Below are 922746 nucleotides of genomic sequence, written 5' to 3'. Positions count from 1 at the left end.
AGGGCAGCAGCGCCTACCAGGTCAAGGCGGTGACGTCAAGCGCCGACCCGTCGCGCAGCACCCTTGCCTACGACCGTGGCACCGGCACCCCCAGCGAAATTGATGAAAAAAGTCTGACCACCGGCAGCGTCGGCGGTTTGCTCAGCTTCCGCTCCGGCGCCCTGGACGATGCCCGCAACCGGCTCGGCCAGATTGCCCTGGGACTGGCCGGCAGCTTTAATGAGACGCATAAACTCGGTGTTGATCTTAACGGCGATGCCGGTGAGGATTTTTTCAGCTTCAGCGACCCTACCGTCAGCGCCAACAGCAAAAATACCGGCACCGCGGTGATGACCGTCACCTACAGCGATACCAGCGCGGTCAAGGCCAGCGATTATAATGTCAAATATTCCGGCGGCGCCTGGCAGGTAACGCGCGCCAGCGACGGTGCTGCCGTCGCCCTCACGCCCGCGCCCGTCACCGACGCCGCGGGCAATACCACCATGAGTTTCGACGGGCTTAGCGTCGCCATCAGCAGCGGGGCGGCGAGCAACGATAAATACACTATCAATACCGTCAGCAATGTCATCAACAGCCTGAACGTGGCGATTACCGACCCGGCCAAGATTGCCGCCGGTCTCGACGACAGCGCCGGCGGTGAAAGCGACAACCGCAACGCGAAGGCGCTGCTGGCGCTGCAAACCACCAAAGTGATCGGCGGAACGGCGACGATCAGCACGGCCTACGCGACGCTTGTGAGCAATATCGGTACTAGTACCAGCAACGCCGACGTGACCAGCACCGCGCAATCCAATATCGTCGATCAACTGACCGAGCGGCAACAATCCATCTCGGGCGTTAACCTGGATGAGGAGTATATCGACCTCACGCGTTATCAGCAGTATTACCAGGCCAATGCCAAAGTGCTCAATACCGCCAGCGATGTGTTTAATTCGCTGTTGTCGGCGCTCAGTTAAACGGCCCGCGGGCCACTCATTTACGTCTAAGCGGAAAGGATAAACACCATGCGTTTAAGTACCAGCATGATTTATCAGCAGAATCTGAACAGCATTACCAACGCCTACGGCAAATGGCAGGCCACCGGCACCCAGTTGGCCACCGGCAACCGGGTGAATTCCCCGGCCGACGATCCCATCGCCGCATCGCAGGCGGTGGCCGTCAACCAGATGCAGGCGCAGGGTGCGCAATATTCCGCGGCGCGCAGCACATCCGAGGCCAGCCTGTCGCTGGAGAGCACCGTGCTCGATCAGGTGACCACCGCGATCCAGGGTATCCAGACGCTGCTGGTGCAGGCCGGGGACGGTACCCAGGGCGATTCGGACCGGCAGTCGCTGGCGACCAAGCTGCAATCCTATAAGGATCAGCTGCTGACGCTGGCCAATACCCAAGATTCCAACGGCAACTATATGTTCGCCGGCTACAAGACCGAGACCGCGCCATTTGTGCAAGATGCCGACGGCAACGTCACCTACGTCGGCGGCACCGAGCCGGTCAGCCAGGACGTGGATTCGAGCCGCACCATGACTATCGGCGATACCGGCAAGACGGTTTTTGACAGTCTGGCCGCCGGTTATACCGTCGAACCGGACAGTACTGCCAGTGAAACCAACGTATTCAATTCCATCAACCTGGCGCTGAACGCGTTGAACACGCCCCAGGACGACGCGGATGACGCCACCCGCGCCCAGTACACCGCCGATATGGCCAAGGCCCAGCGCGGCATGGCCAACTCGCTGGATAACGTCTTGTCGGTGCAGTCGTCGACAGGCAGCAAACTCAATGAACTGGACACGCTCGATACCATCGGCACCGATCGGACCACTATCTATACCACCCGGCTTAACGATTTGATTGGCGCGGACCCCTACCAGGTGATTTCCGATTACAGCAAACAGCAGGTGGCGCTGCAGGCGTCCTACGCCACGTTTAACGCCATGCAGAAGCTGTCGCTGTTCCAGACCAATCAATAACCAGGCACCAAACCCGTCCGGTGGCTCTGGCGGGTAATTTTGGGCGGGTAATCATGTGTGCCGGCCCTGTTGGTATGCCATTCGGGTAACGACGGATGGCATACCTTTTTTTATCCCTTGGGCATTTCCGCCAGGATATCCGCCAGCAAATCGAAGGTTTCCCCCATCAGTTTTTCACTGTAGGGCGCCAGCAGCGGCAGCAGCAGGCCGAAGGTGAGGATGCCGATGGTCAGGGTGAGCGGAAAACCCACCACAAACACGGTCAGCTGCGGCGAAACGCGGTTCAGCAGGCCGAGCGCGATATTCAGCGTCAGCAGCAGCGTAATCATCGGCAGGGCCAGCATCAGGCCGTTGATAAAAATCATGCCGGCGGCGCGGCATAACGCCATAAACGCGTTGGCGTTCAGCGGCAGGCCGGATACCGGCAGGGAATGGAAGCTGTCCGCCAGCAGTGAAAGCATCCACAGATGGCCGTTCAGGCTGGTGAACACCAGCAGGGAGAGCAGATTAAGCAATTGCGCCAGCACCGGCATATTCAGGCCGCTGGCCGGGTTGAAAAAGGTGGCGAAGGACAGCCCCATCTGCAGACCTATCACTTCGCCGGCCATGCGGATGGCGGCAAAAGCAAACTGCATGGTCAGCCCCAGCGCGGTGCCAATCAGGATTTGCTCCGTCGCCAGCCAAAACCCGGCGATGGAAAACAACGGCGTGTTGATGGGCGGCAGGCCGGGCGACAGCACCAGGGTCACCATCAGGCCCAGGCCAAGCTTGACGCGCGCAGGAATGATTTTTTCGCTAAACAGCGGCGCGGTGCCGATAAGCGCCAGGATACGCACCAGCGGCCAGAAATACTGGCCGATCCAGAACGCGAGCTGCGTGGTATCCAGTTGCAGCATCGTCAGCCGGCGAGCGCGGGCAGGCTGGTGAACAGCGTGCGCATATAGTCCAGGATCAGGTTGAGCATCCAGGGACCGGCAATCACGATGGTGGCCACCACCGCCAGTATTTTGGGGATAAACGATAACGTCATTTCATTGATCTGGGTGGCGGCCTGCAGCAGGCTGATGATAAGGCCGCTGAACAGGGCGGCCATCAGCAGCGGGGCGGCCAGCGCCAGCGCCACTAAAATTGCCTCGTGGCCCAGAGCCATTACCGATTCCGGCGTCATAATCTTGCCTGTCTTGTTAAGGGTTAAGTATAGAAACTCTGCGCCAGAGAACTCAGCAGCAGCTGCCAGCCGTCCACCAGCACAAATAACATGAGTTTAAAGGGCAGGGAGATGGTGGCGGGCGGCACCATCATCATGCCCAGCGCCATCAGTACGCTGGCGACCACCAAATCGATAATCAGGAAGGGAATAAAAATGGTAAACCCGATCTGAAAGGCGGTTTTCAACTCGCTGGTGACATAAGCCGGCAGCAGGATGCGCATGGGCACCGCTTCCGGGCCATCGAGCGGCGGCGCCTTGGCCAGCCGGGCAAACAGGGCCAGATCCGCTTCGCGCGTCTGGCGCAGCATAAAGGCGCGCAGCGGCTGCGCCCCTTTTTCCAGCGCGGCCTGCATGCTGATTTTGTTTTCGCTTAACGGCAAGTAGGCTTCGTCGTAAATGGTATTGAATACCGGCGCCATAATAAAAAAAGTCAGGAACAGCCCCAGCCCCAGCAAAACCTGGTTGGGGGGCGCGGAAGGCGTGCCGATGGCGCTGCGCAGCAAGCCCAGCACGATAATGATGCGCGTAAAGCAGGTCATCATCAGCAGCGCGGCCGGGATAAAGGTCAGCGAGGTAAGGAATACCAGCGTCTGCACCGGCAGCGACCAGTTTTGCCCGCCGCCCGCCAGCGGCTGGCTGATAATGCCGGGCAGTTGCGCCCAACCGCACGGGGCGACGGCCAGCAGCGCCAGCCCAAGAACGATAAGCCGGCCGTTTCCGGGCCGGCAGAGACACAACCTGTTCATCGGGCGTTCCCAGTCCTTTGCATCACCTGGCGCAGCCGCTGGCGAAAGTCCGGCGGCGCAACGCCGTTGTCCGTGGCGTCGGGCGGCGCGGGCAGGGTATGCAGCGGTGTAATCTGCTGCGCGGTAACCCCCAGCACCAGCCAGGTGCCCTCGACCTCCACCATCACCACGCGCTCACGCTGGCCCAGGGAGCAGCTGGCCAGTATTTTCAGCCGTTGCGATTGCCTTGCCGCGGGCGCCAGGCCCAGCTTACGCACCACCCAGGCGCCGAGGAGGATAACCAGCAGGATGGCGCCCAAGGCGCCCGCTACCTGGGTAAGGGCGCCCGCGCCGTTAAATTCATGGGCGGCGGGAGGCGAGGCGTGGGCCGTGACGAGGGGCTGGGCGGCGGTCATTTAGCGGCTCAACCGGCGCATGCGTTCGGAGGGCGTAATGATATCGGTAATGCGCACGCCGTATTTATCCGCCACCACCACGACCTCGCCCTGGGCAATCAGATAGCCGTTGATCAAAATATCCAGCGGCTCGCCGGCCAGGCCGTCCAGCGCCACCACCGAGCCCTGCGACAGCCGCAGCAGTTCCTTGATGGTCATTTTGGTCCGTCCCAGCTCAACGGTAAGCTTGACCGGGATATCCATAATCATATCGATATCCTGCAAGGGGCCGGCATTATCCTCGGCGGTCAACTGGTGGAAAATACCGTCGGTGGATGCCGGTGATTCCTTGCCGGCGGACTGCTGCTCGTCGAATGCCTCCGCCCACAGATCGTCGGCGGACGGCGTATCTGCGCCGGACGGATTCTTAGGGTCACTCATCGGGCTGTTCCTCATTAAGGGAGTTCAATACGGGGTTAATAAGTTGTTTTACGCTGAGCGCGTACTGACCGTTCAGGGTGCCGTAGGTACTGGTCAGCACCGGCACGCCGTCCACATGGGAAATCAGGTAATCGGGTTTGTCGATTGGCAGCACGTCGCCGGGCGCCAGTTTGAGGATTTCCGACAACCGCAGCGAGACCTCGGCAAAATTCGCCACCAGCTCCAACTGCGTATGCTGGACCTGCTTCACCAGGTTTTCCCGCCATCCCTGGTCTTCCACCCGGGAATATTCGAGCGGCGGATTGGTCAGCAGTTCCCGTAACGGTTCAATCATGGAAAACGGAATGCAGATATAGAATTCGCCCACCATCGAGCCGATTTCCACATGAAACGGCGTGGTGACCACGATATCGTTAGGCGAGGTGGTGATATTGGTGAATTTCACCTGCATTTCGGCGCGCACGTATTCCACATGCAGCTTATAGATGGCGTTCCAGGCGTCTTCATAGCCGTCCAGCGCCAGTTTCAGCATGCGGCGGATCACCCGCTGCTCGGTATGGGTGAATTCCCGGCCCTCGACCTTGATGGGAAAACGGCCGTCGCCGCCGAACAGGTTATCGACCGCGATAAACACCAGGCTGGGCGAAAACACCAGCAGGGCGGTGCCGCGCAGCGGTTTGAGGTGGATAAGGTTCAGATTGGTGGGCACCGGCAGGTTACGGGCGAAATCATGATAAGGCTGGATCTTGATGGCGCCGACGGTAATATCCGGGCTGCGCCGCAACAAGTTAAATAATCCCATGCGAAACGAACGCGCAAAACGTTCGTTGATGATTTCCAGCGCCTGCAGCCGTTCGCGCACCACCCGCCGCTGGGTATTGGGATTATAGGGTTTGACATCGTTTTCAATACCCGCGCTGACCGGCTGCTGTTCACCGTCGTCGCCATTGAGCAGCGCATCGATTTCGGCCTGGGATAATATGCTATCGCCCATGATGTTCAGCGCAGGATAAAGGCAGTGAAAAGGACATCATTCACAACGGGCCGAGGCTGGCCCGCCACCAAGGGTTCACTCAAAGTCAATTTAATCTGCTCGACCAACTGCTGTTTACCCTTATCATTTGCCAGCGCCTCCGCGTCCTGGCGGGACAGCAGCAGCAGCATGCGGCTGCGTACCGTCGGCATAAAATCAATCATCGCCTTGCGTGTGGGTTCGTCGGGCAGGCGCAGCGTCAGGCCGATGTAGAGCACGCGATCGGGATCGTTGGCCGGATTGACCAGGTTAACGGTGAACGTGTCCAGCGATAAAAATATCGGTATCGGCGCCACGGGCGCCGGGGCCTCCAAAGCTGTCTGACCGGGCAGGCGATGCTGCCACCAAAGGTAACCCGCCGCGCTGCCAGCAGCCAGGGCAATGACCACCAGGGCCATCAGCCATTTTGATTTTTTCCGAGCCGAAGGAAGCACATTTTGTGACATAACGATTAGGTATTCCTGTAAGCGTGACGGCATTTTTCCATGGCGACTGCCGTAAAATGCCGGTTATTGACGGTAATTATCCCGTCTCCCGCGTAATTCAATAGCGCGAATAGGCGCGGTAATTTGCCTTAACTTGCCCGTTTGCAGCATCAGGCGAAGGTATCTATGCCGGCGGCGCGACGGCCGGTGGTCTCGGGCGCAACAACGCCGCTGGCGTTCCCGGCGACGGCGTCAATGGTGAATCCCGATGCCGCGCGGGCATTGCCTGCGGCCTCTTGCCCGGCGCCGCCCCAATTGGGCGTGGCATCGCTGCCGACGCTGCTCTGGCCCAGATGGATACCGCTTTCAGCCAGGGAGGCGCGCAGCTGCGGCAGGGCGTCTTCCAGGGCGGAACGCACCTGGCTATGTCCCGAGGCCAGATGGATTTGCGCCTGGTTGTTGCCGTCCATGCGCAGGCTGATCTGCAGGGCGCCCAGATTGTCCGGGTGTAAACGCAGCTCGGCGTTCTGCTGGCCGTTGCGCAACTGCATTAATACCTGCTGGCCGATGGCCTGGCGCCATTCGTCGCTGCCAAGCTGGGCGCTGATAAGCGCGGGGGCAGGTGCTGCGGGGGTGGTGACGGCCGCATCGGCGGCGCTCAGCGTAGGTGTGACCGGCGCCGTGGCGCCAGGCATGGAAACGTCGGACAGGACGCCGGTGGTTTTTTTCAGGAGCAGGGCAGTGACGGCCGCCGGGTCGGTCCCTTCGTTAGCGCTATCGGTGCCGGCGGCGATCGCCGGATTGACCGGCGAGCCGGTCGCGGCGGTGGCGGCCGGCGGCGGTAATCCCGCATCGGCGACGGGCGATGGCTTGCCCTTGGTCGCCGTGGCGGCGGGGACGGTTTTCAACTCAGGCGCCGTGGCGTCGACGGTCTTGGCGGAAACGAAACCCGCCACCAGGGCTGCCGGCGACGTCAACGGCGGCGTCGCGGCGGCGTCGTCCGGGGTGATAACGGTATTCTGCGCGTTGTCCGCCGTGGCGGCGGCGTTATTCGTCCCGACGCTCGGGGCGGCGGCGTTTTCGGCCTGGGCCAGTGGCACCGTCGCCACGGCCATGTCGCTGTTCTGGGCGGCAGCGGCGCTCAAGGCGGCAGCGGCGCTATCGGTATTAGCGGTGACGCCGGCGGCGGCCACGGACGTGTCAGCAACCGTCGGGCGGGTCAATGCCAGCAACGCCATCAGGGCGGCGGCGTCGCTGTTCAGGACCGGGTCCGCTTCCTGTGCCGTCGCCGCCGGCATGGCGGCTGGCGCGGTGGCGGTATCGCCGGCGGATGGCGGCAACGTCTCGTTCACGGCGCCGGCCGGGACATCGCCGGTCAGCTTGGCCGCCAGCTTTTCCGCCAGCAGGTCGGGACGTGCCGGTTCGGCCGTGGTCGCGACGGGAGCGTCCTCTGCGGCGTCGGCCTGGGCGCTGCCGGCGTCGGCTGCCGGCGCCGGCCGCTGGCGGTCGTTAACCTTGCCGCTCAGCATGGCGCTGAAATCCGGGGCGGCGTTGCCGGTGTTTTTAGCGCCGTTGCCGCCGGCCGTATCCTGCATGGAAGCAATGTCACTGACTGCGACTATCATGAGTGTTTCCTCGCGCACGCCCGTTGGGCGAACTCATCCATTCGTTTTTGATCCTGGCGGTTATCATGCGCCAGCTGAAGCTGTTGATGACGCGTATGCAACGTCACCAATGCGTTAAGGCGCTGATGTTTGTTCTGCCAGACCTGAACCGCCTGCTGCAGCCGCAGGCTCCATTGTTCCAGCAGGGTGCGGTGCTGTTCGATGGCGGTTTCCAGCGTGATGATAAACTGCTGATAGTTGTACCAGCTGGCCGAAGCCATGCCTTCGGTCATGCCGCGCTGTAGTTTCTGCCGGTATTCCCGTTCATATTCCTGTAGCTGCTCCAGCTGTTTACGGGCCAGTTGATGGGATTGGCGGATTTGCCCCAGGCGGATCGCCGCCTTGTCCAGTTCTTCTTTTGCCCGTTCGCGCAAAACGTCCAGCGGTGCATTACTTTTCATTGATCCTCGTTAACCGGCTTAACTGAATAATCCCTGCAATTGCTCGCAGGCCGACAGATATTCGCAACGCTGATGCATGTCCTGCTGTAAAAAAGCCTCGATGGCCGGATAAAGCGCGATGGCGCGATCGAGCTGCACGTCGCTGCCGGCGGCGTAGGCGCCGACGCTGATTAAATCCCGGTTGCGCTGGTAACGCGACAGCAGTTGCTTAAACTGCCTGACCAGCGTTTCCTGCGCCGCGGGCACGATGGCGGTCATGGCGCGGCTAATGGAGGCCTCGATGTCGATGGCCGGATAATGGCCGGCCTCGGCCAGCTGGCGCGATAGCACGATATGGCCGTCAAGTATGGCGCGCGCGGCGTCGGCGATGGGATCCTGCTGGTCGTCGCCCTCGGTCAGCACGGTATAGAAGGCGGTAATGGAGCCGCCGCCGCTGATACCGTTGCCGGCGCGCTCCACCAGCGCGGGCAGGCGCGCGAACACCGACGGGGGATACCCTTTGGTGGCCGGCGGCTCGCCGACCGCGAGGGCGATTTCACGCTGCGCCATGGCGTAGCGGGTCAGGGAATCCATGATCAGCAGGACATGGCTGCCGCGATCGCGGAAATCCTCGGCGATGCGGGTGGCGTAGGAGGCGCCCTGCATGCGCAGCAGGGGCGACACGTCCGCCGGGGCGGCGATAACCACCGAGCGCGCCAGGCCCTCCCGGCCCAGGATATTGTCGATAAAATCCTTCACTTCGCGTCCGCGCTCGCCGATAAGCCCCACCACGATCACATCGGCCTGGGTATAACGCGCCATCATGCCCAGCAGTACGCTTTTACCTACGCCGGAGCCGGCAAAAAGCCCCATACGCTGACCGCGCCCGACGGTAAGCAGGGCATTGATGGTGCGCACGCCGACGTCGAGCACATCGTAAATCGGCGTGCGCTGCAGCGGATTGACCGGCGCAGTGTTCAATGACGCGCGGTAGCCGGTATCCGGCAGCGGCAATCCGTCCAGCGGCTTGCCGCTGCCGTCCAGCACGCGGCCAAGCAGGGCGGTGCCGAGCGGCAGCTGCTTGCCGTTCTGGCCGTCTGCGCGCCGGCGCGCATAGACGCGCGCGCCCGGCACAATGCCTTCCACTTCCTCAAGCGGCATCAGGAACAGCTTATCGCCGTTGAAGCCAACGACCTCGCAGTCGATTTCCTCGACCATGCCGGCGTCGCCCTGGCGCTCAATCAGGCAGGGCGCGCCCAGAGGCAACTGCAGGCCGGTGGCTTCCATAATCAGGCCGGTAGCGCGGGTCAGCCTGCCGTAATGCCTGATCTGCGGCGTGGCGGACAAACGTTGCTCCAGCGTATCCATGGCGTCCAACCAGCGGCCCAGACGGGTGGCCATTAGACGTCTCCCGGCGCGGCCAGGCGGCATAGTTCATGCCAGCGGGTGGCGAGACTGGCGTCGATATCGCCCTCCGGCGAGGTGACTTTACAGCCGCCGGGATGCAGTTCGTCGTCGGGGATCAGCCGCCAGCCGTGCAGTTTCAGTGTCGCGCCCAGATGCTGTTCCACCAGCGCCACCTGTGCCGGATGCACGCGCAGCTGCGGTTTGCCGCTCAGGAGCGGCTCCTGCTGCAGTAAACGCTGGATAAGGCGCAGCATGGCGTCGCCGCCGCCGGCCGGCTCCTGGCCCAACACCTGGCGGGCGGCGGTCAGCGCCAGCTGTGCGAGCCGTTCGGCCACCACGGTGTCAAGGGAGTCAAGGGAATGCTGGAACTCGTTGACCAGCATTTGCATTTGCGCGACGGCGGGCTGCTGGTCGCGCTGTATCTGCAGCAGGCCCTCCTCTTGCCCGGCGCGCAGCCCGGCCTGGTAACCTTCCTGCTGCCCCTGTTTAACGCCTTCCGCGTAACCGCTGCGGTGCGCTTCCTGTTTGGCCTGGTTGCGCAGGGCGTTGATTGCCGCCTGCTGGATCTGCGTATCGTCCGCCTGGGCGTCCAGTGCGATCGGCAGCATGTCCGCCGGCACCGGACTTGCCAGGTCGTTTAATGCCCAAGGGCGCCAGGGTAAGTGGTTAAATGCATCAGACATACGTATCCTCTCCGCCACCGATCGCCATTTCGCCGCTTTCCGCCAGGCGGCGGACAATCAGCAAAATCGCCTTTTGTTCGTTCTCTACCTGCGACATACGTACCGGGCCGCGGGTGGCCAGATCGTCGCGCAGGATCTCGGCCGAGCGCTGCGGCATATTGCGCAGGAACTTCTCGCGCAACGGCGGCTGGGCATTTTTCAGGGCAATCAGCAGGGACTCCGATTCCACTTCTTGCAACAACCGCTGGATGCTGCGGTCGTCCACGTCCACCAGATTTTCGAACAGGAACATTTCGTCGATGATTTTTTGCGCCAGTTCGTGGTCGTAGCCGCGTACCGCTTCTATGACGGATTCTTCCTGCTGCGTTTTCATCAGGTTGATAATCTCGGCCGCGGTGCGCACGCCGCCCATTTTGCTGCGTTTCAGGTTCTGGCCGTCCAGCAGGCCGTTCAGTACCTCGGTCAACTCCGCCAGCGCGGCCGGCTGCACGCCGCCGAAGGTGGCGATACGCAGCATGACGTCGTTGCGCAGTTTTTCGTCAAACAACGCCAGGATATCGGCGGCCTGCGAGCGCCGCAGGTGGACCAGAATGGTGGCGATAATCTGTGGATGCTCTTCATGGATTAAATCCGCCGCATTCTGCGGCTCCATAAAGTTGAGGGTTTCCATGCCGGTGGTGGTTTCGCGGGTTTCGAGGATATCCTCCAGCAGGCTGGAGGCGCGTTCCTCGCCGAGCGCCTTGATAAGCACAGTGCGCAAGAAATCGCCGGCATTCACGCTGAGCGCGGCATACTGCTCGGACTCGGCTTCGAACTCTTTCAGCACCTCCAGCAGTTCCTGATGTGAGGTCTGGTGCATATTGGCCATGGCGCTGCTCAACTGCTGCACTTCCCGGGCCGACAGATGTTTGAAAACCTCCGCCGCCCGGTCTTCGCCCAGGGTCATCAATAACACGGCGCTTTTTTCGGTTCCGGTCATGCTCATTGTTCGCTGCTCATCCATTGGCGGATAACTAACGCCACGATACGGGGATCCTGATCCGTCATATCGCGGATTCGTTGGGTACGCGCCTCGGTGTTTTCCCGCTGCTGCGCCCGTTTCTGATCTTCTTGCTGATCGCGGCTGAGCCTGACCACCACATCCTCGGCGGCGGGGGCTGCCGACGCCGTCGCGCCTGCGCCCGCCGCCTTCACCGGCGCCTCGGGTTTAACCCGAAGCAGCGGTTTAACCAGCTTACGCCATAGGATCCATGCCACCAGCAGCACCAGCAGCCAGCGTCCCGCGGTCAACAGGCTGTCGAAGAAGGACGCCTGCTGCCAGAACGGCAGCACGCCGCCATTGTCTTCGGTGGTGACAAACGGCGTATTCACCACGTTAAGACTATCGCCGCGATCGGCGGAGAACCCCATCGCCTCGCGGGTTAAATCCTCAATCTGCTTGATCTGGTCCGGCGTAAGCGGCGTGCCGGGCTTACCGGCCTCGCCGGGCAGGTAGTTGACCACCACCGCCACTGATAGACGCTGCAAGTTACCCTCGCTGCGTTTTACATGCACTACCTTATGATCCAGCTCATAATTGATGGTTTCATCATGCCGGGTATTGGACGGTGTGGCGGTGGCCTTGGACTGGGCGGCGTTTTGCCCGCTGACGCCGGCGCGGGCGCCAGGCGCGGTAGTCTGGCCGTTAGTATTGGCCACCGGCGGCTTATCAATGGGGGCCACGGCGGTGGGGGCCGGTTGGTTGGATAACGCGCCGGGCACGCCGCCCAACGGCGAACCGCCCAATTGCTCGCTTTGCGCCACCTGTTTGGAGCGAATGGCCGAGTTATCGTCGCGCCCGTTCGGCTGATACTGTTCCTCGGTCTGTTCGTGGCTGTCGAAATCGATTTGCGCCGTCACCTGGGCATGCACGTTGGCGCTGCCCACCACCGGCGCCAGAATGGTTTCGATGCGGCGCTGGTAGCGGTTTTCCAGCTCATTGTTGAATTTCAGCTGGGTCGCGTTCAGCGCGCGGCCGTTGGCGTCGGCTTGGGTCAACAGATGCCCCTGCTGATCCAATACCGTGACGCTTGCCGGCGGCAAACCGGCCACGCTGCTGGAGATCATATAGACGATGGCGTTAACCTGGCCGTCATCCAGCGCGCGGCCCGGCTGCAGGTTCAGGGTCACCGACGCGGAGGGGTTTTTCTGTTCACGCACAAACAGCGACGGCTTAGGCAGCGCCAAATGCACCCGCGCCGACTGTACCGGTCCCAGGGTTTCGATGGTGCGCGCCAGCTCGCCTTCCAGCGCCCGCTGGTAATTGATCTGCTCGCTGAACTGGCTGATGCCGAATTTTTCCTGATCAAGCAGCTCGAAGCCCACCGAGCCGCCCTTCGGCAGGCCGAGGCTGGCCAGTTTCAGGCGGGTTTCATGCACCGACTCGCTCGGCACCAGCACGGCGGTGCCCTGTTCGGTAAAACGGTAGGGGATATTCATCTGCGTCAGCTGCGCGACGATATCGCCGCCGTCGCGATCGCCGAGATTACTGTACAGCACCCGATAATCGGGGCTTTTTGCCCATAGTGCCAGTACCACCACAACCGCTATCATCGCGGCGGCGGCAATTGCCGCGGATATTTTAGGATGGCTGCGCAGCCGCTCCAGCATCGGCATGAACGGATTCTTGCCCTGTCCGGTAGAACCGTTTTTAACCGTACTCATCGCATCATTCCGCCATGAGTTGAACGGTATTGCTTAATCGCTGATAACAAATCACTCTCCCTGCGGTGCTTAACGGGCATAGCCGGCGGTCATCATATAAATGTGGATGCCATTATTTGCCTTTAGCAACACAATCGATGGCTGAAATAACCGGGTGTTTTAGCGTTATTTAGCGCCTTAGGCCGCCAAGGGTTCTGCTAAGGTAGCAGCCAACGTTAAAATTGAGGAAACGTCATGGCTATTCAGGGGATTGAATCAGCGGTTCAACAACTGCAGCAGGCCGCCAGGGCTGCGGGCGGCGTTAGCGAAGCCCCCGAGTCCGGCGGCGGTTTTGCCGGCATGCTCAGCGCTGCGCTGGATAAAACCAGCGATACGCAAAACCAGGTTCGCGTCCAGTCGGAAGCCTTCGCCACCGGCAATTCGGCTTTAGGACTCAATGATGTGATGGTGGATATGCAAAAATCTTCCATTTCGTTGCAAACCGCCGTCCAGGTGAGAAATAAAATGGTGGCGGCCTATCAGGACATCATGAACATGTCCGTGTAGGGGCACTGACGTACTGATAGTAATGTCCATTCCCTCACGCTGTTTCTCCATGGGGCATGGGTGGGGCAAAGAACGATAATGTCAGATGACGTGTTGTCCCGCGCGTGTATGGCGGTCAATGGGGGTGAATACAACAGGCAATGCGGGTTCAACGAACTAAAGAACCCGGATAAATTCATCCCTCAAAAGAGGGCCTGGCGGTTTCCTGCTCTCAGGTCATGGCGTTAGGGTTGCCCCGAATATAACGGTTAGCCACGCAGCCGGTTATTTTGGAATACGCAAAACCTGACCGGGGTAGATTTTATCGGGGTGGGAGAGCATAGGTTTATTGGCTGCGAAAATTTTGTTGTACTCGTTGGGAGTCCCGTAAACCTGCTTTGAGATGGCGCTTAATGTGTCGCCTTTCTTGACGGTATAGAGTTCCGATTGGGGGACGTTATCGACCGCGGTAACGTTGTCTTCCACTTTCGTGATCCCGGCAACATTGCCAGCAGCGATAAGAATTTTTTCTTTAAGCTCTTGTGAAATCCCGGCACCGGTAGCTGTAACCGTATCACCGTTGACTTTGACCTCAACTTTATCACTGCCTGGCAATCCCAGCTTGCTGATGTGTTCTTGCAGTTTCTTGTTCGCATCATCACTATTACTGACGGCATCCCATAATTTTTCGCCTGCTTCTTTGACAAAACTGAAAAGGCTCATGATTAACTCCTTTGCTTGTGTTGAAAACTGATATTGCCCCTTGGAATATTAATATTAGTTTAAATATCCGATTTTGCATCCTAAAGCCCAGCGCCCGGACATTGGACAATCATCTATCGCCGCGCCGTCAGGCGTTCCTCAGTTAAAAGGGCGCCGAGGTGTGAGCGTGCTGATTGATAGTGGCAGCACGGTCGAGGATTCAGACAAACTGAGTGCTAATGTGCCTATACCCTATGACCGCAGTGTCATAGCCGGGGTAACTGTTGCGGTAAATGATGCTTATTTTATTATCCGTTGCAACGCCCTAGAGGGCCAATGCGGCATGATTGCATCTGCCCAGCCGCTCTGCCCGTTCCATGCCGATGAGGAAATTAATAACATTGATCCACTCCTTACAATATTACATTGAAACGTCGCCCCAGGGCGGCTGAATCAGGTATCACAACTTGATGACAATTTTCCCACTCATTTTATTTATCTTCACGCGCTTAGCTCTGAAAATAAATGTGATGTAGGGAATCACAACTTTCCGCCATAGCGGTGTCTTTCTGTAGGATATTGAAAGTATTGAAATATGTTCTTGAGTGACGATTTTTTGAATGATATCTGTTCCACGCTGATCAAGGAGATGCGACTCAAAAGAAACAGTCTCATAACCGTCGGCCTTGAGCTTTTTTAAAATACTACGCAAAGAGCTATAAATCGCTGCTGATTTAGCGCGATTCCTTGGCGTCTTGCAAGGAATTAAATGCAAACCAACATCTTTTTTGCGCTTATTCGTGTATCTGAAACGGCCGTAACTCCCGATGGTCAACCAAGACCAAACATAACAACACCCAAGTAAACCCAGCAAAGTAATAAATACGTAATTCATATATTTCCCCTTATTCGTTTAATAGCTTATCGGCAACCAGAATAAAAAGGTTACGAGAATAACTGGCTAAACCAGATTGGGAGGCCATTACGTCGGTTTACCGGGGGATTGTTGTCTTTAAGATAAATAGGCTCTGTTCATGGCGTCAATGCAGGCACTCTGCGTTCTACGCGCGCATGCGCATGTCAATGACGGCCCAGGCGGTCGCTCCGTGGGTTAACGTTGTATTGGTGGTAATGATTCCTGCATGGAAGAGAAGGGGCAATATGCCTTTCGTAGCACGTTGAAGGGAGCTGCTACGAAAACGATTAAAGCGATCGGCATAGATTTTGTTAAGAAATTTTGCTGAAAAAACGTACTTATACGCAGACAGGCCAAAAAACGGATTTTATCCATCATGACTCTATTCGCCTGGCGCCGTTGTGTGCCGTCATATCCCCTGCGCCGTTATTCATTCTCTGTTCATTTTTCTGCAACATTACGCCGGCAAAATGATAAAGAGAAAATAGGAGACGGCGATGACAATACCCGCAGAGGCGTTGCGGCACACCCATGATACGGTAAGTCTGTTGATAGGCCAGGCCAGCCTGGCGCTCCACCGGCGCGGCGCCAAGATTCATCCGGCCGCCATCATGGCGTACCTGGCCGCCGAGCAGGAGCGGGAAAGCGACGAAACCCGGCGTTTTTTTATCGGCGTGGCGATAGGGTTGCTCGCGGTATAGCGCGGGCGAATTTCTCAATAGGGCAAAGCCTATTTGTCTTTCGGCAGAAAATAGTGACCGCATTTGGGACAAACTAACGTGATGTTTTTGCGTACTTTTTGGGCGGGTTGCTGGGTTGCGTTGCCGCATTCCGGGCACGTGACTTTAACTGAAGTACTGCCGAACGCCTTAAGCGCATCAAGGATAGACATAATAATCGCCGCGGCTATAAAGAGACGATGATGATAACACTTCGCCACCCGTATAGCTCTTGCTGCTTTTACAACCGCGGGCTTACCGCGACACCGGGCAACCGCATGTGGGACACGCCGTCGCCCGGCGCCAACCGGGCAGAATCAATGACGGCGATGGCCTAAAATTTTAGCCAGCAGGAAACCCACGCCGCTGGCAATCAGCAGCGCCGGAATCGGATCATTGACGGTTTTTTCTTTAATCTGATCAATACAGTCGTTCACGCTGTAAGACGCCTGCGCGGCGCGTTTACGCAGTTTCCCTTCCAGATGGAGCGCGTTGTCCCCGGTAGCACGGCCGAATTCTTCCTGGCCCTTGCCCGCAATTTCTTCCGCTTTATCTTTGGCTCTATCAAACATTGTTATCATCCTTATTGAGTGTTCACCCTGTAAATATAGGCGAAAATGACAATTTTGCCTCCCACGTGGGCCTGGACGCATTTTTTAGGATGATTCCCGCCTGATATCGTCGCAGGCGGTTATTTTTTTATCTCACCCGGCAGCATCGACGCCCGATCGGAAAACTTATGGTAGGCCGAGTTAATGGATTGCTGACGGTTTGACTGGCCGATGAGCTCTTTCAACTGATCAAGGCGTGATTGAAGCAATTGATTTACTTCATGTTCATTTTTCAGCAACTGCTGTAATACCAAGGCAATATTATCCTGGATAACGGTGGAAAGTGGATTTTCCAACAAAGAATTCAGTTCGGCGATCTTGGCCACCGCCTGAACATATTTTTCTTCAATATAGACCAAGGCATCCCATTCTGACTGACGGGCCATCGACAACATATTTTCGCTTAGCGCAAGAATTTGCTGATAATGGGCTAAAAGAGAAGGGCAAGCATCCATTATGGCTATCCTAGTAGGTATCGGACATATAAATTGGGTTAATTCTGCTCATTTCCTAGCTATTTTTATCACACACCCTGACGTGTCGGGATAACCATTATTAGAAACGAAACATGAATCTGATAATCAGAATATTCCTCATTAAGGTTGCGGGCCGCCCGGGGAAATATGCTTCCAGGCATCGGCGATCCCGGTGAGCATCAGACGGATTTCCTGCAGCAGGTCGCGATCGTTATGCAGATTGACCTGGATAAGCTGTCGGCAGAAGTAATCATACAGACCGGCCAGGTTATGGCTCAGTTCGCCGCCGTTTTCCATATCCAGACCCATTTTCAGTCCGTTATCAATAATCTCAATCGCTTTGGACAGTGCATTGCCTTTGGCGGCGATATTGCCCTGCGCCATGAAGATGTCCGCTTTCGCCAGGGCGCTGAGCGCCCCGTCAAATAACAAGGTGATAAGCTTATGCGGGCTGGCGCTCATGACGCTGCTCTGCAAGCCCACGACGGCATACGCATGTGAACCGTACATTGTTACTATCCTTCTCCCAGAAATTTACGCCCGCGGCAATCAGTTGCTGCTGGATGATATGTTAGAAATGGCATCAAACTGCTGGGTTAAATACGTCGCGGTATTGTTCAGCGACGAAACCAGCACGTCCAGTTGGGTAAACTGTTTTTTATAGCGGGCAATATTATTGGTGATGCTGGTCTGAACCTGGGTGTACTGCTTGTTCAGTCCGGTCAGCACGTCGGCCAGGCTGTCCTTGGTATCACTGATGGTGCCGCTGTCCTCGGTGAACGAGGTGACAATGGACGACATTTGGGTCGCCATTCCGGTGGTTTTGCCGTCGCCGGCGAAAAAGCCCGCCACCTGCGATGGATTGTCCGCCAGGTTTTTGACCAGTTTGGCCTCATCGGTGGCCAGGGTGCCGTCTTTATTCAGCGTGATGCCGACCTGGCTTAACGCCTTGATGCCGTCGTTGCTCTGGCCCGCGCCCAGCACGCTGCGCAGCTGATTTTTTACCGACGTCAAAACACTGTCGCTTAACAGAACCCCATTGCTGGCGTCCGGCGCAGTGCCGGCCGTTACGGGGGTATATTTTGTTAGCGTGGTAAAGGTGGTTTGCAGGGTGTTATACGCCGAGACCCAATCCTCGACGGCTTTGGTTGAATCGGTGGCGCTCTGGCGCACTATCAGGTTCTGTGCGGTGGTATTTTCCGCCGTCAGGGTCAGGGTAACGCCCTGGGGCACGTCGGTAATGGTGTTGCTGCTGCGTTCGACGGCGATACCGTTCAGCGTTAGCTTGGCGTTCTGAGCCGTCACGGCGGCATTCATGCCGGCGGCGGTTTTATCGGCGTCGGTGCCGTTGCTGTCGTAGCCCAGGATGCCGTTCAGGGTAGCGTCGCCGGTGACGCTCATGGTGACATTGGATGAGGTACCGGTGGTGTTGGACGTGACGACCAGCTGGTAACCGCTGTCCCCGGACTGGACGATACTGGCGGTGACGCCGGCGTTGGCCTTATTAATGGCGTCGCGCACTCCGCCGAGTGTGGTTTGCGCGTCGGTCAGGGGAATGGCCACGGCCTTGCCGCTGCCCACCTGAATGCTGAGGCTACGGGTGGTGCTGCTGGCGCCGATAAGCGAGGTGGTATCGGTAAACACTTGTTTGGTGGCCAGCGACTGCGCCGTCGCCAGTTGGGTAACCTTAATGCTATAGCTGCCGCTGGCCGCCGTGTCGCCCGCCGTCGAGGTAAACCCATCGGTGGTGCTGGTCACTTTTTTAGTATAAAGCGTGTTATCGGACAGGGCCTTGGTGGCGGTATTAAAGGTTTCCAGCGCGGTTTGCAGCGTACTGTAGGCCGCCACTTTGGCATTGATATTGGTCTGCTTGTTGGTTATCGGTGTTAACCGCTTGTTTTCGTCGGTGGTTAACGTATCCAGCAGGGTGCTTAGGTCCAGGTTGGACCCGACGCCGAGTGAACTGATGTTGGTCATGTTGCTCTCCTGATAATTACGCGGTAGGCGAAGCGGTTATCGGCACCGGCGGCAAGAAGTTTACCGCGATTTTTGCAGCGTCATGGGGGGTAGAGGAGAAAAGAAGGGGGTTAATTCCGGCTATTAAGGTCTTGCGGGGAATGGTAGGGCGAAATTTGCATTTTTCATTAAAGGTTACCGACGGCTCGCCGATACCTTGTGGGACGGCCATTAACACTTACTCGTATTGATGCCCGAATTAATTACTCAGTCCTGATGCATGATTTCAAAGGAATATACCATGGCTCAAGTTATCAATACTAACAGCATTTCCCTGCTGGCTCAGAACAACCTGAACAAGTCTCAGTCCAAACTGAGTACCGCTATCGAACGTCTGTCATCAGGCCTGCGCATCAACAGCGCTAAAGATGATGCCGCCGGTCAGGCGATCTCCAACCGTTTCACTTCCAATATCAACGGCCTGACCCAGGCGTCGCGTAATGCCAATGACGGTATCTCCCTGGCGCAGACCACTGAAGGCGCGCTGGACGAAATCAATACCAACCTGCAGGCCATTCGTACCCTGACCGTGCAGTCGCAAACCGGCACCAACTCCGCCAGCGACCTGCAGTCCATCCAGGACGAAGTCACGCAGCGCCTCTCTGAAGTCGACCGTATATCCCAGCAAACCGACTTCAACGGCGTGAAAGTGTTGAGCCAGAATAAAACCCTGTCAATCCAGGTGGGTTCCAACGATGGTGAAGTGATCAATATCGATCTGCAAAAAATTGATTCCACCACGCTGACACTGAATACCTTTAATGTTAACGGCCCGAACGGCACCACGTCCGCCGCCGCCTTGTCAACCGGTACCGCTGTTGCTGCCACGGGCACCGTCGCACTTACTGCGACCGCCGCTGATGCGACCGGTGCTGATGCACCTGTCAAGGCAGCCATCGGCGCCAGCACCAAGGTAATTTCCGACGGTACCGATTATTATATCGAAGGTGATGACGGCAAGGCTTATAAAGCCACCACCACAATTGATAAAACCGGTAAATTAACGGCTACCGTAGGCGCCGGTGTGACTAACACCGACTTGACCGGTAAAACCGTCAATACCGTAACCGCCGGCAGCACCGCTGCCTACACCTCACTGGCTGCCACCGTGGATGCCGCCGGTAACGCCGACGCGACCAATATCGGTGCCGGTACCCTGGTTGCAGACGCCAAGGGCAATTACTCCGTCGTGACTTCCGCAGGTAAAAGTTATGCCGCCACCGTTTCTGTCGACGGCTCTGGCGTATTAACCGCGAAGGTTGAAGCTGCGACTACCGCTGCAGTTTCCGTTGCCACCGATACCAATAAAGACTCGAAAATTGATTCGGCCAATGTCAGTATTGTTCAAGATAAAAATAACCATTACTTTATCAAAGATACGACAGACGGCACCACGGCTGATAAAGTTAAGTATTACGCCGCTGACGTCACTACTGATGATGACGGCAAGATTACCAGCGCCGCTTACGATTCAAGCAAATCGCTGGCCGTCGCCACCACCGATCCGTTGAAAGCCCTGGACAGCGCGCTGTCCACCGTTGATACCCTGCGCTCCAAGCTGGGTGCGGTGGAAAACCGTTTTGACTCCACTATCAACAACCTGGCCAGCACCAACAGCAACCTGAGCGAAGCGCAATCCCGTATCCAGGATGCCGACTACGCGACGGAAGTGTCCAACATGAGCAAGGCGCAGATCCTGCAACAGGCCGGTACCTCGGTTCTGGCCCAGGCTAACCAGGTTCCGCAGACCGTGCTGAAACTGCTGCAATAATTTGTTCATCGCATTGTAATGCGTAAAAACCCCGCCCAGGCGGGGTTTTTTTTCGCTATATCATGGCCAATGTGAAATAAATACCGCCGCGGACGAAGATAAGCCACTGTTTATATAAAGTAAATTGCGTTCGATCCGGCAGGATATAAATAGAGGGGTATTTAAGCGACTATTCAGCCGATTGATCGTGCCGGCTAACCGGATAATAACATCGATAAGAGGATCAATGTAGGATAGTCATGGTGAGCGATCTGTATACTGCCACGGGCGTAATAGATAAACAGTCCCTATGGCAACGCTATATTCCGTTGGTCCGTCACGAGGCCTTGCGTCTGCAGGTGCGGCTGCCGGCAAGCGTGGAACTCGACGATCTGCTGCAGGCGGGGGGGATAGGCCTGTTGAGCGCGGTGGAACGGTACGACTGCCTGCAGGGCACGACCTTTACCACCTACGCGGTGCAGCGCATTCGCGGCGCCATGCTTGATGAGCTGCGCAGCAGGGACTGGGTGCCCAGGAGCGTGCGGCGCCATGCGCGGGAGGTGGCGCAGGCCATTCATCAGGCCGAACAGCAGCTGGGCCGGGTTGCCACTGAACAGGAAGTCGCCCAGACGCTCAATATTACGCTTGGGGAATACCGGCAGATATTGCTCGACACCAACAACAGTCAGCTCTTTTCTTATGACGAATGGTGTGAAGATCACGGCGACAGTGCCGATAATCTAATGCCGGGACACGAAGACGCTAATCCGCTCCAGATATTAATGGAGAACAATTTGCGTGAAAGGGTCATTGAGGCCATCGACGGTTTGCCGGAAAGGGAAAAAATGGTCCTGGTGCTGTATTACCAGGAGGAATTGAACCTGAAGGAAATTGGCGCGGTGCTGGAGGTGGGTGAATCACGGGTAAGTCAATTGCATAGCCAGGCGATTAAACGTTTGCGCGCGCGCCTGAATAACGATCATTAGCGGCCGGGTAGGGGAATAATAAATTCCCCGTTGTTAAGCACGCTGATAGAGATATTAAAACATATTAATTAGCTTTCCATAGCGCAAGTCCAATGCGCTATTGAAAGCCCTATTCTTAGCACTAGGGAAAACGACATGTTAGCCAAAGTGGGTAAAAAACGGCCCTTGAGCCGTTACCTGAAAGATTTCAAGCACTGTCAAACCCATTGCTGCCAGTGCGGCAAGCCGTTGGATCGTATGACATTGGTGTTTCGCGGGCAGATTATCAATAAAGAAGCCATCGCCGGTATGGACCAGCTTATCGACGATCTCGTCTGGCAAAGCCTGAATAAAGAGCTGACGGCGCTGTGCCGGTTTTGCAGCGTAATTTCTTGCAATAGTGAAGCCAACTATTTCGATATCAAAGCGTTCAAGCAGTATTTATTTGAACAGACGGCGATGAGTCACAGTACTATTCGTGAATATGTGGTACGCCTGCGGCGCCTTGATGAAATATTGGCGGCCAGGAATTATCCCCATGATAAATTCGAGCGCCCCAGTGGCCCGCAAATGCTTATTGAGGACGTTCCGGACGCAGGGCAAAGCAATTACCGCATCGCCCTGCGTAAATACGATCAGTACCTCAATTGGCAGCGTAATTTTTAAAAGCCAGGCCGGTTGCCCGTCCACGCCATGTCTATACCATGGCGGCGGACGGGGGATAAAGGTTTAGCCGATGGTCATCAGGCTGGCGTTGCCGCCCGCGGCGGCGGTATTAATGCTGACCGTCCGTTCCACTAATAAGCGCTCCAGTAAAATCGCCGTCTCGCCGCGCGCGTAGCCATGCACCTGGATAATGGGGCCGGGCCGCCGCGCGAGCGTGCCGCAGAGCGCCAGCAGCCGGTCCGAGTCGCCATGGAACAGCACGGCGTCAAACGGATCCGCCGCCTTGAGCCAATCATCGTGCAGGACAATGCGCGCCTGCGCCGCCTCCGGCAGACCGTCATACAGCACGCGGGTCTCCGGCCCGTCCTGCCACAGTGCCTGGGACCCGACGCTTAACACCGCCGCCAGTTGCGTTAGCCGGTCATTATTGTCTTCGGCCAGGCACAATACGCGTGCGCGCGGCAATAAGCGGTAGCTGTTCTGCTCGCCGGTCGGGCCTGTGAGCATCCTGACCGTGCCGGCCAATGACAGCTCGCCAAAGCGCCTGAGCGCGCGCACCTTCTCCGCCGGCATATTCTCCCCGGCCCATATCATCAGGGCGTCATAAGCCGGCCGCGGCGCGCACGGGCTGCCGGTCGCGTCCCCGGCGCGCAGCGCGTCGGGCCGTGCCTCGGGCAGCCGTTGGGATAACAGGCGATAAAGATACAGCGGGCCGCCGGCTTTGGGCCCGGTGCCGGAGAGTCCTTCTCCGCCGAAGGGCTGCACGCCGACCACGGCGCCGACCATATTGCGGTTGACATAACAGTTACCTACCCGCGCCTGTTCCATTATCCGGTTTATGGTTTCATCAATGCGGGTATGCAGGCCCAGGGTCAGGCCATACCCGCCGGCGTTAATCTGCTCAAGCAAGGTGTTCAGGTCGCGGCTGCGGTAGCGGACCACGTGCAGGACCGGACCGAACACTTCCTTATCCAGCTGCGCCACGCTGTCCAGCTCAATCAGCGTGGGCATGACAAAGGTACCGGCGCCCAGGGATTGCCGTCCGGCGCCGTCGTTATGGGCGCCCTGCCATACCGGGTGGCCGGCTTCGCGCATGGCGGCGATATGTTCCTCTATAGCCTGCCGGGCCTGGGCGTCAATCACCGGACCGATGTCGGTGGCAAGCCATTGCGGATCGCCGACGCTGCACTGCGCCATGGCGCCGCGCAGCATGCGCAGAGTGCGTTCGGCCACCTCTTCCTGAATACATAATAAACGCAGCGCCGAACACCGTTGCCCGGCGCTGTCGAACGCGGAGGCGATGACATCGTTCACCACCTGTTCCGTTAAAGCGGAAGAGTCAACGATCATGGCGTTAATCCCGCCGGTTTCCGCCACCAGCGGCACCGGACGTCCCAGCGGGTCCAGCCGTTGGGCGAGCGTCGCCTGTATCAGTCGGGCGACGGCGGTGGACCCGGTAAACATCACGCCGCGCACCCGATGGTCGCCCACCAGCCGCGCGCCGACGGTCTCGCCGTCGCCCGGCAGGAAATGCAGTACGCCGGGCGGCACGCCCGCTTCCAGCAGGATGCCGACGGCCTGCGCGGCCACCAGCGGCGTTTGTTCGGCGGGCTTTGCCAGCACGCTGTTGCCTGCGGCCAGCGCCGCCGCCACCTGGCCGGTAAAGATGGCCAAGGGGAAGTTCCAGGGGCTGATACAGGCCACCGGCCCCAGCGGACGGCAGCCGTCGCGATCGAATTCCCGGATCTGGCCGGCATAGTAGCGCAGGAAATCGACGGCCTCGCGCACTTCGGCGATGGCGTTGGCAAAGCTTTTACCGGCCTCGCGTATCAGCAGGCCGATAAGGGTGGGCATACGCTGTTCCAACAGATCCGCGGCATGGTTTAAAACCGCGGTTCGTTCGGCGCAGGGCGTGGCCGACCATATCGCGCCGTGGTGATCCGCGCAGGCAATGGCCCGCTCGACGTCGTCTTCGGTGGCGTCGCGGCATTCCCCGACATTATCGCGCGCGTCGGCCGGGTTAAGCACCGCATGCCATAACTCGCCGTCGCGTGACGTGCTATCGCCGGCGTGGGCGCGCCAGTGCAGGTTGGCGCTGTTGAGCAAGGCGCTGGAGAGCGAGGCGAGACGATGTTCATTGGCCAGATCGATCCCGGCCGAATTAAGCCGTAACGGACCGTACAGCCGACGGGGCAGGGGAATCAGCGGGTGCGGCAGGCCAACGCCGCCTTCCCGTTCGCCGATGGCCAGCGCCTCGTCCACCGGATCGGCAATCAGGTGATCCAGGGATAGGGCGCTGTCGGCAATACGGTTAACAAATGAGGTATTGGCGCCGTTTTCCAGCAACCGGCGCACCAGATAAGCCAGCAGGGTTTCATGGGTACCCACCGGGGCATAGATGCGGCAAGGGCGGTTCAGCCTGCCGTCGGCCACCGGTCCCACCACCTGGTCATACAGCGGCTCGCCCATACCGTGCAGACATTGAAATTCGTATTGGCCAGGATAATAGTTCTGCCCGGCGAAATGATAGATGGCCGCCAGCGTCTGGGCGTTATGGGTGGCGAACTGCGGGTAAATATGATGCGGCACCGCCAGCAGCTTGCGCGCGCAGGCAAGGTAGGCGACGTCGGTATATACCTTACGGGTATAGACCGGATACCCTTCCAGTCCCTCCACCTGGGCGCGTTTGATTTCGCTGTCCCAATACGCCCCTTTCACCAAACGGATCATCAGGCGCCGTTGGCTGCGCTGCGCCAGGTCTATCAGCTCGTCGATAACAAACGGGCAGCGTTTTTGGTAAGCCTGGATGACAAAACCAATGCCGTTCCAGCCGGCGAGCACCGGTTCAAAACACAGTCGGGTCAATAAATCCAGGGATAGCTCCAGGCGGTCCGACTCTTCGGCATCGATATTAATGCCGATATCATATTGGCGCGCCAGCAGGGTTAACGCCAGCAGCCGGGGATAGAGTTCGTCCATCACCCGCGCGTATTGAGAACGGGCATAGCGCGGATGCAGGGCGGAAAGCTTAATGGAAATGCCCGGTCCTTCATAGATGCCGCGGCCGTTGGAGGCCTTGCCGATGGCATGGATGGCCTGCTGATAAGAAAGCAGGTAGGCCTGGGCATCATCCTCGGTCAGGGCGGCTTCGCCCAGCATATCGTAGGAATAGCGGTAACCGCGCTGTTCCAGCCGGCGGGCATTGGCCAGCGCCTGGCCGATATTCTCGCCGGTGACGAATTGTTCGCCCATCAGGCGCATGGCCATATCCACGCCTTTGCGGATCAACGGCTCGCCGCTTTTACCGATAATACGGTTCAGGGAGCGCGACAGGCTGCCCTCGTTATGGGTGGCCACCAGACGGCCGGTAAACAGCAGTCCCCAGGTGGCGGCATTGACAAATACCGACCGGCTGCGGCCAATATGGGGCTGCCAATTGCCGCGGCTGATTTTATCGCGGATCAGCGCATCGCGGGTGGCCTTATCCGGCACGCGCAGCAGCGCCTCCGCCAGGCACATTAACGCCACCCCTTCTTGCGACGACAGGGAAAATTCCTGCAGAAATCCTTGCACCATGCCGGCGCGGCCGCCGGCGCTGTGCTGCTGGCGCAGCGTTTCGGTCAGGCGGCGGGCTAATTGGCTTATCTGCGCCGCGGCGGCGGGATGGCGCGCCTGTTCAATCAGCAACGGCACGGCTTCGGTTTCCGGACGTCGCCCTGCGGCGGTGACGGCGGCGCGCAATACCGATTGCGGCAATACCTGTTCGGCGAACTCCAGAAATGGCTGGCGCGTTTCTATTGCCGGCGGCTCCGCCGGGTCGTTGTCCCCGGGCATGGACGCGGCGTCTTGCCCAGGGGCATGACCCTTATCCAGCTCATCCAGGTAATGGAAGATAGCTTGCTTAATCAACCAATGCGGAGTGCGATCAATCAGCCGCGCCGCGTTCTTAATCCTTTCCCTGGCGGCATCGTCAAGCTTTACCCCCATCGTAGTGGTTACCATCGCTGTATCCCCGGCGAGCATGTGAGATATCACTATCGCCAATGTTGCAACTAAGTGCAACCGGGTTAATAAACAATTAACTTATAGTTAATAAGGTTGCAATCGTGGCGCGGGCGACGCCTGGACGCCGTAAACCGCACCGGCATGATGGCGCAAGAACGGCGTGACGGGGGTTATTTGATTAAATTTGTAATAATTGATGTTTTACGTAAGCCGCGGGTTTTTACCAGCGCAGCGGGAAAAAGCGTTCTGTGGGGCGATATATCAGCGGGCGATAAAGTCGGGGGGCGCTATTGGGTTAAGGTCATCCAGTTCAAGCGTAACGGCTATTGCTTATTATTTGGTCGAATGCTAAAAAAAATATTGCAATCCCAGCGCAAAGTGATGCAATGTCATTATACTCAAGACATCAAGCTAGTTTAGAAAGTTGTTCAGATGCGAAATTCATAACCTCACTGCGGGGATCGCTAATGACAGTGTCCTTTTATGGGCTGATGGCAATACCAGGTTCTGCACCAATCGCCTCCGGAACAGTCGGCGGTTGTAATTTCAACGCTTCGTTTCCAACTTCGTTTTTGCCGACCGGCAATGTAATTGTTCCCTTGTGTTCTCAACTCCGTTGCTTTTTTCCAACTGATGCGCACTCCGGTACGTCCGTATTGTCCATGCGGATGCAACGGGCCGTGTCATCTTATCTCATGGCTATTATTGGCTTTAAAGGAAGCCACAACCTCATCTGAATGTGAAGCGTAATCACCAGGCCTATGCCTGTGTGAATGGTGAAACAAACTGTAAGGTGCCACTTATGGGAAGACAAAAAGTAGTGATCAAAGCTCGTCGCGAAGCTAAACGCGTTATCCGGCGTGAATCACGCAATCACAAAATGCGTGAAGAGGACTCGGTCACTTCTCTTGTTCATATGAGCGGGATTGAATCGATAGGCATGGCGCGCGACAGTCGCGACACCAGGTTAATAGAGGCACGTAATGAAGTTCAGGAAGCTTATTTAACAGCCATTGAGACCAAACAGTTAATTTTCGCAACCGGCGAGGCAGGGTGTGGTAAAACCTTCCTTAGCGCCGCTAAGGCCGCCGATGCATTAATCCACAAAGAGGTTGACCGTATTATCGTTACCAGGCCTGTATTACAGGCCGACGAAGACCTGGGTTTCCTGCCGGGGGATATTGCTGAAAAATTCGCCCCTTATTTCCGACCGGTTTATGATATTTTGCTGCGCCGGCTGGGGTCGTCCTTTATGCAATATTGCCTGCGCCCTGAAATCGGCAAGGTGGAAATCGCTCCTTTTGCGTATATGCGCGGACGTACCTTTGAAAATGCGGTGGTTATTCTGGATGAAGCGCAGAATGTTACCGTCAACCAAATGAAGATGTTTTTAACCCGTCTGGGAGAAAATGTCACGGTTATTGTCAACGGTGATATTACGCAATGTGATTTGCCCAGAGGGGTAAAATCCGGACTGGCTGATGCTCTGGAGCGGTTTAACGAGGAGGACGAAATGATCGGTGTGGTGCGTTTCGGCAAACAGGATTGCGTTCGCTCCGCGCTGTGCCAGCGTACGCTGAATGCCTATCGCTGACGGTCGCTACGCATGCGTCGTCAGTATGGCGCCTTATCATTGAGTTAAAAAAAGCCCGGATAATCATCCGGGCTTTTTATTACCGCCAGGCCAGGCTGTTAACAACAGCTTGACCCTAATAATTTTGGCGGTGAGGGAGGGGTTCGAACCCTCGATACGATTTCTCGTATACACACTTTCCAGGCGTGCTCCTTCAGCCACTCGGACACCTCACCACGCTGTTAACCAAGGGTCAACGGGGCGGTACTATAGGGATTCGTCCCATTCCGGTCAAGTATAATTTATCAGGGATGCGTTGTTTGCTCAGGGTTTGAGCGTATCGCTTGTCTGGCGGCGGTGGCGATGCCATCGGGCCTGCCGTCAGGGGTGAATAATGTGCGGCGCGGGGGAGGGCAGGGGGGTATTTCGCGCGGCAAGCCTCAGTATTATGCCGCCGGCAACGCCCAGCCGAAAAAGCTGGGAATAGCCCGCCCGTTCATGTGTGCAGACGGTGCTATTCCCGGTTCGCCTCTCAGCGATATCGGTGCAGTAAAATACCATTTAATGACATCTTATATTTATTATCATTTCTACCACGGGCCCCGGCGTTACTCGGTAAAAAAACTGCCCCATTGGTGCTGCACCCCTTCCGGATACATTTTGCACAGGCCACCGCCCGGCGTAAAGGTCAGCTCACCAAAATAGACATTGCCGTCGGCTTCATAAAAATCCACCCTGACATAATTAAAATCCGCCGCCAGACGTTTTGCCAGCGTCACCATTTCCGGTAAATTCTTAGGCGCGGGCATAGGGACAGGGTTGTTCGGCAAGCCCATCCTGATATCGGTCTTGTGCCATTCAGTATCAAATACGTCGCGGCGATGCAGGCCATAACGGTCGTAGTCAACCTGGATAAAAATATGCATCTCACCCTGCTGGTTAAAGCAGTGGAACTTGATATCGTTGGGTATATGGCCCTCGTCCTGCAGCAGGTGCTCCACCAGGATGCGGGGCTGGATTTTTTTATAATGTTTTTCTCGATTGGTTTTGTAATAATTGGTTTTAGTCCAATAACGGGTTAACGCACTGAGTTGGGCGAAGGTGGTATCCGCTTTATCGTGCACGACTAAGTTAAAACCACATCCATGGTTGGCCTTGATAACGAAGGTTTGCGGAAGAGCCGCATAAATTTCTTCCGTGAGTACATCGAACACTGCGTGCAGCGGGATGAGATATTTTTCGCCTATGGTGTTAGCAATATAATCTCGAACTTTGTATTTATCTGCTAAGTTTGTGTAAATCTGCTTAGGCCGAAAATTACGTATAGTGATTTTCTCGCTAAAGGTCGTTGGCTGGGCCATGTTCGGCCATTTTTTGAATACACGCGCATATTTTAATTGATGATACAAGAAATCTGGCAACATTTTAAACGCTTGCCTGACGAGTGGATTTAACATAGTTTTGCACCTCAATTATAAATTTTGGAATACTTTTATAGGCACTGAGCAACTGATAAGTGACTAACCCTTTTTTGAACAACGCATTGAGCACGAACAGAGATATGGCCTCGGATAATAAGGTTGATAGCGCCGCGCCCTTTATGCCGAATAGCGGAATAAAGTGATAATTGAGGGCTATGTTCAGTAAGGCGATAACCGGCATCTTTAATGCGACAAAATGATAGCCGGAATGCATCAATATTATCCGGTACGAAATGGTGCCCAATACGCTGCAAAGGGATGTCAATGCACATATCAACAGGATGGACGCCGAGTCTTTATAGGCGGCACCATAAATTAACTGTATGATATCGTGACTAAAAAATCCTATGATGATTATCACCGGCGCGCACACTACCAGGGTGACCATATACAGCATGCGCACACGGTCCGCGGCCCTTTTGGCATCGCGCTCGCTGGCGATGGTGCTCATAAACGAGGTAATCAGCGCCATGGGAACCAGCATCCAGCCACCGCTTATCGCCAGTGCCGCGCTATAAATACCCACCGCATGATAACCAATGAATTTCGCCAGCATTATCTGATCAATACGGGTATAGATCACTATCGCCAGGCTGGATATAGCCAGTGGCAACCCCACCTTCAGTAAATAGATATTATAAAAGCGGCTGTATTTGGCCTTCAGCTTTCTTTTATAATGAATCCCTTTAGCCTGTTGATGGCGATAAAATAGAACCCTGCGCACAATATAAGGAACAAAGCTTCTGCCCGCCAGGGAAACCGCAAACCATATCAAGCTTAGCTGCAACCAGGCAAACAGCAGGTTGGCTAGCACAAATATAACCAATACCGTGTTGTTGATAATCAGGTTAACCTTGGACGCCAGAGTCGCGTCGTAATACAGTTTGTAAATATCCCTTAAGGTAAAAAACGTTCCCAGTAATAAAATCATTAAAATATAAAAGTGTTGCCGTGGGACAGCATAATATGCCCAGAGGAGCAGTCCCGCGCTGAAAATGATAAACAGCAGGAACTTTATCCGCAACGAGGCTGCCATCAGGTTCATGCCACTGTGCGGGTTTTTTGCTATGCGATTGAATAAGACATTGTCGCTGCCCAATTGTATAAAAGGCAATATCAATGCGATAATCGAAACTAAATAACTCAGCGTACCGAAATTTTCAGGTCCAAGATAACGGGCTATATACATTGCTGAAATGATGCCTGCGCCTGCAAAGCATAACTTCTCAAGTATGATCCACAATGAATTATAAATGATAGCTCTCATGTTCCTCTTCGGGTAAAAATGTCTCAAATTCCGATGTCAATAGAGCTGTTAAAGATTGCTTAACAAGGTAGCTACAGGCACGTATCCGAAATATAACTTTCTCGAATAATTGAAAAATATAGCTTTATGCTTACTTAGGCAAATAAAAAAAAGTAAAATAATTTTTAGAAAAATAATTTTAGTTTCATGGAATATAAGAATTGACTGAAAAAAGGATGATTTCACCTGAATTTCATTTCACTTAACGGCAGGAGAAATTTCATTAGCCGATAAAAAAGCCCGAATATCTATTCGGGCTTTTTTATGAAAATAACGAGGGCGTCAGGGAGTGAAACGCTACTTTTCACCTAACACCTGGCAATCGAAAGCAACGCCGTCGAATTTGACCGTTAGGCTTTTGCAGGAAAATGCGTCACTGGAAGAACTATTATAACCTAACGGGCACGTCAGGGTCACCGCGTTGACTTTATTGAACCGCGCCAGTTCCAACGCATAAGAAGCGAAAGGGATTTTAATTGTTGAAAAGGAATACATTATCAAAGGAGATAAAATAAAAAAAGCCATTGATCCCAATATGATTTTACTTTTTGTTTGCTGAATCCTGGCCGCAAAAGCGGAAGAAACATCTTTTAACGGATTCGATCTATTTACTGTCGGTCTGGTAATGGTTTTTGTAATTCTCGAAGGCGGCGGCAATGCCCAGGTGGGCTGGTCAAAAGACGCGTCTTCCATGGTGGCCGTTTCCTGGATATCTGGCTCGCAAGTCATGCGGGCCGCCGTAGCCGCCGTAGCTGCTGTGGCCTGCGCGGGTTCCGGTCTTAAGGGCTCAGGTACGTATTCATCGACGGATTGGGGGTTAAAGAAAATATTAACCATTTGTTTTTCTTCAATGATATAGCCTATGCGCGGTATGGTTTTAATTATGTCATGGTTCTCATCCCCCAGCTTTTGGCGAATGGATTTTATCGTTTGGTTGATGGTCGAGTCCGAACAATAGGTTCCTTTCCAAATCTGATTAACCAGCTCGGCACGCGTCACCGCCGCTGGTGAATTCTGGATTAATAAATTTAGTATCTGGTACTCTTTCCAGCGCAGACGACTATGGATATTGGGCGCAATTGTTACATCAAGATGATTGATCGTGATGGGTTGTGTAAGTTTCATCTCAAAATACCTCAATAGTATTTTTTTTCTTATCATATCGCTGATCCGCAAGCTACACGCGATCATAAAATTTTCAAGAGTTATAAGGGGTAACTGTCTGATATTTTATTTTTTTCATCACTCATTTACCTGCTCATAGTTTTCTCCAATACCTGATAGTTCGGTTGTACGATTTGAGTCCTTATAAACAATAGTCGAGACCGGGGAAGTCGCGACGGTAATAAATCTGAATTTAAAAACATCAAATCGTACCTTTTTGCGCAAGTGAAATTACAAAACCTAATAGTTTATGGGGTTAATCACGCTTTTTTATAAAATTTCATTGTTTTATTTCCTTCTTCAGAGGAATAGATAAACGTTAATTTTAAACTTTTAGTTGTAAATGCCCGACTGGATAAGGGAGCCTACATTCAGGGCATGCAGGCCCTGATATCAGATTTTTGCGGTGGCGGGCTAAACACGCATGCAGCCGCCAGTCGTCCTACTATTGTCGTAAGATCATAATGTTGATTCGTATCATGACGCTATACCCTAAACGGTTCGGAATAATTATTCATGTCCAAGTCCATACAAAAAATGCGAAAAATAATATCGGCCAGTGAGTAATTTTTTTTTCGCTTATTCTTTTTCACAAGCAAATACCGCCCGATGTTTATTCCGCATTCAACCCAGCGCATGCATAAGATAATTCTTAATGATTTCACTTTTTGTCACTTAAATTTAGCTTTTTTATGTTATGGCGCCTGCATCAGCCGTCACAGGGCCAGGCAATAAGGCACAAAATGTTAACTGCTGGTAAAAAATGACTATATGCGCCAGCCTGAGTATTAGCGATTGCGATTTTTAGCATGGGCAACCGCTGTGGTTACCTGTCATACCGTTTGGCAAGATTGTGCTTTACCCAGGCTAACGGTATGTTAAATGGTGAAAAAAAGCTGGGATGGAAGGCGTTTTATTATGAGGATCATTTTTTATCACCCGACGGACAACGCGGCGGTGTGGATCGACGGCTTGCGGCAACGATTTCCTGACGCTGATATCAGATTGTGGCGAGAGGACGTAGACCTGCCGGCCGATTATGCCGTGGTCTGGCATCCTCCCCGTGCGATGCTGGCCGGCCGGCCCGGCCTTAAAGGCGTGTTTGCCCTCGGCGCGGGAGTGGACGCCTTAATGGATCAGGTGCGCCTGCACCCGGATATGCTGCCGGCGAATGTACCGCTGATGCGGCTTGAAGATACCGGCATGGCGCAGCAGATGATTGAGTATACTGTCGCCGCGGTGCTGCGCTATTACCGGCGCCTGGATGAATATGCCCTGCAGCAAAGCCTGAGAGAATGGCGCGAGCTGGCGCTGCCCGCCAGGGAAACCTTTCTTGTCGGCATCGCCGGCGCGGGGGTGCTGGGCGGTAAAACGGCAATGGCGGTGCGTGCCATGGGTTTTCCGGTGCGCTGCTGGACCCGCCGCGCGAAGGTTATCCCGGGAGTGGCCAGCTTTGCCGGCCGGGAAGGCCTGGACGCGTTTCTCAACGGCGTACAGGTACTCGTGAATCTGCTGCCGAACACGCCGCAGACGACAGGCATCCTGAACGCCGCGCTGTTTGCGCGCCTCAATCGCGGCGCGTATATCATCAATATTGCCCGTGGTGCGCATATGGTGGAAGACGACCTGCTTGCCGCTCTGGCGCAGGGGCAGATTGCCGCGGCAACGCTGGATGTCTGCCGGCAGGAGCCGCCGCCGCGCGATCATCCTTTCTGGACGGCGCCGCGCATTACGCTTACCCCGCATATTGCCGCCACGACACTGCCGTCGCAGGCCATGGACAGCATTGCCGATAACATACGTCGTATCGAGACCGGACAGACGCCGCTTGGCTTGGTTGATCGCCTGCGTGGGTATTAACACCATTGCGTCAGGGGACGTTTTATGACAAGGTCGGCGCCGGTTTTACTTTGCTTACTAAAACGGATAACACGATGAATGATTTTTCCATGGTCTGCCGGGTGCTGGGAACGTTATTTTACCGCCAGCCGCAGGATGCCATGCTGGCGCCGCTGATGACGCTTATCAGCGAGGGTAAGCTGACGGCCCATTGGCCCCTGGAGCAAGACGCTCTGCTGGCCCGCCTGCAGCAAAGCTGCGAACCGCAGGCCCTGGCCGCGCAATACGCTTTGCTATTTACCGGCGACGAAGCAAAAGTCCCGCCACTGCGCTCGGCGTGGCTGGCGGCGGATGAGGGCGAGGTCGGGGCCTTCCTGCAACAGCTCGGCATGCCGGCCGGAGACGGCCCGGCAGATCATTTCGGCGCGCTGCTTCTTGCCGGCTCGTGGCTGGAAGATCATGCGCGATTGGATGAAACCCAGGCCCAATGCCAGCTGTTCGATCTGTATTTGCTGCCCTGGAGCGATCGCTTTTTGGGTAAAGTGGAGGCTTGCGCCACCGGGGACTTTTATCGGGTACTGGCGATAATCTGCCGTGAAGCCCTTGAGGCGCTGCGCGAAGAACTGGACGAAACCCCTGCTGAATAATAGGGCGATCACCCATGCCGCATAAAGCCTGTTGAAGGGAGAGCATGCCGATGGGGTCGAATCGGGCGTGGTTTTTCCGCCCGGCCGAGGCCCCATGGCATGCCAGGCCCGCCAACGCCGGACTCAAGGCAGACGTGTTCAAGGGAGCGCGTGCCGATGGGGCTCACCCAAACGGGATAACCAGTTTGCCCGGTTTAACCTCCAATCCCTGCGCCAGCTTTTTCACCAACGCCTCATCTTTATTGCGATTGGCGTCCAGCACATACGCCGGCGTATTATCGAAATAGGATTTCAGCGCATGGTCGAGATAAGGCGACAAAGCGCGAAAGGTGGTGTCGACATCAGCCGGTTGAACCTGATAATCCACCAGGCGCATATCTTTCAGAAACACCGCGCCCTGCGACTTATCATAATACGGCTGCGCCTGCAGGGTCAGCGTCGCCTCGGCCTGCTGCGACCCGAACAGGGTATCGACATTGACCGTGGCGTTACCGGATAACCGCACCTTATCGGGCTCGGCGCGGCCGATCTCGCTGGCCAGATGGGTGACGACGATATGGGCGTTGGCCAGTCCGGGAACGCCGATATTTTTACTGAAATCGTTATGCTTTTGCAGATAAGCGTTTATTTCCTGCTCACTGATGCTGTACTGCGTCAAATTATTGCAGCCGCTTAATAAACTGCCGGCCAGCACGCAGCTGAAAAGCAGCTTAATCCATGCAACGAAACGATTTTTCATGCTGTCCTCTACCCTCAATACCGTGGCGTCTGCTCATTACAGGATAACCGTCTCGCCCCGGCGGATGGCGCGCCGGATCATGCCGCACGCACCGGAAAAAACTCACTATGCCTCAGGAACGCCCCGCGCCCGGCGTACCGCGGCCAGGCGCGGGCAAGCAGGTTATTGCGCTACGCTGGTAAGCAGATTAACCTGAGTCTGCTTGGCCATATTATCGCGATATTCAGCCACCCGCGTCGGCCATTCCAGCCCCGCAACGATGGTCAGGGAACGCAGACGGGCAAACAAATGGAAATCATCGTCGGACAGCTCGCCGTTACAAGCGTTGGACTGCTGGATCAACGGTTCAAGCTCGCGCAAGTGCTGGCTGACTTTTTTTACCAGCCCCGGGGTATGGGCCAGAAGTTCCTCAAAGCTGCCGCTGGCCGCTTCTTTTTTCCTGATAAAGTAATGGCGCGCCTCAGGAGTGGCAAACTCTGCAAACTTGCCGTTAACGTTACGCGGCAACACCAGCGGATAGGCGGCCGGATGGTTTGCTTCCAGCCATTTGCCGATAGCGGGATTGACGGGCCCCGTCACCAAAGGGCTACCATAATGGGTGTCGATATAATGGACGATATCCATGCTCTCCGGCATATAGCCACCGTCCTCCTTCTGCAGGATCGGCGCCACTTTTTTCCCCACCATGCCGATAGGTGTCGCCTCGTCGTCGTTCATCAATACCTGGAGACTGATAGGAATATTTTTCAGGCCGAATATCATCCGCGCTTTGACGCAAAACGGGCAGTGCTCATAAATGTAGAGTTTCATAATGAAGCATGTTCTCCTGGTTAAATGCGTGCGGCGCGCCATACCGCCGCGCGCCGGACAGGGTAATAATCATTATGGGACAACATGGGCCGGGCCACCAATCCTCAGCGACCGCTCAGCATGGCCGGTTCAATCCGGCGCTGATGGAATTGACGGTACAGCCCGAACAGGGTTGCGCACCCGATAAGGCCCAGCATTATCCAGGGCAGATCGGGAACGTCCAGCCGGTGCCCGACGTCATATAACCAACCGCCGCCGCTATAGCCGATGGCGCCGCCCAGGGCCAGGCCAAGCCGGCTGAAACCCAGGTAGCTGCCCCTGGCCCGGCTGTCCGCCAGCGACGCGCTCAGGGTTTCCCTGGCCGGTTCGGCAATAATGGAACCCAGGTAAAACATGCCGATCAGGCAGAACAACGTCTGCAGGCTGTCGGTCATGCCGATGGGGAACAGGCTCAGCGTCATGATCATCAAACCCGCCATCAGCCGCAATTCGAGGCTAAAGCGCTTTTCGCTCCAGCGGGCGATGGGGTAAAGCAGCGTCAGGGATAATACCGCCTCGATGGCGTACATCCATTTTACCGCGGCGGGCTGGCCGGCCACTTCGTTAACGCGGATCGGCAGCATCAGCATGACCTGCACCGCCAGCATATAATAGCCGGTCAGCGTCAGCACGTAGGTGACGAAACGCCGATCCCTGAATACCCGCCGCATGCCGTCGCGCATGGGCGCGCGCACCGATGAGATGCGATATGCCGGCAGCCACCAGGCGTTGAACATCGCCGCCAGGATAAACATCAGCGCTCCCGCCCAGCACACCAGATGGAAATCGTACTTTAATAACCAACTGCCGATCAGCGCCCCGACCACCGAACAGGCGCTGTCCTGCATCATCAACAGCGAAAAGAAGCGGCCGCGCTCGTGGGGCCGGGTCAGCTTGACCACCAGCGCGGTGCGCGGCGGATCAAACAGCGTACCGCCAAGGCCCGACAGCAGGCAGGAAAGCCAAAGTATCCAGGGTTGATCGGCGACGGCCATCAGCGCAAAGCCCAGTGCGCGCAGCAGCATGCCGGTAATAATCATCGGCTTGGCGCCCAGGCGATCGGCGATGGCGCCGCCAAAAATACCCAGGCCCTGCTGGATGAGCTGACGCAGCCCAAGCGCAATACCGACCAGAAGCGCCGCCCAGCCCAACTGATCGACAAACCTGATGGAAATCAGCGGAAACACGACAAAAAAGCCCAGGACCACCAACATATTATCCATAAGCAGAAAATATTTACCCAAGCTCCGAGCTTGCGACACCGAGGACATGCTTCACCACAAACCAAAAAGAAATTTTACGAGAACACTTATTCTGAACGTAATGCGTCCATAACGATAGCCCGGCAAAGAGGATAATTTTTTATCGAAAATTATTAATAGAAACGCTAATTTATGAGAGGGATCATCTTCTCGCGCGTTAACAGGATAACATCGGCGCCGGGAGATTGTATGATGGTGACATACGCCGGGTTGTATCATCGCCGCGCATCACGCCGGTACCCAGACCCTAAGGTAAACATGATTCAATAATCGCCCGGACTGCGGAGGGAAGATGTTTGGCTATCGACAGGCGTCGCCAAAAGTGCGACTGGTTACCGCCAGACTGGTGGTGCGTTTGGTCCACGAACGCGATGCTTACCGCCTGGCGGAGTATTATGCCGGCAACCAGGCGTACCTGAAACCCTGGGAACCGGTGCGCGATGAAAGCCACTGTTTTCCGTCGGGCTGGCAGGCCCGGCTGGGGATGATCACCGAAATGCACCGGCAGGGCACCGCCTACTATTTTATCCTGCTCGATCCCGGGGAAAACGAAGTCTACGGCGTGGCCAATTTCAGCAATGTGCTGCGCGGCTCCTTCCATGCCTGTTTTCTCGGGTACTCGCTGGGCGAAAAATGGCAAGGGCAGGGGCTTATGTTCGAAGCGCTGCAGGCCGCCATCCGCTATATGCAGCGCCATCAGCAAATGCACCGTATCATGGCTAACTATATGCCGCACAACCAGCGCAGCGGTAATCTACTGGCCCGCCTGGGGTTCGAGCGGGAAGGATATGCCAAGGATTACCTGCTGATCGACGGGCAATGGCGCGACCATATATTGACGGCACTGACCTATGCCGCCTGGAAGCCCGGGCGGTAAGCGTTTTTTAGGGGCATTGACATTATGACATTACGTATCGGGATTGTCGGACTCGGCGGCATCGCGCAAAAGGTTTACCTGCCGCTGTTGTGCCAGGCGGGGGACTGGGAGGTGGCCGGGGCGTTTTCCCCCAACCAGGCCAAGGCGCGCACGCTGTGCGCGGCTTACCGCATCGAAAGCTTTCCCAGCCTGGACGCCCTGGCGCAGCGCTGCGACGCGGCGTTCGTGCATACCAGCACCGCCAGCCATTTTGCCGTGGTTAGCCATTTACTGGAACGGGGCCTGCACGTCTATGTGGATAAGCCGCTGGCCGCAACGCTTGAGCAGGCGGAACGGCTGGTCGCCCTGGCGGCCAGGAAACAACGGGCGCTGATGGTAGGATTTAACCGCCGTTTCGCGCCGCTCTACCTCAGGCTGAAACAACAGATGCAGCAGCCCGCCTCCCTCCGCATGGATAAACACCGTCTGGACAACGTCGGTCCCGAAGCGATGGGCTTCACGCTGCTGGACGATTATCTGCACGTGGTGGATACCGCGCTCTGGCTTGCCGACGGCGCGCGGGATCACGCCGCTGCGGCCAATGACGCCGCCGGCGGGCCCCGACTGACCGGCGGCATTCTGCGGGATAACGCCGCCGGACAGATGTTGTACGCCGAGCATCATTTTATGCACCGGGGCTGCGCCGTCACCACCAGTATGCATCGCCAGGCCGGCAGCCAGAGCGAAACGGTGATCGCGGTGACCGCCGGCGCGGTGTACCGCGTCGAGGAGATGCGCGCGTGGCGCAGCGAAAGCCAGGGCGTCATCAGCGAACTGCCGGTGCCCGCCTGGCAATCGATCCTGACCCAGCGTGGTTTTACCGGGGCGGTGGCGCATTTTATCGCGGCGGTGTCCCATCAAACCCAGCCTGAAACCAGCGGCGAACAGGCGCTGATGGCTCAGGCCTGGATAGAGCGCCTGCCGGCCGGTTAAACCCTCGTTCCCGCCGGTCCGTCCGAACCCCTTCCGGGACGGGACATAGCGTCATAGCCTGTTTGCAACGATTGTCATGACGGCCCAGGCATAATTGCATCAGGTTATTGGCGCAAATGACCTTTATGGTCCATAGTCAGAGAACCCGATATCGGCGCGCTGCAATGCGGCGGGCCGGGGGGCGTTAAGCGCCTCCCAATAAGTTCCTACATACCTATTTAGCCTTAAGGGCGTCTCATTCCAGGCGCGACGCATAGCGCCTCTTTCCAGGGTTTGTATCGCCGCCATGGCAAGGTGGATTTCGCCGTGTCATGGATAACGGCAACGAGTTGGCGCGCTGGCGATATAACGCCGTATTTGGCACCGATAACATTTTCGTAATGCCTGTGGCATGAAGCCGCAGGTTAAGGCTGCTATGAAAAATTTGCTTGCTGGGATCTACCGTTTTCGTGAAGCCTCGTCACCGTGGAACGATCCTGCCCCGGTCAGGAAAGAATTATTTGGTGTTGAACGCCTTGAGCAGCACGCGGAAAGCCTGGCGGCCGCCCAGGCGATCGCCGACCGCCCGCCGACCGTCTCGCCGCTGCGCCAGCGCCTTAATGATAATGCCGCGGTGTTGCTGGCGGCCTACCGCGCCAGCGCGCTGGAACTGGAAAAAGGCCATACCGTGGTGCCGGCCGCCGAGTGGCTGCTGGATAACTATCATCTGGTCGAGGCTCAGATCCGTGAAATCCGCGAAGATCTGCCGCCGAGTTTCTACCGGCTGCTGCCAAAGCTGGCGCAGGGGCCGTTTGCCGGTTACCCGCGGGTCTTCGGCGTGGCATGGGCGTTTATCGCCCATACCGACAGTCATTTCGATCCGGAAAACCTCAAGCGTTTTATCGCCGCCTACCAGCGGGTACAGCCGCTCACCATCGGTGAACTCTGGGCGGTGGCCATCACCCTGCGCATCGTGCTTATCGAGAACCTGCGGCGGCTGGCGGATCAGATGAGCGAGGGGCGCCAGGCCCGGCAGGAGGCCGAGGACCTGGCCAATAAGCTGCTGGCCAAAGGCAATGCCCAGGCGGCGATGGAGGCGGCGCATTTATCCGCCTATACCTTGCCGCTTAATGAGCATTTTGCCGCGCAGCTGGCGAAACGCCTGCGCAACCAGGATCCCCGCACCACCCCGTCCCTGGCCTGGCTGGAAGAAAAGCTTCACCAGCAGGACAGCTCCATCGAATCGATTGTGCAAAACGCCCAGCAGCGCCTGGGCGCCTCCAACGTCACGGTGCGCAATATCATCACCAGCATGCGCCTGATCTCGGATATCGACTGGGCGACGCTGTTTGAAAGCATCAGCCTGGTGGATGAACGTTTACGCCGGCACAGCGCCTTTGACGAGATGAATTTTACCACCCGCAATCTTTACCGCAGCGCCATCGAGCAGTTGTCGCGCGGATCGTCCTACAGTGAGCTGGATATCGCGGATAAGGTCCTGGCGGCCGCTCATGAAGCCGCGGCCAGCCAGAACGATCCTCTCGAGGCCGCCCGCGTCGGCGATCCCGGTTATCACCTGATTGCCGGCGGACGCAGACGCTTTGAGCAGTCTATCGATTTTAAACCGCCATGGCGCTTACGCATCAGCCGTATGGCCATTGAACCTGGCATCGCCGGCTACGGCGGGGCGATTATCCTGTTAAGCCTGCTGCTGGCCGCATGGGCGGGGAGCAAGCTCTTGGCTGCCGGCCTCGGCGCTGGCGCCCTGGCGGTCTTTATTATCCTGGCGCTGCCGGCCCTGAGCGATGCCGCCAGCGCGCTGGTCAACCGGCTGGTCAACTGGCGCCTCGGCGCGTCGCCCCTGGCCGGCCTGGCGTTAACCGACGGGGTGCCGACGGCGTTGCGCACCATGATCGTCGTGCCGGTGCTGCTGACCGACCAGGAGGACATCACCGAGCAAATCGAGCGGCTGGAAGTCCACTACCTGGCCAGCGGCGAAGGCGATCTCACTTTTGCGCTGCTCTCCGATAGCCTGGATGCCCCGCTGGAAACGCTGCCCGGGGACGCGGAGCTTATCGCCTGCGCCCGGGAAGGCATCGAGCGGCTGAACCAACGTCATGGCCCTGGTCCCGCCGGCGCGCGTTTCTTGCTGTTGCACCGTCGCCGCCTGTATAACGAACGCGAATCCTGCTGGATGGGATGGGAACGTAAACGCGGCAAACTGCACGAACTGAACCGTCTGCTGCGCGGCGCGCGTGATACCAGCTTCCTGCCGGGCAGCCAGGTGCCGGAAGGGGTGCGCTATGTGATCACCCTGGACGCCGATACCCGGCTGCCGCGTGAAACCGCGCTGCTGCTGGTGGGGAAAATGGCTCACCCGCTGAACCGACCGAAATTCGATGCCGGCAAAAAGCGCATCGTCAGCGGCTATGGCATCCTGCAGCCGCGCATTACGCCGTCCCTGCCGCTAGGCAACGACGGCTCTATCTACCAGCGCGTCTTCTCGGGGCCGGGCGGCATGGATCCCTATGCCTCGGCGGTCTCGGATGTCTATCAGGATTTGTTCGGCGAGGGATCTTATACCGGCAAGGGCATTTACGACGTCGATGCGTTCGACGCCGCGCTTGACGCGCGCATTCCGGAAAATACCCTGCTTAGCCACGATCTGTTTGAGGGTATCTATGCCCGCGCCGGCCTGGCCTCGGATGTGGAACTGGTGGAAGACTCGCCGGCGCGCTACGACGTGGTGGCGAAAAGACAGCACCGCTGGACGCGTGGCGACTGGCAGTTATTGCCCTGGATCATGAACGGGCGCAACGGCATCAGCCCGGTGCCCGCCGTCGGCCGCTGGAAGATGATCGACAACCTGCGCCGTTCGCTGCTGGCGCCGTTCAGCCTGCTGGCCCTGGGTTGGTGCTGGCTGCTGCCGCCGGCCGCGGCCGCGCTGGGCGTACTGACGCTGATTGCTGCCTTCGCCGTGCCATCGCTATTGCCGATTTTCTGCGATCTGCTGCCGCGCCGGCGACGTATCCCGCTGCACAAGCATTTACATAACGTCGCCATCGATTTGCGCTATGCGCTGCTGCGCATCCTGATGCAGATCGTGTTTTTAGCCGACAACGCCTGGCATATGCTGGACGCCATTGTGCGTTCATTATCACGGGTATTTTTCAGCCATCGCAAGCTGCTGGAATGGACCACGTCGGCCCAGACCGGCGGCAGCCCGCGCCTGGGGTTGGGCGGGTTTTGCCGGCAAATGTCCGCCGGCATCCTGCTGGGACTGCTGATGGCGGCCCTGGCGCTGGCGCTGGCGCCGTGGAACTGGCCGCTTGTCGCCGTGTTCGCCCTTTTATGGCTGTTGTCGCCCGTCATGGCGTTATGGGCCAGCCGGGAGCCGGTGATTGCGCCGCAAGTGGCGTTGAACGATAAGGAAATTCAGACGCTGCGCCTGATTGGCCGCCGGACCTGGCGCTTTTTTGAAACCTTCGTTACCCCGGTGGATAATATGCTGCCGCCGGATAATTTCCAGGAAGAACCCAGGCCGGTGGTGGCCCATCGTACCTCGCCCACCAATATCGGGCTGTATTTGCTGTCCACGGTGTCGGCCCGCGATTTCGGCTGGGCGTCCACCGGGGCGACGCTTGATCGGCTGGAAGAAACCTTCGCGTCGCTGGATAAGCTGCAGCGTTATCGCGGCCACTTTTTTAACTGGTATGAGACCCGCAATCTCGAGGCGCTGGCCCCGGCATACGTATCGTCGGTGGATAGCGGCAACCTGGCCGGTCACCTGATCGCCCTGGCCAACGCCTGCGAAGAATGGCGCTGCGCGCCGGTGGCGCCGGGCTGGCGCGCCGGCGCCATGGATCATCTGTTGTTAATCCGCAGGGCGTTAAAAAAAGCGCCTGAAATCGACGGCTTGCCGCTCGACGCCCTGCTGGATGAAATCGCCGCCCAGCTGGCGCGGCAGCAGCCCGATAATACCTTGCTGCCCACGCTCGCCACGCTTAGCGAGGAGGCCTGCGGTTTAATGAGCGATCTGGCCGTATCCCCCGAGGCGGAACCGACTGATGACGCCTCGCACGACGACGCGCCGGAACCGGGGCTGATGTTCTGGCTGGAGGCGATGAGAACCAGCATCGCCGGACTTAACGCCGATCGCCTGTTGGCGGCGGACAGCTATAACGAACGCCTGCAGCAGTTGGCGGATCGCGCCAGGGCGCTGGCGCTGGGCATGGATTTCCGCTTTTTGGTGGATGACGAGCGCAAACTGCTCTCCATCGGTTACTCCTTCACCGATAACCAGCTCGACAGCAGCTGTTATGATTTACTGGCGTCCGAAGCCCGCCTGGCCAGCCTGTTCGCCATCGCCAAGGGCGACATTCCCACGCGCCACTGGTTCCGCCTCAGCCGCGCCGCCATTCAGTCCGGTAAAGGCGCGGCGCTGATCTCCTGGTCCGGGTCGATGTTTGAATATTTGATGCCGTCCCTGGTGATGCGCGCCGCCGCCGGCACGTTGCTGGAGCAGACCAACCGGGTGGTGGTGGCCCATCAGCAGGCCTATGGCCGCATGCTGAAAATTCCCTGGGGCGTCTCGGAATCCGCCTACAACGCGCGCGATTTGGATTTAACCTATCAATATTCCAACTTTGGCGTGCCGGGGCTGGGGCTGCAGCGCGGCCTGGCGCAAAACCAGGTTATCGCCCCCTATGCCACCGGCCTGGCGTCGATGGTGGATGCGCGCGGCGCACTGCTTAATTACCGGCGGCTGGCGAAGATCGGGGCGCGCGGCGATTATGGCTTTTACGAAGCGCTGGACTTTACCGCCGCCAGGCTGCCTGATAACCAGAAAGTGGCTATCGTGCGCAGCTATATGGCCCATCATCAGGGCATGACTATCGTGGCGCTGGATAACGCCCTGCTTGACGGCGCCATGCGCGCGCGTTTCCATCGCGAGCCGATGATCCAGGCCAGCGAGCTGCTGTTGCAAGAACGCATGCCAAGGGAAGTGGCCCTGACCAAACCGCATGCCGAAGAAGTGAAAAAAGCGGTGGTCAAATCCGGCCACGAGTATCTTACGCAGCGCCGGTATTCCGCGTTGCCCGCCGGCGCGCCGGTGACCCATCTGGTCTCCAACGGTCATTACGCCGTTATGCTGACCGTCTCCGGCGGCGGCTACAGCCGCTGGGGCAATATCGCCATTACCCGCTGGCGCGAGGATGTCACCCGCGACGACAGCCGTTCATTTATTCGTTTCCGCGATCTGCGCAGCGGCAAGATCTGGTCGGCCGGTCTGCAAATCCAGGGAACGGATTCGCTGAGCGAACGCCGCGTGCGGGCGTTGAAAGGGAAGTCTTTCAACCAGGTGATCTTCAGCGAGGACGACGCCACCTTTATCCACCATGACCGCACGTTGACCACCACGCTTAACGTGCTGGTGTCCGGCGAGGATGACGGCGAGGTGCGTCGTGTCATGCTGACCAACAGCGGCCGCCGTACCCGCGAAGTTGAATTGACCTCGTATGCGGAGATTGTGCTGGCGCCGGCGAATGTCGATACCGCCCATCCGGCGTTTGCCAAAATGTTTGTGCAGACGCGCTATCTGCCGGAATTTACCGCCCTGGTCGCCACGCGCAGGACCCGAACCCCGCAGGAACCCCACGTCTGGGCGGCGCATCTGGCTATTGTGGAGGGCGAAAGCCTGTCCGACGCACAGTATGAAACCGACCGGGCTCGGTTTATCGGCAAGGGTTCGTCGCCCACCTATGCCGACGCGGTGCTGGGACGGCAGCCGTTGTCCAATACGGTCGGCACGGTGCTGGATCCGATTTTCTCCCTGCGGCGACAGGTCCGTATTCCGGCGGGCACCTCGGTGAGGGTAACCTACTGGACGCTGGTGGCCTCTTCTGAAGAAGAGCTGATGAAGCTCATTGATAAGCACCACGACCGCAGCGCTTACAAACGGGCGAAAACGCTGGCCTGGACCCAGGCGCAGGTACAGCTGCGCCATCTGGATATCAACGCCGAGGAAGCGGCGGACTTCCAGCGCCTGGCCGCGCCGTTGCTGTATGCCGATTCGCGTTTCCGCGCGCCTTCCGCCTCGATTATCCGCGGTTCCGGCGTCCAGTCGGGCCTGTGGCCCTTGTCCATTTCCGGCGATCTCCCCATCGTCTTGCTACGCATCGACGATATCCAGGATATCGCCCAGGTTAAGCAACTGCTGCGCGCCCATGAATATTGGCATATGAAGTTGCTCAGCGTCGACGTGGTGATTATTAATGAACACGCCTCGTCCTATTTGCAGGATCTGCAAATCGCCATTGAGACGGCGGTGCGCAGCAGCCAGTCCCACCCGCGTTATACCGGCGATGCCTCGCGCGGCGGCGTCTATACCCTGCGCGCGGATCTGATAAGCCAGGAAGCGCGTATGCTGCTGCAGTCCGTCGCCCGGGTGGCGCTGCTGGCGCGGCGCGGCAGCATCGGCTCGCAGCTGGCTTCGCTGGAGCTGCCGCAGGTCTCCCTGCTGCCGCAGCGCAAGATGCGCCTGCCGACGCCCGGCGCGTTGCCCGTGCCCGCGGACCTGGCGTTCTTCAACGGCACCGGCGGGTTCGCCAGGCAGGGGCGTGAATATGTCACTGTGATTGACGCGCAAACCTGCCCGCCGGCGCCCTGGATCAATGTGATTGCCAATCCGGACTTCGGATTCCAGGTGTCGGCCCGGGGCAGCGGTTATACCTGGGCGCAAAACAGCCGCGAAAACCAGCTTACGCCCTGGCTGAACGATGCGGTGGCGGACAGCGGCGGCGAGGCCATCTATATCCGCAACGAGGTCACCGGCGCCTTATGGAGTCCCACGGCGCATCCCATCAATGATGGCGGTCGCTATCTCGCCCACCACGGTTTCGGCTACTCCCGCTTCGAACACAATACCCTCGAGGCGGCGGTAACGCTGCTTCAGTATGTGCCGCTGGAGGATTCCATCAAGATCTCCCGGCTGACCATTCGCAACCTGAGCGATCAAACGCTGCACCTGTCCGTCTCCGCCTATGTGGAATGGGTACTGGGCACTTCGCGCAGCGCGTCCGGGCCGTTTATCATCAGCGAGCATGACGAAAGCACCGGCGCGGTGCTGGTGCGTAATTCATGGAGCACCGCCTTCCAGAACCGGGTGGCGTTTGCCGACCTCGACGGCCGTCAGGACGCGTTCAGCGCGGACCGTACCGAGTTTCTCGGCCGCAACGGCGCCATGGCGGCGCCCGCCGCGCTGGTCAACGGTGGTCGCCTGAGCGGCGCCTGCGGCGCGGGCTTTGATCCCTGCACGGTATTGCAAACCCATATCGAGGTTGGGGTAGATCAAAGCATAGAGGTGGTCTGGTTTATCGGCCAGAGCGACTCGGCCGAAAGCGCCCGCCGCTTAATCGAACGCTATCGCGCCGCCGATCTGGACGCGGTGCTGGCGGAAGTGACCGGCCACTGGCAACAGCGGCTGGGATCGATACAGGTGACCACGCCCGATCCGGCCATGGATATCATGCTTAACGGCTGGCTGCTGTACCAAACCCAGGCCTGCCGTATCCAGGCCCGCTCCGGCTTTTATCAGGCCAGCGGGGCCTATGGTTTCCGCGATCAGCTGCAGGACGGCATGGCGCTGACCTTCGCGCAGCCGCAACAAACGCGCGGACATTTACTGCGCGCCGCCGGCCGGCAATTTATGGAAGGCGATGTACAGCACTGGTGGCTGCCTCACTCCGGCCAGGGCGTGCGTACCCGCATTTCCGATGACCGGGTATGGCTGTCGTTCGCCGTCGCCACTTATATCAACTGCAGCCGCGACGAAGCGGTGCTGGACGAAGTGCTGCCCTATCTTGAGGGGCCACTCCTGGCGGAGGGCGAACACGACGCCTTCTTCCAGCCGATGGTGGCCGCCGAGAGCGCGACGCTCTACCGGCATTGCGTACAGGCCATGGAGCAGTGCCTGGAACTTACCGGCGCGCACGGTCTGCCCCTGATGGGCACCGGCGACTGGAACGACGGCATGAACCGGGTCGGCGAAGGGGGCAAAGGGGAAAGCGTCTGGCTGGGCTGGCTGCTGATCCGCACCCTGACTTTGTTCATGCCATGGGTTGCGGCCCGCGAGCCTGAACGCGCGGCGCGCTGGCAGGCGCACAAGGAATCCGTGCGCCAGTCGATCGAGCGCGACGCCTGGGACGGCGAGTGGTATCGGCGGGCAACCTTTGACGACGGCACCTGGCTCGGCAGCAAGGATAACGATGAATGCCGCATTGACTCCATCGCCCAGACCTGGTCCGTGCTTTCAGGGGAAGCGGACCCCACGCGCGCGGCGACGGCCATGGCCGCGCTGGATCGTTTGTTGATCCGTCGCGAGGATAAGCTGGCGCTGCTGTTTACGCCGCCGTTCGATAAGACCACCCACGACCCGGGTTATATCAAGGGCTACCCGCCGGGATTGCGTGAAAATGGCGGCCAATATACCCATGCCGCCATGTGGGCCATCCTGGCGTTCGCCGGGTTGGAGCAGGGCGATAAGGCGCATGAGCTGTTTGCCTTGCTCAATCCCATCAATCATGCCCGCACGCCGCAACAGGTGGCGCGTTACAAAGTCGAGCCTTATGTTATCGCCGCCGATGTCTACTCCGTGGCGCCCCATGTCGGCCGCGGCGGCTGGACCTGGTATACCGGCTCGGCCGGCTGGATGTACCGTGCCGGCGTGGAAGGCATTCTCGGTATTCGCCGGGAAGGCGACGTATTGATTATCAATCCGTGCCTGCCTTCCGGCTGGCCGGGCTTCGACGCCGAGGTGCTGGTGCTGGACACCCGTTTCACCATCGAAGTCACCAATAGCGGCCTGCATCCGCGCGGGGTGAGCGAGGCGATACTTAACGACGCGCCTCTGGCGCTTAGCGATCGTCAGGCGCGCGCGCCGCTCGATGGGGGCGTCCATCACCTGGTGCTGAAGTTATAACGCGGTCTTGCCCCGGGAACGGGGAATATCTGCCGTCCGCGCCGGTCCGGGGTTCCGGGTTGCCGCGGGCGGACTTACGCCGCGTAACAACTCGCAGTAGCGATTTCCTGAAGTCAGGGTAGACTAGGCGCACTTATAAAAGGATCAGGGCGCCGGCGGGGGCGATGTTGTTCCCTTCACTCCGGCATCCGGACGCTGTAGAAAAATAACCCCATGAATTTATTGAAATCACTGGCTGCTGTCAGTTCCATGACCATGTTCTCGCGGGTGCTGGGTTTTGCCCGCGATGCGATCGTCGCCCGCATTTTCGGCGCCGGTATGGCGACGGATGCGTTTTTTGTCGCCTTTAAGCTGCCCAACCTGCTGCGGCGTATTTTCGCCGAGGGGGCCTTTTCCCAGGCGTTCGTGCCGATACTGGCGGAATATAAAACCCAGCAGGGCGAGGAAGCCACCCGTACTTTTATTGCTTATATCGCCGGCCTGCTGACCCTGGCGCTGGCCTTGGTGACGCTGGCCGGCATGCTGGCCGCACCCTGGGTTATCATGGTCACCGCGCCGGGATTCACCGATTCGCCGGATAAATTTATCCTGACCTCGTCCCTGCTGCGCATTACCTTCCCTTATATCCTGCTGATTTCGCTGGCGTCGCTGGTGGGCGCCATCCTCAATACCTGGAACCGTTTCTCGGTGCCGGCGTTTGCCCCGACGCTGCTTAACGTCAGCATGATCGGTTTTGCGCTCTTCGCCGCTCCGCACTTCCATCCGCCGGTGCTGGCCCTGGCCTGGGCGGTGGTGGTGGGCGGCGTGCTGCAGCTCGGCTATCAGCTGCCGCACCTGAAAAAAATCGGCATGCTGGTGATGCCGCGCATCCAGTTTAAGGATGCGGGGGTCTGGCGGGTGCTGCGCCTGATGGGGCCGGCGATCCTCGGGGTATCCGTTAGCCAGATTTCATTGATTATCAATACTATTTTCGCTTCCTTCCTGGTCTCCGGCTCGGTCTCCTGGATGTATTACGCCGATCGGCTGATGGAATTCCCATCCGGCGTGCTGGGCGTGGCGCTGGGAACCATTTTGCTGCCTTCGCTGGCGCGCAGTTTTTCCAGCGGTAACCATGACGAATATTCCCGCCTGATGGACTGGGGGCTGCGGCTGTGTTTTGTGCTGGCGCTGCCCAGCGCCGTGGCGCTCGGGATCCTGGCGAAAGCGCTTACCGTATCGTTGTTCCAGTACGGACGCTTCTCGGCTTTCGACGCCGCCATGACGCAACGGGCGCTGATGGCGTACGCGGTGGGGCTTATCGGCCTTATCATGGTGAAGGTACTGGCGCCGGGGTTTTATTCGCGCCAGGATATCAAGACGCCGGTCAAGGTGGCGATCGTGACGTTAATCATGACACAGCTGATGAACCTGGTGTTTATCGGCCCGCTCAAGCATGCCGGGCTGTCGCTGTCCATCGGCCTGGCCGCCTGCCTGAACGCCGGTTTGCTGTACTGGCAATTGCGCAAGAAAGACATGTTCCAGCCCCAGCCGGGCTGGTTGCCGTTTCTGGTGCGCCTGATCATCGCGGTGGTGGTGATGGCGGCAGCGCTGCTGGGCATGCTGTGGGTGATGCCCGACTGGGCGCAGGGTACGATGCTGGCCAGGCTGCTGCGTCTGGCGTTGGTGGTGGCGGTGGGCGTGGTGGCGTATTTCGCCACCCTGGCGGCGCTGGGGTTTCGTATCAGGGATTTTGCCCGCTCGGTCAGCTGACTCCAGCTTGCGCTGAGATCCTGGGTGTTTAACGCTGTTCACAGGGGCGTGGCTCACATCCCTGTGAGCCACGCCAAGTACGCCGGCGGCGGCGTCGCGATTGCCGATGATGCCCGCCGCGCGGCGTGGGTTCGCCCGCGGCTACATCCGCTCGACGGTCTGGATGCCCAGCATCTCCAAGCCCTGCTTCAGGGTGCGTGACGTCAGCAGCGCCAGCTTCAGGCGACTTTGCATAACGCCGCCATTATCGGCGTTCAGGATTGGGCAATGCTCGTAGAAACTGGAGAACAATCCGGCCAGATCGTAAAGATAGGTGCACATGACATGAGGCGTGCCGTCGCGGGCCAAGACGGTGATGGCTTCCTCGAACTGCAGCAGGCGCGCCGCCAGCAGCGTTTCCTCTTCTTGCTCCAGCCGGACCGGCGACGTCAGCTGGCTTTCATCCAGTCCGCTGCGTTTGAATACCGACGCCACCCGCGTATAGGCATATTGCATATAGGGCGCGGTGTTGCCCTCGAAGGCCAGCATATTGTCCCAGTCGAAGATATAGTCGGTCGTGCGGCTCTTGGACAAATCGGCGTATTTTACCGCGCCAATGCCCACCACCCGCGCCAGGGTTTCCAGCTCGTCCGGCGACATGGCCGGATTTTTCTCGGCAATCAGCCGGCGGGCGCGTTCCAGCGCTTCATCCAGTAAATCGGCAAGCTTAATGGTGCCGCCGGCGCGGGTCTTAAACGGTTTGCCGTCCTTGCCGAGCATCATGCCGAACATATGGTGTTCCAACGGAACCGACGGGGGCACATAACCGGCTTTGCGCACGATGGCCCAGGCCTGCATCAAATGCTGGTGCTGGCGGGAATCGATATAATACAGCACCCGCTCGGCCTTCAGCGTTTCGTAACGGTATTTGGCGCAGGCGATATCGGTGGTGGTATAGAGGTAGGCGCCGTCCTTCTTCTGGATGATGACCCCCATCGGCTCGCCTTCCTTGGTCCTGAACTCTTCCAGATAGACCACGGTGGCGCCGTCGCTTTCCACCGCCAGCCCCTTGGCTTTCAGGTCGGCGACAATGCCCGGCAGCATGTCGTTATACAGGCTCTCGCCCATGACGTCCTTGCGGGTAAGGGTCACGTTCAGGCGATCGTAGACCTGCTGGTTTTGCGCCATGGTGATATCCACCAGCTTGCGCCACATTTGCCGGCAGTATTCATCGCCGCCCTGCAGTTTGACCACGTAACCGCGGGCGCGCTCGGCGAAATCGGCGTCTTCGTCATAGGTTTTTTTCGCCGCGCGGTAAAATTCTTCCAGGCTGGATAACTGCATCTCCGGCTCGCCGCGCGACTGTATCCTTTCCAGATAGGCTATCAACATGCCGAACTGAGTACCCCAGTCGCCCACGTGATTGGCGCGGATCACCCTATGGCCGAGAAACTCCAGCGTGCGCACCGCCGCATCGCCGATAATGGTGGAACGCAGATGGCCGACATGCATTTCCTTGGCCACGTTCGGCGCGGAATAATCCACCACGATGGTTTGGGGTTGCACGGGGGTAATATTAAGCCGCGGGGAATCCAGCGCGGCCTCGACCTGGCGCGCGAGCCATTCCCGGTCCAGGAAAATATTGATAAAGCCGGGGCCCGCGATGTCGATCTTCGCCGCAATGCCGCCAAGATCCAGCAGCGAAACCACCTTTTCCGCCAGCTGGCGCGGCGGCATGCCGAGGGCTTTGGCGACCGACATCACGCCGTTGGCCTGATAATCGCCGAACTGCGCCTTGGCGGACTGGCGCACCTGCGCTTCGCTTGCCGCGGGCGCGCCGGCCGCCGTCAACGCCTGACTGACTTTGTCTGAAAGAAGAGCCTGAATATTCACCGTATTACCTTTCTTACTAACGCTGGACGCGGGGGGAACGCCTCCCCGTGTTTCCGGCTACCTGATAAGCCGACCGCGCGCCGCGGCGGGGGGCTAACCGCCGGGCGCGTGTCGAAAAGTAAAAGAAACACCGCTTATACCATAAACGGCGCGTCGCGTCAGTATGACCGGCCTGGTCAGTGTCAAGTTAACGTGGGGCGGGGGCTGGATAGAAGGTCAGCAACAAGGCGATTCACCCCGCGGTGGGGCAAGCGGGGGCTAACGATTGCGTGATTTTCTGGATGCGCCTAACTGATTGCGATTCCGGGTGCGTAAATGTTGAAGTATTGAAAATACCGCAATAACAACAAGTATTATGCACAATGTTAATAACATCATAATTATATACTCAGAATAATACCGATCTCGAAAATAACGTAATTACCTGGCGTATACAATCCATCAAAAGCGCTTTAAGATAATACTGAGCATTTAAAGTTCATTGCTAATAAATGACATCAGCGGCGCTTACGCATGCCGTCAAGCGGGTAAGTTAATATAAAAAAGTGTTTTTGGTAAACATCATTAAAGAAACATTAAGTTATGTATCAAAATAAGATATTTCTTAGCCTGCGTTATTTTGGTGCGTTAATTTTAGTCCTACTTTAATTAAGGGAATGAGGATGCATTGGACCGCCGTGCCGCAATTAGCGGATCTTGTCACTGATTTGACCTATTTTGAACAGCGGCTGTCGGCGCTGGCCGCGCGCCTTCATCTGGAATTGGCCGACCATTATGTCGATCATATCGCGCTGCGTTGCCATGAGGACGCCACGGCGCAGCGCTGGTTCGACGGCTGGCGGCAGTGCGGCCAGTGCCTGAAAAAAAACGACGTCAATGGTCGCGCCATCGCGCTGCTGGCGCTGCCGTCGCCCCTCGCCGTCGGGCCGCTGCGCATCGGCTGCGTGGAACTGCCCTGGCCGGGGCCGCGCCGTTATCCCCATGAAGGCTGGGAGCATATCGAAATTGTCCTGCCCGGACCGCCGGAAACGCTGGCGCGGCGGGCGCTGGCGCTGCTGGCCGATTCCGCCCTGGGGGCGCCCGACATCAGCCTGAAACACAGCGCGCCGGCGGGGGCGGGAGAACGGTTGCCCAATCCGACGCTGGCGGTCACCGATGGGCAGGTCACGATTAAGTTCCACCCCTACAGCCTGCGCGCCATCGTGAGCGATGAGGCGGACGGGCGCCGTTAGCCAAGCGCCTGCACCGCCCGTGCCATGCGTTCCACTGCCTGCACCAGCAGAGCGCGGGGGCAGCCGAAATTCAGCCGGACAAACCGGGGATCGCCAAAATCCGCGCCGGGGGAAAGACCGACGCCCGCCTGCTCGAAAAACCGCTGGGGATTGTCCACCCCAAGCCGGCCGGCATCGATCCAGGCCAGATAGGTGGCTTCCGGCGCCGCCATGCTTAACCCCGGCAGGGTATTGATGCGCGCGGCCAGCCAATCGCGGTTACCGCGCAGGTAGTCGAGCTGTTCCTCCAGCCAGGGTTGGCCGTCGCGCCAGGCGGCGGTGGCGGCGACATATGCCAGCACATCCACATTCGGCACAATGCCGCTGCGCTGGGCGATAAATTTCATACGCAGCCGCGCATTGGGGATAATGGCCAGCGAGGCGCCGAGGCCGGCGATATTAAACGACTTGGATGGCGACATCAGGGTGATGGAGCGCTGTTCGGCATCCTCGCCGAGCGATCCGAACGGGATATGCGCCACGCCCGGTTCCAACAGCAGATCGCAGTGAATCTCGTCGGAACACACCAGGAGATCGTGGCGCTGCGCAAACGCCAGGTGCTGCGCCAGCTCCTCGCGCCGGTAGACGGTGCCGCCCGGATTATGCGGATTGCATAACATCAGCAATTGCTCCGATCCATCCATCTCCGGTTCGATCGCCGCCAGATCCACCCGCCAGCGTTCCTCCGCCAGGACCATCGGCGCCAGGCGCTGTCCCCGTTCCGCGCCGCGCGCCGCCGCGCGGAACGGCGGATATATCGGCGCGGGAATCACCACGCTGCTATCCGCCTGCGTCAGCGCGCGTACCGCCAGGTTAAGGCCGCTTACCAATCCCGGCAAAAAAACCAACCATTCGGGTTTGACGCGCCATTGATAACGCGTGAGCATGCGCTCGACAAACAGCGCGGCAAGCTCCGCGGGAGGTGCGCCGTAACCAAATACGCCGTGCTCGACGCGCGCGTGCAATGCTTCGATAATACAAGGTGGCGAACGAAAGTCGGTGTCCGCTACCCACAGGGGGATCACGTCCCGATCGCGATACTTTTGCCATTTATAACTGTCGCTGTGACGTCGGTCGATACTTTCGTCAAAGTTGAATGCCATAGTTATTTCCTTGGGTGATAAATAAGAAATTATCGCGACTGCCATAGGCCCGTGTTTTAAATGCCTGTTATCCTGGGGCGTCTATAAGGAGTATACAATGCCTAAACTGGAAGTCTGCTGCTATAGCCTTGAGTGCGCAATAACGGCGGAGCAAGCGGGAGCGGACAGAATCGAGCTGTGCTCGGCCCCGAAAGAAGGGGGGCTGACGCCGTCGCACGGCACGCTCCGGCTGGCGAGGGAGCGGCTGGCGCTGCCCGTTCATCCCATGGTGAGGCCGCGGGGCGGGGATTTTTGCTACAGCGAAATTGAGTTTGACAGCATGCTTAACGATTTAGCGGCCATACGCGCCATGGGATTTCCCGGCGTGGTGGTCGGCGTGCTGGACGAGGAGGGGCATATTGATTTGCCGCGCATGCGGCGCATCATGGCGCAATGTACCGGCGTGGCGGTGACCTTTCACCGCGCTTTCGATATGTGTATCAACCCCTACCAGGCCCTGCAGCAGTTAACCGATCTCGGGGTGGCGCGCATCCTGACCTCCGGCCAGCAGCAGAGCGCCGAAACAGGTTTAGCATTATTAAGGGAACTGAACGCCCAAAGCCGTGGTCCAATCATTATGGCAGGCGCTGGCGTGCGATTGACCAATTTGCATAAGTTCCAGCAAATCGGCATCCGTGAACTGCACAGTTCCGCAAGACAGGTGGTTGCTTCCGGGATGCGTTACCGCAAAGCGGGTGTAAGCATGAGCGTCGACAATGAAACGGATGAATTTACCCGCTATTGCGTCGACGGCGATATGGTGGCGGCGATGAAGCATGCGCTGTCAACACCTTCATCCGCGCACCGGCCGGCCTGACCGCTGATTTTGCCGCGCACACGAACTAACCCACGTGATGCTTGCAAGTACCAAGCCCCGGACTCTTTCTTGGGGCTTTTTTTTATCCGCGGCGCGGCAACGTCAGGGCTTGCGGGCAATCACCACGGCGCGCAGCGGGGCGGGGTAGCCTTCGACCGTCAGCCTGGGGTCGTCGGGATGCAGGAAATCGGCCAGCGATTCGCTGGTCATCCAGGCGGTGCGCCGCTGTTCGTTGGTGGTGGTCAGCGACATATCCGCCAGCCGTACCTGTTCAAAGCCGCATTTTTCCAGCCATAACATCAGCGCGCCGGGGGAAGGAATAAAAAAGACGTTGCGCATCTGGGCGTAACGTTCCCCCGGCACCAGTACCTGCCTGTCGTCGCCTTCGACCACCAGGGTTTCCAATACCAGCTCGCCGCCGCTGACCAATTGGTTCTTAAGCTGCAGCAGATGATCCAGCGGCGAGCGCCGGTGGTACAGCACCCCCATGGAAAATACCGTGTCGAAGGCCGCCAGATCGGGTAATTGCTCGATCCCCAGCGGCAGCAGATGGGCGCGCTGATCCCCGCCCAGCAGTTTACGCACCGCCTCGAACTGGCAGAGGAACAGCTGCATCGGGTCAATGCCCACCGCCAGCTGCGCCCCCGCGCCGACCGCGCGCCACAGGTGATAACCGCTGCCGCAGCCCACATCCAGGATAACGCGTCCGGCCAGCGGGCTGATATGCGGCGCGACCCGTTCCCATTTCCAGTCCGAACGCCATTCGGTATCGATCTCGATATCGTAAAGGGAAAAGGGACCTTTACGCCAGGGCATCAACTGGCGCAATAAGGACTCGACGCCCTCTTTTTGCCCCGGGGGCAGCGGCGCTTCGCCCTGCGCCGTCACGCCGCGCAGCAGGTCCAGGCGCCGGGGCGTCAGCAGGGGCAGGCGCTCGACGGCGTTAAACCACTGGCGGAACTTGCCGTGCAGCGCGTCATGCTGCCAGGCGCTCAGCTGCGCGGGCAGGGTATTCAGCCAATGGCTCAGCGGGCCTTTGGCAATCAGCTGATAAAAATCACCAAAATCCGTCACGCCGCGTTCTCCGGTTTCACGGCGATCAAAGAACCGAAATTAAAGCACTGGAACCAGACCTCGGCATGGCCGAAACCGGCCTGGCGCAGCCTTTCCTTATGGGTTTCCACCGTGTCGGTGAGCATGACGTTTTCCAGCATGCTGCGCTTTTGACTGATTTCCAGTTCGCTGTAGCCGTTGGCCCGCTTAAAGTCATGATGCATGTTGAACAGCAGTTCGCCGATGCCCGCGTCGGTAAAACTTAACTTTTCGGACAGCACCACGGCGCCGCCGGGGTTAAGCCCGGCAAACACGTGGTCGAGCACCCGTTGGCGATCCGCCGGCTCAAGGAATTGCAGCGTGAAGTTCAGCACCACCAGCGACGCGTTGGTAATCGGCACGTCGCGGATATCGGCTTCGATAACCGTGACCGCCGTCGCGGCGCGAAACGACTCGATATGCCGGCGGCAGCGCTCCACCATGGCGGCGGAATTATCCACGGCGATAATACGGCAATCGTCGGCGGTGATGTTGCGGCGCATGGACAGGGTGGCGGCGCCCAGCGCGCAGCCGAGGTCATACACCTGCGACCCGGGGGTGGCGAATCGTCCGGCCAGCATGCCGATCATGGCAATAATGTTGGAGTAGCCGGGGACCGAGCGCTGGATCATATCCGGGAAAACCTCGGCTACCCGCTCGTCAAAGGTCCAGTCGCCCAATTTGGCAATGGGCGCGCAGAAAAGATTATCGTGGTTTGTCATCGGAATATCGGGGTTGTTCAGGGTAAGCCGTTATTCTAACAGATTAGCGGCACAAAGCATGCGTCTGCGCGCCCTATGCCGCCGGCGGTTTAACGCCAACTGAAAACCAGCTCCCAGGGCAGATACCAGAGGTTGAGCAACACCATCATGATAAGCGACGCATAAGTGGCGCTCATGCCGGTGCGGCGCCAGCTGAATTCCCGCTGGCGCAGGCCCAGAGAGTGCATGATTCTGCCTGCCATCAGCATCAGCCCGCACAGATGCAGGGTCCAGTTCGGCGTACCGTTCATTTCCATGATCACCAGCAGCACCAGACCGATGGGGATATATTCCACCGCATTGCCGTGCACGCGGATCGCCGTCTGCAGTTCATAAAATCCACCGTCGCCGTAGGCCACGCGATATAACGTTCGCAGTTTAACGACATCCAATGATAATTTAATCAATAACATGGCGCCGAAAACCACGTAAAGCGCACTCACCATCTCTAACTCCATTTCCCAGAAAACGAGCAGCGGGCAAATAATATCCCGCCCGTGCAGCGCTGTCGTTAAAATCCTGCTTAAAATAACGGTTTTGCCAAGGTTAAAACAACGCGTCCTGCTGCGGCCAGGGAGGGATCGGCCCGAGTCCGCCGATCCTGGCCGCCAGGGACGGCCACACTTGTTGGGCCAGGCGCGGCGCGTGGCCGATGTCCGGCGTATGGATAAACAGAAAAGGGGTGCGGCTTTGCGACCATAACGCCAGTTTATCCAGCCAGGGTTGAAACAGCCGCGCGCTGTCGTCGATATCGTCGTTGCCGATAAACCGCACCAGCGGCCGATCGCCGGTCAGCACGGCATGTACCGGCACCTTGGGCTTTTGCCGCCGCGCCGCCAGCATTGCGGGCGAGGTGCCGGCGCCCTGATGCACCGGGCGGCTGTCGAGGATCACCCGGCTGACGCCGCGCTGTTGCAATCCCCGGTTAAGGCGCCGCTCGTCGTCGCCCTTGGCGAAAAACAGCGGGTGGCGCACTTCCACGCCATAGCTGAACGCGCCGGATAAGGCATCGAGAAATGCCCACAGGTCGCCGAGTTGCGCCGGGCCGAAGGCGGCAGGCAACTGCAGCCAATACTGGCCGATGCGCCCGGCCAAGGGATCCAGTACCTGGTAAAATTGCGCCAGCGGCGCGCGGAAATCGCGCAAGCCGCCCTGGTGGCTGATAGCCGCGGGAAACTTGAAGCAAAAGCGAAAACCGTCGGTGGTCATGGCGTGCCAGTCATAAACCCGCGCCGGATCGGGCAGGGCATACAGCGTGGTATTACCCTCGACGCAGTTAAAATAACGGGCATACTCCGCCAGGCCGGTAATGCCGATGGCGTTCCACGCGCTATGTTGCCATTGCGGCAAGCCGATAAACATGAGAGTTAATCATCCTTAGCGTAAGCGGTTGATAAAATATCTTAGCATACTAATAATAACAGATGAATGCTATAGCTGCACGGTGCCCCGTATTTATGCTGCCCGCGCGCCGGGGACGGGCTAATACCGTGCGCAGCGAGGCTGCTATTTTTACCATGGCCGTTAATACAACACTACTGCATAATAAAAATAAACACGACATAATGGATTGTCCGATGAAAATTAAATCTCTTTTTTAAGAAATTTTAAATGCTTTGAATTATTGGAATTGCAACTTGAGGAGCGCCTCAATGTTATTATTGGCGATAACGCCACGGGTAAAACCCGTATTCCCTTCGCCATCGCGTTTGCCATGAACACTTTTTTATCGGCATCAGAAAAGTCACCGGCGCCAGCGCCCTGGCAATACGTACGCTGCGACAGCAGGAAAACAGGAACGTCCGGACAGGGAACCCGTTGCATGAGCAACTGCCGTTTAACGTGGCGCCCAGCCATACCCGGCAAGAACATGTTGTCGCTGGGTTTACGGATTATAGAGAAAAATCGAATTTATGGATAATCCTGTCCCGGCCTATTTATTAACCACGGAGAGAAAAAAAGATGATAATGCGACCGCTTAATACCGCGTGTTCACCGCTGGGAAAAGGGAATATATCCCCTATGGCCAAGCCATCGGCAATTACTGTAGCTATTGCGAGCGCCGCAGCTACGCCTGCGGTATTGATGTGCCACATCTCCGGCACAAAAAAAGCCAATATATAAAAAGGCTACATTTAGAGTCCATTTTTTGCTGGCCTGTAAAAATCGCAACGCGGTAACAGGCGTCAATGTCGTAAGCGGCCAGTTTTCCCCCCCGTCAGCAATACGTTCCCTATTTTCGCCTATCAGGGGGATGGCCCGGCCATCCCCCTGATAGCCTGAAAGATAAACGCTGGAGCGGGCACCGGGCCGTCCTGGCGCCAGCCTGCGCCGGTGTACCGGCGCGGTATCCCCGCACAGGCTAGAAGGCGGCCAGAACGTCGTCGGTGGAGCGCACCCGGCTAATGCGCGGGAAAATGTTTTGCATGCTGCCGTCGTGCTGCTCCTGGTTATGGGCGCTGCAGGCATCCTCCACCAGCACCAGCTCGTAGCCCATTTCCCAGGCATTGCGCGCGGTGGATTCCACGCCGATATTAGTGGCGATGCCCCCCAGCACCACGGTGCCGATGCCGCGCCGGCGCAGCTGCAAATCCAAATCCGTGCCGTAGAATGCGCCCCACTGGCGTTTTTGGATGCGGATATCGCTGTCCTGCACGCCCAACTGTTCGGGGAATTCCCACCAGTCTTCCGGCAGGCTTCTTGCCCCCGTGGGCGCATCCACCGTTTGTTTCGGCGCATCGCCAAAATCCGGCGACCAGCCGACACGCACCAGGAACACCGGCGCGCCGGCGGCGCGAAAGCGCGCGGCCAGGGAGGCGGCTTTCGCCACCACCTGTTCACCGCTGTATGGACCGCCGGCAAACGGCAGGATCCCTTGCTGCAGATCAATCAGTACCAGCGCGGTGCGCGCGGGGTCGAGTTTAAGCATAAAATATCTCCGGTTGATAACAATACCCTCGATCCAGGCCGCAGCCTGTTCATATCGCCACCGCAAGAGGGTATGTTATCCGGGTGGGGGGATGACAGCGCCCAAGGGTGAATTTTTGTTAATAAATATGTTAATGAATAATTATTTAGCCAGCCGGGGCGCGCAGGGTGCTGACGGGCTTATCCTGCGGGTGAATTTCCTTTATAATGGCCGCCTTTCGAACGCCGGCAAAATACCGATGCATCGCCGCCACTTTCGTCATTAATGAATAACAGCCCTGGCCCGCTTTACCGAGCGGGACGGCACGGGCTGAAAATCAAGGATATCGTTATGCGTACTGTATATTGCGGACAGATCAATTTGTCCCATGTAGGCCAGGAAGTGACATTGTGCGGCTGGGTTAACCGCCGCCGGGACCTCGGCGGTCTGATTTTTATCGACATGCGGGATCGCGAGGGGCTGGCGCAGGTTTTTTTCGACCCCGATCGCCAGGAGGCGTTCAGCCGCGCGGCCGAATTGCGCAACGAATTTTGCATCCAGCTGACCGGCATCGTACGGGCGCGTCCCGACAGCCAGATTAATAAAGAGATGGCCACCGGCGCGGTGGAAGTGCTGGCGACGCAGCTTACCATCATCAACCGCTCCGAACCCCTGCCTCTCGATTCAAATCAAACCAATACCGAAGAGCAGCGGCTGAAATATCGCTACCTGGACCTGCGCCGTCCGGAAATGGCGCAGCGCCTGAAGGCGCGCGCGCGTATCACCAGCGTCGTGCGGCGTTTTATGGACGGCGAGGGCTTCCTGGATATCGAAACCCCGATGCTGACCAAGGCCACGCCGGAAGGCGCGCGCGACTACCTGGTGCCCAGCCGGGTGCACAAAGGCAAGTTTTATGCGCTGCCGCAGTCGCCGCAGCTGTTCAAGCAGTTATTGATGATGTCCGGTTTTGATCGCTATTACCAAATCGTGAAATGCTTTCGCGATGAAGATTTGCGCGCCGACCGCCAGCCCGAATTTACCCAGATCGATGTGGAAACCTCCTTCATGAGCGCCGGACAGGTGCGCGAGGTCATGGAGCGTCTGGTGTGCACCCTGTGGCAGGAAATCAAAGGCGTCGATCTGGGCGCGTTCCCGGTGATGACCTATGCCGAGGCGATGCGCCGCTTTGGGTCCGATAAACCCGATCTGCGCAACCCCATGGAAATCGTCGACGTCGCCGACCTGGTGAAAGACCTTGAGTTCAAGGTATTCTCCGGCCCCGCCAACGACAGCAAAGGCCGGGTGGCGGCGCTGCGCGTTCCCGGCGGCGGCCAGCTGAGCCGCAAGCAGATCGACGAATACGGCAAGTTTATTGAAATCTACGGCGCCCGCGGCCTGGCCTACATCAAGGTCAATAAGCGCGACCAGGGTCTCGACGGAATACAGAGCCCGGTGGCCAAATTCCTCGACGCCGCCGTGCTTGAATCCCTCCTCGCCCGCACCGGCGCGCAGGACGGCGATATCCTGTTCTTCGGCGCGGATCGTTATAAAATCACCACCGACGCGCTGGGCGCGCTGCGCCTGAAGCTGGGCCGCGACCTGCAACTGACCGACGAGACGCGCTGGGCGCCGCTGTGGGTGATCGATTTCCCAATGTTCGAAGAAGACGACGAGGGCGGCCTGGCGGCCATGCACCATCCCTTTACCGCGCCGCTGGCCATGGATCCCGACGCGCTTGCGGCCGCGCCGCTGGACGCCGTCGCCAACGCCTACGACATGGTGTTGAACGGCTATGAGGTCGGCGGCGGCTCGGTGCGTATCCATCGCAGCGAAATGCAGCAGACGGTGTTCGGCATTCTCGGCATCACCGAGCATGAACAGCGGGAAAAATTCGGTTTCCTGCTCGATGCGCTGAAATACGGCACGCCGCCCCATGCCGGCCTGGCCTTCGGCCTTGATCGCCTGGTGATGCTGCTGACCGGCACCGACAATATCCGTGACGTTATCGCTTTTCCCAAGACCACCGCGGCCGCCGATCCGATGACCGACGCGCCGAGCTTCGGCAACCCCGCCGCCCTGGCGGAATTGTCTATTGCCGTCATTGGCAAGGGCAAGGAAGCGGCGGAACGCGGGCAGCAATAATGGTCTGGAAACGCCCGGTATCGGTGCTGATCGTTATTTACGCCGGCGACAGCGGCCGGGTATTGATGTTGCAGCGGCGGGATGACCCGCAGTTCTGGCAGTCGGTGACCGGCAGCCTTGAGGACGGTGAATCGCCGGCCGCCGCCGCCAGGCGCGAGGTCAGGGAAGAGACCGGCATCGATATCGACGCCGAGCATCTTGAACTGCGGGACTGCGAGCGTTGTATCGAATTTGAAATTTTCAGTCATTTGCGCCACCGATATGCGCCGGGAGTGACGCGCAATACAGAATATTGGTTCAGTTTAACGTTACCCTCTGAACGGGTACCCGCAATCAGCGAACATCTGGCTTACCGCTGGCTGCCGGCCGCCGAGGCGGCCTTACTGACCAAATCCTGGAGCAATCGGCAGGCGATTGAAGAATTTGTTATTTATCCGGCCTGAGAAGGCTTATTTCGGAGAGAGTTATGGCAGGTCATAGTAAGTGGGCCAACACCAAGCATCGTAAAGCGGCTCAGGACAGTAAACGTGGCAAGATTTTTACCAAAATCATTCGCGAGCTGGTGACCGCCGCGCGCCTGGGCGGCGGCGACGTGGGATCCAACCCGCGCCTGCGCGCCGCGGTGGATAAGGCGCTGGCGAATAATATGACGCGCGACACGCTTAACCGCGCCATCGCGCGCGGCGTCGGCGGCGACGACGATACGCAAATGGAAACCATTGTGTACGAAGGTTACGGTCCCGGCGGTACGGCGGTCATGGTGGAGTGCCTGAGCGACAACCGTAATCGCACCGTGGCCGAGGTCCGCCACGCGTTTACCAAGACCGGCGGCAATCTGGGCACCGACGGGTCGGTCTCCTACCTGTTCACCAAAAAAGGCGTGATTTCCTATGCCCCGGGCCTGACGGAAGATCAGGTGATGGACGCGGCGCTGGAAGCCGGCGCGGAAGATGTGGTGACCTACGACGACGGCGCTATCGATGTCTACACCACGCCGGAAGATTTCGGCCGGGTCAAGGACGCCCTGGAGGCCGCCGGATTACACGCCGATTCTTCCGAGGTGGGGTTAATCCCTTCCACCAAGGCCGATTTGGACGAGGAAACCGCGCCCAAGCTGCTCAGGCTGATTGACCTGCTGGAAGACTCCGACGACGTCCAGGAAGTCTACCATAACGGCGAAATCTCCGACGAGGTGGCGGCAACGCTGTGACGGACTTCCGGTGTGACGGCAGCCTGGGCGGTGCCCGGATATGACGATTATCCTCGGTATCGACCCGGGTTCCCGCATCACCGGTTACGGCATTTTACGCCAGCAGGGACGGGTGCTCACCTATCTTGGCAGCGGGTGTATCCGCACCAAGGTGGATGACCTGCCCACCCGGCTAAAGCTCATTTATGCCGGCGTCAGCGAAATCATCACCCAGTTCCAGCCGGATTTTTTCGCCATCGAACAGGTGTTTATGGCGAAAAACGCCGACTCGGCGCTCAAGCTCGGCCAGGCGCGCGGCGTCGCCATCGTGGCGGCGATGAACCATGAGCTGCCGGTGTTTGAATACGCCGCGCGCCAGGTGAAACAAACGGTGGTCGGCACCGGCTCGGCGGACAAAAGCCAGGTACAGCATATGGTGCGCGTATTGCTCAAATTATCCGCCAGCCCCCAGGCGGATGCCGCCGACGCCCTGGCGATTGCCATTACTCACTGCCATGTCAACCAGAACGCGCTGCGCTTAGGCAACAGCCGCCTTAATCTTTCCCGGGGCCGCCTGGGGTAAAGCCGCCCCCGGCCCGAACCGGCTGGATATTCATCCAGCCTTTATTATGTTATAAACATGCCATCGCCATATGACAAATAAGCCCTGAAAGGAAGGTTACTGTGATCGGACGTCTTAGAGGCATCATCCTGGAAAAACAACCACCGCTGGTGCTGCTTGAGATCCACGGCGTGGGTTATGAAATCCATATGCCCATGACCTGTTTTTATGCGCTGCCCGAAACCGGCGTGGAAGCGATCATTTATACGCATTTTATCGTGCGGGAAGATGCCCAACTGCTGTTTGGCTTCACCAACAAACAGGAACGCGCGTTGTTTCGCGAGCTGATCAAAGTGAACGGCGTCGGCCCCAAGCTGGCGCTGGCCATCCTTTCCGGCATGTCGGCCCAGCAGTTCGTCAACACCGTTGAACGGCAGGAAATCAACGCGCTGGTCAAATTACCCGGCGTCGGCACCAAAACCGCCGAACGGCTGGTGGTGGAAATGAAAGATCGCTTTAAGGGCATGAACGGCGAACTGTTTGCCCTGGGCGGCGGCAGCGATATGCCGCTTACCGCGCCGGCCAGCGGCAAGCCGGATACCGATCCGGAAGCGGAAGCGGTTGCGGCATTGGTTTCCCTGGGTTATAAGCCTCAGGAGGCCAGCCGCATGGTCAGTAAAGTGGCCCGGCCGGATGCCGATTGCGAATCGATGATCCGCGACGCCCTGCGCGCCGCGCTGTGAGGTAGAGGATGATTGAAGCAGACCGTTTGATTTCCGCCGGCGTGGTGATAGAAGAAGAGATTATCGACCGGGCCATCCGGCCGAAAACCCTGGAAGATTATATCGGGCAGCCCCACGTGCGCGAGCAGATGGAAATCTTTATCCAGGCGGCCAAAATGCGCGGCGACGCGCTTGATCATCTACTGATTTTTGGTCCGCCGGGATTGGGGAAGACCACCCTGGCGCATATCGTCGCCAACGAGATGGGCGTTAACCTGCGCACTACCTCCGGCCCGGTACTGGAAAAACCGGGCGACCTGGCGGCCATGCTCACCAATCTTGAGCCGCATGATGTCCTGTTTATCGATGAGATTCATCGCCTGTCGCCGGTGGTGGAAGAGGTACTCTACCCGGCGATGGAAGATTACCAGCTGGATATCATGATAGGCGACGGGCCTGCCGCCCGATCGATTAAAATCGAGCTGCCGCCCTTTACCCTGGTGGGCGCCACCACCCGCGCCGGTTCCCTCACATCCCCGCTGCGCGATCGCTTCGGCATTGTCCAGCGTCTGGAATTTTACCAGGTGGCGGATTTGCAGCATATCGTCAAACGCAGCGCCCAATGCCTGGAGCTTAGCATCACGGAGGCCGGGTCCCATGAAATTGCCAAACGCGCCCGCGGCACGCCCCGTATCGCCAATCGCCTGCTGCGGCGGGTAAGGGATTTTGCCGAGGTTCGCGCCGAGGGCAATATTACCGATGATGTGGCGGTCAACGCCCTGAATTTGCTCAATGTCGATACCGAAGGTTTCGATTTTATGGACCGTAAGCTGCTGCTGGCGATTATTGATAAGTTTATCGGCGGCCCGGTGGGGCTGGATAACCTGGCGGCGGCTATCGGCGAGGAGCGGGAAACCATCGAGGATGTGATCGAGCCGTTTTTGATCCAGCAGGGGTTTATCCAGCGCACGCCGCGGGGGAGAATTGCGACGGCGTTTGCGTATAAGCATTTTGGCATAGTGCGCGGGGAGCTTTAGAGAGGCATTAATCGTCGACGGTACAGGCGGCGTTGCTTTGCTTGTTGTGTGGGTCGGCGCCTTTTGAACGCTGAGTAAGTTTCGCTTCCGGTGTGGGGCACATGTTTTTAATGACGGCTGGGTGAGTTTCTCTTGCCGTGTGGGGCACATGCTTTTTCGACAGTGAGGAAAGTTTCGCTTGCCACACGTCGCGGTGTTATATATTGCCCCGTGCGGGCAATCGACGATGGGCCGGCAGTCGCCCCGGCCCCCTCGACCCCCGGGCTTCCGGCAGGTCGCGCGCCGCTGCGCGGTGCCTTCCGTCCCGGTTCACGCCCTTTGGACCACAAGGCACGCGCTCCCGGCGCGGGCCTTAGCTCTCGCCGCATCCCTGCGGCTCGTCCGGTCGTGCACCGTGCCGTCAGCGCGCTTGATGCCGGTCTAAGGTCAAAAGCACGTTCAAGGTCAGAAGCAAAATCAATATCAACGACTAAGCAACGGCTTAATAAGCAATTTTATGCTGCGTGCTGACTTCTGCTCTCAGTCCTATAACCGGCTGCTTTATAAGGAGAATGACGCATATCGCATGGAATCGGCTATGGGCGTGAGCACGCAAAATGAAAGCAGACGCACCCAATTCACGGACTCAAACGGAAATATGATGGCTAACCAGGGTACCGTTTACCCAGCGATGGATCATGAGCGCGGGCGGGTCGTTAGCCGGTGGGACGGTTTTCGCGCCAAACCACATAGGATTTGCGGGACAAATGGGTCCGCAGATATAGGCGGGTATTCCCGCCAGTGTACCCGCGACAGGTCGATGAACATGACCTGTCGCTATCGCGACGGGGCGTCGCGGTTGTCTTCGCAAAAACTCACCCAATGCCACCGACCCGTGGCACATGATTTGATCCATAGGCGGGATGCCGCTCGCAAATACATGATGGTGCAAAAACAACATTGACGTTGCCGGCCCCTCAGATAATAGCGTTTTTTCCAACCAGGGAAGATGTTCATCCACGCTTCCCGCTGACGTTCCCTTAGCCGTTGAGTCAAGGCCGATAAGGCGAACACCCTCGATATCCGCCACAAAATGCAGTGCGCCAGCGGCATCGTCGGCCCAGCAAGCACAGCCGAAAATGGCCCGCATCGAGGTGCGGTTATCGGAATTACCCGGCAGGATAAATGCAGGATAGGCCCGATTACCCAGACGGGCGGCAATCGCGGTGTAGCCGTCGATCCAGTCATCATCAACCAGGTCGCCAGTGAGGACCAAACCGTCGGGTTTGATCAAGTCCAGCCATGCAAGGGCGCGGTCAAGCCGGGACAGGTTATCATTGTCCTGGGCCGCATGAATGTCTGTTACCTGGGCGATAATCACGTGTATCTCCTATCGTTAAGCAACATCCATGGACAACGCTCAGTTTACCGTATGGGTTGTTTGATTGCCGCCGCCGCTGGCACCTATTTGCTATTAATCAGCCGTTGGTTGGCGCTACACCCTCTGCCGACTAAACAAGCTCAACCCAAACAATACCGACGCGCACAACACCACCGATGGCCCCGCCGGCGTGTCATACCACGCCGATAGCGTCAATCCGCCGGTCACCGCAATCATGCCGGCCACTACCGCCAGTAACGCCATCTGTTCCGGCGTGCGGGAAAAACGGCGCGCGGCGGCGGCCGGGATAATCAACAGCGAGGTGATGATCAGCGCGCCGACAAACTTCATCGCCAGGCCGATAGTCAGGGCGGTGACCAGCATCAGTAAGAGTTTTACCCGCGGCAGGGAAATCCCATCCACATGGGCCAGTTCCGGACTGATGGTTACCGACAGCAGCGCCCGCCACTGCCAGGCCAGGAGTATCAGCACCACCGCCACGCCGGCGGCAATCAGTAAAATATCGGACAGGGTGACCGACAGCAGATCGCCGAACAGATAGGCCATCAGGTCCACTCGTACATTCGACATCAGGCTTACCACCACCAGCCCCAGTGACAGGGCGCTGTGGGCCATGATGCCCAGCACAGTGTCGATGGCCAGCTGCGGATAACGCTCAAGCCATACCAGTATCAGCGCCAGCACCAGCGTCACGGCGATGACGGCGTAGAAAGGATTGATATTCAGCAGCAGGCCGAAGGCGACACCAAGCAGCGACGCATGGGCCAGCGTGTCGCCAAAATAGGACATCTTGCGCCAGACGACAAACGACCCCAGGGGACCGGCCGCCATGGCCAGCAATACGCCAGCCAGCCAGCCGGGCAGCAGCAGTTCAATCATAACGGGCCGTCCTCACGCCGGCGCACCACCTGGCCCTGCAGATCGTGGGCATGATTATGGTGATGCCGGTAAACGGCCAGCTGTTCGACGCCGTGATAACCGAACATGGCGATAAATTCCGGATGGGCGGAGACCGTTTCCGGCGAGCCGGAGCAGCAAATATGCTGGTTCAGGCATAAGACCTCGTCGGTCTTCGCCATGACCAGATGTAAATCATGGGAGACCATCAGCACTCCGCAGCCAAACCTGTGGCGAATTTGGTCGATCAAATCGTATAACGCCACCTGGCCGCTCACGTCCACGCCCTGGGTCGGTTCATCCAACACCAGCAACTGCGGTTTATTGAGCAGCGCGCGCGCCAGCAGCACCCGCTGCATTTCCCCGCCGGATAATTTCTGCATCGGCTGTTCCAGCAAATGAGCGGCCTGGACCTGCGCCAGCGCGGGTAGCACATCGTCTTTGCCGACCCCGGGCCGCAGGCGCATAAAGCGGCCGACCGTCAGCGGCAGCGTGACGTCAAGATGGATTTTTTGCGGCACATAACCGATGCGCAGGCGGGCCGTACGCGACAAGATGCCCGCCGTGGGCGCGATCAGACCGAGCACTACCCGCACCAGCGTGGATTTTCCGGCGCCGTTCGGACCCATTAAGGTCAGGATCCGGCCGGCGCGCAGCGTTAAAGAGATGTGACTCAAGACGTGTTTTTGCCCGAAGGAGACGGAAATACCGTCAAGCGTTACCAGATTGGTCATGTGAATTACAGTTGCGAAACAGCCAAAATGTTATAATATCACACCCCTAACCGTTGCCGAAGAGAATTATCGCTATGAATTCCCGCAGTAAAAAATTCCCACGCCTGCTGCTGGCCGGCGTATTGACGCTTGCCGCGACCAGTGTCCCGGCCTGGGCTAATATCGTCGCCTCCATCAGGCCGCTGGGATTTATAGCCTCCGCCATCGGCGACGGCGTGATGCCGACCGATGTCCTGTTGCCTGATGGCGCGTCGCCTCATGACTATGCGCTGCGGCCCTCCGACATCAAACGTATCCAGAACGCCTCCCTGCTGGTCTGGGTCGGTCCGGAACTGGAAGCCTTTATGAGCAAGCCGGCGGCGGCCTTGCCGGCGGACAAAAACCTGATGCTGTCCACGCTGCCGTCTGTCCGCCCGCTGCTGATAAAAGGTGCGGAGCACGACGACCCGGCGGATTCGGCCCACGCGGACGACCACCATCACGGCGAATATAATATGCATCTGTGGATGTCGCCGGAGATTGCCAAACAGGCCGCTTTCGCCATCCACGACCAATTATTGCGGCTGATGCCCGAAAAAAAATCACAATTGGACGCGAATCTGCTGTTTTTCACCGCGGCATTGACAAAAAATGACAAAAATATCGCTACAATGCTAGCGCCGGTAAGCGGAAAAGGGTATTTCGTATTTCACGATGCCTATGGCTATTTCGAACAACACTATGGCCTGACCCCTTTGGGGTATTTCACCGTTAATCCCGAAATCCAACCGGGCGCCCAGGCATTACACCATATTCGAACACAGTTGGTTGAGCAAAAAGCCGTGTGCATATTTGCTGAGCCACAATTCAGGCCAGCCGTTATCAACGCTGTGGCCCAGGGAACGAGCGTGCGTATCGGCACCCTCGACCCGCTGGGGACTGGTATCGCATTGGGCAAGGCAAGCTACATTGACTTCCTGCTGCAATTGACGAACCAGTACGTGAGCTGCCTGGAGAAGAACTCATGAGGATAGTAATAAGTGCAGCAGATACTTCGCTCTATCACGCTGGCGTATAATAATCTGCCCCGACCCCACCGCGTCATGCTGGGGTCGCTCACCGTGGTTACCCTGGCCGTGGCGGTATGGCGGCCATACGTCTATTCCCCTGTTATGGAACCCACCGTCAGCCGGCCCGCGCCGGCGGTCGACGCGCCGGCCCGCGCTCTGGCCCCCGAGGCCAGCGAGCCTATCGATCAATCCGCCGCCGATAACGACGACGACGTGCCGCCGGAAGATGAACTGGACGAGAAGGTGACGGATGAAACGGGCGTCCATGAATATGTGGTGTCCACCGGCGATACCCTGGGCAGTATTTTGACGCAGTATGGCATCGATATGTCCGATATCGGCCAACTGGCCCAGCAGTTTCCCGATCTGCGTAATCTGAAGATCGGCCAGCAAATTTCCTGGACCCTGAACGACGCCGGCGAACTGCAGCGCCTGACCTGGGAAATGTCGCGCCGGGAAACCCGCACCTATGACCGTATTGACGGCGGTTTTAAACAAAGCGTGGCCAATCTGGCAGGCGAGTGGAAAAATATAGCGCTGACAGGCCAGCTCAACGGCAGCTTTGTCAACAGCGCCCGCGCCTCTGGATTGTCAAACGCCGAAGTCAGCGCGGTCATTAAGGCTATGCAGTGGCAGCTCGATTTTCGCAAGCTGCAAAAAGGCGATAAGTTCGCCGTGCTGACCTCCCGGGAAATGCTCGACGGGCGCAGCGAGCAAAGCGAACTGGTGGCCGTGCGCATCAACACCGGCGGCAAGGATTATTATTCCTTCCGCGCCGAGGACGGTAAATTTTACAACAACGACGGCGCCGGACTGGCGCGCGGTTTTATGCGTTTTCCCACCATGAAGCAGTTCCGCGTATCCTCTAACTTCAATCCCCGGCGCCTGAATCCCGTCACCGGGCATATCGCTCCGCACCGCGGCGTGGATTTCGCCATGCCGGTGGGCACGCCGGTGCTGGCGGTGGGCGACGGCGAGGTGGTGGTCAGCAAAAACGGCGACGGCGCCGGCAATTACGTGGCCATACGGCACGGGCGTCAATATACCACCCGCTATATGCATTTAAAGAAATTGTTGGTGAAGCCGGGCCAGAAGGTGAAACGTGGCGATCGCATTGCGCTCTCCGGCAATACCGGGCGTTCCACCGGGCCGCATCTGCATTATGAAATCTGGGTCAACCAGCAGGCGGTCAATCCGCTGACCGCCAAGCTGCCGGTTACCGAAGGCCTGAGCGGCAAAGAGCGCCTGGACTATCTGGCGCAGGTCAGGCAAGCCATGCCGCAGCTTCAATTCGACTGATATGTTATCTTAACGGCAGCCGATAGATGATCGGCTGCCGTTTTATGTTTATGATTACCGCTACATTATGCCAAGAAGGGACATAGAGCCCGCCTCATCAATCGACAGCACGGGTTTTCGACCGTCAGGGCGATTGAAAGCAAAGAGAGTTGCATGGAAAACGATAACAAGATCACCGCCGTTGAATTCATTCCGCAATTTAAAACCGAGTTCTATCACCCGCGCTACTGGGGCGTCTGGTGCGGTATCGGCTTAATCGCCGGCGCGACCTTTATCCCGCCGCGTTTACGCGATCCGGTATTGGGCGGCATCGGCCGGATGGTGGGTAAACTCGCCAAAGGCGCGCGCCATCGCGCCCGGGCCAATTTACTGTACTGCCTGCCCGAGCTGAGCGAACCGGCGCGGGAAAAAATCATTGACGATATGTTCGCCACGGTACCGCAATCCACGGTGCTGATGGCCGAGCTGGCTTGCCGCAATCCCGACAGGTTGTCAAGCCGGGTTCATTGGCACCACGAGGAGATCATTGCGCAGGCTACGGCGCAGCAGCGCAATATTATTTTCCTGGTGCCGCACGGCTGGGCGGTGGATGTGCCGGCCATGCTGATGTCGGCGCGCGGGCAGAAGGTCGCCGGTATGTTCCATAACCAGCGCAACGAACTGGTGGACTATATGTGGAATCGGGTGCGGCGCCGTTTCGGCGGGCGGCTGCATGCGCGCAACGACGGGGTTAAGCCTTTTGTCAGCTCGGTGCGGCAGGGGTGGTGGGGGTATTACCTGCCGGACCAGGATCATGGGCCTGAGCATAGCGAGTTCGTGGATTTTTTCGCCACTTATAAAGCGACGCTGCCGGCAATCGGCCGTTTGATGAAAATCTGTCGGGCGGCGGTAATCCCGCTATTTCCGGTGTACAACAGTAAGACCAGCCAGCTGGATATTTATGTTCGTCCGCCAATGGACGATATTGCCGGCCAGGACGATCGCTATATTGCCCGGCGGATGAACGAGGAAGTGGAAAACCTGGTGGGGCCGAATCCGGAGCAATATACCTGGATCCTTAAACTACTGAAAACGCGCAAGCCCGGCGATAAAGATCCCTATAAGCGTTAATTGCCCAGAACAGGCAAGAAAAAAGACCCCATAGGCACGTTCTCCCTTAAACACGACTGCTGTAAGCGCGGTGTTGGCGGGCCTACCGCACCATGGGGCGCTCGGTCGGGCGGGAATACCACGCCCGATTCGACCCCATTGGCACGCTCTCCCTTAACCCGTCTGCGTCGAGCTCGGGGTTGGCGGGCACAGCATGCCATGGGCGGCTGGTATTACTCCACCAGCAGGATGCGGCTGGTATTGGTGGTGCCCACCATGCTCATCACATCACCCTGGGTGATGATGACCAGATCGCCCGACATCAGGAAGCCTTTATCCCGCAGCAGGTTGGCGGCATGGGTGGCCGCGGCCACGCCGTCGCCGTCGCTGTCAAAATATACCGGCGTGACGCCGCGATAGAGCGCGGTAAGATTGAGCGTATGCTCGTGCCGGGACAGGGCAAAAATAGGCAGGCCTGAGCTGATGCGCGACATCATCAGGGGCGTGCGGCCGGATTCGGTCATGGTGATAATGGCGCTGACCCCCTTGAGATGATTGGCCGCGTACATGCTGGACATGGCAATCGCTTCTTCAATATTATCAAACTGCACGTCCAGGCGATGTTTGGACACATTGATACTGGGGATTTTTTCGGCGCCCAGGCACACCCGCGCCATGGCCGCCACCGTTTCCGCCGGATACTGCCCGGCCGCGGTTTCGGCGGAGAGCATTACCGCATCGGTGCCGTCCAGCACCGCGTTGGCCACGTCCATCACTTCGGCGCGGGTCGGCATCGGGTTGGTGATCATCGATTCCATCATCTGGGTGGCGGTAATCACCGCGCGATTGAGCTTGCGGGCGCGCCGGATCAATTTTTTCTGGATGCCGACCAGTTCCGGATCGCCGATTTCCACCCCCAGATCACCGCGTGCCACCATCACCACGTCGGAGGCGAGGATAATATCATCCATGGCCTCGTCGCTTGCCACCGCCTCGGCGCGCTCTACCTTGGAGACGATCTTGGCATTGCAGCCGGCGTCGCGGGCCAGGCGGCGCGCATAGTTCAAATCCTCGCCGGTGCGCGGGAAGGAGACCGCCAGGTAATCCACGCCGATTTTAGCGGCGGTGATGATGTCGGCCTTGTCTTTTTCGGTCAGTGCCGGCGCCGAGAGGCCGCCGCCCATTTTATTGATGCCCTTGTTATTGGACAACGGACCGCCGACGGTCACCTCGGTAAAGACCTTCATGCCCTGGACTTCACGCACCTTTAGCTGTACGCGGCCATCGTCGAGCAGCAGGACATCGCCGGGCACCACGTCACCGGGCAGGCCTTTATAATCGATGCCTACGCTTTCCCGATCGCCTTCGCCGATGCCCAAGTTGGCATCAAGGAGAAACTTATCGCCCACGCTCAGGAACACCTTGCCTTCCCTGAACGTCGATACGCGAATCTTAGGCCCCTGCAAATCGCCGAGTATGGCCACGTGTCGTCCCAGCTTGGCGGCGATTTCACGTACTTTGTTGGCCCGATTGAAATGATCTTCCGCCGTACCGTGGGAAAAATTAAGGCGAACCACATTGGCGCCGGCGGCAATAATTTTTTCCAGATTATTGTCGCGGTCAGTGGCTGGCCCCAGGGTGGTTACAATCTTGGTTCTTCTGAGCCGTCTGGACATGGATAACTCCGTTGACTTGGGCATTATTGGTGTAGCGAAAACATCGAAACCGGCGGTACTATCAGGCAGCGGTTGGATATCGCCGCCCGTTGCCGCCAGTCCGGCTGTGTTGAGACGTTCCCCATCTTTGAACCGGCCCGGTGTAGCCTGGGCTGCCATGAGGGGTTATTGTTCATATCTTACGATATTAATCAAATTTATACGCTGCTGAATCGGCTTTATCAAAGCGCGATTCCCGTAAAGCTTCCTTGACCCGCTTCAAGTTATCCCTGAATTTCGCACCCCGGCGCAAGGTAAACCCGGTGGCCAGGACATCTATCAGGGTTAATTGGGCAATACGCGATATCATGGGCATAAAGACATCGGTATCCTCCGGCACATCAAGGGCCAGGGTTAGCGTGGCTTCATGGGCCAGGGGCGAGTATTCGGAGGTGATGGCGATAACGGTAGCGTCATTCTCCCGCGCCAGCCGCGCCAGGTCCACCAGCATTTTTGTCCGGCCGGTATGGGATATCAGCACCACGACATCGCCTTCGCTGGAATTCATGCAGCTCATGCGCTGCATGACGATATCCTCGGAATACACGATGGGAATATTAAAGCGGAAAAATTTATTCATGGCGTCATGGGCGACCGCCGCGGACGCGCCCAGGCCAAAGAAGGAAATCTTTTTCGCCTGGGTCAGCAAATCCACCGCCCGGTTGACGGCGCTGATGTCCAGACGGGTTTTGACCTGTTCCAGGCTGGCCATGGTGGATTCAAAAATTTTTACAGTATAGGAATCGACCCCGTCGTTCTCATCGACATTACGGTTTACATAAGGTGTACCATTAGCCAGACTCTGGGCGAGATGTAATTTAAAATCAGGATAGCCTTTGGTATCCAGGCGGCGGCAAAAACGATTGACGGTAGGCTCGCTGACGTCGGCCATCCTGGCCAGTATGGCAATGCTGGAATGGATGGCGGTCTGGGGCGAGGCCAGGATCACGTCCGCCACTTTACGCTCGGATTTACTCAGCAATTCCATATGGCTGTTAATTTTTTCCAGCATGTTCATAAGTTAATAGCTCATGGGTTTAACCGATTTCACACAAAGGAGAAATCATTACCGATTTGATGAAATATACTACGACGCGCGGTGCAAAGGCAGTTAATCTGACCGGCACGGCAGGTTTTTTGCCAGACTATGAGCTGTGTCTAACTTTCAGAAGTGTAATGTATTGACAAAACTGTTAATAAATTACATTTTCATGGCGGACATGGTGTGATTAATGGTGAAAAAAAGCGTTTACACGCGGTTTTTTTGGCATTCTTTTGGCCGGCATCAAAATAAAACCATTTAAAATGTAATAAAATTACAAACATCCTGTACGAGGAGAGGAACATGGCGGTAACATCCATAGCCCAGGCATGCGATCTGGTGATTTTCGGCACCAAAGGCGATCTGGCACGGCGCAAACTGCTGCCCTCGCTATATCAGCTGGAGAAAGCCGGCTCCATTCATCCGGAGACGCGCATTATCGGCGTTGGCCGTGCTGACTGGGACGTGAAAGCCTATACCAAGGTGGTACGCGAAGCGTTGGAAACCTTCATGAAGGAAACCATCGACGAGAAGCTCTGGAAAACGCTCAGCGGCCGCCTGGATTTCTGTAACCTTGACGTTAACGAGACCAAGCACTTCAACCGGCTGGGTGAAAAACTCGACCAGCAGGCCCGGGTGACCATTAACTATTTTGCCATGCCGCCCAATACCTTTGGCGCCATCTGCCAGGGCCTGGGCCAGGCCGGCCTGAATAAAGAGCCGAGCCGGGTGGTGATGGAAAAACCGCTGGGTACCGATCTGGCCTCTTCGCGCGTGATTAACGATCAGGTGGCGGAATATTTCAAAGAGTGCCAGGTTTACCGCATCGACCATTATCTCGGTAAAGAAACGGTGCTCAACCTGCTGGCGCTGCGGTTTGCCAATTCCCTGTTCGCCAGCAATTGGGACAACCGGACTATCGACCATGTCCAGATCACCGTGGCGGAAGAAGTGGGCATCGAGGGTCGCTGGGGCTATTTCGATAAAGCCGGCCAGATGCGCGACATGATCCAAAGCCATCTGCTGCAGATCCTGACCATGATCGCCATGTCGCCGCCATCCGATCTGACCACCGATCGCATCCGCGACGAAAAAGTGAAGGTATTGCGTTCCCTGCGGCCTATCGATCACACCAATGTGCGCGATACCACGGTGCGCGGCCAGTATACCGCAGGGTTTGTACAGGGCAAGAAAGTGCCGGGCTACCTGGAGGAGGAGGGCGCCAACAAGGCCAGCCATACCGAGACCTTTGTGTCTATCCGGGTGGATATCGACAACTGGCGCTGGGCGGGCGTGCCGTTCTATTTGCGCACCGGCAAGCGTTTGCCGACCAAATGTTCCGAAGTGGTGGTGTATTTCAAGAACCCGGCGCTGAATCTGTTCCGCGACTCCTACCAGGAATTGCCGCAGAACAAGCTGACCATCCGCCTGCAACCGGACGAGGGCATGGATATCCAAATCCTCAATAAGGTGCCGGGGCTGGATCATAAGCATCGCCTGCAAACCACCAAGCTGGATTTGAGTTTCAGTGAAACCTTTAACCAGGAACATCTGGCGGATGCCTACGAACGGCTGCTGCTGGAAACCATGCGCGGCATCCAGGCGCTGTTTGTGCGCCGCGACGAAGTGGAAGAGGCCTGGACCTGGGTGGATTCCATTATGGAAGCCTGGGCGTCCGACAATGACGCGCCCAAGCCTTACCAGGCGGGCACCTGGGGGCCGGTGGCCTCGGTAGCCATGATTACCCGGGACGGCCGTTCCTGGAACGAGTTTGAATAACACCGCATTCCCCACCGGTGCCGGGTTGATCCCGCGCCGGTAATTTTTAGCCCGGTGTTTTGGCGTGCCACGCCTTAAACACGCGGTGATGATGTTCATACGGAGACAGCAAGTCATGAAGCATTGGAAAACAAGCGCGGAAACTATCCTGACCTCAGGCCCGGTAGTACCCGTTATCGTTATCAATAAGCTGGAACACGCGGTTCCTTTAGCCAAAGCGCTGGTCGCCGGCGGTGTGCGCGTACTGGAAGTCACGTTGCGCACCCCCTGCGCGATGGACGCCATCCGCGCCATCGCCAAAGAAGTGCCCGAGGCCATCGTCGGCGCGGGCACCGTGACCAATGTCGAGCAGTTGGCGGAAGTGACCGCTGCCGGCGCGCAGTTCGCCATCAGCCCTGGCCTGACCGAACCCTTGCTGAAAGCGGCCGTCGCGGGCACCATTCCGCTGATCCCGGGTATCGCCACTGTTTCCGAACTGATGCTCGGTATGGATTACGGCCTGCGCGAGTTCAAATTTTTCCCGGCCGAGGCCAACGGCGGCGTCAAGGCGCTGCAAGCGATTGCCGGTCCGTTCTCGCAGGTGCGTTTCTGCCCCACCGGCGGCATTTCACCGAAGAACTACCGTGATTACCTGGCGCTGAAAAGCGTGCTGTGTATCGGCGGTTCCTGGCTGGTGCCTAACGATGCGCTGGAAGCGGGCGATTATGCGCGCATCACCGAACTGGCTAAAGAAGCGGTGGCCGGCGCCAAGCTTTAAGCCGGCGCGCATCCGCTCCCGCCATTCAGGCAGGTAATAAGGGCTCCTTCGCAAGAGGAGCTTTTTTTTGGTTCAGGCCTGGCGCATCAGCCGCTGACCTTGACCGCCGCGGCACAGGCTTTGGCATCCTTTACCGCCTCTTCCACCGTCTGCGCCATGGCCAGGGCCACGCCAAGACGGCGCTTGCCGCCGATTTCCGGCTTGCCGAACAGCCTGATCTGCGTTTGCGCTTTCAGCGCCTGCTCCAGGCCGCTGAAACGCACATCGCTGCTGGTCAGCTCCGGCAGGATAACCGCCGACGCCGCCGGGCCGTACTGGCGGATCGCGCCGACGGGCAGGCCGAGGAAGGCGCGCACATGCAGGGCGAATTCGGACAGATCCTGGGAGATAAGGGTCACCATGCCGGTATCATGCGGACGCGGCGACACTTCGCTGAATATCACCTCGTCGCCGCGCACAAACAGCTCAACGCCGAACAATCCGCGGCCGCCCAGGGCGGTCACGACCTGTTGTGCGATATCCCGCGCCCGTTGCAACGCCACCGCGCTCATGTGCTGCGGCTGCCAGGATTCCCGGTAATCGCCGTCCTCCTGGCGATGACCGATGGGATCGCAGAAATGGATACCATCGACGGCGCTGACGGTAAGCAGGGTAATTTCAAAATCAAAGGGGACCAGGCCCTCGACAATCACCTTGCCGCCGCCGGCGCGGCCGCCCTGCTGCGCATAGTTCCAGGCCGCGTCCAGGCCGGCGGCCGCGCGTACCAGGCTCTGGCCTTTACCCGACGAACTCATCACCGGTTTGATAATCAAAGGATATCCGATTGCCGATACCGCCTGGTCCAGCCCGGCGCGGTCGGCGGCAAAACGGTAGGCGGAAGTGGGCAGGCCCAGCGTTTCCGCCGCCAGGCGGCGGATGCCCTCGCGGTTCATGGTCAGGCGCGTGGCCTGCGCGCAGGGCACCACATGATGGCCCTCATGTTCAAGGGCTACCAGCATGTCGGTGGCGATGGCTTCGATTTCCGGCACGATAAAATCGGGCCGTTCCAGTTCAATCACCGCCCTGAGCGCATCGCCGTCCAGCATATTGATGACGTGCGCGCGATGGGCGACATGCATCGCCGGGGCGTTCGCATAACGATCGACGGCAATCACCTCGACGCCAAGCCGTTGACACTCAATCGCCACCTCTTTGCCCAGTTCACCGCTGCCCAGCAGCATGACCCGCGTGGCGCCGGGACGTAACGCCGTGCCTATGATTAACATCCGCTTTCCCCTGACCTGATAAAAATTGCGCGCAGTATAAACGAAAACGATTGCGCGTGCAGCAGCGTTGGTACGATGAGGGGAGAGCAGGACGTGGGAATCGGCCTGGACGCCGCCAAAAACGCCCGGCTTTTGTTATAGTTCGTATAATTCCCGTTCTCAACGTAATTTTAACCGGCTATTATCATTCAATACCTTGAGAACGGATAATCAGAACAAGTGGAGGTTTTATGCATAAAACGGGAATCGGCCTGTTAGGCGTCATCGTCATCGGCATGTTGCTGCCGTCACTCGCGGCCGCGGAAGATCAAACACCGCAGGCGGCTGGGCAGGCCGCCGCCTCGCAAACGTCCACGGAAGGCGCGTCCACCACTCAGCAGCCCGCCGGACAGACGCAGAATACCCAACCGGGCACCGCCGCCCCGGCGCCGGCGAATAACGCCGCTCCGGCACAGACACCGCCGGCTAATGACGCCGCGCCGGCCCCGGCAACGCCGCCGGCCGCCGCCCCGGTTAAAAAACAGCCGGAGGAGCCCCCGGCCGCCGATAAACCGGCGCCGGCTAAAAAGGCCCCGGCGGAGAAGGCCAAGGCGGAAGCCGCGCCGGCCGCCGCCGATAATAAAACGCCGGCGGCGAAGGAACCGGCCAAAAAAAGCCAGCCCGGGAAAACCTATAAGGTTGCGGCCTGTCCCGATCTCAACGCCCCCCAGGTGGCGGAACTGATTAAACAGGACTACACCCAGAATCGCTTTCCCCACACCGACGACGATAAAAAGGCCCTGGGCGGCGACACCATTGTCGCGCAGGTCAACCCCGAGGATATCACCGGCAACGGCGACAACTGGCAGGCGCCGCTGAAAATTCGCGGGCAAACCGCCGATCGCGCCTATGCTGTGAACCTTGATTGTGAAAAAGGTGAAATAAGTTATTCCCTCCAGCAATAACACTCCCTGCCGGACGCGCGGCGTGAAATGCGCGTCCGGACATCGGCGGCCCCGCTATCTTTGCAAACCCTTTTAACAACTTGACACAAAATCCGCTAGGTTAGGACATGTGGCGCCGGGCACCGTCCGGCATACACCACCTAAAGGGGAACGGCAATGAATCAGTGGCTGCAGAAAATCCAGACCCTGGTCCAGCAAAAGGGCGGGCCGGGGGATCAGGGCGGCAACCTGGCGGGCCTGCTGGCGCCCGGAGCGCTTGGCGGGCTGGCCGGCCTGCTGGTGGCCAATAAATCGTCACGCAAGATGATGGGCGCGGTGGGCAAGAACGCCCTGTTTATCGGCGGCGGCGCCGCGATAGGCGCGGTGCTGTGGGACCAATATAAAAAACGCGTGCGCGAAACCCATCAGCACGATGCGCAGTTTACCCAGCCTCCTACTCCCATCGACCGTCGCACGCAGCGGCTGGTGACGGCCCTGGTCTTTGCCGCCAAGGCCGACGGCCACATCGACGACCATGAGCAACGGGCCATTCGGGACAACCTGCAGCAGTTGGGACTGGGCGAGGATGTGGAGCATCTGGTCCAGGACGCCATCGCCCAGCCGCTGGACCCGGCGCGCCTGGCGCAGGATATTCACGGCGAGGACGAGGCCCTGGAGATCTATTACCTCAGCTGCGCGGTGGTCGACGTCGATCATTTTATGGAAAGAAGCTATATGGATGCGCTGGCGCTGGCGCTGAAAATTCCTGATGACGTAAAAACCGGCCTCGAACAACAGCTTAAAGCCCAGATAACCGCCGTCCCGCCACGCTGACCCCCCGTTGCCGGCGCAGGCGATAAAATCGGCTGCGCTTGGCAACCCGGCATATTCGTGCCACTCTGTTTCTTATGAGAAATAAGGAAGGGTGCGTATGAGATTTCCCCCAATAGCTGAAAAAAGACCGCATAACCTGACCGTGCATGGTGAGACACGCGTCGATGATTATTACTGGCTGCGCGACGACAAACGTGAAGACCCCGCCGTGCTGGACTACCTGGCCCAAGAGAATACCTATGGCGAAGCCATGATGGAGGGCCATGAGGAGCTGCGCCACAGCTTATTTACCGAAATGGTGGAGCGCATACCGCCGCAGGATCGCTCGGTACCCTACGTCCGGCGCGGTTATCGTTACCAAAGCCGCTATGAGCAAGGCAATGAGTACGCCATCTATACCCGCCAGCGCGCCGATCTGCCCGAAACGGCCGAATGGGAGATCCTGCTTGACGGCAACAAGCGCGCGGCGCAAAGCGAGTTCTATACCATGGGGGCGCTTGAGATCAGTCCGGATAACGCCATCATGGCGGCGGCGGAGGATTTTCTGTCACGGCGCCTGTACGGCATTCGTTTCAAGAACCTGGCCCGCGATTCGTGGTATCCGGAAGTGCTCGAGGATGCCTCGTCGGGTTTTGAATGGACCAGCGATTCACAAATCCTCTACTACGTGCGCAAGCATAAAAAAACGCTGCTGCCCTACCAGGTCTACCGTCACCGGGTCGGCACCTCGCCGGCGCAGGATGAGCTGGTGTATGAGGAAAAAGACGACACATTTTATGTCAGCGTGCATAAAACCACGTCGGAACGTTATATTATTATTGCGCTGGGCAGCACCACGTCGGGCGAGATCCTGCTGCTGGACGCCGACGATCCCCAGGCCAGCCCGCAGGTATTCCTGACCCGCCGCCATGACCATGAGTATTCGCTGGATCACTTCCAGGGCCATTTTTACGTCCGCTCCAACCGCGAAGGCAAGAATTTTGCCCTTTACCGCTGCGAAACGGGCGATGAGAAATTGTGGCAAACGGTGATCCCGGCCAGGGACGATGTGGTATTGGAAAACTTTACCTTATTCAGCGATTGGCTGGTGGTGGAGGAACGTCACCAGGGCCTGACCAGCCTGCGGCAGATCCATTGGCAGACCGGGGAGGAGAAGGGCATCGCCTTTGACGACCCCACCTATGTTACCTGGCTGGCCTACAATCCCGATCCGCACAGCGCGTGGCTGCGCTATGGTTATTCCTCCATGACCACGCCGACCACGCTGTTTGAGCTGAATATGGATACCGGGGAGCGCAGGCTGCTGAAACAGTCGCAGGTGAAAAATTTTGACGCCGAGCACTACCGCAGCGAGCGGCTATGGGTTCCCGCCCGCGACGGCGTCGAGGTGCCGGTGTCGCTGGTCTATCGCAAGGATCTGTTCCAGCGCGGGCAAAATCCGCTGCTGGTCTACGGCTATGGTTCCTACGGCAGCAGCATGGATCCCGATTTCAGCGCCAGCCGGCTGAGCCTGCTTGACCGCGGATTCGTCTTCGCCCTGGCGCATATCCGCGGCGGCGGTGAATTAGGCCAGCAGTGGTATGAAGACGGCAAGCTCTTCAACAAGCTCAATACCTTTAACGACTTTATCGACGTCAGCCGGCATCTGCTGGCTAACGGCTATGGGGACGAAAAACAAGCCTTTGCCATGGGCGGCAGCGCCGGTGGCCTGCTGATGGGCGCGGTGATCAATATGGCGCCGGATTTGTTTAAAGGCGTGGTGGCCCAGGTGCCCTTCGTGGATGTCGTGACCACCATGCTTGATGACAGCATACCGCTGACCACCGGAGAATATGACGAGTGGGGCAATCCGCAGGAAAAAGACTACTACGACTATATCAAGCGCTACAGTCCCTATGATCGGGTCAGCGCCCAGCCTTACCCGCATCTGCTGGTCACCACCGGTTTACATGACTCCCAGGTGCAGTATTGGGAGCCGGCGAAATGGGTGGCGAAGCTCCGGGCGATGAAGACTAACGATAATCTGCTGCTGCTGTGTACCGACATGGACTCCGGACACGGCGGCAAATCCGGGCGTTTCAAGGGCTACGAAGGTATTGCCATGGAGTATACCTTTATCCTGTCCCTGACGGACAAGGCGCCGCCGGCGGCATAATACGGCGGCGAAAGCCTCTCAGGCGGCGCATTTCATTTATTGATGCGCTGCGTCTGAGGACTGCTTCAGGTAATGGTTAATGCTGTAACGCATATCCGCCGACAGGTCCTTGAGGTTGTTGAGCATCCATTTCAAATAGCCGGGGTCCTCGCGCGCGATCCGTTCCATCGGCTGGCCCCGGTATTTGCCGAATTTTAACGTCGTAAGCAGGGTGGTTTCATTGCTTAAGGCCGCCATTTGCTCGGCGCTCCAGCCGGAATCCCCGATGATTTTCACCAGCAGGGCCGCGGTGACGTAACAATCATACAGGGCGCGATGGGGATAGAGACCCTCCGGCACGGCGACCTCGAGACCCAGCGCATAGCGCAGGTACTGGTTGCTGTATTTCAAACCCGGGTAGAGCTTGCGCGCAAGCTTGACCGTGCAGATCCATTGACCATGCATTTCCGGCAACATGCGCCGGTCGAATGCGGCGTTATGCGCCACGTAATACGGGCTGCCGTGATAGCGGCCAATCACCTTGGCGATACGCGGCTTATCCTCGACCATGGCCTCGGTGATATGGTGGATGGCCATGGCCTCGTAGCCGATGGGCCGGTCGGGGTTGACCAGATCGCTCATGGCATTGCATAACCGGCCGTCAACGACGTCCACCGAGGCGACTTCCACGACGCCGCCGTCCAGTCCGCAGGTTTCGGTATCGATAACACGAAAAGACATGACGTTACCTGTCCAAGGCTAAATAAAAAAGCCATTATGCCCTGAATAGCGCCGACAAAAAACCCGCATCAGATGCGGGTTTAATATGGGTTAGCCTTACACGATATCAGGCTGGGTCTTTCTGTTACGCTTGTCGGCGCGTTTTTCTTCCGGCGATTTCAGCGGTTTCTTTTTGGTGTCTTTCTTACGATCCATTCCCTTACTCATATTTACCTCTCTGTAAAAGAACCGGAAATGTAGAAATGATTAACTGCCTGTTGGCACTGATAATCAAGTCATTTTGTGCTATTTTGCCGCACGGCGGACAGCGCCGCGCGGGCCGGCAAGCCATGCACCGCGGGCGCGGCGCCTGCTTGCCTTCCGGCCGTTGGTTCAGGCACGTGCCGGGGCATTGCCAGTCCAGTATAGGCCATTGGCGGATTATTTTCGTGGCTCATATGGCAAACGGGAAAAATTCAGCGACGCCTGGCGATAAAAGGCCACCCGCTCGCGAAAATAAGCGCGCAAAGGCTCCGGCTGTTCCCGTTCCACATGCTCGGCGACCACCGGCATATTGTACCGCTCCTTGAACGCCACGCCGGACGCGGCCAGATCGACATTGATCTTGTCCATCGCCTCGCTGCCCAGTGTGGCCAGATTATATTGCATACCGCCTCCTGCCGCTTGTAAGGTCAATGCTGCTAAAAATAGGGTACTGCGCGGCAAAACGCAAGGGTCGGCGGGACAGCGATACAAATAATAATCGTTTGTATTAACAGCCGACGCAATAATATGGCTATCATTGTCCGAAATAATGGCCTGGGTTATTCATAATACAAATAAGAATACCTATCACTACCATTAATAAATAATAATTTTATAGAAAAAATCTCATTATGAAAATAAATAACCATATGAATTTAATACATAAAAAATATTAAATTACTCATTGGTTAAATTATAGTGTAATTTTTGTTAGCATTTGGGCATAATGTTTATATTCGTATTGGCGTAATCATCATAAGGAAGCCTGCCCATGCTAAAACAAGAAATGGCAATAAAGCTTAACGAGCAACTCAATCTGGAATTTTTTTCCGCCAATCTTTACCTGCAAATGAGCGCCTGGTGCAGTGATAAGGGCTACGAAGGCGCATCGGCCTTTCTCAAGACCCAATCTCTGGAAGAGATGGACCATATGCGCCGCCTGTTCGACTATCTCAACGATACCGGCACCATGCCGGTGCTGGGCGCAATCGAGGCGCCGCCAACCGGTTTTACCTCATTGGCCGAGCTTTTTAAGCGCACCTATGAACATGAGCAGATGATCACGGTGAAAATCAACGAACTGGTCCATGCGGCGATGATCTCCCAGGACTATTCGACGTTTAATTTCCTGCAGTGGTACGTCTCCGAACAGCACGAAGAAGAAAAATTGTTTAAATCCATCCTCGACAAGCTGGCGCTGGTGGATACCAATAACAGCGGACTGTTCTTTATCGATCAGGATTTGAAAAAAATGAACGGTGGCGACAATACGGCCGCGCCGATGTAAATCCCCGCGCGGACAGTGGTTTGCTCGACTTCAGCCCCGGCTGCCGTTATCATCAGTTTGCGTCCAGGCAAACCGGTAGCAGCGCCGGGTTTTTTGTTTCCCAAGAATAAACGAATAACCGGCAATGCTCCCGCGGTGGACCGCCAAGCGTCGGTTTAACCGACAGGATACCCGTTCAGTCTTAGGAAACGACATCGATGTCAAGCCAACCTTTTACCGCGCCCCTGTTGACGCTGTTAGTCACTGCCCTGACTTTGTTGGGATCGCAACAGGCCCAGGCGCATGCGCACCTGAAAACGCAATATCCGGCGGCCAACGCCACCATGACCGCCGCGCCGCAGGCATTAACGCTCACCTTCAGCGAGGGCATCGAGCCTGGCTTCAGCGGCCTGACCCTAACCGGCCCCGGCAACGCCGTCATCCCCACCGGCGCCATCAAGGTCGACCCCGCCAACCCTAAGCAGGTCATCGTGCCCATTGAAAAGCCCCTGGCCGCCGGCGAGTATCAAGTGCAATGGCATGTGGTATCGGTGGACAGTCATAAAACCCAAGGCAATTATCACTTCAGCGTTAAATAGATGCTAAGCCTGGCGGAGTGCTATTCCGCCTGCCGCTATCTCCATATCGCGGCGGTGATGCAGGCGTTCGGTACCGCCCTGTTTTGCGAGTACCTGGCGCCGCCCGCGCTGCGCGCCGGCCTGCGCGCATCCCTGGGCGCGCCCTTGCGCGTTCTGGCCTGGGTCGCCCTGGCGTCGGCGGTCGTCCTGCTGGGGCTGCAAGCCGGGCAAATGGGGGACGGCTGGACGCAAACCCTTTCCCCCGCCATCTGGGCGGCGGTGCTCGGCACCGCCTTCGGCACTGTCTGGCTGTGGCATATGGCTATCGCGCTGGCGGCGGTGTTGGCCGCGGGCCATGGGCCGATGACCGCCATCAGGCAGCGGGCATTGCTCGCCGCCATGGCCGGCCTGCTGGCAAGCCTGGCGCTGGTAGGCCACACGGCGATGAGCGAGGGACTGCGCGGCGTCATGCAGCGGCTCAATCAAATGGTGCATCTGTTTTCCGCCGCCTGGTGGCTGGGCGGGCTGCTGCCGCTGCTGTTTTGTCTGCCGCTGCTACGCGAGACGGCGCGTCCGGACGCGCTGCGCGCGCTGATTCGTTTTTCGCGCAGCGGACATGCTGCGGTGGCGCTGGTCATTTTCACCGGTATCGTCAATACCGCGCTGGTTCTGGGCCATTGGCCGCTCGATGGGTCGGCGCCGTACCAGCGGCTGCTGCTGATAAAAATAGCCGTGGTGGCGGTGATGGTGATCCTGGCGGTAATCAATCGTTATGCCGTGGTTCCCGCCATGGCGCGCCACCATCCCGCGGCTATTCGTATCTTGACCTTGCTGACGCTTGCGGAGATGATTCTTGGTAATCTGGTACTGATTTTGGTGAGTATTTTCGCCACGCTTGAACCCTGATCACATCCTGGCGCCGCCCAGGCGTCAGGTCCAATAGTAGGATAAAACATGAAAACCCGGAGTATCGCGTTATTGCTGTTAGCCTTTACCGCCCAGGCGGTCAGCGCGGCGCAAATTATCACCGTCAGCAAGTTTCAGTTCGGCAAGCAATGGGCCTTTACCAAAGAAGAGGTGCAATTGCTCTGCCGCCCGGACGGCTCGCTGTTTGCTCTGAATATGAGCACCCTGATGCAGTATCCCCTCAATGAACCGGCCACCCGTGCCATGGCCAGCGGCCAGGTCAACGCGACGCCCATTGATGCCATCCTGCTGGACGACCCTGCTAATCCGGGGCACAAGATGAGCATCGCGCCGTTTGTCGAGCGTGCCGGCCAATTGTGCAACGCACCGGGCTGAGATGCCGGGATAGGACCCTCTTGCCGGCTGCGGGGCAGGGATATGTATAGTGAGCTTATAGTTTAATATGTTAATAATTATAAGTGTGCTTGATATCACAAAGTTATCATTTGGTGAAACAATAGCGCCGGTAATGCGAGGCCGGCGATGGAAAAATCCCTGTGCGTCTCTATACTCATCAAGTGTAAGGCTAAACAGCTTACATTAATGCCAACTTTTAGCGCACGGCTCTCTCCCAAGAGCCATTTCCCTAGACCGAATATAGGAATCGTATTCGGTCTTTTTTTATAAGGGTAGGGTAATCATCCACTTACCTAATAAATCAGTCACTTAATCCCATCCTGTTCTACCGTATTCTACCCACTATGACGCCCTGTAGACACTTTGTAGTCATTCAAACCAGCTAATGGGTTGAGATGGATCGCGTCTTCCAGATGGTCGGGGGTCGTGGCCATTCCGTTTTAAGCGTGGCAACACGCCTCGATATCACCACACACAGTCTTTATGCGTGGATAAAGAAGTACGGCCCAGATTCTTCGGTAAATCAAGACCAGTCTGATGCTCAGGTTGAGATCCGACGGCTCCAGAAAGAACTGAAACGGGTTACTGATGAACGAGATATATTAAAAAAAGCCGCGGCGTACTTCGCAAAGCTGTCCGACTGAGGTACGTCTTTATTCGTGACAACAGTCGTGACTTTCCGGTCCGTTTGCTCTGCCGCGTTCTGGATGTTCATCCGAGTGGTTTTTATGCTTGGCTTCAGCAACCACATTCACGGCGATACCACACAGACCAGAAGCTGACCGGGCTGATTAAGCAGTTTTGGCTTGAATCTGGATGTGTATATGGCTATCGCAAGATCCACCTAGATCTGCGCGATACGGGTGAGCGGTGTGGTGCAAACCGGGTCTGGCGTTTGATGCACGCGCTGGAATAAAAGCTCAGGTCGGTTATCGCAGTCCAAGATCGTACAAGGGCGAAGCAAGCATTGTGACGCCTAACAGACTCCAGCGGCAATTTAATCCGATGGCACCGGATGAGCGCTGGGTGACAGATATTACGTATATCAGGACGCATGAAGGCTGGTTGTATCTTGCAGTGATCGTCGATCTGTTCTCCCGCAAAATCATTGGCTGGTCGATGCAATCCCGAATGACGAAAGATATCGTTCTGAATGCTTTGCTGATGGCACTGTGGCGCCGTAGTCCACGAAAACAGGTACTGGTACATTCTGACCAAGGCAGTCAGTATACAAGCCATGAGTGGCAGTCATTCCTGAAGTCACATGGTCTGGAAGGCAGCATGGGCCGACGCGGCAACTGCCACGACAATGCAGTTGCAGAAAGTTTTTTCCAGCTTTTAAAGCGTGAGCGGATAAAGAAAAAGATCTATGGAACGCGGGAAGAAGCCCGCAGCGATATTTTTGATTACATCGAAATGTTTTATAACAGTGGCGTCGGCATGGTTCAAGCGATCAAATGTCGCCGAATGAATATGAACAGCAGTATCATCAACGGCTCGGAAGTGTCTAGATTACCCGTAGCGATTCAGAAATCCAGCATATCGCGGCCTCAGCCAAGCCAAGCGCAGCCTGTGTCTTACGCCGATAAAGAGATAAGTCCGAACGTTAAAGACTTGAAAGAACCGCTGGCAACAAAACGCAGAAAATTCACCAAATCACCGAACGCGCCGACTCGCAAGCATTCGCAATCATTAATCGACGAAGATATTGCGCAAATTGCTTTCAACTATACAAACTCAAAAGGTGAATATAGTTTTCGTGAAGTGGATGTTAAAAAATTTGATGGCTATTACTTGGAAGGTTATTGTCACAAAGCTCGACGTTTTCGAACCTTCATCATCGATTCGATTGAAGATGAAGTGATCATTAGAAGTACTGGTGAAGCGATGAGTACTGATGAATGGGCGGAAAGGATGACGTTGGCCGTCGCGTGAATCTTATGGAATGGCTACCAGCTATTTTCAGATATAAAAATCCCTGAGAGATTGTGTAGCCATTTTGTAGGCACTTAATTATTTAGTTATGTCAAGTCATGATTTTTAAGTACTTTATTGGATAATAATAGTATTCGGTAATTTGTTAGCGGAGAAGACTTACCTTTGCAGCGTTTCTTTAATCTGCACTATATTATTAGCCATAACACCAGTGAAACTACTCAGCATAGTTATCAATATTCTCTTCCAATAATTCGTTCATATAATTAGACAGCAAACGTAAAGCAAAGGTAGTTTCCTCTATATTGGCTTGATCCATAGCGGCGAAAAGAGTCAGCTTCACCAGATAAAGTGATTCATTTAATTCAATGCCATTCATCAACAGAAATACGGATGTCGCCTGGAACGCAGTTCTTTTATTAGCATCATTAAAGGCATGCGCTTTAGCAATGCTGATCAGATACATTGCTGCCAATTTAAATACGTCATCGCAATTTTCATAATAATGTAAAGTCTCGACGCGGTTTAACGCCCCGGCAAGTTTATTGATATCCGGTTGGCCTGATTGCGGCAGCGTCAAAAATTGGATTTCAATCACTTGTTCTTGCGTCAGAAAATCAAAATCCATTATTTATCACCCAGAATCTTTATGGTATTAGCATGCCGGGTTCTTGTGGTCTCAAGCGCATCCTTAAACGATAATTTTTTATTGTCTCTAACTCTGCCTGAATTAGACGAAAGAGCAATGTCTTTGCTTCGGCCAGAGTTTGCGTCATTAGCAGAAGGTTTAACAGCTTTTTGCGCTGCCTGCTTGACCGATAATTCTCCGCCATCGCGTAAATAGGCCAGCCAGTAGGGAAGGTTTTGCTGAAATTCTTCATAGGATATTGATTTCATGGGCACCTCCTTTATCGTATAGCGCAATGATAGCATATAGCCTATCAAGTGAAAATGCGGCTATGGGGTAGGGTACTGGAACATAATTCCACATCACCATTAATCATATTTTTATCAATAAGATAAGGTGAGCATGCGTTGCCATAGCCTTACTTGGGGAGGATGACCGCTGTGTATCCAAAGCCCAGCCTTAGCTGCGTTAACCAACCGAGCCAAGGATATTGACGGTGCCATCAAGTGAGCCTATCTATCTCACTGCTGTTAACCGCGACATTTGACCGCCTAGTTGCTGATTTGCCGTTGAGTGTAGGCAAGGCGGCCACCGTCATAGTTTACCGTAGCCATTTTGTAGAGACTTTTTGATATAATCTATTTAACTTATCGTATTTATTGTATTTTTATCAACCTGAACAGTATTCGGTCTTTTTTTATGTAATTGATTTATATGAATAAGATTTGAACATCCGAAGTTGCCCGACATTTGTCCGAAAACTGATATCCGGTCTAAACTGACCCTACCCAGATTTGACGGACACGCTGTTAAGTGGGGTAAACTCATTGACGGAGGTGATCCATGACGAAATCGACAGCTGTTAAAAATAAGCCACGTAATTAATACACGCCCGAATTTCGCAAGCAAGCGTTGCCACTGGCCGATACCGTCGGCACAGTGCCAATGGTTGGCTAAGCCCGGAACAATAGGAACGAAAGAATCTCGCTTAGGGCTGTGTCCGTTATTGCTGGGTAGGATAACTGTTGCCCTACGCTGAAAACAGCTTCACGTAATCCGGGTGGGTAACCTGCGGCATCCTGCCGGCCCGTCACTCGCTGATGGAAGAACACCGCAAACGGAACCTGCCTGGGTGTCAAAAAATAGCCGGACCCGACGGCCCGGCCGACAAGATTAGCCTGCAAAAACAACCCGCTAATAATGCAAAAAGAGAAACATGTGTGAGGCTGTATAATGACAGAGCGTGCCTCAATGGTTCCATAACGGTTCCCTATATTGCCAAATCAGTATGATGGGCACGGCAGTCAGTATCGTCAGGTCAATGTCGAACGGCAAGGCGAGTTCGTCATCCGCTTACCTATGAATCATCATGTAAAGAGCATGTTACGGGAGGGGAGTTACTAGGTTCGGCAAGTTAGTTTGGGAGAAGCGTGTCATAGATAATAATTCGTACCGTCCGCCTGAACAACCTTGGCATCCTCAATAATGTTGAGTATAGGCAAGGCGGCCATCGTCATGATTTACGGTAGCCATTTTGTAGACACCTTTTCAAATGATCTATTTAACTTACTGTATTTATAGTTTTTTTAACAGCGTGAAGAGTGTTCGATCTTTTTTTATAGAAAGAAGCGACGTGGTTTATCAGTTTCAGTCGTCTTCAGCAATCAAACGGAACCGGAGGCTGGATATTGATGACAAACTGGGATCGGTAAAGGGGGGCGAGACGGCTTGGCAAACGGGTATGGATTGCTGTAAACGGCAGTGAATGAAAGGGTGCATGAGGCCGATGCAGGAGATATGCACCCATAATGTAAATAGCCTGGTGTTTTAAGCCTGATAGACGCGGAATCTTCTGCAACCAATCCTGAAAATTCACATGGCGTCAATATCAACGGCATTTGATGGCTTAATATCTATAACAATGGCCGGGAGCGAAATGACCGGCCTGTTTGATTTTATGAAGAGAAGGAAAAGGCCATTTAAAATAGCCTTTATGCTTCTCATTAAGAATGATTGAATGTGACGATTTGGCACGCATTTAGTACTGTACCATCGGCAAGGCCGAAATGCTTTGCCGTTTTCTTACCGCACGCGACGGTGGTTGACAAAAGCTGCAGACAAATCCATGAATTGGATGATGGGCATAGGTAATAAATTTGCCATGGCAATGATTACACGACGTTAATTGCAGCATGCCGCTATTCATAAATCGCACCAAAATCCAGGCTCGGGTTATGCTCAGAAGCGGTGGTTCATTATCCAACAGCGGGCATTGTTCAAGATATAAACCGTAAGCCTGGATAATTGTCACGAGATCGCCGGCGTCACCGTTTTTCTTTAATACCTGAAATATATTATAAAATGTGGATGAGTGCATATTCTGCTCCCATGTCATATACCAGTCGGTAGAAAATGGCAGCATCCCTTTGGGCGGCGAGTTACCGCGCAACTCTTTATATAAGTTGACTAATCTTGCGCGGCTTATCTGCGTTTCACATTCGAGCATTTGTAGCCTGGCGCCCAGGGTAATAAGTGCTATGGCTATCTGGATATCTTTTGCTTCCTGGACAATGCTTTTGCTCATTATGGATGTACTTTTTTATGGGGCAACGGTATTATTTTTGCGCTTGTATGTTTTATTAACGACCCAGACAGTAAAATACCTGTATGAAGTTGTTGCAGGTCGTCCACCCGAGAATCCCATGTTAACAATCTGATGGTTTGAGGCTCATCGAAACGAAACAAGCATAACAGCTGGCTGGCTTCCGATAATTTGGTCATCTGGGAGGGCAGCAAATTTTTCAGCGTATCAGCCATGGCGTCATCAATACCCAGGCGGAACATTGCCAGGGCCTTGTCCTGATTTATCAGGAGTTGCGCCAGGTATAAATAAGAGAAGTTAAAATCATGAATATGTTTACAAATTTCTTTGCTATCCATTCTGTTGTCTCCTTAAAATCACAATGATCCTATTTATCAGCAACAACTGTTTGTATAATACACGCCAGCGCTTGGCGTAGCACAGGGCCATGGCGTTATTGAGGGTTGTTTCATTCTTCGTAAAACAACGCTTACCGCATAACTCAGCTCTCACGCAGGTGTCCGTGGCGCGAGCTGACAGGTGACCGTTTTAGTAGTATGACGATTTAGCGCAATGATGGTGTTTTAGCGTTCAAGATTCCTTTTCGTCATCCCATATGAAGTTCATATGTAAAGTGAGTAATGATTATGTTTCTTAATGTTTTAAGTATAGCCCTATTGCGAGGGGAAATTTGCATTAAAATTAATTTCCCCTATAAAATCGTGTAATTATAATTTTTTTTTCGTATAATTATCATACAAATCAGATGCTAACCCTTCCGATTTATATTTCTATTTTTTATTAAAAATTAAAGTCACACATAGCCCTTGTAAATTAAAATTTTTTGTCGGATTTTTATTTTGAGTGCATAGTAATTCATTAAATAATTTTATTAGTGGCAAATATGCGACTTAAGGGAAATATTTATACTTTATGTATAAAAAATAGTCAGGTCTTACGGGATGTTGTTTTGCGGCAGGCAGCCTGCGACCAAAATATTAATACACCGAATCAACCCGCGGCATAGTAAAACAGTGTTGCCCATGTTGGCATAGTGGGGCCGCTCGAATTTATTTTGTTTGCGGGATAAACCGTGCGGCTCGCCAAACTGCCTTGAGGGTTCTGGCATTCAACCCTCTCTAGGCAGCGACGGCGTTGACTTTTTTTCACCACAGCCGCGCTTGATCATGGGCAGCGCAGGGAGTCAGGCACGGTTGGGTCAAAGGACCTGGCGCTGCCAGTATTGCTCGTAGCCGCGTTGTCGTCTTCCGCGCGATGATAGTGAATAAGACGCAATAAACAACGTCGCTATGAAATCTGTAACCATGTTTTTAAATGATCCGTAATTCATGTGAATATTAACGGAATTATTGATGAAGGACATTAACCGGGAAAATATAAAAATTCGGTTTATTCATCAATGCTTCTGAAACGGGTTTGTAGAAAAATACATTTAGGGATGTATCTGCCACGGCCATTAAGTACATTGGAACTAAATCCGATAATTGCAGCAGTCAAATGGAGGTGATGATGCGTATATCAGGGTCCGTTGGTCATGGGGGGGTGAATAATCCGGCAGAAGTGGCGGCAGTGCAAACTCTGCTGCAAGCCAACGGGTTTTCAATCAGGAATGATGGCGCTTGCAATCATGAAACCATCCGGGCGATGAAGCGTTTTCAGACCACGTCTCCCCCTCATCCTGACGGGATGATCACTTCAACCGGCAAAACGCTAAAAGAATTATCCGCGGGTCGTTCACCTGACTCGCCAACAGCGACAGGCCAGGAAAGCGGACATGCTGATTCTGGGCGCCTGACGGTCAGCGCCGGGCAGGTGACATTTGACGCCGAAGGCAATGATGATCCCTCCAGTCTTTATTTTAGCCGGCAGCTGCATTGGCCCCAGGGTGTTTCCGGTGTGACCCTGGGCCGCGGCTACGATATGGGCGGCCGCAACAAGAAAACGATTTTTGCAGAGTTAATCCGTGCGGGCATTCCCGCCGACCGGGCAGAAATAATCTCGCGTGCTAACTTGCTTCAGGGGGTGTCCGCGCAGCAATTTGTACTCAAACATAAAAAAGAATGCGGCGTTATTAGCCGCGAGGCGCAGGCTCGCTTGTTCGAGATAGTATACCCGGCATATGTTTTGCGGGCCAAAGCGATTTATGAATATAAAACGGCGCGCTTCCCCGCAAGAACCGCCTGGGAGGCGCTGAAACCGGCTATCAGAGACATCGCCGTCGATTTTGTCTATCAGGGCCTGGGCTTCGAAAGAACAATGAAAGCCTGTATGGGTAATGATATTAAAGCTTTAATTCATTTCATTGAAACTAACGATCAGCTAAAGGTTTATGAAAAGGGTCGCCAGCGCGCGAATTACCTCAGGAAATATCAGTAATATCGAGGTTGAAATGGAACGAAAATGTGTAATGGGAACGATCGTTTGTTTCACATGCTTAAGCGGGGCAGCGCATGCGGCGGCTGATTGTTCGAAGAAAAACAGCGATTCTGAGGTATATATCTGTGCGTTGGATAATCGTGTGGCCGCCGAGAAAGCGCTTAACCGAGAATATGCCGCAGCGAAAAAACGCATCCGCGGCGTTTTCGCCAACGAAGCGCAGGTAAAAAAAGAATACCAGGCCGTATTTTTAGCGGCGCAGCGGAATTGGCTAAATTACCGGGAGAATCACTGCAAGCTGGTGGCCCATGTTGCCGAGAAAAACAGTAATCCGTATAAGGTTTTTACTAATGAATGCGTCACTAAACTTAACGAGGAGAGAGTGAAGGAATTAAAGCAAATCCCCTATGATTGAACCAGAGGGAATGGCGCTGGCCGATGTTTGCGGCCAGTCTGCATAAGTAGGCCCCTTTTTGATGCGCATTTCCGCCTGACGTGATCCGCATCATCTGTCAGCCTGGGGGGCGGCGGTTACATTCCCTGCGGCTGTATCGGCCCCAATCGGCTGAGCTGCTGATAAGCATAATCCCAAAACGCACGGACTTTTGGCGGCATGCGCTGCACATTATTCGCCACCAACTGGACCGGCAGCGGCAAAGGTTCATATCCAGCCAGCAACCGGACCAGGGTACCGGCAGCCAGGTCGTCCGCCACCTGGTAAGACAGCAGCCGGGTAATGCCCTTACCGGCGCGCGCCGCCAGCAGCTGTGTTTCTATATCATTGAGCAGCAGGCGCGGCGCTAACCTTACCCGGTCGCTATTTTCATGCGGGCCGAAGCGCCATTCACGCAAAACGGGGCGTAGGGTGCCGACGATAGTGTCGTGATCGGCCAACTGCCCAGGTTCCCGTGGCTCCCCGCACCGGGCCAGATACGCCGGGCTGGCTACAATCACCCGTGTGACTTCGCCCAGCCTGCGCGCGACTTTGGATGAATCCTGCAAATGGCCGATGCGTATCGCCACATCAAGCCCTTCATCGATCATATCGAGATTACGGTCGTTCAGCAGCATCTCAATCTGGATATGCGGATAACGTTCAAGAAAGGACAGTACCACCGGCGCCACATGCCGGCGGCCGAACTGTACCGGAGAGGTGATGCGCAGCAAACCGGTGAGCTGAATTTCCGCGGTATCCATTACTGCGTCCTGGTAATCGTTCAACAGCGCGCGGGCGCGCTCTGCCAGCCGCAGGCCGGCCTCGGTCGGCGCCAGCCGCCGCGTGGTGCGCTCCACCAATCTGGCGCCGAACCGTTGCTCCAGCGCGGCAATGGCACGGGTTATCGCCGGAGCGGAGCGGTGCAGCTTACGGGCCGCGCCGGCCAGACTGCCGTGCTGGATTACCGCCACAAAAATAGTCAGTTCATCTAACCGGTCCATAAATTATTCCGATAAATGAAATTATCAATTGCCATATTCCCGCATTCTTTCTACATAACGCAAGAGTATTCTGGAGAGACCACATCAGGAGGTATTTATGCCAACGTTGCAACTTTACGCTACCCCGCATTCCGGGCACTGCCATCGCGTGGCCTTGCTGCTAGGTATGCTTAACCTTACTTATGATGTTATCGACGCCCCGGCCGCCCTACGGCGCACCGCCGATTTCCAGCGCCTGAATCCGGTTGGCCAGATTCCGGTATTGATTGATGGGGATAAGATCCTGACAGACAGCAATGCCATTATGGTGTACCTGGTAAAACGCTACGCGCCGGGCAGCCACTGGTTGCCCGAGGAGGCCCTGGCGGCGGCGCAGGTGCAGGTATGGTTGTCCAGGGCCGCCGGGGAAGTACGCTACGGTCCCGGCTCCAGCCGGATGGTGGTGCAATTTGCCGCGCCTGAGGATTATCCGGCGGCGCTGGCTATCAGCGGGCGTTTTCTGCCGCAGATGGAACGACATCTGGCTAAACGGGCGTTTTTGGCCACCGACCAGCCCACTATCGGCGATTTGGCCTGCTACAGCTACGTGGCCGCGGCGCCGGAAGGCGGCATTTCGCTGGCGCCCTATCCGGCAATCCGACGTTGGATCACCCGCATCGCCGCGTTGCCAGGTTTCTTCGCCATGCCGTCGCTGCCGCTGCCGCAAACCGCCCAGGAGGAGTGAGCATGTTTCATCCCGACGAATTGCGCGCCCAGGCGCTGGCCGGCTTTGCCGCCGTCAGCGGCGGCATTTATTCCACCATGCCCGAGCAACACCGCGAATTTTTTGCCGCGCTGCCATACCTGTTTGTCGCGACGCTTGATGATCATGACTGGCCGGTTGCCACGGTATTTAGCGGTCCGAAAGGGTTCGTGCGCGCGCCGGACGCTACGCATTTGCGTATCAGTTCACAGCGCCGGTTGGACGATCCCGCCCAGGCCGCGCTGCAAACCGGCCGCCCAGTCGGCGCGCTTGGGCTGGATTTCAGCAACCGCCGCCGCAATCGAGTTAACGGTTTCGTCGGGCGCACGGATAAAAACCGCATTGAGATTATTGCGCGCCAGAGCTTCGGCAATTGCCCGCAATATATCCAGCGACGCGAGCTGTACCCTGCGCCCGCGCGCCTTTTACCCCTCGAGCGCCTCGGCGCTCTGGACCAGGATGCCAGAACCCTTATCGCGCAGGCCGATACCTGCTTTGTCGCCAGCGCCGCACACGTTGAGCTGGCGGAGGGCGGGGTGGACATCTCACATCGCGGCGGCAAGCCGGGATTTATTTATCTGGACGACGAAACGCTGTGGATCCCGGATTTTCGCGGCAACCGTTATATGAACACGCTGGGTAATTTACTGGCGCAACCGCGCGCGGCGCTGGTATTTATCGATTTTGCCCAGGGGGATATTTTGCATCTGCAGGGAGAAACCCGGATCGTCTGGCAGTTGGCAAGCGGCGAGAATGTACAGGGCGCGGAGCGCTACTGGTGTTTTAAGCTGGTCAGCGCCTGGCGTATGCGACAGGCATTGCCCTGGCGCGGGCGCAATGTGGAGTTTTCTGCGGCGACATTACGCACCGGCATATGGCATGATGATGACCGTCCGTAAGGATTGACCCGCTTCATTACCCGGTTTTAAACGGGCGCGCCGCATCCCTTAACGACCGTTCCCGGCGCTGCCGTTGAGCCGTTGGGTGAATGTAAGACGGGAACCTGTGCGGTATTACCAAACAGCGGTGCTATAATGGGCAAGACAAAATAACGCGACTTAGGATAAAACAGTGGAATTTACCACCGAGAAAACCAGTAACGGTGAGTTATTAACCATAACTCTGATAAGCAAAATCGGCGCCGAAAATTACCGCGCACAGGAGAGCATACCGGTCATGTATGCCGACGCCGATGAAATCCGGCGTGCCAAAACGCGATTGCTCTCGCACTTTAACCAGCGTAACGAAGCTGCTGACTAAAACACCGCGCTATGCCAGGCGAAACACCTCCTGCGCGGACTTAAGCGGCCTGCCACAATCTACCGCTAGCCGCCCGCGATCGGTACTTAATTCCTATTGCGCCGTGATGCCCGGCGCGCGGTTAATTTGCCACGTCATCCCTATTAAGCCTGCTAAGGCGGACAGGCGGCGTGCTTGTGGTTGATCGCAATTTCCCCGGCTCAGGCACGCCTGGACAACGGAATAAAGTGAAGGGTTAATTCCCAGGGTGCTGATGCAATTTGTTTGATGAGTATATAATTATTAAAATAAACTGAGTGATTATAAAAATAGACAAAATGGCTTTATGTCTCGGTGAATAACTATTGTAATACTGGCTTGTGTGATATTTCTAATGAGCGCCAATAGTTATGTGATAATGGCCATTCTTCTATTTTTCCTCATTATTCAGGATTAATATGTATATATCTAATAACGCCGAAACAATTACATCGTTAAATGAATTGCTAAAAAATGAAACCACCAATGAAGGTATTGTAGAAACTAAGAAATTATTCAGCGCCATCAAATCTTTGAATAATACCGACCCAGTACCGGCCCACCAGTTCATCCGACCCAGCAAATCCAAATCCACGCTGGGGCATAACCTGCTGCGTTATTTGTACTTGTCTCACTCTATGCTGCCTGATACCCCTAGGGTTGATGGTAACGTCTCTAACACATCTCGGTTTATCGCCGTGCCGGGAGTCTATCATGACGCCTTATCGCGTCCGGACAGGATGAACAGCACTGCTCATTATCCTGCGGATGCCAATGCAATGTCTGTTACAACCTTAGCCGTCCCCGCCCGCACAGACACCGGCGCGGTATCTTTTCCTGGCGGCAAATGCCAGCCGGCGGGCCGTAAAGCCGCACACAGGCCGTCGCTGGCGAAACAAAATGAAAATGTCGCCAATTATTTGCAGGTCGTCTCCCGGCAGGGAAAGGACGATGGCGCGCAAATAGAATCACTGATAAACCGGGTGATCGATTGCCTGCCACTGCCCGGAGAATGCTTAGCGGGATTAACCCGGGTATTATTGCGTAATACCGGTGAGTTTGGCGCCCAACCGGGGGAAAATCTCAGCGTTGACTATCAATTGAGGCAGGTAAAAAGCTGGGTTGCCGGCAATGTGCTCAACGGTACGGTGGATAATTTTATCGCGCAGATTATTCTTAATTCCGGGGCGGGGAAATATGGCGAAAAACCCCGTCTTGCGATTGATATTGCTGGATTAAACCGTAAGATTGATCAGCATTTTGCGATGTTTAAAACCCTGACGGTGGCCTCGGTCAAGTATATTTTCAGCCACATCATCGTGCCTGTTATGCCCACGCTTGACTTGCCGGCGGATAATGCCGCCGGAAAGATGAATGATATCGGGGATATTGATTGGGTCTACCTGCACGCAGGCACGCAATTTGCTCAGGAAATGCATCTTGACGTGGGGCAATGGTCTAGACAGGCGCTGTCATCCTTAGGCTTAGCCCTGGAGGCCATGCTGCTTTCCGATACGGTTTCGCCCGGCCTGATCCGCTTTTTCATCCGTCCCGCCTGCATTTATTTCCTGGTAAATAAAACTGTTGACGGCAAACCGGTAAACGATAGGTATGTTATGGACGACCCCGCCGTCAGGCGGCTGGCGGTGGAGCAGTTCTTCGACGATAGCCGGTTGCTAAAGGAACGTAATAATCCATTCAACCAATTCAGCGAGGCCATGCGGGGTTATCGCACCCGTACCCAATTAGCCGAAGATATTTTACATCAGCGCTGCGCGCCTGAGGCTACCGGTCATTACGCCGTTGATGTGGAGAGCTATAAAAATAATCACGATGAGTATAGCTGTTTAAAAAATAGCGCGGGTGCTAATCCTCTCATTGAGTTATTGCCTGATATTAATGAGCTGTTTCGTAAACAAAATCAACATATCGTCGACTGTTTCCGCGCGGTGGACGTGCTGACGCTGGCGGAAGCCTTTGCCACGCTGTCCCCAACGGATTTGCAACTGCTTAAAAATAACACCGTTAAGGTGGCTAGCGCGCATTTTTCCGCTTATGACCAATATCGAGGCGTGTTGGGAGCGCATACCATTCCACGTAGTACTTATATCATTCCCTTATCGGCAAGCGCGGTATTGTTCTCCACTACTGGCGCTGATGAACACATTTTTGCGCTTGACCGACGCGATACTTCCTACGGCTTAAAACGCATCGACCGCGACCCGCGTCATTATTATGCGTTACTGGATGACATCACGCCGCGTAAAGACCAGGATTATGTCCTGAAAATCATCGCGGGCGCCAGCGAGGCCGCGACATTAAAAAAAACAGGGCAACAACTGGATGATTTAATTCTGAGTTTGTCCAGGCTGGCGCAGGATGATCTGCGACTGCAACTGGATAAAGGCGGTTACGACGCCACCACTCAGGAAAAGGTGCTGCAGGGGATAACGTCTTTAGTACCGTTGCATGATTGTATTTCCGGAATTATCGCCCAGTCGAGGGAAGCGGTAGTTCCCTGCCTGTTTGATGTTTTCAGCCTGATGCCATTACTGGGTAAGGCGGGCTCGTTGGTTTCCCGTATGGCCCTGAAGGGCGGCATAGGGACCGCCGGAGCGGTGCGTATCAGCCTGGCCAGTTATGCGGCCAGGATGTCCCTGACCGAAGCGTTAACCGCCGGTGCCCGACATTTTGTCCGCCACGCCATGGTGCCCGCCGCCGGCGAACTGAGCCAAAAGGCGCTTATCAGCCTGGCGGTGGACTTAGTCCGCTTTGCCGATCCCGCCATGGTGGAGGTCATGTTCCATGCCGGGGCGGCAGTGAACCGGCGGCTTGTTGCCGCGTTAAAAACCGTCGCCGGGTTTATGCCAGACATTGCGCCCATCCTGCCAAAACTAGACGTGCTCGCACATGCCGGCGGTAACGCGGTAAAGCCCGTTGTTTATAAAACCGCACGGTTGAAAGGAACCCAGCGCTATTTCCCCATCATCCCGTTAAACGGCGATACTTACCGGCGCAAAACCATTTATCTCCTGGTTGATTCCCGGTCGGGGGAGGCGAGCGGCATAAAATATACGCTGACGCGCAAGAATGAACTGGTTAGGGTACCGAAAAAAGCGGCGGTGAACCTTAAAAATATATTGCAGGAAGGGCTAGGCGGTAAAGGGAGCGGCAGGGCGGCAAGAGTGTGGAATACGCAGCTCAGCTATGATGATTTAATCGTGATGCCATTGCCGCAGTATCCTAATCCGCAATATCTTCAAATTGAAAGCTATGGCTCCCGCGAGGCTGAGACCATCCTGTTTCCCGAGCATGGCATCCCATTGCAGCAAACGCCGTTGGAACGCAAGGCCTATATCGAGATGTTTAACGCCCTGCCTAACAACCAAAAACTGGCCATGCGGGTATGGAGCATGATAGAAGGCGATAAAACCCGTTATCACGATGGACAAAAAAATCTGGCGCAAATAGGGCTGTCCCCGATCAACGCCGAAATCAATGTTCATCTGCATCAAAACCATCCGGTATCACGCTGGGATCATGCGGAGAAAATGGTATTTATGGGCTTGCTGGACGCGATTGCCAGCCCGCTGCCTCGCCAGGCCGGTGAATATTTGCGCGTGGCTGAGTACCAAGCCAATCAGGTTAATCCCTGGGGCGACAGTCTGGGGCCGGGCGAAGTTGTGACTAATTTTCCGGCATTGATGAGTGTCTCCTCGCAGGATACCTATGCACGCTTGTTTACCGAACAGACCGCCGAAGAAGCGGCGGAAAATCAGGTACAGACATTGATTTATTATAAAATCAAAGACGGTGCCACGTGCCTTCCGCTGCCTTATCCCATAGCCAGTACCGTCGTCACCGAGCAGGAATATCTCTATGCGCCGCGGTCGTTTTTCCGCGTAGAAAGTGTTAGCAGCGTAACATTGGTCGGTGGTGAGATGTATCCGGCCAAACGTGTGGCGGTAGTGTTGCGAGAAATTAGCCAGCCAGTGGCCGCCGCCAAAAATCTTTTTACCGGCCAAGCCATTCATTTTGACCTGCCTGGCGCGCCTTAACCCCGAGCCGAACAGGCTTAACGCTATTTTACGTTTATTGTAACCAATGTTTAAAGGGGTCGGCTTAATGTCAGGTATTTCCCATAACCCAGCGCTAGCGATACGGCGACTTATCGCACCGGCGAGCACGTAATGCACAATATTACATTCTAGATAAATCACTTGTTAATAACTTCATAAGGCATGCTGTTTATTTAATAAGGAAATCGAATGGGATTATTCACAGTTCATCGACAAGCAAATCAGCCGGCTATTAATCAATTATTATTGTCCAATGACATCACCTCCCGCCAGCGGCAAAGTGCCGAAATGCTTTTCGGCGTATTAGATTTCGCGCGTAATGATTCCAGCTTATGGGTCGCGCCGCCCGCAGCGTACGCAAATAACTCTGTGAAAAACATCGGCGCGAGACTGCTTTATGCCTATGGTTTTCTGGCGCGCCCGCATCAATCATCCGGCGCGCCGCCGGGGGATGCCGCGGGGAAAAACGCGCTGGCGGGGTATAAAATGCCCCAGGCAACCGATGTGTCGCCGGAATATACCGAAACCAGGGTGCGGCGTGATTTACCTCTGACCGGAGAAGGGCCGGATCCTCATACTGCGGAGGATATCCGTGCGGCACGGTATATTGAACAGCGTAATAAGGGCTGGTCGAATAATAAACCTATCATCGACTTGAGGCGGCAAAATGAAAATATAGCCAGGTTACTGGATAAGCTTTCAGGGCATGCCATGGCTACCGGCAACCCTCAACTCCCTCCGGCAATGAATCTCGTGGCCCAAACGGCGCGTTTTCTTATCGCCACACCCGATGGAAGGGCCAGGATCGCCTATGTTTTGTTGCTGGATTCCGGTCTCTACGGCGCTTCTCCGGGTGAAAGGCTGACCAGAAACGCCATGAGCAAGGTGGTGAGTGACTGGATGGCGGAAAATATATTCGGGGCGGATATCGAAAGCTTCATGGCCCGGAAGATGCTGGGTCTCCTGGCGTCCGGGGCACGGGATCCGGCCTTTGGTTCAGCAGGTTTAAATATGGAGGCCGGTCGCGGCGTCATTAAGAGCATGCTTGCCTTATTCAATGGCGACGGGGCGGCTTCGGCCGGTTCGGCGGCAACCGGTGAATCACCCTGTTATCGTTACCTTATCGATCATATTGTCGCGCCGGTCCTGCCGACATTATTTTTTTTCCGGGAGGATATCCCCCCGCAGGCGCTTGTATTCGGCACGCTGGACTGGTGTTATCTGCATATCGGACTTACTTTTGCCGCTAAAAGCACGGTGGACATCGGCGATATGGCGGCGGCCGAAGTCATCGAAATCGGCTGCACATTATCGGCGCTGATGATGATGGGATCGCTGTCCGCCGGTCTGATTGATCTTTTTACGTTCCCCGCGCTGATGCACTATCTGAGCGCCAGGCTGGATGAAGACAGGGATGCCGCCCGTAGGATTGATGTGCGCGCGGCTGCTACCCAACAAGATGCGCTGATGCTTTTTTTTTCATCCGGCAAAGCCAGGGAAAAAGCGGTTAATCCGTTTAAACAGTTCGGCGACGCTATAAGTGGATATAAGTCGCGCACGGAGCTGGCCGGGGATCTCTTAACAAAACATTGTGGCGGCCTGCCGAAGGATGAATCTGCGCGCAGGGTGGCCGTTTACAAAAGCTATCCCGGCGGCTACGCCTGTCCGCCCGGGGCCGCCAGCCGCCAGAGCGCTAAGTCTTCGGAGAATCTTCCTGACCTTAATAAGATTTTCGCGGCGCAAAACCAGGATATTGCCGATAAATTCGCCATTATCGACCGTTTGCTGATCCTGGATGCCGTCACGTCGCTGCCGGCGCCGGAGCTGCAATTTTTCACCATGTCGACAATCCGCCGGGCGGGAGCGGATTTTTCCGAGCTTAATCCCCAGACCGGCCTGCCGGTAGAATATTTTATCGTCGGGGCGAAACCTGCTGTGCCGCTTTTGCCGGGCATCGAACTTTTGCTGGCCGTCAGCAACGGCGAGGAACGGATTTTTGCGTTGGGGCGCGATGAATCGGGCTATTGGATCAGACGCATCGATCGTGATAAGCAGAATTATTATTCTTTGATGAAAAAAAATCTGGCCGGGGCGGATAAAAATTATCGGCTTAATATCTACGCCGGTGAAAATGCGCAAGGCCTCTATAAAACCCCTGAAGAAACGTTGGCCGCGGTTAGCGAAAGACTGGTGAAGCAGCATAGAAAAAAACTGGCCGCACAGCTCTATACCCGGGGATATGAGGAAACCACGCATGAAGCATTCAGACGTTTCCTGCTGTCGTTTATTCCATTTTATCATTGTGTCGAATGGAACCCGCACCGGCAGGAGGAGGCCCTAATCTCCTGCGTTGTGGACGGCCTGAATTTCATCCCACTGGCGGGGCAATCCGCAGCGTTGTCATCACGGATACTGACAAAAGCGGGGATGGGCGGCCTGGCCTCAATGCGTGTGGGGATGGCCGGCTTCGCAGGTGGAAATAGCCTGAAAATCGCCATGGGCGCGGGGTTGCGATCCTTTGCCAACGTGGCCATGGCCACCTTGGCCGAAGAGCTTGACCGCAAGGCATTGACCAGCATGCTGCTGGCTTTGGCCCGGTCTTTAGACCCCGGTATTGAAATGGCGGGCATGCTGGGTAAAGCGTCAGTGCTGCAGGTACGTCTTGCCGCCAAATTACTGCGCGGCCATAGCCCGACCATGGAAAAGCTGATGCTGAAATTGGACGGCAGCGCGCTGAGCGACGCGCTGCCCGCCGGTATCGAACATTTTGAAACCGGGCGCCTGGCGGGATTCGAGCGTGATATCCCGATCGTCAGACTGGGTGGTGATCGTTATCTTGGCCAGCCGGTCTATGTCAGGATCAATCCGCAAACCGGCGACCGCTTCGGGATAAAATATATTCTGGCGCAAGGTAACAGGTTGGAGGCTGTGCCCGTAGCGGCGGCAGCGCGCTTAAAAAATATTCTGCATACCGGTCTGAGCGGCCGTGGCGCGGGCCGGGCGGCAAGACTCTGGAACCAACAGGCCAGCGTCGATACCCTGGTGACTCATTCTCTTTATGGCGTGGAGTGTACGGCGCATATCTCGCGTTATGGCGATCCGGGAAGCGAAGCGCTATTGTTCCCTGAAATGGGTATTCCCCTTACCCAGGCTCCCCTGGATTACGCGCAATATCAGGCTGTCTATCAAACCCTGTCGGTAAGCCAGACCATCGCATTGCATTTGTGGTCGTTGGAGGCCAATGGCATAAAAATATATAAATACAATAACCTGCTGTTGGATCTGACGGGTTTTTCGCGCGCCAAAAGCAGCATCAATGAAAATCTGTGGCATCAGGTACCGCTGGAGAGGTGGGCGCAGACGGACCGGTTACTTTACGAGGATTTAACCGGTGCCCTGCAACACCCTTTTCCCAGGCAAGAGGGAAGCTATCTGGCGGTGGGACAGTATCCGGCAACCGAGAGCATTCCCTGGGCGGATATCATCGCCCCAGGGGATATAGTCACCAATTATCCTACCTTTCTGACCGTCGCGCCCGGGGATAATTTTGCCAGGTTAATAACCGCCAGCGCCGATCGGCAAGGATTGGCGGGCGACCAACGCAGGCAGGCCATTGTGTATTATAAAATTGAAAACGCCCGGCAGGCGATACCCTTGGTAATCAGAGGCGATAATAATCAGATGGTGGGTCTCGAGCATATCTACCAGCCCGATCGTTTTTTCCGGGTTAAAAGTATCTCAACCGCCTATTTGATAGAGGGACAAATCCACCCTTCGCGTCGCATAGGTGTGGTTCTCGATGAATTGATTGGACCGGTAAACGAGGCGAAGAGCATGTTTACCGGTGAAAATGTGCCCGTCGCCAGCATGGAGTGGGCAAATATCGTAAAACGTTACCATAAGCCATTACTGTCTATCTGAGCCCGGTCCGGCGACACGGGTATTGACCCGTGTGATAAAATCCGCCTTTTCCACGGGCTGCGTCTCCAGCACCTGTTTCAATACCTCATAGCAATCCTCAATATGGGCGTTGCCGAGGACTTTCATGGCGCTGAAACTCAATCCCGCGGCGGCGGCCTGGCCGATAATCGGCACATAACGGGCCACCGACTTGGTGGCCACCCGCACACCCACTCGTTTAAGCACCATTTTTACCAGCTCACGGGTGACGGTGCTGCCGATAAGCCGGCTGCCAATACCGGTGATCGCCACCAGGGTGTATTTTTTGCGGTTGGGATGCAATTGCTCAATCTGCGTGGGCGACAGGCCGAATTTCTCGTTAATGGCCGGCAGCAGCGCCATCAGCAGCGACACATCGGTGCCGATATCGAGACCTGGGATGGGGATAACCGCGGCTCCGGCGGATAAACCGGCGCGGCGGGTGACCATTTTTTTACATTCCCTGCGCACCTGTTCCAATTCAGCCAAACTGTTGATCATAACGTATTCCTGTAGCGCTGATAAAACATACCCATAAGCAGCCGTTCGTGGCGCCCGCGGCTATCGTAGCGATAGGTTGCCGCGTTGGCCGGGATCGGTAGAATAGCACTCAACCCTCAGTAACATATTCCCTGACTGTCTTTAGTCGTCAGCCTTCGGGCTGACTTTTTTTTTGCCGCTTAAAAATCGGCATATTCACTGGCCGGCAGCCAGATGCCGTCAATAAACCGTTCGATGGGATAACACCCGCCGTAACGCAACCGCTGTTCCCGCATGATCGACAAACATTGCGTCTCGCTGCGATAGGCGCCAATGAAGACTTCCTCACAATCCTGTCCCAGGTAACAGATAAAAATCATTAATGCATACATGACGGGTAGCCCTTTACACAATGCCATCCGGCCTGTTGCCGGTTTATCTCTGGTAAGCGTGAAGTATAGCCCAGCTGCGGCAGATAATGGGGCGCGCATCTACGCCCTGGGTGTGCAGCGGGGGCACAACAATAGCGAAGGAGGGATAGTGGTCGGCAAAGGGGTATAACCCTGGCGACGGTGTATCCCGGCGGGAATAGCCCGCCCGTGCAGCGGGGTTGAATCTATTATTCCAGGCGCATAATCCAGGCATCATTATCATGATCGTAATGTTGCCGGAACAGCACCTGTTCTTTTCCGTCGAGGATCGCGGGGATGCTGGTATGTTCATCCCAACCGTCAAGCTGTTTGCAGAGATCGGGGTCGGATTTACAGGGAATACGCAGGAGATTTTGGACATTGCGATCCGCTCCGGCGGAGAGTTCGGCGTCGTCGACTTCGAAACTTCCTATTTTGACAGTAGTCTTGGTCATATTTTTAGCCCTTCTACGCTGTCTCGCCAGGGTCATTCCTGAGGCAAGCTACGTATTAAGCATAGCCAAGATCGCACAAAACGCTAAAAGCGCGCGCCCGATGGGAAGAGGGCAAACCAGCAAGCGCGGGTATCACGGGAAAATCGTAAAGGCGCCTTTAGCCTTATTACCCATCACACCCGTTCCGGTCTCTTGCGCACGCTTACCGTTATTCCAAGCGCAACCGGCGCTGTTTAACCCTGCGGAGGAATGGCGGTGCCCCATTCATGCCATTCTTTAGGCTCTTCCTCGCTGAGGACGAAATGCTTACCGGTGGCGGCTTTTGGCGCCAGCGGCGTCGTCGGCGGGGTGGCGAAGGCAATGCCGCCGCGAATAAACTGCTGGAAGGTGCCGCTTTTTACCGAGCCGCCGGTGAGACCGAATTTAAGATCATATCCGGATGCCAGCCAAAATACCGAATTATTGCGCACCAGATGCTGGTATTGCTTACTGATCCGCAGGGCGACATAAACCCGATCCGCCAGCGAACCCAGCGACAGATTGGTTACGGTGCCCACCTCGATGCCGCGGTATAATACCGGGGTGCCGATTTGCAATGAGCCGGCCTCGGGGGTGTCGACCACGACATTTAAGCCGTCCAGGTAACGTGAGTCGGTAATCGTGGCCTGCTGCAGCTCGAAATTACGCGTCGCCTGGCCGCGGCCGGGCTCGACGTTGATATAGGGCTGCAGCAGCGTTTCCAGATGATTGACGCCGGCGGCGGAAATCTCCGGGGTGACCACGGAAAAATGCGTTCCCACCCGGGCGAAGGTTTGCACATATTCCGGATAAAGCACGGCCTGGGCCATAACCTCGCTGTTTTCGGTGGACAGTTTTAACGTTTCCAACTGGCCGATATCGATCCCCAGATAACGGATGGGCATGCCCGGGGACAGCTTACTGGCATCATAGGTGCGCAGGACGATCTGGCTGCCTACCGCGCGGGCGGCGTTCTCCGAACCATACAGTTTACGCGGCGCGCCTTTCGCCAGCACCGCTCCGTCCAGGTTATCGAAGCTGATGGCGCCTTTCAGCGCACGGTCGAGCGGCGAAGCCTGCACGGTAATGCCGCTGCCGTTAATCTGCATGCGCGCGCCGCCCTCGGCCCAAAAAATACTATTGGGCGTCAGTAATTTGCGATACTGGGGATGGATATAGACATCGACATCGAAGCTTTTCGCCGTCGGGCGTACGTCGATGATTTCACCCACCTGGAACTTGCGGTACATCACAATGGAGCCGGTCTGGATATCGGGCAGGCTATCGGCGGTGAGTGTCAGCGTCGGGGCGGGCTTGTCGCCCTGAATACCCTGTTCCGCCATTTCCCGGTTGCCATAAAGGGGATACTGGTCCAGCGGCGCCCCCTGGTTGCCCGGAATAACCACGATGCCGCCGTCCAGCCATTCCTGGGCGCTGGTGCCAAGCACCCGCACGCCGTCCAGTCCGAACTTCACATCGACCCGGCTGTTAACGATAAATTTGGTGTTTTTATGCAATAGATCCGCATAGTCGGGTTTGATCGCCGCCTCGAACACGACCTGATTGTCGACCAGCTTGCGGCTCACCACTTTACCGACCGGGATGCCGTGCAGTGTCAGCGGCTGGCCGCTGTCGATGCCGTAACTTTGCGGCGCGGTCAGGCTAAAGGTGCGCACGCCGGGTTCCTGCAATAGCATATGATTGCTGTCGAGCAGGGTAAAATGCTGCTGCGGCTCGCCGCCGCCCGGCACCAGTTCCAGCGTTACGCCGCTAAGCAGGCTGCTGAGATTGGTGTTGTTCAACGACAGCTGCGGCGTATGCATTTCGATACGAGTGCCGCTGCGCATTAAATCGACAATGGACGGATTGATGGTCAGTTCGCCGGTGACTTTTTTATCTTTCCCCAGCGTCAGTTTGGTCAGGGTCCCCACCTCCAGCCCTTGGTATAGCAGCGGGGTATGGCCCTCGCTGAGATTCTGTCCATCAGGCAGGTCGAGGGTGATTATCACGCCGCGCTGGCTGTGGGACAGGTCGGGATAGAGGATATAATTGTCGTCGGACCGGGCCTGTTCGCCCTGGGCGGGGGAGTCAAAGGCGATGGCGCCGTTCACCAGCGCCGCCACGCTTTCCATCTCCAGTTTGGCGCCATGGAAATCCACATCGGCCTTCAGGCCGGAAACGTTCCAGAAGCGGCTCTCCTTTTTCACCAGATCGGTAAAGCGCCTGTCAATCAATACATCGATATTGACGCCGCCTTGGTCGCGGGAAACATCGTAGTCATAGACTTTTCCCACCGGCAGCTTGCGGTAATACACCAGCGAGCCGGTATTAAGCGAACCCAGGTTATCCGCATGCAGATGCACCAGCAGTTCCCCGGTATTCACCCGGTACTTGGGCTGGGTATCGAGGGCGATAAAATGATTTTCCTCTTCGCCTTTGCCCGGCATCATGCCGATATAATTACCGCCGACCAGCGCATCCAGTCCCGAAATCCCTGCCAGCGACGCCTTTGGGGTCACCAGCCAAAACTGGGTGCCTTTGCGCAACGCGTCGCGCATATCGCGCTTGATGCTGACCTCGACCCGGATGCTTTTCAAATCGTCGCTCAGCTTGATATTTTGCACGGTGCCGACTTCCACGCCCTGATAGCGTACCGGGGTGCGGCCGGCGACAATACCGTCGGCGGACACAAAATCAATGGTCACGGTGGAGCCGCGTTCCTGGATGGTGCTGTAGACCAGCCAGCCGGCAATCAGCAGGGCGATGAAAGGCAGCAGCCAGAACGGCGATATGCGGCGTTTATTCCTGACGGCCGCGCTAGTCGGTGTAGTCGGCGTTTGTTGCATGTGCATCCCATATCAAACGGCTGTCTAACCACTCGACAGCAAGAATTGTCAAAATAACGGCGGCGCCAAAATAAAACGCCGCCGGTCCCATGGTAAAGGCCAATAACTGATCGCGATCCACCAGCGACATGGTGATGGAGATAACGAATAAATCCAGCATTGACCAGCGCCCGATCCAGGTCACGAAACGTAATAACCGAATACGTGTTTTCAAGCCGTGCCGGACATTGAAATGAATCGTGATTAATAAGGTCAGCAGCACCACGACTTTAATGAACGGCACCAGGATACTGGCGATAAACACCACGGCCGCCACCGGGATATTGTCCGCCGCCAGCGAAATGATACCGGCCATGATGGTGCTTTCATTGCGGCTGCCGTTAATATAGATAATCGAAATCGGCAGCAGGTTGGCGGGAATAAGCAGCACCATCGCCGCAATCAGCGCCGACCAGGATTTTTGCAGGCTGTGGCGCCGCCTCGCGCGCAAGGGCACGTGACAGCGCGGACAGCGCCCGCGCACATCGGCTAAGCCGGTAAAATTACAGGCCAGGCAAACCCTGAGGGCCGCGGTATTGGTACGAAACGCCAGCCGCGCCGGCTGCGGATAAAACCGTTCCCATAACTGGCCGATATTCAAATGCGTCAGCGTCATGATACTTAACAGCGTCAGCGCGATAAACGCCGGCAGCGCCAGGCCGGTGGTCACGGCGGCATAATCCTTGACCTTAATGGCCGCCACCCCCATGCCTATCAGGTAAATATCCAGCATCACCCATTCTTTAAGCCGGTTGAGCATCAGCAGCACCGGGCGCAGGTTCATGCCCAGCCGTTGGCCGAAATACAGATACAGCAGGGAAAACACCAGCGTGCAAGGCGCGCCGATGGTGCAGAAGGCCACCATGCTGGCGGTGATGGGATCCCCCTGCATCGCCATCTGCCAGATGCCGTGCAGCAGGTTGGCGCTGATGGCGGTTCCCAGCAGGCGCACACGAATCAGTGCATCGGCGTAGGCAAACGGCATCAGCAGCAGCATGGTCGCCGCCATGGCCGCCAGCCGGTTAATGGCCCACTCGTTGCCCACCGCCACCTTTGCCCGGCAGCGCGGGCAGAACGCATCCTGATATTGGCTTAATTCCGGCAGGATGAATAACGCGTCGCATTGGGCGCAGCGCTGATCGCGGCCCTGGGGGAGAGCGCAATGGATGTGCTGTATTTTCATATTCCGGGACGCTTCGCGGGGTTACGCGCCATCATGCCTGCCTTTCTTATTCCATCAAACGGCAATCGCCACCGGCATGATAGTGCCGGATAGGTTTGCGCAAACATACCTGCGGATACTGGCTTTGTGAAGTCATAACGGGTTAATCTTGTGGCCGTGGGCATTTATTGCTTAAGGTATTGCGACCGGTCCTGACGGCCGGCATTTGAAAGATTAGCTCATTTATTGGTTTTAATATGAAAAAACAACAATGCTATGCTGAATTACTACAAAATATGTCGTCGCTGATCGAGGGCGAGACGCATTTTATCGCGGCGATGGCCAACTGCAGCGCATTGCTCTTCGAACATCTTGATGGCGTTAATTGGGCGGGTTTTTATCTGCTTGACGGTGATACACTGGTGCTGGGCCCTTTTCAGGGTAAAGTGGCCTGTGTGCGCATACCGGTGGGCAAGGGCGTCTGCGGCACCGCGGCGGCGCAAAACAGGATCCAGCGGGTAGATGACGTACACGCCTTCCCCGGACATATCGCCTGCGACGCCGCCAGTAATGCCGAAATCGTGTTGCCGATTACCCTCGACGGCCGCGTGGTTGGGGTACTGGACATCGATAGCACGATTTACCATCGCTTCGACCAGGACGACGAGGATGGGCTGAAAGCCTTGGTGGAACGGCTTTGTCAGCAGTTGGAGCACACCGATCTGCGACGTTTTATCAATAATACTTTATATTGATAGACAGATAACGTGGCATTTGCCGATGGCGTCATTATAATGACGCCTGTTCATGCCTGCGCTGGTTGGCAAACCCGTTGTAATCAGGAAAATTCATGGAAAATCAACCCAAGTTGAACAGTAATAAAGAAGTCATCGCCTTTCTGGCCGAGCGGTTTCCGCTTTGTTTCACCGCCGAGGGCGAGGCACGGCCATTGAAGATTGGTATTTTTGCCGATCTGGTCGCGCGCATCCAGGGGGAGGACAGCCTGAGCAAGACGCAGTTGCGTTCCGCTTTACGGCTTTATACATCAAGCTGGCGTTACCTGTACGGCATCAAACTCGGTGCCCAGCGTGTCGATCTTGACGGTAATCCCTGTGGCGAATTGGAAGCGCAGCATGTAGAACATGCCCGCAAACAGCTTGAGGAAGCCAAGGCACGGGTCCAGCAGCAACGTGCCGCCCAGCAGGCGAAAAAACGCGAAAATGGCGAAGCGCCGGCACCGCGCCGCGCCGCGCCGGCCAACGAGGCCGCCGTAGCCAAAAAAGGCCAGGACGCCGCCGCGCCACGCAGGCCGCGCCCAGCCAATCGTCCCAAGAGCGATGCCAAGACCGACGCTAAGAACGTCCGGGCATCACAACCGGTTAAACAGGCCGCTCCGGCGCGCCAGGTACCGGTTACCGATATATCAAAATTGCATATCGGCCAGGCAATCAAAGTCAAGGTGGGCAAAGATCCCATGGAAGCAACGGTTATGGAAATTGCCAAAGAAGGGGTACGTGTGCAGCTTTCTTCCGGGATGGCTTTGATTGTGCGCGCAGAACACCTGCAGTTCTGATACGGAGGCCGACCAGGGCATGAACAAATTTGTCAGAGTAACTGCAATTGCAGGGTTGTTACTGGCGGGATCGGCATCGGCGAATGATAATAAAATCACCCGCGCCGACCAGATTCCCCAGCTTCACGAAGAAGCGCAACAAGAGACCGTCAGCGAACGCGTCACCGCACGTTTCACCCGATCCCATTATCGCCAGTTTGATCTGGATGATGCGTTTTCGGCCAAAATTTTCGACCGCTACCTCAACATGCTGGATTACAGCCATAATGTCTTGCTGGCCTCCGACATCGCGCAGTTCGCGGATAAGAAAAACCAGCTGGATGATGAACTGAAAAGCGGTAAGCTGGACGTGCCGTACGCACTCTACAACCTGGCGCAGAAGCGGCGTTTTGAACGCTATGAATATGCCCTGGCCCAGCTGGCCAAACCGATGGATTTCACCGGCAACGATACCATAGAGCTCGATCGCAGCAAGGCGCCCTGGCCGCAAAACGAAGCGGAGCTAAATAAGCTCTGGGACGCCAAGGTTAAATACGATCAGCTGAGCCTTAAGCTCACCGGCAAGGATGATAACGAAATCCGCGATGTGCTGACCAAACGTTATCAATTCGCCATCCGCCGCCTGGCGCAGAGCAACAGTGAAGACGTGTTCCAACTGGTCATGAACGCCTTCGCCCATGAAATCGATCCTCATACCAATTATCTTTCGCCGCGCAATACCGAACAGTTCAACACCGAGATGAGCCTGTCCCTGGAGGGCATTGGCGCGGTGCTGCAAATGGACGACGATTACACGGTGATTAATTCGCTGGTGCCGGGCGGGCCGGCGGCGAAGAGTAAAACCATCACCGTCGGCGATCGCGTGGTGGGCGTCGGCCAGACCGGCAAGCCGATGGTGGATGTCATAGGCTGGCGGCTCGACGACGTGGTGTCCCTGATCAAAGGTCCGAAGGGCAGCAAGGTCCGTCTGGAAATACTGCCGGCGGGCAAGGGCACCAAGACCCGCATCGTCACCGTCACCCGCGAGCGTATCCGTCTTGAGGACCGCGCGGTGAAACTCACCATCAAAGAGGTGGGCGGTCAAAAAGTCGGCGTACTGGATATACCCGGTTTTTATGTCGGCCTGACCGACGACGTCAAGGTACAGCTGCAGAAACTGCAAAAACAGAACGTCAGCAGCGTCATCATCGATTTGCGTACCAACGGCGGCGGCGCCCTGACCGAGGCCGTCTCCCTGTCCGGGCTGTTTATTCCCAGCGGCCCGGTGGTGCAGGTGCGCGACAATAACGGCAAAATCCGCGAGGACAGCGACAACGACGGCATTGTTTATTACAAAGGCCCCCTGGTGGTGCTGGTCGATCGTTTCAGCGCGTCGGCATCGGAAATCTTTGCCGCCGCCATGCAGGATTACGGCCGGGCGCTGATCGTCGGCGAGCCGACGTTCGGCAAGGGCACGGTACAGCAATACCGCTCCCTTAACCGGATCTACGATCAGATGCTGCGCCCGGACTGGCCGGCGCTGGGCTCCATCCAGTACACCATCCAGAAGTTCTACCGGGTTAACGGCGGTAGCACCCAGCGTAAAGGGGTGGTGCCGGACATCATCATGCCCACCGGCGACGAGACCATTGAAACCGGTGAAAAATTTGAAGATAACGCGTTGCCCTGGGACAGCATCAAGGCGGCCACGTTCACCAAGACCGGTGACCTGAAACCTTTCTCCTCCGAGCTGTTGAAAGCGCATCAGGAAAGGATTGCCGCCGATCCTGAATTCCAGTATATCGCTCAGGACATCGCCCGTTTCCACGCCTTGAAGGATAAGCGCAATATCGTCTCCCTTAATCTGGTACAGCGTGAGAAAGAAAATCACGAGGACGATGCCATACGGTTGCAGCGCACCAACGAACGCCTGGTGCGGCAGGGTAAAAAACCGGTGAAGACGCTGGACGCTATCCCTAAGGATTACCACGAACCCGATCCCTACCTGGACGAGTCCGTGCATATCGCATTGGATCTGGCTAAGGCCGAAAGCGCACAACCGGCAACGCAGCCGGCTGCCGTCAAGTAACGTAACATAGAGTCGATTATCAAGGCGCCTTAACGGCGCCTTTTTTATGACCGGCATACGGGCGGGAAAAAGCTTAACAAAATGTAAAGTTATGTCTTTTTAGGCACTTAATGCCACGCAATGCTTGAAAACGCCAGGGAAGCCCATACCATCAAGGCTAACGCAATGGGCGTTATTTTCAAGGAATCACCTTCTTATGATGCGTATCGCTCTCTTTCTACTCACCAACCTGGCTGTGATGCTGGTATTCGGTCTGGTACTGAGCCTGACGGGGATACAATCTTCCAGCGTGACCGGGTTAATGATCATGGCGGGTTTATTCGGTTTTGGCGGCGCGCTGGTTTCGCTGCTGATGTCGAAATGGATGGCGCTGCGGTCAGTCGGCGGGGAGGTTATTGAACAGCCCCGCAACGAGACCGAACGCTGGCTGCTGGAGATGGTCCGGCGGCAGTCGCAACAGGCCGGCATCGCCATGCCGCAGGTGGCTATCTACCCGGCGCCGGACATCAACGCCTTTGCTACCGGCGCCCGGCGTGATGCCTCGCTGGTGGCGGTCAGTACCGGCCTGCTGCAAAATATGAGCCGCGACGAGGCAGAGGCGGTCATCGCCCATGAAATCAGCCACGTGGCCAACGGCGACATGGTGACCATGACGCTTATCCAGGGCGTGGTGAATACCTTCGTGATCTTTGTCTCGCGCATCCTGGCCCAATTGGCGGCGGGCTTCCTGTCGTCCAATCGTGATGAAGGCGAAAGCAGCAACGGCAACCCGATGATTTATTTTGCCGTCTCCATGGTGCTGGAACTGGTGTTCGGCGTACTGGCGAGCATTATCACCCTGTGGTTCTCCCGCCATCGCGAGTTCCATGCCGACGCCGGTTCGGCAAGACTGGTCGGGCGCGAGAAAATGATTGCCGCGCTGCAGCGCTTAAAAACCAGCTATGAGCCCCAGGAGGAAAGCAGCATGCTGGCGTTTTGCATCAATGGCAAAACCAAATCGTTCAGCGAGCTGTTTATGTCCCACCCGCCGCTGGATAAGCGTATCGAGGCGCTGCGGGCCGGTACCTATCTCAAATAACGGCGGGGCGGACTAGTCGGCGCCGGAGAAGCTGTCGTCTTCCTGGCGCTGAGGGTTGCCCTGCTTAATGCGCAGCGCGCTCACCAGCGCCGCCGCCGTCGCAAAGCACCCGGCCAGCACCAGCGCCGCGTGAGTGCCGGTGGCGCCGAACAGATTAAACATCAGCGCCACCAGCGCCGCGCCGGAGGTTTGGCCGAACAGCCGGGCGGTGCCGAGCATGCCGCTGGCCCCGCCGCTGCGATTGCGCGGCGCCGAGGTGATGATGGTATGGTTATTGGGCGACTGGAATAAACCAAAACCGGCGCCGCACAGCATCATCCGCCAGATGATTTCCCCATCCCCGGGCATGGCGGGCAACCAGGCCAGCGAAAACAGGCCCAGGGCAAAGGCGCCCAGGCCGATGGCCCCCAGCAGACCCGAATGTACGCGGCCTATCAGCCTTCCGGCCACCAGGGCCAGCAGCATGGTGGCCAGCGGCCAGGGCGTCAGCAGCAGCCCGGTCGCCACTTCGCTGCGGTTCAACACGCTTTGCAGATAAAAGGGCAGGGACACCATAGCCAGCATTTGGGCGCAAAAAGAACAAATAGAGGTTCCCATCGACAGCGCGAACAACGGGATCCGAAACAGGTCCACCGGCAGCAGCGGCCAAGGCTGCCGCAGCTGGTGCCGGACAAAAAACACGCCGATGACGGCCGCCAGGGCCAGCTCGAGCAGTATCCATTGGCCGCCGACGCGTTGTGAAAATCCCCCGAGCGCCGAGAGCAGCAGTCCGAAGGTCAGGGCGTTCAACAGGGCGCTGAACCAGTTAAACCGCTGTCCGCGGTTTTTCAGCGCGTTGACCGGCAGGAACCGCCGGCCCAGGTAAAACGCCAGCAGGCCGATAGGCACGTTAATGGCGAACAGCCATTGCCAGGAGGCGATGGATAACACCCCGGCGGCCACGGTCGGACCGGCGGCGGTGGATACCGCCACCACCAGCGTATTAATGGCCATGCCGCGCCCCAACAGGCGCGAGGGATAAATTATGCGTATCAAGGCGGTATTGATGCTCATCAGCGCCGCGGCGCCCAGTCCTTGCAGCACGCGGGCGCCAATCAGCATCCAGAGATTGTCCGACAGGGCGCAGACCATCGACATCAGGGTAAATACCGCCAGCCCGCATTGATAGACCCGCCGGTAGCCGTAAATATCCCCCAGGGTAGCGAAGGACAGCAGCGTCATGATGATGGACAACTGGTAGGCGTTAATCACCCAAATCGACGCGGCGGGGCTGGCGTGCAGTTCACGGGCAATGGTCGGCAGGGCCACGTTGGCGATGGCGCCGTCCAGGACGGCAAGGCTGATGCTGATGATGATGGTTAATATTGCGCCGTAACGTTGTGGGACAGGCAGGCCGTCGGCAGAGTTCTGGGTCATGAAGGATTAACATCCCGTTAAAAGCATTATCCTAGCATTAAACAGGGGATCGGCGACCGCCGCGCACTCGGATAAATGTAATAAAACGTTCATGCCCGGTTAAAAACATCCTGCAAAGACAATGGTGATTGCGTTAATTGCAGCCTTGCCTTTATAATAAAAATCATGTTCTATTTTTTTTAAAACAAAACAATTATCAGGACTTTTATCACCATGGCGATAGCAGATTTAGACAGACAGCCCGACTCCGTATCGTCTGTATTAAAGGTATTTGGCATTTTACAAGCCTTGGGCGAGGAACGGGAAATCGGTATTACCGAGCTTTCACAGCGCGTCATGATGTCCAAAAGCACGGTCTATCGTTTTTTGCAGACGATGAAGTCCCTCGGCTACGTGTCGCAGGAAGGCGAGTCGGAAAAATATTCTCTGACCCTTAAGCTGTTTGAGCTGGGCGCCAAGGCCTTGCAGAATGTGGATTTGATTCGCATTGCCGATATCCAGATGCGCGTGCTGTCCAACTTAACCCGCGAAACCATTCACCTGGGTTCGCTGGATGAGGACAGCATTGTCTATATCCACAAAATCGACTCCATGTATAACCTGCGCATGTACTCCCGGGTCGGTCGCCGCAATCCGCTTTACAGTACCGCTATCGGCAAAGTGCTGCTGGCCTGGCGCGACCGGGACGAGGCGCGGGAAATTCTTTCCGGCGTGGTGTTTAATCGCAGCACCCAGCGTACCGCCGCCAATGCCGCGGCTTTGCTGCCGGAATTGGATCTGGTGCGCGAACAGGGCTTCGGCGAGGATAATGAAGAGCAGGAAGAGGGGCTGCGCTGTATTGCGGTGCCTATCTTTGATCGCTTCGGCGTGGTGATTGCCGGCTTGAGTATATCCTTCCCGACCATCCGCTTCTCGGAAGAGAGTAAAAGCGATTATGTGAAGATGCTGCACGATGCGGCGCGGAATATCTCCCAGCAAATCGGCTATCAACACTATCCGTTTTAACCGGCGGTCCAGCGCAGAGAGGCGTAATCATGTCCCAACCCTTTTCGGAAAACCAGGAACTGGTCTCCGATTTAGTTGCCTGCCAGTTGGTTATCAAGCAGATACTGGATGTTATCGATGTCATCGCACCCGTTGAGATCCGGGAAAAGATGTCGGGCCAATTGAAAAATATTGATTTTGCCACCCACCCGGGCGCGCAGGATCCGGTGACCCGCCGGGCTATCGAAAAGGCGATCGCGCTTATCGATCTGAAGTTTGACCGGACGGCGCGTCCGTAATCTGATGCGGGTCTGCCGGGGTACATCCTTGGCACCCTATTTTCTTCCACCCATATCATCCGCTTTATAAATCATTATTCTGATAATGAAATCCCTGTGGTTATCATTCGTTTAAGTTTTGCTGGCTAGAATATTTGTATTGCGACGGTACAGGACGTGGGTTTTGAAAAAAAACACTTCAATATCAATACTGGTCATTTTACTGCTTTGCCTGCTGCTGTGGTTATCGGCCCTCAACAGTTTTTGCGATCAGGGCGGTGATTTTTTCAGCGGCATATGCCTGGTGACCAAGTGGATGCCCTGGTAAGCGGGGCAAAGAGGGCGGCAATTTTGACTTGCGGGGTACAATGAAGGCCGCGGAGTGATAAGATAGCTTCTGGTTTTTTCAGTGGCAAGGTCACTTTATGAATGTATTTGGATTTGATAGCATTAATATCGCCTCGATGGCGATTGCATTGGTTTTTTTTATTATTTGCCTGGTGGTCTGGTTTTACCTTAATCGCGCAAGCGTCAGGGCCAACGAACAGATCGCGCTGCTCAATGAATTGCTTGAACAGCAGAAAAAACAGACCGAACTGCTGCTGCGCCTGGGTCAGGCGGGTAATTCCGACAACGGCGCCAAGGCGCTGCCGGCAGGCGAACCCATTCTATTTAAAGATTTTATCGCCGAACGCTAATTTTTGCCTATTCTATGCCATCCTGCCCGGCGCAGCGGTGGCGGCCATCACATAATCCGGTAATCTGCGCATTTTTGCCGTTGGCTTGCATCCAATGGGAGAATCGAGAACACGATGACGAAGAAAAATCCCTGGTATGACGCCGCAAAACCCCACCACACCCCGGAAGGTTTCCGTAATATCGAACCGGGGACCAGAACCCCCGGCGCCTACAGGAAGTGGCAGGACGAGAGAAAAAAACAAGGCCTGCCCAAACCCCCCAGGGACGGCTATCCGGGGTTTATCGCGCGCTGGTGGCAACCTGCCGATTTCAGCGGCAAAGAGGACGCCGTATGGTGGCTGGGACATGCCTGCCTGATGGTGCGCGCGGCGGGCCGCTATTTGCTTATCGATCCGGCCCTGGGCAATCGCGCCTCGCCGCTGCCCTTTATCGGACCCCGCCGGAGAACACCGGCGCCGGTGGACATTGCCGGCTTACCGCCCATTGAGATGATCCTCTATTCTCATAACCATTATGATCATCTCGATAAAGGCACCCTAAAAAAGCTGCTCAAGCGTTTTCCGGCGATACAGGTCATGGCGCCGCTGGGCATGGGCGACTGGTTGCGTAAACGCGGCGTGCGCACGGTGAAACAGTGCGACTGGTGGGACAGCGTCGATAGCCATGGCATCCGCTTGCACAGCGTTCCCGCGCGGCACTGGAGCCAGCGTACCCTGAAAGATCACAATCGCAGCCTGTGGTGCGGCTGGGTAGTGGAAACCAAAGACTGGCGTTTTTATTTTTCCGGCGACAGCGGCTACAGTCCGGGCCTGGCTGAAATCGGCGCGCGGCTCGGACCCTTTAGCGTCGCCGCCTTGCCGATCGGCGCCTATGCACCAGAATGGTTCATGGGCGAGAGCCATATGAGTCCCGCCGGCGCGGTAGACGTCTATCAGCAATTGCACTGTCCGCGGGTGATCCCCATCCACTGGGGAGTATTTGAACTGGCGGACGAAGCGCTGGATGAACCGCCGCTGGAGCTGGAGCAGGCTTTATTAAACGCGGGCATTAAAGACCCGCATTTCCGTCCGCTGAAAATCGGTGGGAAAATAGCGCTGTAACAATGCCCTAGCCGCCGGGATATAATCCCGGCGCTAAACGCCCGGGGAAAATAGCCGCGACCGCCGGGCGGCGGTGGATATCACCGGACGTCCGCGCCCGGGTTAACACCCGTCCCGGATCCACATTATCCTGTTATTTATTTCATTATAATGACGCTAGTCATATAAAATATATTAAAAAAAGTATGGTTAAACCCTTTTCCTATATTAATAAGTTTCTATTTGCGGCCGAGTTAACCGATTTACCTGTTTGCCGTCATGGCGATAAATTAACCCTGGCGCGCTCGCGGCAATGGCGGGTTAAACGCCGGCGTGATTGCGCCCCGGCGGCGCTGCACAATATTGGGGATCACTGATGGCGCATCGTTTCCGCCATGGTCGCCGCGCCGCAGCCCGGCGGGCATGTTGCGGATCCCGTTTCGGTAAAACCCGCAGTGTAAATTTTATTCCATGGATAGCAGATTAGGGTATAAGCAAATCTGAAAAAATGTGAGCCATGCCTCTTGTTTTCTTTTCTAAGTAAATGAATAGTTATTCTTGAATATTGCATTGGACGTTGACAAGTGTTTGCGCTAAGGTTATCGATAAATGGTACAGAAATCATCGCGGTGGTTAACCTCGTAATCGAATGGGCGAAATTTTCAACTATTGGATGCGCTGATAACCTTCCCAATGCTACTGAACGATTTAATTATGTGCGACATATCCGGCCCTGCTCAAAAATGGCTTGCCATTGATAACAGAGTATGTGATAACGCATTTGGGTAAAACGAGGTACAGTTCTGTATATGAATGGCATTTTCAGTAAAGAAGTTTTGCGTAAAGACGATATCGTTGCATACCGCTTCTCTGCCGATCCTAATCTTAGTGCCTCAAGCAGTAACGACTCCAGTTTGTCTCTGTCTCGCCTCAGGGCGATTTAAACACTCCAAAGGAAATATGCAAGATGGCAAAGATCAAAGGTCAAGTGAAGTGGTTCAACGAGTCTAAAGGTTTTGGTTTTATCACTCCGGCCGATGGTAGCAAAGATGTGTTTGTTCACTTCTCCGCTATTCAGGGTAACGGCTTCAAAACTCTGGCCGAAGGCCAGAACGTAGAATTCGAAATCCAGGATGGTCAGAAAGGCCCTTCAGCAGTTAATGTAACTGCTCTGTAATCCACGCCGCTTCGGCAGCAATTGGCCATTTGGCCGATGGATAACATGTAATTCCCCCTGCCAGTGCCCCACTGGCAGGGTGTTTCATTCTTGCCCGACATCTTCCCCGCACTTCCCTCTGTTCCTGTTTTCCGTACCTGTGCCGCCCCGCGACGCTGGCTGTCGGGTGCCGAAGAATGAATCACGTCTTCAACCGGGCAAAATCACCAATCCCGAATGCTGATTGCGGCCGCTGATGGTCGGATAGGCGGGGTCGATGGCGCGCTTTACGCTGTTGCGACGAAAACTGGTATACGCGAAGCGCGTGCCTGCCTGCGTCATTCCGTCCCCGTTCGCGCACGTGGCGCAAATCGTGCAATGCCCGATATCGTCCACCGCCTGGAATCCCGCCGCCATAAGCTTATACCGGGCGATAGCGGCCAAATCCAGACGCCGGTACGCCGGCGTCACGATAGCGCCGGGTATCGGCAGGCGCGCTAAAAAATCCGCCACCAGGCTCTCGCCGACCTCGTAGCAGCACGGGCGGGCCGACGGACCGATGGCCGCCACCCACTCCGCCGGATTATCGTCCCTGGCCAGCAGCATGGCGGCGAATTGTTCAATGATGCCCGCCACCAGCCCGCGCCAGCCGGCGTGCAGCGCGCCGATCTTTTTGCCGTCGCGGCGGACGAACAGCAGCGGCAGGCAATCGGCGGTCAGTACACTCAGCAGTACGCCGGGAGTGGAGGTCACCACGCCGTCCGCCTCGCCGCACTGCTCGCCCGGTCCCGTAACCTCGCGGATTTGAATACCATGCACCTGTTTTTTTACCGCCAGGGTATCCTGCCAGGGCAGCAACCTTTCCGGCATCAGATGGGCTTTATCGCCAAAACCATGTTTTACGCCGGCGATGCCGTCAATGAGGGGAGAATAAGCTGTCATAATGTCCTGCGATAATGTCCCGCGCTGAAAACATAGAGTAGCGTAATTTTATCCGTTCCTGGCGCCGGTGTTTGTAACAAAGCAACAATCGGTGGCTGGCGAGAGGGAAATTTGCGCTTTGTTGCAAATTAGCAAGCCTTGTAGCATTGTTTTTGCGCGCATGCTCCGGCGAATAGGTTTTAATGCGTCTGATAATAAAAATAGCCGTATAAGAGAGCAGTGTGAAAACGAAGCCGGGTCAGGGTAAGCAGAATTTTATTCAATGGCGGTTTGGTCTGATGTGTATCGGTATTTCGGCCATACTGGCCGTGTTGCTGATGCGCATCGGCTGGCTGCAGGTGATCAAACCGGACAATCTGGTGGCGCAGCAGAACATGCGCTCGCTGCGCGTGGAGCAGACGCCGATACCCAGGGGGATGATAACCGATCGCAACGGCCAGCCGCTGGCGGTCAGCGTACCCGTTGACGCCATCTGGGCCGACCCGAACGAAGTGGCGCAAAAGGGCGGGGTGACGGCGTCCTCCCGCTGGCAGGCGCTGGCGCAGACGGTTAACCTGCCTTTCAACGAGATGTCCGCCCGGATCAATCACGATCCCCATATGCGCTTTATCTACCTGGCGCGTCAGATCGAACCCAACGTCGCCGATTATATCAAGCAACTAAAGCTGCCCGGCATCTATTGCAAAGAAGAGTCCAGACGCTTTTATCCGGCGGGAGAGACGGCGGCCAATCTGGTGGGTTTTACCAATATCGACGATCAGGGGATCGAGGGTATCGAAAAAAGTTTCAACCGCCTGCTGACCGGCGTGGCCGGACAGCGGGTGGTGCGCAAGGACCGGTTTGGCCGCGTGGTGGAAACCCTTTCCTCCACCGACAGCTCGCCCGCGCATAACGTGGCGCTGAGCATCGACCTGCGGCTGCAGCGTGAAACCGAGGAGGCGTTAAGCAACGCGGTGGCTTTCAATAAGGCGGATTCCGGCGCCTCGGTGCTGGTGGATGTCAATACCGGCGAAATCCTGGCCATGGCCAGCTATCCCACCTTTAATCCCAATAACCGCGCCGGGGCCGGCGAAGACGATTTTCGCAATCGCGCCATCAGCGATATTTTCGAACCGGGATCGACGGTAAAGCCGATGGTGGTGATGACGGCGCTCAAGCAGGGCATCGTCAAGCCAGACACGCTGCTCGATACCCATCCCTATACGCTTGACGGCCATCTGATCCGGGATGTGGCGTTTTATCCGCAGTTAACCCTGACCGGCATCCTGCAAAAATCCAGCGATGTCGGCGTTTCGCGCATGGCGCTGGCAATGCCGGTTACCGCCTTGCTCAATACCTATCGCGCTTTCGGCCTGGGCCAGCCCACCGAGCTCGGCCTGACCGGTGAAAGCGCCGGCCTGATGCCGCATCGTATGCGTTGGGGCGAACTGGATCGGGCGACGTTCTCGTTTGGCTATGGCCTGATGGTCACCCCGGTGCAACTGGCGCGGGTCTACGCCACCATCGCCAGCGACGGCGTTTACCGGCCCTTGTCCATTACCCGTATCGACCCGCCGGTGGTCGGCCAGCGCGTCATGGACCCGGCGTTGGTGCATGAGGTGAAACATATGATGGAAAGCGTTGCCCTGCCGGGCGGCGGCGGCGTTAAAGCCGCCGTCAGGGGATACCGGGTGGCGGTGAAGACCGGCACCGCTAAAAAAATCGGCCCCGACGGCCGTTATATTGATAAGTATATCGCCTATACCGCCGGGATCGCGCCGGCCAGCCGCCCGCGTTTCGCGCTGGTGGTGGTGATCAATAATCCCCAGGCGGGTAAGTATTATGGCGGCGCGGTGTCGGCGCCCGTCTTCAGCACCATTATGGCTGAGGTGCTGCGCATCATGAATGTGGAGCCCGACGCCTTGCCGGAAGACAACAATCGCCTGGTGACCGCATCGAGGCCGGGCTCCGGCGCCTCCTGAGGCGCCGGCATGACATTCCCGCTGCCGGCGCGCCGGATTTACGGTAAGATGCGCACCTGATTGCGTTTACGTCCGGAACCGGTTATGCCCTGCTATCAATGCCCCCTTTGCCACCTGCCGCTCACGCGCGCCGATAATTACTGGTCCTGCGCGCAGCGGCACCGCTATGACTGCGCCCGCGAAGGCTATGTCAATCTGCTGCCGGTGCAGTTCAAGCGCAGCAAGGCGCCGGGTGATAACCAGGAGATGATGCAGTCGCGCCGCGCGTTTCTTGATGCCGGTTATTACCAGCCGATGCGCGATCGGGTTATGGCGCTGGTCGACGAACTGCCGTGGGCGCCGGGCGGCGACTGGCTGGATATCGGCTGTGGCGAAGGCTATTATACGCAGGCGCTTGCGGCGACGCTGGCGCAACGTCCGGGAGGCGGGCGGGTGTATGGGCTGGATATCGCTAAAACGGCGGTGCGCCTGGCGGCGAAGCGTTACCCGCAGGCGCGGTTTTGCGTTGCGTCCACCCAGCGCCTGCCGTTTATCGACGGTTCGCTCGGCGGCATATTGCGTATTTACGCGCCCTGCAATCCCGCTGAAATGTATCGCGTCATAAAGCCCGGCGGGCTGGTGGTCACCGTCGCGCCCGGACCCCGGCATCTTTATCAGCTTAAAGCCTGCATCTATCCCCAGGTCATGCTGCATCCGTTAAAGGATGAGCATTTCGCCGGCTTCACCGCGCTTGCGACGCACCGCCTGAGCTATGATATGGAGATGACCGGCGAGGCCGCAGCCAGTTTGCTGCAAATGACCCCGTTTGCCTGGCGCGCCACGCCCGAGGTCATGACGCGCTTAGCCGGACTGGGGCGGTTTGCCTGCGAAACCGATTTTATCATCCGCGCCTGGCGGCGGGAGGATTGAGACCTGCCCCTACAGGCCGGGCAGGGCGGCCTGGGCGTAATGGGCATACAGGATATTGCAGCCGATGCCGATCAGGATGGCGCCGCCGATAATTTCCGCTTTTTTGCCGAGCCATGGGCCGATAAAGCGGCCAAGCAGCATGCCCAGGGTGGCCATGATCATGGTGGCCAGGCCGATAATCATCGCGGTATGCAGGATATTGACTTCCAGGAAGGCCAGCCCCACGCCCACCGCCATGGCGTCCAGGCTGGTGGCGAAAGCGGTGGTCGCCAGCACCCTCAGGCTATGCTGGCCCAGGCGCGGCGCGGTCTCTGTTTGACGGCGCCAACCGCCGGCCACCATGCGCATGCCCAGGCAGCCCAGCAGGATAAACGCCACCCAATGATCCCACGCCAGAATATAGCGGCTGGCCATCAGCCCCAGCGACCAGCCGATCAGCGGCGTAACGGTTTCGATAGCGCCGAAAATCAGTCCGGTGCGCAACGCTTCACGCAGGGGGGGATTATGCAGGGCGGCCCCTTTGCCGATGGAGGCGGCAAAGGCATCCATGGACATGCCGAATGCAAGGATCAGGGTCGCGGACAGGTTCATCATAATCAGGCCTCGGCTGGGAGCCAATATACACGCTTCCCCATCATCCCAACCCCACGATGGTTCGTCGTGTCTATAGTCTCGCCGACCGTCCTGGTCGCCCGCACCACGTTTACGCCGGATGAGCGGCGTATAACGAGTATGTTGATACGGGCATTTCCGCCTGCTATGGTGGAAACCGGCTACTCCCTAATGACCGCAAAACCATAACATCGTATTTACCGTATAACAACCACAAAAATAAAATAGCATTTTTGCATACGCTTATTTATCGCATACCTATAAAAACATCAACCTTGGGGTTATTTAATAGCATACATTGTAAGGTTAAAAATTTCGCCATGGCCCATCGCAGTAAGGCCATCGGCGGTGATAACCTTATATTATAGGTTGTTATTACGTTAATTATTTTCCATGAATTGATTATAAATCCTTTCAAGATCATCAAGATGCTGAACCTGGATCAATAACCTTCTTTTCTCCAAATCTATAGCCAGAAAACCATCTTCGGATAAGTTCATATTTTTAATCCGGTCATAGCGGATAAAAACATTGGCATAATAAAAACCCGCGGTTTTGAAAATGAGTTTTGGCCGGCGGATATAGGCAAGATAGGTCGCCATAAATGCCAGGATTAATAATAAAGTGGTGGTAAAAACCGTACCTTTATTAGTGATGTTCTGGTACACCAGAATCAGCACCAGGCCGATAAATATCAGTCCATCGATACGGCTTTGGCGCTTAAGCCCGATTTTCAGCCGGGTTTTGCCCTTAAGCATGCCGGCTACGACAAACTCGTCGTAAAGGGCGAACGCCAATGCCAGCGTGATGATAACCAGCAGGACAATATCGGTAACAGACATCCTGACTCCTTGCGAAAAATAAAAAAACCGGGGGATGGCCCCCGGTTGCGCATTACCACGTGTGCATCACTACGATTACAGTCCCAGCAGGCCTATCCAGTAGCCGAAGATACCGATGGCGAAGAAGCCGACGATAATCCACAGCGCATTGACCTTGCGGCGCAGCAGCCACATACACCCGAAGGTCAGCAGCAGCGGCACCAGGCCCGGCATCAGCTGATTGAGGATGCTTTGCACGGTGGTCACCGTGGTCTGGCCGTCCGGACCGGTGATACGCGACACCACCATGGGAATATTCACATGGGTCCACTTATTCACCAGCGCCCCCATGACAAACAGCCCCAGTATCGAGGCGCCCTCCGTCAGCTTCTGCAGGAAACCGCCGCCCATATCGTTAACGATATCCACGCCTTTTTTGTAGCCGTAGGCCACGCCGTAATAACGGGTTGCCAGACGCACGGCGTTAAACAGGATAAAGAACAGGAGGGGGCCAAGCAGACTGCCGCTCATGGCGATGCCGGCACCCAGCGCGGCGAACACCGGACGTACGGTACCCCAGAAGATGGGGTCGCCCACGCCCGCCAGCGGTCCCATCAGGCCCACTTTCAGGCCGTTGATGGCCGCATCGTCGATGGGAGCGCCGTTGGCGCGCTGTTCTTCCATTGCCATGGTTACGCCTAATACCGGCGCCGCCACGTACGGATGGGTGTTAAAGAATTCCAGGTGACGTTTAATCGCCTGTTTGCGATCGTCATTGTTCTCAGGATACAGGCGACGGATTACCGGCACCATCGAGAAGCAAAAACCCAGCGCCTGCATACGTTCAAAGTTCCATGATCCCTGGAAAAGGTTCGAGCGAATAAAGACAGCACGCACATCGCCGGGAGTCAGTTTCTTTGGAGCAGTTGTTATATCGACCATTTCGCTCACCTATTAATCAAGTTCATTATCAAGATCGTTAACGCCCCTGGCGCCGCCGCCGTTTCCGCCGTTGGTCTGGTTATATTTCGGACTCAACTGGATATACAGGACAGCCATGACCACGCCAATCACACCCAGGGAAACCAGGTTGAAGTTGGTGAAAGCCGCGGTGACGAAACCAAGATAGAAGAAAGGCATCAGGTAGCCGGCACGCATCATGTTGATGACCATCGCGTAACCTACTACCACGATCATGCCGCCGGCGATGTTCAGGCCGTTGGTCACGACTTCCGGGATGGAACTGAGCATGGCGTGGACGGCGTCGGTACCGACGGAAACACCGACGATCACGGCCGGAATGGCGATACGCATGGCCTGCAACAGCAACGCGCCGACGTGGATCCAGCTCAGGGCGCTGAGGTTGCCGTTTTCCGCGGCTTTGTCAGCGGCATGCTGGAAGGCCACGGTAATGGTACGTACGATAATGGTCAGTACCTGGCCGGCGGCAGCCAGCGGGATAGCCAGCGCGATGCCGGCACCCACGCTTTGATTGCCGGCAATGACCAGGATGGTGGAAATAATGGAGGCCAGCGCGGCATCGGGCGCCACGGCGGCACCGATGTTCATCCAACCCAGGGCAATCATCTCCAGCGTACCGCCGATGATGATACCGGTCTTCATATCACCCAGCACGAGGCCGATTAACGTACATGCCACCAGCGGACGGTGGAACTGAAACTCATCGAGTATTGAACCCATGCCTGCGATACAGGCCACTATAAAAATCAGCACAATCTGAAGCGTGGTGATCTCCATTGTACTTCTCCTCTGACAAACGTAAGAGAGCGGTAAATCTTTTTTTCAGGAAAGTGATACGCTCGTAGGTGTTAGTTTTTCCGGCGAATTTATTTACCGAGTTTATTTATCAAATCCATCATCTTCAGCGGCGAATCCGATGAGACCTTACGCACTTCAAGCTCAATTCCCCGATCGTTTAACTTACGAAACGCGGCGATATCTTTCTCATCAACCGATACGGCATTGTTAACCTGGGTTTTACCCTGGCGAAACGCCATGCCGCCGATATTTACCGTGGTGATTTTGACGCCGCCTTCCACGACGCGCTCAACGTCGGTGGGGTTGGTAAACAACAACATCACGCGATCCTTGGCATAAGCCGGGTTGTTGTAAACGCGGATGGCCTTGTCCACGTCCACCACATGCGCGGTGACGCCTGGAGGAGCGACCTGGGTCAATAACGTTTTGCGCACGGTATCGGCGGCAACTTCATCGCTGACCACGATAATGCGTTTAACGTTAGTTTCCTTGGTCCAGCGGGTGGCGACCTGGCCATGGATCAGACGATCATCGATGCGCGCCAGACCGATGGTCATATGACCGCCGGCATTGGGATGCGGTTTGGCGGCAGGGGTTGGCGCGGCAACCGGCGCGGGGGTGGCCGCCGTCTGCGGTTCGGGCGCTTTGAGGGCCTTGACGCCGGCGCGTCCGGTTTCGACGGCGATGTTCACCAGCGCGGCAAAACCCGGCTTGTCATCACGCGCCATAAAGGTTTCCGCCAACATGGGAATATTAACGCCGGTGACGACTTCGTAATTCTCCTTATCGACCACAATGCGGCTGGCGGCGTTGAACGGGCTGCCACCCCAGGTATCAACCAGAAATAACACACCTTCCTGGGTATCAAGTTGCGCAAGGCGCGCGGTATATTTTTCAATCAGTGTTTCAGCATTCTCCCCGGGAACAAAATCTATCCAGGCGACGTTTTCTTGCGCGCCCAATATCATTTCAGCCGTTTTAAGCAACTGCTCGGCTGCTGACCCGTGAGTGCCAATTATGATAGCAATACTCACTGATACCTCCTCTGTTAACTAATTGGGTTAAGCAGTCAGACCGCCTGGCGTGTTTGCTACCAGTGAGCACGGGCGGTTTTAACTTCTTAGCCAGGGTATTTTTATTCGCCACCCTGTTTGATGTCCGCTGTGTGTGTTGAAACGATTCATGTGAAGATGTGAATCAATAGCGGTTAAACGCGATTTATTTTAGTGTGTAAAAAAATAAAAATTGTGACGGCGCTCAGTTATTTGTGCATGAGGAAAACAATGAGCTCACAAATCAGTGTAGAAGACATGCATGACAACTTGCAGACAAAAATAGTTTTATGCGTCCGCAAAGTTACCTGATAGAGTTGAATGTCTTACTTATCGATAAGGAGCGATGGGCCACAGCCCCCCCTATGGACTGTCACCGAAAAAACGTCACCCCTGATGTATGGTTTTCTCCTTTACCCGTCCAGGCTCCGCCGGCATGTTGCGCCAGCCGCGGGTCGCACCTTCCCGCACCGCCGGGAATCCAACCCGTCATCTCTGTGTCCTCTCTGTGGGAAAACGCCGCGCGTTCTACGGTCTTTGCGGACGTGACGCCGCTTGCCCACGCGTGCTGCCGCGGTGTTTTATTGCGCCGTTTTAATGGACTGTCGATCTGGAGCGCCCAATGGAATTCTTAATGGACCCGACGCTGTGGGTGGGTCTGCTGACGTTGATACTGCTGGAAATTGTGCTGGGTATCGATAACCTGGTATTTATCGCTATCCTGGCCGAGAAGGTCGCGCCGAAAAAGCGGGACAAAGCCCGGGTTATCGGCCTGGCGCTGGCGTTGCTGATGCGTTTGGGGCTGCTGTCGTTGATCTCGTGGATGGTTACGCTGACCAGACCGTTGCTGAACGTGGGCATGTTCAGCTTTTCAGGCCGGGATTTGATTTTGCTGCTGGGCGGATTGTTTTTACTGTTCAAAGCCACCACTGAGCTGCATGAACGGCTGGAGAACCAGGATGTGCAGCATGACGCCAACCGCGGTTACGCCAGTTTCTGGGCGGTGGTGGTGCAAATTGTTATCCTGGACGCGGTATTTTCCCTGGATGCGGTGATCACCGCGGTCGGTATGGTCAACAACCTGCCGGTGATGATGACCGCCGTGGTTATCGCCATGGGCATTATGCTGCTGGCGTCCAAGGCCTTGACCCGTTTTGTAAATGCCCATCCTACCGTCGTGGTGCTGTGCCTGAGTTTTTTGCTGATGATAGGCCTGAGCCTGATAGCCGAGGGCTTTGGCTTCCACATCCCCAAAGGTTATTTGTACGCGGCCATCGGTTTCTCGGTGCTTATTGAGCTGTTTAATCAGATAGCCCGGCGCAATTTTGTTAAAAACCAGGCGCGCGGGCCGATTCGCCAGCGCACCGCCGAAGCCATTTTACGTTTGATGGGCGGGCCCAGGCTGCGCGAGGAGGGGGCGCAGGAGATGCCAAACGAACCTAAGGCGGAGTTTGCCGACGAGGAGCGTTATATGATTACCGGCGTGCTGTCCCTGGCGTCGCGTTCGTTGCGCAGCGTGATGACGCCGCGCAACGAAATCTCCTGGGTGGATTGCCGGCGTCCGGTGGAGGAGCTGCGCGCTACGCTTTTGGCCACGCCGCACAGTATGTTTCCCGTGTGCGACGGCGAGCTGGACCAGTTGATCGGCGTGGTCCGCGCCAAGGACCTGATGGTGGCGTTGGATAAAGGCGAAGATGTGCAGGAGTATGCCGCGCAGAATCCGGCCATCGTGGTGCCGGAAACTCTGGATGTGCTGAACCTGCTGGGGGTATTGCGCCGGGCGCGGGGTAGCCTGGTGGTGGTGTCGAATGAATTTGGCGTGATCCAGGGGCTGGTAACGCCGCTGGATGTGCTGGAAGCCATTGCCGGCGAGTTTCCGGATGAGGACGAAACGCCGGATATTGTGGCGCAGGAGGACGCCTGGCTGGTAAAGGGTGGTACTGATTTGCACGCTTTGGGTCAGGCGTTGGACGATAATGAACTCACCCGCGGTCACGAGAATGTCGCTTCACTGGCGGGATTGCTGCTGGCCGAGCGGGATCAGCTGCCGGTGGTGGGTGAGGTTATCGAGCTGGGCCAGTGGCGGTTTACGATTTTGCAGATGCTGGAATACCGTATCGAGCTGGTGCGTATCGAACGGATAGCGCCGCCGGTGGAGGATGAGGAACAGTAAACACGTGACCCGCTCTCCCTTGAACACGGCTGTCTTGAGTTCGGTGTTGGCGGGCCTAGCATGCCATGGGGCCTCGGTCGGGCGGGAAAACCACGCCCGATTCGACCCCATTGGCACGCTCTCCCTTGAACACGTCTGCCTTGAGTCCGGCGTTGGCGGGCCTGGCATGCCATGGGGCCTCGGTCGGGCGGAAATCGACGCCCGATTCGACCCCATTGGCACGCTCTCCCTTGAACACGTCTGCCTTGAGTCCGGCGTTGGCGGGCCTGGCATGCCATGGGGCCTCGGTCGGGCGGGAAAACCACGCCCGATTCGACCCCATTGGCACGCTCTCCCTTGAACACGTCTGCCTTGAGTCCGGCGTTGGCGGGCCTGGCATGCCATGGGGCCTCGGTCGGGCGGGAAAACCACGCCCGATTCAACCCCATCGGCATGCTCTCCCTTTAACACGTCTGCCTTGAGTCCGGCGTTGGCGGGCCTGGCATGCCATGGGGCCTCGGTCGGGCGGGAAAACCACGCCCGATTCGACCCCATTGGCACGCTCTCCCTTGAACACGTCTGCCTTGAGTCCGGCGTTAGCGGGCCTGGCATGCCATGGGGCCTCGGCCGGGCGGAAAAACCACGCCCGATTCGACCCCATCGGCATGCTCTCCCTTTAACACGTCTGCCTTGAGTCCGGCGTTGGCGGGCCTACATGCTATGGGGTGCTCGGTCGGGCGAAAAGACCATGCCCGATTCGACCTCATTGGCACGTTTTTCCTTGAACACGTCTGCTTTACGTTCCGCGTTAGCGGGCCAGCAGGGTGTGGGTGATGCGATCAATCGCACTGGACCTTGATGGCCAGGCCGCCGCGCGAGGTTTCGCGGTATTTGGCGTTCATGTCCTTGCCGGTTTCGTACATGGTTTCAATCACCTTATCCAGCGACACCCGCGGCGCGCTGGTGCGCCGCAGCGCCATGCGCGAGGCGTTGATGGCCTTGACCGAAGCGATGGCGTTGCGTTCGATGCAGGGGACCTGTACCTGGCCGGCCACCGGATCGCAGGTCAGCCCCAGATTATGTTCCATGCCGATTTCCGCCGCCACGCAGACCTGCTCGGGACTGCCGCCCATCAATTCCGTCAGTCCCGCCGCCGCCATGGAGCAGGCGACGCCCACTTCACCCTGGCAGCCGACCTCGGCGCCGGAAATGGAGGCGTTCAGCTTATAAAGAATGCCGATGGCGCCGCAGGACAGGAAATAACGCAGGTAGACCTCGGGCGTGACCGGATCGATAAAATGATCGTAATAAGCCAGCACCGCCGGCACGATGCCGCAGGCGCCGTTGGTCGGCGCGGTGACCACCCTTCCGCCGGCGGCGTTTTCCTCATTGACCGCCAGCGCAAACATATTCACCCAGTCAATCGCCACCATCGGATCGCTGGAGAGTTTATCCGTGGAGACCAGCATGCGCCTGAGCGCCGATGCGCGCCTGGGCACCCGCAGCGGGCCGGGCAATACGCCTTCGGTATTCAGCCCGCGATCGATGCAGGCGCGCATGGTCTGCCAAATATCGGCGAAGTAACTGTCGATATCGGCGCGGCTATGCAGCGCCAGTTCATTAAGCATCACCAGCCCCGACAGCGACAGACCGGTCTGTTTGCACTGGTCGAGCAGTTGCTGGGCGCTGGCGAAAGGGTGGGGCACGGCGATCTGGTCGATAACCGGCTGGCCGAAATGCGCCTCATCAACGATAAAACCGCCGCCGACGGAATAATACGTCTGGCTGTAGATGACCTGTTCGCCGGCGAAGGCGTGAATGCGCATGGCGTTTTCATGCAGTGACAGGTAGGACGCGTGGAACACCATGCCGCCTTCGCGGGGAAAATCCACTTCGTGCGGCCCGCCGGCCAGCATCAGGCGCTGGCGTTGCTCAACGTCGCGGATAAAGGCCGGCGCGGCGTCGATATCCACCGTATCGGGACGGTTGCCCGCCAAGCCCAGGATAATGGCGATGTCGGTATGGTGTCCCTTGCCCGTCAGCGATAACGAACCGTAAACATCCACGGCGATGCGCGTGACATCATTGAGCAGCCGTTTATCGACGAGATCGTCCACGAACTGTTTACCGGCTTTCATTGGACCCACGGTATGGGAACTGGACGGGCCGATGCCGATTTTAAACATATCGAAAACGCTTATCACGTTGACTCTCCTCAGAACTGATAAAATACGCATACCCGTGGGTAATGCAGTTAATTGTAATGACTCATGCCGGGTTAGGCTTGCGCTTTCGCATGATAAAAACTAATCCAAAAAAGCGCTTCCTTTGCGTTTGACGACCGATACGAAGCGGTCCTCTACCCCGGGGCGGCCTGGCGTCATGCTGGTTATGGCTAATCTGAAAGCAAGCCGTTGCCCGTGGATCATCTCCTTTCACGTGCGTGCCGGAGACGGTTTTTTGTCGTCAGAAATAATGAGATATACAACCTATATAAATGACTATGTTTAATTATTAATATGGAGTTATATTTCGCAAATATGGCAAAGATAGGAGATTGTAACGGTTTTCATCGCGTTGGGAAGTCTTTTATTGCCGGGACGCGATGACCATCACGGCGCGGGTTGGTAGGGATAGCGGCGGCCCAACCGGCGGCCGGGAACGAAGGGACGTGCGTTAAAGATGGATGTGTTGGCCCAGCCGATACAAAATCTGCGCGGTCATGCCCCAGACCATATGGCTTTGATACCAGGAAAAATAAACCTGCAGGTTTTTGGCGCGGCGCTGTATTTGCAGGGGAGTATAGCTGGCCAGGGATAACGCCTGGTGCAGGGGCATTTCAAACATGTCCGCCACCTCGTCGCGGCTGGCCCGGAAACGGGTGCCGGCCGCCAGCAGGCCGACGATGGGCGTGACCTGGAAACCGCTGCTGCTGTCCACCGGCGGCAGTTGCCCCAGGACCCTGACCGACGAGGCCGGGATGGCCACTTCTTCGTGGGCCTCGCGCAGCGCGGTGGCGATTAAGGACGTGTCTTCCTTATCCGCCGCCCCGCCGGGGAAGGCCACCTGGCCGGCATGCTTGCGCAGTGTCGCCGATCGGCGCGTCAACAGCACCGTCGGCTGGTGATGGCAGATGATGGGTATCAATACCGCCGCCCGGCGCTGGTTGCGCGCCGGCTCGCTGGGTTGCGGCAACTGCAGTTGGAAACGGGTGATGAAATCCGTAAGCGTCAGGGTGTTGTCAGTGCTGTTCATGGGCGATTTAGCTCCAGCAGCAGCGGCAGTATCTTGGCGACCTTGTCCAGGGTTTCCTGGTATTCCGCTTCCTCGCAACTGTCGGCGACGATGCCGCCGCCCGCCCAGCAATAGATGCGCCCTTGTTCCGTGAGCAGCGTGCGGATGGCGATATTGGTGTCCAGGGTGGCGCAGCGGCTCAGGTAGCCGATGCTGCCGCACCAGGCATTACGGCGCTGCGGTTCGAGCTGGTCGATTAACGTCATGGCCTTGATTTTGGGGGCGCCGGTGATGGACCCGCCGGGAAAACAGGCGCGCACCAGATCGCACGGCGTACGATGGGGGGGCAGCCGCGCGGTAATGGTGCTGACCATATGATGGACTGCCGGAAAGGCCTCGATTTTAAACAGTTCCGGCACCCGGACGCTGCCGGGGACGGCGACCCGTCCGATATCGTTGCGCAGCAAATCCACGATCATCAGGTTTTCCGCCCGGTCTTTTGGCGATGCCGCCAGTTTTTGCCCTTGCAGCCGATCTTGCTCCGCATCCGCCAGGCGCGGCAGCGTGCCCTTGATGGGCCGCGTTTGGATCTGTCCCGCGTTTACCCGCAGGAACCGCTCCGGCGACAGGCTCAGCACCGCCTGGCCGGGCAGGCGCAAAAAAGCGGAAAACGGCGCGGCGTTATGCTCCAGCAGATGACGGAACGCCTGCCATTCATCGCCCGCGAACGCCGCGCTGAAGCGTTGTGCCAGACAGACCTGGTAACAATCACCCGCCAAAAGATGTTCCTGGATGCGGCGGAATTTTTCGCCATACTCGCCCCGGGTCATATTGGCCTGCCAGCCGCTGTTTAAACGAAAGGGCCGGTCGGGTTCGGGTGCCGGCGGCGCCAGCAAATCCCGCTTCAGCGCCTCCGGATCGCGGTAGCTCACCAGGGTCAGGCGGCCAAGGCGATGGTCGGCAATCACCGCCCAGTCATACAGGCCGACGGCCATATCCGGCAGCGTTAAATCCTGTTGGGCATGGACAGGCAGAGTTTCAATGCGCCGGCCGAGATCGTAGCCGAACAGGCCCAGCGCGCCGCCCAGGAAAGGGAGATCGTCCCGGGCTTCCGGACGCATCCCCATACTGTCCACCTGCTGTTGCACCAGCATAAACGGGTCGTCGCCGCTCATATGCGATTGGCCGTCGCGGGAAATCACCGTAACGGCGCCGCGGGTGGTCAGCGTCGCCACCGGGTCGGCGACCATGATATCGAAGCGGCTGTCCGGATGGTCGGCATGGCCCGAGTGCAGCAGCATCGACCAGGGCCGGGCGGCGCGGGGGGCGAACAGGGCGGTAATGGCGTCGCGGTGATAGGGTAAGGCAGTCAACTGTGGCAACATATCGACACTATGATCCAGGTAATCCAGTCCAGTCTGCCGGCAATAAGCGCCTGGCAGGTGCGAACAGCATGATATCGGCTTCATGGCTGAACATAAAGCGCATTGATTGGCATCGCGGGCGGCGGCGTGAGATAATAACGCATCGACCCGCCCCTCTGGAGAACACGCATGCTGACCGATATGCCAGCGTTAAATCACGAACAGCAGCAGCAGGCCGTTGAGCGCATCCAGGCCCTGATGGCCGACGGCATGAGCAGCGGCGAGGCCATCCGGCTGGTATCCAATGAAATCCGCGCCACCCATACAGGTGAACGGGTATCAATTCGCTGGGATGACGACGAAGACGACGATCGTTCCTATGCCGAGCGCAACGCCGATGAACGCGACGCCCGCAACGCCGCCCTGGAACAGGACGACGACGACGAGGACGGGGCGCTGTAAACGTCCCCGCCGGCCGCACGGGTACCGGCGCGCCGGTCAGATCGCCGCGATGACCTTGATTTCCACTTTGTAGCGCGGGTTCATCAGCCGCGCCTCGACGGTACAGCGCACCGGCGCGCTCCCCGGCACCACCCAGGCGTTCCAGGCGGCGTTCATGGCGGCGAAATCATCGCCGTCGGCCAGGAACACGGTCACATCCAGCAGCCGCGTTTTATTGGAACCCACCCGCTTTAGCAGCCGGTCGATAATCGCCAGCGCCTCGGCGGTTTGCGCGGTGGCGTCGCCATCCAGGTTTTCCGGCACGCTGGTGTAATATACCGTCTGGTTGTGGACAACCGCTTCGGACATGCGCGCGCCGGGATCGATTCGTTCAATGGTCATACTGTTCGCCTTAAAGCCATCATGTAAACCGCCAGCATAACATAGTGTCGTTTTAAGCAAAGAAGGTGGTGGACAACCGCCGGCCTTGGCATAATCCGACAGCAACCGAATGACAGAGAGACAGCGTGACAGATGATTTTGCGCCGCAGGGCGCGTTGGCCAAGGCCATCACCGGATTTAAACCGCGCGAGTCGCAACGCCTGATGGCCGAGGCGATAGCGCAGGCCATCGACACAAAACAGCCGCTGGTGGTGGAGGCCGGCACCGGGACCGGCAAGACGTATGCGTATTTGGTGCCGGCGCTGCGTTCAAAACGCAAGGTTATCATCTCCACCGGCTCCAAGGCGCTGCAGGATCAGCTGTATGCCCGCGACCTGCCCAAAGTGGCGGCGGCGCTGGCGTACCAGGGTCAGGTCGCCCTGCTGAAGGGACGCTCCAACTATTTGTGCCTTGAGCGCATGGAGCAGCAGCTCGCCGGCGGGGTCGGCATGGCGCCGGAAACCCTGGCGGAGCTGGCGGGCGTACGCAACTGGTCGTCGCAGACGGTGGATGGCGACGTGGCCAACTGCGGCGGCATCGCCGAAGACAGCCCGGTATGGCCGCTGGTCACCAGCACCAACGACAACTGCCTGGGCGGCGATTGCCCGCTCTACAAAGAGTGTTTTGTGGTCAAGGCGCGCCGTAAAGCCATGGAGGCCGACGTGATCGTGGTAAACCATCACCTGTTCCTGGCGGATATGGTGGTTAAGGAAGGCGGTTTCGGCGAGCTTATCCCCACCGGCGAGGTGATGATTTTCGACGAAGCGCACCAGATGCCGGATATCGCCAGCCAGTATTTCGGCCAGCAGCTCACCAGCCGTCAACTCATGGATCTGGCGCGCGACATGACGCTTGCCTACCGCACCGACGTGCGCGATATGGCCCAATTGCAAAAGAGCGCCGATCAGCTTACCTTCCGCACCCAGGATTTCCGGCTGGCGCTGGGCGAACCGGGTTTTCGCGGCAACCTGCGCGACGTGCTGACCCAGCCTTCGCTGCAGCGCGCGCTGCTGTTGCTCGATGACGCACTGGAATTATGCCACGACGTGGCGAAGCTGGCGCTGGGACGGTCGGCGCTGCTTGATGCCGCTTTTGAACGCGCCAGCCTGTACCGCGCGCGGCTCAAGCGTCTGAAGAATACCCAGGAACCGGGTTTCAGCTATTGGTATGAATGCAATGCCCGGCACTTTGTGCTGGCGTTGACGCCGTTATCGGTTTCGACCCGCTTTCGTGAGGTGATGAGCGAAAAAGAGGGCACCTGGATCTTTACCTCCGCCACCCTGTCGGTCAACGATCGCCTGGAGCATTTTACCCGGCGGATCGGCCTGGAAGACGCAAAAACCTTGCTGCTGCCCAGCCCGTTTGATTACGCGACCCAGGCGCTGCTGTGCGTGCCGCGCTTCCTGCCGGAGCCGAACCAGCGCGGGGCGGCGGTGCAGCTGGCGCGGATGCTGGCGCCGGTGATTATCGCCAATCGGGGGCGTTGCTTTTTCCTGTGCACCTCTCACCAGATGATGCGGGATCTGGCGGCGGAGTTTCGCGCCACGCTGACCCTGCCGGTGCTATTGCAGGGCGAGACCGGCAAACGCCAGCTGCTGCAGCAGTTTGTTACCGCCGGCAACGCGCTGCTGGTGGCGACCAACAGTTTTTGGGAAGGGGTGGACGTGCGCGGCGATACGCTGTCTTGCGTGATTATCGACAAGTTGCCCTTTACCGCCCCGGATGACCCGTTGCTCAAGGCGCGCACCGAGGATTGCCAGCTGCGCGGCGGCGATCCCTTTGCCGAGGTGCAGATCCCCGAGGCGGTCATCGCCCTAAAGCAGGGGGTGGGCAGGCTTATCCGCGACAGCGACGACCGGGGCGTGCTGATCATCTGCGATCAGCGGCTGGTGACCCGGCCCTATGGCCAGATTTTCCTCAACAGCCTGCCGCCGGCGCCGCGCACCCGCTCGCTGCAGCGCGCCATCGACTTTTTGCAACACCGCTGACCGGTGGCGTATATTGCCCCTCGCCCCCGCAGGCATCCCGTATCCCTTTGCCCCAGCGGGTATGCTACAATACCCGCCCGGTCCGGCACCACTCTTTTACACCCGCCTGAGGTTTGGCATGTCTACGCGAATTTTAGCTCTCGATACCGCAACTGAAGCCTGTTCCGCGGCGCTTTGGATCAACGGTGAAATCAGCGAACGTTTTGAAATTTCCCCCCGCGAGCACACCCGGCGCATTCTGCCGATGGTCGACAGCCTGCTGGCCGAGGCCGGCATCGAGCTGGCGCAGCTTGATGCCCTGGCTTATGGGCGCGGCCCCGGCAGCTTTACCGGCGTGCGCATCGGCATCGGCATCGCCCAGGGCCTGGCGCTTGGCGCCGGGCTGCCGATGATCGGCGTGTCGACCCTGGCGGCGCTGGCGCAGGGCGCCTGGCGCCGGTGCGGCATCAGCCGCGTGCTGTGCGCCATCGATGCCCGCATGGGCGAGGTCTACTGGGCGCAGTACCAGCGCGGCGACAGCGGCGCATGGTTGGGCGAAGCGGGCGAAAAAGTGGTTAAACCCGATCAGCTGGCGCCGCAAGCCGCCGAACTGGCCGGCCAGTGGGCAACGGCCGGCACCGGCTGGCAAACCTATCCCGGACTTATCGCGCCGCCGGCCGTGCAGCTCGTGGACGGCCAGACCCTGCTGCCGTCGGCCGTGGATATGTTGCCGCTGGCGGTGCTACGCTTAAGCCAGGGCGAGGCCTTGGCGGTGGAATTGCAGGCGCCGACCTATCTGCGCAATGAAGTGACGTGGAAAAAGCTGCCGGGACGCGAATAAAGAGCAACTTATGCCGCCGCCACGGGTCAAAGTAATAACCCATGTATACCGTTAAAGGTATGAGGAATCTAGCGCAAGATGTTTAAGCAAACTACTGTCCGCAGCGCGCAGCGCCGTCGTTTTACCTGGCCGGCCCTGGCCGTGGTCATGATGCTGTCCGGCTGCGCCACGGTGCCGGACGCCGTGCGCGGCACCTCGCCCACCCCCCAGCAGGATCTGGTGCGCGTGCTTAACGCGCCGTCCCTGTATGTCGGTCAGGAAGCCCGTTTCGGCGGCAAAGTGGTTAAAGTCACCAATCTCAACGGACGCACCCGGCTGGAAATAGCCTCTGTGCCGCTGGATGATTCGGCGCGGCCCAGGCTGCACCAAGTCTCTACCGGCAGGGTGGTGGCCTATATCAACGGCTTCTTGGAACCGATGGACTTTAATCACCAGTGGGTCACCGTGGTCGGCCCAATCACCGGCACGGAAAAGGGCGCCGTCGACAAGGCGGAGTATACCTTTGTAGTGGTGCGCGCGGACGGATATAAACGCTGGCAGCTGACGCAACAGGTGGTGGCGCCGATGGGGCCGCCGATGTCCCCCTGGGGCTGGGGCGGCCGCTACGGCCGCGGCTGGGGGCCGGAGTGGGGCGTCGGCTACGGCTACGGTTACGGCAATGCCCAGGTTGAAACCGTACTGACCGAATAGTGACGAAACGCTCAATCCTGATATCGATTTCCACCCGATTGCCCAGTTCCATTACCATTACAGATAAGAATCCAGGCAATATGGGGCGGCGATGAGCACATCGGCTATTGATAATACAGGGCAGGGCATGGCGCGGATATGGACCGGGCGTTACCCTGCCGATGTCCCGACGGATATCGATCCCGATCATTACCGATCTATCGCCGTTCTGTTCGCCAACGCGGCGCGCCGTTTTGCCGATTTGCCGGCATTTATCAACCTGGGGGAGACCCTGACATTTCGCCAGCTCGACGCGCTCAGCCTGGCGTTTGCCGCTTACCTGCAGCGGGTCATTGGCCTGCAGCCAGGGGATCGCGTAGCCCTGATGATGCCCAACCTCCTGCAATACCCGGTGGCGCTGTTCGGCGTCCTGCGCGCCGGCATGGTGGTGGTGAACGTCAATCCGCTTTACACCCCGGACGAACTGCGTCACCAGCTTAACGATAGCGGCGCGGCGGCCATCGTTATCGTGGACAATTTCGCCCATACCCTGGAGAAGGTGCTGGCGGAGGTTGCCATTCGCCATGTGATACTCACGCGCCTGGGCGATCATTTCCCGCTGTTGAAGCGCACGCTGGTCAACGCGGCGGTAAAACACCTTAAGCGCAAAGTGCCGCCATACCGCCTGCCGCAGGCGGTTTCCTATCGCCGCGCCCTGGCGCAGGGGCATCGGCTGGAGTTCAGCCCGCCCATTATCAACGGCGACTCGCTGGCCTTCCTGCAATACACCGGCGGCACCACCGGCGCGTCGAAAGGCGCCATGCTCACCCACCGCAATATACTCGCCAACCTCGAGCAGGCGAAAGCCGCCTACGGGCCTATTTTGACCCTGGGGCGCGAAATGATGGTCACCGCCCTGCCGCTGTACCATATCTTCGCCCTGATGATAAATTGCCTGCTGTTTGTGGAAATGGGCGGCTGTAACCTGCTGATTACCGACCCGCGCGATATCGCCTCCCTGGTCGACGCCATGCGGCGTCACCATTTTACGGCGATTTCCGGGGTGAATACGTTGTTCAACGCCCTGTTGCATAACGCGGCGTTCCGTCGCCTGGATTTTGCCTCGCTGCATTTGTCGGTGGGCGGGGGGATGGCGCTGCAGCAACCGGTGGCGGATGACTGGCATGCGCTGACCGGTAAGCACCTGCTGGAGGGGTATGGCTTGACCGAATGCTCGCCGCTGGTGACCGGCAATCCCTATGATTTGAACCGTTTCAGCGGCAGCATCGGCCTGCCGGTGCCCTCCACCGATATCCGCCTGGTGGATGGGGCCGGCAATAACGTGCCGCCCGGCGCGCCCGGGGAGCTGCTGATCAAGGGACCGCAGGTCATGGCGGGCTATTGGCGCCAGCCGCAAGCCACCGCCGAGACGCTGAAAGACGGCTGGCTTTCTACCGGCGATATCGTTACAGTGGATCAACAAGGCTTCGTGCGCATCGTGGATCGCAAGAAGGATATGATCCTGGTGTCCGGCTTCAATGTCTACCCCAATGAAATAGAGGATGTGGTGGTCCGGCATCCGAAAGTGCTTGAGGCGGCGGCGATAGGCGTGCCCAGCGATGACACCGGCGAAGCGGTAAAAATTTTCGTGGTGAAAAAAGAGCCTTCCCTGACCCGCGAGGAACTCATTGCCCACTGCCGTTTGTACCTGACCGGCTATAAGGTGCCAAAACTGGTGGAATTCCGCGCTGAGTTACCCAAATCCAATGTAGGCAAAATTCTGCGCAAGCAATTACGCGTCGAGCACGGATAAACGCTTTTTGCCGCCATGACTGACAGTAAGAGAACTCTGTGTCCAATTACCAATTAATTACCCGCGATGAAGATTTACAAAGGATATGCGCGCTTGCCCGCCAGCACGATCGGGTGGCGCTGGATACCGAATTTGTCCGCACCCGCACCTACTATCCGCAGTTGGGTTTAATCCAGCTATTTGATGGTGACACGTTATCGCTCATCGACCCCCTGGCTATTTCGCAATGGCAACCGTTCCGGGAACTGCTGGCCGACCGGGGGGTGGTGAAAATTCTGCATGCCTGCAGCGAGGACCTGGAAGTTTTCCTGCATTCCTTTGATCAGATGCCGGTGCCCATGCTTGATACCCAGGTGCTGGCCGCGTTCAACGGCCGCCCGCTGTCCTGCGGCTTTGCCGCGCTGGTGGCGGATTACCAGCAGGTGGTGCTGGATAAAAGCGAATCCCGCACCGACTGGCTGGCGCGGCCGCTAAGCGCCAGGCAATGCGATTACGCCGCGGCCGATGTGTTCTGGCTATTGCCGATGGCCGATCAGCTGATCCGGGAAACCGAAGCGGCGGGCTGGACCGACGCGGCCAGGCAGGAGTGCGACGCCTTATGCCAGCGGCGCCAGGAAATCGTCGATCCGGAACTGGCTTATCGCGATATCGGCAATGCCTGGCAGTTGCGCACCCGGCAACTGGCGTGCCTGCAAAAATTGGCCTCCTGGCGCCTGCGCAAAGCGCGCGAGCGGGATATGGCGGTGAACTTCGTCGTACGGGAAGAAAATTTATGGCAGGTGGCGCGTTATATGCCGGGATCGCTGGGCGAACTGGACAAACTGGGGTTAAGCGGGCCGGAAATCCGTTATCACGGCAAAATGCTCCTCGCCCTGGTGGAGGAGGCGGCGGCCATGACGGAAGATCAGCTGCCGGAGCCGGTGGTTAATCTCATCGATAAACCCGGCTATCGCGCGCTGTTTAAAACCATTAAGGAACATATCGCCATTGCCAGCGCGGAATCCGGATTAAGCGTGGAACTGCTGGCGTCGCGCAGGCAAATCAATCAATTACTCACCTGGCATTGGCGGCTGACCCCGGGGCAGCGCACGCCGGAATTGCTCAGCGGCTGGCGGGAAACGCTGTTTGGCGCGCGGTTACGCGCAATACTCGACGGTGAGGCGGCAACCACCGACCTGCCCGCGGCATTATAAATCCCAAGGCGCTCTTTTCCCCCTGCACCGGCAGGGGGATTATTGGCTGGTGATCATTTCGGCGTTTCTTCCGCTTCCGGCAGCGTTACGTTCAGCTCGAGGATGGAAATATCGCCTTCCCGCTGCTCAAGCTGCACGGAGACCATTTCCGGATCGATCTGCACATATCGGCAAATGACCTCGAGAATATCGCGTTTCAACTGCGGCAAATAATGAGGCTCGCTATCGCCCCGCCGGCGTTCCGCAACGATAATCTGCAGCCGTTCCTTGGCTATATTGGCTGTCGTTTTTTTACGGGAGAGAAAAAAATCGAGTAATGCCATGGTTTATCCCCCAAACAGGCGTTTTAAGAAACCCTTCTTCTCTTCTTCAATGAAGCGGAAGGGACGTTCTTCTCCTAACAGGCGGTCAACCGTGTCTGAATAGGCTTGGCCGGCATCAGATTCAGCATCGAGTATTACCGGCTCACCCTGATTGGAGGCCCGTAATACGGACTGATCCTCGGGGATGACGCCCAGCAGGGGAATGCGCAGTATTTCAATCACATCTTCCATGCTCAGCATATCGCCACGGTTTACGCGACCGGGGTTATAGCGGGTCAGCAGCAGATGTTCCTTAATCGGGTCCTGGCCATTCTCAGCGCGCCGGGACTTTGACGACAGTATCCCCAGGATACGGTCCGAGTCGCGCACCGACGACACTTCCGGGTTGGTGGTGATAATGGCCTCATCGGCGAAATACAGCGCCATTAACGCGCCGGTTTCGATGCCGGCCGGCGAATCGCAGACCACAAAATCAAAATTCATTTCGCCGAGGTCGTTGAGGATCTTTTCCACGCCCTCGCGCGTCAGCGCATCTTTATCCCGGGTTTGCGACGCCGGCAGGATATACAGGTTATCGGTGCGCTTATCTTTGATCAGCGCCTGGTTCAGCGTGGCGTCGCCCTGGATGACATTAACAAAATCATACACCACGCGCCGCTCGCAGCCCATGATAAGGTCCAGGTTGCGTAAACCGATATCAAAATCGATCACCACGGTTTTTTTACCTTTCCGGGCCAATCCGGTAGCAATGGCCGCGCTTGATGTGGTTTTGCCAACGCCCCCTTTGCCCGAAGTAACAACTATAATGCGTGCCATAATGGATTCCTTGTCAAGGGCTTAATTTAAAGGTTGAATGGTAAGCGTATTATCTTGCAGGCTGAGACGGGCGGCTTTACCCGCGTATTCAGCCGGGATCTGATCGCTTAACCAATACTGACCGGCAATGGAAACAAGTTCCGGGGAGAGGTGGGTGCAGAAAATCTGGCACTGCGCATCTCCCGACGCACCCGCTAACGCCCTGCCTCGCATCATGCCATAAATATGGATATTGCCGTCGGCAATAAGTTCGGCGCCGGCGCTGACGCTGCTGGTGACGATCAAATCGCAATCGCGCGCATAAATCTGTTGACCGGAACGCACCGGGCTATCGATGCGCCGGGTCTTCAAGGCCGTCGCCGGTAGGGCAGGCGCCGCCTTTTCGGCGCGTTTGGGCGCCTTGCCCTCGTTCAACAGCGGCAAGCCGCTACGCACAATGGCTTTTTTCAGCCGGTCATCCTTGCATCCGCTGACGCCGACCACATGCAGGCCGGTGGACAGGATGGTCTGGCGCAACGCTTCCCAGTCGGTGTCCCGCGTCAGGGTGGAAACATTGATTACCACCGGCGCATCCTTCAAAAAAGCAGGTGCCTGTTCGATTTTTTCCTGTAATGCCTGACGAATATCCTCAGGTTGGGCGTCATGAACATGAATTACCGATAAGGTAAAACTACTGCCTTTTAACTCAATGGGCGTCTGTGACATCTATCCTGACTCAGTCTTGACTCATGTATTTTCCCGGTAAGCTACCGGTAAGCGATATTCCGAAGCACTGCATGCATGTTATAGTTACTGCTATATACAGGCAAGACACTAAACCATGTTAACCAGGTAAAAAATATGTTTTGTGTGATCTACAGAAGTACCAAACAAGATCAAACTTATCTTTATATCGAAAAAAAAGATGACTTTTCCCGGGTGCCGCCCGACCTCATGGCCCGATTCGGTAAACCGGTGCTATCAATGTTATTCCCGCTAAATGGTAGCAAAAAACTGGTCGCGGCGGATATAAATAAAGTCAAACAAAGCCTGGTCGATCAGGGTTTTTATCTGCAATTACCCCCGCCTGTTGAAAATTTACTGGCGCAGCATCATAACGCCCGCGCAAAATAACTGTTCATTGATCCACTATTTAATGGCGAATGCGCCATGATGGCATTATAACGTTCCTGTAATATCTCGGCTGCGCGGGCGGCCCCGCGTAAAAATATCGCGCTAAGGAAATAGCCTTATGAAATTATCCGCCATCCCTCTCCTGGTTAGCAGCCTTATGCTGGCCGGTTGCAGTCATCATCCCCATGCCGCCAACGCCGGGCAGGCGGCCGTGGCGCCACAGTCGGCGGCAAAGCCCGCGGCCGACGCCCAGGGCGGCAAAACCCTGCTCTCGCAACAGAGCCGCGATCCGGCCGAGTTTCCCGCCTATCTGGAGCAGTTAAAAACCGAGGCGCTGGCCCAGGGCATTAATGCCGGCGTCGTGAACCAGGCCTTTGCGCAAACGCACTTTGTCGATCGGGTCATCAGCTCCGATCGGAACCAACTGGAAAATAAAGTCACTCTGGATGAGTACCTGCAGCGCGTGCTGCCGGCCTGGAAGATAGAACAGGCGCGGACCCAATACCGGGACTACCAGCCGCAGCTGGCGACCATCAGCGCCCGTTACGGCGTGCCGGCGCGCTTTATCGTGGCGTTGTGGGGCATGGAAAGCGGCTTCGGCAAGATCCAGGGACGTGAGGATGTCGTCTCCGCCCTGTCTACCCTGGCGTTTGAAGGCCGGCGTGAAAAGTTCTTTAAAAGTGAATTGTTCGCCGCACTGCGTATCCTGGAGCAAAACGACATCGGCGTCGGTGAGCTGAAAGGCTCGTGGGCCGGCGCCATGGGGCAGAGCCAGTTTATGCCCAGTTCCTACCTGCGCTATGGCGCCGACGGCGACGGCGACGGCAAAATAGATATATAGATATCTGGAATAATGTGATGGACGTGTTTGCCTCCACCGCCAATTATCTGGCCACGGAAGGATGGAAGCCGGGGCAGGGATGGGGGCAAGAGGTCCGCCTGCCGGCGGGGTTCCCGGCGCAGGCTGCCGGCCTGAAGGACACGCAGGCGCAAACGGTGGACGCCTGGAGCGGGCAGGGCATACGCCTGGCCGACGGCAGTTCCCTGCCGGCTTCGGCGCAGCGCGCCTGGGTGATTATCCCGGACGACACTCAAAGCCGGGCGTTCCTGGTCTATGATAATTTCCGCACCCTGATGCGCTGGAACCGCTCTTATTATTTTGCCCTCAGTATCGGCACGCTGGCGGATGCCCTGGGTCAATAACGACCGCCGTGAAGGTTTGCGGCGACTGGGGTATGATAATAGCGGAAACTACTATGTAATCGACTCATCATTTACCGGCAGGAGACTGTGGACATGTATCAACATCGCGATTGGCAAGGCGCGTTACTGGATTTTCCGGTGAGTAAGGTGGTCTGCGTCGGCAGCAACTATTCCGACCATATCAAGGAGATGGGCAGCGCCACGCCCACCGAGCCGGTGCTGTTTATCAAACCCGAGACCGCCTTGTGCGATATCCACCAACCCATCGCCATTCCCGCCGATTGGGGGGAAGTGCACCATGAGGTGGAACTCGCGGTCCTGATCGGCATGCCGCTCAAGCACGCCGATGAGGCCCATGTGGCCCGCGCCATCGCCGGCTATGGTGTGGCGCTCGACCTGACGCTCAGGGAGCTGCAGGCCAAATTCAAGAAAGCCGGGCAACCCTGGGAAAAAGCCAAAGGTTTTGACGGTTCCTGCCCGATTTCCGGCTTTATCCCGGTGGCGGAGTTTGGCGATGCGCAGCAGGCTACGCTGACGCTTAAGGTGAATGACGACGTGCGCCAGCAGGGCAACACGCGGGATATGATCACGCCCATACTGCCGCTTATCGCCTATATGAGCCGTTTTTTTACCCTGCGCCCCGGCGATATTATCCTGACCGGCACGCCGCAGGGCGTGGCAAAGCTGCAGTCCGGCGACCGGCTTACCGTGACGCTTAACGAGCTGGCCCTGGAAACCCGGGTTATCTGAATCTGATTTCATCGCCGCCTTGCGTCACGGCAAGCCGGCATCTAAAATAGCTGCCCGTCGTTTAACCGGATACCATTATGACAAGCCGCCCCTTTTGGCAAGAAAAAACCCTGGCCGAGATGACCGACGATGAATGGGAATCGTTATGCGACGGTTGCGGCCGGTGCTGCCTGCATAAGCTGATTGACGATGACACCGAGGAAGTCTATTTCACCAACGTGGCCTGCAACCAGCTGAATATCAAGACCTGCCAGTGCCGTCATTACGACACGCGCTTTGAATATGAACCGGATTGCATCAAGCTGACGCGCGAAAATCTCCTCACCTTTGACTGGCTGCCGCCCACCTGCGCCTATCGGCTGCAGGAGGAAGGCAAGCCCCTGCCGCAGTGGCATCCGCTGATCACCGGCTCCAAGGCCGCCATGCACGGCGAACGCATTTCGGTGCGTTATATCGCGGTGCGGGAAAGCGAGGTTACCGACTGGCAGGACCATATCCTGAACAAACCGGCCTGGGCGCGTTAAGCGGCCGCCCGGCGCGGGCTTAGCCCAGGGCCTTTTCCGCGCGCATCAGCGACGGGTATTGGAACAGTACGCGTCCGACGCCGCGGTTAAGCGCCCACCAGATGCCGATCGCGCCCGCGGTGCATAACGCGGTTGCCGCCAGCGGATACGCCGCCAGCCAAAACAGCGAGAACAGGCGATGGTCAAACGCGTGGTAACGCGCCAGCGCGCCCAGCATGGGTACGGCCAGCAGCTCGGTCAGCAGTTTATGCAGCACATAGATCTGCAGCGTATTTTTGCCTATCCAGTTAAGCATCCGCAACGCTTCGTTATGCCATGACCAGTTACGGTTCACCCACTGGCAGCACAGTATGGCGATACACACCGCCAGCGCGCTGGTAAACAGGCTCTTATCCATGGCAAGCACCGCGTGAATCAGCGCCAAGACGGCAAGGGATGCCAACAGTATCCGCCGCGAGCGGCTCTCGGCCAGCAGGGCGACGATGCGTGCGCCCAGGAAACAGCCGGTAAAAAAGAAAATCCCGTTTTGCGCCACGCTTGCCGGCCCCCACCACGGCACCATCCCCAGGACGCAGGCGTAATTCAGCAGCGCGCCCAGGATAAGCAGCGCCAGCCAGTGACGTCGCCACAGTTTGCAGACGACAAAATACATGGCCAGGGCGTACAGATACCAGGGGCTGGACATCGCGGTCGCCACATACAGCAGAAATTGGCCGGTGGAGGCCGCGTAGGCGGCGTTATGCGCCATCAGCCGCCAGTCGTCAAACGCCAGCTCGCGGTTGATGAAACTCACGCATAACCACTGTACGGCGCACCATAGCAGGTAAAGATAAAAGAGATTGACCGCTTTCTTGGTCGCCACCTCATGCCAGGAGCGGTTGATCACGCTGTCAGCGGCCAGCAGGCCGGAAATAAAGAAAAACGCCGGCATGCGCAGCGGCACCAGATAATGGTTAACCGCCACCCAGGCGCGGGTGAGAAATAGGTGCGCGTCAATCAGCGCGAGCGAGGGAATATAGCTGGTGGTAATGACATGATTTAATACCACCAGCAGGATGCAGATCCCCTTAAGGGAATTAATCCACTGAATTTTTTTGGCTGTATCGGGCATGAGCGACTCCCCGCGGGGCGATATGGGCGAACCTGGAGGGAGAGTAGCGGGCGAGGGGGTCGGACACGAGTGAAATCGCTGTGTTTTTGTACGATTTCACTTTTACTTATTTCGTTCCCCCTCTCAGGTTTACGTAACAACAGCCATCGCCGGCATGGCGCAGCTCATAAAACACCGCCGCACGTCCCTGCGCGCCATCGGGCGATGCTCAGGGCGTCTTTGTCATGGCGCCCTCTACGTGATTATTGAGGCCTCTTCACCGTTTTGCCTGAAGAGCTGAAGGCGCGGCGGTCGATTTCCGGTTAACGGTTAAACAGGTCGCGTTTTTTGGGGCGAAACGGCTGGGCGATCAGGACCAGCACGCCGACCAGGAGATAAGCGCCAAAAATCACGATCATCCACTGCGGCATCTCCAGGGACATAAAATGCCATTGTCTGACCGCGCAATCACCGGTGGCGCTGAATACGGACGGCAGCCATTTATCCAAGGGCAGCCAGGAGGGGAAGCTGACAAAAAAATCACAGGTGACAAACGGCGAGGGATTAAGCTGAATATCCGTATGCTTCATCGCCAGCATTAGGCCTTCCCAGGCGCTGTAGAGCCAAATAATTAGCGCACCGTAGCGCAGGGGCGTCGACGGCGCGACGGCGCCGACGATGCCGGCACCCATAATGCCGAACAGCGCGCAGCGCTGGTAAATGCACAGTACACAGGGTTTTAATAACATGACATGCTGAAAATAAAGCGCCACCAGCTCCAGGGCGAAGGCGGTAAGCGCCAGCAATACCCAGGCACCACGCCCTCTTGAGCAGCGGTTAAAGAATTGCAACATACATTATTATCCAGGCCGGTTGGTTGCTTTTAAACAGGCAGTTTAAATCAATTAAAGCCAGAAGCCAGCCTCTTTTTTAGGAATATGCCACTTGATATCATACTTGTTTCCCTTTTATTCAATCTGATGGTGTTCTGCTTTTTCCGCTGCTATTTTGTCGTGCCGCCTGCGCGGGAATCGCCGCAGCGGAATCATGCCGAATAAGGCCGTTATGCGCAGTGGGAGGAAAACCCCGCCGGTAATGCGGCGGACATGACATTTTATTGCCGGATATGGCAGGGTTTTGCTGTTACTATCCCTTAACGCTGTATATCGGGTTCACGCGTTCTGATATCATTAGGCCGTTTTTAGCTCACATACGCATGCTGCTACGGAACATAACATTATGGTCATTAAGGCGCAGAGTCCTGCCGGTTTTGCGGAGGAGTATCTGATTGAGAGTATTTGGAACAATCATTTCCCGCCAGGTTCAATCCTGCCCGCGGAGCGCGAACTGTCCGATGTGATAGGCGTTACGCGCACCACCCTGCGGGAAGTGCTGCAGCGGCTGGCGCGTGACGGCTGGCTGACAATCCAGCACGGCAAGCCCACCCGGGTGAATAATGTCTGGGAAACCTCCGGGTTGAATATCCTGGAAACCCTGGCCCGCCTGGACCATGACAGCGTGCCGCAGCTGATTGATAATTTATTGTCGGTGCGCACCAATATCGCTTCGATCTTTATCCGCATGGCGATACGCTTTTATCCGGATAAGGCGCAGAACGTGCTGGCCCAGGCGAAAGACCTGGAGGATCAGGCGGATGCCTTCACCGAAATGGATTACCGTATTTTCCACGAGCTGGCCTATGCGTCGGGCAATCCTATATATGGCCTGATCCTGAACGGCCTGAAAGGCATGTACCTGCGGGTGGGACGTTATTATTTCTCCAATCCCCAGGCCCGCGAGCTGGCGCGTAACTTTTACACGCATCTGGCGGCGCTGTGCCGCGACGGCCTGTACGATCAGGTTATCGATCTGGTCCGCCATTACGGTAATGAAAGCGGCATCATCTGGAGCAGCATGCAGTCCGCCATTCCGCGCGATATCGCCGAATTCAGGCGTTAACCTCAACGCCTGACAGGCCCGCAGAACCGTTTCCGGCCGGCGCGCACGCGTCGGTATGCGTTTGGAATGTTATGGGAAAAGAATACAGACGATAAAGCGTAGCCGCGCTATTGGAAACGCGGCGCCTCTACAAGACGGCGCCCATGCCATCACAGCGGTATAGACCGCGGCGGACAGCGTTCAATCAACTCAATATTGCCATCGTCATTGACCTGTTCCATATAGACATCAAAACTCCACAGCCGATGAATATGCTTCATCACTTCGCGCCGGCTTTTAGCCAGCGGCGCGCGGTTTTGCGGCGTATAGCGCAGTGTCAACGAGCGGTCGCCGCGCAGATCGACATTCCAAATCTGGATATCCGGCTCCAGGTTACTCAGGTTATATTGCGATGAAAGCTCCTGGCGTATGGCCCGGTAGCCCTCCTCGTTATGAATGGCGGCAATTTCCAGATAATTATTGTGGTCGTCATCCAATACCGTAAACAAACGGAAATCGCGCATGATTTTCGGCGACAGGAACTGGCTGATAAAACTCTCATCCTTGAAATTATGCATGGCGAAATGCAAGGTCTCCAGCCAGTCGCTGCCGGCGATATCCGGGAACCAGTGCTTATCTTCGTCCGTCGGCGACTGGCAGATGCGTTTGATATCCTGGAACATGGCGAACCCTAACGCATAAGGGTTGATGCCGCTGTAATACGGACTGTTATAGGGCGGCTGGTAGACGACGTTGGTGTGGCTGTGCAGGAACTCCAGCATAAAACGATCGGTGACTTTTTTCTCATCATAGAGATGGTTAAGAATGGTGTAGTGCCAGAAGGTGGCCCAGCCTTCGTTCATTACCTGGGTTTGTTTCTGCGGATAAAAATATTGGCTGACCTTGCGCACGATGCGCAGGATCTCACGCTGCCAGGGCTCGAGCAGCGGGGCGTTTTTCTCCATAAAGTACAGCAGGTTTTCCTGCGGCTCATGGGGATAGCGGCTGGCCTGGGCCGGCAACTCTTCTTTTTCGCGCCGGGGCAGGGTGCGCCACAGTTCGTTAACCTGGCTTTGCAAATATTCCTCGCGGCTCTTTTGCCGCGATTTTTCTTCCTGCAGCGAGATTTTCTGCGGACGTTTATAACGATCGACGCCGTGGTTCATCAGCGCATGGCAGGAATCGAGCAGTTGCTCCACCTGCTCGACGCCGTAGCGTTCCTCGCATTTGGTAATATAGCCGCGGGCGAAGATGAGATAATCGACGATGGAGCTGGCATCGGTCCAACTGCGGAATAAATAGTTATTTTTGAAAAAAGAATTATGGCCGTAACACGCATGCGCCATGACCAGCGCCTGCATGGTCATGGTGTTTTCTTCCATCAAATAGGCAATACAAGGGTTGGAGTTAATGACAATTTCATACGCCAGCCCTTGCTGGCCCTGCTTGTAACGTTGTTCAGTCTCGATAAATTTTTTGCCGAACGACCAATGGGTATAATTAATCGGCATGCCGACGCTGGAATAGGCGTCCATCATTTGCTCGGAGGTGATCACTTCTATCTGGTGGGGGTAGGTGTCCAGCCGATAAAGCTTCGCCACCCGGTCGATCTCGTCCAGATAATCCTGCAGCAGCTCAAATGTCCAGTCGGGTCCATCGCTAAGACAAGTGGTATCCTTAAAACTTTCGTCAAGAGAAATCGTCATCAGCGCACCTCATCGTTACAGACAGCACTTCATCATGCTGGCTTATAATTAATCCTAGTGCAAGATGAAAATGACGCAGGCGCCGCGCCAAATTTAATCCCGGCGCGATTATCCCCGGTTAATGGCGTATTGCCCTTGAAATAACCCCACGGCTGAGTATTTTAGGATGGGCTAACAGCAATGTCGCGGCTTGCGCCGGCCAAGGAAACGCTGGCCGGTTAACCGTTTTTTCTCCCCTACTACATTATTATTGTGCTGCGCAATGGGCGCCATAGGATTGGATAATCATGCGGGTCATCATTCTGGGTAGTGGCGTTATCGGCGTGGCAAGCGCGTGGTATCTTGCCCGGGCGGGGCATGAAGTGCGGGTGCTTGACCGGCAGCCCGGACCGGCGCAGGAAACCAGCGCCGGCAACGCCGGACAGATTTCCCCCGGTTATGCCGCGCCATGGGCCGCGCCGGGCGTACCGTTAAAGGCTATAAAATGGATGTTTCAGCGCCATGCGCCGCTGGCTATCCGGCTGAAAGCCAGCGATCACCAGTTGCGCTGGATGTGGCAAATGCTGCGTAACTGCGACAGCCACCATTATTATATTAATAAAAGCCGCATGGTGCGCCTGGCGGAATACAGCCGTGATTGCCTCAAGGCGCTGCGCGACGAAACCGGTATTGCCTATGAAGGCCGCCAGGGCGGCACGCTGCAGCTGTTTCGCACCGACCAGCAGTATGCCGCCGCCGCCAGGGATATCGCCGTGCTGCGCGATGAAGGCGTCCCTTTCGCCCTGCTGGAAGCCCATCAGCTGGCCGGCGTCGAACCGGCGCTGGCGGGCGTGGCCCATAAGCTTAGCGGCGGGCTGCGGTTGCCTAACGATGAAACCGGCGATTGCCAGCTGTTTACCCAGCGTCTGGCCGCCATGGCCGCCGCGCAGGGCGTTGAATTTCAGTATAATTGCACTATTACCGGCCTGATGCGCACCGGCAACCTGGTGGCCGGGGTCGTCTGCGACGGCGAGCTGCTGCAGGCCGATGCGTATGTGATGGCGCTGGGTTCGTATTCCACCGCCATGCTGCGCGATCTGATCGACATACCCGTCTATCCGCTGAAGGGCTATTCGCTGACCATCCCCCTGGCCGATGAACAGGGCGCGCCGGTATCCACGGTCCTGGATGAAACCTATAAAATAGCCGTCACCCGCTTTGATCGGCGTATCCGGGTGGGCGGCATGGCGGAAATCGTCGGTTTCAACACCGGCCTGGAAAAAGCCCGGCGCGATACGCTGGAAATGGTGGTGCGCGATCTTTTTCCGTTCGGCGGCCATATCGAGCAGGCCACATTCTGGACCGGACTGCGCCCGATGACGCCGGACGGCACGCCCATCGTCGGGGCCACGCCGGTGAAAAACCTGTATCTCAACACCGGACACGGCACGCTCGGCTGGACCATGGCCTGCGGGTCGGGGCGGCTGCTGGCGGATATCATCAGCGGCGCGCGGCCGGAGATTCCCTATGACGATTTATCGGTCGCCCGCTATGACGGCAATTTCAGGGCGGGCGTGGAGCCGAAAATGGCCTGACGAGCGCGCGGCGGGGCCGCCGCCGCCGGTGCTATTGCGGCAATGACGTCAGCCTCCCCGACAAGCGCCGGGTATGCAGGCGGGCGATGCCGGCAAATACCGCGCCCAATAACATCACCAACGACAGCGACAGGCGCGGCGGCAGCGGCAGGGCGATAAACGCCAGGCTGATGGCGGCCGCGCCCGCCATCTGGACAAAGCCGTTCAGCGCGGCCGCCACGCCCGCCTGGTCGGGATACGGCTCCAGCGCGTAGCTGGCGGCGGGGCCCAACAGAAAGGCCAGTCCGGAACAGGCTATCGCCACCGGCAGCATATAGCTCAGCCAGTGGGTTTGCCATATCAGCGGCGTCCAGGCGACGCTGGTCAGTAACGTCAGGCTGCCCAGACCCATCAGCAGGGTACCGATGGTCAGGCAGGCGGGGCGGCCCGCTTTGCGGATCACCCGGTTGGCGATGACGCTGACCAGCATAATCCAGCCCCCATTGGCGCCGAAGGCCAGCGAAAACTGCAGCGGCGTCAAGTGGGCCACCCCCATCAGCACCTGGGATGAAAGCGACACATAGGTCAGCGCCATCGCCATGGCGCCGGTATTGACCAGGGAAAACACCCGAAACCGCCGCTGACCGAGGATCGCCAGATAGGCGTTCACCGGCAGGCCCAGGCGGCGCAGGGTATTGCCCGGGCGCGTTTCCGGCAATCCCCGGGCAATCAGCGCCAGCACCACCAGGGCATAAGCAGTCAGCGCCCAGAAGGGCGCGCGCCAGCCGAACCACTCGGCCAGCAGCCCGCCGGCCAGCGGGGCCAGCGCCGGCACGATATTCAGCGTGCCGTTCAGGAAGCTGAAGGCGCGGGCCGCGTCGTCGCCGTTGAGCCGGTCGCGCACGCAGCTGAACAAGGCGACGGTGGTACAGCATACCGCCAGGCCCTGCAACACCCGCGAGCACAGGAACACCGCGGGCAGTTGGGCCAGGGCCGCCATGGCGGCCCCCAGGCCGTACAGCGCCACGCCCGCCAGCGCCATGGGCCGGCGGCCGAAATAATCCACCAGGGGGCCGGTAAGCAGCTGACCGACGCCCATGACCAGGATAAACAGCGGGATAGTGGACTGGATCAGGGACTCCGGAGTACCCAGTCCTTTGGCGATGCCCGGGATCACGGGCAAATAGAGATCGATACCCAGCGGACCCAGCAATACTAATGACAGCAACAGCAGCAGAAATTTTCGCATCTATAACCACATATTAAGAACGAGCTTAAGAATAGGGGCAGCCGGCGGGCAAGGAAAGAGGAAAAATGGTCATCCAGGCTAATATATGATAATTTTTGTCACATTGTTTCTGATGTTGTTACCCGCCTTTATGAAAACGGAATATAAAAGTTTTTCCAAATTGTTGCATTTGACTTCCAGGGCATTGCGCATGGCGATTGACCGGCGTTTGAAATATCTCGGGCTCAGCCAGGCCAGCTGGGTGGCGGTGGCGGCGATAGCCGGCGCGCAGTCGCCGCTGTCGCAAAGCGAACTGGCGCTGATCCTCGGCGTCGAAGGCGCCACTATCGTCTCCATGATAGACCGCCTGGTGAAGCTGGATTTGGTTCAGCGCATTCCCACCGCCCAGGACCGGCGCAAGAAATTGCTGGTGGTCACCGCCGAAGGCAAGGCATTGTACGAAAAAGTGCGCATGGAAGCCGATGCCATCGGTAAGGAGATCCTGGAAAACGTGACCGAACAGGATATCCAGGTTGCCATGCAGGTGCTGACCAAAATCTACGCCGCCACCGAATCCCTGGATTGACGCCCCCCGTCCGCCGTGCCGACGGCGCTGGCACCGGCCCATCCGGGCAGATGGCGACGTTTTTGCGTTGCCGCGGCGCCGTTAAACCTGCTCTTCGGCGATTTTAATACCGATTTTACTCACTTTCTGATCGTCTTTTTCGGCGATGGTCCACACCAATCCTTCCGAGACGACGTTATCGCCCACCACCGGTTCGCCGCCGCCCAATAATTGCATCACAAAGGCGCCCAGCGTCAGCTCATGTTCCACTTTCTCATGCAGATCGAGGCCATAGATGGCCGCCACGTCTTCCAGCCTGGCATTGGCCTCGAGAATAAAATCGCCGAAAAAACGCTGATCCAACGCCACCGGCGGCGACTGGCTGAACAGCCTGCCCAGCGCCGGCAAATCCCGTTCCCGGCCGATAACGCACAGTACATCGCCCTCTTTCAACCGGGTGTTGCCGGTGGGGTGCAACATCACGTTATCGCGAAACAACGCGGCGATACGGGTGTGCTTGGGCATTTTCATATCGCGCAGCGCGGCGCCGACACACCAGTTATCCTCATTAAGCTGGTAAATAAACTGTTCCCAGGGATTTTCGGGATGGATATCCATGCCCACCCGGTTGATAGGCTTGGCGGTGGGCGGCACCACCACCTTAGCCAGCCTGGCGGCAAAACCCAGCGACGTTCCCTGCAGCAAAAGTGAAATCAATACGATAAAAAACGCGACGTTAAAATACAGGCGCGCGTGGTCCAGGCCGGCCATCATCGGGAATACCGCCAGGATGATCGGTACGGCGCCGCGCAGGCCCACCCAGGAGAGAAATACCCGCTCCCGGGCGGTAAAGTTGCGAAAGGGCAGCAACCCGACCCAAATGGATAACGGACGGGCGACCAGCATCAGCCAGAGCGACAAGATCAGCGCCGGCACCGCAATCATCCACAAATCGCTGGGCGTCACCAACAACCCCAGCACCAAAAACATGCCGATCTGGCTTAACCAGGCCATGCCGTCGAAGGTTTGCAAAATACCGTGTCGGTTGCGGATCGGCCGGTTGCCTAATAAAAAGCCGCAGAGATAGACCGCCAGGATGCCGCTGCCTTCCAGCGCCGTGGTCAGGGAGAAAATCATGATGCCGCCGCTTACCGCCAGCAGCGGATACAGTCCCGGGGCCAGGGAAATTCGGTTAATGGTTTGCAGCAGCAGCCAGCCGCCGCCCAGGCCGAACAACATCCCCAGGCCGAACTGCTGGATCAAATGCACCAGGAACATCCAGCTTAAATGGGATTCATGTCCCTGGATCATCGAGATAAGCGTAATGGTCAAAAACACCGCCATGGGATCATTGCTGCCGGACTCAATTTCAAGCGTGGCGTTGACGCGCTCGTTCAGGCCTTTGTCGCCCAGCAGCGAGAATACCGCGGCGGCGTCGGTGGAACCGACGATGGCGCCGAGCAACAACCCTTCTATCAGGTTGAGGTGAAATAGCCAGGCCGCCACCATGCCGGTCAGTCCGGCGGTAATCAGTACGCCCACAGTCGCCAGCGACAGCGCGGGCCACAGCGCCACGCGAAACGAGGTGGCGCGGGTGCGCATGCCGCCGTCGAGTAATATCACCGCCAGCGCCAGGTTGCTGATGAGGTAGGCGACCGGATAATTATCGAAACCGATGCCGCCGATACCGTCCACCCCGGCCAACATGCCGATGGCCAGGAAAATAACCAGGATTGGAATACCCAAACGGGAAGAGAGGGAACTCAGCAGGATGCTGCCGCCCACTAAAATAGAGCCAATAATAAATAAACTGATGATGGTGCTGCTGTCCAACCTAACTCTCCTTTATTGTTTTCGCCGGCTCCCGCTCATCCTGAACGGAAATAAGAGGCTACTGTTCCAGACAATATTGCCGGGCGGTGATGGGTGCCGCTGTTTATGCATGGAGGGGGCTTTCAAACTACCTCCTTTCACGCCAACCACAAAGCCGTTTTTTGCCAAAAGGCTGTTTTTAGGCATTTCACGTCCAATACGCGGGATAATGGCTAAAAATCGACGCAAAGGGTTTTATGCCATGGCCGTGCCGGGATAATCATCGACATCGGCCGGCGGCTGGACAATGGGGTCTGAATGGAGCGCCCATGCTATGGCGCATGCCTGGGTTTTTCATTCATGTTACTATAAATTACCGCTGATAATGAATTACTGAATAAAAATTCCGATGAAATTTGACGGGCAATATTACGACATGCTGATCGTGAAGGAATGGCAGGATTTGATTGCCATCACCAGCGAGGCCGCACATAAGCTATTAATTTCATTGAAAAATGAAGATATTGATTTATTGGTGGACGATTTTTACGATTATATGCTGGGGGATGATAGCGCCCGGCTATTTCTTTCCAGCCAGCAGGTCAAGGATCGTCTGCATGCCACGCTGGTTCAATGGCTAAAGGCGGTATTGAGCAGTTCCGCCGCCGATCTGCCGGCATTGATCAGCGTCCAGCGTAAGGTCGGCGACGTGCATGCCCGCATCGGCATCCCCATTGATCTGGTGGCGCGCGGCGCCCGCCGTGCCAAAAGATCCCTTTATATCCTTCTGCGGCGCGATATTACCGATTTGGCCTTATGTTACGACGCCATGCGCTTTTCATCCCTGGCTATGGATATGGCTATCGAAGTCATGACCACGGCGTATTCCCGGTCCCATGAAAATACCACCAAGGACAAGGAGAATTTCCGCTTATTCTCCATTCTCGACAACGTCCATGTCGAACGGGAGCGCCAGCTTGCGGCGTTGCTGAACTGGGAAAACCAGTTTATCTACAACATCGCCACCGGTCTTCCCCTGGCGGAGATCGTGCCGCTGGCAGACGCGGAATTCGGGCTGTGGTTTCAGCACAAAGGACGGCACGTGTTTGAATCCGTTGACGAAGTCGCCGCCATCGAGGGATTGTTGGCCGGCGCCGACGCGTTTATTGCCTCCTACAGCGCCGATCGGGTGGCGGTAGCGGAACTGCGCCACCAGCTGCTGCGCACCGTGCGTAACCAGGTAAAGCAGATCAGCACGCTGCTGGCGACGCTGTTCGACGAGCTGGCGAAATTTGAAAATGGCAAAGATCCCCTGACCAATCTGCTGAACCGGCGCTTTATTCCCACCATACTGCGCCGGGAAATCGCCCTGGCGATGCGCTCCGGCACGCCGTTTGTCATCGCCATACTGGATGTCGACTATTTCAAAAGCATTAACGACAGCTTTGGTCATGATGCCGGGGATGCGGCGCTGAAAAAAATTGCCGTGACCCTCTATGAGAGCGTACGCAGCAGCGATTATGTTTTTCGTTACGGCGGGGAGGAATTTATGCTGCTGTTTGTGGAAACGTCCGAAAGCCAGGCGGTTTCCATACTGAACACCATTCGCAACCGCATCGCGGAGCGGCCGGTCCAGCCGGCGGACGGTGGCAATATCACCCTGACGGTGAGCGTCGGCCTGTGCATATTCGACGGCCATCCCGATTATGAGCGCTTAATTAAAAAAGCCGACAACGCGTTATATCTGGCGAAACAAAACGGCCGGGATCGCATCGAAATCTACCGCGAAGGGCATCACTGAGGCGGGAGCTACACCTGGCAACGGGCGTTGTGGCAACGGGGCGGGGCAAAACCTAAATCAGCCAGAATAAAACCGCAGTCTGGCTGATTTACCTACAGTTGCGTTTATCTTTCGTTAACCTGTTTATGGAACAATTCCCTGAATACCGGATAGATATCTTCCTGATCGCGGATATGCTGCATGGCAAAATTGTCATATTTGGCCTGCAGATCTTCATATTCCCGCCACAGGGTTTGATGCGCCCGGCGGGTGATCTCGATATAGCTATAATACCGCACCATCGGCAATAGCTTGCCGGCCAGCAGTTCGTGGCACAGCGGCGAATCGTCCGCCCAGTTATCGCCGTCGGAGGCCTGCGCGGCGTAGATATTCCACTGCGCGGGGTCATAACGTTCCTTCACCACCTCTTCCATCAGCTTCAGCGCGCTGGAGACAATGGTGCCGCCGGTTTCCTGGGAGTAGAAAAACTCATGCTCATCCACTTCCTTGGCCTGGGTGTGATGACGGATGTAGACCACGTCGACGTTTTTATAGGTCCGGCTGAGAAACAGATACAGCAGGATATAAAACCGCTTCGCCATATCCTTGGTGGCCTGATCCATCGAACCCGACACATCCATCAGACAGAACATGACCGCCTGGCTTGACGGTTCGGCGCGCCTTTCGAAATTTTTATAACGCAAATCAAAAGTATCGATAAACGGTACCCGGGCGATTTTCTGCCGCAGCTCCGCTATCTCCTTATGGATCCGCTCCTCCTCCAGCAATTGGGCCGGCTCGCTGTTGGCGAGCATGGCCAGCTCCTCCTCGAGCTCCCGGATGCTGCGGCGTTTGCCGGCGGTCATGGCGGTGCGCCGCACTAAGGAGTTTTGCAGCGAACGCACCACGCTGATATTGGCCGGCACGCCGGTGGACGTATAGCCGGAACGGTGCGTCTTGTACTCATTCAGCTGCTTATGCTGGTTTTTTTGCAGATTGGGCAGCGCCAGGTCCTCAAACAGCAGGTCGAGGTATTCGTCTTTCGAGATTTGAAAGACGAATTCATCCTCGCCTTCGCCGTCCTGGCTGGCATTGCCCTGGCCGCTGCCGCCGCCCCCGCCCGCGGGCGGACGCTCAATGCGGTCGTTCTGGATAAAGTGATCGTTGCCGGGATGCACCCGATGGCGCATGCCCCCACGTCCCTGATGGAAAATAGGCTCATTGATATCAGTATTGGGAATCGACACCGATTCCCCGCTTTCTATATCGGTAACCGAACGCTTGTTGATGGCCCCGGCAATCGACTGTTTGATTTGCGACTTATAGCGGCGTAAAAAGCGCTGGCGGTTCACCATGCTTTTGTTCTTGCCGTTAAGTCGTCGGTCAATAAAGTAGGCCATATATTTCCTCCGGGCGACATTGTCCACCAGCTTTACTTATGCCGAAATCCTCGACAATAAGCCACTACGGCCAGCCACGCCGCAGCACAAATGCGGCGGCGTGACGACAATGTCGGCTACTGCGATCAAGACGATTTCCTCACCCGCAGATACCATTCACATAACAGGCGCACCTGTTTGCGGGTATAACCCTTTTCCATCATGCGATCCACAAAGTCGTCATGTTTTTTCTGCTCATCGGTAGATGTTTTCGCATTAAATGAAATAACAGGCAACAACTCTTCGGTGTTGGAGAACATTTTTTTCTCAATAACGGTGCGCAATTTTTCATAACTGGTCCAGTTAGGATTACGTCCGTTATTGTTGGCGCGGGCCCGCAGCACGAAGTTGACGATTTCGTTACGGAAATCTTTCGGGTTGCTGATGCCCGCCGGTTTTTCAATTTTTTCCAATTCCGCATTCAGTGCTTCCCGATCGAATAACTGGCCGGTATCTGGATCGCGGTATTCCTGGTCCTGGATCCAGAAATCGGCATAGGACACGTACCGGTCAAATATATTTTGACCATATTCGGAATAGGATTCGAGATAAGCGGTTTGAATCTCCTTACCGATAAACTCGGCATATTTAGGAATCAAATAACCCTTGAGATGTTCGAGATATTTTTCGGCAATATCCTGCGGAAACTGCTCGCGTTCAATTTGCTGTTCCAGGATATAAAATAAGTGTACCGGGTTAGCCGCTACCTCGCCGTGATCAAAGTTGAATACCCGCGACAAGATTTTAAAGGCGAAGCGGGTGGATAAGCCGTTCATGCCTTCGTCGACCCCCGCGTAATCACGGTATTCCTGATAGGATTTTGCCTTCGGGTCGGTATCTTTCAGGCTCTCGCCGTCATAGATGCGCATTTTGGAGTAGATACTGGAGTTTTCCGGTTCTTTCAGCCGTGAAAGGATGGAGAAACGGGCCAGCGTTTCCAGCGTGCCCGGCGCGCAGGGCGACTCCGACAGCTCACTATTGACCAACAGTTTTTCGTAGATCTTGATTTCCTGCGAAACCCGCAGGCAATAAGGCACTTTGACGATGTAGACACGGTCAAGGAACGCCTCGTTGTTTTTATTGTTGCGGAACTGCACCCATTCCGATTCGTTGGAGTGGGCGAGAATGATGCCGTTGAACGGCAGCGCGGCGATACCTTCGGTACCGTTATAGTTCCCTTCCTGGGTGGCGGTCAGCAGGGGATGCAGCACCTTGATCGGCGCCTTGAACATTTCGACGAATTCCATGATGCCCTGGTTGGAGCGGCAAAGGGCGCCGGAATAGCCATAGGCGTCGGGATCGTTCTGGGCGTGGTCCTCCAGTTTGCGGATATCGACTTTACCGACCAGGGCGGAGATGTCCTGATTGTTCTCATCGCCCGGCTCGGTCTTGGCGATGGCTATCTGCTCTAGAATGGACGGCCAGACCTTGACCACTTTAAAACGGGTGATATCACCGCCGAACTCGTGCAGGCGTTTGGCCGCCCACGGCGACATGATGGTGCCGAGATAGCGGCGCGGCACGCTATACTCTTTTTCGAGGATGTTGGCGTCTTCCTGCGGGTTGAACAGGCATAACGGATGATCGTTGACCGGGCTGCGCTCGCCGTTGGCGCTCAGGATGTAGATGGGCACCCGCTGCATCAGCGCCTTGAGACGCTCGGCCAGGGAAGATTTACCGCCGCCAACCGGTCCGAGCAGGTACAGGATCTGTTTCTTTTCTTCCAGTCCCTGGGCCGCGTGCCTGAGATATGACACGATTTGCTCAATAGCCTCTTCCATGCCGTAAAATTCTTCAAAGGCGGGGTAGCGTGCTATAACGCGGTTGGAAAACAGTCGGGAAAGCGGTGGCTCCTGGGCGGTGTCGACCATGACCGGCTCACCGATGGCCATTAACAGTCTTTCCGCCGCGTTGGCGAATGCGCTGCGATCCTGGCGGCAGATGGTAAGGAATTCCTGCAGTGTGAACTCTTCGTCCTTGGCAGCTTCGTAGCGCTGACGATACTGGTCAAATATGTTCATAGCGATGCCCGTCCTTCGTTATTAGCACAGGTTAAAAAGGAGCTAGGATAAGTATTTAGTGCTCCTGAAAAAATCGATCTCTCCTAAGTACAGCAACCACTATGCCAACTTTGTTTGCACTTTATTGTTACCGCTCTCAGGAAAAACCTTTCTCTATAATAAAGTTTAGTTGGCATCTGGCAAATGTCATTTATGTGTTACCGCTTTTTTTAAGATATATCAATGACTCAGTTAACGTTTTTTTACCAAAGCCCTGTGTGGCGCGGCCTGTAGGGCTGTGGACCGATTTTGGCATAGTGTATATAAAATTAGGATATAATTTAGACGTTAATTGTTCTTTTCTGTAAATAATCGGCAAACGGCGTTGGTTTACTTTACACTTCACGTTTATATTGCGGTTTGTTCGTTTTTTTAACACTACGGGAAGCATCCATTGTGAAAACTCACCCATTATCCTTACTGAGTCTCGCGGTAGCCCTGGGCCTCTGCGCCCCGGTGGCAATGGCCGGCACCTGGTCCGTGGGCGCATCCGCGCTGCACGCCACCAGCCCTTATAAAGGCGCCGACGACAGAACAATCCCGTTTCCCATCATTAACTATGACGGGGACAGCGTCTACCTGCAAGGCCTGAGCGCCGGCTATTATCTGTGGAAGGATGCGCAGAACCAGCTGTCGCTGACGGCCGAATATTCGCCGTTCGGCTTCAAGCCCAGCGACAATGATTACGGCTATATGAAGCAGTTGGATAAGCGGCGCGGAACCGCCATGGCGGGGCTGCGCTATAAGTATACGGCGCAATGGGGCATAGTTCGCGCATCCTATCTGGGCGATATCCTGGATAACAGCGATGGATTTACCGCCGATCTCGCTTATCTTTATCCTTTTACATTCGACCGGTTGACCCTGTTGCCCGGCATCGGCGCCAACTGGGCCAGCGATAACCAGAACGATTACTATTATGGCGTCAGCCGGCATGAATCCAGGCGCAGCGGCTTGGCGGAATACCAGGCCGACGACGGATGGTCGCCGTACCTGGAGCTGACGGCGGTTTACGCGTTGAACGAAAACTGGAATGCCTCGCTGATGGCGCGCTATACCCGGTTGAGCGATGAAGTGAAAGATAGTCCGATGGTGAATGCCAGCGCGACGACGCTTATCGGGGTAGGGATGACCTACCGCTTTTAAATGGTGCGCACCATGCTTCATTGGGGTGCATTTATGCGCGGGCGCACCAATCAGGTGCGCCCGCGGTGTTTTATACAACAGGAGGAACTATGGCCAGTAAACAGGTGATTTTTCCCGATGGGCATACCCTGCCCGCGATAGGTCAGGGCACCTGGTATATGGGCGAACGGTCCAGCGATATCCAGGCTGAGACGCGCGCGTTGCAGTATGGACTCGACCTGGGGCTGAGCCTGATTGATACCGCCGAAATGTACGCCGACGGCGGCGCGGAGCGCGTGGTGGGCCGGGCGATACATGGCCGGCGCGAAGAGGTGTTCCTGGTGTCGAAGGTCTATCCGCAGAATGCCGGTGGCGCCAAGGCGCAGGCGGCATGCGAAAACAGCCTGCGCCGTCTGCAAACCGATTATCTTGATCTGTATTTATTGCACTGGCGCGGCGGCATTCCGTTGTCCGATACCATCGCCGCCATGGAGACGCTGCGCCAGGCGGGAAAGATCAAACGTTGGGGCGTGTCGAACCTGGACGTGGCGGATATGGAGGAACTGTGGTCGCTGCCGGGCGGCGATGCCTGTATGACGGATCAGGTGTTGTACCATCTGGCCTCGCGCGGTATTGAGTACGATCTGCTGCCGTGGTGCCAGGAACGGGGAATGCCGGTGATGGCATACTGTCCGCTGGCGCAGGCCGGCAAGCTGCGTAACGGGTTGATGGACAATCAGGCGGTACAGCGTATCGCCGGCGAACTGGCGCTTACGCCGGCCCAGGTGTTACTGGCATGGGTGATACGGCGTCCGGGGGTGATTGCTATTCCCAAGGCGGGAAGCCGGGCGCATGTGAAGGAGAATGCCAGGGCGCTGGAGGTGGTATTGAGCGCGGCGCACCTTGATGAATTGGATCGCGCGTTTCCCGCGCCCCAGCGCAAAACCCATCTGGATATCGTCTGATCTTAGCGACGACCCGAGAGGACCGGCCCGGCCCCACCGGCACGCTTTCCCGGTAACAGGTTCGCTGCAGTTTAGCGTGGGCGGCCCTGGCCGCCATGGGGCCGTAAGCCGCGGTCAGGCTTTACGTAGGCTGATAACCGTCGCCAGGCGCGCGGGGGCGGCCGGCGTGGCTACCAGCGGTTTATTGACGCGAGCGGTTTCCACGCAAACATAGGTTTTATAGCCCTCGTCCGTGATATCGCTGATTTTTTTCGCCAATTCCGCGCCGGGATTCCAGGCTACCACGTCGCTGTAGTGGTGATGATGGATTTCGATGACGCGTTTATTGCCCCGGTCGTTAATCAGGCTGATGTCCTGCGGGTGGGTATATACCCGATCCACTTCGCCGCTGAACGTGACGTCGCCCTGCTGTTGCGCGGTAACGCCGCCGTTCACCTTGTCGATATAGCTGTTGCCCAGTCCGCTTACGCTGACGTCGTTAATATCCTTGATATTAAAATAGCTGTGCAGGGCGGCGGTGTTCTGGAAATCGCCTTTGGCTTCCAGTTCGATGCTGCAGGTGCGGCCCAGGACAAATGTCGCGGTCAGGGTAAAGGGTTTCGGCCAGTATTGCTCGGTAACGGCGCTGTCGTGCAGGCTGAGGGACAGAGTGACCTGCTGATCGTTTTCCTGATGGACGTCGAGATGCCAGGGCAGGATACGCGCAAAACCATGGTTGGGACTGGCTACCTTGCCGAACCAGGGCCAGCAGACGGGCACGCCACCGCGAATGGCCACGCCATCCTTGAATTCGCTGCTGTCGCTTAACCACAGCACCGGTTCTTCGCCTGCGGGCTGCCAGGCCACCAAATGGGCGCCCTGCAGGGTAACCGCCGCCTTGACGCGCGGATGATCGATGACGATAACCGGCAGTTCATCCATCTGACGCAAGCTGATGGAGGATGAGAGCTGCTCTTTGACGGGTAACGCAAAAACAGAGTTATGCATACATGAGCCTTGTGAAGTTAAGCATTGGAATCAAATAAAAAGGGCGACATTGCTGTCGCCCCATAAGCCGTTCTTTATCGACAATGATTACTTGGCGATATGGGAAATCAGATCCAGTACTTTATTGGAATAACCCGTTTCGTTATCGTACCAGGCTACCAATTTTACAAAATTCTTGTTCAGCGCGATGCCGGCTTTGGCGTCAAATACCGACGTCAGTTTTTCGCCGTTGAAATCGGTGGAAACCACGTCTTCATCGGTGTAGCCCATTACGCCTTTCAGTTCGCCTTCGGACGCTGCTTTCATCGCTGCGCAGATTTCTTCATACGTTGCGCTTTTTTCAATGCGCGCGGTTAAATCGACAACGGAAACGTTCGGGGTCGGAACACGGAAGGACATGCCGGTCAGTTTACCGTTCAGCTCGGGGATAACTTTACCCACGGCCTTGGCGGCGCCGGTTGAGGACGGAATGATGTTCTGGGACGCGCCGCGGCCGCCGCGCCAGTCTTTATGGGACGGGCCGTCGACGGTTTTCTGCGTTGCGGTGGTGGCGTGTACGGTGGTCATCAGCGCTTCAACGATACCGAATTTATCGTTAAGGACTTTGGCCAGCGGCGCCAGGCAGTTGGTGGTACAGGAAGCGTTGGACACGATATCCTGGCCATCATAGGATTTATGGTTCACGCCCATGACGAACATCGGGGTATTGTCCTTGGAAGGGCCCGTCAGGACCACTTTCTTAGCGCCGGCGGTGATGTGCTTGCGGGCGGTTTCGTCGGTCAGGAAGATGCCGGTGGCTTCTGCAACCACGTCAACGCCAACGTCACCCCATTTCAGGTTAGCCGGATCTCTCTCAGCGGTAACACGGATGGTTTTGCCGTTTACAACCAGATGGCCGTCTTTCACTTCCACGGTACCGTCGAAACGACCGTGAGTTGAATCATACTTCAGCATGTAAGCCATATAGTCGGCGTCTAACAGGTCATTGATGGCGACGATTTCGACATCGTCACGTTCCTGCGCAGCACGGAAAACAATACGGCCGATACGGCCAAAACCGTTGATACCTACTTTGATAGTCATATATTCCACCAGCTAATTATTAGTGAATAAAAGGTTACTTGTAAACTTACAAAAACCTCGCGCAGCGTCAAGCGGAATCGTGTCAATTATTGCTGCAAATCAAACGTAATCACACCATTTGAACGTAAATTGTCCGTTCCGCCGCCCGCACAGCTACGAATAAGATGGGGGCCGTAGCCCGCCATTTAAACTGCACCTGGCAGCTAAATGTGACATGCATCACACTTACCGCTCACGTCGTTTCTCGCCCTCTAGTTTAAGCTAAAAATCATCCCGGTGTTGTTAATTATTTGTTATAATAAGCCGGTTCAAAACCCTTATCATTCATTCACCGCCTGAGAATCGCACGTATGGCTAAAAATGATCCCGATCGCATCGTCCCCGACCATCTGACCGATATGCAGCGCCACGTCACGCAGGAGCGGGGCACCGAGCCGCCTTATAGCGGTAAGTTGCTGGAAAATAAGCGCACCGGCCAGTACCACTGCCTGTGCTGCAACGCGCCGCTGTTTTTTTCTGCAACCAAATATGACTCCGGCTGCGGCTGGCCGAGTTTTTACGAGCCGGTTAACGAGTCCGCCATCCGTTATCTGGACGACAACTCCCATGGTATGCATCGCGTGGAGATCCGCTGCGGCAATTGCGATGCCCATCTTGGGCACGTATTCCCGGACGGGCCGCAGCCCGGCGGCGCCCGTTTTTGCGTTAACTCCGCTTCGCTGCGTTTTAAGGACCAGGAAAATGGCGAAGAAATCGACGGCTGATTCGCACGTAACACACCCGCGCGTATCGCTGCCGGCGGAGGCAAGCTTTATCGATTCAGCTAATTATTCTTATGATAAGGAATAAATCGTGGACGTTGATGCGCTACTGGCTAACCTGACGCCTGACATCTACCAGCGCCTGAAAACGGCGGTGGAACTGGGCAAATGGCCCGACGGCGTTCCCCTGACCGCCGAACAAAAGGATAACTGCCTGCAAATGGTGATGCTGTGGCAGGCCCGTCATAATCATCAGCCGGAGCATATGAGCATCGGCACCGACGGGCAAATCGTGATGAAAAGCAAGCGCGAGCTGCTTGAGGAACTGACCGGGCGACCGGTGGCGCGTATCAAGCCCGAATAGCGCGGCCACCCCGGCAGGCGCTGCCGCGTCACCATGCCGGGAAACGCCTATCCTTCGCCGGCGCCGCTTCGCGCTCAGACGCCGCGCATCATCTCATCCAGGGTCACCAGCCTGGCGCCGTGGCGGCGCATTTCCTCCAGCGCCCTTTGGCTGTCGCCGGCGTCCAGGTTGACGCCGCGGCATCCTTCGGTGAGCACGTCGGTGCGATAGCCCAGCGACAGCGCGTCAAGCACGGTGAACTTTACGCAATAGTCGGTCGCCAGCCCCATCACCGTCAGATGGGTGATATCCAGCGCGCGCAGCCAGTCATCCAGCTCGGTCTGCTGGCGATGGCCGTTATCAAAAAACGCGCTGTAGCTGTCTATCTCGGGCTGGCGGCCCTTGAGGATCTTCTTATCAATCCATTGCTGATGCAACTGCGGGTGCAACTGCGCCCCGGGGGTATCCTGTACGCAGTGCACCGGCCACCATACCTGGCTGAGACCGTCCAGCATGCCGGTATCGCCCACCCGGGCGCCGGCGTTGACCGCAAAACTGCCGTGCTGGCGTGGATGCCAGTCCAGCGAGGCCGCCACCGGGAAACCCGACCGGCGGCAAAAGGCCATCGCCTGGTTGGCGACGCTTATCACCGCGTCTCCCTCGGCGACCGCCAGCGCGCCGCCCGGGCAAAAATCATTTTGTAAATCGATCAACAGTAAGGCGCTGTTCATAGATCTCTCCCGTTCACTCTTTAACGGTTAACTCCCCGCGCAGGTTTTGCTGCATCAGACGGCAAATATCGGCGGCCGGCAGCGACTGGCTCAATAAAAAGTGCAGTTTGGTCAGGGTGGCCTCGACGGTCATATCAAATCCGCTGATAACGCCGGCCCGCGCCAGGGCGTTGCCGGTAGCGTAGCCGCCCATATCGACCCGGCCGGAAAAACATTGGGTCAGGTTGACCACGATGCTTCCGCGCGCCACCGCCTGGCGCAATTCATCCAGCAGCGCCGGGTGCTGCGGGGCGTTGCCCACGCCGTAGGAGCGCAGGATCAGCGCTTTCACCGGCTGGCGTAAAAAATTGCCCACCACATCGGCGGAAATGCCGGGATAAAGCGTGACCACCCCGACCGGCTGCGGCGTGATCGGATGACTGATAAGCACGCCGTCGCCCCCGGGCGGCAGCGGGGAGGCCATGCGGCGTATATGGATGCCCGCTTCCAGCAGCGGCGGCAAATTGGGTGAGGCAAACGCGTCGAAACCGTCGGCGTGGGCTTTGGTGGCGCGGTTGCCGCGAAACATCTTATTGTTAAAAAACAGGCTGACTTCATTCACGGGATAGTTGGCCGCCAGGTACAGCGCGTTGAGCAGATTGGTCTGGCCGTCGGATCGCAGTTCCTCCAGCGGGATCTGCGATCCGGTGACGATCACCGGCTTATTCAGGTTTTCCAGCATAAACGACAGCGCGGAGGCGGTGAACGCCATGGTGTCCGTGCCGTGTAAAATAACAAACCCATCATAGCGATGATAATTTTCCGCGACATCCTGGGCGATATGTTGCCAATCGTCGGGCGTCATATCGGAGGAGTCGATCAGCGGCGTGTATTCATGCACGGTGAAATCGGGCATTTCCGGGCGATAGAATTCCGGCATCAGGGCCAGCTGACGCTGCAGATGCCCCGAGACCGGGATATAACCGTTTTCGGAACGTTGCATACCAATGGTGCCGCCGGTATACGCAACATAAATGGATTTTTTTGACATGAAGGGACAGGCGTTGACGGGATAATACGCTAATTATACGTCCTGCAGGCAATAACACCAGCCCCGGACGGGGCTGGTATCGGTTGGGGCGGCCAGGTTATTGGACGTCACCGCAGGTAAGGCAATAGGCGTAACGGTTCTGGGGGTCGTTCAATTTCGGAAACGCGTTGGCCTGGGTGGAAAACAGGGCGGAAACCTGCGCGGCCGGCGCCGGCAGGAACGCCTGGATCATGACGGGCAGATGCGCATAAACCGCGGCGCTGGTTTGCGACATGACCATATCAAGCAGGCTCGGCTCATCCAGATACCAGTTCAGGTAGTATTGCTGTAATTTCGCCAGTTCGGCCGCTTTCGCCACCGCGTCGTCAAAATCCCCCAACTGATCGACCAGGCCGTTGGTCTTGGCATCGCTGCCGACCCAGACATGACCCTGGGCAATCTTATCGACCTCCTCGGGAGATTTGTTCCGCGCCTTGCCCACAAGCGTAATAAAGTTCTTGTAGCCGTTCTCGATGTTGAGCTGCATCATCTGCGAAAATTCCGGCGGCAGCGCCTTGGTCATCGACAGATCGGCCAATGGCGAGGTGGCGACGCCATCGGTATGGACGCCTATGCTGCCCAGGGAATCCTCGAAGGTGTTGATAACGCCGAAAATACCGATCGAGCCGGTGAGGGTGCTGGGACTGGCGATGATGTAGTTGGCCGGGGTGGAAATCCAGTAACCGCCGGATGCGGCCATGCCGCCCATGGAAACCACCACCGGTTTACCCGCGCCGCGCGCCGCCTCGAGCTCGGAACGGATCATCTCGGAGGCGCTGACGCTACCGCCGGGACTGTTAACCCGCAAGACGATGGCCTTGACATCGGGATCCAGCCTGGCGTCGCGGATCTGGCCGGCGGTCGTGTCGCCGCCGACCGACCCCGGGGTTTCCGGGCCGTCGATAATGGCGCCGTTGGCGAAAATCACCGCAATCTGGCCGCCTTTTTGCGGTTGCCGCGGCGTCTGGTAATCATAAATACTGACGGCGTTAAACGCGTTTTTTTGCTTGTTCCAGCCAAAGGCCTTGGTCATTTCCGCTTCGATGCCGCCACACGGGAGGCCACGGTATCGACCCACTTATTCGCCAGCGCGAACTGCGCCGTATCGCCGTCGACGGACCGCAGGCCGGCCACCATCGCCTGGGCGCCGGGGAACAGCTGATCAGACGTGATCTGGCGGTTTGCGGCCACGGTATCTACATAGTGCTGCCATAACTGGCCGAGCCAGCGGCTGTCGGCGTCACGGGCGGCGGGGGACATATCATCGCGCAGGAACGGCTCCACGGCGGATTTATAGGTGCCGACCCGGAAAATATGGGTATTGACCTTCAATTTATCCAGCAGTGATTTGTAATACAGATTATTGGTGGCCAGACCATGAAGATCCACCGCGCCCTGGGGCGTAAGGTAGATTTTATTGGCGAAGCTGGCCAGGTAGTACTGCGCCTGGTTGTAGCTGTCGCCGGCGGCATAGATCGGCTTGCCGGAGTCGCGGAATTCGCGCAGCGCCTTACCGATATACTGCAGCGAGGCCTGGTCCGCGCCGGCGAAATCCTTCAGCGAAAGCACCAGGCCGGTAATGTTGCCATCGGATTTTGCCTGGCGCAGCATATCCACCACGTCAAACAATGAGTTTTCCTGCAAACGGTTACTGGATGCGCCCAGTAATTCACGGCCGATTTGCCGTAATTTATTATTGACCGACGGCTTTTCGACCACCACCCCGGTAAGATCCACCAGTAGGGCGCCTTTGCCCGGCTCCGGCGCCGACCGGTGCAATTGCAGGTAAATACCTACGCAGACGACAATAATGAAAATAAGAAACAGGTTCAGGATAAATTCGCGGATGAAATTTAACAAACGCCAGCACCATCTGAAGGGGCCGGATATTATTCGCCACAATGTGCGCATGTGTGCTCCATAAAAACTACGTGTGCAGGAATCATAATCTAAAATCAACTCAGCAACGTTTAACCATCAACGTTACGATGGCTGAATAGTCGTCACAATGCCGATGAGAGTGTGTTGTCAGGTATCCTAAAGATCCCCCCGCTAAAAGTCAGCATTAAAGATAAGAAAAAATCCGCTTAAAAAGCGTCATACTGTTTCCAACCAAGGGCATATGTTACCGTAGCGGTCGTGCCCACCATCAGGAGTAAGGTAATGGATGCATTAGAACTTTTGTTAAACCGGCGTTCGGCGTCACGACTTGCCGAGCCGGCGCCCGCCGGCGACGTCCTGGATAATATTATCCGCGCCGGCATGCGCGCCCCGGATCATGGCGCGCTGCAGCCGTGGCGCTTTGTCATCATCGACGGGGAAGGGCGTACGCGTTTTAGCGAACTGCTGCACCAGTCGGCACTTGAGGCCGGGCTGGACGAAAAGGGCGTGGAAAAAGCCCGGCAGGCGCCGTTCAGGGCGCCGATGATTATCGCCGTACTGGCCTGGTGCGATACCCAGACCAAAGTTCCACGATGGGAGCAGGTCATTTCGGCGGGATGCGCAGTGCAGGCGATGCAGATGGCCGCCCTGGCGCAAGGCTTCAACGGCATCTGGCGCACCGGCCTGTGGGCGACGGCGCCGGCCGTGAAACAGGCGTTCGGCTGCCGTGAACAGGATGAGATCGTCGGCTTTTTGTATTTGGGTACCCCGCAGTTGAAAGCCTCCACCACTATCCTGGCGCCGGATACGGAGCCGTTCGTGCGTCACTTCTAGCCGTTCCCGGCGGGCCGGCGTTGCGCGATGTGCCCGCGCCGCGCGCCGGCGGCGCGTGGCGCGGCCTGGCCAACAGTGGTATCCTGATGCCCGTAGATCCGGCCCTGGCGGCCTGTGTAAGAGTAAAATAGAGGGTGCGCGATGCAGCTTTTTATTGCTGAAAAACCCAGCCTGGCCCGGGCGATTGCCGATGTCCTGCCGCAGCCCCACCGCCGGGGAGACGGCTATATAGCCTGCGGACCGGACCATGTGGTGACCTGGTGTATCGGTCATCTGCTTGAGCAGGCGCAGCCCGACGCGTATGACAGCCGCTATGCCCGCTGGTCGCTGGCCGATTTACCTATCGTGCCGCAAAAATGGCGGCTGCAGCCGCGGCCATCGGTGCAAAAACAGCTAAATGTGGTGAAAAAGCTGCTGGCCGACGCCGCGGAAGTGATCCACGCCGGCGATCCGGACCGCGAGGGCCAACTGCTGGTGGATGAGGTGCTGGATTATCTGGCGCTGAGCGGGGATAAACGTCGCAATGCCAAACGCTGTCTGGTCAACGATCTCAATCCGCAGGCGGTCAGCAAGGCTATTTCCCGTCTGCGCGAAAACCGCGAATTTATTCCGCTGTGCGTTTCCGCGCTGGCGCGCGCCCGCGCCGATTGGCTTTACGGCATCAATATGACCCGCGCTTATACCCTCCTGGGCCGCAACGCCGGCTATCAAGGCGTATTATCCGTGGGTCGCGTGCAGACGCCGGTGCTGGGGCTGGTGGTCAAGCGCGATGAGGAAATCGAGAACTTTGTGCCGAAAACCTTTTTTGAGGTTAAGGCGCATATTGTGACACCGTCACAAGAACGCTTTGTCGCCCTGTGGGTGCCCAGCGAGGCCTGCGAATCCTATCAGGACGAGGAAGGACGCCTGCTGCATCGCGCCCTGGCCGATCATGTGGTTACCCGTATCGCCGGCCAGCCGGCGCGCGTAACCCTGTATCAGGATAAGCGGGAAGCCGAGGCGCCGCCGCTGCCGTTCTCGTTGTCAACCCTGCAAATCGAGGCGGCCAGGCGCTATGGACTTAGCGCCCAGCAGGTGTTGGATGTCTGCCAGCGCCTGTACGAGACCCATAAGCTGATTACCTATCCCCGTTCGGACTGCCGTTACCTGCCGGAAGAACATTTTGCCGGGCGCCAGGCGGTGCTTAACGCCATCCAGGCCCACCAGCCGGACCTCATGACGCAGGCAACACTGGATAAAGACCAGAAAAACCGCGCCTGGGATGATAAAAAGGTGGACGCGCATCATGCCATCATTCCCACCGCCCGCGGTGGCAAAACGACGCTCACCGAGAACGAGCATAAGGTGTATGCGCTGGTGGCCCGGCAATATTTGATGCAGTTTTGCGCCGATGCGATGTTTCGCCGCTGCGTGATCAATCTGGATATTGCCGGCGGCAAGTTTGTCGCCAAAGCGCGCTTTCTGGCGGAAGCAGGATGGCGCACGCTGCTGGGCGGCAAGGAGCGCGACGAGGAAAATGACGGCACGCCGCTGCCGGTGGTGGCGAAAGGGGATGAACTGCTGTGCGAGTCGGGGGAAGTGGTGTCCCGCGAGACCCAGCCGCCGAGGCCGTTCAACGATGCGACGCTGTTGTCCGCCATGACCGGTATCGCGCGGTTTGTGCAGGATAAGGAATTGAAAAAAATCCTGCGGGCCACCGACGGGCTGGGCACCGAGGCCACCCGCGCCGGCATTATCGAGCTGCTGTTTACCCGCGGGTTTTTAGTGAAAAAAGGGCGAAATATCCTCTCGACCCCCACGGGACGCGGCCTGATCCATGCCCTGCCGCCCAGCGCCGCCAGCCCGGATATGACCGCGCATTGGGAGGCGACCCTGACCAAAATCAGCGAAAAACAGTGCCGCTATGAGGATTTTATGCAGCCCCTGACCGCTACCCTGCAAAGTCTTATCCAGCAGGCGCGACAGCAGCCGGCGCCGCCGTCACTGCGCGGCCTGCCGCCTGCCGCTGCTAAGGGAAATACGGGCACGACCGGCAAAAAAACCTTCCGGCGCGCGCCCCGCGGTACGCCAAAACCCCAGGCGGGCGCCGCCTGAGGTATTTTGTGACGCCGTCACATTTTTTCTGCCGGCATGGCCATAAAAAATACCTGTGCCCGGCGTTGGCCGCGCGCCTTATTGCCTGCGTATACGTATAAAAGCCTGTAACAGCGGCCCATCCGCGGGCGCCAGCGCATAGGTGGCGGCAACCGCCGGTGGAAGCCAGGCAATTTCACTGTGACAGTGTAACGATATCCTGCCGCTAAAAGCCGTCACGTGCCAGGCGTGCAGCTGGATATGGCGGTCGGGCAGCGTAAGGCGTTCGCTGCCGATATACGCGCCGATTAGGGCGTCGATAGACAACTCCTCTTGTAACTCGCGCCGCAGCGCCTGCTGCTGGCTTTCCCCCGCCTCCTGTTTGCCGCCGGGAAATTCCCACAGGCCCGGCTGATCGCGTCGGGCATCCCGCCGCGCCACCAAAATGCGGCCGTCGCGCTCGATAATGGCCGCCACCACCTCAATGACCGGGGACGGCGCAATCACAGCGTGAAATCCGCCCAGACCGGCGCATGATCGGACGGTTTTTCCATGGCGCGGATAGCATAGTCGATGCCGGTGGCCGTGCAGGTCTGCGCCAGCAACGGCGACGCCAGCAGCAGGTCGATGCGCAGTCCGCGATTTTCATCAAAGCCGCGCGAGCGGTAATCGAACCAGGAGAACCGGTCGGCGCTGTCGGGAAATTGCTGGCGGAAGGTATCAACCAGGCCCCAGGTCTGCAGACGTCCCAGCCATTCCCGCTCTTCGGGCAAAAATGAGCATTTGCCGGTGCGCAGCCAGCGTTTACGGCTTTCCTCGCCGATGCCGATATCCAGGTCGGTGGGACTGATATTCAGATCGCCCATGATCAGCAACAGGGATTGCGCATTGTGGTGTTGTTCAACGTAGTGTTGCAGATCCTGGTAGAAACGCTGCTTGGCGGGAAACTTAACCGGATGATCGCGGCTTTCCCCTTGGGGGAAGTAGCCGTTGACCAGCGTCAGGATGCCTTTCGGGGTAGCGAAATCGGCCATGATAATGCGGCGCTGGGCGTCGGCCTCGTCCGTCGCGAACCCGCGGCGCAGCGCCAGCGGCTGTTCGCGGCACAGCAGCGCCACGCCGTAGTGGCCTTTTTGGCCATGGTAATAGACGTGGTAGCCGTGGCGGGAGACCTCTTCCAGCGGGAACATATCGTCATGCACTTTGGTTTCCTGCAAGCCGATAACGTCGGGCTGATGCTGCTCGATAATGGCCTCGAGCTGATGGGGCCTGGCCCGTAGCCCGTTGATGTTAAAGGAGACAAACTTCATTTTGTGCGCCATCAAGGAAGTGATACGTGATGGTAGCAGAAAAAAAAACGGTTATAAACGATGGCGAACCTGGCGAAGGTTTCATCCTCCCCCCAACGGGAAGTCGGTAATCCTGGGTGCTGTGGGAATGTATGCGGCGTATGCAGATGGTGGTGGGGGAAGGAATATTCGTCGCTGCGCTCCTCACCCTGCGGGCCGATGCTGGCGCATCGTTGTCTCGCTGCGCTCGGCTCGAACCTTGGTCGAAGGTTCTCATCCTCCCCCCAACGGGAAGTCTGTAATCCTGGGTGCTGTGGGAATGTATGCGGTGTATGCAGATGGTGGTGGGGGAAGGATGATTCGTTGCTGCGCTCCTCACCCTGCGGGCCGATGCTGGCGCATCGTTGTCTCGCTGCGCTCGGCTCGAACCTTGGTCGAAGGTTCTCATCCTCCCCCCAACGGGAAGTCTGTAATCCTGGGTGCTTTGGGAAATAATGAGGCGTATACAAGATGGTGGTGGGGGAAGGATTCGAACCTTCGAAGTCAGTGACGGCAGATTTACAGTCTGCTCCCTTTGGCCGCTCGGGAACCCCACCTGGCTCAGAAATGAATATCTGGTCAAGCGGGGCGCATCATATCAAATAAGACGGCACTGTAAAGAACAAACTTGCGTTAAATGATTCACTTGCCGTTTTTTTCGGCACAAGGCGGCAAAACCGCCCTGGAACCCCTCACAAGATAATGGTGCGGTTACCGTAAACAAAGACCCGCTGCGCCAACACCCGGTACAATGCCCGGCTCAGGACGTTTTTCTCGACGTCGCGGCCGGCGCGCATCATATCCTCCGCGGTATAGGTATGATCGACGTTAATCACGTCCTGGCTGATAATAGGCCCCTCGTCCAGATTATCGTTCACGTAATGGGCGGTGGCGCCAATGATCTTTACGCCGCGCTCGTAAGCCTGGTGATAGGGCCGCGCGCCGATAAAGGCGGGCAGGAACGAATGGTGAATATTGATAAGCTGGTTGGGATAGCGGCGCACAAACGTAGGCGTCAGCACGCGCATATACTTGGCCAGGACCACATAATCAGGGTGGTAGCCATCGATCTGCTCCGCCATGCGCGCATCGTGCTCTTCGCGGGTAAACCCTTCGTGGCTGACCAGATGAAAGGGGATTTCAAACCGCTCCACCAGCGTGCGCAGCGTCTCGTGATTACCGATCACCGCGGCGATGTCCACATCCAGCCCGCCGTAGGTGCTTTTCATCAGCAAATCGCCCAGGCAGTGCGCCTCCTTGGTCACCAGGACCACGATGCGGCGGCGCCCGGCCTGGTTCAGCTCGCGCACCGTGCCGGCCGGTAAAACCCGATCTAGGTCGGCCAGCAGCCGCGCGTCGTCAAATACGCCTTCCAGCTCGGTGCGCATAAAAAAACGCCCGCTGCGATGATCAACATATTCGTTATTTTGCACGATGTTTAAATGATGGCTGAAACAAATACTGGTGATTTGCGCGATCAGGCCTTTTTCATCCGGGCAAATGGTGCGTAAAATTTTTCTTTGTATAGTTTGCGACTGCATTAACTTGCTGATCCTGTCGAAGCCGATGATATGTCATGAAAAGCATACCGGAACGAACCGGCCGGGTCAGCGTCCACAACACTTCTTGTATTTGTTACCCGAGCCGCAGGGGCAGGGCTCGTTTCTGGCGGGCTGCTTATGCAGGCCGTCGACATAATACCAGCGATCGTCCATGCGGACAAAGCGTGAACGTTCATGGATAAAGCCCGGCCGCTGCCGCTGCTCATCAAAAAAGCGGGCGATGAATTCAACATAGCCTTCCTGCGCGTCCCGGCCGGCGGATTCCGCCTTGACCAGAAGCCCGCGCCATTGCGTTACCGCGCATTGGGCGGTTAATTCAGCGCGCCAGCGCGCCGCTTCGCAGTCCGGATGCCAGGTGGCAATCAGGTAATCGACGTTACGTTGCGTGAACGCGGTATAACGCGATCGCATTAACTGGCCCGGCGTCCGGGGCGGGCGGGCGCCGCTGATAAACGCAGCGCAACACTGGTCCGGAGGCAGGCCGCTATCGCATGGGCAAAGAATATCCACAACACCTCTTGTCACGACGGCAAAGCCGCCTTGTATTACCATTGCTACCGGTCAGATCCGGCGCCGGGTACGGCGCGCGGACTGTAAAGACGCTATTTTATGCCATACCTCAAGCCAAGGCAAAAAATCAATGATTTTGAACAAAAAAGCATATGGTTTTACAACGAAAAGGCTATTTATCCTTGTCAAAATATGCCGAAACCGCCATCATTTTGCCCGGAAAGGGTGCATTTTTACCTAATGACTACTACGCTCCTTACTTAAGCAACATCATTTTAACGCCGTCGAGAAGGTTATCCGGCTTGTTGAATGGGGTATCAGGGGATAGGTCGGTAACCAATGTAGCCGATTGCTGTTCAAACGCAGGAACGCATAAATTATAAGCAACACACTAATCAGCCCCTGAGATTTCTTAAAAGTAAAAGTGGTCTGCTTGAGCCGCTGTTAAGCTGATTGGAAAAAGAGGTTTTTGATGGCGAAGCCGTTAGTAAACAAACAAATTTTAGTTGTTGAGGACGAGGCTGTTTTTCGCTCCGTACTGACGCAATTTCTTCAATCGCTGGGGGCCGTTGTTCATGAAGCATCCCATGGCGGCGAAGCGCTGAGCATGCTGCCTATCACTAAACCGGACCTGGTAATCTGCGATCTTGAAATGGCCGAAATGAACGGCCTGACGTTTGTGGAGCGTTTCCGCTCGGTGGATGCCGCCACGCCGGTATTGGTGGTTTCCGGTACCGATCAGATGACCGATATCGCCAAGGTCCTGCGGCTTGGGGTGCAGGATGTGCTGCTCAAGCCCCTTGATGATTTTGTCCGTCTGCGGGAAACCGTGCTTGGCTGCCTTTACCCCGATATGTTTACCTCGCAGGTGGACGAAGAAGAGCAACTGTTCCAGGACTGGGACGCCTTAAGCCAGCACCCCGGCGCCGCCGCTAAGCTGCTCAAGCAATTGCAGCCGCCGGTGCAGCAGAATATTGCCCGCTGCCGGGTGACCTACCGGCAGCTTACCATGGCCGAGCAGCCTGGACTGGTGCTGGATATCGCCGCCTTATCCGAGCACGATTTGGCCTTCTATTGCCTGGATGTGACACGGGCGGAGGAAAAAGGCGTTTTGGCCGCCTTGCTGCTGCGCGCCTTGTTTAACGGGCTGCTGCAGGCGCATCTGGCCAATCGCGCCCATCGCCTGCCGGAGCTTACCACCCTGTTGAAACAGGTGAACCAACTGCTGCGCAAGGCCAACCTGGACGGACAGTTTCCCCTGCTGGTGGGGTACTACCACCGCGGCCTGAATAACCTGATTCTGGTATCGGCGGGGTTGAACGCCACCCTCAGCGCCAATGAGCAGCAAATCCAGCTCAATAGCGGGGTGCCGCTGGGCACGATGAGCGGCGCCTATTTAAACCAGGTGAGCCAGCATTGCGACGCCTGGCAGTGCCAGGTCTGGGGCGCGGGCGGCAGATTACGGTTAATGCTGTCCACGGAATAATCGCATCCTGCGGCATGCGTTGCAGGTTGCCGTTTATTTGACCAGCCAAGTTATTAATTTATAACCCGTTCTAAAATGGGTAATTGTCCTAATTTCTTCACAAACCCCTCCTTTCATCAGGCACCTTCTTCGTAAACTGATATACTTGATAGGTTTAAAATTAGATAAAAAATTTATTATCTTGATGATAAGAGAGAGGTGGTTGATGTCTGCAATTAATACCAAAGTAAGAAAAGCGGTGATTCCTGTGGCCGGTTTGGGAACGCGTATGTTGCCGGCGACCAAGGCTATACCGAAAGAAATGCTACCTTTAGTCGATAAGCCCCTGATTCAATATGTTGTCAACGAATGTATCGCTGCCGGCATTAACGAAATTATCCTGGTCACCCATTCTTCTAAAAATTCCATCGAAAACCATTTTGATACCAGCTTTGAGCTGGAAGCCATGCTGGAAAAACGCGTTAAGCGCCAGCTGCTGGCTGAAATCCAGGCCATCTGCCCGCCCCACGTCACCATCATGCAAGTGCGCCAGGGCCTGGCGAAAGGGCTGGGACATGCGGTTATGTGCGCCCATCCGCTGGTGGGCGACGAACCGGTGGCGGTTATCCTGCCGGACGTCATTATCGACGAATACGAATCCAACCTGAAAACCGAAAATCTCAGCGAAATGCTGGCGCGCTTCGCCGAAACGGGCCGCAGCCAGATCATGGTTGAACCGGTGGAAGACGTAACCAACTACGGCGTGGTGGATATCCAGGGCAAAGAATTGAAACCCGGCGAAAGCGCGCCGATGGTCAACGTGGTGGAAAAACCCGCCGCCGAGGACGCGCCGTCCAACCTGTCGGTGGTGGGCCGTTATGTGTTGTCCGCCGATATCTGGCCGCTGCTGGCTAAAACGCCTCCGGGAGCCGGCAATGAAATCCAGCTCACCGACGCCATCGCCATGCTGATGGAAAAAGAAACGGTGGAAGCCTATCACCTGAAGGGGCTGAGCCACGACTGCGGCAATAAACTGGGTTACATGGAAGCCTTCGTCGAATATGGCATTCGTCATGAAAGCCTGGGCAAAGAATTTACCCAATGGCTAAAAGAAACCATCGTGGATTGATTTTTTTTTGAGCGCATTTTTTTACCAGGAATTTCAACATGAAAGTGACTGTGTTTGGTATCGGTTATGTTGGTTTGGTGCAAGCGGCGGTACTGGCTGAAGTGGGTCACGACGTGCTTTGCGTCGATGTCGACGCGCGTAGAGTCGAGAATCTGAAAAACGGCAACATCCCCATCTATGAACCAGGGCTGACCCCGCTGGTGCAGCAGAACTACGAATCAGGCCGGCTGCAGTTCACCACCGACGCCAAGGCCGGCGTTAGCCACGGCATCATGCAGTTTATCGCGGTGGGCACCCCTCCCGACGAGGACGGCTCGGCGGATCTGCAATACGTCACCGCGGTGGCCCGGACCATTGCCCAGTATATGGACGATCATAAAGTGGTGCTGGACAAGTCCACCGTACCTGTCGGCACGGCGGATAAAGTTCGCGCCGTTATGCAGGAAACCCTACAGGCGCGCGGCAGCAAGCTGACTTTCGACGTGGTCTCCAATCCCGAGTTCCTTAAGGAAGGCGCCGCGGTGGCCGACTGTATGCGTCCCGAGCGTATCGTGGTCGGTACCGATAACGATGACGTGGTTGAACTGCTGCGTGAACTTTACGAACCGTTCAACCGCAATCATGACCGTATGATCCTGATGGATATCCGCAGTGCGGAATTAACCAAATATGCGGCTAACTGCATGCTGGCCACCAAGATCAGCTTTATGAACGAGATCTCCAACCTGGCGGAGCTGCTGGGCGCGGATATCGAGAAAGTGCGCCAGGGCATTGGCTCGGATCCGCGTATCGGCTATCACTTTATCTACCCTGGGTGCGGCTACGGCGGTTCGTGCTTCCCTAAAGACGTGCAGGCGCTGATCCGCACCGCCGAGCATATCGGCTACCAGCCCAAACTGCTGCAGGCGGTGGAAGACGTTAACTACCAGCAAAAGGATAAGCTGCCGCAGTTTATCAAGCGTCATTTCGGCGACAATCTCGAGGGCAAAACGTTTGCCTTGTGGGGCCTCTCCTTCAAGCCCAACACCGACGATATGCGCGAAGCCTCCAGCCGGGTATTAATGGAAGCGCTATGGCAGGCCGGGGCGCAGGTACAGGCTTTTGACCCGGAAGCGATGGACGAAACCCAGCGCATCTACGGCCACCGTGCCGACCTGAAGCTAATGGGCACCAAGGAAGCCGCGCTGCAGGGAGCTGATGCCCTGGTTATCTGTACCGAATGGCAAAATTTCCGCGCGCCTGACTTTGATATGCTGAAATCGGCGTTAAAGCAGCCGGTCATTTTCGATGGACGCAACCTGTACGATCCGGAACGCCTGGCCAGCCGTGGTTTCACGTATTACGCCATAGGTCGTGGGGCTTCGCTCGCGTCTTATAAGTAAGAGGGGCCTCATGAAATTTTTGGTCACCGGCGCCGCGGGTTTTATTGGTTATCACGTCAGCAGGCGCCTGCTTGCTGACGGCCATCAGGTCATCGGCATTGATAACCTGAACGACTATTACGACGTCCGCCTTAAGCAATCGCGGCTGCTGCAATTGCAGGGCGACACCGCCTTTACCTTTCATCGGCTGGATTTAGCCGACCGCCAGGGAATGGCGTCCCTATTCGCCGGGGAAGGGTTCGAACGCGTGATCCATTTGGGCGCGCAGGCGGGAGTGCGTTATTCGCTGGAAAACCCCCTGGCGTACGCGGACTCCAACCTTATCGGCCATCTGAATATACTGGAAGGGTGCCGTCACAATGGCGTCGGGCATTTGCTTTATGCCTCATCCAGCTCGGTATATGGCCTGAATCGTAAAATGCCGTTTTCCACTGACGATACGGTGGATCATCCGGTGTCATTGTACGCGGCGACGAAAAAAGCCAATGAGTTAATGTCTCATACTTATTCACATCTTTATCAACTGCCAACCACGGGTCTGCGTTTTTTTACCGTATACGGCCCCTGGGGCCGGCCGGATATGGCATTGTTTAAATTTACCGAAGCCATGCTTGCCGGCAGACCTATCGATGTGTATAACCGCGGCGAGATGCGGCGTGATTTCACTTATATAGACGATATCGCGGAAGCCATTATCCGTTTGCAGGATGTCATTCCCACGGCGGACAGCCAATGGACGGTGGAAACCGGGTCTCCCGCCACCAGTTCCGCGCCGTATCGCGTATATAATATCGGCAATAGTCAACCGGTCCAATTGATGGAATACATCAAGGCGCTGGAAAATGCGCTGGGCATTAAGGCCGAGATGAATTTATTGCCGATGCAGCCCGGCGATGTGCTTGAAACCAGCGCGGATACCGCGGCGTTGTACGCAGCCATTGGTTTTAAACCGCAGACGGAGGTAGCGGAAGGAATACAACATTTTGTCAATTGGTATCGTGATTATTATCACCAATGACTTTAGGGGGATGTTGCGATTAATGTCAAAAAGGCGACCTTCAGGTCGCCTTTTTGTGAGCGCTGCCCGCTAACGGTTAATCACTCCACCGGCGGCGGCAGTAAAGGACAAATTGCCTGGCACCCGGATCGAACGCCAAATGTTTCTTATGCTAATAATGCTGCTCATAATTTATGCACATTATGAGCTGAGGTTTGCTTACCGGTAAAAAAAACACCCGCTGAGTATTCAAACGGGTATTTATAATAGCGGTAATTTGGATTAAAGCAGGAAATCGTCCAGCGTCTTGCCTTCATCTTCAATAGACTTCTTGATGACGGCAGGCGTACGGCCTTGGCCGGTCCAGGTTTTGATTTCACCGTTTTCATCGGTGTACTGATATTTAGCCGGACGTGCCGCACGCTTGGTTTTACCCGTTGCTTTAGAAGCGCTCATGGTTTGCAGCAATTCATTCGGATCGATACCGTCGGCAATCAGCATTTCACGATATTGCTGTAATTTGCGGGTGCGTTCTTCGATTTCAGCCTGTGCTTGGCTGTCTTCCTCACGGCGTTCGTTGACAACGACCTCAAGTTTCTCCAGCATTTCTTCCAGAGTCTCCAGGGTACATTCTCTCGCTTGCGCACGCAGAGTTCGGATGTTGTTAAGAATTTTAAGTGCTTCGCTCATTGTCCTAATCTCGAATAATATAAATGGGGCGTCGGGGTAATAATAGAGCGGTAGTTTCTTTTCTGCAATAGCTAGTTTGTAAGTAAAGTAAAAAATAATCTTTTTTTTAAACCACCGCAGCCAAACGACAGTAAATATAAGGCTTGGGGCGAGTAACGACAAATTGATTCGCCATGTTGCGTTTTTCCCCTACTGCACTTTATGGAGCGCATATTGCACAAGACGTTTCATTATGAGCCATGTTTATATCAGGGGGAAATAGCAGGGTTATAAGCCCCCCATTAACCTCCGCCGGTTAATGAAGGTCCGACCTGGCGCCGGGGTAAGCGCGCCTGGCAAATGACCGGAGGGTGAATGGTAAAGTAGCCTGTAAATGATTCAATAAAATTACACTATTTTTATTCATTGCGGCGGGGGTGCCTTATTAGACCCAGCCCGGCTAACCGCCGCGCAGGGCGGGGGGAGTGAATCCGACGCGGGGCGGGGTGGGCCTTTGTGTTAAAGAATATGATACACTTATGGTCATATTAATTATGTCATGATTTTTCACCGGGGTATGGGGCTGATGGCTCAACTATATTTTTATTATTCTGCGATGAATGCGGGTAAATCGACGGCGCTGCTGCAATCTTCCTATAATTATCAGGAACGGGGCATGCGTACGCTGGTATTTACCGCGGAAATAGATAATCGCTTCGCGCGCGGGCAGGTCCGTTCCCGTATCGGCCTTTCCTCGCCGGCCGAGCTATACCGCCCCGATACCGATTTACTGGCCGTCATCACGCAGGCGCATCAGCTTGAGCCGTTGCACTGCGTGTTAGTCGACGAAAGCCAGTTTTTAACCCGGGAACAGGTTAACGGGTTGTCCGATGTCGTGGACCAGCTCGATATTCCGGTGCTCTGCTACGGCTTAAGAACGGATTTTCGCGCGGAATTGTTTCCCGGCAGTCAATATCTTCTTGCCTGGGCGGATAAATTGATTGAACTGAAAACTATCTGCTATTGCGGTCGCAAGGCGAACCGGGTATTGCGGCTAAATGACGAGGGTAAGCCCGTGCATGATGGGCAACAAGTGGTTATCGGCGGGGATGAGCGTTATGTCTCCGTTTGCCGCAAACATTACAAACAGGCGCTGGAACAGGATGTGTCCGTGCCAGGTTACACGCGCCTGACGCCGTCGGCTTAGGTTCACGCCGGTCCCGACCGGCGGCGAACCCGCCAGGCAGGCAGCCCGCGCGCTTAAACCGCCCAGGCGGCGCGCAGCGGCTGCCAATGGCCGGGCCTGGGCGTCGGCCGCGCCCAGGCCCGGGAATCCCGTGTCGGGGCCTTTAGGGGCCTTCAGCGGTCTTTGTCTACGAGTGGCGGCGTTGCCGGCGAAAGCCGGGAACGGTATTGAGGACTGGGCGGTGGGACGCGCCGGGGACGGCAAAAGGCAGGCAAGGGCACCCGGAGTTATGAATACCCCGTACGGCGCTGGCGTTGCGATAGCGCGTTAAACGGCCCAGGCGGGCCGTAGCGCGCATCCCCAGGCGGGGGCGCAGTGATAGCGCTGCGGACACAAAAAAGCCCCTTACGGGGCTTTTTGGCGTTTCCCCCGCCGGAACGGGGGACTAACAGGCATCAGCAGTATCAGCTGGTGACTTTCTTGCCTTTCTTCTCGGATTTCACGACGTCATTTATCGTCGCTTTGATATTACCGACAGGGGCGGGCGCATTGGCCGCCGCGACGGCGTTTTCAAAGGGTTCGACGAATTTACGGCCATAGTAGGTATCCATCAGGATTTGCTTGAGTTCGGCAATCAGCGGATAACGCGGGTTGGCGCCGGTACATTGGTCATCGAACGCATCTTCCGACAGCTTGTCGACTTTTGCCAGGAAGTCTGCTTCCAGCACGCCGGCTTCGCGAATAGAGGTCGGGATGCCCAGGTCTGCCTTGATTTCGTCAAGCCAGGCGAGCAGATTCTCGATCTTCTGCGCGGTACGGTCGCCCGGTTTGCTCAGGCCCAGATGGTCCGCCACTTCGGCGTAGCGACGGCGTGCCTGCGGACGGTCGTACTGACTGAACGCGGCCTGCTTGGTCGGGTTGTCGTTGGCGTTGTAGCGGATCACGTTGGAGATCAGCATAGCATTGGCCAGGCCATGGGGAATGTGGAATTCCGACCCCAGTTTATGGGCCATGGAGTGACATACGCCGAGGAAGGCGTTGGCAAACGCGATACCGGCGATGGTGGCGGCGTTATGCACGCGTTCACGGGCCACCGGGTTCTTGGCGCCTTCATGATAGCTGGCCGGCAGGTATTCTTTAAGCAGCTTAATGGCCTGCAGCGCCTGGCCATCGGAAAACTCGGTGGCCATAATGGACACATAGGCTTCCAGCGCATGGGTTACCGCATCCAGGCCGCCGAAGGCGCACAGGGATTTAGGCATGTTCATCACCAGGTTGGCGTCGACAATCGCCATATCCGGCACCAGGGCATAATCCGCCAGCGGGTATTTCTGGCCGGTGGCGTCATCGGTGACCACGGCGAACGGTGTAACTTCCGAACCGGTGCCCGAGGTGGTGGTAACCGCAATCATCCTGGCTTTTACGCCCATTTTCGGGAACTTGTAGATACGTTTACGGATATCCATAAAGCGCAGCGCCAGCTCTTCGAACGGGGTGCCCGGATGTTCGTACATCACCCACATGATCTTGGCGGCATCCATCGGCGAGCCGCCGCCGAGGGCAATGATGACATCGGGTTTAAACGACATCATCTGCTCGGCGCCCTTGCGCACGATGCTCAGGGTCGGATCGGCCTCAACCTCGAAGAACACTTCGGTTTCAATGCCGTGGTTTTTCAGCACCGAGGTAATCTGGTCGGCATAGCCGTTGTTGAACAGATAGCGGTCGGTGACGATAAAGGCGCGTTTTGCGCCGTCGCTGGCCACTTCGTCCAGGGCGATCGGCAATGAACCACGACGGAAATAGATGGATTTAGGAAGCTTATGCCACATCATATTTTCAGCTCGCTTGGCCACGGTTTTCTTGTTGATGAGATGCTTGACCCCGACATTCTCGGAGATCGAGTTCCCGCCCCAGGAACCACAACCCAGCGTCAGGGATGGCGCCAGCTTGAAGTTATAGAGGTCGCCGATACCCCCTTGGGAGGCCGGGGTGTTGATCAGGATGCGCGCGGTCTTCATCTTGTCGCCGAAAAAATTCACGCGTTCAGGCTGGTTATCCTGGTCGGTGTACAGACAAGAGGTATGGCCGATGCCGCCCATCTCCACCAATTTTTCCGCTTTGATCACGGCGTCTTCGAAATTCTTGGCGCGGTACATGGCCAGCATCGGCGACAGTTTTTCATGGGCGAAGGGTTCTGAGTCGTCCACGACGGTCACTTCACCGATCAGCACCTTGGTGTTGCCCGGCACTTTGATGCCGGCCATATCGGCAATCTTCGATGCCGCCTGGCCGACAATGGCCGCGTTAAGCGCGCCGTTTTTCAGGATGATGCCCTGAACGGCCTTCAGTTCCTCGCCGCGCAGCATATAGCCGCCATGGCTGGCGAAACGTTCGCGTACGGCGTCATAGATTTCGTCGACCACGATAACCGACTGTTCGGAGGCGCAGATGACGCCGTTATCGAAGGTCTTCGACATCAGGATGGACGCTACCACGCGTTTGATGTCCGCGGTTTCATCCACCACGACCGGGGTGTTGCCGGCGCCGACGCCGATGGCAGGCTTGCCGGAGCTGTAGGCGGCCTTGACCATGCCCGGACCACCGGTGGCGAGGATCAGGTTGACCAGCGGATGATGCATAAGCTGGTTGGATAATTCCACGGTCGGCTCGTCTATCCAGCCGATGATGTCTTTCGGCGCACCGGCGGCGACAGCGGCCTTAAGCACGATTTCCGCCGCGCGGTTGGTGGCGTTCTTGGCGCGCGGATGCGGCGAGAAAATGATGCCGTTGCGGGTCTTCAGACAGATTAACGCCTTGAAGATAGCCGTCGATGTCGGGTTGGTGGTAGGCACGATACCGCAGATGATACCGATGGGTTCGGCGATGGTGATAGTGCCGAACGTATCGTCCTGGGCCAGGATGCCGCAGGTTTTTTCATCTTTATAGGCGTTGTAAATATATTCGGAGGCAAAATGGTTTTTAATCACTTTATCTTCGACGATGCCCATACCGGATTCGGCTACGGCCATCTTGGCGAGGGGGATGCGCGCATCGGCGGCGGCCAGGGCGGCGGCGCGGAAAATTTTATCCACCTGCTCCTGGGTAAAATTGGCATATTCGCGCTGGGCTTTTTTGACGCGTTCTACCAGCGTATTAAGTTCAGCGACATTAGTAACAGCCATAATGCTCTCCTAATAAATGTTAAAATTTTGGGTTAGATTGTTAAACTCTTTAAGTAAAAAGCCTGCCCGCCTCGCCCACAAAGATATATATGACTAATATTATATCAGTTAGTCTATCTGCCCAATCAGGGATATGCATTGGCACAATGAGCTTTTTACTTAATGAGTTTCTTCAATCACCTACTTTAACAAAAAATTCAGTTAAATTGCCGCTTTTTTATGCTTACCCGGCTTTGCGTTAAAGGGATCTTAAAGAGTATTACCGCAGTTATATGTGATACATATCACAAATTATGCATGCTGACTCCATTCAGCAGGGAGGGGTAGCCGCAAAAGTTACACAGGTGCCTTAATTACGTTAACCGATGAAATGTCGGGATAAATACGATTACAATTAATTAACAAACTGGCTGCAAAATTCGCCCCAAATAGCGATTTACCGCCGGGGGAGAAAGCAAAACGGCAGGCCGCCAGAAAAATCCACCTTAACATTGCCTGCCTAACCCCGCGCAGCGATGCTCATAACGGTCAGCATCAAAATAGGACAAAACATGCACGGAATTGGCCAAAATGCACCATAAAGCATCAGCGTATATTAACTGCGCAATGGGATTTTGTCGGCATAATGGGAAATTAATCGTGCTTTATTTCAAAACGATAGCGGGTTTTATCGGAATTTTCCGGATTTTTTTTCAGCCTAAGCGGCAAAGGGTCTTGTCACAATGCTACTCAGATGTTATTAGTGTTTATTCACGCATCATTAGGCGTTTATTCTCTTTACAGGCCATAAATTGACCTTATGTGTTTTTATGTAACAAATGATTAAATAATAATTATTTTTCCATGTAAGGCTGATATTTTTTGATGCCATGATAACTGTAAATAACTTCTTGCCAGGCCTGTGTCCCACCCGATTGCTGTTTTTGCCGGCGCCGCGCCGGCTTGTTTCCTTTATAGCCTTCACCAATAAGGAATACCGCTTCTTTGCCTTGTGGTTTCGTTCACCATAATTGGCGTGGGAGTTGTCATACCCGTTTAACGGGAACCTGCGTGCCGCAAAGCCGGGGCCACGCAATAATAAAAACTGGAGTGCACTGATAATGACCAACATCACGAAAAAGACACTGCTGGCGGCGGGCATCATTGCCGCACTGGGCGTCGTGTCGGTAGGATCCTCTTTCGCCGCGGACGTTCCCGCCGGCGTGCAGCTTAGCGACAAACAGGAATTGGTGCGCGGCAACGGCGCCGAAATACAGTCCCTCGATCCCCATAAGATAGAAGGGGTGCCGGAATCCAATATCAACCGCGATGTGCTGGAAGGGCTGACCATTAACGACCTGTACGGCCATACGCAGCCGGGCGCCGCCGAAAGCTGGGAGACCAAGGACTCGAAAGTCTGGATCTTCCATCTGCGCAAAGACGCCAAATGGTCCAACGGCGATCCGGTGACGGCGCAGGATTTTGTCTATAGCTGGCGTCGCCTGGCCGACCCGCAGACCGCGTCGCCGTATGAAAGCTATCCGCAGTACGCCCATATCGTGAATATCGATGAAATCATTGCCGGCAAAATGAAACCCGATACCCTGGGCGTTAAGGCCGTGGACGATAAGACGCTGGAAGTGACCCTGAGCCAGCCGGTGCCTTATTTTCCTAAATTACTGAGCAACCCCGCCATGTCGCCGGTGCCGCAAAAGGTGGTGGAGCAGTTTGGTGAAAAATGGACCCAGCCCGCCAATTGGGTCGGCAACGGCGCGTATAAAGTAAAGGATTGGGTCGTCAACGAGCGTCTGGTGCTGGAGCGTAGCCCGTCCTATTGGAATAATGCCAAGACGGTGATCAACCAGGTGACCTACCTGCCGATTTCCTCGGAAGTAACCGACGTGAACCGCTATCGCGCCGGCGAATCCGATATGACCTATAACAATCTGCCGATCGAATTATTCCAGAAGCTGAAACGCGAAATCCCGAAAGAAGTGCATGTCGATCCGTATCTGTGTACCTATTATTATGAAATCAATAACCAAAAGGCGCCCTTTACCGATGTGCGCGTGCGCACCGCGCTGAAACTGGCGCTGGATCGCGATATTATCGTTAACAAGGTCAAAGCCCAGGGCGACTTGCCCGCCTTTGGTTTTACGCCTCCGTATACCGACGGCGCCAAGCTGACCCCGCCGGAGTGGTTTGGCTGGAGCCAGGACAAACGTAATGCCGAAGCGCGTAAGCTGCTGGAGCAGGCCGGCTACACCAAGGATAAGCCGCTGACCTTCGATTTATTGTACAATACCTCCGATCTGCATAAGAAACTGGCGATTGCCGTTGCGTCGATATGGAAAAAGAACCTGGGCGTGGAAGTCAAGTTGGTAAACCAGGAATGGAAAACCTTCCTCGATACCCGTCACCAGGGGACCTTTGATGTATCCCGCGCCGGCTGGTGTGCCGATTACAACGAACCCACCACCTTCCTGAACATTATGCTGACCAATGGTTCGAGCAATACCGCCCATTACTCCAGCCCGGCCTTTGATAAGCTGATTGCCGACGCCGTCGACGCCAAGAGCGATGATGCGCGCACAACCTTGTATCAGCAGGCTGAACAGCAACTGGATAAGGATTCCGCCATCGTTCCGGTGTATTACTATGTGAACGCCCGGCTGGTGAAACCTTATGTTGGTGGATATACCGGTAAAGATCCGCTGGATAATGTGTATGTAAAAGACCTTTACATCATCAAACATTAACCAGGCGTAATGGATGACAACAGGGCAGGGTCTTCACGGGCCGTGCCCTGTTTTTCCTGTTCAAGTGAACGATTTGAATAAATGCACGTTATAGGTATTGGGCATGTTAAAGTTTATTATCCGCCGGTTGCTTGAAGCGATTCCGACGCTATTCATATTGATCACCATTTCATTTTTCATGATGCGGCTGGCGCCCGGGAGTCCGTTTACCGGCGAGCGCGGCCTGCCGCCGGAAGTGATGGCCAACATCGAAGCCAGGTACCATCTCAACGATCCGATGATAAAGCAGTACGGCGCGTATCTGGTCCAACTGGCGCACGGTGATTTCGGCCCGTCGTTCAAATATAAAGACTATTCGGTTAACGATTTGGTGGCCAATTCTTTTCCCGTCTCGGCCAAGCTAGGCCTGGCGGCGTTTATACTGGCGATGGTGGTGGGGGTATTCGCCGGCGTCATGGCGGCGCTGCGGCAAAATACCAAATGGGATTACCTGGCCATGGGTTTTGCCATGACCGGCGTCGTCATACCCAGCTTTGTGGTGGCGCCGCTGCTGGTGCTTATCTTCGCCATTACGCTTAAATGGCTGCCGGGCGGCGGCTGGAACGGCGGCGCGCCCAGGTTTGTGCTGCTGCCGATGATTGCCCTGTCGCTGGCCTATATCGCCAGCATCGCCCGTATCACCCGTGGCTCGATGATTGAGGTGCTGCACTCCAACTTTATCCGCACCGCCCGGGCCAAGGGACTGCCCATGCGGCGCATTATTTTCAGCCACGCCCTCAAACCCGCGCTGCTGCCGGTCATTTCTTATATGGGACCGGCGTTTGTCGGCATCATTACCGGCTCCATGGTAATAGAAACCATCTTCGGACTGCCGGGGATCGGCCAGCTGTTTGTCAACGGCGCGCTGAACCGTGATTATTCGCTGGTGTTAAGCCTGACCATCCTGGTCGGGGCGCTGACGATTTTATTTAATGCGATTGTCGATGTGCTGTACGCGGTTATCGACCCGAAAATACGTTATTAAGCTGGAGCACGCACATGATGATTGGTAACAAAAATAGCGAGGCTCTGGAGAAACTCAGCGAAACGCTGCAAGTGGAAGGCCGTAGCCTTTGGCAGGACGCCCGCCGGCGTTTTATCCATAACAAGGCCGCGCTAACCAGCCTTATCGTTCTGGCGCTGATCGTGGTGTTTGTCGCCCTGGCGCCTTCCCTGGCGCAATTCAGTTACGACGATACCGACTTTGCCATGATGTCGGCCGCGCCGAGTATGGAATCCGCGCATTATTTCGGCACCGATTCCTCCGGCCGCGATCTGCTGGTGCGCGTGGCCATCGGCGGACGGATTTCCTTGATGGTCGGCGTCGCCGCCGCGCTGGTGGCGGTGATCCTGGGCACGCTTTACGGTGCGCTGTCCGGCTATCTCGGCGGTAAAACCGACTCTGTGATGATGCGCCTGCTGGAAATCCTCAACTCTTTTCCGTTTATGTTTTTCGTTATCCTGCTGGTGACTTTTTTCGGCCGCAATATCTTTTTGATCTTTATCGCCATCGGCATGGTGTCCTGGCTGGATATGGCGCGTATCGTGCGCGGCCAGACCCTGGGGCTGAAACGCAAGGAGTTCATCGAGGCCGCGGTGGTCAGCGGAGTGCGTACCCGCAATATTATCCTGCGCCATATCGTCCCCAACGTGCTGGGCGTGGTGGTGGTTTATGCGTCCCTGCTGGTGCCGAGCATGATCCTGTTCGAGTCGTTCCTCAGTTTCCTGGGGCTGGGCACGCAGGAGCCGCTGAGCAGCTGGGGCGCCTTGTTAAGCGACGGCGCCAATTCCATGGAAGTGTCGCCCTGGCTGCTGATGTTTCCCGCCTTTTTCCTGGTGGTGACGCTGTTTTGTTTTAATTTTATCGGCGATGGCCTGCGTGATGCCCTCGACCCGAAAGATCGTTAAGGAGTGCCGTGATGAGCATAATCGACCCAAAAACGCCGACGCCCTCCCTGGCGTCGGCAGCGTCCGCGCCGGCATTGCTGACCGTTAAGGATTTGCGCGTGACCTTCGCCACCGCCGACGGCGATGTGACCGCGGTTAACGACCTGAACTTTACCCTGCGGGCCGGGGAAACGCTGGGTATTGTCGGCGAGTCCGGCTCGGGTAAGTCTCAGACCGCGTTTGCCCTGATGGGACTGCTGGCCGCCAACGGGCGTATTGAGGGCTCCGCCGCCTTTAATGGCCGTGAAATTCTCAACCTGCCGGAGAAGCAGCTGAACAAACTACGCGCCTCGGAAATCTCGATGATTTTCCAGGATCCGATGACGTCGCTTAATCCTTATATGCGGGTGGGCGAACAGCTGATTGAAGTACTGTTGATGCATAAAAAAATCAGCAAGCATGAGGCGTTTGAAGAGTCGGTGCGTATGCTCGACGCGGTAAAAATGCCCGAGGCGCGCAAGCGGATGCGGATGTATCCCCATGAGTTTTCCGGCGGCATGCGTCAGCGGGTGATGATCGCCATGGCGCTGCTGTGCCGGCCGAAACTGCTGATAGCCGATGAGCCCACCACCGCGCTGGATGTCACCGTCCAGGCGCAGATCATGACCTTGCTAAACGATCTGAAACGCGAGTTTAACACCGCCATCATTATGATTACCCACGATTTGGGTGTGGTGGCCGGCATCTGCGATCGCGTGCTGGTGATGTACGCGGGCCGTACCATGGAATACGGTACGGCGCGCGATATTTTTTACCAGCCCAGCCATCCTTATTCCATCGGCCTGCTGTCGGCGGTGCCACGGCTGGATGCCGACGGTTCCACCATGATGGTGACCATTCCCGGCAATCCGCCCAATCTGCTGCGTTTGCCGGAGGGCTGTCCGTTCCAGCCGCGCTGTCCTTACGCCATGGATATCTGCGTCAACATGCCGCCCCTTGAGCGGTTCGCCACGGAGCGTCTGCGCGCCTGCTATAAGCCCCTGGAGGAATTGGTATGAATGCCATGGACGAACATAAAAAGGTGCTGCTGGATGTCGAAAACCTGAAAGTGTATTTCGAGGTGAAAGGCGATAAACAGTGGTTCTGGCAACCGGCCAAGAGCCTAAAGGCGGTCGACGGCGTGTCCCTGCGGCTGTACGAGGGAGAAACGCTGGGGGTGGTGGGCGAGTCGGGCTGTGGCAAATCGACCTTTGCCCGGGCGCTGATTGGCCTGGTGAAATCCACCAGCGGGCGTATCGCCTGGCTGGGCAAGGAATTGCAGGGGATGAGCAGCGATGAGTGGCGCGAGACGCGTAACGATATCCAGATGATTTTCCAGGACCCGCTGGCCTCGCTTAATCCGCGCATGACCATCGGCGATATCATCGCCGAGCCGTTGCATACCTATCATCCGAAGATGCCGCGCCAGTTGGTGAAAGACAAGGTGCGCAACATGATGCTGAAGGTGGGGCTGTTGCCGAATCTTATCAATCGGTATCCGCATGAGTTTTCCGGCGGGCAGTGTCAGCGTATCGGCATCGCCCGCGCGCTGATACTTGAACCCAAGCTGGTGATTTGCGACGAGCCGGTGTCGGCGCTGGACGTGTCGATCCAGGCGCAGGTGGTGAATTTATTGCAGCAGCTGCAGCGTGAGATGGGGCTGTCGCTGATCTTTATCGCCCACGATCTGGCGGTGGTGAAGCATATTTCCGATCGGGTGCTGGTGATGTACCTGGGCCACGCGGTGGAGTTGGGTACGTATGATCAGGTGTATCATAATCCTCAGCATCCCTACACCAAGGCGTTGATGTCGGCGGTGCCGATACCGGATCCGGATAAGGAACGTAATAAGGCCATTCAACTGCTGGAAGGGGATTTGCCGTCGCCGATCAATCCGCCGTCGGGGTGTGTGTTCCGTACCCGGTGCCCGATTGCCGGCGAGGCGTGCGCGGTGACGCGGCCGATACTGCAGGGCAGTTTTCGGCATGCGTGCTCCTGCATTAAGGTGGATGTGAGCCAACTGGCGCAATAATCGGGAATAAAACCCACTTTTCGCCAGCAGGGTGCCAGCGGGCGTACCAATGATATGGTCTGGTGATTTTGGAGCGCCGGATGGATGTCGCCACGTTTATGTCGCCGCGGAGAGGATTTCGCCGGCGGTTTGCGTCGCCTTGGCGGAGGTTTTGCTGGCGTTTGTGGGAGAGACTTATGCCGCTGCGGCGAGGGTTTCGCTGGTGGTTGGGGGGAGACTTATGCCGCTGCGGCGAGGGTTTCGCTGGTGGTTGGGGGAGACTTATGCCGCTGCGGCGAGGGTTTCGCTGGTGGTTGGGGGAGACTTATGCCGCTGCGGCGAGGGTTTCGCTGGTGGTTGGGGGAGACTTATACCGCTGCGGCGAGGGTTTCGCTTGCCGTGCGTTAGGTTGTTTTATGTCTTGCCCGGTGCCGGCAAGCGACAAGAAGGGTGGTTCGCGCCACCCTTCTTGACTTCCGCGCGTCCGGCAGACCGTGCGCCGCTGCGCGGTTCCCGGCATCACCCATCCCGTCTTTTGGACCGCACGGGACGCGCTCCCGGCGCGCCCTTTGCTTTCGCCGCTCCCGGCGGCTCATCCAGCCGCGATGCGCGCCGCCGGCGCACTCTATGCCGGCACCACGTCAACACCATCGTCTGTGAGTAAATTAATGTTTTAGGGTTCTCAGCGGTATGCGTTTACCGGGAAAAATATCAGCATCCAATTTGGGCTAAAGTCTACAATCTAATGGCTAATGGCTAATGGCTAATGGCTAATGGCTAATGGCTAATGGCTAATGGCTTATGCTTACTATTAAAACTTAAAACTGAATGATGAATGCCTTACTGCCTTATTACATGACGGCTCTCACGCCTTACTGCATGACTCCATGTCTGTATGACCTGCTTTTCGCTGTGCCAGCTGCTTTTTTCCATACGCGTTGCATCCCATAACCGTCAATCCTATCCCGACGCCAAACTCTATCCAAGCAAAAGCGCCGCTATCGCTTCAGAAAATACATTGCCAACAGCGACATATGTCCCGGCATAAAGCGCGCTGACGGCGCCAGTGCCCCCGGCATGAGCCGCCGGGAGCGGCGAAAGGCCCGGTGGCGCCGGGAGCGCTAACCGGGCCGGTGCATCACGGGGGCATGGGCGGCGGAAGGCATCGCGCAGCGACGCGCGACCTGCCGGGCGCGCGGAGGTCAAGGAGGCCGTCGCGGTACGGCCTCTTTGTCGCTTGCCGGCACCCGGCACTGCATATAACCACCGAACGCACGGCAAGCGAAACCTCCGCCACGGCAACATAAACCTTATCGCAGCGGCATAACCTCCGCCACGGCAACATAAACCCTATCGCAGCGGCATAACCTCCGCCACGGCAACATAAACCCTATCGCAGCGGCATAACCTCCGCCACGGCAACATAAACCCTATCGCGGCGGCATAACCTCCGCCACGGCAACATAAACCCTATCGCAGCGGCATAACCCCCGCCACGGCAACAGAAATCCCCCAGCCTAGAACGGACCTGGCATGTCATGCGGCACTTGTGAAGTTATTCTTTCCAGAGGATATGGCAGATTTTTTCCGCTTTATCGCGGCAGATCAGCATGCGCGCAAAAACGTCGTTGACCTCCTGTCCGTCTTCATCCGCCAGGCCGATAACCACTTCAGCGAAAAAATCCGGATTGAGGTCAAAATCCACCTGCTCGTGCCATTCTTCCGACGGGTCAAACAGCTCAGCCGCGCCGCGTTGTTCAAACTGCAGATTAAAAAGAATCAGATCGGCCTGATCAAGGTTATCCGGCGCCAGTTCAAGAAAAATATCATAAGCCTGCTCCAGCGTTTCATCATCTGTCAGGCGATTGTCCAAATCCATAACCGGGGTCCTGTGTGGGTATCACGGAGGCATCAAGGGCGTTGCATGGCGCTATTACATCATGGCCTTCGCTAAATTTACAGCAATGGACTGAAAAAGTAGAACAGGCGCTCGACAATGCGTTGCCAGTAGGGGCGTTTGGCCCAGACCTGCGGGTCGATAAGCCGGGAGCGGGCGATATAATCCTCCTGGACCCGCGCCAGGTCGCTGCCGAAGTCATCATCGTCAATCACCAGGGTAATTTCAAAATTGAGCCACAGGCTGCGCATGTCGAGATTGACGGTGCCGACCAGGCTGAGCTGGCCGTCCACCAGTACGCTTTTGGTATGCAGCAGGCCACCCTCGAACTGATGGATATTGACGCCCGCTTCCAGCAGTTCGGCGAAAAAGGCCCGGCTGGCCCAGCCGACCAGCAGGGAGTCGTTATCGCGCGGCACCACGATATGCACGTCCACGCCGCGCTGGGCCGCGGTGCAAATGGCGTGCAGCAGATCGTCGCTCGGCACCAGATAGGGCGTGGTCATGATTAACTGCTGCCGCGAGGAATAAATTGAGGTCAGCAGGGCCTGGTGGATCATGCCTTCCGGGAAACCGGGGCCGGAGGCAATGACCTGGATAGTATGTCCCGTCGCCTGTTCAAACGGCATGATATTGACATCGGGCGGCGGTGGGAGCACCCGCTCACCGGTCTCGATTTCCCAGTCGCAGGAATAGATAATGCCCATGGCGGTCGTCACCGGGCCTTCCATCCTGGCCATCAGGTCGATCCATTGCCCGACGCCGGCATCCTGCTTGAAATAGCGCGGATCGACCATGTTCATGCTGCCGGTGTACGAAATATAATTATCAATCAGCACCATCTTGCGGTGCTGACGCAAATCCATGCGCCGCAGAAAGACACGCAGCAGGCTGACGTGCAGCGTTTCCACCACCTCGACGCCGGCGTTACGCATCATGGCCGGGTAGGGGGTGCGGAAAAACGCGACGCTGCCGGCGGAATCGAGCATCACACGGCAGCGCACGCCGCGCCTGGCGGCCGCCATCAGCGCCTCCGCCACCTGGTCCACCTGGCCGCCGGCCTGCCAGATATAAAACACCATCTCGATATTAGTCTGCGCCAGTCCGATATCCCTGATCAAGGCTTTAAGGGTGGCGTCGGTACCGGTAAGCAGCTGCAGCTGGTTGCCTTTCAGTCCGCCCATACCCTGGCGTAACTCGCACAGCTTGAACAGGGAGCGGGCGACTTCGCTGTTTTCGGTGGCGAAAATCCGCGTGCACTGCTTGAGGTCATGCATCCACTTGGCCGTGGACGGCCACATGGCCTTGGCCCGTTCCGCGCGGCGCTTGCCCAGGTTGAGTTCACCGAACAGCAGGTAGGTGATGATGCCCACCAGGGGAAGGATATAGATAACCAATAACCAGGCCATTGCGGAGGGGACCGCGCGCCGCTTCATTAACACCCGCAGGGTGACACCTGCGATCAGCAACCAATAGCCGAATACTATTAGCCAGTTGATTACAGTATAAAAAGTTGTCATAGAGGCGAAAAATCCTGTTCGCAAGGCGTTAAGCATGAGTGTACGCATACGGGGCGAAAAGAGGAAATTTTTTCGCCCCGCGCGCGCCCTTTACCAGTCCGCCGCGCCGGCGTTACAGCCTTGGCAGTCCGGGAAAATGGTTTATAATGGCGCCCTTATTATCCGGTAAGAGTCCGTTCGTGCCATGAAAAGAAGCAGAAATGAAGTCAGCCGCTGGCGCATGTTAAGGCAGGCGCAGCGCCGGCGTAGCCAGTGGGTGGAAGCACAGTCCCGCACCTATCGGCATCTGACGCGTTTGCGGCATCTTCAGTTGAAACAGCAGCGCCGTTCGTTGCTCTTTTCCGTAACGTCTTATGGTCTGTGATCCGCGCTAAATAACAGCGATAAAAAAACCGGCTTTTGGCCGGTTTACCGTATTTGAGTTCCTTATTACGGTTTTAATCAGGATTATCCCTTTCCTTATGATGTCTCTGTCACTGTGTGGCGGTGGTCGTTGATGTCGACGTCGACGTAGACGTCCCAGTGCCTTCCGGGTCGCTGGCGGATGCCATGGCGGCCACCGAGCCGGAAACCAATCCCGGATCGGTGACCGTCGCGGCACCGGAAGCGCTTTGCGTAGCCGCTTCCGTGGTTCCCGCGGCGCCGGCTGCAAAAGCAGTACCGGTGCCGGCGGCGGACATAACAAGTAGTGCCATAAAGATTTTCTTCAACATACTTACCTCCGGTTGTTAACTTCTTAACGGGGAGTACAGCAATTCCAAAGTATTAGAAATTGCCGGCGCCTACAAACCGGATATTGGCGCCCTGGCGCGTATTAACTGAATATTTATGCTGTCTTGGCCGGTAAGAGTCTGATTAAATGTTGGTTATTTTTTATACTAAGATAATTCCTAAATGATAATGATATGCCGGGACGATCACGGTAATTTCTATCAATTTTAAGGGGTTAATAGCCGTTACGTTGATTAATTGCCGTTAAGTATTAGTCGGCGTTAAGTAACAAGCAAAATAATAATGAGGCGACCAAAATAGGCGGCAGAAAAAAAATAGCATTAAGGGAAAAGCAAATTCACCGAAGGCAGGGGTTGGCACGCATTATATATAGCCCCGGCGATATCCAGGTCTGGCCAACAAAGAAAATAATGGCGTTGTTTGCCGGTAAATCCGTTGGCGCAGCCTCCTTAATAGAGAGGATAAATGATAAGCTTAGATAATGATTGATGGGTTTTACCGGCGGGTACATTAACCTAGCGGGCAATCAGCCGTTATTTCACGCCCGGGCCGCGTGGCGGCGCCGGGATGCAATAGGGTAATAATCAGAAGGTTTTACGGTAGGGTTTAACCTGCACCTGCTTATAAACACCCGCGGCGACATACGGGTCGGCATCCGCCCATGCCTGCGCCGCTTCCAGGGAATCAAATTCAGCAATAATGGTGGAGCCACTGAATCCCGCCGCCCCGGGTTCGTTACTGTCTATCGCCGGCAGCGCGCCCGCCGTCAGTAAACGACCCTCATCGCGTAGCAGTTGCAGCCGGGCGACATGAGTGGCGCGTACGGATTGGCGTTTTTCCAGGGATCCGGGCACGTCTTCAGCATAGATAACATAGAGCAAGGGCATTACTCCCAAAGGAATGGATTCATTTCAAGTAATTTACGTTAAGACATTGAACCCCGCGGCGCAATGAAAAAATTTTCCTGGCCGCTGACGGTTGTTCAGACAGGGATAATTGCCGGTTTATCCTGTTAACCTGGCAAGAGTTTGTTTTGAGTTATTGAATATGATTGCTATTTGCATTTAAACTTCACCTTTACTGAAACTTTTGTTGATATGGCGTTGATAATTTTGAAACCGACCCGTCGATTTTCGTGGCCGTTTGTCTTGTCCGCAGGGCTGCATACCTCGCTGGTGGCGGGATTGCTGTATGCGTCGGTAAACCAGATAACCGCGCCGACCGCGGTGGAGCAGCCGATGAGCGTTACGCTGGTGGCGCCGGAGCCTGAGCCGGTGGCCGCGCCGCCGCAGCCGCCGGTGGCACCGCCCGAGGTTGAGCCGACGGCTGCGCCCGAACCCGCCCCGGAGCCTGTGCGCGAACCGGATCCCGTTCCCGCGCCTGAGCCTCCCGCGCCGGTACAGCAGCCGAAACCCCTGCCCAAGCCCAAGCCGGTGCATAAAGAAGCGGCTAAACCCAGGCCCAAGGTGACCGAGCCGCGTGCCGAACCGACACCGCTCGCCGCTCCGCCCCGTGAGGCGCCCGTACGTGCCGCTCCGGCGCCCGCGCCGGCGCCGTCCGCACCGGTGGCCGATACCGGCCCGAAAGCCATCAGCCGCCCGGAACCGGGCTACCCTGAGCGCGCCAGGGCATTGGGCATCGAGGGAACGGTGAAGATCCAGTTTGATGTCGATGATAGCGGCCAGGTGGAAAACCTGCGTATCATTTCCGCCACGCCGCGCAATATGTTCGAGCGCGAAATTCGCCAGGTGGCCCGGCGCTGGCGCTACCAGAGCGGCAAACCGGGCAAAAACCTCACCACGACCATCGAGTTTAAGCTGTCGGGCGTCAGCAGCAGCTAGGCCGGGCCGCGGTGTGCGGCGCAAGGCCCAGCATGGGCCGCCGCCTGGGGAAAACGGGCGGCTAAGCGCCGCCGGGTGCGAAGTGGCGCTTGCCGTCGGGCAGGGGACGCGCCTTGCCCGCGTCGTCCACCGCGACGTAGGTGAAGGCCGCTTCGGTGGCGCGGTAGCGCTGGCCGATGGGGGCGGAAGAGACTTTTTTGATCCAGACTTCCACGTTAATGCTCAGCGAACTGTTGCCCGTGCCGGTACAGCGGGCGTAACAACAGACCACGTCCCCCACCGCCACCGGTTTCAAAAACGTCATGCCGTCGACGCGCACCGTGACCACTCGGCCCTCGGCTATTTCCTTGGCGAGGATAGCGCCGCCCATATCCATTTGCGACATCAGCCAGCCGCCAAAAATATCACCGTTGGCATTGGTGTCGGCGGGCATGGCCAGCGTGCGCAGCACCAGCTCGCCGGAAGGTAAAAAAGGATTGTCGCTCATCAGGAGTTCCGCTTGGTTTGACATCGGTCCGCCCCGCGGCGGACCGGGGGGATCAACGGGAGTTTTTCTGGTCTTCCGTCATATGACGATAGACATACACTCCGCTTAACAGGGTGAATACCAGCGTCAGGCCGGTCAGGCCGAACACCTTGAAATTCACCCAAACGTTTTGCGGCAGCCAGAAGGCGATATAGATATTCGCCGCGCCGCAGCCCAGGAAAAACAGCGCCCAGGCAATATTAAGATTGTTCCAGACGCGCTCGGGCAGGGTCAGTTCCTTGCCAAGCATGCGCTGAATCAGCGGCTTGCCGAGCATAAACTGGCTGACCAGCAGCGCAATGGCGAACAGGCCGTAAATGACCGTGACCTTCCATTTGATGAATTCGGCGTTATGGTAATACATCGTCAGTGAGCCGAAGATGGCAACCATGATAAACGTCAGCAAGGTGACTTTTTCCACTTTCCGGTAGCGGATCCAGGTATAAATCAGCACCAGCGCCGACGCGGCAATCAGCGCGCCGGAGGCAATATAAATGTCGTACAGCTTATAAAAGACAAAGAACACCACTAACGGCAGAAAATCCAGAAACTGCTTCATAAAAAAATCCGTGGTTGGTTAAGTGACGCCGGCTTGGTTTCAGGCCTGGCGCAGCAACATATACAGGCGATACAGGTAAATCAGCAACAGTGCGGAAATAATATTACTTAAGCCGTTAAGCAGCACCGCGGCCACCAGCGACGACACCTGGGTAAACTGTGCCGCCAGCAATAATACCGCCGCCTTGGCCAGCAGCCATACCAGCACCGCCGGGGCAACCAGCCGTACATTGGCGAAAGCCAGTTTACTACTCAGGCGCATCGACTTGAATACGCCCAGATTGTCGCTGGCGGCAATCACCGGCGCCATGCTGAACGCTATGGCAATCAGGATCCCCGGTATCACAATCAATAATAGCCCGAGTTGCACCAGCAGCGTGGTAATAAATACCAATAACAGCAGGCGGGGCAGGATGGGCGCGGACAGCCCTATGGCGCGCAGCACGCTGACCGGCTGCCGGTCGGATACCAGGCGAATCATGGTCAACAGCGCCCCGGCCAGGATGACGTTGCCCACCAGACCGGCGAAAGTGCCCGCCGCAGAGGCTTTCAGCAGCACTTTTTGCTGTTCAGGCGTCATTTGCTGCACCAGTTCCTGCAGGCTGAGGCTGGATGAGTCGGCCATGTCGGGACCGTCGGCGCTCAGGATGACCAGCTGATCGCTACTGGGCGATAAGGCATGGCCGAGCACCACGCTAATCAGCGCCGCCAGCAGGGCCAGCAGGATGATGCTGGTAAACTGGTTACGGGTAAAATTCAACATGTCGCGATACAGGGTACTTGCCATAATTGGCATGTAGAGCTCCTTGGCAGAACGTTCTAAATTATCAGCCCGGTATTCTACCCTGTTAATGCCCCGGAGGGCACCCCGCGACATGATGATGCTGATTTTCCACCCTAATAAGCGTCTGCGCGGGCGCTGCGAGCGGCGGCAGGCCGTAATGCGCCCTGGCGCGATCGCAGGCGTCGTTGGGCCGCCCGCCGTCGCCGGCCATGGCAAACTCCCGGCAGGGCGAGGGACGACCGGCATAAATGGTGCAACGGACCGCTTTACCCACCTCGCCCGCCAGGGCATGGCAACGCGGCGTCCGCTCGTTGGTGCCGCGCATGCAACGTAAGAAAGGGGTAAGGGGTTCAGTTAAGGCATGGGGCACCGGGCCGCCGCCGTCATCGCCCTCGGCCCAATAAAAGGATACGCGGAACCACGCGCAACACGCGCCGCAGCTCATGCAGGGATTACTGTTATCGCTCATCGTGTCACCCGCCGACTCCACGGCGCCGAATCAGATTTGCCTGTCTGTTAACTTACGCCCGGTGCGCGGGAAAGCAACTGCCCGGGCCAAAGTATTTTTTTTGTCCTGTTTCGGTCCTGGTTGATTTGGATCAATCTCAATCAAGTCAATCCCTTGGTATAAAACATGATAAACAAGGTTCAGCTCAAATTTACCCTACGATGTGCCAAAGTAACATTTGTGAACTGAATCAACTTTGCGTGGCAAAGGCATTATCTCAACAAGGAGCGGGACATGAACAAGTGTGTTATGGGCTTGGCGGCGGCGGCCGCGCTGCTGTCGGCAACGGCGCAGGCGCATCAGGCGGGTGATATTATTGTTCGCGCGGGCAGCGCCACGGTACGGCCGAGTGAAAGTTCGGATAACGTGCTGGGGATGGGCGAGTTTAACGTGGATAACAACACCCAGCTCGGCCTGACGTTCAGTTATCTGGTTACCGACAATATCGGCGTGGAACTGCTGGCGGCAACGCCCTTCAAGCACCATGTCGGGCTGAAAAGCACCGGCGACATCGCCTCGGTTAAACAACTGCCGCCAAGCCTGATGGCGCAGTATTATTTTGGCGACGCCCCGGATAAACTGCGGCCATACCTCGGGGTGGGCATCAACTATACCACCTTCTACGACGCGCACTTTAACCAAACCGGGCAGGACGCCGGACTGAGCGATTTAAGCGTCAAGCACTCCTGGGGCATCGCCGGCCAGGCTGGGCTGGATTATAACGTCAATGACAACTGGCTGGTGAATATGTCGGTATGGTATATGGATATCGACACCGACGTGCGTTTCAAGGCCGGCGGCCAGCAGCAATCAGTGCATACGCAAATCGATCCCTGGGTATTTATGTTCGGCGTCGGCTATCGCTTCTAAAACGAGGGTGCGGATCTGAAACCGTGCCGGCGACGCGTGCGCGCCGCCGGCAACGGGATTATTTGATACTGATGTCGTTTTCCACCGAACGCACGCCCTTGACGCCGCGGGTAATGGTCACGGCGCGGTTGGCGTCGGCCATCGAGCTGGCGAAACCGCTTAACTGCACCCGGCCCTTAAAGGTTTCGACGTTGATTTCGGTGCCCTTTAAATGGTCATCGGCAAGCAACTGCGTTTTCACTTTGGTCGTGATCACGGTGTCGTCAATATACCCGCCGGTGCCTTCGGTCTTGGCGGTCGGCGCGCAGCCGGCCAGCACGGCCGCGACGATTGCGGTTGCTGCAAGTGTCGTAAGGGATTTCCAGTTTTTCATTTTTTCTCCTTGGATTTGAATTATTTATTATAATATATCACCCGCATCTTACAGGATGGCGGCGTAATTGATACGCCGCCATTAGAGTGTTGTGGATAAAATGATTTTTTTCAAATCAACCGCGCGTGGCGGCCTTCATTTTACTGACGAAGGTGCTTAACTGCGTCAGCATGGCCGCCGGGTCTTCCAGGTTGCGCTCGATAATCTTGACGATGGCCGAGCCGGAAATGGCCCCGGCCGCGCCCGCCGCCAGCGCGTCGCGCACCTGCGACGGCTCGGAAATACCGAAACCCTGCAGCGCGGGCGCGGCATGGAACTCGGTAAGCGTCGTCACCAGATGGGCCAGCGGCACATGGCCCTGGTTTTCACTGCCGGTTACGCCTGCGCGGGATAATAAATAGGTGTAAGCCCGGCCGTGGGAGGCGATTTCACGCAGCAGGTCTTTATCGGCGTTAGGCGGGCAGATAAAGATAGGCGCCACGCCGTGGCGCATGGCGGCGGTACGGAACGGCAGGCTCTCTTCCAGCGGCACGTCGGCCACCAGCACCGAATCCACGCCAACCTCGGCGCAGCGGGCATAAAACGCATCGATACCTTTGTTAAACACCAGGTTGGCGTACATCAGCAGGCCGATGGGCATGGCTGGGTATTTCTGCCGGACAGTGGCCAGCAGTTCGAAACACTGATCAGGCGTCACCCCGGCGGCAAATGCCCGCAGGGTGGCGTTCTGGATGGTCGGGCCGTCCGCCAGCGGGTCGGAAAACGGGATGCCCAGTTCCAGGGCGTCGGCCCCGGCCTCGATTAAGGTATCGATAATTTTCAGCGACAGGCCGGGATTAGGATCGCCCAGCGTGACGAAGGGCACGAAGGCGCCTTCTTTACGGCTGTGCAGCGTGGTAAACAGTTGCTGATAGCGTTCCATTACATTTCTCCTCGCGCTTTTAATATATCGTACACGGTAAAAATATCCTTATCGCCGCGGCCCGAGAGATTGACCACCAGGATCTGCTCCTTGTCCGGCTCCGCCTTGATCATTTTCAGCGCGTGCGCCAGCGCGTGTGAGGATTCCAGCGCCGGGATGATGCCTTCATGGCGCGACAGGGCCTTGAACGCATCCAGGGCCTCCTCATCGGTCGCCGAGACGTATTCCGCGCGGCCGATACTGTCCAGATAGGCATGCTGCGGACCCACGGAAGGGAAATCCAGGCCGGCGGAAATGGAATAGGATTCCTCTATCTGCCCGTCGGAGGATTGCATCATCGGCGACTTCATGCCGAAATAGATGCCGATGCGGCCGTGTTTGAGCGACGCGCCGTGCTGGCCGGTCTCGATGCCCAGGCCGCCCGGCTCGACGCCGATCAGACGTACCGACGGCTCATCGATAAAATCGGCGAACATGCCGATGGCGTTGGACCCGCCGCCGACGCAGGCCAGCACCGCGTCAGGCAGGCAATGTTCCCGTTCCTGCATCTGCGCCTTGGTTTCCTCGCCAATCATGCGCTGGAATTCGCGCACGATGGTGGGGAACGGATGCGGACCGGCGGCGGTGCCCAGCATATAGTGGGCGCGCTCATAGCTGCCGGACCAGTCGCGCAGCGCTTCGTTGCAGGCATCCTTTAGCGTTGAGGAACCGCTGTGCACCGGGATCACTTCCGCACCCATCAGACGCATGCGGAACACGTTGGGCTCCTGGCGCTGAATATCCTTGGCGCCCATATAAATGCGGCATTTCAGCCCCAGCAACGCGGAGGCCAGCGCCGAAGCCACGCCATGCTGGCCGGCGCCGGTTTCGGCGATGATTTCGGTTTTTCCCATGCGCTTGGCGAGCAGGGCCTGGCCGAGCACCTGGTTGGTTTTGTGCGCGCCGCCGTGCAGCAGATCCTCGCGCTTAAGATACAGTTTGGTCTTGGTGCCGGCGGTCAGGTTACGGCACAGGGTCAACGGCGTGGGGCGGCCGGCATAATTAGTTAACAAATCGCTGAATTCCGCCTGGAATGCCGGGTCGCTTTGCGCGCTGACAAAGGCGTCCTCCAGTTGCAGCAGCGCCGGTACCAGGATCTGCGGCACATACATGCCGCCGAATTCGCCGAAATAGGGATTTAATAGTGTCATGCGTTCCTGTCTCTTGTTGATCTGGGCAATCGATTAATAGGCGCGCAGCGTCTGAAATACCGTAGCCAGTTTATGGTGATCTTTAATACCCGGGGCGCTTTCAACGCCGGAGTTGAAGTCCAGCCCAACGCAGCCTAATTGCGCGGCGGCCACGCAGTTATCCGCCGCCAGCCCGCCGGCGAGCATGACGTTATCCAGACGCAGTCCGTCCAGCAGCGACCAGTCAAAGGGTTTACCGCTGCCGCCGCCATTATCGAACAGATAACGATCCACCGCGCTAAAATCCCGCGCCGGCGCATGGGTCCGCATATCCAGGGCTTTCCAGATACGGCAGGCGGAAGGCAGCGCCAGACGCAGGGCGCTTATATAGGCCTGGTCCTCGTCGCCGTGCAGCTGTACGGCATGCAGCGCCAGCGCGGCGGCGCTGCCTGCCACCTCCTCGATGGGGGCGTCGCGGAATACGCCGACGTAGCGCAGCGGCGCGCCGGCCATCACCGCGCGGGCGCGGGGGATATCCACACGCCTTGGCGACGAGGCGGCAAAAATCAGGCCGCCATAGAGCGCGCCGGCGTCATATGCCGCCCTGGCATCCTCGGGACGCGTCAGTCCGCAGACCTTATTCTCGCCGAGCAATACCCGGCGCACCGCGCCGTCCAGATCCGGTTCCGCCATCAACGCGCTGCCGATCAGGAAGCCGTTGGCGAAATGGCTCAGTTCCCTGACGTGGCGATAGGCGGTAATGCCGGATTCGCTTATCACCGTCACTCCCGGCAGCAGGGGCGCCAGGCGGCGGGTACGGTTTAAATCGATGGATAAATCGCGCAGATCGCGATTGTTAATGCCCACCACCCGGGCGCCGAGCGCCTGGGCGCGCCGGCACTCCTCTTCGGTTATCGCCTCGGTGAGCACGCCCATTTCCAGGCTGTGCGCCAGGGCGGCCAACTGACGGTAGGTGTCGTCGTCCAGCACCGACAGCATCAGCAGAATAGCGTCCGCCTGATGATGACGCGCCAGGTAAACCTGGTAGGGATCGATGATGAAATCCTTGCACAGCACCGGCTGGGGTACTACTTGGCTAATCTGGCGCAGGAAATCAAAGCTGCCCTGGAAGTATTTTTCGTCGGTCAGGCAGGAGATGGCGGCGGCATAGTGTTTATACACGCCGGCGATGGCGGCCGGGTCAAAATCCTCGCGGATCAGGCCTTTGGACGGCGATGCTTTTTTGCACTCGAGGATAAACACGGTGCGCGAACCCTGGAGGGCATGATAGAAGCTGCGCGTGCTGGGGCGCACGTCGTCGATGAACCCGTCCAGCGGCTGGCGTTGCTTACGCTCGGCCAGCCATACTTTTTTATCAGCGACAATGTTTGTCAGTACCGTATCCTGCATGTCTTATCCTCTGGCCGCCAACGCGACAACACGTTCATAGGCGCCGCCGCCGCGGATGGCCGCCAGCGCCTGTTGGGTATTTTCGCGCAGATTCTCCTGGCCGAATAGTTTTAATAACAAGGCGACATTGGCGGCAACGGCGAATTCATGGGCATGTTCGCCTTTACCTTGTAACAACCGCGCCAAAATGTCACGATTTTCTTCCGGCGAGCCGCCCAGCAGGGCGTCCATTGACTGTTCCCGCAGGCCGAAATCCTCCGGCGTCAATTGATAGCTGGCGATCTCGCCCTCATTGAGTTCGGCCACCTGCGTCGGCGCGTGCAGCGCCACTTCATCCATGCCGCCGCCATGGACTACCGCTGCGCGCTGATAGCCCAGCACCCGCAGCGTTTGGGCGATGGGCAGCACCAGCTCCGGGCTGTAGACCCCGATCAGCGCCAGCGGGGGACGGGCGGGGTTAATCAGCGGCCCGAGCACGTTAAACAGCGTGCGGGTTTTCAACTGCTGGCGCACCGGCATGGCATGGCGAAAACCGGTGTGGTACTGGGGCGCGTACAAAAAGCATACTCCCAGCTCGTCAAGCGCCTGGCGCGACGCTTGCGCCGGCATATCCAGCCGGATGCCGAAGGCCGCCAGCAGGTCCGAGGAACCCGAACGGCTGGACACGCTGCGGTTGCCGTGCTTGGCCACCCGGGCGCCGCAAGCGGCGGCGACAAAGGCGCTGGCGGTGGAAATATTGATGCTGTTGCTGCCGTCGCCGCCGGTGCCGACGATATCGGCAAAAGGATAATCAGGGCGCGGGAACGGCAGGGCGTCCGCCAGCAGGGCGGTGGCCGCGCCGGCAATTTCATCCGGATGCTCGCCGCGGATTTTCATGCTGATCAGCGCCGCCGCCAGCTGCGACGGTTCCAGCCCGCCCTGGATAATCTGGCTAAAAAGCTGTTCACTTTCCTGGCGACTGATGCGCTCGGCGCGGTAAAGTTTTTCCAATATCTGTTGCATGATCAGGTTCCTATCGTTCAGGCCAGCGCCCAGTCCAGGGTTTGGTTAAGCAACCGCGCGCCCTGGGTGGTCAGGATGGATTCGGGATGAAATTGAAAACCGCAGACGCGATCGGCGTCATGACGCACCGCCATCACCATCTCGTTAAAGTGCGCATTGACCGTCAGTCCCGCCGGGATTTCGCTGCCCACCAGCGAGTGGTAGCGCGCCACCGGCAGCGGGTTCGGCATGCCGGCGAACATGCCGGCGCCATCATGGGTGATAAGGGACGCCTTGCCGTGCAGGATTTCCCCGGCCTGGCCGACGTAGCCGCCGTAGGCTTCCACAATCGCCTGGTGGCCGAGGCAGATGCCGATAATCGGCATCTGTCCGCGCAGCCGCGTAAGCAACTGCGGCATGCAGCCGGCGGCGGCGGGGGTGCCGGGACCGGGGGAAAGCATCAGTATGGGATTATCCATGGCCATCAGATGCCCAATGATGGTCTGCGCCGGCAGTTGGTTGCGGTACACCATCACCCTGTGGCCGGTGGCGCGCAGCTGATCCACCAGGTTGTAGGTAAAGGAGTCGATATTATCGAGTAACAGGATATCAGCCATCAGAACACCTCCCTGGCATGATGTGCGGTGGCGATGGCGCGCAGCACCGCGCGCGCTTTATTGCGGCTTTCGTCGGCTTCCGCCTGCGGCACCGAGTCCAGCACCACGCCGGCGCCGGCCTGTACGGTGGCGATGCCGTCCTCGACATAGGCCGAACGGATAACGATACAGGTATCCAGCAGGCCGCTGCCGGTAAAATAGCCGATGGCGCCGCCGTAGCTGCCGCGCCGCGTGCCTTCGGCCTTGGCAATCAACTGCATGGCGCGCACTTTGGGCGCGCCGCTCAGCGTGCCCATGTTCATACAGGCGCGGTAGGCGTGCAGCGCGTCAAGATCGGCGCGCAGGGTGCCGACCACCCGCGAAACCAGGTGCATGATAAAGGAGTAGCGATCGACCTTGGTCAAATCGGCGACATAGCGGCTGCCGGGTTCGCAGATGCGCGCCAGATCATTGCGCGCCAGGTCGACCAGCATCAGGTGTTCGGCCAGTTCTTTATGATCGGTGCGCATTTCAAGCTCGATACGGCTGTCCAGATCGCGATCCAGCGTGCCGTCCGGCCTGCGCCCGCGCGGACGGGAACCTGCAATGGGATAAATTTCTATCTGCCGGTTGGCGGCATCGTATTTCAGCGAACTTTCCGGCGAGGCGCCGAACAGGGTAAAATCGTTATCCTGCATAAAGAACATATAGGGACTGGGATTGCTCTCTTTCAGAGTATGGTAGGCGGCCAGCGGCGACGGGCAGGGCAGCGAAAAACGCCGTGAAGGCACCACCTGGAAGATTTCCCCCGCGCGGATCGCCTGCTGCATGCTGGTCACGATGCGGCCGAACTCCTCGTCGCTGCGATCGGTTTCCAGGGTCATGCTGTCGATCACCTGGTGGGGGATCGGCCCCGGCGCCTGCTGCAACTGATGCTGCAACTGCTCGATGCGCGCCTGTAGACGGCGTTTTTCGCCGGCCAGAGGAGTGAACAGGCTGCCCTGCAGCCGGCAGGTGCGCTGCTGATGATCAAGTACCAGCAGGGTTTCCGCCAGGTAGAAGCAAAAATCCGGACAGCGCTGCCCCTGGCTGACCGCGGGCAGCGTTTCAAAACCCGCCACCAGGTCATAGGCGAACAGGCCGCCGAGGAACAGGGCATCCGGCTGATCCGCCGGCGCCGGCACCAGGGTCAGCAGCAGGCGCAGGCAATCGAATACCGACAGGCCGCGCAGCCGCGCATCCTCATCCATGTCGTTGCCGACGGATGGAAACACCAGCTCGCGGCCGCTGGGATGGGCGTTCACCTCAACCCCGGCCGGCAGCGCGGCGTCCAGCAGCGGCAGCAGCGCCGCGCCGTTGGCGGTCAGCGCCTGCAGCGTAACCCGCTGGCCGAGGGCGGTAATGCGCATGGCGCTGTCAAGCACCATCAGGCTTTGCAGGTTTTGCTTATTATCGATTTCGGCCGATTCCAGCAGCAAGGTGGCCGGTCGGGCGCCGCAAAGCTGGTTGAACATCGCGGTAGGATCGTCGCGATAAGTGGCGGTGGCCTGCAGCAGTTCTAATTGAGGTTGTGTGGCTTGCATAGTGTGTTCCCTGATTATCGCCCATAAAAAAACCCGCTTGAAAGGCGGGTTAGTAGGGATCTTGCTCTGTCCGACGACAGCGACGCATGATAACACCACCCGCTAAAGGGAAGTGCGCCACCAGCGAAGCGTTACCACGGTTAAGGTTATCATCGTCAGATTCTCATTGGTTGTCTTAATGTGTACTAGTAAACTAGTTCAGCAATGAAATGTCAACAGTCACCGCTTAAAAACAGTTAAATATTTAACAGGTTCGATTCACGGGCATTTGACGTTATGATAGGAACATTCATTTTGGAAGGTAGCCTATCGTTGACTGAGATCTACGTTAAATCATCGTTGCTGACCCTATACGATCTGCACAGCCATACCACCGCCTCCGACGGCCAGCTTTCGCCGGCGGATCTGGTGGCGCGCGCCGTGGCCATGGGCGTCGACGTGCTGGCCGTGACCGATCACGATACCGTGGCCGGCCTCGCCGGGGCGCGGCAGGCGATCGACGACGGCGCGCTGCCCCTCACGCTGGTGGCCGGAGTGGAAGTCTCCACCCAGTGGCAAAACCATGAGATCCATATTGTCGGCCTCGGTATCGATGACGCGCATCCGGCCATGGACGGGCTTCTGCGCGCCCAGCGGGAAAGGCGCCTGGCCCGGGCCCATGCCATCGCCGAGCGGCTGGAACGCGCCGGTATTCACGACGCCTGGCTGGGTGCCAGCCGTTTGGCCCAGGATGAACTGGTCACGCGCGGCCATTTCGCCCGTTACCTGGTCAGCATCGGCGCCGCCGATAACGTGACCAAGGTATTCAAAAAATACCTGTCCAAGGGTAAAACCGGCTATGTGCCGCCGCAGTGGTGTACAATCGAGGAAGCGGTCGGCGCCATCCACCAGGCGGGCGGACAGGCGGTGCTGGCCCATCCCGGCCGCTACCAGCTGTCGACCAAATGGCTTAAACGCCTGCTGGACCATGTTACCGACGCGGGCGGCGACGGTATCGAAGTGGCCATGTGCCAGCAGTCGCCGCAGGAAAAAACCGCGCTGGCGGGGTATGCGCGCGAGCGCGGGCTGCTGGCCTCCCAGGGATCCGATTTTCACCAGCCCTGCGCCTGGATCGAGCTTGGCCGTAAACTTTGGCTGCCGGGCGGCGTGGAGCCGATATGGCGCGATTGGCCGGTCGGCCGGTCGGCGGTAGCAGAAGGCTTGTCAGAAGGATAATCGCGGTATGCCGGGGGTGTTCTCCCGCCAGACTATATAAGGAGTCACAATGAGTCAGTTTTTTACCATTCATCCGGAAAACCCGCAGCCGCGGTTAATTAACCAAACCGTCGATCTGCTGCGCAAGGGCGCGGTTATTGTCTACCCCACCGATTCCGGCTACGCCCTCGGCTGCCGTCTGGAGGATAAAACCGCCATGGAGCGCATCTGCCGCATCCGGCAGCTGGACGGCAACCATAATTTTACCCTGGTCTGCCGCGACCTGTCCGAACTGTCCACCTATGCCCATGTGGATAACCAGGCGTTCCGTCTGATGAAAAACAATACGCCGGGCAAATATACCTTTATTCTCAAAGCCACCAAGGAAGTCCCCCGGCGGCTGATGAACGACAAGCGCAAGACCATCGGTCTGCGCGTGCCGAGCAACCCCATTGCCCTGGCGTTGCTCGAAACCATGGACGAGCCGATGATGTCCACCACACTGATGCTGCCCGGCAACGATTTTGCGGAATCGGACCCGGAAATGATCAAGGATCATCTGGGCAAACAGGTGGATCTGGTGATTCACGGCGGTTTTCTCGGCCAGCAGCCGACGACGGTAATCGATTTGACCGACGACACGCCGGTGGTGGTGCGTGAAGGCGTCGGGGATGTTTCCCCCTTCCTTTAACGGCCGGCCGGCGGCGTTTTTACACCGCCGCCCCCGTCACCGTAAACTATGGATTGTGATCCGCGGGACCATAGTGTAAAATAGCCCCCTATCTTTCAGTTAAGTTACTGATAAGCTTACTAAATTATGGCGAAAGCCACCATTCGACGCCTGTGAAGGCGACAGCCGAGGTTGCTCAATGAGCGAAAAGCTGCAAAAAGTCCTGGCCCGCGCCGGGCATGGTTCCCGCCGTGAAGTTGAATCCCTGATTGAACAAGGCCGCGTCAGCGTTGACGGCAAAATCGCCACGCTGGGCGATCGGGTCGACGCCGTGAGTTCCATGAAAATCCGCGTCGATGGCCGGGTGGTTTCCATCACCGCGTCAGAAGAGGCGGTGTGCCGGATTCTGGCCTATTACAAACCCGAAGGCGAACTTTGCACCCGGCGGGATCCCGACGGCCGGCCGACGGTATTCGACCGTTTGCCTAAACTCAACGGCTCGCGCTGGATAGCGGTTGGGCGTCTGGATATCAATACTTCCGGCCTGCTGTTATTCACCACCGACGGGGAGCTGGCCAATCGCCTGATGCACCCGAGCCGGGAAGTGGAGCGCGAATACGCGGTACGGGTCTTCGGCCAGGTGGACGACGAAAAACTGCGGCTGCTGACCAAAGGCGTCACCCTGGAAGACGGCACGGGCGCGTTCCGTACCCTGAGCTTCCAGGGCGGGGAAGGGCTGAACCAGTGGTACAACGTGACCCTGACCGAAGGGCGCAACCGCGAAGTGCGGCGTTTATGGGAAGCGGTGGGCGTGCAGGTCAGCCGGCTGATTCGCACCCGCTACGGCGCCATTCCCCTGCCCAAAGGCTTGCCGCGCGGCGGCTGGACTGAACTGCCGCTGGGTGAAATCAACTATCTGCGCGAACTGGTGGAACTGGCGCCGGAAACCGTCACCAAAGTGCCGGTGGAGAAAGAGCGCCGCCGTATGAAGGCCAACCAAATCCGCCGGGCGGTGAAACGCCACAGCACGGTCACGCCTACCCGGCGCGGCGGCCAAAGCAGCAAGCGCAACTCCGGCACCAAATAAGCCCGTCCAGGCGCCCGCGCCAAACGCCGGCTTGGCCGGCCGCGGCGCGCAATGCATCTTCCCGGTCGCCATCCCGCCGCGGCCTGGCCCCGTCTGATTGACCGGGCCAGCCCGCAGCCGCCTCACCAGTCCACGCCCTGTTGCGCCTTGATGCCCGCGTCGAACGCATGTTTCACCGGGCGCAGCTCGCTGACCGTATCCGCCAGCTCCAGCAGTTCGCGGTGGCAGGCGCGGCCGGTGATGATCACCGTCTGCCGCGGCGGGCGATGGTTCAGTGCCGCTATCACTTCGGGTAAATCCACATAATCGTACGTGATCATATAGGTCAGCTCGTCGAGCAGCACCAGATCCAGGCTGTCGTCCGCCAGCATGCGCAGGCCGTGGCGCCAGACCTCTTGGGCCGCGGCCCGATCGGTGACCCGGTTCTGGGTATTCCAGGTAAAACCGGTGGCCATTACCTGGAATTCAACCCCATGCTGCTCAAGCAGGTTTCTTTCGCCGTTCGGCCACTGCCCCTTGATAAACTGGATCACGCCGGCGCGCATGCCGTGGCCTATCGCCCGGGTCACGGTGCCGAAGCCGGCGGTGGTCTTGCCTTTGCCGTTGCCGGTAAACACAATGACGATGCCGCGCTGCTCCGTGGCCGCGGCAATACGGGCATCCACCTGTTCTTTTAAACGCTGCTGGCGCTGCTGGTGCCTGTCTTCACTCATTTGCTGGTCCTGTATGATTACGCCGGGCCCGGTGTACGGTCCGGCTGGGCATCGAAACTGATCCCGGTTTTGCGGCGGCTGTCATCCCCCATTAAATAAAGGTAGATGGGCATAATCTCGGCGGGGGTCTTGAGGCGATCGGCATTTTCATCCGGAAAGGCGCTGGCGCGCATACCGGTACGGGTGCCGCCGGGGTTGATGCAGTTAACCCGCAGGGTAGCCGCGGGATATTCGTCCGCCAGCACCTGCATCATGCCTTCGGTGGCGAATTTGGAGACAGCGTACACTCCCCAGTTGGCCCGTCCCTGGCGCCCGACGCTGGAACTGCTGAATATCAGGGATGGCCGGGACGCCTGCAATAACAGCGGCAGCATCGCCTGGGTCAGCATAAAGGCGGCGTTCACGTTGACCGCCATCACCTGCTGCCAGCTGGCGGGGGACTGCTGCGCCATCGGCACGATTTCGCCTAACAGGCCGGCATTGTTCAGCAGGCCGTCCAGGCGCGGAAAGTCGGCCGCGAGCCGCTGGCCCAGCAAGGCGTAATCCTCCGCTCCGGCCACCGCCAGGTCAAAGGGGATAACCCGCGCCGGCTGGCCGCCTTCACCGGCAATCAATCCCGCCACCGCCGCCAGCTTGGCTTCGGTGCGCCCCAGCAGCAATAGCCTGGCGCCGTGGCGGGCGTAAGTCAGCGCCGCCTCGCGGCCGATGCCGTCGCCGGCCCCGGTCACCATAATGATGCGGCCGGCCAATAAGTCATGTTTGGGCTGGTAGTACAAGGGACGCTCCTTTGCTAACCCGTCACCCTGGAGGTGATATTAGCGCTCTTTTTACCCGACGGTCTCTCATTTTATGCCTGAAACCTGACCTCATTTCAATCGTTAACGGTTTACCGACTTAATATACGTAAACCTACGTAATATTCTGATTTTCCCGGCGACGTATACCCGCGCCTTAGCTAGAATAGACCGCAACGGAAAACACATTCAGCAAGGCGACAGCGTGGAATTTATTACTCTTTATGGACTCTTCCTGGCAAAAACCCTCACCGTGGTGCTGGCCTTCGGCGCGATTTTGCTGCTGGTCATGGGATTGCGTCAGCGGCAGCGCCGGCGCAAGGGCGAAATCCAGATAACGGATCTGGGTAAACAGTATCGTGAGATGCAGCGCGAAATGCAGCTGGCGCGCATGGGCGAGGCCGAACAGCGTATCTGGCACAAGCGGCATAAGAAGCAGGAAAAAGGCGAGGCGAAACTGGCGCGCGCGCGCGCAAAGCATGGCGAAAAAACGCCGCAGAAATCCTGTTTGTACGTACTGGATTTCAAAGGCAGCATGGATGCCGGCGAGGTCGCTTCGCTGCGCGAGGAAGTGTCCGCGGTGCTGGCGGTGGCGAAACCGGAAGATGAGGTGCTGCTGCGCCTCGAAAGCCCCGGCGGGGTGGTGCATGGCTACGGCCTGGCCGCCTCGCAGCTGCAGCGCCTGCGCGATCGCGGCATCCGCCTGACGGTAGCGGTGGATAAGGTGGCCGCCAGCGGCGGTTATATGATGGCCTGCGTCGCCGATCGCATTATCGCCGCGCCTTTCGCCATTGTCGGTTCCATAGGCGTCGTGGCCCAGATTCCTAACTTCAACCGGCTGCTCAAGCGCAATGATATCGACATGGAACTGCACACCGCCGGGGCCTATAAGCGGACCCTGACCCTGTTTGGTGAAAACTCGCCGGAAGGACGGGAAAAGTTCCAGCAGGATCTGAACGAAACGCATCAGCTCTTCAAGCAGTTTGTCCATGACATGCGCCCCACGCTTGATATTGAAGCGGTGGCGACCGGCGAGCACTGGTACGGCACCCAGGCGCGGGAAAATGGTCTGGTTGACGGCATCGGCACCAGCGATGATCTGCTGATTGCCGAAATGGCCAACCATGAGGTCATTAGCGTGCGTTTCACGCGGCGTAAACGTTTGCTTGCGCGTTTTACCGACAGTGCGGCGTTAAGTATCGAGCAGCGCCTGTTGCATTTATGGCAACGGGGCCAAAAACCCCTGCTGTGACGGCTCCCCGCCCCGAGGGCGGGTATGTCCGGCGGTTTGCGCCCGCCCGGGAACGGGAAACCGGCCCGGGCGTGGGTCATTTATTCCTCCAGGTGATACTTTTCTGACAACACCACGGCGAGATGTTTAAACATATTGAACACTGCCGTGGTTTTACGGGTGGGTAATCCATCCTGATCGAAAAAGAATTCACCGCGGAAAATCAGCACGCCGCCTTTCTGTTCTACCTCGGTGGCCTCCATGCCGTGCATATATTCATCATGCGCGCGAATAATCCGGTTAGCCTCAATAAGCAGGCTGTTGCGATCAATGGGGGTGGTGTTAGCGTACATACCTATTACTCCTTAGATGTCTTCCGGCCTATTGTAATCCCCGGTTGTGTTTGGCTGCAAACAGACTAAGGTTTATTCGTCGAACGGGCTTTTTAAACGCTTTTGCCGCCCGGGAAATTTTTTGCGCCGCTAATAAGTTGCACCAACTTTTTTATCATGTAGAGTGTGGGCCTTCATCAACTGGCGGGGATAACCGCATCCCAATCAATAGTTGATTTATCAATATTCAATGAAAGTATTGATAAATTAATTTTATTTTTCAATAGGTTAATCTCATGGCAAAGGCGAAAAAGCAGACTGGCTGAACAGAGGTTGATTTTTGACGGCGCTGCCGCAATATAAAATTAGTAAATGCCCAGCCAGGGTCTGGCGCACAAAATGCTTCTTAATTACAGAAGAAATCATTCAGGTAAAGGTAAACATGGGTAAAGCTCTCGTTATCGTTGAATCACCGGCTAAAGCCAAAACGATTAATAAATATTTAGGCAATGACTACGTCGTTAAATCGAGCGTCGGTCACATCCGTGATTTGCCCACCAGCGGTTCCGCCACTAAAAAAAGCGCCGACGCCACCAAAACGAAAAAAGTGAAAAGCGACGCGCAAACCGCACTGGTCAATCGCATGGGCATTGATCCTTACCACGGCTGGAAAGCGCATTACGAGATCCTCCCCGGCAAAGAAAAAGTGGTCAACGAGCTCAAAGCGCTGGCGCAAAACGCCGACCATATCTATCTCGCAACCGACCTTGACCGCGAAGGGGAAGCCATCGCCTGGCACCTGCGGGAAGTGATCGGCGGCGATGACAAGCGTTTTAGCCGGGTGGTATTTAATGAAATCACCCGCAATGCCATTACGGCGGCGTTTAAAAAACCCGGCGAGCTGAATATTGATCGGGTCAACGCCCAGCAGGCCAGGCGTTTTATGGACCGCGTGGTGGGCTACATGGTCTCGCCGCTGCTGTGGAAAAAACTGGCCCGCGGCCTGTCCGCCGGACGCGTGCAGTCGGTCGCGGTACGCCTGGTGGTCGAACGCGAACGCGAGATAAAAGCCTTCGTGCCGGAAGAGTATTGGGAACTGCACGCCGACCTCAAGGTGTCGGACAAGGCGCAACTGCAGATGCAGGTCACCCATCATGGCGACAAGCCCTTTAAGCCGGTCAACCAGGCGCAGACCCAAGCCGCCGTCAAGCAGTTGGAAAACGCGCAGTATGTTATCGCCGACCGTGAGGACAAGCCCACCAGCAGCAAGGCCGGCGCGCCCTTTACCACCTCGACATTGCAACAAGCCGCCAGCACCCGCCTGGGTTACGGCGTCAAAAAAACCATGATGCTGGCCCAGCGCCTGTACGAAGCGGGGCATATTACCTATATGCGTACCGACTCCACCAACCTGAGCCAGGACGCGCTGGCCATGGCGCGCGATTACATCGGCGCACAGTTCGGCGCCAAATATCTGCCTAAGCAGGCCAATGAATACGCCAGCAAGGAAAATTCCCAGGAAGCGCATGAAGCGATCCGTCCTTCCGATGTCAATAATCTGGCCGAGCAGCTAAAAGATATGGAAGTGGACGCGCAAAAGCTGTATCAGCTGATCTGGCGCCAATTTGTCGCCTGCCAGATGATGCCGGCGCAGTACGATTCCACCACCCTGACGGTCAAAGCGGCGGACTACCAACTGCGCGCCAAGGGCCGCATTCTGCGCTTCGACGGCTGGACCAAGGTCATGCCCGCGCTGCGCAAAGGGGATGAAGATCGCACCCTGCCGCCGGTTAGCGTGGGCCAGACGCTCGGGCTGGAAAAATTACTGCCCAGCCAGCACTTCACCAAGCCGCCCGCGCGCTACAGCGAAGCGTCCCTGGTCAAGGAACTGGAAAAACGCGGCATCGGCCGGCCGTCGACCTATGTGTCCATCATCTCCACCATCCAGGATCGCGGGTATGTACAGGTAGAAAACCGCCGTTTCTACGCCGAAAAAATGGGCGAAATCGTCACCGACCGCCTGGAAGAAAATTTCCGGGAACTGATGAACTACGACTTTACCGCCCGCATGGAAGACAAGCTCGACCAGGTGGCCAATAACGAAGCCGAGTGGAAAGCCGTGCTGGACTCATTCTTCAGGGAGTTCAGCGAACAGCTCGAAAAGGCGGAAAAAGATCCGGAAGAGGGCGGCATGCGTCTCAACCAAATGGTGATGACCAGCATCGATTGTCCCACCTGCGGGCGCAAAATGGGCATCCGCACCGCCAGTACCGGCGTGTTCTTGGGATGTTCGGGGTATTCACTGCCGCCGAAAGAACGCTGCAAGACTACCATTAATCTGATCCCGGAATCGGAAACCCTCAATCTGCTGGAAGGCGAGGATGCCGAAACCAACGCTCTGCGCGCCCGTCGCCGCTGCCCTAAATGCGGCATGGCCATGGACAGCTACCTGATTGACAACGGCCGCAAGCTGCACGTCTGCGGCAACAATCCGCTTTGCGACGGCTATGAAATCGAGCAAGGCGAATTCAGGATCAAGGGCTACGACGGCCCGGTGGTCGAGTGTGAAAAATGCGGCTCCGATATGCATTTAAAACTGGGACGCTTCGGCAAATACATGGCCTGTACCAACGAGGAATGCAAAAACACCCGCAAAATCCTGCGCAACGGCGATGTTGCGCCGCCAAAAGAAGATCCGGTGCCGCTGCCTGAGCTGCAGTGTGAAAAATCGGACGCTTATTTTGTCCTGCGTGACGGCGCGGCTGGCGTATTCCTTGCGGCCAACACGTTCCCGAAATCACGTGAAACCCGGGCACCGCTGGTGGAGGAACTGGCGCGCTTCAAAGATCGCCTGCCGGAAAAACTGCGCTACCTGGCCGACGCGCCGGCAAAAGACCCCGAGGGCAACAAAGCCATGGTGCGCTTTAGCCGCAAGACCAAACAACAGTACGTTTCTTCCGAAAAAGACGGCAAGGCCACCGGCTGGACGGCGTTCTACATCGACGGCAAATGGCAGGTCACCAAAAAGTAGCCATGCGCCAGGCCCGCCAACACCGGGCTCAAAGCAGACGTGTTCAAGGGAGAGCGTGCCAATGGGGTCGAATCGGGCGTGGTTTTCCCGCCCGACCGAGCGCCCCATGGCGCGGTAGGCCCGCCAACACCGGACTCAATGCAGACGTGTTAAAGGGAGAGCGTGCCAATGGGGTCGAGTCGGGCGTGGTGTTCCCGCCAAACCGAGCCCCATGGCGCTGGCGCGGTATGCCCGCCAACACCGGGCTCAAAGCAGACGTGTTAAAGGGAGACCGTGCCAATGGGGCCGAATCGGGCGTGGTGTTCCCGCCAAACCGAGCCCCATGGCATGGTAGGCCCGCCAACACCGGGCTCAAAGCAGACGTGTTCAAGGGAGACCGTGCCAATGGGGTCGAATCGGGCGTGGTGTCCCCGCCAAACCGAGCCCCATGGCGCGGTAGGCCCGCCAACACTGCGCTTAAAGCAGACGTGTTCAAGGGAGACCGTGCCAATGGGGCCGAATCGGGCGTGGTGTTCCCGCCCGACCGAGCGCCCCATGGCGCGGTAGGCCCGCCAACACTGCGCTTAATGCAGGCGTGTTCAAGGGAGAGCGTGCCAGTGGGGCCGAATCGGGCCGGCAATCATCAACCAACCTACGGGTTGGTTTTTTTATGTCTTATAAATAAGTTATATATAGCGATTTTTTATGATTAAATAGTATTAATTGCAAGATTAGCTTTCCCGCTGACGCCGGGGAAAAAAACCGCCCCCAGGCCGCGCCGCTGACAAGTAACTCTTGCGCCAAATTTATGCCAGGATGACAAAAATGAAATTGCAGCAACTTCGCTATATTGTTGAAGTCGTGAACCACAACCTTAATGTCTCCTCCACCGCCGAGGGGCTGTACACCTCCCAGCCCGGCATCAGCAAACAGGTACGGATGCTGGAAGACGAACTCGGGGTACAGATCTTCGCCCGCAGCGGCAAACACCTCACCCAGGTTACGCCGGCCGGACAGGAAATCATCCGCATTGCCCGCGAAGTCCTCTCCAAGGTCGACGCCATCAAGGCGGTGGCGGGCGAACATACGTATCCGGATAAAGGCTCGCTCTATGTCGCCACCACCCACACGCAGGCGCGCTACGCGCTTCCGGATGTGATCAAAGGGTTCATCGAACGCTACCCCCGCGTTTCCCTGCACATGCATCAAGGCTCGCCGACGCAAATCGCCGAAGCGGTCTCCAAAGGCATCGCGGATTTCGCCATCGCCACCGAAGCGCTCCACCTCTACGACGACCTGGTCATGCTGCCCTGCTACCATTGGAACCGCGCCATCGTGGTACTGCCCACCCATCCGCTGGCGGGCAAAGACCAGATCACCATTGAAGAACTGGCCGCGTTCCCCCTGGTCACCTACACCTTTGGGTTTACCGGCCGCTCGGAACTGGATACCGCCTTCAACCGCGCCGGGCTCACGCCGCGCATCGTCTTTACCGCCACCGATGCCGACGTGATTAAAACCTACGTCCGCATGGGCCTGGGCGTCGGCGTCATCGCCAACATGGCGGTCAGCAGCGAGGCCGACCCCGATCTGGTAAAAATCAACGCCGACGCCATGTTTGCCCTCAGCACCACCAAAATCGGCTTTCGCCGCAGCACCTTCCTGCGCAGCTACATGTATGATTTTATCCAGCGCTTCGCGCCGCATCTCACCCGAGACGTCGTGGATACGGCGGTGGCCCTGCGCTCCAATGAAGAAATCGAAGCGATGTTCAAGGATATTAAATTACCGGTAAAGTGACGCGCCGGTGCCGGCACCGGCATGACCGCATCGGTGAACACACTTTATGTTATGAAAAAGTTGCGTAATTCTTGTAAATTGTTTACTGCAATGCCTCAACCTGGATAGGGTTATGACTATAATGAAGTAAAAGTCTGGAGGAGAGCTATGTCGACAACGATTCGAGAAGCCAGTAAGGATCAACTGGTCATACGTGATAAAACCTACCGCTATTACAGCCTGCCGCGCGCCGCCCAACAGCTGGGCAACCTCGACCGGCTGCCCAAATCCATGAAGGTCCTGCTGGAAAACCTGCTGCGCAACCAGGATGACGACATCGTCACCGAAGCGGATCTGCGCGCCCTGGCGGGCTGGCTTGAGCACGCGCACGCGGACGGTGAAATCGCCTACCGCCCGGCGCGGGTGCTGATGCAGGATTTTACCGGCGTTCCGGCGGTGGTAGACCTCGCGGCTATGCGCGAAGCGGTAAAGCGCCTTGGCGGCGACGTCGATAAGGTCAATCCGCTCTCGCCGGTGGATCTGGTTATCGACCACTCGGTCACCGTCGACAGCTATGGCGACGATCGCGCCTTTGCCGAAAATAACCAATTGGAAATGGAACGCAACCTCGAGCGCTATAAATTCCTGCGCTGGGGACAACAGGCGTTCAGCCGTTTTCGCGTGGTGCCGCCTGAAAACGGCATCTGCCACCAGGTCAACCTGGAATATTTGGCGCTCACCGTCTGGCATGAAGAGCAGGATGGCGAGGCGGTGGCGTTTCCCGACACCCTGGTCGGCACCGACTCGCACACCACCATGGTCAACGGCCTGGGCGTGCTGGGCTGGGGCGTAGGCGGCATTGAGGCGGAGGCGGCCATGCTGGGCCAGCCGGTCTCGATGCTGATCCCCGATGTGGTCGGGTTTAAACTTATCGGCAAACTCAATGAAGGCATTACCGCCACCGACCTGGTGCTTACCGTCACCCAAATGCTGCGCAAACACGGCGTGGTGGGCAAATTCGTTGAATTCTACGGCGACGGGCTGGACGTACTGCCGCTGGCGGACCGGGCCACCATCGCCAACATGGCGCCGGAATACGGCGCCACCTGCGGTTTCTTCCCTGTGGATGCCATTACCCTGGATTACCTGCGCCTGACCGGCCGCTCCGAGGAGCAAATCGCCCTGGTGGAAGCCTACAGCAAGCAGCAGGGATTATGGCGCCACCACGGCGACGAACCCCGCTTTACCAGCACCCTGACGCTTGATATGGGAAGCGTAGTGGCAAGCCTTGCCGGACCGAAGCGTCCGCAGGACCGGGTGGCGCTGCCGGGCGTGCCCGCCGCGTTTCGCGCCAGCGACGAGCTGGATTTTACCCGGCGCACCCACCATCCTGATTTCCAGACCTTTGAACTGGATGGACAACAGCATGAACTGCACCAGGGCGCGGTGGTGATTGCCGCCATTACCTCCTGCACCAATACGTCCAACGCCAATATCCTGATGGCCGCCGGCCTGCTGGCCCGCAACGCGGTCAACAAGGGATTGCGGACCAAGCCCTGGGTCAAGACGTCCCTGGCCCCCGGTTCCAAAGTGGTGACCGATTACCTCGCCGCCGCCGGCCTGACGCCTTATCTGGATCGCCTGGGCTTCAACCTGGTGGGCTACGGGTGCACCACCTGTATCGGCAATTCCGGCCCGTTAAAGGAATCCATCGAGGCGGCGATTAAATCCGGCGACCTGACGGTGGGAGCGGTGCTTTCCGGCAACCGCAACTTCGAGGGGCGCATCCATCCGCTGGTGAAAACCAACTGGCTGGCTTCACCGCCGCTGGTGGTGGCCTATGCCCTGGCCGGCAACATGCAGGTGAACCTGAGCGAAGATCCGCTCGGCACCGACCCGCAGGGACAACCGGTATATCTCAAGGATATCTGGCCCAGCTCGGCGGAAATCGCCGATGCGGTGGCGCTGGTCAACAGCGCCATGTTCCACAAGGAATACAGCGCGGTCTTTAACGGCAACGCGCAATGGCAAAATATTGAGGTCAACCGCACGCCGACCTACGACTGGCAGCCGGATTCCACCTATATCCGCCTGACGCCGTTTTTTGACGATATGCAGCATCAGCCGAAGCCCGTGGAAAATATCACCCATGCCAGAATCTTGGCCATGCTGGGCGATTCCGTGACCACCGATCATATATCGCCCGCGGGCAATATCAAGGTGGACAGCCCGGCCGGCCTGTACCTGCGCGAGAACGGCGTCGAAGCCGGTAACTTTAATTCCTACGGCTCCCGGCGTGGTAATTACGAAGTGATGGCGCGCGGCACCTTCGCCAATATCCGCATCCGCAATGAGATGGTGCCGGGCGTAGAAGGGGGGATTACCCGCCATATCCCGTCAGGCGAGGAGCTGGCGATTTACGATGCCGCCATGCGTTACCAGCAGGAACAGGTGCCGCTGGCGATTATCGCCGGGAAAGAGTACGGCTCCGGCTCCAGCCGCGACTGGGCCGCCAAGGGGCCCCGGCTGTTGGGTATACGGGTGGTGCTTGCCGAGTCGTTCGAGCGTATCCACCGCTCCAACCTGATCGGCATGGGCATTTTACCGCTTGAATTCCCGGCGGGGGTCACCCGGAAAACGCTGGGCCTGACCGGCGACGAAAGCATCAGCATCAGCGGACTGGACGAACTCGCGCCGGGCCAAACGGTACCGGTGCGCATTACCTATGCCGACGGGCGTATTGAAGTGGTGCCGGCACGTTGCCGCATCGATACCGGCAATGAGCTGACCTACTTCCGCCATGACGGCATTTTAAACTACGTGATCCGCAAAATGTTGTAATCTTCCGGCGCTTCCCGCCACTCGCCAGGGCGGCGGGAAGCGCGCTGGACAGGACGCGATGCGAATAAACGACAGAATCTGCGTGACATTGGCGATGCCGGGTATATTATTTCCCCAGCATATTTATTTTTCTCGCCAGACTTAATTATTTTATTCATTGGCCTGACAAGGTTATTCTGTTATTATGTTGGCATATAAAGTATCAAATTAGCACCCTTACAGCGCACCGGTGATAAAGTATTAATATTGACATTTTAATTTAAATACCGTTTTTTATCCTCTCAATTAATACCTGCAATTTTGTGATCCCTACAGGGTTATTATTAATTCCATTTGATATAGAATGCCGCCACTGAAAGATAGCGCCTGCGGATGAAAATAAAAATCTATTTTCATGAGTGGTTATTTTTAACCTTAGCGCAATATCTTTAACATATTCGCGGCATTTTTATTTCATCGTTCCCTGAGGAGAACACTATAATGAATAGCATCACGGAAAGCGCATCGGTGCTGGAGGCGTCCTCCGCCTCCAGCTGGCGCAGAAGCGACACCATGTGGATGTTGGGCCTGTACGGCACGGCCATCGGCGCGGGCGTGCTGTTTTTACCTATTAATGCGGGCATCGGCGGGCTGTTGCCGCTCATTATTATGGCGATTCTCGCCTTTCCCATGACCTTTTATGCCCATCGCGGATTATGCCGCTTTGTATTATCAGGTAAAAATGGCGGCGAGGATATAACTGAAGTTGTTGAAGAACATTTTGGCGTGGGTGCGGGTAAATTAATCACCTTGCTGTATTTTTTTGCAATATATCCTATTTGTCTGGTGTATGGCGTCGCCATCACCAATACCGTTAACAGCTTTATTACCCACCAGCTCCATTTGGTGGCGCCGCCGCGGGCGATATTATCGCTGATATTAATTGTCGGGCTGATGACCATTGTGCGCTTCGGCAAAGACATGATCGTCAAAGCGATGAGTATCCTGGTTTTCCCTTTTGTCGCGGCATTGATGTTGCTGGCGCTTTATCTTATTCCCAACTGGAGCGCCGCCATATTCGATAACGCGTTCGTTGCCGGCGCCGCCACCGGCCATGGTCTGATGACCACGTTATGGCTGGCGATCCCAGTCATGGTCTTCTCGTTTAACCATTCGCCGATTATCTCCTCGTTTGCGGTAGCCAAGCGTCAGGAATATGGCGTGGGCGCGGAGAAAAAATGTTCCCGCATCCTGGCCTGCAGCCATGTGATGATGGTAGTAACGGTGATGTTTTTTGTGTTTAGCTGCGCGCTCAGCCTGTCCACCGCCGATCTGATGGAAGCCAAAGCGCAGAATATTTCCATCCTGTCCTACCTGGCCAATCATTTTAACAACCCGCTGATTGCATGGATGGCGCCGATTATCGCCACGGTCGCTATCAGCAAATCCTTTCTTGGCCACTACCTCGGCGCCCGCGAAGGCTTCAACGGCATGATGATCAAAGCATTACGCAGCCGTGGCAAAACCGCCTCCGAAGAAAAGCTTAACCGCATCACCGGCATCTTTATGCTGCTGACCACCTGGCTGGTGGCGACGCTTAACCCCAGCATCCTCGGCATGATTGAAACCCTTGGCGGTCCGGTTATCGCCATGCTGTTGTTCTTGATGCCGATGTACGCCATCCAGAAAGTACCGGCGATGAAAAAATACAGCGGCCACTTCAGCAACGTATTTGTGGTGTTTATGGGCCTGATCGCCATGTCGGCGATTATCTACAGCCTGATGGGCTGATGGCCAAGCCGGGTCCTTCGGGCCCGGTCCGCTTTTCGCGCCGAGGATGTCGATGGAAAACCTTCGGCGCCGCATAATAAGGACAGGGTTATGGTTAGCATTTTTGATATTTTCAAGATAGGCATCGGTCCTTCCAGTTCGCACACCGTCGGCCCGATGAAAGCCGGGAAAATGTTTACCGATGATTTGCAGGCGCAGGGGCTGCTTTCCTCGATCGACCGCCTCGGCGCGGACGTCTATGGTTCCCTGTCATTAACCGGCCGGGGACATCATACTGATATCGCCATCATCATGGGCCTGGCCGGCAAGGCGCCCGATACGGTTGACGTGGATGCCATCCCGCAGTTTATCCAGCAAGTGCGGCAGCGTGGGCGGCTGCCCCTGGCGGACGGCCACGAAGTGGATTTTGCCGTGGCCTCGGCCATTGTGTTTCGCGATGAGAACCTGCCGTTGCATGAAAACGGCATGATGTTCAATGCCTACCGGCAAAATGCGCTGGTTTACAGCAAAACCTATTATTCCATCGGCGGCGGGTTTGTGGTCGATCGGGAAAACTTCGGCAAAAAGATCCCATCCGAGCAGGCGGTGCCGTTTCCTTTCTTTTCGGCGCAGAACCTGTTGCGCCACTGTCGCGATAATTGCCTGTCGCTCTCGGCGGTGGTGATGAAGAACGAACTGGCCCTGCATACCCGGGAGGAGATCGAACACTATTTCGGCGCGGTATGGCTCACCATGCAAAACGCCATGCAGCGCGGCATGAATACCGAGGGCGTGCTGCCGGGGCCGATCCGGGTGCCGCGCCGCGCCTCCAGCCTGCACCGGCTGCTGTTTACCAATGATCGTTTCTCCAGCGATCCGATGAACGCCATGGACTGGGTCAATATGTTCGCCATGGCGGTGGCCGAGGAAAACGCCGCCGGCGGGCGGGTGGTTACCGCGCCGACCAATGGCGCCTGCGGCATTATCCCGGCGGTGCTGGCCTATTATGATCATTTTATCCAGCCGGTGACCCCGGAGGCGTACCTGCGCTATTTCCTGGCCTCCGGCGTGGTCGGCGCGCTGTATAAAATGAACGCGTCCATTTCCGGCGCCGAAGTAGGGTGCCAGGGTGAAATCGGGGTGGCCTGCTCGATGGCGGCGGCGGGGCTGGCGGAGCTGCTGGGCGGCAGTCCGGAACAGGTGTGCATCGCGGCGGAAATCGGCATGGAGCATAACCTCGGCCTGACGTGCGATCCGGTGGCGGGCCAGGTGCAGGTACCCTGTATCGAGCGTAACGCCATTGTGGCGATGAAGGCGATTAACGCCGCGCGCATGGCGGTGCGGCGCACCACGGAACCGCGCGTGTCGCTGGATAAGGTTATCGAGACCATGTATGAAACCGGCAAGGACATGAACGCCAAATACCGCGAAACATCGCGCGGCGGACTGGCGATCAAGGTTGTGTTATGTGAATAGCGCGGGGCATGAAATCAGCTGAACCCGGCGGCAAGGATGGCCGCGTCCGGGTCCGCCACGGGCATTGCGGCCTCAGGGCCGGGGAAGGCGGCGATGACCGCCGCGATAGGTGCTCCCGCCGCCGGGAGGGCCGGGGTTCACCACAGGATATTGTTTTCGGCGGCGGAGATATACCAGTCGACGGCAGAGGCATCCGCGCTTTTTTCCACCAGGGGTTTGTCCGCTTCATCCACGGTTGCGGCTTTTTTGCGGATCCGCAGCGGCGTGTTCGCTTTTTCGCCGCTGACCTGGGCGTTAAAGGCGCGCACTTCGGTGTCGAACAGCACCCCTTCCAGCTGATGCAGGCGATTGAGGCCGCGCAGAATGCAGATAAGCGTGCTGAGCGTGACCGAACCGCCCATTTCGGCGCGTTTGATGGTGGCGATGCCCAACCCGGAACGCTCCGCCAGATCAATTTGCGACAGGCGCTGCTCAATGCGCGCATCCTTAATCCGGCAGCAGAGATCGGCAATGATTTCGCTGTCGTTCATGGTACTGAACTTCATGGTTTATAACCCTGTATTTAAAGAGAGTAATATACCTTAATCATGGGCCCGGATTCGGGTGGCCGATCTCATAATCAGGCTCCAGGGGCGCGCCGGATGGCGCGGCCCCATCATCCGCGGGGCGTTATTTAATATCCAGCAAATGGCCCATTTTGGTCGCTTTGGTGTTCAGGTAGCGTTCATTTTCCGGGTTGCGCCCGACGATAAGCGGCACGCGCTCGGTAATGTTAATGCCCGCCTCCGTAAGGATTTCCACCTTTTGCGGATTGTTGGTCAGCAAACGTACCGATTCCACGCCCAGCAGTTTGAACATATCGGCGCACAGGGTGAAATCCCGCTCGTCGGCGGCAAAGCCCAACTGGTGATTGGCCTCAACGGTATCGGCGCCTTTATCCTGGAGCGCATAGGCGCGTATTTTATTCAGTAAGCCGATGTTACGGCCTTCCTGGCGGTGATAGAGCAAAATGCCGCGGCCTTCCTCGGCAATGTGGGTTAACGCGGCCTCGAGCTGAAAGCCGCAGTCGCAGCGCAGGCTAAACAAGGCGTCGCCGGTGAGGCACTCGGAGTGCACCCGCGCCAGCACCGGTTCCACGCCGGTAATATCACCGAAAACCAATGCCAGGTGATCGTGTCCGGTCGCTAATTCCTCGAATCCCACCATCAGGAAATCGCCCCAGGGTGTCGGCAGTTTGGCTTCTGCCACACGTTTAAGCTGCATGTTGCTCTCCAAAACTTCTTTATCGTCGCTCATCTCACTCTCGATGATGCCGTCTGACCAAGCATGGTGCGGTCGAGTGCGCGAAGATTCATTAATAGTGCATTTTGCCATAAATTTACCGAAAACTGACGGTTGAAAATCCTGTTTGCTGGCAAAATAGTCATTAGATTGTCACAATTGCTTACCGACCGATCGTTCTTATTAGGAAAATTGCCGCCGCCCTGACGTTAAACTGTTCAGCGGTAAGACATTTAACGGAAAATTATCTTTATGTTTGAAATAGCGAAACGCACCGGCCTGGGCGCGGTAATACTTATGATAATACCACTTTTGGTCTGGGTCAGTGGCTGGCAGTGGCATCCCGGCAATGAGGCCGGCTGGTGGCGGGGTATGTTCTGGATAACCCAAACCGTCAGCGCGCCGTGGGGCATGGTTACCAGCGCGCTGCTGCTGGGCTGGTTTCTCTGGTGCCTGCGCTTTCGCTTAAAGCCCGCCCTCGCACTGGCCTGTATCCTGGGCGTGACGATTTTAGCGGGCCAGGGCCTGAAAACGGTTATCAAGGAGCGGGTGCAGGAGCCGCGGCCCTATGTGCTGTGGCTGGAGAACGCCTTCGCCATCGACGATCGGGCGTTTTATTCGCTCCCGCCTAAAGCGCGCGCGCAATGGGTGAAAAAGGAGCTGCAGAACGAGGAGCAGATCCCGCCGTGGCTGCGTAAGCACTGGCAGCATGATACCGGTTTTGCCTTCCCTTCCGGGCATACGATTTTCGCCGCCAGCTGGGCGCTGCTGGCGCTGGGGCTGCTGTGGCCGCGCCGGCATTTCGCCTCGGTGGCGATTATCATGATCTGGGCGGTGGCGGTCATGTGCAGCCGGCTGATCCTGGGGATGCATTGGCCGCGGGATTTGGTCATGGGAACCGTGCTGAGCTGGCTGATGATAACGCTAGCCTGCTGGCTGGTGCAGCGCTGGATTGGCCCGCTGACGCCGAAAATCGACGAGGCGCGGGATATTAAATCCCGCGCCTAGCCGGCTGCCGCCCCAGCGGCGCGTTCTCGCAAACGCACCCTTGCCGGGAAAAACATAAGCCTCATCGCATGCCGTCCCGTGCCGGCCAGCCTGGCGCGCCACGAGGTCGCGGGCGGGCGGGGGAACCACGCCCGATTCGACCCCAGCGGCATGTTTTCATTTCCCCGCATCCGATGTAATCATCTTGTTGCTTTTTGTGACAGCACTCGCTATTCCCAACAATCGTAATGGACATTATCGCGGGGACTTGCCACACTCCAGTTGAATATAAAATCAAAAGTGAATATATATTCACGTGTATTCATCCAGGAGAACAACAATGAACACCTTCCTACTGAAACCCTGCGTTGCCGCCGTCCTCTTGTCATTATCCATGGCGTCCTTCGCCGCGGATAAAGGCCTGATTGCCATCATTACCCCGTCCCATGATAACCCGTTCTTCAAGGCGGAAGCCGATGCCGCCTCGGCCAAGGCCACCGAGCTGGGATATACCACGCTGGTGGCGTCCCATGACGATGACGTCAGCAAGCAGAACCAGCTGATTGAAACCGCCATCGCCCGTAAGGCCAAGGCAATCGTGCTGGATAACGCCGGGTCAGACGCCACTATCGGGCCGTTGAAAAAGGCCAAGGCGGCCGGTATTCCCGCCTTCCTGATCGATCGTGAAATCAATGCCACCGGCGTGGCGGTGGCGCAGATCGTGTCCAATAACTACCAGGGCGCGCAGCTGGGCGCGGAGAAGTTCGTCAAGCTGATGAACGGCAAAGGCAAGTATGTGGAACTGCTGGGCAAGGAATCCGATACCAATGCCCACGTGCGTTCGCAGGGCTACCACGATGTGATTGACGAATATACCGGGCTGAAGATGGTGGCGCAGCAAACCGCCAACTGGAGCCAGACCGAGGCTTTCAGCCGGATGGAATCCATTTTGCAGGCCAATCCGGATATTACCGGCGTGATCTCCGGCAACGATACCATGGCATTGGGCGCCGAAGCCGCGCTGAAGGCCGCCGGGCGCAAGGACGTGATCCTGGTGGGTTTTGACGGCAGCGATTATGTACGCGACTCGATAATCGCCAAGGGCAATATCAAGGCCACGGTGCTGCAGCCGGCCGCGGCGCAGGCCGAAATGGCGGTGGAACAGGCGGATGTGTACCTGAAGACCGGCAAAGCCGGTAAAGAAGAGAAGCAACTGATGGATTGCGTGCTGATCGACGAGACCAACGCCAAAAACCTGAAGACCTTTAGCCTGAAAAACTAATCACCTGTGGCAAGGGGCCGGACGGCCCCTTGATTGGGAGACGACATGCAGCTCAACGCATTACGCAAGACGGGAATAGGATGTGTGATCCTGCTGCTGCTGACGGCCTGTGACGTGGTCGGTCTGGACAGTAACGGCAAACCTGTTATCCCCGCCGATCCGTCGGCCGGGCCGGATTATTCCAACCAGACGCCGGCGCAAATCGCGCAGGCCTTCTGGGCGCCGAAGGTGCTGCCGGCCGCGCACGCCCAGGCGCTTGACTGGACGGCGCTCAAGCAGGCCCAGGGGCAGGTGAAGGGCGTCGACGGCAAGAGCGTCTATACCCGGTTTAGCGGCAAGGTGACCGCGGTGGATGCCGACGGCCTGGAACGCAAGCTGACGCTTAGCGTTAACAACGAGCCGGTTACCCTGCAGTTGGGACCGATTATCAGGGGCAACGCCGTACGCGATGCCGCCGGTTTTCTTCGTTTTGAGGATTTTAAAAACCAGGTGCAGTTTGCCCAGGTGGCCAAGGCGCTCAATAAGCAGGCGTTAAGCGGCCTGCCGGCGGTGGATGGCGGCTGGGTCGGGCAGCAGGTGGACGTGCTGGCGGCGGTGACACTGCGCGCGGACAGTATTGATGACGCCGTGGCGCTGGAGCTTAAACGGGGGACGGCACAATGAGCGAGACACCGGACATTATCCTGCGCGCCAAGGGCATCTCCATGCTTTATCCCGGCACGCTGGCGCTGGATAACGTGGACTACAACGTCTATCGCGGCAAGGTGAATGTGATTATCGGCGAAAACGGCGCCGGTAAATCAACCCTGATGAACGTACTGGCCGGCGTGCAGCAGCCTACCTCCGGCCAGATGCTGCTTAACGGCGAGCCGGTAAGCTTCGGTAATACCCGGGACGCGGCGGCCAAGGGGATCGGCATGGTGCATCAGGAGCTGAACCTCTCGGAAAACCTGAACGTGGCGGAGAATATTTTTCTCGGACGCGAGCATCAGAAGGGATTATGGCCGATCGATCAGGCCGGGCAGGAGCGCATTGCCGCCGAGCTGATGAATCGGCTGGATCAACCGATCTCGCCGCGCGAACTGGTGGCCAACCTGAAGGTCGGCCAGCAGCAAATGGTGGAGATTGCCAAGGCGCTGGCGGAACAGGCGGATATTCTGATCCTTGACGAACCCACTTCGGCGTTAAGCAAAACCGAAGTCAACGTGCTGTTCCGGGTGATCCGCGAGCTGACGCGCCAGGGAGTGACGATTATCTATATCTCCCACCGCCTGGAAGAGCTGATGACCATCGGCGATTACATCACCATTCTGCGCGACGGGCGTTTCCAGGCCGAGGCGCGGGTCAGCGAAATCGACGTGCCCTGGATCGTGCGGGAAATGCTGGGAGGTGACCCTGTCACAACATTTCTCAAGCCGGGCCGCACTTTTGGCCTGCCGGTGTTGCAGGTCGATCATATTACCAGCGTTAACGATGCCGGGCATCCCGTGGTCAACGACGTGTCCTTTAGCGTGCGCGCCGGCGAAATCGTCGGCATTTACGGTCTGATGGGCGCCGGCCGCACCGAGCTGTTTGAATGCCTGCTCGGCACGGAAAAAAACTATCTGGGCAAAATCTGGCTGGGGGATTTGCCGGTGTCGACGCGTATGCCCACCGCCAACCGTATCAAGCTCGGCATGAGCCTGGTGCCGGAAGATCGCAAAAAAACCGGCATTTTCCCGGCCTCGAGCGTCGCGGTCAACCTGACCATTGCCAGCCTGTGGCGCCGCTTGCAGCACGGTTTCAGCATCATGCGCCAGCAGGAGCAGCAGGCGGTGGCCACCACCATCGGCAATCTGTCGATCAAGGTCTCGTCGCCGGATGTGGAGATCCAGGCGCTGAGCGGCGGCAATCAGCAAAAGGTGGTGATCGGACGCTCGCTTTTGACCAACCCGAAACTGCTGCTGCTGGACGAACCCACCCGCGGCATCGACGTGGGCGCCAAGGCGGATGTGTTCGAGATGATGGTGGCGTTGTCGGAGAAGGGCATCGGCATTTTGTTCTCCACCTCGGATTTGAAAGAAATCATGGCGGTCTCCGACCGTATTCTGGTGATGTCGAACGGTAAATTGACGGCCAATGTCGAGCGTCAATCGGCCCAGGAATCGGCATTGGTCTCGGCGAGTGCAAAAGGGTTTTGATATGAAAGCAACCAACACCGCGACATTAGCGCCCCTGACGGGCACCCGGCGTTTTCGCTCGCGCGAAAATATGCTGCTGCTGCTGCTTAAATTGCGCACTTTTATCGCGTTATTCCTGATCCTGGGGTTTTTTACCACCACGGTGCCCGGATTTCTCGAGACCGGCAGCATCATCATCATGATGAAACACATCTCGATTAACGCCTTTTTGGCGCTCGGCATCACGTTTGTCATCATCACCGCCGGCATTGATCTGTCCATCGGCGCCACCCTCGGCCTGTGCGGCATGTTCGCCGGCTGGATGCTGACCCAGGGCATCGTATTGCCGATGTTCGGCATCGCCATATTTCCCAGCGTCTGGGTGATCGTCCCGGCGGTACTGCTCCTGGGGGGCCTTATCGGCGCCATTAACGGCTGGATTATCACCCGCTATAACGTCGCGCCCTTTATCTGCACCCTGGGCACCATGTACATCGTGCGCGGCGCGGCGATGCTGCTCTCCAACGGCGAAACCTTTCCGGGACTTGACGGCAACCCGCGCCTGGGCAACACCGGATTTGATCTTATCGGCGCGGGAACGCTGTTCGGCGTGCCCTACAGCATCTGGATGATGTTTGTGCTGGCGCTGGCGATTGCCTATATCGCCCGCCGCCTGCCGTTCGGCCGCCATGTGTACGCCATCGGCGATAACGAGCGCGCCGCCGAGCTGTCCGGCATCAAGGTCAAGCAGGTCAAGGTCTGGGTGTACACCATCTCGGGGCTGTGCGCCGCCGTGGCGGGGATCGTGGTGTCCTCGCAGCTGGTGGCCAGCCATCCCGCCACCGGCACCGCGTTTGAAATGAACGCCATCGCGGCGGTGGTCCTGGGCGGCACATCCCTGGCCGGCGGGCGCGGCACCATCGTGGGCACCCTGATCGGCGCCTTTGTCATCGGCATCCTGGCGGACGGCCTGGTGATGATGGGCGTCAGTGAATTCTGGCAAATGGTCATCAAGGGCATGGTCATTATCGTGGCGGTGATTATCGATCAGATGCAAAACCGCATGCAGCGCAAGGCGGCCATTGTCTCGCAAAAAATCATTAAAGAGGGCGCGCCTGAATAACGCTACGCCCGCATCGCGGCGGGTAGCGTTTTTTTTGGCTTATTCGAATAAATATTCTTTTATGCGTAAAAATTCGCTTCAAGCGAAAGAGAGGTAACGTGATGAACCCCTATTCATTATCAGTCGATGAACTGGTCAAGAAGGCGCGTCAGATTCGCCGCCGCATCGTAGCGTTGAACGCCGGAAGCCCGGCCGGCGGCCATACCGGCGCCGACCTCTCCGAGGTGGAAATCCTGACGGCGCTTTATTTCCGCGTGCTGAACTGCGCGCCCGACAGGCTGGACGATCCCGCGCGGGATATCTATATCCAGTCAAAGGGCCACGGCGTCGGCGGTTATTACTGCACGTTGGCCGAAGCCGGCTATTTCCCCATCGATTGGCTGCCGACCTATCAGCATGCCAATTCCCATTTGCCCGGCCACCCGGTGCGCCATAAGACGCCCGGCATCGAACTCAATACCGGCGCGCTCGGCCACGGCCTGCCGGTGGCCGTGGGCATCGCCCTGGCGGCCAAACGCGACCATAGCGCCAGGAAAGTGTTCGCGCTGACCGGCGACGGCGAACTGGCCGAGGGCAGCAACTGGGAAGCGGCGCTGGTGGCCGCCCATTACGGCCTGGATAACCTGGTCATTATCAACGATAAAAACAAACTGCAGCTGGCGGGTCTGACGTGCTCGATCATGAATACCGATCCCCTGGCCGACAAGTGGCTGGCCTTCGGCCTGAACGTGACCGAATGCGCCGGCAACGATATGCAATCAGTCGTGGATACGCTGGAAAACCTGCCGGCCAACGGCAAGCCTAACGTGGTGATCGCCAATACCGAAAAGGGCGCGGGTATCTCTTTTACGCAGGGACGGGCCGAATGGCATCACCGCGTATTCAAAGGGGATGAAATCACTCAGGCGTTGGAGGAATTAAAAGATGAGTAATGCAGAACATTTGGCAAGCGTGATGGTGGAGCAGCTAATCAAGGCGGTAGACAATGGCATGGACGTGGTGCCGGTGCTGGCGGATTCCACCTCCACGGCCAAGATCGGCCCGTTTATCGCGCGGTTCCCGGATCGCATCGTCAACGTCGGCATCGCCGAGCAAACCATGGTGGGCACCGCGGTGGGGCTGTCCATCGGCGGCAAGATTGCCGTGACCTGCAACGCCGCGCCGTTCCTGATTTCCCGCGCCAACGAGCAGGTCAAAATCGATGTCTGCTATAACAACTGCAACGTCAAGCTGTTCGGGCTTAACGCCGGCGCCAGCTATGGGCCGCTGGCCAGCACCCATCATAGTATCGATGATATCGCGGTGCTGCGCGGTTTCGGCAATATCCAGATCTTTGCGCCGTCGTCCCCTGAGGAATGCCGCCAGATTATCGATTATGCCCTGTCTTACGTCGGGCCGGTCTATATCCGTCTTGACGGCAAAGCGCTGCCCGCGCTGCACGATGCCGGTTACCGTTTTAAACCGGGACAAATCGACATGCTGCAACACGGCGGCGACGTGGCGCTGGTGGCCATGGGCTCGACGGTGCACGAGGCGGTGGAGGCCGCCGGTCTGCTGGCGGAGCAGGGCATTTCTGCCGCGGTCGTCAACGTATCCTCTATTCGCCCGTGCGATACTCGCCAACTCCTGGCGCTGTTAAAAGAGAGTCAACGGGTGATTACGCTTGAAGAGCACAATATCAACGGCGGCCTCGGCAGCCTGGTGGCAGAGGTGCTGGCCGAGGCGGGCTGCGCCATTCCGCTGGTGCGCCTGGGCATTGGCGACGGCGAGTACGCCATCGCGGCGGACCGGGCGGCGATGCGCGCCCATCACGGTTTTGACGCCGCGGGCGTGGTGCGCACCGCCCTGCGCGTGTGCCGGGGGGCCTGACGATGACGACGCCCATCATCCTCGCCATTGACGAGGGCACCACCAACGCCAAGGCGATTGCCGTCGATCGCGCGGGGGCGATCCTCGCTAAGGCGGCGGTTCCCCTGGTTCTTTACCATCCCCGGCCGGGCTGGGCCGAACAGGATCCCATGGCCATCTGGCAGGCGGTCTGCCAGGCGGTGGCCGCTTGCCTGGCGCAGGTCCCCGACGCGCTGGTAAGCGCGGTGGCCGTCAGCAATCAGCGCGAGTCGGTGATGATTTGGGAGCGGGCCTCCGGCGAGCCCCTGACGCCGGTCGTCAGCTGGCAGTGCCGGCGCTCGCAGGATTTTTGCCGCGAGCTGGCCGCAAGCGAACACGCATCGCTGATTTACCAGCTCACCGGGTTGCCCATCGACCCGCTGTTCCCCGCCGCGAAAATCCGCGGCATGCTGGCCGCGCTGCCGCAAGGCGTGGAACGCGCCGCCCGCGGAGAACTGTGCGTCGGCACGGTGGATGCCTGGCTGAACTGGCAACTGACCGGCGGCCTGGCGTTCAGCACTGATTACGCCAACGCTTCCCGCACCCAATTATTCAATATCCACGAGCGCCGCTGGGATGAAAGGCTGCTGGCGATTTTTTCGATACCCGCCGCCTGCCTGCCGGCGGTTAAACCTTCGGCGGCGGTGCACGGCCATACCCGCGCCGGACAGGTACCCGGACTGGCGCAAGGCATTCCCGTCGCCGCCCTGATCGGCGATTCCCACGCCGCGCTCTATGGCCAGGGCGGCAACCAGGCCGGCGACGTCAAGGCCACCTATGGCACCGGCTCATCCCTGATGCTGGCGGTGGACGCCGTCGGCGCCGGTGGGGAAGGGTTAAGCGCCACCGTGGCCTGGCATGACGGCGAAATCCGGTATGCGCTCGAAGGCAATATTACCCACACCGGCGCCGGGCTTTCCTGGGTGGCGCAACTGCTCGGCGTGACGTCGCTGACGCGGCTGTCCGAGATGGCCTTAAGCCCGGCGGGCAACCAGGGCGTGTTTTTTGTCCCGGCGCTGTCCGGCCTGGGCGCGCCCTACTGGGACAGCCGGGCGCGCGGCCTGATCTGCGGGCTGACCGATGCCGCCACGCCGGACGTCCTGGCGCGGGCCGGGCTGGAATCCATCGCCTATCAGGTCGCCGATGTGTTTTTTGCCATGGAACGGGCCGCCGGAAGACGGCTGCCGGCCTTGCGGGTGGACGGCGGCGCCACGCAAAACCGCTGGCTGATGCAGTTCCAGGCCGATTTATTGCAGCGCCGGCTGATCCGCAATCTGAACGCCGAGGTATCGGCGCTGGGCGCCGCCTACCTGGCGGGCAGGACGCTGGGCTGGTGGCCTGATAACCAACATATCGCGGCGTTGCCCCGAGAAGTGGAATACATCGAACCGCGCGCCGAGACCGCGGAGATGCGCGAGAACTATATCCTCTGGCAAACGGCCGTCGCGCGCGCCCGTTATCAGCCGGACTAACCCTATCTGGAGTAAAGCAATGTCGACAAAAATAATTGAAAATCTGACCCTGGCCGTGATCGTCGGCAATCGGGGATTTTTTCCCAGCTATCTGGTGACGGAGGCGCGTCGCGACGCGGCGGCGGTATTCGAGCGCTTGGGCATCAATATCGTCTGGCTGGACGAAACCCAAAGCAAACTGGGCGGAGTGGAAACCTGGCAGGACGCCAAGGCCTGCGCGCAGCTGTTTCGCCAGCGACGCGACGACATTCACGGCGTGGTGGTGCTGCTGCCCAACTTCGGCGACGAAAAAGCGGTGGCGGACGCGATTCGCCTGTCGGGGCTGACCGTGCCGGTGCTGATCCAGGCCGAGCAGGACAGTCTGGATAAAATGGGGCTGGCAACCCGGCGCGACAGTTTCTGCGGCAAGATTTCGCTGTGCAACAATCTGCGCCAGTGCGGCATTCCGTTTACCCTGACCCAACGCCATGTCTGTACCGTGGCGGGCGACGCGTTTGCCCAGGACCTGCGTCAGTTTACCCAGCTTTGCCGGCTGGTACACGCCATGAAAGGCGTGCGTATCGGCGCCATCGGCGCGCGTCCCGCCGCCTTCAACACCGTGCGCTACAGTGAAAAATTGCTGGAGCGCATGAACGTCTCGGTGGAAACGCTGGATTTATCCGAAATTTTTACCCGCGTCGGCAACCTGGCCGATAACGACCTGCGGGTGGGAGAAAAGCTGGCGCTGTTAAAAGACAACGCGGATACCGGCGCCATTCCCCCGGAAAAACTGCATACCATGGCGAAGCTGTTCGTGGTGATAAGCGAATGGGTGCAGGCGAATGATATCGACACCACCGCCATCCAGTGCTGGACGTCGTTGCAGGAAAATCTCGGCATCAACGTGTGCTCCATCATGAGCGTCATGTCGGGGCAGTTGATGCCCAGCGCCTGCGAAGTGGACGTGATGGGGGCGCTGTCGATGTACGCGCTGGCCAGCTGTTCGCTGTCGCCCGCCTCCATCGCCGACTGGAATAATAACTTCGGCGATGAGCAGGACAAATGCGTGCTGTTCCACTGCGGCAACTTCCCCAGTGAAAGCCTGGAAAACCCGGCCATGGGCACGGCGGACATTATCGGCACAACCGTCGGCTGCGAAAATACCTGCGGCGCGGTGCATGGGCGCATGAAGGCCGGCCCCTTGACCTATTTCCGTCTGTCGTCGGATGATTTTACCGGTAAGGTCCGGGCTTACGTCGGTGAAGGCTCGGTGGTGAACGATCCGCTTGATACCGTCGGCTGTCGCGCGGTGGTACAAATCCCGGCCATGGAACCGTTGCTGCGCCATATTTGCGAGCAGGGCTTCGAGCACCATGTGGCCATGAACCATTCGGCCACCGCGGCGGTGCTGCATGAAGCCTTTACCAAGTATTTGGGCATAGAGTGTTACTGGCATGCCAGACCCTAACTCACCACCGGCTGGGCAGGGAGGCCCGGCGATGGCCGGACGTTAGGAAAGGGTAATAAAATAATCATAATTCACGACCTCGATCGTGTTCCGGGGCGCCCTGATACCGAACTTCATAATATAACTGCGGCACAATTCATCACCGCAGGGTCATTAATGATGTTCATCAGAGGGTTTCTTTTATTGTCTGCTTTGCTGTTGTGTATACAGGTGCAAGCAGCCCCGGGCTTTCGTCAGCTACCGTTGTCGGACCAGAAGGGGGACGCGCTGAATGTGGCGGTGTGGTATCCGGTTTCTTCCGCGGGAATAACGGAATCGGCCGGGGATAATCCCGCTTTCATCGGCGTTGCCGTCATCCGCAATGCGCCGCCCGCGCCAGGCGCACACCCTCTCCTGGTTATTTCACACGGTTACAATGGCAACTGGCGGAATTTGTCCTGGATTGCCGCGGCCATGGCGGCGCAGGGATATATTGTCGCCGCCCCGGATCATCCGGGGACCACCACCTTTAATCAGAATCCTGCAGACGCTAAACAGCTGTGGCGGCGTCCGCGCGATCTCACTGCGGTTATCGACGCTGTCATTCACTCTCCCGGACTGTTCGGGGCAACGGACAAAGACCGGATTGCCGCGTTGGGGCATTCCCTGGGAGGATGGACCGTCATGTCGCTGGCGGGGGCACGCTTTGACCCTGCCCGGTTTTTGCACGACTGCCGGCAACACCCACAACGGGGCGACTGCCGGTTAACGGACAAGCTGGGCATCGATGAAGCGTTGTCGCAGGAAAAATTATCTGCAGATCACCGGGATGCAAGAATCAGAGCCGTCGTGTCTCTCGATCTCGGACTGGCCCCCGGGTTTACCCCCCGCAGTCTGCATGATATTAGCCTGCCTGTCCTGATCCTCGCGGCCCAGATGGACCAGCTGGCGGCGTTGCCAGCCGAAGAGGAATCAGGGTACCTTGCCGCCGCAATGCGTCCGCAATGGAGACAATTCGACATCATTGATGGGGCTACCCATTTCAGTTTTATGTCGTTGTGCAAGCCCGGCGCTGAAACGCTTATCAATGAAGAATCCCCTGGCGATGGCATCGTCTGCCGGGACGGTAGCGGAGCAAGCAGGTCTGGTATTCATCAGGCGCTGGTGGGTAAGATCAGTGCATTTCTCAATGCGTCGCTTGATTATCATGCGCCCGCTGGCGAAACACCGTAGGAGACACGCCGGAAACCCGCTGAAATTCGCGGTTAAAATTAGATTTAGTCATAAATCCTGACTCCAGCATGATATCCGTAACGGGCATCGGGGTGCTTAGCAGCAGTTCCTTTGCCCGTTCAACCCTGAAACCGTTGATCCACTGCGATACGTTGCACTGACTTATCGCATTTACCGCACCTGAAAGCTGCCGCGCGGGCACACCTGTTTTCCTGGCCAGAAGACTGAGTGTGAGATCGGGATTGAGGTAGATTTGCGATTCACGCACCTGTTTCTCCAGCAGGCGATATAGTCCCGCCAGTTCTCCCGCGGGTAGCACGGCGCGTGCGGGTGGCGTTGCTTCCCGGGCAGCCGATCCGGATAGCGCCGCCGTACTTCTCGCACTGACAATGGCAGCCCCGATAAGCGGCAGCAGCATGACCTGAAAAATAACAACCATAACAGGAGCCTGTTTGCCGCCGGTGATGCTGAAGTCAAATGACACCGCAAGATCTGTCAGCGCGGATAGGCACAGGAAGCAGCCGGCGAAAAAAGCCATCCTTGTGGTATGCGATGACTCGCCCAGTCGGCTCAGCGTGAAGTTATGCTCTCCCTGCCATGCCATACGCAACAAGCTGCATCCGTAGCCGGCAAATAGCATAAACAAGATAAAATCTGTCGCTGCCGGCCAGAATATCCTGATAAAAAAGGCGAGGGTAGCAGGGACGAACAGCAGTAGCCAATGACGTTGCCTGTTGATTTCAGTCATTGAGATGAAGCTGTGCCAGGCGACAGGCGGCAAAAGCAGCGCCAGCCCCGACTGGATATTCCTCAGCATGGCGGAATGATATTCCCAGCGCAGCGTACTTACAGACAGGAGGACTATGCAGGCAACCAGGAAACGTAGCGTACCGCCGTGGCGTTGTTTTTTAGGAAACAGCGCCAGTGCCAGTAAGAAAAGCAGCGCGGATACAGTAATGACGGGAAAGGGAATAGAAAGCATGGCGGCGGCACCACAACAGAAAGTTACCGGGAATATTTACACACATCGGGCCACGGGGCAATGACGCGCCCGCGGGCTATACCAGCTGTTCCGCCACCAGGCGATCCGTTATCAGCACATCGATATACCGTCCTTCCAGCGCGCCCTTAATCGCGGCGACCTTTTCCTGTCCGCCGGCCAGCGCCACCACCCGCGAGCATTGCCGCACCTGCGGCAGCGGCATGCCGATGACAGGATCCTCGTCGTCCTCGAGCACCGCCTCGCCCCGGGCGTTGAAATAATGCAGGCAGATATCGCCCACCGCGCCGCGCTCCGCCAGCAGGCGCAGCATCTTTTCGTGATAATAGTTGCCGGAATTCATCAACAGCTGCGACGGCTCCAGGGCGCCGATGCCGACCAGCGCCACGTCCACCTCGCCGAACTTGGCCACTACATCCGCCACCTCGCTACTGTTGACCAGCCGCATACGGTCCTCCACCGAGCGCTCGATACTTTGCGCCGGCAAAAGATAGGCCTTGCAGTTGAGCTGATCGGCCAACAGCTGGGTGAGCAGGGTGGCCTGAACGTTGCCGTTGGGGCCGACACCGCCCAGCAGTTGGATAACGCCGCTCGCCTTGACCGCCAGAGGATGAAGGTTGTCCACCATTTCCCGCAGCGTGCTGCTCCACGACGAAATGCCCACCAGGTCGTCCGGCCGGATGCTGGTCTGCATATAATGCGCCGCGGCGGAACCGATGGCCTGCTTGATTTGCTGCGCCCCGGCGTTATCGGGCACATCCACCACGATGGCCTGGTCGATGCCGTAGCGCTGCTGAATGGCCGACTCCAGGCCCATAAACATATTCGGCGGTTGCACCACGCTGATTTTCACCACGCCGTCCTTGATGCAGCGGGTGATGGCGCGGGAAACGAAGGATTGCGACAAATGCAGGGCGGCGGCGATATCCGCCTGTTTTTTATTTTCCGTGTAATATAACGTCGCAATTTTAACCAATAAACGCTGTTCGTCTTGTCTGGACATGCGGCGTTCTCCAACGGGTCCCTTTCATGCTTACATTTTTATGCATAACTGAATAAATAACAAGCTGTGCATGATCTTGCGGTTGGGTTTTCTGCCGGCGGCACCTATAGTTTTAAGACCGGCTTCATGAATCGGGCAGGCGCAGACGGTTTCCAGGAAGGTCGGCAACAGATAATGCCGTTATGTTGTCTACAGCATTTCCTTCGTAACGCGGGAAATGCTAATTTATACCATCTTGGCGCCGGTTTATGGACGCGGCCCATCCGAATAACGTGGTTTGCGGGAAAAAATGTGAAATATGCTCTGATATTTTTGCTGGTTCTGGTGATTTTTATTATTTCTTTCACCTTTGGAGCCCATAACGATCAGGTCGTTACCTTTAATTATTTACTGGCCCAGGGGCAATACCGGGTATCTACGTTGCTGACGGTCCTGTTTGCGATGGGATTTATCCTCGGCTGGGTGATCTGCGGCCTGTTTTACCTGCGCGTGCGTCTGGCCTTGTTGCGCGCCGATCGCAAAATCAAGCGTCTGGAGCAGCGGCCGGCGGCCGGCGCCGACATCGCCACGACCGTACCCACAGCCGCGAAGGAATAACCGGTTATGCTAGAGCTGCTGTTTCTGTTGTTGCCCGTGGCGGCCGCATACGGCTGGTACATGGGGCGCAGGAGCGCGCAGCAGGATAAACAACAGGATGCCAACCGCCTGTCGCGCGAATATGTCGCCGGGGTCAATTTCCTGCTGTCCAACCAGCAGGATAAGGCGGTGGACCTGTTCCTGGATATGCTCAAGGAAGACAGTAACGCCGTGGAGGCCCATCTGACGCTGGGCAATCTCTTCCGCTCGCGCGGCGAAGTGGATCGCGCCATCCGTATTCACCAGGCGTTGATGGAAAGCACCGCCCTGAGTTTTGAACAGCGCCTGCTGGCCATCCAGCAACTGGGCCGGGATTACATGGCGGCGGGTTTTTACGATCGCGCCGAGGAAATGTTCAACCAGCTTATCGAGGAAGAAGATTTCCGCACCGGCGCCTTGCAGCAACTACTGCAAATTTACCAGGCCACCAGCGAATGGACCAAAGCCATAGAAACGGCCGAAAAGCTGGTCAAGCTGGGTAAGGATCACCGGCGCATCGAAGTTGCCCATTTTTATTGCGAACTGGCCCTGCAGGCCATGGGCAGCGACGATCTGGATAAAGCCATGGCGTTGCTGAAAAAAGGCGCGGCGGCCGATAAAAACTGCGCGCGGGTGTCCATCATGATGGCGCGTATTTTTATGGCGCGGGAGGATTACCCGGCGGCGGTGGCCGTATTGCAACGGGTGCTGGATCAGGATAAAGAGATGGTCAGCGAAACCCTGCCGATCCTCCAGACCTGCTACCAGCATCTGGATCAGCCGCAGGCCTGGGCCGATTACCTGCGGCGCTGCGTCGAGCTCAATACCGGCGCGGCGGCTGAGCTGCTGCTGGCCGACGTCATTGAGCAAAACGATGGCACCGAGGTCACCCAGATCTATATCAACCAACAGCTGCGCCAGCATCCCACCATGCGCATGTTCCACCGCTTGATGGATTTCCATCTTAACGAGGCGGAAGACGGCCGGGCCAAGGAGAGCCTGCAGGTGCTGCGCGATATGGTCGGCGAGCAAATCCGCACCAAACCCCGCTATCGCTGCATAAAATGCGGTTTTACCTCCCACAGCCTTTACTGGCATTGCCCTTCCTGTAAATCCTGGGCCTCCATCAAGCCGATTCGCGGCCTCGACGAGCAATAAGCCGGCCTTGACGGCTAGGCATTTGCCCCGGCGGCAGGTAACATATCGCCATAAATCAAGGCTGCCCCGCTAAGGCATTACATTATTAAAGGTTCTCGTCATGACAAGCGATCTTATATCAACCCCCTCGCCGGTGATCGTCGCCCTGGATTATGCCGACCGCGGGCAGGCGCTCTCCTTTGCCGACCAGGTTTCCCCCCGCGAGTGCCGCCTGAAAATCGGCAAGGAAATGTTTACCCGGTTTGGCCCCGAGCTGGTGCGCGAACTGCGGCGCCGGGGATTTGATGTTTTTCTCGACCTGAAATTCCATGACATCCCCAATACCGTGGCCAAGGCAGTGGCGGCGGCGGCGGAGCTCGGCGTGTGGATGGTAAATGTCCATGCCTGCGGCGGCGAGCGTATGATGAGCGCGGCCAAAGAGGCGCTTGCGCCCTATGGCGACCAGGCGCCGCTGCTTATCGCCGTCACCGTGCTGACCAGCATGGCCGATGCGGATCTGGCCGGCCTGGGCATTCCTTATACCGCCGCCGACTATGCCGGGCGCCTGGCCGAGCTGACGCAACGCTGCCATCTGGACGGCGTGGTCTGTTCGGCCATGGAGGCGGCGGCGTTTAAAGCCCGTTTCGGCCGCGATTTTCGCCTGGTGACGCCGGGCATACGCCCGCAGGGCAGCGACGCCTCCGATCAGCGGCGCATCATGACGCCACTGCAGGCCCGGCGCGCCGGGGTGGATTATATGGTCATCGGCCGCCCCATAACCCAAGCCGCCGATCCGGCCGCCGCGCTGCAGGCCATTTTACGCCAATTGCAAACGGGAGAAGCCTGATGGACGACAACAGCCGGTTGGTTTATTCCACCGACCGCGGGCGCATCGACGACCCGCCACAGACCGCTCCGCGCCCCGCCGGGGACGGTATCGTACGTATCCAGCGCCAGACCAGCGGCAGGAAAGGCAAGGGGGTATGCCTGATCACCGGGCTTGCGGGGGACGATAACGCCCTGGCCCTGCTTGCCGCCGAGCTGAAGAAAAAATGCGGCTGCGGCGGCGCGGTTAAACAAGGGGTTATCGAAATCCAGGGCGATAAACGGGAGTTATTAAAACAATTGCTGGAAGCGAAGGGACTGAAGGTAAAACTGGCCGGAGGCTAGCATCGGCGGATGACGGTGATGCGCGGCGGCAGGCTATGCCGGCGGCTGGCGAGGATTACGCCAAAAACGCGCGCCTGACTACGGCGGTCATACCGGCGCCGACGGCGCCGGGAACGCGTCCCTCAATGGGGGATGAAGCTTTACCCGTCCGTGAGGGTATTAATGAACCTGATGGCCGATAATACCGCCGACCGCGGCGCCGCCTACCGTGCCCAGTCCGCTGCCATTGGTGAGCACCGCGCCGCCCAGGGCGCCGGCGCCCGCGCCGATGGCGGTGTTACGGTCACGTTTTGACCAGTTTGAGCAGGAACTTAGCGACAAGGCGAGGGTGACCGCTAATACTGCGGCGGCAATACGTTTTGTTGAATTATTCGTCATCGTCAACTTCTCCATAGGTGTCAATAATAAGTATTTATTATAGTACCGACTCGGTTGTTTAGCTTGTATTGCTATAAATAAAGTCATTCGCTATGACGGGGCCGAAAGCGGACCGGTCAGGGCACGCTAAAACGGGGCAATAGCAGAAGACAACCGGATCTTCAGCCGTTTTGACCATACCGGTGGCGTCCGGCTGCCGGGACAATGTCCTCATGGCGTTTCTGAGGACAACACAATGCTTAACGAATTAAAAGAACAGGTTCTGGCGGCCAATCTGGCTTTGCCGCGCCATCATCTGGTGACCTTCACCTGGGGCAATGTCAGCGCGGTCGATCGCGGGCAGGGGCTAATGGTGATCAAACCCTCCGGCGTCGGTTATGAAGCCATGACCCGCGACGATATGGTGGTGGTGGAGCTGGAGACCGGGCGCGTGGTCGAAGGCGGCAAAAAGCCGTCATCGGACACCGATACCCACCGGGTGCTTTATCTTGAGTTCGCCGGCATCGGCGGCATTGTCCATACCCACTCCCGCCATGCCACCATCTGGGCCCAGTCCGGCCTGGATATCCCCGCCTGGGGCACCACCCATGCGGATTATTTTTATGGCGCCATCCCCTGCACCCGTTTGATGACGGAGGCGGAAATCCAGGGACGTTATGAATGGGAAACCGGCCGCGTGATTGTCGAAACGTTTAAAACGCGCGCCATCGAACCCACCGCCATCCCGGCCGTGCTGGTCAACTCCCACGGTCCGTTCGCCTGGGGCAAAGATGCTGATACGGCGGTGCATAACGCCGTGGTGTTGGAGGAGGTGGCCTATATGGGTATTTTCTCGCGTCAGTTGACGCCGCAACTGCCGGCCATGCAGCCGGAATTACTGGATAAGCATTATCTGCGTAAACATGGCAAGAATGCCTATTACGGTCAATAGCCCTGCTTTACGACACCCGCTTGGTCCCTGGTGATTAATTAACCATTGGCGGAGTGGGTGTTATCATTATTGTATTTAAATTAATTAATATAATAATTATTGTTTTATATACGTATATAATCCGCATTATTTTTCACTTCGGCTAAATACTCTCCTCAGGCTTTTTGTCAAGCGCCATGCTTTCCCCTCCCTGGTGTTATTGATGCGCAGCGCCGCGCCGCGCCGTTGTCTACACTTAGCCCGGAAAACCCGCGCCAGCCGGCGCGACGCCTTGCCGCGCCGGCTGGCAGATAGTTATCTTTACCAGAACGATGGCGGAAACGTGATCTTCATCTCATTTTGAAACCTTATATCCATTCAATTAAAATGATCTTCTTTTAAAAAAGAAACATTGTTTCATTTTATGCTCCAGATCACTGTATTACAGGATGTAACCGGTTACTTTAACGCTCAACTGACCCCGTCAATGAATGGGGCATGGCCACGGAACGGCGCCCTACGACTCATGGGAATACTTCGAACTTAGGTGGAATCACGATGCAAATCAAACGTGCAATTGACAAAATCCCTGGTGGTATGATGCTCGTGCCGTTATTTATCGGCGCGTTATGTCATACTTTTGCCCCGGACGCGGGTAAATATTTCGGATCATTTACCAACGGCCTGATCTCCGGCACCGTGCCTATTCTGGCGGTGTGGTTTTTCTGCATGGGAGCGTCAATTAAACTCAGCGCCACCGGCACCGTTTTGCGTAAATCCGGTACGCTGGTGGTAACCAAAATCGCCGTTGCCTGGGTGGTCGCCGCGGTAGCGTCACGTTTACTGCCGGCCAACGGCGTGGAAATCGGCTTCTTTGCCGGCTTATCCACCCTGGCGCTGGTCGCCTCCATGGATATGACCAATGGCGGGCTGTACGCCTCCATAATGCAGCAATACGGCACTAAGGAAGAGTCGGGGGCATTTGTCCTGATGTCGCTGGAATCCGGCCCGTTGATGACCATGATTATTTTGGGCACCGCCGGTATCGCTTCTTTCGAGCCGCATGTGTTCGTCGGCGCGGTGCTGCCGTTCCTGATTGGGTTTGCCCTGGGCAACCTGGACCCGGAGCTGCGGGATTTCTTCAGCAAAGCGGTGCAGACGCTGATCCCGTTCTTCGCCTTCGCACTCGGCAATACCATTAACCTGAACGTCATCGCGCAAACCGGCCTGCTGGGCGTGCTGCTGGGCGTTTCGGTGATTATCATCACCGGTATTCCGCTGATCCTGGCCGATAAGTTTATCGGCGGCGGCGACGGTACCGCGGGTATTGCCGCCTCCAGTTCCGCCGGGGCCGCGGTGGCCACGCCGGTGCTGATTGCCGAAATGGTGCCGGCCTTTAAGCCGATGGCGCCGGCGGCAACCGCGCTGGTGGCCACCTCGGTGATTGTTACCTCAATACTCGTGCCGATTATCACCGCGCTGTATTCCAAACGCGTGAGAAAAGGCCATGTCAGCCTGATGGATGAAGAACTGGCCGCGCAGGCCGCGCTGAAATCCAATGCCGCCGAAAGATAACGCTGACGATGAGCAGTAGCAAATAAAAATCCCCGCTGGTGAAGTGAACCCCGAAAGTTGGACACCCAACGAGTAGGGGTTTTTGCTTATGGGGCAAAATAAAATGCCGGAGATACGACAACGTTTTTTCCGGTGTTAGCCGTATACAGGCGCAGGCGAGTCGCCCACATTCCGTTTAGCCGGGTGGTGCGAGTGTCGGTTTGAGAATAAAACCCAGGTACTTAAATCCACCTTGTTTATATTATATTGAAATATTCGTGATGGATTTTGTTATTATCTGCCGGATTTTAAATCTACTGCGCAAGTATAGTAAGAGTAACATTATTTATTACCTGCATTCTTTTATCATAAACAGAAAGCCGATTTTTAATGGACTTTTTTCTTTTTATTTTTTTATGGATAAAAAAGTTGATTACCTTATCATATATCTCCAATGAATTATTTCCATTACGGCATGAAAGCACTGATTTTGGCGAGAAGGGCGATTATTATCAGGCACTGAACCTGTGGAAAAGTGAAGCCCGGAACGGCTTTGGGGAACGTCGCGATATAGCGGCTGACATAATAAAAAACTGCATCGAGACGGGCAGCGTGACGTTGAATTTAAGCGGTCTTAACTTAACCAGTCTGCCGGTTTTACCACCGCATATCGAAGAGCTCAATGTTGGTAATAATGTACTGAAAACATTGCCTTCTTTTCCAGATACATTGAAGATACTCAAAGCCAGCCAAAACAGGCTTATGACGTTTCCCGCAATTGCGTCGGGATCATCATTGGAAGAGTTATATTTAGCGGATAACTTCATTAAAATAAAACCACAATCCGCAGGTTCGCTGCAACATCTTGACCTTAGCAACAATCCACTCTGTTTTGTTATCCCAAAAATTATCCATCATATTTGGTTGGGTGACGCACCTTTTCCTTATGAAGCGATGATAAATCTTGTACGAAATGTAGACTTAAATCCTGATTATGTCATTAAGCTATGGGTTGATAATCCTAAGCGCACGCACTCGGAACTGATGACCGTCGGATTAACATCAGCGATCTTTGCTCGTGTTGAGATTTTGAGGTACTCGGCACCCTATGAACTTGAAGCTATAATTTTAAGAGAATGCGCGGATACCCCCTATAAGAATTACGCAGCGGCGTCTGATGTTTTGCGCTTGTCCGTACTCAGGGATTTTGGCGGTATCTATATGGATGTTGACATTGCTTTGAGCGAATCTTTGGGCGACATATTAATTGATAATCAGTTTGGGCAACCTGCGGTAGATTCACTCTTCAAATATGATAGTGTGACTACGTCTGATGACGATTTTAAGGTGGGTGTAATCAACGGTGTTATTGCTGCCCTTAAAGACGCCAAGGATATCGATTTTCTCTTGGAAGCAATAAAAGCTGTTTACACAGGCAAAGAGTTTACATTGGGACCTAATAAAACAAAATTAATGGATTTTTTTAAGCATTTTTGGAGTGGTTATTCTGGCGACAACAGTCTAACCGCACAAATAAAAGTTAGGGAAATTTTACGTACGCAAGAAAAATTGAATGGATCAGCCAAGTTAGAAGCATTAAATCTGTTAGATGAAACAGAGAAAAATAAACGACTGGAAGCATTGAGTAATTATAATAGAAATTTATTCAGCGATGATGCCGATTTTGCGAATATCACATGGGGCCTTAAGCGGGAACGAGCGCTGGTGAGATATACAGGTACTTTAATTTTTACGGGACCCCTATTACTTTTCCTATATCTGAACAATGAAAAACCGGGTGATCTTATACCTGCTAATTTACAGCAAGACCCCAAAAATGGTTTTCACAGTGTTAGGAAATTCATTAAGACTGATATTTTTGGGAAAATAGAGGACCCGTTTGGTAAATGGATTGCAGATGAAAATGGTAAGGGTGGCCGCGTGGAACATCCTATGGGTAGATGGACGCAAAAAAATAACGACACGGGTGACTGGATCGCTCCCGCCATGCATGGCTGGATCACTGACATCTAACGGCAAATACTGCCCGTCCCATCTGTTTATCAAACCAACCGGGGAGGCGTAAGCCTCCCTGAATTATTACGCCATCAAACCGGGCGGGCTATCACCGAACGGGTTTCCTGGCGCACTTCCGCCACGGTCACCTCAATGGTGTCTCCCTGGCGGTAGCGCTCCTCGCCCTTCACCTGCACGGTGCCGGTTTCCTGGCTGCACACCAGTTCATCGCGCACGCTGTGGATAAAGGGCGCCGGGATAAACGCCACCGCGCCGTTCTCAATAAGCCGCACGCGCATGCCGCCGCGCGAGACATCGATGATTTCAGCGCTATAGCGGGTATCGCTGCCGGCTTTACCCGCCAGGTAACGGGCATAGAGCCAGTCGCCCACATCACGTTCCGCCATGCGGTTTAGGCGGCGGCGTTCGGACATCTGCACGGTAATCTCTTCCGACGGCCGCACGGCGCTGCCCTGGCTTATCAACGCCTTTAGCAGGCGGTGGTTGATCATATCGCCGTATTTACGGATAGGCGACGTCCAGGTGGCATAGGCGTCCAGCCCCAGGCCGAAATGCGGGCCGGGTTCGGTGCTGATTTCCGCGTAGGTCTGGAAACGGCGCACGCGGCTGTCAAGGTAGGAAGTCGGCATGGCGTCCAGCCGGCGGCGCAGGGCGCAAAAGCCCGGCAGCGTCAGCAGGGTGGCGGCGTCGGCCTCGACATCATTGGCGGCGAGGATCGCCACCGCCTGATCCACCAGGGTCTCGTCAAAGCCGTTATGCACGTTGTACACGCCATAACCCAGGCCATCGCGCAGCACGCGCGCGGCGCAGACGTTGGCCGCGATCATCGCTTCCTCGACCATGCGGTTGGCGATGCGCCGCGGTTCAATCTGTATGGACAATACGTCGCCTTTATCATCGAGGACAAAACGATAGTCGGGACGATCCTTGAAGACCAGCGCATGGGCCTGGCGCCAGGCGGCGCGGGCCAGACAGGCGCGCTGCAGCAACCGGATCTGTCCGGCGATGGCCGGATTGCCGGGCTGCCATGCGCTGTTGCCTTCCGCCTCCAGCCAGTCGGAGACATCGTCATAGGCCAGCTTGGCTTTCGATTCTATCCAGGCGGCAAAAAAGCGCGGTTCGTCGCCAAGGGAGCCATCGCCGTTAATGACGACGCGGCAGGCCAGCGCGGGACGGCGTTCGTTGGGACGCAGCGAACACACATTATCGGACAGATCGCGCGGCAGCATCGGGATATTGAATCCCGGCAGATAATTGGTGAACGCGCGTTCCCGGGCAATCAGGTCAAGCTTGCTATCGGCCTTGACATAGGCCGTCGGATCGGCGATGGCGATAGTCATCACCAGCGCGTCGCCTTCGCCCGCCTCGACATACAGCGCGTCATCCATATCTTCGGTGCTGGCGCTGTCGATGGTGATAAAATCCAGCGCGGTTAAATCTTCGCGCGGCAGGTTGTCGTCGTCCAGCACCAGCCCTGCGGGCATCGGGGGCGCCTCGCGCTCCAGGTTATGCCGGGCGAGGGTGACCCACCAGGGGGCGAAATGGTCGTCGCCGACGGTCACCAGTTGGGTGATCTCGGCATAAAATTGCCGGTCGCCCTTAAGCGGGTGGCGGCGCATTTCCGCCACCGCCCAATCGCCGGTCTGGAACGCATGCTCCACGCCGCGCACCGGGCGGCAGGGGATGACTTCACGGATCAGCGGATGGTTCGGCACGATGGACAGGCGGTCGTCCTTGAGCTGTACGCGGCCGACAAAGCGCGACAGGAACGGCTCCACCAGTTCTTCCGGCTCGACAATTTCCCGGTCTTTTTCAGAGCGCACAGTGGCGGTGATCCGATCGCCGTGCATGACTTTTTTCATGAACGGCGGCGGAATGAAATAGCTTTTTTGAGCATCGACTTCAAGGAAGCCAAACCCTTTCTCAGTGCCTTTGACCACGCCTTCGACACGCGGCGTCTGAGAGTGAAGTTGCTGTTTTAGCTGTGCGAGCAGCGGGTTATCTTGAAACATAATGTCCAGAAATAAGAAGGTAAAAAGGCTTCAATAACGGCAGACAGTTTTACGCGAATCGGCCGGCGGCGGCAAGTATAACCACCCGCTTGCCGATGAAAAAAGCCGCCCGCGCGGACGGCGGGCGGGTTGAGCGGCGAAAACAGGATTAAATAATGCGCGCGTCGGCGGCCACCGGGCTGCGTACCAAACGCACCGGCACCGATTTGGAGGTCGGGGTATGGGTGCCGTCGCCAAAACTCGACAGCGGCACCAGCGGATTGGTTTCGGGATAATAGGCGGCGAGGTTGCCGCGCGGGATATCGTAGCTTATCGCCTTGAATCCGCAGACTTTACGGTCGACGCCGTCGTGCCATAGCGTTTCGATATCCACCCGGTCGCCGTCGACCAGTCCCAGCGTCGCCAGATCCTCCGGATTGACAAACACCACGTCCCGCTGGCCGTAAACGCCGCGATAACGATCGTCCATACCGTAAATGGTGGTGTTGTACTGGTCGTGCGAACGCAGGGTCTGTAAGGTAAAAGGCGCCGTCCGTGCGCCGATTTGCGGGAACAGCGTGTCCGGCAGTGCGGCGGCGCTGAAATGCGCCTTGCCGTCGGGAGTGTTGAAACGCAGTTCGGCGGCGGCGTTGCCCAGGTAAAAGCCCCCCGGTTGTTCGCAGCGGCGGTTAAAATCGGCAAACCCGGGCAGGGTGGCCTCGATATGATCGCGGATCAGATTATAATCGCCCGCCAGCCGCGGCCAGTCGAGTTTTTCGCCGCCGAGTACCGCGTGGGCGATGCCGGCGACAATGGCGGTTTCCGAGCGCTGCAGCCCGGAGATCGGCGGGTTTACCCCTTCCGAGGCATGCACCATGCTAAAGGAATCTTCCACCGTGACGTACTGGCTGCCGGTGGCCTGCATATCCCGTTCGGTACGGCCCAGGGTTGGCAGGATCAGCGCGTCGGCGCCGGTAATCAGATGGCTGCGGTTGAGTTTGGTGGCGATATGCACCGTCAGGGCGCAGCGCCGGATCGCCTGCTCGGTGCGCGCGCTATCGGGCGCCGCCGCCGCCAGGTTGCCGCCGAGCGCAATCAGCACCCTAATTTCGCCGCGCAGCATGGCTTCCAGCGCCTCGACGGTGCTGTGGCCGGGCGCGCGCGGCGGCGTGAAGTCAAAATGCGCCGCCAGGCTGTCGAGCATGGCGGCGGAGGGCTTTTCATCAATGCCCATGGTGCGGTTGCCCTGCACATTGCTGTGGCCGCGTACCGGGCACAGGCCGGCACCCGGCTTGCCCAACTGGCCGAACAACAGCTGCAGGTTGACGATTTCCCGTACCGTGGCCACCGAATGTTTATGCTGGGTCACGCCCATCGCCCAGGTGCAGATCACCCGTTCGGCCCGGCGGTAGATGTCCGCCGCTTCCCGCAACTGCTGTTCACTCAGGCCGGACTGGCGGGTAATGTGCTCCCACGTGGTGGCGTCCACCGCCGCCAGGTAGGCTTCTACACCCTGGGTATGCGCCTGGATAAAGTCAGCGGCAAACAGCCCCGGCTGGTTGTCCGCCAGGCGCCGGCGATGGGTTTCCAGCAATGCCTTGACCATGCCGCGCACCGCCGCCATATCACCGCCCAGGTTGGGCTGGAAATAGCGCGAGCTGATGCGTCCTGATTTGGGCGTCAGCAGTTCCAACGGGTTTTGCGGGTCGGCAAAGCGTTCCAGGCCGCGTTCGCGCAGGGTATTGAACGTGACGATACTGGCGCCGCGGTCGGCGGCGTGGCGCAGGCTGTGCAGCATGCGCGGATGGTTGGTGCCCGGATTCTGGCCAAAGACAAAAATGGCGTCCGCCTGCTCGAAGTCATTGAGGTGGATGGTGCCCTTGCCGACGCCGATACTGTGTTTCAGGCCGGTGCCGCTGGCCTCGTGGCACATATTGGAGCAGTCGGGAAAATTGTTGGTGCCGAACATGCGGCCGAACAGCTGGTAAAGATAGGAGGCTTCATTACTGGCGCGCCCGGAGGTGTAAAGCTCCAGCTGATTGGGATGGTCCAGTGCGCGCAGATGCTGCGCTATCAGGGCAAACGCGTCTTCCCAGCTTACCGGCGCGTAACGATCGGTCTGGGCATCGTAACGCAGCGGCTGGGTCAGCCGGCCCTGGTATTCGAGGAAATAATCGCTTTGCCGATACAGGGCGCTGACACTGTGTTGGGCAAAAAAAGCCGCGTCCAGCCCTTTGCGCGTGGCTTCCCAACTGACCGCCTTGGCGCCGTTTTCACAAAAACTGAAGGTACTGGTATTGTCGTCGCCCCAGGCGCAGCCGGGACAGTCGAACCCTTTGGATTTATTGACCCGCAACAGGTTACGGATATTTTTAAAGGCTTGTTTACTGTCGAAGACATAACGGGTGGTGGCTTCCAGGGAGCCCCAGCCGCCCGCGGCGCCGGTATAGGGTTTTATCGCAGGTTTAAATTTCATTATGGGTATTCGCAGGTGAATGATACGGGCTGAATGTTAAATAATCTTTAACGCCTTGCTCTTATGAAGTTAAGTTTAAGCGGTTCGGTATGTTGCGTCTAATCGAATGCGGTTATCGCAGCATAGAGCGGAACTATGGCGATCGCGGGGGCGGTCAGGGGGTGGTTATTTGTGATCCCGCTCTAAATTCCGCTCATCGGGCCGCGTTGCGGGCTGACGGCGGCGCAGGTTGACGCATAATTAACCTCTTGATGACACAACGAGATTACCCCGTATGAAAGACCTAGCCAGCCAAATCCACGGATTTGGCAAAGCGTTAATGATGCCGATTTCGGTTATCGCCGCCGCCGGTATTTTCCTCGGGCTGGCGGCGGCAATGCAGAATCCGGCGGTTACCGGCGAGGCGTTCGCCAATCTGCATTATCCGCAACTGGTTATCGGGTTTATCCGCCAGGTGGCGGGCGCCGTGTTCGCCAATCTGCCGCTGTTTTTCGCCGTGGCCAGCGCCATTGGCCTTGCCAAGGCGGAAAAACCCACCGCGGCTTTCGCCGCCGTGATCGGGTTTATCGCCATGCATGTCGGCGTCAGCGCCAGCCTGGCGGCGCAGGGCCTGACCGCCGCCACCACAACGGTGCCGGCCTTGACCGCGCACGGCATGGCCCAGAATGCGGCGTTGGTCTATTCCGCCGAATTTATTCCGATGCTGGGTATTTTTACCTATAACATGAGCGTGTTGGGCGGGGTGATCGCCGGGCTTATCACCGTGGCGCTGCATAATCGTTTTTATACCCAGGTATTGCCGACGGCGATCGGTTTTTTCGGCGGCCGACGGTTTGTACCTATCGTGACAGTGGTGGTGTTGCCGCTGGTGGGGCTCGGCCTGTCGTTTATCTGGCCCACCGTGGGCGCGGGCATTGCCTGGGTCGGCCAGCTGATTGGCAAAAGCGGCCAGTACGGTATGTTTTTATATGGCTTCGGCGAACGCCTGCTGATCCCGACCGGCCTGCATCATATTCTTAACGAGACCGTGCGTTTTACCCCCATCGGCGGCATGACGACGGTGGATAACCAGACCATCGTCGGCGCGCTGAATATCTTTAATACCGCGCTGACCCATCCCGGGCTGCTGAGCGATCAGGTGGTGCGCGACGCCACCCGTTTCCTGGCGCAGGGCAAGATCCCGGTAATGATGTTCGGCCTGCCCGGCGCGGCCCTGGCGATGTATCACTGCGCACGTCCCGAACATAAAAAACGCGTCAAGGCGCTGATGATGGCGGGCATGCTGGCGTCGTTCACCACCGGCATTACCGAACCGCTGGAGTTTTGCTTTATCTTCGTGTCGCCGGTGCTGTACTTGCTGCACGCCGCGCTGAGCGGCCTGTCGTTTATGCTGATGGATATACTGCAGGTGATGATCGGCAACGTGCAGGGCGGCGCCATCGATCTGGTGGTTTTCGGCATTCTGGGCGGGGCGAAAACCCACTGGTGGTATCCGGTGATGCTGGGGGTAATCTACTTTCCTCTTTATTATTATATTTTCCGGCTGGTCATCATCCGCATGCGGGTGGAAACGCCGGGACGCGAGGCCGAGGAAGTGGAGGAACCGGCGCGTAAGGCGGTGAGCGCCGATGAGCGCGCCGGGAATATTATCACCGGTTTGGGCGGCCAGCCGAATATCGCTGACGTCGATTGTTGTTTTACCCGTCTGCGGGTGCGGGTGAAGGATATGCGCCTGGTGATCGACCGCACGCTGATGCTGACCGGCGCCAGCGGCGTGAAGCGCGTCAGCGCTAACGATGTCCAGGTTATTTATGGGCCGCAGGTGGAAAAAATCGCCCAGGACGTCAAGACCTCGCTGGGCGTGAATACCTGAGGGCCGTCCGGTGCTATTGCCGGAGGCGGGCCGCCGGCGCGGCCTGTTCCGGCATGGCATCGGGCGCGATGATGTTATACTGTTTTCCTGCGCCCCCGCCAGTCAGAATCTATGGATATTAAACAGCTTATCTATTTATGTAACCTTGAGCGTGAACGCCATTTCGGCCGCGCCGCCGAGGCCAGTTTTGTCAGCCAGCCCACGCTGTCCGCCCGTCTGAAAAATCTGGAGCGTGAATTGGGCGTGGCCCTGATCCACCGCGGCAACAGTTTTCAGGGCTTTACCGCCGAGGGGGAGCGGGTGCTGACATGGGCGCGGGAAATCGTGTCGGTGTACCAGGGGCTGAAGCTGGACGTGGAGTCTCTTAAGCAGGGGCTGGAGGGGACGTTGCGTATCGGTATCGTGCCGCAGTGCGGTATTCCGCTGGCGCAGCTGCTGTATGATGCGCGTCTGAAGTATCCCGCGCTGGAGTTCCAGGTGACGGTGCTGAGCGCCGATCCGTTGCTGGAGGCGCTGACCAATCATAGCGTGGATATTGGGATCGGTTTTTTTGAACTGGGGCTGCTGGCCGAGCTGCATTATCAGGTGGCCGCCATTGCCGATCGCGGCGTTGAGCTGGTATTCCATCCACGGCATTTTCCGCAGTTGGCCGAGGGGCGTACCCTGACGCTTGCGGAGGTGGCGGCGTTGCCATTGTGTTTGGCCGAGCCGAGTCGTTATTTCCGGCGTTATCTTGACGAGCATTTTCGCGCCGGCGGGCTGCGGCCGCATATCCGGCTGGAGAGCGCGTCGATTTTCCAGTTGTTGCAGGGGGTGTTCGCCGGCTTGGGCTGCGGGATGATGCCGCGCGGGCATTTGTTGCCGGGGATGACGCCTGAGTTGCGTTCGGCCCTGATAAGCCTGCCGGCGATGAAGCGCCAGAGCGCGATTGTGATTACGGAGGCCGGGCGGGCGACGCCGCTGGCGAGGACGTTGTTTGAATTTGCGCGGGAATGGCTGGCGCAACGCAATTAGGGCACGGTGGTGGGGGTGTCGCTGGCGGCTTACGGCCGGGCTTTATGGTAGTCAGGGGAGGATTTCGCTTGCCATGCGTTCGGTTGATCTATATATCGCCGGGTGCCGGCAAGCGACAAAAAGGGTGGTGCGCGCCACCCTTTTTGATTTCCCCGCGTCCGGCAGATCGTGCGCCGCTGCGCGGTCCCCGGCAGCGCCGTATCCCGGCTATTGGACCGCCCGGTAGCGCTCCCGGCGCAACCGGGCTTTCGCCGCTCCCGGCGGCTTATCCAGCCGAGATGTGCGCTGTCGGCGCACTCTATGCCGGCACAACGTCAACACCATCGCCTGTTGGCAAAATAGCGCTTTGAGGTTATATGGGTTATGCACCTACCGGGAAAAAACAGTTCTGATTTTACCCAATCGCCATGGGCAGGATATTAATTCCCAACGGCTAAATGCCAATATCCAACAGCTAAGAACTAAGAACTAAGAGGTGGGTGCTGAGTGCTATGAGGTGAATATTTATGTCTCACTTGTGGGCCTGATATTTCGCTATGCCAATGGCCTTTCATAATAGTTAACCGTATCTTGACGCCCGATCCGATCCTAAGCAACAGCGCTGCTATCGCTTCTTAATGTGCATTGCCAACAGCGACGCAGGTCCCGGCATAAAGCGCGCTGACGTTGCCTATGACCCCGGCATGAGCCGCCGGGAGCGGCGAAAGGCCCGGTTGCGCTGGGAGCGCAAACCGGGCCGGTGCATAACGGGGGCATGGGTGACGGAAGGCATCGCGCAGCGACGCGCGACCTACCGGGCGCGCGGAGGTCAAGGAGGCCGTCGCGAAACGGCCGCCTTGTCGCTTGCCGGCACCCGGCGTTACATATACAGCTCAACGCATGGCAAGCGAAACCCTCGCCGGGGCGACATAAACCTTACAAGCACGCCGTCCGCGAAACCCTCGCCGGGGCGACATAAACCTTACAAGCACGCCGTCCGCGAAACCCTCGCCGGGGCGACATAAACCTTACAAGCACGCCGTCCGCGAAACCCTCGCCGGGGCGACATAAACCTTACAAGCACGCCGTCCGCGAAACCCTCGCCGGGGCGACATAAACCTTACAAGCACGCCGCCCGCGAAACCCTCGCCGGGGCGACATAAACCTTACAAGCACGCCGCCCGCGACCCCTCGCACGAGGCGACACAAACCTTACGGCATGCCATGCCATAGAATGGGCCTGGTTTTATTCGGCGTCGAGTTCGCCCATGGCGGCGATGCTGAAACCGCCGTCCACGTGGATCACTTCACCGGTGATGCCTGAGGAGAGATCGGAGCACAGGAACGCGGCGGTATTGCCCACGTCCTCAATGGTGACCACGCGGCGGATCGGCGTGACCGATTCGCAGTGGGCCAGCATTTTCTTGAAGTTTTTAATGCCGGATGCCGCGAGGGTGCGGATGGGGCCGGCGGATATGGCGTTGACGCGGATGCCCTGCGGGCCCATGGCATTGGCCATATAACGGGTGTTGGCTTCCAGGGATGCCTTGGCCAGTCCCATGACGTTATAGTTAGGAATGGCGCGTTCGGCACCCAGGTAGGTGAGGGTCACCAGCGCGGAATTCGGGTTCAGCATAGGGCGGCAGGCTTTCGCCATGGCGACAAAGCTGTAGGAACTGATATCGTGGGCAATGGCGAAGCCTTCGCGGGTGACGGCGTTGACATAGTCGCCGTCCAGCTGGTCGCCGGGGGCAAAGGCGATGGCGTGCACAAAACCGTCAAAATTTGGCCATACGTTGGCCAGCTCGGCAAACAGCGCCTCGATGCTGGCGTCTTCGGCCACGTCGCAGGGCAGTACGATGCTGGAGCCGAGTTCGGCGGCAAAACCTTCCACCCGCGACTTCAGCTTGTCGTTCTGGTAAGTGAACGCCAGTTCGGCGCCTTCACGGTGCATCGCCTGAGCGATACCGAATGCGATAGAACGGGTGCTGGCCACGCCAGTGACCAGAATGCGCTTACCGGTAAGAAAACCCATAGCATTAATCCTTGTGATCATTATTACATGCGCGCGCCGCGTCTGTATGGCATGACGCCGGCGACGCTGCGTTTCGACGTTGATAAACCGGCGAAGTGTAACATATATCGCCGGGGGAGGTGTAGACCCCGCCGGTGCCAGCGTGACGTGACGCGCCCCGGCGTGCGCAGGCCAGGTGCGCGATCAGGCGATAACCCCGTCGCGCCGCCAGGCGTCGGCGGTCAGCGCTTCGCCGAAATGGCTGGTTATCAGGCGTTTGGTCAGGTCATGGAGCGGCGCGGCCAAAACATCGGCGGTATTGCCGCGTTCCACCACCTCGCCGTTTTGCATCACCATAATCTGGTCGCTGATATGCTTCATCATACCCAGATGCTGGGTAACATAAATATAGGCGATGCCGTGTTTGGCCTGCAGTTCCAGCATCAGGTTGATGATTTGCGAGCGCATCGACATATCAAGCGAAGCCAGGGCCTCGTCCGCCACGATAACCTTAGGCTGCAGGATCAGCGCCCGCGCCAGGCCAACGCGCTGTTTTTGCCCCGGCGCCAGCATATGCGGGTAATAAAACGCGTGATCGGGACGCAGACCAACCTGGCGCAGGGTTTTGTCTATGGCGCGCTCGCGCTCGGACGCGGGCAGATCGGTATTCAGCCGCAGCGGCACGTCAAGCAGTTGCCCGATGCGCTGCCGGGGGTTGAGGGCGTTGCTGGCGTCCTGGAAAATCATACGGATGCGTTGGCTGCGGTAGCGGTAATCGCCGAAGGTCAGGGGGTGATCGTCGATAAACAGCTCGCCGGCGGTGGGCGCCAGCGTGCCGGCCAGCATTTTGGCAAGCGTCGATTTTCCGGAGCCGTTTTCGCCGATAATCGCCAGCGTCTGGCCCTCGCGCAGGATAAAGCTGATGGGTTTAACCGCCTCGACCTGATGGCGGGTAAAGAGTCCGGTGCGATAGCGGAAGGTTTTAGTCAGGTTGCGCGCTTCCAGCAGGGTTTCCATGCTTATTGCCCCTCCATGTTGAGCGGAAAATGGCAGGCGAACCAATGGTTTTTCACCGGCACCAGGGGTGGCATCTGGATACAGGTTTTCTGGGCGTAGGGACAGCGCGGCCCCAGGCGGCAGCCGATGGGCAGGTTTTCCAGGGACGGTATGCCGCCGGGCAGGGTGTTCAGCCGGCTTTTAGGCGGCATGGAGCGGCCGAAATCGGGGATGGCGCGCATCAGCGCCTGGGTATAGGGATGATGCGGCGCGGCGATCAGCTCCTCGCAGGTGGCGCTTTCCACCGTCTGGCCGCAGTACAGCACGTTGATCCGGTTGGCCCATTTGCTCATCATCTGAATATCATGGCTTATCAGCAGGATGGTGGTGTTGTTATTCTGGTTCAGCCCCGCCAGCAGGCGGAATATCTGCGCCTGGGTGGTGGGCTCCATGGCGTTGGTCGGTTCGTCGGCAATCAGCAGCCTGGGCTGGTTGGCCAGGGCGATGGCAATCATGACCTTCTGGCATTCCCCCTCCGTCAGCTCGTAGGGGTAGCTGCCCATGATATCCTTGTGATCCTTGATGCCGACCCGGTGCAGCAGCTCGATGGCGCGGCGTTTGCGCCAGCCGGGCCGTCGCCACCAGGTGCCTTTATAGGTCCAGCCCGGCACGGCCTGGCTCAGCTGGCGGCCGATGGTTTCCGAGGGGTCGAGACAGGACTGCGGCTCCTGGAAAATCATCGAGACGTTATGTCCGACCAGCCGCCGGCGCTGGCGCGGCGTCAACTGCAGCAGGTCGATATCGTCAAAACGGAACCGGTCCGCCGTGACGCGCCAGTTATCCTTGGTGACGCCGCAGATGGCTTTGGCAATCAGGCTCTTGCCGGAGCCGGACTCGCCCACCAGGCCGCGCACCTCGCCCTCCGTCAGGGTAAAACTCACCCGGTCGACGGCTTTGACCGGCCCTTCGGCGGTCATGAATTCAATGGTTAAATTACGGATATCCAGTAACGGCATTATTCCACCCCCGAGATCATGGCGCGGCGCAGACCGTCGCCCACGATATTGACGATCAGCACGCTGGCCATGATGGCGCCGCCCGGCAGCATCACCGTCCAGGGGGCGACATAGACCAGTTCCAGGGTATCGCCCATCATCGCGCCCCATTCCGGGGAGGGCAGTTGGGCGCCGAGGTCGAGAAATCCCAGCGCGGCGATATCGAGTATCGCCATCGACAGGCAGCGGGTAAATTCAGATACCAGGACGCTGGCGATATTCGGCAGCACCGCGTAGCGCAGGATATGCATCATCGACGCGCCGTCGATGCGCACCGCCAGCACGTACTCCTTGTCCAGTTCGTCATGCACCGCGTCATAGACCGTGCGCACGACGCGCGGCAACAGGGCCAGCCATACCGCCAGCATCGCATGCTCCAGCCTGGGGCCGAGAAACGCCACCACCACGATGGCCAGCAGCAGCGAAGGAATCGACAGCAGGGTGTCCAGCACATGATTGAGCACCGCCGAGCGCAGGCCGCGGGTGATGCCCGCCAGCACGCCGAGCGTGACGCCAAATACCGAGGCGGCGATGGTCACCACCAGCGCCGAGCCGAAGGTGGGCGCGGTGCCGGTCAGCAGACGGCTTAGCACGTCGCGCCCCAGGTCATCGGTGCCGAGGAAAAACGACACATCGCCATAACGCGACCAGGACGGCGGCAGCAGTTGGTAGCCGAGAAACTGCTGATCGAGCGCGTAGGGCGCCGCCACCGTACCAAACAGGCATAATAACAGCAGGGCGAGAAACCCATAGAAGCCGATCATCGACAGGGCGTCATGATAAAATATGCGCCAGATATGGCGCAGCGGGCTGGGCATGCGTTTTTCGCGGTAAATATTATCTGAGAGCATACCATTCCTTATGGCGCAGCGGGTTCGCCAGCGCGCCTACCACGTCGGCCAGCACATTGACGCAGATAACCAGCGTCCCCACCACCATCACCCCGGCCGAGATGGCGGCGTAATCCTGCTGGCGGATGGCGTTGACCAGCCAGCGCCCAAGACCCGGCCAGCTGAATACCACCTCGGTTATCATCGCCAGGGTCAGCATGGTGGAAAACTGCAGGCCCAGCTTGGGAATAATCGGCGGCAGCGCGTTATGCAGGACGTGGCGGCGAATAATGGTGAACAGGGTCAGCCCGCGGGTCGCCGCCGCTTTGACATAATTGCTGCCGAACACGTCGGCGGTGCTGACCCGCATCAGCCGGATGACCTCGGTGGTGGGCGCCACCGCCAGGGCGGTGATAGGCAAGACCATGTGCCGCAGGGCGCTGGTCAGCATTTCATGGCGGTAGGGGGAATCGGACAGCCACGCGTCGAGCAGGGCGAAACCGGTGACCGGCCTGACCTGGTAAAGCAGGTCGTAACGCCCGGAAACCGGCAGCCAGCCAAGGTGCAGGGCAAAAAACAGCGTCAGCAGCAGGGCCAGCCAGAACACCGGCATCGACAGACCCAGGAGCGCGAAAACGCTGATGCCCGCATCCTGCCATTTATTACGCGTTACGCCGGCGATAATGCCGAGCGGAATACCCACCATCAGCGCCAGGATAAACGCCAGGATGCACAGCTCAAGCGTCGCCGGGAACACGTCGCGCAGCTGTTCGCCGATGGGCTGGCCGTTAATGCTCGACACGCCGAAATTCCCGTGCAGCAGGCTGTTGAAATAATAGAGGTAGGCGTCGGTCAGCGCCGCGCCGCCGAGCGGCGCGTGCGGGGTAAAATAGCTCAGGCTGAAGGCGACCAGCGTCAGCAGGATCAGGGTGATCAGCAGCAGCACCAGCCGGCGCAGGGTAAAGATAATCATGGTTTCTTTTCCTCGTTATCTTCCCGGTATACGCCGGCAAAGGAAGCGTTGCCGAAGGGGCTGAGCACCAGTCCCTTGATATCATAGCGATAAGCCTGCAGGCGTAGTGAAGACGCCAGCGGCAGCACCGGCAGCTCCTGCTCCAGCATTTTCTGCACGTTGCGATAGGTGTCCATCCGTCCCGACAGTTGCTGCGACAGCAGCGCCGCGCGCAGCAAATTATCAAACTGCGGCTGGCACCAGTGCGCGTAGTTGGTTTGGGAGCGAATGGCGGCGCAACTGAGCAGCGGTCGGAAGAAACTGTCCGGATCGTTACTGTCGGTAGACCAGCCGGCCAGGGTCAGGTCATGATTGTTGGCCATCAGCCGCGCTTCCTGGAACCGGCCCTCCACCGGCACGATGGTAAGCGTAATGCCTACCTGCGCCAAATCGGCCTGGATCAGCTCGGCGGTTTTCAGCGGACTGGGGTTATAGGACTGCGAGGCGGTCGGCACCCATAAACTCATCTCCAGGCGCTCTTTGCCCAGGGAGCGCAGGATCGCGCGCGCCTTATCCGGGTCATATTCAGTCACCTTGGCATCGTTGTCGTAAGCCCAGGAGGCGCGGGGCAAAATCGAGGCCGCGGTCTCCGCGGTGCCGTAATAAATCGATTGCATCAGGCGCTGGTTGTTGATGGACAGCGCGATGGCATGGCGCACCCGCGCATCGTCCAGCGGCGGTTTGGCGGTGTTGAACGCCAGGTAGGCGATATTCATCCCCGGGCGCAGCGTCAGGCGCAGGCGCGGATCGTCGCGCAGGATGGTCAGCTGGCTGGCGGCCGGATACGCCAGCACGTCGCATTCGCCGGTTAACAGTTTAGACAACCGGCCGATGCCGCCGGCCCCCAGGTCGATGACCACCTGCGCCATGCGCGGCAGCCCTTTCCAATAATGGTCGTTGCGTACCAGGCGGATATACTGGCCCGCCCGGTATTCGTTCAGCATAAAAGGACCGGTGCCCACCGGCTGGCGGTCGATTTGCTCCTGGCGGCCGGCTTTGCTCAGCTGTTCGGCGTACTCCTGTGACAGCACCGGGGCGTAGTGGGTGGCGATATGCCACAGAAACGAGGCGTCCGGCGCGTTCAGGCGGAACTCCACCGTATCGTTATCCAGCTTCACCACGCTGTGCACCGAGTCGGGGAACTGCAGGCTGTCGAAGTAGGGATAAGCGCCGCCGTTGATGTCATGATAAGGATGGCGCTGGTCGAACATGCGCGCAAAGCTGAATACCACGTCGTCGGCGTTCAGCACGCGGGTCGGGGTAAACCAGGCGGTATGCTGGAAGGGCACGTTTTTGCGCAGGTGGAAGCGATAGGTGGCGCCGTTATCCAGCACTTCCCAGCTTTGCGCCAGCTCCGGTATCAGCCGGTAGGTGTAGGGGTCCACGGCCAGCAGGCGATCGTAGAGCTGGGCGGAAAGGGTATCCACCGTTAATCCGCTGCTGGCCATCTGGGGATTAAAGGTGTTCAGCAGTCCGTTGACGCAATAAACAAAACCGCTCTGACGTATATCCGGCGGCGCCGCCGCGGCGAACTGGCCGCCCAGCGTCAATAAGAGCGCCCACGGCAGTAACCGCAGGGACACCCTATGCCGGCGCCACGCGCGCCGCCATGCCGGCACAAAACACGCCTGCCAGGAAAACCATTTAATTCGCATATACGACTTACATCTCATGGGGCAATGATCCCAGTTTACCTTACTCTGCCTTGACACCCAATTCATGGCGCGAATATAGCTGACGCAACGGGTTAAAAAGCGCCAAGGCGGCGAAAAGAACCCCAATAATAGTATGGTAATGAGAATAATTATCAACAAAATGCTTTACAGACGATAGTGATAACTATTATCATCGTTTTGCTGTCAACCGACAGGCCTCGTTTGCCGGTTGTCAGCACGACATTGCTCACATTGCTTCCAGTATTATTTTAGCCAGCTTGGGTGCTGGCTTTTTTTTTGCCTGATCGTTACTCCCCGCCGCCCACCCTGATACCGTGTTTTTTCATCATGCCGCGCAGCTGGTGATAGGTCAGCGCCAGCAGGTCCGCTGCCTGGCGCTGGTTATAACGGGCTTGCGCCAGGGCGCGCTCCACCCATAGTCGCTCCTGCTGATCCAGGGTGCGCTTCAAATCCAGCGGCAGGGACGCCGGTTCGTCCGCCGCCGGGACGGCCGTCTCCGCCGGCGGCGTTACCGACGCAAACGGATCCAGCAGGATGGCGTCCAGCGGCCGTTCGGTGGTGTCATGGCGGTAAATAGATCGCTCGACGACGTTTTTCAGTTCGCGCACATTGCCCGGCCAGCCATAATCCAGCAGGGTGCGGCGCGCACGGGCGGTAAAGCCGGGGAACAGGGGCAGCCCTATTTCCCGGCACATCTGGATGGCGAAATGCTCGGCCATCACCATGATATCCTGCGGCCGTTCGCGCAGCGGGGGCAGCGCCACCACGTCGAACGCCAGCCTGTCCAGCAGATCGGCGCGAAAGCCGCCCGTTTTCGCCAGGCGGGGCAGGTCGGCGTTGGTGGCGCAGACCAGCCGCACATCCACCTGCAGCGGCCGGCTGCCGCCGACGCGTTCCAGCTCGCCGTATTCAATCACCCGCAGCAATTTTTCCTGCACCATCATGGGCGCGGTGGCCAGTTCATCAAGAAACAGGGTACCGCCGTCGGCGCGTTCAAAACGCCCCTGGTGACGTTTTTGCGCGCCGGTAAACGCCCCGGCTTCATGGCCGAATAATTCCGAATCCAGCAGGTTTTCATTGAGCGCGGCGCAGTTCAGGGAGATAAACGGGCCTTGCCAGCGCGGCGACAGGTAGTGCAGCCGCCGGGCAATCAGCTCTTTGCCGGTGCCCCGTTCGCCTATCACCAGCACCGGCTTGGTCAGGCGCGCCAAGCGGGACACCTGCTCCAGCACCTCGAGGAAATTATTGGATTGCCCCAGCAGATTATCATGGGTCTCGGTCATGGTTAATTTCGCCAATAATTGGTAATAATATTCACTATAACTGACGCATCGGCGCCGTCAATTTTAAAAGTTATTTTAAATCAATAAATTAAATTATCAGCGCTCTTGGCACGGTAATTGTAATGATAGGGTGGTGAAGGATGACGACATCTTTCGGCCATGACTGTTTATAGAGGATCAAGCTATGGGTATTTTTTCTCGTTTTACCGATATTGTGAATGCCAACATCAACGCACTGTTGGATAAAGCGGAAGATCCGGAAAAACTGGTGCGCCTGATGATCCAGGAAATGGAAGACACCCTGGTCGAGGTACGCACCACTTCCGCTCAGGCGCTGGCGGAAAAGAAACAATTGCTGCGGCGCATCGACCAGGCTGAAACCCAGCAGGCCGACTGGCAGGGCAAAGCCGAGCTTGCGCTGGCCAAAGACAAAGAAGATCTGGCGCGCGCCGCGCTGATGGAAAAACAGCGCCTGACGACCATTATCGACACCCTGCGCCAGGATGTTGCGGTTATCGAGGAAACCCTCGATCGCATGAAACGCGAAATCGGCGAGCTGGAAAATAAGCTCGCGGAAACCCGCGCCCGCCAGAAAACCCTGACCCTGCGCCACCAGGCCGCGGCCTCGTCGCGCGATATCCGCCGCCAGCTGGACAGCGGCAAGATTGATGAGGCCATGGCCCGCTTCGAGCAGTTTGAGCGGCGCATCGATCATATGGAAGCGGAAGCGGAAAGCGTCGGTTTCGGCAAGCAGAAATCGCTGGACCAACAGTTCGCCGAATTGCGGGCGGATGATGAAATCAGCGCCCAGCTGGCGGCGCTGAAGGCCAAAATGAACCAAAGCGAATAATAAAAGCCACTTAAAGGAGCCATCATGGAAGCCGTGTCGATTGTGCTTGCCATTCCGCTGACCATTTTCATCCTGTTCGTGGCGCCGATATGGCTGTGGCTGCATTACAACAGCCGCCGCAGGCAGGGTTCGGCATTGCAGGCGCAGGACAGCCGCCGCCTGGCCGAACTCAACGCACAGGCGGCGCGCATGCAGGCGCGCATCCGGGCGCTGGAAGATATACTGGATGCCGAACACCCCAACTGGAGGCAATGATATGGCTCAACCTTTTAAACAGCCGCTTTACCTCAGGCCGGAAGAAGGCATGTTCAAAGGCGTCTGCGCCGGGGTGGCGCATTATCTGGACGTACCGGTGAAACTGGTGCGTATTATCGTGGTGCTGTCGATGTTCTTCGGCCTGTTTTTGCTGACCCTCGCCGCCTATGCCATCCTGGCCTACTGGCTCGAGCCGGCGCCGGCTGACGAAGCGCCGGCCGGCCGCTCGCGCATGCCGCCGGCCCAGCAGATCGAACTGCTGGAATTGCAGTTGCAGGACAGCGAGCAGCAACTGCGCGAGGTAGAGCGTTACGTCACCTCCGACACCTTCGGCGTGCGCAATCGCTTTCGCCAGCTGTAACGCCTTGCCGGCACTGTATGTCATGCCAAGGCGCGTAAGGGATGGCGTGCCGGGGGATACCGCGATCCTGTTACTCTTTATACTAGGATAAAGCCACTACTTTTATCGCCCGGACTTTAGGAGAATACTTGCTGCACGACCACACAGGAGGTATTTCATGCGCGTATTTCTCACTGGCGCGACCGGCTTTATCGGCGCGCGCATTGTACCCGAACTGCTGGCGGCCGGACATCATGTCCTCGGCTTGACAAGATCCGACGCCGGCGCCCAAGCCCTGGAGGCGGCCGGCGCGCAAGCCCATCGCGGCGCCCTGGAAGATCTCGACAGCCTGCGCGCCGGGGCAGCCGCGGCCGACGCCGTTATCCATACCGCATTCGATCATGATTTCGCCCACTTCGCGGCGAACTGCGAAAAGGACCGGCGTGCCATCGCCGCCTTGGGCTCCGCGCTTAAAGGCACCGATCGCCCCCTTATCATTACCTCCGGTACCGGCATGGGCGATGCCGGCCACGGCCAGCCCGCGACGGAGGATGTCTTTAACGCCAACCATCCCAATCCGCGCGTGGCGTCCGAGCTGGCGGGCCATGCGCTGCTCGAGGATGGGATAGACGTGCGCGTGGTGCGGCTTCCTCAGGTCCACGACACCGTTAAACAGGGGCTGATTACGCCCTTTATCGCCATCTCGCGTGAAAAGGGCGTGGCGGCCTATGTCGGCGACGGCGCCAACTGCTGGCCGGCGGCCCATGTGCTTGATGTGGCGAAGCTCTATGTGCTCGTCCTGGACAAGGGCAGCAGGGGCGCGCGTTATCATGCCGTGGCCGAGGAAGGGATACCGGCGCGCGACATCGCGCAATGCGTCGGCGCGGGGCTTGGCGTGCCGGTGGTTTCGCTGTCGGGCGGGGACGCGGCACCGCATTTCGGCTGGTTCGCCATGTTCGCCGGCATGGATCTGCGGGCTTCAGGCGTTTGGACGCGCCGGCAGCTCGGGTGGGAGCCGACCGGCCCGTCGCTTATGGCGGATTTGCAGCACATGGACTACTCGGTTGGCGCGGCGCCGGCCCGGGGGTGAGCTCGCCCGTCCGGCATCGGCGGCGGAAATTTGTTTGTTAGGCCATTGGGCGACATAATAGACTTCTTTCAACCAGGAGGAATATATGTTCGCTCAGGCCACGGTGCGGTTTTTTTGCTTTTTTTATGCCCCTTACCCATTGAAAGCGTTATGAGCCGGCTGCAAAACGATCTCGGCGCGTTGCTGAACCGCGGCATGGACCGCCATTTGCGCCTGGCGGTTACCGGACTGAGCCGCAGCGGCAAAACCGCGTTTATCACCTCCTTTGTCAATCAATTGCTGATGGTCAATAACGGCGCGCGCCTGCCGATGTTTTCGGCCGTGCGCGACGGCCGTTTGCTCGGGGCCAAGCGGGTGCCCCAGCGCCATTTGGGCATTTCGCGCTTTGCCTATGACGAGGGCATCGCCGCGTTGTACGGCACGCCGCCCGCCTGGCCGGTGCCGACGCGCGGCGTAAGCGAAATGCGCCTGGCGCTGCGCTATCGTTCACGCGATTCCCTCTGGCGCCATATCAAGGATACCGGCACGCTGTATCTGGAAATTGTCGATTACCCCGGCGAATGGCTGCTGGATTTGCCGATGCTGGAGCAGGACTTCCTGTCCTGGTCGCGGCAGATGCACGGCCTGCTGCAGGGCGATAGGGCGCAATGGGCGGCGCCGTGGCTGGCGAAGTGCGCCGCGCTTGACCCACTGGCGCCGGCCGATGAGCGCGCGCTGGCGGATATCGCCGGCGCCTATACCGATTACCTGCTGCACTGCAAGCGCCAGGGCCTGCACTTTATCCAGCCCGGGCGTTTTGTCCTGCCGGGCGATATGGCCGGCGCGCCGGCGCTGCAGTTTTTTCCCTGGCCCGATGTGACGGACGACGGCGAGGCACGGCTGGCACAGGCGGCAAAAACGTCCAATCTCGGCATGCTGCGCGCGCGATATCACTATTACTGCCAGGAAGTGGTCAAGGGCTTTTATAAGCAGCACTTTACCGGGTTCGATCGGCAAATCGTGCTGGTCGACTGCCTGCAGCCGCTAAACAGCGGCCCCCATGCCTTTAACGATATGCGCCTGGCCCTGACCCAATTGATGAGAAGCTTTCATTACGGCAAGCGCAGCCTGTACCGCCGTCTGTTTTCGCCTTGTATCGACAGGCTGATGTTTGCCGCCAGCAAGGCCGATCACGTCACCACCGATCAGCAGGCCAACCTGGTGTCGCTATTGCAGCAACTGGTACAGGACGCCTGGCAAAATGCCGCGTTCGAAGGCATCACCATGGACTGTGTGGGACTGGCCTCGGTGCAGGCCACGCAAAACGGCCTGGTCGATCATCAGGGCGGCGCCATTCCCGCCCTGAACGGACATCGTCTGGAGGACAACCAGCCGCTGACCTTTTATCCGGGCGACGTGCCGGCCCGTTTGCCGGGCGCCGCCTTCTGGCGCGAACAGGGATTCGCCTTCGAAAATTTCCGTCCGCGCGCCATGGACCCCGACCGGCCGCTGCCGCACATCCGCCTGGATGCGGTGATGGAGTTTTTATTGGGAGATAAACTACGATGAACGATCCCGTAAAGCCCCGTATCGATTTTCCACCACAGCCGGACAAGCCGCTGGCGCCGCCGGCGGAGCCCGCGCTGCGCACCAAGCTCACCTTTGAGCAATTACAGGATGCGCAGTTTCATCCGCTGACGCCGCCGGAGCAGGAGCAGGATGAGGAAGGGCGGGCGGAGCAACTGCTGGTCAACGCCCTGCGGCCGAAACGCAGTATCTGGCGCCGCATGGTCATTGCCGGCACCGGGCTGCTGGTCGTCAGCGCGGGGGCGCAGGGGGCGCTGTGGGCCGCGCGCGCCTGGCAGCAGCACGACTGGCTGGCGCTGGGCGGGCTGGGCGCCGGCGCCCTGTTTGTCCTGGCGGGCGCCGGGTCGCTGGCCACCGAATGGCGGCGGTTATATCGCCTGCGCCAACGGGCCGGGGAACGCGACCGGGCCGGGGAGCTGCTGCGCAGCCACGCGCTGGGCCAGGGTCGCGCGTTCTGCCTGCGCCTGGCCAGCCAGGCCGGAATTGACGATGCCCATCCTGCATTGCGGCGCTGGCAGGCGATGCTGCACGATACCCACAGCGATCGTGAAGTGGTTATGCTGTACGCCAAAATAGTGCAGCCGGTCATCGATGGCCGGGTGCGGGCGGAAATCAGCCGTTCCGCGGCCGAGTCCGCGCTGATGATCGCGGTCAGTCCGCTGGCCATCGTAGACATGGGGTTTATCGCCTGGCGCAATCTGCGGCTTATCAACCGGGTGGCGGCGCTGTATGGCATTGAAGTGGGGTATTTCAGCCGCATCCGGTTATTCCGGCTGGTATTGCTGAACATCGCCTTTGCCGGCGTCAGCGAATGGGTGCGCGAAGTGGGACTGGACTGGATGTCGCAGGACCTGACCGCGCGCCTCTCCGCCCGTGTTGCCCAGGGCATGGGCGCGGGCCTGCTGACCGCGCGCCTGGGCATCAAGGCCATGGAACTGTGTCGTCCGCTGCCCTGGATAGAGGGCGACAAACCGCGCCTGGGGGACTATAGGCGGGAAATTATCGGCCAGTTGAAAAGCCTGATGGAGCGTAAACCCGCCCCCTGATGCTCCCGTCCGCTGCGCCGTGGCCCGCGCCGGGCGGAAAATTTTCCATCCTGGCAACTTTTTGTGACAGATGACTTCATCCCGGACGCGTCGCCACGTATTATGTAGCCAATATTGTCATCACGGGTAAGAGGCGTACATGCGTTTGGAAGTTATTTGTCAGGACCGCCTCGGTCTGGCCAGGGAATTGCTGGATTTACTGGTAGCGCGCGGTATCGATTTGCGCGGTATTGAAATCGACCCCAGCGGGCGGATCCATCTTAATCTGACTACGCTTGAAATCGACACCTTTCGGGCGCTGATGGCGGAAATCCGCCGCATCCCCGGCGTCTGCGACGTGCATACCGTCGCGTTTATGCCCTCCGAGCGCGAGCACCGCGCGCTGGAAGCCATCCTGGCCGCCATGCCGGAGCCGGTGTTGTCCATCGACCTCAAAGGCCGGGTGGAACTGGCTAACCCGGCCACGCTGGCCCTGTTCGGCCAACGCGCCGATCAACTGCACCAACAGCCGGTAAACCAGCTGATCGGCGGTTTTAACGTCGTGCGCTGGCTTGAGAGCGGCCGGCAGGCCGCCGAAAGCCTGCGGGTGGTGATCCAGGGCCAGGACTATCTGCTGGAAATCACCCCCGTTCAGCTGACCGGCGAAGACGGACAGCCCGCCACGGTGGGCGGGGTGATATTGCTGAAATCCGCCGTGCGCATGGGACGCCAACTGCAGGAACACGCGCCGAACGATGATAGCGAATTCAGCCATATCATCGCCGTCAGCCAGGCCATGCGCCAAACCCTCGATCGCGCCAGACGGCTGGCGATGCTGGATGCGCCGCTGTTGATTACCGGCGAGACCGGCACCGGCAAGGATTTGCTGGCCCATGCCTGCCACCTGCGCAGCCGGCGCGGCAAACACCCGTTCCTGGCGCTGAACTGCGCCGCGTTGCCGGATGATGTGGCGGAGAGCGAATTATTCGGCCACGCCGCCGGCGCCTATCCCAACGCCCTTGAGGGCAAAAAAGGCTTTTTTGAACAGGCCGGCGGCGGCTCGGTCTTGCTCGACGAAATTGGCGAGATGTCGCCGAGCATGCAAAACAAACTGCTGCGCTTTCTTAATGACGGCACGTTCCGCCGCGTGGGCGAGGATCGTGAAATGCACGTGGATGTGCGCGTCTACTGCGCCACCCAGAAAAACCTGCTGGAACTGGTCCATAAAGGACAGTTTCGCGAAGATCTTTATTATCGCCTGAACGTGCTGACGCTCAGCCTGCCGCCGCTGCGCGACCGGCCGGACGATATCATGCCGCTGGCCGCGCTGTTTATCGCCCAGTTCTGCGATGAGCAGGGCATCCCCCGCCCGCGGGTCGCGCCCGACCTGGCCGCTATGCTTAACCGCTACGCCTGGCCGGGCAATGTACGCCAGCTGAAAAATGTTTTAACCCGCGCCATGGCCCAGCTGGACGGGGACGAACTGCGCGTCGCCGATATTGATCTGCCGGATTTCGACCTGACGCAGCCCATGGCGGAGGAAATCCTCGACGGGTCCCTGGATGAGATCAGCAAACGCTTCGAACGTTCCGTGCTGACCCGCCTTTACCGAACCTATCCCAGCACGCGCAAACTGGCCAAACGCCTGGGCGTTTCCCATACCGCCATTGCCAATAAGCTGCGCGAATACGGCCTTAGCGCCAAAAAATCCGGCGAAGAGGGCGAAGGCTGACGCCCGCGCCGCGCCGCGTAAATATCTTCATGACCTTGTGTTTGCCGGCAGGGTTGTTTAGTTTTGATTTATTATTGCTTATCTAAGGGGTCACAATGAGAGTAATGCGTTTCTATCCGGAGGCATGGCCGCTGCATACGCCGTTTGTTATTGCGCGCGGCAGCCGTACCGAAGCCCGGGTAGTGGTGGTGGAGATAGAACAGGACGGCGTCCGGGGCATTGGCGAATGCACGCCTTATCCCCGCTATGGCGAAACTGAGCAGTCGGTCATGGAACAGCTCGCCGCCGTGGTTCATCCGGTGGAACAGGATATCACCCGCGACGTATTACAGCAGCTGTTACCGGCCGGCGCGGCGCGCAACGCCGTCGATTGCGCGCTCTGGGACCTGGAACGCCAGCTGGCCGGCCAAACCCTGGCGCAAAGGGCGGGCGTGGCGCTGCCGGCAACCATCGCCATGGCGCAAACGCTGAGCATCAACGATCCGGAGCGCATGGCCGAGGCGGCGCTGGGTTACTGGCAGGCGGGGGCGCGGCTGCTGAAAATCAAACTTGACGACCGGCTTATCACCGAGCGCATGGTGGCCATCCGCGCCGCAGTGCCGGACGCCACGCTGATTGTTGACGCCAACGAAGCCTGGCAACCGGAAGGGCTGGCGTCCCGCTGCCAGCTGCTGGCGGATTTGGGCGTGGCCATGCTTGAACAGCCGCTGCCCGCAGAGCAGGATGCCGCGCTGCAGCATTTTATCCATCCGCTGCCCATCTGCGCCGACGAAAGCTGCCACACCCGCCAGCAGTTGCCCGCATTACGGGATAATTACGAGATGATCAATATCAAGCTGGATAAAACCGGCGGCCTTACTGAAGCCCTGCTGCTGGCGCAACAGGCACGGGAACAGGGTTTCGGCATTATGCTCGGCTGCATGCTGTGCACCTCGCGCGCTATCGCCGCCGCGCTGCCGCTGACGCCCGGGGCGCGGTTTATCGATCTCGACGGTCCGACCTGGCTGGCGCTGGATGCCGAACCGCACCTCAATTTCGGCTGCGGCTCCATCACCCTGGACTAAAATGGCTTCGTCTGCCGTCCGCCGCTTTTTTCGCCATAATTTGTAAGTGACCTCGCCAATCGTGGCGGGGGCGCTGGCGGCTGGCGGGGAGGCTTATTTTGTCGCGGCGGGGGCGCATTTGCGGATGGCAAAATGGCTTATGTGGCCGCGGCGGGGGTTTCATTTGCGGATGGCAAAATGGCCTATGTTGCCGCGGTGGGGGTTTCATATGCGGATGGCAAAACGGCTTATGTGGCCGCGGCAGGGGTTTCATTTGCGGATGGCAAAATGGCTTATGTGGCCGCGGTGGGGGGGGCATTTGCGGATGGCGAAATGGCTTATGTTGCCCCAGTGGGGGTTTCGCTTGCCGTGCGTGAGGTGTTCATATGTAGTGCCGGGCGCCGGCAAGCGACAAAGAGGCCGTACCGCGACGGCCTCCTTGACCTCCGCGCGTCCGGCAGATCGTGCGCCGCTGCGCGGTGCCCGGCATCACCCATCCCGGCTTGTGGACCGCCCGGTATGCGCTCCCGGCGCAAACCGGACTTTCGTCGCTCCCGGCGGCTCATCCAGCCGTGATGCGCGCTGCCGGCGCACTCTATGCCGGCACCACGTCAACACCATCGCCTGTGAGAATAACAGCGTTTTGGGGTTCCTAGCGGTATGCGATTACCGGAAAAATATCAGTATTGATTTTGCGCTAAAGTGTACAGCCTGATGGCTAATGGTTGAAAGCGTAATGCTTACTGTTAAAACTTAAGCTTAAAGTTGAATGATGACTGCAAGACTGCAAGACTGCAAGACTGCAAGACTGCAAGACTGCAAGACTGCAAGACTGCAAGACTGCAAGACTGCAAGACTGCAAGACTGCAAGACTGCAAGACTGCAAGACTGCAAGACTGCAAGACTGCATGACTGCATGACTGCATGACTGCATGACTGCATGACTGCATGTCCAACATTTCGTTGTGTCAGCTGCATTCCACAGCAATTGCATCCCATGATGGTCAATCCTATCCCGACGCCAATCCCTATCCTAAGCAACAGCGCCGCAGTCACTTCATAAAACGCATGGCCAACAGCGACATGTGGACCGGCATAAAGCGCGCTGACGGCGCCTGTGACCCCGGCATGAGCCGCCGGGAGCGCGGAGGTCAAGGAGGCCGTCGCGGTACGGCCTCTTTGTCGCTTGCCGGCGCCCGGCAATACATATGAACACCTCACGCACAGCAAGCGAAACCTTCGCCAAAGTGACATATACCCTGGCGCACCCTCACGCACGGCAAGCGAAACCTTCGCCAAAGCGACATATGCCCTAGCGCACCCTCACGCACGGCAAGCGAAACCCCCGCCGCAGCGACATCACCATGGCGACATTCATCTTCACGTAAGCCCAATATTACCAGGACGGCGATCGCCAAACCTACACAAGACGTGTTAAAGGGACACCGTGCCGATGGGGTCGAATCGGGCGTGGTTTTCCCATCCGCCCGAACGCCCATGGCAGGGTATGGCCGCCGATACCACCGGACTTAAAACCGGCTGGTTAAAGGATGAGCGTCTCTCACCCGGCATTCCCATCGTAGATCAGCAGCTCAACCAGCGCCGCCAGGTAACGATCGGTGGCGGCGTCGGCCGACACGGCGGGAAGCTCGGCGGTAATACAGGACAGACCACGATCTGAGCACCAACTCCCGAACGAACCCGGCGTCTCGTAGCCCACGCTTGTCACCAAGGGCAGCGCCAGCCGCGCCGCCAGCCAGGCGCCCAAAGGCGATGGCACGGCCTCTTCCACGCAGGCCAGCGGCTCATGAAAAGACGCCACCCAGGCGGGGGCGAGTCGCGCCACCAATCGGCATAACGCCGCCGTTTCCGGCTCCGAGCCCGGTCCGGCGCCGGTGGACAGCAAGACATCCCGCTCCGCCGCGCTGCTGGTCCAACGGTACACCGTCTCCTCCGGCCGCCAGTTGGCGGCGGGAAAATTGCGGTTCAGGTCCACGCCGTTAGCATTAGCCCGCAATCCCAATTGGCAGCCGTCCGGATTTACCGCCAGGATCACATGATGACGCGCAGGATGGCCAAGCGTGCGCAGCGCGCACGACAGCGCCACCACGCTTGCGGTTTCGTCGCCATGGGTACCGGCGATAATCAACCCGGTATCCGGGGCCGGGGCGGCGGCCGGGAAAAAAAGCAACGGCGCGCCCAGCACCGACCGGCCGTAGGGCTCGCCCAGGGAAGGCAGCTTTCCCCGCCGCGCGCGTGGTTGAAATAACTCCATACTGTTTCCTGACCGAAAATAATACGTTACATTGATTCATCTACTTTAGCGCAAAACGTCCGGCGTTATTATCCCTGGCAGGAAAAACACCGGGAAAGCGCCGGGCCGCTCTGCACCGGTTACGATAACAAGGATAATGCCATGCCGCGTTTCAACCCTACCTTATGTGCGTCGTTTATTATCGCCCTGAGCGGCAATCTCTGGGCCGCCACGGTACCCGAAGGCACGCAGCTGGCCGAACAGCAGCACATCGTGCGCCATATCAAAGATGAACCGGCTTCCCTCGATCCGATCAAAGTGGTCGGCCTGCCCGAAGCCCAAGTGGTGCGCGATCTGTTTGAAGGACTGGTCAATGAGGACGCCAAGGGCAATCTTATCCCGGGGGTGGCGACCCGCTGGCAAACCAACGATAACCGCACGTTTATTTTCCACCTGCGCCACGACGCGCGCTGGTCAAACGGTGACCCTGTCACGGCAAATGATTTTGTCTACAGCTGGCGGCGTCTCGCCGACCCGAAAAACCTGTCCTCCTTCGCCTGGTTCGCCGAACTGGCCGGCCTGGAAAACGCAGCAGACATCACCGCCGGGAAACTTCCCGCAGAACGGCTTGGGGTCAGCGCGCCGGATGATTACACCCTAAAGGTGCAACTCAGCAAACCGGTGCCGTATTTTGCCAGCCTGACCGCCAATTTCAGCCTGTTCCCGGTGCATCGCGCCACGGTGGAAAAATACGGCAACGACTGGACCAAGGTCGGCAACCTGGTGGGCAACGGCGCCTTCGCCCTGCACGAGAGGGTCGTAAATGAAAAAATCGTCCTCACGCCCAATGAACATTACTGGGATCATCAGCATACGGTATTGACCCAGGTAACCTTTATTCCGCTCAATCAGGAATCGTCCGCCCTGAATCGCTACCTGGCCAACGATATTGATATCACCGAATCCTTCCCCAAAAACCGCTACCAGCAGTTGCTAAAGGATATTCCCGGCCAGGTTTATACCCCGGACCAGTTGGGCACCTACTATTACGCGTTCAACACCCGGCGCGCGCCCACCGACGATGTGCGGGTGCGCAAGGCGCTGTCCTATGCCATTGATCGTAAAATTATCGCCGAAAAAGTGGTCGGCACCGGCGAAAAACCCGCCTGGCATTTTACCCCGGATGTCACCGCGGGTTTCACGCCGCAGCAGAATTTCCTGCAGCGGCATTCCCAGGAAGAGCTGGACGCCGAGGCAAAAGTGCTGATGAAAGCGGCGGGCTACGGCCCGGAGAAACCGCTGACCCTGAGCCTGCTGTATAACACGTCGGAAAGTCACGAAAAAATCGCTATCGCCGTGGCCTCGATGTGGAAGAAAAAGCTGGGGGTAAACGTCAAGCTGGAGAACCAGGAATGGAAAACCTATATCGACAGCCGCAATACCGGTAACTTTGACGTGGTGCGCGCTTCCTGGGTAGGGGATTACAACGAGCCTTCCACCTTCCTGTCATTATTGACCGCCACCCATAGCGGCAATATCGCCAAGTTTAATGATCCCGCCTATGATCGCCTGCTCGCCGAGGCCAGCCGGCAAACCAATCCGCAGCGCCTCAGCGCGGATTACAATAAAGCGGAAGATATGATAGCCGAGCAAGCGCCGATTGCGCCCATTTACCAATATACCAACGGCCGTTTGATCAAACCCTGGGTGCAGGGATATCCGATAACCAATCCGGAAGATGTGGCTTATAGCCAGACGATGTATATCCTCAGGCACTAAGTCCGCGCCGTTGCTTTATCACTGTCCGCCGCTTGGCGCATAGCCCTGTTAACCCGCTGAAGTTCTGCGGGTTATTGCTCTTCGTCGCGCTATATTATTTTGCTGGACGGCATCTGCCGTCGCCGTCAACGCCTTTCTGAGGCAAAGACGCGGACGGTATTTCTGACGGGTTTTGCGGACTCCGCTTGTCGCGCATGGCCTGGAAATTCCGCGGTCTATTCCTCCGGCTTGGCCGGGTGGGGTTATTAATTGCAAATTACATTAATTAGTTTAATACTTAACTGAAATTCCCTGCCTCCTGCGCATAACAGCACGCCGTCGCAGCTGATGTAAAACCCGTAAAATCAAGGAATAGATGGATTATTCGCCGAATGGTGCCTTACGCCTGCTGCATAAGGTCGTCAATCATGCTTCGCTGCTGATCCATGCCGCTATTTTTATTGTGGTGGTGGCCTGCGCCATTATTTTCCTTGATACCTGGCAAATCTGGAATGCGCATGGGCGCGATCTGGTGAATGCCGAACAAGATTCCGCCAATCTGTCGCGCGCCCTTTCCCAGCATGCGGAAGACACCTTTTTGCAGGTGGATATTACGCTGCAGGATTTGATGGAACGCCTGGACACGGACGGCCTGTCGCAGGCGCGGCTGCCGCGCCTGCAAAAAGTCATGAGTGAGCAGCTTAAACACCTGCCGCAGCTGCACGGCGGGTTTATTTATGACTCACAGGGGCACTGGCTGGTGACGGCTTCGGGTATTATTCCGCCTCATGCCAATAATGCGGATCGCGAATATTTCAAATATCACCAAGCCCATAATGACAATCGCTTATATATAGGCAAGGTGATCCGCAGCCGATCCACCGGCGATCTGGTCATTCCGGTGTCGCACCGGATAAATAACCAGGACGGCAGCTTCGGCGGCGTGGCGCTGGCGACGGTCTATGTCAGCTATTTCCAGGAGTATTACAATCATTTCGCCATCGACAATGACACCGCCCTGGTATTAATGCTGGCCGATGGCACCATTTTATATCGCCGGCCTTATGAGGAAAGCGCCATCGGCCGGAGCATGGCCAAAAGCACGCTGTTTACCGATGTGTTGCCGCGGGCCAAATCCGGCAATGCAACGATTATTTCTTATTACGATAAGGTGGAACGCATCTTCGGCTATTCCAAGCTGGATCAGTATCCGCTGGTCATCGCGGCGGGTTTGTCTAAAAAGGAAGTTTTGCGCGGCTGGCGTACCGACAGTATTATTTTTGCGGCGGGCGGGGCGGGGATCCTGATCATTTTAACCCTGCTGGCATGGGCGCTGCTGCGGCAAATTAACTTCAGCCTGCGCTCGGAAAAAGACCTGCTTATCGCCCGGGACTTATTGACGGAATTAAATCAAAAGCTGGCTGTTCAGGCCCTGCATGACGGTCTTACCGGCCTCGCCAATAGGCGCCAGTTTGATATCGTGCTGCAAAATGAGATGCAGCGCGCCTGTCGCGACCTGACGCCGTTGGGGCTGATCCTGCTCGATATCGACTTATTTAAAAAATATAACGATATCTACGGCCATGTCTCGGGGGATGAATGTTTGCAGCGGGTAGGACAAACGCTGCTGGCGCTGCCGCGCCGGGTGAACGATCTGGTGGCGCGTTACGGCGGGGAAGAGTTCGCCGTTATTCTGCCCGGCACGGATCTCGCCGGCGCGCGTACGTTTGCCGAGACGGTGGTCAGGGCGGTGCATGAATTGCAAATCCCCCATGACGCCAGCCCCTTTGGCGTGGTGACAATCAGCGCCGGCGCCCACGCCGCCATGCCGGTGAGGCCGGAAGATACGCCCGCCGTATTTATCCGCAGCGCCGATGCCGCGCTGTACGCGGCCAAAAGCCGGGGCAAAAACCGCGTTTGCGACGTCCGTCCGCGCGCATAGCGAGGGTGCCGGCATCACGTGCTGTAACCTCGAGGTTTTATAATTCTTTATATCTTCCCGTTTGGCGCTAGACTTGACATCAATCCGTGCCGAATCGTGCCGAATAAGGAAAAAAAGTTGGAAGTGCTCGATCGTGAAGCCTTGCATATCAACGGCGTGGTCTACGCCGGACAATTAGACGGCCAGGGCGGCATTACGCCTATCGAGGCCTCGGACATTGCGCATTGCCTCCATCCCTGTTGGCTGCACCTGGATACGGAACATCAGGCCAGCATGGAATGGCTGGCCACATCGCCGCTGATACCCGATCCGGTGCGCGAGTCGCTGGCCGGCAACAGCACGCGGCCGCGAGTTAACCGCATTCCCGAAGGCGCGCTGATAATTTTGCGCAGCATTAACTTCAATACCGAGGAATACCCGGAAGAGCTGATTGTCCTGCGTATCTATATCACGGAAAAACTGATCGTCACCACCCGTAACCAGCCGATCCAGGCGGTGGAGGAGATGCTTGACGAATTGCAGAAAAAACAGGGGCCGGTGGACAGCGGCAACTGGCTGGTGGATATGTGCGATACCCTGACCGATCACACCAGCGAGTTTATTGAAGATATGCATGACCGCATCATCGTATTGGAAAACGATCTGCTGGACCAGCAGATCCCGCCGCGCGGCCAGCTGTCGAAACTGCGCAAGCAGCTGATTGTCCTGCGGCGCTATATGGCGCCGCAGCGCGATGTCTTCGCCCGCCTGGCCAGCGAGCATTTGCCCTGGATGGGGGATGACGACCGCAGGCGCATGCAGGATATCGCCGATCGCCTGGGGCGCGGCATCGACGATATCGACGGCGGCATTGCCCGCACGGCGGTGATTGCCGATGAAATTAACTGGATTACCGCCGAGTCGATAAACCGCCGCGGTTATACCATGTCGCTGATGGCCATGGTTTTCCTGCCGACCACCTTTCTTACCGGTTTGTTTGGCGTCAACCTGGGCGGCATCCCCGGCGGCAATATGCGTTATGGTTTCAGTATCTTCTGCCTGGCGTTAATTATCTTGGTGCTTTGTGTGGCGCTATGGTTAAAACGGCGTAAATGGTTATAGCCATATGCATAGCGTGGCGGCGATGCGCGGCAAAATTTACGCAAAAAACGCAAAAAAGCCGGCTAATATTGAGCAATATCAAAAAGCAGGGGCGCGGGATGGGGCACTATCGATCCCGCAGGTGAATGCAACGTCAAGCGATGGGCGTTGCGCTCCATATTGTCTTACTTCCTTTTTTGAATTATTGCATAGCATATTTAATTCATACGATGCCGGGTTTATTAACCTGGCATTTTTTTTTGGTTTTTCCCCGGCGGGCATATTAACCGGGCGGCAGGGCGGGGATTTGTCCTTACCCCAATTGCCCACTATCCTTAACGTGAGTCCGCAGCAAACGCGCTGCTTTGATAAGACCCTTTAAAGAGGTGGACAGTATGCCTATGACTATGACACCCCGGGTGCGCCAGGCACCGGTTCCGTATCGAATGAGCATTCCAGGCGATCCGATACCGGAAGAACCCATCCCGACCGATCCGCCGCCGATCCCGAACCCACTGCCGGATCCGCCCCTGGAGCCGCCCTATAATCCCGACCCCAAGCCGATACAGGACCCGCCGCCGCATATGTGGTAGCTCGCGCTATTTTATTTCCACGACGTCGAGGCGCGCGCCGACAGGCGGCAGGGCATCAACGTCATCATCCGCCAGCCAGCCCGCGGGCTGCGCCGGCAGTTCCAGCGGGTCAAACGCCATATCGCCGCCGTCGATGATGTCGCCGCCGGCATGCAATTGCCTGAAATCAAATAACCCGCCGTCGGCGAGATGGGACGGCACCACGTTTTGCATCGCGCGGAACATGGTCTCCAGGCGCCCCGGGTAGTGTTTATCCCAGTCCCTGAGCATATTGCCTATCACCTGCCGCTGCAGGTTGGGCTGCGAACCGCACAGGTTGCAGGGGATAATGGGAAAGGCGCGCGCCTCGGCAAAGCGCTCGATATCCTTTTCGCGGCAATAGGCCAGCGGGCGGATGACGATATGTTTACCGTCGTCGCTCATCAATTTCGGCGGCATGCCTTTTAACTTGCCGCCGTAGAACATATTCAGGAATAGTGTCTGCAGGATATCGTCGCGATGATGCCCCAGGGCAATTTTATTGGCGCCAAGCTCGGTGGCGGTACGGTATAAAATGCCGCGCCGCAGGCGCGAACACAGGGAGCAGGTGGTTTTACCCTCGGGGATCTTATCTTTGACGATACCGTAGGTATTTTCCTCAACGATTTTATACTCGGCGCCCAAGGCATCGAGATAGGCGGGCAGGATATCGGCGGGAAAGCCCGGCTGCTTTTGATCCAGGTTGACCGCCACCAGCGAGAAGCTGATCGGCGCGCTTTGCTGTAGATTGCGCAGGATTTCCAGCATGGTGTAGCTGTCCTTGCCGCCGGAGAGGCATACCATGATGCGATCGCCGTCTTCGATCATATTAAAATCGGCAATGGCCTGCCCGACGTTGCGGCGCAGGCGTTTTTGTAACTTGTTCAGGTTGTACTGCTCTTTTTGGTCGACCACGGTGGTTATGCCTTTGACTGTTACCGGCGCGCCGCCAAGCCCGCGGGGCCGCGATGTGAGGACTCTTGTCGGGGATTGTACGCGATTATGGCGGCGACGTTGAACACTTTCAGTTGGGGAAATCCTGCATCAGCTTTTGGTTGATGACCGCCGCCGCCTGGTTGCCGCGCTTGATGTGGGTTACCAGGATTTCGTTCGATTGGGTAAAGCGGTGGCCGACGCGGACCCGGTACGACTTGGTCAGCCAGCTGAAAAACCCGGTGTCAAACGTGGCCTCGTCAATATCGCGCCATTTGACGCCGCCGACGCCTTTTTTCCACGGCAATAGGCCGCGGAACACCCAGACGCCGTCATCATCATAATAAAATACGAAACGCCTGCGCCAGGCAAAATCGTAGATTACCTTGATAATAGCCACAAACAGGATACCGTAGCCCACCAGGATGTAATTGGCGTCGCGCGCAGACTGCGACACGATAAGGCCGATGGCGCCCATTACCAGAAACAGCACCACGGGGCGAATATAGGCCACCCATGAGAGATAAAAAACGTCCTGCGCCGGCTGTTGCACCGCGAAGGTCACGTCGCCCTGATCCATTGCGTACCTGAATAATCGCTAAATTATGCTTAATAATAACCCCTGGGGCGGCGACTGGAAAGTCCATGCCGCCTCATGGCGTCGATATTCGCCGCCTGCCGGCCCGCAGCGTTGATAACGTAACGCCGGCGGTCGGCTATTCCGCCGCGTCGGTTTTACCCGCCATGCGGGCCAGGAAGTCATATTTCGCCTTCAGGTCTTTTTCCGCCGCCTGGTATAGGGCCGCGGCCACCTCCGGCTGCTGGGTATTCAGCCGCCGGAAGCGCTGCTCGTTAAGCAGTGTGGTGCTCAAATCGCTGCTGGGCGGGCGCGAGTCCAGCGCCAGCGGCAATTTGCCTTCGTCGCCGCGGCGGGGGTCGAACCGGTACAGCGGCCAAAAGCCCGTGGCGGTGAGCTGGCGCATCTGATCGTGGCTTAGCGCCAGATCATACCCATGCTCCTCGCACGGGCTATAGGCGATGATCAGCGACGGGCCCGGATAGGCTTCCGCTTCCTGGATGGCTTTCACCGTCTGGTTAAGCTGGGCGCCGAGTGAAATCTGCGCCACGTAGACATGGCCGTACATCATCATGCTGACGCCCAGATCCTTGCGGGTTTTGCGTTTGCCCTGTTCACCGAATTTGGTCACCGCGCCCAGCGGTGTGGCCTTCGACTGCTGGCCGCCGGTATTGGAATAACATTGGGTATCCAGCACCAGTATATTGACGTTTTCCGTCAGGCTCATGACGTGATCCAGCCCGCCGAAACCAATATCATAGGCCCAGCCGTCGCCGCCGATAAGCCAGATGGATTTATCCACCAGGTAATCGGCGTCTTGCGCCAGCTGGCGCAGGCCGGCGTCGACGCTCTGCGTTTGCAGCAGCGGGCGCAGTTCGGCGCGAAGCCGCGTTATCTGCCCGCGCCGCGTTTCCACCGCCACGCCGTCCGCCCGCAGTTCGCCGACCAGATCCGCCGGCAACAGCGACGCGTGCTCTTCAAGCAAACGCAGCACGCGCCGGCGATGGTGATCCACCGTCAGGCGAAAGCCCAGGCCGAACTCGGCGTTATCCTCGAATAACGAATTGGCCCACGCCGGACCGCGGCCTTCCGCATTGGTGGTGTAGGGGGTGGACGGCAGGTTGCCGCCGTAAATGGAGGAACAGCCGGTGGCGTTGGCGATTAACAGCCGGTCGCCGTACAGTTGGGTCAGCAGCTTGATATAGGGGGTTTCGCCGCATCCGGAACAGGCGCCGGAGTATTCGAACAGCGGTGTAATCAGCTGCGAGGTGCGGATATCGATGCGTTCCAGCTGGGACACGGCCATCTCGGGCAGATCCAGGAAAAAGTCATAATGGATTTTTTCCTCCTCCACATGCTCCAGCCGCGAGGCCATGTTAATGGCCTTGATGGCGGGATCCTGCCGATCCTTGGCCGGGCACACTTCGACGCACAGGTTACAGCCGGTACAGTCCTCGGGCGCCACCTGCAGCACATATTTCTGGCCGCGCATATCACGGGATTTCACGTCCAGCGAAGCCAGGCCGGCGGGGGCGGCGGCCATGGCCTGCGGGGCCACGACCTTGGCGCGGATGGCGGCATGGGGACAGGCGGCGACGCAATGGTTGCACTGGGTACACAAATCCGGCTTCCAGAGCGGGATTTGTTCGGCGATATTGCGTTTCTCCCAGCGGGTGGTGCCGACCGGCCAGGTGCCGTCGGGCGGCAGCGCGGAGACCGGCAAGGCGTCCCCCAGGCCCGCCAGCATGGCGGCGGTCACGGTTTTGACAAAGTCCGGCGCGGCGTCGGAGACCACCGGCGGACGCATGGGGCTACGATCGTTAACGTCTTCCAGCGGCACGGCGAACAGGGCTTCGCGCGTGGCGGCCAGCGCCTGCCAGTTACGCTCCACCAGTTCCTGGCCTTTGCTGCGGTAGCTGCGGGCAATGGCCGACTGCAGCTCCGCCAGCGCGCTGTCCGCGGGTAGAATCGCGGCCAGCTGGAAGAACGCCATTTGCATTACGGTATTGATGCGCGCGCCCAGTTGGCATTCGCGGGCAATCTGCGCCGCGTTGATGATATAAAACCGCGCCTGGCGCGCCTTCAGCAGCGCCTGCACTTCTTGCGGCAGGCGCGCCCAGATCTCATCGGCGCCATAGGGGGTATTCAGCAGGAAGATACCGCCGGGGCGCAGCCGCTCCACCATCTGGTATTTATCGATAAACTGCGACTGGTGGCAGCCGATAAAGTCGGCGTGGCTGATAAGGTAGGCGGAGTTAATCGGTTTTTCGCTGACCCGCAGGTGGGAAACCGTCAGGCCGCCCGCTTTTTTCGAGTCATACACAAAATAGCCCTGGGCGAACAGCGGGGTGCTGTTGCCGATAATTTTAATATTATTTTTGGTGGCGGACACCGTGCCGTCGCTGCCGAGTCCGTAGAACAGCGCCTCCAGCTTTGCCAGGCGCGGCAAATCCGCTTGCGGCAGGGGGAGGGACAGGTTGGTGACGTCGTCATAGATGCCCACGGTAAAGCGCGGCTTGGGCCGCGGCAGGGACAGCTCGTTGAAAATCGCCAGCACGCAGGCCGGATCGAACTCTTTCGACGACAGGCCGTAGCGACCGCCTATGGTACGCGGCAGGCTATCCCGCTGTCCCTGGCTGTAGGCTTCCGCCAGCGCGGTCATCACGTCCAGGTAAAGCGGTTCGGCCAGCGCCCCCGGTTCCTTGGTGCGGTCGAGTACCGCGACGGCCTTGACGCCCGGCGGGATCTCGGCCAGCAACGCATCGGCGCGAAACGGGCGATAGAGCCGCACCTTGACGATGCCGACCTTTTCACCCCGGGCGAGCAGGGTATCAATAACTTCTTCACAGGTGCCGATGGCCGACCCCATCAGGATAATCACGCGCTCGGCCTCGGGATGGCCGTAATATTCAAAAGGACGATACTGGCGGCCGGTGGCGCCGGCGAAGGCGTCCATGGCCTGGCGCACATGGTCGTAAGCCTGGTGGTACCAGGGGTTGGTGGCTTCGCGCGACTGGAAATAGGTATCCGGATTGGCCGAAGTGCCGCGAATCACCGGGCGATCCGGCGTCAGCGCGCGGGCGCGATGGGCGTCGATGGCCTCCTGCGGCAGCAGGCTTTTCAGCGTCGCGTCCGCCAGCGGCGCGATTTTATTGATTTCATGCGAGGTGCGGAAACCGTCGAAGAAATGGATAAACGGCAGCCGGCTATTGAGACTGGCGATCTGTGATATCAGGGCGAAATCCTGCGCTTCCTGTACGCTGGCGGCGCAGAGCATCGCGCAGCCGGTCTGGCGTACCGCCATCACGTCCGAATGGTCGCCGAAAATCGACAGCGCGTGGGTGGCCACGGTACGGGCCGCCACATGCAGGACAAACGGCGTCAGCTGACCCGCCAGTTTATACAGCGTCGGGATCATCAGCAGCAAACCCTGCGACGAGGTAAAGGACGTGGATAATGCGCCGGTCTGCAGCGCGCCGTGCACCGTGGCGATGGCGCCGCCTTCGGACTGCATCTCCACGACGCGGGGAACATCGCCCCAGATATTGGCGGTGCCCGCCTCGGACCAGGCATCGGCCTGCTCCGCCATGGTGGAACTGGGCGTAATCGGATAAATGGCGATAACTTCATTAATGCGATAGGCCACCGAAGCGACTGCGTTATTCCCGTCTGTGGTGATCATGCTGTACCTTTTCTGTTCACGGTTGATAACCCATAAATCATTGGGTTACCCCTTATGGGCGCCAGTATACCAGTAGCAACCCTAGGGGATTTTTGCTTTTGTGCGATGAAGCGCGCGGATAATTGTAAAACCGGCCCCGCAAGACTCGACGTCAAGACGCTGTGCGACTAGAATGCAAGCTTCAGACTATTCCTAGTACAATTATTACGGAGCTGATTAATGACGTTTTCACGGTGGTTGATGGCAACATCCGCGCTATTATTAGTCGCCTGCAGCAGTTCCAATAATGACGAGCCCGAGCAGATGGGCCAGCAGGCTACCACCGCCAGCCTGCCGCAGCGCGTGGACGTGCCCAATACCCCCCGCTGCATGAACGCGGGCGGCACCATGACCCTGGCGCGCCAGCTTGACGGCACCACGGTGGGCATGTGCCAACTGGCCAACGGCAAGCGTTTTTAAGCATCCCGCTCCCATCCCCAGCCAGGCAATACGTTCTTGCCTGAACCCTCGGGCAACGCCGGTCCGATAGCGTTACGGGGAGCCCCCTGATGGCATAACATCGTGGTCCTGCTGGCAACTGCCGTTGACAGGGGCCAGGATCGCTACCCGTCCATCAAGGATAAAACGCTATTATGAACCCATTTCTGAATAAACTCTCCCCTCCCGCCATGCCTGATGCCGCCGGTTTATCCCCGGCGGGAGATGATGCTGCCCGGCGGCGGGCGCCTTGGCCGCTGGCCGTCAGCCACGCGCCCGCCGACATCAGCCTCGCGCCTGCCGGCATCGGCCGGCAGCGCAAGCGCGACGCCGCTGTCGCCGGGCAAGACGCCGGCGCTGTCGTGCCGGTAAAAATCAGGTGCTGCGAACCGGGCGCCGCCTTGGCTGCCGGGAGCTCATGGTCTGCCAGCCATTTTCTTGCCGCATGCGGCGCGTTTGGCGAAAGTATCGAGGCGCTATGCCGGGATGTGCAGGCCCTGCTACAGGATATCAATGCCGGCGCGAGGGAGGATGGGGGCGCGGCACAGATCAACTGCCCGAGGCAGTTCGACCGTCTGATGGACGTAATGGGCCGATATGTGCAATGGCTGCGGGAACTGAATAATGACGCTTATCCGCTGGAGGCAATAAGAGCCGAGGTACAGGAGAATTTGACCCGGCTGGGTCCTTATATCGATAAAATGAGCCTGCTAATCGAGAGAATGGGCTTAATCACTGACGCCAGGTAACCCCCAGCCACGTTTAGGCCGGCCCCGCGTATCATCAGGCGAGGCCGGCCGGGTATCAGGCGGTAACCAGATTCGGGCAGTGCTCGCCCTGGCTTAGCTGGCGCAGGTTTTCCAGCGTAACCTCGCCGATGCTGGTCAGCGCTTCTTCGGTCAGGAACGCCTGGTGGCCGGTGAACAGCACGTTGTGACAGGCGGAGAGGCGGCGGAACACATCATCCTGGATTACGTCGTTGGAGTTATCCTCAAAAAACAGATCGCGCTCATTTTCATAAACGTCCATGCCCAACGCGCCGATTTTCTGCAGCTTCAGCGCTTCTATGGCCGCCTGCGAATCGATCAGGCCGCCGCGGCTGGTGTTGATAATCATCACGCCGTCCTTCATTTGCGCGAAGGCTTCCCGGTCAAGCAGATGGTGGTTTTCCGGCGTCAGCGGGCAGTGCAGGGTGATCACATCCGATTGCGCGAACAGGGTCTTTAAATCCACATATTCGGCGCCCAGCGCCAGGGCCTGGGCGCTGGGGTAGGGATCAAACGCCAGCAGGCGCATGCCGAAGCCTTTCAGGATGCGCATGGTGGCGACACCGATTTTACCGGTGCCGATCACCCCGGCGGTGCGGTTGTGCATATTAAAGCCGATTAAGCCCTCAAGGGAAAAATTGGCGTCGCGGGTGCGCTGGTAGGCGCGGTGAATGCGCCGGTTCAGGCACATCATCAGGCCGATGGCATGTTCCGCCACCGCTTCGGGCGAATAGGCGGGTACCCGCGCCACCTGAATGCCAAGCTCTTTGGCCGCCGCCAGATCGACATTGTCGAAGCCGGCGCAGCGCAGCGCCAGCAGCTTTACGCCCATTTCGGCCAAGGCCTCCAGTACGTCGCGCCCGCCGTCGTCATTGACAAAAATACACACCGCATCGCAGCCTTCAGCGGTCTTGGCCGTACGCGGCGTCAATTGAAATTCGAAAAATTCTATTTCAAAGCCAACATGTTCATTTACCTGTGACAAAAATTTATGATCGTAATTTTTAGTGCTGTAGACGGCTAGTTTCATCAGTCCTACTCCATAAGATCGGCCGGCAGGTGGCGCGGTATCATTCAATGTATCCTTCTCAGACGGATAAAAGTACGCGTTTGTGCCGTATCACCTAAAATGTTGCGTGGAATATAATTATGGTATCTTGCAGGCTTAGGGACAATAAGGAATGTCATGACCGACGCATCAGGCGCATACAGGCGCACAGGCCTTTTTCTACGCCGTTCCGGAGCGGTTGCCCTGTTGCTGCTGGCGCTTCTTGGGCTGTCGGTGGCAGTGGGGTGGTTTTTTTTACCGCTCTGGCTGCCGGTGGCGGCGCGGTTGGTGCTGCCCGCCGATGTCGATATTACCCTGACCGGCCGGCCGCGCTGGCATCAGGGGACGGTGATTTTGCCCGGCTTTGCGTTAAACCGTCCGTCCTGCGTCTGGATAACCGGCCAGAATATCAGCGCCCGGCGCCAGGACGGCGCATGGCGCATCCTCGCCGGCCAGGTAACGGTGGACAGCACCTGTAATGCGCCCCGCGCGCGTGAAGAAAGCGGCGAGCCGCTGACCTGGGCGGCCGTCGAGCAGGTTCTGCCGCGCTTTACGCTCGGCATCGGCCGCCTGACGGTGGCGCCCTGGCAGGCCTATGCCGGCGGACTGGAACTGGAGCATCTTGCCGCCGGCACCCGGGCATATTACCACAATGAACATCTGCGCCTGGCCTTGTCGTTGCGCGACCGTCAACTGTCGATAAGCGAATTGACGTTTACCGGCGCGCAGCCGCAGCCCCCGCGGGCCTTACCGGCGCTGCCGGTCTTCAACGCGCCCTTCGGCTTACAGAACCCCGCGCCGGCGTCGTTAGCCGGGCCGCCCCAGCCGGCACCGCTATTTCCCGCGCGACCGACGGTATTATCCGGGGCGCTGCGCATCGGGTTAACCGGGGACATGACGTTGTCGCCCCAGGTGATGATGCCGCCGGAACAGGGTGAACTGACCGCCGGCCTGGTATTGGCCGACGGCAGGCCGGTGAACGCCGATATCAGCTGGCGGCAGCGGCAGGGGGAGTTATTGGTGACCGACGGTCAAACCGATATCAGGCTGGCGCGCTTGCCCTGGCGCATCGCCGGCGATGACCTGCAGATTACCGACGGCGAGTGGCGCTGGCCCTATGCCACCCAGCCCCTGTCGGGCAATATCGCCCTGACCCTGGCGCATTGGCTGGACGGTCCCGACGCGCTGGGATTAACGGCGCGCATGAATATGCTGACCCAGGGCCTGCGCGGCAAGGCCAATGCCGTATTGACCGTCGGCCCCGGCCCGCTGCGCCTGAGTGACAATGCGCTGGATTTCCGTTTTACCGGCACGGCCAACCAGGGGGGGCTCTCGTTAAGCGCGTCGATTCCCGGCCAGTTGCGCGGATTGCTCACCGATCCGACCCTGGCGCTGCTGCCCGGGGCGTTATTGCGCGTCACCGGACTGATTTCCGAGGCGCTGAGCATTAACAGCGCGCGCCTGCCGCTGGCCGGCGTGCAAGTGTCATCCCGGGGCCTCAGCGGGCGATTGCAGGCCATCTTACAGGCTAACGTGCCGGATTACGGGCACTTCACCCTGCATATGGACGGCCGCGCGCTGGATTTCCTGCCCGATAAGGGCGAGTGGCGCTGGCGTTATTGGGGCGGGGGCAACCTGACGCCGTTCGAGGCGCGGTGGGATATCGCGGGACGCGGATCCTGGCTGGCGGACCAGATTGAACTGACGGAGTTGTCCAGCGGCCTCGATCAAATCCACTACGGTCTGGTCAGCGTTGCCGTCCCGCGCCTGGCGCTTACGGCGCCGCTGCGCTGGCGCCGTGGGGAGCATAATCCGGCCTTCAGCGGCGCGCTGCGGGTCAATGCCCGCCGGATCGATATTGCCCGCGGCGGCTATTTGCCCCGGCCGGTGATGACGCTGCGTTTCACCGGCACCACGCCGCAGGATTTTCTGTGGCAAGGCCAGCTTCAGGCCGGCGTTACCGGGCCGGTGCGCCTGAACGGCCGCTGGGACGGCAACCGACTGCGCGGGCAGGCCTGGTGGCCGAAACAGCCGCTGAAGGTCTTTCAGACCTTACTGGCGCCGGATTTGCGCATTACCCTGCGCGACGGGCAATTCAACGCGCAAAGCGCGTTTTCCGCCGCTATCGGCCAAGGCTTCCTGGCCGGCGGACATGCCACCGTCGGCCAGGGAGAGGTGTGGGTGGGCGAAAATCATCTGTCGGGCGTTGCGCTCGGGCTTTCTTATCGTTTGCAGGACCAGCGCTGGCAACTGGGCGTAAAACAGCCGGTCAGCCTGCGTGTCGCGACGATTATCACCCCGGTGACGCTGAATAACCTGGCGATAGGACTACAGGGGTATTACCCTTATGATGAACGTCGTCCGCTGACGCTCACCGGCGTGGATGTGGACGCGCTGGGCGGCAAGATCCACCTTACGCCGCTAAGCCTGCCTCAGCGCGACGCCGCGGTGCTCAGCGTCAAATCCATTGAGATGAGCGAACTGATTACCGCGCTTAAACCTAAGCAGTTTGCCCTCTCCGGCCGTGTCAGCGGCGAGCTGCCGCTGCATTTTAGCGATCGGGCGGGGTATATCCGCGGCGGCTGGGTCGCCGGCGACAACCGGATGGCTTTGCGACTGGATAAACAATTCGCCGACGCCATCGGCAGCCGCAACCTGGCCACAGGCGCGGCCATCAACTGGCTGCGTTATATGGAAATCAGCCGTCTGCGGGCGGATGTCAACGTGAACCGCGACGGCGAGCTGGATTTACTGGCGCATTTTATCGGCACCAATCCGCAAATCAATGCCCAGCGCGAGGTCAGGTTGAATTACCATCATCAGGAAAATATTTTCATGCTGTGGCGCAGCCTGCGCTTTGGCACCAACGTGGAGCAGGCCCTGGAAAAACAGGCCGGCACCGTCCCCGCCGGGGCAGCAAGGAGAGAGAGATGAACACAGGATATAAGCTGGCCGGCCTGCTGTTGACGCTGGGCGCCGCCGCCTGCGTGCCGCGCATTGAGCTGGCGATGCCCAGCGAACCAATTACCATTAACATGAACGTGAAAATCGAACACGACATTACCATCAAGGCGGACAAACAGAGCGTGGCGCTGCTGCAGCCGACGCTGTGCCAGGACTCGCAGACGCAGCCTTGCGTGCCGGCCAAATAAAAAAGCGCATCCGGGATGCGCTTTTGCACTCTGTAAGCGTGCAGCGTCACTGATGGCCAGGGCGCCGCGCGCGGATTGTATTCCAGGGACGTCGGGATGCAGGGTGTCTTGAAGACCTTACCCATCATGGCCGCCGTCACGGCATCAGGCGGCGATAAACTGGCTGATGGCGGCTTTAGCGTCTTCCTGGGCTTTGCCCGCCACTTCCGGACCGTAGGCCACGCCTTCGGCAAACACGAATTCCACGTCGGTGATGCCGAGGAAGCCCAGCATCAGGCGCAGATAGGACGTCACCAGATCGCTGGGGGTGTCTTTATGGATACCGCCGCGGGTGGTCAGCACCACCGCTTTTTTGTTTTTTACCAGGCCTTCAGGGCCTTGTTCGCTGTAGCGAAAGGTCACGCCGGCGCGCGCAATCAGGTCAATATAATTCTTTAACTGGGTAGGGATGTTGAAGTTGTACATCGGCGCGGCAATGACGATCACGTCGTTGGCCTGCAGCTCATTGATCAATTCATCGGATAAATCCAACGCTTCCTGCTGGCGGGGCGTCAGGGTCGCGTCGGCCGGGCGCAGGGCGCCGACCAGCTCGCCGTCCAGTACGGGTACCGGCTGCGCGGCCAGGTCGCGTACCGTAATCTCGTCGCCGCTGTGGTTTTTTTGCCATTGTTCGATAAAGAAGTCGGCCAGCTGGTTGGACTGGGAAAACGTGGCAAGAATACTCGATTTAAGAATTAATACTTTGCTCATCAGATGTTCCTTATAATTCAATAGGTCATTAACCCTTAGGCGTTGAGAAACACTCTATTGATTATCCTCCCGCAGTGATAGCGCAATATTTCGAGCTGTTTGTTCGAATTTCCTGAACGATGGGAAAGGCGGCTAAAGCCGGCGCCGGGGATATGGTAAACTAACGGCATAAGCACATTCTATTCGGGCCGGAACAGCGCCTGTATCCGGTCGCAGTATAAGGAAAGGTATCGTGAAGTCATCGCTGGCGGCACTGTCCGCTTCGCTGGAGTCGGTTATGCTCCGCGATAAAACAGTTTTACGTCGCCGTCTGCAGGGGGCGCAAAAAGTCACCCGGCCCGAGGCGCAGACCGCTATCGCCGAGCAAATCGCCGCCGATATCCAGGCGTCCGCGCAACGCGCGGCAAACCGCCTGGCCGCCCGCCCGGCCATAACCTATCCGGAAAATCTGCCGGTCAGCCAGAAACGCCAGGATATTCTCCAGGCCATCCGCGATAACCAGGTGGTGATTGTCGCCGGTGAAACCGGCTCCGGCAAGACCACCCAGATCCCCAAGATCTGCCTGGAGCTGGGGCGCGGCATCACCGGTCTCATCGGCCATACCCAGCCCCGGCGCCTGGCGGCGCGCAGCGTGGCCGATCGCATCGCCCAGGAGCTGGCGGTGCCGTTGGGCGGGGCGGTGGGGTATAAGGTGCGTTTTAACGATCAGATAAGCGACAACACGCTGGTCAAGCTGATGACCGACGGTATCCTGCTGGCGGAAATACAGCAGGATCGGCAACTGCTGCAGTACGACACCCTGATTATCGACGAAGCGCATGAACGCAGCCTGAATATCGATTTTATCCTCGGGTATCTGCATCAGCTATTGCCGAAACGTCCGGACTTAAAGGTGATTATCACATCCGCGACCATCGACCCGCAGCGCTTTTCGCGCCATTTTAACAACGCGCCGATTATCGAGGTTTCCGGACGCACTTATCCGGTGGAGGTGCGCTATCGTCCGGTGGTGGAGAGCGAGGAGGACGGCGACCGTGACGTGTCCCAGGCCATTTTCGACGCGGTGGATGAACTCAGCCACGAGGCGCCGGGGGATATTCTGATCTTTATGAGCGGCGAGCGTGAAATTCGCGACACCGCCGATGGCCTGAACAAGCTCAACCTGCCCCATACCGAGGTGCTGCCGCTGTACGCCCGCCTGTCCAATAGCGAACAGAACCGGGTATTCCAGTCCCACAGCGGCCGGCGTATCGTGCTGGCGACCAATGTGGCGGAAACCTCGTTGACCGTGCCCGGCATTAAATATGTTATCGACCCCGGCACCGCGCGCATCAGCCGCTACAGTTTCCGCACCAAGGTGCAACGGCTGCCCATCGAGGCGGTGTCGCAGGCCTCCGCCAACCAGCGCAAAGGGCGCTGCGGCCGCATATCCGACGGTATCTGCATCCGGTTGTATTCAGAACAGGATTTTCTCTCCCGGCCGGAATTTACCGATCCTGAAATCCTGCGCACCCATCTGGCCTCGGTCATCCTGCAGATGACCGCGCTCGGCCTTGGCGATATCGCCGCCTTCCCGTTTGTGGAAGCGCCGGACAAGCGGCAAATCCAGGACGGCGTGCGGTTATTGGAGGAGCTGGGGGCGCTGGAGGCAGAATCCGCGCGCGGCTACCGGCTTAGCCCGCTGGGCCGCCAGCTGGCGCAGCTGCCGCTCGACCCCAGGCTGGCCAGGATGGTGCTTGAAGCGCGTAATAATGCCTGCGTGCGCGAGGTGATGGTGATCGCCGCCGCGTTGTCCATCCAGGATCCGCGCGAGCGGCCGATGGATAAAAAACAGGCCGCCGACGAAAAACACCGCCGTTTCGCCGATAAAGAATCGGATTTTATCGCCTTCGTCAAATTGTGGGATTATGTGCAGGAACAGCAGAAGACGCTGTCCTCCAGCCAGTTCCGCCGTCAGTGCCGGGTCGATTTCCTCAGCTACCTGCGGGTACGCGAATGGCAGGATGTCTATACCCAGCTGCGACAGACGGTAAAAACCCTCGGGCTGCCGGTGAATACGCAGCCCGCGGATTATCGCGGCCTGCACTGCGCCCTGTTGTCGGGCCTGCTGTCCCATATCGGGCAAAAGGACGCTGAAAAACAAGAATACACCGGCGCGCGCAACGCCCGTTTTGCCATTTACCCCGGTTCGGGGCTGTTTAAAAAACCGCCTAAATGGACCATGGTGGCCGAACTGGTGGAGACCACCCGGCTGTGGGGGCGCATTGCCGCGCGCATCGACCCGGAATGGATTGAGCCGTTGGCCCCGCATCTGGTTAAAAGCAGCTACAGCGAGCCGCATTGGGAAAAGGCGGCGGGGTCGGTGATGGCGGTGGAGAAAGTCACCTTGCTGGGGTTGCCCATCGTGGCCGGCCGCAAGGTCAATTACAGCGCGATAGATCCGGCGCTGTGCCGTGAACTGTTTATTCGTTTCGCCCTGGTGGCCGGCGAGTGGCAGACCCGGCACGCATTTTTCCATGCCAACCGCAAGCTATTGACGGAAGTGGAGGAGCTGGAGCATAAATCACGCCGCCGCGATATCCTGGTGGATGACGAGGCGCTGTTTGCCTTTTACGATCGGCGCATCGGCGCGGAGGTGGTCTCGGCGCGGCATTTTGACAGCTGGTGGCGAGAGGCGGCCAAACAGGACCCCGATCTGCTTAACTTTGAAAAAAGCATGCTGATCAATCCGGGCGCGGATGCAATAAGCGCCCTGGATTACCCCAACGTTTGGCACCAGGGCAATCTGAAATTAAAACTCAGCTATCAGTTCGAACCCGGCGCGGACGCGGACGGGGTCACGGTGCATATCCCGCTGCCGGTACTTAACCAGGTCACCGCCGCCGGTTTTGACTGGCAGATCCCGGGCGTGCGGCGGGAGCTTATCATTGCGCTGATTAAATCGCTGCCTAAGCCGTTACGGCGTAACTTTGTGCCGGCGCCCAATTACGCCGAAGCCTTTCTCGGCAGGGCCACGCCCGCCGACGGGCCGCTGCTCGATACGCTGGAGCGCGAGCTCAAGCGCATGACCGGGGTGGGCATCGACCGCGACGCCTGGCAGTGGGATCAGGTGCCGGATCATCTGAAAATCTCGTTCCGGGTGGTGGATGATAAACATAAGACGCTGGCAGAAAGCCGGGATCTCGACGCGCTGAAGCTGCAGCTAAAAGACAATGTGCAGCAAACCCTTTCCGCCGTGGCCGACGACGGCCTGGAGCAGCGTGATTTACATCTGTGGAGCTTTGGCGATTTACCCGAGCGCTATGAGCAAAAAAGAGGCGGTTATTCGCTCAAGGCATATCCGGCGCTGGTGGATGAAAAAGACAGCGTGGCTATCCGCCTGTTTGAAACCGAGCACGATCAGCGCCGGGCGATGTGGCAGGGCATCCGGCGCCTGTTGCTGATTAATATCCCCTCGCCGATAAAATACCTGCATGAAAAATTGCCTAACAAAGCCAAGCTGGGGCTGTATTTCAATCCATTCGGCAAGGTGATGGAGCTGATTGACGACTGCATTACCTGCGGCGTCGACAAGCTTATCGAGCAGCGCGGCGGCCTGGTCTGGCGCGAGGAGCAGTTTGCCGAACTGCAGGAATACGTGCGCGCCAACCTGAACCCGACGGTGGTGGAGATTGCCGGGCAGGTGGAGCAAATCCTGACGGCGGTGTTCGCCATCAATAAACGCCTGAAAGGACGGGTGGATATCAGTCTGGCCCTGGCGCTGTCGGACATCAAGGCGCAGCTGGGCGGCCTGGTTTATCGCGGTTTCGTCACCGGCAACGGCTGGCGACGGCTGCCCGATACGCTGCGTTATCTGCAGGCCCTGGAACGCCGCCTGGAAAAACTGCCCAACGATGTGCATCGCGATCGCGCCCAGATGTTGAAAGTCGAGCAGGTGCAGCAAGCCTGGCGCCAGTGGCTGGACAAGCTGCCGCCGCTGCGGCGCGAAGATGAGGATGTCAGGGAAATCCGCTGGATGATTGAGGAACTGCGGGTCAGCTATTTTGCCCAGCAGCTCGGCACGCCTTATCCCGTCTCGGAAAAACGCATCTTGCAGGCGATGGAACAGATAGCGGGTTAATCGGGAAATGTAACGGGCTACGCTGAAAATCCTTCACTTCGCCAAGGCTTTCCCCGGTTTGTCGGCCAATGCCGACAGGCCATCCTGAATGGCGGTCACCGCCAGCGCGCGGTTATCCGCCCGATAACGGTCCTTGCCCAGCGGGGCGGAACTCTGGATTGCGATTAAACGCCAGCCGGTAAGGGTATACAGCATTAACGGCGAACCGCTGTCGCCCGGCAGGGTGTTGCAGCGATGGGATAACACCTCCGACTGCGCCCAGCCGGTCACCAGGCAATCCTGATGACGATAGAGCGTATCCAGGTGATCCTCGGGATATCCGGCCTGGGTGACCTGGTGATTGGCCTGCTTTAGCTGCAGGGTCAGTTCCTGATGGTCGCCCTGCCACAGCGGCAGTGGTTTGATTTTTTTAAATGTTTTGGTCAGGCGGATAAGGGCGAAATCCAATGCGGCCGCATCGGGCGGCACGATCCAGCCGTCGCCGGAGGGTTTCAGGCGTTGACCCAGCTGTTTGTCGACCAACGTATCAATGGCGCTGGTCTGATAACGCCAGAGCTGGTTTTCCGCCACGAAACGCAACATCACCGCTTTATCAATAACGCCGCCCGCGGTCAGCACGCAATGACCGGCTGTCAGCGCCAGGTGCGGAGAAATCAGAGTGGCGGTGCAGAGATTGCCGCTGGCGGTCTCCACCTGCCCGATGGCCTGCCACGGCCATTCATCCGGCTGGGTGATGGCCTGGCGGTGGTCATGGCCGAAAAACAGCGCCTTCTGTTCTTTACTCAGTCCGGCCGATGCGGCGTTAAAGGTAGCGAGAGGCAACAAACACCACAGCAACAGCGGAACAATACGCATATACAAGCTTGCCTTATGATAAGTGCTGATATCATCCATGAAAAAATATTATCTCAATATAGCTTATAAATAGGGGAATACAGAGAAAAATCGTTGTGTTTCAGCACGCTAAAACAGATCGCCGTTAAGGCGGAAAATACGCAGGCGCTGGGCAAGGGAAGGGACTTAAATAAAAAAGAAGGTGCTGACAACGGCGCAAATAATCAGGCAACCCAGGATGATTTCATACCTATATCGGCGCAGCATAGACGAAGCCTTAAGAAACCGACACCCGGCGAACCGGGTGTCGGTGAGTCAATAATAATGCGCTAAAATGACTATTTCATCAGCTCTGACAGCCATGATATTCCGACTCCGGCCTGAACGGCGTTAAACCAGGTTCAGGCGCGGCGCATCTTATGATGCAGGGGTCGTGGTGGCAGCGGCAGCGGCCGGAGCGGCTTTCTTCACTTTTTTCACGTGTTTTTTAGCGGCCTGGGCAGTCTGCGCCGGAGCGGCTTTCTTCACTTTCTTCACGTGTTTTTTAGCGGCCTGGGCAGTTTGCGCAGGGGCTGCTTTTTTCACTTTCTTCACGTGTTTCTTGTGAGTAGTCGTGGTGGTTTTAGCCGGTGCAGCGGTAGTCGTGGTGGTGGTCGTCGCGGCAGGAGCGGTAGTCGTAGTGGTATCGGCGGCAAACGCAGCGGTGGACAATCCCATGGCGGCAGCAATAACCAGTGCAAGTACTTTCTTCATTGTCAAATCCTCAGAATTGCGGTTTCTATTTACAACCCCGATTCGGGGCCGGTGAAGACACAATAAGGATTTAACGCCGCGTTGTCCGTGAGTGTTTGGTTTCGGCGTGTAACCGAATGTACAGGCGGAGAAACAAAGAGGTACCACCCTCGCCGCTGTATTTTAGTTACAACATACAATTCCGTGTATCCATCCACCACCTCGGCCACGGATATCTTCTGACATCCCGCAGCCACGCAGGTTACAGCGGGCTTTTCAGCGCCAGCGGGTCGCGCGCGCCCTGGTTTACCGGCCAGCGGTATAAAAAGCTGGCCCCGCCGAGCGGGCTCTCGTTCACCGCCACCTGGCCTTCATGCGCCAGGGCGATGGAGCGTACGATCGCCAGACCCAGCCCGCAGCCGCCGGTGCTGCGGTCGCGGCTGGGGTCGAGACGGACGAAAGGCTCGAACACGCGCAGGCGCTCATCCTGGGGAATGCCCGGCCCGTCGTCGTCAACCTGCAGGAAGCCGTAACCTCGCTCGATGCCGAGCCGGACCATAACGGCTTCCCGGCTGTAGCGCAGCGCATTATTCACCAGATTATCCAGCACCCGTTCCATTAGCCGCGCATCGACCTGGCCGAAATCGCCGGAGGCGGTGATTTCCTGGCCGATAATACGTTCCGGATGCAATAACCTGATGTCCTTGAGTTTTTCCGTAAGCCAGGCGGGCAGGTTCATGGGAGCCAGGTTAAGCGTGACCTGGGGCCGGTCGAGCCGGGCGAAGGTTAACAGCTCATCGATCAAGCCTTCCAGCTGGCTGACATCATGATTCAGCCGTTCCTGCTCCGCGGTGGACAGCCCTTCGCTCATGGCCAATCGATAGCGTAGCCGCACCAGCGGAGTGCGCAACTCGTGGGCGATATTATCGATAAGCTGTTTTTTACTGGCGATCAGGGTATTAACATTATCCGCCATCTGGTTGAAGGCTACGCCGAGACGCAGCAGGCTTGATGCGCTGTCGAAATGGATGCGTTCTTCCAGGAACCCTGCGCCCAGGCGCTGCGCCGCCGTTTCTAACCGCAGCATGTCCTGCCAGTGCGGCCGCATCCAGATAAATACCGGAAACGCCAGGGAGAGTCCGATAAAGACCAGCAGCGCCAAATCCAGTAACCGCATTTCATGAATAAAAAACAGATAGGGTATGGGGCCGACCGCCAGCACATAATTACTGCGCGGTATGCGCTGGATAAAAGTGTATTCATCGTCCAGGGCGACGATTTCGCCACGTCTAAGGCGCAGATCATCATGGGGATTCAACTGGTACTTTTTCAGCGGTTCAATATGCAATTGAAACGACAGGTTAAGATCCAGCTTATTGATGGTTTTATTCCAATCGCGCGGCGGCGTGGCGCGCAGCTCGTTGCGCAGCAGATAAATCGAGCTTTTCATCAGGTCGTCCATTGATTTCCTGCCGGCGCGTTCGGCCGTCACCTTATACACCAGCCCGACCAGTAAGGTCATGACCAGAAAACAGACGAACAGCAGCAGATAAAATTGAATGAACAGTTTCCTCATGACCCGGCGTTCTCCCACGCATTCGGTGCGAACAGGTAGCCTTTATTACGCACGGTTTTAATCCGGAACGGCTCCAGCGCGTTGTCATGAAGTTTTTTCCGCAATCGGGAAATAGCCACGTCGATGCTGCGGTCCAAACCGTCATAGCTGACGCCGCGCAGGTTTTTGAGCAAAGCCTCGCGGTCCATAATATGGCCGGCGTGGGTGGCCAACTCCCATAGCAACTCGAAATCCGAGGTCGAGAGCAGGATGGTTTCGGTCCCTAAAATCACCTCGCGATTAATCAGATCGATGCTCAACTGGCCGAAGTGCAGCACGCTGCCGGTCGTGGCCGGCGTCTGCGCGGCGGGGCGCGGGATAAGCGTATTCTGCCGCAGGTGCAGGCGCAGGCGCGCCAGCAGTACCGCCGGCGGCGTCGTTTTAAGGATATAGTCGTTGGCGCCCATCTCCAGCGCCAGAATATGATTCATATCGCTGTCCAGGGAGGTCAGCAGCACGATCGGACCTTCGTATACCGGGCGTAGATCGCGGCAGATGGTCATGCCGTCCTTGCCCGGCAACAGGATATCCAGTAGCACCAGGTCGGGGTTAAGCCGGGTTATCACCTCCTGCGCCCGGTCGCCGCGGGGTTCTATGGTTACCTCGAAGTCATGTTTGCCTAGCCACGCGGCAATCAGGTTGCCGACCTCGGTATCATCTTCAACAAAAACGATCGTGTTCATAACGCCAGTAATCTGCTCAAAATAGGTGAAGGTTATCGGTAGCCGCCATGAGCATACCGCCTGTATTGATGTTGCGCCATCGGATAAGCGTTAATGGTTTTTACCGGTGCGATTTACCGGCGGCCGAACCGCGGCGGCGATAAGGGAGGGCCGGCGGCACAAAATTTTACCATTAAGTGATGGGGGCATCTGGCGCTGATTCGCCTATTATTGATCGCGATATGCTATAATAACCGCCACTTTTTCGAACACGGGCATTCAACTTCGGTTGGTCACGAGAGGAACGGGCTAGATGGCTAATCATCTGCGTGCGACGGCCGGTCAAGGCGAAAAACTCTGCTTTGATTATACGAATTATCTTTCGGCTAGTTGCAAAAAACGCTGGAGTTTCATCGACGCGATTTATGGCGTAATGCCCATCTTCGGCATTGTCACTAAAACCCCGCAGAAACATGTCCAAACCCGGCAGGAGCAGTTGAAGGCCCTGGCGCTGCAAGTCCTGTCCACCCAGGTCAATGATGAAACCAATGTCATCAGGCTGATTGCCCTGGCGCAGCAGCAGGGTATCGGACGCTTTGATATCAAGCTGCCGTATTCCTTGGATCGCGCGCAGCTCGGCGCAATCCAGCAGGAATTTGGCGAGCAGCTGTTGCTTAACCAGCATGACGAGCGATTGTCCGTGGTGCTGCCGCTGGTAAGCGAAAATCCCGCCGCCTGACGGCAGCCAATAAAAATGGGCAAGTTTCCTTGCCCATCGCGCTGCGCGTCATTCTCATTGTCCTGCATTCCGGCCTGCCAACGACACGCCGGACGGCGGATTCGCTATTTAAACAAATCGGCGCTGACGGTCAGGTTGCCGCCGCTCTGGTTTTGTTCCCATTGCCGGGTAATATGATAATATTTGGCGCCTTTTTTCGCGCCGAGCCGGGCGACTTCATGCGCCACGTCGGTTGAACTGTTGTAATGCCCGGTGAAGGTCACGGAATCGAAAGGCACCATTTGCGCCGCGGTGATTTTATTGACTTCCTGCACTTTGGTGCCGTCGGGTAGCGTTACAGTGTAACGACCGCCGGTGGTGGATTGCGTTTCATAGAACCGGCCGACGGTACGACTCGGTGACTCGGACGAAGCCACCCCGGGAATTTCGACCTTGGCGGCGGCGGCGCCGCCGGCGGCCAGCGCGGCTTTACCCGCCTGCGAATCGGCGGGGATGGCGTCCGGGCTTTGCACTACGCGCTTGGCGGCGTCGGCTTTGTACACGTAGGCGGTAACAAACTGATTGCCGCCTTCGTTGGCGTCAATTTGGCGCACGATAAAGAATGAGGCCGCGCCCTTGGCCTGGGCGGCTTTGGAAATGGCGTCGTTGATATCAGGCTGGCTATGGAAAAAGCCTTTTACGCTGACGGTGTCATACGGTTCCAGCAGGTTGGCTTCCTGGCGCGGCAGTTCTTTTACGCCGTTAAAATAGCGGTATTGGGTTTCCTGCGAGGCGGCGGGGGCGTCCTTATGATACAGGTCCGCGGTGACGCGCCAGTTGCCGCTGTTGTTGGCGTCGTTAATGCCCTGGATATAATAGGCGTAGGCGCCTTTGGCATCGGCGCGGCGCGAAATCTCATCGTTGGCGTCGCCAATGGCGTTAAACCGCCCGGTAATCGTAATCCGGTCAAACGGCTGCAGACTGGCGGCTTTTTCCGGCGTCAGCTCTTGGGCTGCCTGCGCGGATAACGCCGTCAAAGTGAGTAACGCAGAGACCAAAAATGTGTTCTTCAGCTTCATAAAAAATCCTTTCGACAAACGCTTTCAGGCTAAACATGCTGAACTGTTGATGTATAACAGATTAGCTGGCGATTATGGCATGTAATAATGGTGAGTGTCTCAGCAATTTATGTCACTGTGAATAACAATTGCTTGAGCAGGGGCAAACAGTACGCCCATTTTAGGGGAAAATGCTGTTTGTCCGCACAAAATATAGACCGCTGAAACTATTTTCAGTAGGTTATTGTGTGGCTCTTGTAGGGTGATCCCAGGGTCTACCGTATGACACATTTGACTTTTGGGTCAGGATGACGGTTATCTTTAAAAAAAACGGTTAAAAAAGGGAAAGCTATGCGTATTGGTGTACCAAAAGAACGCCTGGCCAATGAGGCCCGCGTTGCCGCAACGCCCAAAACGGTAGAGCAGTTGCTCAAACTCGGCTTTACCGTGGCGATTGAAAGCGGCGCAGGCAAACTGGCCAGTTTTGAAGACGCGGCCTTTCTGGCGGCCGGCGCCTCTGTTACAGATACCGCCGATGTCTGGCAATCCGATATCATCCTCAAGGTCAATGCGCCGCTGGATGATGAAATTCCGCTCATCAAACCGGGCAGCACACTGGTCAGTTTTATCTGGCCGGCGCAGAATCCTGCGCTGCTGGAAAAACTCAGCGCCAGCAAGATCACCGCGATGGCGATGGATTCGGTGCCGCGCATTTCCCGCGCGCAGTCCCTGGACGCCCTGAGCTCCATGGCCAATATCGCCGGTTACCGCGCCATAGTGGAAGCCGCCCATGAATTCGGCCGTTTTTTCACCGGCCAGATTACGGCGGCGGGTAAAGTACCGCCGGCCAAAGTGATGATTATCGGCGCGGGCGTCGCCGGGCTTGCCGCCATCGGCGCGGCGGGCAGCATGGGCGCCATAGTGCGCGCCTTCGATACCCGTCCCGAAGTCAAGGAGCAGGTCCAGAGCATGGGCGCGGAATTCCTTGAGCTGGATTTTGAAGAAGAGGCGGGCAGCGGCGACGGTTATGCCAAAGTGATGTCTGAGGCGTTTATCAAGGCCGAAATGGCGTTGTTCGCCGCCCAGGCGCAGGATGTGGATATCATTGTCACCACCGCGCTGATCCCCGGCCGGCCGGCGCCGAAGCTTATCACCAAAGAGATGGTCGCCTCGATGAAACCGGGCAGCGTGATTGTCGACCTGGCCGCGCAAACCGGCGGCAACTGCGAGCTGACCGTGGCCGATACCATCACCGTTACCGATAACGGCGTGCGGATTATCGGTTATACCGATCTGCCGAGCCGTTTGCCGACCCAGTCCTCCCAGCTCTACGGCACCAACCTGGTCAACCTGCTGAAACTGCTGTGCAAAGAAAAAAACGGCGAGATCCTGGTGGACTTCGACGATACGGTCATTCGCGGCGTCACGGTAGTCAAAGACGGCGAACTGACCTGGCCGGCTCCACCGATCCAGGTTTCCGCCCAGCCGCAGAAGCCGACCGCCGCTCCGCTGCCGAAACCGGTTGCCAAACCCAGTTCGCCGGCCCTGAAATATGGCCTGATTGCGCTGGCGATTATTTTATTCGGCTGGCTGGCCAACGTGGCGCCGCGTGATTTCCTGTCGCATTTCACCGTGTTTGCCCTGGCCTGTATCGTGGGTTATTACGTTGTTTGGAACGTGAGTCACGCGTTGCACACGCCGCTGATGTCGGTAACCAACGCTATTTCCGGGATAATTGTTGTTGGTGCGCTGCTGCAAATCGGCCATGGCGGATGGGTGTCTTTCCTTTCCTTTATCGCCGTGCTGATTGCCAGTATCAATATTTTCGGTGGCTTCACCGTGACTCAGCGCATGCTGAAAATGTTCCGTAAAAATTAAGGGGTAAACCCATGTCTGAAGGATTAGTGACGGCGGCGTATATAGTTGCCGCTATTTTATTTATTTTCAGCCTGGCGGGGTTGTCCAAACACGAAAGCTCACGGCAGGGCAATCTGTTTGGTGTCAGCGGGATGGCGATTGCGCTTATCGCCACCATTTTTGGCCCCCATGCCGGCAATGTCGGCTGGATCATCGTCGCCATGGTGATAGGCGGCAGCATCGGGGTTTACCTGGCGCGTAAGGTCGAAATGACCGAAATGCCCGAACTGGTGGCCATCCTCCACAGCTTTGTCGGCCTGGCCGCCGTCCTGGTGGGCTTTAACAGCTATCTCGATCATGGCGATATCATCAATGCGGTGATGGAAAATATCCATCTGACCGAAGTGTTTTTAGGCATCTTTATCGGTGCGGTCACCTTTACCGGTTCGATTGTGGCGTTTGGCAAACTGCGCGGTAAAATTTCCTCGCGCCCGCTGATGTTGCCGTACCGCCATCATATGAACCTGGCGGCATTGGTCGTGTCGTTCCTGCTGCTGGTGCTGTTTGTCAGGACCGAAAGCGTCGCCCTGCAATCCATCGCGCTGCTGCTGATGACCATTATCGCGCTGGTGTTCGGCTGGCACCTGGTGGCTTCCATCGGCGGGGCCGATATGCCGGTGGTCGTGTCGATGCTGAACTCCTATTCGGGGTGGGCGGCGGCGGCGGCGGGTTTTATGCTCAGCAACGACTTGCTGATCGTGACCGGCGCCCTGGTAGGGTCATCGGGGGCGATCCTGTCCTATATCATGTGTAAAGCCATGAACCGCTCGTTCCTGAGCGTGATTGCCGGCGGGTTCGGCACCGACGGCTCCGGCGGCGGCGAAGAAACCGAGATGGGCGAATATCGCGAAACCACGGCGGAAGAAGTGGCCGAGCTGTTAAAAGGCTCGAGTACCGTCATTATCACCCCCGGCTACGGCATGGCGGTAGCGCAGGCCCAGTATCCGGTGCATGATATCACCGCCAAGCTGATTGCCCGCGGCATCAAGGTCCGCTTCGGCATCCATCCGGTGGCGGGGCGTTTGCCCGGGCATATGAATGTGCTGCTGGCGGAAGCCAAGGTGCCTTACGATGTGGTGCTGGAAATGGATGAGATCAACGAGGATTTCAGCAGCACCGACACCGTGCTGGTGATCGGCGCCAACGATACCGTTAACCCGGCGGCGCAGGAAGATCCGCGCAGTCCGATTGCGGGGATGCCGGTACTGGAAGTGTGGAAAGCGCAGAATGTGATCGTGTTTAAGCGCTCCATGAACACCGGCTACGCCGGGGTGCAGAATCCGCTGTTCTTCAAGGAAAACACCCAGATGCTGTTTGGCGATGCCAAGGCCAGCGTCGAGGCGATCTTGCGCGCGTTATGATGTGATGGGATAGTGCCGCGAAGGTTTCGCTTGCTCGGTGTTTTATGGTGCGCCAGTGAAGGTTTCGCTTGCCATCCGTTGGGTGACTATATGCTTAGCCGGGCGCAGGCAAGCGATAAGGAGGGCCATACGCCTGGCCCTCCTTAACCTCCGTGCGTCCGGCAGATCGCGCGCCGCTGCGCGGTCCCTGGCTTCACTGCATCACAGCTTTGGACCGTACGGGATGCGCTCCAGGCGCAGCCCGTCCTTTCGCCGCTCCCGGCGGCTCATCCAGCCGTGATTTGCAAAGCCAGCGCACTCTATGCCGGATCAACGTCAACACCATAGTCTGCATGACATGGTGTTTTTTATTTATGGAAGCAGGCATGTTTCGGGGAAACTATCGACTGTCGGTATCTTGATGCAACGTCCCGTCCACCAAGGCAACAGCAACGCAATTTCTGCATAAATGCAATGCGTAAAGCGACATTTAACCCGGCATAAAGCGCGCTGACGGCGCCAATGACCCCGGCAAGAGCCGCCGGGAGCGGATCGAGGCCCGGTTGCGCCTGGAGCGCATAACCGGGCCGGTGCATAACGGGAGCATTGGCGGCATAAGCCAATAACCCACGCCGATCTTTATTCGTACTTATCGCCGCCTTCCAGCGTCACCGGCGAGACATAGTCGTCCGGCTTGATAGCCAGCAAATCGCATTTCAGATGATCGATCACCAATTCGGTGGTATTGCCGATGAACGCGGCGGAAAACCCGGTGCGGCCGATGCTGCCCAGCACCACCACACCGGCATCCAGATGCTCGGCCAGATCGGGAATGACTTCCTCCGGCAGGCCTTTTTCCACATGGGTGAATTTTTCATCCAGCTGGAATTTCTGGCGCAGGCTTTTCATCGCGATCAAATGCTGACCGCGAATGGCGTCGTTATAGACGCTGGGATCAAAATCCGGCAGTTCAATGGCGATATTAATGGGCGTGACCGGGTAGGCGCCCACCAAATGAACCTCGGTCTGGTTCACCTGTTTCGCCAGGGCCAGGGTTTCGGTGACCAGCTTGATGTTCAGGGGATCGTGATACGGCTCCTCGCCGGAGAGATTGACCGCCACCAGCGCCTTGCCGCCTTCCGGCCACGGCTGATCCTTCACCATCCAGACCGGGCAGGGGCATTTGCGCAGCAAATGCCAGTCTGTCGGGGTAAATATCACTGATTCAAACCTGTCGTGCTGATGGGCCATTTTCAGCACCAGGTCGTGTTTATGGGCGATGACTTCCTGGATAATGGCTTCGAACGGACGGTTATGCCACACCACCTTGATTTCGATGGGCACGCCGCTGCTCAAGTAGTGCTGGCACTGCTCCTCTATCCAGGCGGTACGCTGGCTGATGACGCCCTGGCGCATCGCGGTGCGTTCGTCGGGGGAGAGCAGCGTGGTCATTTCGTAGGAAAAATCATAGATGGGCAGGAAGGCTTTGATGGAACCGCCCAATTGATGCACCAGATACACGGCCCGGCGCAGGGCGGGCTGATCATCCTGGTTAGGATCGATTGCGACTAATAAATTGCGATACTTGGCCATTAAGAGACTCCTTCATTTCTGTAATGCCACAGAATGTTAAAATAAGAGTAACTCATTGGAACAATCACGGACAGAAGAGAAGTGAAGCCGGATCAATAAAATAGAAAATTATGTCCCCGGCCGGAGGCTAAATGCTTGTTATCAACTTACCTTTTGCGGCGTGCCGGCCAGCTCCGACAACGCTTCGCCGTCTTCAATGGTGATGTATTTACCTTTCACCGCCAGCATGCCGCTTTTCTGGAACCGGCCCAGCAGGCGGCTGATGGTCTCGACGGTCAGGCCGAGATAGTTGCCGATATCGCCCCGGGTCATGGTCAGGCGAAATTCACGGGGTGAGAAGCCGCGCTGGGCAAAACGCCGCGACAGATTATAGACAAAAGCCGCCAGCCGTTCCTCGGCGTTCTTTTTAGACAGCAGCAGGATCATATCCTGATCGCCCTTAATTTCGCCGCTCATGAGCCGCATCATCTGCTGGCGCAGGTTGGGCATCTTGCCGGACAGGTCGTCGAGGGTTTCAAAGGGGATCTCGCATACCATTGAGGTTTCCAGCGCCTGGGCGAAGCTGGGATGCTGGCCGGCGCCGATGGCGTCGAAGCCCACCAGATCGCCCGCCAGATGAAAGCCGGTAATCTGCTCGTCGCCCTGCTCGGTGATGGTGTAGCTTTTGATGGTGCCGGAACGGATGGCGTAGAGCGATTTAAGCTCGTCGCCGGCCTTGAACAGCGCCTGGCCCTTCTGAATGGGTTTTTTGCGCTCAATGATATTGTCGAGCTGGTCCAGCTCGTGCTCATTGAGGGTAAAAGGAATACATAATTGGCTGATACTACAATCCTGACAGTGGATCGCACAACCGCCAGACTGGATTCGTCTGATAATACGCTTTTCCTGGATGATCATATCTCGCCGCTCATGCATTACTTGATTTGGGTCAATTTTACCATCAATTGGTGTCGATGATAAAGTGTCCAGCGACCCTGGTGCACATTTAGCTAAAATATCCCGGGCGCGGGGGACATTTTGCCGGTGGGTTTTGCGTTTTAAAAGGTGTAAGGTAAAAAAAACACGGGGATGAAACACCTTTAACATCAGGGGATAACAGCTATGGGGCGGACAGTAGGCATTATCGGCGCGGGCCATGTGGGGGCCGATACGGCATTTTCCCTGGTGACCCAGGGACTGTGCGACGAAATCGTCTTAATCGACACTAATGAGGCCAAGGCGCGCAGCCAGGGGCTGGAACTGCGCGATATGGCGTCCCTGGTCGCGTCCAGGGTGCATATCGTCGTTAATGATTATGCCGCGCTGCAGCGGGCGCGGGTGGTGGTCATGGCGATCGGGCCGACGACCCTTTTGCGTGAAGACCGGATGGAAGAGCTGGTGGAAACCAGCGCCACGGTCTCGCAGGTGGTGCCGCGCATCATGGCGAGCGGTTTTAGCGGCGTCATTATCAGCATCACCAATCCCTGCGACGTGATTGCCGCCGTCATCCAGCGGGAAAGCGGCCTGCCGGCATCACGGGTGTTCGGCACCGGCACGTCGCTGGATACCGCGCGTATGAAAAGGGTGGTCGGCGAGTTTTTCGCGGTGGATCCCAAAAGCGTCAGCGGCTACGTGATGGGCGAACACGGCGAATCTCAATTTGTCGCCTGGAGCACCGTGCGCATCGGCGGGCTGCCGGTCAGCGAATGGGCCGGCGATAAACAGCCCGATCTGGCGGCAATGAAAGATCAGGTGCGCGCAGGGGGCTGGGAAATTCTGCAGGGCAAGGGCTGGACCAGTTTCGGCATCGGCACCGCCACGGCGCGGCTGGTGGACGCGGTGCTGTCCGACGGGCAGACCGTATTCCCGGTGTCGGCGTGGGATGAGCGGGAAGGGGTGTATATCGGCCAACCGGCCATCGTCGGGGCCGGGGGCATTGAGCGCACGCTGCCGGTGACGCTGGCGCCTGAGGAACAGCGGGCCTACGCCGCGTCGGCCAGGGTGATCGGCCGCGCCTTCGCGTCTCTCTGAGCGGCCGCCGCCGTCGAGGAGGAAAATAGACCGGCCGTGAAATTACGCCGCCGCCGGTCTATAGTAAACCGGTACTGCAAGTGATGTGTGACTGATTAACACCAGGGCGAAACCGGTCGCCCCGGTAAGCGCGAGTGACAACAATGACCTGTAATGATGAAGATCTGTTTAAAGAGGCCATGGACGATGTCAAACCGCTAAAGGATCCGGCCAACGTGGTTTTCCTGCGGCATAAACCCCCGGTGGCGAGGCGCCGGCCAGACGACGCTGTCGATAATTTCCTTGTCACCGCCCTGCATGACGTCATCCCGCTCGATCTTCCCCTGAGTTATAAGCGGGACGGCATTCAGCAAGGTGTGCTTGATAAGCTGCGCGGCGGCCGCTATCCCATCGAGGCCACCCTGAACCTGACCCGCGCGCCCGTGGAGACCTGCCGGCTGAATCTGTTTGCCTTTATGCTGCGCCTGCAACGCGCGGGCGTGCGCACGGTATTGATTATTCACGGGAAAGGGCGTAATCACGACAGTCATGCCAATATTGTGCGCAGCTTCGTGGCGCGCTGGCTGGCGCAGTTTGACCAAGTACAGGCGTTTTGCAGCGCGCAGGCCTGCCACGGCGGCGCCGGCGCCTGCTACGTAGCGCTGAAAAAATCCGACATTGCCCGTAGCGAGAACCGTGAGCGTTTTGCCCGCCGGGGGCGTTAATTGATGAGGACCGCGCCATGACAGATTGGAATCCCACCCTTTACCGACAATTCGAGGCGGAGAGAACCCGCCCGGCGCTTGAACTGCTGTCGCGCATTCCGCTGACGTCGCCTGCGCGGATAACGGATCTCGGCTGCGGCCCCGGCAACTCCACCCAGGGGCTGCATGAGCGCTTTCCGCAGGCGGTGATAACCGGTATCGACAGTTCGGCCGCCATGCTGGGCAACGCGCGCGCGCGCCTGCCGCAGTGCCGGTTCAGCCAGGAGGATATCACCGCCTGGCGGCCGGACGCCGCTCAGGACATTATTTACGCCAACGCTTCGCTGCAATGGGTGCCGGACCATGAGACCCTGTTTCCCCGGCTGTTTTCCCTCACGGCACCGGGCGGCTGCCTGGCGGTGCAAATGCCGGATAACCGTGAGGAGCCCAGTCACAGCGAAATGCGGCGTATCGCTCAGGAAGCGCCCTGGCGGCAGCATATCGGCGATGCGGCGGGTATCCGGGTAAAGATAGTAAGCGCGCGGGATTATTATGATCTGCTGGCGCCCGATGCGCTATCGGTGGATATCTGGCGCACCACCTATTTCCATGTCATGCCGTCGGCGGGGGCGATCGTGGAATGGCTGCGCGCCACCGGCCTGCGCCCGTTCTTGGAGCGGCTGGACGATGCGCTGCAGGCGTCGTTTATCGCACGCTATCAACAGGCGCTGGTTAACGCTTATCCGGCGCGCGCCGACGGCAAGGTATTGCTGGCGTTCCCGCGCCTGTTTATCGTCGCCATGAAGCGGGTTTAAGCCCCTGCAAACCGGACGTGCGGCGGCCCTTCCCGCGCCGCAACATGGCCGTTGCCGTTGCCGGCGGCATTCCCGCTCCTGGTATCCGTCTCTTCCTCCTATTCCGCAGCGCCTATTTATTGTCTGTTATATGCGCATCGAGACCAATAAATACAGAAATTAGCAAAAAATTGAGATATTGATCAAATTATTTCATTAGCACTTGCCAGTGCTAACGCTGATAATTACCGGCGCGAATTCTGGCGCAGTCAATATGCAGTTTCCTTGCGCTAATAATAGAGTCGGTTAATAATAATCTCTAACATAGGGAGGGTTATGAAATATGTAGATAATACATATCCTTGTTATAAGGATAATGTGGATGATATATCTGAATCATTTGCCATAAAATTCTGCCTGTCTAAAAATTCTACGTTGCGGCGTAATTTTCAAACCGCGAGAAATGACGGTGAAAAATTATCATTGCAATATGCATCGATTCCTGATGCTTTAAATGCCGTAAGCGGAACAAAGGAGAACGATCCCCCCTTAGCGACATTTATGCTACGTCGTACGGAAGCGTTACCTGATATAAACAGTGAGTCTGATCTTGTGCTTATAAAAAGCACGTTGCGTTATGATCTCGCCGGCGCGGATTATGCGCTTGATGCCGCCCAGTATGTTTATAGCGGTTCCCTGCGCGATGGTTTCTTTTTGCAGCAAGGCATAACCCTTGACCAGGAAGGGAGGATAGTACTGGTAAAAGGCAAGCAAAAGGATTTTTTCAAAGGCGCCTGGCAGAAGGTCAAGGGGACGAAAAAATTTTATATTGCCACGGTTGATTTTAAAGACCATGACGACCTGCGCTTTGATCGATTAATCGTCAATGATAAGGGCAGCCTGATAGGGAAAAAAAAAGGCGCGGCCGATTATTATAAATTAACGCTGAATACCGACAGCACCACGACTACCCTCGACGTCAATGCCGGATTCGATGCCTATTTCAATATCAGCATTTTACTGAAAAAATTGCCGCAAGCGGGACGGATGCCGGATGATCTATGCTTACACAGCCATGATGGGAAGACGGTAGAATTGGTCTTTAAAGAGGGCAGCCTTTTTCTGGCGATCCCGGCACAGGGTTACGATCACACCCGGGGCCGCCGGGAGATAAAACTCCGGTTACCCCTATCCGGGGCAGTTAACATTTTATCCGCTTGCCAAATACTCAATAGGGTTAAGCTAACGGTGAATCACAACGGGAAATTAAACGTTTTTTACCTGGATGCCGACCATGTGGATGCCGTGAAGGCCACTATCAGGCATTTAAGCCAAAAACCGCCGCAGAATTTTTCGTCAGGCTCCGGAAACAACCCCTATGATAAGGTATTTTCAGGCCAGCCTTTTACCAACTACCGCTGGGGAAAATTCAGCAGCCGGCGGATCCCGTTATTGGCTAAAACCATTGATAATTTCAGGGTGAGACTAAAGCGCGCCAGAGCATTGAACTACCGTGGCGATCGCAGACGTGCCGGTATCGCACTGGCGCAAGCGGTGGACCCCGGGGTACGATGCCTGGCGCAAACCCTGACCAGAAAAATCGCCCAGCCCCCACGCGTCGCCGCGCCACAAACCGGGACTCATGCCTTCACCCGTGAGTTCGGCGAAATAAATAAGTTCGTAAATAATAAAGAAATGAACAAATTATTTGCTTCTGCTTCCTCTTATCTCAGCGCTAAGGAGGATATCAGCGACAAAATAAGATACACCTTATCCTTGCTGGGAAAAAATGAATCGATTTCCCTGAACAAATTGTTCGATGCTTCTTTTTTTCTCGGTATCGCCGCGGCCGGACTGCCCTTTATGCCCGGCTGGTTTACCGGCGCCATGGTCCGGTATAGCCGGGGGCAATCGTTAACGTTGACCAAAAATGACAACGGAAGTATCAAATTAAATTATAACAAAATTAATTATAAGACATTAATTGCTATTCTAGGAACCGGCCAAGGTTTAGAAGAGAATGGTAAATTATTAAATTATAATAATATTGATTTCTCTACGGTATTGCCCTTAGAAGCGAATGCCATACTGGTGGCTAACAAAAACGCGCAATTCAATTTTAGTATCGATGTCTGCGAACAGGAAATCGGCCTGCTGCTTGACGCTATTTTTATTCCGCAAAGCGCAGCCCTGCATCGCGAAGAGCATCTCGCACCTTATTTCGCGAAATTGATCCGGCAAGCGATAACCAAAACCTGCCGCGGCCAGGGGGCAACCCTGCTGCTGGAAGCCAAAAGCGAGCTGCGGGCACAGGTGGGTTTTATGGCCGATCCAAACACCTTTATGGTGCTGCCGCGCACCGCCTTGGGGGCAGGCGGCGCGGTAAATATTTTTGATATCAATAAGCAAACGGATGAGGTCACCACGTATTTTTCCGGGCAACCCGTCAACGACAGGCAGGTTAACCTGCAGCAAAAATACCTCGGCTTCTCCTTATTTTCTTATCAGGAGAGCAAAATTATGCCCATTGCCATGACACCGGCACCGGGTAATACCCTGCTGTGTTTTCCCTTGCCGTTAACCGAGGAGCTCAAGCAGACGCTGCCCGTCACCCGCAATGCCGCGGCCAGACATTATCGCCTGGACGGGGCGACGTTGAAAATTGAGTCGTCCCCCCTGATTACATTGCCCGCAGGCAACGCTGAAACAGGGCGGGAGCAGGAAGCGGAGCCGGCGTTTAACCTGATAGCCAACGAGCTTAACTACGTGATTGCCGGCTTTTTGAAACGATTGCCGAAACACGTCGGCGACCAAGTGGAATCGCTAAGCAAAATCCTCAAGAATGCCGTCGATCGCTTCCACGGTTATCAAAGGATAAAAGCGGGGGAGGAGATCAGTACGTTTATTGTATCCCCGGGGGACTATAAACAGAATCTGCGGTTATTTAATCAGCAAAAAACCGCGGAAGTTATTATCTATCCCCCTGCGCAAAAGCCCTTTTACCTGCGGCTGAAAAAGTCCTTGCGACCCTGGACCATGAATACCACGCTTGGCGAATATTTGCTCGTTAAAAAGAAAGACCCGGGCTGCAATGCGGGCCAAGGGCAGGGACAACAACTCCATCTATACGATATTATTCACGCCGTCGAGGACTATGCCGCCCGAAGCAACATCGACAGTTTAGATAAACGTTCCGCGGTGAGGGCAATCGCGACTTATACAATCCAAAAGAAGGTGCTCCGGCAGATTTATGATGAATTTATCATTGCGCTCAATCAGATGATGTCGGCGCTGGCGGCCGATAAAAGCTACGATCCGGCCCTCAAGCGGCTGGAGCATCTTGCCGATAGCTGCAGCCTGCAGAACGCGGGGACCAATCCGCTCTTCCAGCTTAATGATATCCAATTGGTCAGGCAGAATACGCTGGCATCGCGTGTCGGCACCGTGCCTTGTACCTTACTGAATGTGGCCGCCAGAAATGAATTAACCTATACCGCCTCGCTTGGCACCATCAGGTTTATGTACCGCGATAAAGAGGTATTTCCTCATAGCTTAACCCTATCGCTGGATATCCTGCCCGATCTGTGGTTTCAGTGCCCGTCATAGTCTTTAGGTAGACTAATATTGATAATTGGTCCATAATAATACCAAGACGACAGCGGAGGGCTCAGTAATGGTATTGCCGCACAAATTACCGTTTAACGACGAGAAACGGCATGTCGCCGCCGTTGGGCTTAAAACGGTGATGGCTATCCTTGATAAATGGGGGTGCACCCCTGAACAGGCGCAGGCCATTTTGCAGATCTCAAAAGCGTCCTTTTATAAATTCAGGAAAGATCCGGCCGCAGCCCAGCTGACCAACGATCAATTGGAGCGTTTGAGCTACCTGCTCAATATCCACGCCTCGCTGCGCACGTTATTCGAAAACCCCGAAAACGTGTATGGTTTTATGGCGCTGAACAACCATAATCCTTATTTTAGCGGGCGCAGGCCGCTGGATATGCTCAGCACCGGCCATTTCGGCACGTTATACGAAGTCCATAAACAGCTGGACGCGCTGCGGGGGGGGCAATGGTAGTCACGGCCCCACCCAGACTGCCCGCCCTGGAGATCGCGCAACAGCGCGGCTACCGGCTGATTACTTCTAAATATCCGCCGATCGCGTTATTTGAGGATGTGGCCGACGAGGCAGAGTTCGACATCCTTTATGCGCTACAGGCATTGACCAACCCCAGGCTGCAAAATGAAACCGGCGACCTGGCGTTTTTGGCCGCCGGGGAAATTCCGTTCGGCATTGCGGGCTGTTCCTACGCGGTAGCGCCGTTTACCCATGTTAATCCGCTGGGCAGCCGTTTTTCCGACGGCACATTCGGCATGTTGTATCTTGCCGATGAGATGGCCACCGCCCTGGCGGAGGTGGCCTATCACCAGGAGCGCTCCTGGCAGTTTATCGATGGACTGAAATATGATCGCCTGGTGATGCGCGGCCTGGTGTTTATTTTCGATCCGGCGCCGGCTTACGACGCGCTGGTGCTGCCGCTTGCCAACGTGGTCTATGATCCGCTTAGCTATACCGCCGCCAGGGAGCTGGGGCGCTCTTTGAAAGCCAATGGATGTGCTGCGCTGCGCTATCGTTCGGTCCGCCGGCCGGGCGCGGTCTGCTGGGGACTGTTTACCCCGAAAGGAGTGAAAAGCGTCCAGCAAAGCGCGCATTATGAGTTTATCTGGGACGGTAAACGGATCGCTAAAATAGATCGCATTGTGTCCACCCAGGCGCTGAGGTAACGGCATGGGTGTAAAGGCATCGTTGGCGGGTAACATTAATCCGCGCCGCAGGCGTCAGATGGCCACGAATAAACCTGTTCCGGCGTAAAACAGTTAAGCGGTTCCGATGCTACGCTTAATATATTGTCAAAGCCCACGGCAAAAATATAAAAATCATGGCGTGTATTCGGGGATAGATAACAAATTGATACGGATGTCTCATCGCCGCGGGTTTGTGCTATCCACCCCCCGGGAAACCCCGCGTGCAATGCGCGGTAATAGGCGGTGGGCGCGCCGCCCTGGCCAGCGTCCCAGGTTAAAATAGCGGTGGTCGCGGTAAGTATGGCGAGATTCAGGTTTACGGGAACCGCCGGGCGCAAAAATACAGGGGCATTGCGGTCCAGGGAAAATTGATTTTGCATTATAATACCCTCAATGTTCACTATTTAAATGTTGGCTTATCATTATGATTATAGCTAAAATGCTGGATTGAGTTTTTCCCCCTGTCATCAATTTCAATTAATGATCTTTATTTATTGATAAAGTATAAAATTAATAAAACAAACCCATTATTGGTTTGCCTGTTTTTGCTGCCCGTTAAACGGGCAGCTGGGAGGGTGTTATTTAGTAGTAAATTAATATCGTTGATGTTCACCAGACGGACGCGGCGGATAATAAGGCGGGCGCGGCGGCTCGCAATGCTGATGCGGCGGATAATAAGGCGGGCGCGGCGGCTCGCAGGGCTGATGCGGCGGATAATAGGGCGGGCGCGGCGGCTCGCAAGGCTGATGCGGCGGATAATAGGGCGGGCGCGGCGGCTCGCAATGCTGATGCGGCGGATAATAAGGCGGGCGTGGCGGCTCGCAATGCTGATGCGGCGGATAATAGGGCGGGCGCGGCGGCTCGCAATGCTGATGCGGCGGATAATAAGGCGGGCGCGGCGGCTGGCAATGCTGATGCGGCGGATAATAGGGCGGGCGCGGCGGCTTGCAAGGCTGATACTGTGGATAATAGGGCGGGCGCGGCGGCTCGCAATGCTGATGCGGCGGATAATAGGGCGGGCGCGGCGGCTGGCAATGCTGATGCGGCGGATAATAAGGCGGACGCGGCGGCTCGCAGTGCTGATGCGGCGGATAATAAGGCGGACGCGGCGGCTGGCAATGCTGATGCGGCGGATTATAGGGCGGGCGCGGCGGCTTGCAATAGTCGTGCGGGTAGCATCCCGGGCGCGACGAACCCGGTAACGCATTCGTGAAAAAGTGAAAAGGCCGGTTGAGCCTGCTCGGTGTGCCGTCGTAGCCTATGCCAACAATAAATATAGTATAGAAGGTATAGGGGTATAAATCGGTAAGAAAAAGTCTATGGGGAAATCCCGGAATGTATTTTATGACCACATTTCTCTCACTGTCGAAAATCTGCCAATATTGAACTGGCGCGCCTTCGCTAATATCCCAGAGTATCGTGACGGTGGTTGACGTAACGTTTTCTAAATGTATATTTACCGCTGTTGATGGGGGGGCTAGAGTGGGTTGATTGCAATTACTTACAAATGAATTTTTCATGTATAATTCCTCGTTATAATATGTGCGATTTCATAAAATATGAGTATTTTTCAATTAATATCTCGTCGTTGTTGAAATGGATGGGATAATCAATTTATCAATATAAAAATTGCGATAGTAAAAAAACCTGAAAAAAATTTATTTCACTGGCGTCGCCTCCAGGGATGCTGCCCGGTGTCCCTGTCATATTCTGGCTTATTAACTGCAACGGGAATAATCACTTCCTTATATTGCTATCTCAAAATTATAGTTGAATCTTATAAATGAGGGCGATGACCTTATATCTTTCAAAAAATATCGGCAGGTCAGCCCTTCGTTATAGGTTGAAAAATAAAATTAATAAACATTTTATCAAAGCCAGTAAAATATAATCACATAGGAAGTAATACTAAGTATATTGCCTGGTATGAAGTAGTCAATTGCCTAATAGGGCATGTTGTTTTTTGATAGGGCTAACGCACGCCGCCCGCTACCAGGCGCGTAATATGCTGGCGGGTGTAGTGGCGCAGGAGGCCGGTTTCCGCCAGGGCGGCCATAAGTCTGTCGGTGTCATGTGTCCTCGCATTGAGCAGCAGGCCCACCACGGTGCCGCTGTGGGCGACGTTCAGGCCGTAGAGATCCTGCTGTTCCACAAAGCGCAGCAGCGTCTCGAACCCGGGTTTCGGCAACAGCGCATTACGCGCCCGGGCGCTGAGCGTGGCGGCGGCGCCCAGCAGGCCGGGAGAGTGCGCGACGCAGCTTTGCTGGAACAATAGCCAGGCATTTTGCAGCGGCTGCGCCTGCGCGCGAAGCTGATCATCGTGAATTTGCTGATGTGACGCGGCGGTGGTAAGCGTATGCGGGCTTTCCAGGATAAGGATATCGAGCTGGGGCAACCAGTGATGGGAAATATGGCAGGTGCCCCGGCGGTGGTCAAACAGCGTCAGCGCTTTAAATACCGTGCTGTCGGTGGGCTCCAGCCGCAGGCAAAGCCGCGCCAGGGTCATTTCATCAAGCTCCCGCCCAAGCCAGCGCGCGGTGGCCACTGCCGTGGCGGCAATATCGGCGGTGCTGCTCGCCAGCCCCTTGGCGATGGGAATGGTGGACCGGCGCTCGATGCGCAGCGGCGGCACGTCACCGGGATTGACACCAAAATGCTTGATAACCTGATCGAGCATGCGCCGGCTGAGCGGGCGTTCATCCGCCATAGGCGGCCCCGCGCGCACTTCCACCTCGCTAAACCAGTCGATAGGGCAGGACACCAGCTTTTCGCCGCCGTTAATCCAGCCCTGCAGCAGCTCGCCGCAGGAAGCGGGGCAGCGTGCCTCAGCCATGGGTATACCACGGGCCGCTGGAATGACAGCATTGTTTAATCATGGGCAAACACCTTGCGCAAGGCGTCGAGCAGGCGGCGATTATCCGCCTTATCCTTGATAGCCACACGATAATACTCGCCGGACAGGCCGGCATAGTTGGCGCAGCTGCGGATCAACAAGCCCTGTCGCAGCAGCAGACCCTGTAAATCGAGGCCGGGGCGCAGGCAGCGAAAAAAGATAAAATTGGCCGCCGGCCGCCAGACCTTGAGCGCTGGCAGGGCGTTAAGTCCTGTAAACAGGTATGCCTGTTGCTCTTGCAGCCATTGCCTTGAATCACGCTGATAATCCGCATCGTCCAGTACCACTTCACCGGCCAGCGCGGCGAAGGCGTTTATGGTCCAGGGGGGGCGGCGTTCGCGCAACCGCGCCACCGCCTGCCCGTCGCTGCTGACCATATAGCCCAGCCGCAGGCCGGGGATGGCGTAAAATTTAGTCAGCGAACGCAGAACAAATACCGCAGGCAAACCGGACAGGCTATCAATCATACTGACGCCGCCGGGGATGAAATCCATAAAAGCCTCATCCACCACCAGCGTAATCGCCAGTTCGCGGCAGCGCAGGGTGATGGCCTGCATAAGATCAGGTTCAATCAGCTGGCCGGTGGGATTATTGGGCGTGCAGAGAAACAGGCAGTCGATGCCGGGGCCGAGCGCCGCCAACAGGCGCGGGTCGGGGCGAAAATCATCGTGCTCCGCCAGCCGATATTCCCTGATGCGGCAGTCCATGCCCTCCAGGGCGAGCCGATATTCGGCGAAACCCGGGCTTAACAGCAGCACGGTTTTGCCGCGCAGCAGGAACGCGAGATCATAAATCAGCTCGGTGGCGCCGTTGCCCGCCAGGATCCAGGATGCCGGGCAGCCATGGTGCGCGGCAAGCCTGGCGTGCAGCCGGCGATAAAGCGGATCGGGATAGCGCTCCGCCAGCGCCCACGTTTCGGCCAGCGCCCGCCTGAGGCTAGGCGGCATGCCGAGCGGATTGATATTGGCGCTGAAATCCACGATCGAGGCTTCATCCACCCCCGAGGCTAACGCCATGTCCAGTACGTTGCCGCCGTGCTGATTGGCTTGCGCCATAAATAACTCCCTGCAGATCTATCGGGTTGCCGGCAAGGCCATGGACGCCGCGCAGCCAATGATATCGCCAATATTATATAACAGGCGGCCGCACCGCCGTCATCATAACGATTGCAGCAAGGTCAGCGCGGCCACGTCGCCGATGACAATCAGCGACGGTGCCGCCATTCCCGCCCGCGCGCTTTCTTGCGCAAGCGTGCCGAGGGTGGCCAGCACGGTGCGCTGTTCCGGATGGCTGGCGTTCATTACCACCGCCGCAGGCGTATCCGCGTCCCGGCCATGGAGGATAAGCTGCTGGCAGATATCCGCCAGCCGCGACATGCCCATCAGGATAATCAGCGTGCCGTCCAGCTGCGCCAGCACCCGCCAGTTATGCGGATCCTTGCCGTCGCGCAGGTGCCCGGTAATAACATGAAACGAGGAGGCGAAGTCACGATGGGTTACCGGGATGCCGGCGCGCGCCAGGCCGCCGATGGCCGAGGTAATACCCGGCACCACCTCGCAGGTAACGCCGGCGCGCACCAGCGCCTCGGCCTCTTCGCCGCCGCGGCCAAAGACAAAAGGATCGCCGCCTTTCAGCCGCACCACCTCGCGGCCCATATTCGCCTGTTCGATCAGAATGGCGTTAATCCGATCCTGCGGGATCGGGTGGTGATCGGCGCGTTTGCCCACGTCGATCAGCACGCAGTGCGCGGCGGCTTCTTTCAGCAGCAGGGGATTGACCAGGCGATCGTAGACCACCGCGTCGGCGCGCTTCAGGCAGTCCAGCCCCATCACGGTTATCAGCCCGGGATCGCCCGGACCGGCGCCCACCAGCCATACCTTACCCGACATGTTGCACCTCTTTTGGTTGCGCCAGACCGACACGCATGACATCGCGGGCGATCATCAGTTCTTCATTGGTGGGGATCACCGCGACGATAACCGGCGCGCCGTCCTGCTGGATAAACGTGGCGTGACGCTTGTTTTTGTTTTCGTCGACACGGATGCCCAGAAATGCGAGATTACGGCAGATTTGCCGGCGGATGCCGGCGGCATTTTCACCGATGCCGGCGGTAAAAATCACCACATCCACGCCGTCCATTTCGGTTGCGTACGCGCCGATAGCGCTGCGGATGCGATCGGTGAACATGGCCAGCGCCAGCGCCGCGCGGTGATTGCCCGACTCGGCGGCGCTTACGATATCACGACAGTCATTGGAGATCCCAGAGACGCCCAGCAGCCCGGACGCGTTATTCATGATCTCAAGCAATTGTTGTGCAGATTTATTTTCGCGCAAGGCGATAAACGGCACTATCGACGGATCGATATCGCCGCAGCGCGTGCCCATCATCAGTCCGGCCAGCGGCGTAAATCCCATGGAGGTGGCGACCGACCGGCCGCCGTTAATGGCGCAGATGCTGGCCCCGTTGCCCAGATGGCAGGAAATGATGCGCAGGTCCCTCCGCCCCAGCAAACCGGCGCAGGTTTCGGCGATGTATTTATGGCTGGTGCCGTGAAAACCGTAGCGACGGATGCCGTAATCATGGTAATAACGGTAGGGCAGCGGATAAAGGTAGCCGGCCTCGCTGATGGTCTGGTGAAAAGAAGTATCGAACACCCCCACGCAGACCGCGTGCGGCAGACGCCGCTGGAACGCGCGGATACCCTTGGCGTTAACCGGGTTATGGATCGGCGCCAGGGCGCCGAGTGCGTCGATTTCCTCCAGCGCGGCGGCGTCGATAGGCGCGGAATCCTTGAAATATTCGCCGCCGTGGGCCACCCGGTGGCCGACGCCGTCGATATGCGCCAGGGAGTCGACGATGCCGCGTTGCAGCAGGGTATCCAGTAAATACTCCGCCGCCTGCTGGTGATCGTTAAGCGCTACGTCGGCCTGATGTGTGCCCCCGTCCGCGCGCAGGGTAAAGCGCGCGCTGCCGCTGCCCAGCCTTTCAAACAGCCCCTTGGCCAGGGTGATTTCCTCCGGCATGGCAAATAATTCGAACTTAAGGGACGAGCTGCCGGCATTCACCGCCATAATTAGGTGTGTCATCTGTTACTCCGAAACTGTTATTCCAGATACGTCAGCAGTGGCGCAATACCTTCCCGCCGGGTGGCCGATACCAGAAACAGCGGATCCGCGCCGGCCTGCTTTAATTGATGAATAACGCAGGCTTTTTGTCTTTCATCCACATCAAGGTCGCCCTTGGTGATAATGCCGATAACCGGTTTATTAAACAGGGTGGCGAACATGGGTGAAAAATAGCTGTTTTCACTGTCGAGGCTTTGTACCAAAGCGACGATATCCGCTTCATAGGAACTTGAGAGCAGCGCGCTGTAAAAATGGCGGTTCTCGATATATTCCCCCGGGCTGTCAATGGCGTCGGCCAGGTAAACCATGGACTGCGTTTTGCGGTAGACCAGCGGATCGCCCCGCAGGCATTGCAACAGCGTGGTTTTCCCCGACTGACTGGGTCCGAGCAGCATCAACCGTTTCATGGCTCAGGTCCGGGTCAGCGCGCAGGGGGTGAATTTCATCATCTCACCCAGGGTATACAGCACCTGTTTCAGGGCATATTCCACCGAGGACACATCGCCGCAAATAATTACCGCGCCGGTAAATCGGTCGATAAAGCCAATCTTTATCGCGCCGGATTTCGTGGCGATATCGCTGGCGATAATCGAGGCTTCGCTGGGCGTGATGGTGAGAATGCCGATGGCATTGTCATCCTCATTCAGCCCCAGTTTTTTATAAATATCCTTATTGGGATTGGCAATTAAATGCGCCAGCGTAATTTGTTTGCCGGGAACATATTCCTGAATGACCCGCTCGGTTTTTATCTCGCTATTCATAATGTCCTGTTTTTCGCTATATCACGGCGCCGATAATCGCCCCGATATCGTTATCCGACGCCGGGCGCGGATTGGTGGTTAACGTGGCGTCGCTTAACGCCGCCCGGATCATAGGGGGCGTGGCGAGGCGTATTTTTTCCGCGCCAAGGCCAAGCGCGCCCAGGCCGGCGGGGATGCCGATGGCGCGTTTTAACTGGCTGATATGGTTGAGCAACTGATTTAGCCCGGCCCGATCGTCGTTTTGCCGGGCGGCCAGGCCACAGAGCCTTGCCAGGCGGGCATATTTTTTCGTCGCCCGCGCGTCCGCGCTGTTAAAGCGGATCACTTCGGTGAGCAGCAGCGCGTTGGCCAGTCCGTGCGCCACATGCAGCTGCCCGCCGAACTGATGGGCGATGGCGTGGTTTAAACCCAGCCCGGCCTGGCTGAAGGCCATGCCGGCCAGGGTCGCGGCGTTGTGCATTTTTTCCCGCGTGCGCAGGCAGTCTCCCGTGGCATACGCGGCCGGCAGGTAGCGGAACACCAGCTGCGCGGCCTTCTCCGCCAGCGCGTCGCTGAAATCGCTGGCGCCGGTGGACACATACGCCTCAATGGCATGGGTCAATACGTCCATCCCGGTATTGGCCGTAACCGCCGCCGGCACCGATACCACCAGCTGCGGATCGAGCAGGGCGATATCGGGATAAATGGCATCGTCGAACAGGGGATATTTGATGCCCTGCGCCGGATCGCTTATCACGCTGGCGCTGGTCACTTCCGAGCCGGTGCCGCTGGTGGTGGGAATGGCGATAAAGGTGTCGATGGCGATGCCCACCCGGCGGCCGAAAAACACCATGGCCTTGGCGGCGTCGATGGCGGACCCGCCGCCGAACCCTATTACCACGTCCGGCCTGACCGATTGCAGCTGCGCGATACCGGCCACCACGGTGGCGATGGGCGGATCCGGCATGATCTCGCTGAACAGGCTGACCCGGTCGGCGTCCAGATGCGCCAGCAGGCGCGCGATGGCGCCGCCCTTGGCCAGGAAGCCGTCGCAGACCACCCAGATTTTCTTGCCGCGGTAGCGCTCCAGGCGCTCCAGGCTGTCGATGCCGCTGTAGACGCGGGTCGGGATGACAAAACGTTTCATCGTCTTTCCTTTACCTCAACGCAATTTGTTCAACGGATGGAGAACGCATTCGTCAACACACAGCGGCGGTGGCGGGCGAAGGTGCGCGCCGACGTGGTGCCTTCGCCGGTGGGGGTGGCGATGGTGAAGGTGGCAAACCCTTCGGCGCCCACGCCGATCCCGGCATAGGACGGGCCGTTTTTGACAAAAATGGAGGTTTGCAGCAGCCTGGCCGCCTTATTGAGCCGCGAGACATTTTGCGAATGCATGGTGGCGGTGTGGTGCAGGCCGCCTTCGACCTTGAGCGCCAGCTGCAGGCCGCTGTCGAAATCACGTACGCGCACCACCGGGAGGATCGGCATCAGCTGTTCCACCGAGACAAACAGGTCTTCGGCGCCGACCTCGACCAGCAGCAGGCGCGGCGCCTTGTCGGGCCGCGGCAGGCCGGCGGCCTGCAGCAGCGCCAGCGGGCTTTTGCCCACCAGCGCCTTATTGGCGTGGCCGTCGATAATGGCGACGTTGCGCAGCTTGTCGATATCGCCGCCGGCGACCATCAGCGCGCCGCATTTTTGCATTTCGGACAGCAGGGCGTCGGCCACGCTTTCCACTACGATCAGGCTTTTTTCGGCGGTGCAGGGCAGGTTGTAGTCAAAGGAGGCGCCGCTGACGATATCCTGCGCCGCTTTATCCAGCACGGCGGTTTCATCCACCAGGCTCGGCGGGTTGCCGGCGCCGGCGCCGATGGTTTTTTTGCCGCTTTTCAGCGCCATGTTGACAATACCGGGACCGCCGGTGATGGCCAGCAGGGCAATCAGGGGGTGTTTCATCATCTGTTGGGTGGACTCGAAGCTTGGCTCGCGCAGGCAGGTCACCAGGTTATGGATGCCGCAGGCGGTGAAAATAATGGCTTCGATCTGCTCGATAAGCCACAGCGACACATTTTTGGCCCCGGGATGCGGGCTAAAGAAGATGGCGTTGCCGGCGGCCAGCATGCTGATACAGTTATTGATAATGGTCTCGGTGGGATTGGTGCTGGGCGCCACCGATCCGATCACGCCGAACGGCGAATACTCGAACAAGACCATGCCTTCGTCGCCGGTGATGGCCTCGGTGACCAGGTCTTCCACGCCGGGCGTTTTTTCCAGCGCCACGCGGTTTTTCAGCAGCTTATCCTCTACGCGCCCCATGCCGGTTTCCTCGGCGCCGCGTTCGGCCAGCACCTGCAGATGCGGCACCAGGTCATGGCGAATGGCGGCGATCACGGCGTTGCGCGTTTTCAGCGGGCACTGTTGATAGGCCAGGAACGCCGCGTGGGCCGCATCGATCGCCTGATCGACGTGGTCGAACAGGGCCGAGGTGGTTTTTTCCCGCCGCGCCGGCTCGAGTTTTTCGCGCACTATGGTGCGGATCAGCGTTTCCAGTTCATTTGTATTCATGACTCTTTCCCCACATGACATTGAGTGATAGCCCATTGGGCGATGTGCCGGTCCTGGTCGACGGTGCCGCCGCTGATGCCCAGCCCGCCGATAAGAAGGCCCGCGCGGTAAAGCGGATATCCGCCGCCAAAGGTGACAATCCTGCCGCCCGATGAGGCTTCCAATTGATACAGTGCGGCGCCGGGCTGGATGTCCGGGCCAAGTTCATGGGTGGCGGTTTTCAGCGCCACGGCGGACCAGGCCTTTTTCGGCGCCAGATCGATGGCGGCCAGCAGCGCGCCGCTCATGCGATAGGTGATGACCGGATTGCCGTGCCGATCCACAACGGCCATCACCACCGCCACCGCCAGTTCGCCGGCCGCCGCCATCGCCGCGCGCAACAGGCCATGGACCAGCAGAAAGTCAAGGTCCTCCGGCGCGCCGGGCGTTTCGCCGTCAGGCGGGGCGGGGTCCGCCCCGGCCTGGCCGGCGGTGGACCCCGCGCTTGCCTGATAGCGCCGTAGCACCTCGCCGACCACGGCGTCGGTTTCGGCACAGCGATCCTCAAAGCGGGCCAGCGCATACAGGCAGTCCGATAACCGGTTGATAAAACCGAGCACCTCGCCGCGCACCGGCGTCTCGTCCGCCAACTGCACCAGCAGCCGCTCGGCGCGCCTGGCCACGGTGCGCGCCAAATGCAGTTGACTGCCGGCCGGACTGTCGCCGGGCAGTACAAAGCCCGTGACCGGCGGCAGCGCCGCCATGCAGCGATCGATGGCCTGCTCCAGCTGCGTTATCTGTTCGGCGCCCAGGCGCTGGACGCTATCGGATCGCAGGCCGGGCCGTTCGTCGGCCAATTCCGCGCCCAGCCAGAACAACTGCTGTTGGATGGCGCGCAGCAGACGTCGGTTTTGCGCGTCGCGCACCTGATGGGCGGCCACCGCCAGGCAGGCGTTCAGTTCATCCACCGTGCCGTAGGCGTCGACGCGCGGGTGGTATTTTTTAATGCGTTGGCCGCCGATAAGCGAGGTGGTGCCTTTATCGCCGGTTTTGGTATAGATGCTCATAACCCGCTCCCGATCCGGCCCCTGCTAAGGCACAATGGTGTCGACGATACCGACAATCGCCAGGTCGATGGCCTGGTTGGGCTCGGCGAATACCCAGCGCGCCGACGCCCCCCGCGCCAGCAGCACGATTTCGCCTTCGCCCGCGCCGACGGAATCCACCGCCACCTCCTGCTGCGTGAAGCCGCTGGGGGCCGAACCGTCGACATTGACCGGTTCCACCACCATCAATTTTTTACCCAGCAGCGAAGGCGCTTTCTGCGTCGACACCACCGAACCTATTACGCGAGCCAGTTGCATGTTCTAGTCCTGCCTGTAAAGTTGAAGACGACGTTTAACAATTTCATCCCTGGCCAATGCGGTCAGCAGGACATGGCGCGCCACGACGAGATATCCCGGCGGCAGCGGTCGCACATCGGCGTAGCCCGCCACCCGGCGCGCCAGCAGGTGAACCGGCCTGCCGTCCGGCGCGCAAAAACGCAGCGGCAGCCGTAGCAGCCCGGCGACCGGCAGCAGGCCGAAGCAGGCGTTATCGATTTCAAGCCATACCTGCATGCCGTCGCGCCAGGCCCGCCTCAGCGCGTCAAACGCCGCATCTTCGTCCCCGCCGGCCAGCCGTTGCCAAAAAGCCGGCGTGGTGTGCGTCACCCGCAGACGCGCATGGTTCAGCGCGGCGTTCGCGGGCCAGTCGCGGGTTAAGCGCGGCAGCGGCAGCACCAGCTCAGCCCGCTGGCGCTGTTGTAGCCGCTGCAGTACCCGGACGACGCATTCCGCCAGCCATTGTTCGCGCCCGCCTTCCCAAACCATCCTCAGCGCCCCAGCAAAACCGCGGTGGCGCCTTTGTCACCGGCGTCGGCCGCGTTGGCCTCGTCGGTATCAATATGCATTTCCAGGCGCATATGCTCGCCCACCCGGATCACCACATCGTCAAAGATCAGCCGGCGGCCGGTGCCGTTCAGGGCTACGCGCACCACATCGCCCGGCTTAACGCCGAACAGCAACGCATCAAGGGGCGACATATGGATATGCCGTTGCGCCACGATCACGCCATGGGGTAATTCCAGCTCGCCGCTGGCGCTGACCAGCCGGATGCCCGGCGTGGCGTCCAGGTTGCCCGACAGGCGCAGCGGCGCGGCAATGCCCAGCAGCCGGGCGTCGGTCCGGGAAATTTCCACCTGGGACCGGCCGCGCAGCGGGCCGAGGATGCGCACGTTTTTCAGCGTGCCTTTCGGACCGACGAGGTTGACCACCTGCTCGGAGGCGAACTGTCCGGGCTGATACAAATCCTTTTTGAAGATCAGCGGCCGGCCGGGAAACAGATGTTCATAATCCTCAAGGGACAGATGCAAATGCCGGTTCGATACGCCAAGCGGCACGGGGCGCCGCCGCATATCGAGCAGTACGTTTTCCACCAGGGACTGCAACTCCAATGTTTCCATCTGACTTAGCCTCTTTCTCCGTCATGAATACATGTCGCGCGGGGGTCGCCTTTGCGGCGCGGACATGCCGGGTCGTGACATAAATTACATTCGCCCGGCACCCGCCCGGGCAGGTCCGGCAACATTGCCGGTTCGCCGCGTATTTCCGCCGCCGGTTTTACCGGCGGGGCGGTGAGGATCGCCGCCGGCGGTGCGGCGGGTTCCTCTCCCGCCGCGATCGCGCCGGCCGGGGCGATATCCGCCGCTGCCGGGATACTGGCCGCGGGTGGCGCCGCGCGGCTTGCGAGCGCAACCGCGCCTGATTCCGCCGGCGCGCCGGACGCGATATCGTCATGCCGGTCCAGGGCATTGTTGCCGCCGTCGGCGGGCCGGGTTTTTATCGCGCCGTCCAGCCAGCCGTCCAGACCGTCCGCGGGACGGGCGATAACCCGTTGCGCCACCCAGCCGTTTTCCCGGCGCGCCAGCGCCGCGCCGTTGGCAATGGCCGAATTGACCGCCGCCACGTCACCGGTAATGGTGATCAGCATCCAGCCCGAGCCGTTGGTCCTTTCGATGCCGGTCAGGGCAACGTTCGCCGCCTTGGCCATGGTGTCGGCCGCCTTGACGGCCAGCGCCAGACCGGCGACTTCAAGCAAACCCAGTGAGGTTTTCACGCGGTCACCTTCAGGTTATTCACCCAGTACCGGGGTGGCGGTGGGCAAAAAGCCCTCGACATCCGAATGCGGACGGGGAATAACGTGCGTGGAGACCACGTTGCCGATGCCCTGGGCCGCCGCCGCGCCGGCATCCACCGCCGCCTTGACCGCCCCGACGTCGCCGCGCACCATGACCGTTACCAGACCCGAGCCTATTTTTTCATAGCCCACCAGTTGGACGTTGGCCGATTTGACCATGGCGTCCGCGGCGATAATGGCGCCGACCAGCCCTTTAGTTTCAATTAATCCCAATGCGTTGTTCATGCTTTCTCTCCTGTTGTGGGCGACGTGATGTGGTTGATTGCCCGGCATTATTTAAACGGTAACCCTTTCACCAGCCGTGCCGCGTTGCAGCCCAGCCGGCGGATTTCTTGCGCCGGCAGCCGCGTATAGTCCCTGAGGACAAACAGCGGGCGGTCGGCGGGTAAATGCGGATCGTGCACCGCGATATCCTGCGCGCCGACCGCCACGCCCACCGCCAGCGGCGATGCGTTCGAGGCCTGGTGCGCCAGGAGGGCCAGCGGGGTGGCGTCATCGCCGGCGTCATGCAGCGCATACGGGATGCCTTCCTCTTCCATGCCCAGCAGCAACTGTTGCCAGCCGGGACGCCCGCCGCCGCACAGGCTGACGATGATGGCCGGATGGCTGATATCAGGCAGGCTCATGCGCCGCCTCCCCGGTCCATGACAGCACCAGTCCCGTGGCAACGGCGTTGCGCGGGCCTTCGCAGCCGCGCACGTTGCCCTGGCCGGCCACCAGGTGGAAATGGGCCAGCGCGTCCGTCACCAGCTGCGGTATTTCAAAGTCCAGCGCGGAGCCGCCCACCAGCACGACGAAGGGAATATCGCGAATGCTGCCGGTCGGGCTGACCTGGGCCAGCGCGCGCAGGGCATTGGCGACAAACACCCGTTGCTTGGCGCTGCGCCGCACCACGCGCACTTTTTCCAGCGCCAGATCGGCCGGCAGGGGCACCATGCCGTCCTCCTTGACCACCACCACCCGGGCAAACACGTCGGCCGGCAGGGGGTGGTCGAAAAACTGCACGCTGCCGTCCTCATGGCGGATATGGAACAGGCTCTCCACCTTGGCCAGGGGATACTTTTTGATGTCCTCCGCCAGTTGGCGCTGTTCAAGCCCCAGTTCGGAATTGATCAGCAGCGTCACCATATCGCCGGCGCCCGCCAGGTGCGTGGCGACGATGCGGCCGTTGCCGTCGATGATCGAGGCGTCGGTGGAGCCGGCACCCAGATCGAGGATCGCCAGCGGCCGCTGCGTGCCCGGCGTGGTCAGCGCGCCGAGGATGGCGGCCTCCGCCTCGGCGCCGCCGATGGCGACCCTGACCCCGGTCTGCTGTTGCAGCGCGTCGGCGATGTCCATCATCTGCAGCCGATCGGATTTCACCATCGCGGCGATGCCCACCGCCTGTTCCATAAAGAATTCCCCGGCCAGGCCGCCTTTAACGTTTACCGGCACGAAGGTATCCACCGCCAGCAGATCCTGGATGGCGATGGCGGACGGATCCTTATTGGTCAGTTCCGCCATGGTCTGGCGCACCTGCTCCAGCATGCCGCCGATATGGGTGCCGGATTCGCCGCCGGCGTTGTCGAGCCGGCCGAGGGCGGACACCGCCGCCATGATTTTTTCCGCTCCCTGGTGCACATCGATGCGCGTTACCCGGTTACCGGCATACAGCTCCAGATGTCCGGCCGGGATGGTGCGCGCCTTGACGTCGCCTTTGGGCGTTTTCACCACCACCGCGGAGCGGGTGCCGATAAGCGAACGGGCCACCGGCACGATGGCGCGGGTTTCGTCGGCGTTCAGCTTGAACACGGTGGCGATGCCGTAAGGATTGGCCAACTGGGTAATCACCTTGCCGGGGGCGGCCACTTCCACCGCCGCGGGCATGCCGAGCGGGATGCGCTCGATATGACGCACCTCGTCGACGATGGGGATGGGCTGGTCCAGCCGGTTGCTGACCAACACGCCGTCGTCGCGCTGCAAAATAGCCGCCGTAATACGAAAACCGGCCTTGACCGCCGCGTTGATCATCGCGGCGATATCGGCAAAATCGAGCGCGGCGGGGGCTATGACGATATAGGGCTCCTCCACGGAGCGCGTCAGCAGTTCGTCGAAGCCGATGGTAATACCGGCTCCCAGCCCCAGACCGCCCGGCGTTTTGGGGTTATGGCCGATCATGGTGGACTCGGTAATCACGGTTTCGGTGATGGTTTCCATCGCCACGTCGCCGATGACCGGCGTTGCTTCGTTGAGCCGTATCAGCGTCAGGTCGGCAATGCTGATGCCGGCCCGCGCCACCACCGCGTTCAGGGCCTGCATAATCCCGAACACGTTACGTTTGGTGCCTTTGATACCGGTGGTTTCCGCCAGCGAACTGGCGATAAATGTCAATGCCCCGCTGGCGGAGGCCTGCGCCAGCGCCGCCTCGGTGGAGGCATTACCGATATCCACCCCTACGATATAACCCATCTGTTGCTCCCGCCCGCCGGTTCCCCGGTGTTAATCATCGCCCTTGAGCTTTTTACGCTGCAGGTAATACCCCGCGGCCTCGCGGACAAAACCGGCGCAAATCGTCGCGTTGTAGCGCGACTCAAGCTCACCGGCTATCGCCAGTAATTCTTCCTGGCTTGAGCGGAACGGACGCAAGGCGTTATAGATTTCCAGGACCCGCTCATCCGGCACCGCCGTCAGTTCGGCGGCGCGCTCGAAGTTCATCGCCAGCAGGGAACGTCCGGCGGAGCGGGCGATATCCGCCTGGATGCGCAGGATTTCCGGGGTGATCCGCACGTCCTGGGCGGTGACGCGGCCGTTAAGCACGTTGGCCAGCGTCAGGTCGTCCAGGGTTTTGCCGGTGGCGGTCTTGACCCAGTCCGGGTGCTTATTGGTCAGCGGATAATCCGCCACGCCGGCCGTGAAGGCCTTGGGCGCGCTGGACGCCGGGGCCGGCGTTTGCACCGCGTCCGGATTGTTCATGCGTGCCAGCACGTCACGCACCATGGTTTCAATTGCTTCAGCATTCATCGTCGTTACCTTAATTCGCGCATCGCCCGCGGCGGGCGCGTAGAGGTTAAAGTCGTGGCGTTCAGAGGGCGACGCTCAGTTCCTGCGGCTGCTTGCCGGTCACCACATACTTGGTTTCCTTGATATGCAGCACCGCGGATTTGGCCTGGTATTTCGGCCGGGCCATCTGATCGTTGAGCGTCGGCACAGGATCCGGCGATTCGCCCTTGGCGTAGCGCGCGGCGTTTTTACCAATATGCCGGTAGGTCTCAAGCGTCAGCAGCGGCGCCTGGGGGAACAGCTCCAGGTTGGACAGCGGCGGCAGGCCGCGCTGGTGGATAACCGTCGTCCCTTTGGACTGGATGCCGATGGAAATGCCCGACCCGCTCAGCCGGTTGCCTTCCACCGCCACAAACGCCACGTCGGAGGATTTAAAGCAGCGGATCACCCGGGCGCGCACGCCTTCCTCCTCGATGCCGGCAATCAGTTCGCGCAGGATCTGCTTATGGGGCAGGCCGATGATATTGACGGTCTGCGACAGGCCGAACGCGGGGCCGACCGCGATAATCACCTCGTCTTTATGGGTGCCGGGCCGGGCGTCGCCCACCACCTTGAGAAAATCGCAGGTCTTGCCGTCGCCGGTGGGCGCCGCGGCGGCGGGTTTGGCCGCCTGCGCGGGGGCGAAGGAGACCTGGTTATCCAGCGGCTGCATCTGGCTGAGCACGTCGCCTATGATTTGCCGTAATAGTGTTTCGTTAATTTCCATCATGGCCGCCTTGGTTAACCCAACTCACTGGGATCGAGCGCGTTGGGAATGTTTTTGATTTCTTCCCAGCGTGCGCCCTGCAAACGGTATCCGGTGGCCGGACCCGCGTAATCATTCACGTCGTTCACCGCCGACAGGACCTGGCCGTTGCCAACGATAATGGCCGAGGTATGCAGGTAATCGCCGGCAATCTTGGCTTTCTGGATATCCAGCACGCTTTGCGCCACGTCCGTGAAACCGCCTTCGGCCAATGCCTTGACCACTTCCAGTCCGGTACGGTTCTTCTCGATAATCTCCTGGGCGAACTTCATGTCCTCCACCTTATTGCGCGCCGGCATATCCTTCGAACCGTGGGCATAGGTGGCGGCGGTGACCTCCTCGTCGCTAATGGGCGGCAGGCCCATGCCGGCGAACGTGGCCTGCAGCGCGCGCGCCGCTTTATTACGAATGGCCACCACGTCTTCCTCGCGCACCGGGCGCAGCCCGCCGTCCACTTTCAGATCCCGCTGCAGGATGTTGTAGTCATCGAAGTCCTCGGCGTCTTCATTGGAGCCGGCGAACATATTGTCGTAGTTCGGCACCGCCGAATAACCGGAGGAGATAAAGTCGGTGCCGGGCAGGAATTGCATCAGCAAACGCGCGGTACGGCGCATATCGGAATGGGTGAAGGTCTGGTCGTTGCTGGAGGCGCACTCCAGATCCAGTGACGAGCAGATCAGGTTTTCCGCCAGCACCGCGCGGATGCCCGAGGGGACCGCCGACGGGATGCCGATACAGCTTACCGACCCGTTTTGCAGCCCCTGCACCCCGGCGGCGCGGGTAATAAAAATACAGCGGGCTTCCAGGTACAGCATGGATTTACCTTCGGCGTAGCCCATCTGCACTTCCGAGCCGGAACCGGAGGTAAAGCGCATCTTCAGGCCGCGCGAGGCGTAGGAGGAGGCGAGAAATCCTTTCGACCAGGGCGTATCGTCGCCGTCGGTAAACACCGGTTCCGTGCCGTAAACCGAAATGGTTTCGGCATAGCAGGTATGGCCCAGCATGCCGAGTTTCAGTTCGGTGGCTTCCTCCAGCGAGCATTGCGTCAGCACGCCCGGCCGGCCGACCTGCGAGCCGATAAGCAACGCGATGGCGTTAAACGGCGCGTAGCGCGCCACCGCCACGGTGGTTTCCTGTTCGTCAAAGCCGCGGAAGGCCCCTTCGGCGGCGTCGGCGGCAATCTGCACCGGATTGTCCTGGATATTGGTGACGTGCGCCTGCTGCGAGGGAGTGCGCCGGGCGCGCATCTTCTGCATCGACATCATCATCTCCACCACGTTCATCTGCGACATCACTTCGACGATTTTCGCCGGCGTCATGGCGGTGGTCAGCGGGATGATATCGGCGCGCGACACGTTGGGGTCGCACAGCATTTTTGCCAGTTGTACCGAATCCATCGCCATGACTTCTTCCGACCGCGCCAGGTTAATGCCGTAGTTGGCGATAAAGTGATCGATCAGATCGAAGTCGGCGCGGGCCTTGCCGTCGAGTTCGGTAACCTTGCCGTCGACGATTTTGATCGACGGCTTGGGGTCGTTGGGACTTTCCATGGCTATAAAGCCTTCCTCGACCCACTCTTTGACGAAACCGTCCTGGTTAACCGGCCGTTTCGCCAGCGCTTCAAATCGCTTGGATTTCATGCCATCCCCCACAAGGAGTTAAATATAAGACGGACGATCGTTATGCGGCACCGCGCCGAGCGTGCCGAGCAGGGTCTTGCCGATTTCACGGGCGGAGGTCACCGCCTGGCGCACCGCGCCGGAATCGCCGGAGACCACCAGGATCACTTCGTTGCTAAAGCTGGTGCCGTTGGACGGGGAGCTGTAGGAAACCACATCGACGTTGGCGGATTTCACCGCCGTATCGGCCATCACCACGCCGATGGCGGCGGGGGCGCCGACTATCACGCCGCAGGCTTTGCCGATCGGCGCGCCGAAGGCTTTCTCCAGCGCGTAGCTGGCGCGGGCGCTATACTGCAGCTCGATATGGCCCGCCTCATTGCTGTAGACGTCGCCGAACGTCCGGTCCAGTTCCTTGAGCGCCACTTCCACCGCCCGTTTCACATCGGACACGTCCTCGCCGCCGAAAATGATCAGCGAGCCGTGTCCCGCGCCGCCTTTGGTGTCGCGGGGTAATTCGATGCTGACCACTTCGGTATTGGTCGCCTTGACCGCCTCGTCCGCCGCCATAATGTGCGGACCCGCGCCGATGCGCGTGCCGAGAATACCGATCGAGCGGTAGCGTTTTTCCAGTTTCATCGCCGTCAGCACTGCGCTGTCGACATTGGCGATCACCAAACCGATGGTGTCGCCCATGGCCGTGCCGACGAATTCCGTCAGGTTACAGGTGTTTTCCGACATATCCGGACCTCGTTCCAATGGGGAGAGAGAAGGGGGCGCCGCGGGGGCGTCGTCACCGATTTTCGCCATCACCTGGGCCAGGATCGCCTCGATGACCTTATCGGTGTTCATTCGCGGGTTCCTTTAGGCAAAAATTTCTCCACATCCGCGTGGGGACGTGGGATGACATGGGTGGCGATCACTTCACCGACGTTGGCCGCCGCCATGGCGCCGGCATCGGTGGCGGCTTTCACCGCGCCGACGTCGCCGCGCACGATAACCGTCACCAGACCGGAACCGATTTTTTCATAACCGACCAATAACACATTGGCCGATTTCACCATGGTATCGGCCGCCTCAATCGCGGCGGTCAGACCTTTGGTTTCCACCATGCCCAGGGCTTCTTGTTGCATTTTTATTACCTCGACCAATCATTAAAATTCTGAGGATGTCCGAGGTAAAATATACGCATAAGCGATAAAAAATAGTGGCTTGATTAGGGTGAAAATAGAAGAAATGATTGGCGGTGGCATAGCAAAAAATTGTCATTTCAACTTGCAAATGCGGCGCCCTGGCTGGATTTTATCGACTTGTGCAATAACACCAATTAATTTTTTACCTTCCATAATTCAATAATTGATCTTGAAATTCAGGCCCGGCTGTGATTTTTCCGGCGACCCGTTAACGGTAAAAAATAATGCCAGAGCAATAATATAGTATGGCGAAAAAACGGCAATGCCTTGCGCGGCAAGGCTTGCAGCGCCTATGACCCATAAAAATTATCGACTGTGGCGATTATTTTATATTTTAAAAAACGAAATTTTATGTCTTGTTTTTGTTACGTAAAAAGATAATTGCAGGCGAGATCTCATTTGATTGATAAATAACTTTGCTAAACGCCATGGGGGCATATAGCGTAGTGTCTTGAAAGTCTTATGTTCATTAAAAAGATTTTTTAAAAATAGACAAAATGTCAGTCGGAAGCAAGGCGGTTTCACGCTAATAATTATTTTATTTCGACCTCATACAGGAAAATTACGATGAGCGACACTCTACGAACGGTAAAAGGGCAATGTGTTGCCGAATTGCTGGGTACCGGGCTGTTTATGTTTTTCGGCACCAGCGTGCTGTGCGCGGCCAAGCTCGCCGGCGCCAGCTTCGGCCTGTGGGAGATTTGCGTGGTGTGGGGGCTGGGCATTGCGCTGGCGGTGTATCTGACCGCGGGTATTTCCGGCGCCCATCTGAATCCGGCGATAACCATTGCCCTGTGGCTGCTGGCTAATTTCGAGGGCAGGAAAGTGCTGCCCTATATCCTGGCCCAGGTGGCGGGGGCCTTCTTTGGCGCGGCGCTGACCTATCTGCTGTACCATAATATGTTCGGCCTCTACGAGCAGTCCCACCAGATGGTGCGCGGCAGCCAGGAGAGCTTGTTCCTGGCCAGCATCTTTTCCACTTATCCGGCAAGCGCCATCAGCGTCGGGCTGGCCGCGTTGGTGGAAACCGTCATCACCTCCATCCTGATGGGGCTTATCATGGCGCTGACCGATGACGGCAACGGCGTGCCCAAAGGTCCGCTGGCGCCGTTGCTGATCGGTATCCTGGTGGCGGTGATCGGTGCGTCCACCGCGCCATTGACCGGTTTCGCCATGAATCCGGCGCGTGACTTCGGCCCCAAGCTGTTCACCTTTTTTGCCGGCTGGGGCGAGGTGGCGATGACCGGAGGCCGCGAGATTCCCTACTTTATCGTGCCCATCGCCGCCCCCATCGTCGGGGCGATCCTGGGCGCCGCGGTATACCGCTTCCTGATAGCGCCCCATTTGCCCGGCAATATTAAACAGGACGCGGCGGGACAACCGCCGCTGCAATCTTAAACCCCGGGCAACCCGGCCGGCACCCGGCTTCAGGACCGGGTGCCGGCGCAATCCTATAATTGTGTGATAGAGCACGGTTTTGAATAAGGAAAAAATGATTAAATCCCAAACGGCTTTAAGATATTGCGTCGTAATCGCTGCATCTTTCATTAAAACGTAACAATCAGGCGAAATATATCTTTTTTGTTACTGGTTTATTAAAAATAAGTAAAGCGCGAGAGGGCATAATATGAATTCCGGTAGTTTTATGGATTCAGAACTGATAAATAAAATCGCGCATGATTTCGCTAATGCCACCAATTTGGCTGTAGTGGTAGTCAATATCCACGGCGAGGAAGTTTCGGATTTATATCATTTCACCCCGTTTTGCCAATCATTGCGCCAGGATCCGGAAATGGGCCGCCGCTGCCGCATGAGCGACCGCTGCGGCGGACTTGAAGCCTCTAAATCCAATCAGCCCTGTATCTACCGCTGTCACGCCGGGTTGACCGATTTTTCCATTCCCCTGGTCATCGGCGGCCATTTGGTGGGATTTGTGCTGTGCGGCCAGGTGCGCATCAATGATACCGTCAAGCTGCCCGAAGTGCAGGAGAGCAGTTCCTTCACCTGGCGCCAGAACGGCGTGCTGGCCGAGCATTTCGAGAACATTCCGGTTATCGATTACGACCGGCTGCTGTCTTCCGCCGATCTGCTGAAAATCATCGTTGATAATTACCTTAAGCAACAGCTTGATTTCGTGGTAATTAAAGAACACGCGCCGGCGAGCGCCGGGCACCGGGCGGCGATCCCAAGCGCGCATGACGGCAAAATGAAAAAGGTGCTGCGTTATATCGACAGTCATTACTCCGAGGACCTGCGTCTTGAGGACGTGGCGGCGATGGTCTATCTCAGCCCTTATTATTTCAGCAAATTATTCAAAAAATACCAAGGCGTGGGTTTTAACGCCTACGTGAACCAGCAGCGTATGGAAAGCGCGCGCCAGATGCTGGAGCAAAGCGACTGGTCCATCGCCGTCATTGCGCGCAACCTCGGTTTTTCCCAGGCCAGCTATTTTTGCAAAGTATTTCGCCAGGCCTATCGCATTACCCCCCAGGCGTATCGTGAGCAGCGTTTATCCGCGCTGAATAACAGCCCGGCGAAAAATATCGCCATGCCGCGTAATTAATCCTTTTTCCCTTTTGTCGCTTTAATTATTGTGACGTTATTATTTCCAGCCGATCGTGATCTCATTTTTTAAATTTAACCAACGCTATTTAATGCTATGGCTTTCGCCGCTGAAAATGGCCGCTCATCGCGCCATGCCGTGGCATGGCTAATTGCCGATAGCTAAAAAGTGTTATCCCCCGACAATAAATTTTAATCAAATCACCGCCGGCGAACATTTTTTTTGATCCAATCCGGGGTATATTTTCCCCAGATACTTTAGATTAACGATGACAGGGGCGCCGCCGGCAACGATTTGCCATTTCCGCGCGGCGCCAATGCCAATGTTACCAGGTTGCACGCGCCGCAAGGCCGTCAGGGAAGGAGGTGTGAATCCTCCGCAGCCCCCGCTGCTGTAATGCCGACGAATCCGGCGTCACCACTGATCGAAAATGATTGGGAAGGGCCGGAGGAGGATGACGCAAAGCCAGAAGACCTGCCTGATAACAAGAGCCGTACCGGCTCGGTAACAACTCCTTCGGTGGGAAGCGGGTTGTCCTAACGACTGCGTCGGGATAGCGCCTTTCCGCCGCCGTTGCTTACGACAATCCCGTTCGGCCCGCCCTGGCATTACGGGATACGGATGAAAGCGATACTGATTGGCGGCGCGCAAAGCGGGACCGGGAAAACATTGCTGACGCTCGGCCTGCTGCGGGTGCTGGCCAGGCGCGGCCTCAGAGCGCAGCCGTTCAAGTGCGGGCCGGATTATATCGATACCGGCTGGCATGAAGCGGTCAGCGGCATCGCCTCGCATAACCTGGACGCCTATATGCTGGGGGCTGACACGCTTAACGGCCTGTTTAACCGGCATATGCAAACTGCCGACGTGGGCGTTATCGAAGGCGTCATGGGACTCTACGACGGCCTGGGCAGCGACGGCGGCGACTGCAGCAGCGCCGCGCTGGCCAAGCAGCTGGGCGTGCCGGTGGTGCTTATTATCGACGGCAAGGCGGTATCCACCTCGGCCGCCGCCACCGTACTGGGCTTTCAACTGTTTGATCCCGCCGTCAACATCGCCGGCATTATCGTAAACCGGGTATCCTCCGCCAATCATTTCAACCTGATTAAAACCGCCATTACCCGCTACTGCGATCTGCCGGTGCTGGGGTATCTGCCGCCGCTCAGCGACTGGGCATTGCCCTCCCGGCATCTGGGCCTGGTGCCGGCGCAGGAAAACCGGCGCCTGGAGGCGCAATGGGACCAACTGGCGGATGCGGTGGAACAGCATATCGATATCGATTGTCTTCTGCGTCTTGCCGACTGCCAGCCCGCGCCGGGCCGCCTGCCCGCGCCGCCCGCCGCGCCGCGTTATGCGCAGCTGACGCTGGCGCTGGCCGAGGACGAGGCGTTTCATTTCTATTATCCGGATAATCTGCAGCTCCTGCGCGATATCGGCGTGCGTATCGTGCCGTTCAGCCCGCTAAACGATCGGGAACTGCCGGCGTGCCAGATGATTTACCTCGGCGGCGGTTTTCCGGAACTCTTCGCCGACCGGCTGACGGCCAACGGCGCGATGCGGGCGGCGCTGCTGCGGGCCGGTCTGCAGGGCACGGCCATCTACGCCGAATGCGGGGGGCTGATGTACCTGGGGACTTCCCTGGAGGATCAGCAGGGCCGCGTCTTCCCCATGGTCGGCCTGTTGCGCGGCGTCAGCCGCATGAGCGAGGGACTCAAGCGTTTCGGCTATTGCGAGGGGCGGGCGCTGGCCGATAATCTGCTGACCGCCAGGGGAGAAACGTTACGCGGTCACGAATTTCACCATTCCGAATTTATCACCGATGAGCCGCCGCTGTTTACCCTCACCAAACGCGCCGCCGGCGGCGAGGTAAAACAGTGGCCGGGCGGTTATGGCGACGCCACGCTTCTCGCCAGCTACCTGCATGTGCATTTTTACCAGCGCCCGGCCTTGCTGCGGCGCTGGCTGGATAAAGGATGCGAGCTGCTATGACCTTGAGCGCCTACCTCGCCGGCTACCTGCTGGATCTGTGGCTTGGGGATCCGCCGCACTGGCCGCATCCGGTGCGCTGGATAGGCCATGCCGTCACGGGCCTGCAACGCGTTATCCGCCGTTGCTGCCGCAGCCGCCGGGCGCTGTATATCGGCGGCGGCGCGCTGTGGCTGCTGGTGGTGGGCGGCAGTGGGGGATTGACCTGGGTCTTGCTGCGCCTGCTGTCCTTTTCGCCCGCGCTGGAGTGGCTGGCCACCGCCTGGCTCACCTACACCCTGCTGGCGACCCGCTGCCTGCGCGATGCCGCCATGGCGGTTTATTACGTGCTGCGCGCGGACGACCTGGCGGCGTCGCGCCGGCAGCTGTCCTACATTGTCGGCCGCGATACCCAGCACCTGACGCGGCCGCAAATGATGCGCGCGGTGGTGGAAACGGTAGCGGAAAACAGCGTTGACGGCGTGATAGCGCCGCTGTTCTGGCTGTTTATCGGCGGCGTGCCGCTGGCGATGGCCTATAAGGCGGTCAATACCCTGGATTCCATGGTGGGGTACCGCACGCCGCAGTACGAAGCCATCGGCTGCGTATCGGCGCGAATGGACGACGCGGCCAACTGGCTGCCGGCGCGATTGGGCTGGCTGCTGCTGGCGCTGGCCGCCGGCCTGTTGCGTCTGGACGGGCGCGGCGCCTGGCGCATTGGCTGGCGCGACCGCTATCAGCATAAAAGCCCGAACTGCGCCTGGTCGGAGGCGACGGTGGCGGGCGCGCTGGGGGTGCGGCTGGGCGGACCCAATGATTATTTCAGCATCCGGGTGGAAAAACCCTGGATTGGCGAGGCGCGGCGCGAGATTGCCCTTGGCGACATCATCCACAGCATCCGCTTGATGTATGTCGCCTCCGCGCTGATGCTGGCGACGATGTGCCTGCTCCGCGCCGGCGGCGCGGGATTAGGGTGGTGGTGAGACTTAACAGGGCTGTATAACAGGGCGCAGGCCCGGAGCTGTAACGCGAATGAGTTATATCAAACAACCGCAACAAATCGAGCGCACCAGTTTTGCCATTATCCGGGAGATCATTGCCCGCGAGCGTCCCGATTTCCATTTCCAGGATATCTGGCAGGAAAAAATCATCCTGCGCGCCATCCACACCAGCGCCGACTTCGACTGGCTGGATATTCTGCATTTCTCGGCCGGCGCGGCTGAACGCATGGCCGACGCCCTGAGCCGGGGCTGCACGATATATACCGATACCACCATGGCGCTGTCCGGCATCAATAAGACCGCGCTGGCGCAGCTGGGCGGCAAAGCGGCTTGTTATATCGGCGATGCCGGTATCGCCGAGCAGGCGCGGGCGCAGGGCATGACGCGCTCAATGGCGGCGGTGGACTATGTGGTGGCGCGCGCCGGCCGGGAGCCGGACAACAGCCTGTTTGTGTTCGGCAACGCGCCCACCGCGCTGTTTCGCCTGCTGGAGCATGTCGGTCGGTCGGATTACCGGCCGCAGGGGGTGATAGGCGTGCCGGTGGGGTTTGTCGGCGCCAGCGAATCCAAGCAGGCGCTGGCCGACAGCCCGTTGCCGTGCATCGCCGCGCTGGGCCGCAAAGGCGGCAGCAATATCGCCGCGGCCATCGTCAACGCCCTCCTTTATCAGCTGCGGGAGGCATGATGGACGACGTGGTCTGGCACAACGGCCGGGCGCTGCGCAAGGGGTATACCACCGGATCCTGCGCCACCGCGGCGGCTAAAGTCGCCGCCGAGATGCTCTTGCGCCAGCAGGTGATAGATACCGTTTCCATCGTGACGCCGTCCGGCGTCACGCTGTGCCTGAACGTCGAGCTGCCGTTGATAAGCCCCGGCGAGGCCACCGCCGCCATTCGCAAGGACGGCGGCGATGACGTGGACGCCACCGACGGCATGCTGATTTTTGCCCGCTTAAGACTGCGCGCCGATGCCGCCATTATCATTGAGGGCGGCGCCGGCGTGGGCCGGGTAACCCGCAACGGCATCGGCCTGGCTATCGGCCAGGCGGCGATTAACAACACTCCCCGTCATACCATCGAGACGGCGGTGCGCGAGGTCATCGGGCCGGATCGCGGCGCGGATGTGGAGATTTTCGCCCCGGAAGGGGAAGCGCGGGCGCGGAAAACCTATAACGCGCGCCTGGGCATCCTGGGCGGTATTTCCATTATCGGCACCAGCGGCATCGTGACGCCGATGTCGGAGGAAAGCTGGAAGAAATCCCTGTCGCTTGAGCTGGGCATGAAGCGCGCCGACGGCATGGACCGGGTGATCCTGGTGCCGGGCAACCACGGCGAGCGTTTCGTCGGCGAACGGCTGGGTATCGATAAGCGTTACGTTGTCACTATGAGCAATTTTGTCGGCTATATGCTTAAGGAGGCGGAGCGCCTGGGGTTTCGCCAGATCCTGATGGTCGGCCATTTCGGCAAACTGGTGAAGGTGGCGGCGGGGATCTTCCATACCCATAGCCATATCGCCGACGGACGCATGGAAACGCTGATTGCCTGGCTGGCCTTGTGCGACGCCCCCCACGCGCTGATGCACCAGGTGGCGGCGTGCGTGACCACCGAGGAGGCGATGGCGTTAATCGACGCCGCCGGCTGGCAGCGGGTATACCCGGCCATTGCCGCGCGCGTCGCCGCCCGCATGGCCGAGCTGTTGCGTTTTTCCTCTGCGCCGCCCCGCTGCGATGCGCTGCTGTTCTCCTTCGATCAGCAGATCCTCGGCAGCAGCCGGCCGGCGGCGGAATTGAGAGAGGCCTTCCGATGAACAGGAGGGTTGACGATAACGGCCACCGGCACGCGCCCCGGTTAAGCGTGGTCGGGCTGGGGCCGGGGGATGGCCGCTACCTGACGCCCGGCGCCCGGCGGCTGATCGATCAGTGTTCGGTGCTGATCGGCAGCCCGCGCCAGCTGGCGTGTTTTCCTGGATTCCAGGGCGAAAAGCGGTCGTTCGGCCCGTCCCTGGAGGCGCTTGCGGCCTGGCTGGACGCCCATCCCGACGTGGACACGGTGGTGCTGGCTTCCGGCGACCCGCTATTGTACGGCATCGGCGATTACCTGAGCCGGCGCATGGGGGCGGAAAACCTGCATATCGAGCCGGGGATCAGCGCGGTGCAATACCTGTTTTCACGCCTGCGCATGGCGATGAACGATGTCTATCTCACCAGCAGCCATGGCCGCGCGCCTGATTTTGATTTTTTGCTGCTGCACCCCAGGGTGGCGATGGTCACCGACGAACGCATCGGTCCTTATGAAATCGCCCGCGAGATCCTGGCGCGCGAGCGGCCGCGGGTCATGATTATCGGCGAAAACCTGTCCTACCCCGATGAACGTATCCACCGGCTGCCGCCCGCGCAGGTGGCGCGGCATTATGCAATGAACGTGGTGGTGATCCTCGATGAGAGATGAAGAATTTATCCGCGGCCCGGTGCCGATGACCAAACGCGAAATCCGGCTGGCGTCGGTGGACCGGCTGGAGCTGGCGCAGGCCCGGCTGCTGATTGACGTCGGCGCCGGTACCGGCAGCGTCGGCATCGAGGCGGCCAGCCGCTACCCCCAGCTGCGGGTGATGGCGGTGGAGCGCAATCCCGACGCGCTGGCGCTGATTCGCGCCAACAGCGCCAAATTCGCCCTGGACGAGCGTATGGACATCGTGGCCGGCGACGCGCCGCTGCCGCTGGCGGTAAGCGCCGATGCTGTTTTTATCGGCGGCAGCGGCGGCAACCTGGCGGCGATTATCGGCTGGGCCGGTGAACTGCTGGTGCCGGGCGGACGCCTGGTGATTAACCTGATTTTGCAGGAGAACCTCGGCGAGGCGCTGGGCGCGCTGCGCCAGGCGCCCTTCGTCCGCGCGGACTGCGTCCAGATGCAGGTTGCCAGCCTGGCCCCGCTGGGCAGCGGACACTTTTTTAAACCGAACAATCCCGCTTTTATTATTTCCTGTCTCAAGGAGAACACTCATGACAGAGCCCTTTGACCGCCGGCTGATCTGGTTTGTCGGCGCAGGACCGGGCGACCGGGAACTGATCACCCTGAAAGGCTACCGGCTGTTATGCGCGGCGGACGTGGTGATCTACGCCGGATCGCTGATTAATCCCGCGCTGCTGGACTATTGCAAGCCGGGCGCGGCCTGCTATGACAGCGCCGGTCTCAACCTGCGGCAGATTATCGGCCATATGAGCGAGGGTATCGCCGCCGGCAAGCTGGTGGTGCGCCTGCAAACCGGCGATTTATCCCTGTACGGCTCGATCCGCGAACAGATTGAAGAACTGGCGTTGCTGAATATCGGTTTTAGCACCGTGCCCGGCGTCAGCGCGTTTCTCGGCGCCGCGGCGCAGCTTGGCGTGGAGTATACCGTGCCGGAAGTGGCGCAAAGCCTGATTATCACCCGTATGGAGGGGCGCACGCCGACGCCGGCGCTGGAAGCGCTGGAAGCGTTTGCCGCGCACCGCACGTCGATGGCCATTTTCCTGTCGGTACAGGCTATAGAGCGCGTGGCGCAGCGGCTGGTGGACGGCGGTTATCCCAGCGACACGCCGGCGGCGGTGATTTTCAAGGCCACCTGGCCGGAGGAAAAAACCGTACGCGGCACGCTGGCGGATATCGCCGGCAAGGTCCGCGCGGCAGGCATCGGCAAGACGGCGCTTATCCTGGTGGGCGCCTTCCTGGGCGACGAATACCACTACTCCAAACTGTATCACGCGGAATTCACCCATGAATATCGTCAAGCCTGAGTCGGTCGCCCTGTTTTGCCTGACCCCCGGCGGCGTTCAGTTGGCCAAACGGCTGTCGGCGCTGATCCCGATGACCTGTTTTACCAGCCAGAGTTTGCTGGAGCCGGGATTTGATGCGTTTCACGGCACGCTGTCCCATACGGTGGCGGAAGTGTTCAATACGTATTCGGCGCTGATATTTATCTGCGCCACCGGTCTGACGGTGCGGGTTATCGCGCCGCTGATTAAAGATAAGTTCAGCGATCCGGCGGTGGTGGTGATCGACGATCGCGGCCACCATGCCATCAGCCTGCTGTCCGGTCATATGGGGGGCGCCAACGCGCTGACCGGCTATATCGCCGGGCTGATCGGCGCCACGCCGGTGGTTACCACCGCGACCGATGTCAACCAGCTGGCCGCGGTGGATATCCTGGCGCAGCAGTTGAACGCCACCATGACGGATTTTCGCCAGACGGTGAAAAAGCTCAACCAGTTGCTGGTGTGCGGCGGGCGCGTCGGGCTGTATTGGGACCAGACGTCGCTGGCGACGATAAAAATGCGCTGGCCGGAAGAGTATTGCGATACCCGCGGCCTGGTGCTGGTCACCGATCTGGACGATTTGCCCGAACTGGACGCGCTGCTGTACGTCAGTTTGCACGACAGCGTGCCGGAGGTGCCGGTGCCGGTGTATAAACTGGTGCCGCGCTGTGTGGTGGCGGGTATCGGCTGCCGGCGCGACACGCCGCCGTCCACCGTGGCGAACCTGCTGGCGCGGCAACTGGCGGGACTGCATATCGACCCGCTGGCGCTGCGCGCCATCGGCAGCGTGGCGATTAAACGCGACGAACCCGCGCTGCGCCATCTGGCCAATCAATGCTGCGTGCCGTTCGAGATTTTTTCCGTCGATGCCCTGAAACCGGCCGCCGCCCGATTCCCCGGCTCGGACTTTGTGAAGCGCGTGGTGGGCATCGGCAGCGTCTCCCAACCCGTCGCCTGGCTGATGAGCAACGGCCGCCTGGTGGGCGATACGCTGCGTACCCAGGGCGTGACCATAACCTTAGGAGTTTCCTGCTGATGCTGTATGTGATTGGTATCGGCCCGGGCAGCCAGGCCGCGATGACCCTGGAGGCGCTTGACGCCATCCGCGACGCCGACATTATCGTCGGCTACAAAACCTATACCCACCTGGTCAAGCACCTGACCGGCGACAAACAGGTGATCAAGACCGGCATGTGCAAGGAAATCGAACGCTGCCAGGCCGCGATCGATCTGGCGGTCACCGGCCAAAAGGTGGCGCTGATCAGCAGCGGGGACGCCGGCATCTACGGCATGGCGGGCCTGATCCTGGAACTGGTGACGGCGCAGGGGCTGGACGTGCCGCTGAAGCTTATCCCCGGCGTCACGTCCAGCACCGCCGCCGCCTCGCTGCTGGGCGCGCCGCTGATGCATGATTTTTGCCATATCAGCCTGAGCGATCTGATGACCCCCTGGCCGGTGATTGAACGGCGCATCCTGTGCGCGGCGCAGGCGGATTTCGTGATCTGCTTTTACAATCCGCGCAGCCACGGCCGGCCGGATCACCTGGCCAACGCCTTTGCCCTGATGGGCCGTTATAAATCGGCGCACACGCCGGTGGGCGTGGTACGCGCCGCCGGGCGTAAAAAACAGGAAAAATGGCTGACGACGCTCGGGGATATGGACTTCGCGCCGGTGGACATGACCTGTCTGGTGATTGTCGGCAACCAGGCGACCTATTGCCGTGACGGCCTGATGATCACGCCGCGCGGCTATCAAATCCAGGCGGACGCGCAGTGACGGCGGGCCGGATATGCCCACCTGCAGCAGCCCGGGAGCCGGTTGACGGCGGCGGCGGGATTGTCCGCGCGCCGGCGCCCCAGGTGCATATCCTCGGCGGCACGTCCGACGCGCTGGCGTTATGCCGGGTGATGGCCCGGCGCGGAGTGTCCTATAGCCTGTCGGTGGCCACCGCCACCGGCGAGGCGCTGGCGGCGGGCGTGGGCGGCGCCAGGCAGGTGGGCCGCATGGACGCCGCCGGCATGGCCGGGTGGCTTTCGGGGGCGCGCTGGGTTATCGACGCGTCCCATCCCTATGCCGAGCTGGCGTCGCAACATCTAGCGGCGGCGTGTCGGGCGCTGGCGCTGCCGTTGACGCGTTATGAACGTCCCAGCGATATCGACGCCATCACGCATCCCCGTTTATTACCGGTGGATTCGATAGAGCAGGCGTGCCGGACGGCGGCGGCACTGGGACAGCGCATCCTGCTGACCACCGGCAGCAAACAGCTGGCTGATTACGTCAGGCTGCTGCCGGGCAAAACCCTCATAGCCCGCGTGCTGCCCACCGCCGCGATCCTGGCCCAGTGCGCGGAGCTGGGCCTGGGCGTCAGCCAGGTGATCGCCATGACCGGTCCCTTCAGCCGCGAGCTGAACCTGGCCCTGTACCGCCAGTACCGGCCAGAGGTCATGATCACCAAGGAATCCGGCCGGGAAGGAGGCTACGCCGAAAAGGTCTTGCCTTGCCTGGCGCTGAATATCCCCTGCGTGGTCATCCGCCGGCCGCTGATGCGGTGGGATGACGTGATAAGCACGCCGGACGCGTTTGCACACCGGCTGGACCAGTGGCTGAACGCCGCCGGCACGGCGAATAAGGAATCATCATGAAAAAAGCGCTGTTGACCATCAGTTTCGGCACCACCTACACCGAGGCGCGCGAGCGCAATATCGACGCCTGCGAACGGCGGCTGGCCGCCGCATTCGCCGATCGCGTCCCGTTTCGCGCCTTCACCTCCGGCATGGTCATGCGCAAGCTGGCGCAGCGGGACGGCCTGTTTATCGATTCGCCGCAGCAGGCGCTGGAAAAACTCTGGCAACAGGGCTATCGGGATGTGGCGATCCAGTCGCTGCATATCATCAACGGCGATGAGTACGAAAAAATCCTGCATCACGCCGCGGCCTGGCGCGGACGTTTCGACCGGCTGCATATCGGCGCGCCATTGCTTAACGACGAGCGCGATTACGGGCGGCTGATGGCGGCGCTACAGGCGCAAATGCCCGCGCTGGCCGACGACGAGCGGGTGGTGTTTATGGGGCACGGCACCCGCCATCATGCGTTTGCCGCCTACGCATGCCTGGATCATATGCTGGCCGCGCGCGGTATCCCCGCGCTTATCGGCGCGGTGGAAAGTTATCCCGATCTGCAACTGGTCATCGCGCGGCTGAACGCCCAGAAGGTACGCAAGGTGCATTTAATGCCGCTGATGCTGGTGGCGGGCGATCACGCCATCAACGATATGGCGTCCGGGGAGCCCGATTCCTGGAAAAGCCAACTACAGCGTGCCGGCTACGCATGCCGGTGCTGGGTACAGGGGTTGGGGGAAAACCCGCTGGTCCAGCAGCTGTTTGTCGATCATCTCCTGGATCGCGTCACCGAAGAGGTGATGCCATGACCGGCCGGCTGTATGCCATCGGCACCGGGCCGGGCGCCGCCGATTTGATTACGGTGCGCGGCGCCCGCGTGCTCGGCCAACTGGATGTGCTGTACGCGCCGGCGGGACGCAAGGGCGGCGACAGCCTGTCGCTGAGTATTGTGCGCGAATATCTCGCCGCGCGGGTCGATATCAGGACGCGCCATTTTCCCATGAGCCTGGACGCCGGGGAAAAGGATGCCGTGTGGGACGCGGTGGCCCGCGAAATGGCCGCTGATGTGGAGCAGGGGCTGCAGGTGGGTTTTATTACCCTGGGAGACGCCATGCTGTACAGCACCTGGGTATTTTTACTGGCGCGGCTGCAGGGGCGCATACCCATCGACATTATTCCCGGCGTCACCTCGTTCGCCTGCATCGCCGCCCGGGCGCAAATGCCGCTGGCGATGGAAAGCCAGTCGCTGGCGGTGATGGCCTGCACCGATGATGAAAGCGCGCTGGAACAGGCGCTGCTGTCCCATGACTGTGTGGTGCTGATGAAGGTGTATGGCCGTTTTGCCCGCATCCAGGCGCTGCTGGGCCGCCTTGGCCTGCTGGAACACGCCCTGCTGATGGCGGACGCATCGTTGCCGCAGGAGAGGTGCTTCCGCGCGCTGGGCGACCTGGCGCCAGATCAGGCGTTACCTTATTTTTCCACGGTGGTGGTCAATAAAGGCTGGCCCGCCGCCGCAACAGCGCATTTTAATGGATAACCGAGGAGTTAACCGATGAACCTACAGATTGACAAGGGGATGTCCGCGTTCGGCGCCGGCATGACGCTGTTATTGCTGGTGGTGCCGCAGGATGCGTACGCCATGCATATCATGGAGGGTTTCCTGCCGCCGATGTGGGCGCTGGCCTGGTGGCTGCTGTTTTTACCCTGTCTGGCGATCGGACTGACGCGCATGCGGCGGATTGTGGCCGAGGACAGCAACCGCAAGGTGCTGCTGGCGCTGTGCGGCGCGTTTATCTTTGTGCTGTCGGCGCTGAAAATCCCGTCGGTGACCGGCAGCTGTTCCCATCCCACCGGGGTGGGCCTGGCGGTGATTATGTTCGGGCCGTGGGTGCTGTCGGTGCTGGGGGCGGTGGTGCTGCTGTTCCAGGCGCTGCTGCTGGCCCACGGCGGCCTGACCACCCTGGGCGCCAATGCCATTTCCATGGCGGTGGTCGGCCCGATGGTGGGGTATGTGGTCTGGCGGCTGTCGCTGCGCTTAGGCCTGCGGCGCGATGTGGCGGTGTTCCTGTGCGCCATGCTCGCCGATCTGTCCACCTATATGGTGACGTCGCTGCAACTGGGACTGGCGTTCCCCGACCCGGTGTTTGGCTTTACCGGCTCGGCGCTGAAATTTATGGGCGTGTTCTGCCTGACGCAAATCCCCATCGCCATCGCGGAAGGACTGTTAACCGTCATGATTTACGACCAACTGACCAAACGGCAGTTGTTAACCGTCGGGAGTCATTAAAATGAAAAAAATGCTGATATTGCTTTCCCTGGTGGTGGCGCTGATGGTGATGCCGTTTTTTATCAACCATGGCGGCAGCTACGGCGGATCGGACAACGAGGCGGAAGGTCTGATAGGCACCCTGGCGCCCAATTATAAACCCTGGTTTTCGTCGCTCTATGAACCCGCCAGCAGTGAAATCGAAAGCCTGCTGTTTACCCTGCAAGGCTCGATCGGCACCGGGGTGGTATTTTATATTCTCGGTTTTTATCGCGGCAGGGAGAGCCGCGGCAAAAACAAGCGCGGTGGGGAAGGCCGCGGCGACGGCCGTCAGTCCGAAGATGAAGACGACGCCGGCCGGGACGGACGTCATGCTTGAAATCGATCGCCTGTCCTGGCAAAACCGCTGGCAGGCGCGGGATCCGATGCGCAAGTTCGTTCTCTATGCGGCCTTGCTGGGCATTGCGCTGCTGACATCGCCGCTGTATCAATGCGCCACCCTGCTGCTGCTAATCCCCTTGACCTGCTATGTGGCGCGTGTGGGTCTGGCGCGCTATCTGCGCTGGCTCAGCGTGCCGCTGGGATTTCTGGCGGTCAGCCTGCTGAGCATCGCGGTATCTTTTGCCTGGTCCGGCGGTAGTATGATCTACAGCGTGCGGTTGGGAAGCCTGTACCTGGGGCTGGATAAACAGGGCCTGGCGTTGGCCAATCTGGCCATGTGGCGCAGCATGACCGCCCTGGCGGCCACCTATTTATTCGTGCTGACCACGCCTTTTACCCAGATTATCCAGATCCTCAAACGCTGCCGCCTGCCGCGGCTCTTGATCGAGCATACCCTGCTAAGCTATCGCTTTATTTTTATCTTTCTTGACGAGGCCAACGCCATCCGCCAGGCGCAGTCGCTGCGCTTCGGTTACTGTTCGCTGCGTACCGGCTATCATTCGCTGGCGATGCTGGTGGGCATGCTGATGCTGCGGGTCATCACCCGCTACCGGGAAATGTCCGTCGCGCTGGAGGTGAAATTGTACCAGGGCGAATTCCATTTATAAGGATCGACGATGTTAGCGACCGAAGCACTCTGTTTTTCCTGGCAACAGGATCAGCCGGCGCTGTGCGATTTAACGCTGGATTTCAGCCGCGGCCGGGTCACCGGCTTGATTGGCGCCAACGGCTGCGGCAAGTCCACGCTGTTCATGAACCTGCTGGGTTTGCAAAAGCCGCAAAGCGGCAGGGTGCTGTGGCGGGGCAAGCCGCTGGACTATGATAAACGCAGCCTGCTGGCGCTGCGCCAGCAGGTGGTCATGGTGTTCCAGGAACCGGATCACCAACTGTTCTATACCGATATCGACAGCGATATCGCGTTTGCCCTGCGTAACCTCGGCGTGAACGAAGCGGTCATCCAGGCGCGCCTGGCGCAGGCGCTGACGCTGGTGGGGGCCAACGGCTTTCGCCACCGGCCGATCCAGTACCTCAGCCATGGCCAGAAAAAACGCGTGGCCATCGCCGGGGCGCTGGTGATGCAATCGGATTACCTGTTGCTGGACGAACCCACCGCCGGACTGGATCCGCAGGGCCGCGAGGCGATGATCGGCATTATCCAGCGCATCGCGGCCCAGGGCCGGCACGTCATCATCGCCAGCCATGATATCGATCTGATTTATCATATCTGCGATTACATCTATGTCATGGCGCAGGGACGGCTGCTGGCCGAGGGCAGCGAGCGGGAGGTGTTCCAGCAAGCGGCGATGCTGGCGCGCGCGGGGCTGAGCCAGCCTTGGCTCATCAAGGCGCATACCCGGCTCGGCATGCCGCTGGTGAAGACGGAAGATGAACTGTTCGCTTTTTACGAACAATCCCGGGAGGCAAAAGTATGACGATGTCAATCATGGTACAGGGCACCGCGTCCGACGTGGGTAAAAGCGTCCTGGTGGCCGGGCTGTGCCGTATTTTTGCCCAGGACGGCCACCGCGCGGCGCCGTTTAAGGCGCAGAATATGGCGCTGAATTCCTGGATCACCCGCGATGGCGCTGAAATGGGCCGGGCGCAGGTGTTCCAGGCCGAGGCGGCGGGCATTGAGCCGGACGTGCGCATGAACCCGGTATTGCTCAAGCCGACCAGCGATCGGAAATCGCAGGTGATCGTCATGGGCGAGGCGCTATGCCACATGGACGCCATGGATTACCATCGCTACAAGCCGCAGCTGCGCGCGCGGGTCGGCGAAGTATTCCGCAGCCTGGCGGCGGATTTCGACATTATCGTGCTCGAGGGCGCCGGCAGTCCGGCGGAGATCAACCTGCGCGATCGCGATATCGTCAATATGGGCATGGCGCAACAGGCGAACGCGCCGGTGCTGCTGGTGGCCGATATCGACAAGGGCGGGGTGTTCGCCGCCATTTACGGCACCCTGGCGCTGCTGCGCCCGGATGAAAAAGCGCGGGTCAAGGGGGTGATTATCAATAAATTCCGCGGCGACCTGGCGCTGCTCAAGCCCGGGATCGCGCAAATCGAGGCGCTGACCGGCGTGCCGGTGGTGGGCGTGATGCCGTGGTTCGACGAGCCGCTGGAAGATGAGGACGGCGTCGCCCTGCAAGGGGATAAATACCGCCTGGGCGGCGCCCGTGAACTGGATATCGCCGTGGTGCAGTTGCCGCATATCGCCAACTTTTCCGATTTTAACGCGCTGGCGGTGCAGCCGGATGTACGGCTGCGTTATGTAAAGCGCGGTGAAGCGCTGGGCGTGCCGGATCTGCTGATTATTCCCGGCAGTAAAAACACCTTGGGCGATCTTGCCTACCTGCGGGAAAACGGCATCGATGCCGCTATCCATCGCGCCCATGGGCAAAGCGTGCCGGTTCTGGGCATCTGCGGCGGTTTCCAGATGCTGGGCAGGCGGGTCACCGACGGCATCGAATCGGGCATCGCCGAAACCGACGGCCTGGGGCTGCTTGATTGCGACACTCGCTTCGAGCCGCGTAAAATCACCACCCAGGTGGAGGCCGGCGTACAGGCCTTGCCGGCGGGCATCTTCGCCGCCATGGGCGGCCTGGCGCTGAGCGGCTATGAAATCCATATGGGCCAGACCACGCTTGGCGCCGGCGCGCGTCCCTTCGCCACGTTATTACGGCAAAACGGCCGCCCCTGCCGGCAGGACGACGGCGCGGTTAACGCCGCGGGCGACGTGGCCGGCAGCTATATTCACGGGCTGTTCGACAGCCCGTTGTTTACCCGGGCGCTGCTTGACGCGCTGCGCGAGCGGCGCGGCCTTGATGCGCTGGATACGCCGGTGACCGGCTGGCGCGAGCGCAAGGAGCTGTCGTTTGATGCGCTGGCAGGCCAGATGCGCGCCCATATCGATATCCCGCTGCTGTACCGTATTATGCGTGAGCAGGCGGCGACGGGAGAACCGGCATGATACTGGTGACCGGCGGCGCGCGCAGCGGCAAAAGCCGCCTGGCCGAAAGCCTTGCCGCCCGCGACGGCGGCGCGGTGCTGTATATCGCCACCTCGGTGGTGACCGACGAAGAAATGGCGCAGCGGGTGGAAAAACATCGCCGCGATCGTCCCGCGCACTGGCTGACCTGGGAGGGCCATCGCGATCTTGACCGGGTGATCCGCGCCCATGCCGGCCGGGTCGAGGCGGTACTGCTGGAGTGCGTCACCACGCTTATCACCAACCTGCTGTTTGACCAGGCGGGCGCCACGCCGCCCGATGCGATGGATTTCGACGCCATCGAGCGCCATATCGCCGGGCATATCGACGCGCTGATCGCCGCCTGCGCCGACGCGCGCTGCCGGGTGGTGCTGGTCACCAACGAACTTGGCATGGGCATCGTACCGGAAAATCTGCTGGCCCGGCGGTTTCGCGATATCGCGGGCAGGGTCAACCAGCGGCTGGCCGCCGCCGCTACCGACGTCTGGCTGGTGGTATCCGGCATTCCGGTGCCGATCAAAGGCGGCGGCCAGAGGGACCAGCCTGCCGGCAATTACTGCGTAAATACTCACCATCGCCGCGGCGGAGCAACACAATGACGTCTTTTCTGGCCACCCTGCAATTTATGACCCGCCTGCCTGTGCCCGCGCGCTGGACGCGGGATTTGCCGCTGGACGCCTATGCGCGCGGCGTGATCTGGATGCCGGTGGTGGGATTGGTGGTGGGCGGGTGTTGCGCGCTGGTCTTCGCCCTGGCGCAGCCGGCGTTCGGCACGCCGCTGGCCGCCCTGCTGGCGGTGCTGGCCAATGCCATGGTCACCGGGGCCTTTCATCTCGACGGGTTGGCGGATACCTGCGACGGTATTTTCTCGGCGCGCAAGCGCGAGCAGATGCTGGAGATCATGCGCGACAGCCGCATCGGCACCAACGGCGCGCTGGCCATGGTATTCGCCATCGGCCTGCGGCTGGCGGCCATGGCGGCGCTAAGCCTGCATCCCGGCGGCGCGCTGCCCTATATCATCGCCGCTCCGGTGGTCAGCCGCGCCCTGATAAGCATTCTGATGTATCACCAGCGCTATGCCCGCGAAACGGGGCTCGGCAACGTCTATATCGGCAAAATCAGCGGTCATCATTTTGCCGTGACGCTGCTCGCCGGCATGCTGCTGACCCTGGCGATTGCCGGCCTGCGCGGCCTTGCTGCGGCGCTTATCGTCCTGGCGCTGGCTTACGGCTACCGCGCCAGGATTAACGCGGTGCTGGGCGGCCAGACCGGCGATACCCTGGGCTGCGGCGTGGAGGTATTCGAATGGCTGTTTTTGCTCGCGGCCCTGGCCGTTCCGCTATGAGACTCTATTTAGTGCGTCACGGCGAAACCCAGGCCAACCGCGACGGCGTTTACTGCGGCGTCAGCGATGTGGTCCTGACGCTGAAGGGACGATTCCAGGCGCACCGGGTGGCCTGGCAACTGGCGGAGATTCCCTTCGGGCGGGTCTTGACCTCCCGGCTCAGGCGCAGCCGGGAGACGGCCGATATCATCCGTCCCGGCATGCCGCCTGAGGCCTGGCAGGAATGGGACGAAATGAATTTCGGCGCCTGGGAACTACGCCATCATCGCGATCTCGCTACGCAGGATCCGCAGCGTTATGCGGCCTGGTGCGACGATTGGCAGCATGTGGCCCCGCCCGGCGGCGAAGGGTTCCAGGCGTTTGCGCAGCGGGTGGGGCTTGCGGCCGCGCGCCTGCGCGAACAGGACGGCGCGGACGCTATCCTGCTGGTGGCCCATCAGGGCGTGCTCGGCGTACTGCTGGCCACGCTGCTGGGAATGCCGCCCGCCGCCATGTGGCATTTTCCCTTCCGCCAGGACGCCTTTACCCAGGTCACGCTTAACGACGGATTTTGTGTGCTCAACCAGTTAAACGACAGCGGCCGGGCCATGATGCCCGCACGCTGAAACCGTAACCCATTTTCCAGGAGAAGGTAATGAAAACACTGCAACAGGTCATCGACGCCATCCGTCCTTTGGACGAGAAAGCCATGGCGCGGGCGGAACAGCGTCTCGACGGCTTGCTTAAGCCGCCGGGAAGTCTTGGCCGCCTGGAGACGCTTGCCGTCCAGCTGGCGGGCATTATGGGCGACCGGCCGCTGGCGTTTGCGGGTAAAGAGATGATGGTGATGGTGGCCGATCACGGGGTATACGAAGAAGGGGTGGCGGTATCGCCGCGCATCGTTACCGCCATCCAGGCGGCGAATATGGTCAAGGGCACCACCGGGATCTGCGTGCTGGCGGCCAACGCCGGCGCGGCCGTCACCGTGGTGGATCTGGGCATTGACTGCGAGCAGCCTTTGCCCGGACTGCTGGACCGGCGCATGGGCCGCGGCTGCGGCAATATCGCCACCGGTCCGGCGATGACCGCCGGCCAGGCGCGCACCGTACTTGAAACCGGCGCGGCGCTGGTCGCCGAAGCGGTTGGACGGGGCATCACCTTATTCGGCGTCGGCGAGCTGGGCATGGCGAACACCACACCCGCCGCCGCGCTGGTGAGCGTGTTAACCGGCGCGCCGGCGGAGGACGTCGTCGGCCGCGGCGCCAACCTGCCGCTGTCCATGCTGGCGCATAAAATCGAGGTGGTGGAGCGCGCCATCGCCGTAAACCGCCCTGATGCGCGGGATGGCCTCGACGTGCTGGCGAAAGTGGGCGGTTATGATCTTGGCGGCATGGCCGGCGTCATGCTGGGCGCCGCCGCCGAGGGGGTCCCGGTGATACTGGACGGTTTCCTGTCCTACGCCGCCGCGCTGGTCGCCTGTCGCATCGCCCCGCAGGCGCGGCCTTATTTAATCCCCTCGCACCTTTCCGCGGAAAAAGGGGCGAAGATCGCCCTGGCACATCTGGATCTGCGGCCTTATTTTGATCTGGAGATGCGCCTGGGCGAGGGCAGCGGCGCCGCGCTTGCCATGAATCTGGTGGACGCCGCCTGCGCCGTTTATAACGATATGGGCACGCTGGCGGACAGCGCTATCGTCCTGCCCGCCCATTAAACGCCACGGCGGGCGGCAACGTGCCTATCCGGCGGTTGCCGCCCGCCCCGGCGGCCATTAACCCGCGCTGACCCGCGCCGGCGGCAATATCGTGCCTTTTGCCGCCGCCCTCTATTGACCCTCCCGTGCTTACCCTGCATGCTCTGCAATACGACCGGTCGTATTATTTTTTCTCTTTTATCGTCTTTTATCTTTTCAGGCAGAGGATGTTCCATGAGCACACCCATGTACGGCGCGCGCCTTGCGCCGCTATTATTGCTGCCGGCGCTGGCTGCCCTGATGGCCGCCGGCTGCAAGCCCGCCGCCCCGGCGCAGCAAACACAGCAGGCGATCCCGGTGGCGGTGACCACCGTGATGTTCCAGCCGGTACGCCAATGGGACGATTTTACCGGCCGGCTGGAAGCCATACAAAGCGTGGACGTCAGGCCGCGGGTCGGGGGTTTTATCGATGCTATCGCGTTCGACGACGGCGCGCGTGTCCATAAGGGCCAGGTGCTGTACCAAATTGATCCCAGGCCCTACCAGGCGGAGGTGGACCGGCTGGAGGCCGGGCTACAGCAGGCGGTGGCTAACGCGGCGCTCGCCAGGACCAACCGCGAGCGCAGCCGGCGGCTGATCGTGGTGAACGCGATTTCCAGCAGCGAGCTGGATGCCCAGGAGGCCAACGCCAAAGTCACGGTGGCCAATGTGGCCGCCGCGCAGGCGGCGCTGGCCACGGCGCGGCTTAACCTGTCGTTTACCCAGGTGAGCGCGCCCATCGACGGGCGCATTTCCAAGGCGCTGATCACCCGGGGCAATCTGGTGACCACCGACAGCCTGCTGACCACCATTGTCTCCGATAGCCCGATATACGCGGCGTTCAATGTGGACGAGCAGGCCTACCTGAAATATGCCGCCGCCCAGCGCGGCAAGGATAACGCGGTCTTTATCGGCCTGATGGGCGAAAACGGTTTTCCCCACCGCGCGCGCCTGCGTTTCCTGGATAACGTGGTGGATCCCCGCAGCGGCACCCTGGCGGCCAGGGCGGTCTTGGATAATGCCGACGGCAGCCTGACGCCGGGCCTGTTCAGCCGGGTGCGCCTGGTGTCCTCCGAGGTGCAGCGGGTCGCCCTGCTGCCGGAACAGGCGCTGGGCACCGATCTGGGCAAACGTTATGTGCTGGTGCTGGATAAGGACCGGCGGGTGCAATATCGGGCCATTACCCTGGGACAGGCGGTGGGCGAGTGGCGCATCGTGAAAAGCGGGCTGAACGAGGGCGAACAGGTGGTGGTGGACGGGCTGCAAAAAGTGCGGCCGGGAGACGTGGTGGCGCCGCACGCCGCCACTGCGGATACGTCGCCGGCCGCGCTGGCCGCCTTGCTTCCCCATGATTAGCGGTGACCTGATGAAAGGCATCCGCGGCAGCGGCGCCATGGCCTGTTACCTATCTATGAGATTATTATGAATATTTCACGGTTTTTTGTCAGCCGGCCCCGGTTCGCGGTGGTGCTGTCGCTGGTGATTTTCGCCGCCGGCTTAGTGGCGCTGCCGCTGTTGCCCATTGCCGAATATCCGGAAGTGGTGCCGACCACCATTGTGGTCAATACCACCTTTGCCGGGGCGGATCCGTCCGTTATCGCCGAAACGGTGGCCTCGCCTATCGAACAGGCGATTAACGGCGTCGAGGGCATGCTGTATCAATCCTCGCAGGCCACCAGCGACGGCGCCTTGACCGTGACGGTCACCTTTGCGCTGGGCACCGACGGCGACAAGGCCCAGGTGCTGGTGCAAAACCGCGTGGCGCAGGTGCTGTCGAGGTTGCCGCCCGAAGTGCAGCGGGTCGGCGTGACCACCAATAAATCCTCGCCCACGCTGATTGAAGTGGTGCACCTGACCTCGGACGATAACCGTTATGACATGCTTTACCTGGCAAGCTATGCGCAACTGCATGTCAAGGATGCGCTGGTGCGCGCGTATGGCGTTGGTGATGTCAGCGTCTTCGGCCTCGGGCCCTATTCCATGCGCGTCTGGCTCGATCCGGAACAGCTGGCGGCGCGCTCCCTTACCGCCGGCGACGTGGTGGCGGCGCTGCGCGAGCAAAATATCCAGGTGGCGGCGGGGCAGGTAGGCGGGTCGCCCGCCGCCAGCCAGGCGCAGTTCCAGATTTCCGTGGTGACCCAGGGACGGCTGGAAACCGAAGAGCAGTTCGGCGATATCATCCTGCGCGCCGACGGGCAGGGCAAGATTATCCACTTGCGCGATGTGGCGCGCCTGGAACTGGGCTCGGACAACTATTCGTTGCGTACCCTGCTCGACAACCAGCCCGCGGTGGCGCTGGGCGTTTTCCAGCGTCCCGGCACCAACGCCCTGCAGATGGCGGATAACGTCCAGTCCACCATGGACCGGCTGGCGAAGGATTTCCCCCAGGGCGTTAAATACCATATCGTCTACAACACCACCGGCTTTGTGCATCAGTCCATCAATGAAGTCGTGCATACCCTGTTCGAGGCCGTCATCCTGGTGGTGCTGGTGGTGATTTTATTCCTGCAAAGCTGGCGCGCCTCGATTATTCCGCTGGTCGCCGTGCCGGTAAGCCTGGTGGGCACGTTTGCGGTCATGCTGCTGATGGGCTTTGGCCTGAATGCCCTGACCATGTTCGGCCTGGTGCTGGCCATCGGCATCGTGGTCGACGACGCCATCGTGGTGGTGGAGAACGTCGAGCGCAATATCGCCCTGGGATTAGCGCCGGTGCAGGCCACCCATAAGGCGATGAGCGAGGTCAGCGGCCCCATTATCTCCACCGCGCTGGTGCTGTGTTCGGTCTTTATCCCCACCGCCTTCCTCAGCGGTCTGACCGGCGAATTTTATCGCCAGTTTGCCCTGACCATTGCCATTTCCACGGTGATCTCCGCCTTCAATTCCCTGACGCTGTCGCCGGCGCTGGCGGCGCTGCTGCTGCGCCCGCATCACGCCGCCCGGGATAACTTCCAGCGCTTTATCGACCGGGTGTTCGGCTGGCTGTTCCGGCCGTTCAACCTGGGGTTTGTGCGCTTGTCCCATGGCCATGTCGGGGTGGTGTCGCGCGTACTGCACCGGTCATCGGTGGCGCTGCTGATCTACGGCGGGCTGCTGGCGCTGACCGTCCTGCTGTTTATGCGCACGCCGGGCGGATTTGTGCCCCAGCAGGACAAGCTTTACCTGGTGTCGGTGATCCAATTGCCGGACGCCGCCACGCTCGATCGTACCGAGGCGGTGGTGCGCCAGGTCAGCGATATTGCGCTGCATACGCCGGGCGTCAGCCACGCGGTCGCGTTTCCCGGTCTGTCGATTAACGGATTTGTGCGCAGCACCAATTCGGCGGTGGTCTTTTTGCCGCTGGATGATTTTAGCGCCCGCCGCGACCCGTCGCTTTCGGCCGGGGCCATCGCCATGACGCTTAACCAAAAGCTTTCCGGCATAACCGAAGCCAATGTGGCGGTGTTCCCGCCGCCGCCGATCCTGGGGTTGGGCTCGCTCGGCGGTTTTCGCCTGCAAATCGAGGATCAGGCCGATCGGGGGCCGGACGCCTTGTTCCAGGCAACGCAACGGCTCATCGCCGCCGCCGCCAAAGATCCCGCGCTGACCGGATTGTTCACGTCCTATCAGATTGGCGTGCCGAAAATCCATGCCGACGTCGATCGGGAAAAGGCCAAGGCGCAAGGGGTCTCGCTTACCGATCTGTTTGAGACCATGCAGGTGTATCTCGGCTCGGTCTATGTCAATGATTTCAACCGCTTCGGCCGCACTTACCAGGTGAATGTGCAGGCGGACCAGCGTTTTCGCATGCATGCCGAGGATATTGGCCATTTGCAGACCCGTAACGCCGCCGGGCAGATGATTCCCATCGGCGCGTTTGTCACCACCTACGACACCACGGGTCCGGATCGCATCAGCCACTATAACGGCAGCCTGACGGCGGAAATCAACGGCGCGCCGGCGCCGGGCTTCAGTTCGGACCAGGCCCAGGCCAGGCTTGAGGCCCTGGCGCAACAGGAATTACCTCATGGGATGAGTTTTGAATGGACGGAACTGACCTATCAGCAAATCCTGGCCGGCAATACCGCCATTTATGTCTTTCCCATCTGCGTGCTGCTGGCGTTTCTGGTGCTGGTGGCCCAATACGAAAGCTGGACGCTGCCGCTGGTGGTGATCCTGACCGTGCCCATGTGCCTGCTGTGCGCGCTGATCGGCGTACAGTTGACCCATGGCGACAACAACGTCTTTACCCAGATTGGCCTGGTGGTGCTGGTGGGGCTGGCATGCAAGAACGCCATCTTAATCGTCGAATTCGCCCGCGACCGCGAGCTGGAAAACGACAGCCTGCTGCAGGCGGTGCTGAGCGCCTGCCGGCTGCGGCTGCGGCCGATCCTGATGACGTCGCTGGCGTTTATCATGGGGGTGGCCCCGCTGGCGGTGTCGGTGGGCGCGGGGGCGGAGATGCGCAATGCCATCGGCATCGCGGTATTCGCCGGCATGCTGGGCGTGACGTTGTTCGGTTTTATCCTTACCCCGGTCTTCTACTGGACGGTTCGCCGCATCACCGGCGGCACGCTCAAGGGCGGACGGGACGCGCCTGGGACGGACGCGGCCGCCCGGGCCATCGCACCAACGGGCAAAGATGGCTGACAGAATAGGCTATGATGACAGGAGCGCTTTTCACCGGGTGAAAAGCGCGCCGTGCCGTGGGCCGTCCTGGCGGTAACGGGCGGTGCGCCCGGGACGCTTCGCTTGCAAAATACGACCGGTCGTCTATATAATCATGCGGTATTCGTTATCTGGAGGCTCTGTTTTTTATGGCAAAACCAAGCGTACGCGATAAAATTGTCGACGCCGCGCTGGAACGTTTTCATACGCTCGGTTTCAGCGCGTGCAGCGTGCAGGATATTGTGGATACCGCCGGCGTGCCGAAAGGGTCTTTTTATAACTATTTTAAAGCTAAAGAATTACTGGCGCTGGAAGTACTCTCCATTTACGGCCAGGACTCGAACCGTGAAATCCTTGAAGACGCCAGCCTGCCGCCCATTGAGCGTCTGCGCGCGCATTTCGAGTACATGGCCGCCTATTACGCCGACTTCGGTTATGAAAAAGGGTGCCTGATCGGCAACCTGGCCGCCGAGATGACGGATAACACGCCGCTGCTGCGTCAGGCCATTTGCCAGTCGCTGGAAAAATGGACCGCCGCCGTGACCGCGACCCTGCGCGAAGGGCAAAAGGACGGCACCATTATCGCCAGCCTGGATGCGGAAAAAGTGGCCCGTTTTGTTATCAATAGCTGGGAAGGCGCGGTTGTGCGCATGAAAATAGCCCGTTGTCGGCAGCCGCTGGATGATTTTTTCGCCGTGGCCTTTCCGTTATTAAACCGTCCGACGCCGGAATAATCGCCACAGCTATTTGCCTGACGCCCGTTTCTTTTCCTGACTGCGAGCCTATCATGACCGGAAGGACCTTGACCCTCGGACGCCGGGCCAGTTTTTGGGTGGCCGCCGCCGTTGTCGGCCATACTATCTGGACCAGCGCCGCGCCCGCCATGACCTATCCGCTGTATGCCTCGGAATGGGGCCTGACCACCACCCAAACGTCGACTATCTTTGCCATCTATCCCATCGTGGTGGTGGCCATCCTGGTGTGTTTCGGCGATATTTCCGATTATATCGGGCGGCGCACCACCATGTTGTTGGGATTGGCGGCGTCGCTTATCGGGGTATTGCTGTTCGCGGTCGCGCCGGGTTTGTGGTGGATTTATCTCGGGCGGGTCTTCATGGGCATCGGGGTGGGGTTGTCGGCGGGGCCGTCCACCGCCGCCATGATTGAGTTTAGCGCCGAGGGCCAGGCCAAAAAAGCCAGCGCCATTACCACGGTGTCGCAGGCGGTGGGCCTGGCGCTGGCGACGTTGGTAGGCGGCGCGCTGATAGAGTACGCGCCTTTTCCCACGCGGCTGAACTTCTGGCTGCTGCTGGTTATCATCCTGGCTATTTTTGCCACCGCCTGGTTTTTGCCGCGCCATAGCGCGGTGCCGGGGCAGGGACGCTGGCGTCCGCGAACGCCGTCGGTTCCCTCGGGCCTGGGCGGCGTGGTGCTGACGGCGGTGGCGGCGGTGGTATGCGCCTATTCTATCGGCACCGTGGGGTTATCGCTGGGCGCCAAGATAGCGCGGGATCTGATCGGTTCCGCCAACGTGCTGCTTAACGGCGCCACCATGTCGGTGTTCGCCATCGTGCTTGGCGTGGTGGGACTGGCCTGCAAAAGTATGCCGTCGCGTACGGCGATCGCTCTGGGCGGTCTTTGCACGGTGGCGGGCATGGCATGCCTGGTGATCTCGGTATCCTGGCATTCGCTGCTGCTGTTCCTGGCCTTTTTAATCGCCGCCGGGTGCGGTTATAGCCTGTTGTTTATGGGCGGGCTGGGGCTTATCAATATGTATGCGCCCGCCCGTCTTCGCGGCGGCACGCTGTCCGCGCTGTATTTGGTGGCCTACCTGATCCAGGGGGCGTTTGCGCTGCTGCTGGGCGCCAGCGCCAGTCGTTGGGGGCTGGGCTTCGCCATCGACCAGGGCGCGGTGGTGATTGCCTCGCTGTGTCTTATCACCGGCGCGATTGCCGTCTTTATGACCGTACCGAAAGCCGCCCACCTCGCGGTACGGTGCGTGGAAAAAAAATCAGTGACAACGTCACAATAATCCATCCCCGGCTGTTAACACGCCTGCCGCGCTGGCAGGCGGCAAACCCCGTCCTATCGGCACTTTCTCCCGCGCCCGCCTGTCATTGACGTGCCGCCGGCAAACGGCTTATGATAAAATTATCGTTCGTTAATAAAAAGAGGTTGACTAAAAATACGACCGGTCATATTGTAAGTGCAAGGTTATCAATTACGGGGAATGTCTATATGAATCAGAAGGTCATTATTCAGGATTTGATGGAATGGTTGGAAAACAATCTGGATAAGTCATTGTCTCTGGATCACGTAGCCGCCAAATCCGGGTATTCAAAATGGCATTTACAGCGGATGTTCCGCAATGTGACCGGCGATGCGCTGGGCACCTATATTCGCACCCGTCGGCTGTCACGCGCCGCGTCGGAACTGTGTCTTAAGGACCAAAGCATCCTTGATATCGCCCTGCAAAGCGGCTTCGATTCGCAACAGTCCTTCAGCCGGGCGTTCAAGCGCCAGTTCAGCCAGACGCCCGGGGCCTATCGTTCGCGGATGGCTTATCCTTACCATCCGGAAGAGTCCATGGAGGATAAGTATATCCCGGCTAAGCGCGCGGCTCATGCGTCGCAGCCGGTATTTTAAGTAAGCAGATTTGACAGTCCGGCGACGACGCGGCTAGCCGCCCGGAAATACCAACCCGGCCGCCGGCGGCCGACATTGCCTCCGGCAAGCCGGTAGCGGCTCTAGGCTTCGGCCGCTGTGATCAGGTTGATGATGGCGCCCAGGCGCTGGCGCTGTTCAAGGCTGATTTCCGCTGCACCCGCATATCCCGCATTTTGCCGTATCAGTATATTCAGGCCCACCAGCCAGTCGTAGACATAGAAGGCGGTATTGTTCACCGGGGCGGCATTAAGCCGGGTCAAACGGTGGGACGCGTCGATGTCGTGCCCGGGCGCCGCCGGGCGCGTAAAAATTTTATGGCCGGGATTGATGCGGCTGTCGGGCCGTTGCGCGTCGCTTAGCCGCGTAAACCCCAGCCAGGCGACGAAATCACCCAATACGGCCAAGGCCCGCGCCACCTGCCGATCGGCCTTGCTCTCAGGCGGCAGGCCCGCTGGCGCCATATCCATCAGCATGTGCTCAAGCGACCCCAGGATATCGAGCCGGATGGCGGCGGTAATCAACTCCGCCATCAACATGGCCATGGTCGGCCTGGCGATACCGAGCAAGGCCAGCAGCGGCGCGTTTTCCGGCAGGTTGCGCAAATGATTTATCCAATAGCGTTGCACATTGCGGGCAAACATTTTGTCGTCCGTCGCGCCGGTGAAGTCTGCGGTGTTGATGACCTGGCCGGTCGGCGCCTCGGGCGCGCTGAGCAGATCGAAGGCGATGCCGACGCCAAAGGGGCCGGCGCCGTCCGCGGCCGGTTCGGTATGGCCGGCGGCGTCCGGTGGTAGCTGCAGGTAGAGGCGGCGCATTTCGTCACGCGTGGGCAGCAGGTGCTCGAGCAGTTCTCCGTGCATGCCGGCGCGCGCCTGCAGCGCTTTAAGCAGTGTGTGCGCGACGTGTTGTTTGGGTAATGTCTCCGCGTCCTCCGCCGCGGCCTGCTGCCATTCGCCGAGCAGGTTTTCGGCCAGTTCCGCCTGCAGCGCCTTCGTCTGTTCGCCCAGGCGCTCCAGGCCCGCCTCGCGCTGCGCCGCGGGGGCGAGGTAGGCCGCCAGGGCGTTGACGCCCCGCGAATCCATCGCCAGCAACGTGCCCCAGGTATCGCCCGGATTGCCGACATAGCGCTGCACGGCGGCATCGTAATTAGTGCCGTGGACCACACGTTGATCGAAGCGGGTCAGCGCCCAGATCAGGGCGGGTTTGCGCCGGCCGCGCACCCCGGCGTTTTCTCCCTGGCTGCGCCTGACCCAATAATCCAGCAGCCTGCCGACTTCGGCGACCGCCGCGCGGTCCTGCGCCGCGGTACAGACCATCAGCACATTCACCGTCTGGGCATCGGTATAACGTTCGGGCAGATAAGCACAGCGGGCGCGCAGCAGGGCCGGCGCCAGCGGGTAGGCGGGCTCGCCGCCCGCGCCGGTGGCCGCCGTGGTTTCAAGGCTGCCGTCGATACCGGCGAAATCGATAAAATCCACCTGCGCGCCGCCGCTTCCGCTCACGCCGGCATCCAGCGGCATCAACAGTTCAACGGCCAGCATCGCCAGCTCGGCCATCGTCAGTTCAACCGGCTTTCCCGCGCGGCCGTTCAGCATGGGGATCACCTGCAGCAGCGGGTCGGCGGCGCTATGCAGGCGCGACAGCGACGCGATATCCAGGATGCCGTCCGCCTGGCGCATCGTATCGTCCACCAGCGCGCCAAGCGGCGCCAGCACGTGCTGCGCGCCGCCCAGATGCTGCGCGATAGCGGCAAAATGGCGGTAGGCGTCGCTCAAGTCCGCGCGCCCTCGCCACAGCACCGAGAACAGCTCGGCGCGATCCTCGACGCTCAGGCAGGGCGCCAGCTCGACCGCCGCCGGCCAGAACCGCGTCTCCAGCTGTTTCTGCCGCCGCCGATCGTGGCGGGAAACATAATCCCAAATCGCCACCACGGCATCCCCGCTCATGCCGGCGACCGGTTCCACCTGCCGCCGCGCGAGCAGCCGGTCCAGGCGGTCATCCAGCGCGCGATCGTCCAGGTCCCGGGCGGTGTTTTCGCCCCCGGCTTCACGCAGGGAGAGGGTAAACAGCAGCATGGCGATATCCGCTTCACTGAGCAGCGACAGCTGGACCGGATAGGCGGCGTTTTCCGCCTGTACGCGCTGGGCGAAACGCAGCACCAGGCCTGACGCCCGGCTCTGCGGCTCGATAAGGGACAGGACATCCAGCCGTTTGCCGCCAAGCGTGGTGGACAGCCGGTCGTCCTGCCCCACGGTCAGCGCCGTGATCAGATGCAGTTTTCCCCGCGCCGATTGCCCAAAAAAACCAATGGCGCCGGCGGTGTGCGACGCGTTGTACAAATGGCTGGCCTGCAGGCGGCAGCGGCGCAGTTTTATGCCCAGCCGGCCGGCTTCCATATCCAGGCGCGGCGCATGCCGGCGCGTGGCCGCAATCCAGTCGATCGCCTGGTCGATGCCTTGCAGTACCTGGCGCAGCTGGTTATGCAACTGGTTTTGCAATTGGGGAGCCAGCGGGTTGGCAACCGGGTTTAATTTACGCCGCGCCGGTATCGGGGAAGAGATTAATTGACTCATTTTTTCACTATGCTCCCGCTATCGATCCAATATTCGGTCGCGCCTGAACCACTGTCGGCCAGGGTATTTAACGTCAGGCGCACATGGTGCCGCGGCACGGGCGTACCGTCTTCCAGCACCGCCTCCGCTATCTCGAAACGCTCAGGTCCCGCCCGGGAAGTGTCCTGCGCCACCGCCAGCCTGATGCGCAGTTCGCTTTCCCCGGCCACGCGCCGGGCGAGCGCAGGATCGGCTATCGACAGCGTATACAGCGCGGAGGCCGGCCAGCGTTCATTATCCAGTTGGCGAAAGCCCAGGCATAACGCGCCGCGCATGCGAAAGCTGGCGGTGGCGTCCAACGCGCAATCCGGCGCGTCAAGATCGATATCGCGGTAAAAAACATTCTCGTCGGCCAGGGTGTGGTTGCCGTCCAGCATGCCCAGATAGCGCAGGGTGGAGTAGGGCTGGAAGTCACCGGCTTTGAAATAGAACCCCGGCAAACGCAGGCTAAGCGCCAGCAGGCACAGCATCGCGCCAACCGCCGCGGTGGATTTGGGATTTTCGATGCGTCCCCGCTGGTTAAAGGGATACCACGCGCTGGTATGGTAGCCGTCCAGCGACAGAATCCGGTTATTGGGCAGCGGCTGCAGGTGGCGGAACAAGGCCTGGATGCCCGGGAAACGCGCCGGCCGCCCGGTAAGCAGCAGCACGTCGCAATCGTGGAGCGAGACGACTTCAGACAACGAGCGCAGGTGTTGGGTAATCGTCATGCGGTTGGCCAGGAACTCATCATGCAGTTTGCCCAGCCTTATCTGGAGCGGGACGCGTAGAATATCGAACGGCGCGGCATCCGCCGGCAGGCCGCGCTGCACCTCGCCATGGATATACGCCAACACGCCAGGCGTGGGCTGCTGGGTCAGCAACTCGCCGAAGACGGCATCGATTTCCGTGCGGTTTTCCAGGGGATCGAATCGTTCATAGGCCGCCAGGATCGCGCGGCCGACGGGCATAAACAGCTGCAGCGTCGTCTGCTGGCGCAGCGTGCTGTGCCCGTCCATGCGCCCGTCGCCGCCAAACAGCCGGGCGAGCAGCATGCCGGGGTTGTCCAGGCCGGCGCTGAGCAGCGCCGCCTCCAGGGCGGGCAAGACAAACAGCTGGATCACCTCCAGCAGGATATCGTCGCCCGCGACTTTAAAACCTTCGCGGAACAGCAGCCGCGGGGTGATTTTGACATCTTTGCCGCTGCCGTCGTCCAGGCTGTACTGGGTGATGGCTAAATCGGTGGTGCCTCCGCCGATATCAATGGAGGCGATGCGTAGGGTCTTGCCGGCGCTGCCGGCGGCGGATGCCTTATCCGGCCGCGCCATGGCGCCAAAAAATGCGTTGGTATGACCGGCGAAGTTAACCTGGGTTTCGTTATACAGATAGACCATCTGGCCGCAGGTGGCCTCGTCCCAGTCCATCCGCACTTCGGGCGCCGGTACCCGGCTGCCGGCCCGGTCGCTGGGGGAGGAGAAGGGTTCGTCCGCGCGATGCCAGCCCATCGTTTTCCATACCAGGCCAATCGCTTCGTTCATCCGCCTGAGGAAGATTTCCCGCTCCGGTTTCGGCATCGCCGAGGGCAGGGTCAGGACGATGGTGCGCAGTTGACGCGGCGCCACGTCGTGGCCCATCTTCAGCCGCTGCGCCACGCTGTTGATTTGCATTATCGCCTGCGCCAGCAGTTCCGACAGCATCAGCGTCATCAGCGAGCTGCGGCTGTAATGCGGCGAAAAGACCGGCAGGCGGTCGTCCAGCGCCAGCAGGTACAGCGGCTGGCCCTCGTCATTGATCAGGTGGGTAAACGGCGCTTGCACCGCCGGCGGTTCAAGCGCCGGTCCGCCAGCACCCTGGCTGAACCGCCAGCCGGGAGCATAACTTTCCTCATCCCACAAATAGCGCCGCGGACTGGAAAGACCGGTGGATCCGTCGACGCCCCGGCGCTGCAGCGCCAGGCGCGCCGCCTCCCGGCCGACGCGGGTAATAGCGGGCCAGAGAAAGGCGTCGTCGCGCCCGCTTTCGAGCGAGAAACCGGGTTTGCCGAAAGGCGCCTGGGCAAACTCGACACGGCTTTCAAACAGTTCGTTATATAAAAACTGCGGCTCGCCCAGATCGCGGATCAGCAATTCATAGGCAAGCTTGAGGCCGTTGGGCTCATCGGCATGTTCTTCCACCAGGACGCCGCAGGTATGCGAATTGCCGACATCCAGGATCAAATCCACTTTTACCACCGGCTCCTGAAGCGTGCCGGCGCTGATTTTTATTTCCGGCATAGGCAGCTGTTCACCCAGCAGCGCCAGCAAATTGAGATAATGGGCCTGATATTCAAAGGAACGGAACGCCACCTCCATCTCCCGGGCGCTGCGATCGTCCTGGCGCGATGCCTGCTGGGTAAACACCTCGCGCAGCCAGCCGTCGACCCAGGTAAGATCGAGAAATTCGCCCAGCTCGTCGCTGCGGTGCGCCAGAGTAAAGCCGATGCCGTTATGGATATCGTTTTCGTTGGGGGCTACCGGGGCGTCGGCATGGCCGGCCGGATACACCCGGGTGTCAAAGGCGACGCTGACCCGGTGGGTAAAGCCGTGCCGGTCCGGCGCATCCAGGGCGCAAATGCGCACCCGCGCCCAATTATCCGGTCCTCCCAGCAGGGTGCGCGGGGGCATAAAGCGGAACACGGGCAGCGGCAGCCAGAGCTTGTCCAGCAATGCCAGGGATTGCTCAAGGCTGAAACTGAACTCGGGCTTTACCACCTCCGGCGGCGCGCCCGCCGGTACCGGAACGGAATATTTGCCGGTCTGCGCGTGGTAATCCAGGCGCAGCAAGGGTCCGTTGGCGGTCTGGCGGACAAACTTGCCGGGCAGTTCGGCGTTATAGCCGGGCGTCAGGGCGAAATCCAGAAACTGGATACCGCTGTCGCGAATCAGCGTGATGTTTTTTGGGTAATCCGTAATCGTCGCCAGCATTTATTATTCACTCTCGCGCTTCATCGTTATCGGAAAAGCCGTATTGGCGTCATAACGGCCTTTGCACTCGGCGACGCCCTTCGCGCCTTGTCTGCAGACGATTTCCGGCATTTGATAGCGGGTGCCGTCGCTGCAGCGGGCCTTGGCCCGGCTGTTGATGATCAGATTGCCCGATTTCATCAGCCCGGCGTCAACCGCCGTGCGGCAGGTCACCCCGTCGCCATGGGTGATTTTCACCGTGCCTTTGCCATGGTTAAGCTGGTATTTAAGGCTCGGTGGCTTACCGGTCAGTGGTTCCTTGATATCCACCGTGGCGCGCCAGCCGCCGTTAAGAAAATCCGTCGAGCCTATTTTTACCGTCTCGGGCGGCAGAACCAGCGCGTTCTTGCTGATGGCGGCCGGCGCGACGGCCGGGACCAGCGCCTCCGGCGCCGCGGCGGCGGGGAGCGGCGCGGCTTGCACATCCGGCAATGGCGCTATGGCGGGGGCGGACGCCCTGATCCGGCCATCGCCCGCGGCGGCGGGGCCGTTTGCCAGCGCCGCCGCGCCGTCGGCGGGCTTTGGCTGCGCCGCGGCGGCATCTAAGGATAGCGCCTTATCGGCGGGATTGGCCGCGTCTGACGCCCTCAGCCCGCCGTTCGTGGCGCTGGAAAGCTGTTTTTCCAGCGGCGGCCGGGGGGCGTCGGTCAGGGGACTGGCGGCGGGCAGGGCGCGTTTTTCCGCCTCAAGGGCGGTCAGCGCCGAGGCGGACAGGACAGGCGGCGGGCGGGAGACGCAGCCGCGGATTTGCAGCGCCAATATGGCCAGCAGGGCAAGCGCCGGCGGGATCCACCACATGCGCCGCCACGATAGCGCCGGTGCCGCCGCAGCCGCAGCCGGCGCGTTTTCCACGGGGGCGGTGGCCGCGATGCGTGGTGAAGCGCGGTCAACATCCCGCGCCAGGTCGGTAACCAATGCCGGGTCCAGGACGGTGTTATCGACGGGTGGGCGCAGGCTGGCAAAAGCATCGGCGTTGGTTTTTTTATCCGTGCCGACAAAACCCCAGAACGTCAATACCGGTTTGCCGCCCACCAGATAGACATAATGCTGATCGGGAAAACGCATGGCTTTCGACAGCAGCGCGCCAAACAGCCTGAGTGAGGGTTTTTCCGCCGCGGCGGCGCGCTGGCAAAGGCCCGCTGCGGCGGCCTGGCAGCCTTCCAATTCCGCAAGGGCGGACGCGCGTTCGGCATCGCTGGCGCCGGCCCAGGAGGACACCTTGCCCGCGCGCGGCGAATACCAGTCGATCCGATCGCCATCCTCGTTGGGCTGGGGGATCGCCAGACAGTCGGCGATCCGCGGCCGTTGCCGCAGACGCAACGTTTCCCTTATTTCCAACGCCGATGCATACACCGGCCGGCCCTGTTCGCCCAACGCATAAATATCAAGCAAACCGCCGCTACGTAAAAATGTTTTTGCCACGCAAAAGGGACCTATGAAAAGTAACACCCGACGGGGAATAAAAATTTTTTTCTATCAGCTGATACTGTAAATCGAACGCAGGCAAATCAAACGCCCGAATAGGCGGCAAAAAAGACAAATATTCGGGGTATCGAAAGAAGAGAGTCCCGGCCCGGCGGCCGGGAAAGGGCTTTATTGCGGGGTAGTATCCATACCGAACCATTTCATGGTCAGCGTTTTCAGCGTGCCGTCCTGCTTGGCGCTGGCAATGGCCTCGTCAAACATCTTTTTCAGTTCCGGATCGGTTTTGCGGATGCCCACCGCCGATCCGCTGCCCAGGATACCGCCGATAAACTGCGGGCCGGCCAGGACGATATCCTGGTTGCCGGGCTTGGTCTTGGCGCCGTTCAGATAGGTGACCGAGGCGAAGACCATATCCACCCGGCCGGATTTAAGATCAAGATCGTGCTCTTCGGTGGTTTTATATTCGCGCACCGTCACCACGCCTTTTAAATATTTTTCCAGGAACTGCTGGCCGATGGAGGAGCCTTGCACGCCGATGATTTTGCCTTTAAGCAGCGGGGTCAGTTTGTCCAGTTCGGCTTTTGCGCCCGCTTCATCGCTGGTAAGCGAGAACCGGGTTCCCAGGTCCGGCAAGGCGGCCAGCGGACTGTTTTTCAGCACCGCGAAAGTTTGTCCCGCATTACTGTAGGAGGCAGAAAAATCAATGATTTTTTTACGCGCCTCGGTGGCGGACAGACCGTCCATGATGGCATCGAATTTGCCGGCGTTCAGCGCCGGGATGACGCCGGCAAAAGGCTGTACGATAATCTGGCATTCCACTTTCATTTTTGCGCACAGCACTTTGTAGAGATCGATTTCAAATCCATCCAGGGTACCGTCGGGTTTGGTAAAGTTATATGGCCGGAACGCCCCTTCGGTGGCGATTTTCACCACCGTCCATTTTTTCCCCTCTTCGGCATGACCGCCGAAGCTGGTCGCCAGAGTGGTGGTAATGCACAACGCGCGTACCAGGTTTACCAATTTCATTGTTTAACTCCTGTATCAATGGGGAAAAATTCGCCTTGCGGCGCAAAAAAGGTTCGGGATGAATCAATGCGCATTCTCCAGCGGCTTTTTATCGACCGTGGCGACGCGCGCGCGCAGATGCGGGGTCAGTCGGTATTCCAGCCACATCACCAGCCGGGTAATGATCAGATTGATCAGCAGGTAAATCAGCCCCGCCACCAGGAAGACCTCCAGCGCCCGGTAGGTGTTGGAAATGATTTGCGCGGCGATGCCGGTAATGTCCATCAGGGTGATGATCGAGGCGAGGGAGGTGGATTGCACCATCGAAATCAGTTCGTTGCCGTAGGCCGGCAGCGCCTGGCGGATCGCCATTGGAAACAGAATGCGCCGTACCACCAGCAGGCGGCTCATGCCGCAGGCGCGCGCGGCCTCCAACGCGCCATGGGGCACCGAAAGCAAGCCGCCGCGCAGGATCTCGCTGCCGTAGGCGGCGGTACACAGCGACAGCGACAGCAGCGCGCAGCCATAAGGTTCGCGCAGGACGGGCCACAGCACGCTATTGCGCACCGCCTCAAACTGGCTCATGCCGTAATAAATTAAAAACAGCTGCACCAGCAGCGGCGTTCCCCGCAGGCAAAAAACATAAAACCGCGCCGGCGCGCTGAGCCAGATAAAGGGCGAGAGCCGGGCCAGCGCCAGCGGAAAAGCCAGGCAAAAGCCCATGGCCACCGAGTAAAAAGCCAATTTCAGCGTCAGCGGGATGCCGGGGATCAGCTGCAAAAAGGTCTCCCAAAGAAATGCCACGTCCATCAGCGTCTTACCCCGCGCGAGTAGTAGGTTTCAGCTTTACCTAGTGACCAGCCCGAACAGGCGGAAATCACCAGATACAGCAGCGCCGCGGCACAGTAGAAATCAAAGGGCTTGCCGGTGGAGCCGGCGCCGGTTTGCGCTTTGTTCATCAGTTCGGCCAGGCCGGTCACCGACACCAGCGCCGCGGCCTTGAGCACCAGTTGCCAGACGTTGCCCATGCCCGGCAGGGCGTGGCGCAGCAGCAGCGGGATAATAATGCGGCGCATGCGCACGGACGCGGTCATGCCCAATGACGTGGCCGCCTCCAGCTCGCCAGGCGCAATGGTCAGGAACGCGCCGCGAAAGACCTCGGTCTGCTGTGCGCCGGCGGCGATGCCTACCGCCAGCATGCCCGCCAGAAAGCCGGGGAAACTGATAAACTGCCCATCGCCGAACAGCCTGCCCAGCGATGTCAGCGCCTGGCTGCCGCCAAAATACAGCAGATAGATAATCAGCAGGTCCGGGATGCCGCGGATAACGGTGGTGTAGATATCGGCGACACAGCGCACCGGCCGGTTGCCGCTAATCTTTGCCCAGGCGAACAGCGCGCCGATAACGCCCGCCAGCAAAAAACCCGACACCGCCAGGGCTACCGTCATCAGCGCGCCGGACAACAGCATCGGCCCCCATCCCTCAGGGCCAAAACTCAGGGTCTGGAAAAAACCTAGCTCCGCCATGCTATCTCCTTAGCGTTTAATCGGCAGCCGGCCACCATGGCGTTCATCAGTGGCTGCCGGGAAAGGGAGGCATGACATCGTCGGGGATCGGATTGATAAACGGCGTACCGTTCAACTGACGCAGATGCTCTTGTTTCGCCGCCGCGATAAGCGCCGGCTGCTTTATGAGGCTGATGGCCGTGCTGGCCATGATTTTGGCCGCATGGGTCAGGCCTTTGTGGGCCAGTGTGGATTTGCCCTGCGCCACCAACTGCCACGAGTGCCCGGGGGTGCCGATGGTATAGGTGGCGCTTTGCGCCTGCACGGTCGGGACCACCCAACTGACCGAACCCACGTCGGTGGAGCCGATCATGGTGCTGGCCGGCCGATCCAGGGGCAGCACATAATCGCACAGCGTTTCCCCAGGCGCCATGGCCTTGCCCGCGCGGTGAAACGCGCTGTGGATTTCCTCGGCGGACATGGTTTGCTGAAACCGGGCCGCATAGGCGTAATCGGCCTCATCAAAGCCCGGTCCGCCGAGCAGCTCAAGGTGCGACTGCATCAGTTCTTCCAGCACCGGGTTCGCCACCAGATTGGCATCGCCGCTGAGGATATTGCGTTTCATGGTGGTTTCGGTCATCAGCGCCGCGCCCGCGGCCACTTTGTCGACCCGCGCCAGCAGTTCCAGCAGTTCGGGCAGGGTACGGGTACGCACCAGATAACGTACGGTCGCCTTCGCCTGCACCACGTTCGGCGAAAAGCCGCCTGAATCGGTAATGGCATAATGGATGCGCGCGCTGTTCGGCATATGTTCGCGCAGGTAGTTGACGCCCACGTTCATCAGCTCAACCGCGTCCAGGGCGCTGCGGCCCAGGTGGGGCGTGGCCGAGGCGTGGGAGGCGCGGCCGTGAAAATGGTAGTTGATTTCATTGCAGGCCAGGGAATTGGGCTCCTTGACGCAGTTAAACGCGCCGGGATGCCAGCAGATGGCGATATCCACGTCATCAAACAGGCCGGCGCGCACCATAAAACCCTTGCCCGCGCCGCCTTCCTCCGCCGGACATCCGTAAAAGCGCACCCGGCCGGCGATGCCCTCGGCGGCCAGGTAATCCTTGACCGCCGTCGCCGCCAGCAGCGCGGCGGAGCCCAGCATATTATGACCGCAGCCGTGGCCGTTGCCGCCTTCTTCCAGCGGCAGCGGCTGGGTGGCATCCGCCTGCTGGCTCAGGCCGGGCAGGGCATCGTATTCGCCGAGAATGGCAATGACCGGGCCGCCCGCGCCCGCTTCGCCCATCATGGCGGTCGGCAGGCCGGCGACCCCCTCGGTCACGCGAAATCCCTGCGCTTTCAGGATCTCCAGATGCGCCCGCGAGGATTTTATTTCGGTGTAGTTCACCTCGGGCGTGGCCCATATCCGATCGCTGAGATCGCAAAATATCGTCTTTTTCTCATCAATTAACGACCAGATCTGATGCAACAACGCGTTGTCGACGGTCCCTTTCTCTTCATTGATAGTGCGCAACGGCATGACAGCGATCCTTAAACGGCAGTGAATGAAGTTATCTATACATGTACAACTGCAAAGCAAGATCGAGGCCAGTTATGTTCGCCGCGCGCAGGGCGCCGCCGCTGCGCAAGCGGCCCGGGGTGGCATTAAGGGAAAGGGGGGTGTACTAAAATGAGGCAGGCGGGCGGGCGGTGCGCGATAAGGGTGCAACGGCGCGCGACAATGCGGGATAAGCGTGCAGCGCCGCGGATTCCGCCTTAACCGACATCCGCCGCATTCTGCGCCGGCGCTGATAAATGCTCGCGCTGCTCCGCCCAGGTCAGCAGCGCGTCAAGGGCGGGACACAGCGCCTGTCCCCATGCCGACAGGCGGTATTCCACCTTCGGGGGTACCTGGGGATAGACGTGGCGCAGCACGATGCCGTCGCCTTCCAGCTGACGCAACTGCTGGGCCAGCATTTTCTGCGATATGGTCGGGATCAGTTTCTCCAGATCGGAATAGCGTCGTACCTGTCCGCCGAACAAATGAAACAGGATCACCAGCTTCCAGCGGCCTTCCAGCAGCCGCAGTACGTTTTCCACGCCGACGGCGGCGGTCAGGGGCGTATAGGTGTGCTTTACCATTTGGTTAGTCACTTACTTTTTCGTGCGTTCTTGCGGTAAGGAAAGTATATGGCGATACTCGCGCTACGGCAACGTGATGTGCGGTCACGATGAAAACAGCTCGTTTCGTCGCGCAGGCACGCTTAATACACCGGAGAGCAACTTATGGATTTAGAACTGAAAGGCCAGCGCGTGCTGGTTACCGGCGGCACCAAGGGTATCGGCGCCGCCGTGGTCGCGCTGTTCCGCCAAAGCGGCGCTAACGTGATAACCACGGCGCGTACCCGCCCGCCGTCGCTGCCCGACGGGATGTTCGTCGCCGCCGACGTGACGACGCCCGCGGGCTGCGGCGCCGTCGCCGCCGCCGTTAACGACAGGCTGGGCGGGGTGGATATTATCGTTCATGTCCTGGGGGGCTCGACGGCCCCGGGCGGCGGCTTTGCCGCGCTGGGAGATGATGAATGGCATCAGGCGCTTGATCTCAATCTTTTCCCGGCGGTACGGCTCGATCGCGCCCTGCTGCCCGGTATGCTGGCCCAGGGCCGCGGGGTGATTATCCACGTCACGTCTATCCAGCGCCAGCTGCCGCTGCCCGAGTCCACCACCGCCTACGCGGCGGCGAAGGCGGCGCTGTCCACCTACAGCAAGAGTCTCTCGAAGGAAGTCAGCCCCCATGGCGTACGCGTGCTGCGGGTTTCCCCCGGCTGGGTCGAAACCGAGGCCGCGGTGGCGATGGCGCAAAGGCTCGCCGCACAGGCGGGAACCGATTATGACGGCGGTAAGCAGATTATCATGAAGTCGCTCGGCGGCATCCCGTTGGGCCGCCCGGCGCAGCCCGGGGAAGTGGCCGATCTGATCGCGTTCCTGGCTTCCGCGCGGGCGGCGTCGATTACCGGCGCGGAGTATGTTATCGACGGCGGGACGGTGCCCACCGCCTGATGACCATCGGGTACGCGGCGCCGGGCCATTTTGCTTATTTCGCGCTACAGTTATCACCATCAACCACGTTATAGCAGGCATGAGGTGATCATGTTCACACTGTATGGCGCGCCGGGCGCGGGATCGGCAATTGTTGAAATCATGTTCGCCCTGGCGGGCGAGCCTTATCAATGGGTAAATGTCGACGGCTATGATCGGCCGGGCGCGGCCCGGGATACCCTGGCCGCGCTCAATCCTTTATGCCAGGTGCCGACGCTGGTGCTGGACGACGGCGGCATCATGACCGAAAGCGCCGCCATCGCGCTGCTGCTGCTCGATAGCCACCCCCATCTGGCGCCGGCGGCCGGCACCGCGGATCGCCGGCAATTCTACCGGTTGCTTGTTTGGCTGGTGGCGAATGTCTATCCCACCTTTACCTATGGCGATTATCCGGAACGCTGGGCGCCAGGGCAGCCCGGCGAACTGGTCGCCAGCACCGACCGCTACCGCGAGCGCCTCTACCTGTGGCTGGAAACGCAGCTGGGGGCGGGGCCGTATTTATTCGGTGACGTTGTAACATTAATTGACGCTTACTGGCCGGTGCTTGTCCATTGGGGGCCGAGGAAACCCTGGTTTAAACAGCATGCGCCGCGGCTGTTCGCCATGGCCGAACACGTAGGCCGGTTACCCGAATTACAACCCATCCTGAAAGCCAATACCCTGGTGTAAGCAGGGCCGGCGCCGGCTGTTCAGCCTGTCGCGCCGGCGGCGCGGCGCTTAATGGCCGCCCGGTAAATCGGCCGTCATCAAAAATTCATCTTAACCCTGAATAATGACCCGACACGCTCAACATGTCGTTGACAGGCATCCAGCACGAGAATGCGAGACAGGGGATTAGTATGAGTGATAATAGCGCTGCCCGATCCAGCCTTTCCTTTGACAGCGGCAAACCCAAAATTTACCAGAAAAACAGCCGATCGTCCGTGGTGTTATTCGTCTTGCTGCTGGTGCTGGGCATCGCCTTTGCCGGCGTCAATCTGTTTAACGATGTTTCCGATGCCGGCGCCACTTATACCAGCTATGTGCCGTTCTTATTGCTGGGGCTGGCGCTGTTAATCGCCCTGGGCTTCGAGTTCGTCAATGGCTTCCATGACACGGCCAACGCCGTGGCAACCGTGATTTATACCCATTCGCTCTCGCCCATGGTCGCCGTGATCTGGTCCGGGTGTTTCAACTTCCTCGGGGTGTTGCTGTCCAGCGGCGTGGTCGCCTTCGGCATCATTTCCTTGCTGCCGGTGGAATTAATCCTGCAGGCGGGAACCGGCAGCGGCTTCGCCATGGTCTATGCCCTGTTGTTCTCGGCCATTATCTGGAATCTCGGCACCTGGTGGCTGGGCCTGCCGGCGTCCTCGTCCCATACGCTGATTGGCTCAATTATCGGGGTGGGGGTCGCCAATGCGCTGATCCATGGCCGTACCGGGACCAGCGGCGTGGATTGGTCGCAGGCCATAAATATCGGCTATTCCCTGCTCTTATCGCCGGTCATCGGTTTTGTCTTTGCCGCGCTGCTGCTGCTGGTAATGAAAGTGCTGGTTAAAAATCGCGCGCTGTATACCGCGCCGCAGGGGAATTCGCCGCCGCCGTTATGGATACGCGGCCTGCTGATTTTAACCTGCACCGGGGTGTCGTTTGCCCACGGCTCCAACGACGGCCAGAAAGGGATGGGGCTGATTATGCTGATCCTGGTCGGCACCGTGCCGATTGCCTACGCGTTAAACCGCTCGATGCCGCCGGAACAAATACCGCGCGTAGCCGCGCTGGCGACGGCCACGCAGCACGAACTGCTGCGCCAATTCCCCGCCGGCGGCCCCCAACCGGCGGCCCGCGCCGTCCTGACCGGCTATGCCCGCACCAACACCCTGACGCCGGCCGTCATTCCCGCGCTCGCCGGCCTGGCCGGGGCCATTGGCGCCGAACTGAAACAATATGGTTCGGTAAACGAGATACCGGCCCGGTCGGTATCCAATACCCGTAACGATATGTACCTGGCTTCGGAAACCATTAAGCGCCTGAAATCGGAAAAACAGCTCAATCTATCCCCTGGCTCCCGACAAAACCTGGACGCCTTAAAACACGAGCTGGACGGCGCAACGCGTTATATCCCGTTCTGGGTCAAGGTGGTGGTGGCCATTGCCCTGGGTCTGGGCACCCTGGTGGGATGGCGGCGTATCGTCGTCACGGTGGGAGAAAAAATCGGCAAGACGCACCTTACTTACGCCCAGGGCGCCAGCGCCGAACTGGTGGCCATGACCACCATCGGCGCGGCGGATGCCTTCGGGCTGCCGGTGTCCACCACGCATGTTCTGTCATCCGGGGTCGCCGGGACCATGGCGGCCAACAAATCCGGCCTGCAGATGGGCACCCTGCGCAACCTGCTGATGGCCTGGGTATTGACCCTGCCGGCGTCAATCCTGCTTTCGGCCGGGCTGTACTGGATTTTTAATCACTTCTGAGGCGCCTTGCCGCCGGGAAAACACCCACCGTAATTATCCTCTCGCCCCGGTTGCCGAAAACACCTCGCTGCCGGGGCCATCCTGTCCGCCCCGCTGATGCGTATATTTTGTACACGCGCGCATAAGCGCTTATATTATTCCTGACATGCCCCTTATTACCCCTAACCGGGGGTCGGCCGGCTGACAAAGGATATATGGGCTCTCTAAAACTACTCAGTATTGGGTTTCTCTGCGTGTTATTACTGTCTTTCGGGCAGAGTCTGGCCAAGGCAGCGCTGGCGGGCGACGTTTTTTCCGGCGGCGATTGGCGGACGGCACGGCGCGATTCCACCGGGATGGCGCCGGATCCGGTACAGCTGCGCGACACCGCCATCGTGCAAATCTATGCCGCGCCCACTTTTGGCTGGCGTGGACTCGTGGCCGTCCATCCCTGGATTATTTTTAAGCCGGCGGGAGCCAGTCAATACAGCCGCTACGAGGTCATCGGCTGGGGCGGCATTGACGCGGTGCGCCGTAATTACACCCTTCCCGACGGATACTGGTTTGGCGCGCGTCCGACGCTGCTGGTGGATCATCGCGGCGCCCATGCCGAGGCCATGATCCCGCGTATTGAAGCGGCGATCAAACGCTATCCCTATGGCCGCACCTACCGCAGCTGGCCCGGCCCAAACAGCAACACCTTCCTGGCCCATATCGGCCGGGAAGTGCCGGAGCTCAAGCTGGACCTGCCGGCCAATGCCATCGGCAAGGATTTCCGTTCCTTGACTCATCCTGTCGGGTTGCCTCCTTCCGGCAAAGGCCTGCAGGTATCGTTGCTGGGCGTGCTGGGCTTTACCCTGGGCGTGGAAGAGGGCGTCGAAGTCAATATCCTGGGATTAAACCTGGGGGTGGATATTCTGACGCCGGCGCTGCGGCTGCCGTTTATCGGCCGGCTTGGCCTGGGCAAACAGGAAAAGGATGACAGCTGACAACGGCAAGGGCCGATGCGGGCGTGCCGGATGGCACCGAGGGGTCGGGCAGGGTGACCATGATATGAATGGCGATCCGATCGCTGACCATGGGAATAAAGCGCGTCATGGCAAAGGCCGACCGCGCAATGGCGGTGTCGGCATAAAAGGTCAAATGGCGTTCGCCGGACCGGGGGTCGTTAAGGGAGACCAATTTTGCCGCCAGGATAACCGGGTGGCTAATGGTCTTGATTTGCAAGGTGCCGAACACCTTATACTGGTCTTTGCCATCCGCCACCACGCGGCTGCTGGTAAACGTCGCGTTGGGGTAGCGGGCCTGATCGAAAAATAGCGGACTTTTAAGCTCAGCGGACAGTATCCCGTTATGGGCATCAATATTGCCCACGGGGATAGTCACTTCCACCCGGGCATTGCCGTCCTGCCGGGGATTAAGGTCCAGCCGTCCGGTTATGCCGGTAATATCCGCATGGGAATTGCCCGCGCCCAGGACTTTCCACGATAAGACCACGGCGGTGGGTACGGTATTGATGTCGTAGTGCAGCGGGGCCGCCGCGGCGGCGGCGCAGACTAACAATAACGGTAATAGCGATAGAAAGCGCGGCATGGGTAAATCCTCAACGAGGGCAACTGGGGAGTTAACACCTCAGGCGGCGCTTTTATTCATTTTACCCACCCAACGCCGTCCCGCCCTGGCGTTCAGGCCGCCGCGGCCAGGGGAACGGCGCCCTGGCGTGGTTAATTTTTCGCCAAATACAGCGTTTTTTTACCTTTAATCAAGCTTGCGCCCGCTTTTTATCTGCATAGTGTCGTCTGTAAAAATCATTTAAGGATACGGAATAAAGCATGAAAGTATTAACGTTGGGAGAAATGATGTTGCGATTGAAGCCGGTCGGCAACAATCGCATTATGCAATCAGATGTTCTGGAAGCAACCTATGGCGGCGCCGAGGCCAACGTGGCCGTGTCCTTAGCCTTGTTAGGCGACGAGGTGGCCTACTTAACCAAATTACCGGCTAATTTGCTGGGGGAAACCGCGCTGTCGACATTGCGCAAATACGGTGTCGATACCACGAAAGTCCTGCGCGGCGGCAATCGTTTAGGCATTTATTTCCTGGAAAAAGGCGCCAGCGTGCGGTCCACCAATGTGGTCTATGACCGGGCGGGCAGTGCTTTCGCCGAGGTCACACAGGCGGAATTCGACTGGGACGCGATTTTCAGCGATATCGATTATTTTTATTTTTCCGGCATCACCCCGGCCATTTCAGCCGAATTAGAGCGGATTGTCACCGCCGCCTGTGAGTATTGCCAGGCCCATGATATCCCGGTTATTTGCGATATGAATTACCGCGGTAAAATGTGGTCGCCTGAAAAAGCCCAGCGCGTCATGTCGACGCTGATGCCCTATGTCGCGATTTGCATCGCCAATGATGAAGATTTCGCCGCAACGCTCGGGATTGATGCTTTTGACGGCGATATGTCGCGTGGCATCGATCAAAAAGAGTCCTTCAAAGAGGGCATGCTGGCGGTAACGCAAAAATACCCGGACTGTAAAATCGTGGCCAGCGTCTTGCGCAACATTCATTCCGTGGAAGACAGTCAATGGATGGGCCTGTTGCTGAAAGACGGCGCGTTTTACGAGTCCACCGCCTATAAGATGCATGTCATGGAAGGCGTCGCGGCGGGCGATGCGTTTGGAGCCGGCTTAATGCATAGCCTGCTGCATAACTTCGCCGCCCAGGAATGGATTGATTTTGCGATTGCCGCCAGCGTCTTAAAACTGACCGTCAGCGGCGATTTAAATCTGGTGCACGAATCTGAAATCCGCGCGGTAATGAAAAAAGGCGGCGGGGCGAGCCTCAATCGCTAACCGACGGTCTGGCTTGATTCACCCTCTCCTTGACCTTCTCCTGCGGGGGACGGCGGGGAGAGGGCGAAAATCAGTACGCCGCCACTTTATCCAGCACCCGCACCAACTGGGTGACGAAGCCGTACTCATTATCGTACCAGGCGACGGTTTTCACCAACTGCACATCGCCCGCCTCGCTGATTTCCGTTTGGGTCGCGTCGAATACCGAGCCGAAGTGGGTGCCGACGATATCGGAAGACACAATCTCCTCGTCGGTATAACCGAAAGATTCATTCCCCTCGGCCGCTTTTTTCATGGCGTCATTGACTTGCTCGACGGTGACTTTTTTCTCCAGCACCGAAACCAGTTCCGTAACCGAGCCGGTAATGGTCGGCACCCGCTGGGCATGGCCTTTCAGTTTGCCCTTTAATTCCGGGATCACCAGGCCAATCGCCTTCGCCGCCCCGGTGGTATGCGGGATAATATTTTGCGCCGCCGCGCGCGAGGCGCGCAGGTCTTTTCCGCGCGGGCCGTCGACCAACGACTGGGTGCCGGTATACGCGTGGATGGTGGTCATGGTGCCCACTTTGATGCCGAAACTGTCGCTCAGGACTTTAGCCATCGGCGCCAGGCAGTTGGTGGTGCAGGACGCGACGGAAAGAATCCGGTCTTCCGGCGTGATGGTGTCGCAATTGACATTAAAAACAATGGTTTTCATATCTCCGGCCGGCGCGGAAATCAGTACTTTTTTCGCTCCCGCGTCCAGGTGGGCCTGCGACTTTTCGGCGGAGGCATAAAACCCGGTGGATTCCACCACGATTTCCACGCCAAGGGTGCCCCAAGGGATATTCTTGGCGTCTTTTTCGGCATACACGATGATTTTTTTATCGTTAACGATAATCGCGTCGTCGGTATAATCCACCGTACCGTCAAACTGGCGATAGCTGGAATCATGCTTTAACAGATAGGCCAGGACCTTAGGCGAGGTAAGATCGTTGATGGCGACGATCTCTACCTCGCTGCGGGTTTCCAGGATGCGCCGCAACACCAAACGTCCAATACGGCCAAAACCATTAATACCAATCTTTTTCATCTCATAATCCTCATATAAATATGTCGGCTATCTAGCAAAAGATCAAAACTGGCACCTGCCTCCTGTGGAGTCAAGATGGATAAATTCTGAAAGCCAGGCCGTTATCCGGCGGCGCTGCGGATCCTGCGCACGGCCCGCCGCCGGTCGCCGGACGGCGGGTTTATGCTGTGGCGGCTGCTTGAGACGGCATCCCCGTTGCCTTCAGGCCAGGGCGGGGTAATCGGTATACCCGATGCCGCCTTCGGCATAAATCGTCTGCGGGTTAAGCGGATTAAGGGCGGCGTTCTGCTTAAAGCGCCGCACCAAGTCGGGATTGGCGATATACAGGCCGCCAAACGCCGCCGCATCGGCCCCGCCCTGGCTTATCAACGCTTCGGCGGACGCTTTGGTTAAGCCTTCATTGGCAATCCAGGCGCCGGAAAAAGTTTTCCTTAAGTCCGGTCCGAAACGGTCCGGAAAAGTCAATGACTCACGGGCGAAGATAAACGCCAGCCGCCGTTTATTCAGTTCCTCGACCACATAGCTGAACATGGCTTTGGGATTGGAATCATGCATTGAGTAAGAGCTGGACATTAAATTAAGATGCACGCCAAACCGTTCCGCCGGCCAGACCGACAATAAGGCATCGACGGTTTCCAACAGAAAACGCGCCCGGTTGGCGATGGTGCCGCCGTATTGATCGGTGCGTTTATTCGAACCGTCATGCAGGAACTGATCAAACAGATAACCGTTTGCCGCATGGATTTCAATGCCGTCAAAGCCGGCGCGCCGGGCATTTTCGGCCCCACGGCGGAAATCCGCCACGATGCCGGCTATTTCTGCGGTTTCCAGTGCGCGGGGGACCTCGTAGGGTTTTTGCGGCCGCAGCACGGAAACATGGCCTTCCGGCGCGATGGCGCTTGGCGCCACCGGCAATTCTCCGTTCAGATACACCGGATCGGATATCCGTCCCACATGCCATAATTGAATGACAATTTTGCCCCCGGCCTGGTGCACCGCGTCGGTCACCTCGCGCCAGGCGGCCACCTGTTTTTCCGACCAGATTCCCGGCGTATTGGGATAACCCACGCCCTGGGGCGATACCGACGTGGCTTCAGTCAGGATAAGACCGGCGCTGGCGCGCTGGACATAGTACTCTTTGGTGATGGCGCCGGGGCTGCGTTCGTCGACGGCGCGCATGCGGGTAAGCGGGGCCATGACGATACGATTGCTCAGTTCAATGGCGCCGATATTAATGGGGTCATACAAGGTTGGCATAGGTATTCCTGTCGCTATATCAGTCATTTATTGGTTTCATTCTAAACCCTAAATGATGAGCAGGGTGTTACTGCATGTGCGGTACGCCATCCCCATTCGGCCGGACAATTACCCGTCATCGCGGGCATAAAACCATAAGCAGATTTCTCCTAGTTCACAGGCCGGCGCATTCATCTCAATATCGATTTCTGTTATATTGGCGATCTAGATCACAAAAAGCACTAAAGGATGATACCGCGCTATGATCAACCGTTTCACCCTCGCCGCCATTGCGGCTGCTTTTGCGCTGACCGGCTGCGTAAAACACTCATTTGACGAACCCGCGGCCGACAAACCTGCGGCAGACTTTACCACTGGCCCGACGCTTGTCACCGTGACGCATGTGCCCGCCCGCACCGCGGATGGCGCGACCATCTATGTTACCGTCGACGGCAGCGATGCCGGCGCTCTGGCCACTGGCGAAAGCGTAGCCCTGCATGTACCGCCGGGCAAGCATCAGATCGGCGGTTACGCCCGGTCGCTGGTTGGCCATGTCACCATTCCGCCGGTGCAGATCACCACCACGACCACCAGTGCGAAACACATCGCTTATACCGTAGTAAAGAGCAAACCGGTGTTTACCGAATTGAAAGACGACCCGGTCCCGCAGACGGCGGCGGCGCAGGCTAGCGCAACGCCACAGACGGCAGCGACGCCGCAGGCAGCGGAAACATCGCAGGCTACCGCGACGCCGCAGACGACAGCGACGCCGCAGACAACGGAAACATCGCAGGCAACCGCGACGCCGCAGACGACAGCGACGCCGCAAACAACGGAAACATCGCAGGCTAGCGCAACGCCACAGACGGCAGCGACGCCGCAGGCAGCGGAAACATCGCAGGCTACCGCGACGCCGCAGACGACAGCGACGCCGCAGACAACGGAAACATCGCAGGCAACCGCGACGCCGCAGACGACAGCGACGCCGCAAACAACGGAAACATCGCAGGCTAGCGCGACGCCACAGACGGCAGCGACGCCGCAGGCAGCGGAAACATCGCAGGCTACCGCAACGCCACAGACGACAGCGACGCCGCAAACAACGGAAACATCGCAGGCTAGCGCAACACCGCAGACGACAGCAACGCCGCAAACAACGGAAACATCGCAGGCAACCGCGACGCCGCAGACGACAACAACGCCGCAAACAACGGAAACATCGCAGGCTGCCGCGACGCCGCAGACGTCCGAGACATCACAGCAATAACGCAATGCCGGCGGCACCGGCCCCGGGTTATCGCCTCAATTCAGGTTACGATAAACGAGGGCCGGCGCTGGAGAAGGCGGCGTGATAGCGATGGCGTTGACTCACCAGGGGACGGTTCTTCCCAGATAGTCCAGATAATGTAATCCCGTGCGCCCGGCACAGGCCTCAATGGTGTTAAGCAGGGCCGGGATGCTTTCTTCGATAGTCAGCCGCGCTTCCGGCCCCCCCATATCCGTGCGCACCCATCCCGGCGCCATCAGCAAAAACGTTCTGGGATCGCCCTCGTGGCGCGCAGCAAAGCTGCGCATAAACATATTCAGCGCCGCTTTGCTGCCCCGGTACACATCGTAATGACCATTGGTGTTATTGGCGAGGCTACCCTGGCCGGAAGACATGACGCCGAGGGTGCCCGTCGGCGGAACAAGGTCCTCAAACGCCTCGATAACCCGCATCGGGCTCAGCGCGTTCGTTACCATCACGCGAATAAACTCATCGGTCGACACGTCCGCTATCGTTTCCCGATCGCTATTTTTGACGCCGGCATTGACAAAAAGCAGGTCAATGCGCCGATCGCTGAGCCGCTCATGTAACGCATCGATCTGCTGGGGCAGCGTAATATCCACGGTCTCTACTTCAAGTGAATCAGGAAAGCGTTCAGCAAGATGGAAAAGACGGTCAGCAGACGAGGCTCGCCCGGTGGCTATTACTCTACAGCCGCGTTTCAGCGACTCTTCCGCCATCGCAAAGCCCAGGCCGCGGGAGGCGCCGATAATAAGGACCGTCTTTTGGGAAGGTGGTGTTGGCATGCTTTATTTCCTCTGCGTGTGCGCTGTCTGGCGATAAGCTATCCATCAATGCAGCTATTGACGTTGGATGCAGTCACTATATCCCTGCGCAATACAGGGCGGAAGACGCAGCATTTGCACTGATAACATGCATCCAACGCCTTCCCTCATTTTTCCGGCCGGGATACAATGCTTCATGACTGAACCCGACCTCAATTTACTTATTGCGCTGGATGCGCTGCTGGCCGAGACCAGTGTGGCCGGCGCCGCGCGCCGGCTTGGATTAAGCGCCTCGGCCATGAGCCGCACGCTTGGCCGCCTGCGCGCGGTCACCGGCGATCCTTTACTGGTCAGGGCAGGGCGCGGCATGGTATTGACGCCCTATGCCGGGGAAATACGGGCGCGTACGCAACGAACGGTAGCGGAGGCGCGCGCCGTACTGCGGCCTGCGGCGTCGGAACTGAATTTAGCCACGCTTGACCGCACCTTTACCCTGCGCGCCAACGATGGTTTTGTCGAGGCGTTTGGCGCATTGCTTATCGCCGCGGCGGCGACGGCGCCCCACGTGCGGCTGCGTTTTGCGCCCAAGCCGGAAAAGAGTCCACGCTATTTGCGGGAAGGACTGGCCGATCTTGAGATAGGCGTAGCCGAGGCCATGGGCCCGGAAATACGGTTGCAGACGTTATTCAGGGACCGGTTCGTGGGCGTGGTGAGAAAAAACCACCCGCTGGCGCTGGAGCCTAAGGTCACCGCCAGCCTGTATGCGTCTTTCGGGCACGTGGTCGCCTCCCGCCGGGGGCGGATTGCCGGACCGGTAGACGAAGCGCTGGCCGAATTAGGCCTAACGCGCAAGATCGCGGCCGCGGTGCCGAGCTTTCCCGCCGCGCTGGCCGTGGCCCAGGCGTCCGACCTCGTGGCGCTGCTACCCGCGTCATTTCTCATCAATCAACCGGTTATCACTATCATGGGCGAGCAGGGCTCGCTCTGTCTTTTTGAGCTTCCTGTAAAAACCCCGGGCATTACGGTATCGCAGATGTGGCATCCGCGTTCAGAGGTCGATCCGGCCCATCGCTGGCTAAGGCAAATGGTGCTGAGGGTCTGTCGCCAGCAGTTGCCGGAGTGACACCGCGCGGCACGGCAATCAATCCCTTTACGTTGGGTAACCTTACTTGGCATGGCCGCCGTAACCCCAAACCCTTGGCGCCCGCGATTTCCTAACCGACTGTACTGTTTTATTTCAATGCCATCTGTATGTATAAATGAAGTTGTTTTACAGGTACTTTAATTTAATGGGTAAATGGTGCAAATTGCATAATCAGCTTAAATATCATTAATATTGAAGGAACCGGGGATGTCTGTAAAAGATACGCTGTTGGCACTGTTGGTGGTCATAATCTGGGGCGTTAATTTTGTCATTATCAAAGTCGGCCTGCACGGAATGCCGCCTTTCCTGTTGGGTGGCCTGCGGTTTCTGCTGGTGGCCATTCCGGCCATTTTTTTTATCCCCGCGCCTAAAATCCCCCTGAAATGGCTGGCGCTCTATGCGTTGACCATCAGTTTCCTGCAGTTCGCCTTCCTGTTTTGCGCCATTAATATCGGCATGCCCACCGGCATTGCTTCGCTTATCCTTCAGTCACAGGTATTTTTCACCATCATCCTGGGGACGATTTTCCTGGGGGAAAAAATCAAGGCCATGCAAATCCTGGGTACGCTCATTGCCGCGGCGGGCATGGCGGTGCTGGTGGAAGGCGGCATGAGCAACGCGTTGTCCGCCATTCCTCCGCTCGGTATGTTATTGACGCTGACCGCCGGCCTGTGCTGGGCGCTGGGCAATATCACCAATAAAAACATCATGACCGCCGCGCCCAACACGCCGATTCTGTCGCTGGTTGTCTGGAGCGCCTTGATTCCCGTTATTCCTTTTTTAGTATGCTCGTGGATCTTCGAAGGCCGGCAGACCATAGTCGACAGTCTCGTGGATATTACGGCGCCCACGATATTTTCACTGATTTATCTGGCCTTTATTTCCACTATTATCGGCTATGGATTGTGGGGCGCGCTGCTCTCCCGCTATGAAACCTGGCGCGTCACCCCTTTCGCGCTGCTGGTGCCGGTGGTGGGATTAACCAGCGCCGCCCTGATATTGGGGGAGTTGCTCAATATCCTGCAAATCATCGGCGTTGCCGTTATTATGCTGGGCCTGTTGATCAATGTTTTCGGTTCCCGCCTGATAAACCGATGGCTGGCGCCCCAGGTCTAAGGGCGCCTTACCCTTATTAACGCGCCCACAGCCGGCGTCGCGCCATAACCGCTGCCTGTCGCAGCGGCACATCACTTCCTGCATAATCGTCTATGATTGTTCTACGTGAAACTCGCATCACCGGCATAAGACGGGGCGGTATCGTCCATTGCTTACTTCCGGGTTAAACGAGGCAATTGAATGAAATCCAAATCATTTACTAAAAGCTGGGGCGCCGAATACGTCGCCGCCGGCGTCGTTCGCTTTCGTCTCTGGGCGACCGGACAGGACAAGGTGACGCTCAGGCTTTCCGGCGAAGACAGGGCGATGAACCCGAGCGGCGACGGCTGGTTTGAGCTGGTGGTCACCGGGGTTTCTCCCGGCGCGGAGTATCATTATATCCTTGCCGACGGCACGGCCGTGCCGGACCCCGCCTCCCGCGCCCAGAAGGCGGATGTCGACGGTCCTTCCCTCGTCATCGACCCGGCGCGTTACCGCTGGCGGAATACGCAATGGCGCGGCCGCCCGTGGGAAGAATCGGTCGTCTACGAGATGCATATCGGCACGTTCACGCCGGAAGGGACGTTCCAGGCCGCGATCGATAAGCTGCCTTACCTGGTCGAAACCGGCATCACCATGATCGAGGTCATGCCCGTCGCGCAATTCGGCGGCAGCCGCGGCTGGGGCTATGACGGCGTGCTGCTCTACGCGCCGCATTCCGTCTATGGCGCGCCGGAGGATTTCAAGGCCTTTATCGATGCCGCCCATGGCCATGGTCTCTCGGTGGTGCTGGATATCGTCCTTAATCATTTCGGGCCACAGGGCAATTATCTGCCGCTATTGGCGCCGGATTTTTTCCACAAGGAGCGCAAGACGCCCTGGGGCGCCGGCATCGCCTATGACGTTGCCGCGGCCCGCCGTTATATCGTGGAAGCGCCGCTCTACTGGCTGGAGGAATTTCACCTTGACGGCCTTCGCTTCGACGCCATAGACCAGATCGAGGACAGTTCCGCCAAGCACGTGCTGATCGAGATAGCCGAGCGTATCCGCGCCGGCATTACCGACCGGCCGATCCATTTGACGACCGAGGACAGTCGCAACGTCATTTTCCTGCATCCGCGCGGGGAGGACGGCTCCGTACCGCTCTTCACCGGCGAGTGGAACGACGACTTCCACAATGCCGTCCACGTCTTCGCCACCGGCGAGACGCATGCGTACTACCAGGACTTTGCCAGGGAGCCGGAAAAGCTGGTCGCCCGCGTTTTGGCGGAAGGTTTCGCTTATCAGGGCGAGGTCTCTGCGCAGACCGGCAAGCCGCGCGGCGTGAAAAGCACGGGACAGCCGCCGGCGGCCTTCGTCGATTTCATCCAGAACCACGACCAGGTGGGCAACCGCGCCCAGGGCGAAAGGCTGATTGCGCTGGCCGGCGCCGACCGTACCCGGGTTCTGCTCGCCGCGCTGCTTTTCTCGCCGCATATCCCGCTGCTTTTTATGGGCGAGGAATATGGCGAGATGAATCCCTTTTTGTTCTTCACCGATTTTCATGGCTCCCTCGCCAGGGCCGTGCGCGAGGGCCGCGCGCGTGAGTTCGCGGGCCATGCCGGCCACGAGGGCGAAAGCGTGCCCGATCCGAACGCGCAGACCACCTTCGACATGTCGAAACTTGACTGGAAAAAGCGCGATAGCGGGGCGGGCAAAAGCTGGCTGGCGCTGACCAAAGAATTATTGGCGCTGCGCCAGAAACAGGTGGTGCCGTTGCTCAGCACCGCCCGCGGCGATGCCGGCCACGTGGTGCAGACCGCGCCGGGTTTCCTTGCCGTCACCTGGACCTACCCGAAAGGCACGCTGTCCATCGCGCTCAATATCGGCAAAACACCCCAGCCGCTTCCCGACCAGCCGGGCGAGACGATATTCGCCTGGCCGAAAGCGGCAAATGACCTGCCGCAAAACGCCATTATTGTCCGTGTTGCCCCGGGAGACGCAAAGTGAAGATTCCAACCGCTACCTACCGTATTCAGTTCCGCAACGGCATGACCTTCGACCGCGCCGCCGGCCTGGTGCCTTATCTTAAGCGGCTCGGCATCAGTCATCTCTATGCCTCGCCGGTCTTTACCGCCACGTCCGGCTCGACCCACGGCTATGACGTCACCGACGCCAACGAGATCGATCCTTCGATCGGCGGCCGGGCAGGTTTCGATCGCATGGTAAAGACATTGCAGGGCGCGGGGCTTGGCCTGATCCTTGATATCGTGCCGAACCACATGGCCGCTTCGCTGGAAAATCCGTGGTGGCGCGATGTGGTAGAGAAGGGCAAAAACAGCCGCTACGCCCGGCATTTCGACATCGACTGGTCCGAGCGCCTGACCTTGCCCTTCCTCGGCGATACGTTCGAACGCGCCCTGGAAAACGACGAGATTGCCGTAAAGCCCGACCCGAAAACCGGCAGGCCCGCTTTCGCCTATTACGACACCTTCTACCCGCTTGCCGCCGAAACCTGGCAGGGCCGCGAGGCCGAGGTGCTGAATCTCACTGACAAGGCGGCGATTGCCCGGCTCCACGGGCGCCAGCCCTATCGGCTGATGTCCTGGCGCGATGCGCCGCGCGACCTGTCCTACCGGCGTTTTTTCGAGATAACCGGCCTCGTGGGCGTCCGGGTTGAGGACAGGGCCGTGTTTGACGATACGCACCGGCTCATCCTCGAGCTGGTCAAAACCGGCGCGGTCGACGGGCTGCGGGTGGATCATGTGGACGGGCTTGCCGATCCGAAAGCCTATCTTGAGCGCCTGCGGCAGGAAGCCGGGCCGGACTGCTATATAACGGTGGAAAAAATTCTCGGCAAGGGCGAGCAGATCCCGCCGGACTGGCCGATTTCCGGCACCACTGGTTACGAATTCATCGCCGCGCTCTCCGATGTGTTGGTGGACGATGAGAAGATAGACCTGTTGCGGCAGGCCTATGACGATGTCGTGGGCAGGCCTGTGGATATGAAAGCCGAACTGCGGGCGGCCAAGCTGCTGATGGTGGACAGGAATTTCGCGGGTGAATTTACCACGCTCCTCAAGCTGGTGATGGCGATCGCCGGGATGGAAAGGGTGGCGCTGGATGAAAACGCCGCCCGATCGGCTCTGCGCGAGCTGTTGGTCGCCTTCCCGGTCTACCGCACCTATGGCACGGCGCAAGGGCTGCCACCGGCGGGCGATGAGATGCTGCGCAAGGTGACTGGAAAGGTGAAAGCCAGCGTGAACGCTCCCGACCCCGGGGCGCTCGATTTCCTGACCCGCCTGCTCGCGGGCGAGGTCTCGGATATCGCTTCCGGCGAAGCCGCCACTTTCCGCACCCGCTTCCAACAGTTGACGGGCCCGCTGATGGCGAAATCGGTGGAGGACACGCTATTCTTCCGGCAGAACATGGAGCTGGCCCTGAACGAAGTGGGCGCCGAACCGATGCCGCGCGCCTTCTCGCTCGACCGCTTCCACGCGGAAATGCAAACGCGGCTCGAACGGCAGCCGGATGCGCTGTCAGGCACCTCGACCCATGATACCAAACGCGGCGAGGATGCCCGCGCACGGCTATATACGCTCACCGAGGCGCCGGAGCGCTGGGCGGAATGCGTTGCCCGCTGGCGCCGGATGAACCAGGCCAGCGTCGCCGTGCTTGACGACGGCGCGGCGCCAAAACCGGCGGTCGAATGGATGATCTTCCAGGCGCTGGCCGGTGTCTGGCCGGTGACGCTCGACCCGCAAGACGGGAAGGGCCTGCAGGCGCTCGAAGAGCGGTTTCTGGCCTTTGTGGAGAAGGCGCTGCGGGAAGCAAAACTGCGCACTGACTGGAATGACAGCAACGACGCCTATGAAAAAGCCGTGCTCGACTATGTCCGCCATCTGCTCTCGCCGGCCAACCAAACATTTTTACAGGATTTCACCGGCGCGCTGCAGCCCTTTATCCGCGCCGGCCTGGTCAATAGCCTTACCCAGACGGTCATCAAGCTGACGGCGCCGGGCGTGCCGGATATCTACCAGGGTAGCGAAGCGCTGAATTTCAGCCTCGTCGATCCCGACAACCGGCGAGAACCGGATTTTGCCGCCCTTGAACGTCTGCTTGCCGGGAGCGAAAAACCTGTCGTCGCCACGGAGGAGGGCTGGCTTAGCGGCCAATTGAAGCAGCATATCATCGCCAGGATCCTGCCTTTGCGCCGGCAGAAGACGGCGCTGTTTCGCCGCGGCGACTATTTGCCGCTTACCGCCACCGGCAAACAGGCAGAAAACGTCATTGCCTTCGCCCGGGCGGAAAGCGACGATGCGCTGATCGTTATCGCGCCTCGCCTTGTCTTCGGTATGCTGTACGACAATCCGGCTCAACTGCATCAGCAACGCTTGACCCAGGGGGAAATAGCTTTGCCCGGGCGGCTCGCCAATAGCCGCTACCGCGATATTCTCAGCGGAAAAGAGATCTTCCTGACCGATAGGATAGACTTGGAATCCGTTGACTGCCGTTCGGCGGTGATATTGTTAAAAATTTGATTTTATAGATATAACATCGTGGCACGCCAAGCATGATCCAGGCGCTCACGCAGGCACTGCGCCAGTTGGTCTACCGTTTTCACGCCGGTCGCCGCGTCGACCGTTAGGTTCTCCAGCGTATCAACGGTCAGTCAGCGCCTGGACAGTATGTGCGTGACGTTGCATGAGGGCGTCGAATTCGGCATCCAGTTTGGCATTTTGATAAGCGTCGAATTCTGCTTTGCTGATCAGTATGGCGGCACTGCCGTCCCGGCGGGTGATTTCAACGGGTTCGCCCTTTAACGCAGTATCCAGTACGGTGGAAATTTTGGCCCTGGCCTGGGTCGAGGTATAGGTTTGCATGGATTGTTCTCTTAAAATGTACATGTCTGGCGTACATTCAAACTGTACATGTTTTCATGGGTAAACGCGTAGGGGTATTATAGGCGTAGTGATGTGAAAGGGCTGGTTACGAACGTAGCGCGCGTATATCGTTGAGACTCATCCCTCTTATTTAACATAATATACATTATGCGCACCAAGATGACTTCATGTGGATGCTGGATTTCGCCTTGCCTCATCAGGCTAATGCGTATTTGCCGGCATCCCGTCTTACTATGGATGTCCGCTCTCAATATCCACTCCAATCGATTTCACCATCTCAGCAATATTCTGCGGGTAAACGGCTTCGTTCATTGCGCTCAATTCTTCGGCATGCCACCAGTAGCGCCCGCTGATAACACTCTTTTCGTTACTGCTCCAATTCACAATGCTTATGTCATGGTCAGTAACGCGCACCAGATAAAACTTTTCCTGGGCCGCAACCATTTCACCGCTCGGTAACTTCATTACAAAATTTCTTTCTGCCACACACCGGCCAACGTCGCTGCGTATGATACCGGTTTCTTCCCATAATTCCCTGACGGCTGCTTGCTCATATGTCTCACCTTGTTCAACGCCACCGCCTGGCGTTGCCCAGTATGAGGTTCCTGCCAGCGCATCCGTGCGGTGCATAAACCTAAACAGTAAAATGCGTCCGCAAGGATCGATAATCAACAATCTGGATGCTGGCCGTGATGTCATCTTTTCTCCTGCATGCCGTGCTCATAAAAGCCGTAATTTTGATCGCGCTACGTGAAATCTGAGAAACCCTGGCTACGGTTATACAGCAAATATAGCGCAGCGACAGGGTTCGACAAATGACCCAGGACGCCGCAACAGCAGTTCACGCACGCTTTTATTCCCTGTATCTCAGGCCGGACAAATCGACGGCCCCGCAGCCCGCAGCCCGGAGCTTGGGCTGCCATGGCCATATCATTGGCCATCATTTAACATAATGTTGAGGTCTGATCGCGTTTGTCGCTTTACCGCCAGGCAGTTTGCACATTAAATGAGGTTTTTACTGAGACGGAGCCAACTTTCCTTTACAATGGTAGTCCTTTCCCTTTTCAGGCCGACATTTATGCTCATTCCCAAGCTGACGCAGCAAGACATGACGGAAAGCGAACAACGCCAACTTAAGACCCTGCTCGACCAGGCTAAAAAAGCCAAAGGACTACCTCTCTCCAACTCAGAAACCAACCATGTCAAGGATGATTACATCGCCCAGCTGATGGCTGAACGTGAGATCATTGCCAAACAGGTTCGGGTAGTGAAACGTCAGAAGAAGCTAAAGCCTGACATTTCAGCCACTTATGAATGGACTGCCAATATGCATTCGCGTGGTAAACGTTAACGTCGTGTTTAAGGTCTAAATCAATCACTCAGGGCGAGGACCTTCCCCGCCCCTGGCACTGCTTTACTCCTGTAAACCACGATTAACCAGCATGGGCGTTATATCGGGTTCCTTGCCACGCCAATCCTTATACACCTTGGCCAGGTCCTGGCTATTGCCTTTTGACAGCACCTCATCACGAAAACGCTGCCCGTTGCGCGCCGTTAAACCCCCCTGCTCCGTAAAGCCCGCAAAAGCGTCATCCGCCAACATTTGCGTCCACAAATAAGCATAATAGCCGGCCGCATAACCGCCGCCCCAGATATGCTGGAAATAACTGGAGCGATAACGCGGCGGGACATAAGGCAGGTTGACGTTGAACTCAGCCAGGGCGGCGGCTTCAAACTCGGCTACCTGTTGCTCCGGCAAGCCGGCGCTCAACGTATGCCAGCGCATGTCCAGGAGCGCGGCCGCCAGCAGTTCGGTCATTTCATACCCTTTATTGAAACGCGACGCCTTTTCAATTTTTGCCAGCAACTCGTCGGGCATTGGCGCGCCGGTCTGATAATGCCTGGCATAATTAGCGAAGACCCGGGGTTCATCGGCCCAGTGTTCATTGAATTGGGAGGGGAATTCGACAAAGTCCCGCGGCGTCGACGTACCGGAAAGACCCGGATATTCCTGGCTGGCAAACAGGCCGTGCAGGGTATGGCCAAATTCGTGAAACAAGGTGACGACGTCATCCCAGGATAACAGGGCGGGTTGCCCCTCGGCGGGCTTGGCGAAATTGGCCACATTATAGATAACCGGCCGGGTACCCAGAAGCAGGGATTGGTCGACAAAATTGCCCATCCACGCCCCGCCGCCCTTATTGTCGCGCTGAAAATAATCCGTATAAAACAGCGCCATGGACGCCCCGTCCTGGTCGAAGACTTCATATACCCGGACATCGGGATGGTAAACCGGAAGATCGGCGCGCGCCTTGAGGTCAATACCGTACAGCAGACGGGCGGCGTAAAATACGCCCTGTTCCAGCACCCGGTCCAGCTCAAAATAAGGTCTGATCTGCGCGTCGTTAAGGTCATATTTCATTTTGCGCACGCGATCGGCGTAAAACTGCCAATCCCAGGCCGCCAGGGTAAATTTATCCTGGCCGCTGTCGATCAGCGCCTGGATATCGGCGGCTTCCCGCCCGGCCCGCGCCGTGGCGGCGGGCACTATGCGCGTCATAAACTCCAGCGCCGCGGCCGGCGTCTTCGCCATCTGATCCTGCAGCGCCCAGGTGGCATAGTCGGGAAAACCCAGCAGGCCGGCCTGCTCGGCGCGCACCTGCGCCAGCCGGAGAAGAATGGCCCGCGTGTCGTTGCCGTCGCTCTTTTCCGCCCGTGAAATGGAGGCGCTGAACAGCGCCTGGCGGGTGGCGCGCCGTTCCAGGGTTTGCAACTGCGGTTGCTGGGTGGTGTTTTGCAGCGCCAGGAGCCAGCGTTCGCCAAGATTGAGCTCATTCGCCGCCTGCCGCGCCGCCGCAATCTCCTGCGCCGACAGCCCGGCGAGTTGGCTGATATCGTCAACCAGCAATGCGCCCTGTTTGGTGGCATCCAACAGCCGATGGGAAAACTGCGTGCCTAAGGTCGCCGCTTCCTGATTGAGTGTGGAAAGCTGTTGTTTTTGCGCCGCGGATAATTGCGCCCCGGCCAGGACAAAGCGCTGATAAGTGACGTCGATAAGCCGGCGCGATTCGGCGGAAATCGCCAGAGAATCCCGCTGGTCGTACACTGTTTTCAGGCGGCTGAACAGCCTGGCGTTGAATTTTATCGCATCGTTCATCGCGGCCAGTTTTGGCGATTGTTCCTCATCGATGCGCTGGAGCGTATCGCTGGTATTCGCGGAGGTCATGGCGCCGAATACGCTTATGACCCGCTTTAATAACGCGCCGGAGCGCTCCAGCGCGGCATAGGTATTATCGAAGGTCGGCTCGTCGCGCCGGGAGGCAATATCATCAATCTCCGCGAGATAGGCGCGCATGCCCTCCTCGATTGCCGGTGAATAGTCGCTTTCCCGGATCAGGTTGAAGGGGGGCGCCTGAAAAGGCAGCTGGCTGGGCTGGTAAAACGGATTTTGCTGCTGAAGGTGATTGTCGCGCATGATCTGCTCCTGCCGAATCGGTCGGTAAACCCTGATCCCATGCTAGCACGCCCCAGGTGAAAAGACAGTCTTGCCCCCGCCCTGAAGAATATGGGCAAAAAAAAATGCGCCGAAGCGCATTTCAGACTGCTGACAATCCTAGCCATCATGCCCGCAAGCACGAATTTGTCATCAAACTGATTTAGGCCAGTAGGCATCAACAGCCGTTACAGGGAGGCCATATCGATGACGAAACGATAACGCACATCGCTTTTTACCACCCGCTCATAAGCATCATTGATTTGCTGGATATTAATCTTTTCAATATCGGAAACGATATTGTGCTCGCCGCAAAAATCAAGCATCTCCTGGGTTTCCTTAATCGAACCGATGCCGGAACCCGCGAGACTGCGGCGACCGCCGATCAGGGCCGCGGCGTGCAGCGGCACCTTCTTTTCCGGCAGGCCGACCAGGACCATGGTGCCGTCGATTTTTAACAGCGACAGATAGGCGCCCCAGTCGATTTCCGTTCCGACGGTGCAGATTATCAGATCAAAGGTGCTTTTTAACTTCTCGAAGGTGGCCGGATCCTGCGTGGCGTAATAATGTTCGGCGCCCAGACGCAGCCCGTCCTCTTTCTTAGACAGGGTCTGGCTGAGCACGGTCATTTCCGCGCCCATGGCTTTGCCCAGCTTCACACCCATATGGCCTAAGCCGCCAAGACCGATAATAGCCACTTTTTTACCCGGCCCGGCCTGCCAGTGACGCAATGGCGAGTAGAGGGTAATGCCGGCGCAGAGCAAGGGGGCCGCCGCGTCCAAGGGTAAATTATCGGGAACCGACAGCACATAACCCTGCTTGACCACGATATGGTCGGAATAGCCGCCCATGGTTGGCGTTTTGCCGTCGCGCTCCACGCTGTTATAGGTTAATACCAACCCTTCCTTGTATTGCTCTAAATCCACATCGCGCTCGGCGCAATGGGTGCAGGAATCCACAAAGCAACCGACGCCGACCCGATCGCCTACGTTAAACTTTGTCACGCCGTCGCCTGCGGCGACCACCTCACCCACAATTTCATGGCCGGGCACCATGGGGAATATAGCCCCGCCCCACTCGTCCCTGGCCTGGTGAATATCCGAATGGCAAACGCCGCAGTAGGCGATTTTGATCACGACATCATCGGGGCCGGGGGCGCGTCGCTCAAAAGAGTAAGGCGTAAGAGGCGCCTTGGCGCTGAGCGCGGCATAACCTTTAGCTTTAGACATATGACAAACTCCGGGTTGCTTGATAAAGGAGATGGCGCAGGTTCGCCATGCATCCACTGTTGCCCTATTCTGCCAGCAATCATCCCGGATAAGGTAGACGATTATTCTTGCGTTATTGCCTGATCCTGCAATCAGGGCCATAAATCGCATTGAAAAGTAAACGCGCACAAAATAATTACTGTTTGGCTTATTATTGCTTTGGTTAATATGTCAATTGTTAATCAAAAAGGTTAAAAAACAACGGCCGCCGTAATGAAGGTAAAACCTTCCCTAAACAATAGTTTATTTTAAGCTGTATTTGTTTTTTGTCTGGCTAGAATAGCTTCCCGTTATCTCACCTCGCTATGGGTAACAATCAATAAACTTATCGATAGTATTTTTGAGTAATTTTTAAATAAAATCTAAATAAATAGGCGATCATGAAAAAAACAAGAAAGACCTTTATCGGCATCCTGACGGTAGTCGGTGGCATAACGCAGGCTTATAGTGCCAGTGATAGTGAGAGCAAAGTCAATGAAAGTGATTTACACGGTTCTCCACCCACTGCCAGTACTAATATAAAGCCATTTTCGAATATCATAAAAATAAAACCTTCTAAAAGTACATTTGAAAATCCAAATTTAGATTCATCGAAAATCCATAGTTTTGATAAAAGATCACTCGAGTACTACTCGGGAAACGACAGTACGTACCATATTGTGGATTTGTATAGCAAAAAGGGGGGAACCAAGAAAGTCGATAAAAAAATGTTGACTAAAGGCAGACCCAATGATTTAAAAACCGTCGTGTTTTTTAGAGGCGGGGGGGAGTTTGTCATTAAAGAAGGCATACCGGAAAATCTCAACATTGAAGCGATTATGGTAGACAACTCAACGCTGCTGCTGCAAAATTCTCCGCAAATTTTCGCAAAAGAGATCTGTGCTTCCAAAAACGCCACAATCCAGGGCAATGGCATAATACAATCAAATGTCATCAACGAAGGTACCCTTTCAGTTGATCCTGAAACTAAAAAGCCGAGCAAGTTCAATAGTATTGGTGATTTCTTCAGCAAAAAACCTTTACATGCAGAGAAGGGAATTACCCCTGGTCAAAGCCTTCCGCACACCACGCTTACCATTGATGGCGATTATATCTCAAGAGATAACGGGATCATTGTTCTGAGGGTAAATAAAAAAAATGATAATCCTGATAATAATCAATTGGAGATTAGAGGCAACGCTCCAAATAAAAGCAATATTTTTGTAAAAGGTAATATTTTGAATAGTAATCCAGAAAATATAGCCTCTATTAAGTTAAATGGCAATGTTTCTGAAGATGCCTTCATGTTTCTAAATACACCCGCCTCAAGCGAAAATGAAGCCAAAGTAAGAAAAGAAAATAACCGGCTTGTGGCATTCATTGCCGAAAAAAAGGATGGGGTAAATAAACCATCTTCTGATCAAATCCATCTGCAAAAAAAGATACCTGCCGCAGATGCGCAGGATAACACGGCGAACCATTACAGAAGCGGGCCTGCTAAGCCGCCGCGTACTTTCCAGCATAAAAATAATAACATGACCATTCAGCCGAAACCAACGGATCGGACTGTTCTCCCAGACCGAATAGAAAAACCACCATACCCCAAGGTCCAGTTTAATATAATAAGCAGTACGAGTGACCTTGTTGGCAGTTATGATCACGACTGGACTCAAAGCAATGCCTCTATAAATGACGCGATTGATAGAATTTACGGTGACTTGGGACCCGTGCCTGAAAGGGATGGGAATAACGCTAATGCGCTCGTTTATACGCTCACACACATAAAAGCAGACCTGAGCGAGGGTAAAAATTTCAAAGGTCTGATTAACAATACTGCCAATACCGTGCCGCAAGATGCAAACATAGCCCCCTACAGCCAACTTGGCAGGTTCGATAAATATTTACATGGCGAGGGCTTTGAAGAGAATGACTACGAGCGGGATTATCCCGCCCATGGCTGCGGCGATGATGATGGGATGGATAACGGTTCCGCTGCTCGGTTTGATGAACAAAGAGCTGCGTCCCAGCCGCTTGATACAAATGCAGACTCTACCCGCGGCGATAAGAAGGAGGAGGATTTCGGCCTCGCTGCCTTGTTCAACGAACAAAGCGACGCTTCTCGGCCGCCTGTGCAAAATGCGCACGCCGTTGCCGGCGGCGGCGATGAGGAGGAGGATTTCGGCCTCGCTGCCTTGTTCAATGAACAAACGGACGCGTCCAAGCCGCTTGATAAAAATGCGGACTCCGCAGTCCGTGGTGATGATGAGGAGGAGGATTTCGGCCTCGCGGCCTTGTTCAATGAACAAACGGACGTGTCTAAGCCGCTTGATAAAAACGCGGACTCCGCTGCCGGCGGCGACGATGAGGAGGAGGATTTCGGCCTCGTGGCCTTGTTCAATGAACAAACGGACGCGTCCAAGCCGATTGATAAAAATGCGGACTCCGGTGTCCGTGACGATGATGAGGAGGAGGATTACGGCCTCGTTCTCTTATTCACTGAAGAAATGGACTCTCCAGAGTCGCTCGATGAAAACCTTGATGCTTCCGCGCCGCCCGATGATGATTTGGTTGATGATGGACTCTTAGCCTTGTTCAATAGTAATCAGGACAATCAGGGGGTTGATGCGGGCAATGGCTTGCTGGCCCGCAGCAGTTTGCAGCCGGCGGCGGGTATCTATGCCGCCAATATGGCAACCGCCAATACCCTGTTTGCGACCCGCATGCACGATCGGGTCGGCGCCACGGAATTCCCGTCCGCCTTTAACGGCGCCGATGGCGCAGGTCAATCTTCTTTCTGGCTGCGTATCGCCGGCGGTCAAACCGGGGCGCGTATGCGCGACGGCGCGTTATCTGCCAGCACCAATACCCAAAAGGTGCAATTGGGCGGGGAAATCGTTAGCGGCAGCCGCGACGGTATCGACGGACTGCATTTCGGCGTGATGCTCGGCGCGGGTAAAAGCCGCAGCCATAGCCATGCCATTAACGGTAAAGGCGCCCAAGGCGGACTTGAGGGATATGGCGCCGGTATATACGGTACCTGGTATCGCAACGACGGCAATCACGAAGGCCCCTATCTTGATGGCTCGCTAAACTATAACTGGTTCGGCAATCATGTTAAAAACGGATCGTCGGCAAATAAATCCGCCGATACGGCAACCTACCGTTCCGCTGGATTTGTCGGCACAGTAGAAGCCGGTCATAGCTGGCGACTGTTCTCCGCTGCCGCCTTTGACACCTATTTACAACCGCAAATACAGGTCGCCTGGATGGGCGTCGGCGCACGGGATCAGAAAGACCCGAACGGCGAGCGCATCACCATGCTGGGCCATGATAATATCCAGACCCGCCTGGGCGCACGGCTGTATATGCGCGGTTATGCCAGCATGGATGAAGGCAGGCAGCGCATGTTCCAGCCCTATGTCGAAACAAACTGGATCCATAATACCCACGACTTCGGCGTTTGCCTGGGTAAGGATGCCTACTCCCAGGAGGGCGCCAGGGATATCGGCGAGATTAAAATGGGTAATGAGGGACAAATTAATGAGCATCTGGCGCTATGGGGCAGCATCGGCCAGCAAGTCGGCGGCAAGGGATACCACGACACCACCGGTACGTTAGGCGTGAAAGTGAATTTCTAAGCGGCGCGGCGCGCCGTCAGCTCAGGGCCGGCTCGGCCGGCCCTGTTTTGGAGCCGTGCGTACGCTGGCGTGAGAGGACGGCGGGTGCCATCCCGCCGCCTTATATATCATGATATTTCGCCGCGGCTATTTGCCTGCCGGTTATAGCAACCAATCACCTCGCCCGCTATCGACACCGCGATTTCCGCCGGCATTTTTCCTTTCACCGTCTCCAGACCGATGGGACAGCGCAGCTGCGCCAATGCCTCGGCACCCATGCCGCGCTCGCCAAGGCGATAAAGAAAGCGCCGGCGTTTGGTGATAGACCCAATAAGCCCGCAATACCGATGGCCGCCGCGTTTAAGTACCTGCTCAACCAGCATAAAATCAAGCTGATGATCGTGGGTCATCACGATAAAATAGCTGTCGGCCGGCATGGCGTCCAGGGCATCGAGCGGATCGTCGATAATCACCTTGACGCGTTGATCGCATGCCGGTGGAAACTGGTCGGCACGGCTGTCCACCCAACTGATATCACAGGGCAGCTCCGCCAGGATCCTGACCAGCGCCTTGCCTACGTGCCCGGCGCCGAATACCGCGATATGAGGCCGCGCCATAATCACCGGCTCGAATAGCACTGATGTCATGCCGCCGCAGCATTGCCCCAGGCGCGCGCCAAGGGAAAAACGCTCCGTGCGACAGGCCGGGCGAGGCTCGCCCAGCAGTTCCCTGGCTATCCGCGTGCATTGAAATTCCAAATGACCGCCGCCGACCGTGCAAAATTGCCGGCTGCTGGTCACCACCATTTTGGTGCCGCTGTCGCGTGGCGTCGAGCCCTGTTCATCAATAATCGTGACCAATACGGCCGGGGTGCCTTCCGCCTGCAGTTGCGCCAGCGCTGAGATCCAATTATCAGTCATAGGGAGATTCCTTTCCCAGGCGCGCAGGCGTTTGACCGCCGGCCAGCATCGTTTGGGCCGATGCTGCCGGGGCGGGGTTAATAGCACTTTTAGTGACATTGTCACCTAATGTCGGGGCCAGCAGCGCATCCACGGCCGCCAGGACCCGCTCCGGCGTGGCCGGGGCATCGATATCGGGCAGACGGCGATAATCGGCCAGACTGGCCACCGCGTCCCGGATGGCGCACCATACTGAAATGGCCAGCATAAACGGCGGCTCGCCCACCGCTTTGGAATGGAATACCGTCTGCTTGGGATTGGCGCGGTTTTGCAGCAAATGTACGTTCAACTGCGCCGGGGTATCGCCGATAGTGGGAATTTTATAGGTGGCCGGGCCGTCGGTCAGCAGGCGGCCCCGCGCGTCCCAGATCAGTTCCTCGCTGGTCAGCCAGCCCATACCCTGGATAAATCCCCCCTCCACCTGGCCGATATCGATGGCCGGATTAAGCGAATCGCCTACGTCATGCAGGATATCGGCGCGCAATAACCGGTACTCGCCGGTTAAGGTATCCACCACCACTTCGGAACAGGCCACGCCGTAGGCAAAATAGTAAAATGGCCGGCCGGCGGCTTGCTGGCGATCATAATAAAGGGACGGCGTGGCGTAATAGCCCTGGCTTGCCAGCGATACCTGCTGGAGATGAGCCAGCTCGGCGACTTCGCCCAGGGTAAAGATCCGGCCCGCAACGTCGACCATGCCGTTGCGAAAATTAATTTGCTCCGGTTCGGCGTGATGGACCCGGCATAACATCGTCACCAGGCGCTGTTTCAGCGTTTCGGCGGCGGACTGGGCGGCTTTGCCGTTCAAATCGGCCCCCGAAGACGCGGCGGTGGGCGACGTGTTGGGAATTTTACCGGTATCGGTGGCGGTAATCCTGATCTTCGCGGGATTGACGCCCAGCACCTGCGCCACGACCTGTATGACTTTGGTATGCAGGCCCTGCCCCATTTCCGTGCCGCCGTGATTGAGCTGCAGCGTACCGTCGGTATACATCAGCAGCATGGCCCCCGCCTGGTTAAGAAAACCGGCGGTAAACGAGATACCGAACTTGACCGGCGTCAGCGCCAGCCCGCGTTTTAATATCGGGCTGGCGGCGTTATAGGCGATAATCTCCCGGCGTCGTTGCCGGTAACCGGCGCTGGTTTCCAGGGCGTCGGTGAGTTCGTCGAGCAGATTATCTTCCACCGGCTGTTGGTAATGAGTGATATTGCGCGTTGTTTTGCCGTAATAATTCAGCCGTCGCACCGACAGCGGATCCAGACCGGTTTCGCGGGCGATATGTTCAATAATATGCTCGATGGCCAGCATGCCCTGTGGGCCGCCGAAGCCGCGGAACGCGGTATTGGAAGCGGTATTGGTCCGGCAGCGGTAGCCGGTTATCAGCACATCGGCGAGATAATAGGCGTTGTCGGCATGGAACATGGCGCGGTCGACGATGGAGGGAGATAAATCGGCCGAATAACCGCAGTTGGCCGCCAATTCCAGCTTCAGGCCGAGGAGATGCCCGCGCGCGTTAAAACCCACGTCGTAGCGTACCAGGAACGGGTGGCGTTTGCCTGTCATCAGCATATCATCGCGGCGGCTCAGACGCATTTTAGCCGGTTTGCCCGTGAGCCGGGCCGCCAGGGCGCATAAGCAGGCGGGACCCGCCGCCTGAGTCTCCTTACCGCCAAAACCGCCGCCCATCCTGCGCATATCGACGGTAATATCCTTCATATCCACGCCCAGCACCGACGCCACCAGTTTCTGTACCTCGGTCGGGTGCTGGGTCGATGAAAAAACCTGCATGGCGCCATCCTCGCCCGGGATCACCGACGCCACCTGGGATTCCAGATAAAAATGCTCTTGCCCGCCCATCCGCAGGCTGCCCTGGAGACGACGCGGCGCGGCGGCCAGCGCCGCGTCCGGGTCGCCGCGCCGATGGCAATGCGGCGCGTCGACATAAAGCGCTTTTTCCAGCGCCTCCTCGATGTCCAGCACCGCCGGCAAAGGCTGGTATTCGATAACGGCCGCCGCCGCCGCGCGCCGGGCTATGACCGGGTCCCGCGCCGCCACCACCAGGATCACCTGGCCGGCATAGTCAACCCGATCTTTTGCCAGCAGCGGATCGCCCGCGACCACCGGGCCGATATCCAGCTCGCCGGGCACATCCCGCCAGGTCATAACCCGCTCGACGCCCGGCATCAGATAACAGGGGGACGTATCAACACGGGTAATCAGCGCGTGGGCATGTTCGCTTAACCGCGGCGCCAGATGCAGCTGGTGTGGCAATTCAGGCCGATCGTCAATATATATCGCATCGCCGCTGACGTGTTTGGCCGCGCTTTCATGGGGCTGCGGCTGGCCTACGCCGCCTGTGGCCGGCTGGCGGTAGCGCTGCTGGCGCTGCGCGGCGGAAAATCGTTTTGCCTGCTCAGACATAATGGTCGACCTCCAGGCGATGACGTGGCAACGAGGCGGACAGATAAAACCGCCGCAGTAAATTTTGCGCCACGCGCAGCCGGTAGGCGCCGCCGGCCCGCAGGTCGCTTAACGGGGTAAAGTCGTCCGCAAGCCGCAGACAGGCGAGCTCGACCGTTTTTCGCTCCCAGGGTTGGCCCAGCAATGCGCCCTCAGCGCCGGTGGCCCGGCGGGGTATCTCCGCCATGCCGCCGTAGGCCAGACGGGCCGAACGGATGACGCCTCCCTCGATTTCGCAGCAAAAGGCGGCAAACACTGCCGATATATCATCTTCACGCCGTTTGGCGACCTTATAAAATTGACATTTATGTGACGCCGTCACTCTTGGTACGATAATGCGTTCGATAAATTCGCCCGCCGCCAGCGCGGTATGGCGGTACGAGAGGAAAAACTGCGCCAGCGGCAACTCCCGGGCGTCGTCGCCGCGGCGTAGTACCAGACGCGCGTCCAGCGCCAGAAGCATCGGCGCCCCATCCCCCACGGGCGAAGCGTTGGCCAGGTTGCCGCCGAGCGTGGCCTGGTTGCGCACCTGCCGCGAGGCGAAGCGCGTCAGCGCGGCGCGAAATTCCGGCAAATGCCGCGCTAAAAACGGTTCGCAGGCGCTGAGCGAGGCGGCGGCGCCGATTTCCAACTGCTTTTCGGTCGCGGATAAAATTTTCAGCTCGGGAATATGGTTAATATCAATCAGTAACGGCAGCGTCTCGCGGCGCAAGGTAATCGCCAGCGCCAGATCGGTGCCGCCGGCCAGCAGTCTGGCGTCGGGATGGCGTAGAAAGGTGGCGCCCAGCTGCGCCAGGGTGCGGGGACGCAAGCTGACAGGTCTGGCCGGGACACCGGCACCGTCGACAGGCCCCGATAGCGGCGCGGAGACCGGCTGATCGTCCTGCTGTTGTAGTTGGGCCAGCTGCGCCAGCGTCTGGTTTTCCTGATCGGAAAAGCGGTCGTCCACTGCCCGGCAGATCTGCCGGGCGGCGTCCATAATCGGACGGTAGCCGGTGCAGCGGCAGAGATTACCGCCCAGCGCCTGCGTGATGGCGTCATCGGTGTCCCCGGCGGCTGATTTTTGCAGGGCGAACAGCGACATAACAATACCCGGCGTGCAAAAACCGCACTGCGAGGCGTGGTTATCCACCATGGCCTGCTGCACCCCGTGTAATTGTCCCTGATGGGATAAATCCTCCACCGTCAGCAATTGCTTACCGTGCAGCGCGCCGATAAGGGTAATGCAGGCGTTGATGCTGTCATAGCGCAATTTGCCCCCGGCGGCCTGTACCAGAACCACAGTGCAGGCGCCGCAGTCGCCGGACGCGCAGCCCTCCTTGGCGCCCATGCGCCCCTGGCGGCGGCGCAGATAGTCTAATACCGAGAGATTGGCGTCCAGGCCGGTTTCGCTGACCAACGTTTGGTTAAGTAAAAAACGGATCATGCCGCCCCCTGTTTTATCGTATCCGCATCGCGCCGATAAACCGGTTCGCCCTGGATCCAGGTTTGAAAAATAGTGCGGTCGTCGCCGAGTATCATCATCAGGAACAAGCGTTCCCGCAGCGTCTTGCTGTTGGTTTGGCGCAATCGCTGCAACGGCGTCGCCCTCGGGTCGAGCACGACGAAGTCAGCCTCCTTGCCGGGCATGAAATTGCCCAATACCCCGTCCAGGGATAAGGCTTGGGCGGCGCCAAGGGTGGCATGGTACAGGGCTTCGTGGATCGACAGATGGTAGCCCTGCAGCTGGCCGATCTTATAGGCCTCCGCCAGGGTTTGCAGCAGGTTAAAGGTGGTGCCCGCCCCTACATCGGTGCCGATGCCCAGCGGTATGCCCAAATCCCATGTTTTTCGCAGGTTAAACAACCCGCTGCCAAGAAACAGGTTAGACGTGGGACAAAACGCGATGGCGGAATGTGAGTGCGCCAGATCGCGCCATTCCTGCTCTTCCAGATGCAGGCAATGGGCGAATATGCTTTTACGGCCCGCCAGGCCATAATGCCGGTAGACATCAAAATAGCTTGCGCGCTCGGGGAACAGTTCTTTGACCCAGGCGACCTCCCGCGTATTCTCGCTCAGGTGGGTTTGCAGATACAGGTCGGGAAACTCCCGCCGCAGCCGCCCCGCCAGTCTTAGCAGTTCGGGAGACGAGGTCGGCGCAAAACGCGGCGTCAGGGCATAACCCAGCCGTCCTTTATTGTGCCAGCGCCTAATCAGCCCGCGGGTGGCTTCTTCGCTTTGTGCCGGGGTTTCCAGCAGCGCGTCCGGCGCGTGGCGGTCCATCATCACTTTACCGGCGATAAGGCGCATCCGGCGTTCGAAGGCGGCGGCAAACAACGCGTCGACGGACTGGACGTGAACCGTGCCGTAGACCATGGCCGTGGTGGTGCCGTTACGCAACAGCTGGTCCAGAAAAAACGCCGCCATGCCGGCGGAGCGGTCCGGGCAATGGTATTGGCTTTCGGTGGGAAACGTATAATGGTTCAGCCAGTCCAGTAACTGAGCGCCGTCGGCGCCGATCATTTCCGTTTGCGGGTAATGGATATGGGTGTCGATAAAACCCGGCATGATAATATTATCCGCCAGATGTATGATCTCCTGCCGGGGGTGCAACTGGTCTCGTCCCTCGGGCCAGGACTGCAGGGAAATAATGGTTCCGTCCTCGATTAATAACAGGCCGTCCTCGATAAAACGGGCGGATTCTTCCAGTTCTTCCGGAGCCGATACGCCTGCCCTAAAATCAAAAAAACTGCTGCGAATAGCGGTAATATTACTCATAACAGCGGCCTCGGTAATGGCCCTCGGATATTATGCCATGTATAAGGATGCTGTTCCGTATACCCATGCGCATAGAGGGGCGATAAAATGCAATGCAGCGTTACCTAGATACTGGCAATATTTGTGCCAATATCAGCCCAGCGACTTTTTATTGAATATGCCTATATATCAATTGGTTAATAATATTTTACCGTCGGGCCGCACGCATATCGACTGATTAAGCCCGCGAACGGTAAAGGCAAACGTTTGCTTCAAATGACAACCGTTTGCTTATACTCTGTACGGCTGGATAATCATCATTTCTTCAGCTTCGGACCGGGGTAATAAATAATAAATCGTCCCTAAATGTTAACAGAAAGCACAATCGCAATACTTATGCACCAGAATGTGGCAACGCTGCCAGACAACAGACTGTTGATGGCAAGGACATTAGTCTATGCTCTAGGTCTGTAGGCTCGATTGCGGGCGCTTGATATATCCGACATGTACTACTGCGAGGAGAATTCTTATGGAATATCGTCTATTGGGCCGTTCCGGCTTGAAAGTATCGGTATTGAGTCTCGGCACCATGACCTTCGGCGGCAAAGGGAAATTTGCCAAAGTGGGCGATACCGGCGTGGCGGAAGCGCGCCGCCAGTTGGCCCTTTGTATCGACGCCGGCATCAACCTGTTTGATACCGCCGATGTGTATTCCCAGGGGGTTTCGGAAGAAATTTTGGGCGAAGTGCTGAAGGAAAAGCGCGACAGCGTCCTGATTGCTTCCAAAGCCCGTTTCCCCATGGGCAATGGACCCAACGATCGCGGGTCATCGCGTCACCACCTGATCCGCGCCTGTGAAGCCAGTTTAAAACGGTTGAATACTGACCATATCGATTTATATCAGTTGCATGAATGGGACGGCCAGACCCCGCTGGAAGAAACCTTATATGCCCTGGAACACCTGGTGAGCAGCGGTAAGGTGCGCTACGTGGGGATTTCCAATTTCTCGGGATGGCATATCATGAAAACACTGGGCGTTTGCGAACGACTCAACCTTATCCGCCCGGTAAGCCAGCAAATCCATTACTCCCTGCAAAGTCGCGAGGCTGAGTATGAATTGTTGCCGATCACCCAGGATCAAGGATTAGGCGTGTTGGTCTGGAGTCCGCTGGCCGGGGGACTGCTATCCGGAAAATATCGCCGGGACCGCCAGCCCGAAGGCAGCACCCGCCATCTTGAAGAGTGGAATGAACCGCCTATCTATAATCAAGATGCCTTATATAACATCATCGACGTCCTGGTTGAAATTGCCGAAGAGAGGAACGTCTCCGCCGCCCAGGTGGCCCTGGCCTGGCTTATCAGCCGCCCCGCCGTCACCTCCGTTATTATCGGCGCGCGTACCGAGGAACAGTTAAAGGATAACCTGCGCGCGGCGGATCTGGTCCTGAACGCCAATGAGATTTCCCGCCTGTCCGACGTCAGCCGCCCGCCGCTGATTTATCCCTACTGGCACCAGGCGCAGACCGCCTCCGACCGGCTGTCTCCGGCCGACCTTTCGCTTATTGCGCCTTACCTGCGCAAACCCTGAGGCGCACAGGCTCAGGCTTATTGATAATGCTGTCATTATTCAGAAATAAAAGGACCCGCTGCATGATTATCTTTATTACCGGCGCCACCGCCGGATTCGGCGAAACCATCGCCCGTAAATTTCTCAAGCAGGGACATAAGGTGATTGCCACCGGTCGCCGCCAGGAACGTCTTGATCAATTGCAAGCCGAACTGGGCGATAACCTTTATCCCCTGCGCCTGGACGTGCGCGATCGTGAAGGCATTACCCGCGCCGTTGCCTCCCTGCCCCCGGCCTGGCGCGAAGTGGATGTGCTGGTCAACAACGCCGGCCTGGCATTGGGCATGGAGCCGGCGCATAAGGCCAATCTTGATGATTGGGAAACCATGATCGATACCAACAATAAGGGATTGGTCTATATGACCCGCGCCCTGTTGCCCGGCATGGTGGAACGGCGGCGCGGCCATGTGGTTAATCTCGGCTCCACCGCCGGCCGCTGGCCTTATGCGGGCGGCAATGTCTACGGCGCCACCAAGGCTTTTACCCGGCAGTTCAGCCTTAACCTGCGTACCGATCTGGTGGGCACCAAGGTGCGCGTAACGGATATCGAGCCGGGCCTGGTGGGCGGCACCGAATTTTCGGCGGTGCGTTTTAAGGGCGACGACAGTAAGGTGGAAAATACCTATAAAAACGCCGATCCGCTGATGCCTGAAGATATAGCCGAAGCGATCTATTGGGTCACCACCCTGCCGGCCCATGTGAATATCAATGTGCTGGAAATGATGCCGGTAAACCAGTCGTTCGGCGGGCTTAGCGTCCATCGCGACGAGTAATCTCCCCCTGCCCGCGGGTGGTCAGCCTCTGCCCGCGGCGCAATTCCCCGGTAAAATCCTATTATTCCGCTAACCCTTTCTACGCCAAGCCAGGATATTTTTTTTGAAACGGAATAACAGAATTTGGCATTTGTATTTAACATAACAGTTCCTGGATTTTTGTTAAGAATTTATATTATTTTTATTTTTTTTATGATAAACCTCTAGCGAAACATACTAAATCTATTTTCTAGAGAAATCCACCATGAAATTTTATAATAACTATTTTTATTCTCTAAACGCTATAATTAAAGTTATGAGCTTAATAAAAAATAACATCTATTATTTATTGTTTTTTTTATTAGCGTTTCCATTTTTTTCATCGGCAATAACCTTATCGCCAAACCAAGTACCCAATGGACAACTGCCTTCGGGATTCAGAAATATAAATTTCCATACCGCAAATGGAAATTGGGCGGCAGAAATACATTTGCCACAACAGCCTTTAAACGATGATCGCGTATCAATTCTATCCCGCGCAACGCTGCAATCACGTATTATGCCGCAGAGACAGCTTTTCGCCAGCACAACGACATTACTGACAAATGATAATTATATTTTCATATTCCGGACCGATCTTAACCGCTGGGTTATCACCAGTTCACCGCCGAGGGATATATCGGTACAAACGATAATCAATAATGGTCACACCATACCCCGACCTACTTCCCCTCTAACGAGGGTTAATTTCAATACTAATACAGTTTTGCCTTTGATTAGGTTGCCGCTAAGCGCCAACAATCGTGATTTGATCAGAGTTCATAATGGTTCCACCCCCAGGCTGGGCATCGACAATGTCAACTTGAATTTCAATGCCCCGGTTTATGCATCGACCGGGCAGCAATATGCTTTCCGTTATATAGCTGAAAATCCGTCCGGACGTCGCTGGCAAATTGTTACCGATCCCCTGCCGACGTTGCAGGCCGCAAGCCTGACGAACGGCGTGATACCAGCGTTACAGTCGCCACGTGCAAGGATCCAGGTCAGCAATGACAATTATCAACAAAGGCTAACTTTACCCAACAATCAGGCACCGGGGTATCGTTTGATCGTTGAAACCCGCGCAGCGTTATCTTTCAATGTTATTGCTGGCAATCGGTCTTTTCCCATATACGATGGCGAGACGGTTTCTTTTGTTACTGACAATAATCGGCAATGGCAGCGAGAAACAGTAACCATTGACATGTTGATTATTTATAGCCAAACCGCGGTAGCGCGTATCGGTGCCGCCGCAGTGCGGACCCGGAATATTGAATCATTTAACCTTATCAATGAGGCATTGGAAAACTCTGGCGCTAACTTTCGAGTGCGCCTGGTCGGCATGCGGCAATTCAATGAACCAGCCAACTGGAATAATGCCGACGCCATATTAAGTTCTTTGAATGTCAACACGCAAATACAATCCTGGCGCCGGGAGTTAAGGGCGGATGCGGTATATTATACCAGCATATGGGGGCCACATTGCGGCTTAGCCTTTTTAAATGGCCAAGCGCACAGGGACGCAATGTTTGGCTATGAGAATTTACTGTCATCTTGCAATCGCCTTACTATTATGAGACATGAGTTCGGGCACAATATGGGAGTATTTCATGGAGGAGTAACTAATGCTACCCCACCTTTCGCCGTGGGAAATTCTTTGGCAAGAACCATAATGGGTGGAAATGCCATCCCATTTTTTTCGACACCGCTACGATTTACCGATGATTTAGGACTGCCATTGGGAACGCCAAATCTGATAGATGCGGTCAGGACTATGAATAATTTATCTCAGCGTGTATCTAATTTTTATTGAATAAGGTTATATTATGAAAATTATATTATCATTCCTGGGCGCGTTATTTTTTTCGATTATATTAAGCATCGACATTTTACCTTCTGCTTCCGCCCTGGATAAAGCCGGGACGACAGTAGCGGCAAAAATAGCGCCTGGAGTTGCAGTGGACTCCGGCGTTACAACGCTTAACACTCCGCCTTCACTTTTAGTCAGGGAGTTTGCCGGCGACAGGCGGCGGCTCCAATCCCTCGATCTGGCGATGGATCCAGCGATGCTGGCTAAAGGGCGTTATGTTTATTTTGATCTTCCGGCAGCCCGCAGTTTAAAAGTGGGTGATACTTTCAACATTGTGTTGGCCACGCACGGCCATCCATACCTGGCTACAGTTCGCAATGCAGCGCGGCAGGAAGGTATTGTCATACTAAGCGGCGAGCTCGCGGGTAATGAACAAGAGTTGCCTGGTGAGTTTAGCTTAAGCGTAGACCCGGACGGCGGCTATGCTGCCGGGAATTTTTCCACGCCTGCGACCAACTATTCACTTCAGGCCCGTCATGATATTGCCTGGATTATCGACAATAATGCGATTGATCATCGTGAGGGCATCTGTTTTACGCGGTCGAAAAGCGAGTTGTACTGCGAATGATCACGGATTTCTGGACCATCCGGACAGCATAATCATCACTCCGGCGCAGATCACCGCTGCGCCCAGCCAGTCCTGCGGCGATAATTTTACGCCGTCGATGAACCGAAGCCATAGCAGCGCGGTCAATATATATATCCCGCCGTAGGAGGCATACACGCGCCCGCTGGCGGCGGGATGCAGCATTAACAGCGCGACAAAAGCGATAAGGCTTGCCGCCGCCGGTATCAGCAGCACTATGCCGCCCTGTTGTTTAACCCACAGATAAGGCAGGTAGCACCCCAGAATTTCCGCCACGGCGGTGGCCATAAACAGCAACATTGTCTTGAACATACCGGGGGCTGTTCCTTCATTTTCGTTAACGATGACGAATGGTTTTTAACCATAAGGCAATGTTATTATGCCTGTGCGCGCAATGTTGATTTTACCTGCGTTATTATCCACGTAAAGATTAAAAGGAAGACGTTATGAAAACCACCTCTTATTCACGACTGCTCGGCGGGATGCTCGCGGTCGCTTTGATGGCCTTCTCCGCCGCCGGTGCCACCGCCACCAACACGCAACGTCTGATCATCGATTCCGGTGATAACGCCCAATCCCGCGAAGAGGCGCGCCAAAGCCAGGAGCAGTGGAACGCCACCCATAATCTGCGCAACAAGCAGATTACGCGCGATGAAAAGGACTTTGATAAATATGACAAAACCATTGATTTAAAGGAAAAATGCAATAGCAGTGAGAACGTAAACGCCTACTGGGAGGACACTACGGCCCGCTGTCTTGATCGCCGTACCGGCCGTACGTTAATGGCTCCCTGATAGGCGGTTATTATCCGTTTCCGGCAGCGCTGCTATCATTGTAACGGGTACTTCATTCTCTGATAAGGACGGTAATATGAGCAATCAAGGCAAGATGAAGGGGCTAAGCCAGCAACTGAGCGGAAAAACAGGGAAACGCTTTTTTATCCTGGGCGCGGCGGTTGCCATGATGCTGCCGCTGGCGGCGCAGGCGTCGTGTGAAAGTGTCAAAGCGGATATCACCCAAAAAATCATCGCCAACGGGGTGCCGGAATCCGGCTTCCGCCTGGATATCGTGCCGAACGACAGCGCCGACCAGGCGGGCGGCCAGGTGGTCGGCCACTGTGAAAACGATACGCAGAAAATTGTCTATATCCGATCGGCCGAAGGCGCCGACAGCGCCGCGGCCGCAAGCGACGCGCCAAGCCCGTAAAACAACCGGGGCGGGAGATTTACCCTTCCGCCCGGGAATCACATCTGCTGCGCGGTAATAACCTCCGGTAGCGTTATATTGCTCAAATCTATATATCCCGAAAGATCGCGCTGCTCCGGCCTGGGTAAATAAGGCAATTCACCCAGCTGCGGTGCCGGGATTTTATTACGCAAGATATCCATTATTTCCGCATAATGCGCCAGCCCGGGATTAATGCGATTAGCAACCCACCCTAATAAGGGCAAGCCATCGTTAATAATGGCTTGCGCGGTTAATAACGCGTGATTAATACAGCCAAGCTTGATGCCGATAACCAGGACTACCGGCAATTGTTCCTGCACCACCCAATCGGAATACGGCCGATAGTCGCTCATGATGGTACGCCAGCCGCCGCTGCCCTCCACCACCACCATGTCGGCCAGGCCGGACAGATGCTTCAGTCCCCGGGACATCAAGCCGTAATCGATGTCATCGCCGGAATAGGCGCTGATTTCCTCCTCGCGCAGGGTGATGGGATTGATCTGCTCATAAGGAAGCTGCAGCGTGGAGGAAGCGCATAACACCAGGGCATCTTTATTGCGCAGCCCTTCCGCCGTTTCCTGGCTGCCCCGGGCGATAGGCTTGTACCCGGTAACGCTGAGCCGGCGCGCCGCCAGATATTGCAAAATGGCGCGCGAGACAATGGTCTTGCCGACAGCGGTATCCGTACCGGCTACAAAAATACGTTTTAACATGACGACTCCAGCCTGGCGTTAATCCATTGGACATGTTTGGATAAGGTGGTTGATTAACGTAAAATGTAACCGATATAGCCTTGCCACGGCTTGCGTTAGCTCAATATTTATAGCCTTACCCCTGGACCAGCTTCAATAACAATGAGCCGTCGTACAGCGCATCCTTAACCAGCGCGGCGCCCGGCATGGTACCCTGGTTTTTAAATCGCGTCGCCTGCACGGTGATGTCCTTACTGTAATCAGGCAGCGACTGTTGACGTATATTGGAGAGAATTACCGGGAATAAAATATCCGATGCCTCATTTAATGGCGAGCCGACCAGGATTTTTTCCGGATTGAATAAATTGACCATGATGGCCAGTATGCGTCCCACGCTGTTACCAATGCCGACGATGATGTCCCGCGCCAGGGTATCGCCCGCCATGGCCGCCTGGCACAGCGATTCAACGCTTATCGCGGCGTCATTCATGATGGAATGGCTGTTCAGCGCCAGGCGTTGGCGCGTCAGTTCCAGTATGCTTTCAATCCCCGCCACCGTTTCCAGGCAGCCGCGGTTACCGCAATAGCAACGTTTGCCATACGGCTCCACCTGGGTATGCCCAATCTCCACCAGGCTGCGGCTGCCGCCGTGCAATAGCGTGCCGCCGGTGATCACGCCGGCGCCCACGTTATGATCGATAACGATCTGGATAACGTCATTGCATCCGCGCGCCGCGCCGTAAAGCGCTTCCGCCATGGTCCAGGCGCAGATATCGTGCTGCAGGTAGGCCGGCACGCCGATATGTTCGCTCAGCGCCGGTCCCAGCGCCATGTTGTTGACGTCATACCACGGCATACGGTGCACCATACCCGCCGCGGCGTCGATAATGCCCGGCAGCGTCACCGCCACCGCGGTAAGACGTTCCAACTGATGCTGATGACGGATAAAAAACTGATCGATGGTTTGGATCAGGCGAACCAACAGCGGTTCCGGCGCCGTGGCCGGCAGCGGCACGGTATCTTCGACAATCAGCTTGCTGCTGAGCTCGCGCAGCGCCAGGGTCATGGTGCCGTGCCCGATGCGTACCGAAAGAAAATGCCAGGCCTGGGTATCAACCACCAGTCCGATGGCCGGCCGGCCGCGCAGGCCATTTTCCTGATACTCGGTTTCGGTGACCAAATGAGCCTCGACCAGTTCGCGCACGATTTTAGTGATGCTGGCGGGTGCGAGTCTGGCGAGTTTTGACAAGGCGATACGCGAAATAGGGCCGAATGAATCAATCAGGCGATACACGACTCCCGCGTTAGTCTGCTTGATTTGATCGATATGTCCTGGTTGACCATGGCCAATCACTCACCTTGCTCCTGATATTTTCACGCTATAAAATAATATATTGGGGCTATGGTGGGACTTTTAAAATTAGCCGTCAAATATTTGATTAGTTATGTGATTTACCGCACACAACAACCATACTAGCATTATTGCTTTAACATTAAATTGATCAGCATCCGGGCGGCGGCAGAAAGCTCCTTTTGTCGATGGGTCACCAGCCATACCTCGGTTTTTGCCTGTGGTTCCGCCAGTGACAGATAGCGCACGCTATCGACTTTGATACGCGCAAAGGACGCCGGCAGGATAGAGACGCCCAGCCCCGCGGAAACCAGGCCGATAATCGTCATTGCCTCGCCGACTTCCTGGGTAATATAAGGCGTAATGCCGAACTCTTTTAATAACAGCAACGTTTCGTCATACAGCGCCGTACCCACCTTGCGATCAAAGAAAACAAAGGGTTCCCTGGCCAGTTGCAGCACGCTGATCCGGCCGCCGGCGGCGCCTGCTAATGGATGATCCTGATGCACTACCGCCACCAGGGATTCCCGCAGCAGCAATTGATAACCCAATGCCTCCGGCAATGGCGTATTGCGCATGACCCCCATATCGAACTTACCGTTCATCAGGGGCTCGATCTGTTGCTTCGTATTGGTTTCGACCATCTGGATATGCACGGCGGGATGCTGTTGGCGAAAAGCCAGCAGACTTGCCGAGATACGTTGATTAAACGGCGTTGACGACGTGAAGCCGATAGTGATTTCGCCGGATTCGCCACGATGGATCCTGGCGGCCCGCTCCGCCGCCTGGTTAACCTGTTCAATAATCGACCAGGCCTGTTCCAGAAATTGTTTTCCCGCGGGCGTCAGCCTGACGTTGCGGTTATTGCGTTCCAGCAATCTGGCGCCGATCTGTTGCTCAAGGATTTGGATTTGCTGGCTAAGCGGAGGCTGAGAAATATGAAGTTTCTCCGCCGCTCTGCCAAAATGGAGCGTTTCCGCCACGGCGATAAAATAACGCAAATGACGCAATTCGATATTCATACTTTAAACATATTAAATGAGAGTATTAATATATTAGACAACAAATTGCTTTGTTCCTATCATTTTCAAATTATTACCGCAGACAGATCCCCGTCTGTGGATTTTTTCGCTTTCCCGAGGATTTATTGTGAACACCCTATCGCGTACCGGCGCGCCCGCCCGTGAGACGCCCGCAGTTAAAGCACCCGACTACTTCGTCCCCGTCAAGCAACCTTTTATCAAACGTGGCACCCCGCAGTTTATCCGCGTCACCCTGGCCTTGTTTTCCGCCGGATTGGCGACCTTTGCCCTGCTCTACTGCGTCCAGCCGATACTGCCGGTATTATCGCATGATTTCGGCGTATCGCCGGCGACCAGCAGCCTATCCCTTTCGGCCGCCACCGGCCTGATGGCCGTAGGACTGCTGTTTACCGGTCCGCTGTCCGATGCCGTGGGGCGCAAGGCGGTGATGGTGGTGTCATTGCTGCTGGCGGCGTCATTTACCCTCGTCAGCGCATTTATGACCGACTGGCAGGGTATTTTGATCGTCCGCGCGCTGGTCGGCCTGTCGTTAAGCGGAGTAGCCGCCGTGGCGATGACCTATCTCAGCGAGGAAATCCACCCGAGCGTGGTGGCGTTTTCCATGGGGCTTTATATCAGCGGCAATTCGATTGGCGGTATGAGCGGCAGGCTGATAAGCGGGGTGCTGACGGATTTTTTTAACTGGCGTATCGCCGTCGGCGCCATCGGCGTGGTGGCGTTAGGCGCGGCGCTGATGTTCTGGCGCATCTTGCCCGCGTCGCGCCACTTCCGCGCCGGGTCGCTCAAACCGCGGACGCTGGCGATCAATTTCCGCCTGCATTTCCGCGATGCCGGTCTGCCGTTGCTGTTTATCGAAGGTTTTTTACTGATGGGGTCGTTTATTACCCTGTTTAACTATATTGGTTATCGTCTGCTCGCCGGACCCTGGTACTTAAGCCAGGCCACGGTCGGCTTGCTGTCCGTCGTGTACCTGACCGGCACCTTTAGCTCGCCCAAGGCCGGCAGCCTGGCCGGGCGCTATGGCCGCGGACCGGTGCTGATGGTCTCGATGACGATTATGCTGGCCGGGCTTTTGCTGACCTGGTTCTCGTCACTGATAGCCATCCTGGGCGGTATGATGCTGTTTACCGCCGGTTTTTTCGCCTCGCACTCCACCGCCAGCGCCTGGATTGGCCGCCGCGCCCGGCGCGCCAAAGGCCAGGCGTCTTCGCTTTATCTGTTCTGCTATTATGTCGGGTCAAGCGTTGCCGGCACCGTCGGCGGCTTTTTCTGGCATGGATTCGCCTGGAGCGGCGTAGTGGTATTTATCGCCGTTATGCTGCTGCTGGGAATATATGTGGCCCAGCGCTTGCGCATGTTGCCTGAACTGCGCGCCCTCTCATAGCCGATGAGCCAAAACAACGCCTGCGATAATAATACCCAGGGCGCGACGTTTCTGCTGTTAAGCGAAAACAACGGCATTGGTGAAGTGACGACTAGGAGGTATACTTTAATGTATGTTGTAACTAAATGGTCACCTTAATATGCCCGCGCTAGACTTGATCGACCGACTTAATCAACATTTTAACCAGCTACAGGCCCACTTAACCGAGTGGCAGGGGATGATGGGCGGATTTCGCTTGCTTGCCGGGCGGGTCTTTGAGTTGCCAGAGGTTCCAAAAGGCAAAGAGCATGAGGATACGGCGCAGATAAAGGTTACCCAGCACGTGGGCGCCCAGGCTGGCACCCTGGGGCTGGCGCACTTCCAGCGCATGTTTATCTATCATCAAAAACAGGACACCAGCGCCAAGTCGGCCATTCGCCTGCCGGGCGTGCTCTGCTTTTCCGTCGACGACGCGCAGTATCATGCGGCGCAGGCGCTCACCGCCGCGATAAACCAGCTAAAAGCCGAACTGGCGCATCTGATCACGGTAGAGTCGCAACTGCCGCCCGAACTGCGCTTTGAATTTGTCCATACCCACCTGCGTGGTTTAAAAACCCTCAGCGCCTACCGCGCGCTGCAAACAGTGACCGACCCGGCAAGCGTTCGCTTCGGCTGGGCCAATAAACAGATTATCAAGAACCTGACGCGCCAGGAGGTGCTGGCCATGCTGCAAAAAAGCCTGGAAGCCGGGCGGGCGGTACCGCCTTATGATAAAACGCAATGGGCCGAACGCATCCGGCAGGAAATCGACGCGGTCAGTAAATTGCCTCCCGACATTGCGTTCAAGATAAAAAGACCGGTCAAGGTTCAGCCTATTGCCAGGGTTTGGTATCAGGACAGCCAGCGGCAGGTGCAGTACGCCTGCCCTTCCCCGCTGATAGTGTTATGCCGGCAGTCGTCAGGCGCGCCGGTGCCGAAGCTGGGTGGCTTGCTGGATTACAACCGCGAGGGGGTACGCCATAAGCACAAGCCGCCGGGGCTGCCCGCGCGTCTGCTCATTAAACGATTGCACCTGTACGTGGCGTCCTGATGCCCATCGGGCAATAGGCAACGACATGAAGGGAAACAGGGCGCGCTGACGGCGTCGAGTCGATAAGCAAAGCGCCGCCCAAAAGCGGCGCTCGACAGGACGCGGGCGCAGTAATTATCGCCGCGCCCCGTTACGCGGTGGAGAAACCGCAGCGGCCCAGGCCCATCAGCTTTTCAGCGACCCCACCATATCTTCCGGTCGCACCCATTGATCAAACTCATCGGCGCTCAAATAGCCCAGCTTAAGCGCCGACGCTTTCAGCGTCAGTCCTTCTTTATGGGCTTTTTTAGCAATTTCCGCCGCTTTGTCATAACCGATATGGGTATTCAGCGCGGTCACCAGCATCAGCGATTCGTTTAGCAACTGGTCAATACGCTCCCGGTTGGGCTCGATGCCCACGGCGCAATGATGGTTGAAACTGTCCATGCCGTCGGCCAGCAGGCGTACCGATTGCAGAAAATTATGGATAATCATCGGCCGGTAAACATTCAGCTCAAAATTGCCGGACGCGCCGCCGATATTGATGGCCGCGTCATTGCCCAATACCTGGCAACACAGCATGGTCATGGCTTCGCATTGGGTCGGGTTGACCTTGCCCGGCATAATGGAACTGCCCGGCTCGTTTTCGGGGATGCTGATTTCGCCGATGCCGCAGCGCGGGCCGGACGCCAGCCAGCGTACATCGTTGGCGATTTTCATCAGCGACGCGGCCAGCCCTTTCAGCGCGCCGTGGCCATGGACCAGCGCGTCGCAGGTGGCCAGCGCTTCGAATTTATTCGGCGCGGTCACAAAAGGCTGTTGGGTCAACTCCGCCAGCGCCTTGGCGACACGCACCGCATATTCGGGATGGGTGTTCAGCCCGGTGCCCACCGCGGTGCCGCCCAGCGCCAGTTCGGCCAGATGGGGCACGCTGTGTTCGATATGGGTGAGATTATGATCGAGCATGGCGACCCAGCCGGAAATTTCCTGTCCCAGCGTCAGGGGGGTGGCATCCTGCAAATGGGTACGGCCGATTTTCACGATAGTGGCGAAGGCGGCTGATTTTTGCGCGAGCGTCGCGCGCAACGTCTTCAGCTGCGGGATTAAATGTTCGCGCAGCGCCACAACGGCGGCCACGTGCATGGCGGTGGGAAACACGTCATTGGAGCTTTGGCTCTTATTGACATCGTCATTGGGATGCACCAGGCGGCCTTCGCCGCGCTCTCCGCCCAGCAGCTCGCTGGCGCGGTTCGCCAGCACCTCGTTCATATTCATATTGCTTTGCGTGCCGGAACCGGTTTGCCAGATGGCCAGGGGAAACTCCAGCGGGTGGCTGCCGGCCAAGACCTCATCCGCCGCGCGGATAATGGCGTCGGCGCGCTCAGCGGGCAGTAAACCTAAATCTTTATTCACCGCTGCGGCGGCGCGCTTGGTTTGCGCCAGCGCAGCGATAAGCGCGGGCGGCATTTTTTCACTGGAAATGCGGAAATGTTCAAGGGAACGCTGCGTTTGCGCCCCCCATAAGCGCTCCGACGGCACCTCGATCGGGCCCATGGAATCTTTTTCTATGCGGGTTGCTGCCATTTTTCCTCCTGGTATTCTTCCTAAAGATCAATATCCTGCCCGTGCGCGATGCCACGAGGACGGGACATCGATAGTCTGTCTTTGCTAGACTGACATTGATAGTATAGCGCCGAAGAAAAGCTTACCATTATGCGACCGCCTCGCGTTATCACATTTAGGCTTCACCAAGGGCAGTAAATCCATGAAAAAAATGATCAACTCGGTACAGCATTATGCCTGGGGCAGTAAAGACGCCCTCACCCGCCTGTATGGCATCGCCAACCCGGGCCAGCAGCCGATGGCCGAGCTGTGGATGGGCGCGCACCCCAAAAGCAGTTCGCGTATCAGCGACGATCGGGGCAACGAGATTTCCTTACGGGACTACATAGCGCAACAGCCCGAGGCGACGCTCGGCGCGGCGGTTGCCCGGCGTTTTGGCGAGCTGCCGTTCCTGTTCAAGGTCCTGTGCGCGCGGGAACCGTTGTCCATTCAGGTTCATCCCAGCAAATCCGCGGCTGAACGCGGTTTTGCCCTGGAGAACGATCGTGGCGTCCCTCTTGACGCCGGCAATCGTAATTACAAGGATCCCAACCATAAACCGGAACTGGTCTTTGCACTGACGCCGTTCCAGGCGATGAACGGATTTCGCGAGATGACCGCCATCGTCTCCCTGCTGCAGCCTGTGGCGGGCGCTCATCCCGCCATTGCGCATTTTTTGCAACATCCCGATGAAACACATCTGGCGCAGCTGTTCGGCGATTTGCTCAGCATGGCCGGCGAGGAAAAATCCCTGGCCCTCGATGTGTTGAAAAGCACCCTTGGCCATCAGCACGGCGAACCCTGGGCGACCATCGGCAACATAGCGGCAGAGTATCCTGAGGACTGCGGCTTATTTTCGCCGCTGCTGTTAAATGTCATCACCCTGCAACCGGGCCAGGCTATGTTTCTTTATGCCGAAACGCCCCACGCCTATCTGCGCGGCGAAGCGCTGGAGGTGATGGCCAATTCCGACAATGTTCTGCGCGCCGGCCTTACCCCTAAGTATATCGACGTGCCTGAACTGCTGGCCAACGTACAGTTTATCGCCAAGCCCGAGAACCAACTGCTGGCCCGACCGGTGGCGGAAAACGGCGCCCTGCGTTTCCCCATCCCGGTGGAAGATTTCGCCTTTGCGCTGCACAACCTGTCTTCCAAGGCCCAGGCACTGGCCCAGGACAGCGCCGCCATCGTCTTCTGCGTCGACGGGCAGGCGGTGCTGGAAAAAGACGGCCGGCAACTGACGCTGAAACCGGGTGAATCCGCGTTTCTGGCAGCCGGCGATTCACCGGTCAATGCCAGCGGCAATGGCCGTCTTGCCCGGGTTTACAACGAACTGTGACAACACAGCCCACGCATTGGCCGGCAGTTGCTATTATTAGAACCATATACACGTGGCGGCAACAGAGTATTTTGCCTGCGCCCCGGGGCGGTCAGTCAATCTGGAACAGGAAATTATAATAAGGATGAACCAAGCATGAAAAAAACACTTATAGCGGTTGGCGTGATTATTGTCCTCGGCGCGGCCTGGACCGCAAGCGCATGGTATACCGGCAAACAGTTCGAGCAGCGCCTGCCTACGGTGGTCGCCGACGCCAATGCCCGTATCAAGGCGGCGTTCCCCGAAGCCGGCGTCAACCTGGTTATCGAAGACTACCAGCGCCGTCTGTTCTCCAGCCACGTTAACCTGGTGCTGGTATCCGACGGCACCACCGGCGAAAACAAACCCCTGAAACCCGGCGATCGCCTGGTGGTCAACGAAGCCATCGACCATGGCCCGTTCCCGTTCGCCGAGTTAAAAAAAGGCGTGCTGATCCCCAGTATGGCCTCGGTACGCAGCCAGTTGGCCGCGACGCCGCTGGTTAAACCGCTGCTTGACGCCAGCAAGGGACAGTCGCCGGTCACCGCCCTGACCCGGGTGGCGTATAACGGCGATACGGTATCGGTTATCGATGTGATGGCCCTGGATTTTAACAGCCCCGCCACCGTATTCCGCACCAGCGGCGGGACGTTTAACGCCGCGATAGACCATGACATGGACAAGATGTCGGTCGACGGCAGTATCGCCAGCCTGTTGATCGGCGGCCTGAACCAGTGGCAACAGCATGAGCAGGTTACCGTGCAGGAGTTCAGCCTCGACAGCAGCACCCATAAAGGCAAGCTGGATTACAGCGTCGGCGACAATACCATGAAGGCCAAGACGCTGGTGTACAATGTCGACGGCAAGGACATGCTCAGCGTCGATAACCTGTCGCAGGTGACCAGCGTTAACGAGGAGGCGGATAAGCTCAATGCGCAGGTGGCCTATAACCTGGATGCGCTGCATGTGCAGGGGCAGAATTTCGGCGCCGGCAAGCTGGTTATCAAGCTGTCGAATCTTGATCCGAAAGCGATCGCCGATTTCAGCGAAAAATATCATGCCCAGGCGCAGCAGATCATGCAACAGACCGGCCAGGCCGATCCGGCGACTCAGCAGCAGTTGATAAGCCAGGCGCTGTTCCAGAACCTGCCGCTGGCGCTGAAAGGCAGCCCGTACCTGACCATTGCGCCGTTCAGCTGGAAAAACAGCAAAGGAGAAAGCGCGTTTAACCTGACGCTCAATCTTAACGACCCGTCCCAAGCTCCCACCACGCCGGCGACGCCGGATCAGCTGTGGGCGCGGTTTGTCAACAAGCTGGATGCCAAGCTGACCGTGCCGCTGGACATGGCCACCGAAACCACCACCCAGTTCGCCAGACTCCAGGGCTATAACGACGAGGATGCCCAAAAACTGGCTAAACAGCAGGTACAAGGACTGGCGGCCATGGGCCAGATGTTTAAACTGACCACCGTCAGCGATAATACCCTGACCAGCAGCTTTCAATATGCCGATAACCAGGTCAACCTGAACGGACAGAAGATGTCGCTGCAAAGCTTTATGGGCCTGTTCGGCCTGTTCGGTTTGCCGGAAGGCGAGACACCACCGGCCCAGCCGCAGGCGATACCGCAACCTTAAACCTTTCAGCCTGATGACCGCCCCGGCGCCGGGGCGGTCTGTTTAATCCAGACGTTATCTTCCCCATCCGCCGCGCCGCGGGCGCGATCCTATTTGGAGGCCTTCCTGGCCTGCCGCGACGGTATCACCGCGCTGGATCTGGCCGGCGATGAACTGGGGTTTCCCGGCAGCCTGTTCCTGAGCCATTTCACCCGCGCCCGCGACGCCGGGTTGCACATTACCGTGCACGCCGGAGAGGCCGCGGGTCCCGAGAGCATCTGGCAGGCCATTCATGAACTGGGGGCGGAGCGTATCGGCCACGGTGTAAAGGCCATTGAAGATCCGGCGCTGATGGATTTTCTGGCGCAACATCGCATCGGTATAGAAAGCTGCCTGACGTCCAATGTGCAGACCAGTACCGTGCGCTCGCTTGAAGAGCACCCGTTAAAGCAGTTTCTTGAACATGGCATTCTCGCCACCATCAATTCGGACGATCCGGCGGTACAGGGTATTGATATCGATTATGAGTATCGAGTGGCCGCGCCGCGGGCCGGCCTTAACCCACAGCAGATCCAGACCGCCCGGCGCAACGGTTTGGTTATTGCTTTTTTAAACACAGCCGAAAAACAAGCGATTTTAAACCGCAACGGGTAAACCATAGCTTGACCACCCGACCATAAGCAACTTGCCTGCAGGTGCTTATGGTAATATCTGAATGATTGATATCTATAATTGAATAATCGAGCATTATATCCATGACGGTGACACTTAATTACTTATAAGTTGTTATGTGTTATTTAGCGGTATTAATCAATAACATCTGAAATTCTCACTAAACAATGATATGTTTCACTAATGTTTTTTAGACGCTCGTGATTATGCTTTATTATGGGATTCTCGTCCATAACGTTACCGCCAGCTGCGGTTGCCAGCCGATATTGGAAACATGGCGTGACCTGCAGACATAGTTTAATCCCAAATGGCTGACCCTGTCGCCCACTTCATATTGTACCCCTACCCGCCACAAGGGATATTGCGGCGGCGGCGGGCCGGCGATTTCATCCACCCGCGCCAGCGCGGCGGCGACGTTCGGCCGTACGCCGATATCTTGTCCATTCGCCTCCCGACCGCCGGTCTGGGTAATAATCTCGAATATTTGCCGCGCATTAAACGTAAGGTGGTGCCTGGCGCGCGCATAGCCCAGCACCAACGCCAAAGCGCCCGTCACCAGGGGCGTCGCGCTGGAAGTGCCGTTAAATGCAGAGGTGTAAAGCCGGTTAGGCGGGTCAAAATTCTGCAGATCCCCCCATCCTAGTGTAGTGACATTCCACCCCCAGGAGTTAAGGGTGGAGTAAAGATTATAATTCGAAAAAGAAGTCCTCCGGCCGGTCTCTGGGTAGCTGGCGCCAATCATAAACCCGCCGCTATCGCCAAAATCATTAAACAAAGGATGGTTCCTGACGCTTACCCCTCCGTTACCGGCGGCAAAAGCCACCGTCGCGCCGGCGCGCACGCACCAGTTTATCCGGTCCCACCATTCGATGACTAATACCATAGGGAATGGAATTGAATCACCCACCGAAAGATTGATGCCGATCACATCACCAGGTGATAAATCCCCCATGATCCGGTCCAGGCTGTGAATATCGTTATAATGGAAAAAGAATCGGCAACCGAAGGCAATGCCCGTCACGCCAAAACCGTTATTGGCGGCGACGATACATCCGGCCCCCGCGGTACCATGCTCCCTATTACCCTCCGGACGATTGGAATTTACGGTGATATTACCGATTAAATCTTCATGCTGGGGATTGACGCCAGAACCCATATACCTGACGGTGGCGCCATTGCCGGTGGCTCCCCTGGCCCAGGCATTCCTGACATTCATGCCGTTCCCCGGATTCAGGTAGCCTTGCAGCGGCGTGAAATCGGGCGTCGGACCATTCAAGGGAGTATCAAATGACGGGTCCTTGTCGCCGTACCAAGGTGCCGGCAGATGGGGCGAGGCATGGCGCGCTTCGTCATAAGGGCGCGGACCGTCGTCGTCGGGCCGCGGCGCAAATTTATTTTTACTTGCAAGCGCGCAATATTCCACATAGTCCAGGCATTCAAGCTCCTGCGCCAACGCCAGTAGTTCGTCATTGCAGAGTTCGCTATCAATCCGGTAGAAATTTCGCAATTCATTATAGATTGGCGATAATTTTCTTTTTTTATTTATCATCTCCCGGTCAAAACAGGGCAGGAAATGAATACATTTCCGATATTTATAAAATAATACGGCATTATGTTTTTTTTCCTCGAAAAGCTGTTTTTTTCCTTTATCATAAAACTTAATTTCTATATAGTTATCCACACCCTCGATAATTTTCAGCTTGCCTTTCGGGTTGTTGATTTCCCGTTTTTGCGGCTGAGGTTGCCAGTGGCACTCCGGGACAATAATAGGGTCTGTCCATAATACACCGCACTTATCGTACCCCGATAAGACTTCAGCGGAAATCCTGTATTCCGACGGAAAAGGGATGCTGAAGCCGACCAGTTCATCGCCTTCGGCCTCCTTGTTATCTATCATGCCATCCAGCCCATATAGGGTAAATTTCACTTTACATTCGGGCGCCGCACCTTCACAGCGAATATAGAGAGGGCCTTCAGGGGAATAAGCCCTGTAGTATTCGATAGTCAAACCCATGATTGTCACCTACATAAATTTATTGGATCTTAATCGGTTTTGGGCGTAAACACGGCATTTCCTCCCGGCCAGCACCGACATTTGGATATAAACACATTTCATTTGTCATGATTCTGATCTATTTAAGTCCAAGATCAATTTCCTACATTCACTAATATTTTTTAGACGTTCGTGATTGTGTTTTATTATGGGATTCTCGTCCATAACGTTACCGCCAGCTGCGGTTGCCAGCCGATATTGGAAACATGGCGTGACCTGCAGACATAGTTTAATCCCAAATGACTGACCCTGTCGCCCACTTCATATTGTACACCTACCCGCCACGGGGGATATTCAGGCTCTGGGGGCGGCGTCCCGCCACCGGCCATTTCATCTACCAACTCCAGGGCGGCGGTGACGTTAGGCCGGACACCAATACCTTGTCCTTCCCCCTCCCGTCCGCCGGTAAGGGTGACGATTCTGAACATTTCAGCGGCGTTTAATGGACGATAAAGCCGGCGTATGGCATAACCTTGAACTACCGTTAAAGCTCCGCACACTAAAGGCGTGGCGCTGGAAGTGGCGCTAAAGGTAGCGGTATAAGTGCGGTTCGGCGGATCGAAATTTTGTAAGTCACCCCATCCGATCGTAACAACACTATCACCCCAGGAATTTAGCATTGAATAAAGATTGAAATTACTGCTATGTCTAATCAGACCAGAGTGTGAGTCAGCACTGCAAATCATAATACCGCCACTGTCGCCAAAATTATTAAATTGAGGAAATTGACGGAGATTGAGCCCGCCGTTACCCGCGGCAAATACCACCACCGCCCCGGCCCGGGTACATAAATCTATCCGATCCCACCAAGATGCCAGATGTACCATGGGCAACAAGAAACCATTGATGTTAAATTGATTATTTATAATGATCAAATCACCCGCCGATAATTCCACTAAAATGCGGTCCAGATTTTCTATACCGGTATCATGAAAAATCAATTTGCAGCCATAGGCTATACCTGTTATGCCAAAACCATTGTTGATACCCCTAACGGCGCCTACTCCCGCAGACCCATGATTCCGGGCACCTGGACGATTGGAATTTACAGTGATATTACCTATTAAATCTTCATGCTCTTGATAAACACCAAACCCCATATATCGTACTGTCGCGCCAACGCCGAATGCCCCCCGGCTCCAGGCATTTCTGACATTCATACCCAACCCAGGATCCAAATACCTTTGCAATGGCGTAAAATCAGGCGTCTGTCCAATAAAGGGCGCTTGCGGTTCATAGCATTGGTGTTCAATATTATCAGGCGGTGGCGGGTATTTGTTTTTACTTAACAAACAGCAATATTCAACATAATCCAGGCTCTCCAACTCCTGGGCTAATGCCAGTAGTTGGTAATTATCGAGATTAATCTTTAGTCGGTAAAAATTACGCAGCTCATTATAAATAGGTAACAAACAACATTTTTTATCGATTTGATTTTTATCAAAACAGGGTATGAAATCCAGATGCCGTCTATATCTATAAAAAAGCGGTATCTTATACGATCTTTCCTCAAATATCTGTATTATTCCGCCATCATAAAATTTAACCTCAATGTAATTATCCTCTCCTGGAAAAATCTCAAGATTACCTTTCAGACTTTTAATATCCAGTGTTTTTTCACATTGCCGCTCGCGGAAATCGGGAATATCGATAGGGTTAGTCCACAATAAGCAGCACGCATCGTCTCCCTGGCTAATTTCAGCGGAAATTTTATACCATGAGGGAAACGGCACGGTAAAACGCGCCTGTTCATCTCCGTTGGCCTCTTTTTTACAAATAATATTGTCCTGCTCATACAGGCTAAATACCACCTTAGCCCCCGATTCAGCACCTTTACATCGAATAGAAATAGTTCTTTCAGGAAGATCTTCAGTTGAATAATTGAGCATTATATTCATGACGGTGCCCCTTAATCACTTATAAGTTGTTATGTATTATTTGGAAAGATTAATCAGTAATATCTGAAATTCTCACCAAATAATGATATGTTTTACTAATCTTTTTTAGACGTTCGTGATTATGTTTTATTATGGGATTCTCGTCCATAATGTTACCGCCAGCTGCGGTTGCCAGCCGACGTTGGAAACATGGCGTGACCTGCAGATATAGTTCAACCCCAAATGACTGACCCTGTCACCCACTTCATATTGTACACCTACCCGCCACAAGGGATATTCTGGCGGCGGTGGCGTCGGCTCGCCCGGTCCTAACAGGTAGTCCACATAGTCCAGTGCGGCATGCACATTAGGTCTGGGACCAATTAAATCAGCTTCGCCTTCACGATGGCCCGTCACGCGGATAATCTGATACAGTTGGTCGCCACTAAAAATCACATGATAAGCCGATTTTGCATAGGATTGGATAAGGGCCAGAACGCCCGCGATTTGGGGGGCCGAGGCGGAGGTGCCGCCATAATTGGCGGTATAAGTCCGGTTGGGATGACCCAGGTTGAGCAAATCGCCCTCGCCGGTGGTAGCGACATCCATTCCCCAGGCGGCAATCATCCGGGTGAAATTGTAATTTGAGAACTCCAGCCGCCTCTTGTTGTCTGGATGACTGGCGGTGGCGAGGATAACGCCGCTATCGCCAAAATTATTAAATTCGACCGATTGGCTCAGATCTAATCCTCCATTGCCGGAGAGTAGCACCACCACTACACCGCTGCTTACCAGCAAACGATACATACTCCACCAGGCTTGATGGTGCACCAACGGTAAAGCTGAATAATCCCAGCCTAAAGAGGCAGTAACAATATCCCCCGGAAGGGCATCACGTACAATCTTTTCAAAATCGGTGAATGTATTTATGTAGGCAAACAAGCGACAGTCGTAAGCGATCCCCATCATGCCGATCCCGTTATTGCTGGCGGCGATAACGCCGGCCGACCATGTGCCGTGATCCCTATTCTCATATGAATTGTTAACGACGGTAATATTACCGATCAAATCTTCATGGTCCGGCCATACGCCGGTATCCTGCATATGTACCGACACGCCACGTCCGGTAACATTCCTGGCCCACGCCGCCCTGACGCTCATGCCTCTTGTCGTATTGTCGTATTGTCAAGATACCCCTGGTGCTGGGTCAAATTCGGCGTCATATTAGCAATATCAACTTCCTGCGGGTATGTCTCCCATTCAGAGGGTAACGATTCCGACGTCGGATCGCCCGATAAGCTGCAGTATTCCACATAATCCAGCCGTTCAATTTCTTGCGCCAGCTGCAGTAAATCATCATTTACCAGGTTTTGCCGCACCCGATAAAGTTCACGCAATTTTTTGCTCAACGGGAATTTTTTTATGATACCGCTTAGCGTTTTTTTATCAAAACAAGGCGCGAAATCAATATAACGCCTGGCTTTGAAAAACAAAGGAACGTTATGCCTGGCTTCACACTGAAGTTTTTTATATCCACCTGGATAAAATTGTATTATAAAATCCTGTCTACCCTCTGAGGTTATTTTCAGCTTGCCTTTTATGTCTGTCATATCTTCAATTTTGCAATTTGTCGGCGGTAGAAAATGCGAGGAGGGCAATGTGGAGATTATGTCAGAACATAGCTCAACATCCTGTCCATTAGACAATTTTAATTGAGCATGTAAATAATAGTCGCAACCTGATGTAAGCTTAAAAGTCACCAACTCATCGCCATAAGCTTTCTTTTTTATAGAAAAATGCTCTTTTTCTTTTCCTTCGAATAAGGTGTAGATTATATCAAAATCAGACTCTTCACCAATGCATCGCGCATAAATATTGCCATCTGAAGCATTGTTTCTAAAGTAATCTAATTTTATATTCATAACAACCCTCTACGGTTTCTCACAGGATTATGTTATTTAAAATAGACGATATAGCGAAATGCCAGTGTAAAATGACATACAAAATGTAATAGACATCACCGATTAATTTATAATAGCCACCATTTTCCATACAGGCAATTGCCTATTTTAACTGGTATCATCCTATGTCTTGATACGGTTTATCTCATTAATACACTGAGTTAATGGAATGACATCCAGCTTTGACAAAGCTTGCCCCTCAACTTTGCTAAAAATTGGCAATCTTGACCACAGAGTAAAGGCAGCATCCAACCTATATCGGTGGTTATTATAAAAACTTAGAAAAAATAACGGCATTTAGATCCTGCGACTCAGCAGCAGTTGATAAGCCAGGCGCTGTTCCAGAACCTGCCGCTGGCGCTGAAAGGCAGCCCGTACCTGACCATTGCGCCGTTCAGCTGGAAAAACAGCAAAGGAGAAAGCGCGTTTAACCTGACGCTCAATCTTAACGACCCGTCCCAGGCTCCCGCCACGCCGGCGACGCCGGATCAGCTGTGGGCGCGGTTTGTCAACAAGCTGGATGCCAAGCTGACCGTGCCGCTGGACATAACCACCGAAACCACCACCCAGTTCGCCAGACTCCAGGGCTATAACGACGAGGATGCCCAAAAACTGGCTAAACAGCAGGTACAAGGACTGGCGGCCATGGGCCAGATGTTTAAACTGACCACCGTCAGCGATAATACCCTGACCAGCAGCTTTCAATATGCCGATAACCAGGTCAACCTGAACGGCCAAAAAATGTCGCTGCAAAGCTTTATGGGCCTGTTCGGCCTGTTCGGTTTACCGGAAGGCGAAACCCCACCGGTCCAGCCGCAGGCGATACCGCAACCTTAAACCTTTCAGCCTGATGACCGCCCCGGCGCCGGGGCGGTCTGTTTAAGACGTTACCCTCCCTATCCGCCGCGCCGCGGGCGCGATCCTATTCTTTTGCGCACGCTGCATTCCTCAATGTCTCCGTTTGTTCCTGAAGCGTAATCCCACCCAGGCCGGCTAACCAATCTCTGCTAACTTTTCGCAAACACGTTATAATCAGGCTATATTTCACCAGAATAAGACTGTTGCCGATGATTGATAAACACCTTCCCCTGACCGATCTCCATCGCCACCTTGACGGCAATATCCGTGCGCAAACCATCCTCGATCTGGGCCGCCAATTCGGCATGGCGTTGCCGGCCGATAATCTAGAGGATCTGCGGGCGCATGTGCAGGTCACCCAAACCGAGCCGGATCTGGTCAGTTTCCTGCAAAAGCTGGACTGGGGCGTGGCGGTGCTGGGTTCTCTGGAGGCTTGCCGCCGCGTGGCCTATGAAAACGTCGAGGATGCCGTCCGGGTGGGGCTGGATTATACCGAATTGCGCTTCTCACCTTATTATATGGCGATGAAACACCAGTTGCCGTTGCAAGGGGTGGTGGAAGCGGTTATCGCGGGAGTCAGCGACGGCTGCCGTGATTTTGGCACCCAAGCCAGGCTGATTGGCATCATGAGCCGCACCTTTGGCGAAGACGCCTGTTTGCAAGAACTGGAGGCCCTTCTCGCCTGCCGCGACGGTATCACGGCGCTGGATCTGGCCGGCGATGAGCTGGGTTTCCCCGGCAGCCTGTTCCTGAGCCATTTCACCCGCGCCCGCGACGCCGGGCTGCGCATTACCGTGCACGCCGGCGAGGCCGCGGGTCCCGAGAGCATTTGGCAGGCCATTCATGAACTGGGCGCGGAGCGTATCGGCCACGGCGTAAAGGCCATTGAGGATTCGGCGCTGATGGATTTTCTTGCGCTGCATCGCATCGGTATAGAGAGCTGCCTGACGTCCAATGTGCAGACCAGCACCGTGCGCGCGCTGGGAGAACACCCGTTAAAGCAATTCCTTGAGCACGGGATCCTCGCCACCATTAACTCGGACGATCCGGCGGTCCAGGGTATCGATATTGATTATGAATACCGGGTGGCGGCGCCGCAGGCCGGGCTGACCCCAAGCCAAATACAGACCGCCCGGCGCAACGGTCTGGAGATTGCTTTTTTAAACGCGACGGAAAAAAAGTTGCTCCTTGACAAGGTACGTTGAAACTACAGCCCTAGCCTTGGCATTGGCATTGGCATGGTTTCTCCCCCTTAGCGCCTGTTTCCAGGAGGTGCTAAGGGGGTTCTGCCATAATTCATATCCCTAAAGATTAAAGCCCCAATCCGCAATTTCGTTAGATTATCAATTGCCATAATGAAACGGCTACCCCAGGCTCCCAGCTGATAATCGAACGATGGGCTTGTCTACACCGATAAACGCTCCAAAAATAGGACACCCGATCGTTTACCGCGTATTGCGTATTGGGAGCCCAGGCGGGATAAGGCAGCACCGGAGGGGGCGGCGGTGACGGCAGTGGCGGCGGCACAATGCCGCCGCTGACCAATTCATCCACCCGCGCCAGGGCAGCGGCAAGATTCGGTCGGAAGCCTATTCCCTGCCCCGCGGCTTCGCGCCCGCCGGTTTGGCTAAGGATATCGAAGATAAAATCCCGGTTAAAAATAATATGATACTGATTACGGGCATAGGCTTGAACGACCGCCAGGCATCCACCCACCATTGGGGTAGCACTGGAGGTCCCGCTAAATGTCCGGGTATAAGTGCGATTAGGTGGATTTAAATTTTGCAAGCCTCCGTAGCCGGTAGTAGTGACGCTATCGCTCCAGGCGTTTAACGTTGGATGATTTAAATTAAAATTGGTTCTGGTCCCCCGGAGGCCGCTAAAAGAATCACAACCGCCAATCATAATGCCATTACTATCGCCAAAATCATTGAACCGGGGAAACTGGCTAAGGTTAACCGAGCCATTGCCGCCGGCGAATATCACCACCGCGCCGGCCTGCGCGCACCAGCGGATCCTGTCCCACCAAATAACGTTATGGACAATTGGCAATACTATTGAAAGATCATTTTCAAGCATGGTTTGTGTATTAAGCACGACGATATCACCAGGAATTAACTCCATCATAATTCGGTTCATATCTGAAATGAGCGATTCATAGACAAATAGCCGGCTTTGATAGGCAATTCCAGTAACGCCAAAACCGTTGTTAACTCCCCGGATAATGCCCGCCGCCGCGGTACCATGGTCGCCGCCTCCGGGTCGATTGGTCCGTACGGTGATATTACCCCATAAATCTTCATGATTAGGATGTACCCCATAGTCCAATAAGCGAACGCCCGCACCATTGCCTGCGGCACCCCGACTCCATGCGCTCCTGGCATTCACCCCTAAACCGGCGTTTAGATATCCTTGCAAGCCAGTGAAATCTGGCGTTTGATTATTCAATGACGCCCCGTCATCCTGATGAAGGCCGTCGTGCTCAGTTAGCGACGGCGGCGGTGGTTCAACCAGTGTGTTCGATAACCCGCAGTATTCAACATAGTCAAGCGCTTCCAGTTCTTGCGCTAATGCTAGTATTTCTTGATTATCAACATCAATGTTGAGGGTATAAAAATTTTTAAGCTCCTGATAAACCGATGAAATTTCGCATTTTTTTTCCACCCCTTGAGGATCAAAGCAAGGCGTCAATAAAATGTGCCGTCGGTATTTTTGAAATAAAGGCACTGTACACACCTCTTCATTGTACAGTTTATCAATACCTCTAGGATAAAACTTTACCTCAATATAATTCCCAGGAGCATTAATATACGCTAATTTACCTTTTAACCATGGTCTTGATGATTTTCTATCCTCCGCCTTCAAACTGAATTCCGACATAACAATATAGTCCGTCCAAAGCACATGACATTGACCTTGTGCCGAAGAGATTTCTGCTGCTATTCTATATACTGAGGGATAAGGTACGGAAAAAATTACCAGCTCATTTTCCTCAGCATACTTATGTTGAATGATATTATCCTGCGCATACAGCGAAAAATTAACGTTGCATCCACGTAAATCGCCTTCACATTTTATAAAAATGAGGCCGTCAGAACAATATTTACTAAAATAATCGAGAGTTATATTCACAATCATTATCCTTATGTCGTTAGCTGCTAATAATCACTCTATCAACACATTCCGTTTCACTTATTGCAATAAAAATTTTGAGTGATGTAATTTTCTTGCAAAAATAATCACTATTATTGTATCTGTCGCCATAATGTCGGAGCCAAGTTTGGCTGCCAGCCGATATTGGCAACATGCCTCGTTGTAGATACGTAAAACAATTCTAAATGAGTGACCCGATCGCCTACTTCATATTGCCGTCCGACCCTCCAGAAAGGATATCTCGGTGGTATTTGTGGGGGAAGAGGAGAGAGAGGCGGTGGCAGCAATCCTTGACTCAACAGGTTGTCAACATAGTTTATCGCAGCCTCTGCATTTGGCCTGGGGCCGATTAAATCAATTTCACCTTCGCGATGGCCCGTATCCAGGATGATCCGATACAATTGATCGGCGTTAAATATAATGTGGTAAACAGATCTGGCATAGGATTGTATCAAGGCCAGCACGCTTGCCACTTGAGGCGCCGCGGCAGAAGTGCCGCTATAATTGTCACGATAGGTTCGATTTGGCGATCCCAAATTGAGTAAATTACCACCTCCGGTGGTGGCGACATTTTCTCCCCAGGCGGCAACCACCCGGTGAAAATTAAAATTTGAAAATGGTAATCTTCTGCCCGTGGCGCGATGACTGGAGGTCGCCAGAATAACGCCGCTATCACCGAAGTCATTTATTCCAGATCGGAACAAATTTAACCCTCCGTTTGAGGCGGATATCACTACCACACCGCCGCTTTGAATCAATAGTTGGAAAAGACTCCAGCGATGTGGGTCATCTATCAGCGGGAAGTTTCCAGTACTTAAGGAAATTGTGACTATCTCCCCCGGTAAGGCGTCACGGATCATTCTTTCAAATTCATTCAGTTGACCAGCATAGGCGAACAAACGGCAGTCATAAGCGATGCCCGTCATACCAAAGCCATTATTACGCGCAGCAATAATCCCGGCGGTTGAGGTTCCGTGTGTTCTATTGCCCGTTGAATTGGATACTACAGTTATATTTGTAACGAGATCCTCATGAGTATTATAAACACCAGTATCCTGCATGCGGACCCCCACGCCCCTGCCGGTGATATTTCTTGCCCAAACCGCCCTGACGCTCATGCCCCAGGGCGAGTTATCCAAATAACCCTGGTGTTGGGTTAAATTTGGCGTCACGTTGGCCGGCTCAATTTCCTCTCGCCAACTATCCTCATCATAGGAGGAAGCGTCTTCCTTCGCCTCGCCAGATAAACTACAGTATTCCACATAGTCCAGTTGCTCAAGTTCTTGCGCCAACAGCAATAATTCATTATTGTTGAGGTTTTGCTCCACCCGATAAAGTCCACGCAGTTTCTCAAACTGCGGCAATATTTTTATCTTTGCACGTATATCTTCTTCATCAAAACAGGGGATAAAACGAACAATCTCACTGAGTCCGTAAAAGAAAGGAACATTATTATCTTCCTCGCGCTGTAACTGTTCGAAACCGCAGGGATAGAATTGTATTCTAAAATTTTGTTTTTCATTTGTGGTTATGTTTAGCCTGCCTTTTAAATTATTTATATTTGTTATTCCACATCTTTGCTGGCTTGTAAATTCCGGCGTGTAAACGGTTGAGAATATATCCGACAATAATTCTTCAGTCCCATGCCCCTCCCCTTTTACCAACGCACGCAGCTGATAAAGCGTACCTGAGCACAGCTTGAATATTACCAGCTCATCACCCCATGCGCTTTGCTCAGCAGCAAGCTTGCCAGGTTCGCCACAGTCATAGAGGCTATATTCAATGAAAAAATGTTGCTCCCCACCAAGGCACCGAGCATACAAATTCCCGTCGGGCTTATAATCTCTATAATATTCAAGCTCAATATTCATATTATATATCTCCAAAATTCCTATTTTATTGAGAGGTCCGACTATAAATCGCTTGCACGCGGACGCTTAAGGTAATGCCTGATACATTAAGAGAGATGGGGCCGACACCCGAAGTCTATTTAAAATAATCGATTTCTAAATTCATGCACGACGCACAAGGTAAAACCCATGGCAAAATAGTGAGTTACCCTTGATATAACCCTCCGCAGGATGGCATATAATCATTCAATCAGACGATAGCGCGAAATACCTGTCTAAAATGACATACAAAATGTAATAGGCATCGCGGATTAATTTATACTAGCCAACATGTCCCATACAGGCAATTGCCTATTCTGATTAACCTCACCCTATGCCTATATACGGTTTATCTCATTGATACATTGAGTTAATGGCATGACGTCCAATTTTGACAATGCTTGCCTCGCTAATTTGCTAAAAATTGGCAATCTCATCCACAGAGTAAAGGCCGTCTCTGACCTATAGCGGGGCTTATTATAAAAATTTAGAAAAAATGATAATAAATAACGGCATTTAATTTGGAAAGACCCGTTTCTGAACGGTTACAGCTTATGCCCACCAGACGGCATCATCGGCCCGGACAATGTATTGTCAAAGCCGATGAATGCTCATTACTAGTGTTATTTATTAACGGCGGGATTGGAAGGAATGTTTTTCATCTGCTGTGCCTGCCGGCGGGCATATCGCGCCGCCAGCACCGCGCACACCATCAGCTGCACCTGGTGGAAGATCATCAGCGGCAGCACCATGGTGCCCACCATGGCGGCGGGAAACAGCACGTTGGCCATAGGGATTCCGTTGGCCAGGCTTTTCTTGGAGCCGCAAAAGACGATGGTCACCTCGTCGGCGGTGTTGAATCCCAGCAAACGCGCGGTCCAGGTATTGACCACCAGGACGATGGCCAGCAGCACCAGTGAGAACACCAGGATGGAGACCAGCGACCAGCCGGTGATCTGATGCCAGATCCCCCCCACTACCGCCTCGCTGAAGGCGGTATACACCACCAGCAATATTGATGACCGGTCTGTAATATTCACCAGCTTTTTATGCCGCGCCACCCATTTGCCAATCAGCGGCCGCGACAAATGGCCCAGGACAAAAGGCACCATCAGTTGCAGGATAATGGAACCTATGGCATGCAGCGTATTGGTCGCGCCGCCCTCCTGGGTATGCATCAGCAGGCCCACCAGCACCGGCGACAGAAATACGCCCAGGATGCTGGAGGCCGACGCGCTGCAGATGGCGGCGGCCACGTTGCCGCCGGCCACCGAGGTAAACGCGATGGCCGACTGCACGGTGGCCGGCAGCGCGCACAGATACAGAAATCCCATATACACCGGCGAGGATAACAATGAAGGCACAAACACCTTCATGGCGATGCCCAGCAGCGGAAATAACGCAAAGGTACTGAGGAACACCACCAGATGCAGCCGCCAGTGGCTCATACCGCCTACGATCGCTTCACGCGACAGCTTGGCGCCGTGCATAAAAAACAGCAGCGCAATCGCCGCGGTGGTGAGATATTCAAAAAAGACCTTGATCAAACCCCGGCACGGAAAGAGTGACGCCAGAATCACCACGGTGACTAAAACCAGCAAAAACTTATCAATCTTTAAACGCTGAAACCACGACATGTCACTGCCCTTACCACTGTAAAAACCAAAGGCGCCGCCGGGCGCCCGTAAAAACCCACCTTGGCATTAACCGTTCTTCACCGCCAATGTTTTTTTCTGTGCCGACGACAGCACGCCCAGCTCGATCAGTTCCATTACCTGGATGGCCGAGGCCGCGGTAACCGGGTTTTCGCCCACGCCGAGGATGGCGTCGCGAATGCCGGCATAATACGCGGGATAATTGCCCGGCTGGGTGCGCACCTGATGTTCGGTCAACGCATCGCCGTCGGCCAGCGTCAGCATACCGTCCTGGGCATCGACGCCCCATTTCGGCTGCGGCGGATAAACGCCCGCTTTCAGTTGCGCTTCCTGGGGGTCCAGCCCGAACTTGACGAAGCTGCCCTTGGTGCCGTGCACGGTAAAACGCGGTGTCGCCGCCGCCGCCAGCATGCCGCCGTGCAGCACCACGCGCCGCTGCGGGTAGATAAGCGTGGCATGGAAGTAATCATCGGTCAGCGCGCCGGGGCGCAACAGGGCCAGGTCGACGTTAACCGCCACCGGCATGCCGAACAGCTGGATGACCTGATCGACCAAATGCGGCGCCAAATCATACCAGATGCCGCTGCCGGCCCCCGGCTGTTCACGCCAGCGCGGCATCACCTGCGGCCGGAAACGGTCGTACTGCGAGGACAAATAGACCACGTCGCCGAGAACGCCGTCTTTAATCAGCTGCCGCACGGTGAGGAAATCGCTGTCCCAGCGCCGGTTGTGGAACACCGACAGCAGCACCCGCTGGTTTTCGGCCAGTTGTTTAAGCTCATAAGCCTGCGACAGCGTCACGGTAAAGGGTTTATCGACGACCACATGCTTGCCGGCCGCCAGCGCCTGTTTGGCGAGGGGAAAGTGGGTTTCGTTCGGCGTGGGGATAATCACGAGATCAACCGCGGGATCGTTAATCACAGCACCCGGATCGGCGGCGACCTTCATGCCCGGAAAGTCGGCCAGCACCTTGCCGGCGTCGCTCGATGAGACGGCTGCCAGGGTCAGTCCAGGCGTGGCGTTAACCAACGGCGCGTGCAATGTTTTGCCGGCAAAGCCGTAACCAATAAGTCCGATACCGATATTTTCAGCCATTGTCGTTCCTCTTTTTTGGCTAACACAGCAATGTCCCCACTGCCTTATATTAGCGCTGGGGACATTATTATCGGACTCACATTAACAATAAATTATCAGCCTCCGATAGCCTTTTCGCTTTGCAACTGCCAATTATGAGACGCCTGGATACTGCGGCCGGGATAATTAATCTCGCTGCTGCGGCGGCGGAAGTCGCTGGGGCTGACCCCGACGCGTTTACGGAATACCCGCGAAAAATAGAGCTGGTCGTCATACCCCACCACGCGGCCGATGGTGGCGATGGATTCCTGCGTGGTCTGCAGCAGCAGTTTGGCGCGAATTACCCGCTGGTCCTCGCGCCAGCGCAGGATATTGATGCCGACCTGCTCGCGAAAGAGATGCGCCAGCCTGGAGGGGGATAAACAGACATGCCGCGCCACCTCGTCGATGCGCAGTTCGCCGGAGAGATTGCCGGTGATAAACTGGCAGGCCTCGATAATACGCGGATCCATGATTTTGCTTGGGCTTTGCGGGTCCTCCTCCATGGCGCGCAGCAGCATGCGCTCCAGCAGGTTCATGCCCAGTTCTTCCGAGAAACGGCGTCCGGAACGTTGGGTTTGCTCGATATTGGCCAGCAACCGGTCGAATTCGGTCAGCAGATTATCATTGCCGAGCCGCAGGCGGCCGACGTCATGGATTTTGCTGTGCCATTCCAGCCAGTCGGCCCAGTACGCACGCGGGCGAAAATACACCCAACGATGATACCAGCAGTCGCTGTCCGGGGAGCGGCCGTAATAATGGGCGGATTTGGGTGGAAACAGCAGCAGGTCGCCCGGATTACAGACGAAGGAACGCTCGCCTTCAAAAATCTTACCCTGCCCCTTGATGGTCAGATTAAGAATATATCCCTTCATGCCGTCGGGCCGGTCGATAAAGAAGTCCAGCGGCCCGCCCGCTATAATCGGCGTCAGGCCGGCAACCAGATAGGCATTGAACATATAGCCCGGTAATAAGGGATTGGATTGCGTCTCGTGAGTCATTCGATGATACATCTCACCTCCGGACAGGTTGTCGTCTGATTGAGAATATCCTAAAGCGCGGACAATAGCGTGCCAGGGTCGTAAAACTGTGAGCGGGCCGGCCGCGATGCGACCGGTCCGCGTCGGTTTATACCGTACGTTTGGCTTTTTGTTTGTAGCGGTCGAAAATCACCGCCGCCAGCAGGATGACCCCACGCACCACGTATTGCGAGAACGGCGAAATATTCAGCAGATTCATGGCGTTTTCCACGGTGCCGAGGATCAGCACCCCGGCCACCACATAGGAAATCTTGCCAATGCCGCCTTTCATCGATACCCCGCCCAGCACGCAGGCGGAGATGACGATCAGTTCATAACCCAACGAGGTCATGGGCTGGCCGCTGGTCATCCGCGAGGCGAGGATAATACCGGCCACCGCCGACACCAGTCCGGACAGGATAAAAATAATGATCTTGGTGCGCACCACCGGCACCCCCGCCAGCCGGGCGGCTTCTTCATTACCGCCAATGGCCAGCGTGTTGCGCCCGAAGGTGGTTCTGTTGAGCAGGAAACCGAAGATGGCCATGCACAGCGCCATGATCCAGATGGGCGCGGGCAGGCCCAGCCAGTTGGCGTAGCCCAGCACGAAAAAGCGTTCATCTTCGATGCCCACCGCTTTACCATCGGAAATGATATACGCCAGACCGCGCACGATTTGCATGGTGGCCAGGGTGGTTATCAGGGCATTGATTTTCAGCTTGGCGATAACAAAACCGTTGACCAGACCGCACAGTACGCCAAGCACCAGTCCCGCCGCCACGCCGAGCCACAGGCTTTCGGTGGAATTGATGACCACGGCGGTGGTGACGCCGGCACAGGCGATAACCGAGGCGACCGACAAATCGAAATCGCCGGAAGCCAGGCAAAACAGCATGCCGCAGGCGACGATACCGGACATGGAAATAGCCAGGCCGAGGCCCTTCATATTGATAAAACTGGCAAAGTTCGGCACAAAAAACGAGCAGGCGATAAACAGCACCACGAACACCACCAGCATGCCAAAATTATCCCAGACGCGGCCAAAGCCCAGCGTTTTTTTCGCTTTCGGGGAGGGGGTAGTAACAGTCGACATCTTAGACTCCTTCACAATCAGGCAACCGCGTCAGCGGGGCTGGTATCGGTTGTGTGCAACATTGCCAGACTTAACGCTTTCTGTTCAGTGGCATCGGTGTGGGTGAGCTCGCCGGAAATGGCGCCTTCGCGCATCACCACGATCCTGTCGGCCAGCCCCAGCACTTCAGGCAGATCGCTTGAGGCGAACAGCACGGCGATACCGCGTTTGGCCAGCTCATATATCACGTGGTAAATTTCGTGCTTGGCGCCGACGTCGATTCCGCGCGTCGGTTCGTCGAGCATGATGACTTTCATATCCTCCGACAGCCAGCGGCCGAGAATGGCTTTTTGCTGGTTGCCGCCGGACAGGTTCATGATCAGTTGCTCGGCGGAGGGCGTCTTGATATTCAGGGAGCGGATATGTTCTTCGGCGTTTTCCTTTTCCCAGCGGTCGTTAATCAGGAAACCGGCCTTGATGGTCTTGCGCCGGGCGCTGATATTGATATTTTCCCTTACCGAATGCACCGGTATCAGGCCGTCGGCTTTGCGATCTTCCGGGCACAGCAGCAACCCTTCGCGGATGGCGTCGATGGGCGAGCGGATATTAAGCGGCTTGCCGTCCAGCAGCAACTGCCCGCCGGTAATCAGCGTACCGCCGAACAGCCCCTTCATCAGTTCGCTGCGTCCCGCGCCCACCAGGCCGAACAGGCCGACGATTTCACCGGCGTGCACCGACAGCGTAATCGGCGTTTTCACGCCAGCGGCCTTGATGCTGTCCAGCTGCAGCCGTACCGCGCCATGATCGCGCGGCTGGTAACCGTAGATATCACCGAGATTGCGTCCCACCATGGCCTGCACCAGCTTGGTGTGATCGACCTGGGTCATATCGTCGAACGTGCGGACGTACTTGCCGTCCTTGAATACCGTGATGGCATCGCCGAGGGTAAAAATCTCCTCCATACGGTGCGACACGTAGAGTATTACCCTGCCCTCGGCCCGCAGTTCGCGGATCACCCGGAAAAGCTGTTCGATTTCACGCGCCGACAGCGAACTGGTCGGCTCGTCAAAGGCAATAATTTTGGCATTGCGGGTCAGCGCCTTGGCGATTTCCACCATCTGCCACTGGGCGATGGACAAATATTTGAGCGGTGTGTCCGGCGCGATATCCAGCCCCAGGTGTTCCAACTGCAGTTTGGTTTCATAATGCAGGATGGCGCGGTTAACCATGCCGTATTTATTGGGCAACTGGCCGAGGTAGATATTTTCCGCCACGGTCATTTCCGGCACCAGGTGCAACTCCTGGTAGATAATGGCGACGCCGGCATCCAGCGCATCGGCGGTGGAATTAAAATGGACCGGCTGGCCTTTGATAAGGATTTCACCCTGGGTCGGCGTATAGCTGCCGCTGAGAATTTTCAGCAACGTGGATTTGCCGGCGCCGTTCTCGCCCATCAGGGCGTGGATCTGGCCCGGATAGCAGTCAAAACTGATATCATCCAGCGCCTTGACGCCGGGAAACGTTTTTCCGATGCCGCGAAACGACAGATAGGGTGTCTGAATTGTCATGAACACATCCTCGCGTTAACTGATACGAACGGTGCGCCGGCAATCCCACGGCTGTAACCATCAGGGGTCTTGGCTGACACTTGCACATCCTCTTGATGAATGACATCGTCATGGACAGGGACGGCGCATAGCCGTCCCGGGAAACAGGCGCCGCGGTTATTTACCGCCCAGCCCTTTCTTCGCCAATTCTTCTTTAAAGTTGTCGCGGGTAATGACCACCACATCGGTCACTTCGGTGAATTTGGGCGGTTCAACGCCTTTGGTTACCCAATCGTTAAGCATCTGGATGCTCTTGTAGCCGTGAACGTCCGGACTTGGCAGCAGAGACCCGTAGAAGCCGGTCGCATTGACCTTGGAGAGTTCGCTCACCGCATCCACGCCGTTGATGCCGATGCCGATAACGTTGGGCGCCTTGAAGCCCTGGCCTTCGGTGGCGCGCACGCCGCCGAGCACGGTATTGTCGTTCATGCCGATGATCAGCCAGTTTTTCACGCCGGAATGCTGTACCAGCAGTGAGTTGGCGGCGTCAAAGGCGCCAGGGATATCGTTGGATTTCGTCGGGACGGTATAGATTTGTTTTGCCGGGAAACCGGCGGCTTTTAATGCGTCCATCGAACCGGTAGTGCGGCGGCGGGCGGTATCGAGCTCATCGGCGGTAATAGCCATGACGCCGGTGTCAGCCACGTTCCAGCCGCGCTTGTTCATTTCTTTCCACAGTTCCTGGCCCTGGCGTTCGCCAATCTTGGTGGCCGCCATCATGACCAGGGGAACGGTGTCCATCGGTTTGCCTTTGGCGGTGACGAACTGATCGTCAACGGCAATGACCTTCATATCATAGCTACGGGCCTTGGCGACAATGGCCGAGCCCAGTTTTGGATCCGGGGTACAGATAACAAAACCCTTGGCGCCGCTTGCCGCCAGGCTGTCGATAGCGTTAAGGGTTTTCTCGCCATCGGGCACGGCGATTTTAATCACATCAAATCCCAGGTCCTTGCCGGCTTTATCGGCAAAACGCCATTCGGTCTGGAACCAGGGTTCTTCCGGCTGTTTAACCAGAAAACCCAGTTTCAGATTTTCCGCCATAGCCGATTGAGACATAACGGCAGCCAATCCGATTGCCGCCAGTGCCTTAGTGAATTTATGCATGTAACTCTCCGGTATTTTTTATCGCCTCGCTTCAAAATGCTGAAGCGTGTAAGCGTTATCAGTCGGGAAGATGAATCCGCTTGGAACGTCTAAGCGGCGGATTTATCGCCGTTAGTCCGACCAGGCCCTTTAGACGGGAGTAGTTTTAGCCTTAATGTGTTACTAAAATGTAGAGCGTTATCACAGTTCTCAATAACAGCTGATTTGTGCATAGATACAGCAAATTTCACCTCCCCGCGCGTTTTTGAACACCATCACATTTCAGCCATCAGCGACAGGAATGTGCATACTTCCAGCCAACCGCTCCTCACGGCCGGCTCAAAACCCCCTTATGGTTGTGCACATCATCCGTTTTCGGGTAAACAGGAGAGAACAGCATGAATGAAGAGGCCATCAGCCTCGGGCTTGATTTCGGCAGCGACTCGGTACGCGCCCTGGCGGTAGGATGCCAAAGCGGTAAAGAGCTGGCGACCGAAGTGGTCTGGTACCCGCGATGGCGCGAGGGCCAGTATTGCAAACCCGCGCACAATCAATTCCGCCATCATCCCAATGATTATCTTGAATCCATGGAACAGGCGATCCGCGCTGTGGTAAACGCCCTCACCCCGGCCCAGCGCCTGCGCGTCGCCGGCATCGGCGTCGATACCACCGGCAGTACCCCCGCCCCTATTGATGAGGAGGGCCGGATACTGGCGTTGCGCCCGGAATTCGCCGACAACCCGAACGCCATGTTTATCCTGTGGAAGGATCATACCGCCATAGAAGAAGCCGAGGCGATAAACCGGCTGTGCCACGACGGCGCGCATCCGGATTACACGCGCTACATCGGCGGCGTGTACTCCTCTGAATGGTTCTGGGCCAAAATCCTGCATATTACCCGCCAGGACGCCCAGGTACGCCGGCAGGCGGTATCTTGGATTGAGCTTTGCGACTGGATACCGGCCGTGCTGTCCGGGACCACGCGGCCGCAGGACATCAAGCGCGGCCGCTGCGCCGCCGGACATAAATCCCTTTGGCATCCCGACTGGGGCGGCGTGCCGCCGCGAGACTTCCTTGAGGCGCTCGATCCGGTTCTGACCGAACGGCTGCAATATCCGCTCTTCACCGATACCTATACCGCGGAAGCGCCGGTCGGGCGCATCACCGCCGCATGGGCGCAGAAGCTTGGCTTGCCGGAGACCGTTACCATTGCCGGCGGCGCCTTCGACTGCCATATCGGCGCGGTGGGCGCCGGCGCGCAGCCCTATACCCTGGTTAAAGTCATCGGCACATCGACCTGCGATATCCTTATCGCCGACGAACAGCGTGTGGGCGATCGCACTATCGCCGGCATCTGCGGCCAGGTCGACGGCAGCGTGGTACCGGGATTTATCGGTCTCGAAGCCGGTCAGTCGGCCTTTGGCGACATTTATGCCTGGTTCGGACGTTTGCTGGGCTGGCCGCTGAAACAGGCGGTGCAACACAACCCGGCCCTGAAACCCGCTCTCGACGGTATCCAGGAACAGATGCTGAACGCGCTGGCGCAGGCCTGGGCCAGCGAACCGTCCCTTGAGCATCTGCCGGTGGTGCTGGACTGGTTCAACGGCCGGCGCACGCCTTACGCCAACCAGCGCCTGCAGGGCGTGATCACCGGCCTCAATCTGGGCACTGATGCGCCGGCGCTGTTCGGCGGACTGATTGCCGCCACCGCCTTCGGCGCCCGCGCCATCATGGAATGCTTTGAAACCCAGGGCATCCCGGTGGAAAACGTGCTGGTGATGGGCGGCATTGCCCGCAAATCGCCGATTATCATGCAGGTATGCGCGGATGTGATGAATCGTCCGCTGCAACTGGTGGCCTCCGATCAATGCTGCGCCCTCGGCGCGGCTATCTTCGGCGCGGTGGCGGCCGGCGTTTATCCGGATATCGCCGTGGCGCAGCAGGCCATGGCCAGTCGGATTGAACGCACCCTGCAGCCGGACCCGGCCAGGGTCGCGCAATTCGAGCGGCTCTACCAGCGCTATTTGGAATGGAGCGAGCTTGCGGAACCGGCTTACGCGGCGGCGGCGCACAGCGATCGCTGATTAATAATTTACCGGGCGGCACGCTACGCGCCCGCCCGGCCCCTCCCTTAAACGGAGACGCACAGGAGTCATCATGGATAATTTTAAGCAGCACGAAGTCTGGTTCGTCATCGGCAGTCAACATCTTTATGGCCCGGAAACCCTGCGCCAGGTCGCCGACCATGCGCAAACGGTGGTCCAGGGTCTTAATAACGAGGCCGGCCTGCCGGTTAAGCTGGTCTTGAAACCTTTGGTCAAATCGCCCGATGAGATTCTCGCGCTGTGTCGTGAAGCCAATTACGATACCCACTGTATCGGCCTGCTCACCTGGCTGCATACGTTTTCACCCGCCAAGATGTGGATCGGCGGCCTGAGCATCCTCAACAAGCCCCTGCTGCAGTTCCATACCCAATATAACGCGCAGATCCCCTGGGAAACCATGGATATGGACTTTATGAACCTTAACCAGACCGCCCATGGCGGCCGCGAGTTCGGGTTTATCGGCGCACGCATGCACCTTAATCACCAGGTGGTGGTCGGCCACTGGCAGGATAAGCAGGCGCATCTGACCATCGCCAAATGGATGCGCGCCGCCGCCGCCAAACAGGAAAGCCAGCAGCTGATCGTCGCCCGTTTCGGCGACAATATGCGTGAAGTGGCGGTAACCGAAGGCAACAAGGTCGGCGCGCAGATCCAATTCGGCTACTCGGTGACCGCGTACGGCCTGGGCGACCTGGTCAGCGTGGTGAACGAAGTGTCCAAGGGGGATATCGATACCCTGGTGGCGGAGTACGAAGCGTCCTATATCCTTACCGATAAAATCAAGGTCAACGGCGAAAAACGTGAAAACCTGCTGGACGCCGCACGTATTGAACTGGGGCTGAAACGTTTCCTGGAACAGGTGGGCGCCAAAGCCTTTACCTCCAACTTTGAAAACCTGCACGGGCTGAAGCAGTTGCCTGGCCTGGCGGTACAGCGCCTGATGCAGCAGGGATATGGCTTCGGCGGCGAAGGCGACTGGAAAACCGCCGCGCTGCTGCGCATCCTGAAGGTGATGGCCAGCGGCCTGCCGGGCGGCACCTCCTTTATGGAGGATTACACCTATCACTTCCAGCCGGGTAATAACCTCGCCCTCGGATCGCACATGCTGGAAGTGTGCCCAAGCATCGCCAAGGAAGAAAAACCCACGCTGGACGTGCAGTTCCTCGGCATCGGCGGCAAAGCCGATCCGGCGCGGCTGCTGTTTTCCACCCCGGCCGGCCAGGCGGTCAACGCCTCGGTAATCGATATGGGCGATCGTTTTCGCATGCTGGTAAGCGTCGTGGATGCCATCGAACAGCCGCATCCGCTGCCTAAGCTGCCGGTCGCCCGGGCGGTATGGAAAGCGCAGCCGTCGCTGGAAGTGGCGGCCGAAGCCTGGATCCTGGCCGGCGGCGCGCACCACACGGTATTCAGCCAGGCGCTCGATCTCGACCATATGCGCTTATACGCGGAGATGAATAATATCGAGCTGCTGGTGATCGACAACGACACGCGCATCCCGGCGTTCAAGGACGCATTGCGCTGGAATGAGCTTTACTACAAGCTCTGCGCTAAATAGCGACGATGTCAGTCCTGCCGCGGCTCGCTCGCGGCAGGGTTTATATCGCCTCTGCGACGGATTCGTCGGCGGTTTGCGACGAGGCTTTTTGTCGCGCCGGCGGGGGTGCGCCTGCCTGTTGTGTTGTTATACCTACTGCCTGGACGTGCCTTTTGACTCACAACTGCTGAGTGACTGAACTCCCCTTTTCAGTGAATAAGACCGTGGTACTTGCGCCGTTGACCAGAGAAATTTGAGGCGGAATATGGCCTATATCCACGTCATACAGCACAGGAACGGCAAGGTCCCCAAGGGCGGCATGAAGGGCATCCAAATAATTTTGTTGTGTTGGGTCGTTCACGGCCGGCGCCGCACTTCTGCCTATAAGCACACCCTTTAAGTCATTGAACCAGCCATGTAAGCGTAAACTAAATAATGCCCGCGTTAACTCGCAGGGGCCCATTTCCACATTTTCAAAATACAGGATCACCCCCTCGTTACTATTTTGTGCCTGGAACAAGGGTAGATTACCGAAGGAGGTACCTGCTAACCTCGATATAATTTCCAGACATCCGCCAATCAGACGGCCTTGAAAACGGGCAGAAGAAGTGACGCCATCAAGGTGCTGCCACTGTGTTTTTTGTGTCAGATGAAAACCAGCATCTGATGCCGGGCCCCATTGATTTTCGTTCATTTGAAATGCTGCTGACGCGTGCTGTTCACATACAGCCCCCCGGTCACTCTCCAGAATGCTCCATATCGCTTGCGTGGTCGAATCTAACTCTTTCGCACCAAGATCCATCAGGTTTGGTCCATGCACTGTTGCCCAGCCAGAAAGCGTTGTCAGCGGGAAATGAAATGTACATAAATCTGAAAAACCGACAAACCATTTGGGTTCAGTCCGGGCTAACCGTTCGAAATCAAGTAACTCGAGTAATTCGATTGCCAGATCGCCTCCCCATGGGGGCATAACCGCCTTTACCTCAGGATGGGTTAGATAAAACATCAGTTCTTCCGCCCGCGAAATTTTGCAGGCGCTTTTATTTTTATACTGCGACCGTAAGCAATCGCCTTCAACTACCCTAAATCCTTTTTTTATAAGGTTATTTATGGCGAGGTCCAACCGAGGATGCAAATGCTGCGGCACCCCAGATGATGGGGCGGTTATAGCAATCAAATCCCCTGGAACCAGTTTGGGCGGAAAGCGAATCTTCATGTATTGATCCTTATTTGCAAAGTAAATCCATCGTCCACAGTTCGAGATTAAATGCCAAGCCTGGCTGGCTGGCAAAGTTCACATACTCATACAAGAAAGACGGGAGATTGCCAGCAGTCCCAGGCGTTGCCTATGCGCTTGCCGCCGCGTTTTTTCATATTTAACCCAGGAATATCTAGACACCCCGACAGCAGTGAATATACTACTTTGCTATTATTCCCTTCCCTGAACACCAAATCATGACTGCGTACGACTATTTATTAACATTCCGCCGTGTCAGCACGCCGGAAAGCCTGGAAAAACTATTCGATCATCTCAATTATTCGCTGGTTGACGATGCGGAAATCATCAATATGTACCGCGCGGCGGATCACCGCCGGGCCGAGCTGGTCTCCGGCGGCCGTTTATTCGATTTGGGCCAGGTGCCGAAGTCGGTCTGGCGGTACGTCGTTTGAGCGCGATCAACACCGCGCCGCGTATCGGCGGCTGGTTATGGCTGCCGGCCGCCTACCTGCTGATGGCCCTGCTCAGCGCCAGCATAATGCTGGTGATTTTCCTGCTGGCCCTGCTGCAACGCCCGACGGCGGACAGCACCACCATCGCGGCGGTCTTTACCCTGCAGTGGTATGCGTCCATGGCCACCACGCTGGTCATGTGGGGGTTCACCTTTTGGACCCTGCGCCTGTTGTTTCGCCGTTCGACCCGCTTTCCCAAAATTTTTATCCTCTGGCTGCTGGCGGGCGTGCTGCTGGCGCTCAAGGCTTTCGCCTTTTCCCCGGTCACGGATGAACTGGCGCTGCGCATTTTATTCTGGCCGCTGCTGGCCGCGGCGACCATGGTGCCCTATATTAAACGTTCGCGCCGGGTTAAAAACACCTTTATCCAAGCCTCATAGCACCGCCGTTGTCCTTATCGGTCTCCCGATAATAACCCTACAATTACTATGTTGTTGAAATGGACTTGATGCCGGATAATACGTCGCTTCTTTTTAATTAGGTACGGCAATGAATGGTTACCTGTTACTGTTTATCGGCACCATGCTGGTAAATAATTTCGTTCTGGTTAAATTTCTTGGGCTTTGCCCCTTCATGGGTGTGTCCAAAAAACTGGAAACGGCAATGGGTATGGGCATGGCCACCACCTTCGTCATGACGCTCGCCTCGATTTTTTCCTGGCTGATTAACAGTTTTATCCTGCTGCCCCTCGACATCACCTATTTGCGCACCCTCTCGTTTATTTTCATTATCGCGGTGGTGGTGCAGTTCACCGAACTGGTGGTGCGCAAAACCAGCCCGTCGCTGTATCGCCTGCTGGGCATTTTCCTGCCGCTTATCACCACCAACTGCGCGGTGCTTGGCGTGGCCCTGCTCAATGTTAACCTCAATCATAATTTTCTGCAGTCCGCCGTCTACGGATTCAGCGCGGCGGCGGGCTTTTCGCTGGTCATGGTGCTGTTCGCCGCCATTCGCGAACGCCTGGCGGTGGCCGATGTGCCGGCGCCGTTCAAGGGCTCATCCATCGCCCTGGTCACCGCCGGTCTGATGTCGCTGGCGTTTATGGGCTTTACCGGCCTGGTGAAATTCTGATGCTGTCGCTATGGTGGGCTATTGGATCGCTAAGCGTTCTGGCATTGGTGGCGGGCGCCCTGCTGGGCTACGCCGCCCGCCGCTTCAGGGTGGAGGGCGATCCGCTGGCCGGGCAGATCGATGCGCTGCTGCCGCAAAGCCAATGCGCCCAGTGCGGTTATCCCGGCTGCCGTCCCTATGCCGAGGCGGTGGCGGGCCAGGGTGAAAAAATCAATAAATGCGCGCCCGGCGGCGAACAGACGATGCTCAAGATTGCCGGACTGATGAACATCGAACCGCAATACCTGGACGACGAAACATCGGCAGGCCAGCCGGCGGCGACGGTGGCCTGGATCGATGAGGGCAATTGTATCGGTTGCACCAAATGTATCCAGGCCTGCCCGGTGGACGCCATTATCGGCGCTACCCGGGCGGTGCATACCGTGGTCAGCGACCTGTGCACCGGCTGCGATCTCTGTGTCGCCCCCTGCCCGACCAATTGTATCGAAATGCGGCCGGTGGCGGTTTCCACCGACAACTGGAAATGGGATCTGAACACCATACCGGTCCGCCTCATCCCCATGGAACAGCATGTTTAAGCTCTTTGCCGCGTTGCGTAAGGATCGCCTCTGGGATTTTCCCGGCGGCATCTATCCGCCGGAAATGAAAACCCAGTCAAGCGGCGTGCCGCTGCGCCGTCCGCCCCTGCCGGCCAAATGCATTATTCCCCTTAAGCAGCACCTGGGGCCGGAGGGTGAACTGTGCGTAACCGCGGGCGACCGCGTGCTGCGCGGACAGCCCCTGACCGAGGGGCGGGGTCGCACCCTGCCTATCCATGCGCCCACCTCGGGAACGATTGAGGCCATTACGCCCCATACCACCGCCCATCCGTCGGCGCTGGCGGAACTCAGCGTTATCCTCACCCCCGATGGCGAAGATCGCTGGTGCGAACGCCGGCCCGTGACGGATTACCGTCAGCGGGACGCCGGCTATTTGCTTGAACGCATCCATCAGGCCGGCATCGCCGGCCTGGGCGGCGCGGGCTTTCCCACCGCGGCCAAGCTACAGGGCGGATTGGGCGCGGTAAATACCCTGATTATCAACGCCGCGGAATGCGAACCTTATATTACCGCCGACGATCGGCTGATGCAGGAGCACGCGCTTGAGATAGTCGGCGGCATCGATGTGCTGGTCCATATTCTGCGGCCGGCGCGGGTTATCATCGGCATTGAGGACAATAAACCGGCCGCCGCCGCCGCGATGGCCGCGGCCATTGCTGATGGCGCCGGCTACCTGCTGCGCGTCATCCCGACCAAATATCCGTCCGGCGGCGCCAAACAGCTCACGAAGATCCTCACCGGCCGGGAAGTGCCGTTCGGCAGCCATTCAGCCGCCATCGGTGTCGTCATGCTGAATGTCGGCACCGTCTTCGCCATTAAACGGGCCATTATCGATGGCGAAGCCCTGACCGAACGGGTGGTGACGCTGACCGGCGACGCGCTTAAGCGTCCGGGCAACGTTTGGGGACGTCTGGGCACGCCGGTCGGTCATCTGCTGCGCGACGCAGGCTTTACACCGCAGCCCGGCCAGCTGGTGATCATGGGCGGACCGCTGATGGGTTTTACGCTGCCGGTGCTGGATGTGCCCATCGTCAAGATCAGCAACTGCATCATGGCCCCCGCGGCCAGCGAAATGGCCCCGCCGGAGCCGGAACAAGCCTGTATCCGCTGCGGCCTGTGCGCGCAGGCCTGTCCCGCCGGTTTGCTTCCCCAACAGCTCTATTGGTTCAGCCGTGGCCAGGAGCACGAAAAAGCCCGCGGCCATCATCTGGCGGACTGCATCGAATGCGGCGCCTGCGCCTATGTCTGCCCCAGCAATATTCCCCTGGTGCGCTATTACCGGCAGGAAAAGGCGGAAATACGCGCCTTGGATCTGGAAGCGCAGCGCGCGCAGGCGGCCAAGGCGCGCTTTGAAGCCAAGCTGGCGCGGCGCGAGCGGGAAAAACAGGCCCGTGAAGTGCGCCACCGGCAGGCCGCGGTCAAGCTTGACGCGCGGGACGAACCGATGATAAAAGCGGCGCTAAACGCCTTGCCCGACGCCGGTCATGACGCGGCGGCGGTAGCAGAGCCGTCGGGGCAGCCTGCGGCGACCGTCATGCCGGCTTGCGCCGAAGAGGCTACGCCGGATCTGCGCAAAGCGGCGGTAGCGGCGGCCATCGCGCGCGTTAAAACGCGCAAAGCCTTGTCCGACGCGCAGCCAATAAGTGACAACGTAGCGGAAAATGCCGCAAGCGACAGTACCTGCGCAACCGCCCGTCCGGCGCAGGCCGGCGCAGACAACAGTACGGCGACGTCGCATCCCGCGACCGCCGATGCCGCCGATGCGCGCAAAGCCGCGGTGGCGGCGGCCATCGCCAGGGTCAAGGCCCGCAAGGCCGCAGCAGAGGCAACCATAGGGTCCCACGAGGAATAAATGGCTTTCAGGATCGCAAGTTCCCCCTTTACCCACAACCGGCAAAGCACCCGGCGCATCATGCTGCAGGTCATGGCGGCCTGCCTGCCGGGTCTGCTGGCCCTGAGCTATTTTTTCGGCTACGGCACCCTGGTGCAAATCCTGCTGGCCACGTTGGCCGCCTGCCTGGCCGAAGCCGCAATGGTGGCGCTGCGCCGCCAGCCGGTCGGTCCACGGCTTGCCGACGGCTCCGCGCTGCTGACCGCGGTGCTGCTGGGGCTGAGCCTGCCACCGCTGGCGCCCTGGTGGATGATCGTGCTGGCTACGGCGTTTGCCATTATCATCGCCAAGCAGCTTTATGGCGGCCTGGGACAAAATCCGTTTAACCCGGCCATGGTCGGGTATGTGGTGCTGCTGATCTCGTTCCCGGTGCAAATGACCAGTTGGCTGCCGGAAGCGGGGCTGCGGCTGCATACCGCTTCGCTTGCGGACACCTTATGGCTGATCTTCGCCGGCCACACGCCGGGCGGCCTGGATGTGCAGCAGCTGCGCGCCGGGTTCGACGGCATGACCCAGGCGACGCCGCTGGATAATTTTAAAACCGGTCTGCGCGGCGGGAAGGATGCGCTGGCGCTGCTCGGGCAACCGCTCTACAGCGGCCTGATGGGCGGATTGGGGTGGCAATGGGTCAATATCGGCTTCCTGGCGGGGGGCCTTTATCTGCTCTGGCGCAAGGTGATCAACTGGCAGATTCCGGTCAGCTTCCTGGCGGTGCTGATGATGTGCGCCAGCCTGGGCTGGTGGTGCGATGCGCGCGCCAGCGCCCCGCCGCTGCTGCATCTGTTCTCCGGGGCCACCATGCTGGGCGCTTTTTTTATCGCCACCGATCCGATCACCGCATCGACGACAGATAAAGGACGGTTGATTTTCGGCGCCCTGGCGGGTCTTCTGACCTGGCTCATCCGCACCTATGGCGGTTATCCTGAGGGCGTGGCCTTTGCGGTGCTGCTGGCCAATATCTGCGTGCCGCTGATTGATTATTTTACGCAACCCCGCGTATACGGCCATCGCTAAGGAGCGCCGATGTTCAGGATGATGCGCAAACACGGTATTACCCTGGCGCTGTTCGCCGCGCTCACCACCGGCCTGACGGCCCTGGTGCATGGGCTGACCGAACCCGGCATCGCCCGCCAGGCCGTATTGCAACAACAGCAGCTATTGGATCAGGTCGTGCCGCCGGCGCTGCATGATAATGATATGCTGGCTGAATGCTATCTGGTGGTCGACGATGCCCTGGGCAACGCGCAACAGCACCGGGTCTATCTGGCGCGCAAAAACGGCAGGCCGGCGGCGGCGGCCATCGAATCCACCGCCCCGGACGGCTATTCCGGCGCCATCCAGCTCCTGGTAGGGGCCGACTTTGCCGGCAACGTGCTGGGCACTCGGGTTACCGAACACCATGAAACGCCGGGACTGGGCGATAAAATCGAGCTGCGCGTTTCCGATTGGATCACCCATTTCAGCGGGAAAAAGGTCGGCGCGGCGCAGGACAGGAACTGGGCGGTAAAGAAAGACGGCGGGCAGTTCGATCAGTTCACCGGCGCCACCATTACCCCGCGCGCCGTGGTAAACGCGGTTAAACGCACCACTGACTATTTACAAAGTATGCCGGGCGACATCGACCAGTTGCCCCGCTGTGGAGAAAACGCCGATGAGTGAAGCCGGACGCCTGATGCGCCAGGGGCTGTGGACCAATAACTCCGCCCTGGTGCAATTGTTGGGATTATGCCCCCTGCTGGCGGTGTCCAATACCGTCACCAACGCGCTGGGGCTGGGGCTGGCCACCACGCTGGTGCTGGCTTGTACCAACGGCTGGATTTCCGCTTTCCGCCGCTGGGTGCCCGCCGAGATCCGGATTCCTGTTTATGTGATGATCATTGCCGCCGTGGTGTCCATCGTGCAGATGCTGATGAATGCCTACGCCTTCGGCCTATATCAGTCTCTGGGGATATTTATTCCGTTGATCGTCACCAATTGCATCGTGGTGGGACGGGCGGAAGCCTACGCCTCCCACAATCCGGTGGCCCTGTCGCTGCTTGACGGGGCGGCCATGGGCCTGGGCGCGACCTGCGCCCTGCTGGTGCTGGGCGCCATGCGCGAGGTGCTTGGCAACGGCACGCTGTTCGACGGCGCCGACCTTCTGCTGGGCAGCTGGGCCAAAGGGCTGCGGGTGCAAGTGTTCCATTTGGACAGTCCCTTTTTGCTGGCCATGCTGCCGCCGGGCGCGTTTATCGGCCTGGGATTCATGCTGGCCGCCAAATACCTGATAGACCAGCGGATGAAGGCCCGCCAGCGGCGCGCGGCGGCGGAGCGCGTGCCAAACGCCGGACAGGCGCGGGCATAATCTGATGAATAAACTCAAACGACTGGCTATCCTGAGCCGCCTGCGCGCCAACGATCCCAACCCGACCACCGAGCTGAATTATACCTCGCCGTTCGAACTGCTGATCGCGGTGCTGTTATCGGCGCAGGCCACCGACGTCAGTGTTAATAAGGCCACCGCCAAACTGTTCCCGGTGGCCAATACTCCCGAGGCCATGCTGGCGTTGGGGGTGGACGGCATCAAGTCCTACATCAAATCCATCGGCCTGTTTAACAGTAAAGCGGAAAATATCATCAAGACCTGCCGGATGCTGATTGAGCGCCACCAGGGCCAGGTGCCGCAGGATCGGGCGGCGCTGGAAGCCTTGCCCGGCGTTGGCCGCAAAACCGCCAACGTCGTGCTCAACACCGCCTTCGGCTGGCCGACTATTGCGGTGGATACGCATATTTTCCGGGTGTGCAACCGGACGCGGTTCGCTCCCGGCAAGAACGTCGAGGAGGTAGAGCAGGCTTTACTGCGGGTGGTACCGGCGGAATTTGTCGTTAACTGCCACCATTGGCTGATCCTGCACGGCCGGTACACCTGCGTCGCCCGCAAGCCGCGCTGCGGCGCCTGCCTGATAGAAGACCTGTGCGAATACAAAGACAAGGTCTATGGCGACACCGCGTAAATATCCCGCCATCGGCCCAGGCCGGTGCCCTTAACCCGGTACACGCAGGCGCCTGTCTTCAGCACGATAAACCACTGCCTTCCCGTGGCGTTTCATGATGAAACGCCATTGCCAGGCCGCGTTCACCCGGCATCGTGCTTTTTTATTTAATTGTAACGGGATATTATTCAAGCCTTGCCTATTGAGCTGAAACCCGGAAGATCCCCCCTCAGACTAATCTTATAACAATGCAGACGGGGCGCGGGCAACGGCGTCACCCCTGCTTATTTTTGCCGCTAACGCGGTGAAAACGGCAACGAGGTATTTGTGTCTACGGCAAACCACACCGCACCACCGGAAAAAATCAGCGTCAACGCATTTAAACAGCCCAAATCGTTTTATCTTATTTTCTCCATTGAGTTATGGGAGCGCTTTGGCTATTACGGCTTACAGGTCATCCTGGCCGTCTACCTGGTCAAGATGCTCGGCATGTCCGAAGGACAGTCCATCACGCTGTTCGCCTCGTTCAGCGCACTGGTGTACGGTTTTGTCGCCATCGGCGGCTGGCTGGGCGACAAGGTGCTGGGGACCAAGCGCGTGATCGTCATCGGCGCGCTGGTGCTGGCGGTGGGCTATACCATGGTCGCCTATTCCAGCCATGCCGTCGCCTGGGTGTACCTGGGCATGGCGACCATCGCGGTCGGCAGCGGGTTGTTCAAGGCGAATCCGTCTTCGCTGCTCTCGACCTGCTACCGTAAAGACGATCCGCGCCTGGACGGCGCCTTCACCATGTATTATATGGCGATCAATATCGGCTCGTTTGTCTCCACCCTGGCGACGCCGTGGCTGGCGATCCGTTTTGGCTGGGGGGTCGCGTTTTCGCTCAGCGTGGTGGGGATGTTGATCACGCTGGTGAATTTCCTCGTCTGCCGCAGCTGGGTGCGTGATTACGGCTCCAAGCCGGATTTCGCCCCGCTGCAATGGGGACGGCTGGCGGCCGTTATCGCCGGCATCGCCGCTGCCATCGCCCTGTCGAGCTGGCTGCTGCATCACCAGACCATCGCCCGCTGGGTACTGGGCCTGATTTCCGTGGGGATCATCCTGGTGTTCGCCAGGGAGACCTTCGCCCTGCATGGCGCGGCGCGCCGGCGGATGCTGGTGGCCTTTTTAATGATGATGGAAGCAGTGGTGTTTTTTGTGCTTTACAGCCAGATGCCGACGTCGCTGAATTTTTTCGCCATCCACAATGTGGGGCACAGCCTGTTCGGCTGGTCGTTCCAGCCGGAACAGTTCCAGGCCCTGAATCCGTTCTGGATCATGCTGGCCAGTCCGCTGTTGGCGGCATTGTACAACGCCATGGGCGATCGTCTGCCGATGCCGTTTAAATTCGCCGCCGGCATGGTGCTGTGCTCGCTGGCCTTTTTTGTCCTGCCGCTGGGCGCCCGTTTTGCCAATGACGCCGGTATCGTCTCCATGAACTGGCTCATTCTCAGTTATGCCCTGCAAAGCATCGGCGAGCTGATGATTTCCGGCCTGGGCCTGGCCATGGTGGCGCAGCTGGTGCCGCAACGGCTGATGGGTTTCATCATGGGCGCCTGGTTCCTGACCACCGCCGCCGCCGCGCTTATCGCCGGCTACGTCGCCAACCTGATGGCCGTGCCCGCCGACGTGACCGACGCCCGGCTTTCGCTGGCGGTCTATGGCCACGTGTTTATGCAAATCGGTATCGTCACCGCCGTGATCGCGCTGCTGATGCTGGTATTCGCCCCACGGCTTAACCACATGTCGCGCCCGGACGACGTTCCCGCCGCCGCCCCGCCCCACAGCCCACTGACGGACGATACCCCCGCCATCGTTGGCTAATCCCTATCGTATTATCGTTATCATCATGTTCCGCCATAGGGCGAAGCATGATGATATTTTTTTGTCCCATCCCTGCCAAGACGCTATCTTGCCGCCATGGTTAAACGTATCCTGTCATGATGAAATATCCTGCGATATCACACCGCGCCCATCCCGTTAAGGAGTGCCCCATGAAACTTTTTTATAAGCCCGGCGCCAGCTCGCTGACCGTGCATATCGCCCTGCGTGAGGCGGGAGTGGACTTTACGATAGAAAAAGTGGATTTGGCCAATCTCAAAACCGAACACGGCGAAGATTACCGGGCGATAAATCCCAAGGGACAGGTGCCGGCCCTGCTGCTCGATGACGGCACCGTGCTCACTGAAGTGGTGGCCATCGTCCAATATCTGGCGGATTTGGTGCCGGATCGCCATTTGATCCCGCGGGCGGGCACCTTGTCCCGCTATCAGGCGATGGAATGGCTCAATTACGTGGCCAGTGAAATGCATAAAAGCCTTGGCCCGTTGCTGCAGCCCGATATGCCAGAGGATTACAAAAGCCTGCTGCGCCAGCAGCTGGACGCCAAATTGCTTTATCTGGATCGGGAGTTGGCCGATGGCGATTACCTGCTCGGCACCCGCTTCACGGTGGCCGACGCCTATCTGTTCACCATGCTGACCTGGGCGCAGGCCCTGAAGTTTGATTTACCGGCGACGCCGGCGGTGGCGCGGTATTTTAAACGGGTGGCGGCGCGTCCCACGGTGGACGCGGCGCTGGCGGCGGAAGGGCTGAAATAGCGTTCACGGCGGCATGACGCCGCCGGTAAAGATGACTAACCCTATTTGATCTCTTTGGCGGGAAAGTGATGCTGCGGCAAGGCTATCTGATCCTGCGCCGCCACCACCTGCAGCTCATACTCATTCATCTCTTTGGTCAGTTTCATGACCTCGTACACCGCGGCGGTAACATGCTCCAGCGCCTTGACGGGCGACAGCCCCTTCAGCAGGTTGACCAGCAGCAGGCCGCTGGTTAAATCACCGACGCCCACCGGCTGGCGATCGCCAAAATCCACCAGCGGACGGCTGGTATGCCAGGCATGCTCCTTGCTCACCAGCAGCATTTCAAAATTGTTTTTATCATAGCCGGCATAGCTGAGGTATTTTACCAGCACCAGCTTCGGTCCCTGGGCGCACAGTTCGCGGGCGGTGGCGATGGCTTCATCGATATTATTGACCGCATGGCCGCTGAGCTGCTCCAGCTCAAGCAAATTGGGCGCGATGATATCGGCGTTCGGCAGGCCGCGCTTGCAATGAAATTCCGCCACCCCGGGAGCCACGATACACCCTTTTTCCGGATGGCCCATTACCGGGTCAAGGAAATACCAGGCGTCGGGATTGGCTGCTTTTACCTGGCGCACAATCTCCAGGATATGTTCGCCCTGCTCGGGCGCCCCGATATAACCGCTCAGCACCGCGTCGCAGTTTTTCAACTGGTCCACGGCGGCAATACCTTTCACGATTTCGGTTAAGTGCGCGGCGGGCATCACGCAACCGGTCCAGTGACCGTACTGGGTATGATTGGAAAACTGGACGGTATTAAGCGGCCAAACGTTGACCCCCATGCGGCGCATGGGAAACACCGACGCGCTATTACCCGCATGCCCGAACACCACATGGGACTGGATAGACAGAATATTCTTCATTACGTTGCCTTAAAGCCCTTGGCCTGGCGGCCGCATCGACACAAAGCAGGAGGCCGGCGGCCTCCTGTAGCAGTTATAAAAATCATTCCCAGCGGATCAGGCAGTAGTTTTTCTTGCCGCGGCGCAGCAAGGTATAACGCCCATACAAGCGATCGGCGGCGCTGAAGACATACTCCGCCGAAGATTGTTTTTCGCCATTCACCGCGATGGCATTAGAGCCGATCAGGGTTCTGGCCTGGCCCCGGGACGGCACCAGTCCCGCATCCACCAGCGCCTGCTGCAGATCCGCGCCGTCGCTCAGGGCGATGGTGGGCATGCCGTCCTGCGCCAGTTGCGCCAGATCGTTGGCCGTCAGGGCCTGCAGTGAGCCGGAAAACAGGCTGTCGGTAATCCGCACCGCCGCCGCCAGCCCGGCTTCGCCGTGCACCATCCGGGTCACCGCCTGCGCCAAGACATACTGCGCGCGCGGCGCGCCGTCGGTGTTGCGGTCTTCCTCTTCCAGGGCGTTAATCTCTTCCATGGGCATAAAGGTGAAGAACTTCAGGAAGCGGTAGACATCCGCGTCGGCGGTGTTAATCCAGAACTGATAGAATTTATACGGGCTGGTCTTGGCGGGATCCAGCCATATCGCCCCGCCTTCGGTCTTGCCGAATTTGGTGCCGTCCGCTTTGGTGATAAGCGGCACGGTCAAGCCGTAAACCTGCTTCTGGTTCATGCGCCGGGTCAGGTCGATGCCGGAGGTAATATTACCCCACTGATCCGACCCGCCGATCTGCAGCTCGACGCCGTATTGCTTGTTCAGCGACGTGAAGTCATACCCCTGCAGCAGGTTGTAGGAGAATTCGGTAAAGGAGATGCCGCTGTCGTCGCGGTTAAGCCGCTGCTTGACCGCTTCCTTGTTGATCATCTGGTTAACCGAGAAATGCTTGCCGATGTCACGCAGGAAGGTCAACACATTCATGCTGCCGAACCAGTCGTAGTTGTTGGCGGCCACGGCGCTGTTTTCGCCGCAGTCAAAATCCAGAAACGGTGACACCTGGCGCTTGATTTTATCCACCCATTCCTGCACCGTTTCGGCGGTATTTAATTTACGTTCAACGGCCTTGAAACTCGGATCGCCGATAAGTCCCGTGGCACCGCCCACCAGCGCCACGGGACGGTGGCCGGCCAGTTGAAAACGCTTCAGGCACAATAGTGGCACCAGATGTCCCAAGTGCAAGCTATCGGCGGTCGGATCGAAACCGCAATACAGTGACAGCGGCCCCTGAGCCAGGCGCTCGGACAGCGCGGCCTCATCCGTGACCTGGGCAATCAGGCCCCGCTCTTGCAATTGTTGTATCAGGTTGCTGCTTGCCATCAAAAAACTCCATTATTGCTGTAAGTATCGGTGCCCAGGCACCCTAAAGTCATGTGCCGGCGGCGTCAGGGCGCCAGACGGTCTATCGCCCATCCCTCATCCCGGCGCTGGTAGATAAACCGGTCATGGAGCCGGTGCTCGCCACCCTGCCAGAATTCCATTGTATCAATATTCACCCGGTATCCCCCCCAAAAACTGGGCAACGGCACTTCACCCTGCTGAAATTTCTGCTTTAACTCGAGAAATTTGCTTTCCAACACCCCGCGCGCGGATATCCGGCTGGATTGACGGGAAACCCAGGCACCGATTTGGCTGTCTTTGGGCCGGCTGTGAAAATATTTCATCACTTCCACCAGCGACAATCGCTCGGCGCGTCCCAGCACCATGACCTGGCGTTCGAGCGCATGCCAGGGAAAATGCAGGCTGATGCGGGAGTTATGCGCCAGGTGCCCGGCCTTGCGGCTGCCGAGGTTGGTGTAAAACACCATGCCGCGGCTGTCGAAATGCTTGAGCAGCACCATGCGCTGATAGGGCTGGCCGTATTCATCCACCGTCGCCGCGCACATCGCGGTGGGGTCGGGAAGCTGCGCCTCGCAGGCCTGTTGCAGCCAGCGCTCAAACAGAGTCAGCGGTTCAGACGTCAGATCCGCGCGCCGCAAGCCCCCGCGGGTATATTCGCGGCGCAAAGCGGCGATATCGATTTTTTGTTCAGTCATAGTGATATTCTGCGTCGGGCCAGGGCGTTATTGTGCGCCGCGTGGCTAAAAATCTCAATCATTTAGCACCGTTCAACCGGCGATAATACAGTCGTTTATGATGACTTTACCTTCGCGTTCGACAAACGCGTTCGGGCCTTTCGACCAGAACGTATAGTGCCCATCGCTATAGCGCGTCCCGGAGGCGGACATCACCTGCGGCAGGTTAAGCTGTTTGCCGTCGAGAATAAAACTGACCTGCGCCGGTTCCGTGCGTTGGCGTACCGTCAGCGGCGTGGTGCCGCATTGATAACGCAGCGTTTGCTCGCCCGGGCCGCGATTGAACTGGCTACAGGCGGTAACGGTAATCACACAGGCAAATATAATAAGCCGATTAATCATAGTTTCCCCTTGGTTTACGCCGCCGTCATGCGGCGGGATAGGTCGTCCGGGCCGCGCGTCGTGCCGCGGCTCCTGGCCACCTTAATCAACCCGGCCGCGCCGCTGAAGCGGACCTGTCTGAAAAGCGCGGCGGCGGGGACGCAAACCTTTATACCGGATAAATGGCCCCCAGCAGCGTTTCCCTGCTGGCGCCGGTAACCGACGGCAGATTGCCCGGCAAACCCGATAAAGTGCGAAAGGCCAGCCAGGCAAAGGCCAGGGCTTCCATATCATCGCCGCTCACGCCGTATTTATCGGTGGAACTGACCTCCATACCGGGCAACAGCGCGGACAGCCGGGCCATCAGCAGCGGATTGCGCGCCCCGCCGCCGCAGACCAGAAGACGTTCGCAGCCGCCCGATAGCAGCACTTGTTCCGCAATGCTCATGGCCGTTAATTCCAGCAGCGTCGCCTGCACATCCCGCGGCGGTATCGGCACGAAATGGGTGAGCTGATACGTCAGCCAGCCAAGGTTAAAATATTCCCTGCCGGTGCTTTTCGGCGCCGGCTGGGCAAAATAACCGTCCGCCAGCAACTGCTGCAGCAGGCCCTGGTGCACCTTGCCCCCCAGGGCCCACACCGCATCCTTATCGTAAGGAACGGCCTGGTGGCGCCAGGCCCAGGCATCCATCAGGATATTGCCGGGACCGGTGTCGTAGCCGCGGATCGGTTGGCCGGGCAGCAATAACGACAGATTGGCAATGCCGCCGATATTGAGCACCATGCGCCGCTCGCCGGGATGCGCCAGCAACGCGTGGTGGAAACCGGGCACCAACGGCGCGCCCTGGCCGCCGAACGCCATATCGCGGCGGCGGAAATCCCCCACGGTGGTAATGCCGGTCAGGGCGGCGATGCGATTATTGTCGCCGATTTGCATCGTGCAGGGCGCCTCGGCGTCCGGCTGATGCCAGACGGTTTGTCCATGGTTGCCGATGGCGGTGATCTCGTGCGCCGCCACGCCGGCGCTCTCTAGCATGGCCAGCACCGCCTCGCTGAAAAGTATGCCCAGGCGGGTATCCAATTGCCCCACCTGTGACAAGGTCACGGATTGTCCCTGGCATATGGCCAGAATTTGGTGTTTGAGCTCCTGTGGTATGGGATGCCCGTAACTGTATTGCTGCGCCACGGTATGCTCGTCGATGGCGGCAAGCACCACATCCACGCCGTCAAGGCTGGTTCCGGACATTACGCCTACATAGCGACCTGTTCTCATTGGCCTGCCCTTTTCCTTCGCAAAAATTTCATTTATCGATTCCGGATGTCTACGTTAAACAGGTTTGATGAATCAGGCTATGAAAAGCCGTCAAATTTTGGAAGTTGTTACAATAAAATAACCTGGCGGGCAAAAGCTTAGCGTTAAAATCATTGCTATAATTAAGAAAAGAGGTCTGTTGATTCATTGTTTATGAATTCTACAATATTATCGACTACAGTAGGCTATCGAAGTAGCGCCTGGAAACAGATACTATTGACGATTGCAACAACATTGGCATTTGTTCTGTCTCGGTTTGCCTTGACGAACGGCGTATAACAGGAGTTTTTCAATGATGAAACGTTTGCTCGTGGTCACCCTGGCTGGATTGACGCTGGCGGGCTGTGCCAGCAACAACAGTCTTTCCGGTGATGTCTATTCCGCCAATGAGGCTAAACAGGTACAAAGCGTGACGTACGGTACGCTGGTAGGCGTAAGGCCGGTACAAATCCAGGGCGGAGAGGATTCAAACGTTATCGGCGCCATCGGCGGCGCGGTCTTGGGCGGGTTCCTCGGCAATACCCTCGGCGGCGGCACCGGCCGCAACCTGGCTACGGCCGCCGGCGCGGTGGCGGGCGGCGTGGCGGGCCAGGGCGTCACCAGCGCCGCCAGCCGTTCGCAGGGCGTGGAACTTGAAGTGCGCAAAGACGACGGCAATACTATCATGGTGGTGCAAAAACAAGGAAATACGCGGTTCAGCGTAGGACAACGCGTGGCTATCGCCAGCAACGGGCGCAACGTGACGGTTTCTCCGCGTTAATTACCGCCCCGCCGCCGCATAACGCGGCGGCGCAAGCGAAAGACCTTGGCATAAAAAAACCGGCGCTATTTGCCGGTTTTTTATAGAGAACATGTCGTTGAACCACGCTATGTCAGGACTTATTATAAAGCTCGAGGATATTCTTCTCCAGCCGTGCAATCATATTACTCAGAAAATGAATCTCCTGCTCTGAAATACCCGTCAGGATTTCATCCCGGGTACTATTGATGACATGGTTCACTTCTTTGATGATGGGCTCTGCGGACTCCGTCAATTTAATACGTTTCGCCCGCCGATCGTTCGCACAGGTATGGCGAGTGATCAGCTTTTTCTCTTCAAGCTGATCAAGCGTTCGAACCAATGAGGGCTGCTCAATGCCGATAGCCTTTGCCAACTGAATTTGCGACTGCTCCGGCGGAAGCTGGCAGATATTATGCAACGTGATCCAATGCGTTTGTGTCAGTTCTAGCGGTTTTAAGCGATGGTCAATCAAAGCGCGCCAAACACGAACAAGTCGCGCCAAATCAGATCCTAATGGCGATTCCAATTCTCTCTCCTTATAATTAAGCTGATTAAGCTTGTTCCCTGGATTCCCATCCATTCTAATGGGTGGAATGGCAAATTACAAATATATATATATATGAATAAGGTTGAAGTTAAGTTGAGCTAGATGTAATACCCATGTTGTTCCTTTGAAATATGGGACAGCACCGCTGAGCGCATTACTCCTTGCCGGTCGTCAGCCTTGACGAGGGTTGCGGCCCTTCATTGCGTAAAACTTTCCGCTTAGTATAGGGTAAGCGTTGGAAACCTCATATAATCCGTCCCTGGCACTGGTTGCCCCGGCATTCTCACATCAACGCCTATAGTATGCCAAGCGGATTATTCATGACTGTATCACTATTATTGTCATTCATCGTGATTTATTGTTAATTTAAGTTAAATGAAGACATAACAAATATCATTATGTCATGTATTCGGTCTAATAATGTAATAACAATATATAAATAACAAGTTATTAGCGTGCATATTAATAATTAACTATGAGTGCCGGGGTTGTGATAATCGCCATCCCGACGTTCAAGATACTCAGTGGAATAAGGTTGCACGCCTGCGGGGTGTTAAAAAAGCGAGGGCTGTTCCGGACCTGCGGGTTCTGCGGGCGTGCTCTTGCCGGCCCGCAGCTGGCGCAGGTAGCGTTGATGACATAGCCGCAGCACTTCGCGCTTTTGGCCGTCGTTCATCGTGATCCAGTCGAAACGTTCCTGGCGGGAGCGCAGGCAGCCACGGCAAAAGCCACGGTCATCGGATTGGCAGACCCCGCGGCAAGGACTGGTTATGATGAAAAACTCAAGCTGTTCCGGCACGTGCCCTCCTGTTTAACTTTTATTGAAGACGTTATTTCACCGGCTGGCAAGCTTATGACGGCAAAAATCGCTTGCCCGGGGGAAATCGCGCGGTTCTCCGGCCGCCAGGGCAAGCAAGGCAGGAGTATTTCTCCTCCACCGCACCGAAGGTCTGGGATATACTGTTAAACCACGATCTCACCAAAGGCGATGGATAAACCGTCGTCATTGTCTATAGAGGATATCATGCGCCTGCTTCATACCATGCTCCGCGTCACCGATTTACAGCAATCAATTGATTTTTATACAAATATACTGGGGATGCGCCTACTGCGCACCAGCGAAAATACGGAGTACAAATACACCCTGGCCTTTGTCGGCTACACCGAGGAGACGGAAGGCGCGGTGATTGAATTGACCTATAACTGGGGCGTTGATAGCTACGAGCTGGGTACCGCCTACGGCCATATCGCGCTCGGGGTTGACGATGTGGCCGCTACCTGCGACCGCATTCGCCAGGCCGGCGGCAAGGTGACCCGCGAAGCGGGACCGGTCAAGGGCGGCACGACGGTTATCGCTTTTATCGAAGATCCCGATGGTTATAAAATCGAGCTGATTGAACAAAAACATGCCGGCAAGGGCCTGGGCAAATAAAGTACCAGCCCGACCCCGCCAAATCCGCTCTCCTGGGGAGAAGGGAGCGGATTCGCCATGCATCCGGCGCTAAAATTTGCCATAATGCGGGCTGTTTTCCTTAAAAATTAAGAACAGGCATGGCTGAACTTGATGATGTAAATACCCTTCGCGGCCGTTTTCGCGGCTTTTATCCAGTGGTAATCGATATTGAATCCGCGGGCTTTAACGCCGCAACCGACGCCTTGCTCGAAATCGCCGCCGTCACCCTCAACATGGACGATGAAGGCTGGCTGGTCACCGACCAATGCCTGCATTTCCATGTCGAGCCTTTTCCCGGCGCGCAACTGCAGCCGGAAGCCCTGGCCTTTAACGGTATCGACCCGACCAACCCGCTGCGCGGCGCGGTGAGCGAGTACGAGGCGCTGCATGAAATTTTCAAAATGGTGCGCAAAGGCATTAAGGATCGGGGCTGCAACCGCGCGATTATCGTCGCGCACAATGCCGGATTCGACCACGGATTTCTTATGGCGGCGGCCGGACGGGCGGCATTAAAGCGTAATCCTTTCCATCCGTTTGCCACCTTCGACACCGCTGCTCTCAGCGGGCTGGTGCTGGGCCAGACGGTGTTGGCCAAAGCCTGCGCGGCCGGAGGCATCGAATTTGACGCCGGCCAGGCGCATTCCGCGCTCTATGACACCGAACGCACCGCTGAATTATTTTGTGAGCTGGTTAATCGCTGGAAACGTCTCGGCGGCTGGCCTGTTCCCCCCGTCGGCGAGCCTGCCGCCGGCGAGCACGCCTAGCCGATGCTTGCGTCCGGCGGTTAAAAACTCCCGCCGCAAGGGGCGGGGGTTATCCGCAGGCGTCCCGGGGAACTCAGGAAGGGGTCTGGTTTTCCTGGGAGTTGTATTTTACCGCGGTCTCTTTGATCAACGGTTGCAACTCGCCGTGCTGATACATTTCGATAATGATATCGCAGCCGCCGACCAGTTCGCCATCCACCCACAGCTGTGGGAAGGTCGGCCAGTTGGCGAATTTCGGCAACTCGGCGCGAATATCGGGATTTTGCAGGACATCCACATACGCGAAACGCTCACCACAGGCGGAAAGCGCCTGTACTGCCTGTGCGGAAAAACCACAGCCGGGCAATTTTGGCGAGCCTTTCATATAAAGAAGAATCGGGTTCTCAGCTATCTGCTGCTGAATTTTTTCAATCGTCGTCATTGTCTCGCTTCCTCAAGCCAGCATCTGGCCTTATCTGCACTGTGCGGGATTACACGCAGTCTCTTCATTTTAGCCACTACCGGCTAAACAAATAAACGTTTTTTTGCCGGCCCGCGCGGTAAAGGCGCGTCAATTCACTCCCGGCCCGCCCACGTAGGACAGGCAATACTATCACTGTAGCGGCTTTTACCCCCTGCCGCCGAACAAAACGGGCTGAAACATTCGGTGCACACCCTCAAAATATGTTGAATAAAGCGCCGCTGAACGCTGTTAAATGCAGCAAAATCGAACTTATTCACGTTTATACACAATAAGTAGTGAATTGATGATGCAATGACGAGGTAAATAGCTTAAATTCCTGTGAGGTGTTGATAACCCCCTATTTTGGGCCACATAAGGATAGCGTTTATCATGCGTTTATGCTTTACGCTTTTTGTGTTGCTTTTTACCCAGTTGTTTTTGAACCTGGCACATGCCGCGCCGAGCGCCGGCGTCAATGCCGATCAGCGCAAATCCCAGGCAGCGGCGGCAAAAACCGGCGACCGGCGCAAACGCAAACCGGTAAAAATAGCCAAGAAAAGCAAACCTGTCGCCAGCGCGCCCGCCGTCAGTGAAAAAGCCAGCATTAAAAAATCGCCGGAACCGGCGCATGAAAAAGCCGGCGTTAAACGGCCTTTGGAACCCGCGGTGGCGAAAACCGGCGCGAAGAAAAGCAAAACGTCCCCTCTTGCCAAGGCATCAAAAACCACGGCGACGAAAAAAATAGCCTCCTTCACTCCGCCGAAAAAAGGCTATAAAAAAGGTTACGGCCGGCACCGGATGATAAAAGATCAGGCGGCGGTAGAACTGGTGGCCAACGATCAGCCGATAAAGATGAGCGAGAGCCATAAGAAACGCTACCAGACCGCCAAGCTTACCGCCATGAATAAACTCCTCTCCCAAATGGGCAAGCCTTACCGTTGGGGCGGCATGTCGCCTAATACCGGCTTTGACTGCAGCGGCCTGATTTATTATGCCTACAAGGATGTGGTACGCATCCATATGCCGCGCACCGCCAACGAAATGTACCACCTGCGCGACGCAGCGCCGGTTAAGAAAGACGAGCTGGAAAGCGGCGACCTGGTCTTTTTCCATATTTCCAATCGCGGCGCGGCGGATCACGTCGGCGTCTATCTTGGCAATGGTCGCTTTATCCAGTCGCCCCGCACCGGCAGCGATATCCGTATCAGCTATCTGAGTGAGGATTATTGGCAGGATCATTACGTGGGCGCCCGCCGGGTGGTCACGCCGAAAAATATCCGCTGAAGGCGCGCCGGAAAAAAAAGAGGAGCCAAGGCTCCTCTTTTTTATATCTGAACCGAGAGGGTGTCAGTTCATGACGGCGGTAAAGCTGAAGACAATAATCACCAGCAGCGAGAACACCGTGGTCAGTAACGACATTTTTAAATCGCTGTCCATTCTATCTCCTTAACGTAAACCAGGGCGCCGGCCTTATCCACCGGCCCGCAGAGCAGTTATCGTCAGTTTGCCATAACAGCGATGAAAAAGCTTGCTCCCAACCTGTAGCCGCCACATTTAACACTTTCACTTTGGCGCGGGATGAACGAAAATTAGCGGTTAATTCCACAGCGTCGGAAAGTGCTTGCGCCTTCGACAGACATTATTCCAGCCAGGGCGTACGGGAGTATCAAAGGCATGGCAACCATTAAAGATGTGGCAAAACGCGCTAATGTATCGACAACCACCGTTTCGCATGTGATCAATAAAACCCGTTTTGTTGCGCAAGACACTCAAATTGCCGTGCTGGACGCCATTAAACAACTGCATTATTCACCCAGCGCCGTGGCGCGCAGCCTGAAGGTCAATCGCACCAAGTCCATCGGCCTGCTCGCCAGCACCAGCGAGGCGCCCTATTTCGCCGAAATTATCGAGGCGATTGAGCACCATTGCTTTGCTCGCGGTTATACCCTGATATTGTGCAATTCGCACAATGATCTCGAAAAACAGCGCGCCTATCTGGCGATGCTGGCGCAAAAGCGCGTCGACGGCCTGCTGGTGATGTGCGCCGAGTATCCCGAAACGCTGCTGGATATGCTTGAGGAATATCAGCATATCCCCATGGTGGTCATGGATTGGGGTGAGGCCCGCCGTGATTTTACCGACACCATTATCGATAACGCCTTTGCCGGCGGTTATATGGCGACGCAATATTTGCTTAAACGCGGCCATCGCGCCATCGGCGCCATTCCCGGACAGCTGGCGCGCAACACCGGCGGCGGCCGCCACCGCGGCTATCTGCATGCCATGGCGGAGGCCGGCATCCCGTTAAACGACCGCTGGATTGTGCAAGGCAATTTCGAGCCTGAATCCGGCTACCTGGCGATGAAACAAATCCTGGCGCAAACGCCGCGTCCCACCGCGGTCTTCTGCGGCGGCGACATTATGGCCATGGGCGCACTGTGCGCCATTAATGAAATGGGCCTGAGCGTACCTGAGGATATTTCTATCATCGGCTACGACAACGTGCGCAATTCGTGCTTTTTCAGCCCGGCGCTGACCACCATCCATCAGCCTAAAGAGGATTTGGGCGAGGCGGCGCTTACCATGCTGCTCGATAGGATTACCAGCAAACGCGAGAACGCCAAAACCATCGAAGTCCATCCGTCGCTGATTGAACGCCGTTCGGTCGCAGACGGTCCCTTCCCCGCTTAAGGCCACGCGCCAGGCCCGGGCAACGGGCTGGCGCCTCCAGGGTCTGTTGCTATGTAAAGCGCCGTCCGCCTCGGACACAAGATTTTTCATATAATGATCTCTGTGCAAAGAGTTATTGTTTCAGCGAGAAATCATTAAGTTATAATGGGAAATACATTAGCGCGTTAGCTATTGTCTAAATTAAAATGCAGGCTTATACTCAATATCGTTAACAATTATAACGAGTTGTCTAATAAATTTGTATAAAAGTATGTCGTGTTTTCCAACATGACATCACCCTTTTATAAAGCGCCCGGCTAAGTCGCAGTCTAAGGTTTACTTTATATTCCTCTGTTGATGGTGATACTTCAGACACCACGGATAACCGTGGATTCTTATAAAGCCCGCAGGCATGGTGAGTGCTTTTCCTGACGGGGCACTGCAGAAGAAAGGTGATGGAGAAGCTATGAGTTCCTCGTGCGTTGAAGACCTGAGCTTTCATGATAATGATTGGTACCGTATCGTCCATGAATTGCTCTCTGAAGCCGGTATTGAACTCAATGGTTCAAGACCATTTGATATCCGAATCAAGAATCCGGGATTTTTTAAGCGCGTATTGCAGGATGGATCTTTGGGATTGGGCGAGAGTTACATGGATGGCTGGTGGGAGTGTGAGCGGCTGGACATTTTTTTCCAGCGTGTTCTCAGGGCGGGTCTGGAGAATAAACTTCCGCATCATTTAAAAGATACCTTACGCATTGCCGCCGCCCGGCTGATGAACCTCCAGTCGCGAAAGAGGGCCTGGATCGTGGGCAAAGAACATTACGATTTGGGTAACGATCTGTTTGAAAAGATGCTCGATCCCTATATGCAATATTCCTGCGGCTACTGGAAACAGGCGACCACCCTCGAGGAAGCCCAGCAGGATAAGCTGAAGATGATTTGCGAAAAACTGCAGCTGCGACCCGGCCTGACGCTGCTGGACGTGGGCTGCGGCTGGGGCGGGCTTGCCGCCTACGCGGCCAGGAATTATGGCGTATCGGTACAGGGCGTCACTATCTCTGCCGAGCAGCAAAAGCTGGCGCAAACGCGCTGCGAGGGACTGGATGTCACCATTTTGCTGCAGGACTATCGCGATCTGGATATGCAATTTGACCGTATTGTTTCAGTCGGCATGTTCGAACACGTAGGCCCCAAGAATTACGCCACCTATTTCGACGTTATCGATCGCAACCTGAAACGCGACGGTCTGTTCCTGCTGCACACCATCGGCTCGAATATCACCGATATGAATGTCGACCCGTGGATAAATAAGTATATTTTTCCCAACGGCTGCCTGCCGTCGGTACAGCAGATAGCCCATGCCAGCGAAAAGCATTTTGTTATGGAAGACTGGCATAACTTCGGCTCTGATTACGACAAAACGCTCATAGCCTGGTATGAACGTTTTGTCGCCGCCTGGCCGGCGCTGTCCAACAAATACTCCGACCGTTTTTACCGTATGTTCAGTTATTACCTGAATGCCTGCGCGGGGGCATTCCGCGCGCGCAATATCCATTTATGGCAGGTATTATTCAGCCCGGAAGGCGTGGATGGCGGTATTCGCGTACCCCGTTAATACCATGGCACGCCAGGCCCTTTAACACCGCACTCAAGACAGGCGTGGTAAAGGGAGAGCGCGCCGATGGGGGCGATGCGGCCATCTCCTGGCCGCCAGAGCGCCCCATGGCACGCCTGGCCCGCCAACACCGCACTCAAGGCAGGCGTGTTAAAGGGAGAGCGCGCCGATGGGGTCGAAGCGGCCATCTCCTGGCCGCCAGAGTGCCCCATGGCACGCTAGGCCCGCCAACACCGCACTCAAGACAGGCGTGTTAAAGGGTATTTAACGTCGCGGCAATCGCCGCTTCCCGCTGCGCCAGCACACGCTCCACCGTATCCACCACCGCCTGGGTCTGGGGATCGATTTCAATATTGATCCGCTGCCCCAGCCTTTTTTTACCCAACGTGGTGCGCATCAGGGTTTCCGGTATTAAATGCACGCAAAATTTATCGGCCGCCACCTCGCCGATAGTCAGGCTGATGCCGTCGATGCCGATATATCCTTTATACAGGACATATTTCATCAGCGCTTTGTCCGGCATTCTGAACCAAATCTGCCGATTATTTTCCGACGTCACGATTTTCACAATCTCGGCAGTGCACATGATATGCCCGGACATCACATGTCCGCCGATCTCGGCGTTAAAGGTGGCGGCGCGTTCTACGTTCACCTCATCCCCCACCTGCAGATCGCCCAGATTGGTCACCCGCAGCGTCTCTTTCATCAAATCAAACGCCACCACGTCGCCGTTAATGCCGCTTACCGTCAGGCAACAGCCGTTGTGCGCCACGGAGGCGCCCTCCTCCAGACCGGACAACATCGCCGCCGGCAGGGAAACGAAATGCGTGCGAAAATTCGCTTTTTCTTCAATTGCCACAATGGGCGCGGTGCCCTGAACAATACCCGTAAACATAACCTTGGCCTCTGTAAACCACCGCTGGAATCAGTCAGGCTAGTGTGCACGATTTCCCCAGGAAATCCAAATCCGCCGCCGCACGGATTTGTGTCGTCCCGCACTGGTATAACCGGACAAATGCTTTACACTATGCCGCAGATTTTTAACCTTTATGTTAACTTTCGCCTGCTTATTCCATACACATAAAACCATAGGTGCCTACGTGCAGAAGTACTTCCTGGAAGCGCGTACATTAATGTCCTTGGCCATACCGGTTATTTTCGCGCAAATAGCCCAAACGTCGATGGGCGTGGTCGATACCATCATGTCCGGCTCCGTCAGCGCGACGGATATGGCGGCGGTTGCCGTCGGCACGTCCATCTGGCTGCCCACCATCCTGTTCGGCCACGGTCTGATCCTGGCCCTCACGCCGGTTATCGCGCAGTTGAACGGGTCCGGGCGGCGCGAACGTATCGCCCATCAGGTACGCCAGGGATTCTGGCTGGCGGCGGCCGCGGCGATTTTGGTTATGGCGGTGCTGTATAACTGCCGCCTGGTCATCGAGAGAATGCGCCATGTCGATCCCGTGCTGGCGCAAAAAGCTGTCGCCTACCTGCATTACCTGCTGTGGGGCGCGCCCGGCTATTTGTTTTTCCAGGTGCTGCGTTGCCAATGCGACGGTCTGTCCAAAACCAAGCCCGGTATGGCGATAGGTTTTCTCGGCCTGCTTGCCAACGTGCCTATCAATTACATTTTCATCTACGGCAAATTCGGCATCCCGGCCATGGGCGGCGTGGGGTGCGGCATCGCCACCGCATCCGTCTACTGGCTCATGTATGTGGTGATGTGGCTTTATATGCGCCGGGCCGGCAGCTTTCAGGATTTGCATCTGCCGGGCGGGTTTTCCCGGCCCGACTGGACGGCGCTGCGCCGGCTGGCCGGCCTGGGTTTACCCGTCGCCCTGTCGCTGTTCTTTGAAGTTACCCTGTTCGCCGTGGTTGCGCTGTTGGTGACGCCGCTTGGCATCGTCGCGGTGGCGGGACATCAAATAGCCTTGAACTTCAGCTCCCTGATGTTCGTGCTGCCGCTGTCGATGGGCGTCGCTGCCACGATCCGCGTCGGATTCCGCCTGGGGCAAAATGATGTGGAACAAGCGCGGGTCGCCGCCTGGACCAGCCTGGGCATGGGCGTTATGCTGGCCTGCGTGACCGCGGTATGCACTTTCCTGTACCGGGTGGAAATCGCCCGGCTGTATAACGATACGCCGGCGGTGGTGGCGATGGCCTCCCATCTGATGGCGCTGGCGGCCATCTACCAGATCTCCGATTCGATCCAGGTGATTGGCAACGGCGTACTGCGCGGATACAAAGACACCCGTTCGATTTTTTTCATTACGTTTACCGCCTACTGGTTGCTGGGCCTGCCGTGCGGATATGTGCTGGCGCTGACGGATTATGTCGTGCCGGCCATGGGGCCGAGCGGTTTCTGGACAGGCTTTATCATCGGCCTGACGTCGGCGGCACTGCTGATGACGCTGCGTATGCTTTGGCTGCAGCGCCAGCCCTCACGGCTGATTCTCAATCGGGCGGCGCGCTGACGGCGCCCTGGCGGTTAAAAAACCGGCACGCTGTGTATTAGATGGGCAGTTGTCGGTCGCGGGCGGTAAAAAACGCTTTTTCCTCTTGCATGCGGTGATATTGCCCGTTAATATTCGTCCCGCTGTCAGGCAGATGGCGATGTGTAAAATGCGTTCTTAGCTCAGCTGGTTAGAGCACCACCTTGACATGGTGGGGGTCGATGGTTCGAGTCCATTAGAACGCACCACTTCTTGTGCGTCCGTAGCTCAGCTGGTTAGAGCACCACCTTGACATGGTGGGGGTCGGTGGTTCGAGTCCACTCGGACGCACCATATTATTTTCCTCCCTGGTCTGTACCCCGCTGGTGAACGCAGTTACCTGCATTTTCTTCTTTTTTTTTCTCTCCGTTACGTCAACCTAAAAGCGGCCGGCAAAACAAACATCCGGGATCCCGTGGTGTTAATCCCTCATGGCGTTATTGTTATCTGTTGCTGGTATTTACGTCCATTGTTGCGCACCGGTTACCGATTTTATTGTGCATCTGCGCAACACTTGATACTAAAAATTTGCATATTTACCACAAATGCACTCTTTTTCACGGCTTACGCATTATTTGTGCTGTTTTTATCTTGTTTCCGCCGGCCCAATAACTATAATACAAAACGTTATTTCAATTGAATGGCTTAAGCCCCGTTGATTTGCCAAATACTAATTAAAACAGACTTATCCACTACCGCTTGCCGGCACGTTCGGCCAGATAATTTAGCTATATTTTCATCATTTTCTCACTTTTGTCTCCTATCCTTGAACATGGGGAACAGGCTCGCAAGGCTGCACAATTTTTCGTCGTCGATATTCACCGGCGATATATCAGATTTATCATCCAACACAACTTGCAGATATCATTGTTATGAAAAAGACAAAAATCGTTTGTACCATCGGTCCAAAAACTGAATCGAAAGAAATGCTGTCAAAGCTGCTGAACGCGGGCATGAACGTCATGCGCCTTAATTTCTCCCACGGCGACTTTGAAGAACACGGCAACCGCATTACCAACCTGCGCGCCATCCTGCAGGAAACCGGCAAGAAAGCCGCCATCCTGCTCGATACCAAAGGGCCGGAAATCCGTACCATGAAACTGGAAAACGGCAACGATGTTTCCCTTACCGCCGGCCAGACCTTTACGTTCACCACCGACCAGACGGTAGTCGGCACCAAAGAACGCGTCGCGGTCACCTACCCCGGCTTTGCCAAGGACCTGTCGGTCGGCAATACCGTGCTGGTGGATGACGGCCTGCTGGGCATGGAAGTTATCGACGTTACCGATACCACCGTGGTCTGCAAGGTGTTAAACAACGGCGACCTGGGCGAAAACAAAGGCGTTAACCTGCCGGGCGTTTCCATCGCCCTGCCGGCGCTGGCGGAAAAAGACAAAGGCGATTTAATCTTCGGCTGCGAACAGGGCGTGGACTTCATCGCCGCCTCGTTCATCCGTAAACGCTCCGATGTCCTGGAAATTCGTGAACACCTGAAACAGCATGGCGGCGAACATATCCAGATCATCTCCAAGATTGAAAATCAGGAAGGCCTGAACAATTTTGACGAGATTCTGGAAGCCTCCGACGGCATCATGGTTGCCCGTGGCGACCTGGGTGTGGAAATACCGGTGGAAGAAGTGATCTTTGCCCAGAAGATGATGATCGAAAAATGTAACCGCGCACGTAAAGTGGTCATTACCGCCACCCAAATGCTCGATTCCATGATCAAGAATCCCCGCCCGACCCGCGCTGAAGCCGGCGACGTGGCCAACGCCATCATCGACGGCACCGATGCCGTAATGCTGTCCGGTGAAAGCGCCAAGGGGAAATATCCGTTGGAAGCCGTGACCATCATGGCCACCATCTGCGATCGTACCGACCGCGTCATGCCCAGCCGCATCGACAGCATTAACGACAGCCGCAAACTGCGTATCACCGAAGCCGTATGTCGCGGCGCGGTGGAAACAGCCGAAAAGCTGGAAGCCCCGCTGATTGTCGTGGCGACCGAAGGCGGCAAATCCGCCAAAGCGGTGCGTAAATACTTCCCTAAGGCGGAAATCCTGGCGCTGACCACCAATGCCATTACCGCGCGCCAGCTGCTGCTGTCCAAAGGCGTAACCTGCCAATTGGTGGATGAAATCGCCTCTACCGATGATTTCTACCGCATCGGCAAAGCCATGGCCATCGAAACCGGCTTGGCTAAAAAAGGCGAGATCATCGTCATGGTGTCCGGTGCCCTGGTACCGAGCGGCACGACCAATACTGCGTCCGTTCATCTGCTGTAAATCCGGGTTTACCCACCTGCGCCTCCGGCTTGCCGGAGGCTTTTTTTTGCCCGCAGAGAATGCCGCGCCCGGTAATTCTGTTGTACCGCTCCGACGGTGTGCAATAATTCTATCGCAATAGCACAAAAAGGGCCTGGTTTTTACCCCGACTTAATCGGAGTTTTCTTATGGAAGGTGATGGTTTATCCTTTTTTTTTAACCTCCCTGTAAAACAAGGTGTTTCTTTGAGCATTCAATCGAATTTAATCGCTTTATTGCTAAAAATTGTTCTCCTTAGAAAATACTTTGTGTAATACTTGTAATGCTACATGGAGATTAACTCAATCTAGAGGGTATTAATAATGAATCGTACTAAACTGGTACTGGGCGCGACACTTCTTGTTTTATCTATGGGTATGACTGCCTGTTCAAGCAACGCTAAAATCGATCAGCTGTCCTCTGACGTTCAAACCCTGAACGCGAAAGTTGACCAGCTCAGCAACGATGTCACCGCTATTCGTTCTGACGTTCAGGCCGCTAAAGACGACGCTGCCCGTGCTAACCAACGTTTAGATAACCAAGCTCACTCTTATCGTAAATAAGAGTCATAGACTTGTTTAGAAAATGGCGCACTCACGTGCGCCATTTTTTTTGCCTGAGAAACTGTACGCACAGCCCCCGTATCTTCCCCTCGCCGCCTTCCGCCAGCCATGCCACCCGTTTCTTGGCGCCCGGCGCTACCTTTCCGGTTCTGCGTCATCCTGGGGATTAACTTGGCGCGGCGCACAGGCCGGTTTTCACCGCACTCCAGGTGTACGGCGTCGGTCCCCCGCCCATACCCGCTGAAATCATCTCTGTGCCGCCGGCGACGGGCCGTTAATGCCGCCGGTGGACTCGGAGGCCTTATTGTGTCGACAGCGCGCTGTCGCCCGCACCAGGGCCATTTTGAGTGATGCTGGCGACAGGCGCGGCCTTAACCGGTGCTTTAGCGCTTTGCACCGCCGGCGCGTCGGATGGCAGGCTGGTTTGCGCCTCACCGCTGGAAATCAGCACCGGCATGCCGGAACGGCGCGCGATGGCCTCGTCGGCCACGGCGCGGTCGGTAGCGCCATCGGCGAGGAATTTCTTCACCTTGGCGCTGTAGGCGATGCGCATCGTCTGCGGATCGTCGCGATCGTTGCGCGACAGCGGCTGATGGACCTCAATATACCGTTTGCCATCCGGTTCCTGGGCCACCTTGATCGCATCGTTGACCACCTGTACCCGGGTTCCCACCGGCACTGTGTCGAATAAGGCCTGGATATCATCGGGCCGCAGCCGCATGCACCCCGAGCTGACGCGCATGCCGATACCAAAATTGGCATTGGTGCCATGGATGAGATAGACCCCTTTGCCGGCCGCCAGGCGCAGGGCGAACAGCCCCATGGGATTGTCCGGCCCCGCCGGCACGACGGCCGGCAGGGTGATGCCCTGCTCTTCCAGGTAATGCTTGCGGATATTGGGCGTCGGCGTCCAGGTAGGATTGGCGATTTTCTGGGTAATGGTGGTGGTCATCACCGGCGTGGTGCGTCCCAACTGGCCGATGCCAATCGGATAAACGATCACCTTGTTTTCGTCTTTTGGATAATAATAAAGCCGCAGCTCGGCCAGGTTGATGACAATGCCTTTGCGCGGGGTGTCCGGCAGCAGCATTTGCGTCGGTATGGTCAGGACCGACCCGGCCTGGGGCAGATAAGGGTCCGTGCCCGGATTGGCCTCCAGCATGGCAAGCAGGCCGATTTTATGCGCCGCGGCGATGGCTTCCAGCGAACCGCCGTCATTGGCGACGGTGGCGGTAATATTTTCCCCGATTAAACGGCTGTTTTCCGCCGGCAGGGCATATTCGGTGGCGCCGGCGGAGGAGCTCCCCAGCAGAAGTCCCCCGGCGAGGCTGGTAACGAAAGCGAAGCATTTAAGGGTCCGCGCATAGTTCATATTGATTTCCCGCATTGTTTTTATCGTAAGCCGAAGACCCTGTTCCGTTGTCGCGGCGGCGACAGTCCGGGGTCCGGCTCCACGTTTAACAGCCAAACCTCGCGCTCGCTATCAGATAACGCTGATAATGTGAGTTTAGCAAAGGAACAAAATGATGGCGGGTTAAGCGCAGCGGCAAGCACACCTTTCGCCCGGGTGTTATCTGGGCGGCAGGCAATGCGGTGTTGCGGGCGGGGATGGGCGTGATAGCGCAGAAGGCGCCCCCTCAGGCGCGCGATTCTGGCTCACAAGAAGACGGCGGCAATGGGTATTACAGGTTAGCAGCCTTGGCCCTGATGCTGCGCACCATGGCTTCCAGGCCCTGCGAGCGGGACGGCGTCAAATGCTGGCCGAGCGCCAGTTCGTTAAAAAATGGCCGCACGTCCAGCGCCACGACCTGCTGCGGCGTCAATCCCTGGTAAAGAATAAACACCGTGGCGATCAGGCCTTTGACAATGGCCGCGTCGCTGTCGCCCAGCAGCCGGACATTGCCCCGGTCGTCGGTGGCGATAACAATCCATACCTGGCTCTGGCAGCCGGCGATAAGGTTTGCGGCGCTGCGCGCGCCCTCGGGGAGCGGCGGCAACTGAGCGCCCAGCTCGATGATATACATGTACTTCTCTTCCCAGTTGCCGCAGCGGGAAAAGTTACGCAGCAGTTTCTCTTTGTCCGGCAAATTTGCCATCAACGGTTCTCCCTGGCTATCAGTATTAACCCAGCAATTGACGCACGCGGATCAAACCGGCCACCAGCCTGTCGATATCTTCCCGGGTGGTATAGAGCGCCAGCGAGGCGCGGCACATGCTAGGCACCTGATAATACGCCATCAGCGGCATTGCGCAATGGTGCCCGGTACGGATGGCGATCCCATACTGATCGAGGAAACTGCCCACGTCGTAGGCATGATGCTTGCCCAGATTAAAGGCGATCACCCCGGCCCGGTCGGCGGGACCGTACAGGATCAGATCCGGCACCTGCGTCAGCGCCTCAAGCGCGTAACGCATCAGTTCCCGCTCGTAGACGTGGATATTCTCGATGCCCAGGCTCTCCACATAGCTCAGCGCCGCGCCCAGCCCCATCATCCCGCCGGTATTGGGGGAGCCCGCCTCAAAGCGCCACGGCGCTTCCAGAAAGGTGGTGCCTTCGCTCAGGCTGACGGTGCGAATCATCGAACCGCCCCCTTCCCACGGCGGCATCAGGTCCAGCAGCCGTTTTTTGCCATACAGTATGCCGATGCCGGTGGGACCGTAGATCTTATGGCCGGAAAAGACGTAGAAATCGCAGCCCAGCGCCTGCACATCCACTTTCTGGTGCATAATGCCCTGGGCGCCGTCCACCAGCACCACCAGATCGGCGGCGGCGGCCCGCGCCCGGGCGATCAGGCGCTCAAGCGGGTTCACCGTGCCCAACACGTTGGAAACCTGGGTTATCGCCAGCAGCCGGGTACGGTCGTCCACCAGCGCATCCAGGCGCGATTCGTCCAGCGTGCCGTCGGGCAGCAGCGGCAATACCCGGATTTCCACCTGTTTTTCCCCGGCGATAATCTGCCAGGGAACGATATTGGAATGATGCTCCATCTCGGTGATGACGAGGTTGTCGCCGGGCTTGAAAAAATGGCGTCCGTAGCTGTTGGCCACCAGGTTGATGCCTTCGGTGGTGCCTTTGACAAAAATGATTTCATCCGTCGAGGCCGCATTAATAAAACGCGCGGCCTGGGCGCGGACATCTTCCATCCGGCCGGTGGCTTCGGCGCTCAGGGTGTGGATGCCGCGATGCACTGCGGCGTATCCCTGGCGGTAATAGTCACTTTCGGCATCGATGACGACACTGGGTTTCTGGGCGCTGGCGGCGCTGTCGAGATAGGTTAGCGGTTGTCCGTTAACCTGCCGCGCCAAAATCGGGAAATCCGACCGTACACGTTCAATGGGATACGACATTTATTCCCCCCTGCAATGAATCGGCAATACGCGTCAAGACCGTTTCCCGCACCGTCTGGTTATCAATCGCCTCGGTAATGGCGGCGGCGAAGGCATGGATAATCATTTTTTCAGCATCCTCCCGTTTAATGCCCCGGGATCGCAGGTAGAACATCTGCTCTTCGTCGATGCGCCCCACGGTGGCGCCGTGGCTGCATTTCACGTCGTCGGCATAAATTTCCAGCTGCGGTTTAGTATCCACCTCGGCGAGGCGATCCATCAGCAGATTGTTATTGGTCATCTGGCCGTCGGTCTTGATGGCGTGTTTGGCCACTTTGATCAGGCCGTTAAAGACCCCTTTGCCACGCTCGCGCGCGATGATCTTATGGAGCTGGCGGCTCAGGCAATAGCCTTTATTATGTTCAAGATAGGTACGGGTATCCGCCACGTCGTTGCCCGACGGCAACAGCAGGCTGTTGATAGCCAGATCGGCGCCTTCGCCGTCGAGGCGGGCGCTGGTCTGGTGGCGGGCCAACCCCGCCCCCAGCAGGAAGCTGCTGCTGCGCACCACCGCGTCGCGGCCGATATGGATATCGTTATGGGCGAAGTGGTAGCTCACACGGTTTTCAAACGCCAGCTTGATATGCGCCAACCGGGCATTATCGCCTACCGCCAGCGTCAACCGCGACCCGGTGAAATGGGCCAGGGTTTCGTCGACGCTTGCGAAATGCTCGATAATCTGTCCCTGCGCGCCGCCGCCCACATCGATATGGTGGCGATAGTGGAGCGTATTCAATTCTTCCGGGTTCGCCCCGCCACTGCTCAGGTGCAGCAGATACAGCGGTTTTTCGGCCGTTTTACCCGCCGGAAGGCGAATGCGCGTGGTTTCGCAACTCAGGCTCTCGGTCAGGTGCAGGAAGATTTCCGGCTGGATGGGCGCCGGCAACGGCAGGCGTTCGGCGCCCTGCTCGACCGTCACCTGCCAGAAGCCGGTGTCGCTATCGCTCAGATGCGGCGCAAAACGGCCGTTGACGAACACCAGGCGCACGGCATCCAGATCCAGACTCAGCCGGTCGCGCTCATCCAGGCTAAGGCGTTTGCCCGCCGCAAAGGCGAATCGGTGCGCTAACAGGCCGTCCAGCGGCGTGTATTTCCAGTGTTCGTGTTTACGCGTCGGCAGGCCGAGGCGCTCGACGCTTTGCCAGTGTTCATAAGCCTGGGCGGAGCGGCTCAGGCTCTGCCCTTCGAACAGATGGTGCCATTGTTGCAACGCCTGGGCATTATTGTTGTTCGGTAAGCCAGCCATAGCCTTGCTCCTCAAGCTGTTTCACCAGGGAAAAATCGCCGGATTTTACGATGCGGCCCTGGTAAAGCACGTGCACGTGATCCGGTTTTATATAATCCAGAATACGTTGGTAATGGGTGACGATAATAAAAGAGCGCTGTTCATTGCGCAGCGTATTGACGCCGTGCGCCACCACTTTCAGCGCATCGATATCCAGCCCGGAATCGGTCTCGTCCAGGATGCACAGGTCCGGCTCCAGCGCCGCCATTTGCAGAATATCGTTACGTTTTTTTTCACCGCCGGAAAAGCCGACGTTTACCGATCGGGTCAGCAGATCGGGGGGCATTTTCAACAAGGCGATTTTTTCTTCGATAAAATCGGCAAAATCAAAGCGGTCCAGGGGTTCTTGCTGCCGGTATTTACGCACCGCGTTCACTGCGGTCTGCAAAAAGAACTGATTGCTGACGCCGGGAATCTCCACCGGATACTGGAAGGCCATGAAAATACCTTCGCCCGCCCGCTCTTCCGGCTCCAGCGCCAGCAGATCCTTGCCTTTGAACAGCACTTCGCCGTCGGTGACCTGATAGTCATCCCGCCCGGCAAGCGTGGCCGACAAGGTACTTTTGCCGGACCCGTTAGGTCCCATGATCGCATGCACCTCGCCGGGCCTGACTTCCAGGTTCACTCCCTTGAGGATGACGTTATCTTCCACACTGACGTTTAAATTGCGAACTGTTAACATATTTTTTCCTTTACCCGACTTTCGGTGCGCCCGTACGGGCAGCACATGCTGGTGCGCAGTCGGCAACTAAAAAGCGGGATTAGCCCACGCTGTGTTCCAGGCTGATAGCCAAAAGTTTTTGCGCCTCGACGGCGAATTCCAGCGGCAGTTCCGAGAACACATCCTTACAGAACCCGTTTACGATCATCGAGATGGCGTCATCCTCGCTGATCCCGCGCTGGCGGCAATAAAACAGCTGATCTTCACCGATGCGCGAGGTCGTCGCCTCATGTTCCAACTGGGCGGTATTGTTGCGCACTTCCACATAAGGGAAGGTGTGCGCACCGCAGTCCGCGCCGATCAGCATCGAGTCGCATTGCGTGAAATTACGCGCATTGGTGGCGCTGGGCATGATTTTCACCAGCCCGCGGTAAGTGTTCTCGCTTTTCCCCGCCGAGATACCCTTGGAAATAATGGTCGAACGGGTGTTCTTGCCGATATGGATCATCTTGGTGCCGGTATCGGCCTGCTGGCGTCCATTGGTCAGGGCCACCGAGAAGAACTCGCCCACCGAATTGTCGCCGCGCAGAATAACGCTGGGGTACTTCCAGGTAATGGCCGAACCGGTTTCCGACTGCGTCCATGACATCTTGGAGTTTTCGCCGGCGCACAGCGCCCGCTTGGTAACGAAGTTCAGGATGCCGCCTTCGGATTCGCTGCCGGCGAACCAGTTCTGCACCGTGGAATATTTCACCTCGGCGTTTTTGTGGGCGATAACTTCCACCACCGCGGCGTGCAGTTGATAGCTGTCGCGCACCGGCGCCGAGCAGCCTTCGATATAACTGACGTAACTGTCTTCGTCGGCAATCAGGATGGTGCGCTCGAACTGCCCGGTTTTCGCGGCGTTAATGCGAAAGTAGGTGGACAGCTCCATCGGGCAACGCACGCCTTTGGGGATGTAGACAAAGGTGCCGTCGGAAGCCACGGCGGAATTCAGGGCCGCGAAAAAGTTATCGTTGGGCGGCACCACGCTGCCCAGGTACTGCCGCACCAGATCCGGATGTTCATGGATGGCTTCGCCAAACGAACAGAAGATAATGCCTTCCTTCGCCAGCTTGTCGCGATAGGTGGTCGATACCGACACCGAGTCGAAAATGGCGTCGACCGCTACCTCGGCGCCTTCACGCACCGGTACGCCCAGTTGGTTGAACGCTTTTTCCACTTCATCGGTCAGGTAATTCTTGGCCGCGTCCTGGCCTGGCTGCTGCATGGCGCCGGGCTGGGAACCGCAGTTGTCGTCGCAGCTGCCGCAGGAAGGGGCGGAATAATAACTGTAATCGTTATAATCCAGTTTTTTATAATGCGCTTTCAACCAGTGCGGCTCTTCCATTTCCAGCCAGGCGCGGTAGGCATTAAGGCGAAACTCCAGCATCCATTCCGGTTCATTACGTTTAGCCGAGATTGCCCGCACCACGTCTTCACTGATGCCATGTGCCAGCTCGTCGGTGACCAGTTGGGTAAAAAAGCCTTCTTTATAACGTTCGCTTTTTATCCAGGGCTGCGCGGCGTCAATCGCCTCGGGAGTTTCAATAGTGCTTCGTGCCATAATGGTTCATCGCTCAAAGGCCAAAACTTTCGCCACACCCGCAGGCATGTTGAGCTTTGGGATTGTTGAATTTAAATACGTGATTCAAGCCTTCCTGCACGAAGTCCACTTCCGTGCCGTCGATAAAAGGCATGGCTTTCAGCGGGACAAAAAGCCGCGCGCCGTCACGCTCATAAACCAGTTCGCTTTCTTCGGCCGCAGCGGTCGCCACGTCCATCACATAACCGAAACCGGCGCAGCCGGATTGTTTCACGCCAAGCCGTAACCCTTGCATGGCGGAATTTTGTTCCATCAGATGACGGATTTGCCTGGCGGCGCTGGCGCTGAGGGTCAGGCCTTGCCAGATGTTTTCTTCCAGTGAAAACGTTTCAACCGTGTCCATTTGCATAAAACTTACCTCTCAATGTTTCAAGACGATAAACAGCAATCTCTCTATGTTAGTGATATGAATATTCACTGCAACCTTGCACTTTGCATGGGAATAGCTAAAAACGGCGGTTAAAACAGGCATTAAGTTAATTATAGTCGCTATATTACTGCCCGGCCCGCCGCACTCTCGGCAGGCTGTTTTTATAATCCACTGAAATAAAAGGCATTTTATCTCGAATACCCCTATTAAAAATACCAGAACTTTTCGGCGCGCGAATATAAAAATAATCATCGAAAAAAACTATTTTTACGAGAGGTTTAAACAAAAATATCATTACCGCGTCAGGTTAGCGCAATTGTTACCCATTTTTTAATAGCCCAGCGCCGGTGGACGCGCCTCTATTTGCTGAAAACAGCGCCGCCCCAATTGATAATGATAACCATCTCGATTTTAATTAGCATTAATTGCGCATAGGTATTCATAATAATGCAATTTTGACGCCTAAAAAGGCCGGCCCCGCGCAACGATAATCGGGTTTACCATACCCCTGCGCAAGGGTAGCGGCACAAGCAATACGTGCGGTACGTCACACGCGGCAGCATCGTTCCATTCACATTTATTATACAATTATATCACAGTTAGAACCAGATATCGCCGGCGCTGTCGATCCGACGCAGGCGGGTTAACCCGCGATATTTTTTTACATCATTTCGCGCGCCTCCCGGCATGGCGGGCGGTATGCTAAGACTCACGTTTTTTTCCGGAATAGTCCTTTATGCCCTCCCCAGCCGTTTCTCCCCCGGTCCTGTCCTCGCCGCAGCTGAACCGGCGGATATTTCCCATTATCTTTTTCACCTTTATCTGCTACCTGACCATCGGCATACCGCTGGCGATCATTCCCGGATTTACCCATAACACCCTGGGCTACAATCAGGTGATCGCGGGTTTTGCCATCAGCATCCAATATGCGGCGACCCTGCTCAGCCGCCCTTACGCCGGGCGTTACGCCGACCTGCTGGGGCCAAAAAAAGGGGTGCTGCTCGGACTGGGATGTTGCAGCCTGAGCGGGGTGTTTTGCCTGCTGGCCAGTGGGTCCGAGAGCCTGCCGTGGGCCAGCCTCGGCCTGCTGTTCGCCGGGCGCCTGATATTGGGCGTGGGCGAAAGTTTCGCCAGTACCGGCGCCATCTTATGGGGTATTGCCAGCGTCGGGCAGCGCCATACCGCCCGGGTGATATCCTGGAACGGCGTCGCCACCTATGGCGCCATCGCCATTGGCGCGCCGCTGGGCGTGTGGCTAAACGCCATCGGCGGCCTGGGCGTCATCGGCGCGTTTATCCTGGTCGCCGCCCTGCTCGCCTGGGTGCTGGCGCTGCGTAAAACCCCGGTGGCGATTGTTCCCGGTAAACGCATCGCCTTTGGCATCGTGGTCGGCAAGATCTGGCTTTATGGCGTGGGACTGGGATTGGGTACCCTGGGGTTTGGGGTCATCGTCAGTTTTATCACGCTTTATTACGCCGAATATGCATGGGACGGCGCCGCCTTCGCGCTGACCCTGATGAGCGGCGCTTTTGTCGGCGTGCGCCTGGTGCTCGGCAACGCCATCCATAAGTACGGCGGGCTGAACGTCGCGCTGGCGTCGTTTACCGCCGAGGCGCTGGGACTCTTGTTGATATGGGCGGCCCCCGGCCCGGTGCTGGCGTCCCTGGGCGCCCTGCTGACCGGCGCCGGCTTTTCGCTGGTCTTCCCGGCCCTGGGCGTAGAAGCGGTCAAACAGGTCGCGCCGCAAAACCAGGGCACCGCCCTCGGCACCTTCTCGGCCTTTCTGGACCTTGGGCTCAGCCTGGCCGGACCGGCGGCGGGACTGGTGATGTCGCACCTGGGCATGTCGAGCATCTATCTGTGCGCGGCGGCGATGGCCGCCCTGGCCGCGGTATTGATGCTCAGGCTGAAAGCGCGGGTTAGCCCCGGGCAGCCGGGTTAGGCAACTCTTCCCCGGCCCTGAGCACCACCGTGGTCAGGCGGGAAATACAGTTAAGCCTGCCGCGGCCATCGGATATCAGGATCTCCCATACCTGATGCGTTTTCCCCAGATGAATGGCCCGGCACACGGCGCGCACCTGGCCGTCGGTAACCGGGCGCAGGTGGTTGGCGTTGATATCCAGGCCCACCACGATGTCCTCGCCCTGCGTGCACAGATAGCCGGCCACCGATCCCAGGGTTTCGGCTAACGCCACCGAGGCGCCGCCGTGCAGCAGGCCGTACGGCTGGCGGGTGCGCTCGTCCACCGGCATCACCGCCTCCAGTTCATCCGCGCCAATACGGGTGAAGACGATGCCCAGATGCGCGGCCAGGGTGCCCGCGCTTTTCTGGTTAAGCGCGTCCAGGGACGCGGGACGTTTCCAAATCATCAGATAATCTCCAGCAAGGCTTGCAGGGGGTGGCGGATGCCTTCCCCTTCGATACGTTTCACCTGGCTGCGGCACGAATAGCCGGTCGCCAGGCAGCGGGCGCGCGGCAAGCGCTGCAAGGCCTGCTGCCAGGACAGGGCGTAGATGCCCAGTGAATTATCCAGGTTGGCGCTTTCATGGCCATAGGTGCCGGCCATGCCGCAGCATCCGACGCCGACGGTTTCAAGACTGGCGCCGTAACGGGCAAAAATAGCGGACCACTGCTGACCGCTGACCGGCAGCTCGGTGGATTCGGTGCAATGGCCGAATAAATACCACCCCTGCGCGGGCTGAGCAACCGGCTGCGCGCCGGCGGCGGGCGCTAAGGCGCCGCCGGCATCAGGTCGGCCAGCGGGTACCGGTAACCCGGTGGTATCTTGTGACGTTGTCACTGATACCGGCGGCGGCAGCGTCATCAGCCATTCATGTACCAGCTGTACCTGGAAGTCTCCGCGCCGGTCGCCGAGGATCTCGCGATACTCATCCCGGTAACACAGCACCAGCGCGGGATCCACGCCCACCATGGGCAGCCCCAGGCGCGCGGTGCGGTTAAGGAAATCGGCGGTTCTGGCGGCGGTTTTGGCGAAGCGCTGTAAAAAACCCTTGATATGCTGGGCCTTGCCGTTGGGTGAGAACGGCAGCAATACCGGAATCCCGCCCAGTTTTTCCACCAGACGGACAAAATCCGCCACCACGGCGGCATCGTAATAGCTGGTAAAGGGATCCTGTACAATCAGGACATGGCCCCGGCGCTGCGCGGCCGTCATCGCCTCCAGCTGTTCCAGGGTGATGCCGGCGGCGCGATGCCCCATAAGACGTGTGCGCAGCGAGGGCGTCGACAGCAGGGGTAAATCCACCATGCCGATGCGCGTCCGGCTCAGTTCGCGCAGCCAGGGCTGCTGCAGGAAAAAGTTAAACAGCCTGGGCGCGCGTGCCATCAGCGGCGCGTAGCTTTCGACGCCGGCCACCAGGTGATCGCGCGCCGGACGGAGATAACGGCTGTGATACAGCTGGAGAAAACGGGAACGGAAACCCGGCACATCGATTTTAATCGGGCATTGCGTCGAGCAGGCTTTGCAGGCCAGGCAACCGGCCATCGCCGCCTTGACCTCATGGGAAAAATCATACTCGCCCTGTTTCGCCCGCCGGCTGTTGCGCACCCTGCCGGCCAAATCGCGCAGCGTGGCGATACCGCTGGGCAGGTTTTTTTCCAGCAGCAGCGGGTCGACCCCCTGCACGGCCAGCAGCCTGAGCCATTCCCTGACCAGCGTGGCGCGGCCTTTTGGCGAGTGGATACGGTCGCCGGTGATTTTCATGGACGGGCACATCGGGCTGCGCGCGTCGAAATTGAAACACAGGCCATTGCCGTTGCATTCCAGCGCGCCGCGAAATGACCCGCGCACCGCCACCGGGATCTGCCGGTCGTAGGTGCCGCGTTTGACGGCGTCGATGTGTTTCATCGGCGCGTCGCTGTCCACCGGCGCGCATATCTTGCCGGGATTGAGGCGGTTGCCGGGGTCGAAAGCCGATTTTATACACCGTAGCTCATGATAGAGCGTCGCGCCGAAAAACGCCGGGCTGTACTCGGCGCGAAACCCCTTGCCATGCTCCCCCCACAGCAGGCCGCCATATTTTGCCGTCAGTTGTACTATGCGATCCGACAACTGTTTCATTAATATTTCCTGGGCGGGATCGCACATATCCAGCGCCGGACGAACGTGCAACACGCCGGCATCCACATGGCCGAACATGCCGTAGCTGAGGTGATGTTCGTCCAGCAGTTGGCGGAACTCGGCGATATAATCGGCCAGATGCTCGGGCGGAACGCAGGTATCCTCGGCGAAAGGTATGGGTTTGGCCGCGCCCTTGCTATTGCCCAGCAGGCCCACCGCCTTTTTGCGCATGGCGTAGATGCGTTCGATGTCGGCCAGCCGATCGCAGATCTGGTAGCCGATGACACCGCCGCCGCCTTCAGCCATCAGCCGATCAAGGCCCTGGCATAACGCCGCCACCCTGGCGGCGACAAGGGACGCGTCGTCACCGGCGAACTCAACGATATTCAGTCCCAGCATCTCCCGCGCTGGCACATCCCGGATCAGCTCGCGGACTGAATGCCAGACAATATCCTCGCGGGCCAGGTTCAGTACCGTCGAGTCCACCGTTTCCACCGACAACGCATGGGCCTGCAGCATAAACGGCGCGTTGCGCAAGGCGGAGTTGAATGAATCATATTTTACATTCACCAAACGGCGCACCTTCGGCAAAGGCGTAATATCCAGCCGCGCTTCGGTGATGAAGGCGAGCGTTCCCTCCGACCCGGTCAGGATGCGCGTCAGGTCAAACGTTTGCAGGTCGTCGCTGTAGACATGGCGCAAATCGTAACCCGTCAGGAAGCGATTTAACTTGGGAAATGAGTCCAGGATCAGCTGGCGCCGCTCGCGGCAGCGATCCAGCACCGTGCGGTAAATCCGCCCTGCCGCGCCCGCTTCCCCGGCTATCTTTTCCGCCTGCGCGGTAGGCATGGCGCAGGTATCCAGCACTTCGCCCGCCATCAGCACCGCGCGCAGGCCCAGGACATGATCGGACGTTTTGCCGTACACCAGCGACCCCTGGCCCGACGCGTCGGTATTGATCATGCCGCCAAGCGTGGCGCGATTACTGGTGGACAGCTCGGGGGCAAAAAAATAGCCCAGCGGGCGCAGATATTCATTGAGCTGATCCTTGATGACACCCGCCTCGACCCTGACCCATCCCTGTTCGGGATTAACTTCGAGGATATGGTTCATATGTCGCGACATATCCACCACTACGCCGCTATTAAGCGCCTGGCCATTGGTGCCGGTGCCGCCGCCGCGCGGGGTAAAGGCCAACGAGGCAAAACGCGGCTCCCGCGCCAGCCGGCTGATTAACAGCACATCATCGGTTGAACGCGGAAACAGCACGGCGTCGGGCAACAACTGGTAAATACTGTTATCGGTCGCCATGGTCAGGCGATCGGCGTAGGACGTGGCGCTGTCGCCGGTAAAGCCGCTGCGTTGCAATTGGGCAATAAACTCGAGAACCGGTTGGGCAATTCCCGGCGCCTGGGAGATCTGTGGGATCATTAACTCTGAGCCTGCTTTTCAAGTGTAAAGGGGGCCGGCATAAGGATTTTTATGAAGGTCCGACCCGATTGTTTTATCATATTTTTTTTGGACGCGCGCGTGGACGGAGAAATTTTTTGCCCCAGGCGATGATACCCCGGCGCTGCCGGCAACGCCGGTTGGCCCTGGCGGGCGTTAAAATTGTTGTTATGGCCTGTTAAAAAACGGGGAAATAACGCATCATTAAGACTATTGCTGAACAACGGATCCCCTTTCTCCGATCGTTGCCTTACCCTATTTACCCGCTGTTTATTGAGGTGAAAACTTTTTCATGGATTACCCGCGTCAACTGCTTGATCTGCCAAGGATGCTCTTTAGCGTAACTTTTATCGCGCTGATGACATTAGCCTGTTTCTGGGTGGTGCAGCCTTTTATCCTGGGTTTTGCCTGGGCCAGCATGGTGGTCATCGCCACCTGGCCGCTACTGATCAAAATCCAGGCGTTATTATGGGGACGCCGTTCGCTGGCGGTGCTCGTCATGACCCTGTTGCTGGTATTGTTGTTCGTCCTGCCGCTGTCCGTGCTTATCAGCAGCGTCATTGACAACAGCGCGCCGCTGGTGGCGTGGGCGACCGAGCCAAACCGGCTCACCCTGCCGGCGCTGCACTGGCTGCGCGATGTGCCGCTGGTCGGCCATAAGCTTTATTCCGGCTGGCAGGCGACGATTTCCGGTGGCGGCGGCCCGCTGGTGGCCAAGATACAGCCTTACATCGGCCAGTCGGCGACCTGGCTGTTGTCGCAGGTGGCGCAGGTGGGCAGTTTTCTTATCCATTGCGCCCTGATGCTGCTGTTCAGCGTACTGCTGTATATCCGTGGTGAACGGGTGGCTCTGGCGGTGCGCCATTTTGCCATCCGCCTGGGCGCCGAACGCGGCGACGCCTCGGTCCTGCTGGCTGCGCAAGCCATCCGGGCGGTGGCGCTGGGCGTGGTATTGACCGCCATCGTGCAAGCGGTATTGGGCGGCATCGGGCTGGCGGTATCCGGCATCCCCTTCGCCACCATTCTGACCATCATCATGTTTATCACCTGCATAGCCCAGCTGGGTCCGCTGCCCATCCTAATCCCAGCCATGATCTGGCTGTACTGGAGCGGCGATACCACCTGGGGCACGGTGCTGCTGGTATGGAGCTGCGTGGTCGCCACGCTCGACAATATTCTCCGGCCGATCTTTATCCGCATGGGCGCGGATTTACCGATCCTGCTGGTGCTGTGCGGCGTTATCGGCGGCCTGCTGGCGTTCGGGATGATTGGCCTGTTTATCGGGCCGGTGGTGCTGGCGGTATCTTACCGGCTGATCTTTGCCTGGGTGCACGAGGCGCCTTCGCCGAGTGAAATGCACGACCCCGAGAAACACCTCAGTGATTTGTCGGAATTCTAAGCTTAAATTTAATTCGCCAATATAATTTTTCCAGATGAGATAAAACTCATCTGGAAATTAATATACCAACATCATTAATTGTCAGCTTCTTTAACTTTTAATTTACTTATTCGGAGGATTCTTAATGACTCCGCCTCATGTAATTAATATTATTAGCACATCAATTAACTCAACTCACTGATTTTACATCAAGGTTTCCCCTGAGTTAAACGAATTGCTGTGTGTAGTCTTTGCCCGTCTCATAGGATGGGCTTTTTTTTCGCCTTTTTCCCCGCGCAGATTAATCATTGCCTTGGATATTGTTGCCATAAAAGGTGAGCTATAAATCTTTGGCTAAAACAAAAAAGCCGGGGGCGTCCCCGGCTTTTTTTTTCGGTGTTTTTCAGCGAACGGAATATCAGAGTTCGGCCAGGCTTAGCCAGGTCTTTACCACGGTATCCGGATTCAGGGACAAGCTGTCGATACCCTGCTCCATCAGCCAGGCGGCGAAATCTTCATGATCCGAGGGACCCTGCCCGCAGATACCGACGTATTTACCTTGCCCCTTGGCCGCTTTGATAGCCATCGACAGCAGGGCTTTTACCGCCTCGTCCCGCTCGTCGAACAATTCGGAGACTAATCCTGAGTCGCGGTCCAGGCCCAGCGCCAACTGCGTCATATCATTCGACCCGATGGAAAATCCGTCAAAGTGTTGCAGGAACTGATCCGCCAGCAGGGCGTTGGAGGGAATTTCGCACATCATGATGATTTTCAGCCCCTGCTCGCCGCGTTTCAATCCCTGGCGCGCCAGCTCATCCACCACCGCCTTGCCCTGGGCGACGGTACGCACGAACGGCACCATGATTTCCACGTTGGTCAGTCCCATGTCGTTGCGCACGCGTTTAATGGCGTCGCACTCCAGCGCAAAACAGGCTTTGAAATTCTCGGAAACGTAACGGCCCGCGCCGCGAAAGCCCAGCATCGGGTTTTCCTCGTCGGGTTCGTAGCGCTCGCCCCCCACCAGGTTGGCGTATTCATTGGATTTGAAGTCGGACAGGCGCACGATCACCCGTTTCGGCCAGAATGCCGCGGCAAGCGTGGAAACGCCTTCGGTAAGGCGGGCAATGTAGTATTCCTTCGGGCTGTCATAGCCCTGGATCAAATCGTTGATTTCCTGTTTCAGCTTCGGCGTCTGATCATCGAACTCCAGCAGCGCGCGGGGATGGACCCCAATCATACGATTGATGATAAACTCCAGTCGCGCCAGGCCCACACCGTCGTTGGGCAGCCCGGCAAAATCAAATGCCCGGTCGGGATTGCCGACGTTCATCATGATCTTCAGCGGCAGCGCCGGCATCTTATCGATGGCGGAACTGTTAACGGCGAAATCCAGCCGTTCCTGGTAGACGTAACCGGTATCGCCCTCGGCGCAGGAGACGGTAACCTCCAGGCCCTCGGCAAGGCGCTCGGTGGCGTCGCCGCAGCCCACCACCGCCGGGATGCCCAGTTCACGGGCGATGATCGCCGCATGGCACGTGCGCCCGCCGCGATTGGTCACGATGGCGGAGGCTTTTTTCATGATCGGTTCCCAATCCGGGTCGGTCATGTCGGTGACCAGCACATCCCCGGCCGCGACCCGATCCATTTCGCTGATATCATGAATCACCTTAACCGGACCGGCGCCGATGCGATGACCGATGGCCCGCCCTTCAATCAGCACCTCGCCGCGGGATTTAAGCTGGTAGCGCTCCATCACCTGGCCGCGTGAGCGTACGGTTTCAGGCCGCGCCTGGACAATAAACAACTGGCCGGTATGGCCGTCCTTGGCCCATTCGATATCCATCGGCCGCTGGTAATGCTGTTCGATTTGCAGCGCCTGACGCGCCAGATCCTGCACTTCCTCATCGGTAAGGGCGAAACGGCGACGCTCGCGTTCGGGAACATCCTCGATGCGCACCTGTTTACTGTGTTCCTGGCTATCGGCATACACCATGCGGATTTTTTTCGAGCCGATATTGCGCCGGACAATCGCCGGTTTGCCCGCCGCCAGCGTGGGTTTATGCACATAGAATTCATCGGGATTGACCGCGCCCTGCACCACCATTTCACCCAGGCCGTAGGCGGCGGTAATAAACACCACCTGGTCAAAACCGGATTCGGTATCGATGGTAAACATCACGCCGGCCGCCGCCAGATCGGAGCGGACCATGCGCTGTACCCCGGCAGAAAGCGCCACGCCGCGGTGGTCGTAGCCCTGGTGTACCCGGTAGGAAATGGCGCGATCGTTGAACAGCGAGGCGTAGACGTGCTTGATGGCCGTCATGACGGCATCAATGCCCTGGACATTGAGAAAGGTTTCCTGCTGGCCGGCGAACGAGGCGTCGGGCATATCCTCGGCGGTGGCGGAGGAACGCACCGCAAACGACGCCTCGTCGTCATCCGCCGACAGCTGCCCGTACGCGGCGCTGATGGCGTTTGCGAGTTCCGGCTGGAAAGGGGTATCGATAATCCATTGCCGAATCTGCTTCCCGGCCTGGGACAATGCGCCGATATCGTCGATATCAGTATGATCCAGCAGATCATAGATACGCTGGTTGATGCCGCTCTGATTGAGAAAATCATTAAACGCTTTGGCCGTGGTGGCGAAACCGTTCGGCACGGAAACCCCCAGGGCGGATAAATGGGTAATCATTTCCCCCAGAGAAGCATTCTTACCACCAACGCGGTCTACGTCATGCATTCCGAGCTGGTTGTACCATAATACGCTATCTGAATCATTGTCAGTCTGAGACATCTGATCATCCTTTTATAACTTATAATGAAATAGGGTATTGCTAGTGATAATGCCGGGTGTTAACGATTATTTGACAGAGCGTAGCATAAACTTTATTGCATCTGCCTAGGATGAATCGTGCCAGCGCCAAAAATCAGAGTTTGCCGCAATGGATTTATCGATAAAAACACCCTTAAAGCAACATGCGTACAACATCAGGAGAACATCATGGAACGCAGCGTATTCTTTATTTCCGACGGCACGGCCATTACCGCTGAAGTGGTCGGCCACGCGGTGCTGTCCCAATTTCCCGTCTCCACCACCAGCTATACCCTGCCGTTTGTGGAAACCGAGACCCGGGCCATGGCGGTGAGCGAGCAGATCAATGCGCTCTATAAACAGAGCGGCGTGCGTCCCCTGGTGTTTTATTCCATCGTATCGCCGGTTATCCGCACCATTGTGGAAAACAGCGCCGGATTTTGCCAGGACGTAGTCCAGGCGCTGGTGGCGCCGCTACAGCAGGAACTGGGATTGGCACCGGATCCGGTGGCGCATCGCACCCATGGGCTGACCGCCACCAACCTGACCAAATACGATGCCCGCATCGCCGCCATCGATTACACCTTGGCCCATGATGACGGCATCTCGCTGCGCAACCTGGATCAGGCGCAGATTATCCTGCTGGGCGTGTCGCGCTGCGGCAAAACCCCCACCAGCATTTACCTCGCCATGCAGTACGGTATCCGCGCCGCCAATTATCCCTTTATCGCCGACGACATGGATAACCTGCGCCTGCCGGCGGCGCTGAAACCCTACCATGATAAACTGTTCGGCCTGACCATCGATCCGGAGCGTCTGGCGGCCATTCGCGATGAACGCATGAACAACAGCCAGTACGCCTCGCTGCGCCAGTGCCGGCTGGAAGTTAACGAAGTCCAGTCGCTGTTTCGCAACCATCAGATCCCTTTTCTCAACTCCACCAATCATTCAGTAGAGGAAATGGCGACCAAAATAATGGATTTACTGGGCTTGAACCGGCGCATGTACTAATGCAAATTGCATTATTTTTTTTGAATTCATCTGCTTTTGGTTTATTGTGATCGGCATCACTTCCCGGTATTTCCACCGTTGCGAAGAAGCCATTTTAGAGATTGTCCATGTTTAACACAGATGAATTGCGCACCAGGCGCATTGGTCGTCTTATTGAGCCGGCGAAGCTTGCCGAACTTTTGCCTCTCACCCCGCAGATAACGGATCATGTCAACGGCGCACGCCGGCGCATTGAAAATATCCTTCACGGCAACGATCCGCGCCTGCTGGTGGTGGTGGGCCCCTGCTCCATCCATGATACCGACGCCGCCATAGATTATGCGCGCCAGTTGAATACCCTGCGCGTTCGCTACCAGGATCGCCTGGAGATCGTTATGCGCGCCTATTTTGAAAAACCGCGCACAGTGGTCGGATGGAAAGGCATGATTTCCGATCCTGGCCTGGACGGCAGCTATCGTGTCAATGACGGGCTGGCAGCCGCGCGCCGCCTGCTGCTGGCGCTGAATGAAATGGGGATGCCCACCGCCACGGAATTTCTTGATATGGTGATCGGCCAGTATATTGCCGATTTAATCAGCTGGGGCGCCATCGGCGCCCGCACCACTGAAAGCCAGATCCACCGGGAAATGGCGTCGGCGCTGTCATGCCCGGTCGGGTTTAAAAACGGTACCGACGGCAACACACAAATCGCCGTTGACGCCATTCGCGCCGCCCGCGCTTCCCATATGTTCCTGTCGCCGGATAAGCAGGGCCAAATGACCATTTACCAAACGTCCGGCAATCCCTACGGCCATATCATCATGCGCGGCGGGCGCACGCCTAATTACCACGCCGCGGATGTGCAGCAGGCCTGCGCCCATTTGCAGGAGTTCGGGCTACCGCCGCATTTGCTGGTGGATTTCAGCCATGGCAACAGCCAGAAGCAGTATCGCCGCCAGCTGGACGTGGCCGAATCGGTATGCGCGCAGATACGCGGCGGCTCACGGCGGGTGGCGGGCGTGATGGCCGAAAGTTTCCTGGTGGAAGGCAGCCAGGCCCTGCTACCCGGCCAGGCGTTGACCTATGGCCAATCCATTACCGACGGCTGCCTGGGCTGGGAAGATACCGAAAGACTGCTGGCCATGCTGGCCAACGCGGTGGATACCCGCTTTTGAGCGCATGGACCCCGTCAAAATAGCGCCGAGCTTAGTTAACGCGCCAAGGCCGCCTGAAGGCGGCTTTTTAGATAATAATCCCCACAAAAAACGACGGCAATAAAATCTCATTTTTTGTTAAACCGCCACAAAGTATTAAGTTTTGATTCACCCGCGCAGTGATATGATAAACCCATGCTGGCAAATATTAACATCATTGCACCCGCACGATATATCATTCACCGATCACGACCATAATCTTGCCCGCATAATAACCCCATTAATCATTGTCAATCATAATGAATAAGGAAGAATTCATGCCTAACATGACAAACGCAATAGATATTAACTCTCATGGCAATATGCGGTGCATCGATCAAAAATTGATGACACATAGTTCAAGACATCCTTATACCGAAGCGGTTATGAATGTCAAAAATATTTACTTAGAAGATAAAATCAATAAAACTGAAATAAATGGACACAGCACTGCCCGAGATGGTGATGCACAAGTAGAAAAGAACCATGAGAAAAATATCGACTATTTATTTTGTTGCGTCAATGAACTCCGAAATAACCTGGATTGTTTATTGCGCCCCGGCAATACAAAATATATCGCAATTGAATTAATGGGGAACAAAAAATCCATACCCGCAAAAAACATCTCATTGCCCAGCGGCAGGTCAATTTATGCTGGGTATGTTGAGGAAAGATTAATTGTATCGGACGGCAGCAATTATCATATCGAACACTCCTGGCACACACCATTAACCTGGAAAGCAACTTTTGCCAATTTGCTTGCTCACCTTACCTACGCAAGCGGTTGGTCGAACGCAAAGGACCGGCCCGGCTGGATGCATAAAGCGTTTAACTGGCTTGGCAGCATGGGCGACCCGTTAATTTTCCCACAGGCCGACGGCAAGCCGTTAGTCCCTACCAATTTCACTTCCGGTAATGTTATTTACGCCGCGCAGGCTGATTTTTCGGCGCAGTTAGGCCCGGCAGACACGATTTCACGCGAGGAAAAAGACATTGAGACCACCACCTTATCACCGCCGGTCAAGCAGGCCTTGTCTTCTTCATCTGGGACCGATAAGGCAGTGAAGACCGCCGTTATTCCCAGTCAGTTAATATTTATTATCGATAGCCATGAGTTCAAAATTGCACCCGCGAATCTGGAAGCCGAGGCTCAGCTGCAAAGCCTTATACATTATTTTTTTCAGCAAAACGCAGCGCAGGTGGACAATCCCCTGACCATGCTACTTGAATTTGACGCGTATATCGGCCGCGAAATGGCGATTATGTTTCATCAGGGTTTATATCTTAAAGAAAAAAACAACTCGCTTAATATTATTATTTTCAAGATGATTTCCGAAAACATTATTTCCACCATGAACATATTGGCGTTAAAAGGCTCACCCACTGCCGATGACATCGCCAAATATTCTGAAGATCAAATAAGAATTGGCGATTACATTACTGATTTAGAACAAAGAGTGCTGGATGCCACTCGGCGTGTTGATACTAAAATCATCAAAGAGTTGGTGTCGCACATAAGAAATAAAGACTTCCCCACAGCCAAAAAGGAAATAATCGATAATATTAAGCAATCTACATTTGAGATGCGTGTTTATTACAAAAGATTACTGCATTATTTCATATTATTCACTCAGGCCCTTGATGAATACCGACACCAAATGACCCTGGACGATTTCCCTTCATTGGAAAAAGCTTTGTACATTAATTCCCAAGATATTTACAGTGCGTTGATTAGCGGCAACTCTGAACATTTGACAAACAGTTTAATAAAGCTAAAATTCCTTTATATCTTCGAATATACACGCTCCAATGGCATCAGTATATTTACATCAAATTTTATCGTACCGGGAGAAATATCAAACCTGTGGCATATTTTTGTTGAAGATGAAATTGAATTCGACAAAGAGGGGATGAATAAATTATTTGCCGAGGAATTAATAAGTTTCATTTATCAACACAAAACGTCGCACCTGCATTTCGATCAAGCTTTGGATTTAATCGAAATTTCCCGCCTAGATGAAATAAACACAAACGATAAAGGCAATTGGATGGAAAATAACATAAGCTATTTTTATCGTGCACAGGAAATATTATCAAATATTATCGAAGCTAACCAATTTGAAAAAGAAAAATTCCTTGAGAATATTTTTTGGTATAATGACTTCGTCAGCAGGCTTCACAATGACAAAACGCTATTCATTATGATGACATATTTAATTAATTTGCAAAAGCTATTTATTAATGAAGTGGTTAATTTTCGAAGCAACAAAAGACATATAGTTGCAACAACTCAGGAACAACGTATCGCAGCTGCAAAAATTGAAGCGGCACGCAATATATCCCTAAAGGAAACGCAAGAAAAAGATGATTATAGCTTAATACTGGAATATAATAATCTCGAATCAAACGGTCACTTAGAAGTTCTAACCAAGGCCGCGGTTGCCTGGTATATGTCACAACAAAATAATATCGATGATGGTTTTTTAAGCGCTATCAATGTACTCTATATACTCAAACACTTTATCTCGGCTCAACAGAAAATCTCACATGAGCATCACATTCGGCAGCAACAACCTTTCACCAGTGTTTTCCAGCTCAAACCTTCATCACAGATAGATTCGGCTGATGGATATTATAATCAATTCAGATACTACAAAATTCATGATTCTTTTTCTGAAGCACAAAAACTCACCATGATTGCCTTAAATAACTCAACTTTGAATTATTTAGATGTTATTTATCCACCAAAAGACATTATCTGCTTCAAGATATTTTCCCGCAATTACGTTACTAACCATTTATCCCCCTTTACAACGGTATATCTCCCTGCGGAAAATCTTGGCTATCTATCCATTGCAACATTACATAGCAACCGGCAGGTATTATTATCCACATTGAATGGTTTCCCATTCATCGCCGATATCGACACACCGGAAAAAACCGACATTATCCTTCAAATGAAATCATATTGGGCTAATTGCGATAGTATTTTTTCGTTACGCAATCGGCCTCAGTTTCCTATTAATGAAACGACACTTGCGTCGCTATTCCCCAAAATCGACGCCAATAGTAATAGACTAACGTCCATGGTTGAAATACTGCTGCGTCCTCCCGAGGAGGAATCAATCGACATCGCCGCGCCGGCATATGGGTTGGTTGCCGTAAAAGATAATGATATAAATTTAATCATCACACCTTATACACCTCAGCAACAGAATACATTCCAACCCTTAAGCATCAACCACTCTTTACTAACAAATTTTGACTATATGAATCAGGCAACATTGATATCCATTGCTGATGAGTTGAAAGAAAAGTTATATGAAGCCACTTGGTTGGAATACATTGCCGCTTTTATCCCATTTTTCACCACGCTTTGCCGTCACTGGCATGATGAAGAGCATGAAATAAAATTTGAAGACGTTATTTTTGATATTTATGATCTAATGTTGACATTAGCTTCTTTTACCGGCCAGTTTAAAAAAATATCTGAAAACACATTAAAACATGCCTTACATAAGGCCATCGAGCAGAAAATACGGCATGATCTTTTTAAAAAATTTGTCATCAACGAGTTAATCAACGCATCCCCGGAAATAGGGGTAAAGTTTACCAAAACCGCTCTAAATGAATTTTTTTCTTACTTTAACGTTATCCATCCTTCAGGTAAGGCTTTATCGGTCTTTGTAGATAATATGCAAGTTAACATTCTAGATTCAATAGCGATCGCTAATCGCGCCTTAAAATCCGATAGTGCGTTTAAAAAAAAACTCCGCCAACCTTGGAGAGCAAATGTAAGTGATAAGATATTAGAAACATTAAACACAGGAGTTGCCACAACAAATTCAACATCGGCTGAATTATTTTACGTCATCAATAATAATGACTACTTCCCGGTATTTTGGGATAAATATAACGGTGAATGGAGAATCATCAATTCACATGGCCCCAATTATAAAAACTTTGCTATTCCCGTTGCCCGCACCCATTCTGGCAACTGGGTTGCGAGCGCGGGGCAATTAGTGGACTTGAAATTTTCATCCTTCAGCATAAGTCCAATGAATCACAAGAAATTTGATAATAAAATAATCTTCATGGAGCCTATAAAAACAAGTAGTTATCAAAACATTTCAGATAATTATTTAATTGATTTCCATAAAAAAATATTACATTTTTATCTACAAAGGCATTATTACTCACAAAGGATAATTGGCGCCGAGATAGACATTAATGTTTTTCTGGATCACTCTTTTCATTTTTTTTCCATCAAGCAAGAAATACTGGCTTTACAAGAATTCAATGGATTTACTTATGATATAAAATCAAGCGAACTTGTGATAAAAACGTTAAGTGGCATTGATGATAGCAAAGTGCAATTCCGAGCAGTATGCGGCTGGCGCAGCAAGAACGACATGATGGCAGAAACATATTTCGCCTTGGCCATTAAGATAGGAGAGATGAAATACATCCTTGATTTAAATGAAATCCGTTCTATTTTTGGCTTCAATGACACAAGAGATGTTTTCACAGAAAACGAATGGGTCATGATGATGAATAACTCACCGTCTCCCTTTGAACTGATAAAATTTAAAGATTTTGAATTTATTGGTGATGCCAAATATTTTAATTATCGTGAGGCGACAGCACCGCACACTTATATAAAAAATGGGTTTTTACTAAAAGAGCCCTCTTGGTATAGATCATTAACTATAAAAACAAATACCAGTTTAAAGAACCTCAATGTTTTTCAAGAAACCATTGTTAATCCTGAAATTCATTTAGTAGCAAGAGTATTGCGAAATCATTTCGAAAGTTATAATTTTAATGAAGAATTTATTTTATATGTGTTACTAAAATCTGCAATAATTGATAACGCGGGCGCCGCAAGATTATTAAATTTAATCACCCAGGCCAAATCCAACAGGGTGATGAGTCTAGCCATTTTAAGTAATCAGCAAATAATACCCTCTACCTCCGCCTTATTAAAAATCAATAAAGGTAAACTGATTGCTGTTTTTAATTATCTCGATCAGCTTGAGCATTTATTGCTATGTTTGGGTAATGGACGTTTCATAGGTTTGGGCAATGATTTTTTTGGTTTTGCACCCCAGGCAAGAGCCACGTTAATTATCGCCGAGCAGATGGGTACCTTCATCCATGGTCTGTTAAAACCTCATCATGTAGAACAAACTTTTACAGTATTCGCCGGTGATGCGTTTGGCGCGAAAGACGATGCCCCGGTAATGCTGGACGATGTTCCCAGAGAGAAAATCCCTGAATATTTTATCGATGGCCGCATAAAAAAATATCGGGAACAACATATCCCCCGGGAACAGGTACTGTTGGGTAAAGATTGCCATATATCCCGCATTAACGGAGCTACGCCGCGTTTATCTATAAAATTGCGTGGCACACCTTTTATGGTTAATCATATGGACGTTGTCGAGTTTTCCGACATCCTTAAAGGACTGAAATATTTAGATGGTGAGAAATTTGATTTGCGTAGTATTACCAGCATCGAGTTGACATCCTGCTTCAGTGGCTATGGAAGCCGCTATTCTACCGCGCAGGCCCTGGCTAATGAACTGGGGATTAGGGTTTATACTGTGCCACCTTATATCAGTGATACTGTAAGGTTAAGAAGGCCTGAATGGTTTTATGACTATTATCCCGAAGAAGTTAGTATGAGCACGATGGGCACCCCCAGCGAACTGCCGCATTGGACTCACCACCAGGAATATATCAAAGTGCAAAATATGCAGCGCGCAATGCACGAAATTTTGTATGCCGTGCGCGACGTTATTCGCCGATTGGAATTCATACAACGCGGGCAAAACATTACAGACAGTCCCTTTCATGGTGTGTCCCAACACGTTCCTTTTATTTACATCGACATATTGCAGTTATTCTACCCACCTAACCCTCACCACCCTCTTATTGTAGGGGATATAATATTGCGTCCCGATTCTCTTAAATTGCTTAAAGAAATTATCGCGGATTATACTATTGTCGCCGGCAACGAGGTTTTCATTATCGAACAAGCCTTTATGGATATTATACTATCAATTGATGAGTATAAATATTTATCCAATCAATTTAATACTACCTCTCTTCAAGACTAAGCGCTCGAGCACACTGTCTTAGCTCAAGCACAGAATCACTCAATGCCGGTCTCAGTCAGGCGGCGGCGCGGGAAAGTCGTTAAACGCCGGTCCGTCGTCAAACGGACGGCGCGGAGTCTGGTGTGGCCCGGCCAAATGTGGCGTTGTTTTGTTCGGCCCAGCTGATTATTTGCTGGGCCAGAGAGTGGCGCAGGATAAGGTGGCGATTTTAAGAGGTCACGCCCATGTCGTGCCGCTACCCAATAAATGCAGTGTCTCAAACGCCTGAAACCCGCGCCCTACGCAGCGGGGGGCTGCCATAGAGAAAGAAGAACCCTGTAATACCGGTGTCTGTGCCACGGCGCTAAGACGTTCAAGTGTCGAAAGACTGGCGGCATTTTTTTACTGGCGACGACGTCAAATCAACAGGCTAAATACGCCGCGCCCGCCTATCGGCTTTATGCCAGTTGACATTGCATATGTCGTCATAGCTGTCCGATGCATGGATAAGCATAGGCGAAAGACTATTTACCAAACGACGGGTAACCGTAGCGGCCATATCATCATACGCGGTGGCTACCTGGGCTGACAGTGAACAGCCACCTGAGCGGCTGGCCGGTGCGGTTGATTTGCGCAGCCGACGGCAAAAAGCAAGTTAAGCCAGCCTTTATGGGCCGGCATCAAAGGTTGCCCTTCCCTGCGGCTTTTTTATGGCGGATTATCACCGCGTCTCCCCGACTTAACCTCTCAATCAATTAAACAAAATCTTATTAAAGCTTAATTAAGCTACTCGTTTATATTATGGTAGGTCACTAACTCCTTGCATAACCAATAATACCAACCGGAAATAGGTCGTACACCATTTATCATTGACGTTATCTGGCCCGTACTCATTTCGCCCTCAACCTCGTGAGCATAAGCACAACTTAAGGAAATATATGGTTAATTTAATCAATTACGGCACATCCAATGCCCCATCGGCGTCATCTTTTTATTTGAAACCAATAAATAGTTTGCATTCATTTTCAAAAGTTATCATTAAAGCTAGAAATATTAATCACCCAAAAGAGCCAGATATTCGCCATCAAGGAAACCAGACGGGTATTGCCGGCGACAAACAGCGGTCCACGCCGGGCTCAGATGATAGAATTAATTATTTATATCAATGTGCAAATGAATTGATTCGCAACAAAGACTGCTTACTCACGGCCGGCGGCGTTCGTTATATTAATATCACGCTAATGGATACAACAATTAATCTCCCCGTCAGGCATATTACTTTGCCTAGCGGCCGGGCTATTCTAGCGGGATATTTGGACAGCCGGTTGGTTGTGGTCCACGAAAATAATTATTATATTGAAGATCTGCTGCAGGCGCCCCTCACTGTCACCTCGGCGCTGGGCCAATTGCTGGCGCACCTGGCTCAGGGATATAACACGGGGTATATCCTGGCGCGCCCGGCTTGGCTGGATACGGCTTTAAACTGGTTCGCCAACGCGCGGGATCCGCTGATATTCCCCCAGACGAGCGGCCTGCAGCTCCATGAGCCCGCAGGGCGCCAAACCCTTTATTCAGCCGCTGCCGAGATATCAGCGCATCCGGCCCCCGCGGGCGATAGCCCACGCCCATTAGAAGTCAAGCCGGCTCCGGCGCTTCCAACAGACGCCGTGATGCCCCATCCGCTCGGTGCGCGCACTGATGGCTCGCCTGAGCTTGGCCGCTTTTTCATTGATGACCAGGAATTCAACCTTACACCCGCCAACCCCGCCGGCCGGGCGGTGTTACATGAGCTGGGGCGGGAATTGCAGGCGACGGGCGTTAACCTTGCCAACGGCAATCGCGAGACGTTAATAGAGTTAGACAAGCTTATCGCCGCCAAGGCTGAAGATATATTTTATTATGGGCTTTATTTTAAAGACAAAGCGTATGTACTGCACGTACTGATCCTTAAAACGTTAACCGAAAAACTCTTGACGTCGTTGCTGGGTTTAAGCGCAACAGACACCGACGGTCATCGCCTGATCAAACAGCATATGGCTGATTATAAAACTCTGCACGACTATATTCCGGATATAGAAGGAAAGCTTGTCGAGGCTTATGAAGATATCAATATCGATATCATTAGTCATACTGTAGCTTTGCTGAAAAACAGGGATTTCGCCTCAGTCGTAAATGAACAGATATTAAAAATAAAAAATACCTCATTTTATGATCATGCCTTTCATGTCGAAATATACAACACGCTCAAAGTCATGAAAATAGCTCATGATGAATATACCGCACAGCTTTTCCAAGCCGACCATACCACTTTGGAACGGGTCACTTACACGACCAATCAGGATATTTACACCGCACTGATTGATAACAATAAAAAAGCCTTAACCGAGAGCCTGCTGAAATTAAGGTTTTATTATATATTTGAGTATACTCGTTTTAATGAAATAAGCGTTCATACTAATAACTTTTTATTGCCAGGAGAAATGACCAATCTTGGATACCCTTTCGTCGCTGATGAAACTATAATTGATATTGCGGATATGGAAAGACTCTTTATAAATGAGGCGGAAAATTACATCCATTTTAGGCATAATAAGCATACCCATCTAAATTTTATTCTTAAAATGGTAGAGTTATCTCGGCTGAATGAAGTTCAACCTGAAGACGAGGCATCCTGGCAAGAAAAAAACATTGCACCCTGGGACCAGGCATATGCTATTTTATCGGAAATACTGATTGCAAATTACCAAGAGCAAGAAAAATTCCACACAGAGCAGAAATGGTATAACGACTTAAAAATAAACTCACATGCATATAAGTCAACGCTTATATTACTTGCTTACTTCAAGAATTTGCAAAGAATATTTATAAACATCATTGATTATTTTAGGGGCAAAAATATAACCCTTGTGGCGGATAATGCTGAACAATATATTGCTGCGGCAAAAATTGAGGCGATGAGAACCGAAACTAAAAAAACGCAAGGCCACCATACAGATTATCAGATGCTTTTGTCATATCAGCGACGGGTTTTGGAAGGTGATGTTGAACTTATGATGAAAGCCTCCGTATTTTGGTATCTAAGCACAAAAAACAATTTTGATGAAGACCTATTGTCTTCATTACAAGCATTGTATATTCTAAGAAGTTTTGTCAGCGAACAACAGCATTTTTTCATTGAGTATAAAACGCGCGAACAAGTGGGCCATTTAAGCATTTATCAATTGTCACCTTCAGATAAAAAAGATTCTTTAGAAGATTATTATAAACAATTTTATGATTATAAGCATTTTTACGCCGGTCATGAAGCCCGTAAAAGCAGCCTGGCGGCGATTAACTTGTCCGCAATCGATTATGTCGACGCCATATACCCGCCAAAAGAAATATTTTGCTTTGAAGTTCTCTCGCGAAACTATGTTTCTAACAGCCTATCCCCGTTTAATTATGTTTATTTCCCCCATAAAAATATTGGCTACCTCTCACTTTTGCGATTACAAAGCGGCAAGCTTTTTCTTTTATCAACCCTTAGCGGTTATGTCTTTATCCATGACATTGATAAATTTGATAACCAGCCTTTTGTGCAACAGATGATGGCTTACTGGCGCGGCTATAACGCGAATAAGCAATCGGGGCGCCCAGAGCCGCTGGGGTGCGGGGCTGATTTCCTGGCGGGACTGTTTCCTGATATCGACGCTAACAGCGGCGATCTTACCACCATGATCGACCTGGTGCTTTCTCCTCCGGAAGACGAGCCCATGGGTATGCATGCGGCGCCCTTTACGCTGGTTGCAGTCAATAGTAGCGATATCATATCATTGATCAAACCCTATATTTCACAACCGATTGACTCGTCACCGCCGGTAAGTCTTGATACGCCGCTGATTAACAATATTGATTATTTGTCTCATGCGACACTGCTTACCATTGCCGATCGATTGAAAGAAACGCTGCGTAACCATAGTTGGCCTGAATATATAGCCTCGTTTATTCCTTTTTTCGATACGCTTTGCAAACACTGGTATGATAAAGAGCATGAAATAAAATTCAATGAAATCATGTTCGATCTATTTGATCTCATCACCACGATTGTATTTATGGGGGGGCAATTTAAAAAAATCTCTGAAAACACATTAAAACATGCATTATACAAAGCCATAAAAAACAATACACCGCGAGAGATGCTACAACGATTTATTCTTAATGAATTAGTGCTATCCGCACCTGAAGTGGGAAAAAAACTCGCCGCGGCGTCGGTTAAGGAATTTGCTTCTTTCCTTTTTCCGCTACAGCCTTACGGCAGCTTACTGTTTTTTCTTACCTTGAACATTAAAAATAAAATCACCGAAATTGTTTCAATCGTCAACGAAGCTATCAGAGCAGAATCACGGCGCAAGAAAAATTTGCGGCAGGCATGGAAAACAGATATTGATGCCCGTCTACTGGAAATAAAATCAACGGGTGTTTTGGTTGATAAAATCACGCAAAACAAATTATATTATGTTGTAAATGATAATGACTATTTCAAGGTTTTCTGGGATAAACATTATGGAGGATGGAGGATTATCAATAAAAAAATGACTAATGAAAAAGATTTTGCTGTGCCGGTAGTACGCAGCAGCACCGGCAATTGGATAGCCAGTGTCGGTAGTCGTTCCAGTCATTTCATTGCCTCCTACGATTTTTATGAAGTAGCAAAAAAAAACCGCAATCATATTGAGATAATACAATGTGAAGCTGCGCCCACCTTGTCAAAAAAACCGGATATCGATAACAGCACCATAGATTTCTATAAGCGCGTGATACGATTTTATCTTTATAAAAATGATTATGTGCGTGATATCATTAATCAAAACATACAGCATGAAAATTTTATTGGCAGATTTCATCGCAGCTTTTTCTTTCGCCAGGAGATTATTGATGCTTTAAAGTTTAACGGTTATAGCCAGGATGAAGAATTTTTGGTTTCCGCTATACGGGCCTTGACTGAAAAACAGGAAGGGATTATGCGTTTCCGTGCTATTTGCGGCTGGAAAAACAAGCATTCAACAGTACCTGAAACCTATTTTGCATTAACACTTGATATTGAAAATTATAAATTTATTATTGATCTTAAAGAAATGCGTGGTTCATTCATTTTACTGGATACCATGGATGTTTTCACCGAAAATGAATGGTTGAGCATGTATGACAAATCGCCATTAGAATTCGAACTCATTAAATATAAAGATATCGACTCATTAGAGGATGTTAATTATCTGACATACCGGGAGGCTACGTCGCCGTCCAGTATTCTTAAAAACGGTTTCTTGCTTAAAGAACCAGCATGGTATTTTCCTTTGATTATCAGAAGCAATAATGCTCCTGGCAAACTAAAATATTCAACCGGTTATATGCAATCATCCGATTTTCGTCTGGCCGCACGGGCATTACGCCATTCAACTTATACCTATACGTTTAAAGAAGAATTCCCCCTGCATGTTTTATACAAAACCAAAAAATTGGATAATGAAAGCGCAATAAAACTGACCCGAATGATAAACCAGGCAAAAATAGATAATTTTAATAGCCACGCCATTCTTTCCGACAAATTCAGGATAACATCCATAGAGAACATGCTCAAAATTAACGAAGGCAACCTTTTGGCGCTCTACAGCACGGCCAATTTACTTGAGCATCTATTGCTTTGTCAGGGCCACGGTCGATTTATCGGCGTAGAAAATCACTTTTTTGATCCCGACCTGCCGGCAAGGGTTTCCATCGTTATCGCCGAACAAATGGGCACGTTCGGGCAAGGGCTGCTGACGCTGCGCCACAACGGCAAAAACCTCTTCGTCATGGCGGGCAAGGCCTTTGGCTCGAAGATTGAGATCCCCACATTAATGGATGAACTTCCTCGTGAAAAAGTGCCTATTTATCTGAGTGGCGGCCAGCAAAGAGGCTACAGGGAGCAGCAGGTTTCGCGCGAAAAAATCCTGTTGGGAAAAGATTGTCATATCGACCTGATCAGTGATGCCAAGACGCGCTTAAGGATAAAACTGCATGGCGCGCCCTTTAATGTGAATAACATGGATGCCATTGAGTTTTCAGACATTGTCCGCGGGCTCCCGTATCTGGATAATGCCAAATTCAGGTTTCAGGATTTGGAAAGCATTGAACTTTTTTCCTGTTACAGCGGCTATGGCCGCCGCTATTCGACGGGGCAAATCCTTGCCAATGAGCTAGGTCTGCCTATTAAGGCTTACCCGTATAAAATCAGCGACGATATCCGCCAGCGCAGGCCTGAATGGTTTACCTGGTTTCGACCGGGTAAGCAGCATATGAGCCCGGCCCGCGGCAGCGTCGATTCCTCTCATGGTTCCGAGGATGGAAGCTTCAGCCAAAGCCAGAGGATACATCGCCGGTTGCATGATTTGATAAGCTTCGTACTGAATATGCATAAAAGAATTTTAGTCCAGCGCAACAAGCGCAATCGTGCGGCGGCGCCAAATAACACCACGGCGACGGGCCCTATCCCGGCATCAGCCCCAAATGCTGGTCAAATGCCGTTAATCTATCTGGATATTTTGCAGCAATTATATGGCTATGCCCCGCCCAACGCGGATATTCCCCTTCATATACAATCCCTTAGTCCGCAGTCCTTACATATACTGGATGCCATTATCGCCGAATATCACTTAACCGGCGAGGAGGAGCGCTTTATTGTCGAGCAGGCTTTTCTGGATGTCATACTCTCGCTGGACGAATACCGTTATCTGTCCGATTGGTTTGCGAATGAAATCTGTCCGGGCGATCGGCACTGATGGCATAACCGGACGGATGACGGATAAAGGGCGCGCGCGCAGGCAATCATCTCAACTTGAACAGGATATCTCCAAATGCCTGCCCCACTCCGGCGGCGGCGCGGCCAGGTCGTTAAACGCCGCATCGCCATCAAACGGACGGCGCAGGGCCTGGTGAAACCTGGCTAAAAAAGCGGTGTCGTTTTGTTCAGCGCCGTCGATAGCCTGCTGGGCCAGATAGTTGCGCAGGATGATGTTGGGGTTTTTAGCCAGCATGGCCTGCCTGCGCCGATCGTTATCGACGTCTTCCTGCAGTAGCCGGCGGCGGTAAGACTGATACCAGCTGTCAAAACCCGCCAGGTCTTTCATTTCATCGCGTAGCGGCGAGCGCGGATTGCGAGCCTCGCTTTCACTTAACAAGCGAAACACCTGCGTGTAGTCGCTGCCTTCACGCGCCATGAGTCCAAGCAGGCCGGTGAGAATATCATTATCTTGTCGATCGCGCGTGGTAAAGCCCAGTTTGGCGCGCATCTCCTCGCCATAAGCGTCCATTAGCGCCGGTTCATAGCAAGCCAGCGCCCGCTCAAGAGAGTCGACCGGCATCAGGCCGGATAACGCCTGCGCCAGTCGATGCAAATTCCATAAACCCACCGCCGGCTGGTTGTCAAACGCATAGCGGCCCTGATGGTCGGTATGGTTGCAGATATAATCCGGCTGGTACGCATCAAGAAAACCAAAGGGGCCATAATCTATGGTAATGCCCAAAATCGACATGTTGTCGGTATTCATCACGCCGTGGGCAAATCCCACCGCCTGCCACTGGGCAATCATGCGCGCCGTCCTTTCCACCACATCCGTCAGCCATAAACGGTAGCGATCTTCCAGGCCCAGCCATTGCGGCCAGTGGCGGCCGATAACATAATCCGCCAACTGGCGTACCTTATCGGGTTCGCGCCGGTAGTAGAAATGCTCGAAATGCCCAAAGCGCACATGGCTTGGCGCCACCCGCAGCAGCATGGCGCCCGGCTCCGCTTTTTCGCGCCATACCGGCTCGTCGCTGGTGACGATGGTCAGTGCCCGCGTCGTGCCGATGCCAAGATAATGCAGCGCTTCGGACGCCAGAAACTCGCGTACCACGGAACGCAGCACCGCGCGGCCGTCCCCCATGCGCGAATAGGGCGTGAGGCCGGCGCCTTTCAGATGCCAGTCCATCGACCTTCCGTCCGCCAGTTGCTGTTCGCCGAGCAGTATGCCGCGCCCGTCGCCCAGTTGGCCCGCCCAGGCGCCGAACTGATGGCCACTGTAAACCTGCGCCAGCGGCTGCATGCCGGGCAGCAGCTGTTCGCCGGACCATATCGCCGCATGCCGCTCGTCGAACAGTTCATCGGCAAGAGCCAGCTCGCCGGCCAATGCCGCGCTATGGTAAAGCAATCGTGCGCCGCGCAGCGGCGTGGGCGCAAGAGCGGTATAAAAACCGGGCAACTGGTGGAAATAGCTATTCTTGAATATCGGGGTCTGTGCCATGGTGCCTCCTTACTCAAGTGTAGAACGTCCGGCGACATACCTGTAGTGCGACCACCGGTCTCCCCGTCACCGCTTGCCGCCGCATGAGCCATGGCCGGCCATGCCGCCGGGAAAAATTCCTTTTAGCGCACGGCGTCGCTCAACCACGCGCTGACGTCTTCCAGCGCGTCGCGGTCCTGCGCAAAATCGGCCATTATCCGCCGGCAAGCCAATGCCATATCGGCGGGACGATAGGTTACGCCGGGCAATGCCCTGGCCAATGCCTCCAGGGGACTGGGATTCAAACTGTCGGTAAAGAGTTGGCAGCGGGTTATCACGCCGTGTTCCATGTCCATATGCAATTCCACCCCGCCCCAGGCAAAACGCGCATCCAGCGTATGGCTGAAGGCCGGCGCCTGGCCAAAATTCCATTCCCAACTGCTTTGTTTGGCAAATTGCGCGGCAAACCCGGGCAGGTCCGGCACCTTGTCCGGCGAAATGATTTCGGGCATCACCGGTTCGCCATACCATTGGCTGAACGCGTCGCTCAGGTAGCGGCATAACTGGTGATGCTCGATAGCGGGCAGCACCTCGACAAGATTGGCCACTCTGGCGCGCACCGAGGAAATGCCCTTTGCCTGTAATTTTTTCACATCGGGATTAAGGTATAGCGCCAGTCGGTCCAGATCGGCGTTGAGCAGCAGGGTGCCGTGGTGAAATCCCCGATCCGCCGTTTCGCGATAGGCGGAGCCGGAGATTTTACGCTCGCCGTCGGGGGTGCCCAACACCAGGTCGTTACGCCCCGACGCGGTCGCCGCGATGCCCATATCGCGCAGGCCATTGAGGATAATTTGGGTGGAAATGGATTTATCATAGCCCGGCTTGCCGGCCATAAAAGTGAAGCACGTATTACCCAGATCGTGAAATACCGCGCCGCCTCCGCTGCTACGCCGGGCCAGTTTGATATGGTCCTGCGCCATGCGCCGGGTATTGCATTCTTTCCAGGGATTCTGCGCGCGGCCAATCACCACCGTATCCGCATTGCGCCATAAAAACAGCACGCGTTGGGTGGCCGGCATCTGGCGGAAAATACACTCTTCCACCGCCAGGTTAAACCAGGGATCGTAGGAATCGGACAACAATAGCCGCAGGGATGACATACTTTCTCCCGTCGTGACGACGTTAAATCAGCCGGTTAAATACGCCGCGCCTGCCAATAGGCTTTGCGCCAGTAAACATTGTCCAGCGATGAGCGTATGACGCCGCGGCTGGTCGAGGCATGGATAAACAGATCGTCGGTATCATAGATACCCACATGCAGTCCGTTGGCGCCGCTGCCCGTTTTGAAAAACACCAGATCCCCCGGCAATAGATCGTCACGAGAGATGCGCGTGCCGACTTTAGTCTGCGCCTCTGTGGAGCGCGGTAATATGATGTCAAACCGGTCCCTGAAGGTGCGATAGACAAAACCGGAGCAGTCCACCCCGTCCTGGTTCAGACCGCCATAGCGGTAGGGCGTGCCGTGCCATTGGCGCAGCTGCGCATGGAGACGGGATTGCACCACGCTGGCGTTGGCCAGCCGCGGGTCGGGACTGGGCGCATGGTGGCTACAGCCGGTAATCAATAACGTTACTGCCAACAGCCAAAAGGACATCCGTCTCATTTTCTACTTATGACTCTTTATATTGACCATGCTGATTAAGAAGCGCCCGAAATCATCCGCTGCGACGGTAAAGACGGGCCCGATGCCACCAGCCAGGGGCGCTCGCCGGCCTGGAGCAGGGTAAAATCCACGCCGAACACCGGCGAAAGGATCTCGGGACGCATAACCTGCCCCGCGCTGCCCTGCGCCGCCAGGGCGCCGGAGGACATAAGCCACACATGGCCGGCATGATGCAGGGTATGGTTAAGATCATGGGCGCAGATCAGCACGCCGAGCCCCGCGGCCGCGACTTCCGCCAGCAGCGCATCCAGGGCCACGCGCTGGGCGATATCCAGGCTGGCGGCGGGTTCGTCGAGCAGCAGTAGCCGGCCAAGGGGGTTCACGTCCGGCCAGATCTGCAGAAACACCGCCGCTAGCCTTACCCGTTGCCATTCGCCGCCGGATAGCTGGCTTAACGGCCGGTCGAGTTTATCCGCCAGCGACAAGGCCGCGGCCAGATATGCCACGGTCCGATCAATCGCGGCCTCGTCGGCGTTGCGCGGCTGATGCAGCATCAGATACTGGAATACCGGCATGGCGGTGGAGGGCAGCGCCTGCTGGCATAAATAGCCCCGGCGCAGGGCCAGGTCGGCGCCATGCCACTGTCCCACCGGCCGGCCGAGCAGGCTGACGTCGCCCGCCGACGCCATCAGGCCGGCGATACAGGCCAGCAGCGTGCTTTTCCCCGCGCCGTTAGGTCCGATGATATGGATCAGGCTGCCGGTCGGTACTTGGACCGATATCTTCGCCAGGCGCCGCGGCACCGATACGCGCCGCAGATCCAGTAATAACGGCGGCTGCATTGCCGGTGCGCCGTTTATTGCGCCAGGGCCCGTTTGACGGCATCGAGGAGAATGGGATCCTGAGGCGTCATATCCGGGGCAAAGCGTTCGAGGACGGTACCGTCGCGCCCTACCAGGAATTTTTCAAAATTCCATAAAATATCCTGCGGCTGCTTAGGCGCGCGCCCTTTTCCCGCCAGACGCTCATAAAATGCGCTGCCCTGCGGTTTTATCGCCGTGGGTTTCGCGGCGATCAGCGTCCGGTAAAGCGGGTGGCGCTGCTCGCCGTTGACTTCAATTTTACTGAACATGGGAAATTCGACGCCGAATGTCCCGCGACAAAAGGCCAGTATCTCTTCATCGCTGCCGGGTTCCTGGCCGGCAAACTCATTGGAGGGAAAGCCTAAAACCTCCAGCCCCTGGGCATGCCAGGTTTTATAAAGCGCTTCCAGTCCTTCGTATTGATCGGTCAGACCGCATTTCGAGGCGACGTTGACAATCAGCAGTACCGAGCCACGGTAATTTTCCAGGGTGGTAACTTCCCCGGTAATGGTCTTCAGCGGCAGGGTATAAAGGGTATCACTCATCTGAATCTCCTACGGGTTACAGTTAAAATCAGCAGCTTAACGCCATACACCAGCTTATCCTCTTATCCGGATTAATAGCCAGATAAATATCGGCGAGCCAAGGGTGGCGGTTACCACGCCTATCGGCAGTTCCGCGGCATACAGCGCGATGCGGGCAATCACATCCGCCAGCAGCAGTATGCCCGCGCCGGCCAGGGCGCAGCCGGGAAGCAGCCGTCGGTGATCGGTTAATCCCCATAAACGCAAGATATGCGGGACCACCAGGCCGATAAAACCAATCACGCCGGCCAGGGCTACGCTGATGCCCACCATCCAGCCGAAGGCCAGTACAAACACATTGCGCCAGACAAACACCGGTAAGCCCAATTGCATCGCCTGCTGTTCGCCCAAGGCCTGCAGGTTCATCACCCGGCCCTGCAGGCACAGCCAGAGAATAAAGGGCAGCAGGGACAATACCAGCCATTTGTCGCGCCAGTCCACGCCGCCAAAGCCCCCCATCATCCAATATAATAATTGGCGCAGATCCAGGCTGGTACTGAAATAGACCGCCCAGGTCATCACGGCGCTGCAAACAATGCCAAGCGCGACCCCGACCAGCAGTAGCCGGGCGTTGGAGGCGCGGCGTCTGGCAAACCACAGCAGCAGCAGCGTAATCGCCAGCGCGCCGGCCACCGCGCACAGACCCAGGCCCCACACCGGTATCGTCCCCCGGCCAAGCAGTACGCCGAGGGTAAGCGCTACGCCTGCGCCGTTGGCCACGCCCAGCAGTCCTGGCTCGGCCAGCGGATTTTCAAAAATATTCTGCATCGCGGCGCCGGCCAGCGCCAGCGCCGCGCCGACGGCCATCACCGCCAGGGCGCGGGGCAGCCTCAGTTGCCAGATGAACATGCGGGGCGTGTCGTCAAGCCATTGGGTCGGCCAGTACCAGACATCGCCGGCGCACAGGCTCACCAGCAGGGCAATAAACACAAACAGCGCCAAAACGCGGACGCGCGCGGCATCGCGACGGGATTGCCGATATTTCAGATCGCTGAAAAGTGGACTGTTTGACGGCATCATCACTTAAGGTCCGGTAATACAAGGTTATCTGGGCACGGAAAACGGGCTTTTATCCTACCGGGATTAACGGCAAAGCGGTAGCGCCAATGGCGGGAAAATGAAGGTTGTGATATCGACGGGATAAACGGCGTTTTACCGGCGGGGCGGGAGGTGCTGAAAGAAAAAAAACCGGCGCCATAAGTGGGGAATCAGATGGCGCCGGGTAAGGTGACCCATAGGGTCAATATTAACTCTGTTGTTATTGTTGCGGCGGTTTTATCGGTTCACCGCCGCTTCCCTGGTGTTGGTTTTCCTGACTTTTGCTCTCATGGCCGCTCTGTGCCTGTCCCTGCTTGCCGTTATCACCGTTAGGCTGGGCGTGGGTATTATGATCGCCGCCGGTATTGCGGGACGTTGTTTTATGCGCCACCGGCTGCTGGCGCGCCTTGGCGGTTTTACCTTGTCCCGCGGGCGGCTTGGGCGACCAACGGCCGCCATCCCAATATTCGCCGCGGGTGTTGCGTTCGCCTACATGCTTGCCCTTGTGTCCACGCCACCAGGTCGGAGTACGCCAGTCATAGCCATCCCAGTAATAGCCCCGATCGTTACGCGCGCCGATTTGCACCGAGACGCCCTGGGCAGAGGTATGGACCAGCATGCCCGCCATGGCGCCCGTGGGGATGACGCAAGGCGTTGCCAAAAGAGCCATGGCCAAAAATACTGCTTTTTGTTTCATATTCTGTGTCCCTGAATCCATTTGCAGTGGTTATAACAGCCGCGGCAAAATGCCACTATCAGACAAGCACGGATTTGCATTACTCTTACGCTAACCTGACGAAATACTCACACTGAGCCCCGATGCTTTACGGCGAACTGCCGCCCACTGCCCCGCATCCCTAAACGGGCTTTGGCCGGGTTTAATGCGGCTTCGGCCTGATTATTTCATTGCCGCCCTGGTGCGGCTGACCGCCGCCGTTCTGCTGCGGCCGGTTATCATTGCCGCCCTGGTGCGGCTGCCCGCCGCCGTTCTGCTGCGGCCGGTTATCATTGCCGCCCTGGTGCGACTGCCCGCCGCCGTTCTGCTGCGGCCGGTTGTCATTGCCGCCCTGGTGCGGCTGACCGCCGCCGTTCTGCTGCGGCCGGTTGTCATTGCCGCCCTGGTGCGGCTGCCCACCGCCGTTCTGCTGCGGCCGGTTATCATTGCCGCCCTGATGCCACTGTCCGCCGCCGTTCTGCTGCGGCCGGTTGTCATTGCCGCCCTGGTGCGGCTGACCGCCGCCGTTCTGCTGCGGCCGGTTATCATTGCCGCCCTGGTGCGGCTGACCGCCGCCGTTCTGCTGCGGCCGGTTATCATTGCCGCCCTGGTGCGGCTGACCGCCGCCGTTCTGCTGCGGCCGGTTGTCATTGCCGCCCTGGTGCGGCTGACCGCCGCCGTTCTGCTGCGGCCGGTTGTCATTGCCGCCCTGATGCCACTGTCCGCCGCCGTTTTGCTGCGGCCGGCTATCGTGCCTGTCGTTATGATCCCAGGTGGAAAATTCCTGCCGCCGGCTCGGTTCATGATAGTTGCGCCCGCGCCGGCCATAGCCTGGCGGCGGCGCTATGGTCCAGATACCGTTATACCAATACTGGCCCCGGTCGTTGCGCATGCCGTCAGGCATTTCCTCTATCCAGCGCCCGCCGTCCCAGTACCAGCCGAAATCATTACGATCGCCGATATCATCATCCTCATGTTCGTACCACCACTGTGGCGTACGCCATTGGTAACCATCCCAAAACCACCCGCGCTCGTTGCGTTCGCCGACATGCCGGCCGCGGTGATCGTACCACCAGTGCGGCGGACGCCACTCGTCGCCATCCCAGAAATAACCGCGCTGATCCTGGCTGCCCAGGTTAATTACCATGCCGGGATTATTGGTGCTGATAAATACATCCGCCAGCGCGCCGCAGGGCATCAGCAGCGCCAGCGCACATAATAAGGTGGTCTTTCTCATGATATCTACCTGTGATACAGATACGATTTGCCGCCGTTATAGCAGCGGCCAACGGCCGCCACTATCAGATAATGTCGCCTTTACGATAAACAGGCGATCCCCTTACCAAAACCTGACAATCCGCCATCCCGCGGGGCGCCGGTACGGATTTCCCCCGGGTGCTAAAAGAAGCGGGCATGATGATAATGCCCTGACGGGTAACGCATGCCGCCCCTTTCCCGCCGGCACCCGCCATGTTGACGAAAAAAAAGGCCGCACGGGGCGGCCTTTTCAGAGAGAGGACAATACATCACTCTTTAGGTGAGGCATTCTCGACACGGCTTTTCAACTTTTGCCCCGGACGAAACGTCACCACCCGCCGGGCAGTGATAGGAATATCTTCACCGGTTTTCGGATTACGCCCTGGACGTTGATTTTTGTCGCGCAGATCAAAATTACCAAAACCGGATAATTTTACCTGCTCGCCATTTTCCAGCGCTCGCCGGACTTCCTCAAAAAACAGTTCCACTATTTCTTTGGCATCCCGTTTGCTCAGCCCGAGCTTTTCAAACAGGTATTCTGACATTTCAGCTTTAGTAAGCGCCATAGGTTCAATCCCTCAAGGATGCTTGGAATCGCTGTTTTAGTGCCGCCACACATTTTGCTACGGTCGCGGCAATAGCCTCTTCTTCCAGTGTACGAGCGGTATCCTGTAGTATCAGGCTGATAGCCAGGCTCTTAAAACCTTCCGCTACGCCCTTCCCCCGGTACACATCAAACAAGTTTACGCCAACTACCTGATTTGCGCCAACTTTCTTACACTCTGCCATAATATCTGCTGCAGGGACACTTTCAGCCACCACAATAGCGATGTCGCGGCGGTTGGCCGGGAAGCGTGAAATGTCACTGGCTTCAGGAACTTTACGCGCTGCAACCTTATCCCAGCGTAGTTCAAAGACCAGAGTACGGCCATTTAAATCCAGCTTTGCTTCAAGTTCAGGGTGTATAACGCCAATAAATCCAATATGTTCCCCTGCTAAATACAATGCCGCGCTCTGGCCCGGGTGTAAAGCGGGATTATGCTCAGGTTTGAATTCAATATCAGCAAGTTTGCCGGTAAGTTCAAGTAATGATTCAAGATCGCCTTTCAAATCGTAAAAATCCACCGGCTGGCGCGCAAGATCCCAATGTTCGTCAAAACGCGGACCGGTAATGACCCCTGCCAGCATAAGATCCTGACGAATGCCGAGGTCCGCTGTTTTATCAGGAACAAAGCGCAGTCCACTTTCGAATAAACGAATCCGGTTTTGCTGGCGGTTCTGGTTGTAAACCACCGCGCCCAAAAGTCCACTCCACAGGGACAACCGCATGGCGGACATTTCCACCGAGATGGGGCTGGGCAGCAGCAGCGGCTCCTGGTCAGGATGCAGCAGTGATTGTATCTTCGGATCGACAAAGCTGTAAGTGATCGCTTCCTGATAACCCCGATCCACCAGCAGCGTTTTTACGCGATTAAGCGGCAATGCCGCCTCCTGGTGCCGGGTCATTTCCAGATTGGCGCGCACGGGCACATTCGGAATGTTGTTGTAGCCAAACACCCGGGCCACTTCTTCCACCAAATCTTCTTCGATCTCCATATCAAAACGCCAGGTCGGCGCCACCGCTTGCCAGTTGTCTTGCCCGGCGGTCACGGTACATCCCAGCCGTGACAGGATATCACCGACATCGGCATCGGGAACGCGGTGGCCTATCAGGCGATCGAGTTTTTCGCGGCGCAGGGTGATGGTGGCCTGGCGCGGCAGCGCGGACGGTGCGCTCACGTCCACAACCGGCCCAGGCCGGCCGCCGCAGATAGCCAGCAGCAGGCCGGTGGCGCGCTCCATGGCCCGGTGCTGCAACGCGGGATCCACGCCGCGCTCATAGCGATGCGATGCGTCGGTGTGCAGGCCGTAGCGGCGCGCGCGGCCGGCGATAGCCAAGGGGCTGAAAAAAGCGCACTCCAATACCACATCCTGGGTGTCGGCGCTGATGCCGGAGAATTCGCCGCCGAAAATACCGCCCAGCGCCAATGCCTTTTCCCGATCGGCAATGACCAGCGTATCGGCCCGCAGGCGGGTTTGCGTCCCGTCCAGCAGCGTCAGGCTTTCGCCTTCTTCCGCCATGCGCACCACGATGCCGCCGTCAATGCGCTGCAGATCAAACGCATGCATCGGCTGCCCTAGTTCCAGCAGGACAAAATTGGTAATGTCCACCACCGCGTCCACCGAACGCAGGCCGCAGCGGCGCAGCTTTTCCTTCATCCACAACGGCGTGGGCGCGGCGACGTTTATCCCCTTGATCACGCGGCCAAGATAGCGCGGACAGGCGTCGGGGGCATCGACGCGGATCGGCAACCGGTCCTCGATAACCGGCGCCACGACCTCGATGGCCGGTATGTTCAGCGGCAGGCGGTTGATTAACGCCACGTCGCGGGCTATGCCGATAAGTCCCAGGCAATCGGCCCGGTTAGGCGTAACGCTGATATCGATAATACGATCGTCAAGCTGCAAATAATCGCGGATATCGACGCCCAGCGGGGCATCCGCGGGCAGTTCGATAATGCCGCTATGGTCGTCCGCCAGGCCCAGTTCGGTGAAGGAGCACAGCATGCCTTCGGACGGCTCGCCGCGCAGTTTAGCGGCTTTGATCTTAACATCACCCGGCAGCACGGCGCCGATGGTCGCCACCGCCACCGTCAAGCCTTCGCGGCAATTGGGCGCGCCGCAGACGATATCCAGCAGCGCGTCGCCGCCGATATCGATTTTGGTCACCCGCAGTTTATCGGCGTTGGGATGCTGGCGGCATTGCGCTACCCGGCCCACCACCACGCCGGTGAAGGCGGGGGCGGCGTCGGCGACGCCGTCGACTTCCAGGCCGGCCATGGTGATCTGTTCCGCCAGCTCATCGCTGGTGATAGCGGGATTCACCCATTCACGCAGCCAAAGTTCACTGAATTTCATGTGCTCGTCCCGCCCTATTTAAACTGTTTAAGAAAACGCAGATCGTTTTCGAAGAATGCGCGCAAATCTGTGACACCGTAACGTAACATCGTCAAGCGTTCCATGCCCATGCCGAACGCAAAACCGGAGTAGACTTCGGGGTCAATACCGACATTGCGTAATACGTTCGGATGCACCATGCCGCAGCCCAACACTTCGAGCCATTTGCCATTTTTACCCATCACATCGACTTCGGCGGAGGGTTCGGTAAAAGGGAAATAAGACGGGCGGAACCGTACCTGCAGGTCTTCTTCAAAGAAATTGCGTAGGAAATCGTGCAAGGTTCCCTTCAGGTTGGTAAAACTGATATTGGTATCAATGATCAGCCCTTCCATCTGGTGAAACATCGGGGTATGGGTCTGATCGTAGTCGTTACGATAAACGCGTCCCGGGGCAATGATGCGGATCGGCGGCTGTTGATTTTTCATGGTGCGGATCTGCACGCCGGAGGTCTGGGTGCGCAACAACCGCGTGGCGTCGAACCAAAAGGTATCATGATCCGCCCTGGCCGGATGGTGGGCAGGGATATTTAGGGCGTCGAAGTTATGATAATCATCTTCAATCTCCGGGCCGGTGGCCACAGAAAAACCCAGTTCGCCGAAGAAGTGCTCAATGCGGGAAATAGTGCGGGTCACCGGATGCAGCCCGCCATTCTCCATACGTCTGCCGGGTAACGATACATCCAGGGTCTCCTGCGCCAGGCGGGCATTGAGCGCCTGCGACTCCAGGCTTTCCTTACGTTCATTCAGCGCCTGCTGCACCTCCAGCTTAACCTGGTTGATCACCGCGCCGGCCGCCGGCCGCTCTTCCGCCGGCAAATCGCGTAAGGTGGTCATTTGCAGGGTTAAATGCCCTTTTTTGCCAAGATATTCGACGCGCACGTTATCGAGCGCCGCGCTGTCCTGGGCTTGTGCGATGGCTGCTTTGGCTTGCACAACCAAATCTCTCAGATGTGGCATTGCTTTCCTCTTTTTCCGGCCTTAATGGCTTAATCGTTAATGGCGAGCAAAAAAAAACCTCCACACCGGGAGGCTTTAGCGCTATTTTTCGTTTCTTTTCTTACGCGCAAGCCCCCGGGATCAGGTGCTAAAGTAAAAAAAGAAGCGGAAAATGGCAGCATTCATGCTTGCATTACCTTAAACGTTGTCGGGGAAGTATCCGTTAGGTGATTGATACTAGCGTAATAAATAAATCCAAAAAATAAAAGAGGGAGTTAAACTCCCTCTCTCATTCATATCACGCCAGCGCGCCTTTCGCTTTTTCGGCAAGGGCGGTAAACGCCACTTTGTCGAATACAGCGATGTCTGCCAGGATTTTACGGTCAATTTCAATAGAGGCTTTTTTCAGGCCGTTAATGAAACGACTGTATGATATGCCGTTCTGGCGGGCAGCGGCGTTAATACGCGCGATCCACAGTTGACGGAACTGACGTTTCTTCTGACGGCGGTCACGGTAGGCATATTGGCCTGCTTTGATAACCGCCTGAAAGGCAACACGGTAGACGCGTGAACGGGCGCCATAATAACCTTTCGCTTTTTTCAGAATCTTTTTGTGACGTGCACGAGCTGTCACACCACGTTTTACGCGAGCCATATGCTCTCTCCTAAAGTCTTATTCGAACCAGTTAAAATGACGCTTATGCGTACGGCAGACATGCGATGACCAAACCCAGATCGCCTTTGGAGACCATGGATTTAGGACGCAGGTGACGTTTACGCTTAGTGGCTTTTTTGGTCAGAATATGACGCAGGTTAGCATGCTTGCGCTTGAAGCCGCCGGAAGCGGTTTTCTTAAAGCGCTTGGCAGCACCGCGTACTGTCTTGATTTTTGGCATTGTCTATTTCTCTACTGCGCATTGTTGATAAAATGAAGCAATGAGGCGAAGGCAACTTACCGCCGTTTGGCGCCAGGCTGCCCTACTTGTCAGGCCTTATTGTTTCTTCTTGGGTGCGAGCACCATGATCATCTGGCGTCCTTCGATTTTACTCGGGAAAGACTCAACTACCGCCAGTTCACTCAAATCGTCACGAACGCGGTTAAGCACTTCGATACCGATCTGCTGATGCGCCATTTCACGTCCACGAAACCGCAGGGTGATTTTGGCTTTATCGCCGTCTTCCAGAAAACGAATCAGGTTGCGTAGTTTTACCTGATAGTCGCCTTCGTCGGTACCAGGCCGGAATTTGATTTCCTTAACCTGAATAACTTTTTGTTTCTTTTTCTGCTCTTTGGTGGACTTGCTCTTCTCATAGAGGAACTTGCCGTAATCCATGATTCGGCAAACCGGCGGCTCGGCATTAGGGCTGATTTCAACTAAATCAACACCCGACTCCTCGGCTTTCTCAAGCGCTTCGTTGAGGCTGACTATGCCGATTTGCTCGCCGTCGATTCCCGTCAGACGAACCTCTGCCGCGCGAATTTCTCGGTTGATACGATTCGGACGCGCCGGTTGAACTCGTTTTCCGCCTTTAATACTTTATACCTCCAGTTGATGAAGATTACGGCTGCGTATCTCTTGCTGCAGCTTTTCAATAATCTCGTTAACGTCGATGCTGCCCAAATCGATGCCGCGGCGTGTACGCACGGCAACTTTGCCCGCTTCGGTTTCTTTATCACCGCAGACCAGCATATAGGGCACCCGACGCAAAGTATGCTCGCGGATTTTAAAGCCTATTTTCTCATTTCTCAAGTCCGCTTTTACACGAATGCCGGCTGCGGACAATCTTTCTGTCACTTTTGCGACGTAATCAGACTGATTGTCGGTGATATTCATCACCACAACCTGGGTCGGCGCCAGCCAGGTAGGATAAAAACCCGCATATTCTTCGGTCAGGATACCGATAAACCGCTCCATCGAACCCAATATGGCGCGATGGATCATTACCGGTACCAAACGCTCGTTGTTCTCGCCTATATAAGAGGCGCTCAGGCGACCCGGCAAGGAAAAGTCCAACTGTACCGTGCCGCACTGCCAGGCGCGATCCAGGCAATCAAGCAGGGTAAATTCAATCTTAGGACCGTAAAACGCCCCTTCACCCGGCTGATATTCAAACGCGATGCCGTTTTCAGTCAACGCGGCGGCCAGGTCTTTTTCCGCCCGATCCCAGGTATCGTCGGTACCGATACGCTTAGCCGGCCGGGTGGAAAGTTTAACCAGGATATTATCGAAGCCAAACGTGCTGTAAATATCATACACCATTTTGATGCAATTGTTTACTTCATCCCGCACCTGGTCCTCGGTACAAAAGATATGGGCGTCATCCTGGGTAAACCCCCGCACGCGCATCAGGCCGTGCAGCGAGCCGGACGGTTCGTTGCGATGGCAACTGCCGAACTCGGCCATGCGCAGCGGCAGGTCGCGGTAGGATTTCAATCCCTGGTTGAAAATCTGCACATGGCCGGGGCAGTTCATCGGCTTAATGCAGTATTCACGGTTTTCCGAGGACGTGGTGAACATATGCTCGGCATAGTTTTCCCAATGGCCCGTTTTTTCCCACAGGACACGGTCCATCATAAAGGGACCCTTTACTTCCTGATAGTGGTACGCCTTGAGCTTCATGCGCACAAAGGCTTCCAGCTCGCGAAAAATGGTCCAGCCGTCATTGTGCCAGAACACCATGCCCGGCGCTTCTTCCTGCATATGGTACAAATCGAGCTGCTTGCCTATTTTGCGGTGGTCGCGCTTGGCGGCCTCTTCCAGGTGCTGCAGATAGGTGTTGAGCTGTTTTTTATCGCCCCATGCGGTGCCGTAGATGCGCTGCAGCATTTTATTTTTGCTGTCGCCGCGCCAATAGGCGCCGGACGTCTTCTGCAGCTTGAAATGATGGCAAAAGCGCATATTGGGCACGTGCGGACCGCGGCACATATCAACATATTCTTCATGGTGATACAGGCCGGGACGGTCGTCATGGCTGATATTTTCATCCAGGATCGCCACCTTATACTGCTCGCCGCGGGCGACAAACGTATCGCGCGCCTGCTGCCAGCTCACTTTTTCCTTAATGACGTCATAGTCTTTATCGGCCAGCTCGTGCATACGCTTTTCCAGCAGGTCGAGATCTTCCTGGGTCAGCGTCCGCTCCAGATCCACGTCGTAATAAAAACCTTTGTCGATTACCGGGCCGATGGCCATCTTGGTGTCGGGCCACAGCTGCTTGATGGCGTGTCCCAGCAAATGCGCGCAGGAGTGGCGGATGATCTCCAGCCCGGCTTCGTCTTTAGCGGTGATAATGGCCAGTTGGGCATCATCGGTAATCAAATCGACGGCGTCGACCAGTTCGCCGTTCACGCGTCCGGCAATACAGGCTTTCGCCAGGCCGGGACCGATATCGCGGGCCACATCAAGGGGTGATACGGGATGATCGAACTGACGCTGGCTTCCATCAGGAAGAGTAATAACAGGCATGGTGGTTTCCTTAATTTGCAGTGGTGATCCATACGCAAGACCACATACAAATTTAATTTATATAGTAAAATCAGAAGGTTGATTGTGCTATCTCGTTATACCTTACGAAATATGGACACAAAGGCGCGCACAATTTCTGTTAGCGCCGCTGTATGACACCGCAACCAGGGCCTGATAGTAACACCATGAACTTATTGGCATCTACAAAAATTTCCCTTGTTCCGCGCCCCCGTCCCCGGGCTCCCCTATTGCCTTAAGCGCCGGGATACGCCGCCGGGCCCGGCGGCGTGCGAAAATCCAGCGTCTGCCGTGATAGGCGTAAACAAAAGGGTGATAAGCGCTAAAAATCCATAACAATTGTGTCCCTTTGTATCGTCCGTGGTGCTAAGCTCCCGCGCGGCGACGTTTGTTCTTCAACATGCTCCGTTTCGTTGGAAATGATTCATGAAAATATCACTGGTTGTCCCTGTTTATAATGAAGCTGAAGCCATACCGCTGTTTTATAAAGCGGTGCGGGAATTTGAGCCCCTGCGGCAATTTGAAGTGGAAATGGTGTTTATCAACGACGGTAGCCGGGACAATACCGCTGAGATCATCGACGCGCTGGCATTGGCCGACAGCCTGGTGAAAAAGGTGGACTTTACCCGCAATTTCGGCAAGGAACCCGCCCTGTTCGCCGGGCTGCGTTATGCCGGCGGCGAGGCGGTCATTCCCATCGATGTCGATTTACAAGACCCGATCGACGTCATCCCCCGGCTAATCGATAAATGGCGCGACGGCGCGGATATCGTCCTGGCAAAACGCTCGGACCGCATGACCGACAGCCGGATGAAACGCACAACCGCCGAATGGTTCTATAAACTGCATAATAAAATCAGTTCGCCCAAAATCGAGGAAAACGTCGGTGATTTCCGCTTAATGTCCCGCGAGGTGGTGGATAATATTCTCACCTTGCCCGAGCGGAACCTGTTTATGAAGGGAATTCTTTCCTGGGTGGGCGGGCGCACCGCGGTAGTGGAATACTCCCGCGCCAGCCGCGTGGCCGGCGAATCCAAATTCAACGGCTGGAAATTATGGAACCTCGCTATCGAGGGCATCACCAGTTTTTCCACTTTCCCCCTGCGCATGTGGTCCTACATCGGACTGAGCGTCGCCCTGTCCTCTTTTTTCTACGCTATCTGGATGGTCATCGACAAATTGGTCTGGGGCAATAACGTGCCTGGTTATCCCTCCCTGATGACGGCCATTCTGTTTTTAGGCGGTGTGCAGCTGATCGGCATAGGGGTATTGGGTGAATATATCGGCCGTATCTATATGGAAACTAAAAACCGGCCAAGGTATATAATAAAGAAATAAGCACAGCCCGATAGATGCCGGCAATCATGCCGGCGCTACGCCAGAAACGGAGGGCTATCTGGTGAAAACGGCGGGCGGCGTTTTTGCTACAGAATGCAAACATCTTTATAATCGGGGCTCAACAGAACATTATCATGGCGTATAAAGTGTCAAGTAAAAAAAATGGTTTTGCACCAAAAAGCAGCAAACCCGCCGAAGCGGGTTTGTTTGAATCAGCATGTCATCATGAGGTAAATTATACCAAAGCAGTAACGACAGCGACCCAAAAAGCCATGCATATCAATACTATGCTGGGCAACGTTAAACGATAGAACTGATCCATAACCACCTCACATTTACCTGACATCTTTTAAGAATAATCCTACGCCAATTCTTGTATAAAAAACAGGATCTGGATCATTCTTTAATACATTTAATCTATCAAAAACGCTTACTGGATCACGTAACGGACACCCTTTTCCCTCTTTTCAGCATGCCTTGCGGGTCGCTGGGCGTCAGTGCGTTACATCTGGCCGTTCACCTGCATCAAGACGCCTGACAATCCGGCTAAAACGACCAGTAAAAGCAGGCTAATCCACTTCCAACGTTGTTCTGATTTGCTATTCATCGCGTTCCCCCTCAATCGTCTATGCCTATATCGTCCGGCGGGGCAGAAACTTGAGCGAAAAAATAAAAATAATGACAGCGCCGCTTTTTACGCGCCTGGGACGGGTGGCGATTGGTGCTATGCTGGGAGCCATTTCATTATAAGGAGATTGTTATGACCCAAATAACGACCCTGACCCTGGCGCCTTCGCTGGATAGCGCCACCACCACCGACCGCATGTATGCCGAAGGCAAGCTGCGCTGCTCCGCGCCCCAGTTCGAGCCGGGCGGCGGCGGTATCAATGTGGCGCGGGCGATCGTGCATCTGGGGGGACGGGCCACGGCGCTTTTTCCCGTCGGCGGCCCTACGGGACGGCACCTGGCCGATCTGTTGACCGCGGAGGGCGTCACCGCCGTCGCGCTGGAAACCCAGGACTGGACGCGGCAGAACCTGCATGTCCACGTGGCGAGCACCGGCGAGCAGTATCGCTTTGTCATGCCCGGCGCACGATTGACGGCGGATGAATTCCAGCGGTTCGAAGGCCATCTGTCGGGACTGCCGCAAGGCTCGCTGCTGGTGATAAGCGGTAGCCTGCCGCCGGGTGTGAGCGTGGAAAACCTGCAGCATCTGTTGCGCGAGGCGCAACGCCTGGGACTGCAGTGTATCGTCGACAGCTCGGGTCCGGCGCTGAAAGCCTGCCTGGATGTCGGCAGCCTGGCGCTGGTCAAGCCGAATCAAAAAGAACTGGCCGAACTGGTCAACCGTGAACTGAACGATCCCGACGCGGTAAGGCAGGCGGCCCTGGAAATCATCAGACAGGGCAAAACCCAGCGGGTGGTGGTGTCGCTCGGTCCCCAGGGCGCGCTGGCGGTGGATAAGGATAATGTGTTCCAGGTGGTGCCGCCGCCGGTTAAAAAAATGAGCACCGTCGGCGCCGGCGACAGCATGGTGGGCGCCATGACGCTGAAACTGGCCGACGGCGCGGATTTGCTGGATATGGTGCGCTACGGCGTCGCGGCGGGCAGCGCGGCCACGCTGCATAAAGGCACCCGCTTATGTACCCTGGAAGATACCGGACGTATCTATGATTACCTGCGTCGGGAAAGTATGATCTAAGACCCTAAGCCCACGCCGCCGGATATCGGTTGCAGAATTAGCAGTTGACATCGGCGGCGTTCGCAACAACACTCTCTCAACGCTTGACGGAACGGCGCCCTGCGCTAGCCGCTCGTCCGGCTTTTTAGATTAAGCCCTTTCTTTTGAACCCGGTACGCGCCGTTTCAGGCCGTGCAGTTGCCGGTTCGCTCCAAGGCTCATCGTCGCCGCATCGCCGGCGGTTGCGCCGCGCTGCTTGTTTTTGCGAAGTTGTCACCGAGTTGTCATCAAAAAATTCATACCTTATCGGCAAAACGACTGTAGGGGGATATGACGATGTGGCACGCCATTAGCACCATGTTGGCAGAAAAATTTAACAGGGATGAAATCAGCGAACGGCGGGAACTGCCCGGCGGGGAGTTACACGCCGCCTGGTATCTCCGTTACGGCGAACACGCGGTGTTTGTAAAGTCCGATACGCGCGAGCTGCTGCAAAAATTCACCAACGAGGCCGATCAGCTGGCGATGCTGGCCCGTAGCCATACGGTGCGGGTACCGGAGGTGTACGGCGTCGGCAGCGCCAAGGATGAAAGCTTTTTGCTGCTCGAATTCCTGGTGGAGCGCCCTTTTGACGCCCACGGGGCCTATTGCCTCGGCCAGCAGCTTGCCCGGCTGCATCAATGGAGCGAGCAGCCGCAGTTCGGCCTGGATTTTGACAATGACCTCTCCACCGTAACGCAGCCCAACGCCTGGCAGCGCCGCTGGTCGGTGTTCTACGCCGAACAGCGTATCGGCTGGCAACTGCAGTTGGCGGCGGAAAAAGGGCTCTATTTTGGCGATATTGATAAGATTATCGCCCAGGTCGCGGACCGCCTGCACGATCGACAGCCCCAGCCTTCACTGCTGCACGGCGATCTGTGGCCGGATAATTGCGCCAACAGCGCTCAGGGTGGTTTTTTATACGATCCGGCGTGTTATTGGGGCGATCGCGAATGTGATTTGGCCATGCTGCCGCTCTATGATCGGCTGCTGCCGCAAATTTACGACGGTTATCAGAGCGTGTGGCCGCTGGATAAGGGGTTTATCGAACGACAGCCGCTTTACCAGCTCTATTACCTGTTGAACCGGGCCAACCTGTTTGGCGGCGAGCATATCGCCATCGCCAACGAAGCTCTGGATAAAATACTGAGCAGTGATTAAGCGGAGCCATGCGGGCGGCCCTGCGGCTGCCCGCGCGTCTTCAGAGCATGCCGAGAAGCTTGAGGACAAAATAGCCCACCACCGCCAGGATAATGGGCAGGATGTATAAAGGAAAAAATTGCAGCAAAATCGTATGCCGCGGCATCACGATCTTTTCCTCCAGCTGGGTACGACTCAGCCCCTGGCTGCCGCGGGCCTGCTCCAGCACCATCTGATCCTCGACCCCTTCGCGCACGTGCCTGACCTGGCGCGACATGCGCGCGCCGGAAGCCTGCAGGGCCAGGCCGACAAAAATCAGGAAATAAATGAGCCAGAACATCAGGTTAGCGCTAAACCCCTGGCCATCGAACACCGGTTGCGGCGAGTTGTACCAGAAAACATTCAGAAATGAGGTGTTAAAACGCAGCATATCTATCATGACATGGAAAAAATCAGCCATTACCGCATTGATTCCCTTATTTTGCTCACTATGCTGATAGAGAAATTTCAGGATAGAAATCACGGTAGAAAGTAAAGCCGGTATAAAAATAATCCATCCCGCGAGGCGTTTGATCACGGCCAGGCGGCCAGCTTGTTGATACGTCATGCGTTCCCCTTGTTAAACGACGCCAACCATAGCCCTTAAGTTTATCTATAATTTACCTTTTCTGCTGTGTTTTATTGGTGCTACCCTCTTTCCTCGCCCTTTTTTTGCAAACAGGAGCCCAAGGTATGGCGTTAACCCTACCCAAGGAAGCTGTAATATTTGATATGGATGGACTGATTATCGACTCCGAGCCCTTATGGCATCAGGCTGAGCTGGATGTCTTCGCCGCCATGGGCATGGACGTGTCGGTGCATGACGCGATTCCGGATACATTGGGTATGCGCATCGATCAGGTGGTGAAGGCCTGGTATCAGCTAAGTCCGTGGCAGGGGGCTTCTCTGGAGGAAGTCAGCAACAGCATCATTCAGCGCGCGTTGGCGTTGGTGGATGAACGCCGTCCGCTGCTGCCCGGGGTCGCCCATGCGCTGGAGACCGCCAGGGATTGCGGCATGAAGATTGGCATGGCCTCGGCGTCACCGCTGTTTATGCTGGAACATGTGCTGGAGATGTTTGACCTGCGCCATTATTTCGACCATCTGGCATCGGCGCAGAACCTGCCTTACAGCAAACCGCATCCTGAAGTCTATATCCAGGCGGCGTTAAGCCTGGGCGTCGCGCCTGAGCGCTGTACCACCCTGGAAGATTCCTTCAATGGCATGATTGCCACCAAAGCGGCGCGGATGCGCTCGATAGTCGTGCCCGATATCGCCTTTCGCGCCGATCCCCGCTGGGTGCTGGCGGACGTCAGGCTGGCATCGCTGGCGGAAATAACGCCCGAACATTTCCGTTAACCCCGCCGGCATCGCCGTCACTTCCGCCGCGCAGGGAGCCACCTGAAAACTCACGTGCGGGCGCCACGCGGCGGGCGGGCGTGATTCAGAGAAAATCGTCGCGCTTGGGCGTAAAGGTATCAATCAGCACGCTATTATCCTCCAGCGCCACCACGCCGTGCATCTCATGCTTTACCGCGCGGTAGGCATCGCCGGTTTTCAGTATCCGCTCCTGGCCTTCGATGGTCACCTTGAAGCTGCCGGCGGCAACGTAGGCAATCTGATCGTGGATGTCATGCTGATGCGGCGTGCCGATAGCGCCCTTGGCAAAATGCACGCAGACCATCATCAGGTCGTCGCTCCAGGTCATGATTTTGCGTTTAACGCCCTCGCCCACGGCTTCCCACGGCGTTTCTTCGTCAATATAAAAAGTCTTCATGCTTTGTTCTCCATTAACCAACCCATTCCGGCGCGATCCTGACGAAGGACGCGACGGGATACGACGTATTTCCACCGCTTTATTTTAAGGTCCGGCTTCTGGAATGAAACCGAAAAACATCAAAAGCATGACGCTCCTCATAAAATAAATAAAACAATATTTCATTTTTATTGAATTCACATCCCGGTAGCACTATCATTTCAGCAATAAAAGGGCAACGCTTTCCCCCGGGTCAAAGCCATACCACGTACATATTCTGAAAGAGAGGCATTACGACTATGCAAGTTCGCCAAAGCATTCACAGCGATCACGCTAAACAACTGGATACCGAAGGCCTGCGCAGCCAGTTCATGATCGAAAAGATCTTCGAAGAAGATGCCTACACCATGACTTATAGCCATATCGATCGCATTATCGTCGGCGGCATCAAGCCGGTCACCAAAGCGGTGACCATCGGCGGCGAAGTCGGTAAACAGCTGGGCGTGAGTTATTTCCTGGAACGCCGCGAGCTGGGTGTCATTAATATCGGCGGCCCCGGGGTGATTGTCGTCGACGGCAAAACCTACGAGATCGGCCACCAGGAAGCCCTGTATGTGGGCATGGGCGCCAAAGACGTGCAGTTCACCAGCGTCGACGCCGCTAAACCCGCGAAGTTTTACTATAACAGCGCCCCGGCCCATATGACTTACCCCAGCCGTAAAATCACGCTGGCCGAAGCCTCGCCGCAGACCATCGGCGACAACGCCACCAGCAATCTGCGCACCATCAATAAATTTATTGTTCCCGACGTATTGCCGACCTGCCAGCTAACCATGGGTTTGACCAAGCTGGCTGAAGGCAACTTGTGGAACACCATGCCGTGCCATACCCATGAACGCCGCATGGAAGTCTATTTCTATTTTGATATGGATGAAGAAACCGCGGTATTCCATATGATGGGCCAACCGCAGCAAACACGTCACCTGCTGGTGCATAACGAACAGGCGGTGATTTCACCGAGCTGGTCGATCCATGCCGGCGTGGGCACGAAAAACTATACCTTTATCTGGGGCATGGTCGGCGAAAATCAGGTTTTCGACGATATGGACCACGTAAAAGTCAGCGAAATCCGCTAATTATCCCCGGCCGGCGTGTTCCGGCCCTTTAAACACACTACGCTGGCGATGTCCTACCGCCGCCAGCAATGAGGTTCTGGTATGATTTTAGATTCATTCAATTTGCAGGGTAAAGTGGCGCTGATTACCGGTTGCGACACCGGCCTGGGTCAGGGCATGGCTATCGGCCTGGCGGAAGCCGGCTGTGATATCGTTGGCGTCAACATCGTCGACCCTGAAGAAACCATCGCCAAAGTGACCGCCCTTGGCCGTCGTTTCCTGAGCCTGACCGCTGATTTAACCAAAATCGACGATATCCCGGGCATCATTGAGAAATCAGTGGCTGAATACGGCCATATCGATATCCTGGTCAACAACGCGGGCATTATCCGTCGCGAAGACGCCATCGAGTTCAGCGAAAAGAACTGGGACGACGTCATGAACATCAATATCAAAACCGTGTTCTTTATGTCGCAGGCGGTTGCGCGCCAGTTTATCAAGCAGGGCAAAGGGGGCAAAATCATCAATATCGCCTCCATGCTGTCCTTCCAGGGCGGGATCCGCGTGCCTTCCTACACCGCGTCGAAAAGCGCTGTCATGGGCGTTACCCGCCTGCTGGCCAACGAATGGGCTAAGCATAACATCAATGTCAACGCCATCGCGCCGGGTTACATGGCCACGAATAATACCCAGCAACTGCGTGCCGACGAAGGCCGCAGCAAAGAAATCCTGGAACGCATCCCCGCCGGTCGCTGGGGTTTGCCGGACGATCTGAAAGGACCGGCCATATTCCTGGCCTCCACCGCGTCCGATTATATCAACGGCTATACCATCGCCGTGGATGGCGGCTGGCTGGCGCGATAAGCCCGCGCCCACCCGCCCCCAAGGCGTGGTAAAGGGAAGGCGCGCCTTAGGGCGTGTTTTTCCCGTCCGCCCGGGTCACAGTATTGCGGTAGCTTGCGGTAGGGCATATGTCATCTCGGGAAGGTTTCGCTTGCCGTGCGTGAGGGTGTTTTATGTCCTGCCCGGTACCGGCAAGCGACAAGAAGGCCGTACCGCGACGGCCTCCTTGATCTCCACGCGTCCGGCAGTGCGTGCGCCGCTGCGCGGTTCCCGGCATCGCCCATCACGGCTTGTGGACCGCACGGGACGCGCTCCCGGCGCGGCCCTTAGCTTTCGCCGCTCCCGGCGGCTCATCCAGCCGCGATGCGCGCTGCCGGCGCACTCTATGCCGGCACCACGTCAACACCATCGTCTGTGAGTAAAATGGCGTTTTGGGTTCCTTAGTGGTATGTAGTTACATACCCGACACCAGACACTATCCCAAGCAACAGCGCCGCTGTCGTTTCATAAAACGCATTGCCAACAGCGACATGTGGACCGGCATAAAGCGCGCTGACGGCGTCTGTGACCCCGGCATGAGCCGCCGGGAGCGGCGAAAGGCCCGGTTGCGCCGGGAGCGCATACCGGGCCGGTGCATCACGGGGGCATGGGCGACGGAAGGCATCGCGCAGCGACGCGCGACCTGCCGGGCGCGCGGAGGTCAAGGAGGCCGTCGCGGTACGGCCTCTTTGTCGCTTGCCGGCGCCCGGCAATACATATGAACACCTCACGCACGGCAAGCGAAACCCTCACCGCGGCCACATACACCACCCCGTAAACCGCCAGCAAAACTCACGCTGCGGCCACAGACATCACCCTGCAAACCGCCAGCGAAACCCTCACCGCGGCGACCGTCATCTGCACGGCTGTCCAATATCACCAGACCCTATCGGCCGCATAACACCCCAGGGCGGCGATCGCCAAATCTACACACAGTGGATGAAACGGAATCTGTCCCTATGGCGTTTTATCGGGTGGGGTTTCCCCGCCTCAACGAGACACCATCGCGCAAAAGGCCTGCCATCACCCGCACTGGATAAGCCCGGTGGCAAGACCCCGCGCCGCGGGGTTTTTTATTTGTTACAAGGTAACCTATTCCCGCCGTAGCCGGATTCCTTTATACTGGACAAATGACCAGTTTAATCGATCGCATCCGCTATGACCGCTGAAGGGCATCTTATCTTCGCTCTGGCGAGCACCATTTTAGCCAAAAAAATGGAGCTCTCGCCCGCGCTTGCCCACGGCGACTGGTGGCATATCGTGGCCGGCGGCCTGGTAACCTGCCTGCTGCCCGACATCGATCATCCCCGTTCCTTCCTCGGCCAACGCCTGAAGTGGATCTCGCTGCCCATCGCCCGCGTCTTCGGTCATCGCGGTTTTACCCATAGCCTGCTGGCCATCATCGCCGGCATCGTGCTCTTTACCCTGAAACTCGACCCGGGAATGCTTATCCCGCTGGACGCGTTCCACGGCATGATTATTGGTTATCTCAGCCATATCCTCGCCGATATGCTGACGCCGGCCGGCGTTCCGCTGCTCTGGCCCTGCCGCTGGCGGTTCCGCCTGCCGGTATTGTATCCGCAAAAAGGCAACCAGCTTGAGCGGGTGCTGTGCGTGGCGGTACTGATTTTCGCCGTGCAGCATCCGCAGGGCGCGCCGCTGGGCACCCGCATGCCCATCCCGGATTCCGTTGCGGCGTTATGGTCCAAGGTGCGCGGTAATTTCTAATGGCCGTTTTGCAGACAATATCATCTTTTCAGAAAATACCGGGCAATTGCGCGCCGCGCGCCGGTTCCCCGAAAAAACTGTTCTATAGTTGATCTACCGCTCAGATAACCATAACCGCGGACCAGCCACTGTTTGCCATTACACTGGTAAGAGGAGCAATCGACTATGTCAAAACCCACCGACCCTTCACAAGGCAAAACCCCCCTAACCCATCAGGCCCCCGCCCCCGACGGCAGTTCGGCGCAGCCCGGGCTGGGCCATCTCGCGCCGGACGACAACAGCCATCTGGCGCAGCCCGGCACATCGGAGCCGGGTAAACAGCCCACCGTCTCGGGCTCGGTTAAAAGCCCGCAAAACAGCAATGCCAAGCTTGACGCGCTGCAGCCGCATCGTAAATCAGGGTATCAGCAACCCCTGACCACCGATCAGGGCTTAAAAATATCCGACGACCAGAATTCGCTGCGCGCCGGCAAGCGCGGACCGACCCTGCTGGAAGATTTTATCCTGCGCGAAAAAATCACCCATTTTGACCATGAGCGCATCCCCGAACGTATCGTCCACGCCCGCGGCTCCGCCGCACACGGCGTGTTTGAGGTCTACCGTCCGCTGACCGAGATAACCAAAGCCGGATTTCTCAGCGATCCGGCGGTGAAAACGCCGGTATACGTACGTTTTTCCACGGTACAGGGTTCCCGCGGGTCGGCGGACACCGTGCGCGATATCCGCGGTTTCGCCACTAAATTTTATACCCAGGAGGGCAACTTCGATCTGGTGGGCAATAATACGCCGGTATTTTTTATCCAGGACGCGGTTAAATTTCCAGATTTCGTGCATGCGGTCAAACCCGAGCCGCATAACGAAATGCCCCAGGGCGGTTCCGCGCATGACACATTCTGGGATTACGTCTCCCTTCAGCCGGAAACCCTGCACAATGTCTTCTGGGCCATGTCCGACCGCGGCATTCCACGCAGCTACCGCACCATGGAAGGATTCGGCATCCACACCTTCCGCCTGATCAATGCCCAGGGCAAAGCCACCTTTGTGCGTTTCCATTGGAAACCCCTGGCGGGTAAAGCATCGCTGGTCTGGGATGAAGCGCAAAAACTGGCCGGTAAGGATGCTGATTTCCACCGGCGCGACCTGTGGGACGCCATCGAGGCCGGCGACTATCCGGAATACGAACTGGGCCTGCAGCTGATACCGGAAGCAGACGAGCATAAGTTCGACTTCGATCTGCTCGATCCCACCAAGCTGATCCCCGAGGCGCTGGTGCCGGTGGAAATCGTGGGTAAAATGACGCTGAACCGCAATCCGGACAATTTTTTCGCGGAAACCGAACAGGTGGCGTTTCACCCCGGCCACATCGTGCCCGGCATTGATTTTACCAACGATCCGCTGCTGCAGGGCCGGTTATTCTCTTATACCGATACGCAAATCAGCCGGCTCGGCGGGCCGAACTTCCATGAAATCCCGATAAACCGTCCGGTCTGTCCTTATCATAATTTCCAGCGCGACGGTATGCACCGCCAGGATATAGACACCAATCCCGCCGCCCATGGACCCAACTCCATCAATGACAACTGGCCGCGGGAAACCGCGCCGGCGGCGGAAAACGGCGGTTTCGCGTCTTATCAGGAACGGGTGGACGGCCATAAAATTCGCGAGCGCAGCGACTCGTTCCTGGAATACTTCTCGCATCCCCGCCTGTTCTGGCTCAGCCAGACCCCGGCCGAGCAGCAGCATATCGTCGATGCCTTCAGCTTTGAGCTGGGCAAGGTCGGCCGCGCCTATATTCGCGAGCGAGTCGTGGATTTGCTGACCCGCGTCGACGTGGAGCTGGCCAAACAGGTCGCCGCCAAACTCGGCATCCGGCTTTCCGACGATGCGCTTAACACGCCGCCGCCCAAACCGGTCAATGGCGTAGCGCAAGATCCGACCCTTAGCCTGTATGCCACCGGCAGCGGCGCGCTGAAAGGCCGCCAGGTGGCGCTGCTGGTCAGCGACGGCGTCGACGCCGCCGACGTGCTGGAGGCATTGCAGGCACTGAAGGCGGAAGGCGTGCATGCCAAAATACTGGCCTCGCACGGCGGCAACGTGGTGGCGAACGACGGCTCTACGCTGCCTATCGACGCCACCTTTGACGGATCGCCCTCGATTACGGTCGACGGGGTTATCGTGCCGGACGGCAACCTGGACGCCTTGCTGCTCAGCGGCGCCGCGCGGCATTATATTCTGGAAGCCTACAAGCATCTGAAAGTCATCGGCCTTAGCGGTGACGCCAATCGGTTTAAACAGCCCCTGGGGCTGACCGATCTGCCGGAGGACGGCATTTGTGAAGGCGCCGCCACACAAGGCCGGCTGATGCAGGATTTTCTGGATCAGCTGAAGCTGCACCGGGTATGGTCGCGGATTAGCAAAATTGACGGCGTGCCGGCTTAGCGGGCGCGGTCACCGCCAGGCGTCCGTCGCGCGCGCCTGGCGGTGAAAAACGAAATGGGCGATAAGTGAAAAAATTCACTTATCGCCCATCACTTTTCCTACCCGGCGATCATTACAGCATTATTTTTGCGGGTTGGTATCGTATTCCTGGCAGCTCTGGAAGCCCTTATTCAGGACAATATTATTTTGGTCGTAGCTGACGAAATAGTTAATCGGCTTGCCGTCGCGTGTGCCCAGGACATAGGAGTCGCAGGTACCACGGGCGTTAATCATGGTGGCGGAGGTGGACGGAATGCCCCCGATAGCACGGGCCTGCTGTTTAGTCATGCCTTTTTTGACATCACTCACTACAGGTTTTTTCATATAACTGTCGGCACGATCGTAAACGGTACAACCGGAAAGAATGGTAAGCGCGGTAGCGGCGGTAAAGGCAATAACAATTTTCTTATTCATAAGTGTCACCTCATTTTGATATGTATGGATAAGTGTAGAAGACAAAAGGCTTTTTTACAAATCTAAGCGCAACGGTAAGTCACCTTTTTTTTCGTTCGCCCACGGCGGGGCCGTTAACCGTTTTTAGCCATGCTGATGCTTTCGCTAAATTCCAATTCGTTTTACAATCAGGAAATTAATCTTTTTTTTTGCGTCGAACTCGTTGCGACGCCTGCGAGGGAAATAGACACATGACTCGGCAACAAGACATTATTGCAGCGCTAGGGGCAAAACCCGTTATCGATCCGGCCGCGGAATTTCGCGTCAGCGTCGATTTCCTGAAACGTTATCTGCAGCGCTATACCTTTATCCACACGCTGGTGCTGGGCATCAGCGGCGGGCAGGATTCGACGCTTACCGGTAAGGTTTGCCAGGCCGCCATCAGCGAACTGCGCGGGGAAACGGGCGATGAGCGCTACCAATTCATCGCCGTGCGCCTACCCTACGGCGCGCAGCAGGATGAGGCGGATTGCCGGGATGCCATCGCCTTTATCCAACCCGATCGCGTATTGACAGTAAATATCAAAAATGCCGTCCTGGCCAGCGAGGCCGCGCTGCTGGAGGCTGGCATCACCCTGAGCGATTTTATCAAGGGCAATGAAAAGGCCCGCGAACGCATGAAAGCGCAGTACAGCATCGCCGGCATGAACGCGGGTATCGTGGTCGGCACCGATCATGCGGCCGAGGCGGTAACCGGCTTTTTTACCAAATATGGCGACGGCGGCACGGATATCAATCCCATCTATCGCCTGAACAAACGCCAGGGCCGGGCCATATTGGCCTATCTGGGCTGTCCGCAGCACCTGTATCTTAAAGCCCCGACCGCCGATCTGGAGGAGGATCGCCCGGCGCTGCCGGATGAATCGGCGCTCGGCGTCACCTATGAAATGATTGATGATTACCTGGAAGGGAAAACCGTCGCGCCCGAGGCGGCGAAGATCATTGAAGGCTGGTATGCCCGCACCGAGCATAAACGGCATCCGCCAATCACGGTATTTGATGATTTCTGGCGATAAAAAAAAGCGGCCCGCGGGCCGCTTTTTTAACGATGATTTCTGGCTATCTTTTATTTAGTCGCGTCGCGCTGCTGCATTTTTTGCGCGCGTTCCTGGAATTTTTTATTAAATTCCGCTTTTTGTTCCGGCGTTAACACATTATACATCTTGTTTTGCATTTCCAGATTGGCGAGCATTCTTTGGTTTTGTTCCTGCGCCATGCTATTTACCAGGGCCTGGGCCTTGGCGGAATCAAAGCTGTCGGCGGCGATCACGTCATGCATCTGCTGATGCTCGGCGGCCGATGGCTTTTTCATATCTTTCATGGAATCGCGCGCAATGTCATGCATTTTCTGGCGCTGTTGTTCCGTGAGTTTAAGATCCTTAAACATATGGTCCATCATAGGGCCGCGCTGATGTTGCATACCGCCTTTATGATGCATTTCGCCTTGCGCGGTATCGCCGGCTGGCGCCGCGGTAGCGCTGCTGTCCGCGGCGACGGCTAACTGAGCTGAACCTAACACCAGGGTAGTAGCCATAAATAAAGCAGTTAATTTGCGCATAATTTCCTCATATCTGATTATTGTCTGCCGCAAAATAATTTCGCCGGCAGGGTTCGTTACAGATATAAGTGTACTCGCGTTATCTTCAAGTAATGCGAGTAAAAGTAAATAACTTAAAGCCTGAAACTCACTTTTAAGGCAATCATGGAGAAAATATGGATTTTATGTGTGGAAAGCGTTATTTTCCGTGGCAATAAAATGAGGTTTTAGCCACGTCAATATGATAACTCTTACTTTACTCACCGCCAACGAATATTCAGTAATTTCTCTCGCCGCCGCGCCGCAATGATTATTTTCTGTATTTACCGATGGCGCATATTATAAATCAAGCCCGCCGGTTGCGGGCCCGGGCAAGGCGGCCTAGGCAAGCGCGCCCCATGGCGCGGTTGCCTGAGCCATGGATTTATTGCTGGAATGGATAAATCGCGCCCAGGTCCAGCAACTGCGTCAGTTCGTCCAGCGCGGTGCGAACCTCGTTAAGCAGCGAGGGATCCGCCAGATCGTCCTGATTCAGCCGGTCGCGGTAATGCTTGTCGACCCAGAGGTTAAGGCGGTCAAACAGCGCCGGCGTCATCAGCGTGGCGGGATTCACCGCGCCCTGCTCCTGCGCAGTAAGGATCACGCGCAAACGCAGGCACGCCGGACCGCCGCCGTTACGCATGCTCTCGCGCAAATCGACGACGCTCACCCGGTCTATCGCCCGGCCTTCGGCCGCCAGCTCATTAAGATATGCCCAGACGCCATCATGCTCGCGGCACTCCTGCGGCACCACAATAGTCATCTTGCCGTCCCGGCGGCTTAATAACTGGCTGTTGAATAAATAGGTCGCCACCGCGTCGGCCACGGACACGCGCCGCGCCGGCACTTCGAGCGCCGTCAATTCCTGGCCGAGCTGCGCCAGCGCGCGGCTTAGCCGCTCACGGACCCCCTCTCCCCCGGCGAACGCCTGTTGATGATAAAACAACACCTGTTCATTGCTGACGGAAATCACGTCATTATGGAATACGCCCTGGTCGATGACGGCGGGATCCTGCTGGACCATCAGACAACGTTCCGGCGCCAGCAGGTGCAGGCGCGCCACGGCTTCGCTGGCCTCACGCGTCTGCCTGGCGGGATAACGCCCCGGTTCGCTGCCCGCCTCCAGGCCGCTTTTGCCATACACGAACATTTGTACCCCCGGGGAATCATAACGTCCCAGGCGATTATGGTTTGCCGCGCCCTCGTCGCCGAACAGCGCGGACTGGGGCAACGCCTCATGGTGGCGGAAAAAGCGCGCGTCTCGAAACACCGCCCGCAGGATAGCCCCTGTGGTTTCGGCCTCTATGGCGCGATGGAATTTATTATGCAGGTTGGCGGGGGTAAAGTGCACCCGGCCGTCGGCGCTGTCCGCCGACGGGCTGACGGTGGCCGCGTTGGCGACCCACATTGCCGACGCGGAACTGAGTATCGACAACAATTGCCGGTGGTCGCGCGCCACCTGCGCCAGGATCTGCGCGTCGTTGCCGGTGAAGCCCAGACGCCGCAAATACGCTAAATGCGGCCGTTCATGGGGCGGCAATACCCCCTGCATAAATCCCGCGTCGGACAACGCTTTCATTTTGGCCAGCCCTTGCCGGGCGGCCAGTCGCGGATTGGCATCTTCGCGCCGGTGGCGCGTCGAGGCTTCGTTGCCGAAGGAGAGGCCCGCATAATGATGGGTGGGGCCGACCAGGCCGTCGAAGTTCGCTTCAACACAATGCTGCATGGGCACATCCTGTTTGCTGTGGTGAGGTTGAGCCCGCGCGCGTGCGGCCGTCCGCATACAGCGTCGCCGCCCGCAGCGCTTGCCCCGGCGCCAGGCCGAGCGCGGCGGCCGTGGCAAGGTCAATTTCCAGTGATTCGCGGCCGATTTCACACCGGCAGGCCACGGCGCGAAAACCCTGGTAGTCCTCATTGGCCAACAGGCACCAGGCGGCGTCTTGATTGTGGCGCCCGGCGTCGCCATCCGCCATGATTTGCGCCGTCACCCTGCGGCTGTCGCGCACCGTGCGAATCTGATCAATTTCGGCCTCGAGCGTCGGGCCGCCGTCGAAAATATCGATATATCCCTGGTAACGCAGCCCCTCGGATTCCAGCAGCGCCCTGGCCGGCTCGGTCTGCGGGTGTACCCGGCCGATGACTGCGCGGGCCTCCGGCGCCAGGAAATCCACGTACAGCGGATGCTTGGGCATCAGTTCGGCAATAAACGCCTTGTTGCCGGTACCGCTTAAATAATCGGCGCGGGCAAAGTCAATGGAAAAAAACCGCTGGCCCAGATTGGCCCAGAAAGGAGAATAGCCCTGTTCATCGCAATAGCCGCGCATTTCGGCGAGTACGCGCTGGCCGAAATAATCGCGGAAGGCCGCCATAAACATCAGCCGCGCCTTGACCAGCAACTGGCCGTTGGCGCCATGGCGATAGTCGGGATCGAGAAATAACGTACAGAGTTCGCTCAGGCCGGTATGATCGTTGCTCAGGTAAAGGGTCGGCACGGCGTTATAAACATTTAACGCCGTGGAGGCATGCACCAGGGTGCCGACGCGGAAATTATACCAGGGTTCCTTGAGGCCCACCGCCACCTCGATGGCGCTGACCCCGACCACCTTGCCCCGGTCGCTGTCTTCCAGCGCGAACAGATATCCCTGCTCGCCGCGCGCGAGGCCGCCCTGCCAGGTGCGCACCGATCGATCGATGCGGGCCGCCAAAACCTCCTCATTCGCCGGCAGGGAGGTCAGTCCCGCGCCGGCCTTGCCCGCCAGCGTCAGGATATCCAGCAGGTCACGGTGTTCTACCGGTCGGATGATCATCATAATTACTACTCCTCGCCACGCCATGGGGCATAAAACGGTTTTCAACCGATCGCACGATAAACGGGCACCTAAAAGGGCGCCGGGTTGCCGATAACGTGCCGGGCCTTTCCCTGCCTGCAAGTCACGGGCAAACACGCCAGCTGATAATGAGTATAGATTGCACACAACGTGCCAGCTATAGCCAGATAAATGAATAAAATTTATTGGTGTCTTTAAAAACAATAAGTTACACGACATCATTATTCATTTTTAATGAATAAAAAATGAATATTATGCATTGCCGGCGGGGTTGCGCGCTTAAAGGGAATAATTTATGCACCCCGTCGCAGCGGGTGACAGTGGGGCCGGAGAGACGGATTAAAAGTGCGAAACGCCGGCGCGGCATCGCCCTCTTGGCGCCAGCGCTTTAAAAAAGTGCAGTAACGCACCATGGCAGGGCGCCGGCCCTGTGTTCCAGGCGCGCAATAATGCGCGCGCGGTAAGCCAGGCCCGGCTAATCGAAGACCGCGCCGGCGGTTCCGAGCGCTAACGGCGGGTCGACTTTCAGCACAATCCAGTTCGAGGTGACGCGCTGCTGTTTTTCATCCTCCACCGTCAGCGAGAGATGATATTCGTTGCTGGCTCCCGCCTCGTCATGCCATTGCGGCATGATAATCGTCCAGCCGTCGGGCTGATTGCTGCGGGGGGGCGGCGTCAGGCTCAGGGCGTGGGTATCGCCTTGCCAACTGACGGCGGTAATGGTATTGCGGGCGACGACCTCGGGTTTAAGCTCAAGGGATTCACCGCTGTGTAATGACCAGGGCGGGGTGGCGAGAAAAACCGACAGCGTTTTTCGTTGCCGGAACGCCAGCACCGGGGCATTGTTGCGCGCCACCAAATCATAGCGGCTGCCGCGCAGCGTGTGCGCCTGCGCAACGTTGCGTGATGAAAGCTGTTGTTCCAGGGGCACGCCCAGGCGGTAATTGACCGTCAGGGCATAGTTATCCTGCGATTCTCCGCTGTCGCCCTGCGTATGGCTGGCCGTCAGGGTCATCAGCGGCACCGGGGTATAATTAACGCCAAATGCAAACGCCGCGGGGTCGTTGCGATAATTGCCGCTATCAAACAAATCCACATTATCGCCGTAGTAGCGCTCATATTTGACCGAGGCGCCCAGCTGCCGGTAAAAGGGCAGGTAACCGCGCGTCGTCAGGTCATAGCCGCCGGCCGTTTGGCGCAGGAACCTGGCGGAATTTTGTTCGGCTTTCATGGCGGACAACGGATAATAGAAATTAGTGGACAGGCTGAGATAATCGCCGCTGGCCTCGGCGCCGACGGCGCCGCGCCGCAGGGAGTCATGGGCGAGAAACTGGTCGTAAAACAGGTTATAGCCCACCTGCCAGCGGCCGGCGTTCCAGCGCTGCCCGAGGCCGATATTCGCCACCGCGCCCTGCGCCGACCCCTGCACGCCGACCTGGCTGAACGTCAGCGCCCGGTTGGGATTATCCCACAGCGGCAACAGCAGTTGTCCTGAACTGCCGGCCAGATCCCCCTGGGGCGAGACATCGAGCGAGATGCTGGAATACCCCAGCGGCTGCAGCATGCTTTCGCTTTGCTGCTGCAGTTGCGTCAACACTTTTTCTTTTGCCTGTTCGACCAGATAAGAACGCCACGACCGATCGCTGGCGTCATTGTTCGCCTCGGCCAGCTGTTTTGCCAGGGTGGCGAGTTTCTTTTCCGTTTCACTTTCGTTTAAATTCCCGCCGCCTAAATCGGGTAGGCTCTGGTGTTCGGAATTTACTGCAACGGAATTATTCTGTGAGGTGGACGAATCCGTAGTCAATGCCGCTGCGCTTAAAGAGAGCCACCCCAGGCATCCAACCACCAGCGGCAGAAAATAAGCGCATACCTGATCCATACGCACATAGGGCATAAGGACAATATCCCTCTCAGTTCACACCCGGTAAACAAGGCATGGTGCTTTGATGACCGGCTCAATGCCGGACTGCTCATAAAGTAACCCGAGAAAGGCACTATACCATAAACCCGTGACGGTCATGAACCTCCTATCCAGCTCAGTATTTTAAACTACAATTATTAAGCTGCTATGCTTTACTCGGCACCTGCCCGCCACAAAAAAGTCATATAAGACTAAGGCCCGGAGATAACGATATGAAACCCTTAGAAAAGGAACGATTCAATGGCTTAGAATGGCTGCGCTTTTTGCTCGGTTGTTATGTCATGCTTTACCATACCGCCCATACCTATCCCCAGCTACAAAGCATCAGGGGAATAGGCGAACTGACCAGCATGGGATTTTTCGCCACCAGTTCTTTTTTTGTCTTGTCCGGTTTCCTGCTGGCGCATGTCTACGTCCGCGGCAATCAGCTGCGCGAGCCGGCCACCACGTTCTGGGCCAAACGTTTTTTTAACCTTTACCCGATTCATATCGTGGCGCTGGTGTCCTCCATCCTGGTCATCGCCCTGATGCAATGGCTGGCGATCCCGCCGGACGGGCCCGGCGCCAGCGTGCGCTTCGTGGTCTACGATACCAATGACATACTCGGGCAAACCAATCCGGAGCTGTTCCGCCATTATATGGATAACGCTCAACTGGCGTTCAACAGCGTTTTACAATTGCTGATGCTCCAGGCCTGGAACCCCTACTTCCTGACCTTTAACGCGCCGCTGTGGTCGCTTTCCACGCTGTTTTTCTTTTATATCCTTTTCCCCTGGTTTGCGCCGCGGCTGATGAACGCGCGCAGGACCTGGCTCTGGCTGGCGGTGATCTGGGCGCTCTACCTGCTGCCGCCGGCCTGGGTGGTATGGCAACATTTATACGGCATTCCTTATACCGGGCTGCTGCAGCGGGTGCCGATTTTTCGCGTGCCGGAGTTTTTTGGCGGGATACTCGGTTATGCCTTGTTCCGCCGCGCCCGGTTAAAAGAACAGGTTCTCAGCCGCTGGCAGCGTCGCGCCATGGCCTGTTTCATCCTGGTCTGCTTCCTGGTTGCCGCCGCGCTGTTTACCCATGGCCCCAAGTACTGGTATTTCCTGCTGCATAACGGCCTGCTGCTGCCGTCGCAAATCGCGCTGATTTATCTTTGCGCCCTGGCGCGCACGCCTGACAGCGAATGGCTGCGGCATTGGTCTACACGCCTGGGAGCGGCGTCGCTGTCCATGTTTGCGCTGCATGTGCCGCTGTTCAATCTCGCGCGCACCCTGGAACAATTTTTTCGCGGCGATCCCAAAGCCTGTTTCAGCGATTGGCCCGGGTGCATCGCGGCGGCCGGCGACGTACAGCCCTCCCTGGGCGGCTACCTTATTTATATGCTGACGACTATCGCGCTATGCGTGCTGTTCCAGGAACAGTTTGTGGCGCGCATGCGTAAACGCCTGGTGGCACGCTACCTGACCAAAGAGGCGCGGGTCGGGCGTATCGGCGCCCCGGATCGGTCCCATTCCTGAGCACGGCGAGGCCCTCCCGGTCAATGCCGGCCGGGAAAAGGTAAGCCGGACGTCGTCAAGGTAAGCCCTCGCAGCCGGGAGTCGCGGTTTTCAATATGAAGCGGTTGCTGAACAACCGGCGCCCCGTACCGGGGGCCGGTGATGTCACAGCGCCAGTGGGGAGCCGTCAAAGGGATGACGGTTTATAGCGGAGCGCGCCTGCAGCAGTTGGCGGACGTGTTTTACTAATTCAACCATACATTCATCATGCATCCCGTGGTTATTCAGCTCTTGTTCCAGCGCAAACAAATATTGCGCATTGGTACCGAGCGGACCGCTGGCACAGGCAATTAACGGGGCGATAATCTGCGAACGGGTATCCGCTTCAAAAAAAGGATGCTTTGGATCCATCACAAACGCCAGCGCCGTGACTTTTTCATCCCCTTCAAGCTGAAGCTCCGTCCAGGTGGGAATATAGCAGCCGGTAAGCATTTCCCGCTTCCATAACAGTTCGAGTTCCTCATGCAGTTTGGCTTCCGGCAACCTGAAGGCCAGGCCGGTGGTCTGGCCGCCTTCTTTGAGCGCCAGCATCCTGCCGGGCTGAGTGGCGGTGCCGCGCCCGGCGGTAAGACGCAGGCAAAAGGCGCGATGCCACCCCATCAGCGTTGCGGGACTGACTTTATCGGCTTCAAATATCGGGTTCCACATTAAAGAGCCGTAACCAAAGATCCACACCGGGCTATTATCCGGCCTGCGGGAAAGCGTACATTGCAGTGAGGCATGGCGTTGTTCAGGGGACAGTAACAGCGCCTCGTCTATAATGCCGAAGGCGGTTTTACAATCGGCTTTCTGTAAAAAGTCACGTGTTAACACTCGTTTTTCTTCTCCCGGCTGACAATCGCCACACACTAAGGTAAAGCCGTTCACCCGACACTAACAATAAGAATTATGTAAGAGTCAATTATTTTATTGTGAACATTATGACATTATTCGTTTATCGGGACGCTGGCAAGTTTGATCTTTATCACGTTAAAAAAAGCAGCGGCCCTGCCCGGCGCTAAAATCCGGCGATGGGTGGCCGCTGCTGTCGGGAAGGAAGGTGGCGGGAATGGATGGCGGTCGTCAGGTCCGGTTATTTCTTGGGATGCCATCGATCGTCATCGCCTTTCTGGTAACCGTGCTTTACCGCCGCCCAGGCGACCTTGTGCGCGGTTTTCTCGCGGGATTCATCCCCGCGCCGCTCCGACTTATCGGCATATTGATCCCAGGCGTGGTTGAACGCCTCGCGATAAATATCCTGGGCATGCTTGGGTAAAACGTTGGTCACGCTGTCCGGTAAGTCTGAATTGCTTTTATAGGGCATGGTGCGTCTCCTTGGCGAACATGGCTAAGTGTCACTTAAGTATAGAAACTTTGCGGGCACGCGCCAGGCCGGCCGGGGGAAAAACGGGACACATAAATTTATTTATAGATATCTGATAGGCACACTGCCACGAAACAGGCGGATAAAGACGATTAGATGAATAACATAAGATGATTAAAGGGGATATTTTTTGTATTTTACTAGCTTATAATGTGACTTGCCCGATAAAAATCATCTTATAGCCTGTTTTTCCCATCGCTTCCGGATTATTTTCTTCAAGACGGATATTTATACATAACTTGACATTTTATACAGCCGTTTTCTGGTAGGCTTATTCCATAAATTTTATCGTTGGCGCCTGGTTATAATGATAACCGGTAGCAAGCCTGACTCTTTGCAAGGAGATTACCTATCATGAAATCCGCCGATCAGGGGATCAAAACGCGTCACAAGGAATATACCCTGCTGTTTCCCATTGCAGCGCTGGCGGTATTGATAGTATGGGGCGCCACGCCCACTTTCGCCGTGACGGTCATCATCAATCTTATCGCCCTCATCGCCATCCTTGTCAGCGCGTTTAACGTCGTGCGCCATGCCGACGTGCTGGCGCACCGGCTGGGAGAACCCTTTGGTTCGCTGATCCTCAGCCTGTCGGTGGTGATCCTCGAGGTGAGCCTGATTTCGGCGCTGATGGCCACCGGCAATGCCTCGCCCGGCCTGATGCGCGATACCCTGTTTTCGGTCATCATGATTGTCACTACCGGCTTGGTCGGTTTTTCCCTGCTGCTGGGCGGGCGTAAATTCGCCACCCAGTCGGTGAACCTGGCCGGCATCAAGCAATACCTGATGGCCATCATCCCGCTGGTGGTGATTGTGCTGGTGCTGCCCACGGCCCTGCCGGATGGCAATTTCAGCATCGCCCAGGCACTGTTTGCCGCCGCTATCTCCGCCGCCATGTACGGCGTATTCCTGTTGATACAGACTAAAACGCACCAACGCTATTTTATCTACGAGCATGAAGACGGCGACGACGATGATTCCCACGGCAAACCCTCCGCACACAGCTCCAAATGGCACGGCATTTGGCTACTGTTGCATCTGCTGGCGGTGGTAACCGTGACCAAGTTCAACGCCGGTCCGCTGGAACAACTGCTCGGTGATTTGCATGCGCCCCAACAATTCACCGGCTTCCTGGTCGCGCTGCTGATCCTGTCGCCCGAGGGCCTGGGCGCCATCAGGGCGGTGCTTAAAAACCAGGTGCAACGCGCCATGAATTTGTTTTTCGGTTCAGTGCTCGCCACCATTTCCCTCACGGTGCCCACCGTCACCATCATCGCCATCCTGACAGGCCATCCGCTGGCGTTCGGCCTGGGCATGCCGCAAGTGGTGGTGTTGTTAACCGCCATGATCCTGTGCCAAATCTCCTTTTCAACCGGCCGTACCAATGTATTGAACGGAACCGCGCATCTGGCGCTTTTCGGTGCTTATGTGATGACCCTCATGCTGTAGGGCCGACGGCATTTCCTCCCTCATATTGAAGGGGTTAGCGGGCGTCCGCCGTTCCAGGGCCCCGTACTCGTCTACCGGCGAGATAAAAAAATCGAACCGGTATTTCCCTTACCCGGCGCGATAAAGCCCTTTCTTCCGCTGATAAGAAAGAATTTTAAGCAAAATATTCGCCATATCGGTTCTTTTTCACCTATTTGATGATGTAGCGCTGGTGTTCCGTTCATCATAACTGGTATTTTAGTGTCTCTTTACGACGGACCGCACGGCCCGCCCTGCTCACGTTTTGGCTCGTTGTTTTAATGAAAAATCATCTCTTCACCGGTCTTCGCCCGTTCAGCGCGCTTATTGACGCCTGCTGGAAAGAACCTTACACCACCCAGCGCTTTATCAAAGACATCATCGCCGGTATTACCGTCGGCATCATCGCCATTCCCCTGGCCATGGCGCTGGCCATTGGCAGCGGCGTGGCGCCCCAGTACGGCCTGTATACCTCCGCCGTGGCGGGTATTGTCATCGCCCTGTGCGGGGGTTCCAGGTTTAGCGTGTCGGGTCCGACCGCGGCCTTTGTGGTCATACTTTATCCGGTGTCGCAACAGTTCGGGCTTGCCGGTTTGCTGATTGCCACCCTGCTTTCCGGCGTGATCCTGGTGATTATGGGTTTTGCCCGGCTGGGCAAGCTTATCGAGTTTATTCCGCTCTCGGTCACACTGGGCTTTACCTCGGGCATTGCCATCACCATCGCCACCATGCAAATCAAAGACTTTTTTGGTCTTACCCTGCCCGTGGTGCCGGAGGAGTATGTCGGCAAGGTAGCGGCGCTTTTCGCGGCGTTGCCGACGTTCAATCCCGGAGATACGCTGATTGGCATAGGCACCATGGCGGTGCTGGTCTATTGGCCACGCCTGGGCATCCGTTTCCCGGCGCACCTGCCGGCGCTGATAGCCGGCTCCGGCATCATGGCGGTGCTGTGGCTATTTGATATGCCGGTGGCGACCATCGGCACCCGTTTCGGTTATATCCTGGCGGACGGCACCCATGGGCAGGGTATTCCCCCGATCCTGCCGCAGTGGCTGCTGCCGTGGACGCTGCCCGATGTGCACGGCGTGCCGATGGGCTTAAACTGGCATACCGTTTCCGCCCTGCTGCCCGCCGCATTCTCGATGGCGATGCTCGGCGCGATTGAGTCGTTGCTGTGCGCCGTGGTGCTTGACGGCATGACCGGCAAAAAGCATCAGTCTAATAATGAACTTATCGGACAGGGAGTGGGCAATATCATCGCGCCGTTCTTCGGCGGCATTACCGCCACCGCCGCCATTGCGCGTTCGGCGGCCAACGTGCGCGCCGGCGCCACCTCGCCGGTGTCGTCGCTGGTACATTCCCTGCTGGTGCTGCTGGCGCTGCTGGTGCTGGCGCCGGCCCTGTCCTATCTGCCCCTGTCGGCCATGGCCGCGCTGCTGTTGCTGGTAGCCTGGAACATGAGCGAGGCGCGCAAGGTCATTTACCTGCTGCGCCGGGCGCCCAGGGACGATATCGTGGTCATGCTGCTGTGCATGTCGCTGACGGTATTGTTCGATATGGTGATCGCCATTACGGTGGGCATCGTCCTGGCCTCGCTGCTGTTTATGCGCCGTATCGCCGCCATGACCCGTATCAGCGAATTGCCGCAAAGCACCAGCGGCAAGCTCAGGGCGCTGCGGGTCAACGGTCCGCTGTTCTTTGCCGCCGCCGAACGCATTTTTGAGGAAATCGCCGTGCTGACGGCGCAGGATGACGTGATTATTCTGCAATGGGATGCGGTGCCGGTACTGGATGCCGGCGGCCTGCAGGCGTTTGTGCACTTCAGCGAAAACCTGGCGGCGGGCAAACGCCTGGTGATAACCGATATCCCCTTCCAGCCGCTGAAAACGCTGGCGCGGGCCAATATCCATCCCATCCCCGGCCGGCTGGCATTCTACAGCACGTTGGAACAGGCGCTGGCGGAGGAAGCCAAATAAGCCAACACCGGGCTTAATGCCGCCGTGTTAAAGGGAACCCGTGCCGATGGGGTCGAATCGGGCGTGGTGTTCCGCCCGACCGAGCGCCCCATGGCACGGTAAGCCCGCCAACACCGGGCTTAAAGCAGCCGTGTTCAAGGGAGACCGTGCCTATGGGGTCGAATCGGGCGTGGTGTTCCCGCCCGACCGAGCGCCCCATGGCACGCTAGGCCCGCCAACACCGGGCTTAAAGCAGCCGTGTTCAAGGGAGAGCGTGCCTATGGGGTCGAATCGGGCGTGGTGTTCCCGCCCGACCGGGCGCCCCATGGCACGCTAGGCCCGCCAACACTGGGCTTAAAGCAGCCGTGTTCAAGGGAGAGCGTGCCTATGGGGTCGAATCGGGCGTGGTGTTCCCGCCCGACCGAGCGCCCCATGGCACGCTAGGCCCGCCAACACCGGACTTAAAGCAGCCGTGTTCAAGGGAGACCGTGCCTATGGGGTCGAATCGGGCGTGGTGTTCCCGCCCGACCGAGCGCCCCATGGCACGCTAGGCCCGCCAACACCGGGCTTAAAGCAGCCGTGTTCAAGGGAGAGCGTGCCTATGGGGTCGAATCGGGCGTGGTGTTCCCGCCCGACCGAGCGCCCCATGGCACGCTAGGCCCGCCAACACCGGACTTAAAGCAGCCGTGTTCAAGGGAGACCGTGCCGATGGGGGTCGATGCAGACAGGACGTTAACTGCCCGTATCCAGCGCCGGAAAGCTTTTCACCAAATCGTCAATGGCTTTCATCTGCACCAGGAACGGCTCGAGCTTATCCAGCGGCAGCGCCGACGGGCCATCGCATTTGGCATGATCGGGATCGGGATGGGCCTCGATAAACAGCCCGGCAATACCCACCGCCATACCGGCGCGGGCCAGCTCGCCCACCTGCGCGCGACGACCGCCCGAGGCGGCGCCGAACGGATCTCGCGTCTGCAGCGCATGGGTCACGTCAAAAATCACCGGACAACCGCCGGAAACGCGGTTCATCACGTTAAATCCCAATATATCCACCACCAGGTTATCGTAGCCGAAATTACTGCCGCGATCGCACAGGATAACCTGCTCATTACCGGCTTCACGGAATTTATCAACGATATTGCCCACCTGCGACGGGCTGATAAACTGCGGTTTTTTAACGTTTATCACCGCACCCGTGCGGGCCATGGCCTCCACCAGATCGGTCTGGCGCGCCAGGAATGCCGGCAACTGTATCACGTCCACCACCCCGGCCACCGTCTGCGCCTGAGCCGCCTCATGCACGTCGGTAATGACCTTCACGCCAAACTGCGCTTTCAGCTCCTGAAAGATCTTCATGCCCTCTTCCAGGCCCGGACCGCGATAAGAGTGAATAGATGAACGGTTGGCTTTATCAAACGAAGCTTTGAACACATACGGAATACCCAGTTTTTGGGTCACGGTCACGTAATGCTCACAAATGCGCATGGCCAGATCGCGCGATTCAAGCACATTCATGCCGCCGAACAGCACAAAAGGACGATCGTTCGCCACCGGGATATCGCCGATATTCACCACAAGTTGTTTCATACCTGTACCTTATACTTTTTATCGACCTGCCGGCCGGGGTAATACCGTCCGGCATCGGGTTAATGTAGGGTCACCGACTTCTGCTCGATGGAATGTATCTGAACCTTGATCATTTCACTGATGGGATCTTCCGGACACTGCTCGACAAAATAATTCAGGTCCGAAAGCGCCACGTGATCACACTCCAGCTGGGCATAAATCAAACCGCGATCGCGGATTTCATAAGGATCGTCGGGATCAAATTCCAGCATCGCCTCGCTGGCGCCCAGGGCCAGCTCCATCTGTTTTTCGTCCATCAGCGCCGATTTTAAGGTGTCGAGCAATTTACGCACCACGGTATTGTTATCCGCTTCTTCCAGATCTTCATCCGCCAGCTCGATACCGGTGCCGATATTGCCGCGCAGCCAAATATCCAGCGTATGCTCATCAAGGGTATCGCCGTTAATCGGGTTGATAAGCCACATCTCGCCGTCAAGCCAGCCCGCGCGCAGTATCATCTGGGTAGGGAAAATCACCGGCAGCAGGGGAATGCCCATGGACTGCGCCACATGCAGCAGGATAATGCCCAACGACGCAGGCAGACCCTGGCGGCGCTCCAGCACATTATCAAGCCACAGGGCGTCCGACAGGCGATACACGCCGCCAACGCCGCCAAATCCCCAGGTACGATAAAACAGCTTGAGCAAAAGCCCAAGCTGTTCGTCCTGGTTCAGCTCCACCGAGATCTGCTCCCGCGCGTCCTCGGCCAGCAAACGCAGCTGCTGGCGAACGCTATCGGCGGGAAAATCCTCCCGGATGGCGAGGGAAATACGTATGACACCCTCGCTAAGCGGTGAAAGATTATATTCAAAATCCGCAATATTACTCATAGAAATCCTGTCAGCAGGGGAAGCTTACTGCTAGCCAGCCGGTAAATAGTGTACAGACACGCCAGCCCGCAGATAAATGCCAGCCAGCGGATTTTTTCGCGCCGCGTATTGTTGCCCAGCGCAACAGAGCCGAGCAGGATATAAATAACGACCAACACCAGTTTATCCAGCAGCCAGCGGCCGTCGGCGGTGAAGGGAGAAATGCCCGAGAGGATAATCAGCGTGACGCCGGATATCAATAACAGGGTATCGTTGATATGCGGGACAATGCGCACCCACCCTTTGCTCAGCAGGGTGGAACCGCGCCAGCGCCAATAAAAACGGATGATAAACAGCGTAATGGTGATCCATACCGTTGTTAAATGTAAGTACTTGATGGTCATGTAAGCACTCATCACTGCTCCAGCATCCTATAACCGGCGGGTCTTAACCCGGCCATTGTCCCATTGTTACGCGTTCATTGCCGCCATAATCCCGCCGGGAACCCACCAGGACGAAACCGGCGCGCGCCAACAGGCCGCGCACCGCCTCGCCCTGATGCCAGCCATGCTCCAGCGCCACCCAGCCACCGGGATGCAGGTGGTCGGCGGCGCCCACGACGATGGCCGTCAAATCGGCCAGTCCGTTATCGTCCGCCACCAGCGCGCTTTGCGGCTCGAAACGCACGTCTCCCTGATGCAGATGCGGGTCGTCCACGGCGATATAGGGCGGATTACTCACAATAAGGGTATAGCGCATTCCCTGCAATGATTTAAACCAACTTCCCGTCGCGAAGCGCGCATTGGCGATACCCAGCTGCAGGGCGTTCTCACGCGCCAATGCCACCGCCTCGGGCCGCAAGTCCACGCCGGTCACCCGCCATGACGGCCTTTCGCTGGCCAATGCCAGGGCAATGGCGCCGGTGCCGGTGCCCAGATCCAGCACCTGCGCCGGCTGGTCGGGCAGCAGCGCCAGCGCCTGCTCCACCAAACATTCGGTGTCGGGACGCGGGATAAGCGTGGCGGACGAAACCTTAAGCTTCAGGGACCAAAATTCACGCTCGCCGGTCAGGTAGGCTATCGGTTCCCCCGCCGCGCGCCGCAACAGCAGGGCGTCGAGTCGCGCAAGCTCCTCCGGCGTCAGGGGTGTTTCGCCAAAGGCCAGCAGCCAGGTACGCGCACGTCCGGTGACAAAACCGAGCAGGATTTCGGCATCCCGTCTAGGGCTGTCGCCGCCGGCGAGCCGGCGCGCGGCGCCATCAAGCCACTGGCCGCACTGCATCAGGATTGCTCTGCCAGCGCCGCCAGCTGATCCGCCTGGTACTCCTGCATGATCGGCTGGATCAGCATATCCAGTTTGCCTTCAATCACTTCATCCAGGCGATAAAGCGTCAGGCCGATACGGTGATCGGTCACGCGCCCCTGGGGGAAATTATAGGTCCGGATACGATCGGAGCGATCGCCGCTGCCCAGCAGGTTGCGGCGGGTCGACGCCTCCTCCAGCTGGCGCCGGCGCACCTCGGCCGCGCGCAGCCTGGCGCCCAGCACCGCCAGCGCCTTGGCTTTGTTCTTGTGCTGCGACCGTTCGTCCTGGCATTCAACCACCAGGCCGGTTGGAAGATGGGTAATGCGGATGGCGGAATCGGTGGTATTGACGTGCTGGCCGCCCGCGCCGGAGGACCGAAAGGTATCGATACGCAAATCCCCGGCATTGATCACCGGCAATTCCTCTTCCGGGATTGCGGGCATGACCGCCACCGTGCAGGCGGAAGTGTGGATGCGGCCCTGGGATTCGGTTTCCGGCACCCGCTGCACGCGATGGCCGCCGGACTCGAACTTCAGCTGGCCATAGGCGCCGTCGTTGTCTATTTTAGCGATCACTTCCTTGTAGCCGCCGTGCTCGCCGTCGCTGGCGCTGACGATCTCTACCCGCCAGCGCCGGGTTTCGGCAAAGCGGCTGTACATCCTGAACAGATCGCCGGCAAAGATGGCGGCTTCGTCGCCGCCGGTGCCGGCGCGCACTTCCAGGAAACAGCCGCGTTCATCATCCGGGTCTTGCGGCAGCAGCAGCAACTGCAACTGCTGCTCCAGCTCTTCCTGCAATGCTTTTAACTCTTTCAGTTCTTCTTGCGCCATATCGCGCATTTCCGGGTCGTCGAGCATCGTTTCCGCGGTGTGGATATCCTCCTGTACCTGCTGCCAGCGCTTAAAGGACGCGGTAACATCGGTCAGCTGCGCATATTCTTTCGACAGCGCGCGAAATCTATCCTGATCGTTAATGATGCCGGCGTCGCCAAGCAACACCTCGACTTCTTCTTGGCGCTCTTGCAACGCTTCCAGTTTGGCAACGATAGAAGGCTTCATAGGTGATGGTTTTACCTTATTAGTATAATGAGCTAGTCCAGTCCCAGACTGTCCCGCAGGATTTGCAGCCGTTCGACATCACCGTCACGGGCGGCCTGTTGCAGTGATTTGGTTGGAGCGTGGATAAGACGATTGGTCAGGCGGTGGGCCATGTCGCGGATCACCGCCTCGGGGTCGGCGCCGAGCCTGATGGCCGCCACGGCGCGCTCCTCTATTTCCGCACGCAGGCTATCGGCCTGGGAACGGAAATCGCGAATGGTTTCCACCGCGCTTTGCGCGCGCAGCCAGCCCATGAAATCCAGGCATTCCTGCGCGACGATGGTTTCGGCCTGGACGGCCGCCGACTGTCGCTGGGCGAGGTTTTTTTCAATAATGGCCTGTAAATCATCCACCGTATAAAGATAGGCGTTGGGGACCTTGCCCACGTCCGGCTCGATATCGCGCGGCACCGCGATATCCACCAGCAACATCGGCTGGTTGCGGCGCTGCTTCATAGCCCGCTCGACCATGCCCTTGCCGATAATGGGAAGCGTGCTGGCGGTGGAACTGATAATGATATCGGCACTGGCCAGGCGGTCGTCGAGCCCGGCCAGGTCGATGACCTGCGCCCCGACCTCGTCAGCCAGCAGTTGCGCGCGCTCGCGGGTGCGGTTGGCGATGATCAGCTGCTTGACATGGTGCTCACGCAGATGACGCGCAACCAGTTCGATGGTTTCGCCGGCGCCGACCAGCAGCACCGTGACATCGGCCAGGGATTCAAAAATCTGCCGCGCCAGGGTACAGGCGGCAAACGCCACCGATACCGCGTTGGACCCGATTTCGGTTTCAGTGCGCACCCGCTTGGCGACGGAAAAGGATTTCTGGAATAAGCGTTCCAGCTCGCCGGAAACGGTATGCCCGCGTTGGGAATCCGCAAAGGCTTTTTTTACCTGCCCGAGGATCTGCGGCTCGCCCAGCACCATGGAATCCAGCCCGCTGGCGACCCGCATCAAGTGGCTGACCGCGCCGTCGTCCAGATGCCAGTAGAGGCTTTGGCGCACCTCGTCCGGCTGCAAATGATGATAATCGCATAACCAGCCCACCAGCGATTCCTTGAAATTTTCCTGCTGCGCCACGCTTAGGTATAATTCGGTCCGGTTGCATGTAGACAGCACGACGCCGCCCCGCACCAGCGGTTGCTGGAGCAGGCTGACCAGCGCCTGGTCAAGGGTTTCGGGCGAAAACGCTATCCGCTCGCGTAACGCAACCGGCGCCGTTTTATGATTAATACCTAATGCGAGCAGGGTCATGGAATACGGCTATTAAATAATACGAGTGTTAGTATGGTTATGGTTTGAGTGCATTCTACTTGATGCGCGTGATCAAGAAAAGTCACACCGCATTTTCGACCTATCAGGGCGTGGCGCCGGTAATGAAATAAATGCCGCTTAGCGTGAAAATTGACGCTATCATGGTGTTAAACACCGGACAAAACGCCTTACCCACGAGAAAATTAAGGAAGCAGTTCCCTATGCCGAAGCGTATTCCCGCCTACTACCGCGTATTGCCGCTGGCCGGCCTGCTACTGGCCGCCTGTAGCGTCCACACGCCCTCAGGCCCCGCTAAAAGCCAAACCTCCCCCGAGTGGCAACAGCATCAACGCTCGGTGTCGCAGCTGTCCAGCTACCAGACGCGCGGCTCTTTCGCCTATATTTCCGGCCAGCAAAAAGTCTATGCCCGCTTTAACTGGCAGCAAACCGGCGCCGATCGCTACCGCCTGCTGCTGACCAATCCGCTCGGCAGCACCGAAATGGATTTGAACGTGCAGCCCGGTGTGGCCCAGATTACCAATAACCAGGGTAAGAAGTATGTCAGCAACGATCCGCAGCAGATGATCCAAAAGCTGACCGGCATGAATATTCCCCTCGACAACCTGCGTAAATGGATGCTGGGGCTGCCGGGCGACGCCACCGATTTCACCCTCGATTCGCGCGGCTTGCTCAAACAGGTCAACTACAGCCAGGACGGCCAGCAATGGACGGTGGTTTACCTGGGCTACCATGACGACAGCCGGCCGGTGCTGCCGGCCAATCTGGAACTGCGCCAGGGCGAGCAGCGTATTAAACTCAAAATGGACAGCTGGACCCTGCAATGATTCATCAATGGCCGGCGCCGGCTAAACTCAATTTATTTTTATATATTACCGGCCGGCGGCCCGACGGCTACCATCAGTTGCAAACGCTGTTCCAGTTTCTTGACTACGGCGATACGCTGACCATCGAGCCGGTCGCAGGCGGGGATATCCGGCTGCTGACGCCCCTTGCCGGCGTACGCGACGACGATAACCTTATCGTCCGGGCGGCGCGGTTGCTGCAGCGTCGCCGGTGGGGGGCTAAAAATAATTCCGCCCTGCCCGGCGCCGATATTCGCCTGGTTAAACGCCTGCCGATGGGCGGCGGGCTCGGCGGGGGATCCTCCGACGCCGCCACGGTGCTGGTGGCCCTTAATCATCTGTGGCGCTGCGGCCTTGAGCAGGAAGCGCTGGCCCGTCTGGGCCTCGAACTTGGCGCCGACGTACCGGTGTTCGTGCGGGGCCACGCGGCCTTTGCCGAGGGAATCGGCGAAATATTGACCCCGGCCGATCCGCCGGAAAAATGGTACCTGGTCACCCTCCCCGGCGTAAGCATATCGACGCCGGCGATATTCGCCGATCCGGCGTTAAAAAGAGACTCGCCGGTACGCGCGCTGGAGGCGTTATTAGCGCAGCCTTTTCATAATGATTGTGAGCCAATCGCAAGAAAACATTTTTACGAGGTTGAACAGCATCTTTCATGGCTGTTAGAATACGCGCCGTCGCGACTGACTGGCACCGGCGCTTGTGTATTTGCCGAATTCGATACCGAGTCCGCCGCCCGTCAGGTGCTGGAGCATGCCCCGGCGTGGATGCGTGGTTTTGTGGCGCGAGGCGTTAACGTTTCGCCGCTGCACCGCGTGTTGACCGGGGCGCATTAAGGTAACCGGACCGTTATGCCGCCGCTAGGTGACGGTTCCGCCAGGTTATCTCGATTTATCTTTACCCGTGTGGCATTGCCCTGTATGGCGCTCCGGTCCCGAGTGTTATGCTGTGCAATACCTTCTCTGGACGCAAGCCTGAGGTTCTTCTCGTGCCTGATATGAAGCTTTTTGCTGGTAACGCCACCCCGGAACTAGCACAACGTATTGCCAACCGTTTATATACCAGTCTTGGTGACGCCGCTGTAGGTCGCTTTAGCGACGGCGAAGTCAGCGTGCAAATCAATGAAAATGTACGCGGTGGTGATATTTTCATCATCCAGTCCACCTGTGCGCCAACCAATGACAACCTGATGGAACTGGTGGTCATGGTCGACGCGTTACGCCGCGCATCCGCCGGTCGTATCACCGCCGTTATCCCCTATTTTGGTTATGCCCGCCAGGATCGGCGCGTGCGTTCCGCACGTGTGCCCATCACCGCGAAAGTGGTGGCGGACTTCTTATCCAGCGTAGGGGTTGACCGTGTCCTGACGGTGGACCTGCACGCGGAACAGATCCAAGGCTTCTTTGATGTTCCGGTCGACAACGTTTTCGGCAGCCCGATTCTGCTGGAGGATATGCTGCAGCAGGATTTGGAAAATCCGATCGTGGTATCGCCGGATATCGGCGGCGTGGTACGCGCCCGCGCCATCGCCAAATTGCTGAACGATACCGATATGGCCATCATCGATAAACGCCGTCCGCGCGCAAACGTTTCCCAGGTGATGCATATCATCGGTGACGTGGCGGGCCGCGACTGTGTGTTGGTGGACGATATGATCGATACCGGCGGCACCCTGTGCAAAGCGGCGGAGGCGCTGAAGGATCGGGGCGCAAAACGTGTTTTTGCCTATGCCACCCATCCGATTTTTTCCGGTAATGCGTTCGACAACATCAAGAATTCGGTTATCGATGAGGTCATTGTTTGCGATACCATTCCGTTGGATCCCAAGATTAAAGCACTGCCCAACGTCCGTACCCTGACCCTGTCGGGCATGTTGGCCGAGGCCATTCGTCGCATCAGCAACGAAGAATCCATCTCCGCCATGTTCGAGCATTAATAGCCGCCGACGTCGCCGCCCCGGCGGCGCGCCTTGCTCATTCCACGCCACGGCGATCGGCCGGCGTGTGGTTTAGCCCCCGGATACGGGCCGCCCGGCCCGCCCGTATTAGTGTTTCCCGCTTTTTATGCAAAAAAAATCCCGAACCCGTAAGCAGGTTCAGGACAGGAAATAAAACCAGTCATCGTTGATATTAATCTATGTCGTTGTTTTTTCAATTGTTATCGCCCGCGTTAACGGACAGTGAGAGACACAAGCCGCTGTTTCGACGGCGGCGTTAAATGACCGGTTGCCAACCAGCGGCGCCAATAAAGACCTCCGCCGGATTAGTGCATTTGTCAAAAACCTGGCTCGACCTGCCGGCGCTTAATGATGTCCGGTACGACGGCAGCGGGAATCAAACCTGCGATGCCACCAGTAACGATCGCTGATGCGTTCGTGCCCGCCCATGCGCGCCCCTGCAACCCATAACAAGGCGCCGATAAAAATACCCATGATGGCGCTATGCGCGACCAATGGCGTAAAGTGCAATTGCGGAAGCTGATTTAATACTGAACAGGCAAGCCCTGCGAGCATCATTATCATACCTACGCCCATCAGGCTGTTGCCACATAAGAGTGCTGATTTGCGTTTCATCGTTCACCTCCGGGTTACTCAATGAAATCGTGAATTGTTCATTCGTCGTCCTTATCAATCTGTGTAAAGTATAGTCAATATCTTGCTAAAGGCATCGTGCCCGCGATCACAGAGTTGACAATAAGTCACACAAATCATAATTCCCTGTCATTTTGTTTTTAAAAGAAATTGATCTCGATCAATGAGATGCGCAATAGCGTGCCGGCACGCGGAATTGCAGCTTTTTTGAACGGCCGGTCACAGCCTGGGGCCAGGGATTACCTCATGATCGGATCAGACGAGAGGAGGTGACTATGTACACTGACGATCTGGAAGTGATAACCAGCCTCGGACTTGCACTGACGATTATCATTCTGTTTTGCGCGTTGCTGTAACGGGCGGGTTTACAAATCAAGGCTCATGTCGACGCAAGACAGATAGCGTTGCGCCGAGGCGGAATAATATTGCCCCTCGCTCAGAATGCTGAAACCGCGGCGGCGATAGAATTGCACGGCGTTCGGCGTCGAGGCCAGGGTTAAACGGGTTATCCCCCGGGTTTTCGCCTCGCTGATAATCCGCGCCAGGATACGCGCGGCATATCCCCTGCCCTGGTACGCCGGCAGGGTAAAGATGGCCTCCACCGACGCCCTTTTGATATCCTGGAACCCCGTTGCCACAGGCCCGCCGGCGGCTGTCGCGGCAATGACGAAAAAAGGATTTTGCGTGATGCAGGCAACAAAGCCCGCCGGCATGATGTCCGGCGTAAAAGCCATGATAGTGTCGGCATCATACACGTCCACGCAGCGGGCCCGGATGGCCTGATTGCGGATTAGCCATAATGCCTGCGCCTCCTGGGCGCGCGCCAGCCGCAGTTCCATAATGCCCCCATGACGTTTTCATGCGTTACACATCATCCCATTATTGCCATCAATCCGCCGGCAACGAAAGCGTGTTTTCGCGCACCAGGGCACCCGCAAGGCCATGAGGCTTGCCCGACGGGGTGATGACACTTCGCTAAGCCGCTGCGGCGCAAATCTGTTAACATGACCGCGGGATCACCGGCGCAGGACCACGGCCGCCTGATTTCCCGTTGTGCGTTGGTCTGTTTAATCGAGAGCAATAGTTGAGAATGAAACCGTAATGACTATCAAGTTGATTGTTGGCCTGGCGAATCCGGGCGCGGAATATGCCGCCACCCGCCATAACGCGGGCGCCTGGTATGTGGATCTGCTGGCGGAACAGTTTCGCCAGTCCCTCAGGGAAGAGAGCAAATTCTACGGGTATACCGCCCGCCTGGCGATTGCCGGACAGGACGTCAGGCTGCTGGTCCCGACCACCTTTATGAATCTGAGCGGCAAGGCGGTCGCCTCTGTTGCCACGTTTTACCGTATTCTGCCGGAAGAAATCCTGGTGGCGCACGATGAGCTGGATCTGTTGCCGGGCAACGCCCGCTTGAAGCTGGGCGGCGGCCATGGCGGCCATAACGGCCTGAAGGATATCATCAGCCGGTTGGGCAATAATCCCAACTTCCATCGTCTGCGTATCGGCATCGGCCATCCGGGCGACAAAAGCAAAGTGGTGGGTTTTGTGCTGGGCAAGCCGCCGGCCAGCGAACTGGACTTAATCGATCAAGCCGTGGCTGAGGCGGTTAAATGCACCGAGATCTTAATCCAGGAAGGCCCGGTAAAAGCGATGAATCGCCTGCACGCCTTCAAAGCCGCCTGATGGCTCCCCGATCCGGAGCAAAAACGGTCTGCCGCCGCGTGCGGACCTATACCAGGCGATGACCCCGGTCGCCCGGCGCCAATCGAGTTATGCGCGGTTTATGTGTATAATGGGGCATTAACGTATTGATGGTACGGTAAGACTAAATTAACCATCTGATAATAAAGCTATTTAAGGTGATATAACCATGGGTTTCAAATGCGGTATTGTGGGTCTGCCGAACGTGGGTAAGTCCACGCTATTCAATGCCTTGACCAAAGCGGGAATTGAAGCGGCCAATTTTCCGTTCTGTACGATTGAACCGAATACCGGCGTGGTGCCGATGCCTGATCCGCGCCTGGACCAGCTGGCGGCCATCGTCAAGCCGCAGCGTATCGTGCCGACCACCATGGAATTCGTTGATATCGCCGGCCTGGTCAAAGGCGCGTCGAAGGGCGAAGGACTGGGCAACCAGTTCCTGACCAATATCCGCGAAACCGAGGCCATCGGCCATGTGGTGCGCTGCTTCGAGAACGATAATATCATCCACGTTGCCGGCAAAGTCGACCCGGTGGATGATATCGACGTGATTAATACCGAGCTGGCGCTGTCCGATCTGGAAGCCTGCGAACGCGCTATCTTCCGGGTGCAAAAACGCGCCAAGGGCGGCGATAAGGATGCCAAGATCGAGCTGTCCGCGCTGGAAAAATGCCTGCCGCACCTGGGCAACGCCGGCATGCTGCGCACGCTCGATCTCAATGAGGAAGAAAAAGCGGCTATCCGTTATCTCAGCTTCCTGACGCTTAAGCCGACCATGTATATCGCCAACGTCAATGAAGACGGCTACGAAAACAACCCCTACCTGGATAAAGTCCGGGCTATCGCCGCCGGGGAAGGCTCGGTTGTGGTGGCGGTTTGCGCCGCGGTGGAATCCGATATCGCCGAACTGGAAGAAGAGGAGCGCGCGGAATTCATGGCGGAACTGGGGCTGGAAGAACCGGGCCTGAACCGGGTGATCCGCGCCGGCTACGAGTTGCTGAACCTGCAAACCTACTTTACCGCCGGGGTCAAGGAAGTGCGCGCCTGGACCATCCCGGTCGGCGCCACCGCCCCGCAGGCGGCCGGTAAAATCCATACTGATTTCGAAAAAGGTTTTATCCGCGCCCAGACCATCGCGTTTGAAGATTTTATTGCCTATAAAGGCGAGCAAGGCGCCAAGGAAGCCGGCAAGATGCGCTCCGAAGGCAAGGAATATATCGTCAAGGATGGCGATGTGATGAACTTCTTGTTTAACGTCTAATAGCGATTGTCGCATCATGAGATATCAGTGAATCTCACGAAGACCGATTTACCTGATTAAAACCCACGCCATGGCGTGGGTTTTTCTTTTCATGGTGTCTCACGTCATCTCATAAAAGCGCAGCCAGCATTCACCCAGACCGATAGCAGTTGCGAACGGTTCGATAAAACGCTATGGCACACTTCTCTTAGATAACGTAAAAAGCCGTAGGGCGATCTTGATACATTACCATCAGCTTTTGATGAGGGGCAGGCTCACTATACTAAGCAGCATAGCGTTGAGGCGCCGTTATGTGAACTTGACGAGATCCTTGAAGATCAGTTTACCCCAGGTATTGCCCCTGGCCTGGACGAGCAGGCCGCCATCCTTGAGCGGTCCTAGCGCAATCGGCGCGAAACCGAGCTGTTCCGCGAGAACCGCGACCGGCGCCAGCGCATTTTCGTCATCGCTCGACAAAAACACGACGCGGCTGCCGCCATTCACGCTCGGATCAGCGGCCAGAACGCCGGCGGCCAGATGGTTAAAACCCTTTACGAACCCGGCGTCGGTAAAGGCTTTGGCGACAACCGCGGACGACGGCTGATCTTGCAAGTCTTCAACGGCAACGCCGAAAGCATTGGTCATGTCGATGACGGTCTTGCCGCGCCAGGTGGTTTTCTGTTTCGCGACGTCCCGATGTTCCCAAAACGGCACCGCCAAAAAGATGATGTCGGACGCAATGGCATCCTGCAGCGTCCTGGGGACAACGGTGGGGCCGATCGCTTGTGCCCGCTGCATCAACGCTTCGGGAGGGCGACGGCTAGCGACGCTCACATTAATGTTCTTTCTTGCAAACGCCCGGGCGAGCGCCTGGCCTACCGCGCCAAAGCCAATAATCGAATAACTCATGCAAACTCTCCCTTCAGTAGGGGTGACCGGCAGCGTAAGCAGACATGGCAATACCCGCTGGACAATCACCGAAATCAGTCCCGTTAATTGAACGGGATGCCCTATTTATCGACATAACCCGGATCATCTCCGCCACGTTAGCGGGCCGCCACCCGCTTTCCAGCGCGATTTCAGATGGCCGAGGTGCCGCCGTCGACATACAATTCCACCCCATTCACGAAGCTCGATTCGTCTGAAGCAAGAAACAGCGCCACCGCCGCGATTTCCTCAGGCCCCCCCATCTTTCCCCGCGGCACCAGGGATTCGAAATACCGCTTCGTCTCTTCGTCGAAGAGTTGCTCTTGAATAGGGGTGGCGATCTGCCCGGGGCTCAGCACGTTCACCCGGATTTTGCGGCCCTTCAGTTCGTTGAGCCACCCGCGGGCGAATGCAAGCAACGTCGCCTTGCTCGCCGCATAGACGCTGAAACCAGGAAAACCTTTGATTGACGCAATTGACCCGGTCATAAAGATCGATCCGCCATCGTTAAACAGCGGCAACGCCTTCTGAACCGTAAACAGCGTGCCGCGCGTATTCAGGCCGAAGGTCGCATCGAAATGCTGCTCGGTAATCTCGCCGAGCGGGACGGCTTCTCCGGTGCCAGCGCTCGCGTACAAGACATCGATCTTGCCCTTTTCCCGTTTGACCGTCGCGAACAGGCGGTCGAGGTCGTCGAGATTGGACGCGTCGCCGCGCACGCCGGTCACGTTGCGCCCGATGAGCTTAACGGCCTCGTCAAGCGTCTCTTGCCTGCGGCCCGTGATAAAAACATAGGCGCCTTCTTCTACGAACCGCTTGGCGCTCGCCAGCGCCATGCCGCTTGAGCCACCCGTGATAACGGCAACCTTACCTTCCAACTTTCCCATGACGTTTCCCCTTTCATCGTGTCGGACAGCGTCTGTATTGCCATTGGTATCAGGACGCTGTATCTTGTGGATCACCGGTCCAGATCATTACACCAGTATCTGGACCACTGATCCAAATATACGGATCACTGACCCACTTGTCAAGGTACCCTATGCGAGCCGACGCCAGAAAAAATTACAGCCATCTCCTTACCGTCGCGCGTGAGGTCGTCACCGAGCAGGGCGCCGATGCGTCCATGCGCGAGATCGCCCGCCGGGCCGACGTCGGGCTGGCCACACTGCTCCGGCATTTCCCGACGCGCGAAGCCTTGTTCGAAGCGTTGCTGCGCACGAATCTGGATGCTCTGACGCAAAAGGCAGGCGAAGTTGAGACGTCGAAGCCACCTGACGAGGCGCTCGTGTCCTGGTTTCACGCCGGGGTGGCGTTCGTTGATAGCTACAGCGGCGTAGTCGCCTTGATGGCCAGCGCCCACGCAGACCCGGAGTCCGCGCTTTACGCGCCATGCATCGCGGTGCGCTCGGCGGGCGCGCGACTGCTGCGCCGTGCCCAGGCCGAGGGAACGGCGCGCGCTGATATGGATGCGGACGACCTGTTCGCCCTGATGTCGGCGCTCGGCTGGCTCGTCGCCCAGCCCGGATTCGCGCCGCGGCGGGATCATCTCTTTCATCTTATTACGAGCGCCATCCTGACAAATCAGCCGGGCAACGCCATTAACAAGGCAACGTAGCAGAGCGCAACGCATGGCTGTTCGCATTGCGTGAAATTGTCCGTTGGCTGGGCGTGGCGGACTATTGTGGCGCGTCAGTCTGATAGCCTGCCACGCCACCCCGCCATGGGTCGTCAGCCGATGAGGATGGCGCCGGCGGCGATCACCGCGCACGCCAGCATCTTGCGCACCGTCAGCGCCTCGCCCAGGAAAAAATACCCCATCGCCGCCGCGAACAGGATGCTGGTTTCGCGCAATGCCGATACCGCCCCCATCGGAGCGCCCGCCATGGCGTAAATGACGATGCCATAGGCCAGCAGAGACACCAGCCCGCCGATAAAAGCCGTGATGAACCCGGGCCGGGGGGTCAATAAACTTGTTACGCCGCGCAGGCCGATGTATACCGCCGGCATCAAGATGCCCCACAAGGCGCACATCCATGCCGTGTATGCCATCGGCGCGCCGGACAAGCGCACGCCGATGCCGTCCGTTACGCTGTAAGCGGCAATGAAACATCCGGTTCCCAGGGCATACGACAGGTTTGCCGGCGCCAGCCGGCGCCCGGTGAAGGTCAGGGAAATAATACCGCCCGATATCAGGACAATGCCGAGCAGAGCGCCCATTCCTATCCGCTCGCCGTCGAACACCGATGCCGCGACGGTGATTAACAGGGGCGAGGAGCCGCGTGAAACCGGATAGGTTTGCCCGAGGTCTCCGGCCTGATAGCTCCTGACGAGAAACAGGTTATAACCCACATGCAGCCCCGCCGAAAGCAGGGCATACATCCAGCTGGCTTTGGCTGGGGGCGCCAGGCACAAGGCGATGGCGGCGCTGGCAATCGCTACCGCCAGGCACATGACCGTCATCGACCACAACCTGTCGGCTCCGCCGCGCAAAAGCGTATTCCAGCCGGCATGCAAGAGCGCGGCGCACAGTATCAGTAAAATAATATGAAAGGGCATGCGCCATAGTAAGCAGCCCCGCTCTTTGATGAAAGCAAAGTCTCCTCATTGCTGCATGAGGAAATCCTCATGCATTGCCATCAGAGATAGCCTTGTTGGGCCTGGGCTGATTGCGCCATGAGCCAGTGGCGAAAGCTGACGATATGAGGCTGCGATTCGACAGCTTTTGGACAGACAAAATAATAAGCGACCGGCGAAGGGAACGGTATGTCGAACAGCCGGACCAGGCTGCCGTCGCGTAGTTCAGTTTCGACATGTCCGCTGCGGGCCAGGGCGATACCCTGGCCCAGCAGCGCCGCCTGGACCGTCATATTCGTGTCGGCGAACCTGACGCTTTCCCTGAGCGCGGAAACGCCGACCCCCGCCTGTTGCAGCCACAGCGCCCATTTCGGCACCAGATCCGCGCCGTCTCTTGTCAGCAGCGGGTAGCGCAATAATTCGGCAGGCTCATGGGGCGCGCCAAAACGGTGCAAGAGATCGGGACTGGCAACCGGAAAGATCTGCTCCCTGAACATGAATTCCGAGTACAGGCCTGGATAATTGCCGGTGCCGAAACGGATGGCCACGTCCGACTCGGCGCTGGAAAAATTGATGGCTTTGTCCGTGGTTTCCAGCGTGACCAGAATTTCCGGATGCCGCTGGGACAAATCCGGCAATCTTGGCAGCAGCCATTTCAGGGCGAAGGAGTAGGTGGTACTAAGCCTGAGCCGGACCCTGCCCTTTTGCTCTCTCAGATCGCTGAGCGTCGCCTCCAGGTGCATAAAGAATTCACGCACGATGGGCGCCAGCGCTGCGCCTGCAGGCGTCAGGCTCAATGATTTGCCACGTTGAAATAGCGACAAGCCCCAGATCTCTTCGAGATGTTTAAGCTGATGGCTTACCGCGCTTTGGGTAATATGCAATTCGTCCGCAGCGGCGGTGAACGTTGCATGCCGCGTCGCCACCTCAAAGGCGCGCAGCGTGGCGGTGGGAGGCAGATCCCTCATCATGTTGTTTCCTCGGTGAACACGCGCCATAGCGGCTTACATGAATAGAGGCTCATGATAATACATTTATGCCCCGGCTGAAAAAATAGATACCGGGGTCTTGCGGTTCTGTTAAGACGTTGGCAGGAACGGGACGTTCAGGCGCCGCCCGTACGCTGCCAAGTCCCCGAAAATTTTTATGCCCACAGCATTTGTATTTGATTTCCGTGCCCATCATGCGGCATGCTTTTTTTTAACATTCGCAAAACGCATTATATCTATGACCCTATTTTGCTTCCCTCGACGCTGGTTCGCATGACCGCTTTTGCCTTTAGCGTAGTGCTGTTTGCCGCTGTGTTGCACGCCACCTGGAATGCCGTGGTCAAAGGCGGCGCCGATAAACTACTAACGACCATACTGGTCACCGCGTGCGCCGCGCTGATCGCCGCCCTGGCGCTGCCGTTTTTGCCCGCCCCCGCCAAGGAAAGCTGGCCTTTTATCGGCGCGTCGGCCCTGCTGCAAGTTCTGTATTTTTGCCTGGTGGCGAGAACCTATCGCATCGCCGATATGAGTCAGACCTATCCTTTAATGCGCGGCAGCGCCCCGCTTATCGTCGCGGCCATGGGCGCGCTATTTTTTGGCGTGCTATTAACGCCGACCGCCTGGCTGGGAATTGCCATAATTTGCGCAGGCATAATAAGCATGGCCATATTTGCGCACGGGCAAGACAAAAAAGGGGGGTTGTTGGCGTTGCTCAATGCCGCTGTTATCGCCGGTTACACCCTTATTGACGGGCAAGGCGTGCGGTTATCCCGCGCCCCCGCCGCATATACGTTGTTGATTTTCCTGTTTACCGGCGTGCCCCTGCTTGCCTGGGCCATGTGCAGGCGACGCGCTGCGGTAAAAGGCTATTTCGCCGCCAATTGGCATCTGGGCATGGCGGGCGGATTTGGCACCGTCGCCTCCTATGGGCTGGCGCTGTGGGCCATGACGGTTGCGCCGGTCGCCGTGGTTGCCGCGCTGCGGGAAACCTCGATATTATTTGGTCTTATTCTCTCGGGCCTGGTCCTGCGCGAACACATAAGTCCATCACGGGTCGTGGCGGCCTGCATCATAGCGATAGGCGCGGGAGTGTTGCGGTTGGCTTAAAATCCCGGCGCTAAAATTTCCCCCAGCCGTTAAGCAATTAATCTGGTTTACATCGCGTAGTACCGAAGGCGATCGCCAGCGCCGGCATTAGAAAGAGACAGCGACGAAAGGCCGTGCCGCAATGCCGTGATGACCACTACAGATTCATTGTTCCCTTATCGTAATCCATCTGGGCTTGCAGAACCTGGGCTGAATGAGTAACCGTCCAGTCAAATAATGCCCGAAACGGCACCTCCAGCGTGCGCCCCAGCGGCGTGACGCTGTACTCCACCGCGACCTGGGAAGCAGGAATAACCCGGCGGGCAAGGATGCCGCTGCGCTCGAGGCGCCTTAGGCTAAGGGTCAGTGATTTTTGGGAAATGCCGTCCAGGCAACGCCTGATTTCATTGAAGCGCAAGGGCTTATGGCACAGCGCCGCCAGGATCAGCACCGACCATTTATCCGTGATCTGATCCAGCAGTAAACGGCTTGAACCGCCGGCTCCCCCCGCCTCTATGGCCGGCTCGTCTTGAGCCGCCGTTTGCCCAGCCTGATTCAACATGCGGTTTCCTCTGGGATACCTGATGACATATTAGTGCCTAATTGACACCTAGTATACGTCATATACCATATAGATTCATAACCCACAAGGAGTTACCCATGTCATCTTTATATCCTGAGCAAACCGCCGATACGCTCGCCGTGGTCGAGGCGTTGTACCGGTTCGCCGCGGGCATCGATCTGCGCGATACCGACCTGCTCGCCTCAGCGCTGGCGGAAGATGCGGTGTCCGATTTCCGGCCCGCCGCGGCAAAAGCCGGATTTGAATACCCGGTGCTGGAAGGCCGGGACACTATTGTCACGGCCCTGTCGAACGCACTCAGCCAGCTCGACACGACACATTCCGTGAGCAATCCGCGGGTCTGCATTAACGGCGATAAGGCGCATCTGGAGGCGTTGGTGGAGGCGCAGCACGTAGCGCGCAATGATAACTCGCGCCACTATCTGATGAAAAACCGCTATAACGTCGAGCTGGTAAGGCGTGACCAGGTATGGCTTATTCAGCGCAACACGGTCGACAACGTCTGGCGGACGGGGGATCCAACGGTGCTCGCGGGTGCTTAGGATCCCTTAACGTCCCGCGGCGCGCAGGAAGCCCGTCACCATCTGCGTGAATTCTTCGGGGCGTTCCAGCATCGCCAGGTGTCCGCTGTCCAGTTCAGCATAGCGGGCGCCGGCTATTTGCGCGGCCAGCGCCCGCCCGTGGGCGGGCGGCACCATATAGTCATGAGTGCAGCCTATGACCAGCGCGGGTTGGGTAATGCGCCCGACCCGATCGCTTACGACCAGAACCAGGTCCAGTTCCACCTGGCGCCCAGTTACTTTCCCCGTCACCACCGGTGCCATGTACCAATACCAGACCAGGACCCTCGCCATCAACCCGATAGGACACTGTCGTACCCTCGATTTTAACCATTGGCATGATATACACTCTCGCCGTAATCAAAGGAGGCTTTAGGCTAAACTCTGACCGTGCTGTCAAGGTCAAGAGAAAATTCAGGGGTAGCCTGGACGGCTTGCCGTGGTGGAGCGTTGCCGGACGTCATAAAAGCCCTGTTACGTTTTATAAGAACGCGCGCGATCGGTGCGCATTCAAAATATTCTCTTACGTCTTAATAAGAACGCGATCGATCAGTCCCCACTCAAGCGCTTCCTCCGCCGTCATAAAACGGTCGCGATCGAGCGTGCGCTCAACCTCTTCATAGCTGTGCCCGCAATGCTCGGCATATAATCGCGTAATCCGGCGTTTCGTTTGCCGCATTTCTTCGGCGTGAATAAAGATGTCCGAGGCCTGTCCCTGATAACCGCCCAACGGCTGATGCACGTGCAAACTGGCGTTGGGCAGCGCCACCCGCTGGCCGGGCGCGCCCGCCATCAACAGAAATGATCCCATCGAGCGCGCGGTTCCCATGCAAAGGGTATAGACCGGCGCCTGAATAAACTGCATGGTGTCATATATGGCGAAACCGCTGGTAACGACGCCGCCGGGCGAATTGATATACAGATGGATGGGCTTTTCCGGATTCTCGGCTTCCAGGAAAAGAAGCTGCGCGCAGACCAATGCCGACATCGTATCGTCGACTTCACCATTGAGGAAGATAATGCGTTCGCGCAACAGCCGTGAATAAATATCGAAAGATCGTTCACCCCGGCTGGATTGCTCGACCACCATCGGGATGAGTTGCAGCGCTTCGCGCATGGGCGACTCCTTATGGTTATGGCAAAAATACGCTGTGGCCCGCCAGGCGGATCAGGCGGCAAGCATCAGAGAAGACGTGTCGTCGTTGGCCGCAGGGGGCACCGGGCTGCCCAGCCGCGCATCTGCCAGCCGGTGGATAATAGTCAGAATGGTCCCGCCCGCGTCATTCGGCCTGATATGCAACGTGACATGGCTTGCAAGGAAAGGCGGTTCTGCTTCCCGCAGGCGGTAACGTATTTCGCCTTCCCGGGTTGATGAGAGGGGTGCGCATTGCCCCAGGGCCACGCCGGGTAGCCATTTCTCACGCAGCGCGGGAATACTGATGGCCCGCCAGACCTTTTCCGCAGGCGCATCAAGTTCATATTCGAATCGCAGCTCGTTGACGCGATCCCCGGTTTTAGGGTTTGTCATTGATCCATATCCTTCAGCAAAACCTTCAAATCATCCACCCGCGCGGGCCAGTAGGCCCGATACTTCGCCAGCCAGCGGGCGATAAGCGCCAAACCCTGCGGATTAATGTCGTAGTTGACAAAACGGCCCCGCCGCTCTTCGCGCACCAGACCGGCGTTGCGCAGTACCGCCAGGTGCTGCGACATGGCGGATTGGCTAATTTCGATGCCCACGCGCAGCGCGCTGGCGTTCATACTGCCGTCCGCCAGTTTTTCGAAGATGGCGCGTCGCGTCGGATCGGCTAACGCCTTAAAGATGTCGTTTTCTATCATAGCAAACACATTAGCACTTACTTATGTGTCGTGCAAGCTTCCACGCTATTTAAGCGCCCTGAACGCGTGATGGTGCGCGAAAAAGCATGGCGCTATACTGTTTATGTCGCACCGGTTCAAGGCGGTCTGTGACAAACCGGCCCGATATGGCGATAATACGGCAAAGCACCCTTGGGGAAAGGCAACGGCATGACGACAGCGCAGGATGACAATCTGCTGGGAAACTATCTCAGGTATCGCCGCACCAGGCTCGACGCGGCAAGCCTGGGCTATTCCATGACCCGCAGGCGTACGCCCGGCCTGCGCCGCGAGGAGGTGGCGCTGCTCGCCAACGTCAGTACCACATGGTATACCTGGCTTGAGCAGGGCCGCGGCGGCGCGCCGTCGGCCGACGTGCTCGACCGCCTCGCCCGCGCGCTTGCCCTGACGGATGTCGAGCGCGAGCATTTATTCCTGCTGGCCCAGAACCGGCCGCCGGAGGTGGCTTATGCCAAGCGCCGCGGCGTGACGCCGCAGTTGCAACGTATGCTTGACTCGCTGGAATATTGTCCCGCGTATGTCAAAACCGCCGAATGGGACATTATTGCCTGGAATCGCGCCGCCACGGTGGTGCTGGCCAATTATCCGGCGCTGCCCGAATCCCGGCGCAATATTTTGCGCATCATTTTCTGCGACCCCGGCATCAGGACAAAAATACCCAATTGGGAAAGCGTGGCGCGTTTCGTGGTCACCACCTTTCGCACCGAAACGGCCAGGACCGGCGTAGGCGCGCATGCCAGGGCGCTGGTAGAGGAATTAAGCCTGGCCAGCCCAGAGTTCGCGGCCCTGTGGCGTGACCATGACGTCGGCATTTATGGCGAGGGAACCAAGTACATCCGGCATTCGACCCTGGGACTGATCACGCTCGAATATTCGGCGTTCTCCGTCGACGGCAAGCCGGATCTGGGCCTGGTTATCTATAATCCGGCAACGCCCGGCGATCGGGCCGGCATCCGGGCGCTGTTGGCGGCAACCCAGGCGCCTGCGCCGCTACCGCCGGCGATGCCGGAGTAGACGCCCAGGCCAGGGCGGCGGCGCATTGGCCCCCTGCTACGCTTTTAGCCCCAGGCTTTGCTTGAGGGATTTAAGGTAGCGCCGGCTGACCGGCACCGTCTGGCCGTTGCTCAGTACAATCTCCGCCTGGCCGGAGTCTTCCAGGCGAATTTCGCGCAAATGCGCCAGATTGACCAGGAACTGCCGGTGACACCGCACCAGCGGGGTACGGCTTTCCAGCAGTTTCAGCGTCAGCTCGGTGAAACATTCCCCGCCCTCGGTACCTGTGACATACACCCCGCTCAGCCTGGAGTTGGCGAACAGCACGTCCTCGGTTTTCAAGAGATAGATGCGGCTGTGGCCGGTGCAGGGAATGTATTTCAGGGCGCTTTCCTGAACCGCCAGCAGGCCGATATCCTGCTCCGGGCGTTCATTGTGCAGACGGCCAAGCGTCTTGGCCAGGCGCCGCGACTCGATAGGTTTTAGCAGATAATCAAAGGCGTGTTCCTCGAACGCGCGGACGGCGTACTCATCAAAGGCGGTCAGGAAGACGATATACGGCATGCAGGCCGGATCGATCATGCCGACCATTTCCAGCCCGCTGATGCGCGGCATCTGGATATCCAGAAAGATGACGTCCGGATGCAGCCGGTGCACCGCCCCTATCGCTTCCAGGGCATTGGCGCTCTCGCCGACGATGGCAATTTGCGGATCCTGCTGGAGCAGGCAGCGCAGGTTTTCCCGCGCCAGCGGTTCGTCATCGACAATCAGCACGCTCAGCATGGGACCTCTTCCTCCAGCGGCAGGCTCAGGATAATACGGGTAAACAGCTCGGGACGGGATTCGACGCTGATGCCGTACTCCTCGCCATAGCGCACCCGTACGCGCTTATCCACCAGATTCATGCCAAGCCCGGTATTGCCGGCGACCAACCGATACAGACCGGCATTGTCCTCGATGCACAACAGCAGGCGGTGGTCATGCTGCCGCGCGCTCAGGGTCACGATGCCCTGACCCAGCAGTTGCGAGGTGCCGTGCTTAATGGCGTTTTCCACCAGGGGCTGCAGGGAGAAGGCCGGCAGATGCATGCCGAGCAATGCCTCGGGCAGATCAAAGCGGATTTGCAGACGGTCCTGAAAACGCGCCTTTTCAATTTGCAGGTAGGCATTGACATGCTCGATTTCGTCGGCGAGCGTGACCACCTCCTCCGAGCGTTTCAGATTCTTGCGAAAAAACGTCGAGAGATTCTGCACCAGTTGGCTGGCCTGATCGCTGTCGCGGCGGATCACCGCCACCAGCGTATTCAGGGCGTTAAATAAAAAATGCGGATTGACCTGGGCATGCAGCAGCTTGATTTCCGACTGCGTCAGCAACAGTTTATGCCGTTCGTACTGCCCGGCCAGGATCTGCGCGGACAGCAGGCTGGCGATGCCTTCGCCCAGGGTACGGTTGATGGAGCTGAACAGCCGGTTTTTGGCCTCGTACAGTTTGATTGTGCCAATCACCTCACCGTTTTCGCCTTGCAGCGGGATGACCAGCGCCGACCCCAGCTTGCAGTGACGTTGTAACGAACACTGGTACGGCGTCTCGTTGCCGTCGGCATAGAACACTTCATTATTATCAATGGCCCGGCGCGAATGCGCGGAGGAAATCGGCGTGCCGGGTACGTGGTGATCGTCGCCGATGCCGATAAACGCCAGCAGCTTTTCCCGGTCGGTAATGGCGACGGCGCCGATATCCAGCTCCTGGTAGATGACCTCCGCCACCTTCATGCTGTTTTCCTGGTTAAATCCCTGGCGCAGAAAACCTTCGGTACAAACGGCGATTTTCAGCGCGCGGGCGGAAAAGGCCGAGGTATATTTCTCGAACATCGCCCGCCGGTCCAGCAGGATGCGCATAAACATCGCCGCCCCGACGCTGTTGGTGACGATCATCGGCAAGGCGATGCTCCTGACCAGCCGCAGCGCCTCTTCATAAGGACGGGCCACCGCCAGGATAATCATCATCTGCAGCATTTCCGCCAGCAGCGTGACGCCGGCGGCGGTAAACGGATTAAACAGGCGATCGATACGCCCGCGCCTGATCAGCAGCCGGTGCGCCAGACCGCCGAGCAGGCCTTCCACCACCGTGGAAATCATGCAGCTGACGGCAGTCATGCCGCCCAGGGAATAACGGTGCAGACCCCCGGTCAAACCGACCAGCACGCCGACCACCGGCCCGCCCAGCAGGCCGCCCAGCACCGCGCCGATGGCGCGGGTATTGGCGATGGAATCCTGAATATGCAGGCCGAAATAGGTGCCCATAATGCAAAACATGGAAAACATGACATAGCACAAGAGCTTATGGGGCAGTCGGACGGTAACTTGCATCAGCGGGATAAACAGCGGCGTTTTACTCAGCAGGTACGCAATAACCAAATAGACGCACATCTGCTGTAACAACAGTAAAACCAAATTGAACTCATGCATAAACAACGGCTCGTAAAATAACGCCCGTCATGCGCGGCGCGCGCGGGACTCAGTGGCGCTAACTTACCGAAAAACGCCGGCGTTGTCTTTGATGGTACTCACTAATTTGTATGCTGATTACATTAAAAGCGCTGTAAACGGCGGCGGTAGGTTTTGACCCCGCCGCCGCCGTTCTGTTACGCAGGCGCTAAGGCGTAAGCCCGGCCGGCGGCAATACCGTACGCGCGGCTATCAGTCCTTAGGATCAGAACCCTTCCAGCACTAACTTGCCCCGGGATTTGCCGCTTTCCAGCAGCGCGTGCGCTTTGCGCAGATTGGCGGCGTTGATGGCGCCGAAATGCTGGGCGAACGTGGTCTGGAGCACGCCCTGGTCGATAAGCGCGGCAATGCGTTCAAGCAGGTGGTGCTGGTTAATCATATCCGCAGTTTCAAACCGGGAACGGGTGAACATCAATTCCCAGTGCAGGGACAGGGACTTGGCCTTAAGCGGCAATGCGTCGAGCGCGGCCGGATCGTCAATCAGGGCCAGGCGTCCCTGTGGCGCCAGAGCCTCGATCAGCTGCGGATAATAGCTGTCGGTATGCGTCAGGCTCGCCACGTGGGTGACATTGGCGATACCCAACTGCGTTAACTGATCCAGCAGGGGACGGGAATGATCGATCACATGGTGCGCGCCCAGTTTCAGCACCCAGTCGCGGGTTTCCTGACGCGAGGCGGTGCCGACCACCGTCATTCGGGTCAGCCTTCGCGCCAGTTGGGTGAGTATCGACCCCACCCCGCCGCCGGCGCCGATAATCAGCAGCACGTCGCCTTCGCCGCCGTTTTCGGCCACGCCCAGCCGGTCAAACAACAATTCCCAGGCGGTGACCGAGGTCAGCGGCAGCGCGGCGGCATGGGCGAAGTCCAGCGAGGCTGGTTTGTGCCCGGCGATGCGCTCATCCACCAGGTGAAATTCGCTGTTGCAGCCCGGCCGTGTAATGGAACCGGCATAAAAAACCTCATCGCCGGGTTTAAACAGCGTGACGTCCGCGCCCACCGCCTCGACAACGCCGGCGACATCCCAGCCCAGCACGCGCGGTGCGCTGACCTCCGCTTTGGCGCGCACCTTGGTGTCGACCGGATTGACGGAAATCGCCTTGACCGCCACCAGCAAATCGCGCGCTCCCGGTGTCGGTTTGGGCAGGTCGATATCCACCAGCGCCTGGGGATCTTCAATAGGCAGTCCATGCCGGGTATAGGCAATCGCTTTCATCAGTTTTTCTCCCGTAGATCGTCTTAATAAAATGCGGCCCGGGCCATCTGGCGTTCAAGCGTGGCGCAACGCCGGCGCCGGGCGCAATGCGGATTCATCAACATTCTGAAAGTCTAGACTTTTTTTTTACCGCCACCTACCCATAAAATGCACTAACACCTACTCTGTAGAAGTGTAAATCAGCGGCGGCGGAAAGCGCATGGCTATTCTGACGCATCATGTTGTATATTTGATGCACTGTGTTTATTTGCCGCCGCGGCGGCCTTCAGGCGGGAAAAGCGGTGAGTTATCAACCAGGCCCAATAGAACACTCTTACCTCGGTTCCAGCGTATACGCCAATCTGCGCCAGGCATTGATTACCGGCCAGCTGAAACCTAACGATCGATTACGCATCCGCGAACTGGCGGCGCAGGTCGGCACCAGCGTAACCCCGGTCAGGGACGCGGTATTGCAGTTGGCCAAAGAACAGGCGCTGGAGATGCGCACGCCCAAAGACATTCGCGTGCCGTCCCTTAACCAAGAACAATACCTGGAGCTGAAAACCCTGCGCCTGGAGCTGGAAGGCATGGGCGCGCAGCGCGCGGCCATGCGCGTCACCCCCGCCGCCGTCCAGCTGTTGACCGTCAATATCCGGCGCAATATTCGCGCCATTACCGAAGAGGATTGGGTGTCCGCGCTCAGGCTTAACAGCGAATTTCATTTACTGGTGGCGCAAAGCGCCATGATGCCGGTGCTGAGCAGCTTTATCGACCGGTTGTGGATGCGCACCGGGCCGCTGATTGCCCAAGCCTACGCCCAGCTCACCCAACAGATGACCATCGGCCATCACCAGACGCTGCTGGCCGCGTTGCGCCAGCGGGACGGTGACGCGGCCGCCAACGCCATGCGCCAGGATATCCTGGACAGCGATGCGATGCTGGCCCGATTTACCGCCGCCAGCCAGACGGCGCCGCCGGGGTAAACCGGTAAACCCGCTCCCGGTCAGACGTGCTGCCCGCCGTTAACCGGAATTTCCGCGCCGTTGACATAGGCGGCGCCGTTGGTGGAAAGAAAATAAATCAGCGAGGCCACTTCCTCCGGCCGGCCCAGGCGCTGCAAGGGTACCTGCCGTTCGATAATATCCTGGGTGCCGGGTGAGAGGATGGCGGTATCGATTTCCCCCGGCGCAATGGCATTGACGCGGATGCCGAAACGGCCGAAATCATAGGCCATTTCGCGGGTCAGCGCGGACAGCGCCGCCTTGGAGGTGGCATAGGCGACGCCGGCGAAAGGATGCACCCGGGTGCCGGCAATGGAGGTCACGTTGATGATCCCGCCCTGGGCCTGCCGCAGCTCCGCAAACAGGCCGTTGGCCAGCAGCGCGGTGGAGAACAGGTTGACATTGAACACCCGCATCCAGGTGGCGTAATCGGTTTCGCGCACCCCCAGCCTGCCGCCGTCGGCGGCCTTGGGCGAGATGCCGGCGTTATTGACCAGCGCGTCCAGCCGCCCGCCCAGTTTTTCTTTGATAAGCGGCAGCGCGGACTCGACGCCGGCGATATCTTCCAGATCCAGATGGATGTGATTGAGCATTTTTTCGGCCCAGGGACATTCTTCCACCCAGCTTTGGCGCGAGGCGGTAAAAATCCGCCAGCCGGCCGCATGGAAATGCTTGACGGTGGCATGGCCGATCCCGCGGCTGGCGCCGGTCAGCAATAAGGTTTTCTGCTCCAAGGCGTTCACTCCCCTGTGATGCGTGATGCAACAAAATCTACCTGAAAACCCTTGCCGGGGCATCCGCTTTTTTCCGCTTGGCGCCGCCCCCCTAATCACCGTTGCGCCATCTTATCTCCCGCGCCCTTCCGATCCGCGGATGCGTGCGGAACGGCGGCGGAGCATTTCCATCACCAATAATAATATCAGCGAGGCGCCCACCATCAGCGAGGCGGCGGCGGCAATGGTCGGATCCAGGTTTTCGCGGATGCCGGCGAACATTTGGATTGGCAGGGTACGCTGTCCGGGACTGGCCAGGAACAAAGTGACCACCACCTCGTCGAATGAGGCGGCAAAGGCAAACAAGGCGCCGGAAAACACCCCGGGGGCAATCAGCGGCAGCGTTACCCTGGCAAACACCAGCCACGGCGGCGCGCCAAGGCTGGCGGCGGCGCGGGACAGGTTGCGATCGTAGTTTTTCAGCACCGCGGTGACGGTGATGACCACAAAAGGCACGCCCAGCATGGCGTGCGCCAGCACCAGGCCGAGATAGCTGTTCAACAGCGATATGCGGGCGAAAAAGAAAAACAGGCCCACCGCCACGATCACCACCGGCGCTATCATCGGCGAGACGATAATCGCCATCACCAGGGTCTTGCCGCGGAACTCGCCGCGCACCAGGCCCACCGAGGCCAGGACGCCGAGAATGGTGGCCAGCAGCGTGGCCAGCGGCGCTATCAGCAAACTATTGCCCAGCGCCCCCAGCCACTCGCGGGAATGAAAAAACGCCTGATACCAGCGCAGTGAAAATCCGTTTAGCGGATAGCTGAGAAACGAGCCGGAGTTAAACGACAGCGGCACGATGATCAGCACCGGCACCACCAAAAACAGCAGTATCGCCGCGCCGTAAAAATTAAAGGCGGTATGCCACAACCGCATCAGGAACAGGCCTTCCTGTCTTATCATCATCATTCTCCCGGTTAATGCGCGGCCAGCTCCGCCTGCGTCCGGGTAACCCGGATGTAGACGATATAGAGCAGGATCACGATGATGAGCAATTGGCTGCCGAGAGCCGCCGCCATGCCCCAATTCATCGTGGTATTGGTGAAGAACGCCACAAAATAGCTCAGCATCTGGTCGCCGGGGCCACCGAGCAGCGCGGGCGTGATGTAATAACCGATGGCCATGATAAACACCAGCAGTCCCCCCGCCGCAATGCCGGCATAGGTTTGCGGCACATACACCCGCCAGAAGGCGGTAAAGGGATGCGCGCCCAGCGAAATGGCGGCGCGCATATAGTTAGGCGAGATGCCTTTCATCACGGCATACAGCGGCAGGACGATAAAGGGCAGCAAAATATGGGTCATGGCGATATACACGCCGACGCGGTTAAACACCAGCACCAGGGGCTTGTCGATAATGCCGGCATACAACAGGGCGCCGTTGATCAAGCCGCCCGATTGCAACAGCACAATCCAACTGGCGGTACGAACAATTAACGAAGTCCAGAAGGGCAGCAGCACCATGATCAGCAGCAGGTTGGCGCGGCCGGCCGGCTGTTTCGACAGCCAGTAAGCCAGCGGGTAGCCCAGCGCCAGGCAGATAAGCGTCACCACCGCCGCCATCAGCAGCGTACGCAGCAGCACCCCGATATACAGCGCCTGCCCCTCGGGCAAACGGGTTATCTCCCCGGTCTGGATATCCACCTTGCGATCAAACACCGCCAGGACATAATAACCGGTAAAAGGCCGGCTGGCCCGCTGCACCGAGCGCCAGACGGTAATATCGCCCCATTGCGGTAAGGCCTGGATCAGCGCGGCGCGGGTCATGCCCGGCGCGTCAGGCGCGGCGCGCAGCGTACGCATAATCAGCCCGCGGTAAGCGGGGCTTTCGTAGCTCAGGCGTTTTGCCACCGTGGCAATCTGCCCGTCGGCGCGCGCCCGGCGCAGATCGCTGACCAGCGCCTGGAAAACGGCCTCATCCGGCAGCGCGGTGCCGTCCCACCGGGACAGCGCCGCCGTCACGTTGGGCAGCCCGTCGCGAACCTCGGGGTTCGCCACGCTTTTTATCAGGATAGAGGCGATGGGCACCACAAAACTTATCAGGATAAACAGCAACAGCGGAGCCACCAGCAGCCAGGTGCGGCGCTTGTAAATCCTTTGCGACTGAGACAACTGCTGCTTCAGCGTGGCGGTATTTAACGTGCCGTCGTCGGCATCCCGCGCCGGCATGGCTCTACTTGATGTCATTGTTTCGTCTCCGGAATGCGTGGCGATCCCATGCCGCCAACCCTTACTGGGCGGCCCAGGCGTTAAAGCGCTGCTCAAGATCTTCGCCATGCTCGATCCAGAACTGCGTATCCACCGCCAGGGCATTGGCCAGGTTATCCGGCGACGTCGGCAGGTTGGCGGCAATCGCCGGCGCGATCAGGCCGATGGCGTTTTTATTGGTTGGCCCGTAGGGAATATTTTCCGCAAAGACCTTTTGGTTTTCCGGCTGGTTGGCGAAGGCGATAAACTGTTCCGCCAGGGCCTTATGCTTGGATCCTTTGACGATGGCCCAGCTGTCCAGATCGTAGAGGCTGTTGTCCCATACCATTTTGAAATCATGCCCTTCGGTGGCGGCGGCGGCCACACGGCCGTTATAGGCGGAGCTCATGACCACATCGCCGGAAACCAGCCACTGCAGCGGCTGCGCGCCGGATTCCCACCATTGAATATTCGATTTGATTTCATCAAGTTTGCGAAAGGCCCGGTCAACCCCCACCGGCGTCGCCAGCTGCGAATAGACATCCTCGCGCCTTACGCCATCCGCCAGCAGGGCGATTTCGAGGGTAAACTTGGCGCTCTTGCGCAGCGCGCGCTTGCCGGGGAAATCCTTCACATTCCAGAAGTCGGCCCAGCTGGTCGGCGCTTTTTTCAGTTTCTGCGCATCATAGGTCAGCACGGTGGACCACAGGAAAATACCGGCGCCGCACTCGGTGGCCGAACCCGGCACATACTCGCTTTTATCGCCCAGCTTGGACCAGTCCAGGGTTTCAAACAGGCCTTCGTCGCAGCCGCGACGCAGTTCCGGGCCTTCCACCTCCACCAGATCCCAGCCTACCTGGCCGGTTTCCACCATGGAGCGGATCTTGGCCATTTCGCCGTTGTATTCCCCAGCCTCGATGTCGCCTTTGCCCGATGCTTTAAACGGCTGGTAAAAGGCTTTTTCCTGCGCCACTTTGTTCTGGCCGCCGAAGGAAATCACGGTCAGTGTTTCCGCCTGGGCCTGGAAGGCCAGCCCGACCAGCAATGTGGATACCGCTAATTGTTTCAACATATCCTGTCCCCTAAAAAATGCGCCAACGAAAAGTTAAATGATGCATCATACATCAAGCATCTTTCGTGCCACTCTGGCATTTTTTCTTCAGGGAGTCCGCACGCGGTGAATACGGGGGTCTGGCGTGGAAGGGATTCCGGGTTGCACCCGGGTTATGCGTTAAAGCCGTGCAAAGTTGCAACAGGTTGCACCCTGGCGATGCAGCCGCGTTTGCTTCCCCGGCCTGTATCGGCGACAGGCCGGGAAAAGCGGATTATCACGCTGAGGCGATAGCCACGCACAGGTATTTCATTTCCAGGTATTCGTCGATGCCGAAGCGCGATCCTTCACGACCGAGCCCCGACTGCTTAACGCCGCCGAACGGCGCCACTTCATTGGAGATAAGGCCGGTGTTCACGCCTACCATGCCGTACTCCAGCGCTTCGGGCACGCGCCATTGCCGGGCGGCGTCGCGGGTAAACACATAGGCGGCAAGCCCGAATTCAGTGGCGTTGGCCAAAGCCACGGCCTCTTCTTCGTCGCTGAAGGGGAACAGCGGCGCCACGGGGCCAAAAGTCTCCTCGCGGGCAAAACGCATCTTGCCGGTGACGTCGCCTATCAGTGTCGGTTCAAAAAAGGTGCCGCCCAGGGCGTGGGGCTTACCGCCGGCCAGCAGCGTGGCGCCCTGGGACAACGCGTCGTCGATATGCGCGCGCACTTTGTCGACGGCATCCGCATCGATGAGCGGCCCCTGCGTGGTGCCTTCCGCCATGCCGTCGCCCACCTTAAGCCGCGCCACTTCGGCTACCAGCCGGGCGACCAGGGCGGGATAAATGCCCCGCTGCACATAGATACGGTTGGCGCAAACGCAGGTCTGGCCGCTGTTGCGGAATTTCGAGGCCATGATGCCGGCCACGGCGCTGTCCAGATCCGCGTCGTCAAACACGAGTACCGGCGCGTTGCCGCCCAGTTCCAGGGAAAGTTTTTTAATGGTTGGCGCGCATTGCGCCATCAGCAGACGCCCCACCTCGGTCGAGCCGGTGAAGCTCAGCTTGCGCACCACGGGACTGGCGCACAGCACCTGTCCCACATCGGCGGCGGGGCCGGTGACCACCTGCAAAACGCCGCGCGGAATACCCGCCTGTACCGCCAGCTCGGCCAGGGCCAGGGCGGTAAGCGGCGTTTGTTCCGCGGGTTTGACAATCATGGTGCAACCTGCCGCCAACGCCGGGGCCACTTTGCGCGTAATCATCGCCGCCGGAAAATTCCAGGGCGTGATCGCCGCGGTCACGCCGATGGGCTGCTTCAGCACCAGCAGCCGCTGCCGGGCCTGGGGCGACTGCAGCACGCTGCCCTCCACCCGTTTTCCCTCTTCGGCAAACCATTCGATAAAGCTGTTGGCATAGGCGATTTCGCCGCGCGCCTCGGCCAGCGATTTACCCTGTTCGGCGGTCAACAGCCGCGCCAAATCCTCCTGATGCGCGACAATCAACATAGCCCATTTTTGCAGCAGCACGGCGCGTTGTTTACCGGTCAGCGCCCGCCAGGACACCAGCGCCAGCGCTGCGGCATCGATGGCGCGCGCCGTTTGGGCGGCGCTCACCTGCGCCACCTCGGCCAGTATTTCCCCGGTCGCCGGATTGGTGACGGCTTCGCGCGCGCCGCTGTCGCCGTCGCACCATTCACCGTCGATCAACGCCTGGTGACGGAGCAATTGCGGGTTATTAAGCTGCATCATCTTTCTATCCTTACGTATTTATGACTTGAGCAACCGGCTCAGCAGGTCCAGCGCCGCGGTGAACTGATCATCGGGGATGGTGAGCGGGTACAGAAAACGAATCACATTGCCGTGCACGCCACAGGTCAACAGCAATAATCCCTGTGCCAGCGCCTGTTTTTGGATACTCTTGGCGTACTGCGCGTCAGGCTTGCCGGTAGCCGGGTCGGCAAATTCGACCGCCACCATGGACCCCAGCCCGCGCACGGCGGAAATGGACGGACACGTCTGCCGGGCCTGTTGCAGCACTTCCACCAAATGGCCGCCAAGGCGCTGGGCGCGCTGGCAAAGCTGTTCTTCATCAATTACATCAAGCACCGCCAGCGCGGACGCCACGGCCAGCGGGTTGCCGGCGTAGGTACCGCCCAGCCCGCCCGGCGCCGGAGCGTCCATCACCTCGGCGCGGCCGGCGACGGCGGAAATGGGGATGCCGCCGCCCAGGCTTTTCGCCATGGTAATCAGATCCACTTTCACCTGCGGGCAGTGATCCATGGCGAACAGCCTGCCGGTACGGGCAAAGCCGCTTTGCACTTCGTCGGCAATCAATAAAATGCCGTGCTGGTCGCACAGTTGGCGCAGGCCGACGATAAACTCGGGCGGCGCGACGTTAAAGCCGCCTTCCCCCTGCACAGGTTCGAACAAAATGGCCGCCACCTGATCAGGACTGATATCGGTATGGAACAGGCTGTCGATGCTGGCCAGGGCCTGGTCGACCGACACGCCGTGCAGCGCATTGGGATAAGCCGCATGGAAAACCTGTCCGGGCAGCGGCCCGAATCCCAGTTTATAGGGCGCGACTTTACCGGTCAGCGCCAGCGTCAGCAGCGTACGGCCATGGAACGCGCCGCCGAAAGTAATGACGCCGGGGCGTCGGGTATAGGCGCGGGCTATTTTCACCGCGTTTTCCACCGCTTCCGCGCCGGTGCTGAACAGCGTGGTTTTCGCCGGGCCGGCCACCGGCACCCGGGCGTTGAGCTTTTCAGCCAGTTCGACATAATTGCCGTAAGGCACTATCTGATAGGCGGTATGGGTAAACAGCTCCAACTGCCCTTTGATCGCCGCGACGATTTTCGGATGGCGATGGCCGGTGTTTAATACCGCGATGCCGGCGGCGAAGTCGGTATACTCGCGACCCTCGACGTCCCACAGCGTGGCGTTTTCCGCCCGCGCGGCATAAAAATCACACATTACGCCGACGCCGCGCGGCGTGGCGGCCAGACGACGTTGGTTCAGTTCGCTGTTGTTCATGGTGCTGCTTCTCCCAAAATGGTGCGGCTAAACGTGCGCTATTACAGATCCCAGCCTAACTCCCGATTCTATTTATCCGCTTTGTGGCTCTATAATCCAGTGCCAGTTTTAATTTTTTGCAGGTGCCAATTGCGTTCGTTATTAACCGATATGCTGCTGCAGCATCTCTCCGCCCGCACCGGGGGGCCGCTGCACCGGCGTTTATATGACTGTATCCGCCTGGCGATCCTCGACGGCGGTATTCGCGCGGGCAGCCGCCTGCCGCCGACGCGCGACCTGGCGAAAGAACTGGCGCTGTCGCGCAATACCGTCAGCGCCGCCTACGAACAGCTGCTGGCCGAGGGCTATATATTTACCCGCGCCGGCAGCGGCACCTTTGTGACCAATCATATGCCCGACGGGGCCATGGCGCCGGTGAACGAGCAGCAGCCCGTCTGCGAGCGCCCGGCCGGGGAAGAATTTTCGGCGCGCGGCGCTAATTTGCTGGCCCGGTCGGGCGCCTCGCCCCATCAATGGGGGGCGTTTATGCCGGGGGTGCCTGATGTGTCCGGCTTTCCGCACGGTCTGTGGCGCCGTATCCATTCCCGGCTTATCCGGCGCATCAAGCCCGATTACCTCACCTATTCGCGCATGGGCGGCAGCCCGGAACTGCAGCAGGCGCTGGTGGATTATCTGCGGGTGGCGCGTTCGGTGAACTGTAGCGCGCAGCAGATTATTATTACCGAGGGCACTCACCAGGCCGTCGATCTGCTGGCCAAAATGCTGTGCAATCCCGGCGATCGCGCCTGGATTGAGGAACCCAGCTACTGGGGCATGCGCAATGTGTTGACCATCAACGGCGTCGACGTACAGCCGGTGCCGGTGGATGATCAGGGTTTAAACCCGCCGGACACGGCCGTTGCGGCGTCGCCGCGGCTGATTTGCGTGACGCCGTCACATCAGTACCCCACCGGCGCGGTAATGAGCCTGCAGCGGCGCAAGCGCCTGCTGGCGCTGGCCCAGGAACATAACGCCTGGGTGATTGAGGATGATTACGATAGCGAGTTCCGTTTTTCGGGCAACCCTATTCCCGCGTTGCAAAGTCTGGCGCCGCAGGCGCCGGTTATCTATATCGGCACCTTCAGCAAGACGCTGTATCCGGGCCTGCGCATCAGCTATATGGTGCTGCCGCCGGCGCTGGCGCAGGAGATGCGCGTGGCCCACGCCGAACTGTATCGCGGCGGTCACTGGATAACGCAACTGGCCCTGGCGCAGTTTATCGCCGAGGGACATTACGCCTCCCATATCCGCCGCATGCGCCTGCTGTACGGTAAGCGCCGCGCCGTCCTGAGCCGCTTGATCCTTCAGCATCTGGGTGCGGACGCGCTGCGCGACGACAGCAATGCCGGCCTGCATCTGGTGATGTCGCTGCCGGACGATGTCGATGATGTCAAGCTGTCGCAGGCGGCGGGACGGCAAGGCGTTTATGTCAGACCCCTGTCGACCTATTACCTCGGCCCGTCGCGCAAAAAAGGATTATTGCTGGGATATGCCTGCGTGGATGAAGAGCGGATAGAAAGCGCCTTTATGACCCTGCTGGGCTGCATGGGACAACCGGCGCCCGTTGCGCCGCCGCGTTGATACGGCGCAGATAGTGGCGAAGCCGCCCGCGCGGCGCCTGAACGGTAAGTGTTGCAGTATAAACGGATTGCCGCCTTGTGGTGCAGTATGCCGGCGACATCAGCGCGGCAATCATCAAGGCGTCCGACCTGCTGGGGGAACGGCAGAGAACGCCGGCACGGCCTCTTGTTTACGGATAAAAAGCGCAGAAATTCATGAGCTTGCTTACCTTAAGCCTGCCCAGGATATTTGCCTTTTCAGCGTGGAAATCGCTTGTGGCGGTACGGGCGCGATGGTAAATATACTCACCGTAAGCACAAAAACATGCCGCCCGCCTTAGGATAAGCATATTTCGTGCCATAACCTCGTCGGCAAACCGCTGCGCCTGCTTAACTCCCATTAACAGACGTCGTTTCCGAACCGGTCTAGTTACGAGGTTGGATTTTCTTATGCAAAATTACGTGAGTTTTAAAAATATTCAAAAGACCTACGACGGCGACAAGCTGGTGGTGAAAAATCTCAACCTGGATATTGGCGAAGGCGAATTTCTGACGCTGCTCGGCCCGTCGGGTTCCGGTAAAACCACCAGCCTGATGATGCTGGCGGGGTTTGAAACGCCCACCCAGGGCGAAATTTACCTGCGCGGCCAGCCGCTGCACCATCTTCCACCGCACCGGCGCGATATCGGCATGGTGTTCCAGAATTACGCGCTTTTTCCCCATATGACGGTGGCGCAGAACCTGGCCTTTCCGTTGTCGATTCGCCGCATGAATAAAGCCGATATCCAGGAAAAAGTGGATAAGGTATTGGATCGGGTGAAGCTGACCGCCCTCGCCGACCGCTATCCCGCCCAGATGTCCGGCGGCCAGCAGCAGCGCGTGGCCCTGGCGCGGGCGCTGGTGTTTGAACCCAAGCTGGTATTAATGGATGAACCGCTGGGGGCGCTGGATAAACAGCTGCGCGAGCATATGCAGATGGAAATCAAGGCGCTGCACCAGGCGCTGGAGTTGACCATCGTCTATGTCACCCACGATCAAAGCGAAGCGATGACCATGTCGGATCGGGTGGCGGTGTTCAACGACGGCATTATCCAGCAGATCAACAGCCCCAGCACGCTGTATGAGGAACCGCAGAACAGCTTCGTGGCCCAGTTTATCGGCGAGAACAACGGCCTGCTGGCGACCCAGGCAGGCAGCGAGGATGAATTTTATCGCGCCGTCCTGGATGACGGCACCTCGCTGCGCGCGCTGAAGGTACGTCCCAGCTCGCCGGGGCGCAAGATCATGCTGTGCATCCGGCCGGAGCGCGTCAGAATCAATGTGCCGGCCGGCCAGCTGCCGGCGGGGTCGCAGCAAATTAGCGCCAGGATTACGCAGTTTATCTATTTGGGCGATCATGTGCGCATGATAACCGAGGTGGCGGGACAACCCGATTTTATGGTCAAACTCAGCGCCGCCGATTTGGACCCCGCCTGGGTGCCGGGCGGCGCGGTGACCCTGTCCTGGCAGGAGCGGCATCTGCGGGCGCTGGACGCCGTGACCCTGCAATAAACAAAGGCTGGCAATGCCAGCCTTTATTACTTTGGATATGCGCCAGGCGCCGGCCTACATTTTACATGCCGCTTCCCTGTACCTGGCGCCATCGGTGCGGCCCACCACTTGGTCTCCATTAAACAAGCTCACGACCGGGCGCCCGTTATAACTTCCATCCTTAGTCCAAAAACCCTCTGAATTCGCTTCCGTTACTGCTTCACCCGGCCAGCCGCCGGGACGCGCGCCCCATTCCCCAAACATACTGCCCACCGCCCGCTGATTGACGCCGGAGGTCAGATCTGCCGCCACCAGCATTGATTTACCATTGGAGGCACACAATGTTTGAGTATCATCCCACGAATACCTGTTGGTGGAATTAGGTCGATAATAGGTAAGCCATTTTCTTACAGTAAATTTATAAGTGTAATAATACTGATCACCACGCGCCATCAGGGTGACCTCACTGCTGGGGCGGGCATTAAGGGTAACAATACCGTTCTCATCTATTGGCGCGTTTACCGCATTCGAACTGCTCCAGGTCAAACTGCCATTGTCGCCGATGTTGCCCATAGGGTTGATCTGGAACCTTGGCTTGCTGCTGCCGGCATACGGCCCCGCATCAAAACCCACGTTGGGGAAACCCGAGTTTGGCCCAAAGCTGTGAGGATTAGCGACGGGCGAAACGGAATTGATCGCCCGGGGAGACAGGAAGATTGTATCTTGCGTGACGTCCACGCCGTCTACCTGAGCCGTCACGGTGGCGGTACCGCCACGAGTGTTGGTGAAGGTAACCTTGGCTTTTCCATCCGCGCCGGTGACGGCATTTGCCGGCGACGTCAGGCTCGCGCCATTGTTCACCGAGAAAACGACGCTCTTGCCCTCCATCCCGGCGCCCATGCCATTCTCCACCAACAGCTGTACTTCATTATATTCCGCGCCGTTGTCCAGCGACCGGTTACGCAATACATCAAGCGTCAGGATGGCCGGTGAGACAATAAAACTCAATGGCGCGCTGGCTTTGGTGAAACCCGCCACCGCGGCGTTAACCACGACCAGACCGGCCTGGTCGCTGGTGACGTCGACGGCCAGCGTACCGTCGGCGGCAGTGTCGCCGCCCTGCCGGGAAAAGGTGACGCCGGGGCTGGCGGAGGCAAAGGTGACCGCCTGCCCGGCAACCGGGTTATCGTGGGCGTCGCGCACCCGGACCTTGACCTGATGGGCCTCAAGGCCGGCCTCTTTATCGCCGGTGGTGATGACCTCTATCAAGGTGGTATTTTCCGCCGCCGCGCCGGCGACAAAAGTCATGCCGTCGCTGGCTAACGTAAAGCCCGCCACCGTGGCGAAGACCGTTACCGCGCCCGCGCGGGTACTGGTGACACCCACGTCGATAGTGCCGTCGGCCGCTGTCGTGCCGCCGGGATTGGACAGCGCGGCGCCAGGGGTGACGGTGGCAAAGCTGACCGCCTGCCCCGCAATGGGATTGCTGTTGGCGTCGCGCACCTGGACCTTCACCCGATGGCCGTCGCTGTCGCCGGCCACCTTATCACCGGTGGTCAATACCTCTATGGTGGAGCGGCTCTCCGACGCGGGGCCGGCGACAAACTGCATGCCGTCGCTGGACTTGGTAAAGCCCGCCACCGTAGCGCTGACCACTACCGTGCCCGCCAGGGTATTGGTGACGCCGACCTCGAGGGTGCCGTCGGCCGCCGTATCGCCGCCGGGGCTGGAAAGCATGGCGCCGGGACTGGTGGTGGCGAAGGTGACCGCCTGCCCCCTGATGAGATTATCATTGGCGTCGCGCACCGTGATTTTCACCCGATGGCCGTCGCTGTCGCCGGCCACCTTATCGCCGGTGGTGACCACCTCGACGGCGGTGCGGGTTTCCGCTGCGGCGCCGGCGACAAAACGCATGCCGTCGCTGTCCCTGGTAAAGCCCGCCACCGTGGCGCTGACCACTACCGTGCCCGCCTGGTTACTGGTGACACCGACCTCGAGGGTGCCATCGGCCGCCGTATCGCCGCCGGGGCTGGAAAGTGTGGCGCCGGGGCTTGCGGTGGCGAAGGTCACCGCCTGTCCGCCAACCGGATTGTCATTGGCATCGCGCACCGTAACCTTCACCCGATGGCCGTCGCTGTCGCCGGCGATCTTGTCGCCGCGGGTGATAACCTCGACGACGGTGCGGGTTTCCGCTGCGGCGCCGGCGACAAAACGCATGCCATCACTGGCTTTGATAAAGCCCGGCAACGCGGCGGAGACAATGACCACCCCCGCCCGGTTGCTGGTCACATCCACCGTCAGCGTGCCATCCTCACCGGTTTCGCCGCCGGGGATGGACAGATGCGCGTCATCGCCCGCCGCCACCCATTTCACCACCGCGCCGGCGACCGGGTTGTCCTGGGCGTCGCGCGCGGTTACCCGCACCTGATGCGCTTGAGAACCCGCAATCTTATCTCCCTGGGTCAGCACCTGGATAAGGGTATTAGCCTCGGAGGCTTTGCCGGCAATAAACGTCATCTCAACGCCGCGGGTGGTAAAATCGCCCACCGTGGCGGTAACCGTTTGCAGCCCCGCCCGGGAGGACACGACGGTCGCCATCAGGGTGCCGTCGTCACCGGTAACATCGCCCTCCAGGGGGGTTACCTGCGCGTCGTTGTCGGCGCCAAAGCTCACCGCCTGGCCGCCGATGGGATTATTAAGGGCATCGCGCACCGTCAGCCTGACCCGATGCGCGTCAATGCCATCCGCCGCCTTATTTCCCGTGGTCAGGACTTCAAGCTGTGTCTGGGTTTGGTCGGCGCCGCCGGCCACAAAGGCGACGGCGGCCTGCTGCGACGAGCCGTCCAGGCTTGCCCGCGCCATAACGGGACCGACGGTGCGGGAGGTAATACCGGTTTCGGTAAAGCCGTCGTCATCGCTCACCGCCGTGGGGGATAATACCGTGGCGCTGTTATCGGCGCTGAAAGCGACCGTCTCGCCGGGCACAGGGTTGCCGTTGCCATCGATAACCCTGGCCCGGACGCGAATGGCGGTGTGGCCATCGGCGACCGCGTTGTTGTTCTCTACCGCCAGGCTTGCCAGGGTAACGATTTCCGGTGCGGTCACATTCACCGAAGTCACCGCCCGGTTGGAGAGATTACCCCGGTTATCATGGGCTATCGCGTTGATGCGATAGGTATTATCCGCCCCCGGGGTACCCTGGTAGGCCGGCATGACAACGGTTATCGCCTGCGGAGAAACCTGGGTGATACGCCCGCCGCTCGCCAGCAGCGGCGCGCTGTCCCAATCAATGCGATCCAACCCGTGTTCGGCGGTGATGTCGGCGGTTAAGGTAACCGACGTGCCCGCCGCACCGGTGATTTGGGCCGGTAGCGCCAGACGGATCAGATCCCGACGCTGATAATCGAGCACGATATTATAGTTGCGGTCGACCAGATCGTAGCGGCTGCCGGCCAGGGTTCTGGACGGTCCGACTTTAGAGGAATCGAGATGCGACTGCCAGGATTCGCCCAGCCGGTAATTCAGCTGGAAATTCAGGCTGCTGTCGTTCGCGCCGCCTTTGCCGGTCCGGTGCTGCGCGCCGACGGTGAACAAGGGGATGGGCGTATAGTTAATGCCGGCGGTCAGGGCATAGGGATCTTTTTGCCGACTATCCTTGCCGAACAACGCCACCTCATCGCCGCGGTATTGCTCAAACATCAGCGAACCGCCCAGCTGTGGGTAAGATGGCAGCCAGGCTTGGGCGCGCAGATCGAACCCGTTGGCCGGCCGTTCGTTATAGTCGGCGAAATCCCGCGACGGGTGCCAATCCGTCAGGCCGAAATAACTATTGGCCGACAGCCGCAAATAATCCGTCCAGGCTTCGGCCCCGACGCCGAGCCGGCGATTGTTGCCGGTAATATCGTTATCATAAAAAGTATTGGCGCCGTACAACCAGCCGTCCTTTTCGGTGCGCACGCCCAGGCCGAGATTCACCGTATTGCGCTGGTCGCTGTTACGCACCCCTAATTGCGAAAATATCGTCGAGCGTTCGGTATCCCGCAGGGGAACCAGCAAATCCACCGCGCTGTCGGTAAATCTGAAATCCCGGTCGGCGTTGAGCTGGACGCGGGCGGTGCCGAACTGGTTCAGCCATTGCTCGCCCGCCTGCCCGGCGCCGCCCACCACGCTTGAACGCGCCAAATCGGCGGCGGCGCCGCCGGTGTTGCCGCCCGAGAACAGGGAGCCGGCCGTCTGTGCGCCGCGCGCCAGCTTATCCTCTGCCTGCGAAGATGACTGGACCGGGATGGCTGAGTTAAACAAAGACGTGTGGCTGCGGGGAACGTCGATCTCGTCGCCGGTGCCCAGCGCGGAAAACGATTTGGCGAAATTGCGCAGTCCATTGAGCGTTTTTAGCTCTTCCAGCGTCAGGTTATAGCGTGTCGCCACCGACAATGTCGTCTCGCCCGGCCCCAAAACATAAGGAACCGTGGCGATGGCCATTAAGGGCGCCGCCGTTGACGGCAACGCTGCGGGCGCGGCTTTCGCCATGGCCGGCGTAAAAGACAGGCTAAGCGGAAAGACTATCTGGAAAGCGATATTCAGCCACGCCACCGCACGCCAACGTTGATGAATTACCGGCGGCGGCGTAGATTGGATTTTTTTCATTTGATAATAGCTAAAGAGATTCTTAAAAAGCATCAATTTATCCCACTGGTCAATAACTTCAATTCCCGGCCATATTAATCCGCCGTCGGCAAAGGTTATCCGGCGTAACAAGACCCCATTTAAATAGTGTTACAGGCCAGCATAACTGGCAGCAATATCGAAGAAAATAGCTTTAGTCGATAATATTGCAGACCATACCAGAAATGAAATTAAAAATATTCACTTGAACCATTAAATAGATAAAAAATTACAAATCCTTTAAATTCATTGAATTGCATTAACTTGGTCACTATTTAATTTTTTTAATTAATCTTTAATTTCCTGTAAACTCAATAAACATAACTCATAATATTTTATGGCCGATATACCTGAATATGGCCTGTATTAATGCTACTACGTGCATTAATTGGCAATCTGCATTCATCGTGGGATAACGGCGCTTAAAGGGATAATATTCATGAAGAAGATGACGTATCCTTGCTGGGACCTCGGGTTTATCCGGGTTAACAGGGGCCATTAAGGCAGCTTCATTTATTTAATAAATAATATGAATGAATCAGGAAAGCAGCAGGCGTGAAGGGGGAGAGAAGCGGGTATTCCCTGCCGACTGAGGCAGGCAAAGGGAATACCCTGATTATTGATTACGGCGTATGAGCGGTCATAACGCCGGTTATCTGCGTACCAACCGGTAAATCCACAGCACCACGATAGCGCCGATCACCGCCACGACAAAACTGCCGAAGTTAAAGCCGTCGACGCGTCCATAACCAAAGAACGTGCTGATATAACCGCCGACCACGGCGCCGATGATACCGAGAATGATGGTAATGATAAATCCGCCGCCGTCCCTGCCCGGCATGATGAATTTAGCGATAATGCCGGCGATAAGTCCAAAAATAATCCAAGATAAAATTCCCATAACAACACTCCTTTATAGCGATTGCCTGTACTTAAAAATCCGTGATGGATACCTAGCCTGAAAGAGCAGTACCAGAAACCTGTTTTATTATAGTCAATGCTCATGATTATGCTGGAAATAATACAGAGAACATTGAGTACCGGAATAGCAAACACCGGGCGCGATGTCCAGGCCTAAAACGGCAGGCTGGTGATGTCAACCAAGGTTAACGTCCCGCCGAAGACCGCGCCGGTATCAATATAGAACTGATTATAAAAATGCCTGACGCGTTCGAGCGGCGTATGGCCGAAAAAGAAGTGCGTCGCGCCGCTGATGGGCGCCCCGCGCCCGCGCTGGTTGCGGTTGATGCGCTGCCGGCTCCACACCACCAGCTCGGGGTCGACGGTCTGCTGGTAGCGATAATTGTCCAGGGGATAATCCGCGTGCGCGATCACAATATGACGCTGCGCCATTTCAAGATCGATAATCAGCGGCAGATAAGCGCAGCGCTCAATCAATGCCGCCGCCCGCCGCCGCTGTTCCTCATCCAGGCGCCAAAACCATTGGCCGCCGTTGGCCAGCCACAGGTTCTCTTCGCCGCGGGAAAGGGCGTCGATGGCCATTTGCTCATGGTTGCCGCGAACCGCGCAGAACCAGGGTTGTTCAAGCAGTTCCAGGCATTGCAGGTTTTGCGCGCCGCGATCGATCAGATCACCGACCGAGATCAGCAAATCGCGCGCGCGATCAAACCGCTGGCGCGCCAGTTTCGCCAGCAGCAAATCGTAACAGCCATGCACATCCCCGACCACGAAGATACGCCGCCAGTCGTCTGGGTTGATTTTGCGGTATATCTGTTCCGGCATCATCTGATTCATCATCCCCCCCGATAAGCTCAAGGCCATCATTATCAGCATAGCAGGCTGGGACACGCGGACATCAATAATCTCGCCATGGGGGAAATCGATGATAAAACGTCATTAAAAGCTGTTAAAACAGCCTGATAACGGGCAGCATGAAGGTCTGCACCTTTGTCCGGTATGCTGTATGAATAAACGCCACGCCCTGGTTTCGCTGAATATCGCGGCCTTCTTTTTTGGCCTTTCAGGCATTTTAGGTAAAGTCATTACCACCTCGCCCGCCGCCATAGTATTTGGCCGCGCGCTGTTCGCGGTGCTGGCGTTATCGCTGCTGATGCTCGGCGTACGCGGCTTTCGCTGGCAACGCATCAGCGGCGGCAGCGCTCTGGTGGTCATTGGCGCCAGCGCTATCCTGGCCGGGCACTGGCTCACCTTCTTCATTTCGGTCAAAGCCTCGGGCGTGGCGATTGCCACGCTTGGATTCGCCAGTTTCCCGGCCTTTACCACCCTGTTTGAAAGCATCGGTTTCCGGGAGCGCATTTCGCTTAACGAGATCCTGCTGATCGTCCTGATTTGCCTTGGCCTGATGATGGTCTGCCCGTCGTTTGATATCAGCAGCGGCAGTACGCGCGGGTTTTTATGGGGAATTTTATCCGGCGCGCTGCTGGCGTTGCTTATTATCTGCAACCGCATTACCGCCATCAGTATCCGGCCGGTACAGGCGGCGTTATGTCAAAACGCCGTTATCTGCCTGCTGATGCTGCCCTTCGCTTTCCACGCGTTGCCGCAAGCCTCCGCCGGCGACTGGTTTTACCTGGTGCTGCTGGGGGTATTCTGTACCGGCGTGGCGCACAGCCTGATGGTCACCAGTTTACGTTTCGTCAAGGCGCGCGCCGCGGCGGTGTTTTTCGCCCTGGAGCCGGTCTACGCCATTCTTTTTGCCTGGGCATTGTTCGGCGAACGGCCGACCCCCGGCATGTTTGCCGGCGCCGCGGTGATTATTCTTTCAGTAACGGCGTTTTCACGTCACGATAAAAAAGCGCCGTCTGAGCGGCAAGCCTGACGGGCGAAGGCGCGGGGGAAAGCGCGGGGATTGCCGGCGAGGGACGGGGTTCCCCGCCGGCGGTTGCCGTGCCAGGCGGTTAGCGGATCATCGGCAGCTTAAGGCCGTATTTTTCCGCGCAGGCGATGGCCTCGGGGTAACCGGCATCGGCATGGCGCATCACGCCGGTGGCCGGGTCGTTCCATAATACCCGCGCCAGGCGCTCATCGGCCTTTTCGCTGCCGTCGCAGACGATAACCATGCCCGCGTGCTGGGAGAACCCCATACCCACGCCGCCGCCGTGATGCAGACTGACCCAGGTGGCGCCCCCGGCGGTGCTGAGCAGGGCGTTCAGCAACGGCCAGTCGGAGACGGCGTCCGAGCCGTCTTTCATCGCTTCGGTTTCACGGTTGGGCGAGGCGACCGACCCGCAGTCGAGATGATCACGGCCGATAACAATCGGCGCTTTCAGCTCGCCGGTGCGCACCATCTCGTTAAACGCCAGCCCGGCGAGGTGACGTTCGCCCAGCCCCAGCCAGCAGATGCGCGCCGGCAGGCCCTGGAAGGCGATGCGCTCCTGCGCCATATCCAGCCAGTTATGCAGCAGCCGGTTGTCCGGAAACAGCTCCTTGAGCTTGGCATCGGTCTTATAGATATCTTCCGCATCCCCCGACAACGCCACCCAGCGGAACGGCCCCTTACCTTCGCAAAACAGCGGACGGATATAGGCGGGTACAAAACCGGGGAAATCGAACGCGTTCGCCACCCCCTCCTCCAGCGCCACCTGGCGGATATTGTTGCCGTAATCCACCGTCGGCACGCCCATTTCATGGAACGCCAGCATCGCCTTGACGTGTTCGGCCATCGACGCCCTGGCCGCGCTGATAACGCTTTGCGGATCGTCTTTTTTGGCCTGGTTCCATTGTTCCAGGCTCCAGCCGGCCGGCAGGTAGCCGTTGAGCGGGTCATGGGCGGAAGTCTGGTCGGTGACGATATGCGGACGGGCGCCGCCGCCGGCGGCGCGTTTGGCCAGCTCCGGCATGATCTGCGCCGCATTGCCCAGTAGCCCGACGGAAATTGCCTCGCCTTTGGCGCAGGCGTCTTCAATTAGCGCCAGCGCTTCGTCGATGGTAAACGCCTTGCGGTCGAGGTAGCGGGTGCGCAGGCGAAAATCTATGCGCGACTCCTGGCATTCAATGGCCAGCACGCAGGCGCCGGCCAGCACGCCGGCCAGCGGCTGGGCGCCGCCCATGCCGCCCAGGCCGGCGGTAAGGATCCATTTCCCCTTGAGATCGTTGTCGTAATGCTGGCGGCCCGCTTCGGCAAAGGTTTCGAAGGTGCCCTGCACGATGCCTTGGGCGCCGATATAAATCCAGGAGCCGGCGGTCATTTGCCCGTACATCATCAGCCCGGCCCGGTCCAGTTCATGGAAATGTTCCCAGGTGGCCCAATGCGGCACCAGGTTGGAATTGGCAATCATCACGCGCGGCGCGTCCACATGGGTGCGGAACACGCCGACCGGTTTACCGGATTGCACCAGCAGGGTCTCGTCTTCCTCCAGGTCGCGCAGGCTTTGCAATATGGTTTCGAAACAGGGCCAGTTACGCGCCGCCTTGCCGATGCCGCCGTAGACCACCAAATCGTCGGGACGCTCGGCGACATCCGGATCGAGGTTGTTCTGGATCATGCGGTACGGCGCTTCAATCAGCCAGTTTTTGCAGGTCAGCGTGGTGCCGCGCGGCGCGCTGACGGGACGTGAAACGGCATTGCTAAAATCGTATTTCATCAGGGGTTCCTTTATCTTTAGCGCGTTGACGCATAGCTGGGTAACAAGGATTGTACTTCCGCGGGCAGGGTGAATTCAGCGACCCAAAGACGCATCGCTTCGATATCCGGCGCCAGGAGCCGATCGCTTGCCAGGAAGGCGACACGGTTACGGATAGCCACAAGCTGTTGTTCGAGCGCCGCCGAGCTGTTCAGCGGCCGGTTAAAATCAATGCCCTGGGCGGCGGCCATGGCTTCGATGCCCACCACCACCGAGGTGTTGAAACACATATCCCCCAGCCGGCGGGCGGCAAAGGTGGCCATCGACACATGGTCCTCCTGGTTGGCGGAGGTCGGCAGGCTGTCGACGCTGGCCGGGTGCGCCAGGGACTTGTTTTCCGAGGCCAGCGCCGCGGCGGTGACCTGGGCTATCATAAAGCCCGAGTTCACGCCGCCTTCATTGATCAGGAACGGCGGCAGGCCCGACAGGCCGGTATCGAGCAGCAGCGCCAGGCGGCGTTCTGAAATAGCGCCGATTTCGGCTATCGCCAGCGCGAGGATATCGGCGGCGAACGCCACCGGCTCGGCGTGGAAATTGCCGCCGGAAATCACTTCGCCGCTATCGGTAAACACCAGCGGGTTATCGGACGCGGCGTTGGCCTCGATTTGCAGGATGCGCGCCGCATAGGTCAGGTTATCCAGGCAGGCGCCCATCACCTGCGGCACGCAGCGGATGGAATAGGGATCTTGTACCCGGCCGCAGTCGGCATGGGATACCACGATTTCGCTGCCGTCAAGCAGCGTAGATACCGCCCGCGCCACCGCTATCTGGCCGGCCTGGCCGCGCGCCTGGTGGATACGCGCGTCGAAAGGCTTGACCGAGCCTTTGATGGCCTCAAGCGTCAGGGCGCCCGCCACCAGCCCGGCGGCAAAGGATCGTTCCGCTTCAAACAGGCCGACCAGCGCCAGCGAGGTGGAAACCTGGGTGCCGTTCAGCAATGCCAGCCCTTCTTTCGGCGCCAGCACGATGGGACGCAAGCCGGCCAGCGCCAGCCCTTCCACCGCGCTTATCAGCGCTCCCTTGACCCGCACCTGCCCCTCGCCGATAAGCATCAGGGACAAATGCGCCAGCGGGGCCAGGTCGCCCGAGGCGCCCACCGAGCCTTTGGCCGGGATACAGGGCATGACGCCGGCGTTATACAAGGACAGCAGGGCCTCCACCACCGATAACCGGATGCCGGAATGGCCGCGCGCCAGGCTTATCACTTTGCAGGCCATGATAAGCCGCGTCACATTGTCTTCGAGCAACGCGCCGGTGCCGACGCTGTGCGACAGCACCAGGTTACGCTGCAGTTCCGCCAGCCGTTCGGCGGGAATGCGGGTTTGCGCCAGTTTGCCGAAACCGGTGTTGATGCCGTAGACCACGTCGCCGGTGGCCAGGATCTCCTCCACCGTTTGCTGCGCGGCGTTGATGGCGGTGAAGGCGGCGGGATCAAGCGACAGTTCCAGCTCGCCATGATAGATGGCACGCAGCGTCGCCAGGTCTACCTCGCCCGGCACCAGACGGCATGGGCGTAAAGATGTTACAGAAGATGACATAATCTATTCCTGTCTATACAAGTAAAACCGGCACTTGGGCGCATTACTGGGTTGCGCCCGGGTGCCGCAGTTGCGGCCCGTTGTTGTGCCCTGCTCCGCGAAACCTGGCGAACCATTGCGGTCCGGATTGCAAAGTCAAAGCGCCATGCTTTGCAGCGTTTCGCTGCGTATTTCCTCGGTAACGCGCGCCTTGAGCGCCATAAATTCCGCCGTGGTCTTTAAAGTGTAGTCACGGGGATGGGGGAAGTTTATCGCCACCTCGGTTTTAATCCGTCCCGGCCTGGCGCTGAAGATGGCGACTTTATTGGCCATAAAAATGGCCTCGTCGATATCATGCGTGACAAACAGCACCGTCTTGCGTGACGACTCCCATATTTTCAACAATAATTCCTGCATCAGCACCCGCGTTTGATTGTCCAGCGCGCCGAAGGGTTCATCCATCAGCAGGACTTTCGGATCGTTGGCCAGCGCGCGGGCGATGGCGGTGCGCTGCTGCATGCCGCCGGACAGCTGGCGCGGGAAATGCTGCTCAAACCCGCGCAGGCCGACCTGATCGACAAAATAATCGCAGCGCTCGCGCTGCACGCCCGGGCTCAAGCCCCGTTCCCGCAGCCCAAAACAGATGTTCTGCGCCACCGTCAGCCACGGAAACAACGTATAGCTCTGGAAGACCATGCCCCGATCGGCGCCCGGGCCGTCAATCAGTCCCCCGTCCAGCCACACTTCCCCGGTGGTGGGCCGATCGAGACCGGCGACAATCCGCAGCAGGGTGGATTTACCGCAGCCCGACGGGCCGAGGATGGTAATAAAATCGTTTTCCTCCACCCGGTAGTCGATGGGCAGCAACGCCTGGGTCTGCTGGCCCTTGGGGCCGTTAAAGACGCGCGACACCTGGCGGATGGCGAGTTTTCCGGGGGTCATGAGGAAATGCTCCAGGCAAACAGGCGGCGGTTCACCGCCTTGAACAGGAAATCGGAAATCAGGCCGATACAGCCGATAACGATAATGCCGAAAATAATCTGCCCGGTATTGAGCAGCGCCTGGCTGTCGACAATCATATGGCCGATACCGCTGGACGAGCCGATTAGCTCAGCCACGATCACATAGGTCCAGGCCCAGCCCAGCACCAGGCGCAGCAATTCGGCAATCTCGGGCGCCGCGCCTGGGATCAGCACCCGTCGCACGATACTGCGGTTCGAGGCGCCCAGGGTATAGGCGGCTTCCACCAGATCGCGCCGCGCCGCGCCCACGGTGACCGCGATCATCAGCACAATCTGAAAAAACGAGCCGATAAAAATCACCAGAATTTTTTGCATTTCGCCAATGCCGGCCCACAGGATCAGCAGGGGAATAAACGCCGACGCGGGCAGGTAGCGGCAAAACGAGACAAAAGGTTCAAGAAACGCCTCCACCAGTTTATACGACCCCATCATGATGCCGAGCGGCACCGCCAGTACCGCCGACAGGATAAATCCGCCCAGCACGCGCATCACCGTCATGCCGATATCCAGCGAAAAATTGTACTCGGTAAACAGCAGGTAGCCTTCGTGCACCATGGTCAGCGGGTCGGCCAAAAAGGTCGGCGACACCCAGCCGGCGAACGTGGCCCAGGCCCAAAAGCCGAAAAACAGGATAAAAAAACCCAGCCCGAGAAACCAGCGCTGCCCGGTTGAAACCGCGCGCAGCGGCACCATCAGCGGGTTGTGCCGTACTTTCTTCGCCGCCGGCAACGGCGCCGGTTGCCCGGCGGCCGGCGAGGCCTTGTCAACGGACATTGCGCGCCCCTTATTGATTAACGTAGCTGGCGTCATACAGTGTCTTGATATCGGGGATTTTGCGGATCACCTTCATTTGCAGCAGCAGTTGCGCCGCCTCCCGGCTGAAGCTGTCGATTTCGCCATTAAAGAACTGGCGGTTCTGCGCCCGGTCCTGCCAGCGCAGGTAGCTGGCCGACTCGGCAAATTCCTTGCCCGATTCCTTAACCGCCGCGCCCATGATTTCATTGGCTTTATCCGGCTGAGCCTTGATCATATCCAGCGCGTCGAAATAGCTGGCGACCAGCGCCTTGGCGGCCTGGGGATTTTGCTTGAGGAAGGCGGGCGTACAGCCCAGCGTATCCATAACCATCGGATAATCGAGGGTGGTGGCCAGGATCTTGCCTTTATCCGGGCTTTGCCGCACCGAGGAAAGATAAGGCTCGTAGGTCATGGCGGCATCGTTGCTGCCGGCGATAAACGAATGGGCGGCGGCTTCGGGCGAGAGCGTGGTGGTCTTGACGTCTTTAAGGCTCATGCCGTTTTTATCCAACATCCAGGCCAAGGCGAAATACGGCGAGGTGCCCGGTGCGTCGACGCTGATGGTTTTGCCCTTCAGCGCCTTGATGCTGTCGATGCCGTTGCGCACCACCAGGCCGTCGGCGCCGTAGGATTTATCCAGCTGGACAATCTGGGTGATGGGCACGCCGTTGGCGTTCCAGGAAATATAGGTTTCCACCGTGGTGGCGGCGCACTGCACGTCGCCGGAGGCAATAGCCAGGTGGCGGTCTTTTTGCGGGATCATTTTGACGGTGACATCCAGGCCGTGGCGTTTAAATATCCCCGCCTTGTCCGCCAGGGTCAGCGGCGCAAACCCGGTCCAGCCGGAAATACCGATGGCCAGCGGCGTGTCGGCCGCCATCGCCGGCAGGGCACCGGCCAGGCCGAGCGCCAGAATAAGGGCGGTCTTCAGCGGTTGAACGCGGCGTTGCAATGACGTACTGGCACAGGCGATGCTCATATCCCACTCCTGAAATAACGCCGGCTAAATTAACCGGCAAAAATGTGTTCGCGGCCGGCTAAGGCGCCTGCCGCCCTGGCTAACAACTGTATAAGCTTGTCTATACAAGACTCTTTACCTAGGCAGGAACTAAGCAAAGCTTGTGCCATCTTGCCCGTGGCCGGTTATTTGACGATAAGCGTCGCCCTGAACGGGCGAGTCCCGCAATCACGGACGCGCCGCGTTGGCAGCGCGCACCCCGTGGCGCGGCCGATGAATCATTATGGCGCGCCATGCACCAAAATCATGCAGGCGATGCTTCTATCGGCCATAAGAGCCGCCTGGCGCGGCTAGCGACGGGAGATATCCGCCCATAGCGCCACGCCATCGCCGTCGGCGGGCCACAGGCGCAGCGGCGCGCCGAGTTGTCGCCACCAGATGCCCTCGCGTTGCGTCAGCGGCGTCTCGCCCTCAAGGTGCCAGCGGCCCGCCAGTACATAGATTACGCCGTCGCCGCCCGCGGGCAGGCGCTGCTCGCCGGTCAGGCGCTCTACTCGCGCCCGCCGGTCCCGGCGGCGGGTCATGATATTGAAATCCCGGCTCGGGCCGCCCGCCAGCCGCGCGCTGATGGCGTCCTCGCCGGCAAAGGCATGCGGCACGCCGGGCCGGGTCAGGGCATGGGATCCGCCGGCGGCGTTATGCAGCGTCACGCCGTCGCCCTCCAGCAGGGCGATAATCCGATCCACGCCGGGGAAGGAGGAAAAGGCCCCGTCGCGGTCGATGGTGGCGATGCTGGCGCGCCAGGCAAACGCCGCCGGGTCGCCGCCCGCCGGCAACGCAGCGGGCGCATCAGGCGGGCAGCTGATAATTTCGCGCGTTTCGCCGCCGCCGTTGCGCCAGGGGGACACCGGCAGGCCGGTGAACGAAAACCTGACCGGCCGGCTCACAGCGCCTCCCGGCGCAGGTCGCGCAGCACGCGGGCGAAAGACTGGGCGCTTTCCCGTTCCAGGGCATGGTGCCCGTCGCTGATTACCCGGCGGCCGGCGACGAACACATCGCGGATTTGGCCGGGGCCGCCGGCAAACAGCCAGCGATTGAGCAGGTCGCCGTCGTCGGCCGAGGCGATATAGGGATCTTCGCCGTCCAGCACCAGCCAGTCGGCGCGCATACCGACCGCCAGCGCGCCCAGCGGTACGCCGCAGGCCTGCGCCCCGCCCCGCAGCGCCGCGCCGTAAAGATTATCGCCGAGCGTGGGGTGCAGCGCGTCGGCCAGACGGTTGCGCCGCCGGTCGCGCAGGCGCTGTCCGTATTCCAGCCAGCGCAGCTCTTCCACCACGTTGAGCGAAACATGGCTGTCGGAGCCGATGCCCCAGCGGCCGCCCTGCCGAACATAGCCATCGGCCGGGAAGATACCGTCGCCCAGGTTGGCCTCGGTGGTGGGACACAGCCCCGCTACCGCGCCGCTGCGCGCCAGGCGGGCCAGTTCTTCCTCATCGAGATGGGTGGCATGGATCAGGCACCAGCGTTCATCCACCTTAACCTGATCCATCAGCCAGCGAACCGGACGGGTTCCCGACCAGGCCAGGCAATCCTCCACCTCTTTTGTCTGCTCGGCCACGTGGATATGTACCGGCAATTCCGCCGCCGAGGCCTGCAGGACCTCGTGGATTTGCCGCGCGCTGACGGCGCGCAGGGAATGGAAACACAGGCCCAGGCGCTGGTGCGGCTGCGTGGCCAGATGGGCTTGCAGCGCCTGCTGCTGGCGCAGGTAGCTGCCGGTATCCTGAATAAAACGCCGCTGCCCGGGGGCCGCCGCCTGTTCGCCGAAACCGCCGTAGGAGTACAGCACCGGCAGCAGCGTCAGGCCGATACCGCTCTCGGCCGCCGCCTGGCTGACGCGCAGCGCCATTTCCGCCGGATCGGCGTACGCATGGCCCTGGGGATCGTGATGCAGGTAATGGAATTCCGCCACCTGGCTGTAGCCGCCTTTTAGCATCTCGATATACAGCTGGCGGGCGATAATGCCCACCTGCTCCGGCGACAGCCGTTGCACCATGCGGTACATCACATCGCGCCAGGTCCAGAAGCTGTCCTTCGGATCGCCGAAGACTTCCGTCAGTCCGGCCATGGCGCGCTGAAAGGCATGGGAATGCAAATTGGCCATGGCGGGCAATACCGGCCCGGCGAGAGACTCGGCGTCCTGTGCGCCGGCATCTGATTCAATAGCGACGATCGTTCCCTGGGCGTCGATCTGCAGTCGGACATTGTGGGTCCATCCCTGCGCCAGCAGCGCACGGGGGGCAAAATAAACGGGCATGGCGGTTTCCGGTTAAAGTGAGAGTGATAGGAGTGTCTATCCAGACGAAATGCTTATCCACTTGTCTATACATATACATACGCTGAATTGAACAGTAAACTGTTTTGTTATTATCCCTGTCATCAGAGGTCGGAAACGTGTCTGAACTACTGTCAGCGGCGCAACTGTCCGCCATCATGAGCGATACGCCGGCGCCCATCTATCAACGGGTTAAACAGGCGATCGTGCAGCAGATACGTTCCGGGGCCTGGGAGCCTCATCGGCGCATCCCGTCGGAAAGCGAACTGGTGGCGGAGCTGGGGGTCAGCAGGATGACCATTAACCGGGCGCTGCGCGAGCTGACCGGCGAAGGTTATCTGCTGCGGATGCAGGGCGTCGGTACCTTTGTCGCCGAGCTCAAGCCCCAGACCGCCATGCTGCAAGTGCGCAATATCGCCGATGAAATCGCCGCGCGCGGCCATCGCCACAGCAGCACCCTGCTGACCCTGGAAGCGCGCCAGGCGACCGGCGAGGAAGCGTTATCCCTGGGCATCCAGCCGGGTGAGCAGCTGTTCCATTCGCTGATCGTGCATTATGAAAACGATATTGCCGTACAGTTGGAAGACCGCTGCGTCAATCCCTTGACCGCGCCCGATTATCTGCGGCAGGATTTCAACCTGATTACGCCCTATTTCTACCTGACGCAGGCCGCGCCGCTTACCGCCGGCGAGCATCGGGTCGAGGCGGTAAACGCCAGCAGCCGCGAACGCGAGCTGCTCCAGCTGGCGGATAACGAACCCTGTTTGCTGATTCACCGGCGCACCTGGTTCGGCAAACTGGTGGTGACCTCCGCGCGCCTGCTGTATCCCGGCACGCGTTATCAGCTGTTTGGCAGCTTTATCGCCTAGCGCGGGGCGCGCCGCGGTCCAGGGCGGCGCGTTGCCTGAACGGCTGTGGGGTTTCAATAGACTTTTTTATCAACCTAGCGGGAGATCAATCCATGCCGGTAACGGAACATTTTGACGCCGTATGGTCGGGGGCCGACGTGGCGACCCTGCGCAACGGCCGCTATGACATCATCAGGGACGGCGCGATTGCCGTCAGGGGCGAACGCATCGCCTGGGTCGGACCCAGGGACGAGCTGCCGGCGGCGGACATGGCGGCCCGGCATGATTTCGGCGGCGGCATCGTCACCCCCGGCTTTATCGACTGTCATACCCACCTGGTATTCGGCGGCAATCGCAGCCATGAATTCGAACAGCGGCTTAACGGCGTCAGCTATGCGGACATAGCGGCCGCCGGCGGCGGCATTCTGTCCACGGTCAACGCCACCCGCGGCGCGTCCGAGGATGAACTGATGGCCGCGGCCGTTCCCCGGCTGGCGATGCTGATGGCCGACGGCGTCACCTGTATCGAGATAAAATCCGGCTACGGACTGACGCTTGAGAGCGAAATAAAAATGCTGCGCGTCGCCCGGCGCATCGCGCAGGCCTATCCGGTCCAGGTCAGGACCACGCTGCTGGCGGCCCACGCGCTGCCGCCGGAATACCGGGGGCGCGCCGACGAGTATATTACGCTTATCTGTGAACACTGGATTCCCGAGGTGGCGGCGCTGGGACTGGCCGACGCGGTAGACGGTTTTTGTGAACACCTGGCCTTCTCGCCCGCGCAGATAGCCCGGGTATTTACTGCCGCCCGGCAGGCGGGCCTGCCGGTCAAACTCCATGCCGAACAGCTCTCATCCCTGGGCGGCAGCAGCCTGGCCGCGCGTTACGGCGCGCTGTCGGCGGATCATCTGGAATATGCCACCGACGACGACGCCCGCGCCATGGCGCAGTCCGGCACCGTGGCGGTCCTGCTGCCGGGCGCCTGTTATATGCTGCGGGAAACCCAGCTGCCGCCGGTGGCGCTGTTTCGCCGGCATGGCACGCCGATGGCGCTGGCCAGCGATATCAATCCAGGCACCTCGCCCGCCTGCTCCCTGCGTCTGATGCTGAACATGGGCTGCACCCTGTTTCGCATGACGCCGGAGGAGGCGTTGGCCGGCGTGACGATTAACGCGGCGCGGGCGCTGGGACTGGCGGAATCGCAGGGCACCCTTGAAGCCGGCAAGCTGGCCGATTTTGTTCACTGGCCGGTGGCGCATCCGGCGGAATTAGCTTACTGGCTGGGCGGGCAACTGGCCGGCAGCGTTATTTACCGCGGCGTACGCCGCGCGTAATCCTTCTTTTCAACAGGGTTTTCCAGGAGGGCATCCGCGATGAGCATTACCGAACCCTATACTTTTGAAGCTGGCACCATTCCGTTGTTATTGAGCATCCCCCATGCCGGCACGCGGCTGACGCCCGCGGTGGCGGACGGACTGAGCGACGCCGCCCGGCCGCTGCCGGATACCGATTGGCATATCCCCAGGCTGTACGATTTCGCCCGCGCCCTCGGCGCGCATATCCTCATCGGCACCTACTCGCGGATGGTTATCGATCTTAACCGGCCCGCCGACGATAAGCCCCTGTACACCACCGCCACCACCGGCCTGTATCCCGAAACGCTGTTTGACGGCACGCCGGTGTTTAAACCGGGCGCCACGCCCGATAAGGCGGAACGCCGGCGTTACCTTGATGAAATCTGGCATCCGTACCATCGCAAACTGCAGGATTGCCTGAGCGACATCAAGGCGCAGCATGAATATGCGCTGTTGCTGGACGCCCATTCCATCGCCTCGGTTATCCCGCGGCTGTTCGACGGCACCCTGCCCGATTTGAATTTCGGCACCAACGACGGCATGAGCTGCGCGCCGTCGCTGGGCGAGGCGCTGGCCGCGTTTTGCCGGCAACAGCCGTTTACCCATGTGATTAACGGCCGTTTCAAGGGGGGATATATTACCCGCGCCTACGGTCAGCCCCACGCCCGCCAGCATGCGGTGCAGCTGGAACTGGCGCAGTGCAATTATATGCGCGAGGAACAGCCGTTCGACTACCTGCCGGAGCGCGCCGGCCAGCTACAGCAGGCGCTGCGCTCGCTGGTTGCCACGCTGCTGAGCTGGGGCCAGCAACCGCGCTAGCGTTGTGTCGCGCCGGTTACCGAGGCGCGCAGGGCGTGGTACGGCGCGGCCCTTTGCTGAGCGGACGGCTGAGCGGACGGCGGGCCGTCGCCCGCTCAGTCGTCGGGGGCGAAACAGAGGGTATATTCGCAGCAACCGTCGCAGCTTGGCGATCGGCAGGTCAACTCGCCGGTCTGCGCCAGGCAAACCTGGCGATAAAAAAACTTCTTCCAGCGCATATTGCGATCGTTCATCGCCACCAGCGCCGGAAAGCAGGCCTGCATCAGTTCCCGCAGTTCGCCGCGCGAGGCCAGGCCCAAATCCTGCCACAAATGGTTAAATCCCAGCGCGGCGACGGCAAGCAGCCGGTTCAGCGGTTCGGCGCCGGCGCACATATATTGCGCCAGCCAGTCGCCGAGCGCCTGGCATTCCTGCTGGCGGGTGCGCGCGAGCAGGGCGAGCAGCGCATCCTGTTGCTGCAATACCGCGCCGCGGGAACCGGGATCCAGCCGTACGCGCCGCGCCAGTGCCTGGTATTGATCGGGGGACAGTCCCATGGCGGCGGGAAAACGCGCGCTTCCCGCCAGATGGTTGGCCAGCAGCCGGCGCAGCCAAATGTCCGGCGGCGCGCTAAGCGGTTGATGCGCGGGACAGGCGACCATCAGGCGACCCCCTTGACGGCGGCGGCAGTCTTTTGGCCGCGCTGTCGCCACCATTGGCCGAGCGTGGCGGCGACCGGCTGCCAGGCGCCGCCGACACAAGGCTCGATGCCGGCCTGTTCCAGGCGCTCCCAGGGTCCCATGCCGATACGGGCGCAGAACACCGCCGCCATGTCCGCCAGCAAATCCACCACGGCGTCCAGGCGCAGCTCCGGCTGGAGCGCCTCGTCGTCGCAGTCGGTTTTACCGCTGCAAAACGGCGGGGTAAAACGTTCGCCGATGGGGATCACGCCGGCGGCGGATACGCTGTAAATCTGGAAGCGCCGCGCATGGCCGAAATGCTCGTCGATGGCGGTTCCATGGGCGGTCGCCACCGCCACCAGGCAGGCGCCGGCGGACTCAGACTCGCCCTGCGAGGCGATGCCGGCCTGGATTTGCGCGCGCTGGCGCATCACCGGCAGGTAGGATCCGGCGTTCTGTGGTATTGCCGACAGCGGGAAGCTCTGGCTGCGATCCTCCCCGAGCATGCCGATGGCATCGGCGCGGCACTGCTGGCAATGCGCCATTTGCGGCATGGATCCGCCGCATAAACCGCGCACCGCCTCGACTTCCCCGGCGGTAGGTTCCGGCTGGCCGCGCAGGCCGTATACCGTGCCATGCTCCGGACGGGAAATCAGCGGCATGACATTATGCAAAAACGCGCCCCACTCCCGTGCTTTTTCGCTGACCGCCGGCAAATGCCGGTCGTTAATGCCGGGGATAAGCACCGAATTGATTTTCACCAGCACGCCGCGCGCGGTGAGACGGCGGATGCCTTCCTGCTGGCGGTCCAGCAGCAGGGCCGCCGCCTCCCGGCCCTCCAGGCGCTCGCCGTCAAACCAGAGCCAGGGATAGATCCGCGCCGCGATATCCGCATCCAGCGCATTCACCGTCACGGTAACGTGATCGACACCGATATCCACCAGCCGGTCGACCACGTCCGGCAGCCCCAGTCCATTGGTGGACAGGCACAGTTTCATGTCCGGCAGCGCCAGCCGCAGTCCTTCCAGGGTTTTAAAGGTACGGGCAATATTCGCCAGCGGATCGCCGGGACCGGCGATGCCAATCACCGACAGCTGCGGCAGCGCCGCCGCCACATGGCGCGCCTTGGCGATGGCCTCGGCGGGGGACAGGACCTCAGATACCACGCCGGGGCGGGATTCGTTGCTGCAGTCGTATTTGCGATTGCAGTAATGGCATTGCAGATTGCAAGCCGGCGCCACCGCCAGGTGCATGCGGGCGTAGCGGTGATGGGCAAAGCGCGAATAGCACGGATGCTGCGCCGCCTTATCCGCCTGAAGCGGAGTCAGGGAAGCGCCGGGGCCGGAAGAGCCGCAGCCGCTGGATGAGGACTGACAAGATGCCATGTGAACCGCCTTATGCAAAACGACATGACAGGAGTGCTGCAATCGCCATGCCCAGACAAAAGCAGAATAAAATTCTTTTTTTACAAGCCATTACGCCTCTGCAGCATTTACCGTCCCCGGCGTATGACAACACGGCGTGCCGACATTGTCTTAAACCCGACAACACGCCAAAGGCGCCGGGCTTAGCGTTGGTCCGTCATCCGTTCGTCCTGGCTGGCCAGGCGGTAAAGGGTAAAGCTATTGTCGTCGGCCGGCCGGCCGCCGCGCCATAACGGTAACCACCGGGGTCCTGGTTTTTTCTCCGGGCGGGTCAGGCTGTCCTGCACCAGCAGGAGCGTGCAGAGTCGGACGGCCGGATTTTTTGTGACACCGTCACCCTGACCGGAATGACCCGCATAAAGGCGCCGGCCCGCCATACCGGTGACATAATGCAGCATACCCAGTTCCGACTCGCCCATGCCATCGGTGGCCAGGCAACCGGCATCACCCACCCAATTGGCCAGGGGCGAGAAGGCTTCTTTATAGCTGCGCGCCGCGTCAAACCAGGGCATCAGCAGAACAAAGGCCACCCCCCACAGGGTCGACAGACCGGAAGTCCACGCCAGGAGCAAGCCGGCACCGCGGCGGGCGCGCAATATCAGCCACCATAGCGACACCAGCCCACAGGCGGCCATCGCCGCCAGCGGATCGGGGCGCAGCGTAAAAGGCAACGGGAAAACGTGATCCACCCCGGGCCATATGACGCGCAGCAACACCGGTTCGATGCCGTTGGCCAGCGCAGACCAGGTGGCGACGACCACCATCAGCGCCATGCCGAACAGAGCGTCCAATGCCCGCCGCGCGACGGCCCATCCCTTGCCGTCCCGGCACGCCAGCCCGGCTGCCGCCGGCAGGGCCAGCAACGCCAGGGCGGGATAAACCGGCAACAAATAGATATCGCGCGCCGATCCCGAGGCGCACAGCACCGCCACGCCTACGGCGGAAAAGAGCGCCGTCACGCCATAAGCCGGCCGGTGCGCCAGCCAGGCCGATAGTCCAATCCGCCCCGCCGGCGGCACGGCGTTCACGGCGCGGGCCGGGCGCATCTCCGGCCCGGCCGCCTTGTGCCATAAGCGTCCCGTCGCCAGCCGGCCTAGCCCTGCGCGTGCGGCCCGCATCAAGCCGGCAAACACGCCCGCCAGTACGATGACGGAGGCGGGGGCGCCGCCGATCAGCACCGCCCTGATCCTGTCCTGGAATGGATTATCATGCCCGCCAAGCAGGGTGTTCCCGGTGAAACGGCCGATATTATTAACCCAGAACCACTCGGCGAATAAATCCGGGTCCGCGCGATACAATGCCCATGGCCATGGCAGCGCGAAAGGCAGCGCTGCCGTCGCCGCGCCAAGCCAAAACCGCCGCCCCGCGCGCTGATGGAAGCCGGGTATCAGCGCCAGGCACAGCATCAGCGTCACGCCGGCAATACCCGGCACCAGCAGCCCTTTGCTCAAAAAGGCCACGCCGGCGCCCAGCCCGAACAGCAGGCCATAACGACCGCCCTTTCCCGGCGATGCGGCATACCCCGCCGGGCCGGAGATACCTGGCCGCGCACCCGCCAACGCCAAGCCGGCCAGCGCCACCGCCGCGCCCGCCATCTGTCCCAGGTCGGCGGTAAATTTATGCCCGTGTTCGGTAAGCCCGGCGGTGCCCGCCAGCAGACAAACCGCCGTCAGACGCCAGTCTTGCCGTGTGATAACGCCCTCTTCCCGCCGCGTATCATGCCTCTCGTCATATAAACGCCGCGCCACCCGGCAGCAGGCCCAGAACGCCACGACAAGGCATACCGGCACCGCCAGCCGGGAGGACTCATGGGGCGGCAGCCAGGGAATCAGCCTGGCGCACAGCGCCCCAAGCCAGAACATCAGCGGCGGTTTTTCCAGAAAGGGATCCCCGCCCACATGCGGCACCAGCCAATGCCCGTGGGTCAGCATATTCCAGACAATGCTAAACGAATACGGCTCATCCGCCTTCCAGGGGAAACGGCCGAAGGTACCCAGCAAAAAATAGGCGGCAAACAGCAGGTAGGCCCCCCGGCGCAGCAGGATCCGGCCGTGCGCGCCGTCGCCGGTGGCGTCAGCCCGGGAAAAACGGCATTTTATGGTCTTTAACAACATTTAATCTTCTATCCCTAACAATTACGGTGTGCATTCTTTTACACATAACTATATGAATATATACACTTTTATTCGCCAGAGGCCGCCCATCATCCCTTTTTCCTGCCGCGATGCCAAGCCTGTGCCACCACAATTTTCCCGCGGGGCGCTGCCGGCGGAGGCAACGCTGGCCCCGGGCCGGCGAAGGCGCCTGGCGGCCTTTTGGACCGCTATGTGTTATCTTAAGCGCCGGAAAAGCCCGTCAGAACATGACGGCTTATGGATGGATCACTAGGTGGTGGAATTTATGATGGAAAAAAAGAAGACCTTCCCGCAGCAGAAAAATCACCTGCATCCGCGCAACCGTCATCGTTCACGCTATGATTTCACCGCGTTGATAGCCAGCCTTCCGGCGCTGGAACCCTTTGTTAAACCCAACGCCTGGGACGATATTTCAGTGGATTTCGCCGATCCCAATGCGGTAAAAATGCTTAATCGCGCGCTGCTTAAGCATTATTACGGCATCGAGCATTGGGATATTCCCGCCAATTATCTCTGTCCGCCGATCCCGGGGCGCGCCGACTATCTGCATTATCTCGCGGACCTGCTGGCGGAAAGCAACGGCGGGGAGATTCCCACCGGCAAAGGTGTGGCCGTGCTGGATATCGGCATCGGCGCCAACTGCATTTATCCCATTATCGGCCAGCGCGAATACGGCTGGCGCTTTACCGGTACGGAAAACGATCCCCTGTCGCTGAACGCGGCGAAAATGATCGTCAGCATGAACCCGACGCTTAAAAACAGCGTGCGGTTGCGCCAGCAAAAAGACAGTAACGCCATCCTTGACGGCATGATCGGTATTGCCGAGCGTTTTGACGTCACCCTGTGCAACCCGCCGTTTCATGCCTCGGAGGAAGAAGCGATCGCCAGCACGCGGCGTAAATTGCATAAGCTGGGCAAAGGCGAGGTGGCCGCCAAGCCGGTGCAGAACTTTGGCGGCAAAAGCAGCGAACTCTGGTGCGAAGGCGGTGAACTGGCGTTTGTCGGCAAAATGGTGGCGGAGAGCGTGGGCAAAAGCAAAAATTGCCTGTGGTTTACCTCGCTGATTTCCAAGCACACGACGCTGCCGCCGCTCTATGAGGCCCTAAAGCAGGCCGGGGCCGCCGACGTGCGCACCGTGGAAATGGCCCAGGGCCAGAAAATCAGCCGCTTTATCGCCTGGACCTTCCATGACGCGCAACAGCGCGCGCAATGGGCCGCCGAACGCTGGCACTGATGCCGTCGTCGTACCGGCCTGCGGGCAAACGGCCCGCCCTGGCCCGTGAGCATCCCCTTTGTGCCCGCCGACACGTCGCCGTACCGCTTACAAACGGTGCATATTGATATTGAGGATCTGGATGCGATAGGCGACCTGGCGCGGAGTCATGCCCAGCAACCGCGCCGCCTTGGCCTGCACCCAGCCTGATTTTTCCAGCGCCGCGATAAGCTTTTGCCGATCGTCCATATCGCTATCCCCCGGCGCCTCCGCATGCGGCGCGGGCGCCATGCCGCGTGGTATCGCCGCCGGCGCCATGGCGGACGCCTCGCTGTGGTTGAACAGGATCACGTCGCGATCGATAAGCCCTTCTTCCGACATTACCGACGCCCGCTCCAGACAGTTTTCCAGTTCACGCACATTGCCCGGCCAGCCATACCCCATCAGCAGGCGCAGCGCGCCGTCGCTGATGCGCAGGTCCCGTCCCTGCTTTGCCGCCAGCTTGGCGATCAGGAACTGGGCCAGACCGACGATATCGTCCTGGCGCTCGCGCAGGGGCGGCAGGTTGATCGGCATTACGTTAAGCCGATAGTACAGATCCTCGCGAAAACGCCCCGCGCGCACCTCTTCCTCCAGGTTGCGGTTGGTGGCGGCGATGATACGCACGTTGACCTTAATGGTGGTATCGCCTCCCACGCGCTCCATTTCGCCTTCCTGCAAAATGCGCAGCAGCTTGGCCTGGAACGACGCGCTACTCTCGCCGATTTCATCCAGGAACAGCGTGCCGCCGTCGGCCAGCTCGAACCGACCTTTGCGCTGGCGCACCGCGCCGGTAAAGGCGCCCTTTTCATGGCCGAACAGTTCGCTTTCCAGCAGGTTGTCCGGCAGCGCCGCGCAGTTGAACTTCACGAACGGCTCAAGGGTGCGCGGCGAGTTGTAATGAATGGCGTTGGCAATCAGCTCTTTGCCGGTGCCGCTTTCGCCGCGCACCAGCACGGTGGTATCCCATTTCGCCACCTGGCGGATCACGTCGAAAATCTGGCGCATCGGCTGGCTGTTGCCTACCATGTTGTCAAAGCCGTACTGATGCTTGACCTTGCGGCGCAGGGTGTCGCGTTCCTGGCGCAAGGCCTCGGTCTCGACGCTCATATGGCCGACCAGGCGCACGGTCTGGCAAATCAGATTGGCCACCATTTCCAGAAAGCGGGTGCTGGCCGGCAGCCGATCCTCATGCAGTTCCATCGGCTGCGCCGCCAGCACGCCCAGCGGCACCCCGTCCGGTCCCGGTATCGGCACGCAAATAAACGGCAGCCCGTAATCATACAGGTTCAGCCGGTCGAGAAAGCGCGGGTCGTCGGACACGCGCGGCAGCACCAGCGAACGCTGCTGGCTCATCACCGTGCCCAGAATGCCTTCGCCGATGCGATAACGGACATTCTTGCATCCTTTCACCACCTCGGTATCGGCGCCATACAGCGCTTCGATAAACAGGGCGCTGCGGGATTTGTCAAACAGGCACACCATGCCGTACTGCATATAGGCGTGTTCATACAAGGCCTGGATCATGGCCTCCAGGGTCTGTCCCAGGTCAAGTGAACGGCTGAGCGCCACGCTTATTTTATGCAGCGCGGTAAACTGCTGGGAAAGATCAAAACGCCGTGAAGCCTGCGTGGGAGTGGGGAATTGGCTCATTTTGATTCTCCTGTCATCACCGGACGCCGGAATGGCATAGCGGGCAGCGGCAGGCGCAGGGTCAATAAGGTCCCGCCCTCCGCGTGGATATGAAGATCGATCATGCCCTGATGGTTGCCGATCAGGGTTTGTATCAGCCGCAGCTCCATACCGTGCCCCGGCAGGGTAAAGGTTTGCGCCGGCACGGCGTTTTGCACCGGATGCAGGGACAGATTGTCCTGAAGCGCAAAAAAGAACGCATTATCCTGCGTGTAGGCATGCAGGGTCAGGAGCAGCGGCGAGGCCGGACGTTCACCGGCGAGGATCAGGCAGCGGTCTAGCCACAGGCTTAACGACGCCAGAATCTGGTGGCGCTGTCCGTAGCCCAGCAGCACTTCCGGTTCGCACCGCCATTGCAGTTCGCCCAGTGAGCGGATGCGCGGCAGGTACAGATCGGTCAAATCCTGCAGCAGATCGCCTATCGACCAGAAATCGCTTTCTTCTTGTTCCAGGGACGGCCGGCAAGCCTGCAGCCGCGCCAGCGCCTGCTGCCCTTCCTGCCAGGCGGCGTCCAGCCCGGGATGCACCAGGCCGGCGGGGCTCAGGCGGCGCGCGGCGGCCAGCATATTCAGCGGACCGCTTAACTGTACCATCGCCGCGTCCAGTGATTCGCGGATTGCCGCCAGCAGTTTGCCGGAGACCAATTTCTGCTTAAGCTGGTCCAGCCGTTGCTGCGCGCGCTGTCGCTGCCGTTCGCTGTCATCAATCAGGGTCACCAGGGTACGCGGCGGCGCGATATCGGAAAAATAACGGCTGACCTCTTCATTGACTTCCGACAGCGGCCAGATACTCAGCCCGAATACCCGCGGCACGCCGCCGATATGCACGGTAACGCGCTCGCCGGACGCCAGCCGCGCTTTATTTTCCGGATACCCCATTTCCGCCAGCAGTTCCCGGCCGCCGTAGTCGGCGCACAGTGTTTTATAGGCCAGGTTGTCCATCACGATGGCGTCATGTTCGTCCAGCACCACCACCGGCGCCGGCACGTTGTTCAATACCGCGGCGATCAGGGACATCTGGTTGCGCAGGCGCTGCATCAGGGCGTAGCTGTCGGAGATGTCCTTATGCATGCCGAGGAAATGCTCGATCTGGCCGTCGGGGCTGAAAATGGGCGATATGCTGACCTCGGCCAGGTACAGGCTGCCGTTCTTGCGCTGGTTAATCAACTGCCCGACCCAGGGCAAACCCTGGATGAGGGTGCTCCACATTTCCTGGTAATGTTTTTTCGGCGTCTGGCGACTGGCCAATATATTGTGGTTCACCCCGGTCAGCTCAGGTTCGTCATAACCGGTCAATTGCCGGAACGCCAGATTGGTATAAACGATGCGCGCGTTGGGATCGGTTATCGAAATCGCCACCGACGACTGTTCCACCGCCGTATAAAACAGCCCGGGACGCAATGTTGACAACGCCGGGGCACAAACGGGGGTAGCTATCAACGATGCATCATCAAATAAAGGAATACGCATAACCTCTCCTGCGGGTCGGGATAAAAACAGGCTGTGCGATTCACGACAATTTGTCTGATCTTCCGACAGGATGATGTGAACCGCAGTAACCCGATAAATTGTGCAAGATTAATACCGCATGTTGAAAAACCGGCGAAAACCTTGATCTGAACAGGGGTTTTGCGGCCAAAAAAGGCCGCCGGCGCCCATCATCATCCCCCTGCCGCGCCCCGGCCGGCGGCGGCGCGCGCCGTTATGATCCCTTTACTGCACCGTATTTGCCCATTTTTTGCCCAGCCCACATTGGCACAGCTTTCGCAATACCCCCTATGAACAGGTATCGCGTCGTCGGGGATCCGAATGAAAGAAATATTGCTGATAGTGCTGGCCAACGGCCTGGTGAACAACATCGTGCTCGCGCGCTTTCTCGGCCTGTGCTCCTTTATGGGCGTCACCAATAAAGTGGATTCGGCGTTGGGCATGTCGATGGCCACCACCTTTGTCATCACCCTGTCCGCCGGCCTGGGGTGGGTTATCTATCACTGGATCCTGGTGCCGCTGGGCATGGAATATTTGCGCCTGCTGTCGCTGATTATGGTGATTGCCTCGCTGGTACAGCTGCTGGAGCTGTTTATCGCCAAACAAAGCCCGGCGCTGTACCGCACGCTGGGCATCTTCCTGCCGCTTATCACCACCAACTGCGCGGTGCTGGGCGTGGCGCTGCTGGTGCTGGACGACAATCTGAGTTTCCTGCACAGCGTGGTCTTCGGCTTCAGTTCGTCGCTGGGATATTCGCTGGTGATGGTGATTTTCTCCGGCCTGCGCGAGCGCCAGGGCAACGCGTCGCCGCCGCTGGTGTTTCGCGGCGCGCCGATTAACTTTATTACCGCCGGCATACTGGCGCTGGCGTTTACCGGCTTCGCCGGGCTGGCCGGATAAGGAGAACAGCGTGGAGAGTATCTTACCGGTGCTGGCGGTTCCCGCCATCGGCACCCTGATCGGTTACCTGCTGGGATATGCCGCCATCTATTTTAAGGTGGAAAAAGATCCGCGCATCGAAGCGGTCATCGCCCTGCTGCCCAACGGCCAGTGCGGCCAGTGCGGTTTTCCCGGCTGCGCCCAGGCCGCCGGCGCCATGGTGCGCGGCGAAGCGCCGGTCGGCGCCTGTACGCCGGGCGGGGCGGCGCTGGCGAAACGCATCGCCTTGCTGTTGGATCGGCCGGCGGACGACGGCGCCGAAAGCGTACCGCAGGTGGCGGTGATCGACGCCCAGGCCTGCGACGGCTGCGGCCGCTGCCAGAAAAAGTGTAATTTCGACGCTATTATCGGCGCGACGCGGCAACAGCACGGCATCCTGGGCGATGATTGCACCGGCTGCGCCGCCTGTCTCGCCGTCTGCCCGCGGCAGGCCATCGCGCTGCGGGCCGACCCGCAGCTCACCCCATCGGCCGCAAAACCCCGTTTTGACGTCCGGGAGGCATCCTATGTTTAGCGCCCGCTTAAAACCCCACGGCGGCATCCGCCCCTATAGCCATAAATCCCTGACCCGCGATATCGCCATTCGCCCGCTGGTCATGCCGCGCCAGCTGATTATCCCGCTGCGCCAGCATACCGGGCCGGCGGCGGTGCCGCTGGTCGCCTTGGGTGACAGTGTCACCGCAGGCCAGCGGATCGCCGAGGCGCGCGAAAGAATGTCCGCGCCGGTGCACACCGCGCTGGCCGGCGTGGTCACCCGCATCGTTGAAGGCGAACAAGGCGCGGTTACCGTCAACGTGTCCGCCGACCAGCCGGCGGCGCCCCGCCTGCTGGCCGCCGCCGGCCTGGACGAAGCGCAGGCCATGCTGTCACTGATTGAACAGGCCGGCATTGTCGGCATGGGGGGCGCCATGTTCCCGGCCGCCGATAAAATACGCATGAGCCTGCGTTATCCCATTGAAACCCTTATCGTCAACGGCGGCGAATGCGAGCCTTATCTCACCACCGACGATCGTTTAATGCGTGAGCAGGCGGAATTTATCATCGGCGGCATCCGCTACCTGCAGGCCATAACCCACGCCAGGCAGGTTTATATCGGCATTGAGGATAATAAAACCGAGGCCATCGCCCGACTGGACGCGCTGTGCCGGCAGGAAGAGCATATCGAGGTGGTGATCCTACCCTCGCTCTATCCCATCGGTTCGGCCAAACAAATGATAGAAGCGGTGACCGGGCGCCAGATTCCGCAAAACCGCCGTTCCACCGAAATGGGCGTGCTGGTGCAAAATGTCGGCACCTGTATCGCCATCTTCCACGCCATCCGTTTCGGCAAACCGGTTACCCACCGGGTCATTACCGTCAGCGGCCGCGCCATTGAACAGCCGGCCAATCTGCTGGTGCCCATCGGCACGACGATTAAGGATATCATCAGCCAGTGCGGCGGCCTGAAATCCCAGCCGGCGCGCATGGTGCTCGGCGGACCGATGATGGGCCGGGCGGTGGAATCGCTGGATACGCCCATCACCAAAGGCACCAGCGGGCTGCTGCTGCTTAACGGCGACGAATTGCCGCAAACCCGCCCCAGCGCCTGCCTGCGCTGCGGCCGTTGCCTGGATGCCTGCCCGATGAGCCTGGCGCCGCAGGCCATGTTTGCCGAACTGAAAAACGACGGTTTCGCCAAGGCCCGGCAGCAAGGACTGGATGCCTGCCTGTTGTGCGGATCCTGCGCGTATGTCTGCCCGGCGGCGCTGCCGTTGACGCAGTTTTTCGACTGGGGTCAGCAGCAGTTGCGTCTTATCAAGCGCCAGGAAGACAAGCTGGAGCGCACCCGGCACAACAGCGCCAAACGTCAGGAACGCCTGGCGCGGGAAGCCGCCGATAAAGCGGCCGCCCAGGCGGCGAAACCCGCCAGGCGCGCCAGGCGCGCCGCACCGCCCTCGGAGGAAACACCATGTTAACCGCGCCACATGCCCATCAGGGACTCAGCGTCGACCGGCTGATGTACCGGGTCAATATTTCCCTGTTCCCGGTCGTGATCCTGGCCTTTTTGCAATTTGGCGCCCAGTCGGTCCTGCTGATTTTTTGCTGCCTGCTGACCGCGCTTATCTGTGAGGCCCTGTGCCTGAAACTCAATCCGGCGGCCCAGGGTCATACCTTCGACGGCGCCGCCATTCTCACGGCGCTTATCCTGGCGCTGAGCCTGCCGCCCCATGCGCCGCTGTGGCTGGGCGCTTTCGGCAGCGCGGTGGCGATTATCTTCGGCAAACATATCTACGGCGGCCTGGGGCAAAACCTGTTTAACCCCGCCATGCTGGCGCGGGTGGTATTGCTGATCGCCTTCCCGGTGGAGATGACCCGTTGGGTCAGTCCCGCCGCCTTTTACAACGGCGCCTTTTACCACCTGGGCGTGGACGGCATGACCGGCGCCACCCTGCTGGGCGGCTTCAAGGAAAGCGGCCGCGCCCATCTGGAGCTGCTGTCCAACCTGCTGGGCAACCGCAGCGGCAGCCTGGGCGAAACCTCGTCGCTGCTGCTGCTGCTCGGCGGGCTGTGGCTTATTCAGCAGCGGGTATTCAGCTGGCATATCCCGGTGGCGACCCTGCTGGGATGCCTGGTCCCCGGCCTTATCCACTGGCTGATCGCGCCGGCGGGCATCGTGCCGCCCCTGGCCCAGCTCACCAGCGGCGGGCTGCTGCTCGGGGCGTTTTATATCCTTACCGATCCGGTCACCGGTCCGGGCAGCGTGCGCGGCCGGCTGATCTACGGCCTGCTGGCGGGGTTTATCACCTATTGCATCCGCGCCTTCGGCAATTTCCCCGAGGGTATGGCTTTCGCCGTGCTGCTGGTGAATGCGGTCACGCCCCTGATTGACAACTATACCCAGCCGAAGGCCTACGGCTACGTGGGCGGCAAGGAGAAATCATCATGAGCAATCTGCTTGGCCGCGCGGCGGCGCACTACCTGCCGGCGCGGGAAAGCCCGTTTACCCAGGGGTTTTTACTGGGATCCTTTACCCTGATCGTTTGTCTGCTGGTGGCCGGCTGCTGGTGGCTGACCCACGAACAGATCGTGCAGCGCGAAAAGGAGGATACCCAGGCCATGCTGTCGCAGGTGTTCCCCGCCAGTCATTATGACAACGCATTGGCGGACGCGCAGCGAAGCCTGGTTATCGACGGCCGGACGGTGAGCTTTTTCCGCGCCAGCCTCAACGGGCAACCCAGCGGCATCGTCATGACCAGCGAAACCCAGGGCTACGGCGGCCCGATCCAGCTGCTGACCGGCATTGACGCCAAGGGCGCCATCACCGGCGTCAGGGTGATTAGCCATAAGGAAACCCCGGGCCTGGGCGACGCCATCGAGCTCGGCCATAGCCCGTGGATCCGCAGCTTTGACGGCAAGTCGCTGACTAATCTTACCGAGCAGCAGTGGCATGTCAAAAAAGACGGCGGTCAGTTTGACGCCTTTACCGGCGCCACCATCACGCCGCGCGCCGTGGTCAAGGGCGTGCATGAAAACCTGGTGCTGTATCGTGAAAAACAGGCGGAATTCTTGGGCGGCCAAGGCGCGCCGGAAAACGGGGGGAACTAATGATGAGTGAAAACAGCCAGCCGCAGCTGCGGGATATTTTGACATCCGGTATATGGACCAATAACGTCACCTTTGTGCAAATCCTCGGGCTGTGCCCGCTGATGGCCATCACCACCACCGCCACCAACGGGCTGGGCCTGGGCCTGATGACCGCCATGGTATTGGCCTGCTCCAATTTTATCGTCTCGGCGCTGCGCAAGGTCACGCCCAACCAGATCCGTATTCCGGTCTACATTTCCATTATCGCGTCGCTGGTGACCATTCTCGATCTGACCATGAATGCCTGGATGCACGATTTGCATAAGGTCATGGGTCTGTTTATTCCGCTGATCGTCGCCAACTGCGCCCTGCTTGGGCGGGCGGAGGCGTTTGCCGCCCACCATAAAATCCTACCGGCGGCGCTGGACGGCCTGGCCACCGGACTGGGGTTTACCCTGGGCCTGACCAGCGTCGGCGCGGTACGTGAGATTCTCGGCAGCGGCACGCTGTTCAGCGGCGCCGCCCTGCTGCTCGGTCCCCATTTTCATTTTCTCGAACTGCATCTGCTGCCCGGCTACCGCGGCTTTTTGCTGATGCTGCTGCCGCCCGGCGGGTTTGTGGTGATGGGCATGCTGCTCAGCGGCATCCGTCTGGTAAAGCGCCTGACCAGCCGGGAAAGCGCATCGCTTAAGCTTGCCCGTCAACCCAGCGGAGGTTGTCACTGATGAAATTTTCCGTGGCTCACGTCAACGGCGCGCAGGGCCGCTGTATTGAAATGAAACTCGATGCGCCGGTCACGGTGCGCCAGGCCATTCTGGCCTCGCCGCTGCCGCAGCTGTTTCCTTATCTTGACCCGGATACGCATCGCATCGGCATCTACGGCCGGCTGTGCCCGCCGGATACGCAGGTCGGCGAAGGCGATCGGGTGGAGATTTATTTACCGGCGACGCGCCGCGCCGAAGATGATGAAGATGAGCAGGATTAACGCCGGCCGGGATCATCCTCTGGTGCAAGGCACGTTATCCGCCCGGCGTCCGCTCCCGGCGGGGTGCGTCGGGGCGCGGATTATCCGGCCAGGGCTTTTTTTGGCAAAGTTAACAATTGGGGAACATTCTTATGGCTAAGATCGGCATTTTTTTTGGTACTGACACCGGCAAAACCCGCAAGATCGCCAAGCTGATCCATCAGCAGTTTGACGGCGAGGCGGACGAACCGAAAAACATCAACCGCGCCACCCTTGAGGATCTGCTCGCCTACCCGGTACTGATCCTCGGCACGCCGACGCTGGCCGACGGCCAGTTGCCGGGCCTGGACGCGGAATGCCAGAGCGAATCCTGGGCGGAATTCGCCGATACCCTGGCGCAGGCGGATTTAAGCGGCAAAACCGTGGCGCTGTTCGGCCTGGGCGACCAGGAGGCCTATCCGGATAATTTCGTCAGCGCCATGGGTGAACTTTACGATATCGTCTCGGACGCGGGCGCCAACGTCGTCGGCGCCTGGCCTCGGGAAGGCTATGTCTTCAGCGCGTCGGCGGCGCTGGAAGGCGACGAATTCGTCGGACTGGCGCTGGACCAGGATAACCAGGCCGACCTGAGCGCCGATCGGGTGGCAACCTGGGTCAGCCTGGTGAAAGCCGCGCTCTAGACCGCCGGGGTCGACTCGTCCAGCATCACCAGGGCGTCGTGCAGGATTTTCTCCACGTCCATCATGCCGTAGTCAATGCTGCGGATAATGGCGACGGGCTTGGACGGCGAGTTGTAGATGCCGACGATTTCATTCAGTTTGTACTGAATATGCGGCCCCAGCAGCAGGCAGTCGTAGTCGGCGCAGGTATCGCCGATATGCTCCAGATCGACAAAGCTGACCTGGACAGCAAGGCCCTTGGCCGCGGCCAGCGCCTGCATCCTGCGGGCCAGCACCGACGAGGAGGTGCCGGAAACGCAGCATAAGAGGATTTTTTTCATGCTTAACCCTTGTCTTTATGAGGTTAAGCCTAGTATGCACCGGCGACCGGGAAAAATTGTGCCTCATATCCCGAATTACACTTCGGGTTAATCCCGGATCAACGCCCGCCGGGCGGCGTGCCGGCCGCTACGTCCCGTGTGCGGCTGGTTCAGTAAAGCGTCTTTTTCAGCCGGTCCGGCAAGGCCTGGTCGTAGGCGTCGCCATCAATGCCGGCGTTGGAAATCGCTTTCAGCACCGCCCCCGCGCTGGGCAGCCTGTCGCGCGCGATTTGCGTGGCGGGATCCCACAGGCGCGCGCGGATAACGGCGCGGCTGCATTGGAAGAAAACGCTTTGCACCCTGATGCGCAGCACCGTGCGCGGCGGGTTGCCCGCCATGGCGAAACGCGCCAGCAGCGCCGGTTCAACGCTGATGTCGGCCGTGCCGTTGACCCGCAGCGTTTCGCCGATGCCCGGGATCAGGAATAATAACGCGACGCGCGGGTCCTCGACGATGTTCCTGAGGCTATCGATGCGGTTATTGCCGCGCCGGTCGGGCAAGAGCAGCGTGCGGCTGTCCTCGATATGAACAAATCCGGCCGGATCGCCGCGCGGCGACGCATCCAGGCCGCTGCCGCCCGCCGTTGCCAGCACCGCGAACGGCGCGGCTTCGATAAACGGCCGGTAGGCCGGATGAAGATAATCCGTTTCCTTGACAATCGAGGGGGGCGCTACCGCGCCGTATATCGCCTCCAGCTGTGCAGCCGTGGTGAGGCGAAAGTCATCTTGTGGCATAGGTTTCTCCTGCGGGATAATGCGGGCGCAGCGGTAAAAGCGTCATCCATACCTGGCCCGGGACCCTGAGGGCTTAATTGACGATGGAGAGGGAAAGCCCGTCCCATCCTTTGCATCCCACGGTTTGCAGGGCTGTCGACGTCAGCTTGATATTAGCAGACAAGGCGGCAAAAAAGCGCCGCACGCCGATCACGCTCGCATCCTGGCTGGCGCTGTCCAGTATGGCGCCGCCGCGGATCACATTATCGGCGATAATGACCGTGCCGGGATGGGACAGACGCAGCGACCAATCCAGGTAAGCCGTATTATTCACCTTATCGGCGTCGATAAAAATCAGGTTGAAAGGGGCCATGTCATCCCAGGCCGCAAGCGTCGCCAGCGCCGGCCCCACCCGCAGGCTGACCCGTGCGCCAAGGCCGGCGCGCTTGAGATTGTCGCGCGCGACGGCCGCATGTTTTTCCTGGCATTCCAGCGTTATCAGCTCGCCGTCCTCAGGCAGCGCCCTTGCCAGCCAAAGGGTGCTGTACCCGCCCAGCGTGCCGATTTCAAGAATCCGCCGCGCCCTGACCATGCGGGCAAATATAAACAGCAGTTTGCCCTGGTTAGGGGCGACATCATGGGGCGGCAGGCCCGCCCGGCGGTTTGCCGCCGCGACCCGCCGCAGGATCGGATCTTCCGGGACCAGCAGGCGGTTAAGATAATCATCCACTGCCTGGCACATTTGTTGTTGCATACGGCCTCCTGTTGTCATTGCACCTTTCTTTTGCATACCACCCTACTTCCTGATTAGATGGCTGTTAATCGACTTTTGCTGACAAGCTAAGTGAGAAAAAATCACCATGAGACGCCGCATCCCCTCACTGAACGCGCTCAAGGCCTTTGAAGCGGCCGGGCGGCTGGGACTGATGAAATTGGCGGCTGAGGAGCTGTGCGTCACGCACGGCGCCGTCAGCAGGCAGGTTAAACAGCTGGAAAACTGGCTTGGCGTCGCCCTGTTCGCCGGCCCGAAACATGCGCCGACGCTGACGGAGGCGGGATACCGGCTATTGCCGGCCTTGACCTGCGCCTTTGATCAGGTGGATCTGGCCGTGCGGCAGATTGCGGATACCGATGAGGGCACGCTTGACGTTTCATGTCCCGGCACCTTTACCATGCGCTGGCTGATACCGCGCCTGCATCACTTTAACGCGCATCATCCCCGGGTCGAGGTAGCCTGAACTCGGCGGGCACCTCGGCGGATCCCATCGGGGATAATGTCGACGTGGCGATCAGGGTGGGCCGCGCGCCCTGGCCGCCGGGCGTCGACGTCATCCCCTTGTTCAGCGAGAAATTCGGCCCGGTCCATGCGCCGTCAATCCGGCTTGCCGCCGGAAAGCCATGGCCGGCGGCGCTGTTGCACACGGTTTCCCGGCGCAACGCCTGGTCTGACTGGAGCGCGCGCTCGGGCATCGCCGCGGCCGGTGAAGGCGCGGCCGAGTTCGAGCATTTTTATTTTATGCTGGAAGCGGCTATCGCGGGGCTGGGCGTATCGATATCCCCCTGGCCGCTGGTGGCGGAAGATGTGGCGGCGGGACGATTGATCGCCCCCTTCGGCTTTATCGACAGCGGTCTCGGCTATGTGGCCCTGCGTCGCCAAAAGCAAAACCGCAAGGCCGACATTTTTTGCCGGTGGCTGGAAACCGCAGCGCGGGAGTATGTCGCAGGCGCGCGATCCAGACCGCCGGAGGCGACACAGCCATAACGCCGTGCCACGCGTACCTCCTTGCCGGCCATCGTCTAGTTGCCGGCCCGCCCTGCCGGCTTAGCGCGCCGCCGCTGGCGGGCGGCCGTCCCGCGCCAGCGTTTCCAGCCACTGGCGCTGGTAAGCCTGACGCGCTTTGGCGCGGAGCCGGGTTTCAACGGCATTCATGGCCTCGTCCTGCGGTATCGGCGCGGCCGGGCGGATATCCCGGCAGTAAAGGATATGCAGCCCCATGGGGCTTGTGACAACGTCACTGATATGCCGCGCCGGCAGGGCAAATAGGGTTTCATCAAGGGAAGCATACAACAGGCCGCGGCTGACCCAGCCCAGGTTGCCGCCGTCAAGGGCGGTGGGACATTGCGAATGACGCTGCGCCAGCACGGCGAAGTCGCGCGCGTCGCGGCGCAGGCGCCGGTGCAGGATAGCGATGCGCCGCGCCGCCTGGTCCGGCTGGCAGCCCGGCTGCTCTTCATCCACCGTCAGCAGTATATGACTGCATGCGCGCTGCTCCGGACGCATAAAGTTGTCCCGATGGGCAGCGTACCACTGCGCCACGTCCGCCGCCGAGGGCGCCGGAGCCTGCTGCGCCACGTGTTCAAGGACCTTGTCCAGCAGGACTTCATGGGTCATGGCCTCATAGAGGCCCCTGGCGTCCAGCCCTATGGCCGCCAATTGCCGCGGCTGCAGCGCGGCATCCGGCAGGCGCCGATCGAGATCGGCCACCGCCGCGCGGATATCGTTTTCCGTGGCGCGCAGCCCAAGCGCCCCGGCCTGGTCCACCACCCGGCTTTCAAGCCGCAGCTGGCGGGCATAGCGTGGTTCGAACTCCGTCAGCTGTTCGGCGGTTAATAGCCACGGCGGCGTTTGATACAATGCCAGCGCCAGCTTTAAGCGGGAAAATACCTGCCATGTTTCCATTAGGGTTTCCTGTGGGTTGATGCGTTTGCCCGCGGCGCGTCCTGCGCCGCCGTGGCGCCGCCAGGAGCCTGGCTCAGCTTTCGCAGACCCGGGGGGTCAGCGCCACCTCCGGCACCCGGAACAACCTGCCTTCGAACAGCACCACATAGGCCATGGGCTGGACATCGCGGATTTCATCCATAATCTGGCCCACCTGGCCCTCCGTCACCACCGGATCGCCGTTAATCGCCAGCGGCAGCGCGGCGCTCACCCAGTCGCCAAACTGGAATTGCCCGGCAATCCAGGGGGCCGAGCCTGAAATCAGCTCATGCTCGCGACAGCCCACGATGCAGTCCTCCGCGACGAAATGCACCTGGTAGATAATCTCATCCTGTAAAAACGTGCCCCATTCCCGCACGTAGCCAATACTGCCCTTGCGGACCAGCTTCTCGCCCCGGGCCTTGCCGGGAAAGGTGCCGTCATTGCGCAGCGATCGGATAACCCGTACCCGATCGCCAAAGTCATAGGTCGGTTTCAAGGATGCACCTCCATTAATCCGCTCCAGGGGATAAAACACCGTTTGTGGCGTTGATACACCGATAGCCCCGACTGCGCCGCCACCTCGCCTTGCAGAAAGTGCCGGTAGCTGTCGTTCAGCAGGCTCCTGGCCAGCGACCAGTACGCCTTGTTTCTGCGCAGTTCACCGGCGTCCCCCGGCGGCAGATCGGCCAGCGGCAGGCTTATCACCCCCGCCAGGCGCTGGTGGAAATCATGCATGATATGCAGGCGTTTCGCGCGGATCACCGCCGGGTCGCAGGGCAGCTCGAAATAAGCGAAAAACGCCTCGGCGGATTCCAGCTCATCAACGCCGGGTAATGTGCTAAACCACTCCATTCTAGCCTCCCGCGCAACGGGCCAAACCGAAGTCCGGTCCGTGCAAAGCGAATAATTCGCTGTAAAGATCGCGCAGCCGCTCGTCGCTTGGAATCTGCTTCCACTCCTCGGCGCGCGTGCGCAAAGCGTGCAGCAGTTGCTCCACCTGGCCGCCGGTAAGCCGGTATCCCAGCTCGCCGTAGATACGCTCGACCGCGTGCCGCCCTGAATGCTTGCCCAGCACCAGGCGGTGGCCGCGCCCCAGCCGGGCCGGATCGATGCTTTGATAGCAGGCGGGATTTTTCAGCAACCCGGCCACGTGGATACCCGATTCATGGGTAAACACCTGTTCCCCCACCAGCGGTTGCTGGGGGTCGATCGGGCGCCGCGCCGCCTGCGCCACCTGCGCGCATAAGCCGGGCAGATGGTCGAGCCGGATACCGGTGTCGACCTGCAGGCAGGCTTCCAGCGCCATCGCCACGCTTTCAAGCGCGGCGTTGCCCGCGCGCTCGCCCAGCCCCGAGACCGTGGTATTGACATGGGTCGCCCCGGCCCGCACCGCCGCCAGGGTGTTGGCGGTCGCCAGCCCCAGGTCGTTATGGGCGTGCATTTCGGTTTCGCCGTGCCAGTGACAGCGTAACGCCGTGATGCGTTCAAAGGTGACGAAGGGATCGAGCACGCCCAGCGTGTCGGCAAAGCGCAGCCGCAGCGCGCCGGCGTCGCCGGCCACCAGGGCTATCTGACGCAGTTCCTCGTCGCTGGCGCGCGAGGCGTCCTCGCAGCCGACGCTGACCCGCAGCCCCAAAGTTCGCGCGTAGGCAATATGGCCGGACAGCTCCCGCGCCAGCTGCGGCCAGCCCATATGCAGCTTGTAAGCACGCATCGGCCCGGACGCCGGCAGCGATATATCCACCCAGTCCAGCCCCAGGTCCGCCGACAGCCGGATATCATGGCGGTTCAACCGGCACCAGGACATCAAGGTCTGCCGCGGCAGCGCCCGGCGCACCAGCGCGATGCGCCGGCATTCTTCATCGCCCATCGCCGGCGTGCCGACCTCCAGCTCGCCCGCCCCGGCCCCGGTCAGGGCGCGGGCGATGGCGACCTTTTCCCCGGCGCTGAACGCCACGCCGGGGCTTTGTTCGCCGTCGCGCAGCGTAGTGTCGTTAATCACGATAGCGGTCATCGGCCTGGCTCCCCCGGGTTAACCATAGGTCGGCGCAAAGGCGGCGTTTTCCACCGCCAGCGGACGATCGCCCTGCCAGTACGGCGATAAGGCGCGCAATTGGGCTATGATCGGCGGCAATTGCTCAATGACATACTCAATCTCTTTTTCGCGGGTATAGCGGGATAGCGAAAAACGGATGGTGCCGTGGGCGGCGGTATACGGAATGCCCATGGCGCGCATCACATGGGACGGCTCCAGGGAACCGGACGTACAGGCGCTGCCGCTGGAGGCGGCGATGCCGACATGGTTTAGCAACAGCAGGATGGCCTCGCCCTCGATATATTCGAAGGCGATATTGACCGTGTTCGGCGTGCGCGGCTGCCCGCCGCCCATCACCAGGGTATGGCCGACGGCGCCGAGAATGCCGTCCTGCAGACGATCACGCATGCGGGCAATCTCGCTGTCCATCATCGGCAAATGGATATCCGCCAGCGCCGCCGCCGCGCCCATGCCGACAATGCCGGCAATGTTCTCGGTGCCGGCGCGCCGCCCGCGCTCCTGGTGGCCGCCGCGCAGCAACGGCCGGAACCGGGTGCCGCGGCGCAGATAGAGGCAGCCGATCCCCTTGGGACCATGAAATTTATGGCCGGAGCAGGACAGCATATCAATGGCGCTCGCGCCGACGGCCACCGGCAATTTACCCACCGCCTGCACCGCGTCGCAATGGAACAGTATCCCTTGTTCATGTGCAAGCTCGGCCATGGCCGCCACCGGATACACCACGCCGGTTTCGTTATTGGCCCACATCAGGGTAACCAGCGCCACGCGGTCGCTGAGCGCCGCCCGGTAGGCGGCCATATCCAGCGCGCCCTCGCCGTCCACCGGCAGGCGGTGGATCAGGTAGCCCTGCCGTTCCAGGTATTCGCATACCGCAAGCGTCGCGGGATGTTCCACAATGCTGGTAATGATTTCCCGCCGTTCAGGGTAGGCCGCCACCGCCGACAGGATGGCGGTGGACGTGGCCTCGGTGGCGCAGGAGGTAAAAATGATTTCACTGTCGTGGCGCGCGCCCAAAAGGCTCGCCACCTGTTCCCGCGCCTTGGCCAGCGCAATGCCCGCGGGCTGGCCGAAATCATGGATCGACGATGGATTGCCGTAGTGTTCGCTGAGAAACGGCATCATCGCTTCCAGGACCATCGGGTCCAGACGTGTCGTGGCGTTATTATCCAGATAAACAGCTTTCATCGGCTTACCTCATTCAACTTCGCTGGTGGAGACCGTGGCCGGGTCGGCCACCACGTGCATAAACCGGCCCAGGCGTTCGATAAGCTTCTGCTGCAGCCAGGCCAGGGTCATATCGGTCATCATGCAACCGCTGCAACTGCCGGACAGCGAGACGGTCACCTGTTTATCGTTCACGCTCAGCAGGCGCATATCGCCGCCGTCGGCCTGGATGTGCGGACGCAGGCCGGCGATGACCTCTTCCACCGCCAGCCAGTTTTCATCGCGGGGCTGCGGCTGCGGCGCGGGCTTGCCTACGGCCTGCGCCACTGCCGGCCTGGCGCTCAATATCTGCTCGAGGGTCTGCTCGATTTTTTCATGGCAGGAGGTACAGCCGCCGCCGGCCTTGGTGTAGTTGATCACATCCTCAAGGGTGGTGAGGCCGTTTTCCAGCACCGCGCGGCGGATATGGCCTTCGTCGACGCCGAAACACTTGCAGATAAGCGCGCCTTCTTCGTGATCGGCGTCCGGCGCCTCGCCCCTGAACTGGGCGATGGCGGCGCGCAGCGCTTCCTGCCCCATCACCGAGCAGTGCATTTTTTCCGGCGGCAGGCCGTCGAGGTAATCGGCAATCTGCTTATTGGTCAACTGCGCTGCGTCCGTCAGGGTGCGGCCGATAATCAGTTCGGTCAGGGCCGAGGAAGAGGCGATGGCGCTGCCGCAGCCGAAGGTCTGGAAACCCGCCTCCTCGATAATTTCCGTCTCGGGGTCGACGCGAAGCATCAGGCGCAGGGCGTCGCCGCAGCTCAGCGAACCGACGTCGCCTATGGCGTTCGCCTGCTCGACGACTTTGGCATTGCGCGGATGAAAAAAATGATCTTTAACTTTTTCTGAATAATTCCACATACATTTTTCTCCAGTTCACGGGGCGATGCTTGGCGATACCCCGGGTGAATGCCTTAGCTGAATGCCGGTTATGATGCGCAGGTCTGGTGGTCGCACTGGCAGGCCGACGCCTGAAGATCTATCCAGAGTCCCGGCTCGCCGTCCCGGGCGCCCGCCGCGAGCGTCGCGCCCTGCAGATAGGGCCAGTGCGTAACGGCCGCCAGCAGCACCAATCCCTGATACTCGACGCGATACTCCTCCTCCCGCTGCGCCGCGCTCCACTCCAGGGAAACCCGCCAGCCCTGGCAGGCATCGCCCTCAAGCCAAAGGCGCAGGCCGGCACAGGGCGCGGCCAATTGCCGGCGCAATAAAAGCAGCTGTTGCAAGGCTTCCGCTTCAATCTGAATCATGATGTCGCTCCGCGTGGGGGGTACTTAATCATGAGCAAATGTGATGCCAGTCACATCTTTATCGATATTTCAATAAGATAGCGCCGCGCGGCGCACTAAAAACCCCGAACATGTCGGGGTTGGTTGTCGGTTTTGTCAGGGAATTGACACAAATCAGCGCTGTTCCCGCGCTATTCTTCTTCCCAGCGGCTCTCCTGCCGGAAACGCTCGAAGCGCCTGGGATCGCGTTTTTCCTGATGGCGCTGTACCGTCGGCGCATCCCAGTTTTGCTGGATTTCCGTGAGCAGATGGACGATGGAGGTGGCGGCGGGCACGCTCACCGCCCGTACCCCGACGCGCAGCAGTTGCCGGAACACGCTTTCGCCCACCGCCACGCAGTACAGCGAGAGGCACCCCTCCAGCGCCGCGATACGACAGCCCAGCTTATCCAGGTCATGTCCGGGCTGGACGATAAAATCCGTGACCTGCAGCAGCGTCACCCGATCGGGTTTGACGCCGTAAATGGCCAGCCGGGGCGTCGAGCCGAAATGCTGGTTGACCTGGTGCAGGTCGGTGCTGGCGAACGCGACCCGCAGCGCCCAGTCGGAGGCGGTGGTCACCGTAAGATTGCGCTGGAAGTTGTTCATACGCCGGCGTCCTGTGCAAGTGAGACGGCAGGAAATTGCTGTTTCAGCGGCGAGTGGTACACCGGCTGATGATGATGGCGATGGCGCATCAGGTTGCCCAGTTCGAACAGGGTGTCGCGGATGCCGGCATACCCCTGCCGGGTGCGGCGAAATTCGCCCAGGCGGTCGTAGAGGGGGAAACCGGTGCGCACCAGCGGCATGTCCAGGCGCTCAGCCAGGGAGGCGGCGTGGGAGTTGGCAAAAATCATGTCGGCGGGGGTCTCGGCCAGCAGATCCGCCAAATCCTCCAGATCGCCGATGATGACTTTTTCCACCGGCAGCGCGGCCAGCCCGGGCTGGTTGACCGGCGCCACCGCGTTCACCACGCTCATGCCCTGGCTGACGGCGAAATCGCACCAGCCGCGCAGCAAATCCGCCTCGGCGGCCACCGCCATGCGCCCGCCCTGCAGCTCGCCGTGGCAATCGATCATCGCGTCCAGCATCTGCCCGCGCTGCCGCTCTATCCAGGCCGGCACCTCGCGACCGGAAATCTGGTGCAGTTGTCCGATAAACGCATCCATATGCGCAAGCGTCATCAGATGCGGCAAACGCACGCAGATGCCGCGTCCGCGCGGCTCAATCAGCGCGGCCACGCGGGTGAGCGAAACGCCGATCACAAAGGTGGCGACGCTTTGTCCCAACTGTTCCATCAGGCGCAGCGGCGTGCCGCCCTGGGTCAGCGAGCTGTAATCGCCCGCCGCCAGATGTCCGTCCATGGACTGCGTCAGGTCGGGCAGGATCACCGGCTGCAGGCCGAAAGCCTCGACATAGCTGCGGATCAGCTCCTGATCGCCCGGGGTAAACATATGGCTCAGAAAAATATTCACCCGTTTACCGCGGATTCCGGCCGCGGGTTCAGCGGGCACCCACTGCTGCACCACGCTTTCCAGCAGCGCGGCATAGCCGTTTTCCATCGAGCCGTAAAAATCCGGCGTGCTGACGGTCAGGATGCCGACCTGCCGGTGCTTGGGATGGCTTGCGCGAAACAGCGCCACCGCCCGCCCCAAATCGCTGCCCTGCGCTTCCGACAGGCCGGTGCTGAGCAGGACGATAATGCGCGGCGTATTGCGCTCGCACAAGGTCTCCAGTGCGGTAAAAATATTGTCGTCGGCGCCCATGATGGTGGTGATCGGCTCCATGGCGGTGGATTGCAGCGGCACCGGCTCGTGGAAATGCTGGATAAAAAACACTTTGGCGAAAGCGCTGCAACCCTGGGCGCCGTGCACCAGCGGGATACAGCTTTCCAGCCCCATGGCGGCCAGGATGGCGCCCAGCGGCTGACCGCTCTTGATCGGGCTGGTGGCCAGCGGTTTTACCGAACGGACAACGTGCGTCATGATCTTCTCCTCAGGCTTTTATCTGCCAGGGCGCCGGCTGGTTAACCTGCGTCCAGACCGGGCTTTCCAGCGTGCGGCACACCGCCTCGGCCAGGTTAACCATGCCGCCGTAGCCGGCGAAGGCCTCTTCGCGCTCCTGGTTGATATCCAGGAACGGCAGCCGGGCTTTATAGGCGGTATACATATTCCTGCCGCCGGCGATCATCATGTCGGCGCGGAAACGATAGGCGGTATCCAGCAGCAGGCGCGGGTTGCCCTCGTCAAGCATCAGCGCGTCCTCCCCCATCAGGGCGCGGATGCGCGCCTTGTCCTCCTCGGTGGATTTGCGCGTGCCGGTGGCCACCACGTCCAGCCCCAAATCCTGCAATGCCGAGACCACCGACCAGGACTTCACGCCGCCCGTGTACAGCAACACCCGCTTGCCGCGCAGCCGGTCGCGCCAGGGCTCAAGGCGCAGCTGGGTCGCCGCCTCCTCGCGCGCGATTAGCAGCTCGGTGCGCGCGGTGAGATCCGCATCGTCCAGCAGCTGCGCCAGCTGGCGCAGCGAGGCCGACATTTCACGCATGCCGTAAAAGCTGCCCTCGAACCAGGGCGTGTCGTACCGCTCCTCCAGCCTGCGCGCAACGTTAATCAGGGCGCGGGAGCAGACCAGCATATTGGCCTCGGCGCGGTGCATGGTCTGGATTTCAGCGAAACGCGCGTCGCCGGAAAGCGTGCACAGGACGCGCACGCCCAGCTCATCAAGCAGCGGCAGCACCTGCCAGAACTCGCCGGCGATATTGTATTCGCCGATAAGGCAGATGTTATGGCCGCGCGCCGCGGGCACCGGATAATCCGCCGGCCAGGGCGCGGGCTCGCGTTGCCCTACGACCTGGCGCAGCATCACATCGCCCGCGATGCGGTTGCCCAGGTTTTTGCTGCCGTAAAAACCGGCGGCGTCGACGGCCACGACCGGAATGCCGGCCGCCGCCGAGGCCGAGCGGCACACCGCCTCGATATCGTCGCCCTCCATGGCCGGCACGCAGGTGTTATAGATAAAGACCGCCGCGGGGTGGTAGCGCTCGGCGATATGCTTCACGGCGTGGAACAGCCGGCGCTCGCCGCGTCCCATGATCACATCCTGCTCGCTTAAATCGGTGGTGAAACCCAGCCGGTTAAGGGCCGGTCCCGAGCTGCGGCTGCCCCGGTTATCCCAGGAACTGCCGGCGCAGCCAATCGGCCCGTGCACCAGATGCGCCACGTCCGCCACCGGCAGCAGGGTAATCTGCGCGCCGTCAAAGGCGCAGCCGCCCGCGGTGGATCCCGGCTTGGGCGGTTTGCACCCGGTTTTATGCTTGCCGTTATGCTCGCAGGCAGGCTCAACGAACAGGGCGGCGATATCAGTATTTTTCATCAGGTTCTCTCCGTAACCGGCAATAGTCTTGCTATGACTCTGGTTTGCAAATCACGGGCCAGCGGCTACCCGCTGTTTTGAAAAGAATTTTTATTGTCGTGAACGCGACAAAACAGACAACCGGCCTGACAGGGGAATACCTGCCCGGCGACATAAGCTGCCCTCAGTAGCCCCTGGCGTTCCAGAATGCGCAGCGATGCCTGAGGGCGAAGTCCTCCACAAAACCGGTATGCTGTACGGCAAGCGCATAGGGCCGCGCGCCGTCGAACACCGGCCAGGCCGGCATAGCCGCGGGCTGGCCGGTATGGGCGAAGGTCCCCCACGCCTGCTGAATACGCGCGGCCAGGTCCTGCTGCCGGGCATCGAAGTCGCGCGGATCGGCCAGCGCCCAGGGCCGCTGGAAAACATAGGCGATTTCCGCGGCATGATAGGCTCCCATGGCCGGGGTAAACGGCGCGCGCGGCAATGACATCGGCGCGTGGGGATCGTCGAACTCGTAGGCGTAGAAGGCCGCCCGTCCGCCCAGCAGCCGGTGCATCGTCAGGATCGGACAGGCGAAGTGCGAGTCCGTGACAATATCGGCGAAAGCCTGATAGTACGACCGGGCGGCGACGTCCGCATACGTCTTCAGCACGGGGGCGGTATCGCCGGGCAAGGCGCGCGCGACGGCGTCCTCATACCCCCGGCGGTGACTCATGGCAAAGGTAAACGCCTTGAAATTGGCGAACAGCCGCCCTTCGTCGCGGTTGCTGCCCATCAGCACCGGCACCGGTGCGCCCTTGCCCGCCGCAAACGCCTGGTAGGGCGGCTCAGGCAGCACATCCCCTCCCGTCATCGGCGCCCAGCCGTCCCTGCCGCTATTGCCGCGCCGATGGCTGGTCGCCTGGTAAAGCTTTTTCGCCGGCACGCGGCGCAAACACGCCAGCGCGGTCCGCTCATCGCCGCAGCCGAGGTCGCGCGCCATTATCAGCCCGCCGGCTTCCGCCTCCGCGCGCGGTAATGACGTGTCCGGCTGCGCGCAGCTGTCGCTTTGCAGGATCGCCCGCTGGAACAACCCCCGCGATCCCGGCGACAGGAGATGAACGCAGGTGCTGAGCGCCCCGGCGGATTCACCGAACAGAGTGACGTTGTCCGCATCGCCGCCGAACGCGGCGATATTACGCTTTACCCAGCGCAGCGCGGCCTGCTGATCCAGCACGCCATAATTTCCCTCCCCCGGGCCCCGCAGCGCCGGATGCGCCAGGAAGCCCAGCGCGCCGGTGCGATAGTTGGGCGCGACGACGATCACGCCCTGCCGTTCCGCCAGTACGCTGGGGTCATATTGCCCGTTGGAGCCCAGTTCGAGCGCGCCGCCATAAATCCATACCATCACCGGGAAAACCCCGCCCTTGCCGGCATTATGCGGCGCGTAGATATTCAGCGTCAGGCAATCCTCGGCGCTATTGCCGGCCACCGGCAAGGCGGGCTGCGGACACGCCGGCCCGATGCGATCGGCGCTTCGCACCCCGCGCCAGGGGATCGCCGGCGCCGGCGGTGCGAAGCGCAGCTCCCCCACGGGCGGCGCCGCGAACGGAATCCCCAGGAAGGCTTGCCCGCGCGCCGAGACGACACCCCGCACCGGGCCGTCCGCGGTAGCAACAATCCTTGCGGATGCGGCGGGATCGTTGACGATTTGGGGCACTTTCCCCGGCATGTCCATGCAGCCGCACAGCATCCCCCCTAACAACGCCAGCCAGACGCGCCGCCAGATAAACGCGCCGTTACTTTTTTTACCGACCATCCCTTAGCCTCTTAATCGCCAGATACCATGAACAACAGCCCATCACCGTCGTCAGCGCTGAATCGCCCATCCTGACTATATTAGCCGCCGCGTTAAAGGATGGCCGCTTTTCACCCTACTTTCGTCAGGATAAAAAAAACGGCGCCCACAGGGGCGCCTAAACGGACTGACGACGGGATTGGCCAGGGCGGCGGCGAGCCGCCGCGCCCCGCGCGCCCCTGTTATACCCCCGGGGCAAGCCCGCGGGACGTCACAGCGAAAACTGGTGCTGCGCAAGAGGGTGGGTTTTTCCCAGGCGTTTCGCCAACCAGGGCGGGATACGCCCCGCCAGCATGGCGCGCAACGCCTGTAATTGCTGTTCAATGGTCATCGGCGGCTTAATCTTGATGGGATGGATATTATTGCGGATCACGCGAGCGGCGGCCGGGCCGCCTATCGCCTCGCAAAACAGCAGATGACAATCGCTTAACATGCGCGCCCGCGCTTCGTTGCCTTCCTCCAGCGCGTCGGGATCGTCGCGATAGCGCCTGACCTGTTGCAGGTAAGGCCCCCGATCGTCAAAAGCATAGATAAAAAACAGCTTGGCCTGGCCGAAATGGCCGTCGATCGCCAGGCCGTCGCCGGAGGCGAAGGCGGCGCGTAATTGCAACGGCTCCGCCCGCTCCGGCTGGGTGGTCAGATGCTGCGGCAGTTCTCCGGCCAGGCAGGACATCACCTGTTGCCACAGCGCCACCGTCGGCTGGCCGGCGCCGGCGGGAAACGCCCGCGCCAGTTGATCAAGGCTCAGCCGGGCCAGCCGCGCCGGCGTCAACGGCTGGCCGGACGCCTTCTGCAGCCAGAGGATCATCTCCCGGGGCGGCAGCTGCGGCAGGGTCTGTGCCAGGGCGAACAGACGCCAGAATAAAGGATCGTCGGTTGCGACATTCATCGGTAGGCTCCTGTGGCCATGGGGTTATCCGGCATTTTTACTGGCGCGTAAACGCACCGGGAACGGCGGTTTCCCCGGCTGTGGAAAGATGTAATACGACTTGCCGCCCTCCAGCTCGAACATGCCGCCCCAGCAGGCGGCATCGTCAAATTCAATGCGCACAACCCGCGCCTCCAAATCCTGTTTGGCGATATAGCAGTACAGGTCGGCGCCTTTTTCACTGAATAACACACTCGGCATAGCGGCTTTCTCCCGTAGGGCGGCCCAGGACGCGCCTGGGCCGGTCGGTCAGCGGATCAGGTCGAAGTTATAATCGGTCTTGCCGATTTTCATGGTGTCGCGGTCCAGTTTTTCCAGGGTGGCGTTGACCAGGGTGGTCAATACCGTCATGGCGCCCTCGTAGCCCCAGGTGGCGATACGATGCAGATGATGCCGGTCGAAAATCGGGAAGCCGATGCGGATCAACGGCACTTCAAACTGCTCCCCCAACGCCAGGGTATCGCGCTGGATAAACTTGCCGTAGGAATTGCCAATCATAAAATCCGGTTTGCGGGTAAACATCAGCGAACGGAAATGCCACAGATCGCAGTTGATATACACCTCGCTTTCCTGGCCGTAAGGCGACGCGGCCAGCACCTTCTTCAGCTCTTTCTGCCAGCGTTTATTGGCGTTATGGCACAGGATCACCGTCGGTTCGCAGCCCAGTTCCAGCAGGAACTTGGTCATGCCCATGACAAAATCCGGATCGCCGTACAGGCCGTAGCTTTTACCGTGGATCCAGGTATGGGAGTCGAGCATCATATCCACCAGCCGGCCGCGCTCAAGCGTCAGGGCGTCCGGAATCGGTTTGCCGGTCAGCTGGCTTACGGTCATCAGCAGCCGGTCGGTGGCTTCCAGTCCCAGCGGCACATCCACCGGCGTGGCCGGCTGCTGCCAGTTCTCCTGCACCATTTTTTTGGTTTTCAGCAGGTGCCAGGGTTGCAGCAGCAGGGTATCGATGGCGTTCGGCGCGTCGCGCATTTCGTCCTGGGTAGTGCCGCCGGCATACATGCGGTATTCACCGTCCGCCGGGGTGTCCAGCACTTCGGAGGGATCGGACAGCAGGCTGTAGCCAACGCCCATCTGCTCCATCATGCGTTTCAGCACCCGGAAATTGCCGAGATAGGTTTCAAAACCGGTCACCAGGTTGATTTTGCCGTTACGGCCGGGCTGGTAATCCCGGGCGTCGGTTTTATCGGTATATTCGCGGGCAAACCCCTCGAACATATTATCCCAGCCGGTGATATGGCTGCCGATAAAGCTCGGGGTATGGGCATAAGGCACCGGCACCGCGGGGTCGATAAAACCGTCTTTCTTGGCATTGGCGATAAAGGCGCTCAGGTCGTCGCCGATCACCTCCGCCATGCAGGTGGTGGAGACGGCGATAGCCTGCGGCTTATACAGCGCATGGGCGTTCTGCAGGCCGTTGTTCAGGTTGTTATTGCCGCCGAACACCGCCGCGTCCTCGGTCATCGAATCCGACACGCAGGCCACGGGTTCCTTAAAATGGCGGTTGAAATAGGTACGGAAATACGCCACGCAGCCTTGCGAGCCGTGCACATAGGGCAGCGTATTGGCGAAACCGAGCGAACAAAGCACCGCGCCCAGCGGCTGGCAGGCCTTGGCGGGGTCGATGGTCAGCGCCTCGCGCTTAAAATTCAGCTCCTGGTATTCCCGGGTGGTGGTCCACTCGAAGACTTCCTTGACCCGGGCTGCGCCGTGGGCCTCTTCCAGCTCGCGTTTGCTGGTAAACAGCGCCTGGTATTCCGCTTGCTCGAACAGCGGATAGCAGGCCTTGGTTTTTTCTACACTCTGACTCATGATTCTCTCCTCCCGCGCCACAAATCTGTGAACTGACGGGTTCAGGCTTCAGGCAAACAATCTCAGGCGGTTTTCAGCCAGGGCGCGGTCAACTGGGTCCAGCTCGGGTTATTCAGGGTCATGTCCATATCGCGGGCGAAGACGGCGAAACCGTCGTAACCGTGATAAGGGCCGGAATAATCCCAGGAATGCATCTGGCGGAACGGGAAACCCATTTTCTGGAAGATGTATTTTTCCTTGATGCCGGAGCCGATAAGATCCGGTTTCAGCGCCTTGATGATTTCCTCCAGCTCGTAACTGCTGGCGTCATCGAACAATAGCGTCCCTTTTTTCAGGTCCGGCAAGGTGCGGTCATAGTCATCGTTATGGGCGAATTCATAGCCGCTGCCGATGATTTCCATCCCCAAATCCTCATACGCGCCGATCACATGGCGCGGGCGCAGACCGCCGAGATACAGCAGCACGCGCTTGCCCGTAAGCCTGGGGCGAAATTTAGCGATAATGGCGTCGGTCTGGGCCTGGTATTTGGCGATAACCGCCTCGGTATTGGCCTGAATGGTCTCGTCGAACAGCGCGGCGATTTTGCGCAAAGACTCGGCAATTTTGGTCGGGCCGAAGAAGTTATATTCCATCCAGGGAATGCCGTATTTTTCTTCCATATGGCGCGAGATGTAGTTCATGGAGCGATAGCAGTGCACCAGGTTCAGCTTCACCTTGGGGGTATTTTCCATTTCCACCAGGGTGCCGTCGCCGGACCATTGCGCCACCACGCGCAGGCCGATTTCCTCCAGCAGGATCCTGGAGGCCCAGGCGTCGCCGCCGATATTGTAGTCGCCGATAATGGCGATATCGTAAGGGGTGGTTTCAAACGCTTCGTCATCGCGGTTGGATAAAATCCAGTCGCGCACCACGTCGTTGGCGATATGATGACCCAGCGACTGGGATACCCCGCGGAACCCTTCGCACCGCACCGGCACGATCGGTTTATCGAGTTTTTTCTGCATTTCCCGCGCCACCGCCTCGATATCGTCGCCGATAAGGCCCACCGGGCACTCGGACTGGATGGAGATGCCTTTGGTCAACGGGAACAGGGTTTCCATTTCTTCAATCAGTTTGGTCAGCTTTTTGTCGCCGCCGAACACAATGTCCTTTTCCTGGAAATCCGAGGTAAAGTTCAGGGTGCCGAAGGCGTTGACGCCGCTGACGCCGGTATAGTAGTTGCGACGGCCGGCGCGGGAATACTGGCCGCAGCCGATGGGGCCATGGGAGATATGGGCCATGTCCTTGATAGGTCCGAACACCACCCCTTTCGAGCCGGCGTAGGCGCAGCCGCGCACCGTCATCACGCCGGGCTGGGATTTACGGTTGGAAGTAATGCATTTGCCAACGCTTTCCATTTCCGGATCGCTCAGCATATAGTGCTTGGCACGCTCTTTGCGGGCTTTTTCAGGAAAGACTTCCAGAACTTCCTGAATCAGCGCCAGCGTTTGTTCGCCGGTTATATCGGTCATGGCGATGTCCTTACATAATAAATGGGATAGTGACCTAAGCCAGCCGTTGCCGGCTCAGGGCCCCGCGCGGCCGGATCAGGCTGACTGCGCTTCTTCCGCCGCGGTTTTGCCGATGATGGTTTCGTCTTCCACATCCATGATGCCAAATTCCATCAACAGTGCTTCCAGCTCGTCCATGGTGACCGGGGTGGGCACTATCATTTTTTTGTTGTCGACGATTTTGCGGGCAAGCGTGCGGTACTCTTCGGCCTGGCCGCAGGTTGGATCGTATTCGATGACCGTCATACGGCGGATTTCAGCCCGCTGCACGATGTTATGGCGCGGCACGAAGTGGATCATTTGCGTACCGAGCTTGTCCGCCAGCGCCATGATCAGCTCGTCTTCGCGATCGGTCTGGCGCGAGTTGCAGATCAGGCCGCCGAGGCGCACCTTGCCGGACTTGGCGTATTTGACGATGCCTTTGCAGATATTGTTGGCGGCGTACATCGCCATCATTTCGCCGGAGCAGACGATATAGATTTCCTGCGCCTTGTTTTCGCGGATCGGCATGGCGAACCCGCCGCAGACCACGTCGCCCAGCACATCGTAAAACACAAAATCCAGATCTTCCTCGTACGCGCCCTCTTCCTCCAGGAAGTTAATGGCGGTGATAACGCCGCGGCCGGCGCAGCCGACGCCCGGCTCAGGGCCGCCTGATTCGGCGCAGCGCACGCCGCGATAACCGATTTGCAAAACGTCTTCCAGCTCCAGATCTTCTACCGAGCCGACTTCGGCGGCCAGTTCCATAATGGTGTTCTGTGCTTTGGCATGCAGGATCAGACGGGTGGAATCCGCTTTGGGATCGCAGCCGATAATCATCACCTTTTTGCCAATCTCGGCCAGAGCGGCAACGAGATTTTGTGTCGTAGTGGATTTACCTATGCCACCTTTGCCATAAATGGCGCATTGACGGATAGCCATGTGCATTCTCCTGTTAGTCGGTTGACCCTTTCTATTAAGCAGGGAACGTACCAGAAGCCGTCATATTTCAACTCCATGAAATTGCAGAATATTTTTTTAATGAGAAGATTTATCGCCACCGGGTTATGAACAAAGTTCAAACCTTTTGTCATAAAGCAGACACAGCCGGTGCGCACAACGGCCGGCCGCGCGCCAGGTTGGCTTCGCCATTTCGTCATTAAAGGGAACAAACACGCCCCGCCTCTTGCCGCCCACGCGATAAACGAGCGGATAAGCTGCCGCGAATCAGCGAAAATTGTGCGGATTATCAGCAAACTGGCGATCTCCTGGCCATCCGGAGGGAAATGCTGAAAAGAACTTTGACAAAACGGGCCGGCGCCTTTAGTATTCGCCCCGTTCTCGCGATTCCTCTGTAGTTCAGTCGGTAGAACGGCGGACTGTTAATCCGTATGTCACTGGTTCGAGTCCAGTCAGAGGAGCCAATTTCTTGTTTTCATGCCTCTTTGCGAATCCCTATGTGATTTTGATTCAATAAGTTAGTGTGAAAAATCTTCCCGATGCGTTTTTAGTTTTCCCTCTGCATCGGGAAAAATTGGTGGTCAGATTTGGGGTCAGGTTGGTTCGATTATGGAGTGACCCCCATATGTCTCTTAACGACACGAAAATCCGCAGCATTAAATCCCTGGCAAAACCTTTCAAACTGTCCGATTCACACGGGTTGTATCTGTTGGTCAATCCCGGTGGCTCCCGTCTCTGGTATCTCAAGTATCGTATTAATGGCAAAGAATCCCGTCTCGGTTTAGGCGCTTATCCGCTGGTATCCCTTGCCGACGCCCGGCTACAGCGTGACGGCATCCGAAAATTGCTAACGCAGAATATCAACCCGGCTCAAGTGCGTGTCGCGGAAAAATCCGTCTGTTCACCGGAAACGTATTTTAAAGCCGTGGCGCTGGGCTGGCATAAAAGCAATAAAGCTTGGTCGGAGAACCACGCCGCCCGCCTGCTTGCCAGCATGAACAATCATATTTTCCCGGTGATTGGGCATCTGCCGGTAACGGAACTGAAAACACGACATTTCACCGCTCTGCTGAAAGGGATTGAGGAAAAGGGACTGCTGGAAGTCGCGTCCCGCACCCGACAGCACCTATGCAGCATCATGCGTTACGCAGTGCAGCAAGGACTGGTGGAACACAACCCGGCGCTGAATCTGGAAGGCGTGACGGCTCCGCCCGTTAAACACCACTATCCTGCCCTGCCGCTGGAACACCTGCCCGAACTACTTACTCGCATCGACAACTATCAGCAGGGACGAGAATTGACAAGGCTGGCGGTGACATTGACCCTGCATCTGTTTATCCGTTCCAGCGAACTGCGTTTCGCCCGCTGGCGCGAGATCGATTTCAGAAACAAAATCTGGACCATCCCCGCCTCAAGGGAAACCATTGTAGGTGTTCGTTATTCCGGGCGTGGCGCGAAAATGCGCACACAGCATATCGTGCCGCTGTCCCGGCAGGCTGTTGCTATTCTGAGGCAGATACAGGAAATCTCAGGGCATCTGGAACTGGTATTCCCCGGCGACCATAACTCATATAAGCCAATGTGTGAAAACACGGTCAACAAGGCACTACGGCTGATGGGTTACGACACGAAAACTGATGTCTGTGGCCACGGATTCCGGGCAATGGCCTGTAGCGCCTTAATGGAATCAGAGCTTTGGTCACGGGATGCCGTTGAACGCCAGATGAGCCATCAGGAACGCAACAACGTGCGGGCGGCGTACATCCACAAAGCGGAACATCTTGATGCCCGCAAAGCCATGATGCAGTGGTGGTCGGATTATCTGGATGCATGCCGGGATGCATTTGTCCCACCCTATGTCTGGGGCAGATTGGAGAAAGCATAAGGTTGCCTAATCAGTAATGGTCGTAATTGACGAGAAAAGTAAAAGCAGATCCGACCTATTAATGATCTGCTTTTTCTATGTTTATCAGGATTTACATTTGTATTTTCGCTCTCTCTACTGACGATTTCGAGTCCGGGCACCACTTCTTCTTTTTTTATGCTTTCTTATGAATCCCTATATATCTTAAATTCAATAAGTTAGCGTAAAAACCCTTTCCGATACGTTTTGATTTATCCCTAGGTATCCGAAAAATGTGGGGTCAAATTGCGGGTCATTCAGTTCGATGAATGGAGTGACCCTCACATGGCTCTAACTGACAGTAAAATTCGCGCTGCAACAACCTTCGCAAAATCCTACAAAATCACCGATGCCCAGGGTCTGTATCTACTGGTATCCACCAGCGGCTCGCGTCTGTGGTATTTCCACTACAGCTTCGGCGGCAAAGAATCCCGCCTGGCCTTAGGCGCCTATCCGCAGGTCACGCTGGCGGAGGCCCGTGAAAAGCGCGACGCTGCCCGCAAGCTGCTGGCATCCGGCATCTGCCCTTCCCTGCCCCGTGAATCCGAAAAAACCGCTGTAGACGAAACCCGCACCTTTAAACACATCGCAACCTCATGGCACACCAGCAGCCTCAGACTCTGGTCGCAAAGCCACGCCGATAAAATCCTTACCTGCCTGAAACGCTATACCTTCCCTATGATTGGCGAAATGGATATCGCAGAGATCGAAACCCGTCATCTGGCACAGCTAATCAAGGCTATCGACGACAAAGGCGTGCATGACGTTGCAGGGAGAATGCGCCAGTACCTGACCAAAATCATGCGTCACGCCGTGCAACAGGGCCTAATCAAATACAACCCCGCGTTCGATCTGGGTGGCGTCGTGACGCCGATTGTGACCCAACATCTTCCCGCTTTGCCGCTGCGACGCTTGCCTGAGCTACTTGAGAACATTGATAACTACAAAGGTCGAATGCTAACTCGCCTAGCGCTGGAACTGAATCTGCACGTCTTTCTGCGCTCAAGCGAATTGCGCTTCGCCCGCTGGGAAGAGTTCGACCTGAAAGCACGTATCTGGACGGTGCCCGCGCAGCGCGAAGCCGTAAAGTGCGTGAGATTTTCAGAGCGTGGCGCAAAGATGAAGGACGAGCATTTGGTGCCGTTATCCAATCAGGCAGTTGCTCTGCTAAAACAAATCAAGGCGCTTACCCGCGGGTCGGTCTTCGTTTTTCCGGGTGCGCGTGGTCTGTACAAACCGATGAGCGAAAACACCATTAATAAAGCGCTACGTGTGATTGGGTATGACACCAAAATCGAGGTTTGCGGCCACGGATTCAGAACGATGGCCTGTAGCGCCCTAAACGAGTCAGGGCTGTGGTCAAAGGACGCCATTGAGCGACAGATGAGTCATAAGGAGCGCAACGGCGTGCGGGCGGCCTATGTGCATAAAGCGGAATATTTGGAAGCCCGCATGGAGATGATGCAATGGTGGTCGGATTTTCTGAATGTGAATCACATGGCGTATATTGCACCATATATCTATGCTCGACAACATATGGCCGCCGGAAAAGACTGATCGATAAAACGTTGATAAAAGCAGATTTCGATGAAAGGGATCTGCTTTTTATTTTTATATTATTGCTCAGCTTGAACACCAACTCCGCTCAAAATTAAATGCTGGTTCTGATAAGATATTCAGATTCTCAGGCTAACGATGCCTTTCAAGGTAAAATGGAGAATACCAGTGAATTTACTATATTTACGAGATTAAATTCGTTTTTTTTCAAATGCCTCTTGAAACACGTCAACACCAATAAAGATCTTTCAAAAAAATATCGTAATAGTTTGCTGCAAGGATGAGCGCTAAAGTCGATGAAACCCCAGAGAAACTTTCCGTTATATTATCACTACTCCATAGCAATTGCTTGAGATGGAGTAGACACACACCTGATAAATTGGGCACTCGCTGCGAATGAAATGAGACGCGATTGTAAAAAATAATATTAGCAAAATCATCTAAAGTACCTTCAATAACTTGCGTAACGCTGTAATATGCTTCGACTTGACTATTAAATTTAGCAAGGGATACTACTTCGTCATCTGTTAAAGTTGGTCGATCAACCATGTTTTGATGAAAATCTCCGGAGATAACACCCCTTGAAAATTCTGATTATTTTTTTGCATTCTATGCTACAAAACCATTTAGTATTTTCTGCACTTATGGTGTTCATCAACCCAAAAAAACCAACATCTGATTTTTCCTGAACCACTCCTTTGTCAATTCTATAGGCTGCCTCTATTATAAATCTATTATCACCATTTTTCGGATAACGAGTAAATGCTACGCATGAACGTACCCCATGGATCATTATTTGAATGCCGACAGCAATCCTAGCGCCCAGTGGTGGAAGTCCCCGTGCTCTACGATAAATAATCATTTCTAGATTAAATGCTGAAGCCCAGCATTCGACGACCGCCTTAATAACGTTTTCCTGAGTGACGAAAAGAAAACTATCGGATAATCCAGCAAAAGGATCGGATGCCGAATCCTCACCTACCCCTTGTTCATCTGCAACTGAACACGCCCGAACCGCCAATAATCCTGAATCACCAGATAAGTGGCCACATGCTTCTGTAATATCATCTCGAAGATTTTCGGGGAACGGCCTCGACCTCATATTTCTCTAGACATATTCTGACCAGTGATTAATATCAGCGACGATTGTGTTAGATGAAAAAACTAACTCACCGAATTCTTCATATAAATCATGAATAACAGAATCGAATATCTCAGCCGGGATAAAATAAAATGGTGGCACAGGAAAACCTGCATTACGTAATTCCTTTTGTCGGGAGAATTTTAATCCTACGACACTGAGATCGAGACATTGATTTCAGTTAATAGCATGAATGTTTCGCACTAGTAGTTTCAGCAATTTTCAAGATGTGCCGCCTTTACCAGACACTATGGAATACATGGTTTTTTTCCTAACACTAAAATCCTATAACTTATAACTAAGTGCTGGATTCACTATTGTTATCACCTTAGAGCCTCACAGCGCTGTCAGTGTCAAGTATGATTTTTGTTGAAAAAAACTATTGACTTTAACAGCGATGGCAAGGCTTAACCTGTCATTCGAAGTACAGATGCCTAACTAAACTGTGCTACTTGCTGAACATTTTTTTCATGGGGGAAGAACATGAGATTCATGGTTATTGGTACAGGCTTTGCGGAAGCCCATATACAGTGGATCCAAGAATCTAATGTCGCAACCGTTGCGGCCTTGGGGTACATGAACAACCCAAGCCGTGCAAAAAAAATAGCAACTCAATATGGGATTCCACTAATCAGCAACAACCCGCTCGACATTATAGATAGTGGAAAAATTGACGCTATTTCCATAGTGACCCCTCCCGATACACATGAACATTTCATAATTCCGAGCTTAAATAAAAATCTACTCGTCATTTCTGATAAACCACTTGCCCATTCAGCGGCAGCAGCAAAATCTCTTGCTGAAAAAGTCAGGCAAACGGGAGGAAATGCATCAATTACTTTCCAATGGCGTACTCACCCAGTGTTCAAACGCTTACGAGAACTGTGTCATTCGCCAGAATTGGGAGCATTGGTACATATCGACCTACAGTTTTATCATGACTTCCTTGCGGGTCCATCAACTCTTTGGTCCTGGCGCCATAATTCTAAGCAAAGTGGCGCCGGCACGTTAGGGGATCAGGGGGTACATTTATTTGACCTTCTACGTTATATAACATCAGATGAATGGCATGTGTCCGGCGCCACAAAGGTTATCGCATGGCCACAACGAAATGCAGGAAGCATACCAATAAGTTGTAATACCGATGATATTGCTGATGTACTGCTCGCAAACGACCGCACAACTGCAAAAGCACGAATATTGACGTCCCGAGTCTGCATAGGCCGTCGTGAAATATATGCACAGATCCAAGGAACATTGGGCTCAGCAAATATAACTGTAAATCCAGACACTGGCGCAGGGAAATTGGCTTATATAAAAATTTCTGATCCCAAAATACACTCCGAGTCATTCAATAATTCGGGAAATATATATAGACTCATTGTTGGCAACCACCAAAACAATGTTAAACAGGCAGAAGTAGCTAACTTTGACGATGGCTATGCTGCTCAAATTTTATTGGAAGAAGCATTACTGCTTGCCGAGTAACCGGACCGCTCAGTAAGTTTGATATTCCTTGGTCCTTAATATATTGGAGTATTCAACCATGACTACCAGACTTCGTCTTGCCGTAGCTGGCGTAGGTAATAATATTTCAGCTCTTTATCAAGGCGCTTCTTATTACGAGAAACTGGCTTCACAAGGTGTGAAAGAAACCGACTTCGTGGGAATTACTCGGCCACGAATCGGTGGGCTTGGCGTCAGTGACATTGAGTTTGTCGCCGCCTTCGACATTCATCCCAACAAAGCAGGTAAACCTTTTAGCCAAGCGGTTCTCGCAGAACCCAATAACTATCCATTGTTAGACGTATCCCTTCCCACGGTAGATTTTATTGTCCTTGAAGGTTTTACACAACAAAATAGCAATTCTACTTCTGCGAAGTTTAAAGAAATAGTCAGCCGTTTACGTGAAAGCAACGCGGAGGTATTGCTATACTCCCTGCCTACCGGATTACAATGGGCAGTTGACATTTATGCTAGGGCCGCACTTGAGGCCGGGGTGGCGTTCGTTAATGCAACTCCTGACATTGCTGCCCGCTCTCCCGAGTTGCTGGCAAAATTTGAAAAGAACAATGTACCTCTAATCGGTGACGACTTAGCTAGTCATTTTGGTACGTCTATCGTTCACCGCGAATTACTCGGACTACTCAGTGAACGCGGTATAACACTTTCAAGTTCGTATCAATTAAATTTTGGTGGTAATGAAGACTTTCGCAATCTGCGAGACCACGGCGCAAGCAAACGTGAGTCAAAAATCAATGCCCTCACACAAGACGGTGTCGATACCAGCAATGTCGAAGTCATTCCCTCCGCGGGCTTTATTTCACATCTCAAGGACAATAAGGTTGCCATTCTTAATATCGAAGGCCAGGGGTGGGCTGGCACGCCAGTATCAGTCGACCTTAAGCTGAAGGTGCAGGACTCTAGTAATGCAGCCGGGGTCATTATCGACCTCATTCGGATTGCCGCAGCCGCGAGAAGGATAGGCCTCGGCGGTTTTTCTGCGGCTGCAACCCGTCGCCTTAAGTCTCCCGCGGGCGGGCATCCAAAGTACACTCCGGAAATTATTGCAAAAAGTTTCAGCCAACTTGACGCATCTGCAAATTAATATTACCAGGAGTTATGAATGAATACGGTCCCAAAAACAATCAAAGTGGCACTGCTATCATATAACGGCGTCGATGAGCTAGATCTCTTTGGGGCCTATTCTGTGTTGAAGAAAGCAGCGGACGTTACGCCCGAAGAATATCAACCCGATATCGACATATATTTGGCGTCAACATCTAACGAGACTATCGGCTCGTCCGGGATACGATTCCGAACGACTAATAATCTTGAACAAATTATATCTGCGTCCGCCGTGGTAATCCCCGGAGGAAAAGGGGCCAGCGAGGCAGCAAAAGACGAAAGGATAATATCTTTACTTGTTAAAGCATTTGAGAATGGGAGTACTCTATATGGCATTTGTACCGGGTCACTACTTATTGCGGCAACAGGAAAAGCCAGTCACAGCTCTTTGGCAATTCACCACAATAAACGACAAATGTTGTCTGACCACCCACTTATCCATATTAAAACTGGATTAGTTCGTGATGGAAGAATAATAACAATCGGCGGGGACATGCAACCGTCGCTTAAATCAATAGATTTGGCTTTTGCCATATTGACAGATATTGCCCCTTATACAATCTCACCGGTTTCGCTGCGTATGGAGGTGATTCCCGGCCGCGGGGTAAGCACCTACGAAGCGATTTCAGGGGGACAGCAATGAGCGTGCCAGGACGTGTCTTAATCACAGGTGCAAGCCGTGGGATTGGCAGAGCCACAGCACTAACATTGGCCGCTAAGGGCCACGATCTCGTTCTTTGGGCGCGTTCGGGTTCCGAACTAATATCGCTGGCTGAGGAATGCCTGAAATTTGGTATAAAAGTGGAGTATTCTACTGTAGATATTAGCGATCCTATAGCGGTTACAACCGCAGCGAAAGAAAGTCTTTATAATGGCGCGAATTTATCCGCAGTAGTTCTGAATGCCGGACAAGGGCTGTGGACAGGATTGGAGGAGCTTTCAGAAACCGAATGGAAAAAAACGCTCGACATAAATCTTAACGGCACATTTTACACGCTTAAAGCCTGTATTCCACTTCTTACGAAGGTAAAATACAGCCTAGTTATCGGCATACTTTCTGATTCCGCTTTATATCCTTTTGTTTATCGTTCAGCTTATTCTGCCGCCAAAGCTGGTATACGATCTTTGCTTGATATAACAAGGCTAGAATTAAGATCTCATAGTATAAGAGTGAGTCTTTTATTTCCCAGTCGAGTAGATACCTACTTCAACGGTAGCCACGTGGATGCAAAGCCCGGAACCCGCGCTGACGCCCTCAGTGCGGATGATATTTCTCAAGCCATCCTAATGCTTTTCGAGCTTCCGGAAACTATGGAGATCAGGGAGATGCAAGTCTGCTCAATTTCTTCTAGCTTTGGGCCTTACAAATAAATTGAGGTGGGATGATGAACGACAGAGATATTATTTTGCCAACAAGCCATTCTAAACCAATAGGAAAATATTCGCCTGGTATATCAGTTTCAATCTCCGGTGCATCTAGGTTGATTTTTATCAGTGGACAAGTATCCACTGATGTTCATGGTCATGTCCTGGGACTTAATGATCCAGAACACCAAACAGAAATCGTTTTTCAGCGTATCAATAGCATTCTTTCTCATGCAGGCGCCAGATTATCCGAGCTAGTAAGTCTTGTGATATATCTCGTTGACAGAGAGCATTTTTCCGCCGTCTCGGAAGTGCGTAACAGAATCCTGCAGCAGCCTGCTCCGACCAGCACTTTAGTAATAGTATCCCAACTCGCAGAAAAGGGTTGTCTGGTCGAAATAAGCGGGATAGCAGTAATCAGGGATAGTGAGGGACGCCTAAAATGAATAATTCTGTAGAAAAAAATGAATCAAGGGAGCAGAAATTTAACACCTTGAAGGGGCTTTCCCTCACAAAGACAGAAGTTACTAGTTTATACCAGGCTTGCAGATCTGCTCGAATATTAGTAATCGGTTCGCTAAATATTGACCTTATACTGGAAATAAACGGTTGTCCCGAAGATGATAGTACTCTGACCATTCGCTCAGAGTCAACGTTGCCCGGCGGTCATGCCGGCAATTGTGCGGCCGCGCTTGCAAAGTTGGGTGTATCAGTCGCTATTTTAGGGGCAATTGGAACTGATTCAAACGGAGACATCCTTATCAACGATTTATCCCAGAGAGGCATTGATGTTTCATATGTTCAGAGAGTTAGTGAAGCCCCTACAGGTAGGGTGATAATACCTTTATTTTCTAATCAGCACTTCATGCTAATGTCACGAGGTGCCAATGAATACTTAACTGCAAATGATATAGAAGAAGCAATAAGCAATGCCGACGCCATAATCACCTTCGACCCGACTCCAATTGCGCTACATGCTCTAATGAAGGTAATGATTTCAAATCCCAAAAAACCTCCTCTTTTTTGGAACCCTGGAGGGATTTATGCTGGCGACAAGCTGGTAGACATGATCATACCAGCATGTCATACCCTGATCGTTAACAGACACGAATATTCGCTTATTACCTGTGATAGCAGTCGATTATCGATTCACGAAGACATCCCGGAAATTATCACCACGCTTGGTTTCGAGGGCTCACAATTGCAGGCGAATAACATGCTAACAAAGGTTCCCTCGCCATCAATTAATGCCGTCGATCCCACTGGTGCAGGAGATACATTTACTGCCGCCTATGTAGTTAGCTTTATTGCCGGACTAGAGGCAACACAACGGTTGAGATTTGCAAATATCGCCGGAGCCATAGCAACGATGGCCAAAGGTGCTCGGGGTAACTTGCCGACTTTGGCACAGCTCGTTACCACTAATATTACTATACCCACTCACTGATTTGATTACTATGAGGTAATTATAATGAGGCTTGAAAACAAAACTGCAATTGTTACTGGTGCCGCAGGTGGTATAGGACGTGCAATCGCTGATGCTTTTGCCAAAGAGGGTGCTAGGGTCCTGCTCGGAGATATTCGCTCCACCCCTTATGATCCATTACACGATAGGCAATCGTATTTGCAATTCGACGTATCTGATGCCGTTGCTTGGGATAATGCCATCGCTGATTTTTACAAAGAATATAATGGAATTAATATTTTGGTCAATAATGCGGCGATTACCAACTATCAATCTCTGGACGAAGTCAATCTGGATGACTGGAACCGTGTGATCAGTGTCAATCAAACCGGGCCTATGCTCGGAATTCGCGCTGTCGTGCCATTGATGCGTAAGGATGGTGGCGGTTCTATCATCAACATAACATCCAGTTGGGCTCATGTGGCAGCGCCTGGCGTCGCCGCATATCACGCCACAAAGGGGGCGCTAAGCATGATTACACGTAACGCCGCTGTGACTTTTGCCAAAGATAAAATTCGCGTTAATTCAATCGTTCCCGGCATAGTACGAACCCCTCTGGTTAATGCTCAAGATCCAGACATCACGGCATCAATTGTCAATATGACCCCGTTCGGGCTGACCGAACCTTATGAAATAGCCGCCGGAGCCGTTTTCTTAGCCAGTGACGAATCAAGTGCAATCACGGGCTCCGACCTCATGATGGATGGCGGTTATACCGTGGTGTAACGAGTATGGTCATGTCACATAGAAATTTTTTTTGGAAACATACAAAACCTTACCAAGCTCTAATTTTCGATATGGATGGTACTTTAATTGATTCGAGCGCTGTTTTTGAACGCATATGGCGAGCATGGTGTGCTCGTCATCATTTAGATTTTAACCTTGTACAATCTACGGCCCATGGACGCAGAACGCGAGATACGGTCAGAATGCATTGCCCGCCAGGTATCGACGCCGATTTGGAGGCGGATGCACTGATTTCCCGAGAAGAAGCGGATGTTAGAGGAATTGTTGCGATAAAGGGTGCGGCTGATTTTTTGAACAAAATACCCTTCACAAAGTGGGCAATTGTCACTTCAGCAAATACAGAGCTGGCTCATAAACGCTTGAAGGCAGCAAATTTACCTATCCCGCCAATCCTAATCTCAGCAGAGCTGGTCACCAAAGGGAAACCAGACCCGCAAGGATATTTAACCGCTGCGGAAAAGCTAGGTATCGAGCCTCAGAGCTGCCTTATTTTCGAAGATGCTCCAGCTGGAGTGGAAGCAGCTACATTGGCAGGAGCAAGCGTATTAGTCATCACTCAAGTCAATAATCACGCTGCTATAAGTGGTGTGCCAAAAATTTCCGATTATCGACATATCCACATCATTATCGATGAAACGGGAATATATCTTTCAAAAAGGAAATAATTTATATAATGGTCAAATCTTCCATAAGTACGCCATTAACTTTATCTACGCTGGCATTTGGGGCCTTCGTTGCACAGACAACGGAGTATCTTCCTATTGGCCTTTTGTCGCAAATTAGTGATGCGTTCAAAGTGAGCGACGCGCGAGTTGGATTATTGGTAACAGGCTACGCATGGATCGCCGCCATAACAGCAATTCCATTTACACTACTGACCAGGAAAATGGAGCGGAGAAAGCTTTATTTGCTATTGCTATTGGTTGTCACTTTAGCAAACGTGCTATCGGCAATATCACCCAATTATTGGGCACTTGCAATATTCAGGATAATTGTCGCTTTAACTCATGGCGTTTTTTGGTCAATTATCGCTGCATTCGCCATGCGTGCGTCGCCCAATATGGCAGCAGGGCGCGCTACAGCATGGGTTTTTTTTGGAATTTCACTTGCAGTCGTCGGCGGCGTACCTTTTGCAACAGCGGTAGGCCAATCATTTGGCTGGCGTATATCTTTCGGTATATTTGCGGCATTAGGTTTTGTTGGAATTATAGCCGGTACATTTCTCCTACCAATTCTTCCCGCGCAGCAAAAAAACCATCATTCCGCCGCTCCAGTTAATAATAAACCATTATATGGTGCAGCGTTGGTGACCGGACTCAGCTTAACTGCGCATTTTTGCGCCTACACATACATAGTTCCGCTGCTTAAAAGTGTTGCCATGGTCCCCATAAGCATGATTCCATTGATGTTTTTAGTCTTCGGCGTAGCAGGCCTGGTGGGAAATGCGGGGGGAGGATGGCTGAGCCGAAAGATAAAGCTTGTCGTGGCAATCGCCATTTTGGGAATTGTTTTTTCTCAATTAACTATACTTATCGCCGGTCGAGCGGCAGTGACAACCTGGTTCGCAATGACGTTATGGGGAGCGTCAATTACTATGCTTATTGTCGGTCTGCAGAGTTGGATCTTAGAAATAGCGCCACATCAGGCCGACGCCGCTTCCGCGCTGTATGTCGCGACATTTAACGGAGGTATAGGCCTCGGTGCGCTTACAGGCGGTTTAGCACTAGATTATAGCGGTCCTTCATTAGTTATAATCATGGGTATCATTTGTGGGACTACTGCCCTTCTTTCTTTGGCCGTCAATTCAAGGATCCGTTCGTCCGCATAAATAATACCCTCAATATCGTCGCTTGGTATTGGCAATTACCGATTACGAGTGAACGTTAATGATCACTTTTCCAAAATGGGCCCTACTGCGTAAATATTCATAAGCTAATTGCGTATTTTCGAACGAAAATACTTTGTCCAGAACCGGCGAAATCTTATAGTCTGATATGAACTTAAGCATTTCCATAAAATGATAAGCAGATCCAACGGTTATACCTAGAATATCGGCATTTTTATTTTGCAACTGCATCAGGTTCGATGATGGGCCAAAACCTGTCAAGACCCCTATTTGGGCAATTCGCCCACCTGTAGAGAGAGCATTGAGAGAACGATCAAACGTCCCTGGGCCGCCATTTTCCAGGATAAATGATACACCTTTGCCATTGGTCACTCTGGCAATCTCCTTATCCCAGTGAGGAATATTGATATAATTTATCGTATGTGTTGCGCCCAAATTTTTCGCCTTTTCAAGCTTGTCATCCTGTGAAGAGAGAATAATTACACTTGCACCAGCCGCGTTCGCAAACTGAAGAGCAGACAACGCGACACCGCCGGTACCTTGGATTAAAACCCTCTCATCTGGCACAATACGAGTTCGTACAAACATAGCTTGCCATGCCGTCAATGCCGCGCATGGTAAAGCGGCTGCTCGCGCGAATGACAGCTCATGACCGATGCCGATAACACTGTTCTCAGGAAAAACCACATACTCGGACAATACGCCATTTTGTGTATTTCCACCTAGGGCATTTGCGCCATAATTTCTGTCATAAGCCCCATCTAACCAATCGGGAAAAAATAGACTCGCTACACGATCTCCTGCTTTCCAGCGTTTTACAGCCTTCCCGGTCTCACATACAATACCAGCAGCGTCAGAAAGTGGTATCAGCCCGTCAGTGGCAAAAATGAGCCCATCGTGGATCATAAGATCTCGATAGTTTAAGCTTACTGCCTTTATAAGCACAAGAATTTCCTTCGGCCCTGGTTTCGGAATTGGTCCAGACTCCAAGGACAACACTCTTTTTTTATTTACTATTCTCAATCTGTATAAACGCATCATATTATCATCCATTGCTACTCGGCCTGAATCATTGAAATTTCAATCGTAACCTTTACAGCCATGTCAAAGTCAATCCCCCGATAAATAACTCTTGACTCTCACAGTGCTGTTAAACTGCAAAATCATCAAGACGCGCTAGATGTGTACACAAAGATCGCTCCTGCGCAAAGTCACTGGCATATTCATATTCATAGTCAAAATGGGGGTTTGCGATGAAGCAGGAAATACGTTCTCTAACGGGTTTGCGTGGACTCGCGGCGGTCCTGGTAATGTTTTATCACTATAATTCTTATAATCTTATTCCTCAGGGATTTGCTTATACTTTCGTGAGGCATGGATACCTAATGGTCGACCTTTTCTTCGTATTGTCAGGGTATGTCATGGCCATGACGTATGGTCGAATGTTCCAAGGACACTTCAGCTGGGTAATCTTTTACACATTTTTAACCCGACGGATTGCACGTATCTATCCGCTCTATATATTAATGATCATCCCCGCCGCGGTGCTTATAGCTACCGGATGGATGGATCGCTGACCAGGCCCACCTGTTCACGTTTCAGCGATAATCAACTTAACTATGTTACAGTCCTTAATCAATATTCCCACACTCAACACACCAGGTTGGTCCATCAGTACAGAATGGTTCGCATATTTGATTTTTCCGTTACTAGCATTTTTTTGTTTGCGCAGTACAAAATGGGCGGTAGTGATAATTTCGTTATTTTTACTTTTTGCGCTTCCCTATATGACGACGATTAATACCCTCGTTGATGAACCGAAACGCGCAGGCATACTTGACATATGGAATTATGGTACTGTTTATCCAATTGTTAGATGCCTTATCGAATTTAGTATGGGTATGATCGCATATAGAGCAACACAGATTAAGTCTGTAAGAAATTTATTAGGCAGCAATGCAATCTCTTTGGTTATTGCAATAGGTATAATAATTACTATGTGTATCAAACAAGCGGATATATTGTTTGCATTTCTACTCCCTTTATTCATGATTGCCATTTCCCAGAGCTATAACATTACCTCGAAATTTCTTTCTATAAGACCCATTTATTGGCTTGGCGAATTATCATTCGCTATCTATATGATTCATGATGTAATGATATATTTTATTGTTGCACTTGCTCGATGGCTAGCAGCGAAAGGTGTAACAGAGCATACTGCAATGCTAATATTTACACTGCTATTTGGGTTTATAGTGATTGGACTTTCTCAAATTGCTTATAGCTATATTGAAAAGCCTGCACGTAAATGGACTCGTCGTCTTTTAAAAAGTGATCAGTTGCAGTCACGATTACCAGACGAAGCAAAATTTACTTAGGTCAAACAGCACAATTCCACCAAATTTTATAGGCAGTGGATGTAATCTTTAATTAATACTGAATCGTCTAATTTTGATTGATCAATTCAAGCCATGAAAGTAGGCGATTCAATATCTATTGCGACGCAATTCTGAACGCATTCGCTCTAATCTCCGCAAGCGGCTTGATGCATATCACATTCCTATCAGGATAAAAAGTTATATATCATTTAACAATATATTCCTCTCATCCACAGAAACTTATTGTAGATATAGCTATCTGCTATATCCCTTGCCACAATATAGAGTTTCCTTAGGAAAATGATGTCTGGCTCATAATGCTTGTCTATTAAATAAATTCAGAAAAAGCTTGACTCTAACAGAACTGATAAGGTTTAAAATAAACATATGAAATTATCTATCGTACATATTTTAGGAGAATAGTATGCCAACAATCAAACTTGAGGCGTCAGAGGTTGAATATTTTATAGATGGTTCTGGATTTCCTCTTGTATTAATTCATGGCACAGGAGGTAATGCTGATACCAACTGGGGGCATTTAGTAGATCGTTTAAAAAATTATCGCAAAGTAATTAGGCCAAATTACTCTGGCTCAGGCAATACAACTAGTGATTTAGAGCCTTTGTCGATAGAGAAAATTGCCGAACAAATAATTTCTTGTGCGGATGCCGCCGGAGCAAAGAAATTTGATCTCATAGGATATTCCCTAGGCGCAAGCGTTGCTACATTTATTGCAGGCGAGCATCCTGATCGTGTTAGAAGTCTTGTCCTATTAGCTGGTTTCGCTTCATCAAATGATTCACGGCTCAAACTTCAATTCCATTTATGGAAAAGGCTCATTGAAACCGATTATCAGTCAGCTGCGGAAATGATAATACTAACAGGGTTCAGTCCATCTTACCTTTCATCTCTTCCATTGAGCACCATCAATGAAGCAAGTGAATCAATTATTTCCAATAATAATTGGGAAGGAATGAAACTTCAGGTTGATCTCGATCTTAATGTCGATGTTAAGCGGCACGCAAAAAAAATAGTTTGTCCAACATTAAGTATAGGTTGTACCCATGACTATATGATTGCACCAAAACATGCAAAGGAATTACATAAATTAATATCTGGTTCCTCATACGTAGAGCTTTCAAGTGGCCATCTTGCACCACTTGAAGTCCCTGAACAATTCCTTGATGTTACGATACAATTTTTAGAAACCCTTTGATTGATATTTAAGATTCGTCGGTATATGGTCGTTTTTTATATGATCATATACCGAATCATTGGCAATAGAAGAAAATCCAGCTTCTTCTATATATTTTCCCAAGATTTCCAAAGATTCTTCTAGTATTTCCACTCTTCTCTTTATCTTTTCTTTTTCAGAATTTAAAACTTTAAGAACAAGCGGGCAATCATCAAAATGAATAGTCTCTCCATCTATGCATGGAAGCAAACTATGAATTATTTTCAAAGTAAGGCCTGCATCCTGAAGTATTTGGATTCGTCCCAATCGACATACATCATCTTGTGAAAAGTTCCGATAGTTTGATTCGGTTCTTTGAGGAACTAAAAGCCTTTGTTCTTCATAATAGCGAATCATACGTTGACTTATGCCACTTTTTTGAGATAGTTCACCAATTTTCATTTTATCCTCCAATCTTTATACATTGCGCTGTAAAGAATTGAATAACATTTTCAATCAGTTAACACCAAGCCCTTGCCAAGCATCAATTAAATCAATAGCAAATGTGATAGTCTCTGTCAATTGCACCGCACTATTTTCTTTGAATCATTTTTCATATACATATTAATTCTGAGCATTAAGAAACTTGTTATTCTGTTATCTTATGAGGTTATTCCTTTTTACATTTTAGTTAGCACTTCCTGGTAAAATAAGCATTTTTTTACCTTCCATTCGTACTGGTTTCCCTACCCTATTCACTCTCAGGTGTGTCGGCATTCCTAAGCAGCTTAAGCGCAAGCACAGCGACATGTTATTCACTAATGTCAAGATACGAATGCGTGTCAGATATAATTAATACTTGGTATTTGCTTCCCGCGATCCTTTGAGCCACCAGCAGTCAACCTCGATTAACAATCAATTTATTGACCTATTAACACCGCTCAGTTCTGTTCACCTATCTATTCATACAATTTTTAAAGATATTAATTTAATTTTTAATAAAACCACGTCACTCAGCCAACATTTTATCCAAATCGAAACAACACATTCAAGATCAAATTAATAACGCTTTTCCTTTTAACAAAAATATCATGCATGAAAGGAGATATACTATGCCAATGAATAAACACCTCTTTAGTACTCCCAACAAAGCGCCGGACTGGATAACTATACGAGAGGCTATTGGAATAGCAAATCAGTTTACACATACGATAATCACAGAAAGTGATATTTATCGTAATGCCTTATATGGAAACATATTACTTTCCATCTATTTCCAGTCTCCTATCGTATTACGTAAAATACGAACATCCGGATTCAAAGTGAAGATGAGACCAGTAGGACATTCATTTATACGCCGAGTCTGCCTTCTTGACAGTAAATGCTTTCTTAGTGGACGTAATTTAACCGTAAGTACTTATGGTGAATACTTTTCCCCTTCACAGAGCATCATTGACACAACATTGACTGGATACGAATATGTTCTCGTACAACGCTTATTGGCTCGTTCCCTGAACATTCCATTACCCACAACAGGGGAAAATGATGTCAATTATGGTATTTCAGTTACCTTCTCGGGCGAGATATTTCAAGTATTTGAAAAAATCACATGGCAGCAAAGGATAAAAAAGCAAATTATGAAACTACCTGAGAATATTGTACCGGATATTTATAAGAAAATTTCACTTAAGGGCATGTATGGATATAACCACAAAGACTATTTCCCGGTTCATGACTTGCCGCAAGATGCTTGTTTTGTCATCCGTCATGCTGAACTTGAGAAGTTAATTAATATGCCTGTTAAAAACAGAACACCTCCATCGTCTTCAACACGGATATCCACGCCATTATCCCGCCTGTTCTGGCTTGCTTGCAAACATAATGAGATTATCAGCCCGTTAATCAGACAGCCTTATAAGCTGCTTTCTATTTTCGAGCAATGGGCATCAGAAGAGGGGATTACCGATCACCTCAGTGGCGACACACTGAAAACCGCGCTTGAACGCGGGTCCTCCAATTCTGCCTCGGCATTGCGATGACAACTATCTGCATTTTTGAAAGTCCGTATTAAGGACTATGGTACCCGTAATACGGGCTTATCAACTTTCTCTCCGCCCCTCCTATGTGTTGTCGTGTCATCTCCGGGCATATCCCATTTCTGCCACAGGAGGAAACCGTGACATCCTATCAGTTATTACGTCTGAAGCAGGTTGAAGAAAAAACCGGTCTGAAACGCTCGCAGATCTACCTGTATATGAACAACGGCACCTTTCCCCGATCAATTAAGATTGGCCCGGTCAGCGTGGCATGGCTCGAATCTGAGATTGATGAATGGATTAACCTGAAATTGACCAACCGCTGAAAGCGTTTAAGAGAGAATGATTATGAAAGGTAATCATGGCACGCTTTTGCCTGTCAGGCCGAACCACCGCATGATTTTTGAGTCCAGCTCCGAAATCATCCGTAATCCTAATGACGATGAAATCAAGGCACCAATTAAAAACCGTGGGTCCAGCTATCCTTCGAAAACATTTCTACGGCCTGGTGAATCTTATTTGATCACCCTGTTGCGCCGACTTCACGTACAGCAGTCGGGGGAGGCGTCATTATGATCCCATCAATAAATTACGCCATATTAACCGACGCCCTGCACGCCCTTAAGGAAGGCAACATTCGCCACTGCGAAGCGCTAGGTTTCACTTTCGACGAAATGAACGCCCTCAATCAGCTGTCCCTGGATGAACTGTTTATCATCAGCCGGGCATCAGCGCAGTTTATGGCGGTCACTGTCCATCATGACGCTTTACACCAAATCCTGGCATTGTCACGTCAGGAAGTTCAGCGCCAGCAACAGATTAACCGGGCCATGACGCTAGGGGGTTCGATTGCGCTGCTGAACCAGTATTTTGGTCTCACCTCCAATGAAGTCTGCATCCGTCGCCGGTTGCTGGGGATCACTATTCCCCATGGCCGCACACCCATACCAGATGAAGAGACCGATGCCGAGATCTGGCGACAATGGCAGAAACGCCATCCGGGAAATATTGCATCGCTCGACGCATTAGATGTCATGATGCAGATCGCTGAAGAGTTGTCCACACAGGGGAATGGTCCGTCCCTCACTGCCGTCTTGAACCGTATTACGCTTTGCGAAAAAGAAGCGTCGGACAGGAGGACATCCCATGCCGGATGAAATCGATCGCGATCAGGAATTTAATGAACAGCGTCTGGAGGATATGATTGAACAGAACCGTTTCAAATCGACTGCAACGCCATCATTGCCCTACTGCCGCCTGTGTGGTAAGCCCATTCCTGATAAGCGCCGTCAGACTTTGCCGGGCGTGACAACCTGTATTGAATGCCAGACAGTACTCGAACGCCGTCAACGCTGAGAATACGACGCCTTGCGTGCGGAGCGATATTCTTATCCGCACGCTTTTTATTATCTGCCTAAATCACTATGCATATTTGCATTGATTTAAATACAAATAAATCCGCCAGAATATTTCAGACAACCCCTTTCACCCAAGTATTAAATCAAATTCAAACACCGTTAATTTCCCACTGTTTTTCTTTTATTTCCCCGTTTGATTTTATTGTTACCCGCCTGAATCAGGCAGTGCATTCTGGCCGCGCCGTTATCCACTGGCATACCTGATGTACGCCTATTCGTCCAGGCCGGGTATTCGCTCTTTAACAACATGGGTCGGGCTGTCACGTAACCACAATTCAGTGTGCCGCTGAATGTCCTCGCTGACCCGTTGAAACCGGAATGCAGGATAGGGATGTGATTCACTTTTTTAATTCACTGCTGTTTTCATTCAAGGAAAACAAGATGCGAAAACCCATTTATAACGTGTATGTCACCCAGGAAAGCCAACCTGATCCACTGGGTGAAAAAACCACGTATTGGACGAAAGTCGGCGTCGCGTTTGCTCATAACGGCAAACCCGGCCTGAACGTGATGCTGACGCCCGGTATTGCCGTCTCCGGCAAGTTGGTACTCCTCGAACCCAAAGACGATAACGACGCGCCGCAGGAAGTCCCACTCGGTTAACGTCAGGGTTCACGATCAACCTCGATACGTTCCTTTCCTCGCCCAGCACCGTGCTCTGCCAGACGGCTGCGCGCGTTGCCCGGCTAACTGTCCTGAGGCCACCATGCTTTCTACCTCTGCCTTTCTGGCGGCGGCCATGCAGTGCGCCGCCAGCGTTCATCCGTCCACATCGTTCGATGTCGCCCGAGTCGAATCAGGTTTTAACCCTTACGCCATCGCGGAGATTGTGCCGAAGAATGAGCGCTCCCGTGACGGCAAACGCGTTATTTCTCACCAGCCAGATAACAGGGCAGACGCTCTTCGCGTCGTCAAACGGCTGGCGGCACAGGGCCGCCGCTATTCGGTCGGGCTGATGCAAATCACCAGCACCAATTTCCGCCATTACGGCGTGACCGCCGGTGACCTGCTTGACCCCTGCACCAATCTTTCCGTCTTTGAGCGCATCCTCACCGACTGTTACCGGCGGGGCGGCTCTCTGAAACGCGCGCTCAGTTGCTACTACTCCGGCAATTTCGATACAGGCCAACAGCCGGAGTCCGCCTTTAACCAGTCCAGCTATGTGCAGCGTATCGGCTACGTCGTCCCGTCAACACAGGAAGATAAACAACGCAATGCCACCGAAAAACCGGGGCCGGAGATGCGTTATCCCGCCACCGTCCTGCGCGGTGACATAACCGACAACCCCATTCCAACGCAGACAACCCTGCGCTACCCCAACGCCATTATTCGCGGCGATGTACCCGTCCCTGTCACTCTAGAGGAGAAATGACCATGCAAAAACGTCAATACTGGCCTGCGGTCGCTTACCTGTTACCCGCCTCCCGCGTGCTGGCGGCGGACAGCGGATTTGATAAAGCCAGCGATACGCTGAGCAACACCTCCACCGGCCTGCTGGGGCTGGCCGCCGTCACCATCACGCTGGCCACCATGTGGATTGGTTACAAGGTGCTTTTCGACGGCAAGAGTCTTTCTGACATGCGCAACGTCATTATTGGCGCCATCCTGATTGTCGGCGCCTCGGGCTTCGGGGCCTACTGGGCGGCGTAGGAGGAACGAATGACCACGCTGAACAAGGCGCTGACGCGCCCCGCCGCCATCATGGGCATTCCCCTCGTGCCGTTCGTTATCGTCAGCGGGACGCTTGTCCTGCTGTCGGTCTATCTCAGCTATTACCTGGTATTGCTGCTTATTCCGGCCTGGATGGAAATGAAAGCCAAAGCGCGAACGGATATCCATTATTTTGCTCTGCTCTGGCTGGCGTTTAAAACCCGTGGACGGTTTGCCACCAACCGGCATTACGGCGTGAACGCCATGCTGGCCAATCGCTATGATGCCGTCGATGTTTCGGAGTTTACGAAAAAGATGAAGTTAAACGAGCGCATCACGCTGGATAAATACATTCCGTATTCCTCTCATATTCACCCCCAGGTGATAAGGAACAGCCATGGCGACCTGGTTGCTACCTGGGAGCTGGCTGGAGCCGTATTTGAATGCGAGGATGAACATCACCTGACCTTTCTGGCAACCCATCTCAACAATGTTATTCGTTCGTATGAAGGACTGCCGGTCACCTTCTATATTCACCGCATAAGAGAGCAATACCGGGATGCGTTTGAGGCCCATTCGGGTATTCCCTTTTCGGATGAGGTCTCAGAGCGTTATTACCGGCCGATTAAAGAAAAACCCTTCTGGCGTCACCGACTGTTTTTCACCCTCTGTTATGCACCGTTCTCTCGGCTTGAGAAAAAGGTCATGAAGAGACAGCCTGTCGGGAAAAGGCACGCCGCACTGTATAACGCCCTGAAAGCGATGCTGGAGCATCAAGACGCGCTGACTTCCGCCCTATCCCGCTATATGGCAACGCCATTAGGCGTTTATGAAGAAAACGGTCGGGTGTATTCCTCGCAACTGGCTTTTTATCACCGCCTGATGACCGGCAAATGGCAGAAGGTGGCGGTGACCCGCTCACCGTTTTACGACACGCTCAGCACACCGGATGTCTTCTTTAGCACCGATACCGCCGAGTGCCAGACGGTCGGAGGTTCCCGCTTTTTCCGCAGTCTGGAAATCAAAGATTACTCACCCCAAACCCATACGGGTTTACTGGATGCGCTGCTGTATGCTGAAAGTGATTACGTCTTGACGCAATCCTTTACCTGCATGGCACGGGATGAAGCGCAAAATCACATCCGCCTGGCGGAAAAGCGCCTGAACTCGGCGGATGATGACGCCATTTCGCAGCGCGAAGAGCTGATTGTCTTGCGTGACCTGCTCCAATCCGGGCATATCTCGTGCGGGAAATACCACTTCTCCCTGCTGGTCTCCTCAGACAACGCCGACCAGGTGGTAAAAGACACCAACGCGCTGGCCCAGCCCTTTGCCGACCTCGGCATCATGACATCCCTGTCCACCCTGTCGCTACCCGCCGCGTACCTCGCGCAACTGCCGGGGGTATACCAGCTGCGCCCCCGGTTGGTTGCACTCAGCAGCCAGAACTATGCCGATATGGCGAGCCTGCATAACTTCCATCCTCACAAACGGGACGGCAACCCCTGGGGCGAGGCCATCGCCATCCTGACATCGCCGGGCGGCGGTGGTTATTACCTGAACCTGCACGACAGTCAGGCCGGACGCGATGATTTCAATGAAAAAACGCCGGGCAATACGGCAATTATCGGCAAAACAGGGTCAGGCAAGACGCTGCTGATGACGATGATGCAACAACTGATGCAGAAGTACCGCAACCCGGCGACGTTTGCCGCGTCGGCCACGATTAAACGACTGACCACCGTTTATTTTGACAAGGACCGGGCGGCAGAGATGTCGATACGCCAGATGGGCGGGCGTTACTTCCGCATCCGGACCGGCGTCCCCAGTGGGTTTAATCCGTTTTCACTGGCGCCGAGCCGGCTAAACATCAGTTTTATTAAACGGCTGGTCAGGATGCTGTGTCGCCGTAACGGCAAGCCGCTCGACCCACGCGACGAAGAGCGTATCAGCACCGCCGTGGATACCATCATGCTGGACTATCCGCCGGAATACCGCCGTTATGGTATTACCCGACTACTGGAAGTGCTGCCTGAGCCGCCGACCAAAGACGCCCGCACCAACGGGCTGCGCATCCGGCTGAAACAGTGGGCGCAGGGCGGCGAATTCGGCTGGGTATTTGATAACGAAGAAGATACCTTCACTATCAGCGATATTGATAACTTTGGTATTGATGGCACGGAATTCCTGGATGACGACGACATCCGCGGCCCCATCACTTTTTACCTGCTGTACCGCGTGACCAGCCTGCTGGACGGACGCCGCCTGGTGATGTTTATGGACGAATTCTGGAAATGGCTGGCCGACGTCGAGTTTTCCCGATTCTCGCTCAATATGCTGAAAGTCATCCGTAAGCTCAATGGCATCTTTGTCCCCGCCACCCAGTCGCCCGATGAAATCGTTAAGCATCCCATCGCCCCGGCAATCATTGAGCAGTGTGGCACACAAATTTTCCTCGCCAACCCCAAGGCCAGCCATGCGGATTATGTGGAAAAAATGAAAGTATCGGAAAGCGTTTATGACATCGTGCGCAATCTTGATCCGGGCGAACACTACATGGTGATACTAAAAACGCCTCTGCGCGCCGGTGAAACCCGGCCTTTTGTGTCGATGGCAAAAATGGACCTGTCGGGCCTCGGGAAAATCACCAAACTGCTGAGCGGGAGTGAAGACAACCTGAAAATATTCGACGCTCTTTATCAGGACGGCATGACGCCTGAGGAATGGAAAGCATCATTCCTTGAAAAGGCAATATAACATTCAGACCGGAGATAAAATAAATGCGTACCCGATATAGCATCCTGGCGTTATCGTTCTTTATTTCCGCCCCGTCGATAAGCGCCGGGATACCGGTTTTCGATGCGGTGCAAAATGCGGAATCCATTACCCAGTGGACTGAAAAACTCAAGCAATGGGAAGAAACCGTGACCCACTATAAAAGCGAGCTTAACGCCTATAAGCAGCAATTAGCCACAGCGACGGGCGTACGGGATATTCAGGGTTTTCTCAGCGACGCCAGAAACCTGAAAACCGATATTGATGCGCTGCGCAAGAATGGCATTTCGCTGAATGACCTGCTCACCAACCAGAACGGTTCATATTCCTCTGAACTTCAGAGCCTATATAATAAATATAAATCTTTCGATGTCTGCAATCAGTCCAGCACGTCACAGAGTTACCTGGCAAGCTGCAAACAAATCGTTCTCAATCAGGCTGTGTCCATTGAGAACACCCGCGATGTGGAAAACAGGATCAACAGCACACTCAGCGATATATCAGACTTATCTGACCGCATAACGAACGCTCAGGACACTAAAGAGTCACAGGACCTGGCTAACGCCGTGGCGGCCAAAAGCGTACAATTAAATGCGCTGACCAGCCAGTGGGAGATGTCAGTCACGCAGTCTGAGCAGCGAACAAAACTGCTGGAGCAGCAAAGACAGAAAGCCTTTGAGCAGCAGCAATTAACAGCACCGGTTGCTGATCTGAACGCTCTATAGGGAGCTTAAACATGTCTAAATCTTTATTAACCTTATTCGTCGCCTCAGGCGTCATCGCATTATCCGGTTGTAAAGAGACAAAATCCGAAGCCTGGTATAAGCAACATCCGGATGAGACGTATACAGTTTATACGCAATGCCTTAAAGATGGCGAGGCGAGTGATAATTGCGAATTTGCCCACAGGGCAGCCATTATGTACGCGCAAATAGGCAAACCAGGGATAAAGGAAAAATTCGAAGCACTGTTCCAGCAGGAAGCTAAAAAAATAAAATCCGTTACCGAATAATCTCCCCGCCAGTAAAAACAGGGACGCTCCCCTGTTTTTTTATTCTCTGTATATTACTATATCAAGCGAGGCATTATGTCCGGTGGTATTTTTGTTGGCATGGATAAAAACATCATGAATGGACTCAACGCCGTTTTAGAAGGTCAGTCTTCCACCTACGGCTCGATGATAAGCATTATAGTTGTCAGCTCATTCACCTTATTCATCGTTTATCGAGGGTATCAGACGCTGGGAGGAAAATTACAGACCCCAGTTGAAGATGTCGTCTGGGATGTGGGCCGGATGTTACTCATTACCACCTTTGTACTAAATCGCGATAGCTGGCTGGATGCCGTGATTGCGGCCATCGAAGGACTTAAGGATGGCGTAAGCGGCGATGATAATGTCTGGGTCCTGCTCGATACTGTGTGGGAGAAGGCGCAGACGCTGGGACAGACATTGTTTAATCTGGATACCTCCACTTATGTCCAATTGAGCGGGGGCTTCGCCGAGGTGCTTGTATGGGGTGGCGCAATCGTGCTTTTACTCGCCGCAACGTTTGTCAACCTTCTCGCCGAAATCACCCTACTGTTAATGACCACAACTGCACCCCTGTTTATTTTCTGTCTGCTGTACGGTTTCCTGAAACCCATGTTTGATAACTGGCTAAAAACCATTTTTACGGCGATATTGACGATAATGTTCTCTGCCTTATCCATCCGGATCGCCATCAATTATCTGAATAAAATACTCGATGCCGCTATAAACACCTCCAGCGACAGCAATATGGTGACGCTGGCGGCGCAATGTTTGCTGGCCGGGATCGCGTCGGGAGTTGTCATTTATTTCTCCGCAAAGATTGCCAGTGCACTGAGTGGCGCAGCCGTACAGGCCACATTACAGGGCGCGGTGATGAGTGGACTGGGCGGACTGGTAAAAAAATCCTCTGATGCAGCCAAACCGGCGATGAAAGTCGGGGCGGCCGGAGCCAAACTGGCGGCGAAAGGCGGTATCAGTGCTGCCGGAGCAACAGGCAAACTCATCGCCGCAGGCACCAGCAAAGCCGTATCGGCATGGCAAAAACGCACAGCCGCCATCGAGAATATGAAACGTTTTAATCAGCAGCGTAACCGCTAACTCCTATTTGGATTAAGCCACCACTCAACCCGAAACTCTCCAATAGCAGAGCAAGACGAGACCTGACAGGCTGCTAAGAGCGAGATATAGACTTTCATACCCTGAAAATTACGCTATTAGGTGATCCAGGGTATGCGCTTACTGGTTACGAATATTGAGCGAGAATCATGCGATGATCACCGCTTTTCTTTCGAGCCAGTAAGTGCTCCACGTTCGTTAACGAATACTCAGGGCATGCAGACAAACTGCTGACTATATTTCTTTCGAAGAGCGTGGAATGCATACCAATCCCCGGTGAAAAGGAGTTGGTTATGAATTCGATAGATCAGTTTGCTGTTCATATTGGCCTCGACTGGGCGGATAAAAAGCACGATGTCTGTATCCAGTTTAACAATGGTGAACGTGTCTTTCATGTCATTGAACATACGTCGGAAGCACTTGATACCTGGCTGAAAGCGTTGCACAAAAAAGTGAAAGGTAAGATTGCAGTCGCTGTTGAACTCAAAAAAGGCCCAGTGGTGCTCGCACTACAAAAATACCCGTTTATCACTGTTTTTCCTGTTCATGCGTTATCGCTTGCTCGCTACAGGCAGACCTTCTGGCCCAGTGGGGCAAAAGACGACCCGCAGGATGCAGAGCTGGCGTTGGAGCTGATGTTACGTTATCCCAAAAAGATCAAAGCCATTGAACCCGACAATGCGGATATTCGATTACTTCAACAGCTGGTTGAACAGCGTCGACAACTGATTGAAGACAAACGCCGTTTTGTGAACAGGTTAATCAACACCCTTAAACAATATTATCCTCAACTTCTGGATTGGTTCTCACACCGGGGTAGCTTACTGTTGTGTGAACTGCTTATACGATGGCCCAGTCTGCAACAACTGAAACGCGCGAGGCGCGACACTATTCGCAACTTCCTTAATGCCAAAGGTGGTCGCGCAACGGTCCTTACCGATCAACGTGTTACGAGTATTGATAATGCGATCCCATTGACGACAGACCCGAGTGTTATAGAGGCTAATGCCTTGATGGCAACAGCACTGGCGACACAAATTAAAGTTTTGAGTGAAATCATCAAAACCTATGATGAACGAATCGAAACGCTGTTTGACACATTGCCAGATGCAGGGCTGTTTAAATCACTTCCGGGTATGGGGCCGTGCATGGGCCCGCGTATGCTTGCTGCACTTGGCGATAACCGTGACCGTTTTAATAGCGCAGAAGAAATTCAAAACTACGCAGGTATAGCACCGGTAACAGTACGAAGTGGCCAGAAATCCTGGGTTCACTGGCGATGGCAATGCGCTAAGTTCGTCAGGCAGACTTTTGTTGAATGGGCTGCCAAGACGGTAAACTCATCATACTGGGCCAGACTTTATTACCAGGACCAGCGCAAAAAAGGGAAATCGCATCAATCAGCTATCCGGGCTCTGGCGTTTAAATGGATAAGGATCATTTACCGCTGCTGGAAGACCAGAACCCGCTACGACGAAGCGAAATATTTGCTGGTACTCGAAGCGCGACACTCACCCTTACTTAGGCCATAAAAAGCTTGTCGAATGTCTCAGGGCGTGAAGCTGACATTTACTTAACTGGATGACAAGGGACTTCATACATACTGCTCATCCATCATGGTTGACTTGAAGCGGCAGATTATTCAAGCTGCGAAGCTGATAGTTATCATACAGATGGTTGAATCGGGAGTTTTCAGGGATGGAAAGACATCGCCCACATGGTCGTACCGTAACCACATTAGAAGCAGATGTACTTAAACTTCGAGCACTAGAAATGGTGTTAGTGCTTTTCTATGTGGAAAACCTGAAAGATTTTATTATCAGTTCTGTTAAAGTTACAAAAAGACTAAGAAAAATTATTGATAGCACGAAATCCACAACAAATGACGAAAAGCAAATTAGTTTTAAAGAAGCACATGAATTGCTCATTTCGGAAGGAGTCATAACACAAGAAGAAAGTTTACAATTGAGAGAAATGATTGACTACCGTAATACTATAGGTCATGAGATCCACAGAATAACCATAGATGTTGGAGCATACGCTAATCTTGCTGAATATGACCTTCCTAACGGACATAAAATAGCAAAATATAATTACTCAGCAGTCCAGCACATACAAAATCTTAGAAAGATAATAGAAAGCAAAATGATGGAAAACTCATTTTGCTTTGAACTGTCTTTCGACACTCTGGCATTTAATGCTGCAGAGCAAACATATCTTAAAGAGATTAAGCGATTAAAGAAAAAGGTTAACGACCAGATTGATAAGTTGAATATTACTATAGAAGCTACAAATGAAATAATCAGCAACATTCCTCGTGAAGTTATGGATGCTATACAACCCGGCCATCCGAAAAACACGAAGAGTAATGGCACATTTAGTCCAGAAGGTACGAAAGGAATGTTCATGCTATATGATGCAAAAGCAACTCCTCTGGCAGCTGCTTATATAATGAGGGTGTCATATCGTACTGCTTCAAAATGGTATAAAAAATGGAGTAAAAATCAGGCAAGAACATAAAATAAGGCTGATAAAATTTTAAATTAAACACCGCCTTATATAAGGTTTGTTTTATTTTTTATCTGTTCTTTGTTTTTATCATGCTTTTTCTTTGACATACTACTGTATATAGTTTGAAACTACCTATTAGCATCCCCATTATAGTTTCACGCCCGTTTGAGCTTTTCACTAAATTATTAACGGGACGTGATGCTTGTAATGTCCGATCTTGGCACTCTGCAGCCCCTCGAAGACCTCCGGCAGTTTTGAGCGAGAATCGGACCATCATGAGATCCATTTGTTTCCGTGATCGGTAGACTGATGGCAGTCTAGTATTGCCTTGAGAGTGAATTATGATAACTTTCTGTATGTAATTACAAAACCAAAAGGAACGTACGGTGAATCTACTTGAATTGATTGAATCAAAGAAGGCCTATAGAGCCAGATTTTCCTCAGAAAATGGCATTTCAGGGGAGCGTAGTTTGCTTGATTCTCAAGCTTTATGGATAAAAAGACCTAAAGGGAAAGAAATGAAAAACCTGCTAGCCGCGCTGAAGCAGTTTGAAGATATTGAAATAAAGGCATCAAGCTTTGATTTCGTTTCCATCCCTGAAAATGTAACTGTTGACTTTAGTAACATTAGTTTATTGTCAGACATATTAAAATCACTAACATTTATTGAACTTAAAACCTGTAATCAAAAAAGGGTTACCACACCTGACTTCAAGAATTTCTTCTTTGCCATTACTGAGAATGAAATAACAGCATCAGAGCTTCTCGGTGATAGGCATAAAGTTGTTCTACACAACAAAATGACGGGTGACAAGTTGGTGACAACTATACACGAAATTATAAATAGGGCCAACTCTAAGAACTAGCAGTTGTCTGTAAGCCTTGGCCCGAACAAAGTTTAGCTATTTATTTTTTGTTAGAAGAATATTCGATCATGGGCAGGAAGGGTACCACCACCATTAGTCCTATCACATCCCAGAATATGAAGTACCCAGCGCAAAGGTGGCTAAGGCGACGGCGAAGCGTCCCCCATCGGAATAGGGTGTTGTAACCATGACAAAGTAGGATTTTTGCCTATTTTATCTCGCACTGCATGACTTTGAAGGAATATTTATCATTGTCTTTAGTCGCAACCAGTACATTGGCATCACCTATAAAGGAAACCTTACCCACCTTAATGTTGATACATGGGCTTTTATCAAACATTTCGAGCGTGTAAATCATACCTTGAGATTTACTGATGATATAAGATATGTAATCATCACCTGTGATTCGCGCAAATTGAAAAATAAATGCACAATAGGTTATTAACGATAAAATTTGGATTATCAAAGTAGTTTTATGCAAAAATCTCTGTTGGTTAGGTTCATATCCTGGTATTAAAAATTTCTTAAGTTTATCATCATACACAAACAACCAGCCCCATATAGGTGCTGACACAAAAATGACCGCGAACAGTAGGATCATACCAAGAGGGACGATCAAAGGAATCATCGCTGCCGAAATGAATATCAAGGAGTGAGGGAAGTTTGTGGGTGAAACAGAAGTTATATCATTGATCACCACACCCGAAAGGCATAGGGCGAGATTTAAACAAAGCGTACTTCCTAATATCAAAACCCCTTTACCTAATGTTGTTTGATATACTTTTTTGTATATACTGATCAGACCATGGAAAACTGAAAAACTCCAGTATATCAAAGTTAGGATAAAGAAGCTCTTCCGTAAACTGTCTAATCCTAGGAAATCAATAAGAAAACATATGGCAACTGCAATAATAAGATTTCTTATTATTTTTTGAGGAATATCAAGTTTAGAGTTGAAAGCTGCAATCTTATTAATGGTATTTTTATCTATCATTTGTCACTCATTTTAGTTCTGATTTATGTCACATTCATATTGTCAAAAAATACTTTCGGGATTTATTTCGTTTCCATGCATTATCTTAGTAAGTTAACCAAACTAAGATCAATTTTATAGCATGATGTACCAGCTAATCAAATTGATTTCACACCTTTACCCGTTTTTGATTTCCCGCATTACCTAACGAAACTTATCAAGTAATAGCACAATCATTTTCGCAATGTATTAATAAGGAATTTAGCAGAGTAATGATGCTGTTAGAGCTGTTGCTAATGCTCTGATACTCGCTTGGTCCCTGGTTATCCATATGGATTCAATCCTGAGTCTACCAATGCCATTATTACCTCTGTTTTCCCGACAAGACAGCAACGTCTGCTCTTGGCACAGAGCGGGCAGACTTAATAGGTCACAGTTCTGCTATGAGCGAGGAGCGGACGTAAAAGAACGTTGAATAATTTAAGGCTGAGTAAGGTAACAAGTATTAGAAAATATCATGAACCTATTACTGCGTTCTAGCGGCACGCAATTTTTTTCTACCTGATACTAAACTTGCTTCATATTTTTCGTAATCTTTTGTCACTAAGTTTGTTCTCACTTGATATAATCTCTTAAAATGACCTTCAAAATCCCGTTCGAATGTTGCAGGACTTACAACTAAATCATGTACAGCGTTAGCTAAATGCTCCGCTAATGAATATTTGAATTGAAGTGATTGCAGGTTTTCTTTATTGATTAATTGATATTTATCAGGCTCCACAGCGTCTCCTTCACTATTAAAAGGATAGACCCATTGCCCATGTGCTAGTTTGTTTCGTATTTCTATCAGGATTCGTAGCTCATTCGACAAAACATCATGTAATGCTGCTCTTCGTGCGGCGTGTGCTACCCCAAGATTTCTTTCATCAAGAGGTGCTTTAGTTATTTTATGATGCTTACGAAAAGCTAGATCAACAGTTTCTTTCCATTGTTCAAGTTGCGATGATTTCTGCTCAATCTGATTACGCTCAGACTCAGTAAAACCGAACTCTTCATGAAGTAATTTTCTAAGACGAGTCTCAATCCATGCCCCTACCAAGAATGAGTACAAACGAAGAAGAGACCTGAGCCCCTTCTGAGGATCTTTCGAAGCGATTTCTGTACGAGCAAGTCGGCCTGTATGACCCAGGGCCAATTGCAACTCTCGAAGGTTGGCAACGTGATACTTATAAATTTTAGAAGGGACTCTTGACATATTAAATTACCACTGCCAAAGGCTACTCGTTGAATTACCTTTGGCGGTGAGGATTCGAACCTCACAAATACTCTCCATAGGAGTGTGTTTACCCTTACACCATCGCCCGCTAAAAACTTACAATATTTCACTACATTAATGCAATAGCATAAGTTAAGAAATTCGCATTTCATCCAAAATTAATAGCATATGCAACTCCCACTTCTGACATAGACCTGCTATTGCTGACCTGCACCCTGTCGATTAACACGGGCTAGCATTGGTGACGTCCGCTTGGCACTGAGCCGTCCGCAGGAAAGCCCTCGGACGGTTATTAGCAAAAAACGGGCTTTAATACCGAACAACCTTCAAAATGAAGACATTACTAACATCATGGTGTATTAATCGACGGGGAACAGGTCAGTGAACGAAGGGAACTAGTAGCGAAACTGGTACCTTTCTTTATTGGCTGAATGTGGCACTTTTCATGAATCTTACCATCGGAACGAACAAGTAGCTGAAGTATGTAAAGCTATGGGCAGACATTATACAGTATGGTCCAAACGTTGAACGCTAAACAAGTAATCAAAGACCTATCGAAAATACTGTGAAAATCATCAGGCCACTTCTTGATCTCCTCCCTTAAATAAGGTATAAAATCAGGAAGTGTCCAGTAATGCGAGAATCGAATGAGCAATCAAGCGCCGCGTACAGTATTTTTTGGTGATGATGCAGTTGCCAGTGTCATCAAGTATGGAATTAAAGAAACTGCGCTTCAGGCGGCAGTAGAAGATGGACTCTTAGAGATCAGACAAAGCACTGACCTTGATGCCAAAACTGATCCGGGCTCTCGTGCTTGGGGAGCAGTTATTCGTGGTTTGCGCCGTGAATTACTCACTGGTAGTGATGAATGGAATTTTTCGTTTGTTAGTGGGTTGAACCTAACTCATAACAAAGCTAATGGTTTGAATATCCTTGTTATGAGTGGGGATAAGTGCACTGGTCTTATTGACGGCAATCCTAAGAGCAAAAACCCGAAGGGGGCTGCTACTGAGGTTCTGGTCGGTGAAAACTATGAATTGTTTAATGCTGAAAAAGTAGTTACTCCCATCGTTGGTTCGGAACCTGTTGATTCAATGATCAACTTCGTTCTACTTTATTTTTTCGACTACGGTAATAAAGAAGTTCGATATGAGTTATCAATCCCTGATGGAATGAGCCAATCAGCAGGTAAAACACGAATCGCCTCATGGAAAGAACGCTACATTTTTCAAGCGATTCCGTTCGTTAATAAAGTTCTCCCTGTGAAAGAAGAATTTAACGACACCCCAGAATTCACTGTTATTAGAAAAGAGTAGTTCGGATATAAAATGGCAAAATTTAACCCTTCGCGCCTTAAACTTGCAAGGATAAGAAGAGGATTAACAATGACTGCCTTGGCTAGTAAAGCAGGGCTTTCATTGAGGATGGTCGTTGATTATGACAAGGATTATTGCTTATACGAACCATCCGAGCAAACGATCGCTGCATTTGTAGATGTTTTAAAATATCCTGCTGAGTTTTTCTTTGGTGATGATATTGAAACTATTGATCCTTCTACGGTATCTTTTCGCTCTCTGAAAAAAATGACCTCTGCGCAGGAAGGGGCTGCAATAGGTGCTGGACAGCTAGGACTGATTGTAAGTAACTATTTTGAAAACAGTTTTAAGCTGCCTGAGCTTAACTTGATAGATTTGAGAGGTGAAACTTCTGAATCAGCTGCACGAGCCCTTCGTGATCACTGGAGGCTTGGAAGTAAAAGTATTTCTAATATGGTTCATTTATTAGAAATGAACGGGATTAAGGTTTTTTCATTGTCAGAAAATGCAGCGGAAGTAGATGCTTATTCGTTCTGGAAAGCTGGAAAGGCATATGTATTTCTAAACAATCAGAAAACTGCTGAACGAAGCAGATTTGATGCAGCTCACGAGTTGGGCCACTTAGTTTTGCATAAACATGGAACACCACAAGGCAAGGATATTGAAGTTGAGGCTAATGAATTTGCTTCAGCTTTTTTAATGCCGAAAGAGAATGTCCTGGCTGCAAGAATGCGTAACCCATCCGTAGATGAAGTGCTTCAACTTCGTCAAAACTGGAAGGTATCTACCTTTGCTCTTATTTACCGTATGAGACAGGTGAGAGCGTTAACTACCTGGCAATACAACAATCTCGTAAAAGAAGCTTCTATGCGGGGATTTCGAGTTAGCGAGGATCAAATAATGGAACGTGAGCGTTCAATGATAATTGACTCATTACTTGAGGCGCTGGCTGCTGATGGCATAACCCTGCCAGTGATTGCTCGCCAGCTTAACGTCCCTATAGGCGAGCTTTCTAATCTCTTGTTCAGATTTGGTTTGATTCAACGTATCTAAAAGATCAAATGTAAGACTAAACCGCCCTCGGGCGGTTTTTTGTTGTCAACATAATGTGACCTGCCCCCCGCGTACTTAACGCACCGTGATGTTAGTAGTGGCTGCTATCTGGCACTGAGCCGTCCGCAGGAAAGCCCTCGGACGGTTATTAACGAAGAGCAGTCACACATCACTCGTATCTTATAATTTCAGATGAGTCCTCAATTATAGGGAGTCTGTCAAATTCAGCAATAAGTCTGCCATCAACTACGTGATAATGAGTCGCATTGGGTAAAATAAATATTGGGAAGGGATACAATGCATTCGGGTTGTGATAAACAACTAAACCTTCATCCCAGGTCTCTGTGTACTTCTTAGTTGGAACTATTCTTATGATAGTCTCAATTTCCCAAGTTTCAGAGTTTGGTGATTTCACTGTGCGTTTGATCTTATATTTTGTATCATTGAAATCATCTTTGAGGCCCATTCTATTAAATTTATCTATGTCACCCGCAGGGGAGAATAATATTGCACTAATATTTTCCGAATCATCAAAATTGAAAAATCCAGATGGAACCTTCTTTGTTCCCCATATGTGAAAATTAATGTCAATACGTTCTTCAACACCAGCGGATGTCACTTTTTGCTGAAAACCATAAAGATATAAAGGTAGCGCATCATGGCTTATATTGCCAGCACCTTTGAATTGGCAATCAGTGATAGCAATAGCAAATGGTTTTCCTGATACATGGTCTTGCTCCCAATATTTCTTTTTCAGTTTTGCAAGCAATGGTCCCGAGTATCGTGTTGGGAAGTAATTAACTAGGAGATTATTATATTCTTCTATATTTGATCTGTTAACTTCTGGCATTGCGATTGGTTGCCCTGTGCGATCCACTGGCCTGTTAACAGTAGTTGCTTCAATTGCAAACGGAATGGTATAAAAGCCATTAATAAATGACAGATTAAAGTCTGGAGCATTGAAAGAAGTATCAAAAATGCAGTCGTTTTCTGTAAAGATACTAAAAAGAAGGAGTTCCCAAATTCGTTGATAAAAACCTGTTGTTTGAAATTGCTCAACAAAATTTCCATCAATATCAATATACCACCTCATTAATGGTTCAATAATGTTTTTTGCTCCAGTATAATTTAGTGATTCTTTTACCAACTTAAAATCTGGGTTAAAATTGTTTTTTTTCTAACTCAATAAAAAAATCCATAGTTTCATCGCTTTCATCACCCTGAGCGCCAAGTTCATCAGCTGATGGGTGTAATTCGCGAATTTTATTTAACAATTCTTTTTTAGTTTTCGAACTATTAAACCCAAAATTAGTCAAATTGATAAATCGATATCTTTTATTGAGGTCACGGGAAAATATGATCCCAACATAATCATTGTCAATTGTATCCATCAATAAGACACCCAGTATTTTTCCATCACATGTTTCAAACCACTCCAATTCTTGTGAGTGTGATTTGACTCGCGGATTTCTAGCATAGGTAGCTAACGCATTGAACCTTGATAGGGTTATTGGATTTATAAGTATAGATGCCATATGTAACCTTGATAATCTATAACTTAGCAAGAACTAAGTTTGTCACATTAAAAATATATTTCAATAGTAGTCTATCAGAACATTGATATTAAAACTCATATTTAGCATCTAATTATTGATAATTTTTTAGCTTAGCCGGCAATAAAGGGTGAACTATTTGACAGTTTCCGCTTCTGACGCGGTGCCGACTGTCATTTTAAATTCAAGCTCGCAACTAGAAACTGTCACATTGAGGAGGCGTTACTACACCAAATCTCTTCGCCGCTCGTCACATCCGCATTCGTATCGCGTCGTTGCAATAACACTGACGCCAACGCATCCGTTCAATAAAAGGCCTGATATGAAACTCAGCATCGTCTTTCTGATGTTGTGCGTGCTCACGGGCTGTGCACAGCATAACGACACTCTCCCGCCGGTATCCGGAGAACCACAACCGGTGAACACTCCGGCCATCATCCAGGAGCTGACAAAACATGTCTGAAGCAGAAAAAGTTCTTGCGTCGTCCCGAACGTTTGAAGCCGTCATTCTGGAAAAGGATGAGCGCGCCAGGAAAGTAGCTTGGTTGATGGCGGCGGTCGGATTCACCCTGGCCGCAATGACCATTGCGGCCATTATTATCCTGTTACCGCTGAAAACCACTGAGATTGAGCTATGGTCCGTGGATAAACAGACCGGTCGTTATGAATACATGACCCGGATTAAAGAGCGGGATATTTCTTCTGAAGAATCGCTGGCGCATGCCTTAGCGGCAAACTACGTCAAGCTCCGCGAAGGGTATAACTATTTTTCGCTCCAGCGTGATTATGACGATGTGCAGTTATTTAACAGTGACAGCGTGAATAAGGATTATCTGGACGGGTTTAACAACGACCAGGCACCAGATGTCATTTTCAATAAAGCGGAGTATGTCGTTTATATTGACATTATTTCTAACGTCCACGCCTCCGCCACAGCGCCCGACCATTTGGCGACATTGCGCATCAGACGTACCATTCGCCGCATTGCGGATAATTCCGTCAAAACGGATGTCTGGAATATTCGCCTGACGTACCGCTATCTCCCACGCAAGCAACTCACCGACAGCCAGCGCGAAGTGAACCCGATGGGCTTCATCGTCACCAGCTACCAGCGCGATAAAGAACTGAGGACTGAATGATGCTGAGAAAAAGTCTGGGCCTTACCCTTATCCTGGCGTCATACGTGGCCTGGGGTGCCGCCATACCGCGTGGAAGTGTCTGGGACAGCCGGATGCAGAACGTCTTTTACAACAGCCAGAACGCCACGGTAGTCAATACCCGACCCGGCTACGTCACCACGCTGCTGTTCGACGATGATGAGGAAGTTATTGATGCGCAGGTGGGCTTTCCCAAAGGCTGGACGGTGACCCGCAGCGATAACCGGGTGGGCGTCAGCCCGAACCCCATTACCCAGCCGGTGACGGATGCCAGCGGCAATAACGTCAGTCAGGTCTTTCTGCCGACCGCAAAGGACTGGAAGACCAATCTCTTTGTCGTGACATCAAAACGTGATTACAGCCTGGAACTGAATGTGCTGGATAACGACTCGCCCTCGCAGGCTTTCGTCATCCGCTATCGCTATCCGGATGAGGCCCGCCGGCAATCAGATGCCGCCAACGCGACCCGTCTGAAAATGCTGCGCGAAACGCAGGAAAAACAGCAGATAGCAACGGCATTTAAACAAGCCGCCACGCCGCGTAACTGGCGCTATACCAAACGGGTGGCGACAGGGTCGGCGTCCATAGCACCGGACTTCACTTACGATGATGGCCGCTTTACCTATATCGGTTTTTCACCCGTCAAAATCCTACCCTCTCCCTTTCTGGTGGTTAACGGTCAGGAGCAAGAAGTCACGCCCCGAATTGTCAGTCAGGGCAATTACACCGTGATGGTGGTACGAACGTTGTCGCCGCGCCTGGTACTGCGCTACGGCAATGCCGTGGTCGGGATTGAAAACGCGGCATTCGGGCAAGCCACGGGCGCCGGTAGCGACACCGTTTCACCCGCCGTCACGCTGGAGGCAAAATGACAGACCCATCCTTCCCGGAAAAAGCGCAGAAAACCACGGCAGAACTGGAGGCAGAAGCCCGCGAGCGTGCCCAGCTGGCGATGGCGAGCCCGGAGTCAGAACAAAAAACGCCTCCCGGTCAGCCCGAAGTGACCCGCTTTCGAAAAACACCCGGTCGCCGGACGCTGCTGGTCTGCCTGGTTAGCCTGGCCTTACTGGTTGCACTGGCGCTCGGCGGCGATCGCTTGCTTGGGACGCTGAAAGACAAAGACGAAAAGGAGGCCGACACCACACCTCCGCCTTCGACCAGCGCGGGACAACATGCACGAACCAACCTCGGCATGGACAGCAATCCGTTCGGGCTGTTCGGACAAAACAAGCCGGAAACGGCGACGGACAAGGGCCAGGCACAAACTGCCGCGCCATCCCCACAGGAACCGCCCACGTTGAACAAGGCGACGGCGCTGGCTGACGGGCTGAGCACTGCCCCAGGTTCAGCGCAAAGTGGCAACACGCGAAAAACCCGAAGCGAACCGCGCGACATCGCAAGAACGACCGACGGTCCGGCAACCGCATCCGATACCAATGGCAACAATGACAATCCGGGGGTGGCTAAGGTCACCGGCGTCAGACGACTGAACCTCGATCCTGATCTCTATATCCCGGTTGACCGCTATATTCCCTGCTCAATGATGCGGCGGTTTGTCTCCGATGTGGGCGGCGCGATTTCATGCCTTATCAGCGAGGATGTCTACAGCGCCAGCAACCATGTGAAGCTGATCCCGGCGGGCACCGTCGCCAGGGGAATATACCGCTCAGGGGCGTTGCAACACGGGCGCAGCCGGATGTTTATCATCTGGACGGAGTTACGCACGCCGGAGCCCGGCAGCCTGCAAATTCCGCTCACGGATGCCGGGGCCACCGGCCCGCTGGGTGAGGCGGGTATTTCAGGCTGGATTGATACCCATTTATGGGCGCGTTTCGGTAATGCCCTGATGCTGAGCACCGTGCAGGATGTGGCTGCGGCAGCGGCGGATTCAGCGCCGGGAAAAGACCGCAACACCGACTATACCGAAAACACCCGCGCCGCCGCGTCGGAAATGGCGAAAACGACGCTGGAGAACAGCATCAACATTCCCCCCACGATGTATCTGAACCAGGGAGACGTTATCAGTATCATGACCGGCACCGATATTGATTTTTCCTCCGTCTATCGACTGCGCATGAAAAAGAGAGGAGTGTATGCCGACTGAAAACCTGTCTCTTGATTTTATGAAAAATCAGCTTTTCGGTGATTTCCTGCCGTTGGACGGCCTGACCGACATCGCCATTAACCGCCCCGGCGAGATCCACACGAAAATTCGCGGAAAATGGCAGATGCACGACGCCCCGGTTACGCTGCGTCAGTGTTACGCTTTTGCCAAAGCGCTGGCTTCATGGAATGAGGACAACGTGGATGATACGTCGCCCATCCTCTCCGCCACGCTGGGTTCCGGTGAGCGTATCCAGACTATTATTCCCCCGGCCTGTGAGCGTGATACGGTTTCCATCACGCTGCGCAAACCGTCATTCGAACAGAAAACGCATCAGTCCTGGATTGATGCCGGTTTTTATAACCGGGTAACAGGTAAGGAGCGGACTGAAAGCAAGGATGATGAACTGGCCCGATATTATACCAGCGGGGATATTCCCCGCTTTATTGAAAAGGCCGTTGAGTATGGCAGGACGATATTCATTGTGGGGGAAACCGGGTCTGGCAAAACCACCTATATGAAAACGCTGCTACATTATATACCGCAACACCTGAGACTCATCACCATTGAAGACAACCCCGAAATCCGGTTTTACCGCCACGCCAATTATGTTCATCTATTTTATCCGGCAGACGCCGGGGAGGACTCCATCGTCACACCCGCCAGGCTTATCCGGGCCAATTACCGGATGAACCCGGACCGCATTCTGTTGGCGGAAATTCGTGGCCGGGAAGCCTGGGACGCGCTGAAAATCGTCGGCTCCGGTCATGAAGGACTTATCACCTCCCTGCATGCGGGCAGCCCGGAAGACTGTATTGAAGGCATTATTGACCGCTGTTTTGAAAACCCTGATTGCCAGAATATCCCGTTTGAGGTGCTGTTACGTAAGGTGCTTAAAAGCGTGGATATTATCGTCAGTATTGATATTCACGGCGATATCCGCCGGATGGGTGATATCTATTACAAATATCTTCACCTGGATAAAATGAAGGAGGACTTCAACGATGCGAACAATTGACCTATTTTTAACCAGCGCGATGATAGTTATCCTTTCTGGCTGTTCATCCCCACCAGAGCCTGTGCAGCCCGAATGGGGAAAACCCGGCGTGGAAATGAATACGAGTCTTCCACAGTGGTCAGAGAACCGGGTTATTTTGCCGTCCCCCACAATTGATGACCACTGGTCAATAAAAATGGCCTTCAATCCTGATGCGGTTTACCCGCCTGACGTCTGGTATGCCGTTGTCCATTCTAGTCACATTATTGTTAACGCACTGGATGGTGAACATTATTTCAGGGCCAAAGTTTGGCTACGAAAAAACGGTTACTCAGGCGTCATTACCTTCCAGCCAAAACTGAATAATTGCCTGACCTGTAATACAACGGAAATTGAGTTTTATCGGTAACACCATTCACACGCCAGGTTTTCCAGGTACCCCCCTCCCGACAACACAACATTCAATAGCTCATTTCCAACCAGAGGTAATCAACATGAAGTCGATCATACTACCTGCATTTTTTCTTTGTATTGCTTCATTATTGTCATCCACTGCGATGGCTGCCGATGCCTGTGAAGTCGTTTTATGTATGTACGGTAAAACGACGGGTAATGACGGAGGAAAAGAATGCAGCTCTGCTGAACGTTCTTTCTTTAATATTGTGAAAAAGAACAAACACGGTTTTTTACCCAGCCATACAGCCGATGCCCGTAAAGCATTTTTGCTCGAATGCGAATCAGCTAACCCGGAAATTATCAGCCAAATCATCGGTAAATTTGGCCGTATGCGCGGTTGATCAATTACCGGCACGTTTGCCGGGTGAGCAGATTATTATACGAGTAACCGGGACCATTACTCGCTGATTTGAATTTAAAGAATTTTCTTCATAGACGGTGAGGCATGAAAAATAAAGCCATTACTTTCATAGAACGGTATTGCTTCTTTTCTCGCATCAAGAAAAACAAAATTCATTTCTCTCTCTTTTGCTTCCTTTACCGCAAAGCTCAGCAATAATTTTCCTATACCTGAACCTCTTTGTTTTTCATCAACAACCAGGTCATCAATGTGGAGATGAAAACCACGAGCTAACGTATGTACATGTCTAAATCCCATTACTCCAACAATGTTCTCACCTGAGTATGCAGCAACTAGCTCATAACCGTTAAATATTTGCATTCTAACCCTTCTGATAAATTCTTCTTCTGTCAGATCTCTTAACTGCGATATAACTTTATAAGCATCAACCCACTCTGTTGGTAAAATTTTCTTTATTTCAATAGACATTGATCTTCTTCCTCTGGTTTCATTTTCAACATAATATTTGACAAAGGTAATGACTCGATGATATCGAAATCATAATACATTGGCAATCGACACTGCTTTCAGAAAGAGTTTTTTTAACTAAAATTAGAATACTCCTATTCAGTTAAATCCCGCTAAACGATGAAATCAAATCTATATGATTGTTATCTCATTTTATCGAAATCAGCATCCAGTTAAGGTGATAACAACAATCACAGATGCGGCTTTTGTGCTGTTAAATTCATGCGCAAAGCATGAATTTAACAGTGGCGTGAGGCGAGTAAATTCAATTTCGAAGAAATTGCTAATTTGCGTCGCCCGAACCCACCGGCGAGCATTCACCCCCAGGGGAACCGAGCTGGCTGGGGGGAGCCGAATAAATTTTGCCGCCCCAGCGAGCAAAAAGACGCGCCCACGCGTCGGTTTATTTGGGGGGCGTTAGCCCCGCACACCGTCGCGGCTAAGTCTCCGGCCAAAAGCCGGTAGCGTGGCGCGACCACCCTCTTTGAAGGCGTTTTCCCATTTTTTCGCTTGGCCGGAACGGACAAAAGAAAAAATAGGCGAAAAACGGCGTCTCAAAGGGGGTGGTCGCGCGTAGCGGGCGACGGTGTGCCGCCGTGGACGTTGGGGGTTTTGGCGCAGCGTCCAGCCGCGACATTACCCCCATGCGACATATCATAAGGGCGTCCAGCCCGCATGAACTGGCGCACGCCGTTTGGTGCAGGAAAGCATGCTTTCCTGCACATGGCCGCAACGCGGCCACCTTCTTCGCCCCTGACGCTCGCCCCGCCTTTTCGCCCGACACCGTGGGGCGAATTGATGGGGCGATGTCATGGGGCGAACTGCTGACAAAGGAGGCATCGTGATTTTGAATAAGCTGGCCGTTTCACTGTCGCCGATAGTGAATGGCGCGCTGAGCTTCATTGCTTTTATGCAACAGCATCAGCTGATGCTGGCGCTGTTATCGGGGCTGACGATGCCGTTTTTCGCGTCGATGAAAAGCGATGAACGGCAAAAAGCCCCGTTGTGGCAAAAGCTGATTATTGCTTTTTCCATACTGTGTTTTCTTTGCGGTACGATGGCCCCGGTTGTTATCTGGATTTTCCAGTGGCTTTATAAAGGCCGTGTAGTCACCAGCATTCCCGTTCTGGCATGGCCGGTGCTGATTGCCTTTACCGTAACGGGTTTTATTTTGCATATTCTGCTGCGCAGAGTATTAACACCTGAGTTAGACAAAATAAAGAAACGCCTCGTCAGGAAAACCACGCTTGAACGGGAATTACGCACCGATGTCCGTACGGTGAAATCACTGCTGCCGGAAACACTGCATTATGACCCGCTGGATTATATCGACCTGAACAAAGGGTTATTTATCGGCATTGACCGCGATATTCAGCCGATGTACCTGCCGTTAAAAGACTGGCAAAAACAACACGCGGATATTATCGGCACCACCGGTGCTGGTAAGGGCGTTGCCACCGGCATATTACTATATCAAAGTGTTCTGGCCGGCGAAGGCGTATTTGTGATGGACCCCAAGGATGATGAATGGGCACCGCACCTTTACCGGAAAGCCTGTGAGGATGCTGGGAAACCTTTTGCCCTGATTGACCTGCGAAAACCCCAACACCAGTTAAACCTGATTGAAGAGATCACCGCCGATGAGTTGGAAGAGCTTTTTGTTGCTGGTTTCAGTCTGGCGGAAAAAGGTCAGGAGTCGGACTTTTATCGCATTGACGACCGGAAAGCGGCCCGGATAGCCGCGCAGTTTGTCACCCGGAATACTACCGCAACCATTCGGGATGTTTATAACGGAGACTACGTTCAGGGTATTGCCGATAAGATAAAAGCCTTTTTCGGAAAAATTGAAGAGCTGGCCTTGCTCAATGCCATTAATGCCCCCACCGGATTTTCGCTTAATACGATATTTGAGAAAGGCGGTTGCTGTTATGTAATTGGTTCAATGCGCAACAGCAAAATCATTACCGCGCAGCGCATGCTGCTGGTTCGCCTGTACCAGCTGGCAGAAAGGCGCGAGCGAGTGAAAGACGTGCCCCGCCCCATTGCTATTTATCTTTCCGAACTGAAATACCATTTATCCAGGCCCGCGCTGGAAGGTTTAGGCGCCGCACGCGATAAAGGCGTGCATATTATTATGGACCATCAGTCGATTGCCGATTTAAAAGACTGTCCGGCAGATTTGAAAGGCGACGCCGTTGTCGGCGCGGTCGTTGAAAATGCCAAATTCAAACTGGTTTATCGTGTCATGGACCCGGACACCGCGGAATGGGTGGCCAGGATGTCAGGCACTATATTAGTCGATGATGAAGTCCGCAAAGCAAAAACCGATGCCGTGCTGACAGAGACTATCGACAGTGAACGCACCATCAGGCAGGCGGAACGTTTCTTTACCGACAGCAATATGATCCTGAACTTACCTGATTTTGTCAGCTTCATTTTCACGACAAAAGCACTCCCCTCTGCTTCTCTGATTTCGCCCATCAAGGTGAAAAAACGCGAACTGGAGATCTGTGCCGTGTCGCCCGCGATTGCCGCCACCGCCGCAACGGTAAATATCACCCTGGATTTTAGCGAGGAGGGAATATCCCCCGGCCCCGCATCAACACCGGATATCACCACAACGTGGCCCGATCTTTTTTTTGATGAGACGGGCGAAAAAGACACGACAATGCCGAATGCCTATAAAGAGGATAACCCGTCATTGCTGGATTATTAATGGGGGTAATGATGCTTATCACCACATACCGCGAACGCCAGATGCGACACCGCGAAAAAATACAACGACTGCTGAATTTCCTGAAAGAAGAAACGTACAGTGACTTTAAAACACTGATGCTGCTATTCGGCTTCAGAGATCATAAATCGCTGTATTCCCTGCTTTCAAAAGTCGAGGGCATGGGCTTAATACAAAAGCACGTCCTGGTATCGCGCACCATGAAAATTTCATTGTGGGGCATAACCAGTGACGGACTGGTCGTTGTGTTAATCCCCGACGATGTGCTTTTTCCGGCGCGGTTTGAGCCTTCAAAAATCACCGGCTGGACGCTGGAGCATCACCTTGATAATCAGGCAGCCCGGATTATCCTTGAGCAAAAAGGCGCATCCGGATGGATAAACGGCGATCGCACAACCTTCCTCAGCCGTTATCAGGTCAGTCACCGCCCGGACGGGTTGATCACCCTGCCCAGCGGCACCGTGATCGCCATTGAGACCGAGCGCCGTCTGAAAACCAAAGCCCGTTACCAGTCGATCATCGCCAGCCATTTGCTGGCGCGGACACGTAAAAACTGGATTTACGTTTTTTATATCGTGCCGGACCCGCAGAAAAAGCGCGGTCTTGAACGGCTGTTTGACAGCATCCGGCACGTCATCGTTAACCATCAACACATCCCGCTGGAAACCCGCCACCGGAATGTCTTCCGCATCTATACGCTCGACGAGTTGCAACGGCTCGATTTAGGCAACTGCATATAGTTGTTCTGTATCACCAACTGCCCCAACCCGCTGCGCAATGACCGGAAGTAATGCCCTTCCGAAATACTCCCCCGACATCAGAACATACAGGACTCCAGAATGAACAGAGAAACTGACCGACTTTTGGACGTACTGACCGAAATGAGCGCAAAAGCGCTGGTCACATGGATGACGCATTCCGCATTGCGGGACATACCGCGCGAAGCATTATTGGAACGCGGCAACGATTTTGTATATGCCCTGCACGCAAATTTTGTGCTGCTACGTGATCTTCTGTCAGAAACGCTGGAAGATATTGAGCAGCAAAGTCATGGCCTCGAAGAAAGACTAGATTGCCTGGAGCAGCGGCTGCAGACGCTCCAGAAAGATACTGACTTGTATTAGCTCAGACTTGACCTGGCACAACTACGACACAGGGCCAAACCTCATCTGACAGGCTGCTCTGGGTAGGTATAGTCATTCGAACCCTGAGAGTTACACAGTGAATGAAACGGATCTATAGCCATCTATCTGCGATTGTGATAATTATTAATTCCATACTTCTTAAGTAGGTATGGTAGAAAAATGAAAGGGAAGCTGCCTTTGTAAGCATGCCCAATACGGATGCAATAGTTTTGACGGGCGATTATTTTTGCCACAGTGAAACCTGCAGAAAAGCCTTTGCCGTACCCTATGTGCTGCCAGCGGGAAAATTTCCCCTAGCTAGTGGGAAGCGAATTGTTGACCTCTGACAAATCCTCGCCCGGAAAGAGCCGCTATTTATGTTCTTGTGGTTTTCACCTGGTGACGGAGAGGCCCGTTTTGTACGACATAATCCAGCGTATAGCCACATTGGATGATGATTTAGGACAGCTCTAGAGTAGTCATATCTGTGCTCACATGTGTGCTATTGCTTACAGATTACAACGATGTTCCAGCCATCCTGAATGGCAACCCAACCGCAAAAGTGCCGTAAAAGTGGAGCGCCAGTGAAATAATGAAGAACAAAACGCCTACATACGAAGATTATCGGAACCACACTGGACTCCATTATCATAGACTATGGAAAGCAACGGGAGACAACTGGATCTGCCCTGGGTGTGGACGCAGCAAATTTCAGATCATGAGATGGACCCTCAGATTCCCGAATACACCGGCCGCTTTTATGGATTGGGTTGCAGCGTTACACAAACACCACGACCATTCTACTGACTACATGGGTTTAGGCGTGTCTCGGTTTCCTGAAACACTAATTTGTGACCAGTGTAATTCAGCAGATGGAACAGTAAAAAGGATGCTTAAACTGCCGAAAAAATTCTCGTTCTCCCCCCAGGAAATGCGGATGTTCATAGAGGCGACACCACACGGGAAACATAAAATTAATTACGAGCGAGCACTTGATCTCTTCACGCTACTAATGAAAAGCAATGATCGTGGTTCACGAATGTTTTTTTAAAATATTGAATTTAAGAACATAGTTAACTGGCTAAAAACAAATGGTACATATGGCAAACACTCTTTTTTTTGGTAATGGAATAAACAGGCTTTCTGAAAATCACGTCACCTGGAGTGATTTGCTGGATAATATAAAAGGCATCAACAAATTCGAAAGCGGGCAACTGCCAAACACTATGGTGTATGAACGAATCTTTCTGGAAAAACATGCGCCAGATAGAAGCGAAAAAAAAGATGAACTTGAAATAAAAAATGTTATAGCTAATGGACTGCGAGAACAAGGACCAAATGAGGTTCTTGAGGAGTTAGCATCATTACCCATTGAGCATTATCTTACTACTAATTATGATTACGCTTTCGAAAAGGCACTTAACATTTCGCCAGTAAAGCTCAGCTCAGAAGATATCTATAGCCTGAGAAGAAAGAGAATGTACGAGTCAGAGAACGATACAAAATTTCTCTGGAATATACACGGTGAAATAGATAACCCTAAATCCATTATGCTTGGGTTAGATCATTATTGTGGTTCAGTGAGTAAAATAGATGCATATGTTAAAGGTACGTACTCACATAAGATTAATGGTGTTGACGTTACTGTTAAGTCCATGTTAGACAAACTGAGGGATTTTTCATTTTGTCACACATCCTGGGTTGATCTCTTTTTCTCAAGCAATGTCCACATTCTCGGTTTTTCATTAGACTACAGCGAGACTGACATCTGGTGGTTGCTAAATAAACGAGCCCGCTTTTTATCTGAAGCAACAATAAATAACAAAATCTATTTTTATACCCATAACATTAGTGATGAAAAGAAAGGGTTGCTTGAAGCGTTCAGTGTCAAAGTTATTACAATTGAAGTAATAGGCGATAACTTCGAGGATATGTATTGGTCTGCTATCAAGAAAATAAACGCTAACTTCAATCAGGGTACAGCAAGCTAACTTAACGCATTGTGATTAAAGGAATCAAAAATGAACATGATTTCGTACTGGAAAAATTCTAAACCATTCCATGAAGATGATGGGATGGTATTAATTTATGGTCACTATGATCATAAGCACGAATACAACGGCGGCACTAAAGAACTCGGCGTTCACTGGGATGGATATCCGCAGTCGCGTGGAATACTCAGTCCCTGTGTCATACCGGCTAACACACGTAATGCCATGCTCTCTGGCCTTTTGCACCAGGCGGTGACAAACGGTGATAAGCAGATGATGAATAACATTACTGAAGCAATTGAGTTCTTTAGCATCTAACATTTAATCTTTCTCTGCATTCGATTGCAAACCTTATTCTGAGAGTAAACTTAGCAAGAGAAGACTGTCTATTTATTTTATGCATCCTCAGGAACTTACTGTTTAAGCAACCTTGGCTTTCACCGTCTAATCTAGGTTGCCAAGTCTGAATCGCCGCTTCTGGCTGTTGGTAAGCTTACTCGGACTTACAGGGGAAGCGACCCGTGCCCTGTTGATGAAGACTATTCGATTAAAGTATTGGTTCGTGTTAACAACTGCAAACGCCCGCTGTTCGCTCACAGCGAACCTTCTGCTCAGTTAGGTCGGCCGCTTCGTGCCAGAAGCGGAAGTTGATAATACCAGCTAATTTTAGCTGCTGGAAGCCGGTTCCCCTAACTATAATCAGTTCGCCTGTAAATTCAGTTGATTTGAATGAATTGCGGCTCAGCCAGTTCGGGTGGATGTATTTCCACTCCTATATAAATAGGCATCCATGATTATATTTGTGCTGATCCTAAATTATAAATCCCCTCAATTTCCACATGATGTAATTTACTGTAAATACATAAACCATAATTTAGAAATATCGATATAAAGAAAAGTGTTTTTACATCAAAAATTAAAGGATTCAAGGCACAAACCGTCTATTCCAATAGATATACCAAACGTCCCACCTATCCCTTCCCCAAAATTCTGGTCAAGAACTCTACGCATATCTCTTGCGATTTCAGTGTACTGTTCCTGTAAATGAGAACTACGATAGTTGCGATTCATTATTATTTCACTTAAATCATCATTATTCAGTGCTCTAGTATTCTCCCCGTCAGGGAATAAAGGATAGATTCGTGATATTTGATCAACTTCACGTAATAAATTTAACATATTTCTGTGTATTGACATCCTGAAAGGGCGTCCGGAAAAGTTGAGGTAAGGCAAACTAATAAAATCAGGCAATGCGGCAAACGTATCAGTTCTGCTGGGTAATTCAGTATCCAGATTTATATATTTGTAGTGCGATGATATGGCGCTTAAGCGATCAAGGATCATTGTAGTTTCTCCTGTCGGTTCTGGGTCACGCAACAATGTGCGCACGCCGTTTTCATTATAAAGAGTACCGCTGGCTGAACGAGTAATGTTGGTGTCCCCATTAATTGAGACTAAAGATGTAAGCTGCCTCTTCGCCTTATTCAACCCGCTATAGAGATATGACTCACTCGTTGCTCCTTTAGCCTCAAAAGCATGCCATTGAAAACGTAGATCCTGTCCGGCTAAATCCGGTTCTAATCCATTATTAGAAACAACGGCATGTGATTTCTTTAAATCACGAACATGTGTCAGAAAAGGGACAGAGAAGACCTGCTCAGCATATAAGCGTGAAAATATCATCCCTACATGATAGCTGTTATCTCTGGTTGTATCGCTGATATCGCCCATGGATAATGGGTTCTTAATCAACCGTGACATGATATCTGGAAATACCCTTTCGGGCCCATAGTGCCTTACACATACGTCATGTAGGAAACATGCCCCCACCGATTGCTGAAAAACACCCTGCATAACATAATTGGAAAACATGTGATGGTCAGCATGATTCAAAAAATAAAAGTGATTTAAGACATTAAGTGCAAAGATATTATCCACGTGAGATAAACTTTTGGCGATCCCGAAACGATAAATTGCTTCCCACCCATACTTTCTAAAGTAAGTAGGTGTGAATATTTGCCAAGAGGTATTTGCTATTGCATGTCGATACAAATCCAGAGCATTAATATGGTTAGGATGATAGCGAGTTCCTGATGTATTGACTCTATCAAAATTTCCGGAATAGTTAGCAACTTTCAAGTCAACAACGATAGTCATATGTATGGGGCTCCAACACGATTTTCTGTTAATTCATAACTATACCTTAATTATAAATCCTGAAGAACTGCCATTTATAGCTGCGACGTCACATTAAAGAGACCTGAACCTAGGCAATCCAATTATTATTGAGACTGAAATCATTACCATGTATGGAGTTTCATGCAAACCTCTAACTCCTACCAGCATTGCCTCGCGAATTTCCGCTCCTCGCTCACATCGGACCTTCAGCTCAGTAAGCTTGTCCGCTTTATACTGTGAGTTTAACGGGTCGTTGCAACGCTATCCTTAATCAAGGGAAAGTGATCATTCCGCTCGTTCGGTCGGATGCTTCGAACCTGATCTAGTCGATGGATGTTTTCATGGATGCGCTCGTCAACGGAAGGCTTCAAAACGGCATACCCTGATCGAATCCGGGCTGAGCAATCTCAGACTTGAGTACAGTCGGTACTGGGGCTGATTCCTCTACTACACCGGCATCAATAAATACAACGCCCCCCTCTTCTTTAGCATCAGTCATCGCCTGCTGCTCTGAGATCTCTTCCGGATCTAGATCAACATATGAATCGCCCATCATCATTCTGTAATGCGCATCATGCTTAGCCGCCTTGAATATCTTGAAGAAAATTTTCAGGTAGCTTGCTGCCATATTGTCACTAATGGCCACGTAGAGCTCATCCGGAGCGTAATGCGATCCATCGTTTACCCAACTCATCAAAGACTGGCATTGTGTCTTTTCAATACCCTCAAACTTGTCGACCAAGTGGTACGTATCGACACCACCCAAAATCTTGAAATAGTTCTCCAAAATCCGTCGCATGGTATTCTGCAACGTAAGGACTGGCACCGGTGTCCTTTTCAGCTCTGCCCAGAGTAATTGATAAGAATTCCTGATTGGATTACTTGAATGGAACTCAATTACCGAATACTCATTTGGTTTGCGGACAATCCAAAATGTCTCATCAGCAAGAGATGTATTTGCCTTCCGGCGCTGATCGTACGTGACCTCTTTATGGAAATGCACGTTGTGTGTAAGCACCACAACTTGTTTAAGATGGCTACCACTCTTTCTAACTTCGGCGAAAAGCTCCTTGATCAAACTACTCACGATAAACAACACATCACTATCAAGGCTAGAAACAGGGTCATCGATGACCACAATCCTATCGGCGGTTATACCGGATGTCGTAATACTCCCTCTCAACAGGTGGTAGAAATAAAGGAACGTTACGAAGGTCTTCTCGCCCTCGCTCAATGTTTGCTTGGCATCTCTCCCATCCGCTCGGATAATTCTATAGGAGTTATCCGCACATGCAGGATCTAGAGAAAAGCTGAGGAATCCAAAATTTTTTAAAATCTTATTTATAGCAATTACTGTAGGCTTTACACTGGTAAGCTCCGCCTCAATCTTATCGATATCGACGTCTGTAGCATTAATATCTTCCGTGGCTTTATCCCGGCTCAATGCGATGCCCGAAATAGATTTCTGTAGCTTATTCTTCTCAGAGGTATAATCAGCCAAGGTATTCTTTAGCTCGGCATCGACAATATATTTCCACACTTCTCCGGTGAGCCTGCGCTGCTCAGCAGTGAAGCTTGCAACTAGGCGATTTTGTTCGGTTATTTTCGCATTCGCCGTATTAACAATAGCAGCAATATCAGCCTCAATACCCTCCAGCCCCTCAAGAAACACCTCAGCACTTGGAGTGGTAACTTTATTGTCCATCCGCCCTTTATTGACAAGAACAACAGCATCCAGTGCTTGAATCTTAGGATTAAGTTTTTCCTTGTCCAGTTCTGTGCAATCCAAAGCTAACAGAACATGTGCCTGAGCCAAAAGATCCTCAGCAATTTGAAAATAATTATTACGTAGGGCAGAGACCGCCTTCGAATCCGCCTCAAAAGTCTCATCGAAGTAGTCAGTAAGTTCCTTCTCGAAGTCGTGGGGCAGAGTCTGCTGACAGAACGGACATTGTTCATCCGTATGCTCCAGAAATCTCATACCCTGCCTAACCCAGTCGCTATTACCTAACCGCTGAATAATCGCGGATATACTAACATCGTCTTTGCCTACCACCTTTTTAACCAGAATCGGGCTTTTCTCGAATGCTATCAACCGTGATAAATCCAAGGTCGAAACAAGATCTATTTTCGAGGGTTGGTCACCATATAAAACTGCCGCTCTAGCCTTGAGATCAACCAAATCAACCAAGGTGGATTTGTTATTCTCATGTTCTTGAAGAACCCTTGCTTTGAATGCTTCCTTATTATTCCTTAAACCAGTAAATGCCCCCTTGAAATATTCATCATGCTTCACTTTCTGTTCCCAGCATCGGCCAACCAACTTTGCTTCCAAAGAAATCAACTCAGCATGCTTTCCAGGTTTTCCATCTTCACCATCAAGAGAGATGATTAACTTGGCCCTCAACTGTTCATGGCGCTTTCTTTCATCTTTAAGATCTTTGAGGCGGTCGAGCTGAACTTTCTCGGCCTTGCCGAGTGTAAATACTCCCTGAAACTCTTTGGATTCTGAGAAGTTGGCAGTGATGAAGTCGTTGTTATAGATCATTGCTGGCACTGCCATATTTCTGAGCCAGGTAATACTAGAGTCTGTTGAGAGGCTAGGTTTCTCAATAAGTCGACTGATTGTGGTCTTGCCCGCTCCATTTGCTCCATAAATGAAATTAATCTTTTTGAGATTAATAACTTCTGATTTGTCAGGACGGTAGGTAGCGATATTGGAGAGACTAATTGATTCGATCATAGCGGGTCATCCCTGCACGCTGGTTTTGACCCCATATATCCATGCACCTATTCCCGCTTAGGTTGATGGTTTCCCCCTGCGCCGATATTCTCTTGGTGAGCGATATCCTAAAGCGCTGTGCGGGTGATATTCGTTGTAATGTTCGAACGCTAACGACAGGTTTAACACTGCCGTCTGGCTGTCCGGTTTTGGCATCATACCGATATAATCACGCTTCATCGTCTTAACGAAGCTTTCTGCTACACCATTACTTTGTGGACTTCTGATCGCGGTCGTTCGGGGCTCCAGGCCCAGCATTTTAGCGAAGCTCCGGGTTTCATCGGCACGATAGGCCGAACCGTTATCCGTCAGCCATTCGAGGGGCGCTGTCGGCAGGTTTTGCCCGAACCGGCGTTCAACTGAGCGTAGCATAACGTCCTGTACCGTATCGCTGTCATAACCGCCGGTGCTGGCCGCCCAGTCCAAGGCTTCCCTGTCGCCACAGTCGATGGCGAAGGTGACCCGCAGCTTTTCGCCGTTATCGCAGCGGAACTCGAAGCCATCCGAACTCCAGCGCCGATTGCTTTCGGCCACCGCCACCCGGCCTGTGTGACGACGGGTATCCGGTGTGGGACGGGGTTTCGACTCTAACAACAAGCCGTTGTCACGCATCACGCGCCATACCCGTTTTGCGTTCACCCTCGGCAGACCTTCCTGCTCCGAACGGCGGCGCAGATTAGCCCAGATGCGTCGATAGCCATAACTCGGAAGGTCGGCAACTTCGGCACGGATGTGTTCCAGTAATTCGGCGTCATCCTGATGCCGCTGCATGCGACCGTCCTGCCAGTCCGCCTGCCGATAACGATAAAGCGAGAGCTGCGCACGCGACACACCCAGAGCTTCACTCACTGGTTTTACTCGTCGTCCCCGGGCAATAAGGGTCCGTGCGCAATCCATTTTTTTGCTTTGCCGTATTCTACCGCCTCCTTAAGGATCTCATTTTCCATGGTTTTCTTACCCAGGAGACGCTGGAGTTCACGGATCTGTTTCATGGCACTGTTTAACTCAGAAGCCGGCACAACTTCTTCGCCGGCAGAGACTGCCGTCAGGCTGCCATCCTGGTATTGCTTACGCCATTTAAAGACTTGATTAGCATTCACATTATGACGACGAGCGACAAGAGAAACGGAGCTTCCTGGCTGGAAGGTCTCCTGAACGATGGCGATCTTCTCCTGCGGAGTGCGACGACGGCGTCGCTCTGGCTCAGTAAGAACAGTACCCATGATTTCGCTTTGACCAGTCTTGAACATAGTTCCAAGCCTACCTCTTATTTTAGGCGGGTCAAAGTGTATGGATCATCAGGGGGCTAATACACACGCAACGGCGCTAATTTGGCCGCTGCTCAGTAAAATTCTGAAGGTCTAGGCAATTGAACGACTACCTAAACATTTTACTATCATATGAAAGCTATTGGCTTGATAAACATATACGGCATGGTGATTTATGTAAAGGCCAGAGGTATAAAGGAGGAGTAAGACCGGTGCAGTTTTGCCTACGCTACAGGTTAGGGATGCTATAAGTATTCCTGCAAATTGTGTCACTCATTTTAGAGCTTACCTCCCAGTTCAGACAATGTCCGCTGTTCGTTCGTTGTCGACTGTCAGGTTGAATCGTTTTCTAACAAAGAGCACCGCCGGATCAAGTCGGAGCCTATACATTTAAAGGGTTGACGGGCTCTTTGCCGCCCGCCCCGCAGCCTGCGAATTTTCCTGGCATCCGGTGCCAGGAAAATTCGCAGTGGAATGATACCCCCTAACACCACCGCTACTCCACCCACTACCATATTATGTTAAAGCCACATTCCTTTGCGGCTTCTTGCCCCTGCCCTCAGGCTTTATCCATCAAATAACGATGTGCTTTTGATGCCGCACTGGCAGCTTTGAAAATAAAGCGTTTGTCGTTCTTCAGTGCTTTCAGCCAGGAAGCAATATAACTTTCATGCTGAACCTCTCCTGCGATACCCAGATCCGCCATCAGGAACGCGCTTCCCAGCTCGGCGATCAACTCCTCAAAAGCATAATCCTCACTGCCAAACTTCCCTTTCATTTCACGGTTCAGCCGACTTTTTACCCCGCTCCAGTGAATCAGCTCATGCAGGCCGGTGGCGTAGAAATTGGCGGCATCAGAAAAAAGGTACCGTTCCGGTAGCCAGATTTCATCGTTAGAGGGTTGGAAAAAGGCGTTTTGACCTTTCTCAATGATGGTTGCACCACTGTTACGCAAAAGCGCTTCCGCACGCGGTAACGGCTCAAAGGTCTCTGCTGCCGGGCAAACTGCTTCGTCACTCAGAGGCAAACCGTCAATTTGCTCAACATCAAACAAGGTAAAAGTTTTCAGCATCGGAATATAGTCAGTGTCTCCGTCGTCATTTTCCTTTTCCAGCGTGGTATAGAAAATGGCAGTAGTGCCGTGTTCTCCCTTGCGTACCTGCCCGCCTTCCACTTTTGCCTGTTTGTAGGTCATCCAGCGCGAATCACTGAATCTCTGTTTTGAGGCACTGCACCATAGCAACATGATATTCATTCCACTGTAAGTAGCACCAGTCGCGTAGTTTGAAGGTAATCCTGACATGCCCGGTACGCGCTGCCACGGGCGGGACCACGGCTTAACACCTGTTTCAAGGGCAGAAATGATGCTGTCAGTTACGTTTTGATAAATATCGATTTTGGTTCTTGAAAATTTCGTTTTTGAGGAGCCTGACGGGTCCAGCGGGGATACGCTGGTTGCCGATGCGGTGTTAGGGGCGCTAGTCTGAGTATGCAGGGAAATAGTCATGGTTTTTCTCCGTCAGTGGTGTGATTTTCGTCTTCGTATCGCCTGACGGTTCGCTTTCCCTGCATCGTTCCGGCCTGCAAGGGCGCAGTATGCGTGCCATTTACCCTTGTGGGACGGGTTATGTTGGGGAACGATTAACCGGAAGCTGTTACGGGAACGGAAATTACACGGAGGGAAAAGATATGACCTACATAGCCGGGCGTAGCGCCCCTTGGTTCGCAGCGGTGAAATGATTTTGGATTTTGGATTTTGGATTTTGGATTTTGGGGTTTGGGGTTTTGATTTAACGCTATTAGTTCAGACCTGAACTGTCAGTCGGTTTTAAAGAGTAGCGGACTTCATAATCCTGCTTTTAATCAATACGCAACGGCTACAACCGGTATAATCGCTCTGGATATCCGATATTCGTATGCAGGGGACCGGACTGCTGCCGTACTACAAATCCCAATTAAAGAGATGTATAGCGAGCGGCTGATTAAGGGTGGTAGTATTAAAATACTCATTGCTTGAACCTAACCGTCAGCCAGTAATATTTTGCGCTGAATGACACGCCTCACCCCTGAAACCTATAACCTACTGAATAATAATATTATTATTTTATTAAGCGCTCTTGCGGCGTTTTCCACTTCAGCAACCTTTCAATCGCCGTATCCTCTGACAGGAACTGGCGAGCCAGTTGTAGCCGTTTCATAACCTGCACCTTTTGCTCAACATCAAGCGTTGCCGTATCTGATTCTGCTTCGTGAAAAAACTGTTCCAGCCGTTTATCTTCAGCCCACTGAACCATAATAGATTTGAGCTCGGCACGGCTGGCACGGTAAGCTTCCTGTTCCCGACCTATCCGCTCCTTTTCAAGATATATGGCTAATTCCCGCTCACGCTGGACACACCGCTCCTCAGCTTTGATTCTGGCCTCTTCTAGCTGCTTTGAAATTAGCGGAACAGCCTCCTGCATCGCCGAAATCATCTTAGGGATCTGGCTAATTAACCCGCACTGTTTCGTCTGCCGGAACTGTACCAACCATTCTGCGGAAGAATAAGGCGAGTAAAGCTGCAATAGAAATCGCCCGGTAGGTAGAGTATGTTTTGATACGTGTATCAAAGACTCACTATTTCCCCCCCGAATCCACCGTCCCATCTGTTCGTCACGAATATAGCGGTTTTTGACTTTTTTCGCCGGAACATACTCCGTCATTTCAGCAAGATTAAACGCAAAGTACATATCACCGACACAAATAATACTTGGCGTATAAGGCCGCCATAAATTCTCCCAGCGATATCCTCCCGCTTTTAGATCTTCCTTAATATTAATATCCGTACGATTTAGCCTTTCTCCCGGAGCATCCAGCGTTACCCGATAACCCTTTTTCCCCAGAGCTTCAATGAACCGGCTCAGGAACTCAATTGCGTGCTCAAATCCCGTATCAGAAACGTTGAGATCCAGTAATTTCTTTTTCGCAGGTTTATAATAGCCATCTTCTGTAACCGAAGAGACTGGCAGATACGTTTTGAGATCATTTATCAATCCATAGCCATTACTCGTAACAGAAGCTTGCTTTGGGGCGACTGAATATGCTGATTTTGATACCGTAATGGCAGGAAATTGCATTGATGAATTGTCATTCTCGCGTACCTTTTCCGCCTTACCATTTCTCAGAGCGGGCAGAGCTGGAATTGCAGGTGCAGTCCCATGCGCAAGTGCCTTCCAGTAACCGGCAAGCGGCCTGGGTATCCGCATTTCGCTGCATCGTTTTGCCAGTAACTCAGTACTGATGTCATACAACACAGTTATACGTTCCGCGGGCTCGCTCCAGACCAAGTGGTACAGCGTTTCCCGATCCTGGGGCAAAGTCTGCGCGGCATCGTGTGGATTAATCTCTGACATTGCGTCTCCCCTCCTATAGGGTACATTATCAGAAATCTTTGCCTGTTGGTGATTGAAAGAAATCTGAGCGGCTTCCCATTGATTGGCGCGACTGAAACTGAGCGGGAAGAGATTGACGCCATTTTGCAAGATACGTGGTAAAGCGCTGACGATGGGTTCTTTCAATAAGCCGATTTCGAATCGGGAAAATCTTGACGTTATCAGAACTGATTGATCGGGAGAAGCGCCGTGGGGCTATATGAGAAGTGGTGTGAGTCCATTAAAGAAAATGATGAACGCAAGTATTACTGGACGTATGTCGAGAAGGACGGCGGCCGCGATGATATCCGCGAGGACCTTGCTGAGACCATTCGCTCGCACTACGACCGACTTGAACGCATCGCAGATGACGTAGGGCGACTAGGATACAAGGTTGCTGCCAAGATCCTCAGCGAGGCAATGCCTAATACCCCCAAGGGCCGCTCTGGCGACCTCGGCGAAATCCTTGCGACTGAACTAGTGGAGGAAGAAATCGGTATGCGGGTACCCGTGCGCCGGCTCCGTTACAAGGACGGCCGTAACATGGCCATGCGCGGCGATGACTTCATCGGCGCGGGCTACCAAGGCAATAAGCTCTGGCTGCTAAAAGGTGAAGCTAAAAGTAACCAGAAGCTTGGCAAAACCACGGTCACCGCCGCCCGCAAGGTCCTCGACCGCGACAATGGCCGCTGCACGCCTGACTCGCTGCTGTTCGTCGCCAATCGCCTGCTGGAGAGCAACGATGCTGGCGATAACGCACTGGGTCGCGACCTTCGCGACGAAGTGGGTCTTAAATCTATGCGAGCCGATCGCATCGACCACATGCTCTTCACCGTTTCGGGTAACGGCCCTCACGCATCCCTGAAAGAGAACCTTGAAGCCGCTGGAGTCAACAGGGACCACTACGTCGTGAACATTCACGTCGAAGACCATCAGGATTTCATTGCGGCAATGTACCTAGAGGCGGAAGATCTTGGAGACGACTGAAGAATTAAGCACCTTCCTGACGGCCGCTACAGTTGACGGTATTCTCGGGCGCCTCCTCTATCGCGGTGCAGCTTGGTCGTTGATGCGCGAGGATGGCGTATTGCCGCAAAACGCTCCGCCGCTTGGCGCAACCATCGAAACAGATCTTGCCGAGCACGGTTTTGCCCTGCTTCGAGGCGCAATGGCACTGCGGGCTCAGGCTGGTGCTTCGGAACTCACTGGCAAGGCCTTTGAGCGCGCAGCCAACGCCTTCGAAGCCCTGGTGCGCAATGGTAATCCAGAGTCGCCTGATCGCGGATTCCGCCGCACCATTGCTGCTGCAGCCTACCATCTAGCCGGCTTCTCGGCCGTCGCCTTTTCAATCTTCAACGAGACAGAGGAAGACCTTAACGTCTCACCCGGCGAAATAGCGATCCGACACCTGATACTGCGCGATCTCGACCAACTTCGCGGCTTCGTTCGCGACTGGTTGGATGATGGGGCTCACGGCGATGAGCAGCTCGCGGCGGCACTGCAGGGCGGAGACGCTGACGTCGACGAAGTGCTGTCGACAATTCTCAATACGACGATCTGCCGTGCCCTGGCATTTTTCGACTTCGCGCTTGAGACGGGCGAGGTCGAGCCGATCGAAGCCGCACGAGGGCTCCTTACCACCGCTGTCGGGCTTGCCAACAACGCTGAGAACGTCCCGCTGTGGTGGATCTCGAACCTCTGCCGTCACCTGATCGACGACTTGTGGCAACACTCGCTACACCAGAATTTGCCGACTGAGCCACCCGAGGGTGCGGAGGAAAAATATCCCGACCTGCGGCGGTTGTTTATATCTTCACTTTACGCCCGCAAGACCTCAGAGGTGGAGCTATGGCCATCGCAGCGCGAAGCCGCCCAGCGCTCCACAGACGTCACGGACGATCTGGTCGTCGCCCTGCCGACCAGCGCGGGCAAAACACGAGTGGCAGAGATTGCCGCGTTAATGACCCTATCCTCCGCACGCCGGGTGCTAATCGTCACACCGCTGCGCGCTCTTTCGGCCCAGACCGAACGATCTTTCAGGAAGACCTTCGCGCCACTAGGATTTGGTGTCTCTTCTCTCTACGGCGCCAGCGGCCTTTCGGCCGGTGATGAAGACGCCCTCCGCACACGGGAGATCATCATTGCGACGCCCGAAAAACTCGACTTCGCTCTGAGAAGCGACCAGACGCTGATTGACGATGTCGGCCTGATCGTCCTCGACGAAGGCCACATGATCGGTCCTAGTGAGCGCGAAATCCGCTATGAGACGCTCGTGCAGCGCCTACTTCGGCGCACGGATGCGGCAGAGCGCCGAATAGTTTGCCTTTCCGCGATCCTGCCAAGCGGCGACGAACTCGACGACCTTACCGCATGGATTCGTTCCGACGAACCCGGGGAGCCTGTGCGTTCCGACTGGCGCCCAACGCGCCAGAGATTCGGCGTGCTTACTTGGCGAGGGAAGGACGCGTTGCTACGGCTCGATCTAGACGACGATGGCCCCTTCCTTGACAAATTCGTCGCGGAAAAACCAGCGCTCGGGAAGGAGAAGAAGCCCTATCCACGCAAGAACTCGCACCTCGCTCTGTTCGCGGCATGGGAGTTCGCGAGCCAGGGCAAGCGCACCTTGATCTTCTCTACCCAAGCAAACTGGGTCGAGAGCTACGGCAAACAAGTCGTGGACCTCTGCAAGCGCGGCTATCTGGACTCGTTGCTGGAAGACGAGGCTCCAATCGCCCGCGCCCTGGAAGTCGGAAAGGAATGGTTGGGCGAGAATCACCCAGCCGTGGCCAGCCTGAAGGTGGGCGTTGCCATTCATCACGGCCGACTGCCGAGCCCGTTCCTACGCGAACTGGAACTGCTCCTATCCGAAGGAGCGCTAAAGGTCATTGTCGCTTCGCCGACGCTCGCGCAGGGCCTCAATCTCAACGCTGCCGTGCTGCTTGTGCCCGCGCTATATCGCGCCTCCGAGAAGATCAAAGGCGAGGAGTTCGCGAACGTGGCCGGCCGCGCCGGACGTGCATTCGTCGATGTCGAGGGGCTGATCGTCCATGTCATGTTCGACAAAATCAAATGGCGAAAGAAAGAATGGAGGGAACTGGTCGCCTCTGCCAAGGCTAGGACGCTTAAAAGCGGCCTTATCCAGATCGTTGCCGAAATCCTTGAGCGTCTATCGCGCGAGGGCGTCTTGGATAGAGATGACGCCTGGGAATATCTCGCCAACGCCCGCGAGGCTTGGAGGTCACTTGACGAAGAAGCAGGGGTGGCAGAACGACTGGCCGCCGCAGTGGAATACGACGCTACCACCGACGATGAAGACGAGACGGACGACGAGGAGGAAACCATCGACGAGGAGCCCCTGTCTCAGCTCGTCGAACGCCTCGATGCCACCGTATTCGGTCTGATCGAAGCCCTAGATGCTGATCGCGCCGATCTACCTAAGCTTCTAGACGAGGCGCTCAGGGGGTCACTCTGGGCTCGCCAAATTGCTCGGGAGGACGAGGATGTCGCTTCCCTGCACCGGAAGGTATTCGAAGCACGCGCTGGTCTCATCTGGAAAGCCACCACCACCCCAACGCGACGCGGGCATTTCGCGATGGGAGTCGGGCTCGAAGCTGGCCTCCTCATCGACGCTATGGCGGACGAGCTGGCCGAACTCATCGACAGGGCAGACAGTGCAGCGTTGAGCGGCGACATCCACGAACTCGCCGATGCTCTCGGCGGACTCGGCGAACGCCTGCTGTTCATGCGGCCTTTCATCCCTGACAAGGCGAACGCGCTGCCGCCGAACTGGAAAGCTATCCTACGTAGTTGGGTGTCCGGGGAAGAAGTCTCCAAGATCGGACCGCAGAACATGCGGGCGGTCGAAGATGCCTTCACCTATCGGCTAGTCTGGGCGCTAGAAGCCGTCCGCACCCGGCGCATGTCCTTCGGCTGGTCGCCGGATACGGTGGCGGGCGGTGCTGCGGCTGCGGTCGAAACCGGTGTCCCCCAGTTCATGATGGCGATGCTGATCCGCGCAGGCCTGCCGTCACGGCGCGCGGCAATGGCGGCCATCGAAGATGCTGAGCCACTCTTCGTCACGCCCGCAGAAATGCGGGCCTGGCTTGAATCCGACGAGATTACGGCCAAAACCGACGCAGGCGACTGGCCAACACCCGACACCTCCGCGTTATGGGCACGCTTCCGAACCGAAGCTCTCAGCGGAGGCATCCAGAAATGGTCAGTCGAACGCTACAAGCGCCTACTCGATACCGAGTCCTCCCCGCCCGCTGGCCTCTATCGAATCCTCACCGACGAAGGGGACGCGCGGACTTGGCTGGCAACCCCCGACTACCAGCGGATCGCCGTCTTCAGGAAGCCAGCGGTTGATCCCAAGCCCAGCCTATTCTCGGGACGGTTGCCGGGCAAAACCCGGCTCGTGGATGCTCTACGCGTCGGCCGCGGAAAGTTGCGTTGGCCGGCTGCCGACGCCTAAAAGGGAACGGCCAAGATGCTGTATGCCTGGATCGACGACCAGAAGCGCGCACCTGTCGCGAATGGAGAGCGAACAACCTGCCGCGACTGTGGCAACGTGCTAGCCGAAACGATGATCTACGAGATGGAACGCCGCGGCGAGTTTCCGCGTCGCTTCAATCTGACGCCACGCTACGTAGTGTGGGCCTTAGCCGAAGTAGAAGCGTGGATCGAGGAACGCAAACAATCCTCGAGCTCCGGCAGCAGATTAACAGGGCCAGAAGTCACACTACGCAGGACTCGCCCCGTCAATGGGCTCATTGCAGTATCAGATAACAGCACCTAACTTCTGTTGCTGGGCCCAGACGTTCCGAACCGACGGCGATACTCTTCCGCCCCAAGTGCCATCACCTCAACGTCATGCTCGTTCACGTCGATAGCGTTCTTTACACTAAGCTCCCGCTTTAGGATTGCAAGCTCTGGAATAAGCTTCGGCTCAGCCCCTCCATTAAATATCGCGGGAAGAAGCAAATACGCGCGTGACTGCCTGTAAATATCAAGAAAGCGGCTCAGGTTGACATCAGTTTCTGCATGCATGGTTTGCATACGTGATGCCATCATGAAGATCTTGCCTGACGTTTCGCCCTCATCATTAGAAAGCCTGGAAGTGATAAGAACACGGTAATGCGCCGGATGTTCAACGGAGATTCCACGCAGAATCACCATGTAAATTTCGTCCTGCTTATCGACCATTCCTAGACGTTCACGCCAACGTGCAAAGATCTTCCTGGCGGCATCCTCGTGCTTAAACATGAGCGCAACCGCTGGTGGATACGAGGGCCCCCAATGAGTAAAAGCAGTTCCGGTCCAACCTGCTTGATTCCAAAGATGAACATCTATAACAGAGCGAACACCAAGATCGCGATGGTCCCTTGCTGGGAACGGGGCACCCCGTTTTCCTACCGTCGAGTGACTTTCTTGATCCTCAACCGTGTCTAATAAACGGCGGGTGATTACGGGACGCGACGGCTCAAGAGTGAACTCCGATATTGCCATCTGCATCCAATCGCTGAGCTTCGATAGCCCTTTTTTAAATACGCGTTGCCGACTATTGCCGACAACTACGACCATGCTGATGCGGTCAAGCACCGCCTCATTGCCGAAGAGGTGTTCGATCGTTTTCCGCATATCCTCCACGTAGCAAGTGGCAGCAAAAATCGCAGCTGCCAATTCGATCAGCATCTTCTGGACGTCAGCCTGTCGGGCAAATGTAGCGGGTATCAGTCCAGTCGGCCAGCGAACTATCGCCGTCATTTCATCAGTATTGATCGTGAAATCCGGTGCCAGCACTTCAGAACTATCTTGAAGTGAGATAGTGAAGTTCTCTGTATGCGCTGCGGCGCCGCTTTCAATTGCGGTTGCAAAAAATGCTTCGACGGAACCTATTACTGCTTCTGCGGCAAGAACTAAGGCATCGGAGCACGGGTGAAAGACAGCCACACGAATGCCTTGCACTCTTGAGACAAGACACTGCGAGTCTGCCTCGTTAAAGATGACAGGACCATGCAGGTTGCTAGATGCCGGTTGGCTAGCAAGCAAAGTAAATAGCTCGGTCACACTCTCTGGCGTCTCTTCTTGCGGTATTGATCCCTCCCGACGAAGTTCGGCTTCATGGCCGAGCGCGTATATCAGAGCGTTTCGACTCTGTTGCAGACCGAGTCCACCAAGAACGTCAGGCAATCGCACAACGTGTTGAAGTTCTTCTTCTGTGAAATTTAGGATTTGGCTCGCCAGGATAAGATCGAACTCCGTAAGTTGCTTTGCGACACGCTCTTTTGATGAGTCGTCGAGCGGAAGCGTCGCCGCACAACCTCGAACTAACCGAACGGCTTCGAGAGCGTCTGGAAGATGCCGAAGTTCGACAGCTATCCAAGCGAGTGCCATGACCATGGGTACGATCGAAGCCGGAAGGTCACTGTCCTCCTCGGCTTCGATGAACATCGAAGCCATTGCAAAAATGCATGTAGCCCGCGCAGCCCAGAGCAATCCGGCACTACGATAAGCAAACGTGAGCAGTTGCAGCGCTTCGATCAGAGAGTCGGCATATTCTTTTTTAGTGAGTTGTCGCGCGGCTTTGCCCAGCAAACGAATCATTTCGAAGTTATCTTCGAAATCGAGTTGTTGCGCTCGCTTGAGAAGCACTAACGCACCCTGAGCCTCACCGGTACGCTCAGAAACAAACGCCGCCACCTCGTCAACCAGTTGGACATAGCCACTGTCCTTACCGGCGACGATCCCGAACACCTCAATCATTTTAGTCAAACGCTCAGCAGAAAACTCACCGAGACCTCTCGCACGCTTGACGACATCCGAGAACTGCGGCCATAGCGAACTCAGTTTTTGAGTGTCTTTCTTGAGTATCGCCTGATTGACTTCTACGACTAGTAACGACGACTGGGCCTCCAATGCGTTGTTTGGACGGTCTTTATTCTCAGCAATTAGCTTTAACCTCTCGGTCAATCTAGATACGCGCTCTTCAAGCTTAGCCTCGTCGACCGTCAAATGCTGATGAATGACCGAGTTGAATAGTAATTGTACTAGATTACAAAGAAACTCAAGGTTTATGGCGTGATCCGTGTCGATCACCAGATTCGCGAACTCGTCGTACCTTCCGTTCAAATACGCGATGTCATCGAACCACCAAAAGGCGGTCCAGATGTACTCGTAGTGCGCTTCCAACTTCTGGCGATGAGTTCCATCTTGTTCAGCGAGTCGAATTGCACGAGCAAGCCGACCATCCGTCTCGATTCGTGGGCGCTCTAGATTGCGCGACAACTTAGCCGCCACCAGAGCTTCCGTAACTCGTTGCATTTCCATCCCGGAAAATGCCTCCGGATTGCCGAGCGTTTTCTCGATGTCTTCAAGTTGCTGCGAGCGGGAGTAGTCCGAGGGCCCCAGACGCCTTGAGTCTGCAACCTCCTGCCCGACACCAAGGTAATTAAAGGCGAGGTCCTTACGATCGTTACTGACGACCTGATCAACAATCCAACTCCGGTCAAGAATAGTGATGGTCAAACCATACTGTTTCGTAAGTTCATCCTCGACGCGGGCACGATCCTTCGCACGAGCGAACTGCGCTGTTACACAATAGACTTTCTGATAGCCGCGCTGCGTCGCCACAATGCCTGCGACGTCATTGCGAACTTTCTCCGCCCACTTTCTCTTGGCACTGAAAGCGAATGCCCAACGTTCCTGGGCAGCATTTGCGTCACCCACATACGTGAGAGTAGCAATCTCGTCGGCAATCGGAATAGTTTCTGAATCGGCTTTGCTGTCTCCTCCTCCCTCCGGACCGGTAGCAAGCTTCAAGTTTGGGCAGATCGTGCGTTCGCACAACTTGCGACAAAATATTTCGAAGTCATGAGTCTGGTTGCGCGATGTAATACTATCGAGATGGTACTCAAGTACCGGGGCCTCGAGCTGATATGCTGTGCGGTCGCTGGTGTCCGAGTAAAATTCAGGGCGCAGTTCGCGCATGAATTTTGATGGCGTCACCCCTTTTACTTGTTCTCTTTCAGCCATTCATTGCCTCTTAAATACGAGTTCCGCCATCGTATACATGCGAAGAAAATGTTCGAATGTCGCCATGCACTTCTGCGCCAAGCGTAGACCTCTAGCGCCCCTAAACTAATGCTTCCAGCTCTCTGTAAGCCGAGCGCGACAAGCGCCGTCCTTCCTTAGCCAGGTTCACCTGCAAGGCTATTTGCGCCACGTCTAACACGCCTTTGCCTAACGAATAGCTGCCCTTGGCCTGTAACCAGGTCAGCACGTCCGCTAGATGCCAGATCGACGCGCTCCCCTCATGTACCGGTGCAGGGAAACTGCCCGGATGCGCAAGCATCAGTTTGCGCATGTTCTGCCGTGACACGCCTATGATGTCGGCCACATCGGTCAAGCCGACCAAATCGGGCGCCACTTCGATCAGTCTGGCTGTCGGCACGGCGCTCCGCACGTCAACTAACGCGCTGCGCACGGCCGCGTCCGCGTTGTTCGCCTCGCGGGTAAATTCCAGTGCCAGCCGCCCAGGCTGACCGATCCCAACCAAGGCATCATCGCAACCGGCCTCGCCCAGACGCTCGACCAACGCATCTGGTTCACAGTCACCGTCGGCGAGCTGGTATTTCAAAATGAAGATGTATTCCATCGTACTACTCCTCGACATGGTCGGCCGCATCCTGTTCCTTGCGGTGCGAAGTGCAGTTGTTCACGACGCGTCGCAAGGCGCGTGCGTGCCACGGTTCTTCGGCGTGCTCCATATCGACGTGATGCAGAACTCGCCGCAGCGGCACTCCTCGTCGTTGTACGGACAATAAATTCGTCCCCAAGCGCGGCTACCGCCGACTTCGACGCGCCAACCCTGTTCTTCGGCGTGCTTGAGAGCTTCCTCACCTCTTTCTTCGGATGAAGGGAGCGAGCCATCAGTTATCTCCAGTATGGTGATAATTGGCTTGGTTGTCAAGTGACAACCAAGCGTCCGTTTGGGCCATCGTACTCAATGTCGGCACGACCACGTTCTCCGGTGCAGCCAGTTCGGCGCCAACGCCCACTGCGATAATGCGATTCCAATGCTAGGCTACTCCATCTTGCAGTCCGGTATAACCGGCAGCATCAGCCAAATTATCCAACCCTAACGACGAGGTTTCCGGCCGAATGTTGCAGCTCCACACCACCGTCACTCTGTTCTGCCCGTAGCTAACCTGGCTATTATACTTGCCAAGTATGCGCGAGCCTTGCGGGATCTGCAGATAGCGGCCGCTGCCGTGTCGTAAACCGGCTCGGTCATTGTGGCGATGATATCGCCCGTAAGATCAGATTTTATGCCCGTTACACATGGTCCGGATACCTTCAACGTTGTTACAGATGAACCGCGACTTGCCGTGCATCTGGATCTGGACGTCCTCAATCCGGGCGTCTTCCGCTCGCTGCTGTTCGCGGAGCCCGAACCTGAATTTGACTGGCAGGCGGTCTACCCGGTAGGGAAATTAAATCTCGCCCAGACACTCAGAATAATTAGTGATGTCTCTGCAGAAACAAGAATTGTGATTATTGGTATTACCGAACATCTGCCGTGGGATGCCTGGAACCTTAAGGCGTTACTCAACAAACTGCCCCTGCTTTATGAATAAGTTTTTTTTGTAAATATCAGCCCGCGGGGCCGCTGACGTTCATGTGGACTGTTATATTGTCAGATCAAGGTATCCCTGAAGATGTGGCCACCTGTCGCGTATTTCTTTCGGAAAAAGACGTACTCTTGATTAGAACGGTTAGATTTACCTGATGCATCACGACTGAATGTATCAGTAATAATAACAGGCTATATGTAAAGGGCTCCTGGTGCCTCGACACCCAAGAAAATACATAAAGTGTAATGTTTTTTGTAAAATTTCTTATAACACTCCCTGTTAAACATTACATTTTTGTCAGCGACTAGTGAGAAGATGAAACAGCCAAAAAACCAAGTTTGCACGGGGCAATTCTGTTTTCGTTAGATTGCCCGTTGCCTCTTAGTCTCGGCCAGTAAGCTCTGGGCTAACCCTGCAGCAAAACGCTGACGACCAACAAGATCATCTTCGTCTTCGTCGTCTTCGCCGTGGAAGCGTGCATAAGCAACAGCTCCCACCTTCCCATAGCCTTCACCATGCTCATCGTCCCCAAAACGCCTGCCGAGCGCCGCTAGCCCGTCCTTCAAGGCTTCTGGGTGCAGCGCTGAACGAATACGCTGAACGAATAGAGCTGCGACTTCCTCTATCGAGCCTGAGTATCTGATCACGTGGATTAGGTCAGCGGCATCCTTCCACTCAAGGCGTTGATCCAGAACCAGTGCTTTTCAAAATTACAAATGCTGGCACGTCCGTAAATCTCGCTATATCTGCTGATAGATCTAGTCGCCTGTCCTATAGCTGACAACGTGGAGCCTAGATGAAAATGTGGAGTGTCAGACTTTTCATCTGCTAATTAATGATATAATGCCCATCATATTGAGAGATATTCATGAAAAATCAGGTTGATATCAAACTCCAAAGATTGATAAGGGCGCGGTATGACGCCGCGTTCGAAAATTGGAGTGAATGGAAATGTTTAGAAATCGGGCCTGGCGGCGCCACCATATATCTCGGTTAAAATCCAAGAGAAAAACTTATCGAACTGCGGTGGCTAAAACACCGAAAGTTGTAGGGAAAGTTTACCAAACACCTTGTTCATGTTCTTGTTATATTTGTGGTAATCAACGAATCAACCTTGGCGCAAACATGCAAGAACGCCGTGCAAAGTCACGGCACACTGATTAATTTAGATTAAGTATTTAAGAAAATTGTCAGGCTAGTTTTGACACCAGTGTATCTCCAAGCTGGAGAGAATGGTACCTAGGTCACTTTAGTATCGACAACCCCCTACAACATAGGCCAAAAGCTGTGTAGTAGGGGGCTATCTCAACGGAAAGACTCAGACGAATCTCGCCAAGCATAATTCCCATGCATAGGGCAATCATACCTGTTAGCGCTGGTGTGTGCGGCTGCCAACAGCCATTAAGGATGCCTGATGCGCTCCCTCTCAGTATACAGCGTTGCTAAGTTTCGCGTCCAGTTCCTTTGCAAAATCAAAGTCATTCCATTTTGTAAACCAATATTCATTTAATGAGATAATTCTTTTCACACAAGATTTATCAATACCATAACGAGAAAGCAAAGATTTCTTAAAAGAAACAGGTATGTAAGGACAAGCTATTAGATCCAACGTTAAGTGAACCATTTCAGACTCATTTAGAAGAGTATCAATTTTCATGCTATAAATGTTTTCAATATGAAGCAAAAGATGTTTCCTGACTCCATCATATCTTTTTTTGTCACTCATATAAAACAATAAAGAAGTAATAGAAAAGTAATTTAAGTTATCATCAAATGAGTAGGTGTCGCCATCAAAGCCAATATTAAAATACTTTATTAAGCTTTTCTCGCCTAGCCAATAATATTTACCAAGCTGCCTGATCAACACCAACAAATACAAAGTTTCGATAGGTGTTGTTTTATCAACAGAATATTTATCTAAAATAGAACACGAGTTATCGAATACGCATTTGAATATAATATGTTTATATTCATCGCCTAATTTTTGATCTTTAACAAACATAATTACTTGCTGAATTATCCTGCATAATTTTATGGTGCTATTCACTTTCGGGGCAACTGCATATATAAAATATGTGAAATTCACCACAGATACAATAGCATTAATTAGTTGGCGGTCACCACTTTTCTCTTTTGATAGTTCTTTATAATCTTTAAAAAGTGTCTTGATTTTCCTTTCAATTATAGACAATGAATAATTTAAGATATCCGAATATGTTATGCCTGATACAGAAAGTATCGATTTAAAGTCGGTAGATAAACTATTTTGATGTATGTAGACATGGCCTTTATTTGAATCTTCGTCTAGAGAATCATTGTCAATAATGTTATAAGATATTCTTTCAGATATCAAATTCGCTATTTTTTTCTTGGCAATAGTTATGGGCGTTATTATTGGACGGGAAAACTTCTCTTCTTTATATTTATTCAAACTTAGCTTGTAAGTTTTTAAATTTGTCTGCGTACTTATTCTAATCTTATTAAACACATCATCGTCATTATAAAAAATGAAATAGTCATCGACATAGCGATATATTTGGTAATCCCCCCCAAGAACTAAACCCTCTTTATTAAGATCATTGATTATATTGTTATCCACTGATTGCATTATTATCTCTGCAAAAATTCTGGATAATTCCGGTCCAATTATTATGCCATTTGTTTCGTTGTAGTTAGACCTCTGCATTAATTGATCAAATTTAAATGGGAATGTCGATTTTGTCTTATTTAACTGTTGTTTTGCATAATTTTTTTGCAAAACAGCCCATGAAATTGAATGGGTATAAATTGAATCAAAACAGTTCGATACATCTAATTTAGAGAGGAAATTAAAACGCTTTTCACACCAATGATGATCTTCAGATTCATAAAACTCAAAAATATTACGATATTTCTTATAAACAAAAAAAGATTTTAAATTTTCATAATCCTGACCTTCCACCTCAATACTTAAATCTTCTTTCTCAAAACTTTCAATAAGAGACTTGGAATCGATGTAAGTACAACCAGCGACCCTTTTTGCTGATCTGAGGCTGAGTGGGCTAACATTAGAATAGTATGTTATTAAATCTTTATAATTTCTATAAAAATCAACACCTAATAACTGCCCCTTTGGATGCATTAGAGACAAGTATCTGTATTCTTTATGTTTATGCGAAATTGGAAAAGTAAAGGCAATACTAGGCAGTTTAGCATGCTCGATATTTGTTTTAATATAACTAATGCCATCAACAACTATTTCAACTGTTGCAGTGCCCTTTTCAAGACCCAATAAAAGTAGAATTAAACCATTTAAACAGTCATCTCTCTTTAACCATATAAAATTCAATCCATCATGTTTTATTTGATACTTAACAATAAAGTTGTAAAAATGTCTATTTGAAAAAATAATAGGAACTTCATATGGTAAAAAATCGGAAAGAACTACTCGCTCTATAGGGAAATTTATAGATAATGCTTTTTTAGACATGTGACCATCCCTTAGATATATCGCTAAATTCGATGAATCTAAATCTCCTGAAAACTTTATCTTCAAAACCTTTATTAAAAGAAAATCTACTAATTCTTTTTTTAAGATTCTGATCTTGCAATCCATTTATTTTATTCGACAAATAAGCATCTAATCCACTTAAGTCAGATAAATCAGTTATGAATCTATTGCTAAAATATATGCCAACAAAAGCTTTTGACTTACTATTATAAAGCCGAGTATTTCCGGTAAGAAACTTCATTCTAAGCAAAATATTTTTTGCTGCTCTCTTCGGTGTTTTACTAACACTCTGATTATATTCATCAAATGTTTTATCAATTCGACCTCTAATTTTTTGAACTTTATTAGAGCTCATTTTTATACTACAACCTCCAGCTGTTAGCTGAAATTTATAGCCTAGATATTCAAAGTTTTTATTAGTTTGTGTAAATAAATCCAATTCTTTTGTTTTATTATTTAGGCACAAGCCACGATCATTTATAATATTAGTGATTTTGGGGAGATAGTCATCTGTATTCCCCCCTTTATTTGGCGAGAAAATTACTATCAAGTCATCTACAAATCGTTCATAATAAGTAACATCAGGTAAGGTTCTTATTTTATCATCTACAACACTCATATACAGCTCAGATAAATACGAACTTATGCCTACACCACGAGGCACCCCTTTATCTAATCCAGTTAAAGCCTGATATTTTCTAATTAGCTGAGTAATCACCCGACGTGGAGGAACAGATAATTTAGGTGATGAATGTAACATATCTAATAAAGACTTATGATTTATAGATTCATAAAAACTTTCAACATCGGCCCTAATTATATACTTTGGACTCATTTCCTTAGCCAAAGCGCTTAGGCGACTGATAATCAGATCCCTATTATTTGATTTTATTGTATATAACGTGCTTAAAATATATTTTATTTGCCGAGACACAAATAATGCTTCAACTGAATTCCCAATTGAATATACACTTTTATTTTTCACTTGTTGTGGCAATAACGTCAAAGGTAAAGTGTACCCTTTTACACTGACATTACTTGCAATAATCTTCAACTTTTCATTTACTTCATTATTATATTGTTCTTTCCTTAGTTTAATATGCGCATTAATTATATTTTTATTTTCTTCAAATTTAGCAGCGCTAATCTGCCCACTTTTAAGTCTTCTTGAGTGCCAATAAATAAAAGCTTTTAACCTTATCATTTTCTTCCTAATTTTATAAGCATCAGGAAAGTGTTCAACTTCTATAGTACCTTTGTTTTTCCTATCTAGGTCGTATATTCTTCTAAAATTTTTTGCTGAAAAAGACTGATCAATCATTTTCAATCTCCTTTATGACCAATATTACGAAAAATTTTTCTACCGTGATTATCATCGTTTTTCACCGTCAGAACGTTCCCGGTCAATCTTTATCAACTGAGTATTAAGTTGATGTTCTGTCATTCCATGTTTGTATGCATTGTATTATCAGATCACAAACTGCTGTTTGAACCTCCGGTTCTCTTCCTTAAGCTCTTCTCTATAAGGGATTGAGCCAGAGCATGCCGTATTTCTGCTCCCGGGCCTCAAATGCGTGGCGCCCCCCTTCGAGCACATCGCAAATTGCTTTGCGCATGCTGTTTGGTGCGTCATGATCGCCGTACTCCAGTGCCCCGGCACGGTAACTGATCACCTCTTCATCGTTTGTGGCAATGATCACCTGTTCCGCATCACAGTTCACCACTAGGTTAGCGTTATGAGTCACTATGATGACCTGACGGTACTGTTTGATTTTCCGGAACAGCGGCACCAGATTGTGCATGATGAAATCGTTATCCAGATCATCCTCCGGCTGGTCGAAGACAAAAGGTGAGCCAAACGCATCCGTAGCCAGTTTGAGACAGACGTAAAAGGTTCCGCGCTGACCGGCAGACAGTTTCTCGACGGTTTTTCCCTTGTATTCAAACTCTGCCCTGACGCTCAGGTATTGCTGGATATGTTCCGGGTTGAATAGGAAGCTCAGAAGGGCATATGGCCCCGGGCTGTTAAAGTACTCAATGCGCCACAGAAATTCTTCAATGGTGAGTTTCCTGTCTGGGCATTCCGGCAGTGCCATTACAGGAGCGTTGGAGAGCAGTGCATGTAAATCAGCAATGGTTTGCACTTGGAACACATCGCGTAGTTTTTCAACAGACGTCAGTTCAGCGGAAGCCCTGAACCGGCCGCGGTTCATATGATCCAGCAAGCCGTTGTAAAACGCCGCTACATCAAAATGCGGCCGGCCGTAAATACGAATGTCCGTCAGAATATCTCGGATCAGCGCTTGCTGGTCTTCAGTCAGGTGTGGTCTGGTGGTCAGAGAGCCATAAGCAGTATCGATAACTTCCTGCCTTGCCAGCAGCGTGTCAATAAACGCGGTAGCCAGTACGCCTCGCTGGAGTAATTCCTGCTGATACTGTGTCTCCCTGGCGTCAATAGTGCCCAGGTGTTCATCTGCACGATCCGCCTGCAGCTGATATTCCTGCACCTTCTCCAGTAATCCAGCGATATCCTGCCCTAACCCCTGCTCCTGAAACGATGAAATGATACGGCGATTATCCTCGGCAAGCCGGGCTGTATGCTCGTCAATGCTGGCCAGCTTTGTCCCGACGGCGGCGTCAAGCAATGACAGATCAGGGTACGGGATAACCGTGCCATCATCGACGGCAGCATTGACGGCGTCAATCTTTGTAATTAGATCCCGAGCGACGGTTTCAATCGCTGTTTGCAGCCCGGTGGCGTGTTTTCTGGCCTGTGTCAGGGTGGCCTGCCGGCCGCTGTTGTCACGAAATTGCGCGATCAGCTCCCTGTTACGGGTGCTGGTCAGGACATCAATTTTTTCCCGGGCCGTTCTCGCCAGGGCTTCCTGAAATGCCCGCGTATTGATCGGCTCATCACGCTCATTTTTAAAGGTAAGAAACTCACGCCATGCGCGCCAGGCACTGAGGTTTTCGTTCAGCTGAATGCCCGTACTGCCGGCCTCATGGTGAGGAGACAGTCGCAGCATTTTTTTAATCTCGTCGCTGATAAGACCGGGTTCCTGGCAGAGTTTTTTGATCTCGCCCTGCGATACGTGAAGGTATTCATATCCTTCTGAATGTGCATCAAAGCGCACCTTTTCCCCGTTGGCCTTATCCAGTTCAACGCAGAGATTCTGCACATTCACCGCACGTTGCTCACTTCCTCTGGTGGCGGCTCCGGCAAACCGGGAGCGAAGCGCATCCAGGAGCAGACTTTTTCCAGTTCCCCGGCCTCCGATAATGGCGACCATGTCCTGGCTCAGGGGGATTGCCAGTTGCCGGAAACGGATCTCCTGCCCATCAAAAATTGTCCCTTCCACCTCGATCTTACTGAAGTGGGCCTTGGGTGTGCGAGTGGCTAGCCAGTCATCCCCTATCCTCAGTCGAGACTCGGGTTCAAGTAGGGCCTGACGGAGTCCCTCAAAAGTCGGCATCGCCTTTACCCACGTATAACGCCCGCCAATCTGTGCCACGCTGTGCGCGTCCGAACACAGAAAGACGGGTTTGATTGTGGCGCCGGGATAACGGTCGGTCCGCAGGTAAAATGCACGATCGGCGGCACCACCGAAAATTATTTGTCCCTGGCGATCAATCTCGGTCGCGGCGGCTGCGGACCGTCCGGTGGCCCCCGGACGATATCCGCCGTAGCCGTTGGGGCACACTGCAATTAGAAAATCCTGGAATGGACGCAGCGCGGAATTAAGATGGGAAGTCAGCTCTGACAGTGCAACAGTGATGGTATCGACACCGTGCCCGCTGTCGCCAACGCTTTTCTCACAGCAGTAGACATTCTTCCCCCCCCCATCCGTCAGCCTGATCGGCAGGCGGGAAAGGGCTTCATTGATGCGCTCGGTTGAGAGCTTTTCTGAAAAGAGAATATGGATGTTAATGAACTGGTCATCCCGGTTCTGCTGATCGAGACGAAATTCCACGTTGGCAAGTACCGTGATCGCCAGACCCTGCCGGGCAATCTCCTCCCGGATGATTTCCAGTTCGTTCTGCCGGAAATAAAAGTAGTTCGTCACGGCGATGAGGGACAGCTGATGCGCCCCCAGCGTGCCAACATAATTCTCAATATCATCCTGAGTATAGCTGTTGGCCAGCCACGTCAGGGGACTGTGGATGTGTAAATCCCATTTATTCCATTGTGAGCCTATCACCGGCGGATCCTTCATACAGAAAGTGTATCCGCCATCTTAATGAGGTTGAAACGTCCAGGCTACGTGATTGACGCACTCGCGTGAAGCAGATTTGATCCGGCGCGCTTTTTTCGTTTCCTGAGGGCAGAAAAATGAAGTGACCCGTTCCCCGTTGAACAACACATATGGTTGTTAATCACTTCCGCTTTTGGCACAGGCTGTGTGAAAACCCTAGTCAAAAACTGAAGTGCGCGTGTCTACGCAAAATCTGAAATTAATCGACCGGTTAGTAGAGCCGAATTTTACGTATTAGCACGGTTTTCAGCTCTGCTTTTGACAGTCTCTGTAACCAAAAGTCTTTTCACACAGCCTGGGCACACAGCGGACCGTTTGCTTTGCATCGAATGTTTAATCTTTTTTTTCATCAAATGGCCCTCCGCTTCATCTTTCACGCCAGCACATCAGGTTGAACGGTTACCGGGATCATGACTCAGTAATTACCTATTTTTCTTTTTTAAAATTTTGTCCGCCAATTCTGCACCAATTTTACCTTTCATTGCTTTTAATATTTTTAAAAGACTAAGTTCATTCTTGTTACGCGACTTCCTTTTAACGTAAAACTCTTGATATTCATCAGGAAATATCTCTGATAATAGATATCTTTTCCTTAATTCAATCGGTTCAATTAATAAACCTTTGGCTTGTTCTTCATTCAAAGCAGGAAGCATTAAGAAGAATAAAGGATTTAAATGCTCTGTTATTGCGATGAAACGTTTCAAATAATGTTGCGGAACACCTCTTATTGCGAAATGCGGTGCCTGCTCAGATTCATTTAGAAAGTCGATTGCTTCACGCTTTGAAAAGAATAAGGGCATTACATCTCTTCCGTTATGTTTTTGTGCAAACTTGTAGTATGAACCTGAAACATTATCTTCCTCTCTTTCCATCAAAATCCAAAAAGGCTCACCGATCCAGTCTTTTGTAGGTAAAATTGAATTTATCAAGTAATCAGCAACCAACATGTTAAATCTTGGTAAATCTTCAGTTTTCAACAAAGTAATGCCATGTTTTTCTGCGTATTCTTTTGCACCACTTTGGTAACCAGACTTACTAACTATAACCCCAATAATATTCCCAATATCAGTGATTTTGTTGCAAAATGGCATAATAGTATCACGGTCAAGCGGGCGATTGTGATATTTGCACTCTATCGCTACGCGATGTATAAAGCCTGCATTTTCAAATTGGTAAAATACATCAATTTGATATTCACCTTTTAATCCTTTAAGGATAACGTTACGACTAACTTCCACTCCATTATCTCGAGGGTTAAGCAAGGTCGAGTAGACATATTGGGTATAACTTTCTAAATCATTCCAATTTTTAAGCATTGTCATTGCTCCCTAATAAAATCATTCGAATAGAGTGCCTGTTGTACTCTATTAGTATGTGCTCTGCTAATTATGATAACCATAATATTATACTTCCACCGAGGAACTTTAAGTTTCTTCAGGGGAATGTCTGACATAGCCGAAAATAGTTTTTACTTCTCATAGTTTCAACCCTCATTTACCACATTGGCTGCACCTATACCGACTTCAGCTTTCTCATGCTCTTTTCGTTAACAACGTCCGCTTCAGCACAGAGCAGACTGCCCTTGTAGATATGATCATAGTAACGATCACCATATGCACGAGACCGCTAAAATCAGTTTTATGTAACCAGCTTTGTTTGGTGGTCATTCTGGTGGTCTTGACAGGAAGGGAATGCTGGTTTAGCCTATTTATTAGGCAGTTACTGGCAAAGGCGATCCCAGTCAGAGGAGCCAAGATTTTAGAAAAGCCCGCTTCAGGGAACTGAAGCGGGCTTTTTGTTTTTCATGCAATGGCGCGAATCCCTATATAATTTTGAGGCGATAGGTTAACGTGAAAAATCTTCCCGGTGCATTTTCAGTTTTCCCTCTGCATCGGGAGAATTTAGTGGTCAGATTTGGGGTCATGTTGGTTCGATGACGGAGTGACCCCCAAATGTCTCTCAACGACACGAAAATCCGCAGTCTCAAGCCCTCTGATAAACCTTTCAAAATCTCCGATTCACACGGTTTGTATCTTTTGATCAATCCAGGCGGTTCACGTCTCTGGTATCTCAAGTACCGTATCAACGGTAAAGAATCCCGCCTTGGTTTAGGTGCTTATCCCGATGTATCTCTGTCTGGCGCACGGCAGCAACGCGACGGTATCCGCAAGTTGCTGGCGCAAAACATTAACCCCGCTCAGCAACGTATCGCCGAAAGGGCCGCCCGCTCGCCGGAAAAAGTCTTTGAGACCGCGGCACTGGGCTGGCATAAAAATAATAAGAAGTGGTCGCAGAATACCGCAGACCGCCTGCTTGCCAGCATGAGAAATCATATCTTTCCGGTAATTGGTCATCTGCCGGTAACAGAACTGAAACCCCGTCATTTCATCGATCTGCTGAAAGATATCGAGGCGAAAGATCTGCTGGAAGTCGCGTCCCGCACGAGGCAGCATCTCTGTAACGTCATGCGCTATGCCGTGCATCAGGGGTTAATAGAAAATAACCCGGCGGCGAATCTAGATGGCGTGACAGCCCCACCCGTTACGCGCCACTACCCTGCCCTGCCACTGGAGCGTCTGCCGGAACTGCTGGAACGCATTGATGACTATCAGCAGGGACGGGAATTAACCCATCTGGCCGTTCTGCTGACGCTTCACCGGTTTATCCGCTCCAGTGAACTGCGTTTTGCCCGATGGTCAGAGATTGATTTCAGAAACCGAATCTGGACCATTCCCGCCACCCGCGAAGCTTTTCTGCCATATTTGACATAGAGTTCAACAGCACGGATACGCTCTTCGAACGAATACATGGACTACCTCCAAAGCAGTCCAAGTTTCGTCCGCACTCCCCAACAGATGTGGTGTCCTTTGTCAGGATTGTGTAACAGGGCAAGCAACCACCGAAGAGACAAAATCCAGGAAAGCACGGGTTTTCGCCGGTAGATGATTGCGTGACGGATATAGTGCGTAAAGTGGAAAAAGTTCATCAGGCCATTCAGGGAACAGATTAACCAGTTTACCCTGTGCTAGTAGATGCTCAGCGCCCAACTCCATGACCTGTGCAATTCCATATCCTGCAAGACAGGCGCCATGCATAGTACCGACATTATTCACAATAAGCTGACCACTCAAATTCAGCGATTTTATCTCTTTACCACGTTGAAATTCCCAGGTAAAGAGTTTGCCCGTTTCGGGAGATCGAAACTGAATGCATGAGTGTTCGGGTAAAGCCAAATCATCAGGCGTCACTGGCTTTCCATGCTGCTTAATATATGCAGGTGAAGCAACCGTGAGAATACGGGTGTTTAGTAGTTTACGCGCTACTAACGTCGAGGATTTATGTTCACCAAAACGAATTGCCAGGTCAAACCCCTCTGCAACCAGATCGCCCAGCTCTTCACGAGTAGAAAGCTCAACCTGCAATTCAGGATATTGTTTTAGAAAACTTCCTAACCGAGGCCCAAGTATCAGTCTTGAAAAAAACGGATGCACATTGACCCGCAGGCGTCCGCGTACGGAAATACGACCATTGATCGCACAAGCTGCGGCCTCTTCCAGTCCGGCCAGTAACGGGGCGATTTGCTGATAGAAACGGTGCCCCTCATCAGTTAAAGATATTGCTCGGGTAGTACGTTCAAACAGACGGATACCAAGCCGACCTTCCAGCCGGACGATCGCACGACTTACGCCTGATGGGGACATATCCAATGCTTCAGCCGCAGCGGCAAAACTCCCACCATTTACCACAGCAGATAGTACGCCCATACCCTTTAACATGCGCTCGTCGAATGCCATTTTTTCTCCCTTTATTCTGACTGGTAAAGGCCTCGAACTCTATATAACCATGACATTTTGTCATGAGTTATCAGTTATTCATACCCTTTCGCGTTACATAATCCGGTGAGATCAATACCAATATACCGCCATAATTAATGACTTTTTGTCACTTCAAATGTGACATTGATGATATGGATTAACTAATTTTTGTACCGTAAACTTTCCACCATTCATTATTAATACACTCATAGAGGATCACCTATGTTCGTTATTACTGGTATTACTGGCCAGGTTGGCGGTGTGATTGCTCGCTTATTACTTTCAAAGAACCATGAAGTGCGTGCTGTTGTTCGCTCTGTGAAAAAGGGTCAGTACTGGGCCAGCCAGGGTTGTGATGTGGCGATTGCAGAAATGAATGATGCGGTAGCCCTGAGCAAAGCATTCACAAATGTTGAGGGTGTTTTCATTCTTTTACCGCCTAATTTTGACCCGTCTGCGGGTTTTCCAGAAAGTCGTGAAATCATTACTGCTTTACGTATCGCGCTGGAGGAAACTCGTCCTCAAAAGGTGGTGTGTTTATCCACCATTGGTGCACAGGCCACGCAGCCGAACTTGCTAACCCAACTGGGAATCATGGAAGACGTATTAGGCACATTACCACTGCCTACCGCATTCATTAGAGCTGCCTGGTTTATTGAAAATGCCGCATGGGATATCCCCTCAGCACAGGAGCAGGGAGAGATCCCGTCTTTTTTGCAACCGCTGGACCGGGCTATTCCTATGGTGGCTACTGCTGATGTTGGCTGCACTGCGGCTGCATTGTTGCAGGAAACATGGTCCGGAAAGCGGATCATTGAGCTTCGCGGACCAGAGAGTATCAGTCCAAACCAACTGGCCGCCAGCTTTACACGGCTATTGGGACGGAAGGTAAAAGCATATGCCGTACCTCGCTACGACTGGAATGCCCTGTTTCTTGCTCAGGGTATGCAAAACCCGTTACCAAGAATACAAATGCTTGATGGCTTCAATGCTGGCTGGATTACATTTTCAGGCAGTCAAACCGAGCAGCGGGTGGGGATACTTGGATTGGAAGCCGTATTGAGCACATTGATTAAAAAACATTTTTCTGAACAACCGGAGATTTTATGAGTACGTCGGAAAATCAACCTACCGCATTAATTATTGGGGCCAGTCGTGGCCTGGGGCTGGGGTTAACTGAACGCTTTCTGGAACGTGGCTGGCAAGTCATTGCTACTGAACGTGAGGGCTTAACCCGCCCTGAACTGCGTCAGCTCGCCGCGCGCGACTCACATTTGTCTGTTGAAACACTTGATATGAACAGCGATGAGTCACTTGAAGAATTGTATACTCGCCTGGCAGGAAAAACGCTGGATCTGCTGATGGTGAACGCCGGAACGGTGGGCTCTCCTGATGAATCTTTCGCTCAGCGGCTACTAACAGTAATGCGCACCAATGTCGTAGGTGCAATGTCTGCCTTACGCATTCTGTCACCGACGGTCCGGGCCGACGGTGTGGTCGCCGTTATGTCATCAGAACTGGCAAGTATTGCGGCGAATACGCAGGGTGGATGGGAACCTTATCGTTCCAGTAAATCGGCGCTGAATCAGTCACTGCGCAGTTTTATCGCAGAAAACCCGCAGACACCTTGGTCATTGACGGCGGTAGCGCCCGGTTGGGTACGTACTGAAATGGGTGGTCCTGATGCGCTACTGGATATCGAAACCAGTACACGCGGCGTAACAGAAATGCTGATGACCCGTTTTAACCAGCGAGGTATCGCTTTCCTTAATTACCAGGGCAAAACGCTGGAATGGTGAGTCATCAGCGCCATTAATGGCGTTGGCAGTTCATTACACTTTAAAGCTGAGGAACACTATGTCGACCCCTTCTTCCGACAATACTGCATTATCTGCACAACGGACCGTAGCAGAGAGTTTGCCGGACCGCGCTACCGCGCGCACCTAGCTGGCAATGCTTGCGCTAGCCGTCGGCTGTTTTACCTTTGTGAGTTCTGAGATGTTGCCCATCGGGCTACTTGGCCCGATTTCCGACAGCATCCATAGCCGGTCACACCCCGCCCGCCCCCACGCTTTTACCTGTCCATATCACCGAAAATCCCGTGACGCCTGCTGCCCCGCAGAGATCTCCGCTGGAGCACCCCTGTTCCTGTGAAATCACATTTCCCCGGGGACGGATGATGTTGACGTCACCTTCGGCCGAGTTGCTGACCGTCCTGGTTCGTGAGTTCATGCAAGGCCCGCAATCATGATCGGCTTACCGGCGGGCACCCGTATCTGGCTGGTCGCCGGCCAGACTGACATGCGAAAGGGCTTTCAGGGCCTGGCCGGCCAAGTCGTGTCCGCCCTCCGGGAAGATCCATTGTCCGGCCATGTCTTTGTCTTCCGGGGGAAACGAGGCAACCTGATAAAGGTCCTGTGGTCAACCGGTGACGGCCTGTGCCTGCAGGCAAAACGCCTTGAGCGCGGCCGCTTGGTCTGGCCGCAGGTCAAGGAGGGTAAAGTCTTCCTGACGCAAGCCAAAAGCGCCTTCAAGGTGATAAAAACCCGGCGTAAAAAGAAAGCCTGCGCCCGCTGCGATGTCATCGTCCAGGCGCCGGCGCCGTCGCGTCCCATCGAGCGCGGCATCGCCGGACCGGGCCTGCTGGCGCGCGTGATGACGGCGAAATACGCCGGGCACTTGCCGCTATATCGCCTGTCGGAAATGTCATCTTCTGTGATGGCCGCTGATGCCTGTGAAGTCGTTTTATGTATGTACGGTAAAACGACGGGAAACGGCGGAGGAAGTCAAGGTCATCCCGCTGAACGCTCTTTCTTTCATATCGTAAAAAAGAACAAACACGGTTTTATCCCCAGCCATACAGCCGATGCCCGTAAAGCATTTTTGCTCGAATGCGAATCAGCGGACCCGGAAATTATCAGCCTAATCATCAGCTAATTTCCGATGATGAAATGTGTGACTTTATGAGATTTTATGCTAGAGTGCATATGAGATAAAGTTACACTGATAGCTTAGGAGAAAACTATGTCACTTACTCGTTTACGCCAGCAGGGGGGCGCCGTGGTTCTTACAATCCCTAGCGACATCGCCACTGATATGGGATGGCAAGTAGGTATAAAACTCGATGTAAAAGCTTCCGGGGACACGATCAGCATTAAACCGGCAGGCAGGGTAGCGCGCGGTCGCAAATCGCTCGCAACGTTGTTGCAGGGCATTGATGAGGAAGAAGTACGTGCGTTCAACGAAGCATCTTATGACGAGCTGAATTCTCATCCGGTCGGTAAAGAGGTGATTTAATGGTTCGCAGAAGAAGCGCCCCGGCGAAGGGTGAAATTTGGCATGCGAGCGGCGATCCGGTCAGCGGAAGAGAGTTTAAAGGCCCGCAATTTTACCTGATTATCACTGAGCAGGCGCTTAACAAAAAGTTGGGTACGGCTATTTGTGTACCTATCACCGGTGGTGGCGGGTTGGCTCGATCAGAAGCGGTTACCGTTTATTTTGATGGTGCAAGTACCGATACCGGCAAGATTACCGGTGTAGCGCTATGTTATCAGGTTCGATCCTTAGACCTGATTGAGCGTCAGGCAAAATATGCTGCAACGGCCGAATCTAGTATCGTTGACGAGGTTTTGGCAAAAGTTATTGATATTCTGGACCCTCAACTGAATTAATCTCAGCCAGAATATATCCCATTATAATACAATTTCCTCAGGCATCCACCTGGGGAAGCATGCATCTTCCACTGATTTAAGTGGGTTGCGCAACATCATGCCGCTGCCTAGCTTGTAAATGGCGCGTTCCACCGGAAGCGGTCATGTTTACTGCCTTGATCTGTCTTTATGGGAACGATTATGTGCTTTCACATACCCTATTCCAATCTTCGCTACGTGGTGGTCACTTTGGGGGTCTTGATAAGAGCAGTGTCCTGCTTTATATTATTTATTAGCCACTTACTGACAACGGCGATCCTAGTCAGAGGAGCCAAGATTTTAGAAAAGCCCGCGTTAGGGATGACCTGACGCGGGCTTTTTGTTTTTGATTTAGTAGCGATTTCGCGTAAGGGATCGGGCATATCGCCTCGCTGATAGATAGTCGCTATGAAATATTCATTTCACTCATTTACCAGCGTGAATTCAATCATGATAAAGCGGCACACCCGGACTGAACAGCAGCAGCATATTGATGCTTGGCAACACCGCGGATTAACTAAACAGCCTTATTGTGAACAGCAGGGTATGACATTCAGTAATTTTTATTGTTAGGTTCATATCTGGCAATGTTATGGATAAAAATTACCGCAGTGGGACCAACCGCATAATACTTCCCCCACTCCATGCGCCTAACACAGTATTTTTCAACTGATTTATATAAGAAATTCGGTGATTTCATAAAAAGAAATCTATAAATCGCTAATTTCATCCCTGACAATGCAGCGTATTGGTGTCAAAAAATTATTTAGTTATCAAACGCGCCGTCGGAGATATGGATTTTCATGCCTTGAGTGCTAAATCAATTTTATATAGCAATATATTTCAATGGATTAAACTAATCTTCCTATTGAGCTCTACCATGAAGAAACCACCTGTAAATATACATAATTAGTATTATATACTGAGATAAATGGAAAGGACCCATTACAGCGCAAGGCAAGAGGAAGAAGTTGATAATAGAAAATGACGTTCTAGTTTTTAGAATTGGCGATGCTGATCAAGAACCACATGACATATATTTGCTACAAAACATATCCATTGCATCACAAAATCCACCAGCCTATTTAAAGCAACATAATGTTGCGATATTCGACAGCGGTAGTTTCAAAAAAATATGTCCCTTGTATCACAATGACTGTAGGAGACAGTATATGCGAGCGTTAGTTAAAGCAAATCCTCGCGCTGGGCTCTGGTTACAGGACGTACCGATCCCACAAGTTCGCGATGATGAGGTGCTGATCAAGATCCGCAAGACCGGTATTTGCGGAACGGATCTGCATATATGGAACTGGGACGAATGGGCCCAAAAAACGGTACCCGTTCCTCTGGTAACAGGCCATGAATATGCCGGAGAAGTTGTAGAAGTAGGCCGTAATGTCACGCAAATAAGCATTGGCCAGCGCGTCAGCGGTGAGGGACATCTTGTCGATCTCGGTTGCACCGCAGCCAGGGCAGGAAATTTTCATCTTGATCCTCATAGCTTGTCAGTAGGAGTAAACCACCCCGGTGCCTTTGCGGAGTATCTGGCGCTGCCTGCATTCAATGTTATTGCTCTCCCCGATGAGATTGACGATGAACTGGGGGCTATTCTCGACCCGCTTGGTAATGCGGTTCATGTCGCTCTGTCATTTGATTTGGTGGGCAACGATGTATTGATCATGGGTGCGGGGCCTATTGGGATAATGGCGGCCGCGGTTGCGCGATTTGTCGGCGCGCATCGTATATTCATCGCCGATATCAATGCCGAGCGCCTAGCGCTTGCGAACCGGATAGTCGACGCGATTACCCTGGATCCGGACAACACGTCGTTAACAGAAGTTGCTCAGCGTTACGGTTTGTCTGATGGATTCCCTATCGGTTTTGAAATGAGTGGTAGTAATGAAGCGCTGGAATCCTTAATCGGTGCCATGACTTCCGGTGGCCAGATAGCCTGTCTGGGATTGCCTACGCGTAAAGTGACATTGGATTGGAATACAGTAGTTTGCAAGAGCCTGCGTATCAAAGGGGTTTATGGGCGAGAAATGTTCGAGACCTGGCGCAAGACCCTCAACATGCTACAAAGCGGTTTGAACGTTAGGGATATCATCACTCACCGCTTGCCTGTCGATGACTTCCACGCAGGTTTCCAGGCGATGCAAGCAGGGACAGCCGGCAAGGTTATTTTGAATTGGTCTACTTAAGGACAGAGTCGTTACGGCTCTGTTTGTCAGAAAAATTATTTGCCAGTCCGATAAGCCAACGGAGGTTGCGATGACCATTACCCTTGATATTATCAATACCGTTAAAGACCTGGATCCGGCTGAGTATCGCGCGTTTTTTCTTCAAAGCAAGGCGCCCATGTTTTACGATCTGCGATTTCTTATCGCGGCTGAGCAGTCACCCTTGTTAAATGTCAGTAAAATCTTCTATGTGCTGGCGCGGGAGGAAAGGCGGCTGGTTGCGCTGGTCCCGATTTATCTGCAAGACTTTAAGTCTGTTGATCCGTTAGGGTTATTGGTTTCCTCCGCTAAGCTCTCGATAATACCTGAAGAGCGCGGACTGTTCAGTCATATCATGCATTGTACGGACACCACAATCCCGATGCTGGGCGATGCCCCTAGTCTGTATGCCCTAATATTCGATGCTCTTACGAGTATCGCACTGGCTGAGAAGGCGCGCTATTTCTGTTTTCTCAATGTGCAGGATGGCGTGCTTCTGCGTGAAGCTCAACGTTATGGGCTGAATATAAATTACATGGTGGATAAATATACACTCGAACTGGATGCTTTTGCGGATTTTGACAGTTTTGTGCAGGCTTTGCCAAAGGACGGGCGTCATGAAATGGTACGCCAGCTTCGTATCTTTAAACGCGGCGGTGCGCGAGTTCGAATACTGGCTCCTCCCTTTGATAATGAAATTGAGAAACTGGCCCGGTTGTGTTATTTGACAACCAAACGGCTGGGGACGCCGCATTATTGGCCAGAAGCACAATTGGCTGTTTTTTGCCGTCTTTGCGGCGATCTGGTTCGCCTTAGCGTCGTAGAACAGAACGGGCAAATTGTCAGCGGCATTATCTGCTTCGAGGAAGACGGAACTCTCCATGCCTGGTCGGCCGGCATGGATTACGAGCATTCCGAATTCAGCCCTTATACCCTGGCCTTCGCTGCCCTGTACCGCTATGCATTCGAAAGCGGAATTAATCTTATCGAGGGCGGCCGCTTGAATGCCCGCATCAAGACTCGCTTGGGATTGAAACCGAAACGGCTGTATTCCATCGTCAGCCAGGACTTGGGGATACCCGCCGCTACGCAGACTTCTGTGTCTCGACTGAAGCTGGCATCGCAACTGGATGGCGAGGTTCGTCTTGCTTCGCATCCCGCCTTTGATGAGTGGTACCTCACCAGTACCTGGAACGGTCGAGGCCCAACGCGTAGACCTGCCGGAATAGTACGCGCCGCGACTGAGGCCGATGTGATTCGCGCGATTGCATTTGCCAAGGAGCGAGGCATGGAAGTGAGCGTGCGTGGAAATGGGCATAACTACGCCGGTTGTTTTCTTCGCTTTGATTCGCTGATGTTGGATGTTTCCGGCTTGAAGGGACTTGATATCGATAGCCGGCGCAAGCGCGCCATCGTTGAACCTGGGGTCAGTAGCGGCCAATTGAGTCATGCACTGGCGGCTAAAGGTTTGGCTTTTCCCACAGGGCATGTAAAAGAAGTGGGTATCAGCGGATTCCTGTTGGGTGGAGGGCTTGGGATCAACTGCAGCCAATGGGGAGGAATGAGCGTGTTCAACGTACAAGCCCTGGACATTGTCACCGCGGACGGTCGTCTACGACATGTTTCCGAAACCCAGGAGCCAGACTTGTTCTGGGCCGCTCGTGGCGCCGGGCCCTGTTCGTTTTTTGTCGTGACCCGCTTTTACCTCAGTTGCTACTCGTTGCCTCGGGCAATAACCAACAGCTTATACACGCTACCTTTCACGCATTTGCACGATTTATTGGCGGGGCTTGACGTCGCATCTCCCCCTGCAAATCTTCAGGTGACGCTGTCTGTCAGCCCCACGACGACGGGTGGCATACCGGCAGTGCAGTTAAATATCTTGGCGTTCGCCGCTAGCCCGCAAGAAGCGCAGGCGCTACGCGAATCTTTTGAAGCCAGCCTGGAACTGCCGCTCACAGCTTTGGCCATCGACCAGCCCTCAAACTTCGAGGCCATTTACGAGCAGTTCAACGGCATGGTGTTATCAAAAAGGTTTTGTGCCGACAATATCCTTACAGATAACACGCAGGAATTGGTTTCCATCCTATCCCGGTATTTATCAGGCGCGCCTTCTCGGAGTACCCTTGCCGCGATTCTCTGGCGGGGTGTGACCACCTATCCGCAAGCCGCATTTTCGGCACAGGGCAAGTTTTTTGTATCCACATACGCCCAATGGAACGATGCAAAAGATGACAATATCAATCGATATTGGTTAAAACAGATGTATGACGAGCTTCAGGAGATTGCCCGTAGCAGTTATATCAACGAGTACGATCTTGAGACAAGGGCGGCCGAGACCAGCAGGTGCTTCGCCGCTGAAAATTGGGAACGATTGCAAAGGCTCAGGCTTGAATACGACCCTGACGGCGTATTTGTTGACGTGCAACAATTGGGGGAGCATGGCGATCTGCCAGGAGCGAAAAACTAAATGGAATGTCGTCGCCTTGGTTAGCCGCGATGGCGTGGCTGATAAAAAGGGGTTTGCAACGCCCTATCGGCGTGTACATCAGCGCCGGCCGGTCGCCACCGCTGTCCGAGCCCATGAACAAATACGCGGGAGGCGCCCAGGCCTCCCCCGGCCGTATTTATTTCAGCGCAATGCGCGCGACACTATCATTCATGCGTTATTGGGGATGCCGATCCGAGTATTTTTCTGACAGCTGCTTTTCTGAATAAATGTGACTTATATCACCTTTTTTCGATCCTGATCCGGTCCCTGAAAATGTGACCCCTCTCCATCACATCATTCGCCGTTTTTCATATTATAGTCGTGAAGTTGTACATAATTGTCTATAGACAACTCAGGATGTTCAGGTGCGCGCCATGAAAGCTTTAAGTAAAAATTCCCAGATCCCACTTTACCAGCAGGTGGCGGAGTGGATAAGAGAAAGTATCTACACCGGAGAGTTGGTCGAGGACGACCGTATTCCCTCTGAATTCCAGATTATGGACATGCTGGAAGTCAGCCGGGGCACCGTAAAGAAGGCGGTCGCCCAATTGGTGAAAGCCGGGACGCTGGTTCAGGTCCAGGGAAAAGGCACTTTTGTCAAAAAGGAGAACATCGCCTACCCGCTGGGTGAAGGATTATTGTCGTTTGCCGAATCGCTGGAAAGTCAAAAAATCAGCTTCAGCACCTGTGTGGTAACTTCACGAATTGAATCAGCAAATCGTTTTGTTGCTGAGAAGCTGCAAATAAAACCGGGGCAGGACATTTTATACCTTGAACGTCTGCGTTCTATTGGCGATGAAAAGGCCATGCTGATTGAGAACCGTATTAATATTGAGCTTTGTCCGGGCATTACCGAAGTGGATTTTAACAAGGAAAATTTGTTTCCAACGATCGAGCGCCTTTCTCAGCAAAAAATCCGCTACTCAGAAAGCCGTTACGCCGCCCGGTTGATTGGTAATGAGCGTGGTCATTTCCTGGATATCAGCGAAGAAGCGCCGGTATTACACCTGGAACAGCTGGTTTTTTTCTCCCGGACTTTGCCCGTAGAGTTCGGCAATGTCTGGCTGAAAGGTAATAAATACTATCTGGGCACCATCCTGCAGCGCCGGGAGGTGAGTTGAGGCGGTTTTGATAATTATCCAATCGTCATCAATCCAAGCCATTGTCGAGTAACGTGATTAATGAGGAATTTATGCAGGGCATTGAATTCAAATCCGAGTACGTTCAACGCATCCCTGCGGGAATGAGTGTTGATGCGCTCATCCGCCGACTGGCGCAACCGCTGATTGCCGATGGACAGGTGGTCGGGGATTTTGCCGACCATGTCCTGGCGCGTGAAAAGAAATTCCCTACCGGCCTGCCTACAGATCCGGTTGGCGTAGCAATACCGCATACCGATCATCGTTATGTGCGCCGCAACGCCTTCGCCATTGGTATCCTGCCGGAGCCGGTGGCGTTCGCGGATATGGGCGGTGAGCCAGACCCGGTGCCGGTGCGCGTGGTTTTCTTACTGGCGCTGAGTGAAAGCAACAAGCAACTCAATGTGCTGGGCTGGATAATGGATCTGATTCAGGATGACGGGTTTATGCAGAAATTATTCGCCATGAGTAATGAACAAATTCACCAGGCTATTTTAGATAAACTCAATGAACGAGGTGAAATATGAGCCAGACTATTTTATTTGTATGCGCCACCGGCATCGCGACCTCCACCGCGGTGGCCGAAAAGGTAATGGAGTATTGTAAGGAACAAGGACTGGATGTCAATTATTCACAAACTAATGTCGCGTCCCTGCCGAGCAATACCGACGGGGCGACTTTAGTGGTATCCACCACCAAAGTGCCTTATGAACTGGATATTCCGGTAGTTAATGGCCTACCTATAATTACGGGCATAGGCGAGGATAAGGTGCTGGAGAAAATAGCATCGATCCTGAAAGACCAAAAATAATTAATTTAAACTATTCCGATTAATTTATAAAGGCGCTAACGCGAGGTCCCGTTACGTCTGCAACAGGGGTTTGCCATGAATGAAATAGCCCATACCCTATATACGGTCGTGCAATATATCCTGGGTTTTGGCCCGACGGTATTATTGCCGCTGGTATTATTTATTCTTGCTTTGTTCTTTAAAGTAAGACCGGCCAAAGCGCTGCGTTCATCCCTCACTGTCGGTATCGGCTTCGTGGGAATCTATGCCATTTTTGATATTTTGACCAGCAACGTGGGACCCGCGGCCCAGGCCATGGTGGAACGTACCGGTATCAACCTGCCGGTAGTGGATCTTGGCTGGCCGCCGCTGTCCGCCATTACCTGGGGATCGCCGATCGCGCCTTTCGTGATCCCGCTGACCATCCTGATTAACGTGGCGATGCTGGCGCTTAACAAAACGCGTACCGTCGATGTGGATATGTGGAATTACTGGCACTTCGCCTTGGCCGGTACCCTGGTTTATTACAGTACGGGCAGTTTCGTGTTTGGTCTGCTGGCCGCCGGCATCGCCGCGGTGGTGGTACTCAAACTGGCGGACTGGTCTGCGCCGATGGTGCAGAAGTATTTCGGTCTGGAGGGTATTTCATTACCGACGCTATCCGCGGTGGTGTTCTTCCCAATAGGGCTGTTGGTGGACAAAATCATCGAAAAAATCCCGGGGCTTAACCGTATTCATATCGATCCGGAAACTGTGCAGAAGAAGCTCGGCATTTTCGGTGAACCGATGATGGTGGGCACCATCCTTGGCGTGCTGCTGGGCGTTATCGCCGGTTATGATTTCAAACATATCCTGTTATTGGGTATCAGTATCGGCGGGGTAATGTTTATTCTGCCGCGTATGGTCCGCATCCTGATGGAAGGCCTGTTGCCGCTGTCAGAGGCCATCAAAAAATACCTCAACGCCAAATATCCGGGGCGCGATGATTTATACATCGGGCTGGATATCGCGGTGGCGGTAGGTAACCCGGCAATTATCTCAACGGCGCTGTTGCTGACGCCCATTTCGGTTTTCATCGCTTTTGTTCTGCCGGGAAATAAAGTGCTGCCGCTCGGGGATTTGGCGAATCTGGCGGTGATGGCGTCAATGATTGCGCTGGCCTGCCGCGGCAACATTTTCCGCACCCTGCTGGGGGCGATTCCGGTCATTGCCGCGGACCTGTGGATTGCCACCAAAATCGCGCCGTTTATCACCACTATGGCGAAAGACGTCAACTTTAAATTTGCTGATGGCTCTAGCGGGCAGGTTTCCAGTTTCCTGGATGGCGGCAACCCATTCCGCTTCTGGCTGCTTGAAATCTTTAACGGCAACATTATCGCTATCGGTTTGGTGCCGGTAATCGGCCTGGTGCTATATGGGGTGTTCCGAATGACGCGGAGAAACGTATATGCCTGATTCCAGCGCGGCTATCGTCATTGATATCGGTACCACCAATTGTAAAGTCACCTGTTTTTCCTGCCAGGATGCCACGCGGCTGGGGGCCAGAAAATTTGTTACTCCCAAACTGATATCGACGCAGGGCGCGGTTGATTTTGACGTCGACCAGCTGTGGCTGGAGATTAAGGCGGCAATGTCCGGCCTGGCGGCGGAATCATCGCTGCCGGTGGGACGCATCAGTATTGCCAGCTTTGGCGAATCCGGTGTGTTCATTGATGATAAGGGAGAAATACTGACGCCGATGCTGGCTTGGTATGATCGCCGCGGCGAAGAATATCTGGCGGCGCTGAGCGAGGTGGAAAGCGCAAGGCTGTATGCCATCACCGGGTTACCTCCGCACAGTAACTACTCCGCTTTCAAAATGCGCTGGTTGCTGGATCGCTATCATTTACACGGACGGGAAGACATCTGCTGGCTGCATGCCCCCGAGTTACTGCTGTGGCGGCTAACCGGACAACGACGCACCGAGATCACGCTCGCCAGCCGCACACTTTGCCTCGATGTCAGCCACGGCGCCTGGTCGCGGGAAGCAGCCGATATTATGCAACTGCCGTTTGCCGCCTTTGCGCCGCTGCTGACGCCGGGGGAAGTTGCGGGCTGGGTCGCTCCCGAACTGGGCCGCGATCTGGGTTTCTGCGAACACGTCAGCGTCACGCTAGCCGGACACGACCACATGGTGGGCGCCCGGGCCCTGCAAATGAAGACGGGGGAAATATTGAACTCAACGGGGACGACAGAGGGCATTTTGCTGCTCAACTCCCGCCCCGCCTTGAGCGTACAGGCAAGCCGGGACAAACTGGCCAATGGCCGTTATTCGTTGCCGGATCTTTATACCCTGTTCGCCTCTTTGCCGGTCGGCGGTTTTGCCCTGGAATGGCTGAGCAACACCTTTCGTTTTACCTTCGGCGAAATCGAAGCTGCCCTGGAGCGCGGCTACCGGCATTATCTGGACGAGATGTGGACACTAGAGGATGTGCCGGTATTTATCCCCCATTTGCGCGGCTCGGGGTCCCCGCATAAGAACCGTCATACCCGGGGACTGCTGTATGGCCTGGGCGACAGTCTGTCCATCGATACGCTGGTCGCTGGTATTTCGCTGGGGCTGGCGATGGAATTCGCCAACTGCTTTGCCTGCTTTGGTGTCCCTGCGGGGCAAACGCTGAAGGTGATTGGACCGGCCACAGGCAATCCGCTCTGGTTGCAATTAAAAGCTGATATTTTGCAGCGCCCGGTGGACGCCATTGCATTTGATGAAGCCGTCTCGGTAGGGGCGCTGCTCACCGCCTGTCCGACGCTGGCGCCGCCGGAGGTGACCGTCGCCGCGCGCTATCTTCCCAATATGCGGCGATACCGGGCGCTGCAAGGTTATCAATTACGCTGGCAGGAGTTTTATCGCTTCAAGCTTCAACAGGAAGGTGTTATTGCTGAATAAGCCTAGGTGGCGCGAAGTACCTAAGCAAATAACTTGAATAAAATAATGCCTTGAATAGTGCATTATTTTATGAGCCAGGAGAGGAATTGGGTTAGTAAATTAAAATTTATCTCTATGTTAGCAACACTAAATGAGGAAAATACTATGCCATTAGTTAATGGAAAGATCCTGCTCGACCGAATTCGCGAAAAGAAAGTGCTGGCGGGTGCTTTTAATACCACGAACCTGGAAACCACAATTTCTATTCTGAATGCCATTGAACGATCGGGATTACCTAATTTTATTCAGATCGCGCCGACCAATGCCCAATTGTCAGGTTATGATTATATTTATGAAATTGTTAAGCGGCATGCCGATAAAATGGATGTCCCGGTAAGTTTGCATCTCGATCATGGTAAATCGCTGGATGATGTGAAACAGGCGGTGCGCGCTGGGTTCACCTCGGTGATGATTGATGGCGCGGCGTTTTCATTTGATGAAAATATTGCGTTTACGCGTGAAGCGGTTGATTTCTGCAAATTATTCGGTGTGCCTGTTGAAGCGGAACTCGGCGCCATTCTGGGTAAAGAAGACGATCATGTCAGCGAAGCCGACTGTAAAACCGAACCGGAAAAAGTAAAGGCGTTCGTCGAGCAAACCGGCTGCGACCTGCTCGCGGTCTCGGTGGGCAATGTCCATGGTTTGGACGATATTCCCCGTATCGATATTCCGTTGCTCCAGCGTATTGCCGCGGTGTCCCCGGTGCCGCTGGTTATTCATGGCGGTTCAGGTATTCATGAGGATATCCTGCGCAGCTTCGTCAATTACAATGTTGTCAAAGTGAATATCGCCAGCGACCTGCGAAAAGCGTTTATTACATCCGTGGGCAAAGCCTATGTTGATAATAACAATGAGGCTAACCTGGCCCGCGTAATGGCGCGCGCAAAATATGCGGTTGAAGAGGATGTCTACGCCAAAATCCTGATGATGAATAAAGGTCACCGCTATATTCGTAAAGCATCTTAAGGTTCACCGAAACCATCTGAGGATAGTATGATCAGGCAAAGCGTCAAAGTAATAAACAGTACGGGATTACATGCCCGCCCGGCGGCTTGTTTAGCCAAGATAGTAAAAAAATATCATTCATCACTTACCCTGATAAACAACGGGAAGGAAATCCCGATTAAAGGAATGATGAGTATATTAGGCGCCGGCGTGAAAGGAAATACCACGATTGATTTGCTGTGCGACGGTCAGGATGAGCATGAGTTTTTGGAGGAACTTAAAACGGAATTTGCCCGTGGCTTCGGTGAAAAAGATTAGTCATTTTAATCTTCAACTTGATGTGATTACCACCACTGCCGCATCTTCAACAAACTTGGGCGGGGTCATCCCGCCCAGGGCAGAATGGGGACGGTACCGATTATAGTGTACGCGCCAGGCTTCAATCTTGCACCGCGCATCGGCCAAGGACATGAACCATTTCTCATTCAGGCACCCCAGCCGGAGTCTGCCGTTGAACGACTCGACCGTCGCATTATCACCGCGCTGATGTTCGCCTGCCCAGAATGGGCGGGCGGGCAGTAAAGTTTCTTAATCATGAAGCGCCAGAATTTCCGCGGCTCCCATGGCATGGTCAAGACTGCTCAACCAGCCATGGCAGTTATAAAAATCATCGTCGGTCAGTTAGCTGTTCCATGGCGGCGCATCACTTTGCTGGATTTGATATTACATAGCTTCATTTCCTGTCATCCCCTATATCTCTCTACCCACGCGTGCATTCTATTATCGCTGCATGGGGTTGCTGCTGATAAGGTTGCAAAAAAGCCGTATCCTCGGCGGAGGTATTTTCCGCCCATATTAGCGGACGCCATAGTATATTGTTAAATCCAGCCGCGGCCAAGGTACTTTCAAGAGTATGAGCTGACCAATAGTAAGTTTGCAGGTCGATATCATAAGGCGGTTTATGAAGGTGCAACCCAACTTTGCTTCCATCAGCCCTGGCTTCTGTTTCAGTCAAACTGAAGCCGAATGGGAGGTAATACAACGGATCCGTATTGAAATCAGGGTGAAGTGGCAGAGTTATTAGTTTTCCGCCGGGCTTAAGCAGGGATGCAAAAGACATGAACAAAGTTGATAAATCTTCCAGGCTGTTGATATAAGGTATGACATAGATCGATAGTACAATATCAAAAGTGTTATTTAATGATTCATCAAGATGGGAAAGAAATGTGATACCCTTGCCATCCTTTTTTTCTTGATAAATGGCATGATCAAGCATACCTTTCGATATATCATAGCCAAACACCTCTTTAGCGCCATTATCTATCAGCCACCGCGCATAAAACCCCGGACCGCAGCCGAAATCCATAATTCGCTTGCCGCTTAATTTTCCTAAATGAAACTTTATGGTGGGTGTTTCCAATTGTGTCCGATAGGGTTGAAGAGAAAAAGAATCATAAAGTTCAGCATATTCATCAAAAGTTGCGGGGTCAAAAGTGGTCGCGGACTCTTGGCCTATATTGTTGTCTTGAGAATTGGAATCACTCATTTGTCCTCCGTAAAGCCCTAGAAGGGTGTTACATTTTTTAACAGTAGGCATCTCTAATTGACAAGATAATATGATTTAACAGAATTTATTTTTATGGTTCACCCGAAGAGCGACATGTTATAAACTTAATACCAGTGGAGACAATGATAATGTTCATGAATAACATAAATTTTTTTAATAAACATTTTGATCAAGGTATCAAGCCGGCCTGATTTACATCTTTATATATAGAAGACAGATAACGCATAGATAACATTCATATTAACTGAGAAGGGAAGCAAATCAATTGCCATTTTTGATGGGCCTGTGTCAAAAAAAGCAATCTCCATGACACCTGTGCTATCAAAGGTGAGTGAAGCCGCTTCATGTCCCGTTGATAACTGGCGGGTTGTCAGGCTGTGCGTCCAATTCAGGCACCGGGTCGACCCCATCTCCCGCCACGACCCCGGGGCTGTGACATTTGCCAGGATTATAGTTAAAGTTGAATCGGCCCCGGTCGCGCTAGCGATAGCGATAGCGATAGCACGGGGCCATTTTGCGCCGTCGGTTTACCAGCACCCGGTGGTGGGTGTTAAATATGTTCCGCAACCGGTGACGATCAGCGCCGGGATACCATCATTGACCCGCCCATGGGACTATGTTGGTCAAACGTGCGGTACTTGGCCGGCTGTCGCACCGTGCTGTGGCAACGCCACCAGAACACCCAGGGCAATCACAAGCGCAGCGAGCAGCATCACAGCGCCTGCGGCGATAAAGACGCCGGTGACGCCGCTAAAACCGAACACTATGCCGCCCACTGCGGCGCCGGCGGCTATTGACGATTGCACCGCCGCGACGACCATGCCGCCCGCGGTCTCCGCTTGATCCGGGACGGCACGCGCCACCCAGTTAGACCATGCCACCGGCACGCCGCCGAAGGCCAGCCCCCACAAAGCCACCAATAGCATCAGGCCTGTTTCGTGGACGGGGAGCCAGATCATGCCGAACGCCGCCACGCCCACCAGCGCAGGCATCAATACCAACGTAGCGCGCAGGCTACGTTCCATCAGCCAGCCGGCCAGCAGCGTGCCGACGAAGTTGGCGATACCAAACCCCAGAAGCATCAGAGACAAACCATCAGCATCAATAGGGGCCACGCTTTCCAGCGCGGGGCGGATATAGGTGAACAAGGCATACTGGCCCGTGTGAGCCAGCACGCAGCCCATCATCCCGATCCCAATGCCTGGGCGGCGGAGCAATTCCAGAACCGATGCGGTGCGCGCCATCTTGCGCGCAGTCATGCGGGGCAGCGTGAACAATTGGAAGACAAGTGTTAACCCGCCAACACCCGCCGCCGCCACAAATGCACTGCGCCAGCCATAGAGTCCCCCCAGGTAGCTTCCCAACGGCACAGAAACCACCGTCCCGATCGCAATGCCGCTGAAGATGATGGATAGCGCCCGCGGCACTGATTTCGCAGGCACCAGCCGCATAGCCACGGCTGCCGCCATGCTCCAAAAACCGCCCAACGCGATGCCCAGCAAAATACGCATCACCAGTAACACTGTCAGGCTGGAGGACAACGCCACAAGCACGTTGGAGGCGATCATCAGCACGGTAAAAGCCAACAAGACGACGCGCCGGTCAAACCTACGCGTCAGACCGGGCACCAGCAGCCCGGCAAACAGGGCGATGACGGCGGTTACCGTCACCGCTTGGCCGGCAAGCGCCTCCGACACGCCGAGATCGGCTGCCATTGGCGTCAACAGGCTGGCGGGTAGATACTCCGCCGTCAGCAACCCGAACACACCCATTGCCAATGAAAACACGGCCATCCACGCGGGTGCCGCAGGCGCTACACCGGCCGCACTGCCTGTGTTGGCGGTGGGCCGGCCATCAAAAACGTCATTACTCATCTCGAACATCCCTGGCTATTGGTTGTAGCCGCAAGTCTAGCGGCGCAACGCAGGATGATCTATGATGCTAAGTCTTGATGTTTTGCTCGAAACGCCGAAAATGACTGAACAAGAACAATTTGCCCTATCGTCAGATCTCATCAGCGAACTGCTGACCGGCATGCGCCTGCAGGGTGTTCAGTACCGCCGCATCCAGACCGGCCCCACCTTTGGCCTGGGTTTCGATGCCAGGCCGGGACATGCTTACTTCCATTTCCTGGCCGTCGGCAATGCCGTACTGCGCACCGGTGATGGTAGGTTGCATGCATTGTCTGCGGGTAGCGCCGTGTTCATGCCTCAAGGCGAGGCTCATCAACTGCTATCCGCGGCCGAAGTTTCATTTCAGGACATCGGCATGTTCGACGCCGCGCCCCTCGGTGAGGCCGTGAGCGGGGTGAACACATGCCCCAGTACGCATGCTACGCCCAGCGCGGTTCTCTTTTACGGCTGCATGGAGTTCGATCTCGGCGCCATGCAGGGACTCGGCAAGATGATGCCAAGCGTCATGGTGGCTGACACACAAGAGCAGCGCTACCCTGGTTTGCTGGCGATTCTTGACGCAATGAAACGTGAAATCTGCGCAGGCCGCATCGGCTTCGCCGGTATTCTGGCCCGGCTCGCTGAGGTGGCAGGAGCCATGATCGTGCGCGGCTGGATCGAATGCGGTTGTGAGAACGCCTCTGGTCTTGTCGCGGCATTGCGTGATCCGCGCCTGGCCCGCGCCATATTGGCGTTGCACCGCCAGCCTGGCCGTGCATGGACAGTTACAGCGTTGGCCGCGGAGTCGCATGTCTCTCGTTCTGTCTTCGCGCAACGCTTTCACGCCACCATCGGAATGCCGCCCCTGCGCTATGCCACGGAGCTGCGGATGCGTCTTGCCAGCCAATGGCTGCTTCACGAGAGATTGTCCATCGACGCCGTCGCCCAGCGTCTCGGCTACACCTCTCAGGCTGCATTCAGTCGCGCCTTCAAGCGCGTCATCGGCCAGCCGCCGGGCGCCAGTCGGCATCGGCTTACATAAGCAAGCGCTTTGGCCGCACTGGACTGACGTTATTTGCGCCGCGCGCACGCGAGGATAAGGCGGACTTTAATCGCGGGTGGAGACCAGACTTCAGGTATCATATTCATCACATAAGCGTGATTTCCGTCGCAAATTCAATATAAGAAGAAAATTTTTTGACTTTTATATATAAAAATCATTATGCATCTTTACGCGATTAACTCTCTGAATCAAATATTTTTTATTCGCATAATTCCTCTCAGACAATCACCGGATTTTTATATATAAAAGTCCGAGATGTATCCTTGCAATGAAATGCCTTTTTTATCGCAAAACCGAAAAAAAGAATGATGCCGCCCCCAGGTTGACTTGATCGGCAAGCCTCCTAGAATCCGTCATTATGTCAACACATTGAAGCCAAGATAACAGGTCGGCACATGATAAAGACCAGTCATGATCGGCGGATAACCACGGGCGCCATTGCGCGAAACAGAGTGCATAAACGATGACGAACAAGAGACGAAGCCAGGAATGGTTTGGACGAACGGATAAATCCGGTTTTATCGCCCGCAGCTGGTTGAAAAACCAAGGCTTGCCAAACGATGTTTTTGACGGCCGGCCGGTTATCGGCATTTGTAATACGTGGTCGGAGCTCACGCCATGTAATGCGCATTTGCGCGACCTGGCCGACCAGGTAAAACAGGGCGTGCTGGAAGCCGGCGGCATTGCGTTCGAATTCCCGGTGATGTCCCTGGGCGAAGCGCTCATGAAGCCCACCACCATGTTATTTCGCAATCTTGCCAGCATGGACGTGGAAGAAACGATCCGCGCAAATCCCATAGACGGGGTCGTGCTGCTGGTCAATTGCGATAAAACCACGCCCGCCTGCCTGATGGGCGCCGCCAGCGTCGATCTGCCCACCATCGTGGTCAGCGGCGGCCCGATGCTTAACGGCAAACACCATGGCAAAGATCTGGGTTCCGGCACCGATCTGTGGAAATTCAGCGAAGATTTGCGCGCGCAAAAAATCACCCAGGAGGCGTTTGATCAGGCGGAAAACAGCATGTCCCGCAGTCCCGGCGCCTGTAACACCATGGGCACCGCGTCTACCCTCGCCTGCATGGTGGAGGCCCTGGGCCTGACGCTGCCGGGGGGCGCCGCCATTCCGGCGGTGGATGCCAACCGCCGGCGCCTATCGCGCCTCGCCGGCCGGCGCATTGTGGCCATGGTCGAGCAAGACCAGCGGTTATCGCAGATCCTGACGCGGCAAGCATTTGAAAACGCCATCGTGGTTAACGCGGCGATCGGCGGCTCAACCAATTTTATCCTGCACCTGCTGGCCATTGCCGGACGGCTGGGGGTGGAATTGACGCTGGATGACTTTGATCGCCTCAGCCAACGCGTGCCGCTGCTGGCTAACCTGAAACCCTCGGGCGACTACCTGATGGAAGATTTTTATTACGCCGGCGGGGTACCGGCGGTCATCAGCCAGTTGGCGCACCGGCTGCACGGCGAGGTGATACAGGCCAACGGCCTGTGCCTGACGGATAACTACCGTGGCGGCCGCAGTTATAACAATGCGGTGATCGCCGATGCCGCCGCCCCGGTGCAAGAAGACGCCGGCACCGTGGTGTTGCGCGGCAATCTCGCCCCCGACGGCGCAATAATCAAGCCCTCCGCCGCTTCACCTGATCTGTTGTGCCATACCGGACGGGCGTTCGTATTCGAGAATATCGAACACTATAACGCGGTGATTAACGATTTGACCCTGCCGGTGGAAAAAGACGACATCCTGGTGATGAAAGGCGCCGGCCCGCGCGGCTATCCGGGAATGCCCGAGGTAGGCAATTTCGGCTTGCCGAAAAAACTTTTGCTCGAAGGTGTGCGGGATATGGTGCGCATCTCCGACGGGCGCATGTCCGGCACCGCTTTCGGCACTATTGTCCTGCACGTCAGCCCGGAATCGGAGATTGGCGGCACGCTGGCCCTGGTGCAGACCGGCGATTTTATCGAGCTGGACGCCCGGGAAAAAATCCTGCATTTGCGCGTGTCCGAGGATGAGCTGGCCCGGCGCCGGCAGCGCTGGACGCCGACGCTGCCCGCCATCACGCGCGGCTATGCCAGTTTATATATCGCGACCGTGCAGCAGGCTCATCTCGGCGCCGATCTGGACTTCCTGGTAGGTCACTCCGGCGATCATATCGACCGGGAACCGCACCCCGAGTAGCGCCTGCGTATTACCCTCAGCCCAGGCCGCCATGACGGCGACCATTCCAACCCTTGCACTTGATGATGAATCGACTGGAGAGAACGATGAAAAACCATTGGCCTGATGATGCCGCCCTGTTTGCCCTGGCGCGTGAAAAATTATTCGTGGCGTTGGTGGGCGATATCCTGGATACCATGGGTTTGCAGCACCAGTATTTACATCCGCACTTGAAACCCGTCGATCCCGCCGCGGTGATCCTCGGTCGCGCCATGCCGGTACTGGAAGCGGATTTTTTCGATACGCAATATGAGGGTCATAATCCTCTGAGCGCCCAGCCATTCGGCCTGATGTTCCAGGCCCTGGACGACCTGCAAAAGGACGAGGTTTACATTTGCGCCGGCGGTTCCCATCGCTATGCCCAATTTGGCGGATTAATGGCGACCCGCGCCCTTTATTGCGGCGCGGCGGGCGCGGTCGTTCACGGTTTTCACCGCGATACCAACGAAATTCTGAAATTACGGTTTCCGGTAGCGTCTTTCGGCAGTTATGCGCAGGATCAAGGGCCGCGCGGCAAAGTGGTGGACTGGCGGGTACCGATAGAATTGGACGGCATCAAAGTGATGCCCGGCGACGTCATTTACGGGGACCGCGACGGCGTACTGGTGGTGCCTGCCGCCGCAGTGGACGATGCGTTCCACGGCGCATTCGAGAAAGCCAAAGGCGAAAATAACGTATTGGAGGCGTTACGGCAAGGTATGCGCACCACCGATGCCTTTGAGAAATTCGGCATTATGTAGCCGCCGCTTATTGCGGTAAGCCTATCCTTCTGCGAGACAATAAGCGGTTCACTGGGTGCCCTCACCTTTTATTGCCTGGAGTCTGAAAAATGGAAAGTCATATCCACCTCGAAGAAAAGGCGCTGATGAAAAAAATAAGCGTCAAAATTATCCCTCTAATGTTATTAATGTATATTATTGCTTATATCGACCGGCAGAATATCGGTTTTGCCAAATTACATATGGTTGATAGCCTGGGCTTAAGCGAAACCGCCTTTGGCCTGGGCGCATCGCTATTTTTTATCGGTTATTTATTTTTTGAAATTCCAAGCAATATCTTTTTGCATAAAATAGGTCCGCGTATTTGGTTTGCCCGCATCATGATCACGTGGGGTATCATTACCATTCTGCTGGCTTTTACCACCAGCGCCACCATGTTTTATATCTTACGGTTTTTAATCGGCGCGGCCGAGGCAGGACTGTATCCCGGTTTGCTTTATTATATGACCCGCTGGTTCCCGCTTGAATATCGGCCAAAAGTCGTCAGCTATCTCATTATGGCCAGCCTGTTTGCCAATCTGGTCGGCGCCCCGCTCAACGGGATGTTGCTCAGCATGCACGGCGTACTGGGGCTTGACGGCTGGCAGTGGATTTTTATCGGCACCGGCGTGCCGGCGGTGCTGTTGATTATTCCGGTCGTGATGTTTTTAGCCGAAACCCCTGAAAAAGCCAACTTCCTGGACGAAACGGAAAAGCGCTGGCTGGTCAACCGTCTCGACCTTGAGCGCGAGGCCCATCAGGATCATCGCATAACCGGCGTATTGCAGACGTTGATCGACCGCCGCGTCCTTCTGCTGGCGTTGGTGCTTGGGTTTATTTCCTTTGGCGCCTACGGCTTGAGCTACTGGATGCCCACTATCGTCAAAGGATTCGGCGTATCCGACTTGCATAATGGCTTTATTAATATGCTGCCCTGGCTGATGTCGATTCTGCTGCTGTGGTGGTTAACCGCGAAACCGGGTCGCACCGCCAGCCCGGTGCTCAACATTGCGCTGCCGATGTTCGTCGCGGCGGTGTTCCTGGTGGCCAGCGCCTGGTTTATCAACACGCCCGTACTGAGTTTTTTCTCGATTACCCTGGTGATAATGGCGATATTTTCCATCCAGCCGTGCTTTTGGAACCTGACGCGTTTTCTGAGCGGCAGCGCCGCGGCAGCCGGGCTGGCCGCCATCAATTCCCTGGCCAACCTGGGCGGATTTTTTGCGCAGAATACGGTTCCGGCGATCCGTGATATGACCGGCAGCAGCAGCGCCCCTATGTATTACCTCGGCGTTTGCATGGCCGTCGGCGGCGTGGTCACCTTGCTGGTTATCCGCTATTTGCGCCGCAGCGAAACGCCGCAAAAATCCACCGAACGGGCGGATATCATCCCGCGCTAGGCGCGGCGCCCTACTGCTGCGATTCTTGCCCGCGCGGATAGCAGCAGTTATTTTTGACAGCGCCAGCGGGGTTACCTAAGGTAGGATTTATCCTTTTGCGCCTGATAACCGAAAGCCACCATGAATACGCCCAGCCAGGAATACAAAGCGCCGGCCCTCACTCGCGGACTTAAAATTATCGAATACTTCGCCAAAACCGGGGCGCCGAAAAGTATGGGGCAATTGGCGGCTGAACTAGGGCTGTCATTCAATCACATTTATCGCATCGTGCAGTGCCTGTCGGCAGAAGGCTATTTGTATCAAGATGCCGCCCGGCTTTACCATCTGACCGATAAGGTGCAAGTCAAATACGCCGTCAGTCCAATCCAGCAATTCGCCCTTTCCGAGCAGTGCCAGCGCCTGATGCGCGATTTCTCCTGGCAAACCAATCAGCCCTGCCACTTAGCCTCGTTGAAGGAAGATGATTTTGTGGTGCTGGCGCATGCTTATCCTGAATTCTCCCCCGCCATTGGCGCCCGCGCAGGGGCTACCCTGAATGCGGTTAAATCCAGCTCGGCGTTGTTGTTCCTGGCAATGGCCTCCGACCAGGCCGCACTGCGCCTTATTCGTCATGCCCCGCTGGGACCGGAACTGCGGGCCAACCTGCATCAACAATTAGCGCAAATCGGCGAGCAAGGATTTTCCGAGATCAAACACGACCGGATAATCGGCCTGACATCGGTCTCGTTCCCTGTTTTGGGCCATGACGACCGGGCCGAGGCGGTGATAACCTGCCCCCATTTTGATCATGTGCCCGGTGATTATGATGAACTCAAAAAAAGCTTGCGCGAACTGGCCTCGGCATTAACCCAAATGTATCGCCGATAGACATCCCGGTCCTACTTTTAAGCGGCTTTTTAAGGGCCATATCCAGGACCCATTCCGGCGCGATAGAGAATTGCCCCACATGCCTGAATCCGACAATGTTATCCAGCAAGCCAAACCCCGCTGAACGCTGAACGCTGAAGGGAAGGTGCGGTCCCTATAACATCACTTTTGCCGCCATTTCCCTGCTGTAATTGCGGCTGGCATCGACCAGCACGCGGGTGTAATCCTGCTGAATATCGCCGCGCAGCAGCGCGTCGGTTTCCAGCGTTTCGAGGATTTTGCCGTATTGCATGACGGCAACACGCTGGCAGAGGTGGGCGATGACGCCCAGATCATGCGTCACCATCAAATAGGTCAGCCCTTCCTCTTTCTGCAGGTCGAACAACAAATTGAGGATTTCCGCCTGCACCGACACATCCAGCGCCGAAGTCGGTTCGTCAAGCAGCAGTACGCGCGGCTTGAGGATCAGCGCGCGGGCGATAGCGACACGCTGCCGCTGGCCACCGGAAAGCTGATGCGGATACCGCCGGCGGAACGCGCGGTTCAGACCGACTTTGTCCAGGATAATGTTAATCCGCCGATCACGCTGATCGATACGGTGGATTTGCAACGGCTCCTCAAGAATATCGCCGATCGTGTGACGGGGATGCAGCGAGCCATAGGGATCCTGAAACACCATTTGCACCAGACGGCAACGGCCGCGGCCAATGCGGTGCTGGAGCGGCTGACCGTCGATTTCCAGCTCACCGCGCCAATGGGTAAACAGCCCGGCGAGACATTTCAGCACCGTGGTTTTCCCGGAGCCCGACTCCCCCACCAGCCCGAAGATTTCTCCTTCACGGACATCGATATTCACCTCCGTCAGTACCTGGGTGGTTTTCGCGCCTTCGCCGAACGCAAGATTCAGATTGCGCACGTCGATCATGGTTTTCGTTTGCATTTCGGCTCCTTAATCGGTAAGCCAGCTGGCCTGACGGTGCATCACCGGCAGCGGATAACGACGGTTATCCATGTCCGGCAGCGCGCTAAGCAAACCGCGCGTATAGGGATGCCGCGCATTATCCAGATCGGTGGCGGCAATCGACTCCACAATGCGTCCGGCATACATCACCAGCACGCGGTCGCAGAAGCTGCGCACCAGATTGATGTCATGGCTGATAAAAATCAGTCCCAGTCCACGGGTTTTCACCAGATCGTCGAGCAGCGCAAGCACCTGTAAACGCACCGAGACGTCCAGCGCGGAGGTCGGCTCATCGGCAATCACCATTTCCGGGTCAGTGATAAGCATCATGGCGATCATGATGCGCTGCCCCTGCCCGCCTGAAATCTCATGCGGATACAGATGATAAACACGTTGCGGATCGCGGATGCGCACCACATCGAGCATATTGAGCACTTTGCTTTTCGCCTCCCGATAGGAACAGGTGTGATGCGAACGCCACGCTTCGGCAATTTGATCGCCGACGCAGAGTACCGGATTGAGCGAGTATTTCGGGTCCTGCATAATCATCGATATGCGTTTCCCGCGCACCCGCCGCATCTGCCGCGGGCTGGCGTTAAGCAAATCGATATCACCGAACTGCATTTTTTCAGCGGTAATGCGTGCTTTTGCCGGATGAAGCTGCAACAGCGCCCGTCCGACGGTGGATTTGCCCGAACCGGATTCACCGACAATCGCCAGTTTTTCCCGCCCGAGTTGGAAGGAAACGCCGCGCACCGCCTGCGTTTCCTGACGTCCATTGACAAAGCTGACGTGCAGATCGCGCACATCGAGTAACGCCGGGGCGTCATTCACTACGGGGATCGAGGATGTCACGCAGGCCATCTCCTAAAAAGTTGAACGCCAGGCTGTTAATCATGATCGCCAGACCGGGAAAGGTCGCAACCCACCAACACTCCATCATGTACGTCCGGCCACTGGAAATCATTGCGCCCCACTCGGGATCGGGCGGCTGCGCGCCCAGGCCGAGGAACCCCAGGCCCGCGGCGGTGAGAATAATTCCCGCCATGTTCATGGTGATACGGATAATGACCGACGGCAGACACAGCGGCACAATGTGGCGCCACAACACCCGCGCCGGGGATGCGCCCAGCAAACGCACCGCCGAGATAAAATCGGCCTGGCGCAGCGAGAGCGTTTCAGCGCGGGCCAGGCGCGCAATCGGCGGCCAGGCGGTGAGCGTAATGGCGATCACCACATGTTCCAGCCCCGGGCCGAGCGCGGCGACAAACGCCAGCGCCAGCACCAGGCTCGGAAAGGAGATGAAAATATCCGTCACCCGCATCAGCACCATATCCGTTTTACCGCCGAAATAACCCGCGGTGACGCCGAGCAGCAACCCGAGCGGCCCGACGGTGACGGAGACCAGCAGCACGATATACAGCGTGATGCGCGAGCCGTAAACCAGCCGGCTGAAGATATCGCGGCCAAACTCATCGGTGCCAAACCAATGCGCCGCCGACGGCGGGCTGAGCGCGTTATTCAGGTCCTGCACCAGCGGATGGAACGGCGCGATCCAGGGTGCGAAGAGCGCCACAACCATCAGCAGCAGAACAATGGCGCCGCCGATAGCCGTCAGCGGGTTGCTCGCCATCCGCCACAAAAAATTGCCGATGCGGCCCAACGCCCGCTTCACGCGCCGGCGTTTTTCATCACCGGCGCTGAGCGCCGCAGAATCAAGGGATATCGTCATACTTTTGTCCTCGGGTCAAAAACCTGGTACAGCAGGTCAGAGAGCAGATTCAGCATCACGAAAATTAAACCGACCACCAGCACGCAGCCCATCACCGCGTTCATGTCGCCAAGCATCAGGCTGCTGGTGAGATACGAACCGAAGCCCGGCCAGGAGAAAACCGTTTCAATCAGCACCGCGCCTTCGAGCAGCGAGCCGTAAGCCAGCGCAACCACGGTCAGCAACTGGACCAGAATATTGCGGAACGCGTGATTCCACAGCACATGCCATTCGCTCAGGCCTTTCACCCGGGCGGTGATAATGAATTCCTGCGATAGCTGCGCCAGCATAAAGCTACGCGTCATGCGGCTGATATAGGCCAGCGAGTGAAAGCCGAGTAACGACGCAGGCAGGATCAAGTGATTAAGCGCGTCGCGAAATACCGTCCCGTTGCCGGCAATCAGCGCGTCGATCAGCATAAAACCGCTGTGGCGCGTGACCTGTCCGTCGAGGCTGAAATCCAGCCGGCCCGCGCCGCCCACCCAACCGAGCCAGGCGTAAAACACCAGCAGCCCCATCATCCCGACCCAGAATATCGGCGTGGAATAGCCGGCAAGACTGATAATCCGCACGACGTAATCCGCAAGGCTGTTGCGTTTTGCCGCTGCCAGCACGCCCAGAGGAATGCCGACGCCGGCACCGAGAATGATCGCCAGCGTCGCCAGTTCCATGGTGGCCGGGAACACGCGCAAAATGTCCCGCGTCACCGGCTTGCCGGTCAGCAGCGCATTGCCCAAATCACCGTGCGCCAGGCCGGAAAGGTAAATGCCGAATTGTGTCCACAGCGGTTTATCAAAACCGAGCTGATGGTAAACCTGTTGATAAGTGCTGTGGTCGGCGTCGGGGCCGACAATCGCCAGCACCGGATCCACCGGCATTACGCGGCCAATAAAAAACGTCAGCAGCAGCAGGCCGAACAACGTCACCACGACCTGGAGCAGGCGTTTGCCGATCCGCCCCGCGGGGAAAGGCGCGCGCGCGGTTTGCTTTGTAACCGGCGCCGGAATGGGCATGGTCATAATCCCTTCCCTCCGGCTGGCTGCGCACCCGGCGACACAGGCTGCCGGCTCTCGTCTTTATAGACATCGCGCAAAAAGGTGGTGGCCGACGGATGCGGCAGATAGTTTTTGACGTCCCTGCGCACCACGATGGAATCGATCATTTGCGAAACCGGCACCAGCGCCGGGATCAGGGCGTCGTAGCGTTCCTGAATGGCAAAGTACTCCTGCTTTTGTTTTTCAGGATCACGTTCCAGCAGCGCCCGGTCGATGTCTGTATTGAGCTGTTTATCGTAAAAACCCGTGCGCCAGCCCTGGAAATTGGTGAGACGCGCCGCGTCGCTGTTATCCGGGTTATAGACCAGCGCGCGCAGGCTGGAATGCGGATGCGGTTCCACACCGCTGCCGCCGCGCCCGACCAGCATGGCGAACTTGCGTTCACGCATGGCGCCGTAGATCTGGTTGCCGGTGCCGGTGACTATTTTGGCGCGGATCCCCGCCTGCATCAGCGTGGACTGTACGGCAATCGCGATATTGAGAAACGGCTGATCGGCCAGCACCCGCAGCGTGGTATCAAAGCCGTCGGGATAACCGGCATCGGCCAGCAGCGCTTTGGCGCGCGGAATATCCAGTTTGTAGCCCGGATCCGGCAGGGTTGCCGGCATGCCGACCTGGATCGGCCGCTGGTGCACAATGCCGTAACCGGTCATCAGCGCTTTACCGATGCCCTGATAATCGATGAGATAACGCACAGCTTCGCGTACTTTCGCGTTGGCGAAATGCGGATCTTTCATGCTCATCGCCACGTAATAAATCGTGCCTTTCTTTACCTGCTCGACAACCAGCGCCGGGTCATGGCTGAGCGCGTTGACATCGGCAACCGCCATGTTATTGGCGATATCCAGGTCGCCCTTTTCAATCATCAAACGCAGCGTTTGCGATTCCTGAAAATGGCGGAACACCACGCGGGATAGCCGTGGATTTCCGCGCCAGTACTGCGGGTTGCGGCTCATATTCAGCACGTCTTTGGCCTGCCACCCGTCGAGGCGAAACGGGCCGGAACCCGCTTCATTGGTGGTCAGCCAGCGGTTGCCCCAATCGCCGTTCACCTCATGTGCCTGCACCGTTTTACGATCCAACGCCACCACGCTGCCGAGCGCGGCCAGCGAATAGATCACCAGTTTCGGGTCATTCGGTTTCGGCAGTTGGATTTCAACGGTATCAGGCGACGGCGCGCGTACCATTTCATCGACGTTATCTTTGCTGAATCCATAGGATTTCCATACCGATGCCTGCGCCAGGTTCAAATGCAAAATGCGGCGCATCGACCACACCACATCGTCTGCGGTGACCGGATTGCCGGAGTGGAATGTCACGCCTGCGCGCAGATGGAACGTCAGAAGATTGCCGGCATCGTTGACCTGCCACGAGGTCGCCAGCGCCGGACGCACATGCGTCAGCTGTTGCGGATCGAGCTCAATGAGCGGGTCATAAAGGTTGACCACGATACCGACGATATCATTGCCGGTCATCGCTGCCGGATCGAGCGTCAGCAGGTTGTTCATATTCATGCCGACGATCAGCTGGTCGGGCGGCGTTTTCGCCTGCGCCGTCCAGCAGCTCATCATCAGCAGGAGCGCGAATAACCACGCCCCGGGGGGTGTGCCAGTGTTCATGATGTACCTTCCGGGTAGAGTCAGAGGTTTAGTATTTTTTCTGCCCGCAGGTCAGTCGCGGCTGACGGTATGCGTTTCTATGTAGTCAAAATTAATGTCCTCTCCGAGGCCGGGGCGATTGGAAAGATGGACAAAACCCTGCTTATCCATCGGGTCGACAATACTGTTCAGGTAGGCGGCGGGTTCGTCGTATTCGAGGAACGGATGCAACAGGCCGCGTTCGTACCACCGGCAATTGCGGATCGCGCCGACCACGGCCAGGCTGGCCGCGCCGTTGCCGTGCACTTCGCAGTCCATGCCGAACGCTTCAGCCAGACCGGCGACTTTCATGCACGGCGAGATCCCGCCGACGCCGTTGGCTCCGGCGCGTAGGATGTCGCAGGCGCCCGCCTTCACCCAGTCGGCGCGGCTGTGGTGTTTGCCGCCCAGGCTTTCCGGGCCGATCACATCGATAGCGAGGTTTTCCGCCAGCCAGGCATAGGAGGCCATGCTTTCTTCTTCCATCGGCTCTTCGAACCAGGCAAAGTTGAGTTTTTCCAGCGCCTTGCCGATGGTCAACGCCTGGCTGCGGCTGTACCAGTGATAACCGTCGAGCATCAGTTCGATGTCCGGCCCGACGGCTTCGCGCACGGCGGCGCAGGCTTTGATGTCCATTTTCGGGTCTGGCGCGAACGCCACCGGCGGCATCCAGGTATGCAGCTTGATGGCCTGATAACCGCGCGCCACCAGCTTCTCGGCAAACCGAGCGAACTCATCCGGCGTGGAAAGGCCGCCCTTCAACTCATCACCGCACATGGTGCTGCCGTATGCCGGCACTTTTTCCCGGAATCCGCCCAGCAGTTTGTGCACCGGCATGTTCAGTTTACGGCCGATTAAATCCCAGAGCGCCTGCTCAACAAACGACAGCGCGCGTTCGGTCAGCTGGTGCGCGCTGCCGCGCTGCCAGTGCGCCAGATCCTGCCACAACCGTTCGCGGTCAAACGGATTCTGCCCCACCAATACTTTTCTAAAGAAGGCGTTGACCACGTGTGGCCGCACCACTTCCGGCGGCGCGAATGAATATCCGCAGTCACCCTCGTCAGTGGTCAGCGTCAACAACGCCATTTTTGCCTGACTTTCTTCACCCGGATGCGAATGGCCCGCGCTATCAGAAACGCGACGTGTCGGATACGTAAAAACAGAGACCTCAACTGACGTTATTTTCACAGCGATACCTACCATTTCTGGGAGAGTTAACGCCCGCCTGGGCGCGCCGGAGTTACGGCCACATCGAGTAATGTGAGCGCACTCACAATTTTATGAAACTTACAATCACAAATAATAAAATGGTATTTCATTATCGAAGTTAGTCAGTTTGTTTTCATATTTCCTCTGCCAGACGCCGAAAATTTCACCTTAAGTTTGGGCATCCGCATAGGGATATGTGAACAGCTTCACGAAAGAGAGGAGAAGTGAGCGCGGCGCAGAAAACAGGCGTAGAGAAGTTGGGGGAATTATTGGCCGGCCTGATGTTGCCAAGGGCTTTCGCTACCGGGCTAGGATGCGCGCAGTTCGCCCACGATCCCGTCCCAACCCTTTGGCCGCGTTAGGGTTTTATCCGCGGCCGGCAAAATCCTGTTGCGGACTTGAAAATTTTGCGCACGCACCCTATTTTCTTTTTTGCTATCGCTGCGTTTGACGCGCCTTTCATCACTTATTGTTGGTATGGAGATAAGCTAATGAAAATTGCTCAAATTGCGCCGCTGTACGAAGCGGTTCCCCCCAAACTCTATGGCGGCACCGAACGGATCGTCGCCAATCTTACCGACGCATTGATTAAAAAAGGACATGATGTCACGCTGTTCGCTTCCGGCGACAGCCAAACCCTGGCGCCATTGCATGCCGGCCGCGATCGGGCGCTGCGTCTTGATCCCGCTCCGCTGAAATCGGATCTGGCCGCCCATTATGTGATGTTCGATGAGCTGCGCGAGCGCGCCGGCGAGTTCGATGTGCTGCATTTCCATACCGATCTGCTGCATTTCCCGTTCTTCGAGTCCGTGGCCGCCAAGACCCTGACCACGTTGCACGGCCGGTTGGATATGACCGATCTGCCCACGGCTTTCCATCGCTGGCGGCAATATCCCCTGGTATCCATTTCCGATTCGCAGCGCCAGCCGCTGCCGTTCGCCAACTGGGCCGGCACGGTATGGCATGGGCTGGATCCCGAACGCTATAGGTTCACCGCCGCTCCCCGGGGGGACTACCTGGCTTTCCTCGGCCGCATCTCGCCGGAAAAACGCCCGGATCGGGCTATCGCCATCGCCCGTCAGGCCGGGATTCCGCTCAAGATTGCCGCCAAGGTGGATGATGCCGATAAAAACTATTTCCGCCAGGTGATTGAACCGCTGCTGCAGGGCGGCGGCGTGGAGTTTATCGGTGAAATCAACGACCGGCAGAAAGCGGATTTCCTCGGCCAGGCGCGGGCGTTGCTGTTCCCCATCGACTGGCCGGAGCCGTTCGGGCTGGTCATGATTGAAGCGATGGCCTGCGGCACGCCGGTCGTGGCCTGGCGCTGCGGTTCGGTGCCGGAAGTGATCGAACCGGGTGTCACCGGCTTTATTGTAGAAGACGAAACGCAGGCGGTGGCCGCCTGCCGCGCCGTGGACACGCTGGACCGCTGCCGGGTACGGACAGAGTTCGAGCAACGCTTTTCGGCCGACGTCATGGCCGATCGCTATGTACAATTGTACCGCCGTTTGCGGCAGCCGGCCGCCAACAGCGATGCCCTGTTGCATGTGGAAAAGGCGGGGTAAGCGCCATGGAAAATCAGCCCCGCTCATCCTGCGACGTGCAGGAACAATCCCTGCACACGGAAGCGAAACGTCCCTCGCTGTATGTCCTTAAGGAAGGCGACAGCTTTCTGGTGACCGATGACTTCGGCGATATCACCGGCCGGAGCGACGGACTCTTTACCGATGATACCCGCCTCTTGTCCGGACTAGGACTGACTATTGGCGATAATGTGCAGCCGGCGTTTCTCTCCTCGACCGTCAGCCGCGACAACGTATTCTTTACCGCGCATCTGACCAACCCGCCGCTGACGGTAGACGGCCAAACCTTGCCCGCCAACGCGCTGCATATCGAACGCACCTGTTTTTTGTGGCAAAACCGCTTGTATCTGCGCATCGCCATCCGCAATTACAGCGAATACGCGCTGAGTCTGCCGGTCGGCCTGCGTTTCGCTACCGATTTTCGCGACATCTTTGAGATTCGCGGAGCCCGGCGGCCGTTGCGCGGCAGCACGCTGGCGCAACAGCCCATTGAACAGGGCGTCGCCCTGGCCTATCAGGGACTGGACGCGGTTCGCCGGCAAACCGCGCTGACGTTTTCACCGCAGCCGGAGGCCTTGGGCGAAGGCCTGGCGCGCTTTCAGGCACCCTTGCCGCCCCATGGCCACTGGCAATTGCTGATGGAAGCCGGCCGGCAAGCCAGTATCCCGACCGCCGGCCGTTTCCGGCGCGGCGCGGTGGAGGCGAGACGCAAGATGCGCCAGCGCCGGCGCCGGGGGGCGCAACTGACGTGCTCCCAGCCGCTGTTCCAGGCCTGGCTCGACAAAGCGCGCGCCGATTTGGCATTGCTGACCAGCGATTTGCCCACCGGCCCGTATCCTTATGCCGGTATTCCCTGGTTTTCCACGCCGTTCGGACGCGATGCCATCATCACCGCCCTGCAAACGCTTTGGATCGATCCGGCCCTGGCCAAAGGCGTGCTGGCCTATCTGGCCGGCCATCAGGCGGCGGAAGCGTCCACCTTCCGGGATGCCCAACCGGGCAAGATCATGCACGAGACCCGCAAGGGCGAGATGACCGCCACCAATGAGCTGCCGTTCGGGTTTTATTATGGCGGAGTGGATACCACGCCGCTGTTTATCATGCTGGCCGGCGCCTGGTATAAGCGCACCGGGGACGAGGCGTTTATCAGCCGGATCTGGCCGCAGCTGACCGCCGCCATCGCCTGGATAGAATCCAGGCTGGATGCCAGCCCGCTCGGGCTGCTCGACTACCAGCGCGGGGAGCGCAGCGGGCTGGCGAACCAGGGCTGGAAAGACAGCCATGATTCGGTGTCCCATGCCGACGGACGGCTGGCCGAAGGCCCTATCGCGCTGGTGGAGGTGCAGGGCTATGCCTGGCGCGCGCTGCTGGACATGGCGAGCATGGCGGCCAGACGGGGCGAGGCGGAACCCGCCGGGCGCTGGCGCGAACGGGCGGAACGGTTGCGCCAGACCGTAGAGCAGCGGTTCTGGCTGCAGGAGCGCCGTTTTTATGCTTTGGCGTTGGACGGCGCCGGCCGGCCCTGCCAGGTGGAGGCATCCAATGCCGGCCATCTGCTGTACGTCGGCCTGCCGGACCATCAACGCGCATCCCAGGTGATCCGCCGGCTGCTGTCGCCCGCCTTCAACACCGGCTGGGGCATTCGCACGCTGTCCGGCGAAGCGGCCCGCTTCAATCCGATGTCATATCACAACGGCTCGGTATGGCCCCATGATGTCGGTTTGTGCGCGGCCGGCCTGGCGCGCTACGGCGAACGCCAGGGCACGGCGGCACTATTAAGCAATCTGTTCGAAGCGGCCCTGGCGTTTTCCCTGCGTCTGCCCGAGCTGTTTTGCGGTTTTTCCCGCGCGGCAAGCGAGCAGCCCATCGTCTATCCGGTGGCGTGCCAGCCGCAGTCATGGGCTTCAGGTGCGGTATTCATGCTGCTGCAAGCCACGTTGGGACTGGAAATCGACGCCGACCGCCGCCGGATCCGCGTCAACCGTCCCGCATTGCCGGACGGCGTGGACCGCCTGACGGTGGATGACTTGCCCCTTGGGGAAGGCAGGGTATCGCTGGAATTCCGCCGGGTTGGAGGCCGCACCGTCGCTTTCCTGCAACAGCAAGACGGCATCGACGGAGTCACGCTACAATTCAATCAATAACCACGATGCCCGGCTCGCATCGAGACCGGGCATTGTCGTCTCTTACGGAAATTACCTGCCAGTATTAAAAAAGGCCACGGTTTCGGTCAGCCTACGGGTTTGCTCTTCCAGGCCACTTGCCGCTACCACCGCCTGCTGCACAAGCACGGAGTTCTGGTGCGTCACCGCATCGATTTGCACAACGGCTTCGTTAACATGGCTAATGGCTTTGCTTTGTTCATCCGTGGCGTAGGAAATTTGCGACATAATATCCGAAACCCGCTGCACGGCCTCTATCATGTCGTCGATATTGCTCCCGGCCTTTTTGATCTGTGTGGAGCCGCTGTTGACGCGAGCCATGGACTCTTCCACCAGCCCTTTTATCTCCTGCGCCGCCTGAGAGCAGCGTAACGCCAGGCTGCGCACCTCGCCGGCGACCACGGCGAAACCCCTGCCTTGCTCACCGGCCCTGGCCGCTTCCACCGCCGCATTCAGGGCAAGGATATTGGTCTGAAAAGCGATACCGTTTACCACTTCAATAATACTGGCTATTTTGATGGCGCTTTCAGAAATACCGGTCATGGTGTCATTCACGCTCTGCATCATCACGCCGCCGCGAGAAGCAATATCCACCGCGCCGCGGGCCAGTTCGCGCGCTTGCCCCGAATTCTCCGCATTTTGTTTTACGGCGGCGGTAATCTCTTCCATGCTGGAGGAGGTTCTTTCCAGCGATATAGCCTGCTGCTCGGAATGAGCGACTATCTCCTGATTTCCGGCGACGATATCATGGGTGCTGGCGTTGATGATATCAGCGCCATCGCGGATCTCTTCAATAACCGTGGTGAGTTGTTTGCGCATAACACCCATTTCATATATCAGGCTTGAGCTGTCACTGGTTTTTTTATCCACCGCGTGGGAAAGATCGCCTGAAGCAATCCGGGCGGCGACTTCAACGGCATAGCGCGGCTCGCCGCCCAGGGTTCGCAATATCCCCCGGTTGATCACATAGACGAGCAACGAGAGCAGAATGCTGATGGTAACGAATTCAACGATATTCTGATAAAGCGAAACCAGAAATGCCTCGTCGATATCATCAACATACAGGCCGGTCGTGATGATCCAGCCCCAGGGCGACCACGGAATGCTGTAGGCGATTTTCGGCTGAGGTTTCGTCTCGCCCGGACGGGGGAAAACATAGGCGGTATAACCGGCATTATTGTCCCTGGTAACGGCCACCATGTCTCTGAAAATATAGGCCCCGTTGGCATCAGCGATGTCAGACCCTTTGCCAATCAGCATTGCATTGATGGGGTGCATGATGACCTGCGCCTGGGTATTCAAAATCGTGAAATACCCCGAGTTACCATAACGCAGATTCTTGATGGTCTGGAGTGCGCGCTGTTGCGCTTCCGCTTGTGAGATCAATCCTTTGTCAGCAAGATCGGCCTGCATTTTCACTACGCTCTGGGCCAGTTGCGAGACATCCTGTATCGCATTTTTCCGCAGTGTCAGTTGGTCTTGTTTAATCGTCACCGAGCCAAAAAATAACGTTCCGGCCAGGCACACCAACGCGACGACGAGCGGGAGCCATAGTTTATGGGCAAGTGATAATTTCATGGCATGATTCCCTGTGGTTTTATATGGCTGGCAACGCATCGTGCCCCGGAAGTCGGACTGCGCCTTCATATGTTTATCGGAAATAAAAAAAAACAAATTAATCGTTAAAAGTGATATAGAGACGTAATATGTTAATTTTTTGCTATAAGCGAATTAACTGTCTAATAATTAATGATATATTTTCGACCAGGTAATTAACGCGTTGATTTATTTAGATGTAAACACGCGCGTGATCACACTAATAATGGGCAAAGCGTGGGAAGAACGCAGGCTTGTTTGATTGCTGGGAAGCTGCGCCACAGCGGGAATAACCGGGGGCTGCGAAGCATGATGATTAACTGCGGGAAGCCCCCGCGGGAGCGGAAACCGGGGGCTAAGACCCTGCAACCCGCGGCGGGCCGTTATTCCGTCAGCGTCCGATCCGGGCACGGCGTTCCCGCGTCCCGGGGTGAAAGCAGGATAAATACCGAGACCGCGGCGGCCAGGGTGACGGTCATCAATACATAGAGCAGCATGGTGAATGCGGTGTCATAGGCCATGGTCAGGGCATCGCGTCCCAGAGGGGCGAGCATGCGCGTTGCCTGATCGAGGTTGCCGGTAGCGAGCTGGCGCGACGCCTCGACGAGAGGCTGATGTGCGCCATCGCCGGCGCCCGCCCGTGTCACCGCCAAGAACACAAAAGCCGATAGCAGCGCATTCACCATGGCCAAGGCGATACCTTCACTGGCCACCTTGGTGGTGTTGAAGATGCCACTGGCCATACCGGCCTGGTCCCGCGGCACGACGGTCACCGACAGGCCGTCCATCAGGCCCCAGGGAATACCGGTCCCAAGGCCGATAACCAGCAGCGGGCCGGTCAACGCCAGCATTGAGCCGCCGGATCCGACCCGGCTCAGCCAGAACAACCCGCCGGCGGCGACGAACAGGCCTGCGCTTGCCAGCCAGCTTGCGGGTATCGTCCGGGCAAGGATGGCGGCGCCGGCGGGAACGATAAGCATGGGCGCGGAAAGCGCAAGCATCAGCAGACCGGTTTGTATTTCGCTGTAACCCTCCACGCCGATGAAACGCATGGGGAGCACGATAAGCAGGACGACATACGCATAGCAGGTTGCGATGGGCAGGATCTGAACGCCGACGAATCTTCCGTAGCGGAACAGGGAGAGTTCGAGCAGCGGTTGTTTAATGCGGGTCTCTATCATTGCGAAGAGGGCAAACGCGGCGATGGACAGGGCAAACGCGCCGAGCACTATCGCCGCGGACCAGCCGCGATCGGGCGCTTCGTTCAGCCCGAGCGTCAGGAAACCGAGCGCGGCGACAAAAGCCACGGCGCCGGCGCTGTCGAAGCGGGAACTGCCCGGATTGCGCGTTTCTTTCATCACGCCTTGGGCGATAACCAGGGCAATCACGTCCAGGATCGTGCCCGTCAGGAAGATTGAGCGCCAGCCGAAATGTTCTATCAGGCTGCCGGAAACGATCGGCCCCAGGGCAAGGCCGATGCCGAACGTGGTGCCGATCATACTGAACGCCCGGGTCTGCGCATGGCCGGTAAACTCCTGCGCCAGCGCGGCCGAGCCGCCGGCCAGGGCCGCGGCGGCTCCCGCCCCCTGCAGCGCGCGCAACAGGTTCAGCGTAGTGATATCAGGTGCAAAATCGAGCGCAAGGGAGCCCATGGCGAACAGCGCGGCCCCGCCCATAAAAACGCGCTTTCTGCCGTAAACATCCGCCAGTGCGCCTGCGGGAAGCATAAAGCTGCCGAAGGTGAGCATAAAACTATTGGTGATCCAGTTAAGTTGGGCGGCGCTTGCCGAGAACTCAATCCCGATGGTATGCGTGGCCAGCGCCGCGCCGGTAAAGCTGAGCGGCAGGGCCAATGCCGCCAGGCAAACGGCAAACAGCACCAGCGGGCCGCTGCGGGCGTACGAAGACGCCGGGCTTGATGACATGATAAACACCTCGTATGAAAGGGACGATATTGTCCTTCACCGCGACGATAGGCGTTGTTGATTCGGGGATAAATACCGGCAGCGGCGCAGCTGTGTCTCCGGTGGGGAGACAATCACGCGCTTATTCCGCGGTCGCCGAACGCATAAGATCGGCCAGGTGCTCGAGTACCACGCGCGTTTTCAGCGGCATTCGCCGGCCAAGGGGGAGAAGCGCATGCACCGGGGGTCCCTCAATGGATGCCGCCGGCAGCACCCGCCGCAGTTCGCCGCAGGCGACATAGGGATCCCCGACGCGGTCAAAAACCTGCGCAATGCCAAGCCCGCCCCTGGCGGCATCCACCAGCGACCTGCCGTCGGACACAATGGCGCTGATATTGGGGGAAAATTCCCGCACGCGGCCCTCGTCAAAGATATGCCATTGTCTGAGCTTGCCGGAGGCAGAACGGAAAATAACCGCTTCGTGGCGCATCAGATCGCTGACGGAACGGATTGAGGGCCGGCCGTCGAGATAGGCCGGCGCGGCATACAGGCACAGGCGCAGGCCACAAAGTTTTCTCACGGTCATTTCACCGTCCGCCGGCAGTTCTCCCACCCGCACCACGATATCCCATCCTTCGCCCACGGCATCAGTGGCCTTATCGGTAAGTGAAATATCCAGGGTCACCAGGGGATAACGCGCACGAAGCGCGGGAAGCGAGGGAAGAATAAATCCGCCGAACCCCACGGGAATGTCCAGTCTGACCCGGCCGGCGGGATGGTCGCGGCGGGCGGCCAATGCCGTTTCCGCTTCGTGTAAACCGCCTAATGCCGCACGGGCCGCGTCAAGATAGGTATTGCCATCCTCGGTCAAGGTTACCGATCGGGTGGTTCGCTGAAAAAGCTTGGTCCCGAGGCGCGCCTCCAGGCGCTGCACCGCTTTACCCACGTTTGCCTTGCTGGTTCCCAGCTGTTCGGCCGCCCGGGTAAAGCTTGCATGCTGGGCCACGGCCACAAAGGCGGCGATATCCTGCAGTGAAGGAGAAGATTGCGTCATGATTGATCTTCCGGAAACGATAACGTCCTAAATTAGGGTATCGCCGTCGTTTAGTAAATGGTTATCCCAACGGCATTGTCGCTCCCGGAGCTACAGAGCGTCGCTTTTGTCGGCGTTTATTTCCCCGGCGCGGCCGGTTATGTTTTGCGTCATCGAAACGCCGCGCGTCTGCCGGCGATCGCCTTAACGGAGTCCTGTTATGCAAAACATCACTGAAAGCGAGCTGAACACTACCCTTTCGCCTTTCGTTATCAACATCCCCCAGCCAGTGCTGGACGACTTAAAGCGCCGCCTGGACGCGACCCGGTTTCCCGAACGGGAAACCGTACCCGATGCTTCCCAGGGGCCGCAGTTGGCGCGGGTCAGGGAACTCATCGAATACTGGCGCACGCAGTATGACTGGCGCCGCGTGGAGCAACGCCTGAACCGGTATCCCCAGTTCAAAACGGAAATCGATGGGCTCGGCATTCATTTCCTGCACGTCCGATCCCGTCACCCGCATGCGATACCGCTGATCATAACCCACGGCTGGCCGGGTTCGGTGCTGGAATTCCTGGATACCATCGACTTGCTGGTCGATCCCACTGCGCACGGCGGCCGGGCGGAAGATGCCTTCCATCTCGTTATTCCCTCCCTCCCCGGCTATGGCTTTTCAGACAAGCCGGCCGAGACCGGCTGGAACCGGGACCGTATCGCCAAAGCCTGGCATGAACTGATGCACAGGCTGGGCTACGCCGAATATGTGGCCCAGGGCGGCGATTGGGGCAGTCATATCACCATTGCAATGGCCCGGCTTGAACTCCCCGGCTTGCGCGCCATCCATACCAACCTGCCGCTGGTGGCGCCGAAAGAAAAGCCGGCGAACCCGACGCCTGATGAACAGCGAGTGTTTGATCAGCTTGACGCGTTCGCTCGGGATGGCTCCGGCTATTATTGGGAAATGGTCACGCGGCCCCAGACTATCGGCTATGCCCTGGCGGATTCCCCCGCCGGACAGTTAAGCTGGATTTACGAAAAATTCGAGTCTTGGTCGGACTGCGACGGCGACCCGGTGAGCGCCTTTGGTTACGATAAAATCCTCGACGATGTGACCTGGTACTGGGTAACCAACTCGGGCGCTTCTTCTGCGCGCATGTATGCCGAACATCCGCACCTGGATTTCTACTCGCTGCCGGTGCGGATCCCGGTCGGCGTATCGGTATTCCCGCGCGAGATCTGGACCGCGCCGCAATCCTGGGCGCAGCAAACCTATCCGAACCTTATCTATTGGAATAAAACGACGCGCGGCGGCCATTTCGCGGCGTTCGAACAGCCGCGGATCTTCGCGGATGAAATACGCGCGGCCTTTCGCAGCCTGCGCCCGGCGCACGCGCCCCGCTGAGCAAGACCGGGTTTTGCCTCACGGCCCGTTTATCCGGCACGCGGGCAACCCTATACATCCCATAACGCCGCAACTATCCTAGGATCACCCAATGAAACTGTATATCGCTGATAAAACCTGCTCTGAAGCCGTCCAGATTATCGCCAACGAACTCGGCCTCGAGCCTGAGCTTATTCACTTCGACGTGGTCGGCAAATCCACCTCGAACGGCGATGATTTTACCCAGCTCAATCCCATGCAATACGTTCCTCTGCTGGTTATCGATGAAGAAGAACATCATCCGATTTCCGAAACAATCGTGATTATTTCCTACCTCGCCGACCAGTATCCCGCGGCCGGACTGATCCCGTTACGCGGCACGCTTGAGCGCGTCAGGTACGACCAGCTCCTGGTGTTTATCGCCACCGAAATCGCCCAGAAACATATCCCGCTGATGCGCAAACTGATGACGGAACAAGGCATTGCCTGGACCAGCGGCAAAATCGCCGCGGCCTACAGCATCCTCGATGACCGTCTTGCCGACGGCCGCGCTTTTCTGACCGGCGAGACGATGACGGTGGCGGATGCCTATCTCTGGGCCACATTCTGGGGCGATCGCTCAGGGGTCGACATCAGCCACCTGAAAAACGTGGCGAGCTGGAAAGATCGGATGGACGCACGGCCATCGGTGCAAAAGGCGCTCAGCGACGAGAAACGCCTTGTCAGCGCGCACCGCGCCGCGCTGACCGCACCGGCGGAATAAGGCAAGAGACCCACTTCGCCGTGGTCCAGGCACGGCGTAACCCTTATATTCGCGCCGGCCCGCGGGCCACGAGCACGGCGCGGCGCGCCGGCGAATTACGAGGAAAGATAACCAGGGCGGCGGCGGAAATCAGCCCGCCCAGTCACTCATTAAATGGCTCAGATGATCAGTCATCAATTGAGTGGTTAATTCACCATCCCCGGATAACATGGCATCAAGGATAGGTTGATGCTCTTGCGCGGATTTTACCAGCCCGCCACTTTCACGCAGCGCCTTGAGACCATACTGACGGGACTGATCGCGCAGGTTTTCCACAATGGTCACCAAGGGTTCATTTTCGAGCAGCGACAGCAGGCCAAGATGGAACTGGCGATCCATTTCCAGATAACCCGCAATATTCCCTTCCTTGGCATACCCCACCATGTCGGAGGCAATATGTGAAAACTCCTCCCGGCGCGCTTCCACCCGCGGCCTGAGCCTAGCAAGTTTGGCCATCGACGGCACTTCAAGCAATAACCGCAGCTCATAGACGTTATGACGCTCTTTATCGCTGAAATGCACCACGCGAAAACCGCGATTACGCACCGTTTCCATCAATCCCTGGTTAACCAGCGTCAGCATGGCCTCGCGAACCGGGCTATTGGAAACGCCTAATTCTTCGGCCAAGGCCGAGGCGGAATAAATTTGGCCCGGCGCCAGATCGCCGGAAACCAGACGCAATTTCAAAATGGACAGCGCCTGATCGCGCAGATTGGCTTGCCGCAGTATAGGATGTTCCTGTTCCATATAAACCTCAGACTGACATCTTAGTAGTCGATAACATGCTACATTTTAGCCCGAATGAAGGTTCTACTCAATATAGATTCTATTTTCTTATGACCCGGCCGCTAAATTGTTGCTCACCCGTGGCGGTAACAGGGCGATGACATAACATTTCCTTATTATAATAAGTAATAGTTATCTGCCTAATCGTTAAACTTCCCATCCCTGGGAGCCACGTCAGAAACTGTATTTAGGCGGCGTTGACCCTTCCTGGTAAATTTCCGCGCTTTTGACGGCACCGAAGGCGGTATCGTTCTTTTCCAGGATCTTGGCGTATTCGCCGTTCTGAATCAAACGATCGTAGGCGGCTTTCAATGCTTGCAGCAATTGAGCCGAATTCGCGTTGCGCGCCACCGCCGTCGCGGTCGGTCCCCCGCCAATTTCACCCGAGGCGCTAAGTCCCGCATCGACGCGTATCGATTCCTGCGCCCCGCCGCGGTTAATCAACACGCCGTCGACCCGGCCGCTGTTAAGGGCCAGCACGGCATTATTAATGGATGGAAATGCGCTGACCACAGACGCCTTGTCCGTACATTTCAGCGCGGCGGAGTTGAGCGTGGCCAGCTCAGCGGAACCGGCCATGGCGCCGACTTTATGGCCGCAAATATCAGCCAGCGCCTTGGCCTGGAAAGGCTGGCCTTTTTTCACCAGGAAAGTGCTGTAATCCTGCCAGTTAGTCACAAAATCAGCGACTTTTAATCGTTCCGTCGTGACATAGAACTCGCCATAGGAGATATCGTATTTATTCGATTGCAAGCCGGCCAGCGCGGTGGCGAAAGGGATCAGGCGAATATCGGCCTTCAGACCCAATATGGTGGCAACCGATTGCGCGAGATCGACATCCATCCCCTTAAGCACGCCGCCTTCTTTATAAGCCAAGGGTTTTCCGGTGTCCGGAACGGCGATGCGCAGTTCGCCGGCGTCCTTTATCGATTGCGGCAGCTGTGCAGCCACGTCATCGGCCTTGGCAATCGCCTCCTGAGACCAGGCGCCGGCGGCGGGAAGCGCGCCTGCCGCCAGCGCGGCAATCAGGCACAAAAGTCGTGAATAATTGAATTTCATATAACTCTCCTGGGATGAATTAAGGGCGCGACGCGGGCTTGAACACTCACTGAACATTGACAATAGCGTGTTACACGTAATATATTACCCGTAACACTTAGCTGCTGCAAGCGCGATGTTTATCCCGCCGTCCGGGCCAGGGTCCTCCAGGAACATCCTCTGCGAGGCAAGTCAATTCAACACGTAAGCGATTGAGGTGAAATAAAAATGGTTAAACCGGAATTTGATGTTGTGATTATTGGCGGCGGCCCATCGGGCTTGTCGGCGGCCTGGGAGCTGAGGGACAAGAATATTCTGGTCCTGGAAAAATCGCATCGTCTTGGCGGACGTCTCTACTCGGTATCACGGGGAGACTATTGGCTGAATCTCGGCGGTCACTTGTTTCCACCGCCGGGATCGCATATGCGCAACATCCTTCATTCCATAGGCCTAGATATCATCAAGATCCCCGGCAATAAATTCGCGATTTATTGGGGCGGTAAAGTGTATAAGCCCAAAATGGTTTCCGCCCTGCCGCTGACCATGCCGATGACCCTGCGTGAGCGTTTCGCCCTGGCGACCAAAGGCATGCGGATTCTAAAGGCGGTGAAAGGCTGGCAAAAAGCGATGGCGCCGGTATATGGCGAAAGTAACCAGCGCCGCCGGGCGCGGGTCGCCAGCTATCTGTCGGATAAATCCTTTCGCGAATTTATGGGACCGCTGCCCAAACGGCTTGAAGCGCTTTTTCAATCTGCGGCCCGGCGCGCGGCGGCGGAAATGGAAGACCAGCACGCGGGGGTCGGCGTTTCGCTTTTTGGCGCCGTATGGGCCGGTAAAGGCGATGCCATGGCGCTTAATCTTAACGGGGGTTCAGGCCGTTTCGGCGAGGTGATGATGGAACTGCTGGGCGATCGCGTGCGCTATGACGCTACCGTGAAATCAGTGAGTAAAACCGGCGACCTGGTTACCGTGGTCTATGAAACCGACGGGCGTGAACATAGCGTAACCGCCGCGGAAGTGGTGGTGGCGGTGCCGGCTTACCAGGCATCGGACATGGTCCGCGATATACCCGATGATGTTCGCCAGACCCTGAAAAGCGTTCAGTACGGTCCGTTCCCCACCATGGGAATCATCACCGACGAGCCGGGCCCGATGCCCTATGACGATATCTATGCCATCACCACGCCGGATGCCTCGTTTGACATGTTTTTCAATCATGCCAATCCGCTGAGAACCGGCCCGCGCAAACCGGGCGGCAGCCTGATGGTTTATTCCGGCGGTACCCCGGCGCGCGAAATGCTTAAGCTGACCGATGATGAGATTCGTGATCGTTATCTTGCCGATATCTATAAAATGTTCCCGCAATTGCAGGGGCATGTGAAGGAAACCATTGTGCAACGCTGGGTGCCCGGCAATACGTATCGCCCGGCCGGGTTCAATTTTGCCCCCATGCTCGCCTACTGCGAACGCAACGACGTCAATATCCATTTTGCGGGCGACTACTTTGCCGAAATCGGCAATATGGAGATCGCCACCGGCTCCGGCCACGAAGCGGCGCGGCGCGCCCGCGTGCACCTGATGAGCCAGGCGCAAAAAAAGACGCAGCTGAGCATCGTCGAACGGGACCGTATCGCCACCGCCGGGCAGGTGAAGGAAAATGTCTGAATAAAGCCGCGCTCCCGTTTCGCATCGGCATTATTGGGGCGGGCGTGGCGGCAGAACCCCTGCCCGCGAGTTAACGCGGGTCGAAGGTGCGGTCGTCTGCGCCGTTTTCTGCCGTGACATGGACAAAGGGGCGGCCTTGGCGGCCGCTTTTTCAATACCGCAGGCCTGTCACCGCCTGGACGCAGGGCCCTGCCCTCAGTGAGGCCGATCGGGCGCAGGCCACGGTCAAGGTGGTGGATGCGCTTCACCGCCCGGCCGCCACGCGCCGTCTGCCGCAAGCACTATAGCGCCCCGCATGCCGGCTCCCGGTTTCCCCTAAAGCCGGCCCCACGTCAGCGTAAATAATCCCGTGGCGCGCAAAAAAAAGCGTGGTTTTTACTGCCAACCACGCTTGAATAGAGCGATTGAACACAACCTAAGCGGCTCGTTCCATGCCGTTTTTATAGCGCTGTACCGCGCCCGGCAATTGGCTCCATTCGGTATACCATTGATTGAACAAGCGGAATTGCGCCTCCACGTAGCCGCGCTGACTGTCGGTAAGCGCGTCGGTCCGATTGAAATGCAGCGCGTACTCTTTATTCCCCTTCAGCACCATCATATATTTGAAGAACAGCACCAGATCCGGACCGGCATCGAATGACGACAGAATCGCCAGCGCCTGTTCAAGCTCCTGCGCCCGTTGGCGCGCGTCGCTATCACCGGCCGCCGCCGCCTGAGAAAGATGACACAGATGCAGCACTTCTTCGGGCAGCACGTTGCCAATGCCGGTGATGGCGCCGGTGGCGCCACAGTTGACGAAGCCATGCACTACGGCGGTATCGACGCCAATCATCAGCGTAACGTCATCGTCGCGGCTGGTGATATTCTCCGCGGCGTAACGCAGGTCATCCATGCCCCCGAACTCTTTAAAACCGACCAGGTTGGCATGTTCGCCGCGCAAGGCGAAAAACAGATCGGCGCGGGTGGCGAAACCATAATAGGGACTGTTATAGATAACCGCCGGCAGCTCCGGCGCGGCGGCAAGGATGGCTTTAAAGTGTTCTTTTTGCGCCGCGATCACCGAACCGCGCGATAGCACCCGCGGAATAACCATCAGGCCTTTGGCCCCAACGCTCTGCGCGTGGGCGGCATGGGCCACCGCAGCGGCGGTATTCACCGCGCCGGTGCCGACGATGACCGGAATGCCGGCCTGGGTCAGGCGCTCCACCCCTTCCATGCGCTGCGCGTCGGTCAGCAATGGCCAGTCGCCCATCGAACCGCAATAGACCACCGCCGACATACCCGCGCCGATCAATTCCTGCGCTTTACGCACCAGGGCATCAAAATCGGGCTGCCTGGCCTGTGTGCAAGGCGTCATCAACGCCGGGATCACCCCGGAAAATATATCTGCTTTCATACTACCTCTCCAATGATGGTTCTTAACGGACGGCGTAACGGGATTGCCGGTGCCGTTGGGTTACCGGCGCGCCGCGCCGGTCAGCAATGCCGGATCTATGGCGGAAATGGCCTGCCTGAGCGCCGCTTTCTGCACGGTGGAATAAGGCGGAATCGGCGCGCGCACCGGCCCGACGCTCAGCCCCAGGATTTCACAGGCGGCCTTGATGCCGCTGTTGTAGCGGCCCGCGCCTAGCAGGCGGATCAGCGGATACACTTGCCGCCAGAGATCCGCAACCGCCTGGTCGTCGCCGCTTTCGCTCGCGCGCTGTAATTTCACCAGCCCCGGCGCCATAAAATTGCCGGTGCCCATCACCATGCCGGGCGCTTTCAGCATCAGCGCGGGCAGCATCAGCACGTCTTCGCCGTTGAAAAAAGTGATTTCATCGGCATGATCCATCAGCAGCGCGCTCATTTGCATGATGTTGGCCGACGAATCCTTGACGTATTTGACCTGCGGTATCTCCCTGGCCAGTTTTAGCAGGAAATCCACGTCGAGATGCAGACCAGTGGCCGGGGGAAAGTTGTAAGCGCAAATGGGCAGGCTGGTGGCCGCGGCGACTTCGGCGTAATACGCGAACGCCTCATCAAAACCGATGGGCTCATAGTAGGGGGTCGCCAGCATGATGGCGGTGGCGCCCACGCTTTCGGCGTGCCTGGAAAATGCAATGGCTTCCCGGGACGAGGTTGCGCCGGTATGGGCCAGTACCGTGGCCTTGCCAGCCGCCTGCTCGGCCACGATCGCGACTAAACGTAATCTCTCCTGGTGGGAAAGGACAGAAAACTCGCCGGTACCGCCGGCAGGAACAAAACCATCGACGCCGTCAGCGATATTTTGGTCTACGAGCTTGCGTAGCGCCGCTTCATCGATACCTTCACCGTCAGCGGTGAACGGCGTAACAATAGCGGACAGTACTCCCTTAAGGATCATAAGCTGAATCTCCATTGATAAAAGTCAGAGGGGCGGAAAACCATCGGCGAGCTCGTCTTCCGAGTCCGCCGCAATAGTCAGAAAGCCGTTGATATAGGCACGCCCGGTCAGCGCCGGCGTAATAAACGTACGCGGGCCGGCGCCGCGCACCTGCGCAGCCGTTACCGTAAAAGTGGAACCGATAATGCTCTGCGTGGTGACGGTATCCTGCGGCCGGACCTTGCCTTCGGTGACCAGTTTGGCGAACAGCGCGCTGGTCCCGGTACCGCAAGGAGAACGGTCTATAACGCCCGGCGGCGCCACCACCACGATTTTCGCCCGCAGGTGTTGCGCGGGATCGCAGCGGTAAAACAATACCTGATAGACATCCAGCGCCGCGCCGGTAAGCGGATCGGTGACGCCTTCCCTGGTATAGGCCTCGCGCAGCAGCCGGGCCAGGCGGACAATTTCAGTGGCGTTGTCGCGATCGAGCGACAGGCCGATGCTCTCGGCGGCCACAGAAATATAATAATCGCCGCCATAAAGCAGCTCGACCTGAACCAGACGGCCTTCCAGCCGGCATTCCCCCCGGCCGACCACAAAAGATTCAACGTTGGTAAGCGTTACGGTCGTGAATTTTTCGCCCTCACGCCTGGCCGTCACGCCAACCGGCCCCGCTGGCGTGCGAATGCGAAATGACGTGCTGTCCGCGCGCTCGCGCCACAGATTGGGCAAAAGATTCAGCTCGACTATCACCGAGGCGAAGCCAATCATGCAGTGTCCGCACATCGGCGGGTACGAACCGGGTTCCAGGATCACCGCCCCGATATCGCAGCCATCTTCCTGCGACATAATCGGCACTACGGCACAGGTGAGCCCGCCGCCGCGCGGCTCGTGCACTAGACGGCGCCGCCAGTGGTCGGCCCGGTCGCGCAGCCAGCGCCGCGCGCCGTCAACGGTTGCCGCCTGCGCGGGCAAATCAATACCCGAGAGCACGATGCGCGTCGGATTGCCGCCGGTGTGCGAATCCACCGCGAATATCACCTGCCGATCCCGGCGGCTAAGCCAATCGATGGCGCTTTGCGGCAAGGCGCGGTTATCGGCCATGGTTTTCCACCCGGAACAGCGGCGCGCCTAATGACCGGGCATCAACGGCGATCCCTAGTCCGGGCGCGGTGGGCGCTTTGCCCCGTCCCCGCACGGAGCGCGGGGCATAACCGGCGACATGCTCAAGCGTCCAGTCGTTGAAAAAGGAGGCGTGCATCAGCGCATCCGCGCGGGTACTGGCGGCAACGTGCGCTACTGCGGCGGTGGTCACATCGCCGCCCCAGACATCCTCAATACAAACCGTCATGCCTAAATCCTGCGCCTGGTCACGCATACGCACCGCGCCGGTGATGCCGCCTACCCGCGCCAGCTTGATATTGACCGAGACTGCGCCCGCGTCGTATTTCGCCCGGTACAGCTCCGCGGCATTGATCACCGACTCGTCCATCACCAGCGGCAGCGAACTCATGCGCTGCACCAGCGCGCAATCGGCGGTATCGCGGCAGGGTTGCTCGATAAAAATATTCAGGCCGGCCAGTTCCCGCACCGCGATCGCCGCCGACTGCAGATTCCAGCCGCCGTTGGCGTCGGCGACGATCGTCACATCATCGCGACAGGCTTCCACGACGCTGCGGGTCCGCGCGGCATCATCGAAAGGATCGTTGCCCACTTTCAGTTGAAAACGGCTGATGCCCGCCTCCCCGCGCATGCGCACAAAGGCGGCCATGTCGCCGGGGGATGACAGGGGCACCGCTTCATATAAAGGAAAATCCGGCTGGGTCACGCCGCCCAGCAGCGTGGCGATCGGCAGGTTCGCCATTTTGCCCAACACATCCCAACAGGCTATATCGATGGCGCTTTTGGCGCTGTTTTGACCCAGCAGGCAGGCATTCATGCGTTGATGGATGACCGCCAGGTTGGTGGGGTCCAGCCCCAGCAGCGCGGGCGCCATAAGGCAAATTCCCGCGCGCGTCCCTTCGGCGAAATCCGGCAGATAGGTGCCGCCGAGGGTGCAGCTTTCCCCCCAGCCTTCCAGCCCCTCATTGGTAATAATCCGCACCAGCGTGGATGCCTGTCGCTGAGCGGCGCGGCCTTGGGACATCACGTATTCGCCATGGGCGTAGGTCAGTTGATAGCCGTAAACTTCAATTGCCGCGATCTTCATTGTGCTCTCACTTATAGTGATTGGTTATGGGTAATATATTACATTCAACGTTAAGTCTGTCAATGCGCTTTTTCAAACACGGCGTTATGCAAACAGCTCGGCAAAATGCGGATTCAAAAACAGATCGAGCGGGTCCATCTGCCGGCGAATTTGTATAAAACGCGAGTAATCGGGGTAAAGTTCGCTCACCCGCCGGCGGTCGAGAAAGTGCAGCTTGCCCCAGTGCGGCCGGGCCGAAAGCGGTCGCAAAGTCTGATCCACCGCCTGCAAGAAGGGAAAATAATTGCTGCCTATGGCGCCTGAAACGGAGATGGACGTGCTGTCACGGCCGCTCTGCGGCGAAATATAGCCGGTATCGGCTTTCTGCCAGCGGACCTGCAGCGGCGAGATCTCATGGGGAAATCCGCTGCGCATCAGATATTGCATGCGTTCGACCGCCTCCCGCGCATCGGCGGCGTCCACCATGTACTCCAGTTCATGGAATTGCGCATCGGTAGTGCCATCGGGATAGATGCGATACGCCCGATCCGTGCGCCGATTCATTGCGCCCTGAGGGAGGTCGGGTCCATCGGCGGACACTTCCCGCAGCAGTTTGACAAAGCAGTGATCGGCCGGCACCTCGCCCAGTTGGTACATCTGGGCGGAATGCGCGCTGGGCATCCACCAAAAAGAAAAATGCCGGTATGCGCCGAGCAGGTAATCCCACTGGCGCAGCACCTCCGACATGGGCAGAATGATATTTTCCTCTTTTAGCCGGTAGGCTGGGACCAGTTGTAAACCGACGCGCACCACCGGCCCGAGCAAACCGAGCGAAACCTGGCCTGCGCGCAGATAATCAGCGGTTTCACCATCGATATCCACCACCTCCCCGAGCCCATTGACGATACGCAGGCTGACCACCTTTGATGACAGCGACCCAAAAGCGGTGCCCGAACCTTTGGTGCCGGTGGCGACGGCGCCGGCGATGGATTGCACGTCGATATCCCCCTGGTTTTCAAGCGACAGTCCCGCGGACCACAGCGGTTCGCCGAGGGCGGCAATGGAGGAACCCGCCGCGACCTGCGCCTGTTGATGCCCCTTATCGATGGCGATGACGCCGCTCAGCGCGCTGAGATCGAGCAATAAACCACCCGTGCGAACGATAGGCGTAAACGAGTGGCCGCTGCCGGCAACCCGCACAGGCTGTCCTTGGCTTACCGCCTGGCGAATGCCTGCGATTGCCTCCTCTTCGCTTCCCGGCCGAAAACAGTTGTCCACGGTGAAGGTTTGATTGCCACCCCAGTTGGTCCATTTGAATTGAGACATCGTCATCACTCCCATTTTTGCGCGATTGAACTTGACGGATAAAAACTAAACTAACATTATGTAAACGGCTACCGGTTATCGATTACCGTAAAGTCTCACATACATCCATAGCGAGTTTCAAGTATGTTTAGGGGAACGAAAGTGACACAGACACAATTGTTAAATCGGCAGGTAGTGGGAGACATCGGAGAACATCAGAGCATGCCCGTGGTGCCGTTGAAATATCATGGGCGTTGGATTGCGGCGGGACTTCTTATCATTGTGGCGGCGGGGTTGATCGTTTCACTTATCACCAATCCGCGTTATCAATGGCAGGTGGTTTCCCAATACCTTTTCGATGCTTCGATTCTCTCTGGCCTGATGGCAACCGTCTGGCTGACACTCGCCGCCATGAGCATCGGCGTGGTATTAGGTACGCTGCTCGCCCTGATGCGCATGTCAAAAAATCCGGTGCTCAACAGTATCTCCTTTATCTATTTATGGATGTTTCGCGGCACGCCGCTGCTGGTGCAACTGATATTTTGGTACAACCTGTCCGCGCTTTATCCGGAGATTACCATTGGTTTTCCGTTCGGGCCCAATCTAGGCACCTTTGACGCCAATCAGTACATTACGGTCTATGCCGCGGCGCTGCTTGGCCTGGGGCTGAATGAAGGAGCCTATATGTCCGAGATCGTGCGGGCGGGCTTGAATTCAGTGCCTGGCGGACAACGGGAAGCGGCGGAAGCGCTGGGCATGTCAAGCTTTCGCGTGATGGTGAAAATCATCCTGCCGCAGGCGATGCGCATTATCATTCCGCCAACCGGCAACCAGCTGATCGGCATGCTCAAGACCACTTCCCTCGTCAGCGTGATCGCCCTGCAGGAATTGCTCTACTCCGCGCAGCTCATCTATACCGCGAACTTCCAGACCATCCCGCTGCTGATTGTGGCCTCGCTATGGTATCTGGTGCTCACCTCTGTTCTTTGTGTGCTGCAGCACTATACCGAGAAGCATTTTTCCAAAAGCGATCATCATTCCCAGGCGCTGCCAGCGCCGGCGGACGAGAAACTTGACGATCACACAGTAAGGAATGCCTGACTATGCCTTTTTCCCCATCTTCCCCGCACGGACACCACTTTGCGGTAGTGGCGCGCGGCGTCGAGAAATCATATGGCCATCTGCCGGTGCTCAAGGGCATTGACCTGACCGTCGAATACGGCAACGTATGCTGCATCCTCGGACCTTCCGGATCGGGTAAAAGCACATTTCTACGCTGCATGAACCATCTTGAGCGTATTGAAAAGGGGTTATTGCAGGTCGGCGGCGAAACGGTCGGCTATCGCGAACACAACGGCAAGCTTTATGAGATGAAAAAGTCCGAAGTGGCCCGGCAACGGGCCGATATCGGCATGGTTTTCCAGAGCTTTAACCTGTTCCCCCATATGACGGTAATGGAAAACATCATTGAAGCGCCGATGCACGTCAAAAAAATCCGTAAATCACACGCCGTCGAACAGGCGATGGTGATGCTGTCCAAGGTGGGGCTGACCGGTAAGGCCAATGCCTATCCCCGTACGCTCTCCGGCGGCCAGCAGCAGCGCGTCGCCATTGCCCGCGCGCTGGCGATGAAGCCCAAATTGATGCTGTTTGACGAGCCGACCAGCGCCCTCGATCCCGAACTGGTCGGCGAAGTGCTGAGCGTCATGCGCGAACTGGCCGACGAGGGCATGACCATGATCGTCGTGACCCATGAGCTTGGTTTCGCCCGCGAAGTTTCCGACCATGTGGTCTTCATGGACAACGGCGTGGTGGTAGAGCAAGGCAACCCGACTGAATTTTTCAGCCATACCAAAAATGAACGCGCCAAAGCCTTTCTTGGCAAAGTGCTATAACATCCCTTCTGGAGTGCATATGATTGCTTTACCTGACACTGTACGGACCCGCGCTTTTATCAACGGCGAATATGTCGACGCTGAACACCAGCGGGTCTTCGATAACTTTAATCCCGCGACCGGTAAACTGCTCAACCAGATTGCCGCCTGCTCCGCCGCCGACGTTGATAAAGCGGTTAAGGCCGCCCGCGCCGCCTTTGAGCGCGGTGAATGGAGCCGCATGGAGCCGCGCGAGCGTAAGCGCATCCTGCATACTTTTGCCAATCTTATCGAACAACATGCCGCCGAGTTAGCCCTGCTGGATTCGCTGGATGCCGGCAAGCCGTTGGCGGATTGCGAAAATTTCGACCTACCCGATGTGGTCAACAACATTCGCTGGTATGCCGAAGCCATCGATAAGGTCTTCGGCAAGATATCGCCCACCGGCGCGGGCAACCTTGGCCTGATTATTCGTGAACCGGTGGGCGTGGTCGGCATGGTATTGCCATGGAACTTCCCTGCCGCCACCCTGTCATGGAAAATTTCGCCGGCGCTGGCGGCTGGCAACTCGCTGGTGATCAAGCCGGCGGAACTGGCCTCGCTGTCGACGATACGTATCGCCGGGCTGGCGCGGGAAGCGGGCATCCCCGCAGGCGTATTCAACGTGGTGCCCGGCTTAGGCCATATCGCCGGTAAAGCCTTAGGGCTGCATAACGATGTCGATGCGCTGACCTTCACCGGCTCAACAGAAATCGGCCGGCAGTTCCTGCGCTACGCCGCCGACAGCAACCTGAAGAAAGTGGTGCTGGAATGCGGCGGCAAAAGCCCGCAGATCGTCATGGCGGATATGGCGGAAGACCTGGACGCCATCGCCGAAAACCTGGCCAATGCGGCATTCTGGAATATGGGGCAAAACTGCACCTGCGGTTCGCGCATCCTGGTGCACTCCGCCATTAAAGAACCCTTTATGAAGGCTTTTATCCGGGCCGCGCAGGTATGGAAAACCGGCGACCCCACCGACCGCGCCACCAGGCTGGGGCCACTGATCGAGCCTGACGCGCTGGCGCGGGTATTGAGCGCCATCGCGCAGGCCCAACAGCAAGGCGCCACTGTGCTGCACGGCGGTAGCCAGGTGCGGCAGGATAGCGGCGGCTGGTTTGTCGAAGCCACGATTATTGATGGCGTCACGCCGGATATGGCCTTGGCCCGGGACGAAATCTTCGGTCCGGTGGTGGCGATCCTCACTTTCGACAGCGAGGAACAGGCGGTAAAAATCGCCAATGACTCCGCTTATGGCCTGGCGGCTACGGTATTTTCCAATGACATCAACATCGCCGTGCGCATGGCGCGTCAAATACAGGCCGGCACCGTGGCGGTTAACGGTTACGGTGAAGGCGATATCACCACGCCGTTTGGCGGCCTCAAAACCTCGGGATTCGGCGGCTATGACAAAGGATTCGAAGCCTTTGATCAATACACCCAAATGAAAACCATCTGGGTAACCCTCAGTTGACGCTGAACGCGGCACCGTCCGCCGGCGCTGATCTTATTTTCAACACGTATCAAGGTTCCGCTATGCAAATTCTGGGTGAAAACTTTATCCGCGGTGAACGCAGCCGGCAAAACAGCGTCACGCTGGCCAGTTATGATGCATTTACCGGCGAGGCGCTGCCCTACACTTTTTATCAAGCCACGGAGCAGGAAGCCGTCCAGGCCTGCCTGGCCGCCGAACAGGCTTTTCCAGCCTATCACAGCGCGCCTGCGCGTGACCGCGCCCTTTTTCTCGATGCCATTGCCGATAGGCTGGATGCGCTGGGCGATGAGTTTATCCAGCTGGCGATGCGGGAAACAGCGCTGCCTGAAGGCCGTATCCGCGGGGAGCGCGCGCGTACCAGCGGGCAAATACGGCTGTTTGCTTCCGTGCTGCGGCGCGGGGATTGCTTTGGCGCCCGTATCGATACCGCGCTACCGCAGCGCGCCCCGCTGCCGCGCCCCGATGTGCGTCAGATAAAACGGGGCATCGGGCCGGTGGCGGTGTTCGGCGCCAGTAACTTTCCCCTCGCATTCTCCACCGCCGGCGGCGATACCGCCTCCGCCCTGGCGGCGGGCTGTCCGGTAGTCATGAAAGCGCATAATGGCCATATGGGCACCGCCGATTGCGTGGCTAACGCCATCGTGCTCGCCGCCCGGCAAACCGGCATGCCTGCCGGAGTGTTCAATATGATTTATGGCGGCGATATCGGACAAGTCCTGGTGCGGCATCCGGCTATTCAGGCGGTGGGGTTTACCGGTTCGCTGAAAGGCGGCCGCGCGTTATATGATCTGGCCGCCGCGCGCCCCGATCCGATCCCCGTGTTTGCCGAAATGAGCAGCATTAACCCGATGATCCTGCTGCCCGGCGCGCTGGCGGCGCGCGGCGAGGGGATCGCCCGTGAGCTGACGGCTTCCGTGGTCGCCGGCTGCGGGCAATTTTGCACCAATCCAGGGTTGATAATCGGTATATCTTCGCCTGACTTCAGCGCTTTTTTGCAGATGATGCGGCAAAATATCCGGCGCAGCCCGCCGCAAACCATGCTCAACCGCGGCGTACTCGCCAGCTATGAAAACGGACTCGCGCAATTACATCAACACCAGGGCATCACCCATCTCGCCGGGGAGCCGCAGCAGGGTATGCAGGCGGTGCCCCAGCTGTTCCAGGCGCAATCCGGTTTGTTGACCACAGGCGATCCACTGTTGCAGGAAGAGGTTTTCGGGCCGGTGACCATCGCCGTCGCCGTGGCGGACCAGGCCGAGCTGACGCGGGCCCTGACGGGGCTGCGGGGGCAGTTGACCGCGACGCTGGTGGCGGAAACGGAAGATTTGCGCCATTTTGCCCATCTGGTTCCTTTACTGGAACGCAAAGCCGGCCGCCTGCTGTTAAATGCTTATCCCACCGGCGTCGAAGTCTGTGACGCCATGGTACACGGCGGCCCCTGGCCGGCGACCTCCGATGCCCGCGGTACCTCGGTGGGCACGCTGGCAATCGATCGTTTCCTGCGCCCGGTCTGCTATCAGGATTATCCGCAGGAATTACTGCCCGATGCGCTAAAAGATGACAACCCGCTGAATCTTTCGCGTTTGGTCAACGGCGTTTACACGCGCGAAAAAATCCGTGCGTAATCAGGTGGCGACGTAAGAAAAGATAACGCTTATCACGGTGCGCTGCGCCCCGAAGGCCAAATGATCTTCGGGGCGTTTTTTTTGATAACCGATACGCTTTGGCGTAACAGGCGCTGGCATAGGTGCGTTTGCCGCGTGGCAGGGCACCGCTATTCCTGTACATCCATTCCTAGGCGGTCCGGTTTGCCGGCGGCAACGCATCGCTGCCGTAGCCGACGCCGAAACCCTCGGCAAAAGGGTCTTCGGGATCAAGCAGGAAGGTCGATTGCGCAATAATATGGGCGCGGCCGCGTATTTTCGGGATAATGGCTTCGACATGGGGAGTCAGCTTCGTCGTCTCCTCGAAAGTACCCTCAAAGACTGAACCGATAATGCTTTCGTGCCGGAACCTGTCGCCTAGCCCCTGCTGGCGGCGATAAAAGCGCTGGGCCATGCGCGCCGACGTTCCCGTGCCGCCGGGAGATCGGTCAACGCCTGCTTCGCCGAAAAACACCAGGTTACGGTAGCTGCCGGCGCTGTTTTGCTCTTCGGTGAAAATCACCATCGGCACGTGGCAAGCCTTGCCGGTGGCGGGATCGATGATATGCAGATCGCGATTGACGCTATCGCGAATGGCGCGACCCGCGCTCACCAGTTGCTCCGCATACGCCGGTTGCACCGCCAGCCCCAAACTTGATGCGGCGACCAGCGCATAGTAATTCCCGCCGAAGACGATATCCAGGGTAACGGGACCGCGCGCCGGCAAGTCCACCACCTGGTCTGGGGCCACCATATAAGAGGCGACGTTTTGGATGGTGACCCCTTTCACCACGCCATTAGCGACCTCGACTTCCGCGGTGACCAGGCCGGCGGGGGTATCAAATGAGATGCGCGAAAGGGGTTCGGTCACCTCGACATACCCGTTTTCCACCATCACCGTTGCGGCGCCGATGGTTCCCGCGCCGCACATTAACGGCCACCCGCCGGTTTCGATAAAGACGATGCCAATGTCGGCCCGTGGATCGCAGGGCTGCATCAAGATGCTGCCGCACATTTCCGAACTCCCGCGCGGTTCATACATGAGTAGTTTCCTGATGGCGTCGTGATGCTCCATCAGATAGGCGCGCTTTTCGCTGATACGCGCGCCGGGAACGGGCGCGACGCCGCCGATAACCACCCGCGCGGGCGCGCCGGCGCTATGGGCATCAATCACGGAATACTGGACGCTTGACTTCATATGTGATCCTTACCGTCTGAAAAAACGGGACGCTTCGCATCCGCCGCATAGCCGACCCCAAATCCCTCCTGGAACGGATCCTCCGGATCGACAAAAAAGTTGCGCAGGCCAATAACAAACGCCCGCCCTGTGATAAGAGGTAGCACCATTTCTTTTCCAGCCACGATGTGTACGCCGGTCAGCTTGCCGGTGAAACGGGAGCCGATAATGCTTTCATGGACAAAGGTTTCATCCAATGCCAACGCACCCCGCGCATACAGCTGCGCCATGCGCGCCGATGTCCCCGTCCCGCCGGGAGAACGATCGACACCGGCTTCACCAAACAACACCAGATTTCGATGGGTGCCCGGATGCGAGCCAGGCCCGGTGAAAATCACGTTGGGGATCGGCGTCGCCCCCGTTTCCAATGGATGCCTGACGGCGAGGGTGGCGTTAGTGCTTTCCCGTACTTGCCGGCCAATCAACACCAGCCGTTCCGCACAGGCCGGGACCAACGCCAGATCGAAGCGGTCAGCGGGGACAATGACGTAAAAATTGCCGCCATAGGCAATATCGACATCGACACGACCCTGTCCGGGCACATCGATCTGGTGGTCCTTGACCGCGAGGTATGACGGCACATTAGAGAGCGAGACGCCCTGGACCGCGCCGTCTTTAAGAGCAATATGCGCCGTCACCAGACCGGCCGGCGTGTCAAATACGATCTGCGCGCGTGCGCCGGCCGCTTTAAACATGCCGGTCTCGATCAACGCGGTCGCCGCGCCGATGGTGCCTGCGCCGCACATGGTCAGCCAGCCGCCGCTTTCGATAAACACAATACCCACATCGGCGCGCGGATCGCAGGGCGCCATAATCAGGCTTCCGCTCATCTGTGAACCGCCGCGGGGTTCATACATCAGCAGCTTGCGCACATGATCATAGTGAGCAGCCAAGTACAGCCGCTTTTCATTCATGGTATTGCCCTTGGCTTGCGGGACGCCGCCGATCACAACCCGCGCTTGCGCTCCGGCGGCGTGCATATCAACAACAGAATAGTGAGATCTTGAATGCATCAGGTCTCCTGGGGAATAAAAGAAGCGATAATATCTACCTATCGGAGCGTTGGATAACCTTTACTCGATGGTATAAGCCGGCAGGGCGTCGCCTTGTTTATAGATAGTGGGATCAGTGATCATGCCGTAATCCGTGCCCCACCGCTTATGGATTTGCGCATATTTTCCCGACGCGATCAGGTGCACATAGGCGGCCTGCAGGGCTTGCAGCAACCCCGCGCTTGACTCATTGCGCGCCACGGCCGTGGCGCAGGGACCACCGCCCACACGGCCTGTAGGCACAAAAGGCTGTCCCGACGCCACCAGGGTTAACCCCACTTCGCGGCCGGTCAGCACCGCCTCGACGCGTTTGCTGGCGAGCGCAAGCACGGCATCCGCCATTTGCGGAAAGACGCTGACCTGAGGCGCCGGTTTGCCTTCATCCGCACAGCGCGCCTTGCCGGTTTCCATGGCGGGAACGCCGGAAGACCCCCCCAGGATCGCTATCTTATGCCCGCAGACATCCGCGATGCTTTCAGGCATATATTTGCTGCCTTTATTCACCACGAACGCATCGAAATTACTCCATTCGGTGACAAAGTCGGCAACTTCGACACGGTCTTTGCGCACGAAAAACTCGCCCATGCCGATATCGTATTTCTGTGCCTGCAGCCCTAACAGAATCGCGGGGAAATCCATACCCTGGATCTCCGCTTTCAGCCCCATCGTTTGGGCGACAGCGCTAACCATCTCCGGGATCATGCCGACAGTTTTCCCGTTGGCGACAAAAGAAAAAGGCTGGTATTTTGTCATGGTGGCGACGCGGAGCACCCCGCGTTTTTTTATCGCCTCGGGCACCAGCGCGACAATCTCGGGCACAGCCGCAATGCCGCCCTCCTCACCGGTGGGCATGCTGTTGGCGGGCGCCGCATATGCATATGTTGAGGCGGCACACAGCATCAGCGCGGAACCGACCCATGCCACGCCGATAGTTTTTCGAAAGCGCATTACCCTTCTCCTCAGTCAGTTGTTATCTGTAAGGTGTTATATATTACCGATAGACGATAGCATGTTACGATTTTGTGTCAATCCCTTTCCCCGTCGCCATGATCGGCGCCAGGATTATCCGCTTTGCTGCGGCCTGGCTAAGTGGCCTTTTGCCGGCACACCCCGCCTCCCCTCCCCTTATTAACCTGTGATGAAACACACAGAAATTATCCCCTGCGCTGTCTATAGTTGTTCTATTAGATGATATCTAGTTCTATCAGACAGAACACGAGGCAATATTATGGCGCGAACAGAGGGGACAAATCCCCAACCCCTGGGCGTAACCCCCAGCGGCGTCGATGTGATCGATCGGGCGATGGCGCTGCTGTTCGCCTTCAGGCAAGAAGATCGGTCGTTAACCCTGACCGAACTCGCCAGGCGCACCGGCTTGTATAAAAGCACGGTGCTCAGGCTGGCGGCGGCGCTTTGCCATCACCGGATGATGATCCGCCTGGAGGATGGCCGTTACGGCCTCGGCTCCGCCACCTTCAGCCTGGGAAACCATTACTTAGCCCACCTGAATCTCAGCGATGTGCTGCTGCCGTTAATGCGTGAGCTTAATGAACAACTTGGCGAAACCGTGTCTTTTCATATCCGGGAAGGGGATCACCGCTTGTGCCTGTTTCGGATTAATTCGCAATTTGCCGTGCGCGTAAACGTACAGCAGGGCGATGTGCAATCCCTGGAGCGCGGTGCCGGCGGCAGGATCCTGCTGGCCTTTTCCGGGGAGCCCGGCGACATCTACGAACAGGTGCGCCGGGCCCATACCTACGCGTCGCACGGCGAGCGCGACGAGGAAACCGCCGGGATTTCCGCGCCGGTATTCGGCCCCGGCCAGCGGCTTATCGGCGCGCTGGGCATCGTGGCGCCCATCAGCCGGCTGGACATGGCGTTGATGGCGCGGTATCGCCCCATCCTGCTGGAGATTGCCGCCCGCGCGACGGAACGGCTGGGCGGCGACGCGCGACCGCTGCTGCATGCAAAAGAGATAGCTGTTTAATACGTGCTCATCGTTTGGAGTTCGGCGCAAAACGAATCCCATGTTGTCGATAAGTGAAACGATATTGCCTGTAAAAGCCCTTTCAATACCGGGGAGACGGTTTATAACGCCGGTGGCGAAGGCATAAAGGGGACATGATGATGTTTCAATGGTTCACATCGCTTAACAAAATCGAAAAACGCACCTTCTGGGCCTGCTTCAGCGGCTGGGGGCTGGACGCCATGGATACGCAGATGTATGCCCTGTCCATCCCGACGCTTATCGCCCTGTGGGGCATGACCAAAGGACAGGCGGGCATCCTGGGCACCACCGTGCTGATCATGGCGGCGCTGGGCGGCTGGATTGCCGGTATTTTATCCGATCGCTATGGCCGGGTGCGGATCCTGCAGGTGACCATCGCCTGGTTTTCCCTCTTTACGTTCCTGTCGGCATTTACCGATTCCTTCTGGCAGCTGATGATCACCCGCGGCCTGCAGGGCATCGGTTTTGGCGGCGAGTGGGCGGTCGGGGCGGTGCTTATCAGCGAGACCATCAACGCCCGGGTGCGCGGGCGCGTGGTCGGCGCGCTGCAGGCGGGCTGGGCCATCGGCTACGGTATTACCGTTATTATTTCGACCATTATCTTTAATTCTTTTCCCGCCGATACCGCCTGGCGCATCCTGTTTGCCCTGGGACTGCTGCCCGCGCTGCTGGTATTGTGGATCCGGCGCAATATCCAGGAAGCGCCGCTGTATAAAAAAGAACATGCCGACGTCCAGGATCAGTCCAACAGTATTTGGGATGTTTTTTCCTCCCCTTATCGCGCCACCACCCTGAAGGCCATTCTGCTGACCTTTGGTATTTACGGCGGCAATTACGTGATGATTACCTGGCTGCCGGCTTACCTGAAATTGGTGCTGCATCTGTCGATTAACAACGTCGGCGGCTATCTGGCCATCAATATCCTCGGGTCGTTCGCCGGCGCCTTCCTTAATGGCTGGATGGCCGATGCGTTCGGCAGGCGTAAAACCTTTATGATCATCGCCTGCTGCCAGGCCGTGGCGGTAGGGGTCTATACGCTGGCGCCGATCAACCTGACCATCACCCTGCTGCTGGGATTTGTGCTCGGCACGCTGCAATCGGGCACCGCCGCAGGCACCGGCGCCTTTATCGCCGAACTGTTCCCCACCCGGGTGCGCGGTTCGGCGCAGGGCCTGTGCGGTAACGCCGGCCGCGCCCTGGGCGCGGTGATGCCGACCATGGTGGGATTACTGAGCATCAATATGGATTTGGGACCGGCCATGGGCATATGCGCCTGCGCGTCCTATGTCATCGTGGTGCTTGCCGCCATGATGCTGCCGGAAACCCGGGGGCGCGATCTGGGTCATATCGTCATGGCTGAAAACCACACCGCCGAGAGGGCAAAAATGCAATGATTATCGATATCCACGGGCACTACACTACCGCGCCGGATGCCCTTGAGGACTGGCGCAAGCGCCAGGTGGCCGCCCTGACCGACCCCGCTTCCGGCATCAGCGCCGCCGATTTGCGTATCACCGATGAGCAAATCAGGGCAAGCATCGAGCAGAACCAACTGCAAAAAATGCGCGAGCGCGGTATCGACGTAACCCTTTTTTCGCCGCGCGCCAGCTTTATGGCCCACCATATCGGCAACGCCGCCACCAGCGCGGCGTGGGCCGGGATCTGCAATGAATTATGCTATCGGGTCAGCGCGCTGTATCCGGCCTTTTTCGCCGGCGCCGCCATGCTGCCGCAGTCGCCGGGCGTCGACACCCGCTCATGCCTGGCGGAAATGGATCGCTGCGTGCGGGAGTACGGTTTCGTCGCCATCAATCTTAATCCGGACCCCTCCGGCGGCCACTGGACGTCGCCGCCCTTGTCCGATCGATATTGGTATCCGATTTACGAAAAAATGCAGGAATATGATCTGCCGGCGATGATCCACGTCAGCACCAGTTGCAACCCGGCGTTTCACACCACCGGCGCCCATTACCTGAACGCCGACACCACGGCCTTTATGCAGTGCCTGGCCTCGGATCTGTTTACCGATTTCCCCCGGCTGCGCTTTATTATTCCCCACGGCGGCGGCGCCGTGCCCTACCACTGGGGCCGCTTCCGTGGACTGGCGCAGGCGATGCGCATCGACGATATCGAGGAAAAGCTGCTGAACAATATTTTCTTCGATACCTGCGTCTACCATCAGCCGGGCATCGACCTGCTTACCAGCGTGATCCCCGTCAGGAATGTGCTGTTCGCCTCGGAAATGATCGGCGCGGTCAGGGGTATCGACCCGCAAACCGGGTTCGCGTTTGACGATACCCGCCGTTATATTGAATGCGCCCGGCTTGACGACGCTGAACGCCAACTGATATTCGAGGGCAATGCACGCCGCGTCTATCCTCTTCTCGATCAACGACTTAAGGCCCAGGGCCGTTAAGGAGGCAGTATGCATACCCGAATCAATGCATTAGGTATAGTCAAACGCAACATCGAGCGCACCGATCCGGCCCTGGTCAGACGGCTGGGGGATTTTGGCGTGGCCACGCTGCATGAGGCCATGGGCCGCACCGGCCTTATGCGACCCCACATCCGCCCGGCCTTTGCCGGCGCCCGGTTATGCGGCAACGCGGTGACCGTGCTGGCCCAGCCCGGCGATAACCTGATGCTGCATGTCGCCGCAGAGCAGATCCGGCAAGGCGATATCGTGGTGGTGGCCTGTACCGTGGAAAACGGCGACGGCATGTTCGGCGAACTGCTGGCCACCTCTTACCGCGCCCGCGGCGCCGCCGGCCTGGTGAGCGAGGCGGGCGTACGCGATGTCGGCGCCCTGCGCGACATGGGGTTCCCGGTATTCTCCCGCGTCATCAGCGCCAAAGGCACCGCCCGCGCCACCCTGGGCTCAGTCAATGTGCCGGTGATTTGCGCCGGCGCGCTGGTCAATCCCGGCGATGTGATCGTCGCCGATGACGACGGCGTGGTGGTGGTGCCGCGCGACCTCGCCCGGCAAACGGCCGACGCGGCGCAGCAACGCGAAGATAACGAACAGGCGAAGCGCGAGCGCTTCGCTAAGGGCGAGCTGGGCCTGGATATGTATCATATGCGCGATATGCTGGAGCAGGCCGGGTTAAAGTATATCGATTAAAGCCCATAGGGATGGCCGGAAAGCGTATGAACCCTCTCAGCGTCCCCCCGGCAGCATCAGCATGGCTGTTAAGACCATAAGCGCGGCAGTAGGCAGATGGATGCCGAAGGCGCTTTTGGCGGAGCCTTTCGCGGCGAGAATAAGCAGCATGTCGCCGACCGGAATAAGGGCGCCCACCAACAGGATAAGGCCGACGCCGCGCGGGGTATCCCACGCCATGAACGCCAGTACCATGAATCCCGTCGTCAGGTCGCGCACGCCCTTCAGGCGCAGCCACCATGGAATGTTGACGCCGCTTTCCGGCAGCGGCAGGCCGAAACTGCGGGTCGCGGCGGTGGGGTTCACCATATAGAGGCTGCCAATCGCGATAATCGCGAGTGCCAGGAACAGCGCCAGTCCGAACGTTAGCCAATGCATTTGAGTGTCCCAGGGTGGTAATATAGCAATAGAATATAATCTATCATTGCTAGATTATCAAGCCATCGTATAATAACCGGCAATGACGGCTAAGGTGGTCCGGGAGATAAAAGCATGAGTATCGCCGAGCGGAAAGGCAGGCAGCGGGCGGAACGCGAATCCCGCATTATCGCGGCAGCGCGCGCGATCGCAGAGCGCGAAGGATGGAATGCGGTGACCATCCGCCGCCTGGCACAAGAGATAGAATACAGCCAGCCCGTGCTTTATTCACATTTCGAGAACCGGGATGCGATTGTTGCCGCTGTGGCGATCGAGGGTTTCCAAGAAATCACCGCGGCGCTTCGTGCCGCGGCGCGTGAATCGGACGGACAGCGGAACGCCCTGGAGAATGTCGCCATGGCTTATCTCGGCTTTGCCTTCCGCTGGCCCGCGCTCTACGAGGCCATGTTTGTCCTCCCGACCCCTTTGCGGTTCGCCGAGGCGGATACCAGGCCGGAACTGCGGGCTGCTTTCGACGCCATCGCGACGGTGGTCACGCCGTTTTGCGCCGACGCAGAGGTCATGACCGAGACGTTTTGGGCGACCCTGCATGGCCTCGCCGAACTCGAGCGTTCAGGTCGAATCAGGCCCGGCGCGCGGGTTGAACGCATCCTGCTCGCCGTGCGGGCGCTGCTCGCGTCCCGCAACGATGCTGCCGACCCCGGCGAACAGCCGGGACCCGCATAATCCCGCCGCCTGTCAGTGGGAAGCAGAGGTACTGCGCTCGGCACAAACGGCGGCGCCCAGCGCGCTTAGCATCACATCGCGGGTATGGTTCAGATGTTCAGACAAAATAGATACGGCACGGTCCGCGTTGCCGTCTAATATTGCCTGCAACAGTTCATTGTGATCGCTGTTGCGTTCCCCCTGCTCTGTTGAAACCGGTAAAAGCACCCGCTGATAAATTGAAAACGCCTCGGCAAGCTGCTTGACCATCAAAAAAAGCCATTTGCTGCCGCAGTTTTCCATCATGATAAAATTGAACACCTCATGGCGCGTATGCCATTCAGGATTAAATTTGTCCGGCGACTCAGGTAAGGTCTGGGGAGTATGGACCAGGCGGTGATTAGCGGCGATAAGGCGCGCCTGCCACTCAATATCCCCGCTGGCGATCGACTTGCGCAAGGCAATCCCTTCCAACGTAATCCGCTGTTCCGTTAAATCGATAAGCTCGCCCGCATTCAGCCCGCGCACGCTGAATCCTTGCTGCGGCGCAACGTCCACCAGCAATTCGCCCGCCAGGCGGCTCAGGGCCTCGCGTATGACATTCATGCTCACATCAAACCGCTGGGCAAGTTCGGAAATCTTAAGTTTATTCCCCGGCAGAAGCTGTCCGGTAAGAATCAAGCCCCGGACATGAGAATAAATCGTCTCATTTAGCGACCTTCCCTCTTTGAGAACCTTCATTTTCCTTCTCCAGTGAATTCTTATTTTTCAAATAGTTAAAAGCTTGCTCTGCTAATTAATTCCCATAATAACATAGCCAAAATTAAAAGGATATTCATACATAAAACTTATAATATGCCAAAAAATCCATTTTTTGCTTTAAAAAAGTTTTTTGCCGCGTATTATCAATTTCACCCCCACCGGTGTCAGCCAGGAGTCAGCATGAATGTTCCACTGAATAAGGCGTCCATTGAATTTGAAGGCATGCAGGCAGGCTATTACCACGCAGGGAAAGGCAAGCCGCTGATGCTGATTCATGGTTCCGGCCCTGGCGCCTCCAGTTTAGGCAACTGGAGCCGCGTGCTGGAGCCGCTGGGCCATGACTATCACATCTTCGCCATGGATCTTATCGGTTTTGGCATCAGCGATCGCAAGGCGGAACCACCCTACTTTGATTTCCCCCTGTGGATTCGCCAGGCTAAAGCGATGCTGGATTATATCGGCGCGGCCGAGATCGGCATCATCGGCCATTCGCTGTCCGCCGCCATCGCACTGTCACTGGCGTCTTCCGACAAGCGGGTGTCGGCAGTGCTGACCACCGGCGCTATCGGCGCGCCCTTCCTTGCCACGGCCGCGACTCAGCGCATCTGGCGGTGTCCGCAAAACCGGGACGAACTGATCGCCACGTTGGGTACGCTTATTCATGATCAATCGATCATTGATGACAACTATATCAAGGCAAGAGAGCCGGTCGTGTTTGCGCCCGGTTATGCCGAATATTTCAATGCCATGTTTACCGGCGAACCGCAGCGTTATGTCGAAATGACCACCCTGGGTGATGAGGTGTTGTCCGCGATTAACTGCCCGGTCGTCATGCTGCACGGGCGCGATGATATTCCTTTTCCCAAAAGTACCTCTGAATATTTATCAGCAAAGATTAAATATGCCGATTTACACATCCTGAGTGAATGCTCTCACTCTGTGGCATTTGAAAGAACCAGAGCCTTTATGGCGGCAGCGCATCAACTGTTTCAGTAATTCCATCGCTGCGCCCGAGATGACAAGAATAAAGCGATGTGCGTGGCGATAACGCATCGCCGCAATGCTTAATGACGGTCCGATAATAAGTCGGCTTTTCACTACAAAACACCCTTTCACAGGGAATTATGTTTGCTGTCCTGTCGCGGTATTACAACGAGGAAATTATAATGAATTGGCTGTCTCACTTTAAAAAACGCACGTCCCCTTTATTCTTTTCCTATATTCTGGCGTCAACGGCGCTATCAGCCTTTATGACTACCCCGGTAAAAGCAGAGGAAGACAGATTAGTCGGGTTGATTCCCGCGCTTAAAGCGGAAAAGCCGTTCAAGCTGGGGGTGACCGTAGTCCATCTGAACGATGATTTTTATAAAGGCATTATTTACGGCATTACCGATGAAGCCAAACGCTCCGGCGTGGACGTGGTCCAGGTGTCGGTGGCCGGCGCATACGGCAATGTGCGTGAACAGTTTGCCCAGCTGGAGGCGTTGAAAAGCATCGGCGCCGACGTGGCGGTGTTGGCCCCGGCCGCCTTCAACGGTTTTGACCCCATCATTAAATCCCTCAAAGCGGGCGGCATGAAGGTCGCATCGGTCGGCATCCCCGTGGACAGTAAAAATATCGACTTCGGCGTTCTGCAGGATGATACCTATATCGGCAAACTTATGGCGGACGCCGTCTGTAAATCCCCGGTCACGCCGAAAAATGTCGCCATGATCCCAGGACCCGCCGGGGCCGAATGGGTACGCCTTCGTTATGAAGGTTTCAAGGCGCAGGCAGGTAAATGCGCAACGCCCGTTTCCGTGGTTGAAACGGGATTTGGCGGCGGCATCGATCTGCAGGAAGGTCTGGCCAAGGCCTCCGACCTGATGCTACGCAACCCTGAGGTCAATTTTATCTATACCCCGCAGATTACGCTGGGCATGGGGGCGGTCCAGGCTATCCGCCAGCAGCACCGGCAGGCGTCCGTCGTGAGCTCGGCCATGGTTAAAAGGGCCGTGCCGATGATAGAAGACGGGAAAATGCTGGCCGTGGTATCCGAGCCGGGCATCATCATGGGACGCCTGATTGTTCAGTACGCCATCCGCGCCATGGCGGGAAAACCGCTGCCTAACCTGGCGCCGGCAGGTACCGATGGACTGAATTACGCCCATTACAATGTGCCGAATAAGGTGCTGGACAAGAGCAACGTGGCGACACATCCCTTTGAAACCTATGAAATCGCGCCGGCTGAATGGAAAGTGCCTGCAATGCAGTAAGCCTGGTACGAGGTAACAACGATGTCGACAGAACAGGTAACGGGTAAGGCGCTAAGTCAGGGAAGCTCGCCGCTGCTGCGGATCAGCGGCTTGTCCAAGCGGTTTGGCGCCACGCAGGCGCTGAACCAGGTTTCCATCCAGTTCCAGGCCGGGGAGATCCACTGCGTGCTGGGCGAGAACGGGGCCGGCAAGTCAACTATCGGCAAGATCATCAGCGGATTATATCCAGCAGACGAAGGCGCGATCTGGTATGGCGAACGGCAAGTCTCGTTCAGCAGTTCCCGTGAAGCGCGCCATGCCGGCATAGTGATGGTGTATCAGGAACTGTCCCTGGCGCCGAGCCTGTCGGTCCGCGCCAACCTGTGGCTGGGCGCGGAGAAAGGCAAAACGGTGTTTTCGTTTATCCGCAAAGCCCGGGAAGTCGCCCGGGTGCAGGAAGTCCTGGCCCAGCTTGGGCTGGCCGACATTGATATGGAACGGTCGGTAAGCGCTTTCCCGGTAGCCATACAGCAGCTTATCGAAATCGGGAAATCGTTACTGTCCCAGCCGCGGGTGATTATCTTCGACGAGCCGACGGCCATGCTGGGCGCCGTCGAGAAGGAACGCTTTTTCCGGGTGCTGGAAAAACTGCGGGCAGCGGGTCTGGCCTCGATTTTAGTGACTCATCATATTGATGATGTGATCGCGGTCAGTGACAGGGTCACTATTATGCGCAATGGACAAGTCGTGGACTCATTCCCCGTCGGCGGCGATGTGGATGCTGATGTCATTGTCTCGCGCCTTACGGGCAAGGCGCCCGGCAGCCACGAAATGAATGACAAAGGCAACCTGCGCTTCCCGCCCTTGCTCGACGTGGAAAACCTGCCGGTCAGCCGCGGCGGAACCCGGGTTTTTTCTGTCGGTCGCGGCGAAGTGGTTGGCATCTATGGGGTGGTCGGCTGCGGAGGCGAGGCCTTGCTGCATAACCTGGTCGGCTTCCTGCCCATGCCAGGCGACACCCCTCTCAGCTTCAAATTAGAGGGTTATGCATGGCGGCCCGCAAACGTGTCCGAGGCGCTGAAAAAAGGGGTTTCCTGGCTGCCTGCCGGCAGGGCGGCCAATGGCGTGTATCCGTCCCTGTCCATCGCGGAAAACTTGATGATGACCCAGTTAAAACGGTTCGCTCGCAGCGGATTCATCCGTATTGGCCGGGCAGAATCCATGGCGGACCAACTGCTGCAAGCCTGCGGCGTGAAATACGCTGATAAGCATGACCCGCTTACCAGCCTCAGCGGCGGCAACCAGCAGAAGGTTCTGCTCGCCCGGGCCATGGCCAGCGCCGGAAAAGTGCTGGTACTGGAAGAACCCACCGCCGGCGTCGATATCGCGGCCAAACATGAAATCCATCAGCGCATTCGCGCGCTGGCCTCGACCGGGGTATCGGTGCTGATGTTATCAAGCGATCTGGCCGAAACGATGGCGCTGTGCGACACGGTGTGGACAATGTTCCACGGCAGTATCGTCACGGCATACCGCAACCCTGACGAACATGACAAAGCGTCGATTATCGCAGACGTTGTCGGCCAGGCCGGTCAGGACCAGCCAGATCATTAACCCTTACGTAATGATGAAGCAGGAGTTTGCATCATGAGTACAAGCAGAGAAGCGGGGCTCCTGGCGTCGGGAAAAGGCGTGAAAACCAGACGATTTTCGCTTTCGGACTGGATGCTTCCCCTGTTGATTGTGTTAACCGCCGTCATCGCGGGCTTTATCCAGCCGAGATTTATGTCCGTCAGTAACGGGATAAATCTGGCCTGCCAACTGGCCCCTCTGCTTATTATCTCACTTGGCCAGGCCGTGGCCGTAATAAGGGGGGGACTGGATCTGTCGCTTTCTTCTGCCATGTCCCTCGCAGGCGTCGCGGGCGTGATGATCATGAATCAGTTCGGCGTCCCCGCGGGCCTGGTGGCCATGCTGCTGGTCGGCACGTTAACCGGCGCCGCGTCAGGCATCCTTATCGCGGTTTTTAATACCTCCCCCCTGGTGATTACCCTGGGGATGCTGTCCGTCGCTCAGGCATTCGCTTTAATATTGTCGGGCGGCGTGCCCATTTACGACGTTCCCGCCTCATATATTGAAGCCGTGGGCTATGGCACATTATTAGGGCTTCCCGTCATGGTATGGATTGCCATCGCCTTGACCATCATGATTGGCGTATTGCTCAAATACACGCTGTTCGGCCGCTATGTCTATGCCATGGGCTCCAATGTGTCCGCGGCGTCCAAATCGGGAATCAACGTAAAATGGAATACGGTCCTGGTCTATATGGTCAGCGGTTTCTGCGCCGGAACGGGGGCCATCATCTTAACCGCCTGGACCAGCTCCGCCCAGCCCATCGCGGCGGCGAACCTGACGCTGCAGTCCCTGGCGGCGGTCGTTCTCGGGGGCGTGGCGCTGACCGGCGGCGCAGGCAATCTTCGGCAGGTGATTACCGGTGTGGTGGTATTAACGCTGCTGTCAAACGTGATGAACATGGTAGGCGTATCCGCCTATTACCAGACGCTCGCCGTGGGTGTCGTCATTATTTTCGCCGTTATTCTCGATCGTTTCCGCCGCCATGATTCGCATTAACATTATATTGGCTTCATCCCTATTATCATCGAGGAGTATTACCGTGTCCGATAAGGTGCAATACATCAATCCGGAAAACGCCAGCCCCGCGCAAGGACTCTATTCTAACCTGACCAAAGTGAGCGCGGGAGACCTTTATTATATCTCCGGTCAACTTTCAGTAGGTTCCGATGGCGGCGTGGTAGGTAAAAACGATTTTGACGCGCAGTTTGCGCAGGTGTTTAACAATTTGGGCGCGGTGCTGGCAGCGGTAGGCTGCGATTACAACGATGTGGTGAAATTTAATACCTATCTGGTGGCATCCCAGCATATTGACGCTTTTATGAAAAACCGGAAAGAACTGTTTCCAACACTTTTCGCCACGCCGGATTATGCGCCGAATACGCTGCTGGTAGTGGACCGGCTGGTTAAAGAAGAATTCCTCATTGAAGTCGAAGCCGTGGCCCGCGCGCGCGATTAATTAATATAGCGTTTTTATTGTAAGGTAAAATATGAAACTGGTTACGTATCTGCTTTCCGGCGAGAAAAAAATCGGCGTAATTAACACTGCCGGAAAAGTAGTCGATGTCACTGATATTGTTGCTACCAATGATATGAATGTGCTGATTGACAGCTATGCGACATTTGCCGACAGGCTGCAACGCTACAGTGAACGTCCCGATGAGGATGGCCTGGCGCAGGAAGACGTGCGTTTACTGGCGCCGATTCCCTGTACCCGGCGCAATATTTTTTGCGTCGGCAAAAATTACTCGGCCCATGCGCAAGAGTTTGCAAACAGCGGGTTTGATTCGAGCGCCGCGGCGGGAAATGTTCCCGCGCATCCTATTATCTTCAGCAAACCCTCCACCTCGGTCAGTGGCCCCGGCGACGAGGTAGACAGTACGCTCGATCCCTTCCATACCCTCGATTACGAAGCCGAGTTAGCCGTGGTGCTGGGCAAAAAAGGACGCGTGACGCAGAGCGACGATCCCATGTCTTATGTCTTCGGCTACACGCTGGTCAACGACCTCACCTCGCGTCATCTGCAAAAACAGCATAGCCAGTGGCTGCTCGGCAAGGGCATTGACGGATTCTGCCCGATGGGCCCGGTCCTGGTGACTGCCGATGAGTTTGGCGAACCCGGTTCCCAGACAATAGCCTGTACCGTCAACGGCGAAAAACGCCAGGAGGCCGCCATTGCGGATCTTATCTTTGACGTTGCGACCCTAATCAAGACCATTGGACAAAACATTACGCTGCTGCCGGGCGATATTATCGCCACCGGTACGCCTGCTGGTGTTGGAATAGGTTTTACGCCGCCAAGATATTTAAAAAAGGGAGATAAAGTGACGGTGGCAATGAAGGAGATCGGCGAATTAACCAATACGATTATTTGATTTGCAGATAATACATTTTCTCAGGCGTTCACGTTGAAAAATCACCTATTCAGATAACGAGGTTATGATATGGCTAAGATTGTCAGTGCCATCAGTATGTCCCATGTTCCCGGTGCGCTTGGCTGGGCAGACGCGCCCTCCCCCGAGCAGCGAAAACGCCTGGCCGCCATACATGCGCGGTTGAAACACTGTATCGACGATACCAAACCAAATCTGATTATTGCGTTTTTAGACGATCATTTTGAAAACAATTTCCGCAACTTAATGCCGACCCTGGGCGTTCCAGTCAGTGACGCGAATATCGGGCCGGCGGAATATATGATGGAAGCGCTGAAATTCACTACTCAGCACAGCATTGCCAGTAATGCCGGCATTGCGCAAACGTTGCTTGAAAAATTGATTCATGGCGGGTTTGACGCAACACGCATGGGCGCGATTGAATATGGCAATAATCTGATGATGCCCCTGGTCTTCATCAACCCGGAATTCAATATTCCAGTGGTGCCAGTCTATATCAACGTCTTCTCTCCGCCGCTTATGCCGTATTCACGGGCCTACGATCTGGGGTTAAAAGTCCGCGAAATCATCGACACATTGCCTGATGACTATCGTATTCATTTTCTGGCGACAGGCGGGCTTTCGCACTGGCCGCCGGTATGGACTGAAGGCGCGCCGGAAGATGATAAGCTGCTGCAGCGCATGAAGGTGTATCAGACCATCGGTAAGGAAGCGCTGATTGACGACCCGACGCTGTATACCGATTTCGCCCAATATGAAATAGATATGATGAGCAAAATGGAATGGCCGCTCGGTAATAGCCATCCGCTGGTCAATGAAGAATGGGATAGGGAAATGCTGGAGCGCTTTGCCGCGGGTGATGTGGAATATATGCGCGCGCTGACCTATGAGGAAGTGGAGGAGCGCGGCGGACACGGCGGCCATGAGGCGCTCAACTGGGTGGCGCTGATGGGGGCGATGAAAGGCGCGCGCCCTGACTACGTTGCATATGAATCCGTACCGGAATGGATAACGGGAATGAGTTATTTAACTTACCCCGGTCAACAATAAACTTATTTCATACACATTTATCATCGGGAAAAGGAATTTCCTGCGTAAGCTACATTTAAATTAATTAACCTGGTCATAAGGCCATGGGAATATTTTATTCAGCCTGCGGCCATACCTTATTTTAAATACTGCCGATTATTGTTTTATTTAAAGATAAATGCGGACTTCATCTGAAAGTAGTAAGACGATTTTTATCAACATGACTGGAGAAGAACTGCCATGGCACGAATTGCAGTAGTTGGCGCTGGCATGGGCGGGCTGGCCTTTGCCTGCGCCATGAAAAACAGCAAACATGAGGTTATTGTGTATGAGCAGGCCAGAGAACTGGTTGAGCTTGGTGCGGGCATCTCGCTGTGGGCGAACGGCACGCGCCTGTTTGCCGAGCTGGGTATTGCGGCGCGCATGGCGGAATGTTCCTGTGAAACGGAAGCCGCGTTTTTTCGCAATGAAGACGGCAGCGTGGCGGCCTCGCAGTTGCTCGCCCGCGATAACTGGTACAGAAATGAATACGGGCACCCCTACTACGGCGCCTTCCGTACCGACCTGCAGGCGGCCTTGCTTGACGTTATCGGCAAAGAACATATCCGGCTGGGCAAACAGCTTACCCGTCTGGAGGATGCAGGCAGCGAAGCGAAACTTTACTGGGCTGATGGTTCGGTGGCGACGGCGGACCTGGTGGTGGGCGCCGACGGCATTAAATCCGTCGTCCGCAATGCGATCAGTGCCTCCGCCACGCCGGTATTCACCGGCAACAGCGCGTTTCGCGGACTGGCCAAAACCGCCGATCTCGACCTCCTTCCCGAACCGCATTCCTTTACCGACTGGATGGGCGATGGCAAACACGTACTGAATTTTCCCATCGGGAAAAACTTTGCATATCAGACGATCGTGGTTTTTATGGATGGTCCGGAAATATGGCGGCAGGAAGCCTGGCGGGTCCCCGCCGACGCCGGCGCCATCGCCGGGATGTTTAACGGCTGGCATCCCGCCGTCGGGCAGCTTCTTGAACACGTTAACCTGTCCGAGCGCTGGGGGATGTTCCAGGTCAGCCCGATGGCGGCCTGGTATCGCGGGCGCGCCGTGCTCATCGGCGATGCCGCGCACGGTATGATGCCCCATCATGGCCAGGGCGCGATTTCATCGTTCGAAGATGCCGTCGCCCTCGCGCACATCATGAATAATGATGCCCTGGATTCCATCGAATCAAAGCTCGAGAGCTACCAACGCGAACGTAAAGCCCGTGGTGAAAGAATTCAGGCATCGTCGCGCCGGGTGAATGACTGTCTGCATCTTGCGCAGGGACCTGCCCGGGCGGAGCGTGATGCCGTGCTCAACAGTCTTGGCCGGCATTTTTCATGGCTACACGGCTACACGCTGGCCGTGTAACTTTCAGCGCAACGCACGGCCGCGACGCCGAAGCAGGATACACCGGCGGTTCGCGGCCCTGGCTGGAAGTACCCTGCTTACGCCGTCAGACGGCGAATGGCCGAACAACGCAGCCGCATGGCCTGTTGGGCGATGGCTGAATGCGGGGCCAGCAACTCAAAACCGTGATTGACGCCGGGGTAGAGATGAAATTCCACCGGCACGCCGGCGGCGGCCAGATTTCCCGCCCAGGCCAGGTTCTCCGCGCAAAAGAGATCCAGCTCGCCCACGTCAATATACGTGGGGGCAAGTCCTGTAAAATCGTCCAGCCTGGCCGGGATAATGCGGTTCAGTTGTCCGTCATCCGCTCCGTCCGGGATCCTGGCGCGCCATGCGGTCTGTATTTCGCTGGCGGTGATGGTAAGAAAGGGCGATATTTCCGCTGCCGCATCCGTCGTCCGGTCATCCAGCATGGGGTAAACGAGGATCTGCCCGGCTAAGGCAATGTGTCGATCCCGCGCGAGAATGGCCGCGGACGCCGCGATCCCCCCGCCGCCGCTGTCACCCATCAGCACAATACGATCCGGTTCGATGGACAACTGCGCGCTGTTTTCCTGTAGCCAAGCCAGACCGCTAATAATTTGTTCCGCCTGGCTATCCCCCGCTATCTCCGGGGCAAGGTGATAATCCAGCGCCAGAAAACTGACGCCGCTTTGTGCCACATAGTTCGCCACTATTTTATGATAGGCGGCGATATCGGCGGAGACGCCGCCACCGCCATGCACAAAGAGCACCGTGCCGCGCGAGGGCTCGCCCGCGTTCTGATACCAGCGCGCCAGGCGTTTTTCATTACCCATGGGAATGAAAAATTCCCGGGTCTCTATGCCGGTCGCCTCGGGAAAATGGTCGTTAAGCAATGCGTAAAAGGCGTTGCTCTTGTCCCGCCAGCTCAGAACATCGCCGGGTTGAAAGGCGGGAAAACGTGCAAGCTCGGGCTGCAATTGTGCTAAACGTGCCGCAAGTTCACTGTCCATGACATAAGGCATCACATTTCTCCTGAAACCGTTGATTGACGCCGGTCAGTATTCCACACCATACTTTTGTCTGAAATGACATAAAAAGGGCTTTTTAGGACATGACGCGTCGCATTGGTTTTCTGATTTTTCCCGGTTTCAATCTGCTTGACCTTAGCGGGCCGCTCAGCGTGTTCGAGACCGCTAATCTCCACCTGCCGCCAAAGGAACAATTCCAGCTGGATGTGTGCGCCGTGCGGGCCGGGATGTTCGCCAGTTCCAATGGCCTGGCGGTACACGCCAGCGCTGGCGGAGGCAAACGATTCGATACCCTGGTGGTGGTGGGGGGCAGCGGCGTCGGCCGGGCAAGCTGCGATCCCGCGCTATTGGCGTTGCTGCGGGAGGATATTGCCCACCGCTATGTCTCCGTCTGCACCGGCGCTTTTGTGCTGGCGGCGGCGGGCAGGTTGGCAGGAAGAAAGGTGACCACCCACTGGCGCCGGGTGGCGGAACTGCAGCGTCTGGTCCCTGACGCCCGGCTGCTGGCCGACAGTATCGTGGTGCAGGATGATGATATCTGGACGTCGGCCGGAGCCACTGCCGGAATGGATATGGCGCTCGCGCTGGTCGCGGCGGAACACGGCGAGCCGCTGGCGCATCTTATTGCCCGGGAGTTGCTGATCCCCCGCCGTCGTACCCATGGCCAGTTGCAGTTTATGCGCATGCGGGATATTACCCCGCCTTCGCCACGGATCCAGCGGGTGCTGGCGTTTATCAACCGCAATCTGCGGGGTGACCTCTCCGTTACCATGATGGCGGAAGAGGCGCATCTCTCACCGCGCCAGTTTTCCCGGGAATTTGTCGCCAATACCGGTCTTTCCCCCGCGCGGGCCGTGGAGCGCTTGCGGGTGGAGTTTGCCCGCAGCCGGGTGGAAAACAGCAACCAGACGCTGGCGGCCATCGCGCTGGAGGCGGGTTTTAGTGATACTGCATTAATGCGAAAGGCCTTTTTACGCTGCCTTGGATCCACGCCGCAAAGAATGCGCAAGGTGCCATGGTGAATGCCGCTTCAGTCAGGTGAAATACAGCGCCGGATGAGCACAAAAGCCCGGCCATACTCTCCCTGGCAGGAAGCATACGTATAATGGAAATATGGAATACGATAAGAAAATAGCTAAGAAATAGAACGCTAGAATATCACATCATTACCTGAGTAAATCAGGGAATAGAGTAATCCCTTGCCTTCCTGCGTAACCTTTTCGATACCGTTAAATTTATGCATAGAGCCAAAGAAGCGGTTACGGTAGCTCATTTTATCATTATGGAACTCGCTCGGCCCCCTGATCGCTTGCACAATCGTGGCTCTGGCCAGGTTTTGCCGCACAAACGTATATATTTTCTTTACACCGTCATCTGATAAATCAAGATCGGATACACCCCCTTCATAAGTCATAATCCATATGGGTTTTTTATCTTTTAGAATCAACACGGTGCCATTGGTTTTGCGATAGCCTATAAAATAATTACGATAAATGTAATTATCTCTGGAATATTCGATAAGTTTCATATCCCCATTGGGGGAATCTTTTATGATGATATTCTCAGGAAAGCGATACAAAAAATGATTTGCTTCAACTATAAATGGGATCATTATATTTTACTTATACCCTCATTCGACACTCAGGTTATCCTAAAGCAAAACAAAAACAGCAAAATAAAAAAGCTGAAAAATGACATAAAACATTATGATGAAATTTATCGGCAACAGATGAAATGATGTGATTTTCGTGAGTATAGTCCACAGCGGGTTATTGTCAACAGCAGTGGCAGTCCATGCGACTGAGGTAGGGGAAAGCACGAAAAATCCCGGCGGGCGGTAATCTTCACAAAGAAGAGCCAATGTTCACCCGCCCTGGAGGGGCATCATTGGCGCCATTCCCAAATTTCAACCGGGCGACTTTTGAAATGTCTAACTACGCCGCGGCAAAAATAAACGCCGTCAGGATACGATTATAGCCGGTGGTCTACCCTTTATAAGTCGGTAAAGTCCGTATGAACAGGATGACGCTTTCGAAAGCCACCCTGCTGGAGGATATGAATAGAAGCTGAAGGTTTAAAATGAAGTCCATTCTTCATTGAGCGCTTTATTCATTGTGCCAGGCTTGGACGGGCTTTTTCTTTTTGCCATCTCCAAGGATTCACCAGCGGCGCTTTCCTGCGCGCGACCCACTCTGACCTTAAAGATAGCGACCATATCATTGAGATTTCTTGCCTGCTGTTCCAGGGAAATGGCGGCGGCCGAGGATTCCTGAACCAGCGCCGCGTTTTGTTGCGTGGTGGAATCCATCTCCACCATGGCTTTACTGATCTGATCAATGCCGTGGCTTTGTTCGGTTGACGACGTGGCGATTTCATCGATGATTTGGCTGACATGCGTCACCGACTGCACGATATCCCCCATGCTGGATCCCGCATGATTGACCAATTCCGTACCTGAGCTAATGCGCAGCACCGACTCGTTAATCAGGGATTCAATTTCTTTGGCGGCGGTAGCGCTTCGTTGCGCCAGCGTTCTTACCTCGCCGGCCACGACGGCGAATCCCCGTCCCTGCTCGCCTGCCCGCGCCGCTTCGACCGCGGCATTCAAGGCCAGGATGTTGGTTTGGAAAGCGATACTGTTGATGACACCGATAATGTCGGTGATTTTCTTTGAACTGTCGGCAATGCCGTTCATGGTCAGCACCACATTGTCGACGATTTCACCGCCTTTGCGCGCGTCGAGGGTGGCGCTGGCGGCCAGTTTATTTGCCTGCAGGGCATTATCCGCATTCAGCCTGACGGTCGAGGTCAGCTCTTCCATACTGGACGCTGTTTCCACGACGGCCGCCGACTGCTGTTCAGTCCTCGAGGCCAGATCCGTATTCCCGGCCGCGATTTGCGAAGACGCGCTGGCGAGGTGGCCGACGCTTTCCCGTATGCCCGTAATGATTTCGCTCAGTTTGGTGTTCATTGCGCCCATGGCGCGCGTGAGCTGGCCAAGCTCATCACCGGAATTGGAGGAGATCGCTGAGGTAAGGTCCCCGCGGGCAATGCGTTCCGCCATCGCCAGGTTTTCGATGATGGGGAGTGTTATTTGGCGGGTAATGTACCAGGCCGCCAATAATCCGACGAGGACCGCGGCTACCGCGAGCGCGGAGATGAAGACGATGGCGTCCGTAATGACTCTTTCATTATCATAATCCTGTGCTTCAATAAGATCGCTTGTCGCACTGTTAAGTTCGTCTGCAACGTTGCTCATGCTGTCAGAGGATTTTTGGCTTTCCACGGCTGCTGGGAAGTAAGCGTAGGTACTGGCCTTAATTTTTTGGAAATACGCCAACACGGGAATGACTACCGCTTTTTCTGAGTCGGGAAGCTTAGTAATGCTGGCGGAATAAAGGGTTTCGGCATCATTGTACGACGTCTTAAAAACCGCAAATGCGTCATCAGTATGTTGGGTTATCAGTGTATTCGCGGCATCACGCAGGTTGTCGAGCGACAGCGAAATGTCAAGGAGCGTTGCCCGTATACCAGGTTCAACGGAGGAATCCTGCATTTTTCTCTGCAGGTCATTCAAAACACGCTGTCCATTATCCTGCGTTATTTCTTTGGCAAGTGCGTTACTGTGAACAATATTAGCGAAAAATACATCCCGCAGCTGCTTATAATGCTTTATTTTTTCAGTTAATATTTCGTATTTATTTTTTGTATTGCCCTGCCAATGAGAGACGTCTTCTTTTTCGATTAAGACTTGCATACTGCTTAACGCTTCGCCATTGGCTTTGATCATCTGCTCATCCCCCGTTTGCATATACAACAGGCGATTCCTTCGGGCCAACTCAAGCAAATCGCCAATCTTGTTGGTGTGGTTTGTCCTGACCGCATTACGTTGAATCACATCTAAAGAGTAAATACTGTAACATGACATACCAATGATAATGACAATCAACATTACGAACCCAGTAAAAAGCTTCTTGCCTATGGAGAAATTACGAAACATCAATTTGCCGGTAAACATATAAAATCCCTTGTTAACATATGGATATGCTTTTTAGAATAATATTCAAGTATTCCAAAATGATAATATTTTCATGCTAAAAAGCTTATCGGCAAAAAACTTAATTTTCTTAAGACTAAATTAAGAAAAAGGATATAAAAAGTAAGCTTATGATTTATATGAATTAAATTTATTTACATTTCCCTTAAAACCAGAAAAATGGTGCAATTGTGCGTTTAATGATGAATTGCAATATGAAAAAAATAACATAAAATGCCGTAACTGCAATTTTATAGTGAGATATCTTCCTGAAGCTTCACTTAACCTAAATACATCAAAAAATCCCAGCTAAAATAAAAAATTCAAGAAATTTACGGTCTTTTGGCGTGATGCACATCAAGCTCTAATGACAAAAAAGTAAAAATTTAAAAATAAACATCCGCCAAAAAAATCACGAATTTATATAGCTTATTTATCAAAGATAAACACGTCCAAATTTAACGTGAGAGTGCTTATTTCAGGCATGCATTATTACTTTTCATCATGGATTTTTTCAGCCAGAGGTAGCGGGATTCCAGGCCCTGGCATCCCGTTGAACGCCAGGGCGTTTTTTATGGCCGCATAACGGGATAGTGTCAAAATCCCTATTGCACGACATTATATGCCCGCATACCACTCATAGCCGCGATCTTCCCAGTAGCCGCCTTTTCCGCTGCCCAGAGCATCAAACGCGGTAACGACTTCGATGCGCATCAGATACTTCGCATGCTTATAGCCGAGCTGTCTTTCAACCCGCAGACGCAGCGGCGCGCCATGGGCCACGGGCAGATCCCCGCCGTTCATGCCATAGGCCAGGAGAGTCTGGGGGTGGTAGGCATCGAGCAAATCGATACTTTCATAATAGCGGCCGCTGCCATCCAGCGTCCTCTCCAGCTCGTCCGCGCAATGGAACACCACGTAGCGGGCGCCCGGTTTCACTCCCGCCGCATCCAGCACCCGCCCCAGCGGAACGCCTTGCCATTTGCCGATGGCGCTCCATCCCTCGACGCAATCGTGCCGGGTGATCTGGGTACGGGCCGGAAACCGTTTCAGGTCGGACAGCGACAGGCTCAGCGGTTGCCGCACCAGCCCGTCCACCTGCAGACGCCAGTCGGCAAAGCCGCGCTCCAGCAAGCGGGCATAGTCCTCCGAGTCCGGCATCTGCGTTCCGTTGGCGCGAAAGACCGGCGACAGGTCGGCCTCAGTGTATTCCCGTGCCAGCGATTGACGCCCGAGCAGCATGCGTTGACTGCCCATGGTCAGCTTTTCCACCTTATCCAGCCATGCGGTCACTTGCGCGTTCTGCGTCAGGCCATCGCACCCGGTGAGCAATGTCCCCCCCGCCCCGGCGAGCAGGCCGGCCAGGAGACGCCGGCGTGAAAACTGAGGTTTCATGGCTTGTCTCCTGTTTCGTCAATGGCGTATCGGCCGCTAATCATCGAGCGCAGATTGTTCCAAAGGCCCGAGGCGACCACCATCGCCACATGCACGATGACGAACAGCACCAGGAAAGACGCGGTGAGGAAGTGCAGCGTGCGCGCCGAAGGACGTCCGCCGAACAGATCCGGCAGGAATGGAAACACGGCGTTGAGACCCGGCGACATCGCCAGTCCGGTCAACACCATAAGCGGGATCGCGCCGCCGACGACCGTCAGATAGGCCAGCTTTTGCAATGCGTTGTAGCGCCGCGCCGCTTCCCCCCTGGCGAAGCGCAGGCGCGCGTGGTCGATCACTTCCCGCCACAAATGGCGTAATGACAGCTGAGCCCTGGTAGGCAACAGGTCCCGCCGTAGGTGGCCGCGCCATAGCCCATGCGCCAGGTAGACCAGACCATTAATGACCAGCAGCCAGGCGAAGAAAAAATGCCAATGCCGTCCGGCGCCCAGATCGTGATAGGACGGTAGGGTAAGCCAGGTCGGGAATGCGCGTGCGGCCGCGGCGCCGTCTTCGCTGGAAACGCCGAGAAAGCCGGTGGTTTCGATGCCCAGCGGGCCGATTTGGATATAGCCGCGCGATGTATCGCCCAGTTGCCTGGCGCCAATGGCGATAAACGCCCGATCCGCGTCGGCGCCGTATTGCCCCCAGTAGAGCCGGGGATGGGCATTAAAAATCTGCAATCCGCTCAGTAACAGAATCGACAGGCAGAGGACGTTCACCCAATGCGTAATGCGTACAGGCAATGAGTGCCGCTTAACGAGCCGGCGGCGCCCAGGCGGGGCTGATGGGGTCGGCGCGCTTGATGTATCAGGTTTGTTCATGACAGGCTCCTTGACCGGCTGGCCGACACCGCCAGCCGGCGGGGGTGATTGATTACATCGGGGGAACAACGCCGTTTTTGCCGACGATAAGATTACCGGCGGAAAGCTCGCCGTCCGCGCCCTTCTCTGCGCTGACGAAAACCACCGAGCCGGGCTTCACATCCTCAGGTGTGGCCGGCGCCAGCGTGACGACCGGCGTGCCTTGCGCAATGGAAATCTTTTTTTCCCGGCCGTGATAGCTGACCGTAACGTCGCTGCTGCCCACCGACTTGACCGCATCGGCCACGGTGGCATTGGTCATCGTGCTGTTGGGCTTCAGATCCCAGCCGAAGCTGCCTTCCGCCGCGCCTTTCAGCTGGGGCGGGAAGATCAGCACTTCCAGCGCCCCGTCGCCCCCCGCCGATGTGGGGAGCGACGCGATGCCGACGTAGTCGCCCGGCTTAATGTCGGCGATACCGGCCTTGGCTACCGCCGAGACCCTCCAGCCGGGTTTCAGGGTGACCATGACGGCTTGGCCCTCGCGCGACGTCACCTGGAGCCGGTCACCCGTCAGGGCGGCGACGGTACCCCGTACCCTGACGCTGTTATCGGCGGCGGCAGCCGGCGTCAGAGCGCTGGACATAAGGAGCGCGCCGGTCAGGCCGAGGGCCAGGAAGCGGGTTATTCTTGGAACAGTCATGTTGAATCTCCTGAGCGATGCGGGCACCGCGATAGATTGATATGGCGCATTAAAAAGAAAAACCGTCGCAGGCGGCGCCTGGAAAGCCTGCGACGTGATAACAAACCCCGGTTGGCGGGTATGCACCCGCGACAGCGTAATCAACCTACTAGTTGGTAGTCTTACTGCAGCGCAAAAAACCCCCGGCCACCCCGTTCCGCTGGAGCGGATCAGGCTGACGCGGTCAAATGATGGATCGTAGGCTGGATAATGGACTGAAAAGTTTGCGGATTGCCATAGGCCCGGGCGGCCAGCATCGCGCCGTGGACCGTGGCCATGAAAGCGCCGGCCTCGACGGCCGCACTGGCGCGCAGGTGGAATTGCCCCTGGGCCGCGCCGTTCTGGAGCAGCGACGCGAGCCAGTCAGACTGATCCTGAAAATGCCCGCGGACTTCATCCGCCACCCGGACCGGGATTGTCAGCAGTTCGGCGGCCAGCATCGCGCAAATGCAAAAAGAAGACGTACCATCGCGAATGCAGGTGATCCAGTAATCGGCATAGGCGTTAAGCTCCGCCAGCGGGTCGGCGAGCTGGCTATCAAGGGCCGCCATGCCTGCCCGCGCCTCTTCCCGATACAGGGCGACCACGGTTCTGACCAGTTCTTCCTTGCTGGGGAAATGATGATGGATGCTGGCCTTGCTGATGTGTACCCGGGCGGAAATATCAGCATAGCTGAAGCTGTTATAGCCGCCGGCGGCCAGCAGTAACCGCGCATGGGCGGCGATTTCCGCGGCCTTGGGAGAAAGCTCTGCGTTCATGATAAAAGTCCATCGACCAAACAAAGGGGGTGCGGCGAATGCTGCTTTACCGGCATTGCGGCCCCCGCAATAATGCGGGCGGGGCCCGACACAGGAAAGCCAGAACGCCGTCGCGTGCAATCACCCTACTAGTTGGTAGCCTGGCTGTCAAGAGATCGATCACGCAGGGGCGGCCGGCTATATCCATGACGGCTGCCCGGCCGGAGCCTTTTAGCCCGGTTGCCCTTCCTTATGAAAATGCTGCACCAGCATATCGATGAACAGGCGTACCTTCGCCGCCAGATGTCTCCTGTCGGGATAAATGGCATGGATGGGTATCTCGCTGCCCTGGTATTGCGGGAATAATTTTACCAGCCGGTTTTTCCTCGCGTCATCCTCAGCCAGAAAGGACGGCAGGTAGGCAATGCCCATGCCTTCTACCGCGGCGTCCTTGATGGCCTCGCCGCTGTCAAAACGCAGGCGGCGGCGGCCGTCGATAAGGACCGGCGTCCCATCGGGCCCGGCCAGAGGCCAGGCGCCCGATGCGGAATGCAGGCCGTAGATAAGCCGCTGATGGCCGCTGAGGTCCGCTATGTTTTCTGGCGTGCCATAGCCTTGCAGATAGGCCGGCGCGGCATAAAGACAGGGACGGTATTTCGCAATCAGCCGGGCGACCATCAGCGAGTCGACGGGCATATCGCCCATGCGGATACCGAGATCGAACCCCTCTTCCACCAGGTCGACGACCCTGTCCGTAAAGCTGACCTCGACTTCCAGCTCCGGCCATGTTTTCAGGAATTGATTCAGCAACGGCAGGATAACTATCCTTCCGAAGGCCGCGGTCACGGTGAGGCGCAGCGTACCCCTGGGTTGCAGGCGGCCCTGCCTGACGCTGTGCTCGGCCTCGTCCAGATCGGACAGTATCTGCACGCAGCGCTCGTAAAAATTTTGCCCATCGGTTGTCAGCGACACCCTGCGGGTGGTGCGGTGCAGCAAGCGCGTACCCAGGTAGGCTTCCAGCCGTGCCAGCGACTTTCCGGCCGCGGAGCGGGTCAATCCCATGATTTTGCCGCCGGCGACAAAGCTGCCTGACTCGGCGATGGCCACAAAGGCACGCATGGTGTTGAGTTCAATTCCCCCGCCGCCATGCTGGCCGGCCGCGACGTGACGGACACTCACTGTAGAATCCTTTTCCCGAATGGTTGCGATAGAGTGATTGTGTAGAAACTTATTCACCCAGAAGGATATGCAATGTTACCTGTAAATGCCAGAAAAACGCTGGATGGCTGGATACAAGCGGCGCTGCCTGTGGTCCAGAAAATGAATGGCCAGAGCGAGGCCGGATGGCCCGAGGCGCGCGCGGCCTATACGGCTGGACTGGAAAGGTTATTCCCGGCGCCCGGCGGGGTGTCGTTTACCCCTGTTGATTTGGGCGGCGTCGCCGCGCTGCGGGTCACGCCGGAAAATGTGCTGGAGGACCGCGTGCTGTTCTATATACACGGGGGCGGCTATGTCCATGGCGGGATAAACGCCTACCGCGGCCTGGCCGGAAAATATGCCACGCTGCTGCGCGCCAGCGTCTATGTGCCCGATTACCGGCAAGCCCCGGAGCACCCGTTCCCGGTGCCGATTGAAGATACTTTTACCGCCTATCGCGCGCTGCTTGATAACGGCGTCGACCCGCGTTCCCTGGCGATATCCGGTGATTCGGCCGGCGGAGCGATGGTGGTGACCATTATGAGAAAAGCCAGGGACGCCGGCGTGCCCCTACCCGCCGCCGCCGTCGCCCTTTCACCCTGGGCGGATCTCACGCACAGCGGAAATTCGGCAACCGTCAGGGACGGTATCGATCCGCTGTGCAGCACGGCGTTTCTTAACCAACTGGCCCGTATATTCCTGGCCGGAGAATTGCCGACTCACCCTGATGCCTCGCCGATCTTCGCCGATGTCCGGGGGATTGCGCCCACCCTGATCCAAATTGGCGAAAATGAGGTCATGCTGAGCGGGGCCCTCCGCCTTGCGGCCCATCTCGGGGAAAGCCGGGTACGGACATCACTTGAGGTCTGGCCCGGCATGTTCCATGTCTGGCATTTGTTCTCCGGGGTTCTCCCCGAAGCCGACCAGGCGCTGCGTAACGCGGTGAGGTTTTTGGACGATGCCCTCCCCGCCGCGCCAGGCAATCCGTAAGCCCGCAACGCCGCATCGGCGGCGCGGCGTTTTCCCTTACGCGACGCAACACAGCGGCTATCAGGCCGCCGGGCGGCCCCCGTCACGCTCAGTGGGCAGGTTGCCGGCCGCTGGACGGCTGGCGTCCGCTTATTTTTTCCACAGTTTTTTACTGGCGAGGTCGGCGCCCGCGCGCAGGGCGCGGAATTTTTCCCGCACCACCGTGGGATGCACTTCCGTGCGATAGGTGGCCTGCGAAGAGAAACCGCAGTCGGCGCCGGCAATAACATTGTCGCGACCTACCCGTTCGGCAAAGCGGACCAGGCGTTCGGCAATCAGTTCCGGATGTTCCACGGTGTTGCTGGCATGGCATATCACGCCCGGGATCAACCGCTTGCCCGCCGGCAGCGTAATCTCTTCCCAGAGGTGGTATTCATGTTCGTGGCGTACATTGCCCGCCTCGAAGGAATAATCCGATGCGTTGATATTGAGCATATAGCGCACAAACTCCACGAAGGGCACATCGTGAATGCGCGGACCTTCGTTAATGCTGTAGCAGGTATGATAGCGAATTCTTTCCTGCGGCAGGCCCCGCAGCGCATGATTCAGGATCTCGACGTACTCGCCCGCCTTGCGGTGAATCGCCGCATTGTCCAGGGCGCGATCGGCAAACAGATCGGGCAGGAACGGATCGTCGATTTGCAGGCTGAATCCCGCGTCAATCACCGCTTTATACTCGACGCGCAGCGCCTCGGCCACCGCCGAGAGATACTCGCCTTCGCTGGCATAAAACGCATTGCTGCCCACGCCGGTCGGCGCCACCGACGGGACAAACGCCGAATGGGCGCTCACTTTACCCAATGCGGCCGCCAGGTTGGCCAGGTCGCGCTGCAATTGCGCCGTGCCGTGATAGGCGATAGGTCCGGTGCAGGCCACCGGGACGAATGGCACCAGGTTGCCGCCGAGCATCGCTTCGCCGAAATAGTGCTGATAATAATCGGGAAACGCCTCGATCTCCGCGTCAAAAGCCGTATAACGTTGCCCGGGGCGCGCAGAGAAGCCGCTCATGCGATCGCGGACATAGGCAAAGAAACCGACTTTGGATTGTTCACCGTCGGTAACGATATCAATGCCGTCATCGACCTGTTGCTGGACCGACTCGATCACCGCGTCTTTAATGCAGCGGTCCAGCTCCGCCTGATTATCCGCGCCGTCAATATTCGCCTTCATCAGATCCAGCAATTTCACAGGCCGTGGGAGACTGCCGACATGGGTGGTTAAAATACGTTCAGAGCCTTGCAGTGTGGACATTATTACCCTTCATCTGATGTCAAAATAGGTGAGAAAATAACTTACTATGGCCACAGGCGGATGGGAAGTCCCCCGGCTACGGCGCCTGGACCGGCGCCTCCAGCTGATAGCCGCCATTCTCCAGCAGCTTAAGCTGCGGCAGGCAGGAAAGCAGCCGCCGGGTATAGTCGTGCTGCGGCCGGTCCAGCACATCGTCGCTCCAGCCGTTTTCCACCAGCCGGCCTTTTTCCATGACCATGATGCGATCGGCGACCTGCTCCACCGCGCCCAGGTCGTGGGTGATAAACAGGCAGGCGAAACCGTAGCTGTCCTGCAGGCGGCGCAGCAGCGTCAAAATCTGCTTTTGCACGGTCATATCCAGCGCCGAGGTCGGCTCGTCGGCGACGATAAAAGCCGGTTTGCGGATCACGGCGCGGGCGATGGCCACGCGCTGGCGCTGGCCGCCGGAAAGCTGGTGCGGATAGCGGTCGATGAAAAATTCCGCCAGGCCGACTTCGTTCAATACCTCTTTGACGCGCGCCAGGCGGTGCGCGCGCCCGGTATCATTGAAGACCCGCAGCGGCTCCTCCAGGATCTGGCCGATTTTCATGCGCGGATTGAGGGAGGAATAGGGATCCTGCTGGATGATCTGGCAGGCCAGGCGCCACCGGCGTTTTAACGCCGGGTCCCGGTCGTTGACATCCCGGCCCTCGAACAACAGCGAGCCGGCGCTCACCGGCAACATACCGGCAATCGCCTTGCCGATGGTGGTTTTCCCCGAGCCGCTGGCGCCGACCAGCGCCACCGTTTCGCCCCGGCGCACGTTAAAACTGACGCTGTTCACCGCCCGGGTGACGCGCGCCGGTTGCAACCATGTTTTCTGCCCCGGATAATCGATACTCACGTCGCTCAGCGTCAGTACCGCCGATGCCGACAGTAGCGAGCGGCGGTCGGCGGGCGCTTTTCTGACGGGCATCGCGTCCAGCAGCCGGCGGGTATAGGGATGCCGGGGTTCGGCCAGCAGCCGGCGGCTTTCGCCCTGCTCCACCAGCGCGCCCTGCTCCATCACCATGATGCGCGAGGCGTAGTTGGCCACCATCGACAGATCGTGGCTTATCAGGATTACCGCGCTGCCCTGCTCGGCGGTCAGGGACAGCATCAGGCTCATCACTTCGTGCTGCACCAGCACATCCAGCGCCGTGGTGGGTTCATCGGCGATAATCAGTTTCGGTTCCAGCAGCATCACCGCGGCAATCATCACCCGCTGGCGCATCCCGCCGGAAAATTGGTGGGGAAAGCTGGCCAGCAGCGTTTCGCCGCCGTCCAGCCCGACGCGGCGCAGCATGGCGACGATTTTCTGTTTGCGCTCCTGCGGCGTCAGCGTGGTGTGCAGCGCCAGCCCTTCATCCAGCTGGCGGCCGATGGTCATTGCCGGATTTAGCGAGGTCATCGGTTCCTGGAACACCATGCCGATACCGGCGCCGCGCACCTGGCGCAGTTGCTCGTTATCCAGCGCCAGCAAATCCTGGCCGGCGAACCGCAGCCGATCGGCCCGGCGCGCGATATTGGACGGCAGCAGCCCCATCAGCGCACGCATCGCCAGGGTTTTGCCGCTGCCCGATTCGCCGACCACCGCCAGCACTTCGCGCGGCTGCAGGCAAAAGGAAATGCCGTTCACCACCGTGCGATCCTGCACGCTAATGGTCAGGTTACCGACGTCCAGCAGAGGCTGCGCGGTGTTATTCATTATTGCATCCTCGGGTCAAGATAATCGCGCAGCGCGTCCCCCAGCAGGTTGACGCCCAGCAGCGCAAGGGAAATACAGCACCCCGGCAGCAGGGCCAGGTAGGGCGCCTGGGAAAGATAGGTACGGCTTGCCGCCAGCATATTGCCCCAGGTGGGTTCCGGCGGCGGTACCCCGAGCCCGAGGAATGACAGGGCGCTTTCCGAAATCAGCACCCAGCCCAGCATGGACGTGGCCAGCACCGTCAGCGGCGCGATGCAGTTGGGCAGGATATGATGCAGCAGGATAAATCCTTCGCGATGTCCCATCACCCGGGAGGCGTGGACAAAATCCGTCTCGCGCAGCCCCAGCACCGTTCCGCGCACCACCCGCACCACCGAGGGGGTATAGGCCAGGCCCAGGGCGAGAATAATGCCGTAGCGGTTACTGCCCAGGATGCTCAGCAGGCCGAGTGCCAGCAGGATGCCCGGAAACGCCAGCAGCGTATCGGTCACCATCATGATGACCCGGTCGGTCACGCCGCGCAGATAGCCGCTCAGCAAGCCCAGCACAATCCCCGTCAGCAGCGCGAAGGCCACCGTCAGCACCGAAATGCTGATGCTGGCGCTGGCGCCGAGCATAATGCGGCTCAATACGTCGCGGCCGTATTCGTCGGTGCCGAACCAGTGCGCGGCGCCGGGACTTTGCAGCCGGGCCAGAATATTGATCCGGCTGGGGTCGAACGGCGTCCAGAAGAACCCCACCAGGCTGGCGCAGACGATAATCCCGATCATTAGCCCGCCCAGCAGGGCGTTGGGCGCCAAAAATATTGAGCGTTTCATGATGCGGCCACCCTGGGATCAAACAGCGGATAAAGGGCATCTATCACCAGATTGGTCAGGACATAGATACCGGCGATAAACAGCATGCACCCCTGGATAACCGGATAATCACGGGCATAGATGCCGTCCACCAGCAGCCTGCCGAGGCCCGGCAGGCTAAACACCGTTTCGGTTACCGCCACGCCGCTCAGCAGGTTGCCGAGCGTAAGGCCTATCAGCGTCCAGGTCGGCCCGAAGGCATTGGGAAACACATGGCGCGACAGTACGGTACGCTCGCGCAGCCCCTTGGCGCGGGCGTGGGTGACATAATCCAGGCGCAGCACCTCCAGGGTGCTGGCGCGCATCATGCGCACCAGCGCGCCCACTTCCACCAGCACCAGCGTCAGCACCGGCATCAGCAGATAGAGCACGCCCTGCCAGGCGTTGTCCCGAATCGAGACATACCCCACCACCGGCAGCCAGCCGAGCTTCAGGCCGAAAAACATCAGGATCAGCAGCCCCATCCAAAAACTCGGTATCGACAGCAGAAACGTCGAGAACATCACCAGGCCGACATCAAGACGGGTGTTCTGTTTCCATGCCGCCAGCATGCCGAAAGGCACGGCGACCAGCGCGGCCACGACCACCGCCGCCAGCACCACGCTCATGGTGACGGAAAACCGTTCGAGGATCAGCGGCAGTATCGCCTGTCCGCTCTGGATGGAGTGACCGAAGTCGCCGTGCAGCACCTGGCCGAACCAGATAAAAAACTGCGTCAACAGCGATTGATCCAGGCCCATGTTATGGCGCAAATCCGCCAGGCTGCTCTCGGTCGCCAGATCGCCGAGCATCAGCAGCGCCGGATCGCCGGGCACCAGCCTGGTCAGCAGGAAGACGATCACCGTCACCAGCAGCAGCGTCGGGATCGCCGACGCCACCCGCCTGAAGATAAAACTCAGCATGACGACTCCTTGCCGCTATGACTTAACGGATACGTTCCACAGGCGGGCGGCGGCGGCCAGCCAGGGTTTATAGCCTACGATAACCTTGCGGTGCGCGATAATATCCAGCCCCGGATAGAAAATAATCAGCGGCACCTGTTCGATCATCATGCGGTGCAGCTGGTCGACGATATCCTGCCGCTGTTTGCTGTCGCTGACATAGGCCAGGCTGTCCACCAGTTTGTTGGCCTGGGGATCGTCCCAAACCTTGCGCGGCTGCTTGGCTTTATCGCCGTTGATTTGCTCAAACGCCAGCGCCGGTTCAAAGCGCGCCGAGAAGGTAAAGGTCATCATCTGGTAGCGGCCGGCCTGGTAGCGTTCAAGCTGGGTGGCCCATTCCATGGTGGTGATTTTGGCGTTGATGCCGGCGGCCTGCAGCATCGCCTGCACGATAACCGCCATATCGAAGCTGGGCACGGTGGAGCGTTTATTGGCGATGATTTCAATCGTCTCGCCTTTATATCCGGCTTCCTTCAGCAGCTGTTTGGTACGGGCGGGATCATATTTATAGCCCTGCTTTTCCACTTCTTTATAGTAACCGGAGGCCACGGAAATATTGGAATTGCTCGGCGTGGCCAGCCCCTCGCTGGTGCCCATGGCGATTTGTTCGGTATCCAGCGCCGCGGCGATCGCCTGGCGCAGCTTGAGGTTTTTCAGCAGCGGATCCGCCGTTTGGATAAGCAGCGCGTGGCGCTGGGCGTTGGGCGCCACCGCGATGGCCACATTGGGGTCGGTTTTCAGGTCCGACGCGTCGATGGGGCTGACCTGGGCAACGTCCACCGCACCGGAGCGCAGCCCCGCTTTCACCGTGGCGGCGTCCGGCACGGCCATAAACCGCACTTCGTCCACCAGCGCTTTCTTGCCGCCGACAAAACCATCCGGCGCGCCGGCGCGGGAGCTGTAGCCGTCAAAACGTTTCAGCGAAACGTATTCACCGTGCTTCCAGTTATCGAAGGTAAAAGGACCGGTGGCGATAGGCTTGATCCAGTTGCCCTGCCCGTCCACGGATTTGGGACTGACGACCGCCGCGGCGCCGCAGTCGGTGCGGGCCAGCGTATCGAGAAACAGCGCCACCGGCTGCGCCAGCGTCATCACCACCGTACTGTCGTCCGGCGCGCTTACCGACGTGACGTTGATCTGGCTGCTGCCGTCGAATTCCCGCAGGCAGCGCCACTGGGTTTTCGGATCGGTCCAGTGCTTCCAGCTCCACAGCACATCCTGCGCGCCCAGGGTATCGCCGTTGTGGAATTTGATATTTTTGCGCAGATGGAACACATATTTTTTGCCGCCGTCCTGCACCTCCCAGGTGTCGGCCAGCATCGGCCCGACGGTGCCGTCCTCCCGATAGCCCACCAGCCCTTCCACCACGTGCATCAGCACGTCGTCGGTATTGCCGTCGCGGTTCACGCCCGGCTGGCTGCTGCGGATGTCCTGGTTTAAGGCAAAACGGATGACGCTGTTGTCGGCCGCGCCGGCCCGGGCCGCCATCATTCCCGGCAGGAGCATAACGATACACGCGATTATCTGCTTCATAGTATCCTCAATGGGTCGTTGTTTCGTTCGGACGGCGGCTGTCAGGACAGGGCCAGGGAATATCGGGTAAATTCGCGGTTAATCGCCGGCAGCGGCGCCACCTCCATCGTGCCCGCGGTGGAGTCCATAACGATCATCGCCACGGTGGCCGACAAATCGCTTTGAAAACCGGGACGCGGCGGCCGGCATACCGAATACGGCGCGCCGAAGTCGTCAAAAAAGGCATTTTTCAAATCGTCTGCGCTGAGCTTGGGCTTAGCGCGCAGCAATTGATTCACCCGCCAGGCGCGGTACAGGGTATCGGGCGACGTGCCAATGCCCATTTCGCGGATTTTGCTTTTTGCCGCGTCGCTTTCCCAATGGTTGGCGTGCACCAGGATGCCGTCGGTGGGGTACAGGGTAAAAGACTCATCCGGCGCGCATTCAAAATCAATGGCGAACCCCTCGCGGGTGCTGAGCATCATATTGTTGGAGCAGGACTTGGGCGTGACCGCCACCACCCGCATCGCCAGCGCCATATGCTGCTGCTCCAGCACCTTGCGGCGGATCAGGGAAATCGGCACGCCGATCTGGCGGTAGTCGCGCTCGCAGCGCAGATAGTTGGCGGTGATGGCCAGGCCGGCCTGGTTTACGCCGCTGCGCGCCAGGCCGCCGGCCTCCACAAAGGTCAGGTAATCTGGGCCGTCGTCGCGGTGCACTTTCAGTACGATGGAACTGTCGGCGCATTCGGCGCGCCAGTCCCAATTCTGCCCGTGGATTAGCCGTCCGCTGGCGCTGCGCTGCGGCAAAATCACCGCGCCGCTGCAGCCGTCCTTGATAGTATCGTCATGGGCGTCGCGCTGCTCTTTCAGCAGCCGGGCCTTGGCGATCACCTCGGTGCGGGCGTTGATCATCACGATGCCTTCCAGCGGTACGCCCGCCCCGGTCGCGATGCCGGTCATTTCCGTCAGGTAGTCGGCATCGAAATCGCGGATGATGGCGCTGAAGGCGGTAATGAGTTCCTCGCGCTGAGCTTGGCTTAATCCCAGCTCGCGCAGCTGATCGCCGTAAAGGCCGACGCTCAGGCGGATGCGATCGCGGGCGATTTCGCCGTATTGCAACCCGCGTTCATGGGCGCTGCCGGATACGGTAACCAGCGGAAAGGGGGTAATCTGCGACATCGTGTCTCCTTAACGGGGGGGTGGCGCGCAACGGTGGCTGCGCAGCACGCGCAGGAAAAAATCCTTTACGGTATCCAGCACTTTCATGCCGTCATGGCCGACATTGGGCACGATGTCCTGGCGCGCGTCGACGCCGTGCCCGAGCAGGCTCTGGTAAAGCGCGGTATTACGCTCGATGCGGGTCGCGCCGGCGTCGTTACAGCCCGGCATATAATATTTGCCTCCCGGCCGGTGGGTAATTTCCCAGGTTTCCACATCGACCTTGCCCACCACCAGTTGCACCGGCACCTGCCGCAGCGCGGCATAATTCAGCGGTTTGCCGAACATCTGTTCAAAATTGCGCACGCCCACCCACCAGTCCTGGTGTTCATCCAGCAGGGTAACGGAGCCCGGCGCGCCGATGGAGACGCCCAGCAGGCGTTCGGGATGGATATACAGGAAGCGGTGCACAAAATGGCCGCCGCCGGAATACCCGAACAGTAAAAACCGGTCGAACGGCGTGCCGAGGGATGCGGCGACTTCATCCACCATCGACAGCAGTACCCGATCATAGCGGATGCCCTGCTCGATGATGTACTTAAAACCATGGGAGTTGCCGTCTTGCAACGGTCCCACCGGGAACAGCGGCGCCAGGATCACGCAGCGGTTATAGCGGCCGAATTCGGCGAAAGCGTCGCGGTAGGCGGTCATGCTGCGCCCGGTGCCGTGCATGACCACCGCCAGGCAATGTCCGGCGGGATCGGCGTCAAAATCGGGCGGAACGTACATGCAATAGGCAAAACGGGGGTCCTGCCTGCTGGCGAAAATGGTGGTATGGCCGCGCTGATAAAGCGCGCGTCCGCGGGTTTCCGCCAGTTGGGTTTCGTCGAGGGCCATTTTTTTCCTGTTGAAATGACAGGGTGATGAGTGATTTTCATTCAAACATAAAACCAAAATTGGCGCCAATTTAATTGGATAAATATGCGCAAAAACTATCGCCCCCATCACATTTCCCGGTAATATAAAAGTATCCGCTGCGGCAATAACCCAGTAACACGATGATTTACGATAAGAAGCCGCGCGCCGTCCCGCCCATTTCTCCATAGGGTTTTATTATGGCGGCGGTATTTCAGGCGGCGCAAAACGCCTTATAATGCTCTGAATCGACGACCGCCAGGTTAATGAAGGACGCTAAACATGAAGCAAAAAAAGCCCGGCGCATCCGCCAATGTCGCCAACGATATCGCCAAGGATATTAATACCGGCGAATTCACCGCCGGCATGTGGCTGAAACAGGCCGAGCTGGAAGAACGCTATGGCTGCACCCGCGCCGATGTGCGCCGCGCCCTTGACCAACTGGTGATTGAACGGCTGGTGCAGCACGTGCCCAACAAGGGGTACCACGTCTACGCGCCCAATTTGCAGCAGCGCCGGAATATTTCGGCTATCCGCTGTATCCTGGAGTGCGCGGCCGCGCCGGATATTGTCGAGAATATCGGCGAACAGGGCATCGCGCGCCTGACGGACTGCGCGCAGGCGTTCGCCGATGCCACCTGGCACGGCACGTTGCTTGAGCAGTATGAGGCCAATATGGCTTTTCACCGGGCGCTGCTGGCGCCCTGCCTGAACCAGGATATGGTGGAGCTGATTTTCGATCTGCGCAGCCGGGTGCCCTCCGCCCCGCTGGGGCAATGGAGCTCCCATGCCCGGATAGAAAAATCGTCCGGCGAACATTTCGCCATGGTGGCGGCGATCCGCGATCGGGATGCGCCAAAGCTGGCGCGCCTGATTGCGCAACATATCCAGCAGTTGGAATCCAGCGGGGAATAAAGGAAAGCGGCGTCCTCATGTCAGGATTCGGATGATGGCGAGGAAAAAAGACCATCATCCGCTTGAGACGGCGCGGCGCGACAGGGTGCGGCGTCCCTCAGGCCAGCTGCATGGCCAGTTTTATCGCTATCGCCATGCTGTCGGCCTTGGCCTTGCCGGTCCAGGCAATATCAAACGCCGTGCCGTGATCGGCTGAGGTGCGGATGAACGGCAGGCCGGCGGTAATGTTGACACCGTCATAAAACCCTAGTAATTTCAACGGGATATGCCCCTGATCGTGGTACATCGCCACCACCATATCATAATGGCCTTCATAGGTTTGCAGAAAGACGGTATCGGGCGGGCACGCGCCGGTGACGTCCAGCCCTTTGTCGCGCATGGCGGCCACCGCGGGATTAACGACGGTAATTTCCTCGTCGCCGAACAGGCCGTGCTCACCCGCGTGCGGGTTGACGCCGGCTACCGCGATGCGCGGGTGGGGGAAACCGACCCGCCTGAGAAAGGTATCCGCCATTTGAATGACCGTTTCCACCCGCTCGCGGCTCAGCGTGTCGAGAAATTTACGCAGCGCGATATGCGTGGTGACATGAATCACCTTCAGCCGGTCGGTGTACAGTACCATGGCGTAATCCCGGCTCTGCGTCAGCTTGGCCAGCAATTCGGTATGGCCGGGGTAAATATGGCCGGCGGCATGCAGCGCCTCCTTGTTCAGCGGCGCGGTGGCGATGGCGTGGACCTCGCCGGCCAGCGCCAGTCCGGTGGCGTGTTTTACGCAGCGATAGGCCAGGTCGCCCGCCTGCGGCTGCACCTGGCCGGGAACCAATGCCGCGGGCTGTTGCAGCGGCTCATCGATGATATTGATAACCCCGGGCGCAAACCGCGCGTCGGCGGGACGGGCAATGATTTTCAATTCGGCGGGCGGTGTGATCCGCAGCGACAGGATACGGCGCAGGGTGGAAACACAGCCCACCACCACCACCGGCGCACCGGAAAATTCACCTTCAGCCAACGCTTTAATGATAATTTCCGGACCAATGCCCGCCGGATCTCCCATGGTTACCGCAATTGTCTTAGTCACGCGACATCTCCTCAATAAAGCGAATAACTTCTGATAGCGTGGTTTCACCGCCGAAACCGCCCGCTTTGGTCATTACCGGTATGTTTTGCGCCACGCCGCCCAGCAAGCGCCCGTAAGGGACGCAGGCGGCAATCTGTCCCCGGATGTGGAAGCCGGTCGCATCCAGAGCGGAGGCGACCGCGACGGCAACGTCGCCGCCGGTCAGATACAGCCCGCCGATGGGTTGGGCGTCGACCACCCGGCGCGTCAGGCGGCCGAGCGCCAGGCAGATATCCTCGCCCAACCGCTGGCGGCTGATGCCGTGTTGTCGACAGACCGCTTCGATATGCCGTCGCTGATCTTCATCCTGGCAGGTACGAACCACGCAGTGCCTGCCCGCGCGCAATGCCGCGCTCACGTCACCGACCCATTGATCGATCAAGCTCGCCGGGTTTGCGCTGAACAGACGCAGCACATCAATATCCACCAGCCTGACCGCCGCGTTATCCCGCGCGTGGTCGATTTGCCGCCGGGCCGCGGCGCTCATGGAGCCGATAACCGCCAGCAGGGGCGGCGCCGGCGCGAACGGCAGGCTGCGCGCCAACGGGTCAATCAAGCCCGCCGATCCCACCAGCAGCGGCTTGAACGGCAACTGCCGCAGCGCCGCGACGATACGCTGTAAATCGTCGTCCAGCAGGCTGTCGAGCACCACCAGCCGGCAACCCTGTTCCGCCAGGGCGGTAATCCGCATTGCCAGGGAAGCGTCGCGCACCGCCGCTACATCCAGCTCCGCCAGCGGCAGCGCGCTTTGCTCGTTGATCCGTCCGGCTATGGAGGAGGTGGCGACCGGCGTATTGGGATCGCTGGCAAATTCGGTATCGGTTAACCTGCGGCCGTTGACTTCGCAGTGGCCGTTGCGGATGCACCGGCCCATGGCGGGCGCGGCCGCGGCGATAATCGCCAGCGGCGCCTGCGCGCCGTTGAGTGCCGCCTCGATTTCGGCGCCCAGGTTGCCGCGCAGCGTGGAATCGATCTTTTTATACAGCCAGCCGTCCGGCGCGACGGCACGTAATTGCCCTACCGCCCTGCCCACCCTCCGCGCCGCCTCCCCGGCCGGCAGGGCGCGGCTGTCGGTACTGATAACCCAGGCGTCGGCGCAACCGCCGTCGGTGATCGCGTCCGCGCCGCCGAACAGCACATTGACCCGGGCGCCGTGGCGGGTCAGCCCCACGCCCGCATCATTGGCCCCGGTAAAATCGTCGGCGATCACCCCTATCTGCGCGTTGTTTTGCCCGGCCGGCATAGACATTCCTTAGGTTATTATCGGTGGTCACGAGTTATAATGATTATATTTAATCATATTTGATTAACCGTGAGCAAGATCAAATTATCCAAACGGAGACTTAACGCTGATACATGCCACATGGCAGTAGTTTATGACATATTATGATTGAAATCGCGCAATGAGACTAACCGCGGTCAAACAACGCCGGATATCGTTGGCCAACAGCCGCCAACGCGTCGGCCGTGGCAGGTTGCATGCCTTATACGTCTGCCTGACCCGGCGTGGGCGGTACCGGGCCGCAGCTGGCGCGGTTTTCAAACCAGGTTGGCAAGAGAATATGTTCTTTATCATGAGGATGCCGCAGCTGTCCCAGTAACAGCTCCGCGGCACGTTTGCCCAATAAGCCGTTATCGCGCATCACGGTGGCAATCGGCGGCGAGAACAGGCGGCCGATGGCGACATCGTCACAACACACCAGCGACAGATCGCGGCCGAGGACCAGGTTGCGCTGCCCCACCGCTTTCAGCGCACCCTCCAGTAATTGGTTACCGCCCAAAATCACCGCGGTCGGCGGGTGGGACAATGCCAGTAAGCGCGCCATAGCCCGCTCGCCGTGGGCGACCGACAGGATACCTGCCTCTATCATAAAATCAGGCGCCGCCTGGCATGCCTGATAGGCCTCCCGCACGGCGCGGATACGCTCCCGGGTCGGGCGCACATCTCGTCCGACGATCAGGCCGATACGCCGGTGGCCCAACTGCAATAGCGCCCTGGCGGCGGCGCCTACGCCGGTAAAATGATCGGATAATACCGTATTGGCGTTGACATCATCCGGCAACGTACGGTCAATCACCACCATGGGAATGGTGCTTTTACGCAGCACGCTCAGGGTCGCTTCATCATTTTCCAGCGACGGCAGCAAAATCAGCCCGTCCACCTGGCGTTGTTGCAATACGTCAATATGTTCCGCATCCATTGCCGGCACCCCGCCGGAATTGGTCAGCAGCAGGGAAAACCCCGAGGCCGTCAGGACACTTTCCGCGCCGCTGACGATTGAGGCCAGCAATGGATTGGTGATATCCGAACAGACAAAACCGATAGATTTGGTTGAACGGCGACGCAGGCTTTGCGCCAGGACATTGGGGGTATAACGTAACTTCTCCGCCGCAGCCAGTACCCGTTCCGTCATTTCTTTACTGACGCCCGGTTGCCCTGACAGCACGCGGGAAACAGAGGCGATCCCCACGCCGGCCAGTTCAGCAACTTGACGGATTCCGGCCCGTTCATTGACCGGTGTCTCATTTTTTGAACTCATATACATCCTCGCGCCAAAGAAACTTGACAGTCTGTGGCAACCGCTTTTTAATCACTGGAAACGTTTCCGGAAACGTTTCCAAGCATCATATAACAACATATCGCCGATTATTTTAGGGTTATTAACACCTCCTCGCACGCTGGATGCGAAGGTAAGCATAACTCGTATGTGGTTTTTTATTCCAACGTTGGCCAAACCTGTACACCTACCTATAAGGGGCTCGTCGTGGAACAAGCAATCGCGCAAACGCCGGCAACCCGGCAAGTCATCCGTAATACCATTCTCAGCGCCATCATCGGCACGACGGTTGAATGGTATGATTATTATCTGTATGCCACCGCTGCGGCAACGTTATTCAATACCTTATTTTTCCCGTCTTTCGACCACTTGACCGGTACTATTCTGGCTTTTGCCAGCTTTAGCATCGGCTTTTTCGTCCGCCCGTTCGGCAGCGTGCTGTTTGGCTATCTCGGCGATCGCATCGGCCGTAAAAAAGTGCTGGTGATCACCTTACTCTTAATGGGAAGTTCAACCACCCTGATGGGGCTGTTGCCGACCTATGCCCAGGCGGGTATAGCGGCGCCTATCCTGCTGACCCTGCTTCGCGCCCTGCAGGGGCTTGGCTCAGGCGCTGAATATGCCGGCGCGGTATTGATCGTTGTTGAAAATGCGCCGGCTGAACGGCGCGGTCTTTATGGCGCGATGCCTTATATGGGAGTGGCCCTGGGCCTGTTGTTATCGCTGGCCACCTTCAACTTCTCTTCGCATTTATCTAAAGAAGCATTTGAGGTATGGGGATGGCGCATACCGTTTTTATTAAGCACCGTGGTCATTGCGTTTGGCGTTATTATACGCATGAAGTTAAAAGAGTCGCCCATCTTTGAAGAATTAAAACGCAAGAACGCCGTTATCAAAAACCCGGTGCGTGAAGTATTCAAAACGTCGAAACGCCAGCTGTTTTGCGCCTGGGGCGCTCGGTTAGGCGATAATTCCCTGGCATATATCTACGAATCATTTGTCATTGTGTATGTCACCCAGCAATTACATATCGCCAGGGACGAAATTGTCACCGCGCTAATGTTCAGCACCGCCTTGCAATTCATTACCGTGCCCTTATTTGGCTGGGTCTCCGATAAAGTGGGGCGTAAGCCCGTTTACATGGGGGGCGCGATTCTTTCCGGCCTGGCGATTATTCCTTTTTTCCATCTGCTGCAAACCCGGGAGCTGGTATGGATTTACGCCGGCCTGTTTCTGGTCTCTTCCATTGCCAAGACCATGATGACCTCGGCGCAAAGTCCATGGCTGGCGGAGATGTTCCCTTCACGGGTGCGCTATACCGGTTTTTCGCTGGCGAGGGAAGTCACCTCGCCCATTTCCGGAGGGATAGCCCCCATCATCGCCCTCAGTTTATTAGCCGTGGGCGACGGGGATCCCAAACTGGTTTGCGCCTACGTCATCGTGCTGTCGGTCCTGACGGCCGTATCGGTATTTCTCGGGCCGGAAACCCGTGGTCGTGATTTACGTGATGTCGAGGCCGAAGGCGGCAAGCAGGCGCACGAGCACGGCGCCTATTCGTCACATCCAAACCGGTAAAAAAATTTCGCGATATAAACAGTCAGTGAGGAGCCTATGAAAATAACCCGAGTTGAGCCATTGCATATTGGTCAGTTCATGTTTGCCCGCGTGGAAACCGACAGCGGATTGGTTGGCTATGGCGAAGCCGGTGCCTGGGGCCATATTGAGGCCTCGGGCGCCGCTATCCAGCGTTTCGCTGAATATCTGGAGGGAAGATCAGCGTTTGATATCGAACACCACTGGAATGTAATGCATCGGTTCAGCTATTTCCAGGGACTGGCCATCAATGCGGCCATTTCGGCGATAGATATCGCGCTTTGGGATATTAAAGGCCAGGCCCTGAATGTGCCGATTTATCAATTATTGGGAGGACCGGTGCGCAAAAAAGCGCGGATATATGGCCATATTTATGAACAGACCATTGAGAAAATACTGGAAGAATGCCAGGCTAAAATGGATGCGGGATTTACGGCATTCGGTCATCTCAATCCTTTCCTGGATGAAGGTAATGACAAGGTTTATTTTAAAACCCATATCCGCAAAATGCGTGATGCCATCAATAACGTCAGGCGTATGCGGGAAGTGGTCGGCGATCGGGTCGATTTGTTGATTGAGTTGCACCGGCGCCTGACGCCGCCGGAAGCGGTGACCTTTACCCGCGGCATAGAAGAATATCATCCTATGTTTGTGGAAGACCCCATCCGGCCGGAAAATGCCGATGCCATGGCGCGGGTGGCGGATAAAATCCATGTTCCCATCGCCACCGGGGAGCGCTTTTCCACCCTCTATGAATTCCAGGCCCTGCTGAGCCGCAACGCGATGGAGTTCGCCCGCGTGGATTTGTGCCTATGCGGTGGAATTACCGGCGGCAAAAAAGTCGCGGCGATGGCCGAAGCGCATCATGTCCAGGTGGTTCCCCATAATCCGCTCTCACCCATCGGCCTGGCCGCCTGTCTGCAATTGGCGGCCGCTATTCCTAATTTCGCCATTCAGGAATATGCCACCGGCTTTGAAGCGGGCATTTTCGCATCCCGCCCCGAGCATTTGGGGAGCAATATCGTGGATAAAGTTCCCCTGCCGCTGGACGGTTTTGTGGATATTCCCGACGGGCCAGGCCTGGGAATGAAATTACTGCCCGACGCGCAGCGTATCCGTCCGCCGTTAAGCAAACCCATTTCCATGCGCCCGCACCTGGATGGTTTTATTGTCGATCAATAACGGCCTGAAGGCGGAAGCGGCACCGCGTGCGTGGCTCGGCGCGTGGCGCACTACGCCGGCGGCCCTTAGCGGATATCCCGATATTCGGAGGTGGCGGGCTTATTGCGGATGGCCTCGGACATAAAGTTCAGGACGTAGCGTAGCGCCGTGGTGGCGAAGCCTTCCTCTTTCAGGCGGCGCGCCGACGTTTCCATCACCATATCCAGGTCAAACTGTACCCGCCCCTCGCCCGCCAGCCGACGGGCGATATTGGTGTCTTCGCCATAAAACGCGATAGACGTATCAAAGCCGCCGATACGCAGCAAGGCCCGTTTACTGGCGGCGAAATTACCGCCCACCGCCATATAGCCGGTGCACCAGTAAGTGGGTTTCGCCAGCGCCAGCCAGTAGAATTTCACCAGGACGCTTTTTATTCCCGGCAGGTCGAAATAACGGTATGGGCCGCTGATACAGACCAGATCGCCGCGCTGCGCATAGGCATGCAGCACTTTATCCAGCCAGCCGGACGGCATACGCGTGTCGGCGTCGATAAAGGCCAGAATATCGCCGCAGGCCGATTCCAGCCCTTTCTGGCGGGCGCGGGTGAGGCCTTTTATCGGTTCGTATACGACGCGAACCCCACTGAAGCCGGCGGCGATGTCCGACGTCCGGTCGGTACTGGCGTTATTAACGACAATAATTTCGTACTCACCGGGATGTGCGTGCGCCGTCAGCTCCCGCAGGGCGTATTGCAGGCAGGTCGCAAGATACAACTCTTCGTTATACGCTGGGATTATTAAACTGAGTTTCATCATTACGCTCCTGAGATACGCGACATGCCCTCGGGTACTGCCAGACCGATCCGGGCATAAATCTCTTCCCAGCGGCTTGTCACGGTAGTGATGGAAAAATGCCTGGTTTGCCGCGCGGCATGCTCGCCCATTTTCTGGCGCAGCGCTTTCGCGCGCAGCAAGTGGGTCAGCCTGCGGGCAAAATCCTCAGGGTCCCCCGGCTGCGCCAGGAACCCCGATTGCGGGTCGATATATTCCGGCAGCGCGCGCCAGCGCGCCCCGACCACGGGCAGGCCCGCGCTCATTGCCTGGATCAATACCATGCTTTGTGTTTCAGACGTGCTGGCGATGGCAAAGATGTCCGCCGCGTGAAACACATCCGCCAGCGTGGCTTTATCCAGCGTGCCGGTAAACCTGACGCGATCGCCGACCCCCAGCGCCCGCGCCAGGTGCTCCAGGCGATGGCGGGCGGAGCCGTGCCCCGCCAATACCAGCAGCGCATCGGGCACCTCCGCGGCGATAAGCGCCAGGGCGCGAATCAGCACATCGATTTTTTTTTCGTCCGCCAGCCGGCCGGCATAGACAATGGTTGCGTCGCTGAAACCGTGCGCCCGTTTAAGCATGGCGCGGCGTTCGTCCGGGACCGGATGGAACTGGGCGGGATCCACCGGATTGGACAGCACGCAGTGGGGACTGCGCAGGCCAAACGCGCGCATTTCGTCAATCACGGAATGGGAAGGACCGGTCACTAATGCGCAGTGGTTGTAATAGCGGTTGACCGCCCGCAGGCTGACGTTGCGGAAAAATTGCGCCGAAAACGGCGTATAGCCGGCAAACTCCCCGATGGCCCAGTGATTGGTGCCTACCAGCGGAATATCCAGTTGGCGCGCGGCGCTCAGCGCTTCCAGACCGGCGCCGAGAAAAGTATGGGTATGGATAATATCCGGCGCGAAAGACAACAACTGGCGCCAGCGCCGCCCGGTTGGCACCACCAGGCGGGATTGCCCGGTCGAACTGGGCACCGGCAGCGAAAACAGCCGGCGGACGGAAACATTTTTCCCCGCGTCGACTTCCCGTGCGGGTACGCCGGCCACGGCAAAGTCATGTCCGCTGGCGCGGGGCGCGAGAATCACCACCTGATGACCGCGTTTGCCCAATTCCCGGCATCCGGACAATACCGAATCCTGGATACCGCCCAGCTCCGGATAAAAACTGTCGGTAAATACAGCAATACGCATGGAATTACCCCCCTGGCAGCTCCACTCCGTTATTCCGGCGCCGGTAGACGACCACCGCGATGGCGAGCGACACCAGCAACGCACAGGAAAACAGCCACAGCCATACATTGATACGCGCCCATGCGGCGCCAGCAAACCAACCCAGCAAGAGCAATAAGCCGGACTTGGGCAGCGTCGCCAGGAGATTGAAACCAAGAAACAGCCCGAGCGGAATTTTTGCCGCGCCGGCGCTTAACAACACCACGAACCCCGCCGCATGCGTCAGCTTCGCCGTGACCAGCACGCGCCCGGGATGGCGGCGAAACCGCGCCATCAGCGGCTCCAGCTGCCGGCCGCCCTGGAGGTCGAAACGGCGCCGCAGCAACAACGTGGTGATGCGCCCACTCCGGCCCAGCCCATAGAGAATCACGTCCCCGGTCAGGTCGCCCGCCACGCTGACGGCATAAACGCCGCTGATATGCAGCAGTCCCTGGGATGCCAGGATCGCGCCAAAGACTGTCGCCATCGGGCCTTCCACCAGAACGGCGATAAACAGGGCGGCGTATCCGTAGTTGGCAATGGCGGTCGATATCCATTGCGGCATAGTCCCTCCCGGCATCATTGTTGTTCGCCATTTACCAATACGCTATTTCGCGCCGATATTCTGCGGTAGAAACCATACTATAGAGTTGTTACTGGCATATTACCAAGCTTTGACGAATAAAAATCGGCGGTGCTTTTTTTCTGGCGATGTATGATGATTAAAGATTAAGACCGGTATTTTAATAGCCGGCTTAATCTTTTAATTAAGTAATGTATTAATGCACCGCGATGATTTCTAAAACGCCATTTATTATAAACTGCACCCCTACGCATACCAGCAGAAAACCCATTAATCGGGATATGGCATCGATACCGCTTTTGCCAATCAGGCGCATAATAACGCCGGAGCCGTTCAGGCAAATCCAAAGGATAAAAGAGATGGTGGCAAAGGTCAGCGCTGGACTGACCAGCAATACCCAGCTTTCAAACCCCAGAGAATTATCTTTTAACGTGGAAACCGAACTGATGATCATGGCGATGGTGCCGGGCCCGGCGCTGCCCGGCATGGCCAACGGCACAAAGGCGATGCTTTCCGAACCCTCGTTCAGCATCTCTTGATGTTTGGCATCCACGATAGAGGATTTTTCATGGCGGGGATGGGGAAAAAGCATGCGAAAACCGATAAACGCGACAATCAGCCCGCCGGCAATCCTGAGTCCCGGGATGGAAATGCCAAAGGTGTTCATCACCAGCTGGCCGGCATAAAAAGCGACGATCATGATGAAAAAGACGTACACCGAGGCCAGAAACGCCTGATGTTTGACTTCTTTATAGCTCATGTTGCCGGAAAGGCTTAATAACAGCGCAACCGATGTTAACGGATTCACCAGCGGCAACAGCAATACCAAACCCAAGGTTACCGCTTGCAACAATTGGGAAAGTCCTAACATGGGGCGTACCTCAAACAATCACAGGAACAGACGGCGCATAGCTTAGCATGAAAAAATTACCCTGGCATGGCGCGGCAGGGACAATATTGGCTGACTGCTGTTATAAGCATCTCCTGTAAATAGGTTATATCTTAACGAATGTTAACGGCGGCGAAATAGTGATTCCCGTCCGGAACAGGGTAATGATAAATTTAATTTAAGCGCTGGCGTGGCGCAAATAAGTAAAAATACCGGCGGGCAATGATCCATGCCGCCATGACCGCCGCGCCGCTAATGCGGCGCGCAGGCGCCGGTACGGTCAGCGCCAGCCCAGGCCGGGCGCGACATGGTGCAATATCGCCTCGATCACGTGCGCGTTATAGTCGACGCCTAACTGGTTCGGTACGGTTAGCAGCAGCGTGTCGGCCTCGGCAATCGCTTCATCCTGCGCCAGTTCCTTTATCAGCACATCCGGTTCGGCGGCGTAGCTGCGGCCGAAGATGGCGCGGGTCTTTTCGTCGAGGAAACCGATCTGGTCGCCGTCGCGGCTGCTGTTGCCGAAATAGGCGCGATCGCGCTCGTCCATCAGGGCGAAGATGCTGCGGCTCACCGATACCCGGGGCGCGCGCGTATGCCCGGCTTCCTGCCAGGCCGCGCGGTAGGCGCGGATCTGCGCAGCCTGCTGCACATGGAACGGCTCGCCGGTCTCGTCATCCTTTAGCGTGGAGCTTTGCAGGTTCATCCCAAGCTTTGCCGCCCAGACCGCGGTGGCATTTGAGCCGGCCCCCCACCAGATACGCTCGCGCAGGCCGGCGGAGTAAGGTTCGAGACGCAGCAGTCCCGGCGGGTTGGGAAACATCGGCTGCGGATTGGGCTGGGCGAATCCTTCTCCGCGCAGCACCTCAAGCAGGGTTTCGGTATGGCGCCGGGCCATATCGGCATCCGTCTCGCCTTCGGCGGGCCGGTAGCCGAAGTGGCGCCAGCCCTCGATGACCTGCTCGGGCGAACCCCGGCTGATGCCGAGCTGCAGGCGCCCGCCGGCGATAAGGTCTGCCGCGCCGGCGTCCTCGGCCATATAATGAGGGTTTTCATAACGCATATCGATAACGCCGGTGCCGATCTCGATACGGCGGGTCCTGGCGCCGACCGCGGCCAGCAGCGGGAACGGAGAGCTGAGCTGGCGGGCGAAGTGGTGCACGCGGAAATAGGCGCCGTCCGCGCCCAGTTCCTCGGCGGCGACGGCCAGCTCGATGGATTGCAGCAGCGCATCGGCGGCGGAGCGGGTCCCCGACTGCGGGGAAGGCGTCCAGTGGCCAAACGACAAAAATCCAATCTTCTTCATGGCGTATTGTCCTTCTCTTCAGAGTGGCTGGCCGGCATGGTCACCATAAACCTTAGCAATGAGGTTAAATAAATACACAATACTGCTAAGAATTACAACGCCGGCCGTTCAGGCCATCCTGAGAAAAGCGCGCCCCGCGACTCCTGGCGGCGCGCGGAGGTTTCCGCCAGTTATACCGGCAGGCGCCGGCGCAACGCAATGCCATACATGACGGCCGAAACGAGCGCCATGGCGCCGGCCACCACCAGCGCGGGGACAAAACCGCCGAACTTGTCGACCACCACGCCGGTGACGATGGGCGAACAGGCGCCGCCGAGGAAGCCGCCGAAATTATGGATGCTGCCCACCGAGGCGACCAGGCGTCTGGAGGTGACGGCTTCGGCGGCCAATGTCCAGTAGTTGCCGGAGGAAAGGCTGTAGGTAAACATGCCAAGCGTCAGCAGCGCCACCGCCAGCGCCGGCCCGTTGGACGCGGCGGTGACAAACATCGCCAGCGCGGTCATTACCGCGGCCCCGGCGATGGTGCAGCGGCGGGCCTTGAACGGATCCACGCCGCGGCTCACCAGCCGATCGGAGAATCGGCCGCCGATCAGCACCGCCACGCCGCCGGCAATATAAGGCAGCGCCGAGAGCAGGCCCGCGCGGTTAAGGGTAAAGCCCTGCGCCTGCTGGAGGTAGGTCGGCAGCCAGGTGATGTAGAACCAGAAGACGTATTGCAGGCAAAAGCCGCCGATTACCATGTACCAGGTGGTGGCGTAGGTGAACAGGCTGCTCCATTCGCGCAGCGAAACCCGGCCCCGGCCGGCAAGCGCGGCGTCGCGGCGCTGCTGCTGGCCGGCGCTGATATAGCGCAGCTCGTCCCGGTGCAGCCGGGGATGCCGCTCCGGTTCGCGGTAGATAACCAGCCAGCCGATGAGGGCGATAAAACCCAGCATCCCCATGATGATAAACATTACCGGCCAGCCGAATTGCGCCATCAGCAGTGTCGAAATGGGCGGCGCCAGCGCCAGCCCCACTTGGGTGGCCGCGATATAGGCGCTGGTGGCCGCCGCTTTTTCCCGTTCGGGAAACCAGGTGTCGGCCGCTTTCAGCGCGGCGGGAAATAACGGCGCCTCGCTGATGCCCAGCGCGACGCGCAGGCCGATAAACGCGCCGACGCCGCGGGCAAAGCCGGTAAGGATGGCGACAATCGACCACAGCCCCGCCGCCAGCGCGAGCAACAGCCTGACGCCAAAACGGTCCACCGCCCAGCCGGCGGGCAAATTCATGATGGCGTAAGGCCAGACAAAGGCCGAGAGGATCACCCCCATCATGGCGTTGCTGATATGCAAATCCCGCATAATCTGCGGCGCCGCCACGGAGAGATTGCCGCGATCCAGATAATTGGTAATAGTGAGTAGTGCAATGATGCCAATAATGAGCCATCGCAGATTATGGTGTTTAGGCCTGGTCAGGTTCAGGTATGCCGGCGCGGTATTTTCATGCGCATCGGCCGCGAATGCAGAGTGATAAGATTTCATCGCCGTTCGCCTCCATCGCGCCGGGTACGGGGGCGCTGGGCTATGATTATGGGCCTGCGTCCCAGCGTGGACGCAGGCCGGAGTGGCTTTACCCCATCAGGTGATCAAAAGCCTGTTTGATCTGGTGTTTCAGCGCTTCGCTGACCGGCTGCATCGGCGGACGCGGCTGGAACAGCGGCACCCCTTGCAGCGACTGGATATATTTTACGCAGGCGGGCAAATTATCGTGGGGCAGCGTATTCCACAGCCTGGCCAGGCCGAAATGCAGGGCGCGCGCGGTGGCGTGATCGTTGTTTTCCACGGCGGTAAACAGGTCATGCACCACTGAGGGCACCGCGCTGGTCAGCGCCGAAATCGCGCCCTGGCAGCCCAGGGCAAAAGCGGGATACAGCAGCGCATCCACGCCGCTGAGGATAATTTTATCCGGGCAGCTGAGCAGCAGATCGGACACGGCTTTCAGGTCGCCGGAGCTTTGCTTCATGCCCACCACGCCGGGCACTTCATCCATAATGCGGCCCATCAGCTCCAGGCTGAGGTAGTTCCAGGGGATAACGTTATAGATAAGGATAGGAACGCCGGTGGCATCGTAGATTTCACGAAAATGCCGCACCGTGGCCTCGGCATCCGGCTTGAACAGATAGTGCACCGGCGTGACCTGCAGCGCATCGAGTTTCATGCCGGCCAGCATTTTGACGCGGGCAATCGCCTGGCGGGTGCTGTTAACGATAAGTCCCGCGACGAAGGGCACGCGGCCGTTATTGGCTTCATATGCCTCGGTCATCGCCTGTTTAAATTCACTGTCGGAGAGCGTATGGCCTTCGCCGGTGCTGCCGCCGACCACAATCGCGCCGGCGCCGCTGTTGATAATAAAATCAATCTGCGGTTTCAGCCCGCCGGTCACCAGTTCACCCCCGGCATCGAACGGCATGGCGATAGGCGGCAGCACCCCGCGCAGTTTAGCCTTTAGATCAGCATGGTTATTCTGACTCATTTTACACTCCTGTTATGGGGATGTTGCGAATACGATATACATCTATTAATGTGAGATAATTTTTCTTTGATCAATACTAAATCCATCAATATGGGATTTAAATCACATTTAATAGCAATAAAATCCAAATAAAATAACCACTATTATAAAATAATTACATTCAACTTTATGATTAATAGCTATTTAATCAAATAACGAAATGAAAACCCAAGCGTAGCCGCAGTAAAATCACAGCGGGTTCTATTTACATCACGGTATATAACCGTAAAATTATTTATTCATATCCCACATTATGGGATTTACGCGATGATTATGGCGCCGGGTCAGAGGACACGCGCCGCGTTTTCATGAGGAGGCAGGCGATGGAGCTTACAGGCAACCTGATTATTGGCAGCGAAATGCAACAAGGGGGCGGCACGCGGTTCCACGCCGTCGATCCCGCCGGCGACAGGCCGCTGGCACCTGATTTTTATGATGCCGCGCCCGCGCAGATCGATCGCGCCTGCCAACTGGCGGAACAGGCCTTTGATGTTTACCGCGCGCTGCCGCTGACGCTGCGCGCCGATTTCCTGACGCGCATCGGCGACAATATTCAGGCGTTGGGCGATGCGCTGATTGCGCGCGCCGTACAGGAAACCGGGCTGCCGCGCGGGCGTATCGAGGGCGAGCGGGCCCGTACCCTTGGACAGCTGGCGCTGTTTGCCGAGGTGGTGCGGCGCGGGGAATTTTTGCAGGTCATCATTGAACAAGCGCTGCCCGCGCGCAAGCCGCTGCCGCGCCCGGACTTACGCCAGCGTCATATCGCGCTCGGGCCGGTGGCCGTATTCGGCGCCAGTAATTTTCCGCTGGCGTTTTCGGTTGCCGGCGGCGATAGCGCCTCGGCGCTGGCGGCCGGTTGCCCGATTGTGGTCAAGGCGCATCCGGCGCATCCCGGTACCAGCGAGCTGGTGGGACGGGCCATCCAGCAGGCGGCGGAGCAACTGCGGCTGCCGCCCGGCGTGTTTTCACTGCTGCATGGCGCCGAACACAGCGTGGGCGAACGGCTGGTGGCGCATCCGCTGATCCAGGCGGTAGGCTTTACCGGCTCGCGGGCGGGCGGCCTGGCGCTGGTGGCCCAGGCGCGGCAACGCGCCGTGCCGATACCGGTGTATGCCGAAATGAGCAGCGTTAATCCCCAGATCCTGTTGCCGGCCGCGTTGGCTCACCGGGGCGCAGCCATCGCCGGCGGCTATGTGGAGTCGCTGACCTTGGGCGCCGGCCAGTTCTGCACCTGCCCCGGACTGGTGTTGGCCATCGACGGCGAACCGCTGCGGCATTTCTGCCGGCAGGTAACACTGGCGCTGCGAGAGAAGCCCGCCGCCACCATGCTGACCGGCGCCATCTGGCGGGCATGGCGGGAAAATACCGCGGCGCTCGGCGCTGCCGGCGGCGTCGGCCGGCTTGCCGCGGGACAACCGGCGCGGGCGCCCAACCAGGCGCAGGCGGCGGTGCTGGTGACGGATGCCGGCGATTTCCTCGCCCAGCCGTCGCTGAGCCAGGAAGTGTTCGGACCCACTTCACTGGTGGTGCGCTGCCGGGATAACCGGCAATTGCTGGCGGCGGTACAGGCGCTGGAAGGCCAGCTGACCGTCAGCCTGCATCTGGACGATGCCGATCACGACGATGCTCGGGCGCTGCTGCCCACCCTGGAGCGCCGCGCCGGACGGCTGCTGGTCAACGGCTTCCCCACAGGAGTGGACGTGGGTTACGCCATGGTGCACGGCGGTCCCTTCCCCGCCACCAGCGATGCGCGCACCACGTCGGTGGGCGCCGGCGCCATTAGCCGCTTCCTGCGTCCGGTCTGTTACCAGGATTTCCCCGCCGCGCTGCTGCCCCCGGAACTGCGGCCGCATGGCGCCGCGCCGGTATAAGGCGGCGCGCCGGGCGTGATTGACTCAGCGCGTGAACATCCCGCAATTCGGGATATAATGGCGATGAAGGTTTTTTTTAAGCAAAAACGGCGCATGCGCGCTGGCAAAGGGCGGCCACGCCCGGACCTGGCCCGGGCATGGTAAGCTAAGCGACGGTAGGTAAGCCATCGCGGTGGTCCGTTATCTGATGCAGGGAGTAGGTATGAAAACACGCGCCGACGCTGAGGTCGCCCAGCAGGCATCGATCAAAAGCCTGATCAAGGTTATGCAAATCCTGGAATGCTTCTCCCAACGCGACGCCGATCTGACGCCGGCGGATATTGCCGCGCGCACGGGATTGCCGCGCGCCACCACCCATCGCCTGGTGTCGTCGCTGCGGGATATCGGTTTGCTGGAACAAAACGGCAAACGGGATACCTACAAGCTGGGCATGAAATTATTTCAGCTGGGGAGCCTGGTATTGCAAAACCTCGATCTGGACAGCCATGCCCGTCCTTATGCTACCCGGCTGCAGCTGATCACGGGCGAAAATACGCATCTGTGCATTTTTGACGGCGCGCAGATGGCCTTTGTGGAACGGCAGGCCATGAACAGCAGCGGCAATACCATGATAACCCGCATCGAGGCGGCGCCGGTGCACTGTACCAGCGTCGGCAAGGCGTTTCTCGCCTGGCAATCCGCCGGCCTTATACATAAAATCATTAGCGATTCCCTGCCGGAACGCACGCCGCACACCATTACCGACGGCGATCTGCTGCTGGCGGAACTGCGGCTGATTCATGAACGAGGCTGCGCTTACGATTTGCAGGAAAATGAACTTGGCGTGCACTGCGTCGGCGCGCCCATACGCGGCGCCAATGGCCAGGTTTTCGCCGCGCTCAGTGTGTCCGGGCCGGCGGAACGGTTGCCCCTCCCCCGCCTGGAGGGACTGGCCGGGCTGGTGATGGAGACCGCCCACAAAATTTCGCTGGAGCTGGGCTGGTTGCCGGGCCGCACTGTCGCCGCGGCAACGGCATTCACGCGCCACGATAGCCGCCCGGACCATGCCGGCTGATAGCGGGACGCCGTAAAAAAAGAAGACCGCCAGGCGGCCTTCTCAGGATAACATCACGACCCGGTGCGCTTTATGAGGTTAGCGCCTCCGTGTCGGGATGCGCAGGCACGGTCGCCTCGCTGCTGGCCAAACGGCTGCGGGGGACCTTGCTGAGATCGAGAATACCCTTGTCCGATATCGCACCGGCCATCGCCGCGTTTGCCGCGCCAAGCGGGGATTCCCCGGCTATTGCGCCAACCATCGCGCCGCCGGGCACGCCGCCGGTGGCGCCCTCGATAATCCCATTGCCGGGTAAGCCGCCGGCGGGGCCGTCAATGATTCCAACGCCGGGCAAATCTGGGACGGGGTCGCCAATTATGCCATCGCCGTGCAAGCCCCCGGTTAACCATCCAGGCAGTACTCCCCCCAGCAATGCGCCGGCGCTGAACAGCCCACCGGACAGCAGGATGCCGGGCAGCATCTTATCGATTAACGATGCCAGCGGGGTATTGGCGATATACAGCTTTAATGTCCCCGACAGATTGGCGGGTAAGCGTGCCAACTGGGTATCGGAGGCATGGATGATCGCCAAACCCTCGGGTAACGTGGGCAGCTCAGTTAGCATCGTGTTACTGACGTCGAGGCTGGTGAGCGTCGAAGGCAGTTCGGGCAAAGCGGTCAAGTTTGTGCGGTTGGCGGAAAGCGTCTGCAACCCCTGGGGCAGACCGGCTGAAATGCTTTCCAGCGGCGTGTTGCTGACGCTCAGTGTCTGTAATCCCTCCGGCAGAGTATCCGATAACTTCGCCAGGTGCGTATTATCAAGGTAAAGCGACGTCAGCGTCGGCGGCAAGCTTGCCGGCAAGCTTGAAATATTCAGGCAGTTCAGGTTCAGATAGGTCGCGCCGCGTTCCAGACAATCTTTTAGCATAAGCACGGCTTTGTTGCGACATTCAGCCTCGCCGTCCGGCGCCAGCTTAGCCCAGTTGTCCCACTCGGCCAACAGAGCGTTATTTTGTTGTGTATCAGCGTGGTCAAATCCATTTACAATTCCCGGAGAGAGACCGGCGGATGAGATTGCGGGGATATCCATATATTTCCTCATTGAAGTGCGTCGAAAATGTGGCACTGAAGAATTCTCAGGTCTGTTTATATCCAGCGGCATGCCCAGGTCTCACAGGCCGGCGGGTGTCCGCCCTGTGCTGGCCGCCGCCAAACACCATAAGCGTAGATATTGATTTATGGATGGGTTAAGTCATTATGGTAAAAGAGATAATGACCACGGCCGGCGATGGTTCTTTTCCGGCGGGTACAACGGCGAAATATTCATATAAGCACAGGCTGGTAAGCGGATAATGATAAGCCAACAACGGCGCGCGGATTTGTTATTAGTGGCAACAACGTTAATTGCGGGTTTTGGATGGATCTTCTCCAAGGAATCGTTACAGGGAATGCCGACGTTCGGTTTTATCGGCGCGCGGTTTTTACTTGCCGCCGCGTTCCTGCTGCCCTTTTGCTTCGGCCGGCGAAACCACATCATCCCGGCGGCGATCCCCGGCATTATCGGCGTGGGTTGCCTGCAGGCGGTATCGCTATTGCTGTGGATCTATGCGGTATCGCTCAGTCATGCCCTGGGAGAAGGCGCGTTTATCATGAGCCTGTCCATGCTGTTTGTGCCGTTGGCGGCGTGGATTCTATTCAGGATGCCGCCGTCGCGCCCGTTTTGGGAATCGTTGCCGCTGGCGCTGGCGGGTCTGGCCCTGCTTACCCTGACCCACGGCTGGCAACTTTCCGTTAGCCAGTTCTGGTTTCTCTGCGCCGCGCTGGCCCAGGCGGTATATTTTTGTGTGAACAGCCGTTTTGCCCGTTTAATGCCGGTATTGCCCTTAACCTGTATCCAGTTGTTTTGCACCGGCCTCTGCGGCGTGGCGCTTTCATGGTACTACGAGACATGGCCCGCCGCGATCGGCGCCGATATTTGGCTATGGTTCGCGGCCAGCGCGATTATTGCCACCTCGTTACGATTTTTATTGCAAATGGCGGGGCAGAAAAAAACCAGCGTGGCCAATGCCGCCATTATCATGGTATTGGAACCGGTATGGACCGTTCTGCTCGCGACCCTATGGTATGGAGAAAATATGCCGGCGCAAAAGGCCGTGGGCTGTTGCCTGATTTTGCTGGCGTTAATACTGTATCGCGGCCGTCAATACCTGCTGCTGAAAAAAATTAACGCCTAGCGGCGCGGCGCCTATATCTTGATTTCAGGTTTATAAAGTACATTACGGCAATAGCCGGCCCTGGGTTGTTTATTTTCGGCGCCATTTAGCCTCACGTCCTAATATATAATCATTAGTTATTAACCATAACTTAATAGTAATACCCAGTCCGTGGCATTTCCGCTATTTTTCGGGGAACAGCGGCTTTTTACCCGCTGATTATTCTAATAATGACTTCTCCATTAGGGCAGGAATAATGAGCATAAGCGAACATAACGGCGCGGCAATCGTCCCGCCTGAAGAGCCGCGGGCGTCCCGCTGGTGGCAACAGGAGGACTGGTGGTCGATCATCCTGGCGCTCGCGTTAATCGGGACCGCGTTTATCCTGTTTTCACAGGGCGGCAGTATCAAATGGCTGGCTACCGCGCCGGCGAAATGGACCACCCTGGATGAGGCGGGCCGGGATCTGGTCAGCCGCCTGCCCGCGCTGGCGGGGCTATACCTGGTCTGGGCGGTGCTGCTTACCGTCAGCGGCGCCATTATCGGCCACCGGCCCGGCACGTTCCTGGCCGGTTTTACCGTGCTGTTTATTGTGGCGGTATTTATTTTCCAGCTCGGCGCCTGGGCCAGCGCCTCGCGTTATAATCTGGAACCGCCGCTGCTGGCCCTGGTGCTGGGGCTGGCGGTGTCCAATCTCTGGCGGATACCGGACTGGCTGGCGCAAAGCCTGCGCGTGGAATACTTTATTAAAATCGGCATCGTGCTGCTGGGCGCCACGCTGCCGCTGACGCTTATCCTCTGGGCCGGTCCGGTGGCGATCGGACAGGCGGCTATCGTGTCGCTGGTCACCTTTTTTGTCATCTATTACGCCGCCCGCCTGCTGGGGCTTGAGCAGCGTTTCGCCGCGGTGCTGGGCGTCGGCGGCGCCGTTTGCGGCGTGTCGGCGGCCATCGCCGTGGCGGGCGCGGTGCGCGCCAAACGCGAGCAGGCCTCGGTGGCCATTTCGCTGGTGATTATCTGGGCTATCGTGTCGTTGCTGGTGCTGCCGTTTGCGGCGCGCGCGCTCGGGCTTTCCACCGGCGTCGCCGGCGCCTGGATAGGCACGTCGGAATTTGCCGACGCGGCCGGCATCGCGGCGGCGCAAACCTACAGTGATTTTGCCGCCCATTCGGCCGGCGCCATCGCCGGCAAACCGGATGCCGCGGTGCAGGCGTTTACCCTGATGAAAGTGATTGGCCGCGATATCTGGATCGGCATCTGGGCATTTGCATTGGCTATCGTCGCCACCACCCGCTGGCGCAACGCGGATAATGACATCGACGCCAGGACCGGGGCGGCGGAAATCTGGCAGCGCTTCCCCAAATTCGTGTTGGGTTTTGTGCTGGCCTCGCTGTTCGTTACCTGGCTAAGCAGCCACTACACTCTGGCGGAATACCGCACCACCCTGACGCCGGCCTTTATCGCCCCGATCACGGCGCTGCGCACCTGGGCGTTTATTTTCTGCTTTTTAAGCATTGGCCTGAGCACCCGCTTCTCCCGCCTGACCAGCACCGGCCTGCGGCCGTTTTGGGCATTTACCCTCGGGGTCGTGGTCAATGTCATCCTCGGTTATTTCCTTTCCGCCCATGTCTTTGCGGACTTTTGGAACCAGCTGGGTAATCTGTAATGCCACGGCAAAACCACGCTGTCCGCTGTGCGCACTGTCGTTTTTGCCGGCGCGACCGGGCCGAGATGGAACGTAAGGTGCCCGGGCTGTCGGCGCTGGGGTCGGCCTTCGGCGCCAGCCTGGGGGACTCCCGCCTGTGCCTGCATCACGACAGGCTGGTTTCGCCGGACGACCGCTGCGCGGCATTTGCCGCCACACTGATAACGCTACTCTGAAGCCACCGAGGTATGACGTGAAAACACGCCTGTTAACGACCGGATTGCCCTTAGGCATCCTCCTTTTTTCATCAACGCTTGCCGCGCAAACGCTGGTGTATTGTTCGGAAGGCTCCCCCGAAGGATTCAACCCGCAGCTCTTTACCGCGGGCACCACATACGATGCCAGCTCGATACCGATATACAACCGCATCGTGCAGTTCAAAATAGGCACCACGGAAACACAGCCGGGATTAGCGGAGAGATGGGATATCAGCGACGATAAAAAAACCTACACCTTTCATTTGCGCCATGGCGTGAAATGGCAGAGTAATGCCGATTTTACCCCCACGCGCGATTTTAACGCCGACGACATCCTGTTTACCTTTAATCGCCAGAAAGACGCCGATAACCCCTATCACAATGTCTCCGGCGGCAACTATCAATACTTTTCCGGCATGGGTCTGGACAAGCTTATCGCCAGGATAGAGAAGGTCGATGATGATACCGTCCGTTTTGTCCTGAACCGGCCCGAATCGCCGTTCCTTGCCGACCTGGCAATGGATTTCGCCTCCATTACCTCCGCCGAATATGCCGCGAAGATGCTGAAGGCGGGCACCCCGGAAAAAATCGATCTGCAGCCCATCGGCACCGGGCCTTTCCAATTAGTGCAATACCAGAAGGATTCCAAAATTGTTTACAACGCGTTTGCCGGCTATTGGGGCGAGAAACCCAAAATCGACCGTTTGATTTTTTCCATTACGCCCGATGCGTCCATACGCTACGCGAAACTGCAAAAAAATGAATGTCAGGTCATGTCATTCCCCAACCCCGCCGATATCGCCAAAATGAAAGACAATAAAGACATCGTGGTAAAGGAACAGGCGGGCCTGAACGTCGGCTATCTTTCCTTTAACGTGGAAAAAAAACCGCTGGACCAGCTTAAGGTCCGCCAGGCGCTAATCCAGGCGGTGGATAAGCAATCCATCCTTGACGCGGTCTATCTCGGCGGCGGACAGGCGGCGAAAAATCTCATCCCCCCGATCCTGTGGGGCTATAACGACGCCGTGCAGGACTATCCCTACGATCCGGCCAAGGCCCGGCAATTACTCAAGGAGGCGGGGCTGGCGGACGGGTTCGCCATCGACCTGTGGGCCATGCCGGTACAGCGTCCTTATAATCCGAATGCGCGCCGCATGGCTGAGATGATCCAGTCGGACTGGGCAAAAATCGGCGTCACCGCCAGGATTGTCACCTATGAATGGGGGGAGTACCTGAAACGGGCAAAAAACGGCGAGCATCAGACGATGATGGCGGGCTGGACCGGCGATAACGGCGATCCGGACAATTTTTTCGCCACGTTATTCGGCTGCGACGCCGCGCACAATGGTTCCAATTACTCCAAATGGTGCTACCCGCCTTTTGAGACGGTGATCCAGGCCGCCCGGATCGAGTCGGACCCGCAAAAACGCGCCGCCCTGTACCGGCAGGCCCAGGTGATCATGCACGACCAGGCGCCCGCGCTGCTGATTGCCCATTCCACGGTCTACGAGCCGATCCGCAAGGAGGTGAAGGGCTATATCGTCGATCGCAAACATCATTTTGAAATCGTCTCGGTAGAGTAAACGGCGCGGTCGGGCTGATGAAGCCCGGCCGTTTCTCCGCCCCCCCTCCTTGGCAAACATCTGCTGGTCTGCATCCCATGTCCGCTAAGATTCATCAACCCCGCCGGGAAAAATATCTTTCCCGGCGTTGCGTATGGCGGCGATATGCGCGGGGCCGATGCCGCAGCAGCCGCCGACCATGGTGGCGCCCTGGCCGACCCAGCGGCGGATCCACTTCAGGTAGTTTTCCGGGCTGAGATCGTCCCTGAGGCGCGAAATGCCGGCATAGGGTTCATCGGAAGGAGGCTCCGGCATAAAGGCGTTGGCGTAGACCCCAAGCGCCACCGTGGGGGTTGCCGATGCGTCAATGACGCGCCGGGCCGCGACGATCGCCTCGCCCATCGCCTCGGGCTGGCTGCAGTTAAACAATATTCCGGCGGCGCCCGCCCGCAACGTCGCGGCCGCGGCGTCCGCCACCGGTTCCCCCGAGCGCAGCTCCGGCGGACCGGTGCGCCCGGCCTCGTCCTTAAGGGTATACGCGACATACACCGGCAGAGCGCTGACACGCCTGACCGCGTTCAGCGCCGTCAGCGCCTCGCGCGTCGAACTCTGGGTCTCAATCAGCCAAAAGTCGATCCAGGGGGCCAATCCCGCGATCAGCGGCGTCAGTATTTCATCCGCGCGGGCGGGGATGAATTTATCCGGCCGATAGCTTTCAAACAGCGGCGGCAGCGAGCCGGCCACCAATATGGCGGACGGCGGACGGGCGGCGCCGGCCTGGTCGGCCACGCTGCGCGCCAGTTGTCCCGCCAGCCCGGCCAGCGACCTGGCCCGGCGGTGAAAACGCGCCTCCCCCAGCATATGCGGCACCAGCCCGAAGGTATTGGTGGTCAGCACCTGGGCGCCGCTGTCGGCGTAGATTTGATGGGCGCGCGTAACATACTCCGGCGCCTCGATCAGCGCCAGCGCCGACCATTCGGGCAGGCGGAACGGCGCGCCCAGCTGTTCCAGCAGGCGGCCCATGCCGCCATCCAGAACAGTGATGCCGCGGCGGGTGTTTTTTTGCTCGGCGTTGCTCATGATTTGCGACTCCTGAATAAAGTGAAGTGATGCCGCCCGCGCAGGCTCACCGGGGCGTGCCGCGCTGCGGGTAACCCCGGCCGAAACGGCGTTCCAGCCGCCCCTGGAACAGCTCGAGCACCATGGACATCAGCCAGTAAATGGCCGCCGCGGTCGTCAGCATTTCCATATAATGATAGGTGCTGCGGCCATAGGATTGCGCCAGGAAATTCAGCTCCCATAGCCCCATCAACGACACCAGCGACGAGTCTTTCAGCATGGAAATAAACAGCGACCCCACCGGCGGCACGATAATCCGCAGCGCCTGCGGCGCGATAATATGGAAGATAATCACCCCGCGCGGCAATCCCAGCGCCATGGCGGCCTCGGTCTGGCCCCGGGGCACGGCAATGACGCCGCCGCGAATGGTTTCGGCCAGGTAGGCGCCATAGTTAAGCGAGAGGGCTATGATGCCGGAGCTGAAGGCGCCGAGCACAATGCCCGCCTGCGGCAGCGCCAGATAGATAATCAATACCTGCACCAGCAGCGGCGTGCCGCGAAACAGCGAGGTATAAAACGTCGCGCAGCCGAAGGCGACGGCGCTGGACGACAAGCGGCCGGCGGCGGTCGCTATGCCCAGCAGCGTGCAAAACAGCATCGACAGCGCGGTAATCACCAGGGTTAAGGCCGCGCCCTGGATAAAGCCTTCCGGGGACAGGCGCAGGCCAAGCATAAACGGCAGTTTTTGCCCTATCAGCGCAAAATCCAGATCCAGACGGGAAAACAGCCCCAGCAGCAGCGCCAGCAACAGCGCCCAGGTCAGGGTGGCGCGCAGCCGGAACCCGGCGCGGCCCTGCCGCAAGAACGCGGCGCCGTCGGGAGCCGGTTTTTCCGTGCCGGCGACGGACGACGGCGGCATTACTGCGGCGCCCGGGTAATATCTTCTCCCAGCCAGCGGCGCGAAATCTGCGCCAGCGTTCCGTCGGCGCGCAAGGCGTTTACCGTATCCGCCACGGTCTGATCCCATTGCGCGTCCCCTTTATCGGTGGCGACCCAGTTTGGCTCGGCATACAGCTCGCCGGCGATGCGGAAACGATCGCTTTTGGCGATACGCGCATTGGCGGTGGCCAGGTCGGACACTACCGCGTCCAGGCGGGCGCCGGCGCCCAGGGCCAGGTTCTGGAACGCGACGGTTTCATCCGTCGGCACCACCTGCACATGATCAAACGGGAAAACAATGGGACGGGCGCCGGGGATCACCAGGCTTTTATTGAGGTAACTTTCATAACTGGAGCCAATACCGACACCGACTTTTTTATTGGTGAGGTCGGCGGCGCCCTTAATATTTTTCTCATCTTTATTCACCACCAGCACCGCCGGCGAACTGTAATATGGCACCGGAAAATTAAGGACTTTCGCCCGTTCGGTATTGGGCGTCATGGAGCAGATGCATATATCCCAGCGCCCCCGCCATTTGCCGCCGACGATGGCCTCCCATCCCGGCGTGGCCAGTTCGAGCTTTGCGCCCAGTTTTTGCGCCACGGCCCTGGCCACATCGACATCAAACCCGGCCAGCTGGTTATTGTCATCGATAAAACCAAACGGCGGATAATCGTTCACCAGTACGTCGCGCAGCACCTTGGTCTGGTTAACCCGGTCCAGGGTGGCGCCGGCATAGGCCGCGGAAGCGGCGGTCAGTGAAAAAAGCGTTAAAAACGTCAGGGCGGTTAACAAGCGCTGCATAATTTTTCCTGCCGGGGTAAGGGAGTGACTGTCATGACCTCACCATACAGAATGGACGGAATTTGCAAAATATCATCGCAGCATATCTTATATATTTATCAGCTAACAACTTGAAATGACGTTGAAAAGCGCGGCGCAGGCGGTTCGGCCGCACGGAAACGGGATGCGCCGGGGGATGGTATTAACCGCGCCAGGATAGCGTGCCGGCGCCGCCAGGCGCGTGACGGCGTCGCCATCCTGTCCCGGTTTTACGCCCGGGAATAAATGTTATTAATTTGTGATACCGCTCATCCGCATCTTTCTGTCATTGCCACTGTGCGGCGAGAGATGGCAATGGCGTAAAGGCGGCGCGCGGCGCCAGGTTCTAGAGTCATAACACTACCTTCCAGGAAGGTTCATGCTTATGATTGCCGGCCACGACCCTACAGCGGCTTTGCCGCAGCCTCAATCCGGAACCGCAATTGCGCCGGGCGTCACGACCATGCCGCGTCCTTTTTATTACCCTGTATTTCCCACGCAGTATTATCAGCTGGAGTACATACGATGACATTAAAAAAAATACTCAGTTGTGCCCTGATGGCGTCTTGCCTGGCATTGGCCGGCACGGCGTCCGCCGAAATCAAAATCGCGCTGGTGGCAAAATCCCTGGGCAACGGCTTCTTCGAGGCGGCGAACGTCGGCGCCCAGCAGGCCGCCAAAGAACTGGGCGATGTGAAGGTGATTTATACCGGGCCCACCACCACCACCGCGGAAGCGCAGATTGAAGTGCTTAACGGCCTGATTGCGCAAGGCGTGGACGCCATCGCCGTCTCGGCCAACGACCCGGACGCCCTGGTGCCGGTATTGAAAAAAGCCATGCAGCGCGGCATCAAAGTGGTGTCCTGGGATTCCGGCGTGCGCCAAGGAGGGTCGCCAGATCCATCTCAATCCGTCCAGCAACGACCTGATTGGCCAGATGAACGTACAGTTGGCGGCCGACGCCATCACCGCCCTGGGCCTGCAAAAGGGGGATACGGCGATCTTAAGCGCCACGCCCACCTCCACCAACCAGAACCTGTGGATTGCGGAAATGAAAAAAGTGCTGCCGCACTATCCGTCGGTCAACCTGGTGACCGTGGCTTATGGGGATGATCTGTCGGATAAAAGTTACCGTGAAACCGTCGGCCTGCTGAAGACCTACCCCAACCTGAAGGTGATCATTTCCCCGTCGTCCGTGGGCATCGTCGCCGCGGCGCAGGCGGTAAAGGACCAGGGCAAGATCGGCCAGGTCTACGTGACCGGCCTGGGCCTGCCCTCGGAAATGGCCGGCGCGGTCAAATCCGGCGCCACCAAGAGTTTCGCCATCTGGAACCCGATCGATCTGGGTTATGCGGCCACGTATCTCGCCTATGATCTGGTGAAAGGCAAAACCACCGCCACCCAGGCCGGCATGGGCCGGTTGGGCAACGTGCAGCTGGATGCCGACGGCAACGGCGCCATGTCGAAGCCGTTTGTCTATGATGCCGGCAATATCGATAAATTTTCCAAAATATTCTGATGTGGGCCCCGGCTTATCCCCGGGCGGGATAAGCCGGCGTTTATGCTGGCGGCAGGGTAATGCGGAGGACGTCATGGCCGATGCCACACCATTGTTAGCGTTAAAGGGGATCACGAAAATCTTTCCGGGCGTGCGCGCGCTGGAAAATGTGCGGGTCGACCTCTATCCCGGCAAAGTGACGGCGCTGATTGGCGAAAACGGCGCGGGCAAATCGACGCTGGTGAAGGTGATGACCGGGATTTACCAGCCGGAGGAAGGCGAGATACTCTATAAAGACATCCCGGTAAAACTGGCCACCCCGGACGCCGCCCATAAGCTGGGCATTACCGCCATCCATCAGGAAACCGTGCTGTTTGACGAGCTGTCGGTGACGGAGAATATTTTTGCCGGCCACTACCTGGTCAGCGGGGTATTTAAACGTCTCGACTGGCCGCGGATGCACCGGCAAACCCGCGCGATCCTCAGCCGGCTGGACGTGCAGATCGATCCGCGCGCGGTGTTGAAAGAGCTGAGCATCGCGCAGCGCCATATGGTGGCCATTGCCCGCGCGCTCTCCTTCGACGCCCAGGTGGTGATCCTCGACGAACCGACCGCGGCGCTGTCGCAACATGAAATCAGCGAATTTTACCGCATCGTGGCGCGGTTAAAACAGGAGCGCAAAGCAATCCTGTTTATTTCGCATAAATTCGATGAGATTTTTTCCATCTCGGACTATTACACCGTCCTGCGCGACGGCAGTTATATCGGTTCGGGACATATCAGCGATATGACCGAGGCGAAAATGGTCACCATGATGGTCGGGCGCGAAATCAGCCAGGCTTATCCCGCGCCCGCGCACCAGCCCGGCGACACCGTGCTGGCGGTCCGCGATCTGAGCCATCCGACCGAGTTTTCCGCCATCTCCTTCAAGCTGCGCCAGGGCGAAATCCTGGGGTTTTACGGCCTGGTCGGCGCCGGGCGCACGGAGTTAATGAAAGCGCTGTTCGGCGTCACCCAGCCCAGCCGCGGGGACATCATTATCGGCGGCAAAGCGCGGCGCTTCGCCAACCCCGCCGAGGCTATCGACGCCGGGATCGTTTACGTGCCCGAGGAGCGCCAGCAGCAGGGGGCGGTAATCGCTTTGCCCATCTATCAAAACATCAGCCTGCCGCAGCTGAGCCGGTTGAATCCGCACGGCATCCTCAATGAAAGCAAAGAAATGGCCCTGGCCGACGACTACGCCCGGCGCCTGCAGGTCAAGGCGTTCAGCTGGCGGCAATCGGTGGAAACCCTCTCGGGCGGCAATCAGCAAAAAGTGGTTATCGGCAAATGGCTGGCGACGCGGCCGCGCATCGTGATCCTCGATGAACCCACCAAGGGGATCGATATCGGTTCGAAAGCGGCGGTGCATCAGTTTATGGCCGAACTGGTCGGCCAGGGGCTGGCGGTGATTATGGTCTCGTCCGAGCTGCCTGAAATCATGGGCATGGCGAACCGCATTATCGTGATGCACGAGGGATTGATGGTGGGCGAATTCAACGCCGCCGACGTCACGGCGGAAACGATAGTCAGTGTCGCCAGCGGCGCCGGCCTTGAGGTGGCATAAACGATGAAAACATTACTTAAACACCGCGAACTGTTCCTGGCCGTGGTGATCCTGCTGATGATCCTGGGGGTGGGCGGCCGCGCGCCGGAATTTCTGCAGCCCGGCAACCTGCTGGAAATGTTCAACGATACCGCGATCCTGATTATCCTGGCCCTGGGGCAGATGATGGTGCTGCTGACCAGGGGCATCGATTTATCGATGGCCGCCAACCTGGCGCTGACCGGCATGATCGTGGCGCTGCTGAACTTTCATTACCCGGCGCTGCCGATCGGGCTGCTGGTGGTTATCGCCACGGCCGGTGGTTTAGCGATGGGCGCCATTAACGGCCTGCTGGTGTGGAAACTCGGCATTCCCTCGATTGTCGTGACGCTCGGCACCATGAGTATTTACCGCGGCATTATCTTTTTACTGTCCGGCGGCGGCTGGATCAACGCCCACCAGATGAGCCCCGGTTTCCTAAGCCTGCCCCGCACCCTGTTCCTGCATTTGCCGATCCTTGGGTGGTGCGCGCTCGCCGTCCTGGCCGCGGTGGGCTATTTCATGCGCTACAGCCGCACGGGGCGCGCCATGTATACCGCCGGCGGCAACGCCACCGCGGCGTACTATGCCGGCATCAACGCCGGCAAAATGCAGTTTATCAGCTTCTGCATCTCCGGCGCGCTGGCCGGCTTCAGCGGCTATCTCTGGATCACCCGGTTCGCGGTGGCCTACGTGGATGTCGCCAACGGTTTTGAACTGCAGATCGTCGCCGCCTGCGTTATCGGCGGCATCAGCACCATGGGCGGCATCGGCACCGTGGCGGGTTGCCTGTTGGGCGCATTGTTCCTGGGGGTTATCAATAACGCCCTGCCGGTTATCGGCGTATCGCCATTCTGGCAGATGGCGATTTCCGGCGGAGTGATTGTTATCGCCGTGATGATGAATGAACGCGCCAACCGGCGTAAGGGACGCCTGATCCTGCATGACGCCGCGCTGGCGCCGCAGCCGGGGCTGAAAAAAGAGGGCAGTATATGAACAAGACCTTATCCTCCCATCCGCAGCCCGAACCGGTCCCGCTGCGCCAGCATCCGTTGGTCCGCCGCCTGCTGAGCTGGGAGGGGTTTCTGCTGGTCGTGACGCTGCTGGTGTTCGCCGTCAACGCCGCCGCATCCCCTTATTTCCTCAATCTCTGGAACCTGTCGGACGCTACGTTTAATTTCACCGAAAAAGCCATTATCGTCCTGCCGATGGCCATGCTGATTATCGCCCGGGAAATCGATCTGTCGGTCGCATCCATTATGGCGCTTAGCTCCACCCTGATGGGATTTTGCGCGCAGGCCGGGCTGGCGACGCCGGGCCTGGTCTGCGTCGGCCTGGCGGTCGGGCTGCTGTGCGGCCTGATCAACGGCCTGCTGGTAACGCGCCTGAATCTGTCCTCCATCGTGATCACCATCGGCACCATGAGCCTATTTCGCGGCATCACCTATGTGCTGTTGGGCGACCAGTCCATCAACCATTACCCCGCCGGCTTCGCTTTTTTCGGCCAGGGGTATGTGTTCGGCGCGCTGTCGTTCGAGTTCGCGTTATTTATCCTGCTGGCCCTACTGTTCTACTTCCTGCTGCACCGGACCAACTTCGGGCGCCGCACCTTCGCCATCGGCAATAATCCCGTCGCGGCCTATTATTCCGGCATTAACGTCAAACGCCATAACCTGACGCTTTTTGTCCTGGTGGGGCTGCTATCCGGCCTGGCGGCGGTGCTGCTCACCTCGCGCCTGGGCAGCACGCGCCCGACCCTGGCGCTGGGCTGGGAGCTGAGCGTCATCACCATGGTGGTGCTGGGCGGCGTCAACGTACTGGGCGGATCGGGCAGCATGACCGGGGTCATCATCGCCGCCTTTCTGATGGGGCTGGTGACCTTTGGCCTGAGCCTGCTGAACGTGCCCGGCATCGTGATGTCCATTATCGTCGGCCTGATGCTGATAGCGGTGATCTCGCTGCCGATCCTCACCCGCCGCGTTATGGCGCGCAACGGTTAACGCCTCGCGGCATGGCAGAAGAATGGCCTGCGCCCGGATGCTTTGTTGCCAGGCGATCCCACAGAGGGTTAAACCTGCTTTCGCCGGGCTGCTACACTTAACTCACGTTTTTTACCTGAAGGCTAACCCGCACTATGTCGGAAAATAACTATCAACCGCCCAAAGTCTGGACCTGGCAGCCGAAACAAGGCGGCGCGTTCGCCAATATCAACCGCCCCATCGCCGGCCCGACCCACGAGGCGACGCTGCCGGTCGGTAAACATCCGCTGCAGCTTTACTCCATGGGCACGCCTAACGGGCAGAAAATCACCATCCTGCTGGAGGAGTTGCTGGCGCTGGGCGAAAGCGGCGCGGAGTATGATGCGTTCCTTATCCGCATCAGCGAAGGCGATCAGTTTTCCAGCGGTTTCGTGGCCGTCAATCCCAATTCCAAAATACCCGCGCTGCTCGATCGTTCGGCGTCGCCGGCTATCCGCGTATTTGAATCCGGTTCCATCCTGCTTTATCTGGCGGAAAAATTCGGGCGTTTCCTGCCTCAGGAGCGCGCCGCGCGCACCGAAGTGCTGAACTGGCTTTTCTGGTTGCAGGGCTCCGCGCCTTATCTGGGCGGCGGCTTCGGCCACTTCTATAATTATGCGCCGGTAAAAATTGAATACGCCATCGATCGTTTCACCATGGAAGCCAAACGCCAGCTCGACGTGCTGGACCGGCAACTGGCCGAACACCGTTTTATCGCCGGCGAGGATTATTCGATTGCGGATATCGCCATCTGGCCATGGTACGGCAGCCTGGTGCAGGGTGGGCTGTATGACGCCGGCGAGTTCCTGGATATTACCTCCTACCGGCATTTCACGCGCTGGGCCGAGGACATCAGCCGGCGCCCCGCCGTGCAGCGCGGACGCAAGGTCAACCGTACCTGGGGCGATCCCGCCGAGCAGTTGCATGAACGCCACGACGCGGCTGATTTCGAGCACAATACCGCAGACAAACGCGGCGCGTCTTAAAGCCCGGCGCCAGGGGGCGTTAAAGCTGGTGTAGCGGCCCATGGCACGGTATGTGATTTGATTTAGCGCCGTTGGACACCCGGCGGGGGTTTCGCTAGCGGGGAGGCTTATGTTGCCGCGGCGGTGAGGTTTATGTGGCTGCGGTGAGGGTTTCGCTTGCCGTGCGTGAGGTGTTCATATGTATTGCCGGGCGCCGGCAAGCGACAAAGAGGCCGTACCGCGACGGCCTCCTTGACCTCCGCGCGCCCGGCAGGTCGCGCGTCGCTGCGCGATGCCTTCCGTCGCCCATGCCCCCGTGATGCACCGACCCGGTATGCGCTCCCGGCGCAACCGGGCCTTTCGCCGCTCCCGGCGGCTCATGCCGGGGGCACAGGCGCCGTCAGCGCGCTTTATGCCGGTCCCCATGTCGCTGTTGGCGCTGCATATTATGAAACAACAGCGGCGCTGTAGTTTTGGATAGGGTCTGGCGTCGGAATGCGATTGACGGTTCTGGAATACAACGGGTACGGAATGCAGCTGGCACAGCGAAAAGTTGGACATGCAGTCATGCAGTCATGCAGTCATGCAGTCATGCAGTCATGCAGCCATGCAGCCATGCAGCCATGCAGCCATGCAGCCATGCAGCCATGCAATAAGGCGTTCATCATTCATGCAACTTAAACCTTACGCTTTCAGCCATCAGCCCAAAATAAATACTGATATTTTTCCCGGTAATCACATACCGCGATGAACCCCAAAACGCTGTTTTACTCACAGGCGATGGTGTTGACGTGGTGCCGGCATAGAGTGCGCCGGCAGCGCGCATCTTGGCTGGATGAGCCGCCGGGAGCGGCGAAAGCCCGGTTTGCGCCGGGAGCGCATACCGGGCGGTCCACAAGCCGGGATGGGGGATGCCGGGGACCGCGCAGCGGCGCACGACCTGCCGGACGCGCGGAGGTCAAGGAGGCCGTCGCGGTACGGCCTCTTTGTCGCTTGCCGGCGCCCGGCAATACATATGAACACCTCACGCACGGCAAGCGAAACCCTCACCGCTGCAACATAAGCCTTACCGCCGCGGCACCATAAGCCTCACCGCGCACTACAAACGAAACCCTCACCGCGGCAACATAAGCCCGCCGCAGGCGAATTACGCCGCATCCTCCAGGGTGCTCAGCTCGCGATCCCTCACTTCCGGCATACAGGCGGCGGAGAATAGCCCAATACAGGAATATACGACGATCATCGCGGTAATCGGCCACCAGGAGCCGGTCATACTGCAAAAAATACCGGCCAGGACGGGACCGAACCCAACGGCGACCAATCCCCCCAGCTCCTTGGAAATCGCCATCCGGGTGAAACGATTACGCGAGCCGAACATTTCCGCCATGGTGATATTTTCCAGCGCGAACAGCCCCAGCACGGCGAAATTATGGATAATGATAATACAGGCCATAATGGTGTTAACGTCGTTGCTCTTGTCGACAATCATCGACAGCATAGGATACGCCAGGATAATCGCCGAAATATTCAGCAGGATATAAGGCAACCGCCGGCCGATTTTATCGGACAGCCAACCAATCAGGGGAATGCTGAGAAAGCCTATCACTGAACTTATCATCAGCGCGTCGGTGGGGATCTTTTTTTCAAACAACAGCGTCTGCACCAGATAGCCGGCCAGGAAGGTCTGGATCAATCCTGAATTGCCGGCCTGGCCAAAACGCAGCCCGGTCGCCAGCCAGAAGGCCTTGCTGCTGAACATCGCCGCCAGGGAATGGGTATCAAGCACCGCGTCGGTAACCGCGACCTTGCCTTCGCCGCTGTCCTTCACTTCTTCAAAAACCGGGCTTTCTTTCAGGTTCAGGCGCAGCCAGATGGCAAAAATCATCACCACGATGCTGGATAAAAAAGGAATACGCCAGCCCCAGGCCACCAACTGCTCTTTATCCAGCACAAAAAACATCACGGCCCAAATCGCGGTGGCCGACAGGGTGCCGCAGTTGGTCCCCATGGCGACCAGGGAGGAGATAAGCCCCCGTTTACCCTTGGGCGCATATTCGGCCAGCATGGTGCCGGCGCCGGAGATTTCGGCGCCCGCGCCCAGCCCCTGGATAATACGCAGGATTATCAGCAGTAACGGCGCGTAGATGCCGATCTGGGCGTAGGTAGGCAACACGCCGATTAACGTGGTACAGATACCCATCATGGCGATGGTGATGAACAGCACCCGTTTGCGCCCGATGGTATCGCCCATCCGGCCGAAGATAAACGCGCCGACGATACGGGCGATATACCCCGCGCCGTAGGTGCCCATGGCCAGGATCAACGCCATGGCGGCGGATTGTTCCGGGAAAAACACCTCATGAAAAACCAATGCCGCGCCCAGCGAATACAGCTGGAAATCCATAAACTCCAGGGCGGTGCCCAGCCAGCCGGATACGGAAACCTTGACCAGATCAGCGGTGCTTCGTACCGGCTGATGGCGTGTTGACTCTGTTTTTATACTCATAGGGTTATTCTCTGCAAATTGTCTCAGGCACAGTTTCAGGTACAGAGAGGGGATATCTCCGTTATACATGCCATCAGCGGCGCGCAATGGCACCCGCCGAATGAATGTGGTGAAAAGATATGCAGATGCTTACTACCATACAAGTATTTTTTGTTCGTTTACCGATCTCCATCACATTTAATTTACATACCAGTGACACCCACGCGAACGGCGAAAAGCGGCATAAGAGCAGGCGGCCAGGCCGCATGGCGCTGATGCGCGCCAGGCCCGCGGCGCCGTCGCCATGAGGCCTGGCCCGTTCAGCGGATAAAAAGCCGGGACCTGCCGGGCGGCGGACACGGGGCGAACGCGCCGTCCCAACCTGCAGGCGTCGCCGGCCTAGGCCAGCAGGTATCGGGTGGTGCGCGCGCCGTCGATATACAGCGCGCGCGTATCGCCTGCGGGCAGTTGCAGGACCAGCTCGCGCCAGGCCGGCCGGTAATCGCCGCGCCGCCGGAACCGGATATCCACCCGGCCGGGACCGGCCTGCATATCCCATTCCAGCCAGAGCGCGTGCCCGTCCCGCCAGGCGAAACTTTCGCCGTCATCCTCGTACAGCATTCCCGAACTTTCCTCTGTCCCCGGCAAGGGAAACAGCGCCAGGCGGCGTTCATCATCCAGGGTGGGATCCTGGCACTGATAACAGCCGGAAAGCGCAATGGCGGCCCCGGCCCGCACCAGCATCGGCAGGCGCTCCAGCGGCGCGTCCAGGACGATATCCTGGCCGCCGGCAAACCATTGTCCGCTGTGCCAGTCATACCAGCCGGTGGTGTTGTCCGGCAGGTAGACCCGCCTTTTACGCGCGCCCGGCTCCACGACGCTCGCGACCAGGAGATCGCGCCCCAGCATAAAATCATCGGTTTCGGCAAAGGTGCGCTCATCGTGCTCATGATCGAGAAACGTCGGGCGCAGCATAGGTTCGTCCTCGCTGCACGCCTGCCAGAACAGGGTATACAGATAGGGCATCAGGCGATAGCGCAGGCGGATGGCCGAGCGCACCATGGCCGTCGACGACGGGTACATCCAGGGTTCGTTGACCGTGCCGTCATCATTCCAGGAGTGGATGGTAAAACGCGGATGCATCACGCCGTTTTGCACCCAGCGCACAAACAGCTCCGCATCCGGCTTGTCGCCGGCGAAACCGCCGACATCATGGCCGATGTTATAAAGCCCGGACAGGCTCATGCCCAGCCCCATACGGGTATTAAACCGCAGCGTTTGCCAACTGGTGCGGTTATCGCCGCTCCAGGTCTGGACATAACGCTGCATGCCGGCGCAGCCCGAGCGGGAAATCAGATACGGCCGCTTTTGCGGCGCGAACCGCTGCTGGGCGGCCAGGGAGGCGCGCATCATCAGCAGCGGCATGACCGGGCGGATATGTTTAATGGCGATTTCACGGCCAAACCCCTGGCAGCGCGCCTCGCCGTCCCACAGTTCATATTCGTTATTGTCGTTCCAGGTGGCGTCGATGCCGACCTCCAGCAGTTGCCGGGTGACATTTTCCTGCCACCAGGCCAGGGTACGCGGGTTGGTAAAATCGAGATTGGCGCCCTCGTCGTCCCAAAATAGCGAGTTCGCCGGGCCGTCATGCTGAGAATCGCGGATAAACAGACCCTGCTCCGCCGCCGCGGCATACTGGGGATGATCCCGCAGCAGGCAGGGTTTGATATTGGCGGCCAGCTTGATCCCCGCCTGGTGAAACGCCTGCGTCATCTCCCGCGGGCGCGGAAACTTTTCCCGGTTCCAGTTAAAGACATAGCGTTTGTCGTGAATGGAGGTATAGCCGGACGACAGCTGGAACGAATCGCAGGGAATGGCATGTTCGCGGCATAAGGCGATAAAAGCCAGCAGTTGCTGCTGGGCGTCCGGGGCGTCGGTGTAATGCATGGTCGACCCGCTGTAGCCAAGGCTCCATTTGGGGCCGAACGCCGTTTTGCCCGTCAGCCGCACCAAAGCCTTGGTGACGTCCAGCACGCGCGGGCCCAGAAACAGATAATAGTCCAGATCCCCCGCCTCGGCGCGATAGCGCCGATAGGCCGGATGGTAATTATCCAGCTCGTTGCCTAAATCAAACCAGCTGTTGCTGAGATTATCGTAGAACAGGCCGAAGCTGGCGTCGCCACGCTGCGTGATGGTGAACGGGATATGCTTATACAGCGGGTCGGTGGACGCCGCGTTATACCCCATGGCGTCGAGATTGCGCATTTCATAGCGCTTGCCGAGGCGATTAAGATCGCCCGCCTTTTCGCCCAGGCCGTAATAACGGTCCTGCCCATACCGGCGCTGATAATGCTCCGCGCCGTCGCCATGGGCGTTAAGCAAATACGCGCCGGTGGGACGATCGCAGGCCAGCGGCAGCCAGCCGCCCGGCGCTATCCGGTATTCCCATTCCAGCCACAGCGGCTGGTGCACCGTTACCCTCACCCGGTCGGTGCTCAGGCGCAGGGACTTGTCGCAATGCTCAAGCTCGAAGGCGGGCAAGGCAAAATCATCGATATATTCGCGATCCCGCCCTTCCCAGGGGACATCCCGCTGCGGCGCGATGCTCCAGGTGCGATCGAGCGCCAGCTCCCCGCCCTTTTTGATCAGCACGCGGAACAGGCCGTTTTCCAGCACATACAGGCGGAAAAGATGCGCGCCGTCCACGCTAAGCTCAATAAAGTGGTCGGTTTGCCGGTTCAGTTGCCACTGTTTCAACGTCTTCATAATCTGTTGCTTCCTCTACGTCATACCGGCGCGCCAACGCGCCGTTCGGCAATAAACATCACCAGGAAAATAGCGCCGATCAGGTCAAAAAAACCCATGGCGACAAAGAGCGGGTTAAAGCCGATGGTATCGGCGGTGACGCCGATAATTAATGAAAAAAGAAAACTGGCGATCCACGCGCAGGAACCGCGCATGCCGTTCACCGTCGCCATCTGGCCCTTATCGAAAGATTCCACCACCAGGGCGCTGAGCATGCAGGAGATCACCTGATGGCCGAAACCGCCAATGGAAATCAGCAGGATGGCCAGCCAGGGGGTTTGCACCAGCGTCATCAACGCCAGCGACAACATCAGAAAAGCGCCGGTGATGGAACTGGCGACGATCGAATTGATGCGCGTACAGCCAAACCAGCGAATATACAGGCGGGTAAGATAACCGCTGGCGATACTGCCTAAATCGGCGGCGAGAAACGGCAGCCAGGCGAACAGCACAATCTGTTTCAGTTCCATGCCGCGTTCGTTGGCCAGGTAGAGCGGCACCCAAAAACTCAGCACGCCCCAGGCCGGTTCGGCCAGGAAGGCCGGAATGGCGATACCGTAGAAACGCTTGAGCCGGGCAATGGTTTTCAGCGCTTGCCAGAACGGCTGCCGGACCGGGTCGGGATCATGGTCCTGGCCGATAAACCCGCGCTCATCCTCGCCCAGATTGGGATGGGTCGCGGGCGAGTGGTAAAGCCACCACCATATGCCCGCCCATAGCAGGCCAAGGACGCCGGAGAGAAAAAAGGCGCCGTGCCAGCCGAAGCTGGCGTGCGCCAGATAAATGATCGGCGGCGCCAGCATGGCGCCGATGGAAAACCCGACGCCGGCCCAACCCGCCGCCACGGGACGTTCTTTTTTAGGAAACCAGTCGCCAATCGCCTTGGCGTTGGCGGGTGTGGCCGCCGCTTCCGACGCGCCCATAAAAAAGCGCAGGATGGCCAATTGCACCCAACTCCCCGCCCCGGCGTGCAGCAGGCACATGACCGACCAGATCAGGGCGCAAACGAAAAACCCCATTTTTAAACCAATCACATCAATCAGCCAGCCGCAAAACGGTTGGAACACCGTATAGGCCAGTTGGAAGGCGGCGATGATCCACGAATACTGTTCGGTGGTCATATGCAGACTGACTTTTAGCTCGGGCGCCAGGATCCCCAGCGCGTTGCGCGTGATGTAGTTAACGGTGACCCCAAGCAGGAACAGGGCCAGCATCCACCAGCGTAAATTTCGCACTACCCGTTTACCCGCCAGGGAAAGCGCTTTGGTATGGCCTTCAAGATTCATGATTTACCCCAGGTTGCGAACGGCGGGCGCGAGGCGGGAGACGCTGCGCGTTCCGCCGGCTTGCCGTCCATCGGATTACCCTCATTCACACCGCCCGCGTCCAGACGTAAAACGTGACCATCGCCCGACAGTAAAAGAGCCCAAAACGCGGGTCGAGGCCATTTTTTGCAAAGATTTTCATGAGATAGTGAATCCGGCGCCTCTCCGCGCCGGGGGGCCCGGGGACGCTGCCGAAGGCGTTATGAAAATTTTTTCATTTGCTAATTTGAAGGCGATCACAAAATGAAAGGAAAGTTGAAAATCACCGATATCGCCCGGGAAACGGGACTGTCCATCAGTACCGTTTCCCGGGTGCTGGCGGGCAAAGCCAATACCAGTCCCGCGGCGCGGTCCCGCGTACTACAGGCCGCCCGGCTGGAGGGGGTCATGAATAATTTGTCCACCGGCCGGTTGCTGTTGAACAGTTTGCTGGTGTTTGCCCCGCCGCGGGCGTTCGACGTGCGTACCGATATTTTTTATTACAAGGTGATCCAGGGAATAAGCCGGGCGCTGGAGCAGCATGAGGTGCGGCTGCGCTACTGCGCGCTGGACGAGAACGACAGCGACGCCGCCCTGTTCCTCGCCAGGATGAACCAGCCGCAGACGGAAGCGGCGCTGCTGGTCGGCATTGATGATGACCGCATCCATACCCTGGCGGCCGAACTGCATAAACCCTGCGTACTGATCAACTGTTACGATCGCCGCATGCGCCTGCCCTCGGTATCGCCGCATCACCAGCTGATTGGCGAATTTTCCGCCCATTACCTCTTCGAGCAGGGACACCGTAATATCCTGACCCTGCAATGCCTGCGACGCTACACCATGGAACTGCGTATGAACGGGATACGCGAAGCCTGGCATGCCCATAACCTGCCCTTTGACGAAGAACGCCATCAGCTGGTGGTGCAAGGGTTCGGTACCGCGGAGTCGGAACGGGCGCTGGGGGATTTTATCCGCCGCTGCCCGCCGGCGCAGCGCCCAAGCGCCATTCTGGCCGGCGGGGATTTTATGGCGGTGGGCGCCGTCAACGCCCTGCGCCAGGCCGGCCTGCGCGTGCCGCAGGATGTGTCGGTGATGAGCATGGACGGTTTTAACCTGGCGGCGATTCATGATATCCCGCTGACGTCGGTGCACGTGCCGCGCGACGAACTGGGCGTGGAGGCCGTCAGGACGCTGCAGCAGCGGCTGTTGTGTCCCGACGCGCCGGTGGGCAATCTGCTGCTGAACGGCAAATTGATGATCAGGGATTCCGTGCGCCGCATCCGTGACAATAAAAACCATTCCGCCGTGCAACGCGACGGTTTGTATGATTAACCTTCAGCCGCATTCCCTTTCAATATGAAGTGAAAACCGGTGGACGGCCGTCACGGCAAATGCCGGTTTCCCGCGCTATATTGGCCGGATTCCATGCCGGCGACATGGCGCGGCGGCAACGATGGCGCACTCCGGGAGCACACCGCATGACCATTCATGATAAACAGCAGATAGCCCTGACTGACGTGTTGCGCCTGCTGGCCTGCGTGGTGATTGTGCTGGCGGGCGTGCATCTGGCCGCCCCGGTTATCGTACCGCTGCTGCTGGCGCTGTTTCTGGCGATTGTCCTGGAGCCGCTGATCGGCCTGATGACACGCCTGGGCCTGCCGCGGCTGGCGGGGGTGGCGCTGCTGAGCGGCGGCCTGCTCATCGCGCTGCTGTTCACGTTGCTCAACATCATGGACGCCCTGCCGGAACTCAACCAGATGAGCAGCCAGGCGGGCGGCCTGCTGTCCGGTCCCCTGTCCGCCGGACTGGCCCCGCTGGCGCGCGCCGGGGTCACGCTGACGCCGGACGACGTCATGACCTATCTCGACCCGGGCCAGCTGCTGCGGATGGCCACCCGTACCCTCGGCCGGATTTCGGACATTCTGTCGACGGTACTGGTGGTGTTCCTGATGGTGCTGTTTATGCTTATCGAAGTGCCCGCCCTGGTGGCGAAAAGCCAGCGCCTGCTGCACGCCTCATCGCCGGGCATGGCGGCCATGCGCCAGGGCATCGGCTTCGTCAGTCATTACCTGGCGATAAAAACGCTCTCCAGCCTGGTCAGCGGCCTGATTATCTGGGGCGCCCTCCTGCTGCTGCAGGTCAAGTTCGCCTTTATCTGGGGCGCGCTGGCCTGCCTGCTGAATTTTATCCCGGTCATCGGCTCGGTGCTGGCCGCGATACCGCCGGTCATCCAGGCGTTTATCTTTAACGGCGCCGGCGCGGGCGCGGCGGTGCTGATGGTGTTCCTGGCGCTGAACCTGCTGTTGGGATGCATGCTGGAGCCCTACATCATCGGACGTAAGCTGGATATGACCACCAGCACCGTGATCATCTCCCTGGTGGTATGGGACGGACTGCTGGGCATGACCGGCGTGCTGCTGGCGGTGCCGCTGACCCTGTCGGTTAAACTGGCGCTGGAACAGACCCGCGGCGGCCGTAAACTGGCCTTTATGATGGGTGCGAAGCGCTGAGCCGGTCAAAAGCCCCCGGCGCCGCAATAAAAAACCATTACCCCCCCGCCTCATTATTACTTTATCTTATGCCCCGCGAAACGGTTCCCCTTTCACAGCTATCGGCCGGCAGAGCCGACACAACATCACTGACAGGAATAGGTCTATATGGTTGAACATTCTACACAGAGCCCGGCAACGCAAGCGCCTGCGGATACGCTGCAACGCAGCCTGAATAACCGCCATATCCAGCTGATCGCCATCGGCGGCGCCATTGGCACCGGCCTGTTTATGGGTTCCGGCAAAACCATCAGCCTGGCCGGGCCCTCGATCATTTTCGTTTATCTGATTATCGGTTTTATGCTGTTTTTCGTGATGCGCGCGATGGGCGAGCTGCTGCTCTCCAACCTGGCCTATAAATCTTTCAGCGATTTCGCCGCCGACCTGCTCGGCCCCTGGGCGGGTTACTTTACCGGCTGGACCTACTGGTTCTGCTGGGTGGTGACCGGCATTGCCGATGTGGTGGCCATCAGCGCCTATTTTCAGCTGTGGTTTCCCGGCTTCTCCATCTGGATGAGCGGCCTGCTGTGCGTCGCGGTGTTCTTTTCGCTGAATATCGCCACCGTGCGGCTGTTCGGCGAGCTGGAATTCTGGTTCGCCCTGGTCAAGATCATCGCCATCGTCGCCCTGATCGCGGCCGGCGCGCTGCTGGCGGCGATGCACTACCACTCGCCCGCCGGCGGCACGGCATCCATTGCGAATCTCTGGCAGCACGGCGGCCTGTTTCCCAAAGGTCTCGACGGTTTTTTCGCCGGGTTCCAAATTGCGGTATTCGCCTTTGTCGGGATTGAACTGGTCGGCACCACCGCGGCGGAAACCCGCGACCCCCACACCGTATTGCCGCGCGCCATCAACGCCATCCCCCTGCGGGTGATTATGTTTTACGTGCTGGCGCTGATGGCCATTATGGCGGTAACGCCCTGGGACAGCGTGGCGCCGGACCACAGCCCGTTTGTGTCGATGTTTATGATGACCGGCCTGCCCGCCGCCGCCAGCGTGGTGAATTTTGTGGTGCTCACCTCCGCGGCCTCCTCGGCCAACAGCGGCATGTTTTCCACCAGCCGCATGCTGTACGGCCTGGCGGAACAGGGCGTGGCCCACCGGCGTTTCGCGCTGCTATCGCGTCGCGCCGTGCCGACCAACGGCCTGGTGTTCTCCTGCCTGTGCCTGCTTATCGGCGTGGCGCTGATCTACCTGATCCCGAACGTGATGACGGTATTTACCCTGGTGACCACGGTATCCGCCATTCTGTTTATGTTTGTCTGGACCATTATTCTCTGCTCTTACCTGGCCTATCGGAAACGCTATCCCGAGCGCCATCGGCAGTCGCGCTTTAAAATGCCGCTGGGCAAGGTGATGTGCTGGGTTTGCATGGCCTTCTTCCTGTTTGTGCTGGTGTTGCTGACGCTGCAGGAGGATACCCGCGCGGCGCTGATGGTCACGCCGCTGTGGTTTATTCTTCTCGCCGCCGGCTGGCGGCTGCGCGGCAAAAATGCGGCCTGAGGCCAGGGCGCCGTCAGCGGTTGCCCGGCGGCGCCGGCATCTGGCGCAAGGTGCGGCATCGGTGATAATGTGGTCGGACGGGACGGCAATACCCATGGGTTTGCCGGCGCACGCCAGCCAGACGACAGTGGCCTGCCAATAAAAGCAGGCAACCATAAGGATCAACAGATGAAAAAGATTCGGGTAGGCGTCATTTTTGGCGGGAAATCGGCCGAGCATGAGGTCTCTTTGCAATCGGCGAAAAACATTGTTGACAATATCGACCGTGAAAAATTTGATGTGACCCTGTTGGGCATCGATAAACAGGGCATCTGGCACGTTAACGATGCCTCGGATTACCTGCTTCATCAGGACAATCCGGCCCGTATCGCCCTGAACCCGTCCCATACCGGCGTGGCGCTGGTGCCCGGACAGGCGAGCCATCAGCTTATCGAAAGCCGTAACGCCAGCGCGCTGGCGCAGATGGACGTGATTTTTCCCATTGTTCACGGCACGCTCGGCGAGGACGGCTCGTTACAAGGCCTGCTGCGCATGGCCAATATTCCGTTTGTCGGCAGCGGCGTGCTGGGATCGGCGCTCTGCATGGATAAAGACATCGCCAAACGTCTGCTGCGCGATGCCGGCCTGCCGGTGGCGCCATTTGTGACCCTGACCCGGGCCAATAGCGCCAGCCATGATTTCGCCTCGGTCAGCGCCCGGCTCGGGCTGCCGCTGTTTATCAAGCCGGCCAACCAGGGATCCTCCATCGGCGTCAGCAAAGTGGCCGACGAAGCCGGATTCAACCACGCGGTGCAACTGGCATTCCGCTATGACCATAAGGTGGTGGTGGAGGCGGCCATTACCGGGCGCGAGATCGAATGCGCGGTATTGGGCAATGACCAGCCGCAGGCCAGCGGCTGCGGAGAAATTATTCTCAGCGACGCGTTTTACAGTTACGAAACCAAATATATCAACGAACAGGGCGCGACGGTGGCGATCCCCGCCGATATCCCCGCCCTGGTCAACGAGCGCATCCGCGCCATGGCCGTCAAGGCCTACCAGGCGCTGGAGTGCCAGGGCATGGCCCGGGTGGACCTGTTCCTCACCGCCGCCGGCGACGCCATTGTCAACGAAGTCAATACCCTGCCCGGCTTTACCAATATCAGCATGTACCCGAAATTATGGCAGGCGAGCGGCATCGGCTATGCCGAGCTTATCACCCGGTTGATCACGCTGGCGCTCGAACGCCATCAGCAGGATAACCAGCTGAAAAGCACCCACCTCGACGCCCCCGGAGTATAAGAGGCCGCTGGCGCGGCATCAGGCCCGCCGCGGTTACGCCAGATAACGCCGGAACCAGGCGATGGTGCGTTGCCAGGCGAGATCGGCGGCCGCCTGGTCATAGCGCGGCGTGGAATCGTTATGGAATCCGTGGTTCACGCCGGGGTAAATATAGGCCTCATAGGTCTTGCCGGCGGCTTTCAGCGCCGTCTCATAAGCGGGCCAGCCCGAGGTAATGGGGGTATCGAGCCCGGCATAATGCAAGAGCAGCGGCGCCTTGATGCGCGGCACGTCCTCCGGTTTCGGCTGCCGGCCGTAAAAAGGCACGGCGGCGCCAAGCTCGGGATAGGCCACGGCCGCCGCGTTGGCCACCCCGCCGCCGTAGCAAAAACCGGTGATGCCCACCTTGCCGTTGGTTTGCCCGCGCCCCATCAGATACTCAATGGCGGCGAAAAAATCATTCATCAGTTTGGTGGGATCCACCTGCTGCTGCAGTTCGCGGCCTTTGTCGTCATTGCCGGGATAACCGCCGACGGAGCTGAGTCCATCGGGGGCGAGGGCCACGAATCCCGCCTTGGCGACGCGCCTGGCCACATCCTCGATATACGGATTGAGCCCGCGGTTCTCATGTACCACCACCACCCCCGCCACCGGCTCCCTGGCCGCCGCGGGACGCACCCGGTAAGCGCGCACCTGGCCGTGGCCGTTGGGCGACGGGTAGGTAATATATTCCGCGGCGATATCCGGGTCGGTAAATTCAACCTGCTGGGCAAGGGCATAATTGGGGCTGAGCAAGGACAGTATGCCGGCGGCGGTCAAACCGCCGACGGCGAAGTGCGCCGCCTTGACCAGGAATTGACGCTTGGTGATCTTGCCATGGACGTAATAGTCATACAGCTCAAGCAGCTGCGGATCAAAATCGTTAGCGGTAAGACGGGTCATGATATCGCTCCTTTCATCCTGGACACGAATTAATCTAGCAGATCCGCAACCGCAAACGAAACGGGTTTCCGCGGTCATGGCGGGAGAGCGGGAAATACGCTGCGGCGTGTTTTTTCATGAGCTTATCTAAACCAAAAAGGTTTACCGGCTGAATATAAACGGTACTTTATCCATTACGTGGCCGGGGATATAGTCTTCGCAGGATGTATATCACTGTCTTTTCGGAGGAAAAATGTCAGAACAGAACCCTAACACCGATCGGCAACCCGTACAGGATCTCCGGTCGGCCATCGCCCTGCTGGAAACGATTGCCGGTGAATTCGTCAGCACCGATGTCGAGGTCGATCCCGAGGCTGAATTATCCGGCGTCTATCGCTACGTCGGCGCGGGCGGCACCTGCCAGCGCCCGACACGCAAAGGGCCGGCGATGATGTTCAATACCATTAAGGGATTCCCCGGCGTGCGCGTGGTGACCGGCCTGATGTCTACCCGCGAACGCGTGGGCCATCTGCTTAACTGCGCACCGGAAAGATTGGGTTTCCTGTTAAAGGAATCGGTAGCCAACGCCATAGCGCCGGTCGTGGTCGGCAAGGAAAAGGCGGTATGCCAGGAAGTGGTCCATCTCGCCTCGGATCCGGCGTTTGACCTGCGGACATTATTACCGGCGCCGACCAATACCGAAGAAGATGCCGGCCCGTATTTCACCATGGGGTTATGCTACGCCTCCGACCCGGAAACCAAACAATCCGATATCACCATTCATCGTCTTTGCATTCAAAGCCGCGACGAACTGTCCATGTGGCTGACGCCGGGCCGGCATATCGACGCCTTCCGTGAAAAAGCCGAACGGCTGGGACAGGCGCTGCCGATTTCCATCAGCATCGGCGTCGATCCCGCCATCGAAATCGCCGCCTGCTTCGAGCCGCCCACCACCCCGCTTGGCTTTAACGAACTCAGTATCGCCGGCGCGCTGCGCGGCAAAGCCGTCGAGCTGGTCAATTGCCTGACCATCGACGAGCGCGCCATCGCGCACGCCGAAATTGTTATCGAAGGCGAACTGTTGCCCAACGTACGCGTGCGGGAAGACCAGAACACCCATACCGGTAAAGCCATGCCCGAATTCCCCGGTTATACCGGCGAAGCCAAGGCGGCGCTGCCGGTTATCAAGGTCAAGGCGGTCACCTACCGAAAACACCCGATCCTGCAAACCACCCTCGGTCCCAGCGGCGAGCATGTCAGCATGGCGGGCATTCCCACCGAGGCCAGTATCCTGGATATGATTGAACGGGCCATGCCGGGGCGGGTGCTGAACGTGCATGCCCACACCTCCGGCGGCGGCAAGCTGCTGGCGGTGCTGCAATGCAAAAAAGCCTCGCCGGTTGACGAAGGCCGGCAACGGCAGGCGGCGCTGCTGGCCTTCGCCGCGTTTTCGGAACTCAAGCACGTCATCCTGGTCGATGAGGATGTCGATATCTTTGATACCGACGATATCCTGTGGGCGATGCAGACCCGTTACCAGGGCGACGTCGATACCATCTTTATCCCCGGCGTGCGTTGCCACCCCCTGGACCCGTCGCAGGTGCCGGAATACAGCCCGAGCATTTCGCAGCAGGGCGTATCCTGTAAAACCATTTTTGACTGCACGGTACCCTTTCATCTGAAATCGCACTTTGTCCGTTCCAAATTCAAAAAAGTCGACGTGCGGAAATTTCTGCCTGATTTTAAATAAACCGAGTTGTTAAGATGAGTAAGCGGCGCATTATCGTAGGCATCAGCGGGGCTTCCGGGTTCCAGTACGGCATGAAAGTGCTGGAGCTGCTACATGAACAGGATATTGAAGTGCATCTGGTCATCAGCAAAGGAGCGGAAGCCACCAGGGCGCTCGAAACGACCTATGAGCGCCAGGAGGTGGTGAAACTGGCGGATGAAGTGCACAGCGTAACCAATCTGGGCGCCGCGATAGCCAGCGGCTCGTTTACAACGCTCGGCATGATAATCGCGCCCTGTTCAATGAACAGTCTCGCCGCGATTGCCCATGGACTGGCCGGCAATCTTCTGACCCGGGCCGCCGATGTGATTTTAAAAGAGCGGCGCAGGCTGGTGCTGATGGTCAGGGAAACCCCCCTGCATCTTACCCATCTGAAAAACATGCAATCGGTAACGGAAATGGGCGGGATAATATTCCCCCCCGTTCCCGCCTTTTACCAGGCTCCGCAAAGCGTGGACGATATCGTCCGTCACAGCGCCGCCCGCGCGCTGGATTTATTCGGTCTGGACGTCGGCAATCTTAAACGCTGGGGCGAAATCCCGCGCGGCTGATGCGGAAATAGTCTTCATTCTAAGGAAGAATTGATGTTAATTGGTCCATTCGTCAACGGCTGCGCCGTTTTGGCGGGCGGTATTGTCGGCGCATTTTTTGGCGGCAAAATCCCCGAGCGGCTGCGCATTGCCTTACCGCTGACCTTCGGTCTCTCCTCCATGGGGCTGGGTATCGCGCTTATTGTCAAAATCCACAGCCTGCCGGTAGTGATATTATCGCTTATCGTGGGCGCGGCCATCGGCGAGCTGGTTTATCTGGAAAGACGTATCGGCACGATGGGTAATGTCGCCAAAGGCATTGCCAATCGTTTTTCAGCGGATGACGGCAAGCTGGATCCGGCGGTATTCACCGAAAAATTCGTGGCGATCCTGGTGCTGTTTTGCGCCAGCGGCACCGGTATTATCGGCGCCATGACCGAAGGCATGACCCACGACGCCAATATCCTGTTCGTTAAATCCATCATGGATATATTCACCGCGGCGATTTTCGCCACCGTGCTGGGTTACGCCGTCGCCCTGATTGCCGTGCCGCAGTTAGTTATCCAGCTGTGCATCGCCTCGGCCGCCGTGCTGATTATGCCGCACACCACCCCTGAAATGATGGGCGACTTTACCGCCGCCGGCGGATTTATCATGCTGGCCACCGGGTTTCGTATTGCCGGCATTAAATCGTTCCCGGTGGGAAATCTCTTACCGGCGCTGGTGCTGGTGCTGCCCATTTCCCATTTCTGGACCCTGTTTATTCACTGATCGCCAGGCCATCCCCCTGACGCAAATACCGCGGCCCATCTTAGCGGTACCGGGATTTACTGTTATGCTGTGCTCACGTCAGGGGGCACCGGGAGAGTGGAATGGACCTGAAAAGGCTGCGGTATTTTTGCGCTATCGCCGAGCAGGGATCGATCAGCAAGGCGGCCAAGCTGCTGAATATCGCCCAACCGCCGCTGGGCAAAAGGCTGCACGAGCTGGAGGCGGAAATCGGTTCGCCGCTGTTTATCCGCACCCCGAAAAAAATGCTGCTCACCGAGGCGGGCGCCTTTCTTTACCGCCATTCCTGCGAGGTGTTAAGCCAGGTTAACGCGCTGAAAAAACAGACCATCGCTATCGCCACCCGGCAAAAAAGAGTGGTCAAAATCGGCGTATCCTATTTGTATTTGCGTTATTTTAACCAAACCCTGCTGGATTTTTACCAGCGGCAGCCTGACTGGGATATTAACGTACTGGTCTCAGATTCCAGCCATCTTGAAGCGTTATTGGCGCAAAAGGCGCTGGATATCGCGCTGATCCAAAGCCCCAGGGAATGCAGCTCTTTTTATGTGCGCGAACTGGCGCCGGTAAAACTTATCGCCGTATTATCAGCCTCATTTTCCCGCCCGTTCGCCGGCAAGCGCGTTAATTTATCCGACATCGGCAAGCTGCCGCTGATATTGCATCACCGTATCGACGGCGAGGGAACCTATGAATTCTTGCTGAATAAACTCTACGCGGAGATTGAGGAAGTGAATATCCTGATGAAGGTGTCCGAGCCGCGGCTGATTCTGGATCTGCTCAATGCGGGTCTGGAGGGCGCGGCGTTTATACCTGATTCAGAGTTTGTACCCAGCCGGGACGGACATTATTTCTCCTTCGACATCATCCAGGATATCCAAATCTATCAACCCGCTATCGTCACACTGAATACCGCCAAAAATTCTCTTATTCCCTGATTCTTTATAGCGCTCACCGCCGCCGGCAATCATTTCCGCGGCCAGCCCGGCACGGACAGCATAAACTGCGCATGTTAATCCGCACCGGACCGGAGTGTCGTCTTGTCAGCGAAGAGCGGAAAAGTCCGTCGGCGTTAAAAAGGAATTTTCAATACGTTCGACAATAGGTTTATCCGCCTCGCTGGCCGTACGCTTGGCTATCCACGCCGTATCCGCCTGGAAGGCGCTCCAGCGGACCTCGCGATCGGCCAGGCTGTCCCACTTCAGCAAATAGGTCAGGCTATGGTTGCTGGGGCCGATGAGGGTGGTCCAGAAACCTATCGGCTCGATACCGTACTGGGCAAATAAAGCCAGCGTGGTATTCCGGAAGCGGTCCTGAAGTGCCGGCAGGCGGCCGGGAAGGCAATGATAAACACGCATCTCAACAATCATGTATTTTCTCCGTTAGAGGGGTTTCCCCGGCGGCGGTAGCGGGTAGCGCCGGCGAATCGCAACCGGGGATGACATCATCGGGCAAATGCGCCGGCCGGTAAAGGGTCAGGACGTCCCGCGGGTCATATTGCCGTCATCTAGATGTGATGTGATGCGCCTGCGTATATCATCATTGCTGCCAGCCCCGCCGCCCGGCAAGGGCCGGTAGACGACGAGAGACGAGATAATAATATTGAGGCGGAAATGGACATAGTCACTCAGCAGGATATTGACGAACGCTACCGTTTTGCCTGTGAACTGGCGAAAGCCGGCGCCCGCCGCGCGTTTGCCTTTTATCAGCAGCGCCACCGGCTGGACGTGGAGCATAAGGGCGGGGATTTGCAGGATGTGGTCAGCATTGCCGACCGCGCCGTGGAGGCCCTTATCCACCAGGCCATCACCGCCAGGTTCCCGCAGGATGGCTTTCTCGGCGAGGAAACCGGCGGCGGCCAAACCGCGTCTTGTACCTGGGTGGTCGATCCGATAGACGGCACCAGCGCTTTTCTCAACGGACTGCATACCTGGTGCGTTGCCATCGGGGTGGTTATCCAGGGCGAACCCATCATCGGCGTGGTCTGCGATCCCAACCACGATGAAATCTTCCACGCCTGCGCCGGCAAAGGCGCCTTTGTCAACGATACGCCGCTGCGGGTACACGGCGGCCAAGCGGTGCGCGACGGCCTGGTGGGCGTGGGGACCTCGGGCCGGGTCGCCCCCGGGGTGTTTACGCCTTTTATCGGCAACCTGCTGCGCGCCGGCGGCATGTTTATCCGCAACGGGTCCGGCGCGTTGATGACGTCCTATGTGGCGGCCGGCCGGCTGATCGGCTATTACGAACCCCATATGAACGCCTGGGACAGCCTGCCGGGCATCGTTATGGTGCGCGAGGCCGGCGGCGTGACGAATGATTTTATGCATAACCAGGGGTTGATGAACGGTAATGCGGTGCTGATGGCCAATCCGGCCGTTTATCGGCAATTGCTGGCGCTTATTGATCAGTCCTGAGGCGATGGGCGCCAGCGCGGCACGCCCAGCTCATGAAACGGGTATCGGCGATGACGGCCTAAGGGTAGCGTGCGCATTCGCCTGGCGGGAATGCAGCACCCCGGCCGAATAAGCCGTTTTGCACGCTAACCGGCAACAGCCATGCCGACGGTCATATGCAATCCATAAAATACCCCGCGGGCCACCAGTTCTCCCGCCACCACCAAGGCAAAACCCAGCGCCAGACCGGCGACGCCGCTGTTGACGCGCCGCAGCATCGGCCAGACCCAGCAGCCCAGGCCAAGGACGACCAGCGCCAGCCGCAGCGCCATCAGTTCGCCGTACCAGGGCACCAGCGCGGCGGACTGCTGCACTGAACTCTGTATTGCCGCCAGTCCGGCCGCCTGCATGACGGCAGCCCCCATACTGACAAGCAACGCCGCGATGCTAAGCGTAACCAGCATCCGGCGGCGGCGGATCTCGATCCCGGCGGCCCGCAGCAATAGCGCGCCCAGCAGTGGCCCGCCGATGAGCACCGTCAGAAAGAAATTCAGCGCGGTATAGCCGTTATTCCAGGTGGGTACGGTATCAATCCGGTAAACCCGGGTCATGGCATAGACGAATACCAGGCCCAGCGCCATGGCAAGCCCCAGCCACGCCTTGCCCAGCGCGCGCGGCATCCTGCCCGTCACCGTCAGCAGCCAGTAGAGGCCGCCCGCGGCGAAAAACAGCGACCCGGAGGCGATTTCATTACTGAGTCCCGACGAACCCAGCCGATTGAGCGAATTAAGCGCCCGCAGCGGCGTGCCCAGGTGCAGCACCGACGCCAGAAACGCCAGGCCCATCAGCAGCCAGAGAACGCTCATCCAGCGATGCAGCCGCAGATGCTGCCCGGCATCGTAATGGCCGGCCATCCGCGCCAGCCCCATGACGATAAACCCGCCCACCACACACTGCCCCAGCACCGTAAACCAAATCAGGGGCCATTCCTGCCATCCCGTACCCATATTACACCTCCCTCGGATTAGCCAGATAGCCGGTGGTATCGTCGCAAGGACGGCTATTGGCGTTAGGCTTAAGCACAATGCAAGGCTTGGTGTAGCGAGCCTGCGGCAACGGCGCCAGCTGAGCCAGCGTACCGTGTTGCCGGCGCAGATCCTCAATGGGACCGAAGTCGAGCGCCCGCAAGGGACAGGATTCGACACAGACCGGTTTCAGACCGACGGCCAAACGCTCCTGGCAGCCATCGCACTTGGTCATATGCCCTTTCGCCTCATTATACTGCGGCGCGCCGTAGGGACAGGCCATGGCGCAGTAGCGGCAGCCGATGCAGACATCCTCGTTAACCACCACCAGGCCGTCATCGCGCTTATGCATGGCCCCGCTCGGGCAGACCTTGACGCAGGCCGGATCCTCGCAATGATTACAGGCAATGGAGAGATAATAGCTAAAGACGTTCTGCTGCCAGCTGCCGTCCGCTTCCTGCCGCCATGTGCCGCCGGCATATTCATAAATGCGGCGAAAACTGACGTCCGGCGCCAGATTTTTATAGTCTTTGCAGGCCATTTCGCAGGTCTTGCAGCCGGTGCAACGACTTGAATCAATATAAAATCCATATTGTGTCGACATGGACTACTCCTTAAAGTCGGACAACTTCCACCAAATTGGTATGCGAAGGATTACCCTTGGCCAGCGGAGAAGGGCGCTGCGTGGTCAGCACGTTAATGCTGCCGGCATGGTCGATACGATTCCCGTCCGGCGCATACCAGGCGCCCTCGCCCAAACCCACTACCCCGGGCATCATTCGCGGCGTGACTCTGGCATTGATCCTCACCTCCCCCCGGTCGTTGAATATGCGGATAATGTCGCCGTCTTTGATCCCGCGCGCTTGCGCATCAAGGGGATTTATCCAGATTTCCTGCGGGTTCGCGGCCTTTAAAATAGCGATATTGCCGTAGGTTGAATGAGTGCGCGCCTTGTAATGAAACCCGGTCAGCTGCAAGGGGTATTTTTTATTCAGCGCATCATCGTAGTTTTCAAAACCCGGGCTATAGACGGGCAGCGGGTTGATTTCATCGCCGGGGGACAGTTGCCAGGTAGCCGCCAGCGTTGCCAGCGCGGCGGAATAGATTTCAATTTTACCAGAGGGCGTGGTGAGCGGATTGGCCGCCGGATCGGCGCGAAAGGCTTTATAAGCCACGAAATGGCCGTCCGGATCGCGCTGCTTGAATATGCCCTGGGCCTGGAGCTGTTCAAATCCCGGCAGCGCCGGAACGGCCAGCCGCGACTGCTGATAAAGATAACGCAGCCACTCTTCCTGCGTGCGCCCTTCGGTAAACTGCTGCTCGACCCCCATGCGGCGGGCGATTTCGCTGGTCATATCGTAGATATTCTTGCACTCGAACCGCGGCTTGATAGCCTGGCTGGCAAAAATCACGTACCCCATATCACCGCTTGACGCGTCCAGACAAAAATCCATTTGCTCCGACGCCGTACAATCCGGCAGCACCAGATCGGCATATTGGGCCGACGAGGTCATATGGTTATCAATCACCACAATCATCTCGCATTTCTTGTCATCCTGCAGGATGTCATGGGTACGGTTGATGTCGGAATGTTGATTGATCAGGCAGTTGCCGGCGTAATTCCAGATAAATTTTATCGGGACGTCAAGCTTGTCCTTGCCGCGTACCCCGTCGCGGATCGCGGTCATCTCGGTGGCGCGCACGATGGCATCGGTCCATAAAAACATGGAAATACTGGTTTTTACCGGGTTTTCCAACGTAGGCATGCGGACAAAGGGGATTTCATAGGACCCTTCGCGGGCGCCGCTGTTGCCGCCGCTGATGCCGACGTTGCCGGTCAGGATGGCCAGCATCGCGATGGCGCGGGTGGTCGTCTCGCCGTTGGCGTGGCGCTGCGGCCCCCACCCCTGGCAGATATAGGCCGGCTTGGCGCTGCCGATTTCCCGCGCCAGCTGGATGATGCGCGCGGCGGGGATGCCGGTGATGGCGGCGCCCCAGGCCGGGGTCTTCGCCGTCCCGTCCTGGCCTTGGCCCAGGATATAAGCTTTATAATGGCCGTTGGCCGGCGCGCCGGCAGGCAGTGTTTTTTCGTCATAACCGACGCAGTATTTATCCAGGAAGGGCTGGTCCACCAGATTTTCGCTAATAAGCACATAAGCCAGCGCAGAAGCCAGCGCGGCGTCCGTGCCCGGCCGGATGGGCAGCCACTCGTCTTCGCGGCCGGCGGCGGTATCGGTATACCGGGGATCGATAACCACCATGCGGGTATTGGACTGTTCGCGCGCCTGCTCCAGCAAATAGGTCACCCCGCCGCCGCTCATACGGGTTTCACCGGGATTATTGCCGAACATCACCACCAGCTTGCTATTTACGATATCGGTCGGGCTGTTGCCTTCCGCCCAGCCGCCGTAGGTATAGTTCAATCCCGCCGCGATTTGCGCCGAACTGTAGTCGCCGTAATGATTCAGATAACCGCCGCAGCAGTTCATCAGGCGGGCAATCAGCGTTTTCCCCGGCGGCCAGGAGCGGGTCATGGTGCCGCCGAGCGTGCCGGTGCCGTAATTCAGGTAAATGGCCTCGTTGCCATAATCCTTAATAATGCGCTTAAGGTTAGCGCTGATTAAACCGAACGCCTCGTCCCAGCTGATGCGTTTGAATTTGCCTTCACCACGTTGCCCTATCCGCAGCATCGGGTATTTCAGCCGATCGGGATTATAGACCCGGCGTCGCATCGACCGCCCGCGCAGGCAGGCGCGTACCTGGTGCAGATCCCCATACACGTCATTGCCGGTATTATCGGTTTCCACATATGTGATTTCGCCATCGGCCACATGCATGCGCAGCGGACAACGGCTGCCGCAGTTTACCGTACAGGCGCTCCAGACGATTTTTTCAGCGGCGGGGGATGGGGAAAGGGTTGCCGGATCTCCATCGGCCCGGGCCTGGCGGCTAAACGGCAGCGCCACGCCGCCGGCGGCCAGCGCCAGTCCGCACACTGCGCTATCCTTCACCAGATTTCGCCGGGTTAGGGGGATATTTAGTAAAGTATTATTATTTTTGCTTTTCATGATAATTCACCCTGAAGATCTCAAATCCCTGTTTAACGATGACATCAATCCGGAACAGTCTCGCCACGCATAAAATGCCACCGAACACAGAAAGCGCGGCGGAAATTCATTGCGGCATAATCATCCTCGCAATGAGATTACCCTTAGGATAGACAGGGGTATTGTCCGGCATCAATAAAACCGATATATATAATTTTATATAACACTTTTTGAATTAATTAATACTTAAAATTCAATTAGTTATTTATTAAATCCCTCTTTGGATTTAAATAATATTGATTCATTAAAGAATTAAAATATGAGTTTGCGCACAGATTTTCGCCCTATTGACCGTACAACGAGGAGAATAAAGACGTTCTTTCTCCCCATGGCGAAAAATATCGCCGGCGCACCCAGCCCGCCATAAGCGAAATAAAGAATAAAACAACCCGCCAGATTTTTAAAAAAACAAGTCCGTTATGGGCATAACGCCCTCCCCCTGGCGATAAAATATAAATACTAATCACTCGCATGTTATTTCGCATTACGAAGTACGACGGATGATCATCGCCGGTTGCCAACCGTTCTATACTGACTTATCACCTTGCGGCATACACCACAGGAGCGCCCTGATGAAACTTCCCGCGACAAGGTACGTGCGCACCCCCATGCTCGACCTGGCTTATGAGGAATATGGTCCGCGGGACGGCGCGGCGGTGATTTTACTGCATGGCTTTCCCTACGATCCGCGCGCCTATGATGACGTGGCGCCTGGGCTGGTCGCGCGGGGCTACCGGGTGATGGTGCCTTATCTGCGCGGCTACGGCCCCACCCGGTTTATCAACGACGGCGTCATGCGCTCGGGGCAGCAGGCCGCCCTGGCCCGTGATCTGCTGGATATGATGGACGCGCTGTCGCTGGAGAAGGCCGTCCTGGCGGGCTATGACTGGGGCGGGCGCGCGGCCTGTATCCTCGCCGCTCTTTGGCCCGCCAGGGTGACGGCCCTGGTCAGCGCGGGCGGTTACAATATCCAGGATATCGCCGCTTCAGCCGCGCCGCAGGATCCCGAGGCGGAGCACCGGTACTGGTACCAATATTATTTCCATACCCCGCGCGGCCGCGCCGGACTGACGGCCAACCGGGCGGCATTTTGCCGCCTGCTGTGGCGGTTATGGTCGCCTTCCTGGCATTTTACCGACGCCGCCTACGCGCGCACCGCCGCCTCATTCGACAACCCGGATTTTGTCGAGGTGGTGATCCATTCCTACCGCCACCGGTACGGCTATATGGCGGGAGATCCCCTACTGCAGCCGATCGAGGATCGGTTACAACGCCTGCCGGTTATCGCGGTGCCCACCATTTCGCTATGCGGTCTTGACGACGGCGTGGGCGCGGGTCTCGACACCGGCGCGCCGGGCGCCGCCGATCGCGATCGCGATCGCGATAAATTTTCCGCCTATTATCAACGGCGCCTGTTAGCGGGCATCGGGCATAATACTCCCCAGGAAGCGCCGCAGGCCGTAGTGGACGCCATCGTGGATTTACTGAACCTGTAACGGCGCGGTTTATTGAATGACGGATACGGCATTAATTAAAATGATATATCGCCGGGAAGTTATACATTAATAAGGGTGACCGTAACCATCATAGCGATTTTTCACTGGTCTGGTTACCCTGTCATTCCACGCCGCGTGGCGTGATGGCGACCGCGGTAAAACATAAATTTATCTGGTGCTTATTTGGCGACTGTTTATTTCCTTGTCTCATTTACGATTATAATTATTCAATTAATAACTTGGCAAATTATTGCTCCGGCTCCCGAAATATATCTCTAAATAATAGTAATGTTGGATAAAAGTATTATCCAGTCGCAATGACCGCCGAAAAAAATAACCGGATCCTCCGTTTATACCAGGAATTATTATGCCGAACCCAATAGCCTATGAGCTTGCCGTGATGACGCTGCCTTACCAGCAATGGCACCTTGACCGGCCAGACGCGTCCGCCGTCGTCGCGGCGCTGGAAGAGGGCAAAATTCTGTATTTACCCCGCTTGTCTTTTATATTAACCCCGCAAGAAGAGGCCTTGCTCGATCCCGTCCTGCTGGAGCCGGAACGCAAAAATATCAGCTATCGGCCCGATCGCGACCGGCTGGACGGCGTGGCGGCGCCGGAGCAGCGTCCGGCGGCGCGGCAACTGCTGCAGCGTTATTATCAGGACTGCCGCGCCCTGATGGCGTCATTGCTGCCGGCCTACCTTGACGCCTGCCACAGCCCGGCCGGTACCCTGCGGCTGCATCAGGTCGCCGACTGGCGCGCCAGGGCCTCCTGGCGCAAGGATGATAGCCGCCTGCACGTGGACGCCTTTCCTTCACGACCCAACCGCGGCGAGCGCATACTGCGCGTTTTCACCAATATCAATCCTTATGGCATAAGCCGTACCTGGCGCATCGGCGAGCCCTTCCCCCCGCTGGCGCAGCGTTTTCTGCCGCGGCTCAGGCGCTATTCCCCTTTGGCAAGCTGGTGGCTAAACGCCGTTGGCATCACCCAAACACGGCGCAGCCGTTACGATCATCTGATGCTGCAATTGCATGACGCCATGAAAGCCGATACGGACTATCAGCGCGACGGCCCGCAGTTGGTGATGGCATTCCCGCCGGGCAGCACCTGGATCTGTTTTTCCGATCAAACGCCCCACGCGGCGATGGACGGACAATTCCTGCTTGAACAGACTTTTATGCTGCCGTTGTCCGCCATGCGCGATCCCAGGCGGGCACCGTTAAGCGTGTTGCAATCCCTCGTGCACGAATCCCTCATCTAGCCCGGGCGTCAGCGCCCGTCACATCTGCTGATTAAAAAGACTTTGCAAATTCACAGGTCTTTTACCATCATCAAGTAAAGCGCCCGTCTTTTTCTACAGCTGGAACTATCTTGCAAAACATCACAGTAGCGTTGCGGCACGCCATCGAGCGTACGGCGTGGTATCCCAAACGGCATTCCTATCGGGTGCTGTTCTGGCGAGAAATCACCCCGCTCGCGGTGCCGATCCTGTTCGAAAACATGTGCGTACTGCTGATGGGGGTGTTGAGCACGTTCCTGGTCAGTTGGCTGGGCAAGGAAGCCATGGCCGGCGTGGGCCTGGCCGACAGTTTTAACATGGTGATCATCGCGTTTTTCGCCGCCGTGGATCTGGGCACCACGGTGGTGGTGGCGTTCAGCCTGGGGAAACTCAATCCCCAGCGGGCACGCGCCGCCACCAGGCAATCGCTGGCGCTGATGACGGTGATCGCCGTGCTGCTGGCGCTGGGAATCGAATTCTACGGCCAGGCGATTATCGATGTGATCGCCGGCAGCGCCGCGCCGCAGGTGAAAGCCCTGGCGTTAAGCTACCTGAAAATCACCGCCTGGAGCTACCCGGCCGCCGCCATCGCGCTTATCGGCAGCGGCGCGTTGCGCGGCGCGGGCAATACCAAGATCCCGATGCTTATCAACGGCGGGATGAATATCCTCAATATTATTATCAGCACTATCCTGATTTACGGCGTGTTTTCATGGCCGGGACTGGGGTTTATCGGCGCCGGCCTGGGACTGACCATCACCCGCTATATCGGCGCTGCGGCGGTAATTTACGTACTGATGATCGGGTTTAACCCGGCGCTGAAAATTTCGCTGAAGAGCTATTTTTACCGGCTGGACACCAGCATCCTGAAGGAAGTGCTGGGCATCGGTATTCCCGCCAGTATTGAATCAGTGCTGTTTAACGGCGGCAAGCTGCTGACCCAGGTGTTCGTGGCGGGTATGGGCACCGATGTGATTGCCGGCAATTTCATCGCTTTTTCCATCGCTTCCCTGATCAATTTGCCCGGCAATGCGTTGGGGTCCGCCGCGACCATTATTGTCGGCACGCGTTTGGGAAAACGCCAGCGCGGCCAGGCGGAACGCCAGTTGAAGCATATCTTCTGGCTGTCCACCCTGGGATTATCGCTGATCGCCTTCCTCTCGGTGCCGTTCGCCGGCCTGCTGGCCGCGTTTTATACCCGCGAGGAGGATGTTATCCACGTGGTGAAAATACTGGTCTGGCTTAACGCCGCGTTTATGCCGTTCTGGGCCGCGTCATGGGTCTTGCCTGCGGGGCTAAAGGGCGCGCGCGACGCGCGTTTCACCATGTGGATATCCATGCTTGGCATGTGGGGATGCCGCATCGTGGCGGGATATACGCTTGGGATCGTGCTGGGTTTCGGCGTGGTGGGCATTTGGCTGGGAATGTTCCTGGACTGGATTGTGCGCGGCCTGTTTTTCTACTGGCGCCTGGCCAGCGGCCGCTGGCTGAAAAAATACCCTAAACTCCGCTCGACCTCCTGACGCGCGCCCGGTGGGTTTGCGCCGGGAAAATCCTATCCCGGCGCCGCCAAAGCAATGCCGGGATAAGCCCTGGATGCGGATTAATACAGCCCCAGCACCCGCCACCAGGTCAGGCCAACGCCCATGAAAATAATCTGATTGATCACGCTGACCACAAAACCGGTGCGCCACCAGACACGGGTCGGCACATAGCCGGCGCCAAACAGGATGGGACCGCGCGCATGGGTATACTGGGTTAAGGAACAATACAGGCTGCTGGTAAACGCCAGCATAAAGGCCATGGGCAGCACCGGAATGCCGAGCGTCATGCCGACGGCCAGGAATACCGCGTACAGCGCCGCAATCTGCGCGTTGCCACTGGCGAAAAAATAATGCGTATAAAGATAGGCGGCGTTCAGCAGCAGCAGTACCCAGACCCAGCTGGTCCCGGCCATAAGGTGGCCGATATTGGTGCCGATCAGATCGCCGAACCAAGTGGTGAACCCCAGATTTTTCAGCTGGTTGGCCATCATCAGCAGCGCGGCGAACCACACCAGCGTATCCCAGGCGCCCTTCTCGCTTTTAATCTCTTCCCAGGTCAGGACACCGGTCAACAGCAAAAAGGACAGGCCGACAAAGGACGCGGTGGTGGGGTCGATGCCAAGCCAGGTGCCAAAAATCCACAGCACCAGCAGCAGCAGCACCGTTGCCAGCATTAACCATTCGCCCTTGCCCAGCGGCCCCATTTTTTCCAGCTCGGCGGCGGCGAATACCGGCGCGTCCGGGGTTTTTTTGATCTCCGGGCGAACCAGATAATAAATGCAGGGCGGGACGATAAGCAGCGACACCACGCAGGGCAGCAGCGCGGCCATAAACCAGCCGAACCAGGTGATATGGATGCCGGCGTTGGCCGCCAGTTTGACCGCCAGCAGATTGCCGGTATACGCGGTCATAAACAGCGCCGAGGTAATATCGTTGACATTGCCGATGCACACGATAAGGAAGGTGCCGATCTTGCTGCGCGAGGCATCGTCCGGGTGCGAATTAAAACTGCGCGCCAGGGAATCGGCGATGGGATAGATCACCCCGCCGCAGCGCGCGGTGTTGCTGGGCATGGCCGGCGCCAGCAGCAGGTCGGCAAACGCCAGCCCGTAGGCCAGGCCGAGGGTGCGCTTGCCCAACAGGCGAATCAGCATCAACGCCACGCGCCGCCCAAGCCCGGTCTTGATAAACCCGCGCGCAATCATGAACGCGACCACGATAAGCCAGATAAGCGAACTGTTCAGCTCGCTGAGGGCCGTCACGATGGCGCCGCTGGCGGTTTTATCACCCGCCGCATACGTCAGGGCAAAAATAGTGATGCTGATAATGCCAATGGCGCCGATGGGCAGGACGTTAGCGACGATGGCGACGATGGTGGCGACAAAAATCACCGCGGAATGCCAGGCGGCCGCGCTGAGGCCGGTTGGCGGCGTAAGCGGCCACAGCGCCAGCGCGATGGCGACAATCACCACCAGGGGCAGCCAGCTCAGGCCATAAGACGTTTTTATCTTCACCGGAACTCTTCCTATATTTGCGTTAGGTTGACGAGAGTGAAATCAATTTTAAAAAATGATTTCATTGTGAATAATTCTTATTTGAACGGAACACGACCCACCCTTAAATCGTTCATTGAACAGGGTAGAAAATGTTATTGATAAAATGCGTCAATCCGGTTTATTAAATTGTTTCCTGAATACTGCCGTGGCCTGTTCATGCTGAGGCCTTTCAGGACGTTGCCAAACATAGTAATGCAATCTTATTTTAATTAAAAAGAGAAAAAAACGGCGCGCAGGTTAGGTTGATCTATATCAACCCTTTTTGGGTGATGCGCCTGATTTTGCCTATCGTCAGGGAAATTTCATTTTTTATTGTAACAATATTTAACGCATTATTTCCCGTCCATGGCATTTATCCGCCGGCCATGGCGCCAATCGCGTTATCCCCGCGGGCGCCGTCCGGCGAAAATCCGGTTGAAAGGTCAGGACCGACTCGCCACAATGGCTATAGCAACCGCGGGAAACCGTCCCAATCACATTAAGGTCGTCACAGTGCCGTCGTCTTCTTTCCAGGGTTTTACGCCCACCGGGCTGGAATTTCTGCAACAGGTGGTCAAGGAAAACAGCAAGGAGTGGTTCGAGTCTCATCGCGGGGAGTATCAGCGCCATCTGCTGGCCCCGTTTCGCGCCCTGGTGGAGGATCTTGCCCCGGCGATGCTGGCCATCGACGACCAGGTCGAAACGCGCCCGGCGGTGGGCAAAACGCTGTCGCGCATGTATCGCGATACCCGGTTTTCCCGCGATAAATCGCTATTTCGCAATCGCATGTGGCTGACCTTTAAACGCCATTCAAAGGAATGGACCGACGCGCCGGTGTTTTTTTTCGAAATCACCCCCGATTTTTTTCATTATGGCCTGGGCTATTACTCCGCCAGCAAAGCCACCATGGACCGTTTTCGCCACCTGATGCTGCGCCAGCCGGAAGAGTTTGCCCGCGCCGCCGCCTGCGCGCGCGCGCCGTTTGCGCTGGCCGGCGAAAGCTATAAACGCCCGCTGATCAAAGACCAGGATCCGGCGCTGGCGAGCTGGTACAATCGCAAATCCTTTGCCGTGATGACGACGGATAATAATATCGCCTCCCTGTTTTCACCGGCGCTGGCTGCGCGGCTGATGCGGGATTTTACCCGCCTGCAGCCGCTGTACGCGCTGCTGATGCGCGTGGAAACCCTCAAACAGGTGCCGCTGGAAGATCTCTGAACCGCCGCGTACGGAAGATAACCGGCGCCTGTCACCGGGTTAAATCATCACATTAAAGGGAACGTCTCATGTCATCCTCCGCCGCCGCCAGACTGATTCCCTTTCTGTTGGTATTGGGTTCCATATTGTCGCTCAGCATCGGTTCCTCGCTTGCCAAGGCGTTGCTGTTTCCCCTGATCGGCGCCACCGGCACCACCGCGCTCAGGACGGGGTTTTCCGCCATCGTCCTGATGTTGCTGTGGCGTCCCTGGCGGGCGTCAATCACCTTGCGCGAGTATCAATCCATCGCCCTTTACGGCCTGACGCTTGGGATGATGAACCTGTGCTTTTATCTCGCCCTCGAAAGCATCCCGTTCGGCCTGGCGGTGGCGATTGAATTTGTCGGCCCCCTGGCCGTTACCGTACTGTATTCCCGCAAACTCAGCGATTTTATCTGGATAGCCCTGGCCGTTACCGGCGTTCTGCTGCTGTTGCCGCTGCGAGGCAACGACAGCGGGCTGCCGCTGTCCGGCGTGCTGTTTGCGCTGGCCGCCGCGTTATGCTGGGCGCTGTATATTGTGTTCGGCAAGACCGTCAGCCACCTGCACTCGGGCCAAACCGTGGCCGTCGGCCTGGTGTTCGCCTCGATGGTCACCTTGCCGGTGGGCATGATGGATGCCGGCGCCATCCTTACCCGTCCCGACCTGCTGGCCATGGGGCTGCTTATCGCCCTGCTCTCCAGTTCCCTGCCGATGACGCTGGAAATGGCCGCTTTAAAGCGGCTGCCGCATAAGGCCTTCGGTATCCTGGTCAGCATGGAGCCGGCCGTCGCGGCGCTGGTGGCCTTTGTCATGCTGTCGGAAACCTTGACGCCGACCCAGATTATCGCCGTCGTATTTTCCATTACGGCGGGCATGGGCAGCGCCATCACCGCGCGCGGCAGCGTCGAAACCGTGGTGACCTAGGCTTAATTTGCGCGTATCAAGGACGTCGGCTACTCTTTTCTGCGGATAATAACCCAGGGAGAGGCGGTGATGGATTTTTCAGGCTGGCGCTGGTTTAACGAGCCGGATCAATGGGCCCTGAACGGGTCGGTGCTGCGGGTGGCGACCAACGGCAAGACGGATTTCTGGCAACGGACCTGGTACGGATTCCAGCGTCATTCCGGCCATGTGTTCGGCTGCGATATGCGCGCGGATTTCACATTGCAGGCGCGCGTGCGCGGCGATTATCGCCGGTTATACGATCAGGCCGGCCTGATGGTGCTTAAGGACCATAGGCATTGGCTGAAAGCGGGGATCGAATATACCGACGACCAGCCGATGATGGGCAGCGTGCTGACCGCGCCGGACTCCGACTGGTCAAGCATGCCGTTCGCGGGCGACGCCGGCTGTTTTTGGCTGCGTCTGACGCTCGCCGACGGCTGCGTGCGGCTGCAATATTCCGCCGACGGGAAATACTGGCCGCTGCTGCGCCTTTGCCCGTTTCCGTCCGCGCCGCCCTGGTTCGCCGGCGTGATGTGCTGCACGCCGGAACGCGCGGGGCTGACGGTCGCCTTCGACGATATCCGCCTCGGCAAGCCGCAGGCGAAAGACCTGCACGATTTGACATAACCCGCACCGCCCTCCCCGCCGGCCCAACCCCGCGCGGAAAACCCTTTCACTGCAATGCGGACCCTGCTCTCCAGGGAGCTGACCGTATCCGGCTTAGCGCCATACTGTTGCACGGTAACCTACAGCGTCCCCCCATCCGGTAACGCCGGCGCACCGTTGGGATTTTTTCAGCCCTATACCGCACATCGCCATCACACCCGCCAGCCGCTGTCCGTTGCCGGTAATGCCTGAACTTACCCTAGACGGGCGCGATAATTCTGAAGGATTTGTGAGAATAATCGCAGATATCACATTCTGTCGTTTTCACGACCGTGGATAGTGATCTGGCGACATGTATTGCCGGGAAAACAGCATATGATTGGGCCAGAAATAATAATCGTGGTTGATCCGTTTGGAAATACAGCCAATAGCCCTATTTTTACCGATCTGCTCGTCAATACGATGCTTAAAAGGAGATTTGCATGTTAAACGCTCGTCCCAGCGGCCCTATTTGCTTCACACTTCAGGTCTTTCCGGTATTTTTCCATGACAGTCTCTCTTCTCCTGGCGGGATAAGACCGGCGGCGATAGGGTTCAGGTCCCAGCCACGGGGAGGCCGGTTATGCTAGCGGTCGAACTTATCATTGTCTTACTGGCTATTTTCCTCGGCGCCCGCCTGGGCGGTATCGGCATCGGCTTTGCCGGCGGCCTCGGCGTGCTGGTCCTGGCGATGCTCGGGGTTAAACCCGGCAGCATCCCGTTCGACGTCATTTCCATCATCATGGCGGTTATCGCCGCCATCGCCGCCATGCAGGTCGCCGGCGGCATGGATTACCTGGTACAGCAAACGGAAAAAATACTGCGTAAAAACCCCCGGCACATTACGCTGCTGGCGCCGGTGGTGACCTATTTCCTGACCCTGTTTGCCGGCACCGGCAATATTTCGCTTTCCGCCCTGCCGGTGATTGCGGAAGTGGCCAAGGAACAGGGCATTAAACCCTGCCGTCCCCTCTCCACCGCGGTGGTCTCCGCGCAAATCGCCATTACCGCCTCGCCGATATCCGCGGCGGTGGTGTATATGTCGTCCGTGATGGAAAGCCATGGCGTGAGCTATATCCACCTGTTGTCGGTGGTCATTCCCTCCACCTTTTGCGGCGTGGTGCTGATGTCGCTGCTGGTCGGGAGACTGTTTAACGCCAGGCTGTCCGATGACCCGGTTTATCTGAAACGGCTTGAGGACGGCCTGGTCGCCCTGCGCGGCAACCAGGTGACGCAGATCAAGCCGCGGGCGAAAATATCGGTGCTGCTGTTCCTTGCCGGCGTGCTGGGCGTCGTCGCCTACGCCATTATCAACAGTCCCGGCCTCGGCCTGGTGGCAACCCCGGTCATGACCACCACCAGCGCCATCCTTATCATTATGCTCAGCGTCGCCACCCTGATTACCCTCACCTGCGCCGTCGCCACCGAAGCGGTGATCAATTCCAGCACCTTTAAGGCGGGAATGAGCGCCTGTATCTGTATCCTGGGCGTGGCCTGGCTGGGCGATACGTTTGTCCAGGCCAATTTGGATTGGATCAAAACGACGGCGGGCGGCGTTATCCAGGGCCATCCCTGGCTGCTGGCGGTGATTTTCTTTTTCTGCTCCGCACTGCTGTATTCGCAGGCCGCCACCGCCAAGGCGCTGATGCCGATGGCGCTGGCGCTGAACGTCTCGCCCCTGACCGTGGTGGCGTCGTTTGCCGCTGTCTCGGGGCTGTTTATCCTGCCGACCTATCCTACCCTGGTGGCGGCGGTACAGATGGACGATACCGGCACCACCCGTATTGGCCGGTTTGTCTTTAACCATCCGTTCTTTATTCCCGGCACGCTGGGCGTCACCTTCTCGGTGGTGTTCGGTTTCCTGCTCGGCAGCCTTATTCTTTAACCCCCCCGGCTCCGGCATGGGGCCGCTTTCCCTTTCCTGCTGATGAGTGCACGCCATGGCGGCGGTTTTGGCTAAAAATGTGATCGCCGCTGAAAAATGACCATTTATTACTTGTATGGTAGTTGGTTCAGAACTATTTTTCCTGTTGCATTCCCTCCGGCATGACCTCCCCCTACTGAAAGGTGAAAACATGGCGACTCAGACAGAAACGCTCAGCGAAAAAGACTCACGGTCGTTGATACGCCGCGTTGCCAGCGCGTCGGCCATCGGCACGGCGGCGGAATATTATGATTTTTTTGCCTACGGCACCGCCGCGGTGCTGTTTTTCGGTCATCTGTTTTTCCCCAGCAGCGACCCGCTGGTCAGCACCCTGGCGGCCTTCGCCACCTATGCGGTGGGCTTTTTGGCGCGCCCCGTCGGCGGCATCGTCTTCGGCCATATCGGCGATAAAGTCGGGCGCAAGAAAGCGCTGGTGATCACCATTTTGATCGTCGGTCTCGGTACGTTTTGCATCGGCCTGCTGCCCACCTATGAGAAAATCGGCGTTTGGGCGCCGGTGCTGCTGATCCTAATCCGTATATTGCAGGGGTTCGGCGTCGGCGGCGAACAGGCGGGAGCGGTGCTGATGACCGCCGAGTATTCACAGCCCGCCCGGCGCGGCTTTTTTGCCAGTTGGGTGCAAATCGGCGCGCCGCTGGGCTTTTTATTGCCGCTGGCGTTGTTTGCCGCGCTGAACGCCGCCCTGTCCCCCGAGCAGATGATGAGCTTCGGCTGGCGCATTCCGTTCCTGCTCAGCCTGCTGCTGGTGGTGGTGGGGCTGTTTATCCGCCTGCGTATCGACGAGTCGCCGGTGTTCGCTAAAATCCGCGCCACCAAAGCCGTGGAGTCGCGTCCGGTCATGGAAGTGATCCGCGACTTTCCCGGCATCGTCGTCAAGGGGGTGTGCGCGAAGCTGATTGAAGCCTGCGTCTTCGCCATGTTTACCGTGATTGTGCTGGCCTACGTCAAGGCCAATAATCTCAGTACCAACCTGCTGATGGAAACCATGATTATCGCCGTGGCGCTGGAGATCCCCGCCATCCCGCTAATGGGGCATCTGTCGGATCGCCTGGGGCGCAAACCCGTTTATATGGCGGGCGCGCTGCTGCAAGTGATTATGATCGTGCCGTTTTTCCTGGCCATTAACCAGGACAGTTTCTGGCTGACGCAGTTGGTGATGATACTGGTGCTGACCCTTGGGCATAGCATGTGCTACGCGCCGCAGGCGTCTTTTTTCCCCGAACTGTTCCCAACCCATATCCGCTGCAGCGGCATCGCCCTTATTTGGCAAATCGGCTCGTTGATCGGCAGCGGCGTGCTCGGCCTGGTGGCGGTAAAAATATTGCAGGTCACCGGCGGGCATTATTACGGTCTGGCGATGTATGTCACGGTGCTGGGGGTGGCGTCGGTAATAGGCCTGGCGCTGATGCCGGAGACGGCGCCGCTGCGGCGCAAGCAAGAATACCAGGACTGGACCAGGCATTAAGCGGGGGCCCGCGTTAGCACGTGCGTGTTGTAGCACGGCGTTGGCGGGCATAGCGCCCCGGCGAATGAGGGATAGGGCGAGATAAACGTAAAAATGTGATCAATGTAGCAAAAATACCTTAACGTAACTTGTATGGTAGTATGCATTGATTAGTGGTCAACCTGTTTGTTGCTAAGGGTCATATTGATGAAAATTGTAAAAGCGGAAGTCTTTGTCACCTGCCCCGGCAGAAATTTTGTGACGTTGAAAATCACCACCGACGACGGCCTCACGGGGCTGGGCGACGCCACGCTCAATGGCCGCGAACTGCCGGTAGCCTCCTATCTTAAGGACCATGTCTGTCCGCAGTTGATCGGCCGCGACGCCCATCAAATCGAGGATATCTGGCAATTCTTTTATAAAGGCGCCTACTGGCGGCGCGGGCCGGTGACCATGTCCGCCATTTCCGCCGTGGATATGGCGCTGTGGGACATTAAGGCCAAGGCCGCGAATATGCCGCTATACCAGCTGTTGGGCGGCGCGTCGCGTACCGGCGTCATGGTGTACTGCCATACCACCGGCCATACTATAGACGAAGTGCTGGACGATTACGCCAAACATCAGGAAATGGGCTTCAAGGCCATTCGCGTGCAGTGCGGCGTACCCGGCATGAAAACCACCTACGGCATGGCCAAGGGCAAAGGCCTGGCCTACGAGCCGGCCACCAAGGGCAGCTGGCCGGAAGAGCAGCTGTGGTCGACGGAAAAATACCTCGATTTTACCCCGCAGCTGTTCGCGGCGGTGCGTGAGAAATTCGGCTTTAATGAACACCTGCTGCACGATATGCACCATCGCCTGACGCCCATCGAAGCCGCCCGCTTCGGTAAAAGCGTCGAGCCCTACCGCCTGTTCTGGATGGAAGATCCTACGCCGGCGGAGAACCAGTCCAGTTTCCGCCTGATCCGCCAGCACACCGTGACGCCGATTGCGGTGGGCGAAGTCTTCAACAGTATCTGGGATTGTAAACAGCTTATCGAAGAGCAGCTGATCGACTATATCCGCACCACCATTACCCATGCGGGCGGCATTACCGGCATGCGCCGGATTGCGGATTTCGCCTCGCTTTACCAGGTGCGCACCGGCTCGCACGGCCCGTCCGACCTTTCGCCGGTCTGCATGGCGGCGGCGCTGCATTTTGACCTGTGGGTGCCTAACTTCGGCGTGCAGGAATATATGGGGTATAGCGAACAGATGCTGGAAGTGTTCCCGCATAACTGGACGTTTGACGACGGTTATATGCATCCGGGCGACAAGCCGGGGCTGGGCATCGAATTCGATGAAAAACTGGCGGCGAAATACCCCTATGAACCGGCCCATTTACCGGTGGCGCGTCTGGAAGACGGCACCTTGTGGAACTGGTAACAGGAGAAGCGGCGATGAACAGCGTAGTTATCGAACAACCCGGCAAATTGGCGATCCAGCAGCGCGCGATCCCGCAACCCGCCGCCGGTGAAGTGCGCGTGCGGGTAAAATATGCCGGCATCTGCGGCTCCGATGTGCACATTTACCATGGACACAACCCTTTCGCCAAATATCCCCGGGTTATCGGCCATGAGTTTTTCGGCGAAATCGACGCGGTGGGCGCGGGCGTGGACGCGGGCCGTATCGGCGAACGGGTGGCGGTCGATCCGGTCGTCAGCTGCGGCCATTGCTATCCCTGCTCGGTGGGACGGCCGAATGTGTGTACCGAACTGTCGGTTATCGGCGTGCACCGCGACGGCGGCTTTAGCGAATACGCCTGCGCGCCGGCTGAAAATGCCTACGTCATCCCGGCAGAAATACCGGACCAGGTGGCCAGCATGGTGGAGCCGTTTACCATCGCCGCCAATATTACCGCCTTTTTGCAGCCCACGCCGCGCGACGTGGCGCTGGTGTATGGCGCCGGACCGATGGGCCTGACCGCTGTACAGGTGCTGAAAGGGGTGTATGGTGTCAGCCGGGTAATCGTCGCCGACCGCATCGCGGAACGTCTTGAGATGGCGCTGGACAGCGGCGCCGACCAGGTGATCAACAATACCGGCCTGTCCTTGCAGGACGCGCTGGCGCAACAGGGCATCCGGCCGACGCTGGTGATTGATGCCGCCTGTCACCCCGCCATCCTGCAGGAGGCGGTCAATCTCGCCTCGCCGGCGGCGCGCATCGGCCTGCTGGGATTTTCCGGCGAGGCGAGCAGCGTGACGCAGCAGAGCATCACCAGTAAGGAAATCTCTATTTTCACCTCGCGCCTGAACAGCCACCGTTTTCCCCAGGTTATCGAGTGGATGGTGCAGGGCAAGATCGATGTGGCCAAATTGATTACCCATTATATGGACGCAGCGGAAGTGGAAGCCGCATTGACGATATTCGAGAAAGATCAGCGCCATTGCTGCAAGGTCATCTTGAAATTCTGATGTGGTGATCCAGGCGATGGCCCCCGGCCATCGCCGCGCTGTTCCTTTTTCATTTCAACACCGAGCCTATGATTATGATGACATTATCAGCAACAAGTCCCGTGGCCGAGGGCGTCAGCACGCCGAAATACGATCGCGACCGCATCAAGACACGTATCGTCCATCTCGGATTCGGCGCGTTCCATCGCGCGCACCAAGGGGTATACGCCGACCGGCTGGCGGCGGAGCATGGCAGCGACTGGGGCTATTGCGAGGTGAACCTGATTGGCGGCGAGAAGCAGATAGCCGATATCCAGCGCCAGGATCTGCTGTATTCGGTTTCGGAAATGGCCGACACGGGCTGGAGCTGCCGCGTGGTGGGCACGGTAAAACGCGCCATGCACCAAAGCGTGGACGGCATCCAGGCCATACTTGACGCCATGGCGCATCCGGACATCGCCATCGTCTCCATTACCGTCACCGAGAAAGGTTACTGCCACCACCCCGCCAGCGGCAAGCTCAACCAGCAGCATCCGCTTATCCTGCATGACCTTGCCCACCCGGATGAGCCGCAGTCGGTGGCCGGCGTGATCGTCGCCGCGCTCAAGCTGCGCCGGCAGCGCGGCTTACCGGCGTTTAGCGTAATGTCGTGCGACAACATGCCGGAGAACGGCCATGTCACGCGCAATGTGGTGCTTGAACTGGCCGCGCTGGAGGATGACGGCCTTGCCCGCTGGATTGAGGGCAACGCCACCTTTCCGTCCACCATGGTAGATCGCATCGTGCCGGCGGTAACGGATGAAACCCTGGCGAAAATACAACAGCTGCTGGGCGTCAACGACCCGGCCGGCGTGGCCTGCGAGCCTTTTTGCCAGTGGGTTATCGAGGATAATTTTGTCCAGGGCCGCCCCGCCTGGGAAAAGGTCGGCGCGGAGCTGGTCAAGGATGTCCTGCCCTACGAGGAAATGAAGCTGCGCATGCTTAACGGCAGCCACTCCTTCCTGGCTTACCTGGGCTACCTGGCCGGTTACCAGCACATCAGCGACTGCATGCAGGATCCGCACTACGTCGCGGCGGCCAGGAAGCTGATGATAAACGAGCAGGCGCCGACGCTGCGCACCGTGGATGTGGATCTCGCGGCCTACGCCGATTCCCTGATCGCGCGCTACCGTAATACCGCCCTGAAACACCGCACCTGGCAGATCGCCATGGACGGCACGCAAAAACTGCCGCAGCGCTGGCTGGATGCGATTCGCTGGCATTTGCGCCAGGGCGACAGCTTTGACTACCTGGCGCTGGGCGTTGCCGGCTGGATGCGGTTTGTCGGCGGCGTCGACGAGCAGGGCCAGCCCATCGAGGTCAGCGATCCGCTGCTTGACCAGCTACAAGGCCTGGTAGCGCAAAGCGAACAAGGCGCGGAACGGGTGCATGCCCTGCTCTCCCTGCAGGCGGTATTCGGCGATGATTTACCCGCCAACCCGCGGTTTATCGAACGGGTGCAGCAGGCCTATCAAACGCTGCTGACCCACGGCGCCCGCGAAACCGTGGCGCAGTGGCCCACGGCGAGCTGACCGGCCCAAGTTTTCTGCCGGCAACGCCGGCCGGGGCGTTGCGCCCCGGCCGTTATCGCACCTGAACGCGCGCGAACCCGCCCGCGGCGGATAACGTCGCACCGGCACGCCAACCCGCGCGGGTGGGTTCGCGGCTTATTACGTATCGTCGTTGACACAATATTTATTTCTGTTCTGCCTATAGTGAGAGTCCCCGTTTTTTGCATAACCCAAAACGTCCCAGGCAGTCACCGCAGTCCCCGAAGTAAAGTTTGACCCTGCAATATAATAAAAATCATCGTGAGGAAAATTCAGAATGCACCATCAAGACAGCGATACCACCGCCCCCGGCGGTCATCAGTCCCCCTCAGGGCAGCAACCCGATAACGGCGGCGGTTTTCGCCGGTTCCTGCCGAAGGCGCATCCGATATCCTGGTGGATGCTGGTCATTACCACCCTGGCCATCCTGATGAACTCCATCGACCGGATCATCTTGCCCACGCTGCTGCCGGCTATCATGAAGGATTTCAATCTTAGCGAAATGCAGGCCGGCTGGCTGAATTCCCTGAGTTTTATCGGCACGCTGCTGGGCGCGGTGATTTTCGGGATATTTTCCGATTATATCGGCACCGGCTACAAACGCTGCTATAGCTGGACCGTGGCGGTATTGTTCGAAGTGGTCGCCGGCGTCGCCACCGCCTTTTGCAAAACCCTCGGCGCCTTCCAGTTCCTGCGGGTGATGATGGGCATGGGCACCGGCGGCTCCGAGCCCATCAACGTCGCCCTGCTCGGTGAGTGGTGGCACAAGGAAAACCGCGGGTTCGCCATCGGCGTGCATCATACCGGCTTCCCGCTCGGGCAGTTTATCGGGCCGGCGCTGATTGCGCTGATCCTGGCCTTCGGCACCTGGAGGCAGGCCTTCCTGTTTATCCCGCTGATTGGCCTGAGCATCGTCGTGCTGCAGTTTTTTGTCGGCACGCGGAAAAACCAGGATAAGGTCTATACCTGGATCAAAGACAATAACCTGACGGTGCCGATTGAGGACCACCGGCAAAGCCGGCCCAGCAACCTCAGACATACCCTGAAGGAATCCTTTTCCTGCCTGAAGAACCGCAACTGCCTGCTGGCCATCGCCCTGATTTTCGGTTTTACCTGGGCGGAGATGGGCATCGCCAATTTCCTTACACTGCAGCTGACGCGTGAGGTGGGGCTGGACCTCTCCACCGCGGCGATTATTTCCGGCGCCTCCGGCATTACCGGCTGGATTGGGCAAATTTTGTGGGGCGGTTATTCCGATATCAAAGGCCGCAGGATTTCACTGTGCGTCATTATCCTGGGATGGATCCTGGCGGCGGCGCTGTGCATGTTTATTACCTCCGCCACCGTCGGCTGGATCATCCTGATTTTCTGGGGGCTGTTTCGCAATTCCCCCTATCCGGTGGCCTACGCGCTGCTTATCGATTCGGCGCCCCAGGCGGCGGCCTCGAGCATGGGTTTGATGATCGGCCTGGCGGTGGGCATCGCGGGCATCCTGGTGGCGCCGACGGCCGGATGGATTATCCATCACTTTGGCTTCGACGTGCATTATATGGTGATCGTCGGCGTGCTGGCCCTCTCCTGTATCCCGCTGTTCCTGATCAAAGAAACGGTCAACGTGAGGAAAATGTGATATGAATACTGAACTGGCCGAGCTGTTGCTGAAGAAAGATATTATCGAGCTGAACCATCTCTATGAAGAATTGATGCCGGTCTGGCCGACCCATCCCAAATTCCATACAAGCAGCGAGGAGACCATCGCCGGCGGCGATGGCAATTATAATACCCTGCTGCATATGGGCGATCATTGCGGCACCCATGTGGATGCGCCCGCCCATTTTATCGCCGGCGGCGCCACCATCGAGACCGTGGCGGCACGGCGGTTAATCGGCCGGGGCATCAAGATTGATGTTTCTTTTCTGCAGCCAAGCCAGGAAATCGCCCTGTCCGCGATTACGGCCTGGGAGGCGCAGAACGGCGCTATCAACGCCGGGGATATCGTGATATTTCGCACCGGCTATGATAAAAAATGGCGCAACAGACCGCACCACCAGGCGTTTATCGCCGATTGGCCCGGACTGTCCGCCGCCGGCGCCCGCTATCTGATCGATAAAGGCGTCAACGCCATTGGCACGGACGCCATGTCGTTGGATGCCTATACCAACGCCGATTATCCCTCCCATCACATCGTGCTGGGCGCCGGCGCCTTGATTATCGAAAACCTGGCCAATCTTGACGCCCTGCCGCAGACCTTTTTATTCCTCGCCCTGCCGCTGCGCATCAAGGGGGGTTCGGCCTCGCCCATCCGGGCCGTGGCCCTGGTGTGACGGCGCCGGCGCGGCAATGCCTGTTTATTGCCGCGCCGCGCACAGCCTAATTAATGTCTCAGATCAAGGCGCAATAGCCGCTCTCCCGCTGCCTGCTTAGCAGCCCAACACCTTTCCCAGGAACGCCTGGCAAAGTTCCAGCTGTTCGAGGGTGACATATTCATCGGCTTTATGCGCCTGGGCGATGGACCCCGGTCCGCACACCACCGTCGGAATACCCGCCTGCTGGAACAGTCCCGCCTCGGTGCCGAATGACAGCGAGTCAAAAGACGCCTGTTCCAGCGCGCCGGCACAGCGTTGTTTGAGCTCATCGGTGGAGCCGTCGTCGCGCAGCCCGGGATATTCCGACTGTAGCTCCAGCCGGATATCCGCGCCTTCAGCCACCTCGCGCATCGCGGGCAGCAGCTCCCGGGCCACGTTATCCAGCGCGTTTGCCAGCAGGTGGTGGCGGGTGTGCGGCAGCGGGCGGATTTCAAAATCGAACTCGCACCGATCGGGCACCACGTTGACCGCGCTGCCGCCGTGGATGGTGCCCACCTGTACCGTTGACCAGGGCGGTTCGTAGCGGGCGTCGGTATCGCCGTCGCGCCACAGCCGTCCCTGGTTGCGCAGGAACAGAACCAGTTCGGCGGCGTAGTCAATGGCATTCACGCCCAGATGATTTTGCGAGGAGTGCGCCGCCTGCCCCTGCACCGTGCAGCGCCAGGCGCTTTTCCCCTTATGGGCGGTGGCGACGCGCATCAGGGTCGGCTCGCCGATAATACACCCGGTGGGCCGTGCCCGATCGCGCGCCAGCTCGGCAAGCAACCCGCGCACCCCGACGCAGCCGATCTCCTCGTCATAGCTGATGGCGATATGCACCGGCCTGGCATCGGCGGCCCGGGCGGCCTGGATAAAGCGGGGCACCATCGCCAGTACGCAGGCCAGGTAGCCCTTCATATCGGCGCTGCCCCGGCCATACAGACGCTGGCCGCGCCGGGTAAGGACAAAGGGATCGCTGCTCCATGGCTGACCCTGCGCCGGCACCACGTCCGAATGGCCGGACAGGCAGATACCGCCCCGATCAACGGGGCCGATGGTGGCGTACAGATTGGCGCGCTCGCCGTCGGCGCTGTAAACCCGGCGGCTGGCAATACCGTAACCGGCCAGATAGGATTCGACAAAATCAATCAGCGCCAGGTTGGAGCGGCGGCTTAGCGTCGGATAACCCACCAGCGTCGACAGTAGTTCTATGACATCGCTCAATTACGGCTCCTTTGGTTTCACGGCCTCGGGCCGGCGTTAACGCCGCTGCTATCAAGGCGTTCTACCCCGCGCGCGGCGTGCTTATGATGACGGGGCGCCCCGCCTTTTGCTGCGCGGCAACCGGCCAGGCCGCGGGGCAGGTTATGATTTTACGGCGATAACATCGATCTCCACCCACCACTCCGGGCGCGCCAGCGAGGTGATCATCAGCCCGGTGGATACCGGGAACACGCCTTTCAGCCAGCGGCCCATAATGTTGTAGACCGTCTCGCGGTAGCGCACATCGGTCAGATAGACCGTGATCTTACAGATATCCTCAAGCTTGCTGCCCGCTTCTTCCAGCAGCATGTTGATATTGTACATGGCCTGCTCGGTTTGCGCGGCCACATCACCCTTGCCCACCGATTCGCGGGTATCCAGGTCCTGGCCTATCTGGCCGCGCAGGAATACCATATTGCCGGCCACCACGGCCTGGCACAAATCGTTATCCAGATTCTGCTCGGGATAGGTTTTCTTGGTATTGAAAGGGCGGATACGGGTGTGACTCATGATGCGTTCTCCATTGTTGCGATTTTAGGTTTGTGGCCGGAAAGCCCCCGGCCGGGTATGGCATTCGCCCGGCGTTTCACGCCAGGAACTGTTTTAACTCCGCGGTGCGCGGATGATCGAAAATGTCCTCTGGGGTCCCCATTTCATGGACGCGCCCCTGGTGCATAAACACGATGCGATCGGCGACCTTGCGCGCAAAGCCCATTTCGTGGGTGACCATGATGATGGTCATGCCGTCGGCGGCGAGCCCCTCGATCACCTGCAGCACTTCGCCCACCAGTTCGGGGTCGAGGGCGGAGGTGATTTCGTCGCACAGCAGCACTTCGGGGTTCATCGCCAGCGAGCGCGCAATCGCCACCCGCTGCTGCTGGCCGCCGGAAAGATTGCCGGGCCAGGTGGTGAATTTTTCTTCCAGGCCGACGCGTTTTAGCAAAACGCGCGCCGTGCGCTCCGCCTGTTCGCGCGGCATTTTTTTCACCAGCGTCGGCGCCAGCATGACGTTTTTACCCACCGTCAGGTGCGGAAACAGGTTAAAGCTCTGGAAAATCATGCCGACGTTTTGGCGCAGCTCGCGCATGGCGGCCGGGTCATGCTGCCGGATGGCCTGTCCGTCCACCGTCAGCTCGCCCTCCTCAAAACTTTCCAGTCCGTTGATGCAGCGCAGCAGCGTGCTTTTACCCGAGCCGCTCTTGCCCAGGATACAGACCACTTCCTGGCGTTTAATCTGTAAATCAATGCCCTTGAGCACCTCATTGTCGCCAAACCGCTTGTGCAGGCCGCGAATATCGACCACCGCGAAGGCGGTGTCCGCAGGAGTACTATCAGTCATGTCCGTCGGCTCCCTGGATGAGTTGTTTTTCTAAATGCCGGCTCCACCAAGACAGCGGAAAGCACAGGATAAAATAAAGCGCCGCGACGCTGCCGTAGACCAGGAACGGGGCAAAGGTGGCGTTGGAAATAATTTGTCCCGAGCGGGTCAGCTCGACGAAGCCTATCACCGACGCCAGGGCGGTGGCCTTCACCGCCTGGACCAAAAACCCCACCGTCGGCGCCACCGCTACCCGCAGCGCCTGGGGCAGGATGACGTAGCGCAGCTGTTCGCCAAAGGTTAACGCCAGGCTGGCGGATGCCTCCCATTGCTGGCGGGGAATACTCTCCACGCTGCCGCGCCAGATTTCGGTAAGATAGGCGCTGGCATACAAGGTCAGGCACAGGCTGGCGGCGAACAGCGGCGAGGTGTCGACGCCCAGCAGCGCCAGGCCGAAATAGGTCAAAAACAGTTGCAGCAGCAAAGGCGTGCCCTGGAACAGATTGACATAGAGGATCACCAGCACCTGCAGCCAGCGCCGGTGCGACAGCCTGAGCACCAACAGGATGGCGCCGACGATGCCGCCGCCGGCAAACGCGATGGCCGACAGGCCGACGGTCCAGCGCAGCGCCAGCAGCAGGTTGCGGTATATGTCCCATAAAGAGAAATCACTCATGATTTTTTCCCAAGCGACGGTCCGAAGATAAACCGCGGCCCCAGCCAGCCGAGGAACTGGCGCACCATCACCGCCAGCGCCAGGTAAATCACCGCGGCGACGATAAAGGCTTCGAAATTGCGGAAAGAGCGACTGGCGATCAGGTTGGCGCTGAACGACAGTTCCTCGGTGGATATCTGGCTGCAAACCGCCGATCCCAGCATGATGATAATCACCTGGCTTATCAGTGACGGCCAGACGCGCGACAGCGCGGGCGGCAGCACCACGCGGGTAAAAATCTGCCAGCGGTCCAGCGCCAGGCTCTGGGCGGCTTCGACCTGGCTGCGCGCCGTGGCCTCAATGCCGGCGCGGGTGATCTCGGCCGCGTAGGCGCCGAGGTTCAGCACCAGCGACAGTACGCTTGCGGTCACGGCCGACATATGCAATCCCAGGGCGGGCAGGCCGAAAAAGATAAAAAACAGCTGCACGATATACGGCGTATTGCGCACCAGTTCGACATAGCACCCCACCGCGAAACGCAGCCAAACGCCGCCGTGGGCCCGCGCCCAGCCGCAGGCGATGCCAAGCAGCAGTCCAAGCAGCGTGGACACAAGCGTCATGGCCAGGGTGACCAGCGTACCGCCAAGCAATAGCGGCCATTGCTGCAGAATCGGGGAAAAATCAAAAACCATTACCCATGCTCCTTTGGTGTCGGTTCCGCCAGGGCCAGCGTCGCCACGTCAGTCATAACGGGCAGCCGCCACAGGCTCGCCAGCAGTTGTCCGGCCGCCTGCGGCGCCAGGCAGCGGGCGGCGCAGCGCAGAAATTTATCGCCCAGGGCCCGGTCTTCCAGCGGGCGGGCGGCGCTGCCGGCGGCCTTGGCGACAAAACACTGCAATTTAGCGCCGTCGCGCAGGGTTATCGTCACGTCCGCGCCTTCCGGGGCGTCGGTGAACAGCGCAGGGTCGGCCCAGCGCGCGCCGCTGGTCATGCTCACCCGGCTCATCAGGTCAATGAGGGTCTTATCCGTCATCAGTCCGTCGTCCAGATGGTCCAGGGTCAATTCGCCGAACAGTAACGACGCCGCGATGGCGAAGGGCAGGCTAAACTGCGCTTGCTGGGCGGTGCGCGGCTGCGGGTAGATCAGGTTCGCCATGACTACCGGCGGCACGTCGCAGGCGATGCCGGCTATCTGGTCCGGTTCCAGCCGGTGGCGCCTCGCCAGATCCAGCACGCCGTCCACCGCCGCGTGTGAGGAGAGGCAGACCGGGATGCGTTTAACATCCACTCCCGGCGCCAGCAGGCACCAGCGTCCGTCCCCCGGCGCCAGCCATCCGGCGTCAAGTTCGCCGTTGTTGCACAGCGCCGCCAGTCCGTAGCCATGGGACAGCGCGCCGGCGGGGCCGTTCGCGCCCTGTTGCGCCAGCAGCGCCGCCGTCACGCCGCCCTCGGCGGCGCGCCCCGCCAACAGGGGTTTGGCGTCGCTGCCAAACGCGCATTTCATGCCGCCGGCGCCGGCAAGCGCCAATCCTAACGCATGCGCGGTGGCGTCCACATCCAGCGCCAGCAGTTTGGCGGCCGCCGCGCACGCGCCGATGCCCCCAAGCAGGCCGGTGGTCCACCAGCCGCGATCGTAAAGGGTGCGGCCAAGGGCCATGCCGACGCGGTACTGGCACTCCGCCCCGGCCACCAGCGCGGTCAGCAACGCCGCGCCGTCGGCATGGCGCGCCTGCGCCACCGCCAGCGCCGCCGGCACGATCACCGCCGAGCCATGGACAAATCCGGCATAACAGTTATCGTCAAAATCGAGGGCGTGGGCGGCGACGCCATTGGCAAACGCCGCCGCCGGCGCCGCAAGACGCCGGGAGGCGCCCGCCACCGCCGCGTGACCGTCGGCCGAGGTCTGCGCCGTTAACCGCCGGGCGCGGCCGGCGACGGGGGTAACCGAACCCGCCAGCATCACGCCCAGGGTGTCTACCAGGCAGCGCAGCGCCACCCGGCTCACCGCTTGCGGAATCTCCCCGGGAACCAGGGCCGCCACCCACTGCGCCAGCGGCCGGGTGTCGCCCGGCGCGGCAACTTCTACGGCCGCCCCGCCGGGTTTATCACCCCGCTCTGGCCAAACCGGATTACCTGTCGTTGTCATAATGTCCGCTCCTGCCGTGGCCTGTTGGCGTCGTCAACCAGCCGGGCCCGCCAGGGTCCGCTGGTGTTCATCAGACCCTGCGCCGGTGCGCGCTCCGTGGTCATCGTCATGCCGCGCGCCGGCATCCCGGTTTATTCCGGCAGGTCGCCCGCCGGGGCGCCCAGCCATTTTTGCGAAATCTTATCCAGGGTGCCGTCGGCCTTGGCGGCGCGCAGGATTTCGTTGACCTTGGCCAGCAGGGCGGGTTGGTCTTTTGGCAACCCGACGTAACAAGGCGAATTGGATAAAATTACCTTCAGGTGCAGGTCCAACTGCGGATGCTTTTGCTTCATCGCGGCGGCAACCGTGGTGCCGATGGCCACCAGCTGCGTCTGGCCCGACAAGAAGGCGGAGATGGTGCTGTTATTATCCTCAAAGCGTTTTACCTGCGCGTCCGGCGCCAGCCGGCTTAGCTCTTCGTCCTGCATTGAACCGCGGGTCACGGCGACGGTTTTGCCGGCCAGTTCGCCGAAATTGGCCGCCTGGGTCTTGTCGGCGCCGAAGACCGCGTCAAAAAACGGCGCGTAGGCGATGCTGTAGTCGATAACCTTGGCCCGCTCGGCGGTTTTGCCCAGCGACGAGATGGTCATGTCCGCTTTACCGGTTTGCAGGTAGGGCACCCGGTTCGGTCCGGTAACCGGCACCAGGATCACCTTGGCGCCCAGCTTTTGCCCGAGCAGATTGGCCACGTCGATATCCAGCCCCTGCGGCGCCATATCGCCGCCTACGTATCCATAGGGCGGGTAATCCACCGGCACCGCCACGCGCAGCGTTTTCTGGCTCATGATGTTATCGAGCACATCGGCGGCGTTGGCCGCCGTCAGGGTAAAAGCGGCCAGCGCGCCCATCAGCAGCGCTATCACGAAGTGTCTTTTCATAACGATTATCCTGTGTAGACGAAAAAAGGAACCAGGTCCGGCGCCGCACCCGCGCCGGCGCCGGCAGTAATGGCTTAGGTGTTATTTCCTGAAATACCCCGCTCTCACCGCCATGCCGATCAGGTTGACAAAAAAACGGCAGGCGGTAATGGCGGTAATGCCGTTCAGGTCTTTTTTCGGCGTGATCTCAACGATATCCATGCCCACCACCCGGCCCTTTTTCACCAGGCCGTGGATGATTTTCCGCGCCTCGCAATAGGTGACGCCGCCCAGGGCCGGGCCGTTGACGGCAGGCATAATAGTAGGATCGATACCGTCCGCATCGAGGGTAATGTAGTAGTTTCCGCCGTCGGGTATACGATCGAGCACCGACTGCGCGCCCTCATCGTGCAGTTCGTGGGCGGTAATAAGATGCGCGCCATACGCCAGCGCGGCGTCCACTTCCTCCTGGCGGGCCGAGCCGTTGGCGCGCAGGCCGATCTGGAAAATTTCGCCGATATGCGCCATTTCCGAGGCGCGGCGTATCGGGCTGGAGTAACCGTCGGTCACGCCGTTAACCTCCTGGCGCCAGTCCAGATGCGCATCGATATGGACCAGGGTAATGGGTCCCAGGGTGTCAAGCGCGCGCAATACCGGAATGGGTATGCCATGGTCGCCGCCTATCACCAGCGGCATGCCGCCCAGGGAAATGATTTTGCGCACCACCGCTTCGGCGGCGTCATAATGGCCGCCCAGTTCACGCGCGTCGCCGGCGATATCGCCGCAGTCCACCATCCGGATCGGCTGGTTGTCCATCAGCGGGCCGCCGATGTCGAAATCATAGCGCTCGATGCTGCGCACGGCGCGATCGGTGGCCTGGCGCACGGCGGTGGGCGCATTGGTCTGGTCGTTGGTCACCTCATCGATGGAGTAAGGCGAACCGTAGGGGATACCCAGCACGGCGATATCCACCGACTCCAGGGTATTGAGGTCGGTAACCACTTCCGAATACAGCAGGCTTTTATGGCCGTGTTTCGGCGCGGTGGTCAGTTCCGGTTTATAGCGGGTCATAGTCATGTCCTGTACTGGTTGTCTAAAAACGTGGGTAACGGCGGCGGGTCAATCCACGCTCCACCACTCCCCCATTGCCCATAGCGTTTCCTCGGTCTCGCTGACCAGGGCGCGTACATCCACTTTCGAGGTGGCGGCCATCAGCGCCACCAGTAATTCGCTCACCATAAAGGCAGGCGTTATGGTGTCGAAAAAAGAGGCGGTCTTTTTTTTCACCAGGATGGTCTCACCGGCCAGACGCGCCACCGGCGAGCTGGCGTTATCGCTGATGGCGACGATTTTCACCTTTTGCTGGGACAGGTAGCGGGTCAGGGCCACCGTGCGCCGCGAATAAGGCGACAGGCAGGAGACCAGCAGGGCGTCTTTTGGTCCGAGAGTGCGCATCAGCGCCATGACGCCGCTCTCCCCGGCCCCTTCCACCAAATGGACGTTATCCTTGAAATAGGACGCCACATGGCAAAAATGAAACGCCACCGGGAAAGACGAGCGCAGGCCAAGACAATAAATATCCCGCGCCTGCGCTAGGATGGCGGCGGCGCGCACCATGGCGGCAAGGTTGTCGTCCCGGCAGGATGCCTGGATATGCCCGGCAGTGGTATTGGCCAGCTCCAGCAGCAGGGAAGACTCGCCCACCTTCTGTTTCATTTCCACCAGCGCCGGCACCCTTGAGCCGTATTCATAGCCTTTCGCGCGCACCGCGTTGACAAAAACAGCGCGGATATCGTCATACCCTTTGAGTCCAAGGCGCTTGGCCAGCCGTGTCATGGTGGAGGGCGGGATCCCCGCCAGCCGCGCCTGTTCACGCATGGACATCACCGCCACTTCCTGCGGGTGATCCAGGACAAATCTGGCCGCCAGCCGCACCTGTTTCGGCAGGGACTCGTACTGGGCATTAATGGCCTGAGTGAGCGTGAGCTGATCCATAAAAGGGGTCCCTAATGCATATCGTCATAAGCATGATTGCAACAGGTATGCCAAAAATGATTACTAATGATTCAATTGATTCATTTTCGCGGCGGCAGGTACGGCTGGCGAAGGGCGCCGTCGGGAAGACGATGCGACAAAATGATTCCTTTGATTCATTTCCGCGCCAAATTAATTTTTGCCGCGGGTGGCGCGACGGCGGCATCGCTTGGGCATGCCGCGCCAATGCCCGGCTTAGCGGGGAGCCGGTGCCTCATGATGGTGCAAAAGCACCTATTTAGTGCATAGCCTTTTACATGTAATATCGCCAAGAAGCAGGCCTCTAAAAAAATACAATATTTATCAATTAGATATAATTACAACGCTACTGGCACGCCCTTTGCTTATCTTATATAACGGGACCGAGTTCCATTTTATGAGATAAGCATGAGCATACTGAACAGTACCGCCGCGATTTTGCGCCTGATGAGCACCCTGAAACGCGGCGTGACGGTGACCGATTTGGTCGAACATTTGCAATTCCCCAAAAGCACCGCCTCCCGCGTGCTAAAGCAACTGGCCGAAGCGGGCTTTTTGGACCGGGACGCCAGCTCGCTCGCCTATCAGCCCGGGCTGATGCTGCTGGAAGTGACCCATCTGGTGCGGCGCAATTCCTCATTAACGGATCTTATCGAACAGGCGCTGCGCGAACTGTGCGGATTAACCGGGCATACCGGTTACCTGTCGGTGCTTGACGGCAACGATGTGCTGGTACTGCGCGTTATCCCAGGCGTGCACGCGCTGCGGGTGATCCGCAACGCGGGATCCCGCTCGCCGGCCTGGGGCACCTCCACCGGCCGCGCGCTGCTGGCCCGGCTGCCGGATACCCAGCTGAACGCCCAGTTCCGCGCCGTGCTGTCGCCCGCCAACGACCTGCCGATGCATTTCACCCAGCTGATGGATCGGCTGGCGGTCGTGCGCCGCTGCCATTGGGCGTCGGCGGTTAACGAAGCGGTGGCCGGCGCGGCGTCGGTCAGCTGCGCTGTGGGCGACCCCCACAGCGGCGAAACCGTGGCGTTTTGCCTGACCTTTCCGGCCTCGATGGCGGATGACACGGAAATCCAGCGTCTTTCCCGGCTGTTGTGCGCGGCGGCGATGCAAATCGGCAAAAAGGTCGGCGACCCCTACTGGTTTCGCTAACCGCCTGACGCAGGGTCCCGTGGCCGCATTTCGCCGTTATTTTGCTTTATTTTTCAGGAGTGGTTTATGTCACATCGTCAGCATCCCAGTAGCTTTAACCCGGGCACCTTGCTGTTTCTCACGGTGCTCAGCATCTTTGGCGCGGTCATCGGCATCCAGTTGCTGACTACGCTTGGCGTCACGCCCAATACCTCGATTATCGGCGCGCTGGTGGCGATGATCATCGCCCGCGTGCCGCTGCAGCTGTTCAAACGTTTCCGCTCCATACATATCCAGAACCTGGCGCAAAGCGCCATTTCGTCAGCCACCTTCGGCGCGGCCAACAGCTTGCTGCTGCCCATCGGCATTCCTTATATTTTCGGCCGGCCGGATCTTGTGCTGCCGATGTTTATCGGCGTTTCGCTGGCCATGCTGCTGGACGGTTATCTGCTCTACCGCATGTTCAACACCACGGTATTTCCGGCCGCCGGCGCCTGGCCGCCGGGCGTCGCCGCGGCGGAATCCATCAAGGCCGGCGATCAGGGCGGGCAACAGGCGGGCATTCTCGGCGCCGGCTTGCTGATAGGCGCCGTCGGTTCCTGGTTTAAGTTCCCCATGGCGGCGCTGGGCACGGCGTTTATCGGCAATATCTGGGCGTTGTCGATGTTCGGCGTCGGCCTGCTGATCCGCGGTTACAGCCTGCCGTTAACCGGGTTCGATATTAATAAAAACTATATTCCCCACGGCATGATGATCGGCGCCGGCCTGGTGGCGCTGTGCCAGGTGATCGCCATGATCCGCGGTAAGAAACTCGATCGCGCCACCGCCACCGCCGATGCGCTGAGCGCGGCGGAAGCCGACCGCCGCCATATTCTCGGCTCCCTCGGGCTTGGCGCGGCAGGGTATATCCTTATTGCCGCGCTGATTGCGCTGGGCGGCGGGCTGTATACCGCAATGCCGATGGGCATGTTATTGGCCTTTATCGTCTATGCCGCTTTCGCCGCGTTTATCCATGAACTGATCGTCGGCCTGGCGGCCATGCATTCCGGCTGGTTCCCGGCTTTTGCCGTGGCGCTTATTACCCTGATTATCGGCATCATGATTGGGTTTCCGCCGGTGGCGCTGGTCATGCTGTGCGGTTTCTCGGTGGCCACCGGGCCGGCGTTCGCCGATATGGGATACGATCTGAAAGCCGGGTTTATCCTGCGCGGCAATAACGCCGATATCGCTTTTGAGCTGGAAGGACGCCGCCAGCAGTTGTTCGCCGCCCTGATCGCCTTTGTTATCGCCATGCCGGTGGTCTACCTCAGCTACCAGGGCTACTTCGCCAAGGGGCTGGTGCCGCCGGTGGCTAAAGTGTATGCCGCCACCATCCAGGCCGGCGTGTCCACGGACATTGCCAAATCACTGCTGATCTGGGCGGTGCCGGGCGCCCTGATCCAATGGATAGGCGGGTCTTCGCGCCAGTTGGGCGTACTGCTGGCCACCGGCCTGCTGATTGCCAATCCGCTGGCCGGGTGGGCGGTATTGATCGGTATCGCCATACGCCTGGTGGTGCTGCGCCTTGGCGGTGAGCAGCGCCGTCATCAGTTGGAGGTCTTTGCCGCCGGACTGATTGCCGGCGATGCCCTGTTCAGCTTCTTTAATTCGGTTTTTGCCGGCAAGAGCGGTAAATAACGCGGTATCCGCGGGCCATGGCGTTTTTGCAACCCGGGCTATCCTGACCCTTCGTTGAGAGATATTTATGACTTTATTACAGACCCTGCACGTATTTGAAGCATTCGACTCCGCCTTTGCCAGCGGGCAGACGGTGGCGCAACTGCTGGCTGCCTATCCCGCGGCCCAGGTCAGCATTACCGAAATCAGCGGCCCCAAGGGCAAAACCGATTTCGTCAAAGTCGTTATCCCCGGCACCCAGGGGAAACGCGGCGGCGGCGCGGCTCCCACGCTGGGTATTGTCGGGCGTTTGGGCGGCATCGGCGCGCGCCCTACCCGCATCGGCCTGGTATCCGACGCCGACGGCGCCGTAGCCGCCATCGCCGCCGCCGTTAAGCTTGCGCATATGCAAACCCAGGGCGATAGCCTGCCCGGCGATGTGATCATCACCACCCATATTTGCCCCGACGCGCCGACCCGGCCGCATGAGCCGGTGGATTTTATGGATTCGCCGGTGGAAACCGAAGAGATGAACGCGCAGGAAGTGCTGCCGGAAATGGACGCGGTGCTGTCCATCGACACCACCAAGGGTAATCGTATCATCAACCATAATGGGTTTGCCCTGTCGCCCACGGTGAAACAGGGCTACATCCTGCGCGTGGCGGAAGATCTGCTGCGCATTATGGAAATGACCAGCGGACGGCTGCCGGTGACCTTTCCCATTACCACGCAGGATATTACTCCCTACGGCAACGGCGTTTTCCATCTCAACAGTATCCTGCAGCCGTCCATCGCTACGGCGGCGCCGGTGGTGGGCGTGGCCATTTGCGCGCAAAGCGCGGTACCCGGCTGCGGCACCGGCGCCAGCCAGGAAACCGATATCGCCGCCGCCGCCAAATTCGTGGTGGAAGTCGCCAAGGAGTTTACCCGCGGCACCTGCAGTTTTTACGATAGCGCCGAATACGCCCGCCTGTTGGAACTGTATGGTTCCCTGGCCCATTTACAGCAACGTCAATAAGCGAGGTCGTTATGTCCGCAACCTTACTGGGTACCCTGACCATCGGCCAGGCGCCGCGCGCCGATATTACCCCTATCCTGACCGAGCACCTGCCCGCGGGGGTGGAATGCATCCATCTGGGCGTGCTCGACGGCCTGGATCACGCCACTATCGCCCGGCGCTTTCCCGTCCGGCCCGGCGAGGCGGTGCTGACGACCCGGCTGCTGGACGGCAGCGCCGTGATCCTGGGTAAAAGCGCGGTTCGCGAGGCGGTCCAGGCAAAACTCAATGAACTTGAACATGTGGGCTGCCGCACCATCGCGCTGTTATGCACCGGTGAATTCCACGGTCTGGGCTGTGGGCAGGCCTGGCTGCTGGAACCCGATTTGCTGGTGCCGCCGGTGGTAACGGCGCTGACGAACGGGCGCCAGGCCGGCATCCTGGTGCCGTTGCCCGAGCAGATGGCGAGCGAAGGCGCAAAATGGCGCACCCTGGCGCGTCCGCCGGTGTATGCCGCCGCGTCGCCGTACAACAGTACGCCGCAGCAGTTGACCGCCGCCGCCCTGGCGCTGAAGACCCAGGCCGCGGACGTGATTGTCATGGACTGCATGGGCTATACCGAACAGCATCGCCGGATAGTGCGTGAAGCCACCGGCCTGCCGGTGATATTATCGAACGCCCTGTTGGCCCGCCTGCTGGCCGCCCTGCTGTAGCCATGGAAGCCATGGCGCCGCGACCGGCAAAGCCGCCATGGTAATTCATTAAGGAGTGGATGTATGGAACTGCTGTTACTGAGTAATTCGGTGCTGCCCGGCCACGGCTATCTGGCCCATGCCGTCGATCCGATGCGCGCGCTGTTAAAGAACCGCCGCAAGGCGCTGTTTGTACCTTTTGCCGGCGTCACCGTCGCATGGGACGATTATACCGCCAAGGTGCGCCAGGCCATGGCGCCGCTGGGTATCGAGCTGACCAGCGTGCACACGCTGGATGACGCGGCGGCGGCGGTGGCCCGCGCCGAGGCGATTATCGTCGGCGGCGGCAATACCTTTCATCTGCTGAAATGCTGCCGCGAGCGCGGGCTGCTGGGGGCCATCACCGAGCGCGTGCGCCAGGGCGCGGCCTATATCGGCTGGAGCGCCGGGGCCAACCTGGCCTGCCCCACGCTGTGCACCACCAATGATATGCCGATCGTCGATCCGGGCGGTTTTGCGTCCCTGGGACTGGTGGACTACCAGATCAATCCCCACTATACCAATCAGTTGCCCGCCGGACATCAGGGGGAAACGCGCAACCAGCGTCTGGCCGAGCTGCTGCGTGCCCGGCCGGAGATGACCGTGATCGGCCTGCCGGAGGGCGACTGGCTGACGGTCGCCGACGGCGAGACGCGGCTGGCGGGGCCTTACGACGCGGTGTTGTTCCGCGCCGGCCGGGAGCCGCAGACGCTGAAACCGGGCGCCGCCCCGCTTGACCTTGCCATAACGCGGTAGTCGCCGGTGCGGTTGTCCATTGCCGGCCCCGCGGGCTGAAGCCGGGCAGGGCTGCCCCTGCCGGCTGGACACCCTCCGGACCGGCTTAACGCTTATCCTGTGGTCAGGGAATATTCTCCATGAATAGTGCGGAATTATCCGTTAAGACGTTAAGCGATTTATGACCTGCAAACGCTGAGAAATATTCATTATATATTTAATATTAATAAGAAATTATTTTCCAATAAATTACAATAACATGTTCGCAAAATAAATACTCTTATCATTATTATACCCGCGCCGCCGATCTGATGAAACATACGCAACAATAAGCGGATACCGCAGGAAAAAATAACTCAACGATAAAAGATATAGAGTGCTGGAAATAGAATTATCCCGCCAATACTTTGAACCAGCCCCCATTTTTGGTCAAATATCCCATCGCCGGCGTTAAATCCGGCTAAAATTGCTAAATCTTGTCTATTCAAAGGCATAACAATGCCCTCCCCGCGCCGCGGCCGGTTCAATGGCGAGCGGCGCCCTATCCAAAAGGAGATACCCATGCTGGCGCCTTATTCAGTTGGATTAAGGAACATACTGTTGGCGATAGTTCTGGCGGCCGGTGCCGGCCCCGCCGTTACCGCCATGGCCGCGCCCCAGCCGGTCGAGTCCGGTCCCCTGGTTCCCGCGGCGGCGGTGCTGCCGCCCGATATTCTTTTTGGGCCGTTGTTCGAGGCGGTACAGCAGGCCAGAATTTTCCCCGATCAGAAAACCTTTGCCGATGCGGTGCCGCGGGAGAACCCCGCCGCCATCCTGGCCCAGTACCAGGATCAGCACGCCCAGGCCGGGTTCGATCTCAAGCGTTTTGTCGCGACCCATTTTATCCTGCCCAGCGAAGGCAAACCCTACCAGCCGCCTGCGGGACAGACCCTGCGGGCGCATATCGACGGGCTTTGGCCGGTGCTGACCCGTAAAACCGATAGCGTACCGCCCTTTGATTCACTGCTGCCGCTGCCGGAAAGCTATGTGGTGCCCGGCGGCCGCTTTCGGGAAGTGTATTATTGGGACAGTTATTTTACCATGCTGGGCCTGGCCGAAAGCGGCAACTGGGAACGGGTCAAAAACATGACCGATAATTTCGCGCATGAAATCGATACCTACGGTCATATCCCCAACGGCAACCGCAGTTATTACCTGAGCCGCTCCCAGCCGCCGTTTTTTTCGTTTATGGTGGAACTGCTCGCCGCGCATGAAGGCGACGCGGTGTATGCGCGCTACCTGCCGCAGCTGAAAAAGGAATACGACTACTGGATGCGCGGCGCCGACGGCCTCGCCAAGGGCGCCGCCGCCGAACGCGTGGTGCGTCTGGACGACGGCAGCCTGCTTAACCGGTATTGGGACGATCGCGACGTGCCGCGCACCGAGTCCTGGATGGAGGATATCGCCACCGCCGCCAGGGCGAAAAACCGGCCGGCGGCGGAAGTCTACCGCGACCTGCGCGCCGGCGCCGCCTCCGGCTGGGACTTCAGCTCGCGCTGGCTGACCGATCCCCATGATCTCGCCACTATCCATACCACCGACATTATCCCGGTGGATCTGAACGCCCTGCTGTTCCATCTGGAACAGACGCTGTCCCGCGCCAGCAAGGCCGCCGGCGCGTCCGGGGACGAATTGCGCTATACCCGGCTGGCCGACGCGCGCAGCCACGCCATCAACCGCGTGCTGTGGAACCAGCAGGACGGTTATTACACCGATTATGACTGGCGGCAGAAAAAAATCACCCGTCCGATCACCGCCGCCACGGTATTCCCGCTGTTTGTGCGTATCGCGCCGCGCGAGCGTGCGGTCAGCACCGCGCAGGCGGTGCGCGACCAGTTGCTGAAAGAAGGCGGATTAACCACCACCACCGTCAATAACGGCCAGCAATGGGATGCGCCCAACGGCTGGGCGCCCCTGCAGTGGGTCGCGGTACAAGGGCTGCAAAATTACGGCCAGGACGCCCTGGCGCAGTCCATCGGCACCCGTTTTCTTAAAAATGTGCAAAATCTGTATGACGCGCAGCACAAGCTGGTGGAAAAATATGTGGTCGAAGGCAAAGGACTGGGCGGCGGCGGCGGCGGCGAATATGCGCTGCAGGACGGCTTCGGCTGGACCAACGGCGTCACGCTGAAACTGCTGGATGCCTATTGCGGCGCGCTCACGGACTGCAAAAAACACGATCCGGCAGCGGCGGCGCAGCCGGCGCATTAACTGCCGGGAGCACGCCGGAAGGCGTGCTTCAACCACCAGCACCACGCTATCTCTGATGCAGGGCGAAGGGGTAAAAGGGAGGATTACCTTGCAGCCAACAGCGCGCCCAAATGGCCCGCCGGATGGTTTTTAGAAAAATCCTGCGCGGAAAATCCTCTCAATTCCATAAGCGCAATGGCCATGGCGTCCCCGATAGCAAGCGTGGCGCTCGCGCTCACCGTGGGCACGATATCATAGGAACAGGCCTCGCCCTTGATATCAAAGGCAATGGTAATATCCACACTTTCCGCCAGGGGTGAAAGTCTATTCCCCGTTATTGCTATTATCGGTACGCCGCGTTCATGTAAAATAGGGACAAGCTGCATGATTTCATCGGTTCTGCCGCTATATGAAATTAAGAGAATAATGTCATCAGCGGTAATCATGCCCAAGTCACCATGTTTCGCTTCAACCGGATGGATAAAAAAACTTGGTGTGCCTATGGATGACAGGCTGGAACAAATTTTACGCCCGACATGCCCGCTCTTCCCTACGCCGAGGATAATGACATGGCCGGTGGACGCATGAATTAAATTAACCGCCTCATAAAAGCCGGAGTTGCCGAGTGACGAGGCTATCGCATATAACGCATCGGCTTCTTTAACCATAACCCTGCCGCCAATATGCAGTATCGCTTGCTTATCCATATATTTCTCCTCCTGATAACATGATGGCGCGGGCTCAGACCAGGAGACTGCGCGCTATATTAAGGTCATCCAGGGTGTCAACGCCCAGGGGATTGACATCCACAATGGAAATATCGATGCGCATGCCGTGCTCCAATGCCCGCAGTTGCTCCAGTTTTTCCCGCTGTTCCAGCGGACTGGGCGGCAGTTGGGAAAAGCGGGTCAAAGCATCGCGCCTGTACGCATACAGACCTATATGGTGATAATGCTCGCCGCCGCCCCAGGGAATAGTGTTGCGGCTAAAATAGATGGCCCGTCCGGCCTTGCTTCCCGGCGGCATAGAGACGGCCACCTTAACCACGCTATCGGAAAGCCGCTCGTTCGGGGCGGCGATAACCGATGCCAGCGTCGCCACTTCGGCGCCGGGGCGGCGCAGCGGCGCCACCAGCGTTGTCAGCATCGCGGGGGTGGCCGTGGGCATATCTCCCTGCAAATTCACGATCACCTCATATTTGCCTGCCGGGTCGACAGCTTCCAGTGCGGCAAATACCCGGTCAGACCCGCTGTTAAGCCGTGGATCGGTCATGACCGCCTCACCTCCCACGTCGCGGATGGCCTCGGCAATCGCTTTATCGCCGCAGGCGACAATGACCGGCCCAAGATCGGCTTCTATGCCGCGCCGCCAAACGTGAACAATCATAGGGAGGCCGTTAATATCGGCCAGCGCCTTGTTCGGTAGCCGGGTTGAGGCCAACCGGCTGGGAATAATCGTGACGATATTCATATTATCCTCGGTTGAATCGCGCTTTAAAGCTGCTCATGCGTGATGATTTTTTTATTGGATTTTATTTTCCCATAATTAGCAAAAACATTATTAATATCCTCAAGTGAATGAAAACTCAGTAAATTATCATGCTGCGTACTCCAATTATCCGCCAGCAGCGCCGCGGCGTCGGCCATATGGATACTATCGCCATTCAGATGACACAATATGATTTCAGGCTGTTTCCAGGGTAATCGTTCTGGAATAAACGGCTCATCGGCATGGTATCTGCTGAGCACCACCAGCCTGGAACATTTATCCAGTAGATCACAAGCCTGGCGAAAGCCACGGGAAGCGCCGGTCGCTTCGAATATAAGTTGAAAGCGTTGCCCGGCCATGGGGGCCTTGATTCGGTCCGGATACAGGCTTCGTAATTGGTCGACTTTATAATCATTATGATCATGGATATAAACATCGGCCCCGGTGATTTCGAGCAGCGCGAAAATAAGCAAGCTCCCCAACCCGCCGCAGCCCAGCACCAATATTTCGCCTTTACGGCCCGATACATTACTTAACGCCACGGCATGAAGCGCCACCGAGAGGGGCTCTACAAGCGCGCCGATATGATCTTTCCGGTAAGCGGGTAATTTATGGACGTACGAATAATGGATGTCTATGTACCCGGCATACCCACGGTTGGTATAATGTTGCTCACCGCCCCTGACGCAAAGATGGCCTTTTTTTTGCCGGCAATAATGGCATTGACCGCAGCGAAAGTTGGGGTCGATAACCACCTGGCTGCCTGGCTGCAAGTTGATTACGCCGGCGCCGGCGGCTTTGATCACACCGCAATGTTCATGCCCTAACGATACGGGATAGCCTTCGTTCCTGTGGCCCAGATAAAATGATTTATCCGTACCGCAAACGCCGCAATAATTTATTTTTATCCTGACATAACCAGGGGCGACCTCTTCCTCAAGCTGACGGCTGGCAAAAGAAAACCGCCCCGGCTCCAGTAGTATCGCTACGGTATTTATGCACGCTCCGCTCATGCGAGTCCCCCCGTCTGTTCCAGCGCCGCAACCGCGGCGGCGGCTTGCTCAAGGGTGTAGTCGATATCAGCGGCGCAATGGGCCGTGGAGACATACCATAGTCCCTCGGGGGTAATCCTGACGCCCCTTGCCTGCAATGCCGCATGCCACATGACGAACAGCGGATGGCTGAGTTCACGCCGAGCTGTACGATAATCGCGGGCAACCGCCGGCGCTGCCCGAAAAGTGGTGGTCACCGCGCCGGGACTTGCCCTGACTTGCAGGGGCAACGCCGTGCCGGCGGCAATGTCTTGTAATCCCGCCCGCAGCGACTCACTCAGCAGATGAATTCTAGCCAGCTCCGCGCCGCCGTTATCGGCGAGTATTTCCAGGTTAGTTATTGCGCCGGCAAGGAAAGGCGGGAACGCATTATAGGTACCGGTATGCAAGGTTTGGGCGCCGGCAAGCAATCGCATATACTGTTCTTTACCGCCGACAGCCGCCAGGCAAACCGGACCGCCCAGCGCCTTGGCGAAAGTGGCGATATCGGGGATTACGCCATACCTGGCCTGGGCGCCGCCTATAGCTGTCCTGAAACCCGTTTGGATTTCGTCGAATATCAGCGGAATACGGTAGTGGTCGCACAACTCCCGCATTCTGGCGAGATAGTTTTTTTCCGGCAGGATATTGCTCCAGAAGCTGTTAAACATGATGGGCTCGGTCACCACCGCGGCGATATCCCCGGCCTGGCTGGCTAACACGCGCTCCAGCGCGTCGGTATCGTTCCAGCGTAACGCGAGGATATTACCGGCGTCGCCGGCGGGTTGCCCACGCGACATGGCTAACAGGGCGCCGGTATCTTGGGCGGTGTCTTCCGGGGTACTGAATCCCCAGGCGATATTGTCGAGCCAGCCGTGGTAATGCCCCTCGAAACGGATGATTTTTTCACGGCCGGTGGCGGATCTGGCCAGGCGCAGCGCGACATGCACCGCCTCCGAGCCGGAATTGCAAAAGCGGACCATCTCCGCGCCGGGCACCAGGGCTTTTATTTTTTCCGCCAGGACAATCTCCAGTTCGGTTTGCCCGGCGAAAAATTGGCCCGCCTGATATTGCTGCGCAATGGCGTCAAGGATACGGGGATGGGAATGACCGGTAATTAACGGCCCCCGGCCCAGGACATAATCTATGTATTTATTTTCATCGACATCCCATACATATGCCCCTCGCGCTTTTTGATAGAACAGGGGGTGCGGTTGCCAGTTGGCCCGATTATTACTGGACACGCCTCCGGGAATAACATTCGACGCTTTTTTATACAGCGCGTCGGAAATGGCATAATTCATGCTCATTCATCCTCCTTTTGCTAAATCACCAGTGACCGAAAGTCTTTGATAATGTGAAATGTGATTAGGTTGGTATATTGCCCATTTTTTGCAAAGCAATCGCCGGATCGCGCCACCAAAAATATGTCCTGTCCTGAAATGACAAAAGAAGGGTAATTCCTGGCGTGATATTCTGTTTCACCTTTGCTGATAACGCTCGCCTGCACCCAATCAATGCAATTGGATGAATAATAAAGCCCTAAAATATTTCTTTGGTTCGACGGTAAATTATACCTTCCCTGCGGCGTGGCGGATAATTTACACATTGAGTCTGTGATTATTGAAGATGCCATCCAATACAAGTGGGTGAGGGTGTCGTATGTGATAAAAAATTTCAGGCTGCCGCCGGGAAACGGGATAAACGATAATAACTTGCCCGACGGCGCGGTAACGACCTGCAGGGCGATACCGCCGTCCCGCTGCTCCACCGCTTTAAGCACCGCGGCATAACCGCTGCCGTTGGTATTGGTGCGCATGATGATGTAAAGCGTTGCATTCGCGGGATCGTGCCAGATATGTTTAGGATCCGTTATTCGGACCACATTCCCCTCAAGCCAGCCTGGCGGGGAGGCGTTGATGGTCGGCATCAGGGATCGTGGACCGGCGGTTTCGGAAGGATAAAAGGGAATACCAAAATTCTCCCCGAAGCTCGCCGCGCAATAGTTGAATTTTTCGTTAAAGGAAAAACCGGTGGAAAATGTCCAGGCCGACCTGTCCAGCAGATTATCACGCCCATTGCCCCGCAGTACGACCGGCGTCAGCCCCGCGACGTTCCAGCCGGATATGCCCAAATCGGTTCTTAAATCCATGCACATATAGATAGCGCCGTTTTCCTGCAATATATTCGTCGCAGAACCATGCCACAATTGATTGCGGGTCAGTGCCGCCGGCGCCGACCACGTCAAGCCGTCGTCCTGCGATCTGATGATATAGAGATCGCCAGCGTTGCCGATAATGTAAAGGCAGCCCTGGCATTCGAACAGCCGCGCGTGCCAGAAGGGAAAGGATCCCTGCTCAGCCCAGTGCCGGCCCTGATCGTTGGAAATAAATATTTTACCTATGCCGCGGCGTTTTGTACGGCTTCCGTTGCTGGCTTCCTGGTTATCCAGGCCGGGGCCACCGAGATCCATGGTCACAACCAGCCTGCCGTTGGTCGTTTTTATTATTGAAGGGGTATAGCACCAAAGCCGGGTTGGATTGTTAGAGCGATAAATAATAAGCCCATTAGAGTCAGTGTTATCCATAGGTCTGCTCCATGCCATAATCGCATCCTTTAGCGCACTTGTTATTACATCCTTATTGCATTATTTGATACATTCTTATTACGCTCGTTGCTGCGCATCAAAGAACGCTTAATAGTTTTATTTATTATTATTGGAAACTATGTTCAAATTAAACACATGTGGAATAATTCATGTGGAATATTTTAATGACGCATCTAAAAGCATTAAATAATATATCTATAACAGCCTACGCGGCGCGCTGATAAAAAATCATCAGCGTCAACCACTCCACTCTGGTACATTTTTCTGGTTAATGTCAATATGTATTGATGAAATATATAAACAGTTACTCAACCCGATTGATTTGATAAGGACATAGCGCCCCGCTCATCCTCATTTTATGATATTGGCGCCATATCTCATTGCCAAAAAAGCGCTCGCGGTAAAGATGCGCAGCGGCTTCGCATACCTTAGCCGTAAAGCAAACGTTGACACTTCCGTCGATAACGGCGCCCAGCACAGGCACCCATAATAAGCGGCATGTTCCCCAACGGCCCGCAGATTGAGCAGAATAAGGGCGGGGAACGCAGTCAGCAGTCCGGTAACACCGGTGGCGCCGGCCCGTCTCAACCATGGCGATGCTTTTATCTTTAAGCGGCAGGCCGCCGACGGTGCTTCAGTGCGCTATTCCAAAATGATTCCAGGGAATGCAAGGGGCTGATAATCTTCAGAAGCAAGCCGCATAATCAGCCCCTGCCGCTGATACTCCCATGGCAATGTGTTACTCTTTTACCGGCAACGCCCAAGGCGCCTTTTATTGCCCAATGATGGCATTGCCATGGCGGCATGCCGGGATCAGGGGTTGGGTAAAGACAGTATTTTGGCGGAAACTGCAGTTAAACAAGACGGTAATTATGGTAAAAAAATCCACTAAAAACGCCGCCAGCGCGTCGGCGCAAAGTCCCACCCTTATCGATGTCGCCAGGATAGCCGGCGTTTCCCCCATCACTGTGTCGCGCGCCCTGAACCGCCCGGAGCTGGTCTCCCCCGCGGCCCAGGAAAAAGTCTTCGCCGCGGTGCGCGCCACCGGCTATGTGCCGAATATGCTGGCGGGAGGGCTTGCCACCAGCAAAAGCCGGCTGATTGCCATTTTTGTCCCCACCATCGCCAACTCCATTTTCGCCGATACCGTGCAGGCGCTGATGGACAGCCTGACCGCCGAGGGTTATCAAACCCTGCTGGGCCTGACGGGCTATTCCAGCGAGCGGGAGGAGCAATTGCTCGACGCCATTCTGGGCCGCCGCCCCGACGGTATCGTGCTGGCGGGCACGCTGCATACCGATGAAAGCCGCGAGAAGCTGCGCAAAGCGGGCATACCGGTGGTGGAGATTTGGGACTTAAGCGACGCGCCCATCGATATGCAGATCGGTTTTTCCCATGAGCAGGTGGGTATCGAGGTGGCGAATCATTTATTCCAGCGCGGCTACCGGCGCTTCTCGCTGCTCACCCTCGAGGACGCCCGTGGCTTGCGCCGCAGCCGCAGCGTGATAGCCGAACTGGCGTCCTGCGGCGTGCAGGACGTTTCCATCGAGATTATGCCTGCTCCCGCCACGCTGGCCTCCGGGCGCGAAGGGTTAACACGCATTCTGGCGCAGCACGGCTTACCCGAAGTTATCGTGTGCAGCTCTGACACCATCGCCGAGGGGGTGCTCGCCGAGGCGGCCAGCCGGGGAATCCGGGTGCCGGATGAGCTGTCGGTCATGGGTTTTGGCGATCTGTCCAGCGCCGCGCAGGTTTTTCCCGCCCTTTCCACCGTCAGGGTGGACGGCGCCAGGATCGGCCTGCTGGTCGCCCAGGCGCTGCTGGTGCGTTTTAACGCTAAAAACCAGGAGCCCGCCCCGCTGCGCATCGACACCGGTTTCAGCCTGATCGAACGCGGCACCACAAAATTAATATGAATTGGCTCACAAATAACAGGTCTTTTTATTGAATGATTGCGCAATCATATTAGCATGATCGGTGTCAGTCATCGGACCTGGTGTTCCTGCGATCGTAAATGATTGCGCAATCATATCGAACCCCATCTCCTTTTTATCTACCCAGCGCCGCCTGGTACCCTACAAAAAGGAAATAACGTGAACAATAACACCGTCCCGGCGAAGACGAATGTTCGCTATTTGATACTCGCGATGATTTTTCTCGTGACCATTTTTAATTATGTTGATCGTGCCACCCTGTCCATCGCCGCGCCCATGTTGCGCAAAGATCTGGGGTTCGACGCCGTGTCGATGGGCATCGCCTTCTCCGCCTTTGGCTGGGCTTACACCGGCATGCAGATTCCAGGCGGCATCATCCTCGATCGTTTCGGCTCGCGCCTGGTGCTGGGCATCAGCCTGATCGCCTGGTCGGTGCTGACCTTTCTGCAGGGTTTTGTCGATATGTTCAGCTCCGCGCTGCTGGCGTTGTTTGTCCTGCGCTTTTTGATGGGCATTGCGGAATCACCGGCCTTCCCCGCCAACAACCGGCTGACGGTGATGTGGTTCCCCGGGCACGAGCGCGGCATGGCCACCGCGGTATTCCAGTCCGCGCAGTACGCCGCGCTGGCGATTTTCACCCCTGTCATGCTATGGCTGCTCAGTACCTGGGGCTGGCAGCATGTGTTTTTCTTTACCGGCGGTACCGGCATCCTGATCGGCCTGCTGTGGTTTTATGTGGTGCGGGACCCGGCCAGACATAAACGGGTCAATCAGGCGGAGCTGGATTATATCGAAGGCGGCGGCGGCCTGGCGTCCATCGGCGAGGCGCCGACGCCGTTCAGCTGGCGCCAGATCAGGACCATCGGCGCTAATCGCATGATGCTCGGCATCTACCTGGGGCAGTTTTGCCTGACCTCCATCACCTGGTTCTTCCTGACCTGGTTTCCCACCTATCTTATCGAGGCCAAAGGCATGACCATCCTCAAGGTGGGACTGGCGGCGGCCATCCCGGCGGTGGCCGGCTGTCTTGGCGGTATCGTCGGCGGCGCCTGGTCCGACTGGATGCTGCGCCGCGGTTTCAGCCTGACCGCGGCACGGAAAACCCCCATTATCTGCGGCCTGTTATTATCCAGCAGCATCGTTATCGCCAACTATGTGCAATCCGTTCCGCTGATCATCGCCGTGATGTCGCTGGCGTTTTTCGCCAAAGGCGTGGGCAACCTCGGCTGGTGCATCGTCGGCGATGTCTCCCCCCGGCACGCCCTGGGCATCAGCGGCGGCATGTTTAACCTGTGCGGCAACCTGGCCAGCATCGTTACCCCCATCGCCATCGGCGTGATGATCAAGCAATTCGGTTCATTTGATTGGGCGCTGGTGTATGTCGCCGCCATGGGCCTGCTCGGCGCCTTCGCCTATCTGGTTATCGTCGGCCGGCTGCGCCGCCTCGACAGCGAGGACGCGGCGACGCCCGGCGCCGGACATTTCGCCGCCGGTTCAAAACAATCCTAACTTTTATCCCTTTCACAGGAGAATGTATGATGTCCATTACCCCATCCACTGCTCAATGCGCGGATAACGATACCATCAGCTGGGTACGCGTTTCCTCGGTATTCCTGCCTCTGGCCAATCCGATAAGCGATGCCAAGGTGCTTACCGGCCGGCAAAAACCCATGACCGAAATCGCCATTTTATTTGCCGAAATCGAAACCCGCGACGGCCATCAAGGACTGGGTTTCAGTTATTCAAAACGGGCCGGCGGACCCGGCCAGTTCGCCCACGCCGGCGAAATTGCGCCGGTGCTTATCGGCGAGAACCCCAGCGATATCGCCAAACTGTGGGACAAGCTGTGCTGGGCCGGCGCGTCGGTCGGGCGCAGCGGGCTGGCCACCCAGGCCATCGGCGCCTTTGACGTGGCGCTATGGGACCTGAAGGCCAAACGGGCCAACCTGTCGCTGGCGCGTCTGCTGGGCGCGCAGCGCGATTCGGTGCGCTGCTATAACACCTCGGGTGGTTTCTTGCACACGCCCCTCGATCAACTGATGAAAAACACCGACATCTCGCGGGAAAAGGGCATCGGCGGCATCAAGCTGAAAGTCGGCCAGCCCGATTGCGCGCTGGATATTCAGCGGGTCAGCGCCATCCGCAAGCATCTTGGCGACAGCTTCCCGCTGATGGTGGACGCCAACCAGCAGTGGGACCGCCCCACCGCGCAGCGTATGTGCCGCCATTTCGAAGCGCTGAACCTTATCTGGATCGAGGAGCCGCTTGATTGTTACGACGCGGAAGGCCACGCGGCCCTGGCGGCGCAGTTTGACACGCCCATCGCCACCGGCGAGATGCTGACCAGCGTCGCCGAGCATTGGGAATTTATCAAAAACCGCGCGGCGGATTACCTGATGCCCGATGCCCCGAGAGTCGGCGGCATTACGCCATACCTGAAGGTGGCCGCGCTGGCCGAGCATGCCGGCCTGATGATTGCCCCGCATTTCGCCATGGAGCTGCATGTGCACCTCGCGGCGGCTTATCCGACCGAACCCTGGGTGGAGCATTTTGAATGGCTGGAACCGCTGTTTAATGAACGCCTGGCGATCAAGGACGGCCGCATGCTGGTGCCCACCCGTCCCGGTCTTGGCTTGACGCTGAGTGAACAGGTGGCGGCCTGGACCGCGCAGACCCTGGAAGCCGGCCGGCGCGCCTGACGCACGCCATGCTGGTCAGCGCCTTCCTGTCGGCCGCCGGCGGGGTAAAGCAAAAGCGCCGGCCAGGACCCGGGCAGGCTGAAAAACCTTGTTCAGGGATAACGGCATCGCGCGCGCCGCTGTTTAACCGGCGCGGTGATATTGCTTTCGCCGCCGGCGCTGCTGCATGATGGCGGGGCGGCGGGAACGCTGCGCATAATAAGGCATGCGCGGTACGGCACCCAAGGCGATACCGCGCTGGTCGCGACGGAGGCGGGATGATTTATTGCAAACGCGTTTATGAACCGGTTGAACCCGGCGACGGCTACCGGGTATTGGTTGATCGATTGTGGCCGCGCGGGGTGAAAAAAAACGCCCTGCCGATGGATTTATGGTGCAAAGAGGTCGCGCCGTCGCAGGCGTTGCGGCAGGCGTTTCATGCCTCTTTGCTGGACTATGACGGTTTCCGCGCCGCTTACCGCCAGGAGCTGCGGGACAATGAGGCGGCGTGGCGCCCCCTGGCTACGCGCGCCGCCACGGGGGATGTCACGTTACTTTATGCCTCGCGGGATACGCTGCGCAACCACGCCATGGTGCTGGCGGAATTTTTACTCACCGCCGGTTGACGGCGTCACGCGCTTAAAATATCGGGCACCGTTTTATTGATAAACGTACGGGTATCGGTATCGGCCCGGATGACGTTAATGGTTTTCAGTTCATCCACGTAGGCCGCCAGCTCGGCGCGCAGATGATGGCCGGTGGTGTGGTGGCCGTGGGTATGCTCGGCGAGGATGGCCTTGACCTGCGCCGCGCTGATGGTGCTGGGCAGAAAAGGCGCGAAGATCTCGGCGGTTTCTTCAGGATTATCCACCGCCCACTGCTGGGCGTCGACCACCGCCTGGGTTATCGCCCGGGCGGTCCCGGGGTCGTTGCGCACCAGCGCGCCGCTTAGCGCCAGTACACAGCAGGTGCGATCATGGTAAGCGCCGCTGAGGTTGGTGGCCACCTCGAACAGATCGTCGCGTTCACGGATCAGCCAGCCCTGCGGGTCGGTGGCGGCAATCGCCTGTACCTCGCCCTTGCGCAGCGCCTCGCCGGACAACTGTTCGGGATATTGTACCCAATTGACATCGCTGTCGGGATGGAATCCCTGTTTAGCCAGCTGGATGGCGAAAAAGTTTTTTACCGGGCTTGCCTGGTCGCTTACCGCCACCGCCTTCCCCACCAGATCCCGCACCTGGGTAATGCCGCTGTTTTTGGCGGTGATAAGCCGCATGCAGCCGCCGTGGGTACCCACGGTCAGGGCGACGTCAAACCCCTGCTCCAGGGGTTTTAGCCAGCGCAGCGCCATGCCGATGCCGGCCTCGGCCTGGCCGGTTGACAGCGCGACCAGCGGGGTATCGCCGTCGGTAAAGTTGACCGTTTCCACCTGCAAGCCGTACTTGGTGAAAAACCCCTTTTTATAGGCCACTGAAATCGGCGCCTGGCAAATGCCGGCCTGATGCCAGGCGATGCGCACGGTTTTCAGCGGCGCGGCGACGGGTGCGCCCACGGCCCGGGCCAGGGGTAAGCCGGAGAATAGCCCTCCGCCCAGGGCCACGCCGCCCAATACGCCCGCCGATTGCAAAAAATGCCGTCTTGTAACCTTAATATTCGCCATCATGACTCCCGAAAGAAAATATAAAAAATACGATTTGCGGCGTTATTTATGGGTGCCGAAACCCGCAATAATTACCATTTCACCGCCCCGCTCTGCCAGGCCAGCAAACGATCGCGCACGGCGAACAGCACCGTTATCAAGGTGGAAAATAATAACGCCATTACAATCAGCGCGCCGTACATATTGGAATAAGCGGCCCAACCCTGCGCCCATTGCAAATACCAGCCCAGGCCTGATTTCACCCCCATCATTTCGGCGGCCACCAGTACCGAAAAAGAGGCGCCCAGCCCCATGAACAGGCCGACGAACACATGCGGCAGCGCCGCTGGAATAACCACCCGGGTAATAAGAAACAGGGGTTTGGCGCCCAGGGTGCGGGCCACGTCAAAATAACTTTTATCGACGCTCGCCACGCCGGACCAGGTTAATACCGTCACCGGAAACCAGGTGGCCAGGGCAATCAGGAATATCGCCGCCGAAAAGCTGGAAGGAAAGAAATAAAGCGTCAGCGGTAATAACGCCGTTGACGGCACCGGCCCAAGAAACCGTAATATCGGGTGCAGCCAATATCCCAGACTTTTTGAACAGCCGATGGCGACGCCGGTTAAAAATCCGCTCAGGCTGCCGAATAAAAAACCGAAGAACAGCAAACGCAGGGAGTGCAGCAGACTGTCGCCCAGCCGGAGCCAATCGGTGGCGTAGGCTTCCACCAGCGCATGCGGCGGCGCGAAAAACGGCGCCGGCAGCCATGCCAGCTTGGCGGTCGACACCTCCCAGGCCGCGACAAACAGCGCCAGGGCAAAAAACCATTTACCGCCGGACCGGACATGGCGCGTTAGCGGGGCGATAATCAAGCGCAGCAGCGGCAGGCGTTCTCCCAGGGAAAACAATAATAATAACAGGGCGATGCCCGCCGCCAGGGCGTGCGTTTGCGCAATATAAAGCGGGCGGGCAAAACCGACCGGTTTATCCGGCCAGAGAATCATCAGCGCCGCCACCGCGCCCCAGGCGACGGCGGCGCAAAAGCCCATGGTCCAGAACCCCAAGTCCTGCCCTTGCCCTCGCGCAGAGACTGCCGCGGCGGACGAGGCCGCCGGCTCCCATGCCTCGGATGTCATATAACCTCCCGGTAATTTTTGGCGATATAGCCTGGCCGATAAAGAAGCCAAAAAATGACGGCGACATTATCCGCTGCGGGTATATGCGTTTTTATTCTTTATAAATGCGTTCCCAATGAATATACTCAAATGTGTGTAGCCATAAAGTATATTAATCAAACCCATTCTCATTTAAGCTGCCTGACAGGGAATAAATGTTATTATCAATTAACAATGTTTGGCGATATTTAGCATATTATTAACGTTTACCTTTGCCGGCTAAAACGTTTAATTCAGCAGATGAAGTGACAATATAACTACGCTGCAATTCTCAATAAGTAAATATCATTCTGGAATTAAATATAATTAATTAGACCATAGGTGCGCTTGTGATGGAATTTTTACCGCGTTACGTTAGGGGAAGAAAAAAGTGCCGGATATATATGCATAAAGTAATTATCGTTATGCGGCAATAAGCTTTCGCTATTTATTTAAGGAAACAGCATATGACCCTGATCATCAATAAGCCCGACGCTCCGTCCACCTTTACGCCGTCAGGCGCCGGCGCCGGTCTGCGACTGGATATAAACCGGGTCAGCCATGGTTTTGATCTTGGCGGCGGGCTATTGCCGGTATTGGAGCAGGTCTCAATCAGCGTGGCGCCCGGCGAGTTTATCGCGCTGCTGGGACCGTCGGGCTGCGGCAAATCCACCCTGCTCAGGCTGGTGGCCGGCCTGGAAAATCCGCTTTCCGGCCAACTGCTGGAAGACGGCGAGCCTATTCGGCGGCCCGATCCGGCGCGGGTGGTGGTATTCCAGGATCCCACGCTGTTTCCCTGGCGCACCGTCTGGCAAAACGTGGCGCTGGGCCTGCAGGCGCAGGGATTACTTAACGAACGGGGCCGGCGGCGGGTCGATGGGGTGCTGGAACGCGTGGGGCTGGCGCAGTTTGCCCAGGCCTATCCCCGGCAGCTTTCGGGCGGCATGGCGCAGCGCGCGGCGTTGGCCCGCGCGCTGGTCAACGACCCGCGTCTGTTGATCCTGGACGAACCGCTGGGCAAGCTGGACTCGCTGACGCGCATCCGTATGCAGGGGGAACTGGTCGGCCTGTGGCGGGAAAAGCGCTACAGCGTGCTGATGGTCACCCACGACGTGGAGGAAGCGCTGCTGATGGCCAACCGGGTCGTGGTGTTCGGACCGCGTCCCGCGCGTATCCTGGAAACCATCCCGGTCGCACTGCCCTATCCGCGCAGGCGTAATCATCCCACGCTTATCGCCTTGCGCACCCGGGCCTTGGCGCTGCTGGGGGCCGAAGCCGGCGCCTGACCCGGGCTGCGCGCGGGTTTATTCGAACGCTTTCGCAATGCCCAGCGTATGCGCGTATACCGCTCCGGCCCGGAGCACCAACGCCACCGCATACCCCTCTTCCAGCGCCTGCGGCAGCGCCCCGGCCCGCAGCGCCGCCTGGTGAAACGCCAGCCGCAGCCCTTCCCGCTCTTTGGCCAGGGCCACCGCGGCGGCGGTCACATAACGCAGCGGCAGCGGCAGCGTCGGTTCCCTCAGCAGGGTATTAACGAAAATAGTGCGGTCGTTCTCCACCGGCAGTCCGCTCAACGGCGATGATCGCACACTAATAGCGCCGTCCGCGCTAATATCGATATCGCCGCCCGGCAGTGTTTCCAGCGCCGCGGTGATATAGGCGGCGGCCAAGACGTCGTTCCTGACGGCGCCCAGCCGGCGCGCCAACCGCGCATGGTGTTCAATACAATAAGCACAGCGCGTCACCTGCGCGACCGCCACCGCCACCAGATGTTTATCCCTGCTGCTTAGCGCCCCATTGTTCCAATGCCTGCGGGACAGGTTTCTGAACGCCGCGGCATGCGGACTGGCGGCCTCAAGCGTCGCCAAAATATCGGCATCATGTTGATGGCTCATGCGAGATCCTCGGCATCTAACGAGACGGCGCCCGCCGGCGCGGCGCGTGCCGCGTTACGGCCATCCCGCACCGGATCTTGCGCGGCGAAGGCGGCAATCAGGCTTAACAGGGCGTAAAACGAGATATAGGCGCTGATAAGCCAGGGCGAACCGTCACCCACCGAAAACAGATAGGTGGCGATAAATGGCGTCAGGCCGCCGGAGATAAGCGTCCCTACCTGATAACCGATGGAGACGCCGCTGTAGCGCACCTCGATGGGAAATTGCTCCGAAAACCAGGCCGCGCCCGGTCCATATATCGCAGCGTCGAACACCGCCAGCGCCACGGCCACCACCAGCGGCAGAAACGTCAGATTGCCGTGGTCCAAAAACCAAAAGAACGGCCAGACCAGAATGCCGATGCCCAGGATGCCGAAGACCGCCGGCGCGCGGCGGCCGATTTTGTCGGAGAGCAGCGCCCAGAAAGGCGTGGCGATAATCGCCGCCGCGGAACCGACCAGAACGGCGGTCAGCGCCATGGTGGCGTCGCCGCGTTTTAATACCAGGTAGCTCAGCGCGTACGTGGTTAGGATGGCATACATCGCCGGCTGCGCCAGGCGTAATCCGATGGTGACCAGCAACCCGCGCGGATGCCGGCGGATCGCCTGCGCCACGGGAAAGCGCTGTATTTTCCCGGCGGCCTTGGCGCGCAAAAAAGCCTCGGGTTCGTCAATACGCAGGCGGACGAAAATACCGATGCCGATAAGCACGATGCTGAACAAAAAAGGCAGCCGCCAACCCCAGGCGGCAAAGGCGTCCGCGCTGATCGACGCCCTGACGATAAGAAACGTGCCCGACGCCAGCAGCATGCCGGCCGCCGAGCCGATTTGCGTGAAAGAGCCTAAAAATCCCCGGTTTTTCGGCGTGGCGTGCTCGACCGACAGCAGCGAGGCGCCGCCCCATTCCGCCCCCGTCGCGATACCCTGCAGCAACCGCAGCAAGACCAGCAGGACGGTGGCCCACAGTCCGGCGACGGCATAAGTAGGCAATAACCCGGTCAGCAGCGTCGCGACGCCCATTAAAACCAGGGAGGAGACCAGCACCCGTTTGCGCCCGACCCGATCGCCGAAATGGCCGGCAATGATACCGCCCAGCGGGCGCGCAAAAAAGCCCACGCCATAAGCGGCGAACGATCCCAACAAACCGGACAGTGGATTGGATGAAGGCGGAAAAAAGGTATGGCTGAAAATCAGCGCCGCGGCGGTACTGTAAATATAAAAATCATACCATTCCACGGTGGTGCCGATAAACGCGGCAAACGCCACTTTACGGCTTCGGCTTCGGTTCCGGCCGGCGCCGGGCAGGTCAACAAAATGCGTCATTTTAATACCCCTTTAGCTTGCGTCTTAATACTAAAGCGGCAGGCGGCCCGGGCCGTCAAATAACATTCATTGCTGACGATAGCCGATATTTATCTGAAGTCCCGCCATGGGTCGGCGCGATATTGTGAGCTGCTCAGATTAGCTTATTTTCGGCATAAGATATCACTTTTTCATATTGGATCACCGCGCTTAACTCATCCTACACTGCGGTTTATTAAGCGCCCCAGAGTTAATCAGTGAGCAGCTCACAAGCAGAGGAAGAGACGGTCACATGCCATTATTAAGCAAGACAGCGGATTTACCCCTGGGTGATGTCGCCTATAACCGCATCAGGCACGACATTCTTTGCTGCCGCCTGCTGCCGGGCTCCATGATTACCGAACCGGAGCTGATGGAAAATTATGCCATCGGCAAAAGCAGTTGCCGCGTGGCGCTGGCGAGGCTGTGCCATGAGCATCTGGTTGAATCGCGTCCGCGCAAAGGGTACCGCATCGCGCCGATTACCGTGCAGGACGTCGAGGAGATTTTCACCCTGCGCGTCCAGCTGGAACCGCTGGCGGCGCGGCTGGCGGTAGGCCGTGTCGATATCCAGGAACTGCGCGAGCTGGAGGCGGCCTGCCGTGTGGAGCTGCATGCGCCGTTGCCGGAACAGATCGATGTTTTTATGAACGCCAACAAGCGCTTTCACCTGGCCATCGCCCGGGCGTCGGGCAATAACCACCTGATCCGCACCCTGTCGAGCCTTATGGATGAAATGTCGCGGCTGGTGGCGCTGGGCTTTAACGTGCAGAAAACCAAACCCGAGATCAAGCACGATCATAACGCCATGATTCAGGCGTTTATCGATGGCGATGCCCGGCGGGTGGAGACCATCGCACGCCGCCATATCGAGACCTTCCAGGTGATGACGATGGAAAAGGTCTACGCCACGCTCAGCAAAGGCGGCGCGATCCTGCCGATCCTCGAGCGGAGCATGTCCTTATGAACCCGCCATTGATGACGTTGGCGGCGCGGTCCCAGGATGCCGCGGCGGGGGAAATTATCCGCGCCGAAGGCATCGGCAAGCGTTTCGGCCAGCTGCGGGTATTGGACAATATTTCCCTGGCGGTACGCGAGGGGGAAATCCTCGCCCTGCTCGGCGCCTCGGGATGCGGCAAAAGCACCCTGCTCAATATCCTCTCCGGATTGCTGACCCCCGACGAGGGCGATGTTTTTATCCAGGGCCAGTCCGCCGCCCGCTTCGACCATTGGGAGAAAGTGGCCTATTTGTTCCAGGAGGACCGCTTGCTGCCCTGGCGCAGCGTGCAGCAAAACGTTAATTTCGGGCTGGAGAATACCCGGCTGACGCGCGCCGAGCGCGCGGTAAAGGTCGACGACGCGCTGCGGCTGGTGGGGCTGCATGATTTTCGCCACGCCTGGCCGCATCAGCTCTCCGGCGGCATGCGCAGCCGGGTGGCCCTGGCGCGCAGCCTGGTGGTGGAGCCGGAAATTTTATTGATGGACGAGCCCTTTTCCAAGCTCGATCCGCAAACCCGCGGCGTGATGCATAACGAACTGCTGCGTATCCAGCAGTTGAAAGGCGTTACCGTGGTGATGGTCACCCATGACGTGGAAGAGGCGGTGGTGCTGGCCGATCGGGTAGTGCTGCTCAAACCCAACCCCGGCCGTATTCATAAAATCATCGAGATGTCGCTGCCCCATCCCCGCGTGCCCACCGAGCGCGCGGTTGCGGAACAGTCGCGCCTGTTAAGGCTGGAGGTGTGAACATGAAATCATCCGCATCCTGGATTACGCTTATCGGCCAGCGCCTGGTGCTGCTTGCCCTGTTCCTGGTTATCTGGTGGCTGGCGTCCCAGCGCATGCCGTCGTTCGTGCTGCCGGGACCGCTGAAGACCTGGCAGGCGCTGGAAGCCTTGTGGCATGGCGATTCCCTGCTGCACGATATCGGCATCACCTTCTCCCGCGTCTTGTCCGGGTTTCTGCTGGCGACGCTAGTGGGCACGGTATTCGGCCTGGCGCTCGGCGCCAGCCGGCTGCTGGCGCAGTTCTTCGAACCCCTGCTGGCGGTGTTCAATACCGTCTCGTCGGCCATTTGGGCGATATTCGCCATTATCTGGTTCGGCATTTCCGGCGCCACCACCATCTTTGTGGTGTTCATGACCGCCATGCCGCTGATCCTGACCAACGTCTGGCAGGGCGCGCAAACCGTGGATGCGCAGTATGTGGAGCTGGCGCGCAGTTTTCGCATGGGCCGCTGGCAAACGCTCTTCAAGATCTACCTGCCGACCATCCTGCCCTATTTTTTCTCCGGCGCCCGGCTGGCCTTCGGCTTTGGCTGGCGGGTGTCGCTGGTGGCCGAAACCCTCGGCGCCTCGGACGGTATCGGCTACCGTCTGCGCCAGGCCGGGGATCTGGTGCAAACCGATCAGGTGTTCGCCTGGACCTTACTGCTGGTGGCCATGATGCTGTTGCTCGAAGGAGGGCTGCTCAAGCCGCTGGAACGTCATCTTTTCCGCTGGAAACAACGCACACAGGAATAATCGTTATGAAAAAGATATTGATGGCGGCTGCGCTGGCCGCCGGCACGCTGCTGGCCATGGGTTCCCAGGCGGCGGAAAAAGTCCGCATCGGCTACTGGACCAGCGGCGTCAGCCTGGGGTACGGCGCGGTGCTGGAAAGCCGGGATTTCCTGGCTAAACGCGGTATCGACGCCGAATTTATCCATTTTCCCGATGTGAACGCCCCCATCAAGGCGCTGGCCTCGGGATCGATAGACCTGGCCTTCGGCGCGCCGCTGGCGGGCGTGTTCAGTACCGCGTCAGAAGGCGTGCCGATCAAAATCTTCGCCGCCACCCAGCCGGCCGACGTGCAGTTTGTGGTGCCGGCCGGTTCGCCGATAACCAGCCTGGCGCAGCTACAGGGTAAAAAAGTCGGCATGTCGCCGGCCGGATCGTCAGTGGCGGTTATCGCCAGCACCATTTTGCAGCAGAACTACGCTATCAAGCCGGCGGATTTCTCGCTGATTGGCGGCAATGAATCGCGCCTGGCGCAGTTCCTGGCGCAAAAGCAGGTGGACGCCGCGGCCCTGCGCTCGCTGACCATCAGCCAGCTTGACGAACTGAAGGTGACCTCCATCGGCAGCTTTGCCGGCGAATGGAAAAAGCTGACCCATACCGATGCCCTGCCCTATATCGGCGTCGGCGCGGTGCGCGCCGATCTGATTAACCAGCATCCCGACACCGTGGCGCGGGTCATTGCCGCGCTGCGCGATACCCTGGCCTGGGGCAAGGCGAATCCCGACGCCGTGGTGGCCATTTTGCAAAAACAGGCCAACCTGCCGCAAAAAGACGCGCAGGTCTACATGAGCCGCTGGGACAGCATGAACCGTATCGAGTTCGAGCCGGCGGATATCGACACCCTGAAGCGCGAACATCAGGTCTTTGTCGCCAGCGGCGCCATCAAGGGCGACCTGGACGACAGCCTGTTCGATAACCGCCCTTACCTGGCCGCCAAATCCATCAAGTAATCAGGAGCAATCTGTGAGTAACGTTATGAAAGCCTTAATTCTGGAGCAGCACGGCGACCTCGACCAACTGCGGGTGGTGAACGACAAGCCGCGTCCCGTCGCCGCGGCCGGCCATGTGGTGGTGCGCGTCGGCGCGTCGTCCTTTAATTACCACGATGTGTTTACCGTCAAGGGCATGCCCGGCATCAAGGTGCCGCTGCCGGTGGTGATCGGCTTGGATCTGGCGGGCACCATTACCGAACTGGGCGCGGGCGTCGAGGGCTGGTCCGTTGGCGATCGGGTGCTGGTCAATCCGTTAAAGCCCGGCGTCGGCCTGATGGGTGAAATGACCGACGGCGGCATGGCCGAATATGCCGCGGTGGACGCGCTGCAGCTTATCAGGCTTCCGGCCGGCGTCGACTTTGCACAGGCCGCCGCGCTGCCGGTGGCCTACGGCACCGCCCACCGCATGCTGATAACCCATAATACCGTCAAAAAGGGCGACCGGGTGCTGATCCTGGGCGCCAGCGGCGGCGTGGGCACCGCCTGCGTGATCCTGGCCAAGCATCTGGGCGCCGAGGTCATCGCCTGTGCCGGCAGCGAGGAAAAAGCCCAGGCGCTGAAAGCCCTCGGCGCCGATCATGTGGTCAATTACCGTGAAACGGATTTTTCAAAATGGGCCATCGGCCAGTACGGCAAGCCACAGCGCCGCACCACGGAAGGCGGCGTCGATGTGGTGATCAACTTTACCGGCGGCGATACCTGGCGCCCCTCCCTGAAGTGTCTGAAACGCGGGGGCATCCTGCTGGTGTGCGGCGCCACCGCCGGCTACGACCCGCAGGAAGACCTGCGTTATGTCTGGAGCTTCGAGCTGACCATCAAGGGTTCCAACAGCTTCTATCGCGACAACCTCGAAGACCTGCTGTCGATGATCGCCGACGGCCGTATCGATCCGGTTATCGACCGGGTCTTGCCCCTGGAACAGGCGGCGGAAGGCCTGCGCCTGATTCGCGATCGCGAGGTGCTGGGCAAAGTGATTGTCGCGCCGTAACGCCGCGCGCGACCCGGCCGGCCGGGGTAAGTTTATGGCCCCGCGCCATCCGGCCGTTTTGTTTGCAGACTGCATGCTATTAAGGAACAGATTATGACCGATATTACCGTCCCCACCGCCGCCGAAGTCCAGGAGCGGTTGTTAAAAGGCCCGTATCATCAATGGCTCGGGCTGGAAGTCCTGACCGTCGGCGAGGGCGAAATTACCCTGAAGGCGCGCTGGCGCGAGGAGTGGGTGGTTAACCCCGCCGGCGGCTATACCCACGGCGGCATCCTGGCCGCCCTGGTGGATTTGACCGCCGACTGGGCGCTGGTGGCGTTTACCGGCAAAGGCGTGCCGACCCTGGATTTGCGTGTCGACTACCACCGTCCGGCAAAAGGGGATTTAACCGCCGTCGGCACCGTGATCAAAGTGGGCAAGCAGTTTTCCAGCGCCGAGGCGCGGGTGTTCGACAGCGAGGGCCGGCTGGTGGCCAGCGGGCGCGGACTGTACGCCACGGCAACCGCCTAGGAAACCATCATGACCCTCCCGTTGGACCATCTGGTTATCAATACCCACTTCGCCACCGAGCGGGCGGCGCAGTGGTTCCGGGCGCTGGGTTTTACCCTGACGCCGCGCGGCTACCATTCATTGGGGTCGATTAATTACCTGATGATGTTTGCCGATCGCTATCTTGAAATCGTCGGCCTGCCCACCGACGGCGGGCGCCTGCGCCAGGAGCTGCTGGACAGTCCGGCGGGTATTGACGGCCTGGTGTTCGCCACCCGGGATGCCGGGGGCACCGCGCGCGCGCTGGCGGACGCCGGTTTTGCCCTGCAGCCGATCCAGGATTTTTCCCGCGAGGTGGCCAGCGGCGATGAGCATGGGCTGGCCAGGTTCACCACGGTGCGCCTTGCCGCCGGAACCTTTCCCGCCGGGCGGGTGTACTTTTGCCAGCACCACACCCCCGAATGGGTCTGGCGTCCCGAATGGCTTAGCCATGAAAACCAGGTCCAAAGCATTACCGGCCTGACCGTGATCAGCGGCGATGTGGAGAACTGCGGGCGTCAATACCGGCGCCTGGGCGATACCGGGCGTGATTTTGCCTTGCATATCGCCGATTACGCGGCCTTTGCCCGCCGGTTCGATGGACTGCCGTTGCCCGCCGCGGGCCGGGAGATGTTTGCCGCCGTGCATTTTCTGGGCGGCGATCTGGCGCGCATCGCCCGGGGCGCCGAGGCGCAGGGACTGCCGCTATGCTGGCGCGCGGGACGGTTACAGGTGGCGCTGCCCGAATTATCCACCCTACTCGAGTTTTTACCATGATGCAGACAACCAACCTGGGCGCCATGATCGATACCCGGCAGCCGGGCGGGCAGATTGCTTTTATCGCCCCGCTGGCGGACGACACCGCGCAGGAAATCACCTTTGACGAACTCGGCGCGCGCGCCGACGGCATCGGACGCGCGCTGCTGGCCCGGGGCTACCGCGCCGGGGAACGCGTCGCCATCCTGGGGCGCAACTCCATAGATTATATTGCCAGCCTGTTGGGCATCCTGCGCGCCGGGCTGGTGGCCGTCCCGATTAATTTCAAATTTCCGGTCGAGACGCTGGAGAATATCCTGCGCGATAGCGGCGCCCGTGTGCTGCTGGGCGATGCCGATCAGCTGTCCCGGCCGGCGATCGACCTGCCGCGCGTGGTGTTTGACGGCGCGGGCGCGGACGGGCTGGCGGCCTTTATCGACCCCGGAGAGCTGACGCCCTTCCCCGCCGGGCCGGACGACCTGGCGCTGCTGCTGTATACCTCGGGTTCCACCGGCATGCCCAAAGGCGTGCGCTTAACCCATGCCAGCCATGCCTGGGTGGTGCGTACCCGCCTTGAGAACCATGAGCTGGAGGGCGAGCGGGTGCTAATCGCCGCCCCGCTTTACCATATGAACGCGCTGGCGCTGGCGCTGTTAACGCTGGCCAGCCATGTCACCACCGTGCTGCTGCCGCAGTTCAGCGCCCGCGACTATATCAACGCCATTAGCCGCTACCGCTGCAGCTGGCTGACGGCGGTGCCGCCGATGATCGCCATGATGCTGCAGGAAAAGGATTTACTGGCGCGCAGTGATTTAACCAGCGTCAGGGTGGTGCGCATGGGATCGGCGCCGGTAACCGACAGCCTGTTCCAGCAAATCGGCCAGCTGTTGCCGCAGGCGCGCATCATTAACGCCTACGGCACCACCGAAGGCGGACCGGTGGTATTCGGCCCGCATCCGCGGGGCATCCCCACACCGCGGCTGAGCGCCGGCGCCGCCCATCCCCAGGTTAGCCTGCGTTTGCGCGATCCCCAGGGCCGGGAGGCCGCGCGCGGCATTCTGGAGCTGAAAAGCCCGGGCCTGATGCAGGGCTATCACCAGCGTCCGGACCTGCGGCCGCCGTTTACCGATGACGGTTATTATATCACCGGCGATGTGTTCGCCCGCGACGACCAGGGGTTTTATACCTTTATCGGCCGGCTGGACGATATGTTCGTCAGCGGCGCCGAGAATATCTACCCGAGCGAAGTGGAGCACCTTATCGAACGGCATCCCGCGGTACAACAGGCCTGCGTGGTGCCGGTGGCGGACGAGATAAAAGGCACCAAGCCGGTGGCCTGGGTGATCCTGCGCCCCGGCCGGCAGGCCAGCGCCGGGGAACTGAAGGCGTTTACCCTGCGCCACGGCGCGGCCTACCTGCATCCGCGCCATATCTGGCTGGTGGACAGTTTTCCCCTGGCCGGCACCAATAAGATCGACCGCCGCGCGCTGCTGCTCGAGGCGGAGCGGCGCCTTCACCAGGATGACCCATCCCCCCAGGCCACGCCGGGAGCACAGCATGACATTTAATTGGCATAACCCCTATCCCACCGTACGCGCGCCGTTATTTGCCCGCAATGTGGTGGCGACGTCCCACCCCATCGCCGCCCAGGCCGGCAACAGCGTCCTGCTGGAAGGCGGCAACGCGGTGGATGCGGCCATTGCCGCCGCCGCGACGCTCACGGTGGTGGAACCCTGCTCCAACGGCCTGGGCAGCGACGCCTTCGCCATGGTCTGGGACGGCGCGCGGCTGCACGGCCTTAACGCTTCCGGTCCGGCGCCGGCCAGTTGGGATCTGGCCCACTTCCGCCGCCGTCATGGCGAGGACGGCAACGGCCTGGCCAAACGCCCGGAGCGGGGCTGGGACTCGGTCACCGTACCGGGCGCCGTCGCGGGCTGGACGGCGCTGCACCAGCGCTTCGGCCGGCTGCCGTTCGAACGGCTGATGCAGACCGCCATCGACGTGGCCGAGCGCGGCGTGACCATTGCGCCGATTGTGGCGGCGAAATGGCGGGCGGCGGTGACCCTACTGGCCGGGCAGCCCGGTTTTGCCGACGCCTTTATGCCCGGGGGGGGCGCCCCCGATATCGGCGAAAAATTTGTCTTTCCAGCCGCCGCGCGCAGCTTGCGGCTGCTGGCGCGGCAGGGCGGCCGCGCTTTTTATGAAGGCGAAATCGCCGAAAAAATCGTCGCCTGGTCACAGGCCAGCGGCGGCAGCCTGACGCGCGGCGATCTGGCCGCCTACCAGCCGGAATGGGTAACGCCCATCAGCCAGGACTACCGCGGTTATACCGTGCATGAAATGCCGCCCAACGGCCAGGGCATCGCCGCGCTTATCGCCCTCGGC

General features: G+C 56.9%; 793 protein-coding genes, 6 tRNA genes, 3 other RNA genes, 21 pseudogenes, 2 riboswitches and 2 other annotated features (2 of these 827 only partly in view). Of the genes and pseudogenes, 424 read left to right on the top strand and 399 right to left on the bottom strand.

Going from position 1 to position 922746, the window contains the following annotated elements:
- Together flgK and flgL are read left to right on the top strand one after the other, a co-directional pair.
- A protein-coding gene (gene flgK / locus ABUK12_RS05870; protein ID WP_410015399.1) for a flagellar hook-associated protein FlgK crosses the window boundary here: on the top strand, positions 1-956 show its 3' portion. 691 nt of this gene lie to the left of the window's left edge; the window shows 956 of its 1647 coding nt (coding positions 692-1647); its start codon lies beyond the left edge, outside the window; its stop codon occupies positions 954-956.
- A gap of 48 nt (positions 957-1004) precedes the next feature.
- Positions 1005-1970 (top strand): flagellar hook-associated protein FlgL, encoded by a 966-nt coding sequence (flgL, locus tag ABUK12_RS05865; RefSeq protein WP_410015398.1) that lies wholly within the window; start codon positions 1005-1007, stop codon positions 1968-1970.
- Positions 1971-2080: 110 nt separating this feature from the next.
- Here the strand turns inward: flgL and fliR are convergent, their stop codons facing one another.
- The 13 genes and pseudogenes from fliR to fliF all read right to left on the bottom strand — a co-directional run bounded on the left by fliR (position 2081) and on the right by fliF (position 13036).
- The gene (gene fliR / locus ABUK12_RS05860; RefSeq protein ID WP_410015397.1) at positions 2081-2866 is read right to left on the bottom strand and encodes a flagellar biosynthetic protein FliR; all 786 of its coding nucleotides are present in this window, start codon (positions 2864-2866) and stop codon (positions 2081-2083) included.
- A 2-nt stretch (positions 2867-2868) separates the two neighbouring features.
- The gene (gene fliQ / locus ABUK12_RS05855) at positions 2869-3138 is read right to left on the bottom strand and encodes a flagellar biosynthesis protein FliQ (RefSeq protein ID WP_410015396.1); all 270 of its coding nucleotides are present in this window, start codon (positions 3136-3138) and stop codon (positions 2869-2871) included.
- 23 nt (positions 3139-3161) lie between these two features.
- Positions 3162-3926 carry a flagellar type III secretion system pore protein FliP gene (gene fliP / locus ABUK12_RS05850; protein WP_410015395.1) on the bottom strand — a complete coding sequence of 255 codons (765 nt, stop codon included), beginning with the start codon at positions 3924-3926 and terminating at the stop codon, positions 3162-3164.
- A 29-nt stretch (positions 3927-3955) separates the two neighbouring features.
- A pseudogene (gene fliO, locus ABUK12_RS05845) lies at positions 3956-4321 on the bottom strand (flagellar biosynthetic protein FliO); the annotation flags it as partial.
- Positions 4322-4741 (bottom strand): flagellar motor switch protein FliN, encoded by a 420-nt coding sequence (fliN, locus tag ABUK12_RS05840; protein ID WP_410015394.1) that lies wholly within the window; start codon positions 4739-4741, stop codon positions 4322-4324.
- The gene (fliM, locus tag ABUK12_RS05835; protein ID WP_410015393.1) at positions 4734-5735 is read right to left on the bottom strand and encodes a flagellar motor switch protein FliM; all 1002 of its coding nucleotides are present in this window, start codon (positions 5733-5735) and stop codon (positions 4734-4736) included. The genes fliN and fliM overlap by 8 nt, the downstream gene beginning before the upstream one ends.
- Before the next feature lie 5 nt (positions 5736-5740).
- Positions 5741-6220 (bottom strand): flagellar basal body-associated protein FliL, encoded by a 480-nt coding sequence (fliL, locus tag ABUK12_RS05830; RefSeq protein ID WP_410015392.1) that lies wholly within the window; start codon positions 6218-6220, stop codon positions 5741-5743.
- Positions 6221-6369: 149 nt separating this feature from the next.
- Positions 6370-7824, bottom strand: coding sequence for a flagellar hook-length control protein FliK (locus tag ABUK12_RS05825; protein ID WP_410015391.1), 1455 nt, complete (start codon positions 7822-7824; stop codon positions 6370-6372).
- The gene (fliJ, locus tag ABUK12_RS05820; RefSeq protein WP_410015390.1) at positions 7821-8264 is read right to left on the bottom strand and encodes a flagellar export protein FliJ; all 444 of its coding nucleotides are present in this window, start codon (positions 8262-8264) and stop codon (positions 7821-7823) included. The genes ABUK12_RS05825 and fliJ overlap by 4 nt, the downstream gene beginning before the upstream one ends.
- A gap of 18 nt (positions 8265-8282) precedes the next feature.
- Positions 8283-9644 (bottom strand): flagellar protein export ATPase FliI, encoded by a 1362-nt coding sequence (fliI, locus tag ABUK12_RS05815; protein WP_410015389.1) that lies wholly within the window; start codon positions 9642-9644, stop codon positions 8283-8285.
- Entirely contained in the window at positions 9644-10333 is a 690-nt protein-coding gene (gene fliH, locus ABUK12_RS05810) for a flagellar assembly protein FliH (RefSeq protein ID WP_410015388.1), read from the bottom strand. Before fliH ends, fliI begins: the two co-directional genes overlap by 1 nt.
- The gene (gene fliG / locus ABUK12_RS05805; protein WP_410015387.1) at positions 10326-11318 is read right to left on the bottom strand and encodes a flagellar motor switch protein FliG; all 993 of its coding nucleotides are present in this window, start codon (positions 11316-11318) and stop codon (positions 10326-10328) included. The genes fliH and fliG overlap by 8 nt, the downstream gene beginning before the upstream one ends.
- A complete protein-coding gene (gene fliF, locus ABUK12_RS05800; protein ID WP_410015386.1) occupies positions 11315-13036 on the bottom strand; it encodes a flagellar basal-body MS-ring/collar protein FliF in 1722 nt (573 codons plus the stop codon). Before fliF ends, fliG begins: the two co-directional genes overlap by 4 nt.
- A gap of 234 nt (positions 13037-13270) precedes the next feature.
- On the opposite strand from fliF, the gene fliE reads away from it, so the two are divergent.
- The gene (fliE, locus tag ABUK12_RS05795) at positions 13271-13582 is read left to right on the top strand and encodes a flagellar hook-basal body complex protein FliE (RefSeq protein WP_410015385.1); all 312 of its coding nucleotides are present in this window, start codon (positions 13271-13273) and stop codon (positions 13580-13582) included.
- A 264-nt stretch (positions 13583-13846) separates the two neighbouring features.
- Here fliE and lysM read toward each other — a convergent pair whose 3' ends face one another.
- Positions 13847-14284 (bottom strand): peptidoglycan-binding protein LysM, encoded by a 438-nt coding sequence (gene lysM / locus ABUK12_RS05790; RefSeq protein ID WP_410015384.1) that lies wholly within the window; start codon positions 14282-14284, stop codon positions 13847-13849.
- A 160-nt stretch (positions 14285-14444) separates the two neighbouring features.
- On the opposite strand from lysM, the gene ABUK12_RS05785 reads away from it, so the two are divergent.
- Positions 14445-14693, top strand: coding sequence for a hypothetical protein (locus ABUK12_RS05785; RefSeq protein ID WP_410015383.1), 249 nt, complete (start codon positions 14445-14447; stop codon positions 14691-14693).
- 30 nt (positions 14694-14723) lie between these two features.
- Here ABUK12_RS05785 and ABUK12_RS05780 read toward each other — a convergent pair whose 3' ends face one another.
- Complete coding sequence (locus tag ABUK12_RS05780) at positions 14724-15158, bottom strand: hypothetical protein (RefSeq protein ID WP_410015382.1); 435 nt, start codon at positions 15156-15158, stop codon at positions 14724-14726.
- A gap of 518 nt (positions 15159-15676) precedes the next feature.
- On the opposite strand from ABUK12_RS05780, the gene ABUK12_RS05775 reads away from it, so the two are divergent.
- Positions 15677-15880 (top strand): hypothetical protein, encoded by a 204-nt coding sequence (locus tag ABUK12_RS05775; RefSeq protein ID WP_410015381.1) that lies wholly within the window; start codon positions 15677-15679, stop codon positions 15878-15880.
- A gap of 29 nt (positions 15881-15909) precedes the next feature.
- Here the strand turns inward: ABUK12_RS05775 and ABUK12_RS05770 are convergent, their stop codons facing one another.
- From ABUK12_RS05770 to fliD, 5 genes are all read right to left on the bottom strand, one after another.
- Positions 15910-16071: a YnfU family zinc-binding protein gene (locus ABUK12_RS05770; protein ID WP_410015380.1), complete on the bottom strand. Its 162-nt coding sequence runs from the start codon at positions 16069-16071 to the stop codon at positions 15910-15912.
- Positions 16072-16215: 144 nt separating this feature from the next.
- Positions 16216-16470, bottom strand: a complete 255-nt coding sequence (locus ABUK12_RS05765; protein WP_410015379.1) for a CsbD family protein — start codon at positions 16468-16470, stop codon at positions 16216-16218.
- A gap of 119 nt (positions 16471-16589) precedes the next feature.
- Positions 16590-16964: a flagellar protein FliT gene (fliT, locus tag ABUK12_RS05760; RefSeq protein ID WP_410015378.1), complete on the bottom strand. Its 375-nt coding sequence runs from the start codon at positions 16962-16964 to the stop codon at positions 16590-16592.
- Positions 16965-17105: 141 nt separating this feature from the next.
- Entirely contained in the window at positions 17106-17495 is a 390-nt protein-coding gene (gene fliS / locus ABUK12_RS05755) for a flagellar export chaperone FliS (protein WP_410015377.1), read from the bottom strand.
- 39 nt (positions 17496-17534) lie between these two features.
- Positions 17535-18962 (bottom strand): flagellar filament capping protein FliD, encoded by a 1428-nt coding sequence (fliD, locus tag ABUK12_RS05750; protein ID WP_410015376.1) that lies wholly within the window; start codon positions 18960-18962, stop codon positions 17535-17537.
- 280 nt (positions 18963-19242) lie between these two features.
- Between fliD and ABUK12_RS05745 the strand changes: the two genes are divergently transcribed.
- The 3 genes from ABUK12_RS05745 (at position 19243) to fliZ (ending at position 22382) form a co-directional block, all read left to right on the top strand.
- Positions 19243-20772: a flagellin gene (locus ABUK12_RS05745; RefSeq protein WP_410015375.1), complete on the top strand. Its 1530-nt coding sequence runs from the start codon at positions 19243-19245 to the stop codon at positions 20770-20772.
- A 242-nt stretch (positions 20773-21014) separates the two neighbouring features.
- Entirely contained in the window at positions 21015-21737 is a 723-nt protein-coding gene (locus ABUK12_RS05740; protein WP_410016563.1) for an RNA polymerase sigma factor FliA, read from the top strand.
- Positions 21738-21872: 135 nt separating this feature from the next.
- Entirely contained in the window at positions 21873-22382 is a 510-nt protein-coding gene (fliZ, locus tag ABUK12_RS05735; RefSeq protein ID WP_410015374.1) for a flagella biosynthesis regulatory protein FliZ, read from the top strand.
- Positions 22383-22445: 63 nt separating this feature from the next.
- Here the strand turns inward: fliZ and putA are convergent, their stop codons facing one another.
- Entirely contained in the window at positions 22446-26384 is a 3939-nt protein-coding gene (putA, locus tag ABUK12_RS05730; protein ID WP_410015373.1) for a trifunctional transcriptional regulator/proline dehydrogenase/L-glutamate gamma-semialdehyde dehydrogenase, read from the bottom strand.
- A 144-nt stretch (positions 26385-26528) separates the two neighbouring features.
- Here putA and ABUK12_RS05725 point away from each other — a divergent pair, with 144 nt between their 5' ends.
- Both ABUK12_RS05725 and phoH read left to right on the top strand, forming a co-directional pair.
- Positions 26529-26807 carry a hypothetical protein gene (locus tag ABUK12_RS05725; RefSeq protein ID WP_410015372.1) on the top strand — a complete coding sequence of 93 codons (279 nt, stop codon included), beginning with the start codon at positions 26529-26531 and terminating at the stop codon, positions 26805-26807.
- Positions 26808-27189: 382 nt separating this feature from the next.
- Positions 27190-27981, top strand: coding sequence for a phosphate starvation-inducible protein PhoH (gene phoH, locus ABUK12_RS05720; RefSeq protein WP_410015371.1), 792 nt, complete (start codon positions 27190-27192; stop codon positions 27979-27981).
- Positions 27982-28106: 125 nt separating this feature from the next.
- Here phoH and ABUK12_RS05715 read toward each other — a convergent pair.
- The 4 genes from ABUK12_RS05715 to ABUK12_RS05700 all read right to left on the bottom strand — a co-directional run bounded on the left by ABUK12_RS05715 (position 28107) and on the right by ABUK12_RS05700 (position 31872).
- A tRNA-Ser gene (locus tag ABUK12_RS05715) sits at positions 28107-28196 on the bottom strand.
- Between the two features lie 372 nt (positions 28197-28568).
- Complete coding sequence (locus tag ABUK12_RS05710; protein WP_410015370.1) at positions 28569-29417, bottom strand: ATP-grasp fold amidoligase family protein; 849 nt, start codon at positions 29415-29417, stop codon at positions 28569-28571.
- Positions 29386-30708, bottom strand: a complete 1323-nt coding sequence (locus ABUK12_RS05705; RefSeq protein ID WP_410015369.1) for a flippase — start codon at positions 30706-30708, stop codon at positions 29386-29388. Before ABUK12_RS05705 ends, ABUK12_RS05710 begins: the two co-directional genes overlap by 32 nt.
- Positions 30709-31044: 336 nt before the next feature.
- On the bottom strand, positions 31045-31872 hold the full coding sequence (locus ABUK12_RS05700; RefSeq protein WP_410015368.1) for a transcriptional regulator: 828 nt from the start codon (positions 31870-31872) through the stop codon (positions 31045-31047).
- Between the two features lie 957 nt (positions 31873-32829).
- Between ABUK12_RS05700 and ghrA the strand changes: the two genes are divergently transcribed.
- Both ghrA and ABUK12_RS05690 read left to right on the top strand, forming a co-directional pair.
- On the top strand, positions 32830-33771 hold the full coding sequence (gene ghrA / locus ABUK12_RS05695; RefSeq protein ID WP_410015367.1) for a glyoxylate/hydroxypyruvate reductase GhrA: 942 nt from the start codon (positions 32830-32832) through the stop codon (positions 33769-33771).
- A 74-nt stretch (positions 33772-33845) separates the two neighbouring features.
- Positions 33846-34397, top strand: coding sequence for a molecular chaperone (locus tag ABUK12_RS05690; protein ID WP_410015366.1), 552 nt, complete (start codon positions 33846-33848; stop codon positions 34395-34397).
- Positions 34398-34560: 163 nt separating this feature from the next.
- Here ABUK12_RS05690 and ABUK12_RS05685 read toward each other — a convergent pair whose 3' ends face one another.
- From ABUK12_RS05685 to mdtH, 3 genes are all read right to left on the bottom strand, one after another.
- Positions 34561-35136: a lipoprotein gene (locus ABUK12_RS05685; RefSeq protein ID WP_410015365.1), complete on the bottom strand. Its 576-nt coding sequence runs from the start codon at positions 35134-35136 to the stop codon at positions 34561-34563.
- A gap of 162 nt (positions 35137-35298) precedes the next feature.
- Positions 35299-35946: a glutaredoxin 2 gene (grxB, locus tag ABUK12_RS05680; RefSeq protein WP_410015364.1), complete on the bottom strand. Its 648-nt coding sequence runs from the start codon at positions 35944-35946 to the stop codon at positions 35299-35301.
- A gap of 104 nt (positions 35947-36050) precedes the next feature.
- Entirely contained in the window at positions 36051-37256 is a 1206-nt protein-coding gene (gene mdtH / locus ABUK12_RS05675) for a multidrug efflux MFS transporter MdtH (RefSeq protein ID WP_410015363.1), read from the bottom strand.
- A 283-nt stretch (positions 37257-37539) separates the two neighbouring features.
- Between mdtH and rimJ the strand changes: the two genes are divergently transcribed.
- From rimJ to murJ, 4 genes are all read left to right on the top strand, one after another.
- Positions 37540-38124, top strand: coding sequence for a ribosomal protein S5-alanine N-acetyltransferase (rimJ, locus tag ABUK12_RS05670; RefSeq protein ID WP_410015362.1), 585 nt, complete (start codon positions 37540-37542; stop codon positions 38122-38124).
- A 21-nt stretch (positions 38125-38145) separates the two neighbouring features.
- A complete protein-coding gene (locus tag ABUK12_RS05665) occupies positions 38146-39096 on the top strand; it encodes a Gfo/Idh/MocA family protein (RefSeq protein WP_410016562.1) in 951 nt (316 codons plus the stop codon).
- A 415-nt stretch (positions 39097-39511) separates the two neighbouring features.
- Positions 39512-48055 (top strand): GH36-type glycosyl hydrolase domain-containing protein, encoded by an 8544-nt coding sequence (locus tag ABUK12_RS05660; protein ID WP_410015361.1) that lies wholly within the window; start codon positions 39512-39514, stop codon positions 48053-48055.
- A gap of 213 nt (positions 48056-48268) precedes the next feature.
- Positions 48269-49804 carry a murein biosynthesis integral membrane protein MurJ gene (gene murJ / locus ABUK12_RS05655; protein ID WP_410015360.1) on the top strand — a complete coding sequence of 512 codons (1536 nt, stop codon included), beginning with the start codon at positions 48269-48271 and terminating at the stop codon, positions 49802-49804.
- Between the two features lie 141 nt (positions 49805-49945).
- Here murJ and argS read toward each other — a convergent pair whose 3' ends face one another.
- Complete coding sequence (gene argS / locus ABUK12_RS05650) at positions 49946-51676, bottom strand: arginine--tRNA ligase (protein WP_410015359.1); 1731 nt, start codon at positions 51674-51676, stop codon at positions 49946-49948.
- Between the two features lie 662 nt (positions 51677-52338).
- Here argS and ABUK12_RS05645 point away from each other — a divergent pair.
- A complete protein-coding gene (locus tag ABUK12_RS05645) occupies positions 52339-52908 on the top strand; it encodes a VOC family protein (RefSeq protein WP_410015358.1) in 570 nt (189 codons plus the stop codon).
- Here the strand turns inward: ABUK12_RS05645 and ABUK12_RS05640 are convergent.
- On the bottom strand, positions 52905-54050 hold the full coding sequence (locus tag ABUK12_RS05640) for a MalY/PatB family protein (protein WP_410015357.1): 1146 nt from the start codon (positions 54048-54050) through the stop codon (positions 52905-52907). The genes ABUK12_RS05645 and ABUK12_RS05640 overlap by 4 nt on opposite strands.
- A gap of 97 nt (positions 54051-54147) precedes the next feature.
- On the opposite strand from ABUK12_RS05640, the gene cutC reads away from it, so the two are divergent.
- Positions 54148-54906 (top strand): copper homeostasis protein CutC, encoded by a 759-nt coding sequence (gene cutC, locus ABUK12_RS05635; protein WP_410015356.1) that lies wholly within the window; start codon positions 54148-54150, stop codon positions 54904-54906.
- A 102-nt stretch (positions 54907-55008) separates the two neighbouring features.
- Here the strand turns inward: cutC and cmoB are convergent, their stop codons facing one another.
- The 4 genes from cmoB to ABUK12_RS05615 form a co-directional block, all read right to left on the bottom strand.
- Positions 55009-55980, bottom strand: a complete 972-nt coding sequence (gene cmoB / locus ABUK12_RS05630; RefSeq protein ID WP_410015355.1) for a tRNA 5-methoxyuridine(34)/uridine 5-oxyacetic acid(34) synthase CmoB — start codon at positions 55978-55980, stop codon at positions 55009-55011.
- Positions 55977-56720, bottom strand: a complete 744-nt coding sequence (gene cmoA, locus ABUK12_RS05625; protein ID WP_410015354.1) for a carboxy-S-adenosyl-L-methionine synthase CmoA — start codon at positions 56718-56720, stop codon at positions 55977-55979. The genes cmoB and cmoA overlap by 4 nt, the downstream gene beginning before the upstream one ends.
- Positions 56721-56809: 89 nt before the next feature.
- Entirely contained in the window at positions 56810-57205 is a 396-nt protein-coding gene (locus ABUK12_RS05620; RefSeq protein WP_410015353.1) for an MAPEG family protein, read from the bottom strand.
- A 100-nt stretch (positions 57206-57305) separates the two neighbouring features.
- Entirely contained in the window at positions 57306-58121 is an 816-nt protein-coding gene (locus ABUK12_RS05615; RefSeq protein ID WP_410015352.1) for a DUF72 domain-containing protein, read from the bottom strand.
- A gap of 226 nt (positions 58122-58347) precedes the next feature.
- On the opposite strand from ABUK12_RS05615, the gene ABUK12_RS05610 reads away from it, so the two are divergent.
- Positions 58348-58680 carry an AAA family ATPase gene (locus tag ABUK12_RS05610; protein ID WP_410016561.1) on the top strand — a complete coding sequence of 111 codons (333 nt, stop codon included), beginning with the start codon at positions 58348-58350 and terminating at the stop codon, positions 58678-58680.
- A gap of 441 nt (positions 58681-59121) precedes the next feature.
- On the opposite strand, the gene ABUK12_RS05605 is transcribed toward ABUK12_RS05610, so the two are convergent.
- Positions 59122-59688 carry a hydrolase gene (locus tag ABUK12_RS05605; RefSeq protein ID WP_410015351.1) on the bottom strand — a complete coding sequence of 189 codons (567 nt, stop codon included), beginning with the start codon at positions 59686-59688 and terminating at the stop codon, positions 59122-59124.
- Positions 59689-60018: 330 nt separating this feature from the next.
- Here ABUK12_RS05605 and aspS point away from each other — a divergent pair, with 330 nt between their 5' ends.
- From aspS to ruvB, 6 genes are all read left to right on the top strand, one after another.
- Entirely contained in the window at positions 60019-61809 is a 1791-nt protein-coding gene (gene aspS, locus ABUK12_RS05600) for an aspartate--tRNA ligase (protein WP_410015350.1), read from the top strand.
- Complete coding sequence (gene nudB / locus ABUK12_RS05595) at positions 61809-62252, top strand: dihydroneopterin triphosphate diphosphatase (protein ID WP_410015349.1); 444 nt, start codon at positions 61809-61811, stop codon at positions 62250-62252. Before aspS ends, nudB begins: the two co-directional genes overlap by 1 nt.
- A gap of 23 nt (positions 62253-62275) precedes the next feature.
- Positions 62276-63019, top strand: a complete 744-nt coding sequence (locus ABUK12_RS05590; protein WP_410015348.1) for a YebC/PmpR family DNA-binding transcriptional regulator — start codon at positions 62276-62278, stop codon at positions 63017-63019.
- A 40-nt stretch (positions 63020-63059) separates the two neighbouring features.
- Entirely contained in the window at positions 63060-63581 is a 522-nt protein-coding gene (gene ruvC / locus ABUK12_RS05585) for a crossover junction endodeoxyribonuclease RuvC (RefSeq protein ID WP_410015347.1), read from the top strand.
- 101 nt (positions 63582-63682) lie between these two features.
- Positions 63683-64303 (top strand): Holliday junction branch migration protein RuvA, encoded by a 621-nt coding sequence (ruvA, locus tag ABUK12_RS05580; protein ID WP_410015346.1) that lies wholly within the window; start codon positions 63683-63685, stop codon positions 64301-64303.
- A gap of 8 nt (positions 64304-64311) precedes the next feature.
- Complete coding sequence (gene ruvB / locus ABUK12_RS05575) at positions 64312-65319, top strand: Holliday junction branch migration DNA helicase RuvB (protein WP_410015345.1); 1008 nt, start codon at positions 64312-64314, stop codon at positions 65317-65319.
- A gap of 625 nt (positions 65320-65944) precedes the next feature.
- Here the strand turns inward: ruvB and ABUK12_RS05570 are convergent.
- The 3 genes from ABUK12_RS05570 to znuC form a co-directional block, all read right to left on the bottom strand.
- On the bottom strand, positions 65945-66679 hold the full coding sequence (locus ABUK12_RS05570) for a metallophosphoesterase (RefSeq protein WP_410015344.1): 735 nt from the start codon (positions 66677-66679) through the stop codon (positions 65945-65947).
- Between the two features lie 114 nt (positions 66680-66793).
- Positions 66794-67579 carry a zinc ABC transporter permease subunit ZnuB gene (gene znuB / locus ABUK12_RS05565; RefSeq protein ID WP_410015343.1) on the bottom strand — a complete coding sequence of 262 codons (786 nt, stop codon included), beginning with the start codon at positions 67577-67579 and terminating at the stop codon, positions 66794-66796.
- Positions 67576-68331 (bottom strand): zinc ABC transporter ATP-binding protein ZnuC, encoded by a 756-nt coding sequence (gene znuC / locus ABUK12_RS05560; RefSeq protein ID WP_410015342.1) that lies wholly within the window; start codon positions 68329-68331, stop codon positions 67576-67578. The genes znuB and znuC overlap by 4 nt, the downstream gene beginning before the upstream one ends.
- A gap of 74 nt (positions 68332-68405) precedes the next feature.
- Here znuC and znuA point away from each other — a divergent pair, with 74 nt between their 5' ends.
- The 3 genes from znuA to lpxM all read left to right on the top strand — a co-directional run bounded on the left by znuA (position 68406) and on the right by lpxM (position 71789).
- Positions 68406-69338, top strand: a complete 933-nt coding sequence (gene znuA / locus ABUK12_RS05555) for a zinc ABC transporter substrate-binding protein ZnuA (protein ID WP_410015341.1) — start codon at positions 68406-68408, stop codon at positions 69336-69338.
- A 12-nt stretch (positions 69339-69350) separates the two neighbouring features.
- Complete coding sequence (mepM, locus tag ABUK12_RS05550; RefSeq protein ID WP_410015340.1) at positions 69351-70679, top strand: murein DD-endopeptidase MepM; 1329 nt, start codon at positions 69351-69353, stop codon at positions 70677-70679.
- Between the two features lie 153 nt (positions 70680-70832).
- A complete protein-coding gene (gene lpxM, locus ABUK12_RS05545) occupies positions 70833-71789 on the top strand; it encodes a lauroyl-Kdo(2)-lipid IV(A) myristoyltransferase (protein WP_410015339.1) in 957 nt (318 codons plus the stop codon).
- 212 nt (positions 71790-72001) lie between these two features.
- On the opposite strand, the gene pyk is transcribed toward lpxM, so the two are convergent.
- Together pyk and ABUK12_RS05535 are read right to left on the bottom strand one after the other, a co-directional pair.
- Positions 72002-73444 (bottom strand): pyruvate kinase, encoded by a 1443-nt coding sequence (gene pyk, locus ABUK12_RS05540; RefSeq protein WP_410015338.1) that lies wholly within the window; start codon positions 73442-73444, stop codon positions 72002-72004.
- Between the two features lie 187 nt (positions 73445-73631).
- Positions 73632-74501 (bottom strand): MurR/RpiR family transcriptional regulator, encoded by an 870-nt coding sequence (locus ABUK12_RS05535; protein WP_410015337.1) that lies wholly within the window; start codon positions 74499-74501, stop codon positions 73632-73634.
- 327 nt (positions 74502-74828) lie between these two features.
- Between ABUK12_RS05535 and zwf the strand changes: the two genes are divergently transcribed.
- Positions 74829-76304, top strand: a complete 1476-nt coding sequence (gene zwf, locus ABUK12_RS05530) for a glucose-6-phosphate dehydrogenase (RefSeq protein WP_410015336.1) — start codon at positions 74829-74831, stop codon at positions 76302-76304.
- A gap of 115 nt (positions 76305-76419) precedes the next feature.
- Complete coding sequence (locus ABUK12_RS05525; RefSeq protein WP_410015335.1) at positions 76420-77061, top strand: bifunctional 4-hydroxy-2-oxoglutarate aldolase/2-dehydro-3-deoxy-phosphogluconate aldolase; 642 nt, start codon at positions 76420-76422, stop codon at positions 77059-77061.
- An 86-nt stretch (positions 77062-77147) separates the two neighbouring features.
- Here ABUK12_RS05525 and purT read toward each other — a convergent pair whose 3' ends face one another.
- Entirely contained in the window at positions 77148-78326 is a 1179-nt protein-coding gene (gene purT, locus ABUK12_RS05520; RefSeq protein ID WP_410015334.1) for a formate-dependent phosphoribosylglycinamide formyltransferase, read from the bottom strand.
- Between the two features lie 230 nt (positions 78327-78556).
- Between purT and ABUK12_RS05515 the strand changes: the two genes are divergently transcribed.
- The 3 genes from ABUK12_RS05515 (at position 78557) to ABUK12_RS05505 (ending at position 82238) form a co-directional block, all read left to right on the top strand.
- On the top strand, positions 78557-79270 hold the full coding sequence (locus ABUK12_RS05515; protein WP_410015333.1) for a YebF family protein: 714 nt from the start codon (positions 78557-78559) through the stop codon (positions 79268-79270).
- Between the two features lie 156 nt (positions 79271-79426).
- Positions 79427-80083 carry a tellurite resistance TerB family protein gene (locus ABUK12_RS05510; RefSeq protein WP_410015332.1) on the top strand — a complete coding sequence of 219 codons (657 nt, stop codon included), beginning with the start codon at positions 79427-79429 and terminating at the stop codon, positions 80081-80083.
- Between the two features lie 97 nt (positions 80084-80180).
- Positions 80181-82238, top strand: coding sequence for a S9 family peptidase (locus ABUK12_RS05505; RefSeq protein WP_410015331.1), 2058 nt, complete (start codon positions 80181-80183; stop codon positions 82236-82238).
- Between the two features lie 36 nt (positions 82239-82274).
- Here ABUK12_RS05505 and exoX read toward each other — a convergent pair whose 3' ends face one another.
- Positions 82275-82958 (bottom strand): exodeoxyribonuclease X, encoded by a 684-nt coding sequence (gene exoX, locus ABUK12_RS05500; protein WP_410015330.1) that lies wholly within the window; start codon positions 82956-82958, stop codon positions 82275-82277.
- 420 nt (positions 82959-83378) lie between these two features.
- Positions 83379-83606 (bottom strand): DNA polymerase III subunit theta, encoded by a 228-nt coding sequence (locus ABUK12_RS05495; RefSeq protein ID WP_410015329.1) that lies wholly within the window; start codon positions 83604-83606, stop codon positions 83379-83381.
- A gap of 367 nt (positions 83607-83973) precedes the next feature.
- Between ABUK12_RS05495 and ftnA the strand changes: the two genes are divergently transcribed.
- From ftnA to ABUK12_RS05465, 6 genes and pseudogenes are all read left to right on the top strand, one after another.
- Positions 83974-84489, top strand: coding sequence for a non-heme ferritin (gene ftnA / locus ABUK12_RS05490; protein WP_410015328.1), 516 nt, complete (start codon positions 83974-83976; stop codon positions 84487-84489).
- Between the two features lie 197 nt (positions 84490-84686).
- Positions 84687-85067, top strand: coding sequence for a CopC domain-containing protein YobA (gene yobA, locus ABUK12_RS05485; protein ID WP_410015327.1), 381 nt, complete (start codon positions 84687-84689; stop codon positions 85065-85067).
- The gene (gene copD, locus ABUK12_RS05480; protein ID WP_410015326.1) at positions 85068-85952 is read left to right on the top strand and encodes a copper homeostasis membrane protein CopD; all 885 of its coding nucleotides are present in this window, start codon (positions 85068-85070) and stop codon (positions 85950-85952) included.
- Positions 85953-86000: 48 nt separating this feature from the next.
- Positions 86001-86348, top strand: coding sequence for a YebY family protein (locus ABUK12_RS05475; RefSeq protein ID WP_410015325.1), 348 nt, complete (start codon positions 86001-86003; stop codon positions 86346-86348).
- Positions 86349-86764: 416 nt separating this feature from the next.
- Positions 86765-87880 (top strand): annotated as a pseudogene (locus tag ABUK12_RS05470) (IS3 family transposase).
- A complete protein-coding gene (locus ABUK12_RS05465) occupies positions 87843-88304 on the top strand; it encodes a hypothetical protein (protein ID WP_410015324.1) in 462 nt (153 codons plus the stop codon). The pseudogene ABUK12_RS05470 and the gene ABUK12_RS05465 overlap by 38 nt, the downstream one beginning before the upstream one ends.
- A gap of 217 nt (positions 88305-88521) precedes the next feature.
- Here ABUK12_RS05465 and ABUK12_RS05460 read toward each other — a convergent pair whose 3' ends face one another.
- The 4 genes from ABUK12_RS05460 to flhD form a co-directional block, all read right to left on the bottom strand.
- The gene (locus tag ABUK12_RS05460; RefSeq protein WP_410015323.1) at positions 88522-88932 is read right to left on the bottom strand and encodes a type II toxin-antitoxin system death-on-curing family toxin; all 411 of its coding nucleotides are present in this window, start codon (positions 88930-88932) and stop codon (positions 88522-88524) included.
- Positions 88932-89201: a hypothetical protein gene (locus ABUK12_RS05455; RefSeq protein WP_410015322.1), complete on the bottom strand. Its 270-nt coding sequence runs from the start codon at positions 89199-89201 to the stop codon at positions 88932-88934. Before ABUK12_RS05455 ends, ABUK12_RS05460 begins: the two co-directional genes overlap by 1 nt.
- A gap of 1769 nt (positions 89202-90970) precedes the next feature.
- Positions 90971-91519 (bottom strand): flagellar transcriptional regulator FlhC, encoded by a 549-nt coding sequence (gene flhC, locus ABUK12_RS05450; protein ID WP_410016560.1) that lies wholly within the window; start codon positions 91517-91519, stop codon positions 90971-90973.
- Positions 91516-91872: a flagellar transcriptional regulator FlhD gene (gene flhD / locus ABUK12_RS05445; protein ID WP_410015321.1), complete on the bottom strand. Its 357-nt coding sequence runs from the start codon at positions 91870-91872 to the stop codon at positions 91516-91518. Before flhD ends, flhC begins: the two co-directional genes overlap by 4 nt.
- A 1168-nt stretch (positions 91873-93040) precedes the next feature.
- Here flhD and ABUK12_RS05440 point away from each other — a divergent pair.
- Together ABUK12_RS05440 and ABUK12_RS05435 are read left to right on the top strand one after the other, a co-directional pair.
- Positions 93041-93910 carry a hypothetical protein gene (locus ABUK12_RS05440; protein ID WP_410015320.1) on the top strand — a complete coding sequence of 290 codons (870 nt, stop codon included), beginning with the start codon at positions 93041-93043 and terminating at the stop codon, positions 93908-93910.
- 31 nt (positions 93911-93941) lie between these two features.
- A complete protein-coding gene (locus ABUK12_RS05435; RefSeq protein ID WP_410015319.1) occupies positions 93942-94325 on the top strand; it encodes a lysozyme inhibitor LprI family protein in 384 nt (127 codons plus the stop codon).
- Between the two features lie 116 nt (positions 94326-94441).
- Here the strand turns inward: ABUK12_RS05435 and ABUK12_RS05430 are convergent, their stop codons facing one another.
- Positions 94442-95347: a LysR family transcriptional regulator gene (locus ABUK12_RS05430; protein WP_410015318.1), complete on the bottom strand. Its 906-nt coding sequence runs from the start codon at positions 95345-95347 to the stop codon at positions 94442-94444.
- A gap of 97 nt (positions 95348-95444) precedes the next feature.
- Here ABUK12_RS05430 and ABUK12_RS05425 point away from each other — a divergent pair, with 97 nt between their 5' ends.
- The 5 genes from ABUK12_RS05425 to ABUK12_RS05405 all read left to right on the top strand — a co-directional run bounded on the left by ABUK12_RS05425 (position 95445) and on the right by ABUK12_RS05405 (position 105367).
- Entirely contained in the window at positions 95445-96071 is a 627-nt protein-coding gene (locus ABUK12_RS05425) for a glutathione S-transferase (RefSeq protein WP_410015317.1), read from the top strand.
- Between the two features lie 2 nt (positions 96072-96073).
- A complete protein-coding gene (locus ABUK12_RS05420) occupies positions 96074-96988 on the top strand; it encodes a pyridoxamine 5'-phosphate oxidase family protein (RefSeq protein WP_410015316.1) in 915 nt (304 codons plus the stop codon).
- Between the two features lie 172 nt (positions 96989-97160).
- The gene (locus tag ABUK12_RS05415; RefSeq protein ID WP_410015315.1) at positions 97161-97349 is read left to right on the top strand and encodes a hypothetical protein; all 189 of its coding nucleotides are present in this window, start codon (positions 97161-97163) and stop codon (positions 97347-97349) included.
- 797 nt (positions 97350-98146) lie between these two features.
- Complete coding sequence (locus tag ABUK12_RS05410) at positions 98147-101425, top strand: hypothetical protein (protein ID WP_410015314.1); 3279 nt, start codon at positions 98147-98149, stop codon at positions 101423-101425.
- Positions 101426-101815: 390 nt separating this feature from the next.
- Positions 101816-105367: a hypothetical protein gene (locus ABUK12_RS05405; protein ID WP_410015313.1), complete on the top strand. Its 3552-nt coding sequence runs from the start codon at positions 101816-101818 to the stop codon at positions 105365-105367.
- Here ABUK12_RS05405 and ABUK12_RS05400 read toward each other — a convergent pair.
- The 5 genes from ABUK12_RS05400 to yebS form a co-directional block, all read right to left on the bottom strand.
- Positions 105353-105886 (bottom strand): hypothetical protein, encoded by a 534-nt coding sequence (locus tag ABUK12_RS05400; protein WP_410015312.1) that lies wholly within the window; start codon positions 105884-105886, stop codon positions 105353-105355. The two genes, ABUK12_RS05405 and ABUK12_RS05400, sit on opposite strands and share 15 nt — an antisense overlap.
- 179 nt (positions 105887-106065) lie before the next feature.
- Complete coding sequence (locus ABUK12_RS05395) at positions 106066-106257, bottom strand: YebW family protein (RefSeq protein WP_410015311.1); 192 nt, start codon at positions 106255-106257, stop codon at positions 106066-106068.
- Between the two features lie 227 nt (positions 106258-106484).
- Entirely contained in the window at positions 106485-106730 is a 246-nt protein-coding gene (locus ABUK12_RS05390; RefSeq protein WP_410015310.1) for a DUF1480 family protein, read from the bottom strand.
- A gap of 233 nt (positions 106731-106963) precedes the next feature.
- On the bottom strand, positions 106964-109594 hold the full coding sequence (locus ABUK12_RS05385) for an MlaD family protein (protein ID WP_410015309.1): 2631 nt from the start codon (positions 109592-109594) through the stop codon (positions 106964-106966).
- On the bottom strand, positions 109566-110816 hold the full coding sequence (yebS, locus tag ABUK12_RS05380) for a membrane integrity lipid transport subunit YebS (protein WP_410015308.1): 1251 nt from the start codon (positions 110814-110816) through the stop codon (positions 109566-109568). The genes ABUK12_RS05385 and yebS overlap by 29 nt, the downstream gene beginning before the upstream one ends.
- Positions 110817-111052: 236 nt before the next feature.
- Between yebS and ABUK12_RS05375 the strand changes: the two genes are divergently transcribed.
- The 4 genes from ABUK12_RS05375 to htpX all read left to right on the top strand — a co-directional run bounded on the left by ABUK12_RS05375 (position 111053) and on the right by htpX (position 115514).
- A complete protein-coding gene (locus tag ABUK12_RS05375) occupies positions 111053-111550 on the top strand; it encodes a GAF domain-containing protein (protein WP_410015307.1) in 498 nt (165 codons plus the stop codon).
- 95 nt (positions 111551-111645) lie between these two features.
- A complete protein-coding gene (gene proQ / locus ABUK12_RS05370) occupies positions 111646-112368 on the top strand; it encodes an RNA chaperone ProQ (protein WP_410015306.1) in 723 nt (240 codons plus the stop codon).
- A 19-nt stretch (positions 112369-112387) separates the two neighbouring features.
- Entirely contained in the window at positions 112388-114436 is a 2049-nt protein-coding gene (gene prc, locus ABUK12_RS05365; RefSeq protein ID WP_410015305.1) for a carboxy terminal-processing peptidase, read from the top strand.
- A 196-nt stretch (positions 114437-114632) separates the two neighbouring features.
- Positions 114633-115514 carry a protease HtpX gene (htpX, locus tag ABUK12_RS05360; protein WP_410015304.1) on the top strand — a complete coding sequence of 294 codons (882 nt, stop codon included), beginning with the start codon at positions 114633-114635 and terminating at the stop codon, positions 115512-115514.
- A 12-nt stretch (positions 115515-115526) separates the two neighbouring features.
- On the opposite strand, the gene ABUK12_RS05355 is transcribed toward htpX, so the two are convergent.
- Positions 115527-116930 (bottom strand): MFS transporter, encoded by a 1404-nt coding sequence (locus ABUK12_RS05355; RefSeq protein WP_410015303.1) that lies wholly within the window; start codon positions 116928-116930, stop codon positions 115527-115529.
- 213 nt (positions 116931-117143) lie between these two features.
- Here ABUK12_RS05355 and kdgR point away from each other — a divergent pair, with 213 nt between their 5' ends.
- The 7 genes from kdgR (at position 117144) to cspE (ending at position 121147) form a co-directional block, all read left to right on the top strand.
- Positions 117144-117935 (top strand): DNA-binding transcriptional regulator KdgR, encoded by a 792-nt coding sequence (kdgR, locus tag ABUK12_RS05350; protein WP_410015302.1) that lies wholly within the window; start codon positions 117144-117146, stop codon positions 117933-117935.
- A gap of 29 nt (positions 117936-117964) precedes the next feature.
- Positions 117965-118213, top strand: a complete 249-nt coding sequence (locus ABUK12_RS05345) for a DUF2766 family protein (RefSeq protein WP_410015301.1) — start codon at positions 117965-117967, stop codon at positions 118211-118213.
- A 163-nt stretch (positions 118214-118376) separates the two neighbouring features.
- Positions 118377-118520 carry a PhoP/PhoQ regulator MgrB gene (mgrB, locus tag ABUK12_RS05340; protein WP_410015300.1) on the top strand — a complete coding sequence of 48 codons (144 nt, stop codon included), beginning with the start codon at positions 118377-118379 and terminating at the stop codon, positions 118518-118520.
- A gap of 97 nt (positions 118521-118617) precedes the next feature.
- Entirely contained in the window at positions 118618-118890 is a 273-nt protein-coding gene (locus ABUK12_RS05335) for a YebO family protein (protein ID WP_410015299.1), read from the top strand.
- 114 nt (positions 118891-119004) lie between these two features.
- Positions 119005-119991, top strand: a complete 987-nt coding sequence (locus tag ABUK12_RS05330; protein WP_410015298.1) for an MBL fold metallo-hydrolase — start codon at positions 119005-119007, stop codon at positions 119989-119991.
- Between the two features lie 788 nt (positions 119992-120779).
- A complete protein-coding gene (locus ABUK12_RS05325; protein WP_132921323.1) occupies positions 120780-120914 on the top strand; it encodes a DUF2627 domain-containing protein in 135 nt (44 codons plus the stop codon).
- Positions 120915-120937: 23 nt separating this feature from the next.
- Positions 120938-121147, top strand: a complete 210-nt coding sequence (gene cspE / locus ABUK12_RS05320; RefSeq protein ID WP_005968829.1) for a transcription antiterminator/RNA stability regulator CspE — start codon at positions 120938-120940, stop codon at positions 121145-121147.
- A 189-nt stretch (positions 121148-121336) separates the two neighbouring features.
- Here cspE and pgeF read toward each other — a convergent pair whose 3' ends face one another.
- Entirely contained in the window at positions 121337-122068 is a 732-nt protein-coding gene (pgeF, locus tag ABUK12_RS05315; RefSeq protein ID WP_410015297.1) for a peptidoglycan editing factor PgeF, read from the bottom strand.
- A 221-nt stretch (positions 122069-122289) separates the two neighbouring features.
- On the opposite strand from pgeF, the gene ftsI reads away from it, so the two are divergent.
- On the top strand, positions 122290-124029 hold the full coding sequence (gene ftsI / locus ABUK12_RS05310) for a peptidoglycan glycosyltransferase FtsI (RefSeq protein WP_410015296.1): 1740 nt from the start codon (positions 122290-122292) through the stop codon (positions 124027-124029).
- 84 nt (positions 124030-124113) lie between these two features.
- Positions 124114-124938, top strand: coding sequence for a 23S rRNA (guanine(745)-N(1))-methyltransferase (gene rlmA, locus ABUK12_RS05305; RefSeq protein WP_410015295.1), 825 nt, complete (start codon positions 124114-124116; stop codon positions 124936-124938).
- A gap of 9 nt (positions 124939-124947) precedes the next feature.
- Here rlmA and mntP read toward each other — a convergent pair whose 3' ends face one another.
- The 5 genes from mntP to manX form a co-directional block, all read right to left on the bottom strand.
- The gene (gene mntP / locus ABUK12_RS05300) at positions 124948-125529 is read right to left on the bottom strand and encodes a manganese efflux pump MntP (protein WP_410016559.1); all 582 of its coding nucleotides are present in this window, start codon (positions 125527-125529) and stop codon (positions 124948-124950) included.
- Between the two features lie 3 nt (positions 125530-125532).
- Positions 125533-125732: riboswitch (yybP-ykoY riboswitch) on the bottom strand.
- 198 nt (positions 125733-125930) lie between these two features.
- Positions 125931-126392 (bottom strand): DUF986 family protein, encoded by a 462-nt coding sequence (locus ABUK12_RS05295; RefSeq protein ID WP_410015294.1) that lies wholly within the window; start codon positions 126390-126392, stop codon positions 125931-125933.
- Between the two features lie 75 nt (positions 126393-126467).
- A complete protein-coding gene (locus ABUK12_RS05290; RefSeq protein WP_410015293.1) occupies positions 126468-127313 on the bottom strand; it encodes a PTS mannose transporter subunit IID in 846 nt (281 codons plus the stop codon).
- 12 nt (positions 127314-127325) lie between these two features.
- Positions 127326-128129: a PTS mannose/fructose/sorbose transporter subunit IIC gene (locus ABUK12_RS05285; RefSeq protein WP_410015292.1), complete on the bottom strand. Its 804-nt coding sequence runs from the start codon at positions 128127-128129 to the stop codon at positions 127326-127328.
- Between the two features lie 89 nt (positions 128130-128218).
- Entirely contained in the window at positions 128219-129184 is a 966-nt protein-coding gene (manX, locus tag ABUK12_RS05280; protein WP_410015291.1) for a PTS mannose transporter subunit IIAB, read from the bottom strand.
- Between the two features lie 640 nt (positions 129185-129824).
- Between manX and ABUK12_RS05275 the strand changes: the two genes are divergently transcribed.
- Positions 129825-131375 carry a TerC family protein gene (locus tag ABUK12_RS05275; RefSeq protein WP_410015290.1) on the top strand — a complete coding sequence of 517 codons (1551 nt, stop codon included), beginning with the start codon at positions 129825-129827 and terminating at the stop codon, positions 131373-131375.
- 818 nt (positions 131376-132193) lie between these two features.
- On the opposite strand, the gene ABUK12_RS05270 is transcribed toward ABUK12_RS05275, so the two are convergent.
- The 3 genes from ABUK12_RS05270 to pabB all read right to left on the bottom strand — a co-directional run bounded on the left by ABUK12_RS05270 (position 132194) and on the right by pabB (position 135973).
- The gene (locus ABUK12_RS05270; RefSeq protein ID WP_410015289.1) at positions 132194-133558 is read right to left on the bottom strand and encodes an L-serine ammonia-lyase; all 1365 of its coding nucleotides are present in this window, start codon (positions 133556-133558) and stop codon (positions 132194-132196) included.
- A 472-nt stretch (positions 133559-134030) separates the two neighbouring features.
- On the bottom strand, positions 134031-134609 hold the full coding sequence (locus ABUK12_RS05265) for a CoA pyrophosphatase (RefSeq protein WP_410015288.1): 579 nt from the start codon (positions 134607-134609) through the stop codon (positions 134031-134033).
- Positions 134606-135973 carry an aminodeoxychorismate synthase component 1 gene (gene pabB / locus ABUK12_RS05260; protein WP_410015287.1) on the bottom strand — a complete coding sequence of 456 codons (1368 nt, stop codon included), beginning with the start codon at positions 135971-135973 and terminating at the stop codon, positions 134606-134608. The genes ABUK12_RS05265 and pabB overlap by 4 nt, the downstream gene beginning before the upstream one ends.
- Positions 135974-136141: 168 nt before the next feature.
- On the opposite strand from pabB, the pseudogene ABUK12_RS05255 reads away from it, so the two are divergent.
- Positions 136142-136324, top strand: a pseudogene (locus tag ABUK12_RS05255) (YoaH family protein); the annotation flags it as partial.
- 126 nt (positions 136325-136450) lie between these two features.
- Here ABUK12_RS05255 and ABUK12_RS05250 read toward each other — a convergent pair.
- Positions 136451-136795 carry a RidA family protein gene (locus ABUK12_RS05250; RefSeq protein WP_410015286.1) on the bottom strand — a complete coding sequence of 115 codons (345 nt, stop codon included), beginning with the start codon at positions 136793-136795 and terminating at the stop codon, positions 136451-136453.
- 125 nt (positions 136796-136920) lie between these two features.
- Between ABUK12_RS05250 and ABUK12_RS05245 the strand changes: the two genes are divergently transcribed.
- From ABUK12_RS05245 to rnd, 5 genes are all read left to right on the top strand, one after another.
- Positions 136921-138822, top strand: coding sequence for an ATP-dependent DNA helicase (locus tag ABUK12_RS05245; RefSeq protein ID WP_410015285.1), 1902 nt, complete (start codon positions 136921-136923; stop codon positions 138820-138822).
- A gap of 118 nt (positions 138823-138940) precedes the next feature.
- Positions 138941-139642: a tRNA (adenosine(37)-N6)-threonylcarbamoyltransferase complex dimerization subunit type 1 TsaB gene (gene tsaB / locus ABUK12_RS05240; RefSeq protein ID WP_410015284.1), complete on the top strand. Its 702-nt coding sequence runs from the start codon at positions 138941-138943 to the stop codon at positions 139640-139642.
- A gap of 78 nt (positions 139643-139720) precedes the next feature.
- A complete protein-coding gene (locus tag ABUK12_RS05235) occupies positions 139721-140332 on the top strand; it encodes a Slp family lipoprotein (protein WP_410015283.1) in 612 nt (203 codons plus the stop codon).
- A gap of 127 nt (positions 140333-140459) precedes the next feature.
- Entirely contained in the window at positions 140460-142124 is a 1665-nt protein-coding gene (gene fadD, locus ABUK12_RS05230) for a long-chain-fatty-acid--CoA ligase FadD (RefSeq protein WP_410016558.1), read from the top strand.
- A gap of 38 nt (positions 142125-142162) precedes the next feature.
- On the top strand, positions 142163-143317 hold the full coding sequence (gene rnd, locus ABUK12_RS05225; RefSeq protein WP_410015282.1) for a ribonuclease D: 1155 nt from the start codon (positions 142163-142165) through the stop codon (positions 143315-143317).
- 53 nt (positions 143318-143370) lie between these two features.
- On the opposite strand, the gene minE is transcribed toward rnd, so the two are convergent.
- The 3 genes from minE to minC are packed head-to-tail and all read right to left on the bottom strand — an operon-like array spanning position 143371 to position 145161.
- Entirely contained in the window at positions 143371-143640 is a 270-nt protein-coding gene (gene minE, locus ABUK12_RS05220) for a cell division topological specificity factor MinE (protein WP_162365215.1), read from the bottom strand.
- Between the two features lie 3 nt (positions 143641-143643).
- Positions 143644-144456: a septum site-determining protein MinD gene (gene minD / locus ABUK12_RS05215; RefSeq protein ID WP_331120874.1), complete on the bottom strand. Its 813-nt coding sequence runs from the start codon at positions 144454-144456 to the stop codon at positions 143644-143646.
- Positions 144457-144477: 21 nt separating this feature from the next.
- Positions 144478-145161, bottom strand: coding sequence for a septum site-determining protein MinC (gene minC, locus ABUK12_RS05210; RefSeq protein WP_410015281.1), 684 nt, complete (start codon positions 145159-145161; stop codon positions 144478-144480).
- 135 nt (positions 145162-145296) lie between these two features.
- On the opposite strand from minC, the gene ABUK12_RS05205 reads away from it, so the two are divergent.
- From ABUK12_RS05205 to ABUK12_RS05190, 4 genes and pseudogenes are all read left to right on the top strand, one after another.
- Positions 145297-145569: a YcgL domain-containing protein gene (locus ABUK12_RS05205; RefSeq protein ID WP_410015280.1), complete on the top strand. Its 273-nt coding sequence runs from the start codon at positions 145297-145299 to the stop codon at positions 145567-145569.
- A gap of 118 nt (positions 145570-145687) precedes the next feature.
- Positions 145688-146772 (top strand): annotated as a pseudogene (locus ABUK12_RS05200) (lytic transglycosylase domain-containing protein).
- A gap of 93 nt (positions 146773-146865) precedes the next feature.
- Positions 146866-147522: a fumarylacetoacetate hydrolase family protein gene (locus ABUK12_RS05195; RefSeq protein WP_410015279.1), complete on the top strand. Its 657-nt coding sequence runs from the start codon at positions 146866-146868 to the stop codon at positions 147520-147522.
- A gap of 77 nt (positions 147523-147599) precedes the next feature.
- On the top strand, positions 147600-148046 hold the full coding sequence (locus ABUK12_RS05190; protein ID WP_410015278.1) for a YcgN family cysteine cluster protein: 447 nt from the start codon (positions 147600-147602) through the stop codon (positions 148044-148046).
- Positions 148047-148065: 19 nt separating this feature from the next.
- Here the strand turns inward: ABUK12_RS05190 and ABUK12_RS05185 are convergent, their stop codons facing one another.
- A complete protein-coding gene (locus ABUK12_RS05185; protein ID WP_410015277.1) occupies positions 148066-149157 on the bottom strand; it encodes an acyltransferase family protein in 1092 nt (363 codons plus the stop codon).
- Between the two features lie 302 nt (positions 149158-149459).
- Complete coding sequence (gene dsbB, locus ABUK12_RS05180; protein WP_410015276.1) at positions 149460-149990, bottom strand: disulfide bond formation protein DsbB; 531 nt, start codon at positions 149988-149990, stop codon at positions 149460-149462.
- 385 nt (positions 149991-150375) lie between these two features.
- Here dsbB and fadR point away from each other — a divergent pair, with 385 nt between their 5' ends.
- Positions 150376-151095 (top strand): fatty acid metabolism transcriptional regulator FadR, encoded by a 720-nt coding sequence (gene fadR, locus ABUK12_RS05175; protein WP_410015275.1) that lies wholly within the window; start codon positions 150376-150378, stop codon positions 151093-151095.
- Between the two features lie 149 nt (positions 151096-151244).
- Here the strand turns inward: fadR and ABUK12_RS05170 are convergent, their stop codons facing one another.
- Complete coding sequence (locus tag ABUK12_RS05170) at positions 151245-152780, bottom strand: SpoVR family protein (RefSeq protein ID WP_410015274.1); 1536 nt, start codon at positions 152778-152780, stop codon at positions 151245-151247.
- Positions 152781-153067: 287 nt separating this feature from the next.
- Here ABUK12_RS05170 and ABUK12_RS05165 point away from each other — a divergent pair, with 287 nt between their 5' ends.
- Positions 153068-154354 (top strand): D-amino acid dehydrogenase, encoded by a 1287-nt coding sequence (locus ABUK12_RS05165; protein ID WP_410015273.1) that lies wholly within the window; start codon positions 153068-153070, stop codon positions 154352-154354.
- A gap of 31 nt (positions 154355-154385) precedes the next feature.
- Here ABUK12_RS05165 and ABUK12_RS05160 read toward each other — a convergent pair whose 3' ends face one another.
- Positions 154386-155582, bottom strand: coding sequence for a multidrug effflux MFS transporter (locus ABUK12_RS05160; RefSeq protein ID WP_410015272.1), 1197 nt, complete (start codon positions 155580-155582; stop codon positions 154386-154388).
- 130 nt (positions 155583-155712) lie between these two features.
- Between ABUK12_RS05160 and ABUK12_RS05155 the strand changes: the two genes are divergently transcribed.
- On the top strand, positions 155713-156147 hold the full coding sequence (locus tag ABUK12_RS05155) for a MarR family winged helix-turn-helix transcriptional regulator (protein ID WP_410016557.1): 435 nt from the start codon (positions 155713-155715) through the stop codon (positions 156145-156147).
- 81 nt (positions 156148-156228) lie between these two features.
- On the opposite strand, the gene ABUK12_RS05150 is transcribed toward ABUK12_RS05155, so the two are convergent.
- Positions 156229-157959 (bottom strand): potassium/proton antiporter, encoded by a 1731-nt coding sequence (locus tag ABUK12_RS05150; protein WP_410015271.1) that lies wholly within the window; start codon positions 157957-157959, stop codon positions 156229-156231.
- Positions 157960-158347: 388 nt separating this feature from the next.
- On the opposite strand from ABUK12_RS05150, the gene ABUK12_RS05145 reads away from it, so the two are divergent.
- Positions 158348-159739 (top strand): diguanylate cyclase, encoded by a 1392-nt coding sequence (locus ABUK12_RS05145; protein WP_410015270.1) that lies wholly within the window; start codon positions 158348-158350, stop codon positions 159737-159739.
- A 104-nt stretch (positions 159740-159843) separates the two neighbouring features.
- Here ABUK12_RS05145 and ABUK12_RS05140 read toward each other — a convergent pair whose 3' ends face one another.
- Together ABUK12_RS05140 and ABUK12_RS05135 are read right to left on the bottom strand one after the other, a co-directional pair.
- Entirely contained in the window at positions 159844-161118 is a 1275-nt protein-coding gene (locus ABUK12_RS05140) for a YeaH/YhbH family protein (RefSeq protein WP_410015269.1), read from the bottom strand.
- 125 nt (positions 161119-161243) lie between these two features.
- Complete coding sequence (locus ABUK12_RS05135; RefSeq protein ID WP_410015268.1) at positions 161244-163178, bottom strand: PrkA family serine protein kinase; 1935 nt, start codon at positions 163176-163178, stop codon at positions 161244-161246.
- Positions 163179-163613: 435 nt separating this feature from the next.
- Here ABUK12_RS05135 and ABUK12_RS05130 point away from each other — a divergent pair, with 435 nt between their 5' ends.
- Positions 163614-164363: a MipA/OmpV family protein gene (locus ABUK12_RS05130; RefSeq protein ID WP_410015267.1), complete on the top strand. Its 750-nt coding sequence runs from the start codon at positions 163614-163616 to the stop codon at positions 164361-164363.
- Between the two features lie 89 nt (positions 164364-164452).
- Complete coding sequence (locus ABUK12_RS05125; protein WP_410015266.1) at positions 164453-165307, top strand: aldo/keto reductase; 855 nt, start codon at positions 164453-164455, stop codon at positions 165305-165307.
- A 114-nt stretch (positions 165308-165421) separates the two neighbouring features.
- Here the strand turns inward: ABUK12_RS05125 and ABUK12_RS05120 are convergent, their stop codons facing one another.
- The gene (locus ABUK12_RS05120; RefSeq protein WP_410015265.1) at positions 165422-166294 is read right to left on the bottom strand and encodes a D-hexose-6-phosphate mutarotase; all 873 of its coding nucleotides are present in this window, start codon (positions 166292-166294) and stop codon (positions 165422-165424) included.
- Between the two features lie 87 nt (positions 166295-166381).
- Entirely contained in the window at positions 166382-167377 is a 996-nt protein-coding gene (gapA, locus tag ABUK12_RS05115; RefSeq protein WP_410015264.1) for a glyceraldehyde-3-phosphate dehydrogenase, read from the bottom strand.
- Positions 167378-167727: 350 nt separating this feature from the next.
- On the opposite strand from gapA, the gene msrB reads away from it, so the two are divergent.
- On the top strand, positions 167728-168141 hold the full coding sequence (gene msrB / locus ABUK12_RS05110) for a peptide-methionine (R)-S-oxide reductase MsrB (RefSeq protein WP_410015263.1): 414 nt from the start codon (positions 167728-167730) through the stop codon (positions 168139-168141).
- A gap of 88 nt (positions 168142-168229) precedes the next feature.
- Entirely contained in the window at positions 168230-168502 is a 273-nt protein-coding gene (locus tag ABUK12_RS05105) for a YeaC family protein (RefSeq protein WP_410015262.1), read from the top strand.
- A gap of 74 nt (positions 168503-168576) precedes the next feature.
- Here the strand turns inward: ABUK12_RS05105 and pncA are convergent, their stop codons facing one another.
- The 3 genes and pseudogenes from pncA to sppA form a co-directional block, all read right to left on the bottom strand.
- Positions 168577-169212: a bifunctional nicotinamidase/pyrazinamidase gene (gene pncA, locus ABUK12_RS05100; RefSeq protein ID WP_410015261.1), complete on the bottom strand. Its 636-nt coding sequence runs from the start codon at positions 169210-169212 to the stop codon at positions 168577-168579.
- Between the two features lie 13 nt (positions 169213-169225).
- Positions 169226-170242 carry an asparaginase gene (gene ansA / locus ABUK12_RS05095; RefSeq protein ID WP_410015260.1) on the bottom strand — a complete coding sequence of 339 codons (1017 nt, stop codon included), beginning with the start codon at positions 170240-170242 and terminating at the stop codon, positions 169226-169228.
- A gap of 97 nt (positions 170243-170339) precedes the next feature.
- Positions 170340-172192 (bottom strand): annotated as a pseudogene (sppA, locus tag ABUK12_RS05090) (signal peptide peptidase SppA).
- A 252-nt stretch (positions 172193-172444) separates the two neighbouring features.
- On the opposite strand from sppA, the gene ABUK12_RS05085 reads away from it, so the two are divergent.
- Together ABUK12_RS05085 and ABUK12_RS05080 are read left to right on the top strand one after the other, a co-directional pair.
- Positions 172445-172996 (top strand): NAD(P)H nitroreductase, encoded by a 552-nt coding sequence (locus tag ABUK12_RS05085; RefSeq protein ID WP_410015259.1) that lies wholly within the window; start codon positions 172445-172447, stop codon positions 172994-172996.
- A gap of 141 nt (positions 172997-173137) precedes the next feature.
- Positions 173138-175090 (top strand): DNA topoisomerase III, encoded by a 1953-nt coding sequence (locus ABUK12_RS05080; protein ID WP_410015258.1) that lies wholly within the window; start codon positions 173138-173140, stop codon positions 175088-175090.
- Between the two features lie 78 nt (positions 175091-175168).
- On the opposite strand, the gene ABUK12_RS05075 is transcribed toward ABUK12_RS05080, so the two are convergent.
- The 7 genes from ABUK12_RS05075 to ABUK12_RS05045 all read right to left on the bottom strand — a co-directional run bounded on the left by ABUK12_RS05075 (position 175169) and on the right by ABUK12_RS05045 (position 178511).
- Positions 175169-175573, bottom strand: a complete 405-nt coding sequence (locus ABUK12_RS05075) for a pyrimidine (deoxy)nucleoside triphosphate diphosphatase (protein WP_410016556.1) — start codon at positions 175571-175573, stop codon at positions 175169-175171.
- Positions 175573-176379 (bottom strand): exodeoxyribonuclease III, encoded by an 807-nt coding sequence (gene xthA, locus ABUK12_RS05070; RefSeq protein WP_410015257.1) that lies wholly within the window; start codon positions 176377-176379, stop codon positions 175573-175575. Before xthA ends, ABUK12_RS05075 begins: the two co-directional genes overlap by 1 nt.
- A 147-nt stretch (positions 176380-176526) precedes the next feature.
- Positions 176527-176656: non-coding RNA, RtT sRNA (locus ABUK12_RS05065), on the bottom strand.
- A 41-nt stretch (positions 176657-176697) separates the two neighbouring features.
- Positions 176698-176827: non-coding RNA, RtT sRNA (locus tag ABUK12_RS05060), on the bottom strand.
- Between the two features lie 42 nt (positions 176828-176869).
- A tRNA-Tyr gene (locus ABUK12_RS05055) sits at positions 176870-176954 on the bottom strand.
- A 135-nt stretch (positions 176955-177089) separates the two neighbouring features.
- Positions 177090-177938: a formyltetrahydrofolate deformylase gene (gene purU, locus ABUK12_RS05050; protein WP_410015256.1), complete on the bottom strand. Its 849-nt coding sequence runs from the start codon at positions 177936-177938 to the stop codon at positions 177090-177092.
- 66 nt (positions 177939-178004) lie between these two features.
- Positions 178005-178511, bottom strand: coding sequence for a YchJ family protein (locus ABUK12_RS05045; RefSeq protein WP_410015255.1), 507 nt, complete (start codon positions 178509-178511; stop codon positions 178005-178007).
- 430 nt (positions 178512-178941) lie between these two features.
- Here ABUK12_RS05045 and rssB point away from each other — a divergent pair, with 430 nt between their 5' ends.
- The 4 genes from rssB to ABUK12_RS05025 all read left to right on the top strand — a co-directional run bounded on the left by rssB (position 178942) and on the right by ABUK12_RS05025 (position 183463).
- Complete coding sequence (rssB, locus tag ABUK12_RS05040; protein ID WP_410015254.1) at positions 178942-179955, top strand: two-component system response regulator RssB; 1014 nt, start codon at positions 178942-178944, stop codon at positions 179953-179955.
- Between the two features lie 205 nt (positions 179956-180160).
- Positions 180161-181063 carry a UTP--glucose-1-phosphate uridylyltransferase GalU gene (gene galU, locus ABUK12_RS05035; protein ID WP_410015253.1) on the top strand — a complete coding sequence of 301 codons (903 nt, stop codon included), beginning with the start codon at positions 180161-180163 and terminating at the stop codon, positions 181061-181063.
- Between the two features lie 38 nt (positions 181064-181101).
- Positions 181102-182445: a UDP-glucose dehydrogenase family protein gene (locus ABUK12_RS05030; RefSeq protein WP_410015252.1), complete on the top strand. Its 1344-nt coding sequence runs from the start codon at positions 181102-181104 to the stop codon at positions 182443-182445.
- 10 nt (positions 182446-182455) lie between these two features.
- Positions 182456-183463, top strand: a complete 1008-nt coding sequence (locus ABUK12_RS05025; protein WP_410015251.1) for an NAD-dependent epimerase — start codon at positions 182456-182458, stop codon at positions 183461-183463.
- A 261-nt stretch (positions 183464-183724) separates the two neighbouring features.
- On the opposite strand, the gene hns is transcribed toward ABUK12_RS05025, so the two are convergent.
- Positions 183725-184132, bottom strand: a complete 408-nt coding sequence (gene hns, locus ABUK12_RS05020) for a histone-like nucleoid-structuring protein H-NS (RefSeq protein WP_410015250.1) — start codon at positions 184130-184132, stop codon at positions 183725-183727.
- A 565-nt stretch (positions 184133-184697) separates the two neighbouring features.
- Between hns and ABUK12_RS05015 the strand changes: the two genes are divergently transcribed.
- A complete protein-coding gene (locus ABUK12_RS05015) occupies positions 184698-185318 on the top strand; it encodes a thymidine kinase (RefSeq protein ID WP_410015249.1) in 621 nt (206 codons plus the stop codon).
- 443 nt (positions 185319-185761) lie between these two features.
- On the opposite strand, the gene adhE is transcribed toward ABUK12_RS05015, so the two are convergent.
- Positions 185762-188482, bottom strand: coding sequence for a bifunctional acetaldehyde-CoA/alcohol dehydrogenase (gene adhE, locus ABUK12_RS05010; RefSeq protein WP_410015248.1), 2721 nt, complete (start codon positions 188480-188482; stop codon positions 185762-185764).
- Between the two features lie 1100 nt (positions 188483-189582).
- Here adhE and oppA point away from each other — a divergent pair.
- The 5 genes from oppA to oppF all read left to right on the top strand — a co-directional run bounded on the left by oppA (position 189583) and on the right by oppF (position 195217).
- Positions 189583-191220, top strand: coding sequence for an oligopeptide ABC transporter substrate-binding protein OppA (gene oppA, locus ABUK12_RS05005; protein ID WP_410015247.1), 1638 nt, complete (start codon positions 189583-189585; stop codon positions 191218-191220).
- A 103-nt stretch (positions 191221-191323) separates the two neighbouring features.
- Positions 191324-192244 (top strand): oligopeptide ABC transporter permease OppB, encoded by a 921-nt coding sequence (gene oppB, locus ABUK12_RS05000; protein WP_410015246.1) that lies wholly within the window; start codon positions 191324-191326, stop codon positions 192242-192244.
- A gap of 14 nt (positions 192245-192258) precedes the next feature.
- A complete protein-coding gene (gene oppC / locus ABUK12_RS04995) occupies positions 192259-193167 on the top strand; it encodes an oligopeptide ABC transporter permease OppC (protein WP_410015245.1) in 909 nt (302 codons plus the stop codon).
- An 11-nt stretch (positions 193168-193178) separates the two neighbouring features.
- Positions 193179-194204 (top strand): ABC transporter ATP-binding protein, encoded by a 1026-nt coding sequence (locus tag ABUK12_RS04990; RefSeq protein ID WP_410015244.1) that lies wholly within the window; start codon positions 193179-193181, stop codon positions 194202-194204.
- Positions 194201-195217: a murein tripeptide/oligopeptide ABC transporter ATP binding protein OppF gene (gene oppF / locus ABUK12_RS04985; RefSeq protein WP_410015243.1), complete on the top strand. Its 1017-nt coding sequence runs from the start codon at positions 194201-194203 to the stop codon at positions 195215-195217. The genes ABUK12_RS04990 and oppF overlap by 4 nt, the downstream gene beginning before the upstream one ends.
- A 1534-nt stretch (positions 195218-196751) precedes the next feature.
- Here oppF and ABUK12_RS04980 read toward each other — a convergent pair.
- Complete coding sequence (locus ABUK12_RS04980) at positions 196752-197075, bottom strand: HI1450 family dsDNA-mimic protein (protein ID WP_410015242.1); 324 nt, start codon at positions 197073-197075, stop codon at positions 196752-196754.
- Positions 197076-197152: 77 nt separating this feature from the next.
- Complete coding sequence (gene cls / locus ABUK12_RS04975) at positions 197153-198613, bottom strand: cardiolipin synthase (protein WP_410015241.1); 1461 nt, start codon at positions 198611-198613, stop codon at positions 197153-197155.
- A gap of 184 nt (positions 198614-198797) precedes the next feature.
- Here cls and ABUK12_RS04970 point away from each other — a divergent pair, with 184 nt between their 5' ends.
- On the top strand, positions 198798-198977 hold the full coding sequence (locus ABUK12_RS04970; RefSeq protein ID WP_410015240.1) for a YciY family protein: 180 nt from the start codon (positions 198798-198800) through the stop codon (positions 198975-198977).
- Between the two features lie 109 nt (positions 198978-199086).
- Here ABUK12_RS04970 and ABUK12_RS04965 read toward each other — a convergent pair whose 3' ends face one another.
- Together ABUK12_RS04965 and ABUK12_RS04960 are read right to left on the bottom strand one after the other, a co-directional pair.
- A complete protein-coding gene (locus ABUK12_RS04965) occupies positions 199087-199308 on the bottom strand; it encodes a hypothetical protein (RefSeq protein ID WP_410015239.1) in 222 nt (73 codons plus the stop codon).
- A 621-nt stretch (positions 199309-199929) separates the two neighbouring features.
- Positions 199930-200226 carry a YciI family protein gene (locus ABUK12_RS04960; protein ID WP_410016555.1) on the bottom strand — a complete coding sequence of 99 codons (297 nt, stop codon included), beginning with the start codon at positions 200224-200226 and terminating at the stop codon, positions 199930-199932.
- Between the two features lie 216 nt (positions 200227-200442).
- Here ABUK12_RS04960 and ABUK12_RS04955 point away from each other — a divergent pair, with 216 nt between their 5' ends.
- Entirely contained in the window at positions 200443-201186 is a 744-nt protein-coding gene (locus tag ABUK12_RS04955; protein ID WP_410015238.1) for an energy transducer TonB, read from the top strand.
- 61 nt (positions 201187-201247) lie between these two features.
- Here the strand turns inward: ABUK12_RS04955 and yciA are convergent, their stop codons facing one another.
- From yciA to ABUK12_RS04935, 4 genes are read right to left on the bottom strand one after another with little or no spacing between them, the layout of a single operon-like run.
- Positions 201248-201673: an acyl-CoA thioester hydrolase YciA gene (gene yciA, locus ABUK12_RS04950; RefSeq protein ID WP_410015237.1), complete on the bottom strand. Its 426-nt coding sequence runs from the start codon at positions 201671-201673 to the stop codon at positions 201248-201250.
- 52 nt (positions 201674-201725) lie between these two features.
- Complete coding sequence (locus ABUK12_RS04945; protein ID WP_410015236.1) at positions 201726-202271, bottom strand: septation protein A; 546 nt, start codon at positions 202269-202271, stop codon at positions 201726-201728.
- A 39-nt stretch (positions 202272-202310) separates the two neighbouring features.
- Positions 202311-203066 carry a YciC family protein gene (locus ABUK12_RS04940; RefSeq protein ID WP_410015235.1) on the bottom strand — a complete coding sequence of 252 codons (756 nt, stop codon included), beginning with the start codon at positions 203064-203066 and terminating at the stop codon, positions 202311-202313.
- A gap of 52 nt (positions 203067-203118) precedes the next feature.
- Positions 203119-203523: a YkgJ family cysteine cluster protein gene (locus tag ABUK12_RS04935; protein WP_410015234.1), complete on the bottom strand. Its 405-nt coding sequence runs from the start codon at positions 203521-203523 to the stop codon at positions 203119-203121.
- A gap of 273 nt (positions 203524-203796) precedes the next feature.
- On the opposite strand from ABUK12_RS04935, the gene ompW reads away from it, so the two are divergent.
- Complete coding sequence (gene ompW, locus ABUK12_RS04930) at positions 203797-204432, top strand: outer membrane protein OmpW (RefSeq protein ID WP_410015233.1); 636 nt, start codon at positions 203797-203799, stop codon at positions 204430-204432.
- Positions 204433-204490: 58 nt separating this feature from the next.
- Here the strand turns inward: ompW and ABUK12_RS04925 are convergent, their stop codons facing one another.
- The 6 genes and pseudogenes from ABUK12_RS04925 to ABUK12_RS04900 all read right to left on the bottom strand — a co-directional run bounded on the left by ABUK12_RS04925 (position 204491) and on the right by ABUK12_RS04900 (position 211466).
- The gene (locus tag ABUK12_RS04925; protein ID WP_410015232.1) at positions 204491-204805 is read right to left on the bottom strand and encodes a BON domain-containing protein; all 315 of its coding nucleotides are present in this window, start codon (positions 204803-204805) and stop codon (positions 204491-204493) included.
- 115 nt (positions 204806-204920) lie between these two features.
- Positions 204921-205727: a tryptophan synthase subunit alpha gene (trpA, locus tag ABUK12_RS04920; protein ID WP_410015231.1), complete on the bottom strand. Its 807-nt coding sequence runs from the start codon at positions 205725-205727 to the stop codon at positions 204921-204923.
- Positions 205727-206917 carry a tryptophan synthase subunit beta gene (trpB, locus tag ABUK12_RS04915; protein ID WP_410015230.1) on the bottom strand — a complete coding sequence of 397 codons (1191 nt, stop codon included), beginning with the start codon at positions 206915-206917 and terminating at the stop codon, positions 205727-205729. The genes trpA and trpB overlap by 1 nt, the downstream gene beginning before the upstream one ends.
- Positions 206918-206950: 33 nt before the next feature.
- Entirely contained in the window at positions 206951-208306 is a 1356-nt protein-coding gene (trpCF, locus tag ABUK12_RS04910) for a bifunctional indole-3-glycerol-phosphate synthase TrpC/phosphoribosylanthranilate isomerase TrpF (protein WP_410015229.1), read from the bottom strand.
- 3 nt (positions 208307-208309) lie between these two features.
- A pseudogene (gene trpD, locus ABUK12_RS04905) lies at positions 208310-209904 on the bottom strand (bifunctional anthranilate synthase glutamate amidotransferase component TrpG/anthranilate phosphoribosyltransferase TrpD).
- A complete protein-coding gene (locus tag ABUK12_RS04900) occupies positions 209904-211466 on the bottom strand; it encodes an anthranilate synthase component 1 (RefSeq protein ID WP_410015228.1) in 1563 nt (520 codons plus the stop codon). The pseudogene trpD and the gene ABUK12_RS04900 overlap by 1 nt, the downstream one beginning before the upstream one ends.
- 23 nt (positions 211467-211489) lie before the next feature.
- Positions 211490-211595, bottom strand: a sequence feature (Trp leader region).
- Between the two features lie 183 nt (positions 211596-211778).
- Here ABUK12_RS04900 and rnm point away from each other — a divergent pair.
- The 3 genes from rnm to rluB all read left to right on the top strand — a co-directional run bounded on the left by rnm (position 211779) and on the right by rluB (position 214417).
- Positions 211779-212681: an RNase RNM gene (gene rnm, locus ABUK12_RS04895; RefSeq protein WP_410015227.1), complete on the top strand. Its 903-nt coding sequence runs from the start codon at positions 211779-211781 to the stop codon at positions 212679-212681.
- 49 nt (positions 212682-212730) lie between these two features.
- Positions 212731-213351: an L-threonylcarbamoyladenylate synthase gene (locus tag ABUK12_RS04890; protein WP_410015226.1), complete on the top strand. Its 621-nt coding sequence runs from the start codon at positions 212731-212733 to the stop codon at positions 213349-213351.
- A gap of 178 nt (positions 213352-213529) precedes the next feature.
- Positions 213530-214417 carry a 23S rRNA pseudouridine(2605) synthase RluB gene (gene rluB / locus ABUK12_RS04885; protein WP_410015225.1) on the top strand — a complete coding sequence of 296 codons (888 nt, stop codon included), beginning with the start codon at positions 213530-213532 and terminating at the stop codon, positions 214415-214417.
- Positions 214418-214539: 122 nt separating this feature from the next.
- On the opposite strand, the gene cobO is transcribed toward rluB, so the two are convergent.
- Both cobO and ABUK12_RS04875 read right to left on the bottom strand, forming a co-directional pair.
- Positions 214540-215130: a cob(I)yrinic acid a,c-diamide adenosyltransferase gene (cobO, locus tag ABUK12_RS04880; RefSeq protein ID WP_410015224.1), complete on the bottom strand. Its 591-nt coding sequence runs from the start codon at positions 215128-215130 to the stop codon at positions 214540-214542.
- 17 nt (positions 215131-215147) lie between these two features.
- A complete protein-coding gene (locus tag ABUK12_RS04875) occupies positions 215148-215906 on the bottom strand; it encodes a YciK family oxidoreductase (RefSeq protein WP_410015223.1) in 759 nt (252 codons plus the stop codon).
- A 223-nt stretch (positions 215907-216129) separates the two neighbouring features.
- Between ABUK12_RS04875 and sohB the strand changes: the two genes are divergently transcribed.
- Positions 216130-217176, top strand: a complete 1047-nt coding sequence (gene sohB, locus ABUK12_RS04870) for a protease SohB (protein WP_410015222.1) — start codon at positions 216130-216132, stop codon at positions 217174-217176.
- A gap of 80 nt (positions 217177-217256) precedes the next feature.
- On the opposite strand, the gene ABUK12_RS04865 is transcribed toward sohB, so the two are convergent.
- Positions 217257-217508 carry a YciN family protein gene (locus ABUK12_RS04865; protein ID WP_410015221.1) on the bottom strand — a complete coding sequence of 84 codons (252 nt, stop codon included), beginning with the start codon at positions 217506-217508 and terminating at the stop codon, positions 217257-217259.
- Between the two features lie 421 nt (positions 217509-217929).
- Between ABUK12_RS04865 and topA the strand changes: the two genes are divergently transcribed.
- From topA to ABUK12_RS04840, 5 genes are all read left to right on the top strand, one after another.
- On the top strand, positions 217930-220518 hold the full coding sequence (gene topA / locus ABUK12_RS04860) for a type I DNA topoisomerase (protein WP_410015220.1): 2589 nt from the start codon (positions 217930-217932) through the stop codon (positions 220516-220518).
- Positions 220519-221322: 804 nt separating this feature from the next.
- A complete protein-coding gene (gene cysB / locus ABUK12_RS04855) occupies positions 221323-222297 on the top strand; it encodes an HTH-type transcriptional regulator CysB (RefSeq protein ID WP_410015219.1) in 975 nt (324 codons plus the stop codon).
- Between the two features lie 147 nt (positions 222298-222444).
- Entirely contained in the window at positions 222445-225117 is a 2673-nt protein-coding gene (gene acnA, locus ABUK12_RS04850) for an aconitate hydratase AcnA (RefSeq protein WP_410015218.1), read from the top strand.
- A gap of 480 nt (positions 225118-225597) precedes the next feature.
- Positions 225598-226887, top strand: a complete 1290-nt coding sequence (locus ABUK12_RS04845) for an HAAAP family serine/threonine permease (RefSeq protein WP_410015217.1) — start codon at positions 225598-225600, stop codon at positions 226885-226887.
- A 90-nt stretch (positions 226888-226977) separates the two neighbouring features.
- Positions 226978-228342, top strand: coding sequence for an L-serine ammonia-lyase (locus ABUK12_RS04840; RefSeq protein ID WP_410015216.1), 1365 nt, complete (start codon positions 226978-226980; stop codon positions 228340-228342).
- Between the two features lie 137 nt (positions 228343-228479).
- On the opposite strand, the gene ABUK12_RS04835 is transcribed toward ABUK12_RS04840, so the two are convergent.
- On the bottom strand, positions 228480-228887 hold the full coding sequence (locus ABUK12_RS04835) for a helix-turn-helix domain-containing protein (protein ID WP_410015215.1): 408 nt from the start codon (positions 228885-228887) through the stop codon (positions 228480-228482).
- A gap of 124 nt (positions 228888-229011) precedes the next feature.
- The gene (ribA, locus tag ABUK12_RS04830) at positions 229012-229605 is read right to left on the bottom strand and encodes a GTP cyclohydrolase II (protein ID WP_410015214.1); all 594 of its coding nucleotides are present in this window, start codon (positions 229603-229605) and stop codon (positions 229012-229014) included.
- A gap of 270 nt (positions 229606-229875) precedes the next feature.
- Between ribA and pgpB the strand changes: the two genes are divergently transcribed.
- From pgpB to ABUK12_RS04780, 10 genes are all read left to right on the top strand, one after another.
- Positions 229876-230631 (top strand): phosphatidylglycerophosphatase B, encoded by a 756-nt coding sequence (gene pgpB, locus ABUK12_RS04825; protein ID WP_410015213.1) that lies wholly within the window; start codon positions 229876-229878, stop codon positions 230629-230631.
- Between the two features lie 319 nt (positions 230632-230950).
- Positions 230951-231892: a D-ribose ABC transporter substrate-binding protein gene (locus ABUK12_RS04820; RefSeq protein WP_410015212.1), complete on the top strand. Its 942-nt coding sequence runs from the start codon at positions 230951-230953 to the stop codon at positions 231890-231892.
- A 45-nt stretch (positions 231893-231937) separates the two neighbouring features.
- Positions 231938-232555, top strand: a complete 618-nt coding sequence (locus tag ABUK12_RS04815; protein ID WP_410015211.1) for a DUF2291 family protein — start codon at positions 231938-231940, stop codon at positions 232553-232555.
- A complete protein-coding gene (locus ABUK12_RS04810) occupies positions 232552-234072 on the top strand; it encodes a sugar ABC transporter ATP-binding protein (protein WP_410015210.1) in 1521 nt (506 codons plus the stop codon). Before ABUK12_RS04815 ends, ABUK12_RS04810 begins: the two co-directional genes overlap by 4 nt.
- 1 nt (position 234073) lies before the next feature.
- Entirely contained in the window at positions 234074-235174 is a 1101-nt protein-coding gene (locus ABUK12_RS04805) for an ABC transporter permease (protein ID WP_410015209.1), read from the top strand.
- Between the two features lie 101 nt (positions 235175-235275).
- Complete coding sequence (locus ABUK12_RS04800) at positions 235276-236106, top strand: transketolase (protein ID WP_410015208.1); 831 nt, start codon at positions 235276-235278, stop codon at positions 236104-236106.
- The gene (locus ABUK12_RS04795) at positions 236099-237043 is read left to right on the top strand and encodes a transketolase family protein (RefSeq protein ID WP_410015207.1); all 945 of its coding nucleotides are present in this window, start codon (positions 236099-236101) and stop codon (positions 237041-237043) included. Before ABUK12_RS04800 ends, ABUK12_RS04795 begins: the two co-directional genes overlap by 8 nt.
- A 2-nt stretch (positions 237044-237045) precedes the next feature.
- On the top strand, positions 237046-238533 hold the full coding sequence (locus ABUK12_RS04790) for an FGGY family carbohydrate kinase (protein WP_410015206.1): 1488 nt from the start codon (positions 237046-237048) through the stop codon (positions 238531-238533).
- 19 nt (positions 238534-238552) lie between these two features.
- A complete protein-coding gene (locus ABUK12_RS04785) occupies positions 238553-239980 on the top strand; it encodes an L-fucose/L-arabinose isomerase family protein (RefSeq protein ID WP_410015205.1) in 1428 nt (475 codons plus the stop codon).
- Between the two features lie 159 nt (positions 239981-240139).
- Complete coding sequence (locus ABUK12_RS04780; protein WP_410016554.1) at positions 240140-241192, top strand: alpha/beta hydrolase family protein; 1053 nt, start codon at positions 240140-240142, stop codon at positions 241190-241192.
- Here ABUK12_RS04780 and ABUK12_RS04775 read toward each other — a convergent pair.
- Both ABUK12_RS04775 and ABUK12_RS04770 read right to left on the bottom strand, forming a co-directional pair.
- On the bottom strand, positions 241146-242174 hold the full coding sequence (locus tag ABUK12_RS04775; RefSeq protein ID WP_410015204.1) for a helix-turn-helix domain-containing protein: 1029 nt from the start codon (positions 242172-242174) through the stop codon (positions 241146-241148). The genes ABUK12_RS04780 and ABUK12_RS04775 overlap by 47 nt on opposite strands.
- A gap of 76 nt (positions 242175-242250) precedes the next feature.
- Positions 242251-243195, bottom strand: coding sequence for a sugar-binding transcriptional regulator (locus ABUK12_RS04770; protein WP_410015203.1), 945 nt, complete (start codon positions 243193-243195; stop codon positions 242251-242253).
- Between the two features lie 291 nt (positions 243196-243486).
- On the opposite strand from ABUK12_RS04770, the gene ABUK12_RS04765 reads away from it, so the two are divergent.
- The 4 genes from ABUK12_RS04765 (at position 243487) to yciH (ending at position 246117) form a co-directional block, all read left to right on the top strand.
- Positions 243487-243792: a LapA family protein gene (locus ABUK12_RS04765; protein ID WP_410015202.1), complete on the top strand. Its 306-nt coding sequence runs from the start codon at positions 243487-243489 to the stop codon at positions 243790-243792.
- A 6-nt stretch (positions 243793-243798) separates the two neighbouring features.
- Positions 243799-244968 carry a lipopolysaccharide assembly protein LapB gene (gene lapB / locus ABUK12_RS04760; RefSeq protein ID WP_410015201.1) on the top strand — a complete coding sequence of 390 codons (1170 nt, stop codon included), beginning with the start codon at positions 243799-243801 and terminating at the stop codon, positions 244966-244968.
- A gap of 100 nt (positions 244969-245068) precedes the next feature.
- The gene (gene pyrF / locus ABUK12_RS04755) at positions 245069-245794 is read left to right on the top strand and encodes an orotidine-5'-phosphate decarboxylase (RefSeq protein WP_410015200.1); all 726 of its coding nucleotides are present in this window, start codon (positions 245069-245071) and stop codon (positions 245792-245794) included.
- Entirely contained in the window at positions 245791-246117 is a 327-nt protein-coding gene (yciH, locus tag ABUK12_RS04750) for a stress response translation initiation inhibitor YciH (RefSeq protein ID WP_410016553.1), read from the top strand. Before pyrF ends, yciH begins: the two co-directional genes overlap by 4 nt.
- 159 nt (positions 246118-246276) lie before the next feature.
- On the opposite strand, the gene osmB is transcribed toward yciH, so the two are convergent.
- On the bottom strand, positions 246277-246495 hold the full coding sequence (osmB, locus tag ABUK12_RS04745; RefSeq protein WP_410015199.1) for an osmotically-inducible lipoprotein OsmB: 219 nt from the start codon (positions 246493-246495) through the stop codon (positions 246277-246279).
- 235 nt (positions 246496-246730) lie between these two features.
- Between osmB and araD the strand changes: the two genes are divergently transcribed.
- The 3 genes from araD to ABUK12_RS04730 all read left to right on the top strand — a co-directional run bounded on the left by araD (position 246731) and on the right by ABUK12_RS04730 (position 250993).
- Complete coding sequence (gene araD, locus ABUK12_RS04740; protein WP_410015198.1) at positions 246731-247426, top strand: L-ribulose-5-phosphate 4-epimerase; 696 nt, start codon at positions 246731-246733, stop codon at positions 247424-247426.
- Positions 247427-247963: 537 nt separating this feature from the next.
- Complete coding sequence (gene kdgT / locus ABUK12_RS04735) at positions 247964-248980, top strand: 2-keto-3-deoxygluconate transporter (RefSeq protein WP_410015197.1); 1017 nt, start codon at positions 247964-247966, stop codon at positions 248978-248980.
- A gap of 408 nt (positions 248981-249388) precedes the next feature.
- Positions 249389-250993 carry a TcdA/TcdB catalytic glycosyltransferase domain-containing protein gene (locus tag ABUK12_RS04730; RefSeq protein WP_410015196.1) on the top strand — a complete coding sequence of 535 codons (1605 nt, stop codon included), beginning with the start codon at positions 249389-249391 and terminating at the stop codon, positions 250991-250993.
- A gap of 74 nt (positions 250994-251067) precedes the next feature.
- Here the strand turns inward: ABUK12_RS04730 and ABUK12_RS04725 are convergent, their stop codons facing one another.
- On the bottom strand, positions 251068-253008 hold the full coding sequence (locus ABUK12_RS04725; protein WP_410015195.1) for an exoribonuclease II: 1941 nt from the start codon (positions 253006-253008) through the stop codon (positions 251068-251070).
- Between the two features lie 148 nt (positions 253009-253156).
- Entirely contained in the window at positions 253157-255463 is a 2307-nt protein-coding gene (locus ABUK12_RS04720; protein WP_410015194.1) for an FdhF/YdeP family oxidoreductase, read from the bottom strand.
- Between the two features lie 274 nt (positions 255464-255737).
- Between ABUK12_RS04720 and ABUK12_RS04715 the strand changes: the two genes are divergently transcribed.
- A complete protein-coding gene (locus tag ABUK12_RS04715; protein ID WP_410015193.1) occupies positions 255738-257336 on the top strand; it encodes a PTS transporter subunit EIIC in 1599 nt (532 codons plus the stop codon).
- 111 nt (positions 257337-257447) lie between these two features.
- Positions 257448-258350 (top strand): LysR family transcriptional regulator, encoded by a 903-nt coding sequence (locus tag ABUK12_RS04710; RefSeq protein WP_410015192.1) that lies wholly within the window; start codon positions 257448-257450, stop codon positions 258348-258350.
- A gap of 1225 nt (positions 258351-259575) precedes the next feature.
- Here ABUK12_RS04710 and fabI read toward each other — a convergent pair.
- The 7 genes from fabI to pspF form a co-directional block, all read right to left on the bottom strand.
- Complete coding sequence (gene fabI / locus ABUK12_RS04705; protein WP_410015191.1) at positions 259576-260364, bottom strand: enoyl-ACP reductase FabI; 789 nt, start codon at positions 260362-260364, stop codon at positions 259576-259578.
- A gap of 183 nt (positions 260365-260547) precedes the next feature.
- Positions 260548-261360, bottom strand: a complete 813-nt coding sequence (sapF, locus tag ABUK12_RS04700) for a putrescine export ABC transporter ATP-binding protein SapF (RefSeq protein ID WP_410015190.1) — start codon at positions 261358-261360, stop codon at positions 260548-260550.
- Positions 261361-261362: 2 nt separating this feature from the next.
- A complete protein-coding gene (gene sapD / locus ABUK12_RS04695) occupies positions 261363-262355 on the bottom strand; it encodes a putrescine export ABC transporter ATP-binding protein SapD (protein ID WP_410015189.1) in 993 nt (330 codons plus the stop codon).
- Positions 262355-263245: a putrescine export ABC transporter permease SapC gene (sapC, locus tag ABUK12_RS04690; RefSeq protein WP_410015188.1), complete on the bottom strand. Its 891-nt coding sequence runs from the start codon at positions 263243-263245 to the stop codon at positions 262355-262357. Before sapC ends, sapD begins: the two co-directional genes overlap by 1 nt.
- On the bottom strand, positions 263232-264197 hold the full coding sequence (sapB, locus tag ABUK12_RS04685) for a putrescine export ABC transporter permease SapB (protein WP_410015187.1): 966 nt from the start codon (positions 264195-264197) through the stop codon (positions 263232-263234). The genes sapC and sapB overlap by 14 nt, the downstream gene beginning before the upstream one ends.
- Positions 264194-265813, bottom strand: coding sequence for an ABC transporter substrate-binding protein SapA (gene sapA, locus ABUK12_RS04680; protein WP_410016552.1), 1620 nt, complete (start codon positions 265811-265813; stop codon positions 264194-264196). Before sapA ends, sapB begins: the two co-directional genes overlap by 4 nt.
- 386 nt (positions 265814-266199) lie before the next feature.
- Complete coding sequence (pspF, locus tag ABUK12_RS04675) at positions 266200-267195, bottom strand: phage shock protein operon transcriptional activator (RefSeq protein ID WP_410015186.1); 996 nt, start codon at positions 267193-267195, stop codon at positions 266200-266202.
- Positions 267196-267379: 184 nt separating this feature from the next.
- Between pspF and pspA the strand changes: the two genes are divergently transcribed.
- The 8 genes from pspA to ycjG all read left to right on the top strand — a co-directional run bounded on the left by pspA (position 267380) and on the right by ycjG (position 275117).
- Complete coding sequence (gene pspA / locus ABUK12_RS04670; protein WP_410015185.1) at positions 267380-268045, top strand: phage shock protein PspA; 666 nt, start codon at positions 267380-267382, stop codon at positions 268043-268045.
- Positions 268046-268078: 33 nt separating this feature from the next.
- Positions 268079-268300, top strand: a complete 222-nt coding sequence (pspB, locus tag ABUK12_RS04665) for an envelope stress response membrane protein PspB (protein WP_410016551.1) — start codon at positions 268079-268081, stop codon at positions 268298-268300.
- Position 268301: 1 nt separating this feature from the next.
- Positions 268302-268661, top strand: a complete 360-nt coding sequence (pspC, locus tag ABUK12_RS04660; RefSeq protein WP_410015184.1) for an envelope stress response membrane protein PspC — start codon at positions 268302-268304, stop codon at positions 268659-268661.
- 157 nt (positions 268662-268818) lie between these two features.
- Entirely contained in the window at positions 268819-269730 is a 912-nt protein-coding gene (locus ABUK12_RS04655) for an SDR family oxidoreductase (protein WP_410015183.1), read from the top strand.
- 150 nt (positions 269731-269880) lie between these two features.
- Entirely contained in the window at positions 269881-271278 is a 1398-nt protein-coding gene (locus tag ABUK12_RS04650; protein WP_410015182.1) for a YcjX family protein, read from the top strand.
- Positions 271275-272342 (top strand): YcjF family protein, encoded by a 1068-nt coding sequence (locus ABUK12_RS04645; RefSeq protein WP_410015181.1) that lies wholly within the window; start codon positions 271275-271277, stop codon positions 272340-272342. Before ABUK12_RS04650 ends, ABUK12_RS04645 begins: the two co-directional genes overlap by 4 nt.
- A gap of 139 nt (positions 272343-272481) precedes the next feature.
- Entirely contained in the window at positions 272482-274053 is a 1572-nt protein-coding gene (gene tyrR, locus ABUK12_RS04640; protein ID WP_410015180.1) for a transcriptional regulator TyrR, read from the top strand.
- 95 nt (positions 274054-274148) lie between these two features.
- Positions 274149-275117, top strand: a complete 969-nt coding sequence (gene ycjG, locus ABUK12_RS04635; protein ID WP_410015179.1) for an L-Ala-D/L-Glu epimerase — start codon at positions 274149-274151, stop codon at positions 275115-275117.
- A 1540-nt stretch (positions 275118-276657) separates the two neighbouring features.
- Here ycjG and mpaA read toward each other — a convergent pair.
- Positions 276658-277371, bottom strand: coding sequence for a murein tripeptide amidase MpaA (gene mpaA, locus ABUK12_RS04630; RefSeq protein ID WP_410015178.1), 714 nt, complete (start codon positions 277369-277371; stop codon positions 276658-276660).
- 141 nt (positions 277372-277512) lie between these two features.
- On the opposite strand from mpaA, the gene ABUK12_RS04625 reads away from it, so the two are divergent.
- The 5 genes from ABUK12_RS04625 to ABUK12_RS04605 all read left to right on the top strand — a co-directional run bounded on the left by ABUK12_RS04625 (position 277513) and on the right by ABUK12_RS04605 (position 282723).
- A complete protein-coding gene (locus ABUK12_RS04625) occupies positions 277513-279129 on the top strand; it encodes an ABC transporter substrate-binding protein (RefSeq protein ID WP_410015177.1) in 1617 nt (538 codons plus the stop codon).
- A gap of 355 nt (positions 279130-279484) precedes the next feature.
- Positions 279485-281050, top strand: coding sequence for a diguanylate cyclase domain-containing protein (locus tag ABUK12_RS04620; protein WP_410015176.1), 1566 nt, complete (start codon positions 279485-279487; stop codon positions 281048-281050).
- A 117-nt stretch (positions 281051-281167) separates the two neighbouring features.
- Positions 281168-282151, top strand: a complete 984-nt coding sequence (gene zntB / locus ABUK12_RS04615; RefSeq protein WP_410015175.1) for a zinc transporter ZntB — start codon at positions 281168-281170, stop codon at positions 282149-282151.
- 4 nt (positions 282152-282155) lie between these two features.
- Positions 282156-282512, top strand: a complete 357-nt coding sequence (locus ABUK12_RS04610) for a hypothetical protein (protein ID WP_410015174.1) — start codon at positions 282156-282158, stop codon at positions 282510-282512.
- A 19-nt stretch (positions 282513-282531) separates the two neighbouring features.
- On the top strand, positions 282532-282723 hold the full coding sequence (locus tag ABUK12_RS04605; RefSeq protein ID WP_410015173.1) for a hypothetical protein: 192 nt from the start codon (positions 282532-282534) through the stop codon (positions 282721-282723).
- 6 nt (positions 282724-282729) lie between these two features.
- On the opposite strand, the gene ttcA is transcribed toward ABUK12_RS04605, so the two are convergent.
- The 3 genes from ttcA to nifJ form a co-directional block, all read right to left on the bottom strand.
- Positions 282730-283665 carry a tRNA 2-thiocytidine(32) synthetase TtcA gene (ttcA, locus tag ABUK12_RS04600; RefSeq protein WP_410016550.1) on the bottom strand — a complete coding sequence of 312 codons (936 nt, stop codon included), beginning with the start codon at positions 283663-283665 and terminating at the stop codon, positions 282730-282732.
- Between the two features lie 100 nt (positions 283666-283765).
- Positions 283766-284254, bottom strand: a complete 489-nt coding sequence (locus ABUK12_RS04595; RefSeq protein WP_410015172.1) for a hypothetical protein — start codon at positions 284252-284254, stop codon at positions 283766-283768.
- Between the two features lie 136 nt (positions 284255-284390).
- Positions 284391-287933, bottom strand: coding sequence for a pyruvate:ferredoxin (flavodoxin) oxidoreductase (nifJ, locus tag ABUK12_RS04590; protein ID WP_410015171.1), 3543 nt, complete (start codon positions 287931-287933; stop codon positions 284391-284393).
- A 240-nt stretch (positions 287934-288173) separates the two neighbouring features.
- Here nifJ and ABUK12_RS04585 point away from each other — a divergent pair, with 240 nt between their 5' ends.
- Both ABUK12_RS04585 and ABUK12_RS04580 read left to right on the top strand, forming a co-directional pair.
- Positions 288174-288392, top strand: coding sequence for a DUF333 domain-containing protein (locus ABUK12_RS04585; protein ID WP_410015170.1), 219 nt, complete (start codon positions 288174-288176; stop codon positions 288390-288392).
- A gap of 173 nt (positions 288393-288565) precedes the next feature.
- Complete coding sequence (locus ABUK12_RS04580) at positions 288566-289159, top strand: hypothetical protein (RefSeq protein ID WP_410015169.1); 594 nt, start codon at positions 288566-288568, stop codon at positions 289157-289159.
- A gap of 55 nt (positions 289160-289214) precedes the next feature.
- On the opposite strand, the gene ABUK12_RS04575 is transcribed toward ABUK12_RS04580, so the two are convergent.
- On the bottom strand, positions 289215-290207 hold the full coding sequence (locus ABUK12_RS04575) for a 2-hydroxyacid dehydrogenase (RefSeq protein ID WP_410015168.1): 993 nt from the start codon (positions 290205-290207) through the stop codon (positions 289215-289217).
- A gap of 156 nt (positions 290208-290363) precedes the next feature.
- On the opposite strand from ABUK12_RS04575, the gene ABUK12_RS04570 reads away from it, so the two are divergent.
- A complete protein-coding gene (locus ABUK12_RS04570) occupies positions 290364-293159 on the top strand; it encodes a YdbH family protein (RefSeq protein ID WP_410015167.1) in 2796 nt (931 codons plus the stop codon).
- Positions 293156-293377, top strand: coding sequence for a YnbE family lipoprotein (locus ABUK12_RS04565; RefSeq protein ID WP_410015166.1), 222 nt, complete (start codon positions 293156-293158; stop codon positions 293375-293377). The genes ABUK12_RS04570 and ABUK12_RS04565 overlap by 4 nt, the downstream gene beginning before the upstream one ends.
- Before the next feature lie 144 nt (positions 293378-293521).
- On the opposite strand, the gene ABUK12_RS04560 is transcribed toward ABUK12_RS04565, so the two are convergent.
- Positions 293522-294127: an FMN-dependent NADH-azoreductase gene (locus ABUK12_RS04560; RefSeq protein WP_410015165.1), complete on the bottom strand. Its 606-nt coding sequence runs from the start codon at positions 294125-294127 to the stop codon at positions 293522-293524.
- A 232-nt stretch (positions 294128-294359) separates the two neighbouring features.
- Between ABUK12_RS04560 and hrpA the strand changes: the two genes are divergently transcribed.
- Positions 294360-298247 (top strand): ATP-dependent RNA helicase HrpA, encoded by a 3888-nt coding sequence (gene hrpA / locus ABUK12_RS04555; protein ID WP_410015164.1) that lies wholly within the window; start codon positions 294360-294362, stop codon positions 298245-298247.
- Positions 298248-298280: 33 nt separating this feature from the next.
- Here hrpA and ABUK12_RS04550 read toward each other — a convergent pair whose 3' ends face one another.
- From ABUK12_RS04550 to rstA, 4 genes are all read right to left on the bottom strand, one after another.
- The gene (locus ABUK12_RS04550) at positions 298281-299102 is read right to left on the bottom strand and encodes a trypsin-like serine peptidase (RefSeq protein WP_410015163.1); all 822 of its coding nucleotides are present in this window, start codon (positions 299100-299102) and stop codon (positions 298281-298283) included.
- 396 nt (positions 299103-299498) lie between these two features.
- Positions 299499-299834 carry an acid resistance repetitive basic protein Asr gene (gene asr, locus ABUK12_RS04545; RefSeq protein WP_410015162.1) on the bottom strand — a complete coding sequence of 112 codons (336 nt, stop codon included), beginning with the start codon at positions 299832-299834 and terminating at the stop codon, positions 299499-299501.
- Positions 299835-300075: 241 nt separating this feature from the next.
- A complete protein-coding gene (gene rstB, locus ABUK12_RS04540; protein WP_410015161.1) occupies positions 300076-301389 on the bottom strand; it encodes a two-component system sensor histidine kinase RstB in 1314 nt (437 codons plus the stop codon).
- Positions 301386-302111 carry a two-component system response regulator RstA gene (gene rstA, locus ABUK12_RS04535; RefSeq protein ID WP_410015160.1) on the bottom strand — a complete coding sequence of 242 codons (726 nt, stop codon included), beginning with the start codon at positions 302109-302111 and terminating at the stop codon, positions 301386-301388. The genes rstB and rstA overlap by 4 nt, the downstream gene beginning before the upstream one ends.
- A 292-nt stretch (positions 302112-302403) precedes the next feature.
- Here rstA and ABUK12_RS04530 point away from each other — a divergent pair, with 292 nt between their 5' ends.
- Positions 302404-302829 carry a hypothetical protein gene (locus ABUK12_RS04530; protein WP_410015159.1) on the top strand — a complete coding sequence of 142 codons (426 nt, stop codon included), beginning with the start codon at positions 302404-302406 and terminating at the stop codon, positions 302827-302829.
- A 104-nt stretch (positions 302830-302933) separates the two neighbouring features.
- On the opposite strand, the gene ydgH is transcribed toward ABUK12_RS04530, so the two are convergent.
- The gene (gene ydgH, locus ABUK12_RS04525) at positions 302934-303887 is read right to left on the bottom strand and encodes a DUF1471 family protein YdgH (protein ID WP_410015158.1); all 954 of its coding nucleotides are present in this window, start codon (positions 303885-303887) and stop codon (positions 302934-302936) included.
- A gap of 330 nt (positions 303888-304217) precedes the next feature.
- Between ydgH and pntA the strand changes: the two genes are divergently transcribed.
- Positions 304218-305744 (top strand): Re/Si-specific NAD(P)(+) transhydrogenase subunit alpha, encoded by a 1527-nt coding sequence (gene pntA, locus ABUK12_RS04520; protein ID WP_410015157.1) that lies wholly within the window; start codon positions 304218-304220, stop codon positions 305742-305744.
- 11 nt (positions 305745-305755) lie between these two features.
- Positions 305756-307144 carry a Re/Si-specific NAD(P)(+) transhydrogenase subunit beta gene (gene pntB, locus ABUK12_RS04515; RefSeq protein WP_410015156.1) on the top strand — a complete coding sequence of 463 codons (1389 nt, stop codon included), beginning with the start codon at positions 305756-305758 and terminating at the stop codon, positions 307142-307144.
- Positions 307145-307762: 618 nt separating this feature from the next.
- On the opposite strand, the gene uspE is transcribed toward pntB, so the two are convergent.
- Positions 307763-308716 carry a universal stress protein UspE gene (gene uspE / locus ABUK12_RS04510; protein WP_410015155.1) on the bottom strand — a complete coding sequence of 318 codons (954 nt, stop codon included), beginning with the start codon at positions 308714-308716 and terminating at the stop codon, positions 307763-307765.
- 141 nt (positions 308717-308857) lie between these two features.
- A complete protein-coding gene (gene fnr / locus ABUK12_RS04505) occupies positions 308858-309610 on the bottom strand; it encodes a fumarate/nitrate reduction transcriptional regulator Fnr (RefSeq protein WP_331119250.1) in 753 nt (250 codons plus the stop codon).
- A 207-nt stretch (positions 309611-309817) separates the two neighbouring features.
- On the opposite strand from fnr, the gene ABUK12_RS04500 reads away from it, so the two are divergent.
- From ABUK12_RS04500 to ABUK12_RS04470, 7 genes are all read left to right on the top strand, one after another.
- A complete protein-coding gene (locus tag ABUK12_RS04500) occupies positions 309818-310726 on the top strand; it encodes an L-lactate dehydrogenase (protein WP_410015154.1) in 909 nt (302 codons plus the stop codon).
- Positions 310727-310869: 143 nt separating this feature from the next.
- Positions 310870-311430 carry a DNA endonuclease SmrA gene (smrA, locus tag ABUK12_RS04495; RefSeq protein ID WP_410015153.1) on the top strand — a complete coding sequence of 187 codons (561 nt, stop codon included), beginning with the start codon at positions 310870-310872 and terminating at the stop codon, positions 311428-311430.
- 17 nt (positions 311431-311447) lie between these two features.
- Entirely contained in the window at positions 311448-312224 is a 777-nt protein-coding gene (gene tam / locus ABUK12_RS04490; protein WP_410015152.1) for a trans-aconitate 2-methyltransferase, read from the top strand.
- 315 nt (positions 312225-312539) lie between these two features.
- Positions 312540-315809 (top strand): hypothetical protein, encoded by a 3270-nt coding sequence (locus ABUK12_RS04485; protein WP_410015151.1) that lies wholly within the window; start codon positions 312540-312542, stop codon positions 315807-315809.
- Between the two features lie 67 nt (positions 315810-315876).
- Positions 315877-316281 (top strand): antitoxin Xre-like helix-turn-helix domain-containing protein, encoded by a 405-nt coding sequence (locus ABUK12_RS04480; protein ID WP_410015150.1) that lies wholly within the window; start codon positions 315877-315879, stop codon positions 316279-316281.
- Positions 316275-316988, top strand: a complete 714-nt coding sequence (locus ABUK12_RS04475; protein ID WP_410015149.1) for an RES family NAD+ phosphorylase — start codon at positions 316275-316277, stop codon at positions 316986-316988. Before ABUK12_RS04480 ends, ABUK12_RS04475 begins: the two co-directional genes overlap by 7 nt.
- Positions 316989-317665: 677 nt before the next feature.
- Positions 317666-318211 carry a hypothetical protein gene (locus ABUK12_RS04470; protein WP_410015148.1) on the top strand — a complete coding sequence of 182 codons (546 nt, stop codon included), beginning with the start codon at positions 317666-317668 and terminating at the stop codon, positions 318209-318211.
- A gap of 770 nt (positions 318212-318981) precedes the next feature.
- Here the strand turns inward: ABUK12_RS04470 and ABUK12_RS04465 are convergent.
- The 21 genes and pseudogenes from ABUK12_RS04465 to pduA form a co-directional block, all read right to left on the bottom strand.
- Positions 318982-319842, bottom strand: a complete 861-nt coding sequence (locus tag ABUK12_RS04465) for a GHMP kinase (RefSeq protein ID WP_410015147.1) — start codon at positions 319840-319842, stop codon at positions 318982-318984.
- Positions 319843-319877: 35 nt separating this feature from the next.
- The gene (cobD, locus tag ABUK12_RS04460; protein WP_410015146.1) at positions 319878-320957 is read right to left on the bottom strand and encodes a threonine-phosphate decarboxylase CobD; all 1080 of its coding nucleotides are present in this window, start codon (positions 320955-320957) and stop codon (positions 319878-319880) included.
- A gap of 102 nt (positions 320958-321059) precedes the next feature.
- Entirely contained in the window at positions 321060-321791 is a 732-nt protein-coding gene (gene cobA, locus ABUK12_RS04455) for a uroporphyrinogen-III C-methyltransferase (protein ID WP_410015145.1), read from the bottom strand.
- Positions 321781-322989 carry an acetate/propionate family kinase gene (locus ABUK12_RS04450; RefSeq protein WP_410015144.1) on the bottom strand — a complete coding sequence of 403 codons (1209 nt, stop codon included), beginning with the start codon at positions 322987-322989 and terminating at the stop codon, positions 321781-321783. The genes cobA and ABUK12_RS04450 overlap by 11 nt, the downstream gene beginning before the upstream one ends.
- Before the next feature lie 17 nt (positions 322990-323006).
- A complete protein-coding gene (locus ABUK12_RS04445) occupies positions 323007-323435 on the bottom strand; it encodes a EutP/PduV family microcompartment system protein (protein ID WP_410015143.1) in 429 nt (142 codons plus the stop codon).
- A gap of 3 nt (positions 323436-323438) precedes the next feature.
- A complete protein-coding gene (locus ABUK12_RS04440) occupies positions 323439-323789 on the bottom strand; it encodes a BMC domain-containing protein (protein WP_331119159.1) in 351 nt (116 codons plus the stop codon).
- A gap of 16 nt (positions 323790-323805) precedes the next feature.
- Positions 323806-324915 carry a 1-propanol dehydrogenase PduQ gene (locus ABUK12_RS04435; RefSeq protein WP_410015142.1) on the bottom strand — a complete coding sequence of 370 codons (1110 nt, stop codon included), beginning with the start codon at positions 324913-324915 and terminating at the stop codon, positions 323806-323808.
- Between the two features lie 29 nt (positions 324916-324944).
- Positions 324945-326330, bottom strand: a complete 1386-nt coding sequence (locus tag ABUK12_RS04430; protein WP_410015141.1) for an aldehyde dehydrogenase family protein — start codon at positions 326328-326330, stop codon at positions 324945-324947.
- Entirely contained in the window at positions 326327-327376 is a 1050-nt protein-coding gene (locus ABUK12_RS04425) for a cob(I)yrinic acid a,c-diamide adenosyltransferase (protein WP_410015140.1), read from the bottom strand. Before ABUK12_RS04425 ends, ABUK12_RS04430 begins: the two co-directional genes overlap by 4 nt.
- Positions 327377-327400: 24 nt before the next feature.
- Positions 327401-327673, bottom strand: a complete 273-nt coding sequence (locus ABUK12_RS04420) for a EutN/CcmL family microcompartment protein (protein ID WP_410015139.1) — start codon at positions 327671-327673, stop codon at positions 327401-327403.
- 3 nt (positions 327674-327676) lie between these two features.
- Positions 327677-328180, bottom strand: a complete 504-nt coding sequence (pduM, locus tag ABUK12_RS04415; protein WP_410015138.1) for a PduM family microcompartment protein — start codon at positions 328178-328180, stop codon at positions 327677-327679.
- A 2-nt stretch (positions 328181-328182) separates the two neighbouring features.
- Positions 328183-328812 carry a phosphate propanoyltransferase gene (locus ABUK12_RS04410; RefSeq protein WP_410015137.1) on the bottom strand — a complete coding sequence of 210 codons (630 nt, stop codon included), beginning with the start codon at positions 328810-328812 and terminating at the stop codon, positions 328183-328185.
- A gap of 401 nt (positions 328813-329213) precedes the next feature.
- Positions 329214-329465, bottom strand: a pseudogene (locus ABUK12_RS04405) (BMC domain-containing protein); the annotation flags it as partial.
- 15 nt (positions 329466-329480) lie between these two features.
- On the bottom strand, positions 329481-329771 hold the full coding sequence (locus ABUK12_RS04400; RefSeq protein WP_331119175.1) for a BMC domain-containing protein: 291 nt from the start codon (positions 329769-329771) through the stop codon (positions 329481-329483).
- Positions 329772-329818: 47 nt separating this feature from the next.
- The gene (locus ABUK12_RS04395; protein WP_410015136.1) at positions 329819-330172 is read right to left on the bottom strand and encodes a glycerol dehydratase reactivase beta/small subunit family protein; all 354 of its coding nucleotides are present in this window, start codon (positions 330170-330172) and stop codon (positions 329819-329821) included.
- Complete coding sequence (locus ABUK12_RS04390) at positions 330159-331994, bottom strand: diol dehydratase reactivase subunit alpha (protein WP_410015135.1); 1836 nt, start codon at positions 331992-331994, stop codon at positions 330159-330161. Before ABUK12_RS04390 ends, ABUK12_RS04395 begins: the two co-directional genes overlap by 14 nt.
- Positions 331995-332024: 30 nt before the next feature.
- Positions 332025-332546: a propanediol dehydratase small subunit PduE gene (pduE, locus tag ABUK12_RS04385; RefSeq protein WP_410015134.1), complete on the bottom strand. Its 522-nt coding sequence runs from the start codon at positions 332544-332546 to the stop codon at positions 332025-332027.
- 61 nt (positions 332547-332607) lie between these two features.
- Positions 332608-333291, bottom strand: coding sequence for a propanediol/glycerol family dehydratase medium subunit (locus tag ABUK12_RS04380; protein WP_410016549.1), 684 nt, complete (start codon positions 333289-333291; stop codon positions 332608-332610).
- Between the two features lie 14 nt (positions 333292-333305).
- Positions 333306-334970 (bottom strand): propanediol dehydratase large subunit PduC, encoded by a 1665-nt coding sequence (gene pduC, locus ABUK12_RS04375; RefSeq protein WP_410015133.1) that lies wholly within the window; start codon positions 334968-334970, stop codon positions 333306-333308.
- Between the two features lie 18 nt (positions 334971-334988).
- Entirely contained in the window at positions 334989-335801 is an 813-nt protein-coding gene (gene pduB, locus ABUK12_RS04370; protein WP_410015132.1) for a propanediol utilization microcompartment protein PduB, read from the bottom strand.
- The gene (gene pduA / locus ABUK12_RS04365) at positions 335798-336082 is read right to left on the bottom strand and encodes a propanediol utilization microcompartment protein PduA (protein WP_331119187.1); all 285 of its coding nucleotides are present in this window, start codon (positions 336080-336082) and stop codon (positions 335798-335800) included. Before pduA ends, pduB begins: the two co-directional genes overlap by 4 nt.
- 627 nt (positions 336083-336709) lie before the next feature.
- On the opposite strand from pduA, the gene ABUK12_RS04360 reads away from it, so the two are divergent.
- From ABUK12_RS04360 to ABUK12_RS04225, 28 genes and pseudogenes are all read left to right on the top strand, one after another.
- The gene (locus tag ABUK12_RS04360; protein ID WP_410015131.1) at positions 336710-337540 is read left to right on the top strand and encodes an MIP/aquaporin family protein; all 831 of its coding nucleotides are present in this window, start codon (positions 336710-336712) and stop codon (positions 337538-337540) included.
- A 229-nt stretch (positions 337541-337769) separates the two neighbouring features.
- Positions 337770-338705 carry a transcriptional regulator PocR gene (gene pocR / locus ABUK12_RS04355; RefSeq protein ID WP_410015130.1) on the top strand — a complete coding sequence of 312 codons (936 nt, stop codon included), beginning with the start codon at positions 337770-337772 and terminating at the stop codon, positions 338703-338705.
- Between the two features lie 313 nt (positions 338706-339018).
- A riboswitch (cobalamin riboswitch) is annotated at positions 339019-339202 on the top strand.
- A gap of 124 nt (positions 339203-339326) precedes the next feature.
- Positions 339327-340691 (top strand): cobyrinate a,c-diamide synthase, encoded by a 1365-nt coding sequence (locus tag ABUK12_RS04350; RefSeq protein WP_410015129.1) that lies wholly within the window; start codon positions 339327-339329, stop codon positions 340689-340691.
- The gene (gene cbiB, locus ABUK12_RS04345) at positions 340688-341650 is read left to right on the top strand and encodes an adenosylcobinamide-phosphate synthase CbiB (protein WP_410015128.1); all 963 of its coding nucleotides are present in this window, start codon (positions 340688-340690) and stop codon (positions 341648-341650) included. Before ABUK12_RS04350 ends, cbiB begins: the two co-directional genes overlap by 4 nt.
- A gap of 49 nt (positions 341651-341699) precedes the next feature.
- Positions 341700-342353, top strand: coding sequence for a cobalt-precorrin-8 methylmutase (locus ABUK12_RS04340; RefSeq protein ID WP_410015127.1), 654 nt, complete (start codon positions 341700-341702; stop codon positions 342351-342353).
- Positions 342350-343474: a cobalt-precorrin-5B (C(1))-methyltransferase CbiD gene (gene cbiD, locus ABUK12_RS04335; RefSeq protein ID WP_410015126.1), complete on the top strand. Its 1125-nt coding sequence runs from the start codon at positions 342350-342352 to the stop codon at positions 343472-343474. The genes ABUK12_RS04340 and cbiD overlap by 4 nt, the downstream gene beginning before the upstream one ends.
- Positions 343471-344115, top strand: a complete 645-nt coding sequence (locus tag ABUK12_RS04330) for a cobalt-precorrin-7 (C(5))-methyltransferase (RefSeq protein WP_410015125.1) — start codon at positions 343471-343473, stop codon at positions 344113-344115. Before cbiD ends, ABUK12_RS04330 begins: the two co-directional genes overlap by 4 nt.
- On the top strand, positions 344105-344683 hold the full coding sequence (locus tag ABUK12_RS04325) for a decarboxylating cobalt-precorrin-6B (C(15))-methyltransferase (protein WP_410015124.1): 579 nt from the start codon (positions 344105-344107) through the stop codon (positions 344681-344683). The genes ABUK12_RS04330 and ABUK12_RS04325 overlap by 11 nt, the downstream gene beginning before the upstream one ends.
- Complete coding sequence (locus tag ABUK12_RS04320) at positions 344667-345440, top strand: cobalt-precorrin-4 methyltransferase (RefSeq protein WP_410015123.1); 774 nt, start codon at positions 344667-344669, stop codon at positions 345438-345440. The genes ABUK12_RS04325 and ABUK12_RS04320 overlap by 17 nt, the downstream gene beginning before the upstream one ends.
- Positions 345421-346494 (top strand): cobalt-precorrin 5A hydrolase, encoded by a 1074-nt coding sequence (gene cbiG, locus ABUK12_RS04315; protein ID WP_410015122.1) that lies wholly within the window; start codon positions 345421-345423, stop codon positions 346492-346494. Before ABUK12_RS04320 ends, cbiG begins: the two co-directional genes overlap by 20 nt.
- Positions 346494-347234, top strand: a complete 741-nt coding sequence (locus tag ABUK12_RS04310) for a precorrin-3B C(17)-methyltransferase (RefSeq protein ID WP_410015121.1) — start codon at positions 346494-346496, stop codon at positions 347232-347234. Before cbiG ends, ABUK12_RS04310 begins: the two co-directional genes overlap by 1 nt.
- Positions 347235-347317: 83 nt before the next feature.
- Positions 347318-348100 (top strand): precorrin-6A reductase, encoded by a 783-nt coding sequence (gene cobK, locus ABUK12_RS04305; protein WP_410015120.1) that lies wholly within the window; start codon positions 347318-347320, stop codon positions 348098-348100.
- Positions 348097-348885, top strand: coding sequence for a sirohydrochlorin cobaltochelatase (gene cbiK / locus ABUK12_RS04300; RefSeq protein WP_410015119.1), 789 nt, complete (start codon positions 348097-348099; stop codon positions 348883-348885). The genes cobK and cbiK overlap by 4 nt, the downstream gene beginning before the upstream one ends.
- Positions 348882-349613 (top strand): cobalt-factor II C(20)-methyltransferase, encoded by a 732-nt coding sequence (locus ABUK12_RS04295; protein ID WP_410015118.1) that lies wholly within the window; start codon positions 348882-348884, stop codon positions 349611-349613. Before cbiK ends, ABUK12_RS04295 begins: the two co-directional genes overlap by 4 nt.
- Before the next feature lie 15 nt (positions 349614-349628).
- The gene (gene cbiM, locus ABUK12_RS04290) at positions 349629-350363 is read left to right on the top strand and encodes a cobalt ECF transporter S component CbiM (protein WP_410015117.1); all 735 of its coding nucleotides are present in this window, start codon (positions 349629-349631) and stop codon (positions 350361-350363) included.
- Between the two features lies 1 nt (position 350364).
- Complete coding sequence (locus tag ABUK12_RS04285) at positions 350365-350721, top strand: energy-coupling factor ABC transporter substrate-binding protein (RefSeq protein WP_410015116.1); 357 nt, start codon at positions 350365-350367, stop codon at positions 350719-350721.
- Positions 350714-351391 carry an energy-coupling factor ABC transporter transmembrane protein gene (locus tag ABUK12_RS04280; RefSeq protein WP_410015115.1) on the top strand — a complete coding sequence of 226 codons (678 nt, stop codon included), beginning with the start codon at positions 350714-350716 and terminating at the stop codon, positions 351389-351391. Before ABUK12_RS04285 ends, ABUK12_RS04280 begins: the two co-directional genes overlap by 8 nt.
- Before the next feature lie 9 nt (positions 351392-351400).
- A complete protein-coding gene (locus tag ABUK12_RS04275; protein WP_410015114.1) occupies positions 351401-352216 on the top strand; it encodes an ATP-binding cassette domain-containing protein in 816 nt (271 codons plus the stop codon).
- The gene (locus ABUK12_RS04270; protein ID WP_410015113.1) at positions 352213-353754 is read left to right on the top strand and encodes a cobyric acid synthase; all 1542 of its coding nucleotides are present in this window, start codon (positions 352213-352215) and stop codon (positions 353752-353754) included. The genes ABUK12_RS04275 and ABUK12_RS04270 overlap by 4 nt, the downstream gene beginning before the upstream one ends.
- Positions 353751-354293, top strand: a pseudogene (gene cobU, locus ABUK12_RS04265) (bifunctional adenosylcobinamide kinase/adenosylcobinamide-phosphate guanylyltransferase); the annotation flags it as partial. The gene ABUK12_RS04270 and the pseudogene cobU, both read left to right, overlap by 4 nt.
- Before the next feature lie 74 nt (positions 354294-354367).
- A complete protein-coding gene (gene cobS, locus ABUK12_RS04260; protein ID WP_410015112.1) occupies positions 354368-355117 on the top strand; it encodes an adenosylcobinamide-GDP ribazoletransferase in 750 nt (249 codons plus the stop codon).
- On the top strand, positions 355114-355722 hold the full coding sequence (locus ABUK12_RS04255) for an adenosylcobalamin/alpha-ribazole phosphatase (protein ID WP_410015111.1): 609 nt from the start codon (positions 355114-355116) through the stop codon (positions 355720-355722). The genes cobS and ABUK12_RS04255 overlap by 4 nt, the downstream gene beginning before the upstream one ends.
- 29 nt (positions 355723-355751) lie before the next feature.
- Positions 355752-356807, top strand: coding sequence for a nicotinate-nucleotide--dimethylbenzimidazole phosphoribosyltransferase (gene cobT, locus ABUK12_RS04250; RefSeq protein WP_410015110.1), 1056 nt, complete (start codon positions 355752-355754; stop codon positions 356805-356807).
- A 213-nt stretch (positions 356808-357020) separates the two neighbouring features.
- Positions 357021-358181, top strand: coding sequence for an efflux RND transporter periplasmic adaptor subunit (locus ABUK12_RS04245; protein WP_410015109.1), 1161 nt, complete (start codon positions 357021-357023; stop codon positions 358179-358181).
- A gap of 66 nt (positions 358182-358247) precedes the next feature.
- On the top strand, positions 358248-361451 hold the full coding sequence (locus ABUK12_RS04240; protein ID WP_410015108.1) for an efflux RND transporter permease subunit: 3204 nt from the start codon (positions 358248-358250) through the stop codon (positions 361449-361451).
- A gap of 167 nt (positions 361452-361618) precedes the next feature.
- Positions 361619-362203, top strand: coding sequence for a TetR family transcriptional regulator C-terminal domain-containing protein (locus tag ABUK12_RS04235; protein WP_410015107.1), 585 nt, complete (start codon positions 361619-361621; stop codon positions 362201-362203).
- 53 nt (positions 362204-362256) lie between these two features.
- The gene (locus ABUK12_RS04230) at positions 362257-363501 is read left to right on the top strand and encodes an MFS transporter (RefSeq protein WP_410015106.1); all 1245 of its coding nucleotides are present in this window, start codon (positions 362257-362259) and stop codon (positions 363499-363501) included.
- A 206-nt stretch (positions 363502-363707) separates the two neighbouring features.
- Positions 363708-364019, top strand: a pseudogene (locus ABUK12_RS04225) (helix-turn-helix domain-containing protein); the annotation flags it as partial.
- A 197-nt stretch (positions 364020-364216) separates the two neighbouring features.
- Here ABUK12_RS04225 and ABUK12_RS04220 read toward each other — a convergent pair.
- From ABUK12_RS04220 to ABUK12_RS04185, 8 genes are all read right to left on the bottom strand, one after another.
- Positions 364217-366709 (bottom strand): virulence factor SrfC family protein, encoded by a 2493-nt coding sequence (locus ABUK12_RS04220; protein ID WP_410015105.1) that lies wholly within the window; start codon positions 366707-366709, stop codon positions 364217-364219.
- On the bottom strand, positions 366706-369690 hold the full coding sequence (locus ABUK12_RS04215) for a virulence factor SrfB (protein ID WP_410015104.1): 2985 nt from the start codon (positions 369688-369690) through the stop codon (positions 366706-366708). Before ABUK12_RS04215 ends, ABUK12_RS04220 begins: the two co-directional genes overlap by 4 nt.
- 3 nt (positions 369691-369693) lie before the next feature.
- Positions 369694-371151: an SrfA family protein gene (locus ABUK12_RS04210; protein ID WP_410015103.1), complete on the bottom strand. Its 1458-nt coding sequence runs from the start codon at positions 371149-371151 to the stop codon at positions 369694-369696.
- A gap of 171 nt (positions 371152-371322) precedes the next feature.
- The gene (locus tag ABUK12_RS04205; protein WP_410015102.1) at positions 371323-372180 is read right to left on the bottom strand and encodes a transporter substrate-binding domain-containing protein; all 858 of its coding nucleotides are present in this window, start codon (positions 372178-372180) and stop codon (positions 371323-371325) included.
- 63 nt (positions 372181-372243) lie between these two features.
- Positions 372244-372969: an ABC transporter permease gene (locus ABUK12_RS04200; protein ID WP_410015101.1), complete on the bottom strand. Its 726-nt coding sequence runs from the start codon at positions 372967-372969 to the stop codon at positions 372244-372246.
- Positions 372969-373685, bottom strand: coding sequence for an ABC transporter permease (locus ABUK12_RS04195; RefSeq protein ID WP_410015100.1), 717 nt, complete (start codon positions 373683-373685; stop codon positions 372969-372971). Before ABUK12_RS04195 ends, ABUK12_RS04200 begins: the two co-directional genes overlap by 1 nt.
- A 46-nt stretch (positions 373686-373731) precedes the next feature.
- Positions 373732-375192 carry a M20 family metallopeptidase gene (locus tag ABUK12_RS04190; protein ID WP_410015099.1) on the bottom strand — a complete coding sequence of 487 codons (1461 nt, stop codon included), beginning with the start codon at positions 375190-375192 and terminating at the stop codon, positions 373732-373734.
- Positions 375193-375428: 236 nt separating this feature from the next.
- Positions 375429-375794 (bottom strand): winged helix-turn-helix transcriptional regulator, encoded by a 366-nt coding sequence (locus tag ABUK12_RS04185; protein ID WP_410016548.1) that lies wholly within the window; start codon positions 375792-375794, stop codon positions 375429-375431.
- A 144-nt stretch (positions 375795-375938) separates the two neighbouring features.
- Between ABUK12_RS04185 and ABUK12_RS04180 the strand changes: the two genes are divergently transcribed.
- The 4 genes from ABUK12_RS04180 (at position 375939) to ABUK12_RS04165 (ending at position 380172) form a co-directional block, all read left to right on the top strand.
- Complete coding sequence (locus tag ABUK12_RS04180; RefSeq protein WP_410015098.1) at positions 375939-376712, top strand: SDR family oxidoreductase; 774 nt, start codon at positions 375939-375941, stop codon at positions 376710-376712.
- A 90-nt stretch (positions 376713-376802) separates the two neighbouring features.
- Positions 376803-377420 carry a glutathione S-transferase family protein gene (locus tag ABUK12_RS04175; protein ID WP_410015097.1) on the top strand — a complete coding sequence of 206 codons (618 nt, stop codon included), beginning with the start codon at positions 376803-376805 and terminating at the stop codon, positions 377418-377420.
- A 170-nt stretch (positions 377421-377590) separates the two neighbouring features.
- Entirely contained in the window at positions 377591-379204 is a 1614-nt protein-coding gene (locus ABUK12_RS04170; protein WP_410015096.1) for an inorganic phosphate transporter, read from the top strand.
- Between the two features lie 194 nt (positions 379205-379398).
- A complete protein-coding gene (locus ABUK12_RS04165) occupies positions 379399-380172 on the top strand; it encodes a DUF3750 domain-containing protein (RefSeq protein ID WP_410015095.1) in 774 nt (257 codons plus the stop codon).
- On the opposite strand, the gene ABUK12_RS04160 is transcribed toward ABUK12_RS04165, so the two are convergent.
- Positions 380126-380776, bottom strand: a complete 651-nt coding sequence (locus ABUK12_RS04160; protein ID WP_410015094.1) for a YceI family protein — start codon at positions 380774-380776, stop codon at positions 380126-380128. The genes ABUK12_RS04165 and ABUK12_RS04160 overlap by 47 nt on opposite strands.
- A 239-nt stretch (positions 380777-381015) precedes the next feature.
- On the opposite strand from ABUK12_RS04160, the gene ABUK12_RS04155 reads away from it, so the two are divergent.
- Entirely contained in the window at positions 381016-382038 is a 1023-nt protein-coding gene (locus ABUK12_RS04155) for a PfkB family carbohydrate kinase (RefSeq protein ID WP_410015093.1), read from the top strand.
- Between the two features lie 70 nt (positions 382039-382108).
- Here ABUK12_RS04155 and gap read toward each other — a convergent pair whose 3' ends face one another.
- Both gap and ABUK12_RS04145 read right to left on the bottom strand, forming a co-directional pair.
- Positions 382109-383110: a type I glyceraldehyde-3-phosphate dehydrogenase gene (gene gap, locus ABUK12_RS04150; RefSeq protein ID WP_410015092.1), complete on the bottom strand. Its 1002-nt coding sequence runs from the start codon at positions 383108-383110 to the stop codon at positions 382109-382111.
- A 201-nt stretch (positions 383111-383311) separates the two neighbouring features.
- On the bottom strand, positions 383312-384367 hold the full coding sequence (locus ABUK12_RS04145) for an alkene reductase (RefSeq protein WP_410015091.1): 1056 nt from the start codon (positions 384365-384367) through the stop codon (positions 383312-383314).
- Between the two features lie 241 nt (positions 384368-384608).
- Between ABUK12_RS04145 and ABUK12_RS04140 the strand changes: the two genes are divergently transcribed.
- Positions 384609-385613, top strand: a complete 1005-nt coding sequence (locus ABUK12_RS04140; protein ID WP_410015090.1) for a hypothetical protein — start codon at positions 384609-384611, stop codon at positions 385611-385613.
- A gap of 101 nt (positions 385614-385714) precedes the next feature.
- Here ABUK12_RS04140 and ABUK12_RS04135 read toward each other — a convergent pair whose 3' ends face one another.
- Positions 385715-386419, bottom strand: a complete 705-nt coding sequence (locus tag ABUK12_RS04135) for an SDR family NAD(P)-dependent oxidoreductase (protein WP_410015089.1) — start codon at positions 386417-386419, stop codon at positions 385715-385717.
- A 175-nt stretch (positions 386420-386594) separates the two neighbouring features.
- Here ABUK12_RS04135 and ABUK12_RS04130 point away from each other — a divergent pair, with 175 nt between their 5' ends.
- The 4 genes from ABUK12_RS04130 (at position 386595) to treY (ending at position 393157) form a co-directional block, all read left to right on the top strand.
- Positions 386595-387521 carry a LysR family transcriptional regulator gene (locus ABUK12_RS04130; protein ID WP_410015088.1) on the top strand — a complete coding sequence of 309 codons (927 nt, stop codon included), beginning with the start codon at positions 386595-386597 and terminating at the stop codon, positions 387519-387521.
- Between the two features lie 228 nt (positions 387522-387749).
- The gene (locus ABUK12_RS04125; RefSeq protein WP_410015087.1) at positions 387750-388658 is read left to right on the top strand and encodes an EamA family transporter; all 909 of its coding nucleotides are present in this window, start codon (positions 387750-387752) and stop codon (positions 388656-388658) included.
- A 180-nt stretch (positions 388659-388838) separates the two neighbouring features.
- A complete protein-coding gene (gene treZ / locus ABUK12_RS04120; protein WP_410015086.1) occupies positions 388839-390626 on the top strand; it encodes a malto-oligosyltrehalose trehalohydrolase in 1788 nt (595 codons plus the stop codon).
- Entirely contained in the window at positions 390623-393157 is a 2535-nt protein-coding gene (treY, locus tag ABUK12_RS04115) for a malto-oligosyltrehalose synthase (RefSeq protein ID WP_410015085.1), read from the top strand. Before treZ ends, treY begins: the two co-directional genes overlap by 4 nt.
- 120 nt (positions 393158-393277) lie before the next feature.
- Here treY and ABUK12_RS04110 read toward each other — a convergent pair whose 3' ends face one another.
- Entirely contained in the window at positions 393278-393499 is a 222-nt protein-coding gene (locus ABUK12_RS04110) for a type II toxin-antitoxin system Phd/YefM family antitoxin (RefSeq protein ID WP_410015084.1), read from the bottom strand.
- A gap of 252 nt (positions 393500-393751) precedes the next feature.
- Positions 393752-394219, bottom strand: a complete 468-nt coding sequence (locus ABUK12_RS04105; protein ID WP_410015083.1) for an NUDIX hydrolase — start codon at positions 394217-394219, stop codon at positions 393752-393754.
- Between the two features lie 379 nt (positions 394220-394598).
- Here ABUK12_RS04105 and ABUK12_RS04100 point away from each other — a divergent pair, with 379 nt between their 5' ends.
- Entirely contained in the window at positions 394599-394871 is a 273-nt protein-coding gene (locus tag ABUK12_RS04100; RefSeq protein WP_410015082.1) for a DUF3811 domain-containing protein, read from the top strand.
- Between the two features lie 63 nt (positions 394872-394934).
- Here the strand turns inward: ABUK12_RS04100 and dcp are convergent, their stop codons facing one another.
- Complete coding sequence (gene dcp / locus ABUK12_RS04095; RefSeq protein WP_410015081.1) at positions 394935-396995, bottom strand: peptidyl-dipeptidase Dcp; 2061 nt, start codon at positions 396993-396995, stop codon at positions 394935-394937.
- A gap of 206 nt (positions 396996-397201) precedes the next feature.
- Positions 397202-398242 carry an NAD(P)-dependent alcohol dehydrogenase gene (locus ABUK12_RS04090; protein ID WP_410015080.1) on the bottom strand — a complete coding sequence of 347 codons (1041 nt, stop codon included), beginning with the start codon at positions 398240-398242 and terminating at the stop codon, positions 397202-397204.
- A 419-nt stretch (positions 398243-398661) separates the two neighbouring features.
- Between ABUK12_RS04090 and ABUK12_RS04085 the strand changes: the two genes are divergently transcribed.
- Entirely contained in the window at positions 398662-401898 is a 3237-nt protein-coding gene (locus ABUK12_RS04085) for an autotransporter outer membrane beta-barrel domain-containing protein (protein ID WP_410015079.1), read from the top strand.
- Between the two features lie 107 nt (positions 401899-402005).
- Here the strand turns inward: ABUK12_RS04085 and xdhC are convergent, their stop codons facing one another.
- From xdhC to guaD, 4 genes are read right to left on the bottom strand one after another with little or no spacing between them, the layout of a single operon-like run.
- Positions 402006-402797: a xanthine dehydrogenase accessory protein XdhC gene (xdhC, locus tag ABUK12_RS04080; RefSeq protein ID WP_410015078.1), complete on the bottom strand. Its 792-nt coding sequence runs from the start codon at positions 402795-402797 to the stop codon at positions 402006-402008.
- Positions 402790-405258, bottom strand: coding sequence for a xanthine dehydrogenase molybdopterin binding subunit (gene xdhB / locus ABUK12_RS04075; RefSeq protein ID WP_410015077.1), 2469 nt, complete (start codon positions 405256-405258; stop codon positions 402790-402792). The genes xdhC and xdhB overlap by 8 nt, the downstream gene beginning before the upstream one ends.
- Positions 405251-406723, bottom strand: a complete 1473-nt coding sequence (xdhA, locus tag ABUK12_RS04070) for a xanthine dehydrogenase small subunit (protein WP_410015076.1) — start codon at positions 406721-406723, stop codon at positions 405251-405253. The genes xdhB and xdhA overlap by 8 nt, the downstream gene beginning before the upstream one ends.
- On the bottom strand, positions 406720-408054 hold the full coding sequence (gene guaD / locus ABUK12_RS04065) for a guanine deaminase (protein WP_410015075.1): 1335 nt from the start codon (positions 408052-408054) through the stop codon (positions 406720-406722). The genes xdhA and guaD overlap by 4 nt, the downstream gene beginning before the upstream one ends.
- Before the next feature lie 508 nt (positions 408055-408562).
- On the opposite strand from guaD, the gene ABUK12_RS04060 reads away from it, so the two are divergent.
- The 4 genes from ABUK12_RS04060 (at position 408563) to ABUK12_RS04045 (ending at position 412889) form a co-directional block, all read left to right on the top strand.
- Positions 408563-409621: an aldo/keto reductase gene (locus ABUK12_RS04060; protein WP_410015074.1), complete on the top strand. Its 1059-nt coding sequence runs from the start codon at positions 408563-408565 to the stop codon at positions 409619-409621.
- Positions 409622-409683: 62 nt separating this feature from the next.
- Complete coding sequence (gene ydfG, locus ABUK12_RS04055; RefSeq protein ID WP_410015073.1) at positions 409684-410433, top strand: bifunctional NADP-dependent 3-hydroxy acid dehydrogenase/3-hydroxypropionate dehydrogenase YdfG; 750 nt, start codon at positions 409684-409686, stop codon at positions 410431-410433.
- A 244-nt stretch (positions 410434-410677) separates the two neighbouring features.
- On the top strand, positions 410678-412264 hold the full coding sequence (locus ABUK12_RS04050; protein WP_410015072.1) for a M12 family metallo-peptidase: 1587 nt from the start codon (positions 410678-410680) through the stop codon (positions 412262-412264).
- Positions 412265-412277: 13 nt separating this feature from the next.
- Positions 412278-412889: a hypothetical protein gene (locus ABUK12_RS04045; protein ID WP_410015071.1), complete on the top strand. Its 612-nt coding sequence runs from the start codon at positions 412278-412280 to the stop codon at positions 412887-412889.
- On the opposite strand, the gene ABUK12_RS04040 is transcribed toward ABUK12_RS04045, so the two are convergent.
- Positions 412890-413219 (bottom strand): YnfA family protein, encoded by a 330-nt coding sequence (locus ABUK12_RS04040; protein ID WP_410015070.1) that lies wholly within the window; start codon positions 413217-413219, stop codon positions 412890-412892. It abuts the gene before it with no gap.
- Between the two features lie 134 nt (positions 413220-413353).
- Between ABUK12_RS04040 and ABUK12_RS04035 the strand changes: the two genes are divergently transcribed.
- Positions 413354-413701: a DUF1283 family protein gene (locus tag ABUK12_RS04035; protein ID WP_410015069.1), complete on the top strand. Its 348-nt coding sequence runs from the start codon at positions 413354-413356 to the stop codon at positions 413699-413701.
- 76 nt (positions 413702-413777) lie between these two features.
- Positions 413778-414113, top strand: coding sequence for a DUF1161 domain-containing protein (locus ABUK12_RS04030; RefSeq protein ID WP_410015068.1), 336 nt, complete (start codon positions 413778-413780; stop codon positions 414111-414113).
- A gap of 38 nt (positions 414114-414151) precedes the next feature.
- Here ABUK12_RS04030 and bioD read toward each other — a convergent pair whose 3' ends face one another.
- The 3 genes from bioD to ABUK12_RS04015 all read right to left on the bottom strand — a co-directional run bounded on the left by bioD (position 414152) and on the right by ABUK12_RS04015 (position 417199).
- Entirely contained in the window at positions 414152-414847 is a 696-nt protein-coding gene (bioD, locus tag ABUK12_RS04025; RefSeq protein ID WP_410015067.1) for a dethiobiotin synthase, read from the bottom strand.
- Between the two features lie 115 nt (positions 414848-414962).
- Positions 414963-416180, bottom strand: a complete 1218-nt coding sequence (locus ABUK12_RS04020) for an ROK family protein (RefSeq protein ID WP_410015066.1) — start codon at positions 416178-416180, stop codon at positions 414963-414965.
- Positions 416181-416305: 125 nt separating this feature from the next.
- On the bottom strand, positions 416306-417199 hold the full coding sequence (locus ABUK12_RS04015) for a LysR family transcriptional regulator (protein WP_410015065.1): 894 nt from the start codon (positions 417197-417199) through the stop codon (positions 416306-416308).
- Positions 417200-417326: 127 nt separating this feature from the next.
- Between ABUK12_RS04015 and ABUK12_RS04010 the strand changes: the two genes are divergently transcribed.
- Together ABUK12_RS04010 and tus are read left to right on the top strand one after the other, a co-directional pair.
- The gene (locus tag ABUK12_RS04010) at positions 417327-418604 is read left to right on the top strand and encodes an MFS transporter (RefSeq protein ID WP_410015064.1); all 1278 of its coding nucleotides are present in this window, start codon (positions 417327-417329) and stop codon (positions 418602-418604) included.
- Positions 418605-418743: 139 nt separating this feature from the next.
- Positions 418744-419673 carry a DNA replication terminus site-binding protein gene (gene tus / locus ABUK12_RS04005; RefSeq protein WP_410015063.1) on the top strand — a complete coding sequence of 310 codons (930 nt, stop codon included), beginning with the start codon at positions 418744-418746 and terminating at the stop codon, positions 419671-419673.
- Positions 419674-419838: 165 nt separating this feature from the next.
- On the opposite strand, the gene fumC is transcribed toward tus, so the two are convergent.
- Positions 419839-421236 carry a class II fumarate hydratase gene (fumC, locus tag ABUK12_RS04000; protein WP_410015062.1) on the bottom strand — a complete coding sequence of 466 codons (1398 nt, stop codon included), beginning with the start codon at positions 421234-421236 and terminating at the stop codon, positions 419839-419841.
- A gap of 181 nt (positions 421237-421417) precedes the next feature.
- On the opposite strand from fumC, the gene manA reads away from it, so the two are divergent.
- From manA to ABUK12_RS03985, 3 genes and pseudogenes are all read left to right on the top strand, one after another.
- Positions 421418-422593, top strand: coding sequence for a mannose-6-phosphate isomerase (gene manA / locus ABUK12_RS03995; protein WP_410015061.1), 1176 nt, complete (start codon positions 421418-421420; stop codon positions 422591-422593).
- 135 nt (positions 422594-422728) lie between these two features.
- Positions 422729-424246 carry a YdgA family protein gene (locus tag ABUK12_RS03990; protein ID WP_410015060.1) on the top strand — a complete coding sequence of 506 codons (1518 nt, stop codon included), beginning with the start codon at positions 422729-422731 and terminating at the stop codon, positions 424244-424246.
- Positions 424247-424288: 42 nt separating this feature from the next.
- Positions 424289-424879, top strand: a pseudogene (locus tag ABUK12_RS03985) (adenosine deaminase family protein); the annotation flags it as partial.
- 232 nt (positions 424880-425111) lie between these two features.
- Here the strand turns inward: ABUK12_RS03985 and ABUK12_RS03980 are convergent.
- From ABUK12_RS03980 to ABUK12_RS03965, 4 genes are all read right to left on the bottom strand, one after another.
- Entirely contained in the window at positions 425112-426794 is a 1683-nt protein-coding gene (locus tag ABUK12_RS03980; protein WP_410015059.1) for a S8 family serine peptidase, read from the bottom strand.
- A gap of 302 nt (positions 426795-427096) precedes the next feature.
- Positions 427097-428848 (bottom strand): S8 family serine peptidase, encoded by a 1752-nt coding sequence (locus ABUK12_RS03975; protein ID WP_410015058.1) that lies wholly within the window; start codon positions 428846-428848, stop codon positions 427097-427099.
- A gap of 129 nt (positions 428849-428977) precedes the next feature.
- Entirely contained in the window at positions 428978-429943 is a 966-nt protein-coding gene (locus ABUK12_RS03970) for a S8 family serine peptidase (protein WP_410015057.1), read from the bottom strand.
- A gap of 41 nt (positions 429944-429984) precedes the next feature.
- Positions 429985-430749: a hypothetical protein gene (locus tag ABUK12_RS03965; protein ID WP_410015056.1), complete on the bottom strand. Its 765-nt coding sequence runs from the start codon at positions 430747-430749 to the stop codon at positions 429985-429987.
- A gap of 351 nt (positions 430750-431100) precedes the next feature.
- Here ABUK12_RS03965 and ABUK12_RS03960 point away from each other — a divergent pair.
- Positions 431101-431625, top strand: a pseudogene (locus tag ABUK12_RS03960) (YdgA family protein); the annotation flags it as partial.
- Between the two features lie 230 nt (positions 431626-431855).
- Complete coding sequence (add, locus tag ABUK12_RS03955; RefSeq protein WP_410015055.1) at positions 431856-432851, top strand: adenosine deaminase; 996 nt, start codon at positions 431856-431858, stop codon at positions 432849-432851.
- Between the two features lie 130 nt (positions 432852-432981).
- Here the strand turns inward: add and ABUK12_RS03950 are convergent, their stop codons facing one another.
- The 8 genes from ABUK12_RS03950 to ABUK12_RS03915 all read right to left on the bottom strand — a co-directional run bounded on the left by ABUK12_RS03950 (position 432982) and on the right by ABUK12_RS03915 (position 444261).
- Entirely contained in the window at positions 432982-434778 is a 1797-nt protein-coding gene (locus ABUK12_RS03950) for a S8 family serine peptidase (protein ID WP_410015054.1), read from the bottom strand.
- Positions 434779-434891: 113 nt separating this feature from the next.
- On the bottom strand, positions 434892-436670 hold the full coding sequence (locus tag ABUK12_RS03945) for a S8 family serine peptidase (RefSeq protein ID WP_410015053.1): 1779 nt from the start codon (positions 436668-436670) through the stop codon (positions 434892-434894).
- A 641-nt stretch (positions 436671-437311) separates the two neighbouring features.
- Positions 437312-438325 (bottom strand): bile acid:sodium symporter family protein, encoded by a 1014-nt coding sequence (locus ABUK12_RS03940; RefSeq protein WP_410015052.1) that lies wholly within the window; start codon positions 438323-438325, stop codon positions 437312-437314.
- Between the two features lie 66 nt (positions 438326-438391).
- A complete protein-coding gene (locus ABUK12_RS03935) occupies positions 438392-439438 on the bottom strand; it encodes an oxidoreductase (RefSeq protein ID WP_410015051.1) in 1047 nt (348 codons plus the stop codon).
- Positions 439439-439533: 95 nt separating this feature from the next.
- Positions 439534-440469 (bottom strand): arabinose operon transcriptional regulator AraC, encoded by a 936-nt coding sequence (araC, locus tag ABUK12_RS03930; protein ID WP_410015050.1) that lies wholly within the window; start codon positions 440467-440469, stop codon positions 439534-439536.
- A 115-nt stretch (positions 440470-440584) separates the two neighbouring features.
- On the bottom strand, positions 440585-441568 hold the full coding sequence (gene araH / locus ABUK12_RS03925) for an L-arabinose ABC transporter permease AraH (RefSeq protein WP_410015049.1): 984 nt from the start codon (positions 441566-441568) through the stop codon (positions 440585-440587).
- 17 nt (positions 441569-441585) lie between these two features.
- Complete coding sequence (gene araG, locus ABUK12_RS03920) at positions 441586-443115, bottom strand: L-arabinose ABC transporter ATP-binding protein AraG (RefSeq protein ID WP_410015048.1); 1530 nt, start codon at positions 443113-443115, stop codon at positions 441586-441588.
- Between the two features lie 156 nt (positions 443116-443271).
- Complete coding sequence (locus tag ABUK12_RS03915; RefSeq protein ID WP_410015047.1) at positions 443272-444261, bottom strand: arabinose ABC transporter substrate-binding protein; 990 nt, start codon at positions 444259-444261, stop codon at positions 443272-443274.
- Positions 444262-444638: 377 nt separating this feature from the next.
- On the opposite strand from ABUK12_RS03915, the gene ABUK12_RS03910 reads away from it, so the two are divergent.
- The gene (locus tag ABUK12_RS03910) at positions 444639-446324 is read left to right on the top strand and encodes a ribulokinase (RefSeq protein WP_410015046.1); all 1686 of its coding nucleotides are present in this window, start codon (positions 444639-444641) and stop codon (positions 446322-446324) included.
- A gap of 73 nt (positions 446325-446397) precedes the next feature.
- Entirely contained in the window at positions 446398-447903 is a 1506-nt protein-coding gene (araA, locus tag ABUK12_RS03905) for an L-arabinose isomerase (RefSeq protein WP_410015045.1), read from the top strand.
- Positions 447904-448060: 157 nt separating this feature from the next.
- On the opposite strand, the gene ABUK12_RS03900 is transcribed toward araA, so the two are convergent.
- Positions 448061-449098, bottom strand: coding sequence for a S66 peptidase family protein (locus ABUK12_RS03900; protein WP_410015044.1), 1038 nt, complete (start codon positions 449096-449098; stop codon positions 448061-448063).
- A gap of 239 nt (positions 449099-449337) precedes the next feature.
- On the opposite strand from ABUK12_RS03900, the gene ydgT reads away from it, so the two are divergent.
- From ydgT to gstA, 11 genes and pseudogenes are all read left to right on the top strand, one after another.
- Positions 449338-449553, top strand: a complete 216-nt coding sequence (gene ydgT / locus ABUK12_RS03895) for a transcription modulator YdgT (protein ID WP_331120310.1) — start codon at positions 449338-449340, stop codon at positions 449551-449553.
- Positions 449550-449993, top strand: a complete 444-nt coding sequence (locus ABUK12_RS03890) for a DUF2569 domain-containing protein (RefSeq protein WP_410015043.1) — start codon at positions 449550-449552, stop codon at positions 449991-449993. Before ydgT ends, ABUK12_RS03890 begins: the two co-directional genes overlap by 4 nt.
- 109 nt (positions 449994-450102) lie before the next feature.
- Positions 450103-450684, top strand: coding sequence for an electron transport complex subunit RsxA (gene rsxA / locus ABUK12_RS03885; RefSeq protein ID WP_410015042.1), 582 nt, complete (start codon positions 450103-450105; stop codon positions 450682-450684).
- Positions 450684-451262 (top strand): electron transport complex subunit RsxB, encoded by a 579-nt coding sequence (gene rsxB, locus ABUK12_RS03880; RefSeq protein ID WP_410015041.1) that lies wholly within the window; start codon positions 450684-450686, stop codon positions 451260-451262. The genes rsxA (ABUK12_RS03885) and rsxB overlap by 1 nt, the downstream gene beginning before the upstream one ends.
- Positions 451255-453111, top strand: a pseudogene (rsxC, locus tag ABUK12_RS03875) (electron transport complex subunit RsxC); the annotation flags it as partial. The gene rsxB and the pseudogene rsxC (ABUK12_RS03875), both read left to right, overlap by 8 nt.
- 24 nt (positions 453112-453135) lie before the next feature.
- Entirely contained in the window at positions 453136-454188 is a 1053-nt protein-coding gene (rsxD, locus tag ABUK12_RS03870; RefSeq protein ID WP_410015040.1) for an electron transport complex subunit RsxD, read from the top strand.
- 9 nt (positions 454189-454197) lie between these two features.
- The gene (gene rsxG, locus ABUK12_RS03865; RefSeq protein WP_410015039.1) at positions 454198-454833 is read left to right on the top strand and encodes an electron transport complex subunit RsxG; all 636 of its coding nucleotides are present in this window, start codon (positions 454198-454200) and stop codon (positions 454831-454833) included.
- Positions 454826-455518: an electron transport complex subunit E gene (locus ABUK12_RS03860; RefSeq protein WP_410015038.1), complete on the top strand. Its 693-nt coding sequence runs from the start codon at positions 454826-454828 to the stop codon at positions 455516-455518. Before rsxG (ABUK12_RS03865) ends, ABUK12_RS03860 begins: the two co-directional genes overlap by 8 nt.
- A 4-nt stretch (positions 455519-455522) precedes the next feature.
- Positions 455523-456167: an endonuclease III gene (nth, locus tag ABUK12_RS03855; RefSeq protein WP_410015037.1), complete on the top strand. Its 645-nt coding sequence runs from the start codon at positions 455523-455525 to the stop codon at positions 456165-456167.
- Between the two features lie 306 nt (positions 456168-456473).
- Positions 456474-458009: a dipeptide/tripeptide permease DtpA gene (dtpA, locus tag ABUK12_RS03850; protein WP_410015036.1), complete on the top strand. Its 1536-nt coding sequence runs from the start codon at positions 456474-456476 to the stop codon at positions 458007-458009.
- Positions 458010-458179: 170 nt separating this feature from the next.
- Positions 458180-458785 (top strand): glutathione transferase GstA, encoded by a 606-nt coding sequence (gene gstA, locus ABUK12_RS03845; RefSeq protein WP_410015035.1) that lies wholly within the window; start codon positions 458180-458182, stop codon positions 458783-458785.
- Positions 458786-458826: 41 nt separating this feature from the next.
- Here gstA and pdxY read toward each other — a convergent pair whose 3' ends face one another.
- The 5 genes from pdxY to anmK form a co-directional block, all read right to left on the bottom strand.
- A complete protein-coding gene (gene pdxY / locus ABUK12_RS03840) occupies positions 458827-459690 on the bottom strand; it encodes a pyridoxal kinase PdxY (RefSeq protein WP_410015034.1) in 864 nt (287 codons plus the stop codon).
- Between the two features lie 82 nt (positions 459691-459772).
- On the bottom strand, positions 459773-461047 hold the full coding sequence (gene tyrS, locus ABUK12_RS03835) for a tyrosine--tRNA ligase (RefSeq protein ID WP_410015033.1): 1275 nt from the start codon (positions 461045-461047) through the stop codon (positions 459773-459775).
- A 65-nt stretch (positions 461048-461112) separates the two neighbouring features.
- On the bottom strand, positions 461113-461763 hold the full coding sequence (gene pdxH / locus ABUK12_RS03830; RefSeq protein WP_410015032.1) for a pyridoxamine 5'-phosphate oxidase: 651 nt from the start codon (positions 461761-461763) through the stop codon (positions 461113-461115).
- Between the two features lie 72 nt (positions 461764-461835).
- Positions 461836-462144 carry an MliC family protein gene (locus ABUK12_RS03825; RefSeq protein ID WP_410015031.1) on the bottom strand — a complete coding sequence of 103 codons (309 nt, stop codon included), beginning with the start codon at positions 462142-462144 and terminating at the stop codon, positions 461836-461838.
- 148 nt (positions 462145-462292) lie between these two features.
- Positions 462293-463396, bottom strand: a complete 1104-nt coding sequence (anmK, locus tag ABUK12_RS03820) for an anhydro-N-acetylmuramic acid kinase (protein WP_410015030.1) — start codon at positions 463394-463396, stop codon at positions 462293-462295.
- Between the two features lie 331 nt (positions 463397-463727).
- Here anmK and slyB point away from each other — a divergent pair, with 331 nt between their 5' ends.
- Positions 463728-464195 (top strand): outer membrane lipoprotein SlyB, encoded by a 468-nt coding sequence (gene slyB / locus ABUK12_RS03815; protein ID WP_410015029.1) that lies wholly within the window; start codon positions 463728-463730, stop codon positions 464193-464195.
- 112 nt (positions 464196-464307) lie between these two features.
- Here slyB and slyA read toward each other — a convergent pair whose 3' ends face one another.
- Both slyA and ABUK12_RS03805 read right to left on the bottom strand, forming a co-directional pair.
- Positions 464308-464742: a transcriptional regulator SlyA gene (gene slyA, locus ABUK12_RS03810; protein WP_162365814.1), complete on the bottom strand. Its 435-nt coding sequence runs from the start codon at positions 464740-464742 to the stop codon at positions 464308-464310.
- A 574-nt stretch (positions 464743-465316) separates the two neighbouring features.
- Positions 465317-465562 carry a DUF1289 domain-containing protein gene (locus tag ABUK12_RS03805; RefSeq protein WP_410015028.1) on the bottom strand — a complete coding sequence of 82 codons (246 nt, stop codon included), beginning with the start codon at positions 465560-465562 and terminating at the stop codon, positions 465317-465319.
- A gap of 225 nt (positions 465563-465787) precedes the next feature.
- Between ABUK12_RS03805 and gloA the strand changes: the two genes are divergently transcribed.
- Together gloA and rnt are read left to right on the top strand one after the other, a co-directional pair.
- Positions 465788-466195, top strand: a complete 408-nt coding sequence (gloA, locus tag ABUK12_RS03800) for a lactoylglutathione lyase (protein WP_410015027.1) — start codon at positions 465788-465790, stop codon at positions 466193-466195.
- A gap of 119 nt (positions 466196-466314) precedes the next feature.
- Positions 466315-466980, top strand: a complete 666-nt coding sequence (rnt, locus tag ABUK12_RS03795; RefSeq protein WP_410015026.1) for a ribonuclease T — start codon at positions 466315-466317, stop codon at positions 466978-466980.
- A gap of 73 nt (positions 466981-467053) precedes the next feature.
- Here the strand turns inward: rnt and ABUK12_RS03790 are convergent, their stop codons facing one another.
- A complete protein-coding gene (locus tag ABUK12_RS03790; RefSeq protein WP_410015025.1) occupies positions 467054-467401 on the bottom strand; it encodes a Grx4 family monothiol glutaredoxin in 348 nt (115 codons plus the stop codon).
- Positions 467402-467812: 411 nt separating this feature from the next.
- Between ABUK12_RS03790 and ABUK12_RS03785 the strand changes: the two genes are divergently transcribed.
- Positions 467813-468706: an NlpC/P60 family protein gene (locus ABUK12_RS03785; RefSeq protein ID WP_410015024.1), complete on the top strand. Its 894-nt coding sequence runs from the start codon at positions 467813-467815 to the stop codon at positions 468704-468706.
- 63 nt (positions 468707-468769) lie between these two features.
- On the opposite strand, the gene ABUK12_RS03780 is transcribed toward ABUK12_RS03785, so the two are convergent.
- Complete coding sequence (locus tag ABUK12_RS03780) at positions 468770-468859, bottom strand: YnhF family membrane protein (RefSeq protein WP_162365808.1); 90 nt, start codon at positions 468857-468859, stop codon at positions 468770-468772.
- 237 nt (positions 468860-469096) lie between these two features.
- Between ABUK12_RS03780 and purR the strand changes: the two genes are divergently transcribed.
- Both purR and cfa read left to right on the top strand, forming a co-directional pair.
- Positions 469097-470113 (top strand): HTH-type transcriptional repressor PurR, encoded by a 1017-nt coding sequence (purR, locus tag ABUK12_RS03775; RefSeq protein WP_410015023.1) that lies wholly within the window; start codon positions 469097-469099, stop codon positions 470111-470113.
- Positions 470114-470558: 445 nt separating this feature from the next.
- Positions 470559-471710, top strand: coding sequence for a cyclopropane fatty acyl phospholipid synthase (gene cfa / locus ABUK12_RS03770; protein WP_410015022.1), 1152 nt, complete (start codon positions 470559-470561; stop codon positions 471708-471710).
- Between the two features lie 253 nt (positions 471711-471963).
- Here cfa and ABUK12_RS03765 read toward each other — a convergent pair whose 3' ends face one another.
- Complete coding sequence (locus ABUK12_RS03765; RefSeq protein ID WP_410015021.1) at positions 471964-472605, bottom strand: riboflavin synthase subunit alpha; 642 nt, start codon at positions 472603-472605, stop codon at positions 471964-471966.
- Positions 472606-472810: 205 nt separating this feature from the next.
- On the opposite strand from ABUK12_RS03765, the gene ABUK12_RS03760 reads away from it, so the two are divergent.
- The 5 genes from ABUK12_RS03760 (at position 472811) to ABUK12_RS03740 (ending at position 477068) form a co-directional block, all read left to right on the top strand.
- On the top strand, positions 472811-474184 hold the full coding sequence (locus ABUK12_RS03760; RefSeq protein WP_410015020.1) for an MATE family efflux transporter: 1374 nt from the start codon (positions 472811-472813) through the stop codon (positions 474182-474184).
- 150 nt (positions 474185-474334) lie between these two features.
- Positions 474335-474411: transfer RNA gene (locus tag ABUK12_RS03755), tRNA-Val, on the top strand.
- Between the two features lie 8 nt (positions 474412-474419).
- Positions 474420-474496 (top strand) — tRNA-Val (locus ABUK12_RS03750).
- Positions 474497-475074: 578 nt separating this feature from the next.
- Positions 475075-476487, top strand: a complete 1413-nt coding sequence (gene pykF / locus ABUK12_RS03745; RefSeq protein WP_410015019.1) for a pyruvate kinase PykF — start codon at positions 475075-475077, stop codon at positions 476485-476487.
- Between the two features lie 341 nt (positions 476488-476828).
- Complete coding sequence (locus ABUK12_RS03740; protein ID WP_410015018.1) at positions 476829-477068, top strand: major outer membrane lipoprotein; 240 nt, start codon at positions 476829-476831, stop codon at positions 477066-477068.
- Between the two features lie 301 nt (positions 477069-477369).
- On the opposite strand, the gene ABUK12_RS03735 is transcribed toward ABUK12_RS03740, so the two are convergent.
- From ABUK12_RS03735 to sufA, 7 genes are all read right to left on the bottom strand, one after another.
- Positions 477370-478440, bottom strand: coding sequence for a L,D-transpeptidase family protein (locus ABUK12_RS03735; RefSeq protein ID WP_410015017.1), 1071 nt, complete (start codon positions 478438-478440; stop codon positions 477370-477372).
- A 310-nt stretch (positions 478441-478750) separates the two neighbouring features.
- Entirely contained in the window at positions 478751-479164 is a 414-nt protein-coding gene (sufE, locus tag ABUK12_RS03730) for a cysteine desulfuration protein SufE (protein WP_410015016.1), read from the bottom strand.
- A gap of 25 nt (positions 479165-479189) precedes the next feature.
- Positions 479190-480416, bottom strand: coding sequence for a cysteine desulfurase SufS (gene sufS, locus ABUK12_RS03725; RefSeq protein ID WP_410015015.1), 1227 nt, complete (start codon positions 480414-480416; stop codon positions 479190-479192).
- A complete protein-coding gene (gene sufD, locus ABUK12_RS03720) occupies positions 480400-481701 on the bottom strand; it encodes a Fe-S cluster assembly protein SufD (protein ID WP_410015014.1) in 1302 nt (433 codons plus the stop codon). Before sufD ends, sufS begins: the two co-directional genes overlap by 17 nt.
- The gene (gene sufC, locus ABUK12_RS03715) at positions 481676-482422 is read right to left on the bottom strand and encodes a Fe-S cluster assembly ATPase SufC (RefSeq protein ID WP_410015013.1); all 747 of its coding nucleotides are present in this window, start codon (positions 482420-482422) and stop codon (positions 481676-481678) included. The genes sufD and sufC overlap by 26 nt, the downstream gene beginning before the upstream one ends.
- A 79-nt stretch (positions 482423-482501) precedes the next feature.
- Positions 482502-484007, bottom strand: coding sequence for a Fe-S cluster assembly protein SufB (sufB, locus tag ABUK12_RS03710; RefSeq protein ID WP_410015012.1), 1506 nt, complete (start codon positions 484005-484007; stop codon positions 482502-482504).
- A gap of 13 nt (positions 484008-484020) precedes the next feature.
- Complete coding sequence (gene sufA / locus ABUK12_RS03705) at positions 484021-484395, bottom strand: Fe-S cluster assembly scaffold SufA (protein ID WP_410015011.1); 375 nt, start codon at positions 484393-484395, stop codon at positions 484021-484023.
- Between the two features lie 757 nt (positions 484396-485152).
- Here sufA and ABUK12_RS03700 point away from each other — a divergent pair.
- The gene (locus ABUK12_RS03700; protein ID WP_410015010.1) at positions 485153-486358 is read left to right on the top strand and encodes an MFS transporter; all 1206 of its coding nucleotides are present in this window, start codon (positions 485153-485155) and stop codon (positions 486356-486358) included.
- On the opposite strand, the gene ABUK12_RS03695 is transcribed toward ABUK12_RS03700, so the two are convergent.
- Both ABUK12_RS03695 and ABUK12_RS03690 read right to left on the bottom strand, forming a co-directional pair.
- Positions 486336-486785 carry a hotdog fold thioesterase gene (locus ABUK12_RS03695; protein WP_410015009.1) on the bottom strand — a complete coding sequence of 150 codons (450 nt, stop codon included), beginning with the start codon at positions 486783-486785 and terminating at the stop codon, positions 486336-486338. The two genes, ABUK12_RS03700 and ABUK12_RS03695, sit on opposite strands and share 23 nt — an antisense overlap.
- Positions 486785-489928 (bottom strand): FAD-binding and (Fe-S)-binding domain-containing protein, encoded by a 3144-nt coding sequence (locus ABUK12_RS03690; protein WP_410015008.1) that lies wholly within the window; start codon positions 489926-489928, stop codon positions 486785-486787. The genes ABUK12_RS03695 and ABUK12_RS03690 overlap by 1 nt, the downstream gene beginning before the upstream one ends.
- A gap of 310 nt (positions 489929-490238) precedes the next feature.
- Here ABUK12_RS03690 and ydiK point away from each other — a divergent pair, with 310 nt between their 5' ends.
- Together ydiK and rprA are read left to right on the top strand one after the other, a co-directional pair.
- Complete coding sequence (ydiK, locus tag ABUK12_RS03685) at positions 490239-491345, top strand: AI-2E family transporter YdiK (RefSeq protein WP_410015007.1); 1107 nt, start codon at positions 490239-490241, stop codon at positions 491343-491345.
- A gap of 157 nt (positions 491346-491502) precedes the next feature.
- An RNA gene (rprA, locus tag ABUK12_RS03680) (antisense sRNA RprA) lies at positions 491503-491607 on the top strand.
- A 135-nt stretch (positions 491608-491742) separates the two neighbouring features.
- Here rprA and ppsA read toward each other — a convergent pair.
- Complete coding sequence (ppsA, locus tag ABUK12_RS03675) at positions 491743-494118, bottom strand: phosphoenolpyruvate synthase (protein ID WP_410015006.1); 2376 nt, start codon at positions 494116-494118, stop codon at positions 491743-491745.
- Between the two features lie 207 nt (positions 494119-494325).
- Here ppsA and ABUK12_RS03670 point away from each other — a divergent pair, with 207 nt between their 5' ends.
- The 4 genes from ABUK12_RS03670 to ABUK12_RS03655 all read left to right on the top strand — a co-directional run bounded on the left by ABUK12_RS03670 (position 494326) and on the right by ABUK12_RS03655 (position 509217).
- Complete coding sequence (locus ABUK12_RS03670; RefSeq protein ID WP_410015005.1) at positions 494326-495147, top strand: pyruvate, water dikinase regulatory protein; 822 nt, start codon at positions 494326-494328, stop codon at positions 495145-495147.
- A 107-nt stretch (positions 495148-495254) separates the two neighbouring features.
- Positions 495255-496301 (top strand): 3-deoxy-7-phosphoheptulonate synthase, encoded by a 1047-nt coding sequence (locus ABUK12_RS03665; RefSeq protein WP_410015004.1) that lies wholly within the window; start codon positions 495255-495257, stop codon positions 496299-496301.
- Positions 496302-496597: 296 nt separating this feature from the next.
- Positions 496598-502441: a hypothetical protein gene (locus ABUK12_RS03660; protein WP_410015003.1), complete on the top strand. Its 5844-nt coding sequence runs from the start codon at positions 496598-496600 to the stop codon at positions 502439-502441.
- 917 nt (positions 502442-503358) lie between these two features.
- On the top strand, positions 503359-509217 hold the full coding sequence (locus ABUK12_RS03655; RefSeq protein WP_410015002.1) for a hypothetical protein: 5859 nt from the start codon (positions 503359-503361) through the stop codon (positions 509215-509217).
- A gap of 51 nt (positions 509218-509268) precedes the next feature.
- Here ABUK12_RS03655 and ABUK12_RS03650 read toward each other — a convergent pair whose 3' ends face one another.
- From ABUK12_RS03650 to thrS, 16 genes are all read right to left on the bottom strand, one after another.
- Positions 509269-510720, bottom strand: coding sequence for a protein adenylyltransferase SelO (locus ABUK12_RS03650; RefSeq protein ID WP_410015001.1), 1452 nt, complete (start codon positions 510718-510720; stop codon positions 509269-509271).
- Between the two features lie 122 nt (positions 510721-510842).
- Positions 510843-511859: a lipoate--protein ligase gene (locus ABUK12_RS03645; protein ID WP_410015000.1), complete on the bottom strand. Its 1017-nt coding sequence runs from the start codon at positions 511857-511859 to the stop codon at positions 510843-510845.
- A gap of 35 nt (positions 511860-511894) precedes the next feature.
- Positions 511895-512353 carry a C40 family peptidase gene (locus ABUK12_RS03640; protein WP_410014999.1) on the bottom strand — a complete coding sequence of 153 codons (459 nt, stop codon included), beginning with the start codon at positions 512351-512353 and terminating at the stop codon, positions 511895-511897.
- Positions 512354-512397: 44 nt separating this feature from the next.
- Positions 512398-513204, bottom strand: a complete 807-nt coding sequence (gene btuD / locus ABUK12_RS03635) for a vitamin B12 ABC transporter ATP-binding protein BtuD (RefSeq protein ID WP_410014998.1) — start codon at positions 513202-513204, stop codon at positions 512398-512400.
- Between the two features lie 14 nt (positions 513205-513218).
- The gene (locus tag ABUK12_RS03630; RefSeq protein ID WP_410014997.1) at positions 513219-513770 is read right to left on the bottom strand and encodes a glutathione peroxidase; all 552 of its coding nucleotides are present in this window, start codon (positions 513768-513770) and stop codon (positions 513219-513221) included.
- Positions 513771-513824: 54 nt separating this feature from the next.
- Positions 513825-514826: a vitamin B12 ABC transporter permease BtuC gene (btuC, locus tag ABUK12_RS03625; RefSeq protein ID WP_410016822.1), complete on the bottom strand. Its 1002-nt coding sequence runs from the start codon at positions 514824-514826 to the stop codon at positions 513825-513827.
- 241 nt (positions 514827-515067) lie between these two features.
- Positions 515068-515544, bottom strand: coding sequence for a DUF2502 domain-containing protein (locus tag ABUK12_RS03620; protein ID WP_410014996.1), 477 nt, complete (start codon positions 515542-515544; stop codon positions 515068-515070).
- Between the two features lie 181 nt (positions 515545-515725).
- Positions 515726-516799 (bottom strand): DUF2502 domain-containing protein, encoded by a 1074-nt coding sequence (locus tag ABUK12_RS03615; RefSeq protein WP_410014995.1) that lies wholly within the window; start codon positions 516797-516799, stop codon positions 515726-515728.
- Positions 516800-517088: 289 nt separating this feature from the next.
- Positions 517089-517385: an integration host factor subunit alpha gene (gene ihfA / locus ABUK12_RS03610; RefSeq protein WP_011411244.1), complete on the bottom strand. Its 297-nt coding sequence runs from the start codon at positions 517383-517385 to the stop codon at positions 517089-517091.
- A gap of 4 nt (positions 517386-517389) precedes the next feature.
- Positions 517390-519777 (bottom strand): phenylalanine--tRNA ligase subunit beta, encoded by a 2388-nt coding sequence (gene pheT / locus ABUK12_RS03605; RefSeq protein WP_410014994.1) that lies wholly within the window; start codon positions 519775-519777, stop codon positions 517390-517392.
- A 14-nt stretch (positions 519778-519791) separates the two neighbouring features.
- Positions 519792-520775, bottom strand: coding sequence for a phenylalanine--tRNA ligase subunit alpha (gene pheS / locus ABUK12_RS03600; RefSeq protein ID WP_410014993.1), 984 nt, complete (start codon positions 520773-520775; stop codon positions 519792-519794).
- 47 nt (positions 520776-520822) lie between these two features.
- Positions 520823-520945, bottom strand: a sequence feature (Phe leader region).
- Positions 520896-520940: a pheST operon leader peptide PheM gene (gene pheM / locus ABUK12_RS03595; protein WP_001386830.1), complete on the bottom strand. Its 45-nt coding sequence runs from the start codon at positions 520938-520940 to the stop codon at positions 520896-520898. Its footprint overlaps the feature before it by 45 nt.
- Positions 520946-521052: 107 nt before the next feature.
- Complete coding sequence (gene rplT / locus ABUK12_RS03590) at positions 521053-521409, bottom strand: 50S ribosomal protein L20 (protein WP_162365778.1); 357 nt, start codon at positions 521407-521409, stop codon at positions 521053-521055.
- Between the two features lie 43 nt (positions 521410-521452).
- Positions 521453-521650, bottom strand: a complete 198-nt coding sequence (rpmI, locus tag ABUK12_RS03585; RefSeq protein ID WP_162365777.1) for a 50S ribosomal protein L35 — start codon at positions 521648-521650, stop codon at positions 521453-521455.
- Between the two features lie 96 nt (positions 521651-521746).
- Positions 521747-522289, bottom strand: a complete 543-nt coding sequence (gene infC, locus ABUK12_RS03580; RefSeq protein ID WP_162365931.1) for a translation initiation factor IF-3 — start codon at positions 522287-522289, stop codon at positions 521747-521749.
- A gap of 3 nt (positions 522290-522292) precedes the next feature.
- Positions 522293-524221, bottom strand: coding sequence for a threonine--tRNA ligase (thrS, locus tag ABUK12_RS03575; protein WP_410014992.1), 1929 nt, complete (start codon positions 524219-524221; stop codon positions 522293-522295).
- A 444-nt stretch (positions 524222-524665) separates the two neighbouring features.
- Between thrS and ABUK12_RS03570 the strand changes: the two genes are divergently transcribed.
- From ABUK12_RS03570 to ABUK12_RS03555, 4 genes are all read left to right on the top strand, one after another.
- Positions 524666-525577, top strand: coding sequence for a glycosyltransferase family 2 protein (locus tag ABUK12_RS03570; RefSeq protein ID WP_410014991.1), 912 nt, complete (start codon positions 524666-524668; stop codon positions 525575-525577).
- 134 nt (positions 525578-525711) lie between these two features.
- Positions 525712-525888 (top strand): hypothetical protein, encoded by a 177-nt coding sequence (locus tag ABUK12_RS03565; protein ID WP_410014990.1) that lies wholly within the window; start codon positions 525712-525714, stop codon positions 525886-525888.
- A 449-nt stretch (positions 525889-526337) separates the two neighbouring features.
- On the top strand, positions 526338-527279 hold the full coding sequence (gene pfkB / locus ABUK12_RS03560; protein ID WP_410014989.1) for a 6-phosphofructokinase II: 942 nt from the start codon (positions 526338-526340) through the stop codon (positions 527277-527279).
- A gap of 315 nt (positions 527280-527594) precedes the next feature.
- Entirely contained in the window at positions 527595-528458 is an 864-nt protein-coding gene (locus tag ABUK12_RS03555) for a fructosamine kinase family protein (RefSeq protein ID WP_410014988.1), read from the top strand.
- Between the two features lie 40 nt (positions 528459-528498).
- On the opposite strand, the gene ABUK12_RS03550 is transcribed toward ABUK12_RS03555, so the two are convergent.
- Positions 528499-529044 carry a YniB family protein gene (locus tag ABUK12_RS03550; protein ID WP_410014987.1) on the bottom strand — a complete coding sequence of 182 codons (546 nt, stop codon included), beginning with the start codon at positions 529042-529044 and terminating at the stop codon, positions 528499-528501.
- Between the two features lie 125 nt (positions 529045-529169).
- On the opposite strand from ABUK12_RS03550, the gene hxpB reads away from it, so the two are divergent.
- Positions 529170-529835, top strand: a complete 666-nt coding sequence (gene hxpB / locus ABUK12_RS03545) for a hexitol phosphatase HxpB (RefSeq protein WP_410014986.1) — start codon at positions 529170-529172, stop codon at positions 529833-529835.
- 85 nt (positions 529836-529920) lie between these two features.
- On the opposite strand, the gene ABUK12_RS03540 is transcribed toward hxpB, so the two are convergent.
- Positions 529921-530253 (bottom strand): cupin domain-containing protein, encoded by a 333-nt coding sequence (locus tag ABUK12_RS03540; protein WP_410014985.1) that lies wholly within the window; start codon positions 530251-530253, stop codon positions 529921-529923.
- 278 nt (positions 530254-530531) lie between these two features.
- Here ABUK12_RS03540 and kduI point away from each other — a divergent pair, with 278 nt between their 5' ends.
- The 4 genes from kduI (at position 530532) to katE (ending at position 536396) form a co-directional block, all read left to right on the top strand.
- Positions 530532-531368, top strand: a complete 837-nt coding sequence (gene kduI / locus ABUK12_RS03535; protein ID WP_410014984.1) for a 5-dehydro-4-deoxy-D-glucuronate isomerase — start codon at positions 530532-530534, stop codon at positions 531366-531368.
- Positions 531369-531449: 81 nt separating this feature from the next.
- Complete coding sequence (kduD, locus tag ABUK12_RS03530) at positions 531450-532211, top strand: 2-dehydro-3-deoxy-D-gluconate 5-dehydrogenase KduD (protein WP_410014983.1); 762 nt, start codon at positions 531450-531452, stop codon at positions 532209-532211.
- Positions 532212-533387: 1176 nt separating this feature from the next.
- Positions 533388-533957, top strand: a complete 570-nt coding sequence (locus ABUK12_RS03525) for a metal-dependent hydrolase (protein WP_410014982.1) — start codon at positions 533388-533390, stop codon at positions 533955-533957.
- Between the two features lie 165 nt (positions 533958-534122).
- Positions 534123-536396: a catalase HPII gene (katE, locus tag ABUK12_RS03520; RefSeq protein ID WP_410014981.1), complete on the top strand. Its 2274-nt coding sequence runs from the start codon at positions 534123-534125 to the stop codon at positions 536394-536396.
- A gap of 120 nt (positions 536397-536516) precedes the next feature.
- Here katE and osmE read toward each other — a convergent pair whose 3' ends face one another.
- A complete protein-coding gene (gene osmE / locus ABUK12_RS03515) occupies positions 536517-536849 on the bottom strand; it encodes an osmotically-inducible lipoprotein OsmE (RefSeq protein WP_410014980.1) in 333 nt (110 codons plus the stop codon).
- Positions 536850-537079: 230 nt separating this feature from the next.
- Between osmE and nadE the strand changes: the two genes are divergently transcribed.
- A complete protein-coding gene (nadE, locus tag ABUK12_RS03510; RefSeq protein ID WP_410014979.1) occupies positions 537080-537904 on the top strand; it encodes an ammonia-dependent NAD(+) synthetase in 825 nt (274 codons plus the stop codon).
- Between the two features lie 50 nt (positions 537905-537954).
- Here nadE and spy read toward each other — a convergent pair whose 3' ends face one another.
- The 4 genes from spy to ABUK12_RS03490 form a co-directional block, all read right to left on the bottom strand.
- Positions 537955-538446, bottom strand: a complete 492-nt coding sequence (spy, locus tag ABUK12_RS03505; protein ID WP_410014978.1) for an ATP-independent periplasmic protein-refolding chaperone Spy — start codon at positions 538444-538446, stop codon at positions 537955-537957.
- Positions 538447-538849: 403 nt separating this feature from the next.
- Positions 538850-540190 carry an N-succinylarginine dihydrolase gene (astB, locus tag ABUK12_RS03500; protein WP_410014977.1) on the bottom strand — a complete coding sequence of 447 codons (1341 nt, stop codon included), beginning with the start codon at positions 540188-540190 and terminating at the stop codon, positions 538850-538852.
- The gene (gene astA, locus ABUK12_RS03495; RefSeq protein WP_410014976.1) at positions 540174-541274 is read right to left on the bottom strand and encodes an arginine N-succinyltransferase; all 1101 of its coding nucleotides are present in this window, start codon (positions 541272-541274) and stop codon (positions 540174-540176) included. The genes astB and astA overlap by 17 nt, the downstream gene beginning before the upstream one ends.
- Positions 541275-541767: 493 nt before the next feature.
- On the bottom strand, positions 541768-543186 hold the full coding sequence (locus ABUK12_RS03490) for a YchO/YchP family invasin (RefSeq protein ID WP_410014975.1): 1419 nt from the start codon (positions 543184-543186) through the stop codon (positions 541768-541770).
- A gap of 239 nt (positions 543187-543425) precedes the next feature.
- Here ABUK12_RS03490 and ABUK12_RS03485 point away from each other — a divergent pair, with 239 nt between their 5' ends.
- A complete protein-coding gene (locus ABUK12_RS03485) occupies positions 543426-544721 on the top strand; it encodes an acyltransferase family protein (protein WP_410014974.1) in 1296 nt (431 codons plus the stop codon).
- Between the two features lie 144 nt (positions 544722-544865).
- On the opposite strand, the gene ABUK12_RS03480 is transcribed toward ABUK12_RS03485, so the two are convergent.
- Together ABUK12_RS03480 and chaB are read right to left on the bottom strand one after the other, a co-directional pair.
- On the bottom strand, positions 544866-545573 hold the full coding sequence (locus tag ABUK12_RS03480; protein WP_410014973.1) for a gamma-glutamylcyclotransferase: 708 nt from the start codon (positions 545571-545573) through the stop codon (positions 544866-544868).
- A 259-nt stretch (positions 545574-545832) separates the two neighbouring features.
- Positions 545833-546063 carry a putative cation transport regulator ChaB gene (gene chaB, locus ABUK12_RS03475; protein ID WP_410014972.1) on the bottom strand — a complete coding sequence of 77 codons (231 nt, stop codon included), beginning with the start codon at positions 546061-546063 and terminating at the stop codon, positions 545833-545835.
- A gap of 414 nt (positions 546064-546477) precedes the next feature.
- On the opposite strand from chaB, the gene chaA reads away from it, so the two are divergent.
- Together chaA and dauA are read left to right on the top strand one after the other, a co-directional pair.
- Positions 546478-547572: a sodium-potassium/proton antiporter ChaA gene (gene chaA, locus ABUK12_RS03470; RefSeq protein WP_410014971.1), complete on the top strand. Its 1095-nt coding sequence runs from the start codon at positions 546478-546480 to the stop codon at positions 547570-547572.
- A gap of 299 nt (positions 547573-547871) precedes the next feature.
- Entirely contained in the window at positions 547872-549566 is a 1695-nt protein-coding gene (gene dauA, locus ABUK12_RS03465; protein ID WP_410014970.1) for a C4-dicarboxylic acid transporter DauA, read from the top strand.
- 711 nt (positions 549567-550277) lie between these two features.
- On the opposite strand, the gene kdsA is transcribed toward dauA, so the two are convergent.
- Genes kdsA through hemA form a run of 6 tightly spaced genes read right to left on the bottom strand, consistent with a single transcriptional unit; the run spans position 550278 to position 555632 of the window.
- Positions 550278-551132 carry a 3-deoxy-8-phosphooctulonate synthase gene (kdsA, locus tag ABUK12_RS03460; protein WP_410014969.1) on the bottom strand — a complete coding sequence of 285 codons (855 nt, stop codon included), beginning with the start codon at positions 551130-551132 and terminating at the stop codon, positions 550278-550280.
- Between the two features lie 59 nt (positions 551133-551191).
- Complete coding sequence (gene sirB1 / locus ABUK12_RS03455) at positions 551192-552001, bottom strand: invasion regulator SirB1 (protein ID WP_410014968.1); 810 nt, start codon at positions 551999-552001, stop codon at positions 551192-551194.
- Positions 551998-552396, bottom strand: coding sequence for a SirB2 family protein (locus ABUK12_RS03450; protein WP_410014967.1), 399 nt, complete (start codon positions 552394-552396; stop codon positions 551998-552000). The genes sirB1 and ABUK12_RS03450 overlap by 4 nt, the downstream gene beginning before the upstream one ends.
- 31 nt (positions 552397-552427) lie before the next feature.
- Positions 552428-553261, bottom strand: a complete 834-nt coding sequence (prmC, locus tag ABUK12_RS03445) for a peptide chain release factor N(5)-glutamine methyltransferase (protein ID WP_410014966.1) — start codon at positions 553259-553261, stop codon at positions 552428-552430.
- Complete coding sequence (gene prfA, locus ABUK12_RS03440) at positions 553261-554343, bottom strand: peptide chain release factor 1 (RefSeq protein ID WP_410014965.1); 1083 nt, start codon at positions 554341-554343, stop codon at positions 553261-553263. Before prfA ends, prmC begins: the two co-directional genes overlap by 1 nt.
- A gap of 32 nt (positions 554344-554375) precedes the next feature.
- Positions 554376-555632 (bottom strand): glutamyl-tRNA reductase, encoded by a 1257-nt coding sequence (gene hemA / locus ABUK12_RS03435; protein ID WP_410014964.1) that lies wholly within the window; start codon positions 555630-555632, stop codon positions 554376-554378.
- Positions 555633-555853: 221 nt separating this feature from the next.
- Here hemA and lolB point away from each other — a divergent pair, with 221 nt between their 5' ends.
- The 3 genes from lolB (at position 555854) to prs (ending at position 558434) form a co-directional block, all read left to right on the top strand.
- A complete protein-coding gene (gene lolB / locus ABUK12_RS03430; RefSeq protein WP_410014963.1) occupies positions 555854-556477 on the top strand; it encodes a lipoprotein insertase outer membrane protein LolB in 624 nt (207 codons plus the stop codon).
- Complete coding sequence (ispE, locus tag ABUK12_RS03425; protein WP_410014962.1) at positions 556474-557334, top strand: 4-(cytidine 5'-diphospho)-2-C-methyl-D-erythritol kinase; 861 nt, start codon at positions 556474-556476, stop codon at positions 557332-557334. The genes lolB and ispE overlap by 4 nt, the downstream gene beginning before the upstream one ends.
- Positions 557335-557486: 152 nt before the next feature.
- Positions 557487-558434, top strand: a complete 948-nt coding sequence (gene prs / locus ABUK12_RS03420; RefSeq protein WP_331122568.1) for a ribose-phosphate diphosphokinase — start codon at positions 557487-557489, stop codon at positions 558432-558434.
- 366 nt (positions 558435-558800) lie between these two features.
- On the opposite strand, the gene ychH is transcribed toward prs, so the two are convergent.
- Together ychH and ABUK12_RS03410 are read right to left on the bottom strand one after the other, a co-directional pair.
- Complete coding sequence (gene ychH / locus ABUK12_RS03415; RefSeq protein ID WP_410014961.1) at positions 558801-559070, bottom strand: stress-induced protein YchH; 270 nt, start codon at positions 559068-559070, stop codon at positions 558801-558803.
- A 383-nt stretch (positions 559071-559453) separates the two neighbouring features.
- A complete protein-coding gene (locus tag ABUK12_RS03410; RefSeq protein WP_410014960.1) occupies positions 559454-559927 on the bottom strand; it encodes a GNAT family N-acetyltransferase in 474 nt (157 codons plus the stop codon).
- A gap of 262 nt (positions 559928-560189) precedes the next feature.
- On the opposite strand from ABUK12_RS03410, the gene pth reads away from it, so the two are divergent.
- Positions 560190-560774, top strand: a complete 585-nt coding sequence (pth, locus tag ABUK12_RS03405) for an aminoacyl-tRNA hydrolase (protein ID WP_410014959.1) — start codon at positions 560190-560192, stop codon at positions 560772-560774.
- Between the two features lie 187 nt (positions 560775-560961).
- Complete coding sequence (gene ychF / locus ABUK12_RS03400) at positions 560962-562053, top strand: redox-regulated ATPase YchF (RefSeq protein WP_410014958.1); 1092 nt, start codon at positions 560962-560964, stop codon at positions 562051-562053.
- 288 nt (positions 562054-562341) lie between these two features.
- On the opposite strand, the gene ABUK12_RS03395 is transcribed toward ychF, so the two are convergent.
- Positions 562342-562941, bottom strand: a complete 600-nt coding sequence (locus ABUK12_RS03395; protein WP_410014957.1) for an NADPH-dependent F420 reductase — start codon at positions 562939-562941, stop codon at positions 562342-562344.
- Between the two features lie 170 nt (positions 562942-563111).
- Positions 563112-563846, bottom strand: coding sequence for an SDR family NAD(P)-dependent oxidoreductase (locus ABUK12_RS03390; protein WP_410014956.1), 735 nt, complete (start codon positions 563844-563846; stop codon positions 563112-563114).
- Positions 563847-563998: 152 nt separating this feature from the next.
- On the opposite strand from ABUK12_RS03390, the gene ABUK12_RS03385 reads away from it, so the two are divergent.
- Positions 563999-564574, top strand: a complete 576-nt coding sequence (locus tag ABUK12_RS03385; RefSeq protein ID WP_410014955.1) for a TetR/AcrR family transcriptional regulator — start codon at positions 563999-564001, stop codon at positions 564572-564574.
- Between the two features lie 113 nt (positions 564575-564687).
- Here ABUK12_RS03385 and ABUK12_RS03380 read toward each other — a convergent pair whose 3' ends face one another.
- Both ABUK12_RS03380 and gcvA read right to left on the bottom strand, forming a co-directional pair.
- Complete coding sequence (locus ABUK12_RS03380) at positions 564688-565515, bottom strand: EamA family transporter (protein WP_410014954.1); 828 nt, start codon at positions 565513-565515, stop codon at positions 564688-564690.
- A gap of 80 nt (positions 565516-565595) precedes the next feature.
- Positions 565596-566501 (bottom strand): transcriptional regulator GcvA, encoded by a 906-nt coding sequence (gene gcvA / locus ABUK12_RS03375; RefSeq protein ID WP_410016821.1) that lies wholly within the window; start codon positions 566499-566501, stop codon positions 565596-565598.
- A gap of 294 nt (positions 566502-566795) precedes the next feature.
- On the opposite strand from gcvA, the gene ABUK12_RS03370 reads away from it, so the two are divergent.
- Positions 566796-567629 carry an EamA family transporter gene (locus ABUK12_RS03370; RefSeq protein WP_410016820.1) on the top strand — a complete coding sequence of 278 codons (834 nt, stop codon included), beginning with the start codon at positions 566796-566798 and terminating at the stop codon, positions 567627-567629.
- 136 nt (positions 567630-567765) lie between these two features.
- Here ABUK12_RS03370 and ABUK12_RS03365 read toward each other — a convergent pair whose 3' ends face one another.
- Positions 567766-568170 (bottom strand): winged helix-turn-helix transcriptional regulator, encoded by a 405-nt coding sequence (locus ABUK12_RS03365; RefSeq protein WP_410014953.1) that lies wholly within the window; start codon positions 568168-568170, stop codon positions 567766-567768.
- Positions 568171-568268: 98 nt separating this feature from the next.
- Between ABUK12_RS03365 and ABUK12_RS03360 the strand changes: the two genes are divergently transcribed.
- Positions 568269-568733, top strand: coding sequence for a nuclear transport factor 2 family protein (locus ABUK12_RS03360; RefSeq protein ID WP_410014952.1), 465 nt, complete (start codon positions 568269-568271; stop codon positions 568731-568733).
- A gap of 6 nt (positions 568734-568739) precedes the next feature.
- Here the strand turns inward: ABUK12_RS03360 and ABUK12_RS03355 are convergent, their stop codons facing one another.
- From ABUK12_RS03355 to ABUK12_RS03340, 4 genes are all read right to left on the bottom strand, one after another.
- Positions 568740-569015 (bottom strand): alpha/beta fold hydrolase, encoded by a 276-nt coding sequence (locus ABUK12_RS03355; RefSeq protein ID WP_410014951.1) that lies wholly within the window; start codon positions 569013-569015, stop codon positions 568740-568742.
- 259 nt (positions 569016-569274) lie between these two features.
- Entirely contained in the window at positions 569275-569868 is a 594-nt protein-coding gene (locus ABUK12_RS03350) for an ATP-dependent Clp protease proteolytic subunit (protein ID WP_410014950.1), read from the bottom strand.
- A gap of 51 nt (positions 569869-569919) precedes the next feature.
- Positions 569920-570279: an SRPBCC domain-containing protein gene (locus ABUK12_RS03345; RefSeq protein WP_410014949.1), complete on the bottom strand. Its 360-nt coding sequence runs from the start codon at positions 570277-570279 to the stop codon at positions 569920-569922.
- Entirely contained in the window at positions 570276-570590 is a 315-nt protein-coding gene (locus ABUK12_RS03340; protein WP_410014948.1) for an ArsR/SmtB family transcription factor, read from the bottom strand. The genes ABUK12_RS03345 and ABUK12_RS03340 overlap by 4 nt, the downstream gene beginning before the upstream one ends.
- A gap of 189 nt (positions 570591-570779) precedes the next feature.
- Between ABUK12_RS03340 and ABUK12_RS03335 the strand changes: the two genes are divergently transcribed.
- Positions 570780-571643 carry a helix-turn-helix transcriptional regulator gene (locus tag ABUK12_RS03335; RefSeq protein WP_410014947.1) on the top strand — a complete coding sequence of 288 codons (864 nt, stop codon included), beginning with the start codon at positions 570780-570782 and terminating at the stop codon, positions 571641-571643.
- Between the two features lie 36 nt (positions 571644-571679).
- Here ABUK12_RS03335 and btsR read toward each other — a convergent pair whose 3' ends face one another.
- The 3 genes from btsR to ABUK12_RS03320 all read right to left on the bottom strand — a co-directional run bounded on the left by btsR (position 571680) and on the right by ABUK12_RS03320 (position 575342).
- Positions 571680-572405: a two-component system response regulator BtsR gene (gene btsR / locus ABUK12_RS03330; RefSeq protein ID WP_410014946.1), complete on the bottom strand. Its 726-nt coding sequence runs from the start codon at positions 572403-572405 to the stop codon at positions 571680-571682.
- The gene (locus ABUK12_RS03325; protein WP_410014945.1) at positions 572399-574090 is read right to left on the bottom strand and encodes a LytS/YhcK type 5TM receptor domain-containing protein; all 1692 of its coding nucleotides are present in this window, start codon (positions 574088-574090) and stop codon (positions 572399-572401) included. The genes btsR and ABUK12_RS03325 overlap by 7 nt, the downstream gene beginning before the upstream one ends.
- Before the next feature lie 244 nt (positions 574091-574334).
- Positions 574335-575342, bottom strand: a complete 1008-nt coding sequence (locus tag ABUK12_RS03320; RefSeq protein ID WP_410014944.1) for a zinc-binding alcohol dehydrogenase family protein — start codon at positions 575340-575342, stop codon at positions 574335-574337.
- 281 nt (positions 575343-575623) lie between these two features.
- On the opposite strand from ABUK12_RS03320, the gene ABUK12_RS03315 reads away from it, so the two are divergent.
- The gene (locus ABUK12_RS03315; protein ID WP_410014943.1) at positions 575624-576304 is read left to right on the top strand and encodes a GntR family transcriptional regulator; all 681 of its coding nucleotides are present in this window, start codon (positions 575624-575626) and stop codon (positions 576302-576304) included.
- 20 nt (positions 576305-576324) lie between these two features.
- Here the strand turns inward: ABUK12_RS03315 and ABUK12_RS03310 are convergent, their stop codons facing one another.
- The 6 genes from ABUK12_RS03310 to ABUK12_RS03285 form a co-directional block, all read right to left on the bottom strand.
- The gene (locus ABUK12_RS03310) at positions 576325-577056 is read right to left on the bottom strand and encodes an SDR family NAD(P)-dependent oxidoreductase (RefSeq protein ID WP_410014942.1); all 732 of its coding nucleotides are present in this window, start codon (positions 577054-577056) and stop codon (positions 576325-576327) included.
- Between the two features lie 111 nt (positions 577057-577167).
- Positions 577168-578007, bottom strand: a complete 840-nt coding sequence (locus ABUK12_RS03305; RefSeq protein WP_410014941.1) for an ABC transporter permease — start codon at positions 578005-578007, stop codon at positions 577168-577170.
- Between the two features lie 8 nt (positions 578008-578015).
- Positions 578016-579284, bottom strand: a complete 1269-nt coding sequence (locus ABUK12_RS03300) for an ABC transporter permease (protein ID WP_410014940.1) — start codon at positions 579282-579284, stop codon at positions 578016-578018.
- A 43-nt stretch (positions 579285-579327) separates the two neighbouring features.
- Entirely contained in the window at positions 579328-580356 is a 1029-nt protein-coding gene (locus ABUK12_RS03295) for an ABC transporter substrate-binding protein (RefSeq protein WP_410014939.1), read from the bottom strand.
- Positions 580357-580612: 256 nt separating this feature from the next.
- Positions 580613-582070, bottom strand: a complete 1458-nt coding sequence (locus tag ABUK12_RS03290; RefSeq protein ID WP_410016819.1) for an NAD-dependent succinate-semialdehyde dehydrogenase — start codon at positions 582068-582070, stop codon at positions 580613-580615.
- A 21-nt stretch (positions 582071-582091) separates the two neighbouring features.
- Positions 582092-583360 (bottom strand): 4-aminobutyrate--2-oxoglutarate transaminase, encoded by a 1269-nt coding sequence (locus ABUK12_RS03285; protein WP_410014938.1) that lies wholly within the window; start codon positions 583358-583360, stop codon positions 582092-582094.
- A 129-nt stretch (positions 583361-583489) separates the two neighbouring features.
- Between ABUK12_RS03285 and ABUK12_RS03280 the strand changes: the two genes are divergently transcribed.
- Together ABUK12_RS03280 and ABUK12_RS03275 are read left to right on the top strand one after the other, a co-directional pair.
- Positions 583490-584980: a PLP-dependent aminotransferase family protein gene (locus ABUK12_RS03280; RefSeq protein ID WP_410014937.1), complete on the top strand. Its 1491-nt coding sequence runs from the start codon at positions 583490-583492 to the stop codon at positions 584978-584980.
- Between the two features lie 428 nt (positions 584981-585408).
- On the top strand, positions 585409-586509 hold the full coding sequence (locus ABUK12_RS03275; RefSeq protein ID WP_410014936.1) for an ABC transporter ATP-binding protein: 1101 nt from the start codon (positions 585409-585411) through the stop codon (positions 586507-586509).
- Between the two features lie 54 nt (positions 586510-586563).
- On the opposite strand, the gene ABUK12_RS03270 is transcribed toward ABUK12_RS03275, so the two are convergent.
- From ABUK12_RS03270 to ABUK12_RS03260, 3 genes are all read right to left on the bottom strand, one after another.
- Positions 586564-591135, bottom strand: a complete 4572-nt coding sequence (locus ABUK12_RS03270; RefSeq protein WP_410014935.1) for an Ig-like domain-containing protein — start codon at positions 591133-591135, stop codon at positions 586564-586566.
- Positions 591136-591805: 670 nt separating this feature from the next.
- On the bottom strand, positions 591806-592054 hold the full coding sequence (locus ABUK12_RS03265) for a GlsB/YeaQ/YmgE family stress response membrane protein (RefSeq protein ID WP_410014934.1): 249 nt from the start codon (positions 592052-592054) through the stop codon (positions 591806-591808).
- 173 nt (positions 592055-592227) lie between these two features.
- Positions 592228-592908, bottom strand: a complete 681-nt coding sequence (locus tag ABUK12_RS03260) for a metallophosphoesterase (RefSeq protein WP_410016818.1) — start codon at positions 592906-592908, stop codon at positions 592228-592230.
- Between the two features lie 169 nt (positions 592909-593077).
- Here ABUK12_RS03260 and ABUK12_RS03255 point away from each other — a divergent pair, with 169 nt between their 5' ends.
- Positions 593078-593953, top strand: coding sequence for a DMT family transporter (locus ABUK12_RS03255; RefSeq protein WP_410014933.1), 876 nt, complete (start codon positions 593078-593080; stop codon positions 593951-593953).
- A gap of 79 nt (positions 593954-594032) precedes the next feature.
- Here the strand turns inward: ABUK12_RS03255 and hutU are convergent, their stop codons facing one another.
- The 7 genes from hutU to ABUK12_RS03220 all read right to left on the bottom strand — a co-directional run bounded on the left by hutU (position 594033) and on the right by ABUK12_RS03220 (position 602366).
- A complete protein-coding gene (hutU, locus tag ABUK12_RS03250) occupies positions 594033-595718 on the bottom strand; it encodes a urocanate hydratase (protein WP_410014932.1) in 1686 nt (561 codons plus the stop codon).
- A 17-nt stretch (positions 595719-595735) separates the two neighbouring features.
- Entirely contained in the window at positions 595736-597295 is a 1560-nt protein-coding gene (gene hutH, locus ABUK12_RS03245) for a histidine ammonia-lyase (RefSeq protein ID WP_410014931.1), read from the bottom strand.
- Between the two features lie 135 nt (positions 597296-597430).
- On the bottom strand, positions 597431-598216 hold the full coding sequence (locus ABUK12_RS03240; RefSeq protein ID WP_410014930.1) for an ABC transporter ATP-binding protein: 786 nt from the start codon (positions 598214-598216) through the stop codon (positions 597431-597433).
- Positions 598213-598989, bottom strand: a complete 777-nt coding sequence (locus ABUK12_RS03235; RefSeq protein ID WP_410016817.1) for an ABC transporter permease — start codon at positions 598987-598989, stop codon at positions 598213-598215. The genes ABUK12_RS03240 and ABUK12_RS03235 overlap by 4 nt, the downstream gene beginning before the upstream one ends.
- A 91-nt stretch (positions 598990-599080) precedes the next feature.
- The gene (locus ABUK12_RS03230) at positions 599081-599971 is read right to left on the bottom strand and encodes an ABC transporter substrate-binding protein (RefSeq protein ID WP_410016816.1); all 891 of its coding nucleotides are present in this window, start codon (positions 599969-599971) and stop codon (positions 599081-599083) included.
- A 428-nt stretch (positions 599972-600399) separates the two neighbouring features.
- Positions 600400-600996, bottom strand: a complete 597-nt coding sequence (locus ABUK12_RS03225) for a HutD family protein (protein WP_410014929.1) — start codon at positions 600994-600996, stop codon at positions 600400-600402.
- A complete protein-coding gene (locus tag ABUK12_RS03220) occupies positions 600993-602366 on the bottom strand; it encodes a formimidoylglutamate deiminase (RefSeq protein WP_410014928.1) in 1374 nt (457 codons plus the stop codon). The genes ABUK12_RS03225 and ABUK12_RS03220 overlap by 4 nt, the downstream gene beginning before the upstream one ends.
- Before the next feature lie 176 nt (positions 602367-602542).
- Between ABUK12_RS03220 and hutC the strand changes: the two genes are divergently transcribed.
- From hutC to hutG, 3 genes are all read left to right on the top strand, one after another.
- Entirely contained in the window at positions 602543-603253 is a 711-nt protein-coding gene (gene hutC / locus ABUK12_RS03215) for a histidine utilization repressor (RefSeq protein WP_410016815.1), read from the top strand.
- 92 nt (positions 603254-603345) lie between these two features.
- A complete protein-coding gene (gene hutI / locus ABUK12_RS03210; RefSeq protein WP_410014927.1) occupies positions 603346-604566 on the top strand; it encodes an imidazolonepropionase in 1221 nt (406 codons plus the stop codon).
- A gap of 39 nt (positions 604567-604605) precedes the next feature.
- On the top strand, positions 604606-605406 hold the full coding sequence (hutG, locus tag ABUK12_RS03205) for an N-formylglutamate deformylase (RefSeq protein WP_410014926.1): 801 nt from the start codon (positions 604606-604608) through the stop codon (positions 605404-605406).
- 95 nt (positions 605407-605501) lie between these two features.
- Here the strand turns inward: hutG and ABUK12_RS03200 are convergent, their stop codons facing one another.
- The 3 genes from ABUK12_RS03200 to ABUK12_RS03190 form a co-directional block, all read right to left on the bottom strand.
- Positions 605502-606047: a nitrogen fixation protein NifQ gene (locus ABUK12_RS03200; RefSeq protein ID WP_410014925.1), complete on the bottom strand. Its 546-nt coding sequence runs from the start codon at positions 606045-606047 to the stop codon at positions 605502-605504.
- Positions 606047-607450: a nitrogenase cofactor biosynthesis protein NifB gene (gene nifB / locus ABUK12_RS03195; RefSeq protein WP_410014924.1), complete on the bottom strand. Its 1404-nt coding sequence runs from the start codon at positions 607448-607450 to the stop codon at positions 606047-606049. The genes ABUK12_RS03200 and nifB overlap by 1 nt, the downstream gene beginning before the upstream one ends.
- A gap of 182 nt (positions 607451-607632) precedes the next feature.
- On the bottom strand, positions 607633-609603 hold the full coding sequence (locus tag ABUK12_RS03190; protein WP_410014923.1) for an ArnT family glycosyltransferase: 1971 nt from the start codon (positions 609601-609603) through the stop codon (positions 607633-607635).
- A 289-nt stretch (positions 609604-609892) separates the two neighbouring features.
- Between ABUK12_RS03190 and rlmF the strand changes: the two genes are divergently transcribed.
- Positions 609893-610858: a 23S rRNA (adenine(1618)-N(6))-methyltransferase RlmF gene (rlmF, locus tag ABUK12_RS03185; RefSeq protein WP_410016814.1), complete on the top strand. Its 966-nt coding sequence runs from the start codon at positions 609893-609895 to the stop codon at positions 610856-610858.
- An 87-nt stretch (positions 610859-610945) separates the two neighbouring features.
- On the opposite strand, the gene nifA is transcribed toward rlmF, so the two are convergent.
- Together nifA and ABUK12_RS03175 are read right to left on the bottom strand one after the other, a co-directional pair.
- Entirely contained in the window at positions 610946-612529 is a 1584-nt protein-coding gene (gene nifA, locus ABUK12_RS03180) for a nif-specific transcriptional activator NifA (RefSeq protein WP_410014922.1), read from the bottom strand.
- On the bottom strand, positions 612526-614037 hold the full coding sequence (locus ABUK12_RS03175) for a PAS domain S-box protein (protein WP_410014921.1): 1512 nt from the start codon (positions 614035-614037) through the stop codon (positions 612526-612528). Before ABUK12_RS03175 ends, nifA begins: the two co-directional genes overlap by 4 nt.
- A 339-nt stretch (positions 614038-614376) precedes the next feature.
- On the opposite strand from ABUK12_RS03175, the gene rsxA (ABUK12_RS03170) reads away from it, so the two are divergent.
- The 8 genes from rsxA (ABUK12_RS03170) to ABUK12_RS03135 all read left to right on the top strand — a co-directional run bounded on the left by rsxA (ABUK12_RS03170) (position 614377) and on the right by ABUK12_RS03135 (position 620202).
- A complete protein-coding gene (gene rsxA / locus ABUK12_RS03170; protein WP_162365699.1) occupies positions 614377-614955 on the top strand; it encodes an electron transport complex subunit RsxA in 579 nt (192 codons plus the stop codon).
- Positions 614956-614965: 10 nt separating this feature from the next.
- A complete protein-coding gene (locus ABUK12_RS03165; RefSeq protein ID WP_410014920.1) occupies positions 614966-615508 on the top strand; it encodes an RnfABCDGE type electron transport complex subunit B in 543 nt (180 codons plus the stop codon).
- Entirely contained in the window at positions 615501-616949 is a 1449-nt protein-coding gene (rsxC, locus tag ABUK12_RS03160; protein ID WP_410014919.1) for an electron transport complex subunit RsxC, read from the top strand. The genes ABUK12_RS03165 and rsxC (ABUK12_RS03160) overlap by 8 nt, the downstream gene beginning before the upstream one ends.
- On the top strand, positions 616943-617920 hold the full coding sequence (locus ABUK12_RS03155) for an RnfABCDGE type electron transport complex subunit D (protein ID WP_410014918.1): 978 nt from the start codon (positions 616943-616945) through the stop codon (positions 617918-617920). Before rsxC (ABUK12_RS03160) ends, ABUK12_RS03155 begins: the two co-directional genes overlap by 7 nt.
- Entirely contained in the window at positions 617917-618579 is a 663-nt protein-coding gene (gene rsxG, locus ABUK12_RS03150) for an electron transport complex subunit RsxG (protein WP_410014917.1), read from the top strand. The genes ABUK12_RS03155 and rsxG (ABUK12_RS03150) overlap by 4 nt, the downstream gene beginning before the upstream one ends.
- Positions 618579-619283 (top strand): electron transport complex subunit E, encoded by a 705-nt coding sequence (locus ABUK12_RS03145; RefSeq protein ID WP_410014916.1) that lies wholly within the window; start codon positions 618579-618581, stop codon positions 619281-619283. The genes rsxG (ABUK12_RS03150) and ABUK12_RS03145 overlap by 1 nt, the downstream gene beginning before the upstream one ends.
- Positions 619283-619543 carry an RnfH family protein gene (locus ABUK12_RS03140; RefSeq protein WP_410014915.1) on the top strand — a complete coding sequence of 87 codons (261 nt, stop codon included), beginning with the start codon at positions 619283-619285 and terminating at the stop codon, positions 619541-619543. The genes ABUK12_RS03145 and ABUK12_RS03140 overlap by 1 nt, the downstream gene beginning before the upstream one ends.
- Positions 619544-619674: 131 nt before the next feature.
- Positions 619675-620202: a flavodoxin gene (locus ABUK12_RS03135; RefSeq protein WP_410014914.1), complete on the top strand. Its 528-nt coding sequence runs from the start codon at positions 619675-619677 to the stop codon at positions 620200-620202.
- Here the strand turns inward: ABUK12_RS03135 and ABUK12_RS03130 are convergent.
- From ABUK12_RS03130 to ABUK12_RS03120, 3 genes are all read right to left on the bottom strand, one after another.
- Positions 620199-620522, bottom strand: a complete 324-nt coding sequence (locus tag ABUK12_RS03130) for a PTS sugar transporter subunit IIB (protein ID WP_410014913.1) — start codon at positions 620520-620522, stop codon at positions 620199-620201. The genes ABUK12_RS03135 and ABUK12_RS03130 overlap by 4 nt on opposite strands.
- Before the next feature lie 149 nt (positions 620523-620671).
- A complete protein-coding gene (locus ABUK12_RS03125) occupies positions 620672-621295 on the bottom strand; it encodes a pyridoxamine 5'-phosphate oxidase family protein (RefSeq protein WP_410014912.1) in 624 nt (207 codons plus the stop codon).
- Positions 621296-621368: 73 nt separating this feature from the next.
- Entirely contained in the window at positions 621369-622028 is a 660-nt protein-coding gene (locus tag ABUK12_RS03120) for an O-methyltransferase (protein ID WP_410014911.1), read from the bottom strand.
- Positions 622029-622134: 106 nt separating this feature from the next.
- On the opposite strand from ABUK12_RS03120, the gene ABUK12_RS03115 reads away from it, so the two are divergent.
- A complete protein-coding gene (locus ABUK12_RS03115; protein WP_410014910.1) occupies positions 622135-622512 on the top strand; it encodes a LysR family transcriptional regulator in 378 nt (125 codons plus the stop codon).
- A gap of 44 nt (positions 622513-622556) precedes the next feature.
- Positions 622557-623036: a LysR substrate-binding domain-containing protein gene (locus ABUK12_RS03110; RefSeq protein WP_410014909.1), complete on the top strand. Its 480-nt coding sequence runs from the start codon at positions 622557-622559 to the stop codon at positions 623034-623036.
- 60 nt (positions 623037-623096) lie between these two features.
- Here ABUK12_RS03110 and nifM read toward each other — a convergent pair whose 3' ends face one another.
- The 16 genes from nifM to nifH form a co-directional block, all read right to left on the bottom strand.
- Positions 623097-623954, bottom strand: coding sequence for a nitrogen fixation protein NifM (gene nifM / locus ABUK12_RS03105; RefSeq protein WP_410014908.1), 858 nt, complete (start codon positions 623952-623954; stop codon positions 623097-623099).
- A gap of 73 nt (positions 623955-624027) precedes the next feature.
- Positions 624028-624471 (bottom strand): nitrogen fixation protein NifZ, encoded by a 444-nt coding sequence (locus tag ABUK12_RS03100; protein WP_410014907.1) that lies wholly within the window; start codon positions 624469-624471, stop codon positions 624028-624030.
- A complete protein-coding gene (locus tag ABUK12_RS03095; protein WP_410014906.1) occupies positions 624468-624827 on the bottom strand; it encodes a nitrogenase-stabilizing/protective protein NifW in 360 nt (119 codons plus the stop codon). The genes ABUK12_RS03100 and ABUK12_RS03095 overlap by 4 nt, the downstream gene beginning before the upstream one ends.
- 1 nt (position 624828) lies before the next feature.
- Positions 624829-625989: a homocitrate synthase gene (gene nifV / locus ABUK12_RS03090; protein ID WP_410014905.1), complete on the bottom strand. Its 1161-nt coding sequence runs from the start codon at positions 625987-625989 to the stop codon at positions 624829-624831.
- 18 nt (positions 625990-626007) lie between these two features.
- Complete coding sequence (gene nifS, locus ABUK12_RS03085) at positions 626008-627216, bottom strand: cysteine desulfurase NifS (protein WP_410014904.1); 1209 nt, start codon at positions 627214-627216, stop codon at positions 626008-626010.
- Positions 627217-627225: 9 nt separating this feature from the next.
- Entirely contained in the window at positions 627226-628098 is an 873-nt protein-coding gene (gene nifU / locus ABUK12_RS03080; RefSeq protein WP_410014903.1) for a Fe-S cluster assembly protein NifU, read from the bottom strand.
- Positions 628099-628166: 68 nt separating this feature from the next.
- Positions 628167-628487, bottom strand: a complete 321-nt coding sequence (locus ABUK12_RS03075) for a hypothetical protein (RefSeq protein ID WP_410014902.1) — start codon at positions 628485-628487, stop codon at positions 628167-628169.
- A 170-nt stretch (positions 628488-628657) separates the two neighbouring features.
- Positions 628658-629113 carry a NifB/NifX family molybdenum-iron cluster-binding protein gene (locus tag ABUK12_RS03070; RefSeq protein ID WP_410014901.1) on the bottom strand — a complete coding sequence of 152 codons (456 nt, stop codon included), beginning with the start codon at positions 629111-629113 and terminating at the stop codon, positions 628658-628660.
- Positions 629110-630489 carry a nitrogenase iron-molybdenum cofactor biosynthesis protein NifN gene (nifN, locus tag ABUK12_RS03065; RefSeq protein ID WP_410014900.1) on the bottom strand — a complete coding sequence of 460 codons (1380 nt, stop codon included), beginning with the start codon at positions 630487-630489 and terminating at the stop codon, positions 629110-629112. Before nifN ends, ABUK12_RS03070 begins: the two co-directional genes overlap by 4 nt.
- Before the next feature lie 10 nt (positions 630490-630499).
- Positions 630500-631882: a nitrogenase iron-molybdenum cofactor biosynthesis protein NifE gene (nifE, locus tag ABUK12_RS03060; RefSeq protein WP_410014899.1), complete on the bottom strand. Its 1383-nt coding sequence runs from the start codon at positions 631880-631882 to the stop codon at positions 630500-630502.
- Positions 631883-632045: 163 nt separating this feature from the next.
- The gene (locus ABUK12_RS03055; protein WP_410014898.1) at positions 632046-633662 is read right to left on the bottom strand and encodes a carboxylesterase/lipase family protein; all 1617 of its coding nucleotides are present in this window, start codon (positions 633660-633662) and stop codon (positions 632046-632048) included.
- A gap of 250 nt (positions 633663-633912) precedes the next feature.
- A complete protein-coding gene (locus ABUK12_RS03050; RefSeq protein WP_410014897.1) occupies positions 633913-634590 on the bottom strand; it encodes a NifB/NifX family molybdenum-iron cluster-binding protein in 678 nt (225 codons plus the stop codon).
- 24 nt (positions 634591-634614) lie between these two features.
- Complete coding sequence (gene nifT / locus ABUK12_RS03045) at positions 634615-634830, bottom strand: putative nitrogen fixation protein NifT (RefSeq protein WP_410014896.1); 216 nt, start codon at positions 634828-634830, stop codon at positions 634615-634617.
- Positions 634831-634878: 48 nt separating this feature from the next.
- Entirely contained in the window at positions 634879-636450 is a 1572-nt protein-coding gene (gene nifK / locus ABUK12_RS03040; protein ID WP_410014895.1) for a nitrogenase molybdenum-iron protein subunit beta, read from the bottom strand.
- A 62-nt stretch (positions 636451-636512) separates the two neighbouring features.
- Positions 636513-637961 (bottom strand): nitrogenase molybdenum-iron protein alpha chain, encoded by a 1449-nt coding sequence (gene nifD, locus ABUK12_RS03035; RefSeq protein WP_410014894.1) that lies wholly within the window; start codon positions 637959-637961, stop codon positions 636513-636515.
- A gap of 75 nt (positions 637962-638036) precedes the next feature.
- Positions 638037-638921 (bottom strand): nitrogenase iron protein, encoded by an 885-nt coding sequence (gene nifH / locus ABUK12_RS03030; RefSeq protein ID WP_410014893.1) that lies wholly within the window; start codon positions 638919-638921, stop codon positions 638037-638039.
- Positions 638922-639327: 406 nt separating this feature from the next.
- Here nifH and ABUK12_RS03025 point away from each other — a divergent pair.
- From ABUK12_RS03025 to ABUK12_RS03015, 3 genes are all read left to right on the top strand, one after another.
- Positions 639328-639403, top strand: a tRNA-Asn gene (locus ABUK12_RS03025).
- 161 nt (positions 639404-639564) lie between these two features.
- Positions 639565-640824 carry a tyrosine-type recombinase/integrase gene (locus ABUK12_RS03020; RefSeq protein ID WP_410014892.1) on the top strand — a complete coding sequence of 420 codons (1260 nt, stop codon included), beginning with the start codon at positions 639565-639567 and terminating at the stop codon, positions 640822-640824.
- 303 nt (positions 640825-641127) lie between these two features.
- The gene (locus ABUK12_RS03015; RefSeq protein WP_410014891.1) at positions 641128-642399 is read left to right on the top strand and encodes a tyrosine-type recombinase/integrase; all 1272 of its coding nucleotides are present in this window, start codon (positions 641128-641130) and stop codon (positions 642397-642399) included.
- Positions 642400-642940: 541 nt separating this feature from the next.
- Here the strand turns inward: ABUK12_RS03015 and ABUK12_RS03010 are convergent.
- Positions 642941-643501, bottom strand: coding sequence for a PEP/pyruvate-binding domain-containing protein (locus ABUK12_RS03010; RefSeq protein WP_410014890.1), 561 nt, complete (start codon positions 643499-643501; stop codon positions 642941-642943).
- 531 nt (positions 643502-644032) lie between these two features.
- On the opposite strand from ABUK12_RS03010, the gene ABUK12_RS03005 reads away from it, so the two are divergent.
- The 9 genes from ABUK12_RS03005 to ABUK12_RS02965 are packed head-to-tail and all read left to right on the top strand — an operon-like array spanning position 644033 to position 651573.
- Positions 644033-645028 (top strand): Gfo/Idh/MocA family protein, encoded by a 996-nt coding sequence (locus ABUK12_RS03005; RefSeq protein WP_410014889.1) that lies wholly within the window; start codon positions 644033-644035, stop codon positions 645026-645028.
- Between the two features lie 58 nt (positions 645029-645086).
- A complete protein-coding gene (locus ABUK12_RS03000) occupies positions 645087-646148 on the top strand; it encodes an inositol-3-phosphate synthase (RefSeq protein ID WP_410014888.1) in 1062 nt (353 codons plus the stop codon).
- A gap of 18 nt (positions 646149-646166) precedes the next feature.
- The gene (locus ABUK12_RS02995) at positions 646167-646811 is read left to right on the top strand and encodes a DJ-1/PfpI family protein (RefSeq protein ID WP_410014887.1); all 645 of its coding nucleotides are present in this window, start codon (positions 646167-646169) and stop codon (positions 646809-646811) included.
- Complete coding sequence (locus tag ABUK12_RS02990) at positions 646808-647539, top strand: SDR family oxidoreductase (protein ID WP_410014886.1); 732 nt, start codon at positions 646808-646810, stop codon at positions 647537-647539. The genes ABUK12_RS02995 and ABUK12_RS02990 overlap by 4 nt, the downstream gene beginning before the upstream one ends.
- Before the next feature lie 11 nt (positions 647540-647550).
- Positions 647551-647979, top strand: coding sequence for a RidA family protein (locus tag ABUK12_RS02985; RefSeq protein WP_410014885.1), 429 nt, complete (start codon positions 647551-647553; stop codon positions 647977-647979).
- The gene (locus ABUK12_RS02980) at positions 647976-648980 is read left to right on the top strand and encodes a carbohydrate kinase family protein (RefSeq protein WP_410014884.1); all 1005 of its coding nucleotides are present in this window, start codon (positions 647976-647978) and stop codon (positions 648978-648980) included. The genes ABUK12_RS02985 and ABUK12_RS02980 overlap by 4 nt, the downstream gene beginning before the upstream one ends.
- Before the next feature lie 24 nt (positions 648981-649004).
- Positions 649005-649724: an SDR family NAD(P)-dependent oxidoreductase gene (locus ABUK12_RS02975; protein ID WP_410014883.1), complete on the top strand. Its 720-nt coding sequence runs from the start codon at positions 649005-649007 to the stop codon at positions 649722-649724.
- 11 nt (positions 649725-649735) lie between these two features.
- Entirely contained in the window at positions 649736-650410 is a 675-nt protein-coding gene (locus ABUK12_RS02970; protein WP_410014882.1) for an HAD-IA family hydrolase, read from the top strand.
- 8 nt (positions 650411-650418) lie between these two features.
- Positions 650419-651573, top strand: a complete 1155-nt coding sequence (locus ABUK12_RS02965) for an MFS transporter (RefSeq protein WP_410014881.1) — start codon at positions 650419-650421, stop codon at positions 651571-651573.
- A 42-nt stretch (positions 651574-651615) separates the two neighbouring features.
- On the opposite strand, the gene ABUK12_RS02960 is transcribed toward ABUK12_RS02965, so the two are convergent.
- Positions 651616-652644 (bottom strand): zinc-dependent alcohol dehydrogenase family protein, encoded by a 1029-nt coding sequence (locus ABUK12_RS02960; protein ID WP_410014880.1) that lies wholly within the window; start codon positions 652642-652644, stop codon positions 651616-651618.
- Between the two features lie 200 nt (positions 652645-652844).
- Here ABUK12_RS02960 and ABUK12_RS02955 point away from each other — a divergent pair.
- Together ABUK12_RS02955 and ABUK12_RS02950 are read left to right on the top strand one after the other, a co-directional pair.
- A pseudogene (locus tag ABUK12_RS02955) lies at positions 652845-653969 on the top strand (acyltransferase family protein).
- 424 nt (positions 653970-654393) lie between these two features.
- Positions 654394-655185 carry an alpha/beta fold hydrolase gene (locus tag ABUK12_RS02950; protein ID WP_410014879.1) on the top strand — a complete coding sequence of 264 codons (792 nt, stop codon included), beginning with the start codon at positions 654394-654396 and terminating at the stop codon, positions 655183-655185.
- Here ABUK12_RS02950 and ABUK12_RS02945 read toward each other — a convergent pair.
- Positions 655171-655605, bottom strand: a complete 435-nt coding sequence (locus tag ABUK12_RS02945) for a MerR family transcriptional regulator (RefSeq protein ID WP_410014878.1) — start codon at positions 655603-655605, stop codon at positions 655171-655173. The two genes, ABUK12_RS02950 and ABUK12_RS02945, sit on opposite strands and share 15 nt — an antisense overlap.
- Before the next feature lie 650 nt (positions 655606-656255).
- Here ABUK12_RS02945 and ABUK12_RS02940 point away from each other — a divergent pair.
- The 14 genes from ABUK12_RS02940 (at position 656256) to ABUK12_RS02875 (ending at position 668545) form a co-directional block, all read left to right on the top strand.
- The gene (locus ABUK12_RS02940; protein WP_410014877.1) at positions 656256-657182 is read left to right on the top strand and encodes a hypothetical protein; all 927 of its coding nucleotides are present in this window, start codon (positions 656256-656258) and stop codon (positions 657180-657182) included.
- Positions 657183-657319: 137 nt separating this feature from the next.
- A complete protein-coding gene (locus ABUK12_RS02935) occupies positions 657320-657505 on the top strand; it encodes an AlpA family transcriptional regulator (RefSeq protein ID WP_410014876.1) in 186 nt (61 codons plus the stop codon).
- Positions 657506-657751: 246 nt separating this feature from the next.
- Positions 657752-658336, top strand: coding sequence for a DUF2857 domain-containing protein (locus ABUK12_RS02930; RefSeq protein WP_410014875.1), 585 nt, complete (start codon positions 657752-657754; stop codon positions 658334-658336).
- Positions 658326-658535, top strand: coding sequence for a TraR/DksA family transcriptional regulator (locus ABUK12_RS02925; protein WP_410014874.1), 210 nt, complete (start codon positions 658326-658328; stop codon positions 658533-658535). Before ABUK12_RS02930 ends, ABUK12_RS02925 begins: the two co-directional genes overlap by 11 nt.
- A 443-nt stretch (positions 658536-658978) precedes the next feature.
- Entirely contained in the window at positions 658979-659200 is a 222-nt protein-coding gene (locus tag ABUK12_RS02920; RefSeq protein ID WP_410014873.1) for a hypothetical protein, read from the top strand.
- A gap of 103 nt (positions 659201-659303) precedes the next feature.
- Positions 659304-659969, top strand: a complete 666-nt coding sequence (locus ABUK12_RS02915; protein ID WP_410014872.1) for a lytic transglycosylase domain-containing protein — start codon at positions 659304-659306, stop codon at positions 659967-659969.
- Positions 659966-660247, top strand: a complete 282-nt coding sequence (locus ABUK12_RS02910) for a TrbC/VirB2 family protein (protein ID WP_136157281.1) — start codon at positions 659966-659968, stop codon at positions 660245-660247. The genes ABUK12_RS02915 and ABUK12_RS02910 overlap by 4 nt, the downstream gene beginning before the upstream one ends.
- Positions 660248-660256: 9 nt before the next feature.
- Entirely contained in the window at positions 660257-663004 is a 2748-nt protein-coding gene (locus tag ABUK12_RS02905; protein WP_410014871.1) for a VirB3 family type IV secretion system protein, read from the top strand.
- 23 nt (positions 663005-663027) lie between these two features.
- Positions 663028-663747: a type IV secretion system protein gene (locus tag ABUK12_RS02900; RefSeq protein ID WP_410014870.1), complete on the top strand. Its 720-nt coding sequence runs from the start codon at positions 663028-663030 to the stop codon at positions 663745-663747.
- An 11-nt stretch (positions 663748-663758) separates the two neighbouring features.
- Complete coding sequence (locus ABUK12_RS02895) at positions 663759-664034, top strand: EexN family lipoprotein (protein ID WP_410014869.1); 276 nt, start codon at positions 663759-663761, stop codon at positions 664032-664034.
- 75 nt (positions 664035-664109) lie between these two features.
- Positions 664110-665150 (top strand): type IV secretion system protein, encoded by a 1041-nt coding sequence (locus ABUK12_RS02890; RefSeq protein WP_410014868.1) that lies wholly within the window; start codon positions 664110-664112, stop codon positions 665148-665150.
- Between the two features lie 311 nt (positions 665151-665461).
- A complete protein-coding gene (locus tag ABUK12_RS02885) occupies positions 665462-666700 on the top strand; it encodes an IS110 family transposase (protein ID WP_410014867.1) in 1239 nt (412 codons plus the stop codon).
- A gap of 166 nt (positions 666701-666866) precedes the next feature.
- Positions 666867-667688: a hypothetical protein gene (locus tag ABUK12_RS02880; protein ID WP_410014866.1), complete on the top strand. Its 822-nt coding sequence runs from the start codon at positions 666867-666869 to the stop codon at positions 667686-667688.
- A gap of 377 nt (positions 667689-668065) precedes the next feature.
- Positions 668066-668545 (top strand): hypothetical protein, encoded by a 480-nt coding sequence (locus tag ABUK12_RS02875; RefSeq protein ID WP_410014865.1) that lies wholly within the window; start codon positions 668066-668068, stop codon positions 668543-668545.
- Positions 668546-668753: 208 nt separating this feature from the next.
- Here ABUK12_RS02875 and ABUK12_RS02870 read toward each other — a convergent pair whose 3' ends face one another.
- From ABUK12_RS02870 to ABUK12_RS02860, 3 genes are all read right to left on the bottom strand, one after another.
- On the bottom strand, positions 668754-669539 hold the full coding sequence (locus ABUK12_RS02870; RefSeq protein WP_410014864.1) for a hypothetical protein: 786 nt from the start codon (positions 669537-669539) through the stop codon (positions 668754-668756).
- Between the two features lie 505 nt (positions 669540-670044).
- On the bottom strand, positions 670045-670773 hold the full coding sequence (locus tag ABUK12_RS02865) for a hypothetical protein (protein ID WP_410014863.1): 729 nt from the start codon (positions 670771-670773) through the stop codon (positions 670045-670047).
- 40 nt (positions 670774-670813) lie between these two features.
- Positions 670814-670882: transfer RNA gene (locus tag ABUK12_RS02860), tRNA-His, on the bottom strand.
- A 559-nt stretch (positions 670883-671441) separates the two neighbouring features.
- Here ABUK12_RS02860 and ABUK12_RS02855 point away from each other — a divergent pair.
- Positions 671442-672110 carry a hypothetical protein gene (locus ABUK12_RS02855; RefSeq protein ID WP_410014862.1) on the top strand — a complete coding sequence of 223 codons (669 nt, stop codon included), beginning with the start codon at positions 671442-671444 and terminating at the stop codon, positions 672108-672110.
- 12 nt (positions 672111-672122) lie between these two features.
- A complete protein-coding gene (locus tag ABUK12_RS02850; RefSeq protein ID WP_410014861.1) occupies positions 672123-673163 on the top strand; it encodes a helix-turn-helix domain-containing protein in 1041 nt (346 codons plus the stop codon).
- Positions 673164-673332: 169 nt separating this feature from the next.
- On the opposite strand, the gene ABUK12_RS02845 is transcribed toward ABUK12_RS02850, so the two are convergent.
- Both ABUK12_RS02845 and ABUK12_RS02840 read right to left on the bottom strand, forming a co-directional pair.
- Positions 673333-674310: a hypothetical protein gene (locus ABUK12_RS02845; protein ID WP_410014860.1), complete on the bottom strand. Its 978-nt coding sequence runs from the start codon at positions 674308-674310 to the stop codon at positions 673333-673335.
- Positions 674311-674323: 13 nt separating this feature from the next.
- Entirely contained in the window at positions 674324-674698 is a 375-nt protein-coding gene (locus ABUK12_RS02840; RefSeq protein WP_410014859.1) for a hypothetical protein, read from the bottom strand.
- A 473-nt stretch (positions 674699-675171) separates the two neighbouring features.
- Between ABUK12_RS02840 and ABUK12_RS02835 the strand changes: the two genes are divergently transcribed.
- The 6 genes from ABUK12_RS02835 (at position 675172) to ABUK12_RS02810 (ending at position 679771) form a co-directional block, all read left to right on the top strand.
- Complete coding sequence (locus ABUK12_RS02835; RefSeq protein WP_410014858.1) at positions 675172-675855, top strand: virB8 family protein; 684 nt, start codon at positions 675172-675174, stop codon at positions 675853-675855.
- Entirely contained in the window at positions 675855-676745 is an 891-nt protein-coding gene (gene virB9, locus ABUK12_RS02830; protein ID WP_410016813.1) for a P-type conjugative transfer protein VirB9, read from the top strand. The genes ABUK12_RS02835 and virB9 overlap by 1 nt, the downstream gene beginning before the upstream one ends.
- Positions 676742-677977, top strand: a complete 1236-nt coding sequence (gene virB10, locus ABUK12_RS02825) for a VirB10/TraB/TrbI family type IV secretion system protein (protein ID WP_410014857.1) — start codon at positions 676742-676744, stop codon at positions 677975-677977. The genes virB9 and virB10 overlap by 4 nt, the downstream gene beginning before the upstream one ends.
- Positions 677967-678995, top strand: a complete 1029-nt coding sequence (gene virB11, locus ABUK12_RS02820; protein ID WP_410014856.1) for a P-type DNA transfer ATPase VirB11 — start codon at positions 677967-677969, stop codon at positions 678993-678995. The genes virB10 and virB11 overlap by 11 nt, the downstream gene beginning before the upstream one ends.
- Positions 678982-679383, top strand: a complete 402-nt coding sequence (locus ABUK12_RS02815) for a cag pathogenicity island Cag12 family protein (protein WP_410014855.1) — start codon at positions 678982-678984, stop codon at positions 679381-679383. The genes virB11 and ABUK12_RS02815 overlap by 14 nt, the downstream gene beginning before the upstream one ends.
- A gap of 85 nt (positions 679384-679468) precedes the next feature.
- Positions 679469-679771, top strand: coding sequence for a TrbM/KikA/MpfK family conjugal transfer protein (locus tag ABUK12_RS02810; protein ID WP_410014854.1), 303 nt, complete (start codon positions 679469-679471; stop codon positions 679769-679771).
- Positions 679772-679845: 74 nt separating this feature from the next.
- Here ABUK12_RS02810 and ABUK12_RS02805 read toward each other — a convergent pair whose 3' ends face one another.
- The gene (locus ABUK12_RS02805) at positions 679846-680259 is read right to left on the bottom strand and encodes a GNAT family N-acetyltransferase (protein ID WP_410014853.1); all 414 of its coding nucleotides are present in this window, start codon (positions 680257-680259) and stop codon (positions 679846-679848) included.
- A gap of 880 nt (positions 680260-681139) precedes the next feature.
- Here ABUK12_RS02805 and ABUK12_RS02800 point away from each other — a divergent pair.
- The 5 genes from ABUK12_RS02800 (at position 681140) to ABUK12_RS02780 (ending at position 686465) form a co-directional block, all read left to right on the top strand.
- Positions 681140-683014 carry a type IV secretory system conjugative DNA transfer family protein gene (locus ABUK12_RS02800; protein ID WP_410014852.1) on the top strand — a complete coding sequence of 625 codons (1875 nt, stop codon included), beginning with the start codon at positions 681140-681142 and terminating at the stop codon, positions 683012-683014.
- Positions 683015-683025: 11 nt separating this feature from the next.
- Complete coding sequence (mobC, locus tag ABUK12_RS02795) at positions 683026-683772, top strand: MobC family replication-relaxation protein (RefSeq protein WP_410016812.1); 747 nt, start codon at positions 683026-683028, stop codon at positions 683770-683772.
- 99 nt (positions 683773-683871) lie between these two features.
- On the top strand, positions 683872-684156 hold the full coding sequence (locus ABUK12_RS02790; RefSeq protein ID WP_410014851.1) for a hypothetical protein: 285 nt from the start codon (positions 683872-683874) through the stop codon (positions 684154-684156).
- A gap of 1100 nt (positions 684157-685256) precedes the next feature.
- Entirely contained in the window at positions 685257-686147 is an 891-nt protein-coding gene (locus ABUK12_RS02785) for an SIR2 family protein (RefSeq protein WP_410014850.1), read from the top strand.
- A gap of 30 nt (positions 686148-686177) precedes the next feature.
- Positions 686178-686465, top strand: coding sequence for a hypothetical protein (locus ABUK12_RS02780; RefSeq protein ID WP_410014849.1), 288 nt, complete (start codon positions 686178-686180; stop codon positions 686463-686465).
- A 591-nt stretch (positions 686466-687056) separates the two neighbouring features.
- Here ABUK12_RS02780 and ABUK12_RS02775 read toward each other — a convergent pair.
- The 5 genes and pseudogenes from ABUK12_RS02775 to ABUK12_RS02755 all read right to left on the bottom strand — a co-directional run bounded on the left by ABUK12_RS02775 (position 687057) and on the right by ABUK12_RS02755 (position 695767).
- On the bottom strand, positions 687057-688304 hold the full coding sequence (locus ABUK12_RS02775) for a hypothetical protein (protein WP_410014848.1): 1248 nt from the start codon (positions 688302-688304) through the stop codon (positions 687057-687059).
- A gap of 388 nt (positions 688305-688692) precedes the next feature.
- The gene (locus ABUK12_RS02770; RefSeq protein ID WP_410014847.1) at positions 688693-691068 is read right to left on the bottom strand and encodes an AAA family ATPase; all 2376 of its coding nucleotides are present in this window, start codon (positions 691066-691068) and stop codon (positions 688693-688695) included.
- Positions 691052-692330 (bottom strand): annotated as a pseudogene (locus ABUK12_RS02765) (IS3 family transposase). Before ABUK12_RS02765 ends, ABUK12_RS02770 begins: the two are co-directional and overlap by 17 nt.
- A gap of 604 nt (positions 692331-692934) precedes the next feature.
- Positions 692935-693882 (bottom strand): ArdC family protein, encoded by a 948-nt coding sequence (locus tag ABUK12_RS02760; protein WP_410014846.1) that lies wholly within the window; start codon positions 693880-693882, stop codon positions 692935-692937.
- A 592-nt stretch (positions 693883-694474) separates the two neighbouring features.
- Complete coding sequence (locus tag ABUK12_RS02755; protein WP_410016811.1) at positions 694475-695767, bottom strand: hypothetical protein; 1293 nt, start codon at positions 695765-695767, stop codon at positions 694475-694477.
- Between the two features lie 228 nt (positions 695768-695995).
- On the opposite strand from ABUK12_RS02755, the gene ABUK12_RS02750 reads away from it, so the two are divergent.
- The 3 genes from ABUK12_RS02750 to ABUK12_RS02740 are packed head-to-tail and all read left to right on the top strand — an operon-like array spanning position 695996 to position 700583.
- Positions 695996-696772 (top strand): DUF1837 domain-containing protein, encoded by a 777-nt coding sequence (locus ABUK12_RS02750; protein WP_410014845.1) that lies wholly within the window; start codon positions 695996-695998, stop codon positions 696770-696772.
- Positions 696759-700259 (top strand): DEAD/DEAH box helicase, encoded by a 3501-nt coding sequence (locus ABUK12_RS02745; RefSeq protein ID WP_410014844.1) that lies wholly within the window; start codon positions 696759-696761, stop codon positions 700257-700259. Before ABUK12_RS02750 ends, ABUK12_RS02745 begins: the two co-directional genes overlap by 14 nt.
- 15 nt (positions 700260-700274) lie before the next feature.
- Complete coding sequence (locus ABUK12_RS02740) at positions 700275-700583, top strand: helix-turn-helix transcriptional regulator (protein ID WP_410014843.1); 309 nt, start codon at positions 700275-700277, stop codon at positions 700581-700583.
- On the opposite strand, the gene ABUK12_RS02735 is transcribed toward ABUK12_RS02740, so the two are convergent.
- From ABUK12_RS02735 to ABUK12_RS02720, 4 genes and pseudogenes are all read right to left on the bottom strand, one after another.
- Positions 700580-703819, bottom strand: a complete 3240-nt coding sequence (locus ABUK12_RS02735; RefSeq protein ID WP_410014842.1) for a tetratricopeptide repeat protein — start codon at positions 703817-703819, stop codon at positions 700580-700582. The two genes, ABUK12_RS02740 and ABUK12_RS02735, sit on opposite strands and share 4 nt — an antisense overlap.
- A 100-nt stretch (positions 703820-703919) precedes the next feature.
- Positions 703920-704441, bottom strand: a complete 522-nt coding sequence (locus ABUK12_RS02730) for a helix-turn-helix transcriptional regulator (RefSeq protein ID WP_410014841.1) — start codon at positions 704439-704441, stop codon at positions 703920-703922.
- A gap of 4 nt (positions 704442-704445) precedes the next feature.
- Positions 704446-704716 (bottom strand): annotated as a pseudogene (locus tag ABUK12_RS02725) (hypothetical protein).
- Positions 704717-704868: 152 nt separating this feature from the next.
- Positions 704869-705140: pseudogene (locus tag ABUK12_RS02720) on the bottom strand (TrbI/VirB10 family protein); the annotation flags it as partial.
- Between ABUK12_RS02720 and ABUK12_RS02715 the strand changes: the two are divergent.
- Complete coding sequence (locus ABUK12_RS02715; RefSeq protein WP_410016825.1) at positions 705115-705423, top strand: hypothetical protein; 309 nt, start codon at positions 705115-705117, stop codon at positions 705421-705423. The pseudogene ABUK12_RS02720 and the gene ABUK12_RS02715 overlap by 26 nt on opposite strands.
- Positions 705424-706846: 1423 nt before the next feature.
- Here ABUK12_RS02715 and drt3b read toward each other — a convergent pair.
- The 4 genes from drt3b to ABUK12_RS02695 form a co-directional block, all read right to left on the bottom strand.
- A complete protein-coding gene (drt3b, locus tag ABUK12_RS02710; RefSeq protein WP_410014840.1) occupies positions 706847-708889 on the bottom strand; it encodes an antiviral reverse transcriptase Drt3b in 2043 nt (680 codons plus the stop codon).
- Positions 708882-710231: an antiviral reverse transcriptase Drt3a gene (gene drt3a / locus ABUK12_RS02705; RefSeq protein ID WP_410014839.1), complete on the bottom strand. Its 1350-nt coding sequence runs from the start codon at positions 710229-710231 to the stop codon at positions 708882-708884. Before drt3a ends, drt3b begins: the two co-directional genes overlap by 8 nt.
- 199 nt (positions 710232-710430) lie before the next feature.
- Positions 710431-713109: a TrlF family AAA-like ATPase gene (locus ABUK12_RS02700; protein ID WP_410016810.1), complete on the bottom strand. Its 2679-nt coding sequence runs from the start codon at positions 713107-713109 to the stop codon at positions 710431-710433.
- Positions 713110-713585: 476 nt separating this feature from the next.
- A complete protein-coding gene (locus ABUK12_RS02695) occupies positions 713586-714479 on the bottom strand; it encodes a restriction endonuclease (RefSeq protein WP_410014838.1) in 894 nt (297 codons plus the stop codon).
- Positions 714480-714753: 274 nt separating this feature from the next.
- Here ABUK12_RS02695 and ABUK12_RS02690 point away from each other — a divergent pair, with 274 nt between their 5' ends.
- Together ABUK12_RS02690 and ABUK12_RS02685 are read left to right on the top strand one after the other, a co-directional pair.
- Positions 714754-714948: a hypothetical protein gene (locus ABUK12_RS02690; RefSeq protein WP_410014837.1), complete on the top strand. Its 195-nt coding sequence runs from the start codon at positions 714754-714756 to the stop codon at positions 714946-714948.
- Between the two features lie 167 nt (positions 714949-715115).
- Positions 715116-715913, top strand: a pseudogene (locus ABUK12_RS02685) (tyrosine-type recombinase/integrase); the annotation flags it as partial.
- A gap of 120 nt (positions 715914-716033) precedes the next feature.
- Here ABUK12_RS02685 and ABUK12_RS02680 read toward each other — a convergent pair.
- Entirely contained in the window at positions 716034-716957 is a 924-nt protein-coding gene (locus ABUK12_RS02680) for a LysR family transcriptional regulator (protein WP_410014836.1), read from the bottom strand.
- 243 nt (positions 716958-717200) lie between these two features.
- Here ABUK12_RS02680 and ABUK12_RS02675 point away from each other — a divergent pair, with 243 nt between their 5' ends.
- The 17 genes and pseudogenes from ABUK12_RS02675 to ABUK12_RS02595 all read left to right on the top strand — a co-directional run bounded on the left by ABUK12_RS02675 (position 717201) and on the right by ABUK12_RS02595 (position 731537).
- Positions 717201-718088 (top strand): NmrA family NAD(P)-binding protein, encoded by an 888-nt coding sequence (locus ABUK12_RS02675; protein WP_410014835.1) that lies wholly within the window; start codon positions 717201-717203, stop codon positions 718086-718088.
- The gene (locus ABUK12_RS02670) at positions 718085-718777 is read left to right on the top strand and encodes an SDR family NAD(P)-dependent oxidoreductase (protein ID WP_410014834.1); all 693 of its coding nucleotides are present in this window, start codon (positions 718085-718087) and stop codon (positions 718775-718777) included. The genes ABUK12_RS02675 and ABUK12_RS02670 overlap by 4 nt, the downstream gene beginning before the upstream one ends.
- A gap of 448 nt (positions 718778-719225) precedes the next feature.
- Positions 719226-719501 (top strand): annotated as a pseudogene (gene tnpB / locus ABUK12_RS02665) (IS66 family insertion sequence element accessory protein TnpB); the annotation flags it as partial.
- A pseudogene (locus ABUK12_RS02660) lies at positions 719502-719684 on the top strand (IS66 family transposase); the annotation flags it as partial.
- On the top strand, positions 719682-719915 hold the full coding sequence (locus ABUK12_RS02655; protein ID WP_410016809.1) for a TrbM/KikA/MpfK family conjugal transfer protein: 234 nt from the start codon (positions 719682-719684) through the stop codon (positions 719913-719915). The pseudogene ABUK12_RS02660 and the gene ABUK12_RS02655, both read left to right, overlap by 3 nt.
- An 87-nt stretch (positions 719916-720002) precedes the next feature.
- On the top strand, positions 720003-720275 hold the full coding sequence (locus ABUK12_RS02650; protein WP_410014833.1) for an antitoxin: 273 nt from the start codon (positions 720003-720005) through the stop codon (positions 720273-720275).
- Positions 720275-720649: a type II toxin-antitoxin system PemK/MazF family toxin gene (locus ABUK12_RS02645; RefSeq protein WP_410014832.1), complete on the top strand. Its 375-nt coding sequence runs from the start codon at positions 720275-720277 to the stop codon at positions 720647-720649. Before ABUK12_RS02650 ends, ABUK12_RS02645 begins: the two co-directional genes overlap by 1 nt.
- 426 nt (positions 720650-721075) lie before the next feature.
- Positions 721076-721240 carry an IS66 family insertion sequence element accessory protein TnpA gene (tnpA, locus tag ABUK12_RS02640; RefSeq protein ID WP_410014831.1) on the top strand — a complete coding sequence of 55 codons (165 nt, stop codon included), beginning with the start codon at positions 721076-721078 and terminating at the stop codon, positions 721238-721240.
- Between the two features lie 599 nt (positions 721241-721839).
- Complete coding sequence (gene tdh, locus ABUK12_RS02635) at positions 721840-722868, top strand: L-threonine 3-dehydrogenase (RefSeq protein ID WP_410014830.1); 1029 nt, start codon at positions 721840-721842, stop codon at positions 722866-722868.
- A 70-nt stretch (positions 722869-722938) separates the two neighbouring features.
- A complete protein-coding gene (locus ABUK12_RS02630) occupies positions 722939-725356 on the top strand; it encodes a GNAT family N-acetyltransferase (RefSeq protein ID WP_410014829.1) in 2418 nt (805 codons plus the stop codon).
- 395 nt (positions 725357-725751) lie between these two features.
- Positions 725752-726498, top strand: coding sequence for a GntR family transcriptional regulator (locus ABUK12_RS02625; protein WP_410014828.1), 747 nt, complete (start codon positions 725752-725754; stop codon positions 726496-726498).
- Between the two features lie 71 nt (positions 726499-726569).
- Positions 726570-727043, top strand: a complete 474-nt coding sequence (locus ABUK12_RS02620) for a PTS sugar transporter subunit IIA (RefSeq protein ID WP_410014827.1) — start codon at positions 726570-726572, stop codon at positions 727041-727043.
- A complete protein-coding gene (locus tag ABUK12_RS02615) occupies positions 727040-727327 on the top strand; it encodes a PTS sugar transporter subunit IIB (protein WP_410014826.1) in 288 nt (95 codons plus the stop codon). The genes ABUK12_RS02620 and ABUK12_RS02615 overlap by 4 nt, the downstream gene beginning before the upstream one ends.
- A 75-nt stretch (positions 727328-727402) precedes the next feature.
- Complete coding sequence (locus ABUK12_RS02610) at positions 727403-728761, top strand: PTS galactitol transporter subunit IIC (protein ID WP_410014825.1); 1359 nt, start codon at positions 727403-727405, stop codon at positions 728759-728761.
- Positions 728754-730235 (top strand): FGGY-family carbohydrate kinase, encoded by a 1482-nt coding sequence (locus ABUK12_RS02605; protein WP_410014824.1) that lies wholly within the window; start codon positions 728754-728756, stop codon positions 730233-730235. The genes ABUK12_RS02610 and ABUK12_RS02605 overlap by 8 nt, the downstream gene beginning before the upstream one ends.
- 144 nt (positions 730236-730379) lie before the next feature.
- Positions 730380-731240, top strand: a complete 861-nt coding sequence (locus ABUK12_RS02600; protein WP_410014823.1) for a class II aldolase — start codon at positions 730380-730382, stop codon at positions 731238-731240.
- A gap of 27 nt (positions 731241-731267) precedes the next feature.
- The gene (locus ABUK12_RS02595) at positions 731268-731537 is read left to right on the top strand and encodes an HPr family phosphocarrier protein (RefSeq protein WP_410014822.1); all 270 of its coding nucleotides are present in this window, start codon (positions 731268-731270) and stop codon (positions 731535-731537) included.
- Positions 731538-731549: 12 nt separating this feature from the next.
- Here the strand turns inward: ABUK12_RS02595 and ABUK12_RS02590 are convergent.
- From ABUK12_RS02590 to ABUK12_RS02580, 3 genes and pseudogenes are all read right to left on the bottom strand, one after another.
- Positions 731550-731756, bottom strand: a pseudogene (locus ABUK12_RS02590) (integrase core domain-containing protein); the annotation flags it as partial.
- A gap of 223 nt (positions 731757-731979) precedes the next feature.
- Positions 731980-732765, bottom strand: a complete 786-nt coding sequence (locus ABUK12_RS02585) for a class I SAM-dependent methyltransferase (RefSeq protein WP_410014821.1) — start codon at positions 732763-732765, stop codon at positions 731980-731982.
- Positions 732766-733409: 644 nt separating this feature from the next.
- Positions 733410-734579: an MFS transporter gene (locus ABUK12_RS02580; protein ID WP_410016808.1), complete on the bottom strand. Its 1170-nt coding sequence runs from the start codon at positions 734577-734579 to the stop codon at positions 733410-733412.
- A gap of 142 nt (positions 734580-734721) precedes the next feature.
- Here ABUK12_RS02580 and ABUK12_RS02575 point away from each other — a divergent pair, with 142 nt between their 5' ends.
- From ABUK12_RS02575 to ABUK12_RS02555, 5 genes are all read left to right on the top strand, one after another.
- Positions 734722-735720 (top strand): AraC family transcriptional regulator, encoded by a 999-nt coding sequence (locus tag ABUK12_RS02575; protein ID WP_410014820.1) that lies wholly within the window; start codon positions 734722-734724, stop codon positions 735718-735720.
- Positions 735721-736204: 484 nt separating this feature from the next.
- Positions 736205-737926 (top strand): IlvD/Edd family dehydratase, encoded by a 1722-nt coding sequence (locus tag ABUK12_RS02570; protein ID WP_410014819.1) that lies wholly within the window; start codon positions 736205-736207, stop codon positions 737924-737926.
- A gap of 86 nt (positions 737927-738012) precedes the next feature.
- Positions 738013-738705: an RraA family protein gene (locus ABUK12_RS02565; protein WP_410014818.1), complete on the top strand. Its 693-nt coding sequence runs from the start codon at positions 738013-738015 to the stop codon at positions 738703-738705.
- 89 nt (positions 738706-738794) lie between these two features.
- Entirely contained in the window at positions 738795-740123 is a 1329-nt protein-coding gene (locus ABUK12_RS02560; RefSeq protein ID WP_410014817.1) for an MFS transporter, read from the top strand.
- A gap of 120 nt (positions 740124-740243) precedes the next feature.
- Positions 740244-740990, top strand: a complete 747-nt coding sequence (locus ABUK12_RS02555) for an IclR family transcriptional regulator (RefSeq protein ID WP_410014816.1) — start codon at positions 740244-740246, stop codon at positions 740988-740990.
- A 154-nt stretch (positions 740991-741144) separates the two neighbouring features.
- Here ABUK12_RS02555 and ABUK12_RS02550 read toward each other — a convergent pair whose 3' ends face one another.
- Genes ABUK12_RS02550 through ABUK12_RS02525 form a run of 6 tightly spaced genes read right to left on the bottom strand, consistent with a single transcriptional unit; the run spans position 741145 to position 747602 of the window.
- Positions 741145-741915, bottom strand: a complete 771-nt coding sequence (locus tag ABUK12_RS02550) for an ABC transporter ATP-binding protein (RefSeq protein WP_410016807.1) — start codon at positions 741913-741915, stop codon at positions 741145-741147.
- A gap of 24 nt (positions 741916-741939) precedes the next feature.
- Entirely contained in the window at positions 741940-742806 is an 867-nt protein-coding gene (locus ABUK12_RS02545) for an ABC transporter ATP-binding protein (RefSeq protein ID WP_410014815.1), read from the bottom strand.
- Positions 742778-743683, bottom strand: coding sequence for an ABC transporter permease (locus tag ABUK12_RS02540; protein WP_410014814.1), 906 nt, complete (start codon positions 743681-743683; stop codon positions 742778-742780). Before ABUK12_RS02540 ends, ABUK12_RS02545 begins: the two co-directional genes overlap by 29 nt.
- Positions 743680-744735: an ABC transporter permease gene (locus ABUK12_RS02535; RefSeq protein ID WP_410016806.1), complete on the bottom strand. Its 1056-nt coding sequence runs from the start codon at positions 744733-744735 to the stop codon at positions 743680-743682. The genes ABUK12_RS02540 and ABUK12_RS02535 overlap by 4 nt, the downstream gene beginning before the upstream one ends.
- 2 nt (positions 744736-744737) lie before the next feature.
- A complete protein-coding gene (locus tag ABUK12_RS02530; protein WP_410014813.1) occupies positions 744738-746396 on the bottom strand; it encodes an ABC transporter substrate-binding protein in 1659 nt (552 codons plus the stop codon).
- Positions 746397-746447: 51 nt separating this feature from the next.
- Entirely contained in the window at positions 746448-747602 is a 1155-nt protein-coding gene (locus ABUK12_RS02525; protein ID WP_410014812.1) for a mandelate racemase family protein, read from the bottom strand.
- A 512-nt stretch (positions 747603-748114) separates the two neighbouring features.
- Here ABUK12_RS02525 and ABUK12_RS02520 point away from each other — a divergent pair.
- On the top strand, positions 748115-749188 hold the full coding sequence (locus ABUK12_RS02520) for a glycosyltransferase family 4 protein (RefSeq protein WP_410014811.1): 1074 nt from the start codon (positions 748115-748117) through the stop codon (positions 749186-749188).
- Positions 749189-749193: 5 nt separating this feature from the next.
- The gene (locus tag ABUK12_RS02515; protein WP_410014810.1) at positions 749194-751350 is read left to right on the top strand and encodes a glycogen debranching N-terminal domain-containing protein; all 2157 of its coding nucleotides are present in this window, start codon (positions 749194-749196) and stop codon (positions 751348-751350) included.
- A gap of 51 nt (positions 751351-751401) precedes the next feature.
- Here ABUK12_RS02515 and ABUK12_RS02510 read toward each other — a convergent pair whose 3' ends face one another.
- The 3 genes from ABUK12_RS02510 to ABUK12_RS02500 all read right to left on the bottom strand — a co-directional run bounded on the left by ABUK12_RS02510 (position 751402) and on the right by ABUK12_RS02500 (position 755922).
- Positions 751402-752946, bottom strand: coding sequence for a methyl-accepting chemotaxis protein (locus ABUK12_RS02510; protein ID WP_410014809.1), 1545 nt, complete (start codon positions 752944-752946; stop codon positions 751402-751404).
- Positions 752947-753347: 401 nt separating this feature from the next.
- Positions 753348-754889 carry an MFS transporter gene (locus ABUK12_RS02505; RefSeq protein WP_410014808.1) on the bottom strand — a complete coding sequence of 514 codons (1542 nt, stop codon included), beginning with the start codon at positions 754887-754889 and terminating at the stop codon, positions 753348-753350.
- Positions 754890-755010: 121 nt separating this feature from the next.
- Positions 755011-755922: a LysR family transcriptional regulator gene (locus tag ABUK12_RS02500; protein ID WP_410014807.1), complete on the bottom strand. Its 912-nt coding sequence runs from the start codon at positions 755920-755922 to the stop codon at positions 755011-755013.
- 199 nt (positions 755923-756121) lie between these two features.
- Between ABUK12_RS02500 and ABUK12_RS02495 the strand changes: the two genes are divergently transcribed.
- Positions 756122-757303 carry an epoxide hydrolase family protein gene (locus ABUK12_RS02495; protein ID WP_410014806.1) on the top strand — a complete coding sequence of 394 codons (1182 nt, stop codon included), beginning with the start codon at positions 756122-756124 and terminating at the stop codon, positions 757301-757303.
- 91 nt (positions 757304-757394) lie between these two features.
- Positions 757395-758045 (top strand): glutathione S-transferase family protein, encoded by a 651-nt coding sequence (locus tag ABUK12_RS02490; RefSeq protein ID WP_410014805.1) that lies wholly within the window; start codon positions 757395-757397, stop codon positions 758043-758045.
- A 129-nt stretch (positions 758046-758174) separates the two neighbouring features.
- Here the strand turns inward: ABUK12_RS02490 and ABUK12_RS02485 are convergent, their stop codons facing one another.
- Both ABUK12_RS02485 and ABUK12_RS02480 read right to left on the bottom strand, forming a co-directional pair.
- Complete coding sequence (locus tag ABUK12_RS02485; protein WP_410014804.1) at positions 758175-758831, bottom strand: GntR family transcriptional regulator; 657 nt, start codon at positions 758829-758831, stop codon at positions 758175-758177.
- A 213-nt stretch (positions 758832-759044) separates the two neighbouring features.
- The gene (locus ABUK12_RS02480; RefSeq protein ID WP_410014803.1) at positions 759045-759929 is read right to left on the bottom strand and encodes a transporter substrate-binding domain-containing protein; all 885 of its coding nucleotides are present in this window, start codon (positions 759927-759929) and stop codon (positions 759045-759047) included.
- 207 nt (positions 759930-760136) lie between these two features.
- Here ABUK12_RS02480 and ABUK12_RS02475 point away from each other — a divergent pair, with 207 nt between their 5' ends.
- Positions 760137-761573, top strand: a complete 1437-nt coding sequence (locus ABUK12_RS02475) for a flavin monoamine oxidase family protein (RefSeq protein WP_410014802.1) — start codon at positions 760137-760139, stop codon at positions 761571-761573.
- 415 nt (positions 761574-761988) lie between these two features.
- On the opposite strand, the gene ABUK12_RS02470 is transcribed toward ABUK12_RS02475, so the two are convergent.
- The 5 genes from ABUK12_RS02470 to ABUK12_RS02450 all read right to left on the bottom strand — a co-directional run bounded on the left by ABUK12_RS02470 (position 761989) and on the right by ABUK12_RS02450 (position 767434).
- Positions 761989-762969: a dihydrodipicolinate synthase family protein gene (locus ABUK12_RS02470; RefSeq protein WP_410014801.1), complete on the bottom strand. Its 981-nt coding sequence runs from the start codon at positions 762967-762969 to the stop codon at positions 761989-761991.
- Between the two features lie 60 nt (positions 762970-763029).
- Positions 763030-763938: a dihydrodipicolinate synthase family protein gene (locus ABUK12_RS02465; RefSeq protein ID WP_410014800.1), complete on the bottom strand. Its 909-nt coding sequence runs from the start codon at positions 763936-763938 to the stop codon at positions 763030-763032.
- Positions 763939-763962: 24 nt separating this feature from the next.
- Positions 763963-765024: a proline racemase family protein gene (locus ABUK12_RS02460; protein ID WP_410014799.1), complete on the bottom strand. Its 1062-nt coding sequence runs from the start codon at positions 765022-765024 to the stop codon at positions 763963-763965.
- Positions 765014-766129, bottom strand: a complete 1116-nt coding sequence (locus ABUK12_RS02455) for a mandelate racemase/muconate lactonizing enzyme family protein (RefSeq protein WP_410014798.1) — start codon at positions 766127-766129, stop codon at positions 765014-765016. Before ABUK12_RS02455 ends, ABUK12_RS02460 begins: the two co-directional genes overlap by 11 nt.
- A gap of 84 nt (positions 766130-766213) precedes the next feature.
- The gene (locus ABUK12_RS02450; protein ID WP_410014797.1) at positions 766214-767434 is read right to left on the bottom strand and encodes a D-arabinono-1,4-lactone oxidase; all 1221 of its coding nucleotides are present in this window, start codon (positions 767432-767434) and stop codon (positions 766214-766216) included.
- Positions 767435-767575: 141 nt separating this feature from the next.
- Between ABUK12_RS02450 and ABUK12_RS02445 the strand changes: the two genes are divergently transcribed.
- The 4 genes from ABUK12_RS02445 (at position 767576) to ABUK12_RS02430 (ending at position 772446) form a co-directional block, all read left to right on the top strand.
- Positions 767576-768514, top strand: a complete 939-nt coding sequence (locus ABUK12_RS02445) for an amino acid ABC transporter permease (protein WP_410014796.1) — start codon at positions 767576-767578, stop codon at positions 768512-768514.
- 2 nt (positions 768515-768516) lie between these two features.
- Complete coding sequence (locus tag ABUK12_RS02440; RefSeq protein ID WP_410014795.1) at positions 768517-769308, top strand: amino acid ABC transporter ATP-binding protein; 792 nt, start codon at positions 768517-768519, stop codon at positions 769306-769308.
- A 19-nt stretch (positions 769309-769327) separates the two neighbouring features.
- Entirely contained in the window at positions 769328-770800 is a 1473-nt protein-coding gene (locus tag ABUK12_RS02435; RefSeq protein WP_410014794.1) for an aldehyde dehydrogenase, read from the top strand.
- 62 nt (positions 770801-770862) lie between these two features.
- Entirely contained in the window at positions 770863-772446 is a 1584-nt protein-coding gene (locus tag ABUK12_RS02430) for an aldehyde dehydrogenase (NADP(+)) (RefSeq protein WP_410014793.1), read from the top strand.
- Positions 772447-772615: 169 nt separating this feature from the next.
- Here ABUK12_RS02430 and ABUK12_RS02425 read toward each other — a convergent pair whose 3' ends face one another.
- From ABUK12_RS02425 to ABUK12_RS02415, 3 genes are read right to left on the bottom strand one after another with little or no spacing between them, the layout of a single operon-like run.
- Positions 772616-773662, bottom strand: a complete 1047-nt coding sequence (locus ABUK12_RS02425; protein WP_410014792.1) for a proline racemase family protein — start codon at positions 773660-773662, stop codon at positions 772616-772618.
- Complete coding sequence (locus tag ABUK12_RS02420; protein ID WP_410014791.1) at positions 773659-774714, bottom strand: proline racemase family protein; 1056 nt, start codon at positions 774712-774714, stop codon at positions 773659-773661. Before ABUK12_RS02420 ends, ABUK12_RS02425 begins: the two co-directional genes overlap by 4 nt.
- 60 nt (positions 774715-774774) lie before the next feature.
- Positions 774775-775701 carry a transporter substrate-binding domain-containing protein gene (locus ABUK12_RS02415; RefSeq protein WP_410014790.1) on the bottom strand — a complete coding sequence of 309 codons (927 nt, stop codon included), beginning with the start codon at positions 775699-775701 and terminating at the stop codon, positions 774775-774777.
- A gap of 280 nt (positions 775702-775981) precedes the next feature.
- Between ABUK12_RS02415 and ABUK12_RS02410 the strand changes: the two genes are divergently transcribed.
- The 4 genes from ABUK12_RS02410 (at position 775982) to ABUK12_RS02395 (ending at position 779882) form a co-directional block, all read left to right on the top strand.
- On the top strand, positions 775982-776740 hold the full coding sequence (locus tag ABUK12_RS02410) for an IclR family transcriptional regulator (RefSeq protein ID WP_410014789.1): 759 nt from the start codon (positions 775982-775984) through the stop codon (positions 776738-776740).
- A gap of 134 nt (positions 776741-776874) precedes the next feature.
- A complete protein-coding gene (locus ABUK12_RS02405; protein WP_410014788.1) occupies positions 776875-778155 on the top strand; it encodes an MFS transporter in 1281 nt (426 codons plus the stop codon).
- On the top strand, positions 778152-779177 hold the full coding sequence (locus tag ABUK12_RS02400; RefSeq protein WP_410014787.1) for an amidohydrolase family protein: 1026 nt from the start codon (positions 778152-778154) through the stop codon (positions 779175-779177). Before ABUK12_RS02405 ends, ABUK12_RS02400 begins: the two co-directional genes overlap by 4 nt.
- 9 nt (positions 779178-779186) lie before the next feature.
- Positions 779187-779882, top strand: a complete 696-nt coding sequence (locus ABUK12_RS02395) for a 4-carboxy-4-hydroxy-2-oxoadipate aldolase/oxaloacetate decarboxylase (protein WP_410014786.1) — start codon at positions 779187-779189, stop codon at positions 779880-779882.
- 36 nt (positions 779883-779918) lie between these two features.
- Here the strand turns inward: ABUK12_RS02395 and ABUK12_RS02390 are convergent, their stop codons facing one another.
- Entirely contained in the window at positions 779919-780299 is a 381-nt protein-coding gene (locus ABUK12_RS02390; protein WP_410014785.1) for a DUF4267 domain-containing protein, read from the bottom strand.
- Between the two features lie 114 nt (positions 780300-780413).
- On the opposite strand from ABUK12_RS02390, the gene ABUK12_RS02385 reads away from it, so the two are divergent.
- Positions 780414-781025, top strand: a complete 612-nt coding sequence (locus ABUK12_RS02385) for a WHG domain-containing protein (RefSeq protein ID WP_410014784.1) — start codon at positions 780414-780416, stop codon at positions 781023-781025.
- 12 nt (positions 781026-781037) lie between these two features.
- On the opposite strand, the gene ABUK12_RS02380 is transcribed toward ABUK12_RS02385, so the two are convergent.
- The gene (locus ABUK12_RS02380; protein ID WP_410014783.1) at positions 781038-781745 is read right to left on the bottom strand and encodes a GntR family transcriptional regulator; all 708 of its coding nucleotides are present in this window, start codon (positions 781743-781745) and stop codon (positions 781038-781040) included.
- Positions 781746-781946: 201 nt separating this feature from the next.
- Here ABUK12_RS02380 and ABUK12_RS02375 point away from each other — a divergent pair, with 201 nt between their 5' ends.
- The 8 genes from ABUK12_RS02375 to ABUK12_RS02340 all read left to right on the top strand — a co-directional run bounded on the left by ABUK12_RS02375 (position 781947) and on the right by ABUK12_RS02340 (position 790461).
- Positions 781947-782762, top strand: coding sequence for an alpha/beta fold hydrolase (locus tag ABUK12_RS02375; protein WP_410014782.1), 816 nt, complete (start codon positions 781947-781949; stop codon positions 782760-782762).
- A gap of 170 nt (positions 782763-782932) precedes the next feature.
- Positions 782933-784021: a substrate-binding domain-containing protein gene (locus ABUK12_RS02370; protein WP_410014781.1), complete on the top strand. Its 1089-nt coding sequence runs from the start codon at positions 782933-782935 to the stop codon at positions 784019-784021.
- A 21-nt stretch (positions 784022-784042) separates the two neighbouring features.
- The gene (locus ABUK12_RS02365; protein WP_410014780.1) at positions 784043-785614 is read left to right on the top strand and encodes a sugar ABC transporter ATP-binding protein; all 1572 of its coding nucleotides are present in this window, start codon (positions 784043-784045) and stop codon (positions 785612-785614) included.
- A 33-nt stretch (positions 785615-785647) separates the two neighbouring features.
- Positions 785648-786631, top strand: a complete 984-nt coding sequence (locus ABUK12_RS02360; RefSeq protein ID WP_410014779.1) for an ABC transporter permease — start codon at positions 785648-785650, stop codon at positions 786629-786631.
- Between the two features lie 43 nt (positions 786632-786674).
- Complete coding sequence (locus tag ABUK12_RS02355) at positions 786675-787091, top strand: RidA family protein (RefSeq protein WP_410014778.1); 417 nt, start codon at positions 786675-786677, stop codon at positions 787089-787091.
- 31 nt (positions 787092-787122) lie between these two features.
- A complete protein-coding gene (locus tag ABUK12_RS02350) occupies positions 787123-788007 on the top strand; it encodes a fumarylacetoacetate hydrolase family protein (protein WP_410014777.1) in 885 nt (294 codons plus the stop codon).
- Positions 788008-788076: 69 nt separating this feature from the next.
- Complete coding sequence (locus ABUK12_RS02345; protein WP_410014776.1) at positions 788077-789075, top strand: extradiol dioxygenase; 999 nt, start codon at positions 788077-788079, stop codon at positions 789073-789075.
- 219 nt (positions 789076-789294) lie between these two features.
- Positions 789295-790461, top strand: coding sequence for an FAD-dependent oxidoreductase (locus ABUK12_RS02340; RefSeq protein ID WP_410014775.1), 1167 nt, complete (start codon positions 789295-789297; stop codon positions 790459-790461).
- 77 nt (positions 790462-790538) lie between these two features.
- On the opposite strand, the gene ABUK12_RS02335 is transcribed toward ABUK12_RS02340, so the two are convergent.
- Positions 790539-791486, bottom strand: a complete 948-nt coding sequence (locus tag ABUK12_RS02335; RefSeq protein ID WP_410014774.1) for an alpha/beta hydrolase fold domain-containing protein — start codon at positions 791484-791486, stop codon at positions 790539-790541.
- Between the two features lie 89 nt (positions 791487-791575).
- Between ABUK12_RS02335 and ABUK12_RS02330 the strand changes: the two genes are divergently transcribed.
- Positions 791576-792514, top strand: coding sequence for a GlxA family transcriptional regulator (locus ABUK12_RS02330; protein ID WP_410014773.1), 939 nt, complete (start codon positions 791576-791578; stop codon positions 792512-792514).
- Between the two features lie 128 nt (positions 792515-792642).
- Here the strand turns inward: ABUK12_RS02330 and ABUK12_RS02325 are convergent, their stop codons facing one another.
- The 7 genes from ABUK12_RS02325 to ABUK12_RS02295 all read right to left on the bottom strand — a co-directional run bounded on the left by ABUK12_RS02325 (position 792643) and on the right by ABUK12_RS02295 (position 800420).
- On the bottom strand, positions 792643-793104 hold the full coding sequence (locus ABUK12_RS02325) for a DUF5680 domain-containing protein (protein WP_410014772.1): 462 nt from the start codon (positions 793102-793104) through the stop codon (positions 792643-792645).
- Between the two features lie 462 nt (positions 793105-793566).
- Positions 793567-795510, bottom strand: a complete 1944-nt coding sequence (locus ABUK12_RS02320) for a methyl-accepting chemotaxis protein (RefSeq protein WP_410014771.1) — start codon at positions 795508-795510, stop codon at positions 793567-793569.
- Positions 795511-796146: 636 nt separating this feature from the next.
- A complete protein-coding gene (locus tag ABUK12_RS02315; RefSeq protein ID WP_410014770.1) occupies positions 796147-796923 on the bottom strand; it encodes a molybdopterin-binding protein in 777 nt (258 codons plus the stop codon).
- Positions 796920-797786 carry a cytochrome b/b6 domain-containing protein gene (locus ABUK12_RS02310; RefSeq protein WP_410014769.1) on the bottom strand — a complete coding sequence of 289 codons (867 nt, stop codon included), beginning with the start codon at positions 797784-797786 and terminating at the stop codon, positions 796920-796922. Before ABUK12_RS02310 ends, ABUK12_RS02315 begins: the two co-directional genes overlap by 4 nt.
- A 52-nt stretch (positions 797787-797838) precedes the next feature.
- A complete protein-coding gene (locus ABUK12_RS02305; RefSeq protein ID WP_410014768.1) occupies positions 797839-798465 on the bottom strand; it encodes a hypothetical protein in 627 nt (208 codons plus the stop codon).
- Positions 798466-798674: 209 nt separating this feature from the next.
- The gene (locus tag ABUK12_RS02300; protein WP_410014767.1) at positions 798675-799262 is read right to left on the bottom strand and encodes a TetR/AcrR family transcriptional regulator; all 588 of its coding nucleotides are present in this window, start codon (positions 799260-799262) and stop codon (positions 798675-798677) included.
- 210 nt (positions 799263-799472) lie between these two features.
- On the bottom strand, positions 799473-800420 hold the full coding sequence (locus tag ABUK12_RS02295) for a LysR family transcriptional regulator (RefSeq protein ID WP_410014766.1): 948 nt from the start codon (positions 800418-800420) through the stop codon (positions 799473-799475).
- Positions 800421-800492: 72 nt separating this feature from the next.
- Between ABUK12_RS02295 and ABUK12_RS02290 the strand changes: the two genes are divergently transcribed.
- The gene (locus tag ABUK12_RS02290; protein WP_410014765.1) at positions 800493-801428 is read left to right on the top strand and encodes an alpha/beta hydrolase; all 936 of its coding nucleotides are present in this window, start codon (positions 800493-800495) and stop codon (positions 801426-801428) included.
- Positions 801429-801557: 129 nt separating this feature from the next.
- Here the strand turns inward: ABUK12_RS02290 and ABUK12_RS02285 are convergent, their stop codons facing one another.
- From ABUK12_RS02285 to ABUK12_RS02255, 7 genes are all read right to left on the bottom strand, one after another.
- Positions 801558-802718 (bottom strand): cobalamin-independent methionine synthase II family protein, encoded by a 1161-nt coding sequence (locus ABUK12_RS02285; RefSeq protein ID WP_410014764.1) that lies wholly within the window; start codon positions 802716-802718, stop codon positions 801558-801560.
- 76 nt (positions 802719-802794) lie between these two features.
- Positions 802795-804444, bottom strand: coding sequence for a dipeptide ABC transporter ATP-binding protein (locus tag ABUK12_RS02280; protein ID WP_410014763.1), 1650 nt, complete (start codon positions 804442-804444; stop codon positions 802795-802797).
- On the bottom strand, positions 804444-805262 hold the full coding sequence (locus ABUK12_RS02275; RefSeq protein WP_410014762.1) for an ABC transporter permease: 819 nt from the start codon (positions 805260-805262) through the stop codon (positions 804444-804446). Before ABUK12_RS02275 ends, ABUK12_RS02280 begins: the two co-directional genes overlap by 1 nt.
- On the bottom strand, positions 805259-806203 hold the full coding sequence (locus ABUK12_RS02270) for an ABC transporter permease (RefSeq protein WP_410014761.1): 945 nt from the start codon (positions 806201-806203) through the stop codon (positions 805259-805261). Before ABUK12_RS02270 ends, ABUK12_RS02275 begins: the two co-directional genes overlap by 4 nt.
- A 15-nt stretch (positions 806204-806218) precedes the next feature.
- Positions 806219-807775, bottom strand: a complete 1557-nt coding sequence (locus ABUK12_RS02265; protein WP_410014760.1) for an ABC transporter substrate-binding protein — start codon at positions 807773-807775, stop codon at positions 806219-806221.
- A gap of 41 nt (positions 807776-807816) precedes the next feature.
- Entirely contained in the window at positions 807817-808935 is a 1119-nt protein-coding gene (locus ABUK12_RS02260) for a C45 family autoproteolytic acyltransferase/hydolase (protein ID WP_410014759.1), read from the bottom strand.
- A 9-nt stretch (positions 808936-808944) separates the two neighbouring features.
- Positions 808945-809811, bottom strand: coding sequence for an alpha/beta hydrolase (locus ABUK12_RS02255; RefSeq protein WP_410014758.1), 867 nt, complete (start codon positions 809809-809811; stop codon positions 808945-808947).
- Positions 809812-810111: 300 nt separating this feature from the next.
- On the opposite strand from ABUK12_RS02255, the gene ABUK12_RS02250 reads away from it, so the two are divergent.
- Entirely contained in the window at positions 810112-810744 is a 633-nt protein-coding gene (locus ABUK12_RS02250; RefSeq protein ID WP_410014757.1) for a GntR family transcriptional regulator, read from the top strand.
- A 97-nt stretch (positions 810745-810841) separates the two neighbouring features.
- On the opposite strand, the gene ABUK12_RS02245 is transcribed toward ABUK12_RS02250, so the two are convergent.
- From ABUK12_RS02245 to ABUK12_RS02235, 3 genes are all read right to left on the bottom strand, one after another.
- Positions 810842-811822 carry a D-threonate 4-phosphate dehydrogenase gene (locus ABUK12_RS02245; protein WP_410014756.1) on the bottom strand — a complete coding sequence of 327 codons (981 nt, stop codon included), beginning with the start codon at positions 811820-811822 and terminating at the stop codon, positions 810842-810844.
- Positions 811815-813104: a D-threonate kinase gene (gene dtnK / locus ABUK12_RS02240; protein ID WP_410014755.1), complete on the bottom strand. Its 1290-nt coding sequence runs from the start codon at positions 813102-813104 to the stop codon at positions 811815-811817. The genes ABUK12_RS02245 and dtnK overlap by 8 nt, the downstream gene beginning before the upstream one ends.
- A 241-nt stretch (positions 813105-813345) precedes the next feature.
- The gene (locus tag ABUK12_RS02235; RefSeq protein WP_410014754.1) at positions 813346-814401 is read right to left on the bottom strand and encodes a LacI family DNA-binding transcriptional regulator; all 1056 of its coding nucleotides are present in this window, start codon (positions 814399-814401) and stop codon (positions 813346-813348) included.
- 225 nt (positions 814402-814626) lie between these two features.
- On the opposite strand from ABUK12_RS02235, the gene ABUK12_RS02230 reads away from it, so the two are divergent.
- Both ABUK12_RS02230 and ABUK12_RS02225 read left to right on the top strand, forming a co-directional pair.
- Positions 814627-815994 carry an MFS transporter gene (locus ABUK12_RS02230; protein ID WP_410014753.1) on the top strand — a complete coding sequence of 456 codons (1368 nt, stop codon included), beginning with the start codon at positions 814627-814629 and terminating at the stop codon, positions 815992-815994.
- Between the two features lie 36 nt (positions 815995-816030).
- Complete coding sequence (locus ABUK12_RS02225) at positions 816031-817194, top strand: mandelate racemase/muconate lactonizing enzyme family protein (protein ID WP_410014752.1); 1164 nt, start codon at positions 816031-816033, stop codon at positions 817192-817194.
- A 65-nt stretch (positions 817195-817259) separates the two neighbouring features.
- Here the strand turns inward: ABUK12_RS02225 and ABUK12_RS02220 are convergent, their stop codons facing one another.
- From ABUK12_RS02220 to ABUK12_RS02190, 7 genes are all read right to left on the bottom strand, one after another.
- Entirely contained in the window at positions 817260-817988 is a 729-nt protein-coding gene (locus ABUK12_RS02220; RefSeq protein WP_410014751.1) for a glycosyltransferase family 2 protein, read from the bottom strand.
- Positions 817988-819202: a glycosyltransferase gene (locus ABUK12_RS02215; RefSeq protein ID WP_410014750.1), complete on the bottom strand. Its 1215-nt coding sequence runs from the start codon at positions 819200-819202 to the stop codon at positions 817988-817990. The genes ABUK12_RS02220 and ABUK12_RS02215 overlap by 1 nt, the downstream gene beginning before the upstream one ends.
- 4 nt (positions 819203-819206) lie before the next feature.
- The gene (locus ABUK12_RS02210) at positions 819207-819785 is read right to left on the bottom strand and encodes a DedA family protein (protein WP_410014749.1); all 579 of its coding nucleotides are present in this window, start codon (positions 819783-819785) and stop codon (positions 819207-819209) included.
- 214 nt (positions 819786-819999) lie between these two features.
- Positions 820000-820674 carry a MarC family NAAT transporter gene (locus ABUK12_RS02205; RefSeq protein WP_410014748.1) on the bottom strand — a complete coding sequence of 225 codons (675 nt, stop codon included), beginning with the start codon at positions 820672-820674 and terminating at the stop codon, positions 820000-820002.
- A 298-nt stretch (positions 820675-820972) separates the two neighbouring features.
- Positions 820973-821995, bottom strand: coding sequence for an LLM class flavin-dependent oxidoreductase (locus ABUK12_RS02200; RefSeq protein WP_410014747.1), 1023 nt, complete (start codon positions 821993-821995; stop codon positions 820973-820975).
- Between the two features lie 170 nt (positions 821996-822165).
- Positions 822166-823515: an MFS transporter gene (locus tag ABUK12_RS02195; protein ID WP_410014746.1), complete on the bottom strand. Its 1350-nt coding sequence runs from the start codon at positions 823513-823515 to the stop codon at positions 822166-822168.
- Between the two features lie 88 nt (positions 823516-823603).
- Positions 823604-824506, bottom strand: coding sequence for a dihydrodipicolinate synthase family protein (locus ABUK12_RS02190; RefSeq protein ID WP_410014745.1), 903 nt, complete (start codon positions 824504-824506; stop codon positions 823604-823606).
- Positions 824507-824868: 362 nt separating this feature from the next.
- Here ABUK12_RS02190 and ABUK12_RS02185 point away from each other — a divergent pair, with 362 nt between their 5' ends.
- Positions 824869-826416, top strand: a complete 1548-nt coding sequence (locus tag ABUK12_RS02185) for an aldehyde dehydrogenase (NADP(+)) (protein WP_410014744.1) — start codon at positions 824869-824871, stop codon at positions 826414-826416.
- A 202-nt stretch (positions 826417-826618) separates the two neighbouring features.
- Positions 826619-827470, top strand: a complete 852-nt coding sequence (locus ABUK12_RS02180) for an IclR family transcriptional regulator (RefSeq protein ID WP_410014743.1) — start codon at positions 826619-826621, stop codon at positions 827468-827470.
- A 70-nt stretch (positions 827471-827540) separates the two neighbouring features.
- Here the strand turns inward: ABUK12_RS02180 and ABUK12_RS02175 are convergent, their stop codons facing one another.
- Positions 827541-828377 (bottom strand): hypothetical protein, encoded by an 837-nt coding sequence (locus tag ABUK12_RS02175; RefSeq protein ID WP_410014742.1) that lies wholly within the window; start codon positions 828375-828377, stop codon positions 827541-827543.
- A 427-nt stretch (positions 828378-828804) separates the two neighbouring features.
- Here ABUK12_RS02175 and ABUK12_RS02170 point away from each other — a divergent pair, with 427 nt between their 5' ends.
- From ABUK12_RS02170 to dppA, 4 genes are all read left to right on the top strand, one after another.
- Positions 828805-829683, top strand: a complete 879-nt coding sequence (locus ABUK12_RS02170; RefSeq protein WP_410016805.1) for a DMT family transporter — start codon at positions 828805-828807, stop codon at positions 829681-829683.
- Between the two features lie 235 nt (positions 829684-829918).
- Complete coding sequence (locus ABUK12_RS02165) at positions 829919-831328, top strand: YeiH family protein (protein ID WP_410014741.1); 1410 nt, start codon at positions 829919-829921, stop codon at positions 831326-831328.
- Between the two features lie 65 nt (positions 831329-831393).
- On the top strand, positions 831394-831543 hold the full coding sequence (locus ABUK12_RS02160) for a hypothetical protein (RefSeq protein WP_410014740.1): 150 nt from the start codon (positions 831394-831396) through the stop codon (positions 831541-831543).
- Positions 831544-831572: 29 nt separating this feature from the next.
- The gene (dppA, locus tag ABUK12_RS02155; protein ID WP_410016804.1) at positions 831573-833147 is read left to right on the top strand and encodes a dipeptide ABC transporter periplasmic-binding protein DppA; all 1575 of its coding nucleotides are present in this window, start codon (positions 831573-831575) and stop codon (positions 833145-833147) included.
- 84 nt (positions 833148-833231) lie between these two features.
- Here the strand turns inward: dppA and ABUK12_RS02150 are convergent, their stop codons facing one another.
- Genes ABUK12_RS02150 through ABUK12_RS02140 form a run of 3 tightly spaced genes read right to left on the bottom strand, consistent with a single transcriptional unit; the run spans position 833232 to position 835928 of the window.
- Entirely contained in the window at positions 833232-834206 is a 975-nt protein-coding gene (locus ABUK12_RS02150; protein ID WP_410014739.1) for a homocysteine S-methyltransferase family protein, read from the bottom strand.
- 46 nt (positions 834207-834252) lie between these two features.
- Complete coding sequence (locus ABUK12_RS02145) at positions 834253-835104, bottom strand: amino acid ABC transporter permease (RefSeq protein ID WP_410014738.1); 852 nt, start codon at positions 835102-835104, stop codon at positions 834253-834255.
- The gene (locus ABUK12_RS02140) at positions 835104-835928 is read right to left on the bottom strand and encodes a transporter substrate-binding domain-containing protein (RefSeq protein WP_410014737.1); all 825 of its coding nucleotides are present in this window, start codon (positions 835926-835928) and stop codon (positions 835104-835106) included. Before ABUK12_RS02140 ends, ABUK12_RS02145 begins: the two co-directional genes overlap by 1 nt.
- Before the next feature lie 576 nt (positions 835929-836504).
- Between ABUK12_RS02140 and rhaS the strand changes: the two are divergent.
- The 5 genes and pseudogenes from rhaS to yghU all read left to right on the top strand — a co-directional run bounded on the left by rhaS (position 836505) and on the right by yghU (position 842072).
- A pseudogene (rhaS, locus tag ABUK12_RS02135) lies at positions 836505-837465 on the top strand (rhamnose ABC transporter substrate-binding protein).
- Between the two features lie 73 nt (positions 837466-837538).
- The gene (locus tag ABUK12_RS02130) at positions 837539-839050 is read left to right on the top strand and encodes a sugar ABC transporter ATP-binding protein (RefSeq protein ID WP_410014736.1); all 1512 of its coding nucleotides are present in this window, start codon (positions 837539-837541) and stop codon (positions 839048-839050) included.
- A 3-nt stretch (positions 839051-839053) separates the two neighbouring features.
- Positions 839054-840064, top strand: a complete 1011-nt coding sequence (locus ABUK12_RS02125) for an ABC transporter permease (protein WP_410014735.1) — start codon at positions 839054-839056, stop codon at positions 840062-840064.
- Complete coding sequence (locus ABUK12_RS02120) at positions 840061-841068, top strand: ABC transporter permease (protein ID WP_410014734.1); 1008 nt, start codon at positions 840061-840063, stop codon at positions 841066-841068. The genes ABUK12_RS02125 and ABUK12_RS02120 overlap by 4 nt, the downstream gene beginning before the upstream one ends.
- A 134-nt stretch (positions 841069-841202) precedes the next feature.
- Positions 841203-842072, top strand: a complete 870-nt coding sequence (gene yghU / locus ABUK12_RS02115; protein WP_410014733.1) for a glutathione-dependent disulfide-bond oxidoreductase — start codon at positions 841203-841205, stop codon at positions 842070-842072.
- A 1126-nt stretch (positions 842073-843198) separates the two neighbouring features.
- Here the strand turns inward: yghU and ABUK12_RS02110 are convergent.
- The 3 genes from ABUK12_RS02110 to ABUK12_RS02100 form a co-directional block, all read right to left on the bottom strand.
- Complete coding sequence (locus tag ABUK12_RS02110) at positions 843199-844557, bottom strand: MFS transporter (RefSeq protein ID WP_410014732.1); 1359 nt, start codon at positions 844555-844557, stop codon at positions 843199-843201.
- A 378-nt stretch (positions 844558-844935) separates the two neighbouring features.
- Positions 844936-847302: a TIM-barrel domain-containing protein gene (locus tag ABUK12_RS02105; protein WP_410014731.1), complete on the bottom strand. Its 2367-nt coding sequence runs from the start codon at positions 847300-847302 to the stop codon at positions 844936-844938.
- A 20-nt stretch (positions 847303-847322) separates the two neighbouring features.
- Positions 847323-848627, bottom strand: a complete 1305-nt coding sequence (locus ABUK12_RS02100; RefSeq protein ID WP_410014730.1) for an MFS transporter — start codon at positions 848625-848627, stop codon at positions 847323-847325.
- 282 nt (positions 848628-848909) lie between these two features.
- Between ABUK12_RS02100 and ABUK12_RS02095 the strand changes: the two genes are divergently transcribed.
- The 4 genes from ABUK12_RS02095 (at position 848910) to ddlA (ending at position 853981) form a co-directional block, all read left to right on the top strand.
- On the top strand, positions 848910-849980 hold the full coding sequence (locus tag ABUK12_RS02095; protein ID WP_410014729.1) for a LacI family DNA-binding transcriptional regulator: 1071 nt from the start codon (positions 848910-848912) through the stop codon (positions 849978-849980).
- A 146-nt stretch (positions 849981-850126) separates the two neighbouring features.
- Positions 850127-851158, top strand: coding sequence for an AI-2E family transporter (locus ABUK12_RS02090; RefSeq protein WP_410014728.1), 1032 nt, complete (start codon positions 850127-850129; stop codon positions 851156-851158).
- Between the two features lie 147 nt (positions 851159-851305).
- Positions 851306-852700, top strand: a complete 1395-nt coding sequence (gene cycA, locus ABUK12_RS02085; protein ID WP_410014727.1) for a D-serine/D-alanine/glycine transporter — start codon at positions 851306-851308, stop codon at positions 852698-852700.
- 168 nt (positions 852701-852868) lie between these two features.
- The gene (gene ddlA, locus ABUK12_RS02080) at positions 852869-853981 is read left to right on the top strand and encodes a D-alanine--D-alanine ligase (protein ID WP_410014726.1); all 1113 of its coding nucleotides are present in this window, start codon (positions 852869-852871) and stop codon (positions 853979-853981) included.
- 33 nt (positions 853982-854014) lie between these two features.
- Here ddlA and yghX read toward each other — a convergent pair whose 3' ends face one another.
- Positions 854015-854902 carry a YghX family hydrolase gene (yghX, locus tag ABUK12_RS02075; RefSeq protein ID WP_410014725.1) on the bottom strand — a complete coding sequence of 296 codons (888 nt, stop codon included), beginning with the start codon at positions 854900-854902 and terminating at the stop codon, positions 854015-854017.
- 232 nt (positions 854903-855134) lie between these two features.
- Between yghX and ABUK12_RS02070 the strand changes: the two genes are divergently transcribed.
- From ABUK12_RS02070 to ABUK12_RS02055, 4 genes are all read left to right on the top strand, one after another.
- On the top strand, positions 855135-856631 hold the full coding sequence (locus tag ABUK12_RS02070) for a UbiD family decarboxylase (protein ID WP_410014724.1): 1497 nt from the start codon (positions 855135-855137) through the stop codon (positions 856629-856631).
- Positions 856632-856645: 14 nt separating this feature from the next.
- Positions 856646-857221, top strand: a complete 576-nt coding sequence (locus ABUK12_RS02065; RefSeq protein ID WP_410014723.1) for a UbiX family flavin prenyltransferase — start codon at positions 856646-856648, stop codon at positions 857219-857221.
- A gap of 33 nt (positions 857222-857254) precedes the next feature.
- On the top strand, positions 857255-857971 hold the full coding sequence (locus tag ABUK12_RS02060; protein WP_410014722.1) for a DUF554 domain-containing protein: 717 nt from the start codon (positions 857255-857257) through the stop codon (positions 857969-857971).
- Positions 857972-858072: 101 nt separating this feature from the next.
- Positions 858073-858927, top strand: a complete 855-nt coding sequence (locus ABUK12_RS02055; protein ID WP_410014721.1) for a LysR family transcriptional regulator — start codon at positions 858073-858075, stop codon at positions 858925-858927.
- A gap of 105 nt (positions 858928-859032) precedes the next feature.
- Here ABUK12_RS02055 and ABUK12_RS02050 read toward each other — a convergent pair whose 3' ends face one another.
- Positions 859033-859359 (bottom strand): NIPSNAP family protein, encoded by a 327-nt coding sequence (locus ABUK12_RS02050; protein WP_410014720.1) that lies wholly within the window; start codon positions 859357-859359, stop codon positions 859033-859035.
- 243 nt (positions 859360-859602) lie between these two features.
- Between ABUK12_RS02050 and ABUK12_RS02045 the strand changes: the two genes are divergently transcribed.
- The gene (locus ABUK12_RS02045) at positions 859603-860403 is read left to right on the top strand and encodes an inositol monophosphatase family protein (protein WP_410014719.1); all 801 of its coding nucleotides are present in this window, start codon (positions 859603-859605) and stop codon (positions 860401-860403) included.
- Between the two features lie 125 nt (positions 860404-860528).
- Here the strand turns inward: ABUK12_RS02045 and ABUK12_RS02040 are convergent, their stop codons facing one another.
- The 3 genes from ABUK12_RS02040 to dmsA are packed head-to-tail and all read right to left on the bottom strand — an operon-like array spanning position 860529 to position 864475.
- Entirely contained in the window at positions 860529-861389 is an 861-nt protein-coding gene (locus ABUK12_RS02040) for a DmsC/YnfH family molybdoenzyme membrane anchor subunit (RefSeq protein ID WP_410014718.1), read from the bottom strand.
- Between the two features lies 1 nt (position 861390).
- On the bottom strand, positions 861391-862011 hold the full coding sequence (locus ABUK12_RS02035) for a DMSO/selenate family reductase complex B subunit (RefSeq protein ID WP_410014717.1): 621 nt from the start codon (positions 862009-862011) through the stop codon (positions 861391-861393).
- A 10-nt stretch (positions 862012-862021) separates the two neighbouring features.
- Positions 862022-864475 carry a dimethylsulfoxide reductase subunit A gene (dmsA, locus tag ABUK12_RS02030; RefSeq protein WP_410014716.1) on the bottom strand — a complete coding sequence of 818 codons (2454 nt, stop codon included), beginning with the start codon at positions 864473-864475 and terminating at the stop codon, positions 862022-862024.
- Positions 864476-865086: 611 nt separating this feature from the next.
- Between dmsA and ABUK12_RS02025 the strand changes: the two genes are divergently transcribed.
- The 3 genes from ABUK12_RS02025 (at position 865087) to ABUK12_RS02015 (ending at position 868815) form a co-directional block, all read left to right on the top strand.
- Complete coding sequence (locus ABUK12_RS02025) at positions 865087-866010, top strand: alpha/beta fold hydrolase (protein WP_410014715.1); 924 nt, start codon at positions 865087-865089, stop codon at positions 866008-866010.
- A 367-nt stretch (positions 866011-866377) separates the two neighbouring features.
- Positions 866378-867274 carry a Kdo hydroxylase family protein gene (locus ABUK12_RS02020; RefSeq protein ID WP_410014714.1) on the top strand — a complete coding sequence of 299 codons (897 nt, stop codon included), beginning with the start codon at positions 866378-866380 and terminating at the stop codon, positions 867272-867274.
- 110 nt (positions 867275-867384) lie between these two features.
- The gene (locus ABUK12_RS02015; RefSeq protein ID WP_410014713.1) at positions 867385-868815 is read left to right on the top strand and encodes an EmmdR/YeeO family multidrug/toxin efflux MATE transporter; all 1431 of its coding nucleotides are present in this window, start codon (positions 867385-867387) and stop codon (positions 868813-868815) included.
- Between the two features lie 80 nt (positions 868816-868895).
- Here the strand turns inward: ABUK12_RS02015 and ABUK12_RS02010 are convergent, their stop codons facing one another.
- Positions 868896-870350 (bottom strand): DASS family sodium-coupled anion symporter, encoded by a 1455-nt coding sequence (locus tag ABUK12_RS02010; protein ID WP_410014712.1) that lies wholly within the window; start codon positions 870348-870350, stop codon positions 868896-868898.
- Between the two features lie 483 nt (positions 870351-870833).
- Here ABUK12_RS02010 and ABUK12_RS02005 point away from each other — a divergent pair, with 483 nt between their 5' ends.
- The 10 genes from ABUK12_RS02005 to ABUK12_RS01960 all read left to right on the top strand — a co-directional run bounded on the left by ABUK12_RS02005 (position 870834) and on the right by ABUK12_RS01960 (position 882930).
- Entirely contained in the window at positions 870834-871589 is a 756-nt protein-coding gene (locus ABUK12_RS02005; RefSeq protein ID WP_410014711.1) for a DUF2461 domain-containing protein, read from the top strand.
- Positions 871590-871657: 68 nt separating this feature from the next.
- A complete protein-coding gene (locus ABUK12_RS02000) occupies positions 871658-872533 on the top strand; it encodes an EamA family transporter (RefSeq protein ID WP_410014710.1) in 876 nt (291 codons plus the stop codon).
- Positions 872534-872602: 69 nt separating this feature from the next.
- Complete coding sequence (locus tag ABUK12_RS01995; protein WP_410016803.1) at positions 872603-873181, top strand: DUF1349 domain-containing protein; 579 nt, start codon at positions 872603-872605, stop codon at positions 873179-873181.
- Between the two features lie 601 nt (positions 873182-873782).
- A complete protein-coding gene (locus ABUK12_RS01990) occupies positions 873783-875084 on the top strand; it encodes an anaerobic C4-dicarboxylate transporter (RefSeq protein WP_410014709.1) in 1302 nt (433 codons plus the stop codon).
- 190 nt (positions 875085-875274) lie between these two features.
- Positions 875275-876609 carry an MFS transporter gene (locus ABUK12_RS01985; RefSeq protein WP_410014708.1) on the top strand — a complete coding sequence of 445 codons (1335 nt, stop codon included), beginning with the start codon at positions 875275-875277 and terminating at the stop codon, positions 876607-876609.
- 186 nt (positions 876610-876795) lie between these two features.
- Positions 876796-878010 (top strand): D-mannonate dehydratase ManD, encoded by a 1215-nt coding sequence (manD, locus tag ABUK12_RS01980; protein ID WP_331123072.1) that lies wholly within the window; start codon positions 876796-876798, stop codon positions 878008-878010.
- A 14-nt stretch (positions 878011-878024) separates the two neighbouring features.
- Positions 878025-879038 carry a Zn-dependent oxidoreductase gene (locus tag ABUK12_RS01975; protein WP_410014707.1) on the top strand — a complete coding sequence of 338 codons (1014 nt, stop codon included), beginning with the start codon at positions 878025-878027 and terminating at the stop codon, positions 879036-879038.
- Positions 879039-879115: 77 nt separating this feature from the next.
- A complete protein-coding gene (locus ABUK12_RS01970) occupies positions 879116-880588 on the top strand; it encodes a mannitol dehydrogenase family protein (RefSeq protein ID WP_410016802.1) in 1473 nt (490 codons plus the stop codon).
- Positions 880589-880883: 295 nt separating this feature from the next.
- The gene (locus ABUK12_RS01965; protein WP_410014706.1) at positions 880884-882236 is read left to right on the top strand and encodes an MFS transporter; all 1353 of its coding nucleotides are present in this window, start codon (positions 880884-880886) and stop codon (positions 882234-882236) included.
- A gap of 1 nt (position 882237) precedes the next feature.
- Positions 882238-882930 carry a cyclase family protein gene (locus ABUK12_RS01960; RefSeq protein ID WP_410014705.1) on the top strand — a complete coding sequence of 231 codons (693 nt, stop codon included), beginning with the start codon at positions 882238-882240 and terminating at the stop codon, positions 882928-882930.
- Between the two features lie 96 nt (positions 882931-883026).
- On the opposite strand, the gene argE is transcribed toward ABUK12_RS01960, so the two are convergent.
- The 9 genes from argE to ABUK12_RS01915 all read right to left on the bottom strand — a co-directional run bounded on the left by argE (position 883027) and on the right by ABUK12_RS01915 (position 891224).
- Complete coding sequence (gene argE, locus ABUK12_RS01955; RefSeq protein WP_410014704.1) at positions 883027-884175, bottom strand: acetylornithine deacetylase; 1149 nt, start codon at positions 884173-884175, stop codon at positions 883027-883029.
- A 141-nt stretch (positions 884176-884316) separates the two neighbouring features.
- Positions 884317-884727 carry a RidA family protein gene (locus ABUK12_RS01950; protein WP_410016801.1) on the bottom strand — a complete coding sequence of 137 codons (411 nt, stop codon included), beginning with the start codon at positions 884725-884727 and terminating at the stop codon, positions 884317-884319.
- 73 nt (positions 884728-884800) lie between these two features.
- Positions 884801-885553 carry an amino acid ABC transporter ATP-binding protein gene (locus ABUK12_RS01945; RefSeq protein WP_410014703.1) on the bottom strand — a complete coding sequence of 251 codons (753 nt, stop codon included), beginning with the start codon at positions 885551-885553 and terminating at the stop codon, positions 884801-884803.
- Positions 885546-886208, bottom strand: a complete 663-nt coding sequence (locus tag ABUK12_RS01940; protein ID WP_410014702.1) for an amino acid ABC transporter permease — start codon at positions 886206-886208, stop codon at positions 885546-885548. The genes ABUK12_RS01945 and ABUK12_RS01940 overlap by 8 nt, the downstream gene beginning before the upstream one ends.
- On the bottom strand, positions 886205-886879 hold the full coding sequence (locus ABUK12_RS01935) for an amino acid ABC transporter permease (RefSeq protein ID WP_410014701.1): 675 nt from the start codon (positions 886877-886879) through the stop codon (positions 886205-886207). Before ABUK12_RS01935 ends, ABUK12_RS01940 begins: the two co-directional genes overlap by 4 nt.
- Complete coding sequence (locus tag ABUK12_RS01930; protein ID WP_410014700.1) at positions 886879-888333, bottom strand: MmgE/PrpD family protein; 1455 nt, start codon at positions 888331-888333, stop codon at positions 886879-886881. The genes ABUK12_RS01935 and ABUK12_RS01930 overlap by 1 nt, the downstream gene beginning before the upstream one ends.
- Positions 888334-888464: 131 nt before the next feature.
- Positions 888465-889250, bottom strand: a complete 786-nt coding sequence (locus ABUK12_RS01925) for a transporter substrate-binding domain-containing protein (RefSeq protein ID WP_410014699.1) — start codon at positions 889248-889250, stop codon at positions 888465-888467.
- Positions 889251-889331: 81 nt separating this feature from the next.
- The gene (locus ABUK12_RS01920; RefSeq protein WP_410014698.1) at positions 889332-890300 is read right to left on the bottom strand and encodes an agmatinase; all 969 of its coding nucleotides are present in this window, start codon (positions 890298-890300) and stop codon (positions 889332-889334) included.
- Positions 890301-890348: 48 nt separating this feature from the next.
- Positions 890349-891224 (bottom strand): MurR/RpiR family transcriptional regulator, encoded by an 876-nt coding sequence (locus ABUK12_RS01915; RefSeq protein WP_410014697.1) that lies wholly within the window; start codon positions 891222-891224, stop codon positions 890349-890351.
- A gap of 14 nt (positions 891225-891238) precedes the next feature.
- On the opposite strand from ABUK12_RS01915, the gene ABUK12_RS01910 reads away from it, so the two are divergent.
- The 7 genes from ABUK12_RS01910 to treA all read left to right on the top strand — a co-directional run bounded on the left by ABUK12_RS01910 (position 891239) and on the right by treA (position 898751).
- Complete coding sequence (locus tag ABUK12_RS01910) at positions 891239-891505, top strand: hypothetical protein (RefSeq protein WP_410014696.1); 267 nt, start codon at positions 891239-891241, stop codon at positions 891503-891505.
- A gap of 145 nt (positions 891506-891650) precedes the next feature.
- Positions 891651-892403, top strand: coding sequence for an IclR family transcriptional regulator (locus ABUK12_RS01905; protein WP_410014695.1), 753 nt, complete (start codon positions 891651-891653; stop codon positions 892401-892403).
- Between the two features lie 66 nt (positions 892404-892469).
- Positions 892470-894059 carry an OPT/YSL family transporter gene (locus ABUK12_RS01900; protein WP_410014694.1) on the top strand — a complete coding sequence of 530 codons (1590 nt, stop codon included), beginning with the start codon at positions 892470-892472 and terminating at the stop codon, positions 894057-894059.
- A gap of 67 nt (positions 894060-894126) precedes the next feature.
- Entirely contained in the window at positions 894127-895056 is a 930-nt protein-coding gene (locus ABUK12_RS01895; RefSeq protein WP_410014693.1) for a DUF1177 domain-containing protein, read from the top strand.
- Positions 895057-895067: 11 nt separating this feature from the next.
- Positions 895068-895748 carry an AroM family protein gene (locus tag ABUK12_RS01890; protein WP_410014692.1) on the top strand — a complete coding sequence of 227 codons (681 nt, stop codon included), beginning with the start codon at positions 895068-895070 and terminating at the stop codon, positions 895746-895748.
- Between the two features lie 63 nt (positions 895749-895811).
- Positions 895812-896522 (top strand): dipeptidase PepE, encoded by a 711-nt coding sequence (gene pepE / locus ABUK12_RS01885; RefSeq protein ID WP_410014691.1) that lies wholly within the window; start codon positions 895812-895814, stop codon positions 896520-896522.
- A 540-nt stretch (positions 896523-897062) separates the two neighbouring features.
- Complete coding sequence (treA, locus tag ABUK12_RS01880; RefSeq protein WP_410014690.1) at positions 897063-898751, top strand: alpha,alpha-trehalase TreA; 1689 nt, start codon at positions 897063-897065, stop codon at positions 898749-898751.
- Between the two features lie 83 nt (positions 898752-898834).
- Here the strand turns inward: treA and ABUK12_RS01875 are convergent, their stop codons facing one another.
- From ABUK12_RS01875 to ABUK12_RS01855, 5 genes are read right to left on the bottom strand one after another with little or no spacing between them, the layout of a single operon-like run.
- Positions 898835-899437, bottom strand: a complete 603-nt coding sequence (locus tag ABUK12_RS01875) for an SIS domain-containing protein (protein WP_410014689.1) — start codon at positions 899435-899437, stop codon at positions 898835-898837.
- 34 nt (positions 899438-899471) lie between these two features.
- Entirely contained in the window at positions 899472-900200 is a 729-nt protein-coding gene (locus ABUK12_RS01870; protein WP_410014688.1) for a 3-deoxy-manno-octulosonate cytidylyltransferase, read from the bottom strand.
- A 23-nt stretch (positions 900201-900223) separates the two neighbouring features.
- Positions 900224-901231 carry an alcohol dehydrogenase catalytic domain-containing protein gene (locus ABUK12_RS01865; RefSeq protein ID WP_410014687.1) on the bottom strand — a complete coding sequence of 336 codons (1008 nt, stop codon included), beginning with the start codon at positions 901229-901231 and terminating at the stop codon, positions 900224-900226.
- Positions 901228-902559, bottom strand: coding sequence for an aspartate aminotransferase family protein (locus tag ABUK12_RS01860; RefSeq protein WP_410014686.1), 1332 nt, complete (start codon positions 902557-902559; stop codon positions 901228-901230). Before ABUK12_RS01860 ends, ABUK12_RS01865 begins: the two co-directional genes overlap by 4 nt.
- Before the next feature lie 14 nt (positions 902560-902573).
- The gene (locus ABUK12_RS01855) at positions 902574-903383 is read right to left on the bottom strand and encodes a hypothetical protein (RefSeq protein ID WP_410014685.1); all 810 of its coding nucleotides are present in this window, start codon (positions 903381-903383) and stop codon (positions 902574-902576) included.
- A gap of 66 nt (positions 903384-903449) precedes the next feature.
- On the opposite strand from ABUK12_RS01855, the gene ABUK12_RS01850 reads away from it, so the two are divergent.
- The 5 genes from ABUK12_RS01850 to ABUK12_RS01830 all read left to right on the top strand — a co-directional run bounded on the left by ABUK12_RS01850 (position 903450) and on the right by ABUK12_RS01830 (position 909095).
- Positions 903450-903761, top strand: coding sequence for a hypothetical protein (locus ABUK12_RS01850; RefSeq protein WP_410014684.1), 312 nt, complete (start codon positions 903450-903452; stop codon positions 903759-903761).
- 968 nt (positions 903762-904729) lie between these two features.
- A complete protein-coding gene (locus ABUK12_RS01845) occupies positions 904730-905773 on the top strand; it encodes a LacI family DNA-binding transcriptional regulator (protein WP_410014683.1) in 1044 nt (347 codons plus the stop codon).
- A gap of 231 nt (positions 905774-906004) precedes the next feature.
- Positions 906005-907300 (top strand): MFS transporter, encoded by a 1296-nt coding sequence (locus tag ABUK12_RS01840; protein ID WP_410016800.1) that lies wholly within the window; start codon positions 906005-906007, stop codon positions 907298-907300.
- Between the two features lie 26 nt (positions 907301-907326).
- Positions 907327-908490 carry an L-talarate/galactarate dehydratase gene (locus ABUK12_RS01835; protein WP_410014682.1) on the top strand — a complete coding sequence of 388 codons (1164 nt, stop codon included), beginning with the start codon at positions 907327-907329 and terminating at the stop codon, positions 908488-908490.
- 257 nt (positions 908491-908747) lie between these two features.
- Positions 908748-909095 carry a DUF488 domain-containing protein gene (locus ABUK12_RS01830; RefSeq protein ID WP_410014681.1) on the top strand — a complete coding sequence of 116 codons (348 nt, stop codon included), beginning with the start codon at positions 908748-908750 and terminating at the stop codon, positions 909093-909095.
- A 5-nt stretch (positions 909096-909100) separates the two neighbouring features.
- Here the strand turns inward: ABUK12_RS01830 and ABUK12_RS01825 are convergent, their stop codons facing one another.
- Together ABUK12_RS01825 and ABUK12_RS01820 are read right to left on the bottom strand one after the other, a co-directional pair.
- Positions 909101-910132, bottom strand: coding sequence for an ABC transporter substrate-binding protein (locus ABUK12_RS01825; RefSeq protein WP_410014680.1), 1032 nt, complete (start codon positions 910130-910132; stop codon positions 909101-909103).
- Between the two features lie 68 nt (positions 910133-910200).
- Positions 910201-911247 (bottom strand): ABC transporter permease, encoded by a 1047-nt coding sequence (locus tag ABUK12_RS01820; RefSeq protein WP_410014679.1) that lies wholly within the window; start codon positions 911245-911247, stop codon positions 910201-910203.
- A gap of 491 nt (positions 911248-911738) precedes the next feature.
- Between ABUK12_RS01820 and ABUK12_RS01815 the strand changes: the two genes are divergently transcribed.
- Positions 911739-912551, top strand: coding sequence for an ABC transporter ATP-binding protein (locus ABUK12_RS01815; RefSeq protein WP_410016799.1), 813 nt, complete (start codon positions 911739-911741; stop codon positions 912549-912551).
- An 18-nt stretch (positions 912552-912569) separates the two neighbouring features.
- Here the strand turns inward: ABUK12_RS01815 and ABUK12_RS01810 are convergent, their stop codons facing one another.
- Both ABUK12_RS01810 and ABUK12_RS01805 read right to left on the bottom strand, forming a co-directional pair.
- Entirely contained in the window at positions 912570-913160 is a 591-nt protein-coding gene (locus ABUK12_RS01810; RefSeq protein WP_410014678.1) for a carboxymuconolactone decarboxylase family protein, read from the bottom strand.
- Positions 913157-914521 carry an MFS transporter gene (locus ABUK12_RS01805; RefSeq protein WP_410014677.1) on the bottom strand — a complete coding sequence of 455 codons (1365 nt, stop codon included), beginning with the start codon at positions 914519-914521 and terminating at the stop codon, positions 913157-913159. The genes ABUK12_RS01810 and ABUK12_RS01805 overlap by 4 nt, the downstream gene beginning before the upstream one ends.
- A gap of 271 nt (positions 914522-914792) precedes the next feature.
- On the opposite strand from ABUK12_RS01805, the gene ABUK12_RS01800 reads away from it, so the two are divergent.
- The 9 genes from ABUK12_RS01800 to ABUK12_RS01760 all read left to right on the top strand — a co-directional run.
- Positions 914793-915506, top strand: coding sequence for a GntR family transcriptional regulator (locus tag ABUK12_RS01800; RefSeq protein WP_410014676.1), 714 nt, complete (start codon positions 914793-914795; stop codon positions 915504-915506).
- Entirely contained in the window at positions 915503-916285 is a 783-nt protein-coding gene (locus ABUK12_RS01795) for an ABC transporter ATP-binding protein (RefSeq protein WP_410014675.1), read from the top strand. Before ABUK12_RS01800 ends, ABUK12_RS01795 begins: the two co-directional genes overlap by 4 nt.
- A gap of 2 nt (positions 916286-916287) precedes the next feature.
- A complete protein-coding gene (locus ABUK12_RS01790) occupies positions 916288-917061 on the top strand; it encodes an ABC transporter permease (protein ID WP_410014674.1) in 774 nt (257 codons plus the stop codon).
- A gap of 5 nt (positions 917062-917066) precedes the next feature.
- Positions 917067-918047 carry an ABC transporter substrate-binding protein gene (locus tag ABUK12_RS01785; protein WP_410014673.1) on the top strand — a complete coding sequence of 327 codons (981 nt, stop codon included), beginning with the start codon at positions 917067-917069 and terminating at the stop codon, positions 918045-918047.
- A gap of 13 nt (positions 918048-918060) precedes the next feature.
- The gene (locus tag ABUK12_RS01780; protein ID WP_410014672.1) at positions 918061-919077 is read left to right on the top strand and encodes a zinc-binding alcohol dehydrogenase family protein; all 1017 of its coding nucleotides are present in this window, start codon (positions 918061-918063) and stop codon (positions 919075-919077) included.
- 93 nt (positions 919078-919170) lie between these two features.
- Positions 919171-919587, top strand: coding sequence for a PaaI family thioesterase (locus tag ABUK12_RS01775; RefSeq protein ID WP_331122548.1), 417 nt, complete (start codon positions 919171-919173; stop codon positions 919585-919587).
- Between the two features lie 9 nt (positions 919588-919596).
- Positions 919597-920382 carry a VOC family protein gene (locus ABUK12_RS01770; protein WP_410014671.1) on the top strand — a complete coding sequence of 262 codons (786 nt, stop codon included), beginning with the start codon at positions 919597-919599 and terminating at the stop codon, positions 920380-920382.
- On the top strand, positions 920379-921929 hold the full coding sequence (locus ABUK12_RS01765) for a class I adenylate-forming enzyme family protein (protein WP_410014670.1): 1551 nt from the start codon (positions 920379-920381) through the stop codon (positions 921927-921929). Before ABUK12_RS01770 ends, ABUK12_RS01765 begins: the two co-directional genes overlap by 4 nt.
- Positions 921919-922746: the 5' portion of a gamma-glutamyltransferase family protein gene (locus tag ABUK12_RS01760; protein ID WP_410014669.1), read on the top strand. 795 nt of this gene lie beyond the right edge of the window; only the first 828 of its 1623 coding nucleotides appear in the window; the start codon lies at positions 921919-921921; its stop codon lies beyond the right edge, outside the window. Before ABUK12_RS01765 ends, ABUK12_RS01760 begins: the two co-directional genes overlap by 11 nt.

Origin of the sequence: Sodalis sp. C49, assembly GCF_046352915.1 — a bacterium.
Lineage (GTDB): Bacteria > Pseudomonadota > Gammaproteobacteria > Enterobacterales > Enterobacteriaceae > Acerihabitans.
Note: the sequence above shows the minus strand (reverse complement) of the source record. Positions and strands in the feature narration are given on the sequence as shown.

Coding starts and splice junctions, on each gene's coding strand:
- btuC (WP_410016822.1), bottom strand. CDS start 514,826: ATGCCGTCAAACAGTCCACTTTTCAGCGATCTGAAATATCGGCAATCC.
- fliS (WP_410015377.1), bottom strand. CDS start 17,495: ATGTACGGTTCACATGCGTATGCCGTCGTGGGCTTGCAGAGCAGCGTC.
- ABUK12_RS02200 (WP_410014747.1), bottom strand. CDS start 821,995: ATGAAGAAGATTGGATTTTTGTCGTTTGGCCACTGGACGCCTTCCCCG.
- ABUK12_RS04815 (WP_410015211.1), top strand. CDS start 231,938: ATGCAGCTCAACGCATTACGCAAGACGGGAATAGGATGTGTGATCCTG.
- tnpA (WP_410014831.1), top strand. CDS start 721,076: ATGAAATATTCATTTCACTCATTTACCAGCGTGAATTCAATCATGATA.
- fliL (WP_410015392.1), bottom strand. CDS start 6,220: ATGTCACAAAATGTGCTTCCTTCGGCTCGGAAAAAATCAAAATGGCTG.
- ABUK12_RS03565 (WP_410014990.1), top strand. CDS start 525,712: ATGGCGTATAAAGTGTCAAGTAAAAAAAATGGTTTTGCACCAAAAAGC.
- ABUK12_RS02415 (WP_410014790.1), bottom strand. CDS start 775,701: ATGCGCTTTCGAAAAACTATCGGCGTGGCATGGGTCGGTTCCGCGCTG.
- ABUK12_RS02575 (WP_410014820.1), top strand. CDS start 734,722: ATGATGCTAAGTCTTGATGTTTTGCTCGAAACGCCGAAAATGACTGAA.
- ABUK12_RS03630 (WP_410014997.1), bottom strand. CDS start 513,770: ATGAGTGATACCCTTTATACCCTGCCGCTGAAGACCATTACCGGGGAA.
- ABUK12_RS04320 (WP_410015123.1), top strand. CDS start 344,667: ATGACAGAGCCCTTTGACCGCCGGCTGATCTGGTTTGTCGGCGCAGGA.
- ABUK12_RS04655 (WP_410015183.1), top strand. CDS start 268,819: ATGCGCGTATTTCTCACTGGCGCGACCGGCTTTATCGGCGCGCGCATT.
- treZ (WP_410015086.1), top strand. CDS start 388,839: ATGAAATCCAAATCATTTACTAAAAGCTGGGGCGCCGAATACGTCGCC.
- ABUK12_RS04185 (WP_410016548.1), bottom strand. CDS start 375,794: ATGGTAAAGCACACCTATACGCCCCTGACCGCCGCCGTCGGCGTGGAA.
- gcvA (WP_410016821.1), bottom strand. CDS start 566,501: ATGAGGGATCTGCCTCCCACCGCCACGCTGCGCGCCTTTGAGGTGGCG.
- ABUK12_RS03915 (WP_410015047.1), bottom strand. CDS start 444,261: ATGCATAAATTCACTAAGGCACTGGCGGCAATCGGATTGGCTGCCGTT.
- ABUK12_RS04770 (WP_410015203.1), bottom strand. CDS start 243,195: ATGTCCAGACAAGACGAACAGCGTTTATTGGTTAAAATTGCGACGTTA.
- ABUK12_RS04330 (WP_410015125.1), top strand. CDS start 343,471: ATGAACAGGAGGGTTGACGATAACGGCCACCGGCACGCGCCCCGGTTA.
- ABUK12_RS04160 (WP_410015094.1), bottom strand. CDS start 380,776: ATGCCGCGCTTTCTATCGCTATTACCGTTATTGTTAGTCTGCGCCGCC.
- ABUK12_RS01870 (WP_410014688.1), bottom strand. CDS start 900,200: ATGAATATCGTCACGATTATTCCCAGCCGGTTGGCCTCAACCCGGCTA.
- ABUK12_RS03485 (WP_410014974.1), top strand. CDS start 543,426: ATGAAACCCTTAGAAAAGGAACGATTCAATGGCTTAGAATGGCTGCGC.
- ABUK12_RS02060 (WP_410014722.1), top strand. CDS start 857,255: ATGTTAATTGGTCCATTCGTCAACGGCTGCGCCGTTTTGGCGGGCGGT.
- ABUK12_RS02185 (WP_410014744.1), top strand. CDS start 824,869: ATGGAGCTTACAGGCAACCTGATTATTGGCAGCGAAATGCAACAAGGG.
- ABUK12_RS05770 (WP_410015380.1), bottom strand. CDS start 16,071: ATGTCTATCCTTGATGCGCTTAAGGCGTTCGGCAGTACTTCAGTTAAA.
- ABUK12_RS03095 (WP_410014906.1), bottom strand. CDS start 624,827: ATGGAGTGGTTTAGCACATTACCCGGCGTTGATGAGCTGGAATCCGCC.
- exoX (WP_410015330.1), bottom strand. CDS start 82,958: ATGTCTTTTCGTGTTATCGATACCGAAACCTGCGGACTGGACGGCGGC.
- ABUK12_RS02805 (WP_410014853.1), bottom strand. CDS start 680,259: ATGTCTATTGAAATAAAGAAAATTTTACCAACAGAGTGGGTTGATGCT.
- ABUK12_RS02025 (WP_410014715.1), top strand. CDS start 865,087: ATGAAACTTCCCGCGACAAGGTACGTGCGCACCCCCATGCTCGACCTG.
- fliM (WP_410015393.1), bottom strand. CDS start 5,735: ATGGGCGATAGCATATTATCCCAGGCCGAAATCGATGCGCTGCTCAAT.
- ABUK12_RS02500 (WP_410014807.1), bottom strand. CDS start 755,922: ATGACGCAATCTTCTCCTTCACTGCAGGATATCGCCGCCTTTGTGGCC.
- virB11 (WP_410014856.1), top strand. CDS start 677,967: ATGCCGACTGAAAACCTGTCTCTTGATTTTATGAAAAATCAGCTTTTC.
- ABUK12_RS02045 (WP_410014719.1), top strand. CDS start 859,603: ATGGACATAGTCACTCAGCAGGATATTGACGAACGCTACCGTTTTGCC.
- smrA (WP_410015153.1), top strand. CDS start 310,870: ATGACCTGTAATGATGAAGATCTGTTTAAAGAGGCCATGGACGATGTC.
- ABUK12_RS03010 (WP_410014890.1), bottom strand. CDS start 643,501: ATGAGGTCGAGGCCGTTCCCCGAAAATCTTCGAGATGATATTACAGAA.
- grxB (WP_410015364.1), bottom strand. CDS start 35,946: ATGAAACTCTACATTTATGAGCACTGCCCGTTTTGCGTCAAAGCGCGG.
- ABUK12_RS04435 (WP_410015142.1), bottom strand. CDS start 324,915: ATGAAACGTTTTGTCATCCCGACCCGCGTCTACAGCGGCATCGACAGC.
- osmB (WP_410015199.1), bottom strand. CDS start 246,495: ATGACGAATAATTCAACAAAACGTATTGCCGCCGCAGTATTAGCGGTC.
- rplT (WP_162365778.1), bottom strand. CDS start 521,409: ATGGCTCGCGTAAAACGTGGTGTGACAGCTCGTGCACGTCACAAAAAG.
- ABUK12_RS02215 (WP_410014750.1), bottom strand. CDS start 819,202: ATGCGTATTGCTGTATTTACCGACAGTTTTTATCCGGAGCTGGGCGGT.
- cobD (WP_410015146.1), bottom strand. CDS start 320,957: ATGGCGCAAGCCAATCAGCACGGCGGCAACGTACTGGACATGGCGTTA.
- ABUK12_RS02620 (WP_410014827.1), top strand. CDS start 726,570: ATGCAGGGCATTGAATTCAAATCCGAGTACGTTCAACGCATCCCTGCG.
- ABUK12_RS05605 (WP_410015351.1), bottom strand. CDS start 59,688: ATGCTTAAACTCGACCCCGCGCGCACCGCGCTGGTACTGATTGATCTG.
- ABUK12_RS04105 (WP_410015083.1), bottom strand. CDS start 394,219: ATGACATCACGGCCAGCATCCAGATTGTTGATTATCGATCCTTGCGGA.
- ABUK12_RS02110 (WP_410014732.1), bottom strand. CDS start 844,557: ATGAGTATAAAAACAGAGTCAACACGCCATCAGCCGGTACGAAGCACC.
- cbiK (WP_410015119.1), top strand. CDS start 348,097: ATGAAAAAAGCGCTGTTGACCATCAGTTTCGGCACCACCTACACCGAG.
- ABUK12_RS02260 (WP_410014759.1), bottom strand. CDS start 808,935: ATGTCGCAGATTACCCCCTTTCCGCTGGTTACCGTATCCGGCAGCGCC.
- ABUK12_RS04395 (WP_410015136.1), bottom strand. CDS start 330,172: ATGAGCCTGCCTGATATCAGCCATCCGGCCATCATCGTCAGCCTGTGC.
- ABUK12_RS03550 (WP_410014987.1), bottom strand. CDS start 529,044: ATGACGTATCAACAAGCTGGCCGCCTGGCCGTGATCAAACGCCTCGCG.
- ABUK12_RS04465 (WP_410015147.1), bottom strand. CDS start 319,842: ATGGCTGAGGCACGCTGCCCCGCTTCCTGCGGCGAGCTGCTGCAGGGC.
- ABUK12_RS04420 (WP_410015139.1), bottom strand. CDS start 327,673: ATGCAACTGGCTCGCGTAATAGGTTCGGTGGTGTCGACGCAGAAAGCG.
- ABUK12_RS03140 (WP_410014915.1), top strand. CDS start 619,283: ATGAAATTTTCCGTGGCTCACGTCAACGGCGCGCAGGGCCGCTGTATT.
- ABUK12_RS02065 (WP_410014723.1), top strand. CDS start 856,646: ATGAGTAAGCGGCGCATTATCGTAGGCATCAGCGGGGCTTCCGGGTTC.
- ABUK12_RS02535 (WP_410016806.1), bottom strand. CDS start 744,735: ATGCCCATTCCGGCGCCGGTTACAAAGCAAACCGCGCGCGCGCCTTTC.
- ABUK12_RS02370 (WP_410014781.1), top strand. CDS start 782,933: ATGAATTGGCTGTCTCACTTTAAAAAACGCACGTCCCCTTTATTCTTT.
- ABUK12_RS04780 (WP_410016554.1), top strand. CDS start 240,140: ATGTTCATCAGAGGGTTTCTTTTATTGTCTGCTTTGCTGTTGTGTATA.
- ydiK (WP_410015007.1), top strand. CDS start 490,239: ATGGATTACCCGCGTCAACTGCTTGATCTGCCAAGGATGCTCTTTAGC.
- araG (WP_410015048.1), bottom strand. CDS start 443,115: ATGACAATTCAGACACCCTATCTGTCGTTTCGCGGCATCGGAAAAACG.
- ABUK12_RS02290 (WP_410014765.1), top strand. CDS start 800,493: ATGTTACCTGTAAATGCCAGAAAAACGCTGGATGGCTGGATACAAGCG.
- ABUK12_RS02390 (WP_410014785.1), bottom strand. CDS start 780,299: ATGCATTGGCTAACGTTCGGACTGGCGCTGTTCCTGGCACTCGCGATT.
- pepE (WP_410014691.1), top strand. CDS start 895,812: ATGGAACTGCTGTTACTGAGTAATTCGGTGCTGCCCGGCCACGGCTAT.
- ABUK12_RS02375 (WP_410014782.1), top strand. CDS start 781,947: ATGAATGTTCCACTGAATAAGGCGTCCATTGAATTTGAAGGCATGCAG.
- ruvB (WP_410015345.1), top strand. CDS start 64,312: ATGATTGAAGCAGACCGTTTGATTTCCGCCGGCGTGGTGATAGAAGAA.
- ABUK12_RS02630 (WP_410014829.1), top strand. CDS start 722,939: ATGACCATTACCCTTGATATTATCAATACCGTTAAAGACCTGGATCCG.
- ABUK12_RS02895 (WP_410014869.1), top strand. CDS start 663,759: ATGTCTAAATCTTTATTAACCTTATTCGTCGCCTCAGGCGTCATCGCA.
- ABUK12_RS02555 (WP_410014816.1), top strand. CDS start 740,244: ATGAATACGCCCAGCCAGGAATACAAAGCGCCGGCCCTCACTCGCGGA.
- prc (WP_410015305.1), top strand. CDS start 112,388: ATGAACAAATTTGTCAGAGTAACTGCAATTGCAGGGTTGTTACTGGCG.
- ABUK12_RS04275 (WP_410015114.1), top strand. CDS start 351,401: ATGTTAGCGACCGAAGCACTCTGTTTTTCCTGGCAACAGGATCAGCCG.
- ABUK12_RS01965 (WP_410014706.1), top strand. CDS start 880,884: ATGCACCATCAAGACAGCGATACCACCGCCCCCGGCGGTCATCAGTCC.
- ABUK12_RS05015 (WP_410015249.1), top strand. CDS start 184,698: ATGGCTCAACTATATTTTTATTATTCTGCGATGAATGCGGGTAAATCG.
- ABUK12_RS02360 (WP_410014779.1), top strand. CDS start 785,648: ATGAGTACAAGCAGAGAAGCGGGGCTCCTGGCGTCGGGAAAAGGCGTG.
- oppC (WP_410015245.1), top strand. CDS start 192,259: ATGATGATTGGTAACAAAAATAGCGAGGCTCTGGAGAAACTCAGCGAA.
- ABUK12_RS04715 (WP_410015193.1), top strand. CDS start 255,738: ATGAAAGACCTAGCCAGCCAAATCCACGGATTTGGCAAAGCGTTAATG.
- ABUK12_RS02650 (WP_410014833.1), top strand. CDS start 720,003: ATGTCACTTACTCGTTTACGCCAGCAGGGGGGCGCCGTGGTTCTTACA.
- ABUK12_RS03020 (WP_410014892.1), top strand. CDS start 639,565: ATGTCTCTTAACGACACGAAAATCCGCAGCATTAAATCCCTGGCAAAA.
- astA (WP_410014976.1), bottom strand. CDS start 541,274: ATGATGATCATCCGACCGGTAGAACACCGTGACCTGCTGGATATCCTG.
- ABUK12_RS05705 (WP_410015369.1), bottom strand. CDS start 30,708: ATGAGAGCTATCATTTATAATTCATTGTGGATCATACTTGAGAAGTTA.
- rstA (WP_410015160.1), bottom strand. CDS start 302,111: ATGAACACGATCGTTTTTGTTGAAGATGATACCGAGGTCGGCAACCTG.
- ABUK12_RS02275 (WP_410014762.1), bottom strand. CDS start 805,262: ATGAAACGCTCAATATTTTTGGCGCCCAACGCCCTGCTGGGCGGGCTA.
- ABUK12_RS04845 (WP_410015217.1), top strand. CDS start 225,598: ATGAATAGCATCACGGAAAGCGCATCGGTGCTGGAGGCGTCCTCCGCC.
- ABUK12_RS04410 (WP_410015137.1), bottom strand. CDS start 328,812: ATGGAAACATTGGAGTTGCAGTCCCTGGTGGAAAACGTACTGCTCGAT.
- ABUK12_RS05400 (WP_410015312.1), bottom strand. CDS start 105,886: ATGATCAACAGTTTGGCTGAATTGGAACAGGTGCGCAGGGAATGTAAA.
- hns (WP_410015250.1), bottom strand. CDS start 184,132: ATGAGCGAAGCACTTAAAATTCTTAACAACATCCGAACTCTGCGTGCG.
- topA (WP_410015220.1), top strand. CDS start 217,930: ATGGGTAAAGCTCTCGTTATCGTTGAATCACCGGCTAAAGCCAAAACG.
- ABUK12_RS05390 (WP_410015310.1), bottom strand. CDS start 106,730: ATGACCAAGACTACTGTCAAAATAGGAAGTTTCGAAGTCGACGACGCC.
- ABUK12_RS04180 (WP_410015098.1), top strand. CDS start 375,939: ATGGATTTAGAACTGAAAGGCCAGCGCGTGCTGGTTACCGGCGGCACC.
- treA (WP_410014690.1), top strand. CDS start 897,063: ATGCTGGCGCCTTATTCAGTTGGATTAAGGAACATACTGTTGGCGATA.
- dsbB (WP_410015276.1), bottom strand. CDS start 149,990: ATGTTGCAATTCTTTAACCGCTGCTCAAGAGGGCGTGGTGCCTGGGTA.
- prmC (WP_410014966.1), bottom strand. CDS start 553,261: ATGCAGTGCGGCCAGTGGCTTGATGGCGCCGCGCGCCGGCTCGCCGGC.
- ABUK12_RS01935 (WP_410014701.1), bottom strand. CDS start 886,879: ATGGTTTTTGATTTTTCCCCGATTCTGCAGCAATGGCCGCTATTGCTT.
- ABUK12_RS04195 (WP_410015100.1), bottom strand. CDS start 373,685: ATGGCGGAGCTAGGTTTTTTCCAGACCCTGAGTTTTGGCCCTGAGGGA.
- ABUK12_RS02560 (WP_410014817.1), top strand. CDS start 738,795: ATGGAAAGTCATATCCACCTCGAAGAAAAGGCGCTGATGAAAAAAATA.
- ABUK12_RS05690 (WP_410015366.1), top strand. CDS start 33,846: ATGAATGATTTTTCCATGGTCTGCCGGGTGCTGGGAACGTTATTTTAC.
- pheS (WP_410014993.1), bottom strand. CDS start 520,775: ATGCCACATCTGAGAGATTTGGTTGTGCAAGCCAAAGCAGCCATCGCA.
- ABUK12_RS02340 (WP_410014775.1), top strand. CDS start 789,295: ATGGCACGAATTGCAGTAGTTGGCGCTGGCATGGGCGGGCTGGCCTTT.
- cspE (WP_005968829.1), top strand. CDS start 120,938: ATGGCAAAGATCAAAGGTCAAGTGAAGTGGTTCAACGAGTCTAAAGGT.
- fadD (WP_410016558.1), top strand. CDS start 140,460: ATGGCGCGGATATGGACCGGGCGTTACCCTGCCGATGTCCCGACGGAT.
- nifA (WP_410014922.1), bottom strand. CDS start 612,529: ATGAGCCAATTCCCCACTCCCACGCAGGCTTCACGGCGTTTTGATCTT.
- nth (WP_410015037.1), top strand. CDS start 455,523: ATGAATAAACTCAAACGACTGGCTATCCTGAGCCGCCTGCGCGCCAAC.
- ABUK12_RS03640 (WP_410014999.1), bottom strand. CDS start 512,353: ATGTCCTTTTGGCTGTTGGCAGTAACGTTATTGATTACCGGCTGTAGC.
- ABUK12_RS05235 (WP_410015283.1), top strand. CDS start 139,721: ATGTTTAAGCAAACTACTGTCCGCAGCGCGCAGCGCCGTCGTTTTACC.
- ABUK12_RS03690 (WP_410015008.1), bottom strand. CDS start 489,928: ATGATCCCACAGATCTCCCAGGCGCCGGGAATTGCCCAACCGGTTCTC.
- ABUK12_RS02840 (WP_410014859.1), bottom strand. CDS start 674,698: ATGGCATCTATACTTATAAATCCAATAACCCTATCAAGGTTCAATGCG.
- znuA (WP_410015341.1), top strand. CDS start 68,406: ATGAATTCCCGCAGTAAAAAATTCCCACGCCTGCTGCTGGCCGGCGTA.
- ABUK12_RS02180 (WP_410014743.1), top strand. CDS start 826,619: ATGAAAACACGCGCCGACGCTGAGGTCGCCCAGCAGGCATCGATCAAA.
- pykF (WP_410015019.1), top strand. CDS start 475,075: ATGAAAAAGACAAAAATCGTTTGTACCATCGGTCCAAAAACTGAATCG.
- ABUK12_RS01990 (WP_410014709.1), top strand. CDS start 873,783: ATGCTAGCGGTCGAACTTATCATTGTCTTACTGGCTATTTTCCTCGGC.
- ABUK12_RS05660 (WP_410015361.1), top strand. CDS start 39,512: ATGAAAAATTTGCTTGCTGGGATCTACCGTTTTCGTGAAGCCTCGTCA.
- ABUK12_RS04425 (WP_410015140.1), bottom strand. CDS start 327,376: ATGAGCATCTATACCAAAACCGGCGATAAAGGCACCACCTCGCTTATC.
- ABUK12_RS04570 (WP_410015167.1), top strand. CDS start 290,364: ATGACCGACGCATCAGGCGCATACAGGCGCACAGGCCTTTTTCTACGC.
- pntB (WP_410015156.1), top strand. CDS start 305,756: ATGTCTGAAGGATTAGTGACGGCGGCGTATATAGTTGCCGCTATTTTA.
- sirB1 (WP_410014968.1), bottom strand. CDS start 552,001: ATGAGTAATATTGCGGATTTTGAATATAATCTTTCACCGCTTAGCGAG.
- ABUK12_RS02870 (WP_410014864.1), bottom strand. CDS start 669,539: ATGATAGATAAAAATACCATTAATAAGATTGCAGCTTTCAACTCTAAA.
- ABUK12_RS01775 (WP_331122548.1), top strand. CDS start 919,171: ATGACCGATATTACCGTCCCCACCGCCGCCGAAGTCCAGGAGCGGTTG.
- nifV (WP_410014905.1), bottom strand. CDS start 625,989: ATGACCGCTATCGTGATTAACGACACTACGCTGCGCGACGGCGAACAA.
- ABUK12_RS05700 (WP_410015368.1), bottom strand. CDS start 31,872: ATGAAACTTACACAACCCATCACGATCAATCATCTTGATGTAACAATT.
- ABUK12_RS03265 (WP_410014934.1), bottom strand. CDS start 592,054: ATGGGAATTTTATCTTGGATTATTTTTGGACTTATCGCCGGCATTATC.
- slyB (WP_410015029.1), top strand. CDS start 463,728: ATGATGAAACGTTTGCTCGTGGTCACCCTGGCTGGATTGACGCTGGCG.
- add (WP_410015055.1), top strand. CDS start 431,856: ATGATTGATAAACACCTTCCCCTGACCGATCTCCATCGCCACCTTGAC.
- ABUK12_RS02220 (WP_410014751.1), bottom strand. CDS start 817,988: ATGATGAAACTCAGTTTAATAATCCCAGCGTATAACGAAGAGTTGTAT.
- fumC (WP_410015062.1), bottom strand. CDS start 421,236: ATGGCAGCAACCCGCATAGAAAAAGATTCCATGGGCCCGATCGAGGTG.
- ABUK12_RS04245 (WP_410015109.1), top strand. CDS start 357,021: ATGAGCACACCCATGTACGGCGCGCGCCTTGCGCCGCTATTATTGCTG.
- ABUK12_RS03015 (WP_410014891.1), top strand. CDS start 641,128: ATGGCTCTAACTGACAGTAAAATTCGCGCTGCAACAACCTTCGCAAAA.
- ABUK12_RS05030 (WP_410015252.1), top strand. CDS start 181,102: ATGAAAGTGACTGTGTTTGGTATCGGTTATGTTGGTTTGGTGCAAGCG.
- ABUK12_RS04220 (WP_410015105.1), bottom strand. CDS start 366,709: ATGAGTCAATTAATCTCTTCCCCGATACCGGCGCGGCGTAAATTAAAC.
- ABUK12_RS03825 (WP_410015031.1), bottom strand. CDS start 462,144: ATGATTAATCGGCTTATTATATTTGCCTGTGTGATTACCGTTACCGCC.
- chaA (WP_410014971.1), top strand. CDS start 546,478: ATGAAATCCGCCGATCAGGGGATCAAAACGCGTCACAAGGAATATACC.
- ABUK12_RS03740 (WP_410015018.1), top strand. CDS start 476,829: ATGAATCGTACTAAACTGGTACTGGGCGCGACACTTCTTGTTTTATCT.
- ABUK12_RS02715 (WP_410016825.1), top strand. CDS start 705,115: ATGCCCGTTACACATGGTCCGGATACCTTCAACGTTGTTACAGATGAA.
- ABUK12_RS03665 (WP_410015004.1), top strand. CDS start 495,255: ATGTTTAACACAGATGAATTGCGCACCAGGCGCATTGGTCGTCTTATT.
- ABUK12_RS04560 (WP_410015165.1), bottom strand. CDS start 294,127: ATGAGCAAAGTATTAATTCTTAAATCGAGTATTCTTGCCACGTTTTCC.
- rnt (WP_410015026.1), top strand. CDS start 466,315: ATGGCTGAACTTGATGATGTAAATACCCTTCGCGGCCGTTTTCGCGGC.
- ABUK12_RS01905 (WP_410014695.1), top strand. CDS start 891,651: ATGAGCATACTGAACAGTACCGCCGCGATTTTGCGCCTGATGAGCACC.
- ABUK12_RS05345 (WP_410015301.1), top strand. CDS start 117,965: ATGTCCCAACCCTTTTCGGAAAACCAGGAACTGGTCTCCGATTTAGTT.
- fliJ (WP_410015390.1), bottom strand. CDS start 8,264: ATGAAAAGTAATGCACCGCTGGACGTTTTGCGCGAACGGGCAAAAGAA.
- nadE (WP_410014979.1), top strand. CDS start 537,080: ATGACTCGGCAACAAGACATTATTGCAGCGCTAGGGGCAAAACCCGTT.
- bioD (WP_410015067.1), bottom strand. CDS start 414,847: ATGTTAAAACGTATTTTTGTAGCCGGTACGGATACCGCTGTCGGCAAG.
- pspC (WP_410015184.1), top strand. CDS start 268,302: ATGGCTCAACCTTTTAAACAGCCGCTTTACCTCAGGCCGGAAGAAGGC.
- ABUK12_RS02070 (WP_410014724.1), top strand. CDS start 855,135: ATGTCAGAACAGAACCCTAACACCGATCGGCAACCCGTACAGGATCTC.
- adhE (WP_410015248.1), bottom strand. CDS start 188,482: ATGGCTGTTACTAATGTCGCTGAACTTAATACGCTGGTAGAACGCGTC.
- ABUK12_RS02205 (WP_410014748.1), bottom strand. CDS start 820,674: ATGTTAGGACTTTCCCAATTGTTGCAAGCGGTAACCTTGGGTTTGGTA.
- rsxA (WP_162365699.1), top strand. CDS start 614,377: ATGAAAGAAATATTGCTGATAGTGCTGGCCAACGGCCTGGTGAACAAC.
- ABUK12_RS03555 (WP_410014988.1), top strand. CDS start 527,595: ATGTGGCACGCCATTAGCACCATGTTGGCAGAAAAATTTAACAGGGAT.
- yciA (WP_410015237.1), bottom strand. CDS start 201,673: ATGAGCGACAATCCTTTTTTACCTTCCGGCGAGCTGGTGCTGCGCACG.
- ABUK12_RS05410 (WP_410015314.1), top strand. CDS start 98,147: ATGTCTGTTACAACCTTAGCCGTCCCCGCCCGCACAGACACCGGCGCG.
- cmoA (WP_410015354.1), bottom strand. CDS start 56,720: ATGACAAACCACGATAATCTTTTCTGCGCGCCCATTGCCAAATTGGGC.
- ABUK12_RS02930 (WP_410014875.1), top strand. CDS start 657,752: ATGATCCCATCAATAAATTACGCCATATTAACCGACGCCCTGCACGCC.
- rpmI (WP_162365777.1), bottom strand. CDS start 521,650: ATGCCAAAAATCAAGACAGTACGCGGTGCTGCCAAGCGCTTTAAGAAA.
- ABUK12_RS03370 (WP_410016820.1), top strand. CDS start 566,796: ATGACCGCTTTTGCCTTTAGCGTAGTGCTGTTTGCCGCTGTGTTGCAC.
- dmsA (WP_410014716.1), bottom strand. CDS start 864,475: ATGAAAAGCAAAAATAATAATACTTTACTAAATATCCCCCTAACCCGG.
- ychH (WP_410014961.1), bottom strand. CDS start 559,070: ATGAAACGCAAATCAGCACTCTTATGTGGCAACAGCCTGATGGGCGTA.
- ABUK12_RS04620 (WP_410015176.1), top strand. CDS start 279,485: ATGGATTATTCGCCGAATGGTGCCTTACGCCTGCTGCATAAGGTCGTC.
- ABUK12_RS03130 (WP_410014913.1), bottom strand. CDS start 620,522: ATGAAAAAAATCCTCTTATGCTGCGTTTCCGGCACCTCCTCGTCGGTG.
- ABUK12_RS01900 (WP_410014694.1), top strand. CDS start 892,470: ATGTCACATCGTCAGCATCCCAGTAGCTTTAACCCGGGCACCTTGCTG.
- ychF (WP_410014958.1), top strand. CDS start 560,962: ATGGGTTTCAAATGCGGTATTGTGGGTCTGCCGAACGTGGGTAAGTCC.
- ABUK12_RS03670 (WP_410015005.1), top strand. CDS start 494,326: ATGGAACGCAGCGTATTCTTTATTTCCGACGGCACGGCCATTACCGCT.
- ABUK12_RS03290 (WP_410016819.1), bottom strand. CDS start 582,070: ATGCAGCTTAATAACCCGCAATTGCTCCGTCACCAGGCGTTGATCGAC.
- ABUK12_RS02940 (WP_410014877.1), top strand. CDS start 656,256: ATGCCAATGAATAAACACCTCTTTAGTACTCCCAACAAAGCGCCGGAC.
- sufE (WP_410015016.1), bottom strand. CDS start 479,164: ATGGCAAATTTGCCGGACAAAGAGAAACTGCTGCGTAACTTTTCCCGC.
- pgeF (WP_410015297.1), bottom strand. CDS start 122,068: ATGACAGCTTATTCTCCCCTCATTGACGGCATCGCCGGCGTAAAACAT.
- nudB (WP_410015349.1), top strand. CDS start 61,809: ATGGTCTGGAAACGCCCGGTATCGGTGCTGATCGTTATTTACGCCGGC.
- ABUK12_RS04360 (WP_410015131.1), top strand. CDS start 336,710: ATGAGCGACACTCTACGAACGGTAAAAGGGCAATGTGTTGCCGAATTG.
- pyrF (WP_410015200.1), top strand. CDS start 245,069: ATGACAAGCGATCTTATATCAACCCCCTCGCCGGTGATCGTCGCCCTG.
- fliI (WP_410015389.1), bottom strand. CDS start 9,644: ATGGCCACCCGTCTGGGCCGCTGGTTGGACGCCATGGATACGCTGGAG.
- ABUK12_RS02320 (WP_410014771.1), bottom strand. CDS start 795,510: ATGTTTACCGGCAAATTGATGTTTCGTAATTTCTCCATAGGCAAGAAG.
- nifK (WP_410014895.1), bottom strand. CDS start 636,450: ATGAGTCAGAGTGTAGAAAAAACCAAGGCCTGCTATCCGCTGTTCGAG.
- lysM (WP_410015384.1), bottom strand. CDS start 14,284: ATGAGCCTTTTCAGTTTTGTCAAAGAAGCAGGCGAAAAATTATGGGAT.
- minE (WP_162365215.1), bottom strand. CDS start 143,640: ATGGCATTACTCGATTTTTTTCTCTCCCGTAAAAAAACGACAGCCAAT.
- ABUK12_RS04935 (WP_410015234.1), bottom strand. CDS start 203,523: ATGAGCGATAACAGTAATCCCTGCATGAGCTGCGGCGCGTGTTGCGCG.
- ABUK12_RS01865 (WP_410014687.1), bottom strand. CDS start 901,231: ATGAGCGGAGCGTGCATAAATACCGTAGCGATACTACTGGAGCCGGGG.
- ABUK12_RS04610 (WP_410015174.1), top strand. CDS start 282,156: ATGCATAGCGTGGCGGCGATGCGCGGCAAAATTTACGCAAAAAACGCA.
- ABUK12_RS04325 (WP_410015124.1), top strand. CDS start 344,105: ATGAGAGATGAAGAATTTATCCGCGGCCCGGTGCCGATGACCAAACGC.
- sufS (WP_410015015.1), bottom strand. CDS start 480,416: ATGTCGTATCCCATTGAACGTGTACGGTCGGATTTCCCGATTTTGGCG.
- rsxG (WP_410015039.1), top strand. CDS start 454,198: ATGTTCAGGATGATGCGCAAACACGGTATTACCCTGGCGCTGTTCGCC.
- ABUK12_RS03735 (WP_410015017.1), bottom strand. CDS start 478,440: ATGAACTATGCGCGGACCCTTAAATGCTTCGCTTTCGTTACCAGCCTC.
- ABUK12_RS03780 (WP_162365808.1), bottom strand. CDS start 468,859: ATGGACAGCGATTTAAAAATGTCGTTACTGACCACGGTGTTCTCGCTG.
- ABUK12_RS02175 (WP_410014742.1), bottom strand. CDS start 828,377: ATGCTAAAAGATTGTCTGGAACGCGGCGCGACCTATCTGAACCTGAAC.
- ABUK12_RS04835 (WP_410015215.1), bottom strand. CDS start 228,887: ATGAAGTTCAGTACCATGAACGACAGCGAAATCATTGCCGATCTCTGC.
- murJ (WP_410015360.1), top strand. CDS start 48,269: ATGAATTTATTGAAATCACTGGCTGCTGTCAGTTCCATGACCATGTTC.
- ABUK12_RS01800 (WP_410014676.1), top strand. CDS start 914,793: ATGCCATTATTAAGCAAGACAGCGGATTTACCCCTGGGTGATGTCGCC.
- ydfG (WP_410015073.1), top strand. CDS start 409,684: ATGATTATCTTTATTACCGGCGCCACCGCCGGATTCGGCGAAACCATC.
- ABUK12_RS03940 (WP_410015052.1), bottom strand. CDS start 438,325: ATGTCGTGGTTTCAGCGTTTAAAGATTGATAAGTTTTTGCTGGTTTTA.
- ABUK12_RS02815 (WP_410014855.1), top strand. CDS start 678,982: ATGCGAACAATTGACCTATTTTTAACCAGCGCGATGATAGTTATCCTT.
- rsxG (WP_410014917.1), top strand. CDS start 617,917: ATGAGCAATCTGCTTGGCCGCGCGGCGGCGCACTACCTGCCGGCGCGG.
- ABUK12_RS02690 (WP_410014837.1), top strand. CDS start 714,754: ATGATCATAGTAACGATCACCATATGCACGAGACCGCTAAAATCAGTT.
- pabB (WP_410015287.1), bottom strand. CDS start 135,973: ATGTTGCCACAGTTGACTGCCTTACCCTATCACCGCGACGCCATTACC.
- araC (WP_410015050.1), bottom strand. CDS start 440,469: ATGTATCATCGAATGACTCACGAGACGCAATCCAATCCCTTATTACCG.
- ABUK12_RS01975 (WP_410014707.1), top strand. CDS start 878,025: ATGAACAGCGTAGTTATCGAACAACCCGGCAAATTGGCGATCCAGCAG.
- ABUK12_RS02120 (WP_410014734.1), top strand. CDS start 840,061: ATGAACAAGACCTTATCCTCCCATCCGCAGCCCGAACCGGTCCCGCTG.
- rssB (WP_410015254.1), top strand. CDS start 178,942: ATGGCGAAGCCGTTAGTAAACAAACAAATTTTAGTTGTTGAGGACGAG.
- xdhC (WP_410015078.1), bottom strand. CDS start 402,797: ATGACTGATAATTGGATCTCAGCGCTGGCGCAACTGCAGGCGGAAGGC.
- ABUK12_RS02505 (WP_410014808.1), bottom strand. CDS start 754,889: ATGTCATCAAGCCCGGCGTCTTCGTACGCCCGCAGCGGCCCGCTGGTG.
- tsaB (WP_410015284.1), top strand. CDS start 138,941: ATGTCTACGCGAATTTTAGCTCTCGATACCGCAACTGAAGCCTGTTCC.
- ppsA (WP_410015006.1), bottom strand. CDS start 494,118: ATGTCTCAGACTGACAATGATTCAGATAGCGTATTATGGTACAACCAG.
- ABUK12_RS04790 (WP_410015206.1), top strand. CDS start 237,046: ATGACGACGCCCATCATCCTCGCCATTGACGAGGGCACCACCAACGCC.
- ABUK12_RS02225 (WP_410014752.1), top strand. CDS start 816,031: ATGAAAATAACCCGAGTTGAGCCATTGCATATTGGTCAGTTCATGTTT.
- trpCF (WP_410015229.1), bottom strand. CDS start 208,306: ATGCAGGATACGGTACTGACAAACATTGTCGCTGATAAAAAAGTATGG.
- ABUK12_RS04035 (WP_410015069.1), top strand. CDS start 413,354: ATGAAAACCACCTCTTATTCACGACTGCTCGGCGGGATGCTCGCGGTC.
- ABUK12_RS02540 (WP_410014814.1), bottom strand. CDS start 743,683: ATGACGATATCCCTTGATTCTGCGGCGCTCAGCGCCGGTGATGAAAAA.
- fliE (WP_410015385.1), top strand. CDS start 13,271: ATGGCTATTCAGGGGATTGAATCAGCGGTTCAACAACTGCAGCAGGCC.
- ABUK12_RS04970 (WP_410015240.1), top strand. CDS start 198,798: ATGAAAAGAAGCAGAAATGAAGTCAGCCGCTGGCGCATGTTAAGGCAG.
- mntP (WP_410016559.1), bottom strand. CDS start 125,529: ATGAACCTGTCCGCGACCCTGATCCTTGCATTCGGCATGTCCATGGAT.
- ABUK12_RS04900 (WP_410015228.1), bottom strand. CDS start 211,466: ATGCAAGCCACACAACCTCAATTAGAACTGCTGCAGGCCACCGCCACT.
- kdgR (WP_410015302.1), top strand. CDS start 117,144: ATGGCGATAGCAGATTTAGACAGACAGCCCGACTCCGTATCGTCTGTA.
- ABUK12_RS04050 (WP_410015072.1), top strand. CDS start 410,678: ATGAAATTTTATAATAACTATTTTTATTCTCTAAACGCTATAATTAAA.
- ABUK12_RS01820 (WP_410014679.1), bottom strand. CDS start 911,247: ATGACATCCGAGGCATGGGAGCCGGCGGCCTCGTCCGCCGCGGCAGTC.
- ABUK12_RS02945 (WP_410014878.1), bottom strand. CDS start 655,605: ATGAAAATTGGTGAACTATCTCAAAAAAGTGGCATAAGTCAACGTATG.
- ABUK12_RS04170 (WP_410015096.1), top strand. CDS start 377,591: ATGAGTGATAATAGCGCTGCCCGATCCAGCCTTTCCTTTGACAGCGGC.
- ABUK12_RS05710 (WP_410015370.1), bottom strand. CDS start 29,417: ATGTTAAATCCACTCGTCAGGCAAGCGTTTAAAATGTTGCCAGATTTC.
- copD (WP_410015326.1), top strand. CDS start 85,068: ATGCTAAGCCTGGCGGAGTGCTATTCCGCCTGCCGCTATCTCCATATC.
- ABUK12_RS02145 (WP_410014738.1), bottom strand. CDS start 835,104: ATGCCGCCGTCGTCCGTCGCCGGCACGGAAAAACCGGCTCCCGACGGC.
- ABUK12_RS02470 (WP_410014801.1), bottom strand. CDS start 762,969: ATGAAAGCAGATATATTTTCCGGGGTGATCCCGGCGTTGATGACGCCT.
- ABUK12_RS02570 (WP_410014819.1), top strand. CDS start 736,205: ATGACGAACAAGAGACGAAGCCAGGAATGGTTTGGACGAACGGATAAA.
- ABUK12_RS05285 (WP_410015292.1), bottom strand. CDS start 128,129: ATGGAGATCACCACGCTTCAGATTGTGCTGATTTTTATAGTGGCCTGT.
- ABUK12_RS02775 (WP_410014848.1), bottom strand. CDS start 688,304: ATGACTATCGTTGTTGACTTGAAAGTTGCTAACTATTCCGGAAATTTT.
- kduI (WP_410014984.1), top strand. CDS start 530,532: ATGCAAGTTCGCCAAAGCATTCACAGCGATCACGCTAAACAACTGGAT.
- ABUK12_RS01835 (WP_410014682.1), top strand. CDS start 907,327: ATGATGTCCATTACCCCATCCACTGCTCAATGCGCGGATAACGATACC.
- ABUK12_RS02680 (WP_410014836.1), bottom strand. CDS start 716,957: ATGGCATTCGACGAGCGCATGTTAAAGGGTATGGGCGTACTATCTGCT.
- ABUK12_RS02210 (WP_410014749.1), bottom strand. CDS start 819,785: ATGCCGCAATGGATATCGACCGCCATTGCCAACTACGGATACGCCGCC.
- drt3b (WP_410014840.1), bottom strand. CDS start 708,889: ATGTCTAAAAAAGCATTATCTATAAATTTCCCTATAGAGCGAGTAGTT.
- cbiB (WP_410015128.1), top strand. CDS start 340,688: ATGACCTTGAGCGCCTACCTCGCCGGCTACCTGCTGGATCTGTGGCTT.
- ABUK12_RS02255 (WP_410014758.1), bottom strand. CDS start 809,811: ATGGCCCTCGACGAAACCCAACTGGCGGAAACCCGCGGACGCGCGCTT.
- ddlA (WP_410014726.1), top strand. CDS start 852,869: ATGAAAAAGATTCGGGTAGGCGTCATTTTTGGCGGGAAATCGGCCGAG.
- ABUK12_RS05045 (WP_410015255.1), bottom strand. CDS start 178,511: ATGGTAATACAAGGCGGCTTTGCCGTCGTGACAAGAGGTGTTGTGGAT.
- ABUK12_RS02235 (WP_410014754.1), bottom strand. CDS start 814,401: ATGAGTTCAAAAAATGAGACACCGGTCAATGAACGGGCCGGAATCCGT.
- sapD (WP_410015189.1), bottom strand. CDS start 262,355: ATGCCGTTACTGGATATCCGTAATTTAACCATTGAATTCATGACCGCC.
- drt3a (WP_410014839.1), bottom strand. CDS start 710,231: ATGATTGATCAGTCTTTTTCAGCAAAAAATTTTAGAAGAATATACGAC.
- hutH (WP_410014931.1), bottom strand. CDS start 597,295: ATGTCATCTTCTGTAACATCTTTACGCCCATGCCGTCTGGTGCCGGGC.
- ABUK12_RS04255 (WP_410015111.1), top strand. CDS start 355,114: ATGAGACTCTATTTAGTGCGTCACGGCGAAACCCAGGCCAACCGCGAC.
- gloA (WP_410015027.1), top strand. CDS start 465,788: ATGCGCCTGCTTCATACCATGCTCCGCGTCACCGATTTACAGCAATCA.
- ABUK12_RS02325 (WP_410014772.1), bottom strand. CDS start 793,104: ATGATCCCATTTATAGTTGAAGCAAATCATTTTTTGTATCGCTTTCCT.
- ABUK12_RS04805 (WP_410015209.1), top strand. CDS start 234,074: ATGAAAGCAACCAACACCGCGACATTAGCGCCCCTGACGGGCACCCGG.
- dtnK (WP_410014755.1), bottom strand. CDS start 813,104: ATGCCGGCCGGGCAAAACAACGCGCAGATAGGGGTGATCGCCGACGAT.
- sapC (WP_410015188.1), bottom strand. CDS start 263,245: ATGCTCTCAGATAATATTTACCGCGAAAAACGCATGCCCAGCCCGCTG.
- ABUK12_RS02440 (WP_410014795.1), top strand. CDS start 768,517: ATGCCTTTTTCCCCATCTTCCCCGCACGGACACCACTTTGCGGTAGTG.
- ABUK12_RS03360 (WP_410014952.1), top strand. CDS start 568,269: ATGTCATCTTTATATCCTGAGCAAACCGCCGATACGCTCGCCGTGGTC.
- ABUK12_RS04145 (WP_410015091.1), bottom strand. CDS start 384,367: ATGCCAACCTTGTATGACCCCATTAATATCGGCGCCATTGAACTGAGC.
- ABUK12_RS05505 (WP_410015331.1), top strand. CDS start 80,181: ATGAGATTTCCCCCAATAGCTGAAAAAAGACCGCATAACCTGACCGTG.
- ABUK12_RS04340 (WP_410015127.1), top strand. CDS start 341,700: ATGAGTTATATCAAACAACCGCAACAAATCGAGCGCACCAGTTTTGCC.
- rluB (WP_410015225.1), top strand. CDS start 213,530: ATGAGCGAAAAGCTGCAAAAAGTCCTGGCCCGCGCCGGGCATGGTTCC.
- ABUK12_RS02835 (WP_410014858.1), top strand. CDS start 675,172: ATGTCTGAAGCAGAAAAAGTTCTTGCGTCGTCCCGAACGTTTGAAGCC.
- ABUK12_RS04135 (WP_410015089.1), bottom strand. CDS start 386,419: ATGCCAACACCACCTTCCCAAAAGACGGTCCTTATTATCGGCGCCTCC.
- ABUK12_RS02490 (WP_410014805.1), top strand. CDS start 757,395: ATGAAACTGTATATCGCTGATAAAACCTGCTCTGAAGCCGTCCAGATT.
- ABUK12_RS05190 (WP_410015278.1), top strand. CDS start 147,600: ATGACAAGCCGCCCCTTTTGGCAAGAAAAAACCCTGGCCGAGATGACC.
- mpaA (WP_410015178.1), bottom strand. CDS start 277,371: ATGGAGTTATTTCAACCACGCGCGCGGCGGGGAAAGCTGCCTTCCCTG.
- fabI (WP_410015191.1), bottom strand. CDS start 260,364: ATGGGTTTTCTTACCGGTAAGCGCATTCTGGTCACTGGCGTGGCCAGC.
- astB (WP_410014977.1), bottom strand. CDS start 540,190: ATGCAGCATTGTGTTGAAGCGAACTTCGACGGCCTGGTCGGCCCCACC.
- ABUK12_RS05745 (WP_410015375.1), top strand. CDS start 19,243: ATGGCTCAAGTTATCAATACTAACAGCATTTCCCTGCTGGCTCAGAAC.
- pfkB (WP_410014989.1), top strand. CDS start 526,338: ATGACCCAAATAACGACCCTGACCCTGGCGCCTTCGCTGGATAGCGCC.
- hxpB (WP_410014986.1), top strand. CDS start 529,170: ATGGCGTTAACCCTACCCAAGGAAGCTGTAATATTTGATATGGATGGA.
- ABUK12_RS04800 (WP_410015208.1), top strand. CDS start 235,276: ATGAACCCCTATTCATTATCAGTCGATGAACTGGTCAAGAAGGCGCGT.
- ABUK12_RS03000 (WP_410014888.1), top strand. CDS start 645,087: ATGACTACCAGACTTCGTCTTGCCGTAGCTGGCGTAGGTAATAATATT.
- ABUK12_RS05765 (WP_410015379.1), bottom strand. CDS start 16,470: ATGTTTGATAGAGCCAAAGATAAAGCGGAAGAAATTGCGGGCAAGGGC.
- ABUK12_RS03075 (WP_410014902.1), bottom strand. CDS start 628,487: ATGATTCAGATTGAAGCGGAAGCCTTGCAACAGCTGCTTTTATTGCGC.
- sufC (WP_410015013.1), bottom strand. CDS start 482,422: ATGTTAACAGTTCGCAATTTAAACGTCAGTGTGGAAGATAACGTCATC.
- ABUK12_RS03125 (WP_410014912.1), bottom strand. CDS start 621,295: ATGCCACAAGATGACTTTCGCCTCACCACGGCTGCACAGCTGGAGGCG.
- yghU (WP_410014733.1), top strand. CDS start 841,203: ATGTCGGAAAATAACTATCAACCGCCCAAAGTCTGGACCTGGCAGCCG.
- sapF (WP_410015190.1), bottom strand. CDS start 261,360: ATGGAAACCCTGCTGGAAGCGCGCAACCTGACTAAAACCTTCCGCTAT.
- ABUK12_RS05385 (WP_410015309.1), bottom strand. CDS start 109,594: ATGCAACAAACGCCGACTACACCGACTAGCGCGGCCGTCAGGAATAAA.
- ABUK12_RS02790 (WP_410014851.1), top strand. CDS start 683,872: ATGAACAGAGAAACTGACCGACTTTTGGACGTACTGACCGAAATGAGC.
- ABUK12_RS04295 (WP_410015118.1), top strand. CDS start 348,882: ATGACCGGCCGGCTGTATGCCATCGGCACCGGGCCGGGCGCCGCCGAT.
- gstA (WP_410015035.1), top strand. CDS start 458,180: ATGAAACTTTTTTATAAGCCCGGCGCCAGCTCGCTGACCGTGCATATC.
- ABUK12_RS03305 (WP_410014941.1), bottom strand. CDS start 578,007: ATGATGATGATAAGACAGGAAGGCCTGTTCCTGATGCGGTTGTGGCAT.
- pdxY (WP_410015034.1), bottom strand. CDS start 459,690: ATGAAGAATATTCTGTCTATCCAGTCCCATGTGGTGTTCGGGCATGCG.
- ABUK12_RS05475 (WP_410015325.1), top strand. CDS start 86,001: ATGAAAACCCGGAGTATCGCGTTATTGCTGTTAGCCTTTACCGCCCAG.
- ABUK12_RS05510 (WP_410015332.1), top strand. CDS start 79,427: ATGAATCAGTGGCTGCAGAAAATCCAGACCCTGGTCCAGCAAAAGGGC.
- ABUK12_RS02655 (WP_410016809.1), top strand. CDS start 719,682: ATGTCATCTTCTGTGATGGCCGCTGATGCCTGTGAAGTCGTTTTATGT.
- ABUK12_RS05185 (WP_410015277.1), bottom strand. CDS start 149,157: ATGCCCGATACAGCCAAAAAAATTCAGTGGATTAATTCCCTTAAGGGG.
- ABUK12_RS03335 (WP_410014947.1), top strand. CDS start 570,780: ATGACGACAGCGCAGGATGACAATCTGCTGGGAAACTATCTCAGGTAT.
- pspA (WP_410015185.1), top strand. CDS start 267,380: ATGGGTATTTTTTCTCGTTTTACCGATATTGTGAATGCCAACATCAAC.
- uspE (WP_410015155.1), bottom strand. CDS start 308,716: ATGGCCAAGTATCGCAATTTATTAGTCGCAATCGATCCTAACCAGGAT.
- ABUK12_RS04940 (WP_410015235.1), bottom strand. CDS start 203,066: ATGCCAATTATGGCAAGTACCCTGTATCGCGACATGTTGAATTTTACC.
- ABUK12_RS03490 (WP_410014975.1), bottom strand. CDS start 543,186: ATGCCCTATGTGCGTATGGATCAGGTATGCGCTTATTTTCTGCCGCTG.
- ABUK12_RS03145 (WP_410014916.1), top strand. CDS start 618,579: ATGATGAGTGAAAACAGCCAGCCGCAGCTGCGGGATATTTTGACATCC.
- ABUK12_RS03540 (WP_410014985.1), bottom strand. CDS start 530,253: ATGAAGACTTTTTATATTGACGAAGAAACGCCGTGGGAAGCCGTGGGC.
- gap (WP_410015092.1), bottom strand. CDS start 383,110: ATGAAAAAGATTGGTATTAATGGTTTTGGCCGTATTGGACGTTTGGTG.
- pspF (WP_410015186.1), bottom strand. CDS start 267,195: ATGACCGAGACCCATGATAATCTGCTGGGGCAATCCAATAATTTCCTC.
- oppB (WP_410015246.1), top strand. CDS start 191,324: ATGTTAAAGTTTATTATCCGCCGGTTGCTTGAAGCGATTCCGACGCTA.
- ycjG (WP_410015179.1), top strand. CDS start 274,149: ATGAGAGTAATGCGTTTCTATCCGGAGGCATGGCCGCTGCATACGCCG.
- ABUK12_RS04785 (WP_410015205.1), top strand. CDS start 238,553: ATGTCGACAAAAATAATTGAAAATCTGACCCTGGCCGTGATCGTCGGC.
- ABUK12_RS01845 (WP_410014683.1), top strand. CDS start 904,730: ATGGTAAAAAAATCCACTAAAAACGCCGCCAGCGCGTCGGCGCAAAGT.
- lolB (WP_410014963.1), top strand. CDS start 555,854: ATGCCGAAGCGTATTCCCGCCTACTACCGCGTATTGCCGCTGGCCGGC.
- ABUK12_RS03900 (WP_410015044.1), bottom strand. CDS start 449,098: ATGAAGATTCGCTTTCCGCCCAAACTGGTTCCAGGGGATTTGATTGCT.
- ABUK12_RS02035 (WP_410014717.1), bottom strand. CDS start 862,011: ATGTCGACACAATATGGATTTTATATTGATTCAAGTCGTTGCACCGGC.
- ABUK12_RS02510 (WP_410014809.1), bottom strand. CDS start 752,946: ATGAAATTATCACTTGCCCATAAACTATGGCTCCCGCTCGTCGTCGCG.
- ABUK12_RS02125 (WP_410014735.1), top strand. CDS start 839,054: ATGAAAACATTACTTAAACACCGCGAACTGTTCCTGGCCGTGGTGATC.
- fliF (WP_410015386.1), bottom strand. CDS start 13,036: ATGAGTACGGTTAAAAACGGTTCTACCGGACAGGGCAAGAATCCGTTC.
- xthA (WP_410015257.1), bottom strand. CDS start 176,379: ATGAAGTTTGTCTCCTTTAACATCAACGGGCTACGGGCCAGGCCCCAT.
- ABUK12_RS04165 (WP_410015095.1), top strand. CDS start 379,399: ATGGGCTCTCTAAAACTACTCAGTATTGGGTTTCTCTGCGTGTTATTA.
- ABUK12_RS02450 (WP_410014797.1), bottom strand. CDS start 767,434: ATGTCTCAATTCAAATGGACCAACTGGGGTGGCAATCAAACCTTCACC.
- ABUK12_RS03615 (WP_410014995.1), bottom strand. CDS start 516,799: ATGAGAAAGACCACCTTATTATGTGCGCTGGCGCTGCTGATGCCCTGC.
- ABUK12_RS02310 (WP_410014769.1), bottom strand. CDS start 797,786: ATGAACAAACCTGATACATCAAGCGCGCCGACCCCATCAGCCCCGCCT.
- ABUK12_RS04060 (WP_410015074.1), top strand. CDS start 408,563: ATGGAATATCGTCTATTGGGCCGTTCCGGCTTGAAAGTATCGGTATTG.
- ABUK12_RS03285 (WP_410014938.1), bottom strand. CDS start 583,360: ATGAACAACAGCGAACTGAACCAACGTCGTCTGGCCGCCACGCCGCGC.
- ABUK12_RS03295 (WP_410014939.1), bottom strand. CDS start 580,356: ATGTTGAAACAATTAGCGGTATCCACATTGCTGGTCGGGCTGGCCTTC.
- ABUK12_RS02785 (WP_410014850.1), top strand. CDS start 685,257: ATGGCAAACACTCTTTTTTTTGGTAATGGAATAAACAGGCTTTCTGAA.
- guaD (WP_410015075.1), bottom strand. CDS start 408,054: ATGAGTAATATTACCGCTATTCGCAGCAGTTTTTTTGATTTTAGGGCA.
- ABUK12_RS04280 (WP_410015115.1), top strand. CDS start 350,714: ATGCTTGAAATCGATCGCCTGTCCTGGCAAAACCGCTGGCAGGCGCGG.
- ABUK12_RS02880 (WP_410014866.1), top strand. CDS start 666,867: ATGGAAAGACATCGCCCACATGGTCGTACCGTAACCACATTAGAAGCA.
- ABUK12_RS05620 (WP_410015353.1), bottom strand. CDS start 57,205: ATGGTGAGTGCGCTTTACGTGGTTTTCGGCGCCATGTTATTGATTAAA.
- ABUK12_RS04390 (WP_410015135.1), bottom strand. CDS start 331,994: ATGGGTTATATCGTAGGGGTGGATATCGGTAATGCCTCCACCGAGGCG.
- ABUK12_RS04585 (WP_410015170.1), top strand. CDS start 288,174: ATGGCAACATCCGCGCTATTATTAGTCGCCTGCAGCAGTTCCAATAAT.
- ABUK12_RS02345 (WP_410014776.1), top strand. CDS start 788,077: ATGGCTAAGATTGTCAGTGCCATCAGTATGTCCCATGTTCCCGGTGCG.
- ABUK12_RS01925 (WP_410014699.1), bottom strand. CDS start 889,250: ATGAAAAGACACTTCGTGATAGCGCTGCTGATGGGCGCGCTGGCCGCT.
- katE (WP_410014981.1), top strand. CDS start 534,123: ATGTCAAAACCCACCGACCCTTCACAAGGCAAAACCCCCCTAACCCAT.
- ABUK12_RS04645 (WP_410015181.1), top strand. CDS start 271,275: ATGAACGATCCCGTAAAGCCCCGTATCGATTTTCCACCACAGCCGGAC.
- ABUK12_RS03355 (WP_410014951.1), bottom strand. CDS start 569,015: ATGGCACCGGTGGTGACGGGGAAAGTAACTGGGCGCCAGGTGGAACTG.
- ABUK12_RS05825 (WP_410015391.1), bottom strand. CDS start 7,824: ATGATAGTCGCAGTCAGTGACATTGCTTCCATGCAGGATACGGCCGGC.
- ABUK12_RS02090 (WP_410014728.1), top strand. CDS start 850,127: ATGACCATTCATGATAAACAGCAGATAGCCCTGACTGACGTGTTGCGC.
- ABUK12_RS03005 (WP_410014889.1), top strand. CDS start 644,033: ATGGTTATTGGTACAGGCTTTGCGGAAGCCCATATACAGTGGATCCAA.
- ABUK12_RS03700 (WP_410015010.1), top strand. CDS start 485,153: ATGCCCTCCCCAGCCGTTTCTCCCCCGGTCCTGTCCTCGCCGCAGCTG.
- ABUK12_RS02595 (WP_410014822.1), top strand. CDS start 731,268: ATGATCAGGCAAAGCGTCAAAGTAATAAACAGTACGGGATTACATGCC.
- ABUK12_RS05535 (WP_410015337.1), bottom strand. CDS start 74,501: ATGAACATGCTGGAAAAAATTAACAGCCATATGGAATTGCTGAGTAAA.
- ydgT (WP_331120310.1), top strand. CDS start 449,338: ATGACTGCGTACGACTATTTATTAACATTCCGCCGTGTCAGCACGCCG.
- ABUK12_RS04865 (WP_410015221.1), bottom strand. CDS start 217,508: ATGTACGCTAACACCACCCCCATTGATCGCAACAGCCTGCTTATTGAG.
- ABUK12_RS02265 (WP_410014760.1), bottom strand. CDS start 807,775: ATGAAGCAGATAATCGCGTGTATCGTTATGCTCCTGCCGGGAATGATG.
- ABUK12_RS05125 (WP_410015266.1), top strand. CDS start 164,453: ATGGCCAGTAAACAGGTGATTTTTCCCGATGGGCATACCCTGCCCGCG.
- xdhA (WP_410015076.1), bottom strand. CDS start 406,723: ATGATCCGTTTTTTACTTAACCAAACGTTGGTCAGCGAAACCGGCCTG.
- ABUK12_RS02350 (WP_410014777.1), top strand. CDS start 787,123: ATGAAACTGGTTACGTATCTGCTTTCCGGCGAGAAAAAAATCGGCGTA.
- ABUK12_RS02530 (WP_410014813.1), bottom strand. CDS start 746,396: ATGAACACTGGCACACCCCCCGGGGCGTGGTTATTCGCGCTCCTGCTG.
- ABUK12_RS05725 (WP_410015372.1), top strand. CDS start 26,529: ATGATGGCGCAAGAACGGCGTGACGGGGGTTATTTGATTAAATTTGTA.
- ABUK12_RS01770 (WP_410014671.1), top strand. CDS start 919,597: ATGACCCTCCCGTTGGACCATCTGGTTATCAATACCCACTTCGCCACC.
- gapA (WP_410015264.1), bottom strand. CDS start 167,377: ATGACTATCAAAGTAGGTATCAACGGTTTTGGCCGTATCGGCCGTATT.
- cobT (WP_410015110.1), top strand. CDS start 355,752: ATGAAAACACTGCAACAGGTCATCGACGCCATCCGTCCTTTGGACGAG.
- hutI (WP_410014927.1), top strand. CDS start 603,346: ATGCCGGTAACGGAACATTTTGACGCCGTATGGTCGGGGGCCGACGTG.
- nifU (WP_410014903.1), bottom strand. CDS start 628,098: ATGTGGAATTATTCAGAAAAAGTTAAAGATCATTTTTTTCATCCGCGC.
- ABUK12_RS03765 (WP_410015021.1), bottom strand. CDS start 472,605: ATGTTTACGGGTATTGTTCAGGGCACCGCGCCCATTGTGGCAATTGAA.
- ABUK12_RS04500 (WP_410015154.1), top strand. CDS start 309,818: ATGGGGCGGACAGTAGGCATTATCGGCGCGGGCCATGTGGGGGCCGAT.
- ABUK12_RS02970 (WP_410014882.1), top strand. CDS start 649,736: ATGTCACATAGAAATTTTTTTTGGAAACATACAAAACCTTACCAAGCT.
- ABUK12_RS02270 (WP_410014761.1), bottom strand. CDS start 806,203: ATGCTGAGTTTTATCTTCAGGCGGGTGGCGTCGGCGATCCCGACGCTG.
- ABUK12_RS03645 (WP_410015000.1), bottom strand. CDS start 511,859: ATGTCATCCCTGCGGCTATTGTTGTCCGATTCCTACGATCCCTGGTTT.
- ABUK12_RS03990 (WP_410015060.1), top strand. CDS start 422,729: ATGAAAAAAACACTTATAGCGGTTGGCGTGATTATTGTCCTCGGCGCG.
- ABUK12_RS05775 (WP_410015381.1), top strand. CDS start 15,677: ATGACAATACCCGCAGAGGCGTTGCGGCACACCCATGATACGGTAAGT.
- minD (WP_331120874.1), bottom strand. CDS start 144,456: ATGGCACGCATTATAGTTGTTACTTCGGGCAAAGGGGGCGTTGGCAAA.
- dcp (WP_410015081.1), bottom strand. CDS start 396,995: ATGCGCGACAATCACCTTCAGCAGCAAAATCCGTTTTACCAGCCCAGC.
- ABUK12_RS03230 (WP_410016816.1), bottom strand. CDS start 599,971: ATGGCGGCCGACACGCCGCTGGCCATCGGTATTTCCGGCTGGACCGGG.
- trpB (WP_410015230.1), bottom strand. CDS start 206,917: ATGACACTATTAAATCCCTATTTCGGCGAATTCGGCGGCATGTATGTG.
- ABUK12_RS05395 (WP_410015311.1), bottom strand. CDS start 106,257: ATGTATGCATTAATGATTTTTATCTGTTACCTGGGACAGGATTGTGAG.
- pduA (WP_331119187.1), bottom strand. CDS start 336,082: ATGCAACAAGAAGCCCTGGGCATGGTGGAAACCAAAGGTCTGACCGCC.
- pyk (WP_410015338.1), bottom strand. CDS start 73,444: ATGTCCAGACGGCTCAGAAGAACCAAGATTGTAACCACCCTGGGGCCA.
- putA (WP_410015373.1), bottom strand. CDS start 26,384: ATGGTAACCACTACGATGGGGGTAAAGCTTGACGATGCCGCCAGGGAA.
- fliQ (WP_410015396.1), bottom strand. CDS start 3,138: ATGACGCCGGAATCGGTAATGGCTCTGGGCCACGAGGCAATTTTAGTG.
- virB9 (WP_410016813.1), top strand. CDS start 675,855: ATGCTGAGAAAAAGTCTGGGCCTTACCCTTATCCTGGCGTCATACGTG.
- tyrS (WP_410015033.1), bottom strand. CDS start 461,047: ATGGCAAGCAGCAACCTGATACAACAATTGCAAGAGCGGGGCCTGATT.
- cfa (WP_410015022.1), top strand. CDS start 470,559: ATGAGTTCCTCGTGCGTTGAAGACCTGAGCTTTCATGATAATGATTGG.
- oppA (WP_410015247.1), top strand. CDS start 189,583: ATGACCAACATCACGAAAAAGACACTGCTGGCGGCGGGCATCATTGCC.
- cbiD (WP_410015126.1), top strand. CDS start 342,350: ATGATGGACGACGTGGTCTGGCACAACGGCCGGGCGCTGCGCAAGGGG.
- lpxM (WP_410015339.1), top strand. CDS start 70,833: ATGGAAAACGATAACAAGATCACCGCCGTTGAATTCATTCCGCAATTT.
- nifM (WP_410014908.1), bottom strand. CDS start 623,954: ATGGAAACATGGCAGGTATTTTCCCGCTTAAAGCTGGCGCTGGCATTG.
- pduE (WP_410015134.1), bottom strand. CDS start 332,546: ATGAATGCTGAAGCAATTGAAACCATGGTGCGTGACGTGCTGGCACGC.
- ABUK12_RS04270 (WP_410015113.1), top strand. CDS start 352,213: ATGACGATGTCAATCATGGTACAGGGCACCGCGTCCGACGTGGGTAAA.
- ABUK12_RS04470 (WP_410015148.1), top strand. CDS start 317,666: ATGCTGATGCGGCGGATAATAAGGCGGGCGCGGCGGCTCGCAGGGCTG.
- ABUK12_RS03945 (WP_410015053.1), bottom strand. CDS start 436,670: ATGAATATTGAGCTTGAATATTATAGAGATTATAAGCCCGACGGGAAT.
- ABUK12_RS02160 (WP_410014740.1), top strand. CDS start 831,394: ATGGAACGTAAGGTGCCCGGGCTGTCGGCGCTGGGGTCGGCCTTCGGC.
- ABUK12_RS04575 (WP_410015168.1), bottom strand. CDS start 290,207: ATGAAACTAGCCGTCTACAGCACTAAAAATTACGATCATAAATTTTTG.
- ABUK12_RS03790 (WP_410015025.1), bottom strand. CDS start 467,401: ATGACGACGATTGAAAAAATTCAGCAGCAGATAGCTGAGAACCCGATT.
- ABUK12_RS03910 (WP_410015046.1), top strand. CDS start 444,639: ATGAATGAAGAGGCCATCAGCCTCGGGCTTGATTTCGGCAGCGACTCG.
- ABUK12_RS03350 (WP_410014950.1), bottom strand. CDS start 569,868: ATGCGCGAAGCGCTGCAACTCATCCCGATGGTGGTCGAGCAATCCAGC.
- ABUK12_RS01785 (WP_410014673.1), top strand. CDS start 917,067: ATGAAAAAGATATTGATGGCGGCTGCGCTGGCCGCCGGCACGCTGCTG.
- ABUK12_RS02285 (WP_410014764.1), bottom strand. CDS start 802,718: ATGTCCACACTGCAAGGCTCTGAACGTATTTTAACCACCCATGTCGGC.
- ABUK12_RS03270 (WP_410014935.1), bottom strand. CDS start 591,135: ATGAAAAAAATCCAATCTACGCCGCCGCCGGTAATTCATCAACGTTGG.
- pncA (WP_410015261.1), bottom strand. CDS start 169,212: ATGAACAGCGCCTTACTGTTGATCGATTTACAAAATGATTTTTGCCCG.
- ABUK12_RS01985 (WP_410014708.1), top strand. CDS start 875,275: ATGGCGACTCAGACAGAAACGCTCAGCGAAAAAGACTCACGGTCGTTG.
- ABUK12_RS01910 (WP_410014696.1), top strand. CDS start 891,239: ATGCATATCGTCATAAGCATGATTGCAACAGGTATGCCAAAAATGATT.
- ABUK12_RS03340 (WP_410014948.1), bottom strand. CDS start 570,590: ATGATAGAAAACGACATCTTTAAGGCGTTAGCCGATCCGACGCGACGC.
- ABUK12_RS02975 (WP_410014883.1), top strand. CDS start 649,005: ATGAGGCTTGAAAACAAAACTGCAATTGTTACTGGTGCCGCAGGTGGT.
- ABUK12_RS04015 (WP_410015065.1), bottom strand. CDS start 417,199: ATGAATATCGAATTGCGTCATTTGCGTTATTTTATCGCCGTGGCGGAA.
- ABUK12_RS01790 (WP_410014674.1), top strand. CDS start 916,288: ATGAAATCATCCGCATCCTGGATTACGCTTATCGGCCAGCGCCTGGTG.
- cbiM (WP_410015117.1), top strand. CDS start 349,629: ATGAACCTACAGATTGACAAGGGGATGTCCGCGTTCGGCGCCGGCATG.
- kduD (WP_410014983.1), top strand. CDS start 531,450: ATGATTTTAGATTCATTCAATTTGCAGGGTAAAGTGGCGCTGATTACC.
- ABUK12_RS01920 (WP_410014698.1), bottom strand. CDS start 890,300: ATGACCCGCTATAAACCGGAACTGACCACCGCGCCGAAACACGGCCAT.
- ABUK12_RS02400 (WP_410014787.1), top strand. CDS start 778,152: ATGATTATCGATATCCACGGGCACTACACTACCGCGCCGGATGCCCTT.
- ABUK12_RS05430 (WP_410015318.1), bottom strand. CDS start 95,347: ATGGACCGGTTAGATGAACTGACTATTTTTGTGGCGGTAATCCAGCAC.
- ABUK12_RS02580 (WP_410016808.1), bottom strand. CDS start 734,579: ATGGCCGTGTTTTCATTGGCAATGGGTGTGTTCGGGTTGCTGACGGCG.
- ABUK12_RS01930 (WP_410014700.1), bottom strand. CDS start 888,333: ATGACAACGACAGGTAATCCGGTTTGGCCAGAGCGGGGTGATAAACCC.
- asr (WP_410015162.1), bottom strand. CDS start 299,834: ATGAAGAAAGTACTTGCACTGGTTATTGCTGCCGCCATGGGATTGTCC.
- ABUK12_RS05455 (WP_410015322.1), bottom strand. CDS start 89,201: ATGAAATCAATATCCTATGAAGAATTTCAGCAAAACCTTCCCTACTGG.
- fliD (WP_410015376.1), bottom strand. CDS start 18,962: ATGACCAACATCAGTTCACTCGGCGTCGGGTCCAACCTGGACCTAAGC.
- ABUK12_RS02885 (WP_410014867.1), top strand. CDS start 665,462: ATGAATTCGATAGATCAGTTTGCTGTTCATATTGGCCTCGACTGGGCG.
- ABUK12_RS02615 (WP_410014826.1), top strand. CDS start 727,040: ATGAGCCAGACTATTTTATTTGTATGCGCCACCGGCATCGCGACCTCC.
- ABUK12_RS05645 (WP_410015358.1), top strand. CDS start 52,339: ATGCATTGGACCGCCGTGCCGCAATTAGCGGATCTTGTCACTGATTTG.
- ABUK12_RS03275 (WP_410014936.1), top strand. CDS start 585,409: ATGCAAAATTACGTGAGTTTTAAAAATATTCAAAAGACCTACGACGGC.
- ABUK12_RS02980 (WP_410014884.1), top strand. CDS start 647,976: ATGAATAATTCTGTAGAAAAAAATGAATCAAGGGAGCAGAAATTTAAC.
- cobA (WP_410015145.1), bottom strand. CDS start 321,791: ATGTCGGGTAAGGTATGGCTGGTGGGCGCCGGTCCGGGCGATCCCGGG.
- ribA (WP_410015214.1), bottom strand. CDS start 229,605: ATGCAGCTTAAACGTGTGGCAGAAGCCAAACTGCCGACACCCTGGGGC.
- ABUK12_RS02040 (WP_410014718.1), bottom strand. CDS start 861,389: ATGGGTACGGGATGGCAGGAATGGCCCCTGATTTGGTTTACGGTGCTG.
- ABUK12_RS03695 (WP_410015009.1), bottom strand. CDS start 486,785: ATGATTTGGAAACGTCCCGCGTCCCTGGACGCGCTTAACCAGAAAAGC.
- yobA (WP_410015327.1), top strand. CDS start 84,687: ATGTCAAGCCAACCTTTTACCGCGCCCCTGTTGACGCTGTTAGTCACT.
- ABUK12_RS02475 (WP_410014802.1), top strand. CDS start 760,137: ATGGTTAAACCGGAATTTGATGTTGTGATTATTGGCGGCGGCCCATCG.
- ABUK12_RS01895 (WP_410014693.1), top strand. CDS start 894,127: ATGACTTTATTACAGACCCTGCACGTATTTGAAGCATTCGACTCCGCC.
- ABUK12_RS04840 (WP_410015216.1), top strand. CDS start 226,978: ATGGTTAGCATTTTTGATATTTTCAAGATAGGCATCGGTCCTTCCAGT.
- dauA (WP_410014970.1), top strand. CDS start 547,872: ATGAAAAATCATCTCTTCACCGGTCTTCGCCCGTTCAGCGCGCTTATT.
- ABUK12_RS03175 (WP_410014921.1), bottom strand. CDS start 614,037: ATGCGTATTCCTTTATTTGATGATGCATCGTTGATAGCTACCCCCGTT.
- ABUK12_RS02965 (WP_410014881.1), top strand. CDS start 650,419: ATGGTCAAATCTTCCATAAGTACGCCATTAACTTTATCTACGCTGGCA.
- ABUK12_RS03860 (WP_410015038.1), top strand. CDS start 454,826: ATGAGTGAAGCCGGACGCCTGATGCGCCAGGGGCTGTGGACCAATAAC.
- ABUK12_RS03155 (WP_410014918.1), top strand. CDS start 616,943: ATGTTAACCGCGCCACATGCCCATCAGGGACTCAGCGTCGACCGGCTG.
- ABUK12_RS02305 (WP_410014768.1), bottom strand. CDS start 798,465: ATGACTGTTCCAAGAATAACCCGCTTCCTGGCCCTCGGCCTGACCGGC.
- fliH (WP_410015388.1), bottom strand. CDS start 10,333: ATGTCTGATGCATTTAACCACTTACCCTGGCGCCCTTGGGCATTAAAC.
- tam (WP_410015152.1), top strand. CDS start 311,448: ATGACAGATTGGAATCCCACCCTTTACCGACAATTCGAGGCGGAGAGA.
- ABUK12_RS05355 (WP_410015303.1), bottom strand. CDS start 116,930: ATGACCCAGAACTCTGCCGACGGCCTGCCTGTCCCACAACGTTACGGC.
- ABUK12_RS02610 (WP_410014825.1), top strand. CDS start 727,403: ATGAATGAAATAGCCCATACCCTATATACGGTCGTGCAATATATCCTG.
- cysB (WP_410015219.1), top strand. CDS start 221,323: ATGAAATTGCAGCAACTTCGCTATATTGTTGAAGTCGTGAACCACAAC.
- ABUK12_RS01940 (WP_410014702.1), bottom strand. CDS start 886,208: ATGAGTGATTTCTCTTTATGGGACATATACCGCAACCTGCTGCTGGCG.
- ABUK12_RS03980 (WP_410015059.1), bottom strand. CDS start 426,794: ATGATAGATAACAAGGAGGCCGAAGGCGATGAACTGGTCGGCTTCAGC.
- ABUK12_RS05515 (WP_410015333.1), top strand. CDS start 78,557: ATGCATAAAACGGGAATCGGCCTGTTAGGCGTCATCGTCATCGGCATG.
- ABUK12_RS04710 (WP_410015192.1), top strand. CDS start 257,448: ATGGATATTAAACAGCTTATCTATTTATGTAACCTTGAGCGTGAACGC.
- ABUK12_RS05615 (WP_410015352.1), bottom strand. CDS start 58,121: ATGTTTATCGGCTTGCCGCAATGGCAACATAGCGCGTGGAACGCCATC.
- nifH (WP_410014893.1), bottom strand. CDS start 638,921: ATGGCTATCCGTCAATGCGCCATTTATGGCAAAGGTGGCATAGGTAAA.
- ABUK12_RS05780 (WP_410015382.1), bottom strand. CDS start 15,158: ATGAATTACGTATTTATTACTTTGCTGGGTTTACTTGGGTGTTGTTAT.
- ABUK12_RS05085 (WP_410015259.1), top strand. CDS start 172,445: ATGGATGCATTAGAACTTTTGTTAAACCGGCGTTCGGCGTCACGACTT.
- ydgH (WP_410015158.1), bottom strand. CDS start 303,887: ATGAAGCTGAAGAACACATTTTTGGTCTCTGCGTTACTCACTTTGACG.
- cutC (WP_410015356.1), top strand. CDS start 54,148: ATGCCTAAACTGGAAGTCTGCTGCTATAGCCTTGAGTGCGCAATAACG.
- oppF (WP_410015243.1), top strand. CDS start 194,201: ATGAATGCCATGGACGAACATAAAAAGGTGCTGCTGGATGTCGAAAAC.
- ABUK12_RS01840 (WP_410016800.1), top strand. CDS start 906,005: ATGATTTTTCTCGTGACCATTTTTAATTATGTTGATCGTGCCACCCTG.
- ABUK12_RS04130 (WP_410015088.1), top strand. CDS start 386,595: ATGACTGAACCCGACCTCAATTTACTTATTGCGCTGGATGCGCTGCTG.
- ABUK12_RS02905 (WP_410014871.1), top strand. CDS start 660,257: ATGACCACGCTGAACAAGGCGCTGACGCGCCCCGCCGCCATCATGGGC.
- ABUK12_RS05590 (WP_410015348.1), top strand. CDS start 62,276: ATGGCAGGTCATAGTAAGTGGGCCAACACCAAGCATCGTAAAGCGGCT.
- ABUK12_RS04240 (WP_410015108.1), top strand. CDS start 358,248: ATGAATATTTCACGGTTTTTTGTCAGCCGGCCCCGGTTCGCGGTGGTG.
- ansA (WP_410015260.1), bottom strand. CDS start 170,242: ATGTCAAAAAAATCCATTTATGTTGCGTATACCGGCGGCACCATTGGT.
- ABUK12_RS04565 (WP_410015166.1), top strand. CDS start 293,156: ATGAACACAGGATATAAGCTGGCCGGCCTGCTGTTGACGCTGGGCGCC.
- ABUK12_RS03660 (WP_410015003.1), top strand. CDS start 496,598: ATGCCTAACATGACAAACGCAATAGATATTAACTCTCATGGCAATATG.
- ABUK12_RS02810 (WP_410014854.1), top strand. CDS start 679,469: ATGAAGTCGATCATACTACCTGCATTTTTTCTTTGTATTGCTTCATTA.
- ABUK12_RS04190 (WP_410015099.1), bottom strand. CDS start 375,192: ATGCCGTTGCGCACTATCAATGAAGAGAAAGGGACCGTCGACAACGCG.
- ABUK12_RS05495 (WP_410015329.1), bottom strand. CDS start 83,606: ATGCAATATAATCTGGCCACACTGGGCAGCGAGGCGATGGACAAGATC.
- zwf (WP_410015336.1), top strand. CDS start 74,829: ATGGCGGTAACATCCATAGCCCAGGCATGCGATCTGGTGATTTTCGGC.
- ABUK12_RS03255 (WP_410014933.1), top strand. CDS start 593,078: ATGAATAAACGCCACGCCCTGGTTTCGCTGAATATCGCGGCCTTCTTT.
- ABUK12_RS04230 (WP_410015106.1), top strand. CDS start 362,257: ATGACCGGAAGGACCTTGACCCTCGGACGCCGGGCCAGTTTTTGGGTG.
- ABUK12_RS05335 (WP_410015299.1), top strand. CDS start 118,618: ATGAATGTATTTGGATTTGATAGCATTAATATCGCCTCGATGGCGATT.
- ABUK12_RS05170 (WP_410015274.1), bottom strand. CDS start 152,780: ATGACGATTTCTCTTGACGAAAGTTTTAAGGATACCACTTGTCTTAGC.
- fliR (WP_410015397.1), bottom strand. CDS start 2,866: ATGCTGCAACTGGATACCACGCAGCTCGCGTTCTGGATCGGCCAGTAT.
- ABUK12_RS02755 (WP_410016811.1), bottom strand. CDS start 695,767: ATGTCAGAGATTAATCCACACGATGCCGCGCAGACTTTGCCCCAGGAT.
- ABUK12_RS04820 (WP_410015212.1), top strand. CDS start 230,951: ATGAACACCTTCCTACTGAAACCCTGCGTTGCCGCCGTCCTCTTGTCA.
- ABUK12_RS02195 (WP_410014746.1), bottom strand. CDS start 823,515: ATGAAATCTTATCACTCTGCATTCGCGGCCGATGCGCATGAAAATACC.
- fliP (WP_410015395.1), bottom strand. CDS start 3,926: ATGAACAGGTTGTGTCTCTGCCGGCCCGGAAACGGCCGGCTTATCGTT.
- ABUK12_RS05275 (WP_410015290.1), top strand. CDS start 129,825: ATGGAATTCTTAATGGACCCGACGCTGTGGGTGGGTCTGCTGACGTTG.
- ABUK12_RS02695 (WP_410014838.1), bottom strand. CDS start 714,479: ATGCTTAAAAATTGGAATGATTTAGAAAGTTATACCCAATATGTCTAC.
- ABUK12_RS04650 (WP_410015182.1), top strand. CDS start 269,881: ATGAGCCGGCTGCAAAACGATCTCGGCGCGTTGCTGAACCGCGGCATG.
- thrS (WP_410014992.1), bottom strand. CDS start 524,221: ATGCCTGTTATTACTCTTCCTGATGGAAGCCAGCGTCAGTTCGATCAT.
- ABUK12_RS04440 (WP_331119159.1), bottom strand. CDS start 323,789: ATGAATAGCGAGATAAAAACCGAGCGGGTCATTCAGGAATATGTTCCC.
- ABUK12_RS01825 (WP_410014680.1), bottom strand. CDS start 910,132: ATGATGGCGAATATTAAGGTTACAAGACGGCATTTTTTGCAATCGGCG.
- ABUK12_RS04925 (WP_410015232.1), bottom strand. CDS start 204,805: ATGAAAAACTGGAAATCCCTTACGACACTTGCAGCAACCGCAATCGTC.
- ABUK12_RS02300 (WP_410014767.1), bottom strand. CDS start 799,262: ATGAACGCAGAGCTTTCTCCCAAGGCCGCGGAAATCGCCGCCCATGCG.
- ABUK12_RS02740 (WP_410014843.1), top strand. CDS start 700,275: ATGCTGTATGCCTGGATCGACGACCAGAAGCGCGCACCTGTCGCGAAT.
- ABUK12_RS03070 (WP_410014901.1), bottom strand. CDS start 629,113: ATGAACAACTTCCAGCGCAATCTTACGGTGACCACCGCCTCCGACTGG.
- ABUK12_RS02480 (WP_410014803.1), bottom strand. CDS start 759,929: ATGAAATTCAATTATTCACGACTTTTGTGCCTGATTGCCGCGCTGGCG.
- ABUK12_RS03380 (WP_410014954.1), bottom strand. CDS start 565,515: ATGCCCTTTCATATTATTTTACTGATACTGTGCGCCGCGCTCTTGCAT.
- ABUK12_RS05140 (WP_410015269.1), bottom strand. CDS start 161,118: ATGGCCTACTTTATTGACCGACGACTTAACGGCAAGAACAAAAGCATG.
- fliZ (WP_410015374.1), top strand. CDS start 21,873: ATGTTAGCCAAAGTGGGTAAAAAACGGCCCTTGAGCCGTTACCTGAAA.
- ABUK12_RS03235 (WP_410016817.1), bottom strand. CDS start 598,989: ATGGTGCCGCTGCGCGCGGTTTCAACCGGGCAGCGCTGGTTTCTCGGG.
- ABUK12_RS02605 (WP_410014824.1), top strand. CDS start 728,754: ATGCCTGATTCCAGCGCGGCTATCGTCATTGATATCGGTACCACCAAT.
- araD (WP_410015198.1), top strand. CDS start 246,731: ATGCTTAACGAATTAAAAGAACAGGTTCTGGCGGCCAATCTGGCTTTG.
- ABUK12_RS04890 (WP_410015226.1), top strand. CDS start 212,731: ATGAGTCAGTTTTTTACCATTCATCCGGAAAACCCGCAGCCGCGGTTA.
- nifE (WP_410014899.1), bottom strand. CDS start 631,882: ATGAAAAATACTGATATCGCCGCCCTGTTCGTTGAGCCTGCCTGCGAG.
- pntA (WP_410015157.1), top strand. CDS start 304,218: ATGCGTATTGGTGTACCAAAAGAACGCCTGGCCAATGAGGCCCGCGTT.
- ABUK12_RS02280 (WP_410014763.1), bottom strand. CDS start 804,444: ATGAATAACACCGCGCAGCCTCTGCTGGACGTCGGTAACCTGACCATT.
- ABUK12_RS02730 (WP_410014841.1), bottom strand. CDS start 704,441: ATGGAATACATCTTCATTTTGAAATACCAGCTCGCCGACGGTGACTGT.
- sapB (WP_410015187.1), bottom strand. CDS start 264,197: ATGATTATCTTTACCCTGCGCCGGCTGGTGCTGCTGCTGATCACCCTG.
- ABUK12_RS02460 (WP_410014799.1), bottom strand. CDS start 765,024: ATGGCCGATAACCGCGCCTTGCCGCAAAGCGCCATCGATTGGCTTAGC.
- ABUK12_RS02335 (WP_410014774.1), bottom strand. CDS start 791,486: ATGCCTTATGTCATGGACAGTGAACTTGCGGCACGTTTAGCACAATTG.
- lapB (WP_410015201.1), top strand. CDS start 243,799: ATGCTAGAGCTGCTGTTTCTGTTGTTGCCCGTGGCGGCCGCATACGGC.
- sufA (WP_410015011.1), bottom strand. CDS start 484,395: ATGCAAATGGACACGGTTGAAACGTTTTCACTGGAAGAAAACATCTGG.
- ABUK12_RS02140 (WP_410014737.1), bottom strand. CDS start 835,928: ATGCAGCGCTTGTTAACCGCCCTGACGTTTTTAACGCTTTTTTCACTG.
- ABUK12_RS04285 (WP_410015116.1), top strand. CDS start 350,365: ATGAAAAAAATGCTGATATTGCTTTCCCTGGTGGTGGCGCTGATGGTG.
- ABUK12_RS02735 (WP_410014842.1), bottom strand. CDS start 703,819: ATGGCTGAAAGAGAACAAGTAAAAGGGGTGACGCCATCAAAATTCATG.
- ABUK12_RS02165 (WP_410014741.1), top strand. CDS start 829,919: ATGAGCATAAGCGAACATAACGGCGCGGCAATCGTCCCGCCTGAAGAG.
- ABUK12_RS04030 (WP_410015068.1), top strand. CDS start 413,778: ATGAGCAATCAAGGCAAGATGAAGGGGCTAAGCCAGCAACTGAGCGGA.
- hutC (WP_410016815.1), top strand. CDS start 602,543: ATGAGCGATACGCCGGCGCCCATCTATCAACGGGTTAAACAGGCGATC.
- ABUK12_RS05295 (WP_410015294.1), bottom strand. CDS start 126,392: ATGTCTGTTACCGATATTGTCCTGCTGGTTATCATCACGCTGGCATTG.
- ABUK12_RS02050 (WP_410014720.1), bottom strand. CDS start 859,359: ATGATTGTTGAGATGCGTGTTTATCATTGCCTTCCCGGCCGCCTGCCG.
- ABUK12_RS01850 (WP_410014684.1), top strand. CDS start 903,450: ATGCCACAATTGATTGCGGGTCAGTGCCGCCGGCGCCGACCACGTCAA.
- flgL (WP_410015398.1), top strand. CDS start 1,005: ATGCGTTTAAGTACCAGCATGATTTATCAGCAGAATCTGAACAGCATT.
- ABUK12_RS05685 (WP_410015365.1), bottom strand. CDS start 35,136: ATGAAAAATCGTTTCGTTGCATGGATTAAGCTGCTTTTCAGCTGCGTG.
- xdhB (WP_410015077.1), bottom strand. CDS start 405,258: ATGTCTGAGCAGGCAAAACGATTTTCCGCCGCGCAGCGCCAGCAGCGC.
- ABUK12_RS03050 (WP_410014897.1), bottom strand. CDS start 634,590: ATGAATGTCGCAACCGACGATCCTTTATTCTGGCGTCTGTTCGCCCTG.
- aspS (WP_410015350.1), top strand. CDS start 60,019: ATGCGTACTGTATATTGCGGACAGATCAATTTGTCCCATGTAGGCCAG.
- ABUK12_RS05330 (WP_410015298.1), top strand. CDS start 119,005: ATGACGAAGAAAAATCCCTGGTATGACGCCGCAAAACCCCACCACACC.
- ABUK12_RS01795 (WP_410014675.1), top strand. CDS start 915,503: ATGAACCCGCCATTGATGACGTTGGCGGCGCGGTCCCAGGATGCCGCG.
- purR (WP_410015023.1), top strand. CDS start 469,097: ATGGCAACCATTAAAGATGTGGCAAAACGCGCTAATGTATCGACAACC.
- ABUK12_RS02565 (WP_410014818.1), top strand. CDS start 738,013: ATGAAAAACCATTGGCCTGATGATGCCGCCCTGTTTGCCCTGGCGCGT.
- ABUK12_RS04725 (WP_410015195.1), bottom strand. CDS start 253,008: ATGTTTCAAGATAACCCGCTGCTCGCACAGCTAAAACAGCAACTTCAC.
- ABUK12_RS04450 (WP_410015144.1), bottom strand. CDS start 322,989: ATGACACACCTAATTATGGCGGTGAATGCCGGCAGCTCGTCCCTTAAG.
- ABUK12_RS03390 (WP_410014956.1), bottom strand. CDS start 563,846: ATGGGAAAGTTGGAAGGTAAGGTTGCCGTTATCACGGGTGGCTCAAGC.
- ABUK12_RS05420 (WP_410015316.1), top strand. CDS start 96,074: ATGTTTCATCCCGACGAATTGCGCGCCCAGGCGCTGGCCGGCTTTGCC.
- ABUK12_RS03240 (WP_410014930.1), bottom strand. CDS start 598,216: ATGACCCCCGGAAAACTCGCCATCCGCCAGGTGTCGCGCGTCTTTAAC.
- ABUK12_RS02430 (WP_410014793.1), top strand. CDS start 770,863: ATGCAAATTCTGGGTGAAAACTTTATCCGCGGTGAACGCAGCCGGCAA.
- ABUK12_RS02380 (WP_410014783.1), bottom strand. CDS start 781,745: ATGAAGGTTCTCAAAGAGGGAAGGTCGCTAAATGAGACGATTTATTCT.
- ABUK12_RS02990 (WP_410014886.1), top strand. CDS start 646,808: ATGAGCGTGCCAGGACGTGTCTTAATCACAGGTGCAAGCCGTGGGATT.
- rsxB (WP_410015041.1), top strand. CDS start 450,684: ATGCTGTCGCTATGGTGGGCTATTGGATCGCTAAGCGTTCTGGCATTG.
- ABUK12_RS02425 (WP_410014792.1), bottom strand. CDS start 773,662: ATGAAGTCAAGCGTCCAGTATTCCGTGATTGATGCCCATAGCGCCGGC.
- purT (WP_410015334.1), bottom strand. CDS start 78,326: ATGTTAATCATAGGCACGGCGTTACGTCCCGGCGCCACGCGGGTCATG.
- ABUK12_RS02995 (WP_410014887.1), top strand. CDS start 646,167: ATGAATACGGTCCCAAAAACAATCAAAGTGGCACTGCTATCATATAAC.
- ABUK12_RS02850 (WP_410014861.1), top strand. CDS start 672,123: ATGGCAAAATTTAACCCTTCGCGCCTTAAACTTGCAAGGATAAGAAGA.
- nifS (WP_410014904.1), bottom strand. CDS start 627,216: ATGAAAGCTGTTTATCTGGATAATAACGCCACGACACGTCTGGACCCG.
- nifJ (WP_410015171.1), bottom strand. CDS start 287,933: ATGATCACCACAGACGGGAATAACGCAGTCGCTTCGGTGGCCTATCGC.
- znuC (WP_410015342.1), bottom strand. CDS start 68,331: ATGACCAATCTGGTAACGCTTGACGGTATTTCCGTCTCCTTCGGGCAA.
- ABUK12_RS02645 (WP_410014832.1), top strand. CDS start 720,275: ATGGTTCGCAGAAGAAGCGCCCCGGCGAAGGGTGAAATTTGGCATGCG.
- msrB (WP_410015263.1), top strand. CDS start 167,728: ATGGCTAAAAATGATCCCGATCGCATCGTCCCCGACCATCTGACCGAT.
- ABUK12_RS02365 (WP_410014780.1), top strand. CDS start 784,043: ATGTCGACAGAACAGGTAACGGGTAAGGCGCTAAGTCAGGGAAGCTCG.
- ABUK12_RS04480 (WP_410015150.1), top strand. CDS start 315,877: ATGGTATTGCCGCACAAATTACCGTTTAACGACGAGAAACGGCATGTC.
- virB10 (WP_410014857.1), top strand. CDS start 676,742: ATGACAGACCCATCCTTCCCGGAAAAAGCGCAGAAAACCACGGCAGAA.
- galU (WP_410015253.1), top strand. CDS start 180,161: ATGTCTGCAATTAATACCAAAGTAAGAAAAGCGGTGATTCCTGTGGCC.
- ABUK12_RS03200 (WP_410014925.1), bottom strand. CDS start 606,047: ATGGTCGCCTGTCCCGCGCATCAACCGCTTAGCGCGCCGCCGGACATT.
- rsxA (WP_410015042.1), top strand. CDS start 450,103: ATGAATGGTTACCTGTTACTGTTTATCGGCACCATGCTGGTAAATAAT.
- ABUK12_RS04980 (WP_410015242.1), bottom strand. CDS start 197,075: ATGGATTTGGACAATCGCCTGACAGATGATGAAACGCTGGAGCAGGCT.
- acnA (WP_410015218.1), top strand. CDS start 222,445: ATGTCGACAACGATTCGAGAAGCCAGTAAGGATCAACTGGTCATACGT.
- pth (WP_410014959.1), top strand. CDS start 560,190: ATGACTATCAAGTTGATTGTTGGCCTGGCGAATCCGGGCGCGGAATAT.
- manA (WP_410015061.1), top strand. CDS start 421,418: ATGAAAAAAATGATCAACTCGGTACAGCATTATGCCTGGGGCAGTAAA.
- ABUK12_RS03650 (WP_410015001.1), bottom strand. CDS start 510,720: ATGGCACAGACCCCGATATTCAAGAATAGCTATTTCCACCAGTTGCCC.
- ABUK12_RS05325 (WP_132921323.1), top strand. CDS start 120,780: ATGAATGGCATTTTCAGTAAAGAAGTTTTGCGTAAAGACGATATCGTT.
- ABUK12_RS02005 (WP_410014711.1), top strand. CDS start 870,834: ATGGCTATAGCAACCGCGGGAAACCGTCCCAATCACATTAAGGTCGTC.
- ABUK12_RS02055 (WP_410014721.1), top strand. CDS start 858,073: ATGGACCTGAAAAGGCTGCGGTATTTTTGCGCTATCGCCGAGCAGGGA.
- ABUK12_RS02130 (WP_410014736.1), top strand. CDS start 837,539: ATGGCCGATGCCACACCATTGTTAGCGTTAAAGGGGATCACGAAAATC.
- ABUK12_RS04085 (WP_410015079.1), top strand. CDS start 398,662: ATGAAAAAAACAAGAAAGACCTTTATCGGCATCCTGACGGTAGTCGGT.
- mdtH (WP_410015363.1), bottom strand. CDS start 37,256: ATGTCCTCGGTGTCGCAAGCTCGGAGCTTGGGTAAATATTTTCTGCTT.
- pduB (WP_410015132.1), bottom strand. CDS start 335,801: ATGAACACCGATAAGGTCATCGAGGCGATCCTGGCCCAGGTGATGGCG.
- rlmA (WP_410015295.1), top strand. CDS start 124,114: ATGCCCTGCTATCAATGCCCCCTTTGCCACCTGCCGCTCACGCGCGCC.
- ompW (WP_410015233.1), top strand. CDS start 203,797: ATGAACAAGTGTGTTATGGGCTTGGCGGCGGCGGCCGCGCTGCTGTCG.
- ABUK12_RS02410 (WP_410014789.1), top strand. CDS start 775,982: ATGGCGCGAACAGAGGGGACAAATCCCCAACCCCTGGGCGTAACCCCC.
- ABUK12_RS04090 (WP_410015080.1), bottom strand. CDS start 398,242: ATGTCTAAAGCTAAAGGTTATGCCGCGCTCAGCGCCAAGGCGCCTCTT.
- ABUK12_RS02960 (WP_410014880.1), bottom strand. CDS start 652,644: ATGGATGATAATATGATGCGTTTATACAGATTGAGAATAGTAAATAAA.
- rsxC (WP_410014919.1), top strand. CDS start 615,501: ATGTTTAGCGCCCGCTTAAAACCCCACGGCGGCATCCGCCCCTATAGC.
- rstB (WP_410015161.1), bottom strand. CDS start 301,389: ATGAGGAAACTGTTCATTCAATTTTATCTGCTGCTGTTCGTCTGTTTT.
- kdsA (WP_410014969.1), bottom strand. CDS start 551,132: ATGAAACAACTTGTGGTGAATATCGGCGATATCCCGGTGGCGAACGAT.
- ABUK12_RS02865 (WP_410014863.1), bottom strand. CDS start 670,773: ATGTCAAGAGTCCCTTCTAAAATTTATAAGTATCACGTTGCCAACCTT.
- ABUK12_RS02405 (WP_410014788.1), top strand. CDS start 776,875: ATGATGATGTTTCAATGGTTCACATCGCTTAACAAAATCGAAAAACGC.
- ABUK12_RS05640 (WP_410015357.1), bottom strand. CDS start 54,050: ATGGCATTCAACTTTGACGAAAGTATCGACCGACGTCACAGCGACAGT.
- ABUK12_RS05080 (WP_410015258.1), top strand. CDS start 173,138: ATGCAGCTTTTTATTGCTGAAAAACCCAGCCTGGCCCGGGCGATTGCC.
- ABUK12_RS03260 (WP_410016818.1), bottom strand. CDS start 592,908: ATGAATCAGATGATGCCGGAACAGATATACCGCAAAATCAACCCAGAC.
- ABUK12_RS04350 (WP_410015129.1), top strand. CDS start 339,327: ATGAAAGCGATACTGATTGGCGGCGCGCAAAGCGGGACCGGGAAAACA.
- ABUK12_RS03135 (WP_410014914.1), top strand. CDS start 619,675: ATGGCTAAGATCGGCATTTTTTTTGGTACTGACACCGGCAAAACCCGC.
- ABUK12_RS04430 (WP_410015141.1), bottom strand. CDS start 326,330: ATGAATACAAATGAACTGGAAACGCTGATCCGCACCATAGTGCGCGAA.
- ABUK12_RS05145 (WP_410015270.1), top strand. CDS start 158,348: ATGAAATTTGACGGGCAATATTACGACATGCTGATCGTGAAGGAATGG.
- ABUK12_RS04200 (WP_410015101.1), bottom strand. CDS start 372,969: ATGGACGTGGCATTTCTTTGGGAGACCTTTTTGCAGCTGATCCCCGGC.
- ABUK12_RS02550 (WP_410016807.1), bottom strand. CDS start 741,915: ATGATCGACGTGCGCAATCTGAATCTTGCGTTCGGCGAAGGCGCGAAA.
- chaB (WP_410014972.1), bottom strand. CDS start 546,063: ATGCCCTATAAAAGCAATTCAGACTTACCGGACAGCGTGACCAACGTT.
- ABUK12_RS02465 (WP_410014800.1), bottom strand. CDS start 763,938: ATGATCCTTAAGGGAGTACTGTCCGCTATTGTTACGCCGTTCACCGCT.
- ABUK12_RS03220 (WP_410014928.1), bottom strand. CDS start 602,366: ATGCCCGTTTATTTTGCCCCCCGTGCGCTGCTGGCGCAGGGATGGACC.
- ABUK12_RS02330 (WP_410014773.1), top strand. CDS start 791,576: ATGACGCGTCGCATTGGTTTTCTGATTTTTCCCGGTTTCAATCTGCTT.
- ABUK12_RS02770 (WP_410014847.1), bottom strand. CDS start 691,068: ATGATCGAATCAATTAGTCTCTCCAATATCGCTACCTACCGTCCTGAC.
- ABUK12_RS04580 (WP_410015169.1), top strand. CDS start 288,566: ATGAACCCATTTCTGAATAAACTCTCCCCTCCCGCCATGCCTGATGCC.
- htpX (WP_410015304.1), top strand. CDS start 114,633: ATGATGCGTATCGCTCTCTTTCTACTCACCAACCTGGCTGTGATGCTG.
- ABUK12_RS03190 (WP_410014923.1), bottom strand. CDS start 609,603: ATGTTGTTAAAGACCATAAAATGCCGTTTTTCCCGGGCTGACGCCACC.
- ABUK12_RS05135 (WP_410015268.1), bottom strand. CDS start 163,178: ATGAACATATTTGACCAGTATCGTCAGCGCTACGAAGCTGCCAAGGAC.
- ABUK12_RS04945 (WP_410015236.1), bottom strand. CDS start 202,271: ATGAAGCAGTTTCTGGATTTTCTGCCGTTAGTGGTGTTCTTTGTCTTT.
- ABUK12_RS01875 (WP_410014689.1), bottom strand. CDS start 899,437: ATGGATAAGCAAGCGATACTGCATATTGGCGGCAGGGTTATGGTTAAA.
- cycA (WP_410014727.1), top strand. CDS start 851,306: ATGGTTGAACATTCTACACAGAGCCCGGCAACGCAAGCGCCTGCGGAT.
- ABUK12_RS05250 (WP_410015286.1), bottom strand. CDS start 136,795: ATGACCATTGAACGAATCGATCCCGGCGCGCGCATGTCCGAAGCGGTT.
- ABUK12_RS01765 (WP_410014670.1), top strand. CDS start 920,379: ATGATGCAGACAACCAACCTGGGCGCCATGATCGATACCCGGCAGCCG.
- ABUK12_RS05425 (WP_410015317.1), top strand. CDS start 95,445: ATGCCAACGTTGCAACTTTACGCTACCCCGCATTCCGGGCACTGCCAT.
- ABUK12_RS05465 (WP_410015324.1), top strand. CDS start 87,843: ATGAACAGCAGTATCATCAACGGCTCGGAAGTGTCTAGATTACCCGTA.
- ABUK12_RS02150 (WP_410014739.1), bottom strand. CDS start 834,206: ATGAGCAACGCCGAGCAAAAAAACACCCGCCGCGGCATCACTGTTCTG.
- ABUK12_RS02910 (WP_136157281.1), top strand. CDS start 659,966: ATGACCATGCAAAAACGTCAATACTGGCCTGCGGTCGCTTACCTGTTA.
- rlmF (WP_410016814.1), top strand. CDS start 609,893: ATGGAAAAAAAGAAGACCTTCCCGCAGCAGAAAAATCACCTGCATCCG.
- ABUK12_RS02585 (WP_410014821.1), bottom strand. CDS start 732,765: ATGAGTGATTCCAATTCTCAAGACAACAATATAGGCCAAGAGTCCGCG.
- cobS (WP_410015112.1), top strand. CDS start 354,368: ATGACGTCTTTTCTGGCCACCCTGCAATTTATGACCCGCCTGCCTGTG.
- ABUK12_RS04485 (WP_410015151.1), top strand. CDS start 312,540: ATGAAATATGTAGATAATACATATCCTTGTTATAAGGATAATGTGGAT.
- ABUK12_RS02315 (WP_410014770.1), bottom strand. CDS start 796,923: ATGAAACCTCAGTTTTCACGCCGGCGTCTCCTGGCCGGCCTGCTCGCC.
- ihfA (WP_011411244.1), bottom strand. CDS start 517,385: ATGGCGCTTACTAAAGCTGAAATGTCAGAATACCTGTTTGAAAAGCTC.
- ABUK12_RS05195 (WP_410015279.1), top strand. CDS start 146,866: ATGTATCAACATCGCGATTGGCAAGGCGCGTTACTGGATTTTCCGGTG.
- kdgT (WP_410015197.1), top strand. CDS start 247,964: ATGCAAATCAAACGTGCAATTGACAAAATCCCTGGTGGTATGATGCTC.
- ABUK12_RS03620 (WP_410014996.1), bottom strand. CDS start 515,544: ATGAAACAAAAAGCAGTATTTTTGGCCATGGCTCTTTTGGCAACGCCT.
- ABUK12_RS03385 (WP_410014955.1), top strand. CDS start 563,999: ATGCGAGCCGACGCCAGAAAAAATTACAGCCATCTCCTTACCGTCGCG.
- ABUK12_RS03345 (WP_410014949.1), bottom strand. CDS start 570,279: ATGACAAACCCTAAAACCGGGGATCGCGTCAACGAGCTGCGATTCGAA.
- ABUK12_RS04045 (WP_410015071.1), top strand. CDS start 412,278: ATGAAAATTATATTATCATTCCTGGGCGCGTTATTTTTTTCGATTATA.
- nifD (WP_410014894.1), bottom strand. CDS start 637,961: ATGACCGATATAACCGGCGAACAAACGCTGGCGCTGATTCAGGAAGTT.
- ABUK12_RS02000 (WP_410014710.1), top strand. CDS start 871,658: ATGTCATCCTCCGCCGCCGCCAGACTGATTCCCTTTCTGTTGGTATTG.
- ABUK12_RS03965 (WP_410015056.1), bottom strand. CDS start 430,749: ATGAATATAAAATTAGATTACTTTAGAAACAATGCTTCAGATGGCAAT.
- ABUK12_RS05435 (WP_410015319.1), top strand. CDS start 93,942: ATGGGAACGATCGTTTGTTTCACATGCTTAAGCGGGGCAGCGCATGCG.
- ruvC (WP_410015347.1), top strand. CDS start 63,060: ATGACGATTATCCTCGGTATCGACCCGGGTTCCCGCATCACCGGTTAC.
- ABUK12_RS01995 (WP_410016803.1), top strand. CDS start 872,603: ATGGATTTTTCAGGCTGGCGCTGGTTTAACGAGCCGGATCAATGGGCC.
- tyrR (WP_410015180.1), top strand. CDS start 272,482: ATGCGTTTGGAAGTTATTTGTCAGGACCGCCTCGGTCTGGCCAGGGAA.
- ABUK12_RS02920 (WP_410014873.1), top strand. CDS start 658,979: ATGCGAAAACCCATTTATAACGTGTATGTCACCCAGGAAAGCCAACCT.
- ABUK12_RS03395 (WP_410014957.1), bottom strand. CDS start 562,941: ATGAGTTATTCGATTATTGGCTTTGGCGCGGTAGGCCAGGCGCTCGCC.
- ABUK12_RS04445 (WP_410015143.1), bottom strand. CDS start 323,435: ATGAAACGGTTGATGCTGCTCGGACCCAGTCAGTCGGGGAAAACCACG.
- sufB (WP_410015012.1), bottom strand. CDS start 484,007: ATGGCACGAAGCACTATTGAAACTCCCGAGGCGATTGACGCCGCGCAG.
- tus (WP_410015063.1), top strand. CDS start 418,744: ATGCCCGCGCTAGACTTGATCGACCGACTTAATCAACATTTTAACCAG.
- ABUK12_RS04550 (WP_410015163.1), bottom strand. CDS start 299,102: ATGCGTATTGTTCCGCTGTTGCTGTGGTGTTTGTTGCCTCTCGCTACC.
- ABUK12_RS03410 (WP_410014960.1), bottom strand. CDS start 559,927: ATGGAACTGCGGCTGGCGCGCGCCCAGGAGGCGCAGGCATTATGGCTA.
- ABUK12_RS01960 (WP_410014705.1), top strand. CDS start 882,238: ATGAATACTGAACTGGCCGAGCTGTTGCTGAAGAAAGATATTATCGAG.
- ABUK12_RS03975 (WP_410015058.1), bottom strand. CDS start 428,848: ATGAATATAATGCTCAATTATTCAACTGAAGATCTTCCTGAAAGAACT.
- ABUK12_RS02915 (WP_410014872.1), top strand. CDS start 659,304: ATGCTTTCTACCTCTGCCTTTCTGGCGGCGGCCATGCAGTGCGCCGCC.
- ABUK12_RS04205 (WP_410015102.1), bottom strand. CDS start 372,180: ATGAAATTGGTAAACCTGGTACGCGCGTTGTGCATTACCACCACTCTG.
- cobO (WP_410015224.1), bottom strand. CDS start 215,130: ATGAGTGAAGACAGGCACCAGCAGCGCCAGCAGCGTTTAAAAGAACAG.
- ABUK12_RS04625 (WP_410015177.1), top strand. CDS start 277,513: ATGCCGCGTTTCAACCCTACCTTATGTGCGTCGTTTATTATCGCCCTG.
- ABUK12_RS05460 (WP_410015323.1), bottom strand. CDS start 88,932: ATGGATTTTGATTTTCTGACGCAAGAACAAGTGATTGAAATCCAATTT.
- ABUK12_RS04795 (WP_410015207.1), top strand. CDS start 236,099: ATGAGTAATGCAGAACATTTGGCAAGCGTGATGGTGGAGCAGCTAATC.
- ABUK12_RS03055 (WP_410014898.1), bottom strand. CDS start 633,662: ATGGTCGGTAAAAAAAGTAACGGCGCGTTTATCTGGCGGCGCGTCTGG.
- ABUK12_RS01810 (WP_410014678.1), bottom strand. CDS start 913,160: ATGAGCCATCAACATGATGCCGATATTTTGGCGACGCTTGAGGCCGCC.
- ABUK12_RS01915 (WP_410014697.1), bottom strand. CDS start 891,224: ATGGATCAGCTCACGCTCACTCAGGCCATTAATGCCCAGTACGAGTCC.
- ABUK12_RS03120 (WP_410014911.1), bottom strand. CDS start 622,028: ATGCAACAACAAATGTGCCAGGCAGTGGATGATTATCTTAACCGCCTG.
- ABUK12_RS02420 (WP_410014791.1), bottom strand. CDS start 774,714: ATGCATTCAAGATCTCACTATTCTGTTGTTGATATGCACGCCGCCGGA.
- ABUK12_RS04100 (WP_410015082.1), top strand. CDS start 394,599: ATGCTCATTCCCAAGCTGACGCAGCAAGACATGACGGAAAGCGAACAA.
- spy (WP_410014978.1), bottom strand. CDS start 538,446: ATGCGCAAATTAACTGCTTTATTTATGGCTACTACCCTGGTGTTAGGT.
- pgpB (WP_410015213.1), top strand. CDS start 229,876: ATGTTTGAAATAGCGAAACGCACCGGCCTGGGCGCGGTAATACTTATG.
- prfA (WP_410014965.1), bottom strand. CDS start 554,343: ATGAAGCCTTCTATCGTTGCCAAACTGGAAGCGTTGCAAGAGCGCCAA.
- ABUK12_RS02485 (WP_410014804.1), bottom strand. CDS start 758,831: ATGGAACAGGAACATCCTATACTGCGGCAAGCCAATCTGCGCGATCAG.
- trpA (WP_410015231.1), bottom strand. CDS start 205,727: ATGGAACGCTATCAGCAACTGTTTACCACGCTGCACAGCCGTAAAGAA.
- ABUK12_RS01860 (WP_410014686.1), bottom strand. CDS start 902,559: ATGAGCATGAATTATGCCATTTCCGACGCGCTGTATAAAAAAGCGTCG.
- ABUK12_RS05265 (WP_410015288.1), bottom strand. CDS start 134,609: ATGAACAGCACTGACAACACCCTGACGCTTACGGATTTCATCACCCGT.
- ABUK12_RS04810 (WP_410015210.1), top strand. CDS start 232,552: ATGAGCGAGACACCGGACATTATCCTGCGCGCCAAGGGCATCTCCATG.
- ABUK12_RS02600 (WP_410014823.1), top strand. CDS start 730,380: ATGCCATTAGTTAATGGAAAGATCCTGCTCGACCGAATTCGCGAAAAG.
- mobC (WP_410016812.1), top strand. CDS start 683,026: ATGCTTATCACCACATACCGCGAACGCCAGATGCGACACCGCGAAAAA.
- ABUK12_RS02020 (WP_410014714.1), top strand. CDS start 866,378: ATGCCGAACCCAATAGCCTATGAGCTTGCCGTGATGACGCTGCCTTAC.
- ABUK12_RS05205 (WP_410015280.1), top strand. CDS start 145,297: ATGTTTTGTGTGATCTACAGAAGTACCAAACAAGATCAAACTTATCTT.
- znuB (WP_410015343.1), bottom strand. CDS start 67,579: ATGATTGAACTGCTGCTGCCCGGCTGGCTGGCTGGCGTATTGCTGGCC.
- ABUK12_RS03935 (WP_410015051.1), bottom strand. CDS start 439,438: ATGGCTGAAAATATCGGTATCGGACTTATTGGTTACGGCTTTGCCGGC.
- hutU (WP_410014932.1), bottom strand. CDS start 595,718: ATGAAATACGATTTTAGCAATGCCGTTTCACGTCCCGTCAGCGCGCCG.
- phoH (WP_410015371.1), top strand. CDS start 27,190: ATGGGAAGACAAAAAGTAGTGATCAAAGCTCGTCGCGAAGCTAAACGC.
- ABUK12_RS02190 (WP_410014745.1), bottom strand. CDS start 824,506: ATGAGTCAGAATAACCATGCTGATCTAAAGGCTAAACTGCGCGGGGTG.
- hemA (WP_410014964.1), bottom strand. CDS start 555,632: ATGACCCTGCTCGCATTAGGTATTAATCATAAAACGGCGCCGGTTGCG.
- ABUK12_RS04775 (WP_410015204.1), bottom strand. CDS start 242,174: ATGCTTTCTATTCCCTTTCCCGTCATTACTGTATCCGCGCTGCTTTTC.
- ABUK12_RS04720 (WP_410015194.1), bottom strand. CDS start 255,463: ATGAAATTTAAACCTGCGATAAAACCCTATACCGGCGCCGCGGGCGGC.
- ABUK12_RS03525 (WP_410014982.1), top strand. CDS start 533,388: ATGACCGCTGAAGGGCATCTTATCTTCGCTCTGGCGAGCACCATTTTA.
- ABUK12_RS04175 (WP_410015097.1), top strand. CDS start 376,803: ATGTTCACACTGTATGGCGCGCCGGGCGCGGGATCGGCAATTGTTGAA.
- ABUK12_RS02435 (WP_410014794.1), top strand. CDS start 769,328: ATGATTGCTTTACCTGACACTGTACGGACCCGCGCTTTTATCAACGGC.
- ABUK12_RS05155 (WP_410016557.1), top strand. CDS start 155,713: ATGAAAACGGAATATAAAAGTTTTTCCAAATTGTTGCATTTGACTTCC.
- yghX (WP_410014725.1), bottom strand. CDS start 854,902: ATGACCCGTCTTACCGCTAACGATTTTGATCCGCAGCTGCTTGAGCTG.
- ABUK12_RS02900 (WP_410014870.1), top strand. CDS start 663,028: ATGCGTACCCGATATAGCATCCTGGCGTTATCGTTCTTTATTTCCGCC.
- manD (WP_331123072.1), top strand. CDS start 876,796: ATGAAAATTGTAAAAGCGGAAGTCTTTGTCACCTGCCCCGGCAGAAAT.
- btuD (WP_410014998.1), bottom strand. CDS start 513,204: ATGCAGCCGCCGTTATTACTGGATCTGCGGCGCGTATCGGTGCCGCGG.
- ABUK12_RS03365 (WP_410014953.1), bottom strand. CDS start 568,170: ATGTTGAATCAGGCTGGGCAAACGGCGGCTCAAGACGAGCCGGCCATA.
- proQ (WP_410015306.1), top strand. CDS start 111,646: ATGGAAAATCAACCCAAGTTGAACAGTAATAAAGAAGTCATCGCCTTT.
- pduC (WP_410015133.1), bottom strand. CDS start 334,970: ATGAAATCCAAGCGATTTGAAGCGCTGGCGAAACGGCCGGTTAACCAG.
- ABUK12_RS05160 (WP_410015272.1), bottom strand. CDS start 155,582: ATGCGAAAATTTCTGCTGCTGTTGCTGTCATTAGTATTGCTGGGTCCG.
- purU (WP_410015256.1), bottom strand. CDS start 177,938: ATGCAGTCGCAAACTATACAAAGAAAAATTTTACGCACCATTTGCCCG.
- fliG (WP_410015387.1), bottom strand. CDS start 11,318: ATGAGCATGACCGGAACCGAAAAAAGCGCCGTGTTATTGATGACCCTG.
- ABUK12_RS03300 (WP_410014940.1), bottom strand. CDS start 579,284: ATGACATCAAGTAGAGCCATGCCGGCGCGGGATGCCGACGACGGCACG.
- ABUK12_RS03785 (WP_410015024.1), top strand. CDS start 467,813: ATGCGTTTATGCTTTACGCTTTTTGTGTTGCTTTTTACCCAGTTGTTT.
- ABUK12_RS02250 (WP_410014757.1), top strand. CDS start 810,112: ATGAAGCAAAAAAAGCCCGGCGCATCCGCCAATGTCGCCAACGATATC.
- ABUK12_RS03115 (WP_410014910.1), top strand. CDS start 622,135: ATGAGACGCCGCATCCCCTCACTGAACGCGCTCAAGGCCTTTGAAGCG.
- ABUK12_RS02670 (WP_410014834.1), top strand. CDS start 718,085: ATGAGTACGTCGGAAAATCAACCTACCGCATTAATTATTGGGGCCAGT.
- ABUK12_RS05120 (WP_410015265.1), bottom strand. CDS start 166,294: ATGCATAACTCTGTTTTTGCGTTACCCGTCAAAGAGCAGCTCTCATCC.
- ghrA (WP_410015367.1), top strand. CDS start 32,830: ATGAGGATCATTTTTTATCACCCGACGGACAACGCGGCGGTGTGGATC.
- ABUK12_RS03320 (WP_410014944.1), bottom strand. CDS start 575,342: ATGAAAGCGATTGCCTATACCCGGCATGGACTGCCTATTGAAGATCCC.
- anmK (WP_410015030.1), bottom strand. CDS start 463,396: ATGAGAACAGGTCGCTATGTAGGCGTAATGTCCGGAACCAGCCTTGAC.
- ABUK12_RS02925 (WP_410014874.1), top strand. CDS start 658,326: ATGCCGGATGAAATCGATCGCGATCAGGAATTTAATGAACAGCGTCTG.
- araA (WP_410015045.1), top strand. CDS start 446,398: ATGGATAATTTTAAGCAGCACGAAGTCTGGTTCGTCATCGGCAGTCAA.
- ABUK12_RS04380 (WP_410016549.1), bottom strand. CDS start 333,291: ATGGAAATTAACGAAACACTATTACGGCAAATCATAGGCGACGTGCTC.
- ABUK12_RS05165 (WP_410015273.1), top strand. CDS start 153,068: ATGCGGGTCATCATTCTGGGTAGTGGCGTTATCGGCGTGGCAAGCGCG.
- ABUK12_RS02625 (WP_410014828.1), top strand. CDS start 725,752: ATGAAAGCTTTAAGTAAAAATTCCCAGATCCCACTTTACCAGCAGGTG.
- ABUK12_RS03325 (WP_410014945.1), bottom strand. CDS start 574,090: ATGCATGAGTTCAATTTGGTTTTACTGTTGTTACAGCAGATGTGCGTC.
- ABUK12_RS01830 (WP_410014681.1), top strand. CDS start 908,748: ATGATTTATTGCAAACGCGTTTATGAACCGGTTGAACCCGGCGACGGC.
- ABUK12_RS04215 (WP_410015104.1), bottom strand. CDS start 369,690: ATGCTGGCGACGATTACGGATTACCCAAAAAACATCACGCTGATTCGC.
- ABUK12_RS01970 (WP_410016802.1), top strand. CDS start 879,116: ATGACATTATCAGCAACAAGTCCCGTGGCCGAGGGCGTCAGCACGCCG.
- ABUK12_RS02520 (WP_410014811.1), top strand. CDS start 748,115: ATGAAAATTGCTCAAATTGCGCCGCTGTACGAAGCGGTTCCCCCCAAA.
- ABUK12_RS04475 (WP_410015149.1), top strand. CDS start 316,275: ATGGTAGTCACGGCCCCACCCAGACTGCCCGCCCTGGAGATCGCGCAA.
- ABUK12_RS05375 (WP_410015307.1), top strand. CDS start 111,053: ATGAAAAAACAACAATGCTATGCTGAATTACTACAAAATATGTCGTCG.
- ispE (WP_410014962.1), top strand. CDS start 556,474: ATGATTCATCAATGGCCGGCGCCGGCTAAACTCAATTTATTTTTATAT.
- ABUK12_RS02760 (WP_410014846.1), bottom strand. CDS start 693,882: ATGACTATTTCCCTGCATACTCAGACTAGCGCCCCTAACACCGCATCG.
- yebS (WP_410015308.1), bottom strand. CDS start 110,816: ATGAAAATACAGCACATCCATTGCGCTCTCCCCCAGGGCCGCGATCAG.
- ABUK12_RS04530 (WP_410015159.1), top strand. CDS start 302,404: ATGGCTAATCATCTGCGTGCGACGGCCGGTCAAGGCGAAAAACTCTGC.
- fliN (WP_410015394.1), bottom strand. CDS start 4,741: ATGAGTGACCCTAAGAATCCGTCCGGCGCAGATACGCCGTCCGCCGAC.
- ABUK12_RS02780 (WP_410014849.1), top strand. CDS start 686,178: ATGAACATGATTTCGTACTGGAAAAATTCTAAACCATTCCATGAAGAT.
- pheT (WP_410014994.1), bottom strand. CDS start 519,777: ATGAAATTCAGTGAACTTTGGCTGCGTGAATGGGTGAATCCCGCTATC.
- ABUK12_RS04140 (WP_410015090.1), top strand. CDS start 384,609: ATGATCAACCGTTTCACCCTCGCCGCCATTGCGGCTGCTTTTGCGCTG.
- osmE (WP_410014980.1), bottom strand. CDS start 536,849: ATGAATAAGAAAATTGTTATTGCCTTTACCGCCGCTACCGCGCTTACC.
- ABUK12_RS05525 (WP_410015335.1), top strand. CDS start 76,420: ATGAAGCATTGGAAAACAAGCGCGGAAACTATCCTGACCTCAGGCCCG.
- ABUK12_RS04040 (WP_410015070.1), bottom strand. CDS start 413,219: ATGTTCAAGACAATGTTGCTGTTTATGGCCACCGCCGTGGCGGAAATT.
- ABUK12_RS02105 (WP_410014731.1), bottom strand. CDS start 847,302: ATGAAGACGTTGAAACAGTGGCAACTGAACCGGCAAACCGACCACTTT.
- ABUK12_RS02100 (WP_410014730.1), bottom strand. CDS start 848,627: ATGAATCTTGAAGGCCATACCAAAGCGCTTTCCCTGGCGGGTAAACGG.
- ABUK12_RS02095 (WP_410014729.1), top strand. CDS start 848,910: ATGAAAGGAAAGTTGAAAATCACCGATATCGCCCGGGAAACGGGACTG.
- ABUK12_RS02985 (WP_410014885.1), top strand. CDS start 647,551: ATGATGAACGACAGAGATATTATTTTGCCAACAAGCCATTCTAAACCA.
- ABUK12_RS04400 (WP_331119175.1), bottom strand. CDS start 329,771: ATGAACAACGCATTGGGATTAATTGAAACTAAAGGGCTGGTCGGCGCC.
- ABUK12_RS01890 (WP_410014692.1), top strand. CDS start 895,068: ATGTCCGCAACCTTACTGGGTACCCTGACCATCGGCCAGGCGCCGCGC.
- hutG (WP_410014926.1), top strand. CDS start 604,606: ATGAGCATTACCGAACCCTATACTTTTGAAGCTGGCACCATTCCGTTG.
- cbiG (WP_410015122.1), top strand. CDS start 345,421: ATGAATATCGTCAAGCCTGAGTCGGTCGCCCTGTTTTGCCTGACCCCC.
- ABUK12_RS04310 (WP_410015121.1), top strand. CDS start 346,494: ATGCTGTATGTGATTGGTATCGGCCCGGGCAGCCAGGCCGCGATGACC.
- cls (WP_410015241.1), bottom strand. CDS start 198,613: ATGACAACTTTTTATACTGTAATCAACTGGCTAATAGTATTCGGCTAT.
- nifB (WP_410014924.1), bottom strand. CDS start 607,450: ATGGCATCTTGTCAGTCCTCATCCAGCGGCTGCGGCTCTTCCGGCCCC.
- nifN (WP_410014900.1), bottom strand. CDS start 630,489: ATGACGCACGTTGTCCGTTCGGTAAAACCGCTGGCCACCAGCCCGATC.
- pduM (WP_410015138.1), bottom strand. CDS start 328,180: ATGGTTTGGGAAGGCGGGCGCGAACAATGGCTGGCGGAATGCGTCGTC.
- ABUK12_RS02455 (WP_410014798.1), bottom strand. CDS start 766,129: ATGAAGATCGCGGCAATTGAAGTTTACGGCTATCAACTGACCTACGCC.
- ABUK12_RS05440 (WP_410015320.1), top strand. CDS start 93,041: ATGATGCGTATATCAGGGTCCGTTGGTCATGGGGGGGTGAATAATCCG.
- pdxH (WP_410015032.1), bottom strand. CDS start 461,763: ATGACTGAACAAAAAATCGATATCGCCGCTTTGCGCCGCGAATATACC.
- pocR (WP_410015130.1), top strand. CDS start 337,770: ATGAATTCCGGTAGTTTTATGGATTCAGAACTGATAAATAAAATCGCG.
- ABUK12_RS04155 (WP_410015093.1), top strand. CDS start 381,016: ATGAAAGTATTAACGTTGGGAGAAATGATGTTGCGATTGAAGCCGGTC.
- minC (WP_410015281.1), bottom strand. CDS start 145,161: ATGTCACAGACGCCCATTGAGTTAAAAGGCAGTAGTTTTACCTTATCG.
- ftnA (WP_410015328.1), top strand. CDS start 83,974: ATGCTAAAACAAGAAATGGCAATAAAGCTTAACGAGCAACTCAATCTG.
- ABUK12_RS05290 (WP_410015293.1), bottom strand. CDS start 127,313: ATGGTCGATATAACAACTGCTCCAAAGAAACTGACTCCCGGCGATGTG.
- ABUK12_RS05025 (WP_410015251.1), top strand. CDS start 182,456: ATGAAATTTTTGGTCACCGGCGCCGCGGGTTTTATTGGTTATCACGTC.
- nifT (WP_410014896.1), bottom strand. CDS start 634,830: ATGCCGAGTGTGTTATTCAGTGAAAAAGGCGCCGACCTGTACTGCTAT.
- tdh (WP_410014830.1), top strand. CDS start 721,840: ATGCGAGCGTTAGTTAAAGCAAATCCTCGCGCTGGGCTCTGGTTACAG.
- ABUK12_RS02495 (WP_410014806.1), top strand. CDS start 756,122: ATGCAAAACATCACTGAAAGCGAGCTGAACACTACCCTTTCGCCTTTC.
- fliT (WP_410015378.1), bottom strand. CDS start 16,964: ATGGATGCTTGCCCTTCTCTTTTAGCCCATTATCAGCAAATTCTTGCG.
- ABUK12_RS02950 (WP_410014879.1), top strand. CDS start 654,394: ATGCCAACAATCAAACTTGAGGCGTCAGAGGTTGAATATTTTATAGAT.
- araH (WP_410015049.1), bottom strand. CDS start 441,568: ATGTCGACTGTTACTACCCCCTCCCCGAAAGCGAAAAAAACGCTGGGC.
- ABUK12_RS01805 (WP_410014677.1), bottom strand. CDS start 914,521: ATGACGCATTTTGTTGACCTGCCCGGCGCCGGCCGGAACCGAAGCCGA.
- ABUK12_RS02855 (WP_410014862.1), top strand. CDS start 671,442: ATGAGCAATCAAGCGCCGCGTACAGTATTTTTTGGTGATGATGCAGTT.
- ABUK12_RS02675 (WP_410014835.1), top strand. CDS start 717,201: ATGTTCGTTATTACTGGTATTACTGGCCAGGTTGGCGGTGTGATTGCT.
- ABUK12_RS03570 (WP_410014991.1), top strand. CDS start 524,666: ATGAAAATATCACTGGTTGTCCCTGTTTATAATGAAGCTGAAGCCATA.
- ABUK12_RS02385 (WP_410014784.1), top strand. CDS start 780,414: ATGAGTATCGCCGAGCGGAAAGGCAGGCAGCGGGCGGAACGCGAATCC.
- ABUK12_RS01945 (WP_410014703.1), bottom strand. CDS start 885,553: ATGACTGATAGTACTCCTGCGGACACCGCCTTCGCGGTGGTCGATATT.
- ABUK12_RS03450 (WP_410014967.1), bottom strand. CDS start 552,396: ATGAGTGCTTACATGACCATCAAGTACTTACATTTAACAACGGTATGG.
- ABUK12_RS04990 (WP_410015244.1), top strand. CDS start 193,179: ATGAGCATAATCGACCCAAAAACGCCGACGCCCTCCCTGGCGTCGGCA.
- ABUK12_RS04110 (WP_410015084.1), bottom strand. CDS start 393,499: ATGCAAACCTATACCTCGACCCAGGCCAGGGCCAAAATTTCCACCGTA.
- btsR (WP_410014946.1), bottom strand. CDS start 572,405: ATGCTGAGCGTGCTGATTGTCGATGACGAACCGCTGGCGCGGGAAAAC.
- ABUK12_RS04595 (WP_410015172.1), bottom strand. CDS start 284,254: ATGGATCAGGGCGACGTGACCTTCGCGGTGCAACAGCCGGCGCAGGAC.
- ABUK12_RS04125 (WP_410015087.1), top strand. CDS start 387,750: ATGTCTGTAAAAGATACGCTGTTGGCACTGTTGGTGGTCATAATCTGG.
- ABUK12_RS03655 (WP_410015002.1), top strand. CDS start 503,359: ATGGTTAATTTAATCAATTACGGCACATCCAATGCCCCATCGGCGTCA.
- flhD (WP_410015321.1), bottom strand. CDS start 91,872: ATGGATAGCAAAGAAATTTGTAAACATATTCATGATTTTAACTTCTCT.
- rimJ (WP_410015362.1), top strand. CDS start 37,540: ATGTTTGGCTATCGACAGGCGTCGCCAAAAGTGCGACTGGTTACCGCC.
- ABUK12_RS04605 (WP_410015173.1), top strand. CDS start 282,532: ATGACTATGACACCCCGGGTGCGCCAGGCACCGGTTCCGTATCGAATG.
- fadR (WP_410015275.1), top strand. CDS start 150,376: ATGGTCATTAAGGCGCAGAGTCCTGCCGGTTTTGCGGAGGAGTATCTG.
- ABUK12_RS02395 (WP_410014786.1), top strand. CDS start 779,187: ATGCATACCCGAATCAATGCATTAGGTATAGTCAAACGCAACATCGAG.
- rsxD (WP_410015040.1), top strand. CDS start 453,136: ATGGCTTTCAGGATCGCAAGTTCCCCCTTTACCCACAACCGGCAAAGC.
- ABUK12_RS02515 (WP_410014810.1), top strand. CDS start 749,194: ATGGAAAATCAGCCCCGCTCATCCTGCGACGTGCAGGAACAATCCCTG.
- ABUK12_RS04235 (WP_410015107.1), top strand. CDS start 361,619: ATGGCAAAACCAAGCGTACGCGATAAAATTGTCGACGCCGCGCTGGAA.
- ABUK12_RS04965 (WP_410015239.1), bottom strand. CDS start 199,308: ATGGCACTACTTGTTATGTCCGCCGCCGGCACCGGTACTGCTTTTGCA.
- sufD (WP_410015014.1), bottom strand. CDS start 481,701: ATGGCTGGCTTACCGAACAACAATAATGCCCAGGCGTTGCAACAATGG.
- ABUK12_RS02890 (WP_410014868.1), top strand. CDS start 664,110: ATGTCCGGTGGTATTTTTGTTGGCATGGATAAAAACATCATGAATGGA.
- ABUK12_RS04955 (WP_410015238.1), top strand. CDS start 200,443: ATGGCGTTGATAATTTTGAAACCGACCCGTCGATTTTCGTGGCCGTTT.